This window comes from Sphingomonas sp. HMP6, from assembly GCF_013374095.1.
In the GTDB taxonomy this organism is placed as follows: domain Bacteria; phylum Pseudomonadota; class Alphaproteobacteria; order Sphingomonadales; family Sphingomonadaceae; genus Sphingomonas.
In genome coordinates this window covers 2,497,501-3,399,467 of sequence record NZ_AP022672.1, presented here as the reverse complement: position 1 = coordinate 3,399,467, position 901,967 = coordinate 2,497,501, and the positions used below count along the sequence as shown (strand labels likewise).

Annotated in this window: 909 protein-coding genes, 7 tRNA genes, 3 pseudogenes and 1 riboswitch (2 of these 920 only partly in view); of the genes and pseudogenes, 469 read left to right on the top strand and 450 right to left on the bottom strand. The window is 65.2% G+C overall.

The features are described 5' to 3' along the window. From HMP06_RS16655 to HMP06_RS16640, 4 genes are all read right to left on the bottom strand, one after another. On the bottom strand, positions 1–559 hold the 5' portion of the coding sequence (locus tag HMP06_RS16655) for an ABC transporter ATP-binding protein (protein ID WP_176498092.1). It extends 362 nt beyond the left edge of the window; 559 of the gene's 921 nt are visible here — the first part of the coding sequence; the start codon lies at positions 557–559; its stop codon lies off the left edge, out of view. Positions 560–814: 255 nt separating this feature from the next. After that, entirely contained in the window at positions 815–1,564 is a 750-nt protein-coding gene (locus HMP06_RS16650) for a DsbA family protein (protein ID WP_176498091.1), read from the bottom strand. After that, positions 1,561–2,916, bottom strand: coding sequence for a M48 family metalloprotease (locus tag HMP06_RS16645; RefSeq protein ID WP_176498090.1), 1,356 nt, complete (start codon positions 2,914–2,916; stop codon positions 1,561–1,563). The genes HMP06_RS16650 and HMP06_RS16645 overlap by 4 nt, the downstream gene beginning before the upstream one ends. Positions 2,917–3,041: 125 nt before the next feature. After that, positions 3,042–5,846, bottom strand: coding sequence for an Rne/Rng family ribonuclease (locus tag HMP06_RS16640; protein ID WP_232089754.1), 2,805 nt, complete (start codon positions 5,844–5,846; stop codon positions 3,042–3,044). A 545-nt stretch (positions 5,847–6,391) separates the two neighbouring features. Between HMP06_RS16640 and HMP06_RS16635 the strand changes: the two genes are divergently transcribed. The 4 genes from HMP06_RS16635 to HMP06_RS16620 all read left to right on the top strand — a co-directional run bounded on the left by HMP06_RS16635 (position 6,392) and on the right by HMP06_RS16620 (position 12,249). Then, the gene (locus HMP06_RS16635; RefSeq protein ID WP_176498089.1) at positions 6,392–7,600 is read left to right on the top strand and encodes an N-acetylmuramoyl-L-alanine amidase; all 1,209 of its coding nucleotides are present in this window, start codon (positions 6,392–6,394) and stop codon (positions 7,598–7,600) included. 94 nt (positions 7,601–7,694) lie between these two features. Beyond that, a complete protein-coding gene (locus HMP06_RS16630; RefSeq protein ID WP_176498088.1) occupies positions 7,695–10,241 on the top strand; it encodes a penicillin-binding protein 1A in 2,547 nt (848 codons plus the stop codon). 92 nt (positions 10,242–10,333) lie between these two features. Then, positions 10,334–11,461, top strand: a complete 1,128-nt coding sequence (gene prfB, locus HMP06_RS16625; protein WP_176498087.1) for a peptide chain release factor 2 — start codon at positions 10,334–10,336, stop codon at positions 11,459–11,461. 89 nt (positions 11,462–11,550) lie between these two features. Then, entirely contained in the window at positions 11,551–12,249 is a 699-nt protein-coding gene (locus HMP06_RS16620; RefSeq protein ID WP_232089753.1) for a class I SAM-dependent methyltransferase, read from the top strand. Here HMP06_RS16620 and HMP06_RS16615 read toward each other — a convergent pair. Beyond that, positions 12,246–12,662, bottom strand: a complete 417-nt coding sequence (locus HMP06_RS16615) for a JAB domain-containing protein (protein ID WP_176498086.1) — start codon at positions 12,660–12,662, stop codon at positions 12,246–12,248. The genes HMP06_RS16620 and HMP06_RS16615 overlap by 4 nt on opposite strands. 118 nt (positions 12,663–12,780) lie before the next feature. Here HMP06_RS16615 and HMP06_RS16610 point away from each other — a divergent pair, with 118 nt between their 5' ends. The 7 genes from HMP06_RS16610 (at position 12,781) to HMP06_RS16580 (ending at position 18,580) form a co-directional block, all read left to right on the top strand. Next, complete coding sequence (locus HMP06_RS16610; RefSeq protein WP_176498085.1) at positions 12,781–13,575, top strand: thymidylate synthase; 795 nt, start codon at positions 12,781–12,783, stop codon at positions 13,573–13,575. Then, a complete protein-coding gene (locus tag HMP06_RS16605; RefSeq protein ID WP_176498084.1) occupies positions 13,572–14,042 on the top strand; it encodes a dihydrofolate reductase in 471 nt (156 codons plus the stop codon). Before HMP06_RS16610 ends, HMP06_RS16605 begins: the two co-directional genes overlap by 4 nt. A 141-nt stretch (positions 14,043–14,183) precedes the next feature. Next, positions 14,184–15,377, top strand: a complete 1,194-nt coding sequence (locus HMP06_RS16600; RefSeq protein ID WP_176498083.1) for a dipeptidase — start codon at positions 14,184–14,186, stop codon at positions 15,375–15,377. An 8-nt stretch (positions 15,378–15,385) separates the two neighbouring features. Further along, complete coding sequence (locus tag HMP06_RS16595; RefSeq protein WP_176498082.1) at positions 15,386–16,315, top strand: bifunctional riboflavin kinase/FAD synthetase; 930 nt, start codon at positions 15,386–15,388, stop codon at positions 16,313–16,315. A 773-nt stretch (positions 16,316–17,088) separates the two neighbouring features. Next, a complete protein-coding gene (locus tag HMP06_RS16590; RefSeq protein WP_176498081.1) occupies positions 17,089–17,409 on the top strand; it encodes a glycine zipper 2TM domain-containing protein in 321 nt (106 codons plus the stop codon). A gap of 83 nt (positions 17,410–17,492) precedes the next feature. Continuing rightward, positions 17,493–17,921 carry an OsmC family protein gene (locus HMP06_RS16585; protein WP_176498080.1) on the top strand — a complete coding sequence of 143 codons (429 nt, stop codon included), beginning with the start codon at positions 17,493–17,495 and terminating at the stop codon, positions 17,919–17,921. Between the two features lie 110 nt (positions 17,922–18,031). Then, positions 18,032–18,580: a glycine zipper 2TM domain-containing protein gene (locus tag HMP06_RS16580; protein ID WP_176498079.1), complete on the top strand. Its 549-nt coding sequence runs from the start codon at positions 18,032–18,034 to the stop codon at positions 18,578–18,580. Between the two features lie 48 nt (positions 18,581–18,628). On the opposite strand, the gene HMP06_RS16575 is transcribed toward HMP06_RS16580, so the two are convergent. Continuing rightward, positions 18,629–18,859 carry a hypothetical protein gene (locus tag HMP06_RS16575; protein WP_176498078.1) on the bottom strand — a complete coding sequence of 77 codons (231 nt, stop codon included), beginning with the start codon at positions 18,857–18,859 and terminating at the stop codon, positions 18,629–18,631. Positions 18,860–18,979: 120 nt separating this feature from the next. On the opposite strand from HMP06_RS16575, the gene HMP06_RS16570 reads away from it, so the two are divergent. The 7 genes from HMP06_RS16570 to HMP06_RS16540 are packed head-to-tail and all read left to right on the top strand — an operon-like array spanning position 18,980 to position 23,468. Beyond that, positions 18,980–19,753 carry a hypothetical protein gene (locus tag HMP06_RS16570; protein ID WP_176498077.1) on the top strand — a complete coding sequence of 258 codons (774 nt, stop codon included), beginning with the start codon at positions 18,980–18,982 and terminating at the stop codon, positions 19,751–19,753. Between the two features lie 57 nt (positions 19,754–19,810). Beyond that, the gene (gene crcB, locus HMP06_RS16565; protein WP_176498076.1) at positions 19,811–20,185 is read left to right on the top strand and encodes a fluoride efflux transporter CrcB; all 375 of its coding nucleotides are present in this window, start codon (positions 19,811–19,813) and stop codon (positions 20,183–20,185) included. Continuing rightward, entirely contained in the window at positions 20,182–21,291 is a 1,110-nt protein-coding gene (locus HMP06_RS16560; protein ID WP_176498075.1) for an RluA family pseudouridine synthase, read from the top strand. Before crcB ends, HMP06_RS16560 begins: the two co-directional genes overlap by 4 nt. Positions 21,292–21,297: 6 nt before the next feature. Continuing rightward, positions 21,298–21,897, top strand: a complete 600-nt coding sequence (locus HMP06_RS16555; protein WP_176498074.1) for an FMN-binding negative transcriptional regulator — start codon at positions 21,298–21,300, stop codon at positions 21,895–21,897. Then, positions 21,894–22,550, top strand: coding sequence for an HAD-IA family hydrolase (locus HMP06_RS16550; RefSeq protein WP_176498073.1), 657 nt, complete (start codon positions 21,894–21,896; stop codon positions 22,548–22,550). The genes HMP06_RS16555 and HMP06_RS16550 overlap by 4 nt, the downstream gene beginning before the upstream one ends. Before the next feature lie 10 nt (positions 22,551–22,560). Then, entirely contained in the window at positions 22,561–22,785 is a 225-nt protein-coding gene (locus HMP06_RS16545; protein WP_176498072.1) for a hypothetical protein, read from the top strand. Beyond that, a complete protein-coding gene (locus HMP06_RS16540) occupies positions 22,782–23,468 on the top strand; it encodes an ATP12 family chaperone protein (protein ID WP_176498071.1) in 687 nt (228 codons plus the stop codon). The genes HMP06_RS16545 and HMP06_RS16540 overlap by 4 nt, the downstream gene beginning before the upstream one ends. 38 nt (positions 23,469–23,506) lie before the next feature. Here HMP06_RS16540 and gmk read toward each other — a convergent pair whose 3' ends face one another. From gmk to fumC, 3 genes are all read right to left on the bottom strand, one after another. Continuing rightward, on the bottom strand, positions 23,507–24,163 hold the full coding sequence (gene gmk / locus HMP06_RS16535) for a guanylate kinase (protein ID WP_176498070.1): 657 nt from the start codon (positions 24,161–24,163) through the stop codon (positions 23,507–23,509). Between the two features lie 48 nt (positions 24,164–24,211). Next, positions 24,212–24,433: a hypothetical protein gene (locus HMP06_RS16530; protein WP_176498069.1), complete on the bottom strand. Its 222-nt coding sequence runs from the start codon at positions 24,431–24,433 to the stop codon at positions 24,212–24,214. 71 nt (positions 24,434–24,504) lie between these two features. Beyond that, positions 24,505–25,890 (bottom strand): class II fumarate hydratase, encoded by a 1,386-nt coding sequence (fumC, locus tag HMP06_RS16525; protein ID WP_176498068.1) that lies wholly within the window; start codon positions 25,888–25,890, stop codon positions 24,505–24,507. A gap of 269 nt (positions 25,891–26,159) precedes the next feature. Here fumC and HMP06_RS16520 point away from each other — a divergent pair, with 269 nt between their 5' ends. Further along, a complete protein-coding gene (locus tag HMP06_RS16520; protein ID WP_176498067.1) occupies positions 26,160–26,891 on the top strand; it encodes a hypothetical protein in 732 nt (243 codons plus the stop codon). A gap of 126 nt (positions 26,892–27,017) precedes the next feature. Here HMP06_RS16520 and HMP06_RS16515 read toward each other — a convergent pair whose 3' ends face one another. After that, positions 27,018–27,500 (bottom strand): SspB family protein, encoded by a 483-nt coding sequence (locus tag HMP06_RS16515; protein WP_176498066.1) that lies wholly within the window; start codon positions 27,498–27,500, stop codon positions 27,018–27,020. Between the two features lie 71 nt (positions 27,501–27,571). On the opposite strand from HMP06_RS16515, the gene hisB reads away from it, so the two are divergent. From hisB to HMP06_RS16475, 8 genes are all read left to right on the top strand, one after another. Next, positions 27,572–28,171, top strand: a complete 600-nt coding sequence (hisB, locus tag HMP06_RS16510) for an imidazoleglycerol-phosphate dehydratase HisB (protein ID WP_176498065.1) — start codon at positions 27,572–27,574, stop codon at positions 28,169–28,171. Then, positions 28,168–28,773 carry an imidazole glycerol phosphate synthase subunit HisH gene (gene hisH / locus HMP06_RS16505; RefSeq protein WP_176498064.1) on the top strand — a complete coding sequence of 202 codons (606 nt, stop codon included), beginning with the start codon at positions 28,168–28,170 and terminating at the stop codon, positions 28,771–28,773. Before hisB ends, hisH begins: the two co-directional genes overlap by 4 nt. Before the next feature lie 142 nt (positions 28,774–28,915). Beyond that, a complete protein-coding gene (hisA, locus tag HMP06_RS16500; RefSeq protein WP_176498063.1) occupies positions 28,916–29,650 on the top strand; it encodes a 1-(5-phosphoribosyl)-5-[(5-phosphoribosylamino)methylideneamino]imidazole-4-carboxamide isomerase in 735 nt (244 codons plus the stop codon). A 7-nt stretch (positions 29,651–29,657) separates the two neighbouring features. After that, on the top strand, positions 29,658–30,428 hold the full coding sequence (hisF, locus tag HMP06_RS16495; protein ID WP_176498608.1) for an imidazole glycerol phosphate synthase subunit HisF: 771 nt from the start codon (positions 29,658–29,660) through the stop codon (positions 30,426–30,428). 166 nt (positions 30,429–30,594) lie between these two features. Next, positions 30,595–30,780: a hypothetical protein gene (locus HMP06_RS16490; protein ID WP_176498062.1), complete on the top strand. Its 186-nt coding sequence runs from the start codon at positions 30,595–30,597 to the stop codon at positions 30,778–30,780. Between the two features lie 31 nt (positions 30,781–30,811). Continuing rightward, positions 30,812–31,132 carry a phosphoribosyl-ATP diphosphatase gene (locus HMP06_RS16485; RefSeq protein WP_176498061.1) on the top strand — a complete coding sequence of 107 codons (321 nt, stop codon included), beginning with the start codon at positions 30,812–30,814 and terminating at the stop codon, positions 31,130–31,132. Positions 31,133–31,142: 10 nt separating this feature from the next. After that, positions 31,143–31,520 (top strand): histidine triad nucleotide-binding protein, encoded by a 378-nt coding sequence (locus HMP06_RS16480; RefSeq protein ID WP_176498060.1) that lies wholly within the window; start codon positions 31,143–31,145, stop codon positions 31,518–31,520. A 120-nt stretch (positions 31,521–31,640) separates the two neighbouring features. Continuing rightward, positions 31,641–33,209: an amino acid permease gene (locus tag HMP06_RS16475; RefSeq protein ID WP_176498059.1), complete on the top strand. Its 1,569-nt coding sequence runs from the start codon at positions 31,641–31,643 to the stop codon at positions 33,207–33,209. A 168-nt stretch (positions 33,210–33,377) separates the two neighbouring features. Here the strand turns inward: HMP06_RS16475 and HMP06_RS16470 are convergent, their stop codons facing one another. Continuing rightward, on the bottom strand, positions 33,378–34,376 hold the full coding sequence (locus HMP06_RS16470) for an adenosine kinase (protein WP_176498058.1): 999 nt from the start codon (positions 34,374–34,376) through the stop codon (positions 33,378–33,380). Between the two features lie 211 nt (positions 34,377–34,587). On the opposite strand from HMP06_RS16470, the gene HMP06_RS16465 reads away from it, so the two are divergent. Continuing rightward, on the top strand, positions 34,588–35,283 hold the full coding sequence (locus tag HMP06_RS16465) for an EI24 domain-containing protein (protein ID WP_176498057.1): 696 nt from the start codon (positions 34,588–34,590) through the stop codon (positions 35,281–35,283). Continuing rightward, positions 35,280–35,645, top strand: coding sequence for a hypothetical protein (locus tag HMP06_RS16460; RefSeq protein WP_176498056.1), 366 nt, complete (start codon positions 35,280–35,282; stop codon positions 35,643–35,645). The genes HMP06_RS16465 and HMP06_RS16460 overlap by 4 nt, the downstream gene beginning before the upstream one ends. Positions 35,646–35,789: 144 nt before the next feature. On the opposite strand, the gene queG is transcribed toward HMP06_RS16460, so the two are convergent. Then, positions 35,790–36,947 (bottom strand): tRNA epoxyqueuosine(34) reductase QueG, encoded by a 1,158-nt coding sequence (queG, locus tag HMP06_RS16455; protein ID WP_176498055.1) that lies wholly within the window; start codon positions 36,945–36,947, stop codon positions 35,790–35,792. Between the two features lie 71 nt (positions 36,948–37,018). Between queG and HMP06_RS16450 the strand changes: the two genes are divergently transcribed. The 4 genes from HMP06_RS16450 (at position 37,019) to msrB (HMP06_RS16435) (ending at position 41,153) form a co-directional block, all read left to right on the top strand. After that, positions 37,019–37,981 carry an ATP-binding cassette domain-containing protein gene (locus tag HMP06_RS16450; protein ID WP_176498054.1) on the top strand — a complete coding sequence of 321 codons (963 nt, stop codon included), beginning with the start codon at positions 37,019–37,021 and terminating at the stop codon, positions 37,979–37,981. Next, positions 37,978–39,234, top strand: coding sequence for an ABC transporter permease (locus tag HMP06_RS16445; protein WP_176498053.1), 1,257 nt, complete (start codon positions 37,978–37,980; stop codon positions 39,232–39,234). The genes HMP06_RS16450 and HMP06_RS16445 overlap by 4 nt, the downstream gene beginning before the upstream one ends. A 36-nt stretch (positions 39,235–39,270) precedes the next feature. Then, a complete protein-coding gene (locus HMP06_RS16440) occupies positions 39,271–40,512 on the top strand; it encodes a cytochrome P450 (RefSeq protein ID WP_176498052.1) in 1,242 nt (413 codons plus the stop codon). A 149-nt stretch (positions 40,513–40,661) separates the two neighbouring features. Next, positions 40,662–41,153, top strand: a complete 492-nt coding sequence (gene msrB, locus HMP06_RS16435; RefSeq protein WP_176498051.1) for a peptide-methionine (R)-S-oxide reductase MsrB — start codon at positions 40,662–40,664, stop codon at positions 41,151–41,153. Between the two features lie 176 nt (positions 41,154–41,329). Here msrB (HMP06_RS16435) and HMP06_RS16430 read toward each other — a convergent pair whose 3' ends face one another. Next, a complete protein-coding gene (locus tag HMP06_RS16430) occupies positions 41,330–41,878 on the bottom strand; it encodes a CHAP domain-containing protein (RefSeq protein ID WP_176498050.1) in 549 nt (182 codons plus the stop codon). 205 nt (positions 41,879–42,083) lie between these two features. Here HMP06_RS16430 and HMP06_RS16425 point away from each other — a divergent pair, with 205 nt between their 5' ends. Continuing rightward, positions 42,084–42,536, top strand: a complete 453-nt coding sequence (locus tag HMP06_RS16425; protein WP_176498049.1) for a hypothetical protein — start codon at positions 42,084–42,086, stop codon at positions 42,534–42,536. Here HMP06_RS16425 and HMP06_RS16420 read toward each other — a convergent pair. Together HMP06_RS16420 and HMP06_RS16415 are read right to left on the bottom strand one after the other, a co-directional pair. After that, the gene (locus tag HMP06_RS16420) at positions 42,520–43,965 is read right to left on the bottom strand and encodes an MFS transporter (RefSeq protein ID WP_176498048.1); all 1,446 of its coding nucleotides are present in this window, start codon (positions 43,963–43,965) and stop codon (positions 42,520–42,522) included. The genes HMP06_RS16425 and HMP06_RS16420 overlap by 17 nt on opposite strands. Continuing rightward, positions 43,962–44,795, bottom strand: coding sequence for an SDR family NAD(P)-dependent oxidoreductase (locus tag HMP06_RS16415; protein WP_176498047.1), 834 nt, complete (start codon positions 44,793–44,795; stop codon positions 43,962–43,964). Before HMP06_RS16415 ends, HMP06_RS16420 begins: the two co-directional genes overlap by 4 nt. A gap of 160 nt (positions 44,796–44,955) precedes the next feature. On the opposite strand from HMP06_RS16415, the gene HMP06_RS16410 reads away from it, so the two are divergent. Then, positions 44,956–46,101 carry an acyl-CoA dehydrogenase family protein gene (locus HMP06_RS16410; protein ID WP_176498046.1) on the top strand — a complete coding sequence of 382 codons (1,146 nt, stop codon included), beginning with the start codon at positions 44,956–44,958 and terminating at the stop codon, positions 46,099–46,101. A gap of 90 nt (positions 46,102–46,191) precedes the next feature. Beyond that, complete coding sequence (locus HMP06_RS16405) at positions 46,192–46,980, top strand: SDR family oxidoreductase (RefSeq protein ID WP_176498045.1); 789 nt, start codon at positions 46,192–46,194, stop codon at positions 46,978–46,980. Positions 46,981–47,011: 31 nt separating this feature from the next. Here HMP06_RS16405 and HMP06_RS16400 read toward each other — a convergent pair whose 3' ends face one another. From HMP06_RS16400 to HMP06_RS16380, 5 genes are all read right to left on the bottom strand, one after another. Beyond that, positions 47,012–47,632, bottom strand: coding sequence for a retropepsin-like aspartic protease family protein (locus HMP06_RS16400; protein ID WP_176498044.1), 621 nt, complete (start codon positions 47,630–47,632; stop codon positions 47,012–47,014). Positions 47,633–47,676: 44 nt separating this feature from the next. Next, positions 47,677–48,972, bottom strand: coding sequence for a glycoside hydrolase family 130 protein (locus HMP06_RS16395; RefSeq protein WP_176498043.1), 1,296 nt, complete (start codon positions 48,970–48,972; stop codon positions 47,677–47,679). Between the two features lie 85 nt (positions 48,973–49,057). Next, positions 49,058–49,417 carry a response regulator gene (locus HMP06_RS16390; RefSeq protein ID WP_176498042.1) on the bottom strand — a complete coding sequence of 120 codons (360 nt, stop codon included), beginning with the start codon at positions 49,415–49,417 and terminating at the stop codon, positions 49,058–49,060. Then, the gene (locus tag HMP06_RS16385; protein ID WP_176498041.1) at positions 49,417–50,967 is read right to left on the bottom strand and encodes an ATP-binding protein; all 1,551 of its coding nucleotides are present in this window, start codon (positions 50,965–50,967) and stop codon (positions 49,417–49,419) included. Before HMP06_RS16385 ends, HMP06_RS16390 begins: the two co-directional genes overlap by 1 nt. A gap of 102 nt (positions 50,968–51,069) precedes the next feature. Continuing rightward, on the bottom strand, positions 51,070–53,328 hold the full coding sequence (locus HMP06_RS16380; RefSeq protein WP_176498040.1) for an NADP-dependent malic enzyme: 2,259 nt from the start codon (positions 53,326–53,328) through the stop codon (positions 51,070–51,072). A 123-nt stretch (positions 53,329–53,451) separates the two neighbouring features. Between HMP06_RS16380 and mutS the strand changes: the two genes are divergently transcribed. From mutS to HMP06_RS16360, 4 genes are all read left to right on the top strand, one after another. Continuing rightward, a complete protein-coding gene (gene mutS / locus HMP06_RS16375; protein WP_176498607.1) occupies positions 53,452–56,034 on the top strand; it encodes a DNA mismatch repair protein MutS in 2,583 nt (860 codons plus the stop codon). Between the two features lie 46 nt (positions 56,035–56,080). Further along, entirely contained in the window at positions 56,081–58,825 is a 2,745-nt protein-coding gene (locus tag HMP06_RS16370; protein ID WP_176498039.1) for a [protein-PII] uridylyltransferase, read from the top strand. Between the two features lie 12 nt (positions 58,826–58,837). Beyond that, positions 58,838–59,218, top strand: a complete 381-nt coding sequence (locus HMP06_RS16365) for a VOC family protein (protein ID WP_176498038.1) — start codon at positions 58,838–58,840, stop codon at positions 59,216–59,218. Positions 59,219–59,819: 601 nt separating this feature from the next. Further along, positions 59,820–59,960, top strand: a complete 141-nt coding sequence (locus HMP06_RS16360) for a hypothetical protein (RefSeq protein ID WP_176498037.1) — start codon at positions 59,820–59,822, stop codon at positions 59,958–59,960. A 157-nt stretch (positions 59,961–60,117) separates the two neighbouring features. Here the strand turns inward: HMP06_RS16360 and HMP06_RS16355 are convergent, their stop codons facing one another. Next, on the bottom strand, positions 60,118–61,470 hold the full coding sequence (locus HMP06_RS16355; RefSeq protein WP_176495742.1) for an IS1380 family transposase: 1,353 nt from the start codon (positions 61,468–61,470) through the stop codon (positions 60,118–60,120). Between the two features lie 134 nt (positions 61,471–61,604). Between HMP06_RS16355 and HMP06_RS16350 the strand changes: the two genes are divergently transcribed. Further along, positions 61,605–62,003 carry a methyltransferase domain-containing protein gene (locus HMP06_RS16350; protein ID WP_176498036.1) on the top strand — a complete coding sequence of 133 codons (399 nt, stop codon included), beginning with the start codon at positions 61,605–61,607 and terminating at the stop codon, positions 62,001–62,003. 423 nt (positions 62,004–62,426) lie between these two features. Here the strand turns inward: HMP06_RS16350 and HMP06_RS16345 are convergent, their stop codons facing one another. The 5 genes from HMP06_RS16345 to HMP06_RS16325 form a co-directional block, all read right to left on the bottom strand. Further along, a complete protein-coding gene (locus tag HMP06_RS16345) occupies positions 62,427–65,276 on the bottom strand; it encodes a TonB-dependent receptor (protein WP_176498035.1) in 2,850 nt (949 codons plus the stop codon). A gap of 241 nt (positions 65,277–65,517) precedes the next feature. Continuing rightward, on the bottom strand, positions 65,518–66,042 hold the full coding sequence (infC, locus tag HMP06_RS16340; protein WP_176498034.1) for a translation initiation factor IF-3: 525 nt from the start codon (positions 66,040–66,042) through the stop codon (positions 65,518–65,520). A 73-nt stretch (positions 66,043–66,115) separates the two neighbouring features. Beyond that, positions 66,116–66,685, bottom strand: coding sequence for a Uma2 family endonuclease (locus tag HMP06_RS16335; protein WP_176498033.1), 570 nt, complete (start codon positions 66,683–66,685; stop codon positions 66,116–66,118). Positions 66,686–66,695: 10 nt separating this feature from the next. Next, positions 66,696–68,702, bottom strand: coding sequence for a threonine--tRNA ligase (gene thrS, locus HMP06_RS16330; RefSeq protein WP_176498032.1), 2,007 nt, complete (start codon positions 68,700–68,702; stop codon positions 66,696–66,698). Between the two features lie 77 nt (positions 68,703–68,779). Then, positions 68,780–69,406, bottom strand: a complete 627-nt coding sequence (locus HMP06_RS16325; protein ID WP_176498031.1) for a hypothetical protein — start codon at positions 69,404–69,406, stop codon at positions 68,780–68,782. A gap of 134 nt (positions 69,407–69,540) precedes the next feature. Between HMP06_RS16325 and HMP06_RS16320 the strand changes: the two genes are divergently transcribed. Beyond that, on the top strand, positions 69,541–69,969 hold the full coding sequence (locus HMP06_RS16320; RefSeq protein ID WP_176498030.1) for a hypothetical protein: 429 nt from the start codon (positions 69,541–69,543) through the stop codon (positions 69,967–69,969). A gap of 98 nt (positions 69,970–70,067) precedes the next feature. Here the strand turns inward: HMP06_RS16320 and HMP06_RS16315 are convergent, their stop codons facing one another. Next, positions 70,068–70,895: an LD-carboxypeptidase gene (locus HMP06_RS16315; RefSeq protein WP_176498029.1), complete on the bottom strand. Its 828-nt coding sequence runs from the start codon at positions 70,893–70,895 to the stop codon at positions 70,068–70,070. A 45-nt stretch (positions 70,896–70,940) separates the two neighbouring features. On the opposite strand from HMP06_RS16315, the gene HMP06_RS16310 reads away from it, so the two are divergent. The 12 genes from HMP06_RS16310 (at position 70,941) to HMP06_RS16255 (ending at position 79,827) form a co-directional block, all read left to right on the top strand. Continuing rightward, the gene (locus HMP06_RS16310) at positions 70,941–72,332 is read left to right on the top strand and encodes a UDP-N-acetylmuramate--L-alanine ligase (protein ID WP_176498028.1); all 1,392 of its coding nucleotides are present in this window, start codon (positions 70,941–70,943) and stop codon (positions 72,330–72,332) included. 19 nt (positions 72,333–72,351) lie between these two features. After that, positions 72,352–72,606: a DUF6356 family protein gene (locus HMP06_RS16305; RefSeq protein ID WP_176498027.1), complete on the top strand. Its 255-nt coding sequence runs from the start codon at positions 72,352–72,354 to the stop codon at positions 72,604–72,606. Between the two features lie 214 nt (positions 72,607–72,820). Then, a complete protein-coding gene (locus HMP06_RS16300; protein WP_176498026.1) occupies positions 72,821–74,440 on the top strand; it encodes an NAD(P)/FAD-dependent oxidoreductase in 1,620 nt (539 codons plus the stop codon). A 56-nt stretch (positions 74,441–74,496) separates the two neighbouring features. After that, complete coding sequence (locus HMP06_RS16295) at positions 74,497–74,916, top strand: hypothetical protein (protein ID WP_176498025.1); 420 nt, start codon at positions 74,497–74,499, stop codon at positions 74,914–74,916. After that, positions 74,913–75,122 (top strand): helix-turn-helix transcriptional regulator, encoded by a 210-nt coding sequence (locus HMP06_RS16290; protein WP_176498024.1) that lies wholly within the window; start codon positions 74,913–74,915, stop codon positions 75,120–75,122. Before HMP06_RS16295 ends, HMP06_RS16290 begins: the two co-directional genes overlap by 4 nt. Further along, a complete protein-coding gene (locus HMP06_RS16285) occupies positions 75,119–76,039 on the top strand; it encodes an alpha/beta fold hydrolase (RefSeq protein ID WP_176498023.1) in 921 nt (306 codons plus the stop codon). Before HMP06_RS16290 ends, HMP06_RS16285 begins: the two co-directional genes overlap by 4 nt. Positions 76,040–76,227: 188 nt before the next feature. Beyond that, positions 76,228–76,962 (top strand): alpha/beta fold hydrolase, encoded by a 735-nt coding sequence (locus HMP06_RS16280; protein WP_176498022.1) that lies wholly within the window; start codon positions 76,228–76,230, stop codon positions 76,960–76,962. Continuing rightward, positions 76,959–77,702: a tetratricopeptide repeat protein gene (locus tag HMP06_RS16275; protein ID WP_176498021.1), complete on the top strand. Its 744-nt coding sequence runs from the start codon at positions 76,959–76,961 to the stop codon at positions 77,700–77,702. Before HMP06_RS16280 ends, HMP06_RS16275 begins: the two co-directional genes overlap by 4 nt. A 96-nt stretch (positions 77,703–77,798) precedes the next feature. After that, positions 77,799–78,251 carry a VOC family protein gene (locus tag HMP06_RS16270; protein ID WP_332103009.1) on the top strand — a complete coding sequence of 151 codons (453 nt, stop codon included), beginning with the start codon at positions 77,799–77,801 and terminating at the stop codon, positions 78,249–78,251. Beyond that, a complete protein-coding gene (gene gloB / locus HMP06_RS16265) occupies positions 78,251–78,979 on the top strand; it encodes a hydroxyacylglutathione hydrolase (protein ID WP_176498020.1) in 729 nt (242 codons plus the stop codon). The genes HMP06_RS16270 and gloB overlap by 1 nt, the downstream gene beginning before the upstream one ends. A gap of 54 nt (positions 78,980–79,033) precedes the next feature. Then, positions 79,034–79,441, top strand: coding sequence for a hypothetical protein (locus HMP06_RS16260; RefSeq protein WP_176498019.1), 408 nt, complete (start codon positions 79,034–79,036; stop codon positions 79,439–79,441). Beyond that, positions 79,438–79,827, top strand: coding sequence for a hypothetical protein (locus tag HMP06_RS16255; protein WP_176498018.1), 390 nt, complete (start codon positions 79,438–79,440; stop codon positions 79,825–79,827). Before HMP06_RS16260 ends, HMP06_RS16255 begins: the two co-directional genes overlap by 4 nt. On the opposite strand, the gene hslU is transcribed toward HMP06_RS16255, so the two are convergent. The 5 genes from hslU to HMP06_RS16230 all read right to left on the bottom strand — a co-directional run bounded on the left by hslU (position 79,824) and on the right by HMP06_RS16230 (position 83,541). Further along, positions 79,824–81,119, bottom strand: coding sequence for an ATP-dependent protease ATPase subunit HslU (gene hslU / locus HMP06_RS16250; RefSeq protein ID WP_176498017.1), 1,296 nt, complete (start codon positions 81,117–81,119; stop codon positions 79,824–79,826). The two genes, HMP06_RS16255 and hslU, sit on opposite strands and share 4 nt — an antisense overlap. Before the next feature lie 130 nt (positions 81,120–81,249). Next, positions 81,250–81,813: an ATP-dependent protease subunit HslV gene (hslV, locus tag HMP06_RS16245; RefSeq protein ID WP_176498016.1), complete on the bottom strand. Its 564-nt coding sequence runs from the start codon at positions 81,811–81,813 to the stop codon at positions 81,250–81,252. A gap of 57 nt (positions 81,814–81,870) precedes the next feature. Beyond that, positions 81,871–82,524: a hypothetical protein gene (locus HMP06_RS18010; RefSeq protein WP_269473388.1), complete on the bottom strand. Its 654-nt coding sequence runs from the start codon at positions 82,522–82,524 to the stop codon at positions 81,871–81,873. A 66-nt stretch (positions 82,525–82,590) separates the two neighbouring features. After that, a complete protein-coding gene (locus tag HMP06_RS16235; protein ID WP_176498015.1) occupies positions 82,591–83,013 on the bottom strand; it encodes a hypothetical protein in 423 nt (140 codons plus the stop codon). 327 nt (positions 83,014–83,340) lie between these two features. Next, positions 83,341–83,541, bottom strand: coding sequence for a hypothetical protein (locus tag HMP06_RS16230; protein WP_176498014.1), 201 nt, complete (start codon positions 83,539–83,541; stop codon positions 83,341–83,343). A gap of 297 nt (positions 83,542–83,838) precedes the next feature. Here HMP06_RS16230 and HMP06_RS16225 point away from each other — a divergent pair, with 297 nt between their 5' ends. Continuing rightward, positions 83,839–84,120: a type II toxin-antitoxin system Phd/YefM family antitoxin gene (locus tag HMP06_RS16225; RefSeq protein WP_176498013.1), complete on the top strand. Its 282-nt coding sequence runs from the start codon at positions 83,839–83,841 to the stop codon at positions 84,118–84,120. 19 nt (positions 84,121–84,139) lie between these two features. Continuing rightward, positions 84,140–84,523: a type II toxin-antitoxin system PemK/MazF family toxin gene (locus tag HMP06_RS16220; RefSeq protein ID WP_232089749.1), complete on the top strand. Its 384-nt coding sequence runs from the start codon at positions 84,140–84,142 to the stop codon at positions 84,521–84,523. A 208-nt stretch (positions 84,524–84,731) separates the two neighbouring features. On the opposite strand, the gene HMP06_RS16215 is transcribed toward HMP06_RS16220, so the two are convergent. From HMP06_RS16215 to uvrA, 3 genes are all read right to left on the bottom strand, one after another. Beyond that, the gene (locus tag HMP06_RS16215) at positions 84,732–85,418 is read right to left on the bottom strand and encodes a hypothetical protein (protein WP_176498011.1); all 687 of its coding nucleotides are present in this window, start codon (positions 85,416–85,418) and stop codon (positions 84,732–84,734) included. Between the two features lie 22 nt (positions 85,419–85,440). Further along, positions 85,441–85,665 carry a hypothetical protein gene (locus HMP06_RS16210; protein ID WP_176498010.1) on the bottom strand — a complete coding sequence of 75 codons (225 nt, stop codon included), beginning with the start codon at positions 85,663–85,665 and terminating at the stop codon, positions 85,441–85,443. A gap of 351 nt (positions 85,666–86,016) precedes the next feature. Then, positions 86,017–89,028, bottom strand: a complete 3,012-nt coding sequence (uvrA, locus tag HMP06_RS16205) for an excinuclease ABC subunit UvrA (protein WP_176498009.1) — start codon at positions 89,026–89,028, stop codon at positions 86,017–86,019. Positions 89,029–89,148: 120 nt separating this feature from the next. Between uvrA and HMP06_RS16200 the strand changes: the two genes are divergently transcribed. After that, positions 89,149–90,123: an energy transducer TonB gene (locus tag HMP06_RS16200; protein WP_232089987.1), complete on the top strand. Its 975-nt coding sequence runs from the start codon at positions 89,149–89,151 to the stop codon at positions 90,121–90,123. On the opposite strand, the gene HMP06_RS16195 is transcribed toward HMP06_RS16200, so the two are convergent. The 11 genes from HMP06_RS16195 to mdh all read right to left on the bottom strand — a co-directional run bounded on the left by HMP06_RS16195 (position 90,120) and on the right by mdh (position 102,890). After that, positions 90,120–90,770 (bottom strand): trimeric intracellular cation channel family protein, encoded by a 651-nt coding sequence (locus HMP06_RS16195; RefSeq protein ID WP_176498007.1) that lies wholly within the window; start codon positions 90,768–90,770, stop codon positions 90,120–90,122. The genes HMP06_RS16200 and HMP06_RS16195 overlap by 4 nt on opposite strands. Before the next feature lie 37 nt (positions 90,771–90,807). Beyond that, positions 90,808–92,088 carry a tetratricopeptide repeat protein gene (locus tag HMP06_RS16190; protein ID WP_176498006.1) on the bottom strand — a complete coding sequence of 427 codons (1,281 nt, stop codon included), beginning with the start codon at positions 92,086–92,088 and terminating at the stop codon, positions 90,808–90,810. A 25-nt stretch (positions 92,089–92,113) separates the two neighbouring features. Next, positions 92,114–93,736 carry a transferrin-binding protein-like solute binding protein gene (locus HMP06_RS16185; RefSeq protein WP_176498005.1) on the bottom strand — a complete coding sequence of 541 codons (1,623 nt, stop codon included), beginning with the start codon at positions 93,734–93,736 and terminating at the stop codon, positions 92,114–92,116. 413 nt (positions 93,737–94,149) lie between these two features. Next, a complete protein-coding gene (gene lpdA / locus HMP06_RS16180) occupies positions 94,150–95,553 on the bottom strand; it encodes a dihydrolipoyl dehydrogenase (RefSeq protein WP_176498004.1) in 1,404 nt (467 codons plus the stop codon). Next, positions 95,546–95,914, bottom strand: a complete 369-nt coding sequence (locus tag HMP06_RS16175; protein WP_176498003.1) for a DUF5615 family PIN-like protein — start codon at positions 95,912–95,914, stop codon at positions 95,546–95,548. The genes lpdA and HMP06_RS16175 overlap by 8 nt, the downstream gene beginning before the upstream one ends. A 3-nt stretch (positions 95,915–95,917) precedes the next feature. Further along, on the bottom strand, positions 95,918–96,154 hold the full coding sequence (locus HMP06_RS16170; RefSeq protein WP_176498002.1) for a DUF433 domain-containing protein: 237 nt from the start codon (positions 96,152–96,154) through the stop codon (positions 95,918–95,920). A gap of 7 nt (positions 96,155–96,161) precedes the next feature. Next, positions 96,162–97,397, bottom strand: a complete 1,236-nt coding sequence (gene odhB / locus HMP06_RS16165; RefSeq protein WP_176498001.1) for a 2-oxoglutarate dehydrogenase complex dihydrolipoyllysine-residue succinyltransferase — start codon at positions 97,395–97,397, stop codon at positions 96,162–96,164. A 138-nt stretch (positions 97,398–97,535) separates the two neighbouring features. Beyond that, the gene (locus tag HMP06_RS16160; protein ID WP_176498000.1) at positions 97,536–100,466 is read right to left on the bottom strand and encodes a 2-oxoglutarate dehydrogenase E1 component; all 2,931 of its coding nucleotides are present in this window, start codon (positions 100,464–100,466) and stop codon (positions 97,536–97,538) included. A 176-nt stretch (positions 100,467–100,642) separates the two neighbouring features. Continuing rightward, positions 100,643–101,527 (bottom strand): succinate--CoA ligase subunit alpha, encoded by an 885-nt coding sequence (gene sucD, locus HMP06_RS16155; protein WP_176497999.1) that lies wholly within the window; start codon positions 101,525–101,527, stop codon positions 100,643–100,645. A gap of 53 nt (positions 101,528–101,580) precedes the next feature. Further along, positions 101,581–101,877 (bottom strand): GIY-YIG nuclease family protein, encoded by a 297-nt coding sequence (locus HMP06_RS16150; protein WP_176497998.1) that lies wholly within the window; start codon positions 101,875–101,877, stop codon positions 101,581–101,583. Between the two features lie 50 nt (positions 101,878–101,927). Next, positions 101,928–102,890, bottom strand: a complete 963-nt coding sequence (mdh, locus tag HMP06_RS16145) for a malate dehydrogenase (RefSeq protein ID WP_176497997.1) — start codon at positions 102,888–102,890, stop codon at positions 101,928–101,930. 220 nt (positions 102,891–103,110) lie between these two features. Between mdh and HMP06_RS16140 the strand changes: the two genes are divergently transcribed. Next, positions 103,111–104,217 carry an acyltransferase family protein gene (locus tag HMP06_RS16140; RefSeq protein WP_176497996.1) on the top strand — a complete coding sequence of 369 codons (1,107 nt, stop codon included), beginning with the start codon at positions 103,111–103,113 and terminating at the stop codon, positions 104,215–104,217. Here the strand turns inward: HMP06_RS16140 and zapE are convergent. From zapE to HMP06_RS16110, 6 genes are all read right to left on the bottom strand, one after another. Beyond that, positions 104,156–105,265, bottom strand: coding sequence for a cell division protein ZapE (zapE, locus tag HMP06_RS16135; protein ID WP_176497995.1), 1,110 nt, complete (start codon positions 105,263–105,265; stop codon positions 104,156–104,158). The two genes, HMP06_RS16140 and zapE, sit on opposite strands and share 62 nt — an antisense overlap. Positions 105,266–105,332: 67 nt before the next feature. After that, positions 105,333–105,866 (bottom strand): PaaI family thioesterase, encoded by a 534-nt coding sequence (locus HMP06_RS16130; RefSeq protein WP_232089747.1) that lies wholly within the window; start codon positions 105,864–105,866, stop codon positions 105,333–105,335. Next, positions 105,863–106,648, bottom strand: a complete 786-nt coding sequence (locus HMP06_RS16125; protein WP_176497994.1) for a succinate dehydrogenase iron-sulfur subunit — start codon at positions 106,646–106,648, stop codon at positions 105,863–105,865. The genes HMP06_RS16130 and HMP06_RS16125 overlap by 4 nt, the downstream gene beginning before the upstream one ends. Before the next feature lie 165 nt (positions 106,649–106,813). After that, positions 106,814–108,172, bottom strand: coding sequence for a cell envelope integrity protein CreD (gene creD / locus HMP06_RS16120; protein ID WP_176497993.1), 1,359 nt, complete (start codon positions 108,170–108,172; stop codon positions 106,814–106,816). A gap of 217 nt (positions 108,173–108,389) precedes the next feature. Beyond that, positions 108,390–108,950, bottom strand: coding sequence for a ClpP family protease (locus tag HMP06_RS16115; RefSeq protein WP_176497992.1), 561 nt, complete (start codon positions 108,948–108,950; stop codon positions 108,390–108,392). Between the two features lie 48 nt (positions 108,951–108,998). After that, positions 108,999–109,970 carry a C13 family peptidase gene (locus tag HMP06_RS16110; protein ID WP_176497991.1) on the bottom strand — a complete coding sequence of 324 codons (972 nt, stop codon included), beginning with the start codon at positions 109,968–109,970 and terminating at the stop codon, positions 108,999–109,001. A 92-nt stretch (positions 109,971–110,062) separates the two neighbouring features. Between HMP06_RS16110 and HMP06_RS16105 the strand changes: the two genes are divergently transcribed. Together HMP06_RS16105 and HMP06_RS16100 are read left to right on the top strand one after the other, a co-directional pair. Further along, on the top strand, positions 110,063–110,320 hold the full coding sequence (locus HMP06_RS16105) for an AbrB/MazE/SpoVT family DNA-binding domain-containing protein (RefSeq protein WP_197940709.1): 258 nt from the start codon (positions 110,063–110,065) through the stop codon (positions 110,318–110,320). Then, complete coding sequence (locus HMP06_RS16100) at positions 110,317–110,634, top strand: type II toxin-antitoxin system PemK/MazF family toxin (protein ID WP_232089745.1); 318 nt, start codon at positions 110,317–110,319, stop codon at positions 110,632–110,634. The genes HMP06_RS16105 and HMP06_RS16100 overlap by 4 nt, the downstream gene beginning before the upstream one ends. 105 nt (positions 110,635–110,739) lie before the next feature. Here the strand turns inward: HMP06_RS16100 and sdhA are convergent, their stop codons facing one another. From sdhA to sdhC, 3 genes are read right to left on the bottom strand one after another with little or no spacing between them, the layout of a single operon-like run. Next, entirely contained in the window at positions 110,740–112,542 is a 1,803-nt protein-coding gene (sdhA, locus tag HMP06_RS16095) for a succinate dehydrogenase flavoprotein subunit (RefSeq protein WP_176497989.1), read from the bottom strand. After that, positions 112,535–112,930, bottom strand: coding sequence for a succinate dehydrogenase, hydrophobic membrane anchor protein (gene sdhD / locus HMP06_RS16090; RefSeq protein ID WP_176497988.1), 396 nt, complete (start codon positions 112,928–112,930; stop codon positions 112,535–112,537). Before sdhD ends, sdhA begins: the two co-directional genes overlap by 8 nt. Position 112,931: 1 nt before the next feature. Next, positions 112,932–113,354: a succinate dehydrogenase, cytochrome b556 subunit gene (gene sdhC / locus HMP06_RS16085; protein ID WP_176497987.1), complete on the bottom strand. Its 423-nt coding sequence runs from the start codon at positions 113,352–113,354 to the stop codon at positions 112,932–112,934. Between the two features lie 220 nt (positions 113,355–113,574). Between sdhC and HMP06_RS16080 the strand changes: the two genes are divergently transcribed. The 3 genes from HMP06_RS16080 to HMP06_RS16070 all read left to right on the top strand — a co-directional run bounded on the left by HMP06_RS16080 (position 113,575) and on the right by HMP06_RS16070 (position 117,152). Next, entirely contained in the window at positions 113,575–114,903 is a 1,329-nt protein-coding gene (locus HMP06_RS16080) for a methyl-accepting chemotaxis protein (RefSeq protein WP_176498602.1), read from the top strand. Positions 114,904–114,921: 18 nt separating this feature from the next. Next, complete coding sequence (locus HMP06_RS16075; protein ID WP_176497986.1) at positions 114,922–116,289, top strand: methyl-accepting chemotaxis protein; 1,368 nt, start codon at positions 114,922–114,924, stop codon at positions 116,287–116,289. A gap of 155 nt (positions 116,290–116,444) precedes the next feature. Beyond that, on the top strand, positions 116,445–117,152 hold the full coding sequence (locus HMP06_RS16070) for an SDR family NAD(P)-dependent oxidoreductase (RefSeq protein WP_176497985.1): 708 nt from the start codon (positions 116,445–116,447) through the stop codon (positions 117,150–117,152). Here HMP06_RS16070 and HMP06_RS16065 read toward each other — a convergent pair. From HMP06_RS16065 to HMP06_RS16040, 6 genes are all read right to left on the bottom strand, one after another. Continuing rightward, a complete protein-coding gene (locus HMP06_RS16065) occupies positions 117,149–117,724 on the bottom strand; it encodes a nucleotidyltransferase family protein (protein WP_176497984.1) in 576 nt (191 codons plus the stop codon). The two genes, HMP06_RS16070 and HMP06_RS16065, sit on opposite strands and share 4 nt — an antisense overlap. A gap of 4 nt (positions 117,725–117,728) precedes the next feature. Beyond that, positions 117,729–118,649 carry an XdhC family protein gene (locus HMP06_RS16060; protein WP_176497983.1) on the bottom strand — a complete coding sequence of 307 codons (921 nt, stop codon included), beginning with the start codon at positions 118,647–118,649 and terminating at the stop codon, positions 117,729–117,731. Between the two features lie 179 nt (positions 118,650–118,828). Then, positions 118,829–121,048, bottom strand: a complete 2,220-nt coding sequence (locus tag HMP06_RS16055; RefSeq protein WP_176497982.1) for a xanthine dehydrogenase family protein molybdopterin-binding subunit — start codon at positions 121,046–121,048, stop codon at positions 118,829–118,831. A gap of 30 nt (positions 121,049–121,078) precedes the next feature. Next, positions 121,079–123,307, bottom strand: a complete 2,229-nt coding sequence (locus tag HMP06_RS16050) for a xanthine dehydrogenase family protein molybdopterin-binding subunit (RefSeq protein WP_176497981.1) — start codon at positions 123,305–123,307, stop codon at positions 121,079–121,081. Further along, positions 123,304–124,278 carry an FAD binding domain-containing protein gene (locus tag HMP06_RS16045; protein ID WP_176497980.1) on the bottom strand — a complete coding sequence of 325 codons (975 nt, stop codon included), beginning with the start codon at positions 124,276–124,278 and terminating at the stop codon, positions 123,304–123,306. Before HMP06_RS16045 ends, HMP06_RS16050 begins: the two co-directional genes overlap by 4 nt. Continuing rightward, positions 124,275–124,766 (bottom strand): 2Fe-2S iron-sulfur cluster-binding protein, encoded by a 492-nt coding sequence (locus HMP06_RS16040; protein WP_176497979.1) that lies wholly within the window; start codon positions 124,764–124,766, stop codon positions 124,275–124,277. The genes HMP06_RS16045 and HMP06_RS16040 overlap by 4 nt, the downstream gene beginning before the upstream one ends. A gap of 164 nt (positions 124,767–124,930) precedes the next feature. Here HMP06_RS16040 and HMP06_RS16035 point away from each other — a divergent pair, with 164 nt between their 5' ends. Then, positions 124,931–125,935, top strand: a complete 1,005-nt coding sequence (locus HMP06_RS16035) for a glycerophosphodiester phosphodiesterase (RefSeq protein ID WP_197940771.1) — start codon at positions 124,931–124,933, stop codon at positions 125,933–125,935. Beyond that, complete coding sequence (locus HMP06_RS16030) at positions 125,932–126,216, top strand: hypothetical protein (protein ID WP_176497977.1); 285 nt, start codon at positions 125,932–125,934, stop codon at positions 126,214–126,216. Before HMP06_RS16035 ends, HMP06_RS16030 begins: the two co-directional genes overlap by 4 nt. Before the next feature lie 4 nt (positions 126,217–126,220). On the opposite strand, the gene HMP06_RS16025 is transcribed toward HMP06_RS16030, so the two are convergent. Then, the gene (locus HMP06_RS16025; RefSeq protein WP_176497976.1) at positions 126,221–126,910 is read right to left on the bottom strand and encodes an esterase/lipase family protein; all 690 of its coding nucleotides are present in this window, start codon (positions 126,908–126,910) and stop codon (positions 126,221–126,223) included. Between the two features lie 46 nt (positions 126,911–126,956). Here HMP06_RS16025 and phhA point away from each other — a divergent pair, with 46 nt between their 5' ends. Next, complete coding sequence (gene phhA, locus HMP06_RS16020; RefSeq protein WP_176497975.1) at positions 126,957–127,826, top strand: phenylalanine 4-monooxygenase; 870 nt, start codon at positions 126,957–126,959, stop codon at positions 127,824–127,826. Further along, the gene (locus HMP06_RS16015; RefSeq protein ID WP_176497974.1) at positions 127,823–128,200 is read left to right on the top strand and encodes a hypothetical protein; all 378 of its coding nucleotides are present in this window, start codon (positions 127,823–127,825) and stop codon (positions 128,198–128,200) included. Before phhA ends, HMP06_RS16015 begins: the two co-directional genes overlap by 4 nt. Before the next feature lie 13 nt (positions 128,201–128,213). Here HMP06_RS16015 and HMP06_RS16010 read toward each other — a convergent pair whose 3' ends face one another. The 16 genes from HMP06_RS16010 to HMP06_RS15935 form a co-directional block, all read right to left on the bottom strand. Continuing rightward, the gene (locus HMP06_RS16010; protein WP_176498601.1) at positions 128,214–129,146 is read right to left on the bottom strand and encodes a 50S ribosomal protein L11 methyltransferase; all 933 of its coding nucleotides are present in this window, start codon (positions 129,144–129,146) and stop codon (positions 128,214–128,216) included. A gap of 199 nt (positions 129,147–129,345) precedes the next feature. Further along, positions 129,346–130,554: an ABC transporter permease gene (locus HMP06_RS16005; RefSeq protein ID WP_176497973.1), complete on the bottom strand. Its 1,209-nt coding sequence runs from the start codon at positions 130,552–130,554 to the stop codon at positions 129,346–129,348. Next, entirely contained in the window at positions 130,554–131,273 is a 720-nt protein-coding gene (locus HMP06_RS16000; protein WP_232089984.1) for an ABC transporter ATP-binding protein, read from the bottom strand. The genes HMP06_RS16005 and HMP06_RS16000 overlap by 1 nt, the downstream gene beginning before the upstream one ends. A gap of 55 nt (positions 131,274–131,328) precedes the next feature. Further along, positions 131,329–132,699, bottom strand: a complete 1,371-nt coding sequence (locus tag HMP06_RS15995; protein ID WP_176497971.1) for an efflux RND transporter periplasmic adaptor subunit — start codon at positions 132,697–132,699, stop codon at positions 131,329–131,331. Beyond that, positions 132,700–134,160: an efflux transporter outer membrane subunit gene (locus HMP06_RS15990; protein WP_176497970.1), complete on the bottom strand. Its 1,461-nt coding sequence runs from the start codon at positions 134,158–134,160 to the stop codon at positions 132,700–132,702. Positions 134,161–134,229: 69 nt separating this feature from the next. Beyond that, the gene (locus HMP06_RS15985) at positions 134,230–136,341 is read right to left on the bottom strand and encodes an acetyl-CoA carboxylase biotin carboxylase subunit (protein WP_176497969.1); all 2,112 of its coding nucleotides are present in this window, start codon (positions 136,339–136,341) and stop codon (positions 134,230–134,232) included. 322 nt (positions 136,342–136,663) lie between these two features. Further along, complete coding sequence (gene bioB, locus HMP06_RS15980; RefSeq protein ID WP_176497968.1) at positions 136,664–137,656, bottom strand: biotin synthase BioB; 993 nt, start codon at positions 137,654–137,656, stop codon at positions 136,664–136,666. Beyond that, positions 137,653–138,006, bottom strand: coding sequence for a hypothetical protein (locus tag HMP06_RS15975; protein ID WP_176497967.1), 354 nt, complete (start codon positions 138,004–138,006; stop codon positions 137,653–137,655). The genes bioB and HMP06_RS15975 overlap by 4 nt, the downstream gene beginning before the upstream one ends. After that, on the bottom strand, positions 138,003–140,249 hold the full coding sequence (scpA, locus tag HMP06_RS15970) for a methylmalonyl-CoA mutase (protein ID WP_176497966.1): 2,247 nt from the start codon (positions 140,247–140,249) through the stop codon (positions 138,003–138,005). The genes HMP06_RS15975 and scpA overlap by 4 nt, the downstream gene beginning before the upstream one ends. Positions 140,250–140,352: 103 nt before the next feature. Then, the gene (locus HMP06_RS15965) at positions 140,353–141,135 is read right to left on the bottom strand and encodes an enoyl-CoA hydratase-related protein (protein ID WP_176497965.1); all 783 of its coding nucleotides are present in this window, start codon (positions 141,133–141,135) and stop codon (positions 140,353–140,355) included. Next, positions 141,132–141,359 carry a type II toxin-antitoxin system RelE/ParE family toxin gene (locus tag HMP06_RS15960; RefSeq protein WP_232089743.1) on the bottom strand — a complete coding sequence of 76 codons (228 nt, stop codon included), beginning with the start codon at positions 141,357–141,359 and terminating at the stop codon, positions 141,132–141,134. Before HMP06_RS15960 ends, HMP06_RS15965 begins: the two co-directional genes overlap by 4 nt. Positions 141,360–141,406: 47 nt before the next feature. Then, positions 141,407–141,652, bottom strand: a complete 246-nt coding sequence (locus HMP06_RS15955) for a hypothetical protein (protein WP_176497963.1) — start codon at positions 141,650–141,652, stop codon at positions 141,407–141,409. Positions 141,653–141,684: 32 nt separating this feature from the next. Further along, positions 141,685–142,113 (bottom strand): methylmalonyl-CoA epimerase, encoded by a 429-nt coding sequence (gene mce / locus HMP06_RS15950; RefSeq protein WP_176497962.1) that lies wholly within the window; start codon positions 142,111–142,113, stop codon positions 141,685–141,687. A gap of 3 nt (positions 142,114–142,116) precedes the next feature. Further along, on the bottom strand, positions 142,117–142,653 hold the full coding sequence (locus HMP06_RS15945; RefSeq protein ID WP_176497961.1) for a hypothetical protein: 537 nt from the start codon (positions 142,651–142,653) through the stop codon (positions 142,117–142,119). Beyond that, positions 142,650–143,666 (bottom strand): cobaltochelatase subunit CobS, encoded by a 1,017-nt coding sequence (gene cobS / locus HMP06_RS15940; RefSeq protein ID WP_176497960.1) that lies wholly within the window; start codon positions 143,664–143,666, stop codon positions 142,650–142,652. The genes HMP06_RS15945 and cobS overlap by 4 nt, the downstream gene beginning before the upstream one ends. Before the next feature lie 33 nt (positions 143,667–143,699). Then, complete coding sequence (locus HMP06_RS15935; protein ID WP_332103008.1) at positions 143,700–144,380, bottom strand: winged helix-turn-helix transcriptional regulator; 681 nt, start codon at positions 144,378–144,380, stop codon at positions 143,700–143,702. An 80-nt stretch (positions 144,381–144,460) separates the two neighbouring features. Between HMP06_RS15935 and HMP06_RS15930 the strand changes: the two genes are divergently transcribed. The 3 genes from HMP06_RS15930 (at position 144,461) to HMP06_RS15920 (ending at position 146,490) form a co-directional block, all read left to right on the top strand. Beyond that, positions 144,461–144,898 carry a VOC family protein gene (locus tag HMP06_RS15930; RefSeq protein WP_176497958.1) on the top strand — a complete coding sequence of 146 codons (438 nt, stop codon included), beginning with the start codon at positions 144,461–144,463 and terminating at the stop codon, positions 144,896–144,898. 85 nt (positions 144,899–144,983) lie between these two features. Then, the gene (locus HMP06_RS15925) at positions 144,984–145,844 is read left to right on the top strand and encodes a VOC family protein (RefSeq protein WP_176497957.1); all 861 of its coding nucleotides are present in this window, start codon (positions 144,984–144,986) and stop codon (positions 145,842–145,844) included. Further along, entirely contained in the window at positions 145,837–146,490 is a 654-nt protein-coding gene (locus tag HMP06_RS15920; protein ID WP_176497956.1) for a glutathione S-transferase family protein, read from the top strand. The genes HMP06_RS15925 and HMP06_RS15920 overlap by 8 nt, the downstream gene beginning before the upstream one ends. A 129-nt stretch (positions 146,491–146,619) precedes the next feature. Here the strand turns inward: HMP06_RS15920 and HMP06_RS15915 are convergent, their stop codons facing one another. Beyond that, entirely contained in the window at positions 146,620–146,922 is a 303-nt protein-coding gene (locus HMP06_RS15915) for a hypothetical protein (protein ID WP_176497955.1), read from the bottom strand. Positions 146,923–147,178: 256 nt separating this feature from the next. Here HMP06_RS15915 and HMP06_RS15910 point away from each other — a divergent pair, with 256 nt between their 5' ends. After that, entirely contained in the window at positions 147,179–148,492 is a 1,314-nt protein-coding gene (locus tag HMP06_RS15910) for a cation:proton antiporter (protein ID WP_232089741.1), read from the top strand. Positions 148,493–148,499: 7 nt separating this feature from the next. On the opposite strand, the gene HMP06_RS15905 is transcribed toward HMP06_RS15910, so the two are convergent. Beyond that, the gene (locus tag HMP06_RS15905) at positions 148,500–149,111 is read right to left on the bottom strand and encodes a J domain-containing protein (protein ID WP_176497954.1); all 612 of its coding nucleotides are present in this window, start codon (positions 149,109–149,111) and stop codon (positions 148,500–148,502) included. Positions 149,112–149,151: 40 nt separating this feature from the next. Here HMP06_RS15905 and HMP06_RS15900 point away from each other — a divergent pair, with 40 nt between their 5' ends. The 4 genes from HMP06_RS15900 (at position 149,152) to HMP06_RS15885 (ending at position 151,810) form a co-directional block, all read left to right on the top strand. Further along, the gene (locus HMP06_RS15900) at positions 149,152–149,442 is read left to right on the top strand and encodes a BolA family protein (RefSeq protein WP_176497953.1); all 291 of its coding nucleotides are present in this window, start codon (positions 149,152–149,154) and stop codon (positions 149,440–149,442) included. Beyond that, the gene (locus HMP06_RS15895) at positions 149,439–149,885 is read left to right on the top strand and encodes an NUDIX hydrolase (protein WP_176497952.1); all 447 of its coding nucleotides are present in this window, start codon (positions 149,439–149,441) and stop codon (positions 149,883–149,885) included. The genes HMP06_RS15900 and HMP06_RS15895 overlap by 4 nt, the downstream gene beginning before the upstream one ends. Next, on the top strand, positions 149,882–150,784 hold the full coding sequence (locus HMP06_RS15890; protein WP_176497951.1) for a pirin family protein: 903 nt from the start codon (positions 149,882–149,884) through the stop codon (positions 150,782–150,784). Before HMP06_RS15895 ends, HMP06_RS15890 begins: the two co-directional genes overlap by 4 nt. Positions 150,785–150,919: 135 nt before the next feature. Continuing rightward, positions 150,920–151,810: an alpha/beta fold hydrolase gene (locus HMP06_RS15885; protein WP_176497950.1), complete on the top strand. Its 891-nt coding sequence runs from the start codon at positions 150,920–150,922 to the stop codon at positions 151,808–151,810. Positions 151,811–151,955: 145 nt separating this feature from the next. On the opposite strand, the gene HMP06_RS15880 is transcribed toward HMP06_RS15885, so the two are convergent. Then, entirely contained in the window at positions 151,956–153,059 is a 1,104-nt protein-coding gene (locus HMP06_RS15880; RefSeq protein ID WP_176497949.1) for a DUF2332 domain-containing protein, read from the bottom strand. A 67-nt stretch (positions 153,060–153,126) separates the two neighbouring features. Here HMP06_RS15880 and hisG point away from each other — a divergent pair, with 67 nt between their 5' ends. From hisG to HMP06_RS15860, 4 genes are all read left to right on the top strand, one after another. Continuing rightward, positions 153,127–153,789, top strand: coding sequence for an ATP phosphoribosyltransferase (gene hisG / locus HMP06_RS15875; protein ID WP_176497948.1), 663 nt, complete (start codon positions 153,127–153,129; stop codon positions 153,787–153,789). After that, positions 153,786–155,069, top strand: a complete 1,284-nt coding sequence (hisD, locus tag HMP06_RS15870; protein WP_176497947.1) for a histidinol dehydrogenase — start codon at positions 153,786–153,788, stop codon at positions 155,067–155,069. The genes hisG and hisD overlap by 4 nt, the downstream gene beginning before the upstream one ends. A 124-nt stretch (positions 155,070–155,193) precedes the next feature. Next, a complete protein-coding gene (gene nusB, locus HMP06_RS15865) occupies positions 155,194–155,664 on the top strand; it encodes a transcription antitermination factor NusB (protein ID WP_176497946.1) in 471 nt (156 codons plus the stop codon). 2 nt (positions 155,665–155,666) lie between these two features. Continuing rightward, complete coding sequence (locus HMP06_RS15860; RefSeq protein ID WP_176497945.1) at positions 155,667–155,843, top strand: DUF4169 family protein; 177 nt, start codon at positions 155,667–155,669, stop codon at positions 155,841–155,843. Here the strand turns inward: HMP06_RS15860 and HMP06_RS15855 are convergent, their stop codons facing one another. After that, complete coding sequence (locus HMP06_RS15855) at positions 155,844–156,665, bottom strand: universal stress protein (RefSeq protein ID WP_176497944.1); 822 nt, start codon at positions 156,663–156,665, stop codon at positions 155,844–155,846. It abuts the gene before it with no gap. Between the two features lie 304 nt (positions 156,666–156,969). Between HMP06_RS15855 and HMP06_RS15850 the strand changes: the two genes are divergently transcribed. From HMP06_RS15850 to HMP06_RS17820, 5 genes are all read left to right on the top strand, one after another. After that, positions 156,970–157,128, top strand: coding sequence for a Flp family type IVb pilin (locus HMP06_RS15850; RefSeq protein WP_176497943.1), 159 nt, complete (start codon positions 156,970–156,972; stop codon positions 157,126–157,128). A 58-nt stretch (positions 157,129–157,186) separates the two neighbouring features. Further along, positions 157,187–158,194, top strand: a complete 1,008-nt coding sequence (locus tag HMP06_RS15845; protein ID WP_176497942.1) for a thiamine-phosphate kinase — start codon at positions 157,187–157,189, stop codon at positions 158,192–158,194. 102 nt (positions 158,195–158,296) lie between these two features. After that, on the top strand, positions 158,297–160,459 hold the full coding sequence (locus tag HMP06_RS15840; protein WP_176497941.1) for a sodium-translocating pyrophosphatase: 2,163 nt from the start codon (positions 158,297–158,299) through the stop codon (positions 160,457–160,459). A 206-nt stretch (positions 160,460–160,665) separates the two neighbouring features. Beyond that, a complete protein-coding gene (locus HMP06_RS15835) occupies positions 160,666–162,579 on the top strand; it encodes a DNA methyltransferase (RefSeq protein WP_197940708.1) in 1,914 nt (637 codons plus the stop codon). After that, on the top strand, positions 162,540–163,433 hold the full coding sequence (locus HMP06_RS17820; protein ID WP_332103007.1) for a type IIL restriction-modification enzyme MmeI: 894 nt from the start codon (positions 162,540–162,542) through the stop codon (positions 163,431–163,433). Before HMP06_RS15835 ends, HMP06_RS17820 begins: the two co-directional genes overlap by 40 nt. Positions 163,434–163,678: 245 nt before the next feature. Here HMP06_RS17820 and HMP06_RS15830 read toward each other — a convergent pair whose 3' ends face one another. After that, complete coding sequence (locus tag HMP06_RS15830; protein WP_176497940.1) at positions 163,679–163,999, bottom strand: hypothetical protein; 321 nt, start codon at positions 163,997–163,999, stop codon at positions 163,679–163,681. 187 nt (positions 164,000–164,186) lie between these two features. On the opposite strand from HMP06_RS15830, the gene infA reads away from it, so the two are divergent. The 6 genes from infA to HMP06_RS15800 all read left to right on the top strand — a co-directional run bounded on the left by infA (position 164,187) and on the right by HMP06_RS15800 (position 167,224). Beyond that, positions 164,187–164,405, top strand: coding sequence for a translation initiation factor IF-1 (infA, locus tag HMP06_RS15825; RefSeq protein WP_010162480.1), 219 nt, complete (start codon positions 164,187–164,189; stop codon positions 164,403–164,405). A 191-nt stretch (positions 164,406–164,596) separates the two neighbouring features. After that, entirely contained in the window at positions 164,597–165,166 is a 570-nt protein-coding gene (locus tag HMP06_RS15820) for a Maf family protein (RefSeq protein ID WP_176497939.1), read from the top strand. Further along, positions 165,159–166,148 carry a ribonuclease gene (locus HMP06_RS15815; RefSeq protein WP_176497938.1) on the top strand — a complete coding sequence of 330 codons (990 nt, stop codon included), beginning with the start codon at positions 165,159–165,161 and terminating at the stop codon, positions 166,146–166,148. The genes HMP06_RS15820 and HMP06_RS15815 overlap by 8 nt, the downstream gene beginning before the upstream one ends. After that, on the top strand, positions 166,148–166,333 hold the full coding sequence (locus HMP06_RS15810) for a DNA gyrase inhibitor YacG (RefSeq protein WP_176497937.1): 186 nt from the start codon (positions 166,148–166,150) through the stop codon (positions 166,331–166,333). Before HMP06_RS15815 ends, HMP06_RS15810 begins: the two co-directional genes overlap by 1 nt. A gap of 30 nt (positions 166,334–166,363) precedes the next feature. After that, positions 166,364–166,439 (top strand) — tRNA-Phe (locus HMP06_RS15805). Between the two features lie 32 nt (positions 166,440–166,471). Beyond that, positions 166,472–167,224: an SDR family NAD(P)-dependent oxidoreductase gene (locus tag HMP06_RS15800; RefSeq protein WP_176497936.1), complete on the top strand. Its 753-nt coding sequence runs from the start codon at positions 166,472–166,474 to the stop codon at positions 167,222–167,224. Here HMP06_RS15800 and HMP06_RS15795 read toward each other — a convergent pair. From HMP06_RS15795 to HMP06_RS15780, 4 genes are read right to left on the bottom strand one after another with little or no spacing between them, the layout of a single operon-like run. After that, complete coding sequence (locus HMP06_RS15795) at positions 167,215–168,132, bottom strand: crotonase/enoyl-CoA hydratase family protein (protein WP_176497935.1); 918 nt, start codon at positions 168,130–168,132, stop codon at positions 167,215–167,217. The two genes, HMP06_RS15800 and HMP06_RS15795, sit on opposite strands and share 10 nt — an antisense overlap. Further along, complete coding sequence (locus HMP06_RS15790) at positions 168,120–168,740, bottom strand: Isoquinoline 1-oxidoreductase subunit (protein WP_197940704.1); 621 nt, start codon at positions 168,738–168,740, stop codon at positions 168,120–168,122. Before HMP06_RS15790 ends, HMP06_RS15795 begins: the two co-directional genes overlap by 13 nt. Further along, a complete protein-coding gene (locus tag HMP06_RS15785; protein ID WP_176497934.1) occupies positions 168,737–170,890 on the bottom strand; it encodes a xanthine dehydrogenase family protein molybdopterin-binding subunit in 2,154 nt (717 codons plus the stop codon). Before HMP06_RS15785 ends, HMP06_RS15790 begins: the two co-directional genes overlap by 4 nt. Beyond that, positions 170,887–171,366 (bottom strand): (2Fe-2S)-binding protein, encoded by a 480-nt coding sequence (locus HMP06_RS15780; protein ID WP_176497933.1) that lies wholly within the window; start codon positions 171,364–171,366, stop codon positions 170,887–170,889. The genes HMP06_RS15785 and HMP06_RS15780 overlap by 4 nt, the downstream gene beginning before the upstream one ends. A 155-nt stretch (positions 171,367–171,521) precedes the next feature. On the opposite strand from HMP06_RS15780, the gene HMP06_RS15775 reads away from it, so the two are divergent. From HMP06_RS15775 to HMP06_RS15760, 4 genes are all read left to right on the top strand, one after another. After that, positions 171,522–173,993 carry a DegT/DnrJ/EryC1/StrS family aminotransferase gene (locus HMP06_RS15775; RefSeq protein WP_176497932.1) on the top strand — a complete coding sequence of 824 codons (2,472 nt, stop codon included), beginning with the start codon at positions 171,522–171,524 and terminating at the stop codon, positions 173,991–173,993. Beyond that, on the top strand, positions 173,990–175,057 hold the full coding sequence (locus HMP06_RS15770; RefSeq protein ID WP_176497931.1) for a glycosyltransferase family 2 protein: 1,068 nt from the start codon (positions 173,990–173,992) through the stop codon (positions 175,055–175,057). Before HMP06_RS15775 ends, HMP06_RS15770 begins: the two co-directional genes overlap by 4 nt. A gap of 72 nt (positions 175,058–175,129) precedes the next feature. Further along, positions 175,130–176,137: an aldo/keto reductase gene (locus HMP06_RS15765; protein ID WP_443026518.1), complete on the top strand. Its 1,008-nt coding sequence runs from the start codon at positions 175,130–175,132 to the stop codon at positions 176,135–176,137. Next, positions 176,134–177,438, top strand: a complete 1,305-nt coding sequence (locus HMP06_RS15760; RefSeq protein ID WP_232089739.1) for an N-succinylarginine dihydrolase — start codon at positions 176,134–176,136, stop codon at positions 177,436–177,438. The genes HMP06_RS15765 and HMP06_RS15760 overlap by 4 nt, the downstream gene beginning before the upstream one ends. A 14-nt stretch (positions 177,439–177,452) precedes the next feature. Here the strand turns inward: HMP06_RS15760 and HMP06_RS15755 are convergent, their stop codons facing one another. The 8 genes from HMP06_RS15755 to HMP06_RS15720 form a co-directional block, all read right to left on the bottom strand. After that, a complete protein-coding gene (locus HMP06_RS15755; RefSeq protein WP_176497929.1) occupies positions 177,453–178,517 on the bottom strand; it encodes an extracellular catalytic domain type 1 short-chain-length polyhydroxyalkanoate depolymerase in 1,065 nt (354 codons plus the stop codon). Between the two features lie 165 nt (positions 178,518–178,682). Beyond that, positions 178,683–180,842 (bottom strand): catalase, encoded by a 2,160-nt coding sequence (locus HMP06_RS15750; RefSeq protein ID WP_176497928.1) that lies wholly within the window; start codon positions 180,840–180,842, stop codon positions 178,683–178,685. 100 nt (positions 180,843–180,942) lie between these two features. After that, entirely contained in the window at positions 180,943–183,348 is a 2,406-nt protein-coding gene (locus HMP06_RS15745; RefSeq protein WP_232089737.1) for a hybrid sensor histidine kinase/response regulator, read from the bottom strand. A gap of 110 nt (positions 183,349–183,458) precedes the next feature. Continuing rightward, a complete protein-coding gene (locus tag HMP06_RS15740) occupies positions 183,459–184,802 on the bottom strand; it encodes a cation:proton antiporter (protein ID WP_176498596.1) in 1,344 nt (447 codons plus the stop codon). A 60-nt stretch (positions 184,803–184,862) separates the two neighbouring features. Further along, positions 184,863–185,720, bottom strand: coding sequence for a sulfotransferase domain-containing protein (locus HMP06_RS15735; protein WP_176497927.1), 858 nt, complete (start codon positions 185,718–185,720; stop codon positions 184,863–184,865). Then, positions 185,717–186,658, bottom strand: coding sequence for a hypothetical protein (locus HMP06_RS15730; protein ID WP_176497926.1), 942 nt, complete (start codon positions 186,656–186,658; stop codon positions 185,717–185,719). Before HMP06_RS15730 ends, HMP06_RS15735 begins: the two co-directional genes overlap by 4 nt. Next, on the bottom strand, positions 186,651–188,567 hold the full coding sequence (locus HMP06_RS15725) for an asparagine synthase-related protein (protein WP_176497925.1): 1,917 nt from the start codon (positions 188,565–188,567) through the stop codon (positions 186,651–186,653). The genes HMP06_RS15730 and HMP06_RS15725 overlap by 8 nt, the downstream gene beginning before the upstream one ends. 53 nt (positions 188,568–188,620) lie before the next feature. Beyond that, on the bottom strand, positions 188,621–188,782 hold the full coding sequence (locus tag HMP06_RS15720) for a hypothetical protein (protein WP_176497924.1): 162 nt from the start codon (positions 188,780–188,782) through the stop codon (positions 188,621–188,623). A 250-nt stretch (positions 188,783–189,032) separates the two neighbouring features. On the opposite strand from HMP06_RS15720, the gene HMP06_RS15715 reads away from it, so the two are divergent. From HMP06_RS15715 to HMP06_RS15700, 4 genes are read left to right on the top strand one after another with little or no spacing between them, the layout of a single operon-like run. After that, positions 189,033–189,569 carry a phage tail protein gene (locus HMP06_RS15715; protein ID WP_176497923.1) on the top strand — a complete coding sequence of 179 codons (537 nt, stop codon included), beginning with the start codon at positions 189,033–189,035 and terminating at the stop codon, positions 189,567–189,569. A gap of 40 nt (positions 189,570–189,609) precedes the next feature. Then, entirely contained in the window at positions 189,610–190,146 is a 537-nt protein-coding gene (locus HMP06_RS15710) for a phage tail protein (RefSeq protein WP_176497922.1), read from the top strand. Between the two features lie 18 nt (positions 190,147–190,164). Then, the gene (locus HMP06_RS15705; RefSeq protein WP_176497921.1) at positions 190,165–190,716 is read left to right on the top strand and encodes a phage tail protein; all 552 of its coding nucleotides are present in this window, start codon (positions 190,165–190,167) and stop codon (positions 190,714–190,716) included. A 58-nt stretch (positions 190,717–190,774) separates the two neighbouring features. Beyond that, positions 190,775–191,185 (top strand): GNAT family N-acetyltransferase, encoded by a 411-nt coding sequence (locus HMP06_RS15700; protein ID WP_176497920.1) that lies wholly within the window; start codon positions 190,775–190,777, stop codon positions 191,183–191,185. Here the strand turns inward: HMP06_RS15700 and HMP06_RS15695 are convergent. Further along, complete coding sequence (locus HMP06_RS15695; RefSeq protein ID WP_176497919.1) at positions 191,182–191,478, bottom strand: DUF6916 family protein; 297 nt, start codon at positions 191,476–191,478, stop codon at positions 191,182–191,184. The two genes, HMP06_RS15700 and HMP06_RS15695, sit on opposite strands and share 4 nt — an antisense overlap. A gap of 40 nt (positions 191,479–191,518) precedes the next feature. Next, a complete protein-coding gene (locus HMP06_RS15690) occupies positions 191,519–192,706 on the bottom strand; it encodes a sulfotransferase (RefSeq protein WP_176497918.1) in 1,188 nt (395 codons plus the stop codon). 54 nt (positions 192,707–192,760) lie between these two features. Here HMP06_RS15690 and HMP06_RS15685 point away from each other — a divergent pair, with 54 nt between their 5' ends. The 5 genes from HMP06_RS15685 to HMP06_RS15665 all read left to right on the top strand — a co-directional run bounded on the left by HMP06_RS15685 (position 192,761) and on the right by HMP06_RS15665 (position 197,660). After that, positions 192,761–193,384: an aspartyl/asparaginyl beta-hydroxylase domain-containing protein gene (locus HMP06_RS15685; RefSeq protein WP_176497917.1), complete on the top strand. Its 624-nt coding sequence runs from the start codon at positions 192,761–192,763 to the stop codon at positions 193,382–193,384. A gap of 107 nt (positions 193,385–193,491) precedes the next feature. After that, on the top strand, positions 193,492–193,971 hold the full coding sequence (locus tag HMP06_RS15680) for a hypothetical protein (RefSeq protein WP_232089733.1): 480 nt from the start codon (positions 193,492–193,494) through the stop codon (positions 193,969–193,971). Beyond that, a complete protein-coding gene (locus HMP06_RS15675) occupies positions 193,964–194,293 on the top strand; it encodes a PqqD family peptide modification chaperone (protein WP_176497915.1) in 330 nt (109 codons plus the stop codon). The genes HMP06_RS15680 and HMP06_RS15675 overlap by 8 nt, the downstream gene beginning before the upstream one ends. 118 nt (positions 194,294–194,411) lie before the next feature. Then, positions 194,412–196,532, top strand: coding sequence for a prolyl oligopeptidase family serine peptidase (locus HMP06_RS15670; RefSeq protein WP_176497914.1), 2,121 nt, complete (start codon positions 194,412–194,414; stop codon positions 196,530–196,532). 117 nt (positions 196,533–196,649) lie between these two features. Further along, positions 196,650–197,660 (top strand): S1/P1 nuclease, encoded by a 1,011-nt coding sequence (locus HMP06_RS15665; protein WP_176497913.1) that lies wholly within the window; start codon positions 196,650–196,652, stop codon positions 197,658–197,660. A 3-nt stretch (positions 197,661–197,663) separates the two neighbouring features. Here HMP06_RS15665 and HMP06_RS15660 read toward each other — a convergent pair whose 3' ends face one another. Next, complete coding sequence (locus HMP06_RS15660) at positions 197,664–199,094, bottom strand: glycosyltransferase family 2 protein (RefSeq protein WP_176497912.1); 1,431 nt, start codon at positions 199,092–199,094, stop codon at positions 197,664–197,666. A 104-nt stretch (positions 199,095–199,198) separates the two neighbouring features. On the opposite strand from HMP06_RS15660, the gene HMP06_RS15655 reads away from it, so the two are divergent. Further along, positions 199,199–199,762 (top strand): cytochrome b, encoded by a 564-nt coding sequence (locus tag HMP06_RS15655; RefSeq protein ID WP_176497911.1) that lies wholly within the window; start codon positions 199,199–199,201, stop codon positions 199,760–199,762. A gap of 1 nt (position 199,763) precedes the next feature. Here HMP06_RS15655 and HMP06_RS15650 read toward each other — a convergent pair whose 3' ends face one another. From HMP06_RS15650 to rpiA, 5 genes are all read right to left on the bottom strand, one after another. Further along, the gene (locus HMP06_RS15650) at positions 199,764–200,561 is read right to left on the bottom strand and encodes a Cof-type HAD-IIB family hydrolase (protein WP_176497910.1); all 798 of its coding nucleotides are present in this window, start codon (positions 200,559–200,561) and stop codon (positions 199,764–199,766) included. After that, positions 200,558–201,544 (bottom strand): phosphogluconate dehydrogenase (NAD(+)-dependent, decarboxylating), encoded by a 987-nt coding sequence (gene gnd / locus HMP06_RS15645; RefSeq protein ID WP_176497909.1) that lies wholly within the window; start codon positions 201,542–201,544, stop codon positions 200,558–200,560. The genes HMP06_RS15650 and gnd overlap by 4 nt, the downstream gene beginning before the upstream one ends. 47 nt (positions 201,545–201,591) lie before the next feature. After that, positions 201,592–202,701, bottom strand: coding sequence for a transaldolase (gene tal / locus HMP06_RS15640; RefSeq protein WP_176497908.1), 1,110 nt, complete (start codon positions 202,699–202,701; stop codon positions 201,592–201,594). Then, positions 202,701–204,782, bottom strand: coding sequence for a transketolase (gene tkt, locus HMP06_RS15635; protein ID WP_176497907.1), 2,082 nt, complete (start codon positions 204,780–204,782; stop codon positions 202,701–202,703). Before tkt ends, tal begins: the two co-directional genes overlap by 1 nt. Before the next feature lie 80 nt (positions 204,783–204,862). Further along, entirely contained in the window at positions 204,863–205,531 is a 669-nt protein-coding gene (rpiA, locus tag HMP06_RS15630) for a ribose-5-phosphate isomerase RpiA (protein ID WP_176497906.1), read from the bottom strand. 342 nt (positions 205,532–205,873) lie between these two features. Here rpiA and HMP06_RS15625 point away from each other — a divergent pair, with 342 nt between their 5' ends. Together HMP06_RS15625 and msrA (HMP06_RS15620) are read left to right on the top strand one after the other, a co-directional pair. Then, complete coding sequence (locus HMP06_RS15625) at positions 205,874–206,503, top strand: DedA family protein (protein WP_176497905.1); 630 nt, start codon at positions 205,874–205,876, stop codon at positions 206,501–206,503. Positions 206,504–206,590: 87 nt separating this feature from the next. After that, the gene (msrA, locus tag HMP06_RS15620) at positions 206,591–207,250 is read left to right on the top strand and encodes a peptide-methionine (S)-S-oxide reductase MsrA (protein WP_176497904.1); all 660 of its coding nucleotides are present in this window, start codon (positions 206,591–206,593) and stop codon (positions 207,248–207,250) included. 125 nt (positions 207,251–207,375) lie between these two features. Here msrA (HMP06_RS15620) and pdeM read toward each other — a convergent pair whose 3' ends face one another. Beyond that, positions 207,376–208,050, bottom strand: a complete 675-nt coding sequence (pdeM, locus tag HMP06_RS15615) for a ligase-associated DNA damage response endonuclease PdeM (RefSeq protein WP_176498595.1) — start codon at positions 208,048–208,050, stop codon at positions 207,376–207,378. Positions 208,051–208,161: 111 nt separating this feature from the next. On the opposite strand from pdeM, the gene HMP06_RS15610 reads away from it, so the two are divergent. Next, on the top strand, positions 208,162–210,117 hold the full coding sequence (locus HMP06_RS15610; protein ID WP_176497903.1) for a potassium transporter Kup: 1,956 nt from the start codon (positions 208,162–208,164) through the stop codon (positions 210,115–210,117). Positions 210,118–210,293: 176 nt separating this feature from the next. Next, complete coding sequence (locus HMP06_RS15605; RefSeq protein ID WP_176497902.1) at positions 210,294–211,202, top strand: MlaA family lipoprotein; 909 nt, start codon at positions 210,294–210,296, stop codon at positions 211,200–211,202. Positions 211,203–211,237: 35 nt separating this feature from the next. Here HMP06_RS15605 and HMP06_RS15600 read toward each other — a convergent pair whose 3' ends face one another. From HMP06_RS15600 to HMP06_RS15570, 7 genes are all read right to left on the bottom strand, one after another. Beyond that, positions 211,238–212,635: a M20/M25/M40 family metallo-hydrolase gene (locus tag HMP06_RS15600; protein WP_176497901.1), complete on the bottom strand. Its 1,398-nt coding sequence runs from the start codon at positions 212,633–212,635 to the stop codon at positions 211,238–211,240. A gap of 201 nt (positions 212,636–212,836) precedes the next feature. Next, positions 212,837–213,784 carry an aspartyl protease family protein gene (locus tag HMP06_RS15595; RefSeq protein WP_176497900.1) on the bottom strand — a complete coding sequence of 316 codons (948 nt, stop codon included), beginning with the start codon at positions 213,782–213,784 and terminating at the stop codon, positions 212,837–212,839. Positions 213,785–213,825: 41 nt separating this feature from the next. Then, positions 213,826–216,240 carry a ligase-associated DNA damage response DEXH box helicase gene (locus HMP06_RS15590; RefSeq protein WP_269473387.1) on the bottom strand — a complete coding sequence of 805 codons (2,415 nt, stop codon included), beginning with the start codon at positions 216,238–216,240 and terminating at the stop codon, positions 213,826–213,828. Positions 216,241–216,295: 55 nt separating this feature from the next. Then, positions 216,296–217,042, bottom strand: a complete 747-nt coding sequence (locus HMP06_RS15585) for a hypothetical protein (RefSeq protein ID WP_176497899.1) — start codon at positions 217,040–217,042, stop codon at positions 216,296–216,298. A 78-nt stretch (positions 217,043–217,120) separates the two neighbouring features. Next, positions 217,121–217,444, bottom strand: a complete 324-nt coding sequence (locus HMP06_RS15580; RefSeq protein ID WP_176497898.1) for a Rap1a/Tai family immunity protein — start codon at positions 217,442–217,444, stop codon at positions 217,121–217,123. Next, positions 217,441–218,178, bottom strand: a complete 738-nt coding sequence (locus HMP06_RS15575; RefSeq protein WP_232089731.1) for a hypothetical protein — start codon at positions 218,176–218,178, stop codon at positions 217,441–217,443. The genes HMP06_RS15580 and HMP06_RS15575 overlap by 4 nt, the downstream gene beginning before the upstream one ends. A gap of 45 nt (positions 218,179–218,223) precedes the next feature. Then, positions 218,224–218,532 carry a hypothetical protein gene (locus HMP06_RS15570; protein ID WP_176497897.1) on the bottom strand — a complete coding sequence of 103 codons (309 nt, stop codon included), beginning with the start codon at positions 218,530–218,532 and terminating at the stop codon, positions 218,224–218,226. Between the two features lie 269 nt (positions 218,533–218,801). On the opposite strand from HMP06_RS15570, the gene HMP06_RS15565 reads away from it, so the two are divergent. From HMP06_RS15565 to HMP06_RS15545, 5 genes are read left to right on the top strand one after another with little or no spacing between them, the layout of a single operon-like run. Then, complete coding sequence (locus HMP06_RS15565) at positions 218,802–219,062, top strand: hypothetical protein (RefSeq protein WP_176497896.1); 261 nt, start codon at positions 218,802–218,804, stop codon at positions 219,060–219,062. Further along, positions 219,049–219,672 carry a cytochrome b/b6 domain-containing protein gene (locus HMP06_RS15560; protein ID WP_176497895.1) on the top strand — a complete coding sequence of 208 codons (624 nt, stop codon included), beginning with the start codon at positions 219,049–219,051 and terminating at the stop codon, positions 219,670–219,672. The genes HMP06_RS15565 and HMP06_RS15560 overlap by 14 nt, the downstream gene beginning before the upstream one ends. A gap of 45 nt (positions 219,673–219,717) precedes the next feature. Further along, positions 219,718–220,197 (top strand): helix-turn-helix transcriptional regulator, encoded by a 480-nt coding sequence (locus tag HMP06_RS15555; protein WP_197940702.1) that lies wholly within the window; start codon positions 219,718–219,720, stop codon positions 220,195–220,197. 59 nt (positions 220,198–220,256) lie between these two features. Continuing rightward, positions 220,257–221,255 carry a ligase-associated DNA damage response exonuclease gene (locus HMP06_RS15550; RefSeq protein ID WP_176497893.1) on the top strand — a complete coding sequence of 333 codons (999 nt, stop codon included), beginning with the start codon at positions 220,257–220,259 and terminating at the stop codon, positions 221,253–221,255. A gap of 13 nt (positions 221,256–221,268) precedes the next feature. Continuing rightward, on the top strand, positions 221,269–221,901 hold the full coding sequence (locus HMP06_RS15545) for an SOUL family heme-binding protein (protein ID WP_176497892.1): 633 nt from the start codon (positions 221,269–221,271) through the stop codon (positions 221,899–221,901). 4 nt (positions 221,902–221,905) lie between these two features. On the opposite strand, the gene HMP06_RS15540 is transcribed toward HMP06_RS15545, so the two are convergent. The 6 genes from HMP06_RS15540 to HMP06_RS15515 all read right to left on the bottom strand — a co-directional run bounded on the left by HMP06_RS15540 (position 221,906) and on the right by HMP06_RS15515 (position 226,602). After that, positions 221,906–222,271: a VOC family protein gene (locus HMP06_RS15540; protein WP_232089730.1), complete on the bottom strand. Its 366-nt coding sequence runs from the start codon at positions 222,269–222,271 to the stop codon at positions 221,906–221,908. Positions 222,272–222,276: 5 nt separating this feature from the next. Next, positions 222,277–223,794 carry an RNA polymerase factor sigma-54 gene (rpoN, locus tag HMP06_RS15535; RefSeq protein ID WP_176497891.1) on the bottom strand — a complete coding sequence of 506 codons (1,518 nt, stop codon included), beginning with the start codon at positions 223,792–223,794 and terminating at the stop codon, positions 222,277–222,279. A gap of 129 nt (positions 223,795–223,923) precedes the next feature. Beyond that, positions 223,924–224,700 carry an LPS export ABC transporter ATP-binding protein gene (gene lptB, locus HMP06_RS15530; RefSeq protein WP_176497890.1) on the bottom strand — a complete coding sequence of 259 codons (777 nt, stop codon included), beginning with the start codon at positions 224,698–224,700 and terminating at the stop codon, positions 223,924–223,926. Between the two features lie 129 nt (positions 224,701–224,829). Next, the gene (locus HMP06_RS15525) at positions 224,830–225,354 is read right to left on the bottom strand and encodes an LptA/OstA family protein (protein ID WP_176497889.1); all 525 of its coding nucleotides are present in this window, start codon (positions 225,352–225,354) and stop codon (positions 224,830–224,832) included. Positions 225,355–225,359: 5 nt separating this feature from the next. Further along, positions 225,360–225,989 carry an LPS export ABC transporter periplasmic protein LptC gene (lptC, locus tag HMP06_RS15520; RefSeq protein ID WP_176497888.1) on the bottom strand — a complete coding sequence of 210 codons (630 nt, stop codon included), beginning with the start codon at positions 225,987–225,989 and terminating at the stop codon, positions 225,360–225,362. After that, positions 225,982–226,602 carry a ribonuclease D gene (locus HMP06_RS15515; RefSeq protein WP_176497887.1) on the bottom strand — a complete coding sequence of 207 codons (621 nt, stop codon included), beginning with the start codon at positions 226,600–226,602 and terminating at the stop codon, positions 225,982–225,984. The genes lptC and HMP06_RS15515 overlap by 8 nt, the downstream gene beginning before the upstream one ends. Before the next feature lie 299 nt (positions 226,603–226,901). Here HMP06_RS15515 and HMP06_RS18005 point away from each other — a divergent pair, with 299 nt between their 5' ends. From HMP06_RS18005 to HMP06_RS15490, 5 genes are all read left to right on the top strand, one after another. After that, positions 226,902–227,729 carry a cold-shock protein gene (locus HMP06_RS18005; RefSeq protein ID WP_176497886.1) on the top strand — a complete coding sequence of 276 codons (828 nt, stop codon included), beginning with the start codon at positions 226,902–226,904 and terminating at the stop codon, positions 227,727–227,729. Between the two features lie 272 nt (positions 227,730–228,001). Next, entirely contained in the window at positions 228,002–228,427 is a 426-nt protein-coding gene (locus tag HMP06_RS15505) for a fasciclin domain-containing protein (RefSeq protein ID WP_176497885.1), read from the top strand. A gap of 253 nt (positions 228,428–228,680) precedes the next feature. Further along, on the top strand, positions 228,681–229,310 hold the full coding sequence (locus HMP06_RS15500; RefSeq protein WP_176497884.1) for a LuxR family transcriptional regulator: 630 nt from the start codon (positions 228,681–228,683) through the stop codon (positions 229,308–229,310). Positions 229,311–229,500: 190 nt separating this feature from the next. Then, positions 229,501–230,262: a bacteriorhodopsin-like gene (locus HMP06_RS15495; protein WP_176497883.1), complete on the top strand. Its 762-nt coding sequence runs from the start codon at positions 229,501–229,503 to the stop codon at positions 230,260–230,262. 87 nt (positions 230,263–230,349) lie between these two features. Continuing rightward, positions 230,350–231,243 carry a Brp/Blh family beta-carotene 15,15'-dioxygenase gene (locus tag HMP06_RS15490; protein ID WP_176497882.1) on the top strand — a complete coding sequence of 298 codons (894 nt, stop codon included), beginning with the start codon at positions 230,350–230,352 and terminating at the stop codon, positions 231,241–231,243. 400 nt (positions 231,244–231,643) lie between these two features. Here the strand turns inward: HMP06_RS15490 and HMP06_RS15485 are convergent, their stop codons facing one another. The 7 genes from HMP06_RS15485 to HMP06_RS15455 all read right to left on the bottom strand — a co-directional run bounded on the left by HMP06_RS15485 (position 231,644) and on the right by HMP06_RS15455 (position 238,160). Further along, positions 231,644–232,477 (bottom strand): DMT family transporter, encoded by an 834-nt coding sequence (locus tag HMP06_RS15485; RefSeq protein ID WP_176497881.1) that lies wholly within the window; start codon positions 232,475–232,477, stop codon positions 231,644–231,646. A 61-nt stretch (positions 232,478–232,538) separates the two neighbouring features. Continuing rightward, the gene (pip, locus tag HMP06_RS15480) at positions 232,539–233,492 is read right to left on the bottom strand and encodes a prolyl aminopeptidase (protein ID WP_176497880.1); all 954 of its coding nucleotides are present in this window, start codon (positions 233,490–233,492) and stop codon (positions 232,539–232,541) included. A gap of 44 nt (positions 233,493–233,536) precedes the next feature. Next, a complete protein-coding gene (locus tag HMP06_RS15475) occupies positions 233,537–234,841 on the bottom strand; it encodes a metal-dependent hydrolase family protein (protein ID WP_176497879.1) in 1,305 nt (434 codons plus the stop codon). 167 nt (positions 234,842–235,008) lie between these two features. Then, on the bottom strand, positions 235,009–236,598 hold the full coding sequence (locus tag HMP06_RS15470) for a cisplatin damage response ATP-dependent DNA ligase (protein WP_176497878.1): 1,590 nt from the start codon (positions 236,596–236,598) through the stop codon (positions 235,009–235,011). Positions 236,599–236,652: 54 nt separating this feature from the next. Further along, complete coding sequence (locus HMP06_RS15465; protein ID WP_176497877.1) at positions 236,653–237,162, bottom strand: Dps family protein; 510 nt, start codon at positions 237,160–237,162, stop codon at positions 236,653–236,655. Between the two features lie 97 nt (positions 237,163–237,259). Continuing rightward, the gene (locus HMP06_RS15460; protein ID WP_232089728.1) at positions 237,260–237,814 is read right to left on the bottom strand and encodes a TMEM165/GDT1 family protein; all 555 of its coding nucleotides are present in this window, start codon (positions 237,812–237,814) and stop codon (positions 237,260–237,262) included. A gap of 22 nt (positions 237,815–237,836) precedes the next feature. Next, complete coding sequence (locus HMP06_RS15455; RefSeq protein ID WP_176497875.1) at positions 237,837–238,160, bottom strand: hypothetical protein; 324 nt, start codon at positions 238,158–238,160, stop codon at positions 237,837–237,839. A gap of 173 nt (positions 238,161–238,333) precedes the next feature. Between HMP06_RS15455 and rpmG the strand changes: the two genes are divergently transcribed. Then, positions 238,334–238,501 carry a 50S ribosomal protein L33 gene (gene rpmG / locus HMP06_RS15450; protein WP_010162189.1) on the top strand — a complete coding sequence of 56 codons (168 nt, stop codon included), beginning with the start codon at positions 238,334–238,336 and terminating at the stop codon, positions 238,499–238,501. A 104-nt stretch (positions 238,502–238,605) separates the two neighbouring features. On the opposite strand, the gene HMP06_RS15445 is transcribed toward rpmG, so the two are convergent. Continuing rightward, positions 238,606–238,968 carry a response regulator gene (locus tag HMP06_RS15445; protein WP_176498591.1) on the bottom strand — a complete coding sequence of 121 codons (363 nt, stop codon included), beginning with the start codon at positions 238,966–238,968 and terminating at the stop codon, positions 238,606–238,608. 48 nt (positions 238,969–239,016) lie between these two features. On the opposite strand from HMP06_RS15445, the gene HMP06_RS15440 reads away from it, so the two are divergent. The 8 genes from HMP06_RS15440 to HMP06_RS15405 all read left to right on the top strand — a co-directional run bounded on the left by HMP06_RS15440 (position 239,017) and on the right by HMP06_RS15405 (position 247,634). After that, the gene (locus HMP06_RS15440; RefSeq protein WP_176497874.1) at positions 239,017–239,298 is read left to right on the top strand and encodes a DUF3572 domain-containing protein; all 282 of its coding nucleotides are present in this window, start codon (positions 239,017–239,019) and stop codon (positions 239,296–239,298) included. After that, positions 239,295–239,939 (top strand): HAD family hydrolase, encoded by a 645-nt coding sequence (locus tag HMP06_RS15435; protein WP_176497873.1) that lies wholly within the window; start codon positions 239,295–239,297, stop codon positions 239,937–239,939. Before HMP06_RS15440 ends, HMP06_RS15435 begins: the two co-directional genes overlap by 4 nt. Then, positions 239,936–240,403, top strand: a complete 468-nt coding sequence (locus tag HMP06_RS15430; RefSeq protein ID WP_176497872.1) for a RidA family protein — start codon at positions 239,936–239,938, stop codon at positions 240,401–240,403. The genes HMP06_RS15435 and HMP06_RS15430 overlap by 4 nt, the downstream gene beginning before the upstream one ends. Before the next feature lie 71 nt (positions 240,404–240,474). Next, positions 240,475–242,301 (top strand): DUF885 domain-containing protein, encoded by a 1,827-nt coding sequence (locus HMP06_RS15425; protein ID WP_176497871.1) that lies wholly within the window; start codon positions 240,475–240,477, stop codon positions 242,299–242,301. Between the two features lie 214 nt (positions 242,302–242,515). After that, positions 242,516–242,959, top strand: a complete 444-nt coding sequence (locus HMP06_RS15420) for a hypothetical protein (protein ID WP_232089726.1) — start codon at positions 242,516–242,518, stop codon at positions 242,957–242,959. 228 nt (positions 242,960–243,187) lie between these two features. Next, positions 243,188–244,015 (top strand): universal stress protein, encoded by an 828-nt coding sequence (locus tag HMP06_RS15415; RefSeq protein ID WP_176497870.1) that lies wholly within the window; start codon positions 243,188–243,190, stop codon positions 244,013–244,015. Continuing rightward, positions 244,012–246,567: a cation-translocating P-type ATPase gene (locus tag HMP06_RS15410; RefSeq protein ID WP_197940700.1), complete on the top strand. Its 2,556-nt coding sequence runs from the start codon at positions 244,012–244,014 to the stop codon at positions 246,565–246,567. Before HMP06_RS15415 ends, HMP06_RS15410 begins: the two co-directional genes overlap by 4 nt. Continuing rightward, on the top strand, positions 246,564–247,634 hold the full coding sequence (locus HMP06_RS15405) for an AI-2E family transporter (protein ID WP_176497869.1): 1,071 nt from the start codon (positions 246,564–246,566) through the stop codon (positions 247,632–247,634). Before HMP06_RS15410 ends, HMP06_RS15405 begins: the two co-directional genes overlap by 4 nt. Before the next feature lie 85 nt (positions 247,635–247,719). Here the strand turns inward: HMP06_RS15405 and HMP06_RS15400 are convergent, their stop codons facing one another. Further along, complete coding sequence (locus tag HMP06_RS15400; protein ID WP_443026488.1) at positions 247,720–248,403, bottom strand: OmpW/AlkL family protein; 684 nt, start codon at positions 248,401–248,403, stop codon at positions 247,720–247,722. A 176-nt stretch (positions 248,404–248,579) separates the two neighbouring features. Between HMP06_RS15400 and HMP06_RS15395 the strand changes: the two genes are divergently transcribed. Next, positions 248,580–249,317 carry a Crp/Fnr family transcriptional regulator gene (locus HMP06_RS15395; protein WP_232089724.1) on the top strand — a complete coding sequence of 246 codons (738 nt, stop codon included), beginning with the start codon at positions 248,580–248,582 and terminating at the stop codon, positions 249,315–249,317. Here HMP06_RS15395 and HMP06_RS15390 read toward each other — a convergent pair. After that, a complete protein-coding gene (locus HMP06_RS15390; RefSeq protein WP_176497868.1) occupies positions 249,304–249,768 on the bottom strand; it encodes a hemerythrin domain-containing protein in 465 nt (154 codons plus the stop codon). The genes HMP06_RS15395 and HMP06_RS15390 overlap by 14 nt on opposite strands. Positions 249,769–249,982: 214 nt before the next feature. Continuing rightward, positions 249,983–253,042, bottom strand: coding sequence for a TonB-dependent receptor domain-containing protein (locus HMP06_RS15385; RefSeq protein ID WP_176497867.1), 3,060 nt, complete (start codon positions 253,040–253,042; stop codon positions 249,983–249,985). A gap of 139 nt (positions 253,043–253,181) precedes the next feature. Between HMP06_RS15385 and HMP06_RS15380 the strand changes: the two genes are divergently transcribed. Both HMP06_RS15380 and HMP06_RS15375 read left to right on the top strand, forming a co-directional pair. Continuing rightward, positions 253,182–254,813: a permease gene (locus HMP06_RS15380; protein WP_232089723.1), complete on the top strand. Its 1,632-nt coding sequence runs from the start codon at positions 253,182–253,184 to the stop codon at positions 254,811–254,813. Continuing rightward, entirely contained in the window at positions 254,810–255,820 is a 1,011-nt protein-coding gene (locus HMP06_RS15375) for a serine hydrolase domain-containing protein (protein ID WP_176497866.1), read from the top strand. Before HMP06_RS15380 ends, HMP06_RS15375 begins: the two co-directional genes overlap by 4 nt. On the opposite strand, the gene HMP06_RS15370 is transcribed toward HMP06_RS15375, so the two are convergent. Both HMP06_RS15370 and dacB read right to left on the bottom strand, forming a co-directional pair. Beyond that, positions 255,817–256,641, bottom strand: a complete 825-nt coding sequence (locus HMP06_RS15370) for a phytanoyl-CoA dioxygenase family protein (protein WP_176497865.1) — start codon at positions 256,639–256,641, stop codon at positions 255,817–255,819. The genes HMP06_RS15375 and HMP06_RS15370 overlap by 4 nt on opposite strands. A gap of 11 nt (positions 256,642–256,652) precedes the next feature. Further along, positions 256,653–258,107, bottom strand: a complete 1,455-nt coding sequence (dacB, locus tag HMP06_RS15365; RefSeq protein ID WP_176497864.1) for a D-alanyl-D-alanine carboxypeptidase/D-alanyl-D-alanine endopeptidase — start codon at positions 258,105–258,107, stop codon at positions 256,653–256,655. A gap of 142 nt (positions 258,108–258,249) precedes the next feature. Here dacB and HMP06_RS15360 point away from each other — a divergent pair, with 142 nt between their 5' ends. Both HMP06_RS15360 and HMP06_RS15355 read left to right on the top strand, forming a co-directional pair. Further along, a complete protein-coding gene (locus tag HMP06_RS15360) occupies positions 258,250–260,274 on the top strand; it encodes an alpha/beta fold hydrolase (protein WP_176497863.1) in 2,025 nt (674 codons plus the stop codon). Then, positions 260,271–262,220 (top strand): amidohydrolase family protein, encoded by a 1,950-nt coding sequence (locus HMP06_RS15355; RefSeq protein WP_176497862.1) that lies wholly within the window; start codon positions 260,271–260,273, stop codon positions 262,218–262,220. The genes HMP06_RS15360 and HMP06_RS15355 overlap by 4 nt, the downstream gene beginning before the upstream one ends. A 155-nt stretch (positions 262,221–262,375) precedes the next feature. On the opposite strand, the gene HMP06_RS15350 is transcribed toward HMP06_RS15355, so the two are convergent. From HMP06_RS15350 to HMP06_RS15325, 6 genes are all read right to left on the bottom strand, one after another. Continuing rightward, positions 262,376–263,620 (bottom strand): dicarboxylate/amino acid:cation symporter, encoded by a 1,245-nt coding sequence (locus HMP06_RS15350; RefSeq protein WP_176497861.1) that lies wholly within the window; start codon positions 263,618–263,620, stop codon positions 262,376–262,378. Next, entirely contained in the window at positions 263,620–265,182 is a 1,563-nt protein-coding gene (locus HMP06_RS15345; protein WP_176497860.1) for an N-acyl-D-amino-acid deacylase family protein, read from the bottom strand. Before HMP06_RS15345 ends, HMP06_RS15350 begins: the two co-directional genes overlap by 1 nt. Beyond that, positions 265,182–266,168: an N-acetyl-D-Glu racemase DgcA gene (gene dgcA, locus HMP06_RS15340; RefSeq protein WP_176497859.1), complete on the bottom strand. Its 987-nt coding sequence runs from the start codon at positions 266,166–266,168 to the stop codon at positions 265,182–265,184. The genes HMP06_RS15345 and dgcA overlap by 1 nt, the downstream gene beginning before the upstream one ends. After that, positions 266,153–267,160, bottom strand: a complete 1,008-nt coding sequence (gene dgcN, locus HMP06_RS15335) for an N-acetyltransferase DgcN (protein WP_176497858.1) — start codon at positions 267,158–267,160, stop codon at positions 266,153–266,155. Before dgcN ends, dgcA begins: the two co-directional genes overlap by 16 nt. A gap of 67 nt (positions 267,161–267,227) precedes the next feature. Then, complete coding sequence (locus HMP06_RS15330; protein ID WP_176497857.1) at positions 267,228–268,112, bottom strand: LysR family transcriptional regulator; 885 nt, start codon at positions 268,110–268,112, stop codon at positions 267,228–267,230. Continuing rightward, positions 268,109–269,275 (bottom strand): serine hydrolase domain-containing protein, encoded by a 1,167-nt coding sequence (locus HMP06_RS15325; protein WP_176497856.1) that lies wholly within the window; start codon positions 269,273–269,275, stop codon positions 268,109–268,111. The genes HMP06_RS15330 and HMP06_RS15325 overlap by 4 nt, the downstream gene beginning before the upstream one ends. 120 nt (positions 269,276–269,395) lie before the next feature. Here HMP06_RS15325 and HMP06_RS15320 point away from each other — a divergent pair, with 120 nt between their 5' ends. Beyond that, positions 269,396–269,653, top strand: coding sequence for a hypothetical protein (locus tag HMP06_RS15320; protein WP_176497855.1), 258 nt, complete (start codon positions 269,396–269,398; stop codon positions 269,651–269,653). On the opposite strand, the gene HMP06_RS15315 is transcribed toward HMP06_RS15320, so the two are convergent. Continuing rightward, positions 269,650–272,202, bottom strand: a complete 2,553-nt coding sequence (locus tag HMP06_RS15315; RefSeq protein ID WP_176497854.1) for a TonB-dependent receptor — start codon at positions 272,200–272,202, stop codon at positions 269,650–269,652. The genes HMP06_RS15320 and HMP06_RS15315 overlap by 4 nt on opposite strands. 104 nt (positions 272,203–272,306) lie before the next feature. Then, positions 272,307–273,911 (bottom strand): tetratricopeptide repeat-containing sulfotransferase family protein, encoded by a 1,605-nt coding sequence (locus tag HMP06_RS15310; protein ID WP_176497853.1) that lies wholly within the window; start codon positions 273,909–273,911, stop codon positions 272,307–272,309. Between the two features lie 97 nt (positions 273,912–274,008). On the opposite strand from HMP06_RS15310, the gene HMP06_RS15305 reads away from it, so the two are divergent. Beyond that, positions 274,009–275,301 carry an APC family permease gene (locus tag HMP06_RS15305; protein ID WP_176497852.1) on the top strand — a complete coding sequence of 431 codons (1,293 nt, stop codon included), beginning with the start codon at positions 274,009–274,011 and terminating at the stop codon, positions 275,299–275,301. Here HMP06_RS15305 and HMP06_RS15300 read toward each other — a convergent pair. The 3 genes from HMP06_RS15300 to HMP06_RS15290 all read right to left on the bottom strand — a co-directional run bounded on the left by HMP06_RS15300 (position 275,281) and on the right by HMP06_RS15290 (position 279,604). Continuing rightward, positions 275,281–276,876: a phytoene desaturase family protein gene (locus HMP06_RS15300; RefSeq protein WP_176497851.1), complete on the bottom strand. Its 1,596-nt coding sequence runs from the start codon at positions 276,874–276,876 to the stop codon at positions 275,281–275,283. The two genes, HMP06_RS15305 and HMP06_RS15300, sit on opposite strands and share 21 nt — an antisense overlap. A 175-nt stretch (positions 276,877–277,051) precedes the next feature. Next, the gene (locus HMP06_RS15295) at positions 277,052–278,191 is read right to left on the bottom strand and encodes an aromatic ring-hydroxylating oxygenase subunit alpha (protein WP_176497850.1); all 1,140 of its coding nucleotides are present in this window, start codon (positions 278,189–278,191) and stop codon (positions 277,052–277,054) included. Positions 278,192–278,197: 6 nt separating this feature from the next. After that, a complete protein-coding gene (locus HMP06_RS15290) occupies positions 278,198–279,604 on the bottom strand; it encodes a M20/M25/M40 family metallo-hydrolase (protein ID WP_176497849.1) in 1,407 nt (468 codons plus the stop codon). A 117-nt stretch (positions 279,605–279,721) separates the two neighbouring features. On the opposite strand from HMP06_RS15290, the gene HMP06_RS15285 reads away from it, so the two are divergent. Beyond that, the gene (locus HMP06_RS15285; RefSeq protein ID WP_176497848.1) at positions 279,722–280,396 is read left to right on the top strand and encodes a TVP38/TMEM64 family protein; all 675 of its coding nucleotides are present in this window, start codon (positions 279,722–279,724) and stop codon (positions 280,394–280,396) included. Positions 280,397–280,409: 13 nt separating this feature from the next. On the opposite strand, the gene HMP06_RS15280 is transcribed toward HMP06_RS15285, so the two are convergent. From HMP06_RS15280 to HMP06_RS15270, 3 genes are all read right to left on the bottom strand, one after another. After that, a complete protein-coding gene (locus HMP06_RS15280) occupies positions 280,410–283,508 on the bottom strand; it encodes an efflux RND transporter permease subunit (RefSeq protein ID WP_176497847.1) in 3,099 nt (1,032 codons plus the stop codon). 253 nt (positions 283,509–283,761) lie between these two features. After that, positions 283,762–283,837 (bottom strand) — tRNA-Val (locus HMP06_RS15275). A gap of 132 nt (positions 283,838–283,969) precedes the next feature. Next, entirely contained in the window at positions 283,970–284,371 is a 402-nt protein-coding gene (locus tag HMP06_RS15270; RefSeq protein ID WP_176497846.1) for an HIRAN domain-containing protein, read from the bottom strand. Between the two features lie 760 nt (positions 284,372–285,131). Between HMP06_RS15270 and HMP06_RS15265 the strand changes: the two genes are divergently transcribed. After that, a complete protein-coding gene (locus tag HMP06_RS15265; RefSeq protein ID WP_232089722.1) occupies positions 285,132–285,386 on the top strand; it encodes a hypothetical protein in 255 nt (84 codons plus the stop codon). Between the two features lie 140 nt (positions 285,387–285,526). Here HMP06_RS15265 and HMP06_RS15260 read toward each other — a convergent pair whose 3' ends face one another. The 3 genes from HMP06_RS15260 to HMP06_RS15250 all read right to left on the bottom strand — a co-directional run bounded on the left by HMP06_RS15260 (position 285,527) and on the right by HMP06_RS15250 (position 289,319). Continuing rightward, positions 285,527–286,333 (bottom strand): DNA adenine methylase, encoded by an 807-nt coding sequence (locus tag HMP06_RS15260; RefSeq protein ID WP_176497844.1) that lies wholly within the window; start codon positions 286,331–286,333, stop codon positions 285,527–285,529. A 146-nt stretch (positions 286,334–286,479) separates the two neighbouring features. Beyond that, complete coding sequence (locus HMP06_RS15255) at positions 286,480–287,502, bottom strand: phage portal protein (protein ID WP_176497843.1); 1,023 nt, start codon at positions 287,500–287,502, stop codon at positions 286,480–286,482. Then, positions 287,499–289,319 (bottom strand): terminase large subunit domain-containing protein, encoded by a 1,821-nt coding sequence (locus HMP06_RS15250; protein ID WP_176497842.1) that lies wholly within the window; start codon positions 289,317–289,319, stop codon positions 287,499–287,501. Before HMP06_RS15250 ends, HMP06_RS15255 begins: the two co-directional genes overlap by 4 nt. A gap of 175 nt (positions 289,320–289,494) precedes the next feature. Here HMP06_RS15250 and HMP06_RS15245 point away from each other — a divergent pair, with 175 nt between their 5' ends. The 27 genes from HMP06_RS15245 to HMP06_RS15115 all read left to right on the top strand — a co-directional run bounded on the left by HMP06_RS15245 (position 289,495) and on the right by HMP06_RS15115 (position 309,215). Then, on the top strand, positions 289,495–290,322 hold the full coding sequence (locus HMP06_RS15245) for a GPO family capsid scaffolding protein (RefSeq protein ID WP_176497841.1): 828 nt from the start codon (positions 289,495–289,497) through the stop codon (positions 290,320–290,322). Between the two features lie 51 nt (positions 290,323–290,373). After that, positions 290,374–291,432, top strand: a complete 1,059-nt coding sequence (locus HMP06_RS15240) for a phage major capsid protein, P2 family (protein ID WP_176497840.1) — start codon at positions 290,374–290,376, stop codon at positions 291,430–291,432. 68 nt (positions 291,433–291,500) lie between these two features. Continuing rightward, positions 291,501–292,241 carry a phage terminase small subunit gene (gene gpM / locus HMP06_RS15235; RefSeq protein WP_176497839.1) on the top strand — a complete coding sequence of 247 codons (741 nt, stop codon included), beginning with the start codon at positions 291,501–291,503 and terminating at the stop codon, positions 292,239–292,241. 130 nt (positions 292,242–292,371) lie between these two features. Further along, positions 292,372–292,605, top strand: coding sequence for a hypothetical protein (locus HMP06_RS15230; RefSeq protein ID WP_176497838.1), 234 nt, complete (start codon positions 292,372–292,374; stop codon positions 292,603–292,605). After that, positions 292,602–293,087: a head completion/stabilization protein gene (locus tag HMP06_RS15225; RefSeq protein ID WP_176497837.1), complete on the top strand. Its 486-nt coding sequence runs from the start codon at positions 292,602–292,604 to the stop codon at positions 293,085–293,087. The genes HMP06_RS15230 and HMP06_RS15225 overlap by 4 nt, the downstream gene beginning before the upstream one ends. Next, positions 293,087–293,302: a tail protein X gene (locus tag HMP06_RS15220; RefSeq protein ID WP_176497836.1), complete on the top strand. Its 216-nt coding sequence runs from the start codon at positions 293,087–293,089 to the stop codon at positions 293,300–293,302. Before HMP06_RS15225 ends, HMP06_RS15220 begins: the two co-directional genes overlap by 1 nt. A 2-nt stretch (positions 293,303–293,304) precedes the next feature. Further along, positions 293,305–293,670, top strand: a complete 366-nt coding sequence (locus HMP06_RS15215; RefSeq protein WP_176497835.1) for a hypothetical protein — start codon at positions 293,305–293,307, stop codon at positions 293,668–293,670. Continuing rightward, positions 293,667–294,059: a tlde1 domain-containing protein gene (locus HMP06_RS15210; RefSeq protein ID WP_176497834.1), complete on the top strand. Its 393-nt coding sequence runs from the start codon at positions 293,667–293,669 to the stop codon at positions 294,057–294,059. Before HMP06_RS15215 ends, HMP06_RS15210 begins: the two co-directional genes overlap by 4 nt. Continuing rightward, complete coding sequence (locus tag HMP06_RS15205; RefSeq protein ID WP_176497833.1) at positions 294,056–294,583, top strand: hypothetical protein; 528 nt, start codon at positions 294,056–294,058, stop codon at positions 294,581–294,583. Before HMP06_RS15210 ends, HMP06_RS15205 begins: the two co-directional genes overlap by 4 nt. Beyond that, positions 294,537–294,818, top strand: coding sequence for a hypothetical protein (locus tag HMP06_RS15200; RefSeq protein ID WP_176497832.1), 282 nt, complete (start codon positions 294,537–294,539; stop codon positions 294,816–294,818). Before HMP06_RS15205 ends, HMP06_RS15200 begins: the two co-directional genes overlap by 47 nt. Then, a complete protein-coding gene (locus HMP06_RS15195) occupies positions 294,815–295,303 on the top strand; it encodes a phage tail protein (RefSeq protein ID WP_176497831.1) in 489 nt (162 codons plus the stop codon). The genes HMP06_RS15200 and HMP06_RS15195 overlap by 4 nt, the downstream gene beginning before the upstream one ends. Next, a complete protein-coding gene (locus HMP06_RS15190; protein WP_176497830.1) occupies positions 295,300–295,965 on the top strand; it encodes a phage virion morphogenesis protein in 666 nt (221 codons plus the stop codon). The genes HMP06_RS15195 and HMP06_RS15190 overlap by 4 nt, the downstream gene beginning before the upstream one ends. Positions 295,966–296,009: 44 nt before the next feature. Continuing rightward, entirely contained in the window at positions 296,010–296,963 is a 954-nt protein-coding gene (locus HMP06_RS15185; RefSeq protein WP_176497829.1) for a baseplate assembly protein, read from the top strand. Next, entirely contained in the window at positions 296,953–297,606 is a 654-nt protein-coding gene (locus HMP06_RS15180; RefSeq protein WP_176497828.1) for a phage tail protein I, read from the top strand. Before HMP06_RS15185 ends, HMP06_RS15180 begins: the two co-directional genes overlap by 11 nt. After that, a complete protein-coding gene (locus tag HMP06_RS15175; protein WP_176497827.1) occupies positions 297,603–299,093 on the top strand; it encodes a hypothetical protein in 1,491 nt (496 codons plus the stop codon). The genes HMP06_RS15180 and HMP06_RS15175 overlap by 4 nt, the downstream gene beginning before the upstream one ends. Before the next feature lie 8 nt (positions 299,094–299,101). Further along, complete coding sequence (locus tag HMP06_RS15170) at positions 299,102–299,608, top strand: hypothetical protein (protein WP_176497826.1); 507 nt, start codon at positions 299,102–299,104, stop codon at positions 299,606–299,608. Positions 299,609–299,610: 2 nt separating this feature from the next. Next, the gene (locus HMP06_RS15165; protein ID WP_176497825.1) at positions 299,611–301,812 is read left to right on the top strand and encodes a hypothetical protein; all 2,202 of its coding nucleotides are present in this window, start codon (positions 299,611–299,613) and stop codon (positions 301,810–301,812) included. A gap of 12 nt (positions 301,813–301,824) precedes the next feature. After that, positions 301,825–302,097: a hypothetical protein gene (locus HMP06_RS15160; protein WP_176497824.1), complete on the top strand. Its 273-nt coding sequence runs from the start codon at positions 301,825–301,827 to the stop codon at positions 302,095–302,097. 101 nt (positions 302,098–302,198) lie between these two features. Beyond that, complete coding sequence (locus tag HMP06_RS15155) at positions 302,199–302,750, top strand: phage baseplate assembly protein V (protein ID WP_176497823.1); 552 nt, start codon at positions 302,199–302,201, stop codon at positions 302,748–302,750. A 5-nt stretch (positions 302,751–302,755) separates the two neighbouring features. Continuing rightward, entirely contained in the window at positions 302,756–303,115 is a 360-nt protein-coding gene (locus tag HMP06_RS15150) for a GPW/gp25 family protein (RefSeq protein ID WP_332103006.1), read from the top strand. Between the two features lie 11 nt (positions 303,116–303,126). After that, positions 303,127–304,302, top strand: coding sequence for a phage tail sheath subtilisin-like domain-containing protein (locus tag HMP06_RS15145; RefSeq protein WP_176497821.1), 1,176 nt, complete (start codon positions 303,127–303,129; stop codon positions 304,300–304,302). Between the two features lie 50 nt (positions 304,303–304,352). After that, complete coding sequence (locus HMP06_RS15140; RefSeq protein WP_176497820.1) at positions 304,353–304,865, top strand: phage major tail tube protein; 513 nt, start codon at positions 304,353–304,355, stop codon at positions 304,863–304,865. Between the two features lie 83 nt (positions 304,866–304,948). Then, entirely contained in the window at positions 304,949–305,254 is a 306-nt protein-coding gene (locus HMP06_RS15135) for a phage tail assembly protein (protein WP_176497819.1), read from the top strand. Between the two features lie 8 nt (positions 305,255–305,262). Next, on the top strand, positions 305,263–305,379 hold the full coding sequence (locus HMP06_RS15130) for a GpE family phage tail protein (protein ID WP_176497818.1): 117 nt from the start codon (positions 305,263–305,265) through the stop codon (positions 305,377–305,379). A gap of 10 nt (positions 305,380–305,389) precedes the next feature. Continuing rightward, positions 305,390–307,825, top strand: coding sequence for a phage tail tape measure protein (locus tag HMP06_RS15125; RefSeq protein ID WP_232089721.1), 2,436 nt, complete (start codon positions 305,390–305,392; stop codon positions 307,823–307,825). Then, the gene (locus HMP06_RS15120; RefSeq protein ID WP_176497817.1) at positions 307,822–308,217 is read left to right on the top strand and encodes a phage tail protein; all 396 of its coding nucleotides are present in this window, start codon (positions 307,822–307,824) and stop codon (positions 308,215–308,217) included. Before HMP06_RS15125 ends, HMP06_RS15120 begins: the two co-directional genes overlap by 4 nt. Then, positions 308,214–309,215 carry a contractile injection system protein, VgrG/Pvc8 family gene (locus HMP06_RS15115; RefSeq protein WP_176497816.1) on the top strand — a complete coding sequence of 334 codons (1,002 nt, stop codon included), beginning with the start codon at positions 308,214–308,216 and terminating at the stop codon, positions 309,213–309,215. The genes HMP06_RS15120 and HMP06_RS15115 overlap by 4 nt, the downstream gene beginning before the upstream one ends. Before the next feature lie 9 nt (positions 309,216–309,224). Here the strand turns inward: HMP06_RS15115 and HMP06_RS15110 are convergent, their stop codons facing one another. Then, positions 309,225–309,731 carry an SHOCT domain-containing protein gene (locus tag HMP06_RS15110; RefSeq protein ID WP_176497815.1) on the bottom strand — a complete coding sequence of 169 codons (507 nt, stop codon included), beginning with the start codon at positions 309,729–309,731 and terminating at the stop codon, positions 309,225–309,227. A gap of 24 nt (positions 309,732–309,755) precedes the next feature. After that, the gene (locus HMP06_RS15105; RefSeq protein WP_176497814.1) at positions 309,756–310,412 is read right to left on the bottom strand and encodes a S24 family peptidase; all 657 of its coding nucleotides are present in this window, start codon (positions 310,410–310,412) and stop codon (positions 309,756–309,758) included. Positions 310,413–310,495: 83 nt separating this feature from the next. Here HMP06_RS15105 and HMP06_RS15100 point away from each other — a divergent pair, with 83 nt between their 5' ends. The 17 genes from HMP06_RS15100 (at position 310,496) to HMP06_RS15020 (ending at position 321,087) form a co-directional block, all read left to right on the top strand. After that, a complete protein-coding gene (locus HMP06_RS15100; protein ID WP_176497813.1) occupies positions 310,496–310,816 on the top strand; it encodes a helix-turn-helix domain-containing protein in 321 nt (106 codons plus the stop codon). Further along, positions 310,813–311,232, top strand: coding sequence for a hypothetical protein (locus HMP06_RS15095; protein ID WP_176497812.1), 420 nt, complete (start codon positions 310,813–310,815; stop codon positions 311,230–311,232). Before HMP06_RS15100 ends, HMP06_RS15095 begins: the two co-directional genes overlap by 4 nt. After that, positions 311,232–311,471 (top strand): hypothetical protein, encoded by a 240-nt coding sequence (locus HMP06_RS15090; RefSeq protein WP_176497811.1) that lies wholly within the window; start codon positions 311,232–311,234, stop codon positions 311,469–311,471. The genes HMP06_RS15095 and HMP06_RS15090 overlap by 1 nt, the downstream gene beginning before the upstream one ends. Beyond that, positions 311,468–311,965: a hypothetical protein gene (locus tag HMP06_RS15085; protein ID WP_176497810.1), complete on the top strand. Its 498-nt coding sequence runs from the start codon at positions 311,468–311,470 to the stop codon at positions 311,963–311,965. Before HMP06_RS15090 ends, HMP06_RS15085 begins: the two co-directional genes overlap by 4 nt. Before the next feature lie 29 nt (positions 311,966–311,994). Continuing rightward, a complete protein-coding gene (locus HMP06_RS15080; RefSeq protein ID WP_176498584.1) occupies positions 311,995–312,288 on the top strand; it encodes an ogr/Delta-like zinc finger family protein in 294 nt (97 codons plus the stop codon). Between the two features lie 118 nt (positions 312,289–312,406). Then, positions 312,407–315,127 (top strand): toprim domain-containing protein, encoded by a 2,721-nt coding sequence (locus HMP06_RS15075; protein WP_176497809.1) that lies wholly within the window; start codon positions 312,407–312,409, stop codon positions 315,125–315,127. 14 nt (positions 315,128–315,141) lie between these two features. Then, complete coding sequence (locus HMP06_RS15070; RefSeq protein ID WP_176497808.1) at positions 315,142–315,549, top strand: hypothetical protein; 408 nt, start codon at positions 315,142–315,144, stop codon at positions 315,547–315,549. Then, positions 315,546–315,923 (top strand): DUF2312 domain-containing protein, encoded by a 378-nt coding sequence (locus tag HMP06_RS18095; protein WP_443026487.1) that lies wholly within the window; start codon positions 315,546–315,548, stop codon positions 315,921–315,923. The genes HMP06_RS15070 and HMP06_RS18095 overlap by 4 nt, the downstream gene beginning before the upstream one ends. A gap of 294 nt (positions 315,924–316,217) precedes the next feature. Then, entirely contained in the window at positions 316,218–316,508 is a 291-nt protein-coding gene (locus tag HMP06_RS15060) for a hypothetical protein (RefSeq protein ID WP_176497807.1), read from the top strand. Then, the gene (locus HMP06_RS15055) at positions 316,505–316,978 is read left to right on the top strand and encodes a hypothetical protein (RefSeq protein WP_176497806.1); all 474 of its coding nucleotides are present in this window, start codon (positions 316,505–316,507) and stop codon (positions 316,976–316,978) included. The genes HMP06_RS15060 and HMP06_RS15055 overlap by 4 nt, the downstream gene beginning before the upstream one ends. Then, a complete protein-coding gene (locus tag HMP06_RS15050; protein WP_176497805.1) occupies positions 316,975–317,244 on the top strand; it encodes a hypothetical protein in 270 nt (89 codons plus the stop codon). Before HMP06_RS15055 ends, HMP06_RS15050 begins: the two co-directional genes overlap by 4 nt. Beyond that, positions 317,241–317,513, top strand: a complete 273-nt coding sequence (locus HMP06_RS15045) for a hypothetical protein (protein WP_176497804.1) — start codon at positions 317,241–317,243, stop codon at positions 317,511–317,513. The genes HMP06_RS15050 and HMP06_RS15045 overlap by 4 nt, the downstream gene beginning before the upstream one ends. Next, positions 317,510–318,760 (top strand): hypothetical protein, encoded by a 1,251-nt coding sequence (locus HMP06_RS15040; RefSeq protein WP_176497803.1) that lies wholly within the window; start codon positions 317,510–317,512, stop codon positions 318,758–318,760. Before HMP06_RS15045 ends, HMP06_RS15040 begins: the two co-directional genes overlap by 4 nt. Then, positions 318,757–319,464, top strand: coding sequence for a hypothetical protein (locus tag HMP06_RS15035; protein WP_176497802.1), 708 nt, complete (start codon positions 318,757–318,759; stop codon positions 319,462–319,464). Before HMP06_RS15040 ends, HMP06_RS15035 begins: the two co-directional genes overlap by 4 nt. A 140-nt stretch (positions 319,465–319,604) precedes the next feature. Next, the gene (locus HMP06_RS15030; protein WP_176497801.1) at positions 319,605–319,814 is read left to right on the top strand and encodes a hypothetical protein; all 210 of its coding nucleotides are present in this window, start codon (positions 319,605–319,607) and stop codon (positions 319,812–319,814) included. Then, the gene (locus HMP06_RS18090) at positions 319,814–320,101 is read left to right on the top strand and encodes a helix-turn-helix domain-containing protein (RefSeq protein ID WP_176497800.1); all 288 of its coding nucleotides are present in this window, start codon (positions 319,814–319,816) and stop codon (positions 320,099–320,101) included. Before HMP06_RS15030 ends, HMP06_RS18090 begins: the two co-directional genes overlap by 1 nt. Then, positions 319,993–321,087, top strand: a complete 1,095-nt coding sequence (locus tag HMP06_RS15020) for a tyrosine-type recombinase/integrase (protein ID WP_176497799.1) — start codon at positions 319,993–319,995, stop codon at positions 321,085–321,087. Before HMP06_RS18090 ends, HMP06_RS15020 begins: the two co-directional genes overlap by 109 nt. A gap of 153 nt (positions 321,088–321,240) precedes the next feature. On the opposite strand, the gene HMP06_RS15015 is transcribed toward HMP06_RS15020, so the two are convergent. The 5 genes from HMP06_RS15015 to HMP06_RS14995 all read right to left on the bottom strand — a co-directional run bounded on the left by HMP06_RS15015 (position 321,241) and on the right by HMP06_RS14995 (position 325,765). After that, positions 321,241–322,212 (bottom strand): hypothetical protein, encoded by a 972-nt coding sequence (locus tag HMP06_RS15015; protein WP_176498582.1) that lies wholly within the window; start codon positions 322,210–322,212, stop codon positions 321,241–321,243. Between the two features lie 291 nt (positions 322,213–322,503). Further along, positions 322,504–323,964, bottom strand: a complete 1,461-nt coding sequence (locus HMP06_RS15010) for an NAD(P)(+) transhydrogenase (Re/Si-specific) subunit beta (RefSeq protein WP_232089977.1) — start codon at positions 323,962–323,964, stop codon at positions 322,504–322,506. Positions 323,965–324,072: 108 nt separating this feature from the next. After that, complete coding sequence (locus tag HMP06_RS15005; RefSeq protein WP_176497797.1) at positions 324,073–324,381, bottom strand: proton-translocating transhydrogenase family protein; 309 nt, start codon at positions 324,379–324,381, stop codon at positions 324,073–324,075. 132 nt (positions 324,382–324,513) lie between these two features. Beyond that, a complete protein-coding gene (locus tag HMP06_RS15000; protein WP_176497796.1) occupies positions 324,514–325,635 on the bottom strand; it encodes an NAD(P) transhydrogenase subunit alpha in 1,122 nt (373 codons plus the stop codon). Position 325,636: 1 nt separating this feature from the next. Next, complete coding sequence (locus tag HMP06_RS14995; protein ID WP_176497795.1) at positions 325,637–325,765, bottom strand: aa3-type cytochrome c oxidase subunit IV; 129 nt, start codon at positions 325,763–325,765, stop codon at positions 325,637–325,639. A 199-nt stretch (positions 325,766–325,964) separates the two neighbouring features. Here HMP06_RS14995 and HMP06_RS14990 point away from each other — a divergent pair, with 199 nt between their 5' ends. Together HMP06_RS14990 and HMP06_RS14985 are read left to right on the top strand one after the other, a co-directional pair. Then, complete coding sequence (locus HMP06_RS14990; RefSeq protein ID WP_176497794.1) at positions 325,965–327,389, top strand: sigma-54-dependent transcriptional regulator; 1,425 nt, start codon at positions 325,965–325,967, stop codon at positions 327,387–327,389. 59 nt (positions 327,390–327,448) lie between these two features. Continuing rightward, complete coding sequence (locus tag HMP06_RS14985) at positions 327,449–328,003, top strand: hypothetical protein (RefSeq protein ID WP_176497793.1); 555 nt, start codon at positions 327,449–327,451, stop codon at positions 328,001–328,003. A 4-nt stretch (positions 328,004–328,007) separates the two neighbouring features. Here HMP06_RS14985 and folP read toward each other — a convergent pair whose 3' ends face one another. From folP to glmM, 6 genes are all read right to left on the bottom strand, one after another. Next, entirely contained in the window at positions 328,008–329,075 is a 1,068-nt protein-coding gene (gene folP, locus HMP06_RS14980) for a dihydropteroate synthase (protein ID WP_176497792.1), read from the bottom strand. Between the two features lie 105 nt (positions 329,076–329,180). Then, positions 329,181–330,323, bottom strand: a complete 1,143-nt coding sequence (locus HMP06_RS14975) for a site-specific DNA-methyltransferase (protein ID WP_269473384.1) — start codon at positions 330,321–330,323, stop codon at positions 329,181–329,183. Between the two features lie 144 nt (positions 330,324–330,467). Then, positions 330,468–331,127, bottom strand: a complete 660-nt coding sequence (locus tag HMP06_RS14970) for a ribonuclease HII (RefSeq protein ID WP_176497791.1) — start codon at positions 331,125–331,127, stop codon at positions 330,468–330,470. Then, positions 331,127–332,356, bottom strand: a complete 1,230-nt coding sequence (locus HMP06_RS14965) for a bifunctional hydroxymethylpyrimidine kinase/phosphomethylpyrimidine kinase (RefSeq protein WP_176497790.1) — start codon at positions 332,354–332,356, stop codon at positions 331,127–331,129. Before HMP06_RS14965 ends, HMP06_RS14970 begins: the two co-directional genes overlap by 1 nt. 136 nt (positions 332,357–332,492) lie before the next feature. Continuing rightward, positions 332,493–332,717 (bottom strand): DUF1272 domain-containing protein, encoded by a 225-nt coding sequence (locus tag HMP06_RS14960; protein ID WP_176497789.1) that lies wholly within the window; start codon positions 332,715–332,717, stop codon positions 332,493–332,495. Positions 332,718–332,850: 133 nt separating this feature from the next. After that, the gene (glmM, locus tag HMP06_RS14955) at positions 332,851–334,191 is read right to left on the bottom strand and encodes a phosphoglucosamine mutase (RefSeq protein ID WP_176497788.1); all 1,341 of its coding nucleotides are present in this window, start codon (positions 334,189–334,191) and stop codon (positions 332,851–332,853) included. Between the two features lie 72 nt (positions 334,192–334,263). Here glmM and HMP06_RS14950 point away from each other — a divergent pair, with 72 nt between their 5' ends. Beyond that, entirely contained in the window at positions 334,264–335,553 is a 1,290-nt protein-coding gene (locus HMP06_RS14950) for a dicarboxylate/amino acid:cation symporter (RefSeq protein ID WP_176497787.1), read from the top strand. On the opposite strand, the gene HMP06_RS14945 is transcribed toward HMP06_RS14950, so the two are convergent. Then, positions 335,544–336,239, bottom strand: a complete 696-nt coding sequence (locus HMP06_RS14945) for an NnrU family protein (protein WP_176497786.1) — start codon at positions 336,237–336,239, stop codon at positions 335,544–335,546. The genes HMP06_RS14950 and HMP06_RS14945 overlap by 10 nt on opposite strands. A gap of 11 nt (positions 336,240–336,250) precedes the next feature. After that, a complete protein-coding gene (locus tag HMP06_RS14940; protein ID WP_176497785.1) occupies positions 336,251–338,065 on the bottom strand; it encodes a peptide MFS transporter in 1,815 nt (604 codons plus the stop codon). A gap of 115 nt (positions 338,066–338,180) precedes the next feature. On the opposite strand from HMP06_RS14940, the gene HMP06_RS14935 reads away from it, so the two are divergent. Next, positions 338,181–338,759 carry a nitroreductase family protein gene (locus HMP06_RS14935; RefSeq protein ID WP_176497784.1) on the top strand — a complete coding sequence of 193 codons (579 nt, stop codon included), beginning with the start codon at positions 338,181–338,183 and terminating at the stop codon, positions 338,757–338,759. Between the two features lie 39 nt (positions 338,760–338,798). Then, positions 338,799–339,152, top strand: a complete 354-nt coding sequence (locus HMP06_RS14930; RefSeq protein WP_176497783.1) for a GntR family transcriptional regulator — start codon at positions 338,799–338,801, stop codon at positions 339,150–339,152. A gap of 135 nt (positions 339,153–339,287) precedes the next feature. Here HMP06_RS14930 and HMP06_RS14925 read toward each other — a convergent pair whose 3' ends face one another. From HMP06_RS14925 to HMP06_RS14895, 7 genes are all read right to left on the bottom strand, one after another. Continuing rightward, entirely contained in the window at positions 339,288–340,931 is a 1,644-nt protein-coding gene (locus HMP06_RS14925; protein WP_176497782.1) for a hypothetical protein, read from the bottom strand. Between the two features lie 9 nt (positions 340,932–340,940). Then, on the bottom strand, positions 340,941–342,701 hold the full coding sequence (locus tag HMP06_RS14920) for a hypothetical protein (RefSeq protein ID WP_176497781.1): 1,761 nt from the start codon (positions 342,699–342,701) through the stop codon (positions 340,941–340,943). 243 nt (positions 342,702–342,944) lie between these two features. Continuing rightward, the gene (locus tag HMP06_RS14915; RefSeq protein WP_176497780.1) at positions 342,945–344,162 is read right to left on the bottom strand and encodes an argininosuccinate synthase; all 1,218 of its coding nucleotides are present in this window, start codon (positions 344,160–344,162) and stop codon (positions 342,945–342,947) included. A 90-nt stretch (positions 344,163–344,252) separates the two neighbouring features. Beyond that, positions 344,253–344,936 carry a DUF2490 domain-containing protein gene (locus HMP06_RS14910; protein ID WP_176497779.1) on the bottom strand — a complete coding sequence of 228 codons (684 nt, stop codon included), beginning with the start codon at positions 344,934–344,936 and terminating at the stop codon, positions 344,253–344,255. Between the two features lie 29 nt (positions 344,937–344,965). Further along, positions 344,966–346,198, bottom strand: a complete 1,233-nt coding sequence (locus tag HMP06_RS14905; RefSeq protein ID WP_176497778.1) for an SAM-dependent methyltransferase — start codon at positions 346,196–346,198, stop codon at positions 344,966–344,968. Between the two features lie 73 nt (positions 346,199–346,271). Then, on the bottom strand, positions 346,272–347,033 hold the full coding sequence (locus HMP06_RS14900; RefSeq protein ID WP_176497777.1) for a molybdopterin-dependent oxidoreductase: 762 nt from the start codon (positions 347,031–347,033) through the stop codon (positions 346,272–346,274). Continuing rightward, complete coding sequence (locus HMP06_RS14895; protein WP_176497776.1) at positions 347,030–347,812, bottom strand: cytochrome b/b6 domain-containing protein; 783 nt, start codon at positions 347,810–347,812, stop codon at positions 347,030–347,032. Before HMP06_RS14895 ends, HMP06_RS14900 begins: the two co-directional genes overlap by 4 nt. Before the next feature lie 106 nt (positions 347,813–347,918). Between HMP06_RS14895 and HMP06_RS14890 the strand changes: the two genes are divergently transcribed. Then, positions 347,919–348,548 (top strand): flavin reductase family protein, encoded by a 630-nt coding sequence (locus HMP06_RS14890; RefSeq protein WP_176497775.1) that lies wholly within the window; start codon positions 347,919–347,921, stop codon positions 348,546–348,548. 71 nt (positions 348,549–348,619) lie between these two features. After that, positions 348,620–348,979: a hypothetical protein gene (locus tag HMP06_RS14885; RefSeq protein WP_176497774.1), complete on the top strand. Its 360-nt coding sequence runs from the start codon at positions 348,620–348,622 to the stop codon at positions 348,977–348,979. A 15-nt stretch (positions 348,980–348,994) separates the two neighbouring features. Here the strand turns inward: HMP06_RS14885 and HMP06_RS14880 are convergent, their stop codons facing one another. Further along, positions 348,995–349,864 carry a 3-hydroxybutyryl-CoA dehydrogenase gene (locus tag HMP06_RS14880; protein ID WP_176497773.1) on the bottom strand — a complete coding sequence of 290 codons (870 nt, stop codon included), beginning with the start codon at positions 349,862–349,864 and terminating at the stop codon, positions 348,995–348,997. A gap of 174 nt (positions 349,865–350,038) precedes the next feature. Here HMP06_RS14880 and motA point away from each other — a divergent pair, with 174 nt between their 5' ends. The 4 genes from motA to HMP06_RS14860 are packed head-to-tail and all read left to right on the top strand — an operon-like array spanning position 350,039 to position 354,386. Further along, positions 350,039–350,902 (top strand): flagellar motor stator protein MotA, encoded by an 864-nt coding sequence (gene motA / locus HMP06_RS14875; RefSeq protein ID WP_176497772.1) that lies wholly within the window; start codon positions 350,039–350,041, stop codon positions 350,900–350,902. A 49-nt stretch (positions 350,903–350,951) separates the two neighbouring features. Next, positions 350,952–351,857: a flagellar motor protein MotB gene (locus HMP06_RS14870; RefSeq protein WP_176497771.1), complete on the top strand. Its 906-nt coding sequence runs from the start codon at positions 350,952–350,954 to the stop codon at positions 351,855–351,857. 50 nt (positions 351,858–351,907) lie between these two features. Continuing rightward, positions 351,908–353,242, top strand: coding sequence for a glycosyltransferase (locus HMP06_RS14865; protein ID WP_232089719.1), 1,335 nt, complete (start codon positions 351,908–351,910; stop codon positions 353,240–353,242). Between the two features lie 10 nt (positions 353,243–353,252). Next, on the top strand, positions 353,253–354,386 hold the full coding sequence (locus HMP06_RS14860; RefSeq protein ID WP_176497770.1) for a GNAT family N-acetyltransferase: 1,134 nt from the start codon (positions 353,253–353,255) through the stop codon (positions 354,384–354,386). 113 nt (positions 354,387–354,499) lie between these two features. Here the strand turns inward: HMP06_RS14860 and HMP06_RS14855 are convergent, their stop codons facing one another. After that, positions 354,500–355,411, bottom strand: coding sequence for an alpha/beta fold hydrolase (locus tag HMP06_RS14855; protein ID WP_232089718.1), 912 nt, complete (start codon positions 355,409–355,411; stop codon positions 354,500–354,502). Then, positions 355,408–357,120, bottom strand: a complete 1,713-nt coding sequence (locus HMP06_RS14850) for an acyl-CoA dehydrogenase (protein WP_176497769.1) — start codon at positions 357,118–357,120, stop codon at positions 355,408–355,410. The genes HMP06_RS14855 and HMP06_RS14850 overlap by 4 nt, the downstream gene beginning before the upstream one ends. Positions 357,121–357,168: 48 nt before the next feature. Between HMP06_RS14850 and HMP06_RS14845 the strand changes: the two genes are divergently transcribed. After that, positions 357,169–358,209, top strand: coding sequence for an L-threonylcarbamoyladenylate synthase (locus tag HMP06_RS14845; protein WP_176497768.1), 1,041 nt, complete (start codon positions 357,169–357,171; stop codon positions 358,207–358,209). Positions 358,210–358,274: 65 nt separating this feature from the next. Further along, entirely contained in the window at positions 358,275–359,006 is a 732-nt protein-coding gene (aqpZ, locus tag HMP06_RS14840) for an aquaporin Z (RefSeq protein ID WP_176497767.1), read from the top strand. Positions 359,007–359,010: 4 nt separating this feature from the next. Here the strand turns inward: aqpZ and msrA (HMP06_RS14835) are convergent, their stop codons facing one another. Continuing rightward, a complete protein-coding gene (gene msrA / locus HMP06_RS14835; RefSeq protein ID WP_176497766.1) occupies positions 359,011–359,553 on the bottom strand; it encodes a peptide-methionine (S)-S-oxide reductase MsrA in 543 nt (180 codons plus the stop codon). A gap of 65 nt (positions 359,554–359,618) precedes the next feature. Between msrA (HMP06_RS14835) and galE the strand changes: the two genes are divergently transcribed. Continuing rightward, positions 359,619–360,620 carry a UDP-glucose 4-epimerase GalE gene (galE, locus tag HMP06_RS14830; protein WP_176497765.1) on the top strand — a complete coding sequence of 334 codons (1,002 nt, stop codon included), beginning with the start codon at positions 359,619–359,621 and terminating at the stop codon, positions 360,618–360,620. Between the two features lie 3 nt (positions 360,621–360,623). Here the strand turns inward: galE and HMP06_RS14825 are convergent, their stop codons facing one another. The 6 genes from HMP06_RS14825 to HMP06_RS14800 all read right to left on the bottom strand — a co-directional run bounded on the left by HMP06_RS14825 (position 360,624) and on the right by HMP06_RS14800 (position 368,275). Next, positions 360,624–362,756 carry a TonB-dependent receptor gene (locus HMP06_RS14825; protein WP_176497764.1) on the bottom strand — a complete coding sequence of 711 codons (2,133 nt, stop codon included), beginning with the start codon at positions 362,754–362,756 and terminating at the stop codon, positions 360,624–360,626. A 138-nt stretch (positions 362,757–362,894) separates the two neighbouring features. Then, positions 362,895–363,611: a phosphatase PAP2 family protein gene (locus HMP06_RS14820; RefSeq protein WP_176497763.1), complete on the bottom strand. Its 717-nt coding sequence runs from the start codon at positions 363,609–363,611 to the stop codon at positions 362,895–362,897. Positions 363,612–363,712: 101 nt separating this feature from the next. Continuing rightward, on the bottom strand, positions 363,713–365,131 hold the full coding sequence (locus HMP06_RS14815; RefSeq protein WP_197940698.1) for a TolC family protein: 1,419 nt from the start codon (positions 365,129–365,131) through the stop codon (positions 363,713–363,715). After that, positions 365,128–366,207 carry an efflux RND transporter periplasmic adaptor subunit gene (locus HMP06_RS14810; protein ID WP_176497762.1) on the bottom strand — a complete coding sequence of 360 codons (1,080 nt, stop codon included), beginning with the start codon at positions 366,205–366,207 and terminating at the stop codon, positions 365,128–365,130. The genes HMP06_RS14815 and HMP06_RS14810 overlap by 4 nt, the downstream gene beginning before the upstream one ends. Further along, positions 366,191–367,894, bottom strand: a complete 1,704-nt coding sequence (locus HMP06_RS14805; protein WP_176497761.1) for an ABC transporter ATP-binding protein — start codon at positions 367,892–367,894, stop codon at positions 366,191–366,193. Before HMP06_RS14805 ends, HMP06_RS14810 begins: the two co-directional genes overlap by 17 nt. A gap of 240 nt (positions 367,895–368,134) precedes the next feature. Next, on the bottom strand, positions 368,135–368,275 hold the full coding sequence (locus tag HMP06_RS14800; protein WP_176497760.1) for a hypothetical protein: 141 nt from the start codon (positions 368,273–368,275) through the stop codon (positions 368,135–368,137). A gap of 174 nt (positions 368,276–368,449) precedes the next feature. Between HMP06_RS14800 and HMP06_RS14795 the strand changes: the two genes are divergently transcribed. The 3 genes from HMP06_RS14795 (at position 368,450) to HMP06_RS14785 (ending at position 371,528) form a co-directional block, all read left to right on the top strand. Next, the gene (locus tag HMP06_RS14795; protein WP_232089717.1) at positions 368,450–369,160 is read left to right on the top strand and encodes a response regulator; all 711 of its coding nucleotides are present in this window, start codon (positions 368,450–368,452) and stop codon (positions 369,158–369,160) included. 8 nt (positions 369,161–369,168) lie between these two features. Beyond that, entirely contained in the window at positions 369,169–370,512 is a 1,344-nt protein-coding gene (locus HMP06_RS14790; RefSeq protein ID WP_232089715.1) for an ATP-binding protein, read from the top strand. Between the two features lie 200 nt (positions 370,513–370,712). Beyond that, positions 370,713–371,528, top strand: coding sequence for a TorF family putative porin (locus HMP06_RS14785; protein ID WP_176497759.1), 816 nt, complete (start codon positions 370,713–370,715; stop codon positions 371,526–371,528). 83 nt (positions 371,529–371,611) lie between these two features. On the opposite strand, the gene HMP06_RS14780 is transcribed toward HMP06_RS14785, so the two are convergent. Continuing rightward, a tRNA-Lys gene (locus HMP06_RS14780) sits at positions 371,612–371,687 on the bottom strand. Positions 371,688–371,701: 14 nt separating this feature from the next. Further along, complete coding sequence (folK, locus tag HMP06_RS14775) at positions 371,702–372,211, bottom strand: 2-amino-4-hydroxy-6-hydroxymethyldihydropteridine diphosphokinase (protein ID WP_176497758.1); 510 nt, start codon at positions 372,209–372,211, stop codon at positions 371,702–371,704. 23 nt (positions 372,212–372,234) lie between these two features. Here folK and HMP06_RS14770 point away from each other — a divergent pair, with 23 nt between their 5' ends. Together HMP06_RS14770 and HMP06_RS14765 are read left to right on the top strand one after the other, a co-directional pair. Then, positions 372,235–372,894, top strand: a complete 660-nt coding sequence (locus HMP06_RS14770; protein WP_176497757.1) for a uracil-DNA glycosylase — start codon at positions 372,235–372,237, stop codon at positions 372,892–372,894. A 137-nt stretch (positions 372,895–373,031) separates the two neighbouring features. Beyond that, positions 373,032–373,334: a hypothetical protein gene (locus tag HMP06_RS14765; RefSeq protein ID WP_176497756.1), complete on the top strand. Its 303-nt coding sequence runs from the start codon at positions 373,032–373,034 to the stop codon at positions 373,332–373,334. A gap of 37 nt (positions 373,335–373,371) precedes the next feature. Here HMP06_RS14765 and HMP06_RS14760 read toward each other — a convergent pair whose 3' ends face one another. Together HMP06_RS14760 and aguB are read right to left on the bottom strand one after the other, a co-directional pair. After that, positions 373,372–373,938, bottom strand: a complete 567-nt coding sequence (locus HMP06_RS14760) for a DUF4337 domain-containing protein (protein ID WP_176497755.1) — start codon at positions 373,936–373,938, stop codon at positions 373,372–373,374. A 64-nt stretch (positions 373,939–374,002) separates the two neighbouring features. Beyond that, positions 374,003–374,854, bottom strand: coding sequence for an N-carbamoylputrescine amidase (gene aguB / locus HMP06_RS14755; protein WP_176497754.1), 852 nt, complete (start codon positions 374,852–374,854; stop codon positions 374,003–374,005). 140 nt (positions 374,855–374,994) lie between these two features. On the opposite strand from aguB, the gene HMP06_RS14750 reads away from it, so the two are divergent. From HMP06_RS14750 to HMP06_RS14725, 6 genes are all read left to right on the top strand, one after another. After that, positions 374,995–375,765 carry a Coq4 family protein gene (locus HMP06_RS14750; protein ID WP_176497753.1) on the top strand — a complete coding sequence of 257 codons (771 nt, stop codon included), beginning with the start codon at positions 374,995–374,997 and terminating at the stop codon, positions 375,763–375,765. 48 nt (positions 375,766–375,813) lie between these two features. After that, positions 375,814–376,866 (top strand): DNA replication/repair protein RecF, encoded by a 1,053-nt coding sequence (recF, locus tag HMP06_RS14745; RefSeq protein ID WP_176497752.1) that lies wholly within the window; start codon positions 375,814–375,816, stop codon positions 376,864–376,866. Positions 376,867–376,949: 83 nt separating this feature from the next. After that, positions 376,950–377,735 carry an OmpA family protein gene (locus HMP06_RS14740; RefSeq protein WP_176497751.1) on the top strand — a complete coding sequence of 262 codons (786 nt, stop codon included), beginning with the start codon at positions 376,950–376,952 and terminating at the stop codon, positions 377,733–377,735. An 85-nt stretch (positions 377,736–377,820) separates the two neighbouring features. Then, the gene (locus HMP06_RS14735; protein ID WP_176497750.1) at positions 377,821–378,207 is read left to right on the top strand and encodes a hypothetical protein; all 387 of its coding nucleotides are present in this window, start codon (positions 377,821–377,823) and stop codon (positions 378,205–378,207) included. An 83-nt stretch (positions 378,208–378,290) separates the two neighbouring features. Next, a complete protein-coding gene (gyrB, locus tag HMP06_RS14730) occupies positions 378,291–380,831 on the top strand; it encodes a DNA topoisomerase (ATP-hydrolyzing) subunit B (RefSeq protein WP_176497749.1) in 2,541 nt (846 codons plus the stop codon). Positions 380,832–380,855: 24 nt separating this feature from the next. After that, a complete protein-coding gene (locus tag HMP06_RS14725) occupies positions 380,856–381,617 on the top strand; it encodes a class I SAM-dependent methyltransferase (RefSeq protein WP_176497748.1) in 762 nt (253 codons plus the stop codon). A gap of 8 nt (positions 381,618–381,625) precedes the next feature. Here HMP06_RS14725 and HMP06_RS14720 read toward each other — a convergent pair whose 3' ends face one another. From HMP06_RS14720 to HMP06_RS14690, 7 genes and pseudogenes are all read right to left on the bottom strand, one after another. Then, entirely contained in the window at positions 381,626–382,678 is a 1,053-nt protein-coding gene (locus HMP06_RS14720) for a sensor histidine kinase (RefSeq protein WP_176497747.1), read from the bottom strand. 8 nt (positions 382,679–382,686) lie between these two features. Then, entirely contained in the window at positions 382,687–383,136 is a 450-nt protein-coding gene (locus tag HMP06_RS14715; protein ID WP_176497746.1) for a response regulator, read from the bottom strand. Continuing rightward, positions 383,133–384,593, bottom strand: a pseudogene (locus HMP06_RS14710) (sensor histidine kinase). The gene HMP06_RS14715 and the pseudogene HMP06_RS14710 overlap by 4 nt, the downstream one beginning before the upstream one ends. A gap of 142 nt (positions 384,594–384,735) precedes the next feature. Next, positions 384,736–385,470 (bottom strand): 3'-5' exonuclease, encoded by a 735-nt coding sequence (locus HMP06_RS14705; protein ID WP_176497745.1) that lies wholly within the window; start codon positions 385,468–385,470, stop codon positions 384,736–384,738. Positions 385,471–385,679: 209 nt separating this feature from the next. After that, positions 385,680–387,074, bottom strand: a complete 1,395-nt coding sequence (pgmG, locus tag HMP06_RS14700; protein WP_176497744.1) for a phosphoglucomutase/phosphomannomutase PgmG — start codon at positions 387,072–387,074, stop codon at positions 385,680–385,682. A 72-nt stretch (positions 387,075–387,146) separates the two neighbouring features. Beyond that, entirely contained in the window at positions 387,147–387,398 is a 252-nt protein-coding gene (locus HMP06_RS14695) for a DnaJ domain-containing protein (RefSeq protein ID WP_176497743.1), read from the bottom strand. Positions 387,399–387,414: 16 nt separating this feature from the next. Further along, positions 387,415–388,209, bottom strand: coding sequence for a division plane positioning ATPase MipZ (locus HMP06_RS14690; protein WP_176497742.1), 795 nt, complete (start codon positions 388,207–388,209; stop codon positions 387,415–387,417). A gap of 93 nt (positions 388,210–388,302) precedes the next feature. Between HMP06_RS14690 and panC the strand changes: the two genes are divergently transcribed. Continuing rightward, entirely contained in the window at positions 388,303–389,166 is an 864-nt protein-coding gene (gene panC / locus HMP06_RS14685) for a pantoate--beta-alanine ligase (protein ID WP_176497741.1), read from the top strand. A gap of 74 nt (positions 389,167–389,240) precedes the next feature. Beyond that, positions 389,241–389,537 (top strand): SEL1-like repeat protein, encoded by a 297-nt coding sequence (locus tag HMP06_RS14680; protein ID WP_176497740.1) that lies wholly within the window; start codon positions 389,241–389,243, stop codon positions 389,535–389,537. 123 nt (positions 389,538–389,660) lie between these two features. On the opposite strand, the gene topA is transcribed toward HMP06_RS14680, so the two are convergent. The 4 genes from topA to plsY all read right to left on the bottom strand — a co-directional run bounded on the left by topA (position 389,661) and on the right by plsY (position 394,713). Further along, positions 389,661–392,288, bottom strand: coding sequence for a type I DNA topoisomerase (gene topA / locus HMP06_RS14675; protein WP_176497739.1), 2,628 nt, complete (start codon positions 392,286–392,288; stop codon positions 389,661–389,663). Between the two features lie 73 nt (positions 392,289–392,361). Next, positions 392,362–393,021 (bottom strand): hypothetical protein, encoded by a 660-nt coding sequence (locus tag HMP06_RS14670; protein WP_176497738.1) that lies wholly within the window; start codon positions 393,019–393,021, stop codon positions 392,362–392,364. Then, on the bottom strand, positions 393,018–394,100 hold the full coding sequence (gene dprA, locus HMP06_RS14665) for a DNA-processing protein DprA (RefSeq protein ID WP_176497737.1): 1,083 nt from the start codon (positions 394,098–394,100) through the stop codon (positions 393,018–393,020). The genes HMP06_RS14670 and dprA overlap by 4 nt, the downstream gene beginning before the upstream one ends. After that, entirely contained in the window at positions 394,093–394,713 is a 621-nt protein-coding gene (plsY, locus tag HMP06_RS14660) for a glycerol-3-phosphate 1-O-acyltransferase PlsY (protein WP_176498575.1), read from the bottom strand. Before plsY ends, dprA begins: the two co-directional genes overlap by 8 nt. Positions 394,714–394,826: 113 nt before the next feature. On the opposite strand from plsY, the gene murI reads away from it, so the two are divergent. Both murI and hemA (HMP06_RS14650) read left to right on the top strand, forming a co-directional pair. Further along, complete coding sequence (murI, locus tag HMP06_RS14655) at positions 394,827–395,621, top strand: glutamate racemase (RefSeq protein ID WP_176497736.1); 795 nt, start codon at positions 394,827–394,829, stop codon at positions 395,619–395,621. Between the two features lie 70 nt (positions 395,622–395,691). Continuing rightward, positions 395,692–396,936, top strand: coding sequence for a 5-aminolevulinate synthase (hemA, locus tag HMP06_RS14650; protein WP_176497735.1), 1,245 nt, complete (start codon positions 395,692–395,694; stop codon positions 396,934–396,936). 153 nt (positions 396,937–397,089) lie between these two features. Here hemA (HMP06_RS14650) and HMP06_RS14645 read toward each other — a convergent pair whose 3' ends face one another. The 6 genes from HMP06_RS14645 to HMP06_RS14620 form a co-directional block, all read right to left on the bottom strand. After that, entirely contained in the window at positions 397,090–397,530 is a 441-nt protein-coding gene (locus HMP06_RS14645; RefSeq protein WP_176497734.1) for a DUF3429 domain-containing protein, read from the bottom strand. Beyond that, a complete protein-coding gene (locus tag HMP06_RS14640; RefSeq protein WP_232089975.1) occupies positions 397,527–398,183 on the bottom strand; it encodes a class I SAM-dependent methyltransferase in 657 nt (218 codons plus the stop codon). The genes HMP06_RS14645 and HMP06_RS14640 overlap by 4 nt, the downstream gene beginning before the upstream one ends. Before the next feature lie 11 nt (positions 398,184–398,194). Next, on the bottom strand, positions 398,195–399,457 hold the full coding sequence (locus HMP06_RS14635) for a DUF3419 family protein (protein WP_176497733.1): 1,263 nt from the start codon (positions 399,455–399,457) through the stop codon (positions 398,195–398,197). A gap of 268 nt (positions 399,458–399,725) precedes the next feature. After that, on the bottom strand, positions 399,726–400,283 hold the full coding sequence (locus HMP06_RS14630) for a fasciclin domain-containing protein (RefSeq protein WP_176497732.1): 558 nt from the start codon (positions 400,281–400,283) through the stop codon (positions 399,726–399,728). A gap of 92 nt (positions 400,284–400,375) precedes the next feature. Beyond that, positions 400,376–401,143, bottom strand: a complete 768-nt coding sequence (locus tag HMP06_RS14625; RefSeq protein ID WP_176497731.1) for an anti-sigma factor — start codon at positions 401,141–401,143, stop codon at positions 400,376–400,378. Continuing rightward, positions 401,140–401,721 carry a sigma-70 family RNA polymerase sigma factor gene (locus tag HMP06_RS14620; protein ID WP_176497730.1) on the bottom strand — a complete coding sequence of 194 codons (582 nt, stop codon included), beginning with the start codon at positions 401,719–401,721 and terminating at the stop codon, positions 401,140–401,142. Before HMP06_RS14620 ends, HMP06_RS14625 begins: the two co-directional genes overlap by 4 nt. Before the next feature lie 159 nt (positions 401,722–401,880). Here HMP06_RS14620 and rpiB point away from each other — a divergent pair, with 159 nt between their 5' ends. Genes rpiB through HMP06_RS14595 form a run of 5 tightly spaced genes read left to right on the top strand, consistent with a single transcriptional unit; the run spans position 401,881 to position 405,116 of the window. Beyond that, on the top strand, positions 401,881–402,339 hold the full coding sequence (rpiB, locus tag HMP06_RS14615) for a ribose 5-phosphate isomerase B (RefSeq protein WP_176497729.1): 459 nt from the start codon (positions 401,881–401,883) through the stop codon (positions 402,337–402,339). After that, a complete protein-coding gene (glyA, locus tag HMP06_RS14610) occupies positions 402,336–403,649 on the top strand; it encodes a serine hydroxymethyltransferase (protein ID WP_176497728.1) in 1,314 nt (437 codons plus the stop codon). The genes rpiB and glyA overlap by 4 nt, the downstream gene beginning before the upstream one ends. Position 403,650: 1 nt before the next feature. Continuing rightward, positions 403,651–403,902 (top strand): hypothetical protein, encoded by a 252-nt coding sequence (locus tag HMP06_RS14605; RefSeq protein ID WP_176497727.1) that lies wholly within the window; start codon positions 403,651–403,653, stop codon positions 403,900–403,902. A gap of 3 nt (positions 403,903–403,905) precedes the next feature. After that, positions 403,906–404,382 (top strand): transcriptional regulator NrdR, encoded by a 477-nt coding sequence (nrdR, locus tag HMP06_RS14600; RefSeq protein WP_176497726.1) that lies wholly within the window; start codon positions 403,906–403,908, stop codon positions 404,380–404,382. A 2-nt stretch (positions 404,383–404,384) separates the two neighbouring features. Further along, complete coding sequence (locus HMP06_RS14595) at positions 404,385–405,116, top strand: RNA methyltransferase (RefSeq protein WP_176498573.1); 732 nt, start codon at positions 404,385–404,387, stop codon at positions 405,114–405,116. Between the two features lie 13 nt (positions 405,117–405,129). Here HMP06_RS14595 and HMP06_RS14590 read toward each other — a convergent pair whose 3' ends face one another. Further along, positions 405,130–405,432 carry a chorismate mutase gene (locus HMP06_RS14590; protein WP_176498572.1) on the bottom strand — a complete coding sequence of 101 codons (303 nt, stop codon included), beginning with the start codon at positions 405,430–405,432 and terminating at the stop codon, positions 405,130–405,132. A gap of 125 nt (positions 405,433–405,557) precedes the next feature. On the opposite strand from HMP06_RS14590, the gene HMP06_RS14585 reads away from it, so the two are divergent. Beyond that, complete coding sequence (locus HMP06_RS14585; RefSeq protein WP_176497725.1) at positions 405,558–407,528, top strand: acyltransferase family protein; 1,971 nt, start codon at positions 405,558–405,560, stop codon at positions 407,526–407,528. Between the two features lie 115 nt (positions 407,529–407,643). Next, entirely contained in the window at positions 407,644–408,258 is a 615-nt protein-coding gene (rpsD, locus tag HMP06_RS14580) for a 30S ribosomal protein S4 (RefSeq protein WP_176497724.1), read from the top strand. Positions 408,259–408,423: 165 nt separating this feature from the next. Here the strand turns inward: rpsD and HMP06_RS14575 are convergent, their stop codons facing one another. After that, on the bottom strand, positions 408,424–410,409 hold the full coding sequence (locus tag HMP06_RS14575; RefSeq protein WP_176497723.1) for a S9 family peptidase: 1,986 nt from the start codon (positions 410,407–410,409) through the stop codon (positions 408,424–408,426). 127 nt (positions 410,410–410,536) lie between these two features. On the opposite strand from HMP06_RS14575, the gene HMP06_RS14570 reads away from it, so the two are divergent. Beyond that, positions 410,537–412,219 (top strand): M28 family metallopeptidase, encoded by a 1,683-nt coding sequence (locus HMP06_RS14570; RefSeq protein WP_232089713.1) that lies wholly within the window; start codon positions 410,537–410,539, stop codon positions 412,217–412,219. After that, positions 412,219–413,193, top strand: a complete 975-nt coding sequence (locus HMP06_RS14565) for an agmatine deiminase family protein (protein WP_176497722.1) — start codon at positions 412,219–412,221, stop codon at positions 413,191–413,193. Before HMP06_RS14570 ends, HMP06_RS14565 begins: the two co-directional genes overlap by 1 nt. Positions 413,194–413,368: 175 nt before the next feature. Here the strand turns inward: HMP06_RS14565 and dnaN are convergent, their stop codons facing one another. Both dnaN and HMP06_RS14555 read right to left on the bottom strand, forming a co-directional pair. Then, positions 413,369–414,496 carry a DNA polymerase III subunit beta gene (dnaN, locus tag HMP06_RS14560; RefSeq protein WP_176498570.1) on the bottom strand — a complete coding sequence of 376 codons (1,128 nt, stop codon included), beginning with the start codon at positions 414,494–414,496 and terminating at the stop codon, positions 413,369–413,371. Between the two features lie 252 nt (positions 414,497–414,748). After that, entirely contained in the window at positions 414,749–415,423 is a 675-nt protein-coding gene (locus HMP06_RS14555; protein WP_176497721.1) for an outer membrane protein, read from the bottom strand. A gap of 136 nt (positions 415,424–415,559) precedes the next feature. On the opposite strand from HMP06_RS14555, the gene HMP06_RS14550 reads away from it, so the two are divergent. The 3 genes from HMP06_RS14550 to rlmN are packed head-to-tail and all read left to right on the top strand — an operon-like array spanning position 415,560 to position 417,955. Further along, positions 415,560–416,213 carry a histidine phosphatase family protein gene (locus HMP06_RS14550; protein ID WP_176497720.1) on the top strand — a complete coding sequence of 218 codons (654 nt, stop codon included), beginning with the start codon at positions 415,560–415,562 and terminating at the stop codon, positions 416,211–416,213. Further along, positions 416,210–416,701, top strand: coding sequence for a hypothetical protein (locus HMP06_RS14545; RefSeq protein WP_176497719.1), 492 nt, complete (start codon positions 416,210–416,212; stop codon positions 416,699–416,701). The genes HMP06_RS14550 and HMP06_RS14545 overlap by 4 nt, the downstream gene beginning before the upstream one ends. Before the next feature lie 48 nt (positions 416,702–416,749). After that, complete coding sequence (rlmN, locus tag HMP06_RS14540; RefSeq protein ID WP_232089710.1) at positions 416,750–417,955, top strand: 23S rRNA (adenine(2503)-C(2))-methyltransferase RlmN; 1,206 nt, start codon at positions 416,750–416,752, stop codon at positions 417,953–417,955. Between the two features lie 200 nt (positions 417,956–418,155). On the opposite strand, the gene HMP06_RS14535 is transcribed toward rlmN, so the two are convergent. Then, positions 418,156–418,485, bottom strand: a complete 330-nt coding sequence (locus HMP06_RS14535; protein WP_176497718.1) for a hypothetical protein — start codon at positions 418,483–418,485, stop codon at positions 418,156–418,158. Between the two features lie 287 nt (positions 418,486–418,772). Between HMP06_RS14535 and HMP06_RS14530 the strand changes: the two genes are divergently transcribed. Then, complete coding sequence (locus tag HMP06_RS14530; protein WP_176495742.1) at positions 418,773–420,125, top strand: IS1380 family transposase; 1,353 nt, start codon at positions 418,773–418,775, stop codon at positions 420,123–420,125. A 273-nt stretch (positions 420,126–420,398) separates the two neighbouring features. Here HMP06_RS14530 and HMP06_RS14525 read toward each other — a convergent pair whose 3' ends face one another. Further along, a complete protein-coding gene (locus HMP06_RS14525) occupies positions 420,399–421,478 on the bottom strand; it encodes an aldo/keto reductase (RefSeq protein WP_176497717.1) in 1,080 nt (359 codons plus the stop codon). A gap of 83 nt (positions 421,479–421,561) precedes the next feature. Here HMP06_RS14525 and HMP06_RS14520 point away from each other — a divergent pair, with 83 nt between their 5' ends. Beyond that, positions 421,562–422,182 carry a TetR/AcrR family transcriptional regulator gene (locus HMP06_RS14520; protein WP_176497716.1) on the top strand — a complete coding sequence of 207 codons (621 nt, stop codon included), beginning with the start codon at positions 421,562–421,564 and terminating at the stop codon, positions 422,180–422,182. A gap of 210 nt (positions 422,183–422,392) precedes the next feature. Beyond that, positions 422,393–423,148 (top strand): sulfite exporter TauE/SafE family protein, encoded by a 756-nt coding sequence (locus tag HMP06_RS14515; RefSeq protein ID WP_176497715.1) that lies wholly within the window; start codon positions 422,393–422,395, stop codon positions 423,146–423,148. Here the strand turns inward: HMP06_RS14515 and HMP06_RS14510 are convergent. From HMP06_RS14510 to HMP06_RS14500, 3 genes are read right to left on the bottom strand one after another with little or no spacing between them, the layout of a single operon-like run. Continuing rightward, positions 423,139–423,453 (bottom strand): c-type cytochrome, encoded by a 315-nt coding sequence (locus HMP06_RS14510; RefSeq protein ID WP_176497714.1) that lies wholly within the window; start codon positions 423,451–423,453, stop codon positions 423,139–423,141. The two genes, HMP06_RS14515 and HMP06_RS14510, sit on opposite strands and share 10 nt — an antisense overlap. Continuing rightward, positions 423,450–424,601: a molybdopterin-dependent oxidoreductase gene (locus HMP06_RS14505; RefSeq protein ID WP_176497713.1), complete on the bottom strand. Its 1,152-nt coding sequence runs from the start codon at positions 424,599–424,601 to the stop codon at positions 423,450–423,452. Before HMP06_RS14505 ends, HMP06_RS14510 begins: the two co-directional genes overlap by 4 nt. Then, positions 424,594–425,184 (bottom strand): NADPH-dependent FMN reductase, encoded by a 591-nt coding sequence (locus tag HMP06_RS14500; RefSeq protein WP_176497712.1) that lies wholly within the window; start codon positions 425,182–425,184, stop codon positions 424,594–424,596. Before HMP06_RS14500 ends, HMP06_RS14505 begins: the two co-directional genes overlap by 8 nt. Positions 425,185–425,404: 220 nt before the next feature. Between HMP06_RS14500 and HMP06_RS14495 the strand changes: the two genes are divergently transcribed. The 3 genes from HMP06_RS14495 to HMP06_RS14485 all read left to right on the top strand — a co-directional run bounded on the left by HMP06_RS14495 (position 425,405) and on the right by HMP06_RS14485 (position 429,602). Next, entirely contained in the window at positions 425,405–427,540 is a 2,136-nt protein-coding gene (locus tag HMP06_RS14495) for a transglycosylase domain-containing protein (protein WP_176497711.1), read from the top strand. A 42-nt stretch (positions 427,541–427,582) separates the two neighbouring features. After that, positions 427,583–428,599, top strand: coding sequence for a threonine aldolase family protein (locus HMP06_RS14490; RefSeq protein ID WP_176497710.1), 1,017 nt, complete (start codon positions 427,583–427,585; stop codon positions 428,597–428,599). Between the two features lie 88 nt (positions 428,600–428,687). Then, complete coding sequence (locus HMP06_RS14485) at positions 428,688–429,602, top strand: DMT family transporter (protein WP_176497709.1); 915 nt, start codon at positions 428,688–428,690, stop codon at positions 429,600–429,602. Here HMP06_RS14485 and HMP06_RS14480 read toward each other — a convergent pair. Beyond that, the gene (locus HMP06_RS14480) at positions 429,512–430,351 is read right to left on the bottom strand and encodes an NAD(P)-dependent oxidoreductase (RefSeq protein WP_176497708.1); all 840 of its coding nucleotides are present in this window, start codon (positions 430,349–430,351) and stop codon (positions 429,512–429,514) included. The genes HMP06_RS14485 and HMP06_RS14480 overlap by 91 nt on opposite strands. 3 nt (positions 430,352–430,354) lie before the next feature. Then, positions 430,355–431,968, bottom strand: coding sequence for a M28 family metallopeptidase (locus HMP06_RS14475; RefSeq protein WP_176497707.1), 1,614 nt, complete (start codon positions 431,966–431,968; stop codon positions 430,355–430,357). Between the two features lie 105 nt (positions 431,969–432,073). Between HMP06_RS14475 and pepN the strand changes: the two genes are divergently transcribed. After that, complete coding sequence (gene pepN / locus HMP06_RS14470) at positions 432,074–434,674, top strand: aminopeptidase N (RefSeq protein WP_176497706.1); 2,601 nt, start codon at positions 432,074–432,076, stop codon at positions 434,672–434,674. A 3-nt stretch (positions 434,675–434,677) separates the two neighbouring features. On the opposite strand, the gene HMP06_RS14465 is transcribed toward pepN, so the two are convergent. The 3 genes from HMP06_RS14465 to pabB all read right to left on the bottom strand — a co-directional run bounded on the left by HMP06_RS14465 (position 434,678) and on the right by pabB (position 437,996). Next, entirely contained in the window at positions 434,678–434,818 is a 141-nt protein-coding gene (locus HMP06_RS14465) for a hypothetical protein (RefSeq protein WP_232089997.1), read from the bottom strand. A gap of 113 nt (positions 434,819–434,931) precedes the next feature. Then, a complete protein-coding gene (locus tag HMP06_RS14460) occupies positions 434,932–436,131 on the bottom strand; it encodes a pyridoxal phosphate-dependent aminotransferase (RefSeq protein WP_176497704.1) in 1,200 nt (399 codons plus the stop codon). Positions 436,132–436,169: 38 nt separating this feature from the next. Beyond that, positions 436,170–437,996: an aminodeoxychorismate synthase component I gene (gene pabB / locus HMP06_RS14455; protein WP_176497703.1), complete on the bottom strand. Its 1,827-nt coding sequence runs from the start codon at positions 437,994–437,996 to the stop codon at positions 436,170–436,172. 82 nt (positions 437,997–438,078) lie between these two features. Between pabB and HMP06_RS14450 the strand changes: the two genes are divergently transcribed. Next, the gene (locus HMP06_RS14450; RefSeq protein WP_269473383.1) at positions 438,079–438,750 is read left to right on the top strand and encodes an MBL fold metallo-hydrolase; all 672 of its coding nucleotides are present in this window, start codon (positions 438,079–438,081) and stop codon (positions 438,748–438,750) included. Here HMP06_RS14450 and HMP06_RS14445 read toward each other — a convergent pair. Continuing rightward, on the bottom strand, positions 438,747–439,172 hold the full coding sequence (locus tag HMP06_RS14445; protein WP_176498567.1) for an MAPEG family protein: 426 nt from the start codon (positions 439,170–439,172) through the stop codon (positions 438,747–438,749). The two genes, HMP06_RS14450 and HMP06_RS14445, sit on opposite strands and share 4 nt — an antisense overlap. Positions 439,173–439,383: 211 nt before the next feature. Between HMP06_RS14445 and rpmF the strand changes: the two genes are divergently transcribed. From rpmF to HMP06_RS14420, 5 genes are all read left to right on the top strand, one after another. Further along, the gene (gene rpmF / locus HMP06_RS14440; RefSeq protein WP_176497702.1) at positions 439,384–439,563 is read left to right on the top strand and encodes a 50S ribosomal protein L32; all 180 of its coding nucleotides are present in this window, start codon (positions 439,384–439,386) and stop codon (positions 439,561–439,563) included. A gap of 43 nt (positions 439,564–439,606) precedes the next feature. Continuing rightward, on the top strand, positions 439,607–440,638 hold the full coding sequence (gene plsX, locus HMP06_RS14435; protein ID WP_176497701.1) for a phosphate acyltransferase PlsX: 1,032 nt from the start codon (positions 439,607–439,609) through the stop codon (positions 440,636–440,638). Next, positions 440,635–441,603: a beta-ketoacyl-ACP synthase III gene (locus HMP06_RS14430; RefSeq protein WP_176497700.1), complete on the top strand. Its 969-nt coding sequence runs from the start codon at positions 440,635–440,637 to the stop codon at positions 441,601–441,603. The genes plsX and HMP06_RS14430 overlap by 4 nt, the downstream gene beginning before the upstream one ends. Before the next feature lie 90 nt (positions 441,604–441,693). After that, the gene (locus HMP06_RS14425) at positions 441,694–441,993 is read left to right on the top strand and encodes an integration host factor subunit alpha (protein ID WP_176497699.1); all 300 of its coding nucleotides are present in this window, start codon (positions 441,694–441,696) and stop codon (positions 441,991–441,993) included. 8 nt (positions 441,994–442,001) lie between these two features. Next, positions 442,002–442,367, top strand: a complete 366-nt coding sequence (locus HMP06_RS14420; RefSeq protein WP_176497698.1) for a MerR family transcriptional regulator — start codon at positions 442,002–442,004, stop codon at positions 442,365–442,367. On the opposite strand, the gene HMP06_RS14415 is transcribed toward HMP06_RS14420, so the two are convergent. From HMP06_RS14415 to rpmI, 6 genes are all read right to left on the bottom strand, one after another. Next, the gene (locus tag HMP06_RS14415; RefSeq protein WP_176497697.1) at positions 442,364–443,935 is read right to left on the bottom strand and encodes a peptide chain release factor 3; all 1,572 of its coding nucleotides are present in this window, start codon (positions 443,933–443,935) and stop codon (positions 442,364–442,366) included. The genes HMP06_RS14420 and HMP06_RS14415 overlap by 4 nt on opposite strands. Before the next feature lie 182 nt (positions 443,936–444,117). Continuing rightward, positions 444,118–444,999, bottom strand: coding sequence for an aldose 1-epimerase family protein (locus HMP06_RS14410; RefSeq protein WP_176497696.1), 882 nt, complete (start codon positions 444,997–444,999; stop codon positions 444,118–444,120). 146 nt (positions 445,000–445,145) lie between these two features. Next, entirely contained in the window at positions 445,146–447,509 is a 2,364-nt protein-coding gene (pheT, locus tag HMP06_RS14405) for a phenylalanine--tRNA ligase subunit beta (protein WP_176497695.1), read from the bottom strand. After that, a complete protein-coding gene (pheS, locus tag HMP06_RS14400) occupies positions 447,506–448,582 on the bottom strand; it encodes a phenylalanine--tRNA ligase subunit alpha (RefSeq protein WP_176497694.1) in 1,077 nt (358 codons plus the stop codon). The genes pheT and pheS overlap by 4 nt, the downstream gene beginning before the upstream one ends. A gap of 174 nt (positions 448,583–448,756) precedes the next feature. Beyond that, entirely contained in the window at positions 448,757–449,122 is a 366-nt protein-coding gene (rplT, locus tag HMP06_RS14395; protein ID WP_176497693.1) for a 50S ribosomal protein L20, read from the bottom strand. 17 nt (positions 449,123–449,139) lie between these two features. Continuing rightward, positions 449,140–449,343, bottom strand: a complete 204-nt coding sequence (rpmI, locus tag HMP06_RS14390) for a 50S ribosomal protein L35 (RefSeq protein ID WP_010184218.1) — start codon at positions 449,341–449,343, stop codon at positions 449,140–449,142. 162 nt (positions 449,344–449,505) lie between these two features. Between rpmI and HMP06_RS14385 the strand changes: the two are divergent. From HMP06_RS14385 to HMP06_RS14370, 4 genes and pseudogenes are all read left to right on the top strand, one after another. After that, positions 449,506–451,646 (top strand): annotated as a pseudogene (locus HMP06_RS14385) (AsmA family protein). 232 nt (positions 451,647–451,878) lie between these two features. After that, the gene (locus HMP06_RS14380; RefSeq protein ID WP_176497692.1) at positions 451,879–452,793 is read left to right on the top strand and encodes a sulfite exporter TauE/SafE family protein; all 915 of its coding nucleotides are present in this window, start codon (positions 451,879–451,881) and stop codon (positions 452,791–452,793) included. A 38-nt stretch (positions 452,794–452,831) separates the two neighbouring features. After that, positions 452,832–453,560: a TIGR02186 family protein gene (locus HMP06_RS14375; protein WP_443026517.1), complete on the top strand. Its 729-nt coding sequence runs from the start codon at positions 452,832–452,834 to the stop codon at positions 453,558–453,560. Between the two features lie 125 nt (positions 453,561–453,685). After that, positions 453,686–455,332: an ATP-binding protein gene (locus HMP06_RS14370; protein WP_176497690.1), complete on the top strand. Its 1,647-nt coding sequence runs from the start codon at positions 453,686–453,688 to the stop codon at positions 455,330–455,332. 121 nt (positions 455,333–455,453) lie between these two features. Here the strand turns inward: HMP06_RS14370 and HMP06_RS14365 are convergent, their stop codons facing one another. Next, entirely contained in the window at positions 455,454–456,920 is a 1,467-nt protein-coding gene (locus HMP06_RS14365) for a M23 family metallopeptidase (protein ID WP_176497689.1), read from the bottom strand. Between the two features lie 264 nt (positions 456,921–457,184). On the opposite strand from HMP06_RS14365, the gene HMP06_RS14360 reads away from it, so the two are divergent. From HMP06_RS14360 to HMP06_RS14330, 7 genes are all read left to right on the top strand, one after another. Further along, positions 457,185–459,713, top strand: coding sequence for a helicase-related protein (locus tag HMP06_RS14360; protein ID WP_176497688.1), 2,529 nt, complete (start codon positions 457,185–457,187; stop codon positions 459,711–459,713). 13 nt (positions 459,714–459,726) lie between these two features. Continuing rightward, complete coding sequence (locus tag HMP06_RS14355) at positions 459,727–460,029, top strand: RNA-binding S4 domain-containing protein (RefSeq protein WP_176497687.1); 303 nt, start codon at positions 459,727–459,729, stop codon at positions 460,027–460,029. A gap of 34 nt (positions 460,030–460,063) precedes the next feature. Next, positions 460,064–460,405: a ferredoxin FdxA gene (gene fdxA / locus HMP06_RS14350; RefSeq protein WP_176497686.1), complete on the top strand. Its 342-nt coding sequence runs from the start codon at positions 460,064–460,066 to the stop codon at positions 460,403–460,405. A 365-nt stretch (positions 460,406–460,770) separates the two neighbouring features. Beyond that, the gene (locus HMP06_RS14345) at positions 460,771–461,304 is read left to right on the top strand and encodes a CarD family transcriptional regulator (protein WP_176497685.1); all 534 of its coding nucleotides are present in this window, start codon (positions 460,771–460,773) and stop codon (positions 461,302–461,304) included. A 135-nt stretch (positions 461,305–461,439) separates the two neighbouring features. After that, on the top strand, positions 461,440–462,747 hold the full coding sequence (locus tag HMP06_RS14340) for an NRAMP family divalent metal transporter (protein WP_176497684.1): 1,308 nt from the start codon (positions 461,440–461,442) through the stop codon (positions 462,745–462,747). A gap of 83 nt (positions 462,748–462,830) precedes the next feature. Next, positions 462,831–463,559 (top strand): head GIN domain-containing protein, encoded by a 729-nt coding sequence (locus HMP06_RS14335; RefSeq protein ID WP_176497683.1) that lies wholly within the window; start codon positions 462,831–462,833, stop codon positions 463,557–463,559. A 39-nt stretch (positions 463,560–463,598) separates the two neighbouring features. Continuing rightward, entirely contained in the window at positions 463,599–464,324 is a 726-nt protein-coding gene (locus HMP06_RS14330; protein ID WP_176497682.1) for a GIN domain-containing protein, read from the top strand. Here the strand turns inward: HMP06_RS14330 and HMP06_RS14325 are convergent. Together HMP06_RS14325 and mgtE are read right to left on the bottom strand one after the other, a co-directional pair. Continuing rightward, complete coding sequence (locus HMP06_RS14325; RefSeq protein ID WP_176497681.1) at positions 464,317–464,721, bottom strand: DUF1489 family protein; 405 nt, start codon at positions 464,719–464,721, stop codon at positions 464,317–464,319. The genes HMP06_RS14330 and HMP06_RS14325 overlap by 8 nt on opposite strands. Positions 464,722–464,745: 24 nt before the next feature. After that, on the bottom strand, positions 464,746–466,158 hold the full coding sequence (gene mgtE, locus HMP06_RS14320) for a magnesium transporter (protein ID WP_176497680.1): 1,413 nt from the start codon (positions 466,156–466,158) through the stop codon (positions 464,746–464,748). 229 nt (positions 466,159–466,387) lie between these two features. Here mgtE and HMP06_RS14315 point away from each other — a divergent pair, with 229 nt between their 5' ends. Both HMP06_RS14315 and HMP06_RS14310 read left to right on the top strand, forming a co-directional pair. Next, a complete protein-coding gene (locus tag HMP06_RS14315) occupies positions 466,388–466,846 on the top strand; it encodes a peptidylprolyl isomerase (protein WP_176497679.1) in 459 nt (152 codons plus the stop codon). An 80-nt stretch (positions 466,847–466,926) separates the two neighbouring features. Continuing rightward, complete coding sequence (locus HMP06_RS14310) at positions 466,927–467,508, top strand: phage baseplate assembly protein V (RefSeq protein ID WP_176497678.1); 582 nt, start codon at positions 466,927–466,929, stop codon at positions 467,506–467,508. Positions 467,509–467,627: 119 nt separating this feature from the next. Here the strand turns inward: HMP06_RS14310 and HMP06_RS14305 are convergent, their stop codons facing one another. Then, the gene (locus HMP06_RS14305) at positions 467,628–467,780 is read right to left on the bottom strand and encodes a hypothetical protein (RefSeq protein WP_176497677.1); all 153 of its coding nucleotides are present in this window, start codon (positions 467,778–467,780) and stop codon (positions 467,628–467,630) included. A gap of 68 nt (positions 467,781–467,848) precedes the next feature. Then, positions 467,849–468,739 (bottom strand): LysR substrate-binding domain-containing protein, encoded by an 891-nt coding sequence (locus tag HMP06_RS14300; RefSeq protein ID WP_176497676.1) that lies wholly within the window; start codon positions 468,737–468,739, stop codon positions 467,849–467,851. Between the two features lie 339 nt (positions 468,740–469,078). Here HMP06_RS14300 and HMP06_RS14295 point away from each other — a divergent pair, with 339 nt between their 5' ends. Further along, complete coding sequence (locus HMP06_RS14295; RefSeq protein ID WP_176497675.1) at positions 469,079–471,367, top strand: CDC48 family AAA ATPase; 2,289 nt, start codon at positions 469,079–469,081, stop codon at positions 471,365–471,367. Here HMP06_RS14295 and HMP06_RS14290 read toward each other — a convergent pair. Further along, the gene (locus HMP06_RS14290) at positions 471,308–472,669 is read right to left on the bottom strand and encodes an MFS transporter (RefSeq protein ID WP_176497674.1); all 1,362 of its coding nucleotides are present in this window, start codon (positions 472,667–472,669) and stop codon (positions 471,308–471,310) included. The genes HMP06_RS14295 and HMP06_RS14290 overlap by 60 nt on opposite strands. Then, the gene (locus tag HMP06_RS14285; RefSeq protein ID WP_176497673.1) at positions 472,666–473,838 is read right to left on the bottom strand and encodes a phospholipase D-like domain-containing protein; all 1,173 of its coding nucleotides are present in this window, start codon (positions 473,836–473,838) and stop codon (positions 472,666–472,668) included. The genes HMP06_RS14290 and HMP06_RS14285 overlap by 4 nt, the downstream gene beginning before the upstream one ends. 116 nt (positions 473,839–473,954) lie before the next feature. Between HMP06_RS14285 and rpoZ the strand changes: the two genes are divergently transcribed. Further along, the gene (rpoZ, locus tag HMP06_RS14280) at positions 473,955–474,299 is read left to right on the top strand and encodes a DNA-directed RNA polymerase subunit omega (RefSeq protein ID WP_176497672.1); all 345 of its coding nucleotides are present in this window, start codon (positions 473,955–473,957) and stop codon (positions 474,297–474,299) included. 209 nt (positions 474,300–474,508) lie between these two features. Here the strand turns inward: rpoZ and HMP06_RS14275 are convergent, their stop codons facing one another. After that, positions 474,509–475,180 (bottom strand): RlmE family RNA methyltransferase, encoded by a 672-nt coding sequence (locus HMP06_RS14275; RefSeq protein WP_176497671.1) that lies wholly within the window; start codon positions 475,178–475,180, stop codon positions 474,509–474,511. Between the two features lie 13 nt (positions 475,181–475,193). After that, positions 475,194–476,258, bottom strand: coding sequence for a Ppx/GppA phosphatase family protein (locus tag HMP06_RS14270; protein WP_176498566.1), 1,065 nt, complete (start codon positions 476,256–476,258; stop codon positions 475,194–475,196). Positions 476,259–476,464: 206 nt separating this feature from the next. Between HMP06_RS14270 and HMP06_RS14265 the strand changes: the two genes are divergently transcribed. Then, a tRNA-Gln gene (locus HMP06_RS14265) sits at positions 476,465–476,538 on the top strand. A 12-nt stretch (positions 476,539–476,550) separates the two neighbouring features. Here the strand turns inward: HMP06_RS14265 and HMP06_RS14260 are convergent. The 9 genes from HMP06_RS14260 to HMP06_RS14220 form a co-directional block, all read right to left on the bottom strand. Continuing rightward, a complete protein-coding gene (locus tag HMP06_RS14260; protein WP_176497670.1) occupies positions 476,551–477,624 on the bottom strand; it encodes a tyrosine-type recombinase/integrase in 1,074 nt (357 codons plus the stop codon). Between the two features lie 297 nt (positions 477,625–477,921). Then, the gene (gene istB, locus HMP06_RS14255; protein WP_176495471.1) at positions 477,922–478,662 is read right to left on the bottom strand and encodes an IS21-like element helper ATPase IstB; all 741 of its coding nucleotides are present in this window, start codon (positions 478,660–478,662) and stop codon (positions 477,922–477,924) included. 13 nt (positions 478,663–478,675) lie between these two features. Continuing rightward, complete coding sequence (gene istA / locus HMP06_RS14250) at positions 478,676–480,202, bottom strand: IS21 family transposase (protein ID WP_176495470.1); 1,527 nt, start codon at positions 480,200–480,202, stop codon at positions 478,676–478,678. A gap of 209 nt (positions 480,203–480,411) precedes the next feature. Then, positions 480,412–481,587, bottom strand: a complete 1,176-nt coding sequence (locus tag HMP06_RS14245) for a phage portal protein (RefSeq protein WP_232089705.1) — start codon at positions 481,585–481,587, stop codon at positions 480,412–480,414. After that, a complete protein-coding gene (locus HMP06_RS14240) occupies positions 481,584–482,093 on the bottom strand; it encodes an HK97 family phage prohead protease (RefSeq protein ID WP_197940695.1) in 510 nt (169 codons plus the stop codon). The genes HMP06_RS14245 and HMP06_RS14240 overlap by 4 nt, the downstream gene beginning before the upstream one ends. Further along, positions 482,090–483,403, bottom strand: coding sequence for a phage major capsid protein (locus HMP06_RS14235; protein WP_176497669.1), 1,314 nt, complete (start codon positions 483,401–483,403; stop codon positions 482,090–482,092). Before HMP06_RS14235 ends, HMP06_RS14240 begins: the two co-directional genes overlap by 4 nt. Positions 483,404–483,566: 163 nt before the next feature. After that, positions 483,567–484,034, bottom strand: a complete 468-nt coding sequence (locus HMP06_RS14230; protein WP_176497668.1) for a hypothetical protein — start codon at positions 484,032–484,034, stop codon at positions 483,567–483,569. 74 nt (positions 484,035–484,108) lie between these two features. Then, complete coding sequence (locus HMP06_RS14225) at positions 484,109–484,381, bottom strand: hypothetical protein (protein ID WP_176497667.1); 273 nt, start codon at positions 484,379–484,381, stop codon at positions 484,109–484,111. A 4-nt stretch (positions 484,382–484,385) separates the two neighbouring features. Then, the gene (locus tag HMP06_RS14220; protein WP_176497666.1) at positions 484,386–484,637 is read right to left on the bottom strand and encodes a hypothetical protein; all 252 of its coding nucleotides are present in this window, start codon (positions 484,635–484,637) and stop codon (positions 484,386–484,388) included. 260 nt (positions 484,638–484,897) lie between these two features. Here HMP06_RS14220 and HMP06_RS14215 point away from each other — a divergent pair, with 260 nt between their 5' ends. Then, positions 484,898–485,125, top strand: a complete 228-nt coding sequence (locus HMP06_RS14215; RefSeq protein WP_176497665.1) for a hypothetical protein — start codon at positions 484,898–484,900, stop codon at positions 485,123–485,125. Here the strand turns inward: HMP06_RS14215 and HMP06_RS14210 are convergent. The 8 genes from HMP06_RS14210 to HMP06_RS14175 form a co-directional block, all read right to left on the bottom strand. Next, positions 485,122–486,615, bottom strand: coding sequence for a terminase large subunit (locus HMP06_RS14210; protein WP_176497664.1), 1,494 nt, complete (start codon positions 486,613–486,615; stop codon positions 485,122–485,124). The genes HMP06_RS14215 and HMP06_RS14210 overlap by 4 nt on opposite strands. Before the next feature lie 79 nt (positions 486,616–486,694). Then, entirely contained in the window at positions 486,695–487,096 is a 402-nt protein-coding gene (locus tag HMP06_RS18085; protein WP_197940693.1) for an HNH endonuclease signature motif containing protein, read from the bottom strand. After that, entirely contained in the window at positions 487,093–487,302 is a 210-nt protein-coding gene (locus HMP06_RS14200; RefSeq protein WP_176497662.1) for a hypothetical protein, read from the bottom strand. Before HMP06_RS14200 ends, HMP06_RS18085 begins: the two co-directional genes overlap by 4 nt. Further along, positions 487,295–487,447 carry a hypothetical protein gene (locus HMP06_RS14195; protein ID WP_176497661.1) on the bottom strand — a complete coding sequence of 51 codons (153 nt, stop codon included), beginning with the start codon at positions 487,445–487,447 and terminating at the stop codon, positions 487,295–487,297. The genes HMP06_RS14200 and HMP06_RS14195 overlap by 8 nt, the downstream gene beginning before the upstream one ends. A gap of 126 nt (positions 487,448–487,573) precedes the next feature. Next, a complete protein-coding gene (locus HMP06_RS14190; protein WP_176497660.1) occupies positions 487,574–489,595 on the bottom strand; it encodes a phage/plasmid primase, P4 family in 2,022 nt (673 codons plus the stop codon). After that, a complete protein-coding gene (locus HMP06_RS14185; RefSeq protein ID WP_176497659.1) occupies positions 489,592–489,729 on the bottom strand; it encodes a hypothetical protein in 138 nt (45 codons plus the stop codon). Before HMP06_RS14185 ends, HMP06_RS14190 begins: the two co-directional genes overlap by 4 nt. Positions 489,730–489,956: 227 nt before the next feature. Beyond that, the gene (uxuA, locus tag HMP06_RS14180) at positions 489,957–491,126 is read right to left on the bottom strand and encodes a mannonate dehydratase (RefSeq protein WP_176497658.1); all 1,170 of its coding nucleotides are present in this window, start codon (positions 491,124–491,126) and stop codon (positions 489,957–489,959) included. A gap of 10 nt (positions 491,127–491,136) precedes the next feature. Further along, positions 491,137–491,943, bottom strand: a complete 807-nt coding sequence (locus HMP06_RS14175; protein ID WP_232089703.1) for an MFS transporter — start codon at positions 491,941–491,943, stop codon at positions 491,137–491,139. Here HMP06_RS14175 and HMP06_RS18080 point away from each other — a divergent pair. Continuing rightward, a complete protein-coding gene (locus tag HMP06_RS18080) occupies positions 491,856–492,056 on the top strand; it encodes an FCD domain-containing protein (protein ID WP_176497657.1) in 201 nt (66 codons plus the stop codon). The two genes, HMP06_RS14175 and HMP06_RS18080, sit on opposite strands and share 88 nt — an antisense overlap. Positions 492,057–492,117: 61 nt before the next feature. Here the strand turns inward: HMP06_RS18080 and HMP06_RS14165 are convergent, their stop codons facing one another. Further along, positions 492,118–492,771 (bottom strand): NrsF family protein, encoded by a 654-nt coding sequence (locus HMP06_RS14165; RefSeq protein ID WP_232089702.1) that lies wholly within the window; start codon positions 492,769–492,771, stop codon positions 492,118–492,120. Next, positions 492,768–493,328, bottom strand: coding sequence for a sigma-70 family RNA polymerase sigma factor (locus HMP06_RS14160; protein ID WP_443026516.1), 561 nt, complete (start codon positions 493,326–493,328; stop codon positions 492,768–492,770). Before HMP06_RS14160 ends, HMP06_RS14165 begins: the two co-directional genes overlap by 4 nt. An 82-nt stretch (positions 493,329–493,410) precedes the next feature. Here HMP06_RS14160 and HMP06_RS14155 point away from each other — a divergent pair, with 82 nt between their 5' ends. Beyond that, the gene (locus HMP06_RS14155; RefSeq protein ID WP_176497655.1) at positions 493,411–494,208 is read left to right on the top strand and encodes a DUF72 domain-containing protein; all 798 of its coding nucleotides are present in this window, start codon (positions 493,411–493,413) and stop codon (positions 494,206–494,208) included. Here HMP06_RS14155 and HMP06_RS14150 read toward each other — a convergent pair. From HMP06_RS14150 to hemC, 3 genes are read right to left on the bottom strand one after another with little or no spacing between them, the layout of a single operon-like run. After that, positions 494,205–495,188, bottom strand: a complete 984-nt coding sequence (locus tag HMP06_RS14150) for a hypothetical protein (protein WP_232089700.1) — start codon at positions 495,186–495,188, stop codon at positions 494,205–494,207. The genes HMP06_RS14155 and HMP06_RS14150 overlap by 4 nt on opposite strands. 30 nt (positions 495,189–495,218) lie before the next feature. Next, the gene (locus HMP06_RS14145; protein ID WP_176497654.1) at positions 495,219–495,905 is read right to left on the bottom strand and encodes a uroporphyrinogen-III synthase; all 687 of its coding nucleotides are present in this window, start codon (positions 495,903–495,905) and stop codon (positions 495,219–495,221) included. Beyond that, positions 495,902–496,822, bottom strand: a complete 921-nt coding sequence (gene hemC / locus HMP06_RS14140) for a hydroxymethylbilane synthase (RefSeq protein ID WP_176497653.1) — start codon at positions 496,820–496,822, stop codon at positions 495,902–495,904. Before hemC ends, HMP06_RS14145 begins: the two co-directional genes overlap by 4 nt. A 79-nt stretch (positions 496,823–496,901) precedes the next feature. Between hemC and tsaD the strand changes: the two genes are divergently transcribed. Together tsaD and HMP06_RS14130 are read left to right on the top strand one after the other, a co-directional pair. Then, positions 496,902–497,933 carry a tRNA (adenosine(37)-N6)-threonylcarbamoyltransferase complex transferase subunit TsaD gene (gene tsaD / locus HMP06_RS14135; RefSeq protein ID WP_176497652.1) on the top strand — a complete coding sequence of 344 codons (1,032 nt, stop codon included), beginning with the start codon at positions 496,902–496,904 and terminating at the stop codon, positions 497,931–497,933. Continuing rightward, positions 497,930–498,901 (top strand): NAD(P)H-dependent glycerol-3-phosphate dehydrogenase, encoded by a 972-nt coding sequence (locus tag HMP06_RS14130; RefSeq protein WP_176497651.1) that lies wholly within the window; start codon positions 497,930–497,932, stop codon positions 498,899–498,901. Before tsaD ends, HMP06_RS14130 begins: the two co-directional genes overlap by 4 nt. Before the next feature lie 139 nt (positions 498,902–499,040). On the opposite strand, the gene HMP06_RS14125 is transcribed toward HMP06_RS14130, so the two are convergent. After that, positions 499,041–499,214, bottom strand: coding sequence for a DUF1674 domain-containing protein (locus HMP06_RS14125; RefSeq protein WP_176497650.1), 174 nt, complete (start codon positions 499,212–499,214; stop codon positions 499,041–499,043). Positions 499,215–499,314: 100 nt separating this feature from the next. Here HMP06_RS14125 and HMP06_RS14120 point away from each other — a divergent pair, with 100 nt between their 5' ends. The 4 genes from HMP06_RS14120 (at position 499,315) to purH (ending at position 504,773) form a co-directional block, all read left to right on the top strand. After that, positions 499,315–500,589 (top strand): RsmB/NOP family class I SAM-dependent RNA methyltransferase, encoded by a 1,275-nt coding sequence (locus HMP06_RS14120; RefSeq protein WP_176497649.1) that lies wholly within the window; start codon positions 499,315–499,317, stop codon positions 500,587–500,589. A 46-nt stretch (positions 500,590–500,635) separates the two neighbouring features. Further along, a complete protein-coding gene (gene rpe / locus HMP06_RS14115) occupies positions 500,636–501,298 on the top strand; it encodes a ribulose-phosphate 3-epimerase (protein ID WP_176497648.1) in 663 nt (220 codons plus the stop codon). Further along, entirely contained in the window at positions 501,299–503,056 is a 1,758-nt protein-coding gene (locus HMP06_RS14110) for a heparinase II/III family protein (protein ID WP_176497647.1), read from the top strand. 151 nt (positions 503,057–503,207) lie between these two features. Further along, positions 503,208–504,773 carry a bifunctional phosphoribosylaminoimidazolecarboxamide formyltransferase/IMP cyclohydrolase gene (gene purH, locus HMP06_RS14105; protein ID WP_176497646.1) on the top strand — a complete coding sequence of 522 codons (1,566 nt, stop codon included), beginning with the start codon at positions 503,208–503,210 and terminating at the stop codon, positions 504,771–504,773. A gap of 9 nt (positions 504,774–504,782) precedes the next feature. On the opposite strand, the gene HMP06_RS14100 is transcribed toward purH, so the two are convergent. From HMP06_RS14100 to HMP06_RS14075, 6 genes are all read right to left on the bottom strand, one after another. After that, entirely contained in the window at positions 504,783–505,550 is a 768-nt protein-coding gene (locus tag HMP06_RS14100) for a hypothetical protein (protein WP_176497645.1), read from the bottom strand. Positions 505,551–505,580: 30 nt separating this feature from the next. Continuing rightward, entirely contained in the window at positions 505,581–507,008 is a 1,428-nt protein-coding gene (locus HMP06_RS14095) for a lipopolysaccharide biosynthesis protein (RefSeq protein WP_176498561.1), read from the bottom strand. 119 nt (positions 507,009–507,127) lie between these two features. Further along, positions 507,128–509,908, bottom strand: a complete 2,781-nt coding sequence (gene polA / locus HMP06_RS14090; RefSeq protein ID WP_176497644.1) for a DNA polymerase I — start codon at positions 509,906–509,908, stop codon at positions 507,128–507,130. A gap of 196 nt (positions 509,909–510,104) precedes the next feature. Further along, positions 510,105–511,178, bottom strand: coding sequence for a serine hydrolase (locus HMP06_RS14085; protein WP_176497643.1), 1,074 nt, complete (start codon positions 511,176–511,178; stop codon positions 510,105–510,107). Between the two features lie 187 nt (positions 511,179–511,365). Next, positions 511,366–512,964, bottom strand: coding sequence for an L-aspartate oxidase (gene nadB / locus HMP06_RS14080; protein ID WP_176497642.1), 1,599 nt, complete (start codon positions 512,962–512,964; stop codon positions 511,366–511,368). A gap of 89 nt (positions 512,965–513,053) precedes the next feature. Beyond that, positions 513,054–513,980, bottom strand: a complete 927-nt coding sequence (locus HMP06_RS14075; protein ID WP_176497641.1) for an ABC transporter ATP-binding protein — start codon at positions 513,978–513,980, stop codon at positions 513,054–513,056. Positions 513,981–514,180: 200 nt separating this feature from the next. On the opposite strand from HMP06_RS14075, the gene HMP06_RS14070 reads away from it, so the two are divergent. From HMP06_RS14070 to HMP06_RS14040, 7 genes are all read left to right on the top strand, one after another. After that, positions 514,181–514,414, top strand: coding sequence for a zinc-finger domain-containing protein (locus HMP06_RS14070; RefSeq protein WP_176497640.1), 234 nt, complete (start codon positions 514,181–514,183; stop codon positions 514,412–514,414). Then, positions 514,411–514,890, top strand: a complete 480-nt coding sequence (locus tag HMP06_RS14065) for a DUF3224 domain-containing protein (RefSeq protein WP_197940691.1) — start codon at positions 514,411–514,413, stop codon at positions 514,888–514,890. The genes HMP06_RS14070 and HMP06_RS14065 overlap by 4 nt, the downstream gene beginning before the upstream one ends. A 191-nt stretch (positions 514,891–515,081) precedes the next feature. Then, positions 515,082–516,512: a metalloprotease TldD gene (gene tldD, locus HMP06_RS14060; RefSeq protein ID WP_176497639.1), complete on the top strand. Its 1,431-nt coding sequence runs from the start codon at positions 515,082–515,084 to the stop codon at positions 516,510–516,512. Positions 516,513–516,974: 462 nt separating this feature from the next. Beyond that, on the top strand, positions 516,975–517,544 hold the full coding sequence (locus HMP06_RS14055) for a pyridoxamine 5'-phosphate oxidase family protein (protein WP_176498559.1): 570 nt from the start codon (positions 516,975–516,977) through the stop codon (positions 517,542–517,544). Continuing rightward, positions 517,541–517,750, top strand: coding sequence for a putative signal transducing protein (locus HMP06_RS14050; RefSeq protein WP_176497638.1), 210 nt, complete (start codon positions 517,541–517,543; stop codon positions 517,748–517,750). Before HMP06_RS14055 ends, HMP06_RS14050 begins: the two co-directional genes overlap by 4 nt. 135 nt (positions 517,751–517,885) lie before the next feature. Next, on the top strand, positions 517,886–518,224 hold the full coding sequence (locus tag HMP06_RS14045) for a P-II family nitrogen regulator (protein ID WP_176497637.1): 339 nt from the start codon (positions 517,886–517,888) through the stop codon (positions 518,222–518,224). A 53-nt stretch (positions 518,225–518,277) separates the two neighbouring features. Continuing rightward, positions 518,278–519,705, top strand: a complete 1,428-nt coding sequence (locus HMP06_RS14040; RefSeq protein WP_176497636.1) for an ammonium transporter — start codon at positions 518,278–518,280, stop codon at positions 519,703–519,705. Positions 519,706–519,818: 113 nt separating this feature from the next. Here HMP06_RS14040 and HMP06_RS14035 read toward each other — a convergent pair whose 3' ends face one another. The 7 genes from HMP06_RS14035 to recQ form a co-directional block, all read right to left on the bottom strand. Next, positions 519,819–520,298 (bottom strand): protein tyrosine phosphatase family protein, encoded by a 480-nt coding sequence (locus HMP06_RS14035; protein ID WP_176497635.1) that lies wholly within the window; start codon positions 520,296–520,298, stop codon positions 519,819–519,821. A gap of 16 nt (positions 520,299–520,314) precedes the next feature. Then, positions 520,315–520,395, bottom strand: a riboswitch (ZMP/ZTP riboswitch). Positions 520,396–520,422: 27 nt separating this feature from the next. Then, positions 520,423–520,608, bottom strand: a complete 186-nt coding sequence (locus HMP06_RS14030; RefSeq protein WP_176497634.1) for a hypothetical protein — start codon at positions 520,606–520,608, stop codon at positions 520,423–520,425. After that, positions 520,605–522,191 carry a GMC family oxidoreductase gene (locus HMP06_RS14025; protein WP_176497633.1) on the bottom strand — a complete coding sequence of 529 codons (1,587 nt, stop codon included), beginning with the start codon at positions 522,189–522,191 and terminating at the stop codon, positions 520,605–520,607. The genes HMP06_RS14030 and HMP06_RS14025 overlap by 4 nt, the downstream gene beginning before the upstream one ends. After that, on the bottom strand, positions 522,125–523,111 hold the full coding sequence (locus HMP06_RS14020; RefSeq protein WP_176497632.1) for a sterol desaturase family protein: 987 nt from the start codon (positions 523,109–523,111) through the stop codon (positions 522,125–522,127). Before HMP06_RS14020 ends, HMP06_RS14025 begins: the two co-directional genes overlap by 67 nt. 50 nt (positions 523,112–523,161) lie before the next feature. Beyond that, complete coding sequence (locus HMP06_RS14015; RefSeq protein ID WP_176497631.1) at positions 523,162–523,575, bottom strand: hypothetical protein; 414 nt, start codon at positions 523,573–523,575, stop codon at positions 523,162–523,164. After that, positions 523,572–524,018, bottom strand: a complete 447-nt coding sequence (locus tag HMP06_RS14010; protein WP_176497630.1) for a TIGR01244 family sulfur transferase — start codon at positions 524,016–524,018, stop codon at positions 523,572–523,574. The genes HMP06_RS14015 and HMP06_RS14010 overlap by 4 nt, the downstream gene beginning before the upstream one ends. A gap of 243 nt (positions 524,019–524,261) precedes the next feature. Next, positions 524,262–526,022, bottom strand: a complete 1,761-nt coding sequence (recQ, locus tag HMP06_RS14005; protein ID WP_176497629.1) for a DNA helicase RecQ — start codon at positions 526,020–526,022, stop codon at positions 524,262–524,264. Between the two features lie 44 nt (positions 526,023–526,066). Between recQ and HMP06_RS14000 the strand changes: the two genes are divergently transcribed. After that, a complete protein-coding gene (locus HMP06_RS14000; RefSeq protein WP_176497628.1) occupies positions 526,067–526,339 on the top strand; it encodes a GNAT family N-acetyltransferase in 273 nt (90 codons plus the stop codon). Between the two features lie 291 nt (positions 526,340–526,630). Further along, the gene (locus HMP06_RS13995; protein ID WP_176495742.1) at positions 526,631–527,983 is read left to right on the top strand and encodes an IS1380 family transposase; all 1,353 of its coding nucleotides are present in this window, start codon (positions 526,631–526,633) and stop codon (positions 527,981–527,983) included. A 457-nt stretch (positions 527,984–528,440) separates the two neighbouring features. On the opposite strand, the gene HMP06_RS13990 is transcribed toward HMP06_RS13995, so the two are convergent. After that, entirely contained in the window at positions 528,441–530,264 is a 1,824-nt protein-coding gene (locus HMP06_RS13990; protein WP_176497627.1) for an ABCB family ABC transporter ATP-binding protein/permease, read from the bottom strand. Between the two features lie 94 nt (positions 530,265–530,358). On the opposite strand from HMP06_RS13990, the gene HMP06_RS13985 reads away from it, so the two are divergent. From HMP06_RS13985 to HMP06_RS13960, 6 genes are all read left to right on the top strand, one after another. Continuing rightward, positions 530,359–530,592, top strand: a complete 234-nt coding sequence (locus tag HMP06_RS13985) for a hypothetical protein (protein WP_176497626.1) — start codon at positions 530,359–530,361, stop codon at positions 530,590–530,592. A 50-nt stretch (positions 530,593–530,642) separates the two neighbouring features. Next, the gene (locus HMP06_RS13980; protein ID WP_176497625.1) at positions 530,643–531,053 is read left to right on the top strand and encodes a hypothetical protein; all 411 of its coding nucleotides are present in this window, start codon (positions 530,643–530,645) and stop codon (positions 531,051–531,053) included. Positions 531,054–531,130: 77 nt separating this feature from the next. Then, on the top strand, positions 531,131–532,009 hold the full coding sequence (yghU, locus tag HMP06_RS13975) for a glutathione-dependent disulfide-bond oxidoreductase (RefSeq protein WP_176497624.1): 879 nt from the start codon (positions 531,131–531,133) through the stop codon (positions 532,007–532,009). A 98-nt stretch (positions 532,010–532,107) separates the two neighbouring features. Beyond that, entirely contained in the window at positions 532,108–535,290 is a 3,183-nt protein-coding gene (locus HMP06_RS13970) for a YdbH domain-containing protein (RefSeq protein ID WP_232089697.1), read from the top strand. Further along, positions 535,287–535,535 (top strand): YnbE family lipoprotein, encoded by a 249-nt coding sequence (locus HMP06_RS13965; RefSeq protein ID WP_232089696.1) that lies wholly within the window; start codon positions 535,287–535,289, stop codon positions 535,533–535,535. Before HMP06_RS13970 ends, HMP06_RS13965 begins: the two co-directional genes overlap by 4 nt. Continuing rightward, entirely contained in the window at positions 535,535–535,912 is a 378-nt protein-coding gene (locus HMP06_RS13960) for a YdbL family protein (RefSeq protein ID WP_176497622.1), read from the top strand. Before HMP06_RS13965 ends, HMP06_RS13960 begins: the two co-directional genes overlap by 1 nt. 138 nt (positions 535,913–536,050) lie before the next feature. Here HMP06_RS13960 and HMP06_RS13955 read toward each other — a convergent pair whose 3' ends face one another. The 3 genes from HMP06_RS13955 to HMP06_RS13945 are packed head-to-tail and all read right to left on the bottom strand — an operon-like array spanning position 536,051 to position 538,538. After that, positions 536,051–537,067 (bottom strand): LLM class flavin-dependent oxidoreductase, encoded by a 1,017-nt coding sequence (locus HMP06_RS13955; RefSeq protein ID WP_176497621.1) that lies wholly within the window; start codon positions 537,065–537,067, stop codon positions 536,051–536,053. Continuing rightward, on the bottom strand, positions 537,067–537,972 hold the full coding sequence (locus tag HMP06_RS13950; protein WP_176497620.1) for an ATP-grasp domain-containing protein: 906 nt from the start codon (positions 537,970–537,972) through the stop codon (positions 537,067–537,069). The genes HMP06_RS13955 and HMP06_RS13950 overlap by 1 nt, the downstream gene beginning before the upstream one ends. Next, a complete protein-coding gene (locus tag HMP06_RS13945) occupies positions 537,969–538,538 on the bottom strand; it encodes a TlpA family protein disulfide reductase (protein WP_176498557.1) in 570 nt (189 codons plus the stop codon). Before HMP06_RS13945 ends, HMP06_RS13950 begins: the two co-directional genes overlap by 4 nt. Positions 538,539–538,557: 19 nt before the next feature. Between HMP06_RS13945 and argH the strand changes: the two genes are divergently transcribed. Genes argH through HMP06_RS13920 form a run of 5 tightly spaced genes read left to right on the top strand, consistent with a single transcriptional unit; the run spans position 538,558 to position 543,180 of the window. After that, positions 538,558–539,925, top strand: a complete 1,368-nt coding sequence (gene argH / locus HMP06_RS13940) for an argininosuccinate lyase (protein WP_176497619.1) — start codon at positions 538,558–538,560, stop codon at positions 539,923–539,925. Further along, positions 539,922–540,164, top strand: a complete 243-nt coding sequence (locus HMP06_RS13935; RefSeq protein WP_443026486.1) for a hypothetical protein — start codon at positions 539,922–539,924, stop codon at positions 540,162–540,164. The genes argH and HMP06_RS13935 overlap by 4 nt, the downstream gene beginning before the upstream one ends. A 27-nt stretch (positions 540,165–540,191) precedes the next feature. Next, entirely contained in the window at positions 540,192–541,454 is a 1,263-nt protein-coding gene (lysA, locus tag HMP06_RS13930) for a diaminopimelate decarboxylase (protein WP_176497617.1), read from the top strand. Next, on the top strand, positions 541,439–542,233 hold the full coding sequence (locus tag HMP06_RS13925) for a precorrin-2 dehydrogenase/sirohydrochlorin ferrochelatase family protein (protein ID WP_176497616.1): 795 nt from the start codon (positions 541,439–541,441) through the stop codon (positions 542,231–542,233). The genes lysA and HMP06_RS13925 overlap by 16 nt, the downstream gene beginning before the upstream one ends. Then, positions 542,230–543,180 carry a zinc transporter ZntB gene (locus HMP06_RS13920; RefSeq protein WP_176497615.1) on the top strand — a complete coding sequence of 317 codons (951 nt, stop codon included), beginning with the start codon at positions 542,230–542,232 and terminating at the stop codon, positions 543,178–543,180. Before HMP06_RS13925 ends, HMP06_RS13920 begins: the two co-directional genes overlap by 4 nt. A 9-nt stretch (positions 543,181–543,189) precedes the next feature. Here HMP06_RS13920 and HMP06_RS13915 read toward each other — a convergent pair whose 3' ends face one another. The 19 genes from HMP06_RS13915 to HMP06_RS13825 form a co-directional block, all read right to left on the bottom strand. Continuing rightward, the gene (locus tag HMP06_RS13915) at positions 543,190–543,774 is read right to left on the bottom strand and encodes a response regulator (RefSeq protein WP_176497614.1); all 585 of its coding nucleotides are present in this window, start codon (positions 543,772–543,774) and stop codon (positions 543,190–543,192) included. Positions 543,775–543,842: 68 nt separating this feature from the next. After that, positions 543,843–544,247: a flagellar export chaperone FliS gene (locus tag HMP06_RS13910; protein ID WP_176497613.1), complete on the bottom strand. Its 405-nt coding sequence runs from the start codon at positions 544,245–544,247 to the stop codon at positions 543,843–543,845. Then, on the bottom strand, positions 544,244–545,728 hold the full coding sequence (fliD, locus tag HMP06_RS13905) for a flagellar filament capping protein FliD (RefSeq protein ID WP_176497612.1): 1,485 nt from the start codon (positions 545,726–545,728) through the stop codon (positions 544,244–544,246). The genes HMP06_RS13910 and fliD overlap by 4 nt, the downstream gene beginning before the upstream one ends. Positions 545,729–545,783: 55 nt before the next feature. Continuing rightward, positions 545,784–546,923: an EscU/YscU/HrcU family type III secretion system export apparatus switch protein gene (locus tag HMP06_RS13900; protein ID WP_176497611.1), complete on the bottom strand. Its 1,140-nt coding sequence runs from the start codon at positions 546,921–546,923 to the stop codon at positions 545,784–545,786. After that, positions 546,923–547,714 (bottom strand): flagellar biosynthetic protein FliR, encoded by a 792-nt coding sequence (gene fliR / locus HMP06_RS13895; protein WP_176497610.1) that lies wholly within the window; start codon positions 547,712–547,714, stop codon positions 546,923–546,925. The genes HMP06_RS13900 and fliR overlap by 1 nt, the downstream gene beginning before the upstream one ends. Position 547,715: 1 nt before the next feature. Next, positions 547,716–547,985 carry a flagellar biosynthesis protein FliQ gene (fliQ, locus tag HMP06_RS13890; RefSeq protein ID WP_176497609.1) on the bottom strand — a complete coding sequence of 90 codons (270 nt, stop codon included), beginning with the start codon at positions 547,983–547,985 and terminating at the stop codon, positions 547,716–547,718. 125 nt (positions 547,986–548,110) lie between these two features. Beyond that, a complete protein-coding gene (gene fliP / locus HMP06_RS13885) occupies positions 548,111–548,965 on the bottom strand; it encodes a flagellar type III secretion system pore protein FliP (RefSeq protein ID WP_176497608.1) in 855 nt (284 codons plus the stop codon). Next, positions 548,962–549,222: a flagellar biosynthetic protein FliO gene (locus HMP06_RS13880; protein WP_176497607.1), complete on the bottom strand. Its 261-nt coding sequence runs from the start codon at positions 549,220–549,222 to the stop codon at positions 548,962–548,964. The genes fliP and HMP06_RS13880 overlap by 4 nt, the downstream gene beginning before the upstream one ends. Before the next feature lie 5 nt (positions 549,223–549,227). Then, positions 549,228–549,518: a flagellar motor switch protein FliN gene (gene fliN / locus HMP06_RS13875; RefSeq protein ID WP_176497606.1), complete on the bottom strand. Its 291-nt coding sequence runs from the start codon at positions 549,516–549,518 to the stop codon at positions 549,228–549,230. Next, entirely contained in the window at positions 549,515–550,510 is a 996-nt protein-coding gene (locus HMP06_RS13870; protein WP_176497605.1) for a flagellar motor switch protein FliM, read from the bottom strand. The genes fliN and HMP06_RS13870 overlap by 4 nt, the downstream gene beginning before the upstream one ends. Before the next feature lie 3 nt (positions 550,511–550,513). Then, positions 550,514–551,062 carry a flagellar basal body-associated FliL family protein gene (locus HMP06_RS13865; protein WP_176498556.1) on the bottom strand — a complete coding sequence of 183 codons (549 nt, stop codon included), beginning with the start codon at positions 551,060–551,062 and terminating at the stop codon, positions 550,514–550,516. A 71-nt stretch (positions 551,063–551,133) separates the two neighbouring features. Next, positions 551,134–552,363: a flagellar hook-length control protein FliK gene (locus HMP06_RS13860; protein ID WP_176497604.1), complete on the bottom strand. Its 1,230-nt coding sequence runs from the start codon at positions 552,361–552,363 to the stop codon at positions 551,134–551,136. Positions 552,364–552,404: 41 nt separating this feature from the next. Further along, entirely contained in the window at positions 552,405–552,821 is a 417-nt protein-coding gene (locus HMP06_RS13855) for a hypothetical protein (protein ID WP_176497603.1), read from the bottom strand. After that, complete coding sequence (locus tag HMP06_RS13850; protein WP_176497602.1) at positions 552,814–554,142, bottom strand: FliI/YscN family ATPase; 1,329 nt, start codon at positions 554,140–554,142, stop codon at positions 552,814–552,816. The genes HMP06_RS13855 and HMP06_RS13850 overlap by 8 nt, the downstream gene beginning before the upstream one ends. A gap of 118 nt (positions 554,143–554,260) precedes the next feature. Further along, complete coding sequence (locus HMP06_RS13845) at positions 554,261–554,998, bottom strand: FliH/SctL family protein (RefSeq protein ID WP_176497601.1); 738 nt, start codon at positions 554,996–554,998, stop codon at positions 554,261–554,263. Further along, the gene (gene fliG, locus HMP06_RS13840; protein ID WP_176497600.1) at positions 554,991–556,010 is read right to left on the bottom strand and encodes a flagellar motor switch protein FliG; all 1,020 of its coding nucleotides are present in this window, start codon (positions 556,008–556,010) and stop codon (positions 554,991–554,993) included. Before fliG ends, HMP06_RS13845 begins: the two co-directional genes overlap by 8 nt. Continuing rightward, positions 556,007–557,746, bottom strand: coding sequence for a flagellar basal-body MS-ring/collar protein FliF (gene fliF, locus HMP06_RS13835; protein WP_176497599.1), 1,740 nt, complete (start codon positions 557,744–557,746; stop codon positions 556,007–556,009). The genes fliG and fliF overlap by 4 nt, the downstream gene beginning before the upstream one ends. Before the next feature lie 273 nt (positions 557,747–558,019). Next, on the bottom strand, positions 558,020–558,382 hold the full coding sequence (fliE, locus tag HMP06_RS13830) for a flagellar hook-basal body complex protein FliE (protein WP_176497598.1): 363 nt from the start codon (positions 558,380–558,382) through the stop codon (positions 558,020–558,022). Then, positions 558,379–559,677, bottom strand: coding sequence for a sigma-54 interaction domain-containing protein (locus HMP06_RS13825; protein WP_176497597.1), 1,299 nt, complete (start codon positions 559,675–559,677; stop codon positions 558,379–558,381). Before HMP06_RS13825 ends, fliE begins: the two co-directional genes overlap by 4 nt. A 258-nt stretch (positions 559,678–559,935) precedes the next feature. On the opposite strand from HMP06_RS13825, the gene HMP06_RS13820 reads away from it, so the two are divergent. Next, positions 559,936–560,745, top strand: a complete 810-nt coding sequence (locus tag HMP06_RS13820) for a flagellin N-terminal helical domain-containing protein (RefSeq protein WP_176497596.1) — start codon at positions 559,936–559,938, stop codon at positions 560,743–560,745. Between the two features lie 187 nt (positions 560,746–560,932). Here HMP06_RS13820 and HMP06_RS13815 read toward each other — a convergent pair whose 3' ends face one another. Continuing rightward, the gene (locus HMP06_RS13815) at positions 560,933–561,919 is read right to left on the bottom strand and encodes a hypothetical protein (RefSeq protein WP_197940689.1); all 987 of its coding nucleotides are present in this window, start codon (positions 561,917–561,919) and stop codon (positions 560,933–560,935) included. Positions 561,920–562,080: 161 nt separating this feature from the next. Between HMP06_RS13815 and HMP06_RS13810 the strand changes: the two genes are divergently transcribed. Beyond that, the gene (locus HMP06_RS13810) at positions 562,081–563,979 is read left to right on the top strand and encodes a TonB-dependent receptor plug domain-containing protein (protein ID WP_176497595.1); all 1,899 of its coding nucleotides are present in this window, start codon (positions 562,081–562,083) and stop codon (positions 563,977–563,979) included. A gap of 2 nt (positions 563,980–563,981) precedes the next feature. On the opposite strand, the gene HMP06_RS13805 is transcribed toward HMP06_RS13810, so the two are convergent. Together HMP06_RS13805 and HMP06_RS13800 are read right to left on the bottom strand one after the other, a co-directional pair. Continuing rightward, positions 563,982–564,803, bottom strand: coding sequence for a hypothetical protein (locus HMP06_RS13805; RefSeq protein WP_232089695.1), 822 nt, complete (start codon positions 564,801–564,803; stop codon positions 563,982–563,984). Positions 564,804–564,996: 193 nt separating this feature from the next. Beyond that, complete coding sequence (locus HMP06_RS13800) at positions 564,997–566,376, bottom strand: glycosyl transferase family protein (protein WP_269473380.1); 1,380 nt, start codon at positions 566,374–566,376, stop codon at positions 564,997–564,999. Between the two features lie 174 nt (positions 566,377–566,550). On the opposite strand from HMP06_RS13800, the gene HMP06_RS13795 reads away from it, so the two are divergent. Both HMP06_RS13795 and pbpC read left to right on the top strand, forming a co-directional pair. After that, complete coding sequence (locus HMP06_RS13795; protein WP_176497593.1) at positions 566,551–572,370, top strand: alpha-2-macroglobulin family protein; 5,820 nt, start codon at positions 566,551–566,553, stop codon at positions 572,368–572,370. Between the two features lie 191 nt (positions 572,371–572,561). Beyond that, positions 572,562–574,685, top strand: a complete 2,124-nt coding sequence (pbpC, locus tag HMP06_RS13790; RefSeq protein ID WP_232089694.1) for a penicillin-binding protein 1C — start codon at positions 572,562–572,564, stop codon at positions 574,683–574,685. 62 nt (positions 574,686–574,747) lie between these two features. On the opposite strand, the gene HMP06_RS13785 is transcribed toward pbpC, so the two are convergent. Then, a complete protein-coding gene (locus HMP06_RS13785; protein ID WP_176497591.1) occupies positions 574,748–575,254 on the bottom strand; it encodes an RcnB family protein in 507 nt (168 codons plus the stop codon). Between the two features lie 149 nt (positions 575,255–575,403). Next, on the bottom strand, positions 575,404–575,910 hold the full coding sequence (locus tag HMP06_RS13780; RefSeq protein ID WP_176497590.1) for an outer membrane protein assembly factor BamE: 507 nt from the start codon (positions 575,908–575,910) through the stop codon (positions 575,404–575,406). Between the two features lie 95 nt (positions 575,911–576,005). Here HMP06_RS13780 and HMP06_RS13775 point away from each other — a divergent pair, with 95 nt between their 5' ends. Next, positions 576,006–576,575 carry a ubiquinol-cytochrome C chaperone family protein gene (locus HMP06_RS13775; protein ID WP_176497589.1) on the top strand — a complete coding sequence of 190 codons (570 nt, stop codon included), beginning with the start codon at positions 576,006–576,008 and terminating at the stop codon, positions 576,573–576,575. Then, the gene (locus HMP06_RS13770) at positions 576,575–577,111 is read left to right on the top strand and encodes a YceD family protein (protein ID WP_176497588.1); all 537 of its coding nucleotides are present in this window, start codon (positions 576,575–576,577) and stop codon (positions 577,109–577,111) included. Before HMP06_RS13775 ends, HMP06_RS13770 begins: the two co-directional genes overlap by 1 nt. On the opposite strand, the gene HMP06_RS13765 is transcribed toward HMP06_RS13770, so the two are convergent. Genes HMP06_RS13765 through HMP06_RS13755 form a run of 3 tightly spaced genes read right to left on the bottom strand, consistent with a single transcriptional unit; the run spans position 577,108 to position 581,201 of the window. Next, entirely contained in the window at positions 577,108–577,644 is a 537-nt protein-coding gene (locus HMP06_RS13765) for a SixA phosphatase family protein (RefSeq protein ID WP_176497587.1), read from the bottom strand. The two genes, HMP06_RS13770 and HMP06_RS13765, sit on opposite strands and share 4 nt — an antisense overlap. Then, complete coding sequence (locus tag HMP06_RS13760) at positions 577,641–580,397, bottom strand: ATP-dependent DNA helicase (protein WP_232089693.1); 2,757 nt, start codon at positions 580,395–580,397, stop codon at positions 577,641–577,643. The genes HMP06_RS13765 and HMP06_RS13760 overlap by 4 nt, the downstream gene beginning before the upstream one ends. Positions 580,398–580,436: 39 nt before the next feature. Continuing rightward, a complete protein-coding gene (locus HMP06_RS13755; protein WP_176497586.1) occupies positions 580,437–581,201 on the bottom strand; it encodes a sterol desaturase family protein in 765 nt (254 codons plus the stop codon). A gap of 93 nt (positions 581,202–581,294) precedes the next feature. On the opposite strand from HMP06_RS13755, the gene HMP06_RS13750 reads away from it, so the two are divergent. The 6 genes from HMP06_RS13750 to HMP06_RS13725 all read left to right on the top strand — a co-directional run bounded on the left by HMP06_RS13750 (position 581,295) and on the right by HMP06_RS13725 (position 586,695). Beyond that, positions 581,295–581,468, top strand: coding sequence for a hypothetical protein (locus HMP06_RS13750; RefSeq protein WP_176497585.1), 174 nt, complete (start codon positions 581,295–581,297; stop codon positions 581,466–581,468). Positions 581,469–581,548: 80 nt separating this feature from the next. After that, on the top strand, positions 581,549–582,310 hold the full coding sequence (locus HMP06_RS13745) for a hypothetical protein (protein ID WP_176497584.1): 762 nt from the start codon (positions 581,549–581,551) through the stop codon (positions 582,308–582,310). After that, positions 582,288–582,779, top strand: a complete 492-nt coding sequence (locus tag HMP06_RS13740; RefSeq protein ID WP_232089692.1) for a hypothetical protein — start codon at positions 582,288–582,290, stop codon at positions 582,777–582,779. The genes HMP06_RS13745 and HMP06_RS13740 overlap by 23 nt, the downstream gene beginning before the upstream one ends. A 72-nt stretch (positions 582,780–582,851) precedes the next feature. After that, positions 582,852–584,429, top strand: coding sequence for a lysine--tRNA ligase (locus HMP06_RS13735; RefSeq protein WP_176497582.1), 1,578 nt, complete (start codon positions 582,852–582,854; stop codon positions 584,427–584,429). Between the two features lie 20 nt (positions 584,430–584,449). Continuing rightward, positions 584,450–585,691, top strand: a complete 1,242-nt coding sequence (nhaA, locus tag HMP06_RS13730) for a Na+/H+ antiporter NhaA (RefSeq protein WP_176498554.1) — start codon at positions 584,450–584,452, stop codon at positions 585,689–585,691. Further along, complete coding sequence (locus HMP06_RS13725) at positions 585,691–586,695, top strand: histone deacetylase family protein (RefSeq protein ID WP_176498553.1); 1,005 nt, start codon at positions 585,691–585,693, stop codon at positions 586,693–586,695. The genes nhaA and HMP06_RS13725 overlap by 1 nt, the downstream gene beginning before the upstream one ends. 76 nt (positions 586,696–586,771) lie before the next feature. On the opposite strand, the gene HMP06_RS13720 is transcribed toward HMP06_RS13725, so the two are convergent. The 5 genes from HMP06_RS13720 to HMP06_RS13700 all read right to left on the bottom strand — a co-directional run bounded on the left by HMP06_RS13720 (position 586,772) and on the right by HMP06_RS13700 (position 590,991). Beyond that, positions 586,772–587,665 (bottom strand): HNH endonuclease, encoded by an 894-nt coding sequence (locus HMP06_RS13720; protein ID WP_176497581.1) that lies wholly within the window; start codon positions 587,663–587,665, stop codon positions 586,772–586,774. A gap of 97 nt (positions 587,666–587,762) precedes the next feature. After that, a complete protein-coding gene (locus tag HMP06_RS13715; protein WP_176497580.1) occupies positions 587,763–588,692 on the bottom strand; it encodes an electron transfer flavoprotein subunit alpha/FixB family protein in 930 nt (309 codons plus the stop codon). Next, positions 588,689–589,435 (bottom strand): electron transfer flavoprotein subunit beta/FixA family protein, encoded by a 747-nt coding sequence (locus tag HMP06_RS13710; protein ID WP_176497579.1) that lies wholly within the window; start codon positions 589,433–589,435, stop codon positions 588,689–588,691. Before HMP06_RS13710 ends, HMP06_RS13715 begins: the two co-directional genes overlap by 4 nt. Before the next feature lie 46 nt (positions 589,436–589,481). Then, positions 589,482–590,681: an ADP-forming succinate--CoA ligase subunit beta gene (sucC, locus tag HMP06_RS13705; RefSeq protein ID WP_176497578.1), complete on the bottom strand. Its 1,200-nt coding sequence runs from the start codon at positions 590,679–590,681 to the stop codon at positions 589,482–589,484. Positions 590,682–590,751: 70 nt separating this feature from the next. Next, entirely contained in the window at positions 590,752–590,991 is a 240-nt protein-coding gene (locus HMP06_RS13700) for a hypothetical protein (protein ID WP_332103003.1), read from the bottom strand. A gap of 91 nt (positions 590,992–591,082) precedes the next feature. Between HMP06_RS13700 and HMP06_RS13695 the strand changes: the two genes are divergently transcribed. Then, positions 591,083–591,613, top strand: a complete 531-nt coding sequence (locus HMP06_RS13695; protein WP_176497576.1) for a sterol desaturase family protein — start codon at positions 591,083–591,085, stop codon at positions 591,611–591,613. Positions 591,614–591,794: 181 nt separating this feature from the next. Here the strand turns inward: HMP06_RS13695 and HMP06_RS13690 are convergent, their stop codons facing one another. Further along, the gene (locus tag HMP06_RS13690) at positions 591,795–592,730 is read right to left on the bottom strand and encodes a ribose-phosphate pyrophosphokinase (protein ID WP_176497575.1); all 936 of its coding nucleotides are present in this window, start codon (positions 592,728–592,730) and stop codon (positions 591,795–591,797) included. Between the two features lie 98 nt (positions 592,731–592,828). Between HMP06_RS13690 and HMP06_RS13685 the strand changes: the two genes are divergently transcribed. From HMP06_RS13685 to HMP06_RS13650, 8 genes are all read left to right on the top strand, one after another. Continuing rightward, positions 592,829–594,154 carry a glutamate--tRNA ligase gene (locus HMP06_RS13685; protein ID WP_176497574.1) on the top strand — a complete coding sequence of 442 codons (1,326 nt, stop codon included), beginning with the start codon at positions 592,829–592,831 and terminating at the stop codon, positions 594,152–594,154. A 100-nt stretch (positions 594,155–594,254) separates the two neighbouring features. Beyond that, positions 594,255–594,926, top strand: coding sequence for an energy transducer TonB (locus HMP06_RS13680; RefSeq protein ID WP_176497573.1), 672 nt, complete (start codon positions 594,255–594,257; stop codon positions 594,924–594,926). Positions 594,927–595,023: 97 nt separating this feature from the next. Beyond that, positions 595,024–595,374, top strand: coding sequence for a hypothetical protein (locus HMP06_RS13675; RefSeq protein WP_176497572.1), 351 nt, complete (start codon positions 595,024–595,026; stop codon positions 595,372–595,374). A 1-nt stretch (position 595,375) separates the two neighbouring features. Continuing rightward, on the top strand, positions 595,376–596,395 hold the full coding sequence (ribD, locus tag HMP06_RS13670; protein WP_232089690.1) for a bifunctional diaminohydroxyphosphoribosylaminopyrimidine deaminase/5-amino-6-(5-phosphoribosylamino)uracil reductase RibD: 1,020 nt from the start codon (positions 595,376–595,378) through the stop codon (positions 596,393–596,395). A 9-nt stretch (positions 596,396–596,404) separates the two neighbouring features. Further along, positions 596,405–597,025 carry a riboflavin synthase gene (locus HMP06_RS13665; protein ID WP_176497571.1) on the top strand — a complete coding sequence of 207 codons (621 nt, stop codon included), beginning with the start codon at positions 596,405–596,407 and terminating at the stop codon, positions 597,023–597,025. Further along, positions 597,012–598,175: a 3,4-dihydroxy-2-butanone-4-phosphate synthase gene (ribB, locus tag HMP06_RS13660; protein ID WP_176497570.1), complete on the top strand. Its 1,164-nt coding sequence runs from the start codon at positions 597,012–597,014 to the stop codon at positions 598,173–598,175. The genes HMP06_RS13665 and ribB overlap by 14 nt, the downstream gene beginning before the upstream one ends. Before the next feature lie 159 nt (positions 598,176–598,334). After that, positions 598,335–598,754, top strand: coding sequence for a 6,7-dimethyl-8-ribityllumazine synthase (gene ribH / locus HMP06_RS13655; RefSeq protein WP_176497569.1), 420 nt, complete (start codon positions 598,335–598,337; stop codon positions 598,752–598,754). 260 nt (positions 598,755–599,014) lie between these two features. Beyond that, complete coding sequence (locus HMP06_RS13650; protein ID WP_176497568.1) at positions 599,015–600,388, top strand: cytochrome P450; 1,374 nt, start codon at positions 599,015–599,017, stop codon at positions 600,386–600,388. 146 nt (positions 600,389–600,534) lie between these two features. On the opposite strand, the gene HMP06_RS13645 is transcribed toward HMP06_RS13650, so the two are convergent. Further along, entirely contained in the window at positions 600,535–601,623 is a 1,089-nt protein-coding gene (locus tag HMP06_RS13645) for an alkene reductase (protein ID WP_176497567.1), read from the bottom strand. A gap of 58 nt (positions 601,624–601,681) precedes the next feature. On the opposite strand from HMP06_RS13645, the gene HMP06_RS13640 reads away from it, so the two are divergent. Genes HMP06_RS13640 through HMP06_RS13615 form a run of 6 tightly spaced genes read left to right on the top strand, consistent with a single transcriptional unit; the run spans position 601,682 to position 607,601 of the window. After that, on the top strand, positions 601,682–602,593 hold the full coding sequence (locus HMP06_RS13640; RefSeq protein WP_176497566.1) for a DMT family transporter: 912 nt from the start codon (positions 601,682–601,684) through the stop codon (positions 602,591–602,593). A gap of 10 nt (positions 602,594–602,603) precedes the next feature. Further along, on the top strand, positions 602,604–603,293 hold the full coding sequence (locus HMP06_RS13635) for a COQ9 family protein (RefSeq protein ID WP_176497565.1): 690 nt from the start codon (positions 602,604–602,606) through the stop codon (positions 603,291–603,293). 57 nt (positions 603,294–603,350) lie between these two features. Continuing rightward, on the top strand, positions 603,351–603,623 hold the full coding sequence (locus HMP06_RS13630; protein ID WP_176497564.1) for a FeoA family protein: 273 nt from the start codon (positions 603,351–603,353) through the stop codon (positions 603,621–603,623). Then, complete coding sequence (gene feoB / locus HMP06_RS13625) at positions 603,624–605,483, top strand: ferrous iron transporter B (protein WP_176497563.1); 1,860 nt, start codon at positions 603,624–603,626, stop codon at positions 605,481–605,483. 11 nt (positions 605,484–605,494) lie between these two features. Further along, positions 605,495–606,046, top strand: a complete 552-nt coding sequence (gene ssb / locus HMP06_RS13620) for a single-stranded DNA-binding protein (RefSeq protein ID WP_176497562.1) — start codon at positions 605,495–605,497, stop codon at positions 606,044–606,046. 31 nt (positions 606,047–606,077) lie between these two features. Then, positions 606,078–607,601: a sensor histidine kinase gene (locus tag HMP06_RS13615; protein ID WP_176497561.1), complete on the top strand. Its 1,524-nt coding sequence runs from the start codon at positions 606,078–606,080 to the stop codon at positions 607,599–607,601. Positions 607,602–607,619: 18 nt separating this feature from the next. Here HMP06_RS13615 and HMP06_RS13610 read toward each other — a convergent pair whose 3' ends face one another. The 4 genes from HMP06_RS13610 to HMP06_RS13595 are packed head-to-tail and all read right to left on the bottom strand — an operon-like array spanning position 607,620 to position 611,403. After that, a complete protein-coding gene (locus tag HMP06_RS13610; protein ID WP_176497560.1) occupies positions 607,620–608,012 on the bottom strand; it encodes a response regulator in 393 nt (130 codons plus the stop codon). 35 nt (positions 608,013–608,047) lie between these two features. After that, positions 608,048–608,674 (bottom strand): methionine biosynthesis protein MetW, encoded by a 627-nt coding sequence (gene metW, locus HMP06_RS13605; RefSeq protein WP_176497559.1) that lies wholly within the window; start codon positions 608,672–608,674, stop codon positions 608,048–608,050. Beyond that, positions 608,671–609,804, bottom strand: coding sequence for a homoserine O-acetyltransferase MetX (gene metX / locus HMP06_RS13600; RefSeq protein ID WP_176497558.1), 1,134 nt, complete (start codon positions 609,802–609,804; stop codon positions 608,671–608,673). The genes metW and metX overlap by 4 nt, the downstream gene beginning before the upstream one ends. A gap of 27 nt (positions 609,805–609,831) precedes the next feature. Next, the gene (locus HMP06_RS13595) at positions 609,832–611,403 is read right to left on the bottom strand and encodes a flavin monoamine oxidase family protein (protein ID WP_176497557.1); all 1,572 of its coding nucleotides are present in this window, start codon (positions 611,401–611,403) and stop codon (positions 609,832–609,834) included. 85 nt (positions 611,404–611,488) lie between these two features. Here HMP06_RS13595 and HMP06_RS13590 point away from each other — a divergent pair, with 85 nt between their 5' ends. Further along, complete coding sequence (locus HMP06_RS13590) at positions 611,489–612,397, top strand: prephenate/arogenate dehydrogenase family protein (protein ID WP_176497556.1); 909 nt, start codon at positions 611,489–611,491, stop codon at positions 612,395–612,397. Here HMP06_RS13590 and HMP06_RS13585 read toward each other — a convergent pair. The 4 genes from HMP06_RS13585 to ftsE are packed head-to-tail and all read right to left on the bottom strand — an operon-like array spanning position 612,394 to position 615,243. Then, complete coding sequence (locus tag HMP06_RS13585) at positions 612,394–613,104, bottom strand: lysophospholipid acyltransferase family protein (protein WP_176497555.1); 711 nt, start codon at positions 613,102–613,104, stop codon at positions 612,394–612,396. The two genes, HMP06_RS13590 and HMP06_RS13585, sit on opposite strands and share 4 nt — an antisense overlap. Continuing rightward, entirely contained in the window at positions 613,101–613,637 is a 537-nt protein-coding gene (locus HMP06_RS13580) for a YdcF family protein (RefSeq protein WP_176497554.1), read from the bottom strand. Before HMP06_RS13580 ends, HMP06_RS13585 begins: the two co-directional genes overlap by 4 nt. Beyond that, entirely contained in the window at positions 613,634–614,527 is an 894-nt protein-coding gene (locus HMP06_RS13575) for a cell division protein FtsX (protein WP_176497553.1), read from the bottom strand. The genes HMP06_RS13580 and HMP06_RS13575 overlap by 4 nt, the downstream gene beginning before the upstream one ends. After that, positions 614,524–615,243 carry a cell division ATP-binding protein FtsE gene (gene ftsE, locus HMP06_RS13570; protein WP_176498551.1) on the bottom strand — a complete coding sequence of 240 codons (720 nt, stop codon included), beginning with the start codon at positions 615,241–615,243 and terminating at the stop codon, positions 614,524–614,526. The genes HMP06_RS13575 and ftsE overlap by 4 nt, the downstream gene beginning before the upstream one ends. Before the next feature lie 165 nt (positions 615,244–615,408). Between ftsE and HMP06_RS13565 the strand changes: the two genes are divergently transcribed. After that, positions 615,409–616,128: an MJ0042-type zinc finger domain-containing protein gene (locus HMP06_RS13565; RefSeq protein WP_176497552.1), complete on the top strand. Its 720-nt coding sequence runs from the start codon at positions 615,409–615,411 to the stop codon at positions 616,126–616,128. Here the strand turns inward: HMP06_RS13565 and HMP06_RS13560 are convergent. Next, on the bottom strand, positions 616,100–617,464 hold the full coding sequence (locus HMP06_RS13560; RefSeq protein WP_176497551.1) for an MATE family efflux transporter: 1,365 nt from the start codon (positions 617,462–617,464) through the stop codon (positions 616,100–616,102). The two genes, HMP06_RS13565 and HMP06_RS13560, sit on opposite strands and share 29 nt — an antisense overlap. A 121-nt stretch (positions 617,465–617,585) precedes the next feature. Between HMP06_RS13560 and HMP06_RS13555 the strand changes: the two genes are divergently transcribed. The 4 genes from HMP06_RS13555 to HMP06_RS13540 all read left to right on the top strand — a co-directional run bounded on the left by HMP06_RS13555 (position 617,586) and on the right by HMP06_RS13540 (position 620,526). Then, positions 617,586–617,672: transfer RNA gene (locus HMP06_RS13555), tRNA-Leu, on the top strand. Between the two features lie 120 nt (positions 617,673–617,792). After that, positions 617,793–618,905, top strand: a complete 1,113-nt coding sequence (locus HMP06_RS13550) for a hypothetical protein (RefSeq protein WP_232089688.1) — start codon at positions 617,793–617,795, stop codon at positions 618,903–618,905. Further along, positions 618,902–619,297 carry a hypothetical protein gene (locus tag HMP06_RS13545; protein WP_176497550.1) on the top strand — a complete coding sequence of 132 codons (396 nt, stop codon included), beginning with the start codon at positions 618,902–618,904 and terminating at the stop codon, positions 619,295–619,297. The genes HMP06_RS13550 and HMP06_RS13545 overlap by 4 nt, the downstream gene beginning before the upstream one ends. 86 nt (positions 619,298–619,383) lie before the next feature. Continuing rightward, entirely contained in the window at positions 619,384–620,526 is a 1,143-nt protein-coding gene (locus HMP06_RS13540) for a zinc-binding dehydrogenase (protein ID WP_176497549.1), read from the top strand. Between the two features lie 147 nt (positions 620,527–620,673). Here the strand turns inward: HMP06_RS13540 and HMP06_RS13535 are convergent, their stop codons facing one another. Next, positions 620,674–621,612 (bottom strand): NAD(P)H-dependent flavin oxidoreductase, encoded by a 939-nt coding sequence (locus tag HMP06_RS13535; RefSeq protein ID WP_176497548.1) that lies wholly within the window; start codon positions 621,610–621,612, stop codon positions 620,674–620,676. 107 nt (positions 621,613–621,719) lie between these two features. Here HMP06_RS13535 and HMP06_RS13530 point away from each other — a divergent pair, with 107 nt between their 5' ends. Beyond that, positions 621,720–623,051 (top strand): ABC1 kinase family protein, encoded by a 1,332-nt coding sequence (locus HMP06_RS13530; RefSeq protein ID WP_232089686.1) that lies wholly within the window; start codon positions 621,720–621,722, stop codon positions 623,049–623,051. A gap of 3 nt (positions 623,052–623,054) precedes the next feature. Here HMP06_RS13530 and HMP06_RS13525 read toward each other — a convergent pair whose 3' ends face one another. The 9 genes from HMP06_RS13525 to HMP06_RS13485 all read right to left on the bottom strand — a co-directional run bounded on the left by HMP06_RS13525 (position 623,055) and on the right by HMP06_RS13485 (position 636,503). Beyond that, positions 623,055–623,552 (bottom strand): DUF427 domain-containing protein, encoded by a 498-nt coding sequence (locus tag HMP06_RS13525; protein ID WP_176497547.1) that lies wholly within the window; start codon positions 623,550–623,552, stop codon positions 623,055–623,057. Beyond that, positions 623,549–623,923 carry a thiol-disulfide oxidoreductase DCC family protein gene (locus HMP06_RS13520; protein ID WP_176497546.1) on the bottom strand — a complete coding sequence of 125 codons (375 nt, stop codon included), beginning with the start codon at positions 623,921–623,923 and terminating at the stop codon, positions 623,549–623,551. Before HMP06_RS13520 ends, HMP06_RS13525 begins: the two co-directional genes overlap by 4 nt. Positions 623,924–623,950: 27 nt before the next feature. Beyond that, positions 623,951–625,444: a tryptophan halogenase family protein gene (locus tag HMP06_RS13515; RefSeq protein WP_176497545.1), complete on the bottom strand. Its 1,494-nt coding sequence runs from the start codon at positions 625,442–625,444 to the stop codon at positions 623,951–623,953. Further along, a complete protein-coding gene (locus HMP06_RS13510; RefSeq protein WP_176497544.1) occupies positions 625,441–626,373 on the bottom strand; it encodes an alpha/beta hydrolase in 933 nt (310 codons plus the stop codon). The genes HMP06_RS13515 and HMP06_RS13510 overlap by 4 nt, the downstream gene beginning before the upstream one ends. 83 nt (positions 626,374–626,456) lie before the next feature. Then, positions 626,457–628,559: a glycoside hydrolase family 97 protein gene (locus HMP06_RS13505; RefSeq protein WP_176497543.1), complete on the bottom strand. Its 2,103-nt coding sequence runs from the start codon at positions 628,557–628,559 to the stop codon at positions 626,457–626,459. Next, positions 628,559–630,199 carry an alpha-amylase family glycosyl hydrolase gene (locus HMP06_RS13500; RefSeq protein ID WP_176497542.1) on the bottom strand — a complete coding sequence of 547 codons (1,641 nt, stop codon included), beginning with the start codon at positions 630,197–630,199 and terminating at the stop codon, positions 628,559–628,561. Before HMP06_RS13500 ends, HMP06_RS13505 begins: the two co-directional genes overlap by 1 nt. Further along, on the bottom strand, positions 630,196–632,004 hold the full coding sequence (locus tag HMP06_RS13495; RefSeq protein WP_176497541.1) for an alpha-amylase family glycosyl hydrolase: 1,809 nt from the start codon (positions 632,002–632,004) through the stop codon (positions 630,196–630,198). Before HMP06_RS13495 ends, HMP06_RS13500 begins: the two co-directional genes overlap by 4 nt. Then, complete coding sequence (locus tag HMP06_RS13490) at positions 632,001–633,560, bottom strand: tryptophan halogenase family protein (protein ID WP_176497540.1); 1,560 nt, start codon at positions 633,558–633,560, stop codon at positions 632,001–632,003. The genes HMP06_RS13495 and HMP06_RS13490 overlap by 4 nt, the downstream gene beginning before the upstream one ends. Positions 633,561–633,632: 72 nt before the next feature. Further along, positions 633,633–636,503: a TonB-dependent receptor gene (locus HMP06_RS13485; RefSeq protein ID WP_443026485.1), complete on the bottom strand. Its 2,871-nt coding sequence runs from the start codon at positions 636,501–636,503 to the stop codon at positions 633,633–633,635. Positions 636,504–636,712: 209 nt separating this feature from the next. On the opposite strand from HMP06_RS13485, the gene HMP06_RS13480 reads away from it, so the two are divergent. From HMP06_RS13480 to HMP06_RS13450, 7 genes are all read left to right on the top strand, one after another. Further along, positions 636,713–637,759 carry a LacI family DNA-binding transcriptional regulator gene (locus HMP06_RS13480; protein WP_176497539.1) on the top strand — a complete coding sequence of 349 codons (1,047 nt, stop codon included), beginning with the start codon at positions 636,713–636,715 and terminating at the stop codon, positions 637,757–637,759. Between the two features lie 58 nt (positions 637,760–637,817). Continuing rightward, positions 637,818–639,308, top strand: coding sequence for an MFS transporter (locus tag HMP06_RS13475; protein ID WP_232089685.1), 1,491 nt, complete (start codon positions 637,818–637,820; stop codon positions 639,306–639,308). 84 nt (positions 639,309–639,392) lie between these two features. Then, on the top strand, positions 639,393–640,466 hold the full coding sequence (locus HMP06_RS13470) for a type III polyketide synthase (RefSeq protein ID WP_176497537.1): 1,074 nt from the start codon (positions 639,393–639,395) through the stop codon (positions 640,464–640,466). After that, positions 640,463–641,164, top strand: a complete 702-nt coding sequence (locus HMP06_RS13465; protein WP_176497536.1) for a methyltransferase domain-containing protein — start codon at positions 640,463–640,465, stop codon at positions 641,162–641,164. Before HMP06_RS13470 ends, HMP06_RS13465 begins: the two co-directional genes overlap by 4 nt. Then, positions 641,143–642,261 carry an NAD(P)/FAD-dependent oxidoreductase gene (locus HMP06_RS13460; RefSeq protein WP_176497535.1) on the top strand — a complete coding sequence of 373 codons (1,119 nt, stop codon included), beginning with the start codon at positions 641,143–641,145 and terminating at the stop codon, positions 642,259–642,261. The genes HMP06_RS13465 and HMP06_RS13460 overlap by 22 nt, the downstream gene beginning before the upstream one ends. Positions 642,262–642,272: 11 nt before the next feature. Beyond that, complete coding sequence (gene msrB, locus HMP06_RS13455; protein ID WP_176497534.1) at positions 642,273–642,719, top strand: peptide-methionine (R)-S-oxide reductase MsrB; 447 nt, start codon at positions 642,273–642,275, stop codon at positions 642,717–642,719. A gap of 57 nt (positions 642,720–642,776) precedes the next feature. Next, positions 642,777–644,924, top strand: coding sequence for a transglycosylase domain-containing protein (locus HMP06_RS13450; protein WP_176497533.1), 2,148 nt, complete (start codon positions 642,777–642,779; stop codon positions 644,922–644,924). Here the strand turns inward: HMP06_RS13450 and HMP06_RS13445 are convergent. From HMP06_RS13445 to HMP06_RS13435, 3 genes are read right to left on the bottom strand one after another with little or no spacing between them, the layout of a single operon-like run. Beyond that, a complete protein-coding gene (locus HMP06_RS13445; RefSeq protein ID WP_176498547.1) occupies positions 644,900–645,574 on the bottom strand; it encodes a M48 family metallopeptidase in 675 nt (224 codons plus the stop codon). The two genes, HMP06_RS13450 and HMP06_RS13445, sit on opposite strands and share 25 nt — an antisense overlap. Positions 645,575–645,596: 22 nt before the next feature. Continuing rightward, entirely contained in the window at positions 645,597–646,034 is a 438-nt protein-coding gene (locus tag HMP06_RS13440) for a YcgN family cysteine cluster protein (RefSeq protein WP_176497532.1), read from the bottom strand. A gap of 2 nt (positions 646,035–646,036) precedes the next feature. Next, positions 646,037–646,642 carry an SCO family protein gene (locus tag HMP06_RS13435; protein WP_232089683.1) on the bottom strand — a complete coding sequence of 202 codons (606 nt, stop codon included), beginning with the start codon at positions 646,640–646,642 and terminating at the stop codon, positions 646,037–646,039. A gap of 91 nt (positions 646,643–646,733) precedes the next feature. Here HMP06_RS13435 and HMP06_RS13430 point away from each other — a divergent pair, with 91 nt between their 5' ends. Beyond that, entirely contained in the window at positions 646,734–647,351 is a 618-nt protein-coding gene (locus HMP06_RS13430; protein ID WP_176497531.1) for an ankyrin repeat domain-containing protein, read from the top strand. Here the strand turns inward: HMP06_RS13430 and HMP06_RS13425 are convergent. The 11 genes from HMP06_RS13425 to HMP06_RS13375 form a co-directional block, all read right to left on the bottom strand. Further along, positions 647,348–647,854, bottom strand: a complete 507-nt coding sequence (locus HMP06_RS13425; protein WP_176497530.1) for an MmcB family DNA repair protein — start codon at positions 647,852–647,854, stop codon at positions 647,348–647,350. The two genes, HMP06_RS13430 and HMP06_RS13425, sit on opposite strands and share 4 nt — an antisense overlap. 50 nt (positions 647,855–647,904) lie before the next feature. Beyond that, positions 647,905–648,582 (bottom strand): cell wall hydrolase, encoded by a 678-nt coding sequence (locus HMP06_RS13420; RefSeq protein WP_176498545.1) that lies wholly within the window; start codon positions 648,580–648,582, stop codon positions 647,905–647,907. 155 nt (positions 648,583–648,737) lie between these two features. Next, positions 648,738–649,055, bottom strand: a complete 318-nt coding sequence (locus HMP06_RS13415; protein WP_332103036.1) for a DUF1491 family protein — start codon at positions 649,053–649,055, stop codon at positions 648,738–648,740. Positions 649,056–649,075: 20 nt separating this feature from the next. After that, complete coding sequence (locus tag HMP06_RS13410; RefSeq protein WP_176497528.1) at positions 649,076–649,534, bottom strand: PaaI family thioesterase; 459 nt, start codon at positions 649,532–649,534, stop codon at positions 649,076–649,078. Position 649,535: 1 nt separating this feature from the next. Continuing rightward, positions 649,536–650,003, bottom strand: coding sequence for a PTS sugar transporter subunit IIA (locus HMP06_RS13405; protein WP_176497527.1), 468 nt, complete (start codon positions 650,001–650,003; stop codon positions 649,536–649,538). A 99-nt stretch (positions 650,004–650,102) separates the two neighbouring features. Continuing rightward, positions 650,103–650,690 (bottom strand): ribosome hibernation-promoting factor, HPF/YfiA family, encoded by a 588-nt coding sequence (gene hpf / locus HMP06_RS13400; protein ID WP_176497526.1) that lies wholly within the window; start codon positions 650,688–650,690, stop codon positions 650,103–650,105. A gap of 89 nt (positions 650,691–650,779) precedes the next feature. Then, entirely contained in the window at positions 650,780–651,472 is a 693-nt protein-coding gene (gene dnaQ, locus HMP06_RS13395) for a DNA polymerase III subunit epsilon (RefSeq protein WP_176497525.1), read from the bottom strand. 4 nt (positions 651,473–651,476) lie between these two features. Further along, the gene (gene coaE / locus HMP06_RS13390; RefSeq protein ID WP_232089681.1) at positions 651,477–652,073 is read right to left on the bottom strand and encodes a dephospho-CoA kinase; all 597 of its coding nucleotides are present in this window, start codon (positions 652,071–652,073) and stop codon (positions 651,477–651,479) included. A gap of 14 nt (positions 652,074–652,087) precedes the next feature. Further along, complete coding sequence (aroE, locus tag HMP06_RS13385) at positions 652,088–652,900, bottom strand: shikimate dehydrogenase (RefSeq protein WP_176497523.1); 813 nt, start codon at positions 652,898–652,900, stop codon at positions 652,088–652,090. After that, entirely contained in the window at positions 652,897–653,451 is a 555-nt protein-coding gene (locus HMP06_RS13380) for a Maf family protein (RefSeq protein ID WP_232089970.1), read from the bottom strand. The genes aroE and HMP06_RS13380 overlap by 4 nt, the downstream gene beginning before the upstream one ends. 53 nt (positions 653,452–653,504) lie before the next feature. Further along, positions 653,505–654,332, bottom strand: a complete 828-nt coding sequence (locus tag HMP06_RS13375; protein WP_176497522.1) for a pyruvate, water dikinase regulatory protein — start codon at positions 654,330–654,332, stop codon at positions 653,505–653,507. A 326-nt stretch (positions 654,333–654,658) separates the two neighbouring features. Here HMP06_RS13375 and hemE point away from each other — a divergent pair, with 326 nt between their 5' ends. The 4 genes from hemE to HMP06_RS13355 all read left to right on the top strand — a co-directional run bounded on the left by hemE (position 654,659) and on the right by HMP06_RS13355 (position 658,417). Then, positions 654,659–655,690 carry a uroporphyrinogen decarboxylase gene (hemE, locus tag HMP06_RS13370; RefSeq protein WP_176497521.1) on the top strand — a complete coding sequence of 344 codons (1,032 nt, stop codon included), beginning with the start codon at positions 654,659–654,661 and terminating at the stop codon, positions 655,688–655,690. Beyond that, positions 655,687–656,142, top strand: coding sequence for a CopD family protein (locus HMP06_RS13365; protein ID WP_176497520.1), 456 nt, complete (start codon positions 655,687–655,689; stop codon positions 656,140–656,142). Before hemE ends, HMP06_RS13365 begins: the two co-directional genes overlap by 4 nt. 173 nt (positions 656,143–656,315) lie before the next feature. Beyond that, entirely contained in the window at positions 656,316–657,572 is a 1,257-nt protein-coding gene (gene rho, locus HMP06_RS13360) for a transcription termination factor Rho (RefSeq protein ID WP_176497519.1), read from the top strand. Between the two features lie 119 nt (positions 657,573–657,691). Next, complete coding sequence (locus tag HMP06_RS13355; RefSeq protein WP_176497518.1) at positions 657,692–658,417, top strand: YjbE family putative metal transport protein; 726 nt, start codon at positions 657,692–657,694, stop codon at positions 658,415–658,417. Here HMP06_RS13355 and HMP06_RS13350 read toward each other — a convergent pair. Next, positions 658,407–658,919: a methylated-DNA--[protein]-cysteine S-methyltransferase gene (locus HMP06_RS13350; protein ID WP_176497517.1), complete on the bottom strand. Its 513-nt coding sequence runs from the start codon at positions 658,917–658,919 to the stop codon at positions 658,407–658,409. The genes HMP06_RS13355 and HMP06_RS13350 overlap by 11 nt on opposite strands. A gap of 48 nt (positions 658,920–658,967) precedes the next feature. Between HMP06_RS13350 and HMP06_RS13345 the strand changes: the two genes are divergently transcribed. The 7 genes from HMP06_RS13345 (at position 658,968) to HMP06_RS13315 (ending at position 665,381) form a co-directional block, all read left to right on the top strand. Then, positions 658,968–659,192: a DUF6489 family protein gene (locus HMP06_RS13345; protein WP_176497516.1), complete on the top strand. Its 225-nt coding sequence runs from the start codon at positions 658,968–658,970 to the stop codon at positions 659,190–659,192. A gap of 4 nt (positions 659,193–659,196) precedes the next feature. Next, a complete protein-coding gene (gene mnmE, locus HMP06_RS13340; RefSeq protein ID WP_176497515.1) occupies positions 659,197–660,486 on the top strand; it encodes a tRNA uridine-5-carboxymethylaminomethyl(34) synthesis GTPase MnmE in 1,290 nt (429 codons plus the stop codon). 64 nt (positions 660,487–660,550) lie between these two features. After that, positions 660,551–662,392: a tRNA uridine-5-carboxymethylaminomethyl(34) synthesis enzyme MnmG gene (gene mnmG, locus HMP06_RS13335; protein ID WP_176497514.1), complete on the top strand. Its 1,842-nt coding sequence runs from the start codon at positions 660,551–660,553 to the stop codon at positions 662,390–662,392. Continuing rightward, positions 662,389–663,012: a 16S rRNA (guanine(527)-N(7))-methyltransferase RsmG gene (gene rsmG / locus HMP06_RS13330; RefSeq protein WP_176497513.1), complete on the top strand. Its 624-nt coding sequence runs from the start codon at positions 662,389–662,391 to the stop codon at positions 663,010–663,012. Before mnmG ends, rsmG begins: the two co-directional genes overlap by 4 nt. After that, on the top strand, positions 663,009–663,797 hold the full coding sequence (locus tag HMP06_RS13325) for a ParA family protein (RefSeq protein ID WP_176497512.1): 789 nt from the start codon (positions 663,009–663,011) through the stop codon (positions 663,795–663,797). Before rsmG ends, HMP06_RS13325 begins: the two co-directional genes overlap by 4 nt. A gap of 116 nt (positions 663,798–663,913) precedes the next feature. Further along, on the top strand, positions 663,914–664,744 hold the full coding sequence (locus tag HMP06_RS13320; protein ID WP_176498543.1) for a ParB/RepB/Spo0J family partition protein: 831 nt from the start codon (positions 663,914–663,916) through the stop codon (positions 664,742–664,744). Positions 664,745–664,853: 109 nt separating this feature from the next. After that, the gene (locus HMP06_RS13315; RefSeq protein ID WP_176497511.1) at positions 664,854–665,381 is read left to right on the top strand and encodes a DUF2199 domain-containing protein; all 528 of its coding nucleotides are present in this window, start codon (positions 664,854–664,856) and stop codon (positions 665,379–665,381) included. A 169-nt stretch (positions 665,382–665,550) separates the two neighbouring features. Here HMP06_RS13315 and HMP06_RS13310 read toward each other — a convergent pair whose 3' ends face one another. Genes HMP06_RS13310 through HMP06_RS13295 form a run of 4 tightly spaced genes read right to left on the bottom strand, consistent with a single transcriptional unit; the run spans position 665,551 to position 670,137 of the window. Further along, positions 665,551–666,567 (bottom strand): DNA polymerase III subunit delta, encoded by a 1,017-nt coding sequence (locus HMP06_RS13310; protein WP_176497510.1) that lies wholly within the window; start codon positions 666,565–666,567, stop codon positions 665,551–665,553. Positions 666,568–666,616: 49 nt separating this feature from the next. Further along, positions 666,617–667,114 carry an LPS assembly lipoprotein LptE gene (lptE, locus tag HMP06_RS13305; RefSeq protein ID WP_176497509.1) on the bottom strand — a complete coding sequence of 166 codons (498 nt, stop codon included), beginning with the start codon at positions 667,112–667,114 and terminating at the stop codon, positions 666,617–666,619. Beyond that, positions 667,111–669,663 (bottom strand): leucine--tRNA ligase, encoded by a 2,553-nt coding sequence (gene leuS, locus HMP06_RS13300; RefSeq protein ID WP_176497508.1) that lies wholly within the window; start codon positions 669,661–669,663, stop codon positions 667,111–667,113. Before leuS ends, lptE begins: the two co-directional genes overlap by 4 nt. A 12-nt stretch (positions 669,664–669,675) precedes the next feature. Next, positions 669,676–670,137, bottom strand: a complete 462-nt coding sequence (locus HMP06_RS13295) for a DUF3576 domain-containing protein (protein ID WP_176497507.1) — start codon at positions 670,135–670,137, stop codon at positions 669,676–669,678. 328 nt (positions 670,138–670,465) lie between these two features. Here HMP06_RS13295 and HMP06_RS13290 point away from each other — a divergent pair, with 328 nt between their 5' ends. Further along, complete coding sequence (locus HMP06_RS13290) at positions 670,466–671,092, top strand: hypothetical protein (RefSeq protein ID WP_332103002.1); 627 nt, start codon at positions 670,466–670,468, stop codon at positions 671,090–671,092. Here HMP06_RS13290 and HMP06_RS13285 read toward each other — a convergent pair. Beyond that, positions 671,089–671,592, bottom strand: a complete 504-nt coding sequence (locus HMP06_RS13285; protein WP_232089679.1) for a thiamine phosphate synthase — start codon at positions 671,590–671,592, stop codon at positions 671,089–671,091. The genes HMP06_RS13290 and HMP06_RS13285 overlap by 4 nt on opposite strands. A 22-nt stretch (positions 671,593–671,614) precedes the next feature. Here HMP06_RS13285 and HMP06_RS13280 point away from each other — a divergent pair, with 22 nt between their 5' ends. Continuing rightward, positions 671,615–672,283, top strand: coding sequence for a YggS family pyridoxal phosphate-dependent enzyme (locus HMP06_RS13280; RefSeq protein ID WP_176497506.1), 669 nt, complete (start codon positions 671,615–671,617; stop codon positions 672,281–672,283). After that, positions 672,280–672,942, top strand: coding sequence for an HAD family hydrolase (locus HMP06_RS13275; RefSeq protein ID WP_176497505.1), 663 nt, complete (start codon positions 672,280–672,282; stop codon positions 672,940–672,942). The genes HMP06_RS13280 and HMP06_RS13275 overlap by 4 nt, the downstream gene beginning before the upstream one ends. On the opposite strand, the gene ribA is transcribed toward HMP06_RS13275, so the two are convergent. The 4 genes from ribA to HMP06_RS13255 form a co-directional block, all read right to left on the bottom strand. After that, positions 672,939–674,012, bottom strand: a complete 1,074-nt coding sequence (ribA, locus tag HMP06_RS13270; RefSeq protein ID WP_232089677.1) for a GTP cyclohydrolase II — start codon at positions 674,010–674,012, stop codon at positions 672,939–672,941. The genes HMP06_RS13275 and ribA overlap by 4 nt on opposite strands. Further along, positions 674,009–674,803, bottom strand: a complete 795-nt coding sequence (locus HMP06_RS13265; protein ID WP_176498540.1) for an exodeoxyribonuclease III — start codon at positions 674,801–674,803, stop codon at positions 674,009–674,011. The genes ribA and HMP06_RS13265 overlap by 4 nt, the downstream gene beginning before the upstream one ends. Positions 674,804–675,005: 202 nt before the next feature. After that, positions 675,006–675,623 carry a LolA family protein gene (locus HMP06_RS13260; RefSeq protein WP_176497503.1) on the bottom strand — a complete coding sequence of 206 codons (618 nt, stop codon included), beginning with the start codon at positions 675,621–675,623 and terminating at the stop codon, positions 675,006–675,008. 69 nt (positions 675,624–675,692) lie between these two features. Beyond that, on the bottom strand, positions 675,693–678,008 hold the full coding sequence (locus HMP06_RS13255; protein WP_176497502.1) for an FtsK/SpoIIIE family DNA translocase: 2,316 nt from the start codon (positions 678,006–678,008) through the stop codon (positions 675,693–675,695). Between the two features lie 128 nt (positions 678,009–678,136). Between HMP06_RS13255 and HMP06_RS13250 the strand changes: the two genes are divergently transcribed. Continuing rightward, the gene (locus HMP06_RS13250) at positions 678,137–679,354 is read left to right on the top strand and encodes a UbiH/UbiF/VisC/COQ6 family ubiquinone biosynthesis hydroxylase (RefSeq protein ID WP_176497501.1); all 1,218 of its coding nucleotides are present in this window, start codon (positions 678,137–678,139) and stop codon (positions 679,352–679,354) included. A 146-nt stretch (positions 679,355–679,500) separates the two neighbouring features. Here HMP06_RS13250 and HMP06_RS18000 read toward each other — a convergent pair whose 3' ends face one another. The 3 genes from HMP06_RS18000 to HMP06_RS13240 are packed head-to-tail and all read right to left on the bottom strand — an operon-like array spanning position 679,501 to position 681,199. Continuing rightward, positions 679,501–679,629: a hypothetical protein gene (locus HMP06_RS18000; protein WP_269473378.1), complete on the bottom strand. Its 129-nt coding sequence runs from the start codon at positions 679,627–679,629 to the stop codon at positions 679,501–679,503. 38 nt (positions 679,630–679,667) lie between these two features. Then, the gene (locus tag HMP06_RS13245) at positions 679,668–680,306 is read right to left on the bottom strand and encodes an LON peptidase substrate-binding domain-containing protein (RefSeq protein WP_176497500.1); all 639 of its coding nucleotides are present in this window, start codon (positions 680,304–680,306) and stop codon (positions 679,668–679,670) included. After that, a complete protein-coding gene (locus tag HMP06_RS13240) occupies positions 680,303–681,199 on the bottom strand; it encodes a tetratricopeptide repeat protein (RefSeq protein ID WP_176498539.1) in 897 nt (298 codons plus the stop codon). Before HMP06_RS13240 ends, HMP06_RS13245 begins: the two co-directional genes overlap by 4 nt. Before the next feature lie 196 nt (positions 681,200–681,395). Here HMP06_RS13240 and HMP06_RS13235 point away from each other — a divergent pair. From HMP06_RS13235 to HMP06_RS18040, 4 genes are all read left to right on the top strand, one after another. Further along, positions 681,396–681,470: transfer RNA gene (locus tag HMP06_RS13235), tRNA-Gly, on the top strand. A gap of 187 nt (positions 681,471–681,657) precedes the next feature. Continuing rightward, positions 681,658–681,954, top strand: coding sequence for a hypothetical protein (locus HMP06_RS13230; RefSeq protein WP_176497499.1), 297 nt, complete (start codon positions 681,658–681,660; stop codon positions 681,952–681,954). A 273-nt stretch (positions 681,955–682,227) separates the two neighbouring features. After that, the gene (locus HMP06_RS13225) at positions 682,228–684,054 is read left to right on the top strand and encodes a DUF885 domain-containing protein (protein ID WP_176497498.1); all 1,827 of its coding nucleotides are present in this window, start codon (positions 682,228–682,230) and stop codon (positions 684,052–684,054) included. A gap of 146 nt (positions 684,055–684,200) precedes the next feature. Continuing rightward, on the top strand, positions 684,201–684,569 hold the full coding sequence (locus tag HMP06_RS18040; protein WP_176497497.1) for an excalibur calcium-binding domain-containing protein: 369 nt from the start codon (positions 684,201–684,203) through the stop codon (positions 684,567–684,569). Between the two features lie 151 nt (positions 684,570–684,720). Here the strand turns inward: HMP06_RS18040 and HMP06_RS13215 are convergent, their stop codons facing one another. Further along, positions 684,721–685,809, bottom strand: a complete 1,089-nt coding sequence (locus HMP06_RS13215) for a serine hydrolase domain-containing protein (protein ID WP_176497496.1) — start codon at positions 685,807–685,809, stop codon at positions 684,721–684,723. On the opposite strand from HMP06_RS13215, the gene HMP06_RS13210 reads away from it, so the two are divergent. The 3 genes from HMP06_RS13210 to HMP06_RS13200 all read left to right on the top strand — a co-directional run bounded on the left by HMP06_RS13210 (position 685,792) and on the right by HMP06_RS13200 (position 687,303). After that, entirely contained in the window at positions 685,792–686,178 is a 387-nt protein-coding gene (locus tag HMP06_RS13210) for a hypothetical protein (RefSeq protein ID WP_176497495.1), read from the top strand. The two genes, HMP06_RS13215 and HMP06_RS13210, sit on opposite strands and share 18 nt — an antisense overlap. A gap of 39 nt (positions 686,179–686,217) precedes the next feature. After that, the gene (locus HMP06_RS13205) at positions 686,218–686,409 is read left to right on the top strand and encodes a transposase (protein ID WP_176497494.1); all 192 of its coding nucleotides are present in this window, start codon (positions 686,218–686,220) and stop codon (positions 686,407–686,409) included. A 159-nt stretch (positions 686,410–686,568) separates the two neighbouring features. Next, complete coding sequence (locus HMP06_RS13200; protein WP_176497493.1) at positions 686,569–687,303, top strand: ceramidase domain-containing protein; 735 nt, start codon at positions 686,569–686,571, stop codon at positions 687,301–687,303. A 226-nt stretch (positions 687,304–687,529) separates the two neighbouring features. Here the strand turns inward: HMP06_RS13200 and copD are convergent, their stop codons facing one another. Next, positions 687,530–688,414: a copper homeostasis membrane protein CopD gene (copD, locus tag HMP06_RS13195; protein ID WP_176497492.1), complete on the bottom strand. Its 885-nt coding sequence runs from the start codon at positions 688,412–688,414 to the stop codon at positions 687,530–687,532. A 3-nt stretch (positions 688,415–688,417) separates the two neighbouring features. Further along, positions 688,418–688,801, bottom strand: a complete 384-nt coding sequence (copC, locus tag HMP06_RS13190; RefSeq protein ID WP_176497491.1) for a copper homeostasis periplasmic binding protein CopC — start codon at positions 688,799–688,801, stop codon at positions 688,418–688,420. A gap of 119 nt (positions 688,802–688,920) precedes the next feature. Between copC and HMP06_RS13185 the strand changes: the two genes are divergently transcribed. From HMP06_RS13185 to HMP06_RS13150, 8 genes are all read left to right on the top strand, one after another. Further along, positions 688,921–689,193: a hypothetical protein gene (locus tag HMP06_RS13185; protein ID WP_176497490.1), complete on the top strand. Its 273-nt coding sequence runs from the start codon at positions 688,921–688,923 to the stop codon at positions 689,191–689,193. Next, complete coding sequence (locus HMP06_RS13180) at positions 689,190–689,630, top strand: periplasmic heavy metal sensor (protein ID WP_176497489.1); 441 nt, start codon at positions 689,190–689,192, stop codon at positions 689,628–689,630. Before HMP06_RS13185 ends, HMP06_RS13180 begins: the two co-directional genes overlap by 4 nt. After that, positions 689,627–690,208, top strand: a complete 582-nt coding sequence (locus HMP06_RS13175) for an RNA polymerase sigma factor (RefSeq protein ID WP_176497488.1) — start codon at positions 689,627–689,629, stop codon at positions 690,206–690,208. The genes HMP06_RS13180 and HMP06_RS13175 overlap by 4 nt, the downstream gene beginning before the upstream one ends. Before the next feature lie 5 nt (positions 690,209–690,213). Continuing rightward, positions 690,214–692,097 (top strand): copper resistance system multicopper oxidase, encoded by a 1,884-nt coding sequence (locus HMP06_RS13170; protein ID WP_176497487.1) that lies wholly within the window; start codon positions 690,214–690,216, stop codon positions 692,095–692,097. Next, complete coding sequence (locus tag HMP06_RS13165; protein ID WP_232089675.1) at positions 692,094–693,203, top strand: copper resistance protein B; 1,110 nt, start codon at positions 692,094–692,096, stop codon at positions 693,201–693,203. Before HMP06_RS13170 ends, HMP06_RS13165 begins: the two co-directional genes overlap by 4 nt. A gap of 81 nt (positions 693,204–693,284) precedes the next feature. Then, positions 693,285–693,686 (top strand): DUF305 domain-containing protein, encoded by a 402-nt coding sequence (locus tag HMP06_RS13160; RefSeq protein ID WP_176497486.1) that lies wholly within the window; start codon positions 693,285–693,287, stop codon positions 693,684–693,686. A gap of 96 nt (positions 693,687–693,782) precedes the next feature. Continuing rightward, a complete protein-coding gene (locus HMP06_RS13155) occupies positions 693,783–694,289 on the top strand; it encodes a hypothetical protein (RefSeq protein ID WP_176497485.1) in 507 nt (168 codons plus the stop codon). A gap of 496 nt (positions 694,290–694,785) precedes the next feature. Next, complete coding sequence (locus tag HMP06_RS13150) at positions 694,786–695,667, top strand: SMP-30/gluconolactonase/LRE family protein (RefSeq protein ID WP_176497484.1); 882 nt, start codon at positions 694,786–694,788, stop codon at positions 695,665–695,667. A gap of 45 nt (positions 695,668–695,712) precedes the next feature. Here HMP06_RS13150 and HMP06_RS13145 read toward each other — a convergent pair whose 3' ends face one another. Together HMP06_RS13145 and HMP06_RS13140 are read right to left on the bottom strand one after the other, a co-directional pair. Continuing rightward, positions 695,713–698,418, bottom strand: a complete 2,706-nt coding sequence (locus tag HMP06_RS13145) for a TonB-dependent receptor (protein ID WP_176497483.1) — start codon at positions 698,416–698,418, stop codon at positions 695,713–695,715. A gap of 123 nt (positions 698,419–698,541) precedes the next feature. Next, positions 698,542–699,489, bottom strand: a complete 948-nt coding sequence (locus tag HMP06_RS13140; protein ID WP_176497482.1) for a Gfo/Idh/MocA family protein — start codon at positions 699,487–699,489, stop codon at positions 698,542–698,544. Between the two features lie 204 nt (positions 699,490–699,693). On the opposite strand from HMP06_RS13140, the gene HMP06_RS13135 reads away from it, so the two are divergent. The 4 genes from HMP06_RS13135 to HMP06_RS13120 are packed head-to-tail and all read left to right on the top strand — an operon-like array spanning position 699,694 to position 704,719. Continuing rightward, on the top strand, positions 699,694–701,424 hold the full coding sequence (locus HMP06_RS13135; protein WP_232089968.1) for an IlvD/Edd family dehydratase: 1,731 nt from the start codon (positions 699,694–699,696) through the stop codon (positions 701,422–701,424). A gap of 22 nt (positions 701,425–701,446) precedes the next feature. Then, positions 701,447–702,622: an aldose epimerase family protein gene (locus HMP06_RS13130; RefSeq protein ID WP_176497480.1), complete on the top strand. Its 1,176-nt coding sequence runs from the start codon at positions 701,447–701,449 to the stop codon at positions 702,620–702,622. Between the two features lie 14 nt (positions 702,623–702,636). After that, on the top strand, positions 702,637–703,779 hold the full coding sequence (locus tag HMP06_RS13125; protein WP_176497479.1) for a 1,4-beta-xylanase: 1,143 nt from the start codon (positions 702,637–702,639) through the stop codon (positions 703,777–703,779). A gap of 13 nt (positions 703,780–703,792) precedes the next feature. Then, complete coding sequence (locus HMP06_RS13120) at positions 703,793–704,719, top strand: family 43 glycosylhydrolase (RefSeq protein ID WP_176497478.1); 927 nt, start codon at positions 703,793–703,795, stop codon at positions 704,717–704,719. Here HMP06_RS13120 and HMP06_RS13115 read toward each other — a convergent pair. Then, positions 704,700–705,470 carry a FadR/GntR family transcriptional regulator gene (locus tag HMP06_RS13115; protein WP_176497477.1) on the bottom strand — a complete coding sequence of 257 codons (771 nt, stop codon included), beginning with the start codon at positions 705,468–705,470 and terminating at the stop codon, positions 704,700–704,702. The genes HMP06_RS13120 and HMP06_RS13115 overlap by 20 nt on opposite strands. Positions 705,471–705,634: 164 nt before the next feature. Between HMP06_RS13115 and HMP06_RS13110 the strand changes: the two genes are divergently transcribed. From HMP06_RS13110 to HMP06_RS13100, 3 genes are read left to right on the top strand one after another with little or no spacing between them, the layout of a single operon-like run. Further along, complete coding sequence (locus HMP06_RS13110; RefSeq protein WP_176497476.1) at positions 705,635–707,221, top strand: sodium/sugar symporter; 1,587 nt, start codon at positions 705,635–705,637, stop codon at positions 707,219–707,221. Between the two features lie 19 nt (positions 707,222–707,240). Then, positions 707,241–708,119, top strand: a complete 879-nt coding sequence (locus HMP06_RS13105) for a 2-dehydro-3-deoxygalactonokinase (RefSeq protein ID WP_232089673.1) — start codon at positions 707,241–707,243, stop codon at positions 708,117–708,119. Further along, complete coding sequence (locus HMP06_RS13100; protein ID WP_176497474.1) at positions 708,116–708,766, top strand: 2-dehydro-3-deoxy-6-phosphogalactonate aldolase; 651 nt, start codon at positions 708,116–708,118, stop codon at positions 708,764–708,766. Before HMP06_RS13105 ends, HMP06_RS13100 begins: the two co-directional genes overlap by 4 nt. Here HMP06_RS13100 and HMP06_RS13095 read toward each other — a convergent pair. Further along, a complete protein-coding gene (locus HMP06_RS13095) occupies positions 708,763–708,918 on the bottom strand; it encodes a hypothetical protein (protein ID WP_176497473.1) in 156 nt (51 codons plus the stop codon). The two genes, HMP06_RS13100 and HMP06_RS13095, sit on opposite strands and share 4 nt — an antisense overlap. Further along, the gene (gene hisN, locus HMP06_RS13090; RefSeq protein ID WP_176497472.1) at positions 708,918–709,700 is read right to left on the bottom strand and encodes a histidinol-phosphatase; all 783 of its coding nucleotides are present in this window, start codon (positions 709,698–709,700) and stop codon (positions 708,918–708,920) included. Before hisN ends, HMP06_RS13095 begins: the two co-directional genes overlap by 1 nt. A gap of 111 nt (positions 709,701–709,811) precedes the next feature. Between hisN and HMP06_RS13085 the strand changes: the two genes are divergently transcribed. The 4 genes from HMP06_RS13085 (at position 709,812) to HMP06_RS13070 (ending at position 713,896) form a co-directional block, all read left to right on the top strand. Further along, entirely contained in the window at positions 709,812–710,882 is a 1,071-nt protein-coding gene (locus HMP06_RS13085; RefSeq protein ID WP_176497471.1) for a phospholipase A, read from the top strand. A gap of 130 nt (positions 710,883–711,012) precedes the next feature. After that, positions 711,013–712,038 (top strand): GGDEF domain-containing protein, encoded by a 1,026-nt coding sequence (locus tag HMP06_RS13080; protein WP_176497470.1) that lies wholly within the window; start codon positions 711,013–711,015, stop codon positions 712,036–712,038. Between the two features lie 108 nt (positions 712,039–712,146). Then, a complete protein-coding gene (locus HMP06_RS13075) occupies positions 712,147–712,320 on the top strand; it encodes a hypothetical protein (protein ID WP_176497469.1) in 174 nt (57 codons plus the stop codon). A gap of 112 nt (positions 712,321–712,432) precedes the next feature. After that, complete coding sequence (locus tag HMP06_RS13070; protein ID WP_176497468.1) at positions 712,433–713,896, top strand: S41 family peptidase; 1,464 nt, start codon at positions 712,433–712,435, stop codon at positions 713,894–713,896. A gap of 10 nt (positions 713,897–713,906) precedes the next feature. Here the strand turns inward: HMP06_RS13070 and HMP06_RS13065 are convergent, their stop codons facing one another. After that, positions 713,907–714,428 carry a YciE/YciF ferroxidase family protein gene (locus tag HMP06_RS13065; protein WP_176497467.1) on the bottom strand — a complete coding sequence of 174 codons (522 nt, stop codon included), beginning with the start codon at positions 714,426–714,428 and terminating at the stop codon, positions 713,907–713,909. A 226-nt stretch (positions 714,429–714,654) separates the two neighbouring features. Between HMP06_RS13065 and HMP06_RS17995 the strand changes: the two genes are divergently transcribed. From HMP06_RS17995 to HMP06_RS13050, 4 genes are all read left to right on the top strand, one after another. Next, complete coding sequence (locus tag HMP06_RS17995) at positions 714,655–714,783, top strand: hypothetical protein (RefSeq protein ID WP_269473377.1); 129 nt, start codon at positions 714,655–714,657, stop codon at positions 714,781–714,783. A gap of 5 nt (positions 714,784–714,788) precedes the next feature. Next, entirely contained in the window at positions 714,789–715,097 is a 309-nt protein-coding gene (locus tag HMP06_RS13060; protein WP_176497466.1) for a zinc ribbon domain-containing protein YjdM, read from the top strand. Positions 715,098–715,109: 12 nt separating this feature from the next. Further along, positions 715,110–715,814, top strand: coding sequence for a uracil-DNA glycosylase (gene ung / locus HMP06_RS13055; protein WP_176497465.1), 705 nt, complete (start codon positions 715,110–715,112; stop codon positions 715,812–715,814). A 157-nt stretch (positions 715,815–715,971) separates the two neighbouring features. Continuing rightward, positions 715,972–716,550, top strand: a complete 579-nt coding sequence (locus HMP06_RS13050; protein WP_176497464.1) for an outer membrane protein — start codon at positions 715,972–715,974, stop codon at positions 716,548–716,550. Between the two features lie 10 nt (positions 716,551–716,560). On the opposite strand, the gene HMP06_RS13045 is transcribed toward HMP06_RS13050, so the two are convergent. The 11 genes from HMP06_RS13045 to HMP06_RS12995 form a co-directional block, all read right to left on the bottom strand. Next, positions 716,561–717,193 (bottom strand): DUF6445 family protein, encoded by a 633-nt coding sequence (locus tag HMP06_RS13045; protein WP_176497463.1) that lies wholly within the window; start codon positions 717,191–717,193, stop codon positions 716,561–716,563. Positions 717,194–717,286: 93 nt separating this feature from the next. Continuing rightward, positions 717,287–718,189: a hypothetical protein gene (locus HMP06_RS13040; protein ID WP_176497462.1), complete on the bottom strand. Its 903-nt coding sequence runs from the start codon at positions 718,187–718,189 to the stop codon at positions 717,287–717,289. Between the two features lie 55 nt (positions 718,190–718,244). Then, positions 718,245–718,640 (bottom strand): VOC family protein, encoded by a 396-nt coding sequence (locus tag HMP06_RS13035; RefSeq protein ID WP_176497461.1) that lies wholly within the window; start codon positions 718,638–718,640, stop codon positions 718,245–718,247. 1 nt (position 718,641) lies between these two features. Continuing rightward, complete coding sequence (locus HMP06_RS13030) at positions 718,642–719,400, bottom strand: DUF5131 family protein (RefSeq protein ID WP_176497460.1); 759 nt, start codon at positions 719,398–719,400, stop codon at positions 718,642–718,644. Continuing rightward, on the bottom strand, positions 719,400–720,302 hold the full coding sequence (tcmP, locus tag HMP06_RS13025) for a three-Cys-motif partner protein TcmP (RefSeq protein WP_176497459.1): 903 nt from the start codon (positions 720,300–720,302) through the stop codon (positions 719,400–719,402). Before tcmP ends, HMP06_RS13030 begins: the two co-directional genes overlap by 1 nt. Before the next feature lie 90 nt (positions 720,303–720,392). After that, positions 720,393–722,306: a phosphomethylpyrimidine synthase ThiC gene (gene thiC / locus HMP06_RS13020; protein ID WP_176497458.1), complete on the bottom strand. Its 1,914-nt coding sequence runs from the start codon at positions 722,304–722,306 to the stop codon at positions 720,393–720,395. Between the two features lie 408 nt (positions 722,307–722,714). Further along, the gene (locus HMP06_RS13015; protein WP_176497457.1) at positions 722,715–723,734 is read right to left on the bottom strand and encodes a ferritin-like domain-containing protein; all 1,020 of its coding nucleotides are present in this window, start codon (positions 723,732–723,734) and stop codon (positions 722,715–722,717) included. 48 nt (positions 723,735–723,782) lie between these two features. Beyond that, positions 723,783–724,841 (bottom strand): ferritin-like domain-containing protein, encoded by a 1,059-nt coding sequence (locus tag HMP06_RS13010; RefSeq protein ID WP_176497456.1) that lies wholly within the window; start codon positions 724,839–724,841, stop codon positions 723,783–723,785. 159 nt (positions 724,842–725,000) lie between these two features. Continuing rightward, on the bottom strand, positions 725,001–725,900 hold the full coding sequence (locus tag HMP06_RS13005) for a MipA/OmpV family protein (protein WP_232089671.1): 900 nt from the start codon (positions 725,898–725,900) through the stop codon (positions 725,001–725,003). Between the two features lie 72 nt (positions 725,901–725,972). Continuing rightward, positions 725,973–726,368: a DUF2141 domain-containing protein gene (locus HMP06_RS13000; RefSeq protein WP_443026515.1), complete on the bottom strand. Its 396-nt coding sequence runs from the start codon at positions 726,366–726,368 to the stop codon at positions 725,973–725,975. Further along, positions 726,334–727,176: a sterol desaturase family protein gene (locus HMP06_RS12995; RefSeq protein ID WP_176497455.1), complete on the bottom strand. Its 843-nt coding sequence runs from the start codon at positions 727,174–727,176 to the stop codon at positions 726,334–726,336. The genes HMP06_RS13000 and HMP06_RS12995 overlap by 35 nt, the downstream gene beginning before the upstream one ends. Positions 727,177–727,260: 84 nt before the next feature. On the opposite strand from HMP06_RS12995, the gene crtY reads away from it, so the two are divergent. From crtY to HMP06_RS12960, 7 genes are all read left to right on the top strand, one after another. Further along, positions 727,261–728,475 (top strand): lycopene beta-cyclase CrtY, encoded by a 1,215-nt coding sequence (gene crtY, locus HMP06_RS12990; protein WP_176497454.1) that lies wholly within the window; start codon positions 727,261–727,263, stop codon positions 728,473–728,475. Further along, positions 728,472–729,956: a phytoene desaturase gene (locus tag HMP06_RS12985; protein WP_176497453.1), complete on the top strand. Its 1,485-nt coding sequence runs from the start codon at positions 728,472–728,474 to the stop codon at positions 729,954–729,956. The genes crtY and HMP06_RS12985 overlap by 4 nt, the downstream gene beginning before the upstream one ends. Beyond that, positions 729,953–730,534 (top strand): TIGR00730 family Rossman fold protein, encoded by a 582-nt coding sequence (locus HMP06_RS12980; RefSeq protein WP_176497452.1) that lies wholly within the window; start codon positions 729,953–729,955, stop codon positions 730,532–730,534. The genes HMP06_RS12985 and HMP06_RS12980 overlap by 4 nt, the downstream gene beginning before the upstream one ends. Next, positions 730,531–731,496: a phytoene/squalene synthase family protein gene (locus HMP06_RS12975; protein ID WP_176497451.1), complete on the top strand. Its 966-nt coding sequence runs from the start codon at positions 730,531–730,533 to the stop codon at positions 731,494–731,496. Before HMP06_RS12980 ends, HMP06_RS12975 begins: the two co-directional genes overlap by 4 nt. A gap of 110 nt (positions 731,497–731,606) precedes the next feature. Next, positions 731,607–732,287, top strand: a complete 681-nt coding sequence (locus HMP06_RS12970) for an ABC transporter ATP-binding protein (RefSeq protein WP_176497450.1) — start codon at positions 731,607–731,609, stop codon at positions 732,285–732,287. Then, positions 732,277–734,805, top strand: coding sequence for an FtsX-like permease family protein (locus HMP06_RS12965; RefSeq protein ID WP_176497449.1), 2,529 nt, complete (start codon positions 732,277–732,279; stop codon positions 734,803–734,805). The genes HMP06_RS12970 and HMP06_RS12965 overlap by 11 nt, the downstream gene beginning before the upstream one ends. Continuing rightward, positions 734,805–735,869 (top strand): lipocalin-like domain-containing protein, encoded by a 1,065-nt coding sequence (locus HMP06_RS12960; RefSeq protein ID WP_176497448.1) that lies wholly within the window; start codon positions 734,805–734,807, stop codon positions 735,867–735,869. Before HMP06_RS12965 ends, HMP06_RS12960 begins: the two co-directional genes overlap by 1 nt. Before the next feature lie 268 nt (positions 735,870–736,137). Here the strand turns inward: HMP06_RS12960 and HMP06_RS12955 are convergent, their stop codons facing one another. From HMP06_RS12955 to HMP06_RS12945, 3 genes are all read right to left on the bottom strand, one after another. After that, the gene (locus HMP06_RS12955; protein WP_176497447.1) at positions 736,138–736,479 is read right to left on the bottom strand and encodes a hypothetical protein; all 342 of its coding nucleotides are present in this window, start codon (positions 736,477–736,479) and stop codon (positions 736,138–736,140) included. A gap of 200 nt (positions 736,480–736,679) precedes the next feature. Further along, entirely contained in the window at positions 736,680–738,443 is a 1,764-nt protein-coding gene (locus tag HMP06_RS12950; protein ID WP_232089668.1) for a flotillin family protein, read from the bottom strand. Positions 738,444–738,470: 27 nt separating this feature from the next. Then, entirely contained in the window at positions 738,471–739,058 is a 588-nt protein-coding gene (locus tag HMP06_RS12945) for an OB-fold-containig protein (protein WP_332103035.1), read from the bottom strand. A 676-nt stretch (positions 739,059–739,734) separates the two neighbouring features. Here HMP06_RS12945 and HMP06_RS12940 point away from each other — a divergent pair. After that, positions 739,735–741,147 (top strand): methyl-accepting chemotaxis protein, encoded by a 1,413-nt coding sequence (locus tag HMP06_RS12940; protein WP_176497445.1) that lies wholly within the window; start codon positions 739,735–739,737, stop codon positions 741,145–741,147. A 408-nt stretch (positions 741,148–741,555) separates the two neighbouring features. On the opposite strand, the gene HMP06_RS12935 is transcribed toward HMP06_RS12940, so the two are convergent. Beyond that, positions 741,556–741,630 (bottom strand) — tRNA-Thr (locus HMP06_RS12935). Positions 741,631–741,721: 91 nt separating this feature from the next. On the opposite strand from HMP06_RS12935, the gene HMP06_RS17990 reads away from it, so the two are divergent. After that, positions 741,722–741,847, top strand: coding sequence for a hypothetical protein (locus HMP06_RS17990; RefSeq protein ID WP_269473376.1), 126 nt, complete (start codon positions 741,722–741,724; stop codon positions 741,845–741,847). Here the strand turns inward: HMP06_RS17990 and HMP06_RS12930 are convergent. Then, complete coding sequence (locus tag HMP06_RS12930; protein ID WP_176497444.1) at positions 741,837–743,627, bottom strand: aminopeptidase P family protein; 1,791 nt, start codon at positions 743,625–743,627, stop codon at positions 741,837–741,839. The two genes, HMP06_RS17990 and HMP06_RS12930, sit on opposite strands and share 11 nt — an antisense overlap. Positions 743,628–743,894: 267 nt before the next feature. Here HMP06_RS12930 and HMP06_RS12925 point away from each other — a divergent pair, with 267 nt between their 5' ends. Continuing rightward, positions 743,895–744,518: a TetR/AcrR family transcriptional regulator gene (locus tag HMP06_RS12925; RefSeq protein ID WP_176497443.1), complete on the top strand. Its 624-nt coding sequence runs from the start codon at positions 743,895–743,897 to the stop codon at positions 744,516–744,518. A 24-nt stretch (positions 744,519–744,542) separates the two neighbouring features. Here the strand turns inward: HMP06_RS12925 and HMP06_RS12920 are convergent, their stop codons facing one another. Continuing rightward, positions 744,543–745,604, bottom strand: coding sequence for a sensor histidine kinase (locus tag HMP06_RS12920; RefSeq protein WP_176497442.1), 1,062 nt, complete (start codon positions 745,602–745,604; stop codon positions 744,543–744,545). A gap of 241 nt (positions 745,605–745,845) precedes the next feature. On the opposite strand from HMP06_RS12920, the gene HMP06_RS12915 reads away from it, so the two are divergent. Both HMP06_RS12915 and HMP06_RS12910 read left to right on the top strand, forming a co-directional pair. Further along, positions 745,846–747,912 carry a S9 family peptidase gene (locus tag HMP06_RS12915; protein WP_176497441.1) on the top strand — a complete coding sequence of 689 codons (2,067 nt, stop codon included), beginning with the start codon at positions 745,846–745,848 and terminating at the stop codon, positions 747,910–747,912. Next, positions 747,888–748,304 carry an acyl-CoA thioesterase gene (locus HMP06_RS12910; RefSeq protein ID WP_232089666.1) on the top strand — a complete coding sequence of 139 codons (417 nt, stop codon included), beginning with the start codon at positions 747,888–747,890 and terminating at the stop codon, positions 748,302–748,304. Before HMP06_RS12915 ends, HMP06_RS12910 begins: the two co-directional genes overlap by 25 nt. On the opposite strand, the gene HMP06_RS12905 is transcribed toward HMP06_RS12910, so the two are convergent. Continuing rightward, positions 748,288–748,611: a PilZ domain-containing protein gene (locus tag HMP06_RS12905; protein ID WP_176497440.1), complete on the bottom strand. Its 324-nt coding sequence runs from the start codon at positions 748,609–748,611 to the stop codon at positions 748,288–748,290. The genes HMP06_RS12910 and HMP06_RS12905 overlap by 17 nt on opposite strands. Positions 748,612–748,791: 180 nt before the next feature. On the opposite strand from HMP06_RS12905, the gene HMP06_RS12900 reads away from it, so the two are divergent. After that, entirely contained in the window at positions 748,792–749,412 is a 621-nt protein-coding gene (locus HMP06_RS12900) for a YbhB/YbcL family Raf kinase inhibitor-like protein (RefSeq protein WP_176497439.1), read from the top strand. A 190-nt stretch (positions 749,413–749,602) separates the two neighbouring features. Here the strand turns inward: HMP06_RS12900 and ppc are convergent, their stop codons facing one another. The 3 genes from ppc to HMP06_RS12885 form a co-directional block, all read right to left on the bottom strand. After that, positions 749,603–752,287, bottom strand: coding sequence for a phosphoenolpyruvate carboxylase (gene ppc, locus HMP06_RS12895; RefSeq protein WP_176497438.1), 2,685 nt, complete (start codon positions 752,285–752,287; stop codon positions 749,603–749,605). 102 nt (positions 752,288–752,389) lie between these two features. Next, positions 752,390–752,797 carry an EF-hand domain-containing protein gene (locus tag HMP06_RS12890; RefSeq protein WP_176497437.1) on the bottom strand — a complete coding sequence of 136 codons (408 nt, stop codon included), beginning with the start codon at positions 752,795–752,797 and terminating at the stop codon, positions 752,390–752,392. 41 nt (positions 752,798–752,838) lie between these two features. Further along, positions 752,839–753,405, bottom strand: a complete 567-nt coding sequence (locus HMP06_RS12885; protein ID WP_176497436.1) for an HNH endonuclease — start codon at positions 753,403–753,405, stop codon at positions 752,839–752,841. 129 nt (positions 753,406–753,534) lie between these two features. On the opposite strand from HMP06_RS12885, the gene HMP06_RS12880 reads away from it, so the two are divergent. From HMP06_RS12880 to egtD, 5 genes are read left to right on the top strand one after another with little or no spacing between them, the layout of a single operon-like run. Continuing rightward, entirely contained in the window at positions 753,535–754,500 is a 966-nt protein-coding gene (locus HMP06_RS12880; protein WP_176497435.1) for a glutamyl-Q tRNA(Asp) synthetase, read from the top strand. A gap of 9 nt (positions 754,501–754,509) precedes the next feature. Next, positions 754,510–754,752: a twin transmembrane helix small protein gene (locus HMP06_RS12875; protein ID WP_176497434.1), complete on the top strand. Its 243-nt coding sequence runs from the start codon at positions 754,510–754,512 to the stop codon at positions 754,750–754,752. A 23-nt stretch (positions 754,753–754,775) separates the two neighbouring features. After that, positions 754,776–755,375 carry a cob(I)yrinic acid a,c-diamide adenosyltransferase gene (locus tag HMP06_RS12870; protein ID WP_176497433.1) on the top strand — a complete coding sequence of 200 codons (600 nt, stop codon included), beginning with the start codon at positions 754,776–754,778 and terminating at the stop codon, positions 755,373–755,375. Positions 755,376–755,429: 54 nt separating this feature from the next. Next, on the top strand, positions 755,430–756,689 hold the full coding sequence (gene egtB / locus HMP06_RS12865; protein WP_176497432.1) for an ergothioneine biosynthesis protein EgtB: 1,260 nt from the start codon (positions 755,430–755,432) through the stop codon (positions 756,687–756,689). After that, entirely contained in the window at positions 756,689–757,666 is a 978-nt protein-coding gene (gene egtD / locus HMP06_RS12860) for an L-histidine N(alpha)-methyltransferase (RefSeq protein WP_176497431.1), read from the top strand. The genes egtB and egtD overlap by 1 nt, the downstream gene beginning before the upstream one ends. On the opposite strand, the gene flgL is transcribed toward egtD, so the two are convergent. The 11 genes from flgL to flgB all read right to left on the bottom strand — a co-directional run bounded on the left by flgL (position 757,667) and on the right by flgB (position 766,530). Further along, the gene (gene flgL, locus HMP06_RS12855; RefSeq protein WP_176497430.1) at positions 757,667–758,578 is read right to left on the bottom strand and encodes a flagellar hook-associated protein FlgL; all 912 of its coding nucleotides are present in this window, start codon (positions 758,576–758,578) and stop codon (positions 757,667–757,669) included. It abuts the gene before it with no gap. A gap of 9 nt (positions 758,579–758,587) precedes the next feature. Then, positions 758,588–759,934, bottom strand: coding sequence for a flagellar hook-associated protein FlgK (flgK, locus tag HMP06_RS12850; RefSeq protein ID WP_176497429.1), 1,347 nt, complete (start codon positions 759,932–759,934; stop codon positions 758,588–758,590). Then, complete coding sequence (locus HMP06_RS12845; RefSeq protein ID WP_176497428.1) at positions 759,931–760,278, bottom strand: rod-binding protein; 348 nt, start codon at positions 760,276–760,278, stop codon at positions 759,931–759,933. The genes flgK and HMP06_RS12845 overlap by 4 nt, the downstream gene beginning before the upstream one ends. Beyond that, positions 760,275–761,372, bottom strand: a complete 1,098-nt coding sequence (locus HMP06_RS12840) for a flagellar basal body P-ring protein FlgI (protein WP_176497427.1) — start codon at positions 761,370–761,372, stop codon at positions 760,275–760,277. Before HMP06_RS12840 ends, HMP06_RS12845 begins: the two co-directional genes overlap by 4 nt. 131 nt (positions 761,373–761,503) lie before the next feature. Further along, positions 761,504–762,199 carry a flagellar basal body L-ring protein FlgH gene (locus HMP06_RS12835; protein ID WP_232089664.1) on the bottom strand — a complete coding sequence of 232 codons (696 nt, stop codon included), beginning with the start codon at positions 762,197–762,199 and terminating at the stop codon, positions 761,504–761,506. A gap of 4 nt (positions 762,200–762,203) precedes the next feature. Beyond that, positions 762,204–762,998, bottom strand: coding sequence for a flagellar basal-body rod protein FlgG (gene flgG / locus HMP06_RS12830; protein ID WP_176497425.1), 795 nt, complete (start codon positions 762,996–762,998; stop codon positions 762,204–762,206). A gap of 12 nt (positions 762,999–763,010) precedes the next feature. Beyond that, positions 763,011–763,754, bottom strand: coding sequence for a flagellar basal-body rod protein FlgF (gene flgF, locus HMP06_RS12825; protein ID WP_176497424.1), 744 nt, complete (start codon positions 763,752–763,754; stop codon positions 763,011–763,013). A 23-nt stretch (positions 763,755–763,777) separates the two neighbouring features. Then, complete coding sequence (locus HMP06_RS12820; protein ID WP_176497423.1) at positions 763,778–765,025, bottom strand: flagellar hook protein FlgE; 1,248 nt, start codon at positions 765,023–765,025, stop codon at positions 763,778–763,780. 36 nt (positions 765,026–765,061) lie between these two features. After that, positions 765,062–765,745 (bottom strand): flagellar hook assembly protein FlgD, encoded by a 684-nt coding sequence (locus HMP06_RS12815; RefSeq protein WP_176497422.1) that lies wholly within the window; start codon positions 765,743–765,745, stop codon positions 765,062–765,064. A gap of 3 nt (positions 765,746–765,748) precedes the next feature. Continuing rightward, on the bottom strand, positions 765,749–766,159 hold the full coding sequence (gene flgC / locus HMP06_RS12810; protein WP_176497421.1) for a flagellar basal body rod protein FlgC: 411 nt from the start codon (positions 766,157–766,159) through the stop codon (positions 765,749–765,751). 2 nt (positions 766,160–766,161) lie between these two features. Next, on the bottom strand, positions 766,162–766,530 hold the full coding sequence (gene flgB, locus HMP06_RS12805; RefSeq protein WP_176497420.1) for a flagellar basal body rod protein FlgB: 369 nt from the start codon (positions 766,528–766,530) through the stop codon (positions 766,162–766,164). 290 nt (positions 766,531–766,820) lie between these two features. Here flgB and HMP06_RS12800 point away from each other — a divergent pair, with 290 nt between their 5' ends. The 8 genes from HMP06_RS12800 (at position 766,821) to HMP06_RS12765 (ending at position 773,191) form a co-directional block, all read left to right on the top strand. Next, the gene (locus HMP06_RS12800) at positions 766,821–767,477 is read left to right on the top strand and encodes a motility protein A (RefSeq protein ID WP_176497419.1); all 657 of its coding nucleotides are present in this window, start codon (positions 766,821–766,823) and stop codon (positions 767,475–767,477) included. Continuing rightward, positions 767,474–768,019, top strand: coding sequence for a flagellar motor protein MotB (locus HMP06_RS12795; protein ID WP_176497418.1), 546 nt, complete (start codon positions 767,474–767,476; stop codon positions 768,017–768,019). The genes HMP06_RS12800 and HMP06_RS12795 overlap by 4 nt, the downstream gene beginning before the upstream one ends. A gap of 48 nt (positions 768,020–768,067) precedes the next feature. Further along, positions 768,068–768,625, top strand: coding sequence for a flagella basal body P-ring formation protein FlgA (locus HMP06_RS12790; protein ID WP_176497417.1), 558 nt, complete (start codon positions 768,068–768,070; stop codon positions 768,623–768,625). Between the two features lie 76 nt (positions 768,626–768,701). Next, the gene (gene flgM, locus HMP06_RS12785) at positions 768,702–768,989 is read left to right on the top strand and encodes a flagellar biosynthesis anti-sigma factor FlgM (protein WP_176497416.1); all 288 of its coding nucleotides are present in this window, start codon (positions 768,702–768,704) and stop codon (positions 768,987–768,989) included. Next, positions 768,986–769,339: a flagellar protein FlgN gene (locus HMP06_RS12780; RefSeq protein WP_176497415.1), complete on the top strand. Its 354-nt coding sequence runs from the start codon at positions 768,986–768,988 to the stop codon at positions 769,337–769,339. The genes flgM and HMP06_RS12780 overlap by 4 nt, the downstream gene beginning before the upstream one ends. Positions 769,340–769,454: 115 nt before the next feature. After that, the gene (locus HMP06_RS12775; protein ID WP_176497414.1) at positions 769,455–770,354 is read left to right on the top strand and encodes a lytic transglycosylase domain-containing protein; all 900 of its coding nucleotides are present in this window, start codon (positions 769,455–769,457) and stop codon (positions 770,352–770,354) included. A gap of 42 nt (positions 770,355–770,396) precedes the next feature. Further along, positions 770,397–772,448, top strand: a complete 2,052-nt coding sequence (gene flhA / locus HMP06_RS12770; protein ID WP_176498534.1) for a flagellar biosynthesis protein FlhA — start codon at positions 770,397–770,399, stop codon at positions 772,446–772,448. After that, positions 772,445–773,191: a sigma-70 family RNA polymerase sigma factor gene (locus HMP06_RS12765; RefSeq protein WP_176497413.1), complete on the top strand. Its 747-nt coding sequence runs from the start codon at positions 772,445–772,447 to the stop codon at positions 773,189–773,191. The genes flhA and HMP06_RS12765 overlap by 4 nt, the downstream gene beginning before the upstream one ends. Positions 773,192–773,728: 537 nt before the next feature. On the opposite strand, the gene HMP06_RS12760 is transcribed toward HMP06_RS12765, so the two are convergent. Beyond that, entirely contained in the window at positions 773,729–775,051 is a 1,323-nt protein-coding gene (locus tag HMP06_RS12760; protein WP_176497412.1) for a NupC/NupG family nucleoside CNT transporter, read from the bottom strand. Positions 775,052–775,356: 305 nt separating this feature from the next. Between HMP06_RS12760 and HMP06_RS12755 the strand changes: the two genes are divergently transcribed. From HMP06_RS12755 to HMP06_RS12730, 6 genes are all read left to right on the top strand, one after another. Continuing rightward, positions 775,357–776,049: a queuosine precursor transporter gene (locus HMP06_RS12755; RefSeq protein WP_176497411.1), complete on the top strand. Its 693-nt coding sequence runs from the start codon at positions 775,357–775,359 to the stop codon at positions 776,047–776,049. A 115-nt stretch (positions 776,050–776,164) separates the two neighbouring features. Further along, on the top strand, positions 776,165–777,067 hold the full coding sequence (argB, locus tag HMP06_RS12750; protein ID WP_176497410.1) for an acetylglutamate kinase: 903 nt from the start codon (positions 776,165–776,167) through the stop codon (positions 777,065–777,067). 63 nt (positions 777,068–777,130) lie between these two features. Next, the gene (locus HMP06_RS12745; RefSeq protein WP_332103001.1) at positions 777,131–777,442 is read left to right on the top strand and encodes a YggT family protein; all 312 of its coding nucleotides are present in this window, start codon (positions 777,131–777,133) and stop codon (positions 777,440–777,442) included. A 49-nt stretch (positions 777,443–777,491) separates the two neighbouring features. After that, positions 777,492–778,364 (top strand): bifunctional methylenetetrahydrofolate dehydrogenase/methenyltetrahydrofolate cyclohydrolase FolD, encoded by an 873-nt coding sequence (gene folD, locus HMP06_RS12740; protein ID WP_176497409.1) that lies wholly within the window; start codon positions 777,492–777,494, stop codon positions 778,362–778,364. A gap of 71 nt (positions 778,365–778,435) precedes the next feature. Further along, entirely contained in the window at positions 778,436–779,110 is a 675-nt protein-coding gene (locus tag HMP06_RS12735; RefSeq protein ID WP_176497408.1) for a hypothetical protein, read from the top strand. Further along, a complete protein-coding gene (locus HMP06_RS12730; RefSeq protein WP_176497407.1) occupies positions 779,107–779,727 on the top strand; it encodes a MarC family protein in 621 nt (206 codons plus the stop codon). Before HMP06_RS12735 ends, HMP06_RS12730 begins: the two co-directional genes overlap by 4 nt. Positions 779,728–779,739: 12 nt before the next feature. On the opposite strand, the gene HMP06_RS12725 is transcribed toward HMP06_RS12730, so the two are convergent. Then, positions 779,740–781,536, bottom strand: coding sequence for an AcrB/AcrD/AcrF family protein (locus HMP06_RS12725; RefSeq protein WP_176498532.1), 1,797 nt, complete (start codon positions 781,534–781,536; stop codon positions 779,740–779,742). 83 nt (positions 781,537–781,619) lie between these two features. Between HMP06_RS12725 and HMP06_RS12720 the strand changes: the two genes are divergently transcribed. Both HMP06_RS12720 and HMP06_RS12715 read left to right on the top strand, forming a co-directional pair. After that, entirely contained in the window at positions 781,620–782,018 is a 399-nt protein-coding gene (locus HMP06_RS12720) for a GtrA family protein (RefSeq protein WP_232089662.1), read from the top strand. Positions 782,019–782,046: 28 nt separating this feature from the next. Beyond that, positions 782,047–782,784, top strand: a complete 738-nt coding sequence (locus tag HMP06_RS12715; RefSeq protein ID WP_176497406.1) for a class I SAM-dependent methyltransferase — start codon at positions 782,047–782,049, stop codon at positions 782,782–782,784. Here the strand turns inward: HMP06_RS12715 and HMP06_RS12710 are convergent. The 3 genes from HMP06_RS12710 to HMP06_RS12700 form a co-directional block, all read right to left on the bottom strand. Continuing rightward, the gene (locus HMP06_RS12710) at positions 782,781–783,857 is read right to left on the bottom strand and encodes a glycosyltransferase family 2 protein (RefSeq protein ID WP_176497405.1); all 1,077 of its coding nucleotides are present in this window, start codon (positions 783,855–783,857) and stop codon (positions 782,781–782,783) included. The two genes, HMP06_RS12715 and HMP06_RS12710, sit on opposite strands and share 4 nt — an antisense overlap. A 69-nt stretch (positions 783,858–783,926) precedes the next feature. Continuing rightward, a complete protein-coding gene (locus tag HMP06_RS12705) occupies positions 783,927–786,017 on the bottom strand; it encodes a RelA/SpoT family protein (RefSeq protein WP_176497404.1) in 2,091 nt (696 codons plus the stop codon). A 117-nt stretch (positions 786,018–786,134) separates the two neighbouring features. Then, on the bottom strand, positions 786,135–786,452 hold the full coding sequence (locus tag HMP06_RS12700; protein ID WP_176497403.1) for a CC_3452 family protein: 318 nt from the start codon (positions 786,450–786,452) through the stop codon (positions 786,135–786,137). Between the two features lie 119 nt (positions 786,453–786,571). Here HMP06_RS12700 and HMP06_RS12695 point away from each other — a divergent pair, with 119 nt between their 5' ends. The 7 genes from HMP06_RS12695 to HMP06_RS12665 all read left to right on the top strand — a co-directional run bounded on the left by HMP06_RS12695 (position 786,572) and on the right by HMP06_RS12665 (position 791,958). Beyond that, on the top strand, positions 786,572–787,063 hold the full coding sequence (locus HMP06_RS12695) for a winged helix-turn-helix transcriptional regulator (protein WP_176497402.1): 492 nt from the start codon (positions 786,572–786,574) through the stop codon (positions 787,061–787,063). Positions 787,064–787,135: 72 nt separating this feature from the next. Beyond that, the gene (ccmC, locus tag HMP06_RS12690; protein WP_176497401.1) at positions 787,136–787,876 is read left to right on the top strand and encodes a heme ABC transporter permease CcmC; all 741 of its coding nucleotides are present in this window, start codon (positions 787,136–787,138) and stop codon (positions 787,874–787,876) included. 100 nt (positions 787,877–787,976) lie between these two features. After that, positions 787,977–788,411 (top strand): cytochrome c maturation protein CcmE, encoded by a 435-nt coding sequence (ccmE, locus tag HMP06_RS12685; RefSeq protein WP_176497400.1) that lies wholly within the window; start codon positions 787,977–787,979, stop codon positions 788,409–788,411. A 10-nt stretch (positions 788,412–788,421) separates the two neighbouring features. Next, a complete protein-coding gene (locus tag HMP06_RS12680; protein WP_176497399.1) occupies positions 788,422–790,374 on the top strand; it encodes a heme lyase CcmF/NrfE family subunit in 1,953 nt (650 codons plus the stop codon). Then, positions 790,371–790,898: a redoxin family protein gene (locus tag HMP06_RS12675; RefSeq protein WP_176497398.1), complete on the top strand. Its 528-nt coding sequence runs from the start codon at positions 790,371–790,373 to the stop codon at positions 790,896–790,898. The genes HMP06_RS12680 and HMP06_RS12675 overlap by 4 nt, the downstream gene beginning before the upstream one ends. Beyond that, entirely contained in the window at positions 790,895–791,314 is a 420-nt protein-coding gene (locus tag HMP06_RS12670) for a cytochrome c-type biogenesis protein (RefSeq protein WP_176497397.1), read from the top strand. Before HMP06_RS12675 ends, HMP06_RS12670 begins: the two co-directional genes overlap by 4 nt. Beyond that, complete coding sequence (locus tag HMP06_RS12665; protein WP_176497396.1) at positions 791,311–791,958, top strand: tetratricopeptide repeat protein; 648 nt, start codon at positions 791,311–791,313, stop codon at positions 791,956–791,958. The genes HMP06_RS12670 and HMP06_RS12665 overlap by 4 nt, the downstream gene beginning before the upstream one ends. A 13-nt stretch (positions 791,959–791,971) precedes the next feature. On the opposite strand, the pseudogene HMP06_RS12660 reads toward HMP06_RS12665, so the two are convergent. Further along, positions 791,972–792,439, bottom strand: a pseudogene (locus HMP06_RS12660) (TspO/MBR family protein). A 103-nt stretch (positions 792,440–792,542) separates the two neighbouring features. Here HMP06_RS12660 and HMP06_RS12655 point away from each other — a divergent pair. The 4 genes from HMP06_RS12655 (at position 792,543) to HMP06_RS12640 (ending at position 796,441) form a co-directional block, all read left to right on the top strand. Beyond that, on the top strand, positions 792,543–793,523 hold the full coding sequence (locus tag HMP06_RS12655) for an ATP-binding protein (protein ID WP_176497395.1): 981 nt from the start codon (positions 792,543–792,545) through the stop codon (positions 793,521–793,523). A 29-nt stretch (positions 793,524–793,552) separates the two neighbouring features. Further along, positions 793,553–795,274 (top strand): magnesium chelatase subunit D, encoded by a 1,722-nt coding sequence (locus HMP06_RS12650; RefSeq protein ID WP_443026514.1) that lies wholly within the window; start codon positions 793,553–793,555, stop codon positions 795,272–795,274. Further along, positions 795,271–796,143 carry an alpha/beta fold hydrolase BchO gene (gene bchO, locus HMP06_RS12645; RefSeq protein WP_176497393.1) on the top strand — a complete coding sequence of 291 codons (873 nt, stop codon included), beginning with the start codon at positions 795,271–795,273 and terminating at the stop codon, positions 796,141–796,143. Before HMP06_RS12650 ends, bchO begins: the two co-directional genes overlap by 4 nt. 82 nt (positions 796,144–796,225) lie before the next feature. Further along, complete coding sequence (locus tag HMP06_RS12640) at positions 796,226–796,441, top strand: hypothetical protein (protein WP_176497392.1); 216 nt, start codon at positions 796,226–796,228, stop codon at positions 796,439–796,441. Here the strand turns inward: HMP06_RS12640 and HMP06_RS12635 are convergent. Next, the gene (locus HMP06_RS12635; RefSeq protein ID WP_176497391.1) at positions 796,388–797,134 is read right to left on the bottom strand and encodes a hydratase; all 747 of its coding nucleotides are present in this window, start codon (positions 797,132–797,134) and stop codon (positions 796,388–796,390) included. The two genes, HMP06_RS12640 and HMP06_RS12635, sit on opposite strands and share 54 nt — an antisense overlap. A gap of 38 nt (positions 797,135–797,172) precedes the next feature. Then, positions 797,173–798,792, bottom strand: a complete 1,620-nt coding sequence (gene crtD, locus HMP06_RS12630; RefSeq protein WP_176497390.1) for a 1-hydroxycarotenoid 3,4-desaturase CrtD — start codon at positions 798,790–798,792, stop codon at positions 797,173–797,175. Positions 798,793–798,848: 56 nt separating this feature from the next. Between crtD and HMP06_RS12625 the strand changes: the two genes are divergently transcribed. From HMP06_RS12625 to HMP06_RS12575, 11 genes are all read left to right on the top strand, one after another. Then, complete coding sequence (locus tag HMP06_RS12625; protein ID WP_176497389.1) at positions 798,849–799,979, top strand: methyltransferase; 1,131 nt, start codon at positions 798,849–798,851, stop codon at positions 799,977–799,979. A gap of 99 nt (positions 799,980–800,078) precedes the next feature. Next, positions 800,079–801,005, top strand: a complete 927-nt coding sequence (gene bchC / locus HMP06_RS12620; RefSeq protein WP_176497388.1) for a chlorophyll synthesis pathway protein BchC — start codon at positions 800,079–800,081, stop codon at positions 801,003–801,005. Then, on the top strand, positions 801,002–801,985 hold the full coding sequence (locus tag HMP06_RS12615) for a chlorophyllide a reductase iron protein subunit X (RefSeq protein WP_176497387.1): 984 nt from the start codon (positions 801,002–801,004) through the stop codon (positions 801,983–801,985). The genes bchC and HMP06_RS12615 overlap by 4 nt, the downstream gene beginning before the upstream one ends. An 8-nt stretch (positions 801,986–801,993) precedes the next feature. After that, positions 801,994–803,529 carry a chlorophyllide a reductase subunit Y gene (bchY, locus tag HMP06_RS12610; protein ID WP_443026484.1) on the top strand — a complete coding sequence of 512 codons (1,536 nt, stop codon included), beginning with the start codon at positions 801,994–801,996 and terminating at the stop codon, positions 803,527–803,529. Further along, positions 803,526–804,971 (top strand): chlorophyllide a reductase subunit Z, encoded by a 1,446-nt coding sequence (bchZ, locus tag HMP06_RS12605; RefSeq protein ID WP_176497386.1) that lies wholly within the window; start codon positions 803,526–803,528, stop codon positions 804,969–804,971. The genes bchY and bchZ overlap by 4 nt, the downstream gene beginning before the upstream one ends. 139 nt (positions 804,972–805,110) lie before the next feature. Then, positions 805,111–805,326 (top strand): light-harvesting antenna LH1, beta subunit, encoded by a 216-nt coding sequence (gene pufB / locus HMP06_RS12600; RefSeq protein ID WP_176497385.1) that lies wholly within the window; start codon positions 805,111–805,113, stop codon positions 805,324–805,326. 15 nt (positions 805,327–805,341) lie between these two features. Next, complete coding sequence (gene pufA, locus HMP06_RS12595; protein WP_176497384.1) at positions 805,342–805,521, top strand: light-harvesting antenna LH1, alpha subunit; 180 nt, start codon at positions 805,342–805,344, stop codon at positions 805,519–805,521. Between the two features lie 151 nt (positions 805,522–805,672). Continuing rightward, a complete protein-coding gene (pufL, locus tag HMP06_RS12590) occupies positions 805,673–806,512 on the top strand; it encodes a photosynthetic reaction center subunit L (RefSeq protein WP_176497383.1) in 840 nt (279 codons plus the stop codon). A gap of 13 nt (positions 806,513–806,525) precedes the next feature. Next, on the top strand, positions 806,526–807,500 hold the full coding sequence (gene pufM, locus HMP06_RS12585; RefSeq protein ID WP_176497382.1) for a photosynthetic reaction center subunit M: 975 nt from the start codon (positions 806,526–806,528) through the stop codon (positions 807,498–807,500). Further along, complete coding sequence (pufC, locus tag HMP06_RS12580; protein WP_176497381.1) at positions 807,497–808,624, top strand: photosynthetic reaction center cytochrome PufC; 1,128 nt, start codon at positions 807,497–807,499, stop codon at positions 808,622–808,624. Before pufM ends, pufC begins: the two co-directional genes overlap by 4 nt. Before the next feature lie 42 nt (positions 808,625–808,666). Further along, positions 808,667–809,389 carry a hypothetical protein gene (locus tag HMP06_RS12575; RefSeq protein WP_176497380.1) on the top strand — a complete coding sequence of 241 codons (723 nt, stop codon included), beginning with the start codon at positions 808,667–808,669 and terminating at the stop codon, positions 809,387–809,389. Here HMP06_RS12575 and HMP06_RS12570 read toward each other — a convergent pair. Genes HMP06_RS12570 through bchF form a run of 15 tightly spaced genes read right to left on the bottom strand, consistent with a single transcriptional unit; the run spans position 809,386 to position 825,683 of the window. Continuing rightward, on the bottom strand, positions 809,386–810,126 hold the full coding sequence (locus HMP06_RS12570; protein WP_176497379.1) for a DUF4336 domain-containing protein: 741 nt from the start codon (positions 810,124–810,126) through the stop codon (positions 809,386–809,388). The two genes, HMP06_RS12575 and HMP06_RS12570, sit on opposite strands and share 4 nt — an antisense overlap. A 34-nt stretch (positions 810,127–810,160) precedes the next feature. Continuing rightward, the gene (gene hemA, locus HMP06_RS12565) at positions 810,161–811,381 is read right to left on the bottom strand and encodes a 5-aminolevulinate synthase (RefSeq protein ID WP_176497378.1); all 1,221 of its coding nucleotides are present in this window, start codon (positions 811,379–811,381) and stop codon (positions 810,161–810,163) included. Positions 811,382–811,401: 20 nt separating this feature from the next. After that, positions 811,402–812,193 carry a putative photosynthetic complex assembly protein PuhE gene (gene puhE / locus HMP06_RS12560; protein ID WP_176497377.1) on the bottom strand — a complete coding sequence of 264 codons (792 nt, stop codon included), beginning with the start codon at positions 812,191–812,193 and terminating at the stop codon, positions 811,402–811,404. Then, entirely contained in the window at positions 812,190–813,254 is a 1,065-nt protein-coding gene (gene acsF, locus HMP06_RS12555; RefSeq protein ID WP_176497376.1) for a magnesium-protoporphyrin IX monomethyl ester (oxidative) cyclase, read from the bottom strand. Before acsF ends, puhE begins: the two co-directional genes overlap by 4 nt. Then, positions 813,251–813,547 (bottom strand): hypothetical protein, encoded by a 297-nt coding sequence (locus tag HMP06_RS12550; protein ID WP_176497375.1) that lies wholly within the window; start codon positions 813,545–813,547, stop codon positions 813,251–813,253. Before HMP06_RS12550 ends, acsF begins: the two co-directional genes overlap by 4 nt. Further along, on the bottom strand, positions 813,547–814,077 hold the full coding sequence (gene puhC / locus HMP06_RS12545) for a photosynthetic complex assembly protein PuhC (RefSeq protein WP_176497374.1): 531 nt from the start codon (positions 814,075–814,077) through the stop codon (positions 813,547–813,549). The genes HMP06_RS12550 and puhC overlap by 1 nt, the downstream gene beginning before the upstream one ends. Further along, on the bottom strand, positions 814,074–814,727 hold the full coding sequence (gene puhB / locus HMP06_RS12540) for a photosynthetic complex putative assembly protein PuhB (protein WP_176497373.1): 654 nt from the start codon (positions 814,725–814,727) through the stop codon (positions 814,074–814,076). The genes puhC and puhB overlap by 4 nt, the downstream gene beginning before the upstream one ends. Continuing rightward, positions 814,724–815,497: a photosynthetic reaction center subunit H gene (gene puhA / locus HMP06_RS12535; RefSeq protein WP_176497372.1), complete on the bottom strand. Its 774-nt coding sequence runs from the start codon at positions 815,495–815,497 to the stop codon at positions 814,724–814,726. Before puhA ends, puhB begins: the two co-directional genes overlap by 4 nt. 21 nt (positions 815,498–815,518) lie before the next feature. Further along, positions 815,519–817,033 (bottom strand): BCD family MFS transporter, encoded by a 1,515-nt coding sequence (locus HMP06_RS12530; protein WP_197940686.1) that lies wholly within the window; start codon positions 817,031–817,033, stop codon positions 815,519–815,521. Beyond that, positions 817,030–817,716, bottom strand: coding sequence for a magnesium protoporphyrin IX methyltransferase (bchM, locus tag HMP06_RS12525; RefSeq protein ID WP_176497371.1), 687 nt, complete (start codon positions 817,714–817,716; stop codon positions 817,030–817,032). The genes HMP06_RS12530 and bchM overlap by 4 nt, the downstream gene beginning before the upstream one ends. Before the next feature lies 1 nt (position 817,717). Then, positions 817,718–818,608 carry a ferredoxin:protochlorophyllide reductase (ATP-dependent) iron-sulfur ATP-binding protein gene (gene bchL, locus HMP06_RS12520; RefSeq protein ID WP_176497370.1) on the bottom strand — a complete coding sequence of 297 codons (891 nt, stop codon included), beginning with the start codon at positions 818,606–818,608 and terminating at the stop codon, positions 817,718–817,720. A 12-nt stretch (positions 818,609–818,620) separates the two neighbouring features. Then, a complete protein-coding gene (locus tag HMP06_RS12515; RefSeq protein ID WP_176497369.1) occupies positions 818,621–822,298 on the bottom strand; it encodes a magnesium chelatase subunit H in 3,678 nt (1,225 codons plus the stop codon). After that, complete coding sequence (gene bchB / locus HMP06_RS12510; protein ID WP_176497368.1) at positions 822,288–823,868, bottom strand: ferredoxin:protochlorophyllide reductase (ATP-dependent) subunit B; 1,581 nt, start codon at positions 823,866–823,868, stop codon at positions 822,288–822,290. Before bchB ends, HMP06_RS12515 begins: the two co-directional genes overlap by 11 nt. 4 nt (positions 823,869–823,872) lie before the next feature. Further along, a complete protein-coding gene (locus HMP06_RS12505; RefSeq protein WP_176497367.1) occupies positions 823,873–825,156 on the bottom strand; it encodes a ferredoxin:protochlorophyllide reductase (ATP-dependent) subunit N in 1,284 nt (427 codons plus the stop codon). Further along, the gene (bchF, locus tag HMP06_RS12500; RefSeq protein ID WP_176497366.1) at positions 825,153–825,683 is read right to left on the bottom strand and encodes a 2-vinyl bacteriochlorophyllide hydratase; all 531 of its coding nucleotides are present in this window, start codon (positions 825,681–825,683) and stop codon (positions 825,153–825,155) included. Before bchF ends, HMP06_RS12505 begins: the two co-directional genes overlap by 4 nt. Positions 825,684–825,888: 205 nt before the next feature. Between bchF and HMP06_RS12495 the strand changes: the two genes are divergently transcribed. The 7 genes from HMP06_RS12495 to HMP06_RS12465 all read left to right on the top strand — a co-directional run bounded on the left by HMP06_RS12495 (position 825,889) and on the right by HMP06_RS12465 (position 832,590). After that, positions 825,889–826,815 carry a cobalamin B12-binding domain-containing protein gene (locus HMP06_RS12495; protein WP_232089660.1) on the top strand — a complete coding sequence of 309 codons (927 nt, stop codon included), beginning with the start codon at positions 825,889–825,891 and terminating at the stop codon, positions 826,813–826,815. 72 nt (positions 826,816–826,887) lie between these two features. Beyond that, complete coding sequence (gene ppsR / locus HMP06_RS12490; RefSeq protein ID WP_176497365.1) at positions 826,888–828,318, top strand: transcriptional regulator PpsR; 1,431 nt, start codon at positions 826,888–826,890, stop codon at positions 828,316–828,318. A gap of 67 nt (positions 828,319–828,385) precedes the next feature. Beyond that, a complete protein-coding gene (gene chlG / locus HMP06_RS12485; RefSeq protein ID WP_176497364.1) occupies positions 828,386–829,309 on the top strand; it encodes a chlorophyll synthase ChlG in 924 nt (307 codons plus the stop codon). After that, positions 829,306–830,631, top strand: a complete 1,326-nt coding sequence (locus HMP06_RS12480; RefSeq protein ID WP_232089658.1) for a BCD family MFS transporter — start codon at positions 829,306–829,308, stop codon at positions 830,629–830,631. Before chlG ends, HMP06_RS12480 begins: the two co-directional genes overlap by 4 nt. Then, positions 830,628–831,830 (top strand): geranylgeranyl diphosphate reductase, encoded by a 1,203-nt coding sequence (locus tag HMP06_RS12475; protein WP_176497363.1) that lies wholly within the window; start codon positions 830,628–830,630, stop codon positions 831,828–831,830. The genes HMP06_RS12480 and HMP06_RS12475 overlap by 4 nt, the downstream gene beginning before the upstream one ends. Positions 831,831–831,832: 2 nt before the next feature. Continuing rightward, the gene (locus tag HMP06_RS12470) at positions 831,833–832,330 is read left to right on the top strand and encodes a TspO/MBR family protein (protein ID WP_232089656.1); all 498 of its coding nucleotides are present in this window, start codon (positions 831,833–831,835) and stop codon (positions 832,328–832,330) included. A 59-nt stretch (positions 832,331–832,389) separates the two neighbouring features. Beyond that, positions 832,390–832,590 carry a hypothetical protein gene (locus HMP06_RS12465; RefSeq protein ID WP_232089654.1) on the top strand — a complete coding sequence of 67 codons (201 nt, stop codon included), beginning with the start codon at positions 832,390–832,392 and terminating at the stop codon, positions 832,588–832,590. A 63-nt stretch (positions 832,591–832,653) separates the two neighbouring features. On the opposite strand, the gene HMP06_RS12460 is transcribed toward HMP06_RS12465, so the two are convergent. Continuing rightward, positions 832,654–833,199 (bottom strand): c-type cytochrome, encoded by a 546-nt coding sequence (locus HMP06_RS12460; RefSeq protein WP_176498525.1) that lies wholly within the window; start codon positions 833,197–833,199, stop codon positions 832,654–832,656. A gap of 183 nt (positions 833,200–833,382) precedes the next feature. Between HMP06_RS12460 and HMP06_RS12455 the strand changes: the two genes are divergently transcribed. Next, positions 833,383–834,405 carry an oxidoreductase gene (locus HMP06_RS12455; protein WP_176497361.1) on the top strand — a complete coding sequence of 341 codons (1,023 nt, stop codon included), beginning with the start codon at positions 833,383–833,385 and terminating at the stop codon, positions 834,403–834,405. Between the two features lie 13 nt (positions 834,406–834,418). On the opposite strand, the gene HMP06_RS12450 is transcribed toward HMP06_RS12455, so the two are convergent. Further along, positions 834,419–835,504: an LLM class flavin-dependent oxidoreductase gene (locus HMP06_RS12450; protein ID WP_176497360.1), complete on the bottom strand. Its 1,086-nt coding sequence runs from the start codon at positions 835,502–835,504 to the stop codon at positions 834,419–834,421. Beyond that, positions 835,501–836,409, bottom strand: a complete 909-nt coding sequence (locus tag HMP06_RS12445) for an aldo/keto reductase (RefSeq protein ID WP_176497359.1) — start codon at positions 836,407–836,409, stop codon at positions 835,501–835,503. The genes HMP06_RS12450 and HMP06_RS12445 overlap by 4 nt, the downstream gene beginning before the upstream one ends. Positions 836,410–836,445: 36 nt before the next feature. On the opposite strand from HMP06_RS12445, the gene HMP06_RS12440 reads away from it, so the two are divergent. Together HMP06_RS12440 and HMP06_RS12435 are read left to right on the top strand one after the other, a co-directional pair. Beyond that, a complete protein-coding gene (locus tag HMP06_RS12440; RefSeq protein WP_176497358.1) occupies positions 836,446–837,522 on the top strand; it encodes a Gfo/Idh/MocA family protein in 1,077 nt (358 codons plus the stop codon). A gap of 104 nt (positions 837,523–837,626) precedes the next feature. Then, positions 837,627–840,044 carry a TonB-dependent receptor gene (locus HMP06_RS12435; RefSeq protein WP_176497357.1) on the top strand — a complete coding sequence of 806 codons (2,418 nt, stop codon included), beginning with the start codon at positions 837,627–837,629 and terminating at the stop codon, positions 840,042–840,044. Positions 840,045–840,098: 54 nt separating this feature from the next. On the opposite strand, the gene HMP06_RS12430 is transcribed toward HMP06_RS12435, so the two are convergent. Continuing rightward, positions 840,099–841,346: an MFS transporter gene (locus tag HMP06_RS12430; protein WP_176497356.1), complete on the bottom strand. Its 1,248-nt coding sequence runs from the start codon at positions 841,344–841,346 to the stop codon at positions 840,099–840,101. A gap of 197 nt (positions 841,347–841,543) precedes the next feature. Here HMP06_RS12430 and HMP06_RS12425 point away from each other — a divergent pair, with 197 nt between their 5' ends. Beyond that, positions 841,544–842,572, top strand: coding sequence for a YeiH family protein (locus HMP06_RS12425; protein WP_176498524.1), 1,029 nt, complete (start codon positions 841,544–841,546; stop codon positions 842,570–842,572). Here HMP06_RS12425 and HMP06_RS12420 read toward each other — a convergent pair. Next, positions 842,555–843,565 (bottom strand): LacI family DNA-binding transcriptional regulator, encoded by a 1,011-nt coding sequence (locus HMP06_RS12420; RefSeq protein ID WP_176497355.1) that lies wholly within the window; start codon positions 843,563–843,565, stop codon positions 842,555–842,557. The genes HMP06_RS12425 and HMP06_RS12420 overlap by 18 nt on opposite strands. A 61-nt stretch (positions 843,566–843,626) precedes the next feature. Next, on the bottom strand, positions 843,627–845,249 hold the full coding sequence (locus tag HMP06_RS12415) for an alkaline phosphatase D family protein (RefSeq protein ID WP_176497354.1): 1,623 nt from the start codon (positions 845,247–845,249) through the stop codon (positions 843,627–843,629). A 123-nt stretch (positions 845,250–845,372) separates the two neighbouring features. On the opposite strand from HMP06_RS12415, the gene HMP06_RS12410 reads away from it, so the two are divergent. After that, positions 845,373–846,914 carry a glycosyltransferase family 39 protein gene (locus HMP06_RS12410; RefSeq protein WP_176497353.1) on the top strand — a complete coding sequence of 514 codons (1,542 nt, stop codon included), beginning with the start codon at positions 845,373–845,375 and terminating at the stop codon, positions 846,912–846,914. Between the two features lie 9 nt (positions 846,915–846,923). Here HMP06_RS12410 and HMP06_RS12405 read toward each other — a convergent pair whose 3' ends face one another. The 9 genes from HMP06_RS12405 to pyrE all read right to left on the bottom strand — a co-directional run bounded on the left by HMP06_RS12405 (position 846,924) and on the right by pyrE (position 854,112). Continuing rightward, positions 846,924–848,129, bottom strand: a complete 1,206-nt coding sequence (locus tag HMP06_RS12405) for a glycosyltransferase (RefSeq protein ID WP_176497352.1) — start codon at positions 848,127–848,129, stop codon at positions 846,924–846,926. 6 nt (positions 848,130–848,135) lie between these two features. Next, complete coding sequence (locus HMP06_RS12400) at positions 848,136–848,675, bottom strand: DUF2141 domain-containing protein (protein ID WP_176497351.1); 540 nt, start codon at positions 848,673–848,675, stop codon at positions 848,136–848,138. Positions 848,676–848,677: 2 nt separating this feature from the next. Beyond that, complete coding sequence (locus HMP06_RS12395; RefSeq protein WP_176497350.1) at positions 848,678–849,628, bottom strand: hypothetical protein; 951 nt, start codon at positions 849,626–849,628, stop codon at positions 848,678–848,680. 121 nt (positions 849,629–849,749) lie between these two features. After that, positions 849,750–850,388 (bottom strand): maleylacetoacetate isomerase, encoded by a 639-nt coding sequence (gene maiA / locus HMP06_RS12390; RefSeq protein ID WP_176497349.1) that lies wholly within the window; start codon positions 850,386–850,388, stop codon positions 849,750–849,752. Continuing rightward, a complete protein-coding gene (locus tag HMP06_RS12385) occupies positions 850,385–851,446 on the bottom strand; it encodes an AI-2E family transporter (protein WP_176497348.1) in 1,062 nt (353 codons plus the stop codon). The genes maiA and HMP06_RS12385 overlap by 4 nt, the downstream gene beginning before the upstream one ends. Continuing rightward, positions 851,443–852,366: a signal peptidase I gene (gene lepB / locus HMP06_RS12380; protein WP_176497347.1), complete on the bottom strand. Its 924-nt coding sequence runs from the start codon at positions 852,364–852,366 to the stop codon at positions 851,443–851,445. Before lepB ends, HMP06_RS12385 begins: the two co-directional genes overlap by 4 nt. Then, positions 852,363–852,791 (bottom strand): holo-ACP synthase, encoded by a 429-nt coding sequence (acpS, locus tag HMP06_RS12375; protein ID WP_176497346.1) that lies wholly within the window; start codon positions 852,789–852,791, stop codon positions 852,363–852,365. The genes lepB and acpS overlap by 4 nt, the downstream gene beginning before the upstream one ends. Continuing rightward, on the bottom strand, positions 852,788–853,534 hold the full coding sequence (locus tag HMP06_RS12370) for a pyridoxine 5'-phosphate synthase (protein WP_176497345.1): 747 nt from the start codon (positions 853,532–853,534) through the stop codon (positions 852,788–852,790). The genes acpS and HMP06_RS12370 overlap by 4 nt, the downstream gene beginning before the upstream one ends. After that, positions 853,531–854,112, bottom strand: coding sequence for an orotate phosphoribosyltransferase (gene pyrE / locus HMP06_RS12365; RefSeq protein ID WP_176497344.1), 582 nt, complete (start codon positions 854,110–854,112; stop codon positions 853,531–853,533). Before pyrE ends, HMP06_RS12370 begins: the two co-directional genes overlap by 4 nt. Before the next feature lie 196 nt (positions 854,113–854,308). Here pyrE and coxB point away from each other — a divergent pair, with 196 nt between their 5' ends. From coxB to HMP06_RS12315, 10 genes are all read left to right on the top strand, one after another. Then, entirely contained in the window at positions 854,309–855,430 is a 1,122-nt protein-coding gene (gene coxB / locus HMP06_RS12360; RefSeq protein ID WP_176497343.1) for a cytochrome c oxidase subunit II, read from the top strand. 3 nt (positions 855,431–855,433) lie between these two features. Further along, complete coding sequence (gene ctaD / locus HMP06_RS12355; RefSeq protein WP_176497342.1) at positions 855,434–857,095, top strand: cytochrome c oxidase subunit I; 1,662 nt, start codon at positions 855,434–855,436, stop codon at positions 857,093–857,095. Positions 857,096–857,221: 126 nt separating this feature from the next. Next, a complete protein-coding gene (locus HMP06_RS12350) occupies positions 857,222–858,127 on the top strand; it encodes a heme o synthase (RefSeq protein ID WP_176497341.1) in 906 nt (301 codons plus the stop codon). Then, positions 858,124–858,264, top strand: coding sequence for a hypothetical protein (locus tag HMP06_RS12345; protein WP_176497340.1), 141 nt, complete (start codon positions 858,124–858,126; stop codon positions 858,262–858,264). The genes HMP06_RS12350 and HMP06_RS12345 overlap by 4 nt, the downstream gene beginning before the upstream one ends. Next, a complete protein-coding gene (locus HMP06_RS12340) occupies positions 858,264–858,815 on the top strand; it encodes a cytochrome c oxidase assembly protein (protein ID WP_176497339.1) in 552 nt (183 codons plus the stop codon). Before HMP06_RS12345 ends, HMP06_RS12340 begins: the two co-directional genes overlap by 1 nt. 42 nt (positions 858,816–858,857) lie before the next feature. Next, positions 858,858–859,724: a cytochrome c oxidase subunit 3 gene (locus HMP06_RS12335; RefSeq protein ID WP_176497338.1), complete on the top strand. Its 867-nt coding sequence runs from the start codon at positions 858,858–858,860 to the stop codon at positions 859,722–859,724. A 4-nt stretch (positions 859,725–859,728) separates the two neighbouring features. Continuing rightward, a complete protein-coding gene (locus tag HMP06_RS12330) occupies positions 859,729–860,130 on the top strand; it encodes a DUF983 domain-containing protein (RefSeq protein WP_232089651.1) in 402 nt (133 codons plus the stop codon). After that, the gene (locus HMP06_RS12325; protein WP_176497336.1) at positions 860,127–860,762 is read left to right on the top strand and encodes an SURF1 family protein; all 636 of its coding nucleotides are present in this window, start codon (positions 860,127–860,129) and stop codon (positions 860,760–860,762) included. Before HMP06_RS12330 ends, HMP06_RS12325 begins: the two co-directional genes overlap by 4 nt. Positions 860,763–860,773: 11 nt before the next feature. Further along, entirely contained in the window at positions 860,774–862,174 is a 1,401-nt protein-coding gene (gene thrC / locus HMP06_RS12320) for a threonine synthase (protein ID WP_176497335.1), read from the top strand. After that, the gene (locus tag HMP06_RS12315; protein WP_176497334.1) at positions 862,171–863,034 is read left to right on the top strand and encodes a class I SAM-dependent methyltransferase; all 864 of its coding nucleotides are present in this window, start codon (positions 862,171–862,173) and stop codon (positions 863,032–863,034) included. The genes thrC and HMP06_RS12315 overlap by 4 nt, the downstream gene beginning before the upstream one ends. A gap of 53 nt (positions 863,035–863,087) precedes the next feature. On the opposite strand, the gene HMP06_RS12310 is transcribed toward HMP06_RS12315, so the two are convergent. The 4 genes from HMP06_RS12310 to HMP06_RS12295 form a co-directional block, all read right to left on the bottom strand. Continuing rightward, the gene (locus tag HMP06_RS12310) at positions 863,088–863,510 is read right to left on the bottom strand and encodes a GxxExxY protein (protein WP_176497333.1); all 423 of its coding nucleotides are present in this window, start codon (positions 863,508–863,510) and stop codon (positions 863,088–863,090) included. Between the two features lie 63 nt (positions 863,511–863,573). Next, complete coding sequence (locus HMP06_RS12305; protein ID WP_176497332.1) at positions 863,574–864,209, bottom strand: heme exporter protein CcmB; 636 nt, start codon at positions 864,207–864,209, stop codon at positions 863,574–863,576. Between the two features lie 121 nt (positions 864,210–864,330). Beyond that, a complete protein-coding gene (gene ccmA, locus HMP06_RS12300) occupies positions 864,331–864,909 on the bottom strand; it encodes a heme ABC exporter ATP-binding protein CcmA (RefSeq protein WP_176497331.1) in 579 nt (192 codons plus the stop codon). Further along, a complete protein-coding gene (locus HMP06_RS12295) occupies positions 864,906–865,310 on the bottom strand; it encodes a metallopeptidase family protein (protein ID WP_176497330.1) in 405 nt (134 codons plus the stop codon). Before HMP06_RS12295 ends, ccmA begins: the two co-directional genes overlap by 4 nt. Before the next feature lie 78 nt (positions 865,311–865,388). Here HMP06_RS12295 and HMP06_RS12290 point away from each other — a divergent pair, with 78 nt between their 5' ends. Continuing rightward, positions 865,389–865,682 (top strand): 4a-hydroxytetrahydrobiopterin dehydratase, encoded by a 294-nt coding sequence (locus HMP06_RS12290; protein ID WP_176497329.1) that lies wholly within the window; start codon positions 865,389–865,391, stop codon positions 865,680–865,682. Here the strand turns inward: HMP06_RS12290 and HMP06_RS12285 are convergent. Further along, on the bottom strand, positions 865,671–866,474 hold the full coding sequence (locus tag HMP06_RS12285; protein WP_176497328.1) for an SDR family oxidoreductase: 804 nt from the start codon (positions 866,472–866,474) through the stop codon (positions 865,671–865,673). The two genes, HMP06_RS12290 and HMP06_RS12285, sit on opposite strands and share 12 nt — an antisense overlap. A gap of 49 nt (positions 866,475–866,523) precedes the next feature. Between HMP06_RS12285 and HMP06_RS12280 the strand changes: the two genes are divergently transcribed. Both HMP06_RS12280 and HMP06_RS12275 read left to right on the top strand, forming a co-directional pair. After that, on the top strand, positions 866,524–867,312 hold the full coding sequence (locus HMP06_RS12280; protein ID WP_176498523.1) for an ATP-binding cassette domain-containing protein: 789 nt from the start codon (positions 866,524–866,526) through the stop codon (positions 867,310–867,312). Further along, a complete protein-coding gene (locus tag HMP06_RS12275; protein WP_232089649.1) occupies positions 867,309–868,847 on the top strand; it encodes an ABC transporter permease/substrate-binding protein in 1,539 nt (512 codons plus the stop codon). Before HMP06_RS12280 ends, HMP06_RS12275 begins: the two co-directional genes overlap by 4 nt. 151 nt (positions 868,848–868,998) lie before the next feature. Here the strand turns inward: HMP06_RS12275 and ubiG are convergent, their stop codons facing one another. After that, positions 868,999–869,739, bottom strand: coding sequence for a bifunctional 2-polyprenyl-6-hydroxyphenol methylase/3-demethylubiquinol 3-O-methyltransferase UbiG (gene ubiG, locus HMP06_RS12270; RefSeq protein ID WP_176497327.1), 741 nt, complete (start codon positions 869,737–869,739; stop codon positions 868,999–869,001). A 62-nt stretch (positions 869,740–869,801) separates the two neighbouring features. Between ubiG and HMP06_RS12265 the strand changes: the two genes are divergently transcribed. Then, positions 869,802–871,064: an aspartate kinase gene (locus tag HMP06_RS12265; protein ID WP_176497326.1), complete on the top strand. Its 1,263-nt coding sequence runs from the start codon at positions 869,802–869,804 to the stop codon at positions 871,062–871,064. Positions 871,065–871,117: 53 nt separating this feature from the next. On the opposite strand, the gene HMP06_RS12260 is transcribed toward HMP06_RS12265, so the two are convergent. Beyond that, entirely contained in the window at positions 871,118–871,738 is a 621-nt protein-coding gene (locus HMP06_RS12260) for a hypothetical protein (RefSeq protein WP_176497325.1), read from the bottom strand. Between the two features lie 94 nt (positions 871,739–871,832). Next, positions 871,833–872,249 carry a secondary thiamine-phosphate synthase enzyme YjbQ gene (locus tag HMP06_RS12255; RefSeq protein WP_176497324.1) on the bottom strand — a complete coding sequence of 139 codons (417 nt, stop codon included), beginning with the start codon at positions 872,247–872,249 and terminating at the stop codon, positions 871,833–871,835. A 45-nt stretch (positions 872,250–872,294) separates the two neighbouring features. Here HMP06_RS12255 and HMP06_RS12250 point away from each other — a divergent pair, with 45 nt between their 5' ends. Together HMP06_RS12250 and HMP06_RS12245 are read left to right on the top strand one after the other, a co-directional pair. Continuing rightward, entirely contained in the window at positions 872,295–873,326 is a 1,032-nt protein-coding gene (locus HMP06_RS12250) for an NAD(P)H-dependent flavin oxidoreductase (RefSeq protein WP_176497323.1), read from the top strand. Between the two features lie 68 nt (positions 873,327–873,394). Beyond that, a complete protein-coding gene (locus HMP06_RS12245; protein ID WP_176497322.1) occupies positions 873,395–874,153 on the top strand; it encodes a hypothetical protein in 759 nt (252 codons plus the stop codon). Here the strand turns inward: HMP06_RS12245 and HMP06_RS12240 are convergent. The 4 genes from HMP06_RS12240 to HMP06_RS12225 are packed head-to-tail and all read right to left on the bottom strand — an operon-like array spanning position 874,138 to position 877,024. Beyond that, positions 874,138–875,610, bottom strand: a complete 1,473-nt coding sequence (locus HMP06_RS12240; RefSeq protein ID WP_176497321.1) for a hypothetical protein — start codon at positions 875,608–875,610, stop codon at positions 874,138–874,140. The two genes, HMP06_RS12245 and HMP06_RS12240, sit on opposite strands and share 16 nt — an antisense overlap. Continuing rightward, positions 875,607–876,374, bottom strand: a complete 768-nt coding sequence (locus tag HMP06_RS12235) for an ABC transporter ATP-binding protein (RefSeq protein WP_176497320.1) — start codon at positions 876,372–876,374, stop codon at positions 875,607–875,609. Before HMP06_RS12235 ends, HMP06_RS12240 begins: the two co-directional genes overlap by 4 nt. Next, complete coding sequence (locus HMP06_RS12230) at positions 876,371–876,604, bottom strand: helix-turn-helix transcriptional regulator (protein ID WP_176497319.1); 234 nt, start codon at positions 876,602–876,604, stop codon at positions 876,371–876,373. The genes HMP06_RS12235 and HMP06_RS12230 overlap by 4 nt, the downstream gene beginning before the upstream one ends. Next, positions 876,605–877,024 (bottom strand): hypothetical protein, encoded by a 420-nt coding sequence (locus HMP06_RS12225; RefSeq protein WP_176497318.1) that lies wholly within the window; start codon positions 877,022–877,024, stop codon positions 876,605–876,607. 123 nt (positions 877,025–877,147) lie between these two features. Between HMP06_RS12225 and ybgC the strand changes: the two genes are divergently transcribed. The 10 genes from ybgC (at position 877,148) to HMP06_RS12175 (ending at position 884,060) form a co-directional block, all read left to right on the top strand. Next, positions 877,148–877,615, top strand: a complete 468-nt coding sequence (gene ybgC / locus HMP06_RS12220; protein ID WP_269473375.1) for a tol-pal system-associated acyl-CoA thioesterase — start codon at positions 877,148–877,150, stop codon at positions 877,613–877,615. Then, positions 877,612–878,313 carry a protein TolQ gene (gene tolQ, locus HMP06_RS12215; protein ID WP_232089647.1) on the top strand — a complete coding sequence of 234 codons (702 nt, stop codon included), beginning with the start codon at positions 877,612–877,614 and terminating at the stop codon, positions 878,311–878,313. The genes ybgC and tolQ overlap by 4 nt, the downstream gene beginning before the upstream one ends. 1 nt (position 878,314) lies before the next feature. Next, the gene (gene tolR / locus HMP06_RS12210) at positions 878,315–878,752 is read left to right on the top strand and encodes a protein TolR (RefSeq protein WP_176497316.1); all 438 of its coding nucleotides are present in this window, start codon (positions 878,315–878,317) and stop codon (positions 878,750–878,752) included. Positions 878,753–878,764: 12 nt separating this feature from the next. Beyond that, the gene (locus HMP06_RS12205; protein ID WP_176497315.1) at positions 878,765–879,694 is read left to right on the top strand and encodes a cell envelope biogenesis protein TolA; all 930 of its coding nucleotides are present in this window, start codon (positions 878,765–878,767) and stop codon (positions 879,692–879,694) included. 3 nt (positions 879,695–879,697) lie between these two features. Then, a complete protein-coding gene (gene tolB, locus HMP06_RS12200; protein WP_176497314.1) occupies positions 879,698–881,083 on the top strand; it encodes a Tol-Pal system beta propeller repeat protein TolB in 1,386 nt (461 codons plus the stop codon). Between the two features lie 34 nt (positions 881,084–881,117). Beyond that, a complete protein-coding gene (gene pal, locus HMP06_RS12195; RefSeq protein WP_176497313.1) occupies positions 881,118–881,618 on the top strand; it encodes a peptidoglycan-associated lipoprotein Pal in 501 nt (166 codons plus the stop codon). A 117-nt stretch (positions 881,619–881,735) separates the two neighbouring features. Beyond that, a complete protein-coding gene (locus HMP06_RS12190) occupies positions 881,736–882,635 on the top strand; it encodes an SPFH domain-containing protein (protein ID WP_176497312.1) in 900 nt (299 codons plus the stop codon). Positions 882,636–882,647: 12 nt separating this feature from the next. Next, positions 882,648–882,863: a toxin-antitoxin system HicB family antitoxin gene (locus HMP06_RS12185; RefSeq protein ID WP_176497311.1), complete on the top strand. Its 216-nt coding sequence runs from the start codon at positions 882,648–882,650 to the stop codon at positions 882,861–882,863. Beyond that, on the top strand, positions 882,850–883,119 hold the full coding sequence (locus HMP06_RS12180) for a hypothetical protein (RefSeq protein WP_176497310.1): 270 nt from the start codon (positions 882,850–882,852) through the stop codon (positions 883,117–883,119). Before HMP06_RS12185 ends, HMP06_RS12180 begins: the two co-directional genes overlap by 14 nt. Continuing rightward, positions 883,116–884,060: an alpha/beta hydrolase gene (locus tag HMP06_RS12175; RefSeq protein WP_176497309.1), complete on the top strand. Its 945-nt coding sequence runs from the start codon at positions 883,116–883,118 to the stop codon at positions 884,058–884,060. The genes HMP06_RS12180 and HMP06_RS12175 overlap by 4 nt, the downstream gene beginning before the upstream one ends. Positions 884,061–884,175: 115 nt before the next feature. Here the strand turns inward: HMP06_RS12175 and HMP06_RS12170 are convergent, their stop codons facing one another. From HMP06_RS12170 to HMP06_RS12160, 3 genes are read right to left on the bottom strand one after another with little or no spacing between them, the layout of a single operon-like run. Continuing rightward, positions 884,176–885,033, bottom strand: a complete 858-nt coding sequence (locus HMP06_RS12170) for a S1/P1 nuclease (RefSeq protein WP_176497308.1) — start codon at positions 885,031–885,033, stop codon at positions 884,176–884,178. Positions 885,034–885,078: 45 nt separating this feature from the next. Beyond that, entirely contained in the window at positions 885,079–885,993 is a 915-nt protein-coding gene (locus HMP06_RS12165; RefSeq protein ID WP_176498520.1) for an isoaspartyl peptidase/L-asparaginase family protein, read from the bottom strand. Beyond that, on the bottom strand, positions 885,993–887,132 hold the full coding sequence (locus tag HMP06_RS12160) for an acyltransferase family protein (RefSeq protein WP_176497307.1): 1,140 nt from the start codon (positions 887,130–887,132) through the stop codon (positions 885,993–885,995). The genes HMP06_RS12165 and HMP06_RS12160 overlap by 1 nt, the downstream gene beginning before the upstream one ends. A 100-nt stretch (positions 887,133–887,232) precedes the next feature. On the opposite strand from HMP06_RS12160, the gene ispG reads away from it, so the two are divergent. The 4 genes from ispG (at position 887,233) to HMP06_RS12140 (ending at position 890,696) form a co-directional block, all read left to right on the top strand. Further along, positions 887,233–888,369 (top strand): flavodoxin-dependent (E)-4-hydroxy-3-methylbut-2-enyl-diphosphate synthase, encoded by a 1,137-nt coding sequence (gene ispG, locus HMP06_RS12155; RefSeq protein WP_176497306.1) that lies wholly within the window; start codon positions 887,233–887,235, stop codon positions 888,367–888,369. A gap of 288 nt (positions 888,370–888,657) precedes the next feature. Then, positions 888,658–889,158: a retropepsin-like aspartic protease family protein gene (locus HMP06_RS12150; protein ID WP_176497305.1), complete on the top strand. Its 501-nt coding sequence runs from the start codon at positions 888,658–888,660 to the stop codon at positions 889,156–889,158. A 162-nt stretch (positions 889,159–889,320) separates the two neighbouring features. Beyond that, positions 889,321–890,217 carry a DMT family transporter gene (locus HMP06_RS12145; RefSeq protein ID WP_176497304.1) on the top strand — a complete coding sequence of 299 codons (897 nt, stop codon included), beginning with the start codon at positions 889,321–889,323 and terminating at the stop codon, positions 890,215–890,217. Beyond that, the gene (locus HMP06_RS12140; protein ID WP_176497303.1) at positions 890,214–890,696 is read left to right on the top strand and encodes a GNAT family N-acetyltransferase; all 483 of its coding nucleotides are present in this window, start codon (positions 890,214–890,216) and stop codon (positions 890,694–890,696) included. The genes HMP06_RS12145 and HMP06_RS12140 overlap by 4 nt, the downstream gene beginning before the upstream one ends. An 18-nt stretch (positions 890,697–890,714) precedes the next feature. Here HMP06_RS12140 and ppa read toward each other — a convergent pair whose 3' ends face one another. The 4 genes from ppa to HMP06_RS12120 form a co-directional block, all read right to left on the bottom strand. Next, on the bottom strand, positions 890,715–891,260 hold the full coding sequence (ppa, locus tag HMP06_RS12135; RefSeq protein WP_176497302.1) for an inorganic diphosphatase: 546 nt from the start codon (positions 891,258–891,260) through the stop codon (positions 890,715–890,717). 38 nt (positions 891,261–891,298) lie between these two features. Continuing rightward, positions 891,299–893,209: a M61 family metallopeptidase gene (locus HMP06_RS12130; protein WP_176497301.1), complete on the bottom strand. Its 1,911-nt coding sequence runs from the start codon at positions 893,207–893,209 to the stop codon at positions 891,299–891,301. Between the two features lie 65 nt (positions 893,210–893,274). After that, complete coding sequence (locus HMP06_RS12125) at positions 893,275–893,922, bottom strand: DUF1345 domain-containing protein (RefSeq protein WP_176497300.1); 648 nt, start codon at positions 893,920–893,922, stop codon at positions 893,275–893,277. A gap of 28 nt (positions 893,923–893,950) precedes the next feature. Beyond that, entirely contained in the window at positions 893,951–894,775 is an 825-nt protein-coding gene (locus HMP06_RS12120; protein WP_176497299.1) for a sulfite exporter TauE/SafE family protein, read from the bottom strand. Positions 894,776–895,110: 335 nt separating this feature from the next. Between HMP06_RS12120 and hisS the strand changes: the two genes are divergently transcribed. The 4 genes from hisS (at position 895,111) to HMP06_RS12100 (ending at position 899,667) form a co-directional block, all read left to right on the top strand. Continuing rightward, the gene (hisS, locus tag HMP06_RS12115; RefSeq protein ID WP_232089645.1) at positions 895,111–896,370 is read left to right on the top strand and encodes a histidine--tRNA ligase; all 1,260 of its coding nucleotides are present in this window, start codon (positions 895,111–895,113) and stop codon (positions 896,368–896,370) included. Further along, positions 896,367–897,440 carry a peptide chain release factor 1 gene (prfA, locus tag HMP06_RS12110; protein ID WP_176497298.1) on the top strand — a complete coding sequence of 358 codons (1,074 nt, stop codon included), beginning with the start codon at positions 896,367–896,369 and terminating at the stop codon, positions 897,438–897,440. The genes hisS and prfA overlap by 4 nt, the downstream gene beginning before the upstream one ends. A 75-nt stretch (positions 897,441–897,515) precedes the next feature. Continuing rightward, entirely contained in the window at positions 897,516–898,376 is an 861-nt protein-coding gene (prmC, locus tag HMP06_RS12105; RefSeq protein WP_176497297.1) for a peptide chain release factor N(5)-glutamine methyltransferase, read from the top strand. Positions 898,377–898,632: 256 nt separating this feature from the next. Then, positions 898,633–899,667 (top strand): DUF4167 domain-containing protein, encoded by a 1,035-nt coding sequence (locus tag HMP06_RS12100; RefSeq protein ID WP_176497296.1) that lies wholly within the window; start codon positions 898,633–898,635, stop codon positions 899,665–899,667. A 109-nt stretch (positions 899,668–899,776) separates the two neighbouring features. Here HMP06_RS12100 and HMP06_RS12095 read toward each other — a convergent pair whose 3' ends face one another. After that, positions 899,777–900,064, bottom strand: a complete 288-nt coding sequence (locus HMP06_RS12095; RefSeq protein WP_176497295.1) for a hypothetical protein — start codon at positions 900,062–900,064, stop codon at positions 899,777–899,779. Positions 900,065–900,141: 77 nt separating this feature from the next. Here HMP06_RS12095 and HMP06_RS12090 point away from each other — a divergent pair, with 77 nt between their 5' ends. After that, positions 900,142–900,570 carry a CBS domain-containing protein gene (locus tag HMP06_RS12090; RefSeq protein ID WP_176497294.1) on the top strand — a complete coding sequence of 143 codons (429 nt, stop codon included), beginning with the start codon at positions 900,142–900,144 and terminating at the stop codon, positions 900,568–900,570. Positions 900,571–900,686: 116 nt separating this feature from the next. Here the strand turns inward: HMP06_RS12090 and HMP06_RS12085 are convergent, their stop codons facing one another. Continuing rightward, positions 900,687–901,967: the 3' portion of a lipopolysaccharide biosynthesis protein gene (locus HMP06_RS12085; protein WP_176497293.1), read on the bottom strand. Its footprint extends 207 nt past the window's final position; the window shows 1,281 of its 1,488 coding nt (coding positions 208–1,488); its start codon lies off the right edge, out of view — the gene reads right to left on this strand; the stop codon is at positions 900,687–900,689.

Genomic DNA, 901,967 nt, shown 5'->3' with positions numbered 1-901,967 from the left:
TCGTCGTGCCGCCTGCGCGCAGCCGATGGACGAGCTTCCACATGTCACGCCGCAACGCCACGTCGACGCCTGCGGTCGGTTCATCCAGGAACAGGATGTCGGGTTCGTGGCTGAGCGCCTTGGCGATCAGCACGCGACGCTTCATGCCCCCTGACAATTCCATGATTTTGGAATGGCGTTTGTCCCACAGCGACAGATCGCGCAGCACTTGCTCGATATGCGCGTCATGCGCCGATCGGCCGAACAGGCGGCGACTGAACTTCACCGTGGCGAGCACGGTTTCGAACATGTCGACCGACAATTCCTGCGGCACCAGCCCGATCACACGACGCGCGCTTTTGAAATCGCTCAGCGCATCATGGCCGAGTACGGTGATGCTGCCGGTCGTGGGCGTGACGATGCCGCAAATGATGCTGATCAGCGTGGTCTTGCCCGCACCATTCGGCCCGAGCAGCGCGAAGATCTCCCCGCGACGAATGTCGAGATCGACCGGATGCAGCGCGCGGTGGCCCGAGGCGTATGTCTTCGACACGCCCGCGACCGAAAGAATGGTGTCCATGAATTCCCCGTTTCTGGCCGGGAGATGGGGGTGGCTGGGGGTGGGGACAAGCGGGGGTTGGGAAAGAAGGGGTTCACGCGAAGGCGCGAAGAGAAGGGAAGGCCGCAAAGAGAGAAGAATGGATGCGCTGACGCGCGGGCTACTTCGCCGCGCCAACGGCCTTCACCCTACGCCTGAGTCAGGAGGATCATCCGAAGGGGAACGCCTTCGCGCCCTAACCTTCTCTTCGCGCCTTCGCGTGAACCTCTTCTGCCTTCAGCGCCCCGCCCGCGCCGCCGCGACAGCCTTTTGCAATTCCTCCAGCGGCAGAGCCGAGGACACGACCTTGCGGCCGATCACCCAACTCGGCGTCCCGGTCAGGCCGAGTTTCTGCGCCATCGCTTCATTGGCGGCGATTTCGGCCTGCGCGCGCGGGGCAAAAGCGGCAGCGCGGGCCGCGTCCAGCCCGGCCTTTTGCGCGGCGGCGGCGATGCTTTGCGCGGTCACCGGGCCGCCGGCATAAAGGGCATCATGAAACGCCTGGAACTTACCCTGTGCGGCCGCGGCGAGGCTCATCTTGGCGGCATCAACGCTCGATTGCGCGAGAATCGGGAATTCCCGGTAGACGATCCGCACCTTTCGATCGCTTTTCAGCAAGGCCGCGACCGCCGGCAAGCTGGCGCGGCAATAGCCGCAATTATAGTCGAAATATTCGACCAGCGTGACGTCTGCGGCGGGGTTACCGGCCCAGGCGCTGCCGAACGGGGTTTCGATCGCCTTGCGGTTCTGCACGGCGGCCATAGCGGCGCGGTTGCCGCGATCGGCGGTTTCGCGCTCCTGCAGCTTTTGCATCGCTTCGGGCAGGATTTCGGGATGGGCGAGGATGTAGTCGCGGACGACGCTTTCGATCCGGGCGCGGTCCGCCACATCGACGCGCGGTGGCGCGAAGGCCTGAACCGAGAGCAATCCGATCGCCCCCAAAATAACGCCCAACACGGCAACTCCTGCAAGAATAACACGGCTCATCGGCGCTTCTTATAGGTCTTGGGATCGTCGTCCATCTCGTTCTGCGCGGCCAGCGCGATGTCCTGCGCGCGGATCCAGTCGACACTGTTGGCAGGCAGGCCCTGCAAGGCGCCCCGCGCGCGGTATGCGGCGTTGCGCAAATCCCCGGTCAAGCTGGCTTGCTCAGCCGAGGCAAGCAATGCACGCGGCTGATCTCCCGACGCCTCATACACGGTGCCGAGCTGATACCAGGCGAAGGGATTGTCATCGTCGCGCGCGACCGCCTGACGCAGCACCTTGATCGCTTCGGGATAGTTGGCCTTGTCCTCGGTCGCGATCAGCGCATGGCCAAAGGTCGTCGCAATCAACGGGGAGCTGCGCGACAGCTCGGTCGCCTCGCGCAATGGAGCGAGCGCTTGGCGGGGTTTCCCCGCTTCGAGCAGGATCTGCCCCTGGATTTCGAGGAAATACGGGTCGTGCGGCGCGCCTTTCAGCAAGGCAGCGGACTCGGTATCGGCCTTTTCGGGATAGCCAGACTTATGCCACGCATACGCGCGAGCGTAGTGCGCGTAGACGCTCTGATCCTCCTCGGGATAGACGTTGAGCGTAGTCTTCGGATCGGCGACATAGCCGAGCAGCTTGGCTTTCACACGCTTGAAGCGTTCCTCCAGTGCCTGGTCCGGTTTGGCGTTGTACGATGGCGAGGCGATCACGTCGGCAGCGAGTGTGACGATGCGTTCGCCCGACAAAGGATGGCTCTGCGCAAACGGGTCGATGTTCTTCAGCCCGTACGCATATTCCTGATTCTGGAGCTTCTTGAAGAAGGTCAGCATGCCCTTGCCGGTAATCCCCGCCTCGCGCAGAAATTTCAGCCCAGTCGCATCCGCGGTGGATTCCTGAACGCGGCTGTACGCGAGGAATTTCCCCTGCGCTGCCGTCGTCCCAGCCGAGAGAATTCCGGCCCCGGCCTCGGGCGAGCCCGCCGCGATCGCCGCGACGCCCAAAACCATGCTGAGGATCTGAATCCCGAGCGCAGGCTTGGCCCCGGCATCCATCAGAATGACATGGCCATCGGCGACGTGGCCGAGTTCGTGCGCGATGACGCCCTGCACCTGATTGGCGTTGTCCGCCGCCTGGATCAGGCCCGAATGGACATAGACGGTTTGTCCGCCGGCGGTGAACGCGTTGATCGAATCATCGTTGATCAACACGATGCGGACATTGTTGGGCGACAAGCCGGCCGCCAGAATCAGCGGGCGGGACATGTCGTTGAACATCGCCTCGGTCTCGGCATCGCGCAGGATCGACTGGGCGACAGCGGGCTGCGCCCAAACGAGGAGAGAGGCCGCGAGTCCCGCGAAGAGGCGCTTCATGGCCGACATATCGCCGAATTTTCCCGTTGGAGCAATCGTGCGTGCGGTGCGGCAGCGCGGCTGAACGGTGAGTGAAGCTCCAAGAAAAATCCCCTCCCACCGCGGGGTGGGAGGGGATGTTCGCATCACGCCCCGAAGGTGCGCTGCCACCAGCCGCGACGCGGGCTGCCGGCTTCGCCCGGATCGGGATCGATCTCGCCGCTCGTCGCGCCGGCTTCCGGCGCGTCCGGCGCGCTCGGCTCCGCCGTCGCGACTTCGACTGCGAGCGGGATCGCCGGAGCCCCCGCTTCGGATTCAGCTTCGGCCTCGACCGGTGCGACTACCTCTGCGCCGGTCGCCTTAGGCTTGCGGCTCCGCTTTGGCTTGGGGGCAGGCTCTTCCGAAACCGGCACATCCATCATCGCGCTGCTCGTCTCAGCTTCAGCTTCAGCTTCGGCTTCGACGGGAGCCGCGTCGGCCTCCGCGGGCTTGGCCTTGCGACGGCTGCGCTTGGGCTTGGTCCCAACTTCCACCTCGGCCGCTGGCGGTGCTTCAGCCTCTGCCTTCACAGCCGGAGCCGCTTTCTTCGGCGCAGCCTTTGGCTCGGCGTCCCGGGCACGCGGGCGACGGCGACCCTTTTTGGGCGCCTCCGCCTCGGGCTCGGCTTCGACTTCGGCTTCAACCTCGACCGGCGCTTCGCTTACCGCAGCGACGGTCTCGTCGATCGGTGCATCGGCAGCGGCATCGGCAGTCTGCTCGTCTGAAGCTTGCTCGCCTTCATTGCGACGGCCGCCACGACGACCGCGACGACCACGCCGGCGACGACCGCCCTCGCCGCCTTCACCCTCTTCGGATGCTGCGATGGGAGCCTCGGCACCCTCTTCCAGCTCGGCACCGTCGACGGTCTCAAGCTCTTCGCCCTCAACCTGATCGCCGACGATTTGCTCGCCCTCGGCCCCTTCGCCCTCGGGGCGCGCACGACCGCGGCGTCCGCGACGACGGCGACGGCGACGCGAGCCACCCTCATCGTCCCCCGCGGCTGCGCGCTCAGGCCGGTCACTGCGCGGTTCGCGGGGTGCGCGCGGCTGCTCGACTTCCTCTTCCTCGATTTCGTCTTCGATTTCCTCTTCGACGAACTCTTCCTCGATTTCCTCGATCGCAGCTTCGAAACGCGGACGATAGGCGGGCGGCGGACCGCCGACCTCGACCGACATGCGCGCGCCTTCCTGCTCGCCGTCGGGCGCGACTTCGATCATCACGCCATAGCGTTCCTCGATCTCTGCCAGTTCCGCACGCTTGCGGTTGAGCAGATAGAAGGCGGCTTCCTGGCTCGCGCGCAGCAACAGCTGCGACCCGCGACCCTGCGCGGCTTCGTCTTCGAGCAAGCGCAGCGCCGACAGGCCCGACGACGATGCGGTGCGGACGAAGCCCGACCCCTCACAATGCGGGCACGGACGCGTCGACGCTTCGAGCACGCCGGTGCGCAGCCGCTGGCGGCTCATCTCCATCAGCCCGAAGGACGAAATGCGACCGATCTGGATGCGCGCACGATCGTTCTTCAGCGCCTCCTTCATCGCCTTCTCAACCTTGCGGTTGTTCGAGCTGTTATCCATGTCGATGAAATCGATCACGACGAGCCCGGCCATGTCGCGCAAGCGCAACTGGCGTGCGATTTCGGCCGCAGCCTCCAGATTCGTCGCGGTCGCGGTCTGCTCGATCGAATGTTCGCGCGTCGAACGGCCCGAGTTGATGTCGATCGACACCAACGCCTCGGTCGGGTTGATGACGAGGTAGCCGCCCGACTTCAACTGCACCAACGGGTGGTACATCGCGGACAATTGCTCCTCGACCCCGGCGCGCTGGAACAGCGGGACCGGATCGCTGTAATGCTTCACCTTGCGCGCATGACTGGGCATCAGGAGCTTCATGAACTCCTTGGCGTGGCGATACCCCTCCTCGCCCTCGACGATCACCTCGTCGATGTCCTTGTTATAGATATCGCGGATCGCGCGCTTCATCAGGTCGCTGTCGCCATACACCAGCGCCGGGGCGGAGGACGACAGCGTCGTCTCGCGAATCCCGTCCCACAGTCGCGCCAGATAATCGAAGTCGCGCTTGATCTCGACGCGGGTGCGTTGCAGCCCGGCGGTGCGCACGATGCAACCCATCGACGGGGGCAGCTTCATGTCGGCCATGATCGACTTCAAACGCTTGCGGTCGCCCGCGTTCGAAATCTTGCGGCTGATCCCGCCGCCATGCGACGTGTTGGGCATCAACACGCAATAGCGCCCGGCGAGCGACAGATAGGTGGTCAGCGCCGCGCCCTTGTTGCCGCGCTCTTCCTTTACGACTTGGACGAGCAGCACCTGGCGGCGGCGAATGACGTCCTGGATCTTGTAACGGTGGCGCAGATTGGTGCGGCGTTCGCGCAGATCGTCGGCGGCATCGTCCGATGCGCTGCGCTTGCGGCGGCCACGGCCACGCCCGCCCCGGCTCTCGCCTTCGGATACGATTTCGGTCTCCGACTCGGAATCGCCGTCGTCATGCTCGATCGTGACGTCGTCGCCGTCTGAATCGCCTTCGAAGCCGTCATCGTCCTGATCGTCGCCGTGCAGTTCGTCCTCGGCATCCTGCTGCGCGCGCAGGGCGGCTTCCTCGGCGGCATGTTCGGCCTCTTCGCGCAACAACGCGTCGCGATCTTCCTTCGGAATCTGATAATAATCGGGGTGGATTTCGCTGAACGCCAGGAACCCGTGGCGATTGCCGCCGTAATCGATGAACGCCGCCTGCAACGACGGTTCGACCCGGGTCACCTTGGCAAGATAGATATTTCCCTTGAGCTGTTTCCGCTCGGCAGATTCGAAATCAAACTCTTCGATTCGATTCCCTTTGACGACCGCGACCCGGGTTTCCTCCCGGTGCCGTGCGTCGATCAGCATACGCATTGTCATGTACTGTTCTCCGGTCGCGCGGCACAGAGCCTGCATGCACTGGGCGTGAAGACGCCGGCCGCGCGTGATTGATGAGCGCGTCCGCTACGGCGAAAGAGTCGCCGGGTCCGGACACGCGGGGTTTTACAAAAATTGCCTCTGCTCGCTTTGCACGCCCAGCCTTCCGGCTTCGGGTTACCGCCACGCTCGCGCACCCGCCGGTCGAAACCGGTCGGAGCGAAGGGCGGGATACATGCATCATGCGAACGTCAACCTGGATGAGCCGCACCCTAGAAACTCTGAGGCGGCCGAGAGAGAGACCGAAACGTCGCCGAAACAAGGCGGTGAACGGACACCGTTTATTACGTAGCACCGCATTGCCGACGCAGCAACCGGCACGTTTTTGCCGCCGACCGGCAATTCCATGCCTAGCGGCAAATTAACCGCAACCGGCAACGCGCCCTTGGGAGACAGTTACCTAATCCGAAAGGATGAGCACCGCCGCCGCCCCTCGTCGCAGTCCTTTTCGCTTTACCGCCCCACCTTCCCGGCGGCATTACAGGGGCGTGTCGTTTGTTCTCGCTTTGCTCGCCTGCTGGTTCGCCGGTGCCCCCGGTTGGGCAGCGTCGGTCGAGCGGATCGATGTCAAACACGATCGCATCGTCATCCGCTTCGATTCCGCGGTGGCCGATGCGTCGAGCTTCGTGCTGGCGGCACCGCGTCGCATCGCCATCGACATCACGGGCGCGCAGCCCGGCGGCGACGTGGAGACCGGTGGCGCGGTCGCCCAGGTGCGCCAAGCGGCGCACGGTGACGGTGGGACGCGCGTGGTGTTCGATCTCGCGCAGCCGGCGCTTGTCACCGAAGGCGTGTTCGGCCGCGACGGACGCGAACTGACGCTGGAATTGCAGACCGTCGATGATGCGACGTTCGCACGCGCCGCCGGGGAGCGCCGTTTGCGCTTCCTGCCGCCGTTCAACATGGGGCTGGTGCAGGCGACTGAACGCTATGCCGTGTCGGTGCCGATCCCGCCCGCGCCGCGCGATGCACGGCTGCCGCGGATTTATGGCGACGATGACAGCCGTCCGCTGGTGGTGATCGACGCAGGCCATGGCGGCGTCGATCCAGGCGCGATCTCGCCACTCGACGGGCGGCGCGAAAAGGACCTGACGCTGAAGATTGCCCGGGCGATCCGCGATGAGCTGCTAAAATCGGGCCGGGTGCGTGTGGCGTTGACGCGCGACGACGATCGCTTTCTGGTTTTGCAGGAACGCTATGGCATTGCGCGAAAGCTGCGCGCCGATCTGTTCATCTCGATCCATTGCGACAGCGTCGGATCAGGAAATGCATCGGGTGCGTCGGTCTACACCCTGTCCGAGGTCGCGTCCGACAAGGAATCGGCGAAGCTCGCCGCGCGCGAGAACAAGGCCGACATCATCGCCGGCGTAAACCTCGGCGCGACCTCGGCCGACATCTCGTCAATCCTGATCGACCTGACACAGCGCGAGACGATGAACAATTCGGCAAGCTTCGCGCGCCTGCTCGGTCGCGAGGCGCAGCCGCTGATTCCGGTCAAGCCGAACTTCCACCGCATGGCATCGCTGATGGTGCTCAAAGCGCCCGACATGCCCTCGATCCTGTTCGAGACCGGCTATATCTCCAATCCGCGCGATGCCGATTTCATCGACAGCGCGGACGGACGTCGCAAAATCGCGCAGAGCATCGAACGCGCTGTGGAGGTGCATTTCGCGCGGCGCATGGCATCCAATAGCTAAGTTTCCCGACCGTGCGGGATCGCGCGGCACATCCGTGGCGTAGAACGAACAGCCGCTGGCAACGCGCGCGAAAGTTGCTAGAGCCTCACATCCTATGGCCGCGCCCGACGATACAACCGTGAAATTCCGGATTCGCCGTGAGATGGGCGGCTTTCGCGGCTTCGTCGCACGGAGTTGGGGGCGTTGGTGGGTCAAGGCGCTGGCGGCGATCGGCGTGCTGGCGGCGATCGGCGCTGCACTCTTCTGGTTCCTGTTCGCCGCCGGTCTGCCCTCGGTCGATACGCTACGCACCTATGAACCGCCATTGCCGACCAACGTGCGCGGCATCGATGGCACGCCGATTCATAGCTACGCACGCGAACGCCGCGTGGAACTCAGCTATGACGAATATCCGCCGCTCCTCGTCCGTGCCTTTCTGGCGGCGGAAGACAAGACCTTCTTCGAACATCACGGCGTCGATTATCTCGGCATCGCCAATGCCGCGTTCAACAATCTGACGACCAAACGCCGTGCGGTCGGCGCATCGACCATAACGCAGCAGGTGGCGAAGAACCTGCTGATCGGCAATGCGACCAGCTACACGCGCAAGATCAAGGAAGCGATCCTCGCCTACCGGATCGAGGATACGCTGACCAAGCAGCAGATCCTGGAATTGTACCTCAACCAGATCGCGCTTGGCCGCAACGCCTTCGGGGTCGAGGCGGCAAGCTATGCCTATTTCGGCAAAGATCTGAACCAGCTCGATCTCGCGCAAATGGCGTATCTGGCGATCCTGCCGAAAGGCCCGTCCAATTACGATCCCGTCCGCCACACGCAGCGCGCGCTTGATCGCCGCGCCTATGTGCTGCGCGAGATGCTCAAGAACGGCTTCATCACCCAGGCCCAGCATGATGCCGCGCGCGCCGAGCCGCTCGGCACCGTGCCGCGCCAAACGCCCAAGACCGAAACCGCCGGGAGCGGCTATTTCGTCGAGGAAGTCCGCCGCCAGTTGCTCGATAAATTCGGGGAGGATCAGCGCGCCGGGCCGTACAGCGTCTATTCGGGCGGGCTGTGGGTGCGCACCTCGCTCGACAACAAGATTCAGGACTATGCGCAGACCGCGCTGCGCGAGGGATTGCTCCGCTTCGACAGCGGGCGCGGCTGGTCCGGTCCGATGGGTCATGTCGAGTTCACCGGGACGGCATGGCAAAGCGCCTTGCTCAACACCAATATCGGTCTCGATTACGCCGATTGGCGCGCCGCAATCGTCGTTGCGCGCAGCAGCGAGAGCGCAGACCTGGGCTTTGCCGATGGCAGCACCGGCACCCTGCCGCGCTGGGGCGCACAAATGCCGGTGCGCGGGGTCGGCGGAACCGCATTCGCCGCACTAAAGGAGGGCGACATCATCGCCGTCGCGCCCGATGGCGAATCGTTCGTATTGCGCTCGGTCCCCAAGATATCGGGCGCGTTCGTGGTCGAGGAGCCGCAGACGGGCCGGGTACTGGCGATGCAGGGCGGGTTCGATTTCCGCATCCAGGCCTTCAACCGCGCCACGCAAGCGCTGCGCCAGCCCGGATCGACGATCAAGCCGATCGTCTATGCCGCGGCGCTGGAGGGCGGGATGACTCCTGCCTCGATCATCGTCGACGGGCCGTTCTGCGTGTTCCAGGGCGCGCGGCTGGGTCAAAAATGCTTCCGGAATTTCGGCAATGTCGGCGGCTCCGGCTCGCACACGATGCGCTGGGGCGTGGAGCAATCCCGCAACCTGATGACGGTCCGCGCCGCTGCGACCACGGGGATGCCGCGCGTCGTCGGGCTTATGGACCGAATCGGCATCGGCAAATATCCGCCCTACCTCTCCTTCGCGCTCGGCGCGGGCGAAACGACGGTGTCGCGCATGGTCAACGCCTATGCGATCCTCGCCAATCAGGGGCGGTCGCACCCGTCTTCGCTCATCGATTTCGTGCAGGATCGGCACGGCAAGGTGGTGTTCCCGGCGAACTGGCGCGCCTGCGACCGTTGCAACGCGCCCGACTGGAATGGCAAGGCGATGCCGCGACCGGTGTCGGGCGGCAAGCAGATCGTCGATGCAATGAGTGCGTATCAGATGGTCCATATCGCCGAGGGCGTGATCCAGCGCGGCACCGCGACCGTGCTGCGCGATCTCGACCGACCGATCTTCGGCAAGACCGGCACCAACACCGGGCCGACCGACGTGTGGTTCATCGGCGGCACGCCGCAGATGATCGGCGGCCTGTATATCGGGTACGACACGCCGCACTCGCTCGGCGGGGCGGCACAAGGCGGGACGATCGCCGCGCCCATCTTCCGGACGTTCGCGGTCAAGGCGTATGAAGGCTTGGACAAGGTTCCGTTCCGCGCACCGACGGGCATCCGCATGGTCCGGATCGACCGCGCGAGCGGCAAGCCGGTGTTCGGCACATGGCCGACCGACGATCCCAAGGCGGCGGTCATCTGGGAAGCCTTCAAGCCCGAAAGCGAACCGCGCCGCGCCGTACGACGCGACATGATCGTACCCGACCCCGCCGCCGTGGCTGCCGCGGCGGCTGCCAAGGCACGCGCCGCGCAAGAGGCGCAGCAGCAGCAGAAGGAAACGCGCCGCGACAGCGATTTCTTGCAAAGGGAGGGCGGCATCTACTAGCGGTGCGGTTCGACCCCTATTTCTGTCATCTCGTGAAGCTGGGCTACCGGCGTTCAGGGGGATGACAGCAGAAACAAAGTCTGGAGTTCCCAATGCGCGCCGAAGCGCAGGCTCATATCGATTCGATCAAGGACGCGCTCGCCTTGCTCCGCCGGTTCCTCGACTGGGACCGCGCATTGCGACGCCTCGACGAACTCAACGCGCGCGTCGAGGACCAGGCCTTGTGGAACGACCCCAAGGCCGCGCAGGTCGTGATGCGAGAACGGCGTCGGCTCGACGAAGCGATCAGCGCGACACGCGCGATCGAGAGCGAATTGAACGACACCGCCGAGCTGATCGAAATGGCAGAGGCCGAGGGCGACACCGAGATGGAGGCCGAGGGTGTCGCCGCGCTCGCCGATCTCGCGCGCCGCGCCGACACCGACAAGGTCAAGGCGCTGCTCGCGGGCGAGGCCGATGGCAACGACACCTATATCGAGGTCAATGCCGGTGCCGGCGGGACCGAGAGCCAGGATTGGGCCGGCATGCTCAGCCGGATGTATTCGCGCTGGGGCGAACGCCACGGGCTCAAGGTCGAACTGATCGACCAGCATTCGGGCGAGCAGGCCGGGATTAAATCGGCGACGCTGCTGCTCAAGGGCGAGAACGCCTACGGCTATGCCAAGACCGAAAGCGGCGTCCACCGTCTGGTCCGGATCAGCCCGTATGACAGCGCAGCGCGTCGTCATACCTCGTTCGCCAGCGTCTGGGTCTACCCGGTCGTCGACGACAATATCGAGGTCGACTATAACGAGAGCGACCTGCGCATCGATACGTACCGCGCGAGCGGCGCGGGTGGGCAGCACATCAACACCACCGATTCGGCGGTGCGCATCACGCACATCCCGACCGGCATCGTCGTCCAGTGCCAGAACCAGCGCAGCCAGCACAAGAACAAGGCCGAAGCGTATAACCAATTGCGCGCGCGCCTGTACGAACGCGAACTCGCGATCCGTGAAGCCGCCGCCAATGCCGAAAATGCCGGCAAGACCGACATCGGCTGGGGCCACCAGATCCGCTCCTACGTGCTTCAGCCGTATCAGATGGTGAAGGATCTGCGGACCGGCGTCACCTCGTCGAGCCCGTCGGATGTGCTCGACGGCGATCTCGATGCGTTCATGGCGGCGGCGTTGTCGCAGCGTGTTACTGGCGAGACGGTCGAGGTCGAGGACGTCGAATAGTGGGAATGCCGTCCAACTTCCGTTCGCTTCGAGCGAAGTCGAGAAGCCTGTCCCGCGGGCCGGTTTCTCGACTTCGCTCGAAACGAACGGTGTTGGGGGCGCTCTTGCTCCTCGCCGCTTGCGACGGCGGACAGCCGCGCGTGCCCGACACAACGCAGAAGGCCGGCCCCTTCCCCGCAGCCGACCGCCCGGTCGCCGCGATCATTTCGTCGCGCTGGTCGACCGAGGAAGCGCGCGACCGCGTCAACGAAGCGAGCGAAGTGATGAACAAGGCCGGAATCAAGCCCGGCATGACCGTCGCCGACATCGGCGCGGGTGAAGGTTATTACACGATCCGCTTGGCCAGCCGCGTGGGCAAGAATGGTCGCGTGCTGGCCGAGGACATCGTTGCCGAGGTGCGCGACACGTTGGCGCTTCGCGTCACGCGCGAGCGGCTTGAAAATGTCAGCGTCCGCCTCGGCGCGTCCGCCGACCCGCGCTTGCCCGCCAACAGTTTCGACCGCGTGCTGATGGTGCACATGTACCATGAGATCGCGCAGCCCTACGAATTCCTGTGGCGCATGCGCCCGTCACTGAAGCCCGACGGCCTCGTCATTGTCGTTGATGCCGACCGTCCGACGCAGAACCACGGCACGCCGCCTGCGCTGCTACGCTGCGAATTCGCCGCAGTCGGCTATGCCGAGGTCGCACGCTACAACATGCCCTCGGCGGGCGGGTATCTCGCCGCGTTCCGCCCGACCGGCACCCGGCCCGACCCCAGCGCGATCAAGGCCTGCCGGCTGCGCTAAAGCAGGCCACGCTGGCGAAAGCTCTCGCACCCGTCGCATGCGATCACCAGATGATCGAACAGCCGCACCCCGACCAGATCGAGCGCATAGGCCAGGCGGCGGGTGAAGGCGTAATCGGCATTGCTCGGCGTCGGGTCGCCACTTGGATGGTTGTGCGCCATCACCACCGCCAAGCAATCGAAAGCAAGCGCATCGGTAACGATTTCGCGTAAGGAGATCGTGACCGCATCGGCCAGGCCCGACGGAACGTGCCGCATGCCGAGAAGCCTCCATTCCGGACCGAGATACGCGAAGACCGCGATCTCTTCGCACACCGTGGCGATCGGCGCGAACAACGCGATGGTGGCACCGAGCGGGCCGATCTCCAGCGCCGCGAGCCGTTCCAGCGGCAAATGGACATGAGCTTGCTCCATTATTTCACGAATTCCGCAAAGTCGCGATCCGCGATACGCAAACAGCATCCGAAATGGCCCGAAACCCGGATGCAAGGCGGCAGTTGGCGCGGCGGCGGCGGGACGCTACACCGACGGCATGCAAGCCTATCTCGATCTGATGCGCCGCGTGCTGGACCATGGCGCGCCCCAAATGGACCGCACGGGCACGGGGACGCTCAGCGTGTTCGGCCACCAGATGCGGTTCGATCTCGCCGACGGTTTTCCGTTGCTCACCACCAAGAAACTGCACGTGCGCTCGATCATCATCGAATTGCTGTGGTTCCTGCGCGGCGACACCAACGTCGGCTGGTTGCGCGATCGCAAGGTCAGCATTTGGGACGAATGGGCCGATGAAGCGGGCGACCTCGGCCCGGTCTACGGCAAGCAATGGCGCGATTGGGAGACGGCAGACGGCCGCCATATCGATCAGATCGCCGAGTTGATCACGCAGATCAAAACCAATCCCGCCTCGCGCCGCCAGATCGTCAGCGCCTGGAATCCGGGCGATCTGCACGCGATGGCGCTGGCCCCGTGCCACTGCCTGTTCCAGACCTATGTCGCGAACGGCAAACTGTCGCTCCAGCTCTACCAGCGCTCGGCCGACATCTTTCTGGGCGTGCCGTTCAACATCGCCAGCTACGCGCTGCTGACGCTGCTGCTGGCGCAGCAATGCGGGCTGGAACCGGGCGAATTCATCTGGACCGGCGGCGATTGTCATTTGTATTCGAACCATCTGGAGCAAGCGCGCGAGCAATTGACGCGGACGCCGGGCGTGCTGCCGCGGCTGGAAATCCTGCGCGATCCCGGCGCGATCGACGCTTACGAATATGAGGATTTCCGGATCGTGGATTATGTCGCGCAGCCGCATATCAAGGCGGCGGTGGCGATATGATCGTGCTGATCCTCGCGCGGGCCGAAAATGGCGTGATCGGGCGTGACGGGAAATTGCCATGGCATTTGCCGGCCGATTTGAAGCGCTTCAAGGCGCTGACGATGGGCAAGCCGATGGTGATGGGACGCAAGACCTTCGAGAGCTTTCCGGCACCCTTGCCGGAGCGGCGGCATATCGTGCTGACGCGCGATACAGGGTGGTCGGCGGGCGGGGCCGAGGTGGCGCACTCGGTCGAGGCGGCGCTGGCGCTGACCGGGGACGGCGACGTTGCGGTGATCGGTGGGGCTGAGGTGTTCGCCTTGTTCGAGCCGCTGGCGGACCGGGTGGAGCTGACCGAGGTGTATGCGTCGCCGGAGGGCGATGCAGTCGTTCCGGGGTTTTCTGATTGGCGCGAAGTGGCGCGCGAGGACCATGCGCCTGAGGGTGCGCGGCCCGGCTATAGTTTCGTGACGCTGGAGCGCGCTTAACGCGTCCACTCTACCCCGGCGGAGGCCGGGGCCCAGTTGCCAGACCTTCGATAATCGAGCACCCATCTTCCCAACACAGCTTCCCGCGACTGGGCCCCGGCCTTCGCCGGGGAAGGCTGAATGGGGAAGGTGAGGAAAGAGATGCGCAAAATCCTGCTCGGCGGCCTCGCCCTCACCCTCTTTGCCGCCATCCTGTTCTTTACGCTGGCACCCGGCATCGTCGAGCGCGGGATGAACCAGGTCGTCGCGGTGCCGCTCAAGATCACCCCGCGCGCGCAGGCGCTGAACGCTAAGCTTCAGATCGCCGACATGCACGCCGACACCTTGCTGTGGCAGCGCAGCCTGCTGACGCGTGCCGATCGCGGCCAGATCGATCTGCCGCGCCTGATCGCCGGCAATTACGCGCTGCAGGTATTCTCCTCGGTCACCAAGACGCCGAAGGGGCAGAATTACGTCGCCAACTCTGCGAACACCGACAATATCACCGCGCTCACCATCGCCGATCTGCAGCCGCCACGCACCTGGGGTTCGCTGCTTCAGCGATCCTTGTGGCATGCGCAGAAGCTCGATCGCTACGCCGCCGGCTCGAACGGCCAGCTTCGCGTGATCCGCACCGCAAGCGACCTCGACCGGCTGCTCGCCGACCGGGCGCAGGGCAAAAAGGTCGTCGGTGGGATGCTGTCGATCGAGGGGTTGCAGGATCTGGAGGGCAAGTTCGCCAATCTCGACACGCTTTACACTGCCGGGTTCCGCATGGCGGGCCTCGCGCATTTCTTCGACAATGACGTCGCCGGATCGATGCACGGCGAAGCAAAAGGCGGGCTGACCCCGCTCGGCCGTCAGGTCGTGCGGCGGATGGAGGCGATCGGCATGATCGCCGACATCGCGCATTCGAGCCATGCGACGATCGCCGAGGTGCTGGCGATGGCGCGCCGTCCAGTCGTCGCGAGCCATGGCGGCGTGCAGGCGACCTGCAAGGTCAATCGCAACCTGACCGACGCCGAGATTCGCGGCATCGCCCGCACCGGCGGGGTGATCGGCATCGGCTATTGGGATGCGGCAATCTGTTCGACCAAGCCCGAGGCCGCCGCCGCGGCGATCGCACACGTCCGGGATCTGGTCGGTATCGACCATGTCGGGCTCGGCTCCGACTTTGACGGCGCGGTGACAACCGGCTTCGATTCGAGCCAAATCGCCGCCGTCACGCAAGCGTTGATCGACCGCGGTTTCAGCGATGCCGACATCGCCAAGGTGATGGGCGGCAATGTTCTGCGCGTGCTCCGCGCCGGGATCGTCCCCACAGCCTCTAGCGCACCCGCCAAGCGCCCCGTATAGCCCCCGCCATGACGCGGCTCGACGGCGGCGCGGTGATCCCCGAACAGTTTCGCGGCGGGATCGTGGCGCTCGGCAATTTCGATGGATTTCACCTTGGGCACCAGGCGGTGGTTGGCCGTGCGATCGCGCAAGCGCGGGCCGAGGGACGGCCGGCAATCGTCGCGACGTTCGACCCGCATCCAGTCCGCTATTTCCGACCCGATACCCCGCCCTTCCGCCTGACGACGCTCGACCAGCGCGAGCGGCTGTTCGCCAATGCCGGCGCCGATGCGATGGTGGTGTTCGGCTTTGACGCTGGGCTCGCCGCGCAGACGGCCGCGGAGTTCGTTGGCGACCGGCTGCTCGACAAGCTGCGCGCCGGCGGCGTGGTGACGGGCGCGGATTTCACGTTCGGGAAGGACAAGGGCGGCGACGTCGATGTGCTGGTCGACCTCGGCCTGAAGAACGGATTTTCGGTCGAGACGGTCGGGCCGGTCGCGCTCGACGGCATGGCCGTATCGTCGAGCCGGATTCGCGATCTGCTGAAGGCCGGAAACCCAAGCGGCGCCGCGCAACTGCTAACCCGCCCGTTCGCGGTGGCCGGCGTGGTGCAGCATGGCGACAAGGTCGGGCGGACGATCGGCTATCCGACCGCCAACCTCGACATGGGAACCTATCTCCGCCCGGCGTACGGCATCTACGCCGTGCGCGGGCGGCTGCCCGACGGGCGCATGCTGGATGGTGCAGCGAACCTCGGCATTCGCCCGACGTTCGATCCGCCGAAGGAATTGCTCGAACCGTATTTCTTCGATTTCAACGAGGATTTGTACGGCCAGATGATCGAAGTCGAGCTGATCGACTATCTGCGCCCCGAAGCGAAGTTCGAGTCGCTGGAGGCGCTGATGGCGCAGATGGAGGCGGATTGCGCGCGGGCGCGGATCGTGTTGGCCGCGATCTAAAACCCCTACGGCGTGGGTACCGGTTTTAAGGGGGAAGCGGGTGCCGCAAGGGAGCCCGCACGCGCCACTTCCCCCATGCAAAAAGAGGCCGGCATCGCTGCCGACCCCCATTGCCTCGACCTCGATCGCTCCACCCGCACCGCGAACGGTGCCGATTTCGCGTTTCGGTCGCCAGGGTCGGGCGCGATCCTCTTGCAAGTCTCAGCACCCGCGACCCTGGTGGCCAGCGCGGCGTTCGGGTTGCCCCGTCCACTTTGCCTCGGTCCCGCTCCGGTGAAGCCGCTTTCCCCGTGAAGAAACGCGCTCTTCGACCATCCCGACACCAGTACCCCTGCTCTTCGTCGCAAGCGACAGCCCAGCCTGGACACTTTTGGAAGCCTGTCTCGGGTCACCGACCTGCCACCGCTTGCGCGACCGCCGTCCCGTCACCTTGCCCGAGCCTCCGCCGCGATCGACGCCTGGTTTCCTTGCGGCACCTAGGCACTTTTCGCGGCATAAGCATTTGATTTCTCTTCGATTTCTCGCTTTGTCACCGCTTGCTTACAGTCATGATGCTGTCATGATCTTCGAGTCGCACCAACCCCAAATCACGCGCGCGCACCTGTGAATAACGTGGATATCGGGGATAAATTGAGAGGTCCGATGCTCCTGTACGATAGCCTTGGCGCGTATGAACACGGCGTTGTTTCAGGTTCATGAAACCGAACTAAAAGGGCGATCGTTACAGGTATGGAATTGATCCAAGGCAAGTAGCAGCCACACGGGAGTATCTTATGCGTAATTTCATCTTGGCGCTTAGCGCCGCCTCGCTCGTCATCCCCGCCACGATGGTAGTGCCCACTACCCAGGCCGAAGCGCGCAAGCACCGGCATTATAAGCCGCGCGCTTATAACGCCAGCGATGGCCGCCGGTACTGCCGCCATTCGGATGGCACCACCGGCCTGATCGCCGGTGGCGTTGGCGGGGCATTGCTCGGCAACTCGATCGCCGGCCGCGGCGACAAGACGCTCGGCACCGTGCTCGGCGGCGTTGCCGGCGCGTTCGGCGGACGCGCGATCGACCGCACGATGACGGCGGATCGCCGCTGCCGCTAACAGCGGTCACAAAGACACCCTATATCAGGCGCGCACCTCCACCGGGTGCGCGCCTTTTTCGTGGTCTTTGAGGGAGCGAGACGATGACGACACGCAGTGGATCGGCCAGCTATGATGGCTTTGGCAAGGATGGCAAAGGCCATGTCTGCACCCAATCGGGTGTATTGTCGCACGCGCAATATGGCTTTGGCAGCCGCTTCGAGGACGGGATCGGCACCAATCCCGAGGAATTGATTGCCGCCGCGCATGCGTCCTGTTTCACGATGGCCTTGAGCTTCGCGCTGGCCGGCGCCGGATTTACCGCCGGTCGTCTCGACACCACCGCCAAGGTGACGCTCGAAAAGGATGGCGATGGATTCACCATCACCAAGTCCGCACTCGATCTGAAAGCCGTGATCGAGGGTATTTCGGCGGAACAGTTCGAAACGATCGCCGCCGATGCCAAGGCGCATTGCCCGGTTTCGAAGCTGTTCAAGGCCGAGATCACGCTGACGCACACGCTCAACCCCTGACCGAGCTTGCGGGCGGGTGAACGCGGTGTAGTTTTCGGTTCACGCAACCTCGCGCGGCGGAGACGGTTCTACCCTGTAATCCAGCACGGATTACCTAAGGAGCATTTCACATGCGCAAACTCATTCTCGCCGCCGCCATCGCGGCCACCTCACTGTCGGCGATCCCCGCCGTCGCTCAGAACAACCCCAATCGCGAATACAATCGCGACGTCCGTGACGCGCGCCAGGACTATCGCCGTGACGTCCGCAATGCCGACGATCGCCGCGATGTTCGCGATGCCCGTCAGGAGTATCGTCGCGACGTCCGTGATGCGAAGCGCGACCGGAATCGGGATTGGCGGCAGTATCGCAATTACGATTACAACCGCTTCGAAAATGGTCAGCGTACCTATTATGCCGATCGCTATTACCGCCCCGGTAACAATTACCAGGTGCGTCGCCTTGGTCGCAACGACCGGATCTATCGCGGCAACGACAACCGCTATTACTGCCGCCGGAGCGACGGTACGACCGGTTTGATCATCGGCGGTCTGGCCGGCGGTCTGCTCGGCAACTCGCTGGCAGGCGGCGGGTCGCGCACGCTCGGCACGCTGCTGGGCGGTGGTGCGGGCGCACTGCTCGGCCAGTCGATCGATCGCGGTCAGGTTCGGTGCCGCTAATCTGATCATCGGAAGGCCCGGCGCGCAAGCGTCGGGCCTTTCGCGCGTCTAGAACAGGCCACCGCCCAGAAACAGGCGGATGACCGCGACGATAATAACGAACAGATTGAAATTACGCCCGGACTTGTGTCCCGACAGCATCCCGATCGCGGCACCCACGACCGCAATCGGGATCGCCAGATAATTGGCGATCCCGAAGAACGGCACCAGCCCGACCAATGCCACCGGCAGCGCGACGAGGCCCACCAGAACCGAAACGATATTGACGATCATACCCATGTCCCGAACATGGCAATGCGCGGGCGCTTTAGCAAGGCAACACACGCGACATCTCCATCCCAAAGGCTTTTTTAACCGTGGCGGGTGCAGAATAGGCGTCTGTTCTGGAGCTGTCGGTCGATGAATCTCTCGCATTTCCGCACGGTCGGCATGGTCGCTTTGCCCCTCGCGCTGCTCGCGTGTGGCAAGCGCGACGATGATCGCAACCTCGATTCGCTCGACAATGAGTTAGTCGAGGCCGGGTCCGGCGGCACCAACGCGAGCGACCCGGCAATGACGAGCGCGCTGCACGACCAGATCATGGTCGATCCCGCACTCGCCCAGCAATCCAATGCCGACAGCGTCCGGCCGCCTGCCCAGCCGTATTCGGGCGGCGTACCCCCGGTCGGCATCGCGCAGTCGGGTGGTGGAACCACGGGTGCCGCGACCAGCGAAACGATCAAATCGACCCCGGCCCCGGCCACGAAGGACTGCCCCAACTGCCAAGCGGCCCGCGATTCGCTCACGCTCGGCGCGCTGGCCTCGCGCCAGAAGGACAAAAGCACCAGCGGCTGTGCCGGTGCGATGCGCTACTCCGCGCGCTGGGCCGAGAAGCTTCCGGCTGACGTGCCGCTCTATCCCGGTGCGCGCGTTGCCGAAGCGGCCGGTGCAGATACGAGCGCCTGCCATTTGCGCGCCGTTACCTTCTCGACCTCGGCCAAACTGCAGACCGTGCTCGACTGGTATTATACCCGCGTTACCAATGGCGGCTTCTCGGCCGAGCATCAGTCGGATGGGACCGAACACACGCTTGGCGGCACGCGCGACCGCGATGGCGGCGCCTATGTCCTGTTCCTGACCGGGCGTCGTGACGGGGGAACCGACGTCGATTTGGTGGCCAATAACGGGGGCTGAGCGGGCACATTCGCGCTCTAGGTTCTCAAGGGCCGCAATTCGCGCTAACAGCGCCCGATGTACCAACTTCTTTTCGTTATGACGGGCGGCGCGCTCGGTTCTGCCGCGCGCTTTCTCGTCGGACGCGCAACGCTTCGCGGGTTCGGCCCGGATTTCCCTTATGGCACGCTGACGGTGAACCTCGTCGGTGGGTTTGCGATGGGTGTGCTCGCAGGGATGCTCGCGCGCTATAACGCCGGGGAGAATTGGCGATTGCTGCTCGGTGTCGGCGTGCTGGGCGGGTTCACGACCTTCTCGGCCTTCTCGCTCGATGTCGTGGCGATGATCGAGCGCGGCAGTCTCGGCGTCGCGCTCGGCTATGCCCTGCTCTCGGTGATCGGATCGATCGTCGCGTTGTTCGCCGGCCTCACGCTCGTGCGGGTGGCGGCATGAGCGTCGCACCGACCAAAGCAACCTCCGACGTGCGCCAGTTCAACGTCGGCGTCGATGATGACGGCATCCGGCTCGACCGCTGGTTCAAGCGGCATTTGCCCGACACAAGCTACACCACCGTCGCCAAATGGGCGCGCACCGGGCAACTCCGCATCGACGGCGCCCGCGCCAAGCCCGGCGACCATGTCGTGGCCGGCCAATCAATCCGCGTGCCGCCGGCCGAACCCGTCCGCGTCGATGCCCCGGTCAAGCGCGAACGCCCGCCGCTCAGCGACGACGAGATCGCCTTCGCGCGCGAAATGGTGATCCACCGCGACGCGCAGGCGATCGTGCTCAACAAGCCACCCGGACTCGCTACGCAAGGCGGGACCAAGACGATCGAGCATGTCGACGGCTTGCTCGATGCGTTGCAGGACGATCTCGATGGCCGCCCCAAGCTGGTTCACCGGCTCGACAAGGATACGAGCGGCGCGCTGCTCATCGCCCGTACCGCGCGGGCGGCGGCCTATTTCTCCAAGTCGTTCTCGTCGCGCACCGCCCGGAAGACCTATTGGGCTTTGGTTGTCGGCGTGCCCTCGATCGAGGATGGCATGATCGAACTCCCGATCGGCAAGCAGCCGGGCTCGGGCGGCGAGAAGATGCATGTCGACGAGAAGGAAGGGTCGCCCGCACGGACGCGCTACCGCGTAATCGAGATGGCCGGGACGACGACGGCGTGGCTCGAGCTGATCCCCTATACCGGGCGCACGCATCAGCTCCGCGTGCATCTCGCCGCGATCGGCCATCCGATTGTCGGCGACGGTAAATATGGCGGGCAGGCCGCGTTCCTCACGGGCAATATCTCGCGGAAAATGCATCTCCATTCGCGCCGCATCCGGATCGACCATCCCGATGGCGGCGCGATCGACGTGCAGGCCGAATTGCCGACGCATTTCGCCGAGAGCCTGAAGCAATTGGGCTTTGACGAGATGCTCGGCAACACGATGCCGCTCGAATCGCCGCCGCCCCCAACGCGCGCGGTGAAAAAGCAGCAAGCCCGTCAGCACGCCAAGAATGTTCGCAAGGACCGCAAAGGCGAACGGCGGCGGCGCGGCTCGTCGGATTGAACTGACGTGCATCCCAACGGCGCCTTCCGCTTCGTCGACGATGCGTCGATGCTCAGCTTTGCGGCGGCGCGTGGGTTTGCGCATATCTTTGCGACCACGCCGGAAGGTCCGATGGTCGCCCACGCGCCGATCACGCCTTTTAAGGGTGCCTTTCGTTTCCACGTCGCGCGCGGCAACCCGATCGCGCGCCATCTGAACAGCGCGACCTTGCTGCTGAGCGTGAGCGACAGCGACGGCTATGTCAGCCCGAGCTGGTATGCCGATCCGCTCGGATCGAAGCATGTGCCGACCTGGAACTATGTCGCGGTCGAGATCGTCGGGACGGCGCGGTTGCTCGACGACGCGGAGCTGACCGCACAACTCGACACACTCGCCGCGATCAACGAACCGCGGGTTTCGCCCGAGCTGCAATGGACCCGCGCCAAGACCGACTCGGCCTATTTCGACAAATTGCTCAAGGCGATCGTGGGGGTCGAAGTCGCCGTCGAGGCGGTGCGCGGCACCACCAAGCTCAGCCAGCACCGGCTGGATGAGGACAATGTCGGCGTGATCGCGGGCCTGCGCCGCAGCGGCAATCCAGCACTGGCGGAGGCGATGGCGCGATGAACAAGCTGGCCCTTTTCGATTGCGACGGGACGCTGGTCGACAGCCAGGACAATATCTGTCGTTCCGCCGAGGAGGCGTTCAAGCTCGCCGGGATCATGGCACCGCCGCGCGACCGCATCCGGCGGATCGTCGGGCTGAGCCTGGTCGAGGCGATGCGCACGCTGCATCCGGAGGGCGAAGATGCGCTGCACCGCAGCCTGGCCGAGGATTACAAGGCGGCGTTCTTTCGCATGCGCTCCTCGGGTGCGATGGCGGAGGAGCCGTTGTACGAAGGGATGCTGGAGGTGCTCGACGTGCTGCAGGCCGAAGGCTGGGTGCTCGGCGTGGCGACCGGAAAGTCCGATCGCGGGCTCGCGCACATCCTCGCGCATCACGGCATCGCCGCCCGCTTCGTCACGCTGCAGACCGCTGACCGGCACCCGTCCAAGCCGCATCCGTCCATGATCGAGACAGCCATGGCCGAATCGGGCGCAACGGCTGCCACAACGGTGATGATCGGCGACACGAGTTATGACATGCAGATGGCGCGCGCGGCGGGGGCACGCGCGCTTGGCGTCGCCTGGGGCTACCACCCCGTGGACGAGCTGACGGCTGCGGGCGCGCATGCCATCGCCGATGCGGTGGCTGCGCTGCCCCGGCTTGTCCACGGTTGAGGATGCCAGCGTGACCGATCCCGACGCGCAAGCGCGCAACCGCTATTTCACGCTCGTCGCGACGCGGCTCGGCGGATCGGCGGGCGCGCTGCTCGGCCTACTGCTGATCGCGCGTTCCGATGCGACGCTGCCCAAGGTCATCGGCACGGCACTGGTGCTGTCGGCGCTGCTGATGATCGCGATCGTGCCACGCGCGCTCGCGCGCCGCTGGCGCACCCCGCCGGGCAGCGAATGAAGCGTTTCTGGATCAATGTAGCGCTCGACGAAGGCCGTGCGGTCTCGCTCGATGGCAAGCCAGTGCGGACCCCCGGACGCGTGCCGCTGGCGCTGCCGACCGAGGCGCTGGCAGAGGCGGTCGCAGGCGAGTGGCGCGCGGTCGAGGGCGAGATCGACCCGCGCGCGATGCCACTGACCGGCCTCGCCAATGCCGCGATCGACCGGGTGGGCGCCGACCCGGCGCTCTTCGCACGCGGTCTGGCGGTCTATGCCGAGAGCGACCTGCTCTGCTACCGCGCCGATGCGCCCGATGATCTGGTCGCGCGTCAGCAGGCGGCGTGGGATCCCCTGCTCGATTGGGCGCGGGCGCGCTACGACGTCCACCTCGAGACCGCGACCGGCATCCTGCACCGTGCGCAGCCCGCCGCAACGCTCACCCGGCTGAGCGAGGCCATTGCGACGCGCGATGCCTTTGCGCTGGCGGCGCTATCCCCGATCGTGACGATCGGGGGGTCGCTGATCGCTGCGCTGGCGCTCGCCGAGAATGCCGCGACGCCCGAACAGGTGTGGGACGCGATCACGCTGGACGAGGACTATCAGGCCGAGCGCTGGGGCCGCGATCCGCTCGCCGCCGCCGGGATCGAGGCGCGGCGGCGCGATTTCGATGCGGGCGTGCGGATGCTGGAGCTGCTGGAGCGCTGACCACCCTCATGCTCCTGCCTTCGCAGGAGCACCGGGGATTACTTCTCGGGCAAGCGGCGGATGAAGCCGATCATGCCGCGCTGGCGTGAGCGCTTGAGGCGCTCGGCGGTGAGGATCGTCTGGACGCAGTCGTAGCAATCGTCGAGGTCATCGTTGACCAAGACATAATCATACCCGTCCCAATGGCTCACCTCGGCGAGCGCGCGGTCCATGCGGCGGTCGATGACTTCCTGCGTATCGGTCGCGCGTTTCTCAAGACGCTCGCGTAGCGTCTTCAGGCCCGGCGGCAGGATGAACACGCGGACGACGTCGCCACCGGCGAGCTGAAACAATTGCTGCGCGCCCTGCCAATCGATGTCGAACAGGATATCCTGGCCGTTCTCGAGATCCTTGAACACGGTATCGCGCGGCGTACCGTAGCGTTGGTCGAACACGCGCGCCCATTCGAGGAACTGGTCGTCTTCCGCCATGCCGCGGAAGGTCTCCTTGTCGACGAAGTGATAGTCCTTGCCCTCCACTTCCCCGGCGCGCGGCGCGCGGGTGGTGTAGGACACCGACATTTTGAGCTTGTTGCGCTCCTCCGTGAGCAGCCGGTTGGCGATCGTCGACTTGCCCGCGCCGGAGGGCGAGGACAGAACGAACATCAGCCCGCGGCGTTTGAAGCTCTTGGGCTGGGAAGATCGATGGTCGGGCATGCCCGCCCTTGGCGCGGACGCGCCACGCGCGTCAAGAGCGCCGCAGTGTTAGCGCTTCGGCAAATCCGCGCCAAACACCTGATCCTTGAGCTTGCCGACACCGCGCAGCACCAGCCAGCCAACCGTGAACGTCACCGCCAGCGGGATCACCGCCTTCACGACGTTCGCAGCAATCGCGCCCGTGATCGCACCGTCGACGCTGCTGTCGTCGCCGCTGGAACCATCGATCGCGCTGCCGATCGCAGCACCGATTATCGTCGTGAAACTCATGTTCTTTCTCCGCTTCGTGGCCGCTCAAAGCGCGACGGACGATATGGTTCCGAAACGGTTCCACGCGGCCGTCACACCATCGTTTCGGGACGGACCAGCCGATCGAACGTCGCAGCATCGACCAGCCCGAGCGCGAGGCCGGCTTCCTTCAGCGTGAGCCCCTCGGCCAGCGCATGTTCCGCGATCTTGGCGGCATTGTCATAACCGATCTCGGGCGCGAGCGCGGTGACGAGCATCAGCGAACGATCGACCAGCTCAGCGATTCGGTCGCGATTCGGCTCGATCCCCGCGACGCAACGCTCGGCGAAGCTCGTCATGCCGATGCTCAGCAAGTGGATCGATCGCAGCACGTTCGCACCGATCAGCGGCATGAACACGTTGAGTTCGAAATGCCCTTGCATCCCGCCGACCGTGACGGCGGCATTGTTACCGATCACTTGCGCGGCAACCATCGTTAGGCTCTCGCACTGCGTCGGGTTGACCTTCCCCGGCATGATCGAGCTGCCCGGTTCGTTCGCGGGCAGAGACAGTTCGCCCAGCCCCGAACGCGGGCCGGAGCCGAGCAGGCGGATGTCGTTGGCGATCTTGGTCAACGCCACTGCCAATGTGTTGAGCGCGCCGTGGAAGAAGACCAGCCCATCCTTGGCGGCGAGTTGCTCGAAAGTGTTGGGGGCGGTTTCGAAGCGCGTGTCGGCGATATCGCTGATCGCTGCGGTCATGTCCGCAGCCCAGCCCGGTGGCGCGTTCAGCCCGGTGCCGACTGCGGTGCCGCCGATCGCGAGCTTGCGCAGATCGCCATCGATCGCACTCAGGATGCGGTGGCGGCAACTGGCAAGCTGCGCCGCATAACCGCCGAATTCCTGCCCGAGCGTGAGCGGGGTCGCATCCTGCGTATGGGTGCGGCCGATCTTGACGATGTCGCGCCACTCGTTTGCCTTTGCGGCGAGGGAAGCCTCAAGCCGATCGAGCGCGGGCAGCAGCGCCGCTTCGGTCGCCAGCACCGCCGCAACGTGCAGCGCGGTCGGGAAACTGTCGTTCGACGACTGGCTCATGTTGACGTGATCGTTGGGGTGGACCGGCGTCTTGCCGCCGCGCGTGCCGGTCAGCGCCTCGTTCGCAAAACCTGCAATCACTTCGTTGACGTTCATATTGGTCTGCGTACCCGACCCCGTCTGCCAGATGACGAGCGGGAATTGGTCGTCGAGGCGGTCGCTGACGATCTCGCCCGCCGCCGCCTCGATCGCGTCGGCGATGGAGGGCGCAAGGCCGTGCTGGCGGTTCACCCGCGCGGCGGCTTGCTTCACGAGCGCAAGCGCATGGACGATCCCAAGCGGCATCCGCTCGCTCGCCGGGAAGGGGAAATTCTCGATCGAACGCTGCGTCTGCGCGCCCCAATAGGCGCTGACGGGCACTTCGATCGCCCCGAGCGAATCGGTTTCGGTACGGGTTTCGGCCATGAATCACCTCACATGCACGCGCTTAAAGTCACACGAGTCACACCATTAGCAGGGCATGACCCCGCCGCGACCCGTCGGATCGGACACGCATGGGAAACCGAACGCCGAGTGCCATGGTTCCAGGGTAGCGCAGGTCGGGCTCGGTAGGACAGCGACGATAGTAGTCGGCTCGGCGCGGGATGCGGGGGGCGGCTCGGATTGCTTTTTATCCACCGGCTTCGGTAGGATCGCGCCGTGCGCAACGGGGGCGCCGCACCGAGGGGAAAAAGATGTCGGAGCCGAACGTCCAAGCGCCTGAAGATTTACGCAAAAAGATCAGCGACTTGTCCGAGGACACGCTCGGTTTCGGCGGCCTCGAACTCCATACCGTCTGGCAATTGGTGCGCGACCCGCGCGCGGTACTGCACGCCTGGATGACGGCCGGACCGACGGGTGGCGGAGCTTTTGCCCGGCCCTTCCGTCTCTACATGGGGCTGAACGCGATCCTGATGTTGTTCCTGTTCCTGCAAGGCGGCGCAGCGCGCAAGATCTTCGCCGGATTACCGCCGCGCATGGTCGATTCGCTGATCGCCGCATCGGGCAAAAGCCGCGATGCCTTTATCGGCGACGCCGACGGATGGATGTCGCTGACGCTCGTGCCGATCCTGTCGATGTTCTACGCGCTCGCCACCGCACCGTTGCTGCGCTGGTGGGACCCGGACGATCTGGGATGGAAACGCGGGTTCCGCGCGGCGTTCGGCTATTTGTGCGGCTGGACCGTGTTGATGCTGCCGGTCGCATGGTGGGCCAATGCGCCCGGAATGATCAGCCAGATCGCATCCGCCGCCATCATCGTGATCGGCATCCTCGCCTTTATCCGGATGGGCGCGGGGCGCTGGTGGGAAAGCCCGCTCGGCGGGCTGGGCAAGGCGCTGCTGCTGGCCGCGGCGATCCAGGTGAGCGCGGCGATAGGATTTCTGCCGGTGTTGGGGATCGGGCTGGCGGCGGGGCGGTATTTTTGAGGGGGGGTTGAGTGCGGATCGCCCGTCACGGGCGTAAATCCCGTGACGTCGGTCGCGGCGAGCCGCGCCGGCCGGGCGTTCGCGTCGCTGCGCGACCGCCGCGCAGCGTGCGCGGCTCGCTCCGCCTTACTTCTTCCTTTTGAAATCCACCGCGACGACGTTCGAGCCGTCCTCGACCGGCACATGCGTCGGGCCGTCATTTTCGGCTTCATCGTGCGGGCCGGGGCCATCGGGGCCGTCCTGCGCCTGGAAGCGGAGTTCGAAATTGACCGCAGGATCGTGGAACCCGGTGATCGCCGAATAGGGAATGATCAGCTTCGACGGGATTTGGTTGAAGCTCAGGCCGACCGAGAAGCGTTCGTCATCGACGACGAGATCCCAATATTTGTTCTGCATGACGATCGTCATTTCGTCGGGAAAGCGTTCCATCAGGCGCTTGGGGATGTCGACCCCCGGTGCCTGTGTCTTGAACGTCACGTAGAAATGGTGATCGCCCGGAAGCCCGCCATTGGCAGCCACAGAGCCGAGCACGCGCCCGACCACGGCGCGCAGCGCCTCCTGGACGATGTCGTCATAGGGAATCAAGCTATCGGGAAGGCCATCGCTCATCTGCCCTTGGGTAGCGCGGTTTCGGTTTCGGTCAAGATTGCATGAGTCCGCCAGCGCGCTATTGGGGGCGCATGACCACGCCAGCGCGCACCGCCACCATCAGCCGCCGCACCAGCGAAACGTCGATCGACGTGACCGTCAACCTTGACGGAACAGGCGCTTTTACGATTTCGACCGGAATCGGCTTTTTCGATCACATGCTCGAACAATTGTCGCGCCATTCGCTGATCGACCTGAACGTGAAGACGGTCGGCGATCTGCACATCGACCAGCATCACACGGTCGAGGACACGGGACTCGCGATCGGCGCGGCGATCCTGCAGGCGCTGGGCGAGAAGCGCGGCATCCGGCGCTATGCCGACGCGCTGTCGCCGATGGATGAGACGCTGACTCGGGTCGCGATCGATATTTCGGGGCGGCCGTATCTGGTGTGGAAGACCGAATTTTCGCAGAAGCGGCTAGGCGAGATGGATACCGAGATGTTCGAGCATTTCTTCCATTCCTTCGCGCAGGAGGCTGGGCTCACGCTGCACATCGAGACGCTGTACGGCACCAACAACCACCACGTCGCCGAGGCGGCGTTCAAGGGCGTCGCGCGCGCGCTTCGTGAAGCGGTCGAGATCGATCCGCGCAAGGCGGGCGTGATTCCGAGCACCAAGGGGGTGCTGTGACCCTTGCGCTGATCGATTACGGCGCGGGGAACCTGCACTCGGTCGCCAACGCGCTGAAGGCGGCGGGTGCCACCGACGTGCTGATCACCGCCGATGCGGACGCGATCGCCAAGGCCGACCGCATCGTCCTCCCCGGCGTCGGCGCGTTCGGGGCGTGTGCCGCCGCATTGCGCGCTGTGCCGGGGATGGTCGAGGCGCTGGAGCACCGCGTGCGGCGGGATGCCGTGCCCTTCCTCGGCATTTGCGTCGGGATGCAATTGATGGCGGATGCGGGCGAAGAACATGGGGTTCACGCCGGGCTCGGCTGGATGCGCGGGACGGTGCGGCACCTGACCCCGACCGAGGCGAGCGCCAAGGTACCGCATATGGGGTGGAACGATGTCGTCCCCTCCGTGCCGCATCCGCTGATCGAACCGGGCGAGGCCTATTTCCTGCACTCCTACGCCTTTGACGGGGCCGACGTGCTGGCGACGACCGCGCATGGCGGCGCGGTGACCGCCGCGATCGGGCGCGACAATATGATCGGCGTGCAGTTTCACCCGGAAAAGAGCCAGCGCTACGGCCTGGCGCTGCTGGAAAGGTTTTTGTCGTGGCGGGTTTGATGGCCCTTTCTCCGTCACCCCGGCCTCGTGCCGGGGTCCACGGCGCGGCGAGCGCGTCGCTCGAATCTTTGGCGCTGCGTCAGGCCGCCAAGTGGACCCCGGCACAAGGCCGGGGTGACGGTGTTGACGGAGACAGAGCGCAATGAGCCTCATCATCTTCCCCGCGATCGATCTCAAGGGCGGGCAAGTCGTGCGCCTGGCCGAGGGCGATATGGACCGCGCTACGGTGTACGGGGATGACCCAGCCGCGCAGGCCATGCTCTTTGCCGAACAGGGCGCGGAATATCTCCACGTGGTCGATCTCGACGGCGCGTTTGCGGGCGCCTCGGTCAATGGCGAGGCGGTCGCCGAGATCGTCGCGCGCTTTCCCGGGCATGTGCAATTGGGCGGCGGCATTCGCGACCGTGCCGGGATCGAGCGCTGGTTCGACCTTGGCGTCTCGCGCGTCGTGATCGGCACGGCGGCACTGGAGAATCCCGAGTTGGTGCGCGAAGCCGCGCGCGATTTTCCCGGCGGCATTGTAGTCGCGGTCGATGCGAAGGACGGCTTCGTCGCGACCAAGGGCTGGGCCGATGTCTCGACCGTCGAAGTGGTCGATATGGCGCGGCGCTTCGAGGATGCGGGGGTGGCGGCGCTGCTGTTCACCGATGTCGGCCGCGACGGGATGCTGAAAGGGTGCAATGTCGAGGCGACGGTCGATCTGGCGCGCGCGGTGCGGATTCCAGTGATTGCCAGCGGCGGCGTGAAGGGGATTGCCGAGATCCATGTCCTCGCGCTGCACAATCGCGACGGGGTGGAGGGCGTGATTACCGGGCGTGCGCTGTATGACGGGCGGCTCGACCTGGCGGCGGCGCTCGCCGTGGCGGCGGCGGCGTGAGCGCGACATGACCGTCCGCGCGCGCGTGATTCCGTGTCTCGATGTGGCGAATGGCCGCGTCGTGAAAGGCGTTAATTTCGTCGAATTGCGCGATGCCGGCGATCCGGTCGAGCAGGCACGCGCTTATGATGCGGCGGGGGCGGACGAGCTTTGCTTCCTCGATATCACCGCCAGCCATGAGGCGCGCGGCACGATCCTCGACGTGGTGCGGCGCACCGCCGAAGTGTGTTTCATGCCGCTGACGGTCGGCGGCGGGGTGCGCTCGGTCGGCGATGCGCGCGCGCTGCTGCTGGCGGGGGCGGACAAGGTCGCGGTCAATTCCGCTGCGGTCGAGCGGCCCGAGCTGGTGGCGGAACTGGCCGACAAGTTCGGCAGCCAGTGCGTGGTCGCCTCGGTCGATGCGCGGCGCGTGGCGGATGGCTGGGAAGTGTTCACCCATGGCGGCCGGCGCGCGACGGGCATCGATGCGGTCGCGCACGCGCTGCGCCTCGCCGAACTGGGCGCGGGCGAGTTGCTGGTGACCTCGATGGACCGCGACGGGACCAAGTCTGGGTACGACCTCGAGCTGATCCGCACGATCGCCGATCAGGTCCGCGTTCCGGTGGTGGCGAGCGGGGGCGTCGGTGGACTCGATGATCTGGTCGCTGGCATCGTCGAGGGCCATGCGAGCGCGGTGCTCGCGGCGTCGATCTTCCATTTCGGCGAGGCGAGCATTGCGGACGCACATGCGGCGCTCGCGGCGGCGGGGATCGCGGTGCGGCGGCCGGTTCTGGGCTGAGCGCTTCCTTACGCCCGCACCACCCCGGCGAAGGCCGGGGCCAGTTGCGGAGCGCTGAAAATTGAGGGCAGCACTGCTGTTGAGAAGCCTCCGCTGATGGGCCCCGGCCTTCGCCGGGGTGGTGCAATAAGATGGAAATTTAAGGGCGGTGCGCTACACCGCCCCCATGCGCTTCGTGATCGCCCTTCTCCTCGCCACACCCGCCTTCGCCGCGCATTCAGGTGTGCCAAAAATCCGCACCGGGCCAGAACTCTCCGACATCGCCTTGTTTGTGCTGGCAGCACTCGGCGTGTGGTTCGTGCGGCGCGCGCTGCGGGCGCGATTTACCAAGCGCGATACGCCGAAGGATTGACGTGCGCGGCGCATTGGGCCAGCCGCAAAGCATGGCAGACGACACGCTAGACACGCTCGAAGCGACGATCCGCGCGCGGCGCGGGGCCGATCCCGCGACCTCTTACACCGCGAAGCTGTTCGCGCGCGGGCGCGGCAAGATCGCGCAGAAGGTCGGTGAGGAAGCGGTCGAGACCGTCATCGCCGCGCTAACCGAGGACAAGGCCGCGCTGATCGGCGAGGCGACCGATCTCATGTTCCACTTGCTCGTGCTGCTGGCGGAGTGCGACGTCAGCCTCGACGACATCCGCGCCGAAATCCGTGAGCGCGAAGGCGTGTCGGGGATTGATGAAAAGGCCGCGCGTAAAAGCTGAAGGATCAATCATGCCCGTCGATGCCACCCTGCCCTATGACGACCAGAACATCTTCGCCAAGATCCTGCGCGGCGAAATCCCGGCGACGCGGCTGTATGAGGACGATTTCGCGATCGCCTTTCCCGACATCAACCCGCAAAGCCCGACGCATATCCTGGTGATCCCCAAGGGGGCGTACGTGTCGTGGGACGATTTCAGCGCGCACGCCACCGATGCCGAGATCAGCGGTTTCGTCCGCGCGGTGGGCAAGGTCGCGCGCGATGCCGGGCTGGTGGCGAGCGGTTACCGGTTGCTGGCGAATTCAGGGCTCGATGCGCATCAGGAAGTGCCGCATCTGCACGTGCACATTTTCGCGGGACGCAAGCTCGGGCCGCTGCTGGCGCGCTAAAGTGCCGAAATCTTGCCCGATAAGGGCCCGATAAGGGATTGCGCGTCTCCGTTTTGCCATTAGGCTCCGCCGCATAATGAGCCGGGCAACGCGCCGGCCGCTTTCGGGGAAAAGCATTTCATGATCTTTGGGCGTATCAAGCCACTCGACGCCATTCTGGCGACGGCCGAGAAAAAGTCGCTGCACCGGACGCTTGGCTGGTTTCAGCTGACGCTGTTCGGCATCGGCTGCGTGATCGGCACGGGCATTTTCGTACTGACCGCCGCGGGTGCGCAGAAGGCCGGTCCCGGCCTGTTGCTCGCCTTCGCGATCGCCGGCGGCATCTGCATCATCGCAGCACTTTGCTACGCCGAGATCGGCTCGATGATCCCGGTCGCCGGTTCCGCTTACACCTACACCTATACGACGATGGGCGAATTGCTCGCCTGGACGGTCGGCTGGGCGCTGATCCTCGAATATGCCGTCGCCGCGAGCGCGGTATCGGTCGGCTGGTCGGGGTATTTTACCGGTACGATCCTCAACCAGACATTGGGGATACACTTACCCGCCTGGCTCGAGACGGCACCCCTCGCGCTGGGCGGATCGCCCGGCGGGTTCATCAACTTGCCCGCGGTGATCATCGCGCTGCTCGTCACCTGGCTGCTGATGATCGGCACCAGTGAGAGCGCCAAGGTCAATGCCGTGCTGGTGCTGATCAAGGTGACCGCGCTGACCGCGTTCATCGTACTGACCTTGCCGTCCGACCAGTTCGAAATGGCGCGCTTCAACCCGTTCCTGCCAGCCGGCTTCTTCGGTGGCTTCGGTACTGGCGTCGGCGCGGTCGGCGCGGCGGCGACGATCTTCTTTGCCTATGTCGGGTTCGACGCAGTCTCGACCGCCGCCGAGGAAACCAAGAACCCGCAGCGCAACGTGCCGATCGGGCTGATCGCCTCGCTGCTGTTCTGCACCGTGTTCTACATGCTGGTTGCGGCAGGCGCGGTCGGGACGATCGGCGGACAGCCGATCATGGGTCCGAACGGCATCCCCTTTCCCGCCGGTTCGGAAGAACTCGCGCGGCAGTGCGCGCTGCCGCAATATGCGCAGCAACTGGTGTGTTCGAACGAAGCGTTGGCGCATGTCCTTCGCCAGATCGGCTTCGGTACCGTCGGCAATCTGCTTGGCTACGCCGCTTTCATCGCGCTGCCCTCGGTGATTTTGATCCTGCTGTTCGGCCAGACGCGGATCTTCTTCGTGATGAGCCGCGACGGCCTGCTGCCCGAGAAGCTGTCGACGATCCACCCGAAGTGGAAGACGCCGTACATCGTCACGGCGTTGACCGGTGGGGCGGTCGCGTTTGCCGCTGCATTTCTGCCGGTCGGCAAGCTGGCCGATATCGCCAATGCGGGGACGCTCTATGCCTTCATGATGGTGGCGATCGCGGTGATGATCCTGCGCAAGACAGCGCCCAATGTGAAGCGCAGCTTCAAGACGCCGATGCTGTGGCTGATCGGTCCACTGACGATCTTCGGCTGTGTGTTCCTGTTCTTCAACCTTCCGTTCGAGGCGATGCTCGTGCTGCCGATCTGGGGCGCGGTCGGGCTGGTGATCTATTATGGCTATAGCTACCGCGCGAGCCATGTCGGGCGTGGGATCGTCGATACGACGGGCGATTTGCCGGCCGATCTGACCGGGATCGATCCCGGCCACTGAGACGGCTAAGCTTAGGACCACGAAAAAGGCCGGGGATTGCTCCCCGGCCTTTTTTTTCTGTCCGCCGTCCAAGCGTGCTCCGACGCAGGCCGGAGCGCTGGCCGGGGCGGTATCGCTTATGGCCAGGGCTCCGGCCTGCGTCGGAGCACAGCCTATCCCGCTTCAGCCTTAGCCGAGCTTGCTCGCCACCAGCGCCTTCAAATCGACCTGCGCGCGCGCGCCGTAGTGCGATATGATTTCCGCCGCGCAGACCGCGCCCATCTTGAGCGAATCGGCGATGCTCTTGCCCTGCGCCTGGCCGTGCAGGAAACCGGCGGCAAACAGATCGCCAGCACCGGTCGTATCGACCACGCGCTCGATCGGCTCGGCATGGCAGGAGACGGTCTGGCCGCCCGACACCGCGATCGCGCCCTTTTCGCTGCGCGTCACGACCAGCATCGGCACTTGCGTCGCCGCCTCGGCCACCGCCGCATCGAAATCGTCGGTGCCCATCAACGCGGTGATCTCGGCTTCATTGGCGAACATGATGTCGAGCAGGCCGTCCGCCATCAGCTTGCGGAAATCGCCGCCGTGGCGCGAGATGCAGAACACGTCGCTGAGCGTAAAGGCGACCTTGCGCCCGGCCTTGCGCGCGACCTCGATCGCGGCGCGCATCGCCTGGCGCGGCTCCTCCGGATCCCACAGATAGCCTTCGAGATAGAGGATCGCGGCGTTGGCGATCAGATCGCGGTCGAGTGCTGCCTCGGGGAGGAATTGCGACGCACCGAGGAAGGTGTTCATCGTGCGCTGCCCATCGGGCGTGACGAAGATCAGGCAGCGGGCGGTGGTCGGCGCGCCGTCGCGCGCGGCGGTGGTGAAATCAATCCCGACTGCGCGAATGTCGTGCGCGAAGATGTCGCCCAGCTCGTCCGACGCGACCTGACCGATGAAACCGCATTTCCCGCCGAGCGCGGCGACGCCGGCGACGGTGTTCGCAGCCGACCCGCCGCTCGCCTCGATCCCCGGGCCCATCTTGGCGTAGAGCGCATCGGCTTCCTCGGGTGAGAACATGAGCTGCATCGAGCCCTTGTTCATCCCTGCCTCTGCAAGGAAGGCATCGTCGGACTGCGACAGGACATCGACGATGGCATTGCCGATCGCGACGACGTCATAGGTGGGTTGAGTCAAGGGACGGTCTCCGGTGGATAAGGTTGCCGGGGCCGTACCGGGGCGGTGAGTTGCGTGCAACCTTGGGCCATCCCGTCACCCCGGCCTTGTGCCGGGGTCCACCGTGCGGCAGGCGGCACGCTTATACCTTCGCGGGATTCGTTCGCGGCACAGTGGACCCCGGCACAAGGCCGGGGTGACGGGGGAAGAGCCGGTCGCTAAGTGCCATCCCATGCTCAGCGCCTTCCTCCTCTCGCTCGGACAACTCGGCGATCGCAAGATCATCGCGGTGTTCCTGAAATCCTTCGCGCTGACGGTGCTGCTGATCGCGTTGCTCGGCGCGGGCCTATGGTACGCCGGGCAACGCGGGATCGAAGCGCTCGGCTGGAACCCCGATCTCGGCGCGCTGGTCGGCACGGTGGCGCTGCTGATCGCGTTCGGGCTGGGCTGGCTGTTGTTCCGCGCGGTTGCAGTGGCGGTGATGGGGGTGTTTGCCGACGACGTGGTGATCGCGGTCGAGCGCAAGCATTATCCGCAAGCGCTGGCGGGCGCGCACGACGTTTCGATCGCGCGTGGGATCGGCCTTGGCTTGCGCTCGGCGGGACGCGCGATCCTGATCAACCTGGCGCTGGTACCCGTTTACATCATGCTGCTGGTGACGGGCGTGGGGACGGCGCTGCTGTTCTTCCTCGTCAATGGTTGGCTGCTCGGCAACGATTTCGGACAGATGGTGGCGGCGCGCCATATGGACGATGCGACGCCTTTGTTTTCGATGGGGCGAGACTGGCGCAAGACCGGCGCGGTCGATCGCTTCGCGCTGGGGGTTGCCGGGACGGCGCTGTTCATGGTTCCGATCCTCAACCTGTTCGCGCCGATCATCGGTGCTGCAATGGCAACGCATCTGTTTCACAAGGGGCGCACGGCATGAAGATTTTCGGTGCGATTCTGCTCGGTCTTGCGCTGGCGGGGTGCGCGACCGGTACTGCGCAGCCCGGGTCGGTGCGCCCGCCGCTGATCCCGATCCCGACCGGGACAGCGGGACTGGGGCAAGTGATCGGCGCGAGTTCCGCGGCGCTGACCGCGATGTTCGGCGCACCGACGGCGGATGTGCGCGAGGGCAATGCGCGGAAGCTGCAATTCGGTAACGCGACGTGCGTGCTCGATGCGTATCTCTATCCCAAGGGCAAAGCGGAGCCGACCGTCACCTATCTCGACGCGCGCCAGACGGATGGGTCGCCAATCGACCGCGCGAGCTGCGTCGGGGCGCTGCAGGCGGGGCGGCGGCGGTAGCATCAGAACACGGTCTGTCCATCTCCGTTCGCCCTTAGCCTGTCGAAGGGCACCTCTCCCCACAAGCGCCGTCGCCCGTGGAAAGGAGGGCTTCGACAAGCTCAGCGCGAACGGAAGACGGAAGCGCGATTTAGCGACAGTGACCTAAACCAAACGCGCCAGCGCCCATTCCGCGGCCTCGGCCACGACCGGATCGGGATCGTCGAGCAACGGCGCCACGGCAGCGCGCAACCCTGCCTCCCCGCTATTCCCCGCCGCGATCAGGCAATTACGCATCATCCGGTTGCGCCCGATCCGCTTGATCGGCGAGCCTGAGAAGACTTGCCGGAACCCCGCATCGTCGAGCGCGAGCAGATCGGCGAGCGCTGGCGCAGCAAGCTCCGCGCGCGGCAGGAAGGCGCGGTTGGCGTGCGCGGTCGCGGCGAACTTGTTCCACGGGCACACCGCCAAGCAATCGTCGCAGCCATAGATCCGGTTGCCGATAGCCTCGCGGAATTCGAGCGGGATCGGGCCGGCATGTTCGATTGTCAGGTACGAGATGCAGCGCCGCGCATCGAGGCGGTAGGGGGTGGGGAAGGCATCGGTCGGGCACGCGGTCTGGCAGGCGGTGCAGGTGCCGCAATGGTCGGCGGCGGTATTTCCCCCCTCCCGCTCGCGGGAGGGGTTGGGGGTGGGCTCGCGCGCGCCACTAGCGCCCTCGCTTGTTGAATCGTCGCGCCCACCCCCAGCCCCTCCCGCAAGCGGGAGGGGGGTGCGTTGTGCAACCTCCAACGTCGTATAAATCGCCCCCAGAAACAACCACGAGCCATGTTCGCGGCTCACCAAATTCGTGTGCTTGCCCTGCCAGCCAAGTCCAGCCGCCTCTGCCAGCGGTTTTTCCATCACCGGTGCGGTATCGACAAACACCTTGAGGTCGGTCCCCGGCACCTCCGCCACCAGCCAGCGCGCGAGCGCTTTCAGCGCACGCTTGACCACGTCGTGATAATCGCCGCCCTGCGCATAGACCGAGATGCGGCCAACCCCGCCCTCCCCCGCCAGCGCGAGCGGATCGGCCGCGGGGGCGTAGCTCATGCCCAAAGCGATCACGCTCTTCACCTCGGGCCACAGCGCCACGGGCGATTCGCGCTGATGCGCCCGTTCCGCCATCCAGATCATGTCGCCATGCAGACCTTGCGCGAGCCACTCGTGCAACCGCGCGGCAGAGCGCGGCGCAGCATCGGCCCGCGTCACGCCGCACGCCGCGAACCCCAATTCGCGCACTTTTGCAGCAAGGCGGTCTTCCAGCGAAACGCGATCGGTCATCACCGTCCCATATCCCGTTCGGGCTAAGCTTGTCGAAGCCCCTTCTTTTCTTCTAGGCAGGGGATGTGGACATGCCCTTCGACAGGCTCAGGGCGAACGGAAGAGAGAGGTTTCCCTTGAGCAACGACCTGGCGGTTTCCGCCACTGGCCTGATCAAGAATTTCGGCGGCAAGCGCGTCGTCGACGGGGTCGATATCGCGGTCCCCAAGGGAGCGATCTACGGCGTGCTCGGGCCAAATGGTGCCGGCAAGACGACGACGCTGCGGATGTTGCTCGGCATTATCGAGCCCGATGGCGGCACGCGCACTTTGCTCGGCCACACGTCTCCACGCGATGCGAGCGACCGGGTGGGCTATCTGCCCGAAGAACGCGGGCTGTATCCGGCGATGCGCGCGAAGGATGCGGTGGCGTTCATGGGGGCCTTGCGCGGACTCGATCTCAAGACCGGACGCAAGCGCGCCGTCGCCTTGCTCGAGGCGGCGGGGCTCGGCCATGCGGTCGACACCAAGATCCGCAAGCTGTCCAAGGGCATGGCGCAGCTCGTGCAATTGCTCGGCTCGGTCGTGCATCAGCCCGATCTGCTGGTGCTCGACGAGCCGTTTTCGGGGCTCGACCCGGTCAATCAGGAACGATTGGAAGCGCTGATCCTCGCCGAGCGCGATCGCGGCGCGACGGTATTGTTCTCGACGCACGTCATGGCGCACGCCGAACGGCTGTGCGACCGGCTCGCGATCATCGCGGGCGGCAAGCGCCGCTTCGAGGGCACCGTCGCGGATGCGCGCGGCATGTTGCCGATGCGCGCGCATTATGTGCCGGTGCGCGACGACGCCGGCGTCGCGGCGTTCCTGCCCGCCGATGCGCGGCACGACGAGCATGGCTGGAATTTCGAAGTACCCGAAGGCGGGGTCGAACAGGCGCTGAGCCGCTTGATCGGCGCAGGCCACGGCATTGCCGGACTGTCGATCGAGCGCCCCGGCTTGCACGATGCCTTCGTGCGGATCGTCGGCAAGGCTGCCCTGGAGCAAGCGCAATGAGCAGACTTCCCCGTATCGTCCGCCAGACGCTGACCATCGCGCGGCGCGATTTCGTCGCGACGGTGTTCACGCCGACCTTCCTGCTGTTCCTGCTGTCGCCGGTGTTCACAATCGGCTTCGGGCTGGTCGGCGGGATGGGCGCGCGCTCGGTGACCGAAGGGTCGAACGCCAAGACCCGGGTCGTCGCGATAGTCGCGCCGGCGCAGCAAGCCGCGATGCGCGCCGCCGACGTCCGGCTGCGCGCGGTCTTCTCGCGGGTCGATCAGCCGGCGATGCTCGCGCTGGAAGCACCGGGGCCCGACCCGAAATCGCAGGCCCGCGCCACGTTTGCCAGCAAGAGAGCCGCCGAAGCCACCGCGACATTGTATGGCGATTTGACGAATCCGACCGTTCTCTATGGCGGGCAAGGACGCGCAGACGCACGCTATCTCGCCGCGCTGGCCGAGGCGACGCTGCGCACCGATCCGGCGCAAGCCGAACCGCTCAGCACGGCAACGCTGATCTCGATCGCGCGCAACGTGCCGACCGACAGCGGCCATAAGCTGGCTGCATCCATCGCCGTGTTCGGCATCTTTTTCCTCACATTGCTGCTCGCCGGACAAGCGGTGGGTACGATGATGGAGGAGCGCAGCAACAAGGTGATCGAAGTGCTCGCCGCCGCTATCCCATTGGAGGCGGTCTTCTTCGGCAAGCTCATCGGCATGTTCGGCTCGGCGCTGCTGTTCGTCGCCTTCTGGGCGACGTTGGTGAGCCAGATCGGCGGAATCCTGCCGCCGCGCTACGCCGCGATGATCGGCGAGATCGGCCCGGCAGTCGGCGGGCCGATGTTCTATCTGCTGTTCTTCGCCTATTTCGCGATGGCGTATCTGCTGCTCGGCGCGGTGTTCCTGGGCGCGGGCGCGCAAGCCTCGACCCCGCGCGAATTGCAGATGCTGTCGCTGCCCATCACGGTCGTGCAGGTCGCGATGTTCGGCCTTGCGCTATCGGCGACGGGGTCGCCCGATTCGACGCGGACGTGGTTCATCGAGCTGTTTCCGCTGAGTTCGCCTTACGCGATGGCGGCGCATGCGGCGAACAAGCCCGAATTGTGGCCGCACGCCGCCGCGCTTGCCTGGCAAGCGCTGTGGGTGGTGATCGCCATCACGATCGGCGCGCGCGCGTTCCGACGCGGGGTGTTGCAATCGGGCAGCGGCAAGGTCGGCTGGAAGAGCCTTTTCGGGCGACGAAAGGCTGTTGACATGAGTGTCAGTTAGGCGTCTTCTCTCCGCATAAAAGACGGAGAGCGAGAGATGGCGACGTTGGCACCCGAAGCACCCGCGCGTGCGATCGATCCGTTGGATGTAAGCCGACCCGAACTCTACCGCGACGATGTCTGGCAGGCACCTTTCCGCGAACTCCGCGCCACCGCCCCGGTCCACCGCATCGAACACTCGGGCTTCGGCCCGTATTGGTCGGTCTCGACCTACAAGCCGATCGTCCACGTCGAATCGATGCCCGAATTGTTCTCGTCGCAAGCCGGCGGCATCACGCTCGCCGATTTCATCGAGCAGGACCCGACCGACGTGCGCATGCCGATGTTCATCGCGATGGACCGGCCCAAGCACACCGGCCAGCGCCGCACCGTCGCCCCCGCTTTCACGCCGAGCGAGATGGTTCGAATGACCGACAACATCCGGATGCGCACCGCCGAGATCCTCGACACGCTGGAATGGAACACGCCGTTCGACTGGGTCGACACCGTCTCGGTCGAACTGACCACGCAAATGCTGGCGATCCTGTTCGATTTTCCGTGGGCGGACCGGCGCAAGCTGACCTTCTGGTCGGATTGGGCGGGCGATATCGAGTTGGTCAAAAGCCCGGAATTGCGGCTCGAACGCCTGAAGCACATGTACGAATGCGGGGCCTATTTCCAGAATCTGTGGGACGGCAAGGTCGGCAAGGAACCGACCCCTGACTTGATCAGCATGATGATCCATTCCGACGCAATGGCGGAAATGGACCAGCTCGAATTCCTCGGCAATTTGATCCTGCTGATCGTCGGCGGCAACGATACGACGCGCAACACGATGAGCGCGATCGCCTATGGGCTAGACCTGTTCCCCGACCAGCGCGCCAAGCTGGAGGCTGATCCGACGCTGATCGCGAACACCGTGCAGGAAGTCATCCGCTGGCAGACGCCGCTCGCCCATATGCGCCGCACCGCGACCGCCGATACGGTGCTCGAGGGGCAAGAGATTAAGGCGGGCGACAAGCTCGCACTCTGGTATCTCTCGGCCAATCGCGACGAGAGCGTCTTCCCCGATGCCGACCGCATCATCGTCGATCGCCCCAATGCCCGGCGGCACCTGGCGTTCGGCCACGGCATCCACCGCTGCGTCGGCGCGCGCCTCGCCGAGTTGCAGATCGCGATCCTGCTCGAGGAAATGGCCAAGCGCCGGATGCGCGTAAACGTGCTGGGCGAGCCTGAGCGCGTCTCGGCTTGCTTCGTCCACGGCTATCGCAAATTGCCGGTGGAAATCAGCCGCTATTGAAGGCCGCGACCGCGGGGCCGACTGAACGTGCCCACCGCATCGGGACCCAAAGGAAAGCGTTTCGGATTGGCGCATCCGGCACGCGGGCTTCCGCGTAACTATCCGCGATGTTTGCGCGTATAGTGAGCAGATTGTTGAAGGATATATCGATGCAAGACCGCCGCACCTTTCTGACGCTGTCCGGACTCGGCACCGCCGCCGTCGTCCTGTTCGGCTGCAAAGGGGCGACTGCCGCCGCGCCCGAGAAATTCGAACTGGTGCTGAGCGATGCCGCATGGAAGAAGAAGCTTTCCCCCGCCGCTTACGGCGTGCTGCGCCGCGAAGTTACCGAACCGCCGTTCACCAGCCCGCTCAACAAGGAACACCGCGCCGGCACCTTCGCTTGCGCCGGCTGCGCGCTGCCGCTGTTTTCCTCCAAGGCCAAGTTCGAAAGTGGCACCGGCTGGCCGAGCTTTTGGGCACCGATGGCGAATGCGGTGAAGACGCGCGTCGACAGCACGCTCGGCTTTTCGCGCACCGAAGTGCATTGCCGCCGCTGCGGCGGGCATCTCGGCCATGTCTTCGATGATGGGCCGAAGCCGACGGGCAAGCGCTATTGCATGAATGGCGTGGCGATGACGTTCAGCGCCGGTAAGGCGTAGCGCGTTGATTGGCGTTGGTTGGCCTTGCTTGGCCCGATCGGCGATTACCCTAACCCGTTCGGGCTGAGCCTGTCGAAGCCCTGCTCTCCGCACGCGGGCCGAGCGAGTGTTGAGATGTGCCCGTCGTCAAGCTCAGGGCGACCGTCGGTGGCGGGTCGACCTCAGCGAAAACGGCTTCAGAAGCGCACGTCGCCCAGATCGAGCGCTGCCATGACCACTGGTGCCATCGCGCCGCGCTCAATCGCGTCATCGCCGGTTTCATGCGCCGGAGCGCGGTCGGCGTAGATGAAGCCCTTGGTCGGATACGCCGAGGTGCCGAGGCCGCCTTGCGGGCCGTACCAGACCTTGACCAGGCTCCAGTCGCCATTTTCCGAAATGTCGATCGCGCGCACGTCACGCTCGACGCCACCGCGACGCGACCAATTGGCGTGGGTGAGCAGGACTTCACGGTCGCTCACTACGTCGCTGACCATCGCGACATGACCGAGGCGCATCCGGCTGGTCGCCGCGAAGGCGAGCACGGCGCCGACCTTCGGCGCGTGGCCGCGCGCGTAGCGACCGGCGGCCTGGCCCCACCAGGTGTTGGCATTGCCGCGAATCTCAATGCCCGAAATCGTCCGTGCATAGGGCGCGCACTGCCAGAACTGTGCCATGGCGGGGGTCGCTGTCATCAGCGCGCAGGAAACCACCAGCGCGAATCGCGCTGCCAAAGTACGGATTGTCATAAAGACCCCCCAAAGGTCGTTTTGAACTCGTTGAGTGTGTCAAAGCATCTCATAGCGGGCTTGAAAACCCCGGTGGGCGCTCGACGGAACCTTTTAGGACGAAGTGAGTTGAACGCGCGATGGGTGCCCGGTGCACCGTGCCGCGACCGTCCTTTCGGAGGATGCCTGCTCGCCAATCGTGCAGCGGTTCGCTAAGAATCAACCCATGAAACATCCCGCCTTGGCGTTCCTGCTGTTGCTCTCCGCCTGTTCACGGGAGGGGATGGCCGGCGACAATGATTCCGACCTCTATCAAACGAATGCGGTTGCACTGACCCCGGGGGTCAAGCCGGTGCGCATCGGCGAAGGCGGTCCGGCGTTTCGCGCCTGCGCCAGCATCGGCGAGGTCGTAAACCTGTCGCCGTCGGGTGAACGCTATCTGCCCTTGCGGGCGGCACCCTTCGCCGAGGCCGATGAGGTAGCGCAGCTTACCGAGGGATCAACGCTGTTCCTGTGCACGCGCTCGCTCGATCAGCGCTGGCAAGGGGTCGTGGTGCCCCCGGCCGATGCCCCGACCAGCGATTGCGGCGTCACCGCCTCGGTGGCGGGTCCGCGTGCTTATGCTGGCCCGTGCCGCTCGGGCTGGGTGCTGAGCGGGTTCGTCAGGCCGGCGGGATAACCGACGCACGCACCAGCCGCGCTTCGTGTTCGGCCCGGCCGAACGGGAAGCGCGCGTAGAACAGGCCGGCGAGACCGTAGAGCGTCAGTTCCAGCACGATGAAGACCAGCGTCAGCCGGTCGATCGTCGCGATCGGCACGAGACCGGGCTTGGCACCTTGCGGGAAGGCCGCGAACGCCAGGATCACGCTCGCCATGAAGATGCCAAGTCCGCCGACCAGTTTCTGCACGAAGAAGCCGCCTGCAAAGAACACACCCTCGGATCGCTTGCCGGTGCGCTGCTCGGAATCCTCGACCACGTCCGACAGCATCGCCGCGCCCAGGATGAAGGCCGATACGCCGCATGCGGTGTTCGCCGCGAAGATCGTCAGGAGCAGCGGCAGCAGCAGCGGCGACCCGATTTCGGGAAATGCGCCGAGGAAGCGCAGGACATAGGGCAGCACCAGCAGCGACGCGCTTGCAAAGGACGCGATCATTGCGATCCGCGGCTTGTTCCCGCCCTTGGTCAGGCCGGGCGCGAGGAAAAACGCCCCGAGCGCGCCGATCATCAGCGCAAGCGACAGCCAATTGTAATCACCGCGATCGAACTGCCAGACGAACTGATACATATACAGCGAAAGCGCGAAGGATACGCCCTGCGCGGTGTAGGCGAACACGCCCGCCGCCATCAGGATGAGGAATCCGCGATTGGAGACGGTCAGGCGAAAGTCGCGGAAATGCTGGGCAAAGGTCTCGGTCGATTTCGCGATCTTGGGCAGATATTTGATTTCATGATGAAGCCCGAGCGAGGACAGCAGGATCGCGCCCGCCATCACCGCCGCCGCAAAATAGGCCATGTGCGAATAGCCATCAGCGTTGAGCGTGCCGACGGGATGCGTCGCATCGGGCACGAGGAACACACCGTATGCCAGCGCGAGCATCGCGAGGCCCCCGCCCCAGCCGAACAGATAACGATAGGAAAAAAGCTTGGTGCGCTCGTCATAATCCGAGCTGAGTTCGGGGCCGAGCGCGGAGGAGGGGATTTCGAACGCCGACAATGCGATCCGCACGAGCAGCGCGCTGCCGAAGACATAGACCAATGTCGCCTCATGCGACCATTGCGGCGGGTTCCACAGCAGGATCCAGCCGAGCGCGACGGGAATGGCCGAGGCATACATCCACGGATGCCGCCGCCCCCAATGCCCGCGGGTATGGTCCGACAGATAACCGACCATCGGATCGACGAACGCCTCAACCACCAGCGCCGCCATGATCGCAAGGCCGACCTGGCTGGCGGGCAAGCCAACGACTTGATTGTAATACAGCAGCAGGAACGTGGCGAAGCCGTTATCCTTCACCCCGTACGCGATCGAGCCGATCCCGAAGGAAAAGCGGCTTTGCGCGCCGAGCTTGCGCGCGGCGGGAATCGCGAGCGGTGCCGCGCCGCTCATTGCGCGAACGCCTCCAGCGCCGCGAACATCGTCGGGGCATTCGCATCCCAACTGTGCCGCGGGCCGATCGTCATGCCGCCATCGACCACGATGTGCGTGCCCGTAACGAAGCTCGCATCCTCGCTTGCCAGATAGGCGACGGCAGCGGCGATATCCTCAGGCAAACCGGCGCGTTGCAGCGGTTGCGCCTGCGCAGCGACCTGCCCGATCATGCCGTTGGCGGCATCGCGCTTGTCACCGGAAATGCCGAGCGCCGAGGTGAAGATGTTGGTGGTGATGAAGCCCGGGCACACCGCATTGACGCGGATATTGTGCTGCGACAGGTCCGCCGCCGCCATCGTGGTGAGGTGCAACACGCCCGCCTTGGCGACCGAATAGGCGGTCGGCGCGGCCCCGGTCTGCAGCGCGGCGATCGAGGCGGTGTTGACGATCGCCCCGCCCTTGCCCCGCGCAATCATCAATGGCGCGGCGTAGCGGATGCCCATCGCGACCGATCGCAGCAGGAGGTTCTGCGTGCGGTCCCAATCTTCGGGGCTGATCGCGTCGATCTTCTCGCGCGCGCCGCCGGCGCCCGCATTGTTGAACAGCACGTCGATCCCGCCGGCATCGTCGACCGCCTGCATCAGCGCGGCGATATCGGCCACCTCCATCACGTCGGTGCAGTGGAAATGGATCCGCCCGTTCGACGTTTCGGCGAGCGCCTGCCCACCATCCACATCGATATCGCCGATCCACACTTCGGCACCCTCGCGTGCCAGCCTCAGCGCTGTCGCGCGCCCGATTCCCGAAGCGCCGCCGGTGACGACGGCGCGCTTGCCCGCAAACCGCATGATACTCTCCTAAAACCCTCAAGGGCGTTTTTGTCACCTTAGTACGGTGAAACGTGTGGTCAACGTGAGGCAGCCGATCATTTTTTGGAACTTCGGGTTTGCGGGCGGCCGCGCGATCGGGCATCGCATCGCCAGACCCGAACGCAATGGACAAAGACCGATGGCCCTAGACCCGGAAACCTTCGACGCGTTGATCGACACGGTGCGCCGCTTCGTCGCCGAACGCCTCCGCCCCCTCGAAGGGGAGGTCGAGGAGGCTGATGCGATTCCGGCCGATGTCGTGCAGGAAATGCGCGAGCTGGGGCTGTTCGGCCTGTCGATCGCGGAGGAATATGGCGGACTTGGCCTGACCATGCTGGAAGAAGCCAAGGTCGCGATCGAGCTTGGGCGGACGACCCCGGCATTTCGATCGACCTTCGGCACCAATGTCGGGATCGGATCGCAGGGTCTCGTCATGGCGGGCAATGCCGAACAGAAAGCGGCGTGGCTCCCGAAAATCGCGAGCGGGGAGATCATCACCAGCTTTGCGCTGACCGAACCCGATGTCGGGTCGGACTCAGGCGCGGTGAAGACGCGCGCGGTGTTCGACGGGCAATCGTACCGGCTCTCCGGCACCAAGCGCTACATCACCAATGCCGACAAGGCCGATCTGTTCACGGTGATGGCGCGGACCGGTGACGATCCCGGCGCGCGCGGCGTTTCCGCTTTCCTCGTCCCGCGCGATCTGGTCGGGGTCAGCATCGGCGAGCCCGAGAAGAAGATGGGGCAAAAGGGCGCCAAGGTCGCCGACGTCAATTTCGACGACGTGATCGTGCCCGCCGAGAACCGGCTCGGCGCCGAGGGCGAAGGCTTCAAGATCGCGATGCGCGTGCTCGATCGCGGGCGGTTGCATATCTCGGCAGTGTGCGTCGGCGTTGCTGAGCGCTTGCTTGCGGACTGCGTGGCCTATGCGACGGAACGCAAGCAATTCGGCAAGCCGATCGCCGAGCATCAATTGATCCAGGCGATGATCGCCGATTCAAAGACCGAATCGCTCGTCGCGCGCGCGCTCGTGCTCGAGACCGCTGCCGCCAAGGATGCCGGCAAGGATGTCGTGATGGAATCGGCGGCGGCGAAATATTATGCGAGCGAGATGGTCGGCCGCGTGGCCGACCGCGCGGTGCAGATTTTCGGCGGCGCGGGCTATATCGCCGATTACGGGATCGAGCGCCTATACCGCGACGTACGGCTATTCCGGATTTACGAAGGCACCAGCCAGATCCAGCAGATCATCATCGCGCGCGAGACGATCAAGCGGGGGGGATGAGTCTCCCTCGCCCCGATGGCGGGGAGAGCGGCCACCGTAGCTCCCCTCTCGCGAGGGGGGCGAGCAAGAAAAAGAAGAAGGAGAGACTTTATGGATACCACGACCTTATTCCGCCTCGACGGGCGCGTCGCTCTCATCACTGGCGGCTCGCGCGGGATCGGCAAGATGATTGCTGCGGGCTTCATCGCGCAGGGCGCGACGGTTTATATCTCCGCCCGCAAGGCCGATGCCTGCTTCGAAACCGCCAAGGAATTGGGCGAGAAGTGCATCGCGCTGCCGCAGGACGTCTCGACCGTCGCGGGCTGCAAGGCGCTCGCCGCGCAGCTTGCCGAGCATACCGACCGGCTCGACATTTTGGTCAACAATGCCGGTGCTGCGTGGGGCGAGCCGTTCGAGGCGTTCCCGGAAAAAGGCTGGGACAAGGTGATGGACCTCAACGTCAAGTCGCCTTTCTTCCTAACGCAGGCGCTGTTCGAACCGCTGAAAAAAGCTGCGAGCGCGGGCAAGCCCGCCAAGGTGATCAACATCACGTCGATCGACGGGCAGCGGCTCAATCCGTGGGAAACGTACAGCTATCAGGCGTCCAAGGCCGCGCTGATCTATCTGACCAAGCGGATGGCTGCACGATTGGTGACCGACCATATCAACGTCACCTCGATCGCGCCGGGCGCGTTTGCCAGCGAAATGAACAAGGCAGCGCGCGACCACGGATCGGCGATCGCGCAGAGCATTCCGGCCAAGCGCATCGGCGTGGACGAGGATATGGCGGGTGCCGCGATCTATCTCGCCAGCCGCGCAGGGGATTATGTGATCGGAGATACGATCACGGTCGACGGCGGGCTGGTCCACGCCGCATTGGGAACAAGCATCGACGCCTGAGCCTGCAATCCTCCCCGCCCACGGGGAGGATTTAGGTTTTCTGCGGGTGGTGCGGCTGGAGGATCAGCACGCCATCCTCCACGCGCCAGGATTTAAGTCGCGAAAGGAAGTTCATCCCGAGCACGTTCATATCGCCGAACGCCGGGGACACGACCACAGGCAAGTCGCGCGCGACGACGTTGCCGATGCGCAGTTCTGGGGCGACTGCGGTTTGCGCGGCGACCGATCCGTTGGCGGTCTGCATCACCACCGGAACCAGGTTGGCGTTCGGTTCGATCCCGGCTTGCGCTGCGGTATCGGACGAGAGGGCGGTAACGGTGGCACCGCTGTCGACGAGCATTCGCCGCTCGACGTGGCCCAGTTTCACGCGCACCCAAAAATGGCCATCGGACGCGATCGGCACGCGCATTTCCTGGCCGACGATTTGCTGGCCGCCAAGCGAGAAACGCTCCGCCAGCTTGGCGAACATCGGATCGAATTGCGCGCGTTCGGCGACGAGCAGTGTGACGACCACGATCGCCCCCGCCGTCACCGCGAACGACAGCAGCCGGCCGAAAACGGGCACGCGCCGCGCGAGGATCATCACTGCAACGACGCCCGCCACTAGCAGATAGAGCGGGCCATGCGGGCCGAGATCGGGGAGCGCGTTCATGAGTCAAATATAGGTGCGCCAGCACCTTTATGAAGGCTGACCGCCTATTCCATCACCGCGAGCAGTCGATCGACCGTCGTGGAGGCAAACCCCGTAAAATTGTCCGCCACCCCGAACGGCAGCAGAACATCGCGCCCGACCGCGAGCGCGCCGCAACTGTAAACGACGTTGGGGACATAGCCGTCGCGCTCACCGGGACTCGGCCGCAGGATCGGCTCGGGCGTGCGCGCGAGCAGTTTCGACGGATCATCCTTATCGAGCAGGCACGCGCCGACGCAGTAATTGCGCACCGTCCCGACCCCGTGGGTAAACACCAGCCAGCCCTCATCGACCTCGATCGGCGACCCGCAATTGCCCATTTGGACGAACTCCCACGGATAGCGCGGCGACACGATCTTGCCCCCGCCCTCCCAATGCAGAATGTCGTCGGAGCGGTGCAGCCAGATGCTCTCGCTATCCTGCCGGCCGAGCATGACATACTGCCCGCCGATGCGGCGCGGGAACAGCGCCATGCCCTTGGCCCCCGCCGCATCGCCCGTCAGCGCACGCATTTCGAAGCTGTGAAAATCTTTGCCGGAGAGCAACTCGGGCCGTGCATCCGCGCCACTGAACGCGGTATAGGTGGCGTGATACATCGTCGAGCCATCGTCTTCGGTAAAGAGCACCATACGAACATCCTCGATCCCCTGGTGCTGGCTCGGCAGCATCGGGAACAGCACCGTCTCCGAAATCTCATGTGCGCCGCCGCAGTGAAGGCGGACGACCGCGCCGGCAGCGACGCTATTCCCATCGATGATCGGCGGTACCGCGACGTGGCTGGGGGGATCCAGCGCGAACGCTTGCCCAGGGGTCCAGCTGCCGGTCCGAAATGCGACCGAGGAGACATGCCCTTCGCCGATACCGCGCAGCGAAAGAACGAAGCGCACGCCGCCGTCGGGCGCATTCGATTGGTCAGGGGCAAGGACAGCGCTGGGGTTGAACAGCGCGGCCGCTTCGTAGGAGAATTCCTCGCTGAAATAGGCGCCGATGAGACGGCGCTGGTCCTCGCGCGTGGCCAGTGGCGCAGGCAGGCTGGCGGCAATATCATCATAGCGCCGGAGCAGCATGGCATCGACGTCGCGGTGCCGTTCGTCGAGCGACTGCACAATCTGCACCAGTTCGGCGGCGAGCGCGTTTTCATTCAGCGACAAGACCCGATCGATGATCGCCTGAACGCGGCTATGCCCGGCAACACGGAATCTCTCGGGGTATTCGAGCCCGAACGGCCGCACAACGGTGCGCGCCGGATCGGGCCGCAGAAGGATATCGTAATGATCGAGTACCGCAGTGACGTCTGGCATCATGGACCCCTAACCCGCGCGGCATCACCCCGCGCCGCGCCTGAACGAGCGATCCAGCAGAAAGGTTCGCTGCGCGCGTCTGGGCTTACCTCAGGCGTTCAAGCTCGGCGATGAGCAACTGAATTTCGAACGGCTTTTCGAGAACGATCGCCGCCCCCGCTTCGACCGCATCGCGCCGGATCATCGCATCGGTGTGACCGGACACAAGAATGATCGGGAACGAAGCCCCCAGTTCCCGCAAGCGCCGAGTCAATGAAATCCCGTCCAGGCCCGGCATCCGGATATCGGAGATCAAAATCCCGCCAGGCAAGTCGGGCCAGCGATCAAGAAAAGCGGCGGACGATCCGAAACCGGTGACGCTGTATCCCATGATCTCCAACACATAGCATAACGACTGAAGCGTCGGCTCATCGTCATCAACGACATAGATTGCGGTGTCGGGCATCACGCTTCCTCGTCCTGCGTCGACAGCGGCAGCGAAAACGAAAAAGTCGCGCCGACGTGTCGATTGTTTTCACCGCGGATGGTGCCGCCATGGGATTCGACGATCGTTCGGCACAAGGACAGGCCGACGCCCATTCCCTTGGTCCCCTTGGTGCTCTTGAACGGTTCGAACAGGATGGCGCGGGTCTCCTCAGTAAAGCCCGAGCCGGCATCCTCGACCCAGACACAGGCGTTCGTCGGACCATCCTGGCCGGTGCGGACGATGATCTTGTTTCGGCCGTGCGCAGGGGTCGATTCGACTGCGTTGCGGACGAGATTGACGACGACCTGCTGAATTTCGATCTTGTCCATCACGGCAAAGATGTCGCGTGATTCATGCACGATGACGGTCTGAATATTGGCGTCGTCCGAACCAAGCAACGCCAGACGGCACGCATCGTCCACTACGTCTGCCACGCTTTCGGCCCGCCTGATCTTGTCGCCGCCCGAAACGAATGCGCGCAAGCGGCGAATGATGTCGCCGGCGCGCAACGATTGTTCGCGCGCAAGCTCGACCGGCTTCAGCGCTGGATGTGCGGGCGTCTCGCGTTGCAGCGCGATCTTGACGCCCTCCAGATACATCGCAATCGCGCCGAGCGGTTGATTAAGTTCGTGTGCCAATGCGCTTGCCATATCGCCCATCGCAGCCACGCGTGACGTCTGATTGAGCTGCGCCTCCACGTGCTTCCTATCCGTAATATCGAGCGACATCCCTACGATGCCGCGCACGACCCCGGACAAATCGTGCAACGGACGCCTGCTCGAAAGGAAAATCCGGGTCCCCTTGGTGGGATGATCGAAAACTTCCTCGACTTGATGCGCGCGACCGGTCTCCAACGCCCGCTGATCATATCCCATGACCGTCGCGGCCCGATGCTTGTCGTCCAGAAAGTCCAGATCGGTGTGCCCCTGCACCGCCGACCACGGTTTTCCGATGAATTCGAGCGTGGTCCGGTTGGCCATCGTTACGCGGCCCGTAAGATCCTTCGCGTAAATCAACCCGGGAATGGAATTGATCACCGCCTCGAGCAGGCTGTCGGTCTGCGCGAAGTTTCGCTCAACCTCGTACAACTCGTCTTCGGTGGCGCGCACGCGCAGCACGAGTTCGGCGCGGGCTGCGCTAAGCTCGGCCAAGGTGACCCGATGCTGGTCGATTTCCTCTTGTAGCTTCTTGGGCGAGGGTAAGCTCACGAGTAGCGGAACGACCCGCAGCATCCGGACCGCCGACATGACCGCAGCAGCTGCCGTCGCCGCCTTCAGCCAGCCTTCGGCAACGTAAAGCGGATACCACAGCGTCAGGATGCTGGCGACATGGGTAACACCGCACAAGACGATGAACGCAGCGAACGAGATGGCGGCCGAACGCTGCCCCGATTCAAGGCCATCGCGGTGCCTGACGAACCTCAAAATTCCAAACGGGATGACGAAATATGCCACCGCGATTAGCCCGTCCGATGCGATGTGCAGCAACAGCGGGCCGGAGCCCCAAAGCTGGTCCGTACCGCGCGTCATAAAAGTCTGCAGTCGGTCGAACCACCCCATGGAACGCGATATATCCTGCAGGGAGATGATCAGCAAGAAACGTAGATTTAGATAGTGTCGATAGATCAAAGCTCAGCGCGCGATTCCCCCCGCCGCCAGCACCGCGAGCGTCACCAACTCGCTCGCCGTGCTCGTCATCGGGGCGATCTGGACGCTCTTTTCCATGCCGATCAGCATTGGACCGATGACCGCATCCCCGCCGAGTTCGCGCAGCAACTTGGCCGAGATATTGGCCGATTGCAGCCCTGGCATGATCAGCACGTTCGCCGGACCCGACAGCCGCGCGAACGGATAATTGGCGAGTTGCTTGGGGTTGAGCGCGACGTCGGGGGCCATTTCGCCTTCATATTCGAAGCCGACCTTGCGCGCATCGAGCACCTTCACTGCGGCGCGGATGTCGTCGAGCCAATTGCCCTCGGGATTGCCAAAGGTCGAGTAGCTGAGGAACGCGACACGCGGTTCGTGCCCCATGCGCTTAGCGACCAGCGCCGTGCCCTCGGCAATGTCGGCGAGTTCTTCGGCATTAGGGCGTTCGTTGATCGTGGTGTCGGCCATGAACACGGTGTGCGTCTGTCCGACCATCAAATGGATGCCGAACGGGGTGCGGCTGGGCTCGGGATCGATCACCTTGCGAATCTCGCGCATCGTGTGCGCATAGGTGCGCGTGATGCCGGTGATCATCGTGTCGGCTTCGCCGAGCTGCAGCATCACCGCGCCGAAGATGTTGCGATCCTGGTTGATCATCCGCTCGCAATCGCGCCGCAAATAGCCGCGCCGCTGCAGGCGACTGTAGAGGAAATCGACCATGCGCGGGACGAGCGGGGAGTTGCGGCTGTTGTGGAGTTCATAGCTTTCGGGATCGGTAACGCCCAGTGCGCGCAGCCGATCGGGCACGTCGTCACGCCCGACCAGCACCGGCGTGCCATAGCCGCCGTCCTTGAACGCGATCGCGGCGCGGAGCACGACTTCCTCTTCGCCTTCGGCAAACAGCACGCGCTTGGGGTGCGCGCGGGCACCCTCATACGCAAGCGTGAGGACCGACGTCGTCGGGTTGAGCCGCGCTTTCAATTGCTGGCGATAGGCTTCGAGATCGAGGATCGGCTTGGTGGCAACGCCCGAATCCATCGCGGCCTTGGCGACCGCGACCGGCACGATCTCCATCAGCCGCGGATCAAATGGTGCCGGAATGATATATTCCGGGCCGAAGGTGTGGCGCACGCCGTAGGCGACCGCGACTTCCTCGGGCACTTGCTGGCGCGCGAGCGCCGCCAGCGCATTGGCGGCGGCGATCTTCATCTCGTCGTTGATCGTCGTCGCCCGCACGTCGAGCGCACCGCGGAAGATGAACGGGAAGCCGAGCACATTGTTGACCTGGTTCGGATAGTCCGACCGCCCGGTCGCGATGATCGCGTCGGGGCGCGCCGCGCGTGCCTCGGGCGGCGTGATCTCTGGATCGGGATTGGCCATCGCAAAGATGATCGGCTTCGGTGCCATCTTCATCAGATCCGACGCGGGCAGCGCGCCCGCCGCCGAAAGGCCGATGAACACGTCGGCCCCATCGAGTGCTTCGGTCAGCGTGCGCTTGGTGGTGTTGACCGCATGCGCCGATTGCCACTGGTTCACGCCCTCGCGACCCTGATAGATGATGCCGGTGCGGTCGACCATGGTAAGCTGGTCGGCTGGCAGGCCCAGCGCCTTGATCAGCTCGGCGCAAGCGATTGCCGCCGCGCCCGCGCCGTTCATGACGATCCGCGTGTCCTTGATGTCGCGCCCGGTCAGGAACAGCGCGTTGATCAGGCCGGCCGCGCAAATGATCGCGGTACCGTGCTGATCGTCATGGAACACGGGGATGTTCATCCGTGCGCGCAGCGCCTGTTCGATGATGAAGCATTCGGGGGACTTGATGTCCTCCAGATTGATGCCGCCGAAGCTCGGCTCCATCAGCTCGATCGCGTCGATCAGCCGGTCGGCATCCTCGGTCTTCAGCTCGATATCGATCGCATCGACATCGGCGAAGCGTTTGAACAGCACCGCCTTGCCCTCCATCACCGGCTTCGACGCAAGCGCGCCGAGATTGCCCAGGCCGAGGATCGCGGTGCCGTTGGAGATGACCGCGACGAGATTGCCCTTGGCGGTGTAATCATAAGCAAGGCTCGGGTCGGCAGCGATCGCGAGGACCGGCACCGCGACGCCGGGCGAATACGCGAGCGCCAAGTCGCGCTGCGTCGCCATCGGCTTGGACGCGATGATCTCGATCTTGCCGGGCCGCCCCTCCGAATGGAACAGCAGCGCCTCGCGCTCGGAAAATTGGACGTTTGAATCTTCTGACATGGGATAACCCTTCCGGTCTCAGCTATGCCTTTACGGTCAGGTCGCCCGCTGTTCCACCCCTCGCTTGAACGCAGCGGTCCAACCTGTATCACGAGCGCAATGTCCAACCCCGCCCCAACCCCGATGATGGCGCAATATCTGACGCTGAAGGCCGAGGCGCGCGATTGCCTGCTGTTTTACCGCATGGGCGATTTCTTCGAGCTGTTCTTCGAAGATGCGAAGGTCGCCGCTGCCGTGCTCGACATCGCGTTGACCGCGCGCGGCGAGCATGACGGCGCGCCGATCCCGATGTGCGGCGTGCCGGTCCATGCCGCCGACGCGTATCTCGCGCGGCTGATCAAGGCCGGGCACCGCGTCGCGATTGCCGAACAGACCGAGAGCCCGGCCGAGGCGAAGAAGCGCGCGGGCAAGACGCTGGTTTCCCGCGCGATCGTCCGCGTGGTTACGGCGGGGACGCTGACCGAGGAAGCGTTGCTCGATGCCCGGACCGCCAATTGGTGCGTCGCGATCGGCGAGGCGGGCGGCGGCGTGGCCGTGGCGGCAGCGGATATCTCGACCGGGCGCTTCGAGCTGATCGAATGCGATGCCGCCGGCCTTGGCGCCGAACTGGCGCGGCTGGCACCCGCCGAGACGATTGCGTCGGAAGCGACCGCCTTCGGTGACGCCGCGACGATGCTGCGGCCGAAAAACGACTTCGACAGCGCGCGCGGCGAGGTGCGGCTGCGCGATCTGTACGCCGTGGCGACGCTTGATGGGTTCGGAACCTTCGGGCGCGCGGTGCTGGCGGCGGCGAGCGGGTTGGTCGCGTATCTCGATCACACGGCCAAGGGCGCGGTCCCATTTCTGCGACCGCCACGCTTGCAAAATGCTGCGCAGCAAATGGCGATCGATGCGGCGACGCGCGAGAGCCTGGAACTGACGCAAACCACGACCGGCGCACGCAAGGGCAGCCTGCTCGATGCAGTCGACCGCACGGTGACGGCGGCGGGCGCGCGCTTGCTGGCGGCCGACATCGGCGCGCCGCTGATGGACCGCGCCCGAATCGAGGCGCGGCTCGATCTGGTAACGCTCCTGGCCGAGGATTCTGGGCTGCGGGAGTCGCTCCGTGGCACGCTGCGCAGCCTCGCCGACATCGGGCGGGCGCTCGGGCGGCTTGCGGCTGGGCGCGGGAGCCCGCGCGATCTGGGACAGCTTCGCGACGGGCTCGATGGCGCGTGGCGATTGGGCGAACGGCTCGGCAAGATCGAGCAGCCCCCTGCCTTGCTTGCAGATCTTGCTCCGGCATTGCGCGGCCACGGCGCGCTGATCGATTTGCTGACCCGCGCGCTGGTCGCCGCGCCGCCGATCGATGCGTCGGACGGCGGCTATATCGCGCCGGGGTATGATGCCGCGCTCGACGATCTGCGCGATGCGGGGGCTGGCGGCAGGCGCGCGATTGCCGCGCTGGAGGCGGAGTATCGCACGCGCACCGGCGTCACCGCGCTGAAGATCCGCCATAACGGCGTGCTCGGCTATCACATCGAAGTCGCGGCGCGCTTTGCCGATGGGTTGATGAAGCCCGACAGCGGCTTCACCCACCGCCAGACGATGGCGGGCGCGGTCCGCTTCAACGCGCCCGAACTGCACGAGGTCGCGGCCAAGGTGACGCAAGCGGGCGCGCATGCGCTGGCGGCGGAGGCGGCGCATCTCGAGGATCTGGTCGAAGCCGCGCTCGACCGACGCGAGAGCATCGCCGCGACGGCGGATGCGCTGGCGCGGCTCGACGTTGCCGCCGGACTGGCGGAGCGCGGCTGCGAAGGTGGTTGGGCGCGGCCTGCACTGGTCGATCATGCCTGTTTCGACATCACTGGCGGGCGGCATCCCGTGGTCGAGGATGCGCTGGCGAAACGCGGCGAGCGCTTCGTCGCCAATGACTGTCGCCTGTCGGAGGAATCGCGGCTGTGGCTCGTCACCGGGCCGAACATGGGCGGCAAATCGACCTTCCTTCGGCAGAATGCCGCCATCGCGGTACTGGCGCAGGCGGGGAGTTATGTCCCCGCGACGTCGGCCAAATTGGGTCTGGTCGATCGGCTGTTCAGCCGGGTCGGCGCGTCCGACAATCTCGCACGCGGCAGGTCGACCTTCATGGTCGAGATGGTCGAAACGGCGGCGATTCTGGCGCAAGCAACGCCGCGAAGCTTCGTGATCCTCGACGAGGTGGGCCGTGGCACCTCCACCTATGACGGGTTGGCAATCGCCTGGGCAGTGGTCGAGGCAATCCATGAGGACAATCGCTGCCGCTGCCTGTTCGCGACGCATTATCACGAGCTGACACGGCTCGCCGAACGCTGCGACGCGCTGACGCTCCACCACGTCCGCGCGCGCGAATGGAAGGGTGAGCTGGTGCTGCTGCACGAGGTTTCGGAGGGCCCGGCCGACCGCAGTTACGGGTTGGCGGTCGCGCGGCTCGCCGGCCTCCCCCCCGCGACCATTGCGCGTGCGAAATCGGTGCTGACGAAGCTGGAAGCGGGGCGCGCGAAAACCGGCGGGCTGGCGGCGGGACTCGACGATTTGCCGCTGTTCGCTGCTGCGATGGAGACGGCGGAAGAAGAATGCGACGCGATTCGGGCCGAGGTGGAGACGCTCGACGTAGACGCCCTCACGCCGCGCGAGGCGCTGGACACGCTTTACCGGCTGAAGGCGTTGGCGCGCGAGGGTAAGCCCTAGCGGCAGGTGCGTGGACGCGGGCGTGCGGACACCCTATCTGCCCCCCATGTCCTCCCGCTTCGACTCCGTTCCCCAGCGCCGTACGATCATCGACCGGCGCGGCTTGGCCGACACGCTTGCCGCGCTCGAGGGCGACAAGGCAGCTTTGCGGAGTGGCGCGACGGCGGTGTTGAAGGCGGCGCTCGACGCGGGCCGGGCTGAAATCGCGCGGCGCTTGATCGAGCATCCCTCGCGCGGGCTGGAGATTGCGGCCGCGCAGGCGTTCCTGACCGATCAATTACTGCGGCTGATCTATGATTTCACCGTCCAGCGGCTCTATCCCAACAGCAATCCGACCGCGGCGGAACGGCTGACGATCATCGCGGTGGGCGGCTATGGCCGTGGCGAGATGGCGGCGTATTCGGATCTCGACATCGGTTTCCTCACCCCCTGGAAACAGACCGGCTGGACCGAGCAAGTGATCGAAACGATGCTGTACGCGCTGTGGGATCTGGGGCTGAAGGTCGGGCATAGCAGCCGCTCGCTCGATGAGATGGTGCGGCAGGCTAAGAGCGACGTGACGATCCGCACCGCCTTGCTCGAGGCGCGCTATGTCTGGGGCGACACGGCGCTTTACGAAGAGGCGGCACGACGCTTCAAGGTCGAGGTGCAGGCCGACACCGCGCGCCAGTTCATCGCCGACAAGCTGGCCGAACGCGATGTGCGGCACCGCAAGATGGGCGACACGCGCTATGTCGTCGAGCCCAACGTCAAGGAAGCCAAAGGCGGCCTGCGTGATCTGCACACGCTCTTCTGGATCGGCAAATACGCGTATAATGTCAGCGAGCCAGCGCAATTGGTCGAAGCCGGGCTGCTCAGCCGCGACGAGTATCGGCAATTCCACCGCGCCGAGAATTTCCTGTGGGCGGTGCGCTGCCACCTCCACGCGATTTCGGGCCGCGCCGAGGACCGGCTGACCTTCGATTTGCAGCGCGAGATCGCGGAGCGGATGCGCTTTGCCGACCGGCCGGGCAAATCCAAGGTCGAGCGCTTCATGCACTATTACTTCTTACAGGCGCGGACGGCGGGGGATTTGACGGGGGTTTTCCTGGCGCACCTCGATCAGAAGTTTGCGGCGCGGGGGCGGCGGTTCGGGCTGCCGATGTTGCGGCGGGCACCGCGCAAGCTGAACGGCTTCATGATCGAGCGCGGGCGGCTCGCCATCCCGAACGATGACTTCTTCCGCGCCAAGCCGGTACGCTTGCTCGAACTGTTTGCGTTGGCCGATAAACATGGCCTCGAAATCCACCCGCTGACGATGCGCGCCGCGGCGCGCGATGCGAAACTCGCCGATGATATTCGGCAAGACCCGACCGCCAACGCGCTGTTTCTCGACGTGCTGACCAGCCCGCGCGACCCCGAAACGGTGCTGCGCTGGATGAACGAGGCGGGGGTATTCGGCCGTTTCGTGCCCGATTTCGGCCGCGTCGTCGCGCAGATGCAGTTCGACATGTACCATCACTACACGGTCGATGAGCACACGATCCGCGCGATCGGGCTGCTCAGCCAAATCGAGCGCGGCGAGCTTGATGCGGATCACCCGCTGTGCTCGGCAGTGCTAAAGCAGATCGTCTCGCGGCGGGCCTTGTACGTCGCGGTCCTGCTGCACGACATTGCCAAGGGGCGCGGCGGGGATCATTCGGTGCTGGGTGCCGAGGTCGCACACCGCCTCGCGCCGCGCTTCGGCCTGTCGCCAGCCGAAACCGAGACGGTCGCGTGGCTGGTGCGCGCGCACCTGCTGATGTCGGCGACGGCGTTCAAGCGCGACCTGTCGGACTTCAAGACGATCCTCGATTTTGCCGAGATCGTGCAGAGCCCCGAACGGCTGCGGCTGCTGCTGGTGCTAACCGTCGTCGACATCCGCGCGGTCGGCCCCGGCGTGTGGAACGGATGGAAGCGGCAATTGCTGTCCGACCTGTATGAAGCCGCCGAGGAAGTGCTGCGGCTGGGCCACAAGCAACGCGGGCGCGGCGAGCGGATCGCCGCCAAACAGGAAGCGCTGCAGGCGATGCTCGGCTGGGACACCGCGGCGTTCGAGCAGCTCGTCCGGCGCTTGCCCGAACCGTATTGGGTAGCTGAGCCCGAAGACGTGATCGCGCGCAATGCGCATTTGATCGCGGAGGCCGGGGATGCGCAGCTCTCGATCGCGGCGCAAGTCTATCCCGAACGCGGCGCGACGCTGGTGACGATCTATGCCGCCGATCATCCCGGGCTATTCTACCGCATTGCAGGGGCGATCAGCGTCGCGGGCGGCAACATCATCGACGCGCGTATCCACACCACGCGCGACGGCATGGCGCTCGACAATTTCCTGGTGCAGGACCCGTTCGGTCGCCCCTTTGCCGAGACGACTCAGCTCGCCCGGTTGAAACAGGCGATCGAGGATGCACTCGCCAATCGCGGCAAGATGATCGACCGGTTGATGGCCAAGCCGCTCCCCCGCCCCCGCGCGGAGGCATTCGCGATCGCGCCCAACGTGCTGATCGACAATAAGGCATCGAACCGCTTCACCGTGATCGAGATCAACGCGCGCGACCGGCCCGCCTTGCTGCACCAATTGGCGCATGTGCTGTTTCAGTCGAAGGTGACGATCCATTCGGCGCATGTCGCGACGTATGGCGAGCGCGCGGTCGATACCTTCTATCTGACCGATCTGACCGGCGACAAGATCGCCGCAAGCACCCGGTTGAAGACGATCGAACGGCGCTTGCTTGGTGCCGCCGCAGGTGAGAGGATGGCGGACGCAGCCTGAGGGGGACGCAACATGCCGGTACTTGGAATTGGCGGGCTTTTCTTTCGCAGCAAAGCCCCCGACGCTTTGTCGGCCTGGTACAAGACGCATCTCGGCATTGGCGCGGGCTGCGTCTCCACACCCGGCGCGACGCCCGATGCATGGAGCTGGGAGACGCAAGGCGGCCCAGTGGTTTTCGCACCGTTCAAGGCCGACACCGACTATTTCGCCGCCGACAAGCAGTTCATGCTGAATTTGCGCGTGTCGGAGATCGACGCGCTGATCGCGTCGCTGACCGCAGCGGGGATTGCGGTAGAGACCAAGGCCGAATGGGATGATCCCAGCACTGGGCGGTTCGCGCGGATCCACGATCCAGAGGGCAACGCCGTGGAGTTGTGGCAGCCACCGGTATAGCGGTCGGCGCGTCCCAACGCATGGAGGACCGTCGTAAAGTCCCAAAAGTCGCATCATCGCGGGTGGCCCGAGCGCTGGAGATGCTTGTTTTTAAGGCGAAATTCGCAAAGGTCTCGCCCTTCACGTCGTCCATGGCGGTATGGATCAGCGCGTGTGCCGACGAATTGAAGCAGCGGACTTCCGACGGTGACGGATCGGCTGCGTATCGGACAGGGCGGATGTGGGGGATTGGGTCGGAAGGCGACGCTCACCGACCATTCTTGACCGTCGGTTGGTGCTGAATTGCAAGCGCCATTCGTTGATGTTGGGAAGTAGCGAGGGCCGGTCCCTGTCAAAACAAGAAAAGAAGCACCATGCGCGCCGCACCCTATTGTCCTGTGCGGAGCGAACGAGGCGCTGAGATAGAAATAATTTGTGGTGACACGGGCATACGGGGCATTTATTTGCCGTTGCCATGACGACATTTACCTTTACTGCGCCGCCCCCAAATGGCCTCTTGCCTAAGCTAGCATTCTACCGCCGACGCTATGGAACCATCCACGCGCTGGCGAGGTTTGCTGCGACTAAGATCCCTGCTCTCTGGCCTGTCGTTGGTCCTGTGGTGTCACGGGGTTATCGCAATCGCTGGACGCACCAGTCGGGCATGAAGCTGCTCAATTTGGGCGGCGGGAGCAATACGATCGAAGGCGCGCTGACGGCCGATCTCGATCCACGCGCTGACACCTATATGGATTTAGCCTGATCTATTCACCGGCAGCGTTTCTCAGCCGATGGGTCAGCGCAGGCGTCGTGTAGCCGCAGGCAGGGCGCATGGGTCCCAAGCGCCTGTCTCATCGCGGGTTCACAGTTTGGGGCGGAGTTGATGGGCGGGGTTCGTTTGGCGGCCACTGCCGCATCGATCATGGTCCCGTGGTGCGCAAGTTGAGCGCGATGGATCGGAACAGCGCGGCATCGGGACAGGCGCTTGCGAAGGCGATGCGGATGCGGCTGGTGGTTTCGACGACGCGCGCGGCGACCTTGAGCAGCCGCAGGCGGATGGTCGCGAACTCGGCGGTGCGGAGCGTGGCGGTTGCGGGCATAGCGTGCCGCACGGCCCACATCAGCCAGTAGGCGGCGGTGTGAAGGATGAGCCGCATCTGATTGGCGTTGGCCGAGCAGCAGGAGGTTCGGTCGCTCTTCAGCTGCGTTTTATGCAGCTTGATCAAGTTTTCCGCCTGGCCGCGGGCGCAGTAAAGCGTGTCATAGATCCGTTCAGCGCTGCCCTCGGCAAGCGAGGTGACAACGAGGCGGATGTCGAGGCCGAGGCTGCTCGCCTCGATGCGAGCAACGACGCGACGTTCGGTATTCCCCCAGGTTTTCGCAGCGTAGCGCGTCTCTGCGTAACGCCTTAGTTCGACCAGTCCCTGCAATGCCCGGTCGGTCGCGCAGGCATCGCCTTCCCGAACGATGACGGGATCGGCGTGGAGCGTGCGGTTGCCGGGCAGCCCGAAGATGTAGTCGATTCCGTTCGCCTCGCACCAGGCCATCGGCTCTGGCCGACCGTAATGACCATCGCCGCGCAGCGTGATCCGGGTATCGGGCCAGTGGCGACGGATACGTCGCACGAGCCGGCGAACATGGCCGGCGACTTCCTTGCCCGACGGCGTTTTGCCGGTGCGCAGCAGCATCGCAACCGGCCGCCCGGTAGCGGTGTCGTAGACATGGATCGGCAGGAAGCAGCGCTCGCCGTAGTGGCCGTTCCAGAAAGAGAGCTGCTGCGCGCCGTGTACGACGTCGACGGTATCATCGATGTCGAGCGTCACCGCCGCAGGTGGCACGGGGTAGCTCGCGCAATAAAGGTCGACCAGCGTACCGGTCAGACGGATCAACTCGCGCGTAGTCGGCGCGTTTTCCCACCGGCTCATCGTCGGCTGGCTGGCCAGCCCGAACGGATCACCCGGCAGTTTGCCGAGCGCCAGCTTGAACCCTGGATCATGCCGCAGGGCGTCGAGATCATTGGCGTCTTCATACCCACACGAGATCGCGAGCATGCGGGCGCGCAAGATGTCGGCGACCCGGTGGATCACCCGACCCTGATCGCGCGGATCAGCGATGCAGGCGGCGAGCCGATCCGCGATCCCCAACCGCCGCTCGGCCTGTGCGAGCAGTAGCACGCCGCCGTCCGACGTCAGCCGACCGCCGTCGAACGCGGCGGTGATTTTTCGACCACGAATGGCTGGGAAGGTGAAGGAGAACCCACTATCGTCGGCCATGGCGGTCGTGGCACTTTCTGTCTGGAGCAGAGGGATGGCGTAAGCACCCTTTCTCTACTCCAAACCAAAGACTTAGACCACGATCGCCACCACCGATTATCGCTCCCGATGAATAATCCGGGTTAGCAACAAAGTTGCCGTTCGCCGACGCATCAATAGATTACGTCTTCACCGAGGAATTTATCGAGCACATTTCCAAGGCAGACGCGGCCATAATGCTCCGCGAATGTGCACGGGTGTTGAAGCCGGGCGGCGTCCTGCGGATTGCAACGCCTGATCTCGACTGGCTGAGTGCAGGCGTGCTCGATGGCACGGTACCGTGCGATGTGGTCAACGGCAGCTTCTATGGGCATGGCCACCAGTATCTGTATTCGCGAGCGGAAATGTTGAAGGCGGTTCGGGCGGCGGGCTTCAGCGACGTACGACATTCGACGTACAAAGAACCCTCATCGCAGCTTGGTTATCTGGACAGCCACGCCGATCGATTTCAGCACGACCCACTTCTGTCGCAGTATATCGAGGCGGTGCTCTAAACTCTGGCGGCGCATGCGACTGAGGGTCGCGCTTTTTACTGCCGGGTTTTGGACAAGCAGGCGGCCGACTCGATGTCCGCAATTGGGAGTGGAGCGACCGTCGGAGATTGGTTCCGGCGCTAACCGCCCTTCGTCCACACCGGGACCGCGGCGTTTGCGGTCGACCACATCGCCTTCGCCATCTGCTCGTGGTCGAAAGTGGGAAGCGTCGCGAGATAGTCGCGCGCGACGCTTTCCCCGGTTGCCCTTGTGGAAATCCACACGCGAGTTGTTCGTCTTATTCGAACAGGAACACCCAAGGGCGAGTGTCCCACGGGCCGGTATCGTTGGTCTCAATCGCCGATCGCGCGCTTGCAGACGCCGAACCGAAACAACCCGCCCCTCGATCAGAGGGACGGGCCGCTTTTCGTTCTACGCGCTAGCTCAGAACCGCGAGCGCAGCGTCAGGCCATAGGTGCGTGGCTCGGCGAGGAAGGCCGAGTAGAGCGCGTTGCCGGTGCCACCGAAGGCAGCGACGTTGGCCGACGAACCGGCACCCTGGAACGGGGCGTTGAACGCAACCTGGATGTACTGTTTGTTGAACACGTTCTGCGACCAGAATTCGAGCGCCCAAAGCTGGTTGGGCCCACGAATGCCGACGCGCGCGTTGACCAAAGCAAAACCATCCTGCTTCTTCTCCGGTGCCAGATCGGACCCGGTATTATAGTCCGAGCTCAGGCGGCTATCGACATAGACCAGACCCGACAGGCCGTTCGAGCCGAGTTCCGGCGTCCAGGCGATCGAGCCGGTGACGACGTGCGTCGGAGCATTCGACATTTGCTTGCCCGGCAGCAGGAACAGTGCCGGATCGAGCGGGGCACCGGCTGCATTGCCGACCAGATTGCGCGCGAATTTGGTGTCGGCATAGGTGTAGCCCACCGTCACCTGCAACTGCCGGATCGGTGTCATCGTCGCTTCAAGCTCGACACCCTGCGAGATCACGCCGGGCTTGTTGGCGCTGCCGCTGCACTGGCCGGTTGCGGCCAGATTGTCGGTGTCGCCGCCGTTGAGGCCGGTCGAGCAGCCTTGGACGTTTTGCACGACGAAGACCGAGCCGTTGAAGGTGTTGAGCTGGAAGTTCTTGAACTCCGAGCGGAACGCCGCGACGTTGAGCGTGAAGCCGCGCGTCTTGAACTTGGCACCCAGTTCGTAGCTGTTGACCGTTTCCGCATCGAACTTCAGGCCCGACGCATCGGCATTGCTGCGCGGACCGAACACGCCGGACACACCGCCCAAAGGCGAGCGATCGAGGTTATAGCCGCCGGCCTTATAGCCCTTGGCATAGGACGCGTAGGTCAACAGGCTGGGGATCGGCTTCCAGGACAGGACCGCGGTGCCGGTGACCTTACCCTCGCCGAAATTGTTCTGCAGGTTCAGGGCGTTGAGCTGCGACGACGAATTGCCCGTGCAGGTCAGCGTCAGGATGCCGCCGATATAGGTCTTGGCGGCGGCGGGGACATTGGCGCTGGCGAGCAGCGGCGACAGGTTGGCCTGCTGCACCGGGCACACCGTGTTGGTGTTGTTGAAGTTCGCGCCGAAATCCTTCGCCTCATGCGTGTAGCGGCCGCCCAGCGTCAGCGAGACCGTATCGGTCACGCGGAAGATGTTGTGCGTGAAGAAGGCGAAATTTTCGCTCTTCTGGCGATAGACCGAGCCATTGTCGCCGACATTGTTGACGGTCGAGAGGCGATCGAGCCCGGCCAGCACGGCGGAAGCGAGCGGCCCGGCGCCACCGAATGCGCCGGTGATCGTCGCACGGCCGGTCGCCGAGAGACAGCCGGGCGCCGCATTGTTCTGCAGCACGGCGTTCTGGCTGATGTTGGCGACCAGACGGCACGCCGCGAACGCGCCATATTGCGCGCCGAACTGGGCGTTATCGACGACGCGCAGCCGCTCGTTCGAATAGAAGCCGCCGACAAGCCAATCGAGCCGGTTGTCGAACGCCGAACCCTGCAAACGCGCTTCCTGCGTGAAGGTGCGGAACTGGCGGTAGGCGTTGCCGTCGGCGGCGCGGTGCGTCAGGTCGACGTTGGTGTAATCGACATCGCCGGCATTGCCCGATTTGTATTCGCGGTACGCCGTGATCGAGGTGAGCGTGGCACCGCCAAGGTTCCAATCGGCCTGGAGCGAGCCGCCGTAATCGACCGTGGTGTTGCGATAGGTCTGGCCCGGCGTCAGCGCGACTTCGCGGTTGAACGGGTTGGGCGTGTTGCCCGCGAGCGGATAAGCGGCCCCTGCACGACGGAGAATATCGACGATCGGATTGGCGTCGCTGACCGCGACGGCACCGTCGGTATTCACGCTGCTGCCGTTCGCCTGGACCGCGTTGGCGGTCGGGTCGAAGGTCTGCGCCTGGCTGTAATAGTTGGCGCCGCAGCAGCTTTCCTTGCGGTGCGAATAATCGCCGATCAACCGGAAGCTGAGGTCCGCGGTCGGCTTGAAGAGCAATTGCCCGCGAACGAAATAGCGGTCGCGATCGTTGACACGCGCTTCGCTGCCGCCGCCCTGGGTCACATTCTTGTAGAAGCCATCGCGGTTCACATAGATGCCGTCGACACGGAAGGCGAGCGTGTCGGTGATCGGGCCGGTCAGGCCGAGCGCGAGGCGCTTCTGGTCGTAATTGCCGTACGTCCCCTCGGCATTGCCGCCGAATTTGAACTCCGGCCCGCGCGTGATGATGTTGATGAGGCCGGCCGAGGCATTGCGGCCGAACAGCGTGCCCTGCGGCCCGCGCAGCACTTCGACTCGGTCGATTTCGCCGAGTTCGTTCAAGCCGACGCCGGTGCGGCTGCGATAGACGCCGTCGATGAACACCGCGACCGAGCTTTCGAGACCGGGATTGTCACCGACCGTGCCGACGCCGCGGATGCGGGCCGAGGCGTTCGATTCGCTGCCGGTGGAGGAGATCAGCAGCGACGGGGCCAACTGGTTGAGCGAGCGGATGTCCGAACCGCCCGAATTCTGCAGCGAGGCCTGGCCGATTGCCGACACCGCGATCGGCACGTTCGATAGGCGATCCGCGCGGCGCGTGGCGGTCACGACGATATCGCCGCCAGTGTCTTCGATTTGTGCGGCTTCGGGGGCGGCGACCTCTGCGGGGGCGGTCGCGGGCGTACCGGCCTGAGCATCCGCCTGAGTCGTTGTCGGTCCGGTCGGGGCCGGGGCGGTCTGCGCGAAAGCGGGAGCCGAAACGGCGATGGCGGCGACGGACAACAGGTACGCGGACTTACGCATTACAACACTCTCCAGATTTTTTCGTTATTCGGGTATTGCGCCGCGCCTTAACTGCACAGGCGCAGACGTCCAGCAAAAATCATGTATTTGAAGACGTAACGGAATCGCTGTGGTGCAATCGCGCCACAGCGAGCAGCCATGTCCGAAGATCGGGCATGGCGAAACGACGTTACGTAAAGCTGGGAATTTCGCAGCCGGGACCGGCGGTCGCCGTGACCATCGGCCACGGCGAAGCGCGAAATTATTTGGGGGCAAGCACCATCAGCATCTGACGGCCTTCCATGCGCGGATACGCCTCGACCTTGGCGGTTTCCGCCACATCGGCCTGGACGCGCTGGAGCAGCACCATGCCGAGCTGGCCGTGGCTCAATTCACGCCCGCGGAAGCGCAACGTGATCTTGACCTTGTCGCCTTCGTCGATGAACTCGAGCACCTTCTTCATCTTGGTGTCGTAATCGTGATCATCGATGTTGGGACGCATCTTGATCTCTTTGATCTCCTGCGTCTTCTGGCTCTTGCGGGCGAGGTTGGCCTTTTTCTGGGCCTCATATTTGAACTTGCCGACATCGAGGAACTTGGCGACGGGCGGATCGGCGTTGGGCGACACTTCGACCAGGTCGAGACCGACCTCGCGCGCCTGCTCCATCGCCTCGCGCGTGTACATCACGCCAAGATTTTCGCCGTCCCCGTCGATGACGCGGACCTTGGGCGACACAATGAATTCGTTGAAGCGAGGGCCGTTCATCGGCGGCGCCTGGCGGGTCATGGGAGGACGGATAGGTAGAGCTCCTGTCGTTGTTGATAGGGATATATAGGGAATAAATGGCGATCTTGGAAGATCAGTCCAACGCGTCGAGTCGAATCACCACGCCCGGTAGCAGCAACGCCGTTACCGGGTCCTGCGCCTCATACTCTTCGACGTCGGTATAGATGCCGTCGACCGGGGCGCGATGCACGCGGATCGTCTTACGCAAGGCGTCTACGACCCAATAATCGTGCACTCCGTGCTGGGCGTAAAGGCGCGCTTTGAGGCGCAGATCATAGCCGAGCGAGGAGATCGCGACCTCGACCACCAGTTCCAGATCGGGCCCGCGTACCTCCTGCGACGGGATGTCGCGTGGCCAGATGACCAGATCGGGCTCCACGAATGTCGTTTCGTTGAGCGTGACGGACGGCTCGACAAAAAGCCCCGCCGCGCGCGGCTTTGCCAAGACCAGCGCCTCGTTGAGACGCGACTTCATCCATTCGTGCTGACTGAACTTGACCGCCGCCATCGGCACGATCTCCCCGTCGATCAACTCGAAATGCTCGTGCTCGTCGATGACCCCCGCTTCCTGCAGGGCGTACACGTCGGCGACGGTCAGCCGCGCCGGGATCAAGCCTTTCCGGATGTTCTGGAATACCGTCATGACGGGCGGGTTAGCACAAATCCGGCGGCGTCGCATCCCGCACGAGCATCGCGATCGCATCGTCCAAGGTGAGGAATTGCTGGCGATCGCTGCCCAACTGCCGGAGCGCGACCTTGCCTTCCTCGGCCTCGCGCTTGCCGACGACAAGCAGGTTTGGGACCTTGGCGAGGCTGTGTTCGCGCACCTTATAATTGATCTTCTCGTTGCGCAGGTCGGTTTCGACGCGCAGCCCGGCCGCCTTGAGCTTTTCCACGACCTCGATGGCGTAATCATCGGCATCGGACACGATCGTCGCGACCACCGCCTGCACCGGCGCCAGCCACAGCGGGAAACGCCCGGCATGATGTTCGATCAGGATACCGAGAAAGCGTTCGAACGTGCCGAGAATCGCGCGGTGGAGCATCACCGGACGATGCCGCTCGCCATCCGCGCCGACATAGCTCGCATCGAGTCGTTCTGGCAGGACGCGGTCGGACTGGATCGTGCCGACTTGCCATGTCCGACCGATCGCATCGGTGAGGTGGAATTCGAGTTTCGGCGCGTAGAAGGCACCCTCGCCCGGCAGTTCCTCGAACTTGGCCTTGATCGAGTCGCTGAGCCCCGAGGTCAGTACGGCCTCGCGCAATTCGTGCTCGGCCTTGTCCCACATCTCGTCGGTGCCGAAACGTGCATCGGGACGCAGCGCCAGCTTGACCGCATAATCCTCGAACCCGAGGTCGCGGTACACGCTGTCGAGGAGTTCGCAGAACTGCTGGACCTCGGCGACCAACTGATCCTCGCGCACGAAGATGTGTGCGTCGTCCTGCGTGAATTGCCGGACGCGCATGATGCCGTGGAGTGCGCCATGCGGCTCGTTGCGGTGGCAGCAGCCGAATTCGGCCATGCGGATCGGCAAGTCGCGGTAGCTCTTGATCCCTTGGCGGAAAATGAGGACGTGCGCCGGGCAGTTCATCGGCTTCAATGCCATCAGGTCGGCGGTGCCGCTGAAGATCGCGGCGTCATCCTCGGTGCTCGGGATCTCGTCGGGAACGACGAACATGTTCTCGCGATACTTGCCCCAATGGCCGGATTGCTCCCATTGGCGCGCGTCCATCAATTGCGGCGTCTTGACCTCGGCATAGCCCGCCGCGTCGAGCCGGCGGCGCATATAGGCCTCAAGCTGCCGCCACAGGATGAAGCCCTTGGGGTGCCAGAAAACCGACCCTTGCGCCTCGGACTGGAGGTGGAACAAGTCCATTTCCTGCCCGATCTTGCGGTGGTCGCGCTTGGCGGCTTCCTCGAGCATCGTCAGATGCGCGTCGAGCTGCTTCTTGCTCAACCAGCCGGTGCCGTAGATGCGGCTGAGCATCGCGTTCTTCTGGTCGCCGCGCCAATAGGCGCCCGAAACCCGCGTGAGTTTGAACGCATCGGGCGCGAGCTTTCCGGTCGAGGCGAGGTGCGGACCGCGGCACATATCGAGCCAGGCGTCGGCACCATTACCGGCCTTATAGACCGTCAGTTCCTCGCCTTCGGGGAGTTCGGCGGCCCATTCGGCCTTGAAGCTCTCGCCCTGCTTGGTCCAGCGGTCGATCAGATCCGCGCGGCTCCACACTTCGCGGATCAACGGCTCGTCCCGCGCGATGACGCGGCGCATCTCGGCCTCGATCGCGGGGAGATCCTCATCAGTGAAGGGGCGATCTTTCGGCGCGAAATCGTAATAGAAACCGTCGTCGGTAGAAGGGCCGAAGGTGATCTGCGTACCTGGGAACAGGTGCTGAACCGCTTCCGCCAGGACATGCGCGAAATCGTGGCGGGCGAGCTCGAGCGCGTCGGCCTCGTCCCTCGCGGTCACCAACGCGAGCGCAGCATCACCCTCGAACGGGCGCATGATGTCGCGCAGTTCGCCATCGACGCGCGCGGCGATCGCCGCCTTGGCCAAGCCCGGCCCGATGCTTGCAGCCACATCCGCGGGGGTAGTCCCCGGGGCTACCTCACGGACGGAACCGTCGGGCAGCGAGATGCGGAACAGGGCAGACATTGGGATCGGGCTTTCGAACGCTTATCGGAGCCGCCCGCTTACGCCGAGCCCCGACGTGGTTGCAAGCGCCGCGCGGATTACTCGGCGAACGGCACCGGACTGACGCTGCCTCGATCGGGCGCGACGGGTTGCTCCGCTTGTCCGGCAGTCGGGTCGACCGAGGGCTCACCGGGGGCGGGGGCAGGAGCCTGCGTTTGAGCCTGCGCCGCCTGCATTTCGCGATTCGTCGCGAGCGCTTCGGATTGCATCTGCGGCAAAGTCTCCATCAGGCTCGCGCCGGCGCGCAGTTGCACGGTTTCCCAGTTGAACGGCCGCCCGCGCAACGTCGAATCGACCTGTTCGATCATCGCAAAACGGGCGAGATCGCTTACCGTCCCGGCCGTGCCACCCGCGCTTGGGCCACCACCGCCGCACACGACGTCGATTTGCGTGCGCGCCGGGTCGAGCGGGACGAGCGCCGCCGTGCATTTGATTACGGCGTGCGCGCCCGACCCGGTCCAACTGATCGTTTTCGGCTCGACCGCCGCCTTGGTGATGTCGAGCGTCCCCATCGGACCTTGCGGGCCAGCGGGAATGTCCATTTGGTCGAGAATCGCGAAGATCGTTTCGGGCGTCGCGGCATAGACATTAGCAGGCGCGGGGGCGGAGCACCCCTGCAGGGCGCCAAAACATAGCAATGCGGCAATGCTCAGAACGGTCTTCACCGGCGCGCTTCCTTCAGGGCCAATCCGGCAACGCGTGCCACGGACAGCGTTAAGGTCGCGTTATCGCCTTGCCGCGAGGCCTGTACGGCGCTGCATGACGTCCTATCTTGGTCGCCTGGGGTGTGGGGGATACGATGCTTGCCGGTCTTTTGCTGCTGATCACCGTGACGCTGCGGTGCTTTCCCGAAACTTCTGCCGCACACTGGATCCAGCGCATAATGGTCGATGCGACTTGCGCACGGCTGGCGACGTTGGAGCGGCGACATCTCATCTTCTTCGCGCTGATGTCGATCGTTATCGTCGTTGGCGGGGAAGTGCTGGCGATGGCCGGGCCGCTCGACATGGCGCTGGTGGTGCTGTGGGATATCTCGATCTATCTCGATATCGTGGTGACGGCGGCGGTGGTTACGACCGCCACGCGCGCAGGGCCGGCGCTGCGCAACAGCATGACGCGCCGGCTGCCGCGTCGCGCCGGGCGGGCACGACGGACGAGAGCGGCGCGCAAGGAACGATCGTCCGCCAATGACGACGACGATCGAGCGGCCTTTCTGCGCGCGGCTTAGTCCCCCGCCGTTCGCGCTGCGCCTGTCCAAGGGCTGTTGTCGTGGCGCGGGAACGGAGCGGTGCTTTGACACGCTCAGCACAAACGCCGGGGGCGTGCTTACGCCAACCCGAACGGCACCACGTGATTGTTCGCCCCGTGTTCGACCGCCGCGCGGCCGAGATAGGGCACGCCCATTTCGCCGCACCAGCGCGTGATCATCGTCTCGAGCGTCTCGCCCCAGGGCGGATCGTTGGGCTGGACATCGCTCACCTGCCCCAGCCGCACGCCCGCCAGTCCCTTCAGTTGCGTCGCGTGCGCCATCGTGAAGAGCATCCGATCGATCCGGTAGAGCGGTTCGGACACATCCTCGATCAGCAGCACGTGATCGGTCAGATCGGGCAGCCACGGCGTGCCGGTCAGTGCGGTGAGGATCGCGAGGTTGAAAGCGGCGGCGGGGCGGCCCTTGAACGCGGCGTCGAGGCCGGGTTCGAGCACCCCGCGGTCCTTGTTCACCAGCCAGCGAAGGCTGCGCGCAAAGGCAACGCCGCCGTCGCGGCGCGTGACATCCCCTACCATCGGGCCGTGGACCGGCCGCCCGATCTTCGCAGCATAGAGCGCGCCGAGCAGGAACCCCATGTCGGAATAACCGAGATAGGTTTTCCGCCGCGCCGCCGCGCCCAATTGCGGGAGGACGGTGTGGAGGATGCGGTTCGAGCCATAGCCGCCGCGCGCAAACCAGATTGCGTCGATGGTCGGATCGTTCGCCATTTCGAGGAAGGCCGCGGCACGCGCCGCATCGGGGCCGGCGAAATGCCCTTCGGACAGGAAGCATTGCGGGTGGAAGACAAGATCGACCGTCGGCATCGCCACGGCGGTCAGCCCAAGCGCGCGCGCCGCCAGCGCTTCGTCGATGCCGCGTGCGGGTGCCACTACGCCAATCTTCATGCCTGCTCCGTTGCACTTGCGCCCGCAGAGCGATAGCGCGGGGAGATGAGCGACGGCAAATCCTACTTTTTTGTCGGGATCGGCGGCAGCGGCATGATGCCGCTGGCGATGATTCTGGCCGGTCGTGGTGCGCGCGTTGCCGGATCGGACCGGACGCTCGACCGCGGCGCGCTGCCCGCCAAGTTCGCCGATCTCGCCGCCAAGAGCGTGACGCTGTTCCCGCAGGACGGATCTGGCGTGACATCGGCGGAGCAAATCGTCGTCGCCTCGGCCGCGGTTGAGGCGAGCGTCGCAGATATCGTGGCGGCGGGGCGGGTCGGGGCACAGCGGATGAGCCGGGCGGAATTGCTGGCGAGCCTGTTCAACCAAAGCACGCTGCCGATCGGCGTTGCGGGTACCAGCGGCAAATCGACCGTGACGGGCATGATCGGCTGGATCCTGCACGTCTGCGGGCGCGACCCGACCGTGATGAACGGCGCGGTGATGAAGAATTTCGCAAGTCCCTCTGCACCGTTTGCCAGCGCGCTGGTCGGCGGCGGAGACGCGTTCGTCAGCGAGGTGGATGAAAGCGACGGGTCGATCGCCTTGTACCAGCCGAAAATCGCGGTGCTCAACAACGTCAGCCTCGATCACAAATCGCTCGAGGAATTGCGCGCGCTGTTCGGTGATTTCGCGGGCAAGGCCGAGACGACGGTGCTTAACATCGGCGATGCGGAAACGGCCGCGCTGGCGGCGACGCTGCAGGGCGAGAGAGTGACCTTTGCGGTCGAACACGACGCCGACCTGAGCGCCCGCAATCTGCGCCCCGAGCCGTTCGCGATTGCCTTCGATTTGATGGCGGACGGGGGGACGCACCCGGTACGGCTCTCGGTACCGGGCACGCACAATGTCTCCAACGCGCTGGCGGCGCTCGGCGCGGTGCGCGCGGCGGGGGTGCCGCTTGGCGATGCAGTCGGCGCGATTGAGGGTTTTAGCGGGCTCAAGCGACGCTTCGAACTGGTCGGCGGAGCGTATGGCGTAAGCGTGATCGATGATTTCGGGCACAACCCCGACAAGATTTCGGCGACGCTCGCCACGTTGCACGCTTTCCCCGGGCGGTTGCTCGTGCTGTTTCAGCCGCATGGCTATGGACCGCTCAAGGTGATGCGGCACGAACTCACCGCAATGTTCCGGGAGTCGCTCGGGCCGGACGACCTGCTGGCACTGCCGGACCCGGTCTATCAAGGCGGCACGGTCGCGCGCGAGGTGACCAGCGCCGACATCGTTGCCGAGATTGGCACAAATGCGCGGCATATCGCCGACCGGGCTGACGCCGCCGCGTGGATCGTTGCGCAAGCGCGGCCCGGCGACCGGATCGTGGTGATGGGTGCGCGCGACGATACGCTCAGCCAGCTCGCCGCCGATATGCTGCCACAAATCGCAGCTAAAAGTACGTAACGTAAGAGGGAGCCGCTCAATGTTCCGCCGCCTGTTTCTTGATCACCCCGCCTCGGTCGGCGAGAGCTATGCCGAGCATTTCGGCGTCGCGACGCGCTTCGGGATCACGATGATCGGCGCAGGGTTGGCGGGCGTGGTCCACGGCGTCCTGCCCTTTGCGTTCAAGACCACCGGGAGCAGCACCGTGATGCGGCTGAACAAGCAGATCGTCGATAAGCGCGCCGCCGTGATGGCGGACGAAACGCAGCGGCGGACGGTGGAATATGTGATCTGACGCACCTTAGGCTCGGCGCAGCGACGCTGCGCCGAGCCTAAGGTGCGTCCGGACGGCGCGGCTTTGCCGCGGCGCGATGGGTGTAGGATAGCGATGCCCCAACGGAACACTTGCCGCACGCCCCCTCCACCACTCGGCTGAAGAAGCCGAGCGGTCCGCCTCCCCGTTCCGGGGAGGATTTGTTTACCGCGCCTCACCCCGCTAAAGCGCGCCCATGCTCCGCATCACCGAACTCCGCCTGCCGCTGCACCATGCGGATGAGGAATTGCCCGCCGCGATCCGTAAGCGGCTGCGCATCACGCCGCGCGACATGGTGCGCTTCGCCATCGCCCGCCGCGCGCATGACGCGCGCGACAAGGCCGACATCCAGCTCGTCTATGCGGTCGACGTGACGCTGCGCGACGAAGCCCCGGTGCTTGCGCGGATGAAGAAGGACCGGGGCGTCCAGCGCACGCCCGATACGTCGTACAAATTCGTCGCCAAGCTGACCGACTATCGCGGCCCCCGCCCGGTGGTGATCGGCGCGGGGCCGTGCGGGTTGTTTGCCGGGCTGATCCTGGCGCAGATGGGGTTGAAGCCGATCATCGTCGATCGCGGCAAGGTGGTGCGCGAACGGACCAAGGACACGTGGGGCCTGTGGCGGCGCGGCGTGCTCAACCCCGAAAGCAACGTGCAGTTCGGCGAGGGCGGCGCGGGGACATTCTCAGACGGCAAGCTCTACAGCCGGATCAAGGACCCGCGCCACCTCGACCGCAAGGTGATGATCGAGTTCGTCAAAGCGGGCGCACCGCCCGAGATATTGACTGAGGCGCATCCGCATATCGGCACCTTCCGCCTGGTGACGATGGTCGAATCGATGCGCGCGACGATCGAGGCGCTCGGTGGTGAATATCGCTTCGAGACGCGCGTCGATGGCGTGGACGTGGCGACCGATGCGGCGGGCGTGCGGCGGATGCGCGGGCTGCATTTGCATGGCGGCGGCTATCTGGAGGCCGAGCAGGTCGTGCTCGCGGTCGGGCACAGCGCGCGCGACACGTTTCAGATGCTCCATGACGGCGGCGTTTTCGTCGAGGCCAAGCCCTTCTCGATCGGCGTGCGGATCGAGCATCCGCAATCCTGGATCGACCGCGCGCGCTTTGGCGCGAACGCGGGTAATCCGATCCTTGGTGCGGCGGAATATCACATCTCGCACCACGCCAAGAACGGGCGGACGGCGTACAGCTTCTGCATGTGCCCCGGCGGTACGGTGGTGGCGGCGACCTCCGAAATTGGGCGTGTCGCGACCAACGGAATGAGTCAATATTCGCGCAACGAGCGCAACGCCAATTCCGGTATGGTCGTCGGGATCGATCCGGCCCGCGATTATCCCGACGGGCCGCTAGCCGGGATCGCGCTGCAACGCGAGATCGAGGAACGCGCGTTCGTGGCGGGCGGATCGAACTATAACGCGCCGGCGCAATTGCTCGGCGATTTCCTGGCCGGACGCCCGTCGACGAAACTTGGCAGCGTGACGCCGTCTTACAAACCTGGCGTGACGATGACCGACCTAGCTCTGTGCCTGCCCGAGTTCGCGGTGACGGCGATGCGCGAGGCGCTGGTTCAGTTCGGCCGCGAAATCCCCGGCTACGACCATCCCGATGCGGTGCTGACCGGTGTCGAGACGCGTACCTCCGCCCCTATCCGCATCACCCGCGGCGACGATTTCCAGAGCCTCAACACGGTGGGACTGTACCCGGCGGGCGAGGGCGCGGGTTATGCTGGCGGAATTTTGTCGGCGGCGGTCGATGGGATCAAGGTGGCGGAGGCGGTGGCGCGAGCTGTACAGCACCCTTGACAGACAAGCGACCTTGACTGTAAAGCTTCCTTCACTGATTCGAAAGGGAGCTTTACATGTCAAAGCATAATATGGCGCAACGGCGGTATCTCGCGCGGTTTTTCCCGGCGATGGTCGGTTATGTCGTTCTCCTGTTCGCCTCGACATACGTAATTCGCTTCTGGCATCCGAGCGGCGTCACACTTGCGGCGCTCGCGGTCGCGCCTTCGCTCCCTTTGCTCGCGGTCATCGGAGTGATGGGTCTGTATCTGCTGGAGGAGCGCGACGAGTTCCTGCGTCAGCGCTTGGTCACGGCGATGTTGGGCGGGCTGGCCGTGCTGCTCGCGGTGCTGACCGTGTGGGGTTTTCTTGCCAATGGTGGCGTGGCCGAGGAGCCGCCAGCTTTCCTCGCCTTTCCTTTGTGGTGCGGGGCGTTCGGGCTGGTGCAGTGCGGACTGAATGTGCGCGATCGCATGAGTTCCGGCGCAGCAGCATGACCAACCGTCTCCGCGTCTTGCGCGCAGAACGAGGGTGGAGCCAGGGCGATCTGGCCGACCGGCTCGAGGTGTCGCGCCAGAGCGTCAACGCGATCGAAACAGGGCGCTATGATCCCTCGCTCCCGCTCGCCTTCCGCATCGCCGAATTGTTCGGTCTCGCGATCGAAGAAATTTTCGTCAGCCCGTCGAAGGAGATTGAAGCATGACCCCTGCTACCAAAGCGCGCTTGATCGCCGCGGTCGGTTTCCCGCTACTGCTGCTCCACGGCCACGCGCTGCACGCCGCCCCGAATGCGACGGAGGGTGCTGCTACGACCGCCCCCGCCGTGGAGCGGATGCCGCATATCTCGGTCACGACGATGGGCGAAACGGGCAGCCCGGTCATCCTGATCCCGGGCCTCGCCTCCCCCCGCGCAGTATGGGACGGGATCGCGCCGGACCTGGCCAAAATGCACCGGGTGTATCTGGTGCAAGTCAACGGTTTTGGCGGCGATGCGGTCGGCGAGAATGCCAAGCCGGGCGTGCTGGAGGGCGTCGCTGCCGACCTCGATGGCTATATCCGCAAGCATAACATCAAGGACCCCGCGATCATCGGCCATTCGATCGGCGGGTTGCTGGCGATGATGATGGGCGCACGCTATCCGGGCTCGACCGGGCGGGTGATAGTGGTCGATGCGCTGCCGTTTTTCAGCCTGTTGTTCGACCCCGGCATGACCGTCGAGGCGGCGCGCTCCTTTGCCGAGCAAGCGCGCGCGCGGACGCTGGCGACTCCGCTTCAGACCGCGACGGTAACAACCGACCCAGGCGGAATCTGGTCGATCACCCCGGAGGGACGGATCAAGGTCGCCAATTGGGGCAACAAGGCGGCCCCGGCGGCGACGGCACAGGCGCTGTATGAGGCGATGACCACCGATGTCCGCCCGGAGCTGGCGAAGATCACCGCTAAACCCTTTACGGTGCTCTATGCGACTGGCGCCGGGCCGCGCGCGAAAACGATCTGGGAAAGTGGCTACGCCGGGTCGCCGGCGAAGCTCGTGCCGATTGCCAATAGCTGGCACTTCATTATGCTCGATCAGCCCAAAGCGTTCCATGCGGCGGTGCATGATTTTCTTCACGAGCAATAACGGTTTCACTTTTTCGCGCCACCCCGGCGAAAGGCCGGGGCCCAGTTGCGGAGCAGTATCGGGCGAGCGCAGCGCTTTATCTGATAAACCTCCGCAACAGGGCCCCGGCTTGCGCCGGGGTGGTTGAGGGGTGGTGCAGGGGCTATTGGCTGCTTCCCCGCCCCTGCCCCGCGCGCTAAGTCGAGGGCATGACCGACACCCCCGCGCCCCCGCCCCGCCCCGCCCTCGCCTATCACAAGACCCCCGGCACCGGCCCCACGGTCGTGTTCCTGCCCGGCTATGGCTCGGACATGGAGGGCACCAAGGCGCTGGCGCTGGAGGCGTGGGCCAAGCGGACGGGTCGCGCGTACCTCCGCTTCGATTATGGCGGATGCGGCCATAGCGAGGGCGCGTTCGAGGAACAGACACTTGCTGGTTGGCGCGATGATGTCGTGACGATGCTCGATGAACTGGTCGATGGGCCGGCGGTACTGGTCGGATCATCGATGGGCGGATGGCTGATGCTGCTGGTCGCGCGCGACCGGCCGGAGCAGGTCGCCGGACTCGTCGGCATCGCGCCCGCGCCCGATTTCACCGACTGGGGCTTCAGCGTGGAGGAGAAATTGACGCTGCTCTCCGACGGGCGGCTCGAACGGGTCGGACGCTATGCCGATCTACCGATGGTCTACACCCGCGCCTTCTGGCAATCGGGCGAGGCCAATCGCGTGATGTTTACCGGGCTCCCGATCGATGTGCCGGTGCGGTTGCTGCAGGGCATGGCGGATACCGACGTGCCGTGGAACCGCGCCGTCCGGCTGGCCGAATTGCTGCGTTCAGCCAATGTGCAGGTGCAGTTGATCAAGGACGGTGACCACCGCCTGTCGCGCGATGCGGACCTCGCCGCGCTGATCGCGGCACTAGAGGATGTGATGCGCGCCTTATGATCCTGTTGTTCTTGCTCGCCCAGGCCGCCACCGCGGTCGGCCCGCCCGCGCCGGTCGCGGATCGTTACGAACGCTGCCTCGACCGCGCGAAAAGCGATCCGACTGCCGCCGAAGCCGAAGCGGGCCAATGGCAATTGGCGGGCGGCAGCTTCTTCGCCAGCCAGTGCCTCGGCATGGCCTATGCCAATGAAGCGCGCTGGTCGGCGGCGGCCGCATCGTTCGAAAGCGCTGCGCGCGCCGCCGAAAAGGCCGGCGATACGCGCGATGCCAATTACTGGGCGCAGGCGGGGAACGCCTGGCTTGCAGCTGGCGACGCGGCCAAGGCACGAAGCGCGCTCGATGCGGCAATCTCGGGCGGGACGCTGAAAGGCCTGCCGCTGGGCGAGGCGCATCTCGACCGCGCGCGGGCGATGGTCGCGAGCAACGATCCAGAGGGGGCACGCGACGATCTCGATCGGGCGCTGACCGAAGTTCCGGCCGATCCGCTGGCGTGGCTGCTCTCGGCAACGCTCGCACGGCGCGAACAGCAGGTGGTGCGCGCGAAAACTGACATTGCCGAGGCGCTGCGCCTGGGCGCGGACGATCCGGCGGTGCAACTCGAAGCCGGCAACATCGCTGCGCTGGCGGGTGACGAGGCTGGCGCGCGTGCGGCGTGGCGCGAAGCGGTGACGCTGCGGCCAGACAGCGCGGCGGGAAAGGCGGCAGCGGCAGCGCTCAAGCAGTTCGACGCCAAGCCATAATCGCTTTTTGATATCGTCCGATCGCGCCATCGCACTGGCGTGAGACCGCCGCTGCGCCTATCTGCACCATGACTGCCGACAGGAGCCGCGTGACTGATGAAATACCTCCACACGATGATCCGCGTGACCGATCCCGACGCGACGGTTGCGTTCTTCAAGCTGCTTGGGCTTGAAGAGGTGCGGCGCATGGAAAGCACGGCGGGGCGCTTCACGCTGATCTTCCTCGCGACGCCTGAAGACATGACCGCGCCAGGCCAGCGCGCCAGCGCCGAAGTCGAGCTGACCTATAATTGGCCGGCCGAGGGACAGCCCGCCGAAGTCTATACCGGCGGCCGCAATTTCGGGCATCTGGCCTATTATGTCGATGATATCTACGAGACCTGCCAGCGGTTGATGGACGGCGGCGTGACGATCAACCGCCCGCCGCGCGACGGCAATATGGCGTTCGTCCGCACGCCCGACCTGATCTCGATCGAATTGCTGCAGGACGGCCCGGCGCTCGCGCCAGCGGAACCATGGGTGTCGATGCCCAATGTGGGGGAATGGTAATGCCAAGCAACCTCGAAATCGTCCGCATCCCGGCGCTGAGCGACAATTATGTCTGGCTGGTGCATGATCCCGCATCGAACGAGACGATCGTGGTCGATCCGAGCGAGGCGGCACCGGTTCTAGCCGAAGCCGAGGCGCGAGGCTGGAAGATCTCGCAGATCTGGAACACGCACTGGCACCCCGATCACACCGACGGCAATGCCGCGATCAAGGCGCTCGGCGCAACGGTCAGCGGCCCCGCCGCCGAAGCGGAGAAGATCCCGACACTCGACGTGGCCCTGCGCGAGGGCGACACGGTGCGCATCGGCGCGCATGTCGCGACCGTAATGGAGACACCGGGTCACACCGCCGGGCACATCGTCTTCCACATGGCCGACGATGCCGCGCTGTTCAGCGGCGACACGCTCTTCGCGATGGGCTGCGGCCGATTGTTCGAGGGTGGCCCCGCGCAGATGTATGCCAATATGCAGCGCCTGGCGACTTTGCCCCCCGAGACGATCGTGTATTGCGCGCACGAATATACCCAGTCGAATGGGCGCTATGCCGCGGCGGCCGAGCCCGACAATGCCGCGGTTACCGAGCGGATGAGCGACGTAGACGCCAAGCGTGCGGCGGGCGAGCCGACCGTGCCCACGACGATCGCGCTGGAGCTGGCCACCAATCCCTTCCTGCGCGCGTCCTCGGCCGAACAGCTTGCCGAACGGCGTGCGGCGAAGGATGTTTTCTAGCGGCGGATGCGGTATAAGGCAGGTGGGGCAGACGCTTTGAAAAGGACGCGTAGCATGTACCGATTCATTCTTCCCGCAATCCTGTTGCTTGGCGGCGCTTCCGCCCTTTCGGCCGATACCAAGGGGTATCAGGCGCGGCAGGATGCAAGGGACAAGATCGATCTCGACAAGCAATTGGCCGGGCTCGTCGCGGGGAAGCCGCAGTCGTGCATCAGTCCCGTCCGCTATCGCGAAAGCACCCGGGTGGGCGACACGATCCTGTACAAAAACGGCCGCAACGACATCATGCGGACCGACACCGGCGGTGGATGTTTCGGGCTGCGGCGTGGTGATGCGATCGTGACGACCACCTTTAGCAGCCAATTTTGCCGCGGCGACATCGTCCGGACAATCGATCTGGTCAGCAGCGTGCAAAGTGGCAGTTGCATCTTTGGTGACTTCGTCCCCTACCGCAAGCCATGATCCGCGCGCTCGGCTTGGTCGCGGCGCTTGGCGCGATGACCGGGTCGGACAGCAAGGATCTCGACCGCGCGCTTGCCGGGCGGGTGCCGGGCAAGCCCGAAACGTGCCTGTCGAACAGCCGGATTTCGACACCGCGAGTAATCGGCAACCGGATTTTGCTTTACCAGGACGGGGCGCGGGTGTGGCGTAACGATCTGCCCGATGCCTGCCCCGGCCTCAACAGCGACGCGCTGATCGTCACCGAGGTGTTCGGCGGGCAATTGTGCCGCAACGACCAATTCTACACGCTCCAGCGCGGCGGCGGCGGGATCGCTGGGCCGCGCTGTCGGTTGGGCAATTTCGTGCCGTGGGACCGGGTGGCGGCTCCGGCGGCGGCGACCCGCTAGAGCACGAACCGGCTGAGATCGGTGTTGCGCGCGATGCTTGCCAGATGCGTCTCGACATAAGCGGCGTCGACGACAACCGTCTCCCCGCCGCGGTCCTCGGCATTGAAGCTGACGTCTTCGAGCAGCTTTTCCATCACCGTCTGCAACCGCCGCGCGCCGATATTCTCGATCTCGCCATTCACTTCGGCGGCGATCTTCGCGACCGCGCGGATGCCATCGACGGTGAACTCGACACCGACATTCTCGGTCGCGATCAGCGCGACATATTGCTGCGTCAGTGAGGCCTTGGTGTCGCTGAGGATCGCGACGAAATCGTCCTCGGTCAGCGCCTTCAGCTCGACACGGATCGGCAGGCGGCCCTGGAGCTCTGGCAACAGGTCGCTCGGCTTGGCGACGTGGAACGCGCCGCTGGCGATGAACAGGATATGGTCGGTCTTCATCGGGCCATATTTGGTCGCGACGGTCGTGCCCTCGATCAACGGCAGCAGATCGCGCTGCACGCCCTCACGGCTGACCGATCCGCCGCGCACGTCGCTGACCGCGATCTTGTCGATCTCGTCGAGGAAGACGATACCGTTGGCCTCGGCATCGGCGAGCGCCATGCGGGATACTTCGTCCTGATCGAGGCGCTTGTCGGCTTCCTCCTCGACGAGCTTGTCCCACGCGGCGGGGACGGTGAGCTTGCGACGCTTGAGCTGGCCCTGCCCGAACGCCTTGCCCATCATCTCGCTGAGGTTGATCATCTGTGCGCCGCCGCCGGGAACGTCGAAGGGCATTTGCGGTGCGGCTTCGAGTTCGATCTCGATCTCGGTATCGCGCAGATGGCCGTCGTGCAGCCGCTGGCGGAAGGCTTCGCGCGTCGCCTCGCTGGCGCCCTTGCCGGTCAGCGCATCGAGCAGCCGCGTCATCGCGGCTTCCTCGGCTTTGTCCTTCACGGCGACGCGGCGGCGATCCTTCTCCAGCCGGATCGCTTCCTCGACCAGATCGCGCGCAATCTGTTCGACGTCGCGGCCGACATAGCCGACTTCGGTGAATTTGGTCGCCTCGACCTTGATGAAGGGCGCATCGGCGAGCTTGGCCAGACGACGGCTGATCTCGGTCTTGCCGCAACCGGTCGGCCCGATCATCAGGATGTTCTTCGGGGAAACCTCGTCGCGCAGATCGGGCGAGAGCTGCTGCCGACGCCAGCGGTTGCGCATCGCGACCGCGACCGCGCGTTTGGCGTCCTGCTGGCCGATGATGTGCTCGTCGAGCGCGCGGACGATGGCTTTGGGGGTGAGGGCGTCGTTCATTTTCTCTTCTTCCCCCCTCCCGCTGGCGGGAGGGGTCGGGGGTGGGCTCGCTTCATCCGCGAGCGATTGCGTTTCGGGGAGAGCGCGCGCCCACCCCTCAATCCCCTCCCGCAAGCGGGAGGGGAGGAAATCAGGAGGCTTCGAGGCTTTCGACCGTCAGCCGGTCGTTGGTGTAGACGCATAGCTCGGCCGCGATGCCCATCGCCTTGCGGCAGATCGTCTCGGCATCGGCTTCGTAATCGGACAGCGCGCGCGCCGCCGACAAGGCGAAATTCCCGCCCGAACCGATCGCGGCGACCGTGCCATTGGGCCCGCCTTCCGGCTCCAGCACGTCGCCAGTCCCCGTCAGGATCAGCGTCACGTCCTTGTCGGCGACGATCATCATCGCCTCCAGATTGCGGAGGTATTTGTCGGTGCGCCAGTCCTTCGCCAGCTCGACCGCGGCACGCAGCAATTGGCCGTGATGCTGCTCCAGCTTGCGTTCCAGCCGCTCGAACAGCGTGAAGGCATCGGCGGTCGCGCCGGCGAACCCGCCGATCACCGACCCGTCGCCGAGCCGCCGCACCTTCTTCGCATTGGGCTTCATCACCGTCTGGCCCTGCGTCACCTGGCCGTCTCCGGCGACGACGACACGGCCATTCTTGCGCACGGACAGGATCGTGGTGCCGTGCCACACCATTTTGTTCTCGCTCATGTCAGGCGATATGGGTGCGCAAGGGCGGGCGTGCAATCCACCCTGTAGGATCGCAGGTTAGTTCGGCAGACCGGGCGGCGGGCGCAGCGCCTCGCGTTCCGCTGCCGTCATTGGCGCAGACATGTTGGGACGAAAATCCGCGACGGCGCGGTCGTCGGCGTTACGGTTTGGATCGAGCAGATCGGTCGGCACATGACCCTCATCCGCCTTGCCGTTGAGCAACGCCATGATCCGGCCGCGCGTGAGGAAGGCGGCAATCCCGGCTCCGGCGGCAAGCGCAACGGCGCCGAGGGACCAGGCCGTGCGGGGGGCCACTGTGGGAAGCGCGGCGGCGACCGACCGGCGCACACCGGACGCCGTCTTCGCATCCGACTTTGCTGGAGCCTTTGCCGTGGCCTTGGCAGCAGACGCCGCCTTGGGCTTGGGACCAGGCTTGCCCTTGGCCGACGATGCCGACGCGGGGGTTACGGCTTTGCGCGTGGTCGAGCGCTTGGGAACGGGACGCGCGGTGGCCTTGGACTGCGGCGCGGGCGCGGCAGCAGGCGCGGTGGATGCAGCGCTTACCTCCGCGGGCTTGGGCGCAGCGGGCTTGGCGGCGCGCTTGGGCGACGGGGCCTTGGCCGTGCCGGCCGTGCGCGCGGAGCGGCGCGGGGCGGGCGTCGCGGGCTGTGCGCCCTTGGGGGCTTTGGGAGGCTCTGGGGGCGTTGCCATGGCGCGGTCTCGCTTCAGGGGGTCAGGAGGCGGTGCGGGGCAGAATGCCACCGCACCGCCGGATGATCAACGGCAGCGACCGCCGCGCTGACCGTCCTTATCGATCGCCTGGCCGGCAAGCGCACCACCGACGCCGCCGATCAGCGCACCGAGCAAGCCCGAGCCGCCGGGTGCAATCGCCGCACCGAGCGCACCGCCAGCGATACCGCCGACGACCAGACCGGTCGTGCCGTCATTGCGACGGCAATAATAGCGCCCGTCGCTGCCACGATAGACGCGGTCGTTGGCGCTGAGCTGACGCTCCTGATAGCGGCGACGGTCCTCGCGGTAATAGCGCGACGCATCATAGCCATTATACGCCGGATCGGGCCGGTCGTAATCATATTGGGCGTAGCGGCTGTCATAGCCGCGCGCCGGGCCGTTGCCATAATCGGTACAGCCAGCAAGGGCGACGGTTGCGGCCAGCAGGCCGAGCGTGAGCGTGCGCATTGGGTTTCCTCCACGTGATCGTTGTGGGGGTGGAATGCTTGGGGACGGGAAAGGTTGCGGCACGCCGCCAAGGTGCAGCAAGCTGCACCGCGCCGAGCGGCGCGCCCGGCGGACGGCGCCAGCAGCGCCGTTCCACGACGTGGCTTTGCCGCGGCGCGACCCAAGCGACGACCGACGTCAGGGGATCCAGGACCATCCCGCCCTGCCCGCGCGCGCCGGAAGTTTAGGCAAGTTAGGCGTAAACACATTCCTTAACGTCACACGAGTCACACCATCGACACCCTCCCCGCCCCCGTAAAGTCACACCAGAGTCGCACCATCGGCACCCTATCGCCGCAGCCCGAGCGTGCGCTCCGCCGCCGCGATCGCGGCGCGCGTTTCGTCCGACAGGGGCGCGGTGGTGCCGATCAGGCGCGCGTCGACCAGTTGCTCCCACTGCGCGCGGATCTCGTGCTCGGCGGCGGTGAAGGCGGTCGCGTGGTCGTGCCGCGGGGAGAGCGGGACGGCGTCGGGGTGACGGTTGGGCATGGCTCGGCTCCTCATTGGGTGGATGAGGGGGCGAGGATATAGCAGGGTGGGGTTTGTAGGACAGCTACCGGCGCGCCCGAGCGATTAGCCGAGCTAATCGCGAGGCCCCGCCGCGCGCCGGGACGGCCGGCGCGGCCAGCAGCCGCGACCGACGATCGGGTCCCCACAAAGTATTACTTTGTGGGGTACCCCGGCGCGGCTTCGCCGCGACGCTATCCCGACGGGATTGCCAAATTGGCAACTTCGACTATAATCCCTATTATCGCCACAACGGCTATCGACACGAGAGTTTGTGCCATGTCAGAACCCCTCCTCGCCGTCTCGGCCAAGGATGTCGCCAATCGCTTCGGTTTCTACACCGATGAGGCGATGCAGCGTCCGGTCGGGATCACGCGGCACGGCACGACGCGCGTCGTGATGCTCTCGTTCAAGGAATATGAGCGGCTGAAACGGCGCGACCGCGAGGTGATCAGGACGGAGGATCTGGATGACTCAACGCTCAACGCCATCCTCACCGCCGAAGTCTCCGAGCGGTCCAAGGCGCTCAACTACCTCATGGACGATTCCGAGCCCGGCTGACGTTATCAGTTACGCCTATTTGTGGGCGCGCGAGGCCGAGCGGGGACAGGACGAAGGGCTGAAGGATCGCCCCGCCGTCGTCGTCATCGCGCGGATCGTGCGAGAGACGCAGACCGAGATCACCGTCGCGCCGGTGACGCACAGCATGCCCAACGACCCGCAGGCCGCTGTCGAAATACCCGCCAAGGTCAAGCGCCAGCTTGGGCTGGATCAGGAGCGAAGCTGGATCGTCACCAGCGAACTCAATCGTTTCGTCTGGCCCGGCCCGGACATCCGCGTTGCGCCGGGCCGCGATACGCCGGTGTACGACGCGATCCCGGAATTGCTGTTCGAAAAGCTGCGCGTTGCCGTAAACCGGCAAGTCGCGGCTGGGCGGTTGAAGGTGACCAAACGGACCGAGTGAGGGCGCGCGAGCGGAGCTGGATCGTGACCAACGATGTCAACAGCTTCCGCTGGCCGGGGTCGGATGTGCGCGTGCTGGACGACGGCACGCCCTTTTATAGCGAAATCCCGGATTGGCTGTTCTTGCGGGTGCGGGCGAGTGTCGGGACTTGGGCTGGGCGGGGGATGCGGGTTTCCCATAGCGTTGCCTGGGAATACACCCTTGTACACTACGTGATGATGACCAATTTCGTTCGAATACGCTTAATTACGGAATTGTAGTTCGGATACATCGCCAACCTGGCATATTGCTCGGGTATTCTGTACCGTAGCGCGAGCTGGTGATCGGTTATCTTCCCAGCATCGTAGTCAGGTTGGTGCGTCTGCCTAAGTTCCAGTGGGAAGAGAGTTTCAAGAGCCAAAATTTCGGCATCTTGCTCCGTTCCGTGTGGACTAAATGGCTCTAGCGTGGATACAGTATCGTCGACTAGATACTCGGCCAATTTCATTAGGTCCGCCAGATTGGTAACACGATTACCAATCGAATTATCGATAATGCAATGATACATCTCTTTGCAGAGAACGAAGCGCTCCCAACAAAAATTTAGGCCTGAAGAATATTGAATTCGCGCGTAATCGCCCGCGCCCGCATAAACTCCCATAGCACCCCGAAAAAACGCGATTTGCGCGGCGATATTTCTAACCGCGAAATCATATTTTTCCCAAATTATTCGGTCAGCAAAACCTCGCTCCTCCATCATCGGACGCAGAAGGTCTACTTTAACAGGAACTTGGGTCAGATCGTGTTGGCGATGGTACTGAGCCAGAACACCAAAAAGCACTTCATCAAGAGAAAAAGACACTTTGACGCCCCACCACGAAGATAAAAAAAGGGGGCGGACAACCGCCCCCTTCACGTTAGGGTTTTAATTATGACAATCAGAAGGCGGCGTCAAATCGCTTCTGAAGCGTCTCCCCATCAACGCTATCAATCACCTTAAAATCGCCAGCAGCGATCGTTGATTGAATTTCCGCAGCCTCTTCGAGAAAATTTGCCAATGAGACGCCGCTCTTGTTTTTTACAAAAAACTTTACGTTCATCAGCCCTTCCTGTTCGAAGAGCGCCGAGAAGCGATCCGAAAATCGCTCGGATTGCAACTGCATAAACTGTCCTCCTCTAGTCAGACTCTTGCGAGTAGGTTGATAAAAAATGCCACTCGATAACGACTGGCAAGCGAACGAGTTTCAAAATTGTATATCATGGCCTATTACGCACTCATTAACGCACATCCAACCGAGCTTCGGATGGAAGCTTGAACGGCTTAAAACCGATTATCGCTTGAATAGCAATATGGGGATCACAAAAGCGCGTTCAATAAGCGACATTGTAGGACAGTTTTTTGAGCCGAAGTGGCTTTGAAGCATCCATCAGAAGCCAAAATCGCATCGATATGCCGCAACCGTCGGGCAGCCGATACCAAAGAGAATCACTTGCCGCTCACCGGGAAATGCCCCTCACCGCCCTGTTAACAACGGCGCCAAATACCGCCCCGTAAAGCTCCCCTTAGCCTTCGCGACCACCTCCGGCGTGCCCTCCGCGACGATTTCCCCGCCCTTGACGCCGCCCTCCGGCCCGAGATCGAGCACCCAATCCGCGGTCTTGATCACGTCGAGGTTGTGCTCGATCACGACCACGGTATTCCCCTGTTCGACCAGTTGGTGCAGCACTTCGAGCAATTTGCGGACATCCTCGAAATGGAGGCCGGTGGTGGGTTCGTCGAGGATATACAGCGTCTGGCCGGTCGCGCGGCGCGACAGTTCCTTGGCGAGTTTGACGCGCTGCGCCTCGCCGCCCGAGAGCGTCGTCGCTTGCTGGCCGACCTTGACGTAGCCCAGGCCGACCTCGGCCAGCATCGCCATCTTGTCGCGGATGGGGGGGACGGCCTTGAAGAATTCGACCGCATCCTCGACCGTCATGTCGAGCACGTCGGCGATGCTGAGGCCCTTGAACTTCACCTCGAGCGTCTCGCGATTGTAGCGCGCGCCGTGGCACACGTCGCAAGTGACATAGACGTCGGGGAGGAAGTGCATTTCGATCTTGAGCAGCCCGTCGCCCTGGCACGCCTCGCACCGGCCGCCCTTGACGTTAAACGAGAAACGCCCGGGTTTGTAGCCGCGTGCCTGGCTTTCGGGGAGGCCGGCGAACCAGTCGCGGATTTGCGTGAAGGCGCCGGTATAGGTGGCGGGGTTGCTGCGCGGGGTGCGGCCGATCGGCGACTGGTCGATATCGATGACCTTGTCGAGATACTGCAGGCCGGTGACCTTGTCGTGCTTGCCCGCGAGCACGCGCGCACCGTTGAGCGAGCGCGCGGCGGCGGCGTAGAGCGTGTCGATCGTGAAGCTCGATTTGCCGCTGCCCGAGACGCCGGTGATGCAGGTGAAGGTGCCGAGCGGGAGGCTTGCCGTGACGCCCTTGAGGTTGTTGGCGGTGGCGTTGTGGACGGTGAGTTTCTTGCCATTGCCCTTGCGCCGGGTTTTCGGCACGGCGACTTCGCGGCGGCCGGAGAGGTAATCGGCGGTGATGCTGTTTTCGTTCGCGAGCACTTCCTCGAACGTGCCCTGCGCGACGATGTGGCCGCCGTGGACGCCCGCCCCCGGCCCCATGTCGATGACGTAATCGGCGGTGCGGATCGCGTCCTCGTCATGTTCGACCACGAGCACGGTGTTGCCGAGATCGCGCAGGCGGCGGAGCGTCTTCAACAGCATGTCATTGTCGCGCTGGTGCAGGCCGATGCTGGGTTCGTCGAGCACGTAGAGCACGCCGGAGAGGCCGCTGCCGATCTGGCTGGCGAGGCGGATGCGTTGGGATTCGCCGCCGGAGAGCGTGCCGCTGGTGCGGTCTAGGTTGAGGTAATCGAGGCCGACATTGTTGAGGAAGCCGAGCCGCTCAAGGATTTCCTTGAGGATGCGTTCGGCGATGGCGTTTTGTTGCGTGGAGAGGTCGGCGGGGACGCTCTCGAACCAGGTGAGCGCGTCGACCACCGACAGGCGTGTGACCGACGAGATGTCGCGCATGCCGATCTTGACCGCGAGTGCCTCGGGCTTGAGGCGCGCGCCGCCGCACACTTCGCACGGGGCGGAGCTTTGGTATTTGGAGAGTTCCTCGCGCATCCACGCGCTTTCGGTGCTGAGCATGCGGCGGTTGAGGTTGCCGATGACGCCCTCGAACGGTTTCTTGACGTCATACGACTTCTTGCCGTCGATGAAGGTGAGCGTGACGGGCTTGCCGCCGGTGCCGTGGAGGATGATGAGCTGCACTTCGCCGGGGAGGTCCTCCCACGGCGTCTCCAGGCTGAAGCCGAATTCGCGCGCGAGGCTGCCGAGGACTTGCATGTAATATGGCGACGGCGGGTTGGACTTGGCCCAGGGGACGACCGCGCCCTTCTTGATGCTGAGCGCGTGGTTGGGGACGACGAGGTCCTCGTCGAACAGCAGTTTTTCGCCGAGGCCATCGCACGCCGGGCACGCGCCTTGGGGTGCGTTGAAGCTGAACAGCCGGGGTTCGATTTCGGCGATGGTGAAGCCGGAGACGGGGCAGGCGAATTTTTCGGAGAAGACGATGCGGTTGGCGGGGATGCCGGCGCCCTTCATCTTTTGCTCGGGGGCGCCGCCTAGACTCCCCTCCCGCTCGCGGGAGGGGCTGGGGGAGGGCATGTCCGCTTGAAACGACTGTGGGATTTCGCGGACAGCCCCTCCCCCAGCCCCTCCCGCAAGCGGGAGGGGAGCAGAAAGCGCCTCCGCCACCGTGCCATCCACCAGATCCACATAGGCCAGCCCCTCGGCGAGCTTCAGCGCAGCCTCGAAACTCTCGGCCAGGCGCGTCGCCATGTCGGGGCCGACGACGAGGCGATCGACCACCACCTCGACATCATGCTTCAGTTTTTTGTCGAGCGCCGGGGCCTCGTCGATCTCGTAAATCTCGCCGTCGATGCGGACGCGCGTGAAGCCGGCCTTCTGCCATTCGAGCAGCTCCTTGCGATACTCGCCCTTCCGCGCGCGGACGACGGGGGCGAGCAAGTAGAGCCGCGTGCCCTCGGGCAGCGCCATGACGCGGTCGACCATCTGGCTGACGGTTTGCGCCGAGATCGGCAGGCCGGTCGCGGGGCTGTACGGAATGCCGACGCGCGCCCACAGCAGACGCATGTAATCGTAGATTTCGGTGACGGTCGCGACGGTCGAGCGCGGGTTGCGGCTGGTGGTCTTCTGCTCGATGCTGATCGCTGGCGACAGGCCCTCGATATGGTCGACATCGGGCTTCTGCATCAGTTCGAGGAACTGGCGCGCATAGGCCGACAGCGATTCGACATAGCGCCGCTGCCCCTCGGCATAGATCGTGTCGAAGGCGAGGCTCGATTTGCCCGACCCGGACAGGCCGGTGATGACGGTCAGCGTATCGCGCGGAATGTCCACGCTCACATCCTTGAGGTTGTGCTCGCGCGCGCCGCGTACGGAAATATGAGTCAGCATGGGGCCGGTTTGTTCCAGATTTGTTCGGGTGACGCAAGCGACGGGTTGCGGGGTGGAGATGGGGCGTTAGGATGCGCGGGGCAAGGGTGAGGGGGCGATATGCACTGGACGTTGTTGACGATGATTTCGGGCCTCGCCGGACAGGTGCCGGGCGCAGCGCCGGACACCCCGACCACCAGCGTTGCAGCGCCTGCAGATAGTCCGGCGATGGCGATTGCACGCGCCAATCGTACGAAAATGAAAGCTCCGCCGAGACCGAAAGCCCGTCTCAAGCCCGACTATCCCGAAGTGGAACGGGCCGCGCTGCACGGCGGCACGGTATCGGTCGCGGCAATCGTAAACGAAACCGGGACGATCGAAGAGGCGACCATCGTGCGCAGTTCCAGTTTCCCCGCGCTGGATGCGGCGGCGTTGGACGTTGTGCGCACGGGCAGTTTCATACCCGCCAAGGATGCAAACGACACGCCGATCGCGGTGCCGGTGTCGTTACCGATTCGATTCGATCCCTATGACCTGAGCGGCGATGTAACAGTTGCTACCGAACCGGAGCAGACATATCCCGACGCAGAACGCGCTGCCGGGCACCACGGTCGCGTGCTTGTGGTTGGCGTCGTCGATGTCGATGGGGCGCTGACCCGCGCGGAAGTCTCGGCGAGTAGTCGAGCACCGGGTCTCGACGCTGCGGCGCTGGCGACGGCGCGGGCCACGCGCTTTGAAGTCCGTCGCGACGATAAAGGTCAGGCGCTGCCGACGCCGGTTCGCATGGCGTATGAGTATGACAGTTTTCGCTCCCCCGGCAAAGGCGGCGGAGTGCTACGCTATCGCTGCGACCAGTTCGTGCTGGATCAGGATTGGTGGCGTTCTACCTTTCCACCAAAGGAGCGTGGCGAGTTTTATACGATGATGCTGGGCCTCGGGACGTTGGCACAATTGCGCGGTGGCAAACTCGACTTCACTTCGGCCTCGCTGGCTGATTTTGAAGTGCGTTGGACCAAAGCGATTGAAGCTTGTCGTGCGCACCCAACGACATTGATGATCGACCACCTCAAGCCGGAGGGCGAGTGGGCGCGGCGGGCGGCCGAGCCACGTCGCTAGCGTCCCCGCCCCCCATACCCCGGCAGCCCCAGCTTCCACCGGATCGCCGCCGCCCTGAGCGCGAAGCCCGCTGCAGCCGCCACGCCCGCAGCCAACGTCGGCTCCACCCCCAGCGTCACCAGCGCGACGTGCAGCCCCGCTGCCAGTGCCGCTGCCGTCACATACAGTTCCGGCCGCATCAGGATCGAGGGTTCGCCCGCCAGCACGTCGCGGATGATGCCGCCGACGCACGCCGTCACCACACCCATCAGCGCGGCGGGGACCGGGGGCACGCCGAACGCTAGCGCCTTGGCCGCGCCGAACACGGCGTACGCCGCGAGGCCGACCGCATCGAGCCAGTCGAGCGCGGTCGTCTGCCCCTGCGGCCCACGCCACCAGCCGGCCGGCGTCAGCCACACCAGCCCCGCGACCGCCAGACAGATTGCCGACACAAACGGATCATGCACCCAGAACACCGGCGCGCCGATCAGCAGATCGCGTACCGACCCGCCGCCCACGCCGGTGATGAGCGCGAAGAACGCCGCCGTCACGAACGTCTGTCCGCGCCCGGCGGCAGCGAGCGCCCCGGTGATTGCGAAGACGGCGATCCCGAACAGATCGAGCCACGGCAGGATGGAGCCGAATTGCCAGGGGTGGAGCGGGAGCATGATGCTGTCTAAGCGATCCGTTGCTCCGAAGCGTGCATTAAAACGCGCGCGTTACGCCAAGCTCTACGCTTAGCCGACGATAGTCGTATATTCCGACGCTCGACCGATTGCGTTCGTAGGCAAACCGCGCAACCGGAGCGAGCGCCAGCAACGCGAGCTTGCGCAACACGAGCCCCGTACCGATCCGAACGAAATTATCGTAACGCCTTGCGGTGTAGAGTAACAATCGCGCGTCGGCGTCGAGGTGACGATACGTAACCGTGCCGAAGAGCGTCGCAGTCTTGACGTCTCGCCATACCAACGCCGTGACGCCGCCTGAGGTGTTCGCAAAGCCGGGATCGCGCGCGATCTGCCGATCCATCGACACGGTAATGCTACCCCCCATGCGCGGGGTAAAGGCCCGCTCGACCGCTAGCGACGCATTATAAATCGAGCCGCTTTGCAGATCGTTCAGGCTGTAATCCGCACGTGCGGCGGAGGCATCGATTTCGATCTGTCCGCGCCTGCCCACCACATGCGTCCAATTGATCGCGCCACCGATCGTGCGCGCATAAAAGACACCGCCATAATAGCGATTGGTCAGGGTGGCGGTCGGCCGAATACGGTCACGTGGCAAAGTGACCTCAGGACCGAGCGCCAAGGACGCCGACACGTCGTTGAATTGCGTTTCGCCATAAAGACTTGCCGCGGCCGAAACACGTCCGAGCAATGCCATACGGTTCGCGATCGGCAGGCGGGCGTACCCCTGACCGGCAAGCCTCGCTCCTAAACCGGATCTTTCGCGCGCATCTCGGCTCAAGGTCAACGGCGCGATGACTGTGTCCAGCGTGACCGCATTGGTGGCGCGGTTGATATTGGTATCGGGCGCGATCGCGACATCGATCGATCCTCCGAAACGTTTGGTCGTTCGCAGCGCGTTGGTGAACTGATCGACCACCACGGCTACGTCAGCGGGAAGTGCGCCGCTACGCGCTTGCCGCAACTGCCGCCGCGCACCATCGGAATCACCAAGAAGCACAAGCACGCGCGCCAGCTCCATCCTGACTCGCGCCCCATCTGGCTTTTCATCGAGTAAAGCGCGGAGAACGATCGCTGCATCCTTGTAGCGTTTCTCTTCCGCCAGCAACATACCGAGCCGGAAGCGCGCCTCGGATCGAATTTCGAGATCAGGATCGCGTGTCAGGGCACGGTAGATCGTCTCAGCGTCGGTATTGTTGCCGGTGGCGCGCTTGGCTTCGGCTAGCTCGAACAAGGCTACAGGGCCGAGCTGCTGCGTTTCCGCAACGGAAGGCTCGGCCTGCAAGTACAGTAAGGGCATACGCCAGTCTTTCAGACTCTGCGCGCTAGCGCTTCGCGACAAAAACGCCGACTATATTTACATCTTTACTTGGATTTGAGACATAGCTGTAGTTCAGTATCGTCTGGCCGGCGGCTTCATTCGCGACCGGCCCGTAAAATGCACCAAGCGCCGATCCCGTCACGCCATGGTCGCTGAACAACTGGTTCGCATAAAGTGTGAAAGTTGAACCAGAGATATTGCCGTTCAGCGTTAAGGTGTCGAAATCACGCATGAGTCCGGTCAGCGTCTCGCGACCAGTTAAGGTCATTCCACCCCGCAGGCTGTTGTCAACGAAGTTGGCCGTGAAATTCACCGTCCCAGTCACGTCGTAAATCGATGTGGCGACGCGATCGGAAAAGGGGCTGCCGCCGCTCACGGGCGTCGCCGTCGCGTAAACGTTACCGTTATAGGTCGCCGCGCCGACGCGTGGCATCTGGGTCGCTGGAGTTAATGCGCCATATGGAAGATAGACCCGGGTTGCGAGCTCCTTGCCTGCGGCGACAGACGTGTCGCGGATCTGAAGGTCCAGGAAACTCGCGTAAGACAGGGCCAATTCGCCGTTCCCTGCACCGGGCGCATAGGCCAGCAGTCGCAAAGTTCGCGCGCCATCAGTCTTTTGGTAAACGGTGAAACGGCTGTTGCTTTCTGCAGCGACGATATCGGACTGCGAGAAGTTCAAGTTCGTCAGGTTCGTCTCGACACGGGAAAAGCTGCGCCCGTCGAGCGAGGCATCAATTCGCTGGCCATTGCCATTCAATTCAAGACCGCGTGTGGCCGGTGTGTAGGTAACACTAAACGGAGCGCCCTGCGTCACTGAAACATATTCGGCGGGAAGCTGCGTCGCCGTATTCCGAACATAGGCGGCATACGCGACGTTATTCGAAGAGAATGTCTGCGGAGCGGTTAGTGTGTCGAGCCTGGTGCTGCCGCCGAGTGCGCCCTGTCGCCCAATGATCGCGCCGACCGCAACATCTCCGCCGGGTCCGCTAACCCCAACGCTGCTCCCGGCTCTGGTCGTGAACACCGCACCAAATTCGTTAGCGGATGGGCCGTAAAAGCGCCCATTCAATTCTCCGATCATCCCGCTCATACCGAAGAACGTGAACGTGCCTGCAAAGGCTCCATTACCCGTGCCGATGCTCCCGCCGCCAGCAAATCCGCTGCGAAACTCGGTAATTCCGCTCACCGTATTGATGCCTGAAATCGGCCCCGACAAAGACGCCATTCCGGTCGCGAAGTCTGCCGTCATGGCACCACTTCCAGCAAGCGCGATCGGTTCGAGCCGAAAGGCGGTCGCAAGCGTTCCAATTAGTGCGATATCGTAGACGGCAGCTCCCGTTCGCGGCATGCCTGTCGAAGGCGTAGTCACACCATAGGTAAAGGCATCGAACGAGCCCGAAACACTGCTGCTGCCACTCACCTGCCGCTGCCAAAACCCTCCACCCACATATTGATACGTAAGCGTGCCGGTGGTGCCCGGTTTCGTGAGCGTCAGAGAGTCGGTCGTAGCACCATTGGCGACATCATATTGGACGGTCGTGGCGCTTTCCGCTGATTTGCTCGAAAAGGTTTGCGTCCGTCCCGCCACCGAGACGGTGTACGATCGCGCGATGGCGTCATAGGCCACGCTCAACGTGGAGCGAACGGCCGTGCCTGGAACGGCGGAGCCCGGTGCAAACGTCGCGCTCCCGGTGCTTGCGTCGTTCGTGAACGACTCACTTACCAGCGTCGGTAAAAGAGAGACGTTGGTTGCGGGCGGGGTCGGCGACGGCGACGGCGACGGCGACGGCGACGGCGACGGGGTGGGCGCTACAACGACCGGTGGCGGAGTCGCGTTGACGCCAGCGCCTCCGCCGCAAGCGGATAACAGAGCCAGCCCCGACACAGTTAATACCAAACGAACTTTAATAAACCCCCCCGAGTTTTACCTTCTTCGCCAGCAATCGTCGCGAATGCAAAGCAAATTTACGTCAAAAAAACCAAATGATTACATATTGTCAAAACGAACAAGATTTTGAGCTTGGCTACGCTGAGAGCGCATCAGACGTGTATCGCCTTGCCCCGCACCGCCATAGCTGCTTCCTTGATCGCCTCCGAATGCGTCGGATGTGCATGGCAGGTGTAGGCGATGTCCTCGCTCGTCGCGCCCATTTCCATCGCCAGCCCCGCCTCGGCGATCATGGTGCCGGCCGGGACCGCGATCGCCCAGACGCCCAACACGCGGTCGGATTTTGCGTCGGCGATGATCTTCACGAAGCCATCGGGATCGTGATTGGTCTTGGCGCGGCTGTTGCCCGCCATCGGGAATTTGCCGACCTTGATTTCCCCTTTGGCGGCAGCGGCTTCCTCGGTCAGGCCGATGCCGGCGATCTCGGGCCAGGTGTAGACGACGAGCGGGATGACATCGTGGTTCACGATGCCGGTGAGGCCGGCGATATTCTCGGCGACCGCAATGCCTTCATCCTCGGCCTTGTGCGCGAGCATCGGGCCGGGGATGACATCGCCGATCGCCCAGACGCCGGGAACCCTCGTCTGGAAGCGGTGGTCGGTGTCGATCTGGCCGCGCGCGTTGACGCTGAGACCAGCCTTGTCGAGCGCGAGGCCGTCGGTATTGGGGCGGCGGCCGATCGACACGAGCACGCAATCTGCCTCGATCGTTTCGGCAGCACCACCGGCGGCGGGCTCGATCGTAACGGTGGCGGTTTCGCCGTTGACCGCGACGCCCGTGACCTTGGTCGACAGCTTGAAGTCGATGCCCTGCTTCTTGAACATCTTTTGCGATTCCTTGCGGATTTCGCCGTCGAAACCGGGCAGGATCTGGTCGAGATATTCGACGCACGTCACCTTGGCACCGAGCCGACGCCAGACGCTGCCGAGCTCGAGCCCGATCACGCCGCCGCCGATGACGACCATGTGGCCGGGGACCTTGCGCAATTCGAGCGCGCCGGTCGAATCGACCACGATCTGCTTGTCGTTATCGACCGTGACGCCGGGGAGCGTGGTGACCGAGGAGCCGGTGGCGATGACCACGTCCTTGGCGGTGACGGTCTGCTCGCCGATCTGCACGGTGTGCGCATCGACGAAGGCACCGCGGCCCTTCAGCCAGGTGACCTTGTTCTTCTTGAACAGGAAGGCGATGCCGCCAGTGAGCTGCTTGACCGCGTCGAGCCGCTGACCGTGCATCGTCGGCAAATCGAGCTCGGGGGTGACCTTGATGCCGAGCTTGGCCATCGTGCCGTTGGCGGCGGCATCGAAATATTCGCTCGCGTGGAGCATCGCCTTGGACGGGATGCAGCCGACGTTGAGGCACGTGCCGCCGAGCGTCTCGCGGCTTTCGACGCAGGCGGTGCGCAGGCCAAGCTGTGCCGCGCGGATCGCCGCGACGTATCCGCCGGGGCCAGACCCGATGATCAGGACGTCGTAATCGTAAGTTTGGTCAGCCATTGTTTGCTCCAGCGGGAAACGGCTTCAATCGCTCCCCGTCTTTGGTGATGGTGATCATGTGGCCTGTCGCAACACCAGCTTCAAGCAACGCGAGGATTCGGTCGGCAATGTGCTCGGGCTTGGCACGGTTGAGGCGCGTATACATGATGGCAAGCGGAGGCTGTAAGCCTCGATTGAAGACGAGATCGCCAAAGTCGCGATCGTACGTTAGAAAGATCACCGATCCGATATCTGGCCGTGCTAGGATCTGTTTGTCCTGTGCTCCAGGCGAAGAATCTCGGACATACTCGACCCTATACCCCGCCTGTCGGAGACGGGCGACCACGGTTGGATGCTGGTTTTCGTCGGCCAGTAACTCCACGGATCACGCGGCGCGGCGCTGCGCCGCCGATGCTTCCTCGTGCAGAAGGTCGCGTGCAAACGCGATCGCCCCACGCACATCGGCTTCAGTAACGTGCGGATAGGCAGCGAGAATATCCTCAACCGTGCCGCCATCCTCGAAATACTCGAGAATCAGTTCGACCGAGATACGCGTCCCGCGCACGACCGGCTTTCCACCCAGAATACCGGGATCGGAATGAATGTGGTCGCGCCAGTTCATGCTGCCCTCACAAATCGATCAGAATCCGCGTCGGGTCCTCGATAGCATTTTTGAGCGCAACGAGGAACGTCACCGCTTCGCGTCCGTCGATCAGGCGGTGGTCGTAGCTGAGTGCCAGATACATCATCGGGCGGATCACGATCTGGCCGTCGCGGACGACCGGGCGGTCCTCGATGCGGTGGAGGCCGAGCACGGCGGCCTGCGGCGGGTTGATGATCGGGGTCGACATGAGCGAGCCGAACACGCCGCCGTTGGAGATGGTGAAGGTCCCGCCCTTCATTTCCTCCATCTTGAGGCTGCCATCCTTGGCGCGCTTGCCGAAATCGCCGATTGTCTTTTCGACCTGGGCGACGCTCATCTGATCGGCATCGCGCACCACCGGCACGACGAGCCCGCCGGGCGACGACACCGCGACCGAGATGTCGGCGTAATCGTGATAGACGATCTCATCGCCCTCGATCGAGGCGTTGACGCTGGGGATGTCCTTCAGCGCGAGGCACGCCGCCTTCACGAAGAAGCCCATGAAGCCCAGGCGGACGCCATGCTTCTTCTCGAACAGATCCTTATATTTCGCGCGTGCCTCGATCACCGCGGTCATGTCGACGTCGTTGAACGTGGTCAGCAGCGCGGCGGTGTTCTGCGCTTCCTTGAGGCGCTTGGCGATCGTCTGGCGCAGGCGCGTCATGCGGACGCGCTCTTCCTTGCGGCCGGTGGCGGCGGCGACCGACGGGGCGACGGGCAGCGGTTCGCTCGGGGCCGGGGCGGCGGGCGTGGATTTCGCGGCGAGGACGTCGTCCTTGGTCAGGCGGCCATCCTTGCCGGTGCCTTTGACCGTCGCGGGATCGACGCCGTGTTCGAGCACGGCGCGGCGCACCGACGGGCTGAGCGCGGCGGGCGTATCACCGGACGGGGCAGCGGGGGCCTGCTGCGCGGCGGTGGCAGCAGGAGCCGCGGCAGATGCCAGCACGGCGGGCTGCGGCGCGGGGGCGCTTGCGGGGGCGGCGTCGCCAGCATCAATCGTCGCGATCATCGCGCCGACCAGCACGGTATCACCGACCTGCACCGCATGTTGCCCCATCACGCCCGCGACGGGGGATGGCACTTCGACCGAGACCTTGTCGGTTTCGAGGCTGGCGATCGGCTCGTCGATTGCGACCGCGTCACCCGGCTGCTTGAGCCATTCGCCAAGCGTTGCTTCGGTGATCGATTCGCCGAGAACCGGCACTGTAACTTCGGTTGCCATCGTTTTTCTCTGCCTTCTCGCTCCCCGGCGAAGGCCGGGGCTCAGTTACGCAGCGCCGATGGTCGGTCGCAGCGCTTCGTTACATAAACCTCCGCACCTGGGCCCCGGCCTTCGCCAGGGAACAGCTGCGGGGGCACCTCAAACCTTGCGCGTCCGCCGGATTTCCTCGCGGACATTGTGCCCGAGCGCGTCGGCGATCAGCGCCGCCTGCTCCATCTGGTGGCGCTTCATCAAGCCGGTGGCGGGTGATGCCGACGCTGCGCGCCCGGCATATTTCGCACGGGACACCGCACCACCGGCCTTGGTCAGCGCTTCCTCGATAAACGGATCGACGAAGCTCCACGCGCCGTTGTTCTTCGGCTCTTCCTGCGCCCACACGACGGTTTCGAGATTGGTCATGCGCTGGAGCCGCGCAACCAAAGGCTCGCCGGGGAAAGGATAGAGCTGTTCGAGCCGGACGATCGCGGTGGTCGTGTCACCCGCCGCGTCGCGTGCCTCCATCAGGTCGTACGACACCTTGCCGGTGCACAGCACGAGGCGCTTCACGTCCGTGTCAGCCGGAGCCGACGGATCGCTGAGGATCCGCATGAAATGACTCTCGCCCTGGAAATCGGCCGCCTTCGACACAGCGAGCTTGTGGCGCAGCAGCGACTTGGGCGTGAACACGATCAGCGGTTTGCGGAACGGCCGGTGCATCTGACGGCGCAGCAGGTGGAAGTAATTCGCCGGCGTGGTGCAATTGGCGACCTGCATATTGTCCTGCGCGCACATTTGCAGGAAGCGTTCGGGGCGCGCGGACGAATGCTCCGGTCCCTGCCCTTCATACCCGTGCGGCAGCAGCATCACGAGACCGTTGGCGCGCAGCCACTTGGCCTCGCCGCTGGCGATGAACTGATCGATCATGATCTGTGCGCCGTTCATGAAGTCGCCGAATTGCGCCTCCCACAGCACCAGCGTTTTCGGGTCGGCTAGGGCATACCCGTACTCGAAGCCGAGGACGCCATATTCGGAGAGGGGGCTATCGAGCACTTCGACGCAGCCGTGCTCGACCTGCGCGAGTGGCAGATATTTGTGTTCGTCGGTCTGGTCGACCCACACCGCGTGGCGCTGGCTGAAAGTGCCGCGGCCCGAATCCTGGCCCGACAGGCGCACGCCGTAGCCTTCCGACAGCAGCGACCCGAACGCCAACGCTTCGCCGGTCGCCCAATCGAAATTGGCACCCGATTTGAACATCTCGCGCTTAGCATCGAGTACGCGGTTGAGCGTCTTATGGACGGTCAGCCCTTCCGGAATCGTGGTCAGCGTACGGCCGAGCGAATCGAACAATTTGGGTTCGATCCCGGTGATGACGCCGCGCCGTTCGGTCTCGGAATCGGCCGGCGCGTGGAGCCCCGACCAGCGACCGGCGAACCAATCGGCCTTGTTCGGCTTGTACGATGCGCCCGCCTCGAATTCGCCTTCGAGCAGGGTGGTGAACTGCTTGATATTCTCGTCGATCCAGGCGCGGTCGACCACGCCCTGCTCGGTCAGTTTCTTGCCGTAGATTTCGCTGACCGGCGGATGCGCGCGGATGCGGTCATACATCAGCGGTTGCGTGAAGCTCGGCTCGTCGCCTTCATTGTGGCCGAAGCGGCGATAGCACCACATGTCGATCACCACGTCGCGGTGGAATTTCTGGCGATATTCGATCGCCATCTTGGTGGCGAAGGTCACCGCTTCGGGATCATCGCCATTGACGTGGAAGATCGGCGCCTGGACGCCCTTCGCCACATCGCTCGGGTAAGGCGAGCTGCGCGCATATTGCGGGCTGGTGGTGAAGCCGATCTGGTTATTGATGACGAAGTGGATGCAGCCGCCGGTATTGTAGCCGCGGATGCCGGAGAAGCCGAAGCATTCCCACACGATCCCCTGCCCCGCGAACGCCGCGTCGCCGTGGATCAGCACCGGCAGCGAGCGGCTGTGCGTTTCGAGATCGCCTGCAATCGTCTGGATCGCGCGGACCTTGCCGAGCACGACGGGGTCCTCGGCCTCGAGGTGCGAGGGGTTGGCGACCAGCGACATATGGACGCTGATCCCGTCGAATTCGCGGTCGGTCGAGGTGCCGAGGTGATATTTCACGTCGCCCGAACCCGCGACATCATCGGGGTTATCCGATCCGCCGCCGAATTCGTGGAAGATGATGCGGAACGGCTTCGCCATCACATTGGTGAGGACGTTCAACCGCCCGCGATGCGCCATGCCGAAGACGATGTCGTTGACGCCCATCGCGCCGCCATATTTGATCACGCTTTCGAGCGCGGGGATCATGCTTTCGCCACCGTCGAGGCCGAAGCGCTTGGTCCCGACGTACTTCTTGCCGCAGAATTTCTCCCACTGCTCGGCTTCGATCACCTTGTTGAGGATCGCTTTCTTGCCGAGCGGGGTGAATTCGATCGCCTTGTCCTTGCCCTCCATCCGCTCCTGCAGGAAGCGGCGCTCCTCGACATCGGCAATGTGCATGTATTCGAGGCCGACATTGCCGCAATAATTGGCGCGCAGGATGTCGACCAATTCGCGGACCGTGGCCCATTCGAGGCCCATCGTGCCGCCGAGATAGACCGGGCGATCGATATCGGCGTCGGAGAAGCCGTGATATTCGGTCTTGAGATCATCGGGCATCTCACGGTGGGAGAGGCCGAGCGGATCGAGATTGGCGGCGAGATGGCCTCTGACCCGGTACGTGCGGATCAGCAGCATCGCGCGGATCGAATCGCTGGCGGCGCGGATGATCGCGTCCTGCGACGGGGCCGCCGCAGCTGCTGGCTTGGGCGCGCCGCCCTTGATGGGCTTGGGCGCCGGCTCCATCTGCGTCGGATCGAGCGCGGCGGTCAGGTCATCGGTCGACGACAGCGGCCAGTTGGGCTGCTGCCACGATGCGCCTTCGGGCGAGCCTTCGAGACCCTCGAACCAGGAGCGCCATGACGGCTCGACGCTCTCGGGCGACGCCTTGAAGCGCGCGTAGAGCGTTTCGATGAAGGCCGGGCTTACGCCGCCGACCACATCCGCGAAATCCTGATTCTCGTAGCCCATCCAACTTCTCCCTCGCCCCTCCCCGAGGGGAGAGGGATGCGAAGACTTGGGTCGCGTTCTTCACGCGGCCCTAGTCGTAGCTGGGAGAGGGGTGTGCGGTCGCTTGCGACCGCGCGGCCCGATGGGCCGCATCGCCCCTCTCCCTACCTCTCCCCGTCCGGGGAGAGGGTAATTGTTTAACCCTTCAACACCGCCAACAAAGTCTCGCCGAGCTCGCTCGGCGAGGCCGAAACGCGGATCCCGGCAGCTTCCATCGCCGCGATCTTGCTCTCGGCGTCGCCCTTGCCCCCGCTTACTATAGCACCGGCATGGCCCATGCGGCGTCCCGGAGGTGCGGTGCGGCCCGCAATGAAGCCAGCCATCGGCTTGCTGCGGCCCTTTTTCGCTTCGTCGATCAGGAATTGCGCGGCCTGCTCCTCGGCGTCGCCGCCGATTTCGCCGATCATGATGATCGATTTGGTCGCTTCATCGGCAAGGAAGAGTTCGAGCACGTCGATGAAATTGGTCCCGTTGACCGGATCGCCGCCAATGCCGACCGCAGTGGTCTGGCCGAGCCCGGCATTCGAGGTCTGGAACACCGCTTCATAGGTCAAGGTTCCCGAGCGCGAGACGACGCCGACCGAGCCTTCCTTGAAGATGCTGCCGGGCATGATGCCGATCTTGCACTGATTGGGGGTGAGGACGCCGGGGCAGTTCGGCCCGATCAGCCGCGACTTGCTGCCCGAGAGCGCGCGCTTGACCTTGACCATGTCGAGCACCGGAATGCCCTCGGTGATGCACACGATCAGCGGCACGTTCGCGTCGATCGCCTCGAGGATCGAATCGGCGGCGAAGGGTGGCGGGACGTAGATGACGCTCGCGGTCGCGCCGGTCGCGTGCACGGCTTCCGCCACGGTGTTGTAGTTCGGCAGGCCGAGGTGGGTCGTGCCACCCTTCCCCGGCGTCACGCCCGCAACCATCTGCGTCCCGTAATCGAGCGCGGCCTGGGTGTGGAAGCTGCCGGTATTGCCGGTCATCCCTTGCGTGATGACCTTGGTGTTCTTGTCGACGAGGATGCTCATCTATTTTCCATTCCTACCACCCCGGCGAAGGCCGGGGCCCAGTTGAGAAACGTTCAAGGTTGCGCGATACGATCGTACAGGTCGTCCCAATCCGGGTTGAGCCCTTCGATTTCTCGCAACTTCCAGGCGCGCTTCCATCCTTTCATCTGCAGCTCGCGCTGCCGGGCGGCTTCCCAGCTGCGAACCAACTCGTACCAAACGAGCAGTTTGCAGCCATACTTCTTCGTGAACCCTTCGACGACGCCGCTTCGATGTTCCCAAACGCGCTTCGGTAGATTCACCGCAGAGCCGAGATACAAGGTACTGTTTCTCGCGCTCGCCATGATGTAAACGTAGGCCTGATCTTCCATCGCAGCGGCCCGCTACTGGGCCCCGGCCTTCGCCGGGGTGGTTAATGGGTTTACGCCAGCGAGCCGTCGATCGCCTTGCACGCCACCAGCAGTTCCTTCACCGCATCGACCGATACGGTGAGGTTCGCTTTGGCTTCGTCATCGAGCGCGATTTCGACGATCTGTTCGACGCCGCCTGCGCCGATCACCACCGGTACGCCGACATACAGGCCGTCAACGCCATACTGGCCGCTGAGATGCGCCGCCGCCGGGAGCACGCGCTTCTGGTCGTACAGGTAAGCCTCGGCCATCGCGATGCCGCTGGTGGCGGGCGCGTAATAGGCCGAGCCGGTCTTGAGCAAGGCAACGATTTCACCACCGCCCGCGCGGGTGCGGGCGACGATCGCGTCGATCTTCTCCTGCGTGGAGCGACCCATCGCGATTAGATCGGGGATCGGAATGCCCGAGACGGTCGAATAGGAAATGACCGGCACCATCGTGTCGCCGTGGCCGCCGAGCACGAAGCTCGTCACGTCCTTGACCGAAACCTGGAATTCCTCGGCGAGGAAATGGCTGAAGCGCGACGAATCGAGCACGCCCGCCATGCCGACGACCATGTGGTGCGGCAGGCCGGAGAATTCGCGCAGCGCCCACACCATCGCATCGAGCGGGTTGGTGATGCAGATGACGAAGGCATTCGGCGCGTTGGCGGCGATGCCCTCGCCCACGGCCTTCATCACCTTGAGGTTGATGCCGAGCAGATCGTCGCGGCTCATGCCGGGCTTACGCGCGACGCCTGCGGTGACGATGATCACGTCGGCGCCCGCGATGTCGTTATAATCATTGGACCCGGTGACCTTGGCGTCGAAGCCTTCAACCGGCGAGCATTGTGACAGATCGAGTGCCTTGCCCTGCGGGATACCCTCGGCCACGTCGAACAGGACGACATCGCCCAGGCCCTTGAGGGCTGCGAGATGGGCGAGCGTGCCGCCGATGTTACCGGCGCCGATCAGCGCGATTTTCTTGCGAGCCATCCGGGATCCTTTTTCGTCTGCGGCCAGCGGACGGGCGGGCCAGTTGGCGCGCGGCTTAGGCGGGTTTTGGCGTCGGGGCAACCGTAAAGGGAGTCAGGGCGAGTCTTCTTATTGCAATTTGTTCGCATGTGCAATTGAGGTGCTGTATCGACCTATCGGGGCGCACATCGGGGCGCTGGCCGGTTACGTCATCTTAAGCACGAGGGCCGTATCGCACTTTATGGCCAAGCCCATGCTCCGCACGATCCTTGCGATCGACCTGACGCGCTTTGCCTGCGCGGCGCTGGTGATGGGCTATCATTATAGCACCGCTTTCTGGAGTGTGCCCGATGGGCGCGTAGCCACGGCGCTGCATGGCGTGGCCGCCACACCGGTGGCAATGGCGCGCGCCGGGCTGGTCGGGGTCGAACTGTTCTTCGTCGTTTCGGGCATGGTGATCGCGCGCTCTGCCGTGGGGGCGTCGTGGCAGGATTTCCTGCGGCGGCGCGTGCTGCGGCTGGTGCCGGCGGCGTGGCTTTGCGCGACGCTCACGGCGCTCGTACTGATCGCGGGCGGGCAAGGCGATGCAGCGCTTGCCGCCGACTGGTTCCGATCGATCCGCTTCTGGCCGATCGGCGCGCAGATCGACGGCTCGTATTGGACGCTCGGCGTGGAATGCGCCTTCTACCTATTGGTCGCGCTGGCGGCGGTGGGGGATGCGCGGCGGATCGCCTTGGTCGGCTGGGCGCTGGCGTTGGCGAGCGCGGCCTTCTGGATGGTGTGCCTGCTGCTAGGCCCCGCCGCCGAGCCGATCGTCACCAATCAGGCGGCGATCCTGCTGCTGCTGCCGCACGGCTGCTTCTTCGCCGTGGGGATCGCGCTGGCGATGCCCGGGATGCCCGGGCGGGCCGCCTTGCTCCTGCTGGCGAGCGCGACGGGCGTGGTCGAGATTGCGGCGCATATCGGTGGGGGGACCATCACCGTAGCGACGATTGCGGGAGAGGCGCTGTTCGCGTTTGGACTCATAACGCTCGGCTGCGCGGACCGCGTGCAACCCTGGCTGGCGCAGCGAATCGACCCCGGCTTCGCGCGTGCGATCGGGCTGATGACCTATCCGCTGTATCTGCTGCACCAGGTCGCGGGCGCGGTGATGATCGGCGTCCTCGCGCGGTCGGGCGTGCCGCTCGTGGTCGCAATCGGCCTCACCGTTGCGATAATGCTCGCCAGCGCCTGGATGGTGGCGCGCCATGGCGAACCCGCGCTGCGCACCGCCCTGCAGCGGCTGGTCAGTCCGCGCCGTGACCGAGCGCCAGATAGTCTTCGGAGCGCATTTCCTCGAGCCGACTGATCGTCCGTTCGAATTCGAAGCGGCCATCGCCCGCCTCATATAGCTCGGCCGGTTGCGCATCGGCGGCGGCGAGCAATTTGACCTTATGCTCGTACAGCGCGTCGATCAGCGCGACGAAGCGTGCCGCCTCGTTGCGCATGTCTGGCCCGAGCTTGGGCACGCCGACCAGGATGACCGTGTGGAAACGCCGCGCGATGGCGAGGTAATCGGCCGCCCCGCGCGCCTCTCCGCAAAGCCGTTTGAAGCTGAAGACGGCGACGCCCTTCAACGATTTGGGCACATGCAAGCTGCGGCCCTGCACGATGATCTCCTCGGTCGGCACGTGCGCGCGGTCCTCGGGCGGGTAATCGGTCAGGCGGAAGAAATCGCCCGACAGCATCTTCGTCGCCTCGGGGCCATTGGGGACGAGCCAGGTATCGACCGCGCCCAACCGGTCACGGCGATAATCGGTTGGGCCGTTGAGCGCGATCACGTCCATCTTTGCCTCGATCAGCGCGATGAAGGGCAGGAAATGTTCGCGGTTGAGGCCGTTCTTGTACAGATCGGCGGGCGGGCGGTTCGAGGTGGTGACGACGGTCACGCCCTCGGCCAGCAATTGCGTGAACAGCCGCGACAGGATCATCGCATCGGGGCTGTTGGTGACCATCATCTCATCGAAGGCGAGCAGCCGGGTTTCCTCGGCGATCGCTTTCGCCAACGGCGGGATCGGGTCGCCCAATTCCTTGGCGCGCTCGGCGGCGAGGCGCTGGTGCACTTCGAGCATGAATTCACCGAAATGGACGCGGCGTTTCAGCGGGATCGCGAGGCAGCCGAAAAACAAGTCCATCAGCATCGATTTGCCGCGCCCGACGCCGCCCCAGAGATAGACGCCGCGTGGCGACTCGGGTTTACGCCCGAGCGCGCGCCACAGAATCGAGCCGCGCTTTGGGGCTGCTTCGAGCGCGGTTGCGAGATCGGCGAGGCGGCGCGCAGCGGCGGCCTGTTCGGGATCGGCGCGGAGTTCGCCTGCGGCGATCAGGCGGTCGTAGGCTGCGAGGATCGAGGTCATTTAATTCCACCCCGGCGAACGCCGGGGCCCAGTCGAGGATCGAAGGAAGTCCGCGCGATACGCAAGGTTACGATTGTTCGGCTACTGGGCCCCGGCCTTCGCCGGGGTGGAGCAGCAAAGGCGGCGGCGTCGATTTACGCAGCGTCCCCGTAAAGCTCGCGATCGTCGGCACGCCTTCCTGGACGATCAGCCCGCGCAGGAACAACATCCGCTGCGTCTCGCGCAGCAATTCGACATGCGCTTCGAGCGGGACTCCGATCGCGCCCCCGCCGATGAATTGCGCCGACAGATCGAGCGTCACCGCGCCACCCGCCTGCAACACGCCGAACCCGCGCGCGGCGGCGAACAGTGCCACGTCCATGAAGCCGAGCAAGGCGCCGCCGTGGACATCGCCGCGCATATTGGAATGTTCGTGGCGCGGCAGCATCCGCACGCGCGCGATGCTGCCTTCGACCTTTACCGACAGCGGTTCGATGAAGCTGTTGTAGCGCGTCCGATCCCGAAACTGCCAGCGTTTCCACCCCGGCAGATCGGGATCGTCGTCATAGGTGAAAGGGGGTTCGGACAGGCCTTCTCCCGCTCCCGCGGGGTAAGGACTCACAATACCCGCTCGACTTCCATCTTCTTGATCTCGGCGATCGCCTTGGCCGGGTTCAGACCCTTGGGGCAGACGTTCGCGCAATTCATGATCGTGTGGCAACGATACAGGCGGAACGGATCTTCCAGCTCGTCGAGCCGCTCGCCGGTCATCTCGTCACGGCTGTCCGCCAGCCAGCGATAGGCTTGCAACAGGATCGCCGGGCCCAAGAACTTGTCCGAATTCCACCAATAGCTCGGGCAGGCAGTCGAGCAGCACGCGCACAGGATGCATTCGTACAGGCCGTCGAGCTTTTCGCGTTCGGCCGGCGACTGCAGCCGCTCCTTGCCGGCGGGCGGCGGGGTGACGGTCTGCAGCCACGGCTTGATCGAGCTGTATTGCGCGTAGAAATGCGTGAAATCCGGGACGAGATCCTTGATCACTTCCATATGCGGCAGCGGCGTGATGCGGATGTCGCCCTTCACGTCCTCGATTGCCGTCGTGCAGGCGAGGCCGTTCTTGCCGTCGATGTTCATCGAACACGACCCGCAAATCCCCTCGCGGCATGAGCGGCGGAAGGTGAGCGACGAATCCTGCTCCGACTTCATCTTGATCAGCGCGTCGAGCACCATCGGGCCGCAATTATCGAGATCGACCTGGAACGTGTCGTAATGCGGGTTCGCGCCCGAATCGGGATCGTAGCGGTAGATTTTGAAATTCTTGATGCGTTTGGCTTCCGGCGCGGCTTTGTGGACCTTGCCATTGGGCTTGATCTTGCTGTTGGCGGGGAGAGAGAATTCAGCCATCGCTTGCTTCGCGCTTTCGAGTTCCGAGGGCGGCATACCGCCGCAGGTTCCAAAGGCCGTACACAAGCGCGGCGCGGCTCGCAAACCTTCTGGCGATGTTTTGCTGCAAGCGCGATTGCGCCGAGTGGTTGCACGGGGCGCCGGTTCCCCGCCGCCCCGGCACGTTCATCCCTTGATCGCCGCCTCGCGCCCGCCCCAATCGAGCCCGCGCGTGAGGTACATCACCGCCGCCAGCGCCGCGAAGAGCAGCAGCGAGCCGATCAGCAGCGACAGATCCTCCAGGCTGAGCAGGACGTAGAGCACGCCGTAGAGCGCGGTGAGTAACCCCGCGATCAGCCCGCCGCGCCGCCAGCTGCGCAACACCGCCGAGGAATAGGCGGTGAGCAAGGCGATGATCGCACCGCCCGCGACGCAATACGCTGCGGTGAAGCCGATCACTTCGGCAAAGGCCAGCAGCATGACGAAGAACAGCACCAGCCCTGCGCCGACCAGCCCATATTCGATCGGCGAGACCCGCACCCCGCCGATCAGATCGAACATCAGCAGCGCCATGAAGGTGAAGCCGATAAACAGGAAACCGTATTTCACGCTGCGATTGACCTGCGCGTAGAGATCGACCGGGATGACCAGATCGACGCGGGCGCCGGTGGCAGAGTCGCCCGGTACGACCTCGGCCTTGCCGCTCTCGTCGGTCGAAATCAATGTGCGACCAAGCGCGAGATTGCCGACGCGCCAGGTTGCCTTGAAGCCGTTCGTACCGACCTTGCGCTCGGAGGGAAGGAAGCCACCCTGAAAGCTGGGGTTGGCCCAGCTCGACGTGACGGTCCAGCGCGTGTCGCCGCCCTGTGGCAGCAACGCGATCGAGGCGTTTCCGCGCACCGCATAATCGAACGTCACCCGCAGCGGCTTCGCGGCGAGGCTGCGTGCGTCGAGCGCGGTGAAGAAGCCCGAGCCCCCGGTCTCGGGTGGCCCCTTGCCGGGTTGCAGCTCGAGCGGGGTGCCGTCGGCGGCGACCGCCGGCGGCGCGCCGAACAGCCCGCGCGCGTCCGAAATGCCGAAGCGCAACTCCGCCTTATCGAGCGCGAGTGCAGCGCGCGTCGTGCCCCAGCGCGACAGATCGGCGGGCAGTACGAAGCGCGCCTCGCCCTTATTGCGCGCCTCATAGACCACCGCTTGATAGATCGACCGCTTGCGGACATCGGGTTTGACGTCCGACCGGATCGCCGCGGCCTCAGGCGACAGTGTCAGTTCGTGCCATGCCGTCGTCGTCTTGACGATCTGCTTGCCGTTTTCGGTGACGGTCTCGTTGGTGGTGGCGGCATAAGGGATGACCAGCACCGGGCCGGAGATCGACTGCGGCCCGCCCCACCCCTCCGCAATCGTGCTCCGCGCGGTCTGCGACTGATTCTGCCGATCATAGACCAGCAGATAGACGGTGAAGAGCGGGATCGCGAGCAAGGCGCCGATGAGGAGCGCGAACAACAGTTTGATGCCGGGCGTGCGCGGCGGACGGGGTTCGGACATGGGAGCCTCCCTGATGGTGGAGGCTGTTCTTTTAGGGATGCGCGCGCCGCGCGGCCAAAGGGGGTTGGGTGAAGACTCGGTGCAGAGCGGGTGCGGGTTTAGTTCCCCTCCCGCTCGCGGGAGGGGTTAGGGGAGGGGCTGTCCCCCGCTCTCGTGGCAGCGATTTGCGATATCCCCTCCCCCATCCCCTCCCGCAAGCGGGAGGGGAGCAGCCGGATCAAATCACGTCCAGCACCAACCCCAGCTCGCGCGCTTCTTCAGCCTCGATGTACCAATTGGACGGCGCCTTTTCGCGCAGATCCTCGAAATCCACGCGGCTGTTCTTCACGATGTCGCGGAAACCCTCCTCCTCGATCAGGATCGAATGTTCGACCTCGTGCAAGGCCGCCTTGATCGATGCGACGACCATGCGCAGCGGGCCGTTGAGGTTGATCTGCTTGGAAATCGTCCGCTCATGGATCATCAGCCGAGTATGCCGCGTCAGGAAGCGGCGATCGACCGGGAACGCCGCCATGAAGGTGGCGCCCGCCGAATAGACCGCGACCTTGCCCAGGAACAAAATCTCGCGCCCGTCATGGTCCTCGAGCAAGCGAATGTCGTCGGCCATCGTCCGCGCGACCTCGGGATCGCCGCCGAGCGTGGTGATGGCGATCACGAGCGTACCCTCCGGTGGGCACGCTTCGAGCTGCTGGCGGAAGCTCGAATACATAAATTGATCGACCGGCCCCGACAGGCGGATGTGCGGATTGGCGAGCAGCGGATAGCGGGCAGCTTTCATGCGCGCCCAAACCGGCGAGCGACAATGTTGTTCCGACCCCGATTCGAATTAGCGCGCGTCGAGCAGGCTGATCGCGGGCCGCCCGACCGGCTTGGTCGCCACCGGCGGCACGCGCTTATCGAGCACATCCAACCACTTGGCCGCGCGCGCGCCGATCTCGATTTGCGGGCCGGACGGCACGAGGTTCCCGCGCACCTCCCACGCCGCGATCAGCGCGGTCGCCTCGCGATCGGCCTCGGCCAGCGGCTGTGCCTTGCGTAGCGCATTGTTGATCAGCGCGTCGCCGAAGAAGGTCCAGTCGCTATCGGCCTGGCATCCGAACGAGGTGCGATCCGAGGAAGCCGCAGTGATGACCACGCCCTCTTCACTCGCCAGCGGGGCGACGAACACGCCGGAGTAGCACGCGCTGATCATCACCAGCCGCCGCTGGATGCCGAGCGTTTCGAGCATGTCGGCGAGCCGGATGGGCGAGATCGCGCCGAAGCCCTGATCGCCGTCATTGTAGATGATGCCGAGCGGGGCGCCGTGGCTGGTCGTGTAGAGGATCAGCACGTCCTCGCGCCGGTCCATCACCTCGGCCACGCGGGCGAGCGCGGCGGCAATGTTGCCGGGGCTGCCGCGCGGCAAGTCGCTGGGGGCGTGGCCGTTGGTTCCGGCGAGCACGATCGTCCGCCCCTCCGCGCCATAGCGCCGCGCAAGCACGCGGGCGGCCTCGCGGGCTTCGCGCCCGAACACCGCATCGCTGTCGAGCCCGACCGCGACGACATAGGCATCGATCACGCCCTTGCGCTGCGGGGCCACGCGAGCGAGCGCGCGGTCGAGGCGGCGATGCTCGGCGAGTTCAATATGCGGCGTGCGGCCACGTTCGACCGTAATGCCGTTGTTGGCTTGGACCACCATATCTTCATCGGTGCGACCGAGCGGCGGCGTCGGCTGGGTGTGGCGGGGTGGGTCGTATTGTTGCGCCGAAGCTTCTCCAGCGAGCGCGATGACAAGTGAGGCCCAAACGATCCAGCGCATTGCAGCATCGTGCGGAACCCATCTGGCATGTCAAGTGCGCCTTCCGATGTTACAACCTTGTGCTTACTAACGATCAGTAATAATGGTCAGCTATGCAAACGTCGCTTCGCAAGATGGGAAACTCGGTGGGCATGATCGTGCCCAAAGCGGTGCTACAGGAAATCGGCCTCTCGGTCGGTGCGCCGATGGACGTGCGGGTTGAAGACGGCAAGGTGGTGGCCACGCCCGTCCGCAAGGTGCGCGAAGGCTGGGCCGAGGATGCAGAGCGCGTTGCCGCGGCTGGCCTGACCGAAGAAGAAGCCGAATGGATGGCCTTCGGCAACGACGATGATGGCGATCTGACTTGGTGAAACGCGGCGAGGTGTGGCTCTGCACGCTCGACCCGACTGTCGGTAGCGAAATCCAGAAGACGCGACCTTGCCTCGTCGTATCGCCCGATGATCTGAATCTGCGCTCCCCAACGATCATCGTCGCGCCGCTGACCAGCGGCAGCCGCCCAACGCGCTTCAGGATCGCGACACGATTTAAAGGCAAGGACGGGTTGATCCTTCCGGATCAAATTCGCGCGCTGGACCGGCGTCGACTCGTGAAACGGCTGGGCGTGGTCGATCCGCCGACGCTGACGGCGGTGCTGACCGTCTTCGCGGAGATGTTCGCGGTCTAGGGGCGGGCATGGGCGAAGCCCATGCCGTCGGTCGCGGCTGCTGGCCGCGCCGGCCGATCGCGCCGCTATCCGCGCGCCCGAGCTTTGCTCAGGCGCGCGCGGCGCTTAGTACACCCGCTTCTTCGGCTTGATGTATTCCGCGTCATCGGTGAGCGTGTAGTCGTGCACCGGGCGATAGCCGATTTCGACTGCGCCGTCCTTGCCGCCCCAGCCGGTGAAGGTCGCAGTGGTGTGCTTCATCCAATTCGCATCGTCGCGATCAGGATGATCCTCATTCACGTGCGCGCCGCGCGATTCCCTGCGATTGGCAGCGGATTGCATCGTTACCATTGCCTGGGCGAGCAGATTGTCGAGCTCGAGCGTCTCGACCAGATCGGTGTTCCAGATCAGCGAGCGGTCGGTCACCGCAACATCGCCGAGCTTGCGATAGGTCGCCTCGATCGCCGCCACGCCTTCGGTCAGCAGCGCATTGTCGCGGAACACCGCGCAATTCTTCTGCATCGTGCGCTGCATTTCGAGCCGGATCTGCGCGGTCGGTACGGTACCCTTGGCATTGCGGAAGGTGTCGAGCCGCGCGAGCGCCATTTCCTCAGAGCCCTTGGGCAGCGGGGTGTGCGGCGTGTTGGGCGCGAGTGTGTCCTTGATCCGCAAGCCGGTCGCGCGGCCGAACACCACGAGATCGATCAGCGAATTGGAACCCAGGCGGTTGGCGCCATGGACCGAAACGCACGCCGCCTCGCCCACCGCGAACAGGCCGGGCACGACCGCATCGGGGTCGCCGTCCTTCATGTGGACGACTTCGCCGTGATAATTGGTCGGGATGCCGCCCATATTGTAATGCACCGTTGGGGTCACCGGCAGTGGCTGGCGCGTCAGATCGACACCGGCGAAAATCTTGCCGGTCTCGGTGATGCCCGGAAGCCGCTCGGCGAGCACCTTGGGGTCGATATGGTCGAGATGGAGCCAGATATGGTCGCCATTCTTGCCGACGCCGCGCCCTTCTCGCATTTCCAGCGCCATCGAGCGCGACACGACGTCGCGCGACGCCAAGTCCTTCGCCGACGGAGCGTAGCGCTCCATGAAGCGCTCGCCTTCACTGTTGGTCAGATACCCGCCCTCACCGCGTGCGCCTTCGGTGATCAGCACGCCCGCACCGTAAATGCCGGTCGGGTGGAACTGAACGAACTCCATGTCCTGCAGCGGGAGGCCCGCGCGCAGCACCATCGCATTGCCATCGCCGGTGCAGGTGTGCGCCGAGGTCGCCGAGAAATAGCAGCGGCCATAGCCGCCCGTCGCCAGCACGACTTTATGCGCGCGGAAGCGATGGATTGAGCCGTCGTCCATGCACAACGCGATCACGCCGCGACAGACGCCGTCTTCCATGATTAGGTCGAGCGCGAAATATTCGATGTAGAAGTCCGCGTCATACTTCAGGCTCTGCTGATACAAAGCGTGGAGCATGGCATGGCCGGTACGGTCAGCCGCAGCGGCGGTACGCTGGACCGGCGGGCCTTCGCCCATATTCTGCATGTGGCCGCCGAACGGGCGCTGGTAGATCGTGCCGTCGTCATTGCGGCTGAACGGCACGCCGGCATGTTCGAGCTCATAAACGGCGGCAGGGGCCTCGCGCACCATATATTCGATCGCGTCCTGGTCGCCGAGCCAGTCCGACCCCTTGACGGTGTCGAACATGTGCCACGTCCAATGGTCGGGCGAATTGTTGCCGAGCGAGGCGGCGATGCCGCCTTGTGCTGCAACGGTATGGCTGCGCGTCGGGAAAACTTTCGTAATGCACGCGGTTTTCAGGCCGGTTTCGGCGATGCCCATTGTCGCGCGCAAGCCGGAACCGCCGGCACCCACGACGACGGCGTCGTACGTATGATCGATAATCTTATAGGCCTCAGCCATGTGCGGCTCCGGTAACGGTGAAAGCGACCTTGAGGATCGCGAAAAGGGCGATGGCGGCAGTGCCGACCGTGAAGAAATTGAGCGCGAGCAGCAGCACGACGCGGCTGGTACCCTTTTGATAATCCTCGATCAGGACCTGCAGACCCAGCCGGAAATGATAGAAGACCGACACGATCAGCAGCAACAACGGCACCGCCGCCCAGGGCGAGGAGAGCCACGCGCGGACCGTCTCATAATCATAGGCGGGCAGGCGCGCGATCGCGATGAAGAACCACAGCATCAAAAACAAATTCGACGCTGCGGTCACGCGTTGCGACCACCAGTGATGCGTGCCTTCCTTGGCACTGCCGAGACCGCGGACGCGGCCGAGTTCGGTTCCGTTGCCCATCTTATTTCACCATCGTCAAATAGGCCCAGAAGGCCGCGGTCGCCAGGACCGAAAACAGCATCGTCGCGATCGATCCGGCGCGATTGCCCTTCAGATCGTAATTCGCGCCGACATCGAGGACGAAGTGCCGCACGCCCGTCGCCAGATGCTGAAAGAACGACAGCGTCAGCCCGATCCCGAACAGATACCCGATCGCGCCGCCCCAGAATTCCATGAAGACATGCTCGAACGTCGCATAGCTTGCCGCACCACCCGAAATCGCGGCAAGCCACCACACGAGCACGACCGTGCCGACCGTCGCCATACCGTCGCCGGTGATGCGGTGGAGGATCGAGACGATCATCGCCGGCCCCGGTTTCCACACTGACAAATGCGGGCTGAGCGGGCGGGCGCGGGCGGTTCGGGTGCTGCTGGGGCTGGCCAAGGCGAAAGCGTCCTCGTCGGATGATCGTGGGGATACGTGCCGCCCTCTTAATCGGCGTGCATCACGATGCAAGGTTTGTAGCGTCGAACGCGATTGCGCCGCACGCACGCTTACGCAGCGTTAACCAAATCGCACTAGGCCGGTGCGTGAACCGAGCACGCTTTGCCGCGCGGCACCTACACGGAGTTTCGCCTTGACCAACACGCTCCCCGCCCCCGGCATGGTTGCCGCGACGATCGACATCCGCGCGCGGCTTCGCGCGTTCGATTTCGACAATTCGCTGGAATCGGCCGCGCGCGAGGTGTGGATCGTGCTCGAACCCGATGCCGGCGAAATTGCGCTCGCCTTCTGGGCGCAGTGGAAACGCGCCAGTCCCGGCGAGCAAAGCTGGCAACCGCACGAAGAGGCCAAGATGGTCGAACTCGGCGTCACCTATCTGCGCAATCGCTTCTGCGACGTGTCCGGGCGGCTGTGGGTCGAATCGATGGAACGCTCGGTCGCATCGGGCTATCGCGCCGGGGTCTCGACCATGGCCTTGTTGTCGATGACCTGTGCGAGCGACCGTGCAGCACTCGATATTCTGTTCAAGCGGGTCAAAGGCGATGATCCGCGCTTGCCGATCTTCATCGATACCGTGATGCGGCTGACTGGCCTCGAAGCCGAGATCACCGTCGAAATCTACAACGCCTTCCGCGCCTTCACCGCACAGGGCGAGCGCGACCGGCTGGCGACCGAATTCCGCGAAGGCATCGCCGCCACGGTCGAGCAAGCGACGCAGGAATCCGAAGTGCTGCGCGGCCAATCGGTCAGGACATCCACCTCGGCGCGCGGCATGCTGGGCAAAACCAGCGAAGTCGCCGCCGCCGCCGAACAATCGGCCGTCGCGATGCGCGAAGCGGCGCAGACCGCTGCCGGCCTGATCCGCGCGATCGAGGATGCCCGCACCGAAGTCGAAGCCGCCGCCGAAATCGCGACTCGCGCCGCGTCGCAAGCCGGGGCCGCGGTCGGCATGTCGGACACGCTCAGCGACCACGCCAAGTCGATCGAATCGATTCTCGGCCTGATTCGCGATATTGCCGGGCAGACCAATCTGCTCGCGCTGAACGCCACGATCGAGGCGGCGCGCGCCGGCGACGCCGGGCGCGGCTTCGCGGTTGTAGCGCAGGAGGTGAAGTCCCTCGCCAACCAGACCGCGCGCGCGACCGACGACATCGCCGCGAAGATCGCCGCGATCCAGTCGGCGACGCGATCGACCGTCGAGACCAACGCGTCGATCAAATCGACCGTCGCCGAAGTGCAGGAAAGCGCCAACCGCATCCGCTATGCGATGGAAGCGCAAGCGCAGACCGTAACCGCGATTACCGCCGCGGTCGATGAAACTGCGCTCGCCGCCGATTCGATGTCCAACACCATCACCGCGATCCGCGAAGACACCGAGACCGTCGCCTCCGAGATCGACCATGTCGGTCGCGGATTCGATTCACTCGATCATAAGCTTGGTATGCTCAAGAATAGCGCCAGCGAGTTCGTCGCGAAAGTTGCCGCATAACCCTTGAAGGGAAAAGACATGGCGCAGGAGAGCGCGAATCTAGGAGGCTGGAGCGGGGAAAACCGCACGGCCGCGCAGCGCGTGAGAGAATATGACTGGGACGGCAGCATCGCCGCCGCCTCGGTCGAAATCGCGGGATTGATCGAAGGGCACGAGACCGAGATCGCTGGGGCGTTCTGGGACCATTACCTGTCGCTGCCGGTCAGCGCGCATATCCGGCCCTTTTTCACCCCCGACTATAAAGCGACTCGCGTCGCCCACAGCGCCAAATATACCCGCGCCAAATATGCCGCCGCCTTTGATGACGATTGGATGCGGATGGCCAATCGCCATGCCGCCGATTCGCAAAAAGCCGGGATCCCGCTGCCCGCACTGTTGTCGTCGCTGAGCTTCGCGCACAGCCGCACGCTGCAAACGATCGAGGCCAAATTGGGGGTCGGATCGCCACGAATGCGGGCTCTGGCCGATGCCGTGCAACGGCTCGGCCTGGTCGAGGCCGACGTCATGGCATCACATCTGGGCGCGCGCGATGCCGAACAGGCGCGCGCCGAACGGCGGGCGCGCTCGGCCGATTTCAGCGAGACGATCGCCACGTCGATCGCAGGGACTGCCGCGCTCGGCAACCGCATTCGCGTGCAAGCGCAAGGGGCCGCGCGGTCCGCACGCGGGATGATCGGCAAGACTACCGAAGTCGCCGCCGCGGCCGAGCAATCGGCGATGGCGATGCGCGAAGCGGCACAGACCGCCGCCGGCCTGATCCGTGCAATCGAGGATGCGCGCGGAGAAGTGGAAGCCGCGACCGAGATTGCCACGCGGGCATCGGCGCAAGCCGGCGCGGCGGTCGGCATGTCGGAAGCCTTGTCCGATCACGCCAAATCGATCGAATCGATTCTGGGCCTCATCCGCGACATTGCCGGGCAGACCAATCTGCTTGCGCTCAACGCCACGATCGAAGCGGCGCGCGCGGGCGATGCCGGGCGCGGCTTCGCCGTCGTGGCGCAGGAAGTGAAGAGCCTGGCCAGCCAGACCGCGCGCGCGACCGACGACATTGCCGCCAAGATCGCCGCGATCCAGTCGGCGACGCGGTCTACCGTCGAAACCAACGCCTCGATCAAATCGACCGTGGCGGAGGTCCAGGAAAGCGCCAACCGCATTCGCTTCGCAATGGAAGCGCAAGCGCAGACCGTCACCGCGATCACCGCCGCGGTCGACGAAACCGCACTTGCCGCCGATTCGATGTCGAACACGATCACCGCGATCCGCGAGGATACCGAACATGTCGCGGCGGAGATTGATACGCTGGAGCATGATTTCGGCGAGGTCGACGATCGACTGGGTGGCCTGAAGAACGCCGCGGATACCTTCTCGGCCAGCGTGGCGGCGTAAGATCGTCCGCTCGTCACCCCGGCGAAAGCTGGGGTCGTCGTGAAAGAGCCACCGCGCCCAACCACGAGATGCCAGTCTACGGGTCCCCGTAAAGTAATACTTTGTGGGGTGCCCCGACGCTGGCATGACGCAGGTCGGGGCGATAGGGCGAACCCATGACCAACATCCTCCTTACCGGTTCCTCGCGCGGGATTGGCGCTGCGACCTTCGCCGCGCTCGACGCATCGGGCGCGAATGTCATCGGGCAGGCCACCACCGCGACCGCCTCCGCCATCGCCGCAGATTTCGCCGACCCAGCCGCCCCGCGCCTGCTGTGGGACGAGGCGCTGGACCGGCTCGTCGGGCGGGTCGACGTGCTGATCAACAATGCCGGCGTGTTCGAGGCCAATCCGATCGCCCATGCCGACGAACAATGGGTTGCGCAGTGGAAGCGCACGATGCGCGTCAACCTCACCGCATCGGCCGAACTGTGCCGCTTTGCCGTGCTCCACTGGCAGGAGCGCAAATCCGGCGGACGGATCATCAATATCGCCAGCCGCGCGGCATATCGCGGCGACTCGCCCGAGCATTGGCATTATGCCGCCGCCAAAGCGGGGATGGTCGCGATGACCAAATCGATCGCGCGCGGTTATGCGGCAGAGGGTATCCTCGCCTTCGCGGTCTGCCCGGGCTTCACCATGACCGGCATGGCGGAGGATTATCTGGCGAGCCGCGACGGCGACAGATTGCTCGCCGATATCCCGTTGGGGCGAGTCGCGCAGGCCGAGGAGGTCGCAGAAGTCACGCGCTTCCTCGCGCTCGACGCGCCGCCGTCGATGACCGGCGCGGTGCTCGACGTGAACGGCGCGAGTTACGTGCGTTAACGCAAGGCGCGCAGCCGCTCCAGATCCGCGGGCCGGTCGATATCGAGCAACTCCGCCTCGGACGCAATCACGCGACGGCCGGCGCGGATCAGATCGCGGGCACCCGCGTCACCCTCAAGCTCGAGCAGCGTGTCGAACTGCCCGGCCCCAAACAGCGCGGGTGGGGTCGGGTGCACGCCATTGCTCGACGCGACCACCGCTTCGGGGCCGTCAGCGGCATCGAACAGGCGATAGATATGCGTGGCGGTCACGCGCGGCATGTCGGCCAGCGCAACCACCACCGCGGCGCAGCCCAGCGCGCGTGCCGCCGCGACCCCGAGCACGACCGAACCGGACATGCCTTCCTCCGGCGCGCCGTTCTGCACCGCGATGTAGCCGCGACTGTCGAAATCGAGATCGGTGTTCGAACAGACCGCAATCCGCGCCTTGAAGGGTATTTCCTCGAGCGCGGTAACGACATGGAACGCCAGCGGCTGTCCCAGGAAGTCCTCCTGCAACTTGTCGGCGTCGCCGAATCGCTCGGACCGTCCCGCCGCCAGCAGTACCAGCGCGCAATCCTCGGGTGCCATCATCCGCTCAATCCTTGCGGTTGAACGCAGCGACCATCGCGGCGGCGACCGACAATGCGATTTCCGCCGGGCCGATCGCGCCGATATCCAAACCGACCGGCGCATCGATTCGGTCGAGATCGGCTTGCGAGACCCCCGCTGCGGCAAGCCGCTCGCGCCGCGCGGCATGGCTGCGGCGCGATCCCAGCGCACCGACATACGCGGTCGGACGCGCGAGCGCGGCGATCAGCGCGGGATCGTCGATCTTGGTATCGTGGCTGAGTGTCACAACGGCGCTGGCGAGGCCGGGATCGAGCGCCTCGACCGCCTCATCGGGCCAGCGATCATCGAGCGTCACGCCGGGAAAGCGCTCCTCGGTCAAAAAGCGTGCGCGCGGATCGATCACCGTCGTGGCGATGCCAAGCTCGCGCGCCAGCCCCGCCAGCGCCTGGGCGATCTGCACCGCGCCGACGATCAGCAAGCGGCGTGGCGGGTCGTAGCGGTTGACGAACGCCGCCCCTTCGAGCGGACGCAGCGAGCTTTGCCCGCTGGCGAGATCGGTCGAGACGCTGAGCGCCTTGCCCGCCGCCTGCGCCTCGGCAATACGGTCGAACAGTTCGGGGTCGAAGCCCTCGGCCGACACGGGCTGGACCAGCACCGCAATCTCGCCGCCGCACGGCAGGCCGACTTCCCATGCCGCGGCATCGGCGACGCCGTAATTCTTGAGCTGAAACGGCGCGCCCGCAATTACGTCAGCGGCGGTGGCCAGAATGTCGCTTTCGACGCAGCCGCCTGAGACCGACCCCTCGAACCGGCCATCGGCATGGACCAGCATGTGACTGCCGCGCGGGCGCGGTGCCGAACCCCAGGTGGAAACCACGGTGGCGAGCGCGAGCGGCTCGCCCTTCCAAGTGCGCGCGGCGGTCAGGACGGTATCGTTATCGGGCATTCTTCTTCTACTCCTGTGCCCTCTCCCGCTTTCGCGGGAGAGGCAACGGAGACTTGGGTCGCCTTCTTCAGGCGGCCCCAGTCGCAGTCGGTGAGGGTCGTCTTTTTCAGGCGTCGCGGAAGAAGAAGACCCTCCCCTACCCCTCCCGCGAAGGCGGGAGGGGGAAACAAAAGCGGTCGTCACATCTCCGGCAACCCCGCCAGCACCTTATCCAGCGTCAGCGGAAAATCGCGCACCCGCACCCCGCAGGCATTGTAGATCGCGTTGGTCACCGCCGCGCCAGCGCCCGAAATCGACAATTCGCCCAGCCCCTTTACCCCGATCGGGTTGGCATGCCGGTCGATCTTCTCAACGAACAAAACGTCGAGCGGCGGCACGTCGGCATGGCTCGGAATATGATATTCGCCGAGATCGTGATTAACGAACTGGCCGTAACGCTGGTCGAGCACGGCATCCTCCATCAGCGCATAGCCGATCCCCCAGATCATCCCGCCGATCGCCTGGCTGCGCGCGAGCTTTGCGTTGAGGATGCGGCCTGCCTCGAACACGCCGAGCATCCGCCGCACCCGCACTTCGCCCGTCACGACATTGACCGCGACTTCGGCGAATTGCGCGCCGTGCGCGGCCTGGCTGAAGGTCTTGGCGTTCGATCCTTGCGAAATCTTGCCCTTGCCGACCAAGGCCTCGGCCCCGACCAGATCGCCCAGCGGCACGCGGCGGTTGCCCGCGACCGCATGCCCGTCCTTGAGCGTCATGTCCTCGGGCTTCGCCTCCATCCGATCGGCCAGCACCGCGACGACATCCTCGCACGCCAGCGCCACCGACGAGCCGGCACTTGCCGCGCCGAACGATCCACCCGACCCCGCACCCGGCGGCAGATCGGTATCGCCGAGCACGACGTCGATGCTCTCCATCGGCAAGCCCAGCGCTTCGCCTGCAATCTGCGCGAGGATGGTGTAGGTGCCGGTGCCGATGTCGGTCATGTCGGTTTCGACCAAAGCGCGGCCGTCGGGCTTGAGCGTCACGCGCGCCTCAGAATCGACCAGCAAATTGATCCGCACCGCAGCGGCGACGCCCATGCCGATCAGCCATTCGCCCTCACGCAATTGCCCGGGCGTCGGCGCGCGCTTGGCCCATCCGAACGCTTCGGCGCCCTGATCGAGGCATTCGACCAACGCGCGCGTCGAGAAGGGCGCGCCGGTTAGCGGATCGACCGACGGTTCGTTCAATTTGCGGAAATCGATCGGATCGCGGCCCAGCGCCTCGGCCATTTCGTCGATCGCGGTTTCGAGCGCGAGCGTGCCGACCGCCTCGCCCGGCGCACGCACCGCCCCCGCCATCACCATGTCGAGCGTTACAACCTTGTGGCTGAAGTGCCGCACCGGCGCTTCGTACAAAGCGAGCGAGCCGAGCGCGACCGGTTCCATGAAGCCGCCATCGGGGCATTGGCTCACGATGCTGTCATGCGCGAGCGCGAGCAGCTTGCCGTCCTTGTCGGCGGCAAGCCGGATGCGCTGGTGCGTATCGGTACGGCGGTAAATGTTGTGGAACAGTTGCGCGCGCGCCATCGCGATCTTGACCGGGCGACCGATCTTCTGTGCGGCAATCGCGGCCAGCACCGCCTCCGGCCCGAGCATCTTCGACCCGAAACCACCGCCGATATAGGGCGACAGGATGCGCACCTCGTCCGCCGGAATGCCGATCGCCTTGGCGAGCACGGGCTTTGCGACGGCGAGGATCTGCAAGCTTGAATGCAGCGTCAATTGGTCGCCGTCCCACACCGCGACCGATGCGTGCGGTTCCATCGCGGCATGGACCTGGTTCGGGGTGGTATAGACCTGGTCGATCGTCACCCCGCCCGATGCGTTCGCCGCCGCCATCGCCGCGTCGATATCGCCCTTGGCGACATCCTGCAGCCGCGAATCCTTGGGCGGCGGATTGGCATCGGCGACGTTTGCCATCGTGTCGAACTTGCCGACTTCGCCGGTCACATGCACCACGACCGCCCTGGCCGCGTCGCGCGCCGCCTCGAAACTGTCGGCAATCGCGACGCCGACGACCTGATCCCAATGGTCGATCTCGTCATTACCGGCATGCGCCGGGCCGAACGCGGCGGCCTGACGCGGGATGCGCGGATCATCGACGATGATGTCGATCACGCCCGCGAGCGAACGGGCGATATCGGTGTCAAAGCCCGTCACCTTGCCCTTAGCGGCAGGCGCGGTGATGAGATAGCCGTATGCGACATCGCCCTCGACGCGGTGCTCGTAACCATAGCGAGCCGCACCACTGACCTTCAATGCGCCTTCGCTGCGATCGAGGCCGGCACCGAGAACACCCTGCACCCCGCGGTCCATCGCGAGGCCGGGGTGATCGGCGTCCATCTTGTAATCGGCCATAAATGTTTTCCGCCCCCCTGGCCTGCCCGCTCAAACCGCGGGCAAGCCGTCCAAGATCTTGTCCAGCGTAAGTGGGTAGTCGCGCACCCGCACGCCAGTCGCATTGTACACGGCGTTGGCGATTGCCGCGCCAGCGCCGGAGATGCCAAGCTCGCCAATGCCCTTGGCATGGATCGGGTTGGCGTGAACGTCGCGCTCTTCGAGGAAGACGACCTCCTGCTGCGGCACATCGGCATTCACCGGCACGTGATATTCGGCGAGATCGTGGTTGACGAGCTTGCCGTTGCGCGGATCGTGGATCAAATCCTCGGTCAGCGCGGCCCCGATGCCGAAGGTCATCCCGCCGATGCATTGCGAGCGCGCGGTCTTTTCATTGAGGATGCGCCCAGCCGCGAACACGCCGAGCATCCGCCGCACGCGGACTTCGCCGGTCACGACATTCACGGCGACCTCTGCAAAATGCGCGCCATAGCCTGCCTGTTTGGTCGCCTTTTCCTGTTTGCCGGGCGCAATCGTGCCGGTCGCGACGATCCCGTCGATCCCGGCCAGTTCGCCGATCGAGACCTTGCGATTGTCGGCGATGGCCTCGCCGTCCTTCAGCGTCAGCGCCTCCGGATCGACCTTCATCGCCTTCGCCAACTGCTCGCGGATCGTCTCGCACGCGAGGTAGACCGACGATCCACTCGACGCCGCACCCCACGAGCCGCCCGAACCGGCCGCCGGCGGGAAGTCGGTATCGCCGAGCTTCACGGTGACGCGCTCGATTGGCAGACCGAGCATTTCGCCAGCAATCTGCGCGAGGATCGTATAGGAACCCGTCCCGATGTCGGTCATCGCGGTCTCAACGATCGCCTGGCCACCGCGTGTAAGAGTCACGCGCGCCGACGATTCCATCAGCATGTTGCCACGCACCGCCGCGGCGACGCCCAAACCGATCAGCCATTCGCCATCGCGAACCGTGCCAGCCTTGCCGCGCTTTTCCCAGCCGAACTGGGCCGCCCCTTCATCGAGACAGCGCAGCAACTGCCGCGTCGAAAACGGCGCTTGCGTGTCGGGGTCGCTCTCGGGCTCGTTGATCCGGCGCAATTCGATCGGGTCCAGGCCCGTGGCTTCGGCCAGTTCATCCATCGCGCATTCGAGCGCGAGCATCCCAGACGCCTCACCCGGCGCGCGCATCGAGCCCGACAGTAGCCAGTCAAGCCGAACGACATCATGATCGATCTGACGGTTGGGCGCGGCATAGGCGAAATGCGTGCCAATCCCGCACGGCTCGAAAAAGGTCTCATCGGGCAGATTGCTGGTCAGCGTTTCATGGCCGAGCGCGGTCAGCTTGCCACTCGCATCGGCACCAAGGCGCATCCGCTGCTCGGTGTTCGAACGACGGACGGTCGCATCGAACACTTGTTGCCGCGCCATCACCGCCTTGACCGGGCGACCGAGATTTCGAGCAGCAATCGCCGCCGCGACCGATTCCGGCGCGATGCCGAGTTTTGAGCCGAAGCCGCCACCAATATAGGGCGCGACGATCCGCACCTTCTTCGCGCTCACGCCAAGCGCCTTGGCGAGTTGCTGCGCATCCGAAGTCGGCATCTGGTACGATCCGTACAGCGTCAACGCGCCATGCTCATCCCACATCGCGATCGATGCGTGCGGCTCCATCGCGGCGCTGTTCTGCCTCGGCGTAGTGTAGGTGACGTCGATCGAGACTGCCGCCTCCGCCATCGCCGTGTCGATATCGCCTTCGGAGAAATGCGGCAGAACCTGATCGGACGGGGGCGCCTTTTCGGCCTCGCCCTTCAGCGCCTCGAAATCGAAACGACCCTCCGCCTTGTCATACGTGACGGTCAACTGCTGCGCGGCATCGCGCGCCGCTTCGAAGCTCTCGGCCAACACGATCGCGACGATCTCGCCGAAATAGTGCACGTCCTCGACGCCCTGGGTCGGTGCCTCGGTCTCCCCGCCTTGCTGCGGATTGCGCAAAAAGGTCGCGAAATCGGTGACGACGTCGATCACGCCGGGCAGGCCGCGCACGCCGTCCGCATTGACCGACACGATCTTGCCGCGCGCGACCTTGCTGCCGACGAGCACGCCGTAGGCGACATTGTCGATCGCATGTTCCGCCGCATAGGTTGCCGCACCCGACACCTTGAGCGGCCCCTCGACCCGGTCGAGGCCCTTGCCGATGATTCCCTGTGCGCCCGTATCGAGCAGGCTCGCAGGCGTCGGCTTGTCCATCGTCAGCGTGTTGGTGGTGCTCATGTCGAAGCTCCGGTCAGTTCGCGCAGGGATGCGATCAGCACGCGGCGAGTCAGCGGGATCTTGAAATCGTTCGAGCCGTATCCTTTCGCCTCCGCCAGCAAGGCATCGGCGGCAGCCGCGAACACCGCGTCGGATGGCGCTTGCCCAACCAACGCCGCCTCGACCGCGGCGTTACGCCAAGGCATCGGCCCGAGCCCGCCGAACGCAAGTGCGGCGGAGGCGATCTTGCCATCCTCGACCGAGACGATCCCGGCGACCGAGACCAGCGCAAACGCATAGGACGCACGATCGCGGACCTTGCGATAGAGTTGCTGTCCGACCGGCGGCGGCGGCAATTCGACATGGGTGATGAGTTCGCCCGCTTCCAGAGCGGTTTCGATCTGCGGCGTCTCGCCCGGCAGGCGATAGAATTCGTGGATCGAAATGCGCCGCCGGTCGCCATCGGGTTTCAGCGTCACGATCGTCGCATCGAGCGCGCGCATCGCCACCGCCATGTCGCTCGGGTGCGTGGCGATGCAGTGTTCGCTGGTGCCCAGCACCGCGAGGATACGGTTATACCCGCCGATCGCCGAACAGCCCGATCCCGGCTCGCGCTTGTTGCACGCCATCGCGGTGTCGTAAAAATAGTAGCACCGCGTTCGCTGCAACAGATTCCCGCCCGTCGAAGCCTTGTTGCGGAGCTGTCCCGAAGCGCCCGCCAGCAAAGCGCGCGCAAGAACGGGATAGCCGTCGACGACATGCGCATTCGCCGCGAGATCGCTGTTCGGCACGAGCGCGCCGATCGTCAGTCCGCCATCCTCGCGGCGCTCGACCTGCGCGAGATCGAGCCGAGAAATGTCGACCAGTTTCTCCGGCGTCTCGATCTGCAATTTCATCAAATCGAGCAGATTGGTGCCGCCCGCGATGAACCGGCCACCCGCCGCGACGGCTGCCTCGGGGGTATCGGCCCGCGCATATTCGAAGGTTTTCATGCGCCTGCCACTTCCGAAATCGCATCGACGATATTGGGGTAAGCCGAGCAGCGGCACAGGTTTCCGCTCATCCGCTCCGAAATCTCCTCGCCATCGAGCGTGACCGAGTCGAGATCGGTACTGACATGGCTCGCCCAGCCCTTTTTCACTTCGTCGAGCATCCCAACCGCCGAGCAAATCTGCCCCGGCGTGCAATAGCCACACTGATATCCGTCATGCTTGACGAATGCGGCTTGCAACGGGTGCAGGGCGTCGGCGCTGCCGATCCCTTCGATCGTCAAAATGTCATCATCCTGATGCATGACTGCGAGTGTGAGACACGAATTGATCCGCCGCCCGTTCACCAGAATCGTGCATGCCCCGCACTGGCCGTGGTCACAGCCCTTCTTGGTGCCGGTCAGCCCGACATGCTCGCGCAGCACGTCGAGCAACGACGCGCGGATGTCGGGGTCGGCTTCGTGAACCGTGCCGTTGATGGTGAAATGCATGAGGATCGCCGCTCCTGTGAGTTTGGGGTAACGCGGTCGTGCGAAATCGGTTTCCTGGGATGGGTAGCAGTATGAGACTTTTTACGCAGTCCTTTCGCAAGCGAAATGTCGTCGGGGCGCTCGCGGCGCTGGCGTCGGCTGCCGCATCGGCGCAGACTGTCCCGATGTCACAAGCGCTTACTTCCCCAATTGTGATCGCGCATCGCGGCGCGAGCGGGCTGCGGCCCGAACACACGATCGCGTCTTATACGTTGGCGATCGAACAGGGTGCGGACTTCATCGAACCCGATCTGGTGCTGACCAAGGACGATGTGTTCGTATGCCGCCACGAAAATGACATCACCGGCACCACCGACGTCGCCCGCCATCCCGAATTCGCCGCGCGCAAGACCGAGAAGGTGATCGATGGCGAAAACCATGTCGGCTGGTTCACCGAGGATTTCACGCTCGCCGAATTGAAGACGCTGCGCGCGGTCGAACGCCTGCCGAAGCTGCGGCCCGACAATGCCAAATATGACGGGCAATTCGAAGTGCCGACGCTTGCCGAAGTGATCGCGCTCGCCAAGAAGCACAGCAAAGGCGGGCGGGTGGTCGGCATCTATCCCGAGACCAAGCATCCGAGCTATTTCGCCGGCATCGGCCATCCGATGGAGGCCCGGCTGGTCGCGCAGTTGAAGGCGGCGGGGTGGAGCAAGCCCGGTGACCCGGTGTTCATCCAGTCGTTCGAAGTCGACAATCTCAAGCGGCTGCACACGATGACGGGCCTGCGCCTGATCCAGTTGATGGACGGAAACGGCGCTCCCCCCGACGGGGCCGCGCCAAGCTATGCTGCTATGGCAACGCCTGCGGGCCTGAAGGCGGTCGCGGCGTATGCTTACGGCATCGGCCCCAACAAGGACATGATCCAGAAGGGCGACGCTGCCCCTGGCACGCTGGTCGCGGACGCGCACGCGGTCGGCCTGCGGCTCCATCCATGGACTTTCCGCGCGGAGAACATGTTCCTGCCGCCGAGCCTGCGCACCGGGACCGACCCCGCCGCGCACGGGCGACTGACGGAGGAGATTGCGCGGTTTCTCGATCTCGGCGTCGATGGCGTCTTCACCGACTTCGCCTATATAGGGGTGGAAGCGCGCGCCACATGGCGTGCGAAAGCGAAAGCGCCGCAATGATCCGCAAAGCCCTGCTCGCGACCGTGTTGCTGTTGCCCGTGCTGAGCGGCGGCTGCCTCGCCAAGGCGGCGGTCGATGTCGTGACGCTGCCGGTAAAAGCCGTGGGCAAGGCGGTCGATTGGAGCACGACGAGCCAGTCCGAGGCCGACCGCAACTATGGCAAGAAGATGCGCAAGGCCGAGGAACGCGAGGGCGCCGAACGCAAGCGCTGGGAAAAGGACTGCCGCAAGCACAAGCGCGACGATTGCGACCGATACACTGGGTATATCGCGCACGAATAGGCGGTCAGGCGACGCCCCCCAACACCTGCGCCACCGCGAGCAAGACCTGAGGGCGCACCTGTACCCCGAGATGGCTGCTGCGCACTTCGACCGCGCGGCCATCGCCATCGTGGCAGATCATCCCGTTGACCAGCCCGTCGCTGCGGCTCCAGATCGCGCTGGTCGGCACCGGCAGCGGCTGCGCGATCAGCGCCGAGCGCGCGATCACCTCGGGCGCGTCGATCCGTTCACCGGTCAGCGCCTCGAACGCGCGCCACACATTGGTCGCGCGCGGGCTGCCAGCGAACGGTGAGCTGATTGTGATCACCTCGCGCACCAGATCAGGCGCCTGATGCGCCACGAAGCGTGCCATGATCCCGCCGAGGCTGACTCCGACCAGCGTCACGCGCTCGCCCGTTTCGTCGTGGAGCGCACGAACACGGTCGATCAGCCGATCGCCCTCCGCCCCGATCGCCCGCGCACCGAAATTACGCCCAAGTCCCCACCCCTCGGCGCGGTAGCCGAGCGAAACGAGATAGCGCCGCAGGAACATGTTCGACCGGTCGCCATTGAAGAGACCGGGCAGCAGCAGCACCGGTCGCCCGTCGCCGCGCGGCCCCTGCGCCAGTGTTGCTCCCGCAAAGGCGAGCGATGCCAGACCGAAAGCCCCACGCGGCACTTCCAGCGCCCATAATCGTTTCGACGGTGGTTTCATCGGTAACCTGGTTCCTGCTGCAGCACCGCTATGATAGGCTAAGCGCATGACTGACGATACGCATGTTCTGGACCGCCCGCCCGAGGGTGCGTCCGCCGATTGGACGATCCCGCAGGATTGGGCGCATTTCACGCCCGAGGAACACCGCGTGTGGGACACTTTGTTCGAACGGCAGGCGAAATTGCTGCCTGGTCGCGCCTCCAACGCCTATCTGCGCGGGCTCGACGTGCTCAAGCTTAGCAAGCCCGGCATCCCCGATTTCGAAGAATTGTCGGAGCGGTTGATGCAGCTCACCGGCTGGCAAGTCGTCGCGGTCCACGGGCTGGTCCCCGACGACGTGTTCTTCGATCACATGGCCAACCGCCGCTTCGTCGCGGGCAATTTCATCCGCCGGCCCGATCAGCTCGATTATCTGCAGGAACCCGACGTGTTCCACGACGTGTTCGGCCATGTCCCGATGCTCGCCGACCCGGTGTTCGCCGATTATCTCGCGGCCTACGGGCGTGGCGGACAGCGGGCGCTGGGGCTGGATGCGCTCAAATATCTCGGTCGGCTCTATTGGTACACGGTCGAATTCGGCCTGATCGCCGAGCCGGAAGGTTTGCGCATCTACGGCTCGGGCATCGTGTCGAGCTTCGCCGAAAGCCGCTTTGCTTTGGACGACCCCAGCCCCAACCGCATCGCCTTCGACTTGAACCGCGTGATGCGGACCGAGTACCGGATCGATGATTTCCAGCAGAATTATTTCGTCATCCCGAGCTTCGATGAACTGCTGCGGCTGACGGTCGAGACCGATTTCGCGCCGTTGTATGAGGAGTTGGCGGGTTTGCCGGACGTGCCGGTCGCGACAGTGCTGCCGGAGGATCAAGTGCTGACGCTGGGAACGCAGGCTTATGCCCTGGGGAAGGTCACATGAGCAGGGCCGAGCGTGAACGCTGGGCTCGGGCCGAAGAGGCATGGCCCAATTTGCAGGCATTCTTGTCGCAACGCGTGCCCGATCACGTCTTTGGCAATATGAAGGCGCTGCGGGCCGAGCTCGACGCGGCAATTGCCGAACTCGATTTTGATCAGCGCGCCGATATTGCGTCGGAATGCAGAAACTTCCTGCAATCGTTCAAGAACCAATATGATGATCGCGAATTTCTGCGCGACGGCCTTGGCGTACGCGGTGAATTGCCGATTGATGATCGCGGGCGGGGACAATTGGGGCTTGCCCGCGGGAAGGTCGTGTACGATTCTTTCGTGGCATCGCTCCGGGCGGAAGTCGAAGGCTGGCAACCAGCGTCCTGAACCGGCGCGTCGGTTACAAATCCAGCGCCCACCCGTCGCGGCCCTTCGGGTCGATCGGCTTGGTCGGGACATAGCGCGCCGCGCCCGCGGTCAGCCGCAGGATCGACCAGTCGCCGCGCCGGTCGACGTCTTCCACCGCACAGCCGCAGCAGGCGAACGCCGCGAGAACATCGGCGCGCTGCGTCTCCAATAACCCGGCCAGCACGATCGTCGCCCCCGGCGCAGCGATCGCGGCGATTTCCGGGGCCATCGAGACGAGCGGCCCGGCGAGGATGTTGGCGATCAGCAGATCATAGGGCGCGCGCGCGGTGATCCGATCATCGAGCGCACCGTCGGCGACGATCAGATCGACTCGCTCGATTGCGTTCAAAGCGGCATTCTCGGCGGTCACGACGATCGCGCGCGGATCGATGTCGGTCGCGATCACCACTGCCTCAGGCCACAAATGGCGCGCAGCAAAGGCGAGCAGACCGGTGCCCGTGCCCACATCGATGATGCTGTCGAAATGCTGCCCGGACAGCGCATCAAGCATCGCGAGACAGCCCGAGGTGGTCGCGTGGTGCCCGGTTCCGAACGCCTGCCCTGCCTCGATCAGGAACGCGCGGCCGCCTTCAGGCACTTCGGCCGGATGCGCCGATGTGTGGACGACGAAGCGCCCCTCGGCGATCGGCTCAAGCCCCTGCTGGCTCATCGTCACCCAATCGGCATCGTCGAGGCGTTCGATCACCGGCGCAGCAGCGCCAGCGCTCGGCACCAGGCCGAGCAACGCGGCAATCGTCGCGGGCGAGGGTTCGGCCTCAAGATACGCATCGAGCCGCCAATGCTCGCGATCATCCTCCTCGATCTCGGTGGTCATCAGCACCATGCCCTCGGCGATATCGTCCGACGCATCGATCGCCTCCGCCTCGGCGCGGGTGCAGGGCAGGCTCAGTTTCCAGCTGGTCATGGCACGCGTCTGCATGCCAGCCCCTTCCCGCGCAAGCGGGCAAAGTCCTTCTTCGCGTCCTTTCCTTCTCTTCGCGCCTTCGCGTGAAACTTTTTTGCTTCTTCCGACGAAAAGAAGAAGGGGTTCACGCGAAGGCGCGAAGAAGAAGAAAAGGCGCGAAGAGAAGGAGGGTGATTGCGCTGCGCGCGGCCTTCGCGCGCTATTCGTGCCTTAGCGCGTCGATCGGGTTGAGCGAGGCTGCGCGGCGGGCCGGGAAGAAGCCGAACACCACGCCGATCAGCGCCGAAATCGCAAAGGCGATCAGGTTGATCTGCAAATCGAACAAATATGTCACCTTCAGCACCGGCACGAGCGCCAGGATCACGCCTTGGGCCAGCACCAGCCCGAGCAGCCCGCCGAGCATCGACAGCGCAATCGCCTCGACCAGGAATTGCAATAACACCTCGTTCGCCACCGCCCCGATCGCGAGCCGGATGCCAATCTCGCGCGTGCGTTCAGTCACCGAGACGAGCATGATGTTCATGATCCCGATCCCGCCGACGATCAGGCTGATCGCGGCAACCGCCGTGACGATGCTGGTGAGCGCTGTGGTCGCGCCCGTCAGAGTGTCGTTGATCTGCTTGGTATCGAAGACGAAGAAATCGTCATCCTTGCCCGTCGTGATGTTGCGCCGTTCGCGCAGCAGATTCTCGATCGAGTCCTGCACCGTGCTGCTCGCGAACGCCTTATCGACGCCGACCAGGATCAGGCGGATGTCGCGATTGCCGGTGAAGCGGCGTTGCACCGCCTTGATCGGCATAATCACGACATCGTCCTGATCGCCGCCAAAGCCCGATTGGCCACGCGTGCTGAGCACACCGATCACGTCGCAACTGATCGCGCCGATCCGCATCCGCGTGCCGACCGGCGGCGCGCCGTGATACAGGTTTTTCGATACGGTATTGCCGATGATGCAGACCGATTTGCCCGATGCTTCCTCAATCGGCGTAAAGGCCCGCCCGCTCGTCAGCGGCCAGGGCTGCACGTCGAAATAGCCGTTCGTCGTGCCGTTGATCGTGGTCGACCAGTTCGCGCCTTCATAGATCGCGGTGGCGGTCGCCTGCGCCTGCGCCGCGACCGCGGTGACACCGGCGATTTGCCGCGCGATCGCATCGACATCGGCGGGTTTGAAATCGGGCGGGCGCGGGCCGCCGCCGCCACGGCCGAAGCCCTGGCCGGGGCGGATCTGCAGAATGTTGGTGCCAAGCGACGCGATCGATTGCTGCACCGCCGCCGTCGTCGCCTTGCCCAGCGTCACCATCGACACGACCGCGGCCACCCCGATGATGATGCCGAGCGCGGTCAGGATCGAGCGCAGTTTGTGGCGGGCGATCGAACGTAGTGCGAGCAGGAAGGTGGTGCCGAGCATTACAATTGCTCCGGGGCTTGGCCGACGGCATGTTGCGCGTCGATCCGCTCGACCAGCCCATCCTTAAAGTGCACGATCGTCCGCGCGAACGCCGCCATATCGGGCTCGTGCGTTACCATGATCACGGTGATGCCACTGTCGCGGTTGAGGCCGCCGAGCAATTCCATGATTTCGACCGAGCGTTCCGAATCGAGGTTGCCGGTCGGCTCATCCGCCAGCAACACGGCGGGCGACGTCACGATCGCGCGCGCAATCGCGACGCGCTGCTGCTGCCCGCCCGACAATTCGGCCGGGGTATGATCCCACCAGTCAGCGAGCCCGACCTTGTCGAGCGCCGCCATCGCCGCTGCGCGCCGCTCCTTCTTGGCATCGCCGCGATACAGCAACGGCAGCTCGACATTTTCGAGCGCGGTGGTGCGCGCGAGCAAATTGAACCCCTGGAACACGAAGCCGAGATATTTGCGGCGGAGCAACGCGCGCTGGTCACGATTGAGCGTTTCGACATGGACGCCCTTGAACGCGAAGGTGCCCCCCGACGGCACGTCGAGGCAACCGAGAATGTTCATCGCGGTCGATTTGCCCGATCCGCTCGGTCCCATCACGGCAACGAAGTCGCGTTCGGCAATGTCGAGGTCGATGCCCTTCAACGCCAGAAACGCGGTCGCGCCGTCGCCATAGGTCTTGGTCACCCCGCGCAGCGAGATGATCGCCCCGGGGATCGCCCCAGAGACCGCCTCGGTCGCAGGCGCGGCGGACGCGCTGGCCAGGCGAGCGTTACTGGCCACCGCCGCCTGCCCCGCCCGACCGCTGCCGGCCGCCGCCCGACCCGGCGCTGGCACTCGCGCCCTTGGCGAGCTCGCCGGTGATGACCTTGTCGCCAGGCTTCAGCGTACCGCCGATCACTTCGGTCATCGCGCCGTTCGTTTCGCCGGTGGTGATGTCGACCGGTTTTGGCGTGCCTTCCGCATTGGCGACATACACCGTCTGCGTGCCGCCGCGCTTGACGTTCACACCCTTGTCGGCAGCGGCGGCACCACGGCGCACGCGCGGCGGCCCGATCGCCACAGCAATCCCGCCGCCGGACTTCGCCTCACCGCTCGGTTTGAAACGGAGCGCCGCATTGGGGACGAGCAGCACGTTGGTCTTGGCCGATGTCGTGATGTCGGCGGTCGCGGTCATGCCGGGCCGCAATTGCAAATCGGCATTGTTGACGCTGAGCGTCGCGGCATAGGACACGACTTGTCCCGTGGTGGTTGTCGTCGTCGTGGTCTGCGCGCTGAGGTTCGAACCAAGATCGACGCGCGTGATCGACGCCGGGAAGATCTTGCCCGGGAACGCATCGACGGTGAAGGTCGCAGGCTGGCCTTCCTTGACCGATCCGACATCGGCTTCGTCGATCGCGACCTCCAGCTTCATCGTCGACAGATCCTCGGCGATGACGAACAGCGTCGGGGTGTTGAAGCTCGCCGCCACGGTCGCGCCCGGTTCGATCTGCCGCGCGAGCACGACGCCGTTGACAGGCGAGCGAATGACGGCGCGCACCAACTGCGTCTGGTTCGACGACAGCGTCGCGCGCGCCGAGGCGACGTTCGCTTGCGCCGCGCGCAGATTGGCGATCGCCCGGTCGCGATCGGCGATGGCCTGTTCGAGCTCGGTCTTGGCCGGCACCCGCCCACCCGACAGGCGGCTCACCTCCTGCAAGCGCGCGAGCTGCGCCGAGGATTGCGCCAGTGTCGCCTGATTTTGCGCGACCGTCGCCACTGCCGCGTTCAGCGCGGCCTGGCTTTGGTTCACCGTGTCCTGGAAGCGCGACGGATCGATCAGCGCGAGCGGCTGGCCCTTGGTCACGCGGTCGTTGACGTCGACGACCACCTTCATGACCAGGCCCGACAGTTCCGAACCGACCTGAACCTGATTAGTCGGCGCGAGCTTGCCCGTCGCCGAGACGCTGACCGACAACGATCCGCGCGTGACCGCCTCGCTAGAATATTCCGGCTTCTCTGCGCCCCCAAAACAGCTCTTGAGCAGCACCAGCAGCAGCACGACGCCGACCGCGACGCCGGCCCATTTCGCCCACTTCCGCCACACCGGCACCGGCTTTTCGCCAAGGAAGTCGTTGAGATCGGTGCGAACGGGATCGGCCATTTAGCGTTCCTGCGTGACGAGAGCGGTCGGATCGGCGGCGCTGTCCCAGCCGCCGCCGAGCGCGAGATAGAGCTGCACCAGCGCATTGGCGCGGTCGGCCTGCGCTTGAGCAAGCCCGTTGCGCGCCGTCAACAAACTGCTCTCGGCGGTGTTGAGCGTGGTGAAGTCGGTGAGCCCGGCGCGATATTGGCTGCGCGACAGAATTGCGGTGTTGTTGGCCGCATCCAGCGCGATAGTGAATTGCGCCGCGCGGCGCTTTGCACTGTCGAGCGCGACGAGCGCATTTTCGACATCCTCAAGCCCCGTGAGCACCGTCGATTTATAGGCGGCAAAGGCCCCATCGGCCACGGCTTCCTGCCCGCGTACCGCAGAGCGCAGTCGCCCGCCGTTGAAAATCGTCTGGGTCAGCCCGGCGAACACCTGTCCCGCGATTGTTTGAAACAGATTGCCGATCTTGGAGGCGTCGGTCGATAGACTGCCGCTGATCGCCAGCGCTGGATAAAGCTGCGCCTTGGCCACGCCGATCTGCGCGGTTGCGGCGGCAAGGCTGCGCTCGGCCGAGCGCACGTCGGGCCGCTGGCGCAGCGTGTCGATCGGCACGCCGACCGCGATCGCATCGGGGCCGGTCGGAATCGCCTTCACCGCCGCCATCTCGGCCTTCAGCGCGCCCGGCGCTTGCCCGGTCAGCACGCCCAGACGCGCGACCGCGGCATTGTAATTCTGCTCGATCGTCGGGATCGTCGCCGCCGTGCTCGCGCGCTGCGAGCGCGCCTGTTCGGCATCGAGCGAGGAGACGAGCCCAGCCTGCACACGGAAGCCCGCAATCTCGAGATTGTCGTCCTGCAGCCCAAGCGAATTCTGCGCATTGGCAAGTTGCGCCTGATACAGCCGCGCGAGCATGTAATTGCGCGCCGCCTCGGCCTGGGTCGACAGCACGACCGTCGCGTAGTCATAGCCCGAGGCGGCGAATTGCGCGCGGCTCGCCTCGACCGTGCGGCGGACTTCGCCGAACAGGCCGACCTGATATTGCACGTCGAGCCCGACCGACAGCGTATCGCCCGATCCGCGCCCGGTCACCACCGTCGCCCCGCCCGGCAAGGTCGTCACACCGCCGACGAGGCTTTGCGAGCGGGTATAACCGGTCGAGCCGCCCACCGAGGGCAACGATTGCGCGCGCGACTGGATCAGCGATTCGCGCGCTTGCCGCAGCCGCGCGACGGCTTGGGCGATATCGAGATTGTTCGCCCGCGCGCGCTCGACGATGCTGGCGAGCAACGGATCGTCGAAGCTCGTCCACCACCGCGTCAGGTTTGCCTGGGCCCGCGCATCGGCCGCAACCGAATAGCCGTCGGGCACGCCGAGCGTGGCGGGTGCGGCCGCGCGATAGTCCGGCCCGACCGTGCACGCCGCGATCGGCAGCGCACCGGCAAGCAGCATGAAGATGGAGCGGATGCGTAACATTCTATTGCTGTGGCCAACCCTCCGCGCGCGGTCCACCGAAACATTGTCGTAAAATGTCGCGGGCCGTGACTATTCCATCTCCAGAATGACCGCATCGACCGCGAGGCTGTCCCCCGGCGCCGCATTGACCGACTTCACCGTCCCCGCTTTTTCGGCGCGCAGGATGTTTTCCATCTTCATCGCCTCGACCACGGCAAGCGGCTGCCCCGCCTCGACCTTGTCGCCCGCGCCGACATCCAGCCGCATCAACAACCCTGGCATCGGGCACAGCAGGAAGCGCGACAGATCGGGCGGCACTTTCTCGATCAGATGCTGCGCGTACGGCGCGACATGCGCAGGGAGGACGCGCGCGACATGCGTCGCGCCGCGTGTCGTGAGCTTGAAGCCAGTACGGGTGCGCGCGATGCGGACGGTCAGCGGCGCGTCGTCGAGCTCCGCCTCCACCACCCGGTCGCCCGGCGTATATTCGGGCGCAATGTCGAGGTCGGCATCATCGACCGTGATGCCGCGCGTCGAGATCGCGACGAGGTGTTCGCTCCCGCCGATCTTGACCGACCATTCCGACGGCGGCCGTAGCCGCTTGCCGAGTTGCCCGTCGGTGCGGCGTGCGCGGTCGGCCTCGGCGGTGGCGGCAAAGGCGGCGATCGCAGCGAGCGCCTCGACCAGCGCGGGCGATGGCGGTGCGCCGTGGAAACCCTCGGGATATTCCTCGGCGATGAAGCCCGTAGTGATGTTGCCCGAGCGGAAGCGCGGGTGCTGCATCAGCGCGGAGAGGAAATCGATGTTGTTGCCCGGCCCCACGATCTCGAACCGGTCGAGCGCGTCGATCTGCGCATCGATCGCCTCGATGCGCGTCGGCGCCCAGGTGACGAGTTTGGCGATCATCGGGTCGTAGAACATCGACACCTCGCCGCCCTCGCGCACGCCGTCGTCAACGCGGGTGTAGATTTCGCCTTCTTGCTCCCCTCCCGCCTGCGGGAGGGGCTGGGGGAGGGCATGTCTGGAACGAACGGCTTCAGTTGACAGCCCCTCCCCTAGCCCCTCCCGCAAGCGGGAGGGGGATTTGTAAGGAGTCTCGCTCGACTCCGGCGGATTATACCGCACCAGCCGCCCGATGCTCGGCAGGAACCCGCGATACGGATCCTCGGCATAGACGCGGTTTTCCACCGCCCAGCCGGTCAGCGTCACGTCGTCCTGCGTAAAGCCCAGCGGCTCGCCATTCGCCACACGGATCATCAACTCGACCAGATCGAGCCCGGTGATCGCTTCGGTCACCGGATGCTCGACCTGCAGCCGCGTATTCATTTCGAGGAAGTAGAAGCCCTCGCCGGTCGTATCCGCGCCCGATACGATCAGCTCGACCGTCCCCGCCGAATAATAACCGACCGCGCGCGCCAGCGCGACCGCTTGCTCGCCCATCGCCTTGCGCATCTTCGGCGTCACGAACGGCGACGGGGCCTCTTCCACCACTTTCTGGTGCCGCCGCTGGATCGAGCATTCGCGCTCGCCGAGATAGACGATATTTCCGAGTTGATCGCCCATCACCTGGATTTCGATGTGACGCGGGCTTTCGATGAACTTCTCGATGAACACGCGGTCGTCGCCGAACGACGCCAGCCCCTCGCGCTTGGTCGCCTCGAAGCCCTCGCGCACGTCCTGCTCGGAATAGGCCAGCCGCATCCCCTTGCCGCCGCCGCCGGCCGAGGCTTTCATCATCACCGGGTAACCGATGCCCGAGGCAATCTCGACCGCATGATCGGTGCTGTCGATCTCACCGAGGAAACCTGGGACGACATTGACCCCCGCCGCCTTGGCGAGCTTCTTCGACTCGATCTTGTCGCCCATCGCCGCAATCGCGTTCGGCGGCGGCCCGACAAACGCGATCCCCGCCTCGGCGCACGCCTTGGCGAAGCTCTCACGCTCGGACAGGAAACCGTAACCGGGATGGATGCAATCCGCGCCGGTCGATTTGGCGGCAGCCAGGATCAGATCGGCGAGCAGATAGCTCTCCCCCGCCGGCGGCGGCCCGAGCCGCACCGCCTCATCCGCCATCAGGACATGCGGCGAACGCGCATCGGCGTCGGAATAGACCGCGACCGTAGCGATGCCCATCTTCTTGGCGGTGCGCATAACGCGGCAAGCGATTTCGCCACGGTTGGCGACGAGGATTTTTTTGAACATTTAGTGAAGCCCCAAGCGGCCGAACAGCCAGCGAAACACAAAGAACGTAAGTGCGAGACACAGGGCCGAGAGCAGAGTTGCCTTGACCATTTCCGCGTGAAAGTCAGCGAAGTTATTAAGCGCCGCCGGGCTCACAATCCCCAGAAAGAGAGCGCCTGCAAGCATCAATGCGCAGATCATGGCCAGCGGGGCTCTCACTGCCCCAGCCTCCCCCCGTCACCCCGGACTCGTTCCGGGGTCCATCGTGCAGCAAATGGGCCGCCCGCAAGTGGAGAGGTAGACCCCGGAACACGTCCGGGGTGACGGGTGAGGGTGGCTGAAATCACGCGGCCGCGACCCGCATCGGCTCCGCCCCGGTCATCGGCCGCAGGCCCAGCCGTTCGAACATCGCCGCATCCGCCGAATCCCCCCGGTTGCCCGCCGTCAGCAATTTATCCCCCGTGAAGATCGAATTCGCCCCCGCCATGAAGCACAAGGCCTGCGTCGCCTCGGACATGCTCTCACGCCCCGCGCTCAACCGCACCATGCTCAGGGGCATCGTGATCCGCGCGACCGCCACCGTGCGGACGAATTCGATATCGTCGATCTTGGCGAGCGGCGTATCCGCCAGCATGTCGCCGAGCACCGTGCCCTTCACCGGCACCAGCGCATTGACCGGCACGCTTTCGGGATGGCGCGGCAAGGTCGCCAGCGCATGGACGAAGCCGACGCGATCCTCGCGCGTCTCGCCCATCCCGACGATCCCGCCGCAGCACACGTTAATCCCAGCCTCGCGGACATGCTCCAGCGTCTCCAGCCGGTCGGCAAAGGTTCGCGTCGTGATGACGCTGTCATAGCGTTCGGGCGACGTGTCGATGTTATGGTTGTAATAATCGAGCCCCGCATCGGCCAGCATCGCCGCTTGGGCGGGCGTCAACATGCCGAGCGTCATGCAGGTTTCCATGCCCATCTGCCGCACACCCTTCACCATCTCGACGATGGCGGGCATGTCCTTGTCCTTGGGGTTGCGCCAGGCAGCACCCATGCAGAAGCGCTGCGACCCTGAGTCCTTTGCCTGCGCCGCCATTTGCAGCACGGCGCGCGCGTCCATCAGCTTGGTCGCCTTGACCCCGCTGTCGGCGCTCTTCGATTGCGAGCAGTAACCGCAATCCTCCGGGCACCCGCCGGTCTTGATCGACAGCAAAGTGCAAAGCTGCACCTCACCCGGCGTGTGATGCGCGCGGTGGACGCTCTGCGCTTCGAACATCAGATCGTCGAAGGGCAAATCGAACAACGCCGCGATGTCTTCACGAGTCCAGTCGGTACGCACGCTCATAAAATTGCCTTGATCCAGATAATTAGAAAACCACCGACACCGGTGCCCAGAAACATCATGGCGAGCTGGCTGCTGAGCCACGCGCCGCGCCCGACCGCCAAGTCACGCTGACGCGCGCGCAAAATCGCCGCGCTGCAACTGAGCGCACAAAGGCCGGCAAGTGCGAGCATCACCAGCATCATCGCCACGATGAGCGCCGGGATTTTCTGCCCCTGCGGCGACTGCGTCAGCGAAACAATCCCGCCGATCCCAAACAAAGCGAGCGACAGCAGATGCTTCGAATAATCGTACAGCAGAATCACTGTGTCCTGCTGCGGATCGGGTTCCGCCGACGCGCTTGGGCCGCTCATTCGGCCGCTTCCTCGACCGGCGGCATGTTGTGCCCGAGCAAGCGCAGCACCTCGCCCGCTGCCTCGACCAGATTGGTGCCGGGTCCGAAAATCCCCTGCACGCCCGCATCGCGGAGATATTGGTAATCCTGCGCGGGGATGACGCCGCCCGCGATCACCTTGATGTCGCTCCGCCCGGCCTCGCGCAGGTGGCCGATCAGCTCGGGTATCAGCGTCTTGTGTCCCGCCGCTAGGCTGGAGGCGCCGACCACGTCGACATCGCGCGCGATCGCCAGTGCGGCGGCTTCCGACGGCGTCTGAAACAGCGGCCCCGGCACGACCTCGAATCCAAGATCGCCGAACGCCGAGGATACGAGATTCGCGCCGCGATCATGGCCATCCTGCCCCATTTTGGCGACGAGCATCCGGGGCTTGCGACCGTTGCGCGTTTCCAACGAGACGACGCCTTCCTTCAGCCCCTGCCACGCGGCGTCGAATTCATGCGCGCCGCCGTAAATGCCCGATACTGGCGTCGGCACGGTGTCGTAGCGCCCGAACACATCCTCCATCGCGCTGGAGATTTCGCCAAGCGTGGCGCGTTGCCGCGCGCACTCCACCGCGAGCGCGAGGAGGTTGTGTCCAAAATTCGGTTCGGGCTGAGCTTGTCGAAGCCCCGTTGCCCCATCCGCGGTATCGCCTTCGGCGCGGTGCCCTCCGACAGGCTCAGGGCGAGCGGATGGCGACTGGCGAGCGCCCTCCCGCAACGCATCGAGCGCTGCGACGCATTTCGCCTCATCGCGCCCAGCCTTCGATCGCGCGATCCGCGCGATCTGCGATTCGCGCACCGCCACGTTATCCACATCGAGAATGTCGATCGCATCCTGCTCGGCAAGCTTGTATTTGTTGACGCCGACGATGACCTGCTCGCCCTTGTCGACGCGCGCGGCCTGCGCGGCGGCGGCTTCCTCGATCATCGCCTTGGGCCAGCCATTGGCGACCGCCTTGGCCATGCCGCCATCGGCCTCGACCCGCTCGATGATCTCCCACGCCTTGTCGACCAGTTCCTCGGTCAGCGCCTCGATGTAATAGGATCCACCCAGGGGATCGACGACCCTGGTCATCCCCGTCTCTTCCTGCAGCACGATCTGCGTGTTGCGCGCGATCCGTGCCGAAAAGTCGGTCGGCAGCGCGATCGCTTCGTCGAGCGCATTGGTGTGGAGGCTCTGCGTGCCCCCCAGCATCGCCGCCATCGCCTCCACGGTGGTGCGGATCACATTGTTATACGGGTCCTGCTCGGTCAGCGACACGCCCGACGTCTGGCAATGCGTGCGCAGCATCTTGCTGCGCTCGTCCTTCGCGCCAAGATCGGTCATCACGCGGTGCCACAATTTGCGTGCCGCCCGCAGCTTGGCGATTTCCATGAAGAAATTCATGCCGATCGCGAAGAAGAAGGATAGCCGCCCGGCAAACGCATCGAGATCGAGCCCGCTCGCCATCGCCGCCTTGGCGTACTCGCGCCCGTCGGCGATCGTGAACGCCAGCTCCTGCAGCTGCGTCGCACCGGCCTCCTGCATGTGATAGCCGGAAATCGAGATGCTGTTGAACTTCGGCATATTGGCCGAGGTGTAGGCGATGATGTCCGCGATGATCCGCATGCTCGGCTCGGGCGGATAGATATACGTGTTGCGGACCATGAACTCCTTGAGGATGTCGTTCTGGATGGTCCCGTCGAGCAGGTGTTGCGGCACGCCCTGCTCCTCGCCCGCGACGATGAAGAAAGCGAGGATCGGGATCACCGCGCCGTTCATCGTCATGCTGACCGACATCTTGTCGAGCGGAATGCCGTCGAACAGGATCTTCATGTCGTCGATCGTGTCGATCGCGACGCCCGCCTTGCCGACATCGCCGGTCACGCGCGGATGGTCGCTGTCATAGCCGCGGTGCGTCGCCAGATCGAACGCGACCGATAGTCCCTTCTGCCCCGCCGCCAGATTGCGGCGGTAGAAAGCGTTCGAGGCCTCGGCGGTCGAGAAACCCGCATATTGCCGGATCGTCCACGGCCGCCCCGCATACATCGACGCCCGCACCCCGCGCGTGAACGGCGCGAAACCGGGCAGGCCGGGATCGATCCCCTCGACATCGGCCGCAGTGTAGAGCGGCTTCACGTTGATCCCCTCGGGGGTCGCCCAAGTCAGGTCGCGGCCCTTCACCTCTTTCGCGGCGAGCGCTTGCCAGTCTTCGAGGGTTGGTTTGTTCTCAGCCACTATACCGCTCCACCCCGACGAAGGCCGGGGCCCAGTTGCGAAGGTCTATGTAACGACGCGCATCGGTTGACAATCACCCCCGGCGCCGGGGCGGTGCAGGGGCTTACGCCCCCCGGAACGCCGCCTTGCGCTTCTGCAGGAACGCGATCCCGCCCTCCATCGAATCCGCCGTGCCGCGCGCCGCGCGTTGGTTCTCCGCCTCTTGCAGCATCGCCGAGCTGTAATCGTTCTCATACGCGGTGCGGACCTGCCGCCGGATCAGGCCCATCGCCACGGTCGGCCCCGCCGCCAGCCGCTCGGCCAGCGCGAATGCCTCGGCGTCGAGCGCGTCGTCGGCCACGACCTTGTGGATCATCCCCCAATCGAGCGCCTTCGCCGCCGGGACCTTCTCGCCCAGCAGCATCATCTCGCTCGCGCGTGCGCGGCCGATCAGTCGCGGCAGCATCCAGCTTGCGCCACCATCGGGGACGAGGCCGATGTTGACGAACGCCTGAAGGAAATACGCCGTTTCGCTCGCCACGCAGAAGTCGGCGGCGAGCGCGAGGCTGCACCCGATCCCCGCGGCCGGCCCGCGCACCGCGCTCACCACCGGCACGCCGAGATCGGCGATCGCCGCCATCGTCGGGTTATAGCTCTGCGTCAGCGCCTTGAACGTGCTGTTGCCCGGATCATCGCTCCCCAGCGCGCCGCCGCCGACATCCGCGCCCGAACAAAAGGCCCGGCCCGACCCCGCGAACAACACGGCGCGCGCACCGTCAAGATTGGCGATGGCATGGGCGATTTCCTCGAACGCCTGCGGGGGTGCCGCATTGAGCCGCTCGGGCCGGTTGAGCGTCACCACCAGCACGTCGCCGCGCCGTTCGCTCAGAATCATTTCGTAGGTCATGCTCTCTCCCTGTCTTCTTGCGCATGGTGGACGCGCCTGATGCGGATCTGATCGCCATCGATCGTATAGGTCACGACATAGCCGATATTTGGCATAGACCATTGCCGGATGTCGCGGGTCACAGTGGGCGCAATGCGCGGGAATTCCACCAGGCGATCACAGCGCAATTGAATTTCTCTCGTGACGCCGTCAGCCAGAGCGATGTCGCGTTCGGCCAGAAACAACCAGACTCGATCGAGATCGGTCCGGGCCCGCCCAGTCCAGACCAATTTCACAGGCCGCGTTCAGCCCGCCAGCGTTGCTTCAATTCCGCCATATGGGCAGCGACTTCTTCGGAGGTGTACAACCGCCCCGCCCGAACATCTTCTTCTGCTTCCTCAAGACCAGCCCAGAATTCCGGATCGGCCTGCAACCGCGCGATCGCTTCGGCCTCCGCCGGCGACCAGATCTGCAGGCCATGCTCGTCCGGCGGACCAAGATCGTCGTCCGGGCGAAGATCGGGAACGGGCTTGTTCATTTCGCTACGATATTCCCTTCGCGCGCCGCCCGCTAGTGGTCCGGCGTTTCCATCAGCTCGACCAGCACGCCGCCCATATCTTTGGGATGGACGAATATGATCGGCGTACCGTGCGCGCCGATGCGCGGTTCGCCCAATACGGTCGCGCCCTTGGCCTTCAGATCGGCGACGGCCACCGTGATATCGGGCACTTCGAAACAAACGTGATGCTGCCCACCCGCCGGATTCTTGCGCAGAAAACCCGCGATCGGCGAGCTTTCGTCATACGGCTCGATCAGTTCGATCTGCGTGTTGGGCGTGTCGATGAAACACACTTTCACGCCCTGCGCAGGCAAATCGAACGGCGCGCCGATGACGGTGGCGCCCAGCAGATCGCGGTACATCGCGATCGAGCGTTCGATCGAGGGCGTGGCCACGCCGACATGGTTCACTCGACCGAGTACGGGGGGCGCGGGGTTCATGCTCTACTCTTCATCCGGATTGGGCTGCGACTTGGCATCGGGCGCCGTGGCAGACGGGAGCGGGGCCGCAGAGCGCGGCGGAGCCACGCCGAACTCATAGTCACACGCCTTCAGCACCTGCCGGATCGGCCCCTCACCGGGACCGGTGAAGCTCGCTTCGACCACGGCATTGTCGGGGTCGATCACGCGGACGTGGATCGTCTTGCCATGCGCGATCACCACCGCGAGATTGGTCACGATCACATCCTGGCTGATGAACGCGCCGACGCCCGGGAACTGCCAATTGGTGCCGAGCCAGCCATCGTCATCGGCCTTGATCGACACCGGGCGCGGCAGAGCGGCGGCAAAGCCCGGCTTGGGAATGAACTGGATCGAGACGATCTTCTCATTGGTCGCGTCGCAGCGCACGACCAGGCGCGCCTTATCGTCCGTCGACCACGCCGAGCTGGTCGTCGCCTTGCTCGCCTTCTCAAGTCGCGTCGTCACCGCCCAGGGAACGGGCGGGGCGGCGGCGGCCTGCAGGAGCAAGGCGAGGATCATGCCACCGACTTGCCGGCGCCGACCACGCTCTCGGGCAGATCCTTGCCGAACACGCGCTGGTAATATTCCGCAACCAAGGCGCGCTCGGTCTCATCGCATTTGTTGAGGAAGCTCAAGCGGAACGCAAAGCCGACGTCGCCGAAGATCAGCGTGTTCTGCGCCCAGGTGATGACCGTGCGCGGGCTCATCACGGTCGAGATGTCGCCGTTGATGAAGCCACGCCGCGTGAGGTCGGCCACGCGCACCATGTTGTCGACCTGCGCCTTGCCCTCGGGCTTGTCATATTCGCCCGATTTGGCGAGCACGATCTGCGCCTCGACCTTGGCGGGCAGATAATTCAAGGTCACGACGATGTTCCAGCGGTCCATCTGGCCCTGATTGATCTGCTGCGTGCCATGATACAGGCCGCTGGTATCGCCCAGGCCGACCGTATTGGCAGTGGCGAACAGGCGGAAGAACGGGTTCGGGCGGATCACGCGGTTCTGGTCGAGCAGCGTCAATTTGCCCTCGGTCTCGAGCACGCGCTGGATCACGAACATCACGTCGGGGCGGCCGGCGTCATATTCGTCGAACACCAACGCAGTCGGCGTCTGCAACGCCCACGGCAGCAGCCCCTCGCGGAATTCGGTGACTTGCTGACCGTCTTTGAGCACGATCGCATCGCGCCCGACCAGATCGATCCGGCTGATATGCGCGTCGAGGTTGATGCGGATGCACGGCCAGTTGAGGCGCGCGGCGATCTGCTCGATATGCGTCGATTTGCCGGTGCCGTGATAGCCCTGCACCATCACGCGGCGGTTGTGTGCAAAGCCCGCGCAGATCGCGAGCGTGGTGTCGCCGTCGAACACATAGGCCGGGTCGAGATCGGGTACGCGTTCGTCGGCGACCGAGAAGGCCGGTACTTCCATGTCCGAATCGATCCCGAACAGGTCGCGGACCTTCTTCATCTGGTCGGGCGCGTCGAGGATCGTCGTCTCGCGGCTGTCGGGCTGGGTGTTCGGAATGTTCGTCATGGCGACAGCCTTAGGCCAAGGTTGGGCGCGGACTCAAGAACCCAGCTTCGCCGGAAGCGGGAATAGCGTGACGAAGCGTTCGGCGAGCGCGCGGTCGCCCGCAAGCCGTAGCGTTCCCGCAGCCTCGGCGTCGGCGATCGGGCGACCGCCATAAACGACCGAAGCGAGCGTCGCCGGGTCGGTCTCGAACATCACCGCCGCCTCCGCCGGATCGCCCCGCCGAATCGCGATGCCGCCTGCGTCCACCACTGCGAAGAACACTTCATTGCCGAAGCGGAATCCGACAGTCGCGCCGAACGCGCCACTGCGGCTGCGGTCAATCATCGTGCGGAACGACAGCATTGCTGATGCGGCACTGAATGGCAGCGTCGCATCATGCAGGGGCGATTGCGCCGCCCAGCGTCCCAACTCCTGGATCGCAACTTCGGCGGAATAGCCCAGCGCGGTCAGTTCATAGACTTGCACGGAGGCAGGCGGCGGCAGCTTGCGCCGCGCGAGAATGCCGACCCGTTCCATACCCTCCAGCCGCTGCGTCAGCACATTCGCGCTGATCCCGGTCAGCCCGCCGCGCAATTCGCCGAACCGGCGCGGCCCGAACATCAATTCGCGCACGATCAGCAACGACCAGCGCTCCCCCACCAATTCCATCGCCAGCGCGGTGCCACAGGCATCGTCATACCAGCGCTTGGTCGTGGCGTCGGAACGTTCAGTCACTTTTTCTAACTTCATCGTTGCTTTTAATAACTCACGGCCGCATCAAAGGCAAACAACGAGTCGCACAGGAGAATTGCGCCGTGACAAAGAGGATCTTCATCAGCCTGCCCGTCGCCGACGTCCCCGCCGCGACCGCCTTCTACGAAGCGATCGGCTGCACGCGTAACCCCGCCTTCTCCAACGAGGCCGCGGCGTCGATGGCCTGGTCCGACGCGATCACCTTCAATCTGATCGGCCACGATCTCTATCGCACCCTCACCGCGAAGCCCCCCGCCGATGCGAAGACGACAGGCGGACCGCTGTTCGCGCTGGCGCTGGAGTCGCGCGAAGCGGTTGACGCCTTCGCCGCCGCAGCAATCACCGCTGGCGGACGCGAATTGCACGGCGCGGAGGACGAAGGCTTTATGTATTCGCGCGGGGTCGAGGATTCCGACGGGCACGGTTTCGGCCCGATCTGGATGGACCCGAATGCGTACGACGCGATGCCAGCCGCCGCGGAGCCGGTGCCCGCCGCCTGACCCCCACAGGAGACACGCCATGCATTCGATGGCGAACGCATGATCTTGGGCGGATTCGATCCCGTCGTTATTCTGGAGAAATGACATGGCGAATCATCATGGCGACTTCATCTGGTACGAACTACTCACGCCCGACCCGGACGCTGCTCGCGCCTTCTATGAGACGGTCGTCGGCTGGCAGATCGAAGCGGCGGCGAGCGGCCCGATCGACTATCGCATGATCGCATCCGCCAACGGCCCGGTCGCCGGGCTGCTGCCGCTGACGCCGGAGATGCAGGCGGGCGGCGCGCGCGCAGGCTGGCTCGGCTATGTCTCGGTCGACGATATCGATGCGATGGCGGGGTCGATCGCCGATGGCGGCGGCACGGTGCACATGGGGCCGTGGGATATGCCGGGTGCTGGGCGCATGGCTTTGGTCGCCGATCCGCAGGGTGCCGTTTTCTACATCATGAAGCCGACGCCCCCCGCCGACCGGCCCGACGCGACCAGCCTGTCCTTCTCCTACGACATGCCACGCCCCGGCCATTGCGCCTGGAACGAGCTTGCGTCCGCCGATCCCGCCGCCGCGCTCCATTTCTACGGCCAGCGCTTCGGCTGGGTGAAGGATGGCGAAATGGATATGGGGCCGCTCGGGACTTACGAATTCCTGCGCCACACCGGTCACGCCCCTGACGGATCGCCCCCCGGCCACGGGATGCTCGGCGCGGTGATGCCGAAGCTGCCGGACATGCCGGTGTCGGCCTGGACCTATTACTTCCGCGTACCCGACGTGGATGCGGCGGTGGCGGCGATCACCGCAAACGGCGGCAGCATCGTCCAGCCGCCGATCGAAATCCCCGGCGGCGACTTCTCGATGGTCGGCATCGATCCGCAAGGCGCGGTGTTCGCGCTGGTCGGGGCCAGGGCCGGAGCACAGTCGGGCGAGGTCGCGGTGGCCGATGCTTGAGCTCTTCGCCCACCCCTTCTCGTCTTACTGCCAGAAGGCGTTGATCGCGCTCTACGCCAACGACACGCCCTTCACCTTCCGGCTGCTCGGCCCCGACCAGCTCGATACGGCGACCGAACTCGCGCGGCGCTGGCCGTTCGGGCAGTTTCCGGTGCTGGCCGACGGCGCGCGCACCGTGCCCGAGGCATCGATCATCATCGAATATCTCGACACGCATCATCCCGGCACGCATCGCTTCGTGTCCGAAGGCGACACGCTCGAAATCCGCTTGCTCGACCGCGTGTTCGATAACCGCGTGATGACGCCGGTGCAGAAGCTGGTCGGCAACGCAATGCGTCCATTCGACAAGCGCGACCCGACCGGGGTCGAGGAGGCACGCAAGACGCTCGACACCGCTTATGCCTGGCTCGATGCGCAACTGGCCGGGCGCATTTGGGCAGCGGGCGGCGACACGCCCACGCTCGCCGATTGCGCCGCAGCACCGTCGCTCTTCTACGCCGATTGGGCGCACCCGATCCCCGACAGCTATGCGACTCTGAAGGCGTACCGCGCGCATCTGCTCGCCTGGGCACCGTTCGCGCGCTGCGTCGAGGAAGCGCGACCCTACCGCCATGTCTTCCCGCTCGGCACGCCCGACCGCGATTGATGTCTTCAGGAGAAACGGGATGAGCGATTGCACCCCGTTCCACAGCACATGCGTGAAGGCGGCCGCTCAGCAATGATCACGCGCAGCCCGAACGGCGAAGAAAATTCAGAAGGGCACCGTGCGAAAGCTTCACGAAGGCGGGTTGAGGCACACCTGAACCTGCTTTTCATCGAACCATGATACGATCGTAGTGCCATGACCATTGCGGGCGAGATCGACGCGGCCAACTGCGGTGCCGGACCCCGAACTCCAGATAATGGTGGCTCGGTCTGGCCTATCCGGCTGGCGATAAACTGCCGGTGGTCCGTAGTGTGCGATGTTGATCAAGCACCGCTCCACGTCTCCCATGGCGCTGTCAGTATCATATCGGCCAAAAGGCGGTTTGGCTTCAAACTTTCCGATCGGCCCGGTCGCCTGCAACGCGACGATCAACAAAAAATCTAGCATTAGCTTACCTATTCTTGGCCGCGCCGAAGTTAGTCCGAATTGGAGGACCTAGCAAATGGCGGGAGGACTTGTCGGCGCGCAATTGGAAGAAGTGGCGAAACGCATCTCGTGACATCGATCCTCCCCCGCCAGGGGGAGGATTGGGGCTAACCTTCCCCGCGCATGGCACATTTCCGCCCGCGATTGGTTGAGCGGGGAGCGCTGCACGCATCCGTGCCGCGCGCCGCGATCGGAAGTGCCGTTGATCCTCTCTCTGTCCGAAGCCACCAGCCTCGCTGCGGAGGCCCCCCGGTTCGAGGCACAATATATCCCGATCCTGTTCGCACTCGGCGCGATGATTCTGGTCATCGCATGGCTGCCGTTCGTCCTTCGGAAGCTGCCGCTGTCGTTGCCGATCGTGTGCGTCGCAATCGGCTTCGTCCTGTTCTCCTTTCCGCCTTTCTCGGCCTGGGCGCCGCATCCCGAGAAGACCCCCAAGCTGGTCGAACGCGCCACCGAGATGATCGTGATCGTGTCGCTGATGGGTGGCGGGCTCAAGATCGAACGGATCGTCGCGTGGAAGAGCTGGAACGTCACGTGGCGGCTGCTCGGCATCGCCATGCCGCTGACGATCCTGCTCGTCATGCTGCTCGGCTATCATTTCCTCGGGCTCGGGCTGGCGACGGCGCTGCTGCTCGGCGGCGCGCTCGCGCCGACCGATCCGGTGCTGGCCGGCGACGTGCAGATCGCCCATGACGAGAATGAGCAGGAAGCCGAGGCGAAGTTCGCGCTGACCAGCGAAGCCGGATTGAACGACGCGTTCGCCTTCCCCTTCATCCACCTCGCCATCGCGATCGCCGCTGCAGGCGGCCTGAGCGGCGCGGTGCTGACGCATTGGGTGCTTGATGACGTGCTGTGGAAACTCGGTACCGGGCTGGTGTTGGGTGCTGGCCTGGGCCGCGCGATCGGTTGGATCATCTACCGTATGCCCGCGGGCACCGCGCTATCGCGGACCGGCGACGGGTTCATCGCACTCGGCGCGACGCTGCTCGTCTATGCCGTCACCGAATTCGCGCATGGCTACGGCTTTCTCGCGGTCTTCGTCGCGGGCCTGACGATCCGCCAATCGGCGCGCGGGCATGATTTCAACAAACGCCTGCACGATTTCGCCGACGAATCGGAGCGGCTCTTGATGATGCTCCTGCTCTTGCTGTTCGGCGGGATGCTGGCGGCGGGTCTGCTCGCCCCGCTCGGCTGGAAAGAAGCGACGTTCGCCGGCGTCATGCTGCTCGTCATCCGCCCGCTCGCCGGGTGGATCAGCTTGATCGGGGTGAAGCGCCCCCCGCTCGAACTGGGCATCATCGCCTTCTTCGGTATTCGCGGCCTCGGCTCGGTCTATTATCTCAGCTACGGGTTCAATCACGCCGCGTTCGTGCAAAAAACCAGCCTGTGGGCGACGCTCGGGCTGATCATCGCGGGGTCGATCCTGATGCACGGCGTGCTGGTGACGCCTGCGCTCCGGCTGCTGCACCGTCATTATCACCGGCTCGGCATCGTCGAGACGGAAGAAGGTTGAGGCTTCCTCAGGCGAACGCGGCCGCACCCTTCAACTGCGTGTAGGCCGCGATCACCTCTTGCAGCTTAGTCTCGAAACTGCGGTCGCCGCCATTGCGATCCGGGTGATACTTCCGCACCAATTCGGCATAGCGCGTGCGCAAGCCGCGCCGGTCGACGTCCGCAGCGAGCCCCAGCACCTTCAACGATCGCCGGTCGAGTTCCGACAAGGGTCGCCCGTCGGCCCGTGCCGGTTCCGCCGCGCGCCGGAAGCGCGCGCCGATCGCGTCGAGCGGATCGCTGAAATCGGCCCATTTCGGCGGCACGTCGCCGCCCGAATGCGCAAACGCGCGCGTCTCGCGCTCCCAGCCGGCAAAGGGCCTCTGCTGCGCGTGGATTTCCTCCGCGCTCATGCCGGTGAAAAAATTGTAGCGCGCATTGAACGCACGGACATGGTCGAGGCAGAACCAGCGATACGGCCGCGGCCCCTCCGACCCGTAGCCCGATCCTTCCGCCGGGGGCGCGCGGAACTCGCCCGGCGCATCGCATCCGGCCTCGGCGCACGCGCGCCCGCTCCCCTCGACCCGGCCGTGGAAGCGGGGCGATGGCTTTTCGCGGTTCTTGTCGTCTTCGCGTGCCAACGCGGCTCCCTCAAATCCAAAAACGGTTTATATAGGCGTGATGAACCAGCCCGCCACCGCCCCCCGCCCGCTTGTCGACGAAATGCGTGATCGCCTCGACGCAGCACTTGTCCCCACCAGCCTCCACATCTCCAACGACAGTGCGCAGCACGCCGGGCACATGGGCGATGACAAATCGGGCGAATCGCATTTCTCGGTGACGGTCGAGAGCGAAAAGTTCGTCGGCCTCAACCGCGTCGCGCGACAACGGCTCATCAATACCGCGCTCGCCGACCTGCTCGCCACGCGCATCCACGCACTGGCGATCAGTGCCCGAGCGCCGGGCGAGTGACCGCGCGCGCCGCCCGCCCGGCCGCGCGTATCCTGCTGCTCGATCCGGACGACCGCGTGCTGCTGTTCCGCTTCAACCCTGACGACCGCCCGCCGTTCTGGTGCACCCCCGGCGGCGCGCTTGATCCGGGCGAGAGCTACTGCCAAGCCGCGCGGCGCGAACTGCGCGAGGAAACCGGCCTCGATCTCGATTGCGGCCCCGAAATCCTGCAGCGCACCGTCGATTTCGTGACGATCGAGGGCGTGCCGGTCACCGCCGACGAACGCTATTTCCTGATCCGCAGCGAATCCGCCGACATCGACACCGGCGGCCATACCGCGCTCGAACAGCGCGTGATGACGCGCTGGCGCTGGTTCGACCGCGCCACCTTGCGCGCGCTCGACGAACCCTATTTTCCCGAAGACCTGGCCGCGCTTCTCGACCGGGTGGAGGCTATGACATGACCAATGACGATCTGATCCTGCAGACGATCACGCCCGTCACGCACGATCTCGGCGGCTTCAAGGTCCACCGCACGCTGCCGTCGCGCCCGCGCACGATGGTGGGGCCCTTCATCTTCTTCGATCAGATGGGCCCCGCGCGCCTGACCGTCGGCACCGGCATCGACGTGCGCCCACACCCGCACATCAACCTCGCGACCGTCACCTATCTGTTCGAAGGCGCGATCGCGCACAGCGATTCGGTCGGCAGCGTGGCGGTGATCGAACCCGGCGCGGTCAATCTGATGACCGCGGGGCACGGCATCGTTCACTCCGAGCGCTCGCCCAGCGCCGAGCGTGCGGTCGGACCCGCGCTGTCGGGCATCCAGACCTGGCTCGCCATGCCCGAGGCGGATGAGGAGATCGATCCCGCGTTCGAACATGTCGCCAAAGCCGATCTGCCGACGGTCGAAACCCCGGGCGCCCGCGCGCCCATCGTGATGGGGAGTCTCTGGGGCGCGACCGCACCGACCACCACCTATGCCGAGACAATCTACGCCGACATCGTGCTCGATGCGGGCGGCAGCGTCCCGATCGATGCCGCCGCCGATGAGCGAGCGATCTACATCGCGATTGGCGACGCGACGCTCGACGGCATGACGCTAGAACCGAGGACGCTCTACGTCCTGCGCCCCGGCGTGACGGCAACGCTCCGCTCGGAAAGCGGCGCGCGCGCGATGCTGTGCGGCGGCGAAGCCTTCGCCACGCCGCGCCACGTATGGTGGAACTTCGTCTCCTCGCGGCAGGATCGCATCGAGGAAGCCAAGCGCGCCTGGACCGCGGGCGAATTCCCCAAGGTAGGGGGCGACGACAAGGAATGGATCCCGATCCCGGCCATCCCGAAGACCGTGAGCTATCCGTAACATGTCCTCCCCGCCCTCCCCCTGACTCCCCACCCGCTTGCGGGAGGGGCTGGGGGAGGGCATGTCGGATGCACTGCGCGGCGAGTAAAGGTCAGGCCCTCCCCTAACCCCTCCCGCAAGCGGGAGGGGAATTAGATGATCGAAGCGTTTGCATTGCAGCAGGTCCCCCTCCCCACCGGCGTCACGCTCGACGTCGCCACGGCCGGCGACCCGGCGCATCCGCCGATCATCCTACTCCACGGATTCCCCGAATCACACCGCACTTGGCGGCACGTCATCCCGCAGCTCGCCACCGACCATTTCGTCATCGCACCCGACCAGCGCGGCTTTGCGCGCTCGTCCAAGCCGGAGGGGATCGACGCGTACAAACCGGCGAATATCGTCGCCGACCTGCTCGCGCTCGCCGACCATTTCGGCCTGACGACCTTCACGCTCGTCGGCCACGATTGGGGCGGTGCGATCGCGTGGATGGCGGCGCTCAACAATCCGGCGCGCATCACGCGCCTCGTCATCGTCAACGCGCCGCACCCCTTTATCTTTCAGCGCACGCTGTTCGACGACATGGCCCAGCGCGAAGCGAGCCAATACATCACCGCCTTCCGCAACCCCGATTTCGAGGCGCACATTGCGCGGATCGGCTTGCCCGCGTTCTTCGAGTCCAGCTTCCTGCCCCACACCGATTTCGACCGAATCGCCGACGAAAAGCCCGTCTATCTCGACCAATGGGGCCAGCCCGGGGCGCTGACCGCGATGCTCAACTGGTACCGCGCCAGCCCGATCATCGTACCTGCGATGGACGAAACGCCCGAGCGCCCCGCCTTCCTCGACGGCCCCTTCCCCCCGATGCCGCAGCCGGTGCTGGTGGTGTGGGGCCTAGCCGACGCTGCGTTGCTGCCGAGCCAGCTCGAAGGATTGGAGCGCTACGTCCCCGACCTCACGCTGGTGAAGGTCGACGCCGGGCATTTCGTGCCGTGGGAAGCGCCCGATGCCGTAGTCGCGGCGATCCGGGGTTGGCTGCCTTCCTAAAATCCTCCCCGGCACGGGGAGGGGGACCGTGAGCATTCAGCGAACGGTGGAGGGGGCTCTCGGCGAGCGGTTCCCTGCGGCACGCCCCCCCTCCACCACTCGGCTGAAGAAGCCGAGCGGTCCCCCTCCCCGTGCCGGGGAGGAATTAGACAGTGACCCGCGCCGCCTCGGGCAAATCCACCCCCGGCGCGGCATCGCCTGAAGCCCCGCCCGCGTCGATCCAAGCCCCATGCGCATGGCTCGTCCCCAGCGTTTCCCACGCGCCATCTCCCGGCCACGAGCGCGCGCGGATCACCTGATGCCCCAGCGCCCGGTCCGGCTCCATCATCACCCAGCCAAGCGGCCGTTCCGCCGTCGCGGCCGCGCCCGCCGCCGGCATCGCCACGCGAATCCGTTCGGCGACGGGTTCGGGCAGATATTGCCACACCACCGAATGCATCAGCACGCGCGTGACGCCCGCTTCCTGCGGTTCGGCGAGCCGCGCCTCGATCCAGTCGGCGGCATCGGCCTGCACCAGATCGACGCCATGCGCGCCCAGCATCGCGATCGCCGCGCGCACCCGCGTCAGCCGTTCGGGCGTCTCGGGCCAGACATACGCCGCCAGCCGCGCCGCCACATCGGGATCGGTCGCGTCGAGCGGGTTCACGTCGCACCCGCGTGACCGGACGATCTCCAGCGGGACCGCCGCCGCTGCCGGACCCTGCCATTGCGGCGCGATCGTCACCGGCGGATCCTCCGGCCCGTACATCGTCCCGCCCAGGTCGAAGCGATAGCGATCAATCAGCAAATTGAGCCCCGCGCTCGACCCGATTTCCAGCAGTTCGATCTTCGACCCATGACGCCGCGCGATCTCGATCAGCCCGAGCATCAGCGCCGCCGATCGCCCCGGCTCATTGGTCTGCGGCGGCCCGTCGAGCCACGGCAGCAGCGCCGCCTCGTGCTTGGCCAGCACGCGTTCCAGCGTCGCAATTATCGCGCCCTGCTCGGTCACCGCCCCCGCATAGATCGCCGCCAGCCCCACATCCGCGCCGCCAAGGACCAGCGCATGAAACCCGCCGAACAACCGCAACGGCAAGGCATCACGCGTAGGCTCGCCTGGCCAATCGAGCACCCGCGCGCCCACCACCGTGTCGCGCGTCAGCCCCGCTGCGACCGCCCCCGCCATCCGGCCATAGATCGGCGCGGCATTGGCCTCGCAATAGTGCTGCTGGATCAGGAAAGCGCCGCGATTGGTTTTCTCATCTGCCATGATCGATTTTCTCCACCGATGGCGTCTGTTGCGCCCACCCCCGACCCCAAGTAAAGCCCCGGGCATCATGCCCGACCCCATCATAATCGCCGTCCCCAAGGGCCGCATCCTCGCCGAGGCGGTCCCGCTGCTCGCCGCCGCCGGAATCGTGCCCGAGCCTGCGTTCAGCGACGAGGACAGCCGCGCTTTACGCTTCACCACCAACAACCCCGGGATCGACTTGATCCGGGTCCGCGCGTTCGATGTCGCTACCTTCGTCGCGCACGGTGCCGCGCAACTCGGCATCGTCGGGTCGGACGTGCTGGCCGAGTTCGATTATTCGGAACTCTACGCGCCCGTCGATCTCGGCATCGGCCATTGCCGCCTGTCGGTCGCCGAACCCGCCGACATGGCCGCCAACGATGACCCGCGCGGCTGGAGCCATGTCCGCGTCGCCACCAAATATCCGCACGTCACCGAAGCCTATTTCGCCCGCCGCGGGGTTTCGGCGGAATGCGTCAAGCTGAACGGCGCGATGGAGCTGGCGCCCTTGCTCGGCCTCGCGCCGCGCATCGTCGATCTGGTGTCGTCGGGCCGGACGCTGAAAGAGAACGGACTGGTCGAGGTCGAGACGATCATGGAGGTCACCTCGCGGCTGATCGTCAACCGCGCCGCCTTCAAGACACGCGGCGAAGTGGTGCCGCTGGTCAAGGCGTTCCGGCGCGCGGTTGCGCAGGAGCGCGCGGCGTGATCCGTCTCACGACCTCCGCCCCCACCTTCGCCGCCGATTTCACCACGCTGGTCAACGCCCGCCGCGAAGCCGATGCCGATGTCGCGCGCGACGTCACCGCGATCATCGCGCGCGTCCGCGATGCAGGGGATACCGCTCTGGCAGACCTTACCCAGCGCTTCGATCGCCACGATCTCGACGCGACCGGCTGGCAGATCGATCGTGCAGAATGGCGCGCGGCCTATGACGCGCTCGACCCAGCGTTACGTGACGCGCTCGATCTCGCGGCCAGCCGCATTCGCGCCTATCACGAGAAGCAGAAGCCGCAGGGCAGCGACACCACCGACGCTGTCGGCGTCCGGCTTGGCGCACGCTGGAATGCGGTGCAGGCGGCGGGCGTCTATGTCCCCGGCGGCCGCGCGGCCTATCCCTCCTCGGTGCTGATGAACGCGATCCCCGCCAAGGTCGCAGGCGTCGATCGGCTGGTGATGGTCACGCCCACCCCCGATGGCGAAATCAACCCGCTGGTGCTCGCCGCAGCCCATATTGCGGGCGTGGACGAACTGTGGCGCGTCGGCGGCGCACAAGCGATCGCCGCGCTCGCCTACGGCACCGACCGGATCGCCCCGGTCGATGTCATCACCGGCCCCGGCAACGCCTGGGTCGCCGAGGCCAAACGCCAGCTCTACGGCGTGGTCGGCATCGACATGGTTGCGGGGCCGTCCGAAATCGTCGTCGTCGCCGATGGCAAGAACCGCGCCGACTGGATCGCCGCCGATCTGCTGTCACAATCCGAGCATGACCCGACCAGCCAGTCGATCCTGTTCACCGACTCGCCCGACTTCGCCGACGCCGTCGCCGCCGAGGTCGACGCCCAGATCGAAACGCTCGCCACCGCCAAGGTCGCGCGCGCGGCATGGGATGCGAACGGCGCGATCATCGTGACCGCGTCGCTGGAGGAAGCCCTCCCGCTGGTCGACCGGCTCGCCGCCGAACATCTCGAACTCGCCTGCGATGATCCCCAAGCCCTGTTCGACCGCATCCGCCATGCCGGATCGGTGTTCCTCGGTCGGCACACGCCCGAGGCGATCGGCGATTATGTCGCCGGGCCGAACCACGTCCTCCCCACCGGCCGCCGCGCGCGCTTCGCCAGTGGCCTGTCGGTGCTCGATTTCATGAAACGCACGAGCTTCCTGCAATTGGGGCCTGAGGGGCTGGCCGCGATCGGCCCCGCCGCCGTCGCGCTCGCCGAGGCAGAGGGGCTGCCTGCGCACGCAAGGTCCGTGGCGCTGCGGCTCTAAGCCACTGTCGTGCCCCTGCGCAGGCAGGAGCCCAGGGTATCACCCGCCGTCCTCGAAACCCTAGGCCCCGGCCTTCGCCGGGGAACAGGTTCACTTGGGCATCATCCTCCGCTAAGGCCCGCGCATGTCCTCCCACACCACCCCCCGCACCGCAGAGCGCTCGAAAGCGCGCGCCGCCGCCCGTCTCGCCGCCGTCCAGGCGCTCTACCAGCATGACATGGAGGCGACTCCAGTCACGCAATTGCTCCACGAATTCCACCAGCACCGTCTCGGCGCGACGATCGAGGATGCCGAATATGCCGAGCCCGAGGTCGATTTCTTCGACGATGTCGTAAAGGGCACGCACGCGCGGCTCGCCGAGATCGACACGACGATCGCGGCCAAGCTCGCCAAGGGCTGGAGCCTGACCCGGCTCGACAAGGCGATGCGCGCGATCCTCCGCGCCGGAACCTACGAACTGCTCGCGCGCCCCGATGTTACCGTCGGCACCGTCATCACCGAATATGTCGACGTCGCCCACGCCTTCTTCGACAAGCGCGAGGCGGGCTTCGTTAACGGCCTGCTCGACGCCATCGCCAAGGATGTGCGCGCATAGCCATGGCGGAGATCGTCAATCTGCGGCTGGCGCGCAAGGCCAAGCGGCGGAGCAATGACGCGGCAACCGCCGCCGCCAACCGCGCGAAATTCGGCGCGACCAAGGCCGAGCGGACGAAGCTGGCGATCGAAACGAACCGCCACGATCGCACGCTCGACGGGGCGAAGCGCGAGGAGTGATCAGAGCGAAATCGGCACGTCCCCGGTCGTCGGCAGCGCCAGCACCGGGCACGTCACCTCGCGAACCACCCGGTCGGTCGTGCTCCCGCGTACGAGACCGAGCAAGTCGCGCTGCGCCGCCATCGGCATCACCACCAGGCTGGCCTGACGCGCCTGATCGAGCAGCGTGTCGACCACCGGCCCCTCGACGCGCCGCACCGCCAGCGCCGCGCCATGGCCGTCGAGCAGCACCGGCGCGACCGGCCCGACATGCAGGAAATCGATCGCTACATCGATGCTTTCGAGCAGCGTCTTGAGATGCGGCACAGCACCCTGCGGGTCGGGTGCATGATCGACCGGCACCAGCACCGAGCTGAGGTGCACATGCCCCGTCATCGAATCGACGAACGGCCGCGCGAGCGGGCCGAGGATCAGCGTCGGGATGATCGTCTCGCGCGCCAGATCGGTGGAGACCGAGGGAGCCAGCCAGCGGCTGAGGCCCGTGCGCCCGTGGCTCGCCATCACGATCAGCTCGGGGCGATGATCGGCGAGGAAGCGCGTCAGGCCATCGCCCGTCTCGACATCGCGGATTTCCACCTTGCGCACCTCGATCCCGGTCACCGACGCGATATCCTCGGGTGCCGCATCCGCCGCCAGCAGCCCCCAGCGCTGCAGCGTGGCGCGCACGTGCGGAAAGCGGTCCCACTGCGCGTCGGCGCGCGGATCGTGGACATGCAGCAGCGTGAGCCGGCAGCGATTGGCCAGCGCGAGATACAGCGCATGCTCGAAGGCGGCCTGTCCCTCGGGGGTGAAATCGGTCGGATGCGCGATGGACTGGATCATGGAATCTCCCGCTTTTGGCTCGCCGAGAACGGGTGAATAGGTTGGATCGTGAAGTGACGCCATCGATATAACGCGGGCGCGGGCGCCCCATCGCCACCCTTTCGCAGACAGCAGCCCGCCAGGCCGCTAGACCCCCTGAGCGTGACCGAAGCCGAGTTCATCGTCCGCTTGCGCACCCTCCCGCTCCACCCCGGCACGGCGCGACCGTGGCACACCGGCAGCGTAACTTTACCTAGGGGCGGATTCACGCGGCCGAAGCCTCGCCCGCCTACAATGAGAGCCTCACCCAGGCAGAGGCCGACCGATGAAAAGATTGCGCAGGGACCGTCGCGGCGCAACCGCGATCGAATACGGGCTGATCGCCGCGCTCATCGCGGTTGCAGCGATCGGGGCCATGCAAGGACTCGGCAATCAACTGGCGATCACCTTCGCCAACATCACCTCGAACATGAAAGCGTCCTGACGACTGCCGCCGTAACGCCTAGCAGACAAGACCCGGCGCTGCAGCTACATCCCGTCGCGTGACCGAAGCCGAGTTCATCGCCCGCTTGCGCACCCTCCCGCTCCACCCCGGCGCGGCGGGGCTGGTGGATGATGCCGCGACGCTCACCCCCGGCGGCGAAACGCTCGTGCTCAGCACCGATACAATGGTCGAGGGGGTCCACTTCCCCGCCGACATGGCCCCCGCCGATGTCGCATGGCGCTTGATTGCCTGCGCGCTGTCCGATCTCGCCGCCAAGGGCGCGGCGCCGGTCGGGGTGCTGCTGAATTATCCGCTGCGCGCTAGCGTCACCCACCCAGCGTCCACCCCGGCGAACGCCGGGGCCCAGTCGCGGGCGGCTGATGGCGGAGTGCAGCCCCCGAAGACTTCCACCAGCGCGACTGGGCCCCGGCCTTCGCCGGGGGGGAGCGAAACCGAGAATTGGGACGACGCCTTCCTCGACGGTCTCGCCCAAGTCCTCACCCACTATTCCGCGCCACTGCTCGGCGGCGATACCGTGTCGATCCCGCCCCACGCCCCGCGCGTCCTCACGATAACGGCGATCGGCAACGCAACGCACCTGCCCGTGGCTATCCGCTCCGGCGCCAAAGCGGGCGACGCGCTTTATGTCACCGGCACGATCGGCGCGGCACTGCTCGGCTTCGAGCGACCCGAAACCCAACCCAATGCCTATCGCCGCCCGGTCGCGCGCATCGCCGACGGCATCGCGCTTGCCCCCCACGCCAGCGCGATGATGGACGTGTCCGACGGCCTCCTGCTCGATGCGCAGCGCATGGCCGCGGCCAGCAATCTCAGCGTGAGGATCGCGCTCGACGCCGTCCCCGTCCCGCCCGAACTCGCCACCGATCGCCTCCGTGCGGTGACCTGGGGCGACGATTACCAATTGCTCTTCGCGCTGCCATCGGGCGCGACTCCGCTCGTCGCCGCGACCCGCATCGGCCAGTTCGCGCCCGGTCAGGGCCTCACCCTTACCGACCACGGCACCCCCATCCCACTCCCCGCCAGCCTCGGCTATCAGCACGGCTGAGACAGCGGGTTGCCAAGCCATCCCCCGGCGCTACTTTGACGGCATAAGCGTGGGGGCACGGCACGTCCGGAACCCCCACCGACACGATAGGGAAGGATACGCATGACGATCGTCTATGCCGCCATCATCTGTGGCCTGATCGCCGTCGCTTACGGCATCATCACCAGCCAGCAAGTGTTGCGAGCGCCCGCCGGTAACGAAAAGATGCAGGACATCGCCGCCGCCATTCAGGAGGGCGCGAAGGCGTATCTCGGCCGCCAGTATCGCACCATCGCGATCGTCGGGGTGATCGTCCTCGCTTTGGTGTGGGTGTTCCTCGACGGGATGGGCAGCCCGGTCTCGGCGGCCAGCTTCGCGCTCGGCGCGGTGCTGTCGGGCGTGGCGGGCTATGTCGGCATGAACATTTCGGTGCGCGCCAACGTCCGCACCGCAGAGGCCGCGCGCACTTCGCTGCAGGGTGGCCTGACGATGGCGTTCCGATCGGGTGCAGTCACCGGCCTGCTCGTCGCCGGGCTCGGGCTGCTCGCGATTTCGGGGACCTTCTGGTATCTCGCGGGCACCAACGGCGTGAACGCTGGCGCGCCCGTCGTGGTCAAGGCGCTCACCGCACTCGCGTTCGGCGCATCGCTCATCTCGATCTTCGCGCGTCTCGGCGGCGGCATCTTCACCAAGGCGGCGGACGTCGGGGCCGATCTGGTCGGCAAGGTCGAGGCGGGCATCCCCGAAGACGACCCGCGCAACCCCGCCACGATCGCGGATAACGTCGGCGACAATGTCGGCGATTGCGCCGGTATGGCGGCCGATCTGTTCGAAACCTATGTCGTGACGATCGGTGTGACGATGATCTCGGTCGCGCTCGCGCTCAAAAATGCCGACCACCTCCTGCAAGTCATGACGCTCCCGCTGATCGTCGGCGGGGTGTGCATCCTCACCTCGATCATCGGCACCTATTTCGTCCGCCTCGGCGGCAGCAACAACATCATGGGCGCGCTCTACAAGGGCTTCTGGATCGCGATCGGCCTGTCGATCCCGGCGATCTACTTCGCCACGCAATACACCTTGGGCGACATGAACGCGACGATCGGCGGCAACGCTTTCCTCGACGGCAGCGGCGCCACCCCCGAGGCGATCGCGGGCAGCGCAGGCGTGGCCTTCACCGGCATGAAGTTGTTCTGGAGCATGATGATCGGCCTCGCCGTCACCGGGCTGCTGGTGTGGATCACCGAATATTACACCGGTACCAATTTTCGCCCGGTCCGCAGCATCGCCAAGGCGTCGGAGACCGGCAGCGGCACCAACGTCATCCAGGGCCTCGCGATCAGCCTAGAATCGACCGCACTCCCCACCATCGTCATCGTCGTTGCGGTCATTGCGGCGTATCAGCTCGCGGGCGTGATCGGCATCGCCTTTGCCGCGACCGCAATGCTGGCGCAGGCCGGGATGGTCGTGGCACTCGATGCGTACGGCCCGGTGACCGATAACGCCGGCGGCATCGCCGAAATGGCCGGCCTCCCCGATGACGTGCGCCACAAGACCGACGCATTGGACGCGGTCGGCAACACCACCAAGGCGGTTACCAAGGGCTATGCGATCGGATCGGCCGCGCTCGCCGCCCTCGTGCTGTTCAACGCCTACACCTCCGATCTCGCGCGCGATTTCCCCGATCTGTCGGTCAATTTCCAGCTCAGCAACCCGTACGTCATCGTCGGCCTGCTGCTCGGCGCGCTGCTGCCCTATCTGTTCGGCGCGATGGGGATGACCGCAGTCGGCCGCGCGGCGGGCGAAGTCGTCAAGGACGTGCGCGATCAATTCGCCAACAATCCCGGCATCATGACCTATGAAACCAAGCCCGATTATGCGCGCACGGTCGATCTCGTCACCAAGGCGGCGATCAAGGAGATGATCGTGCCGAGCTTGCTGCCGGTGCTTTCCCCCGTCGCCGTGTATTTCGCGATCACGCTGGTGGCGGGCCAGGCCGAGGGCTTCGCGGCGCTGGGCGCGATGCTGCTCGGCGTGATCGTCTCCGGCCTGTTCGTCGCAATCTCGATGACGAGCGGCGGCGGGGCGTGGGACAATGCCAAGAAATACATCGAGGACGGCCATCACGGCGGCAAAGGCTCCGAGGCGCACAAGGCTGCGGTGACCGGCGACACGGTGGGCGATCCGTATAAGGACACGGCGGGCCCAGCGGTGAACCCGATGATTAAGATTACCAATATTGTCGCGCTGCTGCTGCTGGCTGCTCTCGCAGCCAGCGCAGGCTGAGCGAAAGCTCAGCAAGCGCGACCGGCCGAGGGGTCCCCACAAAGTATTACTTTGTGGGGTGCCCCGGCAGGGGCCATAAGCCCCCGACCGACGGCGTGGCTTCGCCACGACGCCCCTTCTTCTTCTCTCAAGCCCCCACCCCACCGAATTTTTCTTGCCCTCCCCCAACCGCTTGCCCCATCGTCCCCAGCGCAGGGGAACAAGCAATGCGGTTAGGCTGGGACGAGATCAAACGCCGCGCCCGCGCCTTCAGCGAGGAGTGGCAGGCCGCGCATTATGAAAAGGGCGAAACCCAGTCCTTCTACAATGATTTCTTCGACATTTTCGGCGTCAAGCGCCGCCGCGTCGCCACCTATGAACAGCGCGTAAAGCTGCTCAGCAACCGCCACGGCTTCATGGATTTGTTCTGGCCGCGCACGCTGCTGATCGAACAGAAAAGCGCCGGGCTCGATCTCGGCCGCGCAGGCACGCAGGCGTTCGACTACATCGACGGCATCGCCCAATCGGAACAGCCGCGCTACGTCCTGACCTGCGATTTCCAGAACTGGCGCTTGCTCGATCTCGACAAGGGCGGCGATCCGCTCGTCTTCAAACTGCCCGATCTGCACAAACATATCGAGGCGTTCGCCTTCATCCTTGGGCGGCAACGCAGTTTCGAGACGCAGGCGACCGTCACGATCAAGGCCGCCGAGCTGATGGGCAAGCTCCACGATGCGCTGGAGGCGTCCAACTATAAGGGGCACGATCTCGAACAATTGCTCGTCCGCCTGCTGTTCTGCATGTTCGCGGACGACACCGGCATCTTCCAGCCCAAGGACATCTTCCTCGAACTGCTGCGCGACGACACGCGCGAGGATGGCAGCGACACCGGCCCCAAGCTGATGGAATTGTTCGACGTGCTCGATACCGTCGAGGGCGATCGCCAATCCAATCTGTCGGGCGAACTCAACGCCTTCCCCTATATCAATGGCGGCCTGTTCACGGGTCGGCTGCGCACGCCGGTGTTCGACAAGACGATGCGCGCGCTGCTGATCAACGCGTGCGAACATGATTGGAGCGGGGTCAGCCCGGCCATCTTCGGGTCGCTGTTCCAATCGGTGATGGACGCCAAGGAACGCCGCGCGAAGGGCGCGCATTACACCTCCGAAGGCAATATCCTGAAGGTCATCGGGCCGCTCTTCCTCGATGATCTGCGCGCCGAACTCGCCAAGGCCACCGCGCGGCGCACCGGGCGCGAGGCGGCATTGCTCGAATATCAGGCGAAACTGTCGCGGCTGACCTTTCTCGATCCGGCGTGCGGCTGCGGCAATTTCCTCGTCATCGCCTATCGCGAAATCCGGCGGCTCGAACTCGCCTGCCTCAAGGCGCTTTACCCCACGCAACAGATCGACGCCGTGCTGCTCAGCCGCGTCACGGTCGAACAATTTTACGGGATCGAGGTCGAGGAATTCCCAGCGCGCATCGCCGAGGTCGCGATGTGGATGGCCGATCACCTCGCCAATAACGAATATAATGAAGCGTTTCAGGGCAATAGCGCGCGTATCCCGCTGAAAGACTCCGCGCACATCCTCAACGCCGATGCGCTCGACACCGATTGGGCGAGCCTGGTTCCGCCGGAAAAGCTGCACTACATCATGGGCAACCCGCCGTTCATCGGCAAAAAAGAGCAGAGCGCGACCCAGAAGGCGCAGGTCAGAAGGTTTTTCGATAATGCTCCGGGGTCAGGAGAACTCGATTACGTTAGCTGCTGGTTCGAGAAGGCGAGCTCGTTCGCTGAACAGAACAAAAGAATCGCGATCGCATTTGTTGCAACAAACTCGATCACTCAAGGTGAACAAGTGGCGACACTTTGGGCACGAGTATTGGATCGGCATCAGATGTATATCTTTTTCGCCCACAGAACCTTTGAGTGGAGCAGTGAGGGCAGAGGGGCAGCGCATGTGCACGTGGTCGTGATCGGCCTACGGGGCACTAGTCCGCAGCACGGAAGACTATTTGAATATCAATCGGTCCGGTCCGAACCAATTGAAATTGAGGCAAAGCAAATAAATGCCTACTTAGTCGACGCGCCTAATGTCCTTTGCGAAAAAGTCGTGAACCGCTTACTCCGCGTCCAATAATACAAAAAGGGAGCGAAGCCACCGATTTCGGACATTTGACAGTGAGCGCGAGTGAAAAAGCACGATTCCTTGAGTCCGAAGGTTTTGATCCCGCATGGCTGCGAAAATTTATCGGCGGCGAAGAATACATCAACGATGGTATTCGGTTCTGCCTTTGGCTGAAAGACGCACGACCTGATGCGTTGAGGTCCTGCCCTGCGGTGCTCGATCGCCTAAAATCCGTAGCACGTGCCCGCGCCGATAGTGATAAGGCTCGAACAAAATGGTGGGCGGATTATCCCACGCTCTTCACTGAAGATCGACAACCCACGTCACAATATCTCTTAGTCCCAAAGGTATCTTCTCAGCGTCGGCAATATGTGCCTATGGGTATCGTTGATGAAAAGACGATAGTAAGCGGTAGTGCGCAGTTCGTCCAAGACGCTGATAATTTCACGTTTGGTTTGATGACTTCATCGATGCATATGACATGGATGAAAGCCGTAGGCGGGCGTACTAAAAGTGATTATCAATATACCAATACGCTAGTCTACAACACCTTCCCCTGGCCCGACGCTACCCCCGCGCAGCGCACGAAAATCGAAGCACTCGCACAAGCCGTGCTCGATGCGCGGCTGGCGCACCCGACCGCCAGCCTCGCCGATCTCTACGATCCCGACACGATGCCCGGCGACCTCCGCAAAGCGCACCACGCGCTCGATCTGGCGGTGGATCGGCTCTACCGTGCTACCCCCTTTGCGTCGGACCGCGACCGGGTCGAGCATCTGTTCGGCCGCTATGAGGCGCTGGTGAACCCGCTCGCCACGGCGGGCGTAAAGGCAAACAAGCGCGTCGCCCGCAACGCCGCAAAATAACCTGTCCTACACCCCCGCCCGCGTGCATATTCCGCACCGGCCCGCGCCCTACCCACTCTGGCACCCGGCGTATGCCAGCTCTTTCCTATCGCTGGTCCGCTCGCCCGCCCCCCGGCTCGCGCAAAAACACGATTTACGCCTAACTTCCCCCTAATTTTCCGCGTGCGCGCCGGGGCGCCGCGCACGCAAAAAGGGCACCCCGCCGGATAGGCGGGATGCCCTTTGCATGCCCCTCGTTCGGGGTATCAGTCGTCCTTGACGCCGACGGTCGGGACGTCGATCGTCGCTTTTTCGGTCTTGATCTTGGGAACGTCGACCGTCGTCTTGGACGTGCCGACGACGACTTCCTTCGACTTCATGTTCACATCGGGCAATGCGCCGCCCTTGGCGCTGACCTTGACGTCGGGCAGCGCGCCACCCTTCACGTCAGCGCTCCAGAAGCCGGTCGCGAACAGCAAGCCGACCACGATCAGCACCGCGACGACGATGCCGCCGATCAGCATGCCGCTGTTGCTGCGCCGTTCGACGGTCGTCGTCGTGCCGTCGGTGTTGCGATAGTCTGCCATGGTGAAGCTCCCTTTTCGTTTCGTTGAAGGCACAACCGCGATCGCCGCGAATCGTTCCGCCGCGAACTGTTTGGATTCGATTGCGATTTCCGCGCGCGTCGGACCGCGCTTCCCTTTTGCGGCGCCGTCGGCTATGCGCCGCGCTCACGAATTCGTCCCACGATCCCAATTGTCCCCAGAGGTTTGTTTGGCAAAAGAAGAACTGCTCGAAATGCGCGGCCAGGTGGTGGAGCTTTTGCCCAACGCCATGTTCCGCGTGAAGCTTGAGAATGATCACGAGATCCTCGGTCATACCGCCGGCAAGATGCGCAAGAACCGCATCCGTGTGCTGGTGGGCGACGAAGTGCTGGTCGAACTGACCCCGTATGATCTGACCAAGGGGCGGATCACGTACCGGTTCAAGTGATGGGCCGGTTCAAGTGATGGGCCGGTTCAAGTGATGGGCCGGTTCAAATAAGTGGCGCGCCCCGGGATTGAACCGGTGAGCGCTCCCCTCTTCCCGTTCGGGCTGAGCCTGTCGAAGCCCTGCGCGCCACACGCCGCGCCTTCGCCTGTTGAGAGCCGCCCTTCGACAGGCTCAGGGCGAACGGAGTTGCTTTGACCCTCATCCTCGCCTCCACCTCCCCCCGCCGCGCCGAGCTCCTCGCGCGCCTCGGTGTCACGCCGACGCGCATCGCCGCGCCCGATGTCGACGAGAGCCCGCTCAAGGCCGAGTCCCCGCGCGTCTATGTCCAGCGCGTCGCGCTCGCCAAGGCGCACGCCGTCCCCCGCGCCGCTGGGGAGGTCGTACTGGCCGGTGACACGACGATCGCGCTCGGCCGCCGCATCCTGGGCAAGGCGGAGGACGACGCCACCGTCCGCCACATGCTCGGTCTGCTCTCGGGCCGCCGCCACCATTGCCTGAGCGCGGTGTGCGTCATCGCCGCCGACGGCACCGTCCGCACCCGCCTGTCCGACACGATCCTTGCGTTCAAGCCACTCTCGGCCGCCGAGATCGACGGCTATGTCGCGTGCGGCGAGGGCCTGGGCAAGGCCGGCGGCTACGCGATCCAGGGCCGCGCCGAGGCGTTCGTGCGCTTCCTCTCGGGGTCGCATTCGGGCGTGATCGGCCTGCCGCTGTTCGAAACCCGTGCGCTGTTGCTGGCGTCAGGTGTCCAGCTTGGCTGAGTGGCTCTACGAAGCCGGCATCGGCGAAGCTCGCGCCGCACTGGTCGAGGACCGCACGATCCTTGAGGCCCGGATCGAACTCGACAGCCCCGTCGCCCCCCGCATCGGCGCGATCCTCCCCGCCCGCCTGGTCGAGATCACCGTGAAGGGCCGCGAAGGCCGCGTTGCCTATGAGGGCGGGGAGGCGATGCTCTCGCCCCTCCCCCCCGGCATCACCCAAGGGGCGGCGCTGACGGTCGAACTCATCCGCGAAGCCATCCCCGAACCCGGCCGCCAGAAGCTCCCCCGCGCCGCCCCCGCCGAGGCAGGCACCCCGCCGCGCGATGGCCCCACGCTACTCGAGCGCATCACCGCAACCGGCACCCCCGTCCGTCCCTGCCTGCCGCACCAGCCCGATGCGTTCGAATCCGCAGGCTGGTCCGAAGTGCTGGAAGAAGCCCTCACCGGCGACATTACCTTCGCTGGCCCCCCCAATGTCCTGGCCGGCGGCGCGCTGCGCATGTCCCCGACCCCGGCGATGACGCTGTTCGACGTCGACGGCCATCCCCCGCTCGAACCGCTCGCGCTCGCCGCCGCGCATGCCGTCGCCGCTGCGATCGTGCGGCTCGATATCGGCGGGTCGATCGGCGTCGATTTCCCGACGCTGCAGGGCAAGGCCGCGCGCGCCGCGGTCGACGCTGCGATCGACGCCGGGCTGTTCGAAGGTGGGGCGCAACCGTTCGAACGCACCGCGATGAACGGCTTCGGCTTCGTCCAGATCGTCCGCCGCCGCACCCGCGTTTCGCTCCCCGAACTGCTCCGCGCCGATCCCGCCGCCGCCGAGGCCCGCGCGCTGCTCCGTCGAATCGAGCGCACGCCGCCGCCCATCCCCGCCACCCACACCGTCGGCGCCCGCGTGGCCAAGGCGCTCCACGCCAATCCGCACTGGATCGCCGAGCTTGCGCGGCGTACCGGCGTGGCTCCCGTGTTCGAGGTGCGATGATGGCGCGTTCCAAACCCTGCCCACTCTGCGGCAAGCCGCCCTCGGCAGCGCATGCCCCATTCTGCTCGCAGGGCTGCCGCGACCGCGACCTGCTGCAGTGGCTGGGGGAGGGCTATGCGATCCCGGTTTCGACTCCGCCCGGCGAAGAAGAAGATGGGCTGGACACCACGCCAGAGCGTGACTAAGAGGCCGCTCCCCCGGAGTTATCCGGGTGTGCCCGAGTAGCTCAGTTGGTAGAGCATGCGACTGAAAATCGCAGTGTCGGTGGTTCGAATCCGCCCTCGGGCACCATTTCCTCATGCGACAGCGGCGGAGTTATGGTGATGCGTACGGCCTTCATCACAGGCGGCACGTCGGGGATCGGCGAGGCTGCGGTGCGCGCCTTCGTGCGCGCGGGCTGGCGCGTGGTAACCACTGGCCGGCGGGCGGAACGACTGAACGCTTTGCACGAATCACTGGGTGATTCGCTCCATACCCTCAACGTCGACGTCCGCGACCGCGCCGCGATGGACGCGGCGATCGCTGGCTTGCCGGAGGCGTTCGCCCGGATCGATCTGTTGATCAACAACGCCGGTCTGGCGCTCGGCACCGCGCCCGCGCAACAGAGCAGCCTCGACGATTGGCAGACGATGATTGACACCAACGTCTCGGCGCTGGTCGCGGTGACGCGCACGCTGCTGCCGCGCCTGATCGCGGCCAAGGGCGCGATCATCAACCTGTCCTCTGTCGCGGCGACCTATCCCTATGCGGGCGGCAATGTGTATGCCGGGACCAAGGCGTTCGTCCGGCAATTCTCGCTCGGCTTACGCGCCGATCTCCACGGCACCGGCGTGCGCGTCACCTCGATCGAGCCGGGGATGGTCGAGACCGAATTCACCGTGGTGCGCACCGGCGGCGATCAGGCGGCGTCGGACAAACTCTATGGCGGGGTCGAGCCGATGACCGGCGACGACATTGCGGCGACGCTGCTGTGGGTCGCCGAATTGCCGGCGCACCTCAACATCAACACGCTGGAATTGATGCCGGTCAACCAGTCGTTCGCCGGCTTCGCGGTGGCGCGCCCCGCTCAGCCGTAACGCGGCTCGTCGAACCACGGTGCGAAGGTGTCCCACGCATCGGATACCGCATCGGGGAACACGGCCGCGCGTTTCTCCAGGAAGGCGCTGACGCCCTCCTTGGCATCCGCACTCGCCCCACGTGCCCAGATCGCACGGCTCTCGATTTTGTGCGCGTCCATCGGATGCGTCGCGCCGAGGCCAGCGTAGAGCATCTTGCGCATCAGCGCGATCGACACCGGTGCGCCGTCGGCGGTCAGCCGTAGCGCCAGCGAGCGCGCCGCCGGGAGCAGATCGTCGGGCGCGTGGACACTCCGGACCAGCCCGCCACGCAACGCCTCGGCGACATCGAACACCGCGCCCGAATAACACCATTCGAGTGCTTGCCCGATCCCCACGAGCCGCGGCAGGAACCAGCTCGAACACGCCTCGGGCACGATCCCGCGCCTGCCGAACACGAAGCCGAAGCGCGCCGCCTCGCTCGCCAGGCGGAAATCCATCGGCAGCGTCATCGTCGCGCCCACCCCGACCGCAGGCCCGTTGATCGCGCCGATCACCGGTTTCTTCGAGGCGAAGATGCGCAAGCTCAGCAGCCCGCCGCCGTCGCGCACCGCGGGGTGGGCGTAATCCACGCTGCCATCGGCGCGCACCGGCGAGTCGGCACCGTTCCACCCGCCGCTCGCATCATAGTCGAAGGTCGCCGCCCCGCCCGAGAGATCGGCCCCCGCACAAAAGCCCCGGCCCGCGCCGGTCACGATCACCGCGCGAACCGAATCATCGGCGTCGGTCGCATCGAACGCCGCGATCAGATCGGCCAGCATCGCCGGGTTGAAGGCGTTGAGCTTATCGGGCCGATCCAGCGTGATCGTGGCGATGCCCTCCGCGACCTCCAGCCGAATCGTGGTGAAGGCCGGCGTCACGCCGGGCACTTCGCCCCGCTATCGACCCACGCCTTGGTCAGCGCGCCGAACTGCGCTTGCGTGCCGGGTGCCGGGATGCGGCCCAGGCCGGGATGCCAGCCCCAGCCGACCAGTTCGTCGTTGCCATTATGCTCGATCAAATCGGTCAGCGACTTTCCGCCGTTGCGCGCACGGTCCTTGATCTGCACGCAGATTGCCCCGAGCGATTTGCCCTCCCACGCCATCGACGCAGGCGCGAGCGCCCAATGCGGCGCGCCCGGCATGCTGCCGCTGCCATTGGCGAATTTCACATTGGCATCGCCGTGGCAGGTCGCGCATTCGAGGCCCGCCGCGCCATGCCCGTCGACACCCCGGATCACCGGTGGATTGTGCGGCGTCATCGCCTCGCCCTGATTGGGCCGGTCGCTGCGCGGATGGCAATTGAGGCAGCGTGGCGACTGGATCACCTTGCCCATTTCGCCGAACAAGGCAACCGAGCGCTTGGCGGGATCGGCGATCGACGCGAATGCAGCAGGGTCCTTTAGCGTCGTCGGCGCAGGCGTCGCGGGGCGCGCGATCAGGGCGACCGGCACGGCCAGCACGGCCACGACCAAAGCGAGCGTATTGCCGCGCATCATGCATTCTCCGAATGGGCGAAGGGCAGTCGCGTGACGACTTTGCCGGTCAGCTTGCGCCAGGCGTTGGCGACCGCGGGGGCGATCGGCGGTAGGCCGGGCTCGCCGATCCCGGTCGGGTTCGCGGTCGAGTTGATGATCGCTACCTCGACCGCGGGCATCTCGCCCATGCGGAGCGAGCGGTAGGTGTCAAAATTCGACTGTTGCACAACGCCACCCTCGCCCAGCGTGATTTCGGCATAGAGCGCATGGCCAAGGCCAAAGCCGACCCCACCCTCGATCTGCGCGCGGATCACGTTGGGGTTGATCGGCACGCCACAATCGACCGCCGCCCACACCTTGTGCACGCGCGGCAGCTTGTCGGCGCCGACCGAGACCTCGGCAATCTGCGCGACGTACGACCCGAAGCTTTTGTGGAACGCCACGCCGCGCGCGCGACCGCTCTTGGCCGACAGCCCGCCCGCCAGTTCGGCCACCCGCTTGAGCACCGCCTTGGCACGATCGTCTTTCATGATCGCGATGCGGCCTGTGATCGGATCCTGCTTGCCGAGCTCGAACAGGCGATCGAGGAACGTCTCCATCACGTACGCCGTGTGGGTGTTGCCGACCGAGCGCCACCACAAGGTAGGCACGCCGTTCTTCAACTCGTTCGCCCCGACCCGGATCGCCGGGAAGGCGTAGGCACTGCCGGTCAGCCCCTCGACCATCGCTTCATCGAACTTGGCACTGGGGTTGAAGAAGCCAGTGCCGCGCATGAACGACTGCCCGGCGACGACCGCATCGAGCCCGACGATCTTGCCCTTGGCATCGACCCCGCCCTTGATCGTATGGACGATCAGCGGACGATAGCGCCCGCCGCGAATATCATTTTCACGCGTCCAGACATGCTTGACCGGCGTGGTGCCGCCAAAGGCCTTGGTCGCCATCGCCGCTTCGACCGCATTGCCCATGTCGGGCGTCGCGCGCCGCCCGAAGCTGCCGCCGGCATATTGTTCGTGCAGCGTCATGCCTTCGAACGGAACGCCGAGCACCTTGGACACCGCCGTCGTATCGCCGACCTGAAATTGACTGCCGGCGTAGAAATCCGCGCCGCCCGCTCTGGGTTCGATTACGGCGTCCATCGTCTCCATCGGCGCATGCGCCAGGAACGGGAAGACATAGGTCGCCTCGATCCGCTTGGCGGCGGCAGCAAGTGCTGTCGCGACATTACCCTCGGCCTCGCACTCGACTCCCGGCGTCGCCGCCGCGGCGACATATTGCTTGACCATCGTGTCGGTCGATCGCGTTTCCGCCTTCGACAGATCCCAATCGACTTTCAGCGCCGCGCGGCCCTTCATCGCCGCGAAGGTATCCTTGGCGTAGACGACGACGCCCTGCGGGATCGTCTTGACCGCGACCACGCCCGGGATGGCGAGCGCTGCGGCATCGTCGACCTTAGCGACCGTGCCGCCGAACGCTGGCGCGTGCTCGATCACGCTGACCACCATGCCGGGCCGCTGCACATCCATCGTGAATTGCGCGGTGCCGTTGGTCTTGACCAGACTGTCGAGCTTGGGCGTATCCCGACCGATCAGCGTCCATTGCGCGGGCGTCTTGAGCGTCGGCTTTTCGGGCACCGGCATCGTCGCGGCCGTCGCGGCGAGCTCGCCGAAGCTCGCCTTCTTTGCGCCGTGGCTGACGACGCCCTTGGCCACCTTAACCTCGGCGGCGGGAACGCCCCAGGTCTTGGCGGCAGCGGCGACCAGCATTGCGCGTGCTGAAGCCCCGGCGTTGCGCATCTGCATCCAGCTATTGGACATCGCGGTCGATCCGCCGGTGCCCATCGTGCCGAACGCGAGGTTCTTGTACAGCGGATCGTTGGCGGGGGCGAAGGCGATGCGCATCTGGTCCCAATCGGCATCGAGTTCGTCCGCGACGATCGTCGACAGGCCGGTCGCCGGACCCTGGCCGAATTCGACATGCTTGACGATCACGGTGACGGTGTTGTCGCTCGCAATCCGCACGAAGGCGTTGGGGGCGAACGGCGTTACCTCCCCGCCCGGAGCCGCCTTGGCCGCCGCCTTGCCCATCGGCAAAGCGAGCCCGATGACGAAGCCCGAACCAGCGAGGAAATCGCGACGGCTGGCCACGGGAATTTTGGTGGGCGCGTTCATGCCGCTGTCTCCACCGACGCTTTGACGTTTTGGGCGGCATCCTTGATCGCCTGGCGAATGCGCACATAGGTCGCGCAGCGGCAGATGTTGCCCGCCATGCCGTGGTCGATATCGGCGTCGGTCGGGCTGGGCTTGGCCGCCAGCAATCCGATCGCCGACATTACCTGACCCGATTGGCAGAAGCCGCATTGCGGCACGTCGATCGCGACCCAGGCGGCCTTCACCGCCTCGGCGGTCTTGCCCGTCGCGCCCTCGATCGTTGTGACGCTGCGCCCGGCAACGCTCGCGATTGGCGTCACACAGGATCGGCGGTTCTTGCCGTCGAGATGCACCGTGCACGCGCCGCATTGCGCGATGCCGCAGCCATATTTGGTGCCGGTCAGCTGCAAATGATCGCGGAGCACCCACAGCAAGGGCGTGTCGGGGTCTCCGTCGAACCGGGCGGCAGCCCCGTTGAGCGTAAATTCGGTCGCCATCGCGCGTCTCCCTGTATGTACCCGGATACCCTGCACCGGGGTATCGGCGCAACCGAAAGGTAGTGTATTGCAACGGATATAGCATGTGTAACCGGATTTTAGGGGCCAGCGGAGCAGAACGCGCGGGTTGATCCTCAATCAGGCTCTGCCACGTTATGCGCTATCCCTTGATCGCCCCCAATCCTCCCCGCCTGAGCCAACAGGTCGAGGCGCTGCGCCGCGTCGAGGACTCGGGCATCTTCAGCAACAACGGCCCGGAGGTCCGCGCGTTCGAGGCGGAGGCAACCGCGAAGCTGTTCGGCGGGCAAGGCGCGTGTCTTTCGGTCAGCAACGCGACGCTCGGCCTGATGATCGCAATCCGCGAGGCGGCGGGCGAGCAGGTCACGGGCCGCTTCGCGCTGATGCCGGCACTCACCTTCGCGGCGACCGCGCAAGCGGCGCTGTGGGCGGGCCTCACCCCTTTGATTTGTGACATCGACCCCACCGATTGGACCGCGAGCGCGGCCGCCGAGGAACGCTTGCTGCGCGACTATGGCGACCGGATCGCGGTCATGCTGCCCTACGCCACCTTCGGCACCGCGATCGATCTCGACCGCTATGCCTGGCTGCAACGCGAACATGCCGTCGGCGTGGTGATCGACGCCGCCGCCTCGCTTGGCACGCTCGATGACGGGGGCGCCGGGTTCGGCACCGGTGCGCCTTTCGCCACCGTCTATTCGATGCACGCCACCAAAACCTTCGCGGTTGCCGAGGGCGGGCTGATCCATTCGGGCGACACGCGGCTGATCGACCGGCTGCGCGCGATGACCAATTTCGGGTTCGAGGCGGGACGCAGCGCCACGCTGCCCGGAATCAACGCCAAACTGCCCGAAGTCATCGCGGTGATGGCACGCGCGAAGCTTACCCAGATTGATGCGGTGTGCGACCACCGCGCCGCGCTCGAAGCGGCCTACCGCGCTGAACTCCAGGGCGTTTCGTTCCAGGCGGGACAGGGCCAGCGTCGCGCGAGCCAGTTCATGCCCGTGCTGCTGCCCGAAAGTCTCGCCCACCGCCGCGATGCGATTGGCGCGGCGCTGGAGGCGGACGGGATTGGGTCAGGCCGCTATTTCAGTCCGCATCTGGGCGAACAACCGCTGTTCCGCCGCACCGCGACGATCCTGCCGACGCCGGTCGCCGATGCCGTGGCCGGGCGGTCGCTGTCGCTGCCGATCACCGATGCGATGAGCGTTGCCGACGTCGCGGTGATCGCCATCGCCTTCAACCGCATCCTCGCCGCCGAAGCGCGCGTCCCCGCCCGCCCGCGCGCCAACCCGATCGCATCGCTGTTGGTCGTGGGCGGGGGGCCGGCCGGCACCGCAATGCTCACCGCCGCGAGCAAGCGCGGGCGACTGGCCGAACTCGCCGCGTCGGGCCTGGTCATCGCCGAACGCGATGATTCGCTCGGCGAGGGGCGGATCGGGCGTTATGCCATTACCTCCGACTCCACCGCCGAGACCTTCCTGAGCGCGGTGAAGGACAATCCCCATGCCGAACTGGCGGCGCTGGCCGATCACCCCACCGGCCGCGCTGTCGGCCATTATGTCGGCGCGCTCGGTGTACCTTTGGTCGAAGCAGGACCGTTCGTCCGCGCGACGGGGGAGCGGCTCCACGCGCTCGTCTCGCAAAATGGCGGTACGGTGCTGACCGGGCATGAAGTGCTCCACACCACGCGCACCAACGGCGGTCTGTGGTCGAGCCGGATGCGCCGCCGCGCCGACGGCCATGAGTTTGACCAGCTTTCCAGCGCCGTGCTGATCGCCACCGGTGGCCACCAGCCGATTGACCGGCTCGCCGCACAGCGCGTCGGGGGCGTCTCGCTGGTGCAGGAAGTGGGCGACCGGCTGATGCAATCCGACGAGGCCCTCGCCGTCGGCGGACCGCAAAGGATCGTCGATCTGCTCTCGACCAAGCGCAACCCGAAGATCGTCGTGATCGGCGGATCGACCAGCGCGATCGCGACGATCGTGCTGCTGCTCAAGACGCAGGCGATCCCGCTGGGGGCAGGCGCGATCACGCTACTGCATCGCCGTCCGCTCCGGCCCTTCTACCCCACGCCGGAGGCGGCGCTGGCCGAGGGCTTCACCGATTTCGGGCCCGACGACATCTGCCCGGTCAGCGGCTTCGTCTATCGTTTGGCAGGCTTCCGGCTAGAGGCGCGCGATCTCGTGCTGCGCCAACTGCGCGTCGATGGCCGCGTGCCCGATCCGCGGCTGAACGTGCATCAAGTGACCGGCGATGAAGATGCCGTCGCGCGCACGCATCTGGCCGACGCCGACCTCGTTATCGCGGCACTCGGGTATCGCCCGCGTGCGCTGCCGGTTCATGAGAGCGATGGCCGCATGATTCCGCTCGCGGCGCAGAATGGCGGGGCGATGGTCGATCGGCATTGCCGCATCATGGACGCAAGCGGCGCGGCAATCCCGGGCCTGTACGGCATCGGTCTTGCCGCCGGCTTCGTGCCGTGGGGCAAGCTTGGCGGCGAAGCGAGCTTCTCGGGCCAAGCTAATGGGCTGTGGCAATGGCAGAACGATGTCGGTGCGATGATCGTCGATCAAGTGCTGGGCGACGCAGCGCGCGCGGTCGCATGAGCGTCCCCACAATCAGCGTCCTGATGGCGACCTATAACGGCGCCGCGCTGGTCGGCGAGACGATCGCGTCGCTGCAAGCGCAGAGCTTCGGCGACTTCGAACTGATCGTGGTCGACGATTGTTCGACCGACGATACCGTCGCGGTAATCGAGGCGTTCGCCGATCCGCGCATCCGCGTGATCCGATCGCCCGTCAACCGGCGCGTCGTGCTGACCCGCAACGCCGCCTTTGCCGAGGCGCGCGGGCGTTACATCGCCGCACTCGACCATGACGATCTGTGCCATCCCGATCGCTTCGCGCGGCAGGTCGCCTATCTCGACGCGCATTCCAAAATCGTGCTCGTCGGCACCGCCGCCAATGTCCTGTCCGACGGCGCGATCCTGCCCTCCTCGCTCGCGCCGCTATCGACTCCGCCGGTGATCGAGTGGCTGCTGCGGATCGAAAACCCGCTAGTCTGGTCCTCGGTCATGATGCGCGCCGATACGGCGCGCCGGCTCGATCCGTTCCAGCGCCCCGAGTTGGTCTATGCCGAGGATTTCGACCTGTACCACCGGATCAGCGCCTATGGCGGGATCGCGCGGCTCGATGAAGAACTGATGACCTATCGCCGCCACGGTGGCGGTGCCTCGCAGACACAAGCCGAGTCGATGCGCGCGCGCGCTGGCGATGTGCTCGCCGGAGTCTATGCCCCGCTGTTCGGCGATGCGGCGGCAGAGACCGCGCATCTGATCGTCCGCCATGTGATGAGCCAGCAGCCAGTCCCCGACCGCGCGACGCTGGCGGCGGTGGGCGAGGCGCTCGTGCGGCTGCAGGACGACTTCCTCGAGTTGCACCGACCCGATCCAGAAAGCCGCAGCCTGATCCGCTGGGAGACCGCGCGGCGCTGGGCACGGATCGGGCGCGCAGGCTTGCGTACCGGCGCGTTGAAGCTCGGCGATGCGACATCGGTGCGGCCGGCGCATCTTGGGCTCGGCTATGCGGGAATCGAGGAACTGATCCTCTCACGCCTCGTCGGCAGCGTCCGCGCGGCACAGCGCCGTCTTGGAAAGCGCGACGCCGCCTGAGCGGCGCGCATGGACACCGCCCCGCGATGGGCGGTACAGCCCGATCATGCCATCACGATCGAGGCGAGTTCTTTGACCTATCCGCAGCGTACCCTCGGCCCGTTCACCGTGTCGGCAATCGGTTTCGGGTGCATGAACCTGAACCATGCCTATGGCACGCCGCCCGACACCCCGACCGCGATCGCCGTGCTCAACACCGCGCTCGACCTCGGCTGCAGCTTGCTCGATACAGCGGCGCTTTACGGCGGCGGCAATAACGAGCGGTTACTGGCGAAGGGCGTGATGCACCGCCGTGCCGAGTTCACGCTGGCGAGCAAATGCGTGCTCGACATGATCGACGGCAAGCGTGCCCTCGACGGATCGCCCGCCGCCATCGCCAAGACGGTGGAGGGCTCGCTCGCGCGGCTCGGCACCGATCATATCGACCTCGTTTACCTCCACCGGCTCGACAAGCGCGTCGCGATCGAAGACTCGGTCGGCGCGCTGGTGCGGTTGAAGGAAGCAGGCAAAATCGGCGCGATCGGCCTGTCCGAAATGTCGGCCGCGACGATCCGCCGCGCGCACGCCGTCCACCCGATCGCCGCGGTGCAGACCGAATATTCGCCCGCCGTGCGCAATCCTGAGGTGGCGGTCCTGGCCGCTTGCCGGGAACTCGGCATCGGCTTCGTCGCGTTTTCGCCGGTGGCGCGCGGGTTGCTGGCGGGCGCGGTGCGGGATGACCAGTATGAAACGGGTGACATCCGCGCGATGATGCCGCGTTTCGTTGCGCCGTGCTTACCGCGCAATCTCGAAATTGTCGCACGCTTCGACGCGATCGCCGCTGAGGCCGGGCTTACGCCTGCACAGCTATCGCTCGGCTGGGTGCTGGCGCAAGGCGAGACGATCGTGCCGATTCCCGGTACCCGCAGCATCGCGCATCTGACCGAGAATATGGCAGCCGCGACCAAGCCGTTGGGCGAAGACGTGCTGGCGGCGGTCGATGCGCTGTTCCCGCCCAACGCGCTCGAAGGCGCACGCTATCCTGCGATGATGCAGGCGCAGATCGATACCGAAATGCTGGCGGGCGAAACGCTCGCGTGAGAGGAAAGACCGTGCGCGAGATCAATTTCGACGGCCTCGTCGGCCCGAGCCATAATTATGCCGGGCTGTCGTTCGGCAACCTCGCCGCGACGAGCAACGCGGGTGCTGTCTCCGCCCCGCGCGCGGCGGCCCTGCAGGGCATCGCCAAGATGCGTCGCATGCTCGAACTCGGCCTGCCGCAGGGGCTGCTGCTCCCGCACGACCGGCCTGCCGCGACATGGCTGCGCGAGCTTGGCTTTACGGGCGACGATGATGCCGTGCTTGCCGCCGCCTGGGCGCAGGACCCCGCGCTGCTCGGCAATGTCTGCTCGGCCTCGGCGATGTGGACCGCCAATGCCGCGACCGTCTCGCCCGCGCCCGACACCGGTGACGGTCGCTGTCACCTCTCGGCCGCCAACCTCTCGACGATGCTGCATCGAAGCATCGAGCATCGCCAGACCGCGCGGCAACTTCGCCTGGCCTTTGGCGACGCCGCGCATTTCACGGTCCACGATGCCCTGCCCGCCGCACTCGGCGATGAGGGTGCTGCCAACCACATGCGGATGACGGCGCAGCACGGCGCACGCGGGATCGAGCTGCTCGTTTATGGCGAACGGAGCGCGAGCGGCTTCCCCGCGCGACAGCACCGCACCGCCAGCGCCGCCGTGGCGCGGCGCCATGGGCTCGACCCGGCGGACGTCCTCCTCGTCCAGCAAAGCGTCGCGGCGATTGCGGCGGGGGCGTTTCACAACGATGTCGTTGCGGTCGCGAACGAAACCGTCCTGTTTGCGCACGAACAGGCGTTCGAGGATCCGGCAGCGGTCCATGCCTTCATCCGCGCGCGCCTGCCCGAGGCGGTGATTGTCGAGGTTCCGGCGGCGCTTGTGTCGCTCGAGGCCGCGATCAAGTCGTATCTGTTCAATTCGCAACTGGTAACCTTGCCCGATTCGACGATGGCGCTGATCGTGCCGAGCGAATGCCAGGAGACACCCGCGGTGTGGGCGTGGCTGCAGAAACTGATCGCCGGCAACGGGCCGATCCGCCGCGTCGAAGTGCTGACCTTGCGCGAATCGATGCGCAATGGCGGCGGCCCAGCCTGCCTGCGGTTGCGTGTCGTGGTGGACGAGGCCGCGCACGCCGCGATCGACCCGCGCTTCCTGCTCGATAAGGCGCGGTGCGACCTGCTCGCGGCGCTGATCGAACGCCACTGGCCCGAACGGATCGCGCCGGTCGATCTCGGCGACCCCGCCTTGTGGCGGCAATGCCGCACCGCGCGCGCCGCGTTGCTGGACACGCTCGGATTTGCGCCGACCGAGGTTTGAGCGTTACCGTTTGCTCAGCGCATCAGCCCGGCTGAGCGCAGCGCCGCTTCGATCGTTGCCTGGACACTATTGACCGGCGCTGCGGGCGGCACGGCTCGCGACATCGATGACCGCGACCGCTCCGCGCCATCAAGCAACCCCCAGCTTTGCGCAATCTGCCAGGTCGAGGAAATACCAACATCGAGCATGTGCGGCATGGCACTGCCGCAGGCGGTGTCGCCGCGTGTGCCGACCGGTGTACCATGCCCCATGCCCGCAATGCGGTGATCCTCTATCAACTGCGTGCCGTCCGCCGCGTGCCACGCGCGGCTGCGCAACTTCCCGCTAACCTCCTCCACATCGGGCGCGGTCGCCGCACCGTGAAGCGTGCGCCACTGCCCGACGATCCGGTCCGCATTGACCGCGTTTACGGTATGATCGGCATCGCCGTGCCAGACGCCGACGCGCGGCCATGGGCCGGGGTGCGACGATGCCGCGCGCACCGCCGCCGCATAGGCCGCGTCGCCCGGATGCCCCTGCCCGCGCATCCGCTCGAGCGCCTGCGGCATTGTCGCCGCCGCGCCATATGGCAGGCCGGCAATGATCGCGCCGGCGCGGAAAACCTCGGGATAGGTGGCCAGCATAACCGAGGTCATCGCGCCCCCCGCCGAAAGACCGGTGACGAAAATCCGCATCGGGTCGATCGCAAAGCGATCGACCATCGCCGCGATCATCTGCCGGATCGATGCTGCCTCGCCCGCATCGCGGCTCGTGTCGGCTGGCACGAACCAGTTGAAGCACATGTTCGGATTGTTCGTGCGCACCTGCTCCGGGAAAAGTACAGCGAAGCCAAAACGCTCGGCCAAATCGGACCAGCCCGATCCGCGATCATAGGAACCCGCATTCTGTGTGCAACCGTGCAGCACCACGACGAGTGGCAGGGCGTCTCCGTCCGGCACGTGGCACCAGCCGTTAAGCGCACCCGGGTTGGCCCCGAATCCTTCCAGTGCACGCAGATGTCCGCCTGTGTCCGGGCCAGCGGCCAAGCCCAGTGATTGCGCGCGAACGAGGTGCTCGATCGTATCGCTGATGGACGGCATATAGAAACTCCAGCAGCGGATAGTTCATGCTGCACTGCAACATGTGACACCGGGCGGTCGCGCTTTCAAGCGGCGCATTGCAATATCACCGCTCTCGCACTGCCTGCCGGTGGCGCGACGGCATTGCCGCCGCGCCTCCGGACCGCGTGGAAGCCCCTACCCCCCTTACGCGTCCAGATCGACCTTCGTTTCCCGCTCCCAAAAGCGCAGAGCCCGACACGCCTCTACCAGCGCGCCTGCGTCCTTCGGCTTCGCCAATTGGACGAAGCCATCATCCATTTCAGGAATCCGCGCCGCGTCGAACAGTACAGCCGCATCCGTCGAGAAACCGATGAACTTACAATGCGCGAACGCATCGGCGCAGAAATCCTTCGCCGCCGCATCCTTGGCGAGCAACGCCGCGCCCGCCGCCGATGGCAGTATCGCAACCGCGTCATACAAAACCGACGGCCCGCCATCGATCTTCTGTTTCGCGGCCACTGGCGTCCCGTCATCAAGCGTCACGCCGCCGATCTTGGGCGCGATCACTTCCCAAACGGCGCCCTCGGCCTCGAGGGCGGCGGTCAGGGCATTGAACACATCCGCGCCGGATCCGTCGGTCAGCACCACGCCCATCTTGCGGCCCTTGAAGTTGCCCGGGCCGTTCGCGAGGATGCTGAGCTTGTCCGACGTCGGCAGATCGATCGTCGGCTTCGCCGCAACCGCCGCCTCGGGCAGCGCCATGCCGAGCCCGTCCGCCACCGTTGCGGCAAGATCCGCATCGATGTTCAGCAGATGCGACACTGCACGCGCACGAATGTCGACGCGGGTCACCTTCGACAGTTCGAACGTCAGCGCATCACCAATGTGCTTCTGCTCGATCGGCTGCTGGCTGAGCAGGAATTGCCGCGCCTGGCTGTAATGATCGGAGAAGGTTTCCGACCGAACCCGCTGTTTGCCGCCATCCGTCGGCGCGGGGTAACTCGTCGTGCCCTTGGGGTTCTCGCGCGGTCCAGCCTCTGCGCCCCAGCTATTCGGCTCGTAATTCACACGACCCTTGGGGTTGGTCATCGCCATGTGACCGTCCTGCTGGAAATTCATCACGGGGCAACGCGGCGCATTGACCGGGATATGCGTGAAGTTTGGTCCGCCGAGACGCTTCAATTGCGTATCGAGATATGAGAAATTGCGCCCGTGGAGCAGCGGATCATCGCTGAAATCGATCCCCGGCGGCACATTGGACGTGCAGAAGGCGACCTGTTCTGTGCTGGCGAAGAAATTGTCGACATTGCGGTTGAGCGTCAGATTGCCGATGATCCGCACCGGGATCAGTTCCTCGGGGATCAGCTTGGTCGAATCGAGATGATCGAACGGCAGCGTGGCCGCCTCTTCTTCCGAGAACAATTGCACCCCAAGATCCCACACTGGGAAATCACCCGCTTCGATCGAATCCCACATGTCGCGGCGATGGAAATCGGGGTCGGCCCCGTTGATCTTGACCGCTTCGTTCCACATCACCGACTGCAAGCCCTGCCGCGGCTTCCAATGGAACTTCACGAAGGTCGAATTGCCCTCGTCGTCGAGCAGACGGAAGCTGTGGATGCCGAAGCCCTCCATCGTCCGCAGCGAGCGCGGGATGGTCCGATCGGACATCTGCCACATCACCATGTGCCACGCCTCGGGCATCAGGCTCGCGAAATCCCAGAAATTGTCGTGCGCGCTCTGCGCCTGTGGGAAGGCGCGGTCGGGCTCTTCCTTCACGGCGTGGATCAGATCGGGGAATTTGATCGCGTCCTGGATGAAAAAGACCGGAATGTTGTTGCCGACCAGATCCCAATTGCCCTCGCGCGTGTAAAACTTCACCGCAAAACCGCGCACGTCGCGCGCCAGATCGGGCGACCCCTTGCTGCCCGCAACAGTCGAGAACCGCACGAACGTCTCGGTTTGCTGCCCGACTTCGCCCAGCACATTGGCGCGGCAGATATCGGACAGGCTGTCGGTCAGTTCGAAGACACCATGCGCTCCGTAACCGCGGGCATGGACCACGCGCTCGGGGATACGCTCATGGTCGAAATGGAAGATTTTCTCGCGAAGCTGGAAATCCTCGAGCAGCGTCGGACCGCGCGGCCCAGCGCGCAAGCTGTTCTGCGCGTCGGCGACCGGGATGCCCTGCTGGCTGGTCATCGTCATCGCTGCATCGGATGTTGTCTGGTGCGTCTCGCCACCATGCCCCTGTGTTTCGGCATAATGGGTGGGCAAATCCGCCCCGGCTGGCGCGGGGGGTACCGTGTTCGCACTCTCGCCCTTGATTTTACCGTTTTCGCCCTTGGCGGTGCTGCGTGCCATCGATCGTCCTCCGCCGCGACGTGCGGCAGCATCCCAAACGCGCAAATCCAAAAAAGGGACCGACGGAATCGTGTAGATATGGATCAAGGATCGCGACGTCTCAGCGCGCCTCCAGCACCGCCCTGATCTTCGCCGCAAGCGCCTCCAGACTGAACGGCTTGCCGATCAGATCGACCCCCTCGTCCAGCTTGCCGTTATGGACAACAGCATTGCGGGTATAACCGGTGGTGAACAGAATCTTGAGATCGGGCCGAAGCGCCCGCGCCGCTTCCGCGAGCTTTGCCCCGTTCATTTCGGGCATAACGACATCGGTGAACATCAGCGCGATTTGAGGATGCTCCTCAAGCAGGCGCAGCGCTCTGGCGGCACCATCCGCTTCGAGCACATGATAGCCAAGCTCGGTCAACGCATCGATGCTGAACTGGCGCACGCCGGGCTCGTCTTCGACGACGAGGATCACTTCGCGATCATCGCCACGCGGCATTTCCGGCGATTCATCCAACGCCAAATCGGTCTGCACTGCACCGTGGAGGCGCGGCAAATAGAGCTTGATCGTCGTACCAAGACCTTGTTCTGTATAGATTTTCACATGCCCGCCGGACTGCTTGATGAAGCCGTAGACTTGGCTGAGGCCAAGACCAGTCCCCTTACCCACCGGCTTGGTCGTGAAGAACGGGTCGAACGCCTTTTCGACCACTTCGGGCGGCATGCCGCTGCCCGTATCGGTCACCGCGATCAGGACATATTGCCCGGCAGCGGTGCCAAGATTGGCGGCTGCGTAGCGTTCGTCGAGATGCGCGTTCTGCGTCTCGATCGTCAGATGGCCGCCTTCGGGCATCGCATCGCGCGCGTTGACCGCCAGGTTGAGCAAGATGTTCTCGAGCTGGTTGGGATCTGCAGGCGTGCGCCACAGACCACCCGCGAGCACGATCTCGAGCTGGACATCGGCCCCAAGCGAATGGCGCAGCAGGTCCGACATGCCGGACACGAGTTTATTGGCATCGACCGCCGCTGGCTGGAGCGGTTGCTGGCGCGAGAAAGCCAGCAGCCGCTGCGTCAGCGATGCCGCACGGCGGGCGGCGTCGTTCGCCGCATCGATATAGCGCCGCGCCCGGGTGTCGCTGTTCGACATGCGCCGTTCGAGCAGTTCGAGCGACCCCATTACCACCGCAAGCATATTGTTGAAATCGTGCGCGATACCGCCGGTCAACTGTCCCACCGCCTCCATCTTCTGGCTTTGCCGCAACGCCTCCTGTGCCTTGGCGAGCTCGTCGGCCGCTGCCTTTTCGAGCGTGACGTCGCGTCCGGTCGCATAGATCAAGCCATCCTCCGGGGTGGCGACCCAGCCGAACCAGCGGAACCCGCCATCCTTGTGGCGGTAGCGGTTTTCGAAGCGCTGCAGCGGCTGTTCGGCGGCGTGGCGCAGCGCGGCATTCGTATCGGCTTCGTCGTCCGGTACCAGAAAATCGAACAGCGACCGCCCGATCCACTCCTCAGGGGCCCATCCCAGACTGGCCGTAACCGAGGGGCTGACCGCGCGGAAGGTCCCGCGCGGGCCGACGATGACGATCAGATCCTGCGAATTGCGCCACACCCGATCACGATCGGCGGTGCGCTGCGCGACCTCTTGCTCAAGCGTAGCATTGAGCTTGACGAGTGCCGCCGCCGTGGACTTTTGCTCTTCGATGTCGGTGTTGGTGCCGATCCAGCGCTGCGGGCTTCCGTCGCCTGCCAGAATCGGCACGGCACGTGCCAAGTGCCAGCGATAGGCGCCATCCGCGCGCCGCAGCCGAAATTCGGTTTCGTAGCGGTCACCCGATGCCAGCGCCGCGGCCCACCGCTCGGTCGCGATCGGCGCGTCATCGGGATGGACCATCGCGGCCCAGCCATGCCCCGCCAATTGGTCACCGCTAAACCCGGAATAGGCATAGACGCGTTCATTGAACCAATCCAGCAGGCCATCGGGTTGCGCTGCCCACACCTGATTGGGCATCGCTTGTGCGAAGGTGCGGAACTCGGCTTCGCTTGCTGCGAGCGCAGCCTCGGCCCTGTGCTGCGCGGTCACGTCGGCATTGGTGCCAAACCAGCGCACGACCCGGCCGGTCCGGTCCTGGAGTGGGACGACGCGGGTCAGGAACGGTCGGAAAGACCCGTCCGCGCCCCGCAGCGGGAAGGTCATTTCGAATGCTTCGCCGCTGGCGATGCACCCGGTCCACCGCTCCATCACTATGGGCAGGATTGCCGGGTCGTGGACCGTTTGCCAGCCCCAGCCGGACATGGCTTCGGGCGAGCTGCCACAATAATCGTGCCAACGGCGATTGTACCAGCCGATTGCCCCGTCGCCGTCGGCGATCCAGCACAAGGCGGGCAGATTGTCGGCGAGCAGACGCAGTTCTGCCTCATCCGGCAGCGATTCTACCAGCGCCGCCAGCGCAAGCTCAGTCGGTGCGACCTGACGCCAGTACGCATCCGCAAAGTCGACGCCGGTCGAATCCCCAAGTGGCAAGGTGTCACTCCGTTTCGCGAAGGCCTGTGGATGCCACGGAGGATTTGCATGAAGTCGCGCCTGACGCAATCCGCCCCAACCGCGTCAGGCGTAATGTTGTCTGTCCCGTCTCACGCAACCGCAGGATCGATCGCACGCGCGTGTCGGCCATAGACGAATTCGAACAGCGGCGTCGCCATCACAGTAGTCACGATCGCCATCAACACCAGCATCGCGAACAGCGTCGGGCCGATAATGCCCTTTTGCAGCCCGATATTGATGATGATCAGCTCCATCAGCCCGCGCGAATTCATCAGCGCGCCAATGCCGAGCGCGGTGCGGTTCTCCTCCCCCGACAGTCGCGCCGCAAGATAGCAGGCGCCGCCCTTGGCCAGGATCGACGCGAACAGGATCAGCACCGCAATCAGCAGCAGCGGCCCCGAGTTGACCATGTCGAGCCGCGTGTTGAGCCCGGAATAGGTGAAGAACATCGGCAGCAGCAGCACGACCGCAAGCGGCTCGACGGTGCGCTGGATCTCGCTGGCAAGCCGCCCGCGCGGCATCGCGACACCCATGATGAACCCGCCGAAGATCGCGTGAATGCCGACCGCGTCCATCAGAAACGCCGAGGTGCAGAATGCGATCAACACGATTGCGAGGGCGAAGTGGTTGATACTTCCCTCTCGCTCCACCAGGCGCCCGAGCGGGGCGAGCAGGCGCGGGGCAAACAGCAGCACGGCCCCCGCCCACAAAATCCCGCCCCCGATCGCGAGGATCGCAACCCCCGGCCCACCGCCGAAGGTCGCCAGCACCAGCGCTAGCACGCACCACGACACAGCGTCGTCAAACGCGCCTGCGGTCAGCGCGAGCGTGCCGAGCGCGCTGTCGCTTAGCCCGCGCTCGGTGATGATCCGCGCCAGCATCGGAAACGCCGTCAGCGCGATGCACGCACCCAGAAACAGCGTCGCATTGGCTTGGCTGATCCCCGGCGCAAATAGCCCCGGGACGCCGAGCAACAGCGGCGTGATCAACACTGCGACACCGAACGGTGCGGCGATCCCCGCGAACGACACCGCCGCCGCGCTCTTCGCCTTGGCGCGGAAATGATCGAGCCGCAGCGTCGTGCCGACTAAAAACATGTAGAGTCCGACGCCAAGTTGCGCCCCGGCGTACAACACGTTGCGCGTTTCCGTCGGGAAGATCGCGCCCTGCAAACCAGGAAAGAACAGCCCCAGCAAAGACGGGCCGAGCACGACGCCCGCGATCATCTCCCCGACGACTTGCGGTTGGCCCAAGAAGCGCTTTCCGATCCATCCGACGATCCGGCAGGCGATCAGGATGATCGCAAGCTGCAGGAAGAAATGGAGACTGATATCGCCAGGGGCATAGCTTATGGCGGACGCTGGAGTGGCCGGGCCGTGGCCGACCAGCACCCCGCCCGCTGTTTTTCCCAAACTGTCGATCCAGCCCTGCATCATGCCCCGCCCCGCGCGGCCGATGACGGGCCGCGCCAACCGCATAAGGCGGCAAGCGGGTTACAGATAGCCGAAACGATGCATCATGGCGTGATGATCGGTGGCAACCCGCGCCGCCTGATCTGGCGTCAGCACATCGCGCCATCCGCCGCTGCGCCCGGTGTGAAAGAACCGTTCGGCGCTCCCGGGTTTCCCGCGAAAGCCGCTGCGCGCTTCTTCGTCCGCCAGCCGTTCGAACCGCGTCGCCGCCACCGCACCCGCGATCGCGGATTCAGGGGCATCCCAACCAAGATGCGCCGCCACCAGCGCGAGTGTCGTCGGCAGATCGGCGTGCATGTCCTCGTAACGGATCACCAGGGGGGCGAGGCCGGATTCGTCGATCCAGCTTGCGGCATGATCCGACCAACCTCCGATCCGCTGGGCGATGGCACTATTGATGCGGTCCGCGTCGGGCCCCAACCGGGCTTCGCTGTTTGCCAGAAACCGGATCGACCAGTCGAGCGACCCCGCCATGAACCGCGCCCACGAAACCGCAACGTCGCGCGGGTCGCGCACGATGTAGAGCGCCGCTCTGGTATGGTGCCGGTCGAACACCGCGCGTCCATCGCTGGTGCGGAACCAACAATCATGGATTTTGCACAGTTCGGCCTGCTCGCCCGTGCCGAAGTGCAGATCGTGAAAGGCCGGTCGCAAGGCCTCGATCTCGGCATCGGTCATGTTGCCGCTATCGGCCTCAAGCAAGCCATCGAACAAATGCCGACCGATCGCCATCCGCGCATAATCGTTCAGCTCGGACAAGGCGATGGGCGCGCCGCCCGCTTGCAGCGACTTGAGCGCGAGCCGCAGCCAGGTGTTGCCTGATTTCGGATAGGAGGCGAGCCAGATCGCCCGACCAGACAGCGCGGAAGGGACGCTCACCGCGCCGCCCGCACTGTCGCCACGATCTCATCGACGAGCGCATCGAGCGCGGCAAAGTCGACAGCGCGGTGCAGCGTGAAATGCTGTGGGAAAGCCGCAGCGGCCGCAACCGTGCGCGCCATCGCGGTCGGAACGCCGACCATGCCGACCAGCGAACGCCAGCGATAGACCTGGCGGCGAAACGCCTCGACCGCGTCATGCCCGCGCAGGCGCTGAAAGCGTGGTCGCCCGTCGTGCTTGATCGAATCACGCTCGGACAGCGGCCGCAAATGGAAGAGTGCGGCGGGCGGCATCGCCGGGGGCGGCGCGTCTCCGTGCAACGAGCGGCTGAACTTTTCGAGCCCGGCGCGACACCGTTCGGCGTCGCTCGCGGCCCACCCACCGTTGGCCAGTGAATCCGACCATAAACGAATCCGCCGAAGACTTGGAAGAATTTGCGCTACCGCCCCGCGCGCATCGACCGGCGAAACATCGTCCGACAACACGGCATAGCCGCGTCGCGCAAAGGCATCGGTCAACGTCGATTTTCCCGATCCCGATGCCCCGGCAAAACAGATGGCGGTGCCGTCCACCACCACGCTCGCCGCGTGCAGCGGCACCACGCCGCGCTGATGCAACAGAAAACCCAATCCGCTTCCCAACAGGAACAGGCGGATCGCCGGATCCGCCACCGTCGTTCGCGGCGCGATCGTGATGCGCGCACCATCCTCGATCAGATATTCCGCGACGGCATCGATCGCGAAGCGCGCGCGCCCATGCGCGTCGACTTGGACCAGGGCAGTTTCCAGAACGGGTGCCTGCATGGCCGGCACCGCCCCCAACCCGATCCTCACCTCCGGCGCGCGCGCGTCGCCGGTCCAGCGCGACAAATCGGGCAGCGTGATTGCACTTGCCACGCGCCAGCCGCACAGCGCGTAATCGTGGGTATCCTCACCCATTGTTGCGTTCATATTGCCGCAGGAAGCCGCCCATCGCGATGCCACGGCTCAGCGCGTGGGCATACAATTGCTTGCTGCCGCGTGCCGATTCGGCATCGGTGGGCCAAGTGTCCAGCAGCCGCCGCATGCGCGCGACATCGACCACGCGTGCGGCGAGCGGAGAGCGCTCGATCCGGTCGATCGCCTCGGCCATTTCGTCGCGTCGCGGCATCAGGACTTCATACCATTCGGGACATTGCAGCCCGCGCCGCGTCTCCGCGAGCAATTCGGCCGGCAGCCGATCTGCAAGCACCCGTCGCGCGAGCCACCGATCCTGCCCGTCGCGCCAGAACTGATCGTTCGGCGTGCCGAGCGTGAATTCCACGAGCCGCCGATCGGCATAGGGATCCAGGCCCGGCACTCCACCGCGCCGCCGCCCACCCCCGGCTAGGTCGTGCACGACCTGGCCCTGCAATGCCCGCAGCCGCTGCTGGCGGACCGACGTGCGGGTGGACTCGTCGAACGGCAGGTCGTGCTCATGCTCGCGCGCGTGCCGGTCATAGGCCAGCGAGTGCAGGAACTGCTCCGACACCACGCTATAATCCGCCCAGGGCAGCCGACCGCCCAATTGCCAACGCTGCCGCGCGCGCAGCACGGCGCGCGGCACGAACGGCCGGACCAGCTGCGCTGCAAGCACGCGACCGAGCGGGCGGCGCTGCGCCGCGGCGCTGTTCCGCGCGGCTTGCCACGCCCCGGCCAAGCGTCCCGCCCGGACATCGGCCGCGATCGACGGGCGCCCCTCCCACGACAGCGTGATGTTGCCGCACCCGCCGCCCAGCAGCAGATCAACCCCGGCGGCGGCCACGCGATCGACGACCAGCTGGAACCACAAGGCGTTGACGCTGACCATGCGGGGGACCGCGAACTCGACAGCGTCGCGCTCGGCATCGATCGTGGGAACGCCGCCGCAATCGTCGCGGATAATCGTGAGATCGATATTGGGGTATAACGCGGCGATGGCCTCGACCAGGGGAGTTTCGTCCAACGCATCATAGGGATGCGTACCACCTGGCGCGCGATGAAAGGCAGGGAAGCGCCGGTCGCCGAGCAGCCGCGCGACGGTCGCGGTAACGCCGGCCGAATCGAACCCACCCGAAACCGTCGTGGCCACCGTCCCACCCGGAGGCAGGCGGCACGCGACCGCACGATCGAACAGCGCGCGTGCGGCCTCCACATAATCGGCGTCGCGGGGCAGCCGCACGTCGGCGATATGATCGAGCGTCCAATAGCGCGCGACTCGCATTTCGTATCCGCGTACCGTGACCGTGCCGCCCGGCGGCACCCGCTTGATATGGCGATACAGCGTGCGTTGGGTGTCCTGGTTTTCGATTGTCAGATATTGCGCGAGCACCAGATCATCGATCTCGCGCGAGACATCTGGCAAGGACAGCAGGGACTGAAGCGTCGTCGCGAAAAACACATGCGGCCCGTGTTCAACATAATAGAGCGCACGGGTGCCGAGACCGTCGCGCGCCAGCGTCAACTCGCGCCGCACCTCGTCCCACACCGCAAAGGCAAAACTGCCGTTCAGGCGCTCTGCCGCCTGCGCACGCCACGCATCGCACGCCGCCGCCACCAACATGGCACTCGACCGGTGGGGGCCGGCGGCAACCCCGAGTGCACGCGCGATTTCGTCGGGTTCGTCGAGCCGCGCATCGGCGGCGACAATCAGGCCAGACGCGGTTTCGACTGGGAGATCGGCGGTCGCCCCGCGCTCGCTGTCGCGCAGGGCGCGATGTACCACCGCGGCAACGCCATCGCGCCAGAGCCGCGGACGCCCGATGCCGCCGACGCTCGCGACGATCCGGTCGACCAAACGCGAGTCGATCGCGTCGCCATCGCGCCGTACGGCTCCGGCGAATTCACCCATTGTGTTGCCCTGTCACCCGTGCACGCGCGGCGGCTGCGCGCGGAAAACGCGCCTCAGCTAGGTCCGGTCGTCACGTAATAACCACCGAATCGATCGAGTCCGTCATCACCCGGCCGGGCAGCGGTGTTCTGCGTCAGATCCGCAATCTGCTGCTCGATCAGGACCGGCGTCTGCCACGCCGGCCGTTCATTCCCACCCTTGTTCGACATGGTCACTTTGGCGCGCCCTTTCCCTGTGTTACGTTCCCTTAATACAAAAGGGAGCTCCATTTCAACTGCGAGTACACCACCTGCCGTGGCTAGACAGACTAGTGCGCCAAATAATCGTCTACAATTGACTTGACGACTGCCCTGCTAAGCCTGCTATCAATCATACCCGAAACGAATGGGGTCTGCGAGATCGCCGACATCGGCGCGGCGGCCTTAGTTTGGTCGCTGTGCGTACGATGCAGGAGGGGGATAGCCGATGAGTTCACCGTTTATAGGCGAAATTCGCGCATTCGGCTTCGGGTTTCCCCCGAAGACCTGGGCACTTTGCAACGGGCAGCTTCTGCCGCTCAATCAGAATGCGGCGCTTTTTTCGCTGCTCGGCACCACTTACGGCGGCAACGGCACGACCACTTTCGCATTGCCCGATCTGCGCGGGCGCGCGGCCCTCACGTTCGGTCAAGGTCCCGGCCTATCGACCTACGTCCTTGGTCAGTCGAGCGGCACTGAAAACGTCACACTTTTGTCGACCCAAATACCACAGCACACCCATTTATGGACCGCTTCGACGGCACTGGGTAATCAACCAGGACCGGGAGCAGGCTTTCTCGCGGGCGGGCAAATCCCCAATGGTACGTTGATCCCGAACTTTACCGCGCCCGGCGGGGCGACCGTGCCGCTGGCGAGCAACACGCTGGCCACCACCGGCAACAGCGCCGGACACAACAACATGCAGCCCTATCTGGTGGCGAATTACTGCATCGCGTTGCAAGGCATCTTCCCATCGCGGAATTGATGATCGCCGGGGAACGACATTCTTTTCGAAGGACGCTATCATGGCACAACCATTTCTAGGCGAAATCAAACTCTTTGCCGGAAATTTCCAAATCCGCGGCTGGGCGTTTTGCAACGGGCAATTGCTGTCGATCGCTAACAACGACGCCTTGTACACACTGCTGGGTACCACTTATGGTGGCGACGGGATCAATACGTTTGGTTTGCCGAACCTGCAGAGCCGAGTGATGGTTCACCAGGGCACCGGGGCTGGCCTGACGACACGCGTGATGGGCGAAGTTGCCGGGGCCGAGAATGTTTCGGTATCGACTGCGCAATTGCCCGCGCACACCCACACCGTCATTGCAACGACCGCCAACGGGACGACGACCTCTCCCGCCAATGCGCTGCCGGCGGCACCAAGCCTGTCCACCTCGTTCGGGTATCTGAGCGGCACCGCGACCGGCACCACCGACGCCGCGCCCGCGCCGACCGCGATTGCGTCGGCGGGGAACAGCCAACCACATAACAATATCATGCCAGTGCTGGCGTTGAACTATCTCATCGCCCTTGAGGGCGTTTATCCGCAACAAAATTGAGCGGCAGGGGACAAAGACATGTCTGACCCATATATCGGCGAAATTCGCCCCTTCGGTTTCAACTTCGCGCCGCGAAACTGGATGTTCTGCCGCGGGCAAATCTTGGCGCTTTCATCGAACACGGCGTTGTTTTCGATCCTCGGGACCACGTACGGCGGGAATGGGACAAGCACCTTTGCTTTGCCCAATTTGCAGAGCCGCCTCCCCTTGGGAATGGGCACCGGCCCAGGTCTGTCGACCTATGTCCTCGGCGAGCAGACGGGCGAGGAGAATCACTTGCTCCTTTCGACCGAAATGCCGGCGCACAGTCATGCCCCTTATACGCGGGTGAAGCCCGGCACGGCCGACGGTCACCGTGTTCCGGTGGCAGGCGATTATCTGACGCGTTTGAACGTCACGGCCAACGCACCGGGCCTGACCTGGCTCACTGCCCCGCTGTCGAATGCGACCACCTTGCACCCGACCGCAGTCGGGCTGGTGGGCGGCAACCAAGCGCATCCCAATCTCCAGCCGAATCTAGCGGTTAATTTCTGCATTTGCGTGGCTGGGATTTTCCCGTCCCGCAACTGAGGTGATCAGACCGACGATCCGTCCCGAAACGGCGGAGGACGATACGTTTCTCCGCCGTTTGACAATCGAAGGACGTTGGGCAGAATTCGCCCCGCTGCCGCTGTCCGACGCGCACAAGCGCATGTTGCTTGAACAGCAGCATCTGGCGCGGCAGCATCACTACCGCACTTTTTATACCGGCGCCGATTTCAGCGTGATCGAGCTGGACGGCGAGCCGGTCGGTCGGCTGTGCCTGCTGCGCGGTGCGGGGGACCATCTTCTCGTCGATATTGCCGTGCTGCCCGAACGCTCCGGTCAAGGCGTGGGCGGCGCGTTGCTCGAATCGATCCTCGCCGAGGCGGCAGCCCTCGGCCGCAGCGTGTCGCTGCGCGTCGAACATACCAACCCGGCGCGACGGCTCTACGAACGCAAGGGCTTTCGCGAAACCGCCCGCCACGAAATCGACGCCGAAATGGTGTGGCGCGCTTAGTTGTACAGCGCCTCATAGCGGAATGCGCCCTGAGGCGTACGCCCGATCGCTGACAGGCTGATGGGAAACGGTTCCATCGCGGGATGCGTGATTTCGATCAGGTTGGCGACCATGTAATCGGTGCGCGTCCCCAGGAAGGTCAGGCTGAAGGGCGCGCGATGCCCCTCGGGTGGCGCGCGCGTGATCGGGTCTGCCGATTCGAGCCGCAGCACATCCTCCAGGCCGTCGCCGCGAACGACAAAATCGGTACCGACCAAAGGCAGGAACGTCTCGACGGTATGGGCCTCTGTCATCCTTGGTCTTCCCCTGTGATATTGGCGATGCACATCTCGTTTAACCGCCCGTTCGCAGCATTTCCAGCCGCCGGTACGGCGCGTCGAGATAGCGCGCTACGGCCGCCTGAACGGCAGGGCTCGCTTCGCGGCGTTTCGCTTCGGTATCGGGAGTAAAGGATGTGTAGGGCGCCTTTGCATCGCGCATCGCCGCCGCCGCAAACGCCGCGCGCCCGTCCGGATCCAACGTGAGCCCGAAATGCGGCAGGATCCGGTGCTCGACCGCGTCGGGCAATTGCGTATAATTGATCAGCAAGCCGCGCGATCGATCGGTCGCTTCGATGATCGGCGCGCAGGTCCGCTCGAACAGAAGCGCGCAATAATCCTCTTGCGACAGACCATCGCCGGAAATGCCGAACACGCTCGTGCCGATGCCGCCGGGGATCGTCTGGAAGCCGCGCTGGCGGACTTGCGAGACCATGATGTCGATCGGATCGCGGTACAGAAAAATCCACGGCGTATCGGGAAAGGCGGCTGCCAGCAGCGGCAACGCCTTGGTATGCCAGCAATCCGTCTTGATCACGAAACCGCCACCGCCCGTGGCGCGGCGACCGAGCGCAGCGACCATCGCGCGGATCAAAGCAATCCGCTGCTCGATCGGCTGATCGCTGGCTTCTTGGACACGCTGCAAAACCTGGTCGAACGGTGCTGGCTCCGATGCGACCACCATCCCCGGCAACGCGGCCAACATCTGCGCGACCAGCGTCGATCCGCAGCGCGACAGGTGAAAGACCAATCCGTCGGGCACCGCCCCGTCCGCTCCGACCGCCTCCGGCAGCGTGGAAAGCGGGGTGCGGTGGCGGATCAAACGGCTGATCGGCAAGAATCGCGCGCGACGAATCGAATCTTCGAAAAACGGCTCGCTCAGCGTCTTGCTGCCGAGATAAAACCAGTCGATCGCCAAGCCGGTTGGGGAGTCCACGACCGCCGCGGGCAGCCACGCCGCCCCCGGCATCGCCTCGCCCGTGATCGGTTTGGGCAGGAAACGGTCGAGCCCCAGCGGATCAGGCGAGAGCGCGCGTTCGAGCGTGACCGGATCGAGCGGGATTCCGCGTGCGGCGGCTTCCGCGACAGCAACGCCGATGAATTCCACCATTTCCGCAAGGCCACCGAGCCGCTGTTCCAATGTGGAATCGGCGCAGACCGCCACACGAAACTGATCCAGCGGAGCGCTGTCGGTCGAGATCATCGCGGCAGTCCCATGCTTTGCAAAGGGTGATCCCGGCGCTATCTTCCGGGATATATGGAGACGAGCGCAGATCCTATCGTGTTCATTGGCGCACAACAATCGCACGTCTATCCCGACCGGCTTCGTCTGCCGCTCAGCTTCGATCCGGTCCGCTTGCGCGTCGATCTCGACGCCTTGATCGATACGCCCTGGACCGAACATTTCGTGCGGCAGAATTACGAAGGCGACTGGAGCGTGCTGCCTTTGCGCTGCACCAAAGGCGCGACGCATCCGATCATGCAAATTTATTCGGATCCGAACGCAACCGACTATGAGGATACGCCACTACTCGCGCGGTCGCCGTATTTCCAGGCGGTTCTGGCGAGCCTGCGATGCCCGCTGCAGGCGGTGCGGCTGATGCGGCTGACGCCGGGCTCGATCATCAAGGAACATCACGACAATGATCTGGAGGCAGAGAGTGGCCACGCCCGCCTGCACATTCCGATCGTGACGAATCGGTACGTCGATTTCCGGCTGAACGGTGTGCGCGTCGTCCTGGATCCGGGCAGCGTCTGGTATTTGCGGCTGTCCGATCCGCACAGCGTCGCCAATCACGGCAGCGCGGACCGCGTTCACCTTGTGGTGGATTGCATCGTCAACCCGTGGCTGACCAACCTGCTCGACGCCGCTATTGCCTGACCAGCACGATGCCGGCCGACGTCCCCGAGCCGCCTCATTCGTTCCGGATTGAAACGCTCGCCGCTAGAAGCTAGGTCAATTACCAAGCAGAAAGTTTTGCGTTCAAAATGGGGGAAGTGATCATGGTGCAGCGTCGGAACGAAGTGGTGTCGGTCAACCGCCGGACAGCCCTCGGCGGGATCGCGGCGCTGTCCGCGATCGGCGCGGTCGCGGGGTCAACCCCCGGATTGCTGAACGACGAACGCTTCACGCTCGGCGATACCGGTCTGCGCGCGTTCAAGGGGCAGTATGCGCTGCAGGGCGGCGACAAGCTCGCCGCCGCTTTCGCCTCGCCGCGCGGAAAAGCTGGGCTCGATACCGTCGTCCTGATGCCCGGCAGGGACGGCTTCGGCCCCGATCTCAAGGCAAAGATGCGCGGCTACGCGCGGGCCGGAAAGCTGGTCGTCGCGCCAGATTTTTCCGCCACCTATCCCGACCATGCAGTGCTCGGATATGACGCGATGGTGCGGGGCGTTCTGGACAAGGCCGGCCGCCTTGCTCGCGGCGCGCTTGGCAACGGCCGGGTCAGCGTCATCGCCCATGGCTGAGGCCGAACCGCTCGACGCGGTGGCGTTGGCGGTTTGGGGTGCAGCCCTCGCCGATTCAACGCTCGTGACCCAATCAAGCGGTGTGATCGGTGCCGAGGTCGATGGCGAGACGGTCCTGATCGGCGTCGATACTGGGCGGTATTACGGCTTCGATCCGGTGGGCAGCGCGATCTGGTTGGCGATCGCAACGCCGATCCGGGTCGATGCCCTGTGCGCGAAGATGATCGCGCACTTCGCCGGCGATGCGCGTGCGATCACGCTGGAAACGCGGACTTTCGTAGCGCGGCTGCTGTCGCGCGGCTTGGCGCGGACGGCGGATTGACGCGCGGTTCGATGGCGCCGCTTCGCCCAAAAACCCTGTTTGACGCCGCGCGCGCGGCACCGCATGAATGCGCCCCTGCGGACGACGTTCGTCGGTCTGCTCCATTTAGGGGATTTCCATGCGTATTCTCACCCTGGCCTTGCTGACGTCCATCGCCATGCCGATTGCTGCTGCCGCGCAAACCACCGAAGACCCCTATCTCTGGCTTGAGGACCTCTCCTCGCCGCGTGCGATGGAATGGGTGAATGCGCGCAACGCCTACAGCTCGAAAATCCTCGAGGCCGATCCGCGCTACGCGACGCTCTATGAAGAGGCGCTGACGATCGCAGGGGCGAAGGACCGTATTCCGGGGCCGAGCTTCACGCACGGCGAAATCTACAATTTCTGGCAGGATGCCGAGCATCTGCGCGGCATTTGGCGCAAGACCAGCCTGGCGGATTACAAGACCGCCGAGCCGAAGTGGACGACGGTGCTCGACATCGATGCGCTCGGCAAAGCCGAGGGCAAGAGCTGGGTGCTGAAGGGTACGCAATGCCTGCGCCCCGAAGAACGGCTGTGCCTGGTCTCGCTGTCCGACGGCGGGGAAGATGCGGTGGAGGTCCGCGAGTTCGATCTGAGCACGGGCCAGTTCGTCACCGGCGGGTTCCGGTTGCCGCGCGGCAAGCACCGCATCGCGTGGGAAGACAAGGACCATCTGCTCGTCGCGACCGACTGGAATCCGGGCGAGCTGACGCAATCGGGCTACCCTTATATCGTCAAGCGCCTAGCCCGCGGGCAGGCGATGTCGGCGGCGGTCGAAGTGTATCGCGGCGAGCAGAAGGATGGCGGCTATGGCGTGTCACCGGGCGTGCTGCGCGACAGTAAGGGCCGTACTCTTGCCTATGTCGATCGCCCGCTCGACACCTTCCATTCGCAGACCTTCATCATCACGCCTGCCGGCGCGAAGCGGCTGGCGATCCCGGAAAAGGCCAGCCTCGAGGAACTCGTCGACGGCCGCGTGATCGTCCGCCTCAACGAGGCTTGGCCGACGGCCGGTGCCGCGTTCACCGCGGGTTCGGTCGCGGAAATGGACCTGGCGCAAGTCAAGGCTACCCCGGGAAGCTCAAAGGCCAAGCTCGTCTGGGCCCCCGGTCCGCGCGATTCGCTCGGCGGGATCAGTTCGACCCGCGACAAATTGCTGATCAGCACGCTCAGCAACGTGCAGGGCCGCGCCTATGTCTACACCGCCAAGCCCGGCGGCGGCTGGACCAGCGCACGGTTGAACCTGCCCGACAATCTAACCGTTGGTTACGCTGCGACCGATGACGCGTCGAACCGCGCGTTCCTCGGCACCAGCGGTTTCCTGACGCCCTCGACACTCTATCTCGCCGATGCCGCGACCGGCGCGCTCGAACAGGTGAAGACGATCGCGCCGAAGTTCGATGCGTCGCAGGATGTCGTCGAACAGCTCGAAGCGACCTCAACCGACGGGACGAAAATTCCGTATTTCGTCGTCCACCGGAAGGACATCCCCTATGACGGATCGACGCCGACGCTGATGAGCGCGTACGGCGGGTTCCAGGTCAGCCAGACGCCTAATTATTCGGGTACGACCGGCAAGCTCTGGCTCGAACGCGGCGGCGCGTACGTGCTTGCCAACATTCGCGGTGGCGGTGAATTCGGCCCGGCCTGGCATGAGGCTGGGCTCGGTACCAAGCGTCAGATCATCTATGACGATTTCGCCGCAGTCGCGAAGGACCTGATGGCGCGCAAGATCACGTCGCCCAAGAAGCTCGGCATTCAGGGCGGCTCTAACGGTGGGCTGTTGATGGGCGTCGAGTTCACACAGCATCCCGAACTGTGGGGCGCGGTTGTCATTCAAGTGCCGCTGCTCGACATGATCCGCATTTCGAAGATCGCAGCGGGCGCATCGTGGCAGGGCGAATATGGCGACGTGAATGCCGATCCCAAGGTGATGGCATTCTGGCAGAAGCTGTCGCCGTACCACGCTCTAAAGGCGGGCGTTGCCTATCCCGAGCCGTTCATCTTCACCACGACCAAGGACGACCGCGTCGGCCCGCAACACGCGCGCAAGTTCGCCGCACGGATGGAGGAACTGAAACTGCCGTTCCTCTATTACGAGAATACCGAGGGCGGCCATGGCGCGGGTGCCGACCTCAAGCAGGCGGCGCGCACCACCGCGCTGACGATGACCTATCTTCAGCGCAAATTGATGGGGGATGCGCCCGCCAAGCCATAACCGGCCCAGCACCGATTGGGCCGGATCGGGGCCAATCGGTGCGCTTGGCGACGAATCATGCTATGCTCCCCCCAGGGTCAGCGGCTGACGCTGACGGACCGTCCGGGGGGAGTTTCCATGCGCCGTCTGTTCGCCTTGCTCGCCATCGTCCTGATTGCCGCTTTTGCCGTCTCGCAGCCGGAACAGGCACAAGCCTGGGGCAAGATCGGTCATTTGTCGGTGTGTGATCTCGCCTACCGCAACCTGACCCCGATCACGCGCGCCGCACTCGGCGACCTGCTCCAAAGCAGGCACGGCGGCATCACCATTCCCGGCCGTGGCAAAATGCCAGATCAACATTATACCTCGTTCAATTATGCCTGCCTTGAAGAAGACGAGATCCCCCGGCGCAATCCGGACGATCATTTCATCAACGTCGCACGCAGCGTCACAGCGATCACCGAACAGGCATGCCCCGGCACGGGCGATTGTATCCTGAGCGGCATCGTGCGCGATCTCGCGATGCTCAAGGACCCGAGCAAGCCGCGCACCGAGCGCACCTTCGCGCTGATGGAGCTCGGTCATTGGATTGGCGACCTTCATCAGCCGCTGCATATCTCCTATGCCGACGACAAAGGCGGCAATGGGATCGATGCGATCCTCACGGGAAAGTGCGGCACGTCGAGCTATCGTCCTGACACTCTCCACGGCGTGTGGGACAATTGCCTGCTCGAAGCGGGCCTGTTCGAACGCGTCCGCAAGCGCGCCGATTACAAGAAGAGCTGGAGCCGCTTCACCATCACCTATCGCGCGGTCGACACGCTGCAGGCCAATACGACGCTGGCCGAGGAACAGGCGTTCGCCGGCACCGATCCCGCGCTATGGGCGGATGAATCGTACAAGATCACGCGCGATCCGGCGGTGCTCTATTGCGTGCGGGTCGGCACCCAATGCCAATACTCGGCGACGGCGGCCACCAGGACCAACCCGAAGCGCGTGCAACCAATCGGCCAGGCCTATCTCCGGGCGTTCGACGCCACCGCGCAGGAGCGCATTCGTCGCGCCGGTTTCCGCCTGGCGCATTTGCTCAACCTGTCGCTCGACCCGGCCTATACCGTGCCGACACGCCAAGCGTCGCAGCACCCGTAGCGCTTACTCTGCCGGTGCCGCGATCGCGGTGCGGCGCTGCCGCCCCCAGCTTTCGCGGCCGGTCAGGAACGCGTGCCAGCCCCACAGCGCGCCCGCGTGGCGCAGCAATTGGAAGCTGAACGGCTCCAGCATCGCCGCGATCAACGCCGGGAACAGCCCCAGTCCCTCGCGCTGCCCGGTCCACTTCTTGTAAATACCGAGCGACCAGAGATGGAAGCTGAGGTCGATCGCGATCTTGACCAGCATCACGATCAGGATCGGCAGCGCCACCGTGAAACGCCCCGTCACGACCAGCGCGATAAGGATCGCGAACGCCGCCAGCCCATAGATCGGCTGGAGCGTATCGAGCGCCTTGACCGGCAACATCGCGGTGCCGAGCCAGCCGTACCGGCGCGCGCCCACCATATCGCGGTTCCAATGTTGCGTTTGCAGGAAACCGCCGAACCAGCGCCGCCGTTGCCGCAGGAATGCCTTCGGGCTCGCCGGCGCATCTGTCCGCGCCAGCGCGCCGCCCACGACGCGAACGGTCCAGTCACGCTGATGGTCGATCGCGTGGCGGTGCAACCGGTGGATCAGTTCATAATCCTCCACCATGCAATCGGGATCGAACCCGCCGACCTCGACCACCGCATCGCGTCGAAACGCCGCAAACGCGCCCGAGATCAGCAACAGGCTGTCGAGCTGTTCCCACGCATGGCGTGACAGGAAATTGCGGACATATTCGTAGGTCTGAAACCATTCGAACAAGCGCCCCTGCAGATCCGGCCCGCAGATCGGCGCGAGCACGCCCGTGGCCGCGACCAAAGCCGGTTCGGCCGCGAACGCCGCGCGCATCGCCGCGATTGCGCCGGGTTCAAGCAGCGTGTCGGCGTCCACCGTCAGCACCACTTCGGTTTCGACCAGCACCATTGCCGCATTGAGCGCGCGCGCCTTGCCACCGTGCCGCAACCGCAGCCAACGCAGCGACGGCAGCACCGGCGACGGGTCGCTGATCGTCCCGAGCGGAGGCGGGGCCAGCCCATAGCGCCGCGCCATCACCTCTGGCGTGGCATCGCTCGATCCATCATCGGCGATCAAGATCAAATCGGGCGGCGTCTCCTGCCCGCTCAGCCGCTCGATCGCCGCGGCGATGACGCCCGCCTCATTATGCGCCGCGACGATTACCCCGAAGCTCAGCGACACGGGCGGAGCTGGCTGCGGCGTCAGGCGCAAATCGCGGATGTTCCACGCGGTAAACAGCAACAGCGCGGTGTCGTACAGGATATAGGCGATCCCGATCGACCAGACCGCCAGCCCCTGCCGCTGGAACGCCTGCACGATCAGCGCAAGAAACAGGATCGGCGCGACGGCCCCGATGATTCGGCTCGCAGCGCCCACGCGCCGAGGGGTAAGCCGCGGGGATTCCGCGGCAAGCGTGTCGGCGAGCGATGTCATTACGCAGGCGGTACCGATCGAGGATGAACGTGCGCTGACGCGCCTAGCGCGTGCCGACCCGCCCCGCTAGGGTAAGTCCGACAAAATCGAGCAGGAGCACATGCGTGGTTCAACGCTACACCGGAATCGCGATCGCGCTGCATTGGATCGTCGCGCTGCTGATCATCGCCAATGTCGCGCTGGCGCTAACCTGGGATTTCTATCCCGATGCGCAGGTGCGCCCGGCAATCGATCTGCACAAATCGATCGGCATCACCATCCTGGGGCTGGCTATCCTGCGGATTCTATGGCGTTTCTCGCATCGCCCCCCGCCACTCTCGCAGGCCTATGCCGGCTGGGAAGTCACCGCTGCGCACGTCGTGCATTGGGGTCTCTATGCGATCCTGTTCGCGATGCCGCTGACCGGCTGGATCATGGATTCGGCCTATGAGAAAGCGTCATCAACGCCCATCATGCTCTACGGCCTAATTCCCTGGCCGCGCATCGGCTTCATCCTAGCGCTCGATCCCGTGACCAAGAAAGCCGTGCATGACAGCTTCGGCGAAGCACATGAGATCATCGCCTACGCCGTATACGCGCTGTTCGCGCTGCACGTCGCGGGCGCGCTGAAGCACCAATGGGTCGATGGGGTGAAGGAATTACAGCGGATGTGGCCGGGCCGGCGGTAGTTCAGCGCGCCGCGAGGATCGCGTCGATCGCCTCGGCAACGCCGTCGGCATCATTGCCCGCCACTACGTGCGTCGCCTTTGCGCGCACCGCTTCTGGCCCTTGCCCCATCGCGAAGGACAGGCCGGCGCGCGCGAACATCGGCACGTCGTTGAACTGGTCGCCCAACGCCGCTGTGCGATCGAGCGGCACGCCGATCGCATCGCTCAGCGCGGAGATGCCGTCTCCCTTATTGGCAGCGAGCGCGGTCACGTCGAGATAATAGGTCTGCGATTGCATAATCGTCGCGCGATCAGCGAACCCCTTGGCGCGGTCGGCGAGGCCTGCGAGCAGGGCGGCATCGTCACTGACGAAGGTGACCTTGTCAGCGCGGTCATACAGGTCGCTGAAATCTTGCCGCACGATCGGCGCCTGGTTCGATGCCACCCGCTCGCTCGCGACATGCGCGCCGTCCGGATTGCTCGCATACCAAAGGTCGTCGGCAAACACCCAGGTATCGACCGCCGCGCCCTCGGTCAGTGCGAACACCCGTTCCACCACCGCGCGATCGATCCGGTGGTGGCAGAGAACCGTGCCATCGCGCTTGAACACGGTCCCTCCGTTGAACGCGCCCATCGGCGCATCGATCGCCAGCGTATCGGCGAGCGGCATCACCCCCGAGCGCGGACGTGCACTGATGATCGTGAAGCCGAGACCCGCCGCGCGCAGCCGTTCGACCGCAGCGATCACGCCCGGCGTAAGCTGCTTCTTCTTATCGACCAGCGTGCCGTCGACATCCGACACCACTAGGCCGATGGTCACTGAGGCATCTCGACATGCCCGCCGAACCCAAAACGCATCGCGGACAGCAATTTGTCGCCGAAGGTGTGATCGACCCGACTGCGATAGCGCGCGAACAAGGCGGCGGTCAGCACGTTGGCCGGGACCTTTTCCTCCATCGCCGCGTCGATCGTCCACTGTCCCTCGCCCGAATCGGCGACGCTGCCGGTGAACTGCTCGAGGTTCTGGTCCTTGGCGAGGCCAATCGCGGTCAGGTCGAGCAGCCAAGAGGAAATCACGCTGCCGCGCCGCCACACTTCTGCGATGTCGGTCAGATTGAGGTCGAACCGTTCATCCTCGGGCAGTTTGTCCGACGCCTTGCCCTTCAGAATGTCGAAGCCCTCGGCATAGGCCTGCATCAGCCCGTACTCGATGCCGTTGTGAACCATCTTGACGAAATGCCCGGCACCCGCTGGCCCGGCATGGATATAGCCCTGCTCGGCGCGCGGGTCCTCATTATCCGCGGCTTCGCGGCCCGGCGTGCGTGGGATCGTGCCGATGCCAGGCGCGAGTGCGGCGAGGATCGGGTCGATGTGATCGACCGCGGCCTTGTCCCCGCCGACCATCATACAGAAGCCGCGCTCCAAACCCCACACGCCGCCCGAGGTGCCGACGTCGACGTACAGCGCACCCTTTTCGGACAGTGCCTTGGCGCGGCGGATGTCGTCCTTGTAGAAGCTGTTACCGCCATCGATGACGATGTCGCCGCTGCCACAGAATGCGCCGATCGCGGCGACGGTCTGTTCGGTCGGGTCGCCTGCCGGGAGCATCACCCAGTAGATCCCCGGCTGGCCGAGCTTGCCGCGCATATCGTCGAGGCCGCTCGCCCCGACGGCACCATCGGCGGCCAGCGCTGCGATCGCTTTCTCGTCGCGGTCGAACGCCACCACCTCATGGCCCGCGCGCATCAGGCGACGCGCGATGCCCGCCCCCATCCGGCCGAGGCCGATGATCCCGATCTTCATGACTTAACTCCGGGTGGTGCTACGATGGAAAGTGCCGAAAGTGCCACTCAGGCGTGCGCAGGCTGCTTGGCGGCAATGGCACCCAGCAGATCGTCGAACGCCTTGGAGAAGGACGCGACGCCCTCCTCGACCAGCGTATCGGTCACGCCATCGAGATCGAGCCCAAGTCGTTCAGTTTCCGAGATAATCTTGCGCGCACCCGCGACATCCTGCGTCAGCGTCGTCGCCGCCGTGCCGTGATCGCGGAACGCATCGAGCGTCTTGGGCGGCACAGTGTTGACCGTATCCTTGCCGATCAGCGTGTCAAGATACAGCGTGTCGGGATAGTCGGGGTTCTTGGTGCCCGTCGACGCCCACAGCAGACGCTGTGGCTGCGCGCCCTTGGCAGCCAGTGCCTGCCAGCGTGGCCCGGTGATGAACTCCTCATACCAGGCATAAGCGAGCTTGGCATTGGCGATGGCGACCTTGCCCTTCAGCGCCTTGGCTTCGTCGCCACCCACGCCCGCATCGATCTTGTCGTCGATCTTCGCATCGATCCGGCTGATGAAGAAGCTCGCGACGCTCGCGATGCGGTCGATCGGCTCACCGCGTTCTGCCCGCTTTTCGAGGCCCTCGACATAGGCCTCCGCCACCGCCTGATACGCGCTTTGCGAAAACAGCAGGGTCACGTTGACGCTGATCCCGGCATCGATCGTCGCCGCAATCGCGGGCACACCGGCGGGCGTGCCGGGGATCTTGATCATCAGATTGGGCCGATCGACCGCCGCCCACAGCTTCTGCGCCTCGGCAATCGTGCCGTCAGTATCGTTGGCGAGATAGGGCGAGACCTCAAGGCTGACATAGCCGTCCTTCGCGTCAAGCCGGTCATGCACGGGCCGCAGCGTGTCTGCGGCGGCCTGGATGTCGAGAATCGCAAGATGTTCGTAGCGATCGATCGTCGCCGCGCCAGGATTCGCCGTGTCGTAAGCGGCAAGCTCAGCGTCATAGGCATCGCCATGCCCCATCGCCTTCTCGAAGATCGATGGGTTGGAGGTAACCCCGGTCAGCGCATCCTCGTCGATCAATTTCTGGAGGCCGCCCGCCGCCAGGAACTTGCGATCGACGAAATCGAGCCAGACGGCCTGACCCAGGCCTGCAAGATCGTTCAGATGACCCATCACTTCGACTCCAGAATTTGCGTGGCCTGCTTCACGATGTTCGCGACGGTGAAGCCGTATTTGTCCTGCAATTTGGCGATCGGCGCGGACGCACCGAAGGTGCTCATCGTGATCGTGCGGCCGTCCAGCCCGACATAGCGATCCCAACCGAGCTCGCCGGCCATCTCGATCGCAATGCGCGCCGTGACGACGCGCGGCAGCACCGATTCCTTATACGCGGCATCCTGCAATTCGTAGCGATACCAGCTCGGCATCGACACGACACGTGCCGCAACCCCTTGCGCCTTCAACGCCTCATACGCTTCGATCGCGAGCGACACTTCGGAGCCAGTCGCGATCAGGATCACTTGCGGGTTCTCGCTGTCGGCGAGCACATAGCCGCCCTTGGCGACGCCCGCGGCGCTGGCATACTTGGAGCGGTCGATTGTCGGAAGTGCCTGACGCGAAAGGATTAAAGCGGTCGGGTGGCTGGCGTCCTGCATGACCGCTTTCCACGCTTCGGCGACTTCGTTGGCGTCGCCGGGGCGGATTGTGTCTAGGCCGGGGATCGCGCGGAGGGTGGCGAGATGCTCGATCGGCTGATGCGTCGGGCCGTCCTCACCCACGCCGATCGAATCGTGCGTGAACACCCACACCGCGCCGATTTCCATGATTGCAGAGAGCCTTATCGGCGCGCGCATGTAATCGGCAAAGACCAGGAAGGTCGAGCCATAGCCGCGCAAATGCGACAGGCTCATGCCGTTGACGACGCCGCCCATGCCGTGTTCGCGGACCCCGAAATGGAGGTTTGAGCCGCCGAAGTTCGAATAGGAGAAAGAATCCGCACCCTTGATGTCGGTCTTGGTCGAGGGCGCGAGATCGGCCGATCCGCCGAGCAGCCACGGCACCCGCGCCGCGATCGCATTGAGCACCTTGCCCCCCGCATCGCGGCTGGCGATGCCCTTGGGATCGGCGTCGAACACCGGAATATCGGCATCCCAGCCATCGGGCAGCCGATCCGCAAAGATCGCATCGAGCTGTTCGGCCAGATCGGGATATTCAGCCGAATAGCGCGTGCGCAGCGCGTCCCATGCTTCGCGCGCCGGACCGCCACGATCGGCGACGGCAGCGTGGAAATGCTCGGCCACGCCATCGGGCACCAGGAACTTGGCGTCCTCGGGCCAGCCATAGGCTTGCTTCGTCAGGCGGATGTTCTCGTCGCCGAGCGGCTCGCCATGCGCCTTTTCGCTGCCCGCCTTGGGGCTGCCGTAACCGATTACCGAATGGACGACGATGAAGGTCGGCCGGTCGCTGGTCGCCTTGAAGCTGGCGAAGGCAGCGGCGAGCGCGACGGTGTCGTTAGCGTCATCGACATGAATGACGTTCCAGCCATACGCCTGGAAGCGCATCCCCACATCTTCGTCGAACGCGAGATCGGTGCCGCCCTCGATCGAGATATGGTTGCTGTCATAAATCCAGCACAGGTTGGACAGCTTCAAATGCCCGGCGAGCGACGCCGCTTCGGCCGCGACGCCCTCCATCATGTCGCCATCGCCGCAGAGCGCGTAGACGTCATGGTCGAACAGGTCGAAGCCCGGCTTGTTATAGCGCGCCGCGAACCAGCGTTCGGCAATCGCCATGCCGACCGCATTGCTGCACCCGGCACCGAGCGGCCCGGTGGTCGTTTCGACGCCGGTCGTATGGCGATATTCGGGATGGCCCGGCGTGCGCGACGAAAGCTGGCGGAACTGCTTGAGATCGTCGAGGCTCAGCGCAGGGTGACCGCTTTTCTTGCCCGCGGCATCGATCTCCTGGATCCCCGCCAGGTGAATCAGCGAATATAGCAGCATCGACGCATGACCGACCGAGAGCACGAAGCGGTCGCGATTGGGCCAGTCGGGCGTCGCCGGATCATAGCGCAGGAATTCGCTCCACAGCGTGTAGCCGACCGGGGCCAGCGCCATCGGCGTGCCGGGATGCCCCGAATTGGCGGCTTGCACCGCATCCATCGACAGCGTGCGGATCGTATCGATCGTTAGCCGCGCGAGGCTGCCGTCTTCGTGCAGACCGGTTGCACCGGCTTGGGTCGGGGTATCGGACATGGAAGGAATTCGCCTCGCTCTTGGGGTCTGAACGCACGCGCGCGCGCCCGGTTGCGGCCCGGTTGCAGTTTGCGCGGGCCTTATCGTGTCCTTGCGCCGCGTTCCAGTCGCGTAACGACGCCGTCCGCCGCGATATACGCAGCGTCCACCTCGGTCAGGAACAGGCCATGCCCCAAAGCGCCCGGAATTGCGTCGATTTGGGCAGCGAGCAGCTCCTTGTCGGTGTCGGCGGCAAAACGACAATCGAGGATACAATTGCCCTGATCGGTGACGAATCCGGCACGGAGTACAGGGGCACCGCCGAGTTTTTCGAGTCGCGCCGCGACGAATCCTTGCGCGAACGGCAGCGTTTCGACCGGGATCTTCGCCGCGCCAATCGCCGCGACCCGCTTCGATCCGTCGGCGATCACCACCATCCGCTTGCTTGCCGCGGCGACGATCTTCTCGCGCAGCATCGCCCCGCCCGCGCCCTTGATTGCGCGGAGACCGTCGTCGATTTCGTCGGCTCCGTCGATCGTCAGGTCGATTTCAGCAGGCAAATCGATCAGGGTTATGCCGACCGCGCGGGCGTGGGCTTCCGTGGCAAGCGAGGTCGCAACCGCCCGGATCGCAAGCCCGCCGCGCACGCGTTCACCGAGTGCTTCGATCGCGAAGGCGGCGGTCGAACCGGTGCCGAGGCCGACGACCATGCCGGGCTGAATCTCTTTGATGGCGGCAAGCGCAGCGAGGCGTTTGTCGGTTTCGTTCATGGCACTACCCTAGCACGCGATTTAGAGCAGGATGACATTAGCATGACCCGTTCGCCCTGAGCCTGTCGAAGGGCCCGTGCAACAAGCAAGGGCTGGCGTGTTGCACGGGTGCTTCGACAAGCTCAGCACGAACGGATTGGGGATTGGATCAAGCTAACGTCATCACGCTCTAGTTCCCCCGCGAGGGCCGCGGCCCCGTCGTGGCGTAAAAGAAAACTGTGCGCAGCGCACGAACATGAAAACGCTCGCTGCTGGGCCCCGGCCTTCGCCGGGGAAGTATGAAGTAACAACCAGACCACTTTTCCCTTTGCCCCCCGCCGCGCCACACGGCAAAGCGCTCGCATGGTTGAACATATCCTCGGCATCCTGGCCGGCTTCGTCATCGCGGTCATCGAGGCCGGGGGCTATTGGGGCATCGCGCTGCTGATGGCGATTGAGAGCGCGTGCGTGCCGCTGCCGTCCGAACTCATCATGCCGTTTGCGGGCTATCTTGTGTCGCAGGGCAAGATGAACCTGTTCCTGGCGGCAACCGCCGGGGCGATCGGCTGCAACCTCGGCTCGATCGTCGCCTATGAAGCGGGCAAGCGTGGCGGGCGGCCACTTGCCGAACGCTATGGCAAATATCTGCTGATCGGGCCGGGCGAACTCGATGCCGCCGACCGCTTTTTCGCGCGCTTTGGCAATGCCGCGGTGCTGATCGGGCGGCTGCTGCCGGTGATCCGCACCTTCATCGCCTTTCCCGCCGGTGTCGCGCGGATGCCGCTGGTGCCGTTTCACCTCTATACCTTCATCGGTTCCTGGCCGTTCTGTTTCGCGCTGGCCTGGCTCGGCCAGACGCTCGGGCGTGCTTGGAACAGCGACCCGCGCGTGAAGGCGGCGTTCCACAGCGCCGATGCGTTGATCGGCGTCGCGCTGGTCGTCGCGATCGGCTTGTTTGTGTGGCACAAGGTGCACGGCTTGAAGCGGCGTTAAGGCGTCCCACATCCTTTTTCGATGGGCGCGCGTAACTCTGCGCGTCGATGCGTCGTATACCGGGCATCATCCCGATGAGAGGCTGTCATGCTGAAACCCGTTCTGATTACCGCTGCCATCGCCGGCGCCGCGCTGTTCGCGCTCGGCGGCGGTGCCGCACAAGCCGAACGCGCCGTGCCGATCCCCGCCGCCAAGGTCGATGTTACTGCCAAGGGCCAGCAGGTCGCGGTGTTCGCGGGCGGCTGCTTCTGGGGGATGGAGGCGGTGTTCGACCATGTGAAGGGCGTAACCGCGGTCACCTCAGGCTATGCCGGCGGGACCAAGGCGACCGCGAATTACGAAGCGGTGTCGAGCGAGACGACCAAACATGCCGAGGCGATCCGCGTGATCTATGATCCCGCGAAGGTGAGCTACGCCACGCTGCTGCGCGTCTATTTCTCGGTCGCGCACAACCCGACCGAGCTGAACCGCCAGGGGCCCGACAGCGGCTATAGCTATCGCTCGGCGATCTTCCCGCAGACCGCAGCACAGCGCGGGGTCGCAGCGGCCTATATCGCGCAATTGGGCAAGGCGCATGTCTTTGCCAAGCCGATCGTGACCAAGATCGAGACCGGCGCGTTCTTCCCGGCCGAGGAGTATCACCAGAATTTCTACGACCGGAACCCGAACCACCCGTACATCACGACCTTCGACAAGCCCAAGGTCGCGGCGTTCAAAGCGGGGTTTCCGCAGCTGGCGCGCGGATAACGATCCAACGCCAAGGTGCCGAGTGTCCCGTTCGCCCTGAGCTTGTCGACGGGCCTGCGCAACGGGCGCCGCTCACCCTCGTGGCATGGTGTGCTGCGACAAGCTCAGCACGAACGGACGTGGTCTCAGGCCGCCAGTTTGAACCGCAACATCCGGTCCTCGACCGGGATCAGCGCTTCCGCCCCCCGCCCGACCGCGCGAACGATTTCGGGGTGATCGGCATCGAGTCCGCCGGTCAGCGCCCCGAAGGCCGGCAGGATCAGCTTGCTCGGCGTCGCCACGAAACAGCGCCGCGCGACGTTGCGCCCGCGCACCCGCACGCGCAGTTTCGGGTGGAAATGCCCCGAAAGTTCGGGCCGTGTCTCGCCCGGTGCGGCCTCGTGTCGCAACACCAGCCCATCGACCACCGCCTCGGGCAGGACGGTGCCGCCGCAGCGATCGACCAGCCCGGCCCCGCTTGCGCGATCATGATTGCCGGTGATCCAGCACCACGCCGTCGCACTGGTCAGCGTGCGCAGCGCGTCCTGCGCCGCCGCGGGCAGCCGATCGCACCCGGCATCGTCGTGGAAACTGTCGCCCAGGCACCACATTTCGCGCGCGCCCGTCGCCGCGACGATCGCGTTCAGATCGACCAGGGTGGCGAGCGAATCATAGGGCGGCAACATCTGCCCGTGCGCCGCGAACCAGCTCGCTTTCTCGAAATGCAGGTCCGCCACCAGCAGCGCGCGCCGCGCCGGCCAGAACAGCGCACCGCTACCCAAGGCAAGCAACTCATTACCGGCGAACGAAAAGGGAACCATAGCCATGCCTATGTCGTAGCCCCCGCACCAAAGCAACCGCGACAAAGCGCTTGCGCAAAGCCGCCACGGGCGTAAAGCGCGCCGTCCTTCCCGGCGAGCCATTCCAGCCTTATGACCTCTGCCCCAGTGACACGTCCGACAACCACCCCGGTCAGCCCGACCACGCATACGCCGCACCCGGCGTTGATTGCGCTGACGGTCGGCGCGATCGGCGTAGTGTTCGGCGATATCGGCACCAGCCCGCTCTACGCCTTTCGTGAGGCGCTGAACCAGACGGCCGGCGACGGGATCGACCCGACCGAGATTCTTGGTGTGCTGAGTCTGGCGATCTGGTCGCTGATCCTGGTCGTTACCGTCAAATACGTCCTGTTCCTGATGCGCGCCGACAATCAGGGCGAGGGCGGCGTACTCGCGCTGACCGCGCTGGCGCGGCGCGCGCTCGGGCGACGATCGCTGATCGCTTTGATCCTCGGCGCGGCGGGTGCCTCGCTCTTTTATGGCGATGCGATCATCACCCCTGCGCTCTCCGTGCTGTCGGCGGTCGAGGGGCTGAAAACGATCCCGGGCGCGGGTGCCGTGTTCAGCGAAGACGTCATCCTCGCCCTCACCATCGTCATCCTGATCGCCTTGTTCTTCATCCAGAGCCGAGGAACGGCGCGCGTTTCCGCGCTGTTCGGCCCGGTCTGCATCCTGTGGTTCCTCGCGATCGGCGGGCTGGGCGTGTGGCATATCGCTGACGAACCCTCGATCCTGCGCGTGGTCTCGCCGCATTACGGAGTGATGCTGCTGGCGACGCACGGCGTCACCGGCCTGTTCGTATTGGGCGCGGTGTTCCTGACCGTAACCGGCGCCGAAGCGCTGACCGCCGACATGGGGCATTTCGGGATCAAGCCGATCCGGCTTGGCTGGTTCTTCCTGGTCTTTCCCTGCCTCGTCCTCAACTATCTCGGGCAAGGCGCGTTTGCGCTGAGCGCGCTCGAGGCGGCGGCGCAGGCGGGCACGCCCTTCGTCAATCAGGACTGGTTCTTCCTGATGGCACCAGACGCGGTGCGGCCGTGGCTGATCGTGCTGGCGATGCTGGCGACGGTGATCGCCAGCCAGGCGGTCATTACCGGCGCCTTCTCGCTGACCCAGCAAGCGATTCAGCTCGGGCTGCTGCCGCGGCTGCGCGTCCGCCAGACCTCGGCGACGCAAGTCGGTCAAATCTATCTCCCGACGATCAACTGGCTGTTGCTGGTCGGCGTGCTGGTCCTGGTGATCCAGTTCCGCACATCGAGCGCGATGGCGGCGGCGTACGGCATCGCGGTGACCGGCACGATGGTCGTCACGACCTGCCTCGCCTATCTCGTCGCGCGGCATCGCTGGAACTGGAGCCGCCCGCTTGCGCTTGCGGTGATCGTGCCGTTCCTGACGCTCGACCTGATCTTCTTCGGTGCGAACATCCTGCGCGTGGTCGAGGGCGGCTGGGTGCCGCTGGTGGTAGCGGGCGCGATCGGGCTGATCATCTACACCTGGAACCGCGGCCGCAGCATCGTCCGCGAGTTCGAACAGCGCCAAAGCATCCCGCTGATCGATCTCGCCGCCGCGCTCGCCAAGCGCCCGCCCGAGCGCGTCGAGGGAACGGCCGTGTTCCTGACCGCCAATCCGGACAGCGCGCCGGGGGCGCTGCTGCACAATCTCAAGCACAACAAGGTGCTGCATGAAAAGAATTTGATCGTCAGCATCCGCACCGCCGACCGTCCGACGGTCGAGCCCGAGGATCGCGCCGAAATCCGCCCGGTCGACGATAATTTCACGATCATCGTGCTGCATTACGGCTTCATGGAATCGCCCGATTGCCCGCGCGATCTGGGGTTTGAGGCGGTGGCGCACAAAAAGACGCTCAACCCCGCCAAGACGAGTTATTTCATCGGGCGCAACACGCTGAAGCCGACGGCGGACCAGGGAATGCCGCTGTGGCAGGACCGGATCTTCATGTTCCTGCAGCGCAACGCCAGCGACCCGACCGATTTTCTCAAGATTCCGCCAGGTAAGGTATTGGAATTGGGCGAGCAGGTCACCGTTTAAGGGCACGCCCTATGCCTGCCGTGCCGTCCAAAATAGTAATTCCGCCCCGGACTGAATCGTGTAACAAGCCCTCGTCCTGGGCAGGAAAAAGCCGCGTCTGGACAGGGAGATGACGTGACGGGGCGTTGCAGCGGTCGGGCGTGCGCGGGGCACAATGCCATGTGGAAGCCGCTGCGATGAGTGCGCTGCTGCTGGCCAGCGGCTTGGTGCTGCTCGCGCCGCCATTACCGGTGGCGGCGATTCCCGCGCCTGTGTCGCTGGTGGTCCTTGCCCAAGGTCAGTCCACCCCGCTCGCGGTATCCGCCGATCCGGCGCTTCTACCCGCCGCACCGCAATCCGGCCCACCCCAAACCGGATCCGAGGATCTGGTCGTCACCGCGCGCGCGCGCAGTGCCGGCGACCCGCTGCAAAGCGTCAATTTGCAGAGTTTCGAGGTCACCCAGGCGATCGATATCGCGGTGATCCGCCCGGTCGCCAAGACCTATCAAAAGATCCTGCCCGCGCCGGTGCGCGACGGGATTCGCAACGTGCTCAACAATCTGCGCGAGCCCGTCACCGCACTCAACTGCATCCTGCAGCACAAGATCGGCCGGGCCGCCAAGACGCTTGGGCGCTTCCTGGTCAACACCACCGTCGGCGTCGGCGGCATTTTCGACATGGCGCGGCGCAAACCCTTCAAGCTGCGACAGAATCCCAATGGCTTTGCCAACACGCTCGGCTTTTACGGGGTGAAGACCGGCGCGTTTTTGTATGTGCCGCTGGTCGGGCCGACGACGGTGCGCGATCTGATCGGATCGACGATCGACCGCTTCGTGATCCCCTTCGCCGTCGGCGGGCCGCTGCGCAACCCGGCGGTGACGATTCCGATGGGCGTGTTCGGCACACTCGATCAACGCGCGCAACTCGATGAGACGATCGAAGCGCTGCGCCAGGACAAGCAGAAGGCGTATCAGGCAACGCGCGAATTCTATCTGACGCGGCGCCAGGCGCAGATCGACGAACTGCACGACCAGCGCCGCCGGATCGTCCGGCCCGTGCCCGGATCGATCAGACCCTCGGTCACCGACGCACCGGACGCAAAGTAACGCGCGCTTACCGCGCGCCCCTTACCCGGCGCCCCTTACCCGGCGAACGCCTTGACCAGATCGAACAGATAATCGCGGCCATTATACAGCGAATCCTTGCGGATCCGCTCGTTCAGGCCGTGCGTGCCGTTGCCGTCGGCATCGACGAAGAAACCGGGCACGCCGTAAACCGGAATCCCGACCGCCTCGAGGAAGATCCCGTCGGTCGCGCCGGTCGACATCAGCGGCAGCAGCGGCAGGCCGGGGAAATGCTTCGCCGCCACTGCCTTTACCGGGCCGGTGATCTTTGGATCGAGCGCGGGCGGGATCGCGGTCGGGCGGATCGGTGGGTTGGCGCTGACCTTGACCTTCGGCCCGGCGAGCTCCTGCAATTTGGCGAGCGTGCCCGGCACCGTCTCGCCAGGGAAGATGCGGCAATTGACGTTGGCAGTCGCGCGCTGCGGCAGCGCATTCTCGGCATGACCCGCCGTCACGATCGTCGCGACGCAGGTCGTGCGCAGCGTCGAATGCATCATTTTTTCTGAACTCACGATCTTGTCGGCGGCGGCATCGTTCGGGTTGGCCAACAGCTTCATGATCGCATCGCGTAGCACGGGCGGGGAACCGAGCGCCGCCATGCTGAAGAAAGCGCGCGTCGTATCGCTGAACTTGACCGGGAATTCATAGCCCTGCACCGCCTTCAACGCGTCGGACAGCTCGTAGATCGCGTTCGAGGGCACCGGTTGCGAGCTGTGCCCGCCGGGGTTGGTCACCTCGAACGCGTAATTCTGCGAAGCCTTCTCGCCGACTTGCAGCGCCAGCAATTGCGGCTTGCCGTCGGGGCCGTAGCGCCCGCCGCCGCCTTCGTTGAGCGCGAATTCGGCATCGATCAGGTCGCGCTTGTTCTTCGCCAGCCATTCCGCGCCGTTGAACGCGAAAGTCGTTTCCTCGCCGCAGGTTAGCGCCAGCTTGATCGTGCGCTTGGGGCGATACCCCTCCTGCTTGAGGCGGATCATCGAATCCGCCCAGACCGAAGCCATCGCCTTGTCGTCGACTGTCCCGCGTGCATAATAATAGCCGCCCTCGTCGATCAGCGTGAAGGGATCGCGCACCCAATCGGCGCGCTTGGCCTCCACCACGTCGAGATGGCCGAGCAGCAGCATCGGCTTGGCCGTGGCGTCACTCCCCTTAATGACCGCGACGATGCCGCCTTCCTTGGCGCGCTCGGGCACCGAGAACAGCGTGACGTCGCTGTCGGCATAGCCTGCCGCCTTCAGCCGCGTGCCGATCTGTGCGGCAGCTTGCGTGCAGCTCCCGCTGGACAGCGTCGTGTTGGTCTCAACCAATTCCTTGTAGAGCCCGAAGTACGCCTTCTGGTCGGGCCGATCCTGCGCCGATGCTGCGCTGGCGATCGCCGCCAGACCGAGGATCGTTGCTGTCGTGAGTGCGCGCATGTGAAAGGCCCCTTTTATGTGGGACAGAAGCTAACGCGCTGTGCCGCGAACGCAACCGTTACGGACCCCCCGTTCGCCCTGAGCCTCTCGAAGGGCAGCGTGCCGCCCATCCGACGCGGCTTGTAGCAGCCGGGGCTTCGACACGCTCAGCCCGAACGGAGGGGGGAAACCTCAGGTCAAACGACCGTGAGCCGAGCCGGTCTAAAGCGCCGCCGCGTCCTTCGGCTGCGCCAACCGAAGTTCGCGGTTGGCGAAATCGATTCGCACGCGCCCGAACAGGCGCAAGGCGTCGATCCCAAGCAACAAGGCGGGTACTTCACGCAGACCGAGCCGCGCAAACGGTGGCGCGTCCGAGAAGGCCACGGGCAAATTGGCGAAGGCAATCTTCCCCAGCTGGATTTGCCCGACCTGGGTATAATCCGCCTCCAGCACGCCGCCGGTGACGCTCATCAACTTGACCGGGGTCATAAGCCCGGAGTCGCGCGCGACGAGGCGGCGCAAGGCGAGATTGCCCATGCTGACGACCGACCCCGTGTCGATCACGACCCGGATCCGGCGTCCGCGATAGCTCGCGTCGGTTACGACGAGCTGACCGAGCAGGTTCTTTGCGCGGATGACGATATCGTCCCGGCCAAACCGTTCGATCCGGATGCGTTTCGACGACGGCGTCACCGTCATCGCCTGACGCGCGAAATCGATCGTGACGGCATGGTCCTTGAGCGTGTCGATCCCGACCAGCCCCTGCGCACCCAGATGCCGCTGCACCAGCGCCGGTGCCTCGATCCGCACGTTGGTGATGCGCGCGCCGCGCCCAGCAGTGCCGACTCCGATATCAGGAATGAGGAAGGTCCCGACGCTGGCCGACCCCGCCATCGCGGTGATCCGCACCGTCCGTCCCGGTGCCAGCCCAAGCGATTCCGCAAGTTCGCGGGCGATGACGGTGCGTTCGGATCCGGTGTCCACGACAAAGCGGTAGGGACCGGTCGCGCCGATCGTTACCGGCACCGTCATGCGCGTATCGTCATTGGCGAAATCGAGCTGATCGCGTGGAATCTGCTGCGGATTTTGCTGCGCAGCAGGATCGGGCGCGGGCTGTTCCGGACTGAGCAGCGCGAGCAGGGGAGAGGCGAGGAGCAGCGCCGGGTTCATGTGACGAAGGTACGCCCGTTCCGGCCCTACGACAAGCGCGACTAATCCAGCCTCATCGCCTCCGCCGCCAGCACTTCGGCCTCGATCAACAGCGCATCGTCGGCCAGCCCCTGCGACACATGCTCGCGCCCGATCAGCGTCAGCACCGGCACCGCGAGCGGCGAGATCCGTTCCAGATCGACGTGCAGCATCGTGTCCGCCGCACGATCGAGCAAGTCGGCCAGCCGCCCGACATCGGTCATCCGTGCACGCGCATCGGCCCAGGCGGCTTGCAGCAGGACATGTCCCGGCTCATATTTGCGCAGCACGTCATAGATCAGATCGGTCGAGAAACTGACTTGCTTGCCGGTCTTGCGCTTGCCCGGAATCTGCCGCTCGACCAGCCCGCCAATCACCGCGACCTCCCGAAACGCGCGTTTGAGCAGCGACGATTGCTGCACCCAATCGACGAACTCATCCTCCAAAATATCGCGCGAGAACAACGCCGCCGGGTCGGTGATCGGCTCCAGCCCGTAACACGCCAGCGCATAATCGTTTGAGACGAAGCCGATCGGTTTCAGCCCCTGCGTCTCCATCCGCCGCGTCACCAACATGCCGAGCGACTGATGTGCGTTCCAGCCTTCGAAACTGTAGGCGACCATGTAATGCTTGCCCTCACGCGGGAAGGTCTCGACCAATAACTGCCCCGGCCGCGGCATCACCGATCGCACCTGCTGCACCTCGAGCCATTCGCGCACATCATCGGGAAAGCGCCGCCACGCGTCCGGATCGGCGAGAAACCCGCGTACACGGTCCGCAAGGTTGGTCGACAGCGCCATCCGCGCGCCGCCATAGCTCGGGATGCGCGCGGGCCGCGACGTTGCGCGGACCACGATCGACTCGGTGTCGATCCGCTCTACCTCCAGGCTCAACCCCGCGAAAAAGAAGGTGTCGCGCGGGGAAAGGGTCGCGGCAAAGCCCTCCTCGACTCGCCCCAAAGCCCGCCCGTTGCCGAAGCGTACGGTCAGCATCGTCGCCTCGACGATGATCCCGGCATTCAGGCGATGCTGCGCAACAAATTTCGGCAGGCTGACCCGCCACATGCCGTCTGCGTCCTGCGTCAGGCGCTTAAACTTGTCGTACGCCTTCAGCGCATAGCCGCCGTCGCGGACGAAGCCGAGCACTTGCTCGAATGTCTCGGTGGGCAGCGCCGAATAAGGCAAGGCCGAGCGGACCTCGTCGAGCAACGCCCCCTGTTCGAATGGCGCCGCGCAGGCACACGCCATCACATGCTGCGCCAGCACGTCGAGCGCGCCCATGCGGAACACGTCGGGGTCGAGCTCGCCCGCTTCGACCGCGTCGAGTGCTGCCCGCGCTTCGAGATATTCGAAGCGATTGCCCGGCACGACGATCGCCTCGGACGGTTCATCCAGCCGGTGATTGCTGCGGCCGATCCGCTGCAGCAAACGCGACGATCCTTTCGGCGCGCCCATCTGAACCACGCAATCGACATCGCCCCAATCGACCCCGAGATCGAGGCTGGCGGTCGCGACCAGCCCGCGCAACCGCCCGTCGGCCATCGCGCCCTCGACCTTGCGTCGCGCCTCCAGGCTGAGCGAGCCGTGATGTACCCCCAGCGGCAAATTCATCGCATTGACCTTCCACAAATCCTGAAAGATCAATTCGGCCAGCGCGCGGGTGTTGCAGAACACGATCGTCGTCTTGTGGAGCTCGATCTCGGCCATCACCTGTTCGGCGGCATAGCGGCCCGAATGGCCCGACCACGGCACCCGCCCCTGCGGCAGCAAGATCGTGACATTGGGCGGCGCGCCGGGTTCGCCCTGCACCAGCGTGACCGTATCGATATCGCCATCGGGCGCGAGCCAGGCGCGGTAGCCGTCGGCATCGGCCACCGTTGCCGATAGCGCCACGCGCCGCAGGCCCGGCGCAATCCGTTGCAGCCGCGCCATGCACAGGCTGAGTAAATCGCCGCGCTTGCCGGTGGCGAAGGCGTGGACCTCGTCCACCACGATCGTCTTCAGGCCCTCGAACATCGTGAAGCTGTCGGGGTAGCTCAACAGCAGGCTGAGCGATTCGGGCGTCGTCAGCAGGATATGCGGCGGCTTGATCCGCTGCCGCGCCTTGCGATCCGACGGGGTGTCACCGGTGCGCGTTTCGATCCGGATATCGACGCCCATTTCGGCGACAGGGGTGAGCAGATTGCGCTGCACGTCGACCGCCAGCGCCTTTAAGGGCGAAACGTACAACGTGTGCAGCCCGTCCGCCGGGTGCTCGATCAGCTCGGCAAGCGTCGGCAGGAACCCAGCGAGCGTCTTACCTGCGCCCGTCGTCGCGACGAGCAAGCCATGTGCCCCGGCGCGCGCGACATCGAGCATCTCGCGCTGATGCCGCCGTGGCGCCCAGCCCTTGGCGGCGAACCAGTCGGTGATCGGGGTGGGGAGGTCGGGTCGGTTCACCCCGTCGATATGGGGTGCGCGGACGCACAAAGACCAGCCCTGCCGCCGTCCACGATCATGGAATCGCGCGAAACTCGCTGTAGCTCGTACTCGTCCGCATCGTTCCGGCCTTGCCCATCATCGCGCCGGTCAGCGCGCTGCTGGCCTCCGAGGGCACTGCATTTCCGTCGCCCAGCAGGCGATAGCGCTGATCAACCGCGATACTGCGCAGCGACGCGACCAGCATCACGCTGAAGCTCTTGTTCGACGTCATCCGCACATGCTCGACAAACGGCACCGCGCCGCCGGTATTGACCAGCGCCTCGGCTTGCGTGTCGGCGGAGGCATCATGCGATCCGATCTTGAAAATCCCCTTGGGCAGCCGCGCGAAGCGATAGAGCACGCCGCCCTTCACCTCGGTCCGCGTTGCCGCACCGCCGAACCACTCCGCGATTTGCGCGTAAGACGGCGTCGGCCCGCGCTTGGTCTTGCGCGCCGATGCGAGGTCCTTGGGGCTGGGCGCACGCGCGTCGACGCTGACCAGCGACCAGCGATCGGCCGGTGCGCGGCGTGGATCGAAGTGCTCGACATAGGTCTTGCGCTCGGCGCCGCTGCGGTCGAGCACCAGCGTCCGGCGAAATGCATAGCGTGCGGTCGGCGTGGCGCGCGCGGCCGCGACGATCTTCGCTTGCAACGCATCGGCCTGCGCCGCGCTGACCGGCACGCCCAGCGCCAGCGCGACGCCGCCAAGGGCAGACGTCCAGGCGGCAAGACGCCGAAGGGAAGAAATCGAAAGGAGGGACGTCCGAATCGCGCTTGTCATGACAGTGGCATCCTACAGCAATGGGGCCAATCCAAGGCGCGCCCGCGCCCGCGCCCCGCACCGCGAATCAGGCAGCCGCTACTTTCGCTTGCACGGGAAGGCCTGTTTCAACGCATCGCGCACCAAAAAGGACGGCGCGCTCGTCCAACGATCGGGATGGAGCCGCAGCGCCTTGCGCACCGCCACCACCGCCTGGCGCGTGGAGGCTTTCTTCGCCGACGGGCAAATCTCCTGCGCGAGCGACAGCGCGTCGAAGATGCCGAGGATATACCCGGTGCAGAAACTCGCGCTCGTATCGCTGTCCTTGCCGCTACACGCGCGCGCCAATTGCGCGCTTTCGAGCGGGCTGACCACCACGGGCGACGGGTCCGCCGCGCCCAACGCGAAGGCCGCCCAGATCACGATGCCGGCCCGGGCGCTGCGGGGTTCAGATAGGGCAGCAGGCGCACGCGCGGGAACACCGTGTCGAACGGCGTGCGTTCGGGCAGGATATAGACGATGCCCCCCGCCTTGCCGAACAGCGCGCCAATCTTGCCGGTATAGAAACGCGCGCCGACGTTGATGCAGCCGAAGCTGATGCGATTGTCATCGGGCGTTGGCGACAGCAGCCGCGCGACGCGGCGTTCCTTCTTGTGCGTGGTGATCACCGCGTGCAGCGCGACTGAATTGGCGTAGTCGACCCACAACACGCGCTGATTGCCGAACGCGCGGCCGAATTTCGACACGAAGCGCCCGGCGGGCGTGGTGCGCTCGGCCGGGCCGATGTCCTCAAGCTTCTTGGCACCCACGCCGGGCGACGAATCATCCCCGACCCCGATGCCGAGCAGCACCGGCGTCTCCCCGACGAAACTGCCGTCCGCGCGGAACAGCGACAGCGACGCGGCCTGCTTGTCGATGACGAGATAGGGGCGTTTGCCATTGTCGCGTGCCGAGGCGATCCACGCGATGAGGCGCGCCGCATCGGGCGAGCGGACTGGCTCGGGCACCGGCACGGTTGCGACGGCGGGCGGCGGTTTGACCGCCTTGCGCTTCGCCGTCTTCGCACTCGGCAAGGACGCGGCCGAAAGCGGCACGGCGGCCAGCCCAATCGCCGCGGCGACCATCACCAGACCGCCGCGGCGCGGTCGAACGGGCACCCGGTTCACCGGATGCCCGAACGCTTCAGGTGTAGCGATCAAGGATCAGCCGCGCGGCTTGCGCTGCCGCCGCTGCTGCGCCTGCATTTGCTGGTCGAGCCCATCGACGCGGCCGCCCAGCTGGTCGATCCGCTGGGAATTTTGCTGCGCCTGTCCGGCAGCCGCCTGCGCCGCTGCCAGTGCCTGGCCTGATGTGCCTTCGACCGTGCGGACGCGCCCGTCGATGCCATCGATTCGTTCGTTCACGGTGGCGATCTGGCTTCGCACGAAGCCCTTGGTCGCGCAGCCGCTGATGCCGACCGATCCGAGCAAAATCAGACCGAGAATCGCAGACTTAGGAATATTGGGACGCATATACTCACCTCTTCATACTGTCGGGGTAGGCACACCCAAGGGCCGACGGATCGCGCTTGGCAAACGCAATCCGCCGGGCTGTGCGCGTTCTGCGGCGGGCGGACCGGATCGCCTGTCGGGCAACCGGCGCATACTTTCAGCCGCCCCCAGCTGCACATCGACCAAGCCGCTAAGCAGCCGCTTATGGCGCACGGGATAAGCCAATCGCCAATGGCCGACGGGGCGAGCGTCGGACATCTGCCGGGACACCTCAAGCAAGGAGTGTTCCCATGTCGATCCCACGTGCCACCATCGCCGCCGCGCTCGCGCTGATCCTGGTTGCCGGGCCGGGCCAAGCCGAGCAGCCCGGGTCTAACGGTTCAACCAAGACAGCCGCGGCCGCCGCGCCTTCCAGCAACGCCAAGCCGCGCCCCAAGGCAACCGCCACCCCGACCCCACACCGCGCGCACGAACGCGGCGAAGAGCTGCGCGAAAAGCACCGCGCGCAGCGCCCGGGCGCCGCACGGGAGGACGATCATGACCGCGATTGAGGCGACACCGTGCCGCTGGGACGTGGTCGTCCGCGTGACGCATTGGGGAATTGTCGCCGCGATCCTGGCCAATGCGCTCTTCACCGAAGCTGGCTCGGCGGCGCATCTCTGGGTCGGCTACGGGCTGGCGGCGGTGTTCGGCTTGCGACTGATCTGGGGCGTGGTCGGCCCCGGCGCAGCGCGCTTCGCCGCGTTCCCGCCCAGCCCGCGCCGCGCGATCGCGCATGTCGGCGATATTGTCCGCGGGCGGAAGACCGCGCACGCCTCGCACAATCCGCTCGGCGCGCTGATGGTCTATGCCATTTGGGGGACGCTGGGGGTGATCATCGCCAGCGGCATCGCAATGGCAGGCCTCCCGCGCGCGACGGTCGCCGGAATCACGCTCCCCACCGTCGTTACCGAGATGTCGCAAGCAAGCGAGGAAGCCGACACCGAGGCGGGCGAGGCGGGCGAGGCGGGCGAGCGCGAAGAAGGGCCGCTTGGCGAGCTCCATGAAGTAGCCGTCAACCTGCTCTATTTGCTGATCGTTCTCCACATCGCCGGGGTGGTGTTCGAAACGCGCCGCAGCGGTCGCGACATCGTGATGGCGATGCTGCCGCGCGCACGGTAGATTGCGCGGATGACCGATCGACGGCACGCACTTGAGCGCAGGACCATGGCGACGATCGTCGTCGTGGTCCTGCAGCTGTTCGCCACACTGTTCTTCCTGGTCGATGTCGCGGGCGACGCGCGCAGCGAGGCCGCGAGCGGGCATCTGGCGATCGAGGGGTTCGCCGCGATCGCCTTGGCGGCCGGGGTCGTGTTCGGCGCGCTGCAGATCCGATGGCTGGTGCTGCGCGCTCGGCACGACGAAACCGCCGTCGCGACCGCGCGCGGCGCGCTGGCCGATTTGATCCGGCTGCGCTTTGCCGAATGGCGGCTGACCGGAGCCGAAGCCGATGTCGCCTTGTTCGCGCTGAAAGGGTGCGACGTCGCCGACATTGCCGCGTTGCGTGCGACCGCGACGGGCACGGTTCGGGTACAGCTCGCCAGCGTCTATGCCAAGGCAGGGGTGCGGTCCCAAGTCGCGCTGATGGCGCTGTTTACCGAAGATCTGGTCGACATCGGCGACGCGGCACCTCTGCGCTCCGGCTGACCTGCGCGCCGCGACCGGGTGACGTTGCTCGGTCCCATGTGCGCCCCCATATCATCCAGATGGCAAAGCTCGGCGACTGGATCGATCCCCAACCCCACGGCATTTACGTGAAGCCCGCCGATGTGTGGATCGACCCGTCGCGGCCCACCCCGCGCGCGCTCGTCACGCATGGCCATGCCGATCATGCGCGCGGCGGGCATGGCGCCGTTTGGGCGACGCCCGAGACGCTCGCGATCATGGATGCGCGGTATGGGGCGCAGGCGGGCAATCCGGTGGCGTATGGCGAAAGTCGCAGCTTCGGGGATGTCACCGCGACCTTCGTCCCTGCAGGCCATGTGCTCGGCTCCGCGCAGATCCTGCTCGAACATCGCGGCGAGCGGATCGTCGTGTCAGGCGATTACAAGCGCCGCGCCGATCCGACCTGCACGCCGTTTCAACCCGTCAAATGCGACGTGTTCATTACCGAGGCGACGTTTGGGCTGCCGGTGTTCCGTCATCCCGAAACCGGCGACGAGATCGATAAATTGACGGCGGCCCTCCACGCCAATCCCGATCGCTGTGTGCTGGTCGGGGCCTATGCGCTGGGGAAGGCGCAGCGCGTCATCGCCGAATTGCGCGCGCGCGGGCATGATGCGCCGATCTACATCCACGGCGCGCTCGAACGGCTCTGCGCGCTGTATCAGGCGCACGGGGTAGACCTCGGCGAGCTGCGCCCGGCCACCCCCGCGACCAAGGCCGAAATGGCCGGCCACATCGTCATCGCCCCGCCCGGTGCGCTGGCGGACCGCTGGTCGCGGCGCTTGCCCGACCCGATCACCGCGATGGCGAGCGGGTGGATGCGCGTGCGGCAACGCGCGGTGCAGCGCGGCGTGGAACTCCCGCTGATCCTGAGCGATCATGCCGATTGGGACGAGCTGACCGACACCCTCACCGAAATCGCGCCCCGCGAAGTGTGGGTCACGCACGGGCGCGAGGATGCGTTGGTGCATTGGTGCCAGACGCGACAGATCAAGGCGAAGCCGCTGCACTTGGCCGGTTTCGAAGACGAAGACGATTGAGGGATTTGAGACAATGCAGAAACGCAACTGGGCAATGATCGCGGCGGCGGTAGCGGGCACGGCGGCGGCGGGGGCTGCCGCCTTCATCGTGCAGGAAAAGCGCACCGAACAGCCGCCGTACACGGTCGATCGGACCGACGGTCCGGTCGAGATCCGGCGCTATCCCGAATTGCTCGTCGCCGAAACCGAAACTAAAGGCCCGCGCCAGGCGGCATTGGGCAGCGGTTTCGGTCGCCTTGCCGACTATATCTTCGCGAAGAACCGTGGTGGCGAGGGCATCGCGATGACCGCGCCCGTACTGAGCGAGCGCGACGCGCCGATCGCGATGACCGCGCCGGTGACGAGTGAGCGAACCGGCGGCCAGTGGCGTACGCGCTTCGTCATGCCAGCCAAATATACGCGCGCGACGCTGCCCCCGCCCGGCCCCGGCGTAACGATCTCGACCGTGCCCGCGCGCCGCGTGGCGGTGTATCGCTTCTCCGGCGTCGCGACCGACGCGGCCTTGGCCAAGGCCGAGACGGCGCTGCGCGCTTGGCTGACGAAGGAGCGGCTCGAAGGCGGGGCGGTGACTTATGCTTTCTACAACTCTCCCTTCATGCCGGGGCCGCTGCGCCGCAACGAAGTGATGATCGCGCTGCCCGGCTGACCGCTCACCCCGCCAGCGGCTGGAGCAACTCGATCCGATTGCCGAACGGATCGTCGACATAAAGCCGGTCATATCCGTCGAGCGGCTCATCCGCGACGATCCGGTATCCGCCCGCCGCCAGCGTCGTCGCCAGCGCCGCAAGATCGTCGACCAGAAATGCTGGATGCGCTTTGCGCGCCGCCCGAAAATCGCGTTCGACGCCAAGATGTACCTTCAGCACGCCGCGCTCGAACCAACACCCCCCGCGCGCCGCGAGATGCGGTGGCTTGAGCAACTCCGGAATGCCGAGCGCATCGCGATAAAAGGCCCGCGCCGCATCCTCGCCACCCTCCGGCATGGTAAGCTGGACGTGATCGATCGCGCGGATCACGGCGGCTAAGCCCGCTCCAGCGCCCGCGCGCGGCGGCGCTGGACCGATGATCCGATCCCCAGCGCTTCGCGATATTTCGCGACGGTGCGGCGCGCGATGTCGAAGCCTTTGGCATTGAGCAATTCGACCAGCGTATCGTCCGACAAAATCTTGTCGCCCTCCGCCCCGATCAGCGCGCGGATCGCCGATTTAACGGCTTGCGCCGACACCGCATCGCCGCCGTCGGACGACTGGATCGCTGAGGTGAAGAAGTATTTGAGCTCATACAGCCCGCGCGCGCACGACAGATATTTGTTGCTGGTGACGCGGCTGACGGTCGATTCGTGCATCTCGATCGCGTCGGCCACCTGGCGCAGCGTCATCGGTTTCAGATGCGCTACGCCGTTCAGGAAGAACGCCTCCTGCTGCTTCACGATTTCGGTCGCGACCTTGATGATCGTGCGCTGGCGCTGATCGAGCGCTTTCACCAGCCAGTTCGCGCTGGCGAGCATTTCGCCGAGCCACGCCTTGCTCGCTTTGTCGCCCCGCGCGGTCGATAGTTCGGTATAGTAACTGCGGTTGACCAGCACGCGCGGCAGCGTCGCTGCGTTGATCTCGATCCCCCAGCCATCCTTGCGCTTCGCCACGAACAGATCGGGCACCACCGCTTGCGTCGGCTCTCCGCCGAAGCGACAGCCGGGTTTGGGATCATAGCCGCGCAGCTCGCGGATCATGTCAGCGAGATCCTCGTCATCGACATCGCACAGCCGCCGCAACCGCGCGAGATCGCCACGCGCGACCAGATCGAGATTGTCGATCAGCCGCGCCATGCACGGATCGTAGCGGTCGGCTTCCTTCGCTTGCAGCGCGAGGCATTCGGCAAGATCACGTGCGCCGACGCCGGTCGGATCGAAGGTCTGGATGATGCCGAGCACTTGCTCGACCCGCACCAGCGGCACGCCGAGCCGCGTCGCCACGTCGAGCAGCGAGGCGGTGAGATAGCCGCATTCGTCGATCTGGTCGATCAGATGCGCCGCGATGAACAGGTCGGGCCCGTCGACTGCGGTGCCGGCTTGGGCGAGCAGATGGTCCGACAGGCTGAGCGCGGTGTCGGCAAAGCTATCGAAATCGGGGCCATCCTCGCCCATCCCGCCGCCGCTGCTTGCGCCGTTGAGGCCGAGCGCGCCGTCCATACCCGCACCGCCCGGCTGATCGGCGACCGAATCGTGATGGAAACTCTCGGACGTAAAATCCACATCGAGCGAAGCCTCCCCGGCATCGCCGCCGCCCATCACCAGTTCGTCCGCGGTCGCGGGCGTGTCGCGCAGCGGTGCATCGGCCTCGCGCTCCTGCATCGGGCCGTCCCCATCCCCGTCGGCCTCCGGCGCACTGGCTTCAAGCAGCGGGTTGCGCTCGATCTCTTCGGCGAGGAACCCCTCGACCTCGAGGTTGGATAGCGCCAGCAGCCGGATCGCCTGCTGCAATTGCGGCGTCATCACCAGCGATTGCGACTGACGCAGATCGAGGCGCGGGGCGAGGCTCATGCGGGTGCCCGCCCCATTCCGTTCGCCCTGAGCCTGTCGAAGGGTCCGCGCCACAACAGCCGTTCGGCGAAGGGAGAGCAGCGCTTCGACAAGCTCAGCACGAACGGGGGTTGGGCAATATCCATCGCGCTACAGCGAGAAGCCCTCGCCCAGATACAGCCGCCGCACATTGGCATCGGCGACCAGTTCGTCGGGCGACCCGCTGAACAGCACGCGGCCATCATAGATGATGTAGGCGCGGTCGCAGATGCTCAGCGTCTCGCGCACATTATGATCGGTGATCAGCACGCCGATGCCGCGCTGCTTCAACTGGCAGATCAGGTCGCGAATGTCCGAAATCGACAGCGGATCGATGCCCGCGAACGGCTCGTCGAGCAGCATGATCGACGGATCGGCGGCCAGCGCGCGGGCGATCTCGGCGCGGCGCCGCTCCCCGCCCGACAGCGCCATCGCCGGGGATGCGCGCAACCGCGTCAGCCCGAATTCGTCGAGCAGCGTTTCGAGCCGCAGCGCGCGCTTGGCCTTGTCGGGCACGGCAAGTTCGAGCACGCTCAGGATGTTCTGCTCGACCGTCATCCCGCGAAAGATCGAGGTTTCCTGCGGCAGATAGCCGAGGCCAAGGATCGCGCGGCGATACATCGGCAATCCGGTGATATCATTGCCGTCGAGCATGATGCGGCCCGAATCGGGCTTCACCAATCCCATTACCGAGTAGAAGCAGGTCGTCTTGCCCGCGCCGTTCGGCCCAAGCAGCCCGATCACTTCGCCCTTGCCGACCGAGAGCGAAACGTCGGTCAGCACCGTCCGCTTGTCATAGGATTTCGCGATCGACACGACCGACAGGCCATCCGAGACCGGTGTCTCGGCGATCGGCGGTGCGGCATCTAAGGTCAGGCTATCGGTCATCGCAGGTCCCGTGCTCGCATTTGGGCGTTACCGAAACGTTACCATCCGGCATCTGGCAGGTTTGTTGCATGTATAAGCGAAACCCAGCCACCGCGAAAGGTCCGGGCGGCAAGTCGGCCCGCCGCTGCGTCAGTTGCGCTTGGGAACCGAGAAGGTGCCGCTCACGCGCCCGCTGCTGCTCGTCGTCGTCCCCGCGCCACCGCCACCGACCGACGATCCGTCGATGATCGCGCGCCCGGTGTCGAGGTTGATCGTCAGCCGCCCGCCGCTGATCGTATTGCCCGACTGGATTAGCGTCACCGCGCCCAGCATCGTCACGACGCGCTTGTTGAGATCGTACACCGCGAAATTGCTGCGCGCGGTCTGGTCGGGCCGGGTCACGGTGACCCCGCCGGTCGCGTCGAGCCGCGAAATTTGCGGGCTGCCGTCAATCACCTGGCCGGTATAGGCGACCGTCATCCGCGCCGCCTTCAGCGTCATCGCGGCTTGCTTGACCACCACGCCACCCGACAGGATCGCGCGATTGGCCTTGTCCTGCAGCTCAATGTGCGCGGCGTCGAAAGTGATCGGCGCGCCCGAATTGTGCGCGGTCTGCGCGGATGCCGCTCCCGCAAGAGCAAGCGACAGGACGATAACAAGGGTTGGCGTGCGCATCGGCGCTATCTCGCCTTTCGCGGCACGAACCGCAAGCGGGCATTGCCGTCAAGCGTCACGATATGCTCCTCCAGATCGGCATTCATCTGGTCCGCGCTGAACGTCCCCTGCGGCACCGTGCCGGTCACCGCACCCCCGCTTTTCAACGTCTTGGTCTTGAGATCGACCGTCGAGTTCTGCGTCTCGAGCCGATATCCGCCGCTGCTGTCGACGCGCACCGGGCCGTCGATCGCGACTTGCTGCTTGTCCATGTCGTAATGGCCGTGATCGGCGACGATGCTGGCCGGCCCATCGCGCAAATCGATTCGCGCCGACAATTGTTCGAGCTTGACGATCGGTTCGGCCGAGCTTTTCTGCACCGCCGACCCGGCGCTCAGCGCGAAGCGTTGCCCCTTGTCATCCTCGCCGCGATAGGTCGCCGATTGCACGCGCAGCCGTTCCTTCGCTACCTCGACCTTGTTCTTGTCGAGCAGGAAGCTGACGTCGCCGCCGGCATAGAGCGGCAGCACCACGACGAACGCGGCCAGCACGCCGATCGCCATCGGCAGCACCCGCCGCAGGACCGCGATCACGCGGTCGTGGCTCGATCCCGGGGCGGCCCAGATCTGGCGCGATGTCGGCGCGGCGTTAGGCATGGGCGAAGATGTCGACCTCGGGCCAGCCGGCGATATCGAGCTCGGCACGCCACGGCAGGAAATCGAAGCACGCCTGCGCCAGATCGGTCCGCCCCTCGCGCGCCAGCCGCAGGTCGAGTTCGTTGCGCATCGCATGGAGATAGCGCACGTCGGACGCGGCATAATCCTTCTGCGCCTCAGTCAGCACCGGCGCGCCCCAGTCTGAGGATTGCTGCGCCTTGGAGATATCCTGCCCGAGCAATTCGCGCACCAGCTCCTTCAAACCGTGGCGATCGGTATAGGTGCGGATCAGCCGCGACGCGATCTTCGTGCAATAAACGGGCGCGGCGGTCACTTCGAGATAATGGCTGATCGCCGCCAGATCGAAGCGCGCGAAATGATAGAGCTTCACCCGCGCCGGATCGGCGAGCAGCGCGCGCAGGTTCGGCGCGGCATAATCGCTGTCGGGGCCGAAGCGCACGAGATGCTCGTCAGGCCCGCCGTCCGACAATTGCACGAGGCACAGCCGGTCGCGCAGCGTGAGCAGACCCATTGTCTCGGTGTCGACGGCGATGTCGACTCCGGGGGCAAAGGTATCAGCGGGAAGGTCTTCTTCGTGGAGATATACTGTCATCGCGCGGGCCTAGCGGTGAACGCGCGATTTCTCAATGGCACGAGTTGGGGGAACGGCGACGGCCCGGCAGACCGAACTCCTCCGACTTCGAAAGGGCCAATTCTGTGCCGTGCGTGCAACGCTCGCGCGAGAACCGTGTGAGGCGTGCCGTATTTTCGACGAATTCATTCGCGGCGCTGCGGTTTTTAGGCTACCACGAGTCGGTACCATTATCGTTTTGGTGCATGTGCCTTTGCGTCCTTCGTCCGACGCTACGGTTACTATGATGGTTTCGGACGAGCCGGGAAGACGAACAGGGCATGAGTTTCGATAAAGGACGCCGCGGCGATCGTGGCGGGCGCGGGCGCGACAAGCGCGACGGTTTCGGCGATAGCGGCGGCTTCGACGGCGGTTTCGGCGGCGGTGGCGGCGATCGCTTCGGCGGCGGCGGCGGTGATCGCTTCGGCGGCGGCGGCGACCGGTTCGGCGGCGGCGGTGGCGGCGGTGATCGCTTCGGCGGCGGCGGCGGCGGCGGTGGCTTCCGCAGCGGCGGTGGCGGCGGCTTCGGCGGTGGTGGCGCAGGCGGCGGTGCTGGCCGCGGCATGCCCCCGCAGGTCGTTGGTGAAGGCACCGGCGTCGTAAAGTTTTTCAACGGGCAAAAGGGCTTCGGCTTCGTCGTACGCGATGACGGCGGCGAAGACGTGTTCGTGCATATCTCGGCAGTCGAGCAAGCCGGCCTCACCGGTCTGGCCGAGGGTCAGCCCTTGGGCTTCACCTTGGTCGATCGCGGTGGCCGTATTTCGGCAACCGATCTCAAGATCGACGGCGAGCCGATGGCCGTCACCGACCGCGGCCCGCCGCGCGAGCGTGACGCCGCTCCAGGCGGTCCGCGTGGCGCCGCCCCCGGTGGCGCACCGCAGCGGTCGCTGACCGGTGAAAAGGCGACCGGCACGGTCAAGTTCTTCAACGCGATGAAGGGCTTCGGCTTCATTCAGCGCGACGACGGACAGCCCGATGCGTTCGTCCACATCTCGGCAGTCGAGCGGGGCGGCATGTCGTCGCTCAACGAAGGCGACCGGCTCGAATTCGAGCTGGAAGTCGATCGTCGCGGCAAGATGGCAGCAGTGAACCTCACCTCGATCGCGTAAACGCTTTCGACGTGACGGACAGATAGACCCGGTGGGCTTTGCGCCCGCCGGGTTTTTTTTGTGCGCCCGCGCAATCGATCCGTTCCAGCGTGATTGCCCACTGGCAGTCTGGCTCCTTGGTGTCTTGGAAAGGTAAAGCAAGCTGCCTTTAAGCCCAGCTATCGGGCGATGGGGATAGGTTGAAAGGCAGCGTGGACATTCAGAGAGAATGTCATTCGCCAGGTTTCGCACCTCCCCCACTCCAATTCTTTTTCTTATTCCAGGAACCAATCATGTCTGATCAACTCCATGATATCGTTGACACGGCGGTTGCCGCCGGTGCCTTCAACACGCTGGTCGCCGCCGTTACGGCCGCCGGTCTTGTCGATACCCTGAAGGGCGAGGGTCCTTTCACCGTTTTTGCCCCGTCCGACGAGGCTTTTGCGGCGCTCCCCGCCGGCACGGTCGAGGAGCTCGTCAAGCCCGAGAACAAGGAAAAGCTGACCGCAATTCTGCTGCTCCACGTCCTGCCGGGTAAGGTCATGGCCGCAGATGTCGCAGGGCAGACACTGGATGCCGCGACCGCCGGCGGGGCGACCGTGCACGTCGATGGCAACAACGGCGTGACCGTTGACACGGCAAAGGTCGTGACGGCCGATATCGTCTGCACCAACGGCGTCATCCATGTGATCGACGCGGTGATCCTGCCCAAGGGATAATCCTCGTTCCGGGGCAATCGAGGGGCCTTGCTCCGCGATTGCCCCGTCAAACGCGGCCGGCAAAGCGCCGCTACGCGTCGCGAGCTTGAGCGGTGTTGCCGATTGCGTGTTCCAATACCGAACGCTCGCCATCCAAGGGATACCGACCGCCCTTTGGCGCCCATCGCGGCGCTTGGTTCATCAGGATCATGGTCTGGATAGGGTCTAAGGGACCTGTAGAATTGAACCGCTACATAGACTAGCTACAGCCGCGATGCAGCAGACTGTCGAATATGATCTAGACGCAGATGGGGAAAACTTGCTCGAGTCGATCAGGCGAAGCCCGATTGCCTCGGTGATCAGCGACCCGCGGCTTCCTGACAATCCGATCATCGCTGTAAATGCAGCCTTTTGCACCCTGACCGGCTACCCCGTCGATGAGATCATAGGCCGAAACTGCAAGTTTCTAGCGGGGCCCGATACCGAGCCCTGGCTTACCGAAAAGATCAGTGCTGGGGTCCGCGAACGGCGACCGGTGTTGGTCGAAATTCTCAATTACAAGCGTGATCGCTCACCCTTTCGCAACGCCGTACTCGTCGCGCCAGTGTTCGATGCCGAAGGCGAGCTTGAGTATTTTCTTGGCTCACAAGTCGAATTGCCTGTTCAAACGTCAGGCCCGACGTCAGCACGCCAGGCGCGCGCTGCTTTGCTCGTCAAATCGCTATCGCCCCGTCAGCGCCAGATTCTTGAACAGATCGCCCAAGGTCTCCGCAGCAAGCAGATCGCTTGGCAGCTCGGCCTGAGCGAAAAGACCGTTAATATGCACAGAACGCTGCTTTTTCAAAAGCTTGATACCCATAATGTGGCCGATGCCATCCGGATTGCCGTCGAAGCAGGGCTTTAGGTATATACCGAGGGAAACCCGTATAGCGCACTGCAGTGCTCGGCGTAAAAAGCACGCGGGCTACAAAGAAAATTCGCCTTGCTCAAGATCAGCCTGACCATGGCTGGGATCGGCGTCGTGACGTCGATCGAAACAATAGGATTCGGCATCGGCAGTTTCTGGGCACACATTCTGTATGGAGCTAGATATTATGAGTAATATTTCAGCGGAGCAATTTTCGCTTGTCTATAACGCCTTCTCCTTCACCTTTGCGACAATGGCAGCCGCTACCGCATTTCTGTGGATTAGCCGTTCACAGGTTACCCCTTCGTACAAAACTGCGTTAACGATTTCCGGCCTGGTCTGCGCGATCGCCGCCTATCACTACTTCCGGATTTTCGAGAGCTGGAACGCCAGCTATCTGGTCCGCGACGGTGTGGTGACGCAGACCCAAGTCGCCTTCAACGATGCCTATCGCTATGTCGACTGGCTGCTGACGGTGCCATTGCTGCTGATCGAGCTAGTTCTGGTGATGAACCTGCCTTCCAAGGACACGATGTCGCTATCGATTCGGCTCGGTTCCGCGGCTGCACTGATGGTGATCTTGGGCTATCCCGGTGAGATTGCCAGCGACAATACCACGCGTGCAATCTGGGGCACGTTGTCGGCAATTCCCTTTGCCTATGTGATGTTCCAGCTGTTCAAGGGGCTTGGTGCTTCGATTGAGCGGCAGCCTGAAAATGTCCGTGGCCTGATAAAGTCGGCGCGCCTGCTCACCTTCGCCTCATGGGGCTTCTACCCGCTGGTTTACATGATTCCGTACACCAACCTCGCCGGGGGCTCGGTAACGACCGGCGTGCAGATCGGCTATACCATCGCGGACATTATCGCAAAGGCAGGCGTAGGCGTCATGATCTTCATCATTGCCGTGCGTAAGTCCGAAAATGAGATGATGAAGCTGGCGACCGCATAGCGCGTAGATACTTTGCTTTATTTTACTTTTCTTGGATCTGGCGTGCTTCTCGGGCACGCCGGATCCCCGTATTTAGGGATTTGACCGGTGACACGGCATTTTATCCTGCCTGCTCTTGTCTTCATCGGCGTCGCGCTGAGCCTACCCCTCCCAGTTCAATACATCGTTGCAGCGTGCTTATTGATGGTCATGGGTTTGCCGCACGGCGCCTTCGACATCGCGCTTGAGCATCAGGCGCGACGCGAAGCACAGTTGCGGCCCGTCGCCACTGGCAAGATGATCGCGCTCTACGTGGCAATTGCCGGGGTCATGGCAGCGGCATGGCTCACAACGCCGATCGGGGCGTTGTTGCTGTTCTTCCTCCTGGCCATTGAACATTTCAGCGAAGAACTTCGCCGAGGTCTGGACCCATGGATAGCACGCGCCAGCGCAACGGCGTTCTTGACAGCGCCGCTCGTGCTGCATCGGCCCGAAGTGGATCGCCTGTTCAGTGTGATTTTAGCGAGTAACACGGGCGAATATGTCAGCGATATTCTATTGCTGGTTGCGCCAGTTGCGATTGTGGTCGCGATTTCCGGGGTCGCAATCCTCATTGCAGAATCCTATTATCGCGAGGCTGCAAAGATTAGTATCGTCATCGCGATGATGCTCCTAATTCCGCCGATAATTGCCTTCACTGCCTATTTTTGCTTTGATCATGCGCCGCGCTATTTGAAGAAAATCGATGACCGCCTTGCGCTCTCTACCTCCCCCCGTGCAATGCGACAGGCTGCGTGCTTTACGGTGGCATCGCTGGTCGCTGCTGTAATGCTGGCGCTGATGCTGCACGGCAGCCTGCTGTCCGAAGCCAGCATCAAAGCGGCATTCATCATTTTGTCGGTGCTGACGTTGCCTCATATCACGATGCCTGGCGTGCTCGATCGGATGACACGGCGCCCCGCGATGATCGGCCGATCGTCTACCCTTGCCGCACGAGTATAGTGCTGACGTAAGCGGGTCTGTCTGGCCGCCTTCCACCCGTCGCGGTGGGTGAACCACCTAGCCGGACGTGACGTTTCGGGATCGGCGATGAGCGCGTTGAACGGCCACGATTAGCGCAGAGAAGCCGTTTGGCATTGCGCTGGCGGATGGCAGGTATCCCGGTGATGCACCCCGGAAGCAGACGGACGGCATTCCACCAAATCAGACCTTCGCTGTCCTACACACCAGGCGCGTGTCATTATCGCGACGGCTCTTTCAAACCGTAGGGTATCGACATCGTGTCCACGTACGCAATAGCAGCGCGATGGTGCGATCTTCGTGACGGTACCGTATCCGCGCCCACACTCCTCCAGCAGAGCACCCCGCTTTCGCCTAAACTTGGCCCAAACTTCCGCGGCGCTCACCCCACCAGAATCAGCGCAGCCCCCGCCAGAATTCCCAACACGCCCGCCACGCGCCCCCACGTCGCGCGTTCCTTGAGAACGAGGATCGCGATCAGCAAGGCGGTGACCATCCCCGTCTCACGCAACGCGGCGAGCGGCGCGGTCGGCCCGAGCGACAGCGCGTACAGCGCGCCGCCATAGGTCAGTACCGACAGCAGCCCGGCGATTACCCCCGGCTTCCACTGCGCCCGCGCTGAGGTGAAGATGCCGCCGCGCGTCGCCAGCCCGAACAGGACGACCACGACGAACCCCATCTGCACGAACACCCAGACGATGTAGCTCGCCGGGCTGGGCGCCGCGCGCACGCCGATCGCGTCGATCACGGTGTAGCTGGCGATCAACGCGCCGGTCAGGAGCGACCAGCCGAGCGCCGCCCGCCCGATATGCTTGCCCGACACCATCACGAACATGGCAGCCCCGATCACCGCGATCCCGGTGATCTGCCCGGTCGTCGCATGGTCGCCCAAGATGCCAATCGAAACGCCCGCGGTGATCAGCGGTGCGGTGCCGCGCAGCACCGGATAGACCGCCGACAGGTCCCCGATCGCATAAGCGCGGACCAGCGCGTAGAGATAGATCGCGTGCAGCACCGCACTCGCCGCGAGCCAGCCCCACGCGCCGGTCGGCCACGGCACGAAGGCGATCGCGGGCAGCAGGATAATCGCGCCGGTCGCATCGGTGATGGCGCGGCCCGCCGCCTTATCGCGGCCACCCTTGATGATCGCGTTGACGACGGCGTGGATCGACCCGGACGCGATCATCAGCAAGGCGGCAAGCGTGAACGGGGCCATCGACCGCGCCTGCCCGTCGCGGCGCCCCGACGCAAGCGGCGGGCAAGCGCCCCGCAAGCGTTCAGCCGTCGGCGAAGCGATCGGTCGCGCGGATCAATTGGTCGAGGATGCCGGGCTCGTTATAGGCATGGCCCGCGCCCTCGATCAGATGGAAGTCCGCCTCGGGCCATGCCTTGTGCAGCGCCCAGGCATAATGCGCCGGGCACGGCATGTCATAACGGCCGTGGACGATCGTGCCGGGAATGCCGCTGAGCCGCCCCGCATCACGCAGCAACTGGCCGTCCTCCAGCCACGCATCATGCACGAAGAAATGGTTCTCGATCCGCGCGAAGGCGAGCGCGAAATGGCCGTCGCTGAACGCCTCGGTCATCGCCGGATCGGGCAGCAGCGTTATCGTCTCGCCCTCCCACAGCGTCCACGCCCTCGCCGCCTCCAGCTTCTTCGCCTCGTCCTCGCCGGTCAGCAGGCGGCGATACGCGCCGAGCATATCGTGGCGCTCCTCCGGCGCGATCGGCGCGACGAACGCTTCAAATTTGTCGGGGAACATCTCGGACACGCCGAACTGATAATACCAGGCGAGTTCCGGGCGCGTGGCGGTATAGATGCCGCGCAGGATCAACGCGCTGACGCAGCTTGGATGCGTCTCGGCATAGGCCAGCCCGAGCGTTGACCCCCACGACCCGCCGAACACCAGCCAGCGTTCGGCTCCGACCATCGCCCGCAACCGCTCGATATCCGCCACGAGATGCCAGGTCGTATTCGCCTCGAGCGAGGCATGGGGCGTCGAGCCGCCACACCCGCGCTGGTCGAACAGCAGCACGTCATAGCGCGCCGGATCGAACAGCCGCCGGTGGCTGGGCGAGATGCCACCGCCGGGGCCACCGTGCAGGAACACCGCCGGCGTGCCACCGGGCGTGCCGCACCGTTCATAGGCGATGCTGTGCCCGTCGCCGACGTCCAGCATCCCGCTCGCATAGGGTTCGATCTCGGGGTACAAAGTGCGAAGATAGGTCATCGGCCAACGGTATCCCCTGCCCCGTCTGCTGTCACGCCAAGACCCTATTTCAGCGGGATCACGCGCCCCTCGACCATCACGAAGCCGACCTTCAGCACCGCCGCCGGGTCGACCAAGGGATCGCCGGTCACGGCAATCAGATCGGCCGATTTGCCAATGTCGAGCGTCCCCGTCTCCGCCGACAGGCCGAGCAGGTCGGCCCCACCCTTGGTCGCTGCGATCAGCGCGTCGCGCGGGGTCATCCCGCCCTTGCTGACCATCAGGCCGAGTTCTTCATTATTGCGGCCATGCGGAAAGACCCCGGCATCGGTGCCGAGCGCGATCGGCACGCCGGCCTTATACGCGCGGTTGAGGCCCTTGCCCCACACGGCGAGCGTCGCACGGCCCTTCGCCTCGGTATTGGCGGTGTAGCGCCCGGTGCCGATGTACATCTGCAAGCCGCTGAATGCCATCAGCGTCGCGCTGTAATAGGTGCCGCGTGCCTTCATCAGCGCAACGCCCGCGTCATCGACGAAAGTGCCATGCTCGATCGAATCGACCCCGGCGCGGACCGCTGCGGCGATCCCCTTTGCGCCATGCGCATGCGCCGCCGTCTTCAACCCCAATTGGTGCGCGGTGTCGCAGATCGCTTTCATTTCCTCATCGGTGAAATGCTGTTCAAGACCGATCTTGCCATCGTCGAGCACCCCGCCGGTTGCGTGGAATTTGATCACGTCGACGCCGTACGCCGCGATCCGCCGCACGGCTCGCGCGCATTCGAGCGCCCCGGTGCACACGCCGATCTGTTCACCGGTCGCATCGATCGCGGCGCGCAGATCGGGGTTGAGCCCGACCGTACCATCACCATGCCCGCCGACGATCGACAACGCCGGCCCCGACACCAGGATGCGCGGGCCGGGGAAGCTCCCCTCCTTCACCGCATCGCGCATGGCAACGCTCGCCTGCGCCCCGCCGCCCAAGTCACGCACCGTCGTGAACCCGGCGCGCGCGGTGATCAGCGCGTTCTTGAGGCCAACGGTCGCGGCATAGGGTTCGGAATATTTGGGGGTCAGCCCCTGATACCACGGCTCGCCCGCATTGCCCGTCAAATGGACATGCACGTCGATCAGCCCGGGCAGCACGGTTTGCCCACGCATATCCACCACGGTCGCCCCGTCAGGTGCGGTCGCGCCATCATCGATCCGCACGATCTTGCCGTCGGTGACGATGACGGTCGAGGGGCCGCGTTCGGGCTTGGACGCGTCGACGATCAGTCGGCCCGCCTGGATTGCGAAGGTTTCGGCCAAAAGCGGTGTGGTCGCAGTGCTCGCGGTCAGCAAAGCCATGGCGGCGATCAGAAATGTGCGCATCGTTTCCCCCTTATTTTGCCCGCAACGTAGCCGCTTGGATGCGCGTGTCGAGAGGCGTCACCCTAACCCGTTCGTGCTGAGCTTGTCGAAGCACCCGTCCCCCATGTGGGACGTCGCGCGTGGCACGGGCCCTTCGACAGGCTCAGGGCAAACGGGGGGCGGCAGGTTCAGACGATCAGCCGCTTGAGCGCCGCGACCGTATCCGCTTCGGCCGCCGGCTTGTCGGTGCGGATGCGCGCAATGCGGGGGAAGCGCATCGCAACGCCCGATTTATGCCGCTTCGAATCGTGGATCGAATCGAACGCAATCTCCAGCACCAGCGTCTTCTCGACCTCGCGCACCGGGCCGAAGCGGCCGGTGGTGTGGTTGCGCACGAACTGGTCGAGCAACTTCAATTCTTCGTCGGTGATCCCGGAATACGCCTTGCCGACGGGCAGCAATTCACCGCCCTCGGTCCAGCAGCCGAAGGTATAATCGCTGTAGAAGGACGAGCGACGCCCGCTCCCGCGCTGGGCGTACATCATCACGCAATCGGCGGTCAGCGGGTCGCGCTTCCATTTGTACCACAGCCCCGTCTTGCGCCCGCCGATGTATGGCGAATCGCGGCGCTTGAGCATCACCCCCTCGATCGCGGCATCGCGGGCCCCGGCGCGGATACCTTCGAGCGCGGTGAAATCCTCCGCGGCAATCACCGTGCTCAGGTCGAACCGCCTGGGATCGAGCTGCGCCGCATAAATCTCAAGCCGCGGGCGGCGTTGCTCCCACGCCAGCGCGCGCAGATCCTCCTCGCCATCGAACAGGATATCGTAGAGCCTCACGAATGCAGGGGCCTCGGCCAGCATCTTCGCCGACACGACCTTGCGCCCGAGCCGCTGCTGCAGCGCGTTGAAGCTTGCTGCTCCGCCCTCCTCGGTCGCGGCCCCTTGCGCGTCGCCCTTCACCATCAACTCGCCGTCGAGCACCCCGGGTGTCGCGAAATCGCGCGCCACTTCGGGAAAGCTCGCCGTGATGTCGTCGCCGGTGCGGCTGTAGAGCCGGGTTTGCCCGGCAACGTGGACGATCTGGACGCGGATGCCGTCCCATTTCCACTCGGCGGCATAGTCGGCGAGATCGACCCGCAAATCCTCCAGCGGATGCGCGAGCATGAACGGGCGGAACACCGGCACATCCGCCGCGGTCGGCTGCGCACCCCTGCCCTCGGCCCAGTCGAACAGCGCCGTGTAAGGCGCGTCGATGCCGTGCCACACCTCCTCGACCGCCTCGACATCGAGGTCGAAGGCTTGCGCCAGCGCGGTCTTGGCAAGCCGCGACGACACGCCGATGCGAAGCGCCCCGGTCGCCATCTTGAGTAAAGCGAAGCGCTCGTCTGCGTCGAGCCGGTCGAGCATTCCGGCAAGCACCGCAGGGGTATCGGAGCGGGAAAGGGCGGAGAGGCGATCGACCGCCTGCGCGATGCTCAGCGGTTCAGGATCGGGCGTGAACGGCGGCGTCGGCCACAGCAACGCAATCGTTTCGGCCGAATCGCCGACATAATCGCGGCTCATCCGGTACAATATCGGATCGACCCGTGCCTCGATCAGCGCGCGAATCACCGCAGGCTTCACCCCCGGCAAATCGAGCTCGCCGGTCAACGCCGCCATTGCCCAGCCGCGATCAGGATCGGGCGTCGCGCGCAGATAATCGACAATCAGCTTTAGCTTGGCGTTACGGGACCGCGTGTAGATCAAGCGGTCGAGAAGATCGGCGAAGGCGCGCATAGGCGTTCAACATGGGCGCCGACGGGGAGTTCCGCCAGCGCCCCTATGAACAGATCAGCCCTTGCGGCCGGCCTCGAACAGGAACCAGGCGCGGCGTTCGGCCTGGTCAGTCCAATCATCGATCACCGCGCTTGTCGCGTTGTCCTTGGCCTCGTCGGCGATGTCCTTGGCTTCGCGCAAGGCGGTGACGAGTGCGAGATTGTCGTCCCGGAGCTCGCTCAGCATTGCGTCGGGCGTGACGAAATCGGCGTCATTGTCCTTGATCGTCTGGTGCCGCGCAATGTCACCGATCGAGCGTAGCGTGGTATTGCCGGTCTTGCGCACGCGCTCGGCAATGTCATCGGTGCCCGCGAAGATTTCGGCAGCCTGTTCGTCGAGCATTAGGTGATAGTCACGAAAATGCGGGCCGGACACGTGCCAGTGGAAATTCTTGGTCTTCAGATACAGTGCGAATGTATCCGCAAGGATGCCGTTGAGCGCCTCGGCAACGGTCTTGGTCGCGTTGCTCGTCAGGTCGCTTGGGGTCTTGAGATCGGTTGGGGTCTTGAGTGCGTTGCCGGCCACGATGTGTCTCCAGGGGGATGGTTCGTTGCGGAAACGATCCGACGGCTGAATGGGTCCGAGCGCACCGAGACAAATTTCGATGGCTGCGATCGAACGGCTAAATCAGCCGCAATGCCCCCAGCCCCTGCACCACACCCGCGACTGTAAGCAGCGCGGCCGCGATCAGGCGGAGCGCGTCGGTCGGCAAGCGCCGCAACTTTCCATCACCCAGTAGAATCGCGGGCACAATGACCGCGAGCGCGCCGATCGTCGCGCCGACCGCAGCAAGGGCGGGCGTCGCGCTGCGGGTCGCTAACGCGGCGGTGATGAACTGTAGTCGATCGCCGAAACCGAGCAGGCCCACCGTCATCAGCGTTATGAGAAACGTGCCCCCCCGCGCGCCGTTCGGCTTGGCGCGCTTGATCGGCCAGAAGGCGGTCACGCCGCCCGAAACCAACGCCAGCGCCAACAACAGATCCCGCGCATTGGGAGAGAGCGCCGGTGCGATCAGCATGCCTCCCGCTACGCCAATCGCATTGCCGAGCGCGATCGCCAGCGCGGTCGCGGCGATCACCGTGCCTTTGTTGCTGGCAAAGCGATCGCCGAGCAGCGCGACAGCCCATGGCGTACGGTCGCTGGCCTGGGTCAGGAGCGCCGCGACGAGCGCGGCCATCAGCGCATCCATAAGACGTGGGTCAGCCGCTCAGGCGCACCGAGCACGCCGCCAGATAGGTCGCGCAGGCCGGGCCGTCATGCCGGTCGCACGACACCGCATCACGCAGGATGTTTAGCCAGCCGATCACCAGCGGCCCGCGTTCGCCCCGTGCCAAGGCCGCTTCGATCGCCTGCGTCACGGCAACGGCGGGATACAGCCCATGCGCGAGCGCCGCCGCGCGGATCGCATCGATTTCAGTGGCGAGGTTGGCGGTGGACGTGGTCGGGGCGCGGCTCCCGATCACCGCGACTCGTGCGGCGAGTTCGGTCTGGACCGGATGCAATGTGGCAGATGCAACGCTCATGGCGAATGGCCCTCTCACACTCTGTATGCGCCAGAAGGGGTAAAGGCCCGCTTAACCCGACGCGAATCGGTCAGCCCGACTTGACATAGCGAGCCGCATCCGCCATCGGGCAGCGCTTGAGAGCGGCGACCGGTTCGCCGCTTTTGCATTTTCAGATCACAGGAATTTAGGTCATGGCAAAGCCGACCACGGTCAAGATCAAGCTCGTCAGCACGGCGGACACCGGCTTCTTCTACACCACCAAGAAGAATCCGCGCACCAAGACGGAAAAGCTGAGCTTCAGCAAGTACGACCCCGTCGTGCGCAAGCATGTCGAGTTCAAGGAAGCGAAGATTAAGTAAGCCGTTCGGCGTAAGCCGGGTGACGATAAGGGCCGCGAGCATCGCTCGGCGGCCTTTTTCGCGTTCGCTTAAAGCTCCTTCCCCTTCAGGGGGTGGCTAAGGGGTCAAAGCAACGCCTGAACGGCGTCCACAAAGCGCATCAGCGAAATGGGCTTCGACACGTAAGCATCCGCCCCCGCCGCGCGAATGCGCTCCTCATCCTCGCGCCCGGCATAGGCCGTCACCGCCATGATCGGGATGCTGCGCAAAGCGTCATCGGCCTTCAACTGCACGATCAGATCGTATCCGCTGACGTGCGGTAATTGGATATCCATCACGATCAGATCAGGCAGGAACGCGCGCGCCGCCGCCACCGCTTCGCGTCCGTCGCGCACGCCCTCGGTCAGATACTCGTGCGCGCGCAGCAGATCGCAGAAAAGTTTCAGGTTAAGTTCGTTGTCCTCGACAACGAGCACCCTTTTTGCCACCTCGAGCCGATCTTCCGCCATTCCTTCGTCCATGGGGCTTCCTACGCAATGCGCGCGCCAGAGACAAACCCCGACCCGCATCAGATTGCACTGCGCGCGCTGGTGTGGACGCTGGCCGAGCAGGACCGCGCGCAGCGGTTGCTCGACACGACCGGACTCGACCCCGACGACCTGCGCGCCCGCGCCGGCGAACCGGCCGTGCTGTCGGCGGTGCTCGGCTTCCTCGAAAATTACGAACCCGACCTGCTCGCCTGCGCCGAGGACATCGGCGAATCCCCGAATGCGATCGTCGCGGCACGCGCCGCGCTCGATCCGGAGTATTATGAATGAAGGGCCTGCTGATCTGCGATTGCGACGAGGTGCTGCTCCACATGGTGCGGCATTTCGGCGTGTGGCTGCGCGAGCATCACGATATCGACTTTGCGATCGAGGGGGGGGATTTCGCCTCGAGCATGCGCCGCCGCAATGGTGGCGCGTCGCCGACGCAAGAGGAGATGTGGGAACTCCTCCACGGCTTCTTCCCCGTTGAGATGGGCCGTCAGACGCTGGTGCCGCACGCCCGCGAAGCGCTCGCCGCTTTGTCGAAGATTGCCGATGTCGTGATCCTGACCAACCTCGCCGACCACAATCGCGAGCCACGCATCGCGCAATTGCTTGGCCACGACATGGATTACCGGGTCGAGACCAACACCGGCGGCAAGGGCGATCCGGTGTCGCGGCTGGTCGCCGAATTCGGCAATCCCGTCACTGTGTTCGTCGATGATCTCGCGGTGCATCACACCTCCGTCGCCAAGCACGCGCCGGGCGTGTTCCGCCTGCACATGGTGTCCGAGCCGAGCCTTGCCCCGCACGTCGCGCCCGCCGCCGACGCGCACGCGCGGATCGATGACTGGCAAGCCGCGCAAACCTGGATCACCGACCGCTTTACCGCCGGCGTACCGGCCACCGCCCCCGAAAGGATTTCCGCATGACCGAACGTGTCGACCGCAAGCTTGCCGAACTCGGCCTCACCCTCCCCGCCGCCGCCGCGCCGGTCGCCTCCTACGTGCCGACCGTCGATGCGCACGGCATGCTGCACATCTCCGGGCAATTGCCGTTCCGCGATGGCGCGGTGATCACCGGCCGGCTGGGCGAATCAGTCGATCTGGCCGAAGGCACCGCCGCCGCTCAGGCGTGCGCGCTGATGCTGGTCGCGCAGATCAAGGCCGCACTCGGCGGGCTGCACCGGGTCGAGCGGATCGTGAAGCTCGGCGTGTTCGTCAATTCGACCGCCGATTTCACCGACCAGCCTGAGGTCGCCAACGGCGCATCGGACTTGATGGTCGCCTTGTTCGGCGAGGCGGGCAAGCACGCCCGCGCCGCGGTCGGCGTCGCGTCGCTCCCGCGCGGCGCGGCGGTCGAGGTCGACGCGATCGTGCAAATTACGACGGCCTGATCCGCATCCCCACTGGCGCCCCAGCGTAAACCCCGGCTAGAACCAACCCCTGTCTATCAAGGGGTTGCTGCATGGATCGTCGTCAGTTGCTTGCATCGGGGGGCGCTGCTGCGCTGGCCGCGTCGTTCATCCCCGCCCGCGCGTTTGCGGCGGCGGGGAGCGGCGACGCTGCGCTCAATGCCGAATTCGAGCGGATTTTTCAGGATTCGCTGACGCGCTCGCCCGAGCTGGCGACCTCGCTCGGACTCGACAAGGGACCGCTTGCTGCCGCCAAGGGCATGTTGTCGCCGCGCACCGTCGCGAAGCGTCAGGCCGATGTCGCGCAAACCAAGGCGGCGCTGGCGCGGCTGGCGAAGTTCCCGGCGGCTGGCCTCTCGCCCTCAGCCCAGCTCAATCTCGAGGTCGTGCGTTATTCGCTCGGCACGCAGATCGCCTCGGCCGATCGCTTCGGGATCGACAACCCGATCCGCCCGTATCGCATCTTTCAGCAGGGCGGCGCCTATTTCTCGACCCCCGATTTCCTCAACACCGCGCATACGATCGCGACGCAGGCCGATGCCGAGGCGTACCTTTCGCGGCTCGAACAGTTTGCCACCGTGCTCGATCAGGAAAGCGCGCTGCAAGCCGAGGAAGCGAAGCGCGGCTATCTGGCGCCCGCCTGGTCGCTCGACCTGACGCTCGGCCAGATGCGCAAATTGCGCGAACAGCCGCCCGAAACCGCGAGCATCGTGCAATCCTTGGTCAAGCGCGCTGCGGCAAAGGGCATCGCGGGCGACTGGCAGATGCGTGCGGCGAAGATCGTCAGCGACAAGATCTATCCCGCGCTCGACCGCCAGATCGCGCTGATCGAGCGGCTAAAGCCCACCACCAAGCCGGGCGACGGCATCTGGCGTGTGCCAAATGGCGATGCGATCTATGCGATGGCGCTCGCCCAGGCGACGACTACGACGATGACCCCCGACGAAGTTCACCAGATCGGCCTCGCGCAGGTCGCCGAGATCACCGCGCAGCTCGACACGATCCTGCGGGCGCAAGGCTATACCGAAGGCACCGTCGGCGCGCGGCTGGCGAAGCTCAACGTCGAACCCGACCAAGTCTATGCCAACACTGCCGAGGGCCGTGCCGAGCTGATCGCGGGCCTCAATGCCGGGGTCAAGGCGATGTATGCGAAGCTCCCGCAGGCCTTCTCCACGGTGCCCACGCAACCGCTCGAAATCCGCGCCGTGCCGGTCGAGATTCAGGATGGCGCGTCGAACGGCTATTACAACCGCGCCTCGCTCGACGGGTCGCGCCCCGCCATCTATTTCGTCAATCTGAAGGATGTCGGCGACTGGCCGAAATATACGCTGCCCGCGCTCACCTATCATGAAGGCGTGCCGGGCCATCATCTGCAGATCAGCCTTGCGCAGGAATCGAAGGACATCCCGACGCTGCGCAAGATCGGTTTCTTCTCGGCCTATTCGGAAGGCTGGGCGCTGTATGCCGAACAGCTCGCCGAGGAGCTCGGCGCCTATGCGACGCCGCTGGAGCGCGCCGGCTACCTCCAGTCGTTCCTGTTCCGCGCGACGCGGCTGGTGGTCGACACCGGCATCCACGCCAAGCGCTGGAGCCGCGAAAAGGCGACCGACTATATGGTGGCCACCACTGGCTTCGCCCGCCCGCGCACGCAGCGCGAGATCGAACGCTATTGCACGCAGGCCGGTCAGGCATGCAGCTATAAGGTCGGTCACATGGCCTGGACGCGCGCGCGCACTAAGGCGCAAACCGCACTCGGAGCCAAGTTCGACATCAAGCTGTTCCACGATATCCTGAAGGAAGGGGCGATGCCGCTCACGATTTTGGAACGCCGCATCGACCAGCGCATCGCCGCGCTGCGGGATAGTGGCGGGGCGGGATAGTGGCAGGGCGGGGTAATGGTAGGACGGGGTAATGGCAGGGCGGGGTAAAATCGCTGGCTATGCGTGAGCTAAAGGCGACGATCCGCTGACGACCTATCTTGTCCTGTTCGCAATCGTTTTGGCGATTAACCTGCTGCCGGCGTTCGGCCCGCCGACATGGTCGATCATCGTGTTATTCGGCCTCAGCACCCAAATGCCTGTTCCAGCGATCATCGTGACCGGCGCGCTCGCGGCAGCATCTGGCCGCTACGCGCTGGCGCTGGCCTTCCGACTGTTGGCCAAGCGGGTGTCCGAACGGACGCGCCGCAACCTTGCCGCCGCGCGCGCCGCGCTTGAACGGAACAAGCGCGGCGGCCTGCTGGCCCTTGGTCTGTTCGCGCTGTCGCCACTGCCGTCGGCGCAGTTGTTCGAGGCGGCGGGGCTGGCACGTGTACGGCTGGCCGGGTTCACGCTCGCCTTCTTTGGCGGCAGGATCGTTTCCTATTCGATCTATGCGTACACCGCGAAGGGCCTACAGAAAACGTCGATCGGTGCCGCGTTCCGCGACTCTTTCACAAGCCCGCTCAGTATCGCGCTTCAGGTCCTTATGATCGGAGCGCTCGTCGCGCTGACCCGAATCGACTGGGCGAAGCGACTTGCGGTAAAAACCGAGTCGTGAGCGTCGACCAGCATCTGCATTGACCCAACGCGCGGCGGAGTATGCCTGTTTCCGGTCATGTCAGGCAACGTTTGATCCATGACAAACGACTACGGAATCACGTACTATACCATTTTCAAGTCCAATGCCGCCGGGCAGGGACGATCGCGACGTCCCTGCGCCCCGTCGCGATCGTGAACCGGGCGCAATCCTGTCGGTCACCCGACCGAGGCCAGAAGGACCGAAGCCATGATCAAGGACATACTGCTCGTCATCGACGATTCGGTGCGCGCCGATCCGATCATCCACGCCGCGTGCGCGCTGGCGCAGCGTCTGGCGGGCACGCTGACGATCGAAATTCTGAGCGCCGGACCAATCCTCATCCCGGCGCTGGCGCCGATGACGGCAATGTATATCCCCGAAGCCGTGCTCGCGCGCGACCAAGCTGTCCGGGTGGAAGCCGTTTCGGCGATGGTCGCGACTTCGGGCGCCAATGTCCGCGTCGTCGGGCTGCACGATGATCTCTTCATGCTGGCCGACCGCACCGGGAAGGCCGGGCCGATCGCCGATTTGATCCTGATCGGCGCCGCCGATTTGTGGGAGGTCGCGTGGCTCCGCACCCGCATTGCCGAAACGGTCGTAATGGGCAGCGGAACCCCGCTGCTCCTTTTGAGTAGCGCGACCAGCCTGGCGCCGGTCCACCATGCGATGATCGGCTGGAAAGACACGAGCGAAGCCCGCCGCGCGCTCCACGATCTGGTCGCGGTGATCACCCCGCATGCCAAGGTATCGGTCGTCGGCGTCGGACGCGGCGACGCCGACACGCCTGCGATCCTCGAGAGTATGACCGAAGTCGTCCGCCATCTCATCGCGCACGGCTTCGATGCCGCGGCGCATGCGGTTCCCGCCAATGGGCAAAGCGATGCGGAAGCGTTGCAGGGGTTCGCACAGCGCAATGGCGTCGAATTGCTGGCGGCCGGCGCGTTCGGCCATTCGCGTCTGCGCGAAGTCGTGTTCGGCGGCGTAACGCGCGCGCTGATTGAAGACCCTCGGCTCGCGGTCTTGCTGTCGCGGTGACTGCGGCTGCAACGCTGGAGGGCCTCAGCGCCAGTGCAGCGCGCGCGCGGCTCGCGCAGGATGGACCCAACGAGCTCCCGCGCGCCGGACGCCGGTCGCTCCTGCGCATCGCGGTCGAAGTCCTGCGCGAACCGATGCTGGCGTTGCTGCTGGCAGGCGGAATTGCCTATCTCCTGCTCGGCGACCGCGTCGAAGCGCTGATTCTGCTGGCGTTCGCGACCTTCTCGGTCGTCGTCACGGTGGTACAGGAAACGCGTACCGAACACGTGCTGGAGGCGCTGCGCGATTTGTCCGCGCCGCGCGCGTTGGTCATTCGAGATGGCGCGCGCGTCCGCATTGCCGGGCGCGACGTGGTGCGCGACGACGTGATCGTGCTTGAACAAGGCGACCGGATCGCCGCCGATGCGGTGCTGATCGCCGCGTCAGATCTGCAGACCGACGAGTCGCTGTTGACGGGGGAATCGCTGCCGGTCGGCAAGATCGCTGCGGTTGCAGGGGCGACCGACGAGCCCCACCGCCCCGGGGGCGAGGGGCAGCCCTTCATCTATTCCGGCTCGCTCGTCGCACGCGGCAGCGGGATTGCCCGCGTGCTGGCGACCGGCCCACGCAGCGAGATCGGCAAGATCGGCGAATCGCTCGGCACGCTTGAGACGGAGGCACCGCGGCTGCGGCGGGAGACGACACGGATCGTCACCTGGTGCGCGGTTGGCGGCGGGGCGGTCGCGGTGCTGGTCGTCGTGCTGTACGGGCTGCTGCGCGGCGGCTGGATCGAGGCGGTACTGGCCGGGATCGCGATCGGCATGTCGATGTTGCCCGAGGAATTTCCGGTCGTGCTGACCGTATTCCTCGCGATGGGCGCGTGGCGGATTGGCAAGGTCGGTGTGCTGACGCGGCGCGCGTCAGCGATCGAGACGCTCGGATCGGCGACCATCTTGTGCACCGACAAGACCGGCACGCTGACCGAGAACCGCATGTCGGTCGCCGAGCTGTGGTTGCCGTCGGGAGAGGCACTGTCTGTCGGCAGCAACAACCGACCCACCGCGGCCTTCGCCGGATTGATTGAAACGGCAGCACTGGCCAGTTCGGTAGAGCCGACCGACCCGATGGAAATCGCGCTCCACGCCGCCAGTGGCGCGGCCACATCCAGCGGAACATTGGCGCACGCTTATGCGCTGCGCCCCGAGCTTCTCGCGATGTCGAACGTATGGGACGATGGCGCCGCCTTGGCGATTGCGGCGAAGGGCGCGCCCGAGGCGATTGCGGGACTGTGCAAGCTGGCGCCCGATCACCGCAGCGCGCTGACCGAAGCGGTCGAAGCGATGGCGACGCGCGGAATCCGGGTGCTGGCCGTCGCCACCGCCACCGCGCCCGACCGCGACTGGGCAGAAACCCAGGCGGGATATACCTATACGCTCGCCGGGCTGGTCGGCCTCGCCGATCCGCTGCGCGCCAGCGTGCCGGGTGCCGTCGCCCAATGCCGCAGCGCCGGAATCCGCGTGGTGATGATCACGGGCGATTATGCCGCGACCGCGCGCTCGATCGCGACGCAGGCGGGAATCGCCGAGGGCGACGTGATCACCGGCAGCGATCTCGCCGCGCTTGACGATGCGGCGCTGGCCGAGCGGCTGAAGAGCGTCACCGTCTTCGCGCGGATCATGCCCGAACAGAAATTGCGGATCGTCCAGGCGTTCAAGGCAGGCGGCGAAATCGTCGCGATGACCGGCGACGGGGTCAATGACGCGCCTTCGCTCAAGGCAGCGCATATCGGCATTGCGATGGGGAATCGCGGCACCGATGTCGCGCGCGAAGCATCTGCAATGGTGCTGCTCGATGACGATTTCGGGTCGATCGTGCAATCGGTCCGGCTCGGGCGGCGGATCTACGACAATATCCGTAAGGCGATGGCGTTCATCTTCGCGGTGCATGTGCCGATCGCGGGGCTCGCGCTGTTGCCGCTATTCTTCGGCATGCCGATCCTGTTCGGGCCGATACACATCGCATTGCTCGAAATGGTGATCGACCCGGTCTGCGCGCTTGTGTTCGAGGCCGAGCGCGAAGAAGATGACATCATGCGCCGCCCGCCCCGCGATCCCGCCGAAGCCCTCTTCTCGCTGCCGATGGTCGCGTGGAGCGTGTTCCAGGGCGGGCTTGCCTTTGCGATGCTGGCGACGGTGTTTCTGGTCGAAAGCAGCGCGGGGATGCCCGAGGCCGAAGTCCGCGCGCTGGTGTTCTTCGCGCTGATCGCGGAGATCGTCGCGCTGATCCTCGTCAACCGCTCGTTTAGCGCGTCGCTGGGTGAGGCTCTGCGCCGCCACAATGCGGCTTTGCGCTACGTCGGGGCGGCCATCGTCGGGGTGACGGCGCTGATCCTGTTTCTGCCCGCCGCCCAGACCTTGTTGAAGTTCGGCGCGATCGCGTGGATCGATCTGGCGCTGGCGGTTGGCCTGGGGCTAGCGCTCTTGCTGATGCTTGAGCTTTGCAAACCCTTTGCGCGGCGTGGGTTGGTGCGGGCTGCACCGACACTGGAACGCGGTCGGGTGGCCGCAGGATGAACGACGGAACAGCGCCCGGCATTACCGTGGCACGCGTGTTCCTGCTGACCTTGGTCGTGTTGGCGACGCTTGCGTTTCTTTGGCTGATCGCGCCGTTCTCAGGGGCGATTCTGTGGGCGGTGATCGCCGCCGTCCTGTTCGACCCGCTCAATCTGCGCTTGCTGCGCGCGATGCCGGGGCGGCGTAATCTGACGGCGCTCACGACCTTGTTGGTCATCACCGGCGTGGTGGTCGTACCGGCGATGCTGCTCGGCGCGGCGCTCGTTCGCGAAGCGACGACCTTCTACGATCGCCTGCGCAGCCGCGAGATCGATCCGGGCCGTATCTTCGTCGAGGCGCAGACGCATATGCCCGAATGGCTGCGGCGCTGGCTGTTCGATATCGGGCTGGGCGATCTCGACGGGCTTCGCGCGAAGATCGGCGCAGGCGTCGCCAGCAGCTTCCAGGGCGTCGCCGCGCAAGTGCTAAACATCGGCCAGGGCGCGTTCGGTTTCTTTCTGGCGCTGGGCGTGATGCTGTATCTGACCTTCTTCCTGCTGCGCGATGGGCATGCGTTGGTGGCACGGATCGAAGCGGCGCTGCCGCTAACGGCGGCGCAGCGCGCCGTGCTGATCGCCAAGCTCGTGGCGGTGATCCGCGCGACGATCAAGGGGAGCCTGATCGTGGCGATCCTGCAAGGCGCGACCGGGGGCATCGTCTTCTGGCTGCTCGGGCTGCCCGGCGCATTGTTATGGGGCGTCGCGATGGGCGTCTTTTCGCTGTTTCCGGCGATCGGTACGGGTCTGATCTGGGTCCCCGTGACGATCTATCTGCTCGCCACCGGCGCGATCTGGCAAGGCGTGGTGCTGTTGCTGTGCGGCTTCTTCATCATCAGCAGCGTCGATAACGTCGTCCGGCCGATCCTGGTCGGGCGCGACGCGCGCATGCCCGATTATGTCGTGCTCATCTCGACGCTTGGCGGGTTCGAGCTGTTGGGCTTCAACGGCTTCGTGATCGGCCCGGCGATCGCCGCCCTGTTCATCGCGGTGTGGCAAATCGTGAGCGATCCCACCGACGCCGCGGCGTAATCCTGCGACGGAGGCGACCGCACCGCGCGATACCGCTGATCCTCGCGGACCAGCGGATCGCGATCGGCATAGCGTCCGTATCAGGTCAGAGGCGGATGCCGAGCCCGACGCCGACGACCAGCGGATCGAGATGGATGCGCACATTCTGCGTGCCGACTGCGGTCGTATCAAGCCGCGCGGTCGTGCGGATCTTGATGTATTTGGCGTCCAAATTGACGAACATCCGCTTCGAAATATCGACGTCGATCCCGACCTGCGCGGCCCAGCCGAAACTGTCCGACATCTTGACCCGCGTCGGCCCGACCGCAGCGACCAGCCCGCTCGAAGCCTTCTCGTTCCAGAAGATCGTGTAGTTCACCCCTGCGCCGACATAAGGCCGCACCGTGCCGCGTGGGTTGAAATGGTATTGCGCGGTCAGCGTCGGCGGCAGCACCCAAGTCGAGGCGAGCTTGCCTATGCCGCCGGTCGTGCCGCTAGTTCCCGATGCGCTGTGCTTGGTCGTCGCGGCAATCAGCTCGAACCCGATATGGTCGGTGGCCATATAGGTAAGGTCGATTTCGGGCATGACGGAATTGTTCACGCTGACCTTTTCGGTCGGGAAGGTCGGCCCGATCCCGCCCGAGCGTTCGTTCGGCGCCACCATGATCGCGCGGACGCGCAGCAGGACGTCGCCTGCCTGTATCCCGGTGCGGGCGGCCGTATCGCTGGTCTGCGCGCAAACGGGGGTGGCGACAAACAAGCCGGCGGCAAGTGCGATGGCGATCTTCACGGTTAAATCCCTCTGTTGTGAGGGCCGTAGCTTAGGCGATCGCACCACGCGGCCCTTGTGCAGACGCAAACACGCGCTTGATGGGAATCAAACCTGTCGTGCGGCTTGGCCTAGTTCCTATGCTGGTTCGCCGCCGTAAGTGCGCTACAGTCCTTGCGGACGAAGGGATCGCACCTGTGACTACGCAAATACGCATCGATAGCGCGACCATATCCCACGCCGATTCGGTCTGCCATGAATGCCTGGTGCGTGACACGTCGCTCTGTTCGAGCCTCGATGATCACGAGCTGACCGCGCTGAGCGCGATTGGCCGCCGCCGGACGGTGCCGCCGGGGCAAGTCATCACCTGGGCTGGGGATGTCGTCACGACCTTCGCCAATGTCGTCAGCGGTGCGCTGAAAGTGACCGCCTCGACGCCCGATGGGCGCGAACAGATCGTCGGACTGCTGTTTCCCGGCGATTTCGTCGGACAGATGTTCACCGACGAAGCGTCGCTGACGATCACTGCGCTGACCGAAACCAAGATGTGCAGCTTCCCGCGTGCGGCGTTCGAGCGCGAGCTCGGGTCGCACGCACGGATGGAACGGATGTTGCTCGAACGGACGATGGCGTCGCTCGACGAAGCACGCGAGCGCATGCTGTCGCTGGGGCGGCGCAATGCGCAGGAACGCGTCGCCGGGTTCATCGGCCAGTTGGCGGAACGCTCGGGAACCCCGCGCCTCGGCGGTGGTATCGATGTTTCGATCCCGATGAGCCGTGGCGAAATGGCCGACCTGCTGGGCTTGACGATCGAAACCGTCAGCCGTCAACTGACTCGGCTGAAGGCAGCGGACCTCATCACCTTCGCCAAAGGAGAGCGCGATTGCGTCGTGCTCGATCCGGCCGGACTCGATCGGATCGCTAATCCGGCCTGACACGCTCAGGGCGTGATTCGGCGAGATAGCTCTCCTTGAGGCGAATCGCGCGACGGCACCCGTCGAAGAAGCAGCGCAGCATGTACGATAGCTGGCCGACATTGGCACCCGCCACGGTACCGACATGCTGCCACAGCGTGACGACGAGATCCTGCCCATGCATCTCATCTTGGACGTGCATCTGATGCAGCGCATCGAGCATGGCGGGTGTCGGGCGCTGCCCCGCCGGCATTGCGCCAAGCACCCGCTCGGCGCGCGCGAAATGCGAGCTGGTAATGCGGAGGATGCGGTCGCTGATCCGGCGCAATTCGGGCAAGGTCGGCAGCGTCGGCAAAAGATCCGCGACGCGCTCCAGATCGTCGCACAGCCAGCGCTGAATGACGTGATCCTCGTGCAGCGCCTCGATCGTCAACGGGAACGGGAAAGTCACGGCAGGCGAAACGCGGCTCATGGCAGAAGACCTCCTCACCTTATACGAGCCCGTAAAATAGCGGGCCGCGCGGAGCAGGTTTTGACGGCGGTCAAACCGTTGCTGGCCGAATGGCGAGGGCATAGGCACGGGAGAGGTGCCCTCCCTCGTTGGCACGATCGACATCGAGCTCTTCGACCTGAGGCCTATCCCGCCCCGGGCGCCACGAAACCTTTCGCAGCGCCCGGAAGGTGGACTAGAACTTCACTTGGGCTTGGACGGTGAAGGACCGCCCGCGCGGATCGGCAACGCGCGGTTCCCACGAACTGCCCGAACCCGTGTTCGAATCATAGGTGATGGCGAACGGCGGATCGGTGTTGAAGATGTTGCGGACGCCGGCAGTGACGGTCAAACCATCGGTAAACCGCTTCGACACCGACATGTTGTAGAGGATGTACGGCTTCACGCGCGGATTGTAATCGGGCCGCGTCGCGCTGAGCGGCAGCGCGAAGTTGGTATAGCCGCTACGATAGATTTGCGAGAAGGTCAGCCCGAACCCGTCGCGCTGATAGGTGACGAACGCATTGTATTTGAACTTCAGGCCGAGATCACCCGCCTGCGTGAAGACGCCGAGAATGTTGCTGTACGCGAGGTTGGGCAACAGCTTCTCGCGCTTCACGAGCAGCAGCGTGCCGTCGAACCCGGCGGCGAAGGTGCCGCCCAGCGCATCGACATCCCCGCGCGCGGTGAAATCGATGCCTTGCGTACGGCGCGACCCGAAATTGCCGGTGCGCAGATCGACCTGCGTGATGATGCCGGCGGTGCGCGTGATGCGGTCCGGGAAGGCGTTGATGTTGGCGAGCAACTGCGGAATCGTGATCGAGCCGATGACATTTTCGACCGCAATGTTCCAATAATCGACCGAAGCACTGAAGTGCCGCGACGGCTGGAACACACCACCGAGGCTGAACTGCTTCGACGTTTCGGGGCGGAGCGTCAAATTGCCGCCGCTCAGCGAATCCGGCGTAATCGCGGCGCAGCCGACCGAGGAGCCGACCACCGATCCGGGCGGACACGTCGTCGGGTCGGTCAGCGTGTTGCCCGGATTGGGCGATTGCGTCACGCCGTTGAAGATCTGGTTGAAAGTCGGCACGCGGAAGCCGGTGTTGTACGAACCGCGGAACATCATCCACGAGATCGGACGGAATTTAGCGGTGAACTTGGGATTGAAGGTCGATCCGAAGCCCGTGTAATCGTCGACACGCGCCGCCGCGCTCAACTCCAGCATGCTGAAGATCGGCAGCGAAACCTCGCCATAGGCGGCCTTCACGTCGCGCGTAACCTTGGTCAGCGCATTGATGTTGTCGAAGGCGACGTTGAAGATGTCAGGCGACGACAATGCGCCAGCGGTCGAACCGTCGAACTTATAGCTCTCGTGCCGGTAATCGACCCCGACCGCGACTTTCGCCATGCCACCGGGCAGACGGAACAGGCTGCCGGAGATCGACGCGTCGAACTGGCGGACTTCATATTTACCGCCGTACAGCCGAACGCCCTTGGCCGAAATTGCCTCGAGCCCAGCGAGGGCCGCGGGCGACTGAGCAAGCGAGAACGGGTTCAGAATACCGCTGTTGAACAGACCGACGATGCCGGGCGCAGTGGCACCGGGCGCGGTCGGGGCGCGGGGATCGATACCGCCGACGACGGCACCCGGAACGCCAGATGCCGCCGCGGCGGCCGCGCTCGCGAACACGCCGCGATAGTGATAGCCCGAACCCAGCACCGAGCTCGCGCTGCTGCTCGCATAGGAACCACCGGCGCGATAATCCCAGCCGGGGAACAGCGGCCCGTCGATGCCGATCGCGGCGCGGAAGGTCTTCGTGTCGGTCTCATATTCGCGCGGGCCGCAGGCGACGCAGCGGAAGCGGAACGCGATCGGCTTGCCGTAATTGCCCGCGACCGCAGGCAGCGTGCCGACGATGCTGTTAAAAACCGCATTGTACGTCGATGCGGTCAACGCATTGAGCGGATAGGCGATCGGCAAGTTGGTGTTGTTCGCGGTATATTGATTGTTCGAAAAGATCTTGCTCGACTTGGCATCCGATCCGGTGACTTCGGCAAAGATTTCATGCCCGCCGAACTTCGCGGTGGCGCGGCTGTAATAGGTCAGCGTCTGGATCGGCTGCTGCAACGTTGCCGCGCGGCCCGTGTCCCACGCGCAGGCCAGCGCCGCATTGGGCGTGTTGTACAGCACCGAATCATAGTTCAGCCCGCCATCGACCGAGTCGCAACCAGCGCCGCCGGGCAGACGCAGCGGGTTGACGCCGCCAACCGCCGGAACGGTGGTACCGGGAATGAAGAAGCCGGGACCGTTGCCGAGGTAGGCCGGGTTAGGAACCGTACAGACGCCTGCCACTGTGGTGCTGCATTGCGTCGCGCTGCCGAGCAGCGTGCCGCCCTGCGTAATGCCGACGTTTGCGGCAGTCGGGTTGATCGCGAAAGCCGTCGCGAGCGGCGTGCCGCGCGTGTCGATCGACAGGCCGCGATTGGGCTGGTTGCCGTTGACGAAATCACGGTCCTGACCGAACAGCGCGCCGTTCCAGCTCTTGCTGACCGAGCCCATGATGTTGAAGCCCTGCTCGTCGAGCTTGCCGAAGCCGACCGTCCCTGAAAGGCGGTAGATCTGGCTGTCGCCCTGCTCGGTCGTGTCGGTAAAGCCCGTCACATCGACGCCGGTGAAATCGGTCTTGGTGATGAAGTTGATGACGCCGCCGACCGCGTCGGTGCCATAGATTGCCGATGCGCCATCCTTGAGCACTTCGACGCGTTCGATCGCCGCGAACGGAATCTGGTTCACATCGACCGCCGACCCCTGCAGGCCGTGCGCCGCGACGCGCCGCCCGTTGAGCAGGACCAGCGTCGATGCGCTGCCCTGCCCGCGCAAGTTTGCCGCCGACAAGCCGTTGGTGCCGCGCGCCGCACCGCTGACGACGTCCGAGTTGGACGCCAGATTGTCCGCGCCATTGCCGTTGGCGGCGAGGAAGGAAATCAGCTGTTCGGGGCTGTTGATGCCTTCGCGGCTGAAATCCTTGGTGGTGATGATCTGCAGCGGCAAGGCGCTGTTGTTTGGGTCCTGCTTGATCCGCGAGCCCGTGACGAGAATGTCACCTGAATCGTCGGCCGGCGCCTTTTCGGCTTTGGAAAGGGGTTTGTTGGCTGCAGTTTGCGCCGCCGCCACAGTCGGCATGAGGCACATCAACGCGGTAAACGCCGTCCCACAAATGAGGACAGACTTGACCGATGTAGAGTTAAGCATGTTCGAACACCCCTCGCCGCACCCCGCCGCGGCCCCGCAACATTAAGTAACAGGAATGTTGCATCGCGCCATAGTTTCTGTTGCCTGCGCCATAGCCCGACGGCATCGCTCGCTGTGAAATCGCGCGAAAGCGTGGCGGATGGGCAACAGCGGCACGATTGACGTGCTGGCCGGGGCGGACAACCATGGCAGCAGCGGATCTGCGACGCCGGGGGAAAGATCAATGTTGGCCGCTTCATCGGCTTCAGCGACCACAGGCACCGCGAAGTCCGACGTTGCGGACCATGCGCGCAGCCGGTTCGCTTTGTATCTGCTGCTCGGTTTCTCGGCCGGGCTACCCTATTACATGTTCTCGACGATCCTGTCGGCGCGGCTCGCCAAGCATGACGTCGATCTCGTCCTGATCGGCTTTTTCGGCTGGGTGCAGTTGCTGCCGACCTTCAAATTCGTCTGGGCGCCGTTGCTCGATCGCTTTTCGATTCCGGGCTTCGGGCGGTTTTTCGGCAAGCGGCTCGGCTGGATCATGCTGTCGCAACTTGGCATCTTCGCCGCGATGGTGGCGATGGCGTTCACCTCGGCCGACACCAGCCTGCCGCTGACGGCGCTGTTTGCGGTGTTACTGGCCTTTTGGACCACCACACTCGAAGTTTCCGCCGATGCGTGGCGGATCGAGCTTGCGCCCACGCCCGAAACGCAAGGTCCGCTCGCGGCGGCAAATCTGTGGGGCTATCGCAGCGCGATGGTCGCCGCGGGCAGCGGCGCGCTGATCGTCGCTGATCAGGCGAACTGGACCCTGGCCTATCTGGTGATCGCCGCCGGAGCCTTCGCGCCGCTGCCAATTCTGGCGATGATGCGACCACAGCGGCTCCGCAGCGACTATGTGCCGGCACCCGACGACCCAGCGCCGCATCGTGGCGAACGCAGCGCTGCACTGGCGACAGGGGTTGGCGCGAGCGCGGTGATCCTGGGCGCCTCGCTGCTGATCGCCGCCACGCTCGGCGCGGGGCTATTGCGCGCCGCCGCCGCCATCGGGATCAGCGCCAAGACCGACGCGACGACAACGGTGCTGCTGCTGTGCCTGCTCCCGTTCGTTATCATGGGCGTCATGCTACCGCGGATCGTCAATCTGCCCGCCAACGCCTGGGCGCGGCGCTCGACGATGCTGGGGCCGTATGTCGATATCTTCTGGCGCTATCGCTACCGGGTGCTGCCACTGCTCGCGTTCGTCACCTTCTACCGCATGGGCGACGTGCTGACGCTGGCTTTGTCCAAGCCGCTACAGATCGCCAAACATTACGACCTGACCACGATGGGCATCGCCGATGGTTTTGTGGCACTTCCGAGCAGCATGGCAGGGGTCGCCCTGGGCGCGGTGCTGGCGGTGCGGATGAAGCTGGTACGGGCGCTGGCGCTTGGCGCGATCGGATCGGCGTTCGGCAATTGGATCTTTGTGTGGCTATGGTTCGCGCCGCCGAGCCCGCACGTGATCTATATTTCGACCGCGCTCGACCAGTTCGCGCACGGCATGGAGGGCGCGATCTTCGTCGTCTATCTGTCGATGCTGGTGAACCCGAAATATCCCGGCGCACAATATGCCTTTCTGTCGGGCTTCGCCTTCCTGCTGCCGCGCCTGCTCGCGGGGGCCGGGGGGAGCATGGTCAAGCAGATCGGGTTCGACGGCTTCTTCTGGTTGTCGGGGACGCTGAGCCTTGCCGCGGTGCTGTTCCTGCCATTCATCGCCCGCGCCACGCCACGCGACGCAGACGCATGATCGACCTCGACCGCGCCTTCGCCCCCGCTGCTGCGGCGATCGCGGCAGGCCGCATCCCCGGTGCGACGCTCGGCGTGGTTGCCGCCGATGGCAGGCGAGCGGTGCGGGTGGCGGGACAGGCGGCGCTGGTGGCCGACCCCGAGTTGCTGACCGAAGATCACTGGTTCGATCTCGCCTCGGTTTCCAAGGTGATCGCGACGACGACGATGATCCTGCATTTGGCCGATCAGGGGCGGATCGATCTCGACGCGCCGTTGACGCAGGCGATCCCCGACTTGCGCCAATATGATGTGGCAAACGCACCCGAGCGGCGGCTGACGATCCGCGACTGCCTGGCACACCGCACGTTCCTGCCTGCGGTAGAGCCGATCTATACGTACGGCGATGATCCGCAGCGGCTGCGCGCCTTTGTGCTGCAACGCGCATGGCGGCACGGCCCGCCGGTCTATTCCGACATCAATTTCGTTCTGCTCGGTATCGTGATCGAACGCGTGACCGGTGCGGCGCTCTCGGACTGGCCGCTCGCGCCGGGCCTGTCCTACGGTCCGCCGCCCGGCCCGGCAGTGGCGACCGAACACTGCCAGTGGCGCGGGCGCGTGCTGAAGGGCGAAGTGCATGACGAGAATGCCGCCGCGCTGGGTGCTGCTGCTGGGCATGCCGGGCTGTTCGGCACCGTCGCGGGCGTGCTCGATTTCGCCGCGGGGTTGCTGGACGGCAGCGGCGCCTCGCCCGCGATGCTCGAAGCGATCCGCACGCCGTTCTACGAACACCGCACCTGCGGGTGGGAACGGCGCTTTCCCGGATGGTCGGGCGGGGCGGCCTGTTCGCCCGAGACGATCGGCCATACCGGCTTTACCGGCACCGGCCTGTGGGTCGATTTCGAGCGCGGCGTCGCCTGGACGCTGCTGACCAACCGCGTCCACCCGACACGGCATTTCGACAGCGGCATTTTCGTGCTCCGGCCGGAGACCGGCGATGCGGTGATCGCAGCGCTACGCGACGCCTAGACGAAATGCGGCTCGGGCCGCTCGCGCAACTGTTCGTAATGGACCAGGACGGGTTCCGGCCCCAGTGGGACAGGCGCGCCACCCCGAAACGCCCATTCGCCCCGGTCGCAATCCTCGGCGCGGACATAGCCGTTGATGTAGAGCCGCCGCTGGTGATCGGCGCTGTTGGTGCCCGAGGCGTGGACCAGATACGGGCTCCACAGCGCGATATCGCCGGGATCGAGGATCAAATCGACCGCATCCCGCGGCGACAGCCCGACGCGCTCCAGTGCCGTGTCCTCGGGCGAGCGGCCGAGCGAGGCGGCGGTATCGAGTTGCAACATCCCCGCTTCATGGCTGCCCGGAATAAAGCGCATCCCCCCGCTGCCCGGATTGTGCGGATCGATCGCGAGTGCGGTCTGGACATAGGAGGAAGCGAGGTTGCGGTACGCCTCGGCCGGACGGCGCGATTTGGCATCCTGATGCCACGCGAAATCGCCGCTGCGATCGGGCAGTTTCCAGTGCAGCTGGTTGATGATCTGTTTGAGATCGCGCCCGATCAGCGGTTCGAGCAGTGCGAGCCAACGGCGGTCGAGCCGGACCGCATCGAGCACGGCGTTTTGGTACGACGGCCATTGCGCCATCGGAACATGCGGCGCGCCGTCGGCGCGCTGCGTCACCGCGTAGAACAGATTGCCGTGGCGAAAGCTGCGGCCATAGGCGACGCCCGTTGCATAGACTGCATCGGTTGCGGCACCGATCGCCGCCACCTCCTCGGCAGAGAAGACCCCGCGGATGATGGCGTAGCCGCGTTCGCGATATTCGGCGACAGGATTGGTCAACGGGTCGGTCCTCAATTCTCGGACGCGATCAACAGCAACGCCTGGTCCATCGCCTTGGTGGCGCTCGCCCCGTCGGGCACGTCGTTCGCATAGATCGCGAAGGTCAACGTCGCGCCGCTCTTCGCCATTATATAGCCCGCCAGCGCATTGGTCGCATTGAGCGTGCCGGTCTTGGCGAAAATCTTGTGGTCGAGCGCGGTTCCGGCGAAGCGCCGCGTCAGCGTCCCCTCGCCTCCCACCGGCAGCGTCGCGCGCCACGCTGCGCCCCACGGCTGCAGCGCGATCCAGCGCAGGAAGGTCACCACGCCGCGCGGCGCGACGCGGTTGTAGCTCGACATGCCCGAGCCATCCGAAAAATCGAACGCAGGCCGCGGCACTTTCGCCTCCGCCAGCATCGCACGCACGACCGTCTGTCCATCGGCGATCGAACCGCTGCCGGATTTCAGGCCGATGCGGCGCAGCATCAGCTCGGCATCCAGATTCTGGCTAACTTTGTTGATTCGGGTCAGATCCTGAAGCAGCGGCGGCGGGGTGAGCCGGGCGAGCGGTTCGACCACCGGCGGCCGCGCAGGCGGGGCCGCACCCCGGATCGCCGGGTCGTCACCGGGGCGGAGCGGGCGATGCCGCACCGCCACCGTTCCGGTAACGCGCACCCCGCGCGCCTCCAGCATGCGCCGCAATACCCATGCTGCGTGATGGGCGGGATCGTCGATCCCGAGGCGCAGCGCCTCCGGCTTGGCATCGACCGCGATCGTGCCGGTCAGGCCGACGACCGTGCCGTTGGGCGCACGGTCGAAATCGATCGTCGTCGCCCCGCTGGCGACGCTCAGCGCGCGGTTATCGATCGTGTAATAGGGCGGGAGCGTCACCAACGGCGGCTTGCCGAGCGCAGATGGCGTCACCGTCACCGGTAGCTCGTTATCGTCTAGCGTCAGCGCGGAGGTGGCAGTGCCCGATCTGGTCGGGATATTGTTCCAACTCATCCCCGGGCTCCAGCGCTGATCGGGGTACAGGCTGTCATCGCCGATGACGTCGCGCACCACGCGCGTCTTTGCCGCGACCGCGTCGGCGAGCGTGGCGAGGCAATCGGTGGTGCAATCGGGCGCGCTCGACAGCCATGCGTCGCCATGCCCTTCGAGAATCACGTCGCGCGCGCCACCACTCCGCTCGATCCGCACAGCCGCGCCGCCAACGGCATCCGGCGCAGCGAGGTCCGCCAGCGACCAGAACGCCGCAGCCGTCGTGAACATCTTGGTGTTCGACGCCGGGATGAAGCGCTGGTCGGGGTTGATCGCGACCATCTCCGCGCCGTTCTGATCGACCACGACAAGGCCGTAGCGGGTGCCGGGTGCGGCGGGCTGCAGCACGGCATCGACGCGGGATTGCAGCGTTGCCGGGCGCTCTGCCGCAAGCGGCGACGCGAGCGCTACAGGCAAAGCGAGCAAGACGCGGGTCAGACGGTTCATTGCACGAGCGTAGCGGCTATCGCCCCCCGCACAAACGGCGGACACGCATTCAGAGCGTTGGCGCAGTCATAACCGCAGCGCATGTCGCAGTGGATCGACGCTTGTCGCGGCGCCGCGGCCCCTTCAGGGTAAGGCTGTGAAGATGTGGCGCTCCGTATTGGCTCTTGGGCTTAGCGCCCTGTTCGCAACGCAAGCGGCGCGTGCCGATGATCTTGCCGAGACGCTCGCGTTGCCGATCGCCAACTGGCTGACCGGCGCGAGGGACACACCCCGCTTCGCCTGGATCGAGAACGCCGCCGGGGTCCGCAACATCTGGATCGCGACGCCGGGGCAGCCGGCGCGGGCGATCACCGCCTTTACGGAGGATGACGGGCAGCAACTCGCCGATCTGACGCTTACCCGCGACGGCACGACGATCGCCTTCGTGCAGGGCGGAGATGCCGAGTTTGCCGACGGGGCCGCACCCAATATCGCGGTGCAATCGACGCCGCCCAAGCAACGCCTGTTCGTCCTCCCGCCCGCTGGCGGCGCGCCGACGTTGGTCGGCGAAGGCCATAGTCCGGTTTTCGCGCACGACGGCGCGCGGCTCGCCTATGTCCGCAAGGGCGAAATCTGGGTGTGGAACAAGGCATCGGGCGCGCAGCGGCTGGCGAGCGTTACCGGCGAAGTCTCGCGGCTCGAGTGGTCGCCCGACGACGCGCGCCTGCTGTTCGTGGAGGATCGGGGCGACCATAGCTTCGTCGCAATCCTCGACATTGCCGACGCACGTTTGCGCTATCTCGATCCGGGTCTGGCGAATGCGGCCGAGCCGACCTTTTCGCCCGACGGCACGCAGATCGCCTATATCCGCTATCTCGACCCGCCCGCCGATGCTGCGGCCGATGACGGGCCCTATTGGTCGATCCGCAGCGTCGACATCGCAACCGGCGGCGCGCGCCAATTATGGGCCGCACCCGCCGGCACGGGGAGCCGCTTCTACGGCACGCGCGGGCGCAACCTGTATTGGGCGCGCGACGGTCGGCTGCTGTTCCCGTGGGAGCAAAGCGGCTGGCTCCATGTCTATGCGCTCGATCCCAGGGGCGGCGCGGTCCGTGACCTGACCCCCGGCGCTTTCGAGGTCGAGAGTTTTCTGCTGGCCCCGGATGGAAAGCAAATGGTCTATGCCGCCAATGCTGGCGATCTGGAGCGCCGCCACGTCTGGCGCGTCTCGCTCGACGGCAAACCTCCCACGCCGTTAACGCGCAGCGCCGGTTCGGAATCCATCCCGACCTTCGCCGGTCCCACGCTCGCGGTCATGGCCACCGACGCGACGCATCTCGCCTATCCGGCCCTCGCGAATGCGACCCTGGCTCCGCTGGGTCCGGTAGAGGTCGTACCGTCCTTCACCCCGCCCGAAACAGTGACCTTCCCCGCTGCCGATGGGGTGCTGGTCCACGCCCAGCTTTTCCACGCGCGCGGCCCTGGCAAGCACCCGGCGTTGATCTTCGTCCATGGCGGGCCGCGCCGACAGATGCTGCCGGGCTTCCATACCTCCTATTATTATTCGAACGCCTATATCCTGAACCAGCATTTCGCGAGGCAGGGCTATGACGTGCTGTCGGTCAATTACCGCAGCGGCACCGGCTATGGCCGCGCGTTTCGCGAGGCACCCGAACAAGCGCGTGGCGGCGCTTCGGAATATCGCGACGTGCTGGCGGCGGGCAAATGGCTCGCGGGGCGCGCCGATGTCGATCCGGCGCGGATCGGGATTTGGGGCGGGAGCTGGGGCGGGTATCTCACCGCGCTGGCGCTCGCACGCAACAGCGACCTGTTCGCCGCCGGGGTCGATTTCCACGGCGTCCACGCGATGGTCCGCCCGGTCGAGAAAACGCTGTCGCCCGAGGCGGAAGCCGCAGCCCACGCTCTGCAATGGCAATCCTCGCCGATGGGGGCGATCAACTCGTGGCGCTCACCCGTGCTGATCATCCACGGCGATGACGACCGGAATGTCGATTTCGCGCAATCGGTCCTGCTCGCCCGCGCGCTGGCGGCGCGGCGTGTGCCGTTCGAGCAATTGGTGTTCCCGAACGAGCGGCACGACTTCTTCCGCTACGCCGACTGGCTGGCGAGTTACCGCGCGGCGGACGCTTTTCTCAACCGTACGGTGATGCAAAAGGTCGCACGATGAAGCGACTCTGGCCCGCCATTGCCGTCCTTGCCTGCGCGGCGATCAGCAGCAGCGCGGCGGCGCGCGACACGCTGATCCGCGGCGCGCGCGTGTTCGACGGGAGCGGCGCGCCCGCCGTGGTGCAGGACGTGCTGCTGCGCGGCGACCGGATCGTCGCGGTCGGCCCGCACCTGCGCCGCCCCCGCGCGACCGACATCGTCGATGCGCGCGGGCTGACGCTGATCCCCGGACTGCACGATCTGCACACGCATTTGCGCTCACCCGGCTATGATGCGCCCGACGATCTGGGCAAGGCCTATGCCGGCTATCTGCTGCGCGGCGTCACGACGGTGAACGATTTCTCGGTGTCGGGCGAGATGCTCGCGCCGATCCGTCAGATGGTCGCGCCTAAGGAAGCTGGGGGCGGCGCGGTCGTCGCACCGCATCTGCAACTGGCGGTGCGCGTCGGCGTGCCGGGCGGGCATGGCACCGAATATGGCTGGGGCAGCTTCTTCACGCTGCAAGCGGCGACCCCCGCCGCCGCGCATGTCGCGATGGCGACCGCGCTGCCGTACAAGCCCGATGTCATTAAGGTGTTCGCCGATGGCTGGCGCTATGGCCGCGACAGCGATCTCAACAGCATGAACCAACCAACGCTGGCCGCGATCGTTGCCGATGCGCACAAGACCGGCATTCCCGTCATCACCCACACCGTGACCTTGCAGGGGGACAAGATCGCGGCGGCGGCAGGCGTCGACGCGGTCGGCCACGGCGTCGGCGATGCGCTGGTCGATGACGCTCTCATCGCGTCGATGAAGGCGCACCACACCGCCTATATCCCGACGCTGGTGGTGTATGAACCACAGCAGACGCGACAGATGGACCCGGGCGAGGCGCGCGCGCTGTCACCGGCGGAAGCCGCGTTCGAGTCGAGTCAGACTGCGGATCGCGCCAAGCCGATCGCCCCCTATGATGCGACGCGCTGGGCGATCATGCAGGAGAATATCCGGCGGTTGAAGGCCGCCGGGATCCGCATCGGGATCGGCACCGATGCGGGGATTGAGGGGGTCTATCACGGGCCGGGCACGATTCGCGAGATCACCTGGTTGACGCGGCTCGGCTTCACCCCTGCCGAGGCCTTGGTCGCGGCAACAGCGACGAGTGCCGACATTCTCGGGCAAGCGGCCGATCATGGCCGGATCGCGCCGGGCCAGCGCGCCGATCTGGTGCTGATCGCGGGCAAGCCCGATGAGCGGATCGCCGATCTGTGGAACGTCGCGCGCGTGTTCGTCTCGGGCCGGGAGATCGCGCTGGCACCGCTGCGCGCGCTGGTGGCCGGGGCTGCGCCAACGCCGCTGCCGGTGCGGATCATGCCCGGCCCGATCGATACCGGCGCGCACCGCGACGGGCGCACCGACCTCGATACGCTCCCGGTCGAGAGCACCGATTCGGGCATCGACCACAGTCATCTCGACTTTGTGCAACCCGGCAGCGACGATCCACGTAGTACCGCCAAGCCACGCTTCCTGGTCGCACAGATGGGGGCGAAGGCGCGGCCGTTCGCGCAACTGATCCTGCCGCTGACGCCGGGTGCGATCCAGCTTGCCGATGCGCGCGGCTTTACCGGCGTAGCGTTCGATGCGCGCGGCAACGGGGCATACGACCTGGTGTTCGACAGCTATGCGCTGTCCAGCGATGCCTGGTTCCGCACCGGCTTCACCGCAGGCGAGACGCGCCGTAGCGTCCACATTCCCTTCACCGCCTTCGCCAGCCGCGATGCGAGCGCAACGCTCGACCTGGCGCGATTGCGCGCGCTGATCGTCCGGCTTGAGGGCCAACCGGGCGGCAAGGCGTGGCTGCAGCTCGACAACGTCCGCTTCGACAAGGACGGCGCGCCTGACGACCACGCCGCGCCACAGCCCACCCCTGCCACGCGCAATCCGCAGCAGTATAACGAGGCGAATTAGGTCGTTGGCGGAAGCTGACCCGCCCCCCCAACCCCGTTCGGGCTGAGCTTGTCGAAGCCCTGCCTGCCACATGTACGGCCTTATCCGTGGCACGCAGCCCTTCGACAGGCTCAGGGCGAACGGGATGGGGTTTGCGACAATAACCGTGCGAGACGCTACGTCGAAGGCCCCGCGCGATACACCGCCTCATCGAGCTCACCCTCTAGCCGCGCGACCGTCACCGTCACCGCCAAATTCGCGCTCGCGCTCGGCACCGTCCGCGTCATGTCGAGCAAGCGATCGAACGGCAGGACGAAGCCGACCACCAAGGCGGTCTGTTCGGGCGCGATGCCGACCGCCGAGAGCACTGCGGCGAGCATGAAGAGCGACGTGGACGGAACAGGGGCCGTCCCGAACGCGGCGAGTGCGCCGGTGAGCAGCACCACGCCGTAAATCTGCGGCGTCAGCGGCGTGCCGAACGCCTGTAGTGCGAACATGCTGAGCAAGCCGACGTACATCGCCGTGCCGTCCTTGCCGATGCTCGCACCGAGCGGCAGGACGGTCGACAGGATCGGACGCCCTACCCCGAGGTTGCGCTCCGCCACACGCATCGCGACTGGCAAGGTCGCCGAGCTCGACGCGGTCGAGAAGGCGATGACAAGAGCGTCAACGATGCCGCGAAAGAATGGGAGCACGGGCAGGCGCGCGACGAGTTTCAGCAACAGGCTGTGCACCACCAGCAACTGGATCGCCGAGCCGAGCAGCACCGCGAGCGCGAGCCAGCCGACATGGACGAACACCGCCGCGCCATTGGTGGCCACAGCACCCGCGATCAGCGCGAACACCCCGAACGGCGTCGCCTCCATCACCAGCCCGACGATCCGCAGCAACACGCTCGACAGCGATTGCAGCAGCGCGGCGAACGGCTTGCCGGGCTGGCCCGCCAGTACGGTGCCGACGCCGAACAGGATCGCGACGAAGATGAGCGCGAGCATGTCGCCCTTGGCCAGCGCATCGACGATGTTGAGCGGGATGATGCCGATCAACTGATCGTAAGGCGTCACCGCTGGCCCCAGCGGATGCGGTGCCGCCGTCCCGAGCGGCGCGCCGACGCCGGGGCGGATCAGCGTCGCGACACCCATCCCGACCGACACCGCAATCGCGGTGGTAGCGGCGAACAGGCCGATCGTCCGTCCGCCGAGACTTCCCAGCCGCTTCGGATCGGCAAGCGCGGTGATGCCGCTTGCGATTGTCACCAGCACGATCGGCGCGACCAGCATGCGGATCGCGCGCACGAACAGATCGCCCATGAAGGCGACATATTGCGTGCCCGCCGGCCAGACGAGCGCGAACACGAGCCCCAGCGCAAGCGCCCCCAGCACGCGCTGCCACAAGGGAATAGCGAACCAGCCGCGCAGCATTACGGACAGGTTCCGGCGGTCGGCGTGTGCGGCAGCGCGCGTCCAGCGGCGCGCCCGGTGAGTTTGCCGCCATCGACCGCGATCACGCCGTTGACGACGACCGTACGCACGCCCGCGGCATATTCGGTCGGCTTCTGATAGGTCGCGCGCGCGGCATAGGTTTTGGGATCGAACACCACGACATCGGCGAACGCCCCCGCCTTCACATGCCCGCGCCCGGTGAGCGCGAACCAGTCGGCGGTCAGCGAGGAACTGCGCTCGATCATCTGGCGCAGCGTCAGGACATGGTCAGCGACGACATATTTGGCATATTTGCGCGCGAACGACCCATAGACGCGCGGGTGGCCGGGCGAGGCGTCGGAATCGGTCATCACCCAGGGTGCGCGCATGAAGGCGGCGATGTCGGCCTCGCTCTGGTTGAACGACACCACGCCCGGATCGCCGACACGGATCACCGCGATGGCGGCGGCGATCGGATCGGTGTGCGTCGCAGCCGCCACATCGGCGAGCGTCTTGTCCTTGTGCGCGCCCTCGACGATCAGCAGCGTCTTCGCCCCGCCGCGCTTCCGCATATTCTCGGTCATGTCGGCCCGCAGCCGATCGGCGAGCGCAGGATCGTCGAAACGCGCGAGCAGCGCCGGGCGACCGCCATCCTGCGCCCATAATGGCACGAGCGAGGCGACCATCGATGTGCCGCTCGCGGACCAGGGATATTGGCTGGCGGTGATGTTGATGCCAGCCGCCCGCGCCGCATCGATCCGCGCGATCACCGCGCCTGCCTTGCCCTGCACGTCCACGCCAAGCGCCTTGATATGCGAGACGTGCGCCGCGACGTTCGCCTGGCGTGCAATCGCGATCTCCTCATCGATCGCCGCCAGCAGCCCGACGGTATAACTCGATTCATCGCGGATATGGCTGTCGTAATAGCCGCCACGCTTGCCCGCTTCGGCCGCGAGCGCGACCACTTCGTCGGTCTTGGAAAAGCTTTGCGGCGCGTAGAACAGCCCGGTCGAAAGCCCGATCGCGCCTTCGCACAGCGCGGTCGCGACCATCGCCTTCATCTGCGCGAGTTCGGGCGCAGTCGGCGCGCGCTTGGCCGCTCCGATCACCGCCTCGCGGATCGTCCCGAAGCCGGTAAAGGTCGCGTAATTGATCCCGACCGGCTTGGTATCGGCACTACCCAGCACCGCACCGACATCGATCGCGCCGCCACCGTCATTGCCGATGAACGCGGTCGTCACGCCCTGTAGCAGGAACATCGGGATCAGCCGCTTGGCCGGGTCCTCCGACAGCAGATCGTCGCTCATATGCGTGTGCGGATCGATGAAGCCGGGGGCGACGATCATGCCCTTCGCATCGATCGTGCGTTTGGCGGGTATCGATACATGTCTGCGCACCAGCACGATCCGGTCGCCGTCGATGGCCACGTCTCCGACGAACGGCGCGCCGGAACCGGTGTAGATCGTGCCGCCCCGGATGATCAGATCGACCGATTTCGGCGGACCAGCGCTGATCGCCAATACGCCCGCGCTCAGCAGCAGTCCGATCCGGCCGAGCTTCATTACGTTCCCCAAAAGCCCGGCGACGGCGGTGACAGCATGCCGCCTGAATCCGTAACCCCGCCCGGTCGATCCTCCGCCAGCCATATGGGTCCGTCAAGGTCCACGAACGCGCAGAGGCGCGCGACGTGGAGCGCGGGCGCGATCGACAGCGACGAACTGACCATACAACCGGTCATCAGCCCCAGCCCGCGCGCGCGCGCCGCCTGCGCCAGATCGAGCGCGGCCGTGAGGCCGCCAGCCTTGTCGAGCTTGATATTGACGTATTGGTAGCGCGTAGTGACCTGATCGAGATCGTCCGCGGTGTGGACCGATTCATCGGCGCAGATCGGCACGGCGGAGGTGAAATCGGCAAGCCACGCGTCGGCCCCGCTCGGCACGGGTTGCTCGAGCAACGCGACGCGCAATTCGACGAGCAAATCCTGCATCGCCTCCAGCACCGCACGGTCCCAGCTTTCATTGGGATCCACGATCAGCGCCGCATCGGGCGCGGCGGTGCGCACGGCGCGGAGTTGCGCGGCGGGGGCGTCGGCATCGACCTTGACCTTGATCAGCGGGGCCGTGGCGATCAGCGCCGCCGCCTGTCCCATCGCCTCGGGCGTGTCGATCACCACCGTCAGCGCGCTGGCCAGAGCGACCGGGGCGGGCGCGCCGATCAGCGTCGCCACTGTGCGGCCCGCCAGCTTCGCCGCCAAATCCCACAATGCGCAATCGATCGCGTTCCGCGCCGCGCCGGGGCGCAGCAGGCCGAGCAGCTCCTGTCGGTCCGCGCCCGCCTCGATCGCGCCTTGCACGCGCGCGATTTCGGCCAGCGTCACCGCGATGCTCTCGCCGTAACGCGGATAGGGCACGCCCTCGCCGCGCCCGACATGGCCGTCCTGCGTGATCGTCACCGTCACCACGTCGGCCGCGGTCTTCACCCCGCGGGCGATGCGGAACGGGCGGTTCAGCGCGAAACAGTCGTGCTGCGCGCTCAGGGTACGGGGCATAACAGTCGCTCGATGATCGTCTCGACGCCGAAGGCGACCGGATCGGTGCAGGGAAGCCCGAGCAAATCTTCGGTCTGTTCGCAGATCGCGCGCGCGGCGGCGGTGTCGAGCGCGAAGGTGTTGAGACACACGCCGACCGGGCGGACGTGCGGGCTGGTCAGCCGCGCGACCTGCAAATTCATCGTGAGGCATTCTGCCAGATCCGGCAGCTCCCGCCCCGGAATACCGCGCATGTGCGCACGGTGCGGTTGGTGGCACAGCACCAGCGCCTCGGCCTGCGCGCCGTGGAGCAGCCCGGTCGAGACTCCGGCGAAGGAGGGGTGGAACAGCGACCCCTGCCCCTCGATCACGTCCCACCCGTCGTCGCTGCGTGCCGGGGTGAGCTGCTCGATCGCGCCCGAAATGAAATCGGCGACCACTGCATCGACCGGAACCCCGCTCCCCGCGATCAGGATTCCGGTCTGCCCGGTCGCGCGGAAATCGGCGGCCACGCCGCGCGCGCGCAACGCGGTGGTCAGCGCGAGCGAGGCGTACATCTTCCCCACCGAACAATCTGTCCCGACCGTCAGCAGACGATGCCCGATGCGGGCATAGCCGGTGCCGACGACGAGATGCTCGGGCGGATCGCGCACGTCGAACAGCGCGAGATCCTGCGCCTGCGCCAACGCGACAAGCCTAGGAACGTCGCGCAAGCGTTGATGCAGCCCCGCCGCGACGTTCATCCCCGCCTCCAGCGCGGCAGCGGCATCGTCGATCAGATCCTGCCCCATCGTGCCGCCCGAATTGGCGATGCCGAGCACCAGCGTCCGCGCGCCCGCCGCCGCCCCCGCGGCGATGCTCAGGCGCGGCAGACCGAGCGTCAGCGGGCAATCGTCATAACGAAACTCACCGACGCAATCCGTCGGCCGAAAGGTGGCAAGACCGCGCGACGTCTTGATGCCGATCGCATCGCTGCTGTGGCCAAGGTAGAGGAGATAGGGTGCGGGGATCATCCCACAACCGTATCGACCCCGCTGGGCGCACACGCATAGCGAGTGCGGCGCTCGCCATAGCCTCGATTTATGCCGCGTCGATCACGCGGGCGAGCGTCTTGAGGAAATCGGTGGCGAGCGCGGTCGGCGGCCGATCGAGCAGGAACATCGCGTGGACGTCGAAGGTGATCTGCGGCTTCAGCGGCCGCACCGACAGGCCCGGCGCGAGCGAGGCTTGTGCGGTGAAGCTGTCGACCACCGTCATCCCCGCCCCCTGCCGCACCAGCGCCGTCGCGATGTAGAAGGTGCGCGCCGAGACGACTTCGTTGAGCGTGAGGTCGAGCCGCTCGACCTCCTCGCTGAACAATTGCCCGATCGGGCCGCTCGCCGCGAGGCTGATGAAGCGCTTGCCCGCGAGGCATTCGAGCCCGACGCGCGGCGGCGCATCGGGCATGTCCTGTTCGCGGTAGAGCAGGACCAGCTCGCCCTCGCCCAGCCAGCGATGCCCGATCGGCGCGGCCGGCGGCACTTCATAGGCGATCGCGATGTCGCACTCGCGTTCGTACAATTTGCGCAGCAGATCGTCGTGATGGACCGTCTGGAGATCGAACTTCACATTCTCATGCGTGCGCAGGAAGCTCGCCACCGCGACCGGCAACGCATCGAGCGCAAGCGACGGCAGCGCGGAAATGCGCAACGTACCACCGACGCCACGCTTCAGATTGCGCCCCGCCTCGCGCAGCGCATGGACGCGGTCCTGGATTTCGGCGACTTCGGCGAACAGGCTGTGCGCATCCTCGGTCGGCACGAGCCGTCCGCTGGTGCGCAGGAAGAGTTGGAAGCCGAGCAAAGATTCGGCGTGGCGCAGCGTCTTGGACACCGACGGCTGCGAAATGTTGAGCGCGCGCGCCGCCGCGCTGACCGATCCGTTGACATAGACCGCGTGGAAAATCTCGATATGGCGCAAATTCACGGCAGCGTGCCGCCCGCAAGCGCTTCCTCGGTCGCGGTATAGGCCGAGCGGGTGCCGGGCACATCCGCCACGTCGGTCGCGAAATAGGCAATGCCGGTGCCGCGCTTGACATCGATCCACAGCCCCGAGCGCAGGCCATATGCCTCACCCAAGTGCCCCAAGCGTGGCAGCGCATCGCCGACCGGATCATCGCGACAGCCCGCAATCCCCGTCGCCACGAACCCGATGGCGAGGCCATAGCGACACATCTGCCCGTTCCACGTGTCGCCATTGCTGGCGGGGCCGCTCGCACCGTTCCACGTCCAGACGGGCGCCTCGAGCAGCGTGACCGATTGCGGGCGAAGGATGCGCACCCCGTCGAGCGTCCCCTTGCCGAGCAGCAACCGCCCAACCCGCGCCAGATCGCGCACCGAAATATACAGCCCGCCCTGCGGCGAATAGGTCGCGCCATTGGCCCCGGCGCGCCATTTGGAAAGGTCGCAACTGCCGTCGCTGGCGCGCGTCACCGGGCAAGCCGGACGCTGGCCATGATTGTCGTCGCGCGTGACGACGCCACTGCGATACTGCACCGCCGCCCGGCGCACCGCCCCGTCCGAGCACGAGGCAAGCGTGTAGCACGCATCGAGCTTGAGCGGCGCGAGCACGAGCCGCTGCATCAGCCGGTCGAACCGCTCGCCGGTCGCGCGCTCCATCACCGCGGCGATCACCGGGAAATTGAAGTTGGTGTAGTTGAAATAGCTGCCGGGGGCGTGACCCGCGTCCCACGCCTTGGGGTCGGCAAGGATCGCGCGCATGTCGGCATCGAGCGGCAGCACATAATCAATCGTATCGGTCAGGCTCGACTGGTGCGACAACAGCATCCGCAAGCTGATCGCGCGGTCGGGAAACGCCGGGTTGCGCAAAGCGTAGCCGAGCACATCCGACACATCCGCATCGAGATCGAGCTTGCGCTGTTCGACCAGCCGCAACACCGCGATGGCGACGACGAGCTTCGAGATCGAGGCGATCCGCGCGGGGTCGTCGGGGGTGAGCGCGCGCGCCGCCGCGACATCGGCCATGCCCGACACGCGCACCGACCGTTCCCCGCTGCGATCGAACGTAACGCGCGCGGTGGCAATCGGCTGCGTCGCGCTCGCGGCGAGGAGGAGCAGGGCGGACATCATACCAGCGGATTAGGCCAAGCGGACTGTTAGGGAAACACCCGAACATATGGCGGTGCCCCGCGCGCTATTCTTTACCCGCCGCGCCGCGTATTGCGCGGCGTGGAAACGAAAGGGGCGATGATGTCCGACGATCATGCGCACGGCCAGCGCGACGGCCTGCGGCTCGCGCTCGCCATATTGGCGGCGGAGGAGGCGAAATGGGCAGCATTGCTGGGTGAAAGCCGGTCGGGCCGCACCAATGCGATCCGCGCAGTGCGGCACAAGACGCTGCAGGTCGCGCAAGCGCGCGTGCAGACCGCGCTCAACCGGCTGACACCGAAGGCCGACAGCGCGATGACCACGGAATTGGCCTCCGCGCTAGACAAGGCCGGGCTTTAAAAGTCCGTATGCAGCCGCACGCCGATCGTCTGCGGCGTGATCGGCACGATGTACGGGCGTTGGATGCACGATCCGCATTGCTGGAAGCGCGAGAGCTGGCCGCGCGCATCGAACGCATTCTGCAGGAAGATTTCCAGACTGAAGCGACTGAATTCCGCCCCGACCGCGAAATCCGCCGTGGTGAACGCGGCCAGACGGCCGAGCGACGCGGCCGGGTTATAGGGCACGCCGGTCGGGGTGAAGGCGAGCGTGCGCACGTCGCTCGACGCCGAGCTTTGATACGACACCACGCCCTGCCCGTACGCCTTCGCCGTCCCGATCGGCACGGAATAGCGCGCGGTTCCACTTGCCTTGAATTGCGGCGTGATCGGCAGACGCGTGCCCGCCGGGGCCGACGGGGTCGCTCCGCCGCAGGTAAAGGTAGGATCCGCGGCGAAGCAGAGGTTCTGCGTCGTCTTGGCATCGGTGTAGGAGGCCGATCCACTCAGCGAAAGCGCGCGCAGGTTGAGGCTACCCTGGATTTCCGCACCACGAATGCGCGCGTTCGGGCCGTTCTGGATTTGCGTGAAGCTGTTCGCGCCGAGGAAGGCGAATTGGAATTTGTCCCAATTCTGCTGATAGATTGCGCCGTTCAGCCGCAATTTGCCGCCAAGCAACGTCGTCTTTGCGCCGAGTTCGTAATTGGTCAGGAAATCGGCACCGTATGGCGGCACGTCGGCGCGGCGGTTGATGCCGCCGGGGCGGAAGCCGCGCGAGGCGGTGCCGTACAGCAGGACGCCGGTGACCGGCTTCCAACTGAGGTTGAAGCGATAGGTCACGCCTTGGCCCGACGCCGTGACCGGCTGCACGCCAGCGCCAGCGGCAAAGGTACCGAGGTTGGTGCACGGCCCGCCCGCCACCGCAGGCGGCAGCAACGTGGTGGGTCCCCCCGCCGCTACCGCATCGCGCAGCCGCGTGCCGTTGGTGGTGAAGCATCCGGCGACACCGGTGCGCGAGCTGCCTGCGGCATTGTACGGCGTGGTGTTGAACCCGCCCGCCGGATCACGCCCGAAGCCGAAGAAGCCGATCAACGTATTGTCGTAGATATAGGCGCGCGCACCCGCGGTCGCGGTCAGCGTGGGCGTGATGTCGAAGCTCGCCTCGCCGAACATCGCGTAATCCTTGTCGACGCGATATTGCTTGGTCAGCCACAGCGTACCGGGCGATCCGTTGACCGACAGCGTGGTCGCCAGATTGGCGATCTTGTAATCCTGATAGATGTCGTTGGTTTGCCGCTGATAAAAGGCACCTGCGACGATGCGGAAGCGGTCGCTCGACGGACTGGCGACGCGCAGTTCCTGGCTCAGTTTCTTGAAATGGTCGCTGCCGATCACTTGCTGGCGCGGGTCGATCGTGCGGCCGGCATTGTCGCGGTAATAGAAATAGCCGGCGAGGCCACCCGCCGAAGAATAGAGGCTGTCATACGCCTCGGAATAATCGGTGTAATCGCTCGACTGATAGGTTTTGCGGTCGAGATAGGCCCCGGCATAGGTCAGGTCCCAATTGCCGACCTTGCCTTCGATCGTCAGCCCCGCCTGGATGAAGCGGTCGCGGCGGAATTCGGGAAAGAAATGCTGGACCTTCAGATCGCCGACTTTCGGATCATAACCATAGGAACCGTGGCTGCGCGTGTCCTGATACATCACGGTCGGCGTGACCGTCCAATTGCTGTCGAGATCGACTTTCAGCGCGGCGCGACCACCGGCGATCTGGGTGTCGTTATAGTCCTTCTTGACGAAGGCGGCGTTGCTGATCGTGCCGGTATAGCCGGGTGCCAAGGGGGTCGCCGCCGCCGACACGTCGAAGCTGCGCGTGCCCGCGACATTGTCGATATAGCCCGCATCGTGCTGATAATAGCCGATCACACGCAGCGCCGCCGACGAGGAGAGCGGCAGATTGATCATCGCCTCGGCCTTGCCGCCGAAACCACCCTTGCTGACGTGATTGCCCTCGACATCGGCACGGCCGTAAAAATGCGAGGTATCGGGCTTGTTGCTGATGATGCGGATCGTGCCCGCTTCGGACGACGCGCCGTACAGCGTGCCCTGCGGTCCGGACAGGCTCTCGATCCGCGCAATGTCATAGATATGAACGTCGAGATTGCCGCCAATCGTCGTCACCGGCTGTTCGTCGAGATAGACGCCGACCGAGGGGAGCGCGCCCGAATGGTTGCCGTCACCGCCCGACGCGACGCCGCGCATATAGATGACGTTGGTGCCCGGCGTGCCGCCCAGCGCCTGGAACGACACCGAGGTCAGTTGCTGAGCATATTGCTTGAAGCTGGTGATGTTGAGTTCATCGAGCTTCTTTGTGGTCAACGCCTGGACGCTGATCGGCACGTTCTGCAGGCTTTCCGAACGCTTGGTCGCGGTGACGACGATGTCGGCATTGCTGTCGTCGGCCGGTGTCGCGGCGGCGGGCTGTGCAGGCGTGGTCTGCGCGAAGGCGGGGACGGTGAAGACCGACGACAAGAGTGCGGCGATTACAGCACGATGCGTAGACGATGACATCAGACAGCCCCCTATTGCGATGTTGCAGCAGACTGTTCGCACACGCAGCAACCGTCAAGCACGTCGATACAGAACTGTAACAATGATGCTGAATCGTTGCCGAATTACAACGATGACGGCGCCAGCGGGTATGTGTCGAGCACTGCGCCAAGCGCGACCTTAAGGGGATCGAGCCATGACTCGAACGGCTTCCACGCCTCCGTCCCCTCCCGGAAGATCGGGCGGCGGACCTGTTCGGAACTCGCCGTGCGCACCGCGCGCTCGGTCTCATGGAACGCAAGGCAGGCGGGCTCGAACGCCAGCCCGCACGCCGCCAGCAACGCACGGACGGTGCGTTCGGTCTCCCCGACCATATCCTCGTACAGCACGCGGTGGACGCGGCCCGGCAGCACTGCATCCACATGCGCCATCAGCCGCACATAATCGCGGTAATAGCGCCCCATGTCGTCGAGCGCGTAGCTGAACCCCTGCCCGCGCGCGAAATGCTGTTTGAAGTTCGAGAAGCAGCAGCCGAGCGGATGCCGCCGGGCATCGATGATCCGGGCATTCGGCAGGATCGAGAGGATGAACGGCACGTGCGCCCAATTGTTGGGCAGTTTGTCGATGAAGAAGGCGCGGTCGGTGCGCCGCTGGATGCGCGTGCGCTGGAGATACGCCTCGCCCGCCGCGTGCAGCCGCTCGGCCGACCAATCGGCCAGCCCGACCGGATAGGCCGCGTCGGCGCGCGCCAGCAGCGGAATGTCGGGCAATTCGGTCGTCCCCTCGACCTGCGAATGGCTCGACAGGATCTGTTCGATCAGCGTCGATCCGGCGCGTGGCATACCCAGAATAAAGATTGGATCTGACGCCGGACACCCCTGCCCGGCGCGATCAGCAAAGAAATCCGCATCGAACCGCGCGATGCTGCGATCGACGAAAGCCTGCGTCTCATCCGCATCGTAGGGCAGCGCGGCGCGGCGGCGGGCATTGCCATCGGCATAATGCGCGAAGGCGCGCGCGGCGTCGCGGCGATCCTCGAACGCCTTGCCCAGCGCGAAATCGAGGTGAAAGCGATCCTCGTCAGTGATCCCCGGCGCGACCAGCGCTGCCTCCATCGCGGCGATATCGCTATCGTCGAACCGCACCGTCTTGAGATTGGCGAGGCTCCACCACGCCTCCCCGAGGCTCGGCAGCAGGTCGATCGCGCGGCGATACGCGGCGATGCCATCCGCCTGCCGCCCAACCGTCTTGAGCATATGGCCATAGCTCATCCACACGCGCGGCTGTTCGGGCACGTCAGCGAGCACGCGCTGATACAAGCCGATCGCATCGTCGAACTGCCCAAGCCGGCCAAAGGCCGCCGCCTGCAAATTGGCATGACCGGGATTGTCGGGGTCTTCGGCGACGACGGTCGCGAGTTCCTCGATCGCGTCGGTCGGGCGGTTGAGCCGGTACAGCACCAGCGCGAGATTGGCGCGCGCAGCGGTGAAGCCTGGCGACAGGTCGATCGCACGGCGCAGCAGCGTCTCGGCATCCTTGTACCGCCCGATCCGCCCGGCCAGCTCCGCCAACATGCGGATCGCCGCAACATCGAACGGATCATCGCGAAGATGCGCCTTCAGCAGCGGCTCGGCCTCGCCAAGACGGTTGTCATTGAGTGCGAGGGCGGCGTCGATCAAGCGCGGCGGATAACGCCCGCTCGTCGCCATCCAGCCCGTTTCGGTCCCCATGCTCGCCTCCGCCATAACGCGGTCGTAGCGCAGCTTGCGCGAAAAGGAACTATGGCGTCGCCCTGCGCGTCGTGCTGAATTGGCTCCAGGGGGGACTATGCCGATCGATACCGCCGCGCCACGCCCATTCGGATATTGGACCGCCACCGCGCTGGTGATGGGCGGGATGATCGGATCGGGCATTTTCCTGATGCCGATCGCGCTCGCGCCATATGGCTGGACCGGGGTGGTCGGCTGGATCGTCAGCATCGCAGGCGTGCTTGCGATCGGATGGACGCTGGCGCGGCTGGCGCAGCACATGCCCGAAGCGAGCGGCGCGATTGCGATCACCGGGGCCGTACTCGGCCCGTTGCCGGGGGTGATGGTCGGCGTGGCGTATTGGGTCTCGGTCTGGGCCGCCAATGCCGCCATCGCGCTTGCCGCGACCAGCTATCTCGCGGCGTTCGTGCCCGCGCTGAACGCCACGCCGTTGACCGGTGCGCTGGTCGCGGTGGCGCTGATCTGGCTGCTGACGCTGCTCAATCTGGGCGGGGCAAAGCTTGCCGGACGCGTGCAGGTCATCACCACCATCCTGAAGATCGCACCGCTGATCGCAGTGGTTGCGATTGCCGCTGCAGTGGGTGTCGGGGGCACGGTCGCGCTGCCGCCGCTGCCGGCAAGTGGCATGGTGCTGGCGGGATTGGGCGGCGCGGTCGCGCTCACGCTGTTCCCGCTGGTCGGGTTCGAGGCGGCGAGCGTCGCGGCGGAACGAATCCGCGACCCGGCGCGCACCGTACCCCGCGCCACGATGACCGGGATCGTCGCGGTCGGCCTGTTCTACATCCTCGTCTGTTCGGGCATCGTGTTGCTCTTGCCCGCCGCCGAGGTCGCGGCATCGGTCGCACCGTTTCAGCTGTTCGTCGAACGCTTTGCCGGCGTCGGCGGCGGGTTGCTGGTCGCTGCCTTCGCCGCCATCGCGGCGATCGGCGCGCTCAACGGATGGGTGCTGATCCAGGGCGAAGTGCCGCTCGGCATGGCGCGCGCCGGGCTGCTGCCACGCTGGTTCGCGCACGTCTCGGCGCGCGACGTGCCGGTGCGCGTGCTGATCCTGTCGTCAATCTGCGCGAGCCTGTTGGTGCTGTCGAACGCAAGCGCATCGCTGGCCGGAGTGTTCGCTTTTGCCGCTTTGCTGACGACCTGTTCGTCGTTGTGGTTCTATCTCGCCGCCTGCGTCTCCGCCTTGGTCCGGCGGATCGCGCCAGTCAGCGCGAGCTTTGGCATCGCCTTCTCGCTCTTCGCCTTTTGGGGCGCAGGCGGGGCGGCGAGCGGGCTCAGCCTCGGGCTAATGCTCGCCGGGATACCGCTCTATCTATTACGCTCGCGTACCGCTTTACCCGAACAAGCGACCTAACACGCTGCGGTCGCGCAGAATTTCATGCGCGGCATTGTGCCCCGGCGCGCCGGTCACGCCGCCGCCGGGATGCGTGCCCGATCCGCACATATACAGCCCGGCAATCGGCCCGCGATAATCGCCATGCCCCAGCATCGGCCGCGCCGCCCAAAGCTGGTCGAGCCCCATCGTCCCGTGGAAGATGTCCCCGCCGATCAACCCGAACTTGCGCTCCAGATCGAGTGGCGAATGGATTTGCGTCGCGATCACCGAACCCTTGAAATTGGGCGCATGCTCGGTGACCGTGTCGATGATCAGATCGGCGACTGTCTCGCGGTGTGTATCCCAGTCGATCTTGGGGTCGAATTGCTGGCAGAACAGGCTGGCGATGTGCATCCCCGGCGGGGCTAGGCTATCATCGACCGTAGTGGGCAGCTTCATCTCGACGATCGGTTTCTTCGACCAGCCATACTGCTGCGCATCGATGAAGGCCTGGTCCATATAGTCCATGCCGGGCGCGATGATGATGCCGGCAGTGTGATGTTCGGCCTTTTCCTTGCCCGGAAACACCGTGAAATCGGGCAGTTCGGACAGCGCCACGTTCATGCGGAAGGTGCCGCTGCCGGTCTTGAACCCGTCGATCCGCCGCTTGAAATCGGTCGGCATGTCGGCGGCATCGACCATCTGGCGGTAGAGCAAGGCCGGTCCGACATTGGCGGCGACGATCTTGGCGGCGATTTCCTCACCCGATTCCAACCGCACGCCCGCAACCTTGCCGCCTTCGGTCAGCAGCTTGGCAACGGGCGCCTCGAGGCTGATCTCGACACCGGCCTCCAGGCACGCATCCGCCATCGCCTGCGTGATCGACCCCATCCCGCCGACCGAATGGCCCCACGCGCCAAGCTTGCCGTTTACCTCGCCGAACACGTGATGGAGCAGGACGTAGGCGCTGCCCGGCGTCGACACCCCGGCATAATTGCCGACCACCGCATCGAAGGCGAAGGCGGATTTGACATGGTCGTCCTCGAACCAGCCGTCGAGGAAATCGCGCGCGGATTTGGTGAAGACGTCGAGCAGATCGCGCTGCGCCTCGATCTCCATCTTGGCGATCGGCCAGCCCTGCGCGCCCCCTGCCAGCAGCGCGCGGAGTCCGCCGCCGACATTGGGCGGGGTTTTCAGCGCGAGATCGCGCAGCACTTGGGCGACCTTTTCCAGCGCCCCGTCATAGGCGGGGTAGGCGTCGGCGTCCTTCTGGCTGAAGCGTGCGAACTGTTGCTGGGTGCGGGCGGTGCCGCCGCCGAGCGTCAGATAGGTATCGGGGAAGGGGAAGAAGTTGCTGATCGTGCGCTCGATGACGCGATAGCCGCGATCGTGGAGCTTCATGTCAGCGATCACTTTCGGGCGCAGCAGGCTGACAGTGTAGCTCGCGGTGGAATTGCGGAAACCGGGGTGAAATTCCTCGGTCACCGCCGCGCCGCCGACGATGTGGCGCCGTTCGAGGACGCGCACCTTCAGTCCGGCGCGCGCCAAGTAGAAAGCGCAGACCAGGCCGTTATGGCCGCCGCCGATAATGAGGGCGTCGTATCGTTTCGTCATGCTTGCTCCCGCCTTCTACTCGAAAACCCTCTCCCGCCTTCGCGGTAGAGGGTTGGGGGAGGGTCTTCTTCTGCCACCACGCCCGACAGAAGAAGACCCTCACCGACTGCGACTAGGCCCGCCTAAAGGAGGCGGACCAACTCTCCGTTGCCTCTCCCGCGAAAGCGGGAGAGGGCTAGCGCTTGCTCCACCCCGCCGCCGGCGCACGGTGCCGCCGCGCTTCGGGAATGCGCTCCCGAATTTTCCGCGCGAAGCTGCGCAGGCACACCTCGCTGGTGCCGATCGGCCCGGCGGTATAGCTCTTCGACGCCATGCCCTGCTGCACACGCTCAATCAGCCAGGTGTCCTCGGCATTGACGACGCGGTTAATCCGCCAATTGGCGTAGCGCACCAGCTTCATCTCGCGCCTTTTGTCCGGCAGCGCGAAGGCCATCTCGCGCAGCACGCACGTCGTGGGGGTCAGCGGCAGCCACTGCATGAAATCGATCTGGTCGGCATAAAGATCGAACGCCATGTTGGGCCACAGCTTGAAATACAGCCACAGCCGCTGATTGGCCTCGGGCAGATGCGGCACGTGCGGCAGATGCGTCTGGTAGAAGCGCTCCCACGGGTTGTCCGACGGACGATCGACCAGCCGCCCCGACATCTTGTCGACCCACGGTTCCGCCGCGATCGCATAACTTTTGCCGAACAGCCGCGTCAGCCCGTCATGCGCGACCGGAATGTGGAGGTTGTCGGAATAGTTATCGCCGACATTCTTCCAATTCACTGCGCGGGTCCGCTGGCGAAGCGGGCTGATCGTCTGCATCTCCTCGAAACGATAGGGCGCGATCTCGGCGTCGTATGGTGCCATCATGTCGGCGACCGAAGGCCCATCGCCCTCCAGCCGCACGAACACGAAACCGTGCCATAGCTCGAGTTCGACCGGGACGAGCCCGTTCTCCTCCAGCTTCAGCGCGGGATAATCGCGCCGCATCGGCACGCCCGACAACCGCCCGTCGGTCTCATAGGTCCAGGCGTGATACGGGCAGACGAGCTTCTTCGCGCAGCCGCTCGGCCCCTCGACCAGACGCATCGCGCGGTGGCGACAGACATTGGCGAAGGCGCGCAACACGCTGTCATCGCCGCGCATGACGATGACGCTCTCACCGATATAATCGAGCGTGTGGAAATCGCCGGGATTGGCGACATCATTCTGGTGGCACACGATCTGCCACGACGGGCGGATTACGCGCTCGGTCTCGACTGCGAAATATTCGGGGTCGGTATAGAGCCAGCCGGGCAAGCTCCAATCGGCGTCGGTGTCGTGCGCCACGCGCGCTTACTTCGACAGATCGGTGAACAACGACCGGTAATACAGAATGCCCGGCGCGATGTTGCTGATCGGCGTGCGCTCGTTCAGGCCGTGGCTGAAATCCTGCGATTCCTTGCTGAAGGTCGGGCTCGCGCCATAGCTTGGCACGTGGTGATAGCGGAACCACATGCTGTCGCTCGCGCCCGAGGATTGCGCCGGGAATACCGGAACGCCGGGATAGACCGTCCCCATCGCGCGGTTCACGGCTGCCAGGAAATCCGGCCGCAGCGGCGATGCGTCATTGGCGACCGATCCTTCTGTAACGTCACTGAAAGTCACGCCGGAATCGCCCGCCGCCTGCGCCAGCTCGGCCATGATGTCGGCGGGTTTGTGCCCGGGGAAGATGCGGCAATTGATGTTGGCGGTGGCGCGCTGCGGCAGTGCGTTCTCGGCATGTCCGCCGCTCACCAGCGTGGGCACGCACGTCGTGCCGATCCGCCCGACCGTACCGGGATTGGCGACGAGCGTGGCAATTGCGGCCTCATCCGCCGGATTGGCGACGAACGCCTTCATCGCCGCACCAATCGCAGGCTCCTCGTAAGGTGCAGCCTTCGCCAGCGCCTCGCGCGTCAGCGGGCTGAGCTCGGGCTTGAAGCGATAGCTGCCGATCTTTTCCAGCGCCTTGGACAATTGCACGATCGCATTGACCGGACGCGGAGCCGAGGAATGGCCGCCGGGATTGGTGACGGTCAGCTTGAAATCGGCATAGGTCTTCTCCGCCCCCTGCCACGTCCAATATTTCGGCTTGCCCGTTTCCTCGTCGAGCACACCGCCGCCGCCATCGATGTTGATCACGAGTTCGGCATCCTTCAACCGCTCGGCGATCAGCGCGGAGGTCTTCATCACCGTTTCCTCGTCACCCGAGAATTCGATGACGATCGTCCGCTTCGGCTTGTAGCCTGAACGACGCAGGTCGACGAGCGCGGCAATCGCAGTGGTGCCGTCGAGCTTCATGTCGCTCGCGCCGCGCCCGAACAGATAGCCGTTTTCGACGACCGGGGTGAACGGGTCGCGCTGCCAATCGGCGGGCTTCGCCTCGACCACGTCCATATGGCCGGAGATGACCAGCGGCTTCAGCTTGGGATCGCTGCCGCGCCACGTGCCGATGAGGTAGGCGGTATCATCGACCGGCACGATCTCGACATCGGCGTCGGCGTACCCGCCCGCGACCAGCGCGGATTTATAGAGTGCCGCGACTTGCGGGGTTTGATTGCCCGGCCCGCGGACCGAACGCAGCGCGATCGCCTTCGTGGCGAGATCGAGCGCTTGATCGGCCGCTGCGTTGGGTGCGGCGTTCGGGGCGGCGGCAGGCTGCGCCAGCACCGGTGCGGCAAGTCCGCAGCTCAGCATCATAACGCTCAAAAGGCCTCGCATCGCAGTCTCCATCCGTCTCGGTCGCCCTGCGTAACCGCTGGCCGCGCCCGCGGCAATTGGTCACCCACGCCGAACCCGGCTTGATCGCACGCGGCATCGTCGCCATGCTGGCCCCCGATGACACCAAGCGCTGGCCGACCGTCGCGCAAGCGAACGACCCTCGGGATCGCCCTGCTATTCGCGATCGTGATCGTGCCGTTCCTGTGGCTGGGCGCGTGGTTCGATTCCTATACGATCGCGGCGATCAGCAACCGCGATACCGCCGGGTTCGCGGTCGTTGTCTTCGTCTTGCTCGCCGCCGACATCATCCTGCCAATCCCGTCGAGTGTGGTTGCAACCGCAGCCGGGTCGATGCTCGGCCCGTGGCTCGGGTCGATCGTGTCTGCGGCTGGCCTGAGCTTCGGCGCGGTCGCTATGTTCGTCGTGATGCGGATCGCCGGGGCACCGCTGGCGCGTCGGTTGATCGGCGAGGACGACCATGATCGGTTGGTCGCGCTGGCGGCCGCCCACGGGCCGTGGATCGTCGCCCTGCTACGACCGGTACCGGTGCTGAGCGAGGCATCGGTGATCGCACTCGGCGCGGTGCGCGCGCCGTGGCTGGCCTCGATCGTGTCGATCCTGCTGTCCAGCACCGTGACCGCCACAGTCTATGCCACGCTAGGTGCGGTCGCGCGGCGGCAATCGAGCGAGCTGCTGCTGATCGCCGCAGCCCTTCTGCCCCCGGCGCTGGCGTGGGTGATCGCCCATCGCCTGTTGCGCACAAAGCCCGGCCGAGGCGATATGGTGCCTTAGCCGAACCCGCGCTTCAGGCCGAAGCCCCCAGCGCGGGATGCTCGATCACCGGGGCCGGAAGCGCATCGTCACCCGGGCGATAGGTCAGCAGGCGCCGGCCGATCCGCGGACCGATCCAACGCTCGATCCCCAGCGCCAGGCTGAAGCTGGCCGGCACGATCACCAGCGTCAGCACGGTCGACAGCAACAGACCGCCGATCACGGTGATGCCCATCGGCGCGCGCCAGGCCCCGTCGCCGCTCAGCGACAGCGCGGTCGGCACCATGCCGGCGACCATCGCCACCGTCGTCATGACGATCGGTTGCGCACGCTTGTGCCCCGCATCGAGGATCGCGACGGTCGGGTCGACCCCCTTGGACATTTCGTCGAGCGCGAAGTCGATCAGCAGGATCGAGTTCTTGGCGACGATGCCGAGCAGCATCAGCATCCCGATCAACACCGGCATCGAGATCGGATTTCCGGTAATCAGCAGGGCGATCAGCCCGCCAAGCGGCGCGAGCATCAACGAACCGAGATTGACGAACGGCGCCAGGAAGCGGCGATAGAGCAGCACCAGCACCGCGAACACCAGCACCACGCCCGATATGACCGCGACGACGAAATTGGTGATCATCTCGGTCTCGAACTTCTGCTGGCCGAGCGTTAGCTTGGAAACGCCGAGCGGCAGGTTCTTCATGATCGGCAACCCGTCGATCTGGTCCATCGCCGTGCTGCTGACGACACCGGGCGCGCGGTCAGCGCCGACGGTGACCTTGCGCTGCTGCGCGACGCGCTCGATCTTGGTCGCGCCTGCGCCGAAGCTGATATCGGCGACGAGACTGAGCGGAACCGAACCGCCGCTCGCGGTTCGGATCGGCAAGTTGCGGATCGTCGCGAGCCGCGCCCGCGAACTTTCGTCGAGCGCAACGCGGATCGGGACTTGGCGGTCGCTGAGCGAGAATTTCGCGCTGTTCTGGTCGATATCGCCCAGCGTCGCGACGCGGATCGCGTTCGACAACGCCGCCGTCGTCACCCCCATGCTCGCGGCCAAATCGAGATGCGGTTTGATGACGATCTCTGGGCGCTGCAAATCGCCGACAACGCGTGGCGCGGTGACGCTTGAGAGACGCGACATTTGGTCGGCGAGCGTGATAGCGGTCTGGCGGAGCAATTCGGGGTCGGATCCGGCGAGCGTGATCGACAGATCGCGCCCGCTGCTGCCGCCATTGTTCGACCGGAACGAGACGCGCGCATCGGCGATCTGCGCGAGTTGCGGCGCGAGCGCGCGTTCGAAATCGTTGCTGGTCTGCGCCTTCCTCTCCTTGAAGATCGCGGTGACGCGGCCATTGCCGACGCTCGCGCGCTGATAGGTCGATTCGACGTCGGGCTGCCGTTGCAACAGCGCCGCGACATGATTGACCACGGCTTGCGTCTGCGCGAGCGTCGTGCCCGGGACCATTTCGATCGACGCGGTCGAGGCGTCGCTGTCCTGATCGGGCTGGAACGTCATCGGGAGCGCGCCTGCCACCACCACGGTCAGCGCGAGCGCGCCCATCCCGCCGACCACCGCCGACCAGCGGTGCAGCAGCGTCCAGCGCAGCACCGCCATATAGACGTTCATAATCGCCCCCTCGCCGTGCGTGCGATGCCCTTCCGCCTTCAGGAAATAGGCGGCGATCATCGGCGTGATCAGGCGTGCGACGGCCAGACTCATCAGCACCGCGACCACGACGGTCAGGCCGAAGTTCTTGAAGAACTGCCCAGACAGACCCGGCATCAACCCGACCGGCAGGAACACCGCGACGATCGCCATGGTGGTGGCGAGCACCGCGAGGCCGATTTCGTCGGCAGCATCGATCGCAGCTTGGTACGCCGATTTCCCCATCCGCATGTGCCGCACGATGTTCTCGATCTCGACGATCGCATCGTCGACCAGCACGCCGGCGACCAGGCTAAGCGCGAGCAGACTGATGCCGTTGAGCGTGAATCCCATCAAATCCATGAACCAGAACGTCGGGATCGCCGAAAGCGGGATCGCCAGCGCCGAAATGACGGTCGAGCGCCAGTCGCGCAGGAAGATGAACACGACGATCACCGCGAGCACCGCGCCCTCGATCATCGTGTCGATCGCCGAATGATATTGCAGCTCGGTATACTTGACCTGGTTGAAGATCAGCTGGAAATGCACCTTGGGGTAGCGCTTCTCGAGCGCTGCGAGCTTGGCCTCCGCACCGTGGAACACGCTGACGTCGGACCCGCCCTTGGCGCGCTGGAAGTCGAAGCTTAGCACCGATCGGCCATTGAGCGCCGAAGCGGAGCGCTGCTCGGCATACAGGTCGCGGATCTGCGCGATGTCGGCGAGCTTGATCGTCCGCCCCGCGCCGAGCGAAATCTGCGTTTGCCCCAGATCATACGCCGTGCGCGCGTTGCCGAGGACACGCACCGCCTGTTCGGATCCCCCAATTTCCGCACGCCCGCCCGCCGCATTGAGATTGACCAAGCGGAGTTGCTGGTTGACGTCGCTCGCGGTCAGCCCTTGCGCTTGCAGCTTCAGCGGATCGAGGATCACGCGGATTTCGCGGCTGACCCCGCCGTTGCGGTCGACATGCGCCATGCCCGGCACCGACAGCAATTCCTTGGTCACCGTATTGTCGATGTACCAGCTCAATTCCTCGATCGTCATGTCGGTGCCGATCGCGGCATAACTCGCCAGATCATTACCCGTCGTATTGGCGCGCTCGATCTGCGGTTCGAGGATGCCGTCGGGCAAATCGCTGCGGATTTGCTGCACCGCGCCGCGCACATCCTCGACCGCGCGATCGATCGGCGTTCCGATCGCGAGCTGGATGACGGTCGTCGATTGTCCTTCTGATACGGTCGAATTGATCTCGTCGATGCCAGCAAGGCTGCGCACGGCCGCCTCGACCTTGAGCGTGACCTGATTTTCAAGTTCGGTCGGTGCCGCACCCGGCTGGCTGACCGAGACGATCACGATCGGGAAATCGATGTCGGGATTGTCGTTCACCTGCATCCGCGAAAAGCTGACGATGCCGGCTACGGTGAGCATCGCGAACAATACGAGCGAGGGAATCGGGTTGCGGATCGACCATGCCGAGATGTTGCGGAAGCTCATGCGGACACCCGCGGACTGACGCAGGTACCGACGTCGCCACAGGCCACGCCGCGCAGCGGGCGGGATATCCGGGACACTGAAATGCTGGGCATCGCTAAACTCTCGGCAGACTATTAGATCGCCGAGTGCTATAGTGTATTACATCGATAATACATAGCGAAAATGAGCTTGCCTATACGCACCGGCCGCGGACCACGCCCTGATGGCCGATATGCGCCATCATTGGTGCAAGGAAAATCGGGTGGCCAGGGAATGGTGGGCGATGACGGGCTCGAACCGCCGACATTCTCGGTGTAAACGAGACGCTCTACCAACTGAGCTAATCGCCCCCTCGCAGGGAAACCGCGTAATAGCGCCGTTTTTCATACACACAAGGCCGCTCTTTCGGGCCGTTTTTCGGAACGAAAGGGAACCAGAGGGAAATAGAGGGAACCGAGAGTCCCGCAGTATTCCCGAAGTAATCACGCCCCCCAATCGGAACCATCGGGATCCGACCAGAAATCTGCGGGCTGCTGCTGCGGCGATCGCCGCGTCGGCAGGGTGGGAGCGCCTCCCCCGAACCGGACCCGAATGATCGCGGCCGAACTCGTGGCCTCCTGGAATACCGCCTCGAACGTCTCGCCGGCATTGATCTTGCGCACGATCCACGGTGCGCGCTCGGCCGTGAGGTAGCCTAGCTGGATGCCACGCTGGCTGAAGGCGGCGACTGCGTTGCGGTCTGCGCGATTGCGAGGCTCCGGCCGCAGCTCGACCGCTTCCCCTGGCGCGCACAGCGCCACCTCGAAGCGCCGGTTGCTTTTCGACTTGTCCGGTTTCGCGAAGTCCAGACCGACGACAGCGAGGCTCAATTCACGATCGTCCATTCCGATGCTTTCGTAGGGCGGGCCAGAGGAAATAGTAGCACGCGGGAAAACCCCAATATCCCCAACCTGCACGGTTTTCCGCCATTTTTACCCCAACATTTACCCCAATCTTTCTATAACCTGATTATACTATCTAGACCCAACCATACCCCCGAAAAATATCTATTGTTTTCAATTACATTGGGGTTGCGCCCTCAAGATATTGCAAAAGATTGGGGTGAGATCGCAATCCATAAGCGGCGTCTTTTCAGTGACTTAACAGCCACTTTCGGCGAAGGTTGGCGAGATTGGGGTTTTCCCGACTCCCCTACCCGTCGCTCGCGATTTGCCGCTGCGAATTGACGATCGAAACGGAGCTACGCGCGGGCCTGGCAAACAGGTCGCCAGCTGCATTAATCTGCAACACGCTCCGGGCCACGAAATGGCGGCTTTCTGTAGGCGCGGGCTGCCCTCCGGCAAAAACCCGTTTCGGCTGCAATAAAAGGGACACGAAAAGTGGGCGGGCGAGGTGGGGGACAAAGCGCTTGATTTGGGGTCGCGACGGTCCTGGCCCGGCATGCCCGCCCTGCCCGGGGAGCGCCACGCTGCAGGGCACGATCGAGGAAAGCCAAGCGTCGCAACCCTGAGTTGCCCATGCCCTGTACGGGCTCCCTAGCCCCCCTTGGGTGGGGCTGTCTCTGGAGAGCGCGTGACCAGATGCGCAGCTATCTTGCTTTGTTGGAAATGTTCTACTTATGTTCTGCGCAGACCATAAGGGAGATTGAACGTGCGCCAAGTAGACCGAGACGAACTTATCCACCTGTTGTTCGCGGGCATGCGCGGCTGGACGCCGACGCTCCGCAAGCAGCTGTCATCGAACATCACGGCCGATCGCGACAAGGCGCGCTACATCGCCGCGGGGATCCTCGCCGACAAGCTGCAGCGCCTGGACATCCTGTCGCAGGCCCCGCCCCCGCCCCCCTTCAGCTTTGCGAATTTTGAAGGAGGCTCTGGCGTTCCGGCGATCACCGAATAGGATCGACCGATGCCGCGCCGCGTCACCCGACAATCACTAGCCGCCCGAGTCGAGCATCTCGTCCTAGCAACGCTGGTACTCGGGTCGGGCGTGATGACGGCCGCGGCGATCGTCGCGGCCGTCATGGGATGGATCGGCCTCTAGCCGACCGGGTAGTTCGAGATCAGCAGCTCGGCCGCTTTGGACGCGGCACCCGCGCCGACCGTGTACGTCGTCTCGAACTCGCGCATCGCGAACCCGGCAAACACCGCGCGCACGCCAGGCGTGTCATTGATCGAAAGCAGGAAACGACCCTTGATCGCGCCGAGCTGCGCCGCCAGGTGCTCGAAGTCGGCGCGCCCGAACACGTCCTGGCCATAGTCAGTCTCGCATCCCCAATAGGGCGGATCGAGATAGAACAGCGTGCCGGCCGAGTCGTAGCGCTTGATGAAGTCGGCATAACCGAGCTGTTCGATCACGACGCCGGCGAGCCGATCGTGGATCTCTGCGAGCAGCGGCTCCAGCTTGCCGTCGTCAAATCGCGCACCCGCTCGAGCATCGACGCCGAAATGACGGCCGCTCACCTTCCCCCCGAACGCCAAGCGCTGAAGGTAAAGGAAGCGCACCGCGCGCTGCAGGTCGGTCAACCGCTCGGCCGGCATCGCCTTCAACCGATCGAACTCCGCCCGGCTGGTCACGCGAAAGCGCAGCATGTCGATCACGTAGGGATAGTGCTCTTGCAGCACCCGGAAAAAGGTCGCGATGTCTCCCGAGACGTCGTTTATATACTCGGCGCGCGGCCTGCGTCGTCGTCGCAGGAAGATGCCGCCCATCCCGACAAAGGGTTCGGCGTAGCTTTCGTGGCTCGTCCCATCGATCAACGGGACCAGGCGGCGCGCAAGATTACGCTTTCCCCCGATGTAACCGCTGGCGGGGGACACGGATTTGACGTCATTCATGGTGTACATGTTGGATTTCTCGCTCTTTTAGGACCCCGCCCGGTTTGCCGGGTGCGGGACGGCCGATGGCCGATTGGTCGTGGCGAGCTGATCCTCGTCGGTTGGCCGGGTGGCAGCCCGGTCTCCCCCGCCCGGGCAAAGCACCGGGCGGAATTCTATGCGGCCGGTGCCGAACGGCTCCGCGCCTTGAACCGGATCGCCTCGAACCCAAGCGCGTCATTCGCCGCCAGGCACGCCGCCTGCAGTGGCTCGATCTCCAGCTCGAAGAACATGTCGACCACTTCGCTCGTCTTGCCGAGCTGCGATCCTTGCGCCGGCACGATGCCCAGCACCGATGGCGGCGTCCGGTGCGCGGCCAGCACGTCGTCGCGCGTCGCGTTCTTGATGCCGAGGAACTCGTCCTTCGCCCCCACCTCGGCGATCGGCAGGATCTTGATGCTGCCTTCCTTGCCGTTCGGGGCATGGACGAACATGTTCTTGAAGTTGCCCGGCCCCTTCGAGTTGCGCATCGCTTCTTTGATCGCATCGGTATCGTTCACGTCGATATCGCCGGTCGCATAAAGGATGTACCCGGCATGGCTGCCGTTGAGGTAATAGCGCCGACGGAACAGCGTCGCGGCCTCGTTGAGCAACGCCGACTGCAGCGCGCTCAGATATTCGGGCACGCCGTAAATCTCCTGGTTGATGTCGGCCTGCATCACCTGGACCACGCTGCCCGGCCGGAACTCGGTCTCTTGCAGATACCCCGGCACGAAAAAGAACTGCCCCGCGACCAGCCCGCGCCGGGTATATTTCGCCAGCGAGTGATCGAGCCGCATCGTGCCGCCCAGTACGTTCTTGCGCTCTTCGAGGTAGCCGTTGCCGAATACCAGCAGATCCTGGACGAAGGCCTTGAAAGCCGTATGGCTGAGCAAGGGCGTCGGCTCGAACGACGCGGCGAGCAAATTGCGCTTCAGGATGATCGCCGAGCTGTGGTGCGGCGATACGCGGAACGCACGCGCCAGGCCATCGAGCGAGATCGGCGGCTCGTACCAGCGCCCGTTATGGACGCATTCGATCAGGTCCATGATCTCGCGCCGGTTGAGCACCGGCTCGGGGTCGCCGAAGCTGAAGATCAGCGGCTCGCGCGGACGATCGCTATCGCGCGCCGCGGCGCCGAACGGGGGCAGCTCGTTCATTCGAAGATCTCCATGCGCGTCTTTGGCCGCGCGTTGCCGTCAAGGGGTTCGTTGATAAAAATGTGCATCGCCGCCCAGGCGAGGTCGGCATGGCCGACGTCCTCGGTGCGGCTCGCCTTGAAGGTGATCGCGCGGCCGCTGCCGGTGAGCGTCTTCTTGATCGACAGGAAAGATGATTGCAGGTCGATCCAGCCGGCATCCCATTCGACCCGCTGCCGGGCGATCGTATGCTGCGCCTTCATCACCATCGTGACCTTGGCTTCGACCGAATATTCGATCTTCACCACGCCGCGCATCTTGTCGCGCAGCAGCTGATAGACGGCCGCGCCCACGCCATTGGCATCGATGCCGAGATAGGTGCAGTTATAGCGCGCCAGGATCGCCACGATCATCGTCGCTTGCGCCTCGAAATCGAGTCCGCGGAACTGATGCCGCTCCAGCATCCGGAACTTGCCGCCCGGCCCGCCAGGCGGCAGCGCGATCACCAGCGCGGCATTGTCGCCATCCTCGCTTTCCTGCGGATCGTATCCCGCCCACACTTCGCGGGCTCCCACCGGGCGCTTGGCGATCGGGTTGAAATCAGCCCAGTCGACCATCGTATCGACCGAACAGCGCTGCAGCTCGTTGAACTTGAACGCCGACAGGCTGTCGTCGACGAACTGGCACATCAGGAGATTAGCGAATTCGTCCGGCGCATATTCGATGCGCAGCTCGTCCACGTCGAACAGGTCGCAACCCCGCTCGGCCGCGTCCTCGATCGTCACGATCTGTCGCCAGACATTGTCTTCGCAGCGGTGCCCACCCTTCAGCGCGGCATGGCTGACATCGATCTCGATCCGGTCGGCCTTCTTGACGCGCCGGTTGCGCCGCTCGCCCGTCCAATATGGATGCGCCTGGTGCGCGACGCTCGATGGCGTCGAGAAATAGGTCCGGCGCCAGCGCTTGTGCATCGCCATCGCGCTGGCGACCTTGTTCAGTTCCTCGAACCCGTAGGTCCAGAAGAATTCGTCGAAGTAGAAATTGCCGTGATAACCCTGCGCGGTGCGGGCGTTGGTGCCGAGGAAGATCAGCTCGGCTGCCGGTTCGCCCTCGGGAATCGTGTCGGCCTTCAGGACGATCGGGTCGCCCTGCAGCTTGACGCCGACACGCGCTGCGAACTGGACGATGTATCCCCGGAAGATATGCGCCTGCGCCTTCGACGCCGACAGGAATATCTGGTTCCCGCCCCCGCGTAGCGCGTCGAGCAGCGCCTCGCGCGCGAAGTACCAGGTCGCGCCGATCTGGCGCGACTTCAGGATCATGCGGGTGCGCTCGTCCTTCGCCCACCACCAATCCTCCTGATAGCCGAACAGCTCGGCCATGAAGATTTCCTCGAGCTGCTCGACTTGCTCGGTCGTGAAATGGTTCTTTACCGGCTTCTTGCGCTCTCCGGCGTTACGATTGCCGACCTTCTCGTTGAGATCGCCTTCGTGTCCGCCTGGCGCTTCGAACCGGCGCACCCGCGCGCCCGATACGACGGCGCGCATCAACAGATCGATTTCCTTAAAATCACCGCCCGTCTTGTTGTCCTTGGCGATCAGCGTGTTGAGGCGACATTCCAGCGCGTCTTCGATCTTAGACAGCGACGGGGCCTCGTCCCACTTCTCGCGGTCCTTCCACGCCTGGACGGTCGCACGTACGAGGCCGAGCTCGCCGGCGATCTGCGTCACCCCCCAACCGCGCCAGTACAGGCTGCGCGCCTGCCGTCGCGCGTCGATCGCGATCGGCGCGGTCGAGGCGGGCAGCGGCATGCCGGTATCGGGCGGAAGCTTGCTCATGGCGCGCGAACCTAGCCATGCGATCGGCGCGGCTCGCAGCCGGTGCTTTTGTAGAATGGGTTTCTACAAAAGCGCTGGCTTGAGATGCGCGCGCTCTTCGGTGCCTTTTGCGGCCCTAGATGCCCACCCCTAACCGGATTGGGCGGCACGCACCGATCCGAGGGACCAGACCGCCATGGGCACCAAGAGCAAGTTCTTCCGCGCTTTCGTCGCGGGCCAGACGATCAGCGACGGCCGCGTGATCGATCCCGCCTGGATCGATCAGATCGTCGAGACCTTCAACGCCGAAACCTACAGCCCGCGGATCAATATCGAGCATATCGCGGGCTTCAGCCCCGAACCGCCCTTCAACGGCTATGGCAATGTGGTGGCCGTAAAGGCGCAGACCGATGCCATCATGATCGACGGCAAGAGCGAGCAGCGCCGCGCGCTGTATTGCCAGGTCGATGCCAACGATCAGCTCGTTGCCCTCGCCGGTGCCGCGCAAAAACCCTTCCCCTCGGTCGAGCTAACGCCGAGCTACGCCGGCACCGACAAGATCGGCCTGATCGGCCTCGCCTTCACCGACAAGCCCGCCTCGATCGGTACGCAGGCGCTATCCTTTTCGCGCACCGCGCCTGGCACGGTGTTCGCGGCCTCGCCCGAACCCGTCGCGATCGAATTCGATACCAAGCCGGCCGATTCCGCCGGCGTCGCCGAGGCGATCAAGGCGGGCTTCGCGAGCTTCGCCGCGATGTTCAGCAAGGCCGAGCCTGAGAAGCCGGTCGAACAGCCCAAGACCCCGGCCAATGACAATGCCTTCGACGCCGCCAAATTCGCGACCGCGATGGGCGAACAGGTCGCCAGCGCGATCCTCGCGGCGGTGAAGCCAGCCAATGATGCTGTCGTCGCGATGCAGACCGAATTCGCGTCGATGAAGGCCAAATTGGAGGCGACCGAGGCCCCCGGCTTCAACCGCGCGCCTGCCAGCGGCGGAACGGGCACGGCCGTCACCGACTGCTGATCCCGACCGACCTCAACGCCTCTCTCGAACGATTCGCCCAGGAGCACCACGATGCGCAACACGACCCGCCTGCTGTACAACGCCTATGTCAGCCAGATCGCGCTGCTCAGCGGCGTGCCCGATGCCACCACGCAATTCACTGTGGCTCCGGTGGTCGAGCAGAAGTTGATCGAACGCGTGATGCAGTCGAGCGACTTCCTGTCGCGCGTCGGCAACGTCACCGTCACCCAGCAGGAAGGCGACAAGGTCGGTATCGGCGTCACCCGCCCGATCGCAAGCCGTACCAACACCGCGGCCGGCACGCGCCGCACGCCGACCGATCCGACCGACACCTCGGATCTCGGTCGCTATCGCTGCGAGCAGACCAACAGCGACACGGCGATCAAATATGCCAAGCTCGACGCCTGGGCGCATCGCCCGGAGTTCCAGACGCTGGTCCGCGACGCGATCGTCAAGCAGAAGGGCCGCGATCGCATCATGATCGGCTGGAACGGCATTGCCGCTGCCGCGCAGACCGATCGCACCGCCAATCCGCTGCTGCAGGACGTCAACAAGGGCTGGCTGTACAAGATCCGGACCTATGCGGCGGAGCGCGTGCTCAGCGATGGTGGGCTGACGGTTGGCGCGCTTGCCGGGACCAAGGCGATCTATGTCGGCGGCGGCACGCCCGGCACCGATGTCGATTACGTCAATCTCGATGCGCTTGCCTTCGATGCGGTCGAGCTGATCGACGAATGGCACCGCGACGATACCGACCTGGTCGTGATCCTCGGCCGCGATCTGCTGCACGACAAATACTTCAACATCGTCAACGCAGCGGGCGACAAGGCGACTGAAATGCTGGCGCGCGACGTCATCATGTCGACCAAGCAAGTCGCGGGCATGCCCGCGGTGCGCGTGCCGTTCTTCCCGGCCAATGCGATGCTCATCACCACGCTCGCCAACCTCGCAATCTATACGCAGGCGGGCACGACGCGTCGCCAGCTGCGCGACGAACCCGCGCTCGATCAGATCGAGAATTATGAGAGCGTCAACGAGGCCTATGTCGTCGAAGACTACGGCCTGACCTCGCTCGTCGAGAACATCGTCATGGGCAAGAAGCCGGCCTGATCGGCCGCGCTTCCGCGCCCTCTCTCGTTCGCCCTCCCCCCGTTCGCCCTCCATATCCGAGACCCCGCATGAGCCTTGCTCGACACCATCGCGACCGCATCTTGGCCGCAAAGACCGTGGCAAGCTCCGACATGGAGGGCGGGCTTGCCACGTCGCTCGACGACAATGCCAGCCCGGCCGATCGCGCCCAGGCCACGATCAATATGCGCCTCACGCACGATCTGCGCCGGCTGAAGGAAATCCAGTCGATCCAGCTCAAGATCGCCGCCAAGCGCGAGATGCTGCCCGAATATCGCTCCTGGATCGAAGGCTTGCTCGATGCGGCCGAGGAGACCGGCCAGGGCGTGCAGGACGAAGTGCTGCCGACCATCATGGTCTGGCTGATCGACGTGGGCGACTTCCACGATGCGATGCCACTGATCGAATATGTCCTGCGCTACGATATCACGCTGCCCACGCGCTACGCCCGTTCGGCCCCGGCGCTGATCGTCGAGGAAATCGCGACTGCCGCGCTCAAGTCGCAGCTCGCCAATGAAGCCTTCGATTTCGAGATCCTCGAGCGGATCGAGGAATTGACCGAAGCCTGCGACATGCACGACGAGATCCGAGCCAAGCTGCAGAAGGCGATCGGCTTCGAGCTGGCGGAACGCGCCGAGGCACTCGACAAGGCCGACCCGGCGCTGCCCGCTGCGGCCGCGCGCGCGCTTGTGCCGTTGCGCCGCGCGCAGCAGCTCCACGATCGCGTCGGCGCGAAGGACAAGATCAAGCGGCTGGAAAAGCTCCTGTCGCCGCCATCGAACACCGATTGACCAGCTCGCCCCCGGCGCTCGGGGGCGGATCATGCGCATGCGGGAGGGCCTTCGGGCCGAGGGCCGTCAGCGACTCGATCCCCACCCCCGTAGGCCGCCCCATCGGCCTGCTGCCAAAGGATCCACGCCGATGATCGACCAACCGACCCTTGCCGGCATCCTGGCCGCACTCTTCACCGGGCTGGTGATCGTGTCGATCTGCGTCGGCATCCTCCTCACCATGACCGGAGCCGTGCTGCTGGCCTTCGTGCCCGCGCCGATCGCCCACGCGCGCAAGCACATCACCTTGGCGGTCGCACGGATCGCCTTCGGCCTGGCCGGCTTTTTTTGGGGCGCGTGGACGCTCGTGCGAGTCCTGCTGTGAGCGGAGGGTTCAACTGCAACCCGTCGATCATCCCGGCGATCGACGCGACGCCCGAGGCGGTGATCACAAACGACGGCTGGTTTCCCGATGTGGATCCCGCGCTGTTGCGTCTGCAGGTGCGGATCCGCGACAGCGTCACGCCCGAGCGGCTGCGCGAAGCCATCCTTGGCGCGATGATCTCGATCGGCAACGTTCTGGCCGCGTGGCGGCTTCCGCTTGAAATGAGCGGAATCGCATCGCTCGCCGACGTGCCCGCGGCGCAGCTCGGCGGCGAAAGCCGACTGGTCCTGCTCTATCGCCGCGCTATCGCCGCCCAGACCAAGGCCGATTTGGTAGAACGCTATCGCGATATGGATCTGACCGGTGCCGGGCAGCGCCAGGTCGGCGATCTCGATCAGTCTGTCGAGGAGCTGCGCCGCGACGCGACGCACGCTGTGCGCGACATGCTCGGCCGCACCCGCACCGATGTTGAGTTGATCTGATGTCCGACAGGATTTTCGCGCAGCAGGGCGACACGCTCGACGCCCTGTTGTGGCGCACGCGCGGCTTCGGCCCCGATGATCTGGTCGGTGTGCTCGAGGCCAATCCCGACCTTGCCGCGCTGGGCGCTGTCCTGCCGCTCGGCACCGTCGTCACCGTGCCCGAGGCGGCGACGCCCACCCCGCGCACCCTGCCTCTCATCCAGCTTTGGGATTGACGATGGAAAAATATCTGCACGAGCTGTTCGCCAGCGCACTCGCCTTCCTGATCGGCCTCACCCCGGCCGCGCTCGGCGCGGCGGTAAGTCTGAGCTACGAGAAGGGCCTGACCTGGGCGGAGCGCTTCACCCAGCTCGCGGTCGGCACGATCGTGTCCTATTTCGCCGGCGGCTTCATCGCTGCGATCTGGCCGTGGGGCACGATCAATCCGTTCGTACTGCAGGCGATCACCTTCACGGTCGGTATGATCGCGTTCAAGGCCACCCCCAAATTCATCGCAAGCTGCAGCGACGCGGTTGCCAGCCTTCCCGCGCAGATCCGCGACCGTGCCGTTTCGTGGTTTCCCAAGCGAAAGGATGACGCATGAGCGCAACCTCACCCTCCGGCGCTCGCCTGGTCTGGGACCAGTCGGCCGGTGAAATGCGGCTCGACGGCGCGCTCCTGTCGCGCGGCTACGCTGGCCGCGGCCGCGGTATCAACAATCCAGCGATGCAGGACGCCGTCGCGGTCGGTCCGATTCCGCGCGGATTGTGGAGGCTCACCGCGTTGCGCCTGACTGGCGCATCGACCGGACCTTACACCATCGTGCTCGAACCCGCTCCCGGCACCGATGCGCGCGGACGGTCGGCGTTCAGGATCCACGGCGACAATGCACGCCTCGATCGCAGCGCCAGCCACGGCTGCATCATCCTGCCCCGCACTGTGCGCGAAGCGATCTGGCGCAGCGGCGCGCGGCTTCTGGAGGTGGTAGAATGATGAAGCTCCTCAAAGGCGCGCTCGGTCTTGCCTGGCGCGCGATCGTGCCCAACACCGAATGGCTCGTGCTGCTGGCCGTCGCCGGCGTCGGAGCTTGGCTCTATGCCCAGCTCGGACAGATCCGCGCCGATCGCGACCGGCTTGCGCATTTTGCCGAAGTCGCCTGCGCATCGTCGGGCGCGCCATTCCCGGGCAGCCGCGTCGCTGGGAAAGACGCGAAGGGCAAGTCGGTCGCGATTGCCTATCCCGCGGGCAAGCTCTGCGGCGAACGTATCGTGGCGCTCGCCAAGTTCGAGCGCGAGACCGATGCAGCGACCGCCAGCACGCTCGCGACCGCGATGACCGACCACGACCGCAAATCGGGCACCGACGCAGCAAGCGCCGCCGAGGATGCCAGGGCGGCACGCGCCGCGACCGAACGTATGGAGAAAGCCGATGCCAAAATCGATCAAAGCAATCGCGTGGGGGGTAGCTGGTTTGACGCTGTCAACGATGTTGGCGGGCTGCGGCCGGCACGCCGGTGAACTGCAGGTCGAAGTGCCGCGCCCGGTTGCTGTCACGATAAAGGATACGCCCTCGGCCGAGCTGCTGCGTTGCCCCGAACCGCCCGCGGGCTTTCCCCGCACGGATGCCGTGATCGCACCCGATACCCGCGCGGCGATCATCCGCCTGGCCAAGGCCTACGCGATGACGGTGGCGCAGCTTGAGCGGTTGATCCGCTGGAGCAAGCCCGGCGCCTGCGGTGCGGAAGTAAAATGAAGAAGCCGGACGGCCTGCGCCGTTTGCTGATGCAGGCCGTCCCCGGCCTCGCGGCAGATCCATCGCGCTTTTCGATGTTCATAGACAAGGGCTCGATCGAGGCGCGTGCTGGGTCGCTTTCGTTCGAATATGCCTACACGCTTAATATCGTGGTGCAGGATTATTCGGGCGACATTGATGCGCTGATGGTCCCGATCCTCGCCTGGATCGCCGAGCAACAGCCCGACTTGCTTGAGCGCGACCCACGCAAGCCCTTCACCTTCGAATCCGAACTGCTCGACAGTGACGCGGCGGACGTCTCGATCGACCTGCAATTGACCGAAGCTGTCCGCGTCGCCCGCATGCCCACAGGCGGATATCAGGCGATCCATCTGGACGAACCATCGCGCGGCGATGCCTTCGAGGACGTTTGCGGTGCCAACCTGTGGCAGCTCCTGCTGCGCGAAGAGATGGTCACGCCAAGCATCCTGACCGTGCCGGAATGACCGACGATTTCGGCGAGATCGAGCAGCTCGCCGGCGCGCTGCTGCGCAAGCTCGCCAGCGGCGAACGGCGGAAGCTGCTGCGCCGCGTCGCCCGCGAAGTGCAGCAAAGCCAATCGGCGCGAATCGCTCGGCAACAGGATCCTGACGGCCAGCGCTTCGCCGCGCGCAAAGCGAAGAAGCCGCCATCGGTCGGCACCTATGCGGTGAAATTCCTCTACCCGCGCGGCGCGCCCGAGCCACGGCTGGTGCTGATGAAGAGCTGGGTCCGAGAAGGTGGACTATTGACCGGCTTTGACATCGAGGCGGGCGGGATCCGCAGCTTCTTCTGGGACAAGGTCGATCGCTGGCTACCGCTTGATCCTGCCGAGCAGAACAAGAGCGGTGGCAAGTTTCGGCGCAAAGGCCGAATTCGCCAGGTCGCGATGTTCCGCAAGCTGCGCACCGCCCGCAATCTTCGCTCCGATGCTACAGACCAGGAAGCATGGATCGGCTTCACCGGCCGCGCGGCCGAGATCGCGCGCGTCCACCAGGATGGTTTGCAGGATCGGCCCGCAGCAAAGGCGAAGCCGGTTCGGTACACGAAGCGCACGCTGCTGGGCTTGACCGAGGCCGAACGTTCGCACGCACTCGACATGCTTCTGGAATTCGTCACTTCGCGCTGACGCCATCCTCGCTTTTGTAGAAACCCGTTCTACAAAAGCGCGTCATGGCGTTCGCCACGCCCTCGCGGCGACATGGCCGCGTGTCCGATACCGCCACCCTTTCCAGCAGCGTCGATCTGTCGCGCCTCCCGCCCCCTACGGTGGTTGAGCAACTGTCGTTCGAGACGATCTACGCGGAAATGCTCGCCGACCTAACCGCGCCGGATATGCTCCCCAGCTTCGATGCGACGGTCGAATCCGATCCGGCGGTGAAGATCCTGCAGGTTGCCGCCTATCGCGAACTGCTGATCCGCCAGCAGTTCAACGAACGCGCGCGTCAGGTGATGATTGCCTACGCGACCCGCTCCAACCTAGATCAGCTCGCTGCGATCGTCGGCGTCGAGCGCCGTGAACTTACCCCGGCCGACCCTGTAACCGGCGCAGCGGCGATCATGGAGGCCGACGAAGATCTCCGCCAGCGCGTCGTGCTGGCCCCGGAGAGCTTCAGTGTGGCCGGTCCCGAAGGCGCATACGTCTTCCACGCGCGCTCGGCTGATGCGACCATCCGCGACGCCAGCGCGTCCAGCCCCGCCCCCGGTGAAGTCCTGGTCTCGATCCTCTCGCGCGAGGGCAACGGCATCGCCTCGGCCGACCAGCTCGAAGCGGTGCGCGACGTTCTCGGGACGGTCGCCGGCAATAAGGTCCGCCCGCTTACCGACAGCGTGACGGTCGCGTCGGCTTCCATCGTCGATTACACGATCGACGCACGCCTCACGCTCTATTCCGGCCCCGATGAAACCGTCGTGCTGGCGGCCGCGCAAGCCCGACTGCGCGCATGGCTCGCGCAAAGCGGCGGTCTCGGCATCGACGCCGTGCGCGCCGCGATCACGTCGGCCCTGTTCGTCGAAGGCGTCCAGAACGTCCAGCTCGTCGCGCCCGCGGCCGATGTCGTGGTCAATCAGACGCAATCCGCGCATTGCGCTGGTTTCTCGGTGACGGTGGCCGGCCGTGGCGCCTGATCTCCTACCCCCCAATGCGACCGCGCTCGAACGCAGCGTGTCGACCGCCATCGCCCGCGACGGCGCGATCGCCTTCGACCTTGGCGCACTGTGGAACCCCGCCACCTGCCCGGCCGATCTTCTGCCGTGGCTGGCGTGGGGCCTGTCGATCGATCGCTGGGATCCGACTTGGACCGATGACGAGAAGCGCGCCGCCACGGCCAGCGCGATCGAGGATCAGCGCCACAAGGGCACGCGCTGGGCGGTCGAACAGGTGCTGCAGCGCTTCGATGATCTGTTGCAATTGGTCGAGTGGTTCGAAGCCTCGCCGCAGCTAGATCCGTACACCTTCGAAGTCCGCTTGCCGCTGGTCGATGCCGATGGCGTCGCAGGCGGTCGCCGCGTCTCGGCTGACTTCGCCCGTGCGATCATCGCCGAAGTGTCGCGCGCCAAGCCGGTGCGCGCACACTTAACGCTGGTCCAGTCGCTCGAACTGGAAGGCGCGATCCTGCCCTTCGCCGCGCTCCAGGCCACCCACTATCGCCGTCTCGATACCAGCACGGTCAACGCAGGCGACACCACGCCGTGGGACGATCTGCTTCAGACCGAGACCGGTGAGCCGCTCTTCGATGATTTCGAAGCGATCGAGGATACCCCGGCATGACCGCTCTGACTTGCACGCTCACCAACGCCGGTCGCGCGGCCTTGCTGGCACCGGGTGGCGGCGGCACCGCGGCGGTGCAGATCGTCGCGGCCGGTATCACCGCGACCGCCTTCACCGTCGCGCCGACGCTCACCGCGCTCCCCGTTGAAATCAAGCGCCTCGCGACCGTTGCGGGCGTGGCGATCGATGCGACCACGATCCACGTCACGATCCGCGACGACAGCACCGACGCGTATACCGCGCGCGGCATCGGCCTCTATCTCGCCGACGGCACGCTCTTCGCGGTATATGGGCAGCCCCAGCCGATCCTCAGCAAGGCCGAAGCCTCAACCTTTTACCTCGCCGCCGATCTCAAGATGCTCGCTGGTCAGGCGTCGCAGGTGACGTTCGGCAACACCAATTTCATCAATCCGCCCGCGAGCGAGACCGTCAAGGGCGTCGCCTATCTTGCGACGATCGCCGAGGCGCTCGCCGGGGCGGTCGCCGACAAGCTGATCACCCCGGCGAGTATGAAGGCAGTGCTCGACAATTACGTCGCTGCCACCAAGCTCGGCGCACCCAATGGCGTCGCGACGCTCGGTCCGGATGGCAAGCTGCTCGTGGCGCAGCGCCCTCCGATTGACCTGATCGACGTCTTTCCCGCTGCCAACCAGGCCCAGATGCTCGCCCTGGCGGCGACACCGGGCGATTTCGCGGTGCGCGCCGACAATGGGCGGGTCTACGTCCTGCAAATTACGCCGGCGACCGTTCTCGCCAACTGGCTGGAAATCTCCACCCCTGCCCCGGTGTCGAGCGTCAACACCAAGGTCGGCACCGTAGTGCTCTATGCGGCCGATGTCGGCGCGGTCCCGGTCGAGCGCAGCATCACCGGTGCCGGGCTGCTGGCCGGCCAGGGCGGCGGGCTTGGTGCCGATCGCGTGTTCGAGCTGCTCGCGGCGAACGCAGCCGAGGCGCTCGCTGGCCTCGTCGCAAACAAGGTGCTCACCCCGGCATCGCTCGCGACGATCCTCGCCCGGCTCAGCGCGTCGGTCCCCACGTCGCGCACGATCGGCGGCACTGGCCTGGTCACCGGCGGCGGTGCGCTCGATGCCGATCGCGCGCTCGATGTCGCGGTGGCGAGCCTGGCCGAGATCGTCGCCGGCGTCACCGATGCAAAGGCGGTCACGCCCTACGGCTTGGCCAATCTGCCCAAGAGCCTGACCCCGAACGGTTATTACATCTGGCCGGGCGGTTTCATGATGCAGTGGATTCAGTATCGCAACGTCTTCACGGCCGAGGCGACGATCCCGATCACCTTCCCGCTGTCTTTCACGGAAATGGTTCTTCCACAGGTCGCGACCGCGTTCATCTCCAGCGGCACCAGGTTCAAGGATTTGATCGCGCAGATCATGCCCGCCTCGCTCGGCAGCGGCACCGTCCAGCTTCAGGCCTCCGAATCGCAGTCCCCGCGCGCGGATGGCTTCGACATCATCATCTTCGGAAAGTGAGCGGATCCATGATCTCCTGGAGCCCATCGACCAAGCATTTCTATCACGCCGAAATCCACGGCTCGACTGTTCCTGCGGACAGCGTGCGCGTCACCGCACGCCGCCATACCGAGCTGCTCGAAGGGCAGCGCCAGGGCCGCGCGATCCTCGCCACCACGACCGGCAAGCCGACCCTTTCGCCGATCCTAAAGCCGACGGTCGATCAACTGCGCGCTTTCGCGATTGCCGATATCAAGGCGGAAGCGGCACGCCGGATCCTCGCGGTCGCGTCGATCGCGCGGCAGACCAACGACAATGCCGCTATCGCCGCCTTCGCGCTTGGTCTGGCAACCGGCACCAAAACCGCGGACGGCGCGCAAAAGCAGGAAGCGAGCGCAGCACTCCGTCGGCGCGCCGCAATCGACGCGCTCCGCGCTGCTTCGAACACGCTGGAACACAAAATCGCCACTTGGTCCGCGCTGGCGTTGTCGAGCTTCGACGCGTCCGACGATGGCCATTGGCCGGTCGAGGGCTGAACATGGCAAAGGTTACCGAACTTCCCGAAGTCGTCGCGCCGAATGGCGAAGAACCCGTCATTATCATCTCGGGCGGCCGCGCTAAGCGGACCCGGTTCGATCGGCTGGCCACGATCATCAACAATTCGGTTGCCGCGGCGGGGACCGCGGCCGCCAACGCTATCGCGGATGCCAAGGCTCTCGCCTTGAACAATATCGACACCGCCCGGATCGCGGCGCTGGCAGCGATCAATTCGTTGGGTGCAAGCATAATTGATACGATCGCGGCGCTCGTGGCGTCCGCCAATCCCATCAGCTACGGAAAGCTGACCAAGCCCTCTGTCCATCGCCCGCCTCCCGCGATCGCCGACGCCGATGGAAATGCCCCCCTTACAATCTTCCAGGGCTGGAGCGTCGTTCTTACCTACACCACGCGGCAGGCAATCAATGCAGGCAAGCCAATCGAATTCACGGTCTCAAAAACCGGTGGCGTGCCTGATCCGGCTGGTCGGATGCAGGTCTATGCGGGCGCGGATTACCCAATGGTGCGCAGCGGAAATGCGCTCACGTATCGCGGCACTGTACCAGCAGGCACCGAGGTGCTTAGATTCCAGGCCCTGAGTGACGGCACGGTGACGTATGGGCCGGCACAGGTTTCGGTCGGCGGCGGGATCACGCAGCCGACCGACAATGCCTCACTCGCTCACGTGGGTGCCAAGCAGGACGCGTTCGACCAGACGCTGCCACTCCGCCTCAACCCCGCGATTTATGGAGCCCCTGCCAATTATGCATTGACCGGGAAAATCACCTTGCCTGCGCATTCGAACGGCTTTTGGTCTGTCGAGATCATCGGAGATTTCACCGCTGGCCAACCACTTACCACTCAGTTCGAATGCTCGTCCGATCTACAGACGGTCGTTCAATATGTCGGGATACGTTACAATAACGGTGATGCCGGTCCGGCGTCGGGTCACCCCGCAGTTTCGCTCGATTACCGAGGTGATGGCTCATACCTGGTTAGGGACTATTTCGACCCGGCTGTTGGTGCTTCGAAACCGACGGTCATTAGGATGACTTGGAACAACACGACCGACGCAGATTTTGTCATCGACAATCTTCGTGTTTATCCCTCTGATAATCCGCCGGTCCACACCAAGGTGCCAGCCTTGGTTGGCCGGACAATCGAGGACCGGGTGGCCCTCGAGAGCAGCTACGGACCGTGGCCGATCCGGGTCCTAATCAACGGGGACAGTACCTTTGCGCCCCACTTTAATGCTAGCGTCCGGTCGATTGGCTACTTTCTGAACCAGCTCCTGAACGGGCGCTTGCGCGTGATCGAGATCGGGGCCCAAGGCGCAAGCGCAGACGCCATTTTGGCGGCGAACGATCTTTGGAACCTGACCGGGAACGTGGTTGGAAATTACATTCCGGCCGATGGGTCCGAGTTCGAATTCAGCAACTGGAACCACCCGCCCGTCACGATCAATTCGCTCAACAACCCGCAAAATAATTGCCGAGCGGCGATCTTCGGCAACGAAATCGTATTCACGCGGGGCGTGTTCGGCGGAAGCACCGGGGCAGTCCCGAGCAGGCTGTGGGGACGCGCGGTCAACAAGTCTGAGAAAAACATATACATCCCCAACGGCTCGCGGGTCACGATGCAGCAGGGGCGCTCCGCCTCGCGCGACATCAACATCATGCAGACTTCAACGGTCAACGGTAGTCTAGTCGGGTCGGACGGCGCCGCCTACACGCAGTGGTACGCGATGCGCTGCGCCGGTCGATCGGCCGACTTCATCGCCCGCACGCAAGCGCGGTGGATCTTCATGCCGGCAATCCAGGGCGTGCCGGCTGGCACCGTTCCGGCAACGCCAAACCTTGGATCAACTGCGGCCGTAGCGAGCCTGCGCGCCGCAGGCTGCCCCGATAGCTGCATCCTCGATCCCAACGCGCCGCAGGGAGCGCAGGGGAGCGGCACGGGCGGCGTAAACCGTGAATATTTAAGCGACCTGAAGGCGCAGTTGCTCAACGCGCTGCTCGGTTACGTGAAGCCGAACATCGGCATCCTCTACCAGCAGCAGAAGCTGGGATATCGCTCGGACGATTTCTCGCGCGTGGCGACGACGGGCGACGCCTATCATCAGAACGAACTCTACAACGCTGCGCGCGCGATCGACATCTTCCTGTTCCCCGCCTTCCAGGCCTGCCTCAACAACCCCGATTGATCGGAGCCGACCATGACCGACAGCATGATGCACGCCATCCACCTTTACGTTGCCTTCAACGTTCAGCGCGAACTTGGGGAGACGCGGTTCAATCCTGAGACCGGTCGATACGAACCGGTGATCAGCACCGTGACGCTCTATCCGGATATCGGCTTCGGCGCGAAGCAGGTCGAAGTCACCAGCGAGGAACTGGCCGAACTCGATCGTCTCGGAGCGGAGGAGCAGCGGCCGTATTATTATTTGTCTGGTGGCGATCCGGTGCGACCGGGACATTCGATCGAATAGCAAGATCGCCGCGAGATCGGCCAGCACTGCTGCTTTTGTAGAAACCCATTCTACAAAAGCAGCCCCGCGCATCGATCGACGCGTCTCGCCATGCTCCGCGCATGAGCGACCCTGCCGATATCCAGCGCCTGATTGGCGACATGATGCGTCTCGGAACGATTGAGTCGGTCGATCGCGCGAAGCAAACCTGCCGCTTCCGCACCGGCGATATCGTCACCGGCGATCTGCCCTGGCTTGCCGCGCGTTCGGGCGCGACTAAATCATGGTCCCCGCCCAGCGTTGGTGAGCAAGGCGTCCTGTTCTGCCCGGAAGGCGACACCCGAGGCGGCTTCGTCCTGCCCGGGCTCTTCTCCAACGCGCACCCCGCCCCCTCGAGCGATGATGTCGAGCTGGTCGAATATGCCGACGGCGCCCGCATCGGTTATGATGCGACGGCACACGCCTTGACCGCGATCCTTCCCGATGGCGCGACCGTCCGCCTCGAGGCTCCAGGCGGGATCGCGTTCAAGGGCGATCTCGACATCGATGGCGCGCTTCGCGTGACCAAGACGATCGACGCCGAGGAAGAGATCACCGGCAAGGGCATCAAGCTCTCCGCTCACAAGCACGGCCTGGTTAAGACCGGCACCGACAAGTCAGGCGCGCCCGAATGAACGGCATGAACGCTCGGACCGGCGCGCCACTCGGCGGTGCAGAGCATCTCAAGCAATCCGTTGCCGATATCCTCGGCACGCCGCTCGGTACGCGCATCGGGCGTCGGCTCTACGGCTCCGAGCTCCCCGAACTGCTCGACCAGCCGATCAATCCGCTGCTCCAGCTTCGCCTGTACGCGGCGACGGCGCTTGCATTGCTGCGCCACGAACCGCGGCTGCGCCTGGCGCGCGTCGGTTTCGCGATTGGCACCACCCCCGGCAGCGGCACTCTTCGAATCGTGGGCAAGCGGACCGACGTGCCCGAACCCAATGCCGCTATCGATCTGACCATTCCGGTTCGCTCGCTCAGCACCCTTCCCGCCTGAAAGGATTACCCATGACGCTTCAGCACGGCATCACTGTTACCGAGGTCGCCAATCAGTCGCGCGCGATCGCCACCATCGCCACCGGCGTCATCGGCTTCGTCGCAACCGCAACCGCGGCGGCCGGTGCGGCAACCGTCGCGCTCAATGCCGCGTTCCCGCTCGATCGCCCGGTTCTGGTCACCGATATCCTCGGCGCGATCGAGGCGTCCGGGAATGGCGGCACGCTGAAGGGCGTATTGCGAGCGATCGCCGATCAGGTCCGGACGCCGGTTGTCGTCGTTCGCGTCGCGACCGGCGCGGACGCGGCGGGAACAGACGCGAACGTGATCGGCACCGATGTCGGGGGCGTGAAGTCGGGGATGCAGGCCTTGCTGGCGGCCGAGGCCCAGCTCGGCGTGCGGCCGCGCATCATTGGCGCTCCCGGCCTGGATCGTGCGGCCGTAACCGCCGCGCTGGCGATCATCGCGGCGAAGCTGCGCGGTATGGCCTATGCCGCCGCGATCGGCGCGAACCGGGCCGACGTCATCGCTTATCGTGGCACGTTCACCGCGCGTGAGCTGATGCTGATCTATCCCGATTTCCTGGTCGCCGACGGCTCGACCAGCCTTGGCGTGGCCCGCGCGCTCGGCCTGCGCGCCCGGATCGACCAGGAGCAGGGCTGGAACAAGACGCTGTCCAACGTGCCGGTCGTGGGCGTTGTTGGCCTTACCAAGGATATCGGCTTCGATCTGCAAAGCATCGACAGCGACGCGAACCTGCTCAACGCGGCCGGCATCACCACGATGGTGCGTATCAACGGTGCGCTGCGCTTCTGGGGCAACCGCACCTGCGCCGCGCTCGATAGCGACTTCACCTTCGAAAGCGCGACGCGCACCGCGCAGATCCTCGCCGACACGATGGCGAACGGTCTGGTCCGCTATATCGACAAGCCGCTGACGCCGAGCCTGGCCAAGGATATCGTCGAGGACATCAACCAGAAACTGCGCGAGCTGAAGCGCGGCGGCTATCTGCTCGGCGCGGTGGCCTTCTTCGATCCCGACAAGAACCCGACCGCCTCGCTCAAGCAGGGTATCCTGTCGATCAGCTACCGCTACACGCCCACGCCGCCGCTCGAACATCTCGGCCTGCTGCAGGAAATCACCGACGATTACCTGGCGGATTTCGCCGCGATCGCCGCCGGCGTCTGATCCTCCCGCGCAACCCCGCTTTCATTCCATCCTGATCCCGGAGACCGACCATGGCACTGCCCTTTAAGCTCAAGCAGATGATGCTCTTCAACGACGGCCTGGCGTATGTGGGCGACGTGACCTCGGTCACCTTGCCCAAATTGGTCCGTAAGCTCGACGAATATCGCAGCGGCGGGATGAACCGCCCGGCGAAGATCGACATGGGCGGCGAAGCGCTGGAGATGGAATTCGTCTGCGGCGGGCCGATGCGCGATGTATTCCGCCAATACGGAACCCCCGGCATGGGTGGCGTGCAGCTCCGTTTCGCTGGATCGTACCAGGATGACGATTCGGGCGAGGTCGCCGCTATCGAAGTCGTCGTGCGCGGCCGGCACGAAGAAATCGACATGGGCGAGGCAAAACCTGGCGAGGGCACCGACTTCAAGGTCAAGAGTTCGCTGATCTATTACAAGCTTACCTGGAACGGCGTCACCGAAGTCGAGATCGATGTGCTCGGTATGATTGAAATGGTCGGTGGCATCGACCGCATGGCCGAGATCCGCGGCGCGCTCGGCATCTTCTGATGCGGCGCAACGCCAACCCAACCGAAGCCTGCACCCCCCGCCAATGGCGGCAGGAGGCGCTTGCCGACCTTAAGGAATCCCTAATGACCGACGCCCCCACCTTCCGCACCGTCACCCTCGATTTCCCGCTCACGCGCGGGGACGAGACTGTCACGAGCGTCCAGGTGCGCAAGCCCGGCTCGGGCGAGCTGCGCGGCCTCACGCTGATGGCGCTCAGCCAGCTCGACTATGCCGCGCTGGAAACGCTGCTGCCGCGCATCACCATGCCGATGCTGCAAAAGGCCGATGTCGCGCGGCTCGATCCGGCCGACCTGATGCAATTGGGCGGCGAGGTAATGGATTTTTTGCTGCCGAAAGCCGCGAAGGAAGCGGCCTCCCCGCAAGCATAGACGACATCATGGCGGATCTGGCGACTGTGTTTCACTGGTCGCCGGCCGTCATGGACCCGATGAGCGTCGCCGAGCTGATGGGCTGGCGCGCGCGTGCCGCCGCACGCAACACCCCCGATCGCTGAAGGCGCACGCATGGACCGCAATCTCCGTATCCGCATGCTGCTTGAGGCTGGCGACAAGGTCACCAAGCCGCTCCGCGACATCGCGGCAGGATCCTCGCGCGCGGCGCAGGCGCTCAAGGCGACGCGCGACCGCTTGAAGGAGATCGAGCGCGCTCAGGCAGGGGTCGCGGGCTTTCGCGAATTGAAGGCCGGCCTGCGCTCGACCGAAACCGAACTCCGCCTGGCGCAGGGCCGCGTCGGCGATCTCGCGCGCAAGATGGCCGAGGCGGGAACGCCGACCAAGAAGCTGGCAGCAGATTTCGCGAAGGCGAAGCGTGAGGCCTCGGCGTTGAAGGACAGCTTCGACGGCCAGAACGTGAAGCTGCAGCAGCTCCGCGACCGGCTCTCGGCCGCCGGCGTCTCGACCTCCAGCCTCGCCGCGCACGAACGCCGCTTGCGCACCGAAGCCGCGCGCACGAACGATGAACTGCGCGAGCAGGAACGCCGCCTGACCGGCTTGGCCGATCGCAGCCGCCGCTTCGCAGCTGCGCGCGAGAGTTTCGGGCGTGTCCAAGGCACTGCCACTGGCCTGGCGGCTGGTGGCGCGTCGGCGATCGGCGTGGGCGCGTCGCTTGGCCGACCGCTGATCGAGGGTGTGCAACAGGCATCGGCATTCGAAGCGTCGATGACGACGATCGCGCAAAAGGCCAATTTGACGCGCAGGGAAGCGACTGCGCTTGGCAAACAGGTGCTCACCGTCGCGCGCGCCACCAACCAACTCCCGACCGCCATTCAGGAAGGCATGGATACGCTGTCCGGGTTTGGCCTCGATCCGCGCAGGGCAGCCGCCATGATGCAGCCGATCGGTCGCGCCGCAACGGCGTACAAGGCCGAGGTGACCGATCTTTCCAAGGCGGCATTTGCGGCCAACGATAATCTGAAGGTACCGATCGAACAGACGGCGCGCGTCATCGATATCATGGCGACCGCAGGCAAGGCCGGCGCGTTCGAGATCAAGGACATGGCGGGTTCCTTCCCGGCGCTTACCGCGGGCTATCAGGCACTCGGACAGACCGGCCTCGGGGCGGTCGCGGACTTGTCTGCTGCGCTGCAGATCGCCCGCAAGGGTGCGGGCGATTCGGAGACTGCGGCCACCAACGTGGCAAACATCATCCAGAAGATCGCATCGCCGCAGACGATCAAGGCCTTCGCGAAATTCGGCATCGATCTCCCCGCCGCGCTCAAGAAAGCCTATGACGATGGCAAGACGCCACTCGAAGCGATTGCCGAGCTGACGAAAAAGGCGACGGGGGGCGATCTCGGCAAGATCGGATTCCTGTTCGAGGACGCACAGGTGCAGCAGGGCCTGCGCCCGATCATTCAAAACCTTGAAGAATATCGGCGGATCCGTGCCGAGGCTGGCGCCGCCAGCGGGACGAGCGACAAGGATTATGCCGAGCGGCTGAAGGACACCGCCGAAAAGACCAAGCGCCTGTCGATCAACGCGCAAGCCCTTGGCGTGACGCTCGGTGGGCAGCTTCTTCCGACCGTCAACGCGGTGAGCGACAAGATCGCCAGCGCGGCCGAGCGCATCAACGCATGGGCGCAGCGCAACCCCGGCTTGTCGAAAACGCTGATGATCGCCGCCGCCGTGCTCGCCGGTCTGTTCGTCGTATTGGGGATCGGCGGCATCGCCATCGCCGCGATAATGGGGCCGATCGCTATCCTGAATTCGGGACTGCTCGCCATGGGCGTTTCAGGAGGCCTTGCCTCGATCGGCTTGCTCCCGATCATCGCAACCGTCGTGGGGGTCATTGCGGTCGCCCTGTTGCTCGCCGGTGCTGCATACCTCATCTACAAGAACTGGGATGCGATTACCGGCTTTTTCTCGGGCATCTGGAACCGCATCACTAATGCCTTCAATATCGGCCTGACTTGGCTGAAGGGCATGGTCCCGACGTTTAAGTCTATCGGCGCGATGATGCTCGAAGGGCTTCTATCGATGCTCAGCCCTGGGCGGCTCATGAAGCATATCTGGAACATGGGCGTGGCGGCGATCGGCGCGTTCAAGAAGGTGCTGGGCATCCAGTCCCCTAGCCGCGTCTTCGCCGCGCTGGGTGGCCATGTCACCGGGGGACTCGCGCTCGGCATCGATCGTGGCGGCGCAGCACCGGTGCAACGCCTTACGCGCCTATCGCGGCGCATGACTGCGGCAATCGCAGTCGGGGCTGCCATGCCCGCGATGGCTGGCACCACGGGCGGCGCTAGCGCGCGGCCGGCAATCGCCGCAGGCGCTGGCCAAGCGGTCCACAACGAATACCATTTTCATATCGTACAGCAGCCCGGCCAGGACGCCCATGCGCTGGCGGTAGCCGTCCGCGCCGAGATCGAGCGGATCAAGCGCGAGGAGGCAGCGCGCGCGCGAGCGAGCTTTGCCGATAAGCAGGATTGGAGCGACCACGCATGATCCTCTCGCTCGGCATGTTCGCCTTCTCGATCCCCACGCTCGCCCATGACGAGCTGCAGCGTCGCAGCGATTGGCGGCACGCGCGTACCGGCCGCGTCGGCGCGCGCGATGCCACCCAATATGTCGGGCCGGGCGATGATAAGGTCTCGATCAATGGCTCCGCCTTTGCCGAATTGTCGGATGGGCGCGCCTCGCTCGATCGGCTTCGCGAGATGGCCGACAGCGGCGACGCTTGGCCGCTCTTGGACGGGGCTGGCCGGGTCTATGGCGCGTTCGTCATCGAGAGCATCGACGAACGACAAAAGGTCTTCCTGCCCGACGGCACCCCGCGCCAGATCGATTTCGGTATCGATCTTTTGCGGGTCGAGGATCCCGAAGGATATTCGGCATGACGATCGCCAACATCGCCGGGTACCGCGTAACGCTCGACGGCGTGGATCTGACGCCGAAGCTCCGCCCCCGCTTGGTCTCGCTTGGCATCACCACGAAGCGCGGCGATGAAGCGGACCAGCTCGACATCGTCCTGGACGATACCGATGGCGGGCTGGAACTGCCCAAGGCCGGGGCGATCCTGCACGTCGAGCTGGGCTGGCTTCAGGGCAGCGGCGTGCGCGTCGGATTGACCGACAAGGGCAGCTTCAAGGTCGATGAGGTCGAACATGGCGGTCCGCCCGATCTCGTGACCATCCGCGCGCGCTCGGCCGATTTCACCGGAGATTTGCAGAAGCGGCGCGAACAGAGCTGGCACGATACCACGCTCGGCGCGATCGTGGGTGAGGTTGCCGGCCGCAACGGCCTGAAGGCGCGCTGCGCGGACGATATCGCGGGCATCGACCTCGATACCGTCGTGCAGAGCCGCGAAAGCGACATGGCGCTGATCCGGCGTCTTGGTCGCGAGCATGACGCCGTGGCGACGGTCAAGCGGGGCACGCTGATCCTCGCGCCTGTGGGATCCGCCACGGCCGCGGGCGGTGCCCCGCTGCCCGGCTTCGCGCTCGATCGCAGCGCCGGGGATCGCCACAGCTTCCGCATCGAAAAGCGCGAGGAAGCCGAAGGCGTCACCGCCTCCTGGCACGATCGCGCGGGGGCCGAGCGCAAGAAGGTCACGGTCGGCAAGACCGATGGCGCGCGGCAGCTTTCGCATGTCTATTCCAGCGAGAGCCACGCCACGCGCGCCGCGAAATCGAAGCTCGCCCATGCCAAGCGCCAGCCGGTATCGCTCACGCTCGCCCTCGCGCTCGGCCGCGCAGATCTCTACCCCGAGCAAAAGGGCAGCGTCAGCGGCTTCAAGGCCGAGATCGACGCGGTCGACTGGCTGATTGCCGAGGTGACACACAGCCTGGGTGAGGGAGGTTTTACGACCGCGTTGAAGCTAGAGAGCGCGCCGTAGCGCGCCAATTCATTCTAGACCCATCTGCGCCTTCGACATCAAACGGTCGTTCTGAAACATCGCGTTCATGTTACCCCCGAATGACGTACCCTTCCAAACATACATCGTGGTCTTCGTGCTGCCGAATTTGTTGGTCGACATCACCTCGCCCTCGTTTCCGCCGAGCACCTTGACGGCCTCGGCATAGGACATGCCGTCGCGCAACTGATCGAACTGTGCCTTAGTCACGAATTTCGAAACGACCGGAGCCTCTGGGGCGGCGCTGTAACCGGTCACTTTCTCTGGCGATGCGGGTTTCATCGTAGAGCCGATAATTGCGAGAACGATCAGCAACGCAAGGATTACGGCGCAGCCAATGCCCCCATTTCGAAGCATGTTGCCCTTCTTGGGCGCGATCGGCGTCGCTGGACTATTCTGCAGCAACGCGTTCTTTTGCGCGGCGAATTCGGCCTCGCTCAACACGCCCTGATCACGCAAAGCCGCCAGCTGCGCGAGTTCCTCAGATATATTCGCCATGTCTTGCTCCCCGTTTTCGTTGCTTCAAGTCCGCCGCCCGATAAAGACCACGCGACCAACCAAATTCACTTCGTCGGCAGGCACTTCTTCGTCCGACACCCGGTCGTTGTCCGACTGAATGATGACCATCGACCCGCGCAGGCGGAGGCGCTTGATCATGCCGATGTCACCCACGGTTAGCGCCCAGATAGCGTCGGCCTCATCGAGTTTGCGGCGCGATCGGTCGATGATCACCATGTCGCGATCGCGGATCGTGGGATCCATCGAGTCGCCCTTCCCGCGCGCGATCGTCAGGAAAGTCGGCGGCGAACTGGTAATCGACTCCACCCACAGCCGAGGGAAATGGTGAACCTGCAGTTCGATGTGATCGCCGGTGAAGGTACCGCCCATGCCATAGTCCTGGTCGATCTCGGCGATCGGGACCAGGTCGAGCTGTTCGGCAATGGCTTCGGACGTCACGGTCGGGAGCGCCCCGAGGCTTGGATCGTCGGTTTCTCCGGTAAGATATTCGGAAGTGGTCCCGAGCGCGCGGGCGATCTTGTGCAAATGAGCCGAACCGCCAGGGTTATTGCTGACGATCTTAGCGATTGCACCTTGCGTCACGTTCACACGGCGCGCGAGCTTGCTCTGCGACAAGCCGCAAGCATCGAGCATTTCCCGAACGCGATCGCTTCTGATCATTCGACAGGCCTATCGCCAAAGTAATAGATGGCAATCGCACTTTGCTGGTTGACGCTCTATTCCTTTGGTAATAGATCGGCTGCATGGACGATCAACCAACCCCTTTCGAGGCCCTGACCGATGCAGTCCGCATCGCAGGCGGCCAGTCAGCACTGGCGCGGATCTGCGGCAAATCGCAGCCTGCCGTCTGGAAATGGCTTCAAAGCAGCAAACGCCTCCCGGCCGAGCATGTCATTGCGGTTGAGGCTGCGACCCGAATTTCCCGTCATGCGCTCCGCCCTGACATCTATCCTCCAGAGCATCCGTCGCACCCCTCCCTGCGCGGTGATGTCAGCTCTGTAGCCCCTGGCGGTCCGATCGTCGCATGCGATCGGCCCGCCTTTTTGCAGAGGAAAGTGGCATGATGCTCGAAGCTTCCCTGCGCAAACTGGTTCGCGAAGAAGCAGCTAATGCCGCCGTTGGCACGGTGAACGCCATGAGCACGGCGCTTGCCGAGGCCGTGCGGACAGGAACGCGCGAGGCTGTCCGGTCAGCTTCCATCTCGATCGATCGCTACAATCGGTTGATCTGGCCGCCCGCTGATCTTCGCGATTCGTTGGTCGCCGCCAAGCCTGTCGATCTCGCCATTACCGAGACTGTCAAACTGGCAGAGATTCGATCTGAGTGTCTCAAGTTTGCGATAACCTCGCATCCGCAAGCCACCGAACCCAACGCCATCGTCGCAACGGCGGCGCTGTTCGCGGCATTCGTTCTCGACGGCACGCCGTCGATGCGCTGTGCACAAACACCGACGCACGTCGTAGCCGAGCAGGCCGCGTGATGGCGGACATGACGCACACCCGCATACAGCAGAGAGCATCGCGCCCGCTTTCCGTCTGCGAGCTTGCCACGGCACAAGCCGCGGCGGAGGCTACGCGCGATCGGGCGATCGAGATCGTCGCGCTCGCCTCCAAGGTCTACCGCGAAAAAGGCATGACATTGAGCGCCGAGGCGTTCGAAGGCTTGGGGGAGACGATCGCCAAGCAACTCGAGCTCCATGTCGTGGTGAGCCACCTGTGACAAAGGCGCGCGTCCCCGTAACCTTCCCCAACGCGATCACTCGGATCGCGGGGCTGATCACCTTCGAGGAAGCCGCACGCATCGTCGGCCGGTCCGATCGCTGCGTGCGCGATTGGTCGGATCCGTACAGCACCGCGCTCCCATCGCTCGACCAAGGGCTTGGACTCGACGCCGCCTATCGTGCCGCTGGCGGCGAGGGCTCGCCGATCCTCGAAACCTACACCGCGCTGCTCGGTCAGCAGATCGACGCGCAATCGGCATGTCGCCAGACGCTCTGCGCCGAGATCGCCAGCGCCGCAGCGGAATTCGGCGAGGCCGTCGAGACCAGCCTGGCCGTCACGCTCGATGGCGCGAACGACCGCGCGGTCCAGGGCGCGCTGCATGAAGTCGAGCAGGCGCAAACGAAATTGGGCACCGTCTTGCGGCGCTTGCAGAGCTTCTTGCCGGGTGGCGTCGGGCCAAACGGGGGAACGGCCGGGGGAGGACCCAAGTGACCAAGCCGAAAGAACACCGAAGCCCCGCGATGCGCTGCCCGCATTGCAACAGCCGGGCGCGCGTCCGCAGCAGCAAGGAAGACGGACCGATGATCCGCGATATTCGCTTTGTTTGCGAAAATGACGATTGCGGCCACACCTTCCTCGCCCAGCTCGCGATCGTCCGCACGATCCGCCCAAGCGCTTGCCCTAACCCGGAGGTGCGGCTCCCTTTTGCCAACCCGAACATCGGCCGGCAGGGAAAGCGACCGGCGAATGAATACGGTCCGCTGCCTGCCAATGACGATGACATCGAGCAGCCCGCGGCGGAATTCGCGCCATGATCTAAAGCGGATGATCCTCCCGGCCTAGGCCGCACCAACCTTCCCCGACCGATACCAGCCCGGAAACATCCGTTTCCGGGGCCGGATTTCCCTTGCCTGAAAGACTTGACCCAACCCCATGCGCCCCGACCTGCTCACCGAACTGACTGCGCGCCTGAAGCGGGACTATGCCTTCGAGGAGAAGGGCAAGTATCTCCGCCGCGGCAAATGCCCGCAATGCTCCAAGGGACAGCGCGAGCTTTGGACCTGGACCGATAAGCCCTGGGTGCTGAAATGCGGCCGGATCGACCGGTGCGGCTGGGAAGGCCACGTCAAGGAACTCTATCCCGACATCTTCGACGATTGGTCGAAACGCCACGTCAAGACCGAGGCCGCACCCAATGCAGCGGCCGACGCCTATCTTCTCCATGCCCGCGGCTTCGATCTGCAGGGCCTGCGCGGTGCCTACACGCAGGAATGGTATCAGGATCAGCAGCTCGGCATCGGCTCGGCCACGGTGCGCTTCCCGCTGCCGGGTGGCGGCTATTGGGAGCGGCTGATCGATCAGCCCGGGCGATTCGGCAAGCGCAAGGCCAATTTCTCCTACGGCACTGCCTATCGCGGGCAGTGGTGGCAAATGCCCAAGGTCACGATGGCCGATCTCGCCGTCGCGCCGGAGATCTGGCTCGGCGAAGGCATCTTCGACACGGTCGCCCTGACGCAAAGCGCGAAGGTCGCGGCCGTCTCGCTCATGTCGTGCAACAATTATCCGGAAGCGGCGCTCGCCGAATTACGCCGCGCCGCGGCCGAACTGAACCGCGCGCCGCCCCGGCTGATCTTCGCCTTCGACGTTGGCAAGGCCGGGACGGAATACACCCGTCGCTTCGTCAAGCGCGCCCGCGAAGAGGGCTGGATCTGCGGCGCGGCGCAAGTGCGGCCCGACGGCGAGGGCGCGAAGCTCGACTGGAACGATCTCGCCCAGCGCGACCGCCTCACACCCGAGCATATCGACGAATATCGCTGGAACGGTGACGTCACGATCGCGGGCAGCGCCAGCGAAAAGGCGCTGCTCATCTATCAACGGCACAAGACGCAATCCTTCCCGCTCGTCTTCGGGGGACGCCAGCTCTGGGCGCAATTCTCGATCGAGCGGATCCAGGGTATCATCCAGCAATGGATGGAATCGTCGGACGCCGAGTTCGCGACGTTCAAGGCGCTGCCCTTCCAGGAGCAATGGAACCTCGCCGCGGCCGAAGCAGCCGAGATCTCCGAACTCGCGAACTGCACATTCCGCACGCTGTATTTCCAGCGCGACCCCAACCTTGAGGAAGGGGCCTATTATTTCCGCATAGATTTCCCGTCCGATCGCGCGAGCGTCAAGGCGACCTTCTCCGGAGCCGCCTGCGCCGCCAGCGCCGAATTTAAGAAGCGCCTCGCCTCGATTGCGCCAGGCGCACAATGGACCGGCAGCCAGTACCAGATCGATAAGCTGATGCTGCGCCAATGGTCGACGATCCAGATGGTCGAGGCGATCCAGTTCACCGGCTATTCGATCGATCACAAGGCGTGGATCCTCGGCGACATCGCCGTCCATAACGGCCGCGTCTACGATCCGAACGAAGAGGATTACTTCGTCCTCGGCAAACAATCGGTGAAGCTGCGCACAGCCGAGCGGATCCTGCGCATCGCCTATGATCCCGAAAAGCTCGATCTGTCGTGGGTCGGCCCTCTGATCACGGCTTACGGTCCCAAGGGCATCGTTACCCTGGCCTTCTGGTTTACCGCGCTTTTCGCCGACCATATCCGTTCGATGCACGACAGCCTCGCCTTCCTTGAGGCAACGGGCATTCCCGGCACCGGCAAATCGACGCTGATCGAATTCCTGTGGAAGCTTTTCGGCCGCGCCAATTACGAAGGCTTCGATCCGACCAAAGCGACCAATGCAGGCATCGCCCGCACGCTTGGCCAGGTCGGCAATTTGCCGGTCGTGCTGATCGAAGGCGACCGCGCGCAGGACGCGCCGCATGCGCGTCGCTTCGAATGGGATGAGCTGAAGACCGCCTATAACGGTCGCGCCGTCCGCACCCGGGCTATTGCCAATGGCGGCATGGAGACATTCGAGCCGCCCTTCCGCGGCGCGATCGTCATCGCCCAGAACGACCCGGTCGAGGCGTCGCCGGCGATGCGCGAACGCATCATGGGCATCCACTTCGACAAGTCGATGTTCAGCCCCGCGTCGAAAGCAGCGGTAGAAAATCTATCGGCAATCGCCGTCGAGGATGTTTCGGGCTTTCTGGTCCACGCCGTGCGCCGCGAGGCAGCGATCATCGAGGCGTATCGAGAAGGCTTCAAGCGGCACGAAGCCGCGATGCTAAAGCACAAGGGTATTCGCAACGGCCGCTTGGCGAAGAACCACGCGCAGCTCGCCGCGATGCTCGACGCGATGCGCCTGGTCGTGAACAACCTCTCCAACCAGGCGGTCGCCGATGCACACGCCTTGATCCTTACCATGCTCGAGGAGCGGCAACGCACCGTCGAGACGGATCATCCGCACGTCCAGCTCTTCTGGGAACGGTTCGATTACATCGTCGCAAACGAGGGCCTCAACAACGAGCGGCCGATCAACCACAGCCGCACGGCCGGTATATTGGCCGTGAGCCTCCCCCAGTTCGAGCAGAAATGCGCGGACATGCGCCTGTCGCTGCCCTGTCCGCCGACCGAGCTGAAGCGGCTGCTCAAGACGTCGAAGGCCCGCAAGTTCGTCGAGAACAAGCCGGTCAACTCGATCACGGGAAAGACCGTGAATTGCTGGGTTTTCGAGAACCCTGACCACCTCACCCACCCCGCAAACGCCCGCTGAGAAAGGCCCGACCGATGTTGCACGCACCCATCTTTCCCGCTGCCGCGGCACTTCAGCCGCCCCCGCTGAAGCCCGACGAATATCTAAATCTTCGCCGTCGCGCCGCGGGCCTCTCGATCGTCGAGGTCGCACGGTTGATTGCGCCGTCGCCAAAGGATCATGCCGAGGCCGTGGCCTTGGTCGCGATGCTGGAGGCCCCCGGCTGCCGCGCGCGCTTTCCCGAAACGATCGAGGCGTTGCAGCGTGCCTATCCGCTCGATCTGGCGGTCTATCGCCAGCTCGCCGACGAACCTGCCGATCGCCATCCGACCGTCTGCCGCTCGTGCGGCTGCAGCGAATGGGATCCCTGCCATCATGAGCAAGGAACGTGCGGATGGGCGAGCACCACGAAGTGCACGCGGTGCGCCGAGTTTGCATCATGACCGCGACCGCAATGACAATGCGCGCCGTCCCCGACGGCAATGGCGGCTTCCGCCACGTCCCCACCCCGTTCGTCCCCGTCGTCGTGGGCGGCAAGGGCAAGAAGAAGGCGGTTCGTCCGCCCGATCCGATCGTGACCAACGGCGAGAGCGCGGCCGAGCAGCTTCGCCTGCTGATCGAGCGGATCGAGCGGATCGACGAGGAAATTTCAGGGATGCAGGCCGACCGGGCGGACGTCTTCGTCGAGGCCAAGGGCGTCGGCTTCGACGTCAAAGGCGTGCGCGCCATTCTCGGCTTGCGCAAGCAAGAGAAGCATCACCGCGACGAGTTCGAGAGCATCCTCGAAACCTACAAGATCGCGCTGGGCCTCGCATGACGCCGCCCCGCCCCTTCCGCGCGGCCCTGCTCGCGATCGCCGCTCTCCTGCTCGCCCCGATCCTCTTCGTCGCCTTCATCGCCACCATGAACCGGAGGAGCTGATGTCCCGTTCCCAAAACCCTATTCACAGCAAGTCTTGCCGGGGCAGATGCTGTCGCCCAGATGCCTACCAGGAGGAGCCGAGCGTCGCCTGGCACTGGGTCGTGTTGCTCGCCGCGGGCGGAACCGGCGCGCTGCTGATCGATCTCGCCGGCTACACTCCCGCGATCGCCGCTGCCTTGGGCATGATGCCATGAAGCGCCGCCTCACCTGCGACGTCCCGCATTGCGGCCAACCCCGCAGAGGCTGGCAGCGGCTGTGCGAGGGTTGCTACCGCAAGCTCCCCGGTGAAATCCGCGTCGGCATCGCGGCGGCGAAGCACGAGCGTCGCACCAAGGATTGGAACGCTCTGCGCCGTCGCGCGGCCGAGTTCCTCAACATCCGCCCCGCGATCACCGCCCTCGATGCCGCGCTCCCCCGCCTGTCGGCCGAGCGCGTGTTCGAACTCCACCAACGCATGCTTGGCGAAAGGACCGACACATGAGCTATGCTGAAAATACGACCGTTCCAGTCGAACGGTCGATCGCCGAAATCATCAGCCTTGTTAAAAAAGCAGGCGCAGAGCGGGTCGCGCAATATGACGAACCTGATCGATTTACCGTCGCGTTCGATCTGGCCGGCCGGCATGTACGCTTCCGCGTCGCACTCCCGCAGATCAATGATGTTCCCGAGGTTCGGGGCGATGGTCGCCGTAGAACGACCGCTGAGCTCATTGCCAAGCGTGACGCCCTGCAACGGCAACGGGGCCGGGCACTCCTGTTGGTCATCAAGGCCAAGCTCGAGAGTGTAGAAAGCGAAGTCGAGACCTTCGAGGAAGCGTTTCTCGCCAATATCGTGATGGCGGACGGCGCAACTGTCTATGAACGCGTCGCTGCGCCAATCGCGCTGGAATACGCCGACAGCCGCCCGCAAACGCTCCTCCTTTCCGGCCCATCGGGCAGGTCGAAGCCATGAGCGCCAATCTCGTGCTCATATCATCGCGGCGTACCGGCAAGTCGATCTACCCGGCCGCGCTTCGCGACCTGATCGACGCGATCGACTTCACGGCTGTCGAGGAAGGCGCGGCCCCGATGCCGGAAACGGTTGAGGCGATCGTTCGGCACCTGGCGAAGCTCTACCCCAACGGGGGCAACCAATTCTGCGCAGCGATCGAGCAGGCCGTCCGCCTCGCCTGGCGCGCGCGCCACGAAATCCAAAAAATTCGGGAGACCCAATCGTGAGCCACCTTACCGTTGAAGCGGCGGCGATCCTTGCCGCATCCCAAGCGACAGAGGCGACGGCAGAGCTGCTACGATTCGCACGCGAAGGCCAGTATAGCACGCGCATTCCCTTTGCAGAGAACGTGACCGGCTTGCTTGCCGAAGCGCTCAAGCTGGCGCTGGAGATCGACACGCCTGGAGATGAGGCGCTGATCGAAGCTGAGGACCGCGCGCTATTCGCAAACCTCAAGACCTCGCTGGCAGCATTCATTGAAGGTTGGGTCGCATGAAGCGCCGCACTGCTACCAAAGCACCGCCCTGGACCAATCAGGAACTGGCCATCCTCGCCGATATCTATCCGCGCGAAGGCATGGCTGGCGCAGCCGATGCGCTCCCCGATCGTGGCCAGCACGCGATCGAGCAGAAGGCTCACAAGCTCGGCCTTCGCTCGCCGGTCGTAAACGAGGCACCGAAGCTCGTGCTGCAGGGCGAACGGCTTGAGCGCGCAATCGCACTGTACGAACAGGGCATGGCTTTCACGGCGATTGCCCGCGATGTCCGCTGCACGCCGACCGCGACCACCAATGCCATCCTGATCGCGCTGTGCCCGCGTCGCGGTTACCGCCCGGGTGAGCGCGATGCGAGCGGCCGCTTGACCGAGGAAACGAAGGAGCGGCTCCGGTACATGCTGAAAAAGGGCCTGAAGGCCGTCGATATCCAGCTTCGCCTGGGGATCAGCGCGGCGCGGGTGGCCGAGGAACGGCGTCGCTACAATGTCGATCTTGCCAGCCGCGACAAGGCTCTCCTGCCGCCCCCCGGCGCTGGCGAGCAATATTCGGGCGTGCGGCTGCCCAAGGCGACCCGACGCGCGGTCGAGGAAGCGTTTCTGAAGGGTTTCGGCACGACGATCGTCTCGCGGATGACACGCGTCTCCAAACCCAGCGTCAAGAATATTCGACGCGCCCTGGTCGCGCGGTTGGCGCGCAAAGGCGAAGCGCTTCCCGGCTGCGATCGATCCGGCAAGCGGCTCGGCGCAGCGAAATACTCGCCGCACCATATTCCCGAGGCGTCGATCGCCGGTCTTCGCACCCGGCTGATCGCGGGCGAACCCGTCGCGCACGCGGCAAAGGCGATCGGGATCGGTAGCTGCGGGGCCTATAAGATCCGCGATGCGCTGCGCGCCGAGCTTGCGGCAGAGGGTCGCACCCTGCCCGCGCCGATCCGGCTCGGCCGCACAGCGGCGCAACGCGCGCGCGCAGCCGAGGCTAACTGGCTTCCCAACGGCCGAATGCAGGAATTCCGCCAATTGGTGCATGTCCATGGCCAAGACGAGGCCAAATGCATCCTGATCGAGCGCATCGCGCAAGAACAGCACGCCGAAGCCATCGCCCACGCGATCGAGCGTACCCGGCCGAAGTCGTTCGAAGAACAGCTAGCCCGCATAGCGCGGGGCGAGGTCACGATCAGCGAGAAGCTCATCATGCGTCGCCCGGATCCAGCAATGACGCTAGGCGGGATCGCCACGGGGGCGCTATGAGCGCGGCCGAGCTAAGCGGCGCGACGCCGGCGGAGGGGAAACGGACGGCGAAGAAGGTCGACCGCCACCCTTGGGATTGGTACGTCGAGCAAGCCTGGGTGACACACCGGCTCTGCGATGTCGTCGAGCTCGAGCGCCATGTCCATTATATCGATCCGACGTGCGGTAACTGCACCATCCCGCAGGCGCTAACCGACCGAGGCTTCATGGCGTTCGGAACCGACAAGTTTCAGCGAACGAACAGCCCGCTATTCCTGAACGAGCATGATTTCATCGGCGATCAGATGTTGCTGATCGAGCATTGGCATCCGCTGTCGATCGTCATGAACCCGCCCTTTAGCTGCCAGGATGGCAAGCTCGTGCGCGGCCTGGCCGAGAAATTCGTCCGCAAAGCGTTGGCGATCGCCACGCACAAAGTCGCGGTGCTGCTGCCGGTCAAGTGGCTGGCCAGCGCTGGTCGCGTGCGGTTGTTCCAGGACTTCCCGCCAAGCATTTACATCCTGTCGGAGCGGCCCTCGATGCCGCCTGGCGACAAGATTGAGGAGCTGGGCGAGCGGTTGGCATGGAAGCGTGGCAAGGTCGATTACATGTGGGTCGTGTGGGATCTGCAAGCGCCTAGGCTCAACCATGCGCGCACGTTCTGGATCCCGCCTCGGCCTAAGCTCGCAACGGACGCGCAGCTCCCGCTGGAAATGGCCGCGTAATGCCCATCCGTCCGGAAAACCGCGCCCGCTATCCCCGCCAATGGAAATTCATGGTTGCCCTCGCCGCCCAGCGCAGCGGGGGACGCTGCGAATGCGACGGGAAGTGCGGCCTGGAGCACCGTGGCGGACGGTGCGAGGCTGTGAATAGCCAACCGCACCCAGACACCGGCTCGACAGTCGTGCTGACGCTCGCGCACGAACATGGCGTGCCGCTGGAGGAGACGAGCATCGCCCGCATGTTCCATGCCTGCCAGCGCTGCCACAACCGGTATGACGCGCCGATGCGTCGCGCCGGCATCATGGCCCGCACCCGCGCCATGTGCGCGATTGGCGACCTGTTCGACCAGTGATGACGACGCTCTTGACCCCTCCGGAAGCGGCCGCGCGAATCCACGTCTCTACCAAGACCTTGCGCCAACTGCGCCGCGAGGGGCACATTCGCTATGTCGCGATCACCGACCGCACGATTCGATACCGGCCCGAGGACTGTGACGAGTTCATCGCCAGCCGCGCCCGGAAGGCCCCTGAATGTCCGTCTACAAGAAAAAAGACTCGCCGTATTTCCACTACGATTTCGTCTGGAAAGGTCGTCGCTTTTACGGGTCGACGGGGGCTAAGAACAAGCGGGATGCGCTGAGGCATCAGGACATTGAGCGCGCCAAAGCGAGGCATGGCGGCGAAGCCCGCCCCCCTATTACCTTGGATGAGGCGTGCGGCCTCTATGAGGATAAGGTTGGCGAAACGCCGAGCTGGATAGATACCGAACGGACGATCAAGGCGTTACTCGCTGGGATCGGCAACGCCAACCTGCTCTCTGAGATCAACCAGCGCGACTTGCTATCGTTGGTCGCAAAGCGCCGGGCGGGCCGTGCGAACGCGTCGGTCAATCGCGAGATCGAAGTCTGGCGTGCAATCTGGCGCTGGGCCGACAAAGCCCGGTATGACGTTGGTGAAATGCCAAATTGGGGAGCGCTGTTCTTAAAAGTCGTGCGAACCGACCCGCGCGAGCTAAGCGCGATCGAGGAGCACAAGCTGTTCGGCGAAATCCGACGCGACCTGTTCGACTTCTGCTCTTTCGCGTTGAAGACCGGCTGGCGCCTGAGCGAGGTGATCGGCTTGCGCTGGGTGGATCTCGACATGGCCAATGCCTCGGCCGTGACCCGGATCAAGGGCGGCGACGTCGTCAAGCGCCCGCTCACCCAGGAGATGATCATCATCATCGCGAACCAGCCGCGTGTGGACCTAATCCCAAACGTGTTCACATATATCGCAGTGCGGACCAGGCCGGGGTTCGTCGATGCGCTCGGCCGCAACCAACCTATCCGGATCAAGGGGCAGCGCTACCCTATGACGGAAAGCGTGCTGCGCAAGCCTTGGGTCGCTGCCAAGGAAGCCGCCGGCGTCGAGAATTTCCGCTTCCACGATCTACGCCATACCCGCGGTACCAGGATCCTGCGCGCGACCGGCAACCTCGCCGTCGCCAAGGAAGCGCTCAAGCACCGGTCTATCAAGACCACCCTGCGCTATGCCCACGCGACCGATGATGACGTGCGCAGTGCGCTCGATGCGAGCGAGTCCCGCAGTATTCCCGAAGTGAAGCCCTCGCACGTCCGTAAAGTCTAGCTAAACCAGGACTTTAAGATACCGCAGGTCCCCGCGGTGTAAACGAGACGCTCTACCAACTGAGCTAATCGCCCCCGTGCTCGGGACGCTGCCTCTTAGCGCGCTTTTCCGTCGGGGCAACCCTGCGCGTCGCCGAACCGGCGTAGCGATGGCCTATACCATGACGACGCCGCCCCGCCCGACGGCGGCGATATAGTTGCGCATGCCCGGGCTGGCCCGGTCGGACAGGCCCAGAAAAGCGCGGCGGCGATCGAACGGATCGGGCTGTCGCTCGAACAACCCGGCCTCGGTCATCCGCGCGATCCAGCGCAGCGCCGTGGTCGGCGCGACCGCGGCGGCGATACACAGGCTCGAGACCGAGACTTGCGCACGCTCCAATTCGGCCGCGAACAGATCGAGCAGCATGTCCCAGGCCGGGTCCTCGAACAGGCCGTTCCCGAAATATTGGTCACGCAGGCGGCGGGCGCGAATCGTCTCGCGAATGTCGCGCGCGGTCACCTCCGGCGCATCGGCGGCGGGCGGCGGCGCGCGATAGCTGTGGGTCGGTTCGCCGACCGCACCGCCGCGACGGTCCGCATAGCGCAAATCGCCGTCACCGCGGGTGAGCCGCGCAAGCGTCTCGGCGATCCGCGCCACTTCCGCGTTCAGACGCTGCAAGCGCACCGCCTCTGCGCTGCGGCCGACGTCGTGAACACGGTCGTTGCTGCGCATCCCCGCGATGCACAAGGCCGCGATTCGTTCGATATCGCTTGGCGCGCACAACAATTCGACGCCAGGTCCGGCCAGGGTCGCGGTGAGGAGATCGATCTGTTCGAAATCAAGCGTGACCACGATCCGCGCATCCCCGCGTCGACCGATCGCATCGAGCATCGGCAGCACCGGGGCGATGTCCGCATCGGCGGCACCGCGTGCCTCGGCGAGCACGACGGCCAGCGGACCCTGCCGATCGAGCCGCTCGGCCGCTTCACGCCAGCGCACCCGCCCACGAACCTGTCCGCCCGCCGCCATGACGGCATGTTTGGGCCCGTCCCCCATTTCGCTTTCGGCGATGACGAGCGCTGCCGGTGTCATCGCCGACGTTCCGCTGCCCCAACCCTGCACTGCCGCGCCGCTAGCCTTATCCATCATGGCTTCCCCTTCGACCGGCCCCACTTGCCCCGGCGCGAACATGGAAATTACGCATTACGCCAAATCGGAACAGTCAAAATACCGCCGCTTCGGCGGCAATCCGGGACCGCCCCGCGCGCTACGACCTGAATTGGTCCGAAATGGTGGCATTCGCTGTGCGTATCATTCGTATCGCACAGGCGGACGATGCTTTCTTCGCGCCACTTTGACGGGATCGGGCGGATCGATCCCCCAGATCACTCCGCTGGATCAATCCCCTGGATCAACCCCCTGGATCAACCCCCTGGATCAATCCAACGACTTGACGATTTCCTCGACCATCTTCTTGGCATCCCCGAGCAGCATCATCGTATTGTCCATGTAGAACACGTCGTTGTCGACGCCCGCATAACCGACGCCCCCCATCGAGCGTTTGATGAACAAGACCGTCTTGGCCTTTTCGACGTCGAGCACGGGCATGCCGTAGATCGGCGAGGTCTTGTCGGTCTTGGCCGCCGGATTGGTGACGTCGTTCGCGCCGATGACGAAAGCGATGTCGGTTTGCGCGAATTCGCTGTTGATGTCCTCCAGCTCGAACACGTCATCATACGGCACGTTCGCCTCGGCGAGCAGCACGTTCATATGCCCCGGCATACGCCCCGCAACCGGGTGGATCGCATATTTCACGCGGACGCCGTGCGCCTTCAACTTGTCGCCCATTTCGCGCAGCGTGTGCTGAGCTTGCGAAACCGCCATGCCGTAGCCGGGGACGATGATGACCTGTTCGGCTTGCCCCAGCAGGAACGCGGCGTCCTCGGCGCTGCCGCGCTTCCACGGGCGCTGTTCCTTGGCTTCGCCGCTGCTCGGCCCCGCATCGCCGCCGAAGCCGCCCGCGATCACCGAGATGAAGCTGCGGTTCATCGCCTTGCACATGATGTAGCTGAGGATCGCGCCCGACGAGCCGACCAGCGCGCCGGTGATGATCATCGCGGTGTTGTGAAGGGTGAAGCCCATCGCCGCGGCCGCCCAGCCCGAATAGCTGTTAAGCATCGACACCACGACCGGCATGTCTGCCCCGCCGATCGGGATGATCAGCAGGAAGCCGATGACGAAGCTCAGCGCGGTGATCGTCCAGAAGATCCACGGGCTCTGGTCCTGCGTGAAATAGGCGACCAGACCGAGGATCGCCGCCAGCACGCCGAGATTGATGATGTGGCGGCCCGGCAGCATGATTGGCTTACCGCCCATATTGCCGTTGAGTTTCAGGAAGGCGATGACCGAGCCGCTAAAGGTGATCGCACCGATCGCGATACCCAAGCCCATTTCGATCCGGCTCTGCACGAAGATGACGCCATTCTCGGCGATGCCGAACGCCTCTGGATTGAGGAACGCCGCCGCCGCGACGAGCACCGCCGCCATGCCGACCAGCGAGTGGAACGCGGCGACGAGCTGCGGCATGTCGGTCATCGCGATTTTCCGCGCGGTGACGAGGCCGATCGCGGCACCGATGCCGATCGCGGCAAGGATCTCGATGATCGTGACGACGTCTAAAAGGGCTGCCTCCGGCGGAAAGCCTCCAGTCTGAACAACCTGAGAGGGCACATGCGTCACCAGCGTCGTCACCACCGCGATGGTCATGCCGATGATGCCCATGCGGTTGCCGCGCTGGCTCGTCGCCGGGCTCGACAGGCCCCGCAGCGCGAGAATGAAGCATACCCCCGCGACGAGATACGCGAGCGATGCCCAGGGATTTGCCGTCACATGTTCCAAAGTCTTCAACCCCTTACCGTCACCCCGGACTTGTTCCGGGGTCCACCGCGCCATTAGCCCCAGCGTCAGTGGATGAGTGGACCCCGGCAGCAGGCCGGGGTGACGAAATTAGTGTTTCGCCGCCGTCGGCGCTTTTTTCTTGTACATCGCCAGCATCCGCGCGGTGACCGCAAAGCCGCCGAAGATATTGACGCTCGCCAGCACCACCGCGAGCAGCCCGAGCCATTTCGACACCGCACCCCCGCTGCCGATCCCGATCGCCGCACTGGCGATCAGCGCACCGACGATGATGACCGAGGAAATCGCATTGGTCACCGCCATCAACGGCGTGTGCAACGCGGGCGTCACCGACCAGACGACATAATAGCCGACGAAGCAGGCCATCACGAAGATGGAAAGGATCGAGATGAAGTCCATGCCGTCAGTCTCCGACCAAGTCGCTTAAAGTCACAAGAGTCGCACTATCGCGCATGTCGTTGGACGTCGGCCCCACGTCATTTGGCAGACCAGCGGCACGATACCGATCAGCCGCGATGTAGGACAGCGCGCTCACCCCAACAACCGCGCGTTGACGACCTTGCCACCCTGCGTCAGCCGGATCGCGTCGCCGATCTCGGCGTCGAGCACGGGCTTGCCGGCTTCCTTGTCCCAAAAGGCGCTGAGGAAGTTGAACAGGTTGCGGCTGAACAGCGCGCTCGCATCCGCCGCGAGGCGGCTCGGCACGTTGCGATGGCCGACGATCGACACGCCATTCACCACGACGATCTCACCCGCGACCGCACCCTCGACGTTGCCGCCAGCCTCGACCGCAAGATCGACGATCACCGAGCCGGGCTTCATGCTGGCGACCTGCGCCGCCGAGATAAGGCGCGGGGCGGGGCGGCCGGGGATCAGCGCGGTCGTGATGACGATGTCCTGCTTGGCGATATGGCCCGAGACCAGTTCGGCCTGCGCGGCCTGATATTGGGGGCTCATTTCGCCGGCATAGCCGCCCGAGCCTTCGCCCTCGATGCCAGCCACGTTCTCGACGAAGATTGGCTTCGCGCCGAGCGACTGGATCTGCTCCTTGGTCGCCGAGCGCACGTCGGTCGCCGAGACCTGCGCGCCCAATCGCCGTGCGGTGGCGATCGCCTGCAGCCCGGCAACGCCAACGCCCATTACGAACACGCGCGCCGCCGAAACCGTGCCCGCCGCCGTCATCATCATCGGGAAGGCGCGGCCATAGGTCGCTGCCGCATCGAGCACCGCCTTATACCCGGAAAGGTTCGACTGCGACGACAGGATGTCCATCGATTGCGCCCGCGTGATGCGCGGCATGAATTCCATCGCCAGCGCCTCAAGGCCCGCAGCGGCATAGCCATCGATCCGCGCGCGATCCGCGAACGGGTTGAGCGCGGCGACCAGCCATGCCCCCGGCGCGACGCCGGCCAGCGCGGCCGCATCCGGCCCCTGCACGCCGAGCACGATCTCCGCGCCCGACAGCACGCCCGCGCGATCCGCCATGGTCGCGCCCGCCGCCGCATAATCCGCATCGGCGATCGACGCCGTCTCACCCGCACCCGCCTCGACCGCGACGGTCGCGCCGAGGCCAATGAACTTCTTCACCGTTTCCGGTGTCGCGGCGACGCGGCGTTCGCCCTCGGCGGTTTCGCGCAGGACGGCGATCTTCATCCTACTTCCGCGTGATCAGGAAAATCACGGCGGCGGCCACGATCGCAACGATGATCGCGCCGTATTTCATCCAGCCGATGACCTTGTGATAGGTCGCCTGGTGGACCTGAATGTCTTTTTCAGCAGCCATTGTCTCATCCCTCGAATGCATGTTTCAGTCTCTGCTTAGCGGTCACGCGCGCGCCCCTCAACCCCCGCGATTGCGGCGGCACGAATCGGGGTGTGATCCATCTTTCTGTCCCTGCTGTCTCGTTGCGGGGCGTTTAAGCCCGCTTTCATACCTTATGCCTATGGTTAGCGGCTGAACCTGGGACGAAATGGGATGGCGGATGACGCGTAACGGACAGCGCCTGCTGATGTTGATCGATGACGAACCAGCGCAGCGCCGTCTGGTCGCGGCGATCGCGGCGCGGCGCGGCTGGCGCGCGATCTTCGCCGCCGATGGCGAGATGGCGATTGCGATGCTCGGCACGCAGGACGGGATGCAGCTCGACGCGGTATTGCTCGATCAATGGGCACCCGACGCCGACCCCACCGTGCTGATCGCCGAACTGCGCAGCCGCCGCCCCGCGCTGCCGCTGTTGTTGCTGACCGCCAACGGGTCGGTCGCGCAAGCCGTCACCGCGATGCGCAGTGGCGCGACCGATTTCCTGGTCAAGCCGCTCGCCCCCGAACGACTGCTGAGTGCGCTCGACGCGGCGGTCGCGGGCAAATCGGCGGGCGAGTTGCGCCCGCTGACGGAGAAGATCCCGGCGCTGCTCGCGTTCGACGAGATCGTCGGCTCGGCGCCCGATTTCCGTGCCGCGCTCGCGATCGCCGCTAAGGCGGCGCGCGCCCGCGTTCCGGTGCTGCTGGAAGGCGAAAGCGGCGTCGGCAAGGAAGTCGTCGCCGAGGCGATCCACGCCGCCTCCCCGCGCGGCAAGAAGGCGATGGTCGCGGTCAATTGCGGCGCGTTGCCGCCCAACCTCGTCGAATCCGAGCTGTTCGGGCATGAGAAGGGCGCGTTCACCGGCGCGTTCGAACGCAAGATCGGGCGCTTTCAGGAAGCCGATGGCGGCACGCTGTTCCTCGACGAGATCGGCGAGATGCCGCTCGACGCGCAAGTCAAATTGCTGCGCGTGCTGCAATCGGGAGAGATCCAGCCGATCGGCGCGCGCCACACCCGCGAAGTCGATGTCCGTGTCATCGCGGCAACCAACAAGCGGCTGATCGAGGAAGTCGAAGCCGGGCGTTTCCGCGAGGACCTCTACTATCGGCTCAACGTCGTGCAGGTCACCATTCCGCCGCTTCGCGAACGCACCGGCGATATTCCGGCGCTCGCACGCCATTTGCTCGCGCGCATCGCGCAGCAGCCGGGGTTGCGGCCGCTCGGCATTACCGACGATGCACTGGCTTTGCTCGGCCATTACGATTGGCCGGGGAACGTGCGGCAGCTTCAAAACGCGCTCTTCCGCGCCGCCGTGCTGTGCGACGGGGCCGCGCTGACCCGCACCGATTTCCCGCAGATCGCAGCCCTTGGCGGGCAGCGCCATACCACGCCAACCCCCATGCCGATGGCGACCAGCGGCGGCGTCACGCTGTTCCATGCCGACGGAAATCTACGCGCGCTGGAGGAGATCGAGGCCGATGTCATCCGCCTCGCGATCGGCCATTATCGCGGGCGCATGACCGAGGTTGCGCGGCGGCTGGGGATCGGGCGCTCGACGCTGTATCGCAAGCTCGGCGAGCTGGGGATCGACAACGCTGCGGCGTAAGCGTGGCCGATTGACTTGCCCTTGCCGCCGACGGAAAGGTTCGGCGGCGAGGAGGCAGTATGGACCACGCGACACTGTTGAAGGCAGCGCAACGGCTGGTCCGCCCGGACGAGCGCATTCTGCTGCCCGGCTTCATCGCCGAGGAGGACCGCCTGCACCTGCTCGACTGGGCGCTTTCGACCGAGCCATATCTGCGCGAGAATGGTCCGGCGCGGCTGTGCAAGAAGACCGAGTTTATCCCGACCGTCGACGCGCGCTATCACGCCGTTCGGCTGGCGATTCAGCGGCATATGGGCTTGCCCGACGATAGCACGCCCGAGCCCGATCATGGCTGGCTGGTGAGCATCATCAAGGCAGGCGGCCAAGTCCATCCGCATATCGATTCGACGCCGCCGGGAACGCGCCATTTGCGCTGCAACCTGTTCCTGCAACTGCCCGAAGCGGGTGGTCGCCCGGTGATCGCGGGCGTGCCGATCGACGTCAGCGAGCGGATGCTGCTCGCTTTCTACCCGAGCGAGCGCCAGCATTGGTCGGAGCCGTGCGAGGGCGACCGTGCCCGCGTGATGTTGTCGTTCGGTTACGTCGTGCCGGCCGACTATCGCTTGCCCGGCTGAGCCGTCAGCGCCCGACCAGCGCGCGATCGCGCAAGCCCCGCCACACGCGCACCGCCTGCACCGTTTCCGCAACATCGTGAACCCGGAGCATCTGTACCCCCGCCGCCACTCCGGCCAGTGCTAGCGCGACCGACCCGCCGAGCCGCTCCCCGACCGGTGCTTCGTTCGACAGCGCGCCGATCATCCGCTTGCGGCTCGCGCCAAGCAGGATCGGGCAGCCGAGGCCGTGGAACATCGCCAGGCCGTTGATGAGCGCGAGATTGTCCGACAGCGATTTGCCGAAGCCGATGCCGGGATCGACGATGATCCGTGCGCGATCGACGCCGCCCGCGACCACCGCCGCGATGCGGTCCTCGAGCCAGTCGAACACCTCGACCACGACATCCTGATAGCCCGAGCCACCATGCGGCCCTTTGCTCGGCTCGGGCGAGTGCATCAGCACGACCGGGCAGCCGGCCTTCGCCACCACCTCCAGCGCGCGATCATCCCACAGCAAGGCCGAGACGTCGTTAACGATCGCTGCCCCCGCCGCCAGCGCGGCCTCCATCACCGCGGCCTTGCGCGTGTCGATCGAGACGAGCGTGCCGCTGCGCGCGAGCCGTTCGATCACGGGGACGACGCGGCTAATCTCGTCGCCTTCCCACACGGTGGCGGCACCAGGCCGGGTCGATTCGCCGCCGACATCGATCATCGCCGCCCCCGCCGCCGCAAGCGCGACCCCGGCACTCGCGGCCGACGCCGGATCCTCGTGCAGTGTGCCGCCGTCGGAGAAACTGTCGGGCGTGACGTTGAGGATGCCCGCGACGCTCGGCTGGTCGAAACGCAGCGTCCGCTCCCCCAGCACCAGCGGGGCGAGCGGGGCGAGCGGGGCGGTGATAGCGGCGTGGAGCCGGGCCGCGCGTTCGTCGGTGAGCAGCGCGTCGAGGTCGGCGATCGCGACGGTGCGCCGCCGGTCGTCCTCGATCACTTCATAGGCAGAGAACCACAGCATCCCGCCCGCCAACCGAGCGACTTCTCCATCGCGACCGATGGGGGTGTCGACGAACTGGATCGGGCGGAGGTGGAGAGTCATTATGCGTCACCCCGGACTTGTTCCGGGGTCCACCGTGGTGCGATCCCCGCGCGATGTGCTTTGCGGCACAGCGGATGCCGGAACAAGTCCGGCATGACGGCGCGTCTAAATCTGCGTCGCCAGCAAGTACGTCTGCCGCAGCGTGTCGATCGGCTTCAGCCCCTCGGGCGTCTCGTGATGCCAGAAGGTCCAGCCGTTGCAGGCTGGCGCGTTCTGCAACAGCGACCCGAGTTTGTGGATCGAGCCCATTTGCCCGCAGACGCTCTCCAAACTGCCATCGGCGCGGACCAGCGCACGATGCTTGCGCTTGGCGTCGCACAGCACGTGGCCGGCGGTAAGATAGCCATTTTCGACCAGGACCCCGAACGCCACTTTCGGCGCGGACTTGGGGCTTTGCATCGTCTTCAGCGCCGATTCGTCGAGCGGCAGCGCCGCTTCGATCCGCTCCTCGGCCGCCGCGATATAATCCGCCTCGCGCTCGATCCCGATCCAATGCCGCCCGAGCCGCTTGGCGACCGCACCGGTCGTGCCGGTGCCGAAGAACGGGTCGAGCACCACGTCGCCGGGCTTGGTACAGGCCAGCAGGATGCGATAGATCAAGGCCTCGGGCTTTTGCGTCGGGTGGACCTTCACGCCGTCCTTCTTCAGCCGCTCCGGCCCGCCGCAGACCGGGAATTCCCAGTCGCTACGCATCTGCAATTCGTCGTTGAGCGTCTTCATGCTGCGATAGTTGAAGGTGTATTTGGCCTTCTCGCCCATCGACGCCCAGATCAGCGTTTCATGCGCGTTGGTGAAGCGCGTGCCCTTGAAATTGGGCATCGGGTTCGACTTGCGCCAGACGATGTCGTTGAGGATCCAATAGCCCAGATCCTGGATCGCCGAGCCGACCTTGAAGATGTTGTGATAGCTGCCGATCACCCAGATCGCGCCATTGTCCTTCAAGATGCGCTTCGCCTCGAACAGCCATTCGCGGGTGAATTTGTCATAGGCCGAGAGCGAATCGAACTTGTCCCATTCGTCGGTAACGGCATCGACATGGCTGCCGTCGGGCCGCGACAGATCGCCGCCGAGTTGCAGGTTGTAAGGGGGGTCGGCGAAGATCAGGTCGACCGATTTGGCAGGGAGTGCCCGCATCATGGCGATACAGTCGCCGCGCAGGATCTGGTCGAGCGGCAAGGCCGCAGGTGCCACGACCGGGGTCGCGACCGCCTTCGCCTCCGCCCGCCTGATCTTTTCCAAAACCCCCATCGTCATCGCCCCATTCGTCTTCGTGGCGCGCATCCCTGCGGATGGCAGACTCCGCGTCAAGCAAACATTGGTTAACGAAAAACCCTGACAAATGGTTAACCAGGCGGAACATTTCGGGAAGCCGACCAGATGTTGAGTCCCGACTTATCCACAGGCGCAACCGCTGGGGTGTGACGCAAAAGACTCGGATTTCGCGAAAGCCTCCGCGACGGGCCGAAAACTGCGGCGGTGGAGCGGGCACGGGCCGTGATCGCGCAACGCGCGGAGGTGATCGGGCGCGCCATAGCCCTTGTTCGCGTGCCAGCCATAGTACGGATAGGCCTCGGCATGGGCCAGCATGATCGTGTCACGGGTATGCTTGGCGATGATCGAGGCGGCGGCGATCGACAGGCTGATCGCATCGCCCTTCACGATCGGCGTCGCGTCGAAACCCCATTTGGGCAGGCGATTGCCATCGACCAGCACATGCCCCGGCGCGCAGCCCGCCACCCCGACCAGCGCCTCCACCGCCAGCGTCATCGCCTTCATCGTCGCCCAATAGATGTTGAGCCTATCGATCTCGTCCGCCTCGACCACGCCGATGCCGACCAGCGCGCAGCCGCGGAGCCGGTCGTACAGCCGCAAGCGTTCAGCGGCGGGCAACTTCTTCGAATCGTTGATGCCGCGCGGGATACCGCGCGCGGGCAGGATTACGGCGGCGGCCACCACCGGCCCGGCGAGAGGCCCGCGCCCGGCTTCGTCAACCCCGGCGACGGGGGCGAGGCAGAGCTTTTCGTGGCGGAGCGAGGGTCTGGGGCTGGCCATCAGTCGATCCGCCACGGCGGATAGCGGCGATTCGCACCAGCCTGATACAGGCACAGCATGTTGCCCGCCGGATCGCGCAGCCGCGCCTCGCGCCACAGCCACTCCTGGTCGATCGGCAGATGTTCGAACACCAGTCCGGCCGCCTGCAACCGCGCGACTTCGGCGTCGAGATCGGTGCATTCGAGGAACACCGCCGCCGCCGCACCCTGTTCGATCGACAGCGTTGCCCCGCCGGGGGCCTCGAACCGGGCATAATGATCGGGGCTGTCGACGACCTGTTTCAGGCCGAGCGCCCGGTAGAAATCGCGCGCGGCGGCATAGTCGGTACAGCCGAGCGTTACCTGATTGAACCGCAGTTCCGGTCCGAGATCGAGCCGGACCGATTGATGTCCCATCGGGCCATGCCCGCCACCGAGGCCGGGCGCGTCTTTAAGCGCGAGCCGGACGAACTGGCGCGCGCGGGCGATGGCGGCGGGCAGCGGCAGCCCCGCCGCAAGGAAGGTGGCGATGGCCGAGGCGAGCGTACAACCGGTGCCATGGGTCGAGGTCGAGTCGATCCGGGGGGACGTCCAATGGGCAATCTCGCCGGTTTCATCGATCAGCCGATCGGTGAGGGTGTCGCCGTCGCCGTGACCGCCCTTGATCAGGACGGTGGTGCCGAACGCTTGGGCGAGATCGGCGGCCACCTGCCCCATTCGTGCTGCGCTTGTCGAAGCAGCGCCCGCCATGAGCGGCGCGCGCGCGGCGCGGCGCCCTGCGACGGGCTCAGGGCGACAGGAGGAGAGGAGTGCTGCCAGCTCCGGCAGATTGGGCGTGACCACCGTGGCGGTTCGCATCAGCCGTTCGAACGCCGCGATCGTGTCGGCATCGGCCAGCACATCGCCGCTCGTCGCGACCATGACGGGGTCGAACACGATCGGCAAACGTAAGCCCCTAGCAGGAAGCCGCTCCAGCACATCCGCCACGGCATGCGCCGTCTCGGCCGATCCGATCATTCCGATCTTCACCGCATCCACGCCGATGTCCGACACGCACGATTCGATTTGCGCGATCACCATGTCGGTCGGCACCGGCATCACCGCCTGAACGCCGAGCGTATTCTGCGCGGTGATCGCGGTGATCGCGGTCATGGCGTGGCCGCCGAGCATCGTGACGGTCTTGATGTCGGCCTGAATGCCCGCGCCGCCGCCCGAATCAGAGCCAGCGATGATGAGGATGCGCGGCGTCACCGGTCAGCCCTTAAAGTCACACGAGTCACACCATCGCGGCCCTTGTTCGGGCGGCAGTCGCGGCGCGCGGGCGGGTGGAGAATAGACACAGGCACCAGACGAGTCTGACACGCTTCGGCGGTGTAGGACAGGTGGCTCAGCCCTTGAATTTGCGCACTGTGCTCGCCGGATGGCGCTCCAGCGCGTCATCCACCCGCGCAGGCCGGTCCATCAATTCGCCGCCGCAATTGGGGCATTTGTCGTCGAGCTTTTCAGCGCATTCGGCGCAGAAGGTGCATTCGAACGAACAGATGAAGGCGCCCGCTTCGTCGGCGGGGAGATCGGTGCCGCAGCGTTCGCAATCGGGGCGCATTTCTAGCATGAGATGTCCTTTCTCCTCTCCCGCCCGCGGGAGGGGCTGGGGGTGGGCTCGCGCTCCCAACAAGCGGTCCGCTGCTTTGAAAGCGCGCGCCCACCCCTTGATCCCCTCCCGCTAGCGAGAGGGGAGGAAGAAGTCACCCCGCCGCCACGCGCACCGCGTCGCAAATCCGATCGACCACCGCCTCCACCTGCGCCGGATCGTCGCCTTCGGCCATCACGCGGATGACGGGTTCGGTGCCCGAGGGACGGATCACCAGGCGGCCCTTGCCCTTCAGCTCGGCTTCGGCTTCGGCGATCACCGCCTTGACGGCGTCGGCGTCGAGCGGCTTGCCGCCGGAGAAACGGACGTTCTTCAAGAGCTGCGGCAGGGGCTCGAAGCGATGGAGCAACTCGCTGGCCGGTGCGCCCGCCCATACCAGCTCCGCCAGAATCTGGAGCGCAGCGACCAGCCCGTCGCCGGTCGTCGCATAATCCGACAGGATGATGTGCCCCGATTGCTCGCCGCCAACGTTGTAACCCTGCGCGCGCATCGCCTCGAGCACGTGGCGGTCGCCCACCGCGGTGCGCACCAGCCCGATGCCCTGCGCCGCGAGATGCCGCTCCAGCCCGAGGTTTGACATGACGGTCGCGACGAGCCCGCCATTCTTGAGCCGCCCGCTGCGCGCCCAGCCGCTGGCGATCGTCGCCATCAACTGGTCGCCATCGACGACATGGCCTTTTTCATCCACCACGATCAGCCGGTCGGCATCGCCGTCGAGCGCGATGCCGAGCTGCGCGCCGCTCGCGACCACCGTCTCGCACAACAAGGCGGGCGCGGTCGATCCGACGCCGTCATTGATGTTCTTGCCGTTCGGGCTGACCCCGATCGCGACCACATCGGCGCCCAATTCCCACAGCGCGGTCGGCGCGACGCGGTACGATGCGCCGTTCGCGCAATCGACGACGATGCGCATTCCGTCGAGCCGCAGATCCTCCGGAAAGGTCGATTTGGCGAAATGGATATAGCGCCCCTGCGCATCGTCGACGCGGCGCGCGCGGCCGATTTCGGCGGCGGGGCTGAGCGCGATGTCGCTCTCGATCAACGCCTCGATCGCGGCTTCATCGGCGTCGGACAATTTGTAGCCGTCGGGCCCGAACAATTTGATGCCATTGTCGAAAAACGGATTGTGGCTGGCCGAGATCATCACGCCCAAATCGGCGCGCATCGATTGCGTCAGCATCGCGACCGCCGGGGTCGGCATCGGGCCGAGCAGCACCACGTCCATGCCGACCGAGGTGAACCCCGCGACCATCGCCGATTCGAGCATATAGCCCGACAGGCGCGTGTCCTTGCCGATCACCACGCGATGCTTGTGGTCGCCGCGGCGGAAGTGTGCGCCCGCCGCCATCCCGACCTGCATCGCCATCGCGGCGGTCATCGGGCTTTTGTTGGTGAGGCCACGAATCCCATCGGTGCCGAAATATTTTCTTGCCATTCGCACCCGTCCGTTCGGTTATGCCGTTTGCTTTGAAGGGCGTGATAGCGCCGCATATCAAGAAGGGCGAGTATGTCGCGAAGCTTGAACTCTCCATCGACCCGAATTCTCGGCGCGCTGGTCGCCGGGCTGGTGCTCGGCGTCGCGCTCGCGGCGTGGAGCCCGGCGGCGGTACCGGGCGTGGCGGCGGTCGCGCAGCCGATCGGCACGGCCTGGCTCAACGCCTTGCAGATGACGGTGATCCCGTTGGTCTTCTCGCTGCTCGTCACCGGCATCGCCGCCACGGCCGAGGCCGCGCGCAGCGGCGCGGTGGCGGCGCGCGGCATCGCGGTGATCCTGACGATCATGGTGGCGAGCGCGGTCAGCGCCGCGATCCTGACGCCGCTGTTCCTCGATTTTGCGCCCATGCCCGCCGAATCCGCCACGGCCCTGCGCGGGGCGCTGGCCGATGTCGCCCCGGCCGGGCCGGTCCCGCCGCTGGGCGACTTCATGGCGAGCATGGTGCCGAGCAACGTCTTTGCCGCCGCGTCGAATGGCGCGTTTCTGTCGCTAATCCTGTTCGGGCTGCTGTTTGCCTTTGCGCTCACCCGGATCGACCAAGCCGCGCGCGAGACGCTGACGGCAGTGTTCGGCGCGATCCGCGATACGATGCTGGTGATGATCGGCTGGATCATCTGGATCGCGCCGGTCGGCGTGTTCGCGCTCGCGCTGACGGTGGCGGCGAAGACCGGGACGGCGGCGGTCGGCGCGTTGTTGCACTACATCGTCACCGTGTCGTCGGTCGGCGTCGCGGTCAGCTTGCTCGCTTTGCCGCTGGCGGTATGGGGCGGGCGCGTCGCGCTGGGGCGGTTCCTGCGGGAAACGAGTCCGGCACTGGCGGTGGCGTTCAGCACGCAATCCTCGCTCGCCAGTATGCCCGCGATGCTGAAGGCAACCGAGGCGATGGGCGTGCCGGTCGCGACCTCGGGCGTCGTCCTGCCGCTGTGCGTCGCGATGCTGCGCGCGACCGGACCTGCGATGAATCTGGCCGTTGCGATCTATGTTGCGGGCTGGTTCGGCGTGCCGCTGACCTTCGCGACGCTCTCCGCCGCGACCTTCGTTGCCGTGCTGACCTCGCTCGGATCGGTCAGCCTGCCAGGGCAAATCAGCTTTGTCGGGGCGATTTCGCCGATTGCGGTTACGCTGGGCGTACCGCTCGCCCCGCTCGGGCTGCTCGTCGCGGTCGAGACGATCCCCGACATCTTCCGCACCGTCGGCAACGTGGTCTTCGACATGGCGGTGACGCTCACGGTGGCTGCGCGCAGCGACCCGGCCGAGCTCACCGCCGCCGATGCCCTGCTAAGCGACGCGCCTCAGCCGTAGATCCAGCGCCACACGCCCGCCGCCACCCCGGCGATCGGGATATGCGCCCAGGTGGCGGCGAGCCAGATCACGACGCCGCCGGCGATATCGTGCGGGCGGAAGCCGCCGAATTTGGCGCGGCGCTGCGCGATTGCCGCGAACGGCCAGTAGCTCGTCTTCGCTTCCCACGCGCGCCACGTCTCGCCCTGCAGCGCTTCCTTCTTGGCGTCCTGAAGCCGCGCGCCGACCAGAGCGAGGATGATGATCGCGACCGACACCACGATGTTCGCGGCGATCGGATAGACCGCTATGTGGCACAGCCCCCAAAGCGCGAACGCCCACATCATCGGGTGACGCGTGATCGCGAAGACGCCCTTCGCCACCGCAGGGGTCGGCTGACCCGGCGGGCCGGGCAAAGCGGGATTGCCGATCAGCGAGCCGACCAGCAGCACGCTCGCGACCAGCATGACCAAGGTCACCGGACCCCAGATGCCCTCACCTGCTGTCCATAGCGGCGCGGTGGCGGGCGATGCCTGATAGACATGCGCCAGCCAGCCGAGCGTGGCGAAGGCGACCAGCACATAGACGCCCATAAACCCGCCCGGTCCGAGCGCCTTCACCAAGGGCGCACGCAAGGGGTGTGACAGCAGGAAATGCGTGCCAACGAACGCCGCGGCGGCGATCGCTACCTGAGTCGTGTCGTCCATCTACCGTCCCCTTATTTGATGCCGTGCATCCACTTCTTGAGCGGCCAGGACAGGCCTAGCAGAATGATGCCGAGCACGATCGCGATTTCGGAAATCGTGGTGAACACGCCGACATAGGTATCCAGGCTGACCTTGAGGTTGGTCACTTGTCCGCCCACCGTTTCAACGCTGGCGAACTGCGCGACGATGCCGGCGACATATTGTGCGACGGCGATCGACAGGAACCAGACGCCCATCATCAGCCCCACGATCCGCGCGATCGACAGCTTTGTGATCATCGACAGGCCAACCGGCGAAATGCACAGCTCGGCGATGGAGTGGATCAGGTACAGCCCCGCCAGCCACCACAGACCAACCTTATAGTCGGCACCGGCAAACTGCGATCCCCATACCAGAAACAGAAAGCCCAGCCCGACACTGACCAGCGCGATGCCAAACTTGATCGGGATCGTCGGTTCCACCCCACGCGCCGCCATGGCATTCCACATGATGCTGAACACTGGCGCGAGCATGACGATGAACAGCGCGTTGAAAAACTGCGTCTGCCCTGCGGAGATCGAAAACCAGCCGAACACCGACAGATCGGTATTGCGATCAGCAAACAGGGTCAGCGAAGACCCCGCCTGTTCGAACAGCGTCCAGAACACGGTGTTGAACGTAATCAGCACCATCGCCGCCAGCATCATCTGAAATTCCGCGCGCGATCCCTTGAAATAGGACCAGCCTAGAATGCCGGGCACGCTGACCAGAAAGGTGCCGAACATGATCTTGCCCATGACCGGCAAGCCCAGAAAATAGCCGACGATGCCCGATCCCGCAGCAGGCGGCACATAGTTCATCAGGTTCGTGAACAGGAACCAGACGACGGGGATCATCAGTATGGCACCGGCATAGATGAAGACGTCGCGGTTGGTTGGTGCGTCGGCGGGGCGATCCCCGATCCCGTCCAGCTTGCCCCCGTCGAACTGGATCAGCAGCCACGAAATCATCATGCCAACCGCAGCAAGCGCAAACCCCGCCCACCAGCCAAGGCCGCCCCAACTGCCCATGCCCACCGCGAGAAGCGGGCACAGAATCTGCGAAAACAACGAGCCAAGATTGATGCCCATGTAGAAAATCGTGAACCCGGCATCGCGCCGTCGATCGCCCTGTGCATACAGTGCGCCGACCATTGTCGAGATATTGGGTTTGAAGAAACCATTGCCGATCGTGACCAGGGCCAGTCCGATCAACAGCAGGAAGACCGTAATCGGCGCGCGCTCACCGCCCGCCTCAAAACGGCCCGCCGCAATCTTGCGCACTTCGTTGCCGTCGGCCGCGAGCAGCGAGACCGTCTTGTCGTCATTGCCCTTGATCAGCAGTTGCTGGCCGCCCTCCCGAACGAATTGCTGCCGCGCCGCCCCCGTACCCTGCACGGTCACGTCGTAGCGCTGGCCATCGATGATCGCGAACGGGCGGGCCGCCTCGCCGCCGCCAAGGCACAAGGTGAGATACCCGAGCGACATCAGGATCGCACCGAACTTTACCGATCGTTTCGATCCCAGGAACCGATCCGCCATCAATCCGCCGATCAGCGGTGTCAGGTACACCAAGGCGGTGAAGCCGCCGTAGATGCCCGTGGTGGTCGTGTCGCTGAACAAGAAGTGCTGCGCCAGATAGAGCGTCAGCAGCGCGCGCATGCCGTAATAGCCGAACCGCTCCATCGCTTCGGTCGAAAACAGCCGCGCCAATTGCCGCGGGTGCCCAAACCAGGTCTCGCCTGCCGCCGGATTGACGTGCGTGATATCCGGCTCGCGCGGGGTATCCGCGGTCGGGGTGTCCACCATTTACTGCTCCTTGAATCTTTTTCGGCGCCATCGAACGCGGCGCCGTTGGTTACGGGCGAGACTAGCGGCAATCGCGGGTGTGTAAATATCTCTCCGCCCGCGTTACAGAGCAGCGATGCTCAACGACCCCTCCACTCCGCTCTCGCTCCTCGCCACGCGCCGCTCGGGCAAGCCCCGCGATCTGGTCGCGCCGGGCCCCGATGCCGCGCAGCTCGCCACCATCCTGGAAATCGCCGCGCGCGTGCCCGATCACGGCAAGCTCGCCCCGTGGCGCTTCGTGATCGTCGAAGCCGATCAACGCGCTGCGCTCGCGACCCTGATCACCGATGCGTATCGCGTCGAGCGCCCGCAGGCGGCGGCAAACGAGATCGCCGCGCTGGAACAGTTCGCGCATCAGGCCCCTGCGCTGGTGGTGGTCTTGTTCTCACCGCGCACCACCAGCCATATTCCGCTGTGGGAGCAGCAGCTGTCGGTCGGGGCAGCGTGCATGAACGTGCTGCACGCGGCACTTGCGCTGGGGTTCGCCGGTGGCTGGCTGACCGGCTGGCCGAGCTATTCCGACACGGTGCGCGATGCGTTCGGCGCAGAACCGGAACGGATCGCCGGGTTCTTTTTCCTCGGCACACCGGCAAAGCAATTAGAGGAACGCCCGCGTCCCGATATGAGCACGATCATTACAAGGTATGAGCCGTAAAGCACTGGACAGAATCGGCTATTGCTGTATTATAGCAGCATGACAGCCCTGAACAGCGAAGACAGCCCGGTCTACATCAAACTGCGCGGTACGATATCCGCAGCGATCCTGCGGGGCGAATTTCGGGCCGGCGACCAGCTCCCCTCGGTCCGCGCGCTTGCCGCCGAACATGGCGCCAACCCGCTGACCGTGGCCAAGGCGTATCAGAGCTTTCAGGACGACGGCTACGTCGAGGTGCGACGCGGTGTCGGCATGTTCGTGCTGCCGGGTGCCGCCGAACAGCTCCGCGCGGCCGAGCGCGAGCATTTCATCAAGACGAGCTGGCCGCGCATCGCCGCGCATATCGATCTGCTCGGACTCGACGTGGCGGATTTGCTCGAAGCGACGGCGTAAAGACCGCCCCTCTCTGTTCGCCCTGCGCTTGTCGAAGGGCCCTGTCCGGCGAGCGCCGTAACGTGTGAAGAGATGCCCTTCGACAGGCTCAAGGCGAACGGTTTTAGGGTCGTTCGATCGGTCAAGCCGACCGCTTCAATACGGCGTCGGTCGCGGCCGCGCAGTCTTCAATTCCTCGTCGCTGATCTCGATCCCGGGCTGGCTGTGGTCGACGCGGAACAGCACGCTGGTGCCATCGCGCCAGATTTCGACCAGACCCTGATTGAATTTCGGGTCATAAGCCGGCGGGCGCACTAGCCAGACATAGTCGAACGCATCGCGCGGGAAGCGCGCCATCGCCTTGCTGATCGGGCGCCACCATTCACGCGGGCATTGCGCGCTGGTCACGATCTGCGACGGATCATGCGCGAAACGGCGCGCGGGAAGGTATTTGGCGGTCAGCAATTGCGCCCCGGCCATCGACCATTGATCATTCGAATAGGCCATCTTGCGTTCGAGCGCGATCGCGGGGAGGTGTTCGAGGCGGCTCATCGTCCACGGCGCGCCGCATTGCGTGCCAATGAAAGTGACGAGCTTCGCGCCCACGGGAACATGATCGAGCGCCTTCAATTCGCGGTCATAATCGTTCGCGAACATCCAGTAACTCGCCGTGCCGGCGCCGATTCGGGCCACGAAGAAGACCAGACCCACCGCCGCCAGCGTCGCACTGCCGCGGATCGACAGGCCGCGCTTGGCGCGTACCGCGATCACCGCGACCGCGAAGACGAAGGGCACGAGCCGCATGTCGGCATAGGCCGATCCGAACACGATGCGCGGCAACAGCAGGTATACGGCAAGCAGGAACAGCGCCGACAGCCCGAGATTGCGCGAATATTCGACGTTCGGATCGCGAAAGCCGCGGAACAGGATCACTAGCAGCGCCGCGACCGAGGCCATGTCGAACGCCATCCAGCGATCGCGCAACGCCATCGTCGCATAGCCGATCTTGGCGCGCCAGTTGAACCAGTCGGCAGTCTGCCCGGTGACATGTTCGCCGCTGCGCCACGCGATCATCAGCACGATCGGCAAGGCGAGCGGAAGACAGCCGAGCCCGGCGCGGACCCACGCCTTGATCCAGCTGACCGGCCCGCGATCGATCCGGGCGTCATGCTGGCGGATCATCTCGCCCGAGAAGGCCAGCACCCCGAGCACACCCCAGCCGAAGGTGTGGCAAACCCACAACGCGCACGACAGCGGCACGAAGATCGCCGCACGCAGCCGGAAGCGTTTCTGCCGGGCGAGCCGCAACCACAGCGCAAAGGCGTTGAGCGCAATCGCCATCGCCAGCGCGAAATTCACGAAGCCGAACTGGAACGGATAACTGTATGCCAGCGGCAGCGCGAACAACGCGGTCGGCGGGATGCGACCGTGCACCTCGCGCGCGATCCACAGCAGGCCCGTCACCATCAGCGCGGGGATCGTCATGACGATCAGCTTGACCGCCAGCTCCAGTCCGAACAGCTTGGCGAGCGGGATGATCAGGATGTCGATCCCGAGATTGCCGATCAACTGCCAGTTGAAATTATACCAGTCGAGCAGCCAGGGATATTGATCGTGCGATAGTTGGACGCGGTAGCGCCCCATATGCCCCGGCAGATCGACCAGCGGCGGAATTTCGGGGCGGAGCAGCGGCACCATCGCGATCAGCGCCATGGCCGCGACGAAGGTCCGCGTCTGCCACCAATGCAGTGGCGGGCCGCCGTCTGCCGCGTTCGATCTGTGAATGTCCGCCCCGTTCATCTGCGGCTCTTACCGCGTGGGCGGTTCCGGAAACAAGTCGGGTTTGACAGCGAAGATGCGAAGCGCGCGATTGCGCGGCCCGACCGGTGTCAACCAGCGCGGCCCACCCCCGCTCCGCAGCGCGCCGGCGACCGACCCTGCCGGCGCATCGGCAAAGGCATCGCTGCACAGCGCGACATAGCGCACGCCCCAATGGCGCGCGATCGCGGCACCGTCCACCGGCGCGCCGAGGAAAAATCGATAGACCGCGAGGTTGCCGTCATTGTTGCGGTGGTAGGGCGCACCGACCACACCGAAGTGCGTAGCGCCGATCGCATAGGCCCCGAGATCGAGCGGCGCGAGCAACCGCCCGGGCGGCAGGGCGGCGAGATCGGCCAGCGCGTGCGGATCTGTGCAGGCCCCTTGCGATTGCCCGGAGGGTTCCGGGCCGGACGTCATACGGACCGACGGGGCAGGCACGACCGCATGCGCGGCGATCGGATAGAGCATACCGGCCGAGGCGACCCACGCGCTCGCCAGCCATACCGATCCGCGCGCGCGCGCCGCGGCAATCACCGCTGCAAGCCCGGGCGCCGCGAGGATCGCTCCGGCATAGGCCCCGCGCAGCTGCGCACAGGTCAACGCCAGCGCCACCAGTTGGACGATCAGCAAGCCCCCCCATCGGCGATCGCTTGTCGCCTTGAGCCGCCACGCACTCGCCACGACACCCGCCACCATCACGCCGCAATAGCCAATCGCCGTGGCAAGCGGGGCGGCGAACAGCGACTGCGCCTCACCGACCTTGCCCAGCCACAGCCGCGCCAGCAGCGGATCGACCATGCCGTACGGTGCCAGGCACTCGGGCGCGACCAGCACCATCCCGACCCCGATCAACGCGGCGATGATCGCCCCAAGTATGGCGCGCGTGAGCGGCCGGGCGATGTCGCGCGCGGCAAGCGCCATGCCCATCGGCGCGAACGCCGCGATCACTCCCGCGCGCCATGCGATCATCGTAAAGCCGTCGCATCCGGCGTAATTCCAGCCGTTGGTGCGGAACACGATCGACGCCGCGAGCAGCCCCATGCCGACCCCGATTCCGAAGCCCATCATCCGGTCATCAGCACCGGGACGCGCGCGCAGCCATTCGAGCGTCATCGCGGCGCCAGCGGCGACGATCAGCGGCGCGGTTTCCATCCCGACGACGAGGCTTGCGGCAGCAGCGAGGCCCGCCGCCAAACCCGGCTCCATCGCCGGGCGCGAGATAAGCGAGCGCACGATGATCAACAGCAGTACGATTTGAAGCCCGTGATGATCGATCCGCCCGGGCAGGAAGATCGTCGTGACGGGAAACGCGACCGCGGCGACCACGATCGCGGTCCGCGCGACCTGCGCGCCGCCCAGAACGCGCGCGATCCGCGCAGTCAGCGCCAGCGCGGCCGCGAACAACAACGTCGGCCACACGATCACGGCCGTAAGTTCGGCAGAATGGCTACCGATCAACGGGGTGAGGGAGCGGATGATCGCGCCCGGCACCAGATCGGGCAGGCGCGACCAGTGCATCGCCAGGCCAGGGGCCGCGCCGAGCCGGTGCTGCGACAGATCGGCAAAACGTTGCCCGCCGAGCCAATCGCGGATTTGCTGGAGGCGCATGACATCATCGGTGTCAGGCAAGCGCAACGCCGACAGCGCCGACCATTCCCGCCACGCCCACCCCGCCGCCATCACGACGGCCAGCGCAAGCGCGCACAGCACGTCGCCCAACCGGGTGCGGCGGAGGTCGTCGAGGTCCATGCCACACATGTACCGGCGCGCGGGTTAAGGTGGGGTTAGGCCGTACCTGCCGTCGTATCCTCGAATAAATCTTTAGCGTAGGGGAGATCGCCGAGCCGCTCGAGATGGCAAGCGGCATGGCAAGGCCATGACTGCCCCCCTTCCCCATTCGTCGTAATCGAAAGGGTGCACGGGTCTAAGCCAATCTCGTCGACCGGCTTTGAACAGAAGCAGCAGACACCGTTCTTCACTACGCTCTCCCGCTTACCGGTCGCGCCGCCCGAGCAGCCGCAAGCGGAGCGCCTGCAATTTGATGAAGCCCGCCGCATCGCGCTGGTCATACGCGCCCTGATCGTCTTCGAACGTCACGACCTTCTCCGAATACAGCGAATACGGCGATTTGCGCCCGGTCACGTTGACCGAACCCTTGTAGAGCTTCAGCCGGACGGTGCCCGTGACCTTGGCCTGGCTATGGTCGATCGCGGCTTGCAGCATCTCGCGCTCGGGGCTGAACCAGAAACCGTTATAGATCAGCTCGGCATAGCGCGGCGCGAGTTCGTCCTTCAAATGCGCGGCACCGCGATCGAGCGTCAATTGCTCGATCCCGCGATGCGCCAGATGATAAATCGTGCCGCCCGGCGTCTCATACATGCCGCGCGATTTCATGCCGACGAAGCGGTTCTCGACCAGATCGAGCCGCCCGATGCCGTGACGCCGGCCCATTTCGTTGAGCGTTTCGAGCAAGGTCGCAGGCGACATGCCGACGCCGTTGATCGCCACGCCGTCGCCGCCCTCGAAATCGATCGTAATCGTTTCCGGCTCGTTCGGTGCATCCTCTGGATTGACAGTGCGCGAATAGACGTAATCGGGGACTTCATCCCACGGATCCTCGAGCACTTTGCCCTCGGACGAGGTGTGCAGCATGTTGGCGTCGGTCGAGAACGGCGCTTCGCCGCGCTTGTCCTTGCTCACCGGAATCTGATGCTGTTCGGCGAATTCGATCAGCTTGGTGCGGCTGGTCAAATCCCATTCGCGCCACGGTGCGATCACCTTGATGTCGGGCGCGAGTGCGTAATAACCGAGTTCGAAGCGGACCTGATCATTGCCCTTGCCGGTCGCGCCGTGGCTGACCGCATCGGCGTTGAGCATCCGCGCGATTTCGATCTGTCGCTTGGCAATCAGCGGCCGCGCGATCGAGGTGCCGAGCAGGTACAGGCCCTCGTACAGCGCGTTGGCGCGCATCATCGGGAAGACGTATTCCGACACGAATTCCTCGCGCAGATCGTCGATGAAGATATGCTCGGGCTTTACGCCTGCCGCCTCGGCCTTTTTCCGCGCGGGCTCAAGCTCTTCGCCCTGCCCGAGATCGGCGGTAAAGGTGACGACCTCGCATTTATAGGTCTGCTGCAGCCATTTCAGGATGACGGATGTATCGAGCCCGCCCGAATAAGCGAGAACGACGCGATTGATGGACTCGGTCATGGCGGGCAGCTCCGGAGACGTACAGGAAACGCGAGCGCGTCTAGGGCGCGAACGCCGCCTGCACAATAAGGATGCGCACGCGGGCGACGATCAGAAGCGGGCGACCAGCGTTACCGGCAGGATATGGTCCATCCGGTCCTCCGCCCCGCGGCGGCGGATGTAACGGTTCATATAGCCGATGTCGGCGGTGACTTTCGGCGCGAGCGGGACGTTGAGACCGACGAAGTTGCGCACCTGATCGAACCCCGCCGCCTGACCGAACGGGGTGGAATTGAACGCGACGAAGGTCTCGCTCGACAGCACGAACTGCGTCTTGTGTCGGTCGATCGGCGTCGCGTAGCGGAACATCTGGCGTAGCCGGTGTCCGGTCCCGGACCGCCCCTCGACCCAGCGCTGTTCGAGCCGGGTGCGCGAGACCAACGTGCCGCCCGCGACCTTGCCGACGTTCCACATCGCCTGTTGCACCGCGCGATGCTCGTGCACGGCGGCGCGCCCGGTGGGATTGGTGAGGACATAGGTATAGCCGCCCCACAGGCTGAGCGACTTGGTCGCCTGCACACCGACCAGTGGCCGGATCAGCACGGTCGGCGAATCGGTGCCGTGATCGCTGGCGCGCAGCGACCGGTCGACCCAGCCGAGCAGCTTCCCCGACACCGGGGCCGTGACCCAGAACGACGCCCACGCCTCGCCATCCTGCTCTTGTGCGGAGGCGGGGGTTGGAAAAGCGGCAAGCAGCGTCAGCGCCGCAGCGGCTACCCTATGCGATCCGGTCATTCGATTCTTCTCCCGAGGCGAAGACCGGCTCAGCGTTGTGCGCGGTATTTCTGCTCCATCTCCATTATATAGTCGCGCGTGATCGGCAGGGTGTGGCGGCTCTTGGCGAACTGAACCTGATAATTCACCATCCCGCCGAACTGGAACGCGGCGCCGGCACCCGCCAGATAGAATTGCCACATGCGGTAGAAATTCTCGTCGTACAAAGCGATGATCTGCTCGCGCGCGGCGACCACACGGTCGTACCACGCATCGAGTGTATAACCGTAATGCAGCCGCAGCACTTCGACATCGGTGACCATGAAGCGCAGGCTTTCATTGGCCGAGATGATCTCCGACAGCGCCGGATTGTACCCGCCCGGGAAAATCCACTTGGTAGTCCATTTGTCGGTCACCCCCGGCCCGCCCGCGCGACCGATCGTGTGGAGCAGCATCACGCCGTCATCGCTCAGCAAGTCGCGGCATTGCCGGAAGAACGTCGTGTAATGCGCCGGCCCGACATGTTCGAACATGCCGACCGAGACGATCCGGTCGAACGTGCCGGTCACGTGGCGGTAATCGATCAGTTCGAACTTCACCTTGTCAGCGACACCTGCTGCCGCCGCGCGTTCGCGCGCGACCTTCAATTGCTCCTCCGACAGCGTGACGCCGAGCACTTCGGCACCGGTATGCTGATGCAGGTACAGCGCCATCCCGCCCCAGCCGCAGCCGATGTCGAGCACGGTCATGCCGGGCTTCAGCGCCAGTTTGGCCGCGATATGCGCTTTCTTGTCGTCCTGCGCGCGCTCCAGCGTGTGGGCGGGGTCGGTATAATAGGCGCAGCTATATTGCCGGTCAGCATCGAGGAACAAATCATAGAGCCGGTCCGACAGATCGTAATGGTGCGCGACGTTGCGCTTCGAGCGGCGCGCCATATTGATCCGCCCGATGCGGTGCGTGACCGCTTGCACCGCGCGGCGCGAGGGCGCTGCGGCGAGGCCATTATTGCCCGCTTCCCACGGATCGTTCATCGTCAGCAACCGGACAAGATCGCGGACATCGCCCTGCTCGACCACCAGCCGACCGTTCATATACGCCTCACCCGCGCCGAGACCCGGATCGCGGACGATCGCCGCGGCCGCACCCGCATCGGTGAAGCGGATCGCAACGTCGGGATAGCCCGGCGTCGGCGTACCGAAATTCAGTGTCTTGCCATCGGCATGGTGAACGGTGAGCGTGCCATGCGTAACGCGGCGGGCGAGGAAAAGATCGATCAGAGCCATGGCCCGTTCCTAAAGTCGCGGTCCGAGCGCGGCAATGGGGTCGATCGCTTTGGGCAGCACTGCACGACGGAAATCAGATGCCCGCATACCAATCGTAATCGATCGCATCTTCCCAATAGCCGCCCTTGCCCTTGCCGATCCCGGCAAGCGAGTCGACCGCATCGATCTGCATCACATATTTGGCATTTTTATAGCCAAGTTGCCGTTCGACCCGCAGCCGGATGGGTGCGCCGTGCGCCACGCTGAGGATGGCATCGTTCATTGCCCAGGCGAGGATCGTCTGGGGGTGGAACGCGTCGACCAGATCGATCGATTCGTAATAGTTATGGCCCGAATAGAGGTCGGCGCAGGTGAACACGATGTAGCGCGCGGTGCTGCGCACCCCCGCCGCGTGCAGGATCGTGCCGAGCATCGGCCCGTGCCATTTGCCGATCGCGCTCCAGCCCTCGACGCAATCGTGCCGCGTGATTTGCGTGCGCGCGGGCATCGCCAGCAATTGCTGATGTGAGATGTCGAGCGGTCGGTTGACCAGTCCGCCGACCTTCAGCCGCCAATTGGCGAATTTTTCCGCGACCATCGCGTTATAGGTCGGCGTATTGGGATTGGCGGTGCCGTTGACGCGGAAGATCGGCGACATTTGGTCGGGGCGATATTCCTTCGCCAGCGAATCGCGGTTGGTGAGCGCGCGCGCGAGCCGGTAATTGAGCGTCTCGCCGGAAAAGACGAGCTTGCGCCCCAGCGGATTGGCCACGAATTTCTCGCACCCCGAAAGCAACGCGCCCGCGCCGAGCGCACCAGTGGTGAGCAACGCCCGCCGCGTGATGATGCCGCTCATGCTCCATGCTCCTGCGTCTTCGCGCCGTGATCGTCCGGCACAGTCCACCAGCCGGTGATCATCGATTTCACCTCACCGAACGCCCCCGCCAGAATGACCAGCGCGACATGGACGATAATGAAGACCACCAGCCCCGATGCGGCAAGGAAATGCACCGATCGCGCCGAGGCGCGCCCGCCGACGATATCGAGTACCCATGGCCACGCCGCCGCCATCGTCGGCGACAGCGCAAGGCCCGAGACGATCATCGCCGGGATCAGCACGAAGATCGCGGTTACATAGGCGAGCTTCTGGAAGATGTTGCGCGCGTTGGGATTCTTCGGATCGTGAAAACGGAGTGCTGCATGTTCCTTGGCATCGAACCACAGATGCGCCGGGGCCATTTCCTTCAGCCGGATGCGCAAATCCTTCTGGAAATGCTTGTTGAGCAGGCTCGACACCATGAAGAACAGCAGCCCGAACGCGAACACCAAGGCGAAGGTGAGATGCCAGCGCCGCGCGAGCGCGAGGTTATAGCCCGCCGGGATCGTGAGATACGACGGCGCGCGCGGCGGGTTGAACCATGGGTGATCCGGATTGGCACCGAAGTCTCCCCAATAGAGATGCGGATGCGCGTTGAGGATCGTCAGCCCGCTGCCGATCATGATGAAGATCGTCACGACATTGACCCAATGCCAGAGGCGCGTGGTCAGCCGGTGGCGATACAGCGCGGTGCCGGGCGGCGGAACCACCGCCGGTGCGGCGGGTTCGGGCGATGGAGCGAGGCTTGCTTCGGTCATGCAGGTCCCTATTCGTCCAGGATCGACTTTGGTTACGCTGGTTCCGGGGTGTACGCCAATCGCCCCTGTCCGACACCGCCAATCCACCGCCGGAGACCGTTACGGGATGCGACAGCACCATTTCTACGAGCCACGCGATGGCCACAAGACCGTCCCCGGCCTGGCGCATGATCCGCTCAACGCGATCATCGCGCCGCGGCCGATCGGCTGGATCAGCACGCTGTCGGCGACGGGCGTGCGCAATCTCGCACCCTACAGCTTCTTCAACCTGTTCAATTACCGCCCGCCGATCATCGGCTTCGCATCGACCGGGTGGAAGGACAGCGCCGCCAACATCACCGAAACGGGCGAATTCGTGTGGAACCTCGCCACGCGCGCGTTGGGCGAGGCGATGAACGCAAGCTCGGCGACGGTCGCGCCGGACGTCGATGAATTCACCCTCGGGGGGCTTGAAGCGGCCCCCTCGCGCCTTGTCGCGGCACCGCGCGTCGCGGCCAGTCCGGTCGCGTTCGAATGCCGCCACACCCAGACGCTACGCCTGACCGACCTCGCCGGAACCGAACTGACGACCTGGCTGATCCTGGGCGAAGTGATCGGCATCCACATCGCGCCCGATCTGATCGCGGAGGGCAGCTATCGCACCGCCGCCGCCCACCCGATCCTGCGCGGCGGCGGCGCGGCGGATTATTTCGAGGTGCGCGACGACGCCTTGTTCCAGATGCGCCGACCGGCCTAGGGATCGGCGCATTTCCCGAAAGAACGCGGCCGAGCGCGGCGCTGCCAGACGCGGCCACCAAGGAGCGAGCAATGAGCGACCCGTCGACCGTTTGGGCTGGAGCGCAAGTCCGCAAATGGCTTGAACGCCGACTGGCTGCGGCAAAGCTGGATCAAGCGGCCGCCGACCGGGCCGGCTACGCATCACGCGACGATTACGACAAGGCCGCCGCCGAGGAATGGGTCTGTCGTACGCTACACGCCGATGATTCGACCGAAGCGCAGGATGCGCTGGCCAAACGCATCAAGGCATTGATCGGCCAGGAGGACTATCGCGTGGCCGGGATCAATGACGATGTGCGGTTCGAGCGGCATGTCCGCGCGTACCTCCGCCAATTGGCGAAAATGACCAAGGCCAATGCGGGGTTCGATAATCTGCTGCGGTTCCGGTAGACCCGGCGCGGCGCGTCACCGCGTCGGCACCGGCTCCGGCCCCGAATAATCGTAAAAGCCGCGCCCGGTCTTGCGGCCGTACCAGCCCGCTTCGACGTACTTCACCAGCACTGGCGCCGGGCGGAACTTGGGGTCGCCCGTCCCCTCGAACAGCACGCGGGTGATTTCCAGACAGGTGTCGAGCCCGATGAAATCGGCAAGCGTCAGCGGGCCCATCGGGTGGTTGAGGCCAAGCTGGCAGCCGAGATCGATATCGCGCACGCTCGCCACGCCCTCGCCCAGCGCAAAGCACGCTTCGTTGAGCATCGGCATCAGCACGCGGTTGACGATAAAGCCCGGCGCATCGTTGGCGCGCACGACTTGCTTGCCGAGCGTGCCGACATAGGCATCGACCGCATCGACCGTCGCATCGCTGGTGGCGAGGCCGCGAATCAGCTCGACTAGGCCCATCACCGGCACCGGATTGAAGAAATGCACGCCCATGAAGCGCGCCGGATCGGGGGCAGCCTGCGCCAACCGCGTGATCGGGATCGAGGAGGTGTTGCTGGCGAGGATCGCGGTCTCGGACAGCACCTTGCCGACTTCGCCGAAGATCGCGCGCTTGACGGCTTCGCGCTCGGTCGCGGCCTCGATGACGAGAAACGCAGGGGCCATGTCGGCAACGCTCTCGACCGGCTCGATCAGCGCGAGCGCGGCGTCGCGCGCTTGCGGAGTGATCTTTTCCTTGGTCACCGCGCGGTCGAGCTGCTTGGCGATCCCGGCCTTGCCTGCCTCCGCGCGCTCGCGCGAGACGTCGGACAGCAGCACATGATAGCCGGCCTGCGCCGAAACCTGGGCGATTCCCGCCCCCATCTGGCCTGCGCCGATCACGCCGATGCTCTTCATGCTGCCGTTTCCCTTGGTGAAAGCTCCGCGCTCCCTCGCATTTCACCCGGGCCGTGTCATCCCCGCCCTGCATTTACGGCGGTCCGTGGTTAACCGATTGAATACCAAATCGCGGGTAAGCCCGGAGCATCGCGTCCTACCGGACGCGCGCAGCGCAGGGGCAGAACGCAGACCATGTTTCCCATTATAGGCCTTGTCGTCCTGCTGGTGATGATCTTCGGTGGTTTTGCGATCACTGGTGGCGCGCTTGGCCCCGTGATGGAGGCGATCCCGCACGAAATGCTGATCATCGGCGGCGCCGCGGTCGGCGCGCTGATCATCGGCAATTCGATGAAGGAGCTGAAGGCGCTCGGCGGCGGCGTGATGAAGGTCTTCAAGGGGCCGCAATATAAGAAACAGGATTATCTCGACGTCATCTTCTTGGTCAGCAAGCTGATGAAGATGCTGCGCACCGAGGGGCCGATCGCGCTTGAGCCGCATGTCGAGGATCCGAGCTCATCGGCGGTCTTTGCCGAATATCCGCGCCTACTGTCGGACCACACGCTGACCAATTTGATCGCCGATACGCTGCGTCTCGTCGTCGTGTCGTCGGGCACGCTCGACGTCCATGCGGTCGAGGACGTGATGGATAACATGATCAAGACGCACCATCACGAGGTGGAAGGGCCGCACGGCACGATCTCATCGCTCGCCGATGCGCTGCCCGCGCTCGGCATCGTCGCCGCCGTGCTCGGCGTGGTGAAGACGATGGGATCGATCGACAAGCCGCCCGCGATTCTCGGCGCGATGATCGGGTCGGCGCTGGTCGGCACCTTCATGGGCGTGTTGCTGGCGTACGGCATCGTCGCGCCACTCGCCAATCGGCTGAAGCAAGTGATCGAGGCCGATGCCGCAATCTATCATGTGGTCAAGCAGATCATCATCGCCTCGCTCCACGGCCACCCGCAGCCGCTGGTGATCGAAGCGGCGCGCTCGGGGATCGCGCATTCGAACCAGCCGGGCTTTGCCGAAGTGTTCGACGGGCTGCGGGGGCGGTGATGTTTGATCGGCTCACGCCGATGAGCGGCATGCCGCGAGGCGCCGCATAATGGCCGCCCGCGCGCCGCACGGCACCAATGTGCCGCCCAAAATCATTTACAAGAAGATCTACATCGAGGGGCATGGCGGCCATCATGGCGGCGCATGGAAGGTCGCCTATGCCGATTTCGTCACCGCGATGATGGCGTTCTTCCTGCTGATGTGGCTGCTCGGCGCGACCAATGAAAAGCAGCGCAAGGCGCTCGCCGATTATTTCTCGCCAACACTGATCGAGTTCAAGCAGAACAGCGCGGGTTCAAACGGCATTTTCGGCGGCTCGTCGATCACCGACAAGGACAATTACGCGCACCGCGCGAGCCAGACCGGCACGCGATCGATGACGGTCCCGGTCGAAGCGACCGGTGGCGACCAGGTCGGCACCGGGCAGAAGGGCACGCTCAAGGACAAGGCCGCCTTGTCCGCCGAAGACCGCAAGAATTTTGAGGCGATGAAGCGCACGGTCGATTCGGCGATGGCCGCCAGTCCCAATCTGTCGAAACTGTCGAAGCATGTCCGCTTCGTACGCACGCCCGACGGGTTGCGGATCGATCTGCTCGATGATGCAGACTATTCGATGTTCGATCTCGGCACCACACAGCTCGAGGGTCGGGCGTCGTCGCTGATCGGGCTGATCGCACAAACGATCAAGACCACCAGCAACCCGATCATGATCCGCGGCCATACCGACAGCCTCGGCTATGGCGATCCGCTGGCAATGAACAATTGGATGCTGTCGAGCGCACGCGCCGAGGCGACCAGGCGGCGGCTGGCTGCGGGCGGGATCGGCGAGACGCGCTTCAACCGGATCGAGGGCGTCGCCGACCGCGAACCGATGATCAAGGACAACCCGACCGACCCGCGCAATCGCCGCGTCGCGATCACCCTGCTCTACCGCGCGACCGCCTTCGGTCAGTGACGGCCGGTCTACGCCTTCCCGGATGGGCGATACCGGGGGCGGTCCAGGCGGTGCTGGGCGCGCTTTTGCTCTATGGCCTGACCGGCATTCCCGATCTTGCCGCGCGCTGGGGTGGTTCGGCGGGCAGCGTGGTCGCGGTGATCGGCTGGATCGCGCTTGCCGCACTCGGCTTCGCGCTGCTGCGCGATCGACCGCGCCGCCGGAGCTTCGCGCTGCTGGCCCTGCTGTTGATGGCGGTGCGCGTTGCCTTTGCGCTGCTCGCAGTGTGGCGGACCTCGACCGGTGACCCCAACGCGTATCTGAACCTCGCCAAGGGACTGCTCGCGGGGCAGGGCCTCGTCATCTACGATCCGTTCTTCGGCAGCGCGTGGCGTGCGCTGTTTCCACCGCTCTACCCGTTGCTGCTCGCCGGATGGGGTGCGCTATTCGGTTTTTCTACGCCCGCCGTGCTCGCGCTCGGCACGCTGACGGACATGGCGGCGGCAGGCGCGATCGTGCTGCTCGGCACGCAACTTGGCAGTGCGCGGGCCGGGCGGCGGGCGGCGTGGCTGTATTTGATCTGGCCGTCGGTGCTGTTCTCGGCACCGCTCGCGCAAAAGGAATCGCTGTGCGCGGTGCTGGTGCTTGCGCTCGCTGTGTTCTGGCTGCGGCGTCCGGCCGGGTGGCGTGGGGCGCTTGCGCTGGGCGTGCTGGCCGGGCTGCTGGCGCTGACCCAACCGGGCGAAGCACCGCTTGCCGCGCTGTTCGGGCTGGTAATGGTCCGGCAGATCGGGCTGTGGCCGGTGCTGGCGACGGGGCTGCGCGGTGCCGTCATCGCGGCTTTCGTCATGCTGCCGTGGTGGATTCGCAACTGGCTGCTGTTTCACGCCTTCGTGCCGCTGACCACCGCCAGCGGCGCGAGCCTGTGGATCGGCAACAATCCCGAGGCCACGGGCAATTGGGAACCCCCGCCGCCCGCGCTGAAGGGCATCCCCGAACTGGCCTATGGCCGCCGCATTCAGACCATCGCGGTCGCGTGGATGACCTCGCATCCGGCCGACTTCGTGCGTCTGTCCGCCACAAAATTCGTCCGCGCGTGCGGCATTTCCGAATTCGGCGTGAATCGGCTGGTCGCGATGGGGCCGCCCTTCCCGCGGATGCTCGCTGCCGCGCTGTGGCCGCTGGCGCACGGATCGCATCTGCTGCTGCTCGGCGGGGCGGCGCTGCGGCTCGGGCGCGTGCCCGCGACGCTCGTGCTGCTGATCGCGGCCAGTGGCCTGCAATTGCTGCTGTTCGGCATCTGGTTCGAATTCGGCGAGCGGCACCGCGAGTTCGTCACGCCGTTTTTGCTGCTGGCGCTGTGCTGGTCGTTCGCGCCGGTTGAGAAAGCCGCGCCGACACCCTAGCTATGACGTTGTGAAAGACGCCGTCACCGCCCGCATCGCCGACGGCGTCTCCGCAATCCCGGCGGCGGACTGGGACGCCTGCGCCGGCAGTGCCAATCCGTTCGTCTCCCACGCCTTCCTGTCGATCCTCGAACAATCCGGCAGTGCGCGGGCGCGCACCGGCTGGCAGCCGATCCCAATCATCGTCGATGGTCCCGACGGAAAGCCCGCCGGAATCGCCCCCGCTTATGCCAAGAGCCACAGCCAGGGCGAATATGTCTTCGACCATGCCTGGGCCGATGCGTGGGAGCGCGCGGGTGGGCGCTATTACCCCAAATTGCAGGTCGCGGTGCCCTTCACCCCTGCCCCGGGTCCCCGTTTGCTGTTGCGCGATCCGGCGCACGCCCCCGCTTTGATCGCCGCGATCGAGGCGGTGACCGACCAGCACGGCTTGTCCTCGGCACATGCGACCTTCGTCTGTCCCGAACAATTGCCCGCGTTCGAGGCAGCGGGCTGGCTGATCCGCCAGGGCACGCAATTCCACTGGCAGAATCAGGGCTATGCGACGTTCGACGATTTTCTGGGCGAGCTCGCCAGTCGCAAGCGCAAGGCGATCCGCAAGGAGCGGGCGGGCGCGGTCGAGGGCCTGACGATCCGCCACATTGCAGGCGCGGACATTACCGAGGCCGAATGGGACTCATTCTGGGTCTTCTATCAGGACACCGGCGCGCGCAAATGGGGCCAGCCGTATCTGACGCGCGCATTCTTCTCGTTGCTGAGTGAGACGATGCCCGATCGCGTCCTGCTCATCCTTGCAGAGCGCAACGGGCGACCGATCGCGGGGGCGCTCAATCTGATCGGTGAGGATACGCTGTACGGTCGCTATTGGGGCTGTACCGAAGAGGTGCCGTTCCTCCATTTCGAATTGTGCTATTATCAGGCGATCGACGCGGCGATCGGGCTGGGACTGAAGACGGTCGAGGCGGGGGCGCAGGGCGAGCACAAGCTCGCGCGCGGTTATGTGCCGGTGCCGACCTGGTCGGCGCATTACATTCCCGATGCAGGTTTCCGCCGCGCGATCGGCGATTTCCTGGCGCGCGAGCGGACATCGGTCGAGATGGATCAGGAGTTTCTGGGGGCGATGACGCCGTTCAAGAAGGCGTAAAGCCATCCCTCCCGTTCGGGCTGAGCTTGTCGAAGCCCTGCTCTCCGCACACCCCGCGCTCGCGAGGTGACGTGCCCTTCGACAAGCTCAGGGCGAACGGAAGGGCTGGCCTCCTACCGCCGAAACCGCTCGATCCACCCTGCCAAAATCGCGTTCACCCGATCCGGCGCTTCCTGCTGCACCCAGTGCGAGACGCCGGGCAGGCGGTGGATTTCGAAATCCGGGCAATAGGCCTCGGTCCCCTGCGAACAGCCGATGCCGAGCGCGGTGTCTTCCTCGCCCCAGATCATCAGCGTCGGCGTCTCGATCCGGCCGTCGCCGGTCGGCTTGTTGCTGCCCGAGCGCACCATCGAGCGGTAGTAATTGATCATAGCGGTGAGCGCGCCGGGTCGCGCCGCCGCCTTGCGATAGACATCGAGCACGGCGCGCGGGAACGCGCTCTTGTCCACCGCCATGTTGCAGATCGCACGCGCCACCCCGGCAGCATGATCGCGCCCGAAGACGCGCTCCGGCAGGCCGGGGAGTTGGAAGAAATAGACGTACCAGCTCCGCTTCAACTGCGCCCACGTCTTCAGTTCGCGCGCGAAGACGTGCGGGTGCGGCACGTTCATGATGACCAGCCCGACCAAGGGCCGCGCGCGCCGAATCGCGAACTGCCAGGAAATGATCGCGCCCCAATCATGCGCGATCAGCAGGACTTCTTTTGCCCCGCTGGCATCGATCAAGCCGACCAGATCGCCGATCAGCCGATCGAGATGATAGGCCGCGACTCCCTGCGGCCGATCGCTCGCGCCGTAACCGCGCAGATTGGGCGCCCACACCCGCCAGCCCGCGGCGCTGAGCAGCGGCATCTGGTAGCGCCAACTGAAATTCAATTCGGGAAAGCCGTGGACGCACAAGGCCAGCCGGTCGGTCGAGCCATCGGCGGCGGGCAGTTCGGCGAGTTCGAGGCTGACCTCGCCCGCCGCCTGCATCCGCACGCTGATCCCGCTCTCGGCGGGCGGGGTCCACGACCAGTCGCTCAAGCCGCGAACGCCTCGGCCGGGACCGAATACAGCACCGTGGCGTTCGCCGTCGCCGCCGCGCGCAGGCCGAGCGACTCGGGCACGATCTGCGCGACGTAGAAGGCGCACGCCGCACGCTTCATTTGCGCGAAGGCGTCGTCGCCGGTGGCGAGACGCCCCGACCGCTCCATCAGCCAGCCGCACGTCGCGACCGAGAGCATCGTCAGGAACGGATAGCTTGCCGCGAGCTTGTCGTCGGCATCCATCCCCGCCATGCCGCGCCCGATCTCGTCGCACGCGTCGATCAGGTCAACAAGGCCCGCGTCCTGCGCTTCGGCGCGCATGTCGGCGATCAGCCGCGCGAACACGCCGCCATTGTCCATGCCGAGCTTGCGCCCGACCAGATCGGCCGCCTGAATGCCGTTGGTGCCTTCATAAATCGGGGTGATGCGGGCATCGCGGAAGAACTGCGCCGCGCCGGTCTCCTCGATATAGCCCATGCCGCCATGAATCTGAATGCCGAGGCTGGCGACTTCGTTGCCGATGTCGGTGCCATGCGCCTTGGCGAGCGGGGTGAGGATGTCGAGCCGCTCCTGTCCGCCAATTTCTTTCAAAGTCGCCCGGTCGACTTGGCTCGCGGCATAATACACGAGCGCGCGCGCCGCCATCGTCTGCGCCTTCATGCGCAGCAACATGCGGCGCACGTCAGGGTGCTCGACGATCTTGACCGACTCGGCGCTGCCCGATCCGGCGCGCGGCGACTGGACGCGATCGAGCGCATAGCCGACCGCCGCCTGCGTCGCCGCCTCGGCCACCTGCACGCCCTGCAAGCCGACATTGAGGCGCGCATTGTTCATCATCGTGAACATCGCGCGAATGCCGCCGAATTCGGCCCCGATCAGCTCGCCAATGCAATCATCGTTATCGCCGAAGCTCAGCACGCACGTGGGCGAGGCATGCAGGCCCATCTTATGCTCGATCGAGACGACGCGGACATCGTTGAAATCGCCCGGCGTGCCGTCGGCGTTCAGCCGGTATTTCGGCACCAGAAACAGCGAAATGCCCTTGGTCCCGGCCGGCGCGCCCGGGGTGCGCGCGAGCACGAGGTGGACGATATTGGGCGCCATGTCGTGATCGCCGAACGAAATGTAGATCTTGGTGCCCTTGATCAGGAACGTGCCGTCGCCGCGCGGGGTGGCGGTAGTGCGGAGTGCACCGACATCGGACCCGGCCTGCGGCTCGGTCAAATTCATCGTGCCGGTCCATGCGCCGGTCGCCAGGTGCGGCAAGTAGAGCGCCTGCTGTTCGGGCGAGCCGTGATGCGCCAGCGCCTCGATCGCGCCGACCGTCAGCGTCGGGGCCAGCGCAAAGCCCATGTTCGCGGTGCCGAGCGTATCGAGCACTGCGGTCTGGATCACGAACGGCAGGCCCTGCCCGCCGAATTCCTCGGGCACGCCGATCGTTCCCCAGCCGCCCTCGACATAATCGTGATATGCCTTCACGAAACCGTCGGGCATCACCACGCCTTCGGGCGTCCATTTCGCGCCAACGGTGTCGCCAGCGCGCAGCAGCGGCGCCCATTCGCCCGCGGCCAGTTGCCCTACGCCCTCCAGCACCGCGTCAACGACATCGTCGCTGGCGGCGGCGAAGCGTTCGGTTGCGGCGAGATCGGCGATGCGCGCGACATGATCGAGCACAAAACGCTGGTCGGCGATGGCGGGGGTAAACATGGGACATCCTCTTATGCAACAGGCCTCGCCCCGCTATAGCCGCGCACGATGACCGCGCCAAACCCGCCTTTCGTGACCCGCACCTTACCCTACGGCGAGGCCGCGATCGCCGAAGCCGTGGCGCTGATTGCGGCGGGCCAGCCGGTCGCGGTGCCGACCGAGACGGTCTACGGGCTGGCGGCGGACGCCGCCGAGTCGGCGGCGGTGGCGCGGATTTACGCGGCGAAGGGTCGGCCAAGCTTCAATCCGCTGATCGTGCATGTGCTCGATCTGGCGGCGGCCGAGCGGATTGCGGTGTTCGATGAGGACGCGCGCGCGCTGGCCGCGGCGTTCTGGCCCGGACCGCTGACCTTGGTGCTGCCGCTGCGGCCCGATGCGGGGATCGCGGCGCTGGTGACGGCGGGCCTCGATACCATCGCGATCCGCGTGCCGGCGCACCGCGCGATGCGGGCGTTGCTGGAGGCTTCGGGCGCCCCCCTCGCCGCACCCTCGGCCAATGCCAGCGGCGGCATCAGTCCGACCCGCGCGAACCATGTCGTGGCGAGCCTCGGCGGGCGAATCGCGCTGGTGATCGACGATGGCGCGACCGAGGCGGGGCTGGAATCGACGATCGTGCAGGGGCGGGAGGTGCTGCGGCCGGGGCCGGTTACGGCGGCGCAGCTCACACTCCATTTCCACCCCGGCGAAAGCCGGGGCCCAGTCGCGAACGGCTCAGAGGATAGCGAAACGCGCGACAGCGACCGTCCCGCACCTGGGCCCCGGCGTTCGCCAGGGTGGAAGGCGGGGGACGAACCCCGTATCACCGCCCCCGGCCAGCTCGCCAGCCATTATGCGCCGTCGAAGCCGCTCCGGCTGAACGCGACCGGCGCAGCAGACGGCGAATATCTGATCGGCTTCGGCGCCATTTCGGGAGACGAAACCCTTTCTGCCACCGCCGACCCGATCGAAGCCGCCGCGAATCTGTTCGACGCGCTCCACCGTGCCGATGCCAGCAACCGCGCCAGCATCGCCATCGCCCCGATCCCGGCGGACGGCATCGGCACCGCGATCAACGATCGCCTGCGCCGCGCCGCGCACCCCATACGATAATTTCTTTACGCACCCGTTCCAATCGCTAGTCTGTCCCCAGGCGTTTCTGGGGGGAGCATCGGCACATGAGCAATACGCAACGCGGGCTGGCGGAGCTGATCGGCACGTTCTGGCTCGTCTTCGGTGGCTGCGGCAGTGCCGTCCTGGCGGCGGGGTTTCCGGTCGTGGGCATCGGTTTCGTCGGCGTGTCGCTTGCTTTCGGGCTGACCGTGCTGACGATGGCCTATTCGATCGGGCACATTTCGGGATGTCACCTTAACCCAGCTGTGACGCTGGGCCTGTGGGCGGGCGGGCGGTTCCCGGCGAAGGACATCCCGCTCTATCTCGCCGCGCAAGTCATCGGTGCGACGATCGCGGCCTATCTGCTCTACCTGATCGCGAGCGGCGCGCCCGGCTTCGCGCTCGGGCCAACCAGTCTCGCGGTCAACGGCTTCGCTGCGCAATCGCCCGGCCAGTATTCGATGGCGGCCGGCGCGGCGATCGAAGTCGTGCTGACCTTTATCTTCCTGCTCGTCATCATGGGATCGACCGACACGCGCGCGCCCGCCGGATTCGCACCGATCGCGATTGGCCTGGCGCTCACCCTGATCCACTTGATCAGCATCCCGGTGACCAACACGTCGGTCAATCCAGCCCGCAGCACCGGACCCGCGCTGATCATCGGCGGGCTGGCGCTACAACAGCTCTGGCTGTTCTGGGTCGCACCGATTGTCGGCGGCATCCTCGGCGGGCTCGGCTACCGCGCGCTGGGGGCCGAAGACCCCAAGCGCCCGCCGATTTCCGGCGAGGCGCTTTAGCCGCTTACGCCGCCACCGCCTTTGACCGCGCTGCAAAGCTCTTGCGCAGCTTCGCGAGCTTGGGCGGGATCACCGCGATGCAATAGGGATTGCGCTGGCCTTCGCCAGCCCAATATTCCTGGTGATACTCCTCCGCCGGATACCAGGTCGACAGCGGCTCGATCGTCGTCACGATCGGCGCGGGCCAATCGGCGGCGGCGCGCGCCATTGCGGCAATCGCTTCCTCGCGCTGCGCATCGTCGTGCGGGAAGATCGCCGAGCGATATTGCGTGCCGACGTCATTGCCCTGCCGGTTGAGCGTCGTCGGATCGTGCGTCGCGAAGAACATGTCGAGGATGTCGCCATACGACACCTGATCGGCATCGAAGGTCACGCGGATTGCCTCGGCGTGGCCGGTCGAGCCGCTGCACACTTGTTTATAGGTCGGATTGGGAACCGAGCCGCCAAGATAGCCGCTCTCGACCGCGTCCACGCCGATCACATCCTTAAACACCGCCTCGGTGCACCAGAAACATCCGCCCGCGAGGGTCGCGACTTCGCTTGCCATCATTCGCTCCTTGTTTAGGGCTTCAAGATAGGGACGGGAACCCAAGACAAAAAGGGCGGATACGCATGCTGGACGGATCGGTACTGGTAACGGGCGGGGCGGGCTATATCGGCAGCCATGCGGTGTTGGCGCTGCTCGATGCGGGGCACCGGGTGGTGGTGTATGACAATCTGTCGACCGGGTTCGACTGGCTGGTCGACCCGCGTGCGACCTTGGTGCGCGGCGAGATCGAGGACGATGCGCTGGTGCGCGCGACGATGCGCGAGCAGGGTGTAAAGGCGGTCATGCACTTCGCCGGATCGATCATCGTGCCCGAATCGGTAAGCGATCCGCTTAAATATTATCGCAACAATACCGTTGCGAGCCGGGCGTTGCTGGAGAGCGCGGTGGTGTGCAGCGTGCGCCACTTCATCTTCTCCTCGACAGCGGCGACCTATGGCACGCCCGTGAAGGTACCGGTGGCGGAGGGCGATCCGACCGTGCCGATCAACCCTTACGGCACGTCGAAGCTGATGACCGAGGCGATGCTGCGCGATGTCGCGGCGGCGCACCCGATCAATTACGCAGCCTTGCGCTATTTCAACGTGGCAGGGGCCGACCCGCAGCAGCGCAGCGGGCAATCGACGGTGGGGGCCACGCACCTGATCAAGATCGCGGTCGAGGCGGCACTGGGCAAGCGCGCGAGCGTTGGCGTCTATGGCACCGATTATGCCACGCCCGATGGCACTGGGGTACGCGATTACATCCATGTCAGCGATCTGGCGGCGGCGCATGTCGCCGCACTCGCGGTGCTGGTCGCCGAACCGACGCGGAGCCACACGCTCAACGCCGGCTATGGCAAGGGTTTTTCGGTGCTCGAGGTGCTCGACGCCGTCGACCGCGTGACCAACCTGAAGCTCAATCGCGTGATCGAAGGCCGCCGCGCCGGCGACGCGGGGGAGTTGATCGCGGATAATACAGCGATCCTCGCCACGCTCGACTGGACGCCGAAACGCGCTGATCTCGACACGATCGTGCGCGATGCGTTGGCATGGGAGCGCGCGCTTGGCGAGCGCTCCCAGGGATGATCGTTACAGGCTGAAGCGCAGCGTCGCGCGGATGTCGCGGCCGGCGAGCGGTGCGAAATCCTTGAGGAAGCTCGCCGCGCGGCGCGCATCGACGTCGAACAGATTGTTCGCGCTGAGCGTCAGCGACAGCTTGCGATTGGTCGGGAACGGCGTGATCGCGAGCGACGCGTTGACCATCGTATAGGCGGGCGTCGTCGTTTCGAACGCGCGGATGCGGTTCTGGTCGAACACATGCTCGACCTCGACGCGACCGGCCAGCGCTTCCGATTGCGCTTCCAGACCGCCGAGCACGCGCGCCGCCGGGATGCGCGGCGCGGGTCCCTGATCGCGGATCGTCGCGCGGACATAATCGCCCAGCGCATCGGCGTTGATCTTATACCCGCCGATCTGGCCCAGCAGGACCGACCCTTGCGCCTCGACGCCGTAATAGGTCGCATCCGCCTGAATCGACTGGAAGCAGGGGAAATCGACCGTCCGTCCGCTCGGCGCGGCGGCGGCTTCGCAGATCGACGGATCGACCTGGTTTTCCGAGATATAGTCGTTGAAGTGCGTGTAATAGGCCGAGGCATCGAAGCTGTAGCCCGTGCCATGCGCGTGCAGCGTCAACTCGGCACCATTGCTCTTTTCCAGGCGGAAGTTCGGATTGCCGAGCTCGTACGCCTGCGTCCCCGCGTGCGCGCCGTTGGCGAACAGTTCCTCAGCGGAGGGCGCGCGTTCGGTGTGCGACAGATTGATGCCGACGCGCACCGCGTCGGTCAGCCCATAGGACATGCCGACCGAACCCGACACGGCATCGAAGCGCCGCGACGCGTCCGAAAAACGCAGATCGCCGACCGGCGTGCGCGCGGCGACGTCGGTCATCTCGTAGCGCACACCCGCTTCGGCCTTCAGTTTGCCGAGGTCGAGTTGCTGCACCGTGAAGAGGCCGGTCTGGTTGGTCTCATTCTTGGGGAGGAACGCCTCGTCGCCCTTCACGTCGAACACGCGGTTGAAGAATTGAACGCCCGATGCGCCCTGCCAGCCACCGCGCTTGGCTTGCACCAGCTCGAGCCGGCCTTCGGTGCCGTTGTTGTAGAACGCCGTCCCGATCGCGCCGTCGGGCGCAAGCTCGAAATGGCGATAGGTGGCATGGCCTGCGCGAATGCGGATGCGATCGAGGAAGCCGCCGCCGGTCTGCACTTCGCCGCGCAGGTCGACGCGGTTCTGCACGATGCTGAGCCGCGGAGCCTCCTGCCCTTCGCCGGGCAGCGTCGCATAGCGGATCGGCACGCCGTACAGGCTATCATAATGGCTGTAAGACACGCCGAGCGAGCCGGTATCGGTGATCAACGACGCGCCCACCCCGGCGGTCCAGGTCTGCGCGGCGGTGTTGGGCAGCGTGCCGCGCACCGCGGCGTTCGCGGCATAATCGATCGGGTCGGTATTGGCGGGGTCGACCGGGAGCCGGCTGGTCGCGAGCGCTTCGCGGCGGCGTTGATCGGTCAAGGCATAGCCACCGATCCGCAGATCGCCGGATTTCGTATAGGAACCGTCGGCGTGGACGACGAAATGCTTGCCCAGCGCCAAATCCCCGGCGGCACCGACCGTCCGCTCGTTCGCGGCCGAACCATAGGTGCCGATGCCCGACAAGCGATACCCCGCCTCCGGCACCGAGCGCGGGATGCGCGTGTCGATCACGTTGACCACGCCGCCGACCGCCGACGAACCGTAGAGCAGCGCCGCCGGACCGCGCAGCACTTCGATCCGCTCGGCCAGCAGCGGATCGATGATCACCGCGTGATCGACGCTGGTGTTCGACACGTCGATCGATCCGATCCCGTCGGTCAACACGCGAATCCGCTCGCCCTGAAAACCGCGCAGCACCGGGCGTGACGCGCTCGGCCCGAACGAGGTGGCGGAAACGCCCGGCAACTTGGCCAGCGTGTCGCCGATCGTTGGCCGCAGGCTGCGCGTCAGTTCGGCGCCACGCAGCACCGATGTGCCGGAGAGCACGTCGGTTTCGCTCTTCGGCACCACGCCGGTCACCACGATGTCGGGGCCCTGATCGCCGGGGCCGATCGCCGTGGGCGTGGTCTGGGCGACCGCAGGGGCGGCGAACAGCATGGCAGTGGCGAGCAAAACGAATTTCGATTTCATGGGAGACTTTCTACAGGTGCGCTGCAGTGCAATAGATGTAATGAGATACTATCACAAGTCCGTTTCGTCGCCACCCGGAAACGATTGGGCGTGTGCCGGGCGGCGGTGCTCCCGCCACCCTTGCGGGGAGATGAACGGCTATTCGGGTTGCGACGGCGTCGCGCCCGCCACGCGCAGGCGGATCGCCGAGCCGAGCGCCCACCACGCGACTGCCCACAGCGCGCCGAAGATCCATCCGCCCAGCACGTCGCTCGGCCAATGTACGCCGAGGTAGATACGGCTCGCACCAATCGCGCTGACCAGCAGCATGGTCGCCGCGAGGATGTAGCGCTTCACCGCGCGCCCGCTGGTGATCTGCAACAGCAGCAAGGCGAGGGTCAGATAGACGCAGGCGCTGTTCGCCGCATGTCCGCTCGGGAAGCTCGCGTCATACACTTGGACGAGATGATCGGTAACGTCGGGCCGGACGCGCCCGACCATCCCCTTCACCGCAGCCACCACCAGCGACCCACTGAGCGTGCCGGCCACCACCAGCGCCAGCGTCAGCCAGTGGCGCGCGGCGATCAGGAACCCGGCGACCAGCGAGGTCACCAGGACGAGCACCGTCACCCCGCCAAGCGCAGTGATGTCGAGCATTGCTTGGGTCAGCAACGGCGGCCCCGGCGGCACGCCATGCGCCACCCCACCGCGCACCCACAACAGGATCGCGCGGTCGAACGGGAAGCGCAGCTCGCCCTCTCCGATCTCCCCGACTGCCCAGCCGAGCAGCCACAACACCCCGCCCGCCAGCGCGGTCGTGATGACCGCTACGATCGTCCACGGGGGATGGCGGATATCTTCGGGGGTGGCGGACATAGCGGCAGGAACTCCGGTCGCGGCGGATTGATCCGGCCGGTCACGCCCGCCGCCGTGTCGCCGCGTTGCGCGATCATGCGCCACCGCGCAATCGCCAATGGTCAGCGCGTCAGGCCCAGCGCGGCGCGATCGGCGGTGGCAGCGGCGAGTTCGGCGCGCGTCGCGGCGATGCGGGCTTGCGCGTCGATCAGGCGGAGGCGGGCGTCGTTGGCGGTTTCCTCGCGTTGGTTGACCAGGAAGAAATCGCCGGTGCCAAGCTCGAAGCGCCGACGTTCGGCGGCGGCCAGGCGATCGGCGAGAGTTCGTTCGGTTTCGGAAACGCTCGCCAGCCGCTCCGCGCCATCCGCGGCGATCACGATCGATTCGACCTCCACCGCGATCTGGTCGCGCAGGAACCGGCTGCGCTGGTCGAGCGCATCGATTTCGGCGCGCGCCTCCGCCACCCGGCCCTTGGCGGCGCGATTCTGCAGCGGCACGCTGAAGCGAAAGCCGACGACGGCTTCTAGCGGGGTTCGGGTCGACCCGCCCAGCCCGACGCTGCCGAGATCCTTGCCGAGCTCGCCGCGCAGATCGAGCCGCGGCGACAGATCGTTCTGCGCGAGCAGTAGCCGCGCGGTCGCCTGATCGATGCGGGTAAGGATCGCGCGATAATCATAGCGCGCGACCGCGGGGGCGAGCCGCGGCGCGCGCGCGACCCCGGCAAGCGCCGAGGCATCAGGCGGCAACCGATCGGGCGATACCGTCAGCGGGTTGCCTTCCGCATCGCGAAGATACAGCGACAGCGCGTTGGCGGCCCCTGCAAGATCCTGTTCCGCGCGCAGCACGAGCCCGCGTCGCCGCAGCAAATTCGCGTCATTCTCGGTCAGCAGGATGTCAGGCCGCGCGCCAAGTTGCACCAGCCGCGCGATCGCGCTGCGGCGGCGCTCAGCCAGCGACAGCAAGTCGCGATAGGCGCTCAGCCGCAGCCCCGCGGCGACCCACGTCTGATAGGCATCGACCGCGCGGCGCTGCACGCCGATCGCCGCCATTTCGCCTTCGAAGCGCGCGACGTCGATATCCGTCGCGGCAACCGCGCGACGCGTCCGGCGTTCGTCCACCACCCGATCGCGCAGCAGCGCGAACAGCGCACCGACCTTCGCCTCGCCCAGCCGGTTGGTATAGGCCTGGTCCTCATAGATCGGGAAGGACCCGCGCGAGGCGCGATAATTGCCGTAGACGTAGCCGCCATTGTTGGTCAGCGGTCGTGTCGCGCGGCCCTCGACCACCGTGCCGTCATAATAGCCCGCGACGCGCGATCGGCCGTCAACATCGAAGACTGTATCAAACGCGCCATCGGCGGAGAGCGCGCGGCCCTCGGCCTGGCGAACGCGCGCCAGCGCCTCGATGATCTGTGGTGCCGAGCGCGCCGAGGACCGCAGCACCTCGTCGAGCGTCAGCGGCGCGACTTGCGCCAGCGCAACGCCAGGGAACAGCATGAGAAGGATGGGGGCGACCAGCCGCATAAAAGCCAAACGGATCATTTCTTGGCCGAATCGTCCGAATCGCTCTTGGCGTTCGGTGCCTTGGCCTTGCCCTTGATCTCGACTGTTGGGCGGCGCCCGAATTCCAGCGGGAAATCATTCAATTGCCGCCACAATTCATAGCCGATCAGCACCGTCTCGCCCTGCACCCAGCCGCGCACCTTGCCGCCGGGACGGACATAGTCGTTGCTCGGCCAGGCGGGCTTGCCCGGCTGCGGCTCGACCAGGATGCGGAACAGGCCATCGGGCGTGGCATTGGGGTCGATCGAGCGCACTTGCCCGTCGAACAAGCCTTGCGCGACCGAGGGCCAGCCGCTGAACTGGATCGCGGGCCAGCCCTCGAATTGCAGGCGGACGTGGCGGCCGACGCGGACGAGCGGCACGTCGCGGCCATCGACATACAATTCCACCGCGCGTTCGACCCGTTCGGGCGCAATCACCGCCAGCACGGTGCCCGCCGAGACGACCGCGCTGCCACTCACCGCATTCAATTGTTGCAAGCGGCCGTCGCGCGGGGCGCGGACCAATTGCGCCGATTGGCGGTTGAGCGCGATGTCGATTCGGTTGAGCTTCGCGCGCGATTCGGCGAGCTTGGCGCCGGTGTCGGCCACCTTGATCTGCGTCTGTTCGTAGTCGCGGCGCGAGCCGAGGCCCTCGGCGAGCAATTGCCGGGAGCGCGCGACGTCGATGCTGGCGACCGCGCGGCTTTGTTCGACCGAAGCGATTTCGGCCAGCACCTGCGCGCGTTCGGCGGCGAGGCGCGACAACAGATCGGGGTCGAGATCGACCACGCGCGCAATCGGATCCCCGCGTGCGACATGCTGCCCGTCCTTGACGTACCAGCGGTCGACCCGACCGGGGACGAGCGCGGTCACTTGCTGCTGCCGCTCATCGGGGTCGAGCGCAACGACCTGCCCGGCCCCCGCCGCCGTCTGGAGCCACGGGACGAATGCCATGATCGCCACCGCGATCGCGATGCCGAGCACCAACATCCACGCGACGACGACGGCAAAACGCGGCGCGCGCATACCGGCCAGCGTCATGAAATGGACGAGGCGTTCAGCCCTGTACGGCATTGCCCGCCCCCTGCTGCTGCGCGGCGATCAGCGCCTCGCGCGTTTCGAAGCGCCGCTGCCGGTGCGGCTCGAGATAGAACCAGCCGTCGAGCGCAATGTCCTCTGGTCGTCCGGTCGAGAGCAGCACGGTCGTCCCAGCCTCGCGCAGGCGCGCCAGCACGCTGACCAGTCGCTCGGCCGGCAACAGATCATAGAGTTGCGACAACATCAGTACGTGCGGGCGCACCAGCAAGGCGTTCGCCAGCTTGAGCGCCATCAGCTCGCCGATCGACAGCGGATAGCCCGAGGCGGCGAGCACGGTATCGAGCCCCTGCGGCAGCCGCGCGACGCGATCGCGCAAGCCGACTGCTTCCAGCGCCTCGAGCATCGCGCTCGAACTCACGCCCGACCCCGCATCCTCGAGCGCCAGGGAGAGATATTCGCGAATCTTCACTTCGACGATCGACGGGCGATCGAGCACCATCACTTCCGAGCGCAACAGGTACATGTCGAACGATGCGATGTCGGCCCCGCCGACGGTAACCAGCCCGCGTTCGGGCACGACATGGCGCTTCAACACCATCGACAACATCCGTTCGGCCCCGCCATCGGTCATCGTGACCAATTGCTCACCCGCCGCAAGCGCGAAATCGAAGCGCGCGCCTTCGGTGACCACGCCGTCGAGCCGCACCGCCCCATCGGCCGGCGCGCGCCCGGCGACGGTGACGGGCGGCTCCTGCGGAATGGCGAAGAGGAGCGACAATTCCTCCGAGCTCGCGATCAGATCATACAGCGAATCGAGATACCAGCCGAGTTGCGCAACGCCGTAGAACACGCCGCTCAGGATCAGCTCGGCGGCGACCAGCTGCCCGATCGACAGTTCGCCGCTCAAGATCAGATTGCCGCCGAGTGCGAGCAAGGCCGCGTTGGCAAATGCAAACACCAACAGAAAAGCGACCGTCTGCGTGAAACTGTATCGGAAATAATGCCGATGCCGGCTGATATAGGCGGCGGTGGCGGCTTCCGACCGATCCATCGCGAAATTGAGATGGCGGCTGGATTTGTAGAAGCCGTTCGAACCGCCGACGCTTTCCAGCCAGCGCGCAGTATCATGCTTGGCATGGCTGAGCGCGACCGCCGAGCGGATCGAGCCGCGCGACCAGATCAGCCAGATCGCCAGGATGACGAGCACCAGCAGCGCGTTGAAACCGAGGAAGAAGGGATGATAGAAACTGGTGACGGCAAGCCCGACGGCCGATTGCAGGATGATCGTGAAGCCACCGATCACCAAGCTCGGCACCGCCTTTTGCACCACCACCAGATCGAAATAGCGGTTGAACAGGTCACCGCGATTCTGATCGGAAAAGAAGGGGTCCTGCGCGTGGACGGCGCGGATCGTAATCTCGGCGACGATGCGCGCGAACAGGCGCCGCTCGAACAGCGCCATCATCCACACCCGCAGCGCGCTGAGCGCCGCGACCAGCAACAGCAATCCCAAAAGGAGCCCCGCCAAAGTCCATAACGGGGCGGGCAATGCCGTGTTGGCGACGCTGTTGATCAGCAACTGAACCGAAATCGGCGTCGCCAGCGACAGCAAGCTGATCGCCACGCCATACAGGATGGCGAGCCGCACATACGGCATATCTGGCCCGACGATTTCCGCCAGCCATCGCATCGCGATGCGCCACCCTACGCGTTCGACTGCCACTCGACCCTCGCCAGACTTTAGGAACGATTACAATTCAGGACCAGCGGAGCCCGTCCGGGATGCGCGGCGCACTCCGGCCGAACGGTACCGAGTTGGAATGCTCCCGGCATGTCTCGCATATTGCACACACTGCACTTTCGATCATCGGACTAACAAGTTTTGCGGACTCTGACAATCGCCGCGCACCACGGGGCGCAGCACCTGCCGCTACCCTTTCAGGCCGACGAACTCAGCTTTAGTTCACGCCGGGGCGTGAACATGCTGCACCGAGCAGCCAGCCATGAACGCATCGGAAACCTGCTGCGGCGTGTGCGCCCGCTCGCTCGCAAGAGCAGGCGTTGCAATCAGCGCAAGCGCCGCAGCCGCGATGAAACGGACCATGTAGAGTTCCTTGTCCTCGAGAACTAAGCCTCCAACTAGAGCGTCGATTTTATCGACGCTTCACGCAAGCGTAACGAAGTGTTTCTTACGCCCGATCGGCCGCTCGGCGCATTGACCGCTCCGGGCGCGGTGCTTTACCCCGCCTGGTGCATGCACAGCCAAGAACCCGCAGCCATGATGCCAACGATCGTCCTCGTCGAGGATGATCCCCCGCTGCGCACGCTGACGACGCGTGCGCTGCAGGAAAACGGTTTCACCGTGCGCCCCGTCGGCACCGCACCCGAAATGTGGCTCGCGCTAGGGCAGGGGCCGGTCGATCTGGTCCTGCTCGACATCATGCTGCCGGGAACCAACGGCATCGATCTGTGCCGCGCGATCCGACAGAAGAGCGACGTGCCGATTATTTTCGTCTCGGCCAAGGGGTCGGAAACCGACCGCGTCGTCGGGCTGGAACTGGGCGCGGACGATTATATCGCCAAGCCGTTCGGCACGCGCGAATTGCTGGCACGGGTGCGTGCGGTGCTGCGGCGCGGCGGCGCGGAGCGTCAGGCAGCGGAGCAGCGCGCCACCGGCATACTGACCTTCGATGGCTGGTCGCTCAATCTGCCGCGCCGCGAATTGCTGTCGCCGACCGGCGGCCTGGTCGATCTTACGGGTGCCGAGTTCGATCTTCTGGTTACCTTGTGCGACCATAGCGGGCGGGTGATCGCGCGCGAACGGCTGATCGAATTGTCGCGCACGCGGCTTGGCGACAGTTCGGATCGCAGCATCGACGTGCTGGTCAGCCGCTTGCGCCGCAAATTGTCGAGCGCGGGCGCGGAGGCGCCGATCGCGACGGTGCGGGGCATCGGCTATATGTTCACGGCCCCCGTGACGCGCGACTGAGCACCGGCTTGAACGCGAATATCTTCCGACGGCTGCACGGTTCGGCGGGATTGATCGGGCAGGTTTTCGCGATCCTGCTATTGGCGATGGTGCTCGAGTTCGGCGTGTCCGCGCTGCTCTACGAACGGGCCAGCCAGTTCTCCGTCCGCGATGACGAGGCCCGGCGGCTGGCCGAGCATTTGATCATCGCACGCAAACTGGTCGACGAGAAGCCGCCCGCGGCGCGCCCGGCACTCGCGCGCGAATTGACCACCAGCCGCTACGAAATCCGCTGGGCCCCGGGCCTGCCCCCGCCACCAGCGTCCGCCGATCTCGACCCGATGTATCATCAGATCGTGGGATGGGAGCCCGACCTGGCACGTGCGGGGTTGCGGATGAACCTGTCGTCGGCCGCCCGCCGCGCGAGCACCGCCGGCGGCGTGCAGCTTTCCGACGGCAGCTGGCTGCATTTTCGCACGCGCCAGGCGATCCATATGCGCGATCAAGTGATCGAGCGGGTCTTGCTTGCGATGATTCCCGCCGCCGTGCTGATCCTGATGGGCGGGTTGCTCGTACGCCGCACGCTGCTTCCCCTGCGCCGGCTTGCACTAGCCGCAGACCGCGTTGGGAGCGGCAGCGATCGCGACGAGGCGGTCCCCGAGATCGGGCCGAGCGAGGTACGGCGGGTGACGGGTGCCTTCAACCGAATGCATGCGCGGATTTACCGGTTGATCGAGGATCGCACGCAGGCCTTGGCGGCGGTCGGCCATGATCTGCGCACCCCGCTGGCCCGACTGCGGCTGCGCGCGGACCAGATTGCGGATTCGGGCATTCGCGCGTCGATCGAGGCGGATGTCGAGGAAATGTCCGCGATGGTGGCCTCGCTGCTCGCCTATCTCGGCGGTGAGGATGAGGTCGAGCCGCGCGCGATGACCGATCTCGCCGTGCTGTGCGCGACGTTGTGCGACGACATGTCCGATCGCGGGCGCGATGGTTCCTATGATGGGCCGGCCCATCTCGAACTGCCGCTGCGCCGGATCACGATCAAGCGCGCCATGGTCAATCTGGTCGAGAATGCGCTGCAATATGGCGACAAGGTTTTCCTATCGTTGGCACAGGAGTCCGACCGTATCGTGCTGAGCGTTGAAGATGATGGACCTGGCATTCCTGAGGCTTCCTTGGTCCGCGTGCTCGATCCGTTTGTCAGGCTCGATGTGGCGCGCGGGCGCGACACGATCGGTTTGGGCCTGGGTCTGGCGATCGTTGCCAAGGCAGTGGCCGAGCATGATGGCGTCTTTACCCTGACCAACCGGCCGCAAGGGGGTTTGCGCGCCGAGATTGTGTTGCCGACGGGCAACGGCGGTCCGGCATAAGCGCTGCCAAGCCCTGGCGGTCGCCCTTCAGCAATGTTTCGTCACAATTCAGCATAAATTCAGCAAGGCACCCCGGATACTTTTTTGGTGTCTGGCCGATCGCCGCCCCCTTGCCGTCATTGTGGAGATGCGCGGGTAGGGAGAGGCGGCGACGGTTCGGACAGCAGGCGGGAACCTAACCAAACATATTTGGAGGTCCCATGAAGTTTTACGTAGCCGCCGCCGCCAGCCTTCTGCTCTCGGCCGCTCCCGCTTTCGCTGAGGACACTGCGCCTCCCCCCCCCATCACCGTGTCCGGATCGGTCGCGCTCGTGTCCGACTATCGCTTCCGCGGCGTGTCGCAAAGCGACGAGGAAGCCGCGATCCAGGGTGGCATCACGATCGCTCACGAAAGCGGTTTTTACGTCGGGACCTGGGCATCCAACCTGGCGGGCTGGGGTCAGTTCGGCGGGTCCAATATGGAGCTCGACCTGATCGGCGGGTATAAGCGCAGCCTTGGCAGCGGCACCGCGATCGACGTGGGCGTTACGTGGTACATGTATCCGGGCGGTTCCGACCTGACCGACTTTGGTGAGGGGTATGTGAAGCTGTCGGGCACGCTCGGCCCAGTTACCGCGCTCGCCGGGGTTGCCTATGCGCCGAAGCAGCGCGCGCTCGGCAACTTCTCGAACACGCCGTTCAGCCGTGGGCAGAGTGAAGACAATCTGTATCTGTGGGGCGATGCCAGCGTCGGCATTCCCAAGACGCCGATCACCGCGAAGGCGCATGTCGGCTATTCGGACGGAAACCCCGGCCTGGGTCCGAACGGCACCAGCGTTACGCCGACCGGCTCGTATGTCGATTATCTCGTCGGCGTCGATGTGACCTTCAAGCCGGTCACGCTCGGCATCGCCTATACCGGGACCGATATCACGCGGGCGAAATCAGCCTATCTGCTGCCGAACTTCTCCTCGACCAAGGACGGTTCGTCGATCGCAGCCGGCCAGGTGGTGTTCTCGATCTCGGCAGCCTTCTAAAGTAATCCGGAACGCCAAGCGCCTGCAGCGGGAGCGGCGATCGATGATCGCGGCTCTCGCTGCAGGCGCATTTTTTTTGGGAGTGGTGGGCCCGTCGGGACTCGAACCCGAGACCTACAGATTAAAAGTCCGTTGCTCTACCAACTGAGCTACGGGCCCACACCGGGGACGCGTTAGGGTCGCCTTCCCGCTTGGTCAACCCGAGGCAGCGTAGGTAATAGCCGCGCGTGCAAATGACGGACACGCAGCCCGCTCAGCGGATCGCGCCAGTCGGGTGCGACGCTCAGCAACGGTCCAAGCACGAAATCGCGCTCCCGGAACGCCACATGCGGCACCGTCAGCCCGGGCGAGGACCACGGCCCGCCCGACCACAGGACGATATCGAGATCGATCACGCGCGCGCTCCAGCGCTGCCCACGCCGCCGCCCGAAGCCGCGCTCGATCGCTTTGAGCCTGGCCAGCATTGCGGGCGGTTCGTCGGCACTGTCGACCAGCGCCACCGCATTGGCATAACGGCGGATCGACGGCCCGACCGGGTCACTCGCCACGATCCGCGACACCGCGACCACGCCGGTGAGGGACGCGACCGCTGCGGCCACCTCATCGGTGGGGCTACCATGCCGCCCGCGCCGGTTCGATCCGATCGCAATCGCATAGCGGGGAGTATTGCTTGAGGTCGGCACGTGAACACGCCTATCGCAAAGCGATGAACTTCGCACCCAGCCCAATCCCCGAAACCGAACCCCCGCGCGATTGCCCGCGCTGCCCGCGCCTCGTCGCGCTGCGCGAAAGCCTGCAGGCCGAGCATCCCGATTGGTGGAATGGCCCCATCACCGCCTTTGGCGATCGCGCCGCGTGGCTCGGCATCATCGGCCTCGCGCCTGCGCAATATGGCGCGAATCGCACTGGCCGCCCGTTCACGGGGGATCGCTCCGCCCCGTTATTGTTCGATACGCTCGCCAAATACGGCCTCGCCATGGGCGACTATGAGGGCAAGCCCGACGATACGCTCGCGCTGACCGGTGCGATGATTCTCGACGCGGTCAAATGCCTGCCGCCGCAGAACAAGCCGACGCCAGAGGAAATCCGCAATTGCCGCCCCTTCCTGGAGGGGCAGGCAAGCGCCCTGCCTAACGCCCGCATTTTCGTCGCCCTGGGCCAGACGGCGCATCAATCGGCAGTCAAGATGCTCGGCGGCAAGCTGCCCAAATGCCGCTTTGGCCACCTTGCCGAACATCGCATGCCCGATGGCCGCATCCTGATCGATAGCTATCACTGCTCCAGCTACAACCAGAATACCGGGCGGCTGACGACCGAGATGTTTGAAGCCGTCTTCGCCCGGGCGCTGGAGCTGCGCGACGCCTAATCTCCGCGCCGAATCCCAAACGCTGGTGTCCCGTCCCGAGCGATCTGTACGGGTAGAATCGCTATAGCACGTTATAACAACAGCTTAGGTGTATGGCGCAGATAATGCACCTCGCGTCATAGCCGATTTCCGGTGCCATGATGGAGACTGCCATGAGCCTGACCTTTGCCTTGATCCTGACCGCCAGCGCAACCGCCGCGCCGCTACCCGAGGGCGGGCGCTGGCAGCGGATCGTGCGCGCGGCGCATGAGATGGACGTACCGACGCCACGCCTGTTCGATGCCCTCGCCGCAACCGCACCACGCCGCGAAGCCGGGCCGCAATATTGCTTCGAGGACCGTCTCACAAACCCCGACTCGCCCACCAACGTGTGCCGCAGCCGCGCACAATGGCTGGCGTTCGGGCTGGAGCCGATCGTGGAGTCGAGCGGTGTTGGCTAAGGCGATGACGGCGTAAGAAGGGCCCCGCCCCGCGCGCTCAGCCCAGAAAGGTGCTGAGCACGTCGGGATGGAACGCCCATCCCGCAAAGCCGCACAGCCCCATGAACAGCCCGAATGCGCCGAACACCCAACCGGCGACGAGCAAGGGAAAGCTCTCCGCCAGCGCAGCCACCGCCGCGACCGAAATTGCGGTCGACAGCGCGGCATCGCTCGCATCGAACTGATCGTCATGCACGTTGAGCGCGTCGTAGCGATCGGCAAAGCCTTGCGCCTGTTTCGCGAGCGCCGGTGCCTCTGCCCGGTATTTGGCGATCTCGCCATCGAGCCGGACGATCGCGACGCTTGCAGCGGCCTTCGCGCCGGGGGTCGCAGCGAGCACGACCATTTCGCCGCGCGCCGTCTCTGCAATGTGCAATTTGGTTCGCGTCGCTTGATACTCGCCCCAGCGATCGACCGAATCGGCCTTCGCCTGCGCCATGTTTTGGACGATGTTGCCGTCCTTGATATTGCCCAGCCCCATGACCACCGACAAGATCACGACGGTGACCGCGACCAGCCGGTTGAGGCGTTTGTCCTTGGCTTCGGCGCTGACTTCGATATCCATCGCGGCGGTTTACGCCCCAGCAGCATGCGCGGCGAGTGACGAGTTCGTCATCAAATATGCGTCGTCAGATATCCTGGGTGAGCCGCCCGTAGAGATCGGGCCGGCGATCGCGGAAAAAGCCGAACGCGGCGCGGTGGCGCTTGATCCGCTCGAGATCGAGCGTCGCGACGATCACGCCGGTTTCCTCGCGACCAAGCTCTGCCAGAATGTCGCCGCGTTCATCGGTGATGAAGCTGGTGCCGTAGAAGGTCTGGCCGTGTTCCACCCCGATCCGGTTCGCCGCCACGACCGGCACTACATTCGACACGGCATGCCCGACCATTGCGCGCCGCCACAGTCGCGCGGTGTCGAGCGAGGTGTCGTGCGGCTCGCTGCCGATCGCGGTCGGAAAAAACAACACGTCCGATCCCATCAGCATCAGCGCGCGCGCCGTCTCGGGATACCATTGGTCCCAGCACACGCCGACGCCGAGCGTCGTCGCATCCGGCCCCGGCCACACCTTGAACCCGGTATTGCCCGGCCGGAAATAGAATTTCTCTTCATAGCCCGGCCCATCGGGAATGTGGCTCTTGCGATACACGCCCAGTACCGCGCCATCAGGGCCGATCATCGCCAGCGAATTGTAATGGTGCGGGCCATCCGCCTCGAAGAAGCTGGTCGGGATCGTCACGTTCAGTTCAGCGGCAAGCTTCTGCATCGCCAGCACCGCCTTGTGCTGCCCGACCGGCTTAGCATTGGCGAAAAGCCCTTCATCCTCCACCCGGCAGAAATATTCGCCTTCGAACAGTTCTGGCGGCAGGATGACCTGCGCGCCCCTTCCTGCCGCCTCGCGCACCAGGTCGGTAACATTGGCGATGTTCGCGTCTATATCGGACGTGAAGGCGAGTTGCAGCGCGGCGACGGTAATCTGGGTCATGCCGCCTCATATCGTCTTTCACAGCTCAGTTTCAAACCCGGAGCCCGATCGATCGTTCAGGATAGCGATGACGGTACGGCACGCTTGACCGTCAACCCGCAACGGTTTATTGACATAGGTGTCAGTAAGGATCCGAGTCGATGGCAAAGCTTCCTCCCTTCCCCGGCACGAGCGGTCGTCGCGACTGGCGCACCGCGTTCGACGCGATTCGCATTCTGCTCGCCGATGGCGATGATACGACGCAGGTGTTCCGCATCATGCGCGCGCTCAACGTCGGCAATGCGCCGATGAACTACGCGCGACTGATCGCGACCTCGGAGGGCGGGCGGCTGGCGTGCGAACAGGTCGAACTGGCCGAGCGGTTCTCCGACCCCGCCTTCGTCGCGCGCTTCGCGCCCGGCACGGTCGGTGCGGCCTACCGCGATTTCCTCGCCACGACGGGCTATTCGGCCGATGGCCTGGTCGCAGTCAGCAAGGTCATCAGTGAGGATCAGGTGCAGCATCCCTACGCCTGGTTCGGACGGCGGGTGCGCGACACGCATGACATCTGGCACGTGCTGACCGGGTACAAGGCCGACGAATCGCTCGGCGAGGCGTGCCTTGTCGCGTTCAGCTATGCGCAGGTCGGCGGGCTCGGCTGGGCGTTCATCGGCGGTGCCGCGGCGCTCAAGAGCCTTGGCGTCACGCGCAATACGCTGTTCGCAAAGGCCGTGTGGGAGGGCTATCGAAATGGCCGCCGCGCAAAATGGATTTCGGGCGAGGATTATGAGGCGCTGCTCGCCGAACCGATCGATGTTGCGCGCGCGCGACTCGGCATCGTCACGCCGGTCGCCTATCTGAAGGCGCAGCGCGAACTCGGGCCGGAAATGGCCTCCTATCTCAGCAACCGCCGCGAGGCCGTTGCGGCGTAACGATTCGCGTAAATTGCGAAAGCTGCGCGACCCGGTAGAGCGGGCGTCATGCTCGCGCGCCTGATCCTCACCGATTTTCGCAACCATGCCGATCTGACGATTGCGCCGGGGCCGGGATTTGTTGTGCTGACCGGCGAGAATGGCGCGGGCAAGACCAATGTGCTGGAAGCGGTGTCGCTGCTCGCCCCTGGCCGGGGCTTGCGACGCGCGGCGCTGGGCGACATCGCGCGCCAGACCGGCCCCGGCGGCTTCGGCGTTGCCGCGGACCTGATCGGCGACGTCGCCATCGCGACCGGCACGCAAGCCGCCGCGCCCGAACGCCGCATCGTCCGCGTGCAAGGATCGGCGGTGGCGGCAACAGCGCTGGCCGAATGGCTGACCGTGCTATGGCTGACCCCGGCGATGGACCGGCTGTTCGTCGAGCCGGCGGGAGAACGCCGCCGCTTTCTCGACCGGCTGACGCTGGCCCTGTCCCCGGCCCATGCCGTCCACGCGAATCGCTACGAAGCCGCGATGCGCGCGCGCAACCGCTTGCTGGCGGAGGACGGCGCGCCAGACCGCGACTGGCTGTCCGCGCTCGAAGTGCAAATGGGCGAGCATGGCGCGGCGATCGATTCGGCGCGGCGAGAGTCGGTGGCGGCGCTGGCCGAGCGGTTGATCGAACAGCCCGACGGCCCGTTCGCCCGCGCCGGGCTTGCGCTGGAGGGATGGACCGGGGCGGGCGACACGCTTGCCGCCGACCTCGCCCGCAGCCGCGCGCGCGATGCAGCGGCCGGGCGTGCGCTGATCGGCCCGCATCGCAGCGATCTGGCGGTGACGCATCTCGGGAAAGGTCAGGCTGCCGGGCTGTGCTCGACCGGCGAGCAAAAGGCGCTGCTGCTCGGCCTGATCCTCGCCCATGCCGATCTGGTGGCGGAGCGCACCGACGCCGCGCCGGTGCTGCTGCTCGACGAGGTGGCGGCGCATCTCGACCCAGTCCGCCGCGCCGCGCTGTTCGATCGGCTGTCCGGCAAGGGGCAAGTGTGGATGACGGGAACCGAGGACGCACTGTTCGCCGATCTCGGCTCGGGCGCCCTCCGCCTGACGCTCGGCACCCGCTGAACAGAAGCTGTCGGCCGAACTCACCCGCCGTTCAATCGCGCGGGAGCAGTGCCATCCCATGGCGGGGGCCATGGAGACGACCGATGACCACATTCACCAAGACCATCCTTGCAGCGACCGCCGCCGCCATCGCGCTCGGCGCGACCGCCGCCAACGCGCAGGACCGCTACGACTGGCGCCCCGGCGACCGCGCCTATCGGCTCGAAGGGCGCGGTGTACCGGTGCTGTATCCCGAACTGCGCCGGTCCGAGCGTGGCCGCGCGTTCGTGATGCGCAATTTCGATTTCAATCGCGACGGTTTCATCAGCCCGCGCGAGGCGAATGCCGCCAATCGTGCCTTCGCTGCCGCCGCCGGGCCGCGCCGTGACCGCTTCGATTGGGCATCGCGCGATACGGTCGTCGTGGTCGACGATCGCGGCCCTGCCGCCGCACCTGCGCCCGGCACCTGGGATCGCGGTGCGATGCGCGGCTATGGCTTCCGCCAAACTGCGCGCGGCGCGACGATGCGGCTCGACGAAGATGTGCTGTTCGCCACCGACAGCGCGGTGCTGCGTCCCGGCGCGATCGACAAATTGCGCACCCTTGCGGACTATCTGCGCTCGGAATCGGGCGTGCGCGTCGCCATCGACGGCTATACCGACTCACGTGGGGCCGACGCGCACAACCAGGCGCTCTCCGAACGCCGCGCTGATGCGGTGCGCAGCGCTTTCGACCAGATGGGCGTGACGCGCGCCCGCTTCGCCGTTGTGGGGCATGGCGAGGCCAGCCCGGTCGCGTCCAATGCCACACCGCAAGGCATGCGCCAGAACCGCCGCGTCGAAGTGACTCTGCTCGGCCAGCGCGCCGATCGTTTCTCGCGCGCGAACTGACGAACGATGCGCGCGCCGGCGACCGTCGGCGCGCGCATCGCTATCTCCTTATTGAATCTGAAAGCTCTATCGCCGAAAGTACGGCATGAATCCGACGCACACTATACGGGCCGATCCGCAACAAAAGCTGGTCGACATCACCTTGGCGGGTTTGTTCGATGTGCCCCGGGTGATCCGACTCGCAGTCGAGGTAAAGGCCGCGATCGATAGCTTGGCGCTCGCGCGGCACGAGCATCTCACCTTGATCGACGTGTCCGATTTCAGTCTGCAATCGCAGGATGTCATCTCGGCATTGCAAAGCGCCTTCAGCAACCCGCGTTATGCCTCACGGCGGCTGGCGGTCATCACCGACAAATCGCTTTCTCCGATGCAGGTACAGCGCGTCTTGAAGCGCGACACCGTCCAGTGGTTCGACAACCGACGCGAGGCCGAAGTCTGGTTGCGCGCTGATCAGCCGACGCACAGCCCGTAATCGGCCGCGAGGCCGCACCGTGCCCGCCCCCGGGAGCGCCCATTTCGCTTCCGTTTTTCGCCCGCCGACCTTATATGCTCGACATGGCGACAAATCCCGAAAGCAATAACCCCAACACCCCGAACCAAGGCGACTACGGCGCCGATTCGATCAAGGTCCTCAAGGGCCTGGACGCGGTGCGCAAGCGCCCCGGCATGTACATTGGCGATACCGATGATGGCTCCGGCCTTCACCACATGGTGTTCGAAGTGTCCGACAATGCGATCGACGAAGCACTCGCCGGGCATTGCGACCGGATCGACATCACGCTGAACGCCGATGGCTCCGTCTCGGTCGAGGATAACGGCCGCGGCATCCCGACCGGCATCCACACCGAGGAAGGCGTGTCCGCCGCCGAGGTCATCATGACCCAGCTCCACGCCGGCGGTAAGTTCGAGAATACGTCGGACGACAACGCCTACAAGGTCTCAGGCGGCCTGCACGGCGTCGGCGTCTCGGTCGTCAACGCGCTCAGCGAATGGCTCGACCTGACGATCTTCCGCGACGAGCAGGAGCACTACATGCGCTTCGCGTTCGGCGATGCGGTGGCACCGCTCAAGATCGTCGGCCCGGCGCCCGGCAAGAAGGGCACGCGCGTCACCTTCTTCCCCTCGCCCGCCACCTTCAAGATTACCGAATTCGATTTCGACAAGCTCGAACATCGCTACCGCGAGCTCGCCTTCCTCAATTCGGGCGTGCGGTTGTATCTCAACGACGCGCGCCATGCCGATTTGAAGACGGTCGAACTCTATTATGAAGGCGGGATCGCCGCGTTCGTAAAGTATCTCGATCGCAACAAAGTGCCCTTGATGCCCGAGCCAGTCGCGATCAGCGGCACGCGCGACGACGTAACGATCGACGTCGCGCTGGAGTGGAACGACTCCTATTACGAAAACGTCCTCGCCTTCACCAACAACATCCCGCAGCGCGACGGTGGCACGCACATGGCGGCGTTCCGCGCCGCGATGACGCGCACGCTCAACAATTATGCCGAGAAATCGGGCATGTTGAAGAAGGAAAAGGTCACGCTGACCGGCGATGACATGCGCGAGGGGCTGACCGCGATCGTTTCGGTCAAGCTGCCCGACCCGAAGTTCAGCAGCCAGACCAAGGACAAGCTCGTCTCGTCCGAAGTGCGCCAGCCGCTCGAGTCGCTGATGGCTGACAAGCTTGCCGAATGGCTCGAGGAAAATCCCGCACACGGTAAATCGATCATCCTCAAGATCATCGACGCCGCCGCTGCGCGCGAAGCCGCCAAGAAGGCGCGCGAACTGACCCGGCGCAAGGGCGTGATGGACATCGCCTCGCTGCCCGGCAAGCTCGCCGACTGTCAGGAACGCGATCCCGCCAAGTCCGAACTGTTCCTGGTCGAGGGTGACTCGGCTGGTGGTTCGGCCAAGCAGGGGCGTGACCGCCATTTTCAGGCGATCCTGCCGTTGCGCGGCAAAATCCTCAACGTCGAGCGCGCGCGCTTCGACCGAATGTTGTCGTCGCGAGAAATCGGCACGCTCATTCAGGCAATGGGCACCGGCATCGGCCGTGACGATTTCAACGTGGAAAAGCTGCGTTACCACAAGATTGTCATCATGACCGACGCAGATGTCGACGGCGCGCATATTCGCACGCTGTTGCTGACCTTCTTCTACCGCCAGATGCCTGAAATCATCACCAATGGGCACCTCTACATCGCACAGCCACCGCTTTACAAAGCAACCCGCGGGCGCTCGGAAGTGTATCTCAAGGACGACGCGGCGCTCGACGAGTATCTGGTCGAGGCAGGCGTCGCGGGCACCGTGCTCGAAGGCGTGCAGGGCGGTTCGCGCTCTGGGCAGGACCTGCGCACCTTGGTCGACCATGCTCGGCGGATGCGCACGCTGATGCGCTACATCCCGCGCCGCTACGATCCGACGATCGTCGAGGCGCTGGCGATGGGCGGCGCGCTCGATCCGGCGCTCGATCTCGAAGCGCGCCGCGACGTCGTGGTGCAGGTCGTGCGCGGGCTCGATGCCGGTGATCCCGAGGCACGCTGGTCGGCTAGGCTTGCCGAGGACGGCGGCTTCCATGTCGAGCGCGTGTGGCGCGGCGTGACCGATCATCACATCATCGAGGGCGCGTTCCTCGGTTCGGCCGAAGCGCGCAAGCTGCACGGCCTCGCGGTCGAGCAGGGCGAAGCGTACGAACACACCGCGCGGATCGTCTCGTCCAAGGCGGCGGCAGCGGCGCAAGCCGAAGTCGATGCCGCCGACGACGAAGCGGCGGCGACCGAGGCACCGGCCCAGGCTCCCGTCGCCACCGCCGCGAAGGGGTCGACGATGGTCGCCCGCCCCTCGCAATTGCTCGACGCGATCCTGGCGGCAGGCCGCAAGGGCCTCGCGATCCAGCGCTACAAGGGCCTCGGCGAGATGAATGCCGAGCAATTGTGGGAGACGACGCTCGATCCGCAAGCGCGCTCGATGCTCCGCGTCGAGATCGAGCAGGCCGATGTCGCCGACGAGATCTTCACGCGGCTGATGGGCGATGTGGTCGAGCCGCGCCGCGAATTTATCCAAGAGAATGCGCTGAGCGTCGCCAATCTCGACGTCTGACGCGCCATTATGAGGGAGACGGGGATGCGTGGGTTTTTGACGGCTGCGGCGGCTGCCGCTTTGATCGCCACCGCTGCGGTGGCGGCAGGCGTTCCCGCCTCCAAGCATAGCCCCAAGGAGACCGCGCGCGCGGTGGCGGCGGGGCTGGCTAATCCCGCACGCGCCGATCAAGCGGGCGACGATGCCCGGCGCAAGGCGGCGGACGTGCTCGCATTCTCCGGCGTCGGTCCGGGCGACGAGGTGCTCGATTTCTTCCCAGGCGGCGGATATTGGACCCGGATCTTTTCGGGCGTGGTCGGCAAGACCGGCCATGTCTATGCGATCTGGCCCGCTGCTGGCGCCAAATATGCGACCAAGGCGCTCCCCGCGCTCGAAGCGCTGCACCTGCCGAACGTCTCCGTCAAAGTGCTGGATGCCGGCATCATCGCCGCGGCGGAACCGGTCGACATCGTCTGGACCGTCCAAAACTATCACGACGTTAACAATGCGGGCGGCGAGGCGTCGATCGACGCGATGAACGCGGCCGTGCTGAAAGTGCTGAAGCCCGGCGGCAGCTATATCGTCATCGACCACGCTGATCCCGGCAGCGGCCTCGCCAGCACCGCGACGACGCACCGGATTGACCCCGCCACCGTCAAGGCCGAGGTGATCCGCGCCGGCTTCGAATTCGTCGGCGAAAGCACTGCGCTCGCCAATCCGGCGGACGACCACAAGGCCAATGTCTTCGACCCCGCGATCCGCGGTCGCACCGACCAATTCGTCTATAAATTCCGCAAACCGCGCTAGGCGGGCTGTCAGCCGAGCGCAGCGCGCAGCGTCGCGCGCACGCCAGACTGCGCGCCCGCACCGCTGCTGCCATATTCGACGCTCGACTGCAGGCTTTGCGCCATCGCGCGGATCAGCTTGGTGCCCACCCCCGTGCCGCGCGGTGCCGCGTCGGCCACCATGCCGATGCCATCATCCTCCACCGCAAGCCGAAAATAGGCGTCGCCATCGTCGACCAGCGACACCCGGACTTCGCCGCCGCAACGGTCGCTACCCGTGCCGGGATAGGCATATTTGCAGGCGTTACTGACCAATTCGGTAACGATGACCCCCAGCGAAACCGCGCGATCGGTCGATAGCCGAATCGGATCAGCGGCCAGCCGCAACATCCGCGGTGCCGTCGGCGTCGACCAGGTCTCGCCCAGTTCCTCGACCAGGGCACCGAGATATTCCCGCATATCCACCTGATCGACATGGTTGCTGGTGTACAGCCGCCGGTGGACTTGCGCGATCGCGGCAATGCGACGCTGGGTATCGTCCAGCGCCAGCCGCGCATCGGCATTGTCGAGCGCGGTGGATTGCATCCGGACCATTGCCGAAACGATCTGCAAACTGTTGGCGACGCGGTGGTTGACCTCGCTCAGCAGCGCCTCGAGCCGGGCATTGCTGGCGCGAAGCTGATCTTCGACCGCGGCCTTGTCGCGCTCGAGCGCGCTGCGTTCGAGCACTTGCGCAAACGCGCTGGCGAGCAAGTCGAAAAAGTCGCTACCGATCGATTTGACCACATAGTCCGCAGCCCCGGCCTTCAACGCGGCGACCGCAATTCGCCCCTCCTCCGAGCCTGTGACATAGACGACCGGCGGCACATCGGGCAGCGCGCGCAACTGCTGGAGCGTCTCCAGACCGTCCATCCCCGGCATATAATGGTCGACCGCGATCAGATCGAACGCGCGCGCGCTGGCCAACGCGACGCCCTCGGCACCGCCTTCGGCAACGGTCACTTCAAAGCCGTGCCGCGCGAGTGTGCGCGCCGCCAGCCGCCGCAGGCCCGCGTCATCGTCGATATAGAGAACCGTGGTCACGCCGACGCTTACCCCTCTGGCTCCATATCCGGGACCTGAATAACCGACAGAAACAGCCCAAGCTGCCGGATTGCCTGCGCAAAACTCTCATAATTGACTGGCTTGGTGATATAGACGTTGCAACCGAGATCGTAGCAGCGCTGGATCTCGACCTTGTCGTCGGTTGTCGTCAGCACGACCACCGGGGTGCGGCGCAGCGGTCCGTCCGCCGCCTTGATCTTGGTCAGAATGTCGGTGCCGCTCATGTCGGGCAAATTGAGATCGAGCAGGACCAGCGCCGGGCCGTTGCGCTGCGGACCATCTGCTGCGTTGAACAGATAGTCGAGCGCCGTCGTGCCGTCGGTGAAATGCGTGATGTGGTTGCTGATGCCGGCACGACGGATGTTCTTTTCGATCAGGCGCGCATGGCCCTCATCATCCTCGATCATCACAATGCTGACGGTCTTGTGGTCGGTCATTTCGCTTTCCCCGAAGTCTCTGCAACTGCTGCGTCGGTCAAGGTTACAGGCAGCGTCAGGCGAAAAGTCGCGCCCTGGCCGAGTTCTGACGCGACATCGATAACCCCGCCCAGCCGATACGCCAAGGTGCGGACATGCGCGAGTCCGATCCCCTCACCCGGCTGATCCTAATTGCCCGAGCGGCGGAACAGGTCGAAGACGCGGGCGTGATCGCTGGCGGCGATGCCGCGGCCATTGTCCTCGACCTCGAAGGTCACACGCGCGCCACTCCGCTCTCCGCGCACCACGATCTGTCCGACGCGCTTCGGATCGAGATATTTGACGGCATTCTCGATCAGGTTCGAGAAGATTTGCTCGGTGGCGAGCCGGTCGCTGACGATGTTCGGCAGCGGCCGCTTGACCGTGATCGAAGCGCCGCGCCGCGCCAGTTGCTGGTTCAGGCTGGCGGTGATCCCGTCGACCATCGCGGTCATGTCGATCGGGACGGGCGCGATCACGCGGCGACCCTCGCGCGACAGCTTGAGAATCGCATTGATCAGCCGGTCCATCTTCTGCGTCGAACTGCGGATGAAGCCGATCGCCTCGGGCAGATCCTCGCGCACCGCCAGGCGGGCTTCTTCGGTGACGATTGCGGGGGCGTGCTCCTCCGCCCGGTCGATCAGGTCGGTCAGCGCGGCGGTCGCGCCTTCCAGTTCGGCGGTGAAACCCATCACGTTGACGAGTGGGCTGCGCAGGTCGTGGCTGACAATATAGGCGAAGCGCTGAATCTCGTCATTCGCACGCGTCAGGTCGGCAGTGCGTTCGCCGACCTGCTCCTCCAGCGTGTCGGCGAAATCGCGCAGGGTATCGCGCGAATGGGCCAGATCGCGCGTGTAGCGCAGGATTGTCGCCAGCGTCATCACCGCCACCAACACGAGCAACAGCCCGGCAATGGCGAGCGTGGCGTAGAACACCCGCACGCTCGCCTGCTGTTCGGCATTGCGAACCGCGAGCAGGCGCTGTTCCTCGGCAACCATCACCCTCGCGATATCACGCACCGCGCGCATCCGGCGGGCGCTGGTCTCGGTCACGAACATGGCCAAAGCGGTGTCGCGGTCCCCCCGCATCGCGACCGCGATCGTGCGATCGCGCTGTCGCGTCAAATCGTCGGTCAGTGCACGCAGCGTTGCCAGGCGGCGCTGTTGCACGGGATTGTCGGCGGTCAGCGCAGTAAGGCGCGCGATCAGTGTCGGCAGACCCGCCATGCCGGTACGATAGGTATCGAGATAGATCCGCTCACCCGTCAGCAGGAACCCGCGCCGCGTCGTCTCGCTCTGCTCGATCGCGATGCGGGTGCGGTCGATCGCCAGTTCGACCTCATAAGTGTGGTTGACGGCGCGGGTATGCGTTTCGTTACGCGTGGTCGACCAGGCGGCAGCAATCCCGGCGGCGACCAATGCCGCGAACCCCAGTGCCATCGCAGCGGCCAAAAAGCGGCCCATCCGCCCTTCGCCGACGCCGAAACCAAGGATCAGGGGTGCGGCCATCAAATGGTCCTTACGCAGCGACAACGACAATGGCCAGCGGCGCCATATTGACTTCGATCAAGCCTTAACAGGCCTATGCAGCGCCCGAAGCGCTGCGCCGCGCGCGTTCGGTTTCGGCAGTGAAGCGCACATCCTCATCGCGATCGCCGAGCATGATCGCCAGCGAGTCGTCACTGATTTCCGTCCAGTCCTTGCCCCGATCGGGGCCCGGCCGGATCACGCGCGGGAGCAGCCCGGGGACTCTGGACCAGGCTAGCAATTGCTCCAGACCGACCGCGTTGAGCATGTCGCGCAAGTGAAAGGCGGTAACATAGGCATCGGGGAAAGCGCGGTGCGCGGGTAGGCCGCGTTCATGCTCCAGCCCCGCGGGCTTGCGCCAATAGCGCAGCATCTGGTTGGAGAAAGCGGGCGTGTCGGGCCACAGCCGAAGCGCGCATTTCCATGTGCAAATCCACGGCGCATCGCGCGTCAGCGCAGGCGTGCAGAACTTCTCCTCATAGGCCGAACGATGCGCAGCGAGTGCGACACGTTTCGGATATGGGTCGAGCACACCGCGCGCGACATCGTGCCACAGCGGCGCGTCGGCAACCTGTTCGTCGAGGATATGATGGATCGTTTGCGTCAGCGGCGGGATCGGGCGGCCGGGGTTTACGAGCCGAGCCCCGCCCTCGCCCTCGATCTCCCACCGCCCGTCCTTGCCGAGCGCGACGTCCTGCCAGCCAATTTCGCAGACGCCGTGGACGGGAGGCGCTTCGCCGGTCGTCTCAAGGTCGATGACGCGGATGATCTGGGGGGCGGGTGGGGGCATTAGCGACACATGGCGCGGGTTGGTGCAGATTGCGAGGGCGTTGAAGGAAGAGGTTCACGCGAAGGCGCGAAGAGAAGGAAAGGCCGCGAAGCGCCAAGACAATGTGATCGAGCATTTCCGCCAGTTAAGGCCGCTGAGCGGCAAACGTCGTCCTCTTCGCGACCTTATCTTCTCTTCGCGCCTTCGCGTGAACCCCTTCTTACTTCTACTCAGTGCGCCGCTTGCTCCCCGCGCACCAAGCCGCTCTGTGCAAGCTGATCGTCGATCATCGCCAGCAACCGGTCGAGCCCGGCCTGGTCCTTCGCCTCGGCGCGCGCGACGAGCACGTCCTGCGTGTTCGACGCGCGCAGCAACCACCAGCCGTCGGGCGTGTTGACCCGCGCGCCGTCGGTGCGGTTGACGTCGGCACCCGCCGCTTCGAGCCGTTCGAGCACTTCCTCGACCACCGCGAATTTACGACTCTCATCGACCTGAAAACGCATCTCGGGCGTGTTGACCAAAGCCGGCATCGCGCCACGCAATTCGGTGATCGACTTGCCAATCATGTGCGCGGCGCGGATCAGCCGTACCGCCGCATAATGCGCGTCGTCGAACCCGTAAAACTCATGCGCGAAGAAGATATGGCCGCTCATCTCGCCGGCCAGCGGGCTGTTGTTTTCCTTCATCTTCATCTTGATCAGGCTGTGCCCGGTCTTCCACATCAACGGATCGCCGCCGAGCTCGCGCACGCGGTCGAACAGCATCTGGCTCGCCTTCACGTCCGCGATGATCGTCGCGCCGGGCAGTTCCTTCAGCACAGGCTCCGCCAAAATGGACAAAATCTGATCGCCCCAGATGACCCGGCCTTGCCCGTCGATCGCGCCGATCCGGTCGCCATCGCCATCGAAAGCCAGTCCGAAATCGAGCTGCTTCTCGGCGACCAGTGCCTTCAGATCGGCAAGGTTCTTTTCCTCGGTGGGATCAGGGTGATGGTTGGGAAAATTGCCGTCGACATCGGTGAACAGCAAATGATGCTCACCCGGCAGGAGCTTGACCAGCTTCTCGATGATCGGGCCCGACACGCCATTGCCCGCGTCCCAGCCGATCTTGTAGCTGCCACCGGCATAGCCCGCGACGAGGCGACCAACGTAATCGTCCTCGATATCGGCGGTCGAAACCGTGCCGAAATCTTCCGCCTCCGGCGTCTCCCAATCGCCGTCCGCCGCCATGCGGCCGAGCTCCTGGATATCGGCCCCGAAAAACGGCTTGTGCTGCAGCACCATCTTGAAGCCGTTATACTCGGCGGGATTATGGCTGCCGGTTATCTCGATGCCGCCATCCACTTCTAGCGTGGCTTCGGCATAATAGAGCATCGGCGTCGGTCCCATGCCGATCCGCACGACATCGACGCCGACCGCCGTCAGCCCGCCGATCAGCGCCGTCTCGAGCTCGGGCGAGGACAGCCTTCCATCATAGCCGACCGCGACGCGTGTGCCGCCGGCACGCCGCACGCGCGTGCCGAAGCCGCGCCCGATCGCATCGGCATCGGCTGTGCCCAGCGTCTTCCCGACGATCCCGCGAATGTCATATTCACGTAGCGATGTAGGGTTGAAAGTATGCGTCATCGGGTCGGCTCCTGGCTAGTCGTTGGATGCCCAATCGGTGAGCGGTACGAAAGTTCAATGACGGTTCAGAGACTAAGGCCGCAACAACAGGTCCCGTGCGGCATTGATGCGGCGCGTCAGGTCGGCCGAACCGCCTTTATCGGGATGAACCGCCGACACCAGCCGCCGGTGTGCGGCGCGGATCGCCGCGGCATCGGCCGCGGCATCGACCCCGAGCACCGCGCGCGCCTCCACCTCATCCAGCCGCAACGCCGGCTTGGGTCGCGGCCGCAGCACCAGCCACAGGCCGACCAGCACCGCCGCGACGAGCAGCACCTTGATCATCAGGCGAGCCTTACCTTCATGCGAAGATTGGCTGAACGGGCTCGGGCAGTGCCAGCGCGCCCATCATCTCGCGCAATTCCTGGCGCGCGGCGACATGCGCGAGGCCCATCGCGCCGAATTCGCCCGAATCGAGCATCGTCAGACCAGACGGAAACAGCTCGCGGTAGATGACGCGCTCGCCCAGGCCCGGCACGATCCGAAACCCGACCCGCTTGGCAAGCTGGTCGAGCGCTTCCGACACACGCCGCATGTTGCGCGCCTCGATGTGTTGGACGCGGTTGCGCAGCACGACCCAATCGATCGTCGAGCCATCGGCCTTGGCGCGAACCTTGCGCGCTTCCCAGATCAGCTCGGCATAGAAGCTCGGGCGCGTGACCTTGTAGGTTTCGGGGTCGACTTGGCCGATCAGATCGAAATCGACGAAACTGTCGTTCATCGGCGTTACCAGCGTATCCGCGCGGCTCGCCGCCATGCGCGCGAAGCGGTCGTCGCGGCCGGGCGTGTCGATCACCAGGAAATCGGCATCAACGGACAGCGCATCCATGCTTTCGGTAAAGCGCGCCAGGCTTTCGCCATCGTGCGTGGCGTGGCGCGGCGTCGGCAGTTCGCGCCCGGTGCGCTTCACAGTCTGCGCGCGATTGTCGAAATACCGCCCCATCGTGCGCTGTCGATGGTCGAGATCGAAGGCGGACACCCGCGCACCGCGCGCGGCAAGCGCGATCGCCACGTGTACCGCGGTCGTGGATTTGCCGGTGCCGCCCTTCTCGTTGGCGAAAACGATGATGTGTGGTTTTCGCGCAGCAGTCGCCAACGTGGTCGCTTCCCGTCTTGTTCGGTTTGGTTCCGCCTCCTAGAAGGCCCGCCCCATCCTTGTCGCCCTGTCCTTATCGAAGGCCCCACGCCTGTGCAAACCATCCGTACCCTCGAAGCGCTCCGTTCCGGGATTGCCGAATTTCGCGACGCCGAAAACGGGGGCGGTGCAGCGATCGCGTTGGTGCCGACGATGGGCGCGCTGCACGCCGGGCACATCGCGCTGATCGAGGCGGCCAAGCGGCCGGGGCGCAAGGTCGTGGCGTCGATCTTCGTCAATCCCAAGCAATTCGGCCCGAACGAGGATCTCTCGCGCTATCCGCGCAAGGAAACCGCCGATCTGGCGATGCTGAAGGCGGCTGGCTGCGATCTCGTCTGGCTGCCGCCGGTCGAGGCGATGTATCCCGCCGATTTCGCCACCAATATCTCGGTTTCTGGCATCAGCGACGGGCTCGACGGCGCGGCGCGACCCGGCCATTTCGACGGGGTCGCGACGGTGGTGGCCAAGCTGTTCAATCAGGTCCGGCCAGATCTGGCGTTGTTCGGCGAGAAGGATTTTCAGCAGCTCGCCGTTATCCGCCGGATGGTCGCCGATCTCGATTTCGGAATCGAGATCCAGGGCGTCCCGACACAGCGCGACGATGACGGCCTCGCGTTGTCCTCGCGCAACGTCTACCTCGACGCCGAACAGCGGGCGGCCGCCGTCGCCCTGCCCCGCGCGCTTGGCGTGGCCGCGAAGGCAATTACGCGCGGCGACGATCCGGAAACGGCGCTCGATGCGGCACGCGACACGCTCACCGCCGCCGGGTTCGCGGTCGATTATGTCGAACTGGTCGATGCCGAAACGCTGACGCCGGGCAGCGACGCCCGCCGTGAGCGGCGGCTGCTGGCGGCAGCCAGATTGGGCAACACCCGGCTGATCGACAATCTCGCCGTCCTCCCTGCGGAAGATGCCTAATCGGCCGTTAACCTTTCGTTGATCCTTCCTTGGCAGGGTGCAGCCTAGCGGAATGGTTAACGAGGGTTGAGAACATGGGCACGAGCCTGAAGAACGCACGGTTCCTGATCGAAAGTCGGCTCGCCGATGCGGCACGCGGCGATCCCGACGCCTGTTACGATCTCGGCATGGTCTATTCGAGCGGCTCGGCTGGGGTCGGCGTCGACCTGATCGAAGCGCACAAATGGTTCAACCTGGCGGCCGTCGCCGGCAGCGAAGCGGCCAAGGATTGCCGCCGCGACATCGCCGAGGACATGAGCGCGCGGGAAATCGCCACCGCCCAGGCCGCAGCGCGCGCCTTCCTCGTCAGCACGCAGCGCCGCGCGGCCTGATCCTCTCGCCTCGACGCGCCCCCGACCTCCGTTCGGGCTGAGCCAGTCGAAGCCTCTTCTCGCTCGCGACCGCGCATAGGCGCCACGCTGCCCTTCGACACGCTCCGGGCGAACGCGACTGGGTTATGCGTCTGCCGTCACCTTCTTGGCAGGGGCTTTCCTCGCTGCGGGCTTTTTTGCCGCCGACTTAGTTGCAGCCTCCTTCGTCGCAGGCGCCTTCTTCGTAGCGGCCTTCATCGTAGCGGCCTTCTTCGCGGGCGCCTTTTTGGCCGCCGCTTTCTTCTTGCCCTTGGCCGGCGGTGCCGCCGCCGCACGCGCGTCAATCAGTTGCGCCGCTTCCTCAAGCGTCAGCGCATCCTTCTCGATCGATTTTGGCAGAGTCGCATTGGTCGTCCCGTCGGTGACGTACGCGCCATAGCGCCCCTCCATCAGCTTGATCTCGGCTTCGCTACGCGGATGCAGCCCCAGCACCTTGAGCGGGGCCTGTGCGCCGCGTTGCGGACGTCCGCCGCCCGCCGCCGCCTCCGCCAGCTTCACGACTGCGGCGTTCATGCCCGTTTCGAACACATCGGCCGTCGAGGTCAGCCGCGCATATTTGCCGGCATGCTTCAGATACGGGCCATAGCGGCCGATCGCCGCCGTGATCGGCTCGCCGGTTTCAGGATGCGTGCCGATCGTGCGCGGCAGCGACAGCAGCTTCAACGCCCAGGCGAGATCGAGCTCGCCGATATCCTTCGGGATCGACGCCATCTTGCGCGTCTCGCCCTCGCCGATCTGGATATAGGGTCCGAACCGCCCGGATTTGCGCTCGACCGGCAGACCGGTTTCGGGATCGTTGCCGAGCGCCTCCGGCCCCGTGTCGGTGCCTTCCTCATCCCCACCCGGCTGGCCGAAGCGGCGGGTATATTTGCACTCAGGATAGTTGGAGCACGCGACGAATGCGCCGAACTTGCCCCCGCGCAGCGCAAGCTGGCCCGCGCCGCACTTCGGACACAGCCGCGGATCGCCGCCATCGGCCATTGGAGGAAAGAGGTACGGCGCGAGGAATTTATCGAGCTCGGCCGTAACTTCGGAGGGCTTTTGTTCCATTACCTCGGTGGTGCGCGGCTTGAAATCCTTCCAGAACGCTTCCAACACCGCCTGCCATTCAGCCCGCCCACCGGATACCTCGTCGAGCTCATCCTCAAGCCCCGAGGTGAAGTCGTAACTCACATAGCGCTCGAAAAAGCGCTCGAGGAACGCCGTCACCAGACGCCCTGATTCCTCGGCGAAGAAGCGGTTCTTCTCGACCCGAACGTATTCGCGGTCCTTCAGTGTCTTGATGATCGAGGCATAGGTCGACGGACGCCCAATCCCGAGTTCTTCCAAGCGCTTGACCAGTGAGGCTTCAGAAAAGCGCGGCGGTGGTTGCGTGAAATGCTGCTCCGCGGTGACGCCCTTCTTAGCGGGCGCATCGCCCTCGCGCAGCCGCGGCAGGCGGCGCGCATCCTCGTCCTGCGTGTCGTCCGAACCTTCTTCGTAGAGAGCGAGATAGCCGGGAAACAACACGACCTGCCCGGTCGCGCGCAGGCCGGTCTGGCCCGATCCGTCGAGCATCTCGACCGTGGTACGCTCCATCCGCGCCGACGCCATCTGGCTCGCCAGCGCGCGCTTCCAGATCAGATCATAAAGCCGCGCATGATCACCGCCACCGGCCTTGTCCTTGCCAAAATCGGTCGGGCGGATCGCTTCATGCGCTTCCTGCGCATTCTTGGCCTTAGTCTGATAGACGCGCGGCTTGTCAGGGACATAGCTCGCATCATAGCGATTGGCGACGGCAAGCCGCGCGGCAGAGATCGCGCTCGAATCCATCTGCACGCCGTCGGTGCGCATATAGGTGATCGAGCCGTCCTCATAGAGGCCCTGCGCGATCCGCATCGTGTGATCGGCCGAGAACCCGAGCTTCCGCGACGCCTCCTGCTGGAGCGTTGAGGTCGTGAACGGCGGCGGCGGGTTGCGCGTCGCCGGTTTGACCTCGACCGACTGAACGCTGAAGCGCCCGTCCTCGACCGCCTTCTTGGCGCGCTGCGCGGTGCCCTCTTCGCCGATCGACAGGCGATCGAGCTTCTTGCCCTCGAAGGTCACGAGCCGCGCCTGGAACGGCGTGCCGTCCTGCTCCATGTCGGCGGTGACCGACCAATATTCCTGCGCGCGAAACGCTTCGATCTCGCGCTCGCGGCTGACGATAATGCGCAGCGCGACCGATTGCACGCGCCCCGCCGATTTCGCGCCGGGCAGCTTGCGCCACAGCACCGGCGACAGCGTGAAGCCGACGAGATAATCGAGCGCACGGCGCGCGCGATAGGCGTCGATCAGATCGGTATCGAGCTCGCGCGGATGCTTCATCGCCTCGGTCACCGTCGCCTTGGTGATCGCGTTGAAGGTGACGCGCTGCACGTCCTTGGGCAGCGCCTTGCGGTTGCGCAGCACCTCCTGCACGTGCCAGCTGATCGCCTCGCCCTCGCGATCGGGATCGGTCGCGAGGATCAGACGGTCGGCCTGCTTGGCGAGATCAGTGATCGCCTTGAGCTGCTTGGCCTTGTCGGCGTAATTTTCCCATTCCATCGCAAACCCTTCGTCGGGGTTCACCGATCCATCCTTGGGCGGAAGATCGCGGACATGGCCGTAGGAGGCCAGCACGCGGTAATCGCTGCCGAGATATTTCTCGATGGTTTTTGCCTTGGCGGGCGATTCGACGATGACAAGCTGCATGGGGAGAAGGCGTCCTTACGTGTACGCGCGAGGGTGGCGGGGTCCGGGGCTGCTCGTCAAGCACACCTTTAGGCTACGCGAAAGTGTCGGCCAGCGTATCGAGCTTGGGACAAAGCAAACCGTATGTTGCGGCCGCGGCGAGCCACGACGCGACCGATGCAACAGACATCGTGAAATATGTCGCTAGCAAAACGGCGATATCCATCGTGTCGGTTTCATTTCCCCGAAGAAGTCCGGACAGAAAGCCTCCGCCGAATGACGTTATTGCCATCGGAGTCCAAAATACGAGCAGCAACACGGAGAGCGGCCACACCAGCGGTGCACTCACGACCCAGCTCCGTCGCATCGCGGCTATAACGCCATCGCGCTCGACCAGTAGGATCGGACCGGCAACCAACCAGCGTGCCGCTAAGTAGAGGCCCGGCACGATCGCGAGCACCAATCCGGCGAGCACGCCGATCGAGCCAACGATCCCCAACAGAAAGAAACCCGCTACACGCGGCGTGAGCGGCTCCGCAACGAACCGCTGTGTCGCAAGGCGAGTTACCAAAACTTGCGCGGCGAAGACCGCCAGATTGCCGATCAGCATCGACGCTTGCGGGGACGCAAAGCGATCGAGCAGCGCGTTTCCGATCGTCAGCGTGCCAATAACGCCGAACGCTAGTCCCGCATTGTCCCGCGCGGTCACGCCGAACGAACTTATGAGCGTACTGAATCCCATCTCGCGGGTCATGCCAGCGCCACCCGACCCCCAGCGTGCCGTTCAAGCCGTCCGGCCAGCTCCAGCTCCAGCAACACCGTCTGCACGATCGCCGGCGCGTGACCCGACTGCCGGATCAATTCGTCGATCGCGACCGGCACCGGGCCGAGCAGGTCGATCACGTCGCGGCGTTCGGCGTCGCTCGCGTCTTCGGGCGGTGGACCGTCGAACCGCCCGCCGGGTGATCGCACCATCCGGCCATCAATCGGGCGCACCGTCTCGAGCACGTCGGCGGCGGATTGCACCAGCGTCGCGCCGTCGCGGATCAGGCCGTTGCAGCCTTGTGCGCGTGGGTCGAGCGGGCTGCCGGGGACCGCCATCACCTCGCGCCCCATTTCACCCGCCAGCCGCGCGGTAATCAACGAACCTGATTTGGGCGCAGCCTCGACCACCACGGTGCCAAGCGACAGCCCGGCGATGATCCGGTTGCGATACGGAAAGTGGCGCGCGCGGGGTTCGGTGCCGGGCGGCTGTTCGGCAATCAGCAGCCCCTGGGTCGCGATCCGCTCCTGCAGCGCGGCATTCTCGGGCGGATAGACGACATCGATCCCGCCGGCGATCACCGCGATCGTGCCGGTTTCGATCGATCCGACATGCGCGGCGGTATCGACCCCGCGCGCCAGGCCGGAAACGACCGCCACGTCCTCGCGCCCGAGCTCGGCCGCCAATTGCCGCGCGAACCGACACGCCGCCGCCGAGGCATTACGCGCGCCGACCATCGCGATCGTCGTCCGCGCCATCAGCTCGGCGCGTCCGCGCAGCATCACGACCGGCGGTGCGTCGTCGAGTTCGGCAAGCAGCGCGGGATAATCGGGATCGCCCAAAAACAGGTGCCGCGCGCCGAGCCGCGCGATTTGCGCCAGCTCACGTTCGGCAAGCGCCGTCGGCGCAACCGCGGGCGCTTTCCCGCCGCCCCGCGCGGCAAGCTGTGGCAGCGCTTCGATTGCCGCCGCCGCGGTGCCAAAACGCGCAATTAGCTGGGCATAGGTGACGGGCCCGATCTGTACCGTGCGAATCAGCCGCAGGCGCGCGACCGCCGCTGCGTCAGGCATCGGCGCGCTTGCCCCCGCTGCGGCCGACCCGCGGCTCGGCCCCGCTCAACAAGCGCTCGATATTCTCGCGATGCTTCCACACGACCAGAAGTGCCAGACCCATCAGCGGCAGCACCAGATCGAATATGGTGAAATAGGCGGCGCTGAGCGGCGCGCTGACCGCCGCGGTCATGCCGGCGAGTGACGAAATGCGGAAGATCAGCAGCAGGCCGAGCCATACCACGGCATAGACCAGCCCGATCGGCCAATAGAGCGCCAGCACGATTCCAAGCATCGTCGCCACGCCCTTGCCGCCGCGAAACCGCAGCCAGACGGGATAGAGGTGCCCCAGGAAAACCGCGGCCGCGGCCATCACGGCGGTGCCGCCGAAATAGCGTTCGGCGATCCACACGGCCGCGAAGCCCTTTAGCGCATCGAGGATCAACGTTGCCGCCGCCAGCCCCTTGCGCCCGGTGCGCAGCACATTGGTCGCGCCGATATTGCCCGATCCGATCTGGCGCAAATCCCCGGCGCCCGCCGCGCGCGTCAGCAAGACCCCGAACGGGATCGACCCGAGCAGATAGCCGACGATCAGCGCCAATGCCGGATATTGCCACAGATGATCAGTCGGCACGGTGTCGAAATCCCCCCAAGCACACTGAACATAGCGCCACCGTCGGGCAACCGCCACATCCTTGATCAAGCCCCCGATTTGTCAAAACCCCTCGCCACGCTATGGCACTTGGCATGGATATGCGGCCCGTTCTGTTCTTTGATTCCGGGGTCGGCGGGCTGTCGGTGCTCGCCGCCGCACGCGCGCTGCTGCCGCAGATGCCGGTGGTCTATGTCGCCGATTCGGCGGGCTTCCCTTATGGTACCAAGAGCGAGGCCGAAATCGCGGCGCGCGTGCCCGCCTTGCTCGGGCGACTGGCGGAGCGCTATCGCCCGCGCCTGATCGTGATCGCGTGCAACACCGCCTCGACCATCGCCCTCGCGGCGGTGCGGAGCGCGCTCGATCTGCCCGTGGTCGGCACGGTCCCGGCGATCAAGCCTGCTGCGCTGGTAAGCAAGACGCGCGTGATCGGCGTGCTCGGCACCGACGCAACGGTGCGCCAGCCGTATGTCGACGATCTTGCCCGGCGCTTCGCCGGGGACTGTACCGTGCTGCGCCACGGATCATCCGAGCTGGTCGAGCTGGCCGAAGCGAAACTGCACGGGCAACCGACCGATCCGGCGCGCTATGCCGCGATCCTCGACGGTCTGTTCGGGCAAGACGGCGGCGCGCGAATCGACACGATCGTCAATGCCTGCACGCATTTCCCGCTGGTCGCGGAGGAACTCGCCGCCGCAGCCCCGCATCCGGTGACTTTCGTGGATGGCAGCGCGGGGATCGCTCGGCGAATCGCCTTCCTGACCGCGGGACAGGACTGGCCGGAGACTCCGGGCGACGGGCGCGCGGTTTTCACGGCGCGCGATGCGAAATCCGACGCGCTGGCCCCAGCGCTGGAGCGCTTCGGCCTGACGCGGGGTGAGACATTATGACCACCCCGTCGATCACGCTAATCGCGGAAAGTCGCTGGAACTAAACCCCCGTCGGCGCTACAGCGCCGCGATGAACGTGGAAACACCCGGCCCGCGCGGAGTCGATTACTCCCGGATCTTTGCCCAAGCGATTGATCGCCTGCATGTCGAGGGCCGCTACCGCGTGTTCATCGATATCCTGCGCAACAAGGGTGCGTTCCCCAACGCGCGCTGTTTCGCCGGGCATAACGGCCCGAAGCCGATCACGGTGTGGTGCTCCAACGATTATCTGGCGATGGGGCAGCATCCCGATGTCATCGCGGCGATGGAGGGAGCCCTCCACGACGTCGGGGCCGGATCGGGCGGCACGCGCAACATCGGCGGCAACACGCATTACCATGTCGATCTCGAGGCCGAACTGGCCGATCTCCACGGCAAGGAAGCGGCCCTGCTGTTCACCAGCGGCTATGTCTCGAACGAGGCGACGCTCGCCACGCTCGCCAAGATCCTGCCCGGCTGCATCATTTTTTCCGACGAACTGAACCATGCGTCGATGATTGCGGGGATCCGCAATTCGGGGTGCGAGCGGCACGTCTTCCGCCACAATGACGTAGCGCATCTTGAGGAATTGCTGGCTTCGGTCGATCCTACCGCGCCCAAGCTGATCGCCTTCGAAAGCGTCTATTCGATGGATGGCGACATCGCCCCGATCGCCGAGATTTGCGATCTCGCGGATACATATAGCGCGCTGACCTATCTCGACGAAGTCCATGCCGTCGGCATGTACGGCGCGCGCGGTGGTGGCATTTCCGAACGCGACGGCGTCGCCGATCGGCTGACGATCATCGAAGGCACGCTCGGCAAGGCGTTCGGCGTGATGGGCGGGTACATCACTGCGGATCAGACGATCGTCGACGTGATCCGCTCTTATGCGCCGGGTTTTATCTTCACCACCTCGCTCTCGCCGGTGCTGGTCGCCGGTGCGTTGGCGAGCGTGCGGCACCTGAAAGCCTCGTGCGCCGAGCGCGACGGGCAACATGCGGCGGCGGCGATGCTCAAGGCACTGTTCGCCGAAGCCGGTCTGCCGGTAATGGATTCGACCACGCACATCGTGCCGCTAATGGTCGGCGATCCGATCAAGGCGAAGAAGATCAGCGACGTGCTGCTCGCCGAATATGGCGTTTACGTCCAGCCGATCAATTACCCGACCGTGCCGCGCGGCACCGAACGTCTGCGCTTCACCCCCGGTCCGGCACATGACGAAGCAATGATGCGGGAGCTGACCGGTGCCTTGGTCGAAATCTGGGGTCGCTTGGAGCTGCGCAGAGCGGCCTAACCCTCGACCATCAAACGGAACCGTCTGCGACGGTTCTCGTTACCGCTCCTGAACCAAGGAGACGGACGATGGGCAAGGGTTGTATTTTGTGGATGCTCGGCGTGCCGCTACCGGTGATTCTGGTCCTCTGGCTTATTTTCGGTCGCTAATCGGTCAGGCGAAGGCGAGCGCCAGCGTCAGGCCACCAAGACCGAGCGACAAGGGCAAGCGCAGGCTGATCCACCAAATGGGCACCAGCCCGTGTCGGGCCAGTACGACATCGACCGCCAACGCCCCAATCAACGCCACGCCCAAAATCACCAGCGATGGTCCCGGCCAAGGCTGGCCCGTCGCCCAGGGCACCGCACTGCCGAGCGCGATCAGCGACGGTGCAATCGCGGCGACCCACAGCCACTCCGGCGGATTGGGCTGGCTGGCCGCGATGCCCCACCACAGCCCGCCGAGGAAACTCAGGATCAGCGCGGCATAGGCATAGCCCATCGACAACGCCGAGAAATGCAGCGGCCCGTCCCCGCTGAATACCACCGCGACCGCCGCCATTTGCGGGAGTAGCCCGGCCAGGCCGAGCCAGCGCGGCACCAGCGGTGGGTTCACTCTTTTGTGCCCCGCGAGATTCGCCCCGACCAGGCATAGCCGCGATATAGCGGCGCGAAGCGGGCGCTCCCGCCGACTTCGCTCGCAGCTTCGATCAGGGCAGGCTGCAACGTTGCACGTGGGGCGACATCGAACTTGGCGAGCCACGCGAACAGCCCGGCGCGAAACGCGCGCGGCAAGCGCTCCTGCTGCCCGAAATCAACCACATCGAGCCGACCACCGGGGGCAAGCTTGCCCGCCGCCTCGCGGATCGCGCCCCGCCAATCGGGAATCATCGACAGGGTATAGCTTTGGAACACCCGGTCGAATGCGGCCACACCGAACAGAGCCTGCGCATCGAACCCGGTCGCATCGCCCTGCGCGAGCACAATTCGGTCGGACAGCCCCGCCTTTGCCACCTTGGCGCGCGCGGTTTCCAGCATCGCCTCCGAAATATCGATGCCGAAGAAGCGCGCATCGGGCCACGCCCGCGCCGCCGCGATCAGATTGCGCCCCGTGCCGCAGCCGATTTCAAGCACCGTACCCCCGGCCGGCGGCGCGATCCCGGCGATCAGCGCATCGCGGCCGAGCAGATAATATTTGCGGGTGAGATCATAGAAATGGCGCTGCGTCCGATAGATCGCATCCATATGCCCCGCGTGGCCCGATTCCATAACGCTACTGCTCACCTCAAGACGTAGAGATGGACGCCGCCATAGATCGAGGACCGATCGCGCCGTGTGTAATCGAGCGAGTCATCGGCACGGTAATCCCATTGGCCGAGGATGGCATCGGGCACGCGGCCAGGCAGGATGGTCGGTGCGCCTGCCGTGCGGAACAGCACGCGCGCATCCGGCTTCGCGGTGCGCGTGATCTCGCTCCACAAATCGGTCAATTGCGCATCGGTCATCCAATCCTGCGCATCGAGCAGGATGTAGCGATCGAGGCTCGCATCGCCGCAGCTGCGCAGATAATCGGTGAAATTGGTGTGCCGCACTTCGATCCGCTCGGCGCGCGCGACGATCTCGGCATAATGGTCGCGCTGGAGATAGGGCGGCAGCGGGGCCGACGGCCCCTCGCCATAACCGCGCCCGAACGCCTGCCACGCGAAATAATTATCCTTGATGTCGAAATCGCAGGCGAGCTTCTCCAGGCGCTCGCGCAATACGACCGCCATCTTCTCGTCCCCTGCCAGCGCTTCATATTGCGCGGGCGGGATGCCCAGGCCGAACAGCGAGGCGGGCTGATCGGTGATCCATTTGATGAAGCCCTTGTCGAAGAATGGCGCGAACTCGCGATCGAAAATCTCGCGCTGCTCCTCGATCGACTTGGCCTTGAGCAGGATCTTCGGGTTCACCCCGTTCAACCGCGCGAGCAGATGCGCGACCCCGATGAAATTCCCGAGTAGCCCGCGCTTGTAGACGTTGCGGGCAAACCCGCCGATCCGCCGCCGCCCGATCATGTCGCGGCCCTCCCAATAGGCGAGCGTCGCGTCATCAAGATGCGGGCGAATGAAGGTACGATAGGCGATCACGTTCTGACGGCTGTTGGCTTGCGCGAAAAACCGGTGGAACGCCTCGTAATTCGGCAAATGCCGCGCCGCCACGAGCTTCAGCTTGTTGAGCGCGATGTGCGCGGTGTTGAGATCGACCGCAGTGATCGCGCGCGGGTTGGCGGTCAGATACGACATCATGTTGCAGCCACCCGACGCGATCGTCACGACATGGCTGTCGGGCGTGATCGCCAGCGCCTCCATGTCGACCGCCGGATCCTCCCAGATCTGCGCATAGACCAGCCCGCGGAACGCGAAGGTAAAGGCGCGTTCGAGGATACCCTGCTTCGTCAGATGCTTGTGCTGGTGCACGGCGGTGCGGACGGCGCGGTTCTTGGCGGCTTTTCTGCCGTCCTGTCCCATACGGTCCCTGAGCGATCGGATGGCATTGGCCATGGCACTTCTCTCCTGCCGGATGTCCATGTCCTGCGACGCAAGAGCGGACGATGCCCGCGCGCTACGACGATCCGGTGACGCTTCCATGACGGTCTTGCGTCGAAAAGAAAAGGACCTGCCGGCGGAAGGGGGGTGCCGACAGGTCCGTTTACACCTTCCATTCGCCGCAAAGGAGGGGATCCGGCGAACGGGTACTCACCCCTGCTTGGGACAGGGACAGTTCTTTATACGCGACCGCCGCACCAAAGGATGCGACGGACACAAAAAATTACGGCATCATCACCGTATCGATGACGTGAATCACGCCGTTCGACTGCATTACGTTGGCGATCGTGATCTTGCCGGTGTTGCCCTTGGCATCGGTGATCGTCCAACCCTTCATGCCCTTCTTGAAGGTCAGCGTGCCACCCTGAACGGTGGTGTAGCTGGCGACGCCGCGATGCGCCTTGGCCGACGCCGCGATGTCGGCGGCGGAGATGCGGCCGGGGACGACGTGATAGGTCAGGATCGTGGTCAGTGTCGCCTTGTTCTCGGGCTTGACCAGCGTCTCGACCGTACCGGCCGGCAGCTTGGCAAAGGCGGCATTGGTGGGTGCGAAGACGGTGAAGGGGCCGGCGCTCATCAGCGTGTCGACCAGGCCAGCGGCCTTGACTGCGGCGACCAGCGTGGTGTGGTCCTTCGAATTGACGGCATTTTCAACGATGTTTTTGGTCGGATACATCGCGGCGCCACCAACCATCGGGTTGCTGGTCTTGGCTTGTGCAAGCGATGCGCCGCTCAGAACGATCGTGGCGGCAAGAAGCGAAGCACGGAAGGTGCGGGTCATGACGGTAAGTCTCCTGCTGATACGTCCGAAACCGGACGCACGATCAGCTACGCGGAGGCACCACCGCCGGATGCACCGGCGTGGGAGAAAGTTTACACGGCGGTGAGCGAACCCTTGGCGACGACCGGCCCGGTCGGCAGCCCGGTCGGCGATCCGCCGATCGGCTCGACCGTCACCGCCAGCACCGCGCCCGCCGCGATTCGCGCGCGATTTTCGCGCGATAGCGTGAGCGCAGTCCCGCCACGCGCATGCAAGAGGCCAAGCGAATGCGGCGTCCCGTCGGCCGGAATCACCCACAATTCCGCGCTACGGTCGGCCCCGACCAGCTTGGCTTCGGTGATACGCATTGCCCCGGCTTGGGCATCATAGACGGCGGTTGCACTCGCCACGCCAGCCGCGTCGGCGTCGATCGCAGCGACCAGCGTAGGCGCACGCGCCGCGGCGACGGTCGCCGTCGGGCGCGCTTGTGGTGCTGGCGGAACGGGCACGGGCCGCGTGAACAGAACGAACAGCATCACCGCTGCGGCCATGCTCGAGAGACCGGCCAAAGCAGGCCACAGCTTGCTCTTGGCTGGCGGTGACAGCGCGAGCGTCGCCACCGGTGCCTCGGCCGGGCGATCGAGCGACGCTTCGATCCGCGCGAACAGATCGGGTGCCTCGATCGCAGGCCACAGATCGAACAGCTGTGCCAGATGCGTCCGCCACCGTTCGACCGAGCGGGCGAAGCCGGGCTCGGCCAGAACGCGGCGTATCGCCACCGCGCGCTCGTCGCCGTCGAGCAAGCCAAGCGCAAGCTCGGCCGCCGCCATGTCGGGCGCTTCGTCGCTTTCCAGCGGATCGCGGGGCGGAAGATCGCTCACGCGTCCAAACACTCCTTCAATTTGGCGAGTCCACGCCGCACCCAGCTCTTCATCGTGCCGAGCGGCACCGCTTGGCGCTCCGCCAGTTCGGCATAGGTCACGCCGTCGAAGAAGGCCGTGCGGATCGCGCTGCGCTGGCGCTCGTCGAGCCTGTCGAGGCAACCATGCAAGATGTGCGACGCTTCATCGTCGAGCATCGTCTGGCTGACCAAAGGCGCGGTGTCGAGAATCTCCGGCGCGTCCTCGATCGGCGAGGCGCGACGGACCTTTTGTGCGCGCTGCCAGTCGATCGCGCGGTTGCGCGCGATCGTGGCGAGCCAGGTGATCGGGCTGGCGCGTGAGGGTTCATATGCCCCTGCCCGTTTCCAGATCGTCAGATATACGTCGTGCAACACGTCTTCCGCTGCCTGCCTTTCACCGCAGATACGGTAGCAGATACCAAAAAGCTTCGACGCGGTCAGCGTATAGAGATCGCGGAACGCCGCGCGATCCTCCTCGCCCGTCCGCACGAGCGCCTCGACCAGGCGCGCGCGTGCTGCGTCGGGTGCTGCTGCGGCGTCGAGGGGGGGAAGCGTCACGCGACAGGTCTTAGGGTGGTGCGGACGGGACGGCAATCGCCCGTTGCGCGATGGCAACGTAATGACACGACGTTTAAGTATGGGCTTGGGTGTGGCAATCCCGGCAGCGCTTGGCTAAAGGCTGCGCATCCGCTCAACCGATTTGGGACCGCGCCGACCTTGCGCATCGCTATCGCCTCCGATCATGCCGCCTTCGCGCTGAAGACGACGCTTGCCGCGTGGCTGGCCGAGCAAGGCCATGCAATGCTTGATCTCGGCCCCGATAGCGATGCGCGCGTCGATTATCCCGATTTCGGGTTCAAGCTCGCCGAAGCCGTGGCGCGCGGCGATGCGGAGCGCGGAATCGCCTTGTGCGGATCGGGCATCGGCATTTCGATCGCGGTCAATCGTCACCCGGCGGTGCGCTGTGCGCTCGTGTCCGAACCGCTCTCGGCGGCGCTGGCGCGCGAACATAACGATGCCAATGTCGTGGCGCTCGGCGCACGGCTGATCGGCGAGGACATGGCCAAGGCCTGCATCACCGCTTTTCTGACCACCGCCTTCGCCGGCGGCCGTCATCAATCCCGCGTCGACAAACTCGGCGCGCCCTCTCTCCCGCTTGCGAAGGAACCGGCATGAGCACCAATCCGACCACGCTGCACGATCTGCAGCCCGACGGCTTCTTCACGCGCGGCCTGGCCGAGGCCGATCCCGCCGTGTTCGGCGGCGTCCGCGACGAACTGAAGCGCGAACAGACGCAGATTGAGCTGATCGCGTCTGAAAACATCGTGTCGAAGGCGGTGCTCGAGGCACAGGGCTCGGTCTTCACCAACAAATATGCCGAGGGCTATCCCGGCAAGCGTTACTATCAGGGCTGCCACCCCTCGGACGCGGTCGAGCAGCTCGCGATCGACCGGGCGCGCGAACTGTTCGGCTGCGCCTATGCCAACGTCCAGCCGCATTCGGGCGCGCAGGCGAACGGCGCGGTCATGCTCGCTCTGGTCAAGCCGGGTGAGACGATCCTCGGTATGAGCCTCGACGCCGGTGGCCACCTTACCCACGGCGCGCGCGCGGCGATGTCGGGCAAATGGTTCAACGCGATCCAGTACGGCGTCGATCCGGTGACGCACCTGATCGATTTCGACGAAGTCGCCACGCTGGCGCGCGAACATAAGCCGAAGCTGATCATTGCGGGCGGATCGGCCTATCCGCGCCAGATCGATTTCGCGAAGTTCCGCGCGATCGCGGATGAGGTCGGCGCCTATTTCCTGGTCGACATGGCGCATTTCGCCGGGCTGGTCGCGGCCAAGCTCCACCCCTCGCCCTTCCCGCACGCGCACATCGCGACGACCACCACGCACAAGACGCTGCGCGGCCCACGCGGCGGCATGATCCTGAGCGACGACGAGGCGCTGGGCAAGAAGCTCAACTCGGCGGTCTTCCCGGGGCTGCAGGGCGGCCCGCTGATGCACGTCATCGCCGCCAAGGCCATCGCCTTCGGCGAGGCGCTCCAGCCTGGCTATAAGAGCTATATCGCGGCAGTGATGGAAAACGCCAAGGTGCTCGCCGCGACGCTGAAGGAGCGCGGCTGCAACATCGTCTCGGGCGGGACCGACACGCACCTGGCGCTGGTCGATCTGACTCCGCTCGGCGTGACCGGCAAGGATGCCGACGAAGCGCTCGAGCGCGCCGGGATCACCTGCAACAAGAACGGCATTCCCGGCGATCCGCTCCCGCCGACCAAGACCAGCGGCATCCGCGTCGGCACGCCGGCCGGTACGACGCGCGGTTTCGGCCCCGCCGAATTCCGCGAGATCGGCAATATGGTCGCCGACGTGCTCGACGGATTGCGCCAGAAAGGCGAGCAGGGCGACCCCGAGGTTGAAGCCGCTGTACGGGAGCGTGTTAGTCTGCTATGTCACCGTTTCCCCATCTATCCGGAGGCATGACATGACCGAGCAGCCAGACGACAAACCGAAGATCAATTTCGAAGCCACCGTCCGCGCGATCGGCGAAGATGTGGTCGAGGCGCTCGACAGCGCAGTCGATGTCACGTCGAAGGCGATCGGCGGCGAAAATGGCAACAAGCTCGTTGGCGGGGCCGCGGTCGGCGCGCTAGCGGCGATCATCCTGCCCTTCTCGATCCTGACCGGCGCGCTGGTCGGCGCGGGCTATGCCGCGTTTCGAAAGATGAACAAATAGCCGATGCGATGTCCCTTTTGCGGCCATGAAGACAGTCAGGTAAAGGATTCGCGGCCGACCGAGGATGCTGGCGCAATCCGGCGGCGGCGGCAATGCGAAGGCTGCGCCGCGCGTTTCACCACGTTCGAGCGCATCCAGTTGCGCGAACTGACCGTGCTGAAAAGCGAGGACAAACGCGAGGCGTTCGACCGCGAAAAGCTGTTGCGCTCGGTCTCGATCGCGGCGCGCAAGCGCCCGATCGATCCGGTGCGGCTGGAAAAGCTCGTCTCGGGCATCCAACGGCAATTGGAAACGCAGGGCGAGAGCGAAGTGCGATCGGGCAAGATCGGCGAAATGGTGATGGAGGGGCTGAAGGGCCTCGATTCGGTCGCCTATATCCGCTTCGCCAGCGTTTATAAGGATTTCACCGAAGCCCGCGATTTCGAGGAATTCGCGGGCTCGGTGAGCGAGGTGGCGCACAACGAGGTCGGCGGCGGGTGAGTATGCCCCCCGCAACGCCACCCCCCGTCATCGTCCTGGTCCGCCCGCAACTGGGCGAGAATATCGGCAAGGCGGCGCGCGCGATGCTTAATTTCGGGCTGGTCGAGCTGCGCCTTGTCGCCCCGCGCGATGGCTGGCCCAACCCGAGCGCCGGCCCTGCCGCCTCCGGTGCAGACATCGTACTCAAACGCGCACAAGTGTTTGAAACCGTGGCCGAAGCCGTTGCCGATTGCGCACATGTCTATGCCACCACGGTGCGCAAGCGCGGCGTGACCAAGCCGGTCGTGACGCCCGACGCCGCCGCCACCGCGATCCACACCGGTCCGGGGCGCTCCGCCATCCTGTTCGGGCCTGAGCGATCGGGGCTGGAGACCGACGATGTCGCGCTCGCCCGCACGATCATCACCGTGCCGATCAACCCCGAATTCGGCTCGATCAATCTGGCGCAGGCGGTGATTCTCGTGGCGTACGAATGGTCCAAAGGCATGGGCCTGGCGCAACCGCCCGAGACCGATCTCCCTCCGCCCGCCCCGCAGGAGGAGCTTGACGGCATGATCGCGCAGCTCGACGCGATGCTGGTCCAATCGGACTTCTTCTTCCCGCCCGCGCGCACGCCTGTCACCCGGCGGACATTGCGGACCTTGCTGACGAAACCCGGCTGGTCGGCGCAGGAAGTGCGGACGATGCGCGGCGTCTTGAGCGCGCTGGCAGGAAAACAGCCGCGACGGCCTTAGCCTCCGGAGAGATTCAGCGCCGGTCGAACGCCGCCAGTTCATAGGCGATCGACGCTTCGACCAGCCGCTCCCACAGCTCGGCGACTGCATCTTCCGGCACGCCCGCCGCGCGGGCTTCGGCGCACGCATTGGCGATGACTTGCGCCTTGCGCGCTTCGTCGCGGACCGCGCCACGCTCGGGCTTGATGCGCGCGGCGGCATCCATATAGGCAAAGCGCCGCGCAAGCAGCGCGATCAGCGCCCGATCGACGTGGTCGACGCCGGTGCGGACCTCCGCCATCGTCTTGCAATCGGGGCCGGGAAGAATGTCGTCCATGACGACGCTCTTGGCGACGCACGGCGCGCCTGTCCAGCCGGAGCCCGCCTGCTGCGCGGCAGCGCCTGCGCAATATTGACTCGTCCGTGCTGCGCCGCGCACATCCGCCGACAGGGGGATTTTGCGTGAGCGATACCGCAGTACCAGCACGCGCCACGTTTCGCGCCGACATCGCCGCGCTGCGCGCGATCGCGGTAAGTGCGGTAATCGGCGGGCATTTTTTCCCGACTTGGGTTTCCGGTGGTTTTGTCGGGGTCGACGTGTTCTTCGTCCTGTCGGGGTTCCTGATGACGCAGATCATCGTCACCGGACTCGACGAAGGCCGCTTCTCGCTCCGCCGCTTCTACGCGATGCGCGCGACCCGGATCGTGCCAGTGCTGCTGGCGGTGTGCGTAACGCTGCTGGCGCTCGGCTGGTGCGTGCTGTTGCCCAGCGAATATGCGACGCTGGCACGCGAAATCCTGGCGAGCCTGGGGTTCGTCTCGAACCTGCTCTATTGGCGCCACCGGATCGGCTATTTCAGCCCGAATGCGCATGACGAATGGCTGCTGCACACGTGGAGCCTGGCGGTGGAGTGGCAATTCTATTTGCTCTTCCCGCTATTTCTGCTCGGCGTATGGCGGTGCGCGCCACGGCACCGCCGCGCGGTCGTGCTGGCCAGTTTCGTGGCGGGCTTCGCAGCATCGCTCGTCCTGTCCGTTCAGCGGCCCGACATCGCCTTCTTCCTGCTGCCGGCACGGCTGTGGGAATTGCTGCTGGGTGCCCTGATCTGGCTTTACCCGCTCACGCTGCCGCGCCGCGTGGCGCTGGCCGCCACCGTAATCGGGCACGGGGTGATAGTGGCGGGCATCGTGCTGATCCAGCCGGAGGCGCAATGGCCCGGCTGGCTTGCCTTGCTGCCGACGCTCGGCACGCTTGCCGTCCTGTACGCCAACCGCCCGCTGCCATTGCTGCGCGGGCGCGCCGTCCAGGGCATCGGCGCGATCTCCTACTCGCTGTACATGTGGCACTGGCCCGCGCTCACCCTGCTTTATTTCCTGGGCCAGACGCAGACCGTCCTGCCGAGCATCGTGACGCTCGCTGCGTTGATCCCGCTTAGCATCGGCTCCTATTTCCTGCTCGAAAACCGCCTCCGCAGCGCGCTGATGCGTTCGGTGATAACACCAGCCGCCCTTGGCGCCGCAGTCCTCCTTGGACTCGTGATCGCCGTCGCGGTCCTGGCACTGCACGGAATGGTGCCGGGGCGCGCTGCCGATCTGGCGCTGCGCGACCGCTTCGTCAGACACAATGCCGAAGTGTTTTTTGGGCCTCGCGTCACCTATTGGCGGGTGTGCGACCGTTTCGAGCAGCAGCGGCTTACCGGCGGCGAAGCGATCCCGGCGGCGTGTACCGCGGGTCCGTCGGGCGGCGTGTTCCTGTGGGGCGATTCGCATGCGGGCGCGCTTTACCCCGCGCTCCGCGCCCACATTCCGGCGAGGATCCCGCTAGATCGCGTCACCTCGGCCGGATGCATGCCTGGGCTGGACGCGGTGCCGAGTACACCGCTGTGCGGTCGCGCGACCGCCTATGCGCTGGCTGCGATTGCGCGGCTGCGGCCGCATGTCGTGCTGATCGTGATGCGCAAGGATCAGGACCAGCATCATTTGCCCGCGCTCACCGCGCGACTCCACCGCATGGGCGTCGCTCAGGTCGTAATCCTGGGCCCGGCGATCATGTGGACCAGCGCACCGCCGCGCGCGATCGTCCGGCGGCACTGGACCGGCGTGACGGCGGGACCGCTCTGGATCGCCGACGGCTCGATCGACTGGATCTTCCGCGCACAGGACGCCGCGCTCAAGCGGCAAATGCGCGGGGTCGATGCGACGGTGATCTCCCAGGCCGACGCCTTGTGTCGGGGCGATCGATGCCTCACCCGCCTGGCCGGTGGCGCGATGGTGCAAGAGCAGACCCAGCATCCGACACTGGAAGGGGCCGATTTTATCGTCCGCACGATCGTGATGCCGCGGCTGCGGCCGTTGCTTCCCGCCCCCGATCTTGACTCAAGGGTCCGCCCCCGCTACCCGCCCGCCTTCGCAATTGGCCCCGCACCCCGGTGAAGCGGTGGCCCTGCCCTGATCTTTCGACGGATTCAGACAGAGCGATACCGGGTATCGATCCTGCGGCTTTCAGCCGTGCGGTCTTGTCACGAAGCATTTGCCTTAGGAATTACTGATGTCGAAGCGTTCATCCGCAAAGTACAAGCTCGATCGCCGCATGGGCGAGAACATTTGGGGCCGCCCCAAATCGCCCGTCAACAAGCGCGAATATGGCCCCGGCCAGCACGGCCAGCGCCGCAAGGGCAAGGTCAGCGATTTCGGCATTCAGCTGCGCGCCAAGCAGAAGCTCAAGGGCTATTATGGCGACGTGACCGAGAAGCAGTTCCGCGCTTGCTACACCGAAGCCGCGCGCATGAAGGGCGACACCGGCCAGAATTTGATCGGCTTGCTCGAGCAGCGTCTCGACATGATCGTCTATCGCGCCAAGTTCGCGCCGACCGTATGGGCCGCGCGACAGCTCGTCAGCCACGGCCACGTCCGCGTCAACGGCGTGAAGTGCAACATCGCCTCGCGCCGCTGCTTCGTCGGTGACGAGATCACGCTGGGCGACAAGGCCAAGGAAATGGCGCTGGTGATGGAGGCGCAGAGCCTCGCCGAGCGCGAAATCCCCGACTATGTCGCGCCAGACGGCGCCGCGAAGGTCACCTTCACGCGCGTTCCGGCGCTCGACGAAGTGCCCTATCCGGTGAAGATGGAACCGAATCTCGTTGTGGAATTCTACTCGCGGTGATGACGCGGATTAGCGCACGCTAATCCGGACACCAACGCGAGCGGCCGGCGGGGCAGCGCCCCGTCCGACGACGCGGCTTCGCCGCGACGCAAACCGATCCGAAAAAACAAAAGGGCGGCCCCGCAAGGAGCCGCCCTTTTCGTGTCACGCCATCGTGCATCCGGGTCACGGCAGCGGCGGCATGCCCATCTTCTCCCGGAGGAAGCTGTCGCTGCGATCGAGCAGCGTCGTGCGCGCCTCGCTATCGTCGAGCTGGTGCGCCAGCCCCTTGAATTCGACCAGCTCGACCGATTTCCCGGCATTGCGCAAACGGTTCGCCATCATGCGTGATTCATCGATGCCGACGTTCTGATCCATGTCTCCATGAAACATCAATACTGGCGCGGTGATCCGCCCGGCATTTTGGGCGGGCGATCCCTGGAAGACATGCGGCCCCTTGCCGATAAAGGCATCGACCAGTTTGAAATCGGTATAGTCGGCATGTTCCTGGCGCAGCGCTTCGAGGTCGGTCACCGGGGCGATCGCCACGATCGCTTTGAACAATTTCGGATCAAGGACGGCCGATTGCAGCGCCGCATACCCACCATAGGACCAGCCGACGATCGCCAGCGTGTCCGGCGCGGCGATGCCCTGCTTCACCAGCCAGCGCCCGCCATCATTGACGTCGCCGATCGCGGTGCGCCACGATTTGAAGCCATTTTGCTTGAACCAGCTTTCGCCGTAACCGGTGGAGCCACGATAATTGGGCTGCAGGACGGCGTAGCCACGCGCAGCAAAGAATTGGACGAGCCAGTCGAAGCCCCATTCGTCCCGATCCCCCGGGCCGCCGTGCGGCATCACGATCGCGGGAAGATTGGCGGCCGGCTTGCCCGGCGGCAGCGTAAGATAGGCGGGAATCGCGGTGCCGTCGGCAGCCGGGAAGGTCACCGCCTTGACCGGCGCGAGCGTCATTCCATCGAGCGGCGGGCGGACCCGCAGCAAGCTGCCCAACTGCCGAGTCTGCTTGTCGAACAGCATATATTCGCCGGGATCGATGTCGCTGCCCGTCCACAGCATCAGCTTCGATTCATCGGCAGTGGCATCGACGAATTGCACCAGCGGGCGCTGCGGAAGCGCCTTGGCAAGGCCCGCACCCAGTTTCTTCAATTCCGGATCGAAGAATTCGGCCTGGCGACGATCGGTGACATAACTGACGCCGACCACACGCCTTTGCCGCCCGATCTTGATCAGACCGGCGACATCGACATCGGGCCGGGCGAAAACCAGATCACGTTTGAGGCTGCCATCGAGCGCGATCTTGAACAAGGCGGTTCTACCGTCCTGGGCATCGAGCCCGTACGCCACGTTCAGCGTGGGATCGACGGCATAGGGGTCGAACCCGCTAGAGGTCTGCGCGTCGCCGCCCACGACGCTGAGCGGCAACCACGTGTTCGAATCGACCTTGCGATACTGATAGAGAATTTTCGAGCCGCTATACCCGGTGCCGGTGGTGGGCCGCAGCCCCATCACGCGCACGCGGCCTTTGCCGTCGGTGATATATTCCTGGGCGGTCTCCCGTGGCTTTTCGACGGGGACACGCCGCAGCGTCACAGGGTCGACACGTTCGACCCCCAAACCTTCGCTCGAACCGTCGATATGGCTGCCGGTCGATACCGACGGTACATATTGGCGCGTCATCAGCACTGCACTGCCGCTGGCATCCCCTTGCCAATCGATGATGCGGCCGCCGTCCTGCATCACGCCGAGCGCGTTGGCGGACGGAGCCGCGCTCAACACCTTCGCACTCTTGCCGTCCACGCTGATCGTAACCAGCCGGTCAAATCCAACCATGTCGCGCACGCGGCCCTGGGTGAAACTTAAACCGCAAATCAGCCGATCGTTGCTTGCCCATTGGCAATAATCGAGTTGCTCCTTCTCGCCGGTAGAGGAAATCAGGCTCACCGGCGGCGTCGACGCGTCGACTGTATAGATCACAGCCTGAACGCCGCGCTTGGAATCCGCCATCAGCACTACGATCCGCTTGCCGTCTGGCGACAGGCCGATCTGCTGGATCGCTTCGCGGGCGCCAAAACGCTTTGCGGCGTCGCTCGCCGCATGGACCGGCGCGGCGGCGACTAGCAGGAAGGCAGCTTTGAGACAGCGGTGCTTCATCGTGAATTTTTCCCCCAAGACCGGGATGATAGCTGGATCGCGCCACGCCGCAAGGTCAGCACCCCGTTGCGCGTCTCGCCCGCCGCTGCCACTACGGGCGGAGCGATTCAGGGGAGCACGCGTGCCGATGACTATCTTCCGAATGATTGCCTTTGGCGCCGTACTGACCGCCACGTCGGCGCAGGCCGCTCCGCCGCGCGCTGCCAAGGGCGCCGCTTCAACCCCCGCCATTTCGGTGCAGACCTTGAAGGACGTCACCAAGACCCTTTCCTCCAACGCCTATGAAGGGCGCAAGCCGGTTTCCCCGGCCGAAAAGAAAACCACCGAATATCTCGTCCAGCGCTTCAAGGCGGCGGGGCTCAAGCCCGGCAATCCAGGCGGGCCGGGCGGCGGCTGGTTTCAGGACGTACCGCTGGTCGAAATGACGGCTGAAAACGTGTCGCCGATGGCGATCGCAGGCGGCAAGACGCCGCTCAGCCTGGCGTATCGCGACGATGTCGTGGTCAAGAGCTACCGCGTCACGCCGACGATCGCGCTGAAGGACAGCCCGGTCGTCTTCGTCGGCTACGGCATCAATGCCCCCGAACGCGGCTGGAACGATTATGCCGGGGTCGATGTGAAGGGCAAGACCGTCCTCATCCTGGTCAACGATCCCGACTGGCAAAGCCCTGCGCGGACCGGCCTGTTCGAGGGCAAGGCGATGACCTATTACGGCCGCTGGACCTATAAATATGAGGAAGCCGCGCGGCAGGGTGCGGCCGCCGCGATCATCGTCCACGATGCCGAGCCTGCGGCCTATGGCTGGGGCGTGGTCCAGTCGAGCAACACCGGGCCACAGCTCGAGCTCGACGAGAAAGGCGACCATGCCGATCAAAGCGACGCGATCGGCTGGATCCAGCTTGCCAAGGCCAAGGCGTTGTTCGCCAGCGCCGGACAGGATTTCGACGCGCTGAGTGCCGGTGCCAAGGTCAAGGGCTTCAAGGCCGTACCGCTCGGCGTGACGGCGTCGGTCAGCTTCAGCAACACGATCAAGCGCCAGGCGTCGAAGAATGTGATCGGCATCCTGCCGGGCAAGACCAAGCCTAAGGAATACGTCTTCTACACCGCGCATTGGGACCATCTCGGTCGCTGCACCCCGGTGAAGGGCGACGACATTTGTAACGGCGCGCTCGACAATGCGAGCGGCACCGCCGGCCTGATCGCGCTGGCCGAGGCGAACGTGAAGGCGGGACCGGCACGGCGCAGCCAGGTGTTCATGTCGGTGACGTGCGAGGAATGCGGCCTACTCGGCTCGCGTTTCTACGCGGAGCATCCGATCTACCCAATGGCGACCACCGTCGGCGGCGTGAACATGGACGGGCTCAACACCATCGGCCGCGCGAAGGATTTCGTGGTGACGGGGGCTGGCAAGTCCGAGCTCGAGGACATGATGGCGAAGCTCGTCGCCGCGCAAGGCCGCGTCGTGAAGCCCGAGCCCAACCCCGAACGCGGCAGCTATTTCCGCTCGGACCATTTCATGTTCGCAAAGCTCGGCGTGCCGATGTTCTACGGCGAATCGGGCGAGGATTTGCGCGTCGGCGGGGAAGCTGCGGGGCATGCGGCCACGCTCGATTACATCGAGAATCGCTACCATAAGCCGCAGGACGAATATAATCCGGCGTGGGATTGGTCCGGCGCGGTCGAGGATCTGCAGCTCTATTACGGGCTGGGACGCGCGCTTGCGGATGGCTTGGCCTGGCCGAACTGGTACAAGACTGCCGAGTTCCGCGCCATTCGTGACCGCGACACCCCACACGCCAGGACGAAGTGATGACCCGCCCCCTCCCCCCCGCCGAATGGGCACCGCATAAGGCAGTGTGGATCGGTTTCCCGAGCCATCCCGAACTGTGGGAGGACGATCTCGAACCGGCGCGCGACGAAGTCACCGCGTTTGCCCGCGCGGTCCACGCCGATGGGCGCGGCGAGCGCGTCATTCTGGTCGCCGCGGATGAGGAAGCGGCCAAAGCGGCGAAGCGCATGGCAGGCGATGTCGCCGATGTCGTGGTCGAGCCGTTCGGCGACATCTGGCTGCGCGACACCGGCCCGATCCTGCTGTCCGACGGCAGCGCGCGCGATTTCGGCTTCAACGGCTGGGGCGGGAAATATGATCTGCCCGGCGACGACGATATCGGCCTGCGGCTAGCGCGCCGCAAACGGCTACACGTCGAAAGCTGCGACTGGATTCTCGAAGGCGGCGCACTCGACGGCGACGGCACCGGCCTCGTCGTCACGACCGAGCAATGTCTGCTCAACCCAAACCGCAATCCCGCACTGTCGAAGGCGGAGATCGAACGGCGGCTGCACGACGATCTCGGCTTCGGGGCTGTGCTATGGCTGGGCGACGGGCTGATGCACGACCATACCGACGGCCATGTCGACAATCTCGCGCGTTTCGTCGCGCCCGGCGTGCTGGCGATCCCGGAGGCGGCCGAAAACGACCCCAATTGGATGGTTTACCAACGCGCCGCACAGGCCGCCGGTGCGGTCGAGGGGCTCGCGGTAGTTCGCATCCCCTCGCCCGGCCGCGTGCTGCGTGACGAGGAGATCGTGCCGGCGAGCTATATGAACTTCTACATCGGCAATGCCGCGGTGGTGGTCCCGCTCTACGGCGCGCCCAATGACGATGTGGCCGTGGCGGCGGTGCAGGGGCTCTTCCCGGACCGCATTGCGGTCGGCCTGCGCGCGGACGCTATCCTCACCGGCGGCGGCAGCTTCCACTGCATCTCGCAGCAAATCCCGGCGTAAGGGCCGGGGACCAGAGCATCACCCCAACCCGTTCGTTTCGAGCGAAGTCGAGAAACCAGCACCCTTCCCGTTGGCCCTGAGCCTGTCGAAGGGGTGCGTGCCTCAAGCACACCGCGCTCTGACGGAGAGCAGCCCTTCGACAGGCTCGGGGCGAACTGGGATAGGGACGCAGGCGCTACACCCGCATCGGCATCAGCACGTACAGCGCCGCCGATTTGTCATTCTCGCGGATCAGCGTCGGCGCGGCGGCGTCGGCGAGGTGGACCTCGATCGTGTCGCCGTGCAATTGCCCAAGAATGTCGAGCAGATAACGGCTGTTGAAGCCGATTTCGAAGCCGAGCGCGGTATATTCGCCCGGCACTTCTTCGGCCGCCGTGCCGTTTTCGGGGCTGGTCACCGACAGGATGATCTTGTCACGATCGAGCGCCATCTTCACCGCGCGCGTCTTCTCGGTCGCAATCGTCGAGACGCGGTCGACGCCTTCCTCGAAGCTGCGCGGATCGATCTTGAGGATCTTGTCATTGCCGGTCGGAATGACGCGGCTGTAATCGGGGAAGGTGCCGTCGATCAGCTTGGAGGTCAGCAGCGCCTGGCCCAGATCGAAACGGATCTTAGTCGCCGACAGCGACACCCCGACCGAACCGTCGATCTCGTCGAGCAATTTGCGCAATTCCGCGATGCATTTGCGCGGGATAATCACGTCAGGCATCCCCTCCGCGCCATCGGGGCGCGGCAGCGTGATACGGGCGAGACGGTGGCCGTCGGTGGCCGCCGCCTTGAGCACCGGCCCCGCTCCGTTCGCGCCGCCATCGTCCGACACATGCCAGAAGATGCCGTTCAGATAATATCGCGTTTCTTCCGTTGAGATGGCGAAGCGCGTCTTGTCGATGATCTGCTTCAGCGTCTCGGCCGGCAGCTCGAAGCTGACCGGCAGCTCGCCCTCGGCGATCACCGGGAAATCATCGCGCGGCAGCGTGCCAAGCTGGAACTTCGCGCGCCCCGCCATGATCGTCATCTTGCCGTCTGCGGCGGCCAGGCTGACCTGGCTCCCCTCGGGCAGCTTGCGACAAATGTCGAACAGCGTGTGCGCCGAAACCGTCGTCGCGCCGGGCTGATCGACGGCCGCCGCGATCGTCTCGTTGATCTGCAGATCGAGATCGGTCGCCATCAGCTTCAGGCCACCCTCCGCCGTCGCCTCGATCAGGACGTTGGACAGGATCGGGATCGTGTTGCGCCGCTCGACCACCGACTGGACGTGGCTCAATCCCTTCAACAGAGTCGCGCGTTCGATCGTCGCCTTCATGTCGTTCCCCCGGGCCGCCGCCCTTAGTTTCTCCGGCAGCGCCACGCGCACCGGAGGCAATTCGCCGTGTCTCATTCCTTAAACATAAAAGGGGCCGGAGCAAGCGCTCCGACCCCCGATTTACGCCCGCGAACGGGAGGTTTGGCCCATTTGAGCGAGGTGCCGGCCCGCTCCCCCGCCCGACCACCCATTCAGGATACGCTGTGGGTGGCCGGGAGGGGGAGCGGGCCGGCACCGCGCGACCGTCAGGTCCTAGAATCGAACGCCTACGCCAGCGACGACCTGATGCCGGTCGGTATCGACGCTGAAATTGTTGGTGTTCGCGCCATTGGCATATTCAAGCCGCGCATTGCCGTAGTTCGAATAACGATATTCGAGCTTGGCATAGGTCGTGCGGCCGATCTTCTGCTCGACACCGGCACCGACGCGGTAGCCGTCGAGATTGTAGTGACGGCCGGTCGTGGTTGTGCCGTCATTCGCGGTCAGATCGAGCCGGGCGTTGGTGTAGCCGCCCTTGGCATAAATCATCGTCGAGGGGGCGACGACATAACCGATGCGCGCACCGGCATAGAGATCACGGCCCTGCTTGACCGCGCCATAACCGAGTGCTGCAGCACTGGCCGGACGGTTGCTGACATCGCCGGTCGACCCGGTGACTTCGCCTTCGGCACCGATCACGAAGCGGTTGACCGCGACGTCATAGCCGAAGTCGCCGCCATAGGTCAGGCCGTCTGCTTTGCGGTCGCTGCTGATGTCGGAATTCGGACCACGGCCGGGCTGCAGCTTGTCATAGCCGAGGATGACGCCGACGCGCGGGCCGGTGAAGGCGCGGTCGTCGCGCGACGGCGGCGGCGCGTCTTGCGCAAAGGCAGGGGCAGCAAGCGCGAGGCCGAGCGTGGCTGCGGCGGTGAGGGTAAGCTTACGCATTCTGGTAACTCCATTGGTACAACCCACCGATCCCTGGTGGGACTGCTCAAATAGGTGGTGCGGACGAGAGTTTCATGAACCTCAGACAACAAGGAAAAGCGTTGCTTTTGCGCCACACGGGGTTGAAAGGCGGGCCATGGAAACCAACGCCGCAATGCCGCCACGCCAGGGCCGCGATTACATCGCGCGGCATGGCGAAACGGTCTTCAATGCGGCCGGACGGCTGCAGGGCGACCATATTCACACCCCCCTCACCCGCGCTGGTTTCGCGCAGGCCGATGAGATGGGCCGGGCCTTGCGCGAAAAATTGGGGGCGAAGCCGGCGCTGACGCTGTGGGCCTCCCCCACCGGCCGCGCGTTGCAGACGCTCGGAATCATCGCCGAACACCTCGAACTCGACTGGCACGCCGCCCAAACCGATTCGCGGCTGGTCGAAATCGGCATGGGGCGCTGGGGTGGCGCTTATTATGCCGCGCTCGCCGAGGCGGGCGAAAAGGTGATCGATCGCGACCTCGGGCTGCTCTTCCCCGCCCCCGATGGCGAACGCTACCCCGAAATCGCCGCGCGCGTGTCCGGCTGGCTGGCGGATACAGATCATGGCGCGACCGACCGGCTCGTCATCATGCACGGCATTTCCAGCCGCGTGCTGCGCGGCGTGATGACCGGCGCGCCCGATATCCCCGGTTACGGTACCCCCGCCGCGACCGGCCTGCCGCAAGGGTCGGTCGTGCTGATCGAGCGCGGGGTCGAGCGGATCGTCCACCGCGGCACGGGACACGCGCCTGCATGAAGGGAGCGGTACTGTTCCTGGCGCTGCTCGCCACCCCTGCGCTGGCACGCGAATCGCTCGGCGTCTTCGATCGCTGGGGCGCCTTTACCGATCCCGCCCCGCTGCATTGCTATGCGATCGCCCAGCCCGCGCAATCGGGTGGCGCCTCGCGCTGGCGGCCCTTTGCCAGCGTCTCGACCTGGCCCGGGCGCAAAGGCGTGGGGGGTGTGCGCGGCCAGCTCCACATCCGCCTCAGCCGCGAACGCAACCCGCAGTCGCGCGTCACGCTCTCGGTCGGCGAGCGGCGCTTCGACCTGGTCGCGGGGAACGCCGACGCCTGGGCAGCCGACGCCCGCACCGATAGCGCGATCGTCGCCGCGATCCGCTCGAGCCGCAGCATGAGCGTCGAAACCCTGGCCAAGACGGGCGCGCCCTTCGCAGACGTCTATGCCCTGCGTGGTGCGGCGACGGCGATCGATGCGGCGGCGTTGGGGTGTGTGGGGCGCTAGACGTGCGCCCGTCTGGAAAAGTCCGCCGATTTCGACTACATCACCCTCATGCCCAACTCCGCGACGACCCTCATGGCCATTCCCGGCCATATCGACCCCGTTCCCGTCCCCCGCGCGCTCACCCCGCGCAGCGACGGGCGGATCGATCTGCTCGGCCTGACCAAGGCCGATCTGCGCATGGCGCTCGAAACCTCGCAGCTCGACCCCAAACAGGCGAAACTGCGCGCGAAACAGCTCTGGCACTGGATCTACAATCGCGGCGTCACCGATTTCGCGCTGATGACCGATATATCGAAGACGATGCAGCCGTGGCTGGAACAGCGCTTCACGATCAGCCGCCCGCAAGTCGTCGAGGCGCAAGTCTCCACCGACGGCACGCGCAAATGGCTGCTGCGCACCGATGACGGCAATGATTATGAGATGGTGTTCATCCCCGATGCCGACCGCGGCACGCTGTGCATCTCGAGCCAGGTCGGCTGCACGCTCAATTGCAGCTTCTGCCACACCGGCACGATGCGGCTGGTGCGCAATCTCGAGCCGTCGGAAATCGTCGGCCAGGTGATGCTCGCGCGCGATGCGCTGGGCGAATGGCCGAGCCAGCCCGAGGGCCGTATGCTCACCAACATCGTGCTGATGGGGATGGGCGAGCCGCTCTACAATTTCGACAATGTCCGCGATGCGATGAAGATCGTGATGGATGGCGACGGCATCGGCCTGTCGCGCCGCCGCATCACGCTGTCGACCAGCGGGATCGTGCCCTTGATCGCGCGCGCGGGCGAGGAGATTTCGGTCAACCTCGCGATATCGCTCCACGCCGTGACCAAGGAAGTCCGCGACGAGCTCGTGCCGATCAACAAGAAATACGGCATCGAGGAATTGCTGCAGGCGTGCGCCGATTATCCCGGCGCCAACAACGCCCGGCGCATCACCTTCGAATATGTCATGCTCAAGGACAAGAACGACAGCGACGCCGACGCGCGCGAGCTGGTGCGGTTGCTGCGCAAATTCGATCTGCCCGCCAAGGTGAACCTCATCCCGTTCAACCCCTGGCCCGGCGCGCCGTACGAATGTTCGACGCCGGAGCGGATCAAGAGCTTCTCGAACATCGTGTTCGACGCCGGGATTTCAGCGCCGGTCCGCACCCCGCGCGGGCGCGACATCGATGCGGCGTGCGGGCAGTTGAAGACGGCGAGCGAGAAGGTCTCACGGGCGGAGTTGGACCGGCAGGAAGCGAAGCTGGCGGCGTCGGTGTAAGGTTGCTTGAGGACCGGCGATCACAACGCCGTTGAGGCTGAACCTGTCGAAGCCGCTTCGCAGCAGGCGAGCCGATCGCGTTCGGAGAGGTGCCCTTCGACAGGCTCAGGGCGAACGGATTACGCGGGCATCGTGACCGCATAAACAGCGGCTTTCCGCATAGGGCAAACTTCCGAAGGTGGTGAAAGCGAACTTAGCGGTCAATTGCCAGACCAGATGCCAAACTTGCTCGGTTCGGGCGTCGCAACTGTTGTAAGATGCATCACCGACCGGACGTTCAGACCTGACATCGTGATCAAAAATAGATGAAGATCCGGGACACCAGTCTCTGCGTTGGGATCGGTCTCAAAATTGTGTTCGGAGCAAGCGGCAAAAACTCCCCCATCGGTGTTTACCAACAACACAATTTTTCGGATTTTGCGCTCGTCTAGAAACATTTTGAAAAAGATGTCGAATGTGGACGCGGGTAGCGGGTCAGATCGAGAAATTTCGTCCGCAATATCCCGCTTCATAGGGGAGCCGTCGTTCATCAGTCTTTTAAAGAATATCTCGCGAAATCGGATTTCGTCACGCTGCCACCAGGCTTCGAATAGTCGTTGAACTTGCTGATTTTCCAGACCGGAAGAGCGGGGCGACTTGAGAGCGAAATTCCGAGCCGCCGCTGGCGTTGCGGTAAGAGCTGCCGCTAATCCTAACCCGGATTATTCATCGGGAGCGATAATCGGTGGTGGCGATCGTGGTCTAAGTCTTTGGTTTGGAGTAGAGAAAGGGTGCTTACGCCATCCCTCTGCTCCAGACAGAAAGTGCCACGACCGCCATGGCCGACGATAGTGGGTTCTCCTTCACCTTCCCAGCCATTCGTGGTCGAAAAATCACCGCCGCGTTCGACGGCGGTCGGCTGACGTCGGACGGCGGCGTGCTACTGCTCGCACAGGCCGAGCGGCGGTTGGGGATCGCGGATCGGCTCGCCGCCTGCATCGCTGATCCGCGCGATCAGGGTCGGGTGATCCACCGGGTCGCCGACATCTTGCGCGCCCGCATGCTCGCGATCTCGTGTGGGTATGAAGACGCCAATGATCTCGACGCCCTGCGGCATGATCCAGGGTTCAAGCTGGCGCTCGGCAAACTGCCGGGTGATCCGTTCGGGCTGGCCAGCCAGCCGACGATGAGCCGGTGGGAAAACGCGCCGACTACGCGCGAGTTGATCCGTCTGACCGGTACGCTGGTCGACCTTTATTGCGCGAGCTACCCCGTGCCACCTGCGGCGGTGACGCTCGACATCGATGATACCGTCGACGTCGTACACGGCGCGCAGCAGCTCTCTTTCTGGAACGGCCACTACGGCGAGCGCTGCTTCCTGCCGATCCATGTCTACGACACCGCTACCGGGCGGCCGGTTGCGATGCTGCTGCGCACCGGCAAAACGCCGTCGGGCAAGGAAGTCGCCGGCCATGTTCGCCGGCTCGTGCGACGTATCCGTCGCCACTGGCCCGATACCCGGATCACGCTGCGCGGCGATGGTCATTACGGTCGGCCAGAGCCGATGGCCTGGTGCGAGGCGAACGGAATCGACTACATCTTCGGGCTGCCCGGCAACCGCACGCTCCACGCCGATCCCGTCATCGTTCGGGAAGGCGATGCCTGCGCGACCGACCGGGCATTGCAGGGACTGGTCGAACTAAGGCGTTACGCAGAGACGCGCTACGCTGCGAAAACCTGGGGGAATACCGAACGTCGCGTCGTTGCTCGCATCGAGGCGAGCAGCCTCGGCCTCGACATCCGCCTCGTTGTCACCTCGCTTGCCGAGGGCAGCGCTGAACGGATCTATGACACGCTTTACTGCGCCCGCGGCCAGGCGGAAAACTTGATCAAGCTGCATAAAACGCAGCTGAAGAGCGACCGAACCTCCTGCTGCTCGGCCAACGCCAATCAGATGCGGCTCATCCTTCACACCGCCGCCTACTGGCTGATGTGGGCCGTGCGGCACGCTATGCCCGCAACCGCCACGCTCCGCACCGCCGAGTTCGCGACCATCCGCCTGCGGCTGCTCAAGGTCGCCGCGCGCGTCGTCGAAACCACCAGCCGCATCCGCATCGCCTTCGCAAGCGCCTGTCCCGATGCCGCGCTGTTCCGATCCATCGCGCTCAACTTGCGCACCACGGGACCATGATCGATGCGGCAGTGGCCGCCAAACGAACCCCGCCCATCAACTCCGCCCCAAACTGTGAACCCGCGATGAGACAGGCGCTTGGGACCCATGCGCCCTGCCTGCGGCTACACGACGCCTGCGCTGACCCATCGGCTGAGAAACGCTGCCGGTGAATAGATCAGGCTAAGAGGCTTCTACGATCCATAAAGGCAGGATGGTCGCATGTTCGAACCTCCGCAAGTGGGCGCAAGCGGACAGGCCAGTGCGCAGGTTGCGGGCTGACGTCGTCCGGATTTAGCGCTCACCCCACCCGGCGACGCTGTGCCCGCCGAACACCATCCGCCGGACGCCCGGATGCGCAAGCGACGCAGTGAACCCCGGCACCGGCGCGCTCACCGTATCAAGCCGCTGCATCTGATCGTCGCTCAAGGCGATCGTCGTCGCCGCGATGTTGCTCTCGAGTTGCGCCACCGTCCGCGCGCCGATCAGCGTCGCGTCGACCCCCTTGCGCGCCATCACCCAGGCGAGCGCCACCTCGGCAGGTGATCGCCCGATTTCATCCGCCACCGCCTTCAGCACCTCCAAGATACCCCAATTGCGATCGACAAACTTGCTGTCGCCGAACGGGTTCGGCCCGCTCAGCCGACCGCTATCCGCAGTGTCACCCCGCGCATATTTGCCGGTCAGGAAACCCCCGCCAAGCGGGCTCCACGGCACCACCGCCATCCCGGCTTCGCGCGCTGCGGGGAAATGCTCGGCCTCGACATCGCGCGCGACGAGCGAATATTCGAGCTGCAGCGCGATCGGCCCCGGCACGCCACGCTCGCGCGCGATCGTCGCGGCCTGCATCGCCAGCCAGGCGGGCATGTCCGACAGCGCATAATAGCGGATCTTGCCGCTCCGGACGAGGTCGCCGAGCGTCTGGACGATCTCCGCCGCCGGGGTCACCCCGTCCCAGATATGCATCCAGTACAGATCGATATGATCGGTCCCGAGCCGTTTGAGCGACGCGTCGAGCGCGCGGTGGATGTTCTTGGCCCCCGCACCCCCGGCATTGGGATTGCCGCCGCCGGTCTGCGTCGCGCTCAGCGGGTTGGCCGAACCGTTGAAGCCGAACTTGGTCGACAGCACGATCTCGTCGCGCGACCCGCTGTCCTTGAGGAAGTGCCCGATCAGCCGCTCGCTCTCCCCGCCCGAATAGATGTCGGCAGTGTCGATGAAATTCCCGCCCGCCGCGCGATACGCATCGAAGATCGCGCGCGCCGTGCCGTCATCGGCGTTCCAGCCGCCGGGGCCAAAGGTCATCGTGCCAAGCGCAAGCGGGCTGACGACGAGGCCCGACCGGCCAAGCGTGCGAAAATCGGTGAGCGACATGGGGACGAGACTTTCCTAGCGTTCGTTACGAAACTCCTGCTATCATCCGCGTTCGCAGGTCAAGGCATTTCGGAACGATCACTATGAAATCCCCCGACACGACCCCCGCGCCCCGCAAGACCGGCCGCCCGCGCTCGTTCGACCGCGACGCCGCGCTGGAACAAGCGATGTTCGCCTTCTGGCGGCACGGCTATGAAACCACCTCGATCGCCGATCTGACCGCCGCGATGGGCGTCACCGCACCGAGCCTCTACACCGCATTCGGCGACAAGCAGCGGCTTTTCCTCGAAGCGGTGCAGCGCTACGCGGGCGACCCGCAAGCAATGGCCGACCGGATCGCCAGCGCGGCCACCGCCTATGACGCCGCGCGCGACCTGCTGACCGGCGCCGCCATCGCCTATACCGGCGACGCGACCCCCAAAGGCTGTCTGCTGGCCAGCGCCACCGCCAGCGGCTCCCCCGATTCCGCCGCCGTCCAGCGCGCCGTCGCCGACATTCGGACCGGAATCGCGCGCCATCTCGCTGCCCGGATCGAACGCGACATGGCGGGCGGCGCACTCCCTCAGGACACCGATCCCGCCGCCTTGGCCGGGCTGGTGATGGCCGTGATCCAGGGCATGTCGGTCCTCGCCCGCGACGGTGCATCCCGCGCCACCCTATTGTCGATCGGCACCGCTGCGCTGGCAGCATGGCCAATGCGCTGAATTTGCCGGTGTCCTACAGCCGATCGAAAGTGCAATCGTGGACCGGCTCTTTCCAATCGTCGATCCGCTGCTCAATGCGTCTGACGTGCTCGCGCAGACCAATTATTCGGACCGGCGGCGAAGGATGCGCGTTGGTGCGACTCAGTGTGACTTTACGGGCGGACGCGAACGCCGTCGCCATCGCCGCGCCACCGAGGTAAGGGCAGCGCGATGAACGCCACCGCCCTGCTCCTCCCCGCCGCCGCAGGCGTACTCGGCGGGGCGATGAACGCGCTCGCCGGGGGTGGCACTTTTGCGACGTTACCCGCGCTGATCGCACTCGGCCTGCCCGCGAACACCGCCAACGCCACCTCGAACGTCGCGCTGCTCCCAGGAGCGGCGACCAGTGCCTGGGCGTTTCGCGATGAGCTTGGGCCGGTCGGCGGGGTGAGCGTGCCGCTGCTCAGCGCGATCACCTTCGTCGGCGGGTTGGGCGGCAGCCTGCTGCTCGCCGCGACGCCCAGCCATGTGTTCGACCTCGTCATCCCGTGGTTGCTGCTCTTCGCCTTCATCGTCATCGCCTTCGGCAAACGCGCAGCCGATGCCTTAAAGCAGCGCGTCGCGATCGGCCCGCGCACGCTGATCGTCGCGCAGGGGTGCCTTGGCATCTATGGCGGCTATTTCGGCGGCGGTGTCGGGTTGATGACCACCGCGATCTACGGTCTGCTCGCCGGCGTTTCCCCCCGCGCTTTGTTCGCGCCGCGCACCTTGATGCTCGCGATCGCCAATCTCGCCGCCGCGTTCGTCTTCATTGCGGTCGGTCTGGTGCGCTGGGCGGCGTGCCTGCCGATGCTGGCTGGCGGAATCGTCGGCGGCTGGGCTGGGGCGCATATCGGCAAGCGGCTGTCGCCCGGACTGGTACGCGGCTGGACCTTGCTGGTGACGGCGGTGACGACGGGTGTGTTCTTCTGGCGCGCCTATTTCTGATTGGGCAGATCCAGGAGCGCCGCCACGATCGCCGCATCGTCCTTCTCGTCGATGCTCGCTTTATAGGCCCCGCGCATCTTGGTCACCTCGGCCTGCCATTGCTCGGGCTTGAGCTTGGGCTGGCTGAGGATCATCTCGGGCGAATGGCACGCGGCGCAATTGACCGTCAGGATCTCCGCCGGGAGCGTCGCGGTCTCGACCGGAAGCGCGATCGTCTGCGAGGTGAGCGTGATCTTCTTAGGGCTCTCCGCCGCCGGATGGCACGCGGCGAGCAGGACCAGAACGGCGATCGGAAGCGTCTTCATGCGACCGTCACCTTCGCCGTCTCGATCGTGTTGCGCATGTAACCACCGGGGTTCCAGATCGGATCGGTGCCTTGCGTCTCGCCCTTCGCATTGGTCGCGCGCACCGCGACGGTATGCGATCCGGCCGGCAAGGTAGCGGCCCAACGGCGGAAGCTGAACGCGCCGTGATCGGGCCCGAGCTCGGCGGCCTGCCAGCTCTTCCCTGCATCGATCGACCAGTCGACCTTGGCAACGCCCGCATCCCCGCCCAGTGCGACGCCGCGCACCGCCGTCGCGTCGGCGCGCGTAAAGAAGGCACGCGGGATCATCCGCCCGATCGGCGCGGTCGGGAAGTCCTTCGCCCCCGGCACCACCGTGGCACGCGGCGCGGTCGGCACGCGGTACGCCTTTTCCATCCAATATCCGGTGTCGGGCGTGGTCAGCACCTCGATCGTGTCGAGCGCCTTGACCCAATAGGTTGAGAACCAGCCCGGCACGATCAGCCGCAGCGGGAAGCCGTTGAGCAGCGGGAGCTGCGTGCCGTTCATCCCGTAAGCAACGATCGTGTCGTCGGCCATCGCGCGGTCGAGGTTCAGCGCCTTGGCGAAATCGGGCGCGGCCCCTGGCGGATTATCGAGCCCCGAAAAGCGCACTTGCACCGCCCCTGGCGCGACGCCCGCCCGCTCGATAAGGTCGCGCAGCCGCACGCCGGTCCACAACGCATTACCCATCGCGCCATTGCCCCATTGCGCGCCGGGCACGCGCGGGCCGAAAAGGCCACGTGAATTCCCAGAGCATTGGTTGACCGCCGCGATCTCGACTTGCGGCAGCGCCTGGATGTCCGCGAGGCTCAGCGACAACGACCGCTTTACCGCGCCGCCGACTTTCAGCCGGAAGCTGCCGACATCGACCGACAACGGGATGTCGTCATAATGCCAGCGGACGAAGAAGCGATCGTTGGGCGTGAACGGCGAATCGGTCAGCGCCCCGTCGAACGCGTCGATCGGCATTTCCAGCAAAGGTGCACGCGTGCGCTGCAGGATCATCCCGCGTTTGCCGGGAAACGCGTCGCTCAGCGCCGGCCTGCCCAGTTGCGCCCACAGCGGCGTGCTCGCCAGCGCGCCCACCCCCATCGCGAGCGCAGTACGCCGATCGAACCCCTCACCCATGCTGGATCGCCAGCGGCGCAAACCGCGCGACTTGCTGTCCGACCATCTGCAATTGCGCAACAACGGCGGGATCATTCGCCCCGCCCGCCTCGTCGAACTTCGTCACCTGCGAATTGACCGCCGCCGCAAACGGCGTCGGCCACCCGCGCAGCGCGTGGACGATCGAGCGCAGCGCCGCGATCGTGCTGCCGGTCGCTTGCCAACCGTAGGCCGTGGCGATCAGCCCGACCGGCATATCCGCCAGATACGGCCGGTTCTCGTCTCGCGCGGTTTCCTCGAGCAGGTCGAGCGCATTCTTGACCACGCCCGAAATGCTGCCGTGATAGCCCGGCGATGCGATGATCAGCGCCGAGGCCTGCCGCACGGTGTCGACGAAATCGCGCTCGTCGGCGGTGCGCGTCGTCGCCTTGGGATCGTAGAGCGGCAGGCGCGCCATGTCGGCGCCCCCGAACATCCGCGTGCGGAACCCCTCGCGCCCCGCCGCATCGAGCGCGATCGCCAGCGCGCGTTCGGTCGAGGATACGCCGCCGATCGTCCCGCCGATACCGACGACAAGCGGGAGGGAAGGAGAAAACGTGGCCATCGCACGGGCTTTCGAAAGAAGGGTGGCACGGCGGCCGGATCGGGGTGCGATAGCCGGGGCGGCGGCGCGGCTCAATCGCCAAGTCGCACGCATCGCGTGTGTGCGACCTTCTGCTCGCATCGCGATGATCCGGCTGCTAGACGCGACGCGATGCGCTGGCCTCGCTTGCATGATCTGTCATATGCAAGTAATACACTGGTTTGTGGTATGGAAACGCCTGATGCGCTTTAATCCCTTCGGCCCGGTCGGCGGTGCTCGCCCCGATGGCGATGACGACGACGCGCTGGAACTCACCGGGGGGATGCCACCACCGCGCGCCGAGTACCAAAGCGCGGACGGCGACGACTACGCCCCCGATCTGCCGGTGGTGCAGCGCGCGAGCCGCTGGCGCTGGGTCACGCGCGGGCTTGCCGCAGCGATCGTTTTGTTCGTGTTCGCGGTCGGCTGGCTCGCGGTCACCGCCCCGCTGTCGAAATCGCTGCAACCGCCCACGCCGCCCAGCATCACCCTGCTGGCTGACGACGGCACGCCGATCGCGCGGCGGGGAGCAATTCTGGAGGCGCCGGTCGATGCGGCCAAGCTGCCCAAGAACGTCACCAATGCTTTCTTGGCGATCGAGGATCGACGCTTTCGTTCGCATTGGGGAATCGACCCGCGCGGCATCGCGCGCGCGTTTTTCCACAATGTAACCTCGAAAGGCCGCGATCAGGGCGGCAGCACGATCACCCAACAGCTCGCCAAGAACGCCTTCCTCGATTCGGACCGCACCGCCGCGCGGAAGATCCGCGAAGTGATGATCGCCTTCTGGCTTGAGGCGTGGCTGAGCAAGGACCAGATCCTGTCGCGCTATCTGTCGAACGTGTATTTCGGCGACAATGTGTATGGGTTGCGCGCCGCCGCGCGCCATTATTTCGGGCGCACACCGGAAAATCTGTCGATCGCGCAGGCGGCGATGCTGGCGGGGCTGGTCAAGGCGCCGTCGAAGCTCGCCCCCACCGTCAATCTGCAAGGCGCACGTGACCGGGCGAAGCTGGTCGTGGCGGCGATGGTCGATGCCAAGTTGCTCGACAAGGCCGACGCCGCCGACGTGCGGCCTGCGCGGATCGTGCCCGATCGGCGCCGGACGCTGCCCAATGGCACCTATTTCGCCGATTGGGTGCTGCCCGAGGCGCGCGACCATGCCGGTGAAATCGCCACCGAGACGACGGTACAGACCACGCTCGACCGCCGCCTGCAAAAGGCGGCCGAACGCGCCACCAAGCGCGCGGGCCTACGCGACGCACAGATCGCCTTGGTCGCGATGCGGCCCGACGGGCGCGTCGTGGCGATGGTCGGCGGCAAATCTTATGTCGACAGTCCGTTCAACCGCGCGACGCAAGCCCAGCGCCAGCCGGGTTCGGCGTTCAAGCTGTTCGTCTATCTTGCCGCGTTGCGCAACGGCATGACACCCGATTCGGTGATCGACGACGAACCGATCACGATCGCCAAATGGTCGCCCAAAAATAGCGACGGCCGCTATCTCGGGCCGATCAGTCTGCGTCAGGCGTTCGCGCGCTCCTCCAACGTGGCGGCGGCGCGGATCACGCAGCAAGTCGGCGTTGCGAAGGTCATCCAAGCCGCCCGCGATCTCGGTGTTTCGACGCCAATCCCGAACGAAGCGACGATCGCGCTCGGCACGTCGAGCATGTCGCTGCTCGAACTGACGGCGGCTTATGCGTCGGTGGCGGCGGAGCGCTATCCGGTGCGCCCGCGCGGGTTGGAGGCAGAGCCCGAGCGCGGCGTGCTGGCAACGCTGACGGATCGGACGCGCGCACTGTCGGGCGATCTGCATGATCAGATGCTCGATCTCCTCTCCGCCTCGGCCGAGACCGGCACCGGTCGCGCCGCAGCGCTGTCGGTGCCGACCTATGGCAAGACCGGCACGACGCAGGATAACCGCGATGCTTTGTTCATCGGTTTCGCCAACGGGCTGGTGTGCGGCGTGTGGGTCGGCAATGACGACAATACCCCCAATGCCGGTCTGTCGGGCGGCGGCATCCCGGCGCGCGTGTGGCGCGATTTCATGCAGAGCGCGCTCGGTGTGGGGGCCGCCGTCGCGCCCGAGCCGGAGCCCGAAATAGTCGATCCCGATACGGCCAATGGCGTTGAGGAAACGCTCGAAAACTTCCTCGATCCCGCCAACATTCCGACGGTGGAGGGTGAGATTCCCGGGGTCGGCCGCGTCCGGCTGCGCAATGGCGAGCTGAATTTTGAGCCCAACCGCAGCAATGACCCCGAGCGCGGCCCCGACCGCCGCCGCCGCGACCGTTTCGACGACCGTGCACCCCCGCCGCGTGATCCGGAGGACGTGCCATAAAGCTCGGTTGACGCCGCCCCCGCATCGCCGCAAGGCCGTGCCATGCGCTTCTTCTCCGACAATGCCGCCCCCGTCCACCCGGCCGTGCTGGCCGCGCTGGGTGATGCCAACGTCCTTGACACCGCCTATGACGGCGACGGCTGGAGCAAACAGCTCGACGCGCGCTTCTCCGAGCTGTTCCAAACCGAAGTGCGCGCCTTGTGGGTTCCCTCTGGCACCGCCGCCAATTGCTTGGCGCTGGCGGCGATGTGCCCGCCGCACGGCGCGATCGTCTGTCACCGCGACGCGCATATCCAGAATGACGAAGGCGGCGCGCCCGAATTCTATACGCACGGTGCGAAGCTGTTGCTGGCCGAAGGGGCTGGCGCGAAGCTGACGCCGGCGACGATTGCGGCGGTGCTCGATGCCACCCGCAACGACGTGCACCAAGTTCAGCCTCACGCCATCTCAATCACCAACGCGACCGAATACGGGCTGGTCTACACCCCCGATGACGTCGCCGCGATCGGGCATCTGGCGAAGCAACGCGGCCTTGGCCTGCACATGGACGGCGCGCGCTTCGCCAATGCCGTCGCGCATCTCGACTGTGCTCCAGCTGACGTGACGTGGCGCGGCGGAGTCGATGCGCTCAGCTTCGGCTTCGTCAAGAATGGCGGGATGAGCGCCGAGGCGCTGATCTTCTTCAAACCCGAACTCGCCGCCGCGACTCTTTATCGCCGCAAGCGCGCCGGACTGCTGCTCTCGAAGGGACGCTATCTCGCGGCGCAGCTCCTCGCGATGCTGGAGGGTGATTTGTGGCTTGATCTCGGCCGCAACGCCAATGCCGGGGCGGCGCTACTGGCGCAGGCCGCAGGGTCGCGTCTGGTCAATCCCGTCGAGGCGAACGAAGTGTTCCTGCGCGTGACCGCGGCCGAGGCGGCGCAGTTGCGCGCGCTCGGCTTCGATTTCTACGACTGGGGCCCGGGCGAGGCACGGCTGGTGATCTCGTGGAATCAGTCGCCCGCCGACATCCGCCCGCTCGCCGACGCGATCGCAAATCTCCCGTCCCGTTCGTGCTGAGCCTGTCGAAGCACGGTCTGCAACAACCGATACGCGCGCTATCTACACTGGCCCTTCGACAAGCTCAGGGCGAACGGAAAGACCGGCAATGAGCTCTCCCTCGCCCAATTCGAGCAGGCTCGCGATCCTGATCCCGTTCGGGATCGTCACGCTGATCTGGGGATCGACCTGGCTGGTGATCCGGCATCAATTGGGCGTGGTGCCGCCGACCTGGTCGGTGACTTATCGCTTCATCGTCGCGGGCACCTTCATGCTCGGCTATGCGCTGTTCCGAGGTGAGCGGATCGTGCTCGATGCGCGCGGCTGGGCCTTTGCCGCCGTCACCGGGCTGTGCCAATTCTGCCTCAACTTCAACTTCGTCTATCGCGCCGAGGGCTATGTCACCTCGGGGCTGGTCGCGGTCGTGTTCGCGCTGCTGCTGTTGCCCAACGCAGTGTTCGCCCGGTTTTTTCTGGGGCAGAAGCTCGGGCAGCAATTGATCGTCGGGATGGGCGTGGCGATGGCAGGCGTGATCCTGCTGTTCGTGCGTGAGGCGCGAGTCGATCCGCACGGGCCGGGGCAAGTGCTGCTGGGGATTGGCTTCACGCTTCTCGCAATCCTGTCCGCCTCTGTCGCCAACGTCATGCAGGCCACGCCGACCGCGCGCGCTTATCCGATGGCGGCGATGCTCGGCGTCGCGATGCTGATCGGTGCCGCGCTCGACGCGACGATCGCCTGGACGATCAGCGGCCCGCCGGTGTTCGATACGTCGCCCGGCTATATCGCGGGGGTGCTGTATCTCGGCATCTTCGCTTCGGCGCTCGCTTTCCCGCTCTATTACGGCGTGCTGCGCGTGATCGGCCCGGCCAAGGCGGCCTATTCAAGCGTGCTGGTGCCGGTCATCGCGATGCTGCTGTCGACACTGTTCGAAGGCTATGTCTGGACGTGGCTGGCGGCGGGTGGCGCAGCGCTGGTACTAGGAGGCCTAGTCATTGCGCTGAGCGCCCGCAGGCCGGCGCGATAGTCGGGATAGGCCGGGGTCCAGCCGAGCACGCGCTTCGCCTTACCATTCGCGACCCGGCGATTCTCGGCATAAAATCCGCGCGCCATCGGCGATAGCGACTCGATCGGCACGAACGGCGGCGCTGGCACGCCCAGCAAGCGCGCGGCAAACTCGATCACGTCGTTCTGGCTCGCGGGGCAATCGTCCGACAGATTATAGGCCCCGTGTGGCGCGGAAAATCCTGCGATGACACCTGCAACGATATCCTCGACATGCACTCGGCTGAACACTTGCCCCGGCGCATCGACACGGTGCGCGCTGCCGCTGGCGACCCGGTCGAGCGGGGAACGGCCTGGCCCATAGATGCCGGGCAAGCGAAACACGCAAGCGCCCGCCGCCAGCCACGCGGCATCCGCCTCGGCGCGCGCGCTGCGGCGGCCCGTGCCGGTTGGGGCGCTCTCATCGACCCACGCGCCGCCTGCATCGCCGTAAACGCCGGTAGAGGAGAGATATCCGCGCCATGCCGCACTGCGCGCCAGGAGCGCGCCATAGGCGAAAAGCACCGGGTCGCTGTCCTCGGCTGGCGGCACCGAGGACAGGATATGCGTCGCCGCTGCAATTTCCGACGCAACCGCGCGCGAATCGTCGAACCGGATCGTTCCGTCGCGCCCGTCGCGCGACGTGCCGCCGACGTGCCACCCCGCCCCCCGCAACTGATCAGCCAGCGCCTGCGCGGTATAGCCCAGCCCGAAGATCAGCAGCCGCCCCACGAGCTATTTCGCGCCGTAACCGTGATAGAGCAGGCCGAAGAAATCGCCCTTGTTCCAGCGCGGCCGCGCATCGCCATCGGCGATCTCGCGCGCGATCGCGTAGTTCGCATTGATGAAACGGATACCCTGCGACCAGTCGATCGGTTGCGCCAGATCGTCGGCCGGCTGATGATAGCGCGTCTTGAAGAATTCGGCGGTGGCGGCCTTGCCCGGCCCCTTTTGCCCCGGCCACAGGAACACCGAGGGCACGCCCTGCTGGACGAAGCGATAATGGTCGGAGCGCACGAAAATGCCCTGCGCCGGATCGGGATCGGGCGACATCGTCACGCCCAAGGTGCCCACTGCCTTCGCCACGATCGGCCCGAGCGTCGAGCGATCCGCCCCGAACACCGTCATATCCTCGAACGGATAGGTCAGGATCGGCATGTCGAGATTGACGTCAGCGACGATCCGCTCGATCGGCACGGTCGGGTGCTTGGCGAAATAGTCCGAGCCGACCAGCCCCTTTTCCTCTGCCGTTACGGCGAGGAAAAGGATGCTGCGGCGCGGGGCCTTGCCGCTCGCGCGGAAGCGTTTCGCTTCCTCGATCAGCGACGCGATGCCGATCGCATTGTCCTCGGCACCATTGTAAATCGTATCGCCCTTCGCATCGGGACGTCCGACGCCGAGATGGTCGAGGTGCGCCGACAGCACCACGACTTCCTTCCCGAGCTTGGGATCTCTGCCGGGGATCATTCCGGCGACATTGGCGCTGCTGACCGGCTCAAAACTGGTCTTGAGCGCCACGGCCGCGTTTGCTGGCAACATCTCAGCCGCGAACACCGCCTTGCCGTCCGCCACCCGCGGGACGATCTCGCTCCACGGTGTCTTCGATCCGGCAAACAGCTTGGCGGCACCGGTCGCGCTCAGCGTCGCCAGGATCGGCACGCCGGAGGCATCGCCCGTGCCGTCGGGACGCGCCCAGCTCGTGCGCGGCCGATCGAAATTGGCACCGCTACCGGGCAGCACCGCGCGCGTCAGTACGATCGCGCCGACCGCGCCATGCGCTTGGGCGATCACCGCCTTGGTCGTCGCGCTCTGAAAATGCGCGCGTTCCTCGCTCTGGAAACTCAGCGGCGCGCCACCGAAAAAGGCGACGATCTTGCCGCGCACATCGACCCCGGCATAATCGTCGCGGCCGTATTGCGGCGCGACCAGGCCGTAGCCGACGAACACCACCGGCGCATCGATCACGGTGCGGGCTGCCGTGGCGACCGTCCCCGGCACATAATCCTCGCCAAAGACCAGGGGCGTCGGGGCCTCACCCTTATGCGTCAGCACGACATCGCCCTTGTCACCGGCGCGATAGGTAACCAGCGGCACTTTCTGAATATAGCTGCCCGCATCCCCCGCCGGTTTCAGCCCGGCGGCAAAGAATTGCGCGGCGACATATTCGGCGGCGATGCGATATTCGGGGCTGCCCGCCTCGCGCCCGCGCAGCACGTCGGAGGCGAGGAACAGCACATGCGCTTTCATCGCGGCCTGATCGTCGGGCAGCGCCGCATCCTGGGCCACATCCTGCGCCATTGCCGATCCCGCCAGCGCGATTGCCGCCACGCCCGCCACCCAGAGCTTCATTCCAACCCTCTCCTTCGTTTCGAGGTGCGGTATCACAGCGCCGCGCTCACGCAAGCACGGCGATTTCGGTAGCGAGGGCCGCTTGCGCGTCCTACATCGCAGACAATGCTCGACATCCAGACCAGCCTCGCCCAGCCGCATGTCACCCGCCGCGCGGATTACACCCCGCCCGACTGGCAAGTGCCCGACATCGCGCTCGATTTCGCGCTCGATCCGGCCGCGACCCGCGTGACAGCAACGCTGCATGTCCAGCGCAGCGGCGTGCATGATCGCCCGTTGCGGCTCGACGGAAGCGGGCAGACCCTGCTGTCGGTGTCGGTTGACGGCACAGCGGTCAACGATTGGGTGATCGAAGACGGTACGCTGATCCTACCCCTCATCGGTTCGGCCCATGTGATCGAAACCACCGTCGAGATCGCGCCTGAGCGCAATACCCAGTTGATGGGGTTGTACGCATCGGGTGGCAATCTGTGCACGCAGTGCGAGGCGGAGGGTTTCCGCCGGATCACCTTCTTCCCCGATCGGCCCGACGTGCTGAGCCGCTATCAAGTGCGGATGAGCGCGGACAAAAAGCGCTATCCGGTGTTGCTCGCGAATGGCGACCCGATCGCATCGGGCGATCTGGAAGGCGGGCGGCATTGGGCCGAGTGGCGCGATCCCTTCCCCAAGCCGTGCTACCTCTTCGCGCTCGTCGCGGGCGATCTCGCGGTCAATCGCGGCAGTTTCGTTACCATGTCGGGCCGCGAGGTCGACCTCGGCATCTGGGTCCGCGCGAGCGACCTCGAACGGACGCACCACGCGCTCGACGCGTTGAAAACGTCGATGGCGTGGGATGAGCGCGTCTATGGCCGCGAATATGATCTCGACGTGTTCAACATCGTCGCGGTCGACGATTTCAACTTTGGCGCGATGGAGAATAAGGGGCTCAACGTCTTCAATTCGCGCTACATCCTGGCCGACCCCGACACCGCAACCGATTATGATTATGACGCGATCGCAGCGGTCGTCGCGCACGAATATTTCCACAATTGGTCGGGCAATCGCGTCACCTGCCGTGACTGGTTCCAGTTGAGCCTGAAGGAAGGCTTCACGGTCTACCGCGACCAATGCTTCTCGGCCGACCAGGGCTCGGCGGCGGTCAAGCGGATCGAGGATGTCCGGGGCTTGCGCGCGGCACAGTTTCCGGAAGATTCCGGCCCGCTCGCCCACCCGATCCGGCCCGACGCCTATCAGGAAATCTCCAATTTCTACACGGCCACAATCTACAACAAGGGTGCCGAGATCATCCGGATGCTCGCGACCATCCTCGGCCCGACGGCGTTCCGCGCGGGCACCGATCTATATTTCGACCGGTTCGACGGGACGGCGGCAACCTGCGAGGATTTCGTCGCCTCGCTCGAGGATGCAAGCGGCACCGACCTGACGCAATTCCGCCGCTGGTATGGCCAGGCAGGCACGCCGCGCGTGACCGCGTCGCTGGAGCATCACGAGGGGTCGGGCCGCGCCGAGCTGGTGCTAACGCAGCGCACCCCGCCGACGCCGGGGCAGGACGAAAAGGTCCCGGTGGTGCTGCCCCTGCGCCTGAAACTGTTCGGCGCGCAAACCGCCGCCACCGTCGCACCCGAGCAGGTCATCCTGCTCAACCAAGCCGAAGAGCGGATCGTCTTCGAGGGCGTGACCGAACGGCCGATCCTGTCGATCAATCGCGGCTTTTCAGCGCCGACTATCATCGAGACTGACCGCAGCGCCGCCGATCTCGCCTTCCTCGGTGCACATGATGATGATCCGTTCGCGCGCTATGAAGCATTGCAGCAATTGATGCTCGATACGCTGGTGGCGGCGGCGGGCGGCAACCAGGCCGATCATGCAGCGGTGATCGCAGCGGTCGCGGGCACGATCGGCGATGCCCAGCTCGACCGCGCGTTTGCGGCAGAGGCGGTTTTGCTCCCGTCCGAAAGCTTCATTGGCGATCAGATGGCGGTGGTCGATCCCGAAGCGATCTTCCGCGCGCGAGAGGCGCTGCGGCGCGATATCGGTCGGGCGCTTAGCAGCGAATGGCGCGCCGCTTATGACGCTACGGAGGCAACCGGCGGCTATGTCTATTCGCCCGAGGCCAAGGGCCTGCGGCGGATGCGCGCGGTCGCACTTGGCTACATCGCCGCATCGGGCGCGGCAGATGCGGGCGATCTCGCCTTCGCGCAGTTCGAAGCGGCCGACAACATGACCGACCGGATGAGTGCGCTGACAACGTTGGTGGCGGGAGACGCGCGACAACGTACACCAGCGCTCGATATCTTCTACAACCGCTACAGCGACAATCCGCTGGTGCTCGACAAATGGTTCTCAGTGCAGGCGATGGCGCCGCGCGAAGACACCGGCGCGGTGGTGCGCGAATTGCTGCAGCATCGGGACTTCACGCTGTCCAACCCCAACCGCGCACGTGCGCTGATCGGCGCGTTCGGCGTGAACCAACGCGCATTCAACGTGGTGGACGGATCTGGGTACCGCTTCCTCGCCGATCAGTTGATCGCGCTCGATACGCTCAACCCGCAAACCGCAGCCAAGCTGATCCCGCCGCTTGGCCGCTGGAAGCGCTTCGACGCAACTCGCAGCGCACTGATGCGCGCCGAGCTGGAACGGATCGTAAAAGGACCCGGATTGTCGAAGGATATGCTCGAACAGGCGTCGCGCAGCTTAGAGGCGTGAGGTTTAGCGGTTTGCAGCGATCGGATTGGTAGCCGACGACCGCGCGGATTCCGCCGGATGGAGCGTGACGAGCGCAATTGCGCCCAACGCGAATCCACCGAAGAACTGCCACAGGAAACCCGACTTCAATACGCTACGCATCACGATGCCCTTTCGCGTCGGCACCAGACCGATCGCTGCAACGCAGCAAATCGTGTTTTCGCGATCGTTTCACAAGAGACATTCTGGCAACCGTGCGTTACCAAAATGCATCCAGGTTAAGACAGGTTGGCGCACGCCGTCTGGATGCGCTCGCACGCCTCGCGCAGCAGCGCCTCCGAGGTCGCATAGGAAATACGCATCGCGGGCGACAGGCCGAAGGCCGCACCCTGCACCGCCGCGACCTTTGCATCGTCGAGCAGGTAAGCGACAAACGCCTCGTCGGTATCAATCAGCTTGCCCGTGGGCGTCGTCTTGCCGATCAGGCCCGAGATTTCGGGATAGACGTAGAACGCTCCGTCGGGCCGCGGGCAGGTGATGCCGCTCGCCTGGTTGAGCATCGACACGACCAGATCGCGCCGCGATTGGAACGCCGCTGCGCGCTCTTTCAGGAAGGATTGATCGCCGTTGAGCGCGGCGACTGCGGCGGCCTGTGCGATCGAGCAGGGGTTGCTCGTCGATTGCGACTGCAATTTGGAGATCGCCTTGATCAGCCACGACGCCCCCCCGGCATAGCCGATCCGCCACCCGGTCATCGCATAGGCCTTGGAACAGCCGTTCACCGTCAGCGTGCGTTCGTACAGCGAGGGGCAGACCTGTGCGATCGTGGCGAATTCGAAATCGTCGTACAGGATATGTTCGTACATATCGTCAGCGAAGATCCACACGTGCGGATGGCGTTCGAGCACTTCGCCCAGCGCGATCAGCTCGGCCTTGCTATACGCCGCCCCGGTCGGGTTCGACGGCGAATTGAGGATCACCCATTTCGTACGCGGGGTGATCGCCGCCTCGAGTTGTTCGGGGCGCAATTTATAGCCCTGATCAGGCCCGGCCGCGACGAACACCGGCGTTCCGCCGGCGAACAGCACGACATCGGGATAGCTGACCCAATAGGGGGCGGGCACGATCACTTCGTCACCGACATCCACGGTCGCGACGATCGCGTTGAACAAGGTGTGCTTACCACCGACGTTCACCGTCACCTGATCGGGGGTGTAGTGCAGTTCGTTATCGCGCGCGAATTTGGCGACGATCGCGGCCTTCAGCTCAGGCGTGCCATCGACATTGGTATATTTCGTCTGGCCGTCGCGGATCGCCTTGATCGCGGCTTCCTTGACGAAATCGGGCGTGTCGAAATCGGGTTCGCCCGCCCCCAGCCCGATCACATCGACCCCGGCGCGTTTCAGCTCAAGCACGCGCGACGTGATCGCGAGCGTCGGCGAGGGCTTGATACGGGCAAGTGCGGCGGATGGGTGCATCGGTAAGGGGCCTTGATGGCGGATCGTCGCGCGAGCGCTTATCGTGCGCGCGGCATCGCCGCAACCGCCAGTCGCGCAACGATCAGCCCGCGCAGCGCATTGCCGACGAAAAAATCGGTCGTCAGGTCCGCTGCGGTCAGATAACCTTCGATCGCACGACCGCTCTCGATAAGCTCGGCGCGCAGCACCCCCGGCAGCAATCCAGCGGCAAGCGGCGGAGTAACCAGCACCTCGCGCCCCGCCTCATCGGTGCCCGGCACGAATAGCGAGGTGAAGCTGCCTTCGGTCAAACGACCATCGGGCCGCTCAAACAGCACTTCGTCCACCCCCGCGCCGTGTCGCGCGTCGTCGTAGAAGCGCCGGTCGCTGGTCTTGTGGCGCAACCGGATGTCGGCGGGTGCGACCGGTAGCGGGACGATCGCGACCGAGAGGGCACCACGGGCGGGCGGCATCGGTGCCACCTCGACCGCGACCGCCCCGCTTGGTGACAAAACCAGCCGCACTTTGCGGGCATCGCGCAAGCGAAAGGTCGCGGCCTGCAATTCGTTGCGCGCGGCATGGCGGTCGAACGCGAACCCAAAGGCGCGCGCGCTGGCCGACAGGCGCTGCAGGTGTCGGTCGAGCAAGGCGATGCCGTATTCCGGGTCGAACGCCATCGTTTCGATCAGATCGAACGCTCTCGCATCGCGCGTCAGGAACTCGGTCTTAGCGCGCGCCTCGTCCCACTCCTCGCTCGCGACCGAATCGGCGACAATCCCGCCGCCCGCGCCAAGCAACGCGTGCTCGGCCCCGTGCGGCAAGCTGAGCGTGCGAATCGCAACGTTGAACATGGCGTCTCCACCCTTGTCCTTCGTGGCCGCGTCGAACCGGCCGATCGCGCCGGTATAGAGACCGCGCGCGCCACCTTCGATCTCCGCGATCGCCTGCATCGCGGCGATCTTCGGCGCACCGGTGATCGATCCGCACGGGAACAAAGCCACCAGCACGTCGATGGCATCGGTTTCCGGCGCGATCTCGGCGGTGACGGTCGAGACGAGCTGATGCACCGTCGGATAGGTCTCGACTTCAAACAAAGCGGGCACCACCACCGTTCCGGCACGCGCAACGCGCGACAGATCGTTGCGCATTAAATCGACGATCATCAGATTTTCCGCACGCTGCTTGGGGTCGCGCGCCAGCATCGCGATGATCGCAGCGTCCTCGCGGTCATCAGCGCCGCGCCGCGCCGTGCCCTTCATCGGGCGACAGGTCAGCGTCGTACCGTCAAGCGCGAAGAACAGTTCGGGCGATAGCGACAGGATCGTCGCGCCATCGGCCCCGGTATCGATCAGCGCCCCGAATCCGGCACGCGCGGTGCCGCGCAAGCGGGCGTAGAGCGACAACGGGTCCCCCTGTATGGCAAGCCACGCCGGATAGGTCAGGTTCGCCTGGTACAGGTCGCCCGCCGCGATCTGCTCCTGCACGGCGGCAAAGCGCGCATCATAGGTCGCGCGGTCGATCGCCGGTTCGGGCGCGCCACTCCACGCGCCCGCGCGATCGGGCAACAGGCCCGCGACCGCATCGGCAGCGATTTCGGTATAACGCTCGAACAGGCCGAACCACAAAAGCGGCATGTCCGACGGAGCGGGATCGGCCAATGCGCTCTCGAATGCGGCACCAGCCTCATAGGACAGGAACCCGGCGGCATGCAGGCCGCCCCGTTGCGCCGCCCGGATCGCGTCGAGCGCGGGACGCACCGCTGCCACCGTCCATGCCGAGACTACCGTCACCGGATCGACATACAGCCGGGCCGCCGCGCCGCCGTCGCGTGCGTCGTCGAGCAGCACGAAGGGCGCGCGCAATTGGGGGAAAGAAGGCAAGGTCATAACGTCACCCTGCCAGATGCCCCGGCCACACCCCCGGGGGCAACCCTTGGTTTTCGCGTAGAAGGCCCGTATCCCGGTCGGCATGAGCCTTCAGCCCCCCCAGCCGCCGCTGCGCGCCGCGATCGTCCCCGTCACCCCGCTCCAGCAGAATTGCACGCTGCTGTGGTGTACCGCCACGATGCGCGGGGCCTTTGTCGATCCCGGCGGCGATCTGCCCAAGCTGATGGCGGCTGCCGCGCAGCACAAGGTGACGGTCGAGAAGATCATCCTCACCCACGGCCATATCGACCATTGCGGCGAGGCCAAGCCACTGGCCGAGCAGCTCGGCGTGCCGATCGAGGGGCCGCATGAGGAGGACCGCTTCCTCACCTCGACCTTGTCCGAAAGCGGCGCGCAATACGGGATCGCTGGCGTGAATTTCGAGCCCGACCGCTGGCTGGTCGAAGGCGACACGGTGACCGTCGGCAATCTGGTGCTCGACGTGTACGAGACCCCCGGCCACACCCCGGGCCACGTCATTTTCCACCATGCGCCGTCGAAACTGGCGCTGGTCGGCGACGTTTTGTTCGCTGGGTCGGTCGGACGCACCGATTTTCCACGCGGCAATCACCCGCAATTGCTCGCCTCGATCGTCGCCAAGCTCTGGCCACTCGGCGACGACACGACATTCATTCCCGGCCACGGCCCGGCCAGCACTTTCGCGCACGAACGCCGGAACAACATGTTCGTGAGCGACGCGGCTATGGCCGCTTAGCCAGCCGGCATCACGCTGACCGCCGGGGTTCCACCGCTGCTGTGCGGCAGGAACGGCAACGTCACCGCATAGCCACCGAGGCCGAGCAGCAGCAGGAACGTCAACAGCGTGCCGATCATCCGTCCGGCAGGCAGCCCGTCCATGCCGAGCGGATGCGCGACTCGCGCGAGCAGGAACAGCGCGCTTGCAACCCACAACCACAGCGACGTGCCGGTGGTGAATTCGAGCAGGCCGATCAGAATGATGATGAAAGGCGCATATTCGACGAAATTGGCGTGCGCGCGCATCCGGCGAATCAGCATCTCATTCCCGCCGTCGCCGATGCTCACCTTGGCCTTGGTGCGGACGGCACCGGTGCGCATGGCGAGCCACAAATTCAGGATCGCCGCGGCCCCGGCCGTCATCAATGTGATCGGCAGCATGATCGAACCCACGGCATTTCTCCCCTTTGTGCAACGCTTGCCGCCTTGGCACCGCGTGCGCGCGCTTGCAACGGCGGGCAGAATCGCTATAGGCCCCCATCTTCGCGATATGTCTGGCCAACGTGCCGCTTGCGCGGCCGACGGCGTCGGTTGTGTGGCAGTCTGGTTCGGGCCTATCGCATCTGTCAGACAAGTATAAGGTTTCGCCGAAATGGCCGTCCCCAAAAGAAAAACCACGCCGTCGAAGCGCGGCATGCGTCGCAGCCACGATTCGCTGACCGTCGCATCGTTCCAGGAATGCCCGAATTGCGGCGAACTGAAGCGTCCGCACAACCTCTGCCCTTCGTGCGGCCACTATAACGGTCGCGAGATCATTTCGGTCGAAGGCTGATCCGCACCGACCGGACGGCAGCGTGACTAGGGGAGCGGCCAGCGTGACGAACAGCTCCCGGATCGCCGTCGATGCGATGGGTGGCGACGAAGGGCTTGCGGTGATGCTGGCAGGGGTAGCCCGCGCCAGTCGCCGGTTCGAAGACATGCGCTTCATTCTGGTCGGCGACGAGATGGCCATTGCGGCCGGGCTTAAGTCTCACCCGAACCTGACGGCGCATTCGGAGATCGTGCACGCCCCCGAACTGGTCGGCTCGAACGACAAGCCGAGTCAGGCGATTCGTCGTGCCAAGACGACGTCGATGGGCATTGCGATCGACATGGTGAAGCAGGGCCGCGCCGCCGCTTGCGTCTCCGGCGGCAATACCGGCGCGCTGATGGCGATGGCCAAGCTGTCGCTGCGGATGATCCCCGGCATCGATCGGCCTGCGCTCGCCGGGTTGATGCCAACGCTCGGCGACAATGACACGGTGGTGCTTGATCTCGGCGCGAATACCGAATGCGACGCGCGCAATCTGATCCAGTTCGCGGTAATGGGCGCTGCCTATGCGCGCACGACGCTCGACCTCGCCCGTCCCCGAGTCGCGCTGCTCAATATCGGCAGCGAGGACCAGAAGGGCACCGAGACGATTCGTGATGCGGCGACCGCATTGCGCGCGGCATCGCATTTACCGCTGGATTTCACGGGTTTTATCGAGGGCGACAAACTTTCGCGCGGCGATGTCGATGTCATCGTGTGCGACGGTTTTTCGGGCAATATCGCGCTCAAGACGGCAGAGGGCACAGCACGCTTCGTCGCAGACCTGCTCAAGCGCGCGTTCCGCTCCTCGGTCCGCTCCAAGATCGGCTTCTTGATCTCCAAGCCGGCGACCGAGCTGCTGCGGCATCACCTCGACCCCAACAATCACAATGGGGCGGTCTTCCTCGGGCTGAACGGTTTGGTTGTGAAAAGCCATGGCGGCGCGAATGAAGTGGGAGTCGCCACCGCGATCGCGGCGGCGGCAAAGATGGTGCGTGACGATCTGACGCGGCGAATCGCGCAGGATCTCCGCGATTTCGAGAAGAAGGCGGCATGATTCGTTCGGTCATCATTGGAACCGGCTCGGCCCTGCCGACCAGGCGTGTGTCCAACGCGGAGCTGGCCGAAACCGTCGACACCTCCGACGAATGGATCGTCGAGCGCACCGGCATCCGCTTCCGTCATATCGCCGGCCCTGACGAGACGACCGCGACGCTCGCGTTCGATGCATGCCGCGCGGCCCTCGGCGCGGCCGGGCTGGCCGCCGATTCGATCGACCTGATCGTGCTAGCCACCGCAACCCCAGACCAGACCTTTCCGGCAAGCGCCACCAAGGTGCAGGCGATGCTCGGCATCAACGATTGCGTCGCGTTCGACGTAGCGGCGGTGTGCTCGGGCTTCCTGTATGCGCTGCAAGTGGCCGACAGCATGCTGCGCAGTGGTGCTGCCCGCCGCGCCCTGGTGATCGGTGCCGAGACGTTCAGCCGTATCCTCGACTGGGAGGACCGAGCGACCTGTGTCCTGTTTGGTGACGGCGCGGGCGCCGTTGTGCTCGAAGCGCAAGAGGATGCCGTTGCGCAAGGGCGCGGGATCCTGGCGATGCGGCTGCATGCCGATGGCCGCCACAATGACTTGCTCTATGTCGATGGTGGGCCGTCGACCACGGGAACCGTCGGCAAGGTGCGGATGAAGGGGCGCGAGGTCTTCCGACATGCCGTCGTCAACCTCGCCGCGGTCATGACCGAGACGCTTGCGGCAGCGGGTCTCGAGGCGAGCGATGTCGATTGGGTCGTCCCCCACCAAGCCAATGCCCGCATCCTCGACGCGACCGCACGCAAGCTCCATCTCGCCCCCGAAAAGGTCGTCGTGACGGTAGACCAGCACGCCAACACCTCCGCCGCATCGGTGCCGCTTGCACTGGATACCGCGGTGAAGGACGGACGGATCAAGCCGGGTGACCTGATCGTGCTCGAAGCGATGGGCGGCGGCTTCACCTGGGGTGCCGCCGTCGTCCGGTTGTGAAACATCTCGTTCCACTACTGTAACTAAGCCCTTTCAGGGTGCTGCTTCTGTGTGTTACGCAGATCAGATGGCTTTGGGGAAGGGCGACGGATGGAACCTGCGGGCACTTTAACACGCGCCGATCTGGCCGAGGCACTGCATCATCAAGTCGGGTTGTCGCGCGCCGATTCGTCGAACTTGGTCGAACAGATCCTGGGCCATATGTGCGGCGCGCTTGCCAAGGGCGAGAACGTCAAAATTTCGGGCTTCGGCACCTTCGTGCTGCGCGACAAAGGCGAGCGCGTCGGGCGCAACCCCAAGACCGGCGTCGAAGTGCCGATCGCACCGCGCCGGGTGCTGACCTTCCGCGCCAGCCAGATGATGCGCGACCGCATTGTCGAGGCCGATTGAGCGACCCCGTGACGGTATCGACGGATGTGCGCGACAAGGCGGATAGCGCGTATCGGACGATCGGCGAGCTTTCGCGTGAGACCGGATTGCCACAGCACATCCTACGCTATTGGGAGACTCGCTTCCCGCAACTGCGACCGCTCCAACGTGCTGGAAACAGGCGGTATTATCGGCCCGAGGACGTGGCGCTGGTAAAGCGCATCGCGGCGATGCTCGATCAGGACGGCTATACCATTCGCGGCGTGCAGCAAGCGCTGGCTGGTAAGACCGTGGCTCCCGCCGTACCGAGCGCCAACGATGGTGACACAAGTGCCGCGATCCGCAAGGTGCGCGCTTCGCTCGTCGCGGCGCTCGCAGAGGACGCCAGCGCCTAGCGTTCGCGCGTCGCGGCGAAGGTGACCTTGGGATAGCGATCCGCGACATAGCCGACGTCCCAGGCGGTCTTTGCCATATAGACTGGGTTACCATCGCGATCCTTGGCCATCGACGAGCGGTTCAAATCCATGAACGCCTTCAAATCTGCCGGGTCCGCCGCCGAAACCCAGCGTGCGGTGTCATAGGGTGCCATTTCGAGCCCGGCATCGACCTTATACTCGGCCTCGAGTCGCGATAGCAGCACTTCGAGCTGCAACTGCCCGACGACGCCGATGATCCAGTTCGAGCCGATCTCGGGATAGAAGACTTGCGTCACGCCTTCTTCGGCCATGTCATCGAGCGCCTTGCGCAATTGCTTGGTCTTGGTTGGGTCCTTCAGCGCGACGCGGCGGAGGATTTCGGGGGCGAAATTGGGGAGGCCGGTAAAGCGCACGTCGGCGCGTTCGCTGAGTGTATCGCCGACGCGCAGCGTGCCGTGGTTGGGGATGCCGATGATGTCGCCCGGAAACGCCTCATCCGCCAGTTCGCGCTCGCGCGCGAAGAACAGGATCGGCGAGTGGATCGCGATCGGCTTGCCGTGGCCCGTAGGCGTGAGCTTCATCCCGCGTTTGAACACGCCCGAACATAGCCGCATGAAGGCGATGCGGTCACGGTGATTGGGGTCCATATTCGCCTGGACCTTGAACACGAAGCCGGTGACGTCGGCGCGGTCGGGCCGCACTTCGGCTGGCTCGGCGGGTTGCGGACGCGGTCCCGGGGCGTGGCGACCGAGCGCGTCGATCAGCTCGGCCACACCGAAATCCTTGAGCGCCGAGCCGAAATAGACGGGCGTTTGGTCGCCAGCGCGGTACGCTTCGACATCGAAGGCGCCATAGCCGCCAAGCGCCAGCTCGGCCTCGTCGCGCAACGTCTTCAGGCCAGCGGGGGTGAGTGTCGCGGCGAGCGCGGGATCGTCCATGCCGGTGAAACTGGTCGCCTTGCCGTGAAACTCGCGGCTCGGCCCCTCGGGCTGGCTCAGGCTGTTGGCGTGGAGATCGTAAATCCCCTCGAAATCAGTGCCCATGCCGACCGGCCAGCTCATCGGCGTGACATCAAGCTGGAGCATTTCGGCGACTTCGTCGAGCAATTCGAACGGCGGGCGGCCTTCGCGATCGACCTTGTTGATGAAGGTGATGATCGGGACCGAGCGCAGGCGGCAGACCTCGAACAGTTTGCGCGTCTGGGCCTCGATGCCGCGCGCGGCGTCGATCACCATGACCGCCGAATCGACGGCGGTGAGCGTACGGTAGGTATCCTCGGAGAAATCCTCATGGCCCGGCGTGTCGAGCAGGTTGAAGGTCAGGCCGTTGCGCTCGAACGTCATCACCGAGGAGGTGACCGAGATGCCGCGCTGCTGTTCGATCTTCATCCAGTCCGAACGCGCGCGACGGTTCTGGCCGCGTGCCTTCACTTCGCCCGCGAGATGGATCGCGCCGCCGAAATAGAGCAGCTTTTCGGTCAGCGTGGTCTTGCCGGCGTCGGGGTGCGAGATGATTGCGAAGGTGCGGCGGTCGGACGTGTGATTCATGGAGTGGGTCTGCTCAAACGGGGTCGGTATGCGGATCGGAAAGTCGGCTAAAGTCACACGAGTCACACCATCAGCGCTTGTTTTGCGCGGTCCGGCGTAAGCATTCGAAAAAGGCGGACGCAGGCGTCACCGCTTGCTCTTGGCAGAAGTCCGGCGGGTAGGACAGCCCTTGGGCGGCGCGGTCAGGGTTCGAGCGTGACCGCCATGGTGATCGTCTTCGCCGTGCCGGGGGAAAGCATGAAAATACCAGGCTTTTCAGCGATGTCGCCGGTGAAGCCTTGCGGGTCGGCGATGCCGTGCCACGGCTCGATACAGACGAAGGCAGCGCCGGGCTTGGTCCAGATGCCGAGCATCGGCGTGTCGGGGAAATCGATTCGCAAGCTGGGGCCGGTCGATGCCCTATAGCGGGCGCTGTGCGAGCGGAGCTGATCCCAGATCAGCGCGTCGTTGGTGAACAGATCATCGGTGAGTGCGAGCGTCCGCCCGGCGAGCGGCGACAACCGGAGGGCCGGATCGACGAGGCCGTTGGTCACCTGGCGGATCGATTCGGCCTCTTCCGCTTCGAACAGAATCCGGTGGTCTTCGCGCGCCTGGCCATAGGGCAGCGGCCAGACAAAGGCGGGGTGGAAGCCGAAGCTCGCCGGGAGCGTCCGGTCGGTCTCGCGATTTTCGATCTCGATGGTGATCGACAGCGTCGCATTGTGGATTTCATAGCTCGCGCGGAGCGCGAAAGCGCGCGGATAGACGGCGCGGGTCTCTGGGCTGTCCTCAAGCAGGAACACGGCCTTGCTGTCGCTGTGCTCGATCAGCGTGAAGGCGGTGCGGCGGGCAAAGCCGTGCTGCTTCATCGGATATTCCGCGCCATCGATCCCCAGCACATCGCCGTTCAAGCGCCCGACGATCGGGAAAAGCAGCGGCGCGTGGCCAGTCCAGAAGGCCGGGTCGGCGTTGGTCATCAGTTCGCGCCCGTCGGCGTCGCGGAGCGAGGTGAGTTCCGCGCCCAACGGGTTGATTGCGGCGGAGAGGTGGGGGGTGGCGATGTGGATGAGCTTGGGTTGGGGCATATCCATCATTCCTCGAACAAACGGTCGCAACCACCCCGACGAACGCCGGGGCCCAGAAGCGAGCGGCAGATAGCGCGCGCTGCGCCCGGCTTCCTCAACCTATCCTGCTGGGCCCCGGCGTTCGCCGGGGTGGCGGCAACGTATATTCACCCCCGCAAGCTCGCCCCCAGCTTGGCCGCCGCCGCGACGACCTTGTCGGCCACGGCTTTCAAATCCGCTTCGGTGAAGCTCTTCTCGCCCGGTTGCAGCGTAATTTCCACGCCGAGGCTTTTATGGCCGGGTTCGACGCCGGTGCCGGTGAACATGTCGAACAGCCGCGCGGCGACGATGCTGGCCTTGTCGGCGCCCTTGACCGCGCGGACCAACGCATCCGCCGCCAATGCTTCGGGCACGAGGAAGGCGAAGTCGCGGCGGACCGCTTGCAGCGCGGGCGGCGCATAGGCGGCGCGGGCGAAGCCGGTGGTGCGCTTGGCCGGGAGTGCGTCGAGATAGAGTTCCACCGCCGCGACCGGGCCGTCGAGATCGAACGCGCGGCACGTCAGCGGGTGGACCATGCCGAACGCCGCGAGCACCGTTTTCGGCCCAAGGCGGAGCGTGCCGGATTGACCGGGGTGCCAAGCGTCGCCCGCCTCCCCCATCACCTGGAGGTTGTCGACCGGTGCCCCGGCGGCGGCGAGCAACGCCAGCGCCTCGGCCTTGGCGTCGAACGCATCGAACTGGCTCGCCTTACCGTCCTGCCAGCCGCGCGCGCGGTTCTCGCCCGCCAGCACAACGCCGAGCGTCGGACGCTCGCCCTCGGCGAGATAGCGGCGGCCGAGTTCGAACAGGCGTACGCCGGGCGCGCCGCGCTTCATGTTGCGCTCGGCCGCGGCGAACAGGCCGGGGAGCAGCGAGGGGCGCATGACCTTCAATTCCTCGCTGATCGGGTTGGCGAGAGTCCAGGCGCCGCCACCGATCGCGCTGGCTTGCGCGTCGGACAGGAAGCTCCAGGTGATCGCTTCGTTCAGGCCGCGCGCGGCGGCGGCGCGGCGGACGCGGCTTTCGAGCCGCTGCGCCGGGGTCGCGGTTGGTTTCGCGACACCCGGGGTGCGCGGCAGCGGGGTCGCCGGGACCGAATCGATGCCGACGATGCGGATGATCTCCTCGACCAGATCGGCGGGGCCATCGACATCGCGGCGCGCGGGCGGCGGGAGGACGGTCCAGTCGGCTTCCACGTCAAAGCCAAGCGCAGTGAGGATGTCGCGCTGGCGATCCTCCGCGACGGCGAGACCGCCGAGGCGTTCGGCGAGGGCCGGATCATAAGCGATGCGCTTGCGCGTTACCGGCGGCGTGCCGGCATGGGTCGGTTCACTCGCGGTACCGCCGCACAGATCGAGCACGAGCCGTGTCGCGATCGCCAGGCCGTCGGCGAGGAACGCCGGATCGACGCCGCGTTCGAAGCGCGAGCGCGCGTCCGAGGTGAGCAGCAATTTCTGCCCGGTCCGCGCAATGCCTTCGGGATCGAAATAGGCGCATTCGATGATCACGTCGGTGGTCTCGAGCGAGACGCCCGATTCCTCGCCGCCCATGATACCGCCGATGTCGTGGACGTGGGCAGCGTCAGCGATGACGGTCATCGACTCGGTCAGCGCGTAGCTCTTGCCGTTGAGCGCGAGCACCTGTTCGCCGTCCTTCGCCTTGCGCGCGACGAGGCCGCCGCTGAGCTTTGCACGGTCATAGACGTGCAACGGGCGCCCGAGATCGAACATCACGTAATTGGTGATGTCGACCAGGGTGGAGATCGGGCGCTGGCCGATCGCCAGCAGGCGACGGCGCATCCATTCGGGCGATTCCCCATTGGTGAGGCCGGTGACGCTGGTGGCGAAAAAGGCGGGGCAGCCGTCTGGGTCATTGGTGCGCACATCGGGGCCGGAGCCGGTGCCGGTGACTGGGGCATAGGCAAGTGGCTTGGCGGTGCCGAGGCCCGCCGCGACGAGATCGAGCGCGATGCCGCGCGCGCCGAAGCAATCGGGCCGGTTGGGCAGCACGTTGATGTCGATCACCGGATCGGTGAGACCGGCGTAATCGGGATAGGGCGTTCCGATCGGCGCATCATCGGGCAGTTCGATGATGCCGTCATGATCCTCGCCGAGTTCGAGTTCGCGAGTGGAGCACATCATGCCGTTCGATTCGACACCACGAATCGCCGCGACCTTGAGCACCATGCCGTTCGACGGCACGACCGCGCCCGCCGGGCCGAACACGCCGAGCATCCCTGGGCGCGCATTGGGTGCGCCGCAGACGACTTGCAGCGGGCCGTCCCCTGCATCGACCGTCAGGACTTGCAGCTTGTCCGCCTGCGGGTGTGGTGCCGCGCTGAGCACGCGCGCGACCTTGAACGCGGCGAGCTTGGCGCCGGGGTTTTCGACGCCCTCGACCTCCAGGCCGATGCGGGTCAGCGTCTCGACGATGGTGTCGAGCGTGGCGTCGGTGTCGATATGCTGCTTGAGCCAGCCGAGCGTGGTCTTCATGCGCCAACTCCCTGGCTGAGCGTGGGCACGTCGAGGCCGGAGAAGCCGTAATGCTTCAGCCAGCGCGCGTCGCCTTCGAAGAAGGGGCGCAGATCGTCCATGCCGTATTTGAGCATCGCGAGCCGATCGACCCCGACGCCAAAGGCGAAGCCCTGCCATTCGTTGGGATCGAGCCCGCACGCTTCGATCACCTTGGGGTGGACCATGCCGGAGCCGAGCAATTCCATCCAGCCCTCCGAGCCGCCGAGCGTGCGGCGGCCCTTTTCCATCGTCCAGCCGACATCGACCTCGGCCGAAGGTTCGGTGAAGGGGAAATAGCTTGGGCGGAGGCGGAGCACGATGTCGTCGCGCTCAAAGAACGCCTTGAGGAACGTCTCCAGCGTCCATTTGAGATGGCCGAGCGTGATGCCCTTGTCGATCACAAGGCCTTCGATCTGGTGGAACATGGGCGTGTGCGTCGCGTCCCAATCCGAGCGATAGACGCGGCCCGGCGCGATGATGCGGATTGGGGGTTCCTGGCTCATCATCGTGCGGATCTGGACGGGGGAGGTGTGGGTGCGCAGCACCTTCGCCTCCTCGCCGTCGGCGGCCTGCAAGTAGAAGGTGTCGTGCATCGCCCGCGCCGGGTGGCTTTCTGGCATGTTGAGCGCGGTGAAATTGTGCCACTGATCCTCGATCTCCGGACCGGTCGCGACCGCGAAGCCGAGATCGGCGAAGATCTCGGCGAGTTCGTCCATCACCTGGCTGACCGGGTGAACCGAGCCCTGCGGCGCGGCTGCGGCGGGGAGCGTCATGTCGAGCGTTTCGCGGGCGAGGCGGGCGTCGAGTTCGGCGCGGTCGAGCGCGCTTTTCCGCGCGGCGATTGCAGTGGTCACCGCCTCGCGCAGGCTTTGGATACGGGGGCCTTGTACCTGCCGCGCATCGGGTGACATGCCGCCGAGGGTCTTGAGGAGCGCGGTAATGCTGCCGGCCTTGCCGAGCGCGGTGACGCGGATGGATTCGAGCCCGTCAAGGCTGGCGGCAGCGTCGATCGCCGCCATCAAATCACGTTGCAGCTGGTCCAGGTCAGACATTCAATCACCGTTCGCGCTGAGCTTGTCGAAGCGCCGTACTGCTTCGAGGATGCGGTTAGAAGGAAGAACAGGGCTTCGACAAGCTCAGCCCGAACGGAATTTTGGGTTTGTGGCCAAGAAAAAGGGCGCCGGTGTTGCCACCGACGCCCCTTTTCAAATTCACAACAGGTCGCCTCAGGCAGCCTGGGGCAGAGCCGCCTTCGCCTGCGCGATGATGCCGCTAAACGCGCCAGCTTCGTGCATCGCCAGATCGGCCAGGACCTTGCGGTCGAGCTGGACACCGGCGAGCTTCAGGCCGTGCATGAACACGCCGTAGGTCAGACCCTCGGCGCGGACAGCGGCGTTGATGCGCTGAATCCACAAAGCGCGGAAGTTGCGCTTGCGGACCTTGCGATCGCGATATGCATATTGTCCGGCCTTTTCGACGGCCTGACGGGCGATACGGATCGTGTTCTTGCGACGGCCATAATAGCCCTTCGCCAGATTGAGGATCCGCTTGTGCTTTGCGTGGGTGGTTACACCCCGTTTTACGCGTGCCATTTAATCAGTCCTCCGATTCAGCCGAGACCGTAAGGCGCCCACGCCTTAACGGTGGCCGTGTCGGCCTTGGACAGCAATTTCGTGCCACGGTTCTGGCGAATGTACTTGCTGTTATGGCTCATCAGCCGGTGGCGCTTACCCGCGACGCCGTGCTTGAGCAGGCCAGTCGCGGTGAGCTTGAAGCGCTTTTTAACGCCGCTCTTCGTCTTGAGTTTGGGCATTTTCGTCCTTTCGTTATCGCGGGCGATTATGAACGGCCTCGGCAGCCCATACCGGCCGGGCAGTTCCTCTGTACACGCGTGAGAAGCGCGCCGCTTAAGCGAGAGTCACGCCAAATGCAACAACCGAGGAACGTTACGCCGAGCGATCGGTTAAGCCACCCGATGGATACGACCGCCGACGTCACGCCAGCGGCGCCCCCGCCCTTGGCCCCACCCCCTGCCCGCAAGCGCCTGTCGCGGCCGTGGCGCATCGCGCGCAACGTCGTGATCGGCGTGGTGCTCGCGCTCTTTCTGGTCTGGTTGGTGCTGTACATCACCAAGGGGCGCTTCCTGAAAGGCACGTTCGAGCGCGTCGCGAGCGCGCAGACCGAGCGCACGGTGAGCGTCGCGGGCGATTTCCAGCTCTATTTCGATCCCATCACGATCCATTTCCGCGCCGAGGGACTGCGCGTGTCGAACCCCGAGTGGACGTCGAAGCCCGATCTCTACGCCGCCAAAGCGATCGACGCGCGAATCGCGCCTTTATCGATGCTGTTCGGCAAGCGGCGTTTGTACACGCTCGATCTGGTCGACAGCGCGGTCGATCTCGAATGGAACAAGGCGCACACCCAGAATAGCTGGACGTCGGCGCGACGACCGGCGGCAAGCCGCTCGATCTGCCGCGAATCGACCTGGCCACGGTGAGAGGCACGACGCTGCGCTATGGCGATCCTCAGATGCGGCTGCGCACCGACCTGACCTTCAACACGATCACGTCGAGCGATGCGAAGATCGGCACATCGGTGCGCTTTGCCGGGACCGGGCAAATCCGCGATACGCCGTTCACGCTCCGCGGCGCGCTGCTCTCCCCCGATGCGACCGTGGCGCGTGGGCAGAACAAGCTCGTGCTGACCGCCGACGCCGCCAACAACCATATGGACATGACCGGCACGTTGCCGAGCATCGCCGATATCGAGAACGTGCCGCTGCAGGTGACCGCGCGCGGGCGCAACCTTGCGCAATTGCTCGGCATCATCGGTGTGGCGATCCCGATGACACGCGATTACCGGGTGCGCGCGCAGATGGTGAAGGCGGACTCGACCTATGATTTCACCAAGCTGACCGGGCGCTTCGGCAATAGCGATCTGGCGGGCAGCTTCACCGTCAAGGTGATGGAGCCGAGGCTCCATATCGGTGCGAAGCTGACGACGCGGAGCCTCGACATCATCGATGCCGCGCCCTTCATCGGCTATAATCCCGACATCGTTGCAGCGAAGGGCGCGGTCGCCGCCGCCGCCTCGACCGGGGCAGCACCGGCACGCATCCTGCCCGATGCGGAACTGCCGGTCGAAGCGCTCAAGAATTTCGATGCCGATCTGCGCTACACCGTCGGCGTGGTGAAATCGCGTAACGTGCCGATTTCGGATGTCGATCTGACGCTGTCGCTCAACAACAGCGTGCTCAGACTTTCGCCGTTCACCTTCGCAATGGCGCGCGGCAAGGTGGCCAGCGACATCACCTTCAACGCCCGCGCGCGCCCGACCCAGGCGGTGTACGACATCCGCCTTTCCCCCACGCCGATGGCGCGCTTGCTTGCCGGGTACGGCGTCGACGAAGCGGGTACGAGCGGCGTGATCAAGGGGCGGCTGCAATTGCAGGGGGTCGGCGACACGCTGCACGATTCGCTCGCCACGTCGCGCGGGCGGATCGCACTGGTGATCCCCAAGGGTACGTTCTGGACGCGCAACGTCCAGTTGGCCGAGCTCGACATCGGCACCTTCGTGCAGAAGATGTTCCAGGGACGGCTGAAGGAGCCTGTCCGCATCAATTGCGGGCTGATCGGCTTCAGTGTGCGGAATGGCGTGGCCGCAGCCGACCCGATCCTGATCGACACCGAAAAGAGCGTGATCGTCGGGCGCGGCGGGTTCAGCTTCAAGACCGAAGCGCTCGACCTCGCCTTCCGTGCCGACGGCAAGCGCATCAGCATCTTTTCCGGGCAATCGCCGGTCGGGCTGAAAGGGAGCTTCGCCAAGCCGGGGATCGACGTGGTCAGTCCGCAATTGATCGAACGCGCCGGGCTGGGCCTCGGCCTGGCGATCTTCGCGACGCCGGTTGCAGGCGTGCTGGCGTTTGTCGATGTCGGCGATGCGAAATCGGCAGCGTGCGGCCCGGTACTGGCGGCACGGCCCGCGACCGCGCAACGCACGACCAAGGGCGAGGCGCGCGATGATGTCGGTCGCGGGACGACGGCCAAGGCCGAGGATGGCAAAAAGACCTCCAGCGAGCGCAGCGGCCAGCGCAAGAAGTTTCTGGGCATTTTCTGAGCGTCCCCCCTTATCCGTTCGTTTCGAGCGAAGTCGAGAAATCTGGGCAAGCGCGCGCGGCTGTGGTTTCTCAACTTCGCTCGAAACGAACGGAAGGTCGTGTGCCTTTCATCTGAAGGAGGCGCGCCGACAACGCCTGTGTTCTCTGACACGCGGGTTTCCGTGCCAAAGGCGAGACAACCGCAAACCACGCTTTGCGCCGCCGCGCGCAACGCGGTAACGCTGCACCGCAATGGACATCTACCTGCCCATCGCCAATCTTTCGGTCAACGCGCTCGTCATCGTGTTGTTGGGGGGTGGCGTCGGGTTGCTGTCGGGGATGTTTGGGGTCGGCGGTGGCTTCCTGACCACGCCGTTGCTGATCGTCTACGGCATCCCCCCGACCGTCGCCGCTGCGTCCGCCGCGAGCCAGGTGACCGGCGCAAGCGTGTCCGGCGTGTTTGCGCATGTCCGGCGCAAGGGCGTCGATTTCAAGATGGGCGGCGTGCTGGTCGCCGGCGGGCTGGTCGGGTCGGTGTTCGGCGGATGGGTGTTCCGGCTGCTGCAGGCGAGCGGGCAAATCGATACCGTCATCGCGATCGTCTATGTCCTGCTGCTCGGGTCGATCGGCTGGCTGATGGCGCACGAATCGCTGGGCGAAATCCGGCGGCAGCGCAGTGGCGAGCCACCTCGCCCGCGCAAGCGCCGCCACCATCCGCTGGTCGCCTCGCTCCCGCTTCGGACGCGCTTCTACCGCTCGGGCCTGTATATCTCGCCACTCGCGCCGCTGATCCTCGGCTTCGGAGTGGGCATTTTGACGATCCTGCTCGGCGTCGGTGGTGGGTTCATCCTGGTGCCGGCGATGCTGTATCTGCTCGGCATGACGACGCAAGTCGTGGTCGGCACCTCGCTGTTCCAGACGCTGTTCGTAACCGCGATGGCGACGATGGTCCACGCGACGACGACCAAGGCGGTCGATATCGTGCTGGCGGCGCTGCTGCTGCTCGGGTCGGTCGCGGGCGCGCAAGTCGGCGCGCGGCTGGCGAGCAAGGTAAAGCCCGAATATCTGCGTCTCGCACTCGCGGTAATCGTGCTGCTGGTGGCGGGGCGGATCGCGCTTGGCCTGGGGTGGCGGCCCGATGAAATCTATTCGGTCGAGCTGTCGTGAGGAAGCGCTGGCTTCCACTGCTGCTTGCACCGCTGTTGATGGGGCAAACCGCGTCCAAGCCGGTGCTGGTACCCGATGTGTCGCAGCGCGATATCGAGATCCAGTACAGCTTTACCGGTGCGAACCTGCTGCTATTCGGCGCGATCCTGTATCCACAGGGGCGCTTGCCCAACGACGACAAGCCGACCGACATCGTGGTGGTGGTGAAGGGACCGACGCAATCGATTCTGGTGCGTGAGAAGGACAAATTGGGCGGGCTGATCTGGGTCAATGCCAGTCGCCTGCGCTATCGCTCCGCCCCCAGTTTCTACGCGATCGCATCGTCCAAGCCGATCGCAAAGATGCTCGATGCGCGGACCCGCGCGATTTATGAGCTTGGCGTGTCGAGCTTGCAGCTTTCCCCCGCATCGAACGCGCCGCTGACCGAGCAGGACCGCTTCGCGCGCGGTCTGGTCGACCTTAAGGCGCGATCGGGCCTGTATGTCGAATCGCCGGGCGCGGTCGAGATTACCGACGACGTGCTGTACCGCGCGCGCGTGCAAATCCCGGCGCGCGTGCCGGTCGGGCGCTTTACCGCCGAAACCTTTCTGATCCGCGACGGCCGCGTGCTGGCCGTGGCGACGCGCGATATCGAGATTCGCAAGTCGGGCTTCGAGCGTTTCGTCGCGCGATCAGCCGACCGGCATGCGATCCTGTACGGACTGGTCGCGGTCGCGCTGTCGGTGCTGTTCGGATGGGCGGCGGGGCAAATCGCCCGGCGCTTTTGATTGGGCGCACCGGTGATGAGGGGGGCATCAGCCCGCTCCCCCGGCCCGGTGGAAATCCTCTGATACCCAATCTTTACCGGTCATGGGCCATAGCACCGTCTGGATAAGAGCGGGGAATGCCACGAATGACCGAAATGCAGGGCACCCAGGCTTTTTCGCACGCCGCGCCGCTGGCGACAGCAACCTGCATCGGCATGGTCTTCGAAATTGGCGGATCGAGCAGCATGGTGATGCTCGACCCGCAGGCGCTCGATATCACGATGGGCAATCCCGACCCGGTCGTGGCAAGCGCCGGTTCGGTCGGCAGCCAGATCAAGATGCGCGTCGGCGGGACTTGGCTGATCGCCAATATCCGATCGCTGAAAATGGTCGACGGGCATGACGACAGGATCGCCGCGCAAGTCGATTTCCTTGGCGAAGGCGACGAGGAAAAACTGACCGGCAAGCTGTACAAGTTCCGCCGCGGCGTGACGCGCTATCCGACGCCGGGCTGCGCGGTCTATCCCGTTTCGACCCCCGATTTGAAGCAGATCTACGCCGCCGACGACCGCGCCAATATCGAGATCGGCACGGTCTATCCCACCAAGGACATTCGTGCGGCGCTGTATGTCGATGCGATGCTGGGCAAGCATTTCGCGCTACTGGGATCGACCGGTACCGGCAAATCGACCAGCGCCGCGCTGATCCTGCACCGCATTTGCGAACTCAGCCCGCAAGGGCATATCGTTATGATCGATCCGCACGGCGAATATGCCGCCGCGTTCAAGGGCAATGGCGCGATCTACGACGTCGGCAATTTGCAAATGCCGTATTGGCTGATGAATTTCGAGGAACATTGCGAGGTGTTCGTCACATCCTCGGGCTCCGAAAAGCAGATCGATGCCGACATCCTCGCCAAATGCCTGTTGATGGCGCGCGGCAAGAGCCGCTTGGGGCAGGAGATCACCAAGCTGACGGTGGATGCGCCGATCCCGTATCTGCTGAGCGACCTGACCAATTTGATCCAGCTCGAAATGGGCAAGATGGACCGCGCGGGCGATACCGCGCCATATTTACGGCTGAAGACCAAGATCGACGAGATCAAGGCCGATCCGCGCTACGGTTTCATGTTTTCGGGCATGCTCGTTGCCGATACGATGGCAGCGTTCCTCGAGAGGATCTTCCGCCTTCCGGGCGACGGCAAGCCGATCTCGATCATCGACGTATCGGGCGTGCCGAGCGAGATCACGTCGGTCGTCGTCGCGGTGCTGAGCCGGATGGTGTTCGATTTCGCGATCTGGTCGCGCGGCGAGCCGCAACGCCCGATCCTGCTCGTGTGCGAGGAAGCGCATCGCTACATCCCGGCCGGCGACGGCGGCGCGTCGAGCGTCGGGCGGATCCTCAGCCGGATCGCCAAGGAGGGCCGCAAATATGGCGTCTCGCTCGGCCTGATCACGCAGCGCCCGTCCGATCTGGCCGAGGGCGTGCTGTCGCAATGCGGCACGATCATCGCGATGCGCCTCAACAACGATCGCGACCAAGCCTTCGTCCGCGCGGCCATGCCCGAGGGCGCGCGCGGCTTCCTCGACGCGATTCCCGCTTTGCGCAACCGCGAGTGCATCATTTGCGGCGAGGGCGTGGCAATCCCGATCCGCGTCTCGTTCGATGCGCTGGCCGAGGACAAGCGCCCGGCGTCGGACGATCCGCTCTTCTCGCAATTGTGGCGCGAGACCGGCGGCGAAGCCGACATCATCGCGCGCACGCTGAAACGGTGGCGCTCGCAGGGGCGGTAAGGGCGAGGCAGCGATTTAGCGGTAGACCAAATCGCGACCAGCCGAGCCCCGGCCGGCGTCGCCCCGCGAGGACCGACGGCGCGGCTTTGCCACGACGCGCCCGAGACGTCTACGTCGTGCCTTACGCCCCCGGCTTCACCGCGAGCAGCCCGGCGACCTTCGCCTTGAACGCGCGCAATTGATCGCCCGAGAGCGTCGCGATGCTCGAGAAGGAAAAGCCGCGCGGGTTGACGGCGACGCCGCCGCGCAACACTTCCCAATGCAGATGCGGGCCGGTCGACAGGCCGCTATTGCCCGAATAGCCGATGATCTCGCCGCGCGATACGCGTTGGCCCGACCGCGCCGCAAAGCGGCTGAGATGGCCGTAGCAGGTCACGATATTCCCGCCGTGCGCCATCTTGATGTAATTGCCATAGCCGCCGCTGCGCCCGGCATAAACGATCGTCCCGTCGGCGGGGGCGTGGATCGGCGTACCCCACGGCGTGCCGATATCGATGCCCTTGTGCATCCGCGAGAAGCCGAGCAGGGGGTGGAAGCGCATCCCGAAGGACGAGGTGACGCGCGCCATCGACACCGGCATGGTGAAGGTGCCCTGGCGCTCGGCCTGGCCGCTCGCTTCATACCAGGTGCCGTCGTTCCACTGCACCAATTGCGTCTTCTTCGCGCCGTGGTCGAGCCCGGCGAACAGCAGATTCCCGATCTGCGTCTCGCCGGTGGCGGCGCGTTTGCGGTCGATCACGAAATCGTAGCGGTCGCCCGCACCGATCTGCTGAATCGCGAACTTGCTGTTGATCGCGCGGATATAGGTTTCGACGACCTTGGCCGGGATGCCCGCCGCGCGGGCCGAGCGGTACAGGCTGCCGCCGACCAAGCCCTGGATGCGCAGCGGGGTATTGTCGATCGCGATGACCTGGCGGCTGAGCACCAAGCCGTCGCCGACGCGCTTCAACGTCAGTTCGAGATCGAAGCGCGCCCGCACCGCCAGCGCCTCGAGTGGGCGTGCGACGGTCTTGTTCGGGCGCCGGCCGAGCGTCATCGGGAGTTGCTTGCCCGGTGTCAGGTCGCTCAGCGGCACCGCGCCCGCAATCAGCGCGACGGCATCCTGCGCATCGCGGGTCGACAGGCCGGCGCGCTGCAATACGCCACCCAGGCTGTCGCCATGCCCGATCGTGGCGGTGCGTTCCTCGAACGGACGCTCGGGCGCTTCGTTGAGCGGCACGACGAGATCGTTCGAGGCCATGTGATGGCCGGTATCGGCGCCCCAGGCGAGCGGTGCGATCGTCTGCGCACGGGCATCGTCGCGCGCAGTGCCGCTGAGCGGCGCGGGCACGGCGGCGAGAATCGGATTGTCAACCGGCGGGGCGAAAGCATAGGCGGTCGCGCACAAAGCGGCGCAGGTCGCAGCGCCACGCCACCAATCGAGCGAACCGATGCGCGAGCCGAGATCGGGCACCCAATCGACGCGCATCGCGGCGGTGCGCAGCTTGTCGAATGCGGTGCTTTCGGCGACCGGCACGAGCGCACGACCGAACGACACGGCGGCAGTGCCACCTGTTTGTCCGAATCCATGATCGTCACGCAAGAACAAGGCGCCTGTGCCCCCGAAGTAACCCAAAACCGCTGCCAACCCGCCCCGCAGCGTGGAGCCCTTCGACTGTGGCCGCCAAAGCCTAAAGTCAAATTAACCGCAGTGCCGCAATCCCCCGCTTACGGCGAAGCGTTGCGACGCTACGGCGAGGTGTTGGAACCAGCCCTAAGCACCCTGTTTACACAGGGTTAATGCAGGCAGGCAGAGCGTATTTCCCCTTAAGCGGTTGCACGTGCGCCTCGGGCACGCGATGTTCGCTGTGTCATGCAGCGCCACGATGAACATAAGGTCACCGCCGTCCTCGGGCCGACCAACACCGGCAAGACGCATTTGGCGGTCGAGCGGATGTGCGGCCATTCGAGCGGCATGATCGGTTTCCCGCTGCGGCTGCTCGCGCGCGAGGTTTATGACCGCGTCGTCGCGATCAAGGGCGCGAATCGCGTAGCGTTGATCACCGGCGAGGAAAAGATCGTCCCGAAGGACGCGCGGTGGTTCCTGTGTACCGCCGAATCGATGCCGCTCGACAAGGATCTCGCCTTCGTCGCGGTCGATGAAGCGCAGATCGGCGCAGACCCGGAGCGCGGCCATGTCTTCACCGACCGCATTTTACGCGCACGCGGGCGCGAGGAAACGATGCTCTTGGGGTCGGAGGCTTTGCGACCGATGCTCAAGGCGCTGGTCCCCAAGATCGAAATCATCAACCGCCCGCGTTTCTCGACCCTCACTTATGCCGGTGCCAAGAAGATCAGCCGCTTGCCCAAGCGCTCGGCGATCGTCGCGTTCAGCGCCGAGGAAGTCTATGCCGTGGCCGAGATGCTGCGGCGGCTGCGCGGTGGCGCGGCGGTGGTGATGGGCGCGCTGTCGCCGCGCACGCGCAACGCCCAAGTCGCGATGTTCCAGGCGGGCGAAGTGGATTATCTGGTCGCCACCGATGCGATCGGCATGGGGCTCAATATGGACGTGGCGCACGTCGCCTTTGCCAGCCTCAACAAGTTCGACGGCCGCCGGCAGCGCCGCCTGACGGTCGCCGAAATGGCGCAGATCGCCGGGCGCGCCGGGCGACACCAGCGCGACGGCACGTTCGGTGCATTGGTCGAGGAAGGGCCGGGCGCGTTCACGCCCGAGGAAGTGCTCAACATCGAGGAGCACCGCTTCCCGCCGCTCGAACAGCTCTACTGGCGGCAGGGCGAGCCCGATTATAGCGACATCGCGGCGCTGATCGACAGTCTGGAGTCGCGCCCGGCGCACCGCATGTTGTGGGCAGCCCCGCAAGCGGTCGATCTCGCCGTCCTGAAGCGGATGGCGAGCGAGGATTGGGTGCGCGATCGTGTACGCTCCCCGGCGATGGTCGCGCGGCTGTGGGCGGCGTGCGGCCTTCCCGATTTCCGCAAGCTGGGCGTCGATCCGCACACCCGCTTCGTCGAACGCGTGTTCCGCTATCTGAGCGAAGGCAATGGGCATGTCCCGCACGAGTGGTTCGCCGCCGAGATTGCGCGGCTCGACACCGTCGCGGGCGATGTCGAGACGCTGGCGGGCCGCATCGCGGCGGCACGGAGCTGGGCCTATATCGCCAACCGCGCCGATTGGCTGGCCGATCCGGCGCATTGGGCGGCGCGGGCGAGTGCGGTCGAGGAACGGCTGTCCGACGCGCTACACGCGAGCCTGACGCAGCGCTTCGTCGACAAGCGCACGACGCTGCTGATGCGGCAGATCGGCGCCGATCCGCGCGCGCTGCCGGTGGTGATCGGGCCGGCGGGCGAGGTGCTGGTCGAGGATCATCCGATCGGGCGGCTCGAAGGGTTTCGCTTCATCGTCGCGGGCGATGCGCGCGCGGCGGACAAGCGTTTGCTGCTCGCTGCCGCCGAGCGCCGGCTGGGCGACGAACGCACGCGGCGCGGGGTGGCCTTGGCTGAAGCGAGCGACGCCGACCTGACGCTGGCGGCCGAGCCGGGCGCGGTGCCGACGCTGTGCTGGACGAGTTTGGGGACGCATTTGGCGGTGGCGACGCTTGGGCCGGGGCCGAGCGTCTTGCGGCCGCGCGTGCTGCTCGATCGCGCGCTCGATTGCCTGAGCGTCGAGGTGCGCGCGCGCATCGAGACGCGGCTGCGCGACTGGCTGGCGGCGAAGCTCAAGCGCGCGCTGCCCGGACTGGTCGTGCTCGACGCCGTGCAGCGCGATCCAGCCGCCCTGCCGGCGTCGCGCGCCGTAGCCGCGGCCTTGGTCGCGCAAGGGGGGTTGGTCGCGCGGGCGGAGCTTGCGGTCGCGGTCGATGGGCTCGACTCGATAGCGCGCAAAGCGTTTCGCGGGGCAGGCGTCACGATCGGCGCGCTCGACCTGTTCGATCCGCGTGTATTGAAGCCCGGTCCTGCGTGGTGGCGGCGGGCCGTGCTGGCGGCGCGGCAGGGCGGCGTGGTGACGAGCGGGGCGCCGCCTGGCGCGACGGTGCTGGAGCGCGGCGCACCGGGGGCGACGCTCGATCAGGGCTATCGCCCGGTCGGCGGGCAGGCAGTGCGGGTCGATCTGATCGAGCGCATGGCCCGCGCGGCGCACGACGCGCGCGGCGCGAACGGGCGCAAGCCATTCGTGCTCGATCCTGCGCTGGCGCTGTCGATGGGGCTGACGCGCCCGACGTTGGAGCGGCTTATGGCGGGGTTCGGCTTCCGCCCCGCAGCTGGCCCCGACGACTTGCCGCGCTGGACCTGGCGCGGGCGGCCCCCGGCCCCCGTCGTGCCGCCGCCCAAGGACAATGCCTTCGCCGCGCTCGCGACATTGGCGGGGCCGCTTGGGTTATAGCGCCGCAGACTCGATGCGGCTCGACCGCTTTTTGTGCTGTGCGCGGATCGTGAAGACGCGTGGGCAAGCGCAGGACATGGCGGAAAGCGGGCATGTGCGGATCGACGGGCGCGCGGTGAACAAGGCGGCGACGCCGGTACGGATCGGCTGCGTCATCGCCTTCGCGACCCCCGGCGGATACGTCCGCGCGCTGCGCATCGCCGCACTACCGGTCCGCCGCGGCCCCAGTGAGGAGGCGCGTGCCTGTTATGATGAGCTGATCGAAAATGCGCGCGCACCTGCCCCAAGCGTTGACGCCGCCAGCGCTCGCGCATAGCAGCATCGCTGTTCGTTGCTCCGGGAGTGTTTCAATGACCTACGTCGTCACCGACGCCTGCATCAAGTGCAAGTATATGGACTGCGTCGAGGTGTGCCCGGTCGATTGCTTCTATGAAGGCGAGAACATGCTGGTGATCAACCCCAGCGAGTGCATCGATTGCGGCGTGTGCGAACCCGAATGCCCGGCCGAAGCGATCCTGCCCGATACCGAAAGCGGGCTTGAGCAATGGCTCGAGATCAACACCGCGTATTCCGCCGAATGGCCCAACGTGACGCGCAACGCGGGCCAGACGCCAGCGGATGCCGATGCGTTCAAGGGCGTCGAGGGCAAGTTCGACAAGTTCTTCTCGGCAGAACCCGGCAAGGGGGATTGACGGGCGCAGGCGCGGCAACGCCCGCGCCGATGCGGCAACGCCGCAGCGTCCGGCACGGCCGGCGGGTCGGCAGCGCCGAACCTGGTCGACGGCTTTGCCAACGGCACCGCCCGTACCCGAATCCCGTTTCAGGCCACCGCCCAGCAACAAATCAGACGCATTTCAGCGTTAACGCTGCGCATGGGCCGCTGTGAGGGTGGTAATTTTATTACGACTGTGTTAAACAGCGTCCGACGGAAGCGCATCCCATGCGCGTTTTCCGGCACGGAGACGTTCACAACCCACACCCTGCGCGCGCTGATGCAGCCTTGCTGCCGCCGGTGCGTTGCCCCCGGTATATCCGGTCCACAGAAAGGTCTTACGGAATGGCTGCCAAGGCGCTGTCCTTCGACGTCGGCGATTATGTCGTTTACCCCAAGCACGGCGTCGGCCGTGTGATCGAACTGCAACGGCAGGAAATCGCCGGGATGCAACTCGAACTCTATGTTTTGCGCTTTGAAAAAGAACGCATGACGCTGCGCGTTCCGACCAACAAGGCCGAAAGCGTCGGGATGCGCAAGCTCAGCAGCGACAAGACGCTGCGCGAGGCGCTTGAAACGCTGACCGGCAAGCCGCGTGTGAAGCGCACGATGTGGTCGCGCCGCGCGCAGGAATATGAAGCGAAGATCAATTCGGGCGACCTCGTGTCGATCGCCGAGGTGGTCCGCGACCTGTTCCGCGCCGAGGACCAGCCCGAGCAGAGCTATTCCGAACGGCAGATCTTCGAAGGCGCAACCAGCCGGTTGGCCCGCGAACTCGCCGCGATGGAACAAGTCGACGAGCCGACCGCACAGGAAAAGATCCTCGACATCCTGCGCAAGGCGGCGGCGATCCATAACAAGGACAAGGCCGCAGCCTGACCCGGTTTGCGGACTATCCGATCGTAAAGGGGCGGCTGGCGACAGTCGCCCTTTTTCGATTGTGCGGGGTGAGATCGCCCGGGTGTGCCAGGATCGCGCGTTGCTACGCGACGCGCTGCATGCGACTATCGCGACATGGCCGAACCCGCAGAGTCCACAGCGCCCGATGCAGAATCCATTCGCGGGTTTCGGGCGTTTCTGAAGTCGCTGGGGCCTGGCCTGATTACCGGCGCGGCAGATGACGACCCCAGCGGCATCGGCACGCACAGCCAGGTCGGCGCGGAATTCGGCTATGGTCTGGCCTGGACTTTCGTCCTCAGCTTCCCGCTGATGGTGGCGATTCAGCAAATCGCCGCAGAAATTGGTCGCGTCACGGGTGCCGGCATCGCCCGCAACCTCAGGCGGCATTACCCGCGCCCGATCCTATGGGGCATGGTCACGCTGCTGCTGATTGCGAACATCGTCAATCTGGGGGCCGATCTGAGTGCGATGGGGGCGGCGTTGACGCTGCTCATCGGCGGCAACGCCGCGCTTTACACGCTGCTGTTCGGCATTCTGTGCATCGTGCTGGAAGTGGGGCTCAGTTACGCGCGCTATTCCTCGATCCTCAAATGGACGACGCTGTCGCTCTTAACCTATGTCGCGGTGGTGGCGGTGGCGCATGTGCCGTGGGCGCACGCACTGCGCTCGCTGGTCGTGCCCGAGCTGCAGTTCAACATGGCCTATGCGACCGCGTTCGTCGCGATCCTCGGCACGACGATCAGCCCGTATTTGTTCTTCTGGCAAGCGGGCCAGGAAATCGAGGAGCAGCATCGCCACCACGCCAAGCCGCTGTGCCTGACCGCCAAGACCGCCGGGCCCGAGCTCCGGCGGATCCGGATCGACACGCTCACCGGCATGGCGTTCAGCACGCTGATCTCGCTGGCGATCGTGTTCGCGACGGCGGCGACGCTGCACGCAAGCGGCGTGCGCGACATCACGACATCGGCGCAGGCGGCCGAGGCGCTGCGCCCGATCGCCGGGCAATTCGCCTTCGTGATGTTTGCCGCCGGGGTGATCGGCACGGGGTTGCTGGCGGTGCCGGTGTTGGCGGGTTCGGCCGCCTATGCCGTCACCGAAATGGCCGGGGTGGCGGGCAGTCTCGACGCAAAGCCGCTCTCTGCGCGGTTATTTTATGGGACGATCGCGGCGACCACGCTCGCCGGCTCTTCGCTCAATGCAGTCGGCATCGATCCGGCACGCGCGCTATATTGGGCGGCGGTGGTGAATGGCGTGCTGGCCGGGCCGTTGATGGTGGTGATGATGCTGATCGTGCGCAATCCACGCGCGATGGGGCGGCTGACGGTGGGGCGCGGGCAATTGCTGTTCGGCTGGGCCGCCACCGTAGTGATGATCGCCGCCTCCGCGCTGTTCCTGTGGTTCGTGGCGCAGGGCGTCGCATAAGGCGCGCATCCGGGCGTTGCGCGCACGCCGCTTGCATGAAGCGTCTTTTGGTGTATTGTAATAGCAACACACAGGAGGTCCCCATGAACGCTCTCTCGCTGCTTCTCATCGTCCCCCTTGCGGCCTGCTCGGTTGGGGCGGACACGGCGGGGCCGGGCGTCGCCGGATCGGGCAGCGGCACAACGCGGACGTATGCGGTGACGGATTTCACAGGCCTGGCGCTGCGCGGATGGGATGATGTCGATGTCCGCGTCGGCACCGGTTTTTCGGTCCGTGCCGAGGGAACGAGCAAGGAGCTCGACCGGATCAAGATCGAGCGCGTCGGCGATACGCTGCGGATCGGGCGCAAAAACCGCAGCGGGTTCGACTGGGGCGGCAGCAGCGAGGGCGTCAAAGTCTATGTCACCATGCCACGGATCATCGCCGCGACGATTGCGGGATCGGGCGACATGACGGTCGACCGGGTCGAAGGACAGCGCTTTACCGTCGATGCCGCCGGATCGGGCAGCCTCAACGTCGCGATGCTCGCCGTGCGCGAGGCAAAACTGTCGATGGCGGGGTCCGGCACCATCACGCTGAAGGGCAGCGCCGACCGCTTGAGCGTGGACATCGCCGGTTCGGGCGACGTGGATGCAGCCGGCGTAAAGGCGACCGGCGCGGCGGTGAACGTCCTCGGATCGGGCAACGTACGCGCCGACGTGACCGGGCCGGCAAGCGTGTCGATGATGGGGTCGGGCGACGTCGATCTGGGCAAGGGTGCCCAATGCACGATCAGCAAGATGGGATCGGGCCAAGTCAAATGCGGCAGCTGAGGCTTGCCTGACACGGCGAACGGGTGGATGCCTGCGCGCATGACCCGCGCGCCGCTCGTTCTCCTACCGATCGCCCTGATCTTTGCCGCCCCGGTGCACGCGGCGGAGCGCAGCTTCGTCGTCACCAGCTTCGATCGCTTGCGCGTGGACGGGCCGTTCGAGGTGCGTGTGGCGACGCGGCGTCCCCCGTCGGCGCGCGTCGAAGGCACGATCCGCGCCTCGGACGCGGTTTCGGTGCGCGTCGAGGGGACGACGCTGATCGTCAGCGCCGGTCCCAGAGGGTGGGACGAAGTGCCCGTGATCGGCCAGCCAAGCGCGCCGGTGGTCTATCTCGGCACGCTGACGCTGCGCAGCGCGACCGTCATCGGCGGCGGGCAGGTGCGGATCGACGGGCCGTTGCGCGGACAGCGGATCGACCTGCAAGTCACCGGGAGCGGCGGGCTCGCCATTGGCGCACTCGATGCCGATCAACTCAATGCCACCGTGCTGGGACCCGGCACGATGACGCTGGGCGGGCGCGGCGCGCGCGTCCGGCTGATCAGCAGCGGGCCGGGCCGGATCGACGCGGGCGCTGTGCGCGGCGATGACGTGACGGTGCGGCTGGAAGGGGCGGGCGCGATCCAGGCGACTGCGCGCTATACGGCAGACGCGATCAGCACCGGGATCGGCGCGATCACGATCTACGGCAAGCCGGCGTGCCGGGTGAAGGCGGCGGCGGGCGGACCGATCCGGTGTGGCGAGATCGCGGCGGCACCCGTCAAATAATCCCAAGCGCGGACAGTTTTCCGATCAAACCCGCGGGCATCGCATCGCCCGCCAGCATGCCGACACCAAGATCGGCAGGCGCGTCAGCGGCCTCGAGATAGCGCCAGCCCTGATGCGCGCGCTTGGGGCGGCCTTCGGTCAGCACCAACGCCGGATCGATATGGATCGCAATACGCCCGCCCTCGGCCTCGCCGAACTGCAGGATCGGGGAACGCGCCACCAATGTGTGCTTGATGATCCAGTAGAGCGAGCCGCCACCGATGATCTCTTCATGCCGCTTGGGCAGATAGCGCGTCGTCAGGAACACCGGCCCCTCTTCTCCGCGCTGTCGCAAACGTTCGGCAAGATGATCGAGGCTGGTCGCGCCGAACGCGACTTTTGTCAGGTGTAACGGCATAGCGGCGACATGGGGGCAGGCGCGCTAAGCGCCAAGCCCGAACAGTGTGGCCAACCCCAGGAACGAGAAGAAGCCCATCACATCGGTCATCATCGTGACGAACACCGCCGAGGATACCGCGGGATCGATATCGAGCCGGTCGAGCGTCACCGGGATCAGCACGCCCGACAGCCCGGCGATCAAATTATTGATCACCATCGACATCGCGATCACGATCGCAAGGTCAATATTGCCGAAGAACAGCCATGTGCCGAAGCCGATAAGCACCCCCAACATCGTCCCGTTCGCCGCGGCAATGGTGAATTCGCGCGCGATCATGCGCTGCGTGTTCGAACTGGTAAGCTGATTGGTGGCGAGCGCGCGCACGACGACGGCGAGCGTCTGTGTCCCCGCATTGCCGCCCATGCCTGATACGATCGGCATCAGCACCGCAAGCAAAGCGAAGCGCGCAATCTCGCCCTGAAACGCGCCGACCACCGACGCCGCGAGCATCGCGGTGCCGAGATTGACCACCAGCCAGGTGATGCGGGTGCGCACCGTCAGGCGGATCGGTTCGTTGATGTCGCCTTCGCCCGCGCCCGAGAGCTTCAGGATATCCTCGCCGGCTTCCTCGGAAATGATGTGGACGACGTCGTCGACCGTGATCATGCCGACCAGCCGCCCGCCGGTGTCGACCACGGCGGCCGAGATCAGCGCGTATTTCTGGAAACGCAGCGCCACCTCTTCCTGGTCCATATCGACCGGGATCAGCGTCTGTTCGCGCTGCATCACATCGGCGATGGCGATGCTGCGCGGCGTGCGCAGCACCCACGACAAAGCGACCGTGCCGACCGGCTTATGTGCCGGATCGACCACGAAAATTTCCCAAAAATCGGTGGTCAGCTCATCATGGCCGCGCAAATAATCGAGCACGTCGCCGACCGACCAATGTTCGGGCACCGCGATCAGCTCGCGCTGCATCAGGCGCCCAGCTGATTCCTCGGGATAGCTCAGCGCCTCTTCGATCGCAGCACGATCGTCGGGGTCGAGCGCGCGGAGAACCTCGCGCTGATCGGCGGGCTCCATATCCTCGATGATCGCGACGGCATCGTCGGTGTCGAGTTCGGACGCGATATCCGCGACTTCGCTCGCCGACAGCGAATCGATCAGTTCCTCGCGGACATAATCGTTCATCTCGGCGAAAACGTCACCGTCGAGCAGATCGGTGATCGACTTGGCGAGCTCGGTGCGCGCCTCGGCGGGCAGCAGTTCGAACAGATCCGCGATGTCGGCGGGGTGCAGCGGCTCGACCAGCGCGCGCGCGCTTTCGGGCACGCCGTCATACACCGCATCGAGCACCGCGCGGACGAATTCGGGCTTCAGCCGGTCGTCCCCATCCAATTGGTTGCCGAGCTGGTTGGTCTCGACCTCGGTTTCGGGAAGTTCGGTCTCGCTCATGGTGGACCTCCTTGCCCGTGACGCACGCCCGCTGTCGAAGCGTGCGGTCCTTCTAGCCGTTCGTTTCGAGCGAAGTCGAGAAACCATAGCGCCCGCGTGCAAGGTTTCTCGACTTCGCTCGAAACGAACGGCGCGGTGGGGTCGGCCGCGTTCGCTTCTGCCCCACGCGATTTGCCAGTCGCGCGCCGTCTCGCTAGGGCTGCACGTCCCCTTTCCCAGGAGTGCCACGATGGCCGATCTACCCGAAACCCTGACCCTCTCCCTCGACAGCGGCGGCGATGTCGTGATCAAGCTGCGCGGCGATCTCGCCCCAAACCACGTTGCGCGCATCGCCGAGCTGGCGAACGACGGCTTTTACGACGGCGTCGTGTTCCACCGCGTGATCGCCGGCTTCATGGCGCAGGGCGGTGATCCGACCGGCACCGGGATGCACGGGTCGGACAAGCCCAATCTCGAGCAGGAATTCTCGAAGGAGCCGCATGTTCGCGGCGTCGCCTCGATGGCGCGCGCGCAGAGCCCGAATTCGGCCAACAGCCAGTTCTTCATCTGCCTCGACGATGCGCGCTTCCTCGACGGGCAATATACCGTGTGGGGCGAAGTGACGTCGGGCATGGAACATGTCGATGCGCTGCCCAAGGGCGAGCCGCCGCGCACCCCGGGCAAGATCGTCAAGGCAAGCGCCGCCTGATCGACCGAGCCAGCCCGGAGACGGGCTGGCTTTTTTTCTGCAAGCGATCCCGCATCGCGCAAGGCCTGGGATGTTGCGCGATGGGCAATGCGACGTTCTTCGGGAAATATCGCGGGCGCGTGATCGACAATCTGGACCCGCTGTTGCTCGGGCGGGTTCTTGTGGACGTGCCGCAAATCCCCGGCGCTCTGCTCAACTGGGCGTTGCCGTGCGTGCCCTATGCCGGACCGAACGTCGGTTTCTACGCGATCCCACCGATCGGCGCGCACGTATGGGTCGAGTTCGAGGCCGGCGATCCCACCTTTCCGATCTGGACCGGTTGTTTCTGGAGCGCGGCGGACGCGCTGCCGGCCGACGTATCAGGCGGACCCAATGCCAAACTGTTCCAGTCCGACTATGCCAGGCTAACGCTCGACGACACGCCGGAATTGGGCGGCATTACGCTGCGGGTCGATACCCCGGCGGTCGAGCAGCCCCTGTCGATCACGCTCGATTCGGGCGGCATCAGCCTGACGTGCGGCGACTCGTCGATCACGCTGGACGGCATGGGCGTTCGCTTGTCGGTGACGAAAACCGTGCTCGCAGTGAGCGGGCAAGGCGTCTCTGTGACGGTCGATGATTCGGTGGTGACGATCCCGGCCCCGCACACCGATCCCGCTTGAGGCCGCGTAAGGGTTCGGCGGCCTTACAAAACCTTGCGTACCTGAAGATTGGCAGAGCGGCCGCTCCACGTCGCGCGCTCCTCGCGGCACGCCAGCGGTGCCACCTCGCGCCGGCCGACCTAGACATCGCGCAACGTCGCGCTGCTGCCGTTAACGAGATTGCCGAGATCGATCCGCAGCGTCAGGTCCGATTTAGGCTTCCACTGGCCGCAGACCGAGGCGAACCACCGCATTGCGCGACCAATGCCGCGCCGCCCGACCACATCACCCACCGCTCCAATCTCGCCTCGCGGCCAGCCCAGCGGGACCAATGGCCCAAGATTCCGGGATAAAACAGGCGTTAGACGCCCGGCTCGGCGATAGTCGCGATCAGCCAATCATGGAACAGCTTGACCGGGCGCGTCGCCAGCGCGCGCGGGCGGCACGCGAACCAGTAGCTGTACGGGCTTTCCACCGCGATATCGAACAGCCGCACGATCCGGTCGTCACGCGCATCCTCGAAATGGCTTTCGTGCATGAAGGCGATGCCGAGCCCTTGCGCCGCCGCCTCCAGCATCAGCGCGCCCGAATCGAAATGGTCGACCGCCAGTGGCTCGAGCTCGGCGAGGCCCGCCGCAGCCCGCCATGCGCTGAACGTATCGGGCATGTCGCGGTGGACCAACGCGGTCAGACCGGCGAGCTGTTCGGGCCGCACCACCGGATCCTCGCGCTCAACCAGCGTGCGCGCGCCGATCACATAGACCTGGTTACGATCGAGCCGCCGCGCATAGAGCGTCGGATCGATCTCACGCGCGAGCGCGATCACTGCGTCGAGCCCCTCACCCAGACGCGCCAGACCGTGCTGCGCAGTATCGATGTCGAGATGCAACTCGGGATGTTTCGTGCGAAGTTCGCCCAAGCGCGGAAACAGCCGTTGCGACGCGAACAGCGGCAAGATGCCGAGGCGTAGCCGCAGCACATCAGTGTTGCTGGTCATCACCTCGACCGCGTCGGACAATTGATCGAGCGCAGGTGCGATCTGCGCCAGCAGCCGCTCGCCATCGGCGTTGAGCACGACCGCCTGATGCCGCCGTTCAAACAGCGGCCGCCCGATGAAGCGCTCGAGCGCCTGAATACGGCGGCTGAGCGCCGGTGGCGAAAGTGCAAGCTCCTGCGATGCGGCCTTGATCGACCCAGTCCGCGCGACCTGGACGAACGCCTCGATCGCGGTCAGCGGTGGCAGCCTGCGCATCTGTCGTGCGGTCCTTTCTCTAAAATTCTTTGTGCAGCGCACAAAAATACCGTTGGCTCGAAAGCTATCATTTCTCCACGGCACAATGGAAGCACCGATTGCAGAAACTGCAATCGCGAACGGTTCTTTCGCACTTGCAACATAACTGGAGTGGCTGCACAAAGGGGGTGCCTTTCAGGCATCCTCTCCTAAAACTTTCAAGGCCGATCCTCCGGGGTCGGCCCTTTTTTTGTTCTTTTTCCGGCGCTTGGCATGTGTGGGCAGCGCCGCCCTATTATTCGTGGAACCGCCTCCCTATCTCGCGCACTCAGCAATGGGTTTCACGTGAAGGTAGCAGAGATGGCGGACGCCGAGGCGCCGATTCGGAAATTGCAGGTCGCCAATGCGCGGCCCGAGGATAGCGGGCGCGGACTCGCGCATTTGCCGCGCGCGATGCTAGCGGCGCTCGGCATCGGCGAAGGCGATGTGATCGAGATCGTCGGAAAATCCTCGACTCCCGCGCGGGCCGTTGCGCCGTATGCCGAGGATGAGGGGCTCGAGATCATCCGCATCGACGGGCTCCAGCGCGCCAATGCCGGGGTCGGATCTGGCGATTTCGTCGAGGTGCGCAAAGTGGAATCGAAGGCCGCGACGCGCGTCGTGTTTGCGCCCGCCCAGCAGAACCTGCGGCTCCAGGGGTCGAGCCAGGCGCTCAAGCGCACCTTCTTCGGCCGTCCGCTGACACAGGGAGATATCGTCGCGACGGCGGGGCAGCAGCGCGTCGATAACATGCCGCCGGGGGTGCAGAACATGCTGCGCGCGCCGGCCTATGCGCTGCAGGAAATCCGCCTCGCCGTCATCTCGACCACGCCCAAGGGCGTGGTGCACGTCGACGATACGACCGAAATCGAGCTCCGCCCCGAATATGAGGAGCCCAAGGAAGCGCGCCGCGCCGATGTCACCTATGACGATATCGGCGGGATGGGCCCGACGATCGACCAATTACGCGAGATGGTCGAGCTCCCCTTGCGCTATCCCGAATTGTTCCAGCGCCTCGGCGTCGATCCGCCCAAGGGCGTGTTGCTGCACGGGCCGCCGGGCACCGGCAAGACGCGCCTTGCGCGCGCGGTCGCCAATGAATCGGCGGCCGAATTCTTCCTGATCAACGGCCCGGAGATCATGGGCTCGGCGTATGGCGAATCGGAGAGCAAGCTGCGCAGCGTGTTCGAGGAAGCCGCCAAGGCCGCGCCCTCGATCGTCTTCATCGACGAGATCGATTCGATCGCGCCCAAGCGCGGGCAAGTGTCGGGCGAGGCCGAAAAGCGGCTGGTCGCGCAATTACTGACGCTGATGGACGGGCTAGAGGCGCGCGCCAACGTCGTGGTGATCGCCGCGACCAACCGCCCCGAGGCGATCGACGAGGCACTGCGGCGACCGGGCCGGTTCGACCGCGAGATCGTCGTCGGCGTTCCGGACGAGCGTGGCCGCCGCGAGATTCTCGGCATCCACACGCGCGGCATGCCGCTGGGCGACAAGGTCGATCTCGATGAGCTGGCGCGCACGACCTATGGCTTTGTCGGGGCCGATCTGGCGGCACTCGCGCGCGAGGCGGCAATCGAGGCGGTGCGCAAGCTGATGCCGCGCTTGAACCTGTCCGAAGGCACGATTCCGCCCGAAATCCTCGATACGCTGGCAGTCACGCGCGAGGATTTCCTCGACGCGCTGAAACGCGTCCAGCCGAGCGCGATGCGCGAAGTGATGGTCGAGGCGCCACGCGTCCGCTGGGACGATGTCGGCGGGCTCGACGATGCGCAGATCCGCTTGAAGGAAGGCGTCGAACTGCCGCTGAAGGACCCCGATGCATTCCGACGGCTCGGGATTCGCCCGGCCAAGGGCTTTCTGCTCTACGGCCCGCCCGGCACCGGCAAGACCTTGCTGGCGAAGGCCGTCGCGCGCGAGGCGCAGGCCAATTTCATCGCGACCAAATCGAGCGATTTGCTGAGCAAATGGTATGGCGAGAGCGAGCAGCAGATCGCCAAATTGTTCGCGCGCGCGCGGCAAGTGGCGCCGTGCGTGATCTTCATCGACGAACTCGATTCGCTGGTGCCCACGCGCGGCAGCGGGATGGGCGAGCCGCAAGTGACCGAGCGCGTCGTCAACACGATCCTGGCCGAGATGGACGGGCTGGAAGAATTGCAGTCGGTCGTCGTGATCGGCGCGACCAATCGGCCCAATCTGATCGATCCGGCGCTGCTGCGGCCGGGCCGGTTCGACGAACTCATCTATGTCGGCGTGCCCGATCGTGCCGGGCGTGAGCGCATCCTGAAGATCCAGACCGGCAAAATGCCGCTCGGCAGCGATGTCGATCTCTCGGTCATCGCCGGGCAGACCGATCGCTATACCGGGGCCGATCTGGAGGATGTCGTCCGTCGTGCGGGCCTTAACGCGCTGCGCCGCAGCCTGAAGGCGGCGGAAGTGTGGATGGTCGATTTCGAGGAGGCGCTCAAGGATTCGCGCGCCTCGGTCACACCCGAACTGGAGCGCGAGTATGAGTCGATGAAGGCGCGGCTGAAGCAGGATGCGACCGCGCTACAGCCGATCGGCTTCGTCTCCCCCGGGCAATTGCGCGCCCGCGGGGGAGATGGCTGAGGGTTCGCGGAGCGCGAGGCGAGCGTAGACGAACAGCGCGAGCATCGCCGCCCCCGCGAGCAGATACGGCAGCGAATGCTGCACCTCGTACAGGCCGACACCGATCGACGGGCCAAGCACGAACGCGGCACCGTTGATCGACGTGACCTTGCCCGCAACCGAGCCTTGCGCATTGTGGCCGACCGCGAGCGAGGCCCCGGCGGTAAAGGCGGGACGCGTGAAGCCGAAGCCGACGCTCGCCAGCGCATAGGCGCACGCGATGCTGTAGAGCGATGTCGCAAGACCGGTCAGCGCGCAGCCGGCACCTGCAAACACCAACCCGGTCAGCATCATCGTGCGCGGCCGGAGGTTCAAATTGGGGATGATGCCCCATTGCACCAACAGCGCCGCACCCGCGCCCATCATCAGCACGATCCCGGTCGGTTGCAGCGCGAGCTCGGGCGCGACGTGGAGCCGGTCGATGACCAGGAAGCCGATCGCCTGCCCCGTCATCGCCTGGCCGTGCCCCATGACCAGCCCCGCGATCATCCAGCTCCGCACGCGCGGATCGGTATAGGCGACGGGTTCGCTATGCGGCTCGGTCGCGGCGGTAATGCTCGCGCCCGAGCTTTGCCCGCCGATCGAGGGATAGGCATTGGCGGCACCATGATAGTCGGCCCAATCGCTCGCCACCGGCCGGTCGTTCGGCAGGATCTGGCGCACCGCGATCCACACGCAGATGCCGAACAGCGAAAAGATGAAGGCCGGCCCCGCCAGCCCGATCTCGATCCCGCCGAGCGAGCCGAGCAACAGATACGGCGCAATCGCCGGCCCCAGGATCGTCCCCAGCCCGAAAGCGGAACCCAGCAGCGTCAGCGCCTTGGTCCGCTCGGCCCGCGTTGTTCGGCCCGCGACCAGCGCCTGCACCGCGGGCGGCGCCGCCGCGCCGAACGTGCCATAGATCAGCCGCCCGCCGATGAAGCAGACGAACGCCGTCGTGCCGCCGATCCAGCCATTGATGCCCGCGGCGAGACACATCCCGCAAATCGCCAGCGACAGCGCGAACCCGCCCATGCCGAGCAGGATCATCGCCCGCCGGCCGTGCCGATCCGACCGGTTCGCCCAAAAGGGGGCGGCCAGCACCCATAACAGCGCCGACACCGAAAAGGCGGCGGCGACCGCGCTGTCGGGCACTTTCAGCGAGCGCCCGAGCGCCGGGAGCACCGATTGCAACGCGGTATTGCCGCCCGCGATCGTCAGCATGACCACGAACAGCAAAACGAAATCACGCTCGAGCCGCGCCGGGGGCGATGCAGCGCTCATTCGCGCGGCCCGAAATTGAGCCGCTTGGTGATGTTGAAATCGAGCACCGTCATCACGAAGAACGCAGCGGCCTGCTTCGTCCGCGTCCACCAGCCGGTGCGGGCGCGATACAGATCGGCGGTGATCCGTTCGGACTCCGCAACCTCGCCATCGATATAGGCGCGGACATGCTGCGCAAAGGCGGCATCCTCGATTCGCAGCATCATCTCGAGGTTCAGAAACAGACTCCGAATATCGTAATTGGATGATCCAATATAGACGACATCATCAAGCAGGAAGAGCTTGGTGTGCAGCTTGGTCGGCTGATATTCGTAAATCTGCACGCGTTTGCGCAGCAGCCCGGCATAGGTGAAGCGCGACGCCCAGATTGCGGCGCCATGATCGTTCTTCGACGCCAGTACGATCCGCACTTGCCCGCGCAAGCCCGCCGCATCGAGCCGCCGCAGCATCGCCGGGCTCGGCGCGAAATAGGCCGAAATCAGGTCGATCTTCATCGCGCGCTGCAGATCTGCCTTGAGCGCACGTGCCCAGGGCGACAGCCGCCGCGTTGGCCCGCCGAACAGCCAGCGGACATCCCCCTCCGGCTCGCTCCAGCTTCGCAACGCGCGGCGCAGCACGCGCAATGGGGGCCGGGACCGCGCCGACCAGCGTGCCAGCGCATCGAAATAGCCGGTGATGCTGTTTGCGGCGGCACCTTCGATCAATAATCCGAGATCGCGCCACGCTTGCTGCGCGGGCGTGCCGAAATAACTGTCCTGCACGTTGAACCCGCCGATGATCGCGCGCGCATCGCCCCGTTCGCCATCGGCCAGCGCGAGTTTCTGGTGGTTGCGCAACAGATAGCGCCGCCCCCAGCGCGGCACGAAGCGGCATACGGTGACGCCCGCCGCACGCAAAGGTTCGAAGAAATCGTGGCTGTCGGCGACTTCGCTGCCCAGCCCGTCGACGATCAGCGACACCTTCACGCCGCGCGCCGCCGCGCGGATCATCGCCGCGCGCACCATTTCGCCAGCGCGATCATCGACATAGATGTAATAGATGATGCGGAGCGAGGATCGCGCGCCGTCGATCAGCGCAATTAGCGCCTCGAGCCGCCGCGGTCCGGTGTCGAGCAGCGTCAACGCATTGCCAGCGATTGCGAAAGTGGGTTGGGCCGCGGGCTCTGCCATCGCGGCTGCTCTGGCGAGGCGGCACCGCCCGCGCAAGCCGATTTTCTTGACTCTGCCCGCCGTCCCGCCTATCTCGCCGCCTTTCCGACATTCGTCGCACAAGAAGGAAGCCGTTCATGGCGCGCGTCACCGTCGAAGATTGCGTCGACAAGATTCCCAATCGCTTCGATCTCGTCCTGTTTGCAGCGCAGCGTGCGCGGCAAATCTCGGGCGGCGCCGAAATCACGATCGATCGCGACCGCGACAAAAACCCGGTCGTCGCCTTGCGCGAAATCGCCGAGGAAATGGTCCATCCTCCGACGCTGAAGGAATCGGTCATCAACGGCCTGCAGCGCGTTCAGGTGGACGACGAGGACGTGGCCGATGCCGTCGGCTCGCTCGCCGCTTCGGCAGAGGCGCTGCGCCTTACAGCGGCGGCACCTCCGCGGAACCAGAATCTGGGTGCTGATTACGAAGGTTGAGGCCCAAGGCTAACGCGTATGCGTTAGCCGCGGATTAGCCGAAACCCGGACGGCGGGGTCTTAGCCCCGACCGATAAAGTGGCTTTGCCACGGCGCTGATCATTTCTACCTTTTCGCTCCTGAAAGCGTCGCGGCAAAGCCGCGCCGTCGGTCGGGTTCGCTACGCGACCCGCCGGCCGCGGGTCGGTCCGAGACGCGGAATAGCTGCGCTATTCCGCTGACCGACCCTTGAACCCCTGCGCCACCACATACCATTCACTCGATGCCTTCCGCGATGCCGCGGGCTTGGCATGTTTCACCGTGGCGAAATTGCGCTTCAATTCCGCGACCAACGCCGTATCCGCGCCGCCTGCAAACACCTTGCCGACAAACACCCCGCCAGGTGCCAACACGTCGATCGCGAATTCCAGCGCGGCTTCGACCAAGCCCATCGTGCGCAGCGCATCGGTTTGCGGATGGCCGACGGTGTTGGCCGCCATGTCCGACAAGACCAGATCCGGCATGCCGTCGAGCGCGGCGGTCAAGCGCTCGGGCGCGACATCGTCCATAAAATCGAGCTGCAGGATCGTCACGCCGTCGATCGGATCGACCGGCAACAGATCGATCCCGACGATCGCCGCCTTGGGCACTTGCCGCCGCACCACTTGCGCCCAGCCGCCCGGCGCGATGCCGAGATCGACGACGCGGCGCTTGCCCTTCAGAAAGCCGAAGCGTTCGTCGAGCTCGCTCAACTTGTACGCGGCGCGGCTGCGAAAGCCGTCGGCCTTGGCGCGCTTGACGTACGGATCGTTCAACTGGCGGTCGAGCCAGCGCGTCGATTGCGCGGTGCGCTTGCGCGCGGTTTTCACGCGGACGCGAAGTCCACCGCCATCCCTGCTCATACGGCGTCCCTGCTCATGATCCATTTCCCATCAGACGTCGTAAGATGCCTTCGCGAATGCCCCGATCGGCGATGCCAACCCGCTGCGCCGGCCACAAATCCATGATCGTCTCGAGGATCGCGCAGCCCGCCACGACCAGATCGGCCCGCTCATTGCCGATGCAGGGGAGCGTGGCGCGCTCACGCAGATCCATCGCCGCGAGATCCGCGCTGATCCGCCGCAGCGCAGGCGCAGGCACGATCAGCCCGTCGACTTGCGCGCGGTCGTAATGCGTTAGCCCCAGGTGCACGCTGGCAAGCGTGGTGACCGTGCCCGACGTGCCGAGCAAACGCGGCACCGCGACGTCAGCGGGCAAGCGGGCGGCGAAATCGGCCATGCTTTCCGCCACCAGCGCGCGCATCTGCGCATAGCTCGCGGCGCGCCCCGCGGCCCCGCCATCACGCCCCGGCGGGCCGTGGCCGGCACTTTCGGTCAGCGACACCACGCCCCAGGGCGCGCTATGCCAATCGAGCACCACCGGCAGATCCGGACGTGTATCGACCAGCACCAATTCGGTCGATCCGCCGCCGATGTCGAACACCAAAGCGGGGCCCTCGCCCGGTTCGATCAGCGCGTGGCAGCCGAGCACCGCAAGGCGCGCTTCCTCCTCGGCCGAGATGATGTCGAGCAGGATACCGGTTTCGGCATAAGCGCGCGCGATGAAGTCCGGGCCGTTGCTTGCGCGCCGACACGCCTCGGTCGCGACCGCGCGCGACAGCGTGACGTTGCGCCGTTTCAATTTGTCGGCACAAATCTTCAGCGCGGCGATCGTGCGTTCGATCGCGGCATCGCTCAGCCGCCCCGAACCCGCCAGCCCCTCGCCCAACCGCACGATCCGCGAAAAGGCGTCGACCACGGCAAAGCCATCGCCTTGGGGGCGCGCGATCAACAAGCGGCAATTGTTGGTGCCAAGGTCTAGCGCAGCGAAATGCCGAGGCTCGCGCGTCCGCGCCGCGCCCGCCGCCTTACCCGGGGCCTTGGGATATGGTTTGCCGTGGACCGGCGCCGAACGGGCAGGTCTCGCCTGCCGGTACGGCATATCGGGAGCGTCCCCCATGCCGTGTTACTCGCTTATTCTGTTCTGCCGTCGCGCCGCGCCGAATAGGCGCGCCGTTCGGTGCTTGGGCTCGATCCTAGCTGATGGCCCGATGGCCGGCAAGCGACGGACTTTGCTGGAGCGTGCGCGGCTCGGTTGACACTCGCCGCCCACCCCCGTAGATCGCGGCCCGGCCCACGCCCTGCTGATGCCCCGTCGTCTAATGGTAAGACTGCGGTTTCTGATACCGCCTATTGAGGTTCGAATCCTCACGGGGCATCCAGCCAGACAGCTTTTACCGTGACTCTACAGGAGTTTGCGTGTCGGCGTTGGCTAACCGCAGGGCAGAGTTAGCCAAAACCTTCACCATTGCTTCGTCGGCTAGGTCCGGACGTGCGCCGGTTCCAGCGTAACGGAGATACTCTTTCTCGGTCTTGTGACCCGTGATCGCCATGCCTTGCTCATTGGTGCAGCCAGCGTCTTTGCAGCGCCGCGCAGCCGATTTTCGCAGGCCGTGAGGCGAGCAATGGGGCAGATCGGCCGCAATGCACGCGCGCTTGAACATGCCGTAGAAACCCTTTGGCGTGAACGGCTCACCGCCCTTCGTCTCCAGCAGTGTCGATTTGCCTAAAGGCCCAGCCTCCAGCGCGTCGCGCAACGGCTGCACCACCGGAACGTCAACCGCCGTGCTGGTCTTGCTTTGGTCGAGCCGTATGCGCCCATCGGCGATCGTTTCGCGTGTCATGTACCGAACGTCGCCACTTCGTTGGGCACCGTAGAGCAGCATCGCGAACGCCAGCCGGGGCTTTGTGCCCAGCGGATGCTTGGCCTCGAATGCGTCAAGCTCGTCTTCGGTCCACCGATGATAGCCCTCGCTAACGGCCTTCGGAGGCTTGGTGTCGCGCACAGGATCGAACCCGTGCGGCACTAGCTTCGCGCGGCGTGCGATCACGAACAGTTGAGCGAACAGTTTGCGGAGACGTGCCGCCGCGTGAGGCCGGTCCCGCATCAGCGTCATTAACCGCGAAAGCCGTTCGGCGTCGAACAGTCGAATCGGATCGTCACCGAACTTGTCGCGTAGCCGCTCCAGCACGCCACGATAGATGGCCTGCGTAGAAGGTCGCAGATCCATGAAACTGTTGTCGGCGTAGTAACGCGCGATCACGTCCGCAACGCTGCCCGGTTTAACCCGCCCCGCGCCAATCGGCACGGCGTCGGCGTTCAGGCAATCCGCGTACTCGCGTTCGAAGGCCTTTGTCCCGTGCGGCTCTTTGAAATAGTGGACAGGATATCCGTTTCGGCGAAAGCGATACCGACGCTTGCCGTGGCGATCGACAAAGCTGGAGACATAGGCGAGCCGCTTATTCACAAGCCACCGAACGCATCTACGCGTGCTGCGAAGTCTTCCGAACCGACCTGCGAATCAACGTCGGTCGCGGCCATTATGATTTTGGTGCCATCCGGCCTCGCCACCATCGCGAGTCGAACCCCTGCCTTCGCCCATTGGGCAACGGCATTGATCTCGGCTTGCTTGAAGGTGTGCTGATTCCGACGAAGTCGCCCCCCGTTTCCGAGATGATCGCGCCCCCTGATTCCGAGATGATGTCGCCCCCCGGAAGCGGGGCCTTGTCGGCAATGATCGTTGTTGTTTCGTTCGGTGCTTACGTCAAGCGATCTGGCTGGTTTTCGCACGCCGCATGCTATCGCCATCGAGGTCGAGCCGATGGGCGTTGTGGACGAGGCGATCGAGGATCGCGTCGGCATAGGTCGGATCCGCGATCACCTGATGCCAACTGGCGATGGGCAGCTGGCTGGTAACGATCGTCGAGCGCCGCCCGTAGCGTTCTTCGAGGATCTCGAGCAGATCGTGGCGCGCGAGTGCGTCGAGCGGCTCCAGGCCCCAGTCGTCGAGGATGAGTAGCTGCACGCCGCCGAGCTTTCGCAGCAAGCGTTCGTGACGACCATCCCCGCGGGCAAGCGCGAGGCTGGTGAACAGCTTGGGGACGCGCTGATAGAGCACCGAGCGATCGTCGCGGCAGGCCTTGTGACCAAGCGCGCAGGCAAGCCAGCTCTTACCGACCCCGGTGGGTCCGGTGATGACCAGATTGTCGTGGGCGGCGATCCAGTCGCCGACCACGAGCTTCACGACCAGCGCGCGGTCGAGCCCGCGGGGTTTGCGATAATCGATGTCCTCGGGCGAGGCCTGATGGCGCAGCTTGGCGAACCGCAGCCTGGCGGCAAGCTTGCGATCGTGACGGACGCCCCATTCGCGATCGAGGAGGAGTGCCAGCCATTCGGGATGGGTAAGCCGATCCGCTTCGGCATTGGTGGCAAGTTCGTCGAACGCCCTGGCCATACCGGCCAGGCCCATTTCGTTCAGCCGATCAAGCGTCGGATGTGCGAGCATCGTCGTGTTCCTTTCAGTGATAATAGCGTGAGCCCCGGATGTTGGGATGATCGACCGGCGGGCTCTCAACCGGAGGCGATGACGGGATCTGGTCGAGGTTCTTGTCGAGGATCGATCTGACCGAGCCGTAGGTGAGCGCACCGATATCGAGCGCGCGCGAACAAGCCGCTTCGATCCGCTTGGCACCGAAGCTGCGCGTCATGCGCATGATGCCCATACAGGCCCGGAAGCCCTGCTCGGGATGGCGCCGTTCAACGAGGATCTTCTCGCACAGCAATGCCGTACATGGCCCGATCGCGGTCGCATCGCGCGCGATCCGCTCTACTGTCCAGTCGGCAAAGCGCCGGTGCGACGAGGGCATATGCTCCGGGATCGTGGTATGGCGGCCATTGCCCGAGCCGCGCATGTGCGCGGCGATCCGCTCGCCCTTGTGGAACAGCTCGATGGTCGCCGCGGTGATCCGCGCTTCGATCGGCTCGCGTGCGAAGCGGTATGGGACGGAGTAATAATGCCGCTCGATCTCGACGTGATAATCGAGTCCTGCGCGCCTGCGCCGCCATTCGGCGTAGACATAGGGCTCGGCTGGCAGCGGCTTCAGCGCGGGCCGGTCGATCTCTTCGAACAACTGACGACGCGTCTGCCCAACCCGGCGCAGCACGCGCCGATCGTTCAACTCGGCAAGCAACCCGGCGATCGCGGCGTTCAGTTCGGCCAGGCTGTAGAAGATCCGACGCCGAAGGCGTCCGAACAGCCAGCGCTCGACGATCAGCACGGCAGCTTCGACCTTTGCCTTATCGCGCGGGCGGCGCGGCCGCGTCGGCAGCACCGTGCTGTCGTAATGCGCCGCCATCTCGGCATAGCTGCGGTTGACCTGCGGATCGTAAAGACAAGCCTTGATCACCGCGACCTTCGCATTGTCGGGCACGAACAGCGCCGGCGCACCGCCGAACATTGCGAGCGCGCGCGTGTGCGCCGCCAGCCAGTCGGGCAGCGTCTCGGTCCAGCTTCCCTCGGCATAGGTCAGGCTGGACGCCCCCAGCACCGCCACGAAGATATGCGCGTCACGCACTTCGCCCGTCAGTCGGTCGATCACCACCGCGATCTTGTCGCCCGCATAATCGACGAACAGCTTGTCACCCGGCGCATGGTTCTGACGCATCGTAACCGGCAGCTTCATCGCCCAGCCGCGATACAGGTCGCAGAATCGGCTGTAGCGATAGCCGGTCGGATGCTCGGCGATATACTCGTCCCACAACACCTGCAGCGTGACATGCTTGCGCTTCAGCTCGCGATGAACTTGCGCCCAGTCGGGTTCGGGACAGCGGCGGTGGCCGGTCTTCTTGCCCGCATCGCGGTAGAGTGATGCCTCCAGCGCAGCATCGCCGAGCGTCTCGTCCAGCGGCCATCTCAGTCCCGCATCCGCGACACGCTTCAAGGTCGCCCGCACCGTCGAGGGCACCGCACCCACGCGCAGCGATATCGCCTTGTATCCCAGCTCCTGTTCGAACCGGTATCTCATCATCTCGCGGACACGTCGCATACTCACCCTTCCCGCCGGCATCATTCACTCCTTCGGACAGACCCAAAGGAGCGACGATAACCCTGCCGGCGATCCCGGTCCGACCCACCCCGCAAGGGGGCGACATCATCTCGGAATCCGGGGGCGACTATTTCTCGGAATCCGGGGGCGGCATTATTTCGGAATGAGGGGGCGGCTTGCCTCGGAATCAGCAAAGGTGGAACGCGCGGTCATTCGGCGGGCACCGCCACAGGCTTGGCGGGGCGGGGATTGTAGCCCTCGATCTCGCGCACTTCGTCGGTGTCCAGAACGCCGGTTTCGATCGCAATCTTGTGACTTGCCCAGCGGGTTTCAGGGTCGGAGCGCAACAGGCTCGACATATCGAACTCGATCTCCAGATCGCTGCCATAGCCGAACAGGGCGCGGTTCAATTCGGCCTCCAGGCGGCGCACGCGAGGCGTAAGCGTGAACTGTCCAAACCAGCGCGCTGCCTCCCGGCTGTTCGTGAAGGTGCCATGCGACAGGTCGCCAATCATCGGCGGCGGCACGCCATAAACGCGGGCGATTTCCTCCACCGCAAAGCGCCGGCTGTTCAACAGCTCGGCATCCTCGGGACTGACCTGCATAGGCGACCATTTGAGCATGTCGTCCAGGATCAGCGCGCGGCCCGCGTTGCTCGCACCGGAAAACCGATCGGTGAATTGCGATCGAATGCTGGTCATTTGCGCGGCTGATAAGGGATGCTCGGACGTGATGACACCGCTCGGTTGCGCCCCCAGATCGAGGAAGTTGCGCGCGAACGTCTGTTGTGAAGTGGCAGTGCGCAGCACGTCCCGCGCACGGCTAAGGCGCGATCGGCCAATCATGGCATCGTCGCTACGGTCCTTCAAATGCACCACGTCATCGGCCAGCAGGCGGCGCTTGCGGGCACCGGCACCGGGCATCGTCGGCTCGTACACGTCGAACGCGACACGCCCGCTCGGCAAGAGCTGCATTGCGACCCACGCCCACGGGATGAAGCGCATCGAAAGCACCGCGCCGGATGCGTCCCGCGTCAATTCGATCAGAGCATTGCCGTGAAGCTCCACGCTTGCGATCGCGGATTCCAGCATCGCGCCCCACACTTGATCGGGGTTCGGCCCGTAGCGGACCAGGCGCTTTAGCCAATGGTCCAGAACCTCCACGCGCTCGGCACCTTGGCGGCGGTAAACCAGCACCGGGAAGGCCGCGATATTGGACGAGATGACGTTGACGCAGGACAGCACGACAGCGAGGTTTTCGGCCTCCACCGTGCTTACGATCGCGCCATCGTGCGATGCCGCCACGCTCGCCATCGTGATCGGATGCGCAGAACCCTGCCAGCTATTTGGCTCGGCAGATCGGCGGAAAAGAGCGGGAAGCCTCACCGGTACACCTCCAGGCGGAGCCGTAGCAGCTCCATGGAATGCGCAGCGCCGCGTGCCTCGATCGTCGTAGCCTGATAGGCCGGGTGTGAGGTGATGACGCTGATTTCGTGAAGGGTCAGGTTGCGCACAGTGCGGTGCGTGCCGCGCCATTCGTCGCCACCCTTGGGCACGTTGAACCCGAACGACATACCGCCCGCGTCGCCACGTTCGACAAGCGCCAGCACGTCGCGCGCGGCGGTCGTGTCGGGCAAGTCGATTTCATACGAAAGGCCCCGGCTATCCTCGACAAGCCGCAACGTGCCCGACCGGGTGCGACCAAGCACCTTGCTGGCGTCGTGGTCGACCAGGGCGAGGATATCGCGATTGGCGAGCGAGGCCGTGACGGCACCGACCGCAATGGACTCGGTGCCGCCGTTGATGCGCGTGTCCACGCCATAAGGGATGGCGAGGCCGCGAAGGGTCCGGCCTTCCGACCGGACCTCCCCCATGGCGCGACGCTCGATCACGGCTTGATGCCCACGATCTTGGCAAGGGCCGCAGGGCGCGCAACCTGCACGTCGGCGCGAAGCCAGCCGATGAACCCGACCTGCCCATATTCGGCAAACCGCTCATTCAGCACCGTAATCTGGAGCTGCGTGCGGATGCCGACCAGAACTTGCGAGAAGTCGCCCAGGAAGGCGCTGGAGGCGTTGTTTGCCGTCCCCTGCGTCTGATTGGTCGGGATGCCATTGGTGGACAGGAACGGCACGTTGGCGAGCAAGGGCGGGGGCTGGAGCGGTTGCCCCTGCGAGTCCACAAAGCCCGCGATCACGCGATTGGAGCGCGGTGCCAGCACGATCGCGTCCACCTTGCCTTCGTTGACGGCCTGCAACGCAAACATGGCATCAAGGAACGGGGCATACCCGGCGAGCGCGCCGCCGTTCGTGCCCATCGAAACCGACTGGAGGCCGGGAGTGTTGGCGAGGCCAAGCGGTTGATTGCCGGTGCCGGTGCCGAAAAAGATCGCATCGTCCAGGCCGCGAGCGAACCCGGCTGCCATCGTGGAGCGCAGCAGCGCGTCCATGTTGGGGGTATCCTCCAGCAATTCGCGCGACACGACGAACCGCACCGCAAGGCTCTTTGCGTCCATCGACATATCGCCGAACACCGGATCGCTTTCGGCAATCAGCGAGTTTTCCGCGCGCCACGACGGCACGGGATCGCTGATAACCTTCGCCATGCGCATGGTCTTGTTCGCCATCGGCACGGTGCGAACGCCTGCCTTGAAAGCGACGTTCTCGATACGGGCGTGGTCGATCACTTCCGTTGCGAGCGGTGCCGGGAGGAATGCACCGCCAGTCGAGACGCTGCCCTCGGCAAGAGCGCGACGCTCCAGATCGTTCTTCGGCCCGCCGATCAGCGCACCGATGAACCGGCCCAGGCCGATGTCGCTGGCGGCGGAACGCTCGGCAGGGACGAAATCGGCGATGCGCTGTTCGCGACCCAACACCGGCACGCGCTCGCCATTATCGGTGCGCCACGTCTCGATGCCCTCGGCGGCGGTGTGTGAAATTGCCTCGGCGAACACGCGGTATTCGATTCCGTCGTTCGCAGGCGTGTCGGTCAACGGACGGCCTCGCGCCTCGCTGTCCTCGCGCGCTTGACGCTCCAGAATCGTTTCGTTGGACTGGAGCCGGTCCAGCTCGGCGAAATTGTCGTTTACCGCCGTGCGCTGTTCATCGGACAGCAGGCCGTCCGCGCCGCCGGGGGCCGCGATGATTGCCGACGTGGCGGAGCGAAGCTCGGCCTTGCGCTGGCGGAGTTGGTGCAGGTTCATGCTCATTTTTCCTCAATTTGGCGGGGAGCCGAAGCCCCCCGCGCGGTGAAAGCCGTCAGTTTCTCAACGATGGTGTTTGATGATTGCCGATCGGGGTTACGCGCGCTTCCACCCCTCCCGATCGGCGATGCCCAGGCGCGGGCGATTTGGGGTGGTGTCTGCATTATTCGTCTGCACCGCCAGCGATGCGCTCTTCCTCGGCAAGCCCGCGCTGAACCTCGGCCTTCAAGTTGGCGACGTTCCACATTTCGGTCCAAAGGATCGAGCCAACGCCGCCAATCTGCGAGGCGAGAGGGTTCGCATCGGTGCCCGGGCAGCAATAGCTTGCGCCATTCATCGCGTGCGCAACCGCGACGTGCTCGGGGATCGGCAAGCCATTGTTCACGGCATTTTTGAGTTGCCCCACAACGCGACACGCGACCGCCGCCGCCTGCTTCACGGTCTGCCCGCGCTCGTTTAGGCGAGCGAACAGATACAGGCCGATCAAGTCGGGGATTTCGAAAATGCGAGGCATCCCGTGAGGCGCGTTCGGGGCGCAATTGTATTCGCCCGATGCCATCACAGCGTCGAACTTTTTGCGCTCCAGACTCGCGATACGGCAGGCGGCGGCGGTGTAGGCGGCGGTCAACATGTTCGAAACTCCCTATCTCGAAACCGATATAAGAGGGTTCTGAACTATTGTCCAGACGGTGCTAGTATGTTTTTTTATTCTGCCCCCGGCGGTTCGCGCCCGTCGTGTTCGCATCCACCGGGGTCGCCGACCGGGCAACCCGGCCCCCAGCCGCCGTGATACATGAACTCGTCCTCAGCAGGGTCGCCGTCCAGCTCGTCGCCGTTCGGCTCAAGGTCGGCATCCGGCTCGGCAAGGTCCATCAAATCAATGGCGACCATCACGAACGCGGCAAGCGCGTCGCGATCAAAGCGTGAAAGGACGCGCGTGATCGCGGCGGGCGGCGGAGGTGAGAAATGAACGCCCATGTCATCAACCCTCCCGCTTCAACGCTAGGAGGGACTGGTGGAACGCTTGGTGCCGAGCGTCCGCACGCGCCAGCTCGCGCAATGCGGCGTGTAGTAGGTTTTCAGCGTCGCCGGGGTTTGGCGTGTCGATCGAAATGTCGATCAGCGATTTGAGGATCGAAAGATCGCCGCTCAGATCGTCCATCGGCGACAGGTCGAGGGCGTGAAAGTTAGGTGCGCGCGTCGGCGCGCCCGTGATAGGAGCGTGTGTAGCCATGATCGTTCTCCAGGAACGGTTGCGGTTAGAGCCGGGCGAAAGTTGACGCTTTCGTTCGGCTCGATTTGTCTGTACGGATTAACCATGACAGGCGCAATAGTCCGTACAGAAAAAAGGGGGCGGCCGCGCATTGACGCAAAGTCGATTCATTTGACCTTGCCGCCCGCCGACCTTGCCGCGCTCGACGCGTGGATTGCAGATCAGGCGCACCCGCCGTCGCGGCCTGAGGCGATAAGGCTCATCTTGCGAAAGGTTATCGGATGATTACGGTTACAGTGTTTTTAGGCTCTTCTTTTGATAACGGAGCGGAATGGGATGATTTCGACTTTCCTGCCGTCCCGCGTATTGGCGAATGTATCCGCCAACCTAGCGGTGTCTCTGATAAAGTCCGCGATGTAGAGTATTTCGTTAACGGCGACGGCATTGTGCGCGTGCGGGTTCTATTGCCTAACGCCGCAATGAAGGATGCTATGCCGACCGTCGTCTAAACCCAAGCCAGCCCTGCCCCCCGATACACCTTCGGCCCTTCGTCGGTAGCTGCCAGCCCGGTCGCCATGATCGCACTGACAATACCGTCGATTCGGTCGATCGACTTCGCTTTTGAGGGCTTTCTGTTTCCGGCTGCATCCATCTCAATCACGACATTGCCAGCCTGCCATTTCAGGATTGGCGAGCCGTTGTGCAGCATCTTGCGCTCCAGCACCGCGCGCTCGAAAGCGTCCACCGCCGCCGCATAGGACCGGAACCCCGGCACGAACTCGGACAGCGGCAAGTCGATTCCTTCGTCGGATAGCAGCTTGCCCAGATCCTCGAAGCGCCAGCGATCGAACGCGATGCCCTGCACGTCGTAGCGCCCGCGAATGTCGGCAAGCTGGTGGGCGATGGCGACGCGATCGGTTGCCCTCCCGACCGTCGTCTCGATCCACCCGTCCTCTGCCCAGCGATCGTAAGGCACCCGGTCGCGTTCGACACGTTCGCCGATCGTGTCCACCGGCACGAAATGCCACGCCAGCAGCTTGCCCGAATCCGGGAAATACAGCGCCAAGGCGGTAAGGTCGCGCGTGCTGGAAAGGTCCAATCCCCCGTAGCAGCGCTGCCCCTCCAGCTCGGTAACGTCGAACGGCTCGGCATTGGCCTCCCAATCCGCCGCGTTGAGGAACCTCCCCTCTGCCGCGACGCGCTGGTTGAGGTTGAGCAACCGGAACGCCGGTTCGAACGATGGCGAGCGCTTCGCCATTGCCGCCGCGTCGGCGAAGTCGGTTTCGTTGAGGAACTTGCCCAGCGCCGGGTTCGCCAAGCCCCACGCTTCGCGATCGTCGAGCGCGCAATCCTTCGGTGCCGCGTGGAGCTGAATATAGACCGAGGCGGCGGGTTCTGCGTCGAGCATCTCACTCCAGAAATGATGATCGTCCGCCGCCTGCGTCGAGATGGTCACGCCAAGCGCCTGCCGCCGTTTCGCCATGCCGGTGCGCAGATTGTCCCACAGCTCGCGCGAGCGCCATTGCGCCACCTCGTCCGCGATCCAGAATGATGGTGCCAGGCCATGCGCCTTGCGCGCGTCGGACGTGAGCGCCCGCCAGATCGAGTTGCTTTCGTGGTCGGTGATCTCTTTGAACTGATCGCGGATGTTCACCCGTGCCGCCATCCAGGGGACGGCGTAGATGTAGGCGCACGTCATCCGGTAAAGCACGCTCGCCTGTTCGCGATCGAGCGCCGCCGCGTAACATTCCCCGTAGGGTTCCAGCATCGGCCCCAGCAGGTGCCCAAGCGACAAACCCGCCAGCAGGCCCGACTTGCCGTTGCCGCGTGCGACCGACAGACCCGCCAAACGCACGATCCGCTCGCCCTCGGTTTCGGCATACACGCCCCGCACGAATTGTTCTTGGAAGTCGATCACTTCCATGCGCTCGCCAGCCTTAAGGCCGGACACGATCGGCAACGTACCGAGGAACGCCAGCATCCGGTCAGCAGCGGGCATTCCAGCCGTTTCCCAAGGGTGTGACGCCATGGCGGGTGCACTTGCTGCCACGGCTTTCAGGCGTGCCGCACCGGGTCCCCTAGCGCCCATCACGGCCTCCAGACTGACTACGTTTGTAAACTAACTGATTTCGAAGGGTGGGCGTCGGTCCCCTGTCTGTCAGTCCTGAGAGATTTCCCCAAGGATGCGCAGCATCGAGCGGGTTGCCATCGGCATCGCACCCCTTGCGCGGCTTGCTCGATCGGATCGCCCCTGCCTCGCTTCCCCGTGCTGTCTTTGCGCCGTGGCAGGGTGGACAGTAGCTTGCGAGGCCATCATGCGAAGGGAACGCAGGCCCGCCGTCGCTCATCGGCACAACGTGATCGACGGTGTTCGCGGGCGTGATGCGATGCGGTGCGCAGCCACGACACAGCGGCTCGATTGCCAAGTGTGCGAGACGCAGGCGCTTCCACCGTGCGGTGTTGTATGGGTACGCGCTCATTGCTCCGGCCCCATCATGGCGAGGACGTGCCATCCCTTGAGGACGCTAGCGAGGATCACGGCACGCGACCGCGTGACACGGCTCGCCTTGAGGATGCTCTCAATCTCCCGTGCGGTCAGTGGACGGCTTAGCGCGTCCAGCACGATCAGCGCGCCCTCACGTTGCGCGGGTGCCATCGCTTCGATTGTCTCGATCAGATCAGCCATGCTCGCGTTCCAGTTGCTTGGCGAGGCGGCGCATGTCGCGCTCAAGCTCGCTTCGGTTTTCAAAGTAGCGTTCGGGATTGCTCCAGTCGGGGCGGAGCTGCCCTAATCGGCGGGCGATCTCGGCAAGCCGGGGGGCGGCGCTCATTCGGCACCGCCAGCACGGCTAGAACGGATAGAACGGGTGTTTCCGTTTCGCCTCACACCCGCCCGCGCGCACGTGATACCAAAGCAGATTATCCGTTCTATCCGTTCTAGCTGTTCTAAATTGGCCTCAATCGACATCGTACGGCCCCGCTTTCAGCGCGACGCCTTGGTGGGCGCGGATGCCATTGGCGACCTTTGAGGCCAGTCCTCGCTTGCTCATCTTCTTACCGAACCCGATCGCCGTGCCGGGGTCTTCGCCATGCTCGTCGGCGTATTTCCGCCAGTCGGTGTAGAGCTTGGCGGGAAGCTCGAACGCGCCGCGCCTGATCTCGCACCGCTCGGCAAGCCATTGCCCCATCAAATCCTCGCCCGCGAAATACTCGGTCGTTGCGTCGGTCACTGCGGCGGGGCGCACTAGGCCGCTCGTTTGCCACTCACGACACCCGGCGATTGCCCAGGCGAGAATGCGCCCGTGTTCCGCCTTTAGCTTGTGTTCGAGCTGCAAATCCGGGGCGGCGGGCTTTACGTTGAAACCGAGAATGTTGAACCGTCGCCGCATGGCATCGTCGGGATTAGCGAGGCGGGGCGCGTGATTGCCCACGATTGTCAGCTTGAATTGCGGTCGGAACGTGAAATTGTCCTGCCGCATAAAGCGCGCCGTGATCGGATCGCCGCCGGTCATCTGCTTAATCTTAGCTTCTGCCCACGATCGGCCTTCCTCGGTTTCGCTTGCCGTTACCAAACGCGCGCCGTGCAACATCGCCAGCTCGGTTGAGTGCCGATCGAACTTTGAGGAGGTGAAGGTGTCCATTGCCGCCGTGACGGCATAGTCGCCAAGGATCGCCGCAAGCGTGTTGAGGAACACGCTCTTACCCGTCCCCGCCAGCCCGTGAAGAAAGATCAGCGCATGTTCGCGCGTGTCGCCAGTGAGGCAGTATCCGGTCCACAAGCGAAGGAACCGGATGGCGTCCTGATCGCCCTCCAGTGCCTCATTCAGAAACTGGAGCCACCGCGTAGGCTCGCCATGTTCGGGTGTGCATCCTGCCAGCTTCGTGATGTAATCATCCGGGCGAGCGGGAAAGAAATCGCCCGTGCGCAGATCGACGGTGCCACCGGGGGTGCCCAGCAACATCGGGTCGGCATCCCATAGTGCCGCGGTGACGGCGTGCGCACGATCGGCGCGAGCAAACCGCTCTACACCCGCCGCAAAATTGGCCTTGCCCGGTGCGCCGCGTTGCCGCGCTTCGTGGCGCGCATAGGTGAAAGCAAGGTGATCGTTATTCGGTTGCCAGCGCGCGCCATCCCATACGAACCACCGCCCCGCGTCGTGATCGAACCGGAGGGTGTTACCGTGCCGCGCTGTGAAGGCGAGCGCGATATCATCCTCGCTCGGCCCGTTGCGGCTGGGATTGCTCTTGCCCGCCGTCATGCCGCTATCGAGCGTCCGCGCGATTTCAAACGGCTCTAGGCCAGCGTCGTTCGCTGCGGCCGCAAGCGCCGATCGCGCTGCGTCCGGATCAACCTTGCCCGCCGAAACGTCCTGTCCGATGCGGAATGCCGACTTGTTGAGTTGATCGTTACGCGCGCCGCGCGGTGCAGCGCGTACCTTGCCCGCCTCGATCGCCAGCAAGCTAGGCTCGCGGAGCATGGCGAGCAACCAATCAGGGGCGGCGGCCAGATCGAACAGGCCGGGAGGATTCTCCCATGCATAGAGCGACCCGCTTGGGTGCGTCGAACCCGCCGCCACGACATAGCCACCGTCGCCACGGATATCAGCGCCGGGAAAAATGCCCGCCCGGTTGCCGATCGTCCCGCCGGGGTGCGCGAAATAGACGTGCCGCCCCTTGCCGGTGCGAACCGAGATTGTGTCCGGCAAGCCGCGCCGCGTCGCCTCGGCAACCGCTTCGTCGCTGTCCAGATCGAGGACGAACAAGCCCGACACCGCCCCGGTGGCGATACCGACATTGCTTTGCTTAGAGGCCCAGCCCGCCACAGCTTCGGGAGTCGGGCGCGCCGTCTGGTATGCTTTCCACTTGATGACGGGTTGCTTGCTCGCGTGCGGCACCGGGAATACCGAAAAGCCCAGGTCGAGGGGGATGCGCCAAGGGTCGGGGAGCGCGAACTCGCGCCGCGCGGGGATCGCGTTCATTGCGCCACCCCGCCGCTAGTGGTATGCAATTCGAACCCATCCGCCAGGTCGGGGATTGATGCGCTCGATCCGGTTGCCGCCGGGTCGAGCGTTTCGCTTTTCAGCCCCGGTGAAGGGTCGAAAAGGTTAGCCAATCCGGAACGGTCGCGAAGGGGGTTTACCATAGCAGTGCTTCCAGTTAGCCTGCGTAAGTCTCTGTAATCCTTATCTTGCGTATGCCCTCACGGGGCATCCAGCCAAGTAAATATTTAGTGGGTTATCCGTAATTTGAGCTGAGGTTTCCGAAGCCGATCGCGCAGTGCGTCGCACCGCCAGAGCGGACTACGCCGCCCGTTCCAGCCGATCACGCAATTCGGTCGGGTCAGGCCAAATGCCCTGCGGCAAAGGCAATACCCCGTTCGAGGCCACGGAGCTCAGCCAGCCCGCGCATCCGCCCCAGCAGCGAATAGCCAGGGTTCACGGTGCGCCCGAGATCGTCGAGCATTTGATGCCCGTGATCCGGCCGCATCGGGATGCTGCGTTGCTCGCGCACCGACAGGCGATGCACCGCCGCGACCACCGCTGCCATGCCGGCATCGCCCTCGAGATGCGCCGCCTCGTGAAACGCGCCATCCGGCTCGCGCTGGACCGAGCGCAGATGCAGGAAGCCGATGCGGTCGCCGAGCCGATCGACCATGCCGGGCAGATCATTGTCCGCACGCACGCCGAACGATCCGGTGCACAGGCACAGCCCGTTCGAGCGGTTCGGCACGCGCGCGAACAGGTCGGCGACATCGGCTTCGGTGCTGACGACGCGCGGCAAGCCGAAGATCGGGAACGGCGGATCGTCGGGGTGGACGACCAAGCGGATGCCGAGCTCGTCGGCGAGCGGGCAGACTGCTTCGAGAAAGGCGACATGATTGTCGCGTAATTGGGCGGCGTCGATCTTGGCATAGGTATCCACCGCGCGCAGAAATTCGGCCGAGGTGAACCCCTCCTCGCTGCCCGGCAGCCCCGCGATGATCGTCCGCTCGAGCATAGCGCGCGCGGCATCGTCCATTGCGGCATAGCGTGCCGTGGCGGCTTCTTGCAGCGCGTCGGCATACGCATCGCGCGCACCCGGGCGCTGCAGGATAAAGAGGTCGTACGCGGCGACCGCCACCGGCTCGAAGCGTAGCGCGCGCGCGCCGTCGGGCAATTCCCACGCGAGATCGGTCCGCGTCCAATCGAGCAGCGGCATGAAATTGTAGGTTACGACGTCGATCCCGCACGCCGCGAGATTGGTCAGGCTCTGGCAATAATCATCGATCAGCCGGTCCCACTCGTGCGACCGGGTCTTGATCCCCTCTTCCACCGGCAAGCTTTCTACCACGCGCCAGTCGAGCCCGGCGGCCTCGATCATCGCTTTCCGCGCGGCGATCGCGCCGTGCTCCCACACCGCGCCGTTCGGCACTTCGTGCAGCGCGGTCACGATGCCGCTTGCCCCTGCCTGGCGAATATCGCGCAGCCGCACCGGATCGCTCGGCCCGAACCAGCGCATCGTTTGAGTCATCAACACGGTATCAGCCTTCCCGAAGCGTCACAGGCGTGCGCGGGCGGGAGCGCAGCAAGCTCCACAACACCGCCGCCGCCAAAATATCAAGCACCGCCAGCGCGGCGAACAACGGGTCATAGCCAAAGGCGTCCGCGCTTTGGCCGATCAGCAGCGTGAACAGCATCCCGCCGACCCACGCCGAAGTCCCCGCCATGCCGCTCGCCGTGCCGACCGTGCGGCTGTCGAACATGTCGGCGCACAGCGTGATCAGCGCGCCGCTCAGCATCTGATGCGCAAAGCCGCCGACGCAGAACAACAGGATTGCGATGGCGGGCGATGTCGCCAGCCCGATGCACGCCGGGCCGATCATACACAGCGCGCCGACCGTCATCGTGATCTTGCGCGAGGCAACCAGCGGCACGCCGCGCTTCATCAGCCAGCGTGGCAAGACCCCCGCTGCCAGACTCCCGAAATCGGCGGCGAGGAACGGCATCCACGCCCAGAGAGCGATGCTCTTCAAACCGAGCTGCCAGACCGAAACCAGATAGAGCGGGATGAAGAAATTGAAGGTCTGCCATGCCGGCTCGGCCAGAAAACGCGGGACCGCAATGCCCCAGAAGGCGCGACTCTTGAGCAGATCGCGCCGCGTCGTGGGCTTGGCATCGACATCCTCGTCGCGCGCCGCGGTGATCGCGACGCGCTCGGCATCGCTGAGAGCCGGATGATCGGCCGGGCTGCGATGCCAAGGTGCGCCCTGTCGTCGAGGAACATGCGTCGATCCTGCAAGCGTTGCGCGCCGGTGACGCGAATGCGGCGCGGTTGGCGATGCGCGCACATCTGGCGGCGGTGATGGATCATTTGCTGTTCCGAACCGAGGAACTGGCCGTGGAAGAAGCGCGCCGTTCGCTGGCCGATACCCGACGGAGATACGCCGTAAGTACCGATTGAGCTGCACCTCGGCCCGCTGGTGTTCAGCCCGCAGAAGCCGTGCAGCCTGCGCTCCGCTCCGCTACCAGCGCAGGGCGCGCGGACCCACCACAGCGCCGAGCGCCATCGCGACTACAATCCCCAGCGAATACCACGTAAGCACGAAGGGTGCCGCAGTTTCGGGGCAATGGAAGCCATAGAGCGTCGCCGCTATGCCGCCCGCCGCCAGCCCGGCCATCGCGCCCGCCAAGCGGAGCCGCGTCGGCGCGAGGCTGTGCAGCGCTCGGAGGAGCGCGGCGAAGATCGGTAGCGCGAGCAGCACGACCGAAAGCGAGCAGCGCTGCCAGCTATGGCCGAACCAGAGCGACGGCCAGCCGTAGCGCGGGGTTGCCATCAACTGCCCAAGGGCGAGCGCGGCAAGTAGGGCGACGGGCAGCAGCAGCCCAAGCCACAGCCAGCCCAGGGCGCGCCGCTCTGGCCGTGCGACCACCGCCAAGCCGGATGCGGCGAGCAAACCGATCGACAATGTATAAGCCCATTTTATCCAGATCATGCTGCCATAGAGCGCGTGCGACAGATCGGGCCGCAACCCGAGTCCCGCCGCCACTGCCACCGCCGTCGCGACGCCCCCGATCAGCAGCGCGGCAAACACGCGCCCGCCGACCGCGCCGGGTGCTACGGGCGCGACCTGTTCGGTCAGCGAATCGATCAGGGCTTCGGTCGATCGCATCGTCATGATCCCAGCCGGGCAGCGCCCAGGGTCGCGTCACTCAACCGCCGTTCGAGCGTCTTCAGCCCGCGATGCACCGAGATCTTCACGTCAGATTCGCTGATCCCGGCGCGCGCCGCCGCCTCCGCCACGCTCAGTCCGTCGATCTTTGTCGCGCGGATCGCCTGCGCCTGTTTGGATGGCAGCGCATCAAGGAGTTTGGCGACATCCATCTGCGCACCGCTCGCGTCCTCGAAACTCCCGACCGAGAGGATGTCGGCAAAATCGTCGAGCGGCACGGTCTGCTTTCGGCGCCGGAAATGATCGATCATCTTGTAGCGCGCCACGGCATAAGCCCAGGCGGTGAACGGCCGCGCCGGGTCATAGGTCGCACGCCGCGTATGGATGGCGATCAAACTGTCCTGCACCAAATCCTCGACATCATCCTCCGCCCCGCGCAGCCGTCGCGCGAAGAAGGCGCGCAGCACTGGGGCAAGCGCCCGCAGCAGCGCGCGCTGCGCGGCGGCCTCACCGGCCAGGCCGCCGATCATCAGCGTCCTGAGTTCTGCTTCACCAGCCCGCAAGGCCATTCCGGATCGTCATTCGCGTGAGCCCCGGTTTCGGTTACGGTTCCGTCGGATCGACTTCTCGGTTAGCCTTGCGCACATGACAAGAGGGGACATCCGAATCGGTATTGGCGGGTGGACGTACGAGCCATGGCGCGGCGTTTTCTTTCCCGAAAAGTGGCCGATCAAGCGCGAGCTAGAATATGCCGCGGGTAAGCTGACCGCGATCGAGGTCAACGGCACCTATTATTCCTCGCAAAAGCCCGCGACCTTCGCCGCCTGGGCGAAAGCGGTGCCCGACGGCTTCGTCTTCACGCTGAAGGCATCACGATATTGCACCAATCGCAAGGTGCTGGCCGAAGCCGGCGAATCGATCGCGCGCTTCACCGGGCAAGGCATCGTCGAACTCGGCGACCGGCTTGGGCCGATCCTGTGGCAGTTCATGGCGACCAAGAAGTTTGATCCGGACGATTTCGGGGCATTCCTGAAGCTGTTACCCGCAAAGCAGGACGGCGTCGCGCTGCGCCACGCGGTGCAGGTGCGGCATGAGACCTTTTGCGTGCCGGAATTCGTCGCAATGGCGCGCGCCGCCGGGGTGGCGATCGTCTATGCCGATTCAGCCGACTATCCCGCGATTGCCGATATCAGCGGCGACTTCGTCTATGCGCGGCTCGAGGCGGCGGCCGAGGACGAACCGGCGGGCTATACCCCTGCTGCGCTGGATCGCTGGGCCGGGGCCGCACGGACCTGGGCAAGTGGCGGGGCGCCCGAGGGCCTGCCCTATGTCGCAGACCCGGGATCGGTCAGCCCGCGCGAAGCCTTTGTGTTTTTCATCAACGGTGCAAAGGTGCGGGCGCCCGCCGGCGCGATGGCACTGATCGAGCGCATCCGCGCTTAGGGCGTAACGGATGGGACCGGTGCCGCAACCGGAACCGCATCGACGCCCGGGGCCAGGATGGCGGCACTCTCGATCGTGTCGAGCGCACGGCGCGCGCCGATGTAGCGCCGTGCAGCACTGCTCCAGCTTTCCGCTTGCCCGGCACCCGGGGTGCGCGACACTTCCGCCAGCGCCGCCTCGACTTGTCCCGCGTCGATCAACCGGCGGGCGCGCGCCACGCGATCGACTGGCAAAGGCGAGGGCGTGCCCGCGCGGCGCAAAACCACAAGATTGCCGATTTCGAACCGGAAGCTTTGCCACCAGCCGATCGTCGCGGCACCGGTCATCAATTCCGGCGCAATCCCGTCGAGCCCGGCGCGCAAATCCTCCAGCGTCACCGGCGCGCGCGCCGCTTGCAGCACGGTGGCAACCGCGGCGGGCTGCGTGCCGCCGAAGCGACTGCGCAACTGATCCTCCAGAAAGCCGAGATTGAGCCCACGATCGAGCGCCCGCCGTGCGGCGAACGCGACCATCATCCCCTCGCTGCGCGTGGCATAAGCCGACGCACGCTGCGACTCGCGGTCGATCATGCCGGCACGCGTTTCCAGATCGCCGAGCTTGGCAGCCAGTTCGGCTTCGCGCGTCGACAGCGCCGCCAGATCGATCGCCGGGACCGGCGCGCCGGCCTTGCTCGGCACGATCACTACCGGTGCCTGCCCATTGGCACCGACTGGCACCGTCACGGTCGCGACGGGCTTAGTCTCAGCAGTACGGGCGAATTTGTTGAGCACGAACGCGGCCACGCCGACCCCGATCAAAAACGCGATCAGCCCGAGCGCGACGCCCATCCGCCACCCCATCCCGCTCGCAGGAGGTGGCGGTGCCGGGGTAAAGCTCGGCAGCACGCGGGGCGGCAGCGGCGGGGCGGGCGGCGACAGCGGGGGCGGCGGCGGGGGCAGCACCGGGGCAGGTTCGGACACCGGAGGGATTGCATCGTCCATGCTGCCTTATCGGGGCCGTTACGCAGGCGGTCAACGCCCCCGCGCAGGTTCGACGCGCGTGGCGGCGGCAAACAGTGCGGCATCGTCGGGGGTGGCGGCACTGTCGATGTCGGCCCACCCTTCCCCGGCCGCAGCGGCGATTGCCGCGCTGAACGCGGCAATCGCCACGTGCGCGCGGTCGATCCCCGCGGCATCCAGCAGTTCCGCCAGCCGCCGCGCCGCGCGCGCAGAGTGGAGCAGGGCGACCGACCCGATTGTTATCCGCAATCGTGCCGAATCGACCGGGACGGCCGCGCTTTCATAGACCGCAATACCCTGCGCGATCGGCCCGCCCGCCGAAAGCGTGCGGTCGCGGCCCGTCAAATGCAGCGCGCGCGACACACCGTGCGCCATCGCCAGCGCCGCGACTTCTGCACCATCACCGCCACCGGTCGCCATGACGTCGAACCCCGCCGCGCGCGCTGCTGCTGCCGTATGCGGGCCGACCGCGAGCACCGGGAGGGCAGTGAGCGCGGAGAGCCCCGCCCCGCCGAAGCGTAAGGCGTTGGCGCTGGTCAGGATCAGCGCGTCGAAATCGGCGGCGCTGGGCGCGCTCCATGCCAGCGGCTGGACAGCAAACAATGGCAGCGACACGGTTGCAAAGCCCGCCGCCCCGGCGCGGGCGACGGTGGCGGCATTGCCCGGTTCGGGCCGCAGCACCGCCAGCCGCCGGATCACGCCGAGAACAGCCGCCGTACGCTTTCGGGTGCGCGCGCGAGCAGATCGGCGGCGAGCCGTTCGGAAAGCGTTCCATCATCGACCGCGCCGCGCATCTCGCCCGTCACATGCGCGCTGCCATCCTCGGCGAACAGCTCGGCGCGAATGAAGACGGTGCCATCGTCGATCACCGCAAGTGCTGCAACCGGCGAGTGGCAATCCGCCACCAGCGCCGCGAGCAAGGCGCGCTCGACCAGCACGCACAGATGCGTCGCCTCATGATCAATCGCGGCGAGCCAGCCAAGGATCGTCGCGTCGCCCGCGCGCGCTTCGATCCCGACCGCACCCTGGGCCGGCGCGGGCAGCATGACGTCGGTCTCGATCCCGACGCCGACATCGGGGCGTCCGAGCCGATCGAGCCCCGCTGCCGCCAGCATCGATGCGTCGACCTCGCCCGCCGCCACCTTGGCGAGGCGCGTATCGACATTGCCGCGGAACAGCACCGTCTCGAAATCGGGGCGCATCCGCTTCAACTGCGCGACGCGGCGTGGTGAGCTGGTGCCGATCACGGCGCCTTGGCGCAGGCTGGCGATGCTCGGCGCGCCGATCAGCCGATCGCGTACATCGGCACGCGGCAGCATCGCGGCGATCGCGATCTCGACCGGGCGCGCGGTCTCGACATCCTTCATCGAATGCACCGCGAAATCGACTTCGCCTGACAGCAAAGCGCGATCGAGTTCCTTTGTCCACAGTGCCTTGCCGCCGATTTCGGCGAGCGCGACGTCCTGCACACGGTCGCCCGTGGTCTTGATCGGCACGATCTCGATCGCGCCGATGTCCCAACCGTGCGCGGTGCACAGCGCATCGCGCACCATATTAGCCTGGACGAGCGCGAGCGGCGATCCGCGCGTGCCGAGCTTCAACTGTGGTTGCGTCAAGCGATCCCTCCCTTTTGCGGCCACCTTGGCGAACGCGTCCGATTTCGACAAGCCGTGTCCGAGCGGCTAAGGGATAGCGATGGCACTCATTCTCGGCCTTGAATCGAGCTGCGACGAAACCGCCGCCGCCCTCGTTACCTCGGATCGTCGCATCCTGTCGCACCGTCTTGCGGGGCAGGAGGCGGCGCATCGCCCGTACGGCGGCGTGGTGCCCGAAATCGCGGCGCGCGCGCATGTCGAGATGTTGAGCCCGTTGGTCGCGGCGGCGCTCGCCGATGCGGGCGTTACGCTGGCCGATGTCGATGCGGTCGCGGCGACGGCGGGGCCGGGGCTGATCGGTGGCGTGATGGTCGGGCTCGTCACCGGCAAGGCGCTGGCGCACGCGGCGAGCAAGCCGCTGATTGCGGTCAACCACCTCGAGGGGCATGCGCTCAGCCCGCGTTTGTCCGACCCAGATCTGGAATTTCCCTATCTGCTGCTGCTCGTTTCGGGCGGGCATTGCCAGTTGCTGCTGGTCGAGGGCGTCGCGCGCTATCGCCGCCTCGCGACGACGATCGACGATGCCGCAGGCGAGGCGTTCGACAAGACCGCCAAGGTGCTGGGCCTCGGCTTTCCCGGCGGCCCGGCGGTCGAGGCGGCGGCGGCACTTGGGCAGTCGATCGTGCCCTTGCCGCGTCCGTTGAAGGGTTCGCCCGAGCCGCACTTTTCTTTCGCAGGGCTCAAAAGCGCTGTCGTGCGCGCGCATGACGCCAAGACGTGGGGTGTCGAGGATATCGCCGCTTCGTTCCAGGCTGCGGTGGTCGATTGCTTGATTGACCGGACCGTGCGGGCGCTGGGACAGGCGGGCGCGGTCACGGCTTTGGTCGTGGCGGGGGGCGTCGCCGCCAATACTGCCGTCCGCACCGCCCTTGCCGATCTCGCCACCGCGCACAGCCTGCGCTTCGTCGCGCCGCCGTTATGGTTGTGTACCGACAATGCCGCGATGATCGGCTGGGCGGGCGCGGAACGCTTTGCCGCCGGCCTGACCGATCCGCTCGACGTGGCGGCGCGCCCGCGCTGGCCGCTCGATCCGGGTGCGGAAGCGGTGCGCGGCGCAGGAGTGAAAGCATGAGGATCGGCGTCATCGGCGGCGGGGCCTGGGGTACGGCGCTGGCGCAGGTATTCGCAACCGGCGGTCACCGGGTCGTTCTCTGGGCGCGCGAACCCGAGGTCGTCGCCGCGATCAACGCGGAACACCGAAACCCCGTATTCCTGCCCGGCGTTGCCTTGTCGCCCGCGCTCGTCGCGGTCGGGCAGATTTGGGATATCGGCGATGTCGACGTCGTGTTCGTCGTAACGCCAGCGCAGCATATGCGCGCGATCCTAGCTGATGTTCCGTGCAATGCGCAGCCGCTCATCCTTTGCGCCAAGGGCATCGAAGCAGGTAGCCTCAAGCTCTTGCACCAAGTGGCGCGGGAAGAGGTCGATGGGTCGCCGGTTGCCGTCCTGTCCGGCCCGACCTTCGCACATGAGGTCGCGCACGGCCTGCCGACAGCCGTGACGCTAGCGGCGGAGGATCTCGCTCTCGCCACCGACATTGCGCAGGCAATCGCGCAGCCAAGCTTCCGGCCCTATGCCTCCACCGACGTGATCGGCGCGGAGATTGGCGGGGCGGTGAAGAATGTGCTCGCGATCGCGTGCGGCGTGGTCGAGGGGGCTGGGCTCGGCCAGAACGCCCGCGCCGCGCTGATCGCGCGCGGCTTTGCGGAGATGGTGCGGTTCGGCCTCGCGCGCGGCGCGCGGGCGGAGACGTTGAGCGGGCTGTCGGGGCTTGGCGATCTGGTGCTGACGTGCTCCTCGACCAGTTCGCGCAACTTCTCGCTCGGGATGGGGCTTGGCCAGGGCAAGCTCGCGGCCGACCTACTTGCCGACCGGCTGACGGTTGCGGAGGGCGCCTTCACGGCGCCGGTGCTGCGCGAGGCGGCAATGGCGGCGGGCGTCGCGATGCCGGTGGTGGAGGCGGTATGCGATCTCCTTGAGGGGTGCGAAGTGCGGGGTGTGATCGAAGCGTTGCTGGCGCGACCGCTGACGCGGGAGTGAGGCGCTCTACCCCCCCCGTTCGCCCTGAGCTTGTCGAAGGGCTGCTCTCCACTCGAACCACCGCGCAAGGGGAGAGCGGTGCTTCGACAAGCTCAGCACGAACGGGGTGAGGGGCGACCGCGCGCGAAACAACCAGCCCTCAAAAATCGATCGCGATGCCCTTGAGTTCCCAATCGCCATAACGCGTCGGATCGAGCCCGTCGGGATCGCCCTTCGCGCTTTGCGTTTTCACCGGCACCGGATCGGGTTTCGGCACCGGAGGATTGGCGCTGAGATAGGCGGGTGGCTTCACATGTGGCGGGCGAGCGGCCATGAGGGTTTCCTGAAGACGGCACGGTATAGTGCGCCCATGCCACATCGGCCCTGCCCAAGAAGAGTTCAAGCTTTTGACCCTCCCCCCGCCCCGCCGTTATATGCCCCGGCCCGAACCGATCGACCCACCCGGCGTCCCCGCACGCCGCGCCGCACTGCGCCTGCTCGATGCGGTATTGCGCCAGGGCCTGCCGCTGGAGGCCGCGATCGGGCGCGCGACGGCGGGGATCGAGCGTAGCGACGACCGCGCGCTGGCCCATGCCATTGCCGCCGAAGTGCTGCGGCGCTTGCCCGATCTCGACGCGCTGATCGATTCGGCGACCAAGACGCGGCTGCCCGATGACGCCAAGGCGCGCTTTGCGCTGCGCATCGCGCTCGTTCAGGCGCTGTCGCTTGGCACCCCGGCCCATGCCGCGATTTCGACGGTGCTGCCGCTGGTCGATGGTGGCCCGCGCAAGCTGGTCCACGGCGTGTTCGGCACGATCTCGCGCGGGGGCGATCAGCTACCCGAACAACCGACCCTGCCCGATCCGGTGGCGATCCGCTGGCACGCCGCGTGGGGCGACGATGGGATCGAGGCCGCCGAACGCGCGATGGCGGCACCCCCGCCGCTCGACCTGACGCTCGCTGATCCCGCCACCACGGCGGCGATGGCCGAGGCGCTCGGTGGTGTCTCGTTGCTCCCCGGCCATGTCCGGCTCGATTCGGCGCACGTGCCCGAATTGCCTGGCTTCGAAGAGGGAAGCTGGTGGGTGCAGGACATTGCCGCGTCGCTCCCGGCGCGCTTGCTCGGGCCGGGCCCCGGCACCGTGCTCGACCTGTGCGCCGCACCGGGCGGCAAGACGATGCAGCTCGCCAGCGCCGGTTGGAGCGTGACCGCAGTCGATTCGTCGGAAAATCGGCTGGCGCGCCTGCATGAGAATCTGGAGCGGACGCAGCTTTCAGCCGAGGTGATCGTCGCCGATCTGTTGCTCTGGTCGCCGCCCGCCCCGGCCGATGCGGTGCTGCTCGATGCGCCGTGCAGTGCGACCGGCATCTTCCGCCGCCACCCCGACGTGCTCCACCGCGTCCGCCCGTCGCAGATCACCGAACTCGCCGCGCTGCAGGCGAAATTGCTCGCGCGCGCCGCCGATTGGGTGAAGCCCGGCGGCACGCTGGTGTTCGCGACGTGCTCGCTCGAACCGGCCGAAGGGGAAGAGCAGCTCACCAGATTCCTCGCCGCTCGCCCTGATTACAGCCTCGTTCCGATCATGCAGGACGAACTGCCCGCCGGCATGACGCCAAACCCCGGCGGATGGCTGCGCACGCTGCCCGGCATGATCAATCCTGGCGGCAATGACGGCTTCTTCATCGCGCGGCTGCGGCGGACTGGCTAACGCACCGCTTGCCCGGTCGCGGTGTCGTGCTAGAGGCTATGCGCTTATGTCGCAGCTTCCCGTCCGCATCGCCCCTTCGATCCTCTCGGCCGATTTCGCCAAATTGGGCGAGGAGATTCGCGCCATCGACGCCGCCGGGGCCGACTGGATCCATGTCGATGTGATGGACGGGCATTTCGTGCCCAATATCTCGATCGGCCCGGCGGTGGTAAAGGCGATCCGCCCGCACACGACCAAGCCGCTCGACGTGCATTTGATGATCGCGCCAGTCGATCTGTATCTCGATGCCTTTGCCGAAGCCGGCGCGGATACGATCAGCGTGCATGTCGAGGCAGGGCCGCACACGCACCGCAGCCTTCAGCATATCCGCAGTCTGGGCAAGCGCGCCGGCGTGGTGCTGACGCCGCAGACGCCGGCCAAGGCGCTCGATTATCTGCTCGAAGAGGTCGATCTGGTGCTGATCATGAGCGTCAATCCCGGTTTTGGCGGGCAGGCGTTCATCGAAAGCTCGCTGCGCAAGATCGAAGCGGTGCGCAAGATGATCGACAAGGGCGGCTATGCGATCGATCTGGAGGTCGATGGCGGCATCGACCGCGTTACCGCCCCGCGCGCGATTGTGGCGGGGGCCGACGCGCTGGTTGCGGGCACGGCCACCTTCCGCGGTGGGCCGGACGCCTATGCCGCCAACATCGCGGGCCTGCGCGGTTAAATGAACGATGTGCCGCCCCCCGGAGCGTTTACGCCCGACCAGGCGGGCGGCAGCGACAGCATCGATGAAGGCAAACGCCTGATCCGTTCGGGCGGCGATAAGGGGTTGTCGCTTGCCGAGCGTTTATCGGAACGCTTTCATCGCCTGACATGGCGCACGCCGATCCACGACATTCGGCTGAAGGGGCGCCATCCGTTGAAGCTCATCGCCGTGCCTGACGATCCGTTCCTGGGCGACGTGCGGCGCGGGAATGCGTTGCTGGCGGGCACGCTTAGCTTTCGCGGGGAAAGTCGCGTGGTCGAAACGCTCGATTTGACCAAGCCCGATTTTTCCAAGGCGTTCGGGGAATATCTCCACGGCTTTTCATGGTTGCGCGACCTATCCACGGTGGCGACGCGCGCGCAAGCGACGCCGGTGGCCGAAGCGCTGATGCGGTGCTGGCTCGACGCGCATGCCGACAAGGTGAGCGAACCGGCCTGGCGCGCCGATCTGTGGGGCCGGCGCATCCTGTTCTGGACGGCACACGCGCCGCTGATCCTGTCCTCGACCGACCTCGTCTATCGCAGCCGCGTGCTCAACACGCTCGCCCGGGGTGCGCGCCATATCGATCGCGGTGCCGACAAAGTTGCCCCCGGTGCGCCGCGCGTCGCGGCCCTGTGCGGCGTGGTGGCGGCGGGCTTGCTGATTCCCGGCGGCGATGCGCGGCGCGGCGCGGTCGAAGCGGCGCTGGCCAAGGCGATCGGGGTCTCGATCTTCGAGGATGGCGGCAATGTCGCGCGCGCGCCGGCGGCGCAAGTCGATCTGCTGATGCTGCTGACGCAATTGCGAGAGGTTTATGCCGCACGGCGGCTGGAGCCGCCGGCGAGCATCGGCAGCGCGATCCAGACGCTGGTCCCGGCACTGCTCGGCGTGTGTCTTGGCGACCGGGATTTGGGAAGCTGGCAGGGCGGCGCGCCGATCGGCGTGGAACGGCTCGAGCAGATCATCCAGGCCAGCGGCGTGCGCACCCGCCCGCTGCGCCAGGCGCGCGACTGGGGGTATCAGCGGCTCGCCGCCGGATCGGCCGTAGCGATCCTGGATGCCGCGCCGCCGCCGGTGGTACGCCTGGTCGAGGGCGGTTGCGCTTCGACGCTCGCGTTCGAATTTTCCGATGGCCCCAACCGCATCGTCGTTAATTGCGGCGGCGCGCGCGTGGGCGTCGTGCAATTGCCGCCTGCGCTGGCCGAGGGCCTGCGGACCACGGCGGCGCATTCCACGCTGACCGTCGGCGACAGCAATTCGACCGCGATTCACGCCGATGGGACGCTGGGACGCGGGGTCGGCGAAGTCGAACTCGCGCGGCAGGAAAGCGACGGATCGAGCCGGATCGACGCCAGCCACGACGGCTATGCGCGCCGCTTCGGCTTCCTGCACCGCCGCCAATTGGTACTTTCGAGCGACGGTCGCGAGTTGCGCGGCGAGGATATGCTGCTCCCTGCGACGAAGCGGCGCAAGCTCGTCGCGACCGGGTTCGCGATCCGCTTCCACCTCGGGCTCGGCGTGCAGGTATCGCCCACCGCCGATGGCCAGGCGGCATTGCTGCGGCTACCCGGCGGTGGCCTGTGGCAATATCGCTGCCGCGGCGGCGCGCTGGCGATCGAGGAAAGCGTGTGGATCGATGCCGACGGCCGCCCGCACGCGACGATGCAACTCGTCGTAACCGGTGAATCCCCCGCTGGCGGCGCCAATGTAAGCTGGGTCCTGAAGCGCGCCGGTTGAAACTTGCTGCTGGACGAGGCAGGGACGCGCGCATCACTACCATCGTTCGGGCTGAGCCTGTCGAAGCCCTGGTCTCCGCAAGCGCCGCGGCGCAGCGAGCGAGCAGCCCTTCGAAGACATCAGTTCGAGCGGCATTTTGGGACCATTGCGTATGACCGACCTGCCCATCCGCCGCGCGCTTCTGTCGGTGTCCGACAAGACCGGCATCGTCGACCTCGCCCGTAGCCTGGCGCAGCAGGGCGTCGAACTGGTTTCGACCGGCGGCACCGCCAAGGCGTTGCGCGATGCCGGGCTCGCCGTGCGCGATATCAGCGATCTCACCGGTTTCCCCGAAATGATGGACGGACGCGTCAAGACGCTGCACCCAGTCGTCCATGGCGGCCTGCTCGCGGTGCGCGACGATCCCGCGCATGTCGCATCGATGGAAGAACACGGAATCGGCGCGATCGATCTGGTCGTGGTCAACCTCTACCCGTTCGAGGCGACCGTCGCCAAGGGTGCGGAGCGCGACGAGATAATCGAGAATATCGATATCGGCGGCCCGTCGATGGTGCGGTCGGCGGCCAAGAACCACGCCTTCGTTGCGATCGTCACCGATCCGGCGGATTATGCGGTGGTCGCGCTAGGGACCACCACGCTCGCCGACCGCCGCCGCTTCGCCGCCAAAGCTTATGCCGCGACCGCCGCTTATGATGCGGCGATTTCCGGCTGGTTCAACCATGTCGATCAGGGCGAGCGCTTCCCCGCGCGCGTCACGCTGCCGATGATCAAGCAGGCCGAACTCCGTTATGGCGAGAATCCGCACCAGATTGCAGCACTCTATGCGCAGGCCAGCGGCGGCGTGAACGGCGTCGCGCAAGCGCATCAGGTGCAAGGCAAGGAGCTGAGCTACAACAATTATAACGACGCCGATGCCGCGCTCGAACTGGTCAGCGAATTTCGCGATGGCCCACCGACGGTGGTGATCGTCAAGCACGCCAATCCGTGCGGTGTCGCGACCGGTGATACCCTGATCGAAGCCTATCAAGCCGCCTTTGCGTGTGACACCGTCTCGGCCTTCGGCGGGATCATCGCGGTCAACCGGCCGCTCGACGGGCCGACCGCCGAGGCGATCTCGGGAATCTTCACCGAAGTCGTCGCGGCGCCCGACGCCGATGACGCCGCGCGCGCGGTGTTCGCGCGCAAGAAGAATTTGCGCTTGCTGCTGACCGGCGATCTGCCCGATCCGGCGCGGCGCGGGCGGATGATCAAGTCGATCGCGGGCGGCTTCCTGATCCAGTCGCGCGATTCGGCCGGGACGCCCGATCTCACCGTCGTGACCAAGCGCCAGCCGACCGAGGCCGAACTGGCCGATTGCCGCTTCGCCTGGACGGTCGCCAAGCACGTCAAATCGAACGCGATCGTCTATGCCAAGGGCGGCAGCACCGCGGGGATCGGCGCGGGGCAGATGAACCGGCTCGAATCCGCCCACATCGCCGCATGGAAGGCCAAGGACGCTGCCGAAAAGGCCGGTTGGGCGACCCCGCGCACGATCGGATCGGCGGTCGCCTCTGACGCCTTTTTCCCCTTTGCCGACGGCTTGCTCGCGGCGGTCGAGGCGGGTGCCACCGCAGTGATCCAGCCTGGCGGATCGATCCGCGACGATGAGGTGATCGCCGCTGCAGATGCGGCTGGGCTGGCGATGGTGTTTACTGGCGTCCGGCACTTCCGGCACTGATCCGGCAGGTCAGTTGAAGGCGCACAATCCGGTGCAGCTGGTCCGCATATAGATCGTCCGCAAGCGCCGGAGCATAGCGGCACCGGTGGCGGGGGCGGCTTTGATCGCTGCATCGATCTTTGCGCGCATGTTGGCCCGCTGCTCCAATGTCATCGCATCCGCGCCAACCTCTGCCATTTCCAGGGTCGATTCGCGCAATAAGGCAATGTTGCCTGGTCGCAGATTGAGGTCGGTTTGCGCATCGACGGTTCCTGCCAGCAGCTGCGCCATGCCGTTTCGCATCTGCGCAGCACCTTTGACGCGCGCAGTGTCGCGGCGTTGCGCCGGGGTTAGTGTCGCGGTCAATGCGGTGGCCGCGACGAGCATCCGCTTGCTGCACAGGTCGATCGCGGCGACTCCCAGCATGCTCTCGTCCTGCACGACCAGTTCCCGTTGGCGCTGGACTACAGGGTCGAGCGGACTGCCGTCGGGACGTTTCGTCGTGTAGCCAAGATAGCTGGTGACGACGCCGATCACGCTCTGACAACTCGCCAGCATCAAGGGTAGATCGTTCGGCAAAGCGCGAATCGCCGCTCGGTCCAAACCGTTGCGGACCAACTCGTCGGGGTCGTTCAGGCGCGGTGGCATCTTGCCGCCGCGGGCCGCGGCGTCGATCTTGGCGGACAGCGCTTGTGCCGCCCCGCGCAGTGCCGCCGGATCGCCGGTTTGCGCGTGCGCAGCCCCCGAAATCAATCCCGCCGCTAGGTATGTCGCGATCAATCCCAACCGTCCAAGCATATCGCCTCCCTGCTCAAGCCAGCAACCAATTCACGCCGTGGCCGCCGTGCCCCCGGGCATTTTGCGGAACAGCGCGCGATCTTCGGGTTTGAAGGCCCATCGATACAACACGAAAAGATAGATACCGGCAATCGCGGGTTCGCCGATCGCCAGTTCGATCCATTCATATTGCGGCGGCAGCGCGGTGAAGGCCGCGCCGACGGTGCCCGCCGCCAGGATCGCCCACAGCATCGGCAAGCGCCACCCGGCGACGCGCGCCTTCAGCAGCCGTGCCAGATAATTGGATTTGATGACCGAGGTCAGCGTGACCGACACGAACAAGGCCGCCGCGGGCCCCGCCGCCTGATACGCCACCGGCCAGCCGAGCGCCTGCATCGCGTAGATCAAGCCATAGCTGAGCGCGATCTGGAACAGCAGCATTCCGATTGAGATCGCCATGTTCTCGACGCGCGCAATATAGACAAGCGCCGATTCGCACACCGCGCCAGTCGAGGCCGCGGCTTCCGCAAACAGCAGGAAGGCCAGCGCCGCAGTCCCCGCCACAAACTGCGGGCCGACCGTGCCCATCACCGCCTCGCCGGGGATCGACCCCATCAACGCAAGCCCGGTTTGCGCCGCTAAGATCCAGAACCCGACTTGGCGCACCTGACTGGCCACGCCGGAGGTATCGCCACGCGCCAGGCTGGAGGTGATCACTGGGCCAAGGATCGGATCGAAACTGGTCTTCAACTTGCCGGGGATCGACGCGACTTGCTGCGCCATCCAGTAAATCCCGACGATACGCGGCTCAAACATCAGGAACAGAATCGATCGGTCGACATTGCGCGTGCCCCATTCGAGCGCGTCGGCACCCGCGAGCGGCGCGTTGCGGCGGATCAGCGCGAACGTCCGCCCGATATGCAGCCGCCAGCCCGTCGGCGCGCCATAGCTGCGCACGAACGGCACGAACGATGCGAGCAGTGCCGCGACCATCGACAGCATATAGGCGATGACCAGCCCGTCATGCCGCGCGATCGGGTATAGCACGCCGGCCGCGATCGAGATCGTCCACGGCTCGATGATCGCCCGCGCGGTCACCGTGGCTTGCACGTTGCGGCGATAGGCAAGGGCGGCCAGCATCAGGTCGGACCAGGCCCCCGCGACGATGATGCACGGCAGCAACCGTTCGAGCAGCGTCGGGGTGCTGCCATGATACATCAGATCGGGCAGCAGCAGCAGGATGCCGCTCGCGGCGGCGGATGCGATCGCGGCGACGATCAGGCAATCCCACACGATCTGGACATGCGGCCGGTCCGTCTCGGCGATGGCGAGTGCTAGGCCGCGTTTGAGGCCGAACGTCGCCAGCAACGACGCCACCTCGACGAACAGCACCGCACGCGCGAAGGTTCCGAGCGTATCGGGCCCGTACAACCGACCGGCGATGAACAGAAACGGCAGCCGCGCGACGAGCCGCATCATGAACCCGATGATATTGGTCCGTCCGCCCTTGGCGAGCGCGTCGATTTCGTCGGTCGAACGTCCGTCGGCGGCACTTGGCGCCGCGCCGGCCCCGGACCCGGACCCGGACCCGGCATTGCTCAATGCGCCGCGCCCCACGACAACCCGGTGCCGATTTCGATCCCCAGCGGCACATCGAGCGTGATCGCTGGCTCCGCCGCCGTCGCCATGACGCGTTCGATCACCGGCTTTGCCGCCGCCACGTCACCCTCTGGCAGTTCAAACACCAATTCGTCATGCACTTGCAGCAGCATCCGGACATGCCCCAGACCGGCTTCGGCCAGCGCCGGGCCCATCCGCACCATCGCGCGCTTGATGATGTCAGCGCTAGTTCCCTGGATCGGCGCATTGATCGCGGCGCGTTCGGCCCCTTGCCGTTCGTGTTGCAGCTTGGAATTGATCCGCGGGAAATGGCATTTGCGGCCGAACAGCGTGGTGGTGAAGCCGTTCTCGCGCACCTCCTCGGTGGTGCGCGCGATGTAATTGCGGATACCGGGGAAGCGTTCGAAATAGCGGTCGATCATTGCCTGCGCTTCATCCGCCGTCACATCGAGCCGCCCGGCCAGGCCCCAGCGGCTGATGCCATAAAGAATCGCGAAGTTAATCGTCTTGGCGCGCCCGCGCGTGTCGCGGTTAACCTCGCCGAACAGTTCCTGCGCGGTCAGGCTATGAATGTCCGCCCCGTCGGCAAACGCCTGCTTGAGCGCAGGGACATCCGCCATATGGGCCGCGAGCCGGAGTTCGATCTGGCTGTAATCGGCCGCGAGCAGGACATTGCCCGGCTCCGCCACGAACGCATCGCGGATTTGGCGGCCGATCTCGGTGCGGATCGGGATGTTCTGCAAATTCGGGTCGGTCGACGACAGCCGCCCGGTCTGCGCGCCCGTCAGGCTGTAAGAGGTATGCACCCGCCCCGTCGCCGGGTTGATCTGCGCTTGCAACGCATCGGTATAGGTCGATTTCAGCTTCGACAATTGCCGCCAATCGAGCACCTTGGCGGCGATATCCTTGCCCGGCGAATCCTTGTCGGCGGCAATCCGTTCGAGCTCGGTCACATCGGTCGAATAGACCCCCGACTTGCCCTTGCGCCCGCCCTTGATCCCCATCCGCTCGAACAGCACATCGCCCAATTGCTTGGGACTGCCGATTGTGAATGGGCCACCGGCGAGCGCGTGGATTTCGACCTCGAGCGCGCCCATCTGCTGCGCGAATTCGGCCGACAGCTTGGCGAGTTGCACCGCATCGACCTTGATCCCGTGCATCTCCATTTGCGCGATGACGGCGGCGAGCGGGCGATCGACCATTTCATAGATCCGCGTCGCCTGTTCGGCGGCGAGGCGTGGCTTGAGGCGCCGCCACAGCCGCAGCGTCACGTCGGCATCTTCGGCGGCATAGCGCGTCGCGGCGTCGAGATCGATTTCGTTGAAGGTCCGCTGCGATTTGCCGGTGCCAACCACGTCCTTGAACGCGATGCAGCTATGCGAGAGATGCGTCGCCGCCAGCTCGTCCATGCCGTGGCCGTGCAGCCCTGCGTCGAGATCGAAGCTCATCAGGATCGTGTCGTCGATCGGCGCGATCTGCACGCCGCCGCTTTCGGCATAAGCGCGTGCGAGCACGATCATGTCGTATTTGAGATTGTGCCCGATCTTGAGGACGCTCGCATCCTCCAACAGCGGCTTGAGCTTCGCCAACGCCACCGCCCGGTCGAGCTGCGGCGGGGTTTCCGCAAACAAGCCCGATCCGCCGTGTCCCAGCGGCACGTAGCAAGCAAGATTGGGGTGCAACGCCATGCTCACCCCGACCAGCTCGGCGCGCGTCGCGTCGATCCCGGTCGTTTCGGTATCGATCGCGATCCAGCCTTGGTGCCGCGCGATAGTGATCCAGCGGTCGAGCGCATTTTCATCGATGACCGTCTCATAGCCATCGTGGTCGCATGGCGGATCCTCGACCACAGGGGTGATCTTGGTCGGTGCGTGCGGCGTCACGGGGGCATCGGCGACCGCCGACAATTTGGCGAGCAGCGACTTGAAACCGTGATGTTCGAGGAACGCGCGGAGCGGCGCATCGGGAATGCCCTTGAGTTCGAGATCCTCGAGCGGCTCAGGCAGCGTCACGTCGCATTTGAGCGTGACCAGCACCTTCGACAGCCGCGCATTGGCGGCTTGCTCGATCAGATTGTCGCGCAGCTTGCCCGGCTTCATTGTCGGGGCGGCGGCGAGCACGCTTTCGAGGTCGCCATGCTCCAGGATCAGCTTCGCCGCGGTCTTCGGGCCGACGCCGGTGACGCCCGGCACGTTATCGACGCTGTCGCCCATCAGCGCGAGCACATCGCCCAATTGCGCGGGCGTGATGCCGTGGAATTTCTCCGCGACATGCTCCGCGCCAAGCCGCCGGTTGTTCATCGTATCGTACATGTCGAGCCCGGGCTCGATCAGCTGCATCAGATCCTTGTCGGACGACACGATCGTGACCGCCCAACCCTGCGCCAGCGCGGCCTTGGCGTAGCAAGCGATGATGTCGTCCGCCTCCAGCCCCTCGGTCTCGATGCACGGCAGTGAGAAGGCACGCGTGGCATCGCGGATCATCGGGAATTGTGGGATCAGATCCTCGGGCGCGGGCGGGCGGTGCGCCTTATATTGATCGTACAGATCGTTGCGGAACGTCTTCGACGATTTGTCGAGGATCACCGCCATATGCGTCGGCCCGTCGGCCTTGTGCAGCTCATCGGCAAGCTTCCACAGCATCGTCGTATAGCCATAGACGGCACCCACCGGCTCGCCATGCACGTTAGTCAGCGGCGGGAGGCGGTGATAGGCGCGGAAGATATAACCCGAGCCATCGACAAGATAGAGATGCGGCATTGACGGGGGATAGCAGCGGGATGCGCTTTGCCCAAGCCCGAGTTGCGGGGGACGAGCGCCGGTGCGATGTGACATGCGGCCCCATCCGTTCGGGCTGAGCTTGTCGAAGCCCTCGGCCCGACAAACGACGCAGGACGTGGGGCACGCTGCCCTTCGACAAGCTCAGGGCGAACGGGGAAGGGAGGATACTCGTGTGCTACCCGTGGTTCGCCACCACGCTCGCCACCACCGCCTGCATCAGCGCCTGGCGTTCGGGAATCGATTTGGGCGTGTCGCCGATCATCACCGCGATCGCATAGGAGCGCCCATCGGGCGCGATCAGCAGGCCGACATCGTTATAGCCCGCAGTGCGCCGACCGAGATCCTGCCCGGTCCCGGTCTTGTGGCCGAAGCTCCACCCCGGCGGGACCGCGCCACGCATCCGTTGCTTACCGGTATGGGACGATTCCATCGTGCCGATCAGATACTCGCTCGACGCCTTCGTCAACAAATCACCGCGTTTCAACCGGGCGAGCGCGTTGGCAATCGCGATCGGCGCCGCGCCGTCGGGCGGATCGGAGATGTAGCGCTCGAACGCGGCGATCCGATCGAGCGTCGGCAGCTTCGCCCGCGCCTGCGCAAAGGCATTGCCGCGCGCGAAATCGGGCTTCCAGGTGAGACCCGCGGTCTGCGCCTGCAATAGCCGTTCCCCTGGGCCGAAGCGGATATTGTCCAGCCCCTTGCGCTGCAGGAACGCGCGCACGGCGCTTGGGCCCCCAACGAAGCGCAACAGCCGATCGTTGGCGGTATTGTCGCTCATCGTCAGCGCGCGCTGCAGCAATCCGCCGACCGTCGTCTGATACCCGTCCTCACCCTTCACCAGTGCAGCGATCGGCTGGTGGAACAGCGTCAGGTCCTCGCGCCGTACCGTCACCGGATCATCCAGCTGCAAGCGTCCCGAATCGCGCAGATCGAGCACGGTCATGGCGACCCACAATTTGCTCACACTCTGCTGTGGCAAGCGGAGATCGCCATTGCTGTCGACGGTCCAGCCCTGATCGATGCTGCGCACGGCAACGCCGACGCGGCCGTCGAACCCGCGCACCAGCGACGCGACGCTGGCGGCGAGTGCGGCCGGGGCCGTAACCGAGCGGGGTGCAGGCGGCGTCGGCGCGCGCACGGGGATGGGCGCGGAGGGCGGCGGTGCGACCCGCGCGACCTGCGGCCCGGCATCGCGAACGCAAGCGGCGAGCACGACGCTGAGCGAGACCACCGCGATCGTGCGGAACATTCGAGATCGAAGGATGTGTGTCACCGCTACTTGTCCCGCCTCCCGCGAACCCCAAGGATTCTCATGATAGGAGCAGAAGGGGGTTGAGAAGACCTTCACGCGCACCGCTGCGACGAGGCGACGGACAGACAGGCCAAGTCGATCCTTTTGGGAAGTCTCGGCTATGCCGTTGAACTAACGCGCGCTTTTACGGGACCAGAACGGTATCGCGCGCCTCGGGCAGCAGGTCGGGATAATCGAGCGTATAATGCAGCCCGCGCGATTCATGCCGCGCCAGCGCCGAGCGGACGATCAACTCGGCGGTCTGGAGCAGATTGCGCAGCTCGATCAGATCGGGGGTCACGCGGAAATGGCCGTAATAGTCGTTCACTTCCTCGGTCAGCAGGCGGATGCGGTGCTGCGCGCGCTCCAGTCGTTTGGTGGTGCGCACGATGCCCACATAATTCCACATGAAACGGCGGATTTCGGTCCAATTCTGCTTGATCACGACCTCTTCGTCCGAATCCTCGACGCGGCTTTCGTCCCACGGGCGGATCGCCGGCGGGACCGCGAGATCATCCCAATGCTCGGTGATGTGCGCGGCACACGCCTCGCCGAAGACGAAGCATTCGAGCAGCGAATTGGACGCGAGGCGATTGGCACCGTGCAAGCCGCTTTCGCTGCATTCGCCCGCCGCATACAAGCCGGGCAGATCGGTCCGCCCGTCGAGATCGATCACGATCCCACCGCACGTATAATGCTGCGCGGGCACGACCGGGATCGGCTCCTTGGTCATGTCGATCCCCAGCCCCATCAGCTTCTCGTAGATGTTGGGGAAATGTTCGCGAATAAACGCCTCGCCTTTGTGGCTGATGTCGAGATGGACATAGTCGAGCCCGAGGCGCTTGATCTCATGATCGATCGCGCGCGCCACCACGTCGCGCGGTGCCAGTTCCAGCCGGTCATCGAAATCGGGCATGAAGCGATAGCCGGTTTCGGGGATGAGCAAATGGCCGCCCTCGCCGCGCACCGCCTCGGTAATCAGGAAATTCTTGACGTCGAGATTGTAGAGGCAGGTCGGGTGGAACTGCATCATTTCCATGTTCGAAACGCGCGCGCCCGCACGCCACGCCATTGCGATACCGTCGCCGGTCGCACCGCGCGGTGCGGTTGAGAAAAGATAGGTGCGCCCCGCCCCGCCGGTGGCGAGGATCGTCGCGCGTGCCGTGTAGAGCTCGACCCGGCCGGTCGCGCGGTTGACGGCATAGACGCCCCAGACGTGCCCGGCGCCCGAATAGCGCTCCTCATGCTTTCCCGTCGCGAGGTCGATCGCGACCATGTCGGGCACCAGCGTGATGTTCGGATGGTCGGTCGCGGCGCGTTGCAGTGCCTCCTGCACTGCCCAGCCGGTCGCATCGGCGACATGGACGATGCGGCGGTGGCTATGCCCGCCTTCGCGCGTCAGATGCAAAGCCCGATTACCGACGGGACCCTCGGTCGCGAAGGGCACGCCCAATTCCTCCAGCCGAGCGATCGCTGCGGGGGCCTGGCTGACGACGAACTCCACCGTTGCGCGGTCATTGAGGCCCGCGCCGGCGATCATCGTGTCCTCGATATGGCTTTCGAAGGTGTCGCCTTCCTCCAGCACCGCGGCGATCCCGCCTTGCGCCCAGGCGGTCGAGCCTTCGTTCATCGCTCCCTTGGCGAGCACGGTGACCTTAAAACGATCGGCGAGATTGAGCGCGGCGGTAAGGCCGGCTGCACCGGAGCCGATGATGAGGACGTCGGAGATATGCGCGTCGGCCAAACTCTAATCCGTTCGTATCGAGCGAAGTTGGGACACCTCGCGCTTAAACCAGTTTCTCGACTACGCTCGAAGCGAACGGGAAAACAAGCTCACCCCACGTTCGACGCCCGCGTCAAATTGAGGAACACATCCTCCAGATCGGCCTCGCGGGTCGATACGTCCACGATGCCGTAGCCATCCGCCTGCACCGCCGCGAGCACTTCGCCCGCATTCACCTTGTCTTTTGCATAAGTGATGGCGAGCGTCCGGGTGCCCTTGAGCTCGATCTTCTGGAAACACACCGCGCTCGGCGGCACCGCGACGTCGCGATCGACCGTCACCTCGACCAATTTCTCGGTCGCCATGCCGACCAGCTCGCGCGTCGGCTTGTTGGCGATCACCTTGCCATGGTTGATGATCGCGATCCGGTCGCACAATTGCTCGGCTTCCTCGAGGTAATGCGTCGTCAGCACCACCGTGACGCCGGCCGCATTGAGCGAACGCACATAGGCCCAAAGCTGCTGGCGAAGCTCGATGTCCACGCCTGCGGTCGGCTCGTCGAGCACCAGCACCGGCGGCGTGTGGACCATCGCCTTGGCCACCATCAACCGCCGTTTCATGCCGCCCGAAAGCGTGCGGGCGTAGGCATTGGCCTTGTCCTCGAGATGCACCGCGCGCAGCAATTCCATCGTGCGGCGCTTCGCCTTGGGCACGCCGTACAGCCCGGCCTGGATTTCCAGCGTCTCGGCCGGGGAAAAGAACGGGTCGAACAGGATTTCCTGATTGACGATGCCGATCGACACCTTGGCATTGCGCGGATGCTGATCGATGTCGAAACCCCAGATCGACGCCGTCCCGCTGGTCTTGTTGACCAGCCCCGCCAGGATATTGATCAGCGTCGACTTGCCCGCACCGTTGGGCCCGAGCAGCCCGAAGATTTGTCCGCGCGGCACATCGAACGACACATCGTCCAGCGCCCGCTTGCCGCCCTTATAAGTCTTGCACAGATTGGCGATGGAGATGGCGGCTTCGGTCATGCAATTGCCCTACGCGCACGGTGCGCCAACCTCAATCCTCCCCGGCACGGGGAGGTGGCAGCCGAAGGCTGACGGAGGGGGCGTGCCGCAAGCAATCCGCCCGCGGCACGCCCCCTCCACCGTTCGCTGAATGCTCACGGTCCCCCTCCCCGTTCCGGGGAGGATTGTTCGGGGTCACGTGCGCTGCTATCGCACGCGGCATGATCGCCCCGCCCGAAATCCTCCGCGTCACCCATGCCCGCAACATTTGCGACGGCGCGACCGACATTCCCGGCGGCGCCAGCCTCGGCCATCCGCGCGTGTTCCTGGAAATCGACGAAAGCGGCTATGTCGATTGCGGCTATTGCGACCGGCGCTTCGTGCTGGTCGGCGGGCCGGCCGACGGAGTCGATCAAGCAACGCTGCACGATCATGGCGACGGCGCGGGGCGGTGAGGCCGCGCTGGCTGCTGCTGACGCCGCTTGCACTGATCGCCGCCGCTGCGGCCCCTGAAAGGACCCCGATGCACCACGCGACCGGCACGTTCGAGGTCAAGATGACGCCAGAGGCGCAAGGCGACGCGCCCGCCGACGGCTTGCCGACCAGCCGCATGGCGATCGCCAAGACCTTCATCGGCGGCATGACCGGGACCGCCACCGGCACGATGCTCGCGGCGGGCACGCCCCAGCCCGGACACCCGGCGGGCTATGTCGCGATCGACCAGTTCAGCGGCAGCGTCGATGGCAAGGCAGGCAGCTTTCTGCTGCTCCACCGCGGCACGATCGACAAGGCGGGCGGCGCCGAGCTGTCGGTGATCATCGCGCCCGACAGCGGCACCGGCGCGCTGGAAGGGATTGCGGGCACCTTCGAGATCAAGATCGAGGGCGGTAAGCACGAGTACGATCTGGCCTATACGCTGCCTGCCGCATAACCCATCCGTCACCCCGGCCCTGTGCCGGGGCCCACCGTGCAGCCAGCGCGATCGCGTGAAAATCGAACGTTGAACGCGCGGCGGGGTGGACCCCGGCACAGGGCCGGGGTGACGGTAAAGGGTGTTGGTAGCGGCGTAGCTGAAACCTCAACGCCATTTACGAAGGCGCACCCCGTCCCTATCTTCGCTTGATGACCAGCCCCACAGACCCCCGCGCCTTCCTGTATCACGATGGTCAACTCGACCCGCACGAGGCGCAGGTGCTCACCGCCGCTGCGCTCGGCAAGGCCGATGATGGCGAGCTGTACCTGCAATATCGCAAGTCCGAAGCGTTCGGCTTCGACGATGGGCGGCTGAAGACCGCAAGCTACGATACGCATTCGGGCTTTGGCCTGCGTGCCGTCTCCGGCGAGATGACGGCGTTTGCCCACGCCAATGAACTGAGCGCCGCCGCGATCCGCCGCGCGAGCGAAACGATGGCGCTGATCGACCCCTCCGCCGCGCCGAAAGCCGGCCCGCCGCGCGCCACCAACCGCCACCTCTATACCGACGCCGATCCGCTCGATCTGGTGCCCTTCGCCGACAAGGTGAACCTGTGCCAGACGATCGACGCCGCCGCGCGCGCGCGCGATCCGCGGGTGGCGCAAGTCTCGGTCTCGCTGATGGGCAATTGGAACGTCATCGAGATCGTCCGCGCCGACGGATTCGTAGCGACCGATGTGCGCCCGCTGGTGCGGCTCAACGTCAGCATCGTGGTCGAACAGAATGGCCGCCGCGAAACCGGCAGCTTCGGGATCGGCGGGCGCTATCTCTACAACGATTTGATGGAACCGGAGACGTGGAACCGCGCGATCGATGAGGCGCTGGCGCAAGCGGTCGTCAATCTCGACGCGGTCGATGCGCCGGCGGGCGAGATGACCGTGCTGCTCGGGCCGGGCTGGCCGGGGATTTTGCTGCACGAGGCGATCGGCCACGGGCTCGAGGGTGATTTCAACCGCAAGGGCACCAGCGCCTTTTCGGGCCGGATCGGCGAGCGCGTCGCCGCCCCCGGCGTCACCGTGGTCGATGACGGATCGATCGCCGACCGGCGCGGCTCGCTGTCGATCGACGACGAAGGCACGCCGACGCAGGAAAACGTGCTGATCGAGGACGGCATCCTCAAAGGCTATATCCAGGACCGCCTCAACGCGCGTCTGATGGGGGTCGCCCCGACCGGCAACGGGCGCCGCGAAAGCTTCGCGCACGCACCGATGCCCCGCATGACCAACACCTTCATGCGCGGCGGGAAGGATGATCCGTCCGAGCTGCTCAGTCGCATGAAGAACGGCATCTTCGCCAAGTCCTTCGGCGGCGGCCAAGTCGATATCGTGTCGGGCAAGTTCGTGTTCAGCTGCACCGAGGCGTACCGCGTCGAAAACGGCAAGATCGGCGCGCCGATCAAGGGCGCAACGCTGATCGGCGACGGGCCGAGCTGCCTCACCCGCGTCGAAGGCATTGGCAACGATTTCGCTTTGGATGAAGGCGTCGGCATGTGCGGCAAGGGCGGGCAGAGCGTGCCGGCGGGCGTGGGGCAGCCGACCTTGCTGGTGGCGGGGCTGACGGCGGGCGGGACGGCGATGTGAGCTATGGCGAAGCGGCCGCGCACCCGTAATCTCCAGCCGCCTCCGGCGCGAGACTATGAGAGGCTGATGCAGGAGATTTGCGTCGACTTAGGGTTCTGCGGCGGCTGGGTGGACGGGCGCGCCTCGCATGTCGACAATTACATCCCAACGTCCGGTCCGGTAACCGCTGCGCAGTTTGCCAAGTGGGTTGTCGAGGCCGAGGGAATGGACAGCAACCACTCAACGCATCAACACGCGATAGAGTCTGCCTTTATTCGGCACATGGGATCACCAATGGTTGATGCGACAACATTGAAATGGGCCTTATAGGTGAATCCGGCAGCCGCCTGGCCCGCCTTCAACTGCCCGGATTGGCGCGAGACCGTGATCGGTCTGCAACCGCACGAGCGCCCGCGCGCGCCGCGTTTGGTTTGATCGCCCGCAGTGATACGCTATCGTGCCGCTGGAGCGGCGGAGGGCGACATGGAATTCTTCAAGGCATTGAACGACGACCACCGCGCTTTCATTGCAAAGCAGCCGGTTTTCTTCGTCGCCACCGCAGCCGAGGGAACGCGGGTGAACCTCAGCCCCAAGGGACTCGATTGCTTCCGCGTGATGGGGCCCAATCGCGTCGCCTATCTCGATCTCGGCGGATCGGGCAACGAGACGCAGGCGCATTTGACGGCGGACGGGCGCATCACGATCATGTTCTGCGCGTTCGATAATCCCGCGCTGATCCTGCGGCTTTACGGCACGGGCAGCTATGTCGTGGCCGGTGAGCCTGGATATGACGCGTTCGCAGCGCACTTCCCCCGGCTCGCAGGCGCGCGGCAGGTTTTCGATATCGCGGTCGAAAGCGTGCAGACGAACTGCGGCTGGGGGGTACCGCGCATGACGGTGGAGCGCCCGCGCGACACTTTGGTCAAATTCCACGCCCAGCAGGATCCGGCCGCTCGCCTCGCCCAGATCGCGACGCGCGACCGCAGCATCGACGGACTGCCCGTGCAGGTCCAGCAGGTTCTGCCCGAGTTCGATCCACTGCCGCCGCGATGAGCCTCGTCGAGATCGGACGCTTTGCGCGCAACGAAGCGCATATGGTGATCGGCCTGCTGCAATCGGCCGACATTCTCGCCGTAGCGCTCGACGGCAATGCCAGCATCGCGGACGGCAGCCAGTTCTTCATTCCGGTCCGCGTGATGGTCGACGAGGACGATGCTGGCGCGGCGCGCGACATCCTCGCCGGGGTGCCCGATTCTTAGGCAGCCGTTCGCAACTGCACAAAAATTTACACTTTTGTAACGGAATCGGTCTCGAACCGCCGCGGAATCGCGCGCTTTCGACTCTGGCACGCAGATTGCGAGGAGGACCTTAGGACCAAACAGGGGGGTCGCTCAGTGAAGCTCGTCATAGCCATCATCAAACCGTTCAAGCTCGACGAAGTGCGTGAGGCACTGACCGAAATCGGCGTCGCGGGCATGACCGTGACCGAGGTCAAGGGTTTCGGTCGGCAAAAGGGCCAGACCGAAATCTATCGCGGTGCCGAATACAGCACCAACATGGTTCCCAAGATCAAGATCGAGGTCGTCTGCGGCACCGATCTGGTCGGCAAGGTGGTCGAGTCGATTCAGGCTTCGGCCAATACCGGCGCGATCGGCGACGGGAAGATCTTCGTGCTCGATGTCGGGCAGGCTGTCCGCATCCGCACCGGCGAAACCGACGAGACTGCGCTGTGAGCGCCGCGAACCAAACCACGACCGCGAGCGCGGTCGTCCTCAAGGGGGTATCGATGAAGCAATCGACCAAATTCGGGCTGGCCGCGGGCTTTGCCGGGGCGACGCTGTTCGCAGCCCTTCCGGCCTGGGCACAGGCCCCAGCAGCAGCCGCGCCGTTCGTGCCAACCGCCGAAATGGTCAACAAGGGCGACGTGTCCTGGATGTTGATCTCCTCGGCGCTAGTGCTGATGATGTCGGTGCCCGGCCTCGCGCTGTTCTACGGCGGTCTGGTGCGCACCAAGAACATGCTGTCGGTGCTGATGCAGGTGCTGACGATCGTTTGCGTCGCGGCGCTGGTGTGGTTCGCTTGGGGCTATTCAATGGCCTTCACCTCCACCGGCACTCCGTTCCCGAAACTGGTCGGCGGGCTCGACAAGATGTTCCTTGCGGGCGTCAGCCCCTCGACCTTCGCGGCGACCTTTTCGAACAGCGTCTATCTGCCGGAATATGTCTTCATCATCTTCCAGATGACGTTCGCCTGCATCACACCAGCGCTGATCGTCGGTGCGTTCGCCGAGCGCATCAAATTCACGCCGCTGATCATCTTCGTGGTCGCCTGGCTGACGCTCGCTTACTTCCCGATCGCGCACATGGTGTGGTATTGGGCCGGCCCAGACTTCCTGGCGGCGGCACCGAACGATAGCGGGTTGCTGTGGGGCTGGGGCGCGCTCGATTTCGCCGGCGGCACCGTGGTGCACATCAATGCAGGCATTGCCGGTTTGGTCGGCTGCCTCGTGATCGGGCCGCGGCTCGGCTACAAGACCGAGCCGATGCCGCCGCACAGCCTGGTGATGACGATGATCGGCGCCAGCCTGCTGTGGGTCGGCTGGTTCGGCTTCAACGCCGGCTCGGGCCTGGAAGCCAACGCTTTCGGCGCACTCGCCTTCATCAACACCCTCACTGCGACCGCCGCGGCCGGTGTGACCTGGGCGATCATCGAGCAGATCGTGCATAAGAAGCCATCGCTGCTCGGCGCTGTCTCCGGCGTGGTCGCCGGTCTGGTTGCGATCACCCCGGCGGCCGGCTTCGCCCACCCCGGCACCGCGATCCTGCTCGGCGCGGTCGCATCGATCGGCTGCTTCTTCTTCGTCACCAAGGTGAAGAATGCGCTGAAATATGATGACAGCCTCGACGTGTTCGGGATCCATTGCGTCGGCGGGATCATCGGCGCGATCGGCACCGCGGTCGTCGCCAACCCGGATTTCGGCGGACAGGGCTGGATCGACTATACCGCACCCGTGGCCAAGGCCGGCGTGTACGATATGGGCGCGCAGATCCTCACCCAGATGTGGGCGGTCGGCATCACGCTGGCCTGGTCGGGCCTTGTTTCGGCGGTGCTGTTCCTCGCGCTGAAATACACGATCGGCCTGCGCCCCTCGCAAGAAGTCGAGCACGAAGGGCTCGACATCACCGAACACGGCGAGCGCGCCTACAATTATTGACGAGATTGGGGGGCGCCGTTCGGGGGAGCGGCGTCACCCAAACCAGGTTCCTCCTGCGGACACCCTTAGGCCGGTGCGGCGACGCACCGGCCCTTTTTTATGTCTGCGTGGGGTCAGCGCTGCTCACGCGGCGGACGGTGCGGCAGCGCTATGCTGTTGCTATCCCCCACAAACGCCGCCCACACGCCGCCGGGTTGCCACAGCGCCTCCATCGGCGTGCGTGCCGTCGCATCGGCCCAGCCCAGCACATCGCGCCGGTAGCGATAGAAGAATGCCGACACGCGCAAGTTGAGGATGCAGTGGACATGGACGCGAGCCGCGCCCAGCGTGGCCAGCGCCGTGCAAAAGCGCTCGAAATCAGCATCGCTCGGCGCATCGAAAGCAACCGGAATGTGGGTGTAGGTCATCCCTGCGGCGGCAACGCTGAACGCTTCATCTGGCAAAGCCCGTTCGTGCGTGTGGGGTCCGAGATTGATGACATGCCGCACGCCCATCGCCGCAAGCTCGGCGAGTTCGACCTCGCTCGGTTGCCCCGAGGTCGTAATCTGCGCGTCGAGGCGCTGCCAGTTAGGGATATGGATAGGGTCGGCCATACGGGCTCCGTCAGTCAGAGGATGCCCAGGCGAGCGGCTTTCCGAGGTCGCGCTCCACGGTGGTGCCCCACCTGCTTCGCCAGTCACGCGACTGGTGCAGGATATCCGAACCCGCCGGGTGCCGCTAGGCTTTGCCTTCGGGCGGGATCTCGGCCTCCCCCCAACCCGTATCCGCCCGCTCCGTATCCGCCCGCATCCGCCGCACCGCCAACGCCGCCCCGAGGAGAAAACCGCCCGGCACCAGCGTGACCGCGGCGATCAGCCCGATCCGCCGCCAGTCGGTCTTCTCCTTGGGGTTTTGGGCACTCACCCCAGATCCGCCGTCACAAAATCGGCGCAGCGCTCGCCGATCATGATCGAGGGCGCATTGGTGTTACCCGAGACGAGCTTGGGCATGACCGAGGCATCGGCGACGTACAGCCCCTCCACCCCGCGCACGCGCAGTCGCGGATCGCACACCGCCGCATCGTCCGACCCCATCCGCGCCGTACCGACCGGGTGATAGACCGTATCGGCGCGCGCCCGGATCAAGCGTTCGAGCGCATCGTCATCGCTGAGGTCGATTGGATAGCGGTCGCGCCCCTGATGATTGCTGAGCGGCGGCTGTTCGAGAATGCGATACATCGCGCGCACCCCCGCCTTCATCACCTCCATGTCGCGCGAATCGCTGAAGAAGGCCGGGTCGATCACCGGCGCCGCCCGCGCATCGCCCGAGGCGAGCCGAACCGTCCCGGTACTTTCCGGCCGCAGCACGCAGACGTGGCACGAGAAACCATGCCCCGGCACTTTGGTCCGGCCATGATCCTCCAGTGCTGCGATCACGAAATGCAATTGCACATCGGGCGCGGGCGCGTCCGGCGTGACGGTCAGGAAGCCGCCCGCTTCGGCAAACGGCGTCGTCATCATCCCCTCGCGCTTGCGCAGCCAACTGATCAGCGCGCCGCCCATCGCCAGCGTGCCCTTTAGCGAATTGCCGACAAAGCTTTTTCCCGGCGTTTCGAACGCCGCGACATAATCGATATGATCCTGCAGGTTTTCGCCGACCGCCGGCCGGTCGACGCGCACGGCGATGCCATGTTCCTGCAGATGCGCCGCCGGGCCGATGCCGGAGAGCTGCAGCAATTGCGCGGTGCCGAACACGCCGCCTGCCAGAATGACGCCACGCCGCGCGCGGATCACCTTGGATTGCCCATCCTGCAGGTACGCGACGCCCCAGGCGCGGCCATCTTCGAACAGCACGCGCTCGGCGGTCACGCCGGTCAGGATGTGGAGGTTGGGATTGCTCGGCTTGTCGCCCAAGAAGGCGCGTGCGGAAGTCCAGCGCTCCCCGCCCTTTTGCGTGACCTGGTACAGGCCGACGCCTTCCTGCCGCGCGCCGTTGAAATCGTCGTTACGCGGGATTTGCAGGCTAGCCCCCGCCTCGATGAAATCCATGCTGCCGGGATTGGCGAAGCGCTGCTCGCTCACCCACAACGGCCCGTCGGCGCCGTGAAAGTCGTCGGCCCCGCGGACATTATGCTCGGCGCGTTTGAACCACGGCAACACATCGTCATACGACCAGCCGGGGCAGCCGAGCGCCGCCCAATTGTCGTAATCCCATTTATTGCCGCGGATATAGACCATCGCGTTGATCGCGCTCGACCCGCCCAGCCCCTTGCCGCGCGGCTGATGCCCGCGGCGGCCATTCAGACCCGGCTGGGGCACGGTCTCGTAATTCCAGTTGGTCTTGTCGGTCTGAAACGCGAGGAACGCCGGGATGCGGGTGCGCAAGCCAGTGTTGCGGCCCCCGGCTTCCAGCAAGGCGACGGAGAACCGTCCCCCGTCGCTCAGGCGTCCGGCAGCGGCCGCCCCGCCGGATCCACCCCCGACGACAACGATATCGGCTTCTTCCATTCAGTCTCTCCAGACCCGCCGGCGGTTGCCGGTCGATAGTTATCCGTCGCACGCCAGCGCGCCTTGATCGTCTCCGACGTATCGCGGCTGCCATCGTGGCTCCACCCCGGCGGCATCACCATATAGCCCAGCTTGGCACGAAGCCCCGGCGCGCGCCACACATCCTGCGCGATGCCGATCCATTCGTGGAACGCCGCCCACAGCACGTTGAAGCTGCCGAGATTCTTGACGATCCCATAGCGCGGGCGATCATCGTCGCGCTCGGGCACGAAGGTGCCGAACATCTTGTCCCACACGATGAACACGCCGGCATAATTGCTGTCGAGATAGCGCGGATTGGTCGCGTGATGCGCGCGGTGGTGCGACGGCGTGTTCATCACCGCCTCGAACCAGCGCGGCATCCGATCGATCACTTCGGTGTGGATCCAGAATTGGTAGATCAGATTGATCCCCGCGACGAAGAACACCAGGGCCGGGGGAAAGCCGATCAGGAACAGCGGCAAGCGGAACAGGAAACCGATGCTGAAAAAGCCGGTCCAGGTCTGCCGCAGCGCGGTCGACAGGTTATAATGCTGGCTCGAATGGTGGATGACATGGCTCGCCCAGAACCACCGCACGCGGTGCGCCGAACGGTGGAAGACGTAATAGGCCAGATCGTCGATCACGAAGGCGATGACGAACCAATACCATTGGTAACCGATGTCGAACGCGCGGAACTGCCACACCCACATCGCCAGCGCGAACACCGCCGCCCCCGACAGCGCGCCCGCCACCGTGCTTCCCAACCCGAGCATCAGCGAGGTCAACGTATCGCGCGGCTCATAACGGCTCCGGTCGCGCATCCGCGCGACGACCATCTCCGCCAGCACGAGCAGGATGAAGCCGGGCACGGCATATTGGACGGGGTCGGGCAAAACCATCGCCGCTACTTACACGACTGTCAGTGCCCCAATGTCAATGGGCGCAGCGATCAATGGAGCGTGACGACCACGTTTGACGCGCGCCCGACCGACGCCTCCAGCGCGCGCACCTCGTCCGCCACGACGCCAAAGAGCAAGACCCCGCCGAACGAACGCTCGCCGGTCTCGACTCGCACCCCCTCGATCGCCTGGGTCAACCCGAGCGGCGCGATCAGCCGCCGCGCCGCGATTTTGGCACCGTGGCGCTTGAGGATCGCAACTGCGCCGTTTCCCGCCACCAGGGCGGCATTGCCGTCAGTGCCAAGCAGCGCGCCGTGCGCAACGAAGCCCGCCAGCATCTGCTCGGCCGTCTCGCGCGCCTGCGCCTCGCTCACGATCCGGCTTTCGCCCAGCCGCAGCCAGCGCGCCACCAGCGCAAGGCCCAGCACGCCCGCCAGACTATAGCCGAGAACGAGCCAGTTCATGCCCCAGGAGACGCTGGCGTAGATAGGGCGTCGAGCAAAGGCCGCAAGCCGGTGAGGTCATACCCCGCCGCCGCCGCCTTCGCCATCGCGGCATCGGGATGCGCCCCCGCCTTGACCGCCGCCAGCGCCCAGAGGTTGCACGAGCGCGTGCCCGAGCGGCAATAGGCGAGCACCGGCCCTTTTGCTTCGGCGAGTACGGCCGCCATCGCATCGATTTGCGGGTGCGAGAAGCCGGTATGGGTGATCGGAATCGCGGTGTAGCTCAGCCCCGCGGCGTGCGCGGCAGCGGCGATGTCGTCCCCGCTCGGCTGCCCGAAGTCCTCGCCATCGGGGCGATTGTTGACGATCGCGGTAAAGCCCGACGCGGCGATCTCCGCCATGTCGTCAGGGTCGATCTGCGGGGCAACCGAAATGGTCGCGTCGATGGTGCGGAGGATGGTCATGTGCGGGTCTTACGCTGCGGTGGGTTAGGGCCGCAAGCGTGCGGTTCCGGGCGAAGCCTGAAGAAAGGGGTTCACGCGAAGGCGCGAAGAGAAGGAAGGGCGCGAAGCGCGATTCACATCATGGCGACGCCAGTTCGATCACGATCGGAATCCAAAGGCGCTTCGCGCAGATGTGCTGATCTTTACTTCGCGCCCTTCCTTCTCTTCGCGCCTTCGCGTGAACCCTTCTTCTTCTAAAAACGCTCAGTGCCGCCGCACCACCGCCAGAAACGCCTCACCATAGGCCTCCAGCTTGCGCGCACCGACGCCGGTGATTCGCCCTATCGCCGCGAGCGAAGACGGCCGTAGCGTCGCCATTTCGCGCAGCACCGAATCGTGGAAGATCACATAGGGCGGCACGCTTGCCTCCAGCGCAAGCTCGCGGCGCTTGGTGCGCAGCGCCTCGAACAGCGGATCGCCGGTCGGGTTCGAAACGGCTTCCCCCCGCCGACGGCGCGCGCGTTTGGGCGGGACGATCAGGTCGACGCGCTCGCCCTCCTTCAAAATGCCGCGCGCACCGGGGCCGAATTCCAGACCGCCGAAATCGTTCGCGCGCAGCGCATCGCGCAGCAGCAACGCCCGACCCACGGGCTTGATCAACGCCGCCTCTTCGGGCGACGAGGCGATCCCAAACACCCCGAGCGCCTCATGCCCGTTCATCAAGCTGCGCTCGCTCGACTGGCCCATCAGGACCTGTTCGATATAGCCCGCACCAAAGCTTTGGCCTGTGCGAAAGACGGCGGAGAGGAATTTCCTCGCCACCTCCGTCGCATCCACGCTGGCCGGCGGGTTGAGGCAATTGTCGCAATTGCCGCAGTTCTCGGGCGAATCGTCGCCGAAATGCTTGAGCAGGATTCGCCGACGGCACCCCGCCGTCTCGGCCAGCGCGCCGAGCGCCTGGAGCCGCTGCCGCTCGCCCGGCTGGCGTGCGGGTTCGACCTCGCCGATGCGTTGCCGCGCGCGCGCGAAATCCTCGGCACCCCAGAACAGATGCGCCACCGCCGGATCGCCGTCGCGGCCCGCGCGGCCGGTTTCCTGATAATAGGCCTCGATCGATTTGGGTAGCCCGGCATGGGCGACGAAACGCACGTCGGGCTTGTCGATCCCCATGCCGAAGGCGACCGTCGCGCACATCACCATGTCTTCGCTCGCCACGAAATCGGCCTGGTTACGCGCGCGGACCGACGGGTCGAGCCCGGCATGATAGGCGCGCGTCGGGCGTCCGGTTTTGGCGAGCGCCTCGGCCATCTTCTCGGTGCCCGCGCGGCTCTGAACATAGACAATGCCGGCGCCGGGCGTCTCCGCGATCAGATCGGCAATCTGGCGCGTGGCGTTGTCCTTGGGGCTGATACGGTACTGGATATTGGGCCGGTCGAACCCGGCGACGATCATCCCCTCGTGCGGAATGCCGAGCTGGTCGAGAATGTCGGCACGTGTGACGGCATCGGCAGTCGCGGTCAGCGCGAGGCGCGGGACGCCCGGGAACGCATCGAGCAACGGGCGCAGCAGCCGGTAATCGGGGCGGAAATCATGCCCCCATTCGGACACGCAATGCGCTTCGTCGATCGCGAACAAGGCGAGTGGCGCTTGCCCCAACAGGTCTCGGAAACTATGGCTCGAAGCGCGTTCGGGCGCGACGTAGAGCAAATCGAGTTCGCCCCGCCGGAAGCGCGCGATCGTCTCCATCTGGTCGGTATCGACCGAGGTCAGCGTGGCCGCGCTGATCCCGATCGCGGTCGCGGCACGCAACTGATCATGCATCAGCGCGATCAGCGGCGAGACCACGACGCACGTGCCCGGCAGCAATACGGCGGGCAATTGGTAGCAGAGCGACTTGCCCGCGCCGGTCGGCATGACGGCGAGCGTGTTCTCGGCAGCCAACACCCGATCGACGACCTGTTGCTGCACCCCGCGAAAGCCGGGAAAGCCGAAGGTGGATTGCAATATGGGAAGCGGATCGATCACGCGCCCTCTTGCGCGAAGCGGCCTGCCGGATGCAAGCGCGGCCGATGGAACGCGTAACCGACAACAGGGCCGAGGCCGAATTCGAACTCGCCATGGGTCGCCACCGCGCCGTTGCGGCGTATCAAATGGAAGGCGACACGATCGTCTTCACCCACACGATCGTCCCGAAGGCACTGGAGGGTCGCGGCGTCGCCTCAAAACTGATCCGCGCCGCGCTCGATTCGGCACGCGACCGTGGGTTGAAGGTGATCCCGCAATGCCCGTTCGTGGCGGCGTTCATCGAGAAGCATCCGGAGTATCGGGGATTGCTGAAATAGGTTCGAGCCTCGTATCGGCGACGGCAGGGATTGATGGTTAGCTGCTGTTTCCGAGATGAGGGTAGTAGGCTATGTAATCCGCGTGAGTGGAGAACACCTCGGCAAAGTCATTGCCGTCGCTGAAGAACAAGGTGAGTTCTATGTAGGGAGGATTAGACCAATCCCCTAACCCGGATTATTCATCGGGAGCGATAATCGGTGGTGGCGATCGTGGTCTAAGTCTTTGGTTTGGAGTAGAGAAAGGGTGCTTACGCCATCCCTCTGCTCCAGACAGAAAGTGCCACGACCGCCATGGCCGACGATAGTGGGTTCTCCTTCACCTTCCCAGCCATTCGTGGTCGAAAAATCACCGCCGCGTTCGACGGCGGTCGGCTGACGTCGGACGGCGGCGTGCTACTGCTCGCACAGGCCGAGCGGCGGTTGGGGATCGCGGATCGGCTCGCCGCCTGCATCGCTGATCCGCGCGATCAGGGTCGGGTGATCCACCGGGTCGCCGACATCTTGCGCGCCCGCATGCTCGCGATCTCGTGTGGGTATGAAGACGCCAATGATCTCGACGCCCTGCGGCATGATCCAGGGTTCAAGCTGGCGCTCGGCAAACTGCCGGGTGATCCGTTCGGGCTGGCCAGCCAGCCGACGATGAGCCGGTGGGAAAACGCGCCGACTACGCGCGAGTTGATCCGTCTGACCGGTACGCTGGTCGACCTTTATTGCGCGAGCTACCCCGTGCCACCTGCGGCGGTGACGCTCGACATCGATGATACCGTCGACGTCGTACACGGCGCGCAGCAGCTCTCTTTCTGGAACGGCCACTACGGCGAGCGCTGCTTCCTGCCGATCCATGTCTACGACACCGCTACCGGGCGGCCGGTTGCGATGCTGCTGCGCACCGGCAAAACGCCGTCGGGCAAGGAAGTCGCCGGCCATGTTCGCCGGCTCGTGCGACGTATCCGTCGCCACTGGCCCGATACCCGGATCACGCTGCGCGGCGATGGTCATTACGGTCGGCCAGAGCCGATGGCCTGGTGCGAGGCGAACGGAATCGACTACATCTTCGGGCTGCCCGGCAACCGCACGCTCCACGCCGATCCCGTCATCGTTCGGGAAGGCGATGCCTGCGCGACCGACCGGGCATTGCAGGGACTGGTCGAACTAAGGCGTTACGCAGAGACGCGCTACGCTGCGAAAACCTGGGGGAATACCGAACGTCGCGTCGTTGCTCGCATCGAGGCGAGCAGCCTCGGCCTCGACATCCGCCTCGTTGTCACCTCGCTTGCCGAGGGCAGCGCTGAACGGATCTATGACACGCTTTACTGCGCCCGCGGCCAGGCGGAAAACTTGATCAAGCTGCATAAAACGCAGCTGAAGAGCGACCGAACCTCCTGCTGCTCGGCCAACGCCAATCAGATGCGGCTCATCCTTCACACCGCCGCCTACTGGCTGATGTGGGCCGTGCGGCACGCTATGCCCGCAACCGCCACGCTCCGCACCGCCGAGTTCGCGACCATCCGCCTGCGGCTGCTCAAGGTCGCCGCGCGCGTCGTCGAAACCACCAGCCGCATCCGCATCGCCTTCGCAAGCGCCTGTCCCGATGCCGCGCTGTTCCGATCCATCGCGCTCAACTTGCGCACCACGGGACCATGATCGATGCGGCAGTGGCCGCCAAACGAACCCCGCCCATCAACTCCGCCCCAAACTGTGAACCCGCGATGAGACAGGCGCTTGGGACCCATGCGCCCTGCCTGCGGCTACACGACGCCTGCGCTGACCCATCGGCTGAGAAACGCTGCCGGTGAATAGATCAGGCTAAAGCAACGGTGCAGGTTCTCAGAACTCCATATCGATCTGCACTGGCGGTTAAGACCCTTCCTCGATCCTCGACAAATTCACCTTCGATTACATTTGCGTGCCTATCGAGACTGTAGTGCTCCGATGGCTCAAATGGGCCGAACGCGACACCCATAGGCGGGTCTAGGTGTTCAATTGTGGCTGTCCCGACGAGTGTCGGACCTTCGTGGAGGCTGACCTGCATAGCTTGGTATTCCACACGCGCTGAATGTCGGCAACTGGGCGCTTTAAGCCTTGGCGCTCAACGCTAACCTCACTCCGCCGCCACGGCCTCTTCCGCCCGCTCCTGCGCCTGACGGTTCCACATCTCGGCATAGAGGCCATTCTTGCGCAGCAGCGCGGCGTGGCTGCCGCGCTCGACCACTTGCCCCGCCTCGAGCACGACGATCTCATCGGCATGGACCACCGTCGACAAGCGATGCGCGATGACGATCGTGGTGCGACCGCGCTCGATCGCTTGCAGCGTGTCGAGGATCTCGCCCTCGGTCCGGCTGTCGAGCGCGCTGGTCGCCTCGTCGAGGATCAGCACCGGCGGGTTCTTGAGCAGCGTCCGCGCAATCGCGACGCGCTGCTTCTCGCCGCCCGACAGCTTCAACCCGCGTTCGCCGACGCGCGTCTCGTATCCTTGCGGTTGGCGTTCGATGAACCCAGCGATCGCGGCCCCGCGCGCGGCGTTCTCGATCTCCGCACGCCCCGCGCCCTCGCGACCATAAGCGATGTTGTAGCCGATCGTGTCGTTGAACAGCACCGTATCCTGCGGCACGATGCCGATCGCGGCGCGCAAACTCGCTTGCGTCACCTGCGAAATGTCCTGCCCATCGACGGTAATACGCCCGCCGGTCAGATCGTAGAAGCGGTACAGCAGCCGCGCGAGTGTCGACTTGCCCGCGCCCGATGGCCCGACCACGGCGAGCGTCTTGCCCGCCGGGATGTCGAGGTCGATTCCCTTCAGGATCGGCATGCCGGGGTCATAACCGAAACGCACGTTTTCGAAGCGCACATGCCCGTTCGGCACGGTGAGTGCGGCAGCGCCAGGCACATCAACCACTTCCGACGGCGTATCGATCAAATCGAACATCGCCCCCATGTCGATCACGCCCTGCCGGATCGTGCGATAGACCATGCCGAGCAAATCGAGCGGGCGGAACAATTGCGACAACAGCGTCGAGACGAACACCACGTCACCCGCCGAGAAGTCACCCCGGCCCCACCCATACGCCACGAACGCCATCCCGCCGCCGAGCATCAGATTGGTGATCAGCGCTTGCCCGACGTTGAGCCATGCCAGCGAGTTTTCGGAGGTAACCGCGGCATTGGCGTACGCCAGCATCGCCGCGTCGTAGCGCTTCCCCTCGCGCTCCTCCGCGCCGAAATATTTGACCGTTTCGAAATTGAGCAGCGAATCGACCGCATGGCTGACAGCACCGGTATCCAGATCGTTCATCCGCGTGCGCAAGGCCGCGCGCCAATCGGTCACCATCCGCGTGAACCAGATATAGACCACGACCATCGCGACCGTCGCCGCAACCAGGCCCCAGCCGAAACTGGAGCGGAAGATATTGAGCACCAGCCCTAATTCCAGCACCGTCGGCGCGATGTTGAAGAGCATGAAATAGAGCATCGTATCGATGCTCTTGGTCCCACGTTCGACCACTTTGGTCACCGCGCCGGTGCGGCGTTCGAGATGGAAGCGCAGCGAGAGTTGGTGGAGGTGCCGGAACACGCTCGCCGCCAGCCGCCGCGTCGCGTCCTGCCCGACGCGCTCGAATACGGCATTCCGCAAATTATCGAACAGGGTCGTCGAAAAGCGCGCGCCGGCATAACCGAGTACCAAGGCGATCACGATCCACACCGCACCGCGCTGCCCTTGCGCCATCCGGTCGACCGCCCATTTCAGCGTATAGGCGCTCGCATAGACTTGCGTGACCTTCGACAGCACGACCAGCGTCATCGCCCCCACGATCCGCAGGCGAAGGATCGGCGCGTCGGCCGGCCACAGATAGGGCAGGAAGCGCTTGAGCGTCGGCAGCATGGGCCGTTCGGGCGCGGTCGAGGTGGTGGCGGTATCGGGTGGCATCTGGCCCCCATGTAGGCACAGTCAAGCGCCCCTGAAAGCGCTTCGTGGAACAACCGCCTCGGCCCATCGTTTTTACACGCGAAGGGACGAGGGTATGGAACCGCTTTTCTACGTTATGGCGATCATGGGGTGCGGTGACGGCAACACCGCGTGTCAACAGACCCGACTCGAGCCTGCGCAGTACCAGTCGATACGGGCGTGCCATCAAGCGATGCCCGCCGCCCTCGCGCGCAACAGCGACATCGATTATCCGGTCGTGGCCGCATCGTGCCGGGCGACCGGCACGCGCATGGCGCAGGCCCACACCGTGGCGCGCCCGCGCGGTTGATTTTCTCCGTCGTAGCATCGTGCTAGACTGCCCCCGAGCGGGGGAACGTCATGAAAAAGTTTGTTGCCGTGGTTGTCGGTATCGCAGTCGCATTTTTGCTAGTGGCGACCAGTGATTGGATCGGCAGTTGGCTGTTCCCGATCGACAACGTCAATTCTGCCGATCCGGGCATGTTGGCTGATTACATCGCCGGAATGCCGATTGCGGCGAAAATGATCATCGCCGGTGGTTGGCTGATCGCACCGCTTGCCGGAGCGTGGTTAGCCTTGCGGATCGCTGATTGGCGGCCCGGCGGCTGGATCGTTGCAACGGTCTTTCTCGCGGCGGGGCTGATGAATCAGTTTGTCCTGCCGCATCCGCTGTCGATGCAGATCGGCGCTGTCGTGCTGCCGCTGATCGGCGGCTGGCTGGCACAGCGCCTCCACCGCAAGCCCTATCCCGGCGAGCCGTTGCTAGGTTAGTCGGCGATCTGCGGCCCTTGCGCGTATCCGACGGGCTCGCCATCTCCGCGCCAGACGCGCCACACCGGAGAGCCTGGATGACCGATTCCTATACCCCCCCCACAGTCTGGAGCTGGAACAAGGATAATGGTGGCCGCTTCGCCAACATCAACCGACCCATTGCCGGAGCGACGCATGACAAGGATCTGCCGGTCGGCAAGCATCCGCTGCAGCTCTATTCGCTGGCCACGCCCAATGGCGTGAAGGTCACGGTGATGCTCGAGGAATTGCTCGCCGCCGGACATGTGGGCGCGGAATATGACGCCTGGCTGATCAAGATCATGGAGGGCGACCAGTTCGGCAGTGGCTTCGTCGCGGCCAACCCTAATTCGAAGATTCCCGCGCTGGTCGATCATAGCGGCGCGTCACCGGTGCGCGTGTTCGAATCGGGTTCGATCCTGCTGTACCTCGCCGAGAAGTTCGGCGCGTTCGTGCCGACCGATCCGGCCAAGCGCGCCGAAGTGCTGTCGTGGCTGTTCTGGCAGATGGGCGCTGGCCCGATGCTGGGCGGCGGGTTCGGGCATTTCTACGCTTATGCGCCGGTGAAGATCGAATATGCGATCGACCGCTTCGCGATGGAAGTGAAGCGCCAGCTCGACGTGCTCGACCGGCGCTTGGGCGAGAGCGAATATGTCGGCGGCGACGCCTATTCGATCGCCGACATGGCGATTTGGCCGTGGTACGGCGCGCTGGTGAAGGGCCTGGTCTATGACGCGGGCGAATTTCTCCAGGTACAGGACTATACAAACGTCTCGCGCTGGACCGACGCGATCGGCGCGCGCCCGGCAGTGCAGCGCGGGCGGATGGTCAACCGGGTGATGGGCGATCCCGCCAGCCAGCTCCACGAACGCCACGATGCGAGCGATTTCGACACCAAGACGCAGGACAAGCTCGCCCCGCCACCCACCGACGCCTGACGCCAAAAGACGCCCGCCACGCAACGATCTTGCGCGTCTCTGGTTGATGCCGACAAATACGGGCATGGTCGGCATCGACCAGGATGACGGGAGCGTGCGTGACGGACGGCGAGGCGGCAGCGGCGGAAGCGGGCGAACCGCGGCGCCGTGCGCGTTGGCGCTGGGTCCTCGGCTTCGTGGCGCTGGTGATTTTCGCCATGGTCGGCGCGCTGGTGCTGCTGCGCAAACCGCTGGCGACGCATTTTGTCGATCAAGCACTTCGCGCCCGCGGCGTGGCGGCCCGCTATGAGATCGCGCAAATCGGGCTGCGTACGCAGCGGCTGACCAACGTCAGGATCGGTGATCCGGCCCGGCCCGACCTGCTCGCCGATTGGGTCGAAGTCGATACCAGCCTGTGGGTTTCAGGCGCGTCGGTCACCGCAATCCGCGTCGGCAAGGTGGAGCTCCGCGCGCGGCTGGCCGATGGGAAGGTGTCGTTCGGCGCGATCGATCGCTTGCTTCCCGCGTCGTCGGACAAGCCCTTCGCCATGCCCGCGGTGCATGCGGAGATCGGCGACGCGCGGGTCGCACTGGCGACGCCGTACGGCCCCATAGCGGTGCAAGTGAAAGGTGCCGGGCGGCTCGACGACGGGTTTGCGGGTATCCTCAACGCACGCGCGGCACGACTGGATCTTGGCGGGTGCCAAATCCAGTCCGCCGCCGCCGCGCTGACCGTTCGGATCGTGCAGGCGCGCCCGAGCCTGGTCGGCCCGCTGTCGCTGGCGCAGGCGACCTGTGAGGGCGTGAAGGTCGCCAATGCTCGTGCCGATATGTCGGTCGCGCTGAACACCGGGCTGGACCATTGGAAGGGCTCCGCGCGGCTCGCGATCGCGGCGGTCGACAGCGCCGTCGCGCGTGCGCGCGGCATCGCCGGGCCGGTCACCTTTGTCGGATCGACACAGGATGTGTCGGGCACGGTCGACCTGCAATCGGGTGCGTTTGCGGCGGCGGGCACCAGCGGCATCAGCACCGCGCTGACCGGCAAATATCGCTATGCAAGCGGGCTCGCCTTCGACGGGACCGCGCGCGCGCGCCGCGTCGTCGTGCCGCAGCGCGTGCTTGTCGGACTCGCTCCGTACCGCTCGATCGGGGCGGGAACACCGATCGCACCGCTTGCCGCGAAGATCGTCGCCGCAACGCAGGCCGCTGCCCGGTCGGTCGATCTGGATGCCCAGCTTTCGACCATCATCGCGGGTGCGCGCGGTGAGGTGAGCGTGTCGCGCCTCGCGCTCGCGTCCTCGTCCGGCGCGCGCGCGATGATCTCGGGCGGTCGCGGTATCCGCTTTCGCTGGCCAGATGGGGCGGTATGGATCGACAGCGCGGCGCAGATCGCCGGCGGCGGGCTGCCCGATGCGCGCGTTCAGCTAACGCAGGCGACACCGGGCGCGGCGCTGATCGGGCGCGCGATGGTCGCGCCCTACGTTGCGGGAAGCTCGCGGCTCACGCTGGCGCCGATCGATTTCAGCGCGAGCCCCAGTGGCGCCACACGGATCAAGACTCGCGTCGCCCTGTCGGGTGCGCTGGGCGATGGCCGGATCGACGCACTGAGCATGCCGATCGCGGCAAGCTGGGATGGCAAAACCCAATTGGTGGTCAATGCCGCCTGTGCGCCGCTGGCGTTCGAGCGCCTGCAGACAGCCGGTTTGGATCTGCGGCGATCGGCGGTAACGCTGTGCCCGATAGATGGCGGTCTCGTCCGGCTGGATCGCGGCACGATGCGCGGCGGTGGAAGGATCGGCCCGGTGCGACTCGGCGGCACGCTCGGCAGTGCGCCGGTCGAGCTCGTCACGAGGCGCGCCGAGTGGCGGCTGGGCGACCGCCAATTCGCCGTAACTGGAGTACACGTCCAGCTTGGCACCACCGAGCGGCTTACGCGGCTCGATGTGGCGACGCTCGGCGGCAGCTTCGGCAGCGACGGACTGTCAGGGCGTTTTGCGAGTGCAAGTGGGCAGATCGGAAACGTGCCGCTGTTGCTGTCCGAAGCCGATGGCGCGTGGCGCTTCGCGGCAGGCAGGCTCGCGCTCGACGGTGCGCTGACGGTGGCCGACTCCGCGACCGCGCCGCGCTTCAATCCGCTGGCCGCGCGTGCCGTGACCCTGACGTTGGTGAATAATCGCATCGCCGCGACCGGCACGCTGTTCGAGCCGACCCACGCGGTGAAGGTCGCCGACGTGACGATCGCGCATGACCTTGGCGCAGGCACCGGCCACGCCGACCTGACCGTGCCCGGCATTACCTTCGATGAGCGCTTCCAGCCCGACCAGCTAACGCGGCTGACGTTCGGCGTCATCGCACAGGTCGCCGGGTCGGTGAATGGCGCAGGCCATATTCGCTGGACTCCGCAAGGGGTGACCAGCGACGGCGTGTTCCGCACGCCCGGCACCGATCTTGCGGCTGGCTTCGGCCCGGCAACCGGGATCGCGGGGGAGATCCGCTTCACCGATCTGCTCGCGCTCGAAACCGCGCCGGGGCAGACGCTCACGATCAAGACGATCAACCCGGGCGTTCCGGTCACGGACGGGACGGTGCGCTACCATCTGCTGCCGAACACCCGCATCGCGGTGGAGGAAGGGCGCTGGCCGTTTGCGGGCGGCACACTGACGTTGGAGCCGACCGTGCTCGATTTCGGCGAGGCGCGGGAGCGCCGCATGACTTTCCGCGTCACAGGCGTCGAGGCAGCGCAGTTCCTCCAGCAATTCGACTTCAAGAACCTCGACGCAACCGGCGTGTTCGACGGGACACTGCCGATGGTGTTCGATGCCACGGGTGGCCGAGTCGATGGCGGACATCTGGTGGTGCGACCCGGCGGTGGGACGATCGCCTATGTCGGCGAGGTGACGCAGGAGGACGTCGGTTTCTGGGGCAATTTCGCGTTTCAGGCGCTGAAATCGCTGCGCTATCGCGACCTCGACGTGGTGATGAACGGGCCGCTGGCGGGCGAGATCATCACCGAAGTGCGCTTTGCGGGCATCGCGCAAGGCGCGGGGGCGAAGCGCAATCTCCTGTTCGACCGGCTACAGAAATTGCCGATCGTGTTCAACTTGCGGATTGAGGCACCATTCCGCCAATTGATCGATTCGGCGCAGAGCTTCTATGATCCGAAACGACTGATCGAACGCAACCTGCCGACGCTACTTGAGGAGCAGAACAAACGCGCTCCGGCATCGCCTGTGCCGCCGCCAGCGCCTCCGCTCACGCCGCCCGTCTCCATTCAGCCATCCGAAAGCAGAAAGCTGCCATGACGCAAAGTGCATCGATGCAAAGTGCATTGACGGGGGCGACGGATCGACCGACCAAGACCGTGATGAAAAGACTGACGAAGCTGGCCGTATTGGCAACGCTGGGCATGACGGGCGCGTGCGTCACCGTGTCGGCACCCGACAAGCCGATCGTCATCAACCTCAACATCAAGGTCTCACAGGAAGTGGTCTATCGGCTCGACGGCCAGGCGAAGAGTTTGATTCAAGCTCAACCAGGGATTTTCTGATGACACGCATGTTCAAGATCTTAATCGCCGCGCTCGCGCTGCTCGGCGCATCGACTGCGGCGCTGGCGCAGCGCGACCCGGCCTATCAGGCGGCGCGCACCGCAGGGCAGATCGGCGAGCAGCCCGACGGCTATCTCGGCGTCGTCGGCACAGGGACCGCGGAATTGCGCGCGATGATCAACAACATCAACATTCAGCGCAAGGCCGCTTACACCCAGCAAAGCGCGCAATCCGGGTCTACGGTCGATCAGTTCGCCGTCACCAGCGGCTGCAACCTGATTGCGCGGACCGTGCCGGGGGAGAAATACAAGGCACCCGACGGGACGTGGAAGACGCGGACCAGCGCACCGCCGGAACGGATCGCAAGCTGCATTTGAGGGGCGCAGGCCCGCCACGCGTATATTCCAATCCCGTTCGGGCTGAGCCTGTCGAAGCCCAGCGTGCAACAAACCGTGTGGCACGCAGCCCTTCGACAAGCTCAGGGCGAACGGGATGGGGTGTCGGACGCTCAATCCTTAGACCGTGCCGATCACCTGGGCTGCAAAGCGTTCCATTTCCTCTTCCTGCGGGCTCATCTGCAGCAGCAACAGGTCGAGCCCGGCCGCTTCATATTCGGCGATGCGCTCGCGTAGCTGTTCGGGCGTGCCGACCAGATTAGGGCGGAGGCCACGGTTGGAGACCGAATATTCCGCGATCTTCATCTCGCGTTCCAATTGCGTACCCGACAGCCATTGGTCGAAATTGGCATAGCCAGCCGGTAATTCGGTCACGCTGGTGATCCGCGCCAACTCGCGCTGCGCCTCGGCCTCGCTGTCACGCACGATGGCATAGGCGGCCATGCCGTAGTGCATCGGCGCCCCACCCGCGGCTTCGCGGCGCGCGGCCATGTCGGCGATCTTGGGCGCGACCGCTTCGACTGGATCGCCGTGCATGACGTAAGCGTCGCAGCGCGCGGCAATCATCGCCTTGGCCTTTTCGCTTTCGCCGCCGGCATAGACGACCGGCTTGCGCGCCGGTTTGGGGGCGCAGATCGCGCCTTCGGTCCGGTAGAAATCACCGGTGAAATCGAACCGCTCTTCGGTCCACAACCCATCGACGACCTGCAACCATTCCTCGGTCCGGGCATAGCGATCGTCATGCTGATCGAATTGCAGGCCATATTGCTTGGCCTCATCGGCCCACCAGGACGAGACGACGTTGAGCGCGAGCCGCCCGTTCGCGATCCGGTCGATATTCGCCGCCGCCTTCGCGAACAACGCCGGGTGGTGAAAATTGGGGCGCACCGCGACCATCAGCTCGATCGTCTCGGTTACCGCAGCAAGCGCGGCGGCGGTCGACCAGGCGTCGAGCGTCGGCTGCTCTATTCCCTTTATATCGTTGAGGTTCAGCTCGGCGATTAGCGTCAGGTCATAGCCGATCTTCTCGGCCCGCTGCGTCAGGCGCTTGGCATAGTCCCAGCTCGCCTCCATCCCCTCATCGGGCACATTGCGCAGCCAGCCGCCGAACACCGGCATCCAGAACCCATAGCGCATCAGCCTGCTTCCTCGATCCGGGCGATGAGATAGTCGACCAGGGCGTCGTGCGGGTCGTAGCCGAGCACGTCCACTGGCTTTGCGACGAAATTGGAGAGCGCATTGATGTCATAGAAGCGCGGAATGCCGTCGCGATCGTCGATCATCACCTCGATCCCGCCGACATCCAGATCGACGGCGCGCGCGATCGCTTCGGCGGCATCGCGGAGCGCGGGGCCGGGGTCGGTCGCAACCATCGGGATCGGCGCGCTTTCATCGACGCACGCATCCGCCGGGCACAGATCGAACGCACCGCCACCCTGAATATCGAGCGCATAGAGGAATGTGCGGTCGAGCGTCTCGATCCGCGTGACCGTGCCGCCGCGCGCGGGGACATAATCCTGCACCAGCAGCACGCCATCGACGCTCGACGGCAATTCACCCGAATCGACCAGATAGCGCAGTTCGGAGAGGTTATCGGCGCGGACGATCCCCGCGCCCGATCCGCCGATATTGGCCTTCACCACCAGCGGGAAGCCGATCGCTTGGGCGGCCGCGACGACATCCTCGGCGCGGTGCACGACGCGTGTCGCCGGGATGGCGAGGCCGAGCGATGCGATCAGCGAGAGTTGCCGCGCCTTGGACGAATCGATCGCCAGCACGTGCGCGCCGTTGACGATCCGCGCCCCACCGCGCCGCCAATGATCGAGCATGGCAGTAGCATGAAAGATCGGATGCTCGGCCGAGCGCAGGAAGCTCGACATGGCAATGCGGTTGAATACCACGCGCGCCGGGGGCGTCATGTCGGCCGGATCGAAATGTCCGTCTGGCGTCAGCGCGACATAATCGACGCCGCGCCGGTCGAGGGATGCGAACAGCGGCGTGAACCAGGCCGGGTGTTCGTACAGAATCGCAAGATCGGTCACTTCGCTTCGGCGAGGGCCGACTTGGCGGCGGCACCGGTCCAGTCCATCCCACCGCTCGAGCGCCAGACTTCCTTCCCCGACGAATCGAACAGAATGCTCATCGGCAGGCTGGCATTATAGGCGATGCTGAAGCCGAGGTCCTTATCGAGATAGGGCTGGAGTCGGGCCAGTTTCTGCTTGGCGAAGAAGGCGGTGATCGTCGGGCGATCCTTATCCTGGCTGATCGCGACGACAGGAATGGTCGCCGCCGCGGCATCGAGCGTCGGCATTTCCTTGACGCACGGGCCGCACCATGTGGCCCACAAATTGACCAGCACCGGCTTGCCCACGAAGTTGGCGAGCTTGGTCGGCTTGCCGTCTGGCCCTTCGAAGGTCAATTTCGGCGCAGCTTCGCCTTTGTGACTGCGGTCGATCTTGCCTTCGGTCGGGCCAGACGGTGCGACCGGCGCAGACGGGGCGGGGACCGCCGCTTGCTCGTTCGACGAGACTTGCTTATCGCACCCGGCCAGAAGACCCATGGCCAGGGCGAGCGGCAGGACAAAAGCGATTACCGAACGGAAAGACATCACGGGCGCATCCAATGCGATGTGGGGTGGCCGCTTCGCCGAAGGGCCGGCAGCGGTAATGCGTGCGATAAATGCCTCGATCCCGTTCGACAAGCGGCTGTGGCGGCAGGACATCGCCGGATCCAAGGCGCATGTCGCGATGCTGGGCGCGACCGGGATCGTCTCGGCCGAGGATGCCGCGACGATTTCGGCCGGACTCGAGACGGTCGCCGCGCACTATGCAGCGTATGGCGTGGCCGAGGACATGGCGCTCGAAGACATTCATATGCAGTCCGAAGCGCGGCTGGCCGAGGCGATCGGCCCGGTCGCCGGGCGGCTGCATACCGCACGATCGCGCAACGATCAGGTCGCGACCGATTTCAAATTGTGGGTGCGCGATGCCATCGACGAGGTCGATGCCGCGCTGGGCGCTTTCCAGGCAGCGTTGCTGACCCGCGCGGAAGAGCATGCCGACAGCGTGATGCCGGGCTTCACGCATCTGCAAAGCGCGCAGCCGGTGACGCTCGGCCATCATCTGATGGCGTATCACGAGATGATGCTGCGCGACCGCAGCCGTTTTGCCGATGCGCGGGCGCGGATGAATTTGTGCCCGCTCGGCTCGGCGGCGCTTGCCGGGACAGGTTTCCCGATCGATCGGGAGATGACCGCCGCGGCGCTTGGTTTCGACGGGCCGACGCGCAATTCGCTCGATGGCGTGTCCGACCGCGACTTCGCGATCGAGTATCTGACCTGCGCGACGCAATGTTCGCTCCACCTTAGCCGCCTCGCCGAGGAATTCGTGCTGTGGGCGTCGCAGCCGTTCGGCTTCGTGGCGTTGAGCGATCAATGGTCGACCGGCAGCTCGATCATGCCGCAGAAGCGCAATCCCGATGCCGCCGAGCTGGTGCGCGGGCATGCCGGGCGCATCCTTGGGTGCATGACCGCGCTGATGGTGACGATGAAGGGGCTGCCACTGGCTTATTCAAAGGACATGCAGGACGATAAGCCGCCGGTGTTCGAAGCGCACGACCTGCTTGGCCTGAGCGTCGCCGCGATGACGGGCATGGTCGCAAGCGCGACCTTCCGGACCGATCGGATGCGGGGCCTGGCCGAGGCGGGCTTTGCCACCGCGACCGATCTCGCGGATTGGCTGGTGCGCGAAGCAGGCGTGCCGTTCCGCGAGGCGCATCACATCACCGGGCGCGCAGTCGCTCGTGCCGAGGCGCTGGGCGTCACGCTCGATGCGGTGCCGCTCGCCGATTTGCAGGCGATCGATGCGCGGATCGACGAACGGGTTTACGGCGTGCTGTCGGTCGATGCCTCGGTCGCGAGCCGGACGAGCTTCGGCGGCACCGCCCCGGTGCGCGTGCGCGCGGCAATTGCCGCCGCGCGCGAAGGAGAGAGATGATGCGCGCTTTGCTCCTGTTCGGATCGATCCTGCTGCTGGCCGGCTGTGGCGCCGCGACCAATTTGAAACCGGCCAAGGGCGAAGCGTTGCCGGTCGCGCCGTATGGCGCAACGGCCACGCCGACCCCGGCCGACTTGCTCAAACCGAGCGACCAGGCCCGCCCCGCGCGCAGCGACGAATTGCTCCGACGGTCGCAAGAGCGCCGCGGCGACGAGTTCAATCTGCCGCCCCCCAATTGATTTTTCCTTCAATTCCAGGCTGACATCATGGATCACTTTTCGCTGATCGACGGCGTAATGCACTGCGAGGGCGTGCCGTTGTCGGTGATTGCCGAGCAAGTCGGCACGCCCGTCTACGTCTATTCCACCGCCATGTTCGAACAGCATGCCCGCGCCTTTCGCGAAGGCTTGTCGGCGGCGGGCGACGTTCATCTCGCATATGCGATCAAGGCCAATCCCAATCTCGCGGTACTGCGGGTGCTGGCCAAGGCCGGGTACGGTGCCGATGTCGTATCGGGCGGGGAGCTTGCGCGCGCGCTGGCGGCCGGCATCCCGGCGGCAGACGTGGTATTTTCGGGCGTCGGCAAGACCGAAGCCGAACTCTCGACCGCACTCGATGTCGGCCTGGGGCAATTCAACCTCGAGCTGGAGGAAGAAGGGGTCGTGCTGGCCGCGCTCGCGGCGGCGAAGGGGATGGTCGCGGACGCCGTGCTGCGTGTGAACCCCGATGTCGATGCCGGCACCCACGCCAAGATCTCGACCGGCAAGCGCGAGAACAAGTTCGGCGTGGCGATCGACCAGGCCCCTGCCATCTTCGCGCGGCTTGCGGCGCTCCCGGGGCTCGCGATGCGTGGCGTTGCGATCCATATCGGCAGCCAGTTGAGCGACCTCGCACCGCTCGAAGCCGCATATACCCGCGTCGGCGAACTGGTCGCGGAGATTCGCGGCATGGGATTGCCGATCGAACGTGTCGATCTCGGCGGTGGCCTGGGCGTGCCGTACCGCGCCGGCGAGGTCTTCCCCAGCCCGGCCGAACTGGGCGCGATGGTCGCGCGCGTGACGCGCGGCTGGGGCGTGCGATTGATGTTCGAGCCCGGCCGCGTGATCGCGGGCAATGCCGGGGTGTTGTTGACCAAGGTGATCTGGGTCAAGCCCGGCGTCACCAACCCCTATGTCATCGTCGATGCCGCGATGAACGATCTGGCGCGGCCTGCTTTGTATGATGCGTGGCATGATTTCGCAGCGGTTCGCCCGAGCGGCGCACGCATGACCGCCAATATCGCGGGACCGGTATGCGAAAGCGGCGACACCTTCGCGATGGGACGCGAGATCGATGCGGTCGCGCGCGGCGACCTCGCCATCTTCCGCACTGCGGGCGCTTACGGCGCGACGATGGCCTCGACCTATAACAGCCGTGCCCTGGTGCCCGAAGTACTGGTCGACGGCGACCGCTTTGCCGTGGTGGCCGACCGCATCCTGCCCGAGACGATCCTCGCCGCCGAGCGCATCCCGGAATGGCTCAAGGGGTGAGTCTCCCCCAACCTGCTCTGCACAGCTTGCCCCTGTTCGTGCGCATGGCTGGACGAGCGGTGATCCTGCTGGGTGAGGGCGAGCCGGCAGCGGCCAAGCGGCGGTTGCTGGAACGCGCGGGCGCGGCGATCGTCGGCGAAGCGGCGGAGGCAGCGCTCGCGATCGTCGCGATCGAGGATGACGCCGAAGCGCTGGCGGCGATCGCGCGGCTGAAGGCGCGCGGCGTGCTGGTCAATGCGGTCGACCGGCCCGAGCACTGCGATTTCACTTTGCCCGCGATCATCGATCGCAGCCCGGTAATCGTCGCGATCGGCACCGGCGGGGCGTCGGCCGGGCTTGCGGCGGCGCTGCGCCAACGATTGGAGGCGATGCTGCCCGCGACGCTCGGGCCGCTGACCGAACGGCTCTATGGCCTACGCGCCGCGATCCGGCTTGCATACCCGGTGCTCGATGACCGCCGTCGCGCGCTGGGTGCAGCCTTTGCGCAGGGCGGCGCGCTCGATCCACTGCGGGCCACAGCCGAAGCGGTCGGGACCTGGCTTACGACCCCCGAGGCACCATCCAATCGCCACGTCACGGTGCGGTTGCGGTCGGCCGATCCCGACGATCTTACACTGGGTGCGGCGCGCGCGCTGGCGCTCGCCGACCGCATCTATCATTTAGCCAGCATCCCGCCCGCGATCCTCGACCGCGCGCGCGCCGATGCGGTTCGGATCGCTTCGAATAGCCCACCGGCGGCGGGGGAAGCGGGGCTTACGGTCTGGATGGAGTGGGCATGAGCGGCTTTGCATATCGCGTCGCGGAAGGGAAAGCCGAACGGCTCGACATTGTACGCGCGCTTGAGGCACCGGCCGACCTGATCTGGGTGCATCTCACGACCAATAACGAACACGCACAGCAATGGCTGAGGGACGTGGCGCAGGCCCCGGATTACGTCCTCGATGCGCTGACCACCACCGAATCGCGGCCACGCTGCGATGCGCTGGGCGACGGCGCGCTCCTTAATCTGCGCGGGCGCTCCAATGAAGAAATGACGATGTCCGACCCGCTCGCGTCGCTGCGCGTCTGGGCGACGGCGGGGCGGGTGATTTCGGTCGCGCGGCGCTCGGTCACCGCGATCGACGATGTCGTCAAACTGGTCGAGGGCGGCATGGTGCGCGATCCCGGCGATCTGATCGCGGAATTCGCGAGCGCGATCACCGAGGAACTCGACCCCGAAGTCGCCGATCTGGGCGATCGGCTCGACGATTGCGAAGCCGAGCTTGCGGCCGACAAAGTGTTCGAACTGCGTCGCGGCGTGACCAAGGTGCGGGTTGCCGCGATCGGCTATCGCCGCTTCCTGCAACCGCAGCGCGCCGCACTCGAAAAGCTCGCGTCGCTGCCGTGCGCGTGGCTGCACGACGACGACCGGCTCCACCTCAATTCCGCCGCCGACCGTGCGGCGCGAATGGCGGAGGAGCTTGAGGCGATCCGCGAAAGATCGGCGCTGATGCACGAAGCGCTGACCGATTTGCGCGCCGAGCAGATCGATTCGCGCTCGCTGCTGATTTCGATCGTCGCTCTGATCTTCCTGCCACTGACGTTCCTGACCGGGCTGTACGGCATGAACGTGGAGGGCCTGCCGTTTGCCAAGGAGCCATGGGCGTTCGACGTGATCGGCGGTATCTGCATTGCAGTATCGGTCGGCATCGTCGGATACTTCAGCGTGCGGCGCTGGTTCGGTTGATGCTTTAGCCTAGCGGCTGAGCCGTTCGACCTCGTCGCTCAGCGCCTGGATCGAGGCGACGAGCCGCTGCCGGTCAGCGCGGGTGGCGGCGAGTTGCGTCTTGGCTTCGCCTAATTCCACCGCACGCGCGGCGATGCGGGCGTCGAGATTGGCGTTCGACCGTTTCAGCTCAGCGATCCGGCGCGCGCGCGCCAGCGTCCGCGCGATGCGCGCGGCGAGCACGTCGAAATCGAACGGCTTGGCGACATGATCGTCCGCCCCGGCGGCCAACGCCTCGACTGCGGCCGCGGGATCGCTGCGCCCGGTCAGCATGATCACGGGCAAATCGATCGTATCGCGGTTACTGCGGAGTTCGCGCAGCACTTGCACGCCCGCCAGACGCGGCATCACCATATCGAGCAGCACCAGATCGAACCCGCGCGCGGCGATGAGATCGAGCGCCTCGGCGCCATTGTCGCTGAGCACCGTAAGATAGCCGAGATGCCCGAGCCGCCGCCCGAGCACGGTGAGATTGGTACGGCTGTCATCGACCACGAGGATGGTGCCGAGCGCGCGGCGCGGTGTGGTCGGGTCGGGAGGAGGAAGATCACGCATGCCGCGCACTCTAGACCCCGCGACGTCACAATTTGGTTAACGACGCGGAAACTCTTTTTTTCAGCCGGCTACCCGGCGCGGACCGCGCGCCACGCCTGGCCGATCTCGTCAAGCGTCGCTGCCACCTCGCGAAACGGGCGCGGATCGTTGCCGATGCTCGCATTGACCACCGTCTGGCGCGCGCCGGCGTAGAGATTGGCGAGCGCCGGGGCGACGCTGCCACCCGCTTCGAAATCGAGCCCCGCCTCGAGCGCGAAGAGGATCGCCGTCGCGCGCGTCACCTTGTCGCTCTTCATCGCATAATTGCCGTTTTCGGCGGCCCATGCCGCCCCGCGCAGCGCGCGGATCGCTTCGTCATAGAGCAATTGTACCAGCGCCGGGCCATCGGCCTCGGCGGTCTGCCCGCCGAGCTCGATCTGGCGATAGGTCGCCTCCGGGTTGCGGCCGAACGCCGTGGCATAGGCGGCGGTCACGCGCTGCTCTTGTTCCACTGGGCGATCTGGTTCGTCAGCGCGGTCTGGCTCGCTTTATAGGCGGCAACGCGCGCGTCGGAGGCGGCATATTGCTTGGTCAGGCGCTCTTGATACGCCGTTGTGTCGGTCGCAACCTTGGCCTCCGAATCGGTCACGCGCGTCTTGGCAGCGGTGTAAAGCGCGGCACTGCCGACCAGGCCGATGCGTTCGGTCTTGCCGTTGACGGTCACCGCCTTGTCGACCGCCGCCGTCGAGATCGCGTCGAGTGCCGCCGCGATCCCGCCGCCGCTTGCGCCGGTGCCATCGGCGAACAACGCCTCGACCCCGTCGGGATTGCTGGCAAGCACCGCGGCGAGCCTGGCCGAATCGACGCTCAGCGTCCCGTCACGGTTGGTCGACACGCCGATCGCCGAAAGGTTGGTGGGGGCGCCCGCGGCGGCGTTGGTCGTAAGCGTGGTCAATGTCAGCCCGCGCAGCGCACGCGATAGACCGGTCGCGTTATAATCCTTGCGTAACGGGCCAGTTGCCGAATCGGTTTCGCTCTTCAGGATCGCCTGGAGCTGATTGAAGGTATCGACAAAATCGGTCACCGCCTGCGAAAGACCGGCGGTCGGCGTGCTGCTGCCGAGCGTCACGGTCTTGCCGACCGCAGCACTGGCAAGGTTGAGCTTCACGCCGTCGATCAAGTCGGTCACGGTATTGCTCGCACGCTCGACCGCGACGCCGTCGAGCTTCAGCTGGGCATTCTGCGCGGCGCTGCCGATCGCGGTCGCGCCTTCGCCGACGCCGACGTTCAGTTGCGCGAGGCCCGGGGTGTCGCCGCTCAGCGTGAAGGCCTGGACGCTGCCGGTCGCGCCTTTCAACGTCAGGCGCGCGGTGCCGTCGGCATCGGTGACGACGCTTGCGGTTACGCCGGCCGCTTTGGCGTTGATCGCCTTGGCGACGCCGTCGAGCGTTTGATTGCTGCTGTCGATCGGAATTTCGATCGCCGAAGCGGGTCCTGCCGTAAAGCCGGTGAGCGCGCCATTGCTAACCGTGCCGGTGCCGAAGGTCAGCGTCAGCGTGCCGGTGCCGATGGTCGTCGTGCGGCTGGCGAAGGGCGTCGCGGTCGTCGCGATTTGCGGTGTGGCGAGGCGCGTGACCTCAATCGAGGCCGACAGGCCTGATAATTTCGCGCCGGGCAAGGCGCTTGCGGTCAGCACAGCGGAATCCGAACTGGTCGGTTGCGTGACGAGGCTGCCGCCCTTGACCAGGCTCTTCAGACCCGCCGCAAAGCCGGTGATCCCGCTTTGGACCTTGGCGACCGACGAAATTTGCGCGGTGAGGGTGTTTTCCTGCTTGGTCAGCGCGGCATTCTTGGCGGCGAATTGCGCCTGCACCAGCGACGATACCAGCGATGCGGTATCCACGCCCGATCCGGCGTTCGACGCGGTCAGGATCGACTGGCCGAGATTGGTCCCCGTCGCGCTGGTCGTCACCATGGCTTTGATCCCGTTACAAAACTCAGATGATAGAACGACCGAAACCCGCGCATCTTTAGGATTCCTTCACGCCATTTTCGTCGAAACGCGCGGTCGGCGGCACCAGCACCGGCGGCGGCGTGGTCGCGGGCGTACCGCCTGCCTCGGCGTTGAGCCCGAAGACGAAGGCGAGGATCGTCGCGAGCGCAACGTACAGATCGTCGCGGACCTCCTGCCCCTCGCGGCTGGTGTAATAGACGGCGCGGGCGAGCGAGGGATATTCGAGCACAGGCACGCGGTTTTCCGCGCCCAGTTCGCGGATCGCCAGCGCGATGACGCCGCGCCCCTTGGCGACGACCACCGGCACCTGGTCTTTCCCCCGATCATAGCGCAGCGCGACCGCAAAATGCGTCGGGTTGGTGAGGATGACATGCGCCTCGCTGACCGCCTTGCGCATGTTGCGCGTCGCCATCTCGCGCTGACGCTGCCGCATCGCGCCCTTCGCCTCGGGCGATCCTTCGGTTTCCTTATTCTCGTCCTTGATCGCCTGTTTCGACATGCGCAGCTTGCGCAGCAACTGGATGATCTGGATCGGCACATCGATGCCAGCGATGATCACCAACCCGAACGCCATCGTGAACAAGACGCCCATGAAGGTGCCGCCGAGCGAACCAACCGCGGTGCCGATATTGGTCGAGGCGAGGCCGATCGTGCTGCGCGCCACTTGCCCCAGCATGTACCAGCCGATGCTGCCAAGCAGCACGACCTTGAGCAACGATTTGCCAAGCTCGATCCAGCCTTGCGGCCCGAAAATGCGTTTCAGCCCCGACCCCGGATTGATCCGCGATGCCTTGGGCGCGAGCAAGGAGCCGTTGAAGCCGAGATGCCCGAGCCCGGCCTGGCTGAGAATCGCTGCTACGAAAGTCACCACCAGCAACGAACCGAGCGCCGGGGCGAGCTTCCACCCGCTTTGCGCGAGCGCGCGGAAGGGCGAGAAATCCTCCACGTCGCGGTGATCGAAGGCGAAGCTCGACGCCATCACCTCCTTGCAGGCCCCAACGAGGCTAGGCCCCATCACACCAAGCCAGCCACAGCCCGCCAGGATCACCAGCGCCGTCGCGAATTCGCGCGATTTGAGAATGTCACCTTGTTCGGCCGCGTCGCGTTTGCGCTTTGCGGTTGGTGCTTCTGTTTTTTCGCCGAAATCCTCTGACATCAGCCTAGCACTAGGCTTTGCGTGGCGGCGAGCGCCTCATCGATGATGACGAGCAGATAATCGCCCATCGCCGGGAAGCCGAGCGCAAGCGCGACGACGCCGACCGCGAGGCTGGCGGGCAGGCCGACCGCGAACAGGTTGAGCGACGGGGCCGAACGCGAGATCATCCCGACGATCAGATTGAGGCACAGCAGCAGGAATCCGACCGGCAGCGCGAGCAGCAGCCCAGCGAGAAAGGTGTATCCGCCGAAGAACGCGATGTTTTCGAGCTGTTGCGGCTTAAGCCACGCGCCACCCGGCGGCAGCGCATCATAGCTTTTCACAATCATCTCGACGAGGATCAGATGGCCGTTGACGCTGAGGAACAGCAGCGTGAGCATCATCGAGAAGAATTGCCCGAGCGCCGGGGTCGAGCGGCCGTTCTGCGGATCGATCGCCGAGGCGAAGCCGATCCCCATCGACGTGCCGATCACTTCGCTCGCGATCATCGGTGCTGCAAAGGCGATCTGCAGGATGAAGCCCATCGCGAAGCCGACCAGCGCCTCGGCCGCCACCGCGAGGAAGGTGTTGAAGGCGAAGACATGTTCGGGCGGGGTCACCGGATGGACGGCGAGCACCAGCACGCCGATCGCGCCTGACAGCGTGACGCGCACCGTCAGCGGGATCGACACCGCGCTGAACACCGGGGCGGCGATGAACGCTGCGCCGACGCGCACCATCACGAAGATCAACGCCCAAAGCTGGGGCTCGACCGACAGGCCGAAGCCGAGGGGGCCAGCCGCGCTGCCCACTTCAGCGAACCAGATCCGGGATCCGCTCGAAAATACCGATCGTGAAGTCGCTGATCAGCCCGATGATGAGCCCACCGAAAATCAGCAGCGAGACCGCGACGACGATCAGCTTGGGCACGAACGACAGGGTCTGTTCGTTGATCGAGGTCGCCGCCTGGATCATGCCGGTGATGAGCCCGGCGAGCAGCGCCGGGATCAGGATCGGGGCGGAGGCGAGCGCCAGCACCCACATCGTCTGATTGGCGATGGTGAGGAAATAGTCTGCGTCCATGTCAGCACTCGCCCCCGTTCGCCCTGAGCCTGTCGAAGGGCATTGCGCCAACCGTAGCGGGTCGTGGGTGGAGAGGAGGCTTCGACAGGCTCAGCCCGAACGGGTGGGGAATGACGTCCATGCCGCTAACTCACGAAACTATTGGCAAGCGAACCCATCGTCAGCGCCCATCCGTCGACCAGCACGAACAACAACAGCTTGAACGGCATCGAAATGATCGTCGGCGACAGCATCATCATGCCGAGCGACATCAGCACCGTCGCGACGACCAGGTCGATCACGATGAAGGGCAGGAACACCAGGAAGCCGATCTGGAACGCGGTCTTGAGTTCGCTCGTCACGAAGGCCGGGAGGAGCACCGAAAAGGGGATGTCCTCCGCCTTTTGATACGGCCCGCTCTTGGCGATTCCAGCGAACATCGTGATGTCCTTTTTGCGCGTCTGCTTCGCCATGAATTCGTGCAGCGGGATCGCGCCCAATTTAATCATGTCGGTCGCGCCGATCCTGCTCTCGGCATACGGCTGGATCGCGGTTGCGTTGATCTTGTTGATCGTCGGCGCCATCACGAAGAACGACAGGAACAGCGACAGGCCGATCAGCACTTGATTGGGCGGGGTCTGTTGCAGGCCCATCGCCTGCCGCACGATCGCCAGCACGATGATGATCCGCGTGAAGCTGGTCATCATCAACAGAATACCGGGCAGGATCGTCAGCAGCCCCATGACGATGAGGATCTGCAAGCTGAGCGCCATCGGCGCGTCGCCGCCGCCGAGTTCCTTCAAGGCCTTGTCCGCCGCATCGCCGACGCCGGGCGTGGGAGCAGGGAGCGGGACGGTCTGGGCGAGTGCCGGATGCGCGACGATCAGCGCGAAGACGATGCCGAGCAGGACCAGGAAGAGTTTGCCCCAAGGCGAGGTGCGCTTCTCCGGCTGGCGGATCAGCGCCGGGCCCGAGCCCTTGCGGACGATCTTGACGCTCACGCCGCGTCGCTTCCGCGATCGATCAGCGTGACGCCGGTGCGGCTGACCGAGACGAGCAGCTTGCGCCCCTCGAAATCGATCACGGCCAGGCGGACGCTGGGCGAGATCATCATCGTTTCGTTGACCTTGAGCATCCGGTTGGCGGGTTGCCCCGGCATCCGTGATTCAAGTTTGCGCCAGGCGTAGAGGCACCCGATCATCAGGCCGCAGACGAGCGGCAGCAGCACGACCAGCTTCAGGACATAGGACCACATCATCGCCGTCAGGCCCGCTTTTCAGGGGAAACCAGCTCGGTCATGCGCACGCCGAAGCGGTCACCGACCATCACCACTTCGCCGCGCCCGATCAGCGTGCCGTTGACCAGCACGTCGAGCAATTCATTGGCCTGGCGGTCGAGCTCGATCACGCTCGATTCGCCGAGCGCGAGCAATTCGCGCAGCGTGAGCGAGGTCGAACCGATCTCGACTGTCAATTTGACGTCGACATCCTGCAGCAGCCGGAAGTTGGCCGCGAGGCTCGCATCGACCGGAAACCCACCCGTCATGTCGTTCATTGGAAATTGCCCCCGAGGTCGGTATTCAGTTCGTAGGAAATACTGGTGAGCTTGATCGCGGCCTTGCCGTTCGACGTGCCCACCGTGCCTGCGCCGAGCCGGTCACCGCCGACCATCACCGGAACATCACCGCCGACGCTGATCGGAATCACGTCACCCGGCTTCAGCTCCATCAGCATGCTGAGCGAGACCATTGGTTCGGCAAGCACCGAGCGCACGCCGAAGCGCACGTCCATCACCGCGCGGGTGAGGCCGTTGCGCCACGCCGGATCGGGCTCGGCGGTCTTGCCGTGCACCTTGCCGGTGAGCGACGGGCCATGCGGCTTGAGTGCTGCGACGGGATAGAGGAGATCGAGAAATACCGGCTTCGCGGTGCCGGCTGCAATGCCGAAACGCGTAACCACGACCGCATCCTCGGTATCGAAATCGGGGATCAGCGCCGGGTTCACTTCGACATGGCCGGGGACGAAACTGATCTTGGCGAGCGGTTCCCACGCCGTCCGTATCGGTTCGGCGAGCATCGTGCCGAGCTGCGCGATCATCGCTTCGGCAGCCGGCGTGAATTCACTCGGCAGATCATGCGGCGCATGGCCGGTGCCGCCAAAGAACAGGTCGAGCAATTCCATAACGAAGCGCCCGTCGAGCACGGCGAGCGTCTGGCCGGTCGGCAGGGTTCCCCCATTCGCACCGACCGCCGACATCGCCATTGGCAGCCACGCGGTCAGCCCGGCGGGGCGTTCGGCGCGATAGTCGGCGAGGCGCTGCACGACGAGCGGTTCGGCCCAGCAGCGCACTTCCTTGCGCAACAACGGTTCAAACACGCCGCGCACGCCGCGTGCGAGGCGTGCCGACAGATGCTGCACGGTGTGCAGATCGCCGAACGGATTGAGATTGGTCGCCCCCAGCCCGGCATGCTCCGCCGCGCGCCGGGGACGTTCCCGCCGCTCGTCCGCTGACTGGCCGCTGCTGCGCTTAAGGCCTTCGTTAACCATGCCTCACTGAACAACGAAAGTGGTAAAGTAAACGTTACCAACGCCCCCGAAACCTTCCTTTTCCTTCAGCGTATCGTTGATCGCCTTGGCGATCCGGCGCTGCAGCATCTGCTTGCCATTGCTGGTAAAAACCTGCTCCTCGGTGGTGTCGCCCAGCGCCATCAGGATCGACGATCGCACGGCGATTTCGTTGGTCTTGATGTTCTCGATGACGGTGTCGTCATACGGCGTGGAGACGGCGATGCCGATCTGGACGAAGTGCACGCTGTCCTGCAGGTTGGAGGTGAACTCCTTATCCATCGCATAATAATTGGAGGCATATTTGTCGCCGCCGGTCCCGGTCGGCGGCTTATGCCCACCACTCGATTCATGGCCCTCGCCCTCGCCTGATCCGGCGCGCTTCTGCTCGACCTTGGGGACGAGCCGCGGCCCCTCGGCAACGGCAGCGCCGCCATGCCCGCCGAGCATCCCCGCGTTCATCGCATAGAGCGCGCCGCCGGCACCGCCGCCGAGCACAGCCACGGCACCGACGGCGATCAGCACGATTTTCATCGCGCCGCCCTTTTTCTTCTTGGGCGTGTCCTCAATGGCAGTCTTGTCACTCACGGTCTTGCTCCTTCATGTCAGGCGAGGCGGTGGTCGGGGGTGGAAAGCGCGGTGGCATCGGCCAATGCCGAAGCAGGCGCGGGTGGCCGGGCCGGGCGCGGCGGCGGTGCGGTGCCGCCGCCGCCGGTTCCGGTCGAGACGCTGGTGTCGCCGATCCGCACCCCGCGCGCAGCGGCAAGTTCGGTCAGGCGCGGTTGCGCCTCGGCGATCAGGGCGCGCGTGGCTTCGTGCTCAGCGGTGAAGCGGATGTGGACGCGGTCGCCCTCTTGCCGCACCGCGACGTCGATACTGCCCAGCGCATCGGGAATGAGCCGCACGCGCGTGTCGCCGGCATCGGCAGTGTCGCGCAGCATTTCGATCCGGTCGATCATCCGCTGCAGCCCGCTATCGGCGGTCAGATCGAGCGCCGGGTTCGCGGTCTGGGCGGCGGCGTGGACGAGCGCGCGTTCGCGCAAATCGACCGGCACGGCACCGGCGAAGGACATCGGAAGCTCGATCTGGTCGCGTCCCTCGCCGGGCGCGGTGCGATCGCGCCACGACCCGGCAAGCGCGCGGGCGGTCGCAAAGACCTGACCGGCGGGCTGCGGCAGCGTGCTGACGGCGATTGCTTGCGCCGGCGTATCGACCGGGGCGGATGCTCCTACCGACACGTCAGGCGTCACGTGCGGGACATCGGCCATCGGTTGCGAAGCAACGCTGCTCGCTGCGGAACGGGGCAAGGGAGACAGCGCATCGAGCACCTTCGGCGGCAGCGCTTGCGGCGTCGGTTGCGCGTCAATCGCCGGGGGCATCTGCCCGGTCACACCGTCCTGAACCGGCAGAGTTTCGCGCGGCGGGGTCTCCGGCACAGCACCGCGCGCAGTGGGCTGATCGCCGGTCATGGGCGGCGCGCTTGGCGCAATCGCGGTCGTGCTTCCCACGCCATCGGGCGTCGGCACGGTCGCCACGGCGGGAAGCGGCGCAGGCAGCGGCAGCGCGGCCAGCCACAGGTTTTCTGCCGCCGGATCGGCCGCAGCGGAGTCATCGTCGCCCGCGACAGGCAAATCCTTGCCGGGTTCGGCAGCGGCTTGCCGTTCGGGAAGGAGCGGGTTCGCCGCTTGCGGCTCCAGCGCGGCCTCTTTGGCATCGAGAAAAGCGCCCAGCGTCCGTGCGAACTGAGCCCCTGGCGTCACGGCACCCTCGGCCACCACGACGGGTGGCGGCGCGGGCGGGGCACGCGGTGGCAAAGCGGACGACAGGTCGATCATGCAAACTCCAGCGGGGCCCAACACGGGCACCCGTCCGAGTTTCAGCAAGGATCATGCCGGATTTTGCGCGACGGCGGCATTGCTTCCATCGCGCGGATCGCCTTGACCACGGCGTCGGCCTCGGCGCGGGCGATCAGCTTCTCGATCGCGCTCTGGTCGCGCCGCGCCTCACGCGTTGCTTCCGCGGCACGTTCGACGACGGCTTGCGCCGCGCGCAGCCGCCCCTCGGCGGCTTCGGCGGATTGGTGCAAGCGCTCGCGGAAATGCGCCGCAGCGACGAGCGAGAAGGCAGCGACGGGTGCCGGCGCTGGCGAGACCCCTGCGACGAGCTGCGCGATCCGGGATTTGAGCATCGCCTCGCTCGCCGCGCGTTCCTGTGCCCGCGATTCCTCGGCCTGGACGAGTCCGAGCTGCAAGGTGCGGACGCGCAGGATGCGGTCGAGTTTGGATTTAGCCATCCGCGAAGACGCCGATCAGCTCGGCCGCGGCATCATCGAGCGTGACCATTTCGTCGGGATCCTGCTTGATATATTCCATCACCGCCGGGTGGCAGGCGATGGCGGCATCGATCGCCGGATCGGCACCCGAGCGATACGCGCCCATCAGCACGAGATCGCGATTTTCCTCATAGGTGGCGAGGTGACGCCGCAGCACGCGCGCGGCCTTCAAATGCGGCGTGCCGACGATGTCGCTCATCACGCGGCTGACCGAGGGGCCGATGTCGATCGCAGGGTATACGCCGCGCTCGGCGAGCTGGCGCGAGAGCACGATATGCCCGTCGAGGATCGAGCGCGCGCTGTCGACCACCGGATCGTTACCGTCGTCGCCATCGGCGAGCACGGTGTAGATCGCGGTGATCGATCCGCCGGTGTGGACATCGACGCCCGCCCGCTCGATCAGATTGGGCAGCATCGCGATTGCCGAGGGCGGGTAACCGCGCGCGCTGGCGGGTTCGCCGAGCGCCAAGCCAATCTCACGCCCGGCATGGGCGACGCGCGTGAGCGAATCCATGATCAGCAACACCTTCTTGCCTTGCGCACGAAACGCCTCGGCAATGGCGTGGGTGCGGAGAGCCCCACGGATGCGCAGCACCGGCGAATGGTTGGCGGGGACCGCGACGACGACGGCGCGCTTGCGTGCTTCGCCCGCGACCTTGGTTTCGAGGAAGTCGGCAACTTCGCGGCTGCGCTCGCCGATCAGGCCGATCACGATGACATCGGCTTCGGCCGCGCGCACGATCATGCCGAGCAGCACCGATTTACCGACGCCAGACCCCGCCATGATGCCAATGCGTTGACCCTGACCAACGGTGAGCAAGCCGTTGATCGCGCGTACCCCGACATCGAGCGGTTTGAGCACGCGGCCGCGATCGAGCGGCGATTGCATCTTGCCCGCAAGCGGCCAGCGCGCCGCACCGCGAATTGGTCCCAAGCCGTCGATCGGCTTGCCCGCGCCATCGACCACGCGGCCGAGCATGGCAGGCCCGACCTCGGCCTCGCCCGGCGCGCCGAGCGGACGGACGGGGGCTTGCGGAAGGAGTGCCGCCGCCCCGCCGAGATTCATCAACAGTGTGCGGCCATTGCGGAAACCGATTACCTCAGCCTCGACGCCTGATGCGCGGTCGCCGACCTGGCAGACGGTCCCGACCGGCAGCGTGAGGCCGACCGCCTCCATCAACAGACCATCGAACGACGCAAGCCGCCCAGATACCTTAGGGCGCGGCGTGAAATCGGGGAGGCCGAGCGAATCGAGATAGTCGCCGGTGAAGCGGTTCAGCATGACGGGGCATGCCCTTCCGGTTCGCCCTGAGTTTGTCGAAGGGCAGGTGCCCCACGGGCTTCGGTACGCGTGGTGGACGGTGCTTCGACAGGCTCAGCACGAACGGTCGAGAGTGCGTTCATGCGCCCGGCACCGCAACGCGGTCGATCGCTTGCGCCAATTGTTCGAGCCATTCTTCCGGACCGTCCTCGACGATCGTCGAGGCGCTTTCGAGCACGAACGCACCGCGCGCGACGCGCGCATCGGCGATCGCGAAAATCTGGCGCGGCAGCGTGCCCTCAAGCAAGGGAAGATCGTCGGGATGAACGCGCAGCATCGCCGATTCTGCGGCATCGCTCAGCATTTCGGCGGCAGCATCGATCCGGCGTGCGAGGATATCGGGCGCAATGCCGACTTCGCCGACGAGCCGTGTGACGAGGAACAGCACCGTCTGCCGCAAGCGCTGCGCCACCGCGTCGCGGTCAACCCGGTCGTCGGCTTGCAAGGCGGCGGTCAGGGACGCGAGCAAGGCGCGGTCGCGCTCCCCGGTCGCGGCGATCTCCGCCAACGCGGCCTCGACGCCCTCGGCATATCCCGCTGCATGCGCCGCCACGACGGGATCGACGAAGCTGGTCTGTGGCGCGGCGGCGTCGAGCGGATCCCAGCCTGCGGTCGGATTCACAGCCGGGTTGGCCGGTGCGAAGTGCTTCGGGCCGGCCTCGCCCTCCCCTTGCGGCGCGAAATGGACGGGCCCCCGCGTCGCGCGTTCGCGCAGGTCGGCGACGGCAAAACCGCCAACACGCGGCGCAAACGCGGCTTGCAGCGCCTCCGCGACGCCATGGCCCCGCGATGAAAAACCGGCTGTAAACTCAGACATAATCGTCGTCACCGCCGCCCATTTGGATCGTGCCGTCCTTGGCGAGATTGCGTGCGATCTGGATGATCACCTTTTGCGCATCGAGCACTTCGCTGAGCTTCATCGGCCCGCGCGCCTCCATCTCGTCGCGAATGCCATCGGCGGCGCGGCTCGACATGCAGCCGAGGAAACGGCTGCGGATGCTCTCGTCGACGCCCTTCAGCGCGCGCGTGAGAATGTCGCTGTCGATATTGCGGATCAGCGTGCCGAGATTCTTGTCGTCGAGCTCGAGCAGATTGTCGAACACGAACATCGCCTCTTCGATCGCCTTGGCGACTTCGCGGTCGATCTTGAACAATTTGGGCATGACGCGCAGCTCGGTCGCCTTGCGCCCGCTCGACAGGATCTTGGCCGCATCGCGCGTGCCGCCGAGCGTGACCCCGGTCTGCGTCTGGCTCGACGTGGTGCGGTTGGCGAGCATGGTTTTCAGCGTGGCGACCGCCTCGGGCGTGATCGGCCCAAGCCGCGCGAGGCGGTGGAGGATGTCGGGCTGCACCGCATCGGGCATCAGTTCGAGCACTTGCGCGCCGACCGCGGGATCGAGATTGGCGATCAGCACCGCGGCGATTTGCGGATGCTCTTTCTCGATCATCGCGGCAATTTCCCCGGCGTCGAGCCAGTCGAGCAGATCGATCTGGCACGCCTCCTGCGCCGGCACGATCCGCGCGAGCACGCTGTCGGCCTTTTCCTGACCCAGCGCGCGCGTCATCACCGCCTCGATCCGCGGGCGCGGGTCGAAGCCGATCGCAGTTCTTTCACGGGCTTTTCCGACGAAATCGTCGAGCACATGCTCGACCTCGATTTCGCTGACATCGGCAACCGCGAACATCGCCTTGCCGAGCTGACGCACTTCTTCGGGATCCAGCTTCTGCAGGATTGCAGCCGCCTCTTCCTCGCCGACCAGCATCATCAGCACAGCGGCGCGTTCGACGCCGGTATAGGTTCGGCCCAGGGAATTGGTCGGAGCGTTCATGACTTGATCATATCCCGTACGGCGAGCGCAGCGCGCGCCGGATTGTCGCGGGTGAAGCCGCGCACCATGCCGATCCGGTCGTCATAACCGCGCGTCTTTTCGAGCGCGTCGATGCTGACGGGCTGGTCCCCGGGCGGGGGCGGCATCTGGCCACCGCCTTGCGATTCGGCGACATAATCGCGGCCGAGCGCGGCGCGGGGCTGCGGCGCAGGCTCCTCGCGCTTCTTGAGCACCGCCTTGGCGAGCGGGCGGATGCCGAGGAACAGCACCAGCAACGCAATGACGATCGCCGTCACGTTGCGCGCCACCACGGGCAGCCACCCGGCTTCATACCAGGGCTGCTTTTCATCGAGCGCGGTGGCCCCAGCAAATTTGCGGCTGATCACGGTGACGCGGTCGCCACGGCCTGGGCTGAAGCCGACCGCGGTCTGCACCAGCGAGGTGATCTGCTGGATTTCGACCGTGCCGCGCGGCTTGCCCGTGTCGGGATCGCGCAACAGCACTGCAACCGACAGGCGCGTGATCGTGCCCGGCGCGGTACGGCTGACCGACACTTCCTTGCCGAGATCATAGGCCCGCGAATATTGGTCGCTCGCCTTCAGCGCATCGCTGACCGCACCCGCTGCCGCCGCGACGACCGGCGCGACCGCACCCGGTGTCGTCGCTCCGGCCACCGGAGTGGCACCAGGCGTCGGCGTTGCTGCAGGCTGTGGTGCGGACAGCGTCGAGGCGGGCGGCGGGGTATTCGACAGCGCGCCGGGGATACCGCCGGGGGCCGCCGTTGCCGGATTGCCATTGCCGGTCCAATTACCCTGTTCGACCCGCAACGCGCCTTGCTTGTCATAGCTTTCGCGCGTCGCCTGCGTTTCGTTCAGATCGACATCGGCCTGCACTTCGGTGGTGAAATTGCCCGCGCCGATCAAGGGCGTGAGCAATTGCACGACTTGCGCGCGATATTTATCCTCGACCCGGCGCTGAAACGCGATGCGTTCGTCGCTGGCGATGCCGAGCTGGCTTTCATGCGCGCCCTTGGTCAGCAAGCCGCCCATCTGATCGACGATCGTCACGCCCTCGGGCTTCATGCCGGGGACCGACGAGGCGACGAGATTGACGATCGAGGAGACCTGCGCGTCGCCGAGGCTGCGCCCGGGCTGCAATTTGACGATGACCGACGCGGACGGTGCTGCATTGTCGCGCACGAAGACCGATTGTTCAGGCGTGGCGAGATGGACGCGCGCCTCGGCCACGGCATCGATTTCCTGGATCGAGCGGGCAAGCTCGGTCTCGCGCGCCTGGCGCAAGCGTTCGCCCTCCACCGCGCGCGACACGCCCATCGGCAGATTATCGAGGATTTGATAGCCGCCGGGTGCCGCTTTGGGCAGGCCCTGCCCGGCGAGCAGGATGCGCGCGCGCGAATAATCGTCTTCGTTGACGGTCAGCGCGCCGGTGCCCTCATCGATCTTCGACGTGATGTTGGCCTGCTGCAACGCGGCGGTCACCGACGCTTTGTCGGCATCGGCCAGCCCCGCGAACAGCGTCTTCTGGTTCGGCGTGGCGATCATCATCCAGGCGAGTGCCGCCGCCGCGACCAAGCCGACGAGCAGCACCATCGGCAAACTGCGCCGCACCGCAGGTTGCGCGAGCAAGCCCTGCAACTGGTTGAGGGGGTTGGCGAAGCGCTCGGGCACCAAGGCGGCGACTCCGGACTGCGGCGAGGGGGTGAGGGCGTTGCTCATTTGGGGTGTGTCCTCATCATCTGCAGGGGCCATCACGGAGCGGATTTTGCCTCACGGGGAGGCGCGAGAAGGGAGCGATGGTTTGCCATCGTGACCGACGAGCAACGCTGCCGTGAGGCAAAAGGCGCCCGCCCCGCGGGGGTTGCCCGGAGCGCCACACCGGCTGCGTCACACCACTTGCGCGTAGCTCTGCTACGCGACGGCGCACCGTTCCTTGCCGGTGTGGCGCTCCGGGCAATGCTGGCCCCTGCAGATGATGAGGACACACCCCCATTATACCGGCATGCTCATGATGTCCTTGTAAGCGGACAGGAGTTTGTTGCGGACTTGCAGCGTTGCCTCGAAGCCGACCGACGCTTGCTGACGCGCCATCATCACTTTCGCGATGTCGATCGTCTCGCCGCGTTCATAGGCTTCGGACAGGCGACCGGCCTCGACCTGGCCCTGGTTCACGCTCTTCAGCGCGTCTTCCATCGTCGCGGCGAAGCTGGACGGCTTGGCTTGGGTCGCTGCCGGCCCGTCGCTTGCACCAGCGCGCGCGAGTGCCTGGTTGCGTTCGAGGATTTGCGCGCGGAGCGCCATCACGCGGTCGACGCTCATCGCGCCGCCACCACCACCGATTCCGTCGATGCTCATGCCCATACACTCCGGTTGGCGGTCCGATTGGCGGTGGTCACGATGTCATCACCCTGTTCGCGCGCCTTGGCGAGGCGGTAGCGCAGCGTGCGCTCGGAAATACCGAGCCGCCGCGCGGTTTCGACCCGGCTGCCGTTGCACGCCGCCAGCGTTTCGCGGATCGCCTGGAATTCGTGCATCTGCACGATGTTGCCCAGAGTTGCGGGGGGCGTCGCGGGTGCCGACTGATCATTCGCCGCGCTCGCTTGCAACGCGCTCGGGCGATCGAACACGATGTGTTCGGCCGAAACCGTATCGCCGCCTGCAAACAGCAGCGCGCGCTGCACGACATTCTCCAGCTCGCGGACATTGCCCGGCCAATCGTGGCGCAGCAGCAAATCGATCGCCGACATGTCGGGCCACGGGATCGTCTGGCGCTTGCCGGCGTGGCGCAGGATCAATGTCGCGGCGAGCGCAGGGATATCCTGCGGGCGCTCGGCCAGCGGCTTGGTCGTCAGCGGGAACACCGACAGGCGATAGTAAAGATCGGCGCGGAAGCGGCCGGCCGCGACTTCGTCCTGCAAATCGCGGTTGGCGCAGGCGATGACGCGGACGTCGATCGCTTGCGGGCTGGTCGCGCCGATCGGCACGACTTCACGTTCCTGCAGCGCGCGCAGCAGTTTCGCCTGAAGCTGGAGCGGCATTTCGGCGATTTCGTCGAGCAGCAGCGTGCCGCCGTTCGCGGCACGGAAAAAGCCTTCGCCGCCCGAGGATGCGCCGGTGAAGGCACCTTTCTGATGCCCGAACAGCATCGCTTCGAGCATGGTTTCGGGAAGGGCGGCGCAATTGATCGCGATGAACGGCCCGGTTGCGCGCGCCGAATTCAAATGGATCGCGCGGGCTAGGACTTCCTTACCAGTGCCGGTCAGGCCGTTGATCAGCACTGTAATGTCCGCCGCGGCGACGCGTTCGGCCAGCGCGTAGAGCGCGAGGCTCTCGGGATCGGCGGCGGTCGGCATTTCGGGCTCGGCGAGCAGTGCGCGGACGAAGCCAGCGCCAACCGCGGCATCGGCGGAACCGAACGAAACGCGTGCCGGGCTGCCGTCGCGCGAGGGAATGATGCAGCGTGCGTCCGATCCGATCACGACGGTGCGCGCGGCCGCCGGCGGAGTTTCCCCCTCCGCCACCAGATAGAGGTCGCCGCTGCGTGCCTTGGTGTCGGCACCACCACCGATCACGAAACCTTGAGCACGAAGCGCCGATACCAGCGGATAATGCTGGCGCAGAATGGCGGCGGATGGAACGATCGAACGCATGGAATTCCCCCTGTCGAACGGGGAATGCGGCATCTTTGGTAAACGAGCCGTTAAACATGCTGCCGCAGCGGCAAAGAATTTCCGCATCCGGCAGCGTGGCGTGCCGCAATCCGCTATAATAGGCCCGCAAAACCGCGAAAAACCGACGTGGTTTGCAAAAGTGCTTAATCTCCAGATCAGCCGGTCGTTACCACCTTTGGCGGCTCGGCTCTCCGATAGGGGGCGGCGGGATTGCCGGACCATAATGGAGATAGACCCATGACTGTTATCGGAACCAACGTCGCCGCACTCCGCGCGACCAACGCCTCGAACTCGGCAAGCGCAGCGCTGCAGACCAGCATCGAACGCCTCTCGACCGGCAAGCGCATCAACTCCGCGAAGGACGACGCCGCCGGCCTCGCCATCGCATCGTCGCTGACCTCGCAGATCAAGGGTCAGAACCAGGCGATCCGCAATTCGAACGATGGCATCGCACTGTCGCAGACGGCAGACGGCGCGCTCGGCGAAGTCACCAACATCCTGCAGCGCGTCCGCGAGCTGTCGGTTCAGTCCGCATCGGGCACCTATAGCGACGACGACCGCACTAACCTGCAGGCCGAAGTTACCGAGCTGACCGGTCAGCTGACCGACATTCAGAGCAAGACCAACTTCAACGGCGTTTCGCTGCTCAGCAAGGCTGCTGCAACGGTCAAGATTCAGACCGGTTCGGCAGGCACGGATACTGTCACCCTCAACGTCGGCGGCATCGATCTCGACGATGCGATCGCATCCGACATTTCGACCTCAGCCGGTGCCACGGCAGCGCTGACCGATCTCGACACGGCGCTGAAGGCAGTGGCCACGACCCGCGCTTCGCTCGGTGCCGGCCAGAGCCGTCTGAGCTCGGTGGTCAACAACCTGACAACCAATGTCGCCAATTTGACCGACGCGCGCAGCCGGATCGAAGACGTCGACTTCTCGACCGAGACGACCAGCCTCGCCAAGGCGCAGATCCTCAGCCAGGCGTCGACCGCACTGCTCGCCCAGGCGAACCAGTCGCAGCAGGGCGTGCTGAAGCTGCTCGGCTAAACGAGACCGGCCCTGGCACCCGCCCCCCTATAAGGGTGTCGGGGCCGAGCGGGCTATCCCTGGCTCCCTGGCGAGGGACGGTCTAGCAAGAACCCCGGTGGCCCGATCGGCCACCGGGGTTTTTCGCGTCGGCGTGGTTACCCCGGCATCGCGAAGCGAGCGGCTCCGCAGGATTACCGCTCCAGGACTAGCGTTTCCTCCATCGCCCGATATCGCCCCAGGTTGGCGCGCGCGTGCCAACGGACTTGCCCATCAGCGCATCCTTCGGGCTACTCACCGGGTCGAACAAATGGCACGCCGGCAGCGTGGCGGGATCGAGACCACTCACTTGATTCCAGGTCTTGGCCGGATCGGGGCGAACGGGCGCGAAGCTGGTGTAATTCTGGCTGACGATCGGCGCATTGGCGGGGGCGAGCGGATAGCCCGAGAAATAGAAGGATTGTGGCACTTGCTGCGCGCTGCCGTCTGCCTTGAACCCATAGCCGAACAGGATCGCCTGGTCGGCGGTGCGATCAGGGCTGGCCCCGGTCTGCACCACTTTGCCGCCATCGGCCGCGATCCAGAACGAATAGCCCTGCCCGCCCGGGCCGATCCGCGCGCTGTCGCCCGCGCTATACGGCAGATGCGATATGAAATCGCGCCGCGGCGGGTGGTTGGCAGGCGAGAACAGGCACACCGGCGGCATGCCCTTTGGCCGATCCTGCGGATAGGTGACGAAAAAAGCTGTGTCGCCGAGCGAGATGAACGAGCAGGTGAAATGGTTCGAGATGGGGAAGATCGGCAAGCAGCGCTTGTCGTAATGCTCCATCATCGCGCCCTCGCCCGAGCGTCCGCGCCACGTCGAATCATAATAGGTCGCGCCGTAGGATATCTCGTAATCACGCCCCGGACGCAGCGGGAGCGGCGGCCGACCGCGATAGGGCGGGCCGTATTTCTGATAGCTGTTGAAGACCCGGTACATCGTCCACTTCGCCGACCAATAGGCCGGATAGACCGGATCGGCGGGCGTGCCCGGCGCGCGCGGATAGCGGCAATCGGGCGATTGGCACGGGCTGACCTTGGGATCGTTATGGACGCCGTAGGTTTCGTAGGTCTGCGCACTGCCGAACGACGCGGCCAACCCAAGCCCCGCCACGGCGACCATTCGAACGATAGGCTTCAGAGCACCGATCATCGCGCTTGTCCTCGCTAAAAGCCGAGGATCCCTGGCTACGCCCGCTGCCAAGCGGACACAATCGGCGATTCGCCCGGATTGGTCCTTTCACCGCCCGCCGGGCCGTGACCGCCGCCGATAAATTTGCCACATTCCAAACGGGTGTTGGGGGGAAGCCGCAAATGATGATCGTTGCTATGCGTAATCGGATCGGTGCGGCCACACTGGCGGTCGTAAGTTGCACCGTCGCGGCGGGTACGGCTCAGGCGCAAAGCGCGACCGAGTCGAGCGACCCCGCACCGATCGTGGTGACCGCGTCGCGCACCGGCTCGGATGGCACCGCGGCCCCCGCAACGATTTCGGCCGAGACGATCGCGCGGCTGCAGCCGCCCACGCTGCTCGATGCGCTCAACGATGTCGCAGGGGTGCGCGCGGTGTCGACCAATGGCGTCGGCGGGGGCAGCTTCGTTTCAGTGCGCGGCGGCGAGCCCAATTTCTCGCTGGTGCTCCTCGACGGCATCCGCGTGCACAATGCGACCAACAGCCAGGGCGGTGCCTTCGATTTCACCTTGCTCGACCCCGCTCTGGTCGCGGCGGTCGAGGTCGAGCGGGGGGCTGCTTCGGCGGTGCACGGGTCGGATGCGCTGGCCGGTGTGATCAACATCCGGCTGCGCGACCCGCGACGCGCGTCCACCGACGTGAGCGGCCGCGTCATGGCGGGCAGCGACAGCGAGCGCGGCGGTGGCGTCACGCTCGCGCACGGCTGGAAGAGCGGCGGGCTGCTGCTCGGTGCCGCGGCCTATGACAGCGGCGCAAGCGACGCCGGATCCGACGTGCAGCGTGGGCAAGGCATTGCGCGGCTGCGACAGCGGATCGGCGGCTATGACGCGGCGCTGCTCGGCCTGTACGCGACCAACGCGCATCGCGCCTTTCCGCAGGATAGCGGCGGTCCGCGGCTGGCGGTCAACCGCGCGCAGGAGACGGGCAGCGGTAGCGTGTGGACGCTCGGCGCGTCGCTGCGGCGCGGCCCGGAGGCGGCGGTGCGGCCCAATCTGTCGCTCAGCTGGTCGCAGCAGACCGACCAGTCGGCGACCCCCGCGATCCGCCCCGGGATCCTGTCGGCGGTCCCGGCGATCACCGTGCGCAACCGGCTGTCGCGGGTAGAGGCGATCGCGGATGTGACCGCGACGCTTGGCCCGCTGACCGCGACGGTCGGCGGGGCGCTGCTCGACGAACACGGCCGCAGCACCGGCACGATCGATTTTGGCTTCCCGCTGCCGACCGACTTCCGCATCGATCGGCGGACGCTGAGCGGTTTTGCCGAAGGTATTTTGCGTCCCGGTCTGGGCTTCACGCTCACCGCGGCGGGGCGCTACGATGCGGTTCGCGGCGGTCCGCGGGTATGGACCGGGCGCGGTGGGATGGGGTGGCAGCCGGCGGCGCATCTGCCGGTGCTGTTCGCGCGCTACGGCACCGGTTTCAAGCTTCCCAGCTTCTATGCGCTCGGCAATCCGCTAATCGGTCGGCCCGGGTTGCGGCCCGAGCGCAGCCGCAATTGGGAGGCGGGCGCGGAATGGACGCGCGGCGGACACCGTTTGCATCTGGCCTATTTCGATAATCGCTTCCGCGACCTGATCGATTTCGACCCGCAGAGCTTCGCGCTGGTCAATCGCGACCGGGTGACAATCAGGGGCATAGAAAGCGACGCGACGCTGCGTGCCGGGCGCACGATCGACGTGTCGGGGGCGCTGACCTGGCTCCACATCGACAGCCCGACGCCCCTGCGCAACCGTCCCAACTGGCAGGGAAATCTCCGGCTCGCCTGGCGTCCGTCGCGCCGAATCGAGCTGAACAGCGCGGTGCGCTTCAACGGCGATTATGCCGACAGCTCGGTACCGACCGGGCTGGTCGCGACACGCGGCCGGGCGCAGGCGGATATCGGTGCGCGCTGGACGGGTTCGGGCGGGGTCGCGGTGAGCGCGGTGTTGCGCAATCTCGCCGACAGCCGGGCCGAGACGGCGGTGGGCTTCCCCGAACTCGGGCGGCGATTGCTCGTCAGCGTAGTGGTCGGCGCGCGCTAGGCCTAAAAGTCGGTACCGAGCGTCAGCGCCGCGCCTGAACCTAGCCGGGCATCGCCCGCCACACGTTGCCGCCAATCGAGCATCACGCGCACCCTTTGCTGGCCGAGCGGGAGCGATACGCCCACCGACGGACCAAGATCGAGCCGCGCCGCGCCGCGCTGCGCACCGCCCCACACCCCGGCGCCCAGATCGATCGGCACGCCGCCGACAGTCGCGAGCGGGTGCGCAATGCGTACGGCACCATCGGCATAGGGCTCGGTCACCGCGCGGCGGATCACACCCGCCTGACCATAAGCCTCCAGCCGGAAATCGCGCGGCAACGCGACCGGGCCGATACCGCCGACCATGCCAAGCGCAGGGCCGCTGCGCCCGCCATCCACGGCGAAGCGCTGTTCGGCGACCACACGGATGGGCAGGCGCGTCGGCTGCCACTCCACGCCGATCGCCGCCTCGCGCAGGCCGCGCCCGAGCGGAGATGTGACGCGACCCGCGAGCGCGATGCGATGCTTGCGATCGAAAAGATACGCGACCCGAGCACCCGCTTGTGATCCACCGAGCTGGCCGCCCAGCCCCCCGGTGCGATCCCCGCGCCACCGCGCGCAACCACCCAGGCACTGCGCGACCAGCGCGACGGTGGCCGCAGCGACGGTGCGGGCGGGATCGGGCGCGGGATGCCCGGCAGCAATGCGGCGGTATCCTCCACCGGCACGGGATCGCCGAAGCGCACTAGCCCAAGCAAGGCGAGCGCGACGCGGGTGGGATCGGCGGCGCGGCGCGGTGCGAGCGCTATGGCGGCGCGCGAGCCGGGGGGCCCCGGTGTCCACACCAAGCCGCGCCCTGTCACGGCGCTGGGGTGCGCGTTCTGTGGGGGCTGCGCAGCAGCGATCGGCGGCGGGGCCACTGCGCGCAATATCGCTGCGGGCGAATCGAGTTGCGGCCACAGCATCACGACGCGCAGGCCGATCCATCCGCCGAGCACAGCGCCTAGAAAACGCAGCGGCCTGCCTTGCCCTGGCATTACGCCTCGCTTTCTCGGCGCGCGACGACATCGTCGGGAAAGACATGGTGTGTCTTGTCCCAGGTCAGCGCTCCACCGCGCAGCGATCGGGCATAAGCGGTCACCGCCCGGCGCGCCGCGAGCAAGGCGACAAGATTGGCAACGAGTGCACGCGGCAGCGACCACAATGCCTCGCGCCAGCCATAGGCAAAACCGGTGAAGAGCGCGCGCGAGCCGAGCCGCCAGCCGAGCAGCGCCGCGTTGACGCGCAACAGCAACTCCATCGCTGGCGATACTGGCGGCGCGGGCACGCCCGCCACCGCATGCGCCACGAGCGAAGCGCCCCATGCCACCAAAGCGACATACGCCACCGCCAGGACCAAGACCGCAAGCGGGGCGCGGCGATCGCGCATCCGCATCCAATGCTCGCGCCAGTCGAGCGTTCGGGTCCAGCCGATCCGGTCCCATCCGGCGAGCGCGATCCCCGTCATCCACCGCGCCTTTTGCCGGACCGCCGCGTCGAGCGTCGACGGGAAGTAAGCGCGCACCGCGACCAAAGGTCCGCCCGGTCGCTCGCGCACGCGCGCCAGCACGCCACGCCCGCCGAGGCCCGCGATATGCAGCCCCAATTCGTAGTCCTCGGTCAGCGATCCGGCATCGAACGGCAGCCCAGCCTGCGCCAATGCGATCCGATCGAGCATCGCACGGTCGATCGCGCAACCGACCCCCGCCAGTGGCAATCCCGCACCAAGCGCTTGGCGTACAACCAGACTTTTGGCATGTGCCTCTGCAAATTCGTCTGCATAATGGCCCGAGATCAACGTCGCCGCCGGATCGATCAGCGGCAGTACCGGGACCTGCACGACGGCATGGTCGCCGATCAGCGCATCGAACACGCGGAGTTCGCCGGGATGCACGACATCTTCGGCATCGTGCAGCACCACCGCCGCCGCGTGCCCCCCACCGCGCGCCTCATCCCGTTCCAGCGCGCGCCACAGCGTGTTGAGGCAATCGGCCTTGGTCGTCGGCCCATCGTGCGCGCCGATCACGAGCCGAACGCGCAGATCATCCGCCGCGACATCGGCCACCGCAGCGATCGTCGCACGATCATTGGGATAGGTGCCAACGTAGAGCCGATAATCAGGATGATCGAGCCGGGCGAGGGTCGCGCGGAGCATCGCGCCGATTACCTCGGCCTCCTCCCAAGCCGCCACGAACACCGCCATCCGGCGCGGCGTGGGGGCATAGGCCTCCAGCAGCGCGGGAACCGCCAGCGTCCGCCGCGCCCGCCACGTCCAGCACCATGCGAGATCGACTGCCAGATCGTCGAGCCCGCCGATCAAAAAACCGATCGCGGCGAAGTACATCGCTTCTCGCGAGACCGCGTCGAGCGCAGCCAAAGCCCACTCTGCCCCCACCGCACATCGCTCCCCTCGACCGCACCCCCGAGTCGATCTAGACAGTCTTCAACATCTGCGACGGTCGCGCAAATTTGCGGTAAACTGCTCCGTTCGTCGCTATACTTGCACGGTTCGTCGCGGTATAAGATCGTTGTTACTGTTTGGGAGGGCATGATGAAGCTGGCGTACCGAATCGCACTGCTTGCCCTTGCCGTCGCGCCGATTGCCGCATTCGGCGATTCGAGCCCGCAAGTCATCCTCGCCACGCCCGGCGTCGGGGACGGCGCGATCGAACGCTTCACCACGCGCTTCAACCAGCCGATGGTGCCGCTGGGCGATCCGCGCGCGGCATCACCCTTTGAAGTATCCTGCGCGGTGAGTGGACAGGGGCGCTGGGTCGATCCGCAGACTTTCGTCTATGATTTCGCGAGCGGCCTGCCGGGCGGCACGGTCTGCAAATTCGCGCTGCGCGACGGATTGAAGAGCGTCAGCGGCTATGCCGCCACCGGCCAGCGCGAATTCACCGTCGATGCCGGTGGCCCGGTTGCGCGGGCGGTCTTGCCGGGGCCGGATTCGAGTGAAATCGAGGAAGACCAGGTCTTCCTCGTCGCGGCGAATTTGCCCGCTACTCCGGCCTCGGTCGCTGCCAATGCCTATTGTTCGGTCAAGGGGATCGGCGAGAAGATCCCGGTCGACGTGCTCGCGCCCGATCTGGCGGGCAAGATCCTGGGTGAACTCGGCACCGATAGCTGGACTGTGCGCAGCTTCCTGGAGAACGGCGGCTTGCCCGCCGCGATCCCCGCGCCTGCCGACCGTGCCAAAGCCTATGCCGGCGTGACCGCGCTGCGTTGCCGTCGCCCGTTGCCGGCCGGCACCGACATGGCTTTGGTATGGGGCGCAAATATCGCAGGCGCGGGTGGCAAGACCGCAGGCACCGATCAGCGCTTCGATTACACCGTGCGCCAGCCCTTCACTGCGAAGTTCGAATGCAGCCGCGTCAATGCCGCCGCCGGATGCAACCCGGTCGAAAAGGCGTGGGTGCGCTTCTCCGCGCCGATCGCAACCGATCTGGCGAAGCAAATCCGCATCCAGACCGCCGATGGCAAGCTGCTAACCCCAACAATCCTCGATTCCGAAAACGATGGCGAGCGCGGCGACACGAAGACCAATGCAACCGTCTCAGCGGTCGGTTTCAAGGCCCCATTGCCCGAGGCACAGACGGGCAAGCTCACACTGCCCGAAGGCGTGAAGGACGAAAGCGGGCGGCCACTCTCCAACGCCGCGCGCTTCCCGCTCGACGTGCGCTTCGGCGCCGCGCCGCCGCTGGTGAAGTTCGCCGCGACCTTCGGCATACTCGAATCGAAGCAGGGCGGCGTCCTGCCGGTGACGGTGCGCAATGTCGAACCGGCGTTGCAGGGCCAGAACCTGACGATCGCCGGACAAGCCTTCCGCGTCGATGGCACCGACGGCACGATCGCCGAATGGCTGCGCACGGTCGACAAGGCCGGGCAGAATGACAGCCATGAGGAGAAACGCGGCAAGGAATCGGTAACGATCAACGACACCGGTGCGACCGCGATCCTCGGCAAACAGGGTGCCGCGTTCAAAGTCGGGCTACCGGGCAAAGGCAAGGATTTTGAAGTCGTCGGCATGCCGCTCGGCGGGGGCAAGCCGGGCTTCTACGTGGTCGAACTGGCAAGTCCCGTGCTGGGGCAAGCGCTGCTCGGGCGCAAAGCCCCGCGCTATGTCGCTGCCGCCGCGCTCGTCACCAATATGGCAGTGCATTTCAAATGGGGCCGCGAGAAGAGCCTCGCCTGGGTGACTGCGCTCGACACCGGCAAGCCCGTCGCGGGCGCGGCGGTGCGGATCACCGATAGCTGCACCGGCGCAAGCCTTGCGCACGGCACGACCGACAAGAGCGGCGCTGTCTACGCACCTCCCGGCCTCCCCGCGCCCGAAACGTATGGCGATTGCAAATATGGCCAGGCACCGCTGATGATCTCGGCACGCGTCGGCGACGATTTCAGCTTCACGCTGACCGAATGGGGCCAGGGCATACGGCCGTATGATTTCGACTTGCCCTATGGCTATTCGGCGCGCGGTGAGACGCTCCACACCGTGTTCGATACCGCGCTGATCCGGCAGGGCGAGACGGTGCATATGAAGCACATCCTGCGCACCTCGGTCGGCGCGGGCTTCGGCCTGGCTCCGGCGGTTTCCGGCACGCTGCGGCTGCAACATCGCGGATCGGATACGCAATTCGATTTGCCGCTCAGCATCGATGCGAACGGCATCGGCACCAACGAATGGACCGCGCCTGCCGGCGCGCCGATGGGCGATTACGACCTTTCTGTGATCGCCGACGATCGCACGATCGAGACCGGGCAAAGCTTCAAGGTCGACGAATTCAAGCTGCCGACGATGCGTGCGAGCGTGACCGGGCCGAAGGACGCCGCGATCCGCCCCACCACGCTGCCGCTCGACCTTTTCGTCGGGTATCTCTCGGGCGGGGGTGCGTCGAACCTCGCGGTCGATATGCGCGTCGGCTATTTCGGGCATGATTCCAAACCCGACGGCTATGAAGGCTATAGCTTCGGCGGCAAGGCGATTGCCGAGGGCACGCGACCGCTCAACGGTGACGGCGAGGAGGAACAGACCCCGCTCCCCCCAACGCAAATGCTGCCCGCGACTTTGGGCGGTGACGGCACTGCGAAGCAGACGCTGAGCATCCCGCAAGGCCTCGATGGCACGACCGACATGCTGGTCGAGATGGATTATCAGGATGCGAATGGCGAAGTCCTGACCGCGTCCAAGCGCATCCCGATCTATGCCAGCGGCGTGCAATTGGGCGTCAAGACCGACGGCTGGCTGATGAAGCAGGACGATCTGCGGCTGCGGTTCGTGGCACTCGACACCAATGGCAAGCCGATCGCCAACCAGTCGATCACGGTCGCGCTCTACAGCCGCCAGATCCTTACTGCGCGGCGGCGGCTGATCGGCGGCTTCTATGCGTACGACAATCGCATGAAGACGACCAAGCTCGCGCAAAGCTGCACGGCGACAACCGATGCGCAGGGGCTGGCGACGTGCAAGCTCGATCCCGGCATTTCGGGCGAAGTCTATGCGGTGGCCGTCACCAAGGACGCCAACGGTAACGAAGCGCGCGCGACGCAAAGCGTGTGGCTGGCCGGCAAGGACGATTGGTGGTTCGGCGGCGACAATGGCGACCGGATGGACGTCATCCCCGAAAAACTGTCGTACAAATCCGGCGACATCGCGAAGTTTCAGGTGCGCATGCCGTTCCGTCAGGCAACCGCGCTCGTCACGGTCGAGCGCGAGGGCGTGCTCGCGTCGTACGTCACCGAACTCAGCGGCACCGATCCGGTGGTCGAAGTGAAGATGCCGGGCAGCTATGCGCCCGACGTGTTCGTCTCGGTAATGGTCGTGCGCGGGCGGACCGAGAGCGGCTTCTGGACGTGGCTGCACGGCGTTGCCCGCTCGGTCGGGCTCGCCAGCGATCCGCCCGAGGGGCAGGAACCGACCGCTTTGGTCGATCTCGCCAAGCCGAGCTACCGCATCGGCATCGCCAAGGTGAAGGTCGGCTGGGAAGCGCATCAGTTGAACGTCGCGGTCAAGGCCGACCGCACGCGCTACGCCGCGCGCGACGTCGCGCAAGTCGATGTGCAAGTGAAAACCCCCGATGGGAAACCAGCGCGCGGTGCCGATCTTGCCTTTGCCGCGGTCGACGAAGCGCTGTTGCAGCTTGCGCCCAACGATAGCTGGGACGTGCTGACCGCGTTGATGGGTGAACGCCCGCTGTCGGTCATCACTTCGACCGCGCAGACGCAAGTCGTCGGCAAGCGGCATTATGGCAAGAAAGCCGTCGAAATCGGCGGCGATGGCGGCGGCGCGGCCGACGGATCGGGCCTCAACCGCGAGAATTTCAAGCCGGTCATCCTGTGGCAGGGCCATGTCGCGCTCGATGCCAATGGCCATGCGCGCATTCCCGTCGCACTGTCCGACGCGCTGACTTCGTTCAAGCTGGTCGCGATCGCTACCGATGGCGCGCAATTGTACGGCACCGGCATAGCGAGCGTACGCACCGCGCAGGATCTGTCGATCTTTGCAGGTCTCCCGCCGGTGGTGCGCAGCGGCGATTTCTATGCAGCAGGGTTCACGCTGCGCAACGGATCGGACAAGCCGATGACCGTCACCGCGACCGTCGACGTCACCCCGGCGATTGCGCAAGGCAAACCGCTGACCGTCATGATCCCGGCGGGCGGCGCAGTGCCGGTCGCGTGGAATCTGACCGCGCCCGCCAATCTCGACCGGCTGCGCTGGCACGTCAGCGCGAAATCGTCGGACGGCAAGGCGGTCGACCAGATCACCACCGATCAGGCGGTCCAGTCGCTCTATCCGGTCGAAGTTTGGGCGGGCACGCTCGCGCGCATCGGCGCCGATACCACGATCCCGATCCAGCCGCCGATGGGGGCGATCGCGGGCCGCGGGACGGTCGATATCCGGCTCGACGACACGCTCGCGCCGCCACTCGAAGGGGTGCGGGCGTTCATGGCGCGCTATCCCTACGATTGCTTCGAACAACGGCTGTCGCGCGCGGTCGCGCTGGGCGATGCCGCGCAGTGGCAGGCACTCGCGGGCGAAATCCCGGCCTATCAGGCGGAGGACGGGCTGTTGCGCTACTGGCCGTCGGGGAGCCTGAGCGGGTCGGAGGCGCTGACCGCTTATGTGCTGGCGATGACCTCGGATGCGGGGCTGACGATCCCGGAAGGCCCGCGCGCGAAAATGATCGAGGGGTTGAAGGCGGTGCTCGACGGGCGCCTCCGCCACGAGGACTATGGCGATGTTCGGCTCCAGCGCGTTTACGCTTTCAACGCACTCGCCCGCGCAAATGCCGCGACCCCGGCGATGCTCGGGCAATTGAGCATGACGCCCAAGGAAATGCCGACCGCGTTGCTCGCCGACTATGTCGTCTCGCTCGATCACCTCTCGGGTCTGGCGAACGGCGCCGCGCTGAAGGCGGCGGCTGCCGACACGCTGCGCACGCGGCTGGTCTATGAAGGCACGCGGCTCGATCTGTCGGACAGCAGCAACCAGCCGTGGTGGCTGATGTCGTCGGGTGACGAGGCGTCGATCAAGGCTGTGATCGCGACGCTCGGCCGCCCCGGCTGGCAGGATGACGCGCCGAAGATGATGGTCGGCGTCGCTTTGCGCCAGTCCAAGGGCCGGTGGGACACGACCACCGCCAACGCCTGGGGCACGATCGCCGCGAAGAAGTTCGCCAGCCTTTATCCGGCAAGCGCGATCGTTGGATCGACCACGATGAGCCTCGGCGGGCAGACGATCAGCAAGGCGTGGCCGCTGGCGACGACCGTACGCTCGGCGAGCTTCACGCTGCCGGCGATGCTGACCCCGCTCAAACTGTCGCACGCTGGCGCCGGGCCATGGGCGAACGTGTCCGTCTCGGCGGCGGTGCCGCTGACCAAGGCGCTGTTCGCGGGCTATGAGATGCAGCGCAACGTCGAGGTGGTACAGGCGCGGACCAAGGGCGTTCTCACGCGCGGGGATGTCGTGAAGGTGACGATCACGGTAAAGGCAAGTGCCGAGCGCAATTGGGTGGTGATCAACGATCCGATCCCGGCAGGCGCGACGATCATCGGCGATCTCGGCGGGCAATCGCAGATCCTGGCAGGTCAGGCCTCGGCCGGGCCGGGCAGCAAGTTTCAGGCGCGCGATGCCGATGGCAAGCTGTGGGAAATCCAGGCCGGTGTGGTCCCAGCCTATGTCGAGCGGCGCAACGATTCGTGGCGAGCCTTTTATGGCTGGGTTCCACGCGGGGCGTTTAGCGCGTCGTACATGCTGCGCCTCAACGGAGCGGGCCGCTTCAGCCTGCCGCCGAGCCGGGTCGAAGCGATGTATTCGCCCGCGATCCGCGCGCAACTGCCGCTTGCGCCGGTAACTGTGGTGCAGCGCTAGTCTCTGCCTTCCCCTGAGGCCCCACCCCGGCGAAGGCCGGGGCCCAGTAGCGAGCGATTTGAGTGTTCGAGCGGAGCGCGTTCTTCCAATGGCTAGCGCAACTGGGCCCCGGCGTTCGCCGGGGTGGCGCGCGGCTGTGGGCGCGCCTTGAGACCGTGAACGTTAGAATCGGCAACGGCGCGGCTGCGATCTTGTCCCGCCTCCGGACCAAACGCGGCCTCACCCTCTCCGCCCTCGCGCTCGCCATCCTCGCCTTCCTCGCGATCGACTACGCCACGCTCCCCCCGCCACTCCCAGCCTACGCGCAAGTCCGCAGCGCTTGGCACCCGTCCGAAGCGTGGCTCTACGACCGTAACGGCGCGCTGATCGACAGCGCGCGCGTCGATTTCACCGCGCGGCGGCTGGGGTGGACCGCGCTCGACCACGTCTCGCCGGTCACCCGCGAAACGATCGTCGGGGTCGAGGACAAGCGCTTCTTCAGCCATGGCGGCGTCGACTTGCTCGCACTGGCCGGTGTCGCGCGCGACAAGGCACGGGGCGAGCGCGCACGCGGCGCGAGCACGCTGTCGATGCAAGTCGCGGGCTTCCTCGCGCCCGATCTCGCTGCGCCCGGCAAGCGCCATTTCTGGGACAAGCTCCGCCAGATGCGCGCGGCCTGGAGCCTCGAAGCGGGCTGGTCGAAGGACCAGATCCTCGAGGCGTACCTCAATCTCGCCGGGTTTCGGGGCGAGGCGCAGGGCATCGGCGCCGCCGCCCTCGGCCTGTTCGGCAAGACCCCCGATGCGCTCGCGCGTGACGATGCGGTGCTGTTGGCGGCACTGCTGCCCAATCCGCAGGCCGACCCCGCCGCCGTCGCGCGCCGTGCCTGCGCCGTCAGCCACGAAGCCGATTGCGCGCGCTTTGCCGGCGAGGCGGCATCGATGCTCGGCCCGGCGCGTAGCCTCGCGCTCGATCCCGGCCTCGCACCGCATCTGTCGGATCGGTTGCTGACCAAACCCGGCCTCAAGGTCACCACCACGCTCGACCGGCGCATCCAGACGCTGGCGATCGTCGCGCTGAAACGGCAATTACAGGGCCTTGGCGGCACGCGCGCGCGCGACGGTGCTGCGGTGGTGATCGACAATGCGAGTGGCGAGGTGCTGGCCTATGTCGGCGGCATTGGCGGGGCCTCGACCGCGGCGTCGGTTGATGGCGCGAATGCCTATCGCCAGGCGGGATCGACGCTCAAACCGTTCCTCTACGCGCAGGCGATCGAGCGCGGCTACCTCACCCCCGCCTCGATCCTCGATGATTCGCCGGTGCAACTCGACACGGCGTCGGGCCTGTACGTGCCGCAAAATTACGACCGCGGCTTCAAGGGGCCGGTGTCGGCGCGCACCGCGCTTGCCGGATCGCTCAACGTCCCGGCGGTGCGGACGCTGCTGCTCGTCGGGGTCGAGCCGTTTCGCGATCGGCTGTGGGACAGCGGTTATCGCGGGCTGGTCGAGGATGGCGCGTATTACGGCTATTCGCTGGCACTCGGTTCAGCCGAAGTGACGTTGCTCGAACAGGCGAACGCCTATCGCAGCCTGGCGCAAGGTGGGCGCTGGTCGCCGCTGCGGCTCACGCTCGATGCCCGGCGCGAGGCTGGTCGCGCCGTCACCACCCCGCAGGCCGCATGGCTGGTCGCCGACATGATGGCCGACCCCAACGCCCGCGTCGCGACTTTCGGGCTCGATTCAGCACTGCGCCTGCCCTTCTGGGCGGCAGTCAAAACCGGAACATCGAAAGCCATGCGCGACAATTGGTGCATCGGCTTCACGCAGAAATACACCGTTGGCGTGTGGGTCGGCAATCTCGAAGGCGATTCGATGCGCGCGGTGTCGGGCGCAAGCGGGGCGGCCCCAGTGTGGCGCGACATCATGCTCGCGCTGAATGCCGAGCAACGTGGCAGCGCACCGCCGCGCCCCGCCGGGGTCGAGGCCAAGGCGATCAGCTTTGCGAACGCAATCGAGCAACCCCGCACCGAATATTTCCTGACCGGCACCGGCCAGGCGCGGATCGCCTTCGCGCCGCCCGAATCGCGCCGCCCGCGCATCACCAATCCGGTCTCGGGCAGCGTCTATGCGATCGACCCCGACATTCCGCCCGACCGGCAGCGACTGTCGATCGACGTATCGGGAGCCGCCACCGCGCACCGGCTGTGGCTCGACAAGACCGACCTCGGCGCGGCGGATTCGAGTCCCGCGATCATCGCCGCGCCGGGCGTCCACCGCTTGCGGCTGACCGATGTCGGCGGCCACGTGGTCGATCAAGTACTGTTCACGATCCGCTGAAACGACCAACGGCCGCGCTCCCATAAGGAACGCGGCCGCTGCCCGTGACGAAACGCTGAAGCTTAGCGGTAGAAGCCGCGATTGACGTCGATCACAACGCCACGCCGCGTATCGACCAGGATCACGTCATTGTAATGCCGGATCCATTGCTGGCCGTAAGCCGGACGACGTAGACGATAGCGCCACGGATCGGCGATGACATAGCGCTGACCGTAATAGCCGCTCGAAATCCGCAGACCCGGACGGAACGCGTTGTAGCGGAACGGCGCGTTCCAGTTTCCGCGATTGAAGTTGACGGGATTGCGATCGCGCCAGCCGCGCCAATCGTTGCGACCATAAGCGCGGTTGCGGTCGCGGACGTCCTCGCGCAGTTCCTGGCGTGCATCGCGCACGTCTTCGCGCTGATCGCGGATGTCGCGGCGGTCGCCGGTGCGACGGGCGTCGCGCAGATCGCGCTGTTCGGACCGAAGATCCTGCCGGTCGCGGCGCACTTCGGCATTCGATTGCGCGCTTGCGGCAACGGGTATCAGCGTTGCGGCCATCAGCGCGGTAATAATGAATTTCCGCATCATATCCTCCATCTGTGGCCGACCGGTTGAGAAGGTCGAACCATGCAGAGGGTTATGGCGCCGCGCCCCTGAACGGCGCGCGAACGCCGCCGTCAGGATTCGGTCAGGGTTGTATCAAAGTGTCTCAGCCCATGTGGAGGCCAAGATCGTTACGGCGTGTCGCGACCGCCACCGGTGTTATTGCCGCCGCCCTGCTGCCCGCCGCCGCCAACCGCGCCGACCGTGCCGATATTGCCGAACAATTCGTCGAAGAAGCTGCGCTTCTTGCCGAGCGTCGGCGTGGTCTTGCTCGACGGACTGATCGACGCGACCTGCTCCACCCCCGAACGGCGTACCGCCGACACGACACCGCTTTCGTCGAAGCTGATGCGCAGCGTCATCTGGTCGCGCACGCGCGGATTATTATACGCGAAATTGCGCGCGTCGCGGGAGATGTAATACCAATCGCCCTGGTTGAATTCGGACGTGAAGCTGGGCTTGCCCAGCACCGCGAGCACCGACTGGCGCGTGTCGGTGCCGGCCTGAACCGAGTTTACGAGATCGGGATCGACGACATAGCCCTGGTGCGACCGGAGCGGCGCGCATGCACTCGCGCCCAACCCAACCACAGCGAGCAGGGCGACAGCCGTCATCTGGCGGACGGACTTCAGACGCATCGACACTCTCCGTTCAGGGCACGCAACCGTGGTAGGCAATTCTGGGCAGGCGATTCTGGCAACAACGCATTGCATCGCCGACCGTCTGCCTCAATATGCCGGGAAACGCGGCCAAACAAGGGCGCGACCATGATGTGACCAAGGACAAGTGGATTTTGGGCTGGTTCGACAGACTTTTGGGCCGCGAGCGCGACGCGGTCGCCCTGGCATTGTACGATGGCGTGATTGCATCCGCGCGCGCGCCGCATTGGTATGAGGCGGGCGGCGTTCCCGATACGCTCGACGGGCGTTTCGACATGGTCGCCGCGATCCTGGCGCTGGTGCTGCTGCGACTGGAGGGCGACGCCAGCGCGGGCCCGGCAAGCGCGCGGCTGACCGAGCGCTTCGTCACCGACATGGACGGCCAATTGCGCGAAAGCGGGGTCGGCGATATCGGCGTGGGGAAGCATATCGGCAAGATGATGGGAATGCTCGGCGGGCGGCTGGGGGCCTATCGCGACGGACTGGCTGCTGGCGATCTCGAGACGGCGCTGGTTCGCAACCTCTATCGCGGCGTGACGCCGGCGCCCGCGGCGCTCGCGCATACGCAAGCCGCGCTGTTCGCGCTCCGCGATGCGCTGGCCGCGACGCCCGCCGCCGCGTTGATCGACGGGCGGATGCCCTGATGTCGGGCGAGCCTACCCCGGAATTCTCCCGGATCGAGCGAATCGATACGATCGGTGCGGGTGCGCGCAGCATTTCGATCACCGCGGACGAGACCGAGCGCGCTGCGCTGGCGGCGCGCTTTGGGCTGCTGGCGGTCGATCGGCTCGAGGCGCGCTTCGCCGTACAGCGCGACGCCAGCGGGATCGTCGCGCGCGGGCGGGTCGAAGCGGCGGTGGTCCAAGCCTGTTCGGTCACCGATGATCCGCTGCCGGTGACGGTCTCCGAGGAGGTGGCGCTGCGCTTCGTGACCGAGCGGGAGGCTGCGGCCGAGGAAGAGATCGAACTCGACGGCGATGCGCTCGACACGATGGCCTATGATGGGAATGGCGTCGATCTGGGCGAGGCGGCGGCGGAGACGATGGCGCTGGCGCTCGATCCCTTCCCACGTGGGCCGAATGCGGCGGCGGCGCTGCGCGCGGCGGGGGTGATCAGCGAGGAGGAAGCGAAACCGGCGGGCGCTTTGGCCGGGTTGAAGGGCCTGTTCGGAAAGGATTAATCCTCGTCCGGCCCAAGCGTTGCATCGAGATCGCGCGGGCGGACGAAACGGGCGAGGTGCGCGCCACCGGGTGCCAGGTCGCGCCAGCCCCCTTCGAACGTGATTTCGGCGATCGTCGCGGTCGGATATTTCACCTCCAGCGCAACGCGCGGCGGATCACCCGATTCGGGCACCAGCCACAAAGCGAGATCCTCCAGCCCCGGATTGTGCCCGACCAGCAGGACATGCGCCGCTTCGGCCGGAGCCTCCTGTACGACATCGAGCAACGTGACCGCCGACGCCAGATAGATCCGCCGGTCCCATAGCGGCGCGAGAGTGCGACCATAGCCGATTTCGACCTGCTCGAGCGTTTCGACCACACGCACCGCCGGCGACGCGACCACATGATCGAACATCGCGTTACCGCTGCGCAAGTAGCCGCCGATCAGCGCCGCCGCGCGCTTCCCCCGAGCGTTCAGTCCGCGATCGAAATCACGCTGCGCCGGGTCGTTCCAATCCGATTTGGCATGGCGGAGCAAGGTGAGCGTCTTCACGTATTCGTCTCCGTCGCCGCAGTCGCGCGCGCCTCATGCCCCGTTTGTGTAACCGAGGGAAGCGCCGCTGCACGCGGAACAGCTTCATCGAGCGTGACGCGCCGGATCGAAACGCCAGGCGGAAACGCCGTCAGCAGCCGCGAGGGCATCGCAGCGGAGAGCAGAACGAACGCGCCATGATCGTCGGCGCGGCGAATTAGCCGCCCGAACGCCTGGGCGAGCCGCGCGCGTACGATCCGGTCATCATAGGCGCTACCGCCGCCGGCCAGCCGCCGCGCGGCGTGGAGCACGGTCGGCTTGGGCCACGGCACGCCCTCCAGCACGACCAGCCGGAGCGAGCGGCCCGGTACATCGACGCCGTCACGAAGCGCATCGGTGCCGAGCAACGACGCCGCCGGATCATCACGAAAGATATCGACCAAGGTGCCGGTGTCGATCGGATCGACATGTTGCGCGTAGAGCGGCAGCCCCTCACGGGCGAGCCGGTCGGCGATCCGCGCATGGACCCCGCGCAACCGCCGGATCGCGGTGAACAGCCCGAGCATCCCGCCGCCGCTCGCCACGCCCAGCCGCGCATAGGCGTTGGCGAGTGCGCCCATGTCGCCGCGCTTGACGTCGGTGACGATCAGCACCTCTGCCTGAGACGCATAATCGAACGGCGATTCGGCGGCGAACCGGCTCGCCCCGCGCAGCAGATGGTTGGCCCCGGTGCGCGCCTCGGCCACGTCCCAGCCTTGCTCGCTATCGGCGCCGCCGCCCCGAAGCGTCGCCGAAGTGACGAGCACGCCATGTGCTTGCTTCAGCACGGTTTCGGCAAAGGGCCGCGTCGGATCGAGCCAGTGGCGGTGCAGCCCGATATCATAGTCGCGCCCCTCGACCCGGTCGACCGCGAGCCAGTCGACGAAATCGCCAGCGATAGGCCCGCCGATCCGCGCCAGCAGCGACAGCCAGGCCGCGACCGTATCCGCCCGCCACGCGAGCGAGGCGACCGCGCCTTCGATCCGGGCGCGTGCGGGGCCGTCCATCCAGTCGGGCGCTTCGTCGAGCACCGCCTCGAGCCGTCGCCCGAGCGCGACCAGCGGACGGACCAGCGCATCGAGCGCCTCCGCCGCCGGGCCCGCCGCCTCGATCAACGCGGGATCGGGCTCGGCCAGTTCGGTTTCGAGGCCATAGCCCGCCTCGCCCTCTTTCTCGGCACGGGCATAGGTCAGCCCGCGCACCGCGGCGAGCAGCGCCTCGATCGGGCCGAACGGCGCGCCTTCACCGATCCGCTGGAGCCAGCCGTCGCTGGCGAGCGCCTGCGCCGCCGCTACCGCGTCGGCAATCGCTCGCCCGCCGCCCTCGTCATAGCTCGCGACATCCGATAGCCGCGCCGCGAGCCCACGCCGCCGCCCGCGCCCGCCGGACTCAGGACCGATCACCCAGCGGCGCAGCTCGATCGTCTCGCTGCCGGTCAGCGCGGTTGAGAACATCGCGTCGGCGGCATCGAAAATATGATGCCCTTCGTCAAAAACATAGCGCGTCGGGCGCGTGGTCGATTCGCGGCCGCGCGCGGCATTGACCATCACCAAAGCGTGGTTGGCGATGACCAGATCGGCCTCTGCACTCGCCCGGCTGCTGCGTTCGATGAAGCACTTCCGGTAATGCGGGCAGCCGGCATAGACGCATTCGCCGCGCCGGTCGGTCAAAGCGGTCGCACCGTTGCGGCGGAACAACGTCGGCAGCCAGCCGGGCAGATCGCCCCCGACCATATCGCCATCGGCGCTATACGCCGCCCAGCGCGCGACAAGCTGCGCGAGGACCGCAGCACGCCCGGCGAACCCGCCTTGCAACGCATCCTCAAGGTTGAGCAGGCACAGGTAATTCTCGCGGCCCTTGCGCGTCACCACCTTTGCGCGGCGCATTGCGGCATCGGGGAAGAGGCGGGCGCTTTCCTGCCCCAATTGGCGTTGCAGCGCCTTGGTGAAGGTCGACACCCACACCGCGCCATCGGCCTTTTCCGCCCAGAGCGAGGCGGGCGCGAGATAGCCGAGCGTCTTGCCGATGCCGGTGCCCGCCTCGGCCAGCACCATGTTGGGCGCACCCGCCGTCATGCGCGGCCCGAATGCCTCGCGCGCGGCCTGGGCATAGGCGCGCTGGCCTTGGCGTTGCTCGGCCGCCGAACCGGTCAGCGCGGCGAGGCGGGCCTGCGTTTCCGCCGGATCAAGCGTCACGGTGCGCGGTTGCGGGCGGGGCGCGCCTTCAGACCATTCGGGCAGTTTCGAATAGAGCCAGCGTTCGGCCACTTCGGGTTTCTTCAACCGTTGCGCCAGCACCGGTGCCCAGGTCCAGCGCAGCCGGAACAAGGATTGCGCCGCCGTCCATGCGCCTTCGCGCTCGGGCCAGTCGCTGCCCGGATCGGTCATGCCTAGCAATGCGGTGGTCGCGGCGCGCAGGAAGCTCGCCACCTCGGCATCCTCGCGCGGGGCAGGCAGCCCGGCAACGCGCGCGAGGCCACGCGGCGTCGGCACCATGAAGCGCGCCGGACACAGAAACGCGAACAGTTCGAGCAGATCGAGCCCCGACAAATCGGCATAGCCCAGCCGCTGCCCGATTAGCGCGGCGTTGAGCAGGATCACCGGCGTATCCGCCGCAATCCGGATCGCCTCCCCCCTGCCGATCGGCCGCGTACCGGTCTCATCCGCGATCCAGATGCCGCTGTGGCTGGCGTGGAGGGCGGGGTAGGGGAGCACGGGTTGGAACGTGTTGGTCACGCCCAACCTATCGCGCGAGCAGAACGAAATGGCAACGCGTCACCGTTGCGCCGGATCGAGCAATTGCACCAGCAGCCGATCAGGATGCGCCCGGTTAAGCCCAACCGGCGCTGCGCGGTCGGCGGGTGGGGCGAGCGTGCCAAACAGGCGATCCCACAGCGGCACCAAATCTCCATAGTTACGATCATGGCACGCGCGGTCCGGCGCGTGGTGCGCGCGGTGGAAGCCGGGGGTGACCACGATCCGATCAAGCATACGCTCGATCGGTCGCGGCAGCGCGATATTAGCGTGTTGCCATAGGCCAAGCGCGAACAGCAGCGTATCGACCGCGAGCACGACCGTGACCGGCGGGCCGATCAGCAACACCGTCGCCGCCGCGACCGGCGCGACGATCAGCAATTCGATCGGGTGATTGCGCAAGGCGGTCGATACATCAACCGCGGCATCGGCATGGTGAACGCGGTGGACGCGCCAGATCCACGGGATCGCATGGCTCGCCCGGTGCACCCAATAGGTTGTGAAACTGCGCGCGAGCAGCAGGAGTGCGAACAGTACAATCCACGGCAAAGCGACTGACTGGCCGAGTCCAATCCCCTTATCCCCGGCAAGCAGGGCGGCGGCGAGCGTCGAGACCGGCAACATGCCGCTCATGCCGATCGTCAGCAGACCGAGCCCGAAATTGGTGACGAGTCGTGCGTCGGTGGTGCCCGGTGGCCGCGTACCCCGCGAGGCGGGAATCACGGATTCCAAAAGCGCGAGCGACACGAAGCAGATGGCGAGCGCTGCCGCCCAAATCCAGCTCACCTGCCCCACCTGCAAATTCCTTTTGCCTGGCACCTTGCGTGCCACTGCCGGGATGCTACGCTGCCCGCCTGACCACAAGGGGGGAATTTTCCAATGTTGCGTAACCATGCTTTCACCGCCGCCGCTTTCACGCTGCTGCTGACCGAAGCTGCTCCCGCCTTCGCCGGTCTTCCGGCCACTCCTGCCCCCATTGCAGGCGTCGGACTTGGTGCCGTCGCGCTGATCGGTCTCGGCTACCGCGCACTCAAGCGCCGGGCGCAGCGCTGAGCGCGGCCCACGCCGCACCGTACGATTTCTCGCTTAACAGTCTCGCCGTTGATCGCGCCGTCGGCTTTGCGGGCGTCGGCGTGTTCGCTGCGATCAACGCGCTGGCCGACACGATCCTTGGGTCGATCCACGAAGCCGGCTTGATCGATGCCATCGTATCGCTGGCCGGGGTCAGCGCGGTACTGTGGTTCGGCCTGTTCGCGGCGCTGCGCATTGCGGTTGAGCCCGGTGCTTCGGCATGGCGGCGCGGCGATGGCATCGTGCTAGGCATTACGGCGCTGTGCGCGCTGCTACCCGCAACGTGGACGGCGGCAGTTGGCGTATTTCTGCTCGGTGCCTATCTCGTGCTGACCGCGCAGGACGGGCGCGCGCGCCGCATCTCGCTGGTTTTGCTTGCGCTCAGCGGAACGTTGCTCTGGGGCAAGATCGTCCTCCTCGCCTTCGCCCCGATTGTGCTCGCGGCGGACGGGCAAATCGTCGGCGCGATCGTCGGGACGGGTGCGACGGGCAATCTGGTCGGGTTTGTCGGCGGCGGACAGTTCGTGATCGGCGGGCCGTGTTCTTCGGTCCACAACATCTCGCTGGCGCTCTTGCTGTGGAGCTGTGTTGTCGCCTTACTCGATTTGACGATCGACCGCCGGCTGATCCTGGTCGGCGTGGCGGCAATGGCGGCGATGTACGCGCTCAATCTCGCGCGGCTGTCGGCGATCGCACTGTTCCCGGCGGATTTCGAATGGCTGCATCTCGGCACGGGCGCGACGCTGTTTGGCTGGGCCGGGTTGCTGTTAGCCGGGCTGATCACCGGGGCCGGAGCCTATGATGCGCTCGCCCGTCGCGCTTAGCATCTGGGCGGGCATCTTCGCACTGGCGACGATCGGGTCGCTCGCGGTGAAAGACGCGCTTGCCTCGGCGCCGCAAGTCGAACTGTCGGGCAAGACCAACGCCGCGATTGCCGCCATGTTACGCGGCCAGGGCTTCGCAGTGCGCGTCGAGCCGCACCGCTTCCAGAGCTGGATCTTTTTCGGGACACGCGGCGCATGCCGGATCGCCGCGCGCGACGCGGTCAACGCTGCGCATTATGCCGAGGCGTTTCGCGAACAAATGGCGCGGATCGGGTCGGTCCGCTATCTCTATCGCGGCAATCGCACGGTTGGCCCGCCCGAATTAACAGCGTTGCTCTATCGTCTTGTGCCGCGCAGCCTCGACCGATTTGGCGTTCATATATCGCGCAGTGTTCCGATTGCAGTGGCGACCAGCGCCGGCTGTTCCGGCGGCGATTTCGGGCTCGCGCACATCGCCGTCGCACCCTGACACCGGAACTCGCTCTGCCCCTAGTATAACCCAACCCGTGACGAACCGCGCCCACCGCGCTAGACGCTCCCGATGACCACCGATTTCCGCACCGCCGCTCTCGATTCCAAAGCCTGGCCTTATGAAGAGGCGCGCAAGTTGCTCAAGCGCTATCCGGAGGGGAAACCCGCGAGGGACGGGCAGCCCGCACCGATCATCTTCGAGACCGGCTATGGCCCGTCGGGGCTGCCGCATATCGGCACGTTCAACGAAGTGCTGCGTACGACGATGGTGCGCCATGCCTTCCAGACGCTGTCCGATGCGCCGACGCGGCTGATCGAGTTCAGCGACGATATGGACGGGTTGCGGAAAGTGCCGGACAACGTACCCAACCAGGCGATGCTGGCGACGCATCTCGGCAAGCCGCTCAGCCGCATTCCCGATCCGTTCGAGAAGTATGAGAGTTTTGCCGCGCACAACAATGCGATGCTGCGCGACTTTCTCGATCGCTTCGGCTTCGAATACGAGTTCATTTCCTCCGCCTCGCAATATGAGGCGGGCGTGTTCGATGATGCGCTGAAGGGCGTACTACGCCACTATCAGGCGATCATGGGGGTGATGCTGCCGACGCTGCGCAAGGAGCGCGCCGCGACCTATTCGCCGATCCTGCCGATCAGCCCCAAGACCGGCGGGGTGTTGCAAGTGCCGGTCGAAGTGGTTGATGCGGACGCTGGCACGATCCGCTTCACCGACAGCGATGGCGAGGTGCTCGTGCAATCGGTGCTGGGGGGCCACGCCAAGCTGCAATGGAAGGTCGATTGGGCGATGCGCTGGGTCGCGCTCGGCGTCGATTATGAGATGTACGGCAAGGATCTGATCGATAGCGGCGTGCAATCGGGCAAGATCGCGCGCGTGCTCGGCGGACGCCCGCCCGAGGGGCTGATCTACGAGATGTTCCTCGACGAGAAAGGCGAGAAGATTTCGAAGTCGAAGGGCAATGGCCTGACGCTCGACCAATGGCTTGAGTATGGCACGCAGGAGAGCCTGTCCTTCTTCGCGTACCGCGAACCGAAAAAGGCCAAGCAGCTCCACATCGGCGTCATCCCGCGCGCGGTGGACGACTATTTCCAGTTCCGCGGCACCTATGCGGCGCTTGCCGTGGAGCAGAAGCTCGGCAATCCCGTCCACCATATCCATGATGGCGCGGTGCCGTCCGACGTGCCGCCGGTGACGTTCGGCTTGCTGCTCAACCTTGCGGGCGTGCTCGGCGCGAGCGCGACGGCGGAGCAGATGCGCGGCTATCTCAGCAATTACGTCGCGGGCGAGATCACCCCCGAGCTCGATGCGCTGATCGGCCATGCGCTGGCGTACAATCGCGATTATGTCGCGCCGACGCTCAAGCGCCGCAAGCCCGAGGGGATCGAAATTGCCGCACTCGAACGGCTCGACCGCGAGCTTGCTGCTGCCCCCGCCGATGCGTCTGCGGTGAATTTGCAGAACATCGTCTACGCAATCGGCAACGAAGGCGGGTTCGATCCGTTACGCGCGTGGTTCGGGGCGCTGTACGAAACGCTGCTCGGGTCCTCGCAAGGGCCGCGCATGGGCAGCTTCATCGCGCTGTACGGCATCGCCAATACCCGCGCGCTGATTGCCGAGGCATTGGGGGACTGATGGCTGAACCGACACCCCCAATGCCGATCGCCGCGCTGGCCCGGGTGCCGCGCGCGATCATCCGCCGGGCGCGTTCGGCGACGCGGCAGTTCCTGATCAACGAGGCATCGGGCGGGATCGTACTGATCGCCGCCGCCGTGCTGGCGATGATCGCCGCCAATTCGGCGCTGGCCAAAGATTATTTCGATTTCCTCCACTTCGCCACCGGTCCGGTGCTGGTCGAGCAGCTCGGCCCGATGACGGTGCATTTGTGGATCAATGACGGGCTAATGGCGATTTTCTTCCTGCTTGTCGGGCTGGAGATCAAACGCGAGTTCGTCGATGGGCGGCTCGCCACGTGGGAGCGGCGGCGCTTGCCGTTCATTGCGGCGGCAGCGGGGATGATCGTGCCGGCGTTGATCTATCTCGGCGTCGCAGGCGGCGATCCGGCGGTGGTGCGCGGCTGGGCGATCCCGGCGGCGACCGATATCGCCTTTGCGATCGGGGTGCTGGCGCTGCTCGGCTCGCGCGCGCCGCCTGCGCTGAAGCTGTTCCTGACGACGGTCGCGATCGTCGATGACATGGGGGCCGTCGCGATCATCGCGGTCGCCTATACCGACCATATCAACGTGCTTGCGCTGGTGGGCGCGGTGGCGGTCGCAGGCGGACTATACGCGCTCAACCGTGGCGGGGTGAAGCGGCTTGCGCCGTATCTCGCCGGGTTCGTGGTGCTATGGCTGCTGGTGCTGCTGTCGGGGGTCCATGCGACAATCGCCGGGGTGGTGACCGCGTTCCTGATCCCGATCACGAAATCGCCCGGCGCGCCGGATTCGGCCGAATCCCCGCTGCACCGGCTCGAACATGCGCTGCATCCTTATGTCGCCTTCCTGATCGTGCCGCTGTTCGGCTTTGCCAATGCCGGGGTGTCGCTCGTCGGCACGAGCATCGCCTCGCTCGCCGAGCCGCTGGTGCTGGGCATCACGCTCGGGCTGTTTCTGGGCAAGCAGATCGGGATCGTCGGCAGCATTGCGCTGGCCGAGCGGCTTGGCCTTGCGCGGCGCCCGGGTGGGGCGAGCTGGCTGCAGATCTACGGCGTGTCGCTGCTTGCGGGGATCGGCTTTACGATGAGCCTGTTCATCGGTGGGCTGGCGTTTCCGGACAATGCCTTACTGGTCGACGAGGTGAAGCTGGGCGTGCTGTGCGGATCGATCCTGTCGGGCATAGCTGGCTTTCTGGTGTTGCGCTTCGCACCGCGCACGAAACGGATGGCCGAGGCGGCATGATGCGGCGCTTCTTCTCGCCGCAGCAATTGGCGCACGCCCCCGCGACCGAACTCCACAATGGCGGCTTTTCCGCGCATGCCGAAACGCCGTCGCGCGCCGAGATGATTGTCCGCGCGATCGGCGGGGCGGAGGAGCCGGTCGACTACGGCGACGCGGCGATCCGTGCCGTCCACACTGTAGACTATCTGGCGTTTTTGCAGGAGGCGCCCGCACGCTGGGCGGCGGCAGGGCGGCCGGGGGATGCGATGGGCTATGTCTGGCCGGTGGTCGGACGGCGTTCGCTTAAGCTCAAGCGGATCGACGGGCTGATCGGGCGTTACAGCTTCGATGCCTCGACCCCGCTGACTGCGGAGACATGGGGATCGGCCTATTGGAGCGCGCAGAGCGTGCTGGCGGCGACGCAAGCGGTGCTGGGTGGCGAGCGCGCCGCCTTCGCCTTGTGCCGCCCGCCGGGGCACCATGCGGGCGCGGATTATCTTGGCGGCTATTGCTACCTCAACACCGCCGCGATTGCCGCGCAGGCGGCGCTGGATGCAGGTCGGGCGCGGGTCGCGATTCTCGACATCGACTATCACCACGGCAATGGCACGCAGGACATCTTCTGGGAGCGCCGCGACGTGTTCTACGCCAGCATCCATGCCGATCCGGCGACGGATTACCCCTTCTACTGGGGCCATGCCGATGAAGTGGGCGCGGGCGACGGGTTGGGGACGACGCTGAACCTTCCGCTGCCGCAAGGGTCAGGGCTGGAACCGTTCCGCCGCGCGCAGGGTGCTGCGCTGGAGGCGATTGCTCGGTTCGCGCCCGATCTGCTGATCGTCAGCCTGGGCGTGGATACGTGGGAGGGCGACCCAATCTCGCACTTCAAGCTGACGACTGCAGATTATGCGGTGCTGGCGGCGGATATTACGGCGTGTGGGTGGCCGACGGTGGTGGCGATGGAAGGCGGGTACGCCGTCGATGCTTTGGGCGCGAACGTGGCGAGTTTTCTGGGCGGGTTTTAGCCCGCTCCGACATGCGCAAAGGGGCTAAGGCGCGGCTCAGGCCGGCACGGGAAACCTTGGGCGGCCCATGTGCGCCTTATGCTTTGAAGCATGTGTCGCGGTGCCATTCGAGAAAAATCGGGTGCGGTCGATCCCCTGCGCGGACGGGCATCCGAGCTTTCCCATCCTTATTGAGCAGGGCCGCTACCCCGTTGCGATCATTAACGTGACTCGAGACGCGGATCGAGAGATCATCGGTGAGCGTGATTAGCCCACGATCGAACATCCAATGAACGGTGCCCGACAACGCGAGGCCGTTTGCAACCAAATCTGGGCCGTTTGCTTCGACTGATCGGATATGCGCCGCCTCGACTTCAGCTCGGCCACCACCGTTAATTAGCTTGAGGCCGGTTAGCGCACAGCGTTCCCCATATGCATTCAGGACAGACTTGCGGAAGGCACGGTCGCGCAGTGGCCGTAACGTGAGTTGCGCTACCCGCGTACGCTCACCCAGATCGTAACCAAGCCGATCTTCTCTCAGCCTTGTTGCATCAGAAGGGGGGTCAATGCGGGGAAGTAGGTCAGCATCGGGCAAGCCGGCATTTACGATCCGGATAAAATCCTGCTGCGAAAGGGGCCTAACAGCCGCCTGAGCCCGCCCCGAGAGCTTGCCGAAATCATTAAGGAGGCCGCGCTCAACAGGGCCATCCTTTTCGATAAAGGGAACCGGGTCCGTGAACTGAAGAAAGCTGCCCGGCTCAATCAGCGCGTAGAACATGTTGGACTGCTCGGGATCGGCCATCACGGTCTGGACTCGCGCGACGGCCCAATAACCCCGGGTTTCGCGAACCTTCACCGGCTCGTAATAGACGATCCAGTCTCCGACGCAGGCGCGAACTCGGTCAAGATATGGCTTCGGAAAATGATATCGAACAGCCGGTGTGTCGCGATAAATCGAGTCTTCGCGGTGGATAAAAACGCCGTTAGCCATGCGCCATACTTGCGTTAGAAATCGACAACCGCAATCAAAACAAAAGATTTAACTGCCGACGCCCGCTGGGGGCGCCGGCATCGTCATTGCTGAGGTCTTACAATTTTCCAGTGAGTTCCGGCACCAGCTTGAACAGATCACCCACCAACCCGTAATCCGCGACCTGGAAGATTGGCGCGTCCTCGTCCTTGTTGATGGCGATGATCGTCTTGCTGTCCTTCATCCCCGCGAGATGCTGGATCGCGCCCGAAATGCCGACCGCAACATACACTTCCGGGGCGACGATCTTGCCGGTCTGGCCAACCTGATAGTCGTTCGGGGCATAGCCGGCATCGACCGCAGCGCGGCTTGCGCCGACGCCTGCGCCGAGCTTATCGGCAAGCGGATCGATGATCGCGTGGAACTGCTCGTCCGAACCCAGCGCACGGCCGCCCGACACGATGATCTTGGCCGAGGTCAGTTCGGGCCGCTCCGACTTGGCGATTTCTGAGCCGACATAGGTCGACAGCCCAGCGTCACCCGTCGTGGCGACGGCCTCGATCGTGCCCGAACCACCCTCAGTCGCCGCCTTGGCGAAGGCCGTGCCGCGCACGGTGATGACCTTCTTGGCGTCCTTGGTCTGCACCGTCGCGATCGCATTGCCGGCATAGATCGGCCGCGTGAACGTGTCTTCGCTCTCGACCGAGAGGATGTCCGAAATCTGCATCACGTCGAGCAAGGCGGCGACGCGCGGCGCGATGTTCTTGCCGTTGGTGGTAGCAGGCGCGAGGAACGCGTCATGATCAGCCATCAGCCCGGCGATCAGCGGCGCGACATTCTCGGCCAATGCATGGGCGTAAGCGGCCTCATCGGCGACATACACCTTGCCGACGCCCGCGATCTTGGCGGCTTCGGCAGCGACGCCGTCCACGCCTTGCCCCGCGACGAGCAAATGGACCTCGCCCAGTTGCGAGGCGGCGGTGACCACGGCGAGCGTGGCATCCTTGACGGTGGCGCCGTCATGTTCGACCCAGACGAGCGTCTTCACTTCGAAACTCCCATTGCCTTGAGCTTTGCGACGAGTTCATCGACATCGGCGACCTTGACGCCAGCCGAACGCTTGGCCGGCTCGACCACCTTCAGCGTGGTGAGGCGCGGTGCGACATCGACACCGTAATCGGCCGGCGTTTTCTGCGCCATCGGCTTGGATTTTGCCTTCATGATGTTGGGCAGCGAGGCATAGCGCGGTTCGTTGAGGCGCAGATCGACCGTGATGATCGCGGGCAGCGTGAGCGTCTCGGTCTCCGACCCGCCATCGACTTCGCGCGTCACGGTGACGCTGTCGGCGGTCAGTTCGACCTTGGACGCGAAGGTCGCCTGGCCGACGCCCATCAACCCGGCGAGCATTTGCCCGGTCTGGTTGTTGTCATCGTCGATCGCTTGCTTGCCGAGGATGATCAGATCGGGCTTTTCCTCCGCGACGATCGCCTTGAGCAGCTTTGCGACGCCGAGCGGCTCGACCTTGTCTTCGCTGACGACGAGAATCGCGCGGTCGGCACCCATGGCGAGCGCGGTGCGCAGCGTTTCCTGCGATTTCTGCTCGCCGATCGAGACCACCACGATCTCGGTCACGCCCTTATCCTTGAGGCGAATCGCTTCCTCGACCGCGATCTCGTCGAACGGGTTCATGCTCATCTTGACGTTGGCCAGATCGACCCCCGTCCCATCCGCTTTCACACGGGGCTTTACGTTATAGTCAAGCACGCGCTTGACGGGGACCATAACCTTCATTGCAAACTCTCCGTTCGTCCTGTCGCGCTCCTGGGGAGGAAAGCGCTCAAGCGGCCGCTTTTACCTCGGCGACGATCTTCCTCGCGGCATCGCCCAGATCGTTCGCCGGAACGATCGCGAGGCCCGAATTGGCGAGGATGTCCTTGCCCTGCTGAACATTGGTGCCCTCGAGCCGAACGACAAGCGGCACGCTCAAATTCACTTCCTTCGCCGCGGCAACGATACCCTCGGCGATGATGTCGCACTTCATGATCCCGCCGAAGATGTTAACGAGGATGCCCTTCACGTTCGGATCGGCAAGGATGATCTTGAACGCCGCGGTCACCTTCTCCTTCGAGGCGCCACCGCCGACGTCGAGGAAGTTCGCGGGGAACATGCCGTTCAGCTTGATGATGTCCATCGTCGCCATCGCCAGACCCGCGCCATTGACCATGCAGCCGATGTCGCCGTCGAGCTTGATGTAGGCGAGGTCGTACTTCGACGCTTCGAGCTCGGCCGGATCCTCTTCGGTCTCGTCGCGCAACTCCATCAGATCCTTGTGGCGGAACATCGCATTGCCGTCGAAGGCGACCTTGGCGTCGAGCACCATCAGCTTGCCGTCATCGGTCACGGCGAGCGGGTTGATCTCGATCTGCTCTGCATCGGTGCCGAGGAAGGCGTCGTACAGCTTCGCCGCGACGTTCGCCGCTTGCTTGGCGAGATCGCCCGACAGTTCGAGGGCTGCGGCAACGGCGCGGCCATGATGTGGCTGGAAGCCAGTCGCGCAATCGATGTCGATCGAATGAATCTTCTCGGGCGTGTCATGCGCGACGGTTTCGATGTCCATCCCGCCCTCGGTCGAGGCGACCATCGACACGCGGCCAGTGGCGCGGTTGACGAGCAACGCGAGGTAGAATTCCTTGGCGATATCGACGCCGTCGGTGACGTACAGGCGGTTGACCTGCTTGCCATGCTCGCCGGTCTGAATCGTCACCAGCGTGTTGCCGAGCATGTCGGTCGCTGCGGCGCGGACTTCGTCGGCACTGCGCGCGAGGCGGACGCCGCCCTTGGCATCAGGGCCGAGTTCCTTGAACTTGCCCTTGCCGCGCCCGCCGGCGTGGATTTGCGCTTTCACGACATAGAGCGGTCCGGGCAGCTTTGCGGCGGCGGCAACGGCTTCGTCGACGGTCAGCGCGGCAAAGCCTGCGGGCACCGGAACACCGAATTTCGCCAGCACTTCCTTCGCCTGATATTCATGGATGTTCATGGGGCGGGGCCTTTGCCAGAGATGGGGATGCGCAGGCCTTAAGCACAGCGGGCCCTGCGAATCCACCCCCTCAGCGTGCGATCCCGCTGGCACACAGCGCCGCCGAAGACCCGGTCACCGCGATGATCTCCGGGTCACGCAGTGATCGCACGCGGTAGAGGAACTGATCGAGGTCGCGCGACCGGTCGGCCTTGCCGAGCCCCGACAGCCGCCGCAATTGCAGGATCGACAGCCGATCCACCATCCGCCCCGCCATGCACGCGGCGATCGGCTTGGGGATTCCGGCGCTGACCAAGCCGGAGCGCGTCAAGGTCTCTGGCGTCGAACAGGCCGCCAGCGCAGCACACGCAAAAAGGACGAAGAAGGGTCGCATATCGTGGCCGCGATGCTATATCGGCAGCATGTCCTGGACAACCGGCCTGCTGACCTTTTTCGCGACCATCCTGGGGATGGAAATCTTCGCCTATGTCGTCCACCGCTGGGTGATGCACGGCTTCGGCTGGTTCCTGCACGAAAGCCACCACCGCCCGCGCACCGGCTTCTGGGAGCTGAACGACTGGTATTTCGTGATTTTCGCGCTGCCGTCGATCGTCCTGCTGATCCTGGGGACGAGCGGCACGACCGGCGATTGGGCGACCTGGATCGGCGCCGGAATCGCTGGCTATGGCGCGATCTATCTCGGGTTCCACGACGTGATCGTCCACCGCCGGGTCGAAAGCGGCTATGTCCCGCGCTGGAGCTATATGAAGCGCATCGTGCAGGCGCATCGGCTGCACCATGTCGTCAGCACCAAGCATGGCACGGTCAGCTTCGGCTTCATTTATGCGCCGAAGCCCGAGGCGCTCAAGGCCGAATTGAAGCGCCGCGGGCTGGACGGTGTGCGCGCGGCGGGCGCGCAGGACGGATCGGGACGCGTGGTAGAGCGGGTTTAGAGCAGGATGACATTAGCATGACCCGTTCGCCCTGAGCTTGTCGAAGGGCCCGTGCAACAAGCAAAGGCTGGCGTGTTGCACGGGTGCTTCGACAAGCTCAGCACGAACGGATTGGGGAGTGGATCAAGCTAACGTCAGCCCGCTCTAGCAACCTTTTGCGGCTTTCGGCCCGCGCCGACGCTCAATCGAACAGGCTCGATACCGAACTCTCATCCGCAATGCGACGGATCGCCTCGGCGAGCAGCGGGGCGATCGTCAGGTGGCGGATCTTCTTCGCGGCATCGATTACCTCATGGCTGCCGATCGAATCGGTGATCACCAATTCCTCGAGCACGGAACCCTCGACCCGTGCGACGGCGCCGCCCGACAGGACACCGTGGGTGATGTACGCCGCCACCCCCGCCGCACCCGCTTCCTTCAACGCAGCGGCGGCGTTGCAGAGGGTGCCGCCCGAATCGACGATATCGTCGATCAGGATGCAGAAGCGTCCCTCGACCTCGCCGATGATGTTCATCACTTCGGATTCTCCCGCGCGCTCACGGCGTTTATCGACGATGGCGAGCGGGGCATTGTCGAGTCGCTTGGCGAGCGCGCGCGCGCGCACCACACCGCCGACATCGGGCGAGACGACCATCAGATTGTGGCGGCTGTAGCGCGTCTGGATATCCGCTGCGATGACGGGGGCGGCAAACAGATTGTCGGTCGGGATGTCGAAAAAGCCCTGGATCTGCCCGGCGTGGAGATCGACCGACAGCACGCGGTCGGCACCCGCCACGGTGATCAAATTCGCGACGAGCTTCGCCGAAATCGGCGTGCGCGGCCCCGGTTTGCGGTCCTGCCGGGCATAGCCGAAATAAGGGATGACGGCGGTGATGCGCTTGGCCGACGCGCGTTTCAGCGCATCGATGCAGATCAGCAATTCCATCAGATTGTCGTTCGCCGGATAGCCGGTCGATTGCAGCACGAACACATCCTCGCCGCGGACATTCTCCTGAATCTCGACGAAGATTTCCTCATCGGCGAAACGCCGGACGAGCGCATCGGTCAGCGGAAGCTCAAGATACGCCGCGACATCGCGCGCCAGCGGCAGATTGGAATTGCCGGTCATCAGTTTCATGCGTGTCGCTCCCCGCAGTCGTTGCGCCCTTTAGGCGCGCGCTTTGCTGGCGGTAAAGGGGCATTGCCGCGTTCGGACGCGCTGCCTAGAGCAAGCGCATGACCATCCGCACCCGTTTCGCCCCCTCGCCCACCGGCATGTTGCATGTCGGGAACATCCGCACCGCGCTGCATTGCTGGCTGTGGGCGCGCAAAAGTGGCGGGGAATTCTGGCTACGGATCGATGATACCGATGCCGCGCGCAGCGAGGAGCGCTTCGTCGAGGGGATCCGCGCCGATCTCGACTGGCTGGGACTCATCCCCGATGGCGAGGAGCGGCAGTCGGCGCGCTTTGCGATCTATGAGGCGCGTTTCCAGCAGTTGCGCGAGGCCGGGCGGATCTATCCCGCTTATGAAACGGGGCAGGAGCTCGACCTGAAGCGCAAGATCGCCGCCGGGCGGGGCTTGCCGCCGATCTATGACCGCGCCGCGCTTGCGCTTAGCGACGCCGATCGCGCCGCGCTGGAGGCGGATGGCGTCATGCCGCACTGGCGATTCAAGCTCGATCATGCTGCGCCGATCGTGTGGGACGATTTGATCCGGGGACCCCAGAAGCTCGATCCCGCGACGATGAGCGACCCGGTCATCCGCCGCGCCGACGGATCGTGGCTCTACATGCTGCCCTCGGCGATCGATGACGCGGAGATGGGCATCACCCATGTCGTGCGCGGCGAAGACCATGTGTCGAACACCGCGCTGCAATTGCAGATGTTCGCCGCGATGGGCGCCACGCCGCCCGCCTTCGCGCATGAGGCGTTGCTGGTCGGCACCGAGGGAAAATTGTCGAAGCGGCTCGGGTCGCTCGGCGTCGAGCATTTCCGTGAGATCGGGATCGAGCCGGCGGCGGTGCGCGCGTTGCTCGCGCGGATCGGGACGAGCTTGCCGGTGGAGCCGCTAATCGAGTCGGCCGCGCTGATCGAAACCTTCGATTTCGCCGTTTTCGGGCGTGCCCCTGCGCGATTCGATGAGGCAGAACTCGCGGGCTTGAACGCCAAGATCGTCCACCAGCTCGATTTCGACTCGGTCGCCGGACGGCTGCCCGATGGCATGGGCGCAGTGGAATGGGATGCGGTGCGCCCCAACCTAACCACCGTCGCCGACGCCGCCGAATGGTGGACGGTGATCGAAGGGCCGATCGCCACCGAGCGTGACCCGGCCGACGCCGATTTCCTCGCCACCGCCGCGCGCCTCGCCGCCACGATTCCGTGGGACGGCGACCCGTGGCACACGCTGACCGCCGCGCTGAAGGCGGAGACCGGGCGCAGCGGCAAGGCGCTGTTCCTGCCGCTGCGCCGTGCGCTGACTGCGCACGATCATGGCCCCGACATGAAGGCTTTACTGCCGCTGATCGGGCAAGAACGCGCCATTTCACGCCTTTCTGCTTAGCCTTTTGACATGATACGTTGTGTCTTGCATCGACAATGTAATAATGTAACATCTGATGCACGCCCGGCACACGATCGGGCGACAGAGATGGAGATGGACGATGTATGCAGATCGGTATTCCAACCGGCGCGGGCTCGATCCAGCCGGGGTCACGCTGTCGCTCGCCATGTGTGGCGTGATTGGCTTCGGCCTGACGCTCGCGACCCCGAACATCACGCGACACATTGAGACGATCCTGATCGGCGAACCCATTCACCTGACGCCAGACCCGCCGCCGATCGACCCACCCAAGCCGCAGCCCGAAACGGAGACGCTCAAACCCGTCCCCACGCAGCCGCGCGACTCAATCGACATGACCAAGCCGATAGTGACACCGGCGCCCGGCGCGGAAACCGGCACGCTCGTCGATTTGCCCCCGACGAACACGCTGACGGCCGGAACCGGGACCGAGATCGGGACCGTCATCCCGCTGCACACGCCCATCCTGCTCGGCCCCACACTCGACCCGCGTTATCGCGACTATTTCCAGCCAGCCTATCCCAGCGACATGCGCTTGGGCGAACACGAAGGCCGCGTCGTGGTACGCGTGCTGATCGGCACCGATGGCCGCGTGAAGGACGTCCAGCAAATCAGCGCTGCCAGCCCCTCCTTCTTCGAAGCGACGCGCAAGCAAGCGCTCGCCAAATGGCGCTTCAAGCCCGGCACCAAGGACGGCGTCGCGATCGAGGCGTGGCACACGATGGCGGTCCGCTTCGTGCTGGACGAAGAATGAGGCGTTGGGAATGAGCGGTGGGGAATGAGGCACGAGGCATGAGCGGCAGGCGCGGCGGGGGTGGCATCGCACGCCTGCCGCGCCTATCTTCCACGCCATGAACCTTCGGCAGTATTTCTCTCCGGTCCGCGCGTGGCGCGATCTGCGCAGCTATGTGCTGACGCGGCGGCCGCACCAGATCGGTTTCATGGCGCTGTCTTTGGTGCTGACCTACACGATGATTCTGGGCACGCTCGACGTCGCGCGGATGCCCAAGCCCGCCTATCACCGCGAGATCATCTATGTGCAGCAGTGGCGCGCCGATCGCACCGACGCCGAAATCATCGCGCAACAGAAAATCGACGGGGTCGAGCAGACGCGGCAGGAGCAAGAGCTCAAGCGGCTTCAGGCCGAGCGCAAGGCGCAGCTCAAACGGATCGATGACGCGCTGAAATCCTACGGGATTTGAGATGAACGACGCACGCTGGATGGCCGCAGCGCTGGCGCTGGGGAGCCGCGGGCGCGGCCGCGCCGCCCCCAACCCCAACGTCGGTTGCGTCATCGTGGCTGACGGCCGCGTCGTCGGGCGCGGCTGGACGCAACCCGGCGGGCGCCCGCATGCCGAGGCGATGGCGCTGGCGCAGGCCGGTAAGAAGTCGCGCGGCGCGACTGTCTACACCACGCTGGAACCCTGCGCGCACGTGTCGGCACGCGGGCCAGCCTGTAGCGATCTGCTGCAACTGGCGAACGTCGCGCGCGTCGTCATCGCGCTCGGCGATCCCGATCCGCGCACCGATGGCAGCGGCATTGCGCGGCTGCGTGAGGCGGGGATTGCGGTCGATGTCGGTCTGCGCGCGGACGAAGCACGATCGGCGATGGCGGGCTTCCTCATGCGGCGCACGCGGGGGCGGCCGCATGTGACGCTCAAGCTCGCGCTCTCGCTCGACGGCGCGACCGCGCTGGAATCGGGGTCTAGCAAATGGATCACCGGCCCCGGGGCGCGCGCGCACGCGCATCTCGAACGCGCGCGGCACGAGGCGATCTTGGTCGGGCGCGGCACGATCGCGGCGGACGATCCGGCGCTCGACGTGCGGCTGGCCGGGCTTGAAGCGCGCGCACCGCGCCGCATCGTCCTGTCGCAGACCGCCAACCCAGGCTGGGAGCGAATCGCCACCCCGCACGACATCGCCACGCTGGACGGCGTCGATCATCTGCTGGTCGAAGGCGGCGCGCTGACCGCGGCGGCGTTCCTCGCCGCCGATCTGGTCGATCGCCTGCTGCTGTACCGCGCGCCGATCCTGATCGGTGGCGGGCGCACCCTGCCCGACATCGGTCTCGGCGACGTGACAGCGGCGCATGGCCGCTGGTTGATCACCGACGAACGGACCCTTGGCAGCGACCGGCTCGAGGTTTACGAGCGCGTCAGGGACTCCGCCGTTCCGGCAACAATAGGAACCGGTTTTGTGCCCGGGGATGGCGGCAAAGGATAACGCAAACCCATGTTCACGGGCATCATCACCGACGTCGGCCAGATCGACCGGATCGAAGCGCGCGGCGACCTGCGCATCTTCGTCAACACCGCCTATGACATGGCGACCGTCGATCTCGGCGCGTCGATCGCCTGTTCGGGCGTGTGCCTGACCGTCATCAACAAGGGCAGCCATGCCGCAGGGGGCTGGTTCGCGGTCGATGTCTCGGGCGAGACCGTATCGTGCACCCCGGCCGATCAATGGACCGCCGGGCGCCGCCTCAACCTCGAACGTGCGCTGAAGCTCGGCGAGGAATTGGGCGGGCATATCGTCACCGGCCATGTCGATGGGATCGGCACGGTCGCTTCGGTGACGACGCAGGGCGATTCGTGGAAGGTCGACATTGCCGTGCCCACCGAGCTTGCGCCGTTCATCGCCGCCAAGGGATCGGTGACAGTCGATGGCGTGTCGCTGACCGTCAACGCAGTGACCGACACCGACGACGGCGCGGTCTTCTCGCTCAACATTATCCCGCATACGCAAGCGGTGACGACGCTGGGCACGCTGAGCGCGGGCGCTACCGTAAACATCGAAATCGACGTCCTCGCCCGCTATTTGAAACGCATGGAGCATTATCGTGCAAAAGCCTGAAGTTGCGCGCCCCGAACTTGCACGGCTGCGCCATGGGTTCCTGTCCTCGCCGGAGGATCTGATCGACGAGGCCAAGAATGGCCGCATGTTCATCCTGGTCGATGATGAAGATCGCGAGAATGAGGGCGACCTGGTCATTCCGGCGCAAATGGCGACGCCCGAAAAGATCAACTTCATGGCCAAGCACGGTCGCGGCCTGATCTGCCTCGCCATGACCAAGCGCCGCGTCGATGAGCTCGGCCTCGGCTTGATGAGCCGCCACAATGGCACGCGGCACGAAACCGCCTTCACCACCTCGATCGAGGCGCGCGACGGCGTCACCACCGGCATTTCCGCCGCCGACCGCGCCCGCACCATCGCCGTCGCGATCGATTCGTCGAAGGGCAAGGAAGAGATCGTCACCCCCGGCCACGTCTTTCCGCTGGTCGCGCGCGATGGCGGCGTACTGGTGCGCGCCGGGCATACCGAGGCGGCGGTCGACGTCGCACGCCTTGCCGGATTGAACCCGTCGGGCGTGATTTGCGAGATTATGAACGAAGATGGCACGATGAGCCGCCTCGACGATCTCGTGTCCTTTGCGCAGCTCCACAATCTCAAGATCGGGACGATCCGCGACTTGATCGCTTATCGCCGCCGCCACGATCATCTGGTCGAGAAGCGTGCCGAAATGGCGTTCGACTCGAAATGGGGCGGGCAGTGGAAGGCGATGACCTTTTTCAACAAGGCCACTGGCGAGGAAACGATCGCGCTGGTGAAGGGCAAGATCGACCCGGCCAAGCCGACGCTGGTGCGGATGCACACCGCCTCCTACTTCGTCGACATGTTCGGTGAGCAATCCGAACGCTCCGGCCTGCTGTCGCGCTCGATGGAATTGATCGCCGAGGCAGGCGCCGGCGTGATCGTGGTGATCAACCGCCCGATGAAGGATTCGGTCACGCGCTTCATGAAGCTGCGCGGCGAAGGCAAGGGTGCGGGCGCGCCCGAAGTCGAGGAATTGCGCGATTACGGCGTCGGCGCGCAGATTCTCGCCGAGCTGGGAGTGGAGGAAATGGTGCTGCTCACCAACACGCACCATGCGCTGGTCGGCCTCGAAGGCTACGGCCTGTCGATCGTCGATGAGCGCGCGATTCCGGGGACGGGTGGGGAGTAACTTCGCCAACCCCGTTTTCTTCCACGCTTCCCCGGCGAAGGCCGGGGCCCAGTGGCGATGGCCGTGAACGCGAATGCCGCCACCCGCTATCATCGCCCCGCGACTGGGCCCCGGCCTTCGCCGGGGAGGGCGCTGGGGCAAACAGGAGTGTGAAATCCCATGGCCAAAATTCTCATCGTAGAAGCACGCTTCTACGACCATTTGAACGACATGTTGCTCGACGGCGCGCGCGCCGCGATCGCGCAGGCCGGGCACAGCCACGAGACGATCACCGTCCCCGGCGCGCTCGAAGTGCCCGGCGCGATCGCGCTGGCGGCCGAAAGCGGTGCCTATGACGCGTTCGTCGCATTGGGCGTCGTGATCCGCGGCGAGACCTATCATTTCGAAATCGTCGCTGGTGAAAGCGCGCGCGGGATCATGGCACTGTCGATGGATGGCCTGTGCATCGGCAACGGCATCCTCACCACCGAGAATGAGGCACAGGCGATCGTCCGTGCCGACCGCGCACAGCTCGACAAGGGCGGCGGTGCGGCGCACGCGGCGCTCGCCATGCTGGCGCTGAAGGCACGCTTCGGCTGACCCCCGGATGACGATCCGGTTGGCGGAGCGGCCTCGGCTCGGCCAAGCGCGGCTGTCCTACAATGCCGCGAGACGGTAAGCTCCCGGCCATGCCCCGGTCCGCCACCCCCTTGCCCATCGCCAATCCCGCCATCCGGCACCGGGCGCACATGCACGCACAGGATTTACGCCTAACCTTAGCCTAAACTTCCGGGGCGATCTGCCCCTTCCTTTGCCGCCAATGCTTACTTATACCGGTGTCAGTAAGCAGGAGCGCGATGATGGCCTACGCCCATACCCATAAAGCCAATCCCCATTGGCTGCCCCCGCAAAAGCAGACGGACATCGCCGGCATTCCGGGCGAAAATGGGCTCCCCTTCGTCGGTAACACCTTCCGGATGCTCAAGGATCCGGTCGCGTTCGGCAAGCGGATGATCGACACGTATGGCCCGGTGTTCCGCAACAATGCCTTTGGCGGGCCGACGGTCAGCCTGATGGGGCCAGAAGCGAACGAGCTGGTGCTGTTCGACCGCGACCGCGTCTTTTCGTCCGAACAGGGCTGGGGCCCGCTGCTCAATCTGCTCTTCCCGCGCGGGCTGATGCTGATGGATTTCGACAAGCATCGCGCCGATCGCCGCGTGATGGCGGTCGCGTTCAAGCCCGAACCGATGCGGCATTATGCCGAGACGCTCAACGCCGGGATCGCGCGGACGGTGGCCGATTGGGGCGGGAAACCCATCAAATTCTACGATGCGATCAAGGAACTGACGCTCGATCTCGCCGCCGAGAGCTTCCTCGGAATGCCGCTCGGCGAAGAGGCGACCAAGATCAACCAGGCGTTCGTCGATGAGGTGCAGGCCTCGATCACCCCGATCCGCATCCCGTTGCCGGGCTCGCAAATGCGCAAGGGGGTGAAGGCCCGCGAGTATCTGATCGATCTGTTCAAGCGCGAAATCCCCGCGCGCCGTGCCGGGACTGGGCAGGATTTCTTCTCGCAATTCTGCCGCGCGACCGGCGATGACGGGCAACCGCTGCCCGCCGACGCGATCGCCGATCACATGAATTTCCTGATGATGGCGGCGCACGATACGATCACCTCGTCCGCGACCAGCCTGATCATGCTGCTCGGCCGCAATCCCGAATGGCAGGAAAAGTTGCGCGCGGAGATCGCCGGGCTCGGGCTGAACGAAACCGGCGGCTTGCCCTATGGCCAGCTCGACCGCCTGGAGTTGACCGACATGGCGTTCAAGGAAGCGCTCCGGCTGATCCCGCCCGTGCCCTCACTCCCCCGCCGTGCGGTGAAGGCGTTCGATTTCGGCGGCTATCACATTCCGGCGGGCAGCACGGTGAGCGTCAGCGTCGCCTATACCCATACGATGCCCGAGCTGTGGCCCGATCCGCAGACCTTCGACCCGCTACGCTTCACCCCCGACAAGGTCCGCGCGCGGCACAAATATGCGTGGGTGCCGTTCGGCGGCGGTGCTCATATGTGCTTGGGGCTGCACTTCGCGACGATGCAGATCCGCATCCTCGTCACGCAATTGCTCAGCCGCTACCGCATCGAACTCGACGAAGGGTCGGGCGCGGAATGGCAAGCCTGGCCAATTCCGCGCCCCAAAGATGGCTTGCCGCTGCGGTTTGTCCCGCTTTCTTAATCCTCCCCGGCACGGGGAGGGGAACCACCCGCCTTCTTCAGGCGGGTGGTGGAGGGGGGCTGCCAAGGGGGTGGCGCTTGTGGCCCGCCCCCTCCACCGTTCGCTGAATGCTCACGGTCCCCCTCCCCGTGCCGGGGAGGATCCGCTTACGCAGCAACCTCTTCCAGCGTGGGATAGTCGGTATAGCCCTCTGGCCCCTGGCTATACCAGGTCCGCGGGTTGCCGGGGTTGAGCGGGGCACCCGTGCGCAGGCGCTCGGGCAGATCGGGGTTGGCGAGGAAGGTGCGCCCGAACGCGATCGCGTCCGCCGTGCCATTGTCGAGCACGACCTGCGCTTCCTCGACCGTGGTATAGTCCGAGTTCAGCACCAGCGGGTTCGAGAAGACCTGACGGATCTGTGGGCTGACCTTGGGCACTTCGGTGCGGCCGAAAGTGCCGTCCGGACCGGGCTCGCGCAGTTCGAGAAAGGCGATGCCGATCTCGTCGAGCGCCTTGGCGGCGGCGGTGAACAGCGCCACCGGGTTGCTGTCATCCACGCCCTGCGAATCGCCATTGGGCGACAAGCGGATCGAGGTGCGATCCGCGCCCGCCACTGCGGCAACGCGCTCGGTCACTTCGCGCATCAGGCGAATGCGGTTCTCGATCGACCCGCCATAGCGGTCATCACGCAGATTGGCATTGTCGCGCAGGAATTGATCGATCAGATAGCCGTTCGCGCCGTGGATCTGCACGCCATCGAAGCCAGCCCGCAGCGCGTTCTTGGTCGCATGTTCATAATCGGCCAACAGACGCGGAATCTCGTCGAGTTCGAGCGGCCGCGCCATCTCGAAATCCTGCTTGCCTTCATAGGTGTGCGCCTGGCCCGCGGTGCGCGTCGCCGACGAGGAAACGGGCTGGCCGCCGATCACCGAGGAATGCACCTGACGGCCCATGTGCCACATCTGCACCATGATCTTGCCGCCCGCCGCATGGACCGAATCGACCACTGGCTTCCAATGTTCGATCTGCTCGTCGGTCCACAGGCCCGGCGCGAACGGCCAGCCGAGCCCTTCGCGGCTGATCCCGGTCGCTTCCGAGATGATCAGCCCGGCGCTCGCCCGCTGGGTATAGTATTCGATCATGAGTTCAGTCGGCACCGCTTCCTTCGTGGCGCGACCTCGCGTGAGTGGTGCCATCAGGATCCGGTTGGACGCGTGGATCGCGCCGAGCTGGATCGGATCGAAGAGGTTGGGCATGGAAACTCCGTTTTGTTTTGCTACCTGACGCCTAGCAGATAGGGCGCTAAGGCGCGTCATGCACGTCGCTTCTCCCACAAGAAAAACTGTCGCGCCCGAAACAACATCGGTGCTGCCCCTGCTCGCGCTGATCGTCGCCAATGCCGCGCTCGCGTTCGGGCCGTGGTTCGTTCGGCTGTCGGATACCGGGCCGGTCGCCTCGGCCTTCTGGCGGATCACACTAGCGGCACCAGTGCTGCTCGCGGCGGCGCTGGCGACCGGGTGGCGACCGAATCGCGGTGCGGGCGGGGGATTGTCGCGCGGGCTGTGGCTGATGATCGCGGTCGGCGGACTGTGCTTCGCCGCCGATCTGGGGAGCTGGCACCTCGGCATTCTGCGCACGACGCTCGCCAACGCGACGCTGTTCGGCAATTCGGCGACGTTGATGTTCCCGATCTACGGTTTTCTGATCGCGCGCGCCTGGCCGACGCGGCTGCAGGGCGTGGCGCTGGCGCTGGCCACGGTCGGCGCGGCGCTCTTGATGGGGCGATCCTATCAGCTCGATCCGCGCAATCTGACGGGCGATCTGCTGTGTCTGCTCGCCGGCATCCTTTACACCGGCTATTTCATCGTGATGGCGCGCGCTCGCGCGACGATGGCGCCGCTGCCCGCACTCGCGCTGTCGACGATGGCGAGCGTATTGCCGCTGCTGGCCTTCGTGCTGCTGCTCGGCGAAAAGCTGGTGCCGACCGACTGGACGCCATTGCTGGGGCTCGCCCTGGTCAGCCAGATCATCGGGCAGGGGCTGATGATCTACGCGCTGGGCCGCTTGCCGCCGCTGACCGTTGGCCTCGGCTTGCTGACCCAGCCGGTGGTGGCGGGGACGATCGGCTGGGTCGTTTACAACGAGCGGCTTGGCCTGCCGGATCTTATCGGCGCACTCTGTGTCGCGGTCGCGCTGGTACTGGTCAGCCGCCGTCCGCGCGCCTAAGTTTGCGGACATGACCGACTCCACCGCCACCGCCACGCCCTCCGCTTCGCTCGCCGAAGGCACGCTCGACGAAATCCGCTTGGGCCTTGCGCCCGCCATCGCCGCCAATGCCGGGTTCGACGGCTGGGGCGACGAGGCGCGCGATCTGGCGGCGGATAGCGCGGGCGTCGATCGCGACGTCGCGCGGCTCGCCTTTCCCGGCGGCGCGGTCGACATGATCGACGCCTGGTTTGCCGCGATCGACGCCGCGATGCTTGCGCACCTGCCGCCCGAACGGCTTGAGCCCATGAAGATCCGTGCGAAGATCACCGCCTTGGTCGAGGCCCGCCTCGCCGAGACCGCGCCGAATCGCGAGGCACTCCGCCGCGCGCTCGCGATCCTGGCACTCCCCCAAAATGCGCTGCGCGGCGTGAAGCTCGGCTGGCGCGCGGCGGACGTAATGTGGCGCGCAGCCGGCGACACCGCGACCGATTACAATCATTATACCAAGCGCACGATCTTGGGCGGCGTCTATGCCGCGACGATCACCGTCTTCCTCGATGACGAGAGTGCGAGCCATGCCGACACCAGCGCCTTCCTCGGCCGCCGGATCGAGGGGATCATGCGGTTTGAAAAAGCCAAGTCCCGCCTGGTTGGCCAAAGCGAATTGCGCCCGAGCTTTTCCCGCTTCGTCGGGCGGCTGCGCTATCCGGCGGTGTGAGAATGGTTCGCATTTAACGCTGGCGTGACCCCGCCGTTATTGATAATCAGTCGCAGCATGAACATGTCGAGTCCCGTGAAGCCTTCGCTCAGCCTCGAATCGCTGCCGCAGCGGCAGTGCGCGACCGTCGCGGCGATCGATTGGTCGCATCTGTCGACGCCCGAAGCACGGCGCTTGCGCGAACTCGGTTTCGATGAAGGTGTCGGCGTCGAAGTGTTGCACCGTGCCAGCCTGGGCAAGGGGCCGATCGCCTGCCGCATCGGGCGGATGACCGTCGCGCTTCGCCGCGCGGTCGCGGGCGCGATTTTCGTCTCACTCGTCGCACAGTAAATGGCCGATACGCCGCTGGTGGCGCTGGTCGGCAATCCCAATGCCGGCAAGAGCGCGCTGTTCAATGCACTGACCGGCGCGCGGCAGAAGGTCGGCAATTATCCCGGCGTCACGGTCGAACGGCATTCGGGCAAGCTCGTGCTGCCCGATGGCCGGATCGTCGAATTGGTCGATCTGCCCGGCGCCTATAGTCTCGAGCCCTCCAGCCCCGACGAGCGCGTGACGCGCGACGTGGTGACCGGCGCGCAAATCGGCGAGCGACTGCCTGATGCGCTGATCGTGGTGGTCGATGCCTCGAACCTCGACAATCATTTGCGCTTCGCCCTGCAATTGATCGCGCTCGGCCTGCCGGTCGTGGTCGCGCTCAACATGATTGACTTGGCGGCGCGCGACGGGCTGACGCTCGATCCAGACATCCTTTCGCGCGAACTCGGCGTGCCGGTGATCCCGACCGTCGCGGTGCGGCGGCGCGGGCTCGATGAGGTCAAGGTCACGCTCGCCACGTTGATCCTCGAAACCGCCGCGATCCGCCTGCGTCCGAGCGACCCGGCGATCGGCGAGGACATCGTCACGCTGCAACGCCGTGCGCGGAAGATCGCGCAAGGGGCCACCATATCGGAAGCACCCGTCAGGCGCTGGGCCCATGCGCTCGATTCGGTCGCGCTCCACCCGATCTGGGGCGTGCTGCTGCTGATGGTCATCCTGTTTACGATGTTCCAGGCGGTGTTCAGCTGGGCGACCGTTCCCGCCGACGCGATCAGCGCCGGGATCGCGTGGCTGCAGGAAGCGATCCGCGGGTCGATGACGGCAACGCCGCTGCGCTCGCTGCTGACCGACGGGCTGCTTGCCGGGGTCGGGGCGGTGATCGTGTTCCTGCCGCAGATCCTGATCCTGTTCGCCTTCATCCTCGTGCTTGAGGCATCGGGTTATATGGTCCGCGCCGCCTTCCTGATGGACCGCGTGATGGCGAGCGTCGGCCTGTCGGGCCGCGCGTTCATCCCCTTGCTGTCGAGCTTTGCCTGCGCCGTCCCCGGCATCATGGCGACGCGCACGATCGAGGATGAGAAGGACCGGCTGACGACGATCCTGATCGCGCCGCTGATGACCTGTTCGGCGCGATTGCCGGTCTATACGCTGGTGATCGGCGCGCTGATCCCCGACACCCGCGTCCTGCCGTTCGTCGGCCTGCAGGGACTGGTGATGTTCGCGTTGTATCTGATGGGCCTGGTCGGCGCGTTCGTCGTGGCGCTGGTGCTGCGGCGGACGGTGACCGCGGGTGTGTCGTCGGGCTTCATGATGGAAATGCCCAAATATCAGATGCCGCGGCTGCGCGATATCGCGATCGGACTGTGGAGCCGCGCAGAGATCTTCCTGAAACGCGCTGGCACCACGATCGCACTGACGATCGTTCTGCTATGGGCGCTGGCCAGCTATCCGGTTGCGCCCGCCGGGCAGAAGCAGAGCGAATATTCGATCGCCGGGCGGATCGCTTCGGGAATCGAGGTGGTGGTTAAGCCGATCGGCTTCAACCACGATATCGCGCTCGCTTTGTTGCCCGCCATGGCCGCGCGCGAAGCGGCGGTCGGCGCGATCGCGACGGTCTATTCGATCGACAATCCCGATGATCCGCGCGGCGACGGACAATTACGCCGCAATCTGCAGGCACGCTGGAGCTTGCCGACCGCGCTCGCCTTCCTGATGTGGTTCGTATTCGCGCCGCAATGCATCTCGACGATCGCGGTGACGCGGCGCGAGACCAATGGATGGAAATGGCCCGCCTTCATGGTTGGCTATTTGTTCGCGCTCGCTTACATCGCAGCAGGCGCGACCTATTGGGCCGCGATCGGACTCGGACTTTAGGGAATCGCGATATGGCGGGCAGCGTCAACAAGGTTATCATCGTCGGCAATCTCGGCCGCGATCCGGAGAGCAAGAGCTTCCAGAATGGCGGCAAGGTCGTCAATCTGCGCATCGCCACGTCCGAATCGTGGAAGGACAAGAACACCGGCGAGCGCAAGGAACAGACCGAATGGCATTCGGTCGCGATCTTCAACGAAGCGTTGGGCGGCGTGGCCGAGCGCTATCTGCGCAAGGGCTCGAAAGTCTACATCGAGGGCCAGCTCAAGACTCGCAAATGGCAGGACGCGCAGGGTAACGATAAATATTCGACCGAAATCGTGCTGCAGGGCTTCAACGGCGTGCTGACGATGCTCGACGGCGCACCCGGCGGTGGTAGCGGCGGCGGCGGCGGCGGATCAAGCGGGCGCGACGATTTCGGCGGCAATGACGATTTCGGCGGTGGATCGAGCGGCGGCTATGGCGGTGGCAATCGCGGTGGCGCGGCGCGCGGCGGCGGGGCTCCATCGGGCGGCGCGGCGCGCGGTGGCTTTGCCGACGATCTCGACGACGACGTTCCGTTCTGAACCCAAACGAGCCATCGGCGTTCCTGCTGTCATGATCGATCTTTTTAAACGGCTCCAGCCGGACCTATCCAGTTGGACCAGCAACGAGAGCATTCGTGCGGCCGCAATTGCCGAGCATGATCTGGATACGCTTCGGGACGACGCCGCGCTCAGCCGCCTGACCGACTTCGCAGCGGCGCTGTGCGCCGCTCCGACCGCGCTAATCAGTATCGTCGAGGAAACGAGCCAGACTTTCCTGGCACGCACCGGGTACGACACGACGGAGAGTCCGCGCGAAACGTCATTCTGCGCGCACGCGATGCTCAGCGATGAGATCATGGTCGTGCCGGATGCGAGCCAGGATCCGCGGTTTGCCGACAATCCGCTCGTCACAGGCGAGGCAGGGTTGCGCTTCTACGCCGGCGCACCTCTGATCCGGGCGGACGGGATCGCGCTCGGGGCGCTGTGCGTGATCGACACGGTCCCGCGCGACGGGCTCACCCCGTTACAAGCGCAAGGGTTGCGCGTGCTGGCGGCGGACGTGATGATGCGGTTGAGCGACAGTCAATCCACGGCTGCCTCGCGCGCCGCAATCAGCGACAGCGAAGGGCGGTTCCGCACGCTTGCCGATACGATGCCGCAAATGGTCTGGTCGACTCAGCCCGACGGCAACCATGATTATTACAATGCCCGATGGTACGAATTTACCGGCGTGCCGGCGGGCTCGACCGATGGAGAAGGCTGGAACGACATGTTCCACCCCGACGATCAGGACCGGGCGCGGCGGTTGTGGGAGCATTCGCTAGCGACCGGCGACCCGTACCAGATCGAATATCGCTTGCGCCGCCATGACGGCCAATATCGCTGGACGCTGGGCCGCGCGCTGCCGATCCGCGACGAGGCAGGGGCGATCGTGCGCTGGTTCGGGACGTGCACCGACATTCACGAGCAGAAAGAGGCGAGCGAGGAGCGCGAGATCATTGCGCAGGAGCTCAGCCACCGGATCAAGAACATCTTCGCGGTGATTTCTGGTCTGATCGCATTTTCGGCCCGCGGTACTCCCGAATTTGCCACCATCGCGGCGGATTTGCGCGCGCGCGTGACCGCGCTTGGCCGGGCGCATGATTTCGTGCGGCCGCATAGTGCCCAATCGCGCCCGACCGCGGCACCGACCAGCCTGCACGGGCTGCTGGGCGAGCTGTTCCTGCCGTATCAGCCGCAGGAAGGCGCGCGCATTGTGGTGGAAGGCGAGGATGTCGAAATCGATGATCGTTCGGCGACGCCGATCGCCTTGCTCTTCCACGAACTTGCCACCAACGCGACGAAATATGGCGCGCTGGCCAACGAACGCGGCACAATCACCGTCGACATCCATTCCGAGCAGGATCGCCTTCTGCTCAACTGGTGCGAGCGCGGCGGCGCGGCCGTAAGCGCGCCCGCGAAAACGGGCTTTGGGTCGCAATTGATCGAATTGAGCGCCGTACGGCAATTGGGCGGTATGGTGAAACGCGATTGGGATCCAGCCGGACTACGCGTCGAAATCGCGATTCCAAAATCGTCGCTGAGCCGAACCTAAGCTGCCCGATCGTAAAACTCAGACGAGCGGAACGAAGTCCTGGTGCGGCGGCGGATTGACCGCGGGGCCCTCGGTCGCGACAGCGGCTGCCGCGAGAATCGCATCGGCGCTGAACGGCTTGCGCACATACCCGAGCGCACCGCTCGGCTCGGCGATCTGACCGGGATTGGCCGTCACGAAGACGACCTTGAGCCCATAATCCTGCGCCAAGGTGCGCGCGAGTTCGGGGCCGGTGGGCCCGTCGCGCAAATTGATGTCGACCAATGCGAAGCTGCAATCGGCCGCCGCCTCCAGTGCGCCGGTCCGGTCTGCCGCGATCGCCTTTACCGCATAGCCCGCATCGATGAGGATACGTTCGAGGTCGAGCGCGACGAAAATCTCGTCTTCTACGATAAGCGCGGTGGCGGGCATGACAATAACGGTGGTCCTGATGGATTGATGGAGCGCTAACCCCGCATCGGACCTTTTGGTTCCTTGATCTCGCTCAATATGCGTAACTGGAAAACAGCGTGCTCGGCCAGGATGTTGGCTGCAGCTGTGGTGGTGCGCTTGTCGCCGGACAGGAACCAGGCGCCCTCCACCTCGATCCCACGTTCGCCGACGAAGCTGCGGAAATCGTCGATCGTGACGTGGTGGATGTTGGGCGTGTCGTACCAGCGTTCCGGCAGCAACCGCGTCACCGGCATCCGCCCGCCCCACAAGAGCGACATGCGGACGCGCCAATGCGCGAAATTGGGGAAGGACACGAACGCCCGCCGACCGATCCGCAGCAAATGATCGAGCACCACATCGGGACGGTGCGCAGTCTGCAGCGTCTGGCTGAGGATCGCATAGTCGAAGCTCGCATCGGGATATTCGGCCAGATCTACATCGGCGTCGCCCTGGATTACCGAAAGCCCGCGCGAGACGGCGGCGGCGACATTGCCCGCGTCCAGCTCCAGACCTCGTGCATCGACGCCCTTCGAATCGCGGAGCGCCGCCATCAGCGCACCATCGCCGCACCCGACATCGAGAATACGGCTGCCCGGCGCGACGTGTTCGGCGATGATCGCGAGATCGGGACGGAGCGTCATGCCCCCGCCCTCAAAAACCCATCGACCACGCGGTTCATCTCGGGCGCGTCCAGCAAAAACGCGTCGTGGCCATAGGGGCTCGACAGTTCGACGAAACTGACCGGCGCGCCCGCCGCGTTGAGCGCATGGACGATCGCGCGTGATTGGGCGGTCGGATAAAGCCAGTCGGTATCGAAGCTGACAAGGCAGAACCGGGCTTTGGTCGCGCGAAAAGCATTGGCGAGCGGCCCGCCATGCTCACCGCCCAGATCGAAATAATCCATCGCGCGGGTGATGTAGAGGTACGAGTTCGCGTCGAAGCGATCGACAAAGCTGATCCCCTGGTGCCGCAAATAGCTTTCGATCTGGAAATCGGCGTCGAACCCGAAGCTGATCGCGCCATCGGGTCGGTCAGGCCGCGCTTGCAGGCGGCGGCCGAATTTCTCGGTCAGCCCGGCCTCGGACAGATAGGTGATGTGCGCGGCCATCCGCGCCACCGCGAGGCCAGCGGCGGGTGGGTCGCCCAGATCGTAATAGGCACCGCCGCGCCATTTCGGGTCAGCCATCACCGCTTGCCGCCCGACTTCGTGAAAGGCGATGTTCTGCGCGGTGTGCCGCGCGGTAGAGGCGATCACCACCGCCGCGCGCACCCGCTCCGGAAAAGTCGCAGGCCAGCTCAGCGCCTGCATGCCCCCCATCGATCCGCCAACCACCGCCTGCAACACCGCGATGCCGAGATGATCGAGCAACATCGCCTGCGCGCGCACCATGTCGCGGATCGTGATGACCGGAAAGCCCATGCCCCACGGTGCGCCGGTCGCCGGGTTGACCGTTGCCGGACCCGATGATCCCATGCAACTGCCCAGCACATTGGCGCAGACGATGAAATGCCGCGCCGGATCAACCGGCCTGCCCGGCCCCACCATGCGCGTCCACCAACCGGGCTTACCGGTCACCGGGTGCGGGCTGGCGACATGCTGGTCACCGGTCAGCGCGTGGCAGATCAGGACCGCATTCGACGCGTTGGCGTTGAGCGTGCCATAGGTTTCGTAAGCGATCTCGACCGGTGACAGCAACGCCCCGCCATCGAGCCGCAGCGGCCCGGGCAAGATCACATGGCGGGCAAGCCCGAAACGCACGTCGTCGGTCATTGCGCGGGGGTTAGGATCAAGCGGCGCTCAACTCAAGCGCCGCGCGTTGGCCCGGCTCCCGATGATCACCCCGGCCGCGAGCCGCCCGGTCTGCGCACCGCCGTTCATATAGCCGGGGTAAGCGTCCGACAGATGCTCGCCTGCAAAGATCACCGGCCCCGCGCCGACCGGCGCCTTGGCGATACCATCGACCTCGGCCCAGATCAGCCGCCCGAAGCGCGTCAACTGGCCGGGGCGGAAATTGACATAGGCCCCCATCGCCATTGGATCGCGGTGCCAGTTGGTCCGCCGCGCGAACGCGCTTGTGGCGGCCGTCATGCCCGGGATGCCCTTTTCGACCTGTGCGGCGAATTTGCGCGCCAGCACACCGGGTTCCGAACCATCGGCCGCCGCCACTTCGGCCCCGCCAAGAAACCAGGTCCATACATCGCCGCTCGCCGCACCGCCGCGGACACTGCCATCCCAACCGCTTGCGAGGCCAGCGCCCGGCTTGGTCTGCCAGACTTCGCCGCCGCGCCCGATCGCCTTGTCCCACGGGCGCGCAGTCATACCCGCTTGCACCTTCATGTTCGTGCCAAGACCAACTTCGGCGATGAAGCGTCGCCACAATGGCGGCAACGGCACGCGGAAATCGATTTTCCGGGTGATTGAGGCGGGCGTGGTGACGATCACGTTCGCCGCGTCCACCGTCTTGCCATCGGCAAAGACGAGCCGGACGCCGGCCCCGAACGGATCAACGCGCACGACGCGGCGGTTGGTCTCGATCCGATCGCGCAGCCGTGCCGCCATGGCGTCAACCAACGCGCTGCTGCCGCCCGAAATCAAATAGCGCTCATCGCTGCGGCTGAGCACGTCGATCCGCCGCCCGTTGATCGCGGGCAAATTAAACACCAGTTCGATCGCGGACGCTTGCCCCGGCTCGACACCATATTCGGTGCGCGCGGTCGCCTCCATCAAATGGCGCACCCACGGCTCGGGCATCAACGCCGCATGCTTGTCGAGATACGTAGTGAAGCTCATCCGGTCGAGTTCGATCGCGACGCGGGCGTAATCCTGGTCGAGCCGCACCGAATCTGCGTCGATCTGCCCGGCGATCCCGCGCAGCGCGCTGGCAAGCTTGCCCTCGGGCACTTCCTTGCCATCGGCCAGGATCATCGTGCGGTGCGCCGCGGCCTTGCGGTCGATCAGCGGGGTGCCGAATTCGCGCGCCAGCATCTTCATGTCGGCATGGTCGGTGTTGACGAGTTGCGCGCCCGCCTCGAGCGTCGGCCGCCCCTTCTCGCGCGCGGTGTACACGCGCCCGCCCAGCCGTGCGCGCGCTTCGTACAGCCGCGCATCGATGCCTGCCTGGGTGAGATGCCACAGCGCGGTCAGGCCCGCGATCCCGCCGCCGATGATCGCGATCGGCCCATTCGCCGTTCCAGCGGCAAAGGCCGGACGGGGAAGCGCTGTCGCGACCCCGGTCGCCCCCAGCGCCAGCAAGACCGCGCGCCGCGTCTGCCCCGTTTCGCCCACCACTGGCGCCGCGTGACCGCTTGCCGTCACATTGGCGCGCCGTGCCTGTTCCAGCGCACGCCAGACCGTATCGCTACCCCGCATTCCCGTCTCCCGCTGCCGCCTCCTAGCAGGCGCGCCGCGGAACGCCAGCTTGCCATAAGGAGGAGCTTCCGCCACACGGCCCGCCATGTTGCCTTTCGCCCGCGTCACCATCATCGGCATCGGCCTGATCGGATCGTCGATCGCGCGCGCCGTGCGCGCCAACATGCCGACCGTGCGGCTGACCGGCTATGATGCCGACCCGGACGTCCGCGCGACCGCCGATGCGCTGCAGCTTTTCGATGATGTCGCCGACAGTAGCGGCGCTGCAGTGATCGACGCCGATCTGGTGATTCTGTGCGTTCCGGTCGGCGCGATGGGCGCGGCTGCCGCCGGTTTCGCAGCCGACCTGCCGACCGACGCCGTGGTCAGCGACGTCGGCAGTTGCAAGGCCGAGGTGGTCCGCGCGCTCTCGGAAGCGTTGCCCGGCGCAACGATCGTGCCCGCACATCCCGTTGCTGGCACCGAGCGATCGGGGCCCGAGGCGGGTTTCGCCACGCTGTTCAACAAACGCTGGTGCATCCTAACGCCGCCCGAGGAGGCCGACCCGCTCGCCGTCGAGCGCGTCGCCGAATTCTGGCGCAGGCTGGGCGCGGATGTCGAGATGATGGCACCCGACCATCATGACCGCGTGCTCGCCATCACCAGCCATTTGCCGCATCTTATCGCCTACACGATCGTCGGCACCGCGTCGGACATGGAAGAAGTGACGCGGTCCGAAGTCATCAAATATTCGGCGGGCGGGTTTCGCGATTTCACCCGCATCGCCGCGTCTGACCCGACGATGTGGCGCGACGTCTTCCTCACCAATCGCGAAGCCGTGCTCGAGATGTTGCAGCGCTTTTCGGAAGATTTGTCAGCACTGCAACGCGCGATCCGCTGGGGCAAGGGGGACGAACTGTTCGACCTGTTCAGCAAGACCCGCGCGATCCGCCGCGGCATCATCGAACAGGGGCAGGACGATCCGGCCCCCGATTTCGGCCGCACGCACGATTAAGGCTGCGGCACGTCCAGCGCGTTGATCGCGGCGTGGACGCGCCGCTCGGCCTCTTCGCGCGGCAGACCGGGCGGAATCGGCTCACCGAAGCGGAAGGTCACCGTACCGGGGACCTTGGGCCCGTGCTTTGGCCATACCATCCCGCTGTCGATCGCTATCGGCACCACCGGGATCTTCAGCATCTGATAGAGCCCGGCAAACCCCGCGCGCAGCTCTGGTTGCTCACCGGGCGACACCCGCGTTCCCTCGGGGAAGATCAGGATCGAGCGTTTTGCCGCCAGTGCGGCACGGGCGTCGCGCAGCATGCGCCGCAACGCGCCGGCCGACGCTTCGCGATCGACGACGATGACGCCATAGCGTTTTGCGGACCAGCCCCACACCGGAATGTCGGTCAGTTCCTGTTTCATCACGATCGCAGGGTTGTGCAGCATCCGCCCCAGCTCGAGGGTTTCGTACATCGACTGATGCTTTGCGGCGTAGAGCACGGGTGCACCGCCAGCCCGCATGTCACCGAAGCGGCTGCCTTCGATCCGCTTGTTGATGTGGAGAATATGGCGCGTCGTCCAGCCGTGCCAGCGCGTCCAGAAATGGGTGTGTGCGACGAGCACGCGCCACCCGATCAGCGCCGATATCGGCGTGGTCAGCACGATCGGTACTGATCCGGCATAAAAAATCAACTTGAACAGCAGGTTGCGCAACGCAGTCATGTCGCACGCCCAATCAGCAAGGCCGCCTTGCGCACAATCAATTTGTTATACTCACCTAGCAATACGGCCCAGCGCGGGCTGCTCGGTACACCGTCGCCGATCACCGTCGCGTCGCCGTCGAGCGCACTCACCAATTCGAGCTTCGCGCGCGCAAGGTGCCAGTCCGAGGTCACCAGCCGCACCGTTTTATAATTGTGCGTGCGCAGCCAATCGGCGGTCTCGTGGGCGTTGGAACGGGTATCGACCGCCTCATGGCCGAGGTCGATGCAGCAGCGGAACAGGTCGGGACTGACCTTATATTCGTGCGCTAGTTCGTTCGGCCGCACCTCGGGCGCTACGCCGCTGATCAACATGCGTTGCGCGGCATGCGCTTCTAGCAAGCGCAACCCCCGGTCGATCCGCCCCGCGCTACCGGTCAACACCACGATCGCGTCGGTCTTCGGTCCGTCGAGGGGTGCCGGCATCGTCAGCAGATAAATCCCGAATCCGGCCAGATAGAACAGCGCGATTGCCGCGAAGAGTCGGATGATCACAGATAGCGGCCGAGCGTGGTGAGGACGGCCTGCCGCGCCGCGAGCGTGGCCAGCACGGCAAAGGCGACCGGCAAAGCCGCGAGCACGATCCAGTCGCGCACGCTCAAGCTGAGCCCGGCGAGCAAATCCGACCCCAGGGCCGCCAGTTGCAAGCCGATCAACGCGATCACGCCGACCGCGATTACCGTTCCGATCATCCCGCCAAGCAACGTGTCGATCGCGATGCGGCGCTGGAACAGCCGCGCGACCTGCACATCGGTTGAGCCGAGCATGTGCAGCACTTCGATCGTGTCGCGGTGCGTTTCAAGGCCGGCGCGCGCGGCCAGGATGACCACCGCCGCGGTCGCCGCCGCCATCAGCAAGACGAGCGCGGCAGCAAGCCAACTGACCATTCCCATGAAATCGCGCACCGGCGACATCCAGCTTTCGTGTCGGTCGATCCGCGCGGCAGGTGCAGCGGCGCGCACCGCAGCGGTCACCCGTGCCACCGCCGCGTCGCTCGCCACGCCCAGATCGGCGTCGATCATCGCCGGGATCGGCAAATCGGGATCGGCGCCGTCGGGACCAAGCCACGGGCGCAAGAGCGTCACGAGCTTGGCGTGATCGACCGCGACCGCGCGTGTTACGTCCGGCGTCGCCCGCAGCGCCGCAAGCGCCCGCGCTGCCTGGTCGGTACGTTTCGCCTCAACCGGCTCGACGATCTGCACCGTCAAGCGCCCGGCCAATTGCCGGTCGAGCAACGTCGCCGCACCCAGCGTGCCGAGCCCGAGAGACGCGGCGAGGACCGTCAGGAACAGCATGATCGCCATAATCCATGTCATCGCGCGCGTACCGCGGCTCTCATCGAGCAGGCGCCGGTCGGCGGCCGAGGCGATCATCGCGACGCTCATTCGGAGCTTCCCGACGTCGCATTGGGCGGGGGAAAGCGCAAAGATCCGGTCGGATCGAGCAGCCGCCCCTTGTCGAGCCGCATCATGTGCGCGTTCTGGATCCGCCCGAGCAGATGGAAATCATGCGTCGCCACCACCACCGTCGTGCCGAGCCGGTTGAGGGAATCGAACAGGTGCAGCAGTCGTTCGGCCATGTCCGGATCGACGTTGCCGGTTGGTTCGTCCGCGACGAGAATTTCGGGGCGGCCGATCACCGCGCGTGCGATCGCCACGCGCTGCTGCTCACCCCCGGACAGAGTCGGCGGCTTGGCGTCAACGCGGTCGGACAGCCCGACCCAAGCGAGCATTTCGCGTACCGGCGCATCGACATCGCTTTCGGGCACGCCCGACACGCGCAAGGGTAGCGCGATATTATCATAGGCCGACAAATGCGAGACCAGCCGGAAATCCTGAAACACCACGCCGATCCGCCGCCGAAAGCCCGGCAAACGCGCGCGCGGCAGCGTGACCGCGTCTTCGCCGAACAACCGTATGCTGCCGCGCGTCGGGCGCTGCGACAGATACAGCAGCTTTAGCAACGACGTCTTCCCCGCGCCGCTTGCCCCGGTGAGAAAATAAAAGGCGCCGGTCGACAGCGTGAAGCTGACGTCGGACAGCGTCTCCTGACCGCTGCCGTAGCGCAGCCCTACATTCTCGAACTGGACGATATTCGCCATGGCGGCGCGCATTGCTCGCTTTAGTGTCTGATGCCCCGTACCTGCATCGCACGATCGTAACGCCCGGGACAAGCGCGCAGGTGCGTGAAACACTTGCTTACTCAGCACGACAGCGCGTAGATTCACCATGTTGCCAGCGCTCGCGAACGGAGCCAAGACGCACAGATGATCCTCGAATGCACCGAGTGCCACACGCGCTATCTCGTCCCCGACTCTTCGATCGGGGCGGACGGGCGCACGGTGCGCTGCGCCAGCTGCAAGCATAGCTGGTTTCAGGAGGGCGTGCCGGTGCTCGATCTGGTCGCCCGCGCCGAAACGGTCGCACCCGCACTCCCACCCGAGCCCGCGCCAACCGCGCCACCGGCCGAGCCGGTATATTCCGCCGCACGCGTGGTCGAAATCGCGCCGCCCGGCTCCTATCCGGATTACGATGCCTTCGCACACGAGCCGCCCTTCCGCCCGCGTCGCAACCCGGCGCGGCGCTGGACGATGGCGGCGGGTGCGGCCGGCGCGGCGATGCTCGCGGGTGTTGGCGTGCTGGCCTATTCTGATGCACCCATCTTCGCGCACGATCTGTTCAGCCCGGTCGCGCCGACCCCGCTGAAGCTGGTGACCAAGCCGGTCGATCGGCACACCTTCAACGGCAACGAGATTTTCGCGGTCAGCGGTACCGTGCTCAACCCGACCGACACGCGCCAGCCGATCCCCGACATTCGCGCCGATCTGCGCGACGCGCAGAAAAGGATCGTGTTCAGCTGGATGATCCGGCCCGAGGCGACGATGCTTGCGCCCAAGGCGCAGATCCAGTTCAACAGCGCGAAGATCGACGTGCCGGTCAATGCGCAGGAACTGGTGCTCAGCTTTTCGGGCGAAGCCGCAAGCTGATCTGGCCAAAGCGCGCGCCGTGCAACACGGCTGCGGCGACCATGCCGAGGCCCGAGGCATAGACCAGCCCGATCGAACCTGTGCCGTTTTGCACGAAGAGCCAGCCCGCACCGCCTGTAACCACGAAGAACGCGGCGATGCTGTTCACTCCGGCAACGATTTGATCACCGAGCGAGCGTAGCGCGTAGACGAACACAACTTGCACCCCGTCGAACAGGATGAACGGCGCCCACAGCGGCAGCATCGCGAGCGCGACGGCATGAACCCCAGCCGCCGCCGGGAAGGCCGCGACGATCGGCCCGCGCGCCACGACGATCACCACCGCCAGCAGCGCGGTGAACAGCGCCGCCAGCCCAGCCGCGATCAGCGTGCGCGGTATCGCTTGGTCGAGCGTCCCCTCGCCCACCGCATTGCCGACGCGAACCCCAGCCGCCGATCCCAACCCCAAGGCGACCCCGAACGTGACGTTGTGGACCGAAAAGACGATCTGAAAGGCATGCGCCGTGATCGGCCCGAAGCCCGTCGACAGCGCGATCAGGATCGAGAAGCCGGCAAGTTCCAGACCCGAAGCGAGCGCCGGAATCGCACCGAACGTCGCCAGCCGCACCGCGCCGGGCAGGGCCGCCGCCCAGGCGGCACCGGACATGTCGCGGACACCGCGTTCGCTGGCGCGCGTCGTCGTCCAGGCCGCACCCAGCATCAGCACCGACCCGATCGCCGAGGCGGTCGCCGTCGCCACCGCCGCGCCGACCGCGCCCAGCGCGGGAAAGCCGAGATGCCCGCCCGACCAGGCCCAGGCGAGCAGCGCATTGAGCGGCAGGATCGCAAGATTGACCACCATAACGCGCCGCGGCCGCGCGATCCCTTCCAGAAAGAAGCTCGCCGCGATCATCGTCAGTTGGAACGGATAGGACAGCGCCATGACGCGCACGACGCGCGCCGCCGGTTCGACCAGCGCAGACGCAACGCCGATCCCGCGGAGCAGCGATTCGGCAAAGATCCCGAACCCCAGCGCCCCCGCCAGCCCGAGCACGACCGCCAGCACCAACCCCGCGCGCAGCGTCGCGCCGGTCTCGGGCAAGTCTCCCGCCCCATCGGCGCGCGCCGTGAAGACCAGCGTTCCCGACAGCCAGGCGAGCCCCGCGACGATCGTGACGAAAGTCAGCGCACGACTCGCGCCGAGCGCCGCGACCTGGTCGGTGCCGGTCAGCCCGACGACGACGATGTCGGTGACGCTCAGGATCGTCCAGTTGAGGCTGGTCAGCATCACCGGCCACGCCAGCGCGAGCAAGCGGCGGGTCTCAGCGGACCAGAGAGCGCGGTGGGTTGCGGACATGGTGCGCGTGCTACCCGGATCGCGCCATCGCCGATAGGGCACGATTGGCGTTGCGCCCCGCCCAAGGCTTTGCTAGGGGCGCTCGCCTACCAGATGCCGGGCGTGCCCGGCGATGTTACGTGCGGCCGTGGCGGAACTGGTAGACGCGCAACGTTGAGGTCGTTGTGGGCGAAAGCCCGTGGAAGTTCGAGTCTTCTCGGCCGCACCACTTTTTTCTGAGAGCCGCTGGGGGCGGGCGTAGGCGGAAGCCTCGTCATGCAGACCGCTGCGTTGACAAGTTGGAAAATGTTGCTCAAATGTTCTCGCCGCCTAAACAGCGGAGAACAACATGCCACATCTATCCGATGACGCACGCCGGCAGGCGTTTGCGATTTGGTTGCGGACCGGCAGGATTCTGATTGCCGACGTAGCCAGCGCGGACGATGTCGAATTCAAGTTTAATCCCTACCATGATCCACGAAATGGGCGCTTTACCTTTGCGCCAGGTGGCGTTGCGGGTCCCGCAAGTGGTCACTTCCATCGGTCGGCACCGGCAAGAGTGAGACACGCGGACCGCGCGGGAAGCGCGGACGACAAAGAGGTAATTCCGGGCATCGACACGTTTGCTCCGGCGGCACGACAGACACGCCCGCCAACGCGCCCGGGTCCGGCGATGGGACGCGGCAGCAACAGTCGGGCCTTCGAAGACCCTATGACGCTCGAACAATCCTTCCCGGGGCTGCGAACATCTCCAGGTGGCACCATCCTTGCTGTGGCCGATAATCTGTTTGATTTCACCGGACCCGCTGACAGATCAATGATGGAGTTTCTGCAGGACCAGTCGAAGCGCGTCACCACACAGATAAAAGCACTCGAGCCGAAATGGCATTATGACGAGATTGGTCCGACCGATGCATTCGGAACGCCGATCATCACGCAACAAGGTTTAGCCGCGAGGGTAAACGACCTCCGTTTTCAACGTGCCGCCATTGTTGCCCGCTTACAGGGGGAGTACCGCCCGCTTCAAGTCGAAACCCTCCGCTTCGTGCAGCGACGCACTGACTATGCCTACGAGGAGGGACTGACCCTGCTCAAGTCCGGACGTCTCTCGCCGCGGCTGTCCGAGCAAGAGGCGCTTGGTAATTACATAGACCGACGAGTTCGCCAGGAACTACGCGAGCGTTACGCTCGATTCGACATCGATTCTGCTGGCAAGGGACCCGTTCGGGTAAACCGGCGTGAAGATGATAGTTCGGGGACCGACACCACCTATCGCCGCCCCGATGCGCGGGTAAAGGACGTCGCGTTCGATGTGACGCTCACGCGCAAAACATTGGGAACGGCGCAGATCCGTGGTTTCTTCAAAGCCGACTTCAGGCCACGCCGCGTCGTCATTATTCGGCCGAGTCAACTCGGCTCAAACTACACATATGTCATTTCCCGTCCGGAGCCAAAACAATGAGCGGATCCAACTCCTATTTCAACGCGAAGCCCTACATCCCGGCATCGCTTAGCGAGATTTACGACACGTTGGGGTCAATGATACTCGGGGCACCAACTTTCGTTGATCGATGGGGCGACTTTCCCAACCGCAACATCGACAGTGAATTCAATAAGCTCACGCAGGGCTTCGCGCTCGTCCGCAAAAAGCTTGGCGAGGAGCGTTACGCCAAGCTCATCGATCTAGCGGCGCGCGCCAAAGCGCTGTTTGCCGCCGATCAGGACGACACGAATGGCAAAACCGACGAGGGACGCGCGCTGCTCTTCGAGATTGAGGATGAGATACAGGCGGCGCGGCGCGGTCGGGTGAAGGCCAAACTGCCGGACGAAGACGGCGAGATCACTGGCGACTGAGGCTAGCGCCCACGTCTTCGCAGTAGCCCCAACCGTCCGCCAGTGGCATGTCGGGCCAAACACCAAACACCACAGGAGAGCCAATCATGACCGACCCGATCCCGCACACCGGCCTGCAATTGCTCTCGCTCGTCACCGCCGAGGGCAAGCTTGAGGTGTCGCTGATCGATCAGCCGATCGCCGATCCGCGCGACGATCAGGTCGTGGTCAAGGTGCTGGCGACCCCGATCAACCCGTCCGATCTCGGCCTTTTGTTCGGCGCAGGCGACTTGTCCACCGCGCATGTCTCCACGCGCGACGGCCATCCCTTGGTCACCGCCGACGTGCCGACACCCGGAATGCGCGCGATGGCGGGGCGGATCGGTGAAGCGATGCCGGTCGGCAATGAAGGGTCGGGCGTGGTGATTACGGCGGGTGCGTCCCCGGCGGCGCAGGCGTTGCTCGGCAAGACCGTCGCGATGCTGGGCGGGGCGATGTATGCGCAATATCGCACGCTGCGTGTCGCCGAGTGCCTGGTCCTGCCCGACGGCACCGCGCCCGCCGATGGTGCATCGTGCTTCGTCAACCCGCTCACCGCTTTGTCGATGACCGAAGTGATGCGCCGCGAGGGCCATAGCGCGCTGGTCCACACTGCGGCTGCCTCCAACCTCGGGCAAATGCTGGTCAAGATTTGCGCAAAGGACGGTATCCCACTCGTCAATGTCGTGCGCAGCCCGGCGCAGGCCGAGCTGCTGCGCGGCATCGGCGCGGCGCATGTCGCCGATTCGAGCGCGCCCGATTTCCTCGACACGCTGACCGCGATGATGGTCGAAACCGGCGCGACGATCGCCTTCGATGCGATCGGCGGGGGCAAGCTTGCCGGGCAGTTGCTGAGCTGCATGGAGGCCGCCGCGGTCAAGCGGATGACGACCTACAGCCGCTACGGCTCCGACACGTTCAAGCAAGTCTATATCTATGGCGGGCTCGATCTCGCGCCGACCACGCTCAACCGCAATTTCGGCTTCAGCTGGGCGCTCGGCGGGTTTTTGCTCACGCCCTTCCTGGTCAAGATCGGGCCGGAGGCGGTGCAGGCGCTGAAGGACCGCGTCGTCGCAGAACTGACGACGACCTTCGCCAGCCATTACACGCACGAAATCTCGCTGACCGAGGCGTTGCAGCCGGAGATTTTCGCGGCCTATGCCAAGCGTGCGACGGGGTCCAAATATCTGATCTGCCCGCATAAAGGCTGACGCGGGCGGCGAAATGTTTGATGCCGATACCTAATCCTGTTCGTTTCGAGCGAAGTCGAGAAACCCATCGTGCACGCGGCATGTGTGTCTCGACTGCGCTCGACACGAACGGATGGGGTAGATCCGTCTAGGAAACGCTCTTTCCGGTCAGCCGAAATCGGCGGCCGTCGCCATCGCCCCCATCCGCGCGCAGATGCCGTGGAATTCGCCGACCATGTCGTGGATGATGTCGCGCGCGCTGCGCACTTCGTCGATCAGCCCGGCGCTCTCGCCCGCCAGACCAACCGAAGCCTCCATGTCGCCGGCAAAGTACAGCTCCTGAATCCGCGCGAAGGTGTCGGCGGGCATCAGCCCCGCTTCATGGATCGCGGTGGTCCGCGCCGTCTTCAGTGCGCGGATGCACGGCGTCGATTTGGTGTTGAGCATGAAGGTGCCGGTTTCCTTGGCGTCGAGGATCGCCTGTTTGAAGCCAGGATGCACCGGGCTTTCCGCCGACGCGACGAAGCGCGTGCCCATCTGCACCGCTTCCGCCCCCAAAGCGAACGCCGCCGCCATGCCCTTGCCGTCGCAAATCCCGCCCGCCGCGACCATCGGCACATCGGTGACGCGGCGGATCGCCTGGAGCAGGACGAGCGTCGAGACTTCCTCGGGATTCTTGAAACCCCCGCCCTCGCCGCCCTCGACGATCAATCCGTCGACCCCCGCGGCCACGCTCTTCAGCGCGGCATCGACCGTTGGGACGGCGTGATAGACGACAATCCCGGCGGCCTTGAGCGGGCCGACGAACTTGGCCGGACTGCCCGCCGAGGTAGTGACGAACTTGACCCCCGACGTGCAGATGAAATCGAGCATCGCTTCGTCCTTCAAGAAGCGGATCGGAAGGTTCACCCCGAACGGCGCATCGGTCAGCGCCGCCATTTTCAGGATCTCGGCCTGGCAGATCGCAGTTTCGCCCGACGATGTCTCGATGATGCCCAAGCCCCCCGCCTCGCACACCGCCGAGGCGAGCGCCGAACGCGCGATCCAGCCCATCGGCGCCTGGACGATCGGATAGCGCGCGCCGGTGTGGGCAAGGAAACGATTCATGATGGGCACCCTCTCAATCTGTTTGGTTGTTTGTAGCGTGGAATGGCGGCGGTGCTATAGCGGCGCGGCAGGCCGGTATGATCCGCTGCGCGTGAAGGCCGACGCTTTTGAAACCTCCGATCCCCCGCAGTGGCCCCGGTACTGGAAGCGCCGTCCCGACCGGTCGCCTCGCCCGGCTGTCGCGCTTCGGCGGGCTCGCAGCGGGCGTGGCCGGCGGCATGATCGGCGAAGGCGCGCGACAGCTCGCCAGCGGCAAGCGCCCGGTGCTGGGCGATTTGCTGCTGACCCCCGGCAATATCGGGCGCGTCACCGATCGGCTGGCGAATCTGCGCGGGGCGGCGATGAAATTGGGGCAATTGGTGTCGCTCGATTCGGGCGAGCTGCTACCGCCCGAGCTCAGCGAAATCCTCGCCCGCTTGCGCGCCGATGCGGAACCGATGCCCGATCGACAGCTCAGCGCGGTCCTGACCGGACAATGGGGTGCGGATTGGAAGAGCAAGCTCTCCGCCTTCGATGCCAGTCCGATCGCCGCCGCCTCGATCGGCCAGGTCCACCGCGGCCGCACCCGCGACGGGCGGCCGCTGGCGATCAAGGTGCAATATCCCGGCGTCGCGAAGAGCATCGACAGCGATGTCGACAATGTCGCGACCTTGCTGCGCCTGTCGGGGCTGGTGCCGAAGGAACTCGACCTCGCCCCGTTGCTCGAAGTCGCCAAGGTGCAATTGCGCGAGGAGGCCGATTATGTGCGCGAAGGTGCGTGTCTCGCCCGCTTCGGCGATCTGCTCGCGGGCGACCCGCATTTTCAAGTTCCCGCCTTCCTGCCTGAGCTTTCAACGCCAACGATCCTGACCATGTCCTATGCCGAGGGCGTGCCGATCGAATCGCTGACCGACCGCCCCCAGGCAGAACGCGACGCGGTCGCCGCGCGGATGCTCGATCTGGTGCTGCGCGAGCTGTTTGATTTCGGGCTGATGCAGACCGATCCAAACCTTGCCAATTACCGCTACGACGCGGCGACGGGAAAGATCGTGCTGCTCGATTTCGGCGCGACTCGGGAGATTTCTCCGGAGATTGCCGACCTCTACCGCCAGATGCTGCGGGCAGTGCGGGATGGCGACCGGGCGGCGGCGCTGAAGGCGCTCGAGGCGTTCGGCCTGTTCGATGCCGGCACCACGGCGGCGCATCGCGACGAAGTGCTCGCGCTGTTCGATCTCAGCGCCGGCATGTTGCTGCAGGAAGGCGCGTTCGATTTCGGCGATGCGAGCTGGATCAAATCGATGCGCGGACGTGGCCTTGCGCTGGCCTCGGACCGGACGATGTGGCGCGTGCCGCCGGCGGAGACGTTGTTCGTGCAGCGCAAGCTTGGCGGGAGTTATTGGCTGGCAGCGCGGCTGAAGGCGCAGGTCGATCTGCGCGCTCTGCTGGATAAATATCTGTAGCGCTTACCAGAAACGGCTACCCGGGATTCCTTTGAACGGCCCGGCGACCGCGCTGGTGATCCAGCCCCCGTAAAAGCCCCCCGGCTGCGGCACGACGGTTTCGCCATCGACACTGCACCGGTCGAAGGCGTGTGCGTAAAAAGCTATATGATCCAGCAACATAGCGAAGGCGCGCGAGGGATTGGGATAGCTCCAGCCGACCGCGGGCAGCACTTCGTCCTCCAGCACAACGTCCCAATAGACCGCTTGCCCCTTCCACTCGCAGAACGAACTCCCTCCGCCGCGGCGCAGGATTCCGGGGCGGATATCGGCGAGCGGGATGTAATAACTGGGGGGATGGCTGGTTTCGAGCGTGCGGATCGCACGGCGGGTATCGGCGAGAATAAGCCCGCGATGCTCGATCACGACATGCGCAGCGGTCGGTTCGCAAATCGCCGGACGCGGGAAGGACCAGACGCTTTCCTGGCCCGGCTGGATCGGATCGGGGGTCGGCCAGTTCATACGCGCTCCCACTTTCTCGCCAGATGCTGCAATCGGGGTCGAACGCGCAGGAACAGCAGATACAGCCGCTCCAGCGCCGCCAGCACGATCGGCACGCGCGCGGCAAGGCCAAGCGGCCGCAGCAGCGGAATCGCCCGCCACATCGCCGCAAAGGCCGCCGCGCCCGATAGCAGCACGCCATTTTCGCGGGCGTGGAAGCGGGCGAGCAATTCGCGGCGGTCGATCGGGCATGTCGCATCCTCGGCGGCGACATCGATGAAATCGATCGCCCCCGCCCGATCGAGCCGCCGCATCACGGCGATCTCGCGGCGGCACAGCGGGCAACCGCCGTCATGCCATACCGTCAGCCGGGGATTCGTCAGCGAGTCCATGGGCGATGCTATCGCACAGTCGCGGGGCTAGCCCAAGGCGGCGAGGACGCTGCGATGGTCCGCGAAATTGAGCGCGGCACGGCGCAGGAAATCGTCGATCGCCGCCATGTCGGCTGCCCCGGGCCCCGCCGGGTGCGGCGCGCACTGGGGAAATTGACCATATCCCGCTAGCAGACAGTGCCACGAGGTCGCGGCATAATAGCCCGCAATCCCCTGCTGCGCGACCTCCGCCGCCAGATCGCCACACGTGAACCAGCAGGTGATGATGGCCTTCAGCGAATCGGACAGGCGATCATTCGCGGCATTGTCGCGCCAATAGGCCGTGTCGGCGCGCCGGTTCATCCGGTAATGGCAGACGATATAATCGCGGATCCCGTCGTACCGCGCCGCGATCCGGTCGTTGAAGGCGCCGCGATGGGCAGGCGTGAACCCGCCCGCTTCATACGCCTGGATGAAGGCCTCGACCGTCGCCTGGACGATATGCAGCGCGGTCGCCTCGAGCGGTTCGATGAACCCCTGCGACAGGCCAACGGCAAGGCTGTTGCCGAACCATGTTTCAGCCACGCGCCCGACCTTCATCGACAGATGCCGCGCGGTCCCTTCGTCGCCGACGCCGAGATGCGCACGGAGTTCGGCCTCGGCCTCATCCTTCGAGCAATAGCCCGACGCATAGACATAGCCATTGCCGGTGCGGCTGGTGAGCGGAATGTCCCACGCCCAGCCCGCCTTGAGCGCAGTCGCGCGGGTGGCGGAGGCGGTGCCGGTCGGATCGGCGGGAGTCGGCATCACGACGGCGCTGTCGTTGAAAAGGTTTTCGCCGAATGACACGAACGGAACGCCGAGCGCGGCCTGGTGGATCACTGATCGAAAGCCGCTCGAATCGACGAACAGATCGCCCGCGATCCGCTCGCCGCCTTCAGCAATGAGGGCCGTGACCGCGCCATCCGTCACCGCGACCTCGACGATGCGGCGTTCGAGATGCACCACGCCGCGCTTGGCGGCATGGGTCCGCAGGAACGCGCCGACCAGATGCGCGTCGAAATGATAGCCGTACGCTGGCCCGAGCGGAAACGCCTCGGCGGCGATCGGAGCCAGCCGATCCGCCGCCAGCCGCGCAGGCAGGAAAAAGCGATCGGGATGCGCCCACACATCCTGTCCATGCCGCCGCCGCCTGGTCGCATCGAAAAAGGCGGGCGCGGTGTGGAGATCGAGCGGGCTGGGGAAGGGGTGAAAATAGCGGTCGTATCCCGTGCGATCCGACCAGCCGCAAAACTCGATGCCATTCTTGTACGTGGCATTGCAGGCCGGCATCCAGTCAGCCTCGGCAATGCCGAGCCGGTCGAAGAATGCCTTCAACTGCGGGGTCGATCCCTCGCCGACGCCGATGATGCCGATTTCGGGGCTTTCGATCACGATGATCTGCGCGCTCGGCCAAGCGTGCGCGAACAGATTCGCCGCCATCCACCCAGCCGTACCGCCGCCGAGAATGACGATATGCAGGCCAGCGGGCGGGAGTGTCACCGGAGCAGCCAGCCGAAAATCTCGTCGAGCCGCGCCGCCCAGGCATTTTCCTCATGCTCGGCGCCCGGATAGGCACGGCTTTCGAAATCGCGGCCCTTCTTCCACCCGAGGCCAGCAACATCCTGATCGATCACTGCCTGGTAAGGCGGGTAAGCGGCGTCGAGCGTCTTGTCGCCATGATCCATCCACAGCCTACGCCCGGCCGGTTTGCCCAGCTTCTGCGTCAGATAGGCCTTCCACAGCGCCGGTCGCTCGTCCCCGGGAACGAGTTGCAGCGCGAAGGTAAGCGGCCAATGCGTCGAGACACACCCGGCACGCCCGAACACTCTGGGCTGTTCGATGAAGGCGTAACACGACATCAATCCGCCCATGCTCGACCCGACCACCGCAGTATGCGCAGCATCGCGTCGCGTACGATAGGTCCGGTCGATCAGCGGTTTCAATTCGTCGGCGAGGAAGCGCAGATAGGCGTCGCCGGTCAGCGGTCCCTTGGCGCTCTGATCGATCTCGGCTTGGAGCTTGGGCGACGCGGCGGCATAGAGCCTTTGCGGGAAATATTGGCGATAGCGTGCTGCGCCCGGCTGATCGACGCCGACGATGATGACCGGCGCGATCTTGCCCGCCGCGACCAGCCGTAGCACCGCTTTGTCCGCCGCCCACACCTTGTCGAAGTTCGAGTGCTTGCGATCGAACAGATTCTGCCCGTCATGCATGTAGATGACGCCATAGCGCCGCCTACCCGCATCATAGCCCGGCGGCAGCCAGATTGTCACGCGCGGGGGGGTGATGTTGACCGAAGGCGCGGCCTCGATCGTGACGAAGCGGCCGGCATCTTGCGCCGCAGCGGGCAGCGGGATCAGCAACGCGAGCAAAAGCAGCAGTAAAAGTAACGCCTCCCCGGCGAAGGCCGGAGCCCAGTTACCCGGCATCGATACTTCGGACGCTGCGCATTGTAACCAGGACCTGCGCAACTGGGCCCCGGCCTTTGCCGGGGTGGGAAGTTGGGGGAACATTATTTCTTCGCCGCCACGAAGCGCACCGCCATGCCGCCCCCCGGCGCGAGCGGCAGGCTGAGCGTGTCACCGCGCTTCACCGGGCGCGTTTCGATCACCATCGCGTGGCGCTTGTCGGTGCGATAGTCGGCATCGGGCGCGTCGCGATAGATTTGCGCGGTGTAACGCCGCCCGGCATCGAGAAAATCGAGCGAGACCGAAAGCGTCCGCGCATTTTCATCGGTCACGCTACCGAGATACCAATCGTTCGACTTGCGATCTTGCCGCGCGATCGTCGCATAATCGCCGACTTCGCCGTTTAGCACGCGCGTGTCGGACCAGTCAGTCGGCACATCGCGGATGAACTGAAAGGCGGGCATGTGCTTGGCATATTGCTCGGGCGTATCCGCCGCCATCGCGACCGGCGAATAGAGCAATACATAGAGCGCCAATTGCTTGGCCTCGGTCGAGAGCAGATCGCTGTCATCCGATCCCTTGAGGCTCAGCACGCCGGGGGTGAAATCCATCGGCCCCTCCAGCATCCGCGTGAACACCAGATTGGCCTCATGCTCGGGCGGGTTCTTCCCCGGCCAGCTATTATATTCCATCCCGCGCGATCCCTCGCGCGACACCCAATTGGGGTAGGTGCGGCGCAGGCCCGTATCCTTGACCGGCTCATGCGCGTCGATTGCGACGTGGTATTTGGCCGCCGTCGTCACGACGCGCAGGTAATGGTTCACCATCCACTGCCCCTCATGCCATTCGCGGTGCTGGCTGCCGTCGGGATCGACGCGTTCGATTTCGGCCGCATCGGTGACATAGCCCGTCTTGACCACCGGGATGCCGTGGTCGCGGGCATAGCCGAACGCACGGTCGAGCTGACTGTCGTAATGGCTGGCCGATCCGCCGGTTTCGTTATGGCCGATCAAATACACGCCCTTGGCCTTGGCATAGCGCATCAGCTCGGCGGCATTGAAATCGGGCGTCGGCGTGTCGAACTGCATCGCATTGCCATTGCCGAACCAGTCGCCGTCCCACCCGACATTCCAGCCCTCGACCAAGACGCCCGGAATCCGGTTGGCGCTCGCGAAATCGATATAGGTTTTGACGTTGGCGGTCGTCGCGCCGTGCTTGGGTCCGGTTGCCCAGCTCCATTTGCCGGTGATCATGTTCCACCACACGCCGACGAACTTGCCGGGTTTGACCCAGCTGACGTCACCGAGCTTGTTGGGTTCGTTGAGGTTGAGTTCGAGGTGGCTCATATACAGGCCGGGGGCATCGTCGGTGATGATCAGCGTGCGCCACGGTGTGGTGAAGGGACCAGTCCGCGTGACTTTCGGCGCGCCCGAACCCGGCGTCAGCACGGCTTTGAGCGTGTTGCTGTCGCCGACCTTGGCCACCGACATGCCCGAATAATCGATCAGCGCGGCCTCGTGCAGCGCGACATGCGTGCCGCTCGCCAGTTTCAAGGTGATCGGCGTGGCGGCGGTGCCGACCGCACGCAGCGGGGTGCGGTTGTAGAGATATTCCTCGCGGTTCCACTCGAACGCGGGCTTCCACCAGGCGGTCGCGTCCGAGGCGAAGGCGAATTGCGTCAGTTCCTCGGCGATGTTGACCGGCTTGCCGCCCGCCTGTTCGGGGAATTCGTAGCGGAAGCCGACGCCGTCATTCTGGATGCGGAACACCACATCGAGCGTGCGACCGGGCGCGCTGGTTTCCTGCAGATGCACGCGCAGTTCATTGTGGTTGTCGCGGATCGTGGTCCACTCACCCCAGGGCTGGGTCCAGTTGGTGTCGGACGCGGCGCGCGTGACCTTCGCGATCTGCAGATGCCGGTCGAGCTTGGGCGCATCGGTGAACAGGAAACCCAATCGCGACGGTGCGACGATCGTCTCGCCCTTGCGCGTGATCGCATAGCTCGCATGGCCCTCCCCATCGGTCGCCAGCGTGACGACGATGCTGCCGTCGGGTGAAGCGGCGGTGACGCTCGGGATCGCGGCGGCGGCTTGCGGCTTGATCGTCTCGTTGGTCACGACGGGCGCGGGGACGGTAGGCTTGTCCTGCGCGACGGCGGCGCTGGCGCTGAGGGCTGCGGCGAGCGCGAGCAAATGGGTCGGCTTCATTACATCACCCTTTCGGCGATCAGCGCGGCATGGCCGCCGAACTGCCAGTCTTCGATCGCGTTCACGCGTGCGATGATGCGCCACGCGCCCGGATCGGTCGGACGCCAGGTCACCGGGTCGTCCCCTAGATTGAACACGCACACCAGCTTCTGCCCCGGCGCGCGCCGCTCGAACACGAGCAGGGTATCCGCCGCCTCCAGCACATGGATGTCGCCGCTCTGCAACGCCGGATGCGCGCGGCGCAGCGCCAGCAGATCGCGTGTCAGCGCCAGCATCGACTCCGCCGCAGCATCCTGCAGATCGACCGCCAGCCCTGCGTGATCCGCGCCGATCGGCAGCCACGGCTCTGCGCTCGAAAAGCCCAATTGCGGTGCCTCCGCCACCCATGGCATCGGCGTACGCGCGCCGTCGCGGCTCAGCGTCAGCGGCCAATTGGCGATCGCTTCGGGGTCCTGCAGCCGCTCGAACGGGATGTCGACTTGCGTCAGCCCGAGCTCTTCGCCCTGATACAGGAAGATATTGCCGCGCAGCGCGACCAGCAGCAGCATCTTCAGCCGCGCAAACGCCGTCCGGTCTGCGCTGCTCGCCCAGCGCGAGACCGCGCGCGGCGCATCGTGATTCTCGAACGCCCAGCTTGGCCAGCCCATGCCGGGCGTATCGGGCCATTGCTCGACTGCATCGCGTACCAGCGCAGGGGTCAGCGCAGGCGCGTAGAGGAAGTTGAAGCCGTACGCGCTGTTCAGCCGCCGCGCGCCGTGGGTGAAGCGCTTCATCTCCACTTCGGCCTCGGCCCCGCCCACTTCGGCCACGGTGAAGCAGCCGTCATAGCGGTCGGTCAGCGCGCGCAGCCGTTCGAGAAAGAGCGGGATGTCGGGGTGCGACTGGTTGTGGACGTGGCGCTGGAAATCGAAGGAGCGCGTGCGCACGCCGTTGGTGGCGGGGGCGGGCGGATTATCGCGCAGTTCGGGGTCGCACATCGCGAAATTGATCGCATCGATGCGGAACCCGTCGACGCCGCGGTCGAGCCAGAAGCGCGCGACATCGAGCACCGCATCCTGCACTGCGGGCGCATGCAGATTGAGTTGCGGCTGCGCGCTCAGGAAATTGTGCATGTAATATTGCCCGCGCCGCGCATCCCACGTCCACGCCGGGCCACCGAACACCGATTGCCAATTGTTGGGCGGCGATCCGTCGGGCTTGGCATCGGCCCAGACGTACCAGTCGTGCTTCGGGTTGCTGCGGTCGGCGCGGCTCTCGGCGAACCAGGCGTGCGCGTCCGAGGTGTGCGAATAGACCTGGTCGATGATGATCTTCAGCCCGAGCGCGTGCGCGCGCGCGACCAAGGCATCGAAATCAGCGAGCGTGCCGAAGATCGGGTCGACCGCGCGATAATCCGACACGTCATAGCCGAAATCCTTCATCGGCGAGGCGAAGAAGGGCGACAGCCACACGCCATCGACGCCGAGCGCCGCGACATACTCCAGATGCGCGGTGATCCCGGCGAGATCGCCAATGCCGTCGCCGTTCGAATCGGCGAAGCTCCGCGGATAGATTTGATAGATCGCCGCGCCGCGCCACCACGGGCGGGCGGACTGCGCTTCGGGCGGGGCTTCGGGGGTTGGCAGCGGCTGAGCGGTCATTGCGCGGTACAGATCACATAATCGAGGGGAGGGACGGTCACGGAAAGACTGCCGGGGGCGGTCGCCTTGGGCGCGCACACGCCGTGGCGGGCGGTGAAATCGGTCGAGCGGGTTTCGACCAGCACTTTCGCGCTGACCGGGGCGGTCGAGGTGTTGAAGGCGAGCAGCACTTCGCGGCCGGTATCGGGATCGAAGCGCGACACGGCGAACAGGCCGGGCTTGTCGCCATAGGCGCGGAGCATCTGCTTGCCGCGGCGCAGGGCGGGCAGTTCGGCGCGCAACTTCGCGAGCGTGGCGATCGCGCGGTACAGCGGATGCGCGGTGTCATAGCTGTCGGTGGCGGTCGTCTTCGCGGTGCCGAGCAGGCGATTGTCGTTATAGCTCGCCACATGACTCGCGAACATGTCCTCGCGCGAATCCTGGTCGCCGCCCTTGCCGACGAAGCCCTGTTCGTCGCCCGAATAGATCGTCGGCACGCCGCGCAGCGTGAGCAGCATCGCATGGCCGAGGATGACACGGCTGAGCAGTTCGGCGTCGCTTGCCTTGGGGAAACCACGCTTTACGAACATCGCGAAACGGCCGGCATCGTGATTGCCGAGGAAGGTCGGCAGCTGCATCGCGCCCGCAGCGCCGCCTTCATACAGCGGATCGGCGAAGAACAAGCGGCGCAGCTCGTCGGTGCCCGCGCCGCCGCCGACGGTGTCGACCAGCGCACGCTGGAACGCGAAGTCGAGCACCGCGGGCAGCCCGTCGACGCGGGTATGGGTGGCGAGCCGCGCGGGATCCATGTCGCCGGTCGCGATTTCGCCGAAGATGTGGAAGTTGGGAATACCCTTGGCCGCCGCGCGCGCTCTCATCGCAGGCACGAAGACCTGCCAAAATTCGGGGTTCACGTGCTGCGCGGTGTCGATGCGGAAACCGTCCACCCCGAAGCGATCGATCCAGCCGCCGAAAATGTCGATCATGCCGGCCACGACGCGCGGGTTTTCGGTCATCAGATCGTCAAGCCCGGAGAAATCCCCGAGCGTCGAACTCTCGCCCGAAAAGGTGGAATCGCCGCGATTGTGGTACAAGGTGACGTCGTTCAGCCACGCCGGGGTTTTCGCGCGCTCCTCGCCTTTGGGAAGGTACGGCGTAAAGGCGTAAGTCGGATCGGTCAGCTTCGCAAAATTGGCCGCACTGCCATCATTATGCCCGGCGAACCCTGAGTTGATCGCCGCACCGGTCACGCCGCCACGGCGCTGATATGGATAGTCTCCCAGACTGCGATAGACGCAGTACTGGTCGGGCACGCATTCGCGATATTTGATCACGTCGGCGGTGTGGTTGACGATGATGTCCATATAGACCTTCATCCCGCGTGCATGCGCCGCATCGACCAGCGCCTTGAAATCGGCCGCGCTGCCGAGATGCGGATCGACGCTCGTGAAATCGGTGATCCAATAGCCGTGATAGCCCGCGGACTCGGAGCCCTTGGCGCCCTGCACCGGCTTGTTCTTGAAGATCGGCCCGACCCACAGCGCGGTCGCGCCGAGCCCCTGGATATAGTCGAGCCGCCCGATCAGCCCCTGCAAATCGCCGCCGTGATAGAAGCCCTTGGCGGTCGGATCGAAGCCGGTGACAAGCCGGTCGCCGGTCAACCCACCGCGATCGTTAGCCGGGTCGGCATTGGCGAAGCGGTCGGGCAGCACGAAATAGATCACTTCGTCCTGCGGCAGGCGATCGCGATAGGCGGGCGCCGTCTGCGCAGCGGCGGGCATCCCGGCGACCGCCAGGAGCGAGGCGAGCAGCATCTTGCGGATCATCCTGCGGCCATCCTGTCCGAAGCAGCGCAATGCGCCGCGATGAAAGCGTCGTGGGTCGGCATCTTGCCGACGACCTGCTCGACATGCCGACGTGCGAGGCCGAGAAATTCGTCGAGCTGTGCCGCGGGCAGGCCGTCGGCCAAAGGATCGTACCGCCGTGGCGTCACGCCCTGCCCGATCAGCACTTGCAGCCAGCCGGGTTCGGCGAACAGCTCCTCGCCTTCGCGGAACAATCGGCCGGTCGAGCGGAACAGATCGATCCGGTGCGCGAGGCTGTCAGGAAGCGGTGCTTCGCGGCACGCGCGCCAGAACGGCTCGTCGCGGCCGTTGGCATGATAGTGCAGCACCAGGAAATCGCGCACCGCAAGCCATTCCTGCTCGGTCTGGCGGTTGAATTCGGCCGCCTCCACGCTGCTCTCATGATCCTGCGGAAACAATTGCAACAGCCGCGCGATGCCCGATTGGATCAAATGGATGCTGGTCGATTCGAGCGGCTCCATGAATCCTGCGGCCAGCCCGAGCGCGACGCAATTCTTCACCCAGGCGCTGCGCCTGCGCCCGGTGGTGAAGGACAACGGGCGCGGATCGGCCAGCGCCGCGCCCTCAAGATTGGCGAGCAGAAGGTCCGCCGCGCGCGAATCGTCGAGGAACGCGCTGCAATAGACCAGCCCGTTGCCGGTGCGATGCTGCAGCGGGATGCGCCACTGCCAGCCCGCTTCGCGTGCCGTCGCCCGCGTATAGGGCGTGGTCGAGCCGACGGTGGCCGAGGGCACGGCCAGCGCCCGGTCGCACGGCAGCAACGCCGACCAATCGTCATAGCCGGCGTGCAACGCCTGTTCGATCAGGAGGCCGCGAAACCCCGAACAGTCGACCAAGAAATCGCCAGCGATCTCCGCCCCATCGTCGAGTGTCACCCCGGTGATGTCACCGCGTTCGCGATCCTGTGCGACCGCGACGACCCGGCCCTCGTGCCGCACAACGCCGCGTGCCTCGGCATATTTCCGCAGATAGGCGGCATAGAGCCCGGCATCGAACTGGAACGCCCAGGCGATGCCGCTCGGCAGATCGGGCCGGCCCATGTCGCGCGCGAAGCGATCGTGCTGCGCCGCGAGCGCGCTCGCCGAGAAATCCCACAATCCGCGCGTGCCGCCGAGGCTGCGATGCCGCAGCCAATGCTGATGGAACGGCACCAGCCCGAGCCCGCGCCCGATCGTCCCGAAGGCGTGGATGTAGCGGCTCTCGACTCCGCCCGGCGCGCCCGACCAGCCGACGAATTCGATGCCGAGCTTGAAGGTGCCTTGCGTCGCGCGGAGGAAATCATCCTCGTCGATCCCGAGCCCCTGATTGAACAGGCGGATTTGCGGGATCGTCGCCTCGCCCACACCGACCGTGCCGATCGCATCGGATTCGACCAAGGCGATGCTGGTCCCCTCCGGCAGGAAGCGTGCGAACGCGGCAGCCGCCATCCACCCTGCGGTTCCGCCGCCGACGATGACGACGCGCCGGATCGCGGATCGCGCGGCCGTCGCATCGCCGGTCTCTGAGCCGCGTTCCATCACACCAAAGACCCTTGGACCCGCGTACCCCGACCAGACCTGGGTCCAGGCGGGGCGACGCACACCATCACATCAGAACTTGAAGCTGGCACCCGCGAGATAGCGGCGGCCATACGTCTGGTAATCGATCACCGCGCGGTCGTCACGCGGATCGGCGGTCACGAACGGGGCATTGGTCAGGTTCTGGCCCTGCACGAACAGCGAGAGGCCCTTGGCAAAACCGCTGCTGAAATCGTAGCCGATCTGCGCATCGATGATCGTCTCGTCGCGCGCACGACGCCGCGTACGGGCGCCGCCGAAGCCCGACAGTTCGCCGATAAAGGTCGAACGATAACGCGCACTCGCGCGGGCCGAGAAACCCCATTTCTCAAAGTAAGCGGTGCCGTTGGCGACATATTTCGAATAGCCGGGGATGTCCTCGGCGGGCGCACCCGGCGTGGGGCTGATCTTGGTCTTGGTATACGACACGCCACCCGTCACGCCGAACCCGTCGAGCGCGCTGGTCAGCGTCGCCAGCGGGAAGGTGGCCGCCAATTCCGCGCCGTACAAGCTGCCGCCATTGCCGTTGATCGGCGCGTTCACGGTGCCCTGATAGTTGATGATGATCGGCAGACCGTTGCCGTCCACCCCGGCCGACTGGACCGGGAAACCGGTGAAATCGAACGGTACGGCGGCGTTGTAGATGTAGCTCTTCAAATCCTTGTAGAAAAGCTGGACCGCCACATAGCCTTTGGTGCCGAAATACTTTTCGAACGTGAGATCGAGCGCATTGGCGCGCCACGGTCGCAGATCGGGATTGCCCGAATCGCCCCGCACCACGGCATAGGTGCGTCCCGGAAGCGGGTTGGTGATACCGCCATTATCGCCGACGGTCGTGCCATAGCTGAGCGAGGCGCGCATATCGTCCAGACGCGGACGGATCGTCTCGCGCGCGGCGCTGAAACGGATCACGAAGTCGTTGGCGGTGCGGAACGACAGGTTGAGACTTGGCAGGATGTCGACGTAATTCGCGCCCTCGCGCCGGGGGATGCCGCCGATGTTGGGCGACCCGTTGGGATTGGTGCCGAGGAATGCCGCTTGCGCGCCGCTTGAATGCTGATCGGTGAAGACCGCCTGGACGCCGACATTGCCGGTCAGCGTGTTCGCGCCGATCGCCTGCTTGATGTTCGCCTGGAGGTAGCTCGTCATCAGCCGTTCGGTGACGTTGTATGCCTTCACCACAACGTCGCCATACGGATTCTTGATGAGCTGATAGACCCCGGCATTGAGCAAGGCGACCGGATCATAGCTGATCACCGGCCCGAGGCCGAGATAGCTCAGGCTCGTCGTCGGGAGCCGGAACTGCGTCGGGACCGCTACATCGGTCGTTCCGTTGGTATTGGCGACAAGCCCGAGGAACGCCTCGTCTGGGGTCAGCGACTTGGAGCGATCGGTATAGTTCAGGCCGAACTGGACGCTCCTCAAGAAACCGTCGGTCTCCTTCTCAATCTCGAGCCGGTACTGCTTCAGCTCGTCCCTGATGATCCGGTTGTTATAATAGCCGTCCTGACCGTTGAGGATCCGTTTCCCGTCCACGCCGGTCTGATTGCCGCCCCAGCCGAGCGGGCTGGTCAGCTTGATCAGATTATAGTCGCCGTAATTCAGCGTCGGGCGGAACACCGTGCCGTTCGAGCCGCTGGTGAAGCCGACCGTATCGACCGCGCCCGTATCCTGCCCGCGTGCGGTGCCGGCGTTCGATTCAAGGATCAATTCGTTGCGGTCTGTTTTCGAATAGCTGAGATCGGCCATCACGTTCCAGCCATCGTCGCCGGTCCATTTGCCGTTCCAGCCGAACGAATAGAGCTTCGCCTTGCGTTGGAACACGTCGTTACGCACCACGCCCTCGACGTTGGAGAAGGTCCCAGCGGTCGCGAAGACACCGTCATTCGCGGTGACGTTCAGCTTCGTCGCATTGGGTTGCGTCGGATCGTTATTGACGTCGAAACCGAGCGGCAGTTCGATCCCGCGCTTGATCTGGTTGTCGCTGAAATCGGAATAGAAGCCGTCGAAGGTCGTCGTGAAATTGGGCGATGGACGCCATTCGAGCGTTCCCTGCAGGCCAAGCCGCTTGAGCGTGGTCGACGTGGCATAGGATTTGGAACCCCCGATCACGACCGGGTTTGCGGCAGTCCCGCCGCCGGCATAGCCCCAGGCGTTGAATTCCTGAATCTGATACGGTTCGTTGAGATAGCTCGCCGACAGCGCCACGCCGATCGTATCATTGGCGAACTGGTCGATGAAGGTGCCGTTGACGCGGTAGCCCATATCCTGCGATTCGGCGTTGAGTTTGCCGAGATCGGCATAGGTGCCGCGCCCGCCGATCGAAATCGCGCGCTTGCCATATTCGAGGGGACGGACCGTCTTGAGATCGACCGTGCCCGACAGGCCCTGCCCGACGATATTGGCTTGTGGCGTCTTATAGACGAGCACCGAGCTGATGATTTCGGAGGGATATTGGTCATATTCGACCGCGCGATTGTCTCCGGTCGAGGTCTGCTCGCGCCCGTTGAGCAAGGTCGTCGAGAAGTCGGGGGCGAAACCGCGGATCGAGATTGCGTTCGAGCGACCCGAGACGCGCTGCGAGGTCAGGCCCGGCAAGCGCGCGATCGATTCCGCGATCGAGGCGTCGGGCAGCTTGCCAATGTCTTCCGCAGAAATCGATTCCACGACCTGATCGCGCGATTTCTTGGCGTTGACCGCGCTTTGCAGCGAAGCGCGGAAGCCGGTGACGACGATGTCCTGATCATTTTCCTCGGCCGCGGGCGCGTCGGCGGCGGGCGCCGTCTGCGCGTGCGCCGCCGTCGTGCCGAACAGCAGCAAGGCTGCGCCCAGCGCGCTCATGCTGGTGCCCAAAGACAGGGTATTGCGGAATTGCGTCGCCTCACGGCGCGTCGATGCGATCATGCTATCTCTCCCCTTCGGCTCCACGGCGTCTTTTGCGCGTTGAGCATTTCGTGAGCGTGATTGCGCCCGCATGATTGCAAAGCCAAGGAAAGGGCATACGTATTCAAGCTCGCCCCGGCAGGGGCGTTTCGTGCATGTCGGGCTAGGCGTACACCGGTTACGGTGACCGGAGGCCCGGCGCCGATCAGGCTGAGGAACCGCTTGCGCAGATGGCGCTGAACGACAAACCCACCTCCTTCGACATTGCGGCGCTGGCTGGCGTGTCGCAGCCGACGGTGTCGCGCGCGCTGCGCGGCGATCCGACCGTCAGCGCGGCCACGCGGCTACGGATCGAGGCGATCGCGCGGCAACTCAACTACAAGGTCGACAAGAATGCGTCGAACTTGCGGCGTGGCAGTTCCAACACGCTCGCCTTGCTGTTTTTCGAAGATCCGACGCCCGACGATTCGCTGATCAATCCGTTCTTCCTCGCCATGCTCGGGTCGATCACGCGGACCTGTGCGCTGCGTGGGTACGATCTGCTGATCTCGTTCCAGCACCTCTCGAACGACTGGCACGTCGATTATGAGGATAGCCGCAAGGCCGACGGGATCATCCTGCTCGGGTATGGCGATTATGAGGAATATCGTGCCCGGCTCGATTTGCTTGCGGGGCAGAACACGCATTTCGTCCGCTGGGGATCGGTACGGTCGAACCAGGCCGCCGATGCGACGGTTGGCTGCGACAATGTGCGCGGCGGGCGCGACGCCGGACGGCATTTGATTGCGCAAGGCTGCCGCCGGATCGCCTTTCTGGGGGAGGCGTCGAGCCATTATCCCGAATTCGAGGATCGCTATCGCGGGCTTGGCGAGGCGATCGACGAAGCGGGGATGCTGTTCGACCCCGCACTCCAGGTCGATGCGATCACCACCGAAGCGTCGGGCTATGCCGCCGCCGTAACATTGCTGGCGCGCGCGCGCGATTTCGACGCGATCTTCGCGGCGAGCGACCTGATCGCGATCGGCGCGATGCGCGCGCTGGCCGAGGCGGGGCGGCGCGTGCCCGAGGATGTGAAGATCATCGGGTTCGACGATTTGCCCGCCGCCACGCTGGCGCATCCGCCGCTCACCACGGTCGCGCAGGATTATCGCCGTGCGGGCGAATTCCTGGTCGATACGCTGCTCGCACGGATCCGCGGCGAGCCGACCGCCACCGCGATCCTGCCGCCGCGGCTGGTGGTGCGCGCGTCGAGCGGCATACGTATTCATGGCGACTGACCCGCCGTTCCCGGCCACCACCGCGCGTACACGCGATAAAAACGCAGGGGATGGATCAGTGAACGAACGGCCACGCCAGTCCTTTGCCGGGCTGTGGAACATCTCGTTCGGCTTTTTCGGGATTCAGATCGGTTTTGCGCTGCAGAACGCGAACATGAGCCGCGTTTTTCAGACGCTGGGCAGCAATCTCGACGATTTGCCCGCTTTGTGGGTCGCGGCCCCGCTCACCGGATTGCTGGTGCAGCCGATCATCGGCCATCTGTCGGACAAGACCTGGCTTGGGCGGCTGGGGCGCAGGCGACCGTATTTCCTGACTGGCGCGATCCTGGCGACGCTCGCCTTGTTCGTGATGCCGCTGTCGAACCTGCTGCTGTTCGCCGCCGTCATGCTGTGGGTGCTCGATGCGTCGCTCAACATTTCGATGGAGCCGTTCCGCGCGTTCGTCGGCGATATGTTGCGCAAGGACCAGCATAGCGTCGGTTATGCGGTGCAGACCGCCTTCATCGGCGCGGGCGCGGTGATCGGGTCGATTTTCCCCAAGCTGCTCGAACATTGGGGCGTCGCCAATACCGCAGCGCCCGGCGTGATCCCCGATACGGTGCGCTATGCCTTCTGGTTCGGCGGGGCGGCGCTGTTCCTGTCGGTGTTGTGGACGGTGCTGACGACGCGTGAGTATTCGCCTGCGGAAATGGCGGCGTTCGACGGTACCGCCGAGCAGGAAACCGAAACGCTGCGCCTGCTCGCCGCGCGGACCTTCACCGGCAGCCTGTGGTGGATCGCGGGCGGCATCACAGTGATCGCAGCGGTGGCGGCGTTCGGGCTGAAGAAGGAAGTCTATCTACTCGGCGGGTTGCTCGGCGGCTACGGCATCGCCAGCATCATCGCGATTGCCCGCGCGCGCGGCGGGTCTTCGCCGTCGATGCTCGGCCATATCGTCGGCGATTTCGGCGGGATGCCCGATCTGATGAAGCGCCTCGCACTCGTGCAGTTCTTCAGCTGGTCAGCGCTGTTCATCATGTGGATCAACACCACCCCGATCGTCGCGCAATACGCCTTTGGCGCGACCGATCCGGCGTCACCCCGCTATCAGGAGGGGGCGAGCTGGGTCGATGTGCTGTTCGGCACCTATAACGGCGTCGCCGCGATCGCCGCGCTGACGCTGCTGCCGTTCCTCGCCAAGCGGATCGGTGCCGCGCTCACGCATGTCGTCGGGCTGCTGTGCGGGGCGGCGGGCTATGCGAGCTTCTTGGTGATCCGCGACCCGCAGATGCTGCTATTGAGCGAGATCGGCATCGGCATCGCCTGGGCGTCGATTCTCGCCATGCCCTATGCGATCCTCGCGTCCAGCCTGCCACAAGCCAAGCTCGGCATCTACATGGGCCTGTTCAACGTCTTCGTCGTGATCCCGCAATTGCTGGTCGCGACCGTGATGGGGTCGATCATGCAGGCCTTCTTCCCGAACGAGCCGATTTGGACGATGCTGTTCGCCGCCGTCGTGATGGCGCTGGCGGCGCTCGCGATGCTGCGGGTGCGAGTCGATACGGCCTAACGCCGGGCTTTGCGGATCGTATCGGCTGGGGTAGCGTTATGCCTGGTCCGGACGCACCCCGCCCGCGCCGCCCGAAAGTTCGCTTTGCCTGCTACTGCCCATATCGCCGCGATCGGCACCGCTGTTCCCGATCACGACATTCACCAGGCCTTTATCGGCTGGGCGCGAACGCGGCTGCCCGATGCGCGCGCGGCGCGCGTGTTCGATCGGATGGCGGGGCGCGCGGCGATCGGGCATCGCTGGTCGGTTCTGCCGCGCAGCGCCGATGGCGGATCGCCGGTCGATGCCGGCGGCTTTTATGCACGTGACCTGCCTCCAGGCACGGCCGAGCGGATGCGGCTCTATGCCGAAGCGGCGCCAGTCCTGAGCATCGCCGCGATCGAGGCGTTGCGCGCGCAAACTCCGATCGACGGCATCACGCATTTCGTGGTGGCGAGCTGCACCGGCTTCGTCGCCCCCGGCATCGACCAGATCGTCGCGGCGCAGATCGGCCTCGCCCCTTCGGTCGAGCGGCTCCTGGTCGGTTTCATGGGCTGTTATGCCGCCGTCGCCGCGCTGCGCAGCGCACGCCACATCGTAAGGTCCGATCCGCAAGCGCGCGTGCTCGTCCTGTGCGTCGAGCTGTCGACGCTGCATTTGCAGGACAACCCCGCGCTCGAACCGCTGCTCGCGATGCTCCAGTTCGGCGATGGTGCCGCCGCCGCGCTCGTCACCGCCGAGCCGGTCGGACTGGCACTCGGCCAGCCGTTCGCCACGACCTTGCCCGATTCGGCCGCATTGATCCGCTGGGACATTACCGACAGCGGGTTTGCGATGCATTTGTCGGGCGAAGTCCCCGCGCGGATCGCCGCTGGGCTATCCGATCCCGACTTCGCGACCGCCGCGACGGGCGGGCGGGACCCGAGCGAGATCGACGGATGGGCGGTCCATGCCGGCGGCCGCTCGATCCTCGATGCTGTCGAAAACACGCTGCATTTGCAGCAAGGCGCGCTCGCCGCGTCGCGCGGGGTGCTGGCGGATTTCGGGAACATGTCGTCGGCGACGCTGATGTTCGTGCTGGCGCGGCTGCTGAGCGGCCCGCCGATCCGCGATGGCGTGGCGCTGGCGTTCGGGCCGGGCCTTGCCGCCGAGGGCTTCGGATTCCGGAGCGCGGCGTGAGCCTTGCGACCCGCGCCATTGCCGAAGAGCTGATGGACGCCGACGACCTGTCGCCCGCAACCTATGCCGCCGTCGTCGGCGATCTCGCCAAGGTCAATGGCGTGACGATGGCAGCGCGCCCGACGCTCGATTTTCTGCGGCGCGGCACCGCGGGGATGAAGCGCTTCAGACTGCTCGATGTCGGGTACGGCGATGGCGACATGCTGCGGCGGATCGCGCGCTGGGCGGCGAAGCGCGGCCTGGAGGCCGAACTGTTCGGCGTTGACCTCAACCCGCGCAGCCAAGCCGCGGCGACGGCGCATACGTCGGCGGATTTGCCGATCCGGTATCGGACCGGCGATTATGCCGATCACGCGGGGGAAGGGTGGGATTTCATCGTCTCCAGCCTGGTCGCGCATCACATGACGCACGACCAGCTCATCGCTTTCCTGCGCTTCATGGACCGCGAAAGCGCAGCGGGCTGGCTGGTCAACGATCTCCACCGCCATGGCTTTGCCCATTTCGGCTACCCGCTGCTGGCGACACTGGCGCGCTGGCACCCGATCGTCCGCCACGACGGAAAACTGTCGATCGCGCGGTCTTACCGACCCGCAGAATGGTCCCCGATTCTGGCGGAAGCGGGCGTGCAGGCCCGCGTCTACCGAGCCTTTCCCTTCCGCTTATGCGTCGAAAAGCTGTGCGCTCAACCCCCGCGCTGATCGTCGGCGGCGGCCCCGCCGGGGCAAGCGCCGCGATCACGCTGGCGCGCGCCGGCGCACCGCATTTGCTGGTCGAGCGTAGCCGCGAGACCGGCGATGCGATTTGCGGCGGATTCCTGAGCTGGCGCACGCTCGAATCGCTCGCGCGGCTCGGCGTCGCGCCGGAAATGCTGGGCAGCGCGCGGATCACGCGGACGCGGATCATCGCGGGGGATCGCGTTGTCGAGGCAGCCCTCCCGCGCCCGGCGCTCGGCGTGTCGCGGCGGACGCTCGATACCGTCCTGCTCGCGCAAGCTGTTTCGGCAGGCGCAGCGATCGAGCGCGGCGTCACCGTGCGCGGCCTTGTCGGCACCACCGCGACGCTCGACGACGGTGCGACGCTGGCCAGCGACACGCTGTTTCTCGCCAGCGGCAAACACGACGTGCGCGGCATGGCGCGACCGGCGGAGGCGCGCGGCGACGATCCCGTGCTGGGCTTGCGCGTGCGCATCGCCGCCGCGCCCGGCCTCACCCGGCTGATCAATGATGCGGTCGAACTGCATCTGTTCGATCGCGGCTATGTCGGGATCAATCTGCAGGAGGACGGCAGCGCCAACATCTGCATGGCGGTGCACCGTTCGGCGATGTTGGCGGCAGGGTCGCCCGCGGTGTTGCTCGATGCGCTGGCGCGCGACCATCCGAGGCTCGGCGAGCGCCTTGCCTATCGCGGTGGCGGGGAGACGATCGATGCCATCGCCAACGTGCCCTATGGCTGGCGCGCGCTACGCAGCGATCCGGGCGTGTTCCGGCTCGGTGATCAGGCGGGCGTCATCCCATCGCTGGCGGGCGAGGGCATGGGCATCGCGATTGCCAGCGGAATCCGTGCCGCCAATGCTTTTCTAGCCGGAGGTGCCGCGGCGGCACCGCGCTTTCAGTCCGACTTTGCCCGCGCGACACGGCGGCCGATCACGCTGGCCGGACTGGTCCGCGATGCGGCAGAACGCCCCCGCCTGGCCCTTGCCGCGCTGCCGCTGCTATCCCATATTCCCGGCTTGATCGATACGATCGCGTCGCTGACGCGGATCGGCCATTCCCCGCTTGACCACAGCCCCCGCTGACAGGAACTTCCATGGACCATCTCACTTTGTCCGAAACCGAATGGCGTAAGAAACTGAGCCCCGAGGCGTATCACGTGCTGCGCGAGGCCGGGACCGAGCGGGCGTTCTCCGGTCGCTATAACAACAACAAGGCCGACGGCATCTATCGCTGCGGCGGATGCGCGCAGCCTTTGTTCGATTCGGCCGACAAATATGATTCCGGGTCGGGCTGGCCGAGCTTCACCCAACCGATCGCACCCGAGCGCGTGATCGAGCATCGCGACATCAGCCACGGCATGACCCGCATCGAAGCGCGCTGTGCGCGCTGCGACGGGCATCTCGGTCACGTTTTCCCCGATGGCCCACCCCCGACGGGCCTGCGCTATTGCATGAACTCACTCAGCCTCGACTTCCGTCAGCGCGACGCAGGGGGCGAAAGCGCTGGGGAGAGCGCGATAAGCGACGAACTGCACAGCTAATCCTTGGCGTCACGGCTTGTCGGCATCCGCCGCAGGCCGTAACGCTGCGATCACGCAATGGCCCGTTCCTCAGCTTCCACCCCCCGCTCCGCCAAGGCGCCGCTCTGGCGTCGCCGCAGCGTGCTGGCCGTTCAGATCGCAAGTGGTCTGGCGCTGCTTGGCTTCATTATCCTCGCCATCACCGTCTATGTCTCGCAGGGGCAATTGCCGAGCTATGATGAGCTGAAATCCTCGCCCAACGGGCAGATGATCCGCGTCCATGCCGCCGATGGCACCGTGATCGTGTCGATCGGCCCGAGCTATGGCGAATGGCTGCCGTACGAGCGAATCCCGGCGGTGATGCGCGATGCGATGATCTCGGTCGAGGATCGCCGCTTCCGGATGCATCCCGGCGTCGATCCGATCGGCATGGCGCGTTCGGTTCAGGTGCGGATCGAAAAGGGCCATTGGCGGCAGGGCGGATCGACCATCACGCAGCAGATTGCGCGCAACATCTTCCTCAATTCGAACAAAAGGTTCGACCGCAAAATTCGTGAGGCGATCCTCGCGCTCGCGCTGGAGCGCAAGTTCAGCAAGGATCAAGTGCTCGAACTGTACCTCAACAAAGTCTATTTCGGCGGCGGCGCATACGGGATCGATGCGGCCAGCCGCAAATTTTTCGGACATGGCGCTGATCGCCTCAGCCTGAGCGAGGCGGCGGTCATCGCTGGTCTGGTCAAGGCGCCGTCCAATTATTCGCCGACCGCCGATATTGATGCAGCCCGCGGGCGCGCCAAGGTGGTGCTGTCGTTGATGCAGGAAACCGGCGCGATTACGCCGTCGCAGGCAAGCCAGGCCGAATCCGCCGTCGGGCAGATCGCCTTCGTCCCCGAAGCGCGGCAGAATAGCGTGCGCTATTTCACCGATTGGGCGCTCCCGCAGCTCGAAGTGCTGATCGACGAAACGCAGCGCCCGCTTGAGGTGTGGACCACGCTCGACTTGGGTATGCAGCGGGCCGCCGATGCCGCGATCCAGGCGAACGCGCCAAAGGGGGCCCAAGGCGCTTTGGTGTCGATCGATCGCGACGGCGCAGTCCGCGCGATGGTCGGCGGGACCGATTATGTCAGCTCGATCTACAACCGCGCGACGCAGGCGCAGCGCCAGCCGGGTTCGGCGTTCAAGCTGTTCGTGTACCTCGCTGCACTAGAGGCCGGACATAAGGTCGAGGATTCGGTGGTCGACGAGCCCATCACGATCGACGGCTGGAGCCCGCGCAACGATTCGCGCCGCAACAGCGGTGCGGTGAGCCTGCGCACCGCCTTTGCCTATTCGCTCAACACCGTCGCCGCAAAGCTTGGCCAGGAAGTGGGCTTTTCAACGGTTGCGGACATGGCGCGACGCTTCGGCATCACGACCAAGGTCAACACACATCCGTCGATGGTGCTCGGCACGTCCGACGTGCGGTTGATCGACATGACCCGTGCGTTTGCGAGCGTGGGCAACAAGGGCGTCGCCGTCACCCCTTATGCCATCACCAAGGTGACGGCCGCGGGCGAGACAATTTATGCGCAAGCGGTCGACACCACCCAAGTGCTGGTCGCGCCCTATGTCGCCGCGCAGATGACCGACCTGCTGCAGACCACCGTCAATACCGGCACCGGTCGCGCCGCGCAGATCGGCCGCCCGGTCGCGGGCAAGACCGGCACGACGACGTCGAGCAAGGATGGCTGGTTCCTCGGCTTCTCCAGCGGGCTGACCACCGGCGTATGGATGGGGCGCGACGATGCAAAGTCGATCCCCGGCCTGCACGGCGGGACCGCGCCCGCCAAGGCCTTTGCGGCCTTCATGAAGGTCGCCGTCGCGGACCGCCCGCCCGAAGAATTCGACACCAAGGTGACCTTGCCCGAATTCCAGCTCGAGCCCGACCAGGAATCGTATTTCGGAGAGGCCGACAACGGCTTGTTCGTCGATGAAAATGGTAATCCGGTTGGCCAAGGCGACACCACGCCACCCGCGCCGGGACAGCAAGTCGATGCCGATGGCAATCCGATCGAGCAACGCGCTCCGACCGAGCAGCCAGCCGCGCCACCGGCCGACAAAAAAGACGATCCGAAGCTCGATCAGGCGTGGATCGACCGCGTCTTAGGCCGCGACCAGTCCCGCCCCGCGCCGGTGCCAACGCGCGCCCCGCTGCCTGACCGTCAAGAGTCCCGTCCGACCCAGTGACGTTCGGCCCCATGGCGACGAAGCCAGCGACGCGACTCGTCCGGATCGGTCTCGTCGAGCACCGCCATCACCCGATGGAACTGCGCGCTGTGGTTCATGTGGAGCCGGTGCGCGACCTCATGCGCGACGGTCGAGCGCCGGACCCAGGCCGGCATCAGGATCAAGCGCCAGCTGTAGCGGATCGTACCCGACGCGGCGCAACTGCCCCAGCGTGTCCGGGGGTCGCCCACCGCCACCGTGGTGACCTCGACACCCGCGCGAGCCGCGAATTCGGCGGTTTCGGCGCTCAACACGCGCAGCGCCTCACGCTTCAGCCACAAACCGACCCGGCGCGACAGGCCCTCTTCCCTCCCACCGCAGCGCAGGACATCCCCGACACGCTCGACGCGGCGCGGCGCATCGGCATCCCATGCGATCGTCAGCACACCATCCTCGAACGGGATCTCGGCACCGGCCACAAACGGGATGGGGGTGGGCAGGCGTGCGCGCTGTGCCGCGATCCAGGCCGATTTGTCCTCAGCCCAGGCCAATGCCGCCTTGAGCGGTGCGCGTGGCGGCAGCACCAGCCGTACCCGCCCGGTCGCACTGTCGACCGACAGCCGCGCGCGCCGTGCCCGCGCATTGCGCACGATTTCGATCGGCACGGTCACGCCGCCCCGACCCCAATTGGCGTCACAGCTCGCGGTCGACCAGATGAAATTCGAGCTCGCCGGCATCGTCCTCCGAGACCGTCCAGCCGCGCACCGATTGACCCGCGCGGTGGACCGATTCACGGTCGCCGGAAACGAGATAGTGCCAGTCGTGCAACGGCTCGTTCGCCGCGCGCAGCCGATACGCACAGGTCGCGGGCAACCAGTCGATCGTCCGGACATTGTCGCGGCTCAACCGCACGCATTCGCTGACATAAGCGTGGCGATGCTTGTAGTTCGAACATTGCGCTGTCGCGCGGTCGAGCAGGCGGCACGACACGTTGGTCGGCAAAAGCTCGCCGGTTTCCTCATCCTCGAGCTTGTGGACACAGCATTTGCCGCAGCCGTCGCACAACGCCTCCCACTGCCCGCGATCGAGCGTGTCGATCGGTTCTTCCCAGAATTTGCCGCTTTCCGACATCGTCAGCGCACCCAGCGATCGAGTTCCGCCGCGACATCCTTCGGCGTCTTGTCCTGCGGCAGCAGCGCAACGGGCTTGCCCGCCGGATCCATCAGATACGCAAAGCGGCTGTGCGCGACGAGATAGCCGCCGTCGGCATTAGGCTTTTCCGCTTCGGCATAGATGCCATAGGCCTTGGCCGCTGCGGCGATCGCTTCTGGCGTGCCGGTAAGGCCGACCATGCGTGGGTGGAACGCCGAAACGAACGCCTTCAACACCGCCGGGGTATCGCGCTTGGGATCGACCGTCACGAAGATCGGCACGACCTTCGCCGCCCGCGCCGCATCCTGCTTCTCGAACGCCCGTAGCGCCGCGCCGATCGTCTGAACGTCGGTCGGGCAGACATCGGGGCAGAAAGTGTAGCCGAAATAAACGATGCGATAGCGCCCGGCGAAATCGCGATCGGTGCGCGGCTTGCCGTCCTGGTCGATCAAGCTGAACGGTCCGCCAATCTTGACGCCGTCCAGCGGCGCGCGCTCCGGCGTGGCGGGACCGCACGCGACCGGCAAGACGGCGAGCAGGAGGATGGAGACGGCGCGGAAAATCTGGTTCATGGCGTGGCCAGCCATGATCTGTTAGGCGGGAAGGTGCAAGGTTTGCCACCATCCGCCAGAGTCCATGACTAACGCCAACGCCCAATTATCAGCCAGGACGTGTTCGATGCTTTTCCGTGCCGCTTCGCTATCCCTCGCCCTGATTGCCGCGCCGACGGCATTGCTGATCGCAGGCCCCGCGGCAGCTCAGCTTGGACAATCGCAGGGGTATAAATTCCTGCAGGCGGTCAAGGATTCGAAGAATGACGAGGTTATCGCCTTTCTCGACAAGCCCGGCGCGACCGTCGTCAACACGCGCGACGTGGTGTCGGGGGAGGGTGCGCTGCACATCGTCGCACGGCGCGGCGACCTGCCCTATCTAAGCTATTTGCTGTCCAAGGGTGCCGACGCCAATTTGCGGGATGGCAAAGGCGAAACCGCATTGTTGATCGCGGCACGGCTGGGGCGCACGGAAATGATCAGCCCGCTCGTGAAAGGGGGCGCTAATCCCAATTTGGGCAATTCAAGCGGCGAGACCGCACTGATCGTCGCGGTGCAGCGCCGCGACCAGGCGATGGTGCGCGAAATGCTCGATCTTGGTGGCGATCCTGATCAGACCGACCGGCTGCAAGGCTTTTCGGCACGCGATTACGCGCATCAGGATACGCGCTCCCCCGCCATCGCCGCCATCATCGATGCCACGCCGAAAAAAACGCGCCGCGCCGTGTCGGGTCCGAAGCTTTAAAGCAGCGGCTGCGCGTCGGGATCGATCAGGCCGATCAGTCGCCGTCCCGCACGCCGGGCAAAGGCCAGCGTTACCCGCTTGCGGGTTGCCGCGGAGAGCGCTTCGCTATGTGCCCCGCGCAGGATCGCCGCATCGTAGCGATCGGCGACGATAATGCCGGTCCGATCCGGCAGGAATGCGGGGCCGTCGAGCGGACGCAAGTCGAACCCGGCGGGAACCGCCCAATAATAGCGATCGCAGCACCCGAGATAGTCGGGCCATTTCGCGTCACCCAGTAAATCGGCACGTGAAACCTTGATCTCGACGATCACGATCTGGCCGCGCGCGTCGATCGCCATGAGATCGGCACGGCGATTGCCGTCGAGCGGCACTTCACAGAGCGCGACCAAATCGTGGCGGAGCAACATCCGGATCGTGCCGCGCGCCACATCGGTGGCGCACAGCGGCGAACCGGGATGATCGACACACGCATCTGACACTGAATCGGGCGACGTTCGAAGCATCACCCGACTCTAGAACATTTCACGAACGCGTCAAATCCGACACGCGCCTATCAGCGATAGAAGACGTGATTGCCGATCGCGGCGACCTGCACGCGATTCCAGCTTGGCGAGACCCGGCGCGCATGGAAATACATCGCGCCCGAGGCCGGGCTGTCCCACGCATCGGCCAAGGCGACCCGCGCCACGGCTACCGCCGTGCGATACTGCTTGTTGAGCGAGATCGCCGGAATGCGGCCACCGCGCACGAACGAGAATTGCCCGCGCTGCGTGACCACCGAGCAGACCGATTTGGGGAAGCGGCCCGATTTGGCGCGGTTGAGAATCACTTCGGCGACCGCGAGCTGGCCGCTCAGTGGCTCACCCTTGGCCTCGAAATAAATCGCGCCGGCCATGCACTGCAGGTCCTCTGCGATCGTGTCAGGGACGGATTGAGCGGCAACGGCGGCCGCGAGCGTACCATATTCAACGGTATCGCCCGCTTGAAGATCATCGCTAGCTTCTGCCTGGAAAGGGGAAGTCGGTGCGGTACTGGTCGCGATTGCCGGGGCGAGGGTCGCCTGAACCTCAATCGACTGCATTGGTGTCGCCCGAGCTGGAACCGAAGCGACAGCCGGCTCGTTAATGGCGCGGTTGATTTCCTGCGCAAAGCCGGGAGAGCCGATGCCGATCAGGGCGGCAAGGGCGAAGGTAACCGTCGCAAAGGTAGCGACGCGATTCGAAAACGACATGAAAGCGACTAAAATGCGGTTGGTGCGCGGACATGAACGACACGACGTCGTCCACCCGGACATCCCCCCGACTGCGTAACCAAGCCGGATCGCACCCGGCACGGCACAACGCCCGTGACTAAGAGCGCGGCCTATCGTTGTGCAACGCAGCGCAGTCAACCACCGCAGATCGTTTCTGCGGCGAATCGTTCTGCCGATGCGATGTCCAGTTCGATCACCCACAAATCCGGATCGCCTGCTCGCCGCTTGCGCCAATACGCTTCGCGCGCCGCTATATCTTGTGGATCGTTCGGGCCAGCGCCTGCCAGGATGGGCTTGCCCGACGGGTCGAGCGCGCGTTCCATGAGCCGCGATACGCCACGCTCTTCATTCAAAATGAGCAGGATCGCGCCGGATTCGGCGTCGCCGCGCGCGCGCACCATGCCCATCCCCCCGGCATCGTTCACGCGCTTGAGCAGGGCCGACACGAGCATCCCGGTCGGCAGCGTAGCGCTCACGAAGCGCGATACCCCGGCAACCCGGCGAGCGGGATTTGCGAGCGCATAAAGGTACCGGTGCCGCGCGCCGCTTCGTCGCCCTCCGCATCGATCAGCCGCGCCTCGGCAACGAAGACCCGCCGCTGTCCTGAAACCCAGCGACCCTCGGCCGTGACCGGTCCGGCCCGCAGCGGCTTGGTCAGTAGCAAGTTGAATGCCGTCGTCAGCAGGAAACGATCGGTCACCAAACTGTTCGCGGCATAGAAGGCGGCATCGTCGAGCATCTTGAAATAGCTCGTCCCGTGCGCAGCGCCGGCGGCGTGGAAATACCGTTCGTCGAGGGTGAAATGGATTCGGGCGATGCCTGCCTCGGGAATTTCGAGCGTGGAATCAAACAGGCGATTGATCGGTGCCGCCGCATAGAGCGATTCGAGCGCGCGGAAATGCGCCGCTTCCCCGGCGGGCGGGCGTTCCATCTCAGGCCGCGTCGCACACGGCATCGGCGCTCAGCAACGCGACCAGTGCGTCGCGCGATCCGGCACCGCGCAATTTGTCGACGAACGCCTGGTCGCGCAGCGTGCGCGAGATACGCGCGAGCGCCTTCAAATGGTCGGCACCGGCATCGGGCGGCGAGAGCAGCATGAAAACGATGTCGACCGGCAGATCATCCACTGCGTCGAAATCGAGCGGGTTGCTGAGCCGTGCGAAGACTGCGCAGACGTGCGTCAGACCTGGCACCTTGCCGTGCGGCGTCGCCACGCCCGCACCGAACGCCGTGGACCCCAGCTTTTCGCGCGCCGCGACAGCCGCCGCCACAACGGCCGGATCGAGTCCATAGGCTGCGGCCGCAGCCGCGGCGAGATGCTGGAACAGCGCCTTGCGGGTACCCGCGCTGACATGTTCCAGCACCGCCTCTGGCGAAAGAATATCGTGGAGGTCGGTCATCACAATCCTTGGGGCCCGCGCATCGCACATGCCGAGACGCGGGCCCATAGCGGCGTTGTCCGCGGTGCGAAAGCACGAGCGATCCGCTGGGAGTTCGGCCTATTGCCGTTGCGGCTCAACCCAGCCGATCGTCCCGTCACCGCGGCGATAGACCATATTGTAGGTGCCTGACCCCGAATTGCGGAACAGCAACGCCGTGGTGTTGCGCAAATCGAGCATCATCACCGCATCCGACACCGTCGCGTCGGGCACGTCGACGCGCGTTTCCGCCACGATCAGCGGGAAATCCTCGACCTCTTCCTCGGCCACATTTTCCTGAAACAGCGTGTAACCGGCATTATCCGCCGCATTCACGGCCTGGGCTTCGATCGCGGTGGCGACACCAGCGTTGCGGTCCTTCAAGCGGCGCATATAGCGGCGCAATTGCTTCTCGATCTTGCCGGCCGCACCCTCGAACGCGGCATGGGCATCGGCCGCGTCGCCGCTGCCCTTCAGGATCAGCCCCTGCATGACGTGCGCAACGATGTCACAGGTGAAGCGATTGTCGTGCGGCCCCTTGCCGAACGTGACCTGCGACGAAATGGCGCGCGCGAAATATTTGGTGGCGATGCCCTGAAGTCGCTCGTCGACATGGGTTCTGAGCGCCTCGCCCGTTTCGACCTGATGGCCGGAAACCCGAATATCCATGAGCATTCTCCTTAGGTTCGGCCGGCGTCGCCTGTGACGATCGCCCGACCGGTGGACGGTATCAATCGGATACCTCGACCCCCTTCAAACTATTGCGCGACCGCTTCGCTCCCCCACAATGGATTAACGACGGTTTTCATGAAAGCGACGTGCCGCGCGCGATCCGCTTCGCTGATCGCGAATATGCGCGCCGGACGGACGATCGCGGGGGCAAGTGGCGCACTCGGCGCCGCCTCGACCACCACATCGCTGACCAGGCCAAGGCCGATCTGCCGCCCGCCGGTGAGCTCGACATAGACTTGCGCCAGCAATTGCGCGTCAAGGAGCGCGCCGTGCAGCGTCCGGTGGCTGCGATCGATACCGAAGCGGCCGCATAGCGCATCGAGGCTGTGCTTTGCGCCCGGATGCCGCATCCGTGCCATTGCAACGGTGTCGACCATCCGGTGCAAACCAACGGTGCCGCGCCCGCAGCGTTGCAATTCCCCATTGAGGAAGCCGAAATCGAAGCTCGCATTGTGCGCGACCAGCGGGCTGTCGCCCAAAAACTCCAGCAATGCGTCGGCTTGCTGCACGAACAGCGGCTTGTCGGCGAGGAACGCATCGCTCAGGCCGTGGACGCGCTGCGCCTCGGGCGGCATCGTGCGTTCGGGATGGAAGTACGCGTGAAAGGTGCGCCCGGTTTCGACCCGGTTGATCATCTCGAGACACCCGATCTCGACCATACGGTCGCCGTCGGTGAAACTGAATCCGGTAGTCTCGGTATCGAAGACGATCTCGCGCATGGTCTTACGATGATGGGGGTTCGCGCGCCGCTAGGCAAGCGATGATGGCGTGGACCGCGCGGCGGGTCTCCTCGTGCGATCCTCCGGTCGGCACGACAAAGTCGGCTCGCGCGACTTTTTCCGCGTCGGGCAATTGCATGGCGCGAATCGCCTCGAACTTCTCGACCGACATGCCGGGCCGACTGAGCACGCGGGCGCGCTGCACATCGGCAGGCGCGGATACCACCACGACGCAATCGACTCGCGACTCGCCTCCTGTCTCGAACAGCAAGGGCACGTCGAACACCACGATCGGCGCGTCGGCGTTGGTTGCCAGAAACGCCGCGCGCTCTTCGCCGACTGCCGGATGCACGATCGCCTCGAGCCGTTTCAACGCCGCCGGATCGCCCAGCACCATCGGCCCGAGCAGTGCGCGATCGACGCTTCCATCGCGCGTCGAGCCGGGGAACGCCGCCGCGATTGCGGGCACCAGCCGCCCGCCTGCGCCTTGCAATGCGTGAACCTCGGCATCGGAATCGAACACCGGGATACCGGCCTCGATAAACATCGCGGCGACGGTCGATTTGCCCATCCCGATCGAGCCGGTCAGACCGACCGTCATGGGGCTGCCTGACGTCATGCCGTCAACAGCGCCCGAAGTGCGGTATCGCTGGCCTCATCGCGCGGGGGGGCCACGCCGAAGAACAATTCGAACGCCAGCGCGGCTTGCCCGATCAACATGTCGAGCCCGTCCACCGTCTCCAGATCGCGCGCGCGTGCCGTGGCAAGCAAATCGGTTTCGAGCGGCGCGTAGACGACATCATAGACGACCGCATCGTCGGGCAGCGCGTCGAGGTTGAGATCGAGCGGCGCTTGCCCCGCCATGCCAAGCGAACTGGCGTTGACGAGCAAGGCGGCCGGGGGAAGCTTCGCGTCGAGCGCCAGCGCTTGTCCCTTCAAGCCGAACGACGAGAGCAAGGCAGCCGCCTTCAGCACATTGCGGTTCAGGATCGTCACCGGGCCGACGCCAAGCCGCGACAATGCGAACAGCACCGCGCGCGCCGCACCGCCCGCGCCGATCACCACCACCGGCGCACCCGCCAGATCGAGCTCGGCGATCGGCGCGTAGAAGCCCGCCGCATCGGTGTTGGTGCCGATCAGCGATCCATCCTCCTGCCGCAGGATCGTGTTCATCGCGCCGATCGTCCCACGGATGTCGCCTGGATCATCGACCAGATCCATGACCGCGACCTTATGGGGCAGCGTGACATTGCACCCGCGCCACTCGGGGTTGGTACGCGCAGTGACGAGATAGTCGGCCAGATCGGCCGGCACGACATGATGCCGCGCATAATCGGCGTCGATCCCCGCGGCCTCGATCCAGAATTTATGGATCACCGGCGATTTGGAATGCGCGATCGGGTCCCCGATCACTTCAGCAAACATCATGACGCCAAAACCCTTCGCACCCGCAGATAATCGAGCACCGGCAGCAGCGGCAGGCCGAGCACGGTAAAATGGCTGCCCTCGATCCGGCTGAACAATTGCGCGCCAAGCCCTTCGATCCGGTAACAGCCGACGCAGCCGGCAATGTCGGGCCATTCGAGATCGAGATACTGTTCGATAAAGGCGTCGGACAAAGGCCGCACGTGCATCTTGGCACGATCGACCACGCGCCACACCGGACGCCCGCCCTCGGCGATGACCGCCGCGCTGACCAATTCGTGGCGTTTGCCTGACAGCCGCCGCAAATGGACCGCTGCCTCGGCCCGATCGCGCGGCTTGTCGAGCATCGCGCCATCCTCCAGCGCGACGACCGAATCGCAGCCGAGCACCAAGGCTTGGCCGTCCCCGGACGAGACCTTGATCGCCTTCATTTCCGCCAGCGCATCGGCCATGTCGCGCGCCGCCAGCCCTTCGCTCAGCAACGCCGCCTTGGCCGAATCTTCATCCACCGCGGCCGATACCGCATCGAAAGCAACCCCCGCGGCGGTGAGCATCGCGCGCCGCGCGCTGCTTTGCGATGCCAGGATGATTCGCTGTTGCGCCTGCATCACGACTCCGCCCGCGTATCGCCACGCCGTTCGCCAACCAAAGCGATGATTGCGGCAGCCGTCTCCTCGATTGAACGCCGCGTGACGTCAATTACCGGCCAGCCATTGTCGGCGAACATCCGTCGCGCAAACGCGACTTCGCGCACGACCGCCTCCTGATCGACATAGGCCGTCTCGGTCACTTGATTGAGCGAGAGCAGCCGGTTGCGCCGCACCTGGATCAGGCGATCGGCGCTGGTGGTAAGCCCGACGACAATCGGGTTCTTGAGTGCATACAGGATCGGCGGCGGCGGGCTTTCGACCACGATTGGGATATTGGCGGTCTTGAAACCGCGATTGGCGAGGTAGATTGAGGTCGGCGTCTTGGAGGAGCGCGAAACGCCGGCCAGCACGATATCGGCGTCTTCCCAATCTTCAGCACCGATGCCGTCGTCATGTGCGATCGTGAAATGGATCGCCTCGACCCGCGCGAAATAGGCAGCATCGAGGACGTGCTGCCGCCCCGGCCGCGCTTTCGCCGCCTGGCCGAGCAAGCCCGACAGCGCGTGCGTTACCCCGTCCATCGGCGCGATCGCCGGCAGACCTAACGCGCGGCACCGCGTCTCGAGCGTGCGCCGGATCTCACTGTTCACCAGCGTAAAGAGCACGAGCCCGGGATTTTGCGAGATTTCCTGCAGGATCCGTTCGAGATGCGCCTCGGTCCGCACCATCGGCCAGAAGTGACGGATCGTTTCGACATCGTCATATTGGGCAAGCGCGGCCTTGGCGATATTCTCGAGCGTTTCACCGGTCGAATCCGACAAAAGGTGCAAATGCAGGCGCATCACCGAAGCCGGTTGGACGAAGCTGTGGACAACATGGTCGCAACCGCTAGCGCAACTTCGCCCTCCCGCAAAGCCATGGTCCGGCGGTGCATAACCGTCGCTTTATCCACAATTGCCTGCACGGTAGCCGATACCGTGCACAGGCTGTGGATAATGGGGATGGTCGGCCCGACTCATCGCGGTTCAGGGCGTGCCCGGAGCGCAAGCTGTTGGCATTTTCGGGATGACCGCATAAGCCCCGTTATCGACGTGCCAACAACGACTACATCCTTTTAAGATTCTAGATTCTTATAGAAGAGGGTGAGCGAAAGCCGGTGGGAGTTTCGACCGTGACGACTGTTAAGAAGCCGCTGCTCGCGTGCCTGAAGGGCGAGCGTCAGCCTATCCCCCCGGTGTGGCTGATGCGGCAGGCGGGACGCTATCTGCCCGAATACCGCGCCCTTCGCGCCGAAAAGGGCGGTTTCCTGGCACTCGTCAACGATAGCGCAGCGGCAGCCGAGGTCACGATCCAGCCGATCCGCCGCTTCGGGTTCGACGGAGCAATTCTGTTCTCCGACATTCTGATGGTCCCATCGGCCTTGGGCCAGCATCTGACGTTCGGCGTGGGCGAGGGGCCGGCCCTCACCCCCGCGCTGGTCGATCATGCGCTGGCTGGACTGCAACCGGCGTTGGAGCGGCTCGACCCGGTCTATGATACTGTGCGGCAGGTCGCCACGCAATTGCCGCCTGAGACCACCTTCCTGGGCTTTGCGGGCAGCGCCTGGACCGTGGCTACCTACATGGTCGCCGGCCACGGCAGCAAGGATCAGAGCGAGACACGGCGTTTCGCTTATGCCGATCCGGTCGCCTTTGGTGAGATCGTCGAAGCGATTTCGACCTGCACGATCGAATATCTGTCACGGCAGATTGAAGCCGGCGTCGAGGCTGTGCAATTGTTCGATAGCTGGTCAGGCAGCCTCAGCCCGGCGCAATTCGAACGCTGGGTAATCGCGCCCAATGCCGCGATCGTCGCGGCACTCCATGCGCGCCATCCCGGCGTGCCGGTCATCGGCTTCCCCAAGGGGGCCGGCGAAAAACTTCCCGCTTATGCGCGCGAAACCGGGGTCGATGCGGTCGGCGTCGATGAGACGATCGATCCCGAATGGGCCGCCAAAAATTTGCCGCACGGCATGCCGGTGCAAGGCAATCTCGATCCGCTCGTGCTGATCGCCGGGGGGAACGATATGGAAATGGCCGCACAGCGCATCCTCGATGCGTTCGCCGACCGTCCGCATGTCTTCAATCTGGGGCATGGCATCCTGCAGGACACGCCGATCGCGCATGTCGAGCAACTCCTGGCCTATGTTCGGAGCGCACGATGATCGGCATGCTCGGCAACGCCTATCCATGGGTGAAGGCGGCGCATCTCATTTTCGTGATCTTCTGGATGGCCGGCCTGTTCATGCTCCCGCGCTATCTCGTCTATCATCAGGAAGCTGCGATTGGATCAGCCGAGGCGGCGGTGTGGGTCGAGCGCGAGGGCAAGATCCGCACGATCATCCTGACCCCGGCGATGGTGGTCGTATGGGTGCTCGGCCTGGTTCTTGGGGCCAATTCCGGGCTGTTTTCGGGGGCGAGCGGTCTCGGCTGGCTGCATACCAAGTTGCTGCTGGTGCTGCTGCTGACCGGCTATCATGGCTGGGCGGTCGGCTATGCCAGGAAACTCGCAGCCGGAAAGCCGACGCTGACCGGTAAGCAATTGCGCCTCATCAACGAAGTGCCGGCGTTGCTCGTCACCTTCATCGTCATCCTGGCTATCGTCCAGCCGTTCTGAAGACGCTCACGAGCGCTTAGCCTTGACGCGGGCGGGACGCAGCCGTATTCCGTAAGCGTGTCACGGTGCGGCGGGTCCACCCGTTCGGCTGCGGCATCCTTCCTCAAGCATCGTCGCGTACCCATCGCCGATCGAAGCTCCTCCCCAGCATCTTCATGCCCGGATGACACCCCATGCATCTCAAAGACCTGAAAAACAAAAAACCGGCTGAACTGGTCGCAATGGCCGAGGAACTCGGCATCGAAAGCGCGTCGACGCTGCGCAAGCAGGATCTGATGTTCGCGATCCTGAAGGTTCAGGCCGAAGAAGGCGAGATGATCATGGGGCTCGGCACGATCGAAGTGCTGCCCGATGGTTTCGGCTTCCTGCGCTCACCCGAAGCAAACTATCTCGCTGGCCCCGACGATATCTACATCTCGCCCAACCAGGTCCGCAAATTCGGCCTGCGCACTGGCGATACGGTCGAAGGTGAAATCCGCGGGCCGAAGGATGGCGAGCGCTATTTTGCCTTGGTCAAGCTGACCGCGGTCAATTTCGATGATCCCGATGCGGTGCGGCATCGCGTCAATTTCGACAATCTGACGCCGCTCTATCCGGACGAGAAGCTGACGCTCGATCCGTCCGATCCGACGATCAAGGACAAGAGCGCCCGCGTCATCGACATCATCAGCCCACAGGGCAAGGGCCAGCGCACCTTGATCGTCGCGCCACCACGCGTCGGCAAGACGGTGATGCTGCAAAACATCGCCAAGGCGATTACCGATAACCACCCCGAGGTGTTCCTGATCGTGCTGCTGATCGACGAGCGGCCTGAGGAAGTCACCGACATGCAGCGCTCGGTCAAGGGCGAGGTGGTCAGCTCGACCTTCGACGAACCCGCCACGCGCCACGTGCAAGTCGCTGAAATGGTTATCGAAAAGGCAAAGCGCCTGGTCGAGCACAAGAAGGACGTCGTGATCCTGCTCGACTCCATCACGCGCCTCGGCCGTGCTTACAATACCGTCGTTCCGTCATCGGGCAAGGTGTTGACCGGCGGTGTCGATGCGAACGCACTGCAGCGCCCGAAGCGCTTCTTCGGTGCCGCGCGCAACATCGAGGAGGGCGGTTCGCTCTCGATCATCGCGACCGCGCTGATCGACACCGGCAGCCGCATGGACGAAGTGATCTTCGAGGAATTCAAGGGCACGGGTAACTCGGAAATCGTGCTTGATCGCAAGGTTGCCGACAAGCGCATCTTCCCGGCGCTCGACGTCGGCAAGTCCGGCACGCGCAAGGAAGAGCTGCTGGTCGATCAGAGCAAGCTGTCGAAGATGTGGGTGCTGCGCCGCATCCTCATGCAGATGGGCACGATCGATTCGATGGAATTCCTGCTCGACAAGATGAAGAATTCGAAGACCAACGAAGATTTCTTCGATTCAATGAATCAATAGCCGTATGCCGCCGTCGGCATGCTGCCGGCGGACTCGCATCGGCTCGGCCGGCGGGAGCACCGCTCCCGACCGACGACATGGGCTTTGCCCATGTCCCGGCGACACGCTAGGAACATGCGATGCTCACCTTTCTCCTAGCAGCGGCCACCGCTGAACCCATGTCGTTGAATTGGCTGTGGCAACACATCCTGACCGACTTCGCGAATATCGGTTCGGCGTCCGCACTTACCGCGTTCGCGACCGTGGTTCTCCTCGACGTTGCCCTTGCTGGAGACAATGCGATCATCGTTGGCGCGCTGGCGGCAGGCTTGCCCGCCGACCAGCGCAAGAAGGTCATTGGGATCGGCATTCTTGCTGCGCTGATCTTGCGCATCGTGTTCGCGGTGGCCGTGCTTTATGGCCTGGAGAGCTTCAAATCCTACGGGCTCGTCTTTGGCGGCGGACTGTTGCTGCTATGGGTCGCGTGGAAGATGTATCGCGAGTTGCAGCCGCGTTCCGTTCCCGGCGGATCGGCAGAGGTCGAGGGTGACGAGCATAGCGGGATCCGTCCGGCCAAGAGCTTTCTTTCGGCCGCCTGGGCGGTCGCGGTCGCCGATGTCTCGATGAGCCTCGACAATGTGCTCGCAGTGGCCGGCGCCGCGCGCGAGCATCCCGGGATCATGGTCATCGGGCTGATCCTGTCGGTCGCGTTGATGGGCATCGCCGCCAACATTATCGCCAAATATATCGAGCGTTTCCGGTGGATCGCCTGGATCGGGCTGGTCATCATCGTCTACGTCGCGGGCAAGATGATCCTCGAGGGTTGGCACGATATGCAACCGATGATCGGCGCGGTTACCGGCTGAACAGATCCCGCTGCAGCGGTGCAGTGATCGCGCGACCGGCGGCGTAGCGTTGTTCGTGGTCGAGCAACCAGCGTTTGGTTATCGATCCCTGACCGGCGGAATATGCGCCAAGCCGGCCGTCCGCATTCAGCACGCGATGGCACGGCACCACGATGGGGAAGGGGTTGCGAGCGCACGCCTGGCCGATCGCCCGGGCGCTGGATATCGCGCTATGCGCAAGCGCGCCATAGCTGCACGTTTCGCCATAGCCGATCGCGACCATCGCATCGCGCAGCGCTTGTCCACGCGGCGTCGCGGCGGATGCCAAGGGTAGATCGAAGGTTACACGGTCGCCCGCAAACCATTGTTCCAATTGTGCAATGGCGCGAAGGACGGGTTCGGCAGAGCCGATGATCGCTGACCCGGAGGCTTCGATGCGGATCGCGTGAATGGCGCTGGCATCGCCTTCGACGGCGATGATGCCGACAGGCGTTGCGATCCGGGCGATATCGCGCGCATACATGGGCACGATATGCCGCGCAGCAGGCGCGCGCTCAAGCGGAGAAGCGGCGTGAAGATCAATGTCGAAGTCGAATGCACTCCAGAGGAAGCCCGTCGTTTCATGGGTCTTCCCGATCTTGCGCCGGTGCATGAGAAATATCTCTCGGCGCTGACCAATTCGATGGATGGCGTCGTCGCCCCCGATCTGGTCGAGAATATGATGCGCAGCTGGATGCCGATGAGCGACGCCGGGATGGGCATGTGGCGCAAGATGTTTGAATCCTCGACCAAGTAAGACCGTGACGGAGCGCGACACGATCTTCGCCGTATCGAGCGGTGCGGCCCCGTGCGGCATCGCGATCCTGCGGATCAGCGGACCGCGCGCCACGGCGGTTGCGTCTGCTATCGCGGGGGCGCTGCCCGAACCGCGCCGGGCCGTATTGCGGGTGCTGCGCGAACCAAGCGAAGGCGCGGTGCTTGATCGCGCAATCGTCCTGTTCTTCCCTGGCCCACGTAGTGCGACCGGGGAGGATTGCGTCGAATTCCACGTTCATGGCGGGCGCGCCGTCGTTGCGGCGGTTGAAGCCGCGATTGCGACACGGCCCGGTACCCGGCGCGCCGAAGCCGGCGAATTCACCCGCCGCGCGCTGGAAAATGGCGTGATCGATCTGACCGAGGCGGAAGGGCTGGGCGATCTGCTCGCGGCCGAGACCGAGGGTCAGCGCCGCGCCGCGTTGCGCATGGCCGAGGGCGGGGTTCGCGCGCAGATCGAACATTGGAGCAGCGATCTGATTGGTGTCGCGGCGCGGATCGAGGCTCAGTTGGATTTCTCCGACGAAGACGATGTCGCCGACGAAGCGCTGGATGCGATCACGGCGGACATCACCCGGATTGCGACCGAGATCGATCGGCTGCTCGCTGCACCTGCGGTCGAGCGTTTACACGATGGCGTTCGCGTCGTGATCGCAGGAGCGCCCAATAGCGGGAAGTCGACGCTGCTCAACGCACTGACCGGACGCGATGTGGCGATCGTCTCGCCCATTTCCGGAACGACGCGGGATCGGATCGAAGCATCGGTGGTGCGGGCCGGGATTGCCTATGTGTTGACCGACACGGCTGGCTTGACCGGAACGCCGGGCGACGAGATCGAGCGGATCGGGATCGAGCGCGCGCGCGGGGCGATTGCCGGGGCCGACATCGTCGTGTGGCTCGATGCGCAAGGGGAGGCCAGCGCCAACGATATTCAGGTGCACCCGCGCTGCGACGTTGCCGGTCGCGAAACCGCCCGATCCGGCGTTGACGTCTCGCTGTCGGCGCGGACCGGTGCGGGCCTGGATTTGCTGTGGAACCGGATCGCGGCGCGCGCCGCGACCTTATTGCCACAAAGCGACCAGCTCTCGGTAAACCAGCGCCAGCGTGCCCTGTTGGACCAATGCCGCGCTGATCTATTGGCAGCAAAGGGCAGTGACGTGCTGATTGTAGCGGAGGAGGTGCGCCGCGCCCTGCGCGCCCTCGACGCCGTTACCGGGCGGAGCGGGATTGAAGATGTCCTGGACGCAGTCTTCGCGCGCTTCTGCGTCGGCAAATGATGTTCCACGTGGAACAGTGCGCATAAACTTTGACACGCACCGCACTGCGACCTAGCCAAATCTGATGGATACATTCGACGTCATCGTCGTCGGCGGCGGACACGCCGGGACCGAGGCGGCTGCTGCGGCAGCGAGATGTGGCGCGCGTACTGCGCTTGTGAGTTTCGACGCGAGCAAGATCGGCGCGATGTCGTGTAACCCTGCGATTGGTGGCCTCGGCAAGGGGCATCTGGTGCGCGAGATCGACGCTTTCGACGGCTTGATCGCGCGCGCCACCGATGCCGCCGGCATCCATTATCGCATGCTCAACCGCAGCAAGGGCACGGCGGTGCAAGGTCCGCGAGTCCAGGCCGACCGCAAGCGCTATGCCGCCGCGATCCAGGATATGCTTGCCGCGCAGCGCGACCTGCACATCATCGTCGGCGAAGTTGCCGCGCTCGCGCTCGACGGCACGATTGTGCAGGGTGTGCGGCTGTCGGATGGAACCGTCGTTTCGGCACCCGCCGTCGTGCTCGCGACCGGAACATTCCTCGGCGCCACCATGTTCTGCGGTGAAGATCGATCGGTCGGTGGACGGATCGGGGAGGCGGCGGCGTCGCTCTTGGCAGCGCAATTGCGGGCCGCGCGATTGCCGATGGCGCGGCTCAAGACAGGAACACCACCCCGGCTCGACGGCCGCACAATCGATTGGGCGGCGCTGGGCGAACAACCGAGTGATGACGAACCGTGGACGATGTCGCCGCTGTCCGCCGGACGCGTTTTGCCGCAATTGCGCTGTGCCATCACCCGAACGACGAGCGCAACGCACGATATCATCCGCAGTGGGCTGGATCGCTCACCGCTCTTTGGTGGGGCGATCGCGGGGCAGGGACCGCGCTACTGTCCGTCGATCGAGGACAAGATCCATCGCTTCGGCGACCGCGATGGGCATCAGATCTTTCTCGAACCCGAAGGATTGGACGACGCGACGGTCTATCCCAACGGCATATCGACGTCATTGCCGGTCGACATTCAAGCGGCGATGATCGCATCGATTCCTGGTCTCGAACAGGCGCGGATCGTCGCGTCGGGATATGCCGTCGAATATGACCATATCGATCCGCGCGCACTGTCGGCGACGCTGGAAGTTCGCGCGATGCCGGGTCTGTTCTGTTGCGGTCAAATCAACGGCACGACCGGCTATGAGGAAGCGGCGGGGCAGGGGCTGATTGCCGGGTTGAACGCTGCGGCAATGGCCTTGGGTTCGCCTTCAGTCATCCTCGATCGCGCGTCGAGCTACCTCGGCGTGATGATTGACGATCTGGTGTTGCAAGGAATTACCGAACCGTATCGCATGTTAACCGCCCGCGCGGAGTATCGATTGCGGCTGCGGTCGGACAATGCCGAGACGCGGCTTTCACCGCTTGCGGCGGAGATCGGATGCCTCTCACCTGCTCGCCTGGCGCGCATTGGTGATCGTGCCGTCGCGCGCGGACGGATCGAGCAGCGGCTGCAGCAACCTGTCGGTGTGGCATCGCTGATGGCGAAAGGGGCGGAGGTTGCTGCCGATCCGCCGGCTCGCACCGCGGCCGAGTGGTTGCGCGTCGCGGGGGTGACGATCGATCAGCTCGCGCCTGACCTTGTTGCCTTTGAAGATCGTTCGTTGCTCGCCGAAATTGCCGAGGATGCGCGCTACGCCCCGTATCTCGCCCGACAGGATGCCGAGATCGCGCAGCAACGGTCGCATGAAGGGATCGGCGTCCCGGTGTCGCTCGATTATGCGACGGTACCGGGGCTCTCTACCGAGATGATCGAGCGCTTGTCTGCTGCGCGACCCGCAAGCCTTGGTGCCGCAGCTCGCGTTCGCGGCGTAACCCCAGCCGCGCTCACGGCGATTCTGTTGCAATTGCGGCGGGTTGCGGCGTGACCGAGGACGATGCCCGCTCCTGGATCGCTTTGCGTCATGGTCCTGTCGGCATCACGGCGATGGAGCGAATTGCGGATCTGGTAGCCGAGGAGAACGCTCGCCAGAATTTGGTCGCACCCTCGACGCTGAGTATGATGTGGACGCGCCACCTCGTCGATTCGGCGCAGCTCCTTCAGTTTGCCGACGCGGATTCCGCGGCGGGGCCTTGGATCGATATCGGGAGTGGCGCGGGATTTCCCGGCCTGGTGATCGCCGCACTCACCCGGCGCACGGTCTATCTGGTGGAGCCGCGCCGCAAACGCGCCGCCTTTCTCGAAGAGGCGGCGGAGAGAGTCGGGGTCGCGGATCGCGTGCGCGTCGTTGCAGCCCCGATTCAGTCGCTGTCGGGGGTCGTAGCGTCGGTGATTTCGGCGCGCGCGGTCGCGCCGCTCACCGATCTCTTCGCGTGGGCCGCGGCGTGCTCTTCGATTCGCACACAATGGATTCTCCCTAAGGGACAAAGCGCGCGCGAAGATGTGGCAACCGCCTGCGAGACATGGCATGGTGTGTTTCACGTGGAACATAGCGTCACAGATGCGAAGTCGCTGATCGTTCTCGCATCAAAGGTAGCGCGTCGATGAACGTGATAGCTGTCGCAAATCAAAAAGGCGGGGTCGGTAAGACGACCACCGCGATCAACGTTGGGACCGCGCTCGCGGCAACCGGATCGCGTGTCCTGCTGCTCGATCTTGATCCCCAGGGAAATGCCTCGACGGGGCTGGGAATTTCGCGCGCGGATCGGCACCACTCAACCTATGACATCCTCATTGGGGAAACCCCGATCGAGGTCGCCGCGATGCCGACTTGCGTTCCCAAGCTTGAGATCGTGCCCGCAACGGTCGATCTGTCGGGGGCGGAGATCGAGCTGGTCGAATATGAAGAGCGCACGCATCGCCTGTCTCGCGCGCTCGCCCGGTCGGACCGGCGCTGGGATGTCGTGCTGATCGATTGTCCGCCGTCGCTCGGTCTTTTGACCCTGAACGCGATGGTCGCGGCCAATTCGCTGCTCGTGCCGCTGCAGTGCGAATTTTTCGCGCTTGAGGGGCTCAGTCAGTTGCTGAGCACGGTCGAGCGCATTCGGGAACGCTTCAACCCCGGCTTGTCGATTCTCGGCGTCGCACTAACAATGTATGATCGCCGCAATCGCCTGACCGACCAAGTGTCGAACGATGTACGCGCGGTGCTGGGCCGCGTGGTGTTCGATACGGTCATCCCCCGTAACGTGCGCTTGTCGGAGGCACCCAGCCACGGTCTGCCGGCGTTGATCTACGATTATCGCTGCCCGGGGTCGGAAGCCTATATCGCCCTGGCGCGGGAGTTGATCGCGCGCCTTCCCAAAACAGATCAACCAGCACGGGCCGCATGACCGATACCCTTCCGCCCGAACAACCCGCCACCTCGGCTGATGCGGGGACGTCGGATACGTCGCCGACCGCCCGTCCAAAGCCTCGCTCGGGGCTTGGCCGGGGACTAAACGCGTTGTTGGGCGATCTCGCGCGGGAGGAGCCGGTCGGTGGCGGCAAGGAAGGTGCGTCGCCCGGTGTGCGCTCGCTTCCGGTCGGGTCGCTCACCCCGCACCCGGGTCAGCCGCGCCGCCATTTCGATGAGGCCGCGCTCGAAGAACTCGCCCAGTCGATCGCGCAGCGCGGCGTACTCCAGCCGATCGTCGTGCGCCCGCACGGAACCGGCTATCAGATTGTCGCAGGTGAGCGCCGCTGGCGCGCCGCGCAGCGCGCACGGTTGCACGAAGTGCCCGTCATCGTGCGCTCTTTCGACGATACCGAGACGCTAGAAGTCGCGCTTGTCGAAAATATCCAGCGGCAGGATCTCAACGCGATCGAAGAGGCCGAAGCCTATCATCGCTTGATCGACGATTTCGGCCATACCCAGGACGCGCTTGGGAAGCTCGTCAACAAGTCGCGCAGCCATATCGCCAACCTGCTGCGCTTGCTGGAACTTCCGCGCAGCGTCCAGGAACGTGTCGTGGCCGGCGCGTTGACGATGGGCCATGCACGCGCCTTGATCGGCGCGCCCGATGTGGAAGGGCTGGCGGATCAGATCGTCGCGCGCGGGCTATCGGTGCGCGATGCCGAACGGCTGGCGCGGGCATCGAAGATCGAGACGAAGAGCGCAAGCGTCGGCGGCAATGGCCGCGATCCCGATCTCGCGGCGCTGGAACATCAGCTTGCCGATCTTCTCGGACTTTCGGTCCGCGTCTCTCACGGTGCCAAGGGCGGGACTGTGACGCTGTCCTATTCCACGCTCGATCAACTCGACATGGTGTGTCAGCGACTGACCGGCGAGCGGATTTAGCGCCGGCGACTTTCAGTAGAGGCAAGTGGCGTGACTTGTCCTAGTCATTAGAGGGAGCGGCGACCGTGTTCGGTTGGGGGAAGAAGCGCGCTTAACCGCCGCGCGGCACTTGCAAACTGCCCGCTGGCGGTGCGATCGCTTCAATGCAGAGCATGGCTGGCCTTTCGATCTGGCAGCGCATGCGCCCGACCCGTGGCGCGGCGCCGCAGATTACGAACACAACGGCGCTTTGCGCTATGATGGCGACTTCCTGTCGGAAGATTTTTGCGTCCTCGATGGCACTTATATCATGGTCCGCGCTGTGCTGCAGATTCCCGTTCGGGATGCTGCGGGGCATTTTGGCTTCGGCTGCTGGTCGCCGCTGTCGCGTGAGAACTTCGATAAATATGTCATGGGCTTCGATAGCGGCATGTATGAGGATATGTGGCCGTGGAGCGGGTGGCTGTGCAATCAACTCGCTGACTTTGTCGGTACCGATCCGCTTGGCGTCTGGGTGCAGCCGCGGCCGAATCGCCAACGGCCCTTATTGTGGGTGACGGATGACGCCCATCCGCTCGCGATCGCACAGGAGGATGGCATTACCGCCGAAAGGATTCTGGAAATCTTCCAATTCTACGGCCAAGGCCCAAAGGCTTAGAGCCGGATGACGTTAGATTGATGCACGCCCTCGATCCGTTCGTGCTGAGCTTGTCGAAGCACCTGTGACACAATCGCGCCGTCGCATGTGGGACCTGCCCTTCGACAGGCTCAGGGCGAACGGGTCATGCTAACGTCATCTTGCTCTAGCGCACCTTAGCCGTGGAGGCCTAGTCGCGCTGCCGCGCGGCCATCCGCGCGACGGCGAGCATCGCGGCATCGGCGAGCACGCCGCCGGCATTGGCGGGCGCCATCGTCGCGCGTTCGGCGCGGCGGACGCGATCGATCGCGTCATTAAGTCTTGGCGCAGACCAGATGCGGAGAGCGCGCGCGGTGATCGCGCGTTCGCGGAAAAAAACGCGCTCCAGCAAAGCGTTGGCATTCGCCCCGCTGTCGATTTCCCCGCGCAATTCGGCTAAGGCCATCAACCGGCGGACCAATTGCCGCAGCAAGGGAATGTGCGAGACGCCCGCGACGCCGAGCTTCGCCAGTTCCTCGCCCAGCCGATCCGGCCCGCCGTCGATCGCCGCGTCGATCGCGCGCGACATCTCCGCATCGCCGAGATCGGCCCCAATCGCATCCAGTGTGGCATCGTCGAGCTCACGCGGTCGCTCGGGCGCGGCGTCGAGGAACAAGGCGATCTTCTCCAGCTCGCGCGTCACCACCGCCCGGTCGCCCGCCGCCGCCGCCGCGATCCGCGCGGCGGTCGCGCCGGTGGTGCGCAGCCCGAATTCGCGCGCGACGCCGGTGGCGATCTTGTCGGCCTCACCGGCATCGGGGACGTAGAAGACGCAGGCGAGGGCATTCGGGTGCGCCGTGGCCAGTTTGACCAGCGCCGAAGTGCCCTTGACGGTCGGCGCGATCAGCACGACCGGATTGCCGGCGCGCGGCGCGGCGAGCAGCATCGTGCACGCCTCGACGCTTTCCTCGCCCGCACCGGTCACGCGGATGTGGCGTTGCGTGCCGAACAGCGACAGCGACGCGGCTTCATCGGCCAGGCGGCCGGGACTGGATTTGAGCAGGGTGGGTTCGAGATCGACGCGCTCGGCCTCCGGCCCCATCGCACGCGCAAGCCGTGTGGCCATCTCGCGCGCGCCGGCTTCGTCGGGACCGTGGAGCAGATAAAGGCGCACATCGCCGCTGACCGTGTCGATCGCGCGGCTTAGTTGGTTGAGATTGGCTTTCACGCGGGCGACCCCCGTTGGATCCCTGGGGGTCGGATTCCTGGGGGTTGGGTCACTGAGGTTCGGGCGCGGTACGCTGCACGTACGTGGCGATCCGCGCGACGATCTGGTCGGCAACGGTGTTCGAAAGCCGTTCGAGCGCGGTGTTTTCTGCCGCGATCGTTGCGTATTCGGACTTCACGACGTCGATCCCGGCGTCCGACCCGGCCGCCGCGTCGAGCAGTACCGATCCGTTCGACAGATCGACCAATTGATAGCGCGCGCGCAGCGTCCGGCGTTCACGCGTGACGCTATTGTCGCGCCGCACGCCGAGGCCCGCGATCTGATCGTCGAGCTTCATTTCGAGACGATAGCGCGGGGTTCCGTCGCTACGCAGCCGGTCGCGCAGCGCATTGGTCATCAGCCAGCCGGCCTTGCCTTGGATCGGTGCGACCTCGACTTGGCTGAGGGTCGAGGCGACCGTGCCCGAGCTGCCGCCCGAATAGAGCGGATGCAGCCCGCATCCCGATAGCGCCAACATCGCGGCGGCAAGACCGGCCAGGCGGCTCATGCGACGAGGTTCACGAGGCGATCGGGCACGACGATGACCTTCCGGGGTGCTTTGCCTTCCAGGATACGCAGGATCTTCTCCGAGGCGAGTGCAGCCGCTTCGACTGTCTCGCGCGACGTGCCCTTTGGCATGACGAGCGTGTCGCGCAATTTGCCGTTGATCTGCACCGCGATCGTCACTTCATCCTCGACCAGCAAGGCGGGGTCGACCTCGGGCCAGGCCGCATCCGCGATCAGCCCGGAATTGCCGGCGGCGGCCCAGGCGTCCTCGGCCAGATGCGGTGCCATCGGTGCGACCAGACGCATCAGCGTGGCGATCGCCGAGTCGCGCGATGCGGACGGCTCGGCACGCTCTATCGCATTGACCAGTTCGTACAGCTTGGCGACTGCCTTGTTGAAGGCAAGTGCTTCAATATCAACGGCAATTCCGGCGATCGTCTGGTGCAGCTTGCGGTCCAGCGCAGCGTTCTGAGTGGCACTTTCGGCACTTTCGGGCGCATCGAACAACCGCCACAGCCGCTGAATGAAGCGCCACGAACCCTCGATCCCCGCCTCGCTCCACGGCAGATCGCGCTCGGGTGGTGAGTCGGACAGCATGAACCAGCGCGTCGCGTCGGCGCCATATTGATCGACGATTCCGGTCGGGTCGACGGTGTTCTTCTTCGACTTCGACATCTTCTCGACGCGGCCGACGGTGACCGCTTTGCCGGTGGCACGCTCGATATAGCCGTCGTCCTGCTTTACGATATCGTCGAGCGACAACCACAGTGGCTTGGTGATCGTATCGACGCCGTCGCTGCCGGTTTCGGTGACCTGGCGGCTATAGGTCTCGTGCGTCACCATGCCTTGCGTGAACAGGCCCGCGAAGGGCTCAGCTACATCAAGCATGCCGATGTGTTTCAGTGCACGGGTCCAGAATCGGGCATAGAGCAAATGCAGGATCGCATGCTCGACCCCGCCGATATATTGCGCGACCGGTAGCCATTTCTCGGCCACTTCGCGGTCGAACGGCTTGTCCTTGGGCTGGCTGGCGAAGCGGATGAAGTACCAGGACGAATCCACGAACGTGTCGAGCGTGTCGGTTTCGCGTCGGGCAGCACCGCCGCAGGACGGGCAGGGGACGTTCTTCCACGTCGGATGGCGGTCGAGCGGATTACCGGGAATGTCGAAGCTGACGTCCTCGGGCAGCACGACCGGCAATTGCTCAGTGGGGACCGGCACAGCACCGCACGCATCGCAATGGATGATCGGGATCGGCGTGCCCCAATAGCGCTGACGGCTGACACCCCAGTCGCGCAGACGAAATACGGTCGATCCGGTGCCCCAGCCTTCGCCCTCGGCACGCTGGATCACGGTGCGCTTGGCATCCTCGACATCCATGCCGTCGAGAAAGTGCGAATTCACCAGCGTGCCGGGGCCGGTATAGGCGGTGTCGCCCGTGAACTGTGGCTCGGTGACGTCGCCATCGGAGACGACTCGCCGCACCGTCAGATCATATTTGCGCGCGAAATCCATGTCGCGCTGGTCGTGTGCGGGCACGCCGAACACCGCGCCGGTCCCATAGTCCATCAGCACGAAATTGGCGATGTACACGGGCAATTGCTGATCCGGGTCAAACGGATGCGTCGCCGTGATCCCGGTGTCGAAGCCGAGTTTCTCCTGCGTATCGAGTTCGGCTGCAGTGGTGCCGCCGCGCTTGCACAGTGCAATGAAGGCGGCGGCGTCCTGATTGCCCGCCGCGAGCGCCTGCGCGATCGGATGGTCTGCCGCGACCGCGACGAAGCTTGCCCCGAAGATCGTATCGGGGCGCGTAGTGAAGACTTCGACCGAACCTCCGTCGGACAGGGCGAAGCGGAATTGCAGCCCCTGGCTGCGCCCAATCCAATTCTCCTGCATCAATTTGACCTTATCGGGCCAATGTTCGAGCCCGCCCAAGCCTTCGAGCAGCTCTTCGGCGAAGTCGGTGATCTTGAGGAACCATTGCGACAGCTTGCGCCGCTCGACCAACGCGCCCGAACGCCAGCCGCGTCCTTCGATGACTTGCTCATTGGCAAGCACCGTCATGTCGACCGGATCCCAATTGACCGAGGATTCCTTGCGGTAGACCAGCCCGTGGCGGAACAGTTCGAGGAACAGTGCCTGTTCGTGCCCGTAATAGTCGGGCTCGCACGTCGCCAGCTCGCGGCTCCAATCGAGCGCGAAGCCGAGGCGCTTCAACTGTGCCTTCATCGTGGCGATGTTGTCCCGCGTCCAGCCGCCGGGATGGACACCTTTCTCCATCGCGGCATTCTCGGCCGGCATGCCGAAGGCGTCCCATCCCATCGGATGCAGCACTTCCATGCCTTGCATACGGCGGAAGCGCGCGAGCACGTCGCCCATCGTATAGTTGCGGACATGGCCCATGTGGATCTTCCCCGACGGATAGGGGAACATCTCGAGCACATAGGAGCGCGGCTTGAGCGAATCGTCGCGCGCGACGAAGGTGGCGCGGTCGTCCCACACCTTTTGCCAAGCCGCGTCCGCCTTCAGCGCGTTGAAGCGTGACGCCATCGGAACGCTGCCTTAGCCGGCGACGGCGGCGCGGCGGAGGTCGCGTGCCTTGGTGAGGATGATATCCTCGAGCTTCTGCACGGTTGCCGCCTGGGTCGGCGCGGCAACCCACTGGCCGCCCTGGTTGATCTGCCGCAGATAGGCGACGCGCAGGCCGTCGGCGCGCAGATCCTGGTCGAGGATCGTCACGGTGACCTTGACGCGCTCGGTCGGCGCGGCGGGGTTGATGTACCAGTCAGTGACGATCACGCCGCCGTTCGAATCGGTCTGCAACAGCGGCATGAAGCTCAGCGTGTCGAGGCTGGCGCGCCACAGATAGGCGTTGACGCCGATCGTCATGACCTTCGACGCGGCGAGATCGGCATTTTTGGGCCGTCCGCCCTTGCTGCACGCCGCGAGCGACAGCGCCGCAAGCGAAACTAGGGCAACGGTGCGGAACACTGGGCGGTTCGCGATGCGGAGACGGCGGATCATCGGATGTTCCTGAACAAAACGGATGCGGGGATAAGGCGGTATCTATAGGATGTCCCGGCTAGGCCGCAAGCGACACATATGGTGCCCGGCGGGGCCGGGCGGGTGTGTCCTTGACGACACTCTTTCGAGAAATTGAGTCAAGAAGGTGGCAGCGCGGAATCGAATCGTGATAAGTGCGTTATAAGGGACTAGTGCTGCGAAGGCACAGTGTTAGGGGTTGCTCGTGTTTTCTGCTCGCTGGATATCCGGGATCGTGTTGGGGTCGCTTGCCGTCCTCGGCGTCGCCGTGGCTCCGGCAATTGGCGCAAACGACGTTCCTATGGCTCGGATGGCACCCCGCGGCAGCGCAGTGTTTGCGCGCGGCGTCGGGTCGTTCACGCCGGCTTCGGCCGATCCCCGTCTGGCTGCGATCTTCGCGCGCGGCGGCCTCGACGCCACCGGTTTCCGCTTCACGCCATCCGAATCGCGACCCACGAACAATAAGGCCGTGGCGATCGCGGTCCGCGCGCGCTCGGCGCGCGGCATCACCGTGGTCGATCGCGCATCGCCGCTACCAGCCTCGACTGTCGCACTGACGCCGATCGCCTATAACCTGGGCGTTGCTGTCGGTTGGAAGCGCTTCGCCGTATCGGGCGACGTTGCGAAGGTCGATCTGGCAGGTTTGCCCGGCTCGCGCGAATCGGCGGATGTCGGCGTCAGCTACACCGGTAAGCGCGTTAGCGGGCGCGTGAACGCATCGGCCGATCGCCCGGTCGGCAACGGACCCAAGTTGATCGAGGATGCACCGGCCTATTCGATCGATGTCGGCGGCTCCTACGCCCTCACGCGCCGTTTCGACGTGACGGCGGGGGTCCGCTACAAAACCGAACGCGACAGGCTCGTCTCGCAAGCGATGACCGATCGCAACGGGCGTGACAGTCGCGCCGTCTATATCGGCACTGCCTTCCGCTTCTAAGTCCGGGTCAGGCCGTCGATCGCGGCCCATCCTGCAAATCCCAACGCGCGCAAGCGCTTGAACCGCGACGCATTCATGCCGCCCAGCGCAATCGCGGGAACTCCCGCGGCGCGCGCGATCATCGCCGCCCGAATGGGGCCCAGCGCGGGGGCACCGGGATGGGTCCGGGTCGGATAGACCGGCGATACCAGCACCAGATCGGCCCCGGCGCGTCGTGCGCTCACCGCCTCGCGCCCCGAGTGCGCTGGGTGAAGGTCTGGAGACTGTCCTTTCACGCCGGCGCGCACGACGATCAGCCGCCGCCGCCGCGCGACCCGGGACAGCCGCGTAAAGATCGCGGTGCGCTCGGCTGGCGGCGTCGCAAAATGCCGGAACACCACCCCGCTGCCGGGGGGCAAGCGCTCCAGCGCGGTCCATAGCGCTGGCCCCATCCGTTCGTCGGTCATCAACCACAGCGTCGGGAACGCTTTTGACGGCAAGCTGGGGTGACGAACGGCCATGGTGCAGCCTATAGCGCTGCCAATGTCTACCGACGACCCCACCTCCCGTCTTGCTGCCGTCACCACGCGAATAGCGCAGGCGGCAGCGCTGGCCGACCGCAAACCCGAGTCCGTCACGTTGATCGCCGTCTCCAAGACGCGCGACGCGGCCGAGATCGAACCGTTGCTCCACGCCGGGCAGCGCGCTTTCGGCGAAAACCGCGTGCAGGAAGCGCAGTCGAAATGGCCCGCGCTGCGCGAGGCCTTTCCAGAACTCGAGCTGCACCTGGTTGGGCAGCTTCAATCGAACAAAGCCGATGATGCCGTCGCATTGTTTGACGCGATCCATTCCGTCGATCGCGCGTCGCTCATCACCGCGCTCGCGCGCGCGATGGACAAATTGGACCGTCGCCCGGCCTGCTTCCTGCAAGTGAATATCGGGGACGAGACGCAGAAGGGTGGGTGTGCGATTGCGGATCTGCCCGCCTTGCTAGCCGAAGCGCGCGTTGCCGATCTGCCCGTCGCTGGACTGATGGCGGTACCGCCTGCCGAAACCGAGGCCGCACCCTATTTTGCGCTCCTCGCCAAGATCGCGCGCGACCATGGGCTCGATGGACTCAGCATGGGTATGTCGGGCGATTATGAAGTCGCGACGATGCTCGGCGCGACGCATGTCCGCGTCGGTACGGCCTTGTTCGGTGCGCGCACATGACGTTCGACGCGTTGATCTTCGATTTCGACGGCGTGCTGATCGAAAGCGAAGCGGTCGGCAACCGTCAGATCGCTGATTATCTCACCAGCATCGGCCATCCGACGAGCGCGGCCGATTCGTTCGCAAATTTTATGGGCCTGTCGGGGCACGCGTTCCTGGGCGCGATCGAACGCTGGATCGGGCGGCCCTTGCCCGATGATTTCCACGTCGCGCGCAAGGCCGAGGACGACCGCATCATGCGCGAGGGCGTCGATGCGGTCGAAGGGGCCGTGCGCTTTGTGTTCGATTTGCCTGGTGATCTGCCCAAGGCGATCGCTTCGTCGAGCTCGACCGCATGGATCACGCGCCACCTCCACCATATCGGCCTGCGCGAGGTGTTCGGCGACCGGATCTTTTCGGGCAAGGAGCATGTCGCGCGGGGTAAGCCCGCGCCCGACATCTACCTCCATGCGGCAGCCGCGCTCGGCGTGCCGATCGAACGGTGCGTGGTCGTGGAGGATTCGCCCGTTGGCGCGACCGGGGCAGTGGCATCGGGCGCGCACGTCGTCGGGTTCGTCGGCGGCTCGCATTGCGGGCCGGACCATGCCGAAAAGCTACGCGCGATCGGTGTTCACAAAATCGCCACCACCTTCGACGAAGTGGCGGCACTGCTCGGCTAAAATTGATGTCCGGTGCGGTCGCGCTTCGTCGCCAGATAGCGAGCGTTGTGGGGATTGGCGGGCAGGATGTGCGGCACGCGCTCGGCCACTGAAATCCCGGCCGCCTCCAGTTGCGCGACCTTTTCCGGATTGTTGGTGAGGAGTCGTACCGATCGCTGGCCGAGCAGTTCCAGCATCCGCGCCGCCACCGCGAAATTGCGCGAATCGACCGCAAAGCCGAGGCGCGTGTTGGCATCGACCGTATCGAACCCCTGATCCTGCAACGCATAAGCGCGCAGCTTGTTGATCAGCCCGATCCCGCGTCCCTCTTGGCGCAGATACAGGATGATTCCCCACCCGCTCGCTTCGACCGCGCGGATCGCAGCGTGCAATTGCGGGCCGCAATCGCATTTCAGACTTCCGAGCACGTCGCCGGTGAGACACTCGCTATGCAAGCGCACCAGCGGCGGGTGACCGTCGGGCGTGCCGATCAGCAAGGCGATATGTTCGCCGGGCATTTCGGGCGTGCGGAACGCCACGATCTCCGCATCTTCGGCGCCCGCGACCGGCAAATGTGCGCGGGTGGCGATGGTCAATCGAGTCGCATCCTCGTGCGCGTCGATGTCCCCGGGCGTCAGCTCGAGCGCGGCCGACAGGCCCGGCTGAACGAAGAAAGCCGGAAGCACGCCACCGATCCGTGCCAGGCGTAGTGCGGACGCGCCTGCTTCATGTTCGGTCAGGCACAGCGCGCGAAACGGACCCTTCATCGGCATGGTCAAATCGAATTGCGGGTCGGACAGCGCCGTCGCCATCGCAAAATCGATCCACGTCGCGCGTTCGATCAGCACCGGCGCGTCGGGCGCCGCAGCGTCGCGCTGGTTGGTGAGTTTTAGCGTTGCTGCGCGCCCGGCCGACAGCAGGAGTGTGGCGTCCCCGACCGGATCGAACGCGGCCAGTCGTTCCGGGTCCGAAGTCTCGATCGGCAGCAAGGCGAGTGTCCCGTCTACGCCTTTGATGGCGACGGGCCAGCCACGCCGCAGCGCATCGATCGCGAGCGCGGTCTTATGCGCCGCAGCGCGATCGCCGTTCAAATCTGGAACTCGGTCATGATCGGCACATGGTCGGAGGGTTTCAGCCAGGAACGGCATTCTTCGAATACATGGTGGCGCGTGGCGGCCGCCGCAATATCGGCGGTTGCCCACATATGATCGAGTCTCCGCCCGCGATCGTTGACGGTCCAATCGGCTGAGCGATAGCTCCACCATGTGTGGAGTCGCGCCGGTTCGGGGAAGAAGTGCCGCCCGAGATCGACCCAGCTGTTCGACGCCTTGAGCCGCGCCATCGACGCGACTTCGATCGGCGTGTGGCTGACCACACCGAGCAATTGCTTATGATTCCATACATCCGATTCGAGCGGTGCGATGTTGAGATCGCCGACCAGCAGCGTCGGGACGTCGAGCGTTTCCGACCAGCGCGTCATCCGATCGAGAAAATCGAGCTTCTGCCCAAATTTCGCATTGGCTTCGCGATCGGGCACATCGCCGCCCGCCGGCACATACACGTTCTCGATTCGCATGCCGTTCGCCAAGCGCACGCCGACATGCCGTGCTTCGCGATTGGCTTGCCAGTCGAGGCGGTCATCCTCGATCAGCGGAATCTTCGATAGGATCGCGACGCCGTGGTGCATTTTTTGTCCGTGCAGGACGATGTGGCGATAGCCGAGCGCCTTGAACGACGCGGTCGGGAAATCCTGATCGATTACCTTGGTTTCCTGCAGGCACAGAATATCGGGGGCAACCTCGCGTAGGAACTTCTCGACAATCTCGATCCGGAAACGGACAGAATTTATGTTCCAGGATACGATCTTGAGCGGCGAAGACATCATGACGCTCTATCGAGCCATGCGGCACGATACCAGCCAGACATGGAAAGGCCCCCGCTCCGGGGGCATGGAGCGAGGGCCGACCTAGCGTTCGTCACGCAGGCGGGAAGTGAGTGCCCGGGCAACAGGGGGAAATCCCGAAACGCCCACATCCGCAACTCCGTCTTTACCGGCGCGAACCTGTCGCCAATATGAATGGCGGTCACTTTCGGCCGGAATTGCGCACCGGATCGCGCCATTGGAACGTTCCGTCGCTAACCGGCGCGTTGAAGCGCTGGTTCGACAAGCGAATCGTTGTGCGGTTGTTCTGCGAATCGAGCGTCACCCAGCCCTGCAGCATCAATCCACCGGGGGCAGTCGCACTGCGCGCGAATACCATGCTGATCCTGCCATATTCGGGATGCTTGGGGTCGGCGGCATCGATCGCGATCGTGGCCGGGTTGCCGGTCGGCACGACCGTGGCGATCTTGTTCATGTCGCGCGACGGATCGAGCAGGATCCCGAGCGGTGAATTGCCGATCGGCCAGCGCTGCTTCTGCCCGACCGAATAATCCAGGAACCACAAAGATTTGCCATCGCCAACGATCAGAATCGGGACGCTCTTTTCATATTGAAAGCGGATTTTTCCGGGTTTCTTGAGCGTCAGCGTGCCGGTCAGCACTTTTCCGGCGCGATCGGTCTGGGTAAAGGCGGCGGTCATGCTCTCGACGCTTTGCAGATGGCGTTGCACCGACGACAAATCGCTCGACGGCGCCGCGGACACCACCGAGGTGGCGAGCAGGGCAGGGAGCGCGAACAGCGCGGGGATGCGCAGGCGCATGGCGGTTTCTCCGAAAAATGAAGTCGCACAAAGCAGTATTGCGTTTGAACAGCTTGTGAACGTCTGCGCTTACAGAGGGTTGCCGTCGCGATCGCGCAGGACCTCGCGACGGCCGACATGGTCAGGACGGCTGACGATGCCGTCTTTTTCCATGCGCTCGATCAGCCGCGCCGCACTGTTATAGCCGACGCGGAGCTGACGCTGCACCCAGGAGGTCGAGGCCTTCTGGCTTTCCACGACCAACTGGATTGCCGCGCGATATTGCTGATCTTCGGCCGAATCCTCGCCCGTGGGCGCGCCGTCGAGCGCGAAGCCGTCGGCGGGCTCTTCGGTAACGGAGGTATTATAGTCGGGGCGTCCTTGCGCGCGCCAGTGATCGGTCACCGCGCGCACCTCATCGTCCGACACAAACGGCCCGTGAACGCGCACGATGCCTTTGCCGCCGGGCATATAGAGCATGTCGCCCTTGCCCAGCAATTGCTCTGCCCCCTGCTCGCCCAGGATGGTGCGCGAATCGATCTTCGAGGTAACGTGAAAGCTGATCCGCGTCGGCAGATTCGCCTTGATCACGCCGGTGATGACGTCGACCGACGGGCGCTGCGTCGCCATGATCAGATGGATGCCCGCCGCGCGCGCCTTTTGGGCCAGTCGCTGGATCAGGAATTCGACTTCCTTGCCCGCCGTCATCATCAGATCGGCCAGCTCGTCAATGATCACCACGATCTGCGGCAGCACCTGATAATCGAGCGTTTCCTCCTCATAGATCGGCGCGCCCGTGACGGGTTCGTAGCCGGTCTGCACCTTGCGCCCGAGCGGCTGGCCCTTGGCCTTGGCGGCGCGGACCTTGTCGTTGAAGCTGGCGAGGCTGCGCACGCCGACCGACGACATCTGGCGGTAGCGATCCTCCATCTGCTCGACCGCCCACTTCAGCGCGCGTACCGCCTTGGCCGGATCCGTAACGACCGGAGAGAGCAGATGCGGGATGTCATCATACATGCTCAGTTCGAGCATCTTGGGATCGATCATGATCATCCGGCACTGGTCGGGCCGCAGGCGATAGAGCAGCGACAGGATCATGCAGTTGAGTCCGACCGATTTGCCCGATCCGGTCGTGCCCGCGACCAGCAGATGCGGCATCGGCGCCAGATCGGCGATGACCGGGTCGCCCGCAATGTTCTTGCCCAGCACGAGCGACAACCCGCCTGGCTGACCATTGGAATGGTCATCGAGCGAATCGATCAGCTCGCGCAAACCCACCGTCTCGCGCCGCGCATTGGGCAATTCGATCCCGATCACGGTGCGTCCCGGAATTGTGGCGACGCGCGCGGAGACCGCCGACATGTTGCGTGCGATATCGTCGGCCAATTGGATCACGCGGTTGGCTTTGATCCCGGCGGCGGGTTCGAGTTCGTACATCGTGACGACCGGGCCCGGGCGCACGTTAATGATCGATCCCTTGACATGGAAATCGCTCAGCACCGTTTCGAGCAGTCGGGCATTGCGATCGAGCGCGACCTTGTCAATCGGGCCACCAGCCGCAGGCGGGGTGGGCTTGAGCAGGTCAAGCGATGGCAGGGTCGAGGTGTCGCCGAAATCCATGCTGGTCTGTTTCGCCCGCGGCTTGGCGACGGTGACCGGCGTCATCGGACGATCCGCGATAACCGGGCCGGGGCGCGAATCGGGTTTCGCAAGCGCGCGGGGGATGGAGAGTTTGCGCGGAGCGGGTTCCGGCGCGTACACGTCCTGATCCAGCGCTAGGTTGCGCTGGTCGGTCAAGCGCTTCGGTTCGCGCGCAGGGCGTTCCGGGCGTTCCCCGATGTCGATTGTGAAGCTGTATGCCCACAGCGCAAGACCGCCCGCGCCGAGGAGCGCACCGATGCCGCGCGCGGTCCACAGCATCGCGGTCGGGTCGCCGATCAGCAGAATCGCGACGCGGAGCAGATTCGCCAGCGCGAGCCCGACGATGCCGCCCCAACCGGCCGGGAGCCACGGCACCGCCGCGCCCGAAATCAAGCCGAAGGTCGTGGCCACCAGTGCAATACCACCGCCCGACACCAGCAGCATCCGCCGCCAGCGCCCGACCGGCACGTCGCGCCACAGCCTGAGCGCAATCAACAACAGCGTCGGCAGGAGCAGGATGATGCCTGGGCCGAGCAGCCAGAAGGCGCCGTCGGCCAGGAAAGCGCCGGGTTTACCAAGCCAATTCTGCGCAGCGCTGCCCGAGGCGGTGTTGAGCGAGGGATCGCTGGCGTGATAGCTCGCCACCGCAACCATGATCAGCACGACCGCGATCGTGATGATGATCGCGCCGATCAGCGCACCGCTGCGGACGGCGCCTGCCCGGACGGTTTCACGCCACAATGGTGGCTGCGCGCGGCTCGCCATATTCGGTTTCCGATGTTCGCTGTCTGTGCCCGCGAAATCATCGCGCGCGGCGCTGCTGCCGTCAAGCGGAACGCGCGTTTGGCAGGATCGCCGTCAGGCGTTAGAAGTACGCTATGGAAACAGCATCGATGCAAACCGCAGACGTCATCATCCTCGGCGGCGGGCTCGTCGGCAGCGCGCTCGCGGTCACGCTGGACGCGCATGGCATGAGCGCGATCGTCGTCGATATTGCCGATCCCGACGTGATCTTGGCGGCGGGCTTCGATGGCCGCGCCTCCGCGATTGCCGGGGCACCGTGGCGCATGCTGCAGGCGATCGGCGTCGCGGACCGGCTGCTGCCCTTTGCTTGCCCGATCGAGGGGATTCGCGTCAGCGATGGACTCGAACCCGGCGCGCTCGATTTCGCGCCCGAACCGGGCGATGGCGCGCTCGGCCATATGGTCGAGAATCGCCGGCTGCGCGCGGCTTTGTACGAGGCGGCCTGCGCCGCGCCGCGCGTCGATGTGCGGATGAAGACGCGGGCGGTCGATGTCGACCGCGGCGAGCATGGCGTCACCGTCACGCTCGATTCGGGCGCGGTGGTCAAAGCCCCGCTGCTGATCGCCGCCGAGGGGCGCGGGTCGCCGATGCGCGAGAAGGCGGGGCTGCGCGTCGCGCGCTGGACCTATGACAATGCAGCGATCGTGACGTCGCTGCATCACGAGCGGCCACACGACAATATCGCGTTCGAAATCTTCTATCCCGACGGGCCGTTCGCGATCCTGCCGCTCAACGATGACGAGCAGGGCCATCGCTCGTGCATCGTCTGGTCGGTGACGCGCGACCAGGCGCCGGGGATGATGAAATTGTCCGAACGTGGCTGGCTGGCCGAGGCGGACAAGCGCATCGGCGGGTTCCTGGGCAAGCTCGGGCCGCTCGGCGCACGCTCGAGCTATCCGCTCGGCTTCCACCATGCCGCGAAGATCGTGTCCGACCGGATGGCGCTGGTGGGAGACGCGGCGCACGGCATCCACCCGATTGCGGGGCAGGGCGTCAATGTCGGCTTCCGCGACGTGGCGACGCTGGTCGAGGTGCTGGTCGAGGGCAAGCGCACCGGGCTCGACCTTGGCGATCCGCAATTGCTCGCGCGCTATGACCGCTGGCGCAGCCTCGACACCTTCATGGTCTCGGTCGCGACCGATGGCCTGACGCGGCTGTTCGGCGTACCGGGCAAGACCGCCAATGCCGTGCGGCGGTTCGGCCTGTCTGCGGTCCAGCAGATCCCGCCCTTGAAGCGCCGCTTCATCGCCGAGGCGCGGGGCGAGAGTGGGGATGTGCCGAAGTTGCTGCAGGGGATGACGGTCTAGCTATTCGCACTTGCGGCTAAAGTCACACGAGTCACACGAGTCACACCATCGGCGGTGTTTCGGCTTTGGCCGACGCGATCCATACAGAGGCAGCGATGTGAAAGAGCCTTGCCCAGTTTACGGGACGCGCGCGTTGTAGGACACCGTCAATCCGGCGGGGCTGCGTGATACGCGCGCTGCGCTTCGGTCCCAATCCGCCGCTGTGTGTCGATCTGCTCCATCGCCGCGACCTTCTTCGGCTCGAACAGGTTGGTGAAGAACATCCAAACCATCATCGTGGCGCCGCCTATCCGGCGCTTTTGCGTCGATCGGCTCACTGCAGCGTCACCGAATCCTCGCCGTCATGCCGACCGAAAAATTGCATCAGCTGGATGATGAGTTCGGCGCGATCTTCGATCCCGTCTGCCTCCAGCATCGCCTGTTTCGCCGCCACGTCGAACGGGGCGATCTGCGCGATGCCGTTGACCAAGGCCGCGTCGTCGAGGCGCGTCACCGCGTCCCAATCGACCGCATAGCCTTGCGAATCGGCAAAGGCGCGCGATTCGCTTTCAAGTGCGGAGCGGCGTGAGAGCGACAGGATTTCGGGCTCTTCCGGCACCGGCAGCAATTCCGCCTCGACCTGGCGAAATGCCGTGGTCACGTCGAGTTCGCGCACGATGCGGAATAGAGACAGCCCCTCCAGGATGAGGTTGTAGCGCCCGTCCTCGCTCGCCTCGAACTCGGCGATCTTGCCGACGCAGCCGATGTCGAACAGCGGCGGCCGTTCGGGGCGCGGCAAGCCATCGGCAATCAACGCCGGCCGTGGCTGTACCATGCCGATCCGACGGTCGCGTGCCATCGCGTCGGAAATCATCGCGCGATAGCGTGGCTCGAAGATGTGCAGCGGCAAATGCATGCCCGGAAACAGCAAGGCCCCCGGCAGCGGGAAGATCGAGAGGCGCGTGATCGTCACGTGAACAGGATCGCAGAGAGCTTGCGGCGCTGCGCCGACACCCACGGGTCTTCCAGTCCGACGACCTCGAACAGCTTGAGCAACTGCGCGCGTGCCGCGCCATCGTTCCAGGCGCGGTCGGCCGCGATCATCGCAAGCAACGTATCGGCGGCGGCATCGCGGTCGCCCGCCGCCATTTGCCCGCCCGCCAGTTCGAAGCGCTTGTCGAAATCCGCCGGATTGGCCGCGACCTCGGCGGCAAGCCCCGCGAGATCATCGACCGGCTTGGCGTCACGCGCCAAGGCCAGCGCGGCCCGCGCCCGCTCGATCTCGGGAAGTTTCGCGACATCCTCGGGCAGTGCCGCAATCGCCGCCTCGGCTTCGTCGGTCTGCCCGTTGGCGACGAGCGCGCGGACCATGCCCGACAGCACCGCCGGATGCTCGGGTGCCATTTCGGTCAATTGTGCGAAAACGCTGATCGCGCGGGCGGCGTCGCCCTCGACCAGCACTTGCTCGCCCATCGCAATCAACGGTTCGAGCTCGGCATCAAGGCCCGCCGCTTCGCTCTCGATCGGCAATTGTTTCAGGATCTGGTCGAGCATCGTGCGCAGCGCGGTCTCGGTACGCGCGGGCGTCAGGTCGGCGACCAACTGTCCCTGGAACATCGCATAGACGGTCGGGATCGATTTGATCTGGAATTGCGCGGCGATGAACTGGTTCTTGTCGGTATCGATCTTGGCCAGCACCACGCCCTTGTCGGCATAAGCGGCGGCGACTTTTTCGAGCAGCGGCGTCAGCGCCTTGCACGGGCCACACCATTCCGCCCAGAAATCGATGATCACGAGGCTCGTCATCGACGGTTCGACGACATCGCGGCGGAACGCCTCGACGGCGTCGCGTTCGGTTGCACTCATTCCCAGCGTTGCCACGTATCGCTCCGTTTGATCGTTCCTGCCTTATGTGGGCGCTCGGGGCCGCAAGCCAACCCTTTTCGTGTGGATGCGACCCAATGTCGCATAAGGGGTCGCATAAGGGCTTGCCGATCCGCAAAGGCGCTGTTAGAGGCCGCCACCTTACCCGCCCGGTATCGCACCGGGACACGGCGCCAGAGCGGGCGTAGCTCAGGGGTAGAGCACAACCTTGCCAAGGTTGGGGTCGAGGGTTCGAATCCCTTCGCCCGCTCCAGTCTTTTCAAAGACTTAGATGCAATTGAGAAGGTGGCGGTGAAAATCACCCCACCATATCCCCACTCGACAGCTTTGAAATCCCCACCCGGTTCCCAACTGGCGCGCTTTGCTGTTCGCCCCCGTTGGGGAGGGATGCCTTGCCGTTTCTGCCTGATTGGATGAGGGGGTGCCCCGGTGGGGGTGGGGTGAAATCGCATCTACAGGAGCAGGAACTGCCGCTTACGCTCGCCCAAGACTACAGTTGGACCCTCGCCCGCACGATGATGGCTGCAATCGTCATCTTCAGGATCGGCGAAACGCTGTTTGGCGGCGCTGAGGCGCGAGCGTTCGACGGCGATCCGGCGACGGTCGTCTTCGAATACGATCGCAACGAGCCTGAGCTCGTCGCCTCCACCAGCTGGAAATCTCGCTGGCCACACCGATCGTCCTTCGTACTTTCAGGTATGATCGGTCGGACGGCGGCCGTCCCCGGCAAGATTTAAGCGTCGACCAGCAACGCCGAAATCACCTGCTCGCTTACGAACCGTGAGCTGGCAAAGCTCGCTTTGGTCAGCTCCACCCAATCTGCCTCTATATCGTGACCGATTGGGAGAACCCCCGGAGCGGCCCAGATCAGATGATGAGCCCGTGACGATTATGACGTGTCTGGACCTCGACCTAACGAGGAGGGGCCGTATAAACGATCGTGTCCGGCGTCGTCACCTTGCAAGACGCCGGAGAGCAACCAGAGATCTGGATTCGCCCAGGAGTATTCGATGCGTCTTGCCTTCGCCCTCATGATTGTCCCCCTGACCCCGCTGATCCAGGCGAACGCGCCGATGCCGCCGCAGGCCGCTCCAGCCGCTGCCGCCACCCAGGCCCAGGACGCCGCGCTGCTGCAATTCCTTGACCGCGCCTATGACGAGCAACTGGCGCTCAGCCCGGAGAGCCAGACGCAGCTCGGCTTCAAGACCGATTACGACAAGCTCGACGATTACACCGATGCCGCCGCCGTGCGAGGGCGGGCGCTGGCCGAGCGGCAGTTGAAGGCGATGCGGGCTCAGTTCCGGCCCGAACAACTGGGGGAGAGCGCGCGGGTCAGTTATCGCCTGTTCGAATATCAGGTCGAGCGCGAGGGCGAGTCCTTCCAGTTTCGCAATCTGCGGTTCCCCGTGTCGACCAACGGCAGTCCGGCGGGCGACATTCCGGTACTGCTGATCAACAACCACAAGGTCGACAGTGTCGCCGATGCCGAGGCGTATATCTCCCGCCTGCGCGATACCGAGCGCGTGATGCGCGAGGTCGCTGCGACGATGCGGGAGCAAGCGGCTGCGGGAATCATCCCCAACAAAGTCAATTTCGCACCTGCACGCGCCGATGCGAAGGCAGTGATCACCGGCGCGCCGTTCGGCAACGGCCTCGATTCCACCGTCATGGCGGATTTCCGCAAAAAGGTCGGCGCGCTAAACGTGCCCGAGGCGACCAAGGCGAAGCTTCTGGCGGACGCCAGCGCGGCGCTGACCGGGCCCTTCCGCCGCGGCTACGACACGCTTTTCGCGGCGCTGGATGCCATCGAACCGCTGTCCAAGGGCAATTTCGGTGCGTGGAGCCTCCCCAACGGCGCAGCCTATTATGCGGACCGGCTGAAGGGTTCGACGACCACGGACCTGACCGCCGACCAGATTCACGAGCTCGGCCTGCGTCAGGTCGCGGCGATCCGGCAGGAGATGGAGGCGATCAAGCGAGAGGTCGGCTTCACCGGCACGCTGGAACAGTTCTTCGACACGATCCGTACCGATCCAAAGTTCAAATATCCGAACACCAGTGTCGGCCGCGAGCAGTATCTGGGCGATGCCCGCGCCGTGATCGCGTCGGTAATGGCAGCCGCCCCGCGCTATTTCCGGGTCCTGCCCAAGGCACCTTTGGAGGTGCGCGCGGTGGAAAAGTGGCGCGAAGGCACTGCCTCGACCGCGTTCTACAACCCGCCCTCCGCCGACGGAGCGCGGCCGGGAATCTATTACGTCAATTTGGTCGACATGAACCAGACGCAGAAGGTGCAGGTCGCCGGCATTGCCGCGCATGAGGGCGCACCGGGCCATCATTTCCAGATCGCGCGGCAGCAGGAGCTGACCGGCATCCCCAAGTTTCGCAAATTTGGCGGCTATGGTGCCTATATGGAGGGATGGGGCCTGTATTCGGAGCGGCTGGCGAACGAAATGGGCGTGTACAAGGACCCCTATGCGCGGTTCGGCATGCTGTCGCTGCAGGTCTGGCGCGCCATTCGGCTGGTGCTCGACACCGGCATTCATTCCAAGCGGTGGACGCGCGAACAGGCCGTCGCTTATTTTGAGGCGAACAGTTCGGTGTCGAAAAAGGACATCGGGCGGGAAGTCGATCGGTATTTCAACTGGCCGGGCCAGGCGACCAGCTACATGGTCGGGCAGCTCAAAATCGCCGAACTGCGCAAGCGGGCGGAACAGGAGCTCGGCCCCAAATTCGACATCCGCGACTTCCACGAAGCGATACTGAGCCAAGGCGCGCTGCCGCTCGCGGTGCTGGAGGAGCAGGTCAACCGCTACATCGCGGCAACAAAAGCAAAATAGGAAGGGGCGTACCGAAGCCCACCACCCGGCCAAAAGGCGAAATCCTGCTGCCGCTCACATTGTAAACTGACCTGTCGCCACGTTCGTCGCTGACGGCAATAGGCGTTAGGAACCGGTCGTTTACTGCGACCTGCTACGGCGTGCTGATGAGCTTCAAAAAGCCATTTCGCGCTGCCCCTGTGAAGCTGGGAGACCACTACCGGCGTAAACAGCGAGACGCAGACCAAAAGGCAGCAGTCAAACTTCTGGGTTTAGCGACAGTTCTAGGCGCAATCGTCGGCATGGCCAGCCTCGCGCTTAACGAAGATGGCCGCGTTAAAATCGGCGCGGCGGTGAGACTGGTTGCGGAGCAGGCCGGAGTCATACGTGCTCGCGACCCGCAACCCGGCGACTTTTGGAGAGGCTGTGACGACGCACGGGCGGCTGGCACTCCACCCATTTATTCTAACGAGCTGGGCTATCGCGAAAAAATGGATGGCGATGGTGAGGGGGTTGCATGCGAGCCGTACCGATAGCCAGCACGACGCCTGGTCGACGGGCCCAGTCAACGTATGATTGAAAAGAGCGGAATGCGCACCGACCGCTTGTTGCCAGATTTGTGACGAAGACCGGTGGGTTCAACGGGTGGTCGCAACGCATCAATAGAGGGCAATCCTCAGTCCCGAGCTAACGCTCCGGCATAACCGCGGACGAGTTCTTCTTGCCGGCGATCGGCACCTGTTCGACGATCTTTCCGAGCGCGTCGCGCAACGCGGAGAAGGCAGACGTGTCGTCCTGGGTTTTTCCCAACCGCACGACCACGAGATTTTGGTCGGACGATGCGATCACGAACTGCCCAAGATGCCCCAGGCACGACACCAGAGTGTTCGGCCCGTGCCCCGGAAATAGCGTGGGGTGCGGATCGACGCCGCCCGGGCGGTTCAGCCAGAGCTGACCGCCATATTCGGGATTGCGCAGCGAGGGCGTCTTCATGAAAGCAAGCCAGTCTGGCCGGATGATTCCGGTGCCATCGGGTGCGTTGCCCGCGAGCAGCACTTGCCCCAGCCGTCCGTAATCATCGAGTGTCATGTAGACCAGTGACCCGCCAATCTGCGTCCCCGCGCCATCGAACTCGAGGACCGCACTCTTTATCCCAGCGGGGCGAAACAGGCGTTGTTCCGCAAATCGACGATATGCCTGCGCGCGGCTCTGTGGGTCGCTGCTCGACGTCAGCGTCCGCGTGATGATCTCCGCAAGGATAATGCTCGTGAGCGAGCTGTATTCGAACTTGGCACCGGGACGTGCCTCAAGCGGCACGTCGATCGCGCGTGCCGCCATCGACTGCGTCCCACTGACGAACAGCACCTGATTCGTATCCGAGGCTTCCACCGGGTCCCCGATCTCGGTGTGCTGCAAGCCCGACGACATGTTGAGCAGCATCCGTAACGTGATCGCCCGGCGTTCATCATTCGCGCCATGCCATTCGGCGATCGGCGCGGGGCTATCGAGCGACAGTTTTCCATCCGAAACCAGCTGGCCGACCAGGATCGCGGTCACAGTCTTGGCCATCGACCAACTGATGAAGCGGTTCGCATCGGAGTAGCCGACGGCGTAGCGCTTCTCGACGACGCGTCCATCGCGGATCATCAGCGCGGCGCGGGTTTCGCCCTCTCCCTTCCCGAACAACGTCGCGAGCGAACCGCGATCGCTCTCCGCGCTCGATCCGGTGGCGAGCATGACGCTGGCGAGTGCAATCCAATGGCTGTTCTTTCGCATTGGCCGAGCGTAGGCTCGAGCGCGATGAAAGCAAGGAACGCTCTTTTGGGTTCGCTCTTCGCGGTCGTGCTGATCGCCGGCGGCGTCTCTTATGGTTGGGTCAGAGCACATCGTGCACAGCTCGAACTTGGCGTCGGCTATGCAGCACGGGTAGGATGTGGATGCCGCTACATTGGCGGCAGACCGCTCGAGGACTGCCACAAGGACTTCGAGCCCGGGATGGAGCCGATCCGACTTTCTGAAGACTCTTCGACGCGAACGGTCACCGCCTCGGTGCCACTGATAGCCAGCCGCAGCGCGCGGTTCGATCCCGTGCTTGGCTGTCAGGCGGAAAACTTCACCGGAACACGGATGGTCGTCCCGCGCTGAAACCCGATGCTCGGCGCTGCCTGGGCTAACGTCAGGCCAATGCCCAACCGCAAAAACGTCCCCGCCTGCAGCCGCTTCCTTTACCGATACCGCAATCTCGTCGAACGCTTCTTCAGCAAGCTCAAGCTCTTCCGCGCGATCGTGACACGGTACGAAAACCACGCCGAATACGATCTCGCCCTCATCAAACTCGCATCCGCAAAAATCTGGATGCGATTTATGAGTCGGTGACGTGGTGCGGCGTCGGTTATCTTCCAAAATTGTTTTACACTTGCGCTAGCGTAGCGCGCATTCGCTATCGTCTAAAAAGGTAAGGGGCAGGGGATGGATCTGGCGATCACGGCGCGGCAGGCGTGGACGGCGCTAATGCTCACGGCGCTCGCGGCTGCGATGACCGTGCTGCTGCTGATGGTGCTGGGCCCCGACTGGACCAAATACGCAGCCGCCACGTGCACGGCGACACGTTGCTTTTGCGAGACCCCGCGAAGCGGACTGATCGTGCAGCCGGCAAACAGTGTATCGTCTCTCGGTTTTGTATTCGCCGGGTTTCTAATGATCGCGCTCGGTAGCGGCACGACCTGGGCTTCAGCGATGCCGCGGCAAGCGGTGATGCTGCTCGGAACGACCGCGATCATCGTCGGGCTGGGATCGGTGATGCTGCATGCAACATTGACGTTGTGGGGCCAGTTTTTCGATGTGGTCGGCATGTATTTGATCGGGTCGTTCATGCTGATCATGGCGCTGGCCCGGTGGCAGGATATTCCGGCGCGCTCCGCGACCTGGGCGTATGTCGCGCTGTCCGTTGCGCTGGTGGCCGTGTTGCTGATCGCACCCGATTTGCGCCGACCGCTATTTACCGCGTTGTTGTTGGCGGCGATTGCGGGGGAGTTGATCTTTGCGCGCCCGAAACGCGCTGGGGCCCGGACCAGATATTATCTTGGTGGCATTGCGGTGATGGGGCTGGCGTTGGTGATCTGGAACCTCGACCAGCATCTAATACTCTGCGCGCCACACAGCCTATTACAAGGCCACGCCGCATGGCATCTGATGGGGGCAATGTCGCTATGGCTGTCGTTCACGTATTACCGCAGTGAACGGCTTGGACGTACCGAAGCGATCGCCTAAAATTTCGCCCAATGCCGATCATTCGGGCCATCAGGCGATCGCGACCTCGCTCGCCCGTCGCGGCGGAGGCCGGGGCGCAAGCCTCGCGCAGATGCTCCTGGATCCGGTGGCGCGCAAGGCTCGTGACCGAGCATCGGCGCAGTGTGCCGCTTCCACCTGCCGATCCGATCGGAGGGATAGTGGCGATATGGACTGACCCTCGCCATTCGCGTTTCCTTTGCGTCGGCTATTGCGACATCGGTGGTGCGAGCGTGCCGAGCCATGCGACCAGACCGAGGATCGCCAATGCCGCTACAGTTTCGACCATCAGACTTCGCGACAACGCGCGGCGCGCGCTATTGACGTCTTGGCGCTGTGCATTACCGAGCGCAGGTGTCAGCCGGAACCGGTTGATCGCGGCGAGCCCGAGCATCCCCCCGAACAGCGCGAGCTTGAGCAACAGCAATTGCCCGTAGAGCGTGAACGGCAGGCGGCCGAGGTTCGACCAGCCGACGAGGTAGAGGCCGTTGATCAGACCGCTGCCGACGACCGCGGCGACGATGACCGTGCCGACCGCTGCGAACCTTTCGAGCGCGCGGTGCGTCGCTGCCGCAGTATCACCCGCCCACAGCATTGCGCCCAGCCCTACGAGCGCGCCCAGCCACGCCCCCGCCGCCAGCAGGTGGACAAGGTCGCCGACGAGTCGGACCGTCCCGGCGCTGCCCTCGCCGGCCGCCCCATGCCCCGTCCATGCCAGCGAGCCGAGCGCAACCGCACTCAGCGCGGTGGGGACGGCGGGCGTCCGCGAGCGGACGACGATGATCGCTACCATCGCCAACGCCCCCATGCGCACGCTCCACGCCTTGCCCATCGGCGTCTCGAAAATCATCGCCCAGATCGAGGCGCGGTCGACATCGAGGATCGCAACCCCCGCCATCGCTGCGGTCATTGCCACGATCGAAAGGGCGGACAGCGCCACTCCGAACACGGCGAGCGAGACGAGCACCCGGCGGCGATCGAGAAAGGTTTCCCGCTCTTCCCGCGTATAGGTTGCAAATAAGGGTAGCCCGAACAGCAGCATCAAGTCCGCGTAAAGCGCGAACCGGATGCCGATGGAGAGCGGGTCATTCACCCGCTATTTGACCGAAAACGTGAAATCACCCTGCATCCGGTGGGTGTCCGCGCCCGCCGCGTGCCACGTCACCTGATAGCTGCCGACCGGAAACGCGCGGCCAGCAACGAGCGTGAGCGTCTTGCCGTCAGCGCTCCAGCTCGCCTTCAGCCCCGACAGTTTCATCGGCTGGTGGTTGGCCATTCCCGGCATCCCGGTCATGACGACATCCGCTCCCGAAAATTCGGGCATGACCGTCTCGCTGAAGCTCAGCGAGATCGCTGTCGGTTTTGCGACACTGGCATTTGCAGCCGGAGTCGAAGCGATCAGATGGGTATGCGCGAGTGCCGCGTTGCTTGTTGCAAAAGCGGCAATGGCGAACAGCGCGGCGCGAAAGCGGTTGGTCATGGCAGGCTCCTCAATGGGTTCGCTCTGCATACGCATCACGACGCCCGATCCCTCATTGCGGTCGATTAAGGGACAATTGGATGAGCGCCGTATGGTAAGGATCGGAGCGGAGGTCGATTATGAGCAACGTCGAGGATTTGGTGATCCAGCTGGGTCAATTGCCCGTGCCGCAAAGGCTTGCTGCAATCGACGGCGCGATGCTGGCAGATGTGGCGGCGGCACGCGCTGTTGATCTTCGTCGACCCATTGCATTTGCTGGGATCTTTGCGCTTGCGGTCGGCTTAGCCGGTGCCGCGTTGCCGACCGAGCCGGCCTCGGCGCAGGGCTCGCTGACACCCTTTGCGGCCAGCTCCCCGCTGATGCCCTCGACCTTGCTTGGACAAACGCCGTGACCGTGTTGCGCCGTGCCGTCATCATCGGGGTCATCGCGTTTCTCGCTGCGATCGCGGGTGTTTTTATCGGGCGGGTGTTGCTTCCAGCGCCATCGCACACGGGTGCCGAACTGCACGCCGTATTGCACGACAAGCTTACGCTCGACGCGCAGCAGCATACGAAACTCGACGCGATTGAAGCGACATTTTCGGTCCGGCGCAAAGCGCTCGAACTCGAATTGCGCGCCGACAACGCGCGCCTGGCCGACGCAATCGAGACCGAGCACGGCTTCGGTCCGCGTGTCGCCGCCGCTGTCGATGCCTGCCACATGACCATGGGGAAGTTACAAAAGGCGACGCTCGAACATGTCTTTGCCATGCGATCGCTGTTGAAGCCCGACCAGACGGCGGTGTTCGATCAGGCTGTGGTCAAGGCGCTGACCGCTGACGCGCGGTGACGCTTGCGCTTGATGACGCATCCGACGGGGAACTGGCGGCGTTAGCGCGCAGCGGCACGCAAGCTGCCTACCGCGTGCTCGCCGAACGCCACCGCGAGGCCGTCTATCGGCTGGTCCGCAGTGCAACCGGTGATGCCGACGAAGCGATGGATGTCACCCAAGAAACATTGATCGCCGCATTCGGGGCGCTCGATCGCTATGACCCGGCACGCCCGTTCCGGGCCTGGATCGCGCGGATTGCGCTCAACAAAGCGCGTGACTGGGGACGACGCCGCGCAGTGCGGCGGTTGTTCAGCTTCGCAATGCCGGACCATGCCGCACAGTCTATTCCCGACGAGGCGGTCGGGGCAGAGCGTACCGCCGAAGACCGGGAGAAGCTGACCCGCGTGGCGGGGGCTATTGCCGCCTTGCCCGCACGCCTGAAAGAGGCGCTGCTGCTCCGGACGATCGAGGACATGTCGCAAGCCGAGGTCGCAGTCACACTCGGGGTCAGCGAAAAGACGGTCGAAACGCGGCTTTATCGTGCGCGCCAAAAACTGAACGATGCGTTGAGGGAAGACCTGACGCGCCGCGTATAAGGTGCATGGCCCTAAACGAACGCTTTGAAACCCGCGCTCTTATCGATCGCCGCGCGCTGCTGCGCGCCGGGGTTGCAGTCGGTGGCACCGCTGCGCTGGCCGCGTGGTTCCCGGCCTGGGCGCAAACGGCGTCGTCAGGTATTGTCGCGCCACTGCCGACGGTGACCGGTCCCGATGTCGCGCTGCGGATTGCGCGGCAGACGCTACGGATCGATGGCAGGCCGTTGCGCGCGATCGGTATCAACGGCACCGTGCCCGGACCGCTGATCCGCCTGCGTCAGGGGCAAAAGGTGCGGCTGTCGGTGTCGAACGAACTCGACGTCGATTCCTCGATCCACTGGCACGGGTTGCTCGTGCCATTCCAGTATGACGGCGTGCCCGGTGTCAGCTTTCCCGGCATCAAGCCACGTTCGAAGTTCCTTTACGAATTTCCCGTCAATCAGGCGGGCACCTATTGGTATCACAGCCATTCAGGCTTTCAGGAGCAGGAAGGACTCTACGGGCCGATCGTGATCGATCCCGAAGGCGTCGACCCGATCGTATCGGACCGTGAGCACGTTATCGTGCTGTCCGATCACAGCCCGCTGGCGCCCGAAGCGATCTTCCGGAACATGAAGGTCAATCCCGGCCACTTCAACATGCAGCGCCAGACGCTCGGTGGCTTGCTGGCGGGGCGCGATCAGCCGCTCAAGGACCGCATCGACTGGGGCAAGATGCGAATGGACCCGACCGATATCGCCGATGCGACCGGCTCCACCTATTCGTTTCTCGTCAACGGCCACGGCCCGCGCGACAATTGGACGGCGCTGTTCAAGCCCGGCGAGCGGGTTCGCCTGCGCATCATCAACGCGTCGGCGATGACATTCTTCAACGTTCGCATTCCCGGCCTTCGCATGACCGTCGTCCAGGCCGACGGTCTCAACGTGCGCCCGGTCGAAATCGACGAGTTCCAGATCGGTGTGGCCGAGACCTATGACGTGATCGTCACGCCGAGCGACGACCGCGCCTATACCTTCGTCGGCGAGGCGAGCGACCGTTCTGGCATGGCGCGTGCAACGCTTGCGCCGCGTACTGGGATGGCCGCTGAAGTTCCGCCGCTTCGCAAACGACCGCTCGTCACCATGACCGACATGGGCATGGGCGACATGGGGGGCGACATGAGCGGCATGGATATGTCGGGTGGCGCGATGGCCGGGATGGACCATGCCGCGATAGGCCACGGTGCCCCGACACTGGACATGTCGGCACCAGCGCCGGACACATCGATGCCCGAGATGGACATGTCGGGGGCTGCGCCTGCCGCCCACGCGATGGCGGGCATGGATCACGGCAGCATGAAGATGCGCGACTTTTCGGCCGCGCCGCAGGTGAAACGCAATCCCGGCGTCCAGACGATTTCGCCGATGCCGATGGATCGCACCGGCGAGCCGGGCCAGGGTCTGGCGGACGTCGGCCACATGGTGCTGACGTACCGCGACCTCATCGCGCTCGACCGCAACCCGGATGTGCGTGCGCCTGACCGCTCACTCGATCTCCATCTGACCGGCAACATGGAACGCTTCATGTGGTCGTTCGACGGCGTCAAGATGTCCGATCATCACGCGCCGATCCCGTTTATCGAAGGCGAGCGGGTCAGGGTGAACCTCATCAACGACTCCATGATGAGCCATCCGATCCACTTGCACGGTCACTTTTTCGAGCTGGTGACGGGGCATGGAGACCACGCCCCGCGCAAGCACACGGTGATCGTACTGCCCGGCGGCAAGGTGACGTTCGACGTCACCGCCGATGCCGTCGGCGACTGGGCGTTTCACTGCCACCTGCTTTACCACATGGCGGCGGGCATGATGCGTGTCGTCAGCGTGCGCCCGCGCGGCGAAGCCGCGTGAGTCGCGTCATCGGCTTTGCCCTGGTTGCCGTGCTCGGTGCGAGTTCTCCCGCGCTAGCCCAGAGCATGTCGGGGATGGACCATGGTTCGATGCCGGGCATGAAAATGCCTGCACCCAAACCGCTCGCCAAGCCGCGCAAGCCCGCAACGCACAAGTCCCAGACAAAGCCGGTCAAACGCGCACCAGGCAAGGCGGCCGCATCGCCCGCTCCCAAAGCGGACGACAGGAGCGGGATGGATCACGCGACCATGCCCGGTATGGAAATGCCCCGTGATCAGCCTGGCGCGTCATCATCGTCGGTGGACGGCGTAGCGGTCGACCAGGGTGCGATGCCCGACACGGCCAAGAGCGGCACCGATCTTCCCGCGGGCAACGCACCTGCTCCAGCGCCGCCGACCGATCACTATGCGACGCGCATCTTCCCCGCTGCCGAGATCGAACGGTCGCATCGGCAAATGATGAACGAGAGCGGTGCGCAGACCTTCGGCTTCGTGATGTTCAACTTGGCTGAGTATCAGCCCCGTCGCGGGCAGGACGGCTTCCGATGGGACGGCGAGGGCTGGTATGGGGGCGACATCAACCGCCTGACGATCAAAACGGAAGGCGAGGGCAGATTCGGAGAAGGCGTCGACGAAGCCGAAGTGCAAGCGCTCTACAGCCGCGCCATCGATCCGTATTTCAACGCGCAGGTCGGCATCCGCCAGGATCTCGGACGCGGTGCACGACGCACTTATGCGACCGTCGGCTTTGAGGGTCTCGCACCCTATTGGTTCGAGGTCGAGGGCGCGCTGTTCCTCTCCGACCAAGGCGACGTGCTCGGCCGCCTCGGCGGCTATTACGACCAGCGGCTCACGCAGCGGCTGGTCGTGCAGCCGCGCATCGAGCTCAACTTTGCCGCGCAGGATGTGCTATCGAGCCGGATCGGCGTGGGGCTGTCCACGGCCGAGGTCGGCTTGCGGCTTCGCTATGAGATCAAGCGCCAGTTCGCGCCCTATGTCGGCGTGTCATGGGCGCGAAAAGTCGGACAGACCGGCCGCTATGCCCGCGCCGCTGGCGAGGATGCCACCAGCGCGGGCCTCGTTGCGGGGATCCGTATCTGGTTTTGATATTACCGGGTTGCAGCCTGGCTCCATCCGGCGCTGCGACAGGTTACGACAGGCGGGGGCCATCCGAGGAAGGAATGACCAATGAAACACACGCTCACGACGGCCGCGATTGCGGCGTTCGCACTGGCGACCCCGGCGCTCGCACACGAGCACAAGCACGCTAAACTAGTGAAGCCTGCTATGACGGGCATGGCGGGCATGGATCATTCGATGATGATGAATGATCCGTCCAATCCCTATGCGAAGTCCGAGATGGACATGCACATGAAGATGATGATGGCCAAGGCCGGCGACGCTTCGGAGAAGTGGACCCGCAAGATGATCGAGCATCATCGTGGTGCGATTGCCATGTCGCGCGTCGCGCTTGCTCAGGCAACCGACGCCGATACCAAGCGGATGGCGCAAATGACCATCGAGATGCAGGAAAAGGACATTGGCGAGCTTCAGGGCTGGCTCAGCAGCCACGGCAAGCCCGTCCAATAGCAAGGATGTTCAGCTGAAACTGCGTCGCCAACGGATCACACGATTGCCAGCCGCCTTCACAAGAGGGTGGCGCTCGTTATCAGCTTTTAGCTGATCTTGTGGTTTGCCAGCGGCGCGCTGATGCGTTTTCTTTCGATCGACAAGGGGCACGGCGATCACCTTGTCGATCGCAAGACCGTCGTTGCGGTCCCGAGGAGCGTTGCTCTTGCGAACATCGATAGCGTGGTACCCAATGTTGACGATGACGTTGAAAGTGCGACGGTTCGCGGGGTGCTCGGCCGACCCGTTTTCGACGTCGCAACGAAGAGCGGCATGAAGCTGTTCGACGGATCGATCGGATCGGCGGTCCCCTTTGTGACGGCGGCACCGGCGAATACATCGTTGACACAGCCTGGATCGGCGCTGGCCAGCCCAGCTCAACAACCGAATGGATTACGACCGAGAGCACAAAAATGTCGCGGCGTGCTCCCGGCAATACGCGTCAATTTTACCGACGCCGGCCCTACCCGTGTGTTTGCGATCGACACTGGCAGGATCGCCGCCGTCCGCACACCTCGCGCTGTCGGTCTTTTGAGCCGCCGGCTTGCGCTCGATAGCGAATGACGAAAGTCTTGCTCCCGCTCAGGGCGATCCTGACGCCAAAGCCGGCGATGTCGCTGTCCCAGATCTCATAGCGTTTGAGGGCTGGCTTGGCGGTTTCGATCAGCCGCTTGGTGGGGACTGTGGAGGCAAGATTTGCGACCGATACCTGGCGCTACTTTGACCCCAACCTTGGGCCTGCGGGCGTCCACCACGATGGAATCCGCCGGTCATTTCTAACATATCTCGAGCGTAGGCCTGCAAAATATTCCAAACATTATTCAGGAAGATAAGGGCAGTATAGCGCGCTCTGGAGAAGGTGCGAAAAGGCCTTCCGGCAATTTGCCAAGGTTGGGGTTGAGGGTTCGAATTCCTTCGCCCGCTTCAGTCTTTTCGACTGCGTGATGGTGGGCAGCGCCGACCCCGCAATCCACGGCCGCAGTTTGGGTGCTTTCCTGTTCGTTTTCCGGTGCTTGCTGTTAAGATCAGCGATGATCACAGATCGGCAGGATAAGACAGCATGACCGAATCGTCGGGGACCGCTGCGGCTCGTCTCGTGTGGCCCTGCGCCGCTTTATTGGGTGAGGGGCCAATCTGGCTGGCGGAGACGCGCACGCTGTGGTTCGTCGATATCAAGCGCGGCCAGTTGCATGCGCTGATGCCGCAAGGCGGCGGACGCGAGACGTTTGATGTCGGCGGATCGCCGAGCTTCATCGTGCCGCTGAACGATGGCGCGCTGCTGGTGGGTAATGGGGGGAAGCTCCAGCGCCTGGAACGGGGTGTGGTCGTCAAGACCGTGGCCGAGATCGACATGCCTACGCATAACCGCACCAACGACGCGACCGTCGGGCCGGACGGTGTCCTGTGGTTCGGCACGATGGATGATCGGGAGCGAGCGCCGACCGGCCGGGTCTATCGCTTCGATGGGGCGGTGCGCGAAGCGGGCGGGGCGTGCACGATCACCAACGGCCCCGCGATCAGTCCGGATGGCCGCTGGCTCTACCATGTCGATACGCTGGCGGGGCTGATCTGGCGCTTCGATATTGACGGCGGCGCGGCAGAATTACGAACTGGTACGGTGTTCGTCACGATCGATCCCGCGGACGGGCATCCCGACGGGGTGACGATCGATTCGGAAGGGTGCCTGTGGGTCGGCCTGTGGGGCGGCTGGTGCGTGCGCCGGTACAGCGTAGCAGGGGCGTTGCTTGAGAGCGTCGCGGTGCCGTGCGCGAATGTGACCAAGGTGGCGTTCGGCGGGGATGATCTGCGCACCGGCTATGTCACGACGGCGCGGGTTGGCCTGTCGGAGGAAGCGCTGGCGGGGCAGCCGGATGCCGGGGGCCTGTTCGCCTTCGATGCGCCCGCAGCGGGGCTACGCGCGCACGCGGTGTCGCTGCGCTAGTGCTTTGCCGGGGGAAGCCAAGTCTCCCCCGGCATTGAGGTTGCATCAGAAGCGGAAGCGCAGGCCCACGGTGTAGGTCTTTTCCTCATAGCGCAGGAAGCGCACATATTCCGCGCGCGGTGCGCCATCGCGCGCCGAGGTGAAGGTGACGCGGTAGGGATCGCCCAGCAAATTGGTCGCGTCGAAGAACAGCGTGGCGTTGCGCGTGAAATTCACGCTGGTCGACAGATCGAGGCGGCCGGCCGGTTCGCCTTCCTCCAGATACAGATCGTTGCCGCGATCCTGCCGCGATTCGAGCGTGCTGCTGCGTTTGTTGTACGACAGCCGCAGCGCCAGCGGGCCATGTTCGTAGAAACCGGCGATGTTGTAGGTATGCTTCGACACGCCGAGGATGCGGTCAAGCGTCAGCGCGCCCGCATTGTTGGGGAAACCGGTCTTGGCATCGAGATAGGTGTAGTTCGCCAGGAAGCCGAATTCGTGCAGGAAAGTCGGCAGGAATTTGAAATCGAGGAAGGTCGAGAATTGCACCTCGGCCCCGTCGATCTTGCCCTTGCCGGTGTTGATCGGCTGCGACAGGATGATCGGCCCGAGCACCGGATCGATGAAGCGCGTATCCTGGTTCTGGATGAACCCGTCGAGATCACGCCGGAACACGGCCACCGATGCGAACCCGGCGCGCGCGAAATAATATTCGAGCGAAGCATCGTAATTGTCCGACCGCAGTGGGCGGAGATTGGGGTTGCCGCCGCCGCCGCGTCGCGCGTTGGTGAACGGGTCGCCCGGGTTCGGTTGATTTCCCGGCTGGCCAAGATTGGCCGACGGGTTGATCTGCGCGAAGGTCGGCCGCGTGCGCGTCTGCGTGGCCGACAGGCGCAATTGCAGTTGCGGGGTGAAGTGGAAGCGGATGCTCGCATTGGGCAAATAGTCGGTATAGTTCTGGCTGGCCGAAACCGGCGTCGGCACCGCTGCACCACCGGCAACGGGCGTGATCAGCGACGTGCCGTTGACGCCCACTTCGGTCTTCACCGCGCGGATGCCGATCACGCCATCGGCGAAATCGCCAAAGCCGTAATTGATCTGGCCGTAGGCGGCATAGGTCTTCTCGGTCGCGTCGTAGCGTGAGTCCGGGTTGGGCGCGACGTCGGAGACGGTATAGGTGCCGAAGCCGTTGCTCGGTGCGCCGAGACCAATGACGAACTGGCGCAATTGCGAGAGATTACCACGGATGCTGTCATAGGTCGGCGCAAGGAAGGTCGAAAATCCGGCCTGGGTACCGGCGCGCACGCTGGCGATGTCGAGCGGCAACGCGCTTTGCGCAATCCCGCGACCGCGGAAGCCGGCGTAGCGATTGCCATATTCGCGGTGCGCGTTGCGATCGGTGTAGCGCAGACCGGCCTGGATGCTGCGCAGTGGCCCCAGATCGGTGCGATATTCCAGATCGACGCGGGCCTGATAATCGTCGCCCTTCGCTTGCTGCGCTTCCTCATACAGGCCGTCGAAGAGATAGGCCGACGGATCGGCCGGGTTGAAGGTGGGGATGTCGAACTTCGGCGTGGAGAGATCGTAATTGACCGTCTGCGTGCCCGCGATCGTGCGATCGAGCGACTCGGTCGAGCCGGTAAAGGTGCTGTCGGTGCGGGCGAGATCGACGCTGATCTTCAGCCGGTCGGCCTTATAGGTTCCGCCGACCGCGAATTGATAGGTGTCGGTCTTGTTGTAGGTCGCGCCCTGGAACGAGAAGATCGCTCCGGGTGAGCCGGTTACGGTTCCGCTGCTGACCAGATTGGTGCCAGGGCGGGTCACGAGATTGCTGACCGTGCCGCCGTACAGCGGCACTTCGAAGTTGCGGTCGCTGATCTTGTTGCGGAAGCCCTGGTACAGGCCCTCGGCATAGAATTCGAGTGCGGCGCTTGGGCGCCACTGGACCGCAAAATTGCCCGAGGGGCGCGTGCGGTTGCCCGAGCGGTAGAACAGCCGCTGAATGTCGGGCAAGCGGACGCGTTGGCCGTTGATCGTCGGATCGGCGATGAAGTCGGTGTTCGACGGCTCGGCATCGAGATAGCTCAGCTCGGTATAGGACGCGTTGAGCAGCACGCCGATCTCACCGATTCCGGTGTCCCAGCGATTGCTGATCAGGATGTTGCCGTTGGGCGTGATCTTGCCGGCTTCGGTGGTGTGGACCCCCCAGGCCGATCCGGCGAGTTCGAACCCGTCATAATCGAACGGGCGGCGCGAGCGGACGTTGATCAGGCCGGCAAGCCCGGCCTCGACCAGATTGGCCGAGGTCGATTTGTAAACTTCGAGCGCGGTGATCGCCGAGGATGGGAAATCCTGCAAAGCGACAACGCGCGTTTCGGCAGTGAAGATCTCGCGCCCGTTATAGGTGGTGGTAAAATCTGGCAGGCCACGCACCAAGACGCCCGAGGCTTCGCCGCCGATGCGGTTGACCTGGACGCCAGCGATGCGCGCGGCGGTGTCCGAAACGGCGATATCGGGCAGCTTGCCGATGTCGGAGGCGACGATCGAATCGATCTGCTGGATCGAATTCTTCTTGAGGTTCTGCGCCGATTCCAGGCTGCGGCGCAGGCCGGTGACGACGATGTCCTCGCCGACCGAATCGTCGGCGACTGGTGTGGCCTGCGCAGTGGCGGGGGGCTGGTCGGCCGGCGTGGCGGTCTGTGCGGCGGCGGGTAGCGCGGTGCCGAACACCAGCAGCGACGTGGACCCGAGAATGATCGATTTCAGGCGCATGCGCGGCCTCCCCTTTATGGCGTTCGTTATTGTCCGCTCCCTCTATGCGGAGCCTCGCTTCCTATAATCGCCGCGATTGACAGATTACAAGCGATTAATAAGACAAATAAGACAAGCCGGGGATCAGAAGGCGAAGGCGGCGACCTTCTGAATTGTGCCGCGGGTCAACGCCGCCTCGACGATCGCGAGCGGTGCCAGATCCGCGTCTGCTTGTCCGCTGGCCAACAGTTCGGCGAAGCGTGCGTAGAGCCGGGGATATTCACGGTTTGATGCTGTGCGAGGCGCTTCGTCACCGATCGTGCTGGTCGCGCCGCCATCGGACAGGCGCAGCGGACCCTGGTCCGTGTCGATTTCGATGTCCCAACGCTGCGGCCCAGTGCGCAGGAAGTCGAGCTCGACCGCGACCGGCACAGCGCCGCTGCGCAACGCGACCGTTGCGGCGATCGGGCAGGCGCGGCCCGCAGGGATGGCAAGCTCAGCCTGCTCGACGGCGAACGAATCCGGCAGCAAGCGGGTGATGATCGACAAGGCGTTGATGCCGGGGTCGAAAACCCCGAACCCGCCTTCGTCGAGGATCCATTCCTGGCCCGGATGCCAGCGGCGGATGTCTTCCGCCCAGATGATTCGCGCCGCGCGCACGGTCTTGTCGGATAGCCATGCGCGGGCTTCCTCGACTGCGGCGGCCTCGCGCGAATGCCAGGTGGCGAACAGCGGCACGCCCGCCGCCTGCGCCGCCGCGACCAGCGCCTCGGCCTCCGCCAGCGTCGTCGCGGGCGGCTTTTCGAGCATCACCGCTTTGCCTGCGTCGATCGCCACGCGCGCGATGTCGATCCGTCCGCCCGGAGGGGTGCACAGCGACACCGCATCGATCCGGTCCGGCCCGGCCAGCATCTCGGCTATATCGTGATAGCCAGGCACGCCATCGATCCGTCCGTGGCGGCTCGCAGTCGCCGCCAGCACGAAGCGCGGATCGGCCAGCAGCGCGGGAACATGCTGATCACGCGCGATCTTGCCGATGCCGACCAGACCGACGCGAATCGGGTCGCTGAAGGCCTTGTTCGATCCGCTCATCACGCTCTCCTGTCTTTTATACGATATATATGCTTTCTATTGCGGCGGGCAGCCACTATCAACCCGGACAAGCGGCATAACAGTCGCATGTAACATCCCAAGGCGGCGGCCGGAGTGGAGAGGCAAGTGAGCGACATAGACGGCAGGGAAGTGGGACTGCGCCTGCGCTCGCGTTCCTGGTTCGACAATAAAGACAATCCCGACATGACCGCACTCTATATCGAGCGGTATCTCAATTATGGATTGAGCCTCGAGGAATTGCAGTCGAACCGGCCGATCATCGGCATCGCGCAGACGGGCAGCGATCTGGTGCCGTGCAACCGCCATCACATCGTGCTGGCGCAACGTGTCAAAGAGGGGATTCGCGATGCTGGCGGCATCCCGATCGAATTTCCGACGCATCCGATCCAGGAAACCGGCAAGCGCCCCACGCCCGCGCTCGACCGCAACCTTGCCTATCTCTCGCTGGTCGAGACGCTGTACGGCTATCCGCTCGACGGCGTGGTGCTGACGATCGGTTGCGACAAGACGACGCCCGCCTGTCTGATGGCGGCGGCGACGGTCAACATTCCGGCCATCGCACTGTCGGTCGGGCCGATGCTCAATGGCTGGCACAAGGGACAGCGCACCGGTTCCGGCACGATCGTGTGGAAAGCGCGCGAAATGCTCGCGGCGGGCGAGATCGATTATAAGGGCTTCATCGAACTGGTCGCGTCGTCCGCGCCCTCGACTGGTTTCTGCAACACGATGGGCACCGCGACGACGATGAATTCGCTGTGCGAAGCGCTCGGCATGTCGCTGCCCGGATCGGCGGCGATCCCTGCGCCGTATCGCGACCGGCAGCAATGCGCGTGGGAAACCGGGCGGCGGATCGTCGAGATGGTCAAGGCCGATCGCAAGCCGAGCGAGATCATGACGCGCGCGGCGTTCCTGAATGCGATTCGGGTCAATTCGGCGATCGGCGGATCGACCAATGCGCCGATTCACCTCAACGCGATCGCGCGGCACATGGGCGTCGACCTGACGCTCGCCGATTGGGAATCGCACGGCGCCGACGTGCCGCTGCTGGTCAATCTGCAGCCTTCGGGGGAATATCTCGGCGAGGATTATTATCGCGCCGGTGGCGTCCCCGCGGTGATGGGCGAATTGTACCGTGGCGGGATGCTCGACGGGGAAGTGGTGGCCTGCAACGGCCAGACGCTCGCCGCCAATGTCGGCGCGGCACAGATCGAGGACGAAGACGTGATCCGTCCGCTCGCGCGACCGTTGCGCAATGGCGCGGGCTTGAGCGTCTTTTCGGGCAATCTGTTCGATTCGGCGGTCATGAAGCTGTCGGTCATCTCGGACGAATTCCGTAACCGCTATCTCAGCGATCCGGCCTCGCCCGATGCGTTCGAGGGCAAGGCAGTCGTGTTCGATGGCCCCGAGGATTATCACGCGCGGATCGACGATCCGGCACTCGGCATCGACGCGAATACGATCCTGATCATGCGCGGGGCCGGGCCGGTCGGCTATCCGGGCGGGGCGGAGGTGGTCAACATGCGCCCGCCCGCCGCGCTGATTCGCGCCGGCATCCATGAATTGCCGTGCATCGGCGACGGGCGTCAGTCGGGCACCAGCGGCAGCCCCTCGATCCTCAACGCCAGTCCTGAAGCTGCGGTCGGCGGTGGTCTTGCGCTGGTGCAGAGCGGCGACCGGGTGCGGATCGATCTGACCCAGCGCCGCGTTGATATGTTGGTGGACGACGCCGAGATCGCGCGCCGCCGCGCCGCGCTGGAGGCGGCGGGCGACACGCTCGCGCCGCCATCGCAAACGCCGTGGCAGGAAATGTACCGCGCGCAAGTCGGCCAGTTCGAAACCGGCGCGGTGATCGAAGATGCCGTCAAATATCAGCGGATTGCCCAGACCAAGGGCTTGCCGCGCGACAGCCACTGACACGAAAAAAAGAGGGACGGAGATGGAGCGGAACAGGATCAAGGCGCGGAATTGGATCAAGGCGGGGGTCGGGGCGCTTGCCGCGCTCGGCTGTGCGGTGGCGACTCCGGCGCTGGCGGCGCAGGCCAAGCGCTCGACCTTTGGCAAGCTGCCCGACGGGCGCGCGGTGCCTGCGGTAACGCTCAGCAACGGGCGCGGTGTCTCGGCGACGGTGATCGCTTACGGCGCAAGCTTGCAGTCGGTGATCATGCCTGATCGCGCGGGCAAGCGTGCCGACGTCGCCTTGGGCTATGCGCGGATCGACGACTATCTCTCTACGCCGCAATATTTCGGCGGGACGGTTGGCCGCTTTGCCAACCGCATCGCCAAGGGGCGCTTCGTCCTCGACGGCAAGACCTATCAGACGCCGGTCAATAACGGCGTCAACGCGCTGCACGGCGGCACGGTCGGGTTTGACAAGGTGTTGTGGGAAGTCGTCGATCTGAAATCCGGCCCGATCGCATCGGTCACGCTGCGCTACGTCAGCCCCGATGGCGATCAGGGCTATCCCGGCACGATGACGGTCGATGCGATCTATTCGCTCGATGAAGCCAATGCGCTGACGATCGAATATCGCGCGACGACCGATCGCCCGACGATCGCCAACATCACCAACCATGCCTATTGGAATCTGTCGGGCGAAGGGTCGGCGAACGGTGCGATGGGCACGCTCATCACGATCCCGGCGGAACGTTATACCCCGACCGACAGCGGTGCGATCCCGACGGGCGCCTTCACGCCGGTGGCGGGGACGGTGTTCGATTTCCGCACGCCCCGCGCGATCGGCGAGCGCGTTCGCGATGCGCGCGACGAACAGATCGTGTTCGGGCGCGGCTATGATCACAATTGGGTGATCGGCCGCACCGTGACGCCAACGCAGCATTTGATGGCGCGTGCCTATGATCCGGCATCGGGGCGCGGGTTCGAACTGTGGTCGACCCAGCCGGGCCTGCAATTCTATTCGGGTAATTTCCTCGACGGGACGAGCTCGGGCAAAGCGCGCAAGATCTACCGCGAGGGCGATGCCTTCGTGATGGAGCCGCAGATTTTCCCGGACACGCCGAACCAGCGCGGCTTCGGCTCGGCGCGGCTCGACCCCGGCCAGACCTATCGCAACGTCATGACCTACCGGCTGACCACCGGTCAGCGCGCCAAGTGAAGCGGAGACCAATCATGAAGAATCGCATTCTTTTCTCGCTTGCCGCCGCGCTTTCGCTGACGCTCAGCAGCGGCGTCGCCGAAGCGCGCGAGCTGTGGACCAAGGCCAAGGCAAAGACCTGGTATGACGCGCAGCCGTGGATGGTGGGGGCGAATTACACGCCGGCGACCGCGATCAACGAGCTGGAGATGTGGCAGGCCGACACGTTCGACGTTGCGACGATCGACAAGGAGCTGGGCTGGGCCGAGAAACTCAACATGAAGACGATGCGCGTCTTCCTGCACAATTTGCCGTGGGAGAATGACGCGGCGGGCTTCAAGCAGCGCATCGACCAGTTCCTGACGATCGCCGCGAAACACAAGATCAAGCCGATGTTCGTGCTGTTCGACAGCTGCTGGGATCCCAATCCCGTTGCCGGACCGCAGCATCCGCCGATTCCGGGCGTGCACAATTCGGGCTGGGTACAAGCACCGGGCGCCGCGCGGCTTGCGGACAAGAGCCAATATCCCAAGCTCGAAGGCTATGTGAAGGATATCGTTGGCACCTTCGGCAAGGACGATCGCGTACTCGCGTGGGACGTGTGGAACGAGCCCAACAATGGCGGCGGCGGCAATTATGCGGCCACGCCCAATAAGAATGTGCTGGTCGCCGGGTTGCTCGACAAGGTGTTCGATTGGGCACAGTCGGTCGATCCCGTTCAGCCGCTCACCTCGGGCGTGTGGACTGGCGATCATTGGGACCAGAATGCCAAGCTCGATGCGGTTGAGCGGATCCAGATCGCGCGCTCGGACGTGTTGAGCTTTCACGATTATAGCTGGCCCGAGACCTTCCTGGTCCGCGCGCGCCAGATGCTGAGCTACGGCCGCCCGGTGCTGTGCACCGAATATATGGCGCGCGGCAACGGATCGACCTTCGACGGATCGCTGCCGATCGCCAAGAAGCTCAACATCGCGATGTTCAATTGGGGCTTCGTCGACGGAAAGACGCAGACGCGCCTGCCGTGGGACAGCTGGAAGAAGCCCTATACCTATGAGGAGCCGCCGATCTGGTTCCATGAAGTGCTGCGCGCCGATGGCAAGCCGTACCGCGTGGCCGAGACCGACCTGATCACGCGCCTTGCCGCCGCGCCGAAGGGCGTGGTGCCGGCTGCGAACTGACGGAGGCTGGGACATGCGCAAGACGGTTTTGGCGGCGTTCGCGGTGGTGGCCTTTGCCGCGCCGGGTGCCGCGCAGGAAGTGAAATCGGTGATCGTCGGGGCCGATCCCGACGCGGACTATTTCAACGGCCAGTTGTGGGTGTATCCGACCGGACGCGGCGAGACGCTGGATGCGTGGGTGTCGCCCGACCGGACGACTTTCACGCGGGCAAGCCAAATGCTGGCGCTGCGGGATATTGCGTGGATCAAGGATGACCGCGAGCCGCGCCACTATCTGTGGGCGCCCGATATGGTCGCAGCCAACGGCAAATATTACCTCTATTATTCGGTCGGCCCGCAGAACCCCTCGCCGAGCCGCTTGGGCGTGGCGGTGTGCGCTGCGCCGCAGGGTCCGTGCAGCGACAGCGGCAAGCCGCTGCTGACCGGCGGCAACGGCTTCGAAGCGATCGACCCGATGGTATTCGTCGATCCCAAATCGGGGATCCGCTATCTCTATGCGGGCGGCAGCGCGGGCGCGACGCTGCGCGTGTTCGAACTCAAGCCGGATATGGTCACGATCGACCATGAGGTGGAGATCGCACAGCCGCCGCTGTTTACCGAAGGGGCGTTCATGCATGAGCGGAACGGCATCTATTACCTGTCGTACAGCCACGGAAGCTGGAACACGGCGGCTTACGAAGTGCAGTATGCGATGGCGCCGAGCCCGATCGGCCCCTGGAAATATCGCGGGGCCCTGCTGCAGAGCGACAAGCGCTATAAGGGACCGGGGCATCACAGCTTCGTACGCGATCCGAAAGATGGATCGTGGTCGATCGTCTACCATCGCTGGGAGGGGAAGAAGGGCACCGGGCCGTATAGCGACGACCGGAAAATCGCGATCCAGCCTATCTCTTACGATTCCTATGGGCAGATCGTACCGATCAAGATGACGGCGCCGTAGCCGGGGCTTCGCGCTCGGCCTCGACCTGTTCGATCAGTTCGAGCACGTCGCTGATCAAATGCCGCATCGCGAGCCGTGCGGCATCGGCATCGCGCGCGGTGATTGCGTCGCGCACGGCTTCATGGTCGGCGATGCTCGCGGTGCGCCCCTTGATCCGGTTGGTGAAGCGGATCGAGGTGCGCAGCGCGGTCGTCACGACGTCGTGGAACTGCATGTAGAACGGGTTCTTCGACGCGGTCAGGATCGCGACATGGAAAGCGATATCGGCCTCCAGCGGTTCGTCCTGCCCCTGTTCCGCTGCTACCATCCGTGCGAGCCCGGCGTCGATCTTGCCCAAATCGGCCGGGCCGCCGAAGCGCGCCGCGAGCGCGGCCGCTTCGGGTTCGATCGCGACGCGCAACTGGTTGAATTGCCGCAGCAGGTCGACCGAAAATTTCCGTTCGAGCAGCCAGCGCAGCACGTCGGTATCGAACAGATTCCAGTTGCTCGCCGGTTGCACCACCGTCCCTTGCCGCGGCCGTGCGCTGAGCAGACCTTTGGCGGTCAGCATCTTGACCGCTTCGCGCGTGACCGAGCGGCTGACGCCGTGCGCCTGGGCAAGTTGCGCCTCGGTCGGGAAGGGGTTCTGCTCATAGCGCCCGGTGACGATCGCGCGGCCGAGGCTGTCGAGCATACCGTAGGTGAGGTTGCGCCCGAGCGAGGGGCGCAGATTGGTGGGCGCAAGGTCGAGAGAAGGGGGTTTGGTCGCCATATTTGCCCGCATAGTGGCGCACGATTGGGCCTTTGTCACCCGTGTGCCCCATCCGCGCCGCTGGACAAAGACATTTAGTCATATAAATAGTCGGCAGACCGCGAACCGGCGGCATATCGGGAAAACGGCGGCTGATCGGCTTGGCCGTTACTGGGGAGTAACGCGTGAACCTTGCCACCATCGACGCTGCCGTCGTCATTGTCTATTTCATCGCGATCTTTGGCCTTGCCCAATATGTCTCGCGCGAAAAGGCCGGGCATACCAAGAACACGTCGGACTATTTTCTCGCGTCCAAATCGCTGCCGTGGTGGGCGATCGGTGCATCGCTGATCGCCGCGAACATCTCGGCCGAACAGATCGTCGGCATGTCGGGATCGGGCTATGCGATCGGTCTGGCCATTGCATCCTATGAATGGATGGCGGCGCTGACGCTGCTGATCGTCGGCAAATACTTCCTGCCGATCTTCCTGAAGAACGAAATCTACACGATGCCGCAGTTCCTGGAACAGCGGTATGGTCCCACGATCCGCACGATCATGGCGATCTTTTGGCTGGCGCTCTACGTGTTCGTGAATCTCACCTCGATCATCTGGCTCGGCTCGATCGCGGTCAACCAAGTCGCCGGGATCGACCAGACGGTAGCGCTGTGGGCGCTCGGCGGCTTCGCCTTGCTGTATCAGTTGCGCGGCGGCCTGAAGGCGGTTGCGCTGACCGACATCGTGCAGGTCACGCTGTTGGTGCTGGGCGGCCTGATGGTATCAGGCCTCACGCTCAGCAAGATCGGCGGCGATGCCGGGATCATCGGGGGCTTCATGGAACTGACGCGCCGCGTGCCTGATCATTTCGACATGATCCTGTCGCCGAGCAGCCCGCATTTCAAGGAATTGCCCGGCATCGCGGTGCTGGTCGGCGGGATGTGGATCGCCAATCTCAGCTATTGGGGGTTCAACCAATATATCATCCAGCGCGCACTGGCCGCGAAGAATCTGGGCGAAGCGCAAAAAGGTATTGTGTTTGCGGCCTATCTGAAGCTGTTGATGCCGGTCATCATCGTGCTGCCCGGTATCGCTGCGGTCATTCTGGCGCCGGGGTTGAGCAAGCCCGACCAGGCCTATCCGACCATGATGCGCCTCCTGCCGCCGGGGATCCTGGGGCTGGTGTTTGCTGCATTGATCGCCGCGATCATCGCGTCGACCGCGTCCAAGATTAACTCGATTGCGACGATCTTCACGCTCGATCTGTACGCCAAGGTGCGCGGGATCAAGACCGGCGATGGCGCCGATGCCGCAAGCGAGACGCGGATGGTGCTGGTCGGACGGATTGCCGCCGGCGTGGCCATCCTGATCGCGATCTTGTTGGCGCGACCGTTGATCGGACAGTCCGACCAGGCGTTCCAGTTCATTCAGGAATTCTCCGGCTTCTTCACGCCGGGCATCACGGTGATCTTCCTGCTCGGGCTGTTCTGGAAACGCGCGAACGAAGCAGGGGCGATTGCGGCGGCAGTATCGTCGGTATTGCTGTCCTACATCTTCCGGGAGGCGCTTCCGGACCTGCCGTTCATGAACCGGATGGGGCTGGTGTTTCTCGTATCGCTGGCGCTCGCGGTGATCCTGTCGCTGACCGTGAAGGCGCGCGCGAACGCCAATCGCATCACGATGGAAGGCGTCCAGTTCAAGACGACAACCAGCTTCAACGGCGCGTCGGTCGGCGTCGTGCTGATCCTGATCGCGCTCTATGCGACCTGGTGGTGATCGCGCGGTCGAGCGGCACGTGACTGGGTTCGCCTCCGCCTTTCTGGCGGTCGATTGGGGAACCACAAACCGACGCGTGTTTCGGATCGAGGACGGCGCGGTTGTGGCGACAGAGCGCGATGCGCGCGGCGTCACCAGCGTTGCACAAGGCGATTTCGCCGCCGAAGTTGTGGGCATGCGGGGTCGTTTCGGCGATTTGCCGGTCCTGCTGGCGGGGATGGTGGGATCGACCATCGGCTGGCGCGAGGTGCCCTATGTCGCGGCACCCGCCGATCTTGCCGCACTGGCGCGGGGCCTCGCCTGGATCGACGCGCGCACCGCGATCGTCCCCGGCGTGTCGGTTCTCAGCGACACGAAAGCCGATGTGATGCGCGGCGAGGAGGTGCAGTTCCTCGGCGCGGTGGCAGCAGGGCTGGTGCCGCGTGACGGATTGCTTTGCCAGCCGGGCACGCATTGCAAATGGGCGCGGGTCGACAGCGGCGCGATCGTCGATTTCACCACCGCGATGACCGGCGAGCTGTTCGCCTTGCTGCGCGGCCACGGCTTGCTCGCGGCCCAGCTTCAGGCCCAGGTGACGCCCGGTGCAGCGTTCCGCGATGGCGTCGCGGCAGGGCGCGGCGGTGATCTGGCGGCGGTGCTGTTCGGCATTCGCGCAGCCAAGCTGCTGGGCCGCCGCGACGATGCCGACGCCGCATCCTATGCCAGCGGGTTGCTGATCGGCAGCGATGTCGGCGCGCGGCTGGCGGGTGTGCACCGCGATGTCCACATCCTCGCCGATGCCGGACTGGCCGAACTCTATTCGATCGCCGTCACCGCCAATGGCGGCACGGCGCATGTCGTCGACAGCCATGCCGCGTTCGTCGCGGGGATGGTTGCGCTTGCTGGGATGCTGCCATGACTGCCCTTTCCGATTTCGACCAGGCGTTCGCGCGCTGCCCGTTGATTGCGATTCTGCGCGGGGTGCGGCCCGATGAGGTCGAGGCGATCGCCGATGCGCTGATCGATGCCGGGTTCACGCTGATCGAGGTTCCGATGAATTCGCCCGATCCGCTTGAGAGTGTCGCACGGCTCGCGCGGCGCTGCGCCGGGCGCGCGATCGTCGGAGCGGGGACGGTTCTGCGCACGGACGACGTGGCGGCGGTGCAAGCAGCGGGCGGCACGATGATCATCTCCCCCAACGCCAATCTCGACGTGATCCGCGCCAGTGCCGCTGCGGGCCTCGTTTCCTTGCCCGGTATCGCAACGCCGAGCGAGGCGTTTGCCGCGCTGGGGGCGGGGGCGGCCGCGTTGAAGCTGTTCCCGGCGGAGGCGGCAAGCCCCGGCGTACTGAAGGCGATGCGCGCGGTCCTGCCGCGCGACATGCGCGTCCTGCCGGTGGGCGGCGTGACCCCGGATACGATGTTGCCGTGGCTGAAAGCGGGGGCGGCGGGGTTCGGTCTTGGCTCTGCGCTGTACGCGGCGGGCTATAGCGCGGAGCAAGTCGGTGCCAACGCCCGCGCCTTTGTCGCGGCGCTCGCCACGGTGCGCGCGGGCAATCCCGCTTAAAGCAGCGCGGCCCGCGACGAATCGATCCGCACGACCGGCACGATTGCCGGGCTGGATCGCAGATCGAGTTCGAGGCCACGGTCAGTTTGCCGGTGCGCAATCGCGCCGCCCCCGATACTCTGTTGGTGCGCGCGGCGCGTGACGCGCGTCATCAATGGCCACGGCAGGCGAGCGCCTCCAGGATTTCCTCGATCCGCGCGGGATCGCCCGCGGCCACCACTTCACCGATCGAATCGGCGGTGAGCGGATCGCCCTGCCAATCGCACATGCGGCCACCAGCGCCCTCGACCACTGGCACCAGCGCGGCGAAATCGTGAAGCTTCAGCCCTGCCTCGACCACCACGTCGAGCCAGCCGCTCGCGACGCAGGCGTAATTGTAGCAATCCCCGCCGAGTACCGTGCTGAGCACCGCGCCATCGAGATGTTCGAACGCGTGGAGCTGCGAATCGTCGAACAGAGCGGGCGAGGTCGTCGCTAGCAGCGCCTTGGCCAGATCGGGGCAACGCCTTGTCTGCGCCGGGCGACCGTTGAACAGCGTCGGGCGGCCCATTACCCCCAGCCAGCGTTCCTTGAGGATCGGCTGGTCGATCACGCCGAGCATCGGCCACCCCTCGATCACCAGGCTGATCAGCGTGCCGAAGATCGGGCGACCGGCGATGAAGGCGCGCGTCCCGTCGATCGGGTCGAGCACCCAGGCGCGGCCCGAGCTACCCTCCTTGACGCCATATTCCTCCCCGATGATGGCGTCGGCGGGAAAGGCGCGTTCGATCAGCGCGCGCATCGCCCCCTCCGCCGCGCGGTCTGCGAGCGTTACCGGGGAGGAATCGCCCTTGGTTTCGAGCCCATGTTCGGCGCGGTAATAGGGTCGGATCGCCGCACCTGCCGCATCGGCAAGGGCGGCGGCAAGGGCGAGATCGGTGTCTGTGACGCGCATTGCCTTTGCCTAAGGGCGCTGGCACAGTTTCGCCAGCCTTGAGTGCGGCAAAGGGCGATCCGGGGGGGCGTGACACGACTTTGTCACGATCGGGTGGCAGCGGGGAACATCATGCGCGGTCTGTATATCCTTGGCGGCGGTATCGCCTTGGCTGGGGCCACCCCGGCGGCGGCCCAAGTGCGTCCCTTGCTCGATCCGCCCGCCTCGGCCGAGGCGGCGCGCGCCGGGGTCGAGGTCTATCTGCTCAACGAAGGCGCGGCGGCCCAGCCCGCGCGCGGGCCGGACGAGATCGAGACGATCGCGCGCGACGGCACCAAATTACGGCTGATCGCCGCGCCGGACGAACCCCAGAGCGTCGCCGCCGGTGGCTTTGCGCGTGTGCGGTATCGGCTCGCGGCATCCTTTCCGGTGGCGCTGGCGGCGGCGACTCCGCCACCGGCGGCGCCCGGGGCTGCCCCGGCCACACAGGAAACTGCCGCGCTCGGCTCGAACGGACGGTCGAGCGCATTTCTTGATCGGTTCCACCCCTATGCCCCGATCTATGGCGTGATCGGCGCGAAGAGTTCGGGGGCGAAGCTTCAAGTCAGTTTCGATGTCCGACTGCTCGGCGAGGATGACGGCCCGCGGCTCGATTTCGCCTATACGCAGACGATCTTCTGGGCGCTCAATCGTCGGTCCGGCCCGATCCGCACCGAAATCTTCAGTCCGCAAGTCTTCTTCGACGTACCGATCGGTCCGGCGCTGACGATCGGCGGCGGCTATGCGCATGATTCGAACGGCGGTGGCGTCACCAATTCGATCGACGTGAACCGCTTCTTCCTGCGCGCAAGCAAGACGTTCGATCTGGGTACGAGATGGAAAGTGACGGTGACGCCGCAGGCCTGGGGCTATTTCGGCTATCGCGGCCTTGCCCCGGATATCGATCGCTATTGGGGCTATACGTCGCTCGGGCTCGCGCTGGAGCAGCGCGAGGGATGGAAGGCGGCGGTCACCGCGCGCGGCAATCCGGGGACGGGCAAGGGCAGTGCCGAGGCATTCCTGTCCTATCCGCTTGCCAGCATCGATGATCGGCTGCCGCATCTCTATCTCTTCGGGCAGGTCTTCACCGGCTATGGCGAATCGCTGATCGACTATGCGCGCCGCGACAACCATGCGCGGTTCGGGATTGCCTTCACCCGTTGACGCCGCCTGTGGACTCCAAACAATCTATTAGCGGGCGCGTTATCCAATCTTAGCAGTTTCGCTCTATGATAGGTTGTATTGACGGTCTCGCTATCACGCAGGACCGAAGTCCGAAGGGCGTTTGGGAGCGATGAGCGCGACGCGGCAGGCACGGTTGGTGGCGGTGGAGGACCGTTCCGAACACGTCTTCGACTCGATCCGCGCATTCCTGCGGCTGCACCGGCTGAGTCCGGATCCGGCGCATTATGCCTTCGCCCACCGCGTGTTCTGCAATCCCGACGGTGCGCTCGCGCAATCGGTGGCGACGCTGACCGAAGGCGGCGTGCGCCTGACGGCGCGCGATATTCAGACCCTGGGCGGGCAGATCGGAGCGCTCACCGTCGGTGATCCTGCCGCGACGGCCGAGCCGGGCCATGCCGATACGCTGGTGGCGCAAACGCAGATGCAGGTCGAAGGCTTTACCGACATGGTGCGGCGCGTGCGCGCCGATACCGAGGATTTCGGTCGTGATCTCGCCGCCAGCGCCGATGCGATGCGGGCGGGTGGTGGCGCCGACAATGTCATCGTGCTGACGGGCCTGATGCTCAGCCGCGTACAGGCCGCCGAGGCGCGGCTCGCCGCCGCGACCAGCGAGGCCGATCAGCTTCGCGAGAAGCTTGAGGAGGCGCGCGGCGATGCGCGGCGCGATCCGCTGACCGGACTCCCCAATCGCCGGGCCTTCGAGGAAACCTTTGCGGAGCGGATACAGGCCGGGGGCACAATCTGCCTTGCGGTGTGCGACGTCGATCGCTTCAAGCGCGTTAACGACCAGTTCGGCCATTCGGTTGGCGACCGGGTGTTGCGGGCAATCGCCGATGCGCTGACCGAGGCGTGCCCCGAGCATTTCGTCGGGCGTTATGGCGGCGAGGAATTCATCATCCTGTTCAGCGGCCTGGAGCTGCCCGCGGCGCGCGCGATGCTGGAGTCGGCACGGATGTCGGTGGCCGGGAAACGCTATCGCCTGCGCGAATCGGACGCGCCGCTCGGCGCGGTGACCTTCTCCGGGGGCTTGACCGAAGCCGAGCCGGGCGAAGTGCTGGGCGCGGTTTTCGGACGCGCCGACAAATTGTTGTACGCTGCCAAGGATGGCGGGCGAAACCGCGTTTACGCAGGATAGGGATTTTCGCCGATAGTTGGCGAATTTTACCGTGTGCAATGCGTCGTGCGTACCGTCACTTATCAAAAATCCGCAGATTTCCGACGTTTTCGTAACTTGGCACGGCGCGTGCAATTCGTTTGGCACGGCGGACGGATGGTTCGGATCGCCGCACCAAAGGGAATCGTCATCATGTTCATCCGTTTCGAATCGCTCCAGCGCGTCGCCGTTTCGGTCGTTGCATCCTTCGTGCTCAGCGCCGCTTTGCTTTCCAGCGTCATCACGCTCGCGCCGATGGTATGATCGGCCCGGCGTCACGGCCGCCCGAGACGATGCCGTATCCCCTTTCGCATATTGATTTTTATCACTGACAACCCGAGGCCCCCACGTTAGCTTGCCGCAAGGCAGGTGAGTGATGATCAGATCGCGTATTCCGACGACGTTAGTGGCACTGGCCACGGTGCTTGCCTCCTGCAGCGGCGGCGGCACGTCGAGCGGAACGGGCGGAGCCACCGCCACCACGCCGACGCCGAGTCCTGCAACGACGACTGCTGGCTGCTCTTTACGCCAACGGCAGGATTGGGCCTTGGGCCAATTGCGCGAATGGTATCTCTTTCCTGACACCTTGCCCGCCAGCCTCGATCCGACGCCGTATGGCAATGTCGGGGATTATATCGATGCGCTGACCGCCACGGCCCGGGCGCAGCGCAAGGACCGTTACTTCACCTATCTGACCTCTATCGCGTCCGAGGATGCCTTTTATGCCTCGGGGTCGAGCGCTGGCTTCGGCTTTCGGCTGTCGCTCGATTCGACGGGACGGCGCGTGTTCATCGCCGAATCCTTCGAAGGCGCGCCGGCGCTCACCGCCGGGATCGATCGCGGCGCGGAGATCGTCGCGATCGGCACCAGTGCGAGCGATCTGCGCACCGTCGATGCGATCATCTCGGCCGAAGGAGGCAATGGCGTCACCAATGCCCTCGGGCCGAGCACGGCGGGTACGACGCGCGTGCTGCGGATCACCGATTCGAGCGGGACGCGCAACGTCACCGTCAGTAAATCGGACTATTCGCTGACGCCGGTCTCCAACCGTTACGGCGCGCAGATCATCAATGATGGCGGGCGGCAAGTCGGCTATATCAACTTGCGTACCTTTATTTCGACGGCGGACCCGGCGCTGCGCACGGCTTTCGCCTCGTTCCGCACGGCGGGTATTACCAACGTGATCGTCGATGTCCGCTACAATGGCGGCGGGCTGGTCTCGATCGCTGAGTTGATGACCAATTTGCTTGGCGCCAACCGGTCGACCTCGGACGTGATCGACTACACGACGTTCAGGCCCGAAAAGGCCTCGAACAACGTCACGGCCTTCTTCGCGCCGCAACCGCAATCGATCGCGCCGACAAAGATTGCCTTTATCGGCACGGGCAGCAGCGCCTCGGCGAGCGAGCTCGTGATCGCGGCGCAGATCCCGTATCTGCGTGCGAACGCCGCGCTGATCGGCACCAATACCTACGGCAAGCCAGTGGGCCAGATCGCACTCGACCGCTCCGCCTGCGATGATCGGCTGCGCGTGATCGCCTTCGCGCTGCAGAACGCCAATCGCCAGGGCGCTTATTATGACGGGCTTGCCAGCATCATGGAAGCAAGCTGTCAGGCCGGGGATGATCTCACGCATCCGCTCGGCAGTCCGCTCGAGACATCGACGCGGGCGGCGCTCGATTATCTGGCGGGACGCAGTTGCACGTCGGCGATCACCGCGGACGCACCAGGAGGGCTGAGCGCGCAGGCGAGCCGCGTGACGGTGTCGGCACCACCGATGGAATTGCTGACGCCCGAACGCCCCGACACGACGCAACGCGAGGTGCCGGGGTCGTTCTGACGACCAGCGTTTACTGCGCGGAAACGGCGTCTTCGGCACGGGCGTTGAGCTTGCCCGTCGCCATCGCGGTCAATTTGTCGTCGGTCGCATATTCTTCGTCGAGCGTTTCCTGCAGGATCGCGGCGATTTCGGTGCGGCCGAGCTGGTTGGCCCAGGCGATCATCGTGCCGTAGCGGGCGATCTCATAATGCTCGACCGCCTGTGCCGAGGCAATCAGCGCGGCATCGAGCACGGCCTTGTCGGCAATGTCGCCGGCGACTTCATTGGCTTCCTTGATGATGCCCTGAATCGCCGGGCAGGTCGCGCCCTTGGGCTGCTCGCCAAGCTTGTCGAACACTTGCTCAAGGCGACGGATCTGACCCTCGGTTTCGCGCAGGTGCTGCTGGAAACCAGCCTTCAGGCCAGCGTCGGTCGCCTTTTCGATCATCGTCGGCAGTGCCTTGGTGATCTGGTTCTCGGCATAATAGACGTCCTGCAACTGATGCAGGAACAGGTCTTCGAAGGTGACGATGTCTTTGGTGAACAGGCCCATGGCTTGGCTCCTCGGTCGATCGGAAGGGTACGCCGGACGCGAAGGGGGCGCGCGTCCGGCGTGCGACATCAACGGGTTAGTGGGCCAAGAGTTGCGCAGCCGGAGGCGACAATCGCACTGACTTCGATCAAGCGAGGGCCCCACGCGCTCGAGCGAATTGAGGTGCGCCCCGGGCCACTTTGGCGCTAAGGATGCGCGGGGCCTTCCGCCCCGGTCAGGACGCGACATGGCCAAGAGCCAGAAGAAATCGAACAAGGAAGTGCGCAAGCCCAAGGCCGAAAAGGCGCCCAAGGCAAACGCATCGAACCCGACCGCCAAGGGCCAGCCGGTCGCCATGGTCAACATCAAGGGTTGATCGGCGTGGACGGAAACGGGGACGCAGACACCTTCGTTTATGACGAAGCGAGCGGCGAATGGATCCAGGCCGCGCCCGCCGCCGCGGTCGACAGCGATGCGGTGATCGTGCGCGATTCGGTCGGCAATGTGCTGGCCGATGGCGACCAGGTGACGTTGATCAAGGATCTGACCGTCAAAGGCGCGGGGCAGACGCTCAAGCGCGGCACGCTGATCAAGTCGATCCGGCTGACCGGTGATGCACAGGAAATCGACTGTCGGTACGACGGGATCAAGGGCCTCGTGCTCCGCGCCGAATTCGTCCGGAAGCGCTGAGGGCTCAGCGGCGTGGAGGCAGCGGCGGCGCTACATCCGAGCTGGCGCGCCGCGTTGCAGCCCGAGTTCGACGCGCCGTACAGGCGTGACCTCGACGCGTTCCTGGCGGGTGAGGCGGCGGCGGGGGTCGCGGTCTATCCGCCCACGGCCGACCGCTTCCGCGCGCTTGAGCTGACCGCGCTTGATGCAGTGCGCGTCGTCATTCTCGGGCAGGACCCCTATCATGGCGCGGGCCAGGCGCATGGGCTGAGCTTCTCGGTCCGGCCCGGCATCCGCATCCCGCCGAGCCTGACCAACGTCTACAAGGAGTTGCAGGCCGATCTGGGTATCCCGCGCGCGGCGCACGGGTTCCTTGAGGCGTGGGCGCGGCAAGGCGTGCTGCTGCTCAACACGGTGCTGAGCGTCCGTGAGGGCGTGCCTGCGTCGCACCGCGGGCAGGGGTGGGAGCGCTTCACCGATGCCGTGATCACCCTGGTGGCCGAGCGGTCCGCGCCGACGGTGTTCCTGCTATGGGGCGCCCATGCGCAGCAGAAAGCGGGGTTGATCGCGGCCGCGGCCCCCGCCGGACGGCACCTGATCATACGGTCGGCGCATCCCTCTCCACTGTCGGCGCGCACCGGCTTTTTCGGCAGCCGACCGTTTTCGCAGGCCAATACGTTCCTGGCGCAGCATGGTCGCGGGGCGATCGATTGGGCGCTTCCCTCCCTTACTGTGTGATATCGCTGCAACACCGCAGCAACATTTTGAAAATAAACCGTTTCGGCTGCGATACGGACTGGACGGCGTTCGCACCGGCCGTTAGCGCCGCCCCCGGTAATTTTGCGCGTTTGCGATCTTACCTGTTATAAAACAACCATAATCCGGGGGACATTTGATGAAATCTTGGTATCTGCTCGCCGCTGCTGCGGCCTGCTTTCCGGGCATTGCTGCCGCGCAGGACAGCAACACCCGCGCCAGCCAGTTCGACGGCGTCCGCGCCGAAGCGCGTATCGGCTATGAAACGCCGACGATCAGCGACAGCGGCAATGTCTACAAGATCGGCAGCGCGGTTTCCGGCGGCGGTGAAATCGGCTTCGATCTGAAGGCGGGCAAGTCGGTCGTGGTCGGGCCGTATGCGGTCTATGAATTCTCCAGCGTCAAATTGTGCGACGGCCCCGATTGCCTGAAGGAAAATGGCAATCTCGGCGTTGGTGGTCGTCTCGGTGTCGCGGTCAGCGACAAGGCGCTGATCTATGCCAAGGCCGGCTATGCCCGGATCAGCTTCAGCGCGAACACCGCGTTCGGCACCGGATCGACCACCAAGGACGGCGTACAGGGCGCGATCGGCGTTGATTACACTTTCGGCAAGAACGTCTACGGCCTCCTCGAATTCAACTATGCCGATTACGGCAAGTTCTTCGGCGTGAACCTGCAGCGTCGCCACGTCGCGGCGGGCGTGGGCGTGCGCTTCTAAACCCCTGCGATCACCAGCCAGGGGCGTCCGGCGACGGGCGCCCCTGTGCGAAGAACAACAGCATCACCAGCCGCCCGTCCGCGCCGCTGCGGCCGAAGCCGGGCGCTGAATTGTGGAACAGCCACGGGCTGAACAACACCAGCCGGTTGAAGCGCATCGGCACCGTCATCACCTTTTCCCAGCGCGCGGGCTTCAGCGTGTCGGCATTGACCACGCGCTCGACCAGATCGTTGACATCGCTAAAGCCGCTTTCGAGCAGCGCCAGATCGGTGGTCGGCACGCGATCGAGCCCCGTCGGGCGGTGGCGGAAGAAATCGGTCCCGCCGCGCGCATGCTCTGGCAGGCTGAGGTACAGGATGCCCGAATAGAAGCACGGATCGATATGCACCCCGCTCGCGCCCTTGTCACCGGCGAGCGTGAGGCGGCAATGGCCGTGGCTGGTACCCGGCATCGCCGCAACCGGCACCCCGATCCGCGCCGCGACCGCCGCGTCCAGGCCCTTGATCTCCAGGGGATCGTTCGAGAGCAGCCCCGGATAATTTCCGGCCTTCAGCGCCGGATCATAGCCCAGGCCGAGCGCTGCGCGGCGGACGCCGTGTGGATCGGCGAGGAAATCATCGATGATGAGCAGCGCGGGGAGCATCGCGATTAACCTGCCAGCTTTGCGGGCGATGCGAAAGCCGCGTGCGTGCGGGTGCGCCGAAAGTGCCGAAAGTGCCACCCAAACGCCGTTTTTTCAGCCGCGATCGGGCAGCTCTTCCGCCTCCCCGTCATCCCCCTCGTCCCCGTCGTCTAGGTCGTCGAGGTCGTCCCCGTCGTCAAGGTCGTCCCCGTCGTCGAGGCCCTGCAACACCGCTTCCTGGGCCTCAACCGCGCGCTGCTCTCGCGCCTCGTCGAGACAGGCCTGCAGCTTCGCCTCGAACGCTGCATCCTCGTGAAAGACGGGTTCGGGATCGCGATCGCGGTACCAGTGCGGGAGCGTGCCGTCCGCCAGATCGGCCACTTCGAGCGCGGTTTCGAGCCGCTCGGGCGGCATCAGCAAATGCGGGTCGGCTGGCGTCACGGGCGTGAGTTCGGCAAGTGCTGCGGCGACCGGCGGCAGCGCAGGCAGCGCCGCTGGCCGCGTATCGAGGTGCGAGCGACCGTATAAAGCGGGATGATGCGCGCGCATCAAATGCATCAACAGCGTGTTGCTATAGCGCCGCTGCGCCCCGACGCGCCGCCCCTCCTTGTCAAAGATGATGTGTTCGACACCGTTAAGCGCCCGGTCGAACGCGACCTCGACCAGGCGCGCGGCGGCGGCGTGCAGCGCCGCGTCCCACGCGCGCGCAAAGCCCTCGGCCCCGGCCTGACGGCGCAAGCGATAACAGCTCGTCGTCGTCATGCCGACCGCGCGTGCCGCTTCGGTGACCGAGGCGGTATCGGCGAGCGTTTCGATAAAGCTGCGCTGTTTCGAATCGTTCCACCCATCGGCGCGGCGCACGCGCTTGACCGGGACCCAGTCATAATCCGCCGGATCGAACCCGTTCGCGTCGAGTTCGGGATCGTCCGAGTCGAGCGGGGGTGTGACGACCAAAGCGGTCGAAGAAGCACGCGCAGCCGAGGCGCGCGCGGGGTTGCGGGGGGTGCGTTTTGCCATCCGACAGTTTGGAACATATCGTGACCATGTAGGACAGCGGATTTTGGCGCGGGCTTCAGCAGAACTGCACGAGATCCCAGTGATTGCCGTACAGATCGGCAAACACCGCGACCTCGCCATAAGCGTGGCGCGCGGGCGGGCGGACCCATTCGACCCCGGCGGCGGTGAAGGCGGCATGATCGCGCGCGAAATCATCGGTGGCCAGAAACAGGAAGACGCGACCGCCGGTCTGGTTGCCGATCGCGGCGGCCTGTTCGGGCGTGGTGGCGCGGGCGAGGAGGATCGTGGTGGCGTCTTTGGCTGCGCCGGGCGGGCGGATCGTTACCCACCGTTTGCCCTGCTCGGGCTGGTACGTATCCTCGACCAAAGTGAAGCCGAGCTTGCCGATGTAGAAAGCAAGCGCCTCGTCATAGTCGCGGACGACGAGCGTGATGTGAGCGATGTGGGGCAAATCAGGCGGCTAGTTCGCGCGGATACTCGTCGTATGTGCGGCCCCGAAGCTTGCGCCCAGCCGCCTTCTTATTACGTCCGCCCCACTGCTTGAAGAAAAAGGCAGTTCCCGCTCTCCGGCACGCCTTCTCAATCTGTTCGACCCACTCAATTTGCATTGGCCGCGAGGCCGGACCGGACTCACCTCCTACAATCGCCCAATCAATTCCGCGCAGGTCTATAAGTCCAACCGAGCCAATCAATGGCTCGAAAGATACAAATCGGGTCATGCCTGATATGGCAACGAGGTGCGCGATCCTGTCGACAACGGCTTCGCTTTCCACCGACGTACCGATCCACACCTGAGGCAGCTGCTGGAGTTCGCCCAAAGCAAACATAGTTGCCATTCTTTCAGGGCGCTTTGTCAGAACTTGAAACTGATGCTGAGGGCACTGCTCCATCGTTGACCAAACAGCTTGAATGAAAGCGGTTGATACGTTGTCGTGAAAGAGGTCGGACATCGAATTTACGAAAATTCGTTTTCCACGCTTCCACTTTATCGGATCATTCAATGTCGATGGATCGATGTTGACCTGGCCAGTCCAAACACTGCGTTTGCCGCTCCTCCGAATCGTCCCCTTGTATTTAGGATGGCCCATTGCCTGCAGGCGAGCCGCCATCCGCATTGCATAACAATTAGTACAGCCCGCGGACACGACGCTACACCCCGCAACCGGGTTCCACGTAATATCGGTCCATTCGATCTCGGAGGTTCCCGACATTATCTCAAAACTGCGCTCGCTAGTTTCGATGCCAACCTAGCTCGATCGCTCGGATTTGCCCACGCAAACATTAGGGAAAATTCGTGAAGCCCGCTTCGCCCTAAGGGCAACACTTGATCAACAACCCGGCCGTCAAACGCCGCCTTCAATCGCTCCTTTGCAACTGTTTCAAACCATTTCACGTCGACCGCCCGTTTTGAAACGGCTTGGCTGTTACCCCACAAATCGATCTGCCCCTTTTCCTCGGTTGCGACGACGTTACGCCATTCTTCAGTGCCCAGCGCCTCGTCGACGCTACGTCCTCCATCCTCCAAAACGCCACCGTCTTGGCGAATTTGTCGGTACATGGCGAAGACAGGAACAAGATACCAAACATCGACCGCACCGGTTTTCCCCAAGGCTTCGAGAGTCGAGTATTTTATTTGTAGGCCAAAGGGATCGATGAAAACGACTGCTCTCGTCGCCTTCCAGTTTGTTCGCTTACATAAGTCGGTCAGCATCTCATTGGCATCAAACCGAGTTAGCTGAATACGGTCTTTAAGGTGAGAGAAATCCGCATCTATCGCTGCCCTGAGCGCAGCGACGTTTGATTTTTTTACGTCATTCAGAAGATACCTATCAAAATGGGGCTGCACTTTCAGCGCGCGAAGCGCTGATCCAACAATAATTTGGTCCGCGTCAATTACCGGCTTTGGATCGCCAAGCAGGTTCGTCTGCCCACTATCGGCCTGCGGCTCGGCTAGCGCTGATTTTGGTATTGATGAGCCGGATCCTGCACAGGCGTCGACATACAACAACTCGAAATTTTGTCTCTTTAGTGCGGTTGTATAGACCGAAAGGCATTTCTCTACGGTCTCTAGTTTCTGACGCGTGTGCTCATCACCAAATGCTTGCGCAACCATCGCATCCTCCTAAGGAACAAGTTAGGAACGATAGATCGAGTTTAGCGCAATTACAAATATTCCGTCCCGGCTCACAGGTGGCGGAGTAAGCTAGTCGTGCTCCCGCCCACCAGCGCCTATATAAAGCTCACGCCCTGACGCATTATACAGCGCGCTCATCTCCTCCATCCCCTTGATCGCCGCGGCCTTGCTTGCCGCCGCCGTCTCCGCACCCGTCGGCCCCGAAGCAATAAACCCCTCGACGCCCTGATTCTGCTTGCCGGCAAAGTCCCGCACTTCCTGCGTGATCTTCATCGAGCAGAATTTCGGGCCGCACATGCTGCAGAAATGCGCGGTCTTGGCGCCTTCTGCGGGGAGGGTTTCGTCGTGATAGAGTTCGGCCGTGTCAGGATCGAGCGACAGGTTGAACTGGTCGCGCCAGCGGAATTCGAAGCGGGCGCGGCTGACGGCGTCGTCGCGCATCTTGGCGGCGGGGTGGCCTTTGGCCAGATCGGCGGCGTGGGCGGCGAGTTTGTAGGTTACCACGCCGACTTTCACGTCGTCGCGGTCGGGCAGGCCGAGATGCTCCTTGGGCGTGACGTAGCACAGCATCGCGGTGCCATACCAACCGATCATCGCGGCGCCGATGCCGCTGGTGATATGGTCGTAACCCGGCGCGATGTCGGTGGTGAGTGGCCCGAGCGTATAGAAGGGCGCCTCGCCGCAGACTTCGAGCTGCTTGTCCATATTCTCCTTGATCTTGTGCATCGGCACATGGCCGGGGCCTTCGATCATCACCTGCACGTCGCTCTTCCACGCGCGGTGGGTGAGTTCGCCGAGCGTATAGAGCTCGCTGAACTGCGCTTCGTCGTTCGCGTCGGCGATCGAGCCGGGGCGCAGGCCGTCGCCGAGGCTGTAGGCGATGTCATACGCCTTCATGATCTCGGTGATCTCGTCGAAATGTTCGTAGAGGAAGCTCTCCTTATGGTGGCTGAGGCACCATTTCGCCATGATGCTGCCGCCGCGGCTGACGATGCCGGTGACGCGCTTGGCGGTCATCGGGACATAGGCCAAGCGGACGCCGGCGTGGATCGTGAAATAATCGACGCCCTGTTCGGCTTGCTCGATCAGGGTATCGCGGAAGATTTCCCAGGTGAGGTCCTCGGCGACGCCGCCGACCTTCTCGAGCGCCTGGTAGATCGGCACGGTGCCGATCGGCACGGGGCTGTTGCGGATGATCCATTCGCGCGTGTCGTGGATGTTGCGGCCGGTGGAGAGGTCCATGACGGTGTCCGCGCCCCAGCGGATCGACCAGACCATCTTGTCGACTTCGGACGCGACATTGCTGGCGACCGCGCTGTTGCCGATGTTGGCATTGATCTTGACCAGGAAGTTGCGGCCGATCGCCATCGGTTCGGATTCGGGGTGGTTGATGTTGTTGGGGATGATCGCGCGGCCCCTCGCGATTTCGTCGCGGACGAATTCGGGGGTGACGTAATCGGGGATGGACGCGCCGAAATCCTGGCCGTCGCGGATGAGGGCTTCCTTCAGTTGCGCGCGGCCGAGATTTTCGCGGATCGCGACATATTCCATCTCGGGGGTGATGATGCCGCGGCGGGCGTAGTGCATCTGGCTGACGTTGGCGCCGGGTTTGGCGCGTAAGGGGCGCTTGATGACGTGCGGGAATTGCGGGACGCCGGCGGCGCGGTCTGGACCGGTCAGGCCATTGTCCTCGGGGCGGATTTCGCGGGCGTCGTACGATTCGACATCGCCGCGCGCGAGGATCCAGTCACGGCGGAGCTGGGGGAGGCCGGCCTGGATGTCGATCTGGGCATTGGGGTCGGTATAGGGGCCGCTGGTGTCATAGACGCGCAAGGGCGGCTCGCCGCACGACGGTTCGAGCATAATCTCGCGCATCGCCACGCCTGCGCCGGGGATATTGGGCGAGGGGACGTGGATCTTGCGGCTGCCACGGATCGCGCCAGTCGTGACGCCAATTTCCGTACGGGCTGGGATGTCGGCCATGCGTGTCGCTCCAAAGTTCGGAGCGAGGGCACGGGTTTCGGGGTGGAAAACCGCTCCCTCCCTCCGCCCGTGCTAACGGGATCAGGTTGATGCGGGTCGCGGGCTCCTGCCTGCCTCTCAGCTGCGGATCGGCAGCCCCCCGGGGATGGTATCAGTTTAGGGTCCAAACCCAGTAACCGCAATGGCCGTGACGGAGCGGATTTTTGCGCACGGATAGGAGCAATGCGCGAAAAGGCGCCCGCCGCTTCGCGGCCGCCCGGCGCAGCCCGCTGGCTACGTCGCTTGCTTGCGCGTAGCGCTACTACGCGTCTGCGCCGCGCTCCTTGCCAGCGGACTGCGTCGGGCGATCAAGGCCGTTGCGGTTACTGGGTTTGAACCCTCAGCGCATCGGCGCGCCTTGCAAAGGATTTAGCTGGCCGCGCTGGTCTTGATGTTGCCGTTGAGGCCAGCCGGGAAGAAGCCGCCGCCGACGACGGCACCGCTGTTGAGATAGACGATGTTGAGTACCTGGCCTGCCGTGCGACCGAAAACGAGGCCGTTGGCGTCGGTCGGCACGAGGTTCGACGTCGTGGCATCGCCAACGATGCCCTGGTCGAGATCGGTCGTGGTCCCATCGAGGCTGTCGCGTGCATCGCTGATCAACCCGGCATTGGTGCGCAGGGACGGCGTGGTCAGGCCCTTGGAATAGAGAACGGTGCGGATCAGGCCGGCGTGATACGCCTCGGTCGCGAGGATCCCGGCGGCGGCATCGATCAGCAGCGCGCTGTTGATGCGCGCAGCGGCGCCCTTGTACGCGGTGACGCCGACGTCTTCGAAGATGAAGGCGCTAAGCAGGAAATTCTCGTCGCTGGCATAAGGGTCGAACGTGTCGGTCCGGCCGACGATGCCGGCCGCGCGGGCGAGCGCGGTGAAGGCACCGCTCGCCCCGCCATCAATGTTGATATTGGGCATCGCCACCGCAGCCGCGCCGAGCGCCGAGCGCAGCAAGGCGACGTGCGCGATCTCGTCGGCGGCGATCTCACGCGCATATTCGCGCACGATCGTATCGGTGAAGGTCACTTGGCGACCGCCGGTGACGGTCCCCTTTACCGATGCGTTGCCGTTGCCGCTGGCGAGCAGGACATCGGGGATGCCCGCGCCGGTCACGGCATAGCTGTAGAATTGCGCCTCGAGATATTCGAGGTTGAGCGCGAAATTGAGCGTGTCCTGATCCTGCAGCACCGAGGTCGCGCTCGGGCTTGGCGTCGGGGTGACGGTGCTGGTCGGGGTAGGCGTCGCGCTGCCGCCACTGCCGCCGCACGCCGCGAGCAGCGCGCTGCCGCCGACTGCGAGCGAGGCCGCGCTGGCGCTGCGCAGGAAATTGCGCCGCTCGGAACGACGCCGTTCGCTCGCATCGAGCGCCTGCAGGAGAATGTCGCTGTCGATCACTGGGGAACTCCGATCGGAATAGTCACTGGCTGGCGTCGTAGCGGAAAATCAGCTGGCGTTGCTGGTCGCAAACGATCCGTTGACGCCGTTCGGGAAGAACCCGCCCTTCGTCACCGCCAGTCGATTGAGATAGACGATGTTAAGCACCGCGCCGATCGAGCGACCGAAAACCGTGCCGTCCGGGCCGGTCGGCACGATGTTCGAGGCAACGCCCAGCAGCGCCGCAGGCACTTGCGGGGCGTAGGCGCCAGCCGGAGTGGTCGCGGTGAGCGTACTGACGAGGGTGAGGGGCGAGATGCCCTGATCGTCGTCGGTCGTGCCATCGAGCCCGTCGCGCGCGTCCGAAATGGCGTTGGCGGAGGTACGGAAAGACGGCGTATCGAGCCCCTTGCGGTACAGCACGGTGCGGATGATCGACGCGTGATACGCCTCCGCCGCGAGGATGCCGGCGGCGGCGTCGAGATAGACTTTGCTCTCGAGCAGCGACGACGCACCCTTATAGGCTGTTACCCCGACGTCTTCGAACAAGAAGGCGGCGAGCAGGAAGTTCTGATCGTTGGCGTAGGGATCGAAGGCGTCACTCGCGCCGACCAGACCGGCGGCGCGGGCGGCGACGCTGAACGCGCTGGTCGCGGTGCTACCGAGATCGATCGCGGGCATTGCCACCGCAGACGTGCCGAGCTGCGTGCGCAGGAACGCGACGTGCGCCGCTTCGTCGGCCGCAATTTCACGCGCATATTGCGCGACGAGCGGATCGGAAAAGCTGACTTGACGACCGGGCGTGACCGTCCCCTGCGTCGTGGTGCTGGCGCTGCCGGGGGTCAGCAGCGTGTTGGGCAGCCCTGCGCCAGTTACGGCATAGCTGTAGAATTGCGCCTCGAGATATTCGAGGTTGAGCGCGAAATTGAGAATGGCGGAATCGGTGACCGACTGCGCCGTGGCGCGCGACGCGAGCGTTACCGCAGTCGCGCCGACCGCCGCAACCGCGCCCGCCCCGAGCGCAGTGCGAAAGAATTCGCGGCGTTCGTTACGGCGCTCGACGCGTGCATCGAACTGCGCAACCAGCGCGTCGCCCGTATCCCCGGCTTCAATCACAGTATCGGTCATTGTGCCGAACCCTTTTGCTTTAAACGCTTCGTTATTCCGGAACGCGTGGCACCGACCGGGCGACGACGCAAGCCGGGATGTGGCGGATCGCTCCCGTTTCGCGTCGGTCACCTTGCTCCACCGAGCCAGGTGAACGCGGTGTGAATGCGCCGGACCGGGTCAGAAGGTATAGGCCACCCCGACAGCGCCCAGCCACTGGTTCTTCGACCCCGCGATGCGCACGATCGGGCTGTAGGAAAAGTCGTTGAGCGCGCGGGTATAGGTACCACCCGCCACGACCTTGAACCCGTGGAGCAGATCGCCGGTCAGCGAATAGGTCAAGAACCCGCCGACACTATAATTGCGCCAGCCCTTGCGGGCGTTGAAGGTCGGCAGGCCGCTGGCGAGGCTCTGCGCCGGGCTGATCGAGAAATAGCTGTCGGCATAGCCTTGCCCCGAATATTGCGCCGAGCCGATGAGGCCGGCCGCAGCCTTGCGGCTGAGCGGGGTGATATAGGTGACGGTCGGCTGCCACGTATAGGAGCGATGCGCGCCGCTGACGCCCTGACGATAGCTGAGCGACACCGACAGTTTGTCATAGGGGCTGGTGATGATGCCGGTCTTTCCGATCCCGACATAGCCGCCGACTTCGATCGCGGCACTGCGCTTGCCGAGCGCGCGGATACGCGTGTCCTCGATCGTGCTGAGTGCCGAGCGGTTGAAGTTGATGACGCCGACCGGGCCGAATTGCAGATCGATCGACTGGCCGGGACGGTTCGGAATCAGATCGACGCTGGCGCGGTTGCCGACCACCGAAAAGGCGAAACCCTTGATCGTCCCGATCGCGACCGGTCCGGGCGCCAGGCGATAGTCGTTAGAGCCTTCATAATCCGGGAGATAGGCACCGCCGATGCCGATCGTCACGCTGTCGCCATTGAGGCGGGCCGCGAGATCTTCCTTGCCTTCGGCGCTCGTCGGCGGCGGTGGCGCGTCCTGCGCGAGGGCGGGAACGGCGGTTGCGCCGAGCAACAAAGCGGCGGAGGCGAGCAGGATATTGGTATGCGAGCTGGCAACGATCACGGGGTAGGACTCCAACAGTCAGGGGTTGGGGCCGTAACGTGCCCGTACTGTTTTGGGTCCGTGGGGCTGCGCTCAGAGCAAGTAACGCATCCGCACCTGTTGCGTTTCTGCATCACTCGTCAGCGTGAAGCGCGCAGCCGAAAAACGCGGCGGCCCGAACGTGACCGGCGGATTACGCGAAAAACCGAAGCCTTCGCGCGGAATGCCGGCGAAAGTATCGAGCTTGCGATTGCCATTTTCGTCGTGGATGACCGCGACCGCATAGTCGCCATGCGCCAGGCCATCGAAGCGAATCTTGGGCGTGCCCGCCGGAATCGAGCGCGTCACTGCTTGCGCATCGTCGATACAGGCGGGGAAATTCTGCGGATCGGCGGTCAGGCAAATGCGCACGAAGCCCTTGTGCGACCGCAGATTGGAGACGTCGACCGAGAGCTCACCCGTCCCGACCGCTCCTGGCAGCAACAGCAGCGCCGCCGCGCTCAGGCTGCCGACTTGCGCCAGCTTGCGCGCGCGCAGCCTTGGCGTGGCTCTTGGCGAAATCGCCGACGCCGCGGTCGGTGCCGCACAGCCGGTCCCAGAAACGGAAATAGAGTCCATAATTGCCCCGATACAGTTCGTGGTGGCGTTGATGATGACTCGCAGTGATGAGCCAACCCCCCAGTCGGCCTTTCCACATGAACGCAGGAAAAACTTCCCACCCCATGTGATTTGTCACTCCCATAACCGTCATTATGGTCAACACCAACCCAAGCGCGCCGATATGAATGGGAATCAGGAAGACCAGTAGCGGAATTATCACAGCACCGGTGATCGCTTCGATCGGGTGGAACGCCATCGCCGCCCAGGCGGTGGGCGGGCGGCTTTCGTGATGGACGGCATGGGCAAGCTTGAAGACGCGCGGCGCGTGCATCCAGCGGTGTGTCCAATAGAACCAGGTGTCGTGCGCGAAGAGATACAGCAGCACCGAGACCGGCGCGTACCACAGGGGCCAGGCGGCGATATCGGCATAGATCATCGTCCAGCCGCGATTCTGCCACCCCCAGGCGACGACCCCGGCCGGAACGCCGTAGATCAGCGCCGAGGCGAGGCTCCACGCGATCTCGCGCCGGATTTGCGGGGTGAGGCCGGCATAAAGGCCGGGATATTTCGCGCGCGTCGCGACGTCGAAGGCGCCCGATACTATCAGATAGCGCACTCCGACGATCAACGACATGGCCAGCGCCGAAGCGATGATGGCGACGGGAATGGCGACTGGCAGAGAGAAGATCGTGGGCATCGTGCGAAAACCCTACACCCGCCGAACCGATCCGTCACCCGCGCACGCTTGCGCCACGGCGCTTTTCTAGTATCGCTCTTCACCATGCCGACCATCCACAAATGCGACTTGGCCATTGTCGGTGGCGGGCTGGCCGGTGGCTTGATCGCGCTCGCTTTGGCCAAGAAGCGCCCCGGGATCGACGTGCGGATTGTCGAGGGGGCGGATACGATCGGTGGCAATCACCTCTGGTCGTTCTTTGCCAGCGATATTGACGAGGGCAATCGCTGGATCGTCGCGCCGCTGATTTCCTATGGCTGGACGCAATATGACATCGCCTTTCCAGCGCACAAAAGGACGCTGAAGAGCCCCTATTATTCGATCGAGTCGGAGCGGCTCGACACCGTGATCCGCGCGGCCTTGCCGGAAAAGGCGTTGATGACCGGGCGGAAGGTGCTCGCCGCCAGTCCGACTGCGGTGGTGCTTGCCGATGGCGACCGGATCGAGGCGAAGGGCGTGATCGATGCGCGAGGCCCGGGCGACCTCGGGCTGCTCGATCTCGGTTGGCAGAAATTCGTCGGCATGGAATTCGCGCTCGACGAGCCGCACGGCGTCGATCATCCGATCGTGATGGATGCGACGGTGGAGCAGATCGACGGCTATCGCTTCGTCTATACCTTGCCCTTTTCGGCGACGCGGTTGTTCGTCGAGGACACCTATTACAGCGACACGCCCGACCTGTACCGGCCCAAGCCCGGCGTCGACCGAGTGGGGGGCAGCAACGCCGATCCGATCGCCGAACGCGTGCTCGAATACGCCGCGGCGCATGGCTGGCAGACGCAGCATATCGTGCGTGAGGAATCGGGCGTGCTGCCAGTGACGATGGGCGGCGATTTCGAAGCGTATTGGCAATCGGGCGGCAATAAGGTGGCGAAGGCCGGGATGCGCGCCGGGCTGTTCCACCCGACCACCGGCTATTCGCTGCCCGACGCCGTGCGGATGGCGGCGCTGGTCGCGACCGCGAGCGATCTGTCGGGGGCGGGGCTGCACAGCCTGACGCACGATTTTGCGAGAAGGACGTGGAAGGCGCGCGGCTTCTACCGTATGCTCGACAAGATGTTGTTCCGCGCTGCCGACCCGCAAGAGCGCTACCGGGTTCTCGAACGCTTCTACCGGCTCGATCCGCAGTTGGTGCGGCGATTCTATGCCGGGCGATCGACCTTGTTCGACAAGATGCGCGTGCTCAGCGGCAAGCCGCCGGTGCCGATCCCGCGCGCGATGCGGGCGATCGGCCTGCTGCCCACGGCGAAGAAATCATGAGCGGTCGCACGGCAATCGTGATCGGTGCGGGCTTCGGCGGGCTCGCCCTGGCGATCCGGCTGCAATCGGCGGGGGTCGAGACGACCATCGTCGAGGCGCGCGACAAGCCCGGTGGGCGGGCGTACGTGTGGGAGAAGGACGGCTTCACCTTCGATGCCGGGCCGACCGTGATCACCGATCCGCCATGCCTGCAGGAACTCTGGGCGCTGACCGGGCGCGACATGGCCGATGACGTGACGCTGGTGCCGGTGATGCCGTTCTACCGGCTCAACTGGCCCGACGGCACGACGTTCGATTATTCGAACGACGAACCCGCGCTGAAAGCCGAGATCGCCAAGCTCAACCCCGAGGACGTGGCGGGTTATGCCAAGTTCCTCGATTATGCGGCGGGCGTATATGAGGAGGGCTATCGCAAGCTCGGCCATGTCGCGTTCCTCGACTTTGCGGCGATGATCAAAGCGGCACCGGGGCTGTTCAAATATCAGGCGTGGCGATCGGTCTATTCGGTCGTCAGTTCGTATGTGAAGGACGAGCATCTGCGGCAGGCGCTGTCGTTCCACACGCTGCTGGTCGGCGGCAATCCGATGAACACGAGTGCGATCTACGCGCTGATCCACAAGCTCGAGAAAGACGGCGGCGTGTGGTTCGCGATGGGCGGCACGAACACGCTGATCGCGGGGATGGTGACGCAGTTCGAGCGGCTGGGCGGCGTGCTGCGGCTAAACGACCCGGCGGTCGATATCGCGACGATGGGCGACCGCGCGACCGGCGTCACCACCGCGAGCGGGTGGCACAAGGATGCCGATATGGTCGCCTGCAATGGCGATGTGATGCACATTTACCGCGATCTGCTAAAATCCTCGCGCAGTGCGCAGCGCACCAAGAATGCGCTGGTGCGCAAACGCTATTCGCCCTCGCTGTTTGTCGTGCATTTCGGGATCAAGGGCGATTGGCCCGGCATCCCGCACCACATGATCCTGTTCGGGCCGCGCTATCAGGGGTTGATGGCCGATATTTACGATCACGGTGTGCTACCGGAAGATTTCTCGCTCTATCTGCACCACCCGACCGTGACCGATCCGTCGCTGGCACCCGAGGGGCATTCGACTTTCTATGTGCTGGCGCCGGTGCCGCATCTCGGCAAATTCCCGGTCGACTGGGACGAGATCGGGCCGATTCTGGAAAAGCGTATCCTCGACGAAGTCGGGCGGCGGTTGATCCCCGACATTCATGAGCGGATCGTGACCAAATTCCATTACACGCCGAAGGATTTTGCGGGCGATCTCAACGCGCATCTTGGCAGCGCATTTTCGCTCGAGCCGATCCTGACGCAAAGCGCGTGGTTCCGCGTCCACAATCGCGACGATCATATCCCGAACCTGTATTTCGTCGGCGCGGGCACGCACCCGGGCGCGGGGATTCCCGGCGTGGTCGGGAGTGCGAAGGCGACGGCGGCGTTGATGTTGGAGAATAAGCCGTGAAGCGTCTGGCCATTTATTGCGGCTCTGCCACGCCCGCCGACCCGGTCTATATCGACTGCGCGCGCGAAGTGGGCCGCACGCTTGCCGAGCGCGGGATTGGCGTCGTTTATGGCGGCGGGCGGCTCGGGCTGATGGGGGCGGTCGCCGATGCTGCGCTGGCGGCAGGCGGCGAGGTGATCGGGATCATCCCGCAGGCCTTGGTCGATGCCGAGGTGGCGCATAAAGGCTGCACCGAGTTGCACATCGTCGGCACGATGCACCAGCGCAAGCAGGCGTTTACCGATCTCAGCGACGGTTTCGTCAATCTGCCCGGCGGCACGGGTACGATGGACGAATTGTGGGAGGCGCTGAGCTGGGCGCAGATCGGTTATCATGCGAAGCCGGTCGGGTTGCTCAATATCGCGGGCTATTACGACCATCTGGTCGCTTTCTATCATCACATGGCCGAGGTCGGTTTCCTGCGCGCGCAGCACCGCGACATCATGCTTGTCGATACAGCACTCGACGGGTTGCTGGCGCAGATGGCCGCCCATGTGCCGGTGACGACGGTCACCAAGATCGGCGCGAAGGACCTTTGAGCGGCGCGCGTTCCAGCGGCCCCACCCGCGACGCGATCGTCGCGACCGCGCAGGAAGCGATCGCGCGCGGGTCGCGCAGCTTTGCCGCCGCCAGCCGCCTGTTCGACCGCGAAAATCGTGAACGCGCGTGGTTGCTCTACGCCTGGTGCCGAGCGTGCGACGACATTGCCGACGGGCAGGACCACGGCCACGGCATGACGCCCGGCGACGGCCCTGCGCGGCTTGCCGAGATTACCGAGAAGACCGAGGCGGCGCTGGCGGGGCAGGTGGTCGGCGACCCCGCCTTCGATGCGCTCCGCCTGTTCGCGGACGAGGTGAAGCTCCCCCCCGCCTTACCGCGCGATCTGATCGCGGGCTTCGCGCTCGATGCGGTGGAATGGCGACCGCAGAGCGAGCAGGACCTCTACCAATATTGCTATCATGTCGCGGGGGTCGTCGGGTGCATGATGGCGCTGGCGATGGGGGTGGACCCAGGCGACGACGCGACGCTCGACCGCGCGTGCGACCTCGGCCTTGCGTTCCAACTGGCGAACATCGCGCGCGACGTGGGTGAGGATGCGCGCGCCGGGCGCTGTTATCTGCCGCAGGACTGGCTCGATGCGGCGGGCATCCCGGCGGGCGACCTGCTCGCGCCGCAGTATCGCGATGCGCTCGGACGGCTCGGCGTGCGGCTGGCCGAGCGCGCGGCGGCGTATGAAGCGAGCGCGCGCTTCGGAACGCCCGCGCTGGCGTTCCGATCGGCCTGGGCGGTGCTGGCGGCGGCGGACATTTACGGCGCGATCGCGCGCCAAGTGGCGGTACTCGGCCCGCGCGCGTGGGACAAAAGGGTGGCGACGTCGGGCGCGGCGAAGATCGCCATGATGGCCCGCGCCTGGGGGCAAGCGCAAAGGCGCGGGGCGCTGTATTCCGCACAGCCGCGCGACGCGACCCTATGGACGAGGCCGCGCGCGACGCACCGCTAAGCGTCGGCGGTGTGCGCGCTTTAGGCTTGGCGCTCGTCGAGCTATCACCTGCGCGCAACACCCAAGATGATTGATCTTGTCGGCGCGTTGGCAATTGGCGACAAGCGGGGATGACTGATCCTTCCCTCTTGATGGTGCGCGCGCTCGCAAAAAGCGTCCCTGGTCCGCGCATGCTGTTTCGCGGGTTGGATTTTGCAGTGGGCTCTGGGGAGATCGTGGCGATTACCGGCGAATCCGGCGTCGGCAAATCGACGCTGCTCAACATCCTCGCCGGGTTGGACGACGCCGATGCAGGCGCGGTGGCGATCGAAGGGGTTACGCTCGGCGGCCTCGACGAAACCGCGCGCACGCGGTTGCGGCGCGAGCGGATCGGCTTCGTTTTTCAGGCTTTCCACATCCTGCCGTACCTCACGTTGCAGCAGAACGTCGCGTTACCGCTGGCGCTGGTCTCGCCCGACGCGGCAGCAGCGCAGGTCGAGGCGGAGGCGATGCTCGCTGCGGTCGGGCTTGGCGGGCGCGGCGCGGGCTATGCGCGCGACCTGTCGGGCGGCGAGTTGCAGCGCGTGGCGATCGCGCGCGCGCTGGTCCATCGGCCAGCGCTCATCCTCGCGGACGAGCCGACCGGCAACCTCGATCCCGAAACTGCCGTCCGCGTGCTGACGCTGTTCGCCGATGCCGCGCGTGAGCGTGGCGCGGCGGCGGTGCTCGTCACCCATTCCGCCGCGACCGCCGCGATTGCAGACCGCGTGCTGACGCTTACCACCGAGGGCCTGGTCGAGCGTGCGCGCTGAGCCCGGCCTGTGGTCGGGGCGGCTCGCGCTCGGCTGGTTGATCGCAGGCGAGTGGCGCTTTCATCCCGCGCGCTTCCTGGTCACTGCTGTGGCGATTGCGGTCGGGGTGGCGCTCGGCTTCGCGGTACATTTGGTAAACGGTTCGGCGCTCGCGTCGTTCGACAGCGCGGTGCGCGGCGTGAACGGCGCGGCCGATTTGAGCGTGAAGGCGACCAGTCGGCTCGGCTTCGACGAGCGCCTGTATCCCCGCGTGGCGCTCGCCAGCGGGGTCGGTGACGCAAGTCCCGTCGTTCAACTCGAAGCGCGGATCGGCGCGGCGCGGATGACGCTGCTCGGGCTCGACATCCTGCGGGCGGCGGCAGTGACGCCGACGCTGATCGGGGTCCGCCCGCGCGGGACCGATGCGGACGGCGGCGCGGTTTTCGACGAAGCGAGCGTCTTCCTGTCGCGCGCAGCCCTCGAACGGAGCGGTGCCAAAGTCGGGGCGATGGTCACGATTGCCGCGAACGGGCGTGCGGGGCCGTTTCGGATCGCGGGCACGCTTCCCGGCGCTGCCGAGGGTAGCGCGGTCGCGGTGATGGACATCGCCGCCGCGCAGTGGCGGTTCGACCGGATCGGACGGCTCGATCGGATCGACGTGAAGGTCGCGGATCGCGCAGCGGCAGAGGCGGCGCTCGCGAAGGTCCTGCCCGGTGACGCTGTGATCTCGACCGCGCAAGCGCAGTCGCAGCAGGGCGATGCGCTGTCCCGCGCGTACCGCGTCAATCTCGACATGCTGGCGCTCGTCGCGCTGCTGACCGGCGGGTTCCTGGTCTATTCGGCGCAGTCGCTGTCGGTCGTCCGGCGGCAGCGGGCCTTTGCGCTGCTGCGGACGCTCGGCATGCCGCGCGGCGGGGTGGTGACGGCCGTTGTGGCCGAGGGCGTGGCGATCGGCGTGATCGGTTCGGGCATCGGGCTTGCGGCGGGTTATGGGCTTGCCTGGGGCGCGGTGCACTGGCTGGGCGGCGACCTTGGCGCCGGATATTTTCGCGGCGCGGGGGCGGGGTTGGTGTCGCAGCCGCTCGCCGCGCTAGGCTTCTTCGCGGTCGGCCTGCTGGCGGCGGTTGCCGGAAGCGCGGTACCAGCGCGACTGGCAGCGCGCGCGGCACCGGCTGCGGCGCTGAAGAATGCCGGCGACGTGATCGATCCGCGGCAACGCGTGGCGTGGTGGCCGGCGGCCGCTCTGCTGGCCGCAGGGAGTGTGGTGTCGTTGCTGCCGCCCGTCGCGCATTTGCCGCTGTTCGGTTTTGCCGGGATGGCGCTGTTGCTCGCCGGTGGCATTGCGGGGGTGCCGTGGTTCGCGCGCGCGCTGCTGGCGCCGCTCGCCCGCGCCACGATCCGCACGGTCCCGCGCCAGCTCGCGATCCGGCATTTGTACGGCGCGCCGGGTGAGGCCGCGACCGCGCTGTGCGGCATCGTCGCGTCGACGGCGCTGATGATTGCGATGGCCACGATGGTGACGAGCTTCCGTGGCGCGGTCGACGACTGGCTCGGCCAAGTGCTCAGCGGCGATCTGTATATGCGCACCAATGCGGGCGCGAGCTTCGACCCGGCGACGCGCGCGCGGCTTGCCGCGACGCCCGGTGTCGCGGGTATGGCGTTCGGACGCCAGCTCGCGCTGACCATCACGCCCGATCGTCCGCCGATCGCGCTCGTCGCGCGGCCGCAAAGCGCCGGGGAGGATCGTCAGTTCGTGCTGATCGCGCGCGCGGACGTACTGCCGACGGGCATCACGCCGATCTGGGTGTCGGAACCGGCGCAGCGCCTCTACCGCTGGAACCCCGGCGACGTGATCCGCTTGCCGATCGGCGGCGGCACGCGCTTCGCGGTGGCGGGCGTGTGGCGCGACTATGCGCGGCAAGGCGGGGCGGTGCTGATCGACGACGCCGACTATCAGCGTCTGACCGGCGACAGCGGACGCGACGAGGCGTCGGCGACGCTCCTACCCGGCAGCGACGCAGCCGCGGTGATGCAGCGGCTGCGCGCGCGCGTCCCGCCGGAGTTGCGTAGCCAAGTCGATATCACCCAGCCGGCGATCCTGCGCCGCTTCGCCTTGACGCTGTTCGACCGGAGTTTCGCCGTGACCTACCTGCTCGAAGCGATCGCCATCCTGGTCGGGCTGGCCGGTGTCGCCGCGACCATGTCGGCGCAGACGCTCGCGAGAGAACGCGAGTTCGGGATGCTGCGCCATCTCGGCCTGACGCGCGGCCAATTGAGCGCGATGCTCGCGACCGAGGGTGCGATCGTCGGGCTGACTGGTGCGCTGGCCGGGATCGGGCTCGGGCTGGTGCTGGCGCAAGTGCTGATCCATGTGATCAACCCACAATCGTTCAACTGGACGATGGATACGCGTGTGCCCGTTGGGACCTTGCTGGCGGTGGCAGCGGCGCTGACCGGTGCGGCCGCGGTGACTGCGGTGCTGGCCGGTCGGCGCGCGACGTCGCGCGGCGCGGTGCAATCGGTGCGGGAGGATTGGTGATGCGCGTGTCCCCGATCGTAGCGCTTCTCGCCGCTGCGAGCCTGACCGCATCTGCACCAGCACCCTACCCGGTGGTGAAGCCCGGCATCGTGCTACGCTTCCCGCGCGATCACGGCGCGCATCCGCAGTTTCGCACCGAATGGTGGTACGTCACCGGCTGGCTCCGCACTGCGGACGGTGCCGATCTCGGCTTTCAGGTCACGTTCTTTCGCACCCGCCCGCCGGTCGATCCGGCCAATCCGAGCCGTTTCGCCGCAGGGCAGGTGCTGTTTGCGCACGCTGGTTTGTCGGACCCGAGGATCGGCCGCTTGCTTCACGGAGAGCGCTCTGCGCGGGCGGGGTTCGGCCTGGCCAATGCGGCCATCGCCGATGCCGACGTCGCGATCCGCGATTGGCGGTTGCGGCGGACCAAGGACGGCAACTGGGCGACCCAGGTGACGGCACCCGACTTCGCGCTCGCGCTCGCTTTCGCGCCGACCCAGCCGCCCCTGCCGCAGGGCCAGGGCGGGTATAGCCGCAAGGGGCCGCAACCCGCGGCGGCGAGCTATTATTACTCGATCCCGCACCTGCGGGTCTCGGGCCGGGTCCGCCGCGGCGGTACCTCGGTCGCAGTCACCGGCGAGGCGTGGCTCGATCGCGAATGGTCCTCCAACTACCTCGGGGGCGATGCGCAAGGGTGGGACTGGACTGGCCTCAACTTCGATGACGGCAGCGCGCTGATGGCGTTCCGTATCCGGCGCAAGACGGGCGGGACGCTGTGGGCGGGCGGATCGCTGCGCCGCGCCGATGGCACGACCGTCGTCCTGGCGCCAGGCGACATTGCGTTGCGGCCGCTGGCGCGGTGGCGCAGCCCCGTGACCGGCGCGGTGTATCCGGTGGCGCAGGAACTCAGCGTGAGGCTGCCCGATGGCGTACACCGCTGGCGGCTCACCCCGCTCTTTGCAGCGCAGGAACTCGATGCGCGACGCAGCGGTCTGCCGGTCTATTGGGAAGGTGCAGTGCGGACGCCGGGTGGACGTGGGTATCTCGAACTGACGGGCTACGACCGGGCCCTGACGATGTGAGCCCGGCTGCGCAAAGGAGACCGCAGTCGTTAACGGCGTGATGGACCGTGGTATCGGCGATTCTGAGGTATCATGCGCCGGTGCAGGACCGTCCGCCCGGCATGCGTTTGGGGATTCACACCAAAGCCCCCAACTATCTCCGCGCGGGTGCTGATCTCATCGATCTGGTCACCTACGGGATGAATTTTCCCGAAGGAGCGGCAGTCTTTGGAGAGCGCAAAGCGGCCGTGAACGACCAAATCTGGGTCACGCCGCAACGCGCGCACGGTCAGCGTTGCTTTTTGCTCGCGGTCGCGGTGAAATCGGGCTCCTTCTTCGCCACCCAATCCACAAATTTACGGACCGTGGGATCGGCAAGCAGGCCGGCGACATCCATCCCATGGCGTTGCAGCTCGGAATTGGTGAAATTAGCGATCAAAGTCTGCTGGCAAATGGGATGCATCGGCACGACATCGCGACCGCCGCGGCTTTTTGGAACGGGGTGATGCCAGACCGTGGTCTGGCCGAGCACGCGGCCACAGAGCCAGCAAGGTGCGACCGGTGCCGGACTCTCCTCCTCTTCAAGCTGTGGCTCCTCGTAGGGGCCATGTTTCGAGTGTTTGCGGGCCATGCGACTGTCTAATCTCTCAACGAATGATGGCACTCTGTAGCGCCTCACCTGCCACTACGACAGCTCCGACAAGCACGCTTGCGATCGTGCGGAATGGCAGCATCTGAGCAGCGTTGAAGAGCCGGGAGCGGGTCGCTCCGGATGCCCGCAAGATTTACGCAGTCCGACGCTGCGGATCTCGCGGACGCTCCAGGCCGTCGTCACGTCGAGGCGGAGGCGCTCCCTGAAACACGGTGCGTGGCACCGTTGGTGCCCTTACCGGCCGGTCCTGTTTCCGTGGTGACGCCCGACGCACTGCCGTCTCCAAGCTGCTCGACCGCCGCCGCGCCGGCAAGCATGCCACCCATCGTGGCGCCGTTCATCCCCAATTCGCTCATGAGCGCATCGATCAGCGGCCCGCCGACCCGGTAGCGCATTGCAGCCGCCACGGCCGCGTCAGCCAGATTGGTCGCGTTTCCGGTGCCATCGCTGCCGCCTCCGTCCCCGTGCAGCCCGCGTGCGTCAAGGATGCTGATCCTATCGATTTGCTCGATGGGCTTTCCTGCAGCGGCCAGAATTCCGGGGAGAGCTTCCAACATGGCCTTGCGGACCAGGAGCGCCGTTTGCGCATCGCTCAAGATGTTGGTTGCTTCGTTCAACGCGGTCTGGCCCGCCGCATCGACCTTGAAGGCTGCTGCACGGCCTTCGGCACGCGCCTTTTCGGCGTCAGCCTCAGCGTTGGCTTCGGTGCGTAGCGCTGTGGCGCGCGCCTCGGCCGCTTCCTTATCTGCTTGCGCCGCCACGGTGATCTGGACAGCTTCCTCCTGCGCCCGCTGCGTCGCTGCGATGACCGCGACGTTCTTTGTGCGGTTGGCGATTTCCGTCGCCTTGGCCGTTGCCACGCTTTCCTCAGCACGCACCGCAAGCGCACGCGCTTCGTTCGCTGCGGCGGTCGCTGTCGACTCTTCCTCCGACTTCTGTGCTGTCTGCACTGCGGTGGTAATGCGGGCGAGCTCGATGTTGCGATCACGTTCGATGGTCGCCGTCTGAATGGCGCCGTCGCGCGCGATCGTCGCGGTTTGGGTGATTTTGTCCGCCTCGGTTTGCGCCACGGCCTGGGCTTGCTCTGCAGAGATGCGGGCGATTTCGGCGAGCTGGGTCTGTTCGGCTTCGGCGGTCGCGATCGCCGTCGCCTGTTGCGCCCGCAACGCGGCAAGCGTCTGCCCCTGGGTCAGTCGCGCTTGCTCGGCCGCCTGCGCGATTTCGAGCGACTGGTTATTGGCATCGAGATTGCGTTGTTCGATTTCGACGCGGTTGGTCGCCACGATGTCGTTGCGGATTTTCTTTCGTTCTTCGATCGTGCGGGTCAGCACGGTGAGACCCTCGGCGTCGAACGCATTATTCTCGTTGAAATGCTCGAAAGCCGTCTGGTCGAAATGCGTAATGCTGACGGATTCAAGCTGGAAGCCATTCATGTCGAGATCGGTCATGAGCGCTTCCTGCACCTTCTGAATGAAGTCGGCGCGGTTGGCGTGCAAATGCTCCATGGTCATCGTGGCGGCGACCGAACGGAGCGCCGAGACCAGCTTGCCGTCGAGCAACGATTTGACGGCATCGGGACTGTTGACCGCATCGCCCAGCGTCTGCGCGGCGGCAGCGATCGATTCCGCATCGGGCTTCACCTTGATATGGAACAGGCCAACAACATCGACGCGGAGCTTGTCGAGCGTGATCAGGGCGTCCTTGTTGAGGCGCGACACTTCCAGCTTCACCGTCGTCAGCCGCACCTGCATCAGTTCATGCAGCACCGGGATCACCATGATCCCGCCGTTGAGCACCACCTTCTCGCCACCGAAGCCGGTTCGGATCAGCGCCACGTCCTTGGTCGCTCGGCGGTAAAGGCGCGTCAGAATCAGGCCGATTACAGCAAGAACAACCAGAACGATTACGGCGTAAATCAGGATATTGATAAGCGATGCAGGCACGAAAGCCTCCTCTGGGTTTACCGCTGGTTAGACCGGACGCAGCGCGGTCGGCGCGTCGGGCAGAACAAAGAAGATGCTGCCATCCCTGCGGACAAGCAGCGCCGTTTCACCTTCGGCAATGACGTCGGTGTCGTGGTGTGGCTCGACCATCACGAAATGGGCCTGGCCGTGCTGATCGATGATCTTGGCGCGCGCCGGGTGGCCACGCTTGGCAACGCCTTCCAGGATCGTGCCGCGCTGGCGCATGAAGTCGCCCTGCGAGATGACGGTCGATTCGTAGCTCGGCATAATCCGGGCAAGGCCACGGGCCGCGAACACATTGATGAAACCGCCGACGATGAGCGCGATGCCTGCGGCGAACCCCGCGGACAGCGGCGCACCCGTAATAGCGGCCGAGGTCTGCTGCACCGCCACACCAACGATCGTAAAGCAGCCAAGCAAAGACGTTAGCCAAATCAAGATCGGCAGCCTCGCCCCCAAGCCGAGCCAGTCAAGCACCCCGCCCGAACCATCGGCTCCATCGAGGCCGGCATCGGCGTCGACGCCAAGTTCACCCAAACCAAGGCCAATCGCCTCGATCAAGCCAATGCCGATCATCACGACAAACGCGACCATAAACGGGGCATAAGCAGACGTCAGGAGCAGCATGACCATGACGTGGACATTAGGCCCTCCCAATTGGCCTGCACAGCAAAACCGGTATTGGTCGTTACGATTTTCGCACTCGGCGAGTTTGCTTTGAAGCGATAGTTGCTGATTAGGCCCTGCAGCGATCCACGGGTCACCAACGGATCAAGCCGTCGTGCAAGCGCCGAGCGCCATTCGAAGACCGAGACCCAGTAGTGGACCCAGCGCATTCTTATCCTGTTGTTATCCGGGTAACGTGCCTGCGACCCCGGCCGGGGAGATTTTTCGTTAAGCTATCGAAAAGAATGGTGCTGCCGGTGAGGATTAAACTTACGACCTCAGGCTTACCAACGCGATCGGTTTTGTAGCCAATTCTACGCTATAGGCACATTAACCTAACACTATAAGTATGTTATTGAATACTCTTATGTTCGGTAGGCTTAAGGAATGGCGGTGGATCCATACACGCTACGACCGCTGTGCATACACCTTCATGTCCACCATCTGCATCGCCGCAATCCTCATACTCTGGTTTCTGCAATCAGTACTGAGTCTAAAATTAACCGTAACATAAATAATTACCGGCCTAGCGCCGTTATTGCATCCATCATTCCTAAAATGAATCCGGATCGTCGAGTGTGTCACTCAAAGGAACCCGGTTTACATGTTCGAGTCGTTCGTCAAGGCAACGCCTATTCGCGCCAAGTTGCTGATTTCATATGGTACGTTGATCGGTCTCACCGCAATTGTGGCGCTGGCGTCGCTCTTGCCGGGGGTGTTTGGTTTTGCGGTCGGCGTGGCGGCGACGGTGATTTCCTGCCTGTTGGGCATGAAATTCCGGAGCATGATCGCGGATCCCTATGTTGCGACCGTCGTCCGCATGGAAGGCCTGGCTGCTGGCGATCTCGCGTCGCCAATCGCCTTCACCGACTATACCGACTGTGTCGGACGGATGACGACGGCCATGGCCACGTTCCGTGAAACCGCCAATGCGGTCAACCGCCTCGCGGCAATCAATGAAGAGGTTGTCGCGGCGATCGGCGTGAAGATGAACGAGCTCGCAGGCGGCGACTTGTCGGCCGACATTACCGCAGACTTCCCCGAGAGCTTTGTCGAAGTGAAAAATGGTTTCAACGCAGCGTTGATCAATCTTCGCGAGTTGATCGGCGGGGTCGCCCACAGCGCCGACGGCATCCGCACCGGGTCCGCTGAAATCGCTCAAGCATCCGAGGATCTCGCGCGCCGCACCGAAAGCAATGCCGCCAGCCTGGAGGAAACCAGCGCCGCGCTGACTCAAATCGATGGTCGGCTGAAGGCCACCGCGCTCTCGTCCTCACAAACGGTCACGCGCGCCGATCAGGCTATCGCGACTGTGGATGGCGGCCGCGTCACGGCGGAGGAAGCGGTGCAGGCGATGGGCCGCGTCAGCGATAGCGCAAAGGGCATCGACAGCGTGATCGAGGGGCTCGACAAGATCGCGTTCCAGACGCGCGTCCTGGCGATGAACGCTGCGGTTGAGGCCGGTCGCGCGGGCGATGCCGGGCGTGGCTTCGCGGTCGTCGCAGACCTTGTCTCCGCGCTTGCCATGCGCGCCGAGGAAGAGGCCAAGCGCGCACGCGATCAGCTGACCGTGACACAGAGTGAAATCGGCTCGGCGGTCGACGCGGTGCGACGCGTCGACACTGCGCTCGCCAATATCTCGGGCGATGTCGCCGTGGTCCACAAACTGCTGGGCACTATGGCTGACGATGCCACCGCGCAATCCGCAGCGATCACGCAGATCTCGGCGGCGATTGGCGCGATGGACCAGTCGACCCAGCAGAATGCGGCAATGGTGGAGGAAACGTCTGCCGCCGCGCGCAACCTGACCAGTGAGGTCAGCGCGCTATCGGACCAGACTGCGATGTTCACGATCGACACGGGATCGACCGGTCGGCGCAAGGCCGAAGCGCAGCGCGCCGCCCCGGCCGCCAGGACGAAATCGCCCACGCCCTACCGCTCGCCGATCACCGCGCTGGCCTCGCAGGCGACCCGCGACGCTGTGCCCGCCGGTGGGGACGACTGGAACGCTTTCTAGACGAGCTCGACTGCGCCACCGTGATCGGAACGCGCACGCCACGGAGCAGGCCCCGTCACAAGCATTAGGCTTTGTCGGTTCGGCGCCGATAGGGCTTCTCCGCACGGGCCGACGTCACAGCCCCGTAGCGTTGCTGACGTAGAGCGTCATGCCATCGACCTTGCAGCGTCCCGCCGAACGCTGCGTTACCGCGGGCGATGAGCCATGCTGCGGGTGCCAAGATTAGGATTTGGTCACTCAAGCGAAATCGATGTCCGAAGAAGGCGCTCTGGATCTTGGCAACGAGAGTTCGTCAAAAACTCACCACGGCTGCTGACAAATTGCTGACAAGCGGACTTAATACGACTTCTGTCAGCGCTGCCCGAAGGCAAAAATCATTCTTAACTGTTTAATTTCTCAAGAGAGAAATGGTGCTGCCGGTGAGGATTGAACTCACGACCTCAGCCTTACCAAGGATGCGCTCTACCACTGAGCTACGGCAGCATGCCGGCGGCGCTTACGCTGCCGACGGAAGCGGCCTAAGAGACGGATGCGCCGGCAATGTCAACTTGATTGTCGCAAAGGAGCGGGTGATTTGACGACCAAGGACGAAGAGACCGCCGCACGACTGGCCGCCGCGCTGCGTGAAAACCTCAAACGGCGGAAGGCGCGCGACCGGGCAATCGACCTGCCCGCCGACCCGGATACGCCTAAGCGATAGGCGCGCATTTCGCCGACAGCCAGGCGCGTTCCTCGGTTTCGAGGTGCGGGCCGATCACCTCCATGACGCGGGCATGATAGGCGTCGAGCCACCCGCGCTCGGCCGGGGTGAGCAAATCGGCGACGATCAGCGCGCGTTCGATGGGTGCAAAGGTCAGCGTCTCGAACCCGAGCATCGTGCCGCCTTCAGCCACGCGTTCCTCGACCAGGATCAGGTTCTCGATTCGGATGCCGTATTCGCCCGCTTTGTAATAGCCCGGCTCGTTCGACAGGATCATGCCAGGGCGCAGCGGCTCGGCCGGGCCGCCGCCGGGATAGAAAGGCTGGGCGATTCGCGCCGGGCCTTCATGCACCGACAGATAGGCGCCGACGCCGTGGCCGGTGCCATGCGCATAATCGAGCCCGATTTCCCATAAGGGGCGCCGTGCGAAGCCGTCGAGCTGGCCCCCGGTGGTGCCCGCCGGGAAGATCGCGGTGGCGAGCGCGATGTGGCCCTTGAGCACTCGGGTGAAGCGGTCGCGCATCTCTGCCGTGGGTTCGCCGATCGGCAGGACGCGCGTCACGTCGGTCGTGCCGTCAGCATATTGGCCGCCCGAATCGACCAGATAGAGCTGTCCCAATTCGAGTGGGACGTTCGATTCGGGCGTCGAATGGTAATGCGGGCTGGCACCGTGCGCGCCGGTCGCGGAAATGGTGTCGAACGAGGTGTCGAGCAACACGCCGGTGCGCTCGCGGAAATCGAGCAGCTTGGCGACGCAGGAGAGTTCGGTCAGGCCGCCCTTGGGTGCTTCGGCCTCGACCCAGCGCAGGAAGCGCGCGAGGGCTGCTCCGTCGCGCGCGGAGGCCGCACGATGGCCGGCGATCTCGACGGGGTTTTTGGTCGCCTTGGCGAGCACGACGGGATCGCGCAGCGGCAGGATCGTCGCGCCGCCCTGGTCGAGCCGGTCGAAGATCGCGGCGACCGCGCTTTGCGGATCGGCTGCGATGCGCTTGCCCGCATAGCCACCGAGTGCTTCGGCAAAGGCGGTGCGCGGGTGCAGGCGAATGGCGTTGCCGAGGTGCTGCTGTACCGCGTCGGTGAGCTTCTCGGGCGCGATGAACAGGTCGGCGGTGCCGTCGCCCTGGACGATCGCATAGGCCAGCGCGACGGGCGTGTGCGCCACGTCCTTGCCGCGCACGTTGAGCGCCCAGGCGATCGAGTCGAGCGCGCTGAGCACGACCGCGTCGGCTTTCTGTTCGGAGAGCCAATCGGCTACGCCCGCGCGCTTCGTGGCAGAGCTCGCACCCGCTTGTGCTTCGTCCTGCACGACGAGCTGCGCATCGGATGGGGCGGGGCGGTCGGGCCAGACCGCATCGACCGGATTGGTGTCGACCGCGACCAGCTCGGCCCCGCGCGCCGCAAGAGCCGCGCGCGCCTCCTCGACCCAGGCGCGCGTATGGAGCCAGGGATCATAGCCGATCCGCCCGCCGGTCGGGGCGTGCGCGCCCAGCCAGTCGGCGATGCTGGTGGCGGGGACGGCGACATACTGCCAGTCATCGCCCGAGACCTGTTCGCGCACTTGCAGCGTGTAGCGCCCGTCGGTGAAGATCGCCGCCGCCTCGGGCAGCACCACCGCGCTGCCGGCCGAGCCCTGGAACCCGGTCAGCCAGGCGAGCCGCTGGGCATAGGCGCCGACATATTCCGACATGTGTTCATCGGTCAGCGGGACGACGAAGCCGTCGAGACGCTGGCGGGCGAGCTGGTCGCGAAGGGCGGCGAGGCGGGCGGTGTAGGTCGACATGGGCGGTCTCGCGAAGCTGAAAGGGCAAGCTAGGGTCGCTAAGGTGAGGCGAAATGCGGTCTCTTTGCACGTGTTAATTAGCGTTCGGGCGGACGATCGGAAAGCCCAGCGCTTGTGCCAGTCTGACAGATCGCCGATGTGGAGGACAGCCGCCGTGGCGCGCGAAAGACCGATCGTTACGAAGACGCATCTTAATTGACAATCTGCGCACATTCGTCATAAAACTGTGCTGTTCTTACAAGACGGGGCAGTGACATGGCGCGTCCTATGACCGATCTCGAGGCGGGGCGCGAAGCGCTGCTCGATCATGTCGAGGCGTTGATCGCGCAGCGCGGCGGCGTATCGATCACGCTTGCCGAACTGGCCGCCGCAGCGGGTATGTCGCCGGCCAACCTTTACCGCTTCTTCGAAAACAAGGAGGCGCTGTACGAGGCGGTGGCCGAACGCTGGTTCGCGCCGAAGGTGCGTGCGATGGAAGAGGTGCTGGCGAGCGATTTGCCGATCCGCCAGAAATTCTATGCCTTCTATGCGCGTCGGCTGGGGATGATCTGCGACGATTATGCGCGCGATCCAGCGTTGTTCCGCAGTTACCTCGAACTCGGCCAGCAACATATCGAGATCGTGCGCGGCTTCATCGACCTGGCCGATCATTTCCTTGCCGAACTGATCGCCGAGGCAATTGCGGAGGGCTATTTCCCCGGGCTCGAGATCGACTCGGCGGTGTCGCTCGTGAATTTGATGCTGCAGACGTTTTGCGATCCGGAACTGGTCGTGATGTTGATCCACAGCGTTTCGGAAGAAAAATTGGCGATCGTCGTCGATACGATCTTCGATGGCTTGCGCGGTGACCGGCCAAGCAACGTCCGGCGGCTCACGCGCGCCGCACGATAGCGCCGGACGGGGATGCCGGAGCCGCTATCCCGCGTCGGCGATCGCTGCGATCTGCGCGGGGACGAACGTCAAGCTGCTGATCGTGCCGCCGCCCGGCGCGGCGCGGACCGCGAACTGTCCGTCGAGTTGCCGCGCGAGCGCGCGCACAATGGTAAGGCCGAGGCTGGTGCTGGCGGCGACGTCGAAGCCGTTCGGCAAACCTGCGCCGTCGTCGGCGATGCTCAGGACGATCTCCCGCGCAGTGCGACCGACATCGACCGTGACCGTGCCGGTTTCGCGCCCGGCAAAGCCATGCTCCATCGCGTTGGCGACAGCTTCGGCGAGGATCAGCGCGAAGGGGATGCGGGCATCGGCGGCCAACGCCACGGCGGGATCGACGGTCAGTGTGTAGCGAACCCCGGTGCGCCCGTCCGCCGCCGCGAGATCATCGACCAGTGCGCGGATAAACGCCGTCAGATCGATATCCTTGCCATCGATATCGTAGAGCTGTCGCTGGATCCGCCCGATCAAGCCGATCCGCGCGGCGGCATCGTCGAGCGCGCTCCTGGCGCGGGCATCGTCCAGCCCGCGGCGATGCAGGCTGAGCACCGCGCCGACCATTTGGATATTGTTCGAAACGCGGTGTTGCAGCTCCTGAAACAGCAATTCATTACGTGCGGCGAGGCGTGCGCTGCCGGTAGCGAGCGCCTGGTTGCGCTCGCGTTCAAGCCGGACCGCCTGATTGGCGTGCTGCATCCAATGGACCAGAGCGATGTCGACCGTGACGACCGCGGCGTAGAAGCCGAGCGCGACCGCCGTACTCCCGACGATCGCGAAGCTCTGAAAGGGCGGGATGAAGTAATACCATGCCATCAGCCCGCACAGCCCCGCCGCGACCGTGCCGGGGCCGCGCCCGAGCAGGAAGGCAGAGACGATCACCGCAGGAAAGAAGGTCAGGAAGGGGAAGCCAGGGGGAAACCAGGCGTCGAGTGCGCTGCGCACGATGCATGCGCCGACCGATACGGCGATCGCCAGCGCATAACGCAGGACCGGCCGATCGCCGAGCAACGGCAATCGTTCGAGAAACGCGGTGCGCCTATCGGACATCGCGTGCCTGTCCGGCGAGAGCGTCGATCGATCGGGCGGTCACGTGTACGATAATCCCTATCCTGATTGGCCGCGCAGAGACGATCGCATCCGCAAAGCGGCGTCGAAGAATGGACGCCGAATCAATCGGTGTCATTACGTATATGAAACGTACAGTCGTTAATTCGGATCAAGTATTTTGGCTGCTTCGCGATTTTTCGGCAAGGCTTCGACAAGGCGCGGTGGTGCGCTAAGAGGCCGCATGACCAAGACACCTATTTCCCCCCCCGTCGCGGAAACGCGCCCGCACAGCTTCACCGCGCATGGCGTGACGATCCACGACCCCTATGCGTGGTTGAAGGACCCCAACTATCCGCAAGTCGATGACAAAGACGTCCTTGCCTATCTCGAAGCCGAGAATGCCTATTTCGAGGGCGTCATGGCCCCGCTCAAGGGCCTGACCGACCGGCTGTATGCCGAGATGAAAGCGCGCATCAAGGAAGACGATGCCTCGGTCCCGCAGAAGGATGGCGACTGGCTGTACTGGACCTCGTTCGAGACCGGGGGCGAGTATCGCAAATGGTGGCGCAAGCCGGTGGCGGGCGGAGCCGATGACCTCATTCTCGACGAGACGGCGCTGGCCGTGGGACACGAATATTTCCGGCTCGGTGCGTTTTCGGTGTCGAACGACGGGCGGCTGCTCGCTTATGCGATCGACGACACCGGGTCGGAACGGTTCGAAGTGCGCGTCAAGGATTTGACGAGCGGCGAGCATCTGCCCGATGTCATTCCGGGGATGTTGTCCGAACTCGTCTGGACCGCCGACGATAAGGGGTTTCTCTACGGCCTCGCCAACGAACAGTGGCGCACCGACAACGCGCGGCTGCACTGGTTGGGGACCGATCCAAAGACCGATGTGGAGTTGTTCAGGGAGGCGGATGAGGGCTTCCGGGTCGGGGTCAGCGAGACAAGCGACCGCAAATGGATCGTGCTGGCGACCAGCGACCATGTGACGAGCGAGCTGTATTTGATACCCGCGACCAACCCGCTGGCCACCCCGCTGTGCGTCTCGCCGCGCAAGGTCGGGCGTGAATATGACGTCGACATGCATGGTGACACGTTGTTCATCCACACCAACGACACCGACCCCAATTTCCGGCTGTGTACGGCCGACATTTCGGCGCCGGGCGAATGGGTCGAGAAGATCGCGCCTTCACAGCATTTCTACATGACCGGGGTCGATTGTTTCCGTGACTTCTTCATCGTCGACGGGCGCGAGGATGGGTTGGATCAGATCGAAATCCACCGCTACGACGCCGCAATCGCGCCGCAACGGATCGTGTTTCCCGAGGCGAGCTATGATGCGGGCCTTGGCAACAATCCGGAATATGACATGTCGGTGCTGCGGCTGGGCTATGAATCGATGGTCACGCCAGGGACGGAGTATGATTATGACGTGGCGACGGGCGGGCTGACGACGCTGAAGGTGCAGGAGATTCCGTCGGGCTACGATGCCGACGGATATCGGACCGAGCGCCTGAAAATCACCGCCCGCGACGGGACCGAGGTGCCGGTTTCGATCGTCTATCCAAAAGATTTCCCGAAGGATGGCAGCCGGCCGCTCTATCTCTATGCGTACGGGGCTTACGGCTATGCGATCCCGCCGGGTTTCTCGACGGGGCGGCTGTCGCTGCTCGACCGTGGGTTTGCCTACGCCATCGCGCATATCCGCGGCGGTGATGACCTCGGGCAGCAATGGTATCTCGACGGCAAGCTCGAAAAGCGCGCCAATACTTTCAACGATTTCGTCGATGTGGCGAAGGGGTTGATCGCGGATGGCTGGACGGCGGCGGGCAAGATCGCGATTGCCGGACGCTCGGCCGGGGGCGAGTTGATGGGTGCGGTGGTCAATTCCGATCCCGACCTGTGGGGCGCGGTGATTGCCGACGTGCCGTTCGTCGACGTGCTCAACACGATGCTCGATGCCGACCTGCCGCTGACGCCGGGCGAATGGCCCGAATGGGGCAATCCGATCGAGGACAAGGCGGCGTTCGAGCTGATCCGGGGGTATTCGCCGTATGATCAGGTGACGCCGCAGGCCTATCCGCCGATGTTCATCTCGGGCGGATTGAACGACCCGCGCGTGACCTATTGGGAGCCGGCGAAATGGGCAGCGAAGCTGCGCGCCACCAAGACCGACGACAAGGTTTTGCTGCTCAAGACCAATATGGGCGCGGGGCATGGCGGGAAATCGGGGCGGTTCGAAAGCTTGCGCGAGGCGGCGGAGGAGCATGCCTTCGTGCTGTGGCAATTGGGTCTGGCGGATTGAGCTTCGCCCGCCCTTTCACCGCGACGCCCGCCGACATCGACGAGCTCGGCCATGTCAACAATGCGGTGTGGGTGCGCTGGATCCAGGAGCTTGCCGTCGCGCATTGGGCGGCGGTCGCGTCGGCGGAGCAGCAGGCGGCCTATGTCTGGGTCGTGACGCGACACGAGATCGATTATCGCGGTAATGTCTCGGTCGGTGAGATGGTGACGGGGGAGACCTGGGTGCCGGAGCCGCCCAAAGGCGCGCGCTTCGACCGGCATGTGCGGTTTACCGGCGCGGACGGCACGGTGAAGGTCGAGGCGGTGACGACCTGGGCCTTGCTCGACCGCGCGACCGGGCGGTTGCTGCGGGTGCGGCCGGAGATTGCCGCGCCGTTTATCGGGCCACGCTGACCGGGATCGTTGCTTGTGCTGTGACACGCTCGATTTCGGCGGCGCTGAGATGGAAGCGGAACGCCATGCCGAAGCGCAATCCATCCCGCCACATGACCGATGCGGCATGCGCGACTTCGCCGATGACGAGAATGATCGACACGCCGGCGGCGGGCGGGTCAACGCAGTGTGCCAAGGCACCGCCCGCGGAAAGATCGAGCAGATGCGCCCGCCGTGCGTTTCCGCCCGCGCGCAGCTCGACCGGGTGAAAGATCTTGCGCCGTGGTGCCCCGCGGAGTCGGCGGACCTGCTTGCTGTCGTATTCCATGTTCCGATCGCCCGACAATTTTGCGCAACAAAGTCCCGGGCGACCACATAGTTCCAAATAATATGCTTATATTTCGGTCTGTTACGGTAGCGACTCGAAAATCGTGCGTTGGGCGCGCCGCCGGATGGAACTTCGCGGGCCGCTCCGACGCTTGATAGTCTGTCCCGGTGGAGAGATCAGATGCTCGAACATATTCCTGAATGGCTGGGCGCGAGCCTGCGTGGCGTGCGCGCGGGCGCGGAGCATCTGACGATCGTCAATTCCGCGCTCGGTAACGGCTATGCGCCGATCACGCTCAGCAGCCCGGCGTTTGGCGATTGGACGGAGATGCCGCTGCGCTTTACCGCCGATGGCGACGGCGTTTCGCCCCCGCTGGTGTGGGACGCGGTGCCGGCGGGTACGCAGAGCCTCGCGCTGATCGTCGAGGATGCCGATTCGCCCACGCCCGCGCCGCTGGTCCATGCGATTCTGTGGGGCATGGCGGCGGATACCGGGCGGATTCCCGAGGGCGACATCGCGGCGGATGGCGCGACCGGCGAGGTAGGCCGCAATTCGTATCTCGCGCAGGGTTGGCTCGCGCCGGATCCGCCGAGCGGGCATGGCGAGCATCGCTATGTCTTTCAGTTGTTCGCACTCGACGTGACGGCGGAGGATTTGGGCGATGCGCCGGGGCGTGGCGCGGTGCTGAACGCGATGCAGGGGCATGTGATTGGCGCGGGGATGCTGACCGGGCTCTATTCGCGTGGCGAGGTGGTGGATGCGCCGGTTGTTGATCCGGGGATTGCGCCGCTGCTTGCGTGAAGAAGGAGAAGGGGTTCACGCGAAGGCGCGAAGAGAAGGTAAGGGCGCGAAGCAGGACGTTTTTTAGGCGCGCATCGCGCGCAAAACATCGCGTCTCGGCAAAGTCTTCCGATCGCAGAGGACGTCTCAAACCCTTCTCTTCGCGCCCTTATCTTCTCTCCGCGCCTTCGCGTGAACCCCTTCCTTACTGCTACCCCGAATTGCGCAGCGCGGTCGCGATGGCGTTGATTGACAGCAGGATGCCCTCGCCGATGCGTTCGTCCTCGTCGCCAGCGCGGCGGCGTTTGATCAGTTCGATCTGGAGCAGGTTGAGCGGCTCGATATACGGGAGCCGGAGCCGGATCGACGCATCAAGCGCGGGGTGGGCGGCGAGCAGGTGTGATTGGCCGGTGATCTCCAGCAAGCCATCGTGCGCCTGGCTCCAGCCGCGTTCGATTTGCGGGAAGATCGCGTCGGCAAGGCCGCGGTCCTCGACGAGCGCCGCATAGCGCGCGGCGATGCCCATGTCGGATTTGGCGATCACTTGCTCCATATTAGCGAGCGTCGCAGCGAAGAACGGCCAGCCTTGCGCCATTTCCTTGAGCAGGCCCTTGTCCTCGAACTCGGCTAGCGCCTGGCCAACGCCGTACCAGCCGGGTAGCATCACGCGCGCCTGCGCCCAACTGAACACCCAGGGAATCGCGCGCAAATCCTCGATCCGGTCGGATTTGGTACGGCTGGCCGGGCGGCTGCCGATCTTGAGGCCGGAAATTTCGGCGAGCGGCGTCATCTGGCGAAAGAAGGTGCGGAAGCCTCCATCATCCCCGTGAGCGCCATAGACGAGGCCGCGATAGGCCTGGAAGGCGGAAGCGGAGAGCGTGTCCATCGCGGTGGCGAAGCGGCGGGTGTCGGCGCTCGACAGCGCGTCGGGTTCGAGGCTGGCGAGCAATGTTGCCGCCGTCATCGCCTCGAGATTGGTGACCGCACTTTCGCGCGTGCCATATTTTCCTGCGATTACCTCACCTTGCTCGGTGATGCGGATTCGGCCTTGCACCGTGCCGGCCGGCTGCGCGCGGATCGCTGCAAAGGCCGAGCCGCCGCCGCGCCCAACTGCACCACCGCGCCCGTGGAACAGCTGCATCCCGACGCCGGCGCTGGCGAAAACGCCTTTCAACGCGGTCGAGGCTTTGGACAGGCTCCAGGTCGAGGTGAGATAGCCCCCGTCCTTGTTGCTGTCGGAATAGCCGATCATCACTTCCTGATAGCCACGCGCAGCCGTGATGCCGCGCACCTCGGGCAGTGCGAACCATTCGGCCATGATGCCGGGGGCGGCCTCCAGATCGCCGATCGTTTCGAACAGCGGGACCGCCATGATCGCGGCGCTGGGTTCTGCGCCGCCTTCCGAATTGGGACGGTACAGGCCCACTTCCTTCAGCAGGATGTTAAGTTCGAGCAGGTCCGACACGCTTTGCGCCATCGAGACGATGTGCTGGACGATGCAGACCGGGCCGTACGTTTCGTGCGCTTGTGCGGCGGCGCGCAGGATCGCGAGTTCGGATATGGTCTCGTCCGAATACGCCGCGAAGCCGCTGGCGAGCGGGCGGGCGTTGGAGAGTTCGTGGCGGAGCAGCGAGACGCGCTGGGATTCACCCAAAGCGAGATAGTCCTGCTCGACCCCCGCCACCTTGAGCAATTCGGCGACGACGCGTTCGTGGACCGCGCTGTTCTGGCGCAGATCGAGCGTGGCGAGGTGGAAGCCGAAGGTCTCGACCGAGCGGATCAGCCGCCCGAGCGCACCACCCGAGGAGAGCGCGGCGCTCCCCCCGCGCAAGCCACGCGCGATCGTCACGAGATCGGCGCGGAAGGCCTGCGGGTCGGGATAGCGCTCCCCGTGGAGCAATCCGGGGCGCGGCGCGGGCTTGCCGGTGAGCGCGAGGTGCGTCGCGGCGAGGCGGGCATAGACGCCCGACAGCGCGCGGCGATAGGGTTCGTCGCTGCGGCTTTCGGCGGTGTCGCCGCTCGCTTCGGCCAGCGCGGTGACAGCATCGTCGGCGGGGGCGAGGTTAGTCGAGATCGACAGCTCGGCGCCGAGCGCGTGGACCGCGTCCAGATAATGGCCGAGCACGGCTTCGCTGGCCTTGGCGAGCGCGGTTTTCAGCGAATCCGCGGTGACGAAGGGATTGCCGTCGCGGTCGCCGCCGATCCAGCTTCCCGGGCGCAGGAAGCTCGGCACGCGCGTCCCCAGCGCCCGATCCCAGCGCTGATACAGCGCAGGCAAAGCGGGGAGGAACACGTCGCGCAAATAGCTGAGCGCGATTTCGACCTCGTCGGTGACGTACAGCCTTTCGCGCCGCAGCACGCGGGTTTGCCACAGCAAAGCGATCTGCCGGAGGATCGCTTCCTCGACATTATCGCCATCGGGGGTTTCGGTCGCGCCGGTATCGCGCAAACCCATCAGCGCGGCGATGCGGTTGCGATGGTCGATCATCGACTTGCGCCGGACCTCGGTCGGGTGCGCGGTGAGGACGGGGGCGATCAGCGCGTGATCGAGCAGCGCCATCACCTGCGCATGGTCGATCCCTTCGCCCGCCAGCCGATCGAGTGCTGCGGCCATGTCGGCGCCGGGTTCGGCGGCGATGCCCTGCCGGTCCTCGGCGAGATTGGCGAGCATCGAAAAGAGCATGAAGCCGCGCACAAAATCGAGCGTGTCATCGAGGCTGAGCGCATCGAGCCCGAGGTCAGCGGCGCCACCCTTATGGCGATCGACCGAGGCGGCGCGGATCGATTCGGTGCGCGCATAGAGCGCCTCCCCGCCATAGGCCCGGATCACGTCGCCGAGCAGGCGCCCCAGGAAACGGATGTCGGGATTGTTTGCGATGCCGGGGAGGGTTGCCATGCCCTGATGCTGCATTGCGGCAGACGTAGCGTCAACCGGCAACGCGCCGGTGCGGCCGCTAAACCGTCGAGGCGAACGGGATCATTTCGAGCGCACGACGCCCTAGCGCGCCCGTGCGGCGTCGCGTTCCTTGTTGGTGACGATGCCGTTGTGATCGGTGTCGTTGCGATCGAAGCGGGCGAGCCGCCCGGCGACGAATTCCGCGCGCGAAATCTTGCCGTCCTTGTCGGTGTCGAGCGTGTCGAGCATGCCGCTGCCTGCCGCGACGGCTTCGCTCTTGTCGATCGCGCCATTGGCGTTGGTATCGAAGCGGGCAAAGCGCCGATCGAGCAAGACCGCAAAATCGGCGCGCGGCATGACAGTCGGCGGCTCAAAGCCGGCGGCGACGGCGTCTTCCTCGGTCGGCTTCTGTTCGCAACCGGCCAGCGCCAGTGCGGCGGCCGATCCCAGCATCGCCAGCCGCAGAAACAAAGCGGAGCGCTTGGGCATTTTCGAAACGGTATGAGTCAAACGAGCATCCTTTCGGCATTCCAACGGAATGGAGCCCCCGCTCACGCCTCCAGTTCGACATCCCAATAGAGCCAGTCATGCCAGGTGTCGTGCAGGAAATTGGGCGGATAGCGGCGGCCATGTTCCTGCAAATGCCAGCTCGTCGGGCGGATCGCGTCGATGTGGAGCGGCATGCCCGCTTGCTTGGGCGTGCGGCCGCCCTTCTTGAGGTTGCACGGCGCACACGCGGTGGCGACGTTTTCCCAGGTCGTGCGTCCACCCTGCGCGCGCGGCACGATATGGTCGAAGGTCAGGTCGCTGCCCGATCCGCAATATTGGCAGACGAATTTGTCGCGCAGGAACAGGTTGAAGCGCGTGAAGGCGGGAAATGCGCTTGGCCGCACATAGGATTTCAGCGCGATGACCGAGGGGATTTTCAGGCTACGCGTCGGGCTGCGCACTTCGCGTTCATATTCGGCGACGATGTCGACGCGGTCGAGGAACACCGCCTTGATCGCGGTCTGCCACGGCCACAGCGACAGCGGATAGTAACTGAGCGGCGTATAGTCCGCATTGAGCACGAGCGCAGGGCAGCCATCAGGATGGCGGATCAGATCGGGATGGTACATGCGAGCCCCCCTTTACACCCATGTGGCGCTTTCCTGGCGGCTTCTTAACCCGTAGGATGACGCCGTGATGACAGCCCCACCCGTCGTTAACGAGTTTCACACAACGCACGACTCGCGGTCAAGAGCTTGATGATCGCGCCCGTCACGCGCTTCGCGCCGAGCCCTACGGGTAAGCTGCACCTTGGCCATGCGTATTCGGCGATCCAGGCGCATGATCGCGCGCGGGCTGCTGGTGGACGGTTCCTGTTGCGGATCGAGGATATCGATGGTGCGCGATCGCGGCCGGAGCATGCCGCGGGAATCGAAGCGGATTTACGCTGGCTCGGGCTGGAATGGGATGGTCCGGTGGTTTTTCAGTCGGCGCGGCTGGAGCTTTATGCGGCGGCGCTAGAGCGGTTGCGGGGGATGGGGTTGCTGTATCCGTGCTTTTGCACGCGCGCCGAGATTGCAGCGAGTTTGAGTGCGCCGCATGGGGTGGAGGGGGTTTATCCGGGGATGTGTCGGGGGTTGGGCGAGGCTAAACGCGCGGCGCGGGTTGCGGCGGGGGTGCCTTATGCGTGGCGGCTGGATGTGGGGCGGGCGGTGGCCCAAGTTCGTCACCCCGGCCCTGTGCCGGGGTCCACCTATCCCCATGCACCGCAGCCGGTTTTGCACGGTGGACCCCGGCACAAGGCCGGGGTGACGGATTTGGAGTGGCCGGATGCGCTCCTCTGGCACGACGAAATCGCAGGCGACGTGCTCGCTGATCCGCTCGCGCTTGGCGATGTCGTGCTCGCGCGGAAGGACGCCCCGGCCAGCTATCATCTCGCGGTGACAGTCGACGATGCGGCGCAAGGGGTCACGCATGTCGTGCGCGGGGTCGACCTGTTTTCGGCGACGCACATCCACCGCTTACTGCAGGCGCTGCTCGATTTGCCGACTCCCCTCTACCGGCACCACGCCCTGTTGACCGGTGCCGACGGGCAGCGGCTGGCCAAGCGACATGGTGCGCCGACGCTCGAAAGCGTGCGGTTGCGCGGTGGCGAGGGTCTTGCGCTTGCGGATCAACTGCGCAGCGGGGTGCTACCCATTGGCTTTGCCCGCGCGAATGCCTAAATAGGTGTCATGAGCACTTTCCTGACCATCCTCCTGATCGCGTCGATGATCGCGGTCGTCGTCGTGCTGGTGCGCGGCCTCATCGTTTTCCTGCTTGGCGCAAGCCAGGATGTGCGGGAAGGGGCCACCAACGGCGAGGGTTTGCTTGCTTCGGCGACCAAATCGAACAAGCTGATGCAATATCGCGTGATGTTGCAGGCGGTGGCGATTTTCATCGTCGTGCTGATCCTGTTCATGTCGAACAGGACCTGATCGACCCAAGTCGGCGCTGATCGATGGTAAAGCTCAACCGCATCTATACCCGCACCGGCGATGACGGCACGACTGGCCTCGTCGATGGATCGCGCGTGGCGAAGGACGACGCGCGGATGGCCGCGATCGGCGATGTCGACGAAGCCAATAGCGCACTCGGCGCGGGGGTAGTGGCGCTGCGCAGCGACGGTGTCGCGCTCACCTGGCTCGCTTTTCTGCTCGAGCGGATTCAGAACGATCTGTTCGATCTCGGTGCCGATCTGGCGACGCCTGCCAAGGACGAAGAGGGCAAGGATTTTGCGCCTTCGGAAATGACGCTGCGGATCGTCGCATCGCAAGTCGATCGGTTAGAGGCCGAAATCGACCGGATGAATGGCGAATTGTCGCCGCTAACCAGTTTCATTCTGCCCGGCGGGACTCCGGCAGCGGCGGCATTGCATATCGCACGCGCGACGGTGCGGCGGGCCGAGCGGGCGGCGGTCGCGGCGGCGCGGGTCGTGCCGCTCAACCCGCTGGCGCTCGCCTATCTCAATCGCCTGTCGGATTATCTGTTTGTCGCCGCGCGTGCGGTGAACCAAAATGCCGGTGGCGACGTTTTGTGGAAGCCGGGTGCCACGCGTTGAGCGTGTGATGCCGATCCGGCGACGCCGGTGTGTGGCGCAAAACGGGGACGAACGATGCAAACGCGGACTGCCCCCAAAACCGATCCCACAGATTTAACTGCGCGCTTTCAAGCGGTGCGCGGGCTTTCGGTCGCGTTGGTCGCGCCGCTGTCGGATGCTGATGCGAGCGTGCAGTCGATGGACGATGCGTCGCCCGCCAAATGGCATCTGGCGCATACGACCTGGTTCCTCGAAACCTTCGTGCTGCGCGATTTCGTGAGCGGCTACACGCTGTACGATGATCGTTTCCCGTTCCTGTTCAACAGCTATTACGAGGCGGAGGGCCAGCGCCACGCGCGCGGGCGGCGCGGGATGGTGACGCGCCCGGCGCTCGACGAAATCATCGCGTATCGCGCGCATGTCGACGCGGCAGTGATGGCGGTACTGCCCGATTTGCCGGAGGCCGCGCGCGATCTGGTGGCGCTTGGCTGCCATCATGAGGAGCAGCACCAGGAATTGCTGATTACCGATGTGCTGCATTTGATGGCGCAAAACCCGGTCGAGCCGGCGGTCTGGCCCGCGGCGCGGAAAGTGCCGGTGGAAATGCCGGGGCCGCTCGGTTGGATCGAAGGTGCTGCCGCGGTGACCGAGATCGGGCATGAGGGCGACGATTTCGCGTTCGATTGCGAGGGGCCGCGTCATGCGACGCTGCTCAGCCCGCATGCGCTGGCGACCCGTACCGTCACCAATGGCGAATGGGCCGATTTCATCGCCGATGGCGGCTATCAGGATGCGCGGCACTGGCTGTCCGATGGCTGGGCCTGGGTGCGCGCCGAGCGGATTTCCGCGCCGCTCTATTGGGAGCGGGGCGAGAGCGGGTGGACGCGCTTCGGGCTTGATGGCCGCCGCGCGATCGATCCGGCGGCCCCGGTTACACACGTCAGTTTTTACGAGGCCGACGCTTATGCGAGTTGGGCGCGCGCGCGCTTGCCGACCGAGGCAGAATGGGAAGCCGCCGCTGCACCGTATGATCCGGCGGGGGGCAACCAACTCGACCGCGCTGGGCCGGTCGAGCCGCGCCCGTCGACCGACGGCCCGGCCTTCTTCGGCGATGTGTGGGAATGGACCGGCAGTGCGTACCGCCCCTATCCCGGCTTCAAGGCGGCCGAAGGCGCGGTCGGCGAGTATAATGGCAAGTTCATGAGCGGGCAGTGCGTGCTGCGCGGCGGATCGTGCGCCACGCCGCGCGGGCATGTGCGCGCCAGTTATCGCAATTTCTTTTATCCCCATCAGCGCTGGCAATTCACCGGCGTGCGGCTCGCCAAGGATCTGTAATGCTCAAGCAGGAAATCGAGGACGGTCAGGCGTCGCTGGCCGACCCGGCGTTTCGCCGTGACGTGCTGCGCGGGTTCGAGGCGCGGCCGCGCGCGATCCCGGCGCGGTGGTTCTATGACCGGCGTGGGTCGGAATTGTTCGAGGCGATCACCGATCTGCCCGAATATTATCCGACGCGGACCGAGACCGCGATCCTGCGTGATTGCTGTCCTGAGATCGCGGAGATCGCAGGCGCGGGGCGTGCGGTGGTGGAGTTCGGCTCGGGGTCCTCGACCAAGACGCCGATCCTGCTGGAGGCGGTCGATCCGGCGGCCTATGTGCCGATCGACATCTCGGGCGATTTCTTGCGCGAATCGTCCGCCGTGCTGTCGGACGCGTTTCCGGGGCTGACGGTGCTGCCGGTCGAAGCCGATTTTATGAAGCCGATCGCTTTCCCGGCGCAGATTGCCACCACGCCGAAGCTCGGTTTCTTTCCGGGGTCGACGATCGGCAACATGATCCCGCATGCCTCGGTCGATCTGCTGCGCGCGATGAAGGCGTCGCTCGGTGACGGCGCGATGCTTGTCATCGGGATGGACCGGATCAAGGATCCGCTAATGCTCGAGGCGGCGTATGACGATGCGCAGCGCGTGACCGCGGCGTTCAACCTCAATTTGCTCGAGCGCATCAACCGCGAGCTCGACGGGACGCTTCCCATCGACAAGTTCCGCCACCGCGCGATCTGGAACGATGATCGCGCGCGGATCGAGATGCATTTGGAGGCGATGGCGGAGGTTGCCTTCACAATCGAAGGTCGTCCCTTCGCGATGCTGCCGGGCGAGACAATCCACACCGAGAACAGCCATAAATACGCGCCGCGCGATGCGCGGATCCTGCTGCGCGCGGGCGGGTGGACGCCGGTTGGCGAATGGACCGACCCCGAGGGGTTGTTCGCGGTGATCCTGGCCGAGGCGCAACCCGCGCGATCGGCACCCTAATCAGCGCAAGTAATCGAACAGCGACAATTGTCCGAGCTTGGTGAAGCTCGCCTGGGTCGCCTGCAGCACCGTCATCGTCTTCTGCAATTCGGTGATCGCGGTCGAGATGTCGGTGTCTTCCAACCCGACGCGATCGGTTTCGCGCGCGGCGGCAGCATCGGTTGCTTGGGACGCGACGATATCGAGCCGCGCGGCGCGTGCGCCGACCGAGCCTTGCACGTTGCTGACCTGCGTGAGCGCCGCTTTCAGGCCATCTGCGGCAGCGCCCGTGGCGGCGGAGACATTGCCGCCCGCATTGAGTGCGGAGATCAGGCTGGACAGCACCGCAAAGACGTCGGTCGTACCGCCGCCGCCGGGCAAATTGCCGAACACGCGCTGCGCACTGTCGGTTGCCTGAATATCGGTACCATCGGCGACAGGGATCGCCGAAATTTCGCCCGTCCCGCCGAAGCTGACCGTGCCGTCGACCGCCTGAACCACTGCCGGGCCGCCGCTCGCCGTGCCGAACAGTGGCTGGCCGCGCGCATCGGTCGTGCCCGCCAGACTGACAAGATCATCGCGGATGCTTTGCAGTTCGATCGCGATCGTCTTGCGGTTGGCGTCGTTTAACGTGCCGTTGGCGGCTTGCGTCGTTAGTTCGGCGGCGCGCTGGAGTTGGTTGCCGATCGACGTCAGCGTCGTGTCGGATTGCTGGAGCAGCGACTGGGCGAGGCTGACATTGCTCGCATAGGCTTTGCTGTCGGCATTGGTCTGTTTGATTGCGCTCAGGCGGTTGTACGCGACGACGTCCTGCGACGGCGCGGAAATCTTCTTGCCCGTCGCGATTTGCGTGTTGATCGTGTCCGCCTGCGTCGCCAGCTTGCCGAGCTGCGTCGCATTCTTGTTGTAGAATTGGTTGGTGCCGATTTGCATGAGCTATCCCTAGCGGATGTCGAGGATCGACTGGAGCGTGTCGCGCGCGACTTGAATCACGCGGCTCGACGCCGAATAGGCTTGCTGGAAGCGCAGCAGATCGACCGCTTCGCTGTCGAGATTGACACCCGAGACGGCATCGCGCGCGGCCACGGCATTGTCGCGGATCGCGCTTTGCGCCTCGGCGATTTGCTTGCGCCCGTTGAGCGTTGCGGCGTTCCCGGAGATGAGCGCCGTGGTTTTCGCCTCGAACGCGCCGCTGCTGCGCAGCGTATCAAAATTCTTGAGGTTGCTGGCGTCGCGCGGGCCGCCGCCGACGGCTGCCGCGGCGATGCCGCGCGGATCGGTCAGGCTAAGGGTGATATCGGTCGGGCTGGACCCACGCGTGAAGAGCGCCGCGCCGGGATTGCCGTCGAGATCGCGCCCCTGCGCCTGCACCGCGTTGACGCCGTCGGTGAAAGCGGTGGCGATCGTCTCGAGCGAAACGCGCGCATCGGCGATCCGCGCCGCGCCGTCGATGACACCCGCCAGCGCGCCGCCGCCGGGCGTGACCGTCGAGACGCCGAGCGGCGTTTGCAAGGCGAACGCCACCGTGCCGTCGCTGCCGCGCGCGAAGGTAACGGTGCCAGTGGTGTTGCCGGTGACGAGAACCGGGCCACCAGCGTTGCCGAGCTTGACCGTCGCGCGCCCGGCGGCATCGGTGCTGACCGAAACGTCGCTGATCGCACTGATCTGGTCGAGGATCGCGTCGCGTTGGTCGGCAAGCTGCGCCGCGCCGTTCGAGCCGGGCTGCGCACGGCCGATCCCGTCGTTGACCTTGGCGAGCGCGAGGCCGAGGCTGTTGAGCGTCGTGACAGCGCTTCCAGCGGTCGCATCGAGATTGTCGTCGAGCGCATCGAGCGCCTTGCCGGTCGCGGTGAAGCTGCCTGCGACCGCGCTCGCCTGTTCGAGCAAGGCGCTGCGCGGGACGGTCGCGCTGGGATCGGCGGCGACGTTCTTGGCGGCGTTGAAGAAACCGGTCAGTCGGTCACCCAATTGGTTGCCGGTCAGCGCGGTCTCGATCCGGTCGAGCCAGGCGATGCCGGTTTCGCTGCGCGCGAGATCGGCGCTGGATGTGCGGACATCGGCCGCGCGCAGGGCATCGGCCGAGCGTGTGACGCCCGCGACGGTGACGCCCTGGCCAGTCTGGATTCCGCCACCCGAATGGATGCCGAGCGCGGGCGCAACTTCGCGCACGTCTGCGGTGCGCTTGGCGTAGCCCGGCGTGGCCGCATTGGCGATGTTTTCGGATACGGTGGTAAGCGCGCTTTGGTACGCGCGGACCCCGCTCGCGCCGATGCCGAGAAGGTCGCTCATGACGGCGTGCCGTCAGTGGGCGGCGGCTCGGCCTGTAGGCCGCTTTGCGAGCGTGCGAGGAATTCGGTCATCGCCTTGCCGATGCCGAGCGGGGCGTGATCCGCCATCCCGGTCGCGAATTGCGTGTCCTGCATTTCCTTGAAGGTATCGAGGCCCTTCGATCCGAACAGATCATCCTCGGCGAGATGCGTCGAGCGCATCGCCTTAACCATCATGCCGGTGAACACCGCCTCGAACTTCTTGCCCGCCGCTTCCAGATTGGCGCGGTTCTGCAAGCGGCTCGTGTCGAGGTTGATACCCGTCGTGGGTCCCTGGACGGGCGAAAGGGCTGGAACGTCGCTCACAGGATGATCAACTCCGCTTTCAGCGCGCCAGCCTCTTTCAAGGCTTCAAGGATCGCGACCAGATCGGCCGGTGATGCGCCGATCGCGTTGATGGCTTTCACCACGTCCGACAGGCGCGGACCCGGCTCGATCAGGAAGATCGGGTGCTTCTCCTCATCCACACCGACCGCGGATTTCTGTTCCTTGGTGGTCTGGCCCTGGCTGAAGGGGGCGGGCTGGCTGACGCGCTCGGATTCGTCGATGCGGACGGTTAGCTTGCCGTGCGTGATCGCAGCGGTGCCGACGCGGACGCTCGAATTGATCACGACGGTGCCGGTGCGCGCGTTGACGATAACGCGGGCCGAGGGTTCAGCGGAAACGATGTCGAGATTCTCGATCTCGCTCATCAACGTCGCGCGGACATCGCCGCCGACCGGCGCGCGGATCGCGACCGAGATGGCGTCGGTCGCTTGTGCGGTCCCGGCACCGAGCCGCGAATTGATCGCGGTGGCGACATTCTGCGCGGTCGTGAAATCGGCACGCGCGAGGTTGTAGGTGAGGAAGGGCGTGCTTTCGAACCCGGTCTGCACCGCGCGTTCGACTGTCGCGCCTTCGGGGATGCGCCCGGCGGAGGGGATGTTGACGACGATCTGCGACCCGTCCTTGCCCTCGGCACCGAGGCCGCCGACCGCGAGATTGCCTTGCGCCATCGCATAGATCTGGCCGTCGGCGCCGAGCAGCGGCGTCAGGATCAGCGCGCCGCCGCGCAGCGACTTCGCCTTACCCATCGAGGCGACGGTGATGTCGAGCTTCTGCCCCGGCTTGGCGAAGGGCGGCAAATCGGCGGTGATGATGACGACGGCGGCATTCTTGAGGCCGGGATTGACGTTCGCGGGCAATTGCAGCCCGAAGCGCGAGGCGACCGCCTTCATCGACTGGATCGTGTATTCGAGATTGTCGTCGCCGGTGCCGGGCAGGCCGACGACGATGCCGTAGCCGGTCAGCTGGTTGCTGCGGATGCCCTGAAAGCCGCCGAGATCCTTGATCCGGTCGGCGGAGGCGGGGGCGGCAAGGGCTGCAGCACTCAGTGCCACGAGTGCAATGAGAAAACGCATACCCCACACCCGTTCGCCCTGAGCTTGTCGAAGGGCCTGTGCCACACCCACGCGCTCGCCTGTTGCACGCTGTGCTTCGACAAGCTCAGCACGAACGGGGAAGGGGGACAGGCGGGCGATCAGGTTGCGCATCAGAACGGACTCACCACGGAGAAAAACCGGCCGAGCCAGCCCTGGCGGCTGGCGCGGGCGACGTCGCCCTTGCCGGTATAGGCGATCTGCGCATCGGCGACGCGGGTCGACAGGACGCGGTTGTCGGCGTCGATATCGGCGACGCGGATCAGGCCCTTGATCTGGACGAATTCGTCGCCGCGGTTGAGCGTAACGCGCTTCTGCCCCTGGATCAGCATCGTGCCGTTCGGCAGGACCTGGCTAACCGTGACGCTGACTTCGCCCGACAGCGTGTTCGATTGGTCGGTGGCACCCGTGCCGCCGAAATTGCGCTTGCTGCTGATGCTCGCATCGGTCCCCTGGAACAGCGCAAGGCTGCCGGTGGTCGGCGGCGTGATGCTGAGGCCGCCGCCCGAATCGAGCTTCGAGCTGGCGGATTTGGAGGCGGCGGTGCGTTCAACCAGCACGATCGTCAGCGGATCGCCGACGCGGCGCGCGCGCGTGCCTTCGTACAAAGCGGCATAGCCATCGGACACCTGGAAGATCGAGCCGGTCGACACCGGCGGTGGCGGCGGTGGGGGCGGGGGCAGCGCCGCCGAGAAATCGACGGGCGGCTTCTTCTTGCCGAAAATGCTCGCATCCGCCGGGTCGGTTGCGACCACGACGGTGACGAGGCAAGCGGCGCAGGCCGTGGCGAGAAGAGCGAAGGACTTCATGCCACTAGCTACCGAAATGTTGGTTAACATATTGTAGCATTTCGTTGGTCGCCGAGATCATCTTGGAATTGACCTCATAGGCGCGCTGCGTCTCGATCATGTCGACGAGCTCCTCGACGACGTTGACGTTTGAGCCTTCGAGCTGCCCCTGGCGGATGTTGCCGCGCCCGTCCTGCCCGGCGATGCCGAGGTTGGCGGCGCCGCTAGCCGATGTTTCGACCAGATAGTTGTCGCCTTTACTCAGCAGCCCGGCAGAATTGGGGAAGCCCGCAATCTGGATCTGGCCGAGCTCGGTCGAGGCGCTTTGCCCCGGGATCGTCGCCGAGACGGTGCCGTCGGTGCCGATCGTGATCGCGGTCGCGCCCTCTGGCACCGTAATGCCCGGCTGGACCTGATAGCCTTCGGATGTGATCAACAGGCCTTCGGGCGAGCGCGAGAAATTGCCGGCGCGGGTATAGCCGAGCGTGCCGCCGGGCATTTGCACCTGAAAATAGCCGTCGCCGTCGAGCGCGAGATCGAGGCTGTTGTTGGTCTGCTGGAACGAGCCCTGCGTATCGATCCGGGCTGTACCCTGAATCTTCACGCCGGTGCCGAGGTTGAGCCCCGTGGCATAATTGGATTCCGCCGTGCTCGGCGCGCCGGGCGCGGTCACCGTCTGGTACGCCAGCGTCTCGAATGCTGCGCGATCCTTTTTGTACGCGGTCGTGTTCACGTTGGCGAGGTTGTTCGAGATGACGCGCATGCGCATGTCCTGGGCATCAAGCCCGGTCCGCGCGATATGCATGGCTGCACTACCCATGGTCTATTCCTCTCAAGCCGGCAGGCGCATCAGAGACGCGCTGCTTTCATCCAATTCCTTGACCGATTTCATAAGGTTGGCCTGGACCTCATAGGCGCGCTGATTCTCGATCATGTCGACCAGCGCTTGCGTCATGTTGACGTTCGATCCCTCGAGCATGCCCGTTTCGATCTTCGCGTCGAGATCGGCCGGCAGCACGCCGCCACCCTTCACATGCAGCAGGTTATCGGTGCCCTTGACCGTCTCGCTGCCCTTCGGGCTCGACAGTTTGAGCGTGTCGATGACTTGCGGGTTGCGTGCGTCGCCGCCGACCGGGACGATCGAGATCTTGCCGTCGTTGGAGATCGAGATGCTTTGCACCGGCGGCAGCGTGATCGGGCCCCCCGACCCGATCACGGGGAAGCCATCGCCCGTTTGCAGCACGCCCGACGGGGCGATCTGGAGATCGCCGCGGCGGGTATACGCCTCGGTCCCATCGGTCGATTGTACCGCGAGCCAGCTTTCGCCGGGGATCGCGATATCGAGCGCACGCCCGGTCTGCTGCATCGTGCCGGGTTTGCGATCGGCATCGGCGACTTCGGCCGAAGCCGGCGTGCGCGTGTCGAAAGCGGAGCCTTGCAGCGATAGCCGGTCGAACACCACGCGGTCGGCGCGAAAGCCGATCGTCGATACGTTCGCCATATTGTTGGCGATCGCAGCCTGCGACGCGAGATGCGCCTTGAGGCCCGAGGCCGCGGTATAGACCAATTTGTCCATGTGCTGCTCCGATTAGCTCCCGCTCAACCCTGGATCTGGAAGATCGTCTGCGAAATCTGGCTCGCGGTATCGAGCGCCTTGGCATTCGCCTGGAAATTGCGCTGTGCCGCGATCAGGCTGACCAGCTCCTCGGTGATGTCGACGTTCGATCCCTCGAGCGTACCCGACAGCAGCGAGCCGTAGCCATTCTCATTGGCCGCACCGAGTGCCGCCTGGCCCGAAATGCCGCTGGCCGACCAATAGCTGTTGCCGGTTTGGCGCAGGCCCGTCGGGTTGGCGAAATTGGCGAGCGCGACCTTGCCGAGATTGACCGTGTCGCCGTTCGAATAATTGGCGGCGACGATGCCCTGGGCATTGACCGAAACGCCGGCTAATTCGCCGACCGAAGCGCCGTCGGTGGTGCGGGCATCGACCGAGAACGCGCTCGATTTCTGCGTCGATCCGGTGAGGCTGAACGCGAGCGTCTGCGCTACGCCGCCCGTCGTCGGGGTGAACGCGTCATAGCTGACCGGCCCGGCTGGCGCGGTGATGTTGCCGCTCGCGTCAAAGGTGACGGGCGTGCCCGCGCTCGACCCGCCGACGCTCAGCGCCTGGTCGCCGACATAACTGTGGACGTTCCAGGCGTTCGCGCCGGTATGGACATAGTAATTGGTGAGCGTGCTCGCCTTGCCCGACGAATCGTAGATCGTCGTTGTGGTCGAACTGTTGTAGCTCGACGCGTTGGTGGGATCGAACGCGGGCGCCGGGGTCGAGGCGGCGGCGTAAAGATTGACCTTCAGCGCGACATTGGCGGTGGCCGCCGGCGTGCCGCTGGTTTCGGGCAGATTGAGCGGTACCAGGCCGTCCGCGCCCGATGCCGTGGCATTGCCCTTGGCGTCGACCGGATAGCCGAGCAGTGCCGAGCCTTGCGCATCGACGATATTCTTGGTCGCGGGATCGACCTGGAACGCGCCGTTGCGGGTGTATGCCGTGGTGGCGTTGAGCCCGGCGGTCTTGACCGCGAAGAAACCGTCGCCACTGACCGTGAGATCGAGCGCCGAACCGGTGGTCTTGAGATTGCCCTCGGTGAATTGCTGGCGGTTGCCCTTCACCACCGTGCCAGATCCGACCAGCTTGGTCGGATCGGTCGCGATGCTGGAGGCGATCACGTCGGCGAAATCGGTGCGGCTTTTCTTGAAGCCGTTGGTCGAAACGTTGGCAAGGTTGTGCGAGACGGTCGAAAGCTCGGTCTGGGCCGCCTGGAGGCCGCTCAAGGATGTGTAGAAGGACATGGGATTTGCTCCTTATCGAATTCGGATAAAACGGGTTCAGCCGACCTGGCGGACGGCGCTGACGGCAACGGTGCCGAGACCCGGCACGGTGAGAGTGGGGCTGCCGCTCGCCGGCACCGAGACGGCGGCGACGGGCGCCCAGACGAGCCCGCGGCTGGTGACCTTGGCCCCGGCGTTGGCGGCGGAGACCGCGACGGTGAACGGGCCGCTTCCGGCCGCGGCCCCATCGGCGGTCTTGCCGTCCCAATCGTAGGAGACGGTCCCGGCCTTCTGCGCGCCGAGTTGCAGCGTGTTGAGCACTTGGCCGTTCGCGTCGCGGATCGACACCGACACGTCGCTCGCGTCGCCGTCGAGCTCGACCGCGCCGGCCAGGCCACCGCTGGTGCGACCGTAGGCGGTGGCGCCCTCGGTCAGGATCGTCTTGCCGACATAGGCCAGCGCGTCGGACGTACTGGTCGCGCCGAGCTTGGTTTGTATCTCCTTCAACGTGGCACCCATATCGGCGATGCCCGACGTGCTGGTGATCTGGGCGAGTTGCGCGACCATCTGGCTGTTGTCGGTCGGCGAGAAGGGGTCCTGATTCTGCAACTGCGCGGTGAGCAGCTTGAGGAAATCGGACGTGCCGAGCGACGAGGATTTTGCGGTCGCCGTGGCGGCCGTGCTGCTGGTCGAGCGGTTGATGCCGAGGTTGGTCAGCGTGGTATCGAACGTGGAGGCCATGATTTAGCGTCCCATCTTGAGGGTATCGAGGATCAGCGACTTGGCGGTCTGCATGACCTCGACATTGTTCTGGTAGTTGCGCGCGGTCTCCATCATGTCGACCAGCTCGCGCGTTTCATCGACCGCCGATTCCCACACATTGCCGTCTTTGTCGGCCATCGGGTGCGATGGGTCGTAACGCTTCGCGGGCGCTTCGCCTGCGGTGACGATGCTTTCGACATTGACGGTGGCGAGGCCGGAGACCTTGTCATATTCGGTGCGGAAGATGGGCTTGATCGTGCGATACGCGGTGTCCGCGCTCGACGTGACCGACCCTGCGTTGGCGAGGTTGGAGGCGGTCGTGTTCATCCGCACGAGCTGCGCCGACATCGCGCGCCCGGCGACCTGGAAAATGGTGAGGGGTTGGTCAGCCATGCTTATTCGCCCTTCAGCGCGCGGGTGATCTGACCGATGCGCCCGTTGAGAAAGGACAGCGTCGTCTGATAGGCGACCGCGTTTTCGGCGAAGGCGGTCTGTTCGGTCGATAGTTCGACGGTATTGCCGTCGAGCGAAGGCTGCGAGGGCACGCGATATTGCAGCGCGCCCGCGATGCTGGCGTTGCCGCCGGTGCTCGCCGCATTCTCGAGCGAGGCGAGCGCCTTCTTGAAATCCACGTCCTGCGCCTTGAACCCCGGGGTGGAGGCGTTGGCGATATTGGAGGCGAGCACGCCCATGCGCTGCGAGCGCACTTCGAGTGCCGCACCATGTACCCCGAAAAGACCCCCGGAAAGACCGTTGCTGGGCATCGCCCATCTCCTCACGCCCTATTGCGCGATGGGGTATCAGCAAAGGCCGTGCCAAATGCGCCTGAGGCCGGGGAGGGGGGTGTTGAGGCGGTAAAGCGGCAAGGTCTTGCCGGTTGGCGGCAAGCGGGTTGCCGCTCTTTCCGTCACCCCGGCCTTGTGCCGGGGTCCACCACGCGGCGCGTGCAGCGGGCGGCAATACGGGACGCGCACGCGGCTAGGTGGACCCCGGCACAAGGCCGGGGTGACGGTGATGGTCGGAACTGGCCCGGCCCTTGCAGAGCGTTCGCGCGATGACAGCCTTGCTCGCCCCCTTTCTCGATCCCATCGCCTTCGCCATCGTCGGCGGCGGGACGCTGGCCGCAGCGATCCTGCGGACGCCGCTGCGCGACGTGATCCGCGCGCTCGGTGCGCTCGGCACGCTGTTCGCGCGGGCGTTCGAGGCCGACCCGCTGCTCGAACAGATCGGCGCGTTCGGACGGATCGCGCGGCGGCACGGGGTCATGGCGCTCGATAAATCGGTGATTGCCGATCCCGACATGGCCGCAGCGGTCGCCGCGATCGTCGATGGCGCGACCCCCGATGAGGTCGCCGAGCTGTTGCGCCAGCGTCACCGCGCGCGCAACGAACGGGCCGTTGCCGTATGCGAATTCTGGAGCGCCGCCGCCGACACCGCGCCGGCCATGGGCATGGTCGGTACGCTGATCGGCCTGGTCGGGATGTTTGTGAAAATGCAGGATCCTGCCGCGATCGGTGCGGCGATGGCGGTCGCACTGCTCGCCACCTTATATGGCGCGTTGCTCGCCAATCTCGGGCTCGCGCCGATCGCCGCGCGCTTGCGTCGCCACGCGCGCGACGAGGCGGTCGAGCGCTTGCGGCTCGATGCGCCGTTGATCGCGCTCGCCACGCGCGAACAGCCGCGTGGTGCGCATCTGGCGGAGGTCGCATGAGCAATTTCGCGCTTGATCTGGAGCTTCCCGATGCCGCGCCCGCGCGCCCGGTGTGGCTGATGACGCTCGCCGATCTCGCGCTGCTGCTGGTCGGCTTCTTCGTGTTTTTGCAGGCGAGCCAGCAGCTCGACCAGCGCGCGCTGGCCAAGGGGATTCGTGAGGGATTCGGGGTTCAGACGGCGGCGCCCGCCGCGGAGCCGATGGCGGTGTCCGCTGGATCGATCGGCGGTTTCGCCACCGGATCGGCGGATTTGCCGCAAGCGCCCGACGCGCTGATCGGCTGGGCGCGGGACTCGACGCGCGATGGCCGCGTGATCCTGCGCGTGGCGGGCGCGGTCGATGGAAGCCCAAGCGACGTCGACCCGGTGACGGGCAGCGGCGCGGTGCTCGCCGCCGACCGCGCGCGTGCCGTCGCCACCGCGTTGATCCTGGCGCACGCCGTGCCCGCCGACCGCATCACGCTTTCTGCCGCCCGGCCTGGTCGTCGCGCCGTCACCGTCACGACCGGTTTTGCCGTGCCGAACGCCAGCGGGCGGCAATGATCCGCCGCCCGGCACCCCAATTTTGCCGCTTCATCCAGGGATAAAGCCATGTCGCGTAGCTTCGCTCTTCTTTCGATCGTCCCCTTTTTCGCCTTTGGCGCGACCCCGCTCGCCGCCGCGTCGACGTTTCAGGACACTGTCGCGATCGACCGCGCCGTTGCCGCCTTTGCCGGGCACGGCATTGGTGACGACGGTGGCGCGCGCACGCCGGTCGATACTCGCTTGAAGCTCGCTTCCTGCCCGATGGTGTCGATGGGGTGGCGTTCCGACGCGCACGATGCCGTTGTGGTGACCTGCACCGGGCCCGAATGGCGGCTGTTCGTGCCGATGCGCATGCCCGCGGTCGCGCCGAAAGCGGCGGCACCGCTGGTGATCGAGCCGACCATGGCGCCGCAGCCGATCCGCCCGGTCTATGTCATCAAGCGCGGCGATCCGGTGACGATCAGCGCGGGGTCGCCCGGCTTTTCAATCACGCGCGAAGGCGTGGCGGCGGGGGACGCGGTCGTGGGCGGGCGTTTCCTGGTGAAGGTCGACCAGACCCGCGCGCCGGTCCAGGCGGTCGCGATCGCCGGGGGCCGCGCGACGTTGCCGGGTTGGACCGAATAATCTTTGGAAGTATTTCTTAAGGTCCGTCGATCTCGGTCGTTTCTATCTCTGTCAGCGAAACCCAAAAGGTGCAGCCATGATAGAGTCGATCGGAGCCAAGGCCGTGTTACCGCAAGACCGGCTGGTCGTGCCCGTTGCACCAACGTCGCAAACCGCGAACGCTGCGGCCCGGCCGACCGAGACGGCGGCCAAGCAACTCGAGCTCTCGGCGCTGGCGTTCGATTTCGGCAAGGCAGCACCAGTCGATGAAAAGCGGGTCGAGGCAGTGAAACGCGCGGTGCGCAACGGTACCTATCCGATCACGCCCGAGACGATCGCCGACCGCATGCTCGCGCTGAAACTCTATTGGAGCCCCACGAAATGACCTTTGCGGGCACCCGGCGTGATGCGCTGATCGGCGTGATCGAAGCCCTTCACGCGGAGATCGCCGCGCTGAAGGTCAATGATGTCGTCGGGCTGGAAGCGGCAACGCAGGAAAAGCTCGCCGCGATCGAGGCGGTGGCGGCGTTCGGCACTGCGCCCGCGGGCGATGAGCTGCGCGGGCTGGCCGAGGAAGCACAGCGGCTGAACGAGACATGCCGGATCTACGTCAACCTGATGGCGGCAAATGTTCGCCGCCGCCTGCAAACCTTGACCGGTTCTGCCGGGGTGGCGGTGGGTAGCGCACCGGGCGCGGTGTATCGTCCCGGCATGGGGATGGCCGCGTACGCGTGATGTGGTGAGGCGCGCGGAAGGGCGCGTCTCACAGCGGTGCCGGCACCGCGCCTCACAAAAATGGCACGGCTCTTGCTGATGTTGCCCTGAACACAGGCGATTCAGCTGGGGACCGATGCCTTTCAATCCACTCACGATCCTGAACGGGGCGGTCAACGAGGCGAAGAGCCTTGGCGGCGGTGCGGTGCGCAACGCGATCGCCAATGCCAGTCAGAAGACTGGGATCGACTTCAACTATCTGCTCGGCCAGGCCAAGCTCGAGAGTGGCTTACGCGCCGATGCGCGGGCCGGCACATCGAGCGCGAGTGGGCTGTACCAGTTCATCGACCAGAGCTGGTTGCGCGTGGTCAAGGCGCATGGGACGGAGCACGGCCTTGGCTGGGCGGCGAACGCGATCTCGACCACCGCCAGCGGCCGCGCGACGGTCGCCGATCCGGCGATGCGCAAGGCGATCCTCGATCTGCGCAAGGACCCCAACGCCGCGTCGCTGATGGCGGCCGAACATGCCAGCGACAATAAGGCTGCGCTGGAAACCGCGACCGGGCGGACCGCGACCGGCACCGATCTCTACATGGCGCACTTCCTCGGGCTGGGCGGTGCGCGGTCTTTCCTGACGGCGATGCAGGCGTCGCCCGATCGATCGGGCGCGGCGATGTTCCCGGCGGCGGCGCACGCCAATCGCAATGTCTTTTACGATGCCAGCGGCGACGCGCGCTCGCTTTCCGAAATCTACAGCCGCTTCGGGGCCAAGCTCGAACGGAGCGTCGGCGGCGCGAGCATGCCGGCGATGACGCCTGCGCTGATGACGACGCGGCTGGGGCAATGGGGCGCCGACGTCATTCCTGGCAATAATGAGGGTTCGACCTCCGATGCGGCGGTGTGGGCGCAGACGACGCTCGAACGGCTGAGTGGCACCGTCGGCCAGGCGAACCGGGTCGAGACGGCAAGCTTGCTGCGGCCGACACCGAACACGGCGCGGCTGGCGTACATGATGCTGGCGAGCCTGGGAGCGTAACGCGTGGCGATTGCTTTGAATTCCGCAAAGGCTGGCGGCGTGTTGCCGCTACTGCGCTCCGCCGCCTTGCCGGTGGCGATCCTGCTGCTGGTCGTGTTGATGGTCGTGCCGATCCCGGCGGCGATGCTCGACGTGTTCTTCATCATGAACATCACGATCAGCCTCGCCGTGCTGATGGTCAGCCTGAATGCGCAGAAGCCGCTCGATTTCTCCGCTTTCCCGACGGTGCTGCTGTTCGCGACGCTGTTTCGCCTCTCGCTCAACGTCGCCTCGACGCGCGTCGTGCTGGTGCATGGGCATGAGGGCGAGGGTGCTGCGGGCCATGTGATCGAGGCGTTCGGCACCTTTCTGATCGGCGGCGATTATGTCGTTGGCCTGTTCGTCTTCGCGATCCTCGTCATCATCAACATGATCGTGGTGACCAAGGGCGCGGGGCGCGTGTCCGAAGTTTCCGCGAGATTTACGCTCGACGCGCTGCCGGGCAAGCAGATGGCGATCGACGCCGATCTCAACGCCGGGCTGATCACCCCTGAGGAAGCCAAGGCACGCCGCATCGAAGTGGCGACCGAGGCCGATTTCTACGGGTCGATGGACGGTTCGTCGAAGTTCGTGAAGGGCGATGCCGTCGCGGGCCTGCTGATCCTGTTCGCCAATATCGTCGGAGGGCTGATCCTTGGCCCCGTCAGCCACGGCATGACGATTGCCGGTGCCGCGCACAATTATGTGCTGCTCGCAATCGGCGATGCGCTCGTTGCGCAGATCCCGTCGCTGATGCTGTCGATCGCCGCCGCCGCAATCGTGACGCGCGTTACCTCGAGCATGGATCTGGCAGGCCAGATCGGCAGCCAGTTCGGCTCGGCGCGGACGTGGACGCCGGTCGCGATCATTCTGGCGCTGCTCGGCGTGATGCCGGGGATGCCGCATCTGGTGATCCTGCCCGCTGCCGCTTTGGCCGGGTTCGCGGCGTGGCGGATGCGGCAGGCGGCACTCCGCCCACCCCCGGTCGTCACGGTCCCGGCCGAAGCGATCGATTATTCGAAGATCGGCTGGGACGAAGTCACCGACACGATGCAGGTGAACCTCGACATCGGGTACGGCCTGGTGCCGCTGGTCGACGAGCGTCGCGGTGCGCCGCTGATGGGGCGGATCACGGGCGTGCGGCGGCAATTGTCGAAGGACATGGGCTTCGTCATCCCGCAAGTGCGCGTGCGCGACGATATCAATTTGCCGCCTTATGCCTATCGCATCCTGGTTGGCGGCGTGGTCGTCGGTGAGGATAGCGTTTCGCCTGATGAGATGCTTGCGCTCGATACCGGCCAAGCGGTCGGCGGGTTGATGGGCAAGCGCGCCAAGGACCCGACCTTCGGGCTCGACGCGGTGTGGATCGCGGCTGGCGATACCGATGCGGCGACGGGGGCGGGCTATCTCGTGGTCGATCCGGGTACGGTGGTGGCGACGCACCTCAACCATCAATTGGGCGTGCATGCCGCCGAGCTGCTCGGCGCGGACGATGTCCAGGCGCTGCTCGATGGCCTCAAGGAGCGTAACCCGCAATTGGTCGCCTCGCTCTCGCCCAACCCGCTGCCGCTGACGACGCTGACGCAAGTGCTGCGCGGGCTACTGGCGGAGAATATTCCGCTCAAGGAATTCCGCCGGATCGCCGCCGCGATCGCGGTCGCCGCGCAGAAGTCGCTCGACGCCGAGGATATCATCGAGGCGATCCGCCCCGATCTCGGCGGGCTGATCATCGGCAAGCTCTGCGGCGTGCGCGAGCCGTTGCGCGTCATGACGCTGGAGGGACAGCTCGAAGGCTTGCTCGGCCAAGCGTTGCGCAACGATCCGTCGCGCCGCCACACGATCGAACCCGATCTCGGCCGCCGCATCGTCGAGGCGCTGCAAAACGCAGCGCAGCCGTTGGTCGATGAGGCCAAGCCGTTCGCGCTCGTCGTCCAGCCGGCGATCCGCCTCGCGATCCGCAAGCTGGTCAAGACCTGCCTGCCCGATTTGCCGGTGATGAGCTTCTTCGAAGTGCCGGAAGACAAATCGGTCGAAGTCGTCGCCGTGATCGGCGCCCCTGGAGCCCTCCCCGCATGACCGCCCAGCCCCATTTCGCCGCCTTCGCCGAAGCTATGCCGCTGACCTATGGCCGCACCGCTGCGCCCGATCTGAACGTGCTTGCCAGGAAGCATTTGCCACTGGTGCGGCGGATCGCGTGGCATGTGCATGGCAGTATGTCCTCGGCGGTCGAGGTCGAGGATCTCGTCCAGATCGGGCTGGTCGCGTTGGTCGAGGCGGCGAACGGGTTCGAGGAGCGCGGCCAAGTGACGTTCGAGCAATATCTCGTCACGCGCGTACGCGGGTCGATGATCGATGCGCTCCGCCGCTCGGCGACGCTGACGCGCGGCGCGATGCAGCGCAAGCGGGTCTATGCGCAGACCGTCGCGGCGCTGGCGGCGGAACTGGGGCGTGCGCCCGATGAGGCGCAAGTGGCGTCGCGGATCGGGGTCAGCCGCGAAAAACTGCGGCTGGAATACGCCAACGCCCAGCCGATGCGCTTCGAGGCGATCGACGAGGTCTATTCCGACGAAGGCCCGTGGTTCGCGAGCGACGAGCCCGATGCGTTCGCGCAATTATCCGAAGGCGAGGAACGCGACACGCTGATCGCGGCGATCGCGTCCTTGCCCGAGCGCGAGGCGCTGGTGATTCAGCTGTATTATGTCGAGGAGTTCAACCTCGAGGAGATTGGCGAAGTGATCGGGGTCGGGGCGGCGCGGGTGTGCCAGATCAAGGCCTCGGCGCATGCGCGGTTGAAGAAGGCGATGTTGCGGCGGGGGTAGGGGGTGGGGGTGCGTTGTTAAGCCAAGCCAATTTCTGGCGTGAGCGATAACGATCAGTCCGTCGTGGTCCACCCGACATAGCAGTCCTCATCGATTAGTCCGATAAGCTTCCGACCATCTTTGCCCGTAAAGCTAACCTTCGCTACATAACCTGTAGGGTCCTCGGGGACTGTGGCGGTGTCAGAAGCGAAGTTTTCCTGCTCCGAGCGAACAGAACGGCTCAGCATGCCACTCTTCTGGTGTCGGGCCAACTGCACCGAAAGCGGATGAGACATACCTTTGCACTCCGTTGATGGGATTAACGGCGAGCACGCCGATCCCACGCCTGCAAGCATCGCGACGATGAGGAACCGGAGGAGTGTCACGAGGCGACCATGCCGCACGCGGCTCATGCCCGCAATTGGACGAGCGCCGACCGTCCCTTACCGTCACCCCGGCCTCGTGCCGGGGTCCACCGTGCAGCAAGCAGTGTGTGAAATTTCAGCGTTGAATGCGCGGCAAGGTGGACCCCGGCACGAGGCCGGGGTGACGAACAAGTCAGCCGATCAACAACCCCGCCAACGCCGCCGACATCAAATTCGCCAACGACCCCGCCGCCAGCGCCTTCAACCCGAGCTTGGCGATCATCGGGCGCTGATTCGGGGCCAGGCTCCCGGTCACCGCCATCTGGATCGCGATCGAGGAGAAATTGGCGAAACCGCACAACGCAAAGGTCACCACCGCGATGGTGTGCTCGCTCAGGCCCTTTTGCGTGCCGAGGCTGATATAGGCGACGAATTCGTTGAGCACGATCTTCTGCCCGAACAGGCCCCCCGCGATCTGCGCTTCGTTCCACGGAATGTTGAGCAGGAACATGATCGGCGCGAACACCGTGCCGAGCAGCCCCTGGAAGCTGAGCGTCGGATAGCCGAACCAGCCGCCGATCCCGCCGAGGATGCCGTTGGCGAGCGCGACCAAAGCGACGAACGCTAGCACCATCGCGCCGACCGCGACGGCGAGCTTCACGCCGGTCTGCGCACCTTGTGCTGCCGCCATGATCAGATTGGCGGGCTTTTCCTCGTCATGGCTGGCTTGCGGCATCGGCTCGCCCGGCGTGCCTTCGGGAAGGAGCGCGGCAGGGCCCGCGCCGCTGATCCGGGTCTCGGCCAGCTTGATCTGCTGTTCAGGATGGTCGCCGAGCGGGAGTTCGCCCTGCGGCACCGGCTCGTCGGGCATCATGATCTTGGCCATCAGGATGCCGGCAGGCGCCGCCATGAAGCTCGCCGCGAGCAGATATTCGATGCGGATCCCCATCGACGCATAGGCCGCGAGGATCGTCCCCGCGACGCCCGCCATGCCGCTGGTCATCACGGTAAAGAGCTGCGCCGGGGTGAGCCCCGCGAGATAAGGCCGGATGACGAGCGGCGATTCGCTTTGCCCGACGAAGATGTTGGCGGCCGCGCACAGTGCCTCGACCTTCGACACGCCGATCACCCATTCGATCGCGCCACCGAGCCAGCGCACGATGAACTGCATGATGCCGAGGTAGTAGAGGATCGACACCAGGCTGGCGAAGAAGATGATCACCGGCAGCGCGGCGATCGCGAAGCTGTTGCCGCCGATCTCGGGTCGCGCGAGCGGGCCGAACAGGAAATCGACGCCGTTATGCGCATAGCCGAGCAGGTTCGACACGCCGCCCGACAGGAATTGCAAGGCCGCGACACCCGCCGGGATTTTCAGCACCAGCACCGCGATGCCGATCTGCAGCGCGAACGCCGCGCCGACCACGCGCAGCCTGATCGCGCGGCGGTTGCTCGACAGCAGGAGGGCGAGGCCGAGAATGACGGCGATGCCGAGGATGCCGATCGAAAAAGAGCCCATGAACTGCGCCACTCGCGTTTGAATCCGCCCACGCGGTCCCCCCGCGCGAAAGCGGGCACCATACAGGGCCGCGCGCTTGGGGCTAGAGCCGATTGATAGGTTGGGGGGATGCCGCCGAACCAACCGCGTCACCCCGGCCTCGTGCCGGGGTCCACCACGCGGCTTGGCACGGCGTCGAACAGCTAGCGTGGCGCGTGCTGCTCGGTGGACCCCGGCACAGGGCCGGGGTGACGGAGGGTAGGGGGGCGACTCAAGCGTCGACGTTGCGATTTGACGCGCGGGCGAAACCGGCTAGCGTTGCCGCGATGGAAACACCTGCCCAAAATGCGACCAGCGGCATCCCGCGCTCGCTCTTCGCTTTCTCGATTTTCTACGGCGGCATGGTCTGTATCGCGGGCGTGCTCGGCAACAAGCAAGTCACGCTGGGGCCGATCTCGGCGCTCGGGCCGGTGGTCGGGCTGGGGCCGCTCGCGGTCGAGGCGGGGATTTTCGCCTTCCTGCTGCTGGTGGTTGTGTCGAGCGCGGTGGCCGAGCTGCACGGGCGAGCCGTTGCCAATACGCTGGTGCGGATCGGGTTCGTGCCGCTGATCGCCTCGATCCTGCTGTCGATCGTCGTGCTCGCCGCCCCCGCCGCGGCCGACATGGAACCGGCGCGGCGCGATGCCTTTGCGCTGATGATGGGCGGTACGCCGCGGATCTGGGCGGGCGGGATCGTCGCCTACGGGATTTCGCAGACGCTCAACGTCACGATCTTCAGCTGGTTACGCCGCGACGGCACTGCGGGCGGCGGCATGCTGTGGCTGCGCGCAGGGCTTGCCAGCGTGCTCAGCCAGATCGTCGATACTTTGTTGTTCGTGACGATCGCGTTTTGGGGCGTGTTCCCGATCGGGCAATTGCTCGCTGGGCAGATGCTGACCAAGGTCGTGTTGTCGGCGCTTCTCGTGCCACCGCTGATCTATCTTGCGGTCGGCATCGGGCGGTGGCTGGATCGGGCTTGAAAATCCCCCTCCCGCTTGCGGGAGGGGCTAGGGGAGGGCATGGCGCTTACAGCCCCTCCCCCAGCCCCTCCCCCAGCCCCTCCCGCAAGCGGGAGGGGAGTAAGAAGATGCTCCCATGACCGACCACAGCCCCGCCCCAGAACTGCTCGCCAAGGCCGAAACGCTCGTCGAGGCGCTGCCCTATATGCAGCGGTACGCCGGCAAGACCTTCGTCGTAAAATATGGCGGGCACGCGATGGGCGATCCCGAACTCGCGCGCGATTTCGCTGAAGACGTAGTGTTGATGAAGGCGGTCGGCATCAACCCGGTGGTGGTGCATGGCGGCGGGCCGCAGATCGGCGCGATGCTCAAGCGCCTCGGCGTCGAATCGCGCTTCATCGATGGTTTGCGCGTCACCGATGCCGAGACCGCGCAGATCGCAGAAATGGTGCTGGCGGGCAGCATCAACAAGGAAATCGTCGGCTGGATCGGGCAGGCGGGCGGCCGCGCGGTCGGCATTTCGGGCAAGGATGCGAACCTGGTCGTCGCGGAAAAGGTCGGTGGGCGGCGCGAGCCCGATCCCAATTCGGGGATCGAGCGGCATGTCGATCTCGGCTTTGTTGGCGATCCGGTTGCGGTCGACCCGTCGATCCTGATCAACCTGGCGCGCGACGGTTTTATTCCGGTGGTGGCGCCGGTCGGACTCGGCGCGGATGGCGCGACCTATAATATCAATGCGGATACGATGGCCGGTGCGATCGCCGCGGCCTTGGGGGCGGAGCGATTGTTCATGTTGACCGACGTGGTGGGCGTGCTCGACAAGAGCGGCGATTTGCTGACCGATCTCGTCCCCGCCGACGTTGCCGCGTTGCGCGCTGACGGTACGATCAGCGGCGGGATGATCCCCAAGCTTGAGACATGCGTCCGCGCAGTCGAGGGCGGGGTTGATGCCGCGGTCATCCTCGACGGGCGCGTGCCGCATGCGATGCTGCTGGAAATCTTTACCAAGCGCGGTGCAGGCACGCTCGTGCGGCGGTAAAGGTGAGCCTTGCAGAGCATCGATCGAGTCGTGTATTAATCTCTTAATCCACTGGAGAGCGTTTTGGCCTCTTTCTTCGTCATGATCCTGAACATCGTCCAGATTTTGCTGGATGTCGCTTGGTGGATCATCTTCGTGCAGTTCATCCTGTCGATCCTGATCTCGTTCAACGTGATCAACACCTATAACGAATTCGTCCGCAGCATCTGGAACGGCCTCAACACCGTCACCGAGCCGATGTACCGGCCGATCCGCCGGATGCTGCCCGATACCGGCACGCTCGATTTCGCGCCCTTGATCGTCTTGATCCTGATCCGGATCTTTAGCGGCGCGGTCTTGCCATGGCTCTACCAAATGGTGTCAAGCGCCGGCTGACGGCGTTGCGGCGGGGTGGCTCGCCACGCTTTGAACCTGGGGAGGCGACATGACGGCCACGATCATCGACGGCAAAGCCTTTGCCGCTGGCCTCCGCGCCCGCGTCGGCGACCGGGTCGCGACCTTCGTCGAACAGGCTGGGCGCGCGCCGGGGCTGGCGGTGGTGCTGGTGGGGGAGGACCCCGCCTCCGCCGTCTATGTCCGCAACAAGGGCCGCGCTACGCGCGAGGCCGGGATGGTCAGCGTCGAGCACCGTTTGCCCGCCGATGTGCCGCAGGATGCGCTGATCGATCTGGTCGACGCGCTCAATGCCGATCCCGCGATCGACGGCATCCTCGTGCAATTGCCGCTCCCCGGCCATATCGATGAGCGCGCGGTGCTGATCCGGATCGACCCGGACAAGGATGTTGACGGTTTCCACCCGGTCAATGCCGGGCGGCTGGCGACCGGAATGGCGGGGTTCGTGCCGTGCACGCCGCTTGGCTGCGTGATGCTGCTCAAGGACCAGCTTGGCGATCTGTCAGGCCTCGACGCGGTGGTGATCGGCCGCTCGAACATCGTCGGCAAGCCGATGGCGCAATTGCTGATCGCCGAAAGCTGCACCGTCACGGTCGCGCATTCGCGCACGCGCGATTTGTCGAGCGTGGTCAAGCGCGCCGATATCGTCGTGGCGGCGGTGGGCCGCGCGCAGATGATCAAGGGCGAGTGGATCAAGCCGGGCGCGACCGTGATCGACGTTGGCATCAACCGCACCGAGGCTGGCCTCGTCGGCGATGTCGATTTTGCGGGCGCGATGGGCGTGGCGAACGCGGTGACGCCGGTTCCCGGGGGCGTCGGCCCGATGACGATCGCGTGCCTGCTGCGCAACACGCTGATCTCGGCGGAGCGGCGCGAGGGCGTCGCGGGCGCGGGAGATTTGTGATTCTCGCTTCGCTGCTCCTTGCCACCGCTTCCCCAGCACCCGTTCGGGCTGAGCCTGTCGAAGCCCCCTTGGTGGCGCGCGCGGACAGCGGCCCTTCGACAAGCTCAGGGCGAACGGAAGAGGGGGCGGGTTCTGCCCTCCCAACCAAAGGCGTTGGGTCAGCCCTCGACGCCGAACGCGCCTTTGCCGCCGATGCGCAGACGCTCGGGCAATGGACCGCCTTCCGCAAATGGGCGGCGAGCGATGCGACGATGTTCGTGCCGCAACCAATCAATGCGCAGACATGGCTGAAGGACCGCACGGACCCGGCCAAGGCGATCGCGTGGTGGCCGACCGCGAGCTATGTCTCGTGCGACGGGTCGATGGCGGTCAATACCGGCGGGTGGCAGCGGCCCGACGGCGCGGTCGGCCATTTCTCTACGGTGTGGCAGCGGCAGCGGGATGGCGGCTGGAAGTGGATCGTCGATAGCGGGGACGCGAGCGAAACGGCGCGGGTTAAATCACGGGCCCGACCAACAACAATGCGCGCCTCCTGCAAGCCCACGAATCTCCCGCCGCCACGCGACGTCTTCATAACGAGTGAAGCGGGGTCTGCCGACGGGTCGTCGAACGACGGCACGCTGATCTGGGGCTGGAATATCGGGCAGAACGGTGGACGCGATTTCCTTGTCGTAACGTGGGAGGGCTCCGCTTGGGGCTACGCCGTCTGGAACCGGATTGCCCCACCCTCGGCATCAAAGCCATGATCGAACTCTATATCTCCTCGCTCATCACCTTTTTCGTGGTGATCGATCCGCCGGGCTGTGCGCCGATCTTTGCCGGGCTGACCAGCGGGGCGAGCGTGGCGCATCGCCGGGCGATGGCGTTGCGCGCGGTGTTGGTTTCCGCCGCGATCCTGTTCGTGTTCGCTTTGTTTGGGGAGGCGCTGCTCAAGGGTCTCGGGATCAGTCTCGCGTCGTTCCGCATCGCGGGCGGGATCATGCTGTTCCTGATCGCGCTCGAAATGGTGTTCGAAAAGCGCACAGAGCGGCGCGAGGACCGCGCCGCCAAGGTCGCCGCCACGCCCGAGGTCGAGGACGTGTCGATCTTCCCGATGGCGATGCCGATGATCGCGGGGCCGGGGTCGATCGCCTCGGTCATGCTGCTGATGAGCCGCAATGAGGGGATCGAACGCTCGCTGGTGGTGCTCGGCGCGCTGGCGACGATCCTGCTGCTGACGTTGGTTGCGCTGCTTGCGGCGGGGCCGATCATGCGCGTGCTGGGGGCGAAGATCGAAGCGGTGATCACGCGGCTGCTCGGCGTGCTGCTCGCGGCGCTGGCGGTGCAGTTCGTGATCGACGGGGTTAAGATCAGCCTCGGCTAAGCTGACTGCAGGCTATTTTATCTGCCAGAGGCGGAGCGGCGACTTCTTCGGCATCGGCAGCGGCTCTAGCCAGTCGAATTCCTTGCGATGCGCGAGCTGGTCGTAAAAGCCACCGGGCGCGCGGGCGCGGTAGATCGTCGATTCGGCCATGTTGGGGCATACCAGCAGCAGCGTCGCGCCGTGGCGCTTGGCGATCGTGCGGAAGTTCTCGGGCGTGCCGGAAAAGGCGTGCTGCACGTCGAGGATCGCGTCGCCATTGCGGTGATACGGGCCTGCCACCGCCTTGTGATGCGTGATCGTGATGATCCGCGGACCCAGATCGACGAAGCTGAAGATCGTCTGCGCCGGATAGCGGTCGAGCGGGCGCAAAGCGCTCATCGTCGGGCACATGCCGCTGGCGCGGTCGACGATCTGGGTGCGCTTGTCGGGGCGGTCGATCGGCAGGAAACGGATCGCGAGGCCGGCGAACAGCCCTGATCCGATCAGCAGGATCACGGCAACCGTGCCGAGTACGCGCACCAGTGCCGAATTCCTGCCCTGGAAATATGGCACCAGCATCCAGCCGAGCGCGACTGCGCCGGGGACCGCGAGCATTTGCGCGGCAGGCCCGGCGCGTGCTTGCCACAGCAGGAGCAGGGCGGCACCGGTGACGAACAGCAAGACCGTCGCCCATGCCAGGCCAAGCGCGGTGCCGCGCGCGCGCCATGTCGCGACCGCCGCCCCGATCACGCCGACGACCGGCAGCACCGCGACGGGGAAAGCGACGCGGAACGGATGCGCGTAGATCGGCCGCGCCTCGCGGATCATGTTGAGCCAGTTCTTCTGCAATTCAGGCGAGGCCTGTTCGGGGCGGCCGAGGCATTGCGGGAAGACGAGCGCAAAACCCACCACGATGACCGCCCCCGCCGCGACCGCGAGCGCGAGCCGGACCCAGCGATTCTGCGGGTTTGCCCAGGCCAGCGCGAAGAGCAGCGCCCCCGCCACGACCATCACGCTCAGCCACACCGGCGTCAGCGCGTCACAGCGCAGGGCCGCATTGGCGTAGGAGGCGAACAGCGCGTAGCCAAGCGCGCTGCCGGCGCCGAGCGTCAGGGCGTAGAGCGTCAGGCGCGGCGCCTCGGCGCGGTCCCATACCCAGCGTAAGCTCAGGATCGCGCCTGCGATCGCGGCGTAGGGCAGCATTTCGAGGCCGATCGAAAGCGACACCGCGCTGGCCAGCCCGACGATCGCGCCGCCACGCATTCCCTTGGGGTCGGACAGGCCTGCAACGGTCAGGCTCAGCATCGCGAGCTGCCAACCGTGATGGTCGATCCGCTCGGGCATATACATCAACATGGTCGCCGTGCAGCACAGCAGCAGGAGGATCGCGAGCGGCCAGGCATAGACGCTCACCAGCCGTCGCACCGTCACCCCGATCGCGAGGAAGGTGATCGCCAGCGGGAGCAAGGGCGCGATGCCGCACGCCAGCATCTCGGCCTCGCGCGCACCCACGAACGGCCGCAGCAGCAAAATCAGGCCGGCGATCGGCAGATCGACGATCCGGCTCCAATGCATGTCGAAACCGCCGGGCGGATTAAGCCGATATTGGCGCAAATCGTACCAGCCTTGCCCGCCGAGCCACGCGCGGACTTGCATCAGCCGCATATTATCGTCGGTGTCGCCAAGCTGCAGGAAATGGATGCCGGTCCAGCGTTGGGCCACGAAATAGACCGCGACGCCGAACCACGCCAGCAGGCTGAGCGAGACCCAGTCGCGCTCCAGCGCCTGCGTGAACCGATTGCGCGCGTGCAAAGTGCTTCCCTCGACCATCATCGCGCTCTACTGGCGCAGGCGTAAAGGGCAAGCGCCCCTCGAGGCAAAACGTGACGGCACTTCACCGACAAATTGAACAAATGCGGGCAAGCGGGATGCTCGGCGAGGTGATCCGCTTCGGCATATCCGGGGTGATCACGACGCTGATCTATATCGCGGTCTATTGGCCGCTGACGCGCTATGTGTTCGAACAGCGACACGCCGTCTATGCCGTCCCGTTCGCCTTCGCCGTGGCGGTGACGGTGGGCTTTTTCCTGCACAGTCGGTGGAGCTTCAAGGGGCACGCAACGCGCGACCCCGATCCGCTCCGCCACGTCAAATTCGTCGGCGTGCAGGCGTCAGGCGTCGCGCTCAACGGGTTGATTACCTGGATCGGGACGGCAAAGCTCGGCTATGCGCCGATGGTGCCGTTGCTACCCGCGGTTGCTTGCGCGACGGTGTTCACCTTCTTCCTCAACCGTCAGTTGGTTTTCAAATAATGGTCCCAAATCTGATGAAGCGCGCCTGATGGACCGCATCGTTTATGATCGCATGGCGGCGCACGATTCGACGCATTGGTGGTACCGTGCGCGGCGCGACATCCTCGCCGATTATCTGACGCGCGAAGGCGGTTTGCCGCAGGATGCGCGTATCCTCGAGATCGGCTGCGGGACGGGGCACAATCTGCCGATGCTCGGGGCCTTCGGCACGGTCGAGGCGATCGAGATCGATCCCGCGGCGCGCGCGATCGCCAGCGAACGGCTCGGTGCGCCAGTCGGCGATGCACCGCTGCCCGAACTGCCGGGGATCGAGCGTGGGGCCTATGACCTGATCGCGGTGCTCGACGTGGTCGAACATATCGAAGATGATGTCGCCGCGCTGAAGGCGATGGGCGAATGCCTGAAACCCGGCGGCAAGATCCTGATCGCTGTCCCCGCGCACCAATGGCTGTGGAGCGCGCACGACGTCGTCAATCACCACCACCGGCGTTATTCGAAGGCGACGCTCGCCGCGGCGATCGGCCAGGCGGGGCTCACGCATAATGGCTTGCGCTGGTTCAACTCTTTGCTGTTTCCGCTGGCCGCCGCGACGCGGATCGCCGGGCGGTTGCGCGGCAAGGACGATAGCGACGATTCACCCCCGCCGGCCGTGCTCAACGCGCTGTTCGAGCGGATCTTTCGGCTGGAACGTCACCTCGTCGGCAGGGTACCGCTCACCCCCGGTGTTTCGATCGTGACGCTCGCTTCGGTCCGGAAAGCGACCTAGTTTTCCGTTTGTGCTGAGCTTGTCGAAGCACTGCTTTCCTCCTGCGCCGTCGGATGTGCGGAGAGCAGCCCTTCGACAGGCTCAGGGCGAACGGTTGGTATAGGTTCGGCGCGATATCCCAGCGTCGCGCGCCCTTGCACCGGCCCGACTACGTCTGCGACCAGATAGAGCGGGCGGCGCTTCGATTCGACGTAGAGCCGCCCGAGATATTCGCCGATCATGCCGAGCACGAACATTTGCGCCGCGCTCAGCACCACCACGACGAGCATGGTCGAGGTCCACCCCTGCACTGGCGCGCCTTCGAAAAAGCCCCAGGCGATGTAGAAGAGCAACAAAAGCGACGCCCCGGCGAGCAGCACCGAGGCATGGCTGGCGAAACGCAACGGTGCGGTCGAAAAGCCGGTGACGGCGTCGAGCGCGAGCCCGATCATCTTTCCCAGCGGATAATTGGTCTCACCCGCATGGCGCTCGGCGCGGTCATACGGGAAGGGGACTTGACGAAAGCCGACCCAGGCGACCATCCCGCGGATGAAGCGCGCCTGTTCGGGCATCGCCAGGAACGCATCGAGCGCCCGCCGGCTCATCAGCCGGAAATCGCCGGTGTCGAGCGGGATCGCGGTATCGGTGACGCGATCGAGCAAGCGATAGAAAGCGGCAGCGGTGGCTTTCTTGAACAAGGTCTCGCCCTCACGCGAGCGGCGCACGGCATAGATCACGTCGGCCTGAGCTGCAGTCATCGCTGCGCGCATGTCGCCCAGCAATTCGGGCGGATCCTGCAGATCGGCATCGATGATCAGGATTTGCGCGCCCGAACACAGATCGAGTCCGGCGGTCAGCGCCAATTGATGGCCGTGGTTGCGCGACAGATTGATGACGACCAGCCGCGGGTCGGCGGCGGCGAGGCGTTGCATCACCGGCCAGCTGTCATCCTTCGATCCGTCGTTGATGAACAGGATCTCGTAATCCTCGCCCACCGCCGCCCGCGCCGCCGCTGACACGCGGGCGTGCAGCAGGTCGAGGCAGGCGGCCTCATTGTAACAGGGGATGACGACGGAGAGGGCTGGGCGGGTCATTGCGCGGGCATAGCGAATCCGTCCGCGTGCGTCATGATGAACTTGCGCGCGGAGGCTGGCTGCGGAAGTTCAGACGCGCGTCACGGCGTTGACGGCATCTGCCGCGCGGAGCGCACCGATGACGTGCATCAGATGGTGGACGTCATGCACTTCCATGTCGATCGTGTTGGTGTGGAATCCGGTGTCGCGATTGTCGAGCCGGAGATTGACGATATTGGCCTTTTGCGCGCCGATGATCGTCGCGATCGTGCCCAGCGCGCCGGGTTCGTTCTTGACCTCGAGCGAGATGCGCGCGGTCGCGCCCTCGGTCTTGTCGCCCCATGACAGATCGACCCAATCGGCATCGTCGGCAGAGGCGAGCACGGGGCAATCAATGGTATGCACCTCGATCCCGGCGTCGGGGCGACGCAGGCCGACGATGCGGTCGCCGGGCACTGGGTGGCAACATTCGGCCAGATCGAAGGCAACCCCGGCGGTCAGCCCGCGGATCGAAATGGCGGAGGATTGCGGTGGCAGATCGCGCAAGGCGTCCGTTCCGGCCGATCCCGGCATCAGCGCCTCCATGACCGCCCGATCGGGGATGCGTCGCCGCGCGATTGCCTCGAGCAGGGCAAGTTCGTCGGGGACCTTCAGCCGCTGCAGCGCCACCGCCATTGCATTGGCGGCGAGCGGGGCGGGCAGGCGCGAGACCAACTCATCATACATCTTGCGCCCAAGCGACTGCGTTTCGTCGCGTTCCTTCTGGCGCAAATGGCGGCGGATCGCGGCGCGCGCTTTGCCGGTGATCGCAAAGTTCATCCAGCCGGGCTGGGGCTCCTGCGCCTTCGATCTTAGAATCTGGACCTGATCGCCGTTTTCGATGACCGTGCGTAAGGGGACGACGCGCCCGTTGATCTTCGCCCCCACCGCCTGATCGCCCAGATCGGTGTGGACGGCGTAGGCGAAGTCGATCGGCGAGGCACCCTTGGGCAATTGGTGCAGTTCGCCCTTCGGCGTGAAGGCGAAGATGCGATCCTGGTACATCGCCATCTTGGTATGTTCGAGCAGTTCCTCCGGCGACTCGGCAGTGTCGAGGATCTCCACCAGATCGGTGATCCAGCTATGCTGCGTGTCGGGGCGGACCTTGTTTTGCTTGTACGCCCAGTGCGCGGCGAGACCGATTTCGGCTTCCTCATGCATCGCGGCGGTGCGGATCTGGATTTCGACGCGGGTATTGTCGGCGTGGATCACCGAGGTGTGGAGCGAGCGATAGCCGTTGCGCTTGGGGGTCGAGATGTAATCCTTGAACCGCCCCGGCACCATCGGCCAGCGGCGGTGGATCGTCCCCAGCGCGGCGTAACAGGCTTCCTCGGTCGGGACGATCGCGCGGAACGCCATGATGTCGGAGAGCTGTTCGAAGCTGATGTGCCGCTCGGCCATCTTCTTCCAGATCGAATAAGGATGCTTCTCGCGACCCGAAATCTCGGCTTCGATCCCGGCGCGGGATAGGAGCAATTTCAGGCCCGAGCCGATCTTGGCGATGCGGTCGCCGCCACCTTCCTTGAGCTGCGCGAGCCGGATCGTAATCGATTCATACGCTTCGGGTTCGAGCTGGGCGAAGGCGAGCGTCTGCATCTCCTTCATGAATTCGTACATGCCGATCCGCTCGGCGAGCGGCGCGTAGATATCCATCGTCTCGCGCGCGATGCGGCGACGCTTGTCCTCACTTTTGATGAAGTGGAGCGTGCGCATGTTGTGCAGCCGGTCGGCGAGTTTGACCAACAGCACGCGAATGTCGTCGGACATCGCCAGCAGGAATTTGCGCAAATTCTCGGCGGCGCGCTCGTTTTCGGTCTGCGCCTCGATCTTGCTGAGCTTGGTGACGCCATCGACCAGCCGCGCCACGCTCGGCCCGAACAGCCGCGTGATCTCCTCGGGCGTGGCGACGGTATCCTCGATCGTGTCGTGCAGGATCGCGGTCGCGATCGTCTCGTCATCGAGATGCAGGTCGGTCAGAATGCCGGCGACTTCGATCGGATGGCTGAAATACGGGTCGCCATTGGCGCGCTTCTGGGTGCCATGCGCTTGCATCGAAAACACGTATGCGCGGTTAAGCAGCGCCTCATTGGCGTTGGGATCGTAATCGAGGACGCGATCGACGAGTTCGTACTGACGCAGCATATCGCACTCAAGATGGCGTCGCAGGGCGCTGCTTTGCAACATATTTGCGCAAATACCCCAAGAAAAAGCCCCTCCCGCGCGGGCGCGGAAGGGGCAGCAGCCTCTCGGGGAGGATGTTTACTTGGCGCGGGCGTTGCACTTTTCGAGTGCGGGCGCATCGAAGGACTGGCCGCCTGCGGTGAAGCCCGACAGCTTACCAGTGGTCTTTGCGACCAGCTCGCACATGATCGCGTCGCGCTGGGTTGCCTTGTTGGCGGTGAACGCGGTGGTGTTCCACTTCCACACCGTGCCGCTGGTGATCAGTGTCGTCTTGGCCGGCGCCGCAATCGGGGTCGCCGCATAATAGGGGCCGGTGTCGGCGGCGTGGACCGCGATCGGGCTCAGCAAAGCGGTCGAGACCAATGCGGCAGCAGCGAGCGAGAGCAAGCGGATCATGGGGAGGCTCCTTATTTATTCAGTTGCGAATCACTACTTAAATGCTGCACATGCGAGTTGCAAGTGAAAACGTATATTTCATTCCCATGCCGGGCGAAAATGCGATAAGGTGACAGATTATGGATGGAAAACTCCGCGAACCCTTGCGGGATCTGGCAAGCTGCAGCCTCCCCGCTGCGCTCGAGGCGATGGGGGAACGCTGGAGTTTCATGATCTTGCGTGCAGCCTTTAACGGCCTGCACCATTTCGAAGAATTCCAGTCCGAGCTCGGGATCGCGCGCAACATCCTGGCCAATCGGCTCGGACGGCTGGTCGATCATGGTATCCTGACGCGCACCGCGATGCCCGCCGACCGGCGCAAGATCCATTATCAGCTGACCGACAAGGGTTCGGCGTTGTTGCCGACGATGCTCGCGCTGCGGCAATGGGGCGAGCGCTGGGAGACGGGCTTTCCGGCAAGCCCGGTTTTGGTCGACGCGCGCGACATGCGGCCGATCGGGCCGATCGACGTGCGTGCGCATGACGGACGCGTGCTGACCAAGCACGATTTGCTCTGGGCGCTGCCCGAGGATGTCGAATATGGCGAGGGCGAACTGCGCGCCGCGGAATAAAGCACGCGCTGGAAACGTCGTGAAGCAAACCGCCAGTAGATTCCCGCTAAAATCTTGCGTATCGATGCATCTGTGCCAAGCCTTCATGCCCTCGCGAATCCGGCGCGTTTCCTCAAAATCGCCAGGCCGCTGACGCCCTTGCTGTTCTGGGCAGGGGTGCTGCTGCTCGGTTACGGCGCGTGGGGCGGCCTGACGCAGACGCCGGCGGATTATCTGCAGGGCGAGACGGTACGAATCCTCTACATCCATGTGCCGACCGCCTGGCTTGGTATGTCGGGCTGGAGCGGGATCGCGGTGTCGTCGCTGGTATTCCTGATCTGGCGCCATCCGCTCGCGATGATCGCCGCGCGCGCGATTGCGCTGCCCGGTGCGATGTTCGCGGCGCTGTGTCTCGCGACCGGGTCGATCTGGGGTCGGCCAACCTGGGGCACGTGGTGGCAGTGGGACGGGCGGCTGACGTCGATGCTGCTGCTGTTCTTCGTCTATCTCGGCTTCATGGCGCTGGTGCGCGCCGATGACGATCGCGGCGGCGACGGACGTATCCCCGCGATCTATGGCATTGCCGGGTCGATCCTGCTGCCGATCATCCGCTATTCGGTGGTGTGGTGGAACACGCTGCACCAGGGGCAGAGCATCGGCATCACCAAATCGAGCATCGACCCCACGATCCTGTGGCCATTGTGGTTCACGCTCAGCGGCTTCACCTTGCTGTTTGCCGGGATCGTGTTGATGCGGATGCGCACGATTCTCGCGCGGACCAAGGCCGAAGCGCGGATGCGGCGCATGGCCAACAGCGTGGAGGTGATGGCGTGAATCCCTGGCCGTTCGTCACCGCCGCTTATGGGTTGACCGGCGTAGCGTCGATCGCGCTGGCGCTGTGGAGCTATCTTGCCATGCGGAAGGTCGAAAAGAAGTGAAGGCGAAGCATCAGCGTTTGACCCTGGGCTTGCTGGCGGTCGCCGCCGTCGGCGGGGCCAGCGTGCTCGCGCTGTCGGCGCTCAAGGACCAGGCGGCGTTCTTTTACGCCCCGGCCGATGTGAAGAAGGACGGCTTGCCGCTGGGCAAGGCAGTGCGCCTGGGTGGCATGGTCGAGGGCGGGTCGATCAAACGGCTTGCCGATGGCGTATCGATGCGTTTCGTCGTGACCGATGGCCTCGCCACCGTGCCGGTTGCGTTCCGCGGCATTGCGCCCGATCTGTTCCGCGAAAAATCCGGCGTGGTGGCGGAAGGATCGTTCAATCCCGACGGCAGCTTTACCGCGACCAATTTGCTTGCCAAGCATGACGAAAAATACATGCCGCCCGAAATGGCGGGCAAGATGCACGAGACGAAATCCCTGAAACAATGATCGGCGCACGATGTTAGCAGAAGCCGGCCTTGCCGCCTTGTGGTTCGCCGCGGCGCTCGCCTTGCTCCAATTGGTACTGGCGGGGCTGGGCGTGTGGCGCTCGACCAAACCCGCGCTGGTGGACGACGTGTCGACCGCCGAGATCATGGCAGCGGTGCGCCCGGTCGCGGTGGTGCAGGGGGTTTTGGCACTCTCCGCGATGCTGTTGCTGATCTGGGTCTTCGCGCGCAGCGACATGTCGGTGTTGCTCGTCGCCACCAACAGCCATTCGGACAAGCCGATGTTGTACAAGGTGGCAGGTGCGTGGGGCAATCACGAAGGCTCGATGCTGCTGTGGGTGACGATCCTTGGGGTCGCCGGGGCGGCGGTCGCCTTGCTCGAGCGTAGCCTTGCCAAGCCGACGCTGATCGCGACGCTTGGCGCGCAAGCCGCGATTGCGCTCGGATTCTACGCGTTCTTGCTCTTCTCCTCGAACCCGTTCGCGCGGATCAATCCGGCACCGGCCGATGGGGCGGGGCTCAATCCGCTGCTGCAGGACCCGGGCTTGGCCTTCCATCCGCCCACCTTGTACATCGGCTATGTCGGCATCTCGATCGCGTTTTCGTTTGCGGTCGGCGCGATGATCACGCGCGACGTCGGCCCGGCCTTTGCGCGCGCGATGCGGCCGTGGGTGCTCGGCGCGTGGATTTTCCTGACGCTCGGCATCACGGCAGGCTCTTATTGGGCGTATTATGAACTCGGCTGGGGCGGCTGGTGGTTCTGGGATCCGGTCGAGAATGCCTCGCTGATGCCGTGGCTGGCGGCGACTGCGCTGCTCCATTCGGTGACGGTGCTGGCGACGCGCGACGGTTTGCGGGCGTGGACGTTGATGCTCGCGGTGGTTGCCTTCTCGATGTCGATGCTGGGCACGTTCCTCGTCCGCTCGGGCATTTTGACCAGCGTTCATGCCTTTGCGGTCGATCCGACCCGCGGTTCCTTCATCCTTGCCTTGCTGGCGATCTATATCGGCGGGGCGCTGCTGCTGTTCGGCTTCCGCGTCGGCACGGTGAAGCAAGGGAATACGTTCGATTTCGTCAGCCGCGAGGGCGCGCTGATCGCGAACAATCTGTTGCTGACGGTGATTCTCGGGATCGTGCTGATCGGCACGCTCTATCCGATCGTCGCGGCCGGGTTCGGCACGCAGCTTTCGGTCGGGCCGCCGTTCTTCGACAAGGCGGCAGGGCCGGTTGCGCTTGCGCTCGTCGCGGTGATGGCGGTCGGGCCGATGCTGCGCTGGCGACGCGATACGGCTGAGGCGGTGCTCAAGCGCATGACGCTGCCGGTCGCGGCGACGGGGATCGTGCTGATCCTGGTGGCGATGCTGGGCAATGTCGCGTTGCTGCCGCTGCTCGGGCTTGCACTCGCCGCCGGGCTGGCGGTGGCGAGCGTCGCGCCGTTGTGGAAGCGCAACCTGCGCCGCACGCCGCTGTTTACCTATGGCATGGTGATCGCGCATCTCGGCATCGCGGTGAGCCTTGCAGGCATGGCGTGCGACACCGCCTTCACGCAAGCCACCCTGGTTGCCGCGCGCGTCGGTGTGCCGCAGCGCGTCGGGCCGTTCACCGTGACGCTCGACGGGATCAAGCCCGTGGTCGGCCCGAACTGGTCGGCGCTGGAGGCACGGCTCAGCGTGCGACGCGGGGAATCGGGCCGCGTCTTCTATCTGCGACCGGAATCCCGCTACTTCGCGAACCCGGTGACGACGACCAGCGAATCGGCCATTGCGACGCGTTGGGACGGGCAGCTTTATACCGTGCTCGGTGAACCTGACGGCACCGGGCGGTGGCAATTGCGGCTGTGGTGGAAGCCGTTCGTGACGCTGATCTGGTTCGGCGGCGCGCTGATCGCGATCGGCGGCGTATTGTCGTTGCTCGGGCGCTTATTGCGCACCCGCCGCGCCGCACCACGCGAGGGGTACGCATGAAGCGGCCTTTGATCTGGGTGCCGTTTCTGGGCGCAATCGCCTTGCTCGCGGTGATTGCCTGGGGGCTGTACAAGCCGGCCGACCGCACCATCCATTCGGCTTTGGTCGGGCAGAAGCTGCCGGTATTCAATCTGCCGCCGATCGTACCGGGCAAGCCGGGCCTGTCGACCGCCGCCCTCGCGACGGGCAAGCCGCACTTGCTCAACGTGTTCGCAAGCTGGTGCATCCCGTGCATCGCCGAGGCACCACAATTGCTGAAACTAAAGAAGGCCGGGGTCGAGATTGACGCAGTCGCGATTCGTGACACGCCCGAGGCGATCGCCGATTTCCTCGCGCGCAATGGTGATCCCTATCGTTCGATCGGTGATGACAAGGCAAGCAGTGTGCAGCTCGCACTCGGTTCGTCGGGCGTGCCCGAGACGTTCGTGATCGACGGGCAGGGACGGATCGTCCAGCAGCATGTCGGCGATATCCGTCCCGACGAAGTGCCGGGCCTGATTGCAGCGGTCAGGAACGCACGGTGAAGTGGTTTGCGTTTCTGTTGCTGGCCCCGTTGCTAGCGTTGGCGGCGCCAGCCTTCGCCGATAGCAATCAGCCGCCGGCACCGCTCGCCAATGTGCAGTTAAAGGACCCGGCCAAGGAAGCGCAGGCGCAGGCGCTGATGCTCACGCTGCGCTGCGTGGTGTGTCAGGGCCAGTCGATCGCCGACAGCAATGCCGAAATGGCGGGCGACATGCGATCCTTGGTGCGGACGCGGATCCAGGCCGGGGAAAGCGCGCAGTCGATCCGCGACTGGCTGATCGCGCGCTATGGCGATTATGTCAGCTATGATCCGCCACTCAGCGCGACGACCGCGCCGCTGTGGATCGCGCCGCTGGCCTTGCTGGTCATCGGCGCGTGGCTGGCGCGGGCAAGTTTCAAGCGGCGGCGCACATCATGAATCTGCTGATCCTCATCCTGATCGGGATCGCTGCGGCGGCGGGCCTGTGGGCGCTCGGGGTTTCGCGGCGCTTGTGGTCGATTGCAGGTGCCGCGCTGATGCTCGGCGCGGCGGGGTTCGCGCTGCAAAGCCAGGCGCACCAGCCGGGCAAGCCGACCGCGGCCGATGTCACGCCGATCACGGTCGATCCCGGCATGGTCGCGTTTCGCGAAGCGGTGTTTGCGCCGTCGCGCGAGGATAGCCTCGCGCTGGCCACTGCCGATTCGCGGCTCCAGTCGGGCGATGCGCATGCGGCGGCCGAAGGGCTGCGCGCCGAAATCGCACGGCGACCGAACGATGCGGTGCTGTGGAGCGGCCTTGGGTACGTCCTCGCTTTGCATGATGGCGCGGTGTCGCCCGCCGCCAAATTCGCCTTTCGCCGCGCGCTGACGCTGGCGCCGGGAACGCCGGGTCCGACCTTTTTCCTCGGCATGGCCTATGTCGATGCGGGCGATTTCGCGGCGGCGCGGCCGCTCTGGGCGGCGGCCCTTGCCGCGACGCCCCAGGATGCGCCCTATCGCAGCGACATTGCCGATCGGCTCGGCGCGGTCGATCAGTTCTTGAAAATGTCCGCCGCGCAGCGCGCCGCCGGAATCACGCCCTAATCGTCCACGTGCGTCAGCCGAACGGCTGGTTCAGCCGCACGATCGTCCAGTTGAGGAATGCGGCAAAGCTGACCCACAGCAGATACGGCACGATCAGCAGCGCCGCGAACGACGAGATCGGCGCCAGTCCGATGATCAGCGCGACCAGCGAGGCCCACAGAAATACCACTTCGCCCAACGCCCAATCGGGCCGACGGACCGCGAAGAACAACGGGCTCCATAGGAAATGGAAGGCCGCATTGACCGCAAAAAGGACGATGATCGAGGTGCGCGCGGCACCATCGGGCGCGGCGGTCCAGGCGATTGCGGCGGATCAGGCGGCGAGCCCGAGGATGATCGTCCAGGCCGGCCCGAACGCCCAGCCGGGCGGCTGCCAGCTCGGCTTGCGCAAGGCCTTGTACCAATCGCCGAGCGGCGTCGCCAATCCGCCGGCCACGAGCAGCGCGGCAGCGCAGCCGCCGGAAACGTAAAGAGGATTCATCGAGGTCCAATCGCCTGACACCTCAGTCTTGGCCAACCAATTCCGGCTAAGATTTTGGGGAGTGTCCACTTGTCGTGTGTCCAACGCGTGATACACCGTGAGGATGCGTGTGTCTTTCCCCTTCTCCGCCATCGTCGGCCAGGACGAAATGAAACTGGCGCTGCTGCTCGCCGCGGTCGATGCGCGGATCGGCGGCGTGATGGTGTTCGGCGATCGCGGCACGGGCAAATCGACCGCGGTGCGCGCGCTGGCGGCGTTGTTGCCGCCGGTCTCCGCCGCGCTTGCGGGCTTCCATGCCGAAGGTGCGCCACCGCCGCCCGCAAAGGCAACAGTGCCGGTGCCGTTCGTCGATCTGCCGCTCGGCGCGACCGAGGATCGCGTGGTCGGCGCGCTCGATCTCGAACGCGCGCTGGGGGCGGGGGTCAAGGCGTTCGAGCCGGGCCTGCTCGCGCGCGCCAATGGCGGGTTCCTCTATATCGACGAGGTCAATCTGCTCGAGGACCATATCGTCGATCTGCTGCTCGATGTTGCGGCGTCGGGCGAAAATGTCGTCGAGCGCGAGGGGCTTTCGGTGCGACATCCGGCGCGCTTCGTTTTGGTTGGCAGCGGCAATCCCGAAGAGGGCGAGCTGCGCCCGCAATTGCTCGATCGCTTCGGCCTGTCGGTCGAGGTGCGCACGCCGCAGGATCTCGCGAGCAGGGTGGAAATCCTGAAACGCTGCGACGCGTTCGAACGGACGCCGGCGGACTTCGCCGATACGTGGCGCGCGGCCGAGAAGAAGACGCTGAAACAGATCGCGCGCGGGCGGGCGGGCCTTGCCAAGGTCGCGATGTCCGACGCGATGCTGGCGCGGGCATCCGGCCTGTGCATGGCGGTAGGAGCCGATGGGCTGCGCGGCGAATTGACGCTGATGCGCGCGGCGCGGGCGCTCGCGGCGCTCGACGGCAAGACCGAGGTCACGCCCGACCATATCGCGCGCGTCGCACCGCTTGCGCTGCGCCACCGTTTGCGGCGCGGGGTGCTCGACGAAACCGGGTCGACCGTCCGGATCGAGCGCGCGTTGGACGAACTGGCGGCGGCGTGAGCGAAGCGCGGACGGCGCTTGACGACGCTATGCTGGCGGCGCGGCTGTGCGCGTTCGATCCGGTCGGCCTTGGCGGCATGATCCTGCGCGGCGGCGGCGAACTGCGCGACGCGGTTGTCGCAGCACTTCGGGACGATTTGCCGGAAGCGGCTCCGGTCCGGCGCATTCCGGCGCATGTCGATGACGATGCGTTGCTCGGCGGGCTCGATCTCGGCGCGACACTCGCGCTCGGGCGGCCGGTGCGGCAGGCAGGCGTGCTGGCGGCGGCGGATGGCGGGCTGGTGGTGCTGCCGATGGCGGAGCGGATGAGCGATGCGACGGCGGCACGAATCGCGTCGGTGCTCGATGCGGGCATGGTCGAGGATGCGCCGGTGCGGGTGACGGTCTTGGCGCTCGATGATGGGGTCGAGGAGGAGGAGCCGCCGCACGCGCTGGTCGAGCGGTTGGCGTTCCGGATCGATCTTTCTGATTGCCGTTCCCCGGCGCAGGCCGGGGCCGAGTTGGGCGACTTCGATGATCATCCGTCGCGCTCGCCAACCGAAGCCTCCGCTCTTGGGCCTCGGCCTTCGCCGGGGAAGGAAGTGGGGACGCGGCTTGAGGATGGAGAAGTGCTGGCCACCCTCGCTGCGGCGTCGCTTGCGCTCGGGATCGATTCGGCGCGTGCGCCCTTGTTTGCGCTGCGTACCGCGCGTGCGGCGGCGGCGATCGACGGACGCAGCGCGATGTCCGACGATGACGTGATTCTCGCGGTGCGGCTGGTGCTCGGGCCGCGCGCGACGCGCTTTCCGGCGCCGCCCGAGGCGGAACAGGAAGCGCCCGAGGACGCGCCGCCCCCACCGCCTCCGCCCGAAAGTGATTCGGGCGAAGAGGAGCAAGGCGAACCCAAACCCCCCGAGGATGTCGTGCTCGAAGCCGCGCTCGCGTCGCTGCCGCGCGACGTGCTCGAAAAGCTCGCCGCGGGGCGCGGTCGGCGGCGCGCGGGGGCGGCGCGGGGCAAGGGCGAGCGGCGCAAATCGATGCAGCGCGGGCGGCCGATGAGCGCGCGCGCTGGGGTGCCGCGCGGGGGGCTGCGGCTCAGCCTGATCGACACGCTACGCGCCGCGGCGCCGTGGCAGAATTTGCGCGACCGTGGCGACGGGCCGATTCGCATCCGCCGCGACGATTTGCGGATTCGCCGATTCGAGACGCGCGCGGAAACGCTGACGATCTTTGCGGTCGATGCGTCGGGATCGGCGGCGGCGGCGCGGCTGGCCGAGGCGAAGGGCGCGGTCGAATTGTTGCTGGCCGAGGCGTATGTGAAGCGCGCGCAAGTCGCGCTGGTGGCGTTTCGCGGGACCACCGCCGAGATTCTCTTGCCGCCGACGCGCTCGCTGACGCGCGCGCGCCGCGCGCTGGCGGAATTGCCGGGGGGCGGGGGCACGCCGCTGTCGATCGGGCTCGACGCCGCGCGAGACCTCGCCGAGGCGGCGCGGGCACGCGGGCGCACGCCATTCATCGTCGTGCTGACCGACGGCCGCGCCAATATCGCTGCCGATGGTACGACCGTCCGAAAGCGCGCCGAGCAGGATGCCGAGACGGCCGCGCGCGCAATCGGCCAGGCCGGGATCGGCGCGGCCTTCGTCGATACGTCGGCGCGGCCCCGGCCCGAGGGCGCGCGACTCGCGCTGGCGATGGGCGCGCGCTATCTGCCGCTGCCGCGCGCCGATGCGGCGACGATGCACCGGGCAGTTGCGGCGGTTCAGGCGGCATGAGCACGCCCGACTGGGGCCGCGAAGGCCGCGACTGGCCCAACCGCACCCTCAGCCGCTTCGTCGAGACCGAACGGATGCGCTGGCACGTTCAGATGGCGGGGTCCGGGCCGGTCATGCTGCTGCTCCACGGCACGGGGGCGGCGACGCATAGCTGGCGCGATCTGCTGCCGCTGCTGGCCGAGCATTTCACCGTCGTTGCGCCCGATTTGCCGGGGCATGGGTTTACCACCGGGCGTCCATCCGGCGGGTTGTCGATGGTCGGCATGGCGCGCGCGGTCGGCGCGTTGATGACCAAGCTCGATCTGGCCCCCGCTGTGGTCGTCGGGCATTCCGCTGGGGCGGCGATCGCGCTGCGCATGCTGCTCGACGGTCTTGCCACGCCGAAGGCCGTGATCGGCCTCAACCCGGCGTTGATGCCGTTCCCGGGCCTTGCCGCAAAACTCTTCCCGACGCTCGCGCGGATGCTGTTCGTGAATCCGTTCGCGCCGCACATTTTTGCCGCGATGGCGCGCGGGCCGGGCGAGGCAGCGGGCTTCCTGGAGCGCAGCACGGGGTCGCGAATCGATGCGGCGGGCGTGGATTTCTACCGGCGGCTGTTCGCGACCTCGGACCATTGCGCAGGCGCTCTGACGATGATGGCGGCGTGGGACCTTGAAACGCTGTCGCGCGATTTGGCGCGTATCCGCGTGCCGGTGCTGTTCGTACACGGGTCGAGCGATGCGGCGATTCCGCTGACTTCGGTGAACGCGGCGGCAGCGTTGATTCCGGGCATCCGAGTCGAGGTGCTGCCCGACCTTGGCCACCTTGCGCATGAGGAACGGCCCGATGCGGTCGCGCGGCTGATCGGCGATTTTGCGCGGGCGGTTTAGCGGGTATACTCCCTCCCCGTTCGTCCGAACGGAGAGAGGCGTGCGTCAACTTTAACGGAGGACACCAAAAGGGAGTGGACGGATGATCGGCAATACTCTCGGGCTGATCGAGCTGACGCTGTCGGGCGCGCTCGGGCTCGGCTTCTGCCTCTATCAATATGTCGCGATCACGCGCGACATCGCCCGGAGCAAGCGCGAGCGCACCGAAGCAGCAGAGCGCCCCGACTCGACGGAGCGTGACGCCTCAGCGCGTGGCGCGAGGCATGCGCATGGTGAGCATCGACTGGACGATCGGTGAGCGAAAGCGCCCGAGCGACAGACTTTCATGCACGGCGCGCACGTCTTCACCGAACAGCCGCGTGTCGATTGCCGAGCGCGCGTAGAACGGTGCGTCGACCCAGGTCTTGACCAACTTCGGCTGACAGCCGGTGTCGGCGCGGGTGAGGCGGTCGATCAGCCAGCCGGTGCGCGCAAGCCGCGCGGTCGGCGGCGGGGCGACATCGGTCCAATTGCCTTGCCGGTCCATCCTGAGCGCCAGATCGAACGGCGTGCCATCTGCGCGGCGGCCCTCGTACAGCACCGCCACATCGTTCTTGAGATGCGCGCGCGACCAATGCCAATCGTCGAAGCCCGCCTCGAGCGGTTCCTCGCCGAAGTTCGAATCGAAATAGCCGCCGCCCGTCCAGCTCACGCCGGGGTGACTCATTTCGACTTCGACGCGCGCGCGCGGCGCGACCGGATGCCAGCGATGCTTGCCCGCCGGATCGAGGTAAAAGCCGGTGGTGCCAATCATTTCGGGATAGACGCGGACTTGCCCGCGCACCGGATAGGGGAGCGGGGCGGAGGTCTCGGCGATATCGATCACCAGGACTTCGCCGTCCCAATGCAGCGAACTCGGGCCGATCGCGAGATGATCGGCATCGCGCGTGACGCTGGTGCTCGGGCGTTCGGTCATCGCCCACGCCTTGCCGCGCGGCCCGGTCATCGACACGTTGATCGCACAGTGGTTTTCCGGCGCGTGCCGCCCGCTCAGCTTGTAATAGGGCGAGAAGACGCTGCCGATAAAGGCGATGATCGTGAGCCCGTAGCGCCCGCCATCGGGTCCCGTGGCGTCGCTGAAGGCGTCGATATACCACCAGGCATAGCCGTTCGCGTCGACCTGTACGTCGAACCGAGGTCCTTGAGCAGGATATCGACGGCTAGGCCGCCGCTGAGTGCTGCCATCGGGACGCCGGCGCCCGGGTGCGTGCTCCCGCCCGCGCAATAAAGACCAGGGATCCGTGTCCGGGCGCCGGGCCGACGGAAGGACGCCGCCCATCCGTGCGAGGCCCGTCCATAAAGGGCTCCACCCGTCGAGGGGAACAGCGCTTCGAACCCCATCGGCGTCGTAAGCGTCGTTGCCGCCGGAGAGAGCTCCACCAAGAGCCCGGCCCGCGCCAAATTCTCCAGCATCCGGACTTGGCATTGGTCGATCTCCGCTTGGCTAAATCCGGGGCCGTCGCCAATCGGCGGGGCGTTGACGAGTATCTGCAAGCGCTCAGGCCCAGCCGGGCCGTTGCCCGCGCCATCGCGGTCCTGCGCGCAAACATAGACGGTCGGCGTTTCGGGGAGGCGATTGGCGGCGAGCTGTTCGAACTCTGCCGCATAATCGTCCGAGAAGATAACATTGTGATGGAGCAGCGGGAAGCCGCTGGTTTGCGACTGTGCTGTCCAGACCATCGCGCCGAGCGAGCGCGCCGCGCGATCGGTCTGCGGGACGGCGGCGCTGGCTGCTGTACCAAACCGGCCATCGGCGATCGCAGCGGGATCGGCATTGCAGACGATCGACGCTGCGTTCAGCCGCTCGCCGCTGGCCAGCACGACGCCGGTGGCGCGGCCCTGTTCGATCACGATTTCGCGGACCGGCGCGCCATAGCGGAAGCGTGCGCCGCCGCGCACCGCCAGCGCCTCAAGCGCGCGGGCGAGCGCGTGCATCCCGCCGTCGAGCAGCCACACGCCGCTCGCCTCGACATGCGCGATCAGCATCAGCGTGGCGGGGCATTGGAACGGCGAGGAGCCGCAATACGTGGCGTAGCGCCCGAACAGCTGCCGCAGGCGCGGATCGCGGAAATGATCGCCGAGCGCCTTCCACAATGTTTCGAACGGGCGTTTGGTGACCAGGTCGCGCGGATTGGCGAGGCCCATTTTCCAGGCGAGCCCGAACGGCGTCGTCCGCTGGCTGCGCATGAAGGGGCGGTCGAGCCCGGTGAAGACTTGCTGCGCCTCGGCGCAAAATGCGCGGTAGCCGCGCGCTTCCGCCGGGCCGGCAAAGGCACCAATCGCCTCGGCGCTTTCGTCGCGGTCGGCGAACAGATCGAGCCTGGCATCGCCCCAGGCATGGCGGGCGAGCCGCGCGGTCGGGCGTAGCGTCACATACTCATCGAGCGATGCGCCGCAGGCGTCGAAGATTCCGTCGAACACGTCGCGCATCGTGAAGACGGTCGGGCCACCGTCGATCTGCGCGGATCCCGCCGCGACTTGCCGCATCTTTCCGCCGGGGGCGTCCGCCGCTTCGACCACCGTGACGTCCAGCCCACGTGCGGCGAGCAGCGCGGCGCTGGTCAGACCGCCAACCCCTGCGCCGATGACGATGGCCGTGTCGCGTTGCATTCGACCCCTAACTGCAAGTTGACGCTTATCGTGCATGCGTCCAATTAATTGGACATATGAAGCTGACCAGACCCAATGACAACAGAAATTGGCGCGAACGCTGGATCGCTTGGCGCAATCGCACTCTGGCCGATCCGGGCTTTCAACGCTTCGCGGTGCGCTTTCCGCTCACGCGCGGGATCGTGCGGGCGCGGGCGCGCACGATGTTCGATTTGGTCGCGGGATTCACCTATTCGCAGACGATTGCGGCGTGCGTCGAGCTCGGGCTGCTCGAGTTGCTGGCAGCGGGGCCCTTGCCGCTCGCGGAGATCGCCACGCGACTCGACGTACCGGTGGCGGGGACCGAGCGTTTGCTGCGTGCAGCAGCGGCGCTCAACCTGACCGAACCGCTCGATGCGACGCGCTGGGCGCTGGGGGCGGATGGCGCGGCGCTGCGCGGTAATGGCGGGATCGTCGAAATGGTCGCGCACCACCGGCTGCTCTACGCCGATCTGGCCGACCCCGTAGGCTTGCTCCGGCGCGGCGGTGGCGGCGGGCAGCTTGCGCACTATTGGACTTATGCGGAGCGGTCGGGCGAGGGGGATGGCGAGGATGTCGCTGCCTATTCACGCTTGATGGCTGCGTCGCAGCCGTTGGTCGCGCAGCATATCATCGACAGCTATGACTTTGCGCGGCATCGCCGGATGCTCGATGTGGGCGGTGGCGAGGCGCGTTTTGTCCGCGCGGTTGCGGCGCGCGTGCCGGGGCTCGCGCTGTCGATGTTCGATCTGCCCGCCGTCGGCGCGCGCGCGAAGACTGCGCTGGTCGCGGAGGGCCTTGGCGACCGAGTCGAAATCTTTGGGGGAAGTTTCTTCGAAGATCCGTTGCCGCCCGGGCATGATCTGATCACGCTGGTGCGCGTGCTGCACGATCATGACGACGCCCCCGCGCTTGCCTTGCTGCGCGCGGTGCGTGCCGCCTTGCCGCCGGGCGGTACGCTGCTGATCGCCGAGCCGATGGCGGGAACGCGCGGGGCGGAGCCGTCGGGCGATGCCTATTTCGGCCTGTATCTGTGGGCGATGGGGTCGGGTCGGCCCCGCCCCGCCGACGAAATTCGCGCGATGCTGCGAAGCGCGGGTTTTGCTTCGTCGCGAGTCGTATCCACCGCCTTGCCGCTCACCGTACGGATCATTGTCGCGACGCGTTGACATGCAAAGCGTCAATGCGAGTTGACAATATAAAGTGTCCAGATAAAGTGACACTCGAAGAAGACCCGATGATCGGGTGGTCGCGGTAGGGGAAGCTCGGTGGAAACACTGGCGGTAGTGTTGGAGGCTCCGGAGCGGCTGGCGCTTCGCGCACTTTCGCTCACCGCGCTGGGCACTGCCGACGTGCTGATCGAGGTCGCGCATAGCGGCATCAGTTCAGGCACCGAAAAGCTTCTCTGGTCGGGCAAGATGCCGACCTTCCCCGGCATGGGTTATCCGCTGGTGCCGGGCTACGAATCGGTCGGCCGAATCGTCGATGCCGGTGCCGAAGTGCGCGGGCGGATCGGCGAGTGGGTCTTCGTTCCCGGTGCGAATTGTTACGAAGGCGCGCGTGGCCTGTTCGGTGGTACGGCGCAGCGGGTCGTGATGCCCTCGGCACGGGCTTTGCCGGTCGCCGAATCGCTTGGCCGCGACGGCATTCTGACCGCGCTTGCCGCCACTGCCTATCACGCGGTCGTCGGTGGCAAGGTGCCCGATCTGGTGATCGGCCACGGCATCGTCGGCCGGCTGGTCGCGCGGATCGCCGTCGCGCTGGGTGCGCCCGCGCCGACTGTGTGGGAAACCAATGCCGATCGCCGCGACGGCACCGGCTATGCGGTGATCGACCCAGCTACGGACGAACGCCGCGATTATGCGACGATCTGCGACGCCAGCGGCGCGCCCGAGATCCTCGACATGCTCGTGCCGCGGCTCAGCAAGGGCGGCGAGATCGTGCTGGCGGGTTTCTACGATCGGCTGAGCTTCGCGTTTCCGCCCGCCTTCATGCGCGAAGCACGGATGCGCATTTCCGCCGAATTCACCCCCGCCGATGTGGCTGCTACCAATGCGCTGGTCGCATCGGGCGCGCTGCGGCTCGACGGACTGATCAGTCACGTCCGCCCCGCGAGCGAAGCGGCCGACGCCTATCCCGCTGCCTTCGGCGACCCGACTTGCCTGAAAATGGTACTCGATTGGAGTCACGTATGACGATGTTAGATCTCGGCTCGCTGCGCGATGAAGCGCATCAGGAGCCCGATCCCGTCCACACCGGGCCGATCACCAAAGAAACGCAGATCATCGCGATCTACGGCAAGGGCGGCAGCGGCAAATCGTTCGCGCTGGCCAATCTCAGCTACATGATGGCGCAACAAGGCAAGCGCGTGCTGCTGATCGGGTGCGACCCGAAGAGCGACACCACGTCGTTGCTGTTCGGCGGCAAATCGACCCCGACGATCATCGAGACGTCGAGCAAGAAGAAGCTGGCCGGCGAAGAAATCGGCATCGAGGACGTCTGCTTCCAGCGCGACGGCGTGTTCGCGATGGAGCTCGGCGGGCCAGAGGTCGGTCGCGGTTGCGGCGGGCGCGGAATCATCCATGGGTTCGAGACGCTCGAAAAACTGGGCTTCCACGAATGGGGCTTCGACTACGTCCTGCTCGATTTCCTGGGCGACGTGGTGTGCGGCGGCTTCGGCCTGCCGATCGCGCGCGACATGTGCCAGAAGGTGATCGTCGTCGCATCGAACGACCTGCAATCGCTCTATGTTGCCAACAACGTCTGCAAGGCGGTTGAATATTTCCGCAAGATGGGCGGCAATGTCGGTGTCGCCGGCATGATCCTGAACAAGGATGACGGCACTGGCGAGGCGAATGCGTTCGCCGAAGCGGTCGGCATTCCGGTATTGTGTGCGATCCCCGCCAATGAGGATATCCGAAAGAAGAGCGCGAATTACCAGATCATCGGAAAACCCGGTGGCGAATGGGCGTCGTTGTTCGAGGAGCTCGCCGAAAACGTCGCCACCGCCCCGCCGCTGCGCCCCGCGCCGCTCGATCAGGACGGGCTGCTCGGGCTGTTCTCGGCCGATATCACGGGTGCGGATTACTCGCTCAAGCCGGCCAGTCAGGCGGATATGCGCGGCGTCGCCTATGTGACGAAGCCGACCCTCGAAGTCGTGTACGACGCGGTCTGATCGTGGATGTGGACACTCCCCTCCTGAGTTCGGGCCGCGATCGCGACCGGATCGACCTGACGCCTGTTGCGGCTGCGGACGCTGGCGGGTGCGCGAGCGGATCGACGCTGCGCGAGGCGGCGGAGCTGGCGGGCAAGTCCGAAGTTCTGGCGCGCTACGATGCGGATTATCCCAAGGGTCCGCATGATCAGCCGCAATCGATGTGCCCGGCGTTCGGTAGCTTGCGCGTGGGCTTGCGGATGCGCCGCACCGCGACGATCCTGTCGGGCTCGGCGTGCTGCGTGTACGGCCTGACCTTCACCTCGCATTTCTACGGTGCGAAGCGGACGGTCGGCTACGTGCCCTTTTCCTCCGAGACGCTCGTCACCGGCAAATTGTTCGAGGACATTCGCGACGCGGTGCATCAGATCGCCGATCCGGAACTCTACGACACCGTCATCGTCACCAATCTTTGCGTGCCGACCGCATCGGGCGTGCCGCTGCAATTGCTGCCCAAGGAAATCAACGGCGTCCGCATCATCGGCATCGACGTGCCGGGCTTCGGCATTCCGACGCATGCCGAGGCGAAAGACGTCCTTGCCGGCGCAATGTTGAATTATGCGCGGAAAGAGGCCGAGCAAGGCCCGGTCGCCGCGCCGAAAGAACGCCCCGATCGCCCGACGATCACCTTGCTCGGCGAGATGTTCCCGGCGGACCCGCCCGGCATCGGCCTGATGCTCGAACCGCTTGGCCTCGCGGCTGGCCCGGTCGTCCCGACGCGCGAATGGCGGGAACTCTATTCGGCGCTCGATTGCGCGGCCGTCGCCGCGATCCATCCGTTCTACACTGCCTCGGTCCGCGAATTCGAAGCCGCTGGCCGCACCGTCGTCGGATCGGCCCCCGTGGGGCGCGATGGGACTGCGGCCTGGCTCGATGCGATCGGCAAAGCGTGTGGCATCGCGCAAGACAAGGTCGACGCATCGAAGAACAAGTTCCTCCCCGCCATTTCCGCAGCGCTCGCTGCCAAGCCGATTGCCGGGCGGATCACCGTTTCGGGCTATGAAGGTTCCGAATTGCTGGTCGCGCGGCTGCTGATCGAAAGCGGCGCGGAGGTGCCCTATGTCGGGACCGCTTGCCCGCGCACGGTGTGGTCCGATCCCGACCGCGAATGGCTCGAGGCGCATGGTTGCCGCGTGCAATATCGTGCGAGTCTGGAGCAGGACATCGCCGCAATCGCGGAATATGGCCCCGATCTGGCGATCGGCACGACGCCGGTCGTCCAATATGCCAAGCAAAAGGCGATCCCGGCGCTCTATTTCACCAACCTGATCTCGGCGCGGCCGCTGATGGGTCCGGCGGGTGCGGGAAGTCTCGCAATGGTGGTTAATGCAGCCCTCGCCAACCAGCACCGCTTCGACACGATGAAGGCGTTCTTCGAGGGGGTCGGCACTGGCCCGACCGCTGGTGTCTGGGAAACCACGCCGGTCGACCGGCCCGAGTTCAAGGCCAAATACGCCGCCAAGCGCATCGCGGCGGCCAAGGCCGAGGAGCATATCGGCACATGACGCTCATCCTGGATCATGATCGGGCGGGTGGCTATTGGGGCGCGGTTTACGCGTTTACCGCCATCAAGGGCCTGCAGGTCATTATCGATGGCCCGGTCGGCTGCGAGAATCTGCCGGTCACCTCGGTGCTGCATTACACCGACGGACTGCCGCCGCACGAGCTGCCGATCGTCGTGACCGGCCTTGGCGAGCAGGAATTGGGGCGCGATGGCACCGAGGGCGCGATGAAGCGCGCCTGGGCGACGCTCGATCCCGATCTTCCCTCCGTGGTCGTGACCGGATCGATCGCCGAGATGATCGGCGGCGGCGTGACGCCCGAGGGCACCAATATCCAGCGCTTCCTGCCGCGCACGATCGATGAGGATCAGTGGCAATCGGGCGACCGGGCGCTGACCTGGCTGTGGACACAGTTCGGGCCGAAGAAGGTCCCCGCTTTGCGTCCGCTGAAAGACGGCGAAAAGCCCAAGGTCAACATCATCGGGCCGATGTATGGCAGCTTCAACATGCCGTCCGATCTGGCCGAGATCCGCCGCCTGATCGAGGGGATCGGCGCCGAGGTCGGCATGGTCTTCCCGCTCGGCAGTCATCTCGCCGACGTGCGCAAACTCGCCGATGCAGCGGTCAACGTCTGCATGTACCGCGAATTCGGGCGTGGCCTGTGCGAAGCGCTTGAGCGGCCGTATCTGCAAGCGCCGATCGGGCTGCAAAGCACGACGCTGTTCCTGCGCAAGCTGGGCGAACTGACCGGGCTCGACCCCGAACCCTTTATCGAGCGCGAGAAGCACACCACGATCAAGCCGCTGTGGGATCTGTGGCGCTCGGTCACGCAGGATTTCTTCGCGACCGCCAGCTTCGGCATCGTCGCGACCGAAACCTATGCGCGGGGCATTCGCAACTTCCTCGAGAACGACATGGGGCTGCCCTGCACGTTTTCGTTCAACCGCTCCGCCGGGATCAAGCCCGACAATCAGGCGGTGATCGACGCGTTGAAGACCAATCCGCCGCTCATCATGTTCGGCAGCTTCAACGAGCGGATGTACATGGCCGAAGTCGGCGCGCGCGGCGTGTATATCCCGGCGAGCTTCCCCGGCGCGGTGATCCGTCGCCATACCGGCACGCCGTTCATGGGCTATGCCGGGGCGACCTATCTGATCCAGGAAGTGTGCAACGCGCTGTTCGATGCGCTCTTCCACATCATTCCGCTCGCTGGACAGCTCGACAAGGTCGAGCCGACCCCGGCGCGGATCGAACGCGAAGTCGCGTGGGACGATGCCGCCAAGGCCGCCCTCGACGAAGTCGTCGAACGCGAGCCGGTGCTGGTGCGCATTTCTGCCGCCAAGCGCATCCGCGATGCCGCCGAGCGTGGCGCGCGCCGCGCCGGCGAAACACGAGTCACGGCGGAGCGGCTTGCCGGCGCCATTACCGAAAGCCGTGGCGGATGACCGCCCGAGCAAGCTATCTCCGCACGCCTGTGCGGACCAGCCGATCTCCGTGGTGCTCTGCGCTGCGTGGATGCCGCCGAGGGACGCGTGTCGCGCGCCTTATCTCGTCGGTTCGAACGACACAGAAGGAGCGACCGTTATGAGTGACGAAAGAATGGGACCGGGCACCTACCTGACGCCCGATGAAGCGAAGGAGTTTCACAAACTCTTCGTCGTGAGCATGGGCTTTTTCGTGGTGATTGCGCTGGTTGCGCACTTCCTCGTTTGGCAATGGCGCCCCTGGTTCCCCGGCACGCCCGGGTATGAAGCGACGTCGGCCATTTCGGCCCCGGCAACAACCCCGGCCAAAGGCTAAGTAGGAGATACTATCATGTGGAGAATGTGGGTAACTTTCGACCCCCGTCGGGTCCTCACCGCGCTCGCCGTGTTCTTGTTCACGCTGGCGATCCTGATTCACTTCATCCTTTTGAGCACCAACCGGTATAACTGGCTTGAGGCTCCGAACCCCACTGCTCCCGCAGCTGCGGTAGCGGCACCGGCTGCGCCCTAATCGGGCTCGGTCGACAGTAGAAGTCGTACTACCTAACGACGAGGCGGACGTGACCTGATTGGCGCTAAGCGCGCCCAGGTCCGTCCAGTCCTCCAATCTTTCGAAATTTGTCCATCTCGCCGCTGACCGGTGGGGGGGAAGGAGCGGGTCCATGGCACTCTTGAGCTTTGAACGGAAATACCGGGTTAGGGGCGGGACGCTCGTGGGCGGCGATCTGTTCGATTTCTGGATCGGCCCGTTCTATGTCGGCTTTTTCGGGGTCACGACCGCGTTCTTCGCGGGGCTGGGCACGGCGCTGATCTTTTACGGCGCATCGCTCGGACCGACCTGGAACCCGTGGCTCATCAGCATCGCGCCCCCCGATATCAGCTACGGTCTGGCCTTCGCGCCGCTCAAGGCGGGGGGCTTGTGGCAGATCATCACGATCTGCGCGGTCGGGGCGTTCTGCTCCTGGGCGCTGCGCGAGGTCGAGATCTGCCGCAAGCTCGGCATGGGCTATCACGTGCCGATCGCCTTCGGCGTCGCGATCTTCGCCTATGTCAGCCTTGTCGTCGTCCGCCCGATCCTGCTGGGCGCCTGGGGCTTCGGCTTTCCGTACGGCATTTTCAGCCATCTCGATTGGGTGTCGAACACCGGCTACCAATATCTCCACTTCCACTACAACCCGGCGCACATGATCGCCGTCAGCTTCTTCTTCACGACGACGCTGGCGCTCGCGCTGCATGGCGGGCTGGTGCTCTCGGCGGTCAATCCGCGGGAGGGCCCGAATGGAGAATTGGGGGAAGTGAAATCCCCCGAATATGAAGACGCCTTCTTCCGCGATACGATCGGTTATTCGGTCGGCACGCTCGGCATTCACCGTGTCGGCTTGTTCCTCGCGCTTTCGGCGGGCTTCTGGAGCGCCATTTGCATCATCATCAGCGGCCCGCTTTGGACGCGCGGCTGGCCTGAATGGTGGAGCTGGTGGCTCAATCTGCCGATCTGGGCTTGAGAGGACCGCGAATATGGCAAGCTATCAGAACATCTTCACCCAAGTTCAGCTGCGCGCGGCACCCGAAATGGGCCCGCCGATGGCACCTGGGAACTTCGAGCGCACCAATGCGGGTGGCTTCTCCTACCTGATGGGCAAGATCGGCAATGCGCAGATCGGCCCGATCTATCTCGGCTGGCTCGGCAGCTTCTCGCTGGTCTTCGGGCTGATCGCGTTCGAGATCATCGGTCTCAACATGCTCGCATCGGTCAATTGGAGCCCGGTACAGTTCGTCCGCCAGCTCTTCTGGCTGTCGCTCGAGCCGCCGGCGCCTAAATACGGCTTCTCGCCCTTCGTGCCGCTGAACGATGGCGGCTGGTTCATCCTGACCGGCATGTTCTTCAGCGCCTCGGTCTTGCTCTGGTGGTTGCGCACCTATCGCCGCGCGGTCGCGCTCGGCATGGGGACACACGTCTCCTGGGCGTTCCTCAGCGCGATCTGGCTGATGGTGGTGCTCGGCTTCATTCGTCCGATGCTGATGGGGAGCTGGTCGGAGGCGGTGCCCTACGGCATCTTCCCGCATCTCGACTGGACGGCGGCGTTTTCGATCCGTTACGGCAACCTCTTTTACAACCCGTTCCACGCGCTTTCGATCGCTTTCCTCTACGGATCGACGTTGCTTTTCGCGATGCACGGCGCCACGATTCTCGCAGTTGGTCGATACGGCGGCGAGCGTGAGATCGAGCAGATTACCGATCGTGGTACCGCATCCGAACGTGCCGCCTTGTTCTGGCGCTGGACGATGGGTTTCAACGCGACGATGGAATCGATCCACCGTTGGGCCTGGTGGTTCGCGGTGTTGACAACGCTCACGGGCGGGATCGGCATCCTGCTGACGGGCACCGTCGTCGACAATTGGTATCTCTGGGCACAGCAGCATGGCTATGCGCCAGCCTATCCGGATACCGGCGTCGTCGATCCAGCCACTTTGCCGGGAGCACCGCAATGATCCGCGTCGCCACCATCACCTCGTCCCTGACCTGCGGAGTCCTGCTCGTCGCTTTGGGTGGCTGTGAAATCGGCCCGAAGAAGATCGAGCAGACTGGCTACCGCGGAACCGGCGGCGACCAGATCACTGCCACGAAACGCCTGGTCCCCCAGCCGATCCCAACGCCACCCTACGCCCTGCCGGCGGACGGTGGGCCGACCGCGGCGCAAACCTATCAGAATGTGAAGGTTGCGGGCGCGCTCAGCGCCGAACGCTTCAACCATCTGATGGCGTCGATGAACGAATGGGTCGCGCCGAAGACGGGCGACGCCAACAAGATCGGGTGCAATTACTGCCACAATCCCGAGAATATGGCGTCGGACGAAAAATACACCAAGGTCGTCGCGCGGCGGATGTTGCAGATGACCCTCAACATCAACACCAACTGGTCGACGCACGTCAAAGGCACCGGCGTAACCTGCTACACGTGCCACCGCGGCTATGCGGTGCCGCGCAACGTGTGGGCCCGTGCCGACGCGCCCGGCGATTCGATGCGGACGATGGGCAACAAGCACGGGCAGAACACGCCGGTCGCGACCACGGGCTATGCGTCGCTGCCCTATGACAGCTTCTCGTCCTATCTCGGCGCAAACGGCAACATCCGCGTCGCGGGCAAGACGCCGCTGCGCACGGTGCCCGCCGGCGCCTCGATCGCGCGGACCGAAAAGACCTATGGCCTGATGGTCCATATGTCGTCAGCGCTCAACGTGAACTGCACCTTCTGTCACAACACCGATTCGTTCGGCAGCTGGTCGAACAGTCGGCCACAGCGCGTTACCGCCTGGTATGGCATCCGCATGGTGCGCAACGTCAACGAAGCCTATATCACGTCGCTGACGTCAGTCTTCCCGGCGAACCGCAAGGGGCCGCATGGCGACGTGTACAAGGTCAATTGCACGACCTGCCACCAGGGCCTCAACAAGCCGCTGGGTGGAGTCAGCATGTTGCCCGACTATCCGTATCTGCGGAATGCGAAGGTGGTGCCCGCCGTCAATCCGGTGACCGAGGCTCCCGTGCCTCAGGCTGCCGCGACGACCACGGCAGCGGTTGCTCCGGCCGCGGGTGCGGCCGCCGGCGGAAACTGACGCCCGCCCGATACGTCTTTCCGGTCAGGCCGTCGAGGCACGATGAAACTGTTTGAGATCATCGTCGTCCTCCACGTCCTGGCCGGCGCGACCGGACTGATGTGCTTCTGGATCCCGATCGCCGCGCGCAAGGGCGGCGTTTCGCATCGCAAATGGGGCCGGGTCGCAAGCCTAGCGTTCATGGGCGCGGGGACGCTCGCCGTCGCGATGGCGTTGCTGTCGCTATATGGCCCAGAGCAGCGGCTGCCGATGATCACCGATCGCGTGCTGTTCCGCGGTCTGTTCGGCTGGATGATGCTCTACCTCGGCATTTTGACGATCAGCTTTGCCGACTACGGCCTGTCGGTCGTCCGGCATCGCACGAACCGCGCGGGCTTGCGCACGGCGCGGCACCAATTGCTCTTTGCCGCAGTAGCCGTCTCGGCGCTCAACTGTGGCATCTACGGGCTTATGACGGGCGAACCGCTGATGGCGCTGGTTGCGACGATCGGGCTGATCGCGGTTGCCACCCAGCTCTTCTACATCTGGCGGCCGAACGTGGCGCGCGGCGCGCATGTGGCCGAGCATTTCCGATCTTTGCTCGGCATGGGCATCTCGGCGTACACGGCGTTCCTGTCGGTTGGGCTAATCCGGCTGGTACCCGACCATGTCTTCAATCCGCTGATTTGGGCGATTCCCAGCACGGTCGGGGTCGCGCTGATCCTTGCCTTCACCCTGAAGGGGCGCAAGGCAGGCCCCAGCGGCCGCGCACCGCAGATCCGTTAGGTCGCCCAGCGAAAGGCGCGCTGCAGCTCGGCGGTGATGTCACGGTCAAAGCCTTTGCCATGCGACAGGATGATTCGCTGCGGTGCCCAGCGCAAAATGTGCGCCAGCGCATCGCGCGCGCGATCGCGGTGGCCGCGTGCGGCCATGCGCACATCGAGCGAGGTTTGCCCACCCGGGCCGGTGGAGCCACCGATGCGCAAGACCGTGCGGAGGAAGGGATTGGGAATCCGCTCGGCTTCGAAATTCTGCACCAGATCGGTCACGATCAGCGTGGCGCTGGGGCGGTGGAAAAAGAGCGTTTCGACGAAACCGCCGAGATCGACATGCAGTTGCTCCAGATCGTCGCGCCAGCCCGAGGACGCCGCGTCGCCAAGCGGGATCGGGCGATCGGGCAGCGGCGGTAGCTTCGCGATGACGTCGGGCGAGACATGGCACGCCGCGGCCGGATAGGCGGCGGCCCAGTCGGCGATATGGCTGTAATGGAAACTGTTGGGCGCGACGATCCACGTCACATCGCCCAGAGCGTCGATTCGTTTGCCGAGATCGGGCGCATATTCTGTCGGTGAATGGAGCCATAGCGCTTCACCAATCCGCACGACCGTCATCCGTGTCGGGCAGGGCAGCTTCAGCCCGGCAAAGCGGTACGAAATCTCAGGGCCGTCGACGACCCAGAGATTGTCGGCGACCGCGATCGGCTCCGCCTGGGGCAGATACGGGAGGTAACCCGGCGGGCGCAACGAACGGGTTTCGTCGCGCCGCCGACCGTGTCGGTTATGCCGCCATCGCGCGCCGCGCGAGCGCGCATTGCGACCAGATTTCGGAAAGCGCCGTCACCAGCCGGTCGACATCGCCGTCGGTATGCACCGGCGAGGGCGTGATGCGCAGCCGCTCGGTCCCCATCGGCACGGTCGGGTAATTGATCGGCTGGACGTAAATGCCGTGATGCTCAAGCAGCCAGTCGCTGATCATTTTGCACTTGTGGGCATCGCCGACCATGATCGGAATGATGTGGCTCGGATTGTCGAGCGTCGGGATGCCCATCATGTCGAGCCGACGGCGGACATGCGCAACGCGCTCCTGGTGCTGGGTGCGCTCGGCACTGCTCGTTTTCAGATGGCGAATGCTGGCGCAGGCACCGGCGGCGATCGCTGGCGGCAGCGCCGTTGAGAAGATGAAGCCGCTGGCGAAGCTGCGCACGAAGTCACAAAGAGCGGCGGAGGCAGCGATATAACCGCCCATCACGCCGAACGCCTTGCCGAGCGTGCCCTCGATCACATCGATCCGGTCCATCAGCCCTTCGCGCTCGGCGACGCCGCCGCCGCGTGGGCCGTACAGCCCGACGCCGTGCACTTCGTCGATATAGGACAGTGCGCCATGCTTCTCGCAAACGTCGAGGATCTCGGCGATCGGCGCGATGTCACCGTCCATCGAATAGACGCTTTCGAACGCGACCAGCTTGGGGCGGCCCGGCTCGATCGTGGCGAGCAGCCGGTCGAGATCCTCGGGGTCGTTATGCTTGAAGCGCAGGCATTGCGCACGGCTGTGGCGAATGCCCTCAATCATCGAGGCATGGTTGAGCGCGTCCGACAGGACGACGCAGTTCGGCATCCGCGACGCGAGCGTACCGAGTGCCGCCCAGTTCGAAACATAGCCCGAGGTGAACAGCAGCGCCGATTCCTTGCCGTGCAGATCGGCGAGTTCGGCCTCGAGCTGGACGTGCTGGTGCGTGGTGCCGGAGATGTTGCGGGTGCCCCCGGCACCCGCGCCGCAGGAATCGAGCGTTTCGTGCATCGCGGCGAGGACGGACGGGTGTTGCCCCATGCCGAGATAATCGTTCGAGCACCAAACAGTGACATCGTTGATGTTGCCCTCGACATGGTGCCGCGCGCGCGGAAAGGCACCGGCGCGGCGTTCGAGTTCGGCGAAGATCCGGTAACGGCCATCGTCCTTGAGCGTCGTGAGCTCGGTCTGAAAAAACGACTGATAGTCCATTACTCTACCCTCCCGATATTCTATTCGGCTACGACCGGTTTTACCGGCTGCGCCTGCGTTTTTTTGGTGGATGAAGCCCACGTCCACATCTTGGCATCTCGCATGGGCAACACAAGGAACAAATGCTCGACGACGCCGAGCGCCGCCAGCCCCGCGAGCAAGGTCGCGGTGGCGGCCGCACCGCTATTGGCGGGCGAGGCTTCGGCGGCGAACCACGACCAGATCGTGATCGCGACCCAGCCCGTAACCGCGAACGGAAACAACGGGTTCATCGCGCGCACGCGGAAATAGCTCTTGAGATAGGCGAGGTGTTCCGGGAACACTTCGTCGCTCAAATTGGGCACGCCCAGATACAGGTTGAACTTGGCGCTGAGCCGTAACACGAACAGCAGCAAGAAGGTGAGCGGCGCCGCCTGATTGGCCTGGCCCCAGCATAAAGCGAACAGCACTACCGCGTTGATCGCAATCGATATTTCGTGATGGATCACGGTGTTGGTCGCGAGCTTCAACCGCGTCCAGCCGACCGCGTCGGGTGGGCAGGGTGCCTTGTTGGGCCCCGCCACGAAACCCATCAGGAAGCCCATCTCGTGCCATCCCCACATGACGATGGCTGCGCCGAAGCCAATATAGGATCCGACCCAGGTCGCATCGCCAGCACTTTGCCAGACGGCACCGAGCGCGATCAATGCGGCCACGCCGGCGAGCCTGAAGCTGGTCGCGAACGTGTCGCGCGAACGACTGTCGAGCCAGACGACCGCCGCCGTCCCGACGAACCACATCACCAGGGCAAAGATGAGCGGCGGAACGGTCACCAGACCGGCACCAGCCGGATCTGTGCGGGCAACGCGTTGCTGACCACCGGGTGGAAATAGAGCCGCGCAAAATTGACCCCGGCCGCAGCGATCAGTCCGATCTTCTTCAGTCCCCCGATCACGCCGCCCTGCGCCTTCGCCGCGTCGATCGCGAGTGCAGTCTTGCGCATCCGCTCGAGCCCGGCACGGAATGCCGGGCTGTCGGTGTCGAGCGTCATCGGGAACACCTGCTTGGTGATTTCCGAACAGACGCGGAAGACCTGGAAATCATAATCCTTCGGATCGATGCCCAGCGCCTTGTGGAATTGCGGGCGATTGTGATCGCGCACGTACATTGTCGCATAGACCGCCACCAGGAAGAAGCGGACCCACAATGTGTTGTGGCCGCTCAGCAGCTTGGGGTCGTTGCGCATCAGCAGCGCGAATGCCTCGCCGTGGCGGAACTCATCGTTGCACCACTCCTCGAACCAATTGAAGATCGGATGGAAGCGCAGCTCCGGGTGGCGCGCGAGGTGCCGGTAGATCGTGATGTAGCGCGCATAGCCGATCTTCTCGGACAGATAGGTCGCATAGAAGATGAATTTCGGCCGGAAATAGGTGTATTTCTTGGTCTTGGTCAGGAAGCTGAGATCGACGCCGATATCGGCATCCTTCAGCGTGTCGTTGATGAAGCCGGCATGGCGGCTCTCGTCGCGGCTCATCAGGCGGAAAAGCTGCTTGATGTCGGGGTTCTTCGCGCGCTTCTGGATCTCGGCGTACAGGATGCAGCCCGAGAATTCGGCGGTCAACGAGCTCACCAGGAAATCGATGAACTCCTCACGCAGGCCGTCTGGCAGGCTTTCGATCACGCCGTCGAACTGGTTGGTGCGCTTGAAATGCAGCTTGTTGGGGTCGGCCACCATTTCGGCGATCAACTTGTCCCATTCGGCGCGCACCGGGGTAACGTCAATCTTGTCCATCGCCACGAAATCGGTGGTGTAGAAACGCGGCGAGAGAACGGTGTTCTCGCGCGCGATCGCCATCGTGTCGGGCGCTGCCTTGATCTTTGTGACGGCGTTCATGCGGTCCTCCGGGGCGTAAAGCTGACTTCGTACAATTCGGTCATTTCGAAATGACCGGCGAATTTGGTCCACAGCCGCTCGATCGCGGTCGCGCGTTCCACCGTTGCGGTGCGGTTGAACACCGCGCTCTCGCCGAAACCGACGACGATCGGGTCGCCATGCACGCGCACTTTGTCGCCCGGGAAGATCGGCACGCCATCGGCAAGTTCGACATGCGCGTGGAAATGCTCGTCGCTATGCTCCACCTCGATCCGGCAGGGCGTATCGAAGCGCGTGCGGGCGAGCGCGAGCATTAGCTGCGCGCTCCACCAGCTGCAGGGGACGCCGCGATCGGTGCGACAGGGCGCGCTTCGGGCCGCATCAGCAAATCGACGAAGGTGGCGCGGTTGGTCGATCCGAACGCGTTCAGTTCGATCGAGCGGCCCGTCACAGTGTCGGTCAGCGACAATTGACGATCGGTCCACAGCGTGAGCGTGAAGGGTGCGTCGGCGCCCACGCCGTTCATCCGCCGCTCGCGTGCGAGCCCGCGCATGACGCCGCGGATAAAGCCGCTATTGCTTCCGCGCTCTAACATCAGTGCGGTCTGGCCGGTGCCGACATCCTGAATCTCGACCGCGCCATCCGGGCGATCGCTGAAGCGCAGGTTGCGCGTCTTGACGATCTGCGCATGCTCCGCCGCACGCAGTAGGGCTGGTGACGCGGTCGGCGGAACTTGCGCGATGCGCATGATGCTGGTCGCGGTGATCGCCATCGCGACCAGCGCGCCGGCCATGATCAGCGCGCCACGCGGGACGTCGACGTGATCGCTGTGGGTCGTGTTCATGCGGCTTCTGCCTGCTCGGTCACCGCGCTCATGCGGCTTGCTGCTTCAATCGGGACGACGCGGCCGTCGGTCTGGATCGTTAGGCAAGCGCGCGCCAGCATCGTCGCCACCGCCTGAATATCCGGGACGGCGCGCAGCATCGGCTGCGGCTCGCTGACGTGCCAGGGGCGCGCGTGCGGCCACAAGGCGACATAGCCGAGCCGTTGCTGGCTGGTCAGCTTGATCGCCAGATCGCCGGTGCCTTCCATCCGCTCGCGCAAATCCACATTGCCGATGATGTTAAGCGGCAGGTTGATGCACTTGGGCAGCGCGATCCCGATTCGCAGCACGATACGCCGATCGGTCAGGGTGTAGATGGTCGCGCGCGCCGTGGCCCAGGCGAGCAGGTGCAGCAACCCAACACCAATCACCGCGCCGGCCACCGTGATCGCCACGCCCGAGAGATCGGCCAGGCCGGTAACGCCGTGCCAGACGGCATTGGCCAGGGCGAACGCGGTTAGCGCCGCGAAATATCCGGTGATCAGCCGCGTGTGGAACGCTGTGCGAGCGAGCACCCGCCAGTTCGGTGATCCCTGCCAGATGATAGTCTCACCCTTTGGCAGCAGACCGGGCAGGCCCGGGATCGGCTCCGATTCATATTCGGTTCTCATATCAGCGGCTCCGAGCGGGCTGGGGTAGCGTAGAGATAGCCGCCACCGAAATAGGCCTGGACACGTTCTTCCTCATACAGCGTGATGACGCCAGTCCCTTCGATCGCGGGCGCGTCCGAAAACTGCGCGGCGGTGACGGCGTCGACCGTAATCCTGCTCTTTGAACGGGCGATCGTGGCCATCGTCATGGGCGCGAGCACATGGCGCCCGCCTGCAATCTCGACTTCGAGATAGCGGATCAGGCGATCCGCTTTGTCGACCCAGACTTCGCTGACGGTGCCGGCGACCTCGCCGTCACAACCGACTACTGTGTAGCCGCGCGGATCGGCGTCCTGGCGGGCGATGAAGAAGCCTGCGGCGGCGCTCAGCGGCACGATCCGCGCATGGCCTTCCCAGTCGAGATCGGGCTGCTTGGCGCGTTCTGCCCAGGCAGCGGGGCCGACGCCGTCGACCAGCGGGTTGCCGGTCGGTTCGATCGGAGCACCTGGGAACCAGTCGGACTTGCGCGCGCCCGGCACAGTAACCGGCTCGCGGCCCTTGGTCGGCGCGCTGACGGTGCCATGGCCGAAGGGCAGCTTGAAGAATTTGGTGGGGGCAGTGGACAGCATCCCGCCCTCGCTCTCGATTCGGCCGGTCAGCTCATGTTCGAGCGGATAGCCCTCGCGGCGATCCTCGCGGCGCAGGTAAAACACCAGTCCCACGAAGAAGAGAAAGAACGCGTTCAGTACGACTAAAGCGACGTCGATCCCGTTGGTCAGTTGCAGGTTCATGACACTATCCTTCGCATTCCATCAAATGGGAAATTCGGTGAGGCCGAAACGCAGCGTGGGTTTATTCTCGCGAACGCGAACCAATGGCCCCAGCGCCACCAGCGTCGCCAACAACAACACGATCTCTACACAGTACACAAAGGCATAGCCGGTGGTCGGCACGGCGAGCGTCGTCCCCAGATCGTGCGCCACCGCCGCCGCCGAGATCAGGTCGCGCGCGAAGGCGCCAATGGCGATGGCGATGCCGCCACAGGTCGCCTGCACCGCGCCCCAGGCACCAAGCGCGAGGCCGGTCCGGCCCTCGTCCGAAATACCCATCGCCGCCGTCAGCGTGCCGACCGAAAACAGCCCGCCGCCAAAGCCGATGATGATCGCGCCGACCGCGAGGAGCGGTGCCGACCCGATCGGTCCGGCGAACAGCACGCACAGGAACGCGCCGATCCCGGCGGTCGCGCCGAAGCCGGCGAGCCGGTTGGGCTCGCCGCCGCGACCCAAGGCGCGCGCGGCGAGCCCGAAGCCGGTCAGCATGCCCATCGCCCACAAGGCGGTGAGCGAAGTCGTCGCGCCGACCGAAAGACCCAGGATCTGGCCGCCATAGGGTTCCAGCAGAACGTCCTGCATGCTGAATGCCGCCGAGCCGAGCCCGACCGCGACCAACAGCCGCAGCGTCTTGGGCTGGGCGATGAAGTGCCGCCACGTATCGCGAAATGCCGGTCGTGCGTCGCGCGGCGTCATCGCGCCGCGATTGCGCGCCTCCTGCTTCCACAAGGCGACGACGTTGAGGATCACCGTCATCACCGCGACGGTCGACACGATCTGGACCAGCCGGGTCGCCGAGAAATCAGTCAGGAGCTGGCCGATGATCAGCGCGCTGATCATCATACCGAGCAGCAGCATGACATAGAGCAAGGCGACGACGCGGGGCCGGTTCTCCGCGGTCGCCAGATCGGTCGCGAGCGCGAGGCCGGCGGTCTGCGTCGTGTGCATGCCGGCGCCGATGAACAGGAAACCAAGCGCGGCGGCGATCTGGCCGAACATCGGTGAACCCTGGCCGCCACCGGACATGACGAGCAAAGCGAAGGGCAGGATCGCGAAGCCGCCGAACTGCAGCATCGTGCCGAACCAGATATAGGGAACGCGCTTCCACCCGAGCAGCGAATTGTGATGGTCGGATTTGAAGCCGACCAGCGCACGCAGCGGCGCGAACAGCAAGGGTAGCGAGACCATCGCGGCGACCACCGAGGCCGACATGCCGAGTTCGACGATCATCACGCGGTTGAGCGTGCCGGTCAGCAGGACCGCCGCCATGCCGACCGAAACCTGAAACAGCGAGAGCCTGAGCAAGCGGCTGAGCGGCAATTCCTTGGTCGCAACATCGGCGAAGGGCAGGAACGCGGTGCCGAGCCGGTTCCAGAACGCGCCGGTCTTCAGCGCCTCCGCACCGACCGCCGCAACCGCCCGCTCGGGCTTCGCGGGACGCGCGAGCGATGCCCTGAGCGAGGCCAGATAGAGGTCACGATCGGCAGCGGTGCTCACGCGGTCAATACCTCCAAAGCGTGGCTCGTGTAGAAGCCGCCCGACACCTTGCGGTCACGGCCCAGCTGCGCCGTCGGCATGGCATTGCGGACTAACGTGCGGATCAAGCGCTCACGCACCGGGATGATCGCGGGGGAGCGATCGCTGCGCGGGAACAGCCGACCCATGCCGAGCGCCGCCATCAGCAGCGGCGTCTGCGGCGCGAACGTGAACACCATCGATCCGCTGGTCCGGTCGGACAGGCCGCGCAGCACCGCGACGATGTCGAACGCCTTGTAATGAATGAGCGAATCCATCGCCACGACATGGTCGAAGCGACCGAGCGCGGGATCGAGCATGTCGCCGACGCGCCAATCGATGTTGAGACCTTTCGGCGCGCGCTTGCGGGCGATGTCGACGAGGCTGCCGGCGACATCGATCGCAACGACTTCGGCGCCGCGCTCAGCCGCTTCCACCGCCAGCGCACCGGTACCGCAGCCGGCATCGAGCAAGCGTAGGCCCGTCATGTCGGCGGGCAGCCACGACAGCAACGTGTCGCGCATTTCGGTGCGGCCCTTGCGCACCGTCGCGCGGACCCCGCTGACCGGCGCATCCGAGGTCAGTTGTTCCCACGCCTTGCTCGCGGTCTTGTCGAAATAGGTTTCGAGGTTCCCGCGGAACCGGTCGTAGGTCTGCGTCGTCATCTCACTCGAACCCCAGGAACTCGAAAATCTCGCGGTCCTTCATCGGCTGCGCATCGAGCGGCTCACACCCGGCCCACATTTGCGCAGCGAGGCGTTTGTATTCGAGGCACGCGGCATCGACCGCGGGCGAGGAGGGCATTTCGAACAGTGTGCATTTCTTGAGGCGCGAGCGGCGAATCTCGTCGAGATCGGGGAAGTGTGCGAGGCGCTTCAGGCCCGTCGCGGCGTTGAAGCGATCGATCTCGTCGCACGCCGCGGAACGGTTGGCGATCACGCCCGCCATCCGCACGTCGTAATTCTTCGACTTGGCCTTGATCGCCGCGACGATGCGATTCATTGCGAAGATGCTGTCGAAATCATTGGCGGCGACGACAACGGCGCGCTCGGCATGTTGCAAGGGTGCGGCAAACCCGCCGCACACCACGTCACCCAGCACGTCGAAGATCACGACGTCGGTTTCTTCGAGCAAATGGTGCTGCTTGAGCAATTTGACGGTCTGCCCAACGACATAGCCGCCACAGCCGGTGCCGGCCGGCGGACCGCCCGCCTCGACGCACATCACGCCGTTATAGCCCTCGAACATATAATCTTCGGGGCGAAGCTCCTCCGCGTGAAACTCGACCGTTTCGAGCACGTCGATCACGGTCGGCATAAGCTTCTTCGTTAGCGTGAACGTGCTGTCATGCTTCGGGTCGCAGCCAATCTGCAGGACGCGCTTGCCAAGCAGCGAGAAGGCGGCGGACAGGTTGGACGAGGTGGTCGATTTGCCGATCCCGCCCTTGCCGTACACCGCGAACACCTTGGCGTTGCCGATCCGGTCATTGGGGTCGAGGCCGACCTGGAGAGAGCCTTCGCCGTCTAAGCCGCGGACTGGTGGGTCGAGAAGTGCCATGTCGTGTTTCCTTTATGCCGCGACCGCGACGATACCCTCGAGGCGATCCTCGAGTTCGTCACTGGCAGCATGGAGTGCGGCGAGCGTCGCCGCGTCGGGGGACCAGTATTTGCGTTCGGATGCTTCGATCAGGCGGTTGGCGACGCGCGCCGCCGCCTTGGGGTTGAGCGCGGCGATCCGCTCGCGCATTTCGGCGTCGAGCACATAGGTTTCGCCGATCCGCTGATAGACCCATGGGTCGACTTCGCCGGTCGTCGCCGACCAGCCCATCGTCGTGGTGACGCTGCCTTCGATCTGGCGAACGCCTTCGTAGCCGTGGCGTAGCAGGCTTTCGGTCCACACCGGATTGAGGATGCGCGTGCGCGTTTCAAGCGCGACTTGCTCTTGTAGCGAGCGGACCTTGCCGACGCCCTGCGTCTGGTCGCCGATATAGACCGGCGCAGTCTGACCACCCTTGGCGCGGGTGACGGCGCGGCTGATGCCGCCCAGCGTATCGACATATTGATCGATGCTGGTGATGCCGAGTTCGACGCTTTCGAGGTTCTGATAGGCGCAATCGACCGTCTTTAGCGCAGCGGCCAACACCGCGGCCTGGCGGACTGGGGCACCCTTTACGCCATAAGCGAAACCCTTTTGGCGTTCGAAACTGTCGGCGAGTTCGTCGGGGTCGGTCCATGCGCCGGTGTCGATCATCAGATTGACGTTGGCGCCGTAAGCGCCCTCGGCATTGGAGAAGACGCGCAGCGCAGCGGTTTCGATGTCGCAGCCTTGTTCGGCGCTGTGCGACAACGCGTGGCGGCGGATGAAATTCTGTTCGATCGGCTCGTCGGCCTGCGCCGCCAGCAAGGCGGCCTGCGCCAGCATCCGCGTCTGCAGCGGCAGCAAATCGCGGAACACGCCCGACAGCGTGACGACGACATCGATCCGCGGGCGACCTAGTTCCTCAAGGCTGACCAGCTCTGCGCCCGCCAGCCGGTTATAGCTGTCGAAACGCGGCCGTGCGCCCATCAGCGCCATCGCCTGGGCGATCTGCGCGCCTTCGCTCTTCAAATTGTCGGTGCCCCACAACACCATCGCCACCGTTTCGGGCAAATGACCCGAGTCGGCGAGGTTGCGGTCGATCAGCCGCTGTGCCTGCTGCGCGCCATCCTTGACGGCATAAGCCGACGGGATGCGGAAGGGGTCGAAGCCGTGGATATTGCGCCCGGTCGGCAGGATCTCAGGGCTGCGCAGCAAATCGCCGCCGGTCACGGGGCGGATGTAGCGGCCCGAAAGTGCGAGCATGAGGCCATCGATCTCGCCATTGGTCGCGAGCGCGGCGTTGAGCGCGGCCATGTCCTTCAGGAGCGGCGTGTCGGCTTTGATCATGCCGTCGACCAAAGCGACGATCGTGTCGTGCGGCAGCTTTTCGCCGCGCGCATCGGAGGAGGCGGCGATCATGTCGATCCGCTCGTCGCGCGTGGCCGCTTCGCCTGCGATGTGCAGCCCTTGCGGGATCAGTTCGCGCTCGATTTCGTACAGTTTGGCGGCGAGTGCGGTCACGTCGCTGCCGTCGAGATCGACCGCCTCGGCTTGATCCGCGATCAGTTCGGCGAGATCGCGTGCTTCGTCGCTTTCGGGCGTGGTCACACGCCAGCGCTCGACCGACGCTTTCAGCGCGGCGAGGCCCTTGTAGACACCCGAATTGGTGAGCGCAGGGGTGAGATACGACACCAAAGTCGCGCCGGAGCGCCGCTTGGCGAGCACGCCTTCCGACGGGTTGTTGGCGGCATAGAGATAGATGTTGGGCAAATCGCCGATCAGCCGATCGGGCCAGCACTCCGCGCTCAGGCCCGATTGTTTGCCGGGCATGAATTCGAGGCTGCCATGCGTGCCGAAATGCAACACGGCGTGCGCGCGGAAATCCTCGCGCAGCCAGCGGTAGAAAGCGGCAAAGGCATGCGTCGGGGCAAAGCGGCCCTCGAACAGCAAGCGCATCGGATCGCCTTCATAGCCGAGCGCGGGCTGCAGCCCGACGAAGACATTGCCGAATTGCGCGCCCAGGATCTGCACCGACGTGCCATCCGATTGCAGCTTGCCGGGGGCGGGACCCCAGCTTGCCTCGATCTCGTTCAGCCAGGTTTCGCGCGCGACGATCTGGTCGGCGCTGACCTTGGCATGGACATTGGCCTCGGTGCCGAAGCGGGCGGCATTGCCGTGCAGGATCGACTCGCGCAGCGCATCGACCGAGGCAGGAACCTCGACGCGGTAGCCTTCGCGATCGAGCCGCTGGAGCGTCGCGTGGAGCGAGGCGAACACGCTGAGGAACTGCGCAGTGCCCGCAGCACCCGCATTGGGCGGGAAGTTGAACAGGACGACCGCGACGCGCTTCTCGGCATTTTCCGCGCGGCGCAGCGCGACGATCTTGGTGACGCGCGCGGCAAGCATTTCGGCGCGTTCGGCGCAACTGTGCATCGCGCGAATTTCGCTTGCCGCCGGGAATTGGCACTTGCGGCTGCACCCGGTGCAGGGCGTGTCGGATCCGTCCGAACGCCCGCCGAACACCATCGGTACGGTGCCGCCGTCGAGCTCGGGAATCGCGATCATCATCGTCGATTCGAGCGGGAGCAGACCTTGGCGGTTTGCGCCCCAGGCTTGCAGCGTCTGGAATTCAACCGGGTGCGCCGCGATGTAGGGCACGTCGAGCTTGGCCAGCATTTCCTCGGCAGCGGCGGTGTCGTTATAGGCCGGGCCGCCGACCATGCTGAACCCGGTCAGATTCACCACCGCATCGACGATGGGAACCCCGTCGCGCAGGAACAGCGCTTCGATCGCGGGACGCCCGTCGAGCCCACCGGCAAACGCCGGGATTACGTTCAGCCCACGTGCCTCCATCGCGGCGATTACGCCGTCATAATGGCCGGCGTCCTTGGCCAGCACATAGGAGCGCAGCATCAGCAGACCGACCGTGCCCTTGGCATCGTGGCGGCGCGGCAGTTCGGTCGCGGTATGTGCGATGCGCTCGGGAAGCGCGGCGTGATAAACGCCGACTTCGGGATAGTCGCGCGGGGCCTCGGCCTTCATCGTGCCGCGCAGCGCGCGGCGCGGGCCGTCGGCATAGCGATCGACCAGGCCGCGAACCATGTCGACGACATTGTCGTCCGACGCGGCAAGCCAGTACTGCATCGTCAGGAAATAGGCGCGCACGTCCTGTGCCGCGCCGGGGATGAAGCGTAGCATCTTGGGCAAGCGGCGCAGCATTGCCATCTGCTTCGCGCCGCCGCTGGCACCGGGCTTCGGGCTCCCGCGCAGCTTCTTCATCAGCGCCATCACGCCGGTGGCGGGCTTGTCCATGCGGTAATCGCCCATCCGCGTGAGCTTCACGACATCGCCTGCCGACATCAGCCCGATCATCGCGTCGCACGCATCCTGGCGCGCCTGGAGCTGCGGCAGAACCGCCTGGATATGGTCCTCAAGAAACAGCATCGTCGCCAGCACGATATCGCCGCGCGCGATGTCGGCGCGGGCGGCGGCCAGCGTCTCGGGTTTTTCCTCCCAATCGGCGGCGGCGTGGAAGCCGATCGTCACGCCGGGATTTTCGCGTGACAAGCGCTCCTGCGCGCGCAGCACCGCGCCCGACAGATGATTGTCGAGCGTCACGATGACGACGCGGACCGGGGTGGGGGCGGGGATGGTCGCGCTACCGGGCATAATGCGCCTTCGCGTCATAGAGGGTGTCGAGCGTGATCGCGGCAAGGCCTTGCTCGGCGGCATAACGCTCGGTGTTTCGCCGCGCTTTCCCTCGCACGAAGAACGGGATTTTCATCAGCTCTTTCTCCGCCTCGGCCGACCAGCCGCTCGCCGCGACGAGCGCATCATGCACGGGTTCGAGGACCGGCACGTCCACATCGGCGGGCGCTTCTGGCGTGGGTGTGTGACTGGATGCCGGGGCCGATGACCCGTGACCGAGATGCGACGCGCCTGCGCCATCCGAAAATTCGAAATCGTCGCGGAACATCGTCAGCAGATGTTCCTCCAGCCCCATCACCAGCGGATGGACCCAGGTGTCGAACAGCACGTTCGCGCCTTCAAAACCCATTTGTGGCGAATACCGTGCCGGGAAATCCTGCACGTGCACCGGCGCGGAAATTACCGCGCACGGGATGCGCAGGCGTTTGGCGATGTGCCGCTCCATTTGCGTGCCGAGCACGAGTTCGGGCTGGAGCTTGGCGATCGCATCTTCGACTTCGAGATAGTCGTCAGTGATCAGCGGCTCGAGCCCGTAGAGCTTGGCGGCGTCGCGGATTTCGCGGGCGAATTCGCGATTGTAGCAGCCGAGGCCGACGACATCGAAACCGAGTTCATCGCGGGCGACGCGGGCGGCGGCGACGGCGTGGGTCGCATCACCAAAGATGAAGACGCGCTTGGCGGTCAGATACGTCGAATCGACCGAGCGGCTCCACCACGGGAGGCGCGAGTCGTCCAGTACGGCGGCAGGGTCGACGCCAGCGAGCGCGGCGACTTCGGCGATGAAATCGCAGGTCGCGCCGTGGCCGATCGGGATCGTGCGCACCGTCTTCTGCCCGAATGTCTTGTCGAGCCAGCGGCACGCCGTATCGGCGATTTCGGGGTAGAGGCAGATGTTGAAATCGGCCGCACCCAGCCGCGCGAGATCGGCCGGGCTGGCACCGAGCGGCGCGGTCACGTTGATGTCGATGCCGAGCGTGCCGAGCAGGCGGGTGATTTCTACAATGTCGTCGCGGTGGCGGAAGCCCAACGCGGTCGGGCCGAGCAGATTGACGCTGGGGCGACGGCCTTCGCGGGCCGCCGGGCGGACATCCTTGTCGGCCAGCTTGCGGACCAGTTGGTAAAACGTCTCCGCAGCGCCCCAATTTTCCTTGCGCTGATAGCTCGGCAGTTCGAGCGCGACGACCGGGATCGGCAAGCGCATCGCTTCGGCCAGACCCGAGGGATCGTCCTGGATCAGCTCGGCGGTGCAGGACGCGCCGACCAGCATCGCTTGCGGCTTGAAGCGTTCGAATGCCTCGCGCGCGGCACTCTGGAAAAGTTCGGCGGTGTCCTTGCCGAGATCGCGCGCCTGGAAGGTGGTGTAGGTGACCGGGGGACGCTTGCCGCGCCGTTCAATCATCGTGAACAGCAGATCGGCATAGGTGTCGCCCTGCGGCGCGTGGAGCACGTAATGCACGCCCTCCATCGCGGTCGCGATCCGCATTGCCCCGACATGGGGTGGTCCTTCATAGGTCCAGACGGTGAGTTGCATCGCGTCAGACCTTCAGCACGTCGCGACGCCGCAGCGGCCGCGCGAAAAGTTCGGCGAGGTCACCCGCCTGGTCGAAACCGTGGATCGGCGAGAAGACCAGTTCGATCGCCCATTTGGTCGTCAGACCTTCGCTCTCCAGCGGATTGGCGAGGCCAAGGCCGCAAACGGTAAGATCGGGCTTGGCGGCGCGGACGCGGTCGAGTTGCTTGTCGACGTCCTGCCCTTCGCTGATGACGGTCGTCGTCGGCAGCAGCGCAAGATCCTGCGCGAGATGACGGCGGTGGAGATAGGGCGTGCCGACTTCGAGCGGCACCATGCCGAGCTCCTGTGCCAGGAAGCGCGCGAGCGGCACTTCGAGCTGGGAGTCGGGCATGAAGAAGATGCTCTTGCCTTCGAGCTTAGTGCGGCAATGCTCGATCGCGCGCTTCGCACGCTCGCGGCCCGGCGCGATGACCGAGCGGAAATGCATTTCGTCGATCCCGAACGCGGTCGCGGCGGCGTGGAGCCAATTGGTCGTGCCCTCCGCGCCGAACGGGAACATCGCATCGAGCCGCACCGCGCCGCGGTCTTCGAGCGCGCGCGCTGTTTCGCCGAGGAAGGGTTGCGCGAGCAGGAAGCGCGTATTGGGGCCGACCGGCGGCATGTCGCCCGCGCGCCGCGCCGGAAGCGAGCGGACGGTGGTGATGCCGAGCTGCGCGAAAATCCGCAGAAACTGGTCCTCGACGACATCGGGCAGCGCGCCAACGATCATCAATTCCGGGGCAGCCCCTGGTGCGCTTGCGGCAAGGTCAGGGACGAGTGCAGCGAGGCACGCATCTTCACCCTCGGTGAAGGTCGTTTCGATGCCCGATCCCGAATAATTGAGGATCTTGGTCTTACCGGCATGCTTTGCCGACAGCCGCACCCCGGCGCGCGACAGGTCGAGTTTGATCACTTCCGAAGGGCATGATCCGACCAGAAAGAGGAGCTTGATATCGGGGCGGCGCGCGAGCAGCCGATCGACGACTCGATCGAGCTCCTCGTTGCAATCGACCATCCCGGCGAGATCGCGCTCTTCGATAATCGCGGTGCCGAAGCGGGGTTCGGCGAACACCATCACGCCCGCCGCCGATTGCAGCAGATGCGCACAGGTGCGCGATCCCACGACGAGGAAGAACGCGTCCTGCACCTTGCGATGCAGCCAGATGATCCCGGTCAGGCCGCAGAATACTTCGCGCTGGCCGCGTTCGCGCAGGACCGGCGCGCAATCGGTGCCGGCCGGCGCGACGAGGGGAGCCATCACGGTCATGCCGCCACCGTCTGCAGTGCGGGCGATGGTTCGGCTGCGCTCTGCAGCCGTGCCGCGCGTAGCTTCAGGATGAACTGCCCGGCGTTGATGGCATAGGTCGCATAGGCGGCGAGTGCGAGCAGCATCCGATCCCGCTCGGTGCCGAAATCACCGATCAACATCACCAGATACGCGGTGTGCAACGCGAGCACGAGGAAGCTGAACACGTCTTCCCAAAAGAAGGCTTCGGCGAACAGCCATTTGTCGAACACGACCTTTTCCCAGATCGAGCCCGTGATCATGATTGTGTAGAGCGTCAGCGTCTTGATGACGATCGACACGGTGGCGGCGTAAGCGCCCTCGCCGATCATCAAATAGCGCACGACCAGGACTGCGCTCACCAGAAAGACCAGGAATTGCAACGGCGCCAGAATGCCCTGGACGAGCGTCCACGGCGTCGAGTCGCGACGAATCCGCTGTTCGGGCGTGTAGAGCGGCGCGACGGTCCGCTGCGCCTGTTGGGATGTCGAAGGGTCGTCTTGCCGCATCGTTTCGATCCGCCTCTCTGCCGCAGAGACTAGGTCGAGGGCAGACAAAGTGTCAACAAGAATTGACGTAAAGAAAGTTGGACACTTTTTGCAGTGCGGCGTCGATCGGGCGTTGCCAGACAGATATAAGACACGTACGTTGCGACTCGCCGGAAAAGCCAAATATGGAACGTCCGACCGCTCAATCGGTACTTATCCACAGGGGATGGCAGGTATGGCGTCGGCGTTTAGAATCGAACGATTTGCGACCTCCGGCGCCAAGCGTGCGCCGTGCGGCGACAGCGCCCGTGGTGAGCGACTGGTCGATTTCCAACGTCGGGCCGATCTCGAATATGCCCGCTCGTTGACGCATTTGATCGAAAGCGAAATAATCCCACGACTGCTGGTCGCGCATAGCACCGGCCCGCATTCCGATAGTGACGTCGATACGGCGCGCGGGTCGGTCATTTCGGCGGAAGAGGTCGAGGCTTTCGCGCCGCTTGCACTTCAGGTCGAAGCGGACGAACTGCTCGAATATGTCGATGGTCTCGTTGCGCGCGGCGTGACCCTTGAATCGCTGCTGGTGGATCTGCTCGCCCCGGCGGCACGCCAGCTCGGGGAGCTCTGGGAGAGTGATGTCTGCGATTTCATCGATGTGACCATGGGTCTGTGGCGGTTGCAGGAAGTGGTTCACGAGCTGTCTGCGCGGTTGCCGCACGACCATAGCAAGCCGCTCGGTCAGGAGCGCCGCGCGCTCTTCGCATCGCTTGAGGGCGACCAACACAGCTTTGGCACCGTCGTGATCGACGAACTGTTTTGCGCCAATGGCTGGTTGACCGATCGCCTCCATGAAGTGACGACCGTCGAGTTGCTCGAGCGCGTTCGCGATGAGTGGTTCGATCTCGCCGGATTGACGATCACGTGCGACTGCCATATCGCGCCATTGCCTGCGATCGTGCGATCGATCCGCGGGTCTTCCAGAAATCCTCGGATTTGTGTGATGGTCGGTGGAAGGGTGTTTGCCGGAAATGCGGATCTTGCCGAATCTGTCGGTGCGGACGGGACAGCTCCCGACGCGAGGGTCGCGGTACGCGTCGCCGGGGAACTGGTCGATGCCGTGGCACAGGAGGCGGGCCAACCAATGGCCGGTTGATCTCGACATGAGGTCTGGCGGTGCCGGGTGAACCGCAAGACGTAGGATTTCAGGAGAATGAACGTTTCGTTTATGAACGATCGTCCCACTTTTGCCGCACCCAATGCATTTTCGAATCCCGACACGCTATCGGGTGCCTTGTCACCACAGGTGGCCGTCGCTTTGCTCGCATCGGTTGGCGATATTGCGTTGGTTCTCGACACCACAGGCGTTATTCGCGACGTCGCGATCTCAAACAGCGACCTTGTCACCCAGGGCTTCGCGACATGGGCCGGCCGACGGTGGGAAGATATCGTAACGATCGAGAGCAAGTCAAAGGTCATTGATATGCTCGCCGACAGTGGCGGCGTAGGTCCCGCGCGCTGGCGTCAGGTCAATCATCCGACCGTGAACGGCGACGTTCCGATCCGCTATCTGGTGATGAAAGTCGGGCAGGACGGCAGCGCGATCGCGATCGGGCGCGACATGCGCGCGGCGGCGGCGATGCAGCAGCGTCTGCTCCAAACGCAGCAATCGCTCGAACGCGATTATATCAAGCTGCGTCAGGTTGAGGCGCGGTATCGCTTGCTGTTCGATCTCGGGACCGAGCCGGTGCTGATTGTCGATGCCGCAACGCGCCGCATTCGAGAGATCAATCCCGCGGCGCTGCGTGTGATGGGGGTGAAGGAGAGCGCGCTCACCGATCGGCCCGTCGGTGAGATCGTTGATCCGATCGACCGCGACAGTTTCATCGCGCACCTTGGCGCAGCGAGTGCAAGCGACGATCTCGCGCCGGTTACCGTGCAATTGGCCAACGGGCAGGGCGAAGTCGAGATTTCCGCGCGGCTGTTCCGCCAAGGGCGGGCCGCCTTGCTGCTGGTGCGGATGTTCGCGGCCGAACCGGCCGTGGCAACCGATGACTATCATGTCACGATGGGCGACGTGATCGAACATATGCCAGATGCGTTCGTGCTGGCCGACTCGGCGCTCGCCATTCTCGTCGCGAATGCCGCGTTCGTCGAACTGTCGGGTGCGCCCTCGATTGAGCGCGTGACCGGCGAACCGCTGGCGAACTGGCTCGGCCGACCGGGAATCGACCTCGAACTGATCATCGGCCAGTTGCAGGAGCATGGCTCAGTCCGCAACGTCGCGACAATCCTGCGCGGGAGCGGCGGTGGTCAGGAGGAGATCGAGGTTTCGGGCGTATTAGCGCTGCATGGCGACAGCGAATGCTATGGCTTCACGATTCGCAATGTCGGGCGGCGGTTGCGCGGTGCACCTTCGACCGAGCGCGATTTGCCACGCTCGGTCGAACAACTCACCGAATTGGTCGGGCGCATGTCGCTTAAGGATATCGTGCGCGAATCGACCGATTTGATCGAGCGGCTCTGTATCGAAGCGGCGCTGGTCTACACCTCCGACAACCGCGCCTCGGCGGCGGAGATTCTCGGGGTGAGCCGCCAGAGCCTGTATTCGAAGCTGCATCGCCACGGCCTCGGCAATCTCGTTTCGGGTGACAATTGACGTAAATCTACGTCGGAAAGTGTCAATTCGATTTGACGCTTGCAAGTGTCAAGTTTAGCCTTGCGGCATGGCACGCGCTACGACTCCCCCAACGAAACCGGCGCCCACGGCAGCTCCGCTTCCGAAGCTACGCGACGTCGCCGAGTTGCTCAAGCCGATCACGTGGTTCCCGCCGATCTGGGCTTTCTTCTGCGGCACCGTGTCCTCGGGTATTCCGGTGGAAACGCGCTGGCCGTTCCTGATTGCGGGCGTGTTGCTGGTCGGGCCGCTGGTGTGCGGGACGAGCCAGGCGGTCAACGACTGGTTCGACCGGCACGTCGATGCGATCAACGAGCCCAACCGTCCGATTCCCTCGGGCCGGATCGCCGGACAATGGGGGCTGTGGATCGCGATCATCGGGACCGTCGTATCGGCAGCGCTGGCGGCGGTGATCGGGAGCTGGGTCTTCGCCGCGACGCTCGTCGCCTTATTCTTTGCCTGGGCCTATAGCGCGCCGCCGTTTCGGCTGAAGACCAGCGGGATCTGGGGGCCGATCTCGGTTGCGCTCACCTATGAAGGGCTGACCTGGTTCACCGGCGCGAGCGTGATGGCAGGCGCGCTGCCGCCGGCGCCGGTGCTGATCATCCTGGCACTGTATAGCGCAGGCGCGTTCGGCATCATGACGCTCAACGATTTCAAAGCGGTCGAGGGTGACCGCGCAATGGGAATTCGCTCGCTGCCCGCAACGCTCGGCGTCGATCGGGCGGCGCGGATCGCCTGCGTCGTGATGGCGGTGCCGCAAGTCGTGGTGGTCGCGCTGCTTTTGAGCTGGGGCCACATGCTGGTCGCTGCGATCGTCGCCGCGATGCTGCTCGCGCAGCTTGCGCTGATGCCGCGGCTGCTGCGCGATCCGCTCAAGCAAACGCCGTGGTACAATGCGACGGGGACGAGTCTCTACGTGCTCGGTATGCTGGCTTCGGCGTTCGGCCTCGGCGGAGTGCTCGGGCTGTGACGCGCGCGCCGCTCGGCTGGCTCGGCATCGTCCGGCTGGGCCTCGTGCAAAGCGCGATTGGGTCGATCGTGATGCTTGCGACGTCGCTGCTCAACCGCGTGATGGTCGTCGAATATGCGTTGCCTGCGGCGCTCCCCGCCGGGCTCGTGGCGTGGCATTATGCCGTGCAGCTTTCGCGGCCGGTGTGGGGGCATGGATCGGACAGCGGACGCCGCCGGACGCCGTGGATCATTGGCGGCATGGCGGTGCTTGCCGGTGGCGCGATGCTCGCGGTGCAATCGGTGGCGTTGCTTTCGGACAGTGCCTGGCTCGGATACGCAACCGCAATTCTCGCCTTTTCGCTGATCGGCGCGGGCGTCGGTGCGGCGGGTACGTCGCTGCTCGCCTTGCTCGCAACGCGCGTTGCGCCCGAACGCCGCGCGGCGGCGGCCTCGATCACGTGGATCATGATGATTGCTGGGATCGTCATATCTGCGGCGGTTGCGGGCAAGTTGGTCGATCCCTTCAGCTTCGTCCGGCTGGTTGCGGTGGTTGGCGGTGTCGCGGCCACGGCGTTTTTCGTCTCGATATTCGCCATTTGGGGTGTCGAGGGGGTAACGGCTGCCATTGCGGAGCCGCGCGAAGCGCCCGCTATGGGGTTCGGTGCTGCGCTGGTCGAGCTGTGGGCGGATAGCGATGCGCGGCGCTTCACGATCTTCGTTTTCCTCTCGATGCTGGCATATTCGATGCAGGATTTAATCCTCGAACCCTTTACCGGGCTCCGCTTCGGCATGACGCCGGGCCAATCGACGCAAATTTCAAGCGTGCAGCACGGCGGCGTTCTGATCGGCATGATCCTGGTGGGGATTGGCGGCAGCGCTTTTTCTAAGCGTGGGTCCGCGGCCGGTCGGGCGCACGGTTTGCAACGCTGGATCGTCGGGGGATGCATCGGCTCGGCGCTGGCGCTGACCGGCCTCGCTATGGCAGCGCGGTTCGGGCCGGGCTGGCCGATCATCGGCAATATCTTCGCGCTCGGTTTTGCCAATGGCGTGTTCGCGGTGGCGGCGATCGGGACGATGATGGCGCTGGCGGGTGCCGGTGGCCCAAATCGCGAGGGCATCCGTATGGGCGTGTGGGGGGCGGCGCAAGCACTCGCCTTTGGGACGGGCGGCCTCACTGGCGCGGTCGCGGTCGATGTCGGGCGCGCGCTGACGGGGTCGCTCCCCGAAACTTTTATGCTGGTATTCGGGACAGAGGCTTTTCTGTTCCTCGTCGCGGCGGCTTTGTGCCTTCGCACCGCGCCATCGCGCGCATCTCTGGTGGGTCGGGAGGTAACGATATGAAACAACCGCAGTTCGATTGTGTCGTCATTGGCGGAGGGCCTTCGGGGGCGACCGCGGCCACTGATCTGGCGCGGGGCGGGCATCACGTCCTGCTGCTCGACCGGGCGGGCCGGATTAAACCCTGTGGCGGGGCGATCCCGCCGCGCGCAATCGAGGATTTCGCGATCCCCGATCATCTGCTCGTCGGCAAGGCGACGCTGGCGCGGATGATCGCGCCGTCGTCAAAGACGGTCGACATGCCGGTCAGCGCCGATGGCAAGGGCGGGTTCGTCGGCCTGGTCGATCGCGAGAGCTTCGACGAATGGCTCCGCGCCCGCGCCGCGCTGGCCGGAGCCGAGCGGCGCACCGGGATTTTTGAGCGGATCGACCGCGATGCCGATGGCACGGCGATCGTCGTGTACCGCGAAGGCCGCGGCGGCACTGAGCAGCGCGTTTCCGCGCGCAGCGTGATCGGTGCGGATGGGGCACGATCGGGCGTCGCGCGGGCCGAGCTGAAAGGGGCCGACAAGGTGCCCTGCGTCTTCGCCTATCACGAGATCGTCGCCTCCCCGCCCGAAGGCAGCAGCGCCGATTTCGACCGGGCGCGCTGCGACGTCTTCTATCAGGGCAAGCATTCGCCCGATTTCTACGCCTGGGTCTTTCCGCACGGCAATCAGGCGAGCATCGGCGTCGGCAGCGCAAACAAGGGATTCGACTTGCGCGAGGCGGTTGCCGCCGTGCGCGCGCAGACCGGGCTCGATACGTGCGACACGATCCGACGCGAGGGCGCGCCGATCCCGCTCAAGCCGCTCAAGCGCTGGGACAATGGTCGTGACGTCTTGGTCGCGGGCGATGCCGCCGGGGTCGTCGCGCCGGCATCGGGCGAGGGCATCTATTACGCGATGGTGGGCGGGCGATTGGCTGCGGACGCGGTGACCCAGTTCCTCGCTACCGGCAAGGCATCGGCGCTGAAACTGGCGCGCAAACGCTTCATGCGCGAACATGGCCGGGTGTTCTGGATTCTCGGGATCATGCAATATTTCTGGTATTCCAGCGACAAGCGCCGCGAGCGCTTCGTCAAGATCTGCGAAGATCCCGACGTGCAGCGGCTGACCTGGGACGCCTATATGAACAAGCGGCTGGTCCGATCGAAGCCGGTCGCGCATCTCCGCATCTTCCTCAAGGATATGCGGCACCTACTGGGGCTGGCCGAGGCGTGAAGGTGAAGGCACCGGTTCCGCATCGTTCCTGGGGGTTGCCGGTTCTGATCGGTGGGTTCGCCGCGATTGCCGTCGCGGGGATGGGGACCACGATTACCGCGATGGGACCGTGGTACTATAGCCTGGTACAACCGCGCTGGGCGCCGCCCGAGGTCGCCTACAGCATCGCCTGGACGGTGATCTACCTTTTCACCGGGCTTGCGGCGATCACGGGGTGGCGCGCCATGCCGGATCGCCAAGGCGGCGACTGGATCGTCGGACTGTTCGCCTTCACCGGCTTTCTGAACATCGTGTGGAGTCTGTTGTTCTTTCACTTGCATCGGCCGGATTGGGCGGCGGTCGAGATCGTCGTCCTGGCCGTTGCGATCGTGGTGTGGATCTACATCGTCTGGCCACGGTCGATGGCGGCGGGGCTGCTGCTGCTGCCCTATCTCGGCGGTGTGATCTTTGCCGGTTATCACACCATGATGGTCGTGAAGCTCAACGGGCCGTTCGGCTGAACACCGTCGCGCTCTGGCTGTTCGGGCAAGGGCATGCCGTCGATCTGATCCTTGGTATCATGGCGCTGGAATGGCTGGTGCTGACGCGCGGACGCGGATGGCGCGGCGGTGATGCCGCGCTGCGCTTGCTACCGGGGGCGCTGATGCTGCTGGCGCTGCGCGCGGCATTGACCGGTGGCGGATGGCCGTGGATCGCGCTTGCGCTCGCGGCGTCGTTTCCAGCGCACCTCGCCGATATCGCGCGACGGCCGCGGCGTTAGAAACGAGAAAGGGCCCGGCATCGCTGCCGGACCCTTCCCGTTTTCGTTAGACGTCGGTGCTTATCAATTGGCCTTCAGGTACGCGATAACGTCCGCCCGCTTCTGCGGATCGGTCGGCCAGCCGGCGAAGCTCATCTTCGTGCCGGGGACGATCCGCTGCGGATTCTCCAGATACTGGAACAGTTTCTCTTCGGTCCAGGTGATGCCGCTGTTCTTGTTGGCGGCCGAATAGGTGTAGCCCGCGATTTCGCCAGCCTTGCGGCCCACGATATTGTGGAGCGACGGGCCGATCTTGTTCACGCCGGCTTCGATCGCGTGGCACGTCTTGCACGTGATGAAGTCGGCTTCGCCCTTCTTGGCGTCGCCCGTGTATGACGCGAACTTCACGCCCGCGACGGTGTCGGTGTTGTCTGCGGCAACCGCTGCTGCGGCGGCCGGAGCGGCTGGTGCCGCCGCAGTATCTGCTGCGGGCGTGGTTGCCGTCGTCGTGGTCGTGGTGCTGCTCGTTTCTTCGTTATCCGCCTTCTTCGCGCAGGCGGACAGGGCCAGGGCGGCACAGGCCACACCAAAGCTAACCCGACCGAAACGCGTCATCGATCCTACTTGCATCATCCTGCTCCTCTTGGGTCTTCAGACTACTCCCGAACGTACATTTCGCATTATCGTGCCATGACTGTCCACAACAATTGACACCGCGGGGCCGATGTTGCCCGGCGCGCAGGCGGAAGCGGATCGCCGATGGGCATGTCTCCGATATGGGCAAGGCCGCGGAAACTGGGCTATGCGCATTGCATGATTCGCGTCGGACTGATCGGATACGGGCTCGCGGGCGCGTCCTTCCATGCGCCTTTGATCGGCGCGGTCCCGGGGTTGCGGCTGGTAAGCATCGTGACCTCGCGCCGCGGGGATGTCGCGCGCGATCGGCCGGAGGTGACGGTTGTCGTAGATGCTGCCCGTTTGATGGCTGACCCCGCGATCGATCTGGTCGTGATCGCGACGCCGGACCATCTCCATGCGCCGCTTGCGCAGGCGGCATTGAGCGCGGGCAAGCATGTCGTGATCGACAAGCCGTTCGTGACCGATCCCGCCGACGGCGCGGCGCTGATCACGCTCGCCGAATCGCACGGGCTGATGCTGTCGGCATTCCACAATCGGCGCTGGGATGCCGATTTCCTGACGGTCCAGCGCGTGGTGGCGGACGGCGTGCTTGGCGACATCGCGCTTGCCGAATTGCGCTGGGACCGCTTTCGTCCTGCGATCAAGCTGGGCTGGCGCGAGACCCAAGGTGCCGGGCTGCTCAACGATCTCGGCCCACATTTGCTCGACCAGGCGCTGGTGCTGTTCGGCGCGCCGGATGCGGTGTCGGCGGACCTCGCAACGCAGCGCACGAGTGCGACGACCGAGGATTATTTCGAGATCACGCTATCTTATGGGAGCCGCCGGGTCATCGTCTCGGCCGCGACGCTCCTCGCCCAGCCGCGCCCGCGCTTTGCGCTGTACGGCACCGCCGGCAGTTTCGTAAAACACGGCATCGATCCGCAAGAAGCCGTGCTCCGCGCCGGGCTTCCGCCGACCTCTCCGGGTTTTGGGGAGGATGGGCCCGATGCCTATGGCACGCTCACCGCCGCCGACGGCACGACTCGCAGCGAGCCGAGCGTTCGCGGAGACTGGCGCCGTTACTATGAGGGCGTGGTTGCCGCGATCACCGTCGGCGCGGGGGCACCAGTTCCCGCGCGCGACGCGCAGGCCGTGATGGAGCTGATTGCGCTCGCCCGCCGCAGCGCGGACGAAGGGCAACGCCTGCCGCTCGCCTGACCTCGCCGAGGACTCAGCCGCGCGACAGTGGCCCGTGATCGATGTGCGGTAGCACATGCCGCGCGAACAAATCGGCCTCGGCGGCGTGCGGATAGCCCGACAGGATGAACGCCTCGATCCCCATCGCGCGATACGCGTTGAGCTTGGCCAGAACCTGATCGGGATCGCCGACGATTGCCGCGCCGCAGCCCGAACGCGCGCGGCCCACGCCTGTCCACAAATTCGCCTCGGCATAGCCGTCATCTGCGGCATTCTCACGCAACGCCGCTTGCGCCGCCACCCCGGCGGAATGCGAATCGAGCGATTTCGCGCGGATTGCGGCACCTTCTGCGGCATCGAGCTTGGACAGCAAACGGTCGGCCGCGGTGCGCGCCTCGGCTTCGGTATCGCGGACAATGACGTGTGCGCGATACCCGAACTTCAGCGTGCGGCCATGCGCGGCGGCGCGCGCGGTCATGTCGGCGATGATGTCGGCGACGACCTCCTGCTTGTCGGGCCACATTAGGAAAACGTCGCAGCCCTTGGCTGCGGCCTCGCGCGCATCGGGACTGAGCCCGCCGAAATAGAGCAGAGGTGCCGTGCCCGAAACGGTGCCGATCCGCGGCGGATCGACCTTCAGTTTCCAGAATTCGCCGTCATGGTCGAGCGATTCGCCGTTCAGCAAGGTCTTGAGGATGTGCATCGCCTCGACCGTGCGCGCGTAGCGCGGTGCGCTGCCGAGCGTTTCGCCCGGCATGTCCGACGAGATGATGTTTACGCACAGCCGACCCCCGAGCAGCCGATCGATCGTCGCGATCTGGCGCGCGAGTTGCGGCGGCCAGGTTTCGCCGATCCGCACCGCCATCAATAGCGCCATGCGCTTGAGCATCGGCGCGATCGCGGCGGCGAAGGCGGTGGTGTCGATGCCGAGCTGGTAGCCCGAGGGCAGCAGGATATTATCGAACCCGCCGCTTTCGGCCTGCAACACGATATCGCGGCAATGCTCCCAGCTTGATTTCAGCTTGGCATCGGGTACGCCGAGGAATTCGTAATCGTCGTCGCACAGCGCCGAGAACCAGCTGACCTCGCATGGCGGCAGGGTGGGGGGCAGCGCGGTCATGGCAGGCGCTCCCCGCGCGAGGCGACCAGCACGTCGTACCAGCTCTGGCGGGTGAAGCGGACCTTATAGACGTCGGCGATCTCGCCGATCCGCGCGACATTCTGTGTACCGACGATCGGGATGGCGCGCGCCGGATGCGCCATGATCCAGGCATAGGCCGCGGTCGCCCGTGACACGCCTGCGGCCTCGGCCACGACATCAAGCGCGGCAGCAACCGCCTTCGACCGCGCGTCCTCAGGCGCGCCGATCCGGCCACCGCCGAGCGGCGACCAGGCGAGCACCGCAACATCGCGCTCCATCGTCAAATCGAACAGGCCGTCGGTGATCGGATCAAGCGCGAGCGCCGAGAATTCGGGCTGCACGCTCGCCAGCGGGATCGTCAGCAGCGCAGCGATCGCTTGCGTCTGCGGCACGGTGTAGTTCGACACGCCGACCGCGCGGACCTTGCCCGATGTCACCATCTCTTCGAGCGTGCGCGCGACTTCCTGCGGACGCGCGAGGATATCGGGCCGGTGGATCTGGTAGAGATCGACCTGTTCGACCTGCAACCGCGTGAGCGACGCGTCGAGCGCCGCCATCAGATAATCACGACCCGAATCATAGGGCACGGGCGGGGTGATGCCGCCCTTGGTCGCCAGCACCATCCGCGCGCGCAATTCAGGCGCATCGGCGAAGATCCGGCCCAACAACGCCTCGGCATCACCGAACCCGCCCGAGCCGTCGAACCCGTAAATATCGGCGGTGTCGAATAGCGTCACACCCGCTGCAAACGCCGCCTCGATCAGCGCGCGGCCCTCGGTTTGCGAGGCGTGACCGAATCGCCACATCCCCCACGCAATCGGGCTGACCATGATTCCGCTCTTGCCGAGCGCGCGCATTTCGGGTGTAAGCATGATTTCAGACATCGTTGTCATATAGAGAAGAAGATCGTGGGAGAGCAAGTGCGATACGGCCTGGTTGGTACCGGAATGATGGGTGTCGAGCATTTGACCAACCTGGCGATCACGCCGGGCGCGGTGGTGACGGCACTGGCTGATCCGTCGCAAGGGTCGCTCGGTTGGGCTAAGAGCGCGCTTGGCGATCGCGCGGAGAAGGCGACCGCGTTCGATTCGGTCGAGGCGCTCGCCAAGAGCGGCCTGTGCGACGCGGTGATCGTTGCCAGCCCCAATTTCACGCATCGCACCGTGCTCGAACCATTGTTCGATGCGGGTCTGCACATCCTGTGCGAAAAGCCGCTGGCCACGACGATCGAGGATTGCCGCTGGATCGTCGATCGCGCCGCCGCCACCGACAAGGTGTTCTGGACCGCGATGGAATATCGCTACATGCCGCCGGCAGCCGAATTCATCGCCGACATCCATGGCGGCAAGATCGGCAAATTGCAGATGCTGTCGATCCGCGAGCATCGCTTCCCGTTTCTGGTCAAGGTCGCCGACTGGAATCGCTTCAACCGCAACACCGGCGGCACGATGGTCGAGAAATGCTGCCATTTCTTCGATCTGATGCGGCTGATCACGCAGAGCGAGGCAGTGCGCGTCTATTGCTCGGGCGCGATGGACGTGAACCATCTCGACGAGACGTATGGCGGCGAGCGGCCAGACATCATCGACAATAGCTATACGACGGTCGATTTCGCGAATGGCGTGCGCGCCATGCTTGATCTGTCGATGTTCGCCGATGGCGCGGAAAACCAAGAAGAGATCACCGCAGTCGGTAGCGACGCGCGGCTCGACGTGCTGATCCCGGAAGGCGCTTTGGTGCATTCGCCGCGCGTGGGGTTCCGCAACGCCAAGCAGGCGACCCGCCGTGTCGTCCATACCGACGAAACTGCGCTCAACGCCGGCAGCCATCACGGTTCGACCTTCTATGAGCACCAGCGCTTCAACGCCGCTGTCCGTGGTGCGGGGCCGGTCGAGGTGACCGCGCACGACGGCATGATGGCGGTTGCAATCGGCACCGCCGCCGAGATCAGCGCGCGCGAGCACCGCGTGGTAAAAATGGCCGAACTGGGGTTCTGACACCAAGCAGGGCTTTACCGCCGACAAGCATGATTGCGCTGTCAGTGGCACGATTACGATAATATCCATCAAACAGATGGGATTTATATTTTGAGGAGGGGATTATGACAAAGACCGTATTTCTGTCGGGCGCCGCGTCGCTCGCATTGCTTACCGCCACACCCGCTTTCGCGCAGACCGCTGCACCCGCGCCGGTAGCCGCCGAACCCGCCGCCGACGATGCGAACCCCGGCGACATTATCGTTACCGCGCAGAAGCGTTCTGAGCGGCTGCAGAACGTGCCGCTCGCCGTTACCGTCGTGTCGGGCGACGCGATTTCCTCGCAGGGCCGTACCAGCCTCGAGGGTGCGCAATATCTCGTCCCCTCGCTCAACTTCGTGAAGGCCGGCACCGCACTCAATCAAGCGCTGTTCCTGCGCGGCATCGGCACCACCTCCTTCTCGATCGCGGTCGAGCCGACCGTGTCGACCGTGCTCGACGGCGTCGTGCTTGCGCGTGCGGCAGAGGCGTTCACCGATCTCGTCGATATCGACCGGCTGGAGGTGCTGCGCGGCCCGCAGGGCACGCTCTTCGGCAAGAATGCCAGCGCTGGCGTGATCAACATCGTGTCGAAGCGTCCCGGCCGCACGATCGGCGGCTATGCCGAGGGCAGCGTCTATTTCGCCAACGGCATGGAATATCGCGCGCGTGGCGCGATCGATCTGCCGTTGTCGGAGTCGATCCGCACGCGCACGACCGCCTTCTACGACAAATATGACGGCAACATCTTCAACATCGCGCCCAATGTGAACCGCCGCGTCAATGGCTATGAGCATTATGGCGTGCGCTCGATCGTCGAGGCCGACGCCAGCGCGTTCGTGAAGCTGACGCTGATCGGCGATTATCACCGCAACAATGACGATTGCTGCGCCGAAGTGATCGGCGGCGCGCCGCTGACCGCGACCGGTGCGGTCAACACCGCCAACCTCGCGCTGATCCAGACGGTCCTGCCGACGCTTCAGGGCAATGAAAGCCGCCGCATCAACCAGAACCTCGTCACGCGCACGATCGAGACGGGTTATGGGTTCTCAGGCCAGGCCGACATTACTGTCGGCACGCAGACCGTGACGTCGATCACCGCCTATCGCAATTTCGCCAATAACGAGATTCGCGACGGCGATTTCTATCCGCAGGCCTATATCGGCGTCGCGCAATCGCACGATACCGGCCCGCAGACCGGCGATACGTTCAGCCAGGAATTGCGGCTGACTTCGCCGGGTAAGGAGCTGATCGATTACGTCATTGGCGGCTATTATTCGCGCACCGCGACGCGTCGTATCTTCCAGCGCGACAATGCGTTCTGCTCGGCGGCAACCCCACCAGCGCCAACGGGCGTGCTGACGCCGTGCACCAGCAGCTTGGCCGGACCGACCAGCACCGCCTTCGGTCGCGCCGATTATGGTTCGGTGTTCAAAAACCTTGCTGTGTTCGCGCAAGGGACGCTCAACGTCGCGGACAATTTCCGCTTCATCGGCGGCGTGCGCTACACGCACGATCAGCTCGACGCGACCTTCTCGCGGACGACCAGCCCGGGCAACGGCGCCTCGAACCCGCCGCTCGACCAGGGCGTGTTCGATTCGCGCACCTCGCCCACGACGAACGGCAATCCTGCCGCCGCCAACGGCATTCCCTATACCGCCCGCACCGTGGCCGATAATTTCTCGGGCAAGGCCGGCGTGCAGTATGACATCACGCGCGGGTCGACCGCTTATGCCAGCTACACGCGCGGCTATAAGGGACCGGCGTTCAACCTGTTTTTCAACTTGCAGCCGACTGGGGCCAAGGCGCTCGAGCCGGAAACCTCCAACGCGTATGAAATCGGCCTGAAGAACACGCTGTTCGGCGGCAAGCTGACGCTCAACCTCGCGGCCTATTACGCGCAGTACAGCAATTTCCAGGCGAACAACCCGGATACGCTGGTCATCAACGGCGTCACCACCGTGATCACCCGCTTCACCAATGCGGGCAAGGTCTCAACGCGCGGCGGCGAAGTCGACTTCACCTTCCGCCCGGTGCGCGACCTCAACATCTCGGGCGGTGCGGCCTATTCCGACGCGCATGTCGATCAGTTCAACCCGCCCCCGGTGCGCACCCCGAATGACATCATCGCGCCGGGTACGCCGCTCGGTTTCGCGCCGAAGTGGAAGGGCGACATCTCGGCCGATTACCGGATCCGCACCAATGCGCCGGTCGATTTCGCGCTGGGCGCGCAGGGGTCGTATCAGTCGAGCCAGCTCTCGATTTTCACGCCCGATCCGGTGGTGCGCGCGGCAGGCACGATCGCGGGCTATGGTCTGGTCAATCTCTCGGCGTCGATCATCGACAAGGCCGATCACTACAAGCTGACCTTCACGGTGCGGAACCTGTTCGACCAGAGCTTCGCCGCGACGATCGCCAATGGCGGGCCGAGCGGTGCATATCGTTACCAGATCCCGCGCGATGCCGATCGCTACTTCGGCGTGACGGGTCGCGTGAACTTCTGATTGTTGAACGAATGGCCCCCTCCCGCAAAAGCGGGAGGGGGCTTTTTTATGCCGTCAGTGGGCCGCGACCAACCCGTCGCCGCGCTCGCTCTCGTCGATCGGCACGATGTTCGGGATCAGCAAATGGATCGCCAGCAGCGCGGTCAGATACGACCCAGCGCAAATCGCCAGCGCCGGCGCATAGCCCCAGCCATGCGCCAAGGCATACGCCTGGAACTGGATCATCCCGACCGAGCACAGATTGCCGCAGAATGCCGCGATGCCGATCCGGCTGCCAACTGACCGTGCCGGGGTGATGTCAGTGGTCACGCCGAAGACGTTGGTCGAAAACCCCTGATGCGCGAACAGGACCAGGCCGAGCAGCAACGCCGCCGACCACGGGCTCGATACGCTTTGCACGAACACGACCGGCAGCACGAGCAAGGCATAGCCAAGCATCGTGACCTTGCGCGCGCGGTTGACGCTCCACCCAGCCGCCATCAGCCGTGACGGCACGAACCCGCCCGTCAGCGCGCCGCACGCCGCCATCACGTAAACGAGCGCGACCGGCAGCCCGAGCGTGCCTTGCGGCATCCCGAACAGCCGGTGGAACAGATCGGGCAGCCACAGCAGCATGAAGAACCACACTTGATCCGACAGGATCTTGGCGATCGCGATCGCGGCGGTCTCGCGGCTGCGCAGCACGCTCAGCCACGGCACCGGGGCTGGCGCGACCGCGTCGAGCGCGACCGGCTTGATCCGAAGCGCGAACCACACCACCACCCAAACGACACCCAGGCCGCCCGCCACCAGAAACGCCGATTGCCACCCGAACGCCACTGCGAGCGCCGGGATGAACAAGGGCGTCACGATCGCGCCGATATTGGGCGCGGTATTACCGATGCCCAAGGCGATCTGCCGGTCCTTATGGTTGAAATAGGTCGCCGCCGATTTGACCGCGGCGGGGGTTCCGACCGATTCGGCCATGCCGAGCACGATCCGCGCGGCGAAGAACGCGGGGACCGAGGTGGCAAAGGCATGCGCCATGCCGGCCAGACTCCAGATCAGCACGCCAAGCGCGAAGCCGAGCCGCAAACCGACGCGATCGAGGAACCAGCCGGTGCCGAGAAAGGCAAAGGCGGTCGCGATCTGGAACGCGGTGCCCATGTTGGCATAATCCTGATCGGACCAGCGGAACTCCGCCTCGAGCGTGGGCTTCAGCAGCGCGAGGATCTGCCGGTCGACATAATTGAGCATGATCGCGACGAACACCATCGCCACGATGATCCAGCGCGCCGACCCACCCCTGATCCCAAATGCCATCCGATTCCGCTCCCGTCTTTTTCTTGCGACAACGTTGTCACACGTCGTGCGCCGACGCTATAGCAAACCTACCGTTCGCCCTGAGCTTGTCGAAGGGCTACTTTTCTTTCAACGCCTGATCGCGTGGTGGGGCTTCGACAAGCTCAGCCCGAACGGGGTGGGGTACGACAATGGCCACGACGAAACGCCCGCTGCCGATGGCCGCCGATCTCTATGGCGATCTCTACAGCGATATCGAAACCGCGCCCAAGAGCGACTGGCGGGGTTATGCCCCCGGCCTGATCGTGGTCACGATGGGCACGCTGGCGGCGGGGTTCCTGTCGGATCATTACGGCGTGCCGCTGACGCTGATGGCGCTGCTGATCGGCCTCGCGCTCAATTTTCTCAGCGCCGATGCACGGTTGACGCCGGGCCTCGCCTTCGCCTCGCGCTCGTTGCTGCGTTGGGGGATCGTGCTGGTCGGCGTGCGGATTACCGCCGGGCAGATCGTCGCGCTTGGGCCGGTCGCGTTGCTGTGCGTTGTGGCGATTGTCGCGGCGACGATGGGGGCAGGGGTGCTCGCCGCGCGCAAGCTCGGGCAGGATACCGCGTTTGGCGTGCTGGCAGGCGGATCGGTGGCGATTTGCGGCGCGTCGGCCGCGATGGCGCTGGCCACGACGCTTGGCGAAAAGCGCACCAGCCAAGCGCAGCTTACGTTGGTCCTCGTCGGCATCTCCGCGATGAGCGCAAGCGCGATGATGCTCTATCCGCTGGTCGCGCACGCTTTCCATATGAGCGACCTCAAAGCCGGTTTCCTGCTCGGCGCGGCGATTCACGATGTCGCCCAAGCACTCGGCGCTGGCTATTCCTATTCCGACGGCGCGGGCGGCATCGCCGCAATCGTCAAGCTGACCCGCGTCGCTTTGCTGGCACCGGTGCTGGCGGTGGTGGCGATGTGTCTGCCCAAGGGAGAGGGTGCAGCCAAGGGGCCGGGCGTGCCGTGGTTCGTGGTCGGCTTCTTCGTGCTGGCGGGGATCAACTCGTTCGGCGTGATCCCCCCGATCGTCGCTACGGGGGCCGAGAAAGCGGCGGCGGCGATGCTGGCAGCGGCGGTCACCGCAACCGCGATTCGTTCGCCGCTATCGCAATTGCTCGAGGCGGGGCCAAAGCCGTTGATCATCATCGGGGTGGCGACTTTGGTGGCGTTCGGTCTGGCGCTGGCGGCGGCGCTATTGCTGATCGGGTAAAACCCCGGTCGATTCCCGCACCACCAGTTCGAATTCCACTTCGCGCCGTTCGATCGGCGCATCGGCGGGGGCGAGCAGTAGGTCCGCCGCCTGATACGCCATCACCCGCGTCGGCTGACGGATCGTGGTGAGTGGCGGCCAGACGAAGCCGGCGAGCGCGGTATCGTCGAACCCGGCGACCGATAGCTGCCCCGGCACCGCGAGGCCCCGCCGATGCGCCACCGTCAGCGCGCCCGCCGCCATATCGTCGCTCGACGCGAAGATCGCGGTCGGCGGCGGATCGAGTGCGAGCAATTCCTCGGCCGCCGCTGAACCCGAGGCGAAATCGAAACTGCCTTCGCGCACCAGCACCGGATCGAGCGCGATCCCTTCCTTGCCGAGCGCCTTGGCATAGCCGCGCATCCGCTGGCCACTCGTCGCATAGCTCGGATGTCCCGCAATGAAGCCGATCCGGCGGTGCCCGAGCCCAAGCAGATGCGCGGTCATCGCCGCGGCCGCCGCTTCATTGTCGATAAAGGTCGATGGCGCGAGATCGACCACGCTGCCCGGCGACACGCGCACGAAGCGCACGCCGCGTTTGGCGAGCAATTCCAGCACCGCGGGATAATCCGACACCGGCGGGGTCAGGATCAGCCCGTCGACATGTGTCGCCTCGACCAGATTTTCGATATCGTCGAGCAAGGTCGGCGAATTGCGATCATAGGGCTGCGCGATCATCCGCACCCCGTCCAACGCGCAGCGATCACGAATGCCCGATTGCATTTCATAGACGTAATAGGGGCTGGGATTGTCGCAAATCAGCGCGATCTGGAAACTGCGCTTTCCCGCGAGCGAGCGTGCCGCCATGCTCGGGCGGAAGTTCAGCTCGGCCACTGCCGCCTCGACCCGCGCGCGCGTTTCCGCGCCGACATAGCGTTCCTTGTTGAGCACGCGCGACACGGTCTTGATCGATACGCCTGACACGCGCGACACGTCCTTGATCGTTACGCGCAAAAGCTAAGCTCCCGGATGACCCCGCTGCCTGTGTGCCGCAGCGGGGCCGTCCGGGCAACCATCACGCCATCACATTGCGTCCACGCTGGATTGTCGTGCTGTGGCCGATCCGCGCAGCCGGGTTGCTGGCCTTGATCGTGTCGACCATGATCCACTCATTGGTCGCGCTGTCGGGTGTGAGCGTCATCGCCATATAGCCACGCCGCGACGTGTCGCACCATTTCAGTTCGGGATTGCCGCGCACCAGCGTTGCGGCGATGACCTTCGGATCGGTCGCGGTGGCTGCCTCATAGCCGGGCGAGCTCACCGAATGGCCGGCGAATTCGACACCGGCAGGCTTGCCATCCTGCGCCAGGTCGTAGGCCCAGGCGTTGTGGCTGTCGCCCGACAGCACGATCAGGTTCGCGCCGAGCCGCTGCGCCCCGCGCAGGAAGCGCGCGCGCGCCGCCGGATAGCCGCCCCAACTGTCGTAATTGAACGGCAAGCCGAGCTTTGCCGCGCCGACCCCGGCCAGAATGTAATTCTTCGCGCGGGCGGACGCATCGGGCGCAAGCCAGGCGGTCGCATCCTGCGGCATGACCGTCTCGCCCATGATCGTGCCGAAGCCGACCACTTGCCAGCGCTGCCCGGCGCGCGTCGATTGCGCCATCGCATGGGAGAGCCAGCTTTCCTGCTGCGACCCCATCATCGTGACGGCCGGGTCCATCCATGCGCCGTCGCGGAACGCCTTCAGCGCGGCGGCGGGATCCTCCGCCTTGAACAAGGGCGCGACATCGGGCTGCTTGGTCCGCGCGAGCAATCGCGTTTCGGTGCGGAACAGCGTGGCGAGTGTCCCGATCTCATAGCTCTTCCACGGTTCGTCGCTGACCGGCATCCACTCGCGATAGGCCTGAATCGAGGCGGCGCGGCGGGCATTCCAGTCGCCTTCCTCGGCTTGGTGATTTTCGGCACCGCCTTCCCAACTGTCGTTCGCCGATTCGTGATCGTCCCACTGCACGATCATCGGCACCTTCTGGTGGAGCCGCTGCAGGTCGGGATCGCTGCGATAGCTGGCGTAGCGGATGCGGTAATCGGCCAGATGCAGCAATTCGGTGGCGGGCAGGGGGATACGGCCGGCGACCTGATCCTTGGCGGCGGGATAATCGCCGGCTTTATATTCGTAGAAATAGTCGCCGAGGTGGACCGCCAGATCGATGTCATCGCGCGCGGCAGCATGGGCATAGGCGTTAAAGAAGCCATAGGGCATGTTCGAGCAGGAGAAGGTCGCGGTGCGGAAGCGATCGACCGGCCCTTGCGGCAAGGTCTTGGTCATCCCGACGGGCGAGAAGCTGCCGTCGGGCGCGACGAAGCGGAAGTGGTAGCGCGTGTTGGGGGTCAGGCCATCGACCGTGATCTTGGCGGTGAAATCGCGCCACACACCCGTGATCTGCGCGCCGCCGCTCACCACGCGGGCGAAATCCGGGGTCTCGGACAGTTCGACGCGAAGCTCCGCACTGTCGCCGCTCGTCGGCACGTAGCGCGTCCACAACAGCATCGAATCGCTGCCCGGCTCGCCGCTGGCAACCGAATGGGTGAAGCCGCGCGCGGTGGAGACGTTGGGGCTTTGCGCGAATCCAGGCACCGCAAAGGCGCCCAGCCCCAGCGATCCGGTTAGCAGGAATGAGCGGCGGTCGAGGGCTTTCATGTCAGGCATCTCCTATCGGGCAAGTTCTGTGCTTGCCACTTGTCGATTGCATATCCGTGACGGATCGGAATAACCACCGGCTCGGGCGATAGCGCCCTCAAGCGACGGTTTAGGAGTGTGAGCGTGGAGCCCGACAGCGAGATCGCTCCCGCCGCATCTGCGCGCGCGCAGCGATCCTTTGCGCTCGGCAGCCCGGCGACCGCAGTGCTGCTGCTGTTCGTCACGCTGGTCGCGCGCTATGCGACACTCGGCAATCCCGTCCTCGGCTTCGATGAGCAATTCTATTTGCTGGTCGGCGACCGGATGCTTCACGGCGCGCTGCCCTATGTCGATATTTTCGATCGCAAACCGATCGGGTTGTTCCTGCTCTATGCCGGTGCGCGGTTGGCCGGGGGTGAGGGGTTCGTCCAGTACAAGCTGCTGGCAGGGCTTTTCGTCGCGGCGACCGCGTTCGGCATCTATTGGACCGCGCGCCGCCATGTGAATGAGTTCGGGTCGGTTTTGGCCGCGATTCTGTACATCCTGTGGCTGAACTTCATGGAGGGCGAAGGCGGGCAGGCGCCGGTCTTCTACAACGCCTTGATGATTGGGGCGGGGGCGTTGCTGCTGTCCGCCGTGCCGCGCGCCGATGGGCTTGTCGCGAAGGGGATGGCGGCGCTGCTGCTGGTCGGGCTTGCGCTGCAGATCAAATATAGCGTGCTGGTCGAGGGCGTGTATTTCGGTTGCGCGTTTCTGCTGCTCGCGCGGCGGCATGGTGTCTCGTTGGGTCGCACGGCGCTGTTTGCGGCAGCGATGATTGCGCTGGCGCTGCTGCCGACTGCGCTGGTCGCGCTCTATTATGCGAGCCTCGGCCAGTGGCAGGCGTTCGTTTTCGCCAATTTCGTGTCGGTGTTCGGGCAGACCAAGGGGAGCTTCGCCCGCGAAGTCGTCGGTTTGGCGAGCTTTGTCGGGCTGTTCCTGCCGCTGCTGATCGTGGGGCTGATCGGCCCGCGCAGACCCACCGCGGCATCGAGCGCGCTCGAGCGGCGGTATCTGATTGGATGGCTCGCAAGCGCGGTGTTCAGCGTGCTTGTCTATTGGCGCTTCGATGCGCCGCATTATGCCTTGCCAATCCTGGTGCCGGCTTTCCTATTGCTGGCGAGCGCATTGGCCGCACGGCGCCGGGTGGCGATCGGGTTTGCGGTGACGGCGCTCGTGGCCGGGCAAATCGTGCTGGCGATCAGCATTTCCGCCAAGGGCGGGGACCGCGAAGCCCGCGCCGTCGCGGCACTCGCGATGCCGACCAGCCGGTGTATCTTCGTCTATAACGGCTATCCGGCGCTCTATATGCTGACCCACTCATGCTTGCCGGCGCGCTGGGTCTTCCCGGGTCATCTCAACACGGCTGATGAGAACAATCCGCGGGCGCTGGGCGGCGATCCCCAGGTGATCACGCGGGCGATCCTTGCCGCAAACCCGGATGCGATCGTCGACACCTATCCCGTCTACAAATTCGGCAACCCCGCCGCGCACGCCTTGGTTATGCAGGCGATCCGCCAGCGTTATACGCTGGCGGGGTGCGTCGCGACGCGCGGGCGGGTTCGTCTGGTTTATCGCCTACGCGGAGACAAGGGACCGCGTGCGATCGAAAGTTGTCCCGCCAAGCTTCGCGCCAAGATTGGCTAAAATCCGCCCTCAGGCTGCCGCGCGCAGCGGTTTGCCGGCGCGCTTCAGGTCAACCTGCGCCTGATAATAGTCCATCAGTTCGATCGCATGGTCGCGGTCGCTGCGGACCTTGTCCGCTGCGACGAGCGCCGCGCGGCGCAGCACGCGCTGGTCACGCGCGAACAGCCGGTGGATCGCCATCGCGGCACTTTGCGCATCGCGCGCGGTGTAGAATTCTGACGCATGCTTGTCGGCCACTTCAGCGCAACCGCCGGTGTCGGGCACAATCAGAGGGAGGCCACCCGCCATCGCCTCGGACGCGACCAGACCGAACGGCTCGGCTTCCGATCCGTGGATCAGCGCGTCGCAACTCGCCACGATCCGCGCCAGCCGCTCGCGATCGTAGACCGGGCGGAACATGCGGATGTGCGGGCTACCGGCGATACGCATCTCGATCTGGCGGCTTTCGACGCCGGTGCCGAGCAGGATCAGCCCAACCGGAAGCTCCGATCCGGCGCGCTCGGCCGCGTCGATCACCAGCCGCCAGCGTTTTTCCGGATGATGGCGGCCAAGCCCGAGCAACAAATGGCCGGTCGGCGGCAAATCGCACTGCGCGAGCAAGGCAGCGCGGAGGCGTTCGTCGCGCAGACCGGGTGAGAAATGGCCGCGCTCGATCCCCAGCGGCATCGCCGCGTCGATGTGGACGCCGCGGTTCTTCAGTCGTTTCTCGAGCGCGGGGCCATTGGTGACGACCGTGTCGAAATAGGCGAGGAAGCGCGACATGTAGCGGCTGTACCAGCCGAACGCGCGTTCCAGCCGGTCCTGCGGGCCCATATTCTCGAGCCACCGCAGCGCGTAGGCGGCCATGTTGTCGTTATGCATGAAGAACGCCTTCACCGCGCCGCCTTCATATTTCGGCTGCCACTTGCCGATGATCCACGGCAGGCGCCACGGCGACGAGGTTTCGACCACATCCGGCTGCAAGGCATCGAGCAGGTTCAGGATCGGCGGCGCTTCCCAGAAGATCCCGTAATTCTGGTCGAGCGGCAAATGCCCGGTCTCAATCCAGATCACCTTGCCGCCGCCGGGGCGTTCCTCGACCCGGTTTTCCTTGCCCGGCGCGATCACGATCAGTTCGTGGCCGAGATCGGCCATGATCCCCATCTTGCGGTCGATATAGGTGCGCACGCCGCCGCCGGTCGGTGAATAGAATTCGTTGACGTCGACGATGCGCATCGCGGCTCAGCTCCCGATCGGGCCGAATCCGCCGAGCCCGCGCAGATATTGCGCGCGAATATCGACCGACACCATCCCTGCCGGGACAACGATCCGCGCCTGATCGAGTTTCGGCCGCGACCGGCCGAGCTTACGATTGCTGACAAAGCCCGCACCGTCGCTCCAGAAGTTGAACTTGTTCTTGCCGTCGCGATTGTGCGTGAACAGCAGGGCATAGGCGCCGGGGCTCGGCACGCGGATGCACAGGACGACCGGGCCGCTCGCCGGCGTCGGCAGGCGCACGCGGCGGAAGAACTTGCCCTCGCGGATCAGCAGATAATCGTCGCGCAGGAAATCGGTCTCGTTCGCAGGGTACAGTTCCAGCTTCAATTCGCCGGTGCGATCCTTCAGCCCTTCGACCGCCACGCGGATCGCCGGCCCGCCGCCGGGGGTGCAGGCCGCCGCATCGCTGCCCAGCGCCTGCGCCGCCTGTGCCGTGCCGGGCGCGCCGACGCCGAACAGCGCGGCACCCAGCAGGGCGGCGGTCATCGAAAATCTACGCAGCATTCTCACGTCTTTCTCACCAAACTCGACAAGCCGAACATCGCCATCAGGATGACATGAACCAGCAGCGGTAGCGCAGCCGTGACCGCGATCAGCACGGTCAGCTTGTCATCCTGCCCGATCAATAGCGTGGCGAAGGTGGCAAAAAGAAGTTCAGTGTTCGGCAGAAGTGGCAATCGCCCGACGATCAGCCGCGCTGCCGAGAGCAGCAGCCACACCCCCATCGACACGGTCGGCAGTCCGAAATGCCATGCCAAAGCGATCAGGATCGAGCCTGCGATCAAGCGTAGGCAGTGGACGTTGAAAATCCACCACAGCGTCGCACGCGGCAGCGAGAAGATGCGCTTGGAGAAGATCAGGAACGGCAGCGACATGCCGAACACGCCCACGATCGACCAGATCGCATTGTGCAATTGCTGTTCGGTCAGCAGCCCGATGCCAAGCGGCATGGCGACCGCGATCATCGCCAGCGTGACCATGTTGCCGGCGATCGCCGACAAGATGCTGACGTCCTTCACCGCGCCGAACGGGGCGGCGACCATCGACGATCGCTGCCGCGCCCAGGCGTAGAAATAGGCCTCGCCCGAATAATTGAGCACATCGTTGGCGATGCGTTTCTTGATCAGCGCGGCGAATCCGCTGACGGGAATGCCCCACAATTTGCGGAAGATGATGAAGTCGCCGATGACGGGCGAGAAATAGAGGAGGATGAAAAAGACGTAGAACAGCGGGCTCGTCGGCATCGCCGAGACCCAGCTATCGACCCCGAGCGCGCGGAGTTTGAGGCCGAGCCAGACGATCATCACCACCGTTACCACAGCGCCGAGATAGGTCGGCCAGCGTCGCTTGAACGGCGGCATCGGCACGAGCCCGCCGAGATCGGCGCTCGCGGCTGCCCGCGCCGGTGTTTCGCTCGGCGTTCCGACGATCCCCGGCCCAGTCTTCAAAATGTCCACGTGGTGCGTCTGTCCGCTCGTTCGGCTGATCGGTGATATCTAACCGTGTCGCCCTGCCGCCCCTTAACGGCAGAAGTGTGGCGCGGCAATTCGCTTTGGGGCCGACCCGTCGCGCGCCGCATCACGCTGGCGGTTTGACCTGATCGGGATGCGCGGCGGCAAACTCGGCGCATTCGGCGGCGGCGGCATTGGCGCGCAGCAGGCGCGGAAACGCAGCGAGCGGGACCGCAAAACGCCGCGCGTTATAGAGTTGCGGAACCAGGCACACATCGGCCAGGTTGGGCGCCTTCCCGCCGAGGAACGGCCCCGGCAGCGTGGCGGTCATCGCTTCCAATGCGGTCAAGCCTTCGATGATCCAATGCGTATACCAGGCATCGCGCGCTGCCTGATCGGCCCCGAACTGACTGGTCAGCCGGTTGAGCACGCGCAAATTGTCGATTGGGTGGATATCCGCTGCGATCACCAGTGCCTGTGCCAGCACGTGCGACCGGGCCACCGGATCGGACGATACCATCGGCACCGCCTCATGGGTGGCGTCGAGATAGTCGATGATCGCAAGACTCTGCGTCAGCACCGTCGTGCCGATGTCGAGTGCCGGGACCAGGCCCTGCGGATTGCGCGCCAGAAACGCTGGTTCGCGCTGCGCCCCGTTGGACAGATCGACTGCGACGCTGTGATACGCGACGTGCTTCAGATTGAGCGCGATCCGGACTCGGTAGGCCGCCGATGAGCGCCAGAAATCGTAGAGGACCGGCGTCATGCCTCGGCGTCGGCTTCTGCTTCCGAACTGCGTTCGAGCGCTACCTTGATCATCGCGGTCAGCGGATCGGCCAGCGTCAGGCCGAGAATACCGAACAAAGTCCCCGCCAGGATCTGCGTCGACAGCGTCAGCGCGGGCGGCAGATCGACCGTGCGCTTCGCCACCATCGGAATGATGACATAGCCGTCGAGCGTCTGGATGAAGAAATAGATGCCGATCGCGGCGAACCCAGTGTGCATCCCCGCGCTGAACCCCACCGCGACCATCAGCACGCCGCTGACGATCGCGCCGATATTGGGGATGAACGCCAAGATGCCGGTGATGATCCCGAGCACCAACGCCATCGGTACGCCGAAAATCGCCAGCGCGACGCCGGTCATCACGCCCTCCAGCGCCATGCCGAACAGCCGCCCGGCGAGCAGCCGCCGCATCGTTACGGTCATCGCTTCGATGGTGCCGGAGAAACGCGGGCGCATGTCGCGTGGCACCATCCATTGCAGCCCGCCTTCGTACAGCCGCGGCTCCATCGCAATGAACAGGCCGATCACCAGCACCATGATCAGGCTGGCGAGAGCGCCGAACGCGACACCGAGATAGGAGGTGATCTTGCCGAACGATCCCAAGGCTTGCTGCGCCATGCCGTTGAGATCGGCCTTGCCCGGCATGATGCCGATGTTCGACGCCCATTCGATCAGCTTGGTCGCCTGCGTCGTCAGCGTGGCGCGCAATTGTTCGACCTGCTGCGCAATGCCGGCGCCGGTCAAATAGAAGACGCCGACGACGAACACGATCGTCAGGATGACGACGATCGCCAAGCGCCATGGCCGCCCGATCGGCAAGATTCGCCCGAGCAAACGCACGCCGCCGTCGAGCATCGAGGCGAAGACCAACCCAGCGAAAATGATCAGCAGGGGCTGAATCAGCAAGACGACCAACGCAATTGCGCCGGCGAGCCCAAGCCACACCGTCGCGCGCTTCAACTCCTGCCGAATGAACGGGTCACGCAATTCGTTGGGCGCGGGCTCGCTGACGAGTTCAACTGTCTCGGTATCGCTCATTTGTCGCGCGCCGCGTGCAGCGACGTCCCGGAGCGACCGCCGCGGAACGACTGGCCCCAGGTCAGCGGGTTCCAGCTACCGAGCCCGGTCTTCGAGAAGGTAATGAATTCCGCACGCCCGCCGAGATATTCCCACGGCACCGGCCCGCCGAGCCCCCCCTGGTCGAGCGGCACGCGGCTGTCGGCGCTGCGATCGCGATTGTCGCCCATCAGGAAGACATGGTTCGCAGGGATGGTAACGGCGGGAAAGTCATCGCCCGGGCTATAACCCAGTTCGACCGTCTCATAATGCCGTCCGCCCGGCAGCGTTTCGGTGACGAGCGGCATGTGGCAGATCGCGCTGCCATCGGGCGCGGTGCGCAGCGCGTCCGGGCCGAGATCGCAGGTCAGGCCGGTTTCAGGGGCTGGCTGTGGCATCCCGCCGTAATGCGGAACGTCGACATAATGCAGCGGACCGCGTTTCAGCGGCACCCCGTTCAGGATCACCGTGCCGCCGCGCACCTCGATCCGATCGCCGGGTAAGCCGATCAGACGCTTGATATAGTCGGTCTTGGTCCCCGGCGGGGTTATGATCACCACATCGCCGCGCTCGGGCAGGCGCCCCAGCAAGCGCCCGCTGATAAAGGGCAATACATGGAACGTGGGTGAAACGAACGACCAGCCATAGGGATATTTGCTCACCACCAGCTGATCCCCGACCAGCAGCCCCGGCAGCATCGATTCCGACGGGATATAGAAGGGCTTGGCGACGAAGGTGTGGAACCCCAGCACCGCCAGGATCAGCCATAGGATACCGCGCAATTCGGATGCCCAGTCGGTGCCGGGCCGCTTGGCGGCGGGACTCGACGACTCCGCGGGCGCAGCGTTCTTTTCGCCGGGCGTGCCGATCTCGTCGCTATCCAGGGCCAAATCCTCACTCATATGTCGTCCTTACGCACCGTTTCGATCGGCACGATCGCTTCAATAATTACGAACGCCTGTGCCCAGGGATGATCGTCGGTCATCGTCAAATGTACGCGCGTGACGTGGCCATCGGGCGTCAACGCGTCAAGTCTTGCCTTGGCTCCCCCGGTAAGCGCCAGCGTGGGGGCACCGGAGGGGGCGTTGACGACGCCGATGTCCTTCATGAACACGCCGTGTTTGAAACCGGTCCCGACGGCCTTGGAAAAAGCTTCCTTGGCGGCAAAGCGCTTGGCCAGCGTGCCCGCCTTGGTGAAGGGGCGCCGCGCGGCCTTGGCGCGCTCGATATCGGTGAACACACGGTTCTCAAAACGCGCGCCGAAGCGACCGAGTGACGCCTGGATCCGCTCGATATTACAGAGGTCGGAACCGAGCCCGATGATCACCGCGCCGCATCCATCGCCGCGCGCATCGCGCGGACCGCGTCGCCCAGCCCCATGAAGATCGCGTCGGCAATCAGGCTGTGGCCGATATTGAGCTCGCGCACCTGGGGAATCGCGGCGATCGGCGCCACATTGGCGAGCGTCAGGCCGTGCCCGGCATGGACTTCGATCCCGTTCTTGGCGGCAAGCGCTGCGGCTTCGGTCAGGCGGCGCACTTCCGCGACCTGCGCTTCGCCCGACAGATCGGCATAGCGCCCGGTGTGCAATTCGATCACCGGCGCGCCGAGCCGGATCGCGGCCTCGATCTGGCGCGCATCGGGCTCGATGAACAGCGACACGCGAATGTTCGCCGCGCGCAGTTCGGACACTAGCGGCGCCAGATGGTCGTGCTGCCCGACCGCATCCAGTCCACCCTCGGTGGTCCGCTCCTCGCGCTTTTCAGGCACGATGCACGCGGCGTGGGGGCGGTGGCGGAGCGCGATCGCCAGCATCTCCTGCGTCGCCGCCATTTCAAAATTGAGCGGAATCGTCAGTTCGGCGGAAAGCCGCGCGATGTCGTCGTCGGTGATGTGCCGCCGATCCTCGCGCAGATGCGCGGTGATGCCATCGGCACCCGCCTCCGCCGCGAGCAGCGCCGCGCGCACCGGATCGGGATAGCCCGATCCGCGCGCATTCCGCACCGTCGCGACATGGTCGATGTTGACGCCGAGCCGCAGCCGATCGTCCTGCGCCTGTCGACGGATCATGCCGCGCGGCTCCCAGGCTTCATCGCCGGGATCGCGGCGAGTTCGGGCGGTAGCGACTCCGCCGCATAAGTTGGAACGTCGAGTCGAATCAGGGGGTAGAACGGTACGCCCAGATCGGCCGTGCCGTTGGACCGATCGACCAAAGCCGCCGCCGCGACCGTCTCGCCGCCCGCGCGCGCGATTGCTGCAATCGCCTCTTTGGAGGAGAGGCCGGTCGTCACCACGTCCTCCATCATCAACACTTTCATGCCCGGTTCGAGGCGGAAGCCGCGGCGCAGTTCGAAGACGCCCTCGGGCCGTTCGAGGAACATCGCCGACACCCCTAGCGCGCGTGCCATTTCATGCCCGGCGATCACCCCGCCCATCGCGGGGGATATGACGGCTGCGATGCTTTCCCGTACGTCGGCGGGGAGTCGCGCGGCCAAGGCGTCGGCCAGACGTGCGCCGCGCGCCGGATCCATCAGCACCCGCGCACACTGTAGATAGCGTGAGGAGCGCAATCCCGATGAAAGGATGAAATGCCCCTCCAGCAGCGCCTCGGCGGCACGGAATTCGGCCAGAACATCGTCGTCAGTCATCGTCTCGGGTCCTGTCTGCGGGGGGCCTGATTAGAAGTGTGGGTGCAGCGACGCAACGATTGCGCAAAAAATCCGCTATGATCGACTTGAGACACACGGGCTGCGTGGGTATAGGGCCGGGCTTACGGGCGTATCCCCGCCCTGCCGACAGCGTGCGTCGGCGCGAGTGGTCGAGGGTAGAAAAAGAAAGATGCGAATGATCGGGATCAAATCGATCGCGTTGGCCGCGGGCCTCGCGATGCTGAGTGTCGGGGCAGCCAATGCCGCACCGCAAGCTGCGCCGATTGCTCCTGTATCAAAACCGGTCGAGGCCGCGCCCACGGTCGTGGTCGCCGATCCCGCTGCCGCAACCCCCGCTGCCGCCATCCCCGCCACGGCGCCTGCTGCGTCGACCGACCCGATGCTCGCCGTCGACGGCGCGCCCGCAATGGCAATCGATCCCAAGGTTGGTCAGCCGGTCGTCGGTGATCTCGGCCTGCAACGCCAAGTGACGCGCACCGGCAACCAGGCCGCGTGGTTTCACAACTGGCTGTTGATGCCGGTCATCACCTTCATTTCGGTGCTGGTGCTGTTCCTGCTCGGCTGGGTGATGGTGCGCTATCGCCGTGCCGCCAACCCGGTGGCGTCCAAGACATCGCATAACACCGTTCTCGAAGTGCTCTGGACCGGTGTCCCGGTGCTGATCCTGCTCGGCCTTGCGCTGCCCTCGATCGGGTTGCTGCAGGCGCAATATAAGCCAGCGCCCAAGAATGCGATCACGCTGAAGGCGATCGGCAACCAATGGTATTGGTCGTATCAATATCCCGACAATGGCGGGTTCGAAGTCACCGCGAACATGCTCAAGGAGGCCGGTGAAGTCGGCAAGGGCGAGCGCGCACGCACGGCCGTAGATGGTCCCCGCTTGCTCGCGACCGACCAGCGCGTCGTGCTCCCGGTCGGCGTGCCGATTCGCCTGATCACCACGTCGAACGACGTGATCCATGCCTGGGAAATCCCGGCGTTCTGGATCAAGCTCGACGCCATCCCCGGCCGCTTGAACGAGACGAGCTTCACGATCGACAAGCCCGGCGTCTATTTCGGCGTCTGCTCCGAACTGTGCGGCGCGCGCCACGGCTATATGCCGATCGCGGTGCAGGCGGTGACACCCGAGGTGTTCGCGCAATGGGTGAAGGCAAAGGGCGGGACGATGCCCGGTGCCGCTGCAGCGCCGTCGCCCGCCGTCACCGGATCCGAACCCGCCGCACCGACCGCCGCCGATACGGCCGCCGCCAACGCGCTGCCCGCCGCTTCCGGCTCCAACGCTTCCGCTGGACAATAAGCCATGACCGACACCGCCCTCAGCCCAGCCGCCTTCGAGGCGCACACGCACGACGTGCACGCGCATGACGACCATCAAATGTCGTTTTTCGCGCGCTGGTTCATGTCGACCAACCATAAGGACATTGGGACGCTGTACCTGATCTTCGCGATCTTCGCGGGCATCATTGGTGGCGCGATCTCAGGCCTGATGCGCGTCGAACTGGCCGAGCCGGGCATTCAATATCTCGGTATCTGGGCAAGCTACCTCCCCGGTGGCGAGCAGGGCCTCGATCATTCGCTCCATTTGTGGAACGTGCTGATCACCGCGCACGGCCTGATCATGGTGTTCTTCATGGTCATGCCGGCGATGATCGGCGGCTTCGGCAACTGGTTCGTGCCCATTATGATCGGCGCGCCCGACATGGCCTTCCCGCGGATGAACAACATCTCGTTCTGGCTGCTGATCCCAAGCTTCACGCTGCTGCTCGCCTCGCCGTTCTTCGGGGGTGCAGGCAATGGCTGGACGCTCTACGCGCCGCTTTCGACTTATGGTGAGCCCGGACCGTCGACCGACATGGCGATCCTTGCGCTGCACCTTGCCGGTGCCTCGTCGATCCTCGGTGCCATCAACTTCATCACCACCATCTTCAATATGCGCGCGCCGGGCATGACCCTGCACAAGATGCCGCTGTTCGTGTGGTCGGTGCTGGTCACCGCCTTCCTGCTGTTGCTGGCGCTTCCGGTGCTCGCCGCCGCGATCACGATGCTGCTGACCGACCGTAATTTCGGCACGACCTTCTTCGATCCCGCCGGTGGTGGCGATCCCGTACTGTACCAGCATCTCTTCTGGTTCTTCGGCCATCCCGAAGTGTACATCATGATCCTGCCGGGCTTCGGCATCGTCAGCCAGGTGATCTCGACTTTCTCGAAGAAGCCGGTGTTCGGCTACCTCGGCATGGCCTACGCCATGGTCGCGATCGGTGTGGTTGGCTTCGTGGTGTGGGCGCACCACATGTTCACAACGGGTCTCTCGGTAAACACCAAGATGTACTTCACGGCGGCAACGATGGTCATTGCGGTGCCGACCGGCATCAAGATCTTCTCGTGGATCGCGACGATGTGGGGCGGCTCGCTGTCCTTCAAGACACCGATGATGTGGGCGATCGGCTTCATCTTCATGTTCACCGTCGGCGGCGTGACCGGCGTGGTGCTCGCGAACGGCGGTATCGACGATTACATGCAGGACAGCTATTACGTGGTGGCGCATTTCCACTATGTTCTGTCGCTGGGTGCGGTGTTCTCGCTGTTCTGCGGCTTCTATTACTGGTTCCCGAAAATGTCGGGCAAGATGTACAATGAGTTCCTCGGCCAGCTGCATTACTGGGTGTTCTTCATCGGCGTGAACATCCTGTTCTTCCCGATGCACTTCCTCGGTCTGCAGAACATGCAGCGCCGCGTGCCGGATTACACCGACGCGCTTGCGCAGTGGAACTGGGTCGCCACGCTTGGCTACAAGATCATGGCGGCATCGATGCTGGTGTTCTTCGTCAACATCATCTGGTCGCTGTTCAAGGGCAAGACGGCGGGCGACAACCCTTGGGGTGACGGCGCGACGACGCTCGAATGGACGCTGTCGAGCCCGCCGCCATATCACCAGTTCGAGACGCTGCCGCGGATCGACTAAGCCGGAGGCAGGCGCGCTGCGAAAGCAGCGCGCCAGTCCCGCGTTAGGCGGGAGCCGATCGGCCGGTCGGCGTCCGAAGTGACGACCGACGACGCGGCTTTGCCGCGGCGCCGTCTAGGAACAGATATGAACACGACGACCTATCCGACCGCGACGCTCCCCGCCGGTGCAGCCGATTTCTTCGCGCTGACCAAACCGCGCGTGATGCGTTCGGTCGTGTTCACCGCGCTCTGCGGGATGCTGGCCGCCCCGGTGCAACTTCCTTTCACGCTGGCCTTTACCGCCATTCTGGCGATCGCGCTGGCCGCTGGTTCGGCGGGCGCGCTCAACCAATGGTATGAATCCGATATCGATTCACTGATGAAGCGGACCGCAAAACGGCCGCTGCCGGCCGGCAAGATGGAGCGCGAGACCGCGCTGCAGTTCGGCGTCGCGCTCGGTGTCTTCTCGGTGTTGCTGATGGGCCTGGCGATCGGTCTGGTTGCCGCCGCGCTGCTGACCGTATCGATCCTGTTCTACGTGCTGGTTTACACCGTCGGCCTGAAGCGCCGGACGCCGCAGAATATCGTCATCGGCGGTGCCGCCGGCGCGTTCCCGCCGCTGATCGGCTGGGTCGCCGCGACGGGCAGCATCTCGACGTTGCCAGTGTTGATGTTCGCGATCATCTTCCTGTGGACCCCGCCGCATAGCTGGGCACTCGCTTTGCTGATCCGTGATGACTACGCCAAGGGCGGCGTGCCGATGCTCCCGGTCGTGGCGAGTGCTGCTACGACGCGCTGGCAGATGCTGTTCTATGCGGTGCTGATGGCAGCAGCGGCGGTCGCGCCGTGGGCGCTCGGCCTCGCCGGGATCACCTATGGCCTGGTCGCGACGCTGACGTCGATCGTCTTCGTCGCGCTAACCGCTTGGGTGGTGGTACAACGCGCCGTAACCACGCCCGAAATGAAGGCCGAACGCATCCTGTTCGTCTATTCGATCGGCTATATCCTCGCGATCTTCGCCACCCTCGCTTTCGATCGGCTAACCGCATGATCCCCGACCCGCACGCCGACCTCGTCCGCAAGCGCCAGCGCAGCCGCGCGGTGGTGCTGGCGCTTATCCTCGGCGCGTTCGTGATCCTGGTTTTCGCGATCAGCATTGCGAAGATCAAGGCGGGGATGCCGCACTGATGGCCCGGATTCTGCCCGCCGACGGCAAGCTGCGCACGGCGTTGTTCGCGGTGATCGGCATTTGCTTCATGACCGGCGTGGGCTGGGCGAGCATCCCGCTTTATCGGATGTTCTGTCAGGCCACCGGGCTCAACGGCACGACGCAGCGCGGCACGGTCGCCCCCGGCGCGGTTGACCGGCAAATCCGCGTGGATTTCGACACCAATGTCGCGCCGCATATGCCGTGGAAGTTTGCACCTGAAAATCCGTCCGAGACGGTGGCGATCGGCGCGCGCGACATGGCGTTCTTCACCGCGACCAACACGTCGGATCACGCGATCACGGGCACTGCGACCTATAACGTCACGCCCGCCCAGGCCGGCAAATATTTCACCAAGATCCAATGTTTCTGTTTCACGCAGCAAACGCTGAAGCCCGGCGAGACGGCGCGGATGCCGGTGATCTTCTTTGTCGATCCGAAGATCCTCACCGATCCCGACGCCAATGACGTCGAGACAATAACGCTTAGCTACACCTTTTATCCCGTGGATTCCGCGAAGGCCAAGGGCTAGAGCGACCTATAACCTGATAGACGCGTACGAAGGACGACCCCAATGGCCGGTGCCAAGAACCACGATTATCATATCCTCCCGCCCAGCATCTGGCCGTTCGCCGGATCGATGGCCTCGCTAGCGATGGCGGCGGGTGGCATCATGTGGATGCACTCGGCGGCCGGTGGCGGCATCCTGTTCTACGCCGGTCTCGCGGGCGTGCTGGCGGTCATGTACGGCTGGTGGCGCCAAGTGATCGTCGAGGCGCATGCCGGCGACCATACCCCGGTCGTTCAGCTTCACCTGCGCTACGGCATGATCCTGTTTATCGCGTCGGAGATCATGTTCTTCGTCGGGTGGTTCTGGGCCTATTTCGACTTCTCGCTCTTCCCGGCGAACATCGCCTATGATTCGGTGTCGAAGACAACCAGCCTGATCACCGATGCCGCCGCCGGCGCGGCGCAATGGCCGCCCAAGGGACTTGAAGTCATTGATGCCTTCAAATTCCCGTTGCTCAACACACTGATTCTGCTGACCAGCGGCACAACGATCACTTGGGCGCACCATGCGCTGATCCATGGCGACCGCGACGGCCTGAAGAAGGGCCTGTGGGTCACGATCATCCTTGGCGCGATCTTCAGCTGCATCCAGGCCTATGAATATGCCGAGGCACCGTTCCCCTTCAAAGGGTTGAACTATGGCGCGGCCTTCTTCATGTCGACCGGCTTCCACGGCTTCCACGTGATGATCGGCACGATCTTCCTGATCGTGTGCCAGATCCGCGTCTATCGCGGGGATTTCACGCCGAGGCAGCATTTCGGCTTCGAAGCGGCAGCCTGGTATTGGCATTTCGTCGACGTGGTGTGGCTGTTCCTGTTCGTCACCATCTACGTTTATGGTGGCTGGGGCGCACCGGTCCACGCCGGGTGATCCGGTGAGCGACGGGCCGGCGGACCATATCGCCCCCACGCCCGTCGCGGCCGCACTGAAGGGCCTGTGTCCGCGCTGCGGTGCGACCGGGCTGTTTCACAGCTGGCTCGATTTTGCCGATCGCTGCAAGGTGTGCGGGCTGGATTACAGCGCGTTCAATGTCGGGGATGGGCCGGCTGCGATCCTGACTTTGGTGCTCGGCGGGTTGATCGTCGGCATTGCGATCACGATCCAGCTTGCCTGGGGGCCGCCGATCTGGCTGCAATTGATCGTCTGGCTGCCGATCACCGTCGTCGGCGTCGTTGGGTCTTTGCGCATCGCCAAGGCGGCGTTGCTCGGGTCCGAATTCCGCACCGCCGCGCATGAGGGGCATCTCGCGCCGCCGGAGATCGACCCCAAGCCATGAAGCGCATTCCTGTCATCCCGACGATCCTGGTCGGCCTCGCCGTCGCGTCGATGATCGCGCTCGGCGTGTGGCAACTCCAGCGTCGCGCGGAAAAGGAAGCGCTGCTGGTTCGCTATGCCCAGAACGTCACGCTTCCCCGCATCACCTTTCCGGCCATTCCGGTTGACGACACGTTGCTGTTCCGCCGCGCGAGCGCGTTCTGCCTCGAACCGGTCAGCTTCGCGATCGAGGGCGGGCGCAATGCGCGCGGCGGCACAGGTTGGCGTCAGATCGCGCAGTGCCGCACCGGTGCCGAGGGGCCGGGCTTCGCGGTGCAATTGGGCTTCGGCAAGGATCCGCACGCCAAGCCCGTTTGGAAGGGCGGGCCGGTGCGCGGCTATATCAGCCACGCGCCCGATCATGCGCCGATCGTCGCCGCGGCGTTCGGCGCGGGGGGACCCAAGACGCTGATGCTTGTCGCCGATCCGCCGCAGGCGGGGCTTGACGCCAATCCTGGCCCGGATCTGTCGGCCGTGCCCAACAACCATCTCGCTTATGCGGTGCAATGGTTCGTCTTCGCCAGCCTCGCCGCGTTGATCTATGCGCTGGCGCTGCGGCGTCGCACGGTTGCCGAGTCGCCCGCACCGCGCTAACCGCAAGCGCCATGCGCTATATCAGCACGCGCGGCTCCGCGCCGACCCTCGACTTTCGCGATGTCACGCTCGCGGGGCTTGCCTCGGATGGCGGGCTGTACTTGCCCGATAGCTGGCCAAGCTTCTCGCCAACGCAGATCGCGGCGATGCAGGGCCTGTCCTATGTCGAGACCGCGGTCGCGGTGATGCTGCCCTTCGTCGAAGGCACGCTCAGCGAGGAGGAACTGCGCGACCTGTGTACGCAGGCGTATGGCCGTTTTGCCCACGCCGCCGTCGTCCCGCTGGTGCAGCTCGACCAGCAGAACTGGCTGATGGAGCTCTTCCACGGCCCGACGCTCGCCTTCAAGGATGTCGCACTGCAATTGCTCGGCCTGCTGTTTGAACGGTTCCTGACCGGCAGCAGCCAGCAAGTCACCGTGATCGGCGCGACCTCGGGCGACACCGGCTCTGCCGCGATCGATGCGCTGGCCGGGCGCGCCGGGGTCGATGTGTTCATGCTCCACCCCAAGGGCCGCGTGTCGGACGTGCAGCGTCGCCAGATGACCACCGTCATCGCGCCCAACATCCACAATATCGCGCTGGAGGGTGCGAGCTTCGACGATTGTCAGGCGCTGGTGAAGGCGATGTTCAACGACACGGCCTTCTCCGGCACATTCGCGCTTTCGGCGGTGAACTCGATCAACTGGGCGCGGCTGATGGCGCAGATCGTCTATTATTTCTACGCCGCCGTCCGTTTGGGCGCGCCCGATCGCGCGGTCGCGTTTTCGGTGCCCACCGGGAATTTCGGCGATGTGTTCGCAGGCTATGTCGCCGCGAAGATGGGCTTGCCCGTCGCCAAGCTGATCGTTGCCACCAACGTTAACGACATCCTCCACCGCGCGCTCAGCGTCGGGGATTATTCGCAAGGGACGGTCGTGCCCACGCCGAGTCCGTCGATGGACATCCAGGTGTCGAGCAATTTCGAGCGGCTGCTGTTTGATCTCGGCGGCCGCGATGGCCACGCACTCGCCGCGCAGATGCACGGGTTCGAGGCAACCAAGGCGATGCAATTGACCAATGCGCAACGCGAAGCGGCGAGCGCGCTGTTCGGCAGTGACCGCGTCGATCTCGACGATATGGCGCTGGCGATGCGCTGGGCATGCGATTCGTGCGGCCAGATCATCGATCCTCATACGGCGATCGGCCTAGCCGCTGCGCGCCGTGCCGATCTCACGCCGGACGTGCCGGTTGTGACGCTAGCTACCGCGCATCCCGCGAAATTCGGCGATGCGGTCGAGCGCGCCACCGGTCAGCGCCCCGCGCTTCCGGCGCGAATCGGCGATCTCTTCGATCGCGAGGAACGCTATGCGTCGCTGCCGGGCACTTTCGACGCGGTTACCGCCTATATCGCCGAACGGGCGATCGCGCGGTGAGCCTGCTTACGCTCGTCGCCGAACCGTGGGCGGATTATGGCCTCGTCGATTCAGGGCATGGCCGCAAACTCGAACGCTACGGCCGCTTCCGCTTCATCCGCCCCGAACCGCAAGCGATGTGGGCACCCGCATCGGATAGCTGGGAAGCCGATGGCGACTTCATCGGCGCGTCGGACGAGGAGGGCGGCGGACGCTGGCATCTCTCGCGCGATGTGCCGCGCGGCGGGTGGCATGTGCGCTGGGAAGAAGTGTTGCTGCTCGCGCAGAACACACCTTTCCGCCACCTCGCGTTCTTCCCCGATATGGCCCCGCAATGGGAATGGATGCGCGAACAGGTGGCAGAGGGCGACCAGGTGCTCAACCTGTTCGGCTATACCGGCGTGGGCACGCTGGCGCTTGCCGCCAAGGGTGCTGCGATAACGCATGTCGATGCGTCCAAAAAGTCGGTCGAGGCGGGCAAGGCCAACGCCTTTCTGTCCGACATGGCCGATCGCCCGATCCGCTGGATGGTCGACGACGCCGCCAAATTCGCTGCCCGCGAAGTGCGGCGCGAGAAGCGCTACGACGGCATCTTCCTCGATCCGCCCAAATTCGGGCGCGGTCCTGATGGCGAGGTGTGGCGGCTGGAAGAAGGCTTGCCCGGCCTGATCGCCGATTGCGCCCGGCTGCTCGACAAGGACAGCAAATTCCTGGTGCTGACGGTCTATGCGGTGCGCATGTCGGCGCTGGCGATCGGCGAAGTCGTGCGGCAGGCGCTGAGCGGTTTGGGCGGAACGGTCGAGGTCGGCGAAATGGCGGTCCGCGAGGAGGCGCGCGGGTTGCTCCTGCCGACGGCCATTTTTGCGCGGTGGTCGAAGTAGGAAAAGAGGTTCACGCGAAGGCGCGAAGAGAAGGTAAGGGCGCGAAGGCGTCGTCAACGTAACGGCTTGTGTATCCGCAACGCCGATCCCTCTAGGGTTCCGTGTCGATTTACGACGCGCCGCAAGCCTTCTTTGAAGGTTTCGCCGCCAAAGTTCATCAACAAGTCGAGCGGCAGCTCAAGAAAACGCAAGTATGTGAGAACTTGCTTCGCATGCACCGCGGACAGCCGGTCGATTGATTTCAGCTCGATCAGCAACGCATTCTCGACCAGCAGGTCGGCCCGAAAGCCATTTTCGATGAGAATTCCGTCGATCACGATCGGAATGATTTTCTGTCGCTCCACCGTCAGGCCGCGCGCCTCCAGAGCGTGCGCCAGCACGATCTCATAAGCCGATTCGAGTAGCCCGGGACCGACACGCTGGTGAAGCTTGATCCCGCAATCCACTGCGATCGATGCAATGTGCTCGACGTCCACTCCACCCCCCCTTCGCGCCCTTACCTTCTCTTCGCGCCTTCGCGTGAACCACCTTCGTCCGTGCTACTCCATCCCCGCCCGCATCGCCGCCCCAGCCACGAACGGCGCCCCCGCCAGCAGCAGTAAACTCACCGCGCCCAGCAATTTCACTGCACCCATTCCGCCGTCGAGCGACCCCGCGCCGAAGATCAGCAATGGCACCGCCAGCGGCAGCATCACCAACCCGGCGACCGACCCCGCCCCACGCAACCCCGTCACCAGTGCCGCTGTCGCCACCGCCAGCGCCGCCAGGCCCGGCGTGCCGATCAGCAACCCCAGTTCGACCGCGCCCAGCGTCGCCGCATCAAGCCCGAGCAGCCCCGCCGCGACCACCGCCGCCAGCATCAGCGGCGGCCCGAATCCCAGCCAGTGCGCGACGATCTTCGCTGCCGCCACGCTCGGCATCGACAGCCCGCGCAGCGCGAGCTGATCGAGCACGCCGCTGTCCATATCCGGCCCGATCAGCCGCTCGACCGGCATCAACGCCGCCAGCAACGCCGCCGCCCAGATCACCCCGCCGCCGATCCGTGCGAGCAAGGCGGTGTCCGGCCCGACCGCGAAGGGGAAGAGGATCGTCACCAGCAGGAAAAAAGCGAGCGCATTGACGATCCCGCCGCTCGCCCAGGCGATCCGCACGTCACGCGCGATGAGGGTCAGCATGAGGCGCCCCCAATCCGGTCGCCCTGAGCTTGTCGAAGGGCCGCCAGACCAACGGGCTGTCCTTGCGGCGCGGGGTGCTTCGACAAGCTCAGCACGACCGGCTTTGGGTTGGCGGGCCGCGTCACAGCACGATCTCCACCGCGTCCGGCAGCGCGACCGGCGTGTGGGTTGCGACCAGCACCGCGCCGCCGCCTGCGCGATGGTCGGCGATCAGGCGTTCGAGGATCGCGACGCTCGCCACGTCGAGCCCGTTGGCGGGTTCGTCGAGCAGCCAAACCGATGCATTGCTCGCCACCACGCGCGCCAGTGCCGCACGACGCCGCTGCCCGGTCGAGAGCAAGCGCACCGGCACCTCGGCGATGTGCGTCAGGCCGACGGCAGCCAGCGCCCGCGTCACCCGCCCGTGCGGGTCGGGCTCGGCATCGAGCGTCGCCCAGAAAGCGAGCGCCTCGGACAGCCGCAGTCCCGGATCGAGCGCCGCCGCCTCCGCCATCAGGGCCCGCACCGGCGATCCGATGACCTCCCCGGTCGCGGGTCGCAGTAATCCGGCAGCTACGCGGATCAAGCTCGATTTGCCGACCCCGTTTGGTCCCGACACCAAAGCCGCGCCGCCACCGGCAATTGTGAACGACAGGCCCTCGAACAAGGTCCGCCCCCCGCGCACGCACGTCACGTCGCGAAAGCCCAACGCTTCGCTCACCGCTCGGTGCTCGCTTCCAAAGCGTGCATGTCGGCGTCCGACAACCCGAAATGATGACCGATTTCGTGGATTGTCACAAGCACGACCAAAGCGGTCAGCCCGACCCCGCTATCGACCCATTCGTCGAGAATCGCGCGGCGATATAGGTGAATACGGTCTGGCGACGCGCCTGAATCCATCGATGATTTCTCGCCGACCGGTCGGCCATGATAGAGGCCGCTGAGGTCGAACGGATCCTCGATACCCAGCGCGTCGAGCGTCTCGTCATCGGCAAAATCCTCCACGATCAGCACGATCTCGCCCAGATGCGCGCGGAATTCGGGCGGCAGCCCCGCGATCGTCGCGCGCGCGATCGCTTCGATCTGGTCGGCGGTGGGGGGGAGTTGATCGGGCGGCACCATCCGCTAAGCCTTACGGCCAAGGCGCGCGGTGCGCCAGCAGGCCCGCGCGCGGACGCGCGTAACGAGGAGAGCGACCCCGTGACCGTAGAACCGCTGAGCGACGAAGACCGTGCCGAGGCGCTCGATACGCTCGACGAATGGGATTTTGACGAGGCGCGCGACGCGATCACGCGGACCTTCACCTTCGGCGATTTCAGCGAAGCGTTTGGCTTCATGGCGCGCGTCGCCTTGCTCGCGGAAAAGGCCGATCATCACCCCGAATGGTCGAACGTGTGGAACCGCGTCGATATCGCGCTGACCACGCACGACGCCGGTGGCCTGTCGCACAAGGATATCGCGCTGGCCGAGGCGATCGACGCCTTAGTCGACTGACCCGATCACCCCGCGCCGCATCATCTTGCGCATCCGCCCGGGCATCCAGCGTGCGGCAAAGGCCATGCGGTCGGCGGTCTTGCCGACATAGGTGTGGACCTTGTCGCCATGCACCGCGTCCCATGCCGCCTGCGCGACCGCATCGACACCGGTCAATTCGAGCCCGGCGTTGGTGACGACCTGCTTGATCGAGTAATTGCTGTTGCCCGCCGGCGTCGCCAGCAGTGGCGTGTCGATGAAACTCGGCACCAGATCGCGCACCTTCACGCCCGCGCCATACCATTCGCCGTCAAGCGCTTCGGTCAGCGAGCGCACGCCGAACTTGGTCGCGGAATAGACCGACAGGCCCGACGACCCGTAAATCGCCGAGGCCGATGCGGTGTTGAGCAGGCACGATCCCGGCGTCTTCGCGAGATAGGCGAACCCGATCTTCGCGCCGTTGAGCACGCCGACCAGATTGATCGCGATGACGCGGTCGAGATCCTCGAAACTCATGTCGATCAAAGGCCCGCCGGTGCCGATCCCGGCATTGTTGAACAATACGTCGAGCCGCCCGCCTTCGGTGGTGGCGGTAAAGGCGTCGAGGTTTGCGACCCACGCTTCACGGTCGCGCACGTCCATCGTAAAGGTCGTCGCCATGCCGGCCGGGAGCATCGCGGCGGTTTCGCTCAATCCGCGCGCGTTGACGTCGGCTAGACCGACGCGCCAGCCCTTGGCGGCGAACAATTTCGCCGTCGCCTGACCGATGCCCGATCCGCCGCCGGTGATGAAGATCGCTTTTTGCTCAACCATGTCGCTACCCCTTTGACGCTTGCGGTATAGTGCCCCACTGTTCGCGTCGATGCTACAATCGCACGATATTGGCCCGGCGGTCGCCTTTGATGGTACGACGAAACGCTATGGTGGCGGCCCAAAAACCGGCACGGCTGCCGTCGATGGCGTGACGGTAGCGATTGCCGGTGGCAGTTTCGTGGCGTTGGTCGGCTCGTCCGGCTCGGGCAAATCTACGCTGCTGAAGATGATTAACCGCCTGATCGAGCCCAGCGAAGGCATGGTGCGGATCGGCGAGGAGGCAGTGTCTGCTGCCGCCCCGCACACGCTGCGCCGCCGGATCGGCTATGTCTTTCAGAATATCGGCCTGTTCCCGCACATGACCGTCGCCGAGAATATCGCGATCGGCCTGCGGCTGGCGGGCGAAAAGGATCGCGCACCCCGCGTGGCCGAACTACTCGATCTGGTCGATCTGCCGCAGGATTTCGCAGCTCGGATGCCCGACGCCCTGTCGGGCGGCCAGCGGCAACGCGTCGGCGTCGCCCGCGCGCTTGCCACCGCGCCGGGTCTTTTGCTTCTCGACGAGCCGTTCGGCGCGCTCGATCCGGTGACGCGCGACCAACTCGGCACGGCGATCCGCAAGCTCCACGACCAGCTTCGTCTCACCACCATCATGGTAACGCACGACATGGCCGAGGCGCTGATCCTCGCTGACCGCGTGCTGGTGATGGACCGCGGGCAGATTGTTGCCGATGCGACGCCGCGCGAATTGCTGGCGGGGCAGGGGGGAACGGTCGCCGATGCACTTGTCGCGGTGCCGCGCGATCAGGCGCGGCGGATGCGCGAGCTCGAAGCATGAGGGATAGTCCGTTCCTCGAAGCGATGACGCGCGTGCCGGATCTGCTTGCGGCGCATCTGTTGCTGGCGGCGTCGGCGTTGATTCTGGGGCTGGTGATCAGCCTCCCGCTGGCGATCTGGTCGGCGCGGCGGCCGGCGGTAGCGCGCGTTGCGCTTGGCTTTGCAAGCCTCGTGCAGACGATCCCGAGCCTTGCGTTGCTCGCGCTATTCTATCCGCTGCTGCTGTTTCTGTCGGGGATGGTGGGCGGCGGCATTCCGGCGCTTGGGTTCCTGCCCTCGCTGCTCGCGCTGACGCTCTATGCGCTGCTGCCGATCCTGCGCAACGGCGTGACTGGCCTCACCGGGCTCGATCCCGCGATCATCGAGGCGGCGGACGGGGTCGGCATGACTGCGTGGCAGAAGCTCCGCCTGGTCGAGGCGCCGCTGGTCGCGCCCGTGCTGATGGCGGGCATCCGCACGGCTGCGGTGTGGACGATCGGCGCGGCGACGCTCTCCACGACCGTCGGCCAGCCGAGCCTTGGCGACATGATCTTCGCCGGGCTGCAGACGCAGAATTGGGCGCTGGTGCTGGCCGGGTGCCTCAGCGCGGCGGCGCTTGCGCTGGCGGTCGATGCGTTGCTCGGCGTGATCGAGCACGGCATCGCCGCGCGCAAGCGGGTGCGTGCGTTCGTCGCGGCGGGGGTGCTGCTCGTCGGCGTGCTCGTCGCGCTGGCCCCCGCGCTGCCGCGTTCGGACGAGACGATTACCGTCGGCGCGAAGGGCTTTGGCGAGCAATATATCCTCGCGCGGCTGATCGGGCATCGGCTCGAGCGTGCGGGCTATCACGTCCAATATCGTGAGGGGCTGGGGTCGGCGGTGGTGTTCGGCGCGCTCAAATCAGGCGCGATCGACGTTTATGTCGATTATTCGGGGACGATCTGGACCAACGAGATGAAGCGCAGCGACATCCCGGCGCGGCCCGCGATGGTGGCGGCGATCGGGGCGTGGACGCAGAAGACCTCGGGCGTGCGGTTGCTCGGCGCGCTGGGGTTCGAGAACGCCTATGCCTTTGCGATGCGGGGGGATGACGCCAAGGCGAAGGGGATCGCTTCGCTCGACGATCTGGTCTCGGCGGCACCGCGATTGAAATTGGGCTCCGACCTGGAATTCCTCGAACGCCCCGAATGGGCGGCGATCAAGCGCGCCTATCCGCTGAACTTCGCCGCCGCGAATGCGTACAACCCGACCTTCATGTACCGCGCGCTGGAAAGCGGGCAGGCCGATGTGATCTCGGCTTTCTCGTCGGATGGGCGGATTGCGGCGCAGCATTTGACCGTGCTCAGCGACCCGCGCGGCGCGATCCCGGGCTATGACGCGATCCTGATGGTCGCGCCGGGGCGGGCGAAGGACGCGAAGCTGATCGCCGCGCTGCAGCGGCTGGTCGGGCGCATACCGGTTGATGCGATGCGCGCGGCGAATTACCGGGTGGACCGCGACGATAACAAGGATTCGCCCGACGCGGCCGCGCGATGGCTGGAGAAGCAGGTGGGGTTCTGAGAGCGAAACCGGAGAGTCTACCCTCCGTCACCCCGGCCTTGTGCCGGGGTCCACCAGGTGGCTTGGGAGGAACCCTCATATCAGTCCGGCCCGCGCCGCGCGGTGGACCCCGGCACAAGGCCGGGGTGACGGAGAAAAAAACAGGGGTGCGCTAACCCCGCACCGCGGTCACGAAATAATCGAGCTTGGTATCGTCGCTCAGCACGAAACCCTTCGCGACCGAAAAGCTCAGGCCCCGCACATCGATCACGCGCAATCCTGCGGCTTCGACCAAGTCGGTCAGCGCATCGGGCGTCAGGAACTTGTTCCAGTCATGCGTCCCGCGCGGGATCTGGCCCATCCCCTCGCCCACGGTGATCAGCGCGAGGCGCGAGAGCGCGGTCCGGTTGGGTGTCGAGAGCACCAGCAACCCGTCCTTGGCCAGCGCACCCGCCAGCCCGGCAATGAACGCGGCAGGATCGGTGACATGCTCGATCACTTCCATGCTGGTGACGAGATCGAATGTCGCGTCGCACAGCCCTTCGACGCTGCCGGTGCGATAGTCGATCGCCAGCCCCGACTGCGCCGCATGGGCCTGCGCCACCGCGATATTCTCCGCCGCCGCATCCAGACCGGTGACCGCCGCGCCCAGCCGTGCGAGCGGCTCGCACAGCAGCCCGGCACCGCACCCGACATCGAGCGCGCGCTTGCCTTCGAGCGGGGTGAAGCTCGCTTCGTCGCCATGCCAGTGCGCGTCGATCCGCTCGCGCAGATAGCGCAGCCGCACCGGGTTGAGTCGGTGGAGCATCGCCGAGGAGCCCTTGGGATCCCACCACTCCGCAGCCATCGCGCCGAAATGCGCGGCTTCGCCCGCATCGATTGTGGTTGCTTTTGTTACGGTTGCGCTATCCATGCCTGCTTTCTATCAGGACCGCCCCAAGACCCCAAGGCCCTCGCAAGGATTTCTGGCACCCGATGGCGCGTATCGTAATGAAGTTCGGCGGCACCTCGATGGCGGGGATCGAGCGGATCCGCTCGGTCGCGGCGCGGGTGAAGCGTGAGGTGGCGGCGGGCAATCAGGTCGCGGTGGTCGTCTCGGCGATGGCGGGCGAGACCGATCGCCTGGTCGGCTTCTGCCGCGAGGCGTCGTCGCTCTACGACCCCAAAGAATATGACGTTGTCGTCTCGGCCGGCGAGCAAATCACCAGCGGCTTGCTCGCCATCGCCTTGCAGGCGGCGGGCGTGCCGGCGCGGAGCTGGCTCGGCTGGCAATTGCCGATCGAGACGACCGACGCGCATGCCTCTGCCCGGATCGAGCATATCGACACGACCGCGCTCGACGCGAGCCTCGCGGCGGGCGAAGTCGCGGTCATTCCCGGTTTTCAGGGCGTCGATGGCGACGACCGGGTCAGTACGCTCGGCCGTGGCGGCTCCGATACGTCGGCGGTGGCGATCGCGGCGGCAATGAAGGCCGATCGCTGCGACATCTACACCGATGTCGACGGCGTCTATACCACCGACCCGCGCATCGTGCCGCGCGCGCGGAAGTTGAAGAAAGTCACGTACGAGGAAATGCTCGAACTGGCCTCGGTCGGGGCAAAGGTGTTGCAGACGCGCTCGGTCGGACTGGCGATGAAGGAAGGCGTGCGCGTGCAAGTGCTGTCGTCCTTTACCGGCGAGGACGCACCGATGGCGGATACGCTGCCGGGAACGATGATCGTGAGCGAAGAGGAATTAGGCGATATGGAACGACAGCTCATCACCGGCATCGCGCATGACAAGAATGAGGCGAAGATCACGCTGATCGCCGTGCCCGACAAGCCCGGCGCGGTCGCCGCGATCTTCGCGCCGCTGGCCACGGCCAACATCAACGTCGACATGATCATCCAGAACATCGCGCATGCGGCGGGGTCGACCGATGTGACCTTCACCGTACCCGCCGCCGATCTGGCGCGCTCGATCGAGGTGCTGACACAGTCGCGCGAGAAGATCGGCTACGAAACGCTGGTCCACGACACGCGCGTCGCGAAGATCTCGGTGGTCGGCGTCGGCATGCGCAGCCATGCCGGTGTCGCCAGCACGATGTTCACGACGCTCGGCGAACGCGGCATCAACATCCAGGCGATCTCTACATCCGAGATTAAGGTCAGCGTGCTGATCGAAGAGGATTACACCGAACTCGCGGTGCGCGTGCTACATACGGCGTACGGGCTGGACGCGGAGGATGTCGCGGGTTGAGGGGGGTGTGTGGGTGAAGCAGAAAGTTCGTCAACCACCTCGATTTAGATATTTTATCTTAGCCGCTTTTTAATGCGATTTGCAAAAATGGTGATGTCGGTTTCGAACGCTTCACTGATCAACCCAGCGGCGGCAGTTACGCTTGTCGGATCGCTCTGAACCTTTTGTGGGAAGGTCGGCATTTTGGTCCTGACCCTGTCGCTCGACTCCATTCCGACCGTCGCTCCATCCTTGAACTGACGAAATGTGAAGAATGCGAGTATGTCTTTGCCATACAGAGGGTGTCGGTTAAAAATGATCTGGCCGACACGAAACTCGTAATAACAGGTCGCGCCGGACGTTGTGTTACGTGTCCTCGAATTCCAGCCGGCGTCGATGGGATCATGAAAAATAATCTCGGTATCAGCACCAAGCCCGAAGGTTGCGCGAAGATCGAGCTTTTTGAACTGTTCGACCTGCTGGGTTGGACTTAAAAGCGCTTCTAATACCGCTATCTGCTTGTCCGTCTTGCCGGCCATGAGTGCCGGAATGGCACCCGGTGCCCAACTGCCCATAGTCGCGCCATTCAGATCGCTTGTCGGCCATACGTGCATTTCGCATGGCTCGGCAACGGCGGGAGCAGCGCAAAACAGACTGGCTGACGCTAATAACGCGATGAACATTGGTCTGATCATGGTGCCCCCCCGGACTATTAATGTGCCGACATTTCACTAGCTGATTTTGCGCGCGCGGCAACGAAATCTGTCGAACCGCGTCATTCTTATTACCCTACTCCCCCATAACATGCACCGCCACCGTTCGCCGGTGCGCGGCGCGGCGGTGTTCGAACAGATAGATGCCCTGCCACGTCCCCAAAACCGGCCGTCCGTCCGCGACCGGAATCGACAGGCTCGTCGCGGTGATCGCGGCGCGGAGGTGGGCGGGCATGTCGTCGGGGCCTTCGTCATCATGCTCATAGCCGTGCGACTCGGGGGCTAGCCCCGCGAACCACCGCTCGAGATCGCGGCGCGCGGCGGGGGCGGCATTTTCCTGGATCAGTAACGAGCACGACGTGTGGCGCACGAACAGCGTCAGCAGCCCGGTGGCGATGCCGGTCCCGGCAACCCAGTCGCAAACGTCACGCGTAATCTCGTGCAGCCCCTGGCCGGGCGTGCGGATGTCGAGTTGGCCAATGTCCTGCCGCATGACATGGGCTTGCCCCAATGCCCCGCGCGGCGCTAGGCCCCGACGATGACACAAACATCCTCGATCGGCGCGGCGCGCCTAACCGCCCGCATGGCGCGCGGCACCGCTTTTCTCGGCAGCGAGACCGCGATCATCTGCGGCGCGATGTCGTGGGTGAGCGAGCGGCATCTCGTTTCCGCCATCTCGAACGCGGGCGGCTTCGGCTTGATCGCGTGCGGCGCGATGACGCCCGAACTGCTCGATGCCGAGATCGCCGCGACCAAGACGATGACCGACAAGCCGTTCGGCGTGAACCTGATCACGATGCACCCCGGCCTGTTCGATCTGATCGCGGTGTGCGCGAAGCATCAGGTGACGCACGTCGTGCTCGCGGGCGGGCTGCCGCCGACGGGTGCGCTCGATGCGATCAAGGCGAGCGGCGCAAAGGTCGTCTGCTTCGCCCCCGCCTTGAGCCTCGCCAAAAAGCTGATCCGTTCCGGCGTCGACGCGCTCGTCGTCGAGGGCATGGAAGCGGGCGGGCATATCGGCCCGGTGTCGACCTCGGTGCTCGCACAGGAAATTCTGCCCGAAGTCGCCGATCAGGTTCCCGTGTTCGTCGCCGGCGGCATCGGGCGTGGTGAAGCGATCGCGGCGTATCTCGACATGGGCGCGGCGGGCGTCCAGCTCGGCACGCGCTTCGTCTGCGCGACCGAGAGCATCGCGCACGCCAATTTCAAGAAGGCGTTCCTGCGTGCCTCGGCGCGCGATGCGGTGGCGAGCGTGCAGATCGACCCGCGCCTCCCCGTTATCCCGGTGCGCGCGCTGAAGAATGCCGGCGGCGACCTGTTCACCGCCAAGCAGCGCGAAGTCGCGCAATTGCTCGACGAGGGCAAGGTCGCGATGGCCGAGGCGCAATTGCAGATCGAGCATTATTGGGCGGGCGCGCTGCGCCGCGCGGTGATCGACGGCGATGTCGAGCATGGCTCGCTGATGGCGGGGCAGTCGGTCGGGATGGTCACGAAGGAAGAGCCTGTTGCCGAGATCATCGCGTCGCTGATGGAAGAAGCGGCGACGGCGCTGGGGCAGCGCGCGGCTTAACCTCTCCCTAAAGCGGCGTTAACCTTTACCTGCGATAGCTCCAGCTTCCGAAGTGCTGGAGATTCCCCATGCGGTCGTATCGGTTCAAGGCCATCCTGCCGTTGCTGTTCGGTGTAGCGATTGTCGGGGGATGCGCCAGCCGCCCCGTGCCGCTTGCGATCGTCCCCGTGCCGCTTCCCGTCGCGGTCGCGCCGACGATGCCGGCGGGGGCCTATGCCGGGATGCCGATTGCCGCGCGCGGGGCCGATGGCGCCTATGTCACCCCAAACCGCACGCTGAGCCCGGCGGCGGCCGTTTGGCATTTTCGCGCTGGCCTGAACGTGGCGGCACTCGCGTGTCGCGGTCCGGACGATGCGGCGTTGGTCGCCCGCTATAACGCCGTGCTGGCGCGTCAGCGCGACGTGCTGCGCGATGCCGAAAGCGCGGTGGCGGCGGAATATCGCGCGGGCGGGGGCGCCGCGTGGCGGGCAAGCTATGACAATGCGATGACCTCGCTCTACAATTTCTTCTCGCAAAGTTTTGCCCGCGAGGCGTTCTGCGCCACCGCAACGCGCACGCTGGCGGATAGTGAGGCCGTCGCACCCACGGCCTTTGCCGCCTTCGCCGCCGAACGGCTGCCGCAGCTCGACCAGGCCTTCACCGATTTCTACCGGCGCTATGACGCCTGGCGTTCCCCGCAGACGATCGCGGCGGTGGCATCGCCGGCCCCGGTCGCATCCACGCGGATCGAACTGTACAACGTCTCGTCGCTCCCCGATCCGCGGGGCCAAGAGGTGCGCGCCTCGGTGCCGACGCGCGTGCTCGCCTCGGCTCAGCCGACCAGATAAACCGCCAGCGCCGCGCCGCCACCGAACACCATAGCGATCAGCAGCGACAGGATACCCGCGACCACACCGCCCGAGCGGCGGCGGGCGAAGGTGCTGCGCTGACCCGGCTTGCCGAGCTTCAGCTCGACGAATCCTGCTGCCGCACCGCCCAGGCTTGTCATGATCAGCGTGACGATGGCGCCTACCGGCGTTTGCAGCGCGATCGCGATCGGCAGCAGCACCGCGAACGGCGCCGCCATCGCGAAGGCAGCAAGCAGCTTGGCGAAATCGATCTCCGACTTCGCCACTGGCGCGACCGCGAGCAGGTCGGGCGAATCCTCCGCCGACACCGCCAGCCACGCGAAACTGCCGACGAGCTGGCTCGCGATCAGCACGCTGCCGAAGGCGAGCACCGCCGGGATCGGCGTATTGCCGCGCCCGAACGCCACGAACAGCAGCGGCGCCATATACACCAGCCGCAGCACGATCTGAAACGCCAGCGCCGGATCGCGCGCCAGCAGCCGCCATTCCTTCGCGAAGACCGATCGGGTCAGCCCGGCATGGAACAGCCGCCCGCTCGCGCGGCCGGTCGGTTTGGCGCGCGACAGGCGAACGCCGCCATCCTGATAGCCCGACAGGAACAGCCGCTGCAGCGTTGCCCCGACACCGACGAACAGCGCCAGCGCACCGCCGAGCAGGATTACAATCGACAGGGGATCGCCGAACGCGGCGCGCCCCGGCAGGCCGGTAACGCCGTCGACACCAAGCCCATTCTCGCGCAGCCGCTCGAACACTTCCATCGTCGCGCCGCCCTTGCGATCGGCATGCGACAGCAATTGCGAGCCCAGGAACAAGGCACCGCCGACCAGCGCCGCCATGATCTGCCCAACGGTGCGCGCCGCGCGTGGCCCGACCAGCGTCGCGATGGTCAGCGTCAGCGCCAGCCCCATTGCCGCCGCCGCCAGCGCGAGCGCCGCCAGCAACGCGACCAGCCCGAACAGCCGTGGATGCCCGAGGATCGCGACCGGCACGATGATCGGCAGCAGCAGCACCGTATAGGTGAGCGCGATCGTCCCCGCGATGCCGAGCAGTTTCGCCAGCAAGACCGTCCGCTCGGGAATCGGCGCGGAGAACAGAAGCGCTAGATCGCCATTCTCATACAGCGTGCGCTGACTGCCGATCATCGCTTGCGCGGTCATGAAGGTCAGCGCGACGATGCTGATGCCGAGCGCGGCGACCCGCATTTCGGGCAGGATCGGGATCGGCGTACCGCGCAACGCCCAGCCGATCGCGCAGCCGATCAGCAGCCATGCCAGCGCGAGCAGCACGCCGATCACTTGCGCCGCGCCCGCGCCGCCGAGCCGTCCGATCAGGCCACGTCGCCCCGCGCGACGGCTCGATCGCGTCGCCAGCCGCAATTCATGTAAGGCGAGCCAGGCGAAACCGCCTGGCTGCATCCGGCGCATCGCCCAGTTCATGCGGGCGAAACCGCGTGCGCGGCCGGGTCGGTCAACCGGATGAAGGTGTCTTCCAGCGTCATCCCCGCGGTCCCCGCACTCTCGCGCAATTCGTCGAGCGTGCCTTCGGCCAGCAGCTTGCCGCCGCCGATGATGCCGATCCGGTCGGCCATGCGCTCGGCCACTTCCAGGATGTGCGTGGTGACGATCACGGTCTTCCCCGCATCGACCTGAGCCCGAAGGGCGTCTTTTACCGATCGCGCCATGCTCGCGTCGAGCCCGGTCAGCGGCTCGTCGAGGATCAGCAATTTGGGATCGTGGATCAGCGCGCCGGCCAGTGCGACCTTCTGCTTCATCCCGCGCGAAAAGCCCTCGCAGCGCGTATCGCGTTGCTCCCACAGGTCGAGCCAGTGGAGCAGCCTGTCGGCCTCGGCGGCGGCATGCTGCGGGTCCATCCGCCATAGCCCCGCGACGAAGGCGAGATATTCGAGCGGCGAGAGCTTGTCGTACAGCATCGCCTCATCGGGCAGCCAGGCGGTGATCGCCTTGGCGGCGAGCGGATCGCGCAAGGCGTCGACGCCGAAGATGTGAATCGACCCGGCATCGGGCTTGGCCAGCCCCGCGACCATCCGTAGCGTCGTGGTCTTGCCCGCCCCATTCGGCCCGAGCAGCGCGTAAAGCTGTCCTGCCGCGATCTCGAGGTCGAGCCCGGCGATGACGGGCTTGTCGAACGCCTTGGCCAGGCCACGGATACGCAAGGCGGGCAGGGGTGCGGGTTCGATCATGTGTCCTGTTTAAGCGATACACCCGGGCCGTCCAGCCGGAACAGCACCTCGACCGGACGATCGAGCGCTGCCGCGAGCTTGAGCGCGAGAATGGTGGACGGGATGAAAACGCCGTTTTCTACGGTGTTGATCGTCTTGCGGCTCACCCCGACGCACTCGGCCAGCGCCGCCTGCGTCAGGTCGAGCCGCTCGCGTTCGGCCTTCAGGGTGTTGTGCAGGATTTCGGCCATTCAGCGCGCAGCCCTGAGTTCGAGGGTCGCGAGATGTACTTGTGCCACCACGATCGCGGCGGTGAAGATGATTCGCGCACTGTCGCTCGCCGAAATCAGTCCGGGGACACTGCCAGCCGCAAGCATCGCCACGCCGGCGACCAGCCCGGCCCAGAACCCGCTCACGCTGCTCAGCCTGCGATGCTCGCGCGTCACTTCATCCTCAAGCAATTGCGCGAGCGGGCCACGCTTCAGGCGGGTCGCCAGCGGCGAAACCAAGAGCGCCGAAATAAGGGTGAAGCTCAACCACATCCCCTGGAAGAATTCCGGCCGCCACGCCGAAAAGGTCAAGGCGAGGAAGAGGACGGTGAAGGCCGCAAAAACATAAAGGCCGAGCGCACGCGCGTGCGCCTTGCGTTCGGCGAGGTCGATCAAATCCATAATGGCAGTCCCTTGTTAGTCACCTACAGGTTACATGTAACCTGTGAGTTCCATGTGCGCAAGCCTCGTTTCGCGCGCGCCGGGGGTTTGCGCGGGCATCCCGTGCCGTTAGAGGACGAGGCCATGCCGTCACCCGACCTCGATATGCCCGCCACGGGCCGCATCGTCGCGGGCGAGCACCGCTTCCCGATCCGCGTCTATTTCGAGGACACCGATCTTTCGGGGATCGTCTATCACGCCAACTATCTGCGCTACATGGAGCGCGCGCGGTCCGACATGTTGCAGCTGGCGGGGATCGATCAGCGCGGCCATCAGGAGGCGGGCGGCGGGGCGTATGCGGTGACCGCGCTCGACATTCGCTACCGTGCCCCCGCCAAGCTCGATGATGCGTTGGTCGTGCTGACACGCCTCGTCCAAGTCCGCGCTGCCTCGGTTGATATTCAGCAACGAGTCATGCGCGGTGGTGTGGTGTTGACCGAAGCCAAGGTGACGGCGGCGTTGGTCGGCGCAGCGGGGCGGCCGCAACGCCAGCCCAAGCAATGGATCGCGGCGTTTGCCCGCGTGATGGAATCAGGGGACAGTTTTTCGTGAGCAGCCTTGCCCTCAACACCGATGCGACGAGCTTGTCGCCGATCGGGATTTTTCTCCATGCCGATCCGGTGGTGCAGGTCGTGATGGTCGGGCTGCTGCTTGCCAGCATCTGGACCTGGGGGATCATCTTTACTTTCGTGCGCAAGCTCGGCCGCACGCGTCATCAGATCGCGCGCTTCGAACGCGATTTCTGGAAGGCCGAGGATATCGACGCCTTCCACAGACAAGAAGGCGAGAGCGACTTGCCGATCGCCAAGGTGTTCGCGGCGGGCGTGGCCGAATGGCGCCGCTCGACTGCTGGTGGCCAGGTCGATCGCGGCGGCACGCGCGAGCGGCTGGCAACCGCGATGGGCGCGGCGGTCGCGGGCGAGATCGATGCGCTGTCGGATCGCTTGAACATCCTCGCGACGGTCGGCTCGGTTGCCCCCTTCGTCGGACTGTTCGGTACCGTGTGGGGGATCATGCGCAGCTTCACCAGCATCGCGGCGGCGCAGAACACCTCGCTGGCGGTGGTCGCGCCGGGCATCGCTGAGGCGCTGTTCGCGACCGCGATCGGCCTGTTCGCGGCCATCCCGGCGGTGATCGCCTACAATCGCTTCAGCCACGGCATCAACCGCATCGAAGCACGCCTCAACCGCTTCGCCGACGGCTTTCACGCGACCCTGAGCCGTCAGCTCGAGAGTGAGGTGAAGCGCTAGCATGGCCATCAACCTCCCCTCGCAACGCGGGCGCGGGCGGCGTGCGCCGATGGCGGACATCAACGTGACCCCCTTGGTCGACGTGATGCTGGTGCTGCTGATCATCTTCATGGTCACCGCGCCGCTGATGACCGCAGGCGTGCCGGTGCAACTCCCCGATGCCCGCGCGAAAGCGGTCGAGCAGGATCAGCAGCCGCTCGAAATCTCGATTGACCGGGCGGGTAAGCTGTATGTCGACAAGGACGAAGTGAGCGAAGCGCTGCTCCCCGACATCCTAACGCAGATCGCCGCCAAGGGCGACCCGGCCAAACCGCCGCAAGTGTTCCTGCGCGCCGACAAGGGGCTCGATTACGGCCGCGTGATGCGCGTGATGGGCGAGCTCAACCGCGCCGGGCTCAACCGCGTCGCGCTCGTGACGGTCGAACAGGGCGGCAAATGACGCGGCCTCGCAATGACTAAGAACGAGGGTGTCGGACTTGCCGTGGCCGCGGTCGGCCATGTCGCGCTGTTCGCGATCCTCTCGGTCGTGTGGTCGGCCAAGCCCGTGCCGCTCCCCACCCCCAAACCGATCGAAGTGTCGCTGGTCGACGACGTCGCGCTCGATCAGCGGGCACCCCCGGCGCCCGAGCCGCCCGCGCAATCGACCGCGCCCGATCCCGGCCCGCCCGACGATGCGCCGCCCCCGGCTGCCGAACCCGAGCCAGCGCCCGAACCCGCGCCGCCCAAGCCGCAGCCGGCCAAACCAGAGCCCGCGCCGGTACCCAAGCCAGCGCCGGTACCCAAGCCAGCGCCAAAGCCTGCGCCCAAACCGGTGCCGCCGGTGAAAAAGCCGGTCGTCGCGGAAAGGCCCGAAAAGGCGAAGGCTGCTCCGGTCTCGCCGAGCGCGCGCCCGGTCAAGGCCGTGGCTGCGGGCAAGGCGGCGGGGTCCAATCCCAACGCGACCAAGGCGAAGGCAACGGGCTCGCTGCTCGACGACGATTTCCGCAAAGGGCTATCGCAGACGCCGTCCAAGGCGAAATCGCCCGCTGCCGCCCCCGGCGCGACGATGGATGCCAAGGCTGCCGCCGATATCGGCTCGGCGATCCGGCGGCAGGTGCAGCCGTGCGCCGATCGCCAGGTCAATCCCGGCCCAGGTGCATCGCGGATCGTCGTGACGATCGCGCTGTCGCTCAATCGTGATGGCTCACTCGCGGCACGGCCCAGCGTGTCCGACGATCATGGCGGGGTCGATGACGAGAATCGGCGCTATGTCGATGCGGTCGATCGCAACGCCATCGCGACTTTTTCGGGCTGCGCGCCACTGCGTGGGCTTCCGCCCGAGCTTTACGACGTGCCGCGCGGGTGGAAGACCTTTAAGCTGCGCTACAAACTTCCGGGTTGAGGAATGACCACGATGCTCCACAAGACGATCTTCGCGCTCGCGCTGGTGGCGTCCGCTGCCGGAGCGCAAGCGCAGACCGCACCGGCCCCGCCGCCTGCGCCATCCGGTACGACCGACCCGCAGCAGCAAGGCGAATTGGTGGTCGATGTCGTCGGCGGCGTCTCCGCCCCGCTCGGCATCGCTGTTCCGGTCATGCCGACCGCCGAAGTCGCCAACACGCCTGCCGGGCGCACCGATGTGCTGGGCCAGCAACTCGCACAGATCGTCTCGACCGACTTGCGGAATTCCGGGCTGTTCAAGCCGCTCGAAGCGGGTGTGAAGGCCGTCGACTACCCGGAAGTGACCGCCCCGACCTTCGACTATTGGGGCCCGGCGGGCGCATCGGCACTGGTGCAGGGCTTTATCCGCGCCAATGGTGACGGGACGCTCACCGTCGGCTGCTACCTCTACGACGTCTTCTCGCGCCGCGAACTCGCGCGGCAGGGGTTTGTGGTGGCGCCCGCCGACTGGCGGCGTGCCGGGCATAAATGCGCCGATATGATCTATTCGAAACTGACCGGGGAAGGTCCCTATTTCGACAGCCGCGTCGTCTATGTCTCGGAGACCGGCCCCAAGGGCAAGCGCATCAAGCGGCTCGCCTTGATGGACCAGGACGGCGAAAATCACACCTTCCTCACCAACGGCCAGGCGATCGCGCTGACGCCGCGCTTCTCGCCCGATCAGCGCTCGATCGTCTACATGAGCTATCTCGACGATCGTCCGGCGATCTATGTCTATGACATCGCGTCGAAGCGGCAGCGGCTGCTGGTGCCCAACACCAACCTCACCTTCGCACCGCGCGTGTCGCCTGACGGGCGCTGGGTGCTGTTCTCGATGGCGGTGGGCGGCAATACCGATGTCTACCGCGTCGCCTTCGGCGGGGGTACGCCGCAGCGGCTGACCGATTCGCCGGGCATCGACACCGGCGGCACCTATTCGCCCGATGGCGGGCGGATCGTGTTCGAAAGCGATCGTTCCGGCACGCAGCAACTCTATGTGATGAACGCCGATGGGTCACAGCAGCAGCGGATCAGCTTCGGCAGCGGCCGCTATGCGACCCCGGTATGGAGCCCGCGCGGCAATTTGATCGCTTTCACCAAATTGGGCGGCAGCTTCCGCATCGGCGTAATGAGCCCGGCGGGCGGCAACGAACAATTGCTGACCGAAGGCGCACAGGATGAAGCGCCGAGCTGGTCGCCCAATGGCCGCGTGCTGATGTTCTTCCGCTCGACCGGCGGGGGCAGTGGGCGTGCGGATCTGTGGTCGGTCGATTTGACCGGCGTCAATTTGCGCCGCATTCCTACGCGCCTCGATGGATCCGATCCGGCTTGGGGACCGTTACGCCCCTGAGCCTAAATTCCGATCAACCCTGGGAGAAGCCGATATGGCAAAACTGACCACCGCCCTTCTGCTGGCAACGACGCTGTTCGTCGCCGCCTGCGCCAAGAAGCCGCCCGCCTATATCCCGCCCGCCCCCGGCAACATGCCGACCGATCAAGGCACTGGCGCGGGGGGCTTCGCGCCCGGCTCGCGCGGCGATTTCGAACGCTCGGTCACCAGCAACACGGTCAATTTCGCGCTCGACAGCTTCAGCATCGACGACCGCGCCCGCGCGATCCTCGATAGCCAGGCGGCATGGCTCTCGCGCTACCCCAATGTGCCGGTGAGCCTCGAGGGGCATTGCGACGAGCGCGGCACCCGCGAATACAACCTTGCGCTGGGTGACCGCCGCGCGCTCGCCGCGAAGAATTACCTCGCGGCACGCGGCGTCGCGCCGGGCCGCATTTCGACGATCAGCTACGGCAAGGAACGGCCGCTGGCACTGGGATCTGACGAAGCCAGCCTCGCGCAGAACCGTCGCGCGGTGACGATCGTCCTGAACTAAGCGCCCCTTTCGGCGACGCAAAGGCCCTTCCGCAGCACTGCGGGAGGGCCTTTTCATTTCGCTTGCGTATCCCAAAATCCCGATATAAATGTGATATCGCATTAACGGGAGGCATTCATGGTTGAGTCGGGAACACACAACACCGCGCTGACGCTGTCGCGCGAGCATAATGCGTCGACGTCGAGCGGTTATGCGATGCTGTTGGTGATGCTGCTCGCGCTCACGGTGGGCGGCGGCGCGCTGACGCTCATTCCCAGCGCACCCGCGATCGCGCTGGTCACGATCGTCTTCGCAACCCTGATATTCCTGTTTGTCGCGTGCGGTTTCTACATGCAGCAACCCAATCAGGCGACGGCGATAACGTTGTTCGGTGCGTATAAGGGGACCGATCGCAACACGGGCTTGCGCTGGCTGATGCCGTGGCTTGGGCGCAATAAGGTGTCGCTGCGTGCCAACAACATGATTTCGGAGCGGCTGAAGGTCAACGATCTGCGCGGCAACCCGATCGAGATCGCAGCGCAAGTCGTGTGGCGCGTGACCGATACCGCGCAGGCACTGTTCGACATCGACGATTACAAGGCGTTCGTGATCGTCCAGATCGAGGCGGCGGTGCGCACGATCGGCGCGCGCTATCCGTATGACGATTACGAGCATCAGGAAGTGACGCTGCGGGGAAACCACGATCAGGTGGCAGCCGAACTGCGCGCCGAACTCATCGAGCGGCTGGTGACGGCGGGCATCACGGTCGACGAATGCGGCTTTACCCACCTTGCCTATGCGCCCGAAATTGCCGGCGCGATGCTGCGGCGGCAACAGGCGCAAGCCGTGGTCGCGGCGCGAGCGACCTTGGTCGAGGGCGCGGTCGGCATGGTCGAGATGGCGCTCGACTTGCTCTCGAAGAAAGGCGTGGTCGAACTCGATGACGAACGGCGCGCGGCGATGGTGTCGAACCTGATGGTCGTGTTGTGCGGCGAGCGCGATACCCAGCCGGTCGTCAACGCTGGCACGCTTTACTGACCGGCCGGTCCGTTGGCGGCTCCCCCCAAGAAGGCGTTTCCGCTCCGCCTCGACCCCGCGCTCTACGCGGCGGTCGAGCGGGTGGCGGCGGCCGACCTGCGGAGCGTCAACGCCCAGTTCGAATGCCTGCTGCGCGAGGCGCTCGCCAAGCGGGGAGTGAAGGTTGCACATAGCGAGGCACCCAAGCGCGGGCGGCCGCCGAAGGAGAATTCCGATGACGAAGGATGATCTAATCGACCATTTCCGAGCCGAACCCGATTATTGGTTCGTGCCCAAGCTATTCGGGATCGGCGCGACGCCGGTGACGTGGCAGGGCTGGGCGCTGACGCTTGGTTTCGCAGCGCTGCTCATCCTCGACATCCGTTTCATGCCCGATCCGATCGCGCGGGTCGTTGTTGGCGTTGCGCTGACGGCCGCGTTCCTGACGATCTGTTTCCGCAAGACGCAGGGTGGCTGGCGCTGGCATTGGGGGTTCGGCAAATGATACGTTTGCTCGCCATTGCGGCATTATTCGCAGCATCACCCGCGGCCGCCTCGGCATCGGTCGAACTGACCGCGCCGGGGCCACAAGGGCCGCTCGCCGGAACGCTGCTCGATCCCGATCCCAAGGGGCCGCTGGTACTGATCATCCCCGGCTCCGGCCCGACCGATCGCGACGGCAACAGCCCGCTGGGGGTCGCGGGCGGACCGTACCGCCAACTCGCCGAGGCGCTCGCTGCCAAGGGGATCGCCACACTGCGCATCGACAAGCGCGGCCTGTTCGGCAGCACGGCGGCAGTCGCCGATCCCAATGCCGCGACGACCGGCGGCTATGCCGACGACGTGCAGGCGTGGAGCAAGGTCGCGCGCGCGCGTACCGGCCGCAAATGCGTCTGGCTCCTCGGCCATAGCGAGGGCGGGATGGTCGCCTTGGTCGCGGCGCAACGGCCCGAAGGGCTCTGCGGCGTCATCCTGCTGAGCGCGATCGGCCGCCCGATGGCGACCGTTCTGCGCGATCAATTCCGTGAGAATCCGGCGAACGCGTCGATCCTCGCCGCCGCGCTCGGCGCGATCGATTCGCTGGAGGCGGGGAAACGCGTGCCTGCGGCGACGCTGCCGATGCCGCTCCCGGCGATCTTTTCCGACGCGATCCAAGGCTATTGGATCGATCTCTTCTCGCACGATCCGGCGAAACTGATCGCGAACCTGAAGCTACCGGTGCTGATCCTGCAAGGCACGCGCGACATTCAGGTGAGTGTCGCCGATGCTGAGGCGCTGAAGCGCGCCCAGCCCAAGGCGGTGCTAAAGCTGCTGCCCGGCATCAACCATGTGTTCCGCCCGGTCGAGAGCGACGATCGCAGGGCGAATATCGCGACCTACCGCGATGCGACGCTGCCGATCTCGCCGGACGTTGCGGCGGCGGTGGCGGGTTTTCTGAAGCGATAGGTGGGATCGGGCTGACGGAAATTACCGTTCGTTTCGAGCGAAGTCGAGAAACCGGAGCAGGGCGTTCCCGCACGGCTTCTCGACTTCGCTCGAAGCGAACGGAGGATGAGGCCGCTTACCCCAGCGCCTCATCGAGCAGCTTTGCCAGCCGCAACCCGCCGCGCTCGACTTCCAGGCGGGCGACCGGCACCAGCTTCGCGATCGTCGCGTCGTCGAGCTTCAACCGTGCAGGCGTCGGCACGCACGGATCGGACAGCACGCTGCCGTAAGCGGCGTCATGCGAGATCTGCCAGCTTTCGCGGCTCCAGTCGGTGACGCTTCCGGCCCCCAGCGCCGTGCGGACGCTCGCGGGATAGCGCCGGACCAACGGCGGTGGCGACGAAATCGCGCGCTCTGCCAGATACCCGTCCCAGATGCTGTGCAAATTCAGCCGTGCCGGGCCGTAAAGACCGTAATCGGCCTTGGCATCATTGCCGCCCTTGTCGTCCTTGTCCCCGGCGTGGAGCGGTTGGTGCAGATCGCCGACGAAGTGGATCAGGAAGGCGAGTGCCTCGACCCGGTCTTTCATCGGTGCGCGCTTGTTCTTCAGCAGCGCGACGTCGCGGGTGATTTGCGCCGATACGCAATTGCCGTCCTTGCACGGCGCGGTCAGGTCGAACGGGCGGCAAATGCTGACGTTCTGATAGTGCCACGAATAAGCGTAGCCGAAGCGCGATTTGCCATCGGCATCCTTCAGCGGCTTGACGCAATCCGCCCACACGCTGGCGTCAGACATGGTCGATGCCTTGCACTCGGGCGTATCGAGCAGATCGGAATGCGCCAGCAACGCCCGGATCGCGACCCGCGTCTTGGGCCGCACATTGGCCTCGGCGATCTGTGCGATCGTCTGGTGGCCATATTCCCAATAGGCAGCGGCGGGGGAGGCGGTCGCGACGAGCGCGACGGCAAGCAAAGCGGGGAGGGGGCGAATCATGATCTTGCCCCTACCCGCGTTGTCATCCCCGCGGAAGCGGGGACACTATTCATCGCCGAACACCGCGATCTCTCGTGCGCCGTCGGATGTGAGCCGCGCGCGGTACATGCCCGGCGTGGTGAAATGCCACACCGCTTCGCCCTTCGGCCCGGTCGCTATGATGCCGCCAGATCCGCCGAGCGCGGTCACCTCCGCCATCACCCCCACGACCGCCGCGTCGAGCGTTTCGCCCGCCAGCCGTACCCGCGCGCAAATCTCATGCGCCACGCCCGCGCGGATGAAGAATTCGCCCGAGCCCGTGCACGCCACCGCGCCCGCCCGATCATCGGCATAGGTGCCCGCCCCGATCAGCGGCGAGTCGCCGATCCGGCCCCAGCGCTTGCCCGTCACGCCCCCGGTCGAGGTCGCGGCGGCGACATGGCCGTGGGCATCGCACGCCACCGCGCCGACCGTGCCATATTTCATGTCGACGTCGAACGCCCCGCCGCCCGCGATCATCTCGTCAAGCTGCGCGCGCCGTTCGGGCAGCACAAGCCAGTCCTGCGTCGCTTGCTCGCAGCCCTGCTCAACCGAAAAGGCATCGGCACCCGCGCCGCTCAGCAGGACATGCGGGCTGTCCGACATGACCGCGCGCGCGAGACTCACCGGATGCCGCGTCGCGGTCACCCCCGCCACCGCCCCCGCATTCCGGTCGCGCCCGTCCATGATCGCGGCATCGAGCTCGGCGACACCCGCATGCGTCAGCGCAGCACCGCGCCCCGAATTGAAGTGTGGGTCGTCCTCCAGCACACGCACCGCCGCCTCGACCGCGTCGAGCGCCAGCCCATCAGCGGACAGGATCGCAGCCCCCGCATCGAGCGCGCGGCCGAGTGCTTCGCGCGCGCCCTCGGCCTGGGCCGGGGTAACGGTTGCGGGCGTCATCTGCCCCGCGCCGCCATGCAGTACCAAAGTCCAGCCCATCATGCCTCTTTCGTCCGGGGGAAGGGGCGCAGCCCGATCAGCGGGCGCAGCCAGCCGATCTCCCGCCCGACCGCATAAAACGCCCAGCACCCGCCGACCGTCGTCGTCAGCAGGATCAGGAATTCCACCACCGGCGACAGCGCGAGCGGCAGCAACGCGCCCTCAACCCCGACGATGATCGTCTGGTGGATAATATAGAAAGGAAACACCGCCTCGGTCAGCATTCGCCGCCACCGATGGTCGCGGTTGAGGTAGGTGTCGGCAAGGCCGATCAGCGCGACGATGATGCTCCACCCCTGTACCGCGCGCGCCGCGGCAAACAGGATGCCCCACGGCCACGCGGGCGTCGTGCTGCCCGGCCATTCGATCTCGATCGCGACGACCACGCCGTAGCACAGCAGCCCGACGCCGAGCGCCCACGGCCACCACCGCCGCATCGCCGCGAGCGCGGACGGCGATCCGGCGAGCGCGAAGCCGAACAAAAAGCCCGGCAGATATTGCGCGTGCGACACCAGATCATTGACCAGCGTGTTGGTCGGCCCGATGCCGGGGAACAACCACGCGCTCACCACGATCAGCCACGCCGCCGGGATCAGCCACACCAGGATCGTGCCGAACACCCGATCGAACGCCACTTGCAGGCGCAACCGCCCGAACAGTGCGACCAGCACCACCAGTATCATGGTGTAGGACCACAAATAGGCGACAAACCACAGATGCTGCCACGTCGGCAGGATCACGCCGCCGACGTTGCCGAAGCGGAAATAATCGTGGAGCAGGAAATAGCCGAAATCATGGGTATAGCCACGCTGCGTGGTCAGCTCGATCCACGGCTGCACCGGCACCACCACCAGCATCCCGAACAGCAACGGCACGATCAGCCGCGCGGTGCGATTCGCCGCAAAGCCCGCCGTGCCTGACCCCTTCGCCAACAAAGCGCGGCTGGCATAGCCCGACACCACGAACAGCAGCAGCAAGCGCCAACTGTTCAGCGCCAGCATCGGCAGCACCACCCAATCCTGCGGCTGCGCGGTTTTGACGTGATAGCCCCACGGCACGAACACCATGCCAATATGATAGAAGATGAGCAGACCGAACGCGCCGATGCGCAACCAGTCCAGACCGAAGTGCCGTTCCATCATCCCGCCTTAGACCAGGCATCGCCATCGTCCAATCGCAAGCTATTTCGGTTGGCCGCCAACGGCGCTATAGCGCGCGTGCAACCAGAGGAAATCGATCATGTCCCTCCGCCCGTGGCGCGACATCAACCGTCGCCAGAGCCGCCAGATCATGGTCGGCAATGTCCCCGTCGGCGGCGACGCGCCGGTCACCGTCCAGACGATGACCAACACGCCGACCGACGACGTGAAGGCGACGGTCGACCAGATCCGCCGCTGCGAAGAGGCCGGCGTCGACATCATCCGCGTCTCCTGCCCCGATGTGGAGAGCACCGCCGCGTTGAAACAGATCGTCCGCGCCAGCCGCGTGCCGATCGTCGCCGACATCCATTTCCACTATAAGCGCGCCCTCGAAGCCGCCGATGCGGGGGCGGCGTGCCTGCGCATCAACCCCGGCAACATCGGCTCGGCGGCGCGCGTGAAGGAAGTGGTCGACGCCGCCAAATCGAACGGTTGCGCGATCCGCATCGGCGTGAACGGCGGCAGCCTGGAACGCCATCTGCTCGAGAAATATGGCGAGCCGTGCCCCGATGCGCTGGTCGAATCGGCGATGGACCACATCAAGCTGCTGCAGGATCACGATTTCCACGAATTCAAGGTCGCGGTGAAGGCGTCCGACTTCTTCCTCGCGGTCGCCGCCTATCAGCAGCTCGCCGAACTGGTCGATTGCCCGCTGCACCTCGGCATTACTGAAGCCGGCGGCTTCGTCGGCGGGACGGTCAAGTCCTCGATCGGGATCGGCTCGCTCTTGTGGTTCGGCATCGGCGACACGATCCGCGTCTCGCTCTCGGCCGAGCCCGAGGATGAAGTGCGCGTCGGCTTCGAGATCCTCAAGGCGCTCGGCATCCGTAATCGCGGCGTCCGCGTCGTCTCTTGCCCCAGCTGCGCGCGGCAGGGCTTCGACGTGATCCGCACCGTTCAGGCGCTCGAAGAACGGCTCCAGCATATCCGCACGCCGATGTCGCTATCGGTGCTCGGCTGCGTCGTCAACGGCCCCGGCGAAGCGCGCGAAACCGACATCGGCCTCACCGGCGGCGGCAATGGCAAGCACATGGTCTATCTCTCGGGCGTGACCGACCACACCGTCAATTCCGAGGACATGCTCGAACACATCGTCAAGCTGGTCGAGGACAAGGCCGCGGCGATCGAAGCGCATGACGCGGCGGTGGCAGGAGCACAGGCGGTGGCGGCGGAGTAGGTCTGTGCTATGCCATGGGTACCAAGCGGTGCTCCATGGAGATCGGTCGGTTGCGGCCACTGACCGCACATTTTGGCCTGTCGCTCAATCGCGCGTGTCCGGCGCAGGGGTATTTTTCGGAGCTAGGGGTATTTTTCGGAGCTGCCGATCGTGACCGCAGACCGGCGCATGGCGCAGGCCGATGTGGGTCTGGACATCCGCATGATCCGCTGATTGCGCGCCGCCTTTACCGCGCATTATCCCTAAACTTTAGCCGCGTCCTAAAGCCGCTGCGCTACACCGTATGCCATGAAACTCGCGCTTGGGTCTGTCATCATCGTCGGGACTGGCATCGGGCTCGCGCTGCCCGCCGCGAAGCGACCGCCTGCACCCGCAGCGGCCGCGGTGGCCCCGGCGGCCGCAGCGACCGAGGTCCCGCGCGACGTGCCCGTGCGGACCAGGATCGAGCGCAGCAATAGCGGCCATTTCCTCGCCGTCGCCGACGTCAACCATGAACCGGTCCGCTTCGTCGTCGATACCGGCGCCGATACGGTCGCGCTGACGATGGAGGATGCCCGGCGGGCGCGGGTCGAGTTCGACCCCAGCCGCTTCGTCATCGTCGGAAAGGGTGCGGCGGGGGCGGTGCGCGGGCAGGAAGTGCGGATCGCCGACATCGTGCTCGACGGCAAACGCGTGAGCGATGTCCGCGGCGTGGTGCTGGAGGACAGCGAAGTGTCGCTGTTGGGGCAAACCTTTCTGCGCCACATCGACACCGTAAAGATCAGCGCCGACGTGATGACGCTGGAATAGCGCGCTGTCCTACACGGCCGCGCGGTGTCATTCTGGCGAGGTTCTATGTCTGCGTCGACCTGCCAAATCCGTCTGTGGTGCGGGAGCGCTGAACCCGTCGATAGTGCGACTCGTGCGACTTTAGCCTGACAGGTCGGGCCGGTGGCACTATCGACGCCCGTGATGAAACCCGTATCCGCCAATCTCGCCTTCGCGGTCGCCGCCGTCGGCATCGCCAGTTATTCGGTGATGGATGCGATCATGAAGGACATGTCGATCCTGCACGGCGCGTATAGCGCGGTGCTGTGGCGCTCGGTCGCGGGCGTGGCCCTGCTCGGGCCGGTGTTCCTCGCACGGCGGAAAGCCTGGCCCGGGCGTGCCGCGTTGACCTTGCATGTCGCGCGTGGTGCCGTGGCAGGTGCGTCGGTGCTGTTGTTCTTCTGGGGGCTGGTGCGTGTGCCGATGGCGCAGGGCGTGGCGCTGACCTTCCTTGCCCCGCTGATCGCCTTGTTCCTCGCCGCCGCGACGCTCGGCGAGCAGATCCGGCGCGCGGCGATCGGTGGATCGGTGATCGCCAGCATCGGCGTGCTGGTGATCGCGGCGGGCCAGGTCCAGGCACATGCCTCGGCGCAAGTCGTGCTCGGCTCGGTCGCGGTGGTGCTGGCCTCGATTCTCTATGCCGGCAGCCTGATCCTGCTGCGCAAGCAAGCGCAAGTCGCCGATCCGCTGGAGGTTGCCTTGTTCACCTCGATCGTCCTCGGCGGGATGCTGCTGGTCGGAGCTCCGTGGTTCTCGGCCATCCCCCCGCTCGATTACGTACCGCACATTTTCGGTGCCGCGGTGCTCGGCTCGCTCTCGGCGATGGCGCTGGCCTGGGCCTATGGCCATGCCGAGGCGCAGGTGCTCGCACCGGTCGAATATACCGCCTTCGTCTGGGCCGCCTTGCTTGGCTGGTGGGTGTTCGGCGAGGGCGTCTCGCTCTACACCGTTGCGGGCGCGGCACTGATCATCGCCGGATGTATTTTCGCGGTGCGCGGATCGACCACCGCTCCTGCTCCCCAAACCGAGGCTGCCGCATGACCATTCAGATTCGCCCCGCCACTTCGGCCGACGTGCCGTTGATCCTGCAATTCGTGCGCGATCTCGCCGCGTTCGAACGCGAGAGCGACAAGGTTATCGCGACCGAGCCGATGCTGTTCGAAGCGCTGTTCGGACCGCATCCCGCCGCGGAGGCGGTGATTGCCGACCTCGACGGCACGCCGGTCGGAATGGCGCTGTTCTTCCACAATTTCTCAACCTGGACCGGCTGGCGCGGGCTATATCTGGAGGATCTCTACGTAACGCCGGAGGCGCGCGGCGCGGGCGTCGGCAAGGCGCTGCTGCAGCATCTGGCTGCGCTCGCGGTCGAGCGCGGCTGCACGCGCTTCGAATGGTCGGTGCTCGACTGGAACGAGAAAGCGATCCGCTTCTACAAATCGATGGGCGCCGAGCCGATGGAGGAATGGACGGTATACCGCGTCACTGGCGATGCGCTGGCGGCACTGGCGGGGCGGGACTGAGCCCGCCCCCCAAGCGCATCAGCCCTTGGCGGCCTTTGCGGCTTCATAACGCTCGATCGCCTCGAGCGTCACGCGACCGGCTTCGGCCGCGTCGCCCCAGGTGCCAACGCGGACCCACTTCTTCTTTTCCAGATCCTTGTAATGCGTGAAGAAGTGCTCGATCTGCTCGAACACGATCTCGGGCATGTCGCCGCGCTCATTGACGTTCGAATAATACGGGAAGGTCGAATCGACTGGTACGCAGACGAGTTTCTCGTCGCCGCCGGCTTCGTCTTCCAGGTTGAGCACCGCGATCGGCCGCGCCCGCACGACGCAGCCCGGAATGAACGGCGAACGTGCGATGACGAGCGCGTCGAGCGGGTCGCCATCGGGTGACAGCGTGTGCGGAATGAAGCCGTAATTCGCCGGATAGCGCATCGGCGTGTGCAGGATGCGATCGACGAACAGCGCGCCGCTCGCCTTGTCGAACTCATACTTTACCGGCTCGCCACCGGTCGGCACTTCGATGATGACGTTGAGGTCTTCGGGCGGGTTCTTGCCGACCGGAATCATGTCGATACGCATACGAAATCCTTGATGTGAAAAGCGTGATGCCGCCCCCCTTACCGGGGCGCGAGCAATCGATCCAGACCACCGTCTCCGGTGCCGATCTTCTGGAGGTGCGGATAGCGCAGGCCACCGTGATAGTCGATGCTGACCGGCGCGATCGTGTCGTTGGCCTTGACCAGCAGCACGATCGGCTCCTTGCGCGTCTTGGCGGCGGTCAGCGCAGTCTTCATCGCCTCGTTGGAGAACGCCGTGCCATCGACCGCAACGATCGTGTCGCCGGGGGTCAGGCCAGCCTTGAACGCCGGGCTGTCCCAGCCCACCCCGGTCAACCCGCCATCCTTGTTGATCGTTAGCCCAAGCGAATAGCTGAGATCGGTGCTTTTGCGAGCGGCCTCGGCATTCTTGAACGCGAGCGTCGGCGTTTCGTCATAAACGAGCTTATAGCCGTTCGCCTCGAACCCCTTGAGTGGTGCGGGGGCACCGGTCTCGGTCAGCCGCTGCTTCAGCAGGCCCGCCCAGTCATACGGCTGCACCGCGTTCAACGTCGCGACGACATCGTCGAACGTATAGGTCACCTGCCCATAATCGCCGTCGGTCAGGCCGAAAAAGGCACGCGCAAAATCGTCGATCGACTTGGTCCCGCTCGATTGCTTGCGCAGGATCGAATCGACCTCCATCCACACCAGCAGGCCTTCATTGTAATAATCCTCGGAGCGCTGATAGCTGACCCAGCCGCGCGGGCGGCGCTGCGAGATGGTCGGATCGTTGGTGGTGTCGACCAGCGGCTTCCAGTTGCGCCCCGGGCGATTGTCGAGCTGCGCCAGGATCGCGGCATAGCCATCGAGCGTATCCTGCTTCGACACGATCCCCGATCGCGCCTGCAGCACATAGCCCCAGAATTGCGTCTGGCCCTCATACACCCACAGCAGCGAATCGCGCATCGGGGTGCGGTAATCGGGCGTCCACAGATCGGCGCCGCGGCGGAACTTGCCATCCCAGCTATGGACATATTCGTGCGGCAGCAGGTTGCGGCGGCCGGGGCCTTCCTTCCACTTGGTGAAATAGCCGGGCGGCACGCCGTCTTCCGAACTGCGGTGATGCTCCAGGCCTTGCCCGCCGATCTGATCGGAGAAGGAGAGCAGGAAGGTGTAGTTGTCATAATGCTGCGCGCCGAACAATTTTACGGCTTGCGTCACGAGGTTCTTGTGCGCGTCGATCTGCTCGGGGGTCGCGGCGAGTTCCTCGGGCTTGTCGGCATAGACGTCGAGATTGACGCGCGGCGACAGCGGCCAGCGCTTGAAATAGCGTCCGGCGAGAACCGGCGAATCGACCAGCACTTCGTAATTGGTCGGCTCATAGCTGTAGACCGATCCCGTCGCCTTCGACGGCAGCCCGGACGATGCGCTCCAGCCGGCGGGGTAGGTCACGCTCGCGCGCACCGGGATCTGCCGCGTGAAGTATCCGGCTGGATACAGGCTCATCGAATTCCACTGCAGCCGCAATATGTCCGGCCCCATCACGATATTGCCCTGGTCGGCGGCGGTGGCGGAGAGGAATTGCAAGTCGATGTCGAGGCTCTTCGCGCCCGCAGGCACAACGATATGGAAGGCGGTCACGTCGACCGGATCGCGCGTCCAGGCAATTTCCTTGCCCCCTGCGCGGATGTGGAGACCGGCGAGCTTGTCGATCTGCCCGGTCGGCGAATGGCTGCCCGGCAGCCATTTCGGGAACAGCAGCACCATCGGCCCGGCGGATACCCCGGTGATCCGTTCGCGCGTGGTAAAGATGCCGCGCTTCAGGTCGGTCGCGTCGATGTCGAGTTCGATTCGGCCGGGAAAGGGAATGTCGCGCGCCGCCGGGATGGTGTCGACAAAGGGCACCGGCTTCGGTTTCGAATTCTCCGCCAGCGCCGGGGCAGCGCAGGAGGCAAGCAGGATGACGGTGAACGCAGCACGACGAATCATATGGTTAGGCCCCTGAGACATAATGTTGCGGTGGGTGTAAGCGGGCACTACGCCCGGCGTCCAGTCTAGGATCCGCTGCTGCTGCCGAGCACGTTGATCGTGAAGGCGAGCACACCGATGTTGAACACGAAGGCGGCAAGGCAGTGCCCGAGCACGACGCGGCGCACCTTGCGCGACGAGATCTCCACATCGGAGGTCTGGAACGTCATGCCCAGCGTGAAGCTGAAATAGAGGAAGTCCCAATAGTCGGGCTCGTCGCATTTCGGAAAATCGACCCCGCCGGCATCCTTCCCTGCACCGTCACAGTCGGAATAGAAGAGGTGCGCATAATGCAGCGCATAAATGGTGTTCGAGAACAGCCATGCCAGCACCAGCGTCGCGATCACCAAAGCGACCGCGAAGACATCGGGTTTGCCCTGCAATTCCTTGGCGACCGAGGTCAGGATCACGATCATCGTCACGCCAGTGAGGATCAGGAGCCCGGCCCGGTTTGCGTCGTTGGCCTCCGCCGCCTTGCGCATCTGTGCCGCTTCGCCTTTGCGCAGCAGCGTGGCGACCGCGATCAGGAACACCGCCGCCGCCACATCGAACGCGGCCATCGTGCCGCGGCCCCAGCCCAGTGGGGGAATCGCCACGAACAGCCCGCCCACGAACAAGACCGTGAACAGGACGAAGCGCGGCGGCGCGATTTTCTGGCCGAGATTGAGGGTCATGGCGGCGGTGCTACCGCGCCCGCACCGCTCAATGCAACGCGCGCTGCAGCATGACCGCGGCGATGAACAGCAGATACACGCCGAACACGCGCTTCAACGGTTCGGCCGGGAGCGCGTGCGCCGCCGCAACGCCGAGCGGGGCGGTCAGAATCGACATCGAGGTGATGACCGCCGCCCCGAGCAGATTGACATAGCCGACCGATCCGACCGGCAAGCCCGGCTTCCCCAGGCCGATCAGCATCCACCCGATCGTGCCGGGCACCGCGATGATGAAGCCGAACCCGGCGGCGGTGGCGATCGCCTTGTGGATCGTGCGACCGCACAAGGTCATCACGATCACCGCGACCGTGCCCCCGCCAATGCCGAGCAGCGAGGAGAACAGCCCCAGCCCACCCGCGATCCCCGCACGCGCTGCGCCGGTCGGCATCGTGTTGCGGATCTGGTGGCGCCCCAACTTCGGGATCAGGAAATTGACCGCCATCAGCGCGATGCCGCTGGCGAAGATGATCGTCAGCGTCGTGCCGCTTAGGCGGCTGGCAAGCACCACCCCGACCCCGACGCCGAGCACGATCCACGGCGCCCAGCTTCTGAGGATCGCGAAATCGACCGCCCCGCGCTTGGCATGACTGAGCGTCGAGCGCAGCGACGTGATGACGATCGTGGCGAACGACGTGCCGATCGCGACATGGGTGTATTCGGCCGGAGCGCCGCCAAGCAGCGGCAGCAGCGCGACCATCGCGGGCACCACGACGAAGCCGCCGCCGATCCCGAACAGCCCGGCGGCAAACCCGGCGAACAATCCGGCAGCGAGCAGCGCGAGGATCGCCGGTCCCCATTCGATCAGCAGGGTCATGGGCGGTGAGGGCGGTAATGAATGGCAGGCGGGCGCATGAAAACCTTTTCCGAAACGAGCCGGGGGAATCCTGCGGATGCTGCAAGGGGCTGTTGTCGCCCCGATTGCTCTTACGCTGCGGTGCAGCGGGGGTGGTGTCAAGCGCCCTTCTGACGGGATGGTGTGACCGCCACCCGTTCGTTTCGAGCGAAGTCGAGAAATCCTTCCCGCACCCGGTACCCGTGTCTCGACTTCGCTGACACGAACGGATGGGGTCGTTTCCCAAAAGGTGGATGCGCCCCCCCGAACGACCCATCTAGCGTTCGCGCCCGCCATCGCTTAGACACCCGCCCTTTATGGCACGCATCGAAACTCCCAAACGCATCCGTGGTACGCAGGACATCTTCGGGGATGACCAGCGCCGCTTTGCCCGCGTCGTCGACACGTTCGACCGCATCCGCCGCCTCTATTGCTTTCAGCGCGTCGAGCTGCCGGTGTTCGAGGCGACCGCCGTGTTCGCGCGTTCGTTGGGGGAAACGACCGACGTCGTGTCGAAGGAAATGTACACCTTCGAGGATCGCGGCGGGGATTCGCTGACGCTGCGGCCGGAATTCACGGCGGGCATCGCGCGCGCCTATTTGACCGAGGGCTGGCAGCAATATGCGCCGCTCAAGATCGCGACGCACGGCCCGGTGTTCCGCTACGAACGCCCACAAAAGGGCCGCTTCCGCCAGTTCCACCAGATCGACGCGGAGGTGATCGGCGCTGCCGAACCGGCGGCGGATGTCGAATTGCTCGTGCTGGCGGATCAATTGCTCGATGAGTTGGGTATCAAGGACGGCGTGACGCTCCAGCTCAACACGCTGGGGGACGCCGAGACGCGCGATGCGTGGCGCGCGGCCTTGGTCGCGCATTTTGAGGCGCATCGGGATGTGCTGAGCGAAGACAGCCTCGCGCGGCTCGAGAAGAACCCGCTGCGCATCCTCGACTCGAAGGACCCGCGCGACCGCCCGGTGGCGGACAGCGCGCCCGATATCGATGCCTATCTGACACCCCAAGCGCGCGCCTTCTTCGACGCCGTAACGGCGGGGCTGGATGCGGCGGGCGTCGCGTGGACGCGCAACGCACGCCTTGTGCGCGGCTTGGATTATTACCGCCATACCGCGTTCGAATTCGTCACCGACCGGCTGGGCGCGCAGGGGACGGTGCTTGCGGGTGGGCGCTATGACGGGCTGATCGGCTCGCTCGGCGGACCGGAAACGCCGGGCGTCGGCTGGGCGGCTGGGATTGAGCGGCTGGCGATGTTGCTGGAGGAGCCCTTAGTCGCTGATGATAAGATCGTGGTCGTCTCAGAAGATCGCGCTCTTGACTCATCCGCTTTAGCTATAGGTGCAAAGCTTCGACGGGCCGGTTTCACAACGGAGGTAATTGCATCGGGCAATCCCAAAAAGCGTTATGATAAGGTCTTGCGCATGGACCCGGCTTGCGTTGTGAAGATCGACCGTCGCAATGGGGGCAATGATTTCGGCTATGAAGTCGTGCGCGGCGCAAACTTCGATATGCCTAAACTTGAGAAGGTCGTCCGACCGCTAGCGTCGGATTTGCCTGAAGCATGACCTCCATCTCCCCCGAACGCATCCTGCAGATCGAGGCGCGGCGCGACGAGCTTTCGGCGTTGATGGCGTCGGGGGATTTGCCGTCGGAGCGCTTCGTCGCGGTCTCCAAGGAATATGCCGAGCTCGAACCCGTCGCGCGGGCGGCGGGCGAGGTGCGGCGGTTGCGCGCCGAACTCGGTGTTCTGGCGGGCATGGAGGGTGACGACGACCCCGAAATCAAGGTGATGGCGCGCGAGGAGATCGATTCGATCCGCGGCCGCTTGCCCGACGCCGAACGTGCGCTGGCGCTGTCGCTGCTCCCACGCGATGCCGCCGATGAACGCGCCGCGATGCTCGAAATCCGCGCCGGCACCGGCGGGGACGAGGCTGCGCTCTTCGCCGCCGACCTGTTCCGCATGTATCAGCGCTATGCCGAAGGGCAGGGCTGGAAGGTCGAACTGATCTCCGCTTCCTCCTCCGAAAGCGGCGGCTTCAAGGAAGCGATCGCCTCGGTCGAGGGCAAGGGCGTGTTCGCCAAATTGAAGTTCGAAAGCGGCGTCCACCGCGTCCAGCGCGTCCCCGCGACCGAGGCGCAGGGCCGCATCCATACCTCGGCGGCAACCGTAGCAGTGCTGCCCGAGGCCGAGGAAGTCGACGTCAAGATCGAGGACAAGGACCTCCGCATCGACATCTACCGCTCGTCCGGCCCCGGCGGGCAATCGGTCAACACGACCGATTCGGCGGTGCGGATCGTGCATATTCCCTCCGGCCTGGTGGTGATCCAGCAGGACGAGAAATCGCAGCACAAGAACAAGGCCAAGGCGATGCGCGTGCTGCGTACCCGCCTCTACGAGGCCGAGCGCGACCGGTTGCATCACGAGCGGGCTGGTGCGCGCAAATCGATGGTCGGGTCGGGCGATCGGTCGGAGCGCATCCGCACCTACAACTTCCCACAAGGCCGCGTGACCGACCACCGCATCAATCTGACGCTGCACCGCCTGCCCGAGATTTTGCAGGGCGAAATGGACGAACTCGTCGGCGCCCTCATCGCGCAGGATGAGGCAGAGCGGCTGGCCACTATCAATGAGTGACTCTGTCTTCCTCCTCTCCCGCTCGCGGGAGGGGCTGGGGGAGAGCAATGCTACAATCGCACCGTCCGAACATATATGACAGCTCCTCCCTCAACCCCACCCGCAAGCGGGAGGGGCGTTAGAAGCGCTCTCGCTGAAGCGGCTGCCGACATCGCCGCAATCAGCCAAACCCCGCGCCTAGATGCGGAACTCTTGATGGCCCACGCGCTCGGCATGTCGCGCGAAGCCCTGCTGCTCTCCCATCTAGATGCGCCGGAACCCGCCGCCTTCGCCCCGCTCCTCGCGCGCCGCCTGCGCCACGAGCCGATCGCCTATATCGCCGGTACCCGTGCCTTCTGGACGATCGAGCTTGCAGTTGGCCCTGGTGTCCTCGTCCCACGCGCGGACAGCGAAACGCTGCTGGAGGCGGCGGTCGATCATTTCCGCAAGCGCCCGCCCGCGACGATCCTCGATCTGGGGACGGGACCGGGGACGCTGCTTCTTGCGGCGCTCGACCACTGGCCGGAGGCGCATGGGTTGGGCATCGACAGCTCTGAGAAAGCGCTCGACTATGCTGAGATGAATGCGATCGATCTTGAGATGGACGAGCGCGCGCGGTTCGAGCTTGGTGACTGGGCCACTGGCCTTGCCGGGCAGTTCGACCTCATCCTCACCAACCCGCCCTATATCAGCACCACCGAAACCCTCCCCGAAGAAGTGCGCGCGCACGAACCCGACGTCGCCCTGTTCGCCGGCCCCGACGGTCTCGCCGACTATCGCATCATCGCACCGCAACTCCGCGCCTTGCTCGCCCCCGACGGCGCGGCGATCCTCGAAATCGGATCGACGCAGGCGGCACCCGTCACCGCGCTGCTCGAAGCCGAGGGCTTGGCAGTCACCCTCCGCCACGATCTCGGCGGCAACCCACGCGCGCTGATTGCCATGCGCCGGACATGATTTGTCGCACGATTGCCACAACATTCTGCTTGGAGAATGGGGCGTGACGGGCTATTGAACGGGGCAGGGGCACGCATTTTCACAATAACATGTTGAAAATGGGCTGTTGTCCACTCCTTTAGTCATGCGATCGCTGTAGTCCGGCGACCGTGGCAGGCTCTCTCCGCCGATGGCTGGCGGATGTCGGGCCGGGGGCATTTGCATCCATATTCTGGAGCACGACCAGTTTGGTTTCTGAAGACAGGACAACAAGAACTTGATCAATAATCGTCAGGCCGGTCGCCGTCGTGGCCGTGGCGGGCAGCAGCAGCGCTCGTCGGGTGGCAATCCGGGTCGCCAGGATAGCGGCAATCGCATCGACAATCGTGCGCGCGGCAATGCCGCCCAGTTGCTCGAGAAATACAAGACGCTCGCGCGCGACGCACAGATGCAGGGCGACCGCGTCAACGTCGAATATTACCTCCAATTCGCCGACCATTATTTCCGCGTGCTCGCCGAAACGCGCGCCCGCTTTGAGGAAAATGGCGGGGCGGTCTCGACCCGGCGCATTCAGGGCGCGACGCTCGACGAAGACGAGCCCGATTATGAGGATGAAGGCGAGCGCGGCGAACAGCCCCAGCCCGAGCAGAATCGCGGGGACCAGAATCGTGGCTCGCGCGATGGCCAGAATCGCGATCAGCAGCGCGACGGTCAGAACCGCGATCAGAACCGGGGCCAGCAAAACGGCTATCGTCAGGATGGGCGCCAGGATGGGCGCCAGGACGGCAATCGCGGCTATACCCCTAACGGCAATGCCCAGCGCGACCAGAATGGGGCGTCGGAAGGGCGCGGCGATCAGCAACGCGGCAACGGTCAGGACTATGACAATCGCGGTCGCGTAAACGCCAACGGCAATGTGGCTGATGGCGGTTCCGAGCGTCAGGCCGAGGCCCAGCGCGACGAGCAAGGCGAGCGTCCACCCCGTCGCGACCGCTATGAGCGGACCGAACGCGCGCCGCGTGTTACAGAGCCGGTCGAGCAGGAAGCGACCTCCACGGTCGAGACCGCCGTACCCGAAGCCGCCGAGCCACCCCGCCGCGGCCGCGGTCGGCCACGGCGCGAAGTCGCGCCGGTTGATTCGGACGGTCCGGGCCTCGAAAATGTTGGCTTCTTGGCTGGTCGCGTGGCGCCGTCGTCGGATGCTGCGACCGATGGCGACGCGCAGGCAAATGGCGACGATGCCGAACTGGCCGAGAAGCCCCGCCGCCGTCGTGGTCGTCCGCCCGCCAGCGCGGTCACAACTGCAGAATAATCACTCCCCTTCACGGGTGGGTCAGTAAACCGACGGGCTGCAAGCGATTGCAGCCCGTTCGCGTATCTGGCCACCGCCGTCGCGCTCGTGGATACGCCAGAACCCGGCGCTACTCGATTTCCTTTACCGCCTCGTCATGGCCCGTGCCCGAGCTGAGGAACACGAGCCCCATCAGCAACGCCGTCAACATGATCGATCCGCCCGCCCCGCCGATCACCGCAAGGACCGCGACCCAGCTCATCGGGCCGTAAACGTATTGGAGCACCGCGATGGCGGCAACGATGAATACCGCCGCCACCACCGCCATCCAGCCGATGATAGTGCGGAAGCGGCGCCAAGCGAAGGCTGCGTAGGCGGGATCGGAAAGGCCAGAATTGGCGTGGTGGGGAGTCGTCATGCTTTCCATATGGCCGCAAACGTGAAATCCTCAAGCACCTCAAGACTCGGGACCCCGAGCGGAGGAGGAGAGAGACGATGACGATCGCGGCAATCCTGGGCAATAAGGGGCGCGAGGTGATCTCGGTCACCGCGCATCAAAGTGTTGGCGATGCAGTCGCGGTGCTGGCGACGCGGCGGGTCGGTGCGGTGCCAGTGATGGAGGGCGCGAGCGTCGTCGGCATCTTCTCCGAACGCGACGTCATTCACGCAATCGCCGAACACGGCGCCGATGCGATGGCGCGCAAGGTCGGCGATACGATGACCGCCCCTGCGATCACCGTCGGGCCGGGTGAGCCGGTGATCGGCGCACTGTCGCTGATGACGCGGCGCCGGATCCGCCATCTGCCGGTGATCGAGGGCGGACGCGTGATCGGGTTGGTGTCGATCGGCGACTTGGTCAAATATCGCATCGACCGGATCGAAGCCGATGCCGAGGCGATGCGGAGTTATATTCAGTCAGCCTGAGTCGGTGCCGCGCGCGTTTAGCATTGCTGAACGCGAGACGGCGAACGGCCGGCCGGCCTAGCATCCGCGAGGACCGACGACGCGGCTATGCCGCGGCGCAACCTCCGTCATACCTTTCAGGCCGGCGCTAGCGGTTGCTTGCGCACCACCGCCATCAGCTCACGCAGCACCTGTCGAGAGAAGATCGCGAGCCAGCCGCCGTAAACCGCCGCGCCTACGCCGACGAGGATCAGCAAGCGTAGCGCGGTCGGCAGTACCGGCAGGACGCCGTCGACCAGTGTCACCACCAGCGCCATCGCCAGTGCGGCAAGCAAAGCGGGCGCAATCGCATCGGCGATCGCGCGGGGCGAGCTTCCGATTACCGGCAGCGCGCGCCACAGACTGAAGCCGAGATAGAGCGGATAGCCACAGATCCACGCGGCGGCGAGCCCGGTTGCACCCCATTGCACGCCAATCAGGAATCCGATCGCCAGGATGACGGCGCCGGCCGCGCCATTGCCGACACCGATCCCCGGGCGGCCTTGCGCGTCGCACGCGGGTTGGAGCAGCACTTGGAGAGTCATGAACGGCATGGCGAGCGCGAGGAGATGGACGACGGGCGCCATCTCGGCCCATTTCTGGCCGAGTACGATCAGCACCAGCGGCTCGGCGGTCGCCGCCAACCCGAAATAGAAGGGGAGGGCGGCGACCATGATGACTCGCACGCTGCGGGCAAAGGCAAAGGCGACCGCCGTGCGATCGTGCTGAATGCGGGCATAAGCGGAGAAGGCGACTTCATTGAGTGGGGGCACGATCTTCGAGACGAACACCTGCGTCAGGAAGAGGCTCTCGGTATAGATGCCGAGCATGTGCGGCGTGAAATGCCGCCCAGCAATGAACACGTCGGCCTGGCTTTGTGCGAACCAGAAGAGCTGGCCTACCGCCATCACGCCACCATAACGCGCGAGGCTCCCCGATCCGCGGAAATCGAAGCTCGGCCATATCAGCGATTTCGCGGCGATCGTCATGCCGATCGCCCGCACGCCGAACAGCACCATCGGCGCGAATACCAGGGTCCATACCCCCAACCCCATCAAAGCGCCGCCGAGCGCGGCACTCGCACTCGCGATCGAGGCGATGATGTTGACTCGCGCCTGTCCTTTGAAATCGAGCGAGCGCGACAGCAGGGCATAAGGGAGCGCGATGAATGGGGTTGCGAAATAGAAAAGAGCCTGCGCCCGCAACATGTCCGCGACGATCGGCTGGCGGTAATAGGCGGCGGCGGCGGGGGCGAGGATAAGCACCTGTGCCGCGGCGAGTGCTCCGTTCAGCAACAGCAGCATCCCGAACAACTGCCGGATGTCGCGCGTCGTGATCTCCGGCTTCTGGATAAGCCCGCTCGCCAGTCCATAACCGTT

Bases quoted from the DNA above. Each gene is read 5' to 3' on its own strand.
- HMP06_RS16650 (WP_176498091.1), bottom strand. From the start codon at position 1,564: ATGAGCCGTGTTATTCTTGCAGGAGTTGCCGTGTTGGGCGTTATTTTG.
- HMP06_RS16645 (WP_176498090.1), bottom strand. From the start codon at position 2,916: ATGAAGCGCCTCTTCGCGGGACTCGCGGCCTCTCTCCTCGTTTGGGCG.
- HMP06_RS16640 (WP_232089754.1), bottom strand. From the start codon at position 5,846: ATGACAATGCGTATGCTGATCGACGCACGGCACCGGGAGGAAACCCGG.
- HMP06_RS16630 (WP_176498088.1), top strand. From the start codon at position 7,695: ATGGCCGCGCCCGACGATACAACCGTGAAATTCCGGATTCGCCGTGAG.
- prfB (WP_176498087.1), top strand. From the start codon at position 10,334: ATGCGCGCCGAAGCGCAGGCTCATATCGATTCGATCAAGGACGCGCTC.
- HMP06_RS16615 (WP_176498086.1), bottom strand. From the start codon at position 12,662: ATGGAGCAAGCTCATGTCCATTTGCCGCTGGAACGGCTCGCGGCGCTG.
- HMP06_RS16610 (WP_176498085.1), top strand. From the start codon at position 12,781: ATGCAAGCCTATCTCGATCTGATGCGCCGCGTGCTGGACCATGGCGCG.
- HMP06_RS16605 (WP_176498084.1), top strand. From the start codon at position 13,572: ATGATCGTGCTGATCCTCGCGCGGGCCGAAAATGGCGTGATCGGGCGT.
- HMP06_RS16600 (WP_176498083.1), top strand. From the start codon at position 14,184: ATGCGCAAAATCCTGCTCGGCGGCCTCGCCCTCACCCTCTTTGCCGCC.
- HMP06_RS16595 (WP_176498082.1), top strand. From the start codon at position 15,386: ATGACGCGGCTCGACGGCGGCGCGGTGATCCCCGAACAGTTTCGCGGC.
- HMP06_RS16590 (WP_176498081.1), top strand. From the start codon at position 17,089: ATGCGTAATTTCATCTTGGCGCTTAGCGCCGCCTCGCTCGTCATCCCC.
- HMP06_RS16585 (WP_176498080.1), top strand. From the start codon at position 17,493: ATGACGACACGCAGTGGATCGGCCAGCTATGATGGCTTTGGCAAGGAT.
- HMP06_RS16580 (WP_176498079.1), top strand. From the start codon at position 18,032: ATGCGCAAACTCATTCTCGCCGCCGCCATCGCGGCCACCTCACTGTCG.
- HMP06_RS16575 (WP_176498078.1), bottom strand. From the start codon at position 18,859: ATGGGTATGATCGTCAATATCGTTTCGGTTCTGGTGGGCCTCGTCGCG.
- HMP06_RS16570 (WP_176498077.1), top strand. From the start codon at position 18,980: ATGAATCTCTCGCATTTCCGCACGGTCGGCATGGTCGCTTTGCCCCTC.
- crcB (WP_176498076.1), top strand. From the start codon at position 19,811: ATGTACCAACTTCTTTTCGTTATGACGGGCGGCGCGCTCGGTTCTGCC.
- HMP06_RS16560 (WP_176498075.1), top strand. From the start codon at position 20,182: ATGAGCGTCGCACCGACCAAAGCAACCTCCGACGTGCGCCAGTTCAAC.
- HMP06_RS16550 (WP_176498073.1), top strand. From the start codon at position 21,894: ATGAACAAGCTGGCCCTTTTCGATTGCGACGGGACGCTGGTCGACAGC.
- HMP06_RS16540 (WP_176498071.1), top strand. From the start codon at position 22,782: ATGAAGCGTTTCTGGATCAATGTAGCGCTCGACGAAGGCCGTGCGGTC.
- gmk (WP_176498070.1), bottom strand. From the start codon at position 24,163: ATGCCCGACCATCGATCTTCCCAGCCCAAGAGCTTCAAACGCCGCGGG.
- HMP06_RS16530 (WP_176498069.1), bottom strand. From the start codon at position 24,433: ATGAGTTTCACGACGATAATCGGTGCTGCGATCGGCAGCGCGATCGAT.
- fumC (WP_176498068.1), bottom strand. From the start codon at position 25,890: ATGGCCGAAACCCGTACCGAAACCGATTCGCTCGGGGCGATCGAAGTG.
- HMP06_RS16520 (WP_176498067.1), top strand. From the start codon at position 26,160: ATGTCGGAGCCGAACGTCCAAGCGCCTGAAGATTTACGCAAAAAGATC.
- HMP06_RS16515 (WP_176498066.1), bottom strand. From the start codon at position 27,500: ATGAGCGATGGCCTTCCCGATAGCTTGATTCCCTATGACGACATCGTC.
- hisB (WP_176498065.1), top strand. From the start codon at position 27,572: ATGACCACGCCAGCGCGCACCGCCACCATCAGCCGCCGCACCAGCGAA.
- hisA (WP_176498063.1), top strand. From the start codon at position 28,916: ATGAGCCTCATCATCTTCCCCGCGATCGATCTCAAGGGCGGGCAAGTC.
- hisF (WP_176498608.1), top strand. From the start codon at position 29,658: ATGACCGTCCGCGCGCGCGTGATTCCGTGTCTCGATGTGGCGAATGGC.
- HMP06_RS16490 (WP_176498062.1), top strand. From the start codon at position 30,595: ATGCGCTTCGTGATCGCCCTTCTCCTCGCCACACCCGCCTTCGCCGCG.
- HMP06_RS16485 (WP_176498061.1), top strand. From the start codon at position 30,812: ATGGCAGACGACACGCTAGACACGCTCGAAGCGACGATCCGCGCGCGG.
- HMP06_RS16480 (WP_176498060.1), top strand. From the start codon at position 31,143: ATGCCCGTCGATGCCACCCTGCCCTATGACGACCAGAACATCTTCGCC.
- HMP06_RS16475 (WP_176498059.1), top strand. From the start codon at position 31,641: ATGATCTTTGGGCGTATCAAGCCACTCGACGCCATTCTGGCGACGGCC.
- HMP06_RS16465 (WP_176498057.1), top strand. From the start codon at position 34,588: ATGCTCAGCGCCTTCCTCCTCTCGCTCGGACAACTCGGCGATCGCAAG.
- HMP06_RS16460 (WP_176498056.1), top strand. From the start codon at position 35,280: ATGAAGATTTTCGGTGCGATTCTGCTCGGTCTTGCGCTGGCGGGGTGC.
- queG (WP_176498055.1), bottom strand. From the start codon at position 36,947: ATGACCGATCGCGTTTCGCTGGAAGACCGCCTTGCTGCAAAAGTGCGC.
- HMP06_RS16450 (WP_176498054.1), top strand. From the start codon at position 37,019: ATGCCCTTCGACAGGCTCAGGGCGAACGGAAGAGAGAGGTTTCCCTTG.
- HMP06_RS16445 (WP_176498053.1), top strand. From the start codon at position 37,978: ATGAGCAGACTTCCCCGTATCGTCCGCCAGACGCTGACCATCGCGCGG.
- HMP06_RS16440 (WP_176498052.1), top strand. From the start codon at position 39,271: ATGGCGACGTTGGCACCCGAAGCACCCGCGCGTGCGATCGATCCGTTG.
- msrB (WP_176498051.1), top strand. From the start codon at position 40,662: ATGCAAGACCGCCGCACCTTTCTGACGCTGTCCGGACTCGGCACCGCC.
- HMP06_RS16430 (WP_176498050.1), bottom strand. From the start codon at position 41,878: ATGACAATCCGTACTTTGGCAGCGCGATTCGCGCTGGTGGTTTCCTGC.
- HMP06_RS16425 (WP_176498049.1), top strand. From the start codon at position 42,084: ATGAAACATCCCGCCTTGGCGTTCCTGCTGTTGCTCTCCGCCTGTTCA.
- HMP06_RS16420 (WP_176498048.1), bottom strand. From the start codon at position 43,965: ATGAGCGGCGCGGCACCGCTCGCGATTCCCGCCGCGCGCAAGCTCGGC.
- HMP06_RS16415 (WP_176498047.1), bottom strand. From the start codon at position 44,795: ATGCGGTTTGCGGGCAAGCGCGCCGTCGTCACCGGCGGCGCTTCGGGA.
- HMP06_RS16410 (WP_176498046.1), top strand. From the start codon at position 44,956: ATGGCCCTAGACCCGGAAACCTTCGACGCGTTGATCGACACGGTGCGC.
- HMP06_RS16405 (WP_176498045.1), top strand. From the start codon at position 46,192: ATGGATACCACGACCTTATTCCGCCTCGACGGGCGCGTCGCTCTCATC.
- HMP06_RS16400 (WP_176498044.1), bottom strand. From the start codon at position 47,632: ATGAACGCGCTCCCCGATCTCGGCCCGCATGGCCCGCTCTATCTGCTA.
- HMP06_RS16395 (WP_176498043.1), bottom strand. From the start codon at position 48,972: ATGCCAGACGTCACTGCGGTACTCGATCATTACGATATCCTTCTGCGG.
- HMP06_RS16390 (WP_176498042.1), bottom strand. From the start codon at position 49,417: ATGCCCGACACCGCAATCTATGTCGTTGATGACGATGAGCCGACGCTT.
- HMP06_RS16385 (WP_176498041.1), bottom strand. From the start codon at position 50,967: ATGACGCGCGGTACGGACCAGCTTTGGGGCTCCGGCCCGCTGTTGCTG.
- HMP06_RS16380 (WP_176498040.1), bottom strand. From the start codon at position 53,328: ATGTCAGAAGATTCAAACGTCCAATTTTCCGAGCGCGAGGCGCTGCTG.
- mutS (WP_176498607.1), top strand. From the start codon at position 53,452: ATGATGGCGCAATATCTGACGCTGAAGGCCGAGGCGCGCGATTGCCTG.
- HMP06_RS16370 (WP_176498039.1), top strand. From the start codon at position 56,081: ATGTCCTCCCGCTTCGACTCCGTTCCCCAGCGCCGTACGATCATCGAC.
- HMP06_RS16365 (WP_176498038.1), top strand. From the start codon at position 58,838: ATGCCGGTACTTGGAATTGGCGGGCTTTTCTTTCGCAGCAAAGCCCCC.
- HMP06_RS16355 (WP_176495742.1), bottom strand. From the start codon at position 61,470: ATGGCCGACGATAGTGGGTTCTCCTTCACCTTCCCAGCCATTCGTGGT.
- HMP06_RS16345 (WP_176498035.1), bottom strand. From the start codon at position 65,276: ATGCGTAAGTCCGCGTACCTGTTGTCCGTCGCCGCCATCGCCGTTTCG.
- infC (WP_176498034.1), bottom strand. From the start codon at position 66,042: ATGACCCGCCAGGCGCCGCCGATGAACGGCCCTCGCTTCAACGAATTC.
- HMP06_RS16335 (WP_176498033.1), bottom strand. From the start codon at position 66,685: ATGACGGTATTCCAGAACATCCGGAAAGGCTTGATCCCGGCGCGGCTG.
- thrS (WP_176498032.1), bottom strand. From the start codon at position 68,702: ATGTCTGCCCTGTTCCGCATCTCGCTGCCCGACGGTTCCGTCCGTGAG.
- HMP06_RS16320 (WP_176498030.1), top strand. From the start codon at position 69,541: ATGCTTGCCGGTCTTTTGCTGCTGATCACCGTGACGCTGCGGTGCTTT.
- HMP06_RS16315 (WP_176498029.1), bottom strand. From the start codon at position 70,895: ATGAAGATTGGCGTAGTGGCACCCGCACGCGGCATCGACGAAGCGCTG.
- HMP06_RS16310 (WP_176498028.1), top strand. From the start codon at position 70,941: ATGAGCGACGGCAAATCCTACTTTTTTGTCGGGATCGGCGGCAGCGGC.
- HMP06_RS16305 (WP_176498027.1), top strand. From the start codon at position 72,352: ATGTTCCGCCGCCTGTTTCTTGATCACCCCGCCTCGGTCGGCGAGAGC.
- HMP06_RS16300 (WP_176498026.1), top strand. From the start codon at position 72,821: ATGCTCCGCATCACCGAACTCCGCCTGCCGCTGCACCATGCGGATGAG.
- HMP06_RS16295 (WP_176498025.1), top strand. From the start codon at position 74,497: ATGTCAAAGCATAATATGGCGCAACGGCGGTATCTCGCGCGGTTTTTC.
- HMP06_RS16290 (WP_176498024.1), top strand. From the start codon at position 74,913: ATGACCAACCGTCTCCGCGTCTTGCGCGCAGAACGAGGGTGGAGCCAG.
- HMP06_RS16285 (WP_176498023.1), top strand. From the start codon at position 75,119: ATGACCCCTGCTACCAAAGCGCGCTTGATCGCCGCGGTCGGTTTCCCG.
- HMP06_RS16280 (WP_176498022.1), top strand. From the start codon at position 76,228: ATGACCGACACCCCCGCGCCCCCGCCCCGCCCCGCCCTCGCCTATCAC.
- HMP06_RS16275 (WP_176498021.1), top strand. From the start codon at position 76,959: ATGATCCTGTTGTTCTTGCTCGCCCAGGCCGCCACCGCGGTCGGCCCG.
- HMP06_RS16270 (WP_332103009.1), top strand. From the start codon at position 77,799: ATGAAATACCTCCACACGATGATCCGCGTGACCGATCCCGACGCGACG.
- gloB (WP_176498020.1), top strand. From the start codon at position 78,251: ATGCCAAGCAACCTCGAAATCGTCCGCATCCCGGCGCTGAGCGACAAT.
- HMP06_RS16260 (WP_176498019.1), top strand. From the start codon at position 79,034: ATGTACCGATTCATTCTTCCCGCAATCCTGTTGCTTGGCGGCGCTTCC.
- HMP06_RS16255 (WP_176498018.1), top strand. From the start codon at position 79,438: ATGATCCGCGCGCTCGGCTTGGTCGCGGCGCTTGGCGCGATGACCGGG.
- hslU (WP_176498017.1), bottom strand. From the start codon at position 81,119: ATGAACGACGCCCTCACCCCCAAAGCCATCGTCCGCGCGCTCGACGAG.
- hslV (WP_176498016.1), bottom strand. From the start codon at position 81,813: ATGAGCGAGAACAAAATGGTGTGGCACGGCACCACGATCCTGTCCGTG.
- HMP06_RS18010 (WP_269473388.1), bottom strand. From the start codon at position 82,524: ATGGCAACGCCCCCAGAGCCTCCCAAAGCCCCCAAGGGCGCACAGCCC.
- HMP06_RS16235 (WP_176498015.1), bottom strand. From the start codon at position 83,013: ATGCGCACGCTCACGCTCGGCCTGCTGGCCGCAACCGTCGCCCTTGCT.
- HMP06_RS16230 (WP_176498014.1), bottom strand. From the start codon at position 83,541: ATGCCCAACCGTCACCCCGACGCCGTCCCGCTCTCCCCGCGGCACGAC.
- HMP06_RS16225 (WP_176498013.1), top strand. From the start codon at position 83,839: ATGTCAGAACCCCTCCTCGCCGTCTCGGCCAAGGATGTCGCCAATCGC.
- HMP06_RS16210 (WP_176498010.1), bottom strand. From the start codon at position 85,665: ATGCAGTTGCAATCCGAGCGATTTTCGGATCGCTTCTCGGCGCTCTTC.
- uvrA (WP_176498009.1), bottom strand. From the start codon at position 89,028: ATGCTGACTCATATTTCCGTACGCGGCGCGCGCGAGCACAACCTCAAG.
- HMP06_RS16200 (WP_232089987.1), top strand. From the start codon at position 89,149: ATGATTTCGGGCCTCGCCGGACAGGTGCCGGGCGCAGCGCCGGACACC.
- HMP06_RS16195 (WP_176498007.1), bottom strand. From the start codon at position 90,770: ATGCTCCCGCTCCACCCCTGGCAATTCGGCTCCATCCTGCCGTGGCTC.
- HMP06_RS16190 (WP_176498006.1), bottom strand. From the start codon at position 92,088: ATGCCCTTACTGTACTTGCAGGCCGAGCCTTCCGTTGCGGAAACGCAG.
- lpdA (WP_176498004.1), bottom strand. From the start codon at position 95,553: ATGGCTGACCAAACTTACGATTACGACGTCCTGATCATCGGGTCTGGC.
- HMP06_RS16170 (WP_176498002.1), bottom strand. From the start codon at position 96,154: ATGAACTGGCGCGACCACATTCATTCCGATCCCGGTATTCTGGGTGGA.
- odhB (WP_176498001.1), bottom strand. From the start codon at position 97,397: ATGGCAACCGAAGTTACAGTGCCGGTTCTCGGCGAATCGATCACCGAA.
- HMP06_RS16160 (WP_176498000.1), bottom strand. From the start codon at position 100,466: ATGGGCTACGAGAATCAGGATTTCGCGGATGTGGTCGGCGGCGTAAGC.
- sucD (WP_176497999.1), bottom strand. From the start codon at position 101,527: ATGAGCATCCTCGTCGACAAGAACACCAAGGTCATCACGCAAGGGATG.
- HMP06_RS16150 (WP_176497998.1), bottom strand. From the start codon at position 101,877: ATGGAAGATCAGGCCTACGTTTACATCATGGCGAGCGCGAGAAACAGT.
- mdh (WP_176497997.1), bottom strand. From the start codon at position 102,890: ATGGCTCGCAAGAAAATCGCGCTGATCGGCGCCGGTAACATCGGCGGC.
- HMP06_RS16140 (WP_176497996.1), top strand. From the start codon at position 103,111: ATGGCCAAGCCCATGCTCCGCACGATCCTTGCGATCGACCTGACGCGC.
- zapE (WP_176497995.1), bottom strand. From the start codon at position 105,265: ATGACCTCGATCCTCGCAGCCTACGACCGCCTGATCGCCGCAGGCGAA.
- HMP06_RS16125 (WP_176497994.1), bottom strand. From the start codon at position 106,648: ATGGCTGAATTCTCTCTCCCCGCCAACAGCAAGATCAAGCCCAATGGC.
- creD (WP_176497993.1), bottom strand. From the start codon at position 108,172: ATGTCCGAACCCCGTCCGCCGCGCACGCCCGGCATCAAACTGTTGTTC.
- HMP06_RS16115 (WP_176497992.1), bottom strand. From the start codon at position 108,950: ATGAAAGCTGCCCGCTATCCGCTGCTCGCCAATCCGCACATCCGCCTG.
- HMP06_RS16110 (WP_176497991.1), bottom strand. From the start codon at position 109,970: ATGCGCTGGATCGTTTGGGCCTCACTTGTCATCGCGCTCGCTGGAGAA.
- HMP06_RS16105 (WP_197940709.1), top strand. From the start codon at position 110,063: ATGCAAACGTCGCTTCGCAAGATGGGAAACTCGGTGGGCATGATCGTG.
- sdhA (WP_176497989.1), bottom strand. From the start codon at position 112,542: ATGGCTGAGGCCTATAAGATTATCGATCATACGTACGACGCCGTCGTC.
- sdhD (WP_176497988.1), bottom strand. From the start codon at position 112,930: ATGGGCAACGGAACCGAACTCGGCCGCGTCCGCGGTCTCGGCAGTGCC.
- HMP06_RS16080 (WP_176498602.1), top strand. From the start codon at position 113,575: ATGGTTGCCGCGACGATCGACATCCGCGCGCGGCTTCGCGCGTTCGAT.
- HMP06_RS16075 (WP_176497986.1), top strand. From the start codon at position 114,922: ATGGCGCAGGAGAGCGCGAATCTAGGAGGCTGGAGCGGGGAAAACCGC.
- HMP06_RS16070 (WP_176497985.1), top strand. From the start codon at position 116,445: ATGACCAACATCCTCCTTACCGGTTCCTCGCGCGGGATTGGCGCTGCG.
- HMP06_RS16065 (WP_176497984.1), bottom strand. From the start codon at position 117,724: ATGATGGCACCCGAGGATTGCGCGCTGGTACTGCTGGCGGCGGGACGG.
- HMP06_RS16060 (WP_176497983.1), bottom strand. From the start codon at position 118,649: ATGCCCGATAACGATACCGTCCTGACCGCCGCGCGCACTTGGAAGGGC.
- HMP06_RS16055 (WP_176497982.1), bottom strand. From the start codon at position 121,048: ATGGCCGATTACAAGATGGACGCCGATCACCCCGGCCTCGCGATGGAC.
- HMP06_RS16050 (WP_176497981.1), bottom strand. From the start codon at position 123,307: ATGAGCACCACCAACACGCTGACGATGGACAAGCCGACGCCTGCGAGC.
- HMP06_RS16045 (WP_176497980.1), bottom strand. From the start codon at position 124,278: ATGAAAACCTTCGAATATGCGCGGGCCGATACCCCCGAGGCAGCCGTC.
- HMP06_RS16040 (WP_176497979.1), bottom strand. From the start codon at position 124,766: ATGCATTTCACCATCAACGGCACGGTTCACGAAGCCGACCCCGACATC.
- HMP06_RS16035 (WP_197940771.1), top strand. From the start codon at position 124,931: ATGTCACAAGCGCTTACTTCCCCAATTGTGATCGCGCATCGCGGCGCG.
- HMP06_RS16030 (WP_176497977.1), top strand. From the start codon at position 125,932: ATGATCCGCAAAGCCCTGCTCGCGACCGTGTTGCTGTTGCCCGTGCTG.
- HMP06_RS16025 (WP_176497976.1), bottom strand. From the start codon at position 126,910: ATGAAACCACCGTCGAAACGATTATGGGCGCTGGAAGTGCCGCGTGGG.
- phhA (WP_176497975.1), top strand. From the start codon at position 126,957: ATGACTGACGATACGCATGTTCTGGACCGCCCGCCCGAGGGTGCGTCC.
- HMP06_RS16015 (WP_176497974.1), top strand. From the start codon at position 127,823: ATGAGCAGGGCCGAGCGTGAACGCTGGGCTCGGGCCGAAGAGGCATGG.
- HMP06_RS16010 (WP_176498601.1), bottom strand. From the start codon at position 129,146: ATGACCAGCTGGAAACTGAGCCTGCCCTGCACCCGCGCCGAGGCGGAG.
- HMP06_RS16005 (WP_176497973.1), bottom strand. From the start codon at position 130,554: ATGCTCGGCACCACCTTCCTGCTCGCACTACGTTCGATCGCCCGCCAC.
- HMP06_RS15995 (WP_176497971.1), bottom strand. From the start codon at position 132,699: ATGGCCGATCCCGTTCGCACCGATCTCAACGACTTCCTTGGCGAAAAG.
- HMP06_RS15990 (WP_176497970.1), bottom strand. From the start codon at position 134,160: ATGTTACGCATCCGCTCCATCTTCATGCTGCTTGCCGGTGCGCTGCCG.
- HMP06_RS15985 (WP_176497969.1), bottom strand. From the start codon at position 136,341: ATGTTCAAAAAAATCCTCGTCGCCAACCGTGGCGAAATCGCTTGCCGC.
- bioB (WP_176497968.1), bottom strand. From the start codon at position 137,656: ATGAGCGTGCGTACCGACTGGACTCGTGAAGACATCGCGGCGTTGTTC.
- HMP06_RS15975 (WP_176497967.1), bottom strand. From the start codon at position 138,006: ATGAGCGGCCCAAGCGCGTCGGCGGAACCCGATCCGCAGCAGGACACA.
- HMP06_RS15965 (WP_176497965.1), bottom strand. From the start codon at position 141,135: ATGACCTACGAAATGATTCTGAGCGAACGGCGCGGCGACGTGCTGGTG.
- HMP06_RS15955 (WP_176497963.1), bottom strand. From the start codon at position 141,652: ATGAACAAGCCCGTTCCCGATCTTCGCCCGGACGACGATCTTGGTCCG.
- mce (WP_176497962.1), bottom strand. From the start codon at position 142,113: ATGAACCCCGCGCCCCCCGTACTCGGTCGAGTGAACCATGTCGGCGTG.
- HMP06_RS15945 (WP_176497961.1), bottom strand. From the start codon at position 142,653: ATGATCCTCGCCTTGCTCCTGCAGGCCGCCGCCGCCCCGCCCGTTCCC.
- cobS (WP_176497960.1), bottom strand. From the start codon at position 143,666: ATGACGAACATTCCGAACACCCAGCCCGACAGCCGCGAGACGACGATC.
- HMP06_RS15925 (WP_176497957.1), top strand. From the start codon at position 144,984: ATGGCGAATCATCATGGCGACTTCATCTGGTACGAACTACTCACGCCC.
- HMP06_RS15920 (WP_176497956.1), top strand. From the start codon at position 145,837: ATGCTTGAGCTCTTCGCCCACCCCTTCTCGTCTTACTGCCAGAAGGCG.
- HMP06_RS15900 (WP_176497953.1), top strand. From the start codon at position 149,152: ATGAACCAGCCCGCCACCGCCCCCCGCCCGCTTGTCGACGAAATGCGT.
- HMP06_RS15890 (WP_176497951.1), top strand. From the start codon at position 149,882: ATGACCAATGACGATCTGATCCTGCAGACGATCACGCCCGTCACGCAC.
- HMP06_RS15885 (WP_176497950.1), top strand. From the start codon at position 150,920: ATGATCGAAGCGTTTGCATTGCAGCAGGTCCCCCTCCCCACCGGCGTC.
- HMP06_RS15880 (WP_176497949.1), bottom strand. From the start codon at position 153,059: ATGGCAGATGAGAAAACCAATCGCGGCGCTTTCCTGATCCAGCAGCAC.
- hisG (WP_176497948.1), top strand. From the start codon at position 153,127: ATGCCCGACCCCATCATAATCGCCGTCCCCAAGGGCCGCATCCTCGCC.
- nusB (WP_176497946.1), top strand. From the start codon at position 155,194: ATGTCCTCCCACACCACCCCCCGCACCGCAGAGCGCTCGAAAGCGCGC.
- HMP06_RS15860 (WP_176497945.1), top strand. From the start codon at position 155,667: ATGGCGGAGATCGTCAATCTGCGGCTGGCGCGCAAGGCCAAGCGGCGG.
- HMP06_RS15855 (WP_176497944.1), bottom strand. From the start codon at position 156,665: ATGATCCAGTCCATCGCGCATCCGACCGATTTCACCCCCGAGGGACAG.
- HMP06_RS15850 (WP_176497943.1), top strand. From the start codon at position 156,970: ATGAAAAGATTGCGCAGGGACCGTCGCGGCGCAACCGCGATCGAATAC.
- HMP06_RS15840 (WP_176497941.1), top strand. From the start codon at position 158,297: ATGACGATCGTCTATGCCGCCATCATCTGTGGCCTGATCGCCGTCGCT.
- HMP06_RS15835 (WP_197940708.1), top strand. From the start codon at position 160,666: ATGCGGTTAGGCTGGGACGAGATCAAACGCCGCGCCCGCGCCTTCAGC.
- HMP06_RS15830 (WP_176497940.1), bottom strand. From the start codon at position 163,999: ATGGCAGACTATCGCAACACCGACGGCACGACGACGACCGTCGAACGG.
- HMP06_RS15810 (WP_176497937.1), top strand. From the start codon at position 166,148: ATGGCGCGTTCCAAACCCTGCCCACTCTGCGGCAAGCCGCCCTCGGCA.
- HMP06_RS15800 (WP_176497936.1), top strand. From the start codon at position 166,472: ATGCGTACGGCCTTCATCACAGGCGGCACGTCGGGGATCGGCGAGGCT.
- HMP06_RS15790 (WP_197940704.1), bottom strand. From the start codon at position 168,740: ATGATGCGCGGCAATACGCTCGCTTTGGTCGTGGCCGTGCTGGCCGTG.
- HMP06_RS15785 (WP_176497934.1), bottom strand. From the start codon at position 170,890: ATGAACGCGCCCACCAAAATTCCCGTGGCCAGCCGTCGCGATTTCCTC.
- HMP06_RS15780 (WP_176497933.1), bottom strand. From the start codon at position 171,366: ATGGCGACCGAATTTACGCTCAACGGGGCTGCCGCCCGGTTCGACGGA.
- HMP06_RS15775 (WP_176497932.1), top strand. From the start codon at position 171,522: ATGCGCTATCCCTTGATCGCCCCCAATCCTCCCCGCCTGAGCCAACAG.
- HMP06_RS15770 (WP_176497931.1), top strand. From the start codon at position 173,990: ATGAGCGTCCCCACAATCAGCGTCCTGATGGCGACCTATAACGGCGCC.
- HMP06_RS15755 (WP_176497929.1), bottom strand. From the start codon at position 178,517: ATGCCGTCCATCAGCGATACGATCGAGCACCTCGTTCGCGCGCAATCA.
- HMP06_RS15750 (WP_176497928.1), bottom strand. From the start codon at position 180,842: ATGGCACGCAGCACCGCCAAGGGCGAAAACGGTAAAATCAAGGGCGAG.
- HMP06_RS15740 (WP_176498596.1), bottom strand. From the start codon at position 184,802: ATGCAGGGCTGGATCGACAGTTTGGGAAAAACAGCGGGCGGGGTGCTG.
- HMP06_RS15730 (WP_176497926.1), bottom strand. From the start codon at position 186,658: ATGGGTGAGGATACCCACGATTACGCGCTGTGCGGCTGGCGCGTGGCA.
- HMP06_RS15725 (WP_176497925.1), bottom strand. From the start codon at position 188,567: ATGGGTGAATTCGCCGGAGCCGTACGGCGCGATGGCGACGCGATCGAC.
- HMP06_RS15715 (WP_176497923.1), top strand. From the start codon at position 189,033: ATGAGTTCACCGTTTATAGGCGAAATTCGCGCATTCGGCTTCGGGTTT.
- HMP06_RS15710 (WP_176497922.1), top strand. From the start codon at position 189,610: ATGGCACAACCATTTCTAGGCGAAATCAAACTCTTTGCCGGAAATTTC.
- HMP06_RS15705 (WP_176497921.1), top strand. From the start codon at position 190,165: ATGTCTGACCCATATATCGGCGAAATTCGCCCCTTCGGTTTCAACTTC.
- HMP06_RS15695 (WP_176497919.1), bottom strand. From the start codon at position 191,478: ATGACAGAGGCCCATACCGTCGAGACGTTCCTGCCTTTGGTCGGTACC.
- HMP06_RS15690 (WP_176497918.1), bottom strand. From the start codon at position 192,706: ATGATCTCGACCGACAGCGCTCCGCTGGATCAGTTTCGTGTGGCGGTC.
- HMP06_RS15685 (WP_176497917.1), top strand. From the start codon at position 192,761: ATGGAGACGAGCGCAGATCCTATCGTGTTCATTGGCGCACAACAATCG.
- HMP06_RS15680 (WP_232089733.1), top strand. From the start codon at position 193,492: ATGGGGGAAGTGATCATGGTGCAGCGTCGGAACGAAGTGGTGTCGGTC.
- HMP06_RS15675 (WP_176497915.1), top strand. From the start codon at position 193,964: ATGGCTGAGGCCGAACCGCTCGACGCGGTGGCGTTGGCGGTTTGGGGT.
- HMP06_RS15670 (WP_176497914.1), top strand. From the start codon at position 194,412: ATGCGTATTCTCACCCTGGCCTTGCTGACGTCCATCGCCATGCCGATT.
- HMP06_RS15665 (WP_176497913.1), top strand. From the start codon at position 196,650: ATGCGCCGTCTGTTCGCCTTGCTCGCCATCGTCCTGATTGCCGCTTTT.
- HMP06_RS15660 (WP_176497912.1), bottom strand. From the start codon at position 199,094: ATGACATCGCTCGCCGACACGCTTGCCGCGGAATCCCCGCGGCTTACC.
- gnd (WP_176497909.1), bottom strand. From the start codon at position 201,544: ATGAAGATCGGGATCATCGGCCTCGGCCGGATGGGGGCGGGCATCGCG.
- tal (WP_176497908.1), bottom strand. From the start codon at position 202,701: ATGGGTCATCTGAACGATCTTGCAGGCCTGGGTCAGGCCGTCTGGCTC.
- tkt (WP_176497907.1), bottom strand. From the start codon at position 204,782: ATGTCCGATACCCCGACCCAAGCCGGTGCAACCGGTCTGCACGAAGAC.
- rpiA (WP_176497906.1), bottom strand. From the start codon at position 205,531: ATGAACGAAACCGACAAACGCCTCGCTGCGCTTGCCGCCATCAAAGAG.
- HMP06_RS15625 (WP_176497905.1), top strand. From the start codon at position 205,874: ATGGTTGAACATATCCTCGGCATCCTGGCCGGCTTCGTCATCGCGGTC.
- msrA (WP_176497904.1), top strand. From the start codon at position 206,591: ATGCTGAAACCCGTTCTGATTACCGCTGCCATCGCCGGCGCCGCGCTG.
- pdeM (WP_176498595.1), bottom strand. From the start codon at position 208,050: ATGGTTCCCTTTTCGTTCGCCGGTAATGAGTTGCTTGCCTTGGGTAGC.
- HMP06_RS15610 (WP_176497903.1), top strand. From the start codon at position 208,162: ATGACCTCTGCCCCAGTGACACGTCCGACAACCACCCCGGTCAGCCCG.
- HMP06_RS15605 (WP_176497902.1), top strand. From the start codon at position 210,294: ATGAGTGCGCTGCTGCTGGCCAGCGGCTTGGTGCTGCTCGCGCCGCCA.
- HMP06_RS15600 (WP_176497901.1), bottom strand. From the start codon at position 212,635: ATGCGCGCACTCACGACAGCAACGATCCTCGGTCTGGCGGCGATCGCC.
- HMP06_RS15595 (WP_176497900.1), bottom strand. From the start codon at position 213,784: ATGAACCCGGCGCTGCTCCTCGCCTCTCCCCTGCTCGCGCTGCTCAGT.
- HMP06_RS15585 (WP_176497899.1), bottom strand. From the start codon at position 217,042: ATGACAAGCGCGATTCGGACGTCCCTCCTTTCGATTTCTTCCCTTCGG.
- HMP06_RS15570 (WP_176497897.1), bottom strand. From the start codon at position 218,532: ATGCGTCCCAATATTCCTAAGTCTGCGATTCTCGGTCTGATTTTGCTC.
- HMP06_RS15565 (WP_176497896.1), top strand. From the start codon at position 218,802: ATGTCGATCCCACGTGCCACCATCGCCGCCGCGCTCGCGCTGATCCTG.
- HMP06_RS15560 (WP_176497895.1), top strand. From the start codon at position 219,049: ATGACCGCGATTGAGGCGACACCGTGCCGCTGGGACGTGGTCGTCCGC.
- HMP06_RS15555 (WP_197940702.1), top strand. From the start codon at position 219,718: ATGGCGACGATCGTCGTCGTGGTCCTGCAGCTGTTCGCCACACTGTTC.
- HMP06_RS15550 (WP_176497893.1), top strand. From the start codon at position 220,257: ATGGCAAAGCTCGGCGACTGGATCGATCCCCAACCCCACGGCATTTAC.
- HMP06_RS15545 (WP_176497892.1), top strand. From the start codon at position 221,269: ATGCAGAAACGCAACTGGGCAATGATCGCGGCGGCGGTAGCGGGCACG.
- rpoN (WP_176497891.1), bottom strand. From the start codon at position 223,794: ATGAGCCTCGCCCCGCGCCTCGATCTGCGTCAGTCGCAATCGCTGGTG.
- lptB (WP_176497890.1), bottom strand. From the start codon at position 224,700: ATGACCGATAGCCTGACCTTAGATGCCGCACCGCCGATCGCCGAGACA.
- HMP06_RS15525 (WP_176497889.1), bottom strand. From the start codon at position 225,354: ATGCGCACGCCAACCCTTGTTATCGTCCTGTCGCTTGCTCTTGCGGGA.
- lptC (WP_176497888.1), bottom strand. From the start codon at position 225,989: ATGCCTAACGCCGCGCCGACATCGCGCCAGATCTGGGCCGCCCCGGGA.
- HMP06_RS15515 (WP_176497887.1), bottom strand. From the start codon at position 226,602: ATGACAGTATATCTCCACGAAGAAGACCTTCCCGCTGATACCTTTGCC.
- HMP06_RS18005 (WP_176497886.1), top strand. From the start codon at position 226,902: ATGAGTTTCGATAAAGGACGCCGCGGCGATCGTGGCGGGCGCGGGCGC.
- HMP06_RS15505 (WP_176497885.1), top strand. From the start codon at position 228,002: ATGTCTGATCAACTCCATGATATCGTTGACACGGCGGTTGCCGCCGGT.
- HMP06_RS15500 (WP_176497884.1), top strand. From the start codon at position 228,681: ATGCAGCAGACTGTCGAATATGATCTAGACGCAGATGGGGAAAACTTG.
- HMP06_RS15495 (WP_176497883.1), top strand. From the start codon at position 229,501: ATGAGTAATATTTCAGCGGAGCAATTTTCGCTTGTCTATAACGCCTTC.
- HMP06_RS15485 (WP_176497881.1), bottom strand. From the start codon at position 232,477: ATGGCCCCGTTCACGCTTGCCGCCTTGCTGATGATCGCGTCCGGGTCG.
- pip (WP_176497880.1), bottom strand. From the start codon at position 233,492: ATGACCTATCTTCGCACTTTGTACCCCGAGATCGAACCCTATGCGAGC.
- HMP06_RS15475 (WP_176497879.1), bottom strand. From the start codon at position 234,841: ATGCGCACATTTCTGATCGCCGCCATGGCTTTGCTGACCGCGAGCACT.
- HMP06_RS15470 (WP_176497878.1), bottom strand. From the start codon at position 236,598: ATGCGCGCCTTCGCCGATCTTCTCGACCGCTTGATCTACACGCGGTCC.
- HMP06_RS15460 (WP_232089728.1), bottom strand. From the start codon at position 237,814: ATGGCCGCGCTCGTCGCGGCGCTCCTGACCCAGGCCAGCGACCGTACG.
- HMP06_RS15455 (WP_176497875.1), bottom strand. From the start codon at position 238,160: ATGAGCGTTGCATCTGCCACATTGCATCCGGTCCAGACCGAACTCGCC.
- rpmG (WP_010162189.1), top strand. From the start codon at position 238,334: ATGGCAAAGCCGACCACGGTCAAGATCAAGCTCGTCAGCACGGCGGAC.
- HMP06_RS15440 (WP_176497874.1), top strand. From the start codon at position 239,017: ATGCGCGCGCCAGAGACAAACCCCGACCCGCATCAGATTGCACTGCGC.
- HMP06_RS15435 (WP_176497873.1), top strand. From the start codon at position 239,295: ATGAAGGGCCTGCTGATCTGCGATTGCGACGAGGTGCTGCTCCACATG.
- HMP06_RS15430 (WP_176497872.1), top strand. From the start codon at position 239,936: ATGACCGAACGTGTCGACCGCAAGCTTGCCGAACTCGGCCTCACCCTC.
- HMP06_RS15425 (WP_176497871.1), top strand. From the start codon at position 240,475: ATGGATCGTCGTCAGTTGCTTGCATCGGGGGGCGCTGCTGCGCTGGCC.
- HMP06_RS15415 (WP_176497870.1), top strand. From the start codon at position 243,188: ATGATCAAGGACATACTGCTCGTCATCGACGATTCGGTGCGCGCCGAT.
- HMP06_RS15405 (WP_176497869.1), top strand. From the start codon at position 246,564: ATGAACGACGGAACAGCGCCCGGCATTACCGTGGCACGCGTGTTCCTG.
- HMP06_RS15390 (WP_176497868.1), bottom strand. From the start codon at position 249,768: ATGAGCCGCGTTTCGCCTGCCGTGACTTTCCCGTTCCCGTTGACGATC.
- HMP06_RS15385 (WP_176497867.1), bottom strand. From the start codon at position 253,042: ATGCTTAACTCTACATCGGTCAAGTCTGTCCTCATTTGTGGGACGGCG.
- HMP06_RS15380 (WP_232089723.1), top strand. From the start codon at position 253,182: ATGGGCAACAGCGGCACGATTGACGTGCTGGCCGGGGCGGACAACCAT.
- HMP06_RS15375 (WP_176497866.1), top strand. From the start codon at position 254,810: ATGATCGACCTCGACCGCGCCTTCGCCCCCGCTGCTGCGGCGATCGCG.
- dacB (WP_176497864.1), bottom strand. From the start codon at position 258,107: ATGAACCGTCTGACCCGCGTCTTGCTCGCTTTGCCTGTAGCGCTCGCG.
- HMP06_RS15360 (WP_176497863.1), top strand. From the start codon at position 258,250: ATGTGGCGCTCCGTATTGGCTCTTGGGCTTAGCGCCCTGTTCGCAACG.
- HMP06_RS15355 (WP_176497862.1), top strand. From the start codon at position 260,271: ATGAAGCGACTCTGGCCCGCCATTGCCGTCCTTGCCTGCGCGGCGATC.
- HMP06_RS15350 (WP_176497861.1), bottom strand. From the start codon at position 263,620: ATGCTGCGCGGCTGGTTCGCTATTCCCTTGTGGCAGCGCGTGCTGGGG.
- HMP06_RS15345 (WP_176497860.1), bottom strand. From the start codon at position 265,182: ATGAAGCTCGGCCGGATCGGACTGCTGCTGAGCGCGGGCGTATTGGCG.
- dgcA (WP_176497859.1), bottom strand. From the start codon at position 266,168: ATGCCCCGTACCCTGAGCGCGCAGCACGACTGTTTCGCGCTGAACCGC.
- dgcN (WP_176497858.1), bottom strand. From the start codon at position 267,160: ATGATCCCCGCACCCTATCTCCTCTACCTTGGCCACAGCAGCGATGCG.
- HMP06_RS15325 (WP_176497856.1), bottom strand. From the start codon at position 269,275: ATGATGTCCGCCCTGCTCCTCCTCGCCGCGAGCGCGACGCAGCCGATT.
- HMP06_RS15320 (WP_176497855.1), top strand. From the start codon at position 269,396: ATGTCCGACGATCATGCGCACGGCCAGCGCGACGGCCTGCGGCTCGCG.
- HMP06_RS15315 (WP_176497854.1), bottom strand. From the start codon at position 272,202: ATGTCATCGTCTACGCATCGTGCTGTAATCGCCGCACTCTTGTCGTCG.
- HMP06_RS15310 (WP_176497853.1), bottom strand. From the start codon at position 273,911: ATGGGGACCGAAACGGGCTGGATGGCGACGAGCGGGCGTTATCCGCCG.
- HMP06_RS15305 (WP_176497852.1), top strand. From the start codon at position 274,009: ATGCCGATCGATACCGCCGCGCCACGCCCATTCGGATATTGGACCGCC.
- HMP06_RS15300 (WP_176497851.1), bottom strand. From the start codon at position 276,876: ATGACGAAACGATACGACGCCCTCATTATCGGCGGCGGCCATAACGGC.
- HMP06_RS15290 (WP_176497849.1), bottom strand. From the start codon at position 279,604: ATGCGAGGCCTTTTGAGCGTTATGATGCTGAGCTGCGGACTTGCCGCA.
- HMP06_RS15285 (WP_176497848.1), top strand. From the start codon at position 279,722: ATGACACCAAGCGCTGGCCGACCGTCGCGCAAGCGAACGACCCTCGGG.
- HMP06_RS15280 (WP_176497847.1), bottom strand. From the start codon at position 283,508: ATGAGCTTCCGCAACATCTCGGCATGGTCGATCCGCAACCCGATTCCC.
- HMP06_RS15270 (WP_176497846.1), bottom strand. From the start codon at position 284,371: ATGGACGATCGTGAATTGAGCCTCGCTGTCGTCGGTCTGGACTTCGCG.
- HMP06_RS15260 (WP_176497844.1), bottom strand. From the start codon at position 286,333: ATGTACACCATGAATGACGTCAAATCCGTGTCCCCCGCCAGCGGTTAC.
- HMP06_RS15255 (WP_176497843.1), bottom strand. From the start codon at position 287,502: ATGAACGAGCTGCCCCCGTTCGGCGCCGCGGCGCGCGATAGCGATCGT.
- HMP06_RS15250 (WP_176497842.1), bottom strand. From the start codon at position 289,319: ATGAGCAAGCTTCCGCCCGATACCGGCATGCCGCTGCCCGCCTCGACC.
- HMP06_RS15245 (WP_176497841.1), top strand. From the start codon at position 289,495: ATGGGCACCAAGAGCAAGTTCTTCCGCGCTTTCGTCGCGGGCCAGACG.
- HMP06_RS15240 (WP_176497840.1), top strand. From the start codon at position 290,374: ATGCGCAACACGACCCGCCTGCTGTACAACGCCTATGTCAGCCAGATC.
- gpM (WP_176497839.1), top strand. From the start codon at position 291,501: ATGAGCCTTGCTCGACACCATCGCGACCGCATCTTGGCCGCAAAGACC.
- HMP06_RS15230 (WP_176497838.1), top strand. From the start codon at position 292,372: ATGATCGACCAACCGACCCTTGCCGGCATCCTGGCCGCACTCTTCACC.
- HMP06_RS15220 (WP_176497836.1), top strand. From the start codon at position 293,087: ATGTCCGACAGGATTTTCGCGCAGCAGGGCGACACGCTCGACGCCCTG.
- HMP06_RS15215 (WP_176497835.1), top strand. From the start codon at position 293,305: ATGGAAAAATATCTGCACGAGCTGTTCGCCAGCGCACTCGCCTTCCTG.
- HMP06_RS15210 (WP_176497834.1), top strand. From the start codon at position 293,667: ATGAGCGCAACCTCACCCTCCGGCGCTCGCCTGGTCTGGGACCAGTCG.
- HMP06_RS15205 (WP_176497833.1), top strand. From the start codon at position 294,056: ATGATGAAGCTCCTCAAAGGCGCGCTCGGTCTTGCCTGGCGCGCGATC.
- HMP06_RS15195 (WP_176497831.1), top strand. From the start codon at position 294,815: ATGAAGAAGCCGGACGGCCTGCGCCGTTTGCTGATGCAGGCCGTCCCC.
- HMP06_RS15190 (WP_176497830.1), top strand. From the start codon at position 295,300: ATGACCGACGATTTCGGCGAGATCGAGCAGCTCGCCGGCGCGCTGCTG.
- HMP06_RS15185 (WP_176497829.1), top strand. From the start codon at position 296,010: ATGGCGTTCGCCACGCCCTCGCGGCGACATGGCCGCGTGTCCGATACC.
- HMP06_RS15175 (WP_176497827.1), top strand. From the start codon at position 297,603: ATGACCGCTCTGACTTGCACGCTCACCAACGCCGGTCGCGCGGCCTTG.
- HMP06_RS15170 (WP_176497826.1), top strand. From the start codon at position 299,102: ATGATCTCCTGGAGCCCATCGACCAAGCATTTCTATCACGCCGAAATC.
- HMP06_RS15165 (WP_176497825.1), top strand. From the start codon at position 299,611: ATGGCAAAGGTTACCGAACTTCCCGAAGTCGTCGCGCCGAATGGCGAA.
- HMP06_RS15160 (WP_176497824.1), top strand. From the start codon at position 301,825: ATGACCGACAGCATGATGCACGCCATCCACCTTTACGTTGCCTTCAAC.
- HMP06_RS15155 (WP_176497823.1), top strand. From the start codon at position 302,199: ATGAGCGACCCTGCCGATATCCAGCGCCTGATTGGCGACATGATGCGT.
- HMP06_RS15150 (WP_332103006.1), top strand. From the start codon at position 302,756: ATGAACGCTCGGACCGGCGCGCCACTCGGCGGTGCAGAGCATCTCAAG.
- HMP06_RS15145 (WP_176497821.1), top strand. From the start codon at position 303,127: ATGACGCTTCAGCACGGCATCACTGTTACCGAGGTCGCCAATCAGTCG.
- HMP06_RS15140 (WP_176497820.1), top strand. From the start codon at position 304,353: ATGGCACTGCCCTTTAAGCTCAAGCAGATGATGCTCTTCAACGACGGC.
- HMP06_RS15135 (WP_176497819.1), top strand. From the start codon at position 304,949: ATGACCGACGCCCCCACCTTCCGCACCGTCACCCTCGATTTCCCGCTC.
- HMP06_RS15130 (WP_176497818.1), top strand. From the start codon at position 305,263: ATGGCGGATCTGGCGACTGTGTTTCACTGGTCGCCGGCCGTCATGGAC.
- HMP06_RS15125 (WP_232089721.1), top strand. From the start codon at position 305,390: ATGGACCGCAATCTCCGTATCCGCATGCTGCTTGAGGCTGGCGACAAG.
- HMP06_RS15120 (WP_176497817.1), top strand. From the start codon at position 307,822: ATGATCCTCTCGCTCGGCATGTTCGCCTTCTCGATCCCCACGCTCGCC.
- HMP06_RS15115 (WP_176497816.1), top strand. From the start codon at position 308,214: ATGACGATCGCCAACATCGCCGGGTACCGCGTAACGCTCGACGGCGTG.
- HMP06_RS15110 (WP_176497815.1), bottom strand. From the start codon at position 309,731: ATGGCGAATATATCTGAGGAACTCGCGCAGCTGGCGGCTTTGCGTGAT.
- HMP06_RS15105 (WP_176497814.1), bottom strand. From the start codon at position 310,412: ATGATCAGAAGCGATCGCGTTCGGGAAATGCTCGATGCTTGCGGCTTG.
- HMP06_RS15100 (WP_176497813.1), top strand. From the start codon at position 310,496: ATGGACGATCAACCAACCCCTTTCGAGGCCCTGACCGATGCAGTCCGC.
- HMP06_RS15095 (WP_176497812.1), top strand. From the start codon at position 310,813: ATGATGCTCGAAGCTTCCCTGCGCAAACTGGTTCGCGAAGAAGCAGCT.
- HMP06_RS15090 (WP_176497811.1), top strand. From the start codon at position 311,232: ATGGCGGACATGACGCACACCCGCATACAGCAGAGAGCATCGCGCCCG.
- HMP06_RS15080 (WP_176498584.1), top strand. From the start codon at position 311,995: ATGCGCTGCCCGCATTGCAACAGCCGGGCGCGCGTCCGCAGCAGCAAG.
- HMP06_RS15075 (WP_176497809.1), top strand. From the start codon at position 312,407: ATGCGCCCCGACCTGCTCACCGAACTGACTGCGCGCCTGAAGCGGGAC.
- HMP06_RS15070 (WP_176497808.1), top strand. From the start codon at position 315,142: ATGTTGCACGCACCCATCTTTCCCGCTGCCGCGGCACTTCAGCCGCCC.
- HMP06_RS18095 (WP_443026487.1), top strand. From the start codon at position 315,546: ATGACCGCGACCGCAATGACAATGCGCGCCGTCCCCGACGGCAATGGC.
- HMP06_RS15060 (WP_176497807.1), top strand. From the start codon at position 316,218: ATGAAGCGCCGCCTCACCTGCGACGTCCCGCATTGCGGCCAACCCCGC.
- HMP06_RS15055 (WP_176497806.1), top strand. From the start codon at position 316,505: ATGAGCTATGCTGAAAATACGACCGTTCCAGTCGAACGGTCGATCGCC.
- HMP06_RS15050 (WP_176497805.1), top strand. From the start codon at position 316,975: ATGAGCGCCAATCTCGTGCTCATATCATCGCGGCGTACCGGCAAGTCG.
- HMP06_RS15040 (WP_176497803.1), top strand. From the start codon at position 317,510: ATGAAGCGCCGCACTGCTACCAAAGCACCGCCCTGGACCAATCAGGAA.
- HMP06_RS15035 (WP_176497802.1), top strand. From the start codon at position 318,757: ATGAGCGCGGCCGAGCTAAGCGGCGCGACGCCGGCGGAGGGGAAACGG.
- HMP06_RS18090 (WP_176497800.1), top strand. From the start codon at position 319,814: ATGACGACGCTCTTGACCCCTCCGGAAGCGGCCGCGCGAATCCACGTC.
- HMP06_RS15020 (WP_176497799.1), top strand. From the start codon at position 319,993: ATGTCCGTCTACAAGAAAAAAGACTCGCCGTATTTCCACTACGATTTC.
- HMP06_RS15015 (WP_176498582.1), bottom strand. From the start codon at position 322,212: ATGGATAAGGCTAGCGGCGCGGCAGTGCAGGGTTGGGGCAGCGGAACG.
- HMP06_RS15005 (WP_176497797.1), bottom strand. From the start codon at position 324,381: ATGGACTTCATCTCGATCCTTTCCATCTTCGTGATGGCCTGCTTCGTC.
- HMP06_RS15000 (WP_176497796.1), bottom strand. From the start codon at position 325,635: ATGAAGATCGCCGTCCTGCGCGAAACCGCCGAGGGCGAACGCCGCGTC.
- HMP06_RS14995 (WP_176497795.1), bottom strand. From the start codon at position 325,765: ATGGCTGCTGAAAAAGACATTCAGGTCCACCAGGCGACCTATCACAAG.
- HMP06_RS14990 (WP_176497794.1), top strand. From the start codon at position 325,965: ATGACGCGTAACGGACAGCGCCTGCTGATGTTGATCGATGACGAACCA.
- HMP06_RS14985 (WP_176497793.1), top strand. From the start codon at position 327,449: ATGGACCACGCGACACTGTTGAAGGCAGCGCAACGGCTGGTCCGCCCG.
- folP (WP_176497792.1), bottom strand. From the start codon at position 329,075: ATGACTCTCCACCTCCGCCCGATCCAGTTCGTCGACACCCCCATCGGT.
- HMP06_RS14975 (WP_269473384.1), bottom strand. From the start codon at position 330,323: ATGGGGGTTTTGGAAAAGATCAGGCGGGCGGAGGCGAAGGCGGTCGCG.
- HMP06_RS14970 (WP_176497791.1), bottom strand. From the start codon at position 331,127: ATGGCCAGCCCCAGACCCTCGCTCCGCCACGAAAAGCTCTGCCTCGCC.
- HMP06_RS14960 (WP_176497789.1), bottom strand. From the start codon at position 332,717: ATGCTAGAAATGCGCCCCGATTGCGAACGCTGCGGCACCGATCTCCCC.
- glmM (WP_176497788.1), bottom strand. From the start codon at position 334,191: ATGGCAAGAAAATATTTCGGCACCGATGGGATTCGTGGCCTCACCAAC.
- HMP06_RS14950 (WP_176497787.1), top strand. From the start codon at position 334,264: ATGTCGCGAAGCTTGAACTCTCCATCGACCCGAATTCTCGGCGCGCTG.
- HMP06_RS14945 (WP_176497786.1), bottom strand. From the start codon at position 336,239: ATGGACGACACGACTCAGGTAGCGATCGCCGCCGCGGCGTTCGTTGGC.
- HMP06_RS14940 (WP_176497785.1), bottom strand. From the start codon at position 338,065: ATGGTGGACACCCCGACCGCGGATACCCCGCGCGAGCCGGATATCACG.
- HMP06_RS14935 (WP_176497784.1), top strand. From the start codon at position 338,181: ATGCTCAACGACCCCTCCACTCCGCTCTCGCTCCTCGCCACGCGCCGC.
- HMP06_RS14930 (WP_176497783.1), top strand. From the start codon at position 338,799: ATGACAGCCCTGAACAGCGAAGACAGCCCGGTCTACATCAAACTGCGC.
- HMP06_RS14925 (WP_176497782.1), bottom strand. From the start codon at position 340,931: ATGAACGGGGCGGACATTCACAGATCGAACGCGGCAGACGGCGGCCCG.
- HMP06_RS14920 (WP_176497781.1), bottom strand. From the start codon at position 342,701: ATGGACCTCGACGACCTCCGCCGCACCCGGTTGGGCGACGTGCTGTGC.
- HMP06_RS14915 (WP_176497780.1), bottom strand. From the start codon at position 344,162: ATGACCGAGTCCATCAATCGCGTCGTTCTCGCTTATTCGGGCGGGCTC.
- HMP06_RS14910 (WP_176497779.1), bottom strand. From the start codon at position 344,936: ATGACCGGATCGCATAGGGTAGCCGCTGCGGCGCTGACGCTGCTTGCC.
- HMP06_RS14905 (WP_176497778.1), bottom strand. From the start codon at position 346,198: ATGGCTCTGATCGATCTTTTCCTCGCCCGCCGCGTTACGCATGGCACG.
- HMP06_RS14900 (WP_176497777.1), bottom strand. From the start codon at position 347,033: ATGAGCGGCATCATCACGCGGCGGGCGTTGCTCACCACTGGTGCGCTC.
- HMP06_RS14895 (WP_176497776.1), bottom strand. From the start codon at position 347,812: ATGACCGAAGCAAGCCTCGCTCCATCGCCCGAACCCGCCGCACCGGCG.
- HMP06_RS14890 (WP_176497775.1), top strand. From the start codon at position 347,919: ATGCGACAGCACCATTTCTACGAGCCACGCGATGGCCACAAGACCGTC.
- HMP06_RS14885 (WP_176497774.1), top strand. From the start codon at position 348,620: ATGAGCGACCCGTCGACCGTTTGGGCTGGAGCGCAAGTCCGCAAATGG.
- HMP06_RS14880 (WP_176497773.1), bottom strand. From the start codon at position 349,864: ATGAAGAGCATCGGCGTGATCGGCGCAGGCCAGATGGGGGCGGGAATC.
- motA (WP_176497772.1), top strand. From the start codon at position 350,039: ATGTTTCCCATTATAGGCCTTGTCGTCCTGCTGGTGATGATCTTCGGT.
- HMP06_RS14870 (WP_176497771.1), top strand. From the start codon at position 350,952: ATGGCCGCCCGCGCGCCGCACGGCACCAATGTGCCGCCCAAAATCATT.
- HMP06_RS14850 (WP_176497769.1), bottom strand. From the start codon at position 357,120: ATGTTTACCCCCGCCATCGCCGACCAGCGTTTTGTGCTCGATCATGTC.
- HMP06_RS14845 (WP_176497768.1), top strand. From the start codon at position 357,169: ATGACCGCGCCAAACCCGCCTTTCGTGACCCGCACCTTACCCTACGGC.
- aqpZ (WP_176497767.1), top strand. From the start codon at position 358,275: ATGAGCAATACGCAACGCGGGCTGGCGGAGCTGATCGGCACGTTCTGG.
- msrA (WP_176497766.1), bottom strand. From the start codon at position 359,553: ATGGCAAGCGAAGTCGCGACCCTCGCGGGCGGATGTTTCTGGTGCACC.
- galE (WP_176497765.1), top strand. From the start codon at position 359,619: ATGCTGGACGGATCGGTACTGGTAACGGGCGGGGCGGGCTATATCGGC.
- HMP06_RS14825 (WP_176497764.1), bottom strand. From the start codon at position 362,756: ATGAAATCGAAATTCGTTTTGCTCGCCACTGCCATGCTGTTCGCCGCC.
- HMP06_RS14820 (WP_176497763.1), bottom strand. From the start codon at position 363,611: ATGTCCGCCACCCCCGAAGATATCCGCCATCCCCCGTGGACGATCGTA.
- HMP06_RS14815 (WP_197940698.1), bottom strand. From the start codon at position 365,131: ATGATCCGTTTGGCTTTTATGCGGCTGGTCGCCCCCATCCTTCTCATG.
- HMP06_RS14810 (WP_176497762.1), bottom strand. From the start codon at position 366,207: ATGCCGTACAGGGCTGAACGCCTCGTCCATTTCATGACGCTGGCCGGT.
- HMP06_RS14800 (WP_176497760.1), bottom strand. From the start codon at position 368,275: ATGGTCCGTTTCATCGCGGCTGCGGCGCTTGCGCTGATTGCAACGCCT.
- HMP06_RS14795 (WP_232089717.1), top strand. From the start codon at position 368,450: ATGATGCCAACGATCGTCCTCGTCGAGGATGATCCCCCGCTGCGCACG.
- HMP06_RS14785 (WP_176497759.1), top strand. From the start codon at position 370,713: ATGAAGTTTTACGTAGCCGCCGCCGCCAGCCTTCTGCTCTCGGCCGCT.
- HMP06_RS14770 (WP_176497757.1), top strand. From the start codon at position 372,235: ATGAACTTCGCACCCAGCCCAATCCCCGAAACCGAACCCCCGCGCGAT.
- HMP06_RS14765 (WP_176497756.1), top strand. From the start codon at position 373,032: ATGATGGAGACTGCCATGAGCCTGACCTTTGCCTTGATCCTGACCGCC.
- HMP06_RS14760 (WP_176497755.1), bottom strand. From the start codon at position 373,938: ATGGATATCGAAGTCAGCGCCGAAGCCAAGGACAAACGCCTCAACCGG.
- aguB (WP_176497754.1), bottom strand. From the start codon at position 374,854: ATGACCCAGATTACCGTCGCCGCGCTGCAACTCGCCTTCACGTCCGAT.
- HMP06_RS14750 (WP_176497753.1), top strand. From the start codon at position 374,995: ATGGCAAAGCTTCCTCCCTTCCCCGGCACGAGCGGTCGTCGCGACTGG.
- recF (WP_176497752.1), top strand. From the start codon at position 375,814: ATGCTCGCGCGCCTGATCCTCACCGATTTTCGCAACCATGCCGATCTG.
- HMP06_RS14740 (WP_176497751.1), top strand. From the start codon at position 376,950: ATGACCACATTCACCAAGACCATCCTTGCAGCGACCGCCGCCGCCATC.
- HMP06_RS14735 (WP_176497750.1), top strand. From the start codon at position 377,821: ATGAATCCGACGCACACTATACGGGCCGATCCGCAACAAAAGCTGGTC.
- gyrB (WP_176497749.1), top strand. From the start codon at position 378,291: ATGGCGACAAATCCCGAAAGCAATAACCCCAACACCCCGAACCAAGGC.
- HMP06_RS14725 (WP_176497748.1), top strand. From the start codon at position 380,856: ATGCGTGGGTTTTTGACGGCTGCGGCGGCTGCCGCTTTGATCGCCACC.
- HMP06_RS14715 (WP_176497746.1), bottom strand. From the start codon at position 383,136: ATGACCGACCACAAGACCGTCAGCATTGTGATGATCGAGGATGATGAG.
- HMP06_RS14705 (WP_176497745.1), bottom strand. From the start codon at position 385,470: ATGCCCCCACCCGCCCCCCAGATCATCCGCGTCATCGACCTTGAGACG.
- pgmG (WP_176497744.1), bottom strand. From the start codon at position 387,074: ATGACGCATACTTTCAACCCTACATCGCTACGTGAATATGACATTCGC.
- HMP06_RS14695 (WP_176497743.1), bottom strand. From the start codon at position 387,398: ATGATCAAGGTGCTGCTCGTCGCGGCGGTGCTGGTCGGCCTGTGGCTG.
- HMP06_RS14680 (WP_176497740.1), top strand. From the start codon at position 389,241: ATGGGCACGAGCCTGAAGAACGCACGGTTCCTGATCGAAAGTCGGCTC.
- topA (WP_176497739.1), bottom strand. From the start codon at position 392,288: ATGCAGCTTGTCATCGTCGAATCGCCCGCCAAGGCAAAAACCATCGAG.
- HMP06_RS14670 (WP_176497738.1), bottom strand. From the start codon at position 393,021: ATGACCCGCGAGATGGGATTCAGTACGCTCATAAGTTCGTTCGGCGTG.
- dprA (WP_176497737.1), bottom strand. From the start codon at position 394,100: ATGCCTGACGCAGCGGCGGTCGCGCGCCTGCGGCTGATTCGCACGGTA.
- murI (WP_176497736.1), top strand. From the start codon at position 394,827: ATGGATATGCGGCCCGTTCTGTTCTTTGATTCCGGGGTCGGCGGGCTG.
- hemA (WP_176497735.1), top strand. From the start codon at position 395,692: ATGAACGTGGAAACACCCGGCCCGCGCGGAGTCGATTACTCCCGGATC.
- HMP06_RS14640 (WP_232089975.1), bottom strand. From the start codon at position 398,183: ATGGAATCGGGCCACGCGGGGCATATGGATGCGATCTATCGGACGCAG.
- HMP06_RS14635 (WP_176497733.1), bottom strand. From the start codon at position 399,457: ATGGCCAATGCCATCCGATCGCTCAGGGACCGTATGGGACAGGACGGC.
- HMP06_RS14630 (WP_176497732.1), bottom strand. From the start codon at position 400,283: ATGACCCGCACCTTCCGTGCTTCGCTTCTTGCCGCCACGATCGTTCTG.
- glyA (WP_176497728.1), top strand. From the start codon at position 402,336: ATGAGCACCAATCCGACCACGCTGCACGATCTGCAGCCCGACGGCTTC.
- HMP06_RS14605 (WP_176497727.1), top strand. From the start codon at position 403,651: ATGACCGAGCAGCCAGACGACAAACCGAAGATCAATTTCGAAGCCACC.
- nrdR (WP_176497726.1), top strand. From the start codon at position 403,906: ATGCGATGTCCCTTTTGCGGCCATGAAGACAGTCAGGTAAAGGATTCG.
- HMP06_RS14595 (WP_176498573.1), top strand. From the start codon at position 404,385: ATGCCCCCCGCAACGCCACCCCCCGTCATCGTCCTGGTCCGCCCGCAA.
- HMP06_RS14590 (WP_176498572.1), bottom strand. From the start codon at position 405,432: ATGGACGACATTCTTCCCGGCCCCGATTGCAAGACGATGGCGGAGGTC.
- rpsD (WP_176497724.1), top strand. From the start codon at position 407,644: ATGTCGAAGCGTTCATCCGCAAAGTACAAGCTCGATCGCCGCATGGGC.
- HMP06_RS14575 (WP_176497723.1), bottom strand. From the start codon at position 410,409: ATGAAGCACCGCTGTCTCAAAGCTGCCTTCCTGCTAGTCGCCGCCGCG.
- HMP06_RS14570 (WP_232089713.1), top strand. From the start codon at position 410,537: ATGACTATCTTCCGAATGATTGCCTTTGGCGCCGTACTGACCGCCACG.
- HMP06_RS14565 (WP_176497722.1), top strand. From the start codon at position 412,219: ATGACCCGCCCCCTCCCCCCCGCCGAATGGGCACCGCATAAGGCAGTG.
- dnaN (WP_176498570.1), bottom strand. From the start codon at position 414,496: ATGAAGGCGACGATCGAACGCGCGACTCTGTTGAAGGGATTGAGCCAC.
- HMP06_RS14555 (WP_176497721.1), bottom strand. From the start codon at position 415,423: ATGCGTAAGCTTACCCTCACCGCCGCAGCCACGCTCGGCCTCGCGCTT.
- HMP06_RS14550 (WP_176497720.1), top strand. From the start codon at position 415,560: ATGGAAACCAACGCCGCAATGCCGCCACGCCAGGGCCGCGATTACATC.
- HMP06_RS14545 (WP_176497719.1), top strand. From the start codon at position 416,210: ATGAAGGGAGCGGTACTGTTCCTGGCGCTGCTCGCCACCCCTGCGCTG.
- rlmN (WP_232089710.1), top strand. From the start codon at position 416,750: ATGCCCAACTCCGCGACGACCCTCATGGCCATTCCCGGCCATATCGAC.
- HMP06_RS14535 (WP_176497718.1), bottom strand. From the start codon at position 418,485: ATGAACGACGGCTCCCCTATGAAGCGGGATATTGCGGACGAAATTTCT.
- HMP06_RS14530 (WP_176495742.1), top strand. From the start codon at position 418,773: ATGGCCGACGATAGTGGGTTCTCCTTCACCTTCCCAGCCATTCGTGGT.
- HMP06_RS14525 (WP_176497717.1), bottom strand. From the start codon at position 421,478: ATGTCGCTCACCGATTTTCGCACGCTTGGCCGGTCGGGCCTCGTCGTC.
- HMP06_RS14520 (WP_176497716.1), top strand. From the start codon at position 421,562: ATGAAATCCCCCGACACGACCCCCGCGCCCCGCAAGACCGGCCGCCCG.
- HMP06_RS14515 (WP_176497715.1), top strand. From the start codon at position 422,393: ATGAACGCCACCGCCCTGCTCCTCCCCGCCGCCGCAGGCGTACTCGGC.
- HMP06_RS14510 (WP_176497714.1), bottom strand. From the start codon at position 423,453: ATGAAGACGCTTCCGATCGCCGTTCTGGTCCTGCTCGCCGCGTGCCAT.
- HMP06_RS14505 (WP_176497713.1), bottom strand. From the start codon at position 424,601: ATGGGTGAGGGGTTCGATCGGCGTACTGCGCTCGCGATGGGGGTGGGC.
- HMP06_RS14500 (WP_176497712.1), bottom strand. From the start codon at position 425,184: ATGGCCACGTTTTCTCCTTCCCTCCCGCTTGTCGTCGGTATCGGCGGG.
- HMP06_RS14495 (WP_176497711.1), top strand. From the start codon at position 425,405: ATGCGCTTTAATCCCTTCGGCCCGGTCGGCGGTGCTCGCCCCGATGGC.
- HMP06_RS14490 (WP_176497710.1), top strand. From the start codon at position 427,583: ATGCGCTTCTTCTCCGACAATGCCGCCCCCGTCCACCCGGCCGTGCTG.
- HMP06_RS14485 (WP_176497709.1), top strand. From the start codon at position 428,688: ATGAGCTCTCCCTCGCCCAATTCGAGCAGGCTCGCGATCCTGATCCCG.
- HMP06_RS14475 (WP_176497707.1), bottom strand. From the start codon at position 431,968: ATGAAGCTCTGGGTGGCGGGCGTGGCGGCAATCGCGCTGGCGGGATCG.
- pepN (WP_176497706.1), top strand. From the start codon at position 432,074: ATGCTCGACATCCAGACCAGCCTCGCCCAGCCGCATGTCACCCGCCGC.
- HMP06_RS14460 (WP_176497704.1), bottom strand. From the start codon at position 436,131: ATGCACCCATCCGCCGCACTTGCCCGTATCAAGCCCTCGCCGACGCTC.
- pabB (WP_176497703.1), bottom strand. From the start codon at position 437,996: ATGACCTTGCCTTCTTTCCCCCAATTGCGCGCGCCCTTCGTGCTGCTC.
- HMP06_RS14450 (WP_269473383.1), top strand. From the start codon at position 438,079: ATGAGCCTTCAGCCCCCCCAGCCGCCGCTGCGCGCCGCGATCGTCCCC.
- HMP06_RS14445 (WP_176498567.1), bottom strand. From the start codon at position 439,172: ATGCTGCCGATCACATTGATGACGGCCGGGGCCGCGGCGATCCTGAAT.
- rpmF (WP_176497702.1), top strand. From the start codon at position 439,384: ATGGCCGTCCCCAAAAGAAAAACCACGCCGTCGAAGCGCGGCATGCGT.
- HMP06_RS14430 (WP_176497700.1), top strand. From the start codon at position 440,635: ATGATTCGTTCGGTCATCATTGGAACCGGCTCGGCCCTGCCGACCAGG.
- HMP06_RS14425 (WP_176497699.1), top strand. From the start codon at position 441,694: ATGGAACCTGCGGGCACTTTAACACGCGCCGATCTGGCCGAGGCACTG.
- HMP06_RS14415 (WP_176497697.1), bottom strand. From the start codon at position 443,935: ATGAATCACACGTCCGACCGCCGCACCTTCGCAATCATCTCGCACCCC.
- HMP06_RS14410 (WP_176497696.1), bottom strand. From the start codon at position 444,999: ATGCCCCAACCCAAGCTCATCCACATCGCCACCCCCCACCTCTCCGCC.
- pheT (WP_176497695.1), bottom strand. From the start codon at position 447,509: ATGAAGACCACGCTCGGCTGGCTCAAGCAGCATATCGACACCGACGCC.
- pheS (WP_176497694.1), bottom strand. From the start codon at position 448,582: ATGTCTGACCTGGACCAGCTGCAACGTGATTTGATGGCGGCGATCGAC.
- rplT (WP_176497693.1), bottom strand. From the start codon at position 449,122: ATGGCACGCGTAAAACGGGGTGTAACCACCCACGCAAAGCACAAGCGG.
- rpmI (WP_010184218.1), bottom strand. From the start codon at position 449,343: ATGCCCAAACTCAAGACGAAGAGCGGCGTTAAAAAGCGCTTCAAGCTC.
- HMP06_RS14380 (WP_176497692.1), top strand. From the start codon at position 451,879: ATGGACATCTACCTGCCCATCGCCAATCTTTCGGTCAACGCGCTCGTC.
- HMP06_RS14375 (WP_443026517.1), top strand. From the start codon at position 452,832: ATGGGGCAAACCGCGTCCAAGCCGGTGCTGGTACCCGATGTGTCGCAG.
- HMP06_RS14370 (WP_176497690.1), top strand. From the start codon at position 453,686: ATGACCGAAATGCAGGGCACCCAGGCTTTTTCGCACGCCGCGCCGCTG.
- HMP06_RS14360 (WP_176497688.1), top strand. From the start codon at position 457,185: ATGCAGCGCCACGATGAACATAAGGTCACCGCCGTCCTCGGGCCGACC.
- HMP06_RS14355 (WP_176497687.1), top strand. From the start codon at position 459,727: ATGCGGCTCGACCGCTTTTTGTGCTGTGCGCGGATCGTGAAGACGCGT.
- fdxA (WP_176497686.1), top strand. From the start codon at position 460,064: ATGACCTACGTCGTCACCGACGCCTGCATCAAGTGCAAGTATATGGAC.
- HMP06_RS14345 (WP_176497685.1), top strand. From the start codon at position 460,771: ATGGCTGCCAAGGCGCTGTCCTTCGACGTCGGCGATTATGTCGTTTAC.
- HMP06_RS14340 (WP_176497684.1), top strand. From the start codon at position 461,440: ATGGCCGAACCCGCAGAGTCCACAGCGCCCGATGCAGAATCCATTCGC.
- HMP06_RS14335 (WP_176497683.1), top strand. From the start codon at position 462,831: ATGAACGCTCTCTCGCTGCTTCTCATCGTCCCCCTTGCGGCCTGCTCG.
- HMP06_RS14330 (WP_176497682.1), top strand. From the start codon at position 463,599: ATGACCCGCGCGCCGCTCGTTCTCCTACCGATCGCCCTGATCTTTGCC.
- HMP06_RS14325 (WP_176497681.1), bottom strand. From the start codon at position 464,721: ATGCCGTTACACCTGACAAAAGTCGCGTTCGGCGCGACCAGCCTCGAT.
- mgtE (WP_176497680.1), bottom strand. From the start codon at position 466,158: ATGAGCGAGACCGAACTTCCCGAAACCGAGGTCGAGACCAACCAGCTC.
- HMP06_RS14315 (WP_176497679.1), top strand. From the start codon at position 466,388: ATGGCCGATCTACCCGAAACCCTGACCCTCTCCCTCGACAGCGGCGGC.
- HMP06_RS14310 (WP_176497678.1), top strand. From the start codon at position 466,927: ATGGGCAATGCGACGTTCTTCGGGAAATATCGCGGGCGCGTGATCGAC.
- HMP06_RS14300 (WP_176497676.1), bottom strand. From the start codon at position 468,739: ATGCGCAGGCTGCCACCGCTGACCGCGATCGAGGCGTTCGTCCAGGTC.
- HMP06_RS14295 (WP_176497675.1), top strand. From the start codon at position 469,079: ATGGCGGACGCCGAGGCGCCGATTCGGAAATTGCAGGTCGCCAATGCG.
- HMP06_RS14290 (WP_176497674.1), bottom strand. From the start codon at position 472,669: ATGAGCGCTGCATCGCCCCCGGCGCGGCTCGAGCGTGATTTCGTTTTG.
- HMP06_RS14285 (WP_176497673.1), bottom strand. From the start codon at position 473,838: ATGGCAGAGCCCGCGGCCCAACCCACTTTCGCAATCGCTGGCAATGCG.
- rpoZ (WP_176497672.1), top strand. From the start codon at position 473,955: ATGGCGCGCGTCACCGTCGAAGATTGCGTCGACAAGATTCCCAATCGC.
- HMP06_RS14275 (WP_176497671.1), bottom strand. From the start codon at position 475,180: ATGAGCAGGGATGGCGGTGGACTTCGCGTCCGCGTGAAAACCGCGCGC.
- HMP06_RS14270 (WP_176498566.1), bottom strand. From the start codon at position 476,258: ATGCCGTACCGGCAGGCGAGACCTGCCCGTTCGGCGCCGGTCCACGGC.
- istB (WP_176495471.1), bottom strand. From the start codon at position 478,662: ATGCTCGCACATCCGACGCTTGATCGGCTGAACGAAATGGGCCTGGCC.
- istA (WP_176495470.1), bottom strand. From the start codon at position 480,202: ATGCGACGTGTCCGCGAGATGATGAGATACCGGTTCGAACAGGAGCTG.
- HMP06_RS14235 (WP_176497669.1), bottom strand. From the start codon at position 483,403: ATGAACCTGCACCAACTCCGCCAGCGCAAGGCCGAGCTTCGCTCCGCC.
- HMP06_RS14230 (WP_176497668.1), bottom strand. From the start codon at position 484,034: ATGTTGACCGCCGCCTACACCGCCGCCGCCTGCCGTATCGCGAGTCTG.
- HMP06_RS14225 (WP_176497667.1), bottom strand. From the start codon at position 484,381: ATGGGCGTTCATTTCTCACCTCCGCCGCCCGCCGCGATCACGCGCGTC.
- HMP06_RS14220 (WP_176497666.1), bottom strand. From the start codon at position 484,637: ATGGCTACACACGCTCCTATCACGGGCGCGCCGACGCGCGCACCTAAC.
- HMP06_RS14215 (WP_176497665.1), top strand. From the start codon at position 484,898: ATGATTACGGTTACAGTGTTTTTAGGCTCTTCTTTTGATAACGGAGCG.
- HMP06_RS14210 (WP_176497664.1), bottom strand. From the start codon at position 486,615: ATGCCCGCTGCTGACCGGATGCTGGCGTTCCTCGGTACGTTGCCGATC.
- HMP06_RS18085 (WP_197940693.1), bottom strand. From the start codon at position 487,096: ATGAGCGCGTACCCATACAACACCGCACGGTGGAAGCGCCTGCGTCTC.
- HMP06_RS14200 (WP_176497662.1), bottom strand. From the start codon at position 487,302: ATGGCTGATCTGATCGAGACAATCGAAGCGATGGCACCCGCGCAACGT.
- HMP06_RS14195 (WP_176497661.1), bottom strand. From the start codon at position 487,447: ATGAGCGCCGCCCCCCGGCTTGCCGAGATCGCCCGCCGATTAGGGCAG.
- HMP06_RS14190 (WP_176497660.1), bottom strand. From the start codon at position 489,595: ATGAACGCGATCCCCGCGCGGCGCGAGTTCGCGCTCCCCGACCCTTGG.
- uxuA (WP_176497658.1), bottom strand. From the start codon at position 491,126: ATGACTCAAACGATGCGCTGGTTCGGGCCGAGCGATCCGGTGCGGCTG.
- HMP06_RS14165 (WP_232089702.1), bottom strand. From the start codon at position 492,771: ATGACGATGCGATCGACCGAAGCCCTGATCGATTCGCTGACCGAACAG.
- HMP06_RS14155 (WP_176497655.1), top strand. From the start codon at position 493,411: ATGACAAGAGGGGACATCCGAATCGGTATTGGCGGGTGGACGTACGAG.
- HMP06_RS14150 (WP_232089700.1), bottom strand. From the start codon at position 495,188: ATGGACGATGCAATCCCTCCGGTGTCCGAACCTGCCCCGGTGCTGCCC.
- tsaD (WP_176497652.1), top strand. From the start codon at position 496,902: ATGGCACTCATTCTCGGCCTTGAATCGAGCTGCGACGAAACCGCCGCC.
- HMP06_RS14130 (WP_176497651.1), top strand. From the start codon at position 497,930: ATGAGGATCGGCGTCATCGGCGGCGGGGCCTGGGGTACGGCGCTGGCG.
- HMP06_RS14125 (WP_176497650.1), bottom strand. From the start codon at position 499,214: ATGGCCGCTCGCCCGCCACATGTGAAGCCACCCGCCTATCTCAGCGCC.
- HMP06_RS14120 (WP_176497649.1), top strand. From the start codon at position 499,315: ATGCCCCGGCCCGAACCGATCGACCCACCCGGCGTCCCCGCACGCCGC.
- rpe (WP_176497648.1), top strand. From the start codon at position 500,636: ATGTCGCAGCTTCCCGTCCGCATCGCCCCTTCGATCCTCTCGGCCGAT.
- HMP06_RS14110 (WP_176497647.1), top strand. From the start codon at position 501,299: ATGAACGATGTGCCGCCCCCCGGAGCGTTTACGCCCGACCAGGCGGGC.
- purH (WP_176497646.1), top strand. From the start codon at position 503,208: ATGACCGACCTGCCCATCCGCCGCGCGCTTCTGTCGGTGTCCGACAAG.
- HMP06_RS14100 (WP_176497645.1), bottom strand. From the start codon at position 505,550: ATGCTTGGACGGTTGGGATTGATCGCGACATACCTAGCGGCGGGATTG.
- HMP06_RS14095 (WP_176498561.1), bottom strand. From the start codon at position 507,008: ATGATGCGGCTCGTCGCGCGGCTGCCGTTTCTGTTCATCGCCGGTCGG.
- polA (WP_176497644.1), bottom strand. From the start codon at position 509,908: ATGCCGCATCTCTATCTTGTCGATGGCTCGGGTTATATCTTCCGCGCC.
- HMP06_RS14085 (WP_176497643.1), bottom strand. From the start codon at position 511,178: ATGTTCCGCACGATCGCGGTGGTCTCGCTCAGCGTCGTGCTCGCCGCT.
- HMP06_RS14075 (WP_176497641.1), bottom strand. From the start codon at position 513,980: ATGACCGAAGCCGCCATCTCCATCGCCAATCTGTGCAAGACTTATAAG.
- HMP06_RS14070 (WP_176497640.1), top strand. From the start codon at position 514,181: ATGATCGCCCCGCCCGAAATCCTCCGCGTCACCCATGCCCGCAACATT.
- tldD (WP_176497639.1), top strand. From the start codon at position 515,082: ATGACCAGCCCCACAGACCCCCGCGCCTTCCTGTATCACGATGGTCAA.
- HMP06_RS14055 (WP_176498559.1), top strand. From the start codon at position 516,975: ATGGAATTCTTCAAGGCATTGAACGACGACCACCGCGCTTTCATTGCA.
- HMP06_RS14050 (WP_176497638.1), top strand. From the start codon at position 517,541: ATGAGCCTCGTCGAGATCGGACGCTTTGCGCGCAACGAAGCGCATATG.
- HMP06_RS14040 (WP_176497636.1), top strand. From the start codon at position 518,278: ATGAAGCAATCGACCAAATTCGGGCTGGCCGCGGGCTTTGCCGGGGCG.
- HMP06_RS14035 (WP_176497635.1), bottom strand. From the start codon at position 520,298: ATGGCCGACCCTATCCATATCCCTAACTGGCAGCGCCTCGACGCGCAG.
- HMP06_RS14025 (WP_176497633.1), bottom strand. From the start codon at position 522,191: ATGGAAGAAGCCGATATCGTTGTCGTCGGGGGTGGATCCGGCGGGGCG.
- HMP06_RS14020 (WP_176497632.1), bottom strand. From the start codon at position 523,111: ATGGTTTTGCCCGACCCCGTCCAATATGCCGTGCCCGGCTTCATCCTG.
- HMP06_RS14015 (WP_176497631.1), bottom strand. From the start codon at position 523,575: ATGAACTGGCTCGTTCTCGGCTATAGTCTGGCGGGCGTGCTGGGCCTT.
- HMP06_RS14010 (WP_176497630.1), bottom strand. From the start codon at position 524,018: ATGACCATCCTCCGCACCATCGACGCGACCATTTCGGTTGCCCCGCAG.
- HMP06_RS14000 (WP_176497628.1), top strand. From the start codon at position 526,067: ATGGAACGCGTAACCGACAACAGGGCCGAGGCCGAATTCGAACTCGCC.
- HMP06_RS13995 (WP_176495742.1), top strand. From the start codon at position 526,631: ATGGCCGACGATAGTGGGTTCTCCTTCACCTTCCCAGCCATTCGTGGT.
- HMP06_RS13990 (WP_176497627.1), bottom strand. From the start codon at position 530,264: ATGCCACCCGATACCGCCACCACCTCGACCGCGCCCGAACGGCCCATG.
- HMP06_RS13985 (WP_176497626.1), top strand. From the start codon at position 530,359: ATGGAACCGCTTTTCTACGTTATGGCGATCATGGGGTGCGGTGACGGC.
- HMP06_RS13980 (WP_176497625.1), top strand. From the start codon at position 530,643: ATGAAAAAGTTTGTTGCCGTGGTTGTCGGTATCGCAGTCGCATTTTTG.
- yghU (WP_176497624.1), top strand. From the start codon at position 531,131: ATGACCGATTCCTATACCCCCCCCACAGTCTGGAGCTGGAACAAGGAT.
- HMP06_RS13965 (WP_232089696.1), top strand. From the start codon at position 535,287: ATGACGCAAAGTGCATCGATGCAAAGTGCATTGACGGGGGCGACGGAT.
- HMP06_RS13960 (WP_176497622.1), top strand. From the start codon at position 535,535: ATGACACGCATGTTCAAGATCTTAATCGCCGCGCTCGCGCTGCTCGGC.
- HMP06_RS13955 (WP_176497621.1), bottom strand. From the start codon at position 537,067: ATGCGCTATGGGTTCTGGATGCCGGTGTTCGGCGGCTGGCTGCGCAAT.
- HMP06_RS13945 (WP_176498557.1), bottom strand. From the start codon at position 538,538: ATGTCTTTCCGTTCGGTAATCGCTTTTGTCCTGCCGCTCGCCCTGGCC.
- argH (WP_176497619.1), top strand. From the start codon at position 538,558: ATGTGGGGTGGCCGCTTCGCCGAAGGGCCGGCAGCGGTAATGCGTGCG.
- HMP06_RS13935 (WP_443026486.1), top strand. From the start codon at position 539,922: ATGATGCGCGCTTTGCTCCTGTTCGGATCGATCCTGCTGCTGGCCGGC.
- lysA (WP_176497617.1), top strand. From the start codon at position 540,192: ATGGATCACTTTTCGCTGATCGACGGCGTAATGCACTGCGAGGGCGTG.
- HMP06_RS13925 (WP_176497616.1), top strand. From the start codon at position 541,439: ATGGCTCAAGGGGTGAGTCTCCCCCAACCTGCTCTGCACAGCTTGCCC.
- HMP06_RS13920 (WP_176497615.1), top strand. From the start codon at position 542,230: ATGAGCGGCTTTGCATATCGCGTCGCGGAAGGGAAAGCCGAACGGCTC.
- HMP06_RS13915 (WP_176497614.1), bottom strand. From the start codon at position 543,774: ATGCGTGATCTTCCTCCTCCCGACCCGACCACACCGCGCCGCGCGCTC.
- fliD (WP_176497612.1), bottom strand. From the start codon at position 545,728: ATGGTGACGACCAGCGCGACGGGGACCAATCTCGGCCAGTCGATCCTG.
- HMP06_RS13900 (WP_176497611.1), bottom strand. From the start codon at position 546,923: ATGTCAGAGGATTTCGGCGAAAAAACAGAAGCACCAACCGCAAAGCGC.
- fliQ (WP_176497609.1), bottom strand. From the start codon at position 547,985: ATGGACGCAGACTATTTCCTCACCATCGCCAATCAGACGATGTGGGTG.
- HMP06_RS13880 (WP_176497607.1), bottom strand. From the start codon at position 549,222: ATGATGTGGTCCTATGTCCTGAAGCTGGTCGTGCTGCTGCCGCTCGTC.
- fliN (WP_176497606.1), bottom strand. From the start codon at position 549,518: ATGAACGACATGACGGGTGGGTTTCCGGTCGATGCGAGCCTCGCGGCC.
- HMP06_RS13870 (WP_176497605.1), bottom strand. From the start codon at position 550,510: ATGGTTAACGAAGGCCTTAAGCGCAGCAGCGGCCAGTCAGCGGACGAG.
- HMP06_RS13865 (WP_176498556.1), bottom strand. From the start codon at position 551,062: ATGAAAATCGTGCTGATCGCCGTCGGTGCCGTGGCTGTGCTCGGCGGC.
- HMP06_RS13860 (WP_176497604.1), bottom strand. From the start codon at position 552,363: ATGATCGACCTGTCGTCCGCTTTGCCACCGCGTGCCCCGCCCGCGCCG.
- HMP06_RS13855 (WP_176497603.1), bottom strand. From the start codon at position 552,821: ATGGCTAAATCCAAACTCGACCGCATCCTGCGCGTCCGCACCTTGCAG.
- HMP06_RS13850 (WP_176497602.1), bottom strand. From the start codon at position 554,142: ATGCTGAACCGCTTCACCGGCGACTATCTCGATTCGCTCGGCCTCCCC.
- HMP06_RS13845 (WP_176497601.1), bottom strand. From the start codon at position 554,998: ATGTCTGAGTTTACAGCCGGTTTTTCATCGCGGGGCCATGGCGTCGCG.
- fliG (WP_176497600.1), bottom strand. From the start codon at position 556,010: ATGAACGCTCCGACCAATTCCCTGGGCCGAACCTATACCGGCGTCGAA.
- fliF (WP_176497599.1), bottom strand. From the start codon at position 557,746: ATGAGCAACGCCCTCACCCCCTCGCCGCAGTCCGGAGTCGCCGCCTTG.
- fliE (WP_176497598.1), bottom strand. From the start codon at position 558,382: ATGAGCATCGACGGAATCGGTGGTGGTGGCGGCGCGATGAGCGTCGAC.
- HMP06_RS13825 (WP_176497597.1), bottom strand. From the start codon at position 559,677: ATGCGTTCGATCGTTCCATCCGCCGCCATTCTGCGCCAGCATTATCCG.
- HMP06_RS13820 (WP_176497596.1), top strand. From the start codon at position 559,936: ATGACTGTTATCGGAACCAACGTCGCCGCACTCCGCGCGACCAACGCC.
- HMP06_RS13815 (WP_197940689.1), bottom strand. From the start codon at position 561,919: ATGATCGGTGCTCTGAAGCCTATCGTTCGAATGGTCGCCGTGGCGGGG.
- HMP06_RS13810 (WP_176497595.1), top strand. From the start codon at position 562,081: ATGATGATCGTTGCTATGCGTAATCGGATCGGTGCGGCCACACTGGCG.
- HMP06_RS13795 (WP_176497593.1), top strand. From the start codon at position 566,551: ATGAAGCTGGCGTACCGAATCGCACTGCTTGCCCTTGCCGTCGCGCCG.
- HMP06_RS13785 (WP_176497591.1), bottom strand. From the start codon at position 575,254: ATGCGGAAATTCATTATTACCGCGCTGATGGCCGCAACGCTGATACCC.
- HMP06_RS13780 (WP_176497590.1), bottom strand. From the start codon at position 575,910: ATGCGTCTGAAGTCCGTCCGCCAGATGACGGCTGTCGCCCTGCTCGCT.
- HMP06_RS13775 (WP_176497589.1), top strand. From the start codon at position 576,006: ATGCCGGGAAACGCGGCCAAACAAGGGCGCGACCATGATGTGACCAAG.
- HMP06_RS13770 (WP_176497588.1), top strand. From the start codon at position 576,575: ATGTCGGGCGAGCCTACCCCGGAATTCTCCCGGATCGAGCGAATCGAT.
- HMP06_RS13750 (WP_176497585.1), top strand. From the start codon at position 581,295: ATGTTGCGTAACCATGCTTTCACCGCCGCCGCTTTCACGCTGCTGCTG.
- HMP06_RS13740 (WP_232089692.1), top strand. From the start codon at position 582,288: ATGCGCTCGCCCGTCGCGCTTAGCATCTGGGCGGGCATCTTCGCACTG.
- HMP06_RS13735 (WP_176497582.1), top strand. From the start codon at position 582,852: ATGACCACCGATTTCCGCACCGCCGCTCTCGATTCCAAAGCCTGGCCT.
- nhaA (WP_176498554.1), top strand. From the start codon at position 584,450: ATGCCGATCGCCGCGCTGGCCCGGGTGCCGCGCGCGATCATCCGCCGG.
- HMP06_RS13725 (WP_176498553.1), top strand. From the start codon at position 585,691: ATGCGGCGCTTCTTCTCGCCGCAGCAATTGGCGCACGCCCCCGCGACC.
- HMP06_RS13720 (WP_176497581.1), bottom strand. From the start codon at position 587,665: ATGGCTAACGGCGTTTTTATCCACCGCGAAGACTCGATTTATCGCGAC.
- HMP06_RS13710 (WP_176497579.1), bottom strand. From the start codon at position 589,435: ATGAAGGTTATGGTCCCCGTCAAGCGCGTGCTTGACTATAACGTAAAG.
- sucC (WP_176497578.1), bottom strand. From the start codon at position 590,681: ATGAACATCCATGAATATCAGGCGAAGGAAGTGCTGGCGAAATTCGGT.
- HMP06_RS13695 (WP_176497576.1), top strand. From the start codon at position 591,083: ATGTCCTGGACAACCGGCCTGCTGACCTTTTTCGCGACCATCCTGGGG.
- HMP06_RS13690 (WP_176497575.1), bottom strand. From the start codon at position 592,730: ATGAAACTGATGACCGGCAATTCCAATCTGCCGCTGGCGCGCGATGTC.
- HMP06_RS13685 (WP_176497574.1), top strand. From the start codon at position 592,829: ATGACCATCCGCACCCGTTTCGCCCCCTCGCCCACCGGCATGTTGCAT.
- HMP06_RS13680 (WP_176497573.1), top strand. From the start codon at position 594,255: ATGTATGCAGATCGGTATTCCAACCGGCGCGGGCTCGATCCAGCCGGG.
- HMP06_RS13675 (WP_176497572.1), top strand. From the start codon at position 595,024: ATGAACCTTCGGCAGTATTTCTCTCCGGTCCGCGCGTGGCGCGATCTG.
- ribD (WP_232089690.1), top strand. From the start codon at position 595,376: ATGAACGACGCACGCTGGATGGCCGCAGCGCTGGCGCTGGGGAGCCGC.
- HMP06_RS13665 (WP_176497571.1), top strand. From the start codon at position 596,405: ATGTTCACGGGCATCATCACCGACGTCGGCCAGATCGACCGGATCGAA.
- ribH (WP_176497569.1), top strand. From the start codon at position 598,335: ATGGCCAAAATTCTCATCGTAGAAGCACGCTTCTACGACCATTTGAAC.
- HMP06_RS13650 (WP_176497568.1), top strand. From the start codon at position 599,015: ATGGCCTACGCCCATACCCATAAAGCCAATCCCCATTGGCTGCCCCCG.
- HMP06_RS13645 (WP_176497567.1), bottom strand. From the start codon at position 601,623: ATGCCCAACCTCTTCGATCCGATCCAGCTCGGCGCGATCCACGCGTCC.
- HMP06_RS13640 (WP_176497566.1), top strand. From the start codon at position 601,682: ATGCACGTCGCTTCTCCCACAAGAAAAACTGTCGCGCCCGAAACAACA.
- HMP06_RS13635 (WP_176497565.1), top strand. From the start codon at position 602,604: ATGACCGACTCCACCGCCACCGCCACGCCCTCCGCTTCGCTCGCCGAA.
- HMP06_RS13630 (WP_176497564.1), top strand. From the start codon at position 603,351: ATGAACATGTCGAGTCCCGTGAAGCCTTCGCTCAGCCTCGAATCGCTG.
- feoB (WP_176497563.1), top strand. From the start codon at position 603,624: ATGGCCGATACGCCGCTGGTGGCGCTGGTCGGCAATCCCAATGCCGGC.
- ssb (WP_176497562.1), top strand. From the start codon at position 605,495: ATGGCGGGCAGCGTCAACAAGGTTATCATCGTCGGCAATCTCGGCCGC.
- HMP06_RS13615 (WP_176497561.1), top strand. From the start codon at position 606,078: ATGATCGATCTTTTTAAACGGCTCCAGCCGGACCTATCCAGTTGGACC.
- HMP06_RS13610 (WP_176497560.1), bottom strand. From the start codon at position 608,012: ATGCCCGCCACCGCGCTTATCGTAGAAGACGAGATTTTCGTCGCGCTC.
- metW (WP_176497559.1), bottom strand. From the start codon at position 608,674: ATGACGCTCCGTCCCGATCTCGCGATCATCGCCGAACACGTCGCGCCG.
- metX (WP_176497558.1), bottom strand. From the start codon at position 609,804: ATGACCGACGACGTGCGTTTCGGGCTTGCCCGCCATGTGATCTTGCCC.
- HMP06_RS13595 (WP_176497557.1), bottom strand. From the start codon at position 611,403: ATGCGGGGTAGCGATACGGTCTGGCGTGCGCTGGAACAGGCACGGCGC.
- HMP06_RS13590 (WP_176497556.1), top strand. From the start codon at position 611,489: ATGTTGCCTTTCGCCCGCGTCACCATCATCGGCATCGGCCTGATCGGA.
- HMP06_RS13585 (WP_176497555.1), bottom strand. From the start codon at position 613,104: ATGACTGCGTTGCGCAACCTGCTGTTCAAGTTGATTTTTTATGCCGGA.
- HMP06_RS13575 (WP_176497553.1), bottom strand. From the start codon at position 614,527: ATGAGCGTCGCGATGATCGCCTCGGCCGCCGACCGGCGCCTGCTCGAT.
- ftsE (WP_176498551.1), bottom strand. From the start codon at position 615,243: ATGGCGAATATCGTCCAGTTCGAGAATGTAGGGCTGCGCTACGGCAGC.
- HMP06_RS13565 (WP_176497552.1), top strand. From the start codon at position 615,409: ATGATCCTCGAATGCACCGAGTGCCACACGCGCTATCTCGTCCCCGAC.
- HMP06_RS13560 (WP_176497551.1), bottom strand. From the start codon at position 617,464: ATGTCCGCAACCCACCGCGCTCTCTGGTCCGCTGAGACCCGCCGCTTG.
- HMP06_RS13550 (WP_232089688.1), top strand. From the start codon at position 617,793: ATGCCACATCTATCCGATGACGCACGCCGGCAGGCGTTTGCGATTTGG.
- HMP06_RS13545 (WP_176497550.1), top strand. From the start codon at position 618,902: ATGAGCGGATCCAACTCCTATTTCAACGCGAAGCCCTACATCCCGGCA.
- HMP06_RS13540 (WP_176497549.1), top strand. From the start codon at position 619,384: ATGACCGACCCGATCCCGCACACCGGCCTGCAATTGCTCTCGCTCGTC.
- HMP06_RS13535 (WP_176497548.1), bottom strand. From the start codon at position 621,612: ATGAATCGTTTCCTTGCCCACACCGGCGCGCGCTATCCGATCGTCCAG.
- HMP06_RS13525 (WP_176497547.1), bottom strand. From the start codon at position 623,552: ATGAACTGGCCGACCCCCGATCCGATCCAGCCGGGCCAGGAAAGCGTC.
- HMP06_RS13520 (WP_176497546.1), bottom strand. From the start codon at position 623,923: ATGGACTCGCTGACGAATCCCCGGCTGACGGTATGGCATGACGGCGGT.
- HMP06_RS13510 (WP_176497544.1), bottom strand. From the start codon at position 626,373: ATGCCGGGTAACTGGGCTCCGGCCTTCGCCGGGGAGGCGTTACTTTTA.
- HMP06_RS13505 (WP_176497543.1), bottom strand. From the start codon at position 628,559: ATGAAGCCGACCCATTTGCTCGCGCTCGCCGCAGCCCTCAGCGCCAGC.
- HMP06_RS13500 (WP_176497542.1), bottom strand. From the start codon at position 630,199: ATGACCGCTCAGCCGCTGCCAACCCCCGAAGCCCCGCCCGAAGCGCAG.
- HMP06_RS13495 (WP_176497541.1), bottom strand. From the start codon at position 632,004: ATGATCCGCAAGATGCTGCTCGCCTCGCTCCTGGCGGTCGCCGGGATG.
- HMP06_RS13490 (WP_176497540.1), bottom strand. From the start codon at position 633,560: ATGGAACGCGGCTCAGAGACCGGCGATGCGACGGCCGCGCGATCCGCG.
- HMP06_RS13485 (WP_443026485.1), bottom strand. From the start codon at position 636,503: ATGATCGCATCGACGCGCCGTGAGGCGACGCAATTCCGCAATACCCTG.
- HMP06_RS13480 (WP_176497539.1), top strand. From the start codon at position 636,713: ATGGCGCTGAACGACAAACCCACCTCCTTCGACATTGCGGCGCTGGCT.
- msrB (WP_176497534.1), top strand. From the start codon at position 642,273: ATGGACCATCTCACTTTGTCCGAAACCGAATGGCGTAAGAAACTGAGC.
- HMP06_RS13450 (WP_176497533.1), top strand. From the start codon at position 642,777: ATGGCCCGTTCCTCAGCTTCCACCCCCCGCTCCGCCAAGGCGCCGCTC.
- HMP06_RS13440 (WP_176497532.1), bottom strand. From the start codon at position 646,034: ATGTCGGAAAGCGGCAAATTCTGGGAAGAACCGATCGACACGCTCGAT.
- HMP06_RS13435 (WP_232089683.1), bottom strand. From the start codon at position 646,642: ATGGCTGGCCACGCCATGAACCAGATTTTCCGCGCCGTCTCCATCCTC.
- HMP06_RS13430 (WP_176497531.1), top strand. From the start codon at position 646,734: ATGCTTTTCCGTGCCGCTTCGCTATCCCTCGCCCTGATTGCCGCGCCG.
- HMP06_RS13425 (WP_176497530.1), bottom strand. From the start codon at position 647,854: ATGCTTCGAACGTCGCCCGATTCAGTGTCAGATGCGTGTGTCGATCAT.
- HMP06_RS13420 (WP_176498545.1), bottom strand. From the start codon at position 648,582: ATGTCGTTTTCGAATCGCGTCGCTACCTTTGCGACGGTTACCTTCGCC.
- HMP06_RS13415 (WP_332103036.1), bottom strand. From the start codon at position 649,055: ATGCTCGTGTCGGCCCTGCTCAAGCGCGTGAACGATGCCGGGGGGATG.
- HMP06_RS13410 (WP_176497528.1), bottom strand. From the start codon at position 649,534: ATGGAACGCCCGCCCGCCGGGGAAGCGGCGCATTTCCGCGCGCTCGAA.
- HMP06_RS13405 (WP_176497527.1), bottom strand. From the start codon at position 650,003: ATGACCGACCTCCACGATATTCTTTCGCCAGAGGCGGTGCTGGAACAT.
- hpf (WP_176497526.1), bottom strand. From the start codon at position 650,690: ATGGATATTCGGGTTTCCGGCCATCAGGTCGAAACGGGCGAGGCGCTC.
- dnaQ (WP_176497525.1), bottom strand. From the start codon at position 651,472: ATGCGCGAGATCGTCTTCGATACCGAGACTACCGGATTCAGTTTCACC.
- coaE (WP_232089681.1), bottom strand. From the start codon at position 652,073: ATGACGGTCGGTCTGACCGGCTCGATCGGGATGGGCAAATCGACCGTC.
- aroE (WP_176497523.1), bottom strand. From the start codon at position 652,900: ATGATGTTTGCTGAAGTGATCGGGGACCCGATCGCGCATTCCAAATCG.
- HMP06_RS13380 (WP_232089970.1), bottom strand. From the start codon at position 653,451: ATGCTCACCGCCGCGGGGGTTGCTTTCGATGCGGTATCGGCCGCGGTG.
- HMP06_RS13365 (WP_176497520.1), top strand. From the start codon at position 655,687: ATGATCGGCATGCTCGGCAACGCCTATCCATGGGTGAAGGCGGCGCAT.
- rho (WP_176497519.1), top strand. From the start codon at position 656,316: ATGCATCTCAAAGACCTGAAAAACAAAAAACCGGCTGAACTGGTCGCA.
- HMP06_RS13355 (WP_176497518.1), top strand. From the start codon at position 657,692: ATGCTCACCTTTCTCCTAGCAGCGGCCACCGCTGAACCCATGTCGTTG.
- HMP06_RS13350 (WP_176497517.1), bottom strand. From the start codon at position 658,919: ATGTATGCGCGCGATATCGCCCGGATCGCAACGCCTGTCGGCATCATC.
- mnmG (WP_176497514.1), top strand. From the start codon at position 660,551: ATGGATACATTCGACGTCATCGTCGTCGGCGGCGGACACGCCGGGACC.
- HMP06_RS13325 (WP_176497512.1), top strand. From the start codon at position 663,009: ATGAACGTGATAGCTGTCGCAAATCAAAAAGGCGGGGTCGGTAAGACG.
- lptE (WP_176497509.1), bottom strand. From the start codon at position 667,114: ATGAGCCGCCTGGCCGGTCTTGCCGCCGCGATGTTGGCGCTATCGGGA.
- leuS (WP_176497508.1), bottom strand. From the start codon at position 669,663: ATGGCGTCACGCTTCAACGCGCTGAAGGCGGACGCGGCTTGGCAAAAG.
- HMP06_RS13295 (WP_176497507.1), bottom strand. From the start codon at position 670,137: ATGATCCGCCGTCTCCGCATCGCGAACCGCCCAGTGTTCCGCACCGTT.
- HMP06_RS13290 (WP_332103002.1), top strand. From the start codon at position 670,466: ATGGCACCCCGCGGCAGCGCAGTGTTTGCGCGCGGCGTCGGGTCGTTC.
- HMP06_RS13285 (WP_232089679.1), bottom strand. From the start codon at position 671,592: ATGGCCGTTCGTCACCCCAGCTTGCCGTCAAAAGCGTTCCCGACGCTG.
- HMP06_RS13280 (WP_176497506.1), top strand. From the start codon at position 671,615: ATGTCTACCGACGACCCCACCTCCCGTCTTGCTGCCGTCACCACGCGA.
- HMP06_RS13275 (WP_176497505.1), top strand. From the start codon at position 672,280: ATGACGTTCGACGCGTTGATCTTCGATTTCGACGGCGTGCTGATCGAA.
- HMP06_RS13265 (WP_176498540.1), bottom strand. From the start codon at position 674,803: ATGTCTTCGCCGCTCAAGATCGTATCCTGGAACATAAATTCTGTCCGT.
- HMP06_RS13260 (WP_176497503.1), bottom strand. From the start codon at position 675,623: ATGCGCCTGCGCATCCCCGCGCTGTTCGCGCTCCCTGCCCTGCTCGCC.
- HMP06_RS13255 (WP_176497502.1), bottom strand. From the start codon at position 678,008: ATGGCGAGCCGCGCGCAGCCACCATTGTGGCGTGAAACCGTCCGGGCA.
- HMP06_RS13250 (WP_176497501.1), top strand. From the start codon at position 678,137: ATGCAAACCGCAGACGTCATCATCCTCGGCGGCGGGCTCGTCGGCAGC.
- HMP06_RS18000 (WP_269473378.1), bottom strand. From the start codon at position 679,629: ATGATGGTTTGGATGTTCTTCACCAACCTGTTCGAGCCGAAGAAGGTC.
- HMP06_RS13240 (WP_176498539.1), bottom strand. From the start codon at position 681,199: ATGAGTGCAACCGAACGCGACGCCGTCGAGGCGTTCCGCCGCGATGTC.
- HMP06_RS13225 (WP_176497498.1), top strand. From the start codon at position 682,228: ATGCGTCTTGCCTTCGCCCTCATGATTGTCCCCCTGACCCCGCTGATC.
- HMP06_RS18040 (WP_176497497.1), top strand. From the start codon at position 684,201: ATGAGCTTCAAAAAGCCATTTCGCGCTGCCCCTGTGAAGCTGGGAGAC.
- HMP06_RS13210 (WP_176497495.1), top strand. From the start codon at position 685,792: ATGGCTGTTCTTTCGCATTGGCCGAGCGTAGGCTCGAGCGCGATGAAA.
- HMP06_RS13215 (WP_176497496.1), bottom strand. From the start codon at position 685,809: ATGCGAAAGAACAGCCATTGGATTGCACTCGCCAGCGTCATGCTCGCC.
- HMP06_RS13205 (WP_176497494.1), top strand. From the start codon at position 686,218: ATGCCCAACCGCAAAAACGTCCCCGCCTGCAGCCGCTTCCTTTACCGA.
- HMP06_RS13200 (WP_176497493.1), top strand. From the start codon at position 686,569: ATGACCGTGCTGCTGCTGATGGTGCTGGGCCCCGACTGGACCAAATAC.
- copC (WP_176497491.1), bottom strand. From the start codon at position 688,801: ATGACCAACCGCTTTCGCGCCGCGCTGTTCGCCATTGCCGCTTTTGCA.
- HMP06_RS13185 (WP_176497490.1), top strand. From the start codon at position 688,921: ATGAGCAACGTCGAGGATTTGGTGATCCAGCTGGGTCAATTGCCCGTG.
- HMP06_RS13170 (WP_176497487.1), top strand. From the start codon at position 690,214: ATGGCCCTAAACGAACGCTTTGAAACCCGCGCTCTTATCGATCGCCGC.
- HMP06_RS13160 (WP_176497486.1), top strand. From the start codon at position 693,285: ATGAAACACACGCTCACGACGGCCGCGATTGCGGCGTTCGCACTGGCG.
- HMP06_RS13150 (WP_176497484.1), top strand. From the start codon at position 694,786: ATGACCGAATCGTCGGGGACCGCTGCGGCTCGTCTCGTGTGGCCCTGC.
- HMP06_RS13145 (WP_176497483.1), bottom strand. From the start codon at position 698,418: ATGCGCCTGAAATCGATCATTCTCGGGTCCACGTCGCTGCTGGTGTTC.
- HMP06_RS13140 (WP_176497482.1), bottom strand. From the start codon at position 699,489: ATGAGCGGATCGAACAAGGCCTTCAGCGACCCGATTCGCGTCGGTCTG.
- HMP06_RS13135 (WP_232089968.1), top strand. From the start codon at position 699,694: ATGACCGCACTCTATATCGAGCGGTATCTCAATTATGGATTGAGCCTC.
- HMP06_RS13130 (WP_176497480.1), top strand. From the start codon at position 701,447: ATGGAGCGGAACAGGATCAAGGCGCGGAATTGGATCAAGGCGGGGGTC.
- HMP06_RS13125 (WP_176497479.1), top strand. From the start codon at position 702,637: ATGAAGAATCGCATTCTTTTCTCGCTTGCCGCCGCGCTTTCGCTGACG.
- HMP06_RS13120 (WP_176497478.1), top strand. From the start codon at position 703,793: ATGCGCAAGACGGTTTTGGCGGCGTTCGCGGTGGTGGCCTTTGCCGCG.
- HMP06_RS13115 (WP_176497477.1), bottom strand. From the start codon at position 705,470: ATGGCGACCAAACCCCCTTCTCTCGACCTTGCGCCCACCAATCTGCGC.
- HMP06_RS13100 (WP_176497474.1), top strand. From the start codon at position 708,116: ATGACTGCCCTTTCCGATTTCGACCAGGCGTTCGCGCGCTGCCCGTTG.
- HMP06_RS13095 (WP_176497473.1), bottom strand. From the start codon at position 708,918: ATGACGCGCGTCACGCGCCGCGCGCACCAACAGAGTATCGGGGGCGGC.
- hisN (WP_176497472.1), bottom strand. From the start codon at position 709,700: ATGCGCGTCACAGACACCGATCTCGCCCTTGCCGCCGCCCTTGCCGAT.
- HMP06_RS13085 (WP_176497471.1), top strand. From the start codon at position 709,812: ATGCGCGGTCTGTATATCCTTGGCGGCGGTATCGCCTTGGCTGGGGCC.
- HMP06_RS13080 (WP_176497470.1), top strand. From the start codon at position 711,013: ATGAGCGCGACGCGGCAGGCACGGTTGGTGGCGGTGGAGGACCGTTCC.
- HMP06_RS13070 (WP_176497468.1), top strand. From the start codon at position 712,433: ATGATCAGATCGCGTATTCCGACGACGTTAGTGGCACTGGCCACGGTG.
- HMP06_RS13065 (WP_176497467.1), bottom strand. From the start codon at position 714,428: ATGGGCCTGTTCACCAAAGACATCGTCACCTTCGAAGACCTGTTCCTG.
- HMP06_RS17995 (WP_269473377.1), top strand. From the start codon at position 714,655: ATGGCCAAGAGCCAGAAGAAATCGAACAAGGAAGTGCGCAAGCCCAAG.
- HMP06_RS13050 (WP_176497464.1), top strand. From the start codon at position 715,972: ATGAAATCTTGGTATCTGCTCGCCGCTGCTGCGGCCTGCTTTCCGGGC.
- HMP06_RS13045 (WP_176497463.1), bottom strand. From the start codon at position 717,193: ATGCTCCCCGCGCTGCTCATCATCGATGATTTCCTCGCCGATCCACAC.
- HMP06_RS13040 (WP_176497462.1), bottom strand. From the start codon at position 718,189: ATGGCAAAACGCACCCCCCGCAACCCCGCGCGCGCCTCGGCTGCGCGT.
- HMP06_RS13030 (WP_176497460.1), bottom strand. From the start codon at position 719,400: ATGTCGGGAACCTCCGAGATCGAATGGACCGATATTACGTGGAACCCG.
- tcmP (WP_176497459.1), bottom strand. From the start codon at position 720,302: ATGGTTGCGCAAGCATTTGGTGATGAGCACACGCGTCAGAAACTAGAG.
- thiC (WP_176497458.1), bottom strand. From the start codon at position 722,306: ATGGCCGACATCCCAGCCCGTACGGAAATTGGCGTCACGACTGGCGCG.
- HMP06_RS13010 (WP_176497456.1), bottom strand. From the start codon at position 724,841: ATGACCGATACTGTGATTGAAGCCGGGGATACGGGCGACGCGCTGGTT.
- HMP06_RS12995 (WP_176497455.1), bottom strand. From the start codon at position 727,176: ATGCCCACGATCTTCTCTCTGCCAGTCGCCATTCCCGTCGCCATCATC.
- crtY (WP_176497454.1), top strand. From the start codon at position 727,261: ATGCCGACCATCCACAAATGCGACTTGGCCATTGTCGGTGGCGGGCTG.
- HMP06_RS12985 (WP_176497453.1), top strand. From the start codon at position 728,472: ATGAGCGGTCGCACGGCAATCGTGATCGGTGCGGGCTTCGGCGGGCTC.
- HMP06_RS12970 (WP_176497450.1), top strand. From the start codon at position 731,607: ATGACTGATCCTTCCCTCTTGATGGTGCGCGCGCTCGCAAAAAGCGTC.
- HMP06_RS12960 (WP_176497448.1), top strand. From the start codon at position 734,805: ATGCGCGTGTCCCCGATCGTAGCGCTTCTCGCCGCTGCGAGCCTGACC.
- HMP06_RS12955 (WP_176497447.1), bottom strand. From the start codon at position 736,479: ATGGCCCGCAAACACTCGAAACATGGCCCCTACGAGGAGCCACAGCTT.
- HMP06_RS12945 (WP_332103035.1), bottom strand. From the start codon at position 739,058: ATGGTCGCGTTTGTCGTGATGATCGGCATTGGCTTGATCGAGGCGATT.
- HMP06_RS12940 (WP_176497445.1), top strand. From the start codon at position 739,735: ATGTTCGAGTCGTTCGTCAAGGCAACGCCTATTCGCGCCAAGTTGCTG.
- HMP06_RS12930 (WP_176497444.1), bottom strand. From the start codon at position 743,627: ATGTCGACCTACACCGCCCGCCTCGCCGCCCTTCGCGACCAGCTCGCC.
- HMP06_RS12925 (WP_176497443.1), top strand. From the start codon at position 743,895: ATGACCGATCTCGAGGCGGGGCGCGAAGCGCTGCTCGATCATGTCGAG.
- HMP06_RS12920 (WP_176497442.1), bottom strand. From the start codon at position 745,604: ATGTCCGATAGGCGCACCGCGTTTCTCGAACGATTGCCGTTGCTCGGC.
- HMP06_RS12915 (WP_176497441.1), top strand. From the start codon at position 745,846: ATGACCAAGACACCTATTTCCCCCCCCGTCGCGGAAACGCGCCCGCAC.
- HMP06_RS12905 (WP_176497440.1), bottom strand. From the start codon at position 748,611: ATGGAATACGACAGCAAGCAGGTCCGCCGACTCCGCGGGGCACCACGG.
- HMP06_RS12900 (WP_176497439.1), top strand. From the start codon at position 748,792: ATGCTCGAACATATTCCTGAATGGCTGGGCGCGAGCCTGCGTGGCGTG.
- ppc (WP_176497438.1), bottom strand. From the start codon at position 752,287: ATGGCAACCCTCCCCGGCATCGCAAACAATCCCGACATCCGTTTCCTG.
- HMP06_RS12885 (WP_176497436.1), bottom strand. From the start codon at position 753,405: ATGTACCATCCCGATCTGATCCGCCATCCTGATGGCTGCCCTGCGCTC.
- HMP06_RS12880 (WP_176497435.1), top strand. From the start codon at position 753,535: ATGATCGCGCCCGTCACGCGCTTCGCGCCGAGCCCTACGGGTAAGCTG.
- HMP06_RS12875 (WP_176497434.1), top strand. From the start codon at position 754,510: ATGAGCACTTTCCTGACCATCCTCCTGATCGCGTCGATGATCGCGGTC.
- HMP06_RS12870 (WP_176497433.1), top strand. From the start codon at position 754,776: ATGGTAAAGCTCAACCGCATCTATACCCGCACCGGCGATGACGGCACG.
- egtB (WP_176497432.1), top strand. From the start codon at position 755,430: ATGCAAACGCGGACTGCCCCCAAAACCGATCCCACAGATTTAACTGCG.
- egtD (WP_176497431.1), top strand. From the start codon at position 756,689: ATGCTCAAGCAGGAAATCGAGGACGGTCAGGCGTCGCTGGCCGACCCG.
- flgL (WP_176497430.1), bottom strand. From the start codon at position 758,578: ATGCAAATCGGCACCAACCAATTCTACAACAAGAATGCGACGCAGCTC.
- flgK (WP_176497429.1), bottom strand. From the start codon at position 759,934: ATGAGCGACCTTCTCGGCATCGGCGCGAGCGGGGTCCGCGCGTACCAA.
- HMP06_RS12840 (WP_176497427.1), bottom strand. From the start codon at position 761,372: ATGCGTTTTCTCATTGCACTCGTGGCACTGAGTGCTGCAGCCCTTGCC.
- HMP06_RS12835 (WP_232089664.1), bottom strand. From the start codon at position 762,199: ATGAAGTCCTTCGCTCTTCTCGCCACGGCCTGCGCCGCTTGCCTCGTC.
- flgG (WP_176497425.1), bottom strand. From the start codon at position 762,998: ATGGGTAGTGCAGCCATGCATATCGCGCGGACCGGGCTTGATGCCCAG.
- flgF (WP_176497424.1), bottom strand. From the start codon at position 763,754: ATGGACAAATTGGTCTATACCGCGGCCTCGGGCCTCAAGGCGCATCTC.
- HMP06_RS12820 (WP_176497423.1), bottom strand. From the start codon at position 765,025: ATGTCCTTCTACACATCCTTGAGCGGCCTCCAGGCGGCCCAGACCGAG.
- HMP06_RS12815 (WP_176497422.1), bottom strand. From the start codon at position 765,745: ATGGCCTCCACGTTCGATACCACGCTGACCAACCTCGGCATCAACCGC.
- flgC (WP_176497421.1), bottom strand. From the start codon at position 766,159: ATGGCTGACCAACCCCTCACCATTTTCCAGGTCGCCGGGCGCGCGATG.
- flgB (WP_176497420.1), bottom strand. From the start codon at position 766,530: ATGCCCAGCAACGGTCTTTCCGGGGGTCTTTTCGGGGTACATGGTGCG.
- HMP06_RS12800 (WP_176497419.1), top strand. From the start codon at position 766,821: ATGACAGCCTTGCTCGCCCCCTTTCTCGATCCCATCGCCTTCGCCATC.
- HMP06_RS12795 (WP_176497418.1), top strand. From the start codon at position 767,474: ATGAGCAATTTCGCGCTTGATCTGGAGCTTCCCGATGCCGCGCCCGCG.
- HMP06_RS12790 (WP_176497417.1), top strand. From the start codon at position 768,068: ATGTCGCGTAGCTTCGCTCTTCTTTCGATCGTCCCCTTTTTCGCCTTT.
- flgM (WP_176497416.1), top strand. From the start codon at position 768,702: ATGATAGAGTCGATCGGAGCCAAGGCCGTGTTACCGCAAGACCGGCTG.
- HMP06_RS12780 (WP_176497415.1), top strand. From the start codon at position 768,986: ATGACCTTTGCGGGCACCCGGCGTGATGCGCTGATCGGCGTGATCGAA.
- HMP06_RS12775 (WP_176497414.1), top strand. From the start codon at position 769,455: ATGCCTTTCAATCCACTCACGATCCTGAACGGGGCGGTCAACGAGGCG.
- HMP06_RS12765 (WP_176497413.1), top strand. From the start codon at position 772,445: ATGACCGCCCAGCCCCATTTCGCCGCCTTCGCCGAAGCTATGCCGCTG.
- HMP06_RS12760 (WP_176497412.1), bottom strand. From the start codon at position 775,051: ATGGGCTCTTTTTCGATCGGCATCCTCGGCATCGCCGTCATTCTCGGC.
- HMP06_RS12755 (WP_176497411.1), top strand. From the start codon at position 775,357: ATGGAAACACCTGCCCAAAATGCGACCAGCGGCATCCCGCGCTCGCTC.
- argB (WP_176497410.1), top strand. From the start codon at position 776,165: ATGACCGACCACAGCCCCGCCCCAGAACTGCTCGCCAAGGCCGAAACG.
- folD (WP_176497409.1), top strand. From the start codon at position 777,492: ATGACGGCCACGATCATCGACGGCAAAGCCTTTGCCGCTGGCCTCCGC.
- HMP06_RS12730 (WP_176497407.1), top strand. From the start codon at position 779,107: ATGATCGAACTCTATATCTCCTCGCTCATCACCTTTTTCGTGGTGATC.
- HMP06_RS12725 (WP_176498532.1), bottom strand. From the start codon at position 781,536: ATGGTCGAGGGAAGCACTTTGCACGCGCGCAATCGGTTCACGCAGGCG.
- HMP06_RS12720 (WP_232089662.1), top strand. From the start codon at position 781,620: ATGCGGGCAAGCGGGATGCTCGGCGAGGTGATCCGCTTCGGCATATCC.
- HMP06_RS12715 (WP_176497406.1), top strand. From the start codon at position 782,047: ATGGACCGCATCGTTTATGATCGCATGGCGGCGCACGATTCGACGCAT.
- HMP06_RS12710 (WP_176497405.1), bottom strand. From the start codon at position 783,857: ATGACCCGCCCAGCCCTCTCCGTCGTCATCCCCTGTTACAATGAGGCC.
- HMP06_RS12705 (WP_176497404.1), bottom strand. From the start codon at position 786,017: ATGCTGCGTCAGTACGAACTCGTCGATCGCGTCCTCGATTACGATCCC.
- HMP06_RS12700 (WP_176497403.1), bottom strand. From the start codon at position 786,452: ATGATCCGCTTGCTCTCGCTCGCTGCTGCCGCATTGGTCTCGACCGCT.
- HMP06_RS12695 (WP_176497402.1), top strand. From the start codon at position 786,572: ATGGATGGAAAACTCCGCGAACCCTTGCGGGATCTGGCAAGCTGCAGC.
- HMP06_RS12680 (WP_176497399.1), top strand. From the start codon at position 788,422: ATGTTAGCAGAAGCCGGCCTTGCCGCCTTGTGGTTCGCCGCGGCGCTC.
- HMP06_RS12675 (WP_176497398.1), top strand. From the start codon at position 790,371: ATGAAGCGGCCTTTGATCTGGGTGCCGTTTCTGGGCGCAATCGCCTTG.
- HMP06_RS12665 (WP_176497396.1), top strand. From the start codon at position 791,311: ATGAATCTGCTGATCCTCATCCTGATCGGGATCGCTGCGGCGGCGGGC.
- HMP06_RS12655 (WP_176497395.1), top strand. From the start codon at position 792,543: ATGCGTGTGTCTTTCCCCTTCTCCGCCATCGTCGGCCAGGACGAAATG.
- HMP06_RS12650 (WP_443026514.1), top strand. From the start codon at position 793,553: ATGCTGGCGGCGCGGCTGTGCGCGTTCGATCCGGTCGGCCTTGGCGGC.
- bchO (WP_176497393.1), top strand. From the start codon at position 795,271: ATGAGCACGCCCGACTGGGGCCGCGAAGGCCGCGACTGGCCCAACCGC.
- HMP06_RS12640 (WP_176497392.1), top strand. From the start codon at position 796,226: ATGATCGGCAATACTCTCGGGCTGATCGAGCTGACGCTGTCGGGCGCG.
- crtD (WP_176497390.1), bottom strand. From the start codon at position 798,792: ATGCAACGCGACACGGCCATCGTCATCGGCGCAGGGGTTGGCGGTCTG.
- HMP06_RS12625 (WP_176497389.1), top strand. From the start codon at position 798,849: ATGAAGCTGACCAGACCCAATGACAACAGAAATTGGCGCGAACGCTGG.
- HMP06_RS12615 (WP_176497387.1), top strand. From the start codon at position 801,002: ATGACGATGTTAGATCTCGGCTCGCTGCGCGATGAAGCGCATCAGGAG.
- bchZ (WP_176497386.1), top strand. From the start codon at position 803,526: ATGACGCTCATCCTGGATCATGATCGGGCGGGTGGCTATTGGGGCGCG.
- pufB (WP_176497385.1), top strand. From the start codon at position 805,111: ATGAGTGACGAAAGAATGGGACCGGGCACCTACCTGACGCCCGATGAA.
- pufA (WP_176497384.1), top strand. From the start codon at position 805,342: ATGTGGAGAATGTGGGTAACTTTCGACCCCCGTCGGGTCCTCACCGCG.
- pufL (WP_176497383.1), top strand. From the start codon at position 805,673: ATGGCACTCTTGAGCTTTGAACGGAAATACCGGGTTAGGGGCGGGACG.
- pufM (WP_176497382.1), top strand. From the start codon at position 806,526: ATGGCAAGCTATCAGAACATCTTCACCCAAGTTCAGCTGCGCGCGGCA.
- pufC (WP_176497381.1), top strand. From the start codon at position 807,497: ATGATCCGCGTCGCCACCATCACCTCGTCCCTGACCTGCGGAGTCCTG.
- HMP06_RS12575 (WP_176497380.1), top strand. From the start codon at position 808,667: ATGAAACTGTTTGAGATCATCGTCGTCCTCCACGTCCTGGCCGGCGCG.
- hemA (WP_176497378.1), bottom strand. From the start codon at position 811,381: ATGGACTATCAGTCGTTTTTTCAGACCGAGCTCACGACGCTCAAGGAC.
- acsF (WP_176497376.1), bottom strand. From the start codon at position 813,254: ATGAACGCCGTCACAAAGATCAAGGCAGCGCCCGACACGATGGCGATC.
- HMP06_RS12550 (WP_176497375.1), bottom strand. From the start codon at position 813,547: ATGCTCGCGCTCGCCCGCACGCGCTTCGATACGCCCTGCCGGATCGAG.
- puhC (WP_176497374.1), bottom strand. From the start codon at position 814,077: ATGAACACGACCCACAGCGATCACGTCGACGTCCCGCGTGGCGCGCTG.
- puhB (WP_176497373.1), bottom strand. From the start codon at position 814,727: ATGAGAACCGAATATGAATCGGAGCCGATCCCGGGCCTGCCCGGTCTG.
- puhA (WP_176497372.1), bottom strand. From the start codon at position 815,497: ATGAACCTGCAACTGACCAACGGGATCGACGTCGCTTTAGTCGTACTG.
- bchM (WP_176497371.1), bottom strand. From the start codon at position 817,716: ATGACGACGCAGACCTACGACCGGTTCCGCGGGAACCTCGAAACCTAT.
- bchL (WP_176497370.1), bottom strand. From the start codon at position 818,608: ATGGCACTTCTCGACCCACCAGTCCGCGGCTTAGACGGCGAAGGCTCT.
- HMP06_RS12515 (WP_176497369.1), bottom strand. From the start codon at position 822,298: ATGCCCGGTAGCGCGACCATCCCCGCCCCCACCCCGGTCCGCGTCGTC.
- bchB (WP_176497368.1), bottom strand. From the start codon at position 823,868: ATGCAACTCACCGTCTGGACCTATGAAGGACCACCCCATGTCGGGGCA.
- HMP06_RS12505 (WP_176497367.1), bottom strand. From the start codon at position 825,156: ATGACCGTGATGGCTCCCCTCGTCGCGCCGGCCGGCACCGATTGCGCG.
- bchF (WP_176497366.1), bottom strand. From the start codon at position 825,683: ATGCGGCAAGACGACCCTTCGACATCCCAACAGGCGCAGCGGACCGTC.
- HMP06_RS12495 (WP_232089660.1), top strand. From the start codon at position 825,889: ATGGCAGGTATGGCGTCGGCGTTTAGAATCGAACGATTTGCGACCTCC.
- ppsR (WP_176497365.1), top strand. From the start codon at position 826,888: ATGAACGATCGTCCCACTTTTGCCGCACCCAATGCATTTTCGAATCCC.
- chlG (WP_176497364.1), top strand. From the start codon at position 828,386: ATGGCACGCGCTACGACTCCCCCAACGAAACCGGCGCCCACGGCAGCT.
- HMP06_RS12475 (WP_176497363.1), top strand. From the start codon at position 830,628: ATGAAACAACCGCAGTTCGATTGTGTCGTCATTGGCGGAGGGCCTTCG.
- HMP06_RS12465 (WP_232089654.1), top strand. From the start codon at position 832,390: ATGGCGCTGGAATGGCTGGTGCTGACGCGCGGACGCGGATGGCGCGGC.
- HMP06_RS12460 (WP_176498525.1), bottom strand. From the start codon at position 833,199: ATGCAAGTAGGATCGATGACGCGTTTCGGTCGGGTTAGCTTTGGTGTG.
- HMP06_RS12455 (WP_176497361.1), top strand. From the start codon at position 833,383: ATGATTCGCGTCGGACTGATCGGATACGGGCTCGCGGGCGCGTCCTTC.
- HMP06_RS12450 (WP_176497360.1), bottom strand. From the start codon at position 835,504: ATGACCGCGCTGCCCCCCACCCTGCCGCCATGCGAGGTCAGCTGGTTC.
- HMP06_RS12445 (WP_176497359.1), bottom strand. From the start codon at position 836,409: ATGTCTGAAATCATGCTTACACCCGAAATGCGCGCGCTCGGCAAGAGC.
- HMP06_RS12435 (WP_176497357.1), top strand. From the start codon at position 837,627: ATGACAAAGACCGTATTTCTGTCGGGCGCCGCGTCGCTCGCATTGCTT.
- HMP06_RS12430 (WP_176497356.1), bottom strand. From the start codon at position 841,346: ATGGCATTTGGGATCAGGGGTGGGTCGGCGCGCTGGATCATCGTGGCG.
- HMP06_RS12425 (WP_176498524.1), top strand. From the start codon at position 841,544: ATGGCCGCCGATCTCTATGGCGATCTCTACAGCGATATCGAAACCGCG.
- HMP06_RS12415 (WP_176497354.1), bottom strand. From the start codon at position 845,249: ATGAAAGCCCTCGACCGCCGCTCATTCCTGCTAACCGGATCGCTGGGG.
- HMP06_RS12405 (WP_176497352.1), bottom strand. From the start codon at position 848,129: ATGCGCATCGTCGACGTCAACGAATTCTATTCACCGACCGGCGGCGGC.
- HMP06_RS12400 (WP_176497351.1), bottom strand. From the start codon at position 848,675: ATGCTGCGTAGATTTTCGATGACCGCCGCCCTGCTGGGTGCCGCGCTG.
- maiA (WP_176497349.1), bottom strand. From the start codon at position 850,388: ATGACGCCGGTCCTCTACGATTTCTGGCGCTCATCGGCGGCCTACCGA.
- HMP06_RS12385 (WP_176497348.1), bottom strand. From the start codon at position 851,446: ATGAGCGATACCGAGACAGTTGAACTCGTCAGCGAGCCCGCGCCCAAC.
- lepB (WP_176497347.1), bottom strand. From the start codon at position 852,366: ATGAGTGAGGATTTGGCCCTGGATAGCGACGAGATCGGCACGCCCGGC.
- HMP06_RS12370 (WP_176497345.1), bottom strand. From the start codon at position 853,534: ATGATCCGTCGACAGGCGCAGGACGATCGGCTGCGGCTCGGCGTCAAC.
- pyrE (WP_176497344.1), bottom strand. From the start codon at position 854,112: ATGACTGACGACGATGTTCTGGCCGAATTCCGTGCCGCCGAGGCGCTG.
- coxB (WP_176497343.1), top strand. From the start codon at position 854,309: ATGATCGGGATCAAATCGATCGCGTTGGCCGCGGGCCTCGCGATGCTG.
- ctaD (WP_176497342.1), top strand. From the start codon at position 855,434: ATGACCGACACCGCCCTCAGCCCAGCCGCCTTCGAGGCGCACACGCAC.
- HMP06_RS12350 (WP_176497341.1), top strand. From the start codon at position 857,222: ATGAACACGACGACCTATCCGACCGCGACGCTCCCCGCCGGTGCAGCC.
- HMP06_RS12345 (WP_176497340.1), top strand. From the start codon at position 858,124: ATGATCCCCGACCCGCACGCCGACCTCGTCCGCAAGCGCCAGCGCAGC.
- HMP06_RS12340 (WP_176497339.1), top strand. From the start codon at position 858,264: ATGGCCCGGATTCTGCCCGCCGACGGCAAGCTGCGCACGGCGTTGTTC.
- HMP06_RS12335 (WP_176497338.1), top strand. From the start codon at position 858,858: ATGGCCGGTGCCAAGAACCACGATTATCATATCCTCCCGCCCAGCATC.
- HMP06_RS12325 (WP_176497336.1), top strand. From the start codon at position 860,127: ATGAAGCGCATTCCTGTCATCCCGACGATCCTGGTCGGCCTCGCCGTC.
- thrC (WP_176497335.1), top strand. From the start codon at position 860,774: ATGCGCTATATCAGCACGCGCGGCTCCGCGCCGACCCTCGACTTTCGC.
- HMP06_RS12305 (WP_176497332.1), bottom strand. From the start codon at position 864,209: ATGCTGACCCTCATCGCGCGTGACGTGCGGATCGCCTGGGCGAGCGGC.
- HMP06_RS12295 (WP_176497330.1), bottom strand. From the start codon at position 865,310: ATGGTGCCGCCCGATCAACTCCCCCCCACCGCCGACCAGATCGAAGCG.
- HMP06_RS12285 (WP_176497328.1), bottom strand. From the start codon at position 866,474: ATGGTTGAGCAAAAAGCGATCTTCATCACCGGCGGCGGATCGGGCATC.
- HMP06_RS12280 (WP_176498523.1), top strand. From the start codon at position 866,524: ATGCTACAATCGCACGATATTGGCCCGGCGGTCGCCTTTGATGGTACG.
- HMP06_RS12275 (WP_232089649.1), top strand. From the start codon at position 867,309: ATGAGGGATAGTCCGTTCCTCGAAGCGATGACGCGCGTGCCGGATCTG.
- ubiG (WP_176497327.1), bottom strand. From the start codon at position 869,739: ATGGATAGCGCAACCGTAACAAAAGCAACCACAATCGATGCGGGCGAA.
- HMP06_RS12265 (WP_176497326.1), top strand. From the start codon at position 869,802: ATGGCGCGTATCGTAATGAAGTTCGGCGGCACCTCGATGGCGGGGATC.
- HMP06_RS12260 (WP_176497325.1), bottom strand. From the start codon at position 871,738: ATGATCAGACCAATGTTCATCGCGTTATTAGCGTCAGCCAGTCTGTTT.
- HMP06_RS12255 (WP_176497324.1), bottom strand. From the start codon at position 872,249: ATGCGGCAGGACATTGGCCAACTCGACATCCGCACGCCCGGCCAGGGG.
- HMP06_RS12250 (WP_176497323.1), top strand. From the start codon at position 872,295: ATGACACAAACATCCTCGATCGGCGCGGCGCGCCTAACCGCCCGCATG.
- HMP06_RS12245 (WP_176497322.1), top strand. From the start codon at position 873,395: ATGCGGTCGTATCGGTTCAAGGCCATCCTGCCGTTGCTGTTCGGTGTA.
- HMP06_RS12240 (WP_176497321.1), bottom strand. From the start codon at position 875,610: ATGAACTGGGCGATGCGCCGGATGCAGCCAGGCGGTTTCGCCTGGCTC.
- HMP06_RS12235 (WP_176497320.1), bottom strand. From the start codon at position 876,374: ATGATCGAACCCGCACCCCTGCCCGCCTTGCGTATCCGTGGCCTGGCC.
- HMP06_RS12230 (WP_176497319.1), bottom strand. From the start codon at position 876,604: ATGGCCGAAATCCTGCACAACACCCTGAAGGCCGAACGCGAGCGGCTC.
- HMP06_RS12225 (WP_176497318.1), bottom strand. From the start codon at position 877,024: ATGGATTTGATCGACCTCGCCGAACGCAAGGCGCACGCGCGTGCGCTC.
- ybgC (WP_269473375.1), top strand. From the start codon at position 877,148: ATGCCGTCACCCGACCTCGATATGCCCGCCACGGGCCGCATCGTCGCG.
- tolR (WP_176497316.1), top strand. From the start codon at position 878,315: ATGGCCATCAACCTCCCCTCGCAACGCGGGCGCGGGCGGCGTGCGCCG.
- HMP06_RS12205 (WP_176497315.1), top strand. From the start codon at position 878,765: ATGACTAAGAACGAGGGTGTCGGACTTGCCGTGGCCGCGGTCGGCCAT.
- tolB (WP_176497314.1), top strand. From the start codon at position 879,698: ATGACCACGATGCTCCACAAGACGATCTTCGCGCTCGCGCTGGTGGCG.
- pal (WP_176497313.1), top strand. From the start codon at position 881,118: ATGGCAAAACTGACCACCGCCCTTCTGCTGGCAACGACGCTGTTCGTC.
- HMP06_RS12190 (WP_176497312.1), top strand. From the start codon at position 881,736: ATGGTTGAGTCGGGAACACACAACACCGCGCTGACGCTGTCGCGCGAG.
- HMP06_RS12180 (WP_176497310.1), top strand. From the start codon at position 882,850: ATGACGAAGGATGATCTAATCGACCATTTCCGAGCCGAACCCGATTAT.
- HMP06_RS12175 (WP_176497309.1), top strand. From the start codon at position 883,116: ATGATACGTTTGCTCGCCATTGCGGCATTATTCGCAGCATCACCCGCG.
- HMP06_RS12170 (WP_176497308.1), bottom strand. From the start codon at position 885,033: ATGATTCGCCCCCTCCCCGCTTTGCTTGCCGTCGCGCTCGTCGCGACC.
- HMP06_RS12165 (WP_176498520.1), bottom strand. From the start codon at position 885,993: ATGGGCTGGACTTTGGTACTGCATGGCGGCGCGGGGCAGATGACGCCC.
- HMP06_RS12160 (WP_176497307.1), bottom strand. From the start codon at position 887,132: ATGGAACGGCACTTCGGTCTGGACTGGTTGCGCATCGGCGCGTTCGGT.
- ispG (WP_176497306.1), top strand. From the start codon at position 887,233: ATGTCCCTCCGCCCGTGGCGCGACATCAACCGTCGCCAGAGCCGCCAG.
- HMP06_RS12150 (WP_176497305.1), top strand. From the start codon at position 888,658: ATGAAACTCGCGCTTGGGTCTGTCATCATCGTCGGGACTGGCATCGGG.
- HMP06_RS12145 (WP_176497304.1), top strand. From the start codon at position 889,321: ATGAAACCCGTATCCGCCAATCTCGCCTTCGCGGTCGCCGCCGTCGGC.
- HMP06_RS12140 (WP_176497303.1), top strand. From the start codon at position 890,214: ATGACCATTCAGATTCGCCCCGCCACTTCGGCCGACGTGCCGTTGATC.
- ppa (WP_176497302.1), bottom strand. From the start codon at position 891,260: ATGCGTATCGACATGATTCCGGTCGGCAAGAACCCGCCCGAAGACCTC.
- HMP06_RS12130 (WP_176497301.1), bottom strand. From the start codon at position 893,209: ATGATTCGTCGTGCTGCGTTCACCGTCATCCTGCTTGCCTCCTGCGCT.
- HMP06_RS12125 (WP_176497300.1), bottom strand. From the start codon at position 893,922: ATGACCCTCAATCTCGGCCAGAAAATCGCGCCGCCGCGCTTCGTCCTG.
- HMP06_RS12120 (WP_176497299.1), bottom strand. From the start codon at position 894,775: ATGACCCTGCTGATCGAATGGGGACCGGCGATCCTCGCGCTGCTCGCT.
- hisS (WP_232089645.1), top strand. From the start codon at position 895,111: ATGGCACGCATCGAAACTCCCAAACGCATCCGTGGTACGCAGGACATC.
- prfA (WP_176497298.1), top strand. From the start codon at position 896,367: ATGACCTCCATCTCCCCCGAACGCATCCTGCAGATCGAGGCGCGGCGC.
- prmC (WP_176497297.1), top strand. From the start codon at position 897,516: ATGACAGCTCCTCCCTCAACCCCACCCGCAAGCGGGAGGGGCGTTAGA.
- HMP06_RS12095 (WP_176497295.1), bottom strand. From the start codon at position 900,064: ATGACGACTCCCCACCACGCCAATTCTGGCCTTTCCGATCCCGCCTAC.
- HMP06_RS12090 (WP_176497294.1), top strand. From the start codon at position 900,142: ATGACGATCGCGGCAATCCTGGGCAATAAGGGGCGCGAGGTGATCTCG.